Below are 653,895 nucleotides of genomic sequence, written 5' to 3'. Positions count from 1 at the left end.
ATGCGAGGAATGGTCCTATCCGGTATTAGACCCAGTTTCCCGGGCTTATCCCAGAGTACAAGGCAGATTACCCACGTGTTACTCACCCGTTCGCCACTCATCCACCCACCGAAGCAGGCTTCAGCGTACGACTTGCATGTGTTAAGCACGCCGCCAGCGTTCGTCCTGAGCCAGGATCAAACTCTCCAACAATGCATTGAAAAATTCAAACCAAGCAAAAAACACACAACCACAACCAACACAACATCAGCCATGGCCCTGCGCTAGCTCAAAGAAACCCCAAAACGAGGTCACAAAAACAACAAAACAAAGCTCACAAACACACTGTTGAGTTCTCAAACAACACGCAGTTGATTTTATATCAGGGCCGCGTCGAGCCCCACTTGAATCTACCAGATCCGAGTTCGGGGCAGAGCGCCACCCTGGGGATCTCTCCCCTGCCTGGTAACCCGGGGCTTCCAAACTTCGGCCTTTCGGCTTTCCGTCTGCCCGGTCTCCCTGGCGACAAGAAGAACATTACACGGCTCGATTACCCCCTGAAACAGGGGGGTCCCCTTTTTGCGAAATCGCAGGTCAGGAGTCGATCAAGGCTCAGACGGTCCCGTACTGACGGTCACCGGCGTCGCCGAGGCCCGGCACGATGAACCCGGATTCGTTCAACCGCTCGTCCACCGACGCCGTCACGACCCGGACGGGAAGACCGGCCTCGTCGAGGTGCTCCAGACCTTCGGGAGCGGCGAGCGCGCACACGGCCGTCACGTCCGTCGCCCCACGGCCGGTGAGCATGCGGATCGTGTGCTCCATCGATCCGCCCGTGGCGAGCATCGGGTCGAGGACGAACACGGGCCTGCCCGCGAGGGACTCCGGGAGCGACTCCATGTAAGGCGTCGGCAGCAGCGTCTCCTCGTCACGCGCAAGGCCGACGAACCCCATCTGCGCGTCCGGAATCAGCTTGTGGGCCTGATCGGCCATCCCCAGCCCGGCCCGTAGCACCGGCACGAGCAGCGGCGGCGACTCCAGCCGGTACCCGTCCGTCAGGGCGACGGGCGTGTGGATGCGGTCCGTGACGAGGGGCGCCTCGCGCGTCGCCTCGTAGACGAGCATCACCGTCAGCTCGTGGAGGGCGGCGCGGAAGGCGGCGCTGTCGGTACGGGCGTCGCGCATGGTGGACAGGCGCGCGCGGGCCAGCGGGTGTTCGACGACCTGGACGTCCATGGGCGTCAGGGTAACGACGAGCGTCGTCGCCGCCCGGCGGAAGTGCGGAAAACGACCGGGCGTGCCACTAAGGTGACGGAGCATGACCGACGAGTCCGGACCCGTCGAGCCCCACCGCATCGAGCCGGCGCAGCTGCGCGCCTCGGACGCGGACCGGGAACGGGTCGCACAGCAGTTGCACACGGCCATGGGCGACGGCCGGATCACGATGGACGAGCTCGAGCAGCGGCTCGGCGTCGTGTACGCGGCGAAGACGCTGGGTGAGCTCGAGCCGGTACTGGTCGACATCCCCGGATCCGTCTCGCCCGCCGGCTCGTCCCCGCGACCGCCGGCACCGACCTCGCCGCACCCGCCGGAGAGCCGGATCGGCGGTACGCCCGGGTCCGCGACGTCGATCGCGATCATGTCCGGTACCGACCGCAAGGGCAGCTGGGTGGTGCCCCGGCAGCACAACAGCTTCGCGTTCTGGGGCGGTGTCGAGATCGACCTGCGCGAGGCGCGGTTCGCCGAACGCGAGGTGACGATCACGGCGGTCGCCATCATGGCCGGGATCGACGTGATCGTGCCGGACGACGTCCACGTGCGGGTGACCGGTGTGGGCGTGATGGGTGCGTTCGAGGAGGTCGAGAAGAAGGACCCCCGGCCCGCCGGCGAGGTGCCCGAGGGCGCACCTGTGGTGACCGTGAACGGACTGGCCTTCTGGGCGGGCGTCGAGGTGCGCAGGATGCCGCGGAAGAAGAAGGTGGAGGGCGGCGGCGACAAGCGGCTCGAGTAGCCGTGCCCGGCCCCGGCCCGAACGCCCCGGCGGCATCACCGACTCGGCCCCGGCGCCGCCCGCGGGAAGCTACGCTCGCGGGCATGGCAACAGCTAGTTCGCCGGCAGCGTTCGCCGACGCCACTCGCGACGAGACGAGCCTGTCCCGGTTTCTGCAGGGTTTGCCCGGAGTCGATCAGGTCGGCGTGGAGGCGAGGGCCGCGAGCCTCGGCACCCGCAGCATCAAGAAGACCGCGAAGCTCTGGGCGATCGACACCGCGATCTCGATGGTCGACCTGACCACGCTCGAGGGCGCCGACACCCGGGGCAAGGTGCGTTCGCTGGCGGCGAAGGCGCGCAGGCCCGATCCGGACCGGCCGGACACTCCCCCGGTCGCGGCCGTGTGCGTCTACCCGGACATGGCGGCCACCGCCGTGGAGGCCCTGGCGGGCACGGGCATCGGTGTCGCGAGCGTGGCGACGGCTTTCCCCTCCGGACGGTCGAGCCGCGAGGTGAAGCTGGCCGACGTGGCGCTGGCCGTGGATGCGGGCGCCACCGAGGTGGACATGGTGATCGACCGCGGCGCGTTCCTCGAAGGCCGGTACGGCGACGTGTTCGACGAGATCCGCGCGGTGAAGCAGGCCTGCGGAGACGCGCACCTGAAGGTGATCCTCGAGACCGGCGAACTGGCGACGTACGACAACGTGCGGCGGGCCTCCTGGCTCGGCCTGTTGGCCGGTGGCGACTTCATCAAGACGTCGACGGGCAAGGTCTCCCCCGCGGCGACCCTGCCGGTGACGCACGTGATGCTGCAGGCCGTCCGCGACTGGTACGACGCGACCGGCGAGCTGCGCGGGGTCAAACCCGCGGGCGGCATCCGGTCCACAAAGGACGCACTCAGGTACCTCGTGGCCGTCCACGAGGTGGCCGGCGAGGAATGGCTGACGCCGGAGCTGTTCCGGTTCGGCGCGTCCAGCCTGCTCAGCGACCTGGTGCTGCAACGGCGCACCCAGCACGACGGCCACTACAGTGGCCCCGACTACGTGGCGGTGGATTGATCCGATGAGCGTGTGGGAATACGCGCCCGCGCCCGAATCGCGCGACCTGGCGAATCTGCAACCGAACTACCGGCCGTTCATCGACGGCGAGTTCGTCGACGGCGGCGGCGATCCGCTCAAGTCGGTCAACCCGGCGACCGAGGAGATCCTGGCCGAGGTGGGCACGGCGGCCGAGCCCGATGTGGACACGGCGGTGCGGGCGGCACGCCGGGCGTTCGAGCAGGTCTGGGGGCCGATGCCGGGTGCCGAGCGCGCCAAGTACCTGTTCCGCATCGCACGGCTGCTTCAGGAACGGGCGCGCGAACTGGCCGTGCTGGAGACCCTGGACAACGGCAAGCCGATCAAGGAGTCGCGCGACTCCGACGTCCCGACGGCCGCGGCCCACTTCTTCTACCACGCGGGCTGGGCGGACAAGCTCGACTACGCGGGCTACGGTCCCGACCCGCAGCCGCTCGGTGTCGCGGGGCAGATCATCCCGTGGAACTTCCCGCTGCTGATGCTGGCGTGGAAGATCGCGCCCGCACTCGCCACCGGAAACACGGTGGTGCTCAAACCCGCCGAGACCACGCCCCTGAGCGCGTTGGTGTTCGCGGAGATCTGCCAGCAGGCGGGGCTGCCCGCCGGCGTGGTGAACATCGTGCCGGGCGCGGGTGACGTCGGTTCGCTGCTGGTGCGCCACCCCGGCATCGACAAGATCGCGTTCACCGGGTCGACCGCGGTCGGCAAGGAGATCCAGCACGCGGTGGCGGGCACGCCCAAGCGGCTAACCCTGGAGCTCGGCGGCAAGGCGGCCAACGTCGTGTTCGACGACGCCCCGCTCGACCAGGCTGTCGAAGGGATCGTGAACGGCATCTTCTTCAACCAGGGGCACGTCTGCTGTGCGGGCTCGCGCCTGCTGGTGCAGGAGTCGGTGGCGGAGGAACTGCTGGGCAAGCTGCGGGCGCGGGTGTCGACGTTGCGGCTCGGCGATCCGCTGGACAAGAACACCGACATCGGCGCGATCAACTCCGCCGAGCAGCTGGCCAGGATCCGCGAGCTGACCGCGTCCGGTGAGGACGAGGGCGCGCAGCGCTGGACGAGCCCGTGCGAGCTGCCCGAACGCGGCTTCTTCTTCGCCCCGACCGTGCTGTCGGGCGTCGAACAGTCGATGAGGGTCGCACGGGAGGAGATCTTCGGGCCGGTGCTGTCGGTGCTGACGTTCCGTACCCCGGACGAGGCCGTGGCGAAGGCCAACAACACGCCGTACGGCCTGTCGGCGGGCCTGTGGACCGAGAAGGGCTCGCGCATCCTGTGGCTGGCCGACCGGATGCGCGCCGGCGTGGTCTGGGCCAACACGTTCAACCGCTTCGACCCCGCCGCTCCGTTCGGCGGCTATCAGGAGTCGGGTTTCGGCCGCGAGGGCGGCCGCACCGGACTGGAGGCGTACCTGCATGTCTGACCGGGTGAGTGTCGCGAAGACGTACAAGCTCTACATCGACGGGAAGTTCCCTCGCTCCGAATCCGGGCGGACGTACCCGGTGACCGACTCCGTGGGAGGGTTCCTGGCCAACGCCTCGCACGCCTCGCGCAAGGACGTGCGCGACGCGGTGTCGGCCGCGCGGAAGGCGTTCGGCGGCTGGTCGGGCGCGACCGCCTACAACCGCGGTCAGGTGCTCTACCGCGTCGCCGAGATGCTGGAGGGCAGGCGGGAGCAGTTCGCCGCCGAGGTGTCGGCGTGCGAAGGCGTGCCCACCGCGGAAGCCATGTCCACTGTAGACACGGCCGTGGACAGGTGGGTGTGGTACGCCGGGTGGACCGACAAGATCGCCAGCGTGCTGGGCGCGGCGAACCCCGTGGCGGGGCCGTACTTCTCGTTCACGGTTCCGGAGCCGACCGGGATCGCCGCGGTACTGGCGCCGCAGTCGTCGTCGCTGCTCGGTCTGGTCAGCGTGCTCGCACCCGTGGTGGCGACGGGCTGCACCGCGGTCGTGGTGAGCAGCGCCGACCGGCCGCTGCCCGCGATCACGTTGTCCGAGGTGCTCGCGACGTCCGACGTCCCCGGCGGAGTGGTGAACGTGCTGACGGGACGTGCCGACGAGCTCGGCCCGTGGCTCGCCTCGCACGCCGACGTCAACGCGGTCGACCCGACCGGCGCGAGCCCCGGGGCGCGCGTCGACGTCGCGCAGCAGGCGTCGGGCACCGTCAAGCGGGTGCTGACCGTTCCCGGCGACGAACCCGACTGGACCCGGCGTCCCGACATCTCCCGCCTCCGGCACTACCTCGAGGCCAAGACCGTCTGGCATCCGAAGGGCACGTGAGGCGCGGCTACGGCGCGGCGACGGTGACGTGCCGTTCGGTGCCCGGGTTCTCGAGCTCGTCGAGGGCGGCGACGGCGAGGTCCTCGGCACTGATGCGCGACGCGCCGTTCCGTCCGATCAGGAGCGCGGAGGTGCCCCGCGTGTACGTGCCGGTGCGGTCGCCGGGTTCGAGAACGGCGGGCGGGCTGAGGTACGTCCACGTCGCCGCCGGGTGATCCAGGCAGGCGTGCAGCTGCGCAGTGCTCGCCTCGGCGAGCCGCCGCCACGCTGCCGGCACGTGCGCCGGATCGTCGGCGACGAGCCGGGCCGGGTCATCCGGGGAACGCAGCGGTCCCGCACCGCCGATGACCAGCAGCGGCGCGCCCACATCCGCGACCACGTCGAGAACGCGCGTCGTGGCGGGGCCGAGCAGGTCCTCCCGGCCCGCGGCCGCACGGATGGTGAGGACGACGGCGTCGGCCCGGGCGACGGCCGTCCCGAGGTTCCGGCCGGTGTCGACGTCGACCGCCGTCGTCGACACCCCACGTCGGTCGGACGTCCCGGGCCTGCGGGACGCCGCGGTGACGCGATGTCCGCGGTCCCGCGCTTCGGCGGTCAGGCGGGTGCCGACCATTCCGGTCGCACCGATGATCGTCAGGTTCATGGGTTTCCTCGCAGACGGACACCGGCGGGCGACGCGGTGTCTTCGGGTGGCGTGTCTTCGGGTGGCGTGTCTTCGGGAGCCGGTGTTGCCGCGCGTGGCGGCGCGGAGCCGGTGGCCTGGCCCGCGACCATCGCCGTGAGCGCCAGCGCGAAGCCGCCGAGTTGCGCGACGTTGAGCACCTCGCCCAGCACCAGCACTCCGAGCACGGCCGCCACCAGCGGTGACAACAGGCCGAGCAGCGCGGTTGCGGTCACGGGCAATCTGCGCAGGCCGTTGAACCAGACGGTGTAGGCCAGTAACCCGCCGACGATGCCGAGCCACGCGTACCCGGCCACACCCGCCGCGTCGACACGGCCGGGTACGCCCTCGATCACCAAGGTCGGGACCAGCAGCACACAGCCACCGGCGGCCAGCTGCCACCCCGCGAAGGCCGGCGCACCCACGCCCTCGGGACGGCCCCACCGTTTCGTCAACGTGACACCGAGCGCCATCGCCACGGCACCGCCGAGTCCCGCCCCGACTCCGACCGGGTCCAGCGCGGCCTCGGGGCCGAGCACGACGAGCGCGACGCCGAACGCCCCGACGACGCCCCAGCCCAGCCGCGGGCCCGACAGTCGTTCGCCCAGCACGCCGAGCGCGAGAAACGCCACGATGATCGGCTGGGTCGCACCCAGGGTGGCGGCGACCCCGCCGGGCAATCGTTCGGCCGCGAGGAACAACAGCGGGAAGAACGCACCGATGTTCAGGGTGCCGAGCACCGCGGCCTTCCACACCCATTCCCCGCGCGGGATCGTGCGGGTGAGCAGCACCGCCGCCAGCCCCGCGGGCAGCGCCCGCGCGAGCGCCGCGAACAGCGGGTGGCCCGGCGGCAGGAGTTGCGTCGTCACGACATAGGTCGTGCCCCACACGACAGGGGCCAGTGCCGTCAGGGCGGTGAGCGCCACGCGGCCGCGTGGTGCGGTCGACGGGATTCCGGTCATCACCCGTCCAGCCTCGAGGCCGCTCTTCGATGAGTCCAACACATCGTTTTCATCACAGCGATCGTCTGGGACCATGAATCGATGGAACTGCAGCAGCTGCGGTACGTCCTCGCCGTGGCCGACACGATGAGCTTCACCCGCGCCGCGCAGCGATGTTTCGTCGTCCAGTCGTCACTGAGTCACCAGGTCAAGGCACTGGAAAGCGAGCTGGGCGTGCGCCTGTTCGCGCGCACCAGCCGCCGAGTGGAGCTGACCGGGGCCGGTACCGCGTTCCTGCCCGCCGCGCGTGCCGCCGTGGCTGCGGCCGAGCGTGCCGCCCAGGACGCAGCAGCCGCCGAGGGGGACATCCGCGGCCACCTGACGGTCGGCATCATCCCGACGCTGACCGCCGTCGATCTGCCCGGCGCCTTGCGGCGGTTCTGCGGCAGGCACCCGCATGTGGCCGTGACCTCGCGCACGGGCAACAGCGACGACCTCGCCGCGGCCGTCCGTGCGGGCGAGATCGACGTCGCGTTCCTCGGCCTGCCCGACACGGCCGAACCTCGGGGCGGTCGCCATCGACGGCTCGCGCGGGAACGGCTCGTCGCCGTCGTTCCCCATGACCACCGGCTCGCGGGCCGCCGTCGCCTCCACCTCATGGACCTCGCCGACGAGGCGTTCGCCGATTTCCCCACCGGGAGCGCAGGCCGGGCGCAGAGCGACAACGCCTTCGCCGCGGCGGACCTCACCCGCAGGGTCGCGTTCGAGGCGACGGACGCTGCTCTCATCCTCGATCTCGTCGGCAACGGGCTCGCCGTCGCGCTCCTGCCCACCGGGGTCGTCCCCGAACGCCCCGACCTGTCGACCGTGCCGGTCGTCGACGGCCCGAGGCGCACCGAGTATCTGATGTGGAGCGACTTCAACCCCACTCCCGCAGCCACGGCGTTCCTCGCCGAACTGGAGGTGCAGACCTGACGCGACCGCCGCGGCGGCCGGCTACGTCGCGCCGAGGAGCCTCGCGGCGGCGGCTCGTGCCTGCGCGGCCGGTGCCGGGTCGCCGCTGATTCCGGCCGTGACGATGGCGCCCTCCGCCAGGAGCAGCACCGGCTCGGTCACCGGTTCGCCGGTTGCCCCGACCCACTCCGCGACCTGGTCGTGGAACGCCTGCTTGTGCGCGCGCACCTCGGCCAGCACCGCCGGGGACTGCGACCCGAGTTCGCCGTGGGCGTTGATCCAGGCACATCCCCGGAATCCGGGTTCGGCGAACCATTCGGCGAGCCAATCGAACATCGTGAGCACACGTTCCCGCGGCTCGGCCACCTGCTCGACGTGCGCGCTCAGGCTGGCTCGCCAGCGCTGATCACGACGCCGGAGGACCGCCACCACCAGGTCCTCCTTGGTCGCGAAGAACCGGTAGATGCGTTTCAGCGGCAGCCCTGAGGCCGCCCGGACCTCGTCCATCCCGACCGACCGGATCCCCCGTTCGTAGAAGAGAGCTTCCGCGGCGTCGAGCAACGTCTCCCGGTCCGCGAGGTTGCGCTCCTCGGTGATGGGGGCGGGCATCAACGGCTCCTTGACGTCGAGAACGGTCGTTCCCTACTGTAGACCACACGGTAGAGAATGACCGTTCTCAACCTCAGGAGGTTTCGCCGTGCCCTCGGACCGCCCGCCGTACCCACCGTTCACATGGGACACCGCCCTGCAGAAGGTTCAAGCGGCGGAAGACGCCTGGAACACCTGTGACCCCGAACGGGTCGCCTCGGCGTACACCCCCGACTCGACATGGCGGAACCGCGACAGCTTCGTCCACGGCCGCGAGGAGATCGTCGCGTTCCTGACGCGGAAATGGGAGCGCGAACTCGACTACGCCCTGCGCAAGAGCCTGTGGACATGCCAAGGAAACCGCATCGCCGTCCGCTTCCAGTACGAATGCCGCGATGCCGACCGGCAATGGTGGCGCAGCTACGGCAACGAACTCTGGGAGTTCGACTCCCACGGGCTCATGTCCCGTCGCGAGGCCAGCATCAACGACATTCCCATCACCGAAGCCGACCGGCGGATCCACGGACCCCGGCCCACCGACGAGCACGGCCTCGACATCCCACTGCGAGGCTGATCCCCGGCACGTTCGAGTACGGCGAGTTCACGTACGGCGAGGCCGGGCCTGCAACATCGGCACAGCAACCCCGGTCACAGCGACATCGAGCCCTCCGACATCGGGTGCCGCACCACCGCGTGGGCACAACACGGACCCCGGAAAACACAACACGACCCCCGGGAAACGCAACAAGGCCCCGTGAGGGCGCAACACGGTCCCCGGAAAGCGCAACACGCGGGTCTCGACGCAGGACACGCGGCGGGGAACGCCTCAGCCGGAGAGCGTGCCCACGTCGGTGATGCGGAGCACCGGGGCGCCCACCTCGTCGGAGGCGTCGAGGTCGACCTCGGCGCTGATGCCCCAGTCGCGGTCACCCTCCGGGTCGTCGAAGATCTGCCGGACCTTCCAGACCCCCGGCTGCTGGTCGATGATCAGCATCGCGGGCCCCCGCGCGTCCGGGCCGGTGCGGATCTCGTCGTACTCCTCGAAGTACTCGTCCAATGCGTCGGCCCAGTCGTCGGCGTCCCAGTCGTCGTCCAGCTCGCCGAGCGCGTCGTGGGCCTCGCGCGCGGCGAGTTCGACCCTGCGGAACATCTCGTTGCGCACCAGCACGCGGAACGCCCGCTCGTTGCGGGTGACCGGCGGCGGCCCCTCGGGCAGCGCCTGTTCGGGGTGGCCCGCGGCGATCTCCTCGTCCGGGTGCCGCAGCGCCTCCCACTCGTCCAGCAGGCTCGAGTCGACCTGGCGCACGAGTTCGCCGAGCCATTCGATCAGGTCGCTCAGCGGTTCGGTCTTCGCATCGTCGGGGACGGTGCGGCGCAGCGTGTCGTAGGCGTCGGCGAGGTACCGCAGCAGGACGCCTTCGGAGCGGGCGAGGTTGTAGTGCCCGATGTACTCGACGAAGTTCATCGCGCGCTCGTACATGTCGCGCACGACCGACTTGGGCGACAGTTCGTAGTCGGCGACCCACGGATGTCCCTGCCGGTACGTCGCGTACGCCGCGTCGAGGAGTTCCTGCAGAGGCTTCGGGTAGTCGATCTCCTCCAGCAGATCCATGCGCTCGTCGTACTCGATCCCCTGGGCCTTCATCTCGGCGACGGCCTCGCCGCGCGCCTTGAACCGCTGCTGCGACAGGATCTGCTTCGGATCGTCCACCGTGGACTCGATGATGGACACCACGTCGAGCGCGTAGCTGGGCGATTCCTCGTCGAGCAGTTCGATGGCGGCCAGCGCGAGCGGCGACAACGGCTGGTTGAGCGCGAAGTCGAACTGCAGGTCCACGGTCAGCCGCACGCGGCGGCCATCGGCGTCGGGAGTGTCGAGTCGTTCGACGACGCCGGCGGCCAGCAGCGCCCGGAAGATCGCGACGGCCCGCAGGATGTGCTTGCGCTGGGACGCCCTGTCCTCGTGGTTGTCTTCCAGCAGGTGCCGCATGTGGGTCATCGCGTCGCCGGGCCGTGAGATGACGTTGAGCAGCATCGAGTGCGTCACCGTGAAACTCGACGTCAGCGGTTCCGGTTCGGCGGCGATCAGCTTCTCGAACGTCGTCTCCGTCCAGTTGACGAAGCCCTCCGGCGCCTTCTTGCGCGTGATCTTGCGCTTCTTCTTGGCGTCATCGCCCGCCTTCTCGAGCGCCTTGGCGTTCTCGATGACGTGGTCGGGGGCCTGGGCGACGACGTAGCCGTCGGTGTCGTAACCCGCGCGGCCCGCGCGGCCCGCGATCTGGTGGAACTCGCGTGCCTTCAGGTGCCGCTGGCGGGTGCCGTCGAACTTGGTCAGCGCCGACAGCACCACGGTGCGGATGGGCACGTTGATGCCGACGCCGAGCGTGTCCGTCCCGCAGATCAGCTTCAGCAGACCCGCCTGCGCGAGCTGCTCGACCAGGCGCCTGTACTTCGGCAGCATCCCCGCGTGGTGCACGCCGATACCCGCTCGCACGAGCCGGGACAGGGTCTTGCCGAACCCGGCCGAGAACCGGAAGTCGCCGATGGTCTCGGCGATGGCGTCCTTCTCCGCGCGGGTCGTGACGTTGATGCTCACCAGTGCCTGCGCACTCTCGACCGCGGCGGCCTGCGAGAAGTGCACGATGTAGATCGGCGCCTGGCCTCCCGAGAGCAGTTCGGTGACCGTCTCGTGCATCGGCGTCATCGCGTAGCGGAACGTCAGCGGCACGGGCCGTTCGGCGGAGGTGACCACGGCGGTCGACCGGCCGGTGCGCCGCGTCAGGTCCTTCTCGAAGAACGAGACGTCGCCCAGCGTGGCCGACATGAGCACGAACTGTGCCTGCGGCAGTTCGACCAGCGGCACCTGCCAGGCCCAGCCGCGGTCGGGCTCGGCGTAGAAGTGGAACTCGTCGGCGACGACCTGGCCCACGTCGGCGTCGGCGCCGTCACGCAGCGCGATGTTGGCGAGGATCTCCGCGGTGCAGCAGACGATCGGCGCGTCCGGGTTCACCGAGGAGTCTCCGGTCACCATGCCGACGTTGTCCGCACCGAAGGTTTCGACGAGCGAGAAGAACTTCTCGGACACCAGCGCCTTGATCGGCGCCGTGTAGTAGCTCCGCCTGCCGTCGGCGAGCGCGGCGAAGTGCGAGCCCACGGCGACCAGGCTCTTACCCGACCCGGTCGGCGTCGAGAGGATGACGTTCGACCCCGAGACCGCCTCGATCAGGGCCTCCTCCTGCGCCGGATACAGCTCGATGCCGCGCTCGTGGGTCCAGTCGGTGAAGGCTTCGAACAGCGTGTCCGGGTCGGAGTCGCCGGGTAGGCGGTCGGCAAGGGAGTCAGTCATCGTGACCTAGATGGTGTCATCGCGACTTTCGGCCGGTGAGGGGTGATCGCGGGAACCGGGTGGAACCCGTACGCTGCGAGGCGCGCCCCGGCGGAGTGAATCCCCTGCCGAGCTGGGCGCATCAGTGTGTGGCGGAGGAAGTAATGGCACAGGACATCATCCCGATCGAACTCGGGCTGCCGCAGGGCGACCTGGTCACCCTGTGGGCCCCGCGCTGGCGGGAGGACGGCGAGGAGTGGGAAGCCTTCCTCGGCGATGAGGAGGACCTGTACGCCTTCCCCGACGCCGCGCACCTCGCCGCGTACGTGCGCACGGCCGAGCAGCACGACCTGATCGACCATCCGGCGTGGCACACCGTGCCCGCGCTGAACGCGCCCGAGCTGATCCCGGACGACGACCACTCGTACGACCTGGTCGGTGTCCCGGAGATGGTGGCGGAGACGCCCGATTCGTGGACGCTGTCCGAACTGGCGGAGATCGTGGGCATCGTGCGCTCGCTCGCCGACGTGTGCGAGCTCGACGAGGTGCACGAGGTCCTCGACAGCTGCGAGGGCTTCTCGCTTCTCGACCAGGGCACGCTTCCGTTCAGTGGCCGCGAGGGCGGCAAGTTGTGGACCGACCTGTCGGAGACGGTGTCCGAGAAGTGGGACACGATCCTCGACGCGGTCGACGACCTGGTGACCGTGCCGGAGGTCGACGCCGCGACGCTCGAGACCACGGCCGAGGAACTCGCCGCGTTCCACGAGGAGTCCGCCGAGTCCGGGGCGGGAGTGGACACCGAGGGCGAGGAGATCGACCCGGTGAGCGGCTCCGACTCCGCCTCTGCCTCCGACGAGGACGAGGACGAGGAACTCGGCTTCTGGGGCGAGGTGGGCATCGACCCGATCAAGATCGTCACTTCCGGTGGCGACTACTACACGCTGCGCTGCTACCTCGACGACGATCCGGTCTTCCTCGGCTCGAACGGCACGATCGAGGTCTTCACCTCGCCGAAGGCGCTGGCCCGCAAGCTGGCCGAGCCGGGCGATCTCGCCGACAGCGAACTGTCCGACGTGTCCACGTGGGACGAGGTGCTGACGGCGGCGACGGGCGGCGAGCTGGAGGTCGAGGTCGAGGCGGCCAACACCTACGTCCTGGCCTCGCTGGACTCCGACCTCGGCGAGGGGCCCGACGCGGTCGACCCCAACCAGCTCGAACTGGCCGTCGAACTGCTGACCGACGCCGCCGACTGGTCGGGCGACGACAGCGTCGGCGAGGCGCTCGCGACGTCGGAACGGCTCGGCTGGCTCGTGTCGTACGTCCTCAAGCCCGACCCCACCCGGCTCGCGCCGAGCGGCCCGTTCGACGACGAGCAGAAGACCTGGCGACGCCTCGTCGACGACTTCGAGGACCGCCTCCACGTCAACTGACCCCGCCTGCGTTCACCACCGTTCGCTGGCCACCGGGTTCGAGTGCCCCCAGGGGCACTTTGGTTGCACTCAACGCAACCAAGGTGCCCCTGGGGGCTTCTCCCGCACGTGACGCCGACGCGGGCGCAGTGTTCACCAGCGTTCGCTGCGCACCGGGGTGAGCCAGACGGCCAGCACGGGGAAGATCGCCGCGACGCAGAACGCCAGCGCGTAGCGGGTGTCGCCGATCACGAGACCCAGGAGCGGCGGGGTCAGCACGGCGGCGAGGTTCTGCGTCGTGTTCTGGACCCCCATCGCACGGCCCGCCCAGCTGAGCCCGGCGAGTTCGGCCGACGCGGTGAAGCCGAGTCCGTTGTCGCTCACGGTGATGACGGCCGCCAGGATCAGCGCGCCGACCGCCAGCCACGACCACGTCGCGTCGCCGCCCGCCAGTAGCAGCATCACCAGCGCGCTCGCCACCGCGAGTGTCCGCATCGGACGGAGCCTGCTGCGCACGCGGTCCGACCAGTACCCGGCCGCGAGCCTGCCCAGTGCGCCGAGGCCCTGCAGCACCGCGAGGAACGCTCCCGCGGCGAGCGCGCTCCAGTCGTGCATCGTCACGAGGTAGACGGGCGCGAACGCCGACACCGCGAACTGCGGGACCACCAGCAGCGCGCTGGAGCCGTGCACGCGCCACAGCGTCGCGCCGCGATACGGCGACCGGTCGCGATGCGGGCGATCGCCGTCGCCGTCGGGTTCCGGCCGCGGCGGGTCGACCACGAACCACGCCACGAGCACCGCGACGGCCAGTGCCAGCACGGCGGGCAGCAGCATCGCACCGCGGTACCCGGCGTGTTCGGCCAGCAGCGGCAGCGCCAGGGCCGCGACGCCGACGCCGAGCGGCTGCGCGGTCTGCCGGATGCCCATGGCGACGCCGCGTTCGGCGGCCGAGAACCACCCCATGACGACCCGGCCGCTGGCGGCGTTGACCGACGCCGTGCACGCGCCCGCGGCAACGAGCAGCGCGAACAGCGCGGACAGCGACGGGCCGGTGAGGCCCGCGACGAGCAGCAGCAGACCGGAGGCGCCGAGCCCGAGGGCCATGACGAGGCGTTCGCCGTAGCGGTCGGCGGCCGCTCCCCACAGGATCAGCGTGAGCAGCAGTCCGATGCTGGGCGCGACGACCACCGTGCCCGCCTGGCTGAGCGTCAGGTTCTCCGCCCGCTGCATCGCCGGGACGAGGAACGGGATGCCGAACAGGAACGCGCAGCTCGCGGTCTGGGCGCTCAGGCCGAGCGCGAGGATCCGCCACCGGAACCAGCCGGATCCACGTCCCCCGAGGCCACCACCCGCGGACTCGACGGCGACGTCGCGGCTCCGCACGGCGGCGTGACCGCCACCGTCACCATCGCCGTCACTGTGGCCGTCACTGTGGCCGTCGCCGCGACCGTCGCCGTCGCCGTCGCCCCGAGGTCCTGTCCGCGTCATCGGCTCCCACCATTCAAGACGACGATCCTGAATGATGGACTTTAGTTCGCGTGGCTAACTGTCACAAGCGAGCGCGTGGGCCTCCCGGAGATCGCGGCCCGAGTAGGCGCGGGTGGCGAGGTCGCCGACGTGGTGATCGGCGTTGACGGCCACCGAGACCGGCACGGCGCCGAACAGCGCGACGTCGGACGACGAATCGCCGTAGGCCACGCAGTCGGCGCGGGTGACTCCGAAGGCCGCGCACAGCTCGTCGGCGATGCGCACCTTCGAGTCGGGGGTGTGGATGAGCGCCGGGTCGACGGGTTCGGCGAACGGCACCGCGGGCCACGGCGAGCCGTGCGCGGCGTGCGCACCCCACGGCACCAGCCGTTCGACGAAGAAGCTCGGCGAGATCGAGATGACGGCGCAGTGCTCGCCGCGCGCACGGATGTCGGCCCACGTCTCACGGATGCCGTCGAGCCACGGCGCGCCGTCGAACGCGGCGGCGACGTGCGCCTCGGTCAGCTCGCCCCACAGGGCCTGCGCACGCCGTGCGAACTCACCAGTGCTCAGCAGCCCGTCGGCGAAGGCCCGTTCCAGTTCGACGATCTCGCTCTCGACGCCGATCTGCTTCGACAGCTCGATCGCCGCGGCCGAGTCGTGAATGAGGGTGCCGTCCATGTCGAACAAGTGCAGTCGCGTCATCGCGACGCACTGTAGCCGCCGGAGCCGCGGCGACCCGAACGAGTTTCCGCCGACCGTGAGGAGTCCGTCGTCCCACCCGGGAGACGGCGCGGCGGCGCGCTCCGGGGCCGGTGCCCGCGCGGCCGGCCGCATCCCTGGCGGCCGCCCGCGATGCGGACATCCGGGCCCCTGCCGCGCGGATCAGGCCATCAGCCCGGCGTATCCCGGCTTGATGACGTTGTTGATCACGTCGAGCCGCTGGTCGAAATCCAGGAACGCGGATTTCATCGCGTTGATCGTGAACCACTGGAGATCGGCCCAGTCGTAGCCGAACGCGTCGACGAGTGCAGCGAACTCCGAGGACATCGAGCAGCCGCTCATCAACCGGTTGTCGGTGTTGACCGTCACCCGGAAACGCAGCTTCGCGAGCAGCCCGAACGGATGCTCGGCGATCGACGGCGCAGCCCCCGTCTGAACGTTGGACGAGGGACACAGCTCCAGCGGAATACGGGTGTCACGCACGAACGAGGCGAGCCTGCCCAATTGCACTTCACCGTCCGCGGAAATCTTCAGATCGTCGGCGATCCGAACGCCGTGACCGAGCCTTTCCGCGCCGCAATGCTGAATCGCCTCCCAAATGGAGGCGAGCCCGAAAGCCTCGCCCGCGTGAATGGTGAAATGACCGTTGTTGGAACGCATGTACTCGAATGCGTCGAGGTTCCGCGTCGGCGGATATCCGGCCTCCGGACCGGCGATGTCGAAACCGGCGACGCCGGTGTCACGGTGCCGGACGGTCAGCTCGGCGATCTCGGACGCACGGGCGTGCTGGCGCATCGCGCACAGCAGCTGCCGGGCGCGGATGCCGCGGCCCTTGGCGCGCGCCTTGCGCTCACCCTCCGTGACACCGTCCGTGACGGCCTTGACCACCGCATCGAGTGACAGTCCGCGTTCGACGAACAGCTCGGGGGCATAGCGCAGCTCCGCGTAGACCACGCCGTCGTCCGCCAGGTCCTCCACCGCCTCGGCGGCGACCCTGGCCAGCGCGTCCTCGGTCTGCATGACGCCGCAGGTGTGGGCGAACGTCTCCAGATACTTCTCCAGCGAACCGGAGTCCGCGGCGTCGGCGAACCATTGGCCGAGCTCGTCGACGTCGGTGGTCGGCAGCCCGTCGTAACCGGTGCTGTCCGCCAGCTCGACGACCGTGCGGGGACGCAATCCGCCGTCGAGGTGATCATGCAGCAGAACCTTGGGGGCCTGCCGTAGTTGTTCCCTACTCGGGGCACTTGTGGTGTCCATGTACTGACACTACTCGCCCGCGGCCGGCCACGCCCTGCTCCACGCCGACGAGACCGGCCGAAACTCCGGGCACCTCCGCGCCCCGGCGGACGCCTGCCGGTGCGCCACCCGCGGACCGGCCGCGCCGACGGCCGCGGGCGCCCACCCACCTCGCCGCCGGCAGGCCACGTCACCGCGTTTCCCACGTCACCACGTCACCGCATCCCCGCACGGCCGGACCACCAACGCTCGACGTGAACCCGAGGCATCGAGAAGGCCCGCACCGCGAATATCGGACATCACGGACACGACTCCGGTGAGTCGAACGAGTCGTGTCAACGTTCGCGCAATATGTTGACCGGTTCGTTATTCCTGCCGTTGCACCCGGCGTATGCCGCCATAAGCCACGACCACCGGCACAATTTCCCGGGGGCGCTGGCCGCCCCATTTCGGGGATGGATAGGCTGCCGATCACGTCCCATCCTTTCCCCGCCGATGAAGGACTCGCAGTGACGACTGACAACCAACTCGCAGCTCCGTCTTTCGACCGGATGCGCAACATGCTCGTGCGCGCGGCCGAGGTCCGAGAGAGCGAACAGCAGCAGATCTTCGACGCGCTGGACGACATCTACGCCCGGCTCGCCCCGATCGACTCCCTCGGCGCGGTGCGCAAGCGGCTGGGCGAGCTGCCCGACCGCACCGAGGTCGGTGTCCTCGCGGAGCGCCTCGACGAGGCGATGACCCGCATGGAGGCGCAGGACAACGCGATCGCCGAGCTGGGCAAGAACATCGAGGCGGTCGTCGACAAACTCGCGAAGCCGTTCGCGCAGCTGGACGGCAGGCTCGACAGCATGGCCGCCAAGTTCGAGGCGGTCGCGGGCCGGATGGACGGGCTCGAGGACAAGCTCGAGAACATCCACCGGCGCATCGACGAGCTCGGCGGGCACCTCGACAAGCAGGACGACAAGCTCGAGGCCATGCCGACGACGGTCGGCAACCCGGTGCGCGAGCGGATCGAGACCATGGAGACCGGTCTCAAGGAGCGCGTGGAGCGGCTCGACACCGACGCCAAGGAGCGGCTGAGCACCTCCACGGACGCCGTGAAGACGTCGGTGACCGAAGCGGCGGAGACGATCGACCCGACCGCGCGGCTCGAGAAGGTCACCGACAAGCTCGAGCAGGTCACGAGCAAGCTCGACGACCTGGGCACGCGGGTCGACAAGGTCGAGGACGACCTCACCGGGCGACTGGGCGACCTGGACGGGTCGGTGCGGTCCGGTTTCGCGGGTGTCGAGGGCACGCTGTCGAAGCAGCCCGAGGCCGACGACGTCGAAGCCGTGGTGCAGAAGAACAGCGAGGAGTCCGTGCGGCGCATCGGCGGCCAGCTGGACGAGGCGATGGCCACGTTCGCCGAGCTGATGCTGGGCGGCGGTGGCGGTCCGGCGCAGCAGACGGTGGCGGTGCAGCCGCCCGCGCCGCGGCAGCCGCGCCGCCGCAACGGCGGAAACCGGCAGAAGGCGGACGCCAAGGCCAAGAACAACGGCTCGGCCGACGCCGACGCCGAGGAGTGAGCCGCAACGCCACAGCGTGAGAAGCCCCGGGACACCTGCTCAGGTGCCCGGGGCTTTTCGCGGTCCGGACGGTCGCCCACGCCACTACGAGTGACGCGGTCAGCGAGGGTGCGGTCGTGGGGGTCGTCACGAAGGGCACGGTCGTGAGTGACGTGGCCGGTCGCGAGGGGAGGATTCGTGGCCCCCGCCCGTCAGCCCGACCACCGCCCCTCACGGGCACGCTGGCGCGTGACTGTGCTCGATGCCACCAAGATGCCCTTGGGGCACGAACGCTTCGTTACGAGCGGACCGTGTCGAGGACGGTGGTGGTAGGCGACGAGGTGTGTTCGGGAACGGTGTCCGACACCTCGATGCCGCCCTCCAGAGCTGCCAGGGCGGCGGGCACCGCGTCGGGGGTGTCAGTGTGCAGTTCGAGCAACGGGCTGCCCGCCTCGACCCGCTCGCCCGGCTTGGCCAGACAACGCACGCCTGCCGCGGCCTGCACCGGGTCGTCCCTGCGCGCCCGGCCCGCGCCGAGCCGCCAGGCGGCCACGCCCACGGCGCGAGCGTCCAATGTCGTCAGTACGCCGGTCTCCGGTGCTTCGACGACGTGGACGTGCTCGGGTTTCGGCAGGGGTGCGTCCGGGTCGCCGCCCTGGGCGCTGATCATGCGGCACCACGTCTCGTAGGCCTCACCCGATGCGAGCAACGGGCCGGGGTCGACGTCGCCGTGCCCGGCGAGCGCCAGCATCTCGCGTGCCAGCGCGAGCGTCAGGGCCACGACGTCGTCGGGACCGCCGCCGCGGAGCACGTCGACCGCCTCGGCGACCTCGACGGCGTTGCCGACGGCGGCGCCGAGCGGGGTCGACATGTCGGTCAGCAATGCCCGGGTGGGCAGTCCGTGTGCGGTGCCGATGTCGACGAGTGTCTTCGCGAGTACCCGTGCCTCGTCGAGCGAGCCCATGAAGGCCCCCGAGCCGACCTTCACGTCGAGCACCAGTCCGCCCGCGCCCTCTGCGATCTTCTTGCTCATGATCGAGCTGGCGATGAGCGGCACCGATTCGACGGTGGCCGTGACGTCCCGTAGCGCGTAGAGCTTCCGGTCCGCGGGGGCGAGCGTGTCGGTCGCGGCGCACACGACCGCGCCGACGTCCTCCAGTTGGGTGCCGATCGCGTGCGCCGACAACTGCGCCCGCCAGCCGGGGATCGATTCGAGCTTGTCGAGCGTGCCGCCGGTGTGTCCCAGTCCCCGGCCGGACAGCTGCGGCACGGCGGCGCCGCACGTGGCCACCAGCGGCGCCAGCGGCAGTGTGATCTTGTCGCCGACGCCGCCGGTGGAGTGTTTGTCGACCGTCGGGCGAGACACGTGCAGGGCGAGCCGCTCCCCCGAGTCGATCATCGCTCCGGTCCATCGCGCCGTCTCGCCGGTGTCCATGCCGCGCAGGTACACGGCCATCGCCAGCGCGGCCATCTGCTCCTCGGAGACGACGCCGCGCGTGTAGGCGTCGATGACCCAGTCGATCTGCTCCGGGGTCAGGCTCCGGCCGTCGCGTTTGGCCCGGATGACGTCGACTGCCGCGAACGGTTCGTACATGACGACAACCCTATGTCCGAACCGGCCCGCTCGGCGCGGTTACGCGTCGAGTCGCGGAGCTCGTCCTTCGCGCACGCCCTCGGCCCGCGGCTGCACCCTCGCGGCCGGTCGCACGTCTTGCATCGGAGGTGTCCCGGCGCAATACTTAGCCGCGTGGCACAGTATTCGGCACAGCTGGACGGCGTCCTCGTCGCGCTCGCCGACCCCACCCGGCGTGAAGTCGTGCGGCGCCTCGGGCACGGGCCGACGAGCGTCGGCGACCTCGCGAGCGAGTTCCCGATGACGCTCCCCTCGTTCATGAAGCACGTGCGAACCCTCGAGTCGAACGGCCTCATCCGCACGGTCAAACGCGGCCGAGTCCGCACCTGCGTGCTCAGTAGAGAACGGCTCTCCCTGCTCGACGACTGGCTCGCCGAACAACGCGCCGTCTGGGAGCACCGCACCGACCGACTCGAACAGTTCGTCACCGGCCAGGAGGACACCCATGAACCCTGATCTCGACCTCGACCTGCAGCGGGTCATCCGCGCTCCCCGCGCGACCGTGTGGAACGCCTGGACCGATCCGGCACGGCTCGCACAGTGGTGGCTCCCGGCACCGGCACAGTGCCGTGTGGACCACCTCGACGTCCGGCCAGGAGGAGCATTCGTCACGCGCATGAGCGAGGACGGCGACACCTTCGTCCCGCACCTCGACGCGTGCTTCCTGCTCGTCGAGGACATGGAGCGGATCGTGTTCACCAACGCGGTCGACAGCACGTGGCGTCCGGCGACTCCCGAACCGGTGACGATGACCGCCGTGATCACCTTCGGCGAGCACACCGGCGGCACTGACTACCGGATCGTCGTCCGCCACGGCGATCCGGAATCCCGTGCGCTGCACCGGAAACTGGGCTTCGCGGAAGGTTGGGGCACGGTCGCCGCTCAGCTGGCCGCGTTCGCGGAGAACGAGGCCGCACGATGAGGCTCGCTCTCACGGAGTTCGTCACGCTCGACGGCGTCAGCCAGGGACCGGGTTCGCCCGACGAGGACACCGCCGGCGGCTTCACCCGTGGCGGCTGGCTCGTGCCCTTCCTCGACGAGACCTTCGTCCGGCGCACCTCCGAGTGGCTCGACCTCGCCGACGGCCTGCTGCTCGGCCGGCGCACCTACGAGGCGTTCGCGCGCGACTGGCCGCAGATCACCGATCCGGACGATCCGTTCACCGAACGGATGAACACGCTCCCGAAGTACGTCGTGACCGACACCCTCACGACCGGAACCTGGCATCCCACCACCGTGCTCGCCGGAGATCCCGTACAGGCCGTGTCGGAGCTCAAGTCCCGGCCGGGGCGGGAACTCCAGATCCACGGCAGTGCCCGCCTCGGCGACACGCTGTTGTCGGCGGGCCTGGTCGACGTGCTTCGCCTCGCGGTGGCGCCCACCGTTCTCCGGACGGGCAGGCGCTTCCTGTCCGGCCACGGCGTGCCGTGCGGTCTCCGCCTCGTCCGGCAGGAGGCGACGCCGAAGGGTCTGCTACTGCTCGAGTACGAACCGACGGATCAGGTGCCCCAGGGCAACTACGAGGGCGTCGCCGAGTTCGTCGGCGACTGAGCCACCGCTGCGCCGAGTACACGACAACGCCGGGTGCACGACAACCCGGTGTCCGAACCGGACCGCTCGGCGTGCCTACGCGTCGAGGACGCAGAACTCGTTGCCGGACGGATCGGCCAGCACCAGCCAGGGAAGGCCGTCGCCGCCGAGCAGGCTCGCCCCCATGCCGACGAGACGGTCGGTGACGTCGACCTCCCCCACGTCGCGGCGCACGTCGAGATGGAGGCCGTTCTTACCCTGTTTCGGCTCGGGCTCGGGGCACAGTTCGAGCAGCGGCCCCACCCCGGACGGGTGCCGCAACGCCGGCATGTCCCCGCTGCCCGGACACGGCACCCAGCCCGTGATCGCGGCCCAGAACTCGGCGTCGCGTTCGGGGTCCGCGCTGTCCAACGGCAACGCCGCGATCGGGCCCGTGCCCGTGTAGCTCGCGCGGTCGTCCATCACGCAGAACGCGTTGCCCTCCGGGTCGGCGAGCACCACCCAGGGCACATCGCCCTGACCGACGTCGGCGCGGACGGCGCCCAGCCCGAGCAGCTTGTCGGCAACGGCCTGCTGCCGCGGCCCGCCCACCAGATCCGGGTGGAGCCGGGGTGGCGACGACGACTTCTCCGGCACCCGCGGGAAACACAGGTCGAGGAAGACGTCGTCGGCCAGCTGCAGCCGCGCCTCGAACAGATCCGGCTGATCCGTCAGCGGCTCGGCGTCGAGGGCCTCGGCCCAGAACGAACCGAGCCGCCGTGGGTCGAGGGCGTCCCACACGATGTTCTCCAGGCGCATGTGCGCTGCCTCCGGGTCGCTGGGCGGGTGTCAGGCGGGCAGGTCGGTGGGTCCGAACGCGTCCGGCAGCACGGCCGACATGGGCAGCACGCCGCTCGGGGTGTCGAGAAGGCACTCCGGGCCGCCGAGTTCGTACAGGATCTGCCGGCACCGGCCGCAGGGCATCAGCAGCTCGCCCGAGCCACCGCGGCAGGCCACCGCGGTCAGCCGCCCACCGCCGGACAGGCGCAGCTGGCCGGCCATGGCGCACTCGGCGCACAGGCCGACGCCGTAGGAGGCGTTCTCGACGTTGCACCCGGTCACCACGCGCCCGTCGGTCACCAGTCCCGCCGCACCGACGTGCAGTCCCGAGTACGGGGCGTACGCCAGCGCGGCCGCTGCCACCGCTTCGGCGCGCAGCGACTCCCAGTCCGGAGCGGTCACGAGTCCTCCCCTCGCCGGTACGGCTGGCCGATCGCCTTGGGCACCCGCAACCGTTGTGCCGCGACGGCCAGCACGATGATCGTCACGATGTGCGGCGTGTAGGGGATCAGGTCGCTCGGCAGCTCGTCGTTCGTCCAGTAGACCCAGTACAGCACCGCCGCACCGGCGACACCGCCCGCCGCGGCCCACCAGTGACGCCGGATCAGCTGCAGCACCACGATGATCGCCAGCAGCAACACCGCGCCGTAGCACAGCGCCAGCACCGCCGCGCCGCCACCGGACAGTTGCAGACCGTCGGCGTAGCCGAACAGCGCGGCACCACCGAGCAGACCGCTCGGCCGGTAGTTACCGAAGATCATCGCGGCGAGACCGATGTAGCCGCGGCCGTTGACCTGGTTCTCCAGGTAGTCCGCGCCGCCTTCGAGCAGCACCAGCGACGCACCGCCCATGCCGGCGAACCCGCCGGACGCGGCGACGGCGATGTACTTGTGCAGGTAGACGTTCACCCCGAGCGACTCGGCGGCCACGGGGCTCTCGCCGCACGAGCGCAGCCGCAGCCCGAACCGCGTGCGCCACAGGATGAAGTAACTCGCGGGCACGAGCAGCAGCGCGATCATCGCCAACGGCGACACCTGCGTGACGAGCCCGCGCAGCAGACCGGCCACATCGGACAGCACGACGCGTTGTTCGTCCTCGAGCGCGCCGAGCCAGTCCGACAGGAACGTCGCCGAGTACGTGTCGAACTTCTCCACCGACGGCGATTCGCGCGGGTTGCCGGAGAGCGGCTCGAACACGAGGTTCGCCAGGTACTTCGCGACGCCGAGTCCGAGCAGGTTGATCGCCACACCGGACACGATGTGGTTGACGTTGAACGTCACGACCGCCACCGCGTGCAGCAACCCGCCCAGCAGTCCGAACAGGAGCCCCGCGGCCAGTCCGATCCAGACACCGCCGTAATAGGCGCCCCAGGCCGAACCCCACGTGCCGAGGATCATCATGCCTTCGAGGCCGATGTTCATCACGCCAGCGCGCTCGGCCCACAGCCCGCCGAGCGCGGCCAGCAGGATCGGCAACCCCAGCCGCAACGCCGTCTGCGAGGTGTTGCTCGACGTCAGGATCGGCATGTCCGTCAAGTACGACGCCGTCGACAGCACGCCGATCGCCACGACCGCCCACAACGCGCCACGGGCCCAGCCGGGCAGCTTGCGCTGCGACGTCGGCGCCGTCGGGTCCGGCTTCTCCATCACCGTGCTCACACCGCACCGCCTTCCGCGACGCCCGCCGGCTGACCGTTGCGTCCCGCGCGGCCGACCCGGCGCTGCTCGGCGGCCAGGTCGGCACGGCGGACGATCTCGTACGCCACCACGACGGACAGGACGATCGTGCCCTGCATGATCGTGGCGATCTCACTGGGAATGCCGATCGATTCGAGCGAGACCGCCGACCGGTCCAGGAACGCCCACAGCAGCGCGCCGAACGCGATACCCGCCGGGTGGTTCCTGCCGAGCAGTGCGACCGCCAGGCCCGTGAAGCCGTAGCCCTGCGTCGCCGTCATGGCGTAGACGTAGTCGCGGCCGAGCAGCTCCGGCATCGCGACCAGGCCCGCAACCGCGCCCGACAGCAGCATCGCGGCCAGCGTCATCTTCTTCGCGCTCACCCCGCCTGCGGCCGCGGCCGTCTTCGACTCACCGCTCGCCTTGAGTTCGAACCCGAACCGCGTGCGGGTGAGCATGAACCAGTAGCCGTAACCCAGCGCGCCCGCGATGACGATGAAGCCGAACAGCGTGCCGGCCTCCCCGAGCGGAATGCCAGGGATCCGGCCCGAGGGTGCGATCTCCGCGGTGGAGAGGTTGTTGCCGTGCAGCACGCCGAACTGTTCCGGATTGATCAGGAAGGCGACGATGCCGAACACGATCGAGTTCAGCATGATCGTCGTGATGACCTCGCTGACCCCGCGGTAGACCTTCAACAGCGCGGGCAGCAGGGCATACAGCGCACCGGAGAACATCGCGACCAGCAGGATCGCGATCACGTGCAACACCGGCGGCAGTTCCATCCAGGCGCCCACGATCGCCGCGACCACCGCGGCGAACCGGTACTGGCCCTCGACGCCGATGTTGAACACGTTCATCTGGAAACCGATCGCCGCGGCCAGACCCGCCAGGTAGTAGACGATCGCGAGGTTGACCGTCGAGACGGCCGTGTTGCCGTGGAACAGCTGCGCGCCCATCGTCGCGAACGCCTCGAGCGGGTTCGCACCGGAGATCAGCAGCGCCACCGACGACAGCAGCATCGCGAAGATGATCGCGAGCGCAGGCGGCAGCAAAGCGGTACGCCAGTTGATCACGCGGCCTCCTCCCCTGTCCTGCGGGACACCCGCACCCGGTCGGCCGCCGCGAACGCCGCTCCACAAGCTCCGCGATTCTCGTTCACGCGGCCTCCTCCCCTGCGCCCGTCATGGCCGAACCGAGCTCGGTCGGCGTCACCGTCGCCGGATCCGCCTCACGGACGAGCCTGCCGCGGAGCATCACGCGGATCGTGTCGGACAGTCCGATGAGCTCGTCCAGATCCGCCGAGACCAACAACACCGCCAGCCCGTCGTGCCGGGCCGCGCGCATCTGCTCCCAGATCAGCGCCTGAGCCCCGACGTCCACGCCGCGGGTCGGATGCGCGGCGATCAGCAGCACCGGCTCCCCCGACAGCTCCCTGCCCACGACGAGCTTCTGCTGGTTGCCGCCGGACAACGCGCCGGCCAGCACCTCCACGCCCGGCGTGCGAACGTCGTACTCCTCGACGACGCGCTCGGTGTCCCGCCGCGCCGCGCCGGGATCGATGAGCCGGCCGTTCGACACGGGTTTGCGGGTCTGATAGCCGAGGATCCGGTTGCTCCACAACGGCTGCCGCAACAGCAGCCCGTGACGGTGGCGGTCCTCGGCGATGTAGCCGATCCCCGCCTCCCGCCGGGCCAACGTGCCCAGGCGCGTGATGTCGCGCAGCCCGCCGCCCGCGTCGGCCAGCTCGACCGTGCCGGCCGACGCCTTGCGCATCCCCATGATCGTCTCGACCAGTTCGGTCTGGCCGTTGCCCTCGACACCGGCGATGCCGAGGATCTCGCCCGCACGCACGGTCATCGACACGTCGTCGAGCACCGCCCGCTCGCTGTCGTCCGCGTCGAGCCGCAGCCCGCTGACCCGCAGCACCGGGCGGTCCGTCACCGTCGACTCGCGGGTCTCCGGGCTCGGCAACTCCGACCCGACCATCATCTCGGCCAGCTCCCGCGAGGTGACCGTGGCCGGGTCGACGGTGCCCACGGTCGTGCCGCGGCGGATGACCGTCACCTCGTCGGCGATCGACCGCACCTCGTCGAGCTTGTGGGAGATGAAGATGAACGTGTAACCGTCGGAGCGCATCTCGCGGACCGTGTCGAACAGCGCGTCGACCTCCTGCGGCACCAGCACGGCCGTCGGCTCGTCGAGGATGACGATGCGCGCGCCGCGGTAGAGCACCTTCACGATCTCGACCCGCTGCCGGTCGGCCACGCCGAGGTTCTCCACCAGGGTGTCCGGGTCGACGTGCAGGCCGGTCCGCTCCGCGAGCTTCGTCAGTTCGGCCCGCGCCTTCCGGCCCATGCCGTGGCGGCCCTCCGCGCCGAGCAGCACGTTCTCCCGCACCGTCAGGTTGTCGGCGAGCATGAAGTGCTGGTGCACCATCCCGATGCCCGCCTTGATCGCGTCCTGCGGGTTGCGCAGCTCCACGACCCGGCCGCCGACGGAAATGGTGCCCTCGTCCGGCTGCTGCATCCCGTAGAGGATCTTCATCAGCGTGGACTTGCCCGCGCCGTTCTCGCCGCACACGGCGTGGACCTCGCCGGCGCGCACGGTCAGGTGCACGTCCGAGTTGGCCACCACGCCTGGGAAGCGTTTGGTGATACCGGTGAGTTCGACCACCGGTTCCGGTTCGGTCATCTGTTCTTTCGCCTCGTTCGAGCGGGCTGGATTGGCGGAGTCGCCGCAGGCGGCGGACCCTTCGTGGGCGACAGGCCGGTGAGCATGCCGCCACGCGGAGCGATCAAAGCAGATACGCGCGCTCCGGTGCGGGAAAAGCGCCGGGAAAGCAGCGCGTGGGGCTCGCGGGCGGCGTCACACCGCCCACGAGCCCCACGCACCCGTCAGGCCTCGATCGGCCCGGCTTCAGCCTTCGGGGGTGTCGGACACCTCGATGTCACCGTCCACGATGGCCTTCTTGTAGCCCTCGAGTTCCTCGGTGACGTCCTCGATGGCCGGGTTGGACTTCGAGTAGCCCACACCGTTGACCGACAGGTCGAACCGCTTCGGCAGGTCGTCCGGGTCGCCTTCGGCGACCGCGGCGATGTAGTCGTACACCGCGACGTCGACCTTCTTGAGCATCGACGTGACGATGACGTCCTTCACGTCGGCCAGCGTCTTCTGCTTGTACTGGTCGGAGTCGACACCGATGGCCAGCGCGTCGTTGGCCGCCGCCGCCTCGAACACGCCCTGCCCGGACGCACCGGCCGCGTGGAACAGCACGTCGGAGCCCTGGCTGATCATCGACTTCGACTTGACGTTGGCCTTGGCCGGGTCGTTGAAGCCGCTGATGTCACCGGCCGGCGTGAGGTACTCGCTCTTGACCTCGATGTTGTCGCCGCCCGCGGCCTCGACACCCTGCTGGAAGCCCGCCTGGAACTTCTGGATCAGCGGGGTCTTCACGCCGCCGACGAAGCCGACCTGGCACTCGGACGTCTTGTACGCCGCGGCCACGCCGGCGAGGAAGGAGCCCTCCTCCTCGGCGAACACCAGCGGAGTCACGTTCTTCTCGTCGACGGAGTTGTCGTCGACGAGCGCGAACTCGGTGTCCGGGTACTGCGGCGCGACCTTGCCGACGGCCTCGGCGTAGGCGAACCCGACCGCGATGATCGGGTTGTTGCCCTGCTCGGCCATCTGCCGCAGTCGCTGTTCCTTCGCGGCTTCCGACTCGGTACTGGCGGCCGGGCTCTCGCTGCCCTTCTCGGCGCCGAAGTCCTCGACGGCCCTGTCGACGCCCGCGGCCGCCGCGTCGTTGAAGGAGGCGTCACCCCGGCCGCCGACGTCGAAGGCGAGGCCGATCTTGTGGTCGCTCGCATCGACGTCACCGTGTTCGGTGGTCTTCTCTGTTGCGCTGCCCTCGGGCGCGGCGGGGGCCTCGTTGGTGACGCAGCTGCCCGGTTCGCCACCGCCGCCGTCACCCGCTGCCTGGTTCCCATCGCCCCCGGAATCCTTGGCGCAGCCCGCCATTGCCAGCACGCCGGCCATGGCGATTGCCGCCAGCGCTCCACCACGCTTTCGCCGCACGGTGTACTCCCTCCCCGCCTTGCGGGCGGACGAACTGAAAATGTGCCCGGTTCATCGGGCGGACTGGCGAACCGTACCGCTCCGTGACCTACACGGCAGCCACACGGAACCCCGCGTAATCCAAATGTTTAAGTTCCGGCCAATCCTGCCGTGTAGAGCTCACGCAGCGTTACCTCCGAACGTCGCGAAACCCCGACGAGAGAGCCCCCAAGGGCACCCTGGTTGCGTTGAATGCAACCAGGGTGCCCCCGGGGATCTCTCGACGCTGCGGGTCGCCATGGCGAACGGGAGGTCTCCGACGGCGGAGATACACCGGATGGTGTGACGCCCGCGACGCCACGGAAGGCCCCGCCTGCAGTAGGGCTCACGTGCGCGATGTCTGGTCGATCACAGCTGGGAACCCGAGGTTGAGCCCGATATGTGGGACAGGTCTAGCATTCGGCGCGTATAAGACGCTCGGGTCACCATGACCTCGAAAAAGACGCGGTCCTGCCGGGCGGAGAAGTCCATCAGTGACGTTGGAGGCCGTACACCGATGTCCACCACTGCGAGCACCGCCCCCGAGGCCGGTGCGAGTGATCGGGCGGGCGCCTCACGCCGGAGCGGAACGTTCTACCGCGGCGACCCCGGCATGTGGTCCTGGGTAGCGCATCGCGTTACCGGGGTGCTCACCTTTTTCTTCCTGTTCGTGCACGTGCTCGACACGGCGCTCGTCCGGGTTTCCCCGAACGCCTATGACGAGGTTATCGAGACCTACAAGACGCCTTTCGTCAACCTCCTCGAGGTGGGTCTCGTCGGCGCCGTGCTCTACCACGCGCTGAACGGCATCAGGGTCATCCTGGTCGACTTCTGGGAGAAGGGACCCAAGTACCAGCGCCCGATGTTGTGGACCACCCTCGGCATCTGGGTACTCGTGATGATCCCGGGCACGTATTTCATGCTCGCGCGCACGGTGAGCGAAATGTTCGGAGGCGGCCACTGATGAGCGAATCGCTGACTCTCGACAAGCCGCGCTCCCCGCGGCGCCCCGCGGCCCGGCGGAACAACTTCGAGCTCTACAGCTGGGCGTTCATGCGGATCTCCGGCCTCGCGCTGGTGATCCTGGTGCTGGGCCACCTGTTCATCATGAACATTCTCGACGGCGGCGTGCACCGCATCAACTTCGCCTTCGTCGCGGGCCGCTGGTCCTCGCCGTTCTGGCAGTTCTGGGATCTGGCGATGCTCTGGCTGGCCCAGCTGCACGGCGGAAACGGCCTGCGCACGATCATCGACGACTACGCACGCAAGGACACGACGCGCTTCTGGCTGAAGATGCTGCTGTACGTCGCCATGGCCGTCATCCTCGTGCTCGGCACGCTGGTGATCTTCACGTTCGACCCGAACATCACGGCCTGAACCCCACCACACGGAGACTTCTCATGCAGTTCCACAAGTACGACGTGGTGATCGTCGGGGCTGGTGGCGCCGGCATGCGCGCGGCGATCGAAGCCGGTCAGCGCTCCCGCACGGCCGTGCTCACCAAGCTGTACCCGACGCGGTCCCACACCGGCGCTGCGCAGGGCGGCATGTGCGCCGCGCTGGCGAACGTCGAAGAGGACAACTGGGAGTGGCACACCTTCGACACCGTCAAGGGTGGCGACTACCTGACCGACCAGGACGCCGCGGAGATCATGGCCAAGGAGGCCATCGACGCGGTGCTGGACCTGGAGAAGATGGGCCTTCCGTTCAACCGCACCGAGGAAGGCAAGATCGACCAGCGGCGCTTCGGCGGTCACACCCGTGACCACGGCAAGGCCGCCGTGCGCAGGGCCTGCTACGCGGCCGACCGCACCGGGCACATGATCCTGCAGACGCTGTACCAGAACTGCGTCAAGCACGGCATCGAGTTCTACAACGAGTTCTACGTACTCGACGTGACGATGTCGAAGGACGAGAACGGCGAAGAGGTCGCCTCCGGCGCGATCGCCTACGAACTCGCGACCGGTGAGATCCACGTCTTCCAGGCCAAGTCGATCGTGTTCGCCACGGGCGGTTTCGGCAAGGTCTTCAAGACGACGTCGAACGCGCACACCCTGACCGGCGACGGCATGGGCATCTACGCGCGCAAGGGCCTGCCGCTGGAGGACATGGAGTTCTACCAGTTCCACCCGACCGGCCTGGCGGGCCTTGGCATCCTGCTCACCGAGGGCGCCCGCGGTGAGGGCGCGATCCTGCGGAACGAGTCGGGCGAACGGTTCATGGAACGCTACGCCCCGACGATCAAGGACCTCGCGCCGCGCGACATCGTCGCCCGTTCGATGGTGCTCGAGGTGCTCGAAGGCCGGGGCGCGGGCCCGCACAAGGACTACGTGTTCCTCGACTGCACCCACCTCGGTGAGGAGGTCCTGGAGACCAAGCTGCCGGACATCACCGAGTTCGCGCGCACCTACCTGGGTGTCGACCCGGTGCACGAGCCGGTGCCGGTGTACCCGACGGCGCACTACGCCATGGGCGGTATCCCGACGAACGTCAAGGGCGAGGCGCTCAAGGACAACGACACCGTGATCCGCGGCCTGTACGCGGCGGGCGAGGCGGCGTGCGTGTCGGTGCACGGTTCGAACCGGCTCGGCACCAACTCGCTGCTCGACATCAACGTGTTCGGCCGCCGCGCCGGCATCGCCGCCGCCGAGTACGCGAGCGAGGCCGACCACCTCGAGCTGCCCGAGAACCCGGCCACGATGGTCCAGGGCATGGTCGACCACCTGCGCACCGCATCGGGCGGTGAGCGCGTGGCCGACATCCGCAACGAACTGCAGCAGACGATGGACACCAACGCGGCCGTGTACCGCACCGAGGACACGCTGAAGCAGGCGCTGTCCGACGTGCAGGCGCTCAAGGAGCGCTACGGCCGCATCGCCGTCCACGACAAGGGCAAGCGGTACAACACCGACCTGCTCGAGGCCATCGAGCTGGGCTTCCTGCTGGATCTGGCGGAGATGCTGGTGAACGCGGCGCTCGCGCGCAAGGAGTCCCGCGGCGGTCACGCCCGCGAGGACTACCCGGACCGCGACGACACCAACTTCATGCGGCACTCGATGACGTACAAGATCCTGCCGGAGAAGGAGGACCCGGACGCGCCGCTGGGCCTCACCGGGTTCACGGCCGACCTGCGGCTGGATTACAAGCCGGTCGTCTTCACCCGGTACGAGCCCATGGAGCGGAAGTACTGATGCGTACTGCCGCACCGCACGCGGAGGATGTGAAATGACAGCGGTAGCTGAACCCACCAACGACACGTCGCAGATCCCGGCTCCGGAAGGCTCCGTCACCATCACGGTGAAGATCCTGCGGTTCAACCCGGAGATCGACAACGAGCCGCACTGGGAGTCCTACGACGTCCCGGCGCTGCCGACCGACCGTGTGCTGAACCTGCTGATGAACATCAAGAACTACGCGGACGGCACGCTGTCGTTCCGCCGTAGCTGTGCACACGGCATCTGCGGGTCGGACGCGATGCAGATCAACGGCATCAACCGCCTGGCCTGCAAGGTTCTGGTCAAGGATCTGCTCGCGAAGGAAGGCAAGCAGACCACGGTCACCGTGGCGCCGATCAAGGGCCTGCCGACGATGAAGGACCTCTATGTCGACATGGAGCCGTTCTTCGAGGCGTTCCGTGCGGTCAAGCCGTACCTGATCGCCTACGGCAACGAGCCGACCAACGAGCGCTACCAGTCGGCCGCCGACCGTGAGCGGTTCGACGACACGACCAAGTGCATCCTGTGCGCCTGCTGCACCTCGTCGTGCCCGGTGTACTGGGCCGACGGCTCGTACTTCGGCCCCGCCGCGATCGTCAACGCGCACCGGTTCATCTTCGATTCGCGCGACGAGGCGGCCGAGGAGCGGCTGGACATCCTCAACGACACCGAGGGCGTGTGGCGCTGCCGCACGACGTTCAACTGCACCGACGCCTGCCCGCGCGGCATCCAGGTGACCAAGGCGATCCAGGAGGTCAAGCGCGCGCTGCTGTTCAAGCGCACCTGACCACGCCGATCACGAAAAAGGGGCGTCCCGGCTCACGACGAGCCGGGACGCCCCTTTTTCGCGTGTCCTGCACCCAGCCCCGCGTGTCCTGGCACCCAGCCCCGCGTGTCCTGCACCCGTGTTGCGGATTCGGGGGCCCGTGTTGCGGATTCGGGGGAGCCGTGTTCGCACCCGCCCGTCGTCGCCCGGCCACCATTCGCCACCGGCTCGGCGTGGTCACAGGTCGTCGCAGGCCGCCCGCATTCCGGTGACCGCCTGCCGGAAATCGGCAGTGTCGTCCGCCATGGTCTGCCGGACGAGCAGATACGGCTTCGCGAACGCCTCGGCGAACTGCTCGAGCGCCGGATCCTCCTCCGCCGCTGCGTTCGCGAGCTCGACGGCTGCGGCCCACCGGCGGTACTCACCCATGCTCTTCTCCGACGGCACGCCGGGCTCGACCCGCTCGGCGACCGCGCAGGCCGCGGCCGCATCGGCCTCGGCTGCCTCGCCCGGCCCCGACGTCAGCCACCACGTCAGACCGACGCCGCCACCGCCGAGCACGAGCCCGGCCACGGCAGCCACCACCAGCGGAAGCCGGCTCACGCGCCCGTTGTGCGTCGATTGGTGGAGCGATGGCGACAGCTGCCCGGGCGACTGCGGCTGCCCGAGCGACTGCGGCTGGTGGAGAGCCTGCGGCTGATACGCCTGCCGATGAGGCTCCGGCTGCTGCGGGTACCGGGACGATTCGCTCATGTCCCTCCGACCGCGTCGGCCGCCCACGCGTTGCGTCGGATCGGAGTCGTCACCCAACCGTCATCAACGGCCGAGTCGACGCCGCATTCCGAGTTCACTCGTCGCCGGCCGAGCTCCGCCGTGTGCGCAGGGCGCGCAACCCGCGCCAGCCGAGGACGCCGATGATCGTGCCCAGCACGAACGAGACGATCGCCAGTACCAGGTGCACCCAGAAGAACGGCGTCGGCGAGCCGTCGGCCGCCCACGCGTTGTCGCTGCTCCACAGATTGCGGGCGAACGTGATCCAGATGACCCACGACCACACGCCGAAGGCCAGCAGGAACGCCGAGACACCGCGAGACATGCGCATGGGACCAGTCTGCTCACATGACGCCCGTCACCCCACATCGGGGGATTCACCTGCGTGATGCCACCGATCCGTGGCTAACCTTCCCAGGTGCATACAGCTCGGATCCGGGGTCTGGTGATCGCCGTACTGGCGGGGCTCGTCGTGGCGAGCGCGCCACTGGTGCCGGCGGCGACACCCGCGGCGCGTGCCCAGTCGAACTGCCCGAACGCGACGCTGCCGCCGCCTCCGGTCGACGAGTCGGAGGAGCCCGCGCCCGGACAACGGGCGCCGGCTCCGTTGCCGGTGCCCACCGACACTCCGGGCGGTGGCAGGTTGGGTGAATGCGGGCTCGTCCTGCCGCAGGGTGCGCCGCGGCCGCCGCAGCCGCTGACGGCGAAGAACTGGCTCATCCAGGACCTCGACAGCGGGCAGGTGCTGGCCGCCCGGCATCCCCACGGCAGGCAGCGGCCCGCCTCGCTGATCAAGACGCTCCTCGCGCTGGTGGTGATCGACGAGCTCGACGCGGAGCGTGTCGTCAGGCCGACGAAGGAGGACGCCGATCAGGAATGCTCCTGCGTCGGTATCGAGGCCGGCTCGCCGTACACGGTGCACGACCTGTTGCTGGGCCTGATGATGGAGTCCGGCAACGACGCGGCGCACGCGCTGGCCACCGCGCTCGGCGGGGTTCCCGAGGCGTTGCGGAAGATGAACCGGCTGGCGCGCCGCCTGGGTGCGACCGACACCCGCGCGGCGACCCCGTCCGGACTGGACGGGCCGGGCATGGTGACGTCCGCCTACGACCAGGCCCTGCTGTACCGGTACGCGTTGACGAAGCCGCGCTACGTCGAGGCCGTGAGCACCCGGCGGATCCAGTTCCCCGGCGCGCGTGGTGAGCCGTCGTACCCCGTGACCAACGACGACCGGCTGCACACCGAATACCCGGGGTTCCTCGGCGGCAAGACGGGTTTCACGAGCGACGCGCGGCACACCTACGTCGGCGGCGCGGAACGCGACGGCCGCCGCATCTCGGTCGTGCTGCTGCGCGGCGAACAGCGGCCGATCAAGCTCAGCGAGCAGGCGATGAACATGCTCGACTACGGCTTCCGGCTGGCCGCGGCGGACACGCGCGGCGTCGGCAGGGTCACGACAGCTCCCCCGCCGTCGCCGCGGTCCACCCGGACGCAGGCGGCGGGCGACGAGGGGAACGAGACCGGTCGCGCGGACAACGGCCGTGAGACCGCGGCACGTGCCGCAGGTGACGAGGGGCAGTCGACGAACGTCGGCTGGATCATCGGGATCGTGATCCTCGTGGCAGTCGCGACGGGTGTCGGCATCGCGCTCACGCGGGACGAGCAGCTCTGACGTCAGTCACCCGCCGTGCCGTCGGCCGACCTGGTCGCTGCGGCGGGACTCCCGGCGGAGCCGGTACCGGTGGCGGGACTCCCGGCGGGGCCGGCCTCGTCGGCGGCGTTCTCGGCGGGGCCCGTCCCGGCCGGGTCGGCCTTCGACGGCAGCGTCTCCCTGGCCAGCAGCCACAGCACGAACCCGCCCGCGGCGATGACCCCGGTGACCGCGAACGCGGCGGTGAACGACCACTGCTCGGCGATCGCGCCTGCGGCAAGTGGGCCGACCACCGCGCCGACGTCGGCAGCCATCTGGAACCCGGCGAGCACGGAACCGCCGCGTGCCTTCGCGCCGAGAACGTCGGCGAGGGCCGCGTTCTGCGACGGGTTGAGGCATCCCGAGCCGATGCCCGTCACCACGGTGGCGGCGAGGAACAGCCACGTGTTGTCGGTGAGGCCGAGCGACACGGCGCCGACGGCGAGCAAGGCCAGCCCGGCGAGTGCGGGCGGCTTGCGGCCGTGGGTGTCGGCGAACCGGCCCGAGCCGAGCAGTACGAGCGCGTTGGCCCCGGCGAACAGGGCGAGCGCCAGCCCGGCGAACGTCTCGTCCTTGTCCAGTACGGCCTCGACGAACAGCGGGATCAGCGACATGCGCACGCCGAGCACGACCCAGCCGTTGGTGAGGTTGGACGTGAGCGCGGCCCGGTAAGTGGGGTGGCGCAGCGCCTCGCGGAACGTCATCGTCGGCGCTTCGTCCTCGTCGGCACGAGAGGCCAGGTCGGAACGGCGCAACTGCCAGTACACGAGCACGGTCGCCGCCACGAGCGCCACGCCGTACACGAGGAACGGTGCGCGCAGCGACACCGCGACGAGCCCGCTGCCCAGCACGGGACCCGCGACGCCGCCGAGCAGGAAGCTCGTGCCCCACAGTCCCGACGCGCGGCCGCGCAGCTGCGGCGGGGAGATGCGGATGAGCAGGCCGATCGCCGACACCGTGAACATCGTCGAGCCGACGCCGCCGATCGCGCGGAACAGCAGCAGCTGCCAGTACTCGGCGGCGAAGGCGCACAGGATCGTCGAGGCGGCCACGATCGACACGCCCCACAGGTACGTCGGCCGCTCGCCGAACCGGGTCACCAGCCGCCCACTCACGGGCGCGAACAGCAGCCGTACCAGGGCGAACGCGCTGACCACGAACGAGGCGGCGGTCAGGCCGACGTCGAAGCTGTGGGCGAAGTTCGGCAGGGCAGGCCCGATGATGCCGTAGCCGATCGCGATGAGGAAGCTCGCACCGACGAGGACGTACACCTCGCGGGGCAGGCGGGCCGGACCCGAGGGGTCGTCGGCGGCGATGCCGGGTTCACCGGCGGTATCCGAGATGTCGTCGGAAGTGGCGCCGGAGGCGTCATCGGAACCGGTTCCCGGGGCTCGATTGGTCACTGCACACTCCTTCCGGAGCGAGCCTAGTGACCTTCGCGGGAAACGGCCCCCGGTCGCGCCGGCCCCAGCCGCGGGCAGGCGTCAGTGCCGTTTGCGGCCGAGCCAGCCGAGCAACGCGCCGACGCCGAACGCTCCCGCGGCCGTACCCACGCCGGCGCCCCGGCGGACGGTGACGCTCGGGCGGACGATGGTCGCCGGCGGCGGCTCGACGACGCGGACCTGGTTCTCCCGCGCGGTCGCGGTCCAGGCGGTAACGAACAGCAGGAAGCGCGAGACCAGGTTGGCGAACACGAGCAGACCGATGATCGGGCCGAACAGGGCGCCGCTGGGCGAGCTCGTCACGCTGGCGAGGTAGAACGACCCCACGTTCTTGAGCAGTTCGAATCCGAGCGCCGCCAGAACGGCACCCTTCACCGCGCTGCGCGGGTTGACCTTGTCCCGCGGAAGCTGGGAGATCACCCAGGTGAACACGAGGACGTTCGCGGTGAGCGAGAGCACGACCGTCGCTGCACGCAGCGCGTACTGGGCCCACACGTAGTCGTCGAGTCCGACCAGGCCGAGCAGCCACGCTCCCGCGGCACCGCCGACCGCTGTGAGGCCGAACGACAGCACGAGCGCCGCGCCGAGGCCGACCAGCGCCAGCAGGTCCTTCAGCTTCGTGGACAGGAACGGCTTCTTCGCCGGCTCCTGCGCCCACTGCGCGGTGAGCGCGTCCCGGAGGTTACCCATCCAGCCGAGCCCCGAGTACAGCGCACCGAGCAGACCGACCACACCGAGTCCGGCGCGAGCCTCGGTGACCGACTCGACGATCTCTTCCAGGAACCCCCGCAGTCCCTCGGGAGCCGACGTGACGATGCCGTCCTTCAGCTCGTTCATCAGCTCCTGGTTGCCCGCCAGCACGAAGCCCGCGACGGAGAAGGCGACCATCAGCAGCGGGAACAGCGACAACACCGAGAAGTAGGTGATCGCGGCGGCGTAGTGGTTGCCGTGCCGCTCGGTGAAGGCGTCGCCCGCTCTGACCACGTGGTCCAGCCACGGATACTTGCGCCGCATCCGCGGCAGGAGCCCCTCTTTTTCCGCCTTCTGCTCTGTCACGCGCAGGAAGCTAACGGCGGGAGACATACGGGTGCAAACCGACGCGCACACCGTCGGTGTGCACCACCCACCCGGGCGGTGCACACCGGCGCCCTGCCGTGACCTGCTCGTCCATCCCAGGGCACCAGGGCACCCGAGCAGCAGGCCCCCAGGGGCACCCTGGTTGCGCTGAGTGCAACCAGGGTGCCCCTGGGGGCGTTCAACGGGCGCGGCGGCCTACACGGCGGGCTGCAGGGTGCGGCCGTAGGTCGTGCCGCGCTGCCTGGCCGGGCGGCCCGCCAGCTCGGCGAGCTTGCCAAGTTCGTCGGCGGTGCGCGAGGAGCCGTGCTCCGAACCGGCCATCCGCGAGATGGTCTCCTCCATGAGCGTGCCGCCGATGTCGTTGGCGCCGCCGCGCAGGATCTGTGCCGTCCCATCGTCGCCGAGCTTCACCCAGGAGCACTGCACGTTGTCGATCAACCCGTGCAGTGCCAGCCGCGCGAAGGCGTGGACGGCCCGGTTGTCCCGCATCGTCGGGCCGGGGCGCGCCACGCCCGCGAGGTAGATCGGCGCGTTGTGGTGCACGAACGGCAGCGCGACGAACTCGGTGAACCCGCCGGTCTCCCGTGCGACACCGCCGAGGACGCGCAGGTGGCCGAGCCAGTGGCCAGGGTGGTCGACGTGGCCGTACATCATCGTGCTCGACGACGGGATGCCCACGCGGTGCGCGGTCGTCACGACGTCGATCCACGTCTTGGCAGGCAGCTTGCCCTTGGTGAGCACCCAGCGGACGTCGTCGTCGAGGATCTCGGCGGCCGTGCCGGGAATCGAGTCGAGTCCGGCGTCGCGCAGTTCGGTGAGCCACTCCTGGATGCTCACGCCCGCCTTCGACGCCGCAGACACGACCTCCATCGGCGAGAACGCGTGGACGTGCATGTCCGGCACGGCCTTCTTGATCGCGCGCACGATGTCGGCGTAATAGCTGACGGGCAGTTTCGGATCGATGCCACCCTGCATGCACACCTCGGTGGCGCCAGCCTCGGACGCTTCGACCGCACGAGCGGCCACCTCGTCGGTGGACAGCCTGAAGGCGTCGGCGTCCCGCTCCCGCTGGGCGAACGCGCAGAACCGGCAGCCGACATAGCAGACGTTGGAGAAGTTGATGTTGCGGTTGACGACGTAGGTGATGTCGTCGCCCACGACGTCGGCTCGCAGGTCGTCGGCGAGCCGCGTCATCGTCTCGAGCGCGGGCCCGTCGGCGGTGAGCAGTGCCATGGCCGCCTCGGCGTTGGACTCGTCGAGCAGCGCGGCCGGGTTCTGCTCGGCCAGCCGGAGTCCCTCACGCGCCTCGGTGTCCAGCCGCTGCGGTCCGTTGTGGACACTGTCGCGCAGGGCGTCCCAGTCGCCGTAGACGCTGTCGAAGTCGCCGCGCCGGTCGGAGGTGCGCCCCTCGGTGTCGATGGTGGCGTTCAGGTCGGCGCGCCCCGTGGTGTCGAGGCCGCCGTCGGGTTCCTGCCATTCGCGGCCGGCGACCTCCGCGGACTCGTCAGCGAGACCGTCCTTAGTGGATAGTGCGTGGACGTGGCCGTGCAGCCGGATGTCGATCCACTTCTCCGCGTCCCGGACGTACTTCGGATACGCCGTCAACCGCTCTCGCAGGTCGAATCCGGCGTCGGCGGTCCATCGGGCGAGCTCGTCGATCTGCGGCCACGGCGCCTCGGGGTTGACGTGATCGGGCGTGACCGGCGAGACGCCACCCCAGTCGTCGATGCCCGCGCGCAGGATGAGCGAGTGCTCGTCGCCGACGAGGTTCGGCGGGGCCTGCACGCTGACCCCCGGCGGCATCAGCAGACGTGCGACGGCGACCGTCGCGGCGAGGTCGGCCAGGTCGGCGTCCTCGTGGGAACGCATCGCGGTGTCCGGTTTGGACCGGAAGTTCTGGACGATGATCTCCTGCACGTTGCGGTATTGCCGTGCCCGCTTGCGGATCTCGTGGAGCGACTCGGCGCGTTCGGTGATCGTCTCGCCGATACCCACGAGGATCCCCGTCGTGAACGGAACACCGACACGGCCCGCGTCGTCGAGCACACGCAGCCGCACGGCCGGTTCCTTGTCGGGGCTGCCGTAGTGCGGACCGCCCTTCTCCGACCACAGTCGTTCGGCGGTGGTCTCCAGCATCATGCCCATGCTCGGCGCCACGGGCTTCAGGCGTTGCAGCTCCTCCCAGCTCATGACGCCGGGGTTCAGATGAGGCAGCAGGCCCGTCTCCTCCAGCACGGCGATCGCGCACGACCGCACGTAGTCCAATGTGGAGTCGTAGCCGCGTTCGTCGAGCCACTGCCGGGCCTCCGGCCACCGCTCCTCGGGCCGGTCGCCGAGCGTGAACAGCGCCTCCTTGCATCCGGCGGCGGCACCGGCGCGGGCGATGTCGAGCACCTCGTCCCGTTCCAGGTAGATCGACTCCGCCTTGCCGGGCACCGTGACGAACGTGCAGTAGTGGCACCGGTCCCGGCACAGGTGCGTGAGCGGGATGAAGACCTTGCGACTGTAGGTGACGACACCGGTTCTGCCCTGGTCGGCCAGATGGGCCTCACGTACGCGGCTCGCGATGTCCAGCAGCGCGTTCAGGTCGTCACCGCGGGCGTGCAGCAGGACGGCCGACTCGGTGACGTCGAGCGAGGAACCGTCGGCGGCCCGTTTCAGGGCGCGGCGCATGGCCGACGACGACGGTGCGGGTTCGGGCGGCGGAAGCGAGATCTGGCGAGCCATGCTCCCGACAGTATTCGCCGGACCACCGTGACGCTAAGACTGAGAACTCACACCCGGCCGGAGCACGAACGCGGGTAACGTGCCCTGTTCGGCGGTCAGTCGACCGTGACGCCTGCCCTGGCGGAGTCCGCCGCGGCGCGAGGACCGGGAGGCCGGACCGGAGCGGGCGCGACGTCGTCAGAGGTGACGGTCGCGACCTCGGCGGCGGCCGACCCGGGCGCGACCTGCGTGGTGCCGGCCGGGCCGGATCCGGCGGACAGCTCGCGGGCCTTCTTGCGCCGCTGGCGGATGACGCCGGCGACCATGCCGATGACGCCGAGCACGATCGCGGCCAGCCCGACGGGGCCGAGCACTCCCAAGGTCATCGCGTTCGGGGCCGGCTGGGCCACCGTTTCGCTCGCCGGGGCCGCCGCCGCGGGGGCACTCGTGAGAGTCACTGCACCGAGCGTCGTCAGCACGGTCACGACCACGCTCGGCACGCGTGCCGAGCGCTTCGGATGAGCCGGATCCGGGTCCGAACTGCCCACCGCACGTCCTCCTGCATCAGCCGCACCGCCCTTCACCCCGCAAGGTGAAGTCGGCGACGACGAGACTACCGACAGTGTTGAAAGCGCCCCGTTGGCGCCACGACGCGGGTGAGACTAGCGACCCGCACGGACCAACATACGCACGGGGTCCGTGGCTGTTGTGTAAAACCCGCCGAGAGCAGCAACCGTCGCCGGCCGGTGCCGGTGACGAGCGGCACCCGGCGCACCGGGTTGCGACATCCGGGCGACCGTGGCGCCAACACCGTGGCGTCAACCCCGAAGGGCCGGCCCCGGCACGGACACCACTCGTCCGAACCAGGGGCCGGTGAACCGCGCGATCCCGATGGATCAGCCCACGATGATGCCGCGGTTGTAGCGCGCGGCCGCCTCGAGACGGCTGCGGCTGTAGCCCTTGATCCCGAGGCTGGCGCGCCCGGGATCCGACACGTAGAACTCGCCCGCCGAATTGGTGCCCCGCGCGACGACGTAGTGCCCGTAGCTCGGCGCACCGCCCAGCAGGACCCCGTGGTTCACGTTGAGGATCACGGGTTTCCCGTCGGCCGCGGCGGCGAGCGCGCTGGCGTAGTCCACCTTCCGCGCGTCCGTGTCGTACGCGCCGAGCCCCTGGATGAGGTGGCTGACGTCGGAACCCCACGTGCCGGCCGGGATCCGACACGCCTCACGCATGTTCATCACAGCCTCCTTGTGCGAGCCCGACGGCGGCCGGCCCAGCGCGTACAGCGTGATGACGGCTGAGGTCGGGCCGCAGTTCTCGTCGCTCATGGGGCCGGTGTCCATCTGGTTGATGACGACGAGCTCGCCCGAACCGCCGGGGTCGGGGTCAGGGTCGGGGTTCGAGCCCTTCGTGCGGCTGACACCGAGCGCGGCCATGGTCTTCGCGCCCGCGTAGCCGTCGACCGTGAGGCCGTGCGAACTCTGGAACCGTTCGACGGCCGACTGGGTGACGGGGCCGTAGTCACCATCGGTGACGACGCCGACAGCGGACTGCACGGCCTTGACGACCTCATCGAGCTCACCCTGCGTGACCGGACCCGCGTAACCGTCGACCACGAGACTGCGATCCGACTGGAACTCCTTGACCGCGCCGGTCGTCATCGGGCCGCCGTAGCCGTCGATCACGCCGCGGTAGTAGTAGAGCCCCTTGAGCGACTTCTGGATCTCGACCATCGTCCCGGCGTGTGCGGAGGTCGGCATCAGGACGGCGGCGGCAGCGGCCATACCGACGGCTGCGGTTCCCCGGAGCATGGAACGGCGTGTGACGGGCCTGGGGTTCTTCACGGTGCTTCCTTCCATCGTCGTGCCATGAGGCGACGGCGACACCGAGTGGTGATGTCACCCGTTTGCCAGCCGAGTGAAGCACCGGGAGTACACGGAGAGTACCGACGGAAGTCGCCACGGTCCTCGGTGACCTCCGTTCGTAGGGAAGGCGCAACGTCGCCGCGTCAGAACGTCCGGGCGAACGTGTCCCTCAACAGCCCGCTCAGCACCTCGGCGTTCGCGTCGAGTGCCACGTGCGCGTTCGCCGGCTCGGGCGCGCCGGGCCGGGTGTCGATCACGGTGCGGCCCACGGTCGTGGTACCGACCGTTTCGACGGTGACCGGGAGCGGACTTGTCCGGACCACGTCGGGCGGACCAGATAGGCGGTGCAGACGACGTCGTGCACCGGCGCCGCGTCGTCGCCCGTGCCACCGAAGTAGGCGTCGATGCGCCGTCCGATGAACCGGGCCGCCGCCGTGCCCGCGGAGGTGCCGAGCCCGGCGAGCTCGCGGCACGCCTCCCGGGTAACGACCGCACGATGTGTGGCGTCGAGCGTCATCAGCGTCAGCGTCGGGAATCCCGCCGTCAGGACCATCGCGGCAGCTTCCGGGTCGGCCCAGATGTTGAACTCTGCCGACGCCGTCACGTTCGCCGTGGCGTGGCCGCCTCCCATGATCACGATCTCGTCCACCGGGCCGGCCAGTCCGGGGTCGAGGGCGAGCGCGGCCGCGATGTTGCTGAGCGGCCCGACGGCGACGAGCGTGACCGGTTCGACCGCCTTACGCAGCGTCTCGATCAGGTACCCGACCGCGCCCTGCGCCTGCGCTCGACTGCTCGGCTCCGGGATGTCGAGCGCCGTCCCGTGCGGGTCATCCGCACCACCGGAGTCAAAATGCCGGGCCGAGGGAAAGTCGGGCCGCACGATCGGCCGCGCCAACCCGGGATGGACGGGTACCCCGGCACAGCCGATCCAGTCCAGGACGCGCAGCGTGTTGTCGGTCGTGGCAGCGAGCGGCACGTTGCCGTTGACGGTGGTCACGCCGATGAGCTCGAGGTCCGGACGGAGCGCCGCGAACATGAGCGCGACGGCATCGTCCGTCCCCGTGTCCACGTCCATGATCAGCCTGCGCACCAGCGAACCTCCGGAACCGGCGGACAACCGCGCCGACCCTAGCCGTCACGACGGTGGACGGAAACGGGATCGATCACGCCGCCGCAGCGCGGAAGCATGCAGCGGTGCTCAGACCGACGGCGACCAGTCGAAGGTCGCCGTCACCGGGGCGTGGTCGGACCAGCGCTGGTCGTACGTCGGTGCCCGCTCCACGACCACCGAGGTGCACGTCTCGGCCAGTCCCGGCGTCGCGGCGACGTAGTCGATCCGCCACCCCGCGTCGTTGTCGAACGCCTTGCCTCGGTAGGACCACCACGTGTACGGGCCGGGGCCCTCCGGGTCGAGCCTGCGCTGCACGTCGACGTAGCCCGCCTCGCCGAACACGCGGCTCATCCACTCGCGCTCGTTCGGCAGGAAACCCGAGTTCTTCCGGTTGCCCTTCCAGTTCTTCAGGTCGATCTCGGCGTGCGCGATGTTCCAGTCACCCATCACGACGACCTCACGCCCGTCGGCGGCCGCCTTCTCGCGCAGTTCGACCAGGTACGGCAGGAAAGCGTCGAGGAACCGCTCCTTCTCGTCCTGCCGCGGCGTGTCGACCTCGCCGCTCGGCAGGTACAGACTCGCCACGACGACGCCGGGCAGCTCCATCTCGACGTACCGCCCGCTCGCCTCGAACTCGGCCTCGCCGAATCCGATACGCGTGGCCTCCGGTTCGGACCGGCTGTAGAGCGTCGCGCCGTTGCGCCCCTTCACTTCGGACACGGCGTGCGCCGCGTGCCAGCCCTCGGGATCGACGAGTGCCTTCGGGATGGCGTCGAGGTCGGCGCGCACCTCCTGGCAGGCCACCACGTCCGCGGGCGTCTGCCCGAACCACTCGGTGAAGCCCTTCTTCGCGGCCGCGCGGATGCCGTTGACGTTGACGGTGGAAACGGTGAACACGCACCCCAGGCTATCCGCCCGCCCCGACGATTCCGCGCCCGGAACGGCGGCGCCGTGAAGGGAAGGGCACAGCTGTGGGGGCGCCCACCCGTCTCCCACCACCACCCACACGGACACGCTCCGCGTGGCGGTGCTCGACACATGCGCCCGAACGGTGTGACCGCGAGGGGAAGATGTGGCGCGTTGAATGCGACCAAGGTGCCCTTGGGGGCACTGGAACCGCTCAGTTGCGGTGTCAGCAGGAGGCGCCGTCGACGGGTTCGAGGAAGTCCTCCGCCGCCCACTCGCCGTCGGCGAGCTTGCGGAACCCGTCGCGCACCTCCGTCGTGGCGTCCGTCTCGGCGTCCTGTTCGAGGGAACCGACGACCTCGTCACCGGTGGACGGTCCCGACCGCACGTTCAGCACGTCGGCGTCGACCGTCATGGTGCAGCCGTCACCACCGTTGGACCCCTCGGCCTCCGAGCTCAGCTCACCCCCGGTCACCGCGTACAGCACGATCACGGCGATCAACGCGACGAAGATGAGCAGCGTCCGCTTCGGAATCCCGAGTATCACGAGTGCTCCTTATCCGTTCCCGACATGCACTCGCCCGGAGGGTACGGCCCGCGTTTCCCGCCCCGTAAGCCCCGGAAGCAGCAACCACTCGGCTCGGCGAACACCGGCCACGCACAGCGACGGGCCCCGGCAGGAGGTCGTCCTGCCGGGGCCCGTGGGAGCGAAACGGCCGCTCTCAGCCCTGAGCCATCTTCTTCTGGAGGTTCTCGTCCAGGGTCGCCAGGAACTCCTCGGTGGTCTGGAACGGCGTGTCGCCGCCGACCAGCAGCGCGAGGTCCTTGGTCATCTTGCCGCTCTCGACGGACTCGATGACGACCTGCTCGAGCTTGTTGGCGAAGCCGATCAGCTCGGAGTTGCCGTCCAGCTGGCCACGGTGCTCGAGGCCACGGGTCCAGGCGAAGATCGACGCGATCGGGTTCGTCGACGTGGCCTTGCCCTGCTGGTGCTGGCGGTAGTGCCGGGTCACCGTGCCGTGCGCGGCCTCGGCCTCGACGGTGCGGCCGTCCGGGCTGCGCAGCACCGACGTCATCAGGCCGAGCGAGCCGTAACCCTGCGCGACCGTGTCGGACTGCACGTCACCGTCGTAGTTCTTGCAGGCCCAGACGTAGCCGCCGTCCCACTTGAGCGACGCGGCGACCATGTCGTCGATCAGCCGGTGCTCGTAGGTCAGGCCCTTCGCCTCGAAGTCGGCCTTGAACTCCTTCTCGTAGATCTCCTCGAAGGTGTCCTTGAACATGCCGTCGTAGGCCTTGAGGATCGTGTTCTTGGTCGACATGTAGACCGGGAACCCGCGGTCGAGGCCGTACTGCAGCGAGGCACGCGCGAAGTCCTCGATGGACTTGCGGTAGTTGTACATACCCATCGCGACGCCGCCGCCCTCGGGGAAGTTCGCCACCTCGAACTCCATCGGCTCGGAGCCGTCCTCGGGCGTGTAGGTCATCGTGACCGTGCCGGGGCCGGGGACCTTGAAGTCCGTGGCCTTGTACTGGTCACCGTGGGCGTGACGGCCGACGATGACCGGCTTCGTCCAGCCCGGCACCAGCCGCGGGACGTTCTGGATGACGATCGGCTCGCGGAAGATGACGCCGCCGAGGATGTTGCGGATCGTGCCGTTCGGGCTCCGCCACATCTTCTTCAGGCCGAATTCCTCGACGCGGGCCTCGTCCGGCGTGATCGTGGCGCACTTGACGCCGACGCCGTGCTTGTTGATGGCGTTCGCCGCGTCGACCGTGATCTGGTCGTCGGTCCGGTCGCGCTCCTCGATCCCCAGGTCGTAGTACTCGAGGTTCACGTCGAGATACGGGTGGATCAGTTTGTCCTTGATGAACTGCCAGATGATGCGGGTCATCTCGTCGCCGTCGAGTTCGACGACGGTGCCCTCGACCTTGATCTTGGCCATGAGCTGGCGGCGCTCCTCTCGCTTTCGCGTCGCGGATCTCGCGTTCGTGTTCGCCTGATACCGCTGCGCATTAGCCGTTGCGTAGCGGTACAAGCGTACTGCTGAATGGACACCGGCCCGGCGCCCCCTGGTTACTGGCGAGTACGCCCCGGGACCACAGCGACGCCGACAAATCGCAGCTCACCACGCAATCTACGTGCCCTGAGCACCCGAGTGCAGACATCGGCAGAATCGATCACGTGGGATCGACCACGCCCCACGACAGCGCGCCCACAACACCCGCCCACGAGACCCTGCCGACGACACCCGGCGACGGTGCCGCGACAGGACCGGCTAGGACTGACAGCCATGCGACTGGGAATCAAGACCAAACCCGAGCACACGCCGTGGCCGGAGCTGCTCGACACCTGGCGGGCCGCCGACGACATCGAGCTGTTCGAATCGGCGTGGAACTGGGACCACTTCTACCCGCTCTCCGGCGACCTGACCGCGCCGAACTACGAGGCGTGGACGATGCTCGCCGCCATGGCGCAGGCCACCCGCCGGATCCGCCTCGGCTGCCAGGTCACGGGCATGATCTACCGCCACCCCGCGGTGCTGGCGAACATGGCCGCCACGACCGACGTCATCTCCGGCGGCCGATTGGAGATCGGCCTGGGCGCCGGGTGGATGCGCCAGGAGTGCGAGGCCTACGGCATCGAACTGCCACCGCTGCGCGAGCGATTCGACCTGTTCGACGAGGGCGTGCAGGCGGTCATCGGGCTGCTGTCGCAGGAGGTCACCGACTTCGCGGGCAGGCATGTGCAGCTGACCGGCGCGCGCTGCGAACCGAAGCCCGTGCAGCGGCCGCACCCGCCGATCGTGATCGGCGGCACCGGCCCGAAACGCACCCTGCGGGCGGCCGCGCGGTGGGCCGGGCAGTGGCACGCCGGCGCCCGGTCGCCGCAGCACTGGCGCGAACTCGACGACGTGCTGCTCGCCCACTGCGCCGACGTCGGCCGCGACCCGGCGGAGATCACCCGGTCGGTGAACGTCCGGGTACACGCCGAGACCGGCATCGGACCGGCCGTCGAGGAGGCCGCCGCCTACCGCGATGCAGGCCTCGACCTGGTGGTGTTCAACCTGCCGCACCACGTGCCCGCCGGATATCTCGACCAGCTGGCCGAGGCCGCGGCACCACTGGTCACCCAGCCGCCCGGCGACCCGGCGTGATCGATTGGCCGAGCGGTGCTGCCGCTCCTACGCTGGGCTGCACCGGCAACCGCACTCAGCGGAGGTGAACCTCATGCAGGCAGTAGTCGGCGACCGGATCCGCGTGCACGGCCGGGTCGTGGGCGAGCCCGAACGACTGGGCGAGATCGTCGAGGTCCGCGGCGATGCGGGCACTCCGCCCTATCTGGTGCGCTTCACCGACGGTCACGAACGGCTCGTCTTCCCCGGTCCGGACTGCGAGGTCGAGGACACCCACACGCAGCAGCCGGGGTGACCGGGCGCCGTCGAACGACGGCCGACGCTCCCGCCCCACCCGTGTGCAGGGCCCGTCGTATGCAGGGCCCGTCGTATGCAGGGCCCGTCGTATGCAGGGCACTCGTGCGCAGGGTCGGCCGCGTGGCAACAGCCCTGCGCACGGGCGCGGAACGGCACCGGTCGCGAGGCACGCGGCGGGCCCGCACGCGTTACCACCCCGCGCCGTGGCGATCGTCACCGACCGTAGGTACAGCGCCGGGATGACAGCCGGACACCGATTCGTTCACACTTGAGTACAGAGCAGTTATCCGCGATGGCCCGCGGCCGACTGTTCTTTTTTTGCGACGTCACTTGAACGATCCAGTCGATCAGGCCTCCCGAGCCGTCGAACCGAACGATCGAGTCCCGTCACCCCGCCCCGCCCGCGCGCCGGTGAACGTCACCGCGTGGGCGTAAGCCCGGCCCCCGATCAGCGACGACCACCACCGGGCTGCCCCGACCCGACCCGCTCCCCGAGAGGAGAACCGTGCCCGTCGCGCTGCTCGCGCTGGCCATCGGTGCCTTCGGCATCGGAACGACCGAATTCGTCATGATGGGCGTGCTGCCGCAGGCCGCCGCCGATTTCGGGGTGTCGATCCCCGCCGCCGGCCACTTGATCTCCGCGTATGCCCTCGGCGTCGTGGTGGGTGCTCCCCTGCTCACCGCCGTCGCCGTGCGGCTCCCCCGTAAGACGATGCTCATGGCGATGATGGGCCTGTTCATCGCCGGCAACACCCTGTTCGTCCTGTCCCCCAACCACGAGCTGGGCGTGCTGTTCCGGTTCGTCGCAGGCCTGCCGCACGGCGCGTTCTTCGGCGCGGGGGCCGTCGTCGCCGCCAGCCTCGTCGACCGCGGCGCCAAGGCCAAGGCCGTGTCGATGATGTTCATGGGCCTGACGCTCGCGAACGTCGTCGGTGTGCCGCTCGGAACCCTGCTCGGCCAGCAGTTCGGCTGGCGCGCGACGTTCGCCGTCGTCGCACTGATCGGCGTCGTCGCACTGGTCGCCGTGATGCGGCTGGTGCCGTACCAGGGCGCGCCCGCGGGTGCGTCGCTGCGCGGCGAGGTGGCCGCCTTCCGCAAGCCGCAGGTGTGGCTGGCGCTGGCGATCGTCACGTTCGGCATGGGCGGCGGCTTCGCCTGCCTGAGCTACGTGACGCCGATGATGACCGACGTCGCCGGATTCGACCCCGCGACCGTGACACTGCTCCTGTCGCTGGCCGGTGTCGGCATGACGCTGGGTAACTTCCTCGGCGGGCGCCTCGCCGACCGCAATCCGACGCCCGCGCTGTGCGGTGCGCTGGCGAGCCTGGCCGTCGTGCTGGCGATGTTCACCGTCACCGCAGGCAGCAAGGTCGGCGCGACGATCACGATCTTCCTCGTGGGCGTGACCTCGTTCATGGTCGGCCCGATCCTGCAGGCCCGCGTGATGGAGAAGGCGGGCGGCAGCCCGTCCCTGGTGTCGGCGGCGATCCAGTCGGCGTTCAACATCGCCAACTCGATCGGCGCCTACCTGGGCGGCCTCGTCATCGCGGGCGGACTCGGCCTGGTCTCCCCCAACCTGGTCGGCGCGGTGCTGGCGGCACTCGGGCTGAGCCTGGCCGTCGTGGCCGCGGTCACCGAACGGCGGGAGAAGGCCACCTCCCTCGGTGCCGCACGCACCGAGGAATCCGCACCGGCCGAGGAACCCGCGCTGGTGTGACTCCGGCGTCGACGTCCGGTCGACCCGCCGGGTGCGCTCCGCGTGCCCGGCGGGTCAGCCGAACGGACCGCCCGTGATCGTCAGGGCGTCGAAGACGATGAGCCCGCCGAGTGCGACGTAACAGAGCACGTCGACCACGCGACCGCGGATCGCGAGGAGACCGGCCTGCGCGTCCGAGAGCACGACCCGCAGCACGGCGGCGACCAGCAGGGCCCCGCCGATCAACGCGGTTCCCTGGCGCCAGTGGTACTGGCCGATCCGGATCCCGCCGATGGCCACGAGCAACAGCACCGCGGCCAACGGCACGTGCACGAGCCACGCCCGACGGCCGGCCCCGTCGCCGGTGCCGCGCCCGGAGTGGTCGGGGGCGGTCACGCCTCAGCCCTCACGCCTCAGCCCTCACGCCTCAGCCCGCCGCGCGCTCGGCGGCCTCGACGACGTTGGAGACGAGCATCGCGCGGGTCATCGGGCCCACCCCGCCGGGGTTGGGCGACAGGAATCCGGCGACCTCGTCGACACCCGGTGCGACATCGCCCGCGAGCTTGCCGTCGACCCGTGAGACGCCCACGTCGAGCACCGCGGCACCCGGCTTGACCATGTCCGGGGTGATCAGGCCGGGCGACCCGGCGGCCGCCACGACGATGTCGGCGCGCCCGACCTCGCTCGCCAGGTCACGCGTGCCCGTGTGGCACAACGTGACGGTGGCGTTCTCGCTGCGGCGCGTCAGCAGCAACCCGATGGTGCGGCCCACGGTGATCCCGCGGCCCACCACGGTGACGTTGGCTCCCTTGAGGGGCACGTCGTACCGGCGCAGCAGCTCGATGATGCCGAGCGGCGTGCACGGCAGTGCGCCCTGCTCGCCCAGCACGAGCCTGCCGAGGCTGATCGGCGCGAGCCCGTCGGCGTCCTTCTCAGGGGGAATGCGCTCGAGGATCGCGTTCTCGTCGAGGTGTGCCGGCAGCGGCAGCTGGACGATGTAGCCGGTGCACGCCGGATCGGCGTTCAGCTCGTCGATGACCTTCTCGAGCTCGACCTGCGTGGTGTCCTCCGGCAGATCCCTGCGGATCGAGTTGACACCGACCTTCGCGCTGTCGGAGTGCTTGGCCTTCACATACGAGTGCGAGCCCGGGTCGTCCCCCACCAGCACCGTCCCGAGGCCGGGCGTGATGCCCCGCTCCGCGAGCGCGGCGACCCGAGGGGTCAGCTCCGCGAAGATGGCGTCCTTGGTGGCCTTGCCGTCGAGAATCGTCGCCGTCACGTCGTTCAGTCTCCCAATCCCGCTAACCGTGTTCCCGCCCGGCCGGACGTTTCCGCCCGCCGAGCGATGCGACGCCGATGGCCAGCAGCGCCACGCCGCACGCGACGACCGTCGAGGTCGTCAGCCCGTTCCCTCCCGCCGGCAGGAACGCGTCGAGCAGCATCGACCCGACGAGCTGTCCCGCCACCGTGCTCAGTCCGAGCAGCAGCACGCCGATCCACGACACGACGAACGAGGCGACGGCGATGAACACGATGCCGACGAGCCCGCCGAGGTACAACACCGGGTTGCCGGGCAGCCCCTCCGGGAGGCCGTGCAGGGCGAGCGAGACCAGCCACGCGAGCACCAGCATCACCGTGCCCGTGGTGAAGTTGACGAGCGCGGCCGTGAGCGAGCTGCCCGCGGCGGCCCCCACGTGCCCGTTGAAAGCCTGCTGCACCGCCATGCCCGCACCGGCCGCGAACGGCAGGATCAACAGGGCGATGCGCCCGGCGCCCGCCTCGCCCGCGACGTCCCCGGCCACGGCACCCGCGACGGCTGCCACGGTCATCAGCGCTCCTGCCACCCGCAGCACCGTGGTGGGTTCCTTGCCCGACGGCCCCAGTCCGAGCCGGTCGACGAACAGGCCGCTGACGGTCTGCCCCGCCACGACGCCCACGGTGAACAGCGCGACGCCGATGAGCGACACGGTGAGTGATTGGCCCAGCACATACGTGCCGCCCGCGATGCCTCCCAGGAAGTGCCAGGGACGGAGCCTGCCGCTGCGCAGCGCGGCCACGGCGGCGCGCGTTCCGGTGCGCATCGGCCGCGACACGGCGAGCCAGCCCAGCAACAGCAGGAGGCCACCGCCGAAGGAGAACACGGCGGCGAGCGCGGAGTCGCCGAGTTCGGCGCCGAGCTGGCCGTTGATGCGAGACTGGAGGGACATGCCGAGTCCTGCGGATACGGCGAGCACCACGCCCCACAGCTGCCGGGTGCCGGAGGTGGGCGTGGGTGCGGTCGAGGTGGCGGGTTCCGGTGCCGGACCCGCACTGGCGGTGGCCATCGCCCGCCATTGTGCGCGCACGCGGGGTCCCCGCTGCGGGTGTCACCACCGGAGTGTGTCCGCGCCCACTCCCGGCTCGTCGTTGCCGCTGACAGCCGCGCCACAGGGTGAGACGCACAGCTCATGTACCCGGTGGCCGTGCATTCGCGAAACCTATTAGCCAAGATGTGGGCGTGGCACTTCCGACCCAGCTGAACGCGACCGAGCAGGACACGCTGGTCAAGCAGATCGGCCTCTCGCTGCTGAGGGCCGCCCCGCGGGACTGGCGAAGGGTGACCGCGGTGTACCGCGCTGTGGGGAGGTATCACGAACTCACCGGCGAGGTCGTGACCGCCGACGGCACGACGCAGGAGTGGGTGGCGACCCACGACATCGCGACGCTGTTCGGCAAACTCCGCGCCGGGATGTACCGCGAGGGCCGTGGCACCTGGTTCAACGCGCGCTACCAGCTGGACCACCCGTCGAGTTACAACCTCGAGTACGACCGCGACGAGCCCTCCTGGGACCTCGCACCGCCGTCCCAGGCCTACGCCGACGAGCTGCGCATGTTCCCCCGTTCCGAGGAGAACGTGCCGGACTGGCTGATGCGCCGCATGGCCGGACTCGGCCCGGAGCGTTCCGGGCCGCGGTTCCGCATGGCCCGCATCTTCGACGGCGCGGGCCCGAACGGCCCCGTCGTCACCCGGCCCGAACTCGACCCGGACGAACGGGACCGCGTACTCGCCTATCTCGACGGCGCTCCGACCGTGGGACCCGCCCGCGGCTACGACGTCGACCGGCTCGCCCCCGACCAGTCCGCCGAGGTGCCGATCGCGTTCCACAGCGACGGATCGTGGATCTGGCCCGCCGCCGTGCCCTACTACCTGCGTACCCACGGGGTCGCGCCGGAGGCGGACCTGCTGCAGCACATCCGCGCCACTGGGTTCACGGTTCCCGAGGTGCCCGACGAGACCCGCCAGGCCGCGGCCGCCCACGTGGCGCACGGCCAGGGCCCGCAACAGGCCCCGCAGCAGGGACCGCCCCGGGTACCCGGCGCGGACCTTCCCGGTGCCGATGCGGCTCAGCCGACGACCCAGACCCCGCCGGTCGCCCCGGAGCGTGTCCAGCCGCCGGATTCCCAGTCGCCGGATTCCCAGCCCTCGGAGTCCTGGCTTTCGGAGTCCCAGCACTCGGAGTCCCAGCGGCAGGACCAGGCCGGCCACGCGGCCGACGCGCCTGCGGAACCGGCGGTCGGCTCGGACGACTCCACCGGCACCGGCGCGATCGCAGCCGGCGCCGCGGGCATCGCGGGTGTGGGCGCCGCCGGTCTCGCGGGCGCCGCGGGTGCACGGAACGGCGCGGAGTTCGGAGACGCGCCCGTGCGTCCGGACCCTGTCGACCCCGACGCCCCCGAGTTGCCGGTGCGCCGCCCCGGCAAGGCCGCCCAGGAACTCGACGAGCAGTTCAGCGGCATCAACGGCACGGACCACGCGAGCAGGATGAGCCCGGTGTCGCCGTTCACCCCCGCCGACGGTGACGACGCCGGTACCGGCACCGATGAGGACGCCGTGGCGGGCGGGTCCGGCGCCATCTCCCCGGAGACTGTGGTTCCCGAGACCGCGGTTCCCGGGACGGCGGCCTCCGGCACGGCGCCGCCGCAACCCGATGCCGACGACTACGTCGACCCCGAAGCCGAAACCGCGTCCTACACGCTGCCGGGCCGCGGCGACGAAACCGGCCCGGCAGGTCGCGACGACCTCTCGTCCGACGATGCGCCGATGAGCGCACCGGCAGGCGGGTACGACGTCGACGAGCCGTTCGGCGGCGCTTCCCAGAGCGAACCGCTGCACGAACAGGGCACCGCCTTCACGCCGATCCCCACGTTCGGCGACGAGGCACGACCCGGCCGCGACACGGGCGCCACGCCGGATGACCCCGCGCGCGCCGAGGCCGGTGCCGGCGATGCGGCGGCGGGTGACACCGACTTCGACCGGACTCCGGGCGGGGTGGACGACGATCCGGCCGACTTCGGTGCAGCCGCACCGGGCCGTGCCGAACCGGATTTCGACTCGGGTCCGCCGACGACGATCACCTCACCGGTACGGGCCGACGGTCCGCCGCCTGCGGACCCGAACCGGGACGAGGCAACGCCGCCGTTGGAGGACCGGCCGGCAGCCACGCACGGCCCGACCGGCCCGCAACAGGACCGGCACCCGGGTCAGGAGCCGCCCGCCGAACTGGACGAGGAACGGACCGCCCCGACACCACGGCAGGACTTCGACCAGCCCGAGCCGCCCACGGCATCCGGCACGACCGGTGCCGCCGCCCTCGGTACGGCCGGGGCACTGGGCGTCGCCGGTGCCGCCGCGGCAGGCTTCGCGGGCCGGGACGACACAGGCGAGTACGACGACGCCCCCGCCCCCGATGACCGGGTCCCCGGTGACCGCGGTGGGTACGACCTCCGGGGTCACGGCGACGAGGACTACGGCGACCGGGATTACGGCAGCCGGGACTTCGAGAATCAGCACTACGGGGACCGGCGGGACTTCGGCGATCCCCGCGGCTTCGACGACTCCCGCGGTTACGGCGACCGGCACGACGTCCCCGACCGCGGCGGCGACGTCGACGACCGGGACGGCCGGAGCTCGGCCGTCGAGCCGGACCCCGGACCGCCCACGCAGATCGGCAACATGCCACCGCAGGATCCGGAGCTCGACGATCTGCAGGACAAACTCGACGAGCTCGAAGTGCCGGACGAGTACTACGCGCTGGGTGTGCCGTCCGACTACGGCTGGAGCCTCGAACGGGTCAGCGACGGCTGGCGGGTCGGCTGGTACGACGGCGAGCTGAAGAGCACCGCCGTGTTCGGCGACGCCGCGGACGCCAAGGCGTTCATGCTCGGCAAGGTCCTGCTCTCCCCCGACGGTGTCGACGAGGTTCCCGAACAGCCCGCCCACGGCGACCCGGAGTTCGAACAGGTTGCGCCGGAGCCGCCGGACGCGGGTTCGTCCCGTCCACTGCTGGCGACCCTCACGCCCGAGATCGCCACCGGAACGCGCCAGGTCTCGGAAGAACCGTTCGCGCAGACACGGACGGTCTCCCCCGCCGACGATCCCGCAAGCCGCGGCGGCCCCGTTCCACAGGCCGCACCGGCGCCGGTGCGGGAACCGGTGGCTCAACAGGCCGCGGCGACCCAGCACCGGCCCGCCGCGGGCGAACCGCAGCAGGCAGCGCGCCCACAGGCCGGGCAGGGCGGCCAGCAACCGGGTGGGCAGCAGTGGCCGATCCAGCCGTTGCCCGGCGAACCACCGCTGACACTGTTCCGCGGCAAGGAGATGCGCACGCTGCCCGTGGGCAGTGAGCTCGACCGGTTCGGCGGGGCGAACGGCAACCTGACCTACGCTGCGGGCACCCCGTTCGAGGAACGGTCGCTCGTGCCGGAGTGGGTCAACCGTCCGTACCACGTCTACCGCGTCCAACGGCCGCTCGAAACACTGGCGGGCGTGGCCATCCCGTGGTTCAACCAGCCCGGCGGCGGTGCGGCGTACATGCTGCCGGCCTCCATCGAGGAGCTGCTGGCCGACGGCGACATCATCGAACTCGAACCCGGCGAGCCGCCGGTCGACTGAACCCGGAACAGCGACAGGTGTCGAGCCCGCGTGGACGTACCGCGCGGGCTCGACCCCTGTTCGGAGCCGTTCCTCGGTGCAGCCCCGTTCCCCGGTGCAGTCCCGTTCCCTGCGCAGCCGCGCCCCTCGTCGAGTCCGGTTCGCCCCGGGTGTTCAGCTCACGACCAGGCCGTGGGCGGCGGCGAACAGGACGGCCGTGTCGACGTCGACCCGCGTGCCCGACATCTCGGCCGCCGCCAGCGCGCGCACGTCCAGCCGCGCGCCGCGCAGATCCGCCTCGGTCAGCCGGGTGCCGTTCAGTCTGGTCCCGGTCAGGTCCGCCTGCCGCAGGTTCGCTCTGCGGAGGTCGGCTCCTGCCAGGTTGGCCTCGCGCAGCCGCAGCCCCGACAGGTCCATGCCGCGCAGCACGGCTTCGGCCAGCGACACGAGCGTCAGGTCGCAGTCGGTCAGCGTGACCGTGCGGAGACCACAGTCGACGAACACGCTGCCGAGCAGTGAGCACCCCGTCCATGCGGAGTCGCCCAGCATGGTGCGGTCGAACGTGCACGTACGGAACGCCGAGTTGCGGTGCACCGACTCACCGAAGTCGGTACGGGTGAAGTCGCAGTGGTCGAACATGCACCCGGTCGTCGCCAGTTCACGCAGGTCGGCATCGGTGAAATCGCAGCGGACGAACCGCCTGCCCGCCCACCGCTGTCCGGAGAGCACGGCGTCGCGGTAGTCCTCGCCGGACTCCACCGCGGCGCCGGACGCGCCGGCGTGGCCCGCAGCAGGCTCGGGATCGGCGGGGTCGTGGTCCGGATCGGCGGGGTCGGGGAAGTGCACGCCGCCAGAATCGCACACCCTCTCGCAGCGGCCCGCTCACCGGAAATCCCTCGACTTCGCGGTGATCCGCATCGGCAGATGCTGCAACCGGTCGGCACGCAGATTGACCACCTCGTCGGTGCGTTCGACGACACCGCGCACCAGCATCGCCGAACTCGACCGCGCCACCCGGTGGTAGCGCTCCCACAACCCACGGGTGCAGACCACGTTGATCATGCCTGTCTCGTCCTCGAGGTTGATGAACGTGATGCCGCCCGCCGTCGCGGGGCGCTGGCGATGGGTGACGGCTCCTCCGACGAGCACCCGCGTGCCGTCGGCGATCCGCTGCAGCTCCTGCGCGGGGACGGCTCCGAGCGCGTCGAGCCGGGGGCGGATGAACTGGGTCGGGAAACTGTCCGGCGACAGCCCCGTCGCCCAGACGTCCGCAGCCGCCAGGTCGACCTCGTCCATGCCGGGTAGCGTCGGTGCCTCGGTCGCCGGTGTGGTGCCGGGAAGACTCTCCGGCCGTTCCTGCGCCACGGCCCCCGCGGACCAGAGCGCTTTGCGCCGCTCTCCCCGCACCTCATCGAAGCAGCCGAAGGCGCCCGCGGTGGCGAGTGCCTCCCACTGCGGGGTGGTGAGCCGGACCCGCCTGGCGACGTCGGCCATGTCGCGGTACGGGCCGTGTTCCTCCCGTTCGGCCACGAGTTCCTCCGCCGCGGACGTGGGGATCGTACGCACCGCGGCGAGTCCTATTCGGACGGCGTGCGTGGCCGCGGCCGTACCGCCGGTCCCGGAAGCGGCCGATTCACCTGCCGATCCGGCTGTGGCCACGGGGCCCGCCGCGGATCCGGTCACGGCGGCGCCGTGCCGCAACGGCGTTCCGGCTCCGCTACCTCCGTGCGGGGCGAGCGGTTCCAGGCGGGCGAAGGAGTCACTGGCGTTGATGTCGGGGCCGCGGACCTCGACACCGTGCCTGCGCGCATCGGCCGTCAGCGACTGCGGTGAATAAAACCCCATCGGCTGCGCCCGCAACAGCCCCGCGCAGAAGGCATCCGGGTGGTAGTACTTGAAGTACGCACTGGCGAACACGACGTACGCGAAGCTCAGCGCGTGACTCTCCGGGAATCCGAAATGGGAGAACGCGCGCATCCGCTCGAAGATGTGGGCGGCCATGTCGCGATCGACCCCACGTGCCGCCGCGCCGTCGTAGAACCGCTGCCGGAGACGCTCCATCTTCCGCTCGGACCGTTTCGACCCCATGGCGTGGCGCAGCGTGTCCGCCTCTGCCGCGGTGAATCCGGCGACGTCGACGGCGAGCTGCATCATCTGTTCCTGGAACAGCGGCACCCCGCAGGTCTTGCCGAGCGCGTTCGCCAGCAGCGGATGGTCGTGCTGCCATTCCTCGTCCCCGTTGGCACGCCGGATGTACGGATGCACCGAGCCGCCCTGGATCGGGCCGGGGCGGATCAGGGCGACCTCGATGGCCAGGTCGTAGAACTTCCTCGGCTTGAGCCGGGGCAGGGTCGCGAGTTGCGCCCTGCTCTCCACCTGGAACACCCCGATGGCGTCCGCGCGCCGCAGCATCGCGTAGACGTTCTCGTCGTCGAGCGGCAGATCACTCAGGTCGACGTCGATTCCCTTGTCCTCGTGCACCATGTCGCGCATGTAGTGCAGGGCCGACAGCATTCCCAGACCGAGCAGGTCGAACTTGACCAGTCCGCCCCACGCGCAGTCGTCCTTCTCCCACTGCAGAACGCTCCGCTTCTCCATGCGTGCCCATTCGACCGGGCACACCTCACTCACCGGGCGGTCACAGATGACCATGCCTCCGGGGTGGATGCCGAGGTGCCGCGGCGCGTGCTCCAGCGCGCCCGCCACGTCGAGCACCCCCTCCGGGATGTCGTGATCGGACTGCTGCCGGAGCCGGTGGAGCGGCCCCCAGTGGTCGATCTGCTTGCTCCACGCGTCCTGTTGTCCCGGCGAGTACCCCAGTGCTTTGGCCGCGTCGCGGACCGCCGAGCGGGGACGGTAGGTGATCACGTTCGCGACCAGTGCGGTGCACAACCTGCCGTACTTGCCGTAGACGTATTGGATCACCTCTTCCCGCCGGTCGGATTCGATGTCCAGATCGATGTCCGGGTAGCCGTCGCGGTCCGGGGCGAGGAACCGTTCGAAGAGCAGTTTCCACTTCACCGGATCGACCCGCGTAATGCCGAGCGCATAGCAGACGGCGGAGTTCGCCGCCGATCCTCTGCCCTGGCAGAGGATGTCGCCCCGGCGGCAGAACTCCACGATGTTCCAGACGATCAGGAAGTACCCGGGGAAACCGAGGCGTTCGATGACGTCGAGTTCGTGGTCGAGCTGGGCGTGCGCATCCGGGTTCCGTTCCCGCGGGCCGTAGCGCCGCGTCGCCCCCTCTGCGGTCACCGCACGCAGGTGGCCTGCCTCGTCACGACCGTCCGGAACCTCGAACGGCGGCAGCTTCGGCGCGAGAACCTCCAGCGGGAAGGCGTACCGCTCGGCAAGCAGCGCGGCACGCTGGACCGCGCCGGGATAGCGGGCGAACCGGGCGTGCATCTCGGCGCCCGACCGCAGGTGCGCCGCCCCGGACGCGGCGAGCCAACCCTCCATCTCGTCGAGACTGCGCCGCGCGCGAATCGCCGACACCGCCTGCGCCAGGTGGGCCTGCTGCGGCCGTGCATAGTGGACCGCTCCCGTGGCGACGGTCTGCAGCCCCAGGTCGGCGGCGATCTCGGCGAGACGGTCGTTGTGGGCGCTGTCTAGCGGCCCGCCGTGGTCGATCAGTTCGACGTACACGTCGTCGCGGCCGAACCGGTCGATCAACCCGCGCAGGGCCGCGGCCGCGGCGTCCGGCCCACCTTCGGCGAGCCCCCGCCGGACGGAGCCCTTGCGGCACCCGGTGAGCACCAGGCACCTGCCCGCGACCTCCTCGGTGATCTCGTCCAGGTCGTAGACCGGCCGCCCTTTCTCCGCCCGCTGCCCCGGGGGCGGCTCGTGGTCGTGCCCGCGGAGCTGGCCGGACGTGACGGCTCGGCACAGGCTCGTGTACCCGCCCGCGCCCTTCGCGAGCAGCAACAGATGCTCCCCGCCAGGGTCGGCGGCCCCGGCGGGCGGTTCGGACAGCCCGAGGCTGAGTTCCGCCCCGAACACGGTGCGCATGCCGACTTCCTTGGCTGCCTCGGCGAAGCGTGCGGCGCCGTACAGGCCGTCGTGGTCGGTGAGCGCGATGGCGTCGAGTTCCAGCCGCGCCGCTTCCTCGACCAGGTCCTCCGGATCGCTGGTGCCGTCGAGGAAGCTGAAGTTCGAGTGGCAGTGCAGTTCGGCGTACGGCACGCGGCCCGCGGCTCCGGCGTCGTCGTGGCCGGGTGGGGGCAGGTCCGAGGGCTTGGCGTACTTGTCCCGGCTGCGCCCCCACGCCGGGCTGTCGTTTCCGTCGCCTGCCTGGTCCTTCCGGTCACCGGAGTCGCCGGGCAGCGGATCACGGCCCGACAGGGTGCGTTCCAGGTTCCGCCACGGGACAGGCGGATTGTTCCACCCCATGACTCAGTTCCGCCCCATGTCTCAGTTCCGCCCCATGGCTCATTCGCCTTCCGGGGACCGTCTGGGTTCGGGAATCAGCTGCCGCAGCAGGGTCGCCGAATCCGGCGGGGCCGCCGGGTCCCGGTGCTGCTCGCGGGGCCGGGAATCGGCGGCGCCCGGCAGCGACTCGTCATGCATCAGTCGTACACCCCTTCTACTGTCCACTTCGGATTTCCACGTTCCTGCCACCGCAACAGCACCGCGATCGGCTGCCCGTCACCGCCGGGTTCGAGGACGACCTGCAGCCGGACACGGCGACCCCGGTCACCTGGCACCCACCAGCGCGCCGTGACCGGCCACGGACCCGCCCAGTTCTGCACCCGTCGCGGCCTGCCGTCGCCGAACGCGACGGTCCGCGGCCACGCGGTGAGCCGGTGCCGGTCGGTGACGTCGAGCTGCCGCCCGTCCTCCCCCGCGACCACGGCGGGACACGGTTCGTCGAACACGGTCGCCGGCGACGGGCTCGGCAGCCGCTGCGGCCACGGCGCGTCGTGACCGCCGGCCGGGGTGCGGCGGTCTCCCCACGGCACGAGCCGTACCTGCTCGGCCGGGCCGCGGCCGCCGTCGAACACGGCGGTGCAGACCCCTTCGGGACCGAGCAGTCCCTGGACGTGCACCAGTGCGCGGGCCGCCTTGTCCGCTTCCGGCGTGTGTTCGGCGCCGGAGCCGCCCGCCCACAGGCCCAGTTGCAGCGCACTGCCATCGACGGTCTCCTCCGGTTCGAGCCGGAGCACGGTCACCCCGGACGTCGGCGCGTCCTCCCTGCCGCGGGTCACCCAGCCCTCGAACTGCCATCGCACCCGGTCCGCGATGCCGTCCGGGGTGAGCGGTTCGCCGCAGCGCCAGCTGCGGCCGAGCTCCTCCCCGTGTTCGGTCGTGGCATGGATTCCCAGCCTGGTGCAGGCGAGGCCGCGGGCCGCGAGTCCCTCGTGGAACCGGCTCGCCAGGGTGCGAGCCAGGAACGCGGCGGCGTCGACCCGTTCGAGCGGCGGGTCGCAGGTTTCGGTCACGGCGAGATCGGGTGCCGGACGGCGCCTGCCGGGTGGCCGTTCGTCCCTGCCGCTCGCCAGCCGGTGCGCCAGTGCCCCGTCTGCCCCGAACCGGGCGAGCACGTCCCGCTCAGTCAACTGCGCGAACGCACCGAGCGTGCGGATTCCCAGGCGCCGCAACAGGTCCACCAGTTCACGGCGGCCGCTGCCCGGCTGGTCGAGTTCCTGCACCCCGAGCGGGGCCAGGAACTCCGCGGCCGTCCCCTCCGGCACCGGCCGTGCCCGATGGGCGGCCAAGGTCGCCGCGAACAATCCTTCGGAGACACCGATCTGGCATTCGGCCCCTGTCCGTGCCGACACGTGGTCGACGAGCCGTTCCAACAGTCTGCGTTCGCCGCCGAAATAGCGGGCCGCCCCCGCGACCGGCACGGCCACCACACCGGGCCGCACCACCTCCACCCCGACGATCAGTTCCTCCGTCGCCGTCGCCACGGTCTCGAAGAGGCGGGCGTCGCGGTCGGTGTCGTCGGCGAACACGGCCAGCTCGGGACAGCGGGCCTGGGCCTCGCGACGCCGCATGCCACGCCGGACCCCGACGGCACGCGCCACCGCCGAACACGCCACGACCCGGTTCGCCGCCAGCACCGCGGCGGGTTCCGCCGGGGAGATGCCCGACTCGGCAGCGGCAGCCACCACCGGCCAGTCCGGGCACCACAGCACCAGCAACCGCGGCGGCCGCGCTCGTCGGGACGTCCGCGGGGAATCCGCTGACGAACGCTGCGGGAGGGTGGTCATCCTGCTCGCACCTCCCGCAGCGGCGGAGTGGTTCCTGCGGGTTCGGCGCGCGCGATCGACCCGTCCTCCCCCGGCAGCAGCAGGGGAACGCGTTTCGTGCGCGCCGCGCCCCGCCTGCCCGCCGTCTCGACGAGGACCTCACGCTGTGCGAGGTACCCGTGGCCGCCGTCCGCTCCGGACCAGTTCACAGCCGCGCAGCGCAGTTCGACCTCCGTACCCGGCCACGACCCGGCCGTCAGCAGCACCGCACCGCGATTCCTCGCCCGCGCCGACAACCGCCGGGCGAGGTTCGGCTCCCCGGCCCCACCCGCTCGATCCGCGGGAACGACCACCAGATCGACCCCGTCCAGCAAGGCCGCCGCCACCCGGGGAAGATCCGCACCGGGACGGGGAATCAGCGCGAGCCGATGCACCGCCACCCCGAGTTCTCGCGCCGCGAGCACGCCGAGTCGCGGCATCCCCACGACCGCGGCCCACGATCCGCGGGTGGTCGCCTCGGCAAGGAGCGCCAGCAACAACGACGTCGACCCGCTGACCGAGACCGTGCTGCCGCGGCGCAATCCGCCCCATGGCACCAGCTCCGCCAGCGCGGAAGCCACGGGGAGCACCCTGTCGCCGGCACCCGCCGCCGGCTCACCCATGGCCTCGGTGGCGAACTCGGAACCCGCACCACCGCCGTTCACACCACCGCCGATCGCACCGCTACCGTTCACACCGCGGCGCCCACCGCCTTGATCACTACCGTCCCCACCGCCGTGATCACTGCCCGCGGGCGCCGCGGCCACCTCGGACTCCACGAGGCCCACGGAACCCGGCTGCCCCGCAGCAGCCCGCGACGACGCCGCGGGCACCGATCGCGAAGCCGACGCGATCTCACCCGCCGTGCCCACACCGGGCAACGACGCCAGCCGGGCCACGGTGTCGGCGACACTTCCACCGCCCGCGGGCACCGGGCTTCCCGGCGCCGCCGATTCCCCCGCGTCCGGCGGCTCCCCCCTACCCTCAGCGACTCCGTACTCAACAGCGGCGTGCTCAGCAGCGGCGTCCTCAACAGTGGCGTCCTCGGCGGCTCCATCCTCAGCGGCGGCGTTCGCAGCGATGCCGTTCGCAGCGGCCGTATCCACCGCAGTCGTGTTCATCGCAACAACCGGGACGGACATCGTGCTCACCTCCCCTCGCACCCCGGACCGGTCGACCCGATCACCGGGCCGGAGACCACTGGACCGGAGACCACGAACTAGAACTCTTGTTCGACCACCTACATAGAACACAGGTTCGAAGAAAGTGTCAAGCGGTCTCCATCACAGAGTCCCGGCGAGCCCGCGACCGCGTTGCCGCCCGCGGATCGGGTAGAGCCACCATGGGCAGCGGCGACATCGTCCTGATGCGGCATGATGGAGGGATGAGCGAGCGGACGGCACGGGTGTTCTCGTGGGTCGCCGCAGCCGCAGCCGCAGCCACAGCCACAGGTGACGACAACGGTCACATCTCGATGGCGGCGTTGTGCCGCGCCGCACACCTGCAACTGGGCGTCGACGGGGCGAGCGTGACGGCGATGACCGGCCCCGGCACGCACACCCCGATCGCCGCCTCGGGAGAGCTGGCGGCGGAGCTGGAGGAGCTGCAGGTCACCTTCGGCGAAGGCCCGTGTCTCGCGGCGTTCACGTTCTCCTCGCCGATGTTGGTCCCGGATCTGGCCGAGGTCACAGCCCGCTGGCCCGGGTTCGCCGGGGCCGCCCTCGAACGCGGCGTCGGTGCGGTGTTTGCGTTCCCGCTTCACGCGGGCACGATTCAATTGGGGGTACTCGAACTCCACCGCGCCGCCACGGGGCCGATGACAGCCGAACAACTCGCGAACACGCTGGTCTTCGCAGACCTGGCGCTGCAGCTACTACTGGACAGCTCCTCCGGTATCGACCGTCGGCCCGGCTACCGGCCGACCGACGAGATCTCGCACGGCCGGGATGTGGTGCACCAGGCGACCGGCATGGTCGCCGTACAGCTGGGAGTGGACATGGCGGAAGCGCTGGCCCGACTACGAGCCCGCGCGTTCACCGAAGACGTCCCGTTGAACGAGGTCGCGGCCGATGTGGTGACCCGCCGACTACGTTTCGACCCCCAAGCCGGCCCCGAAGAAAAACCGGAATGAACCAAGCACAGGGCGACAATCCGGATGTTCCCGAGCGGGGAGATCTCGTATGGTGAGAGGAATGGCAATGCGGGAACAGCGTGTGACCGACGCTTTCGTCGAGCTGGCGGACACCCTGGTCGCCGGCTTCGACGCGGTCGAGTTCCTGCACACGCTGACCGAACGGTGTGTGGAGCTGCTCGACGCCGACACCGCGGGTCTGTTGCTGTCCGACGAGCGCGGCTCGCTGCGCCTGGTCGCGGCTTCCACCGGCGAGACTCGGCTGCTGGAGCTGTTCGAGCTGCAAGAGCAGGAGGGGCCTTCCCTGGAGTGCTATCACAGCCGCCAGGTAGTGACCCTGCCCGATGTGAACCAGGAGACCGAGCGGTGGCCGCGGTTCACCGCGACGGCGGCCGAACTGGGCTTCTCCGGGGTACACGCCATCCCGATGCAGCTGCGGACACAGATCATCGGCACCCTCACACTGTTCCGAACGCATCCGGACGGCCTCGACGAGGCCGACGCGAGACTGGGCAAGGCACTCGTGGACGTGGCCACCATCGGCCTGTTGTCCGAACGTGCGGTGCGCCATCAGGAAATGGTCACCGAGCAACTGCAGACGGCGCTGAACAGCCGCGTCACCGTCGAACAGGCCAAGGGCGTCCTCGCCGAACGCCACGGCGTGACCACGGATCAGGCCTTCGCCGCGATGCGCCGGCACGCCCGTAGCCGCAATCAGCGCCTGGACGAGGTCGCAGGCGAAGCCATCGCGGGCGGACTCCGCATCGCCGACACCGGCACCGACGGTTTGACTCTTACCCACACACGATCCGGACGTACGTGACCCCGGGCCGCCGAATTCCGCATGTTGCCTGTCGGGAAAATCCTGTTAGATTCACTTCGGGTGCACGGCAGGATCGGTTCTCGGCCTCACGCCGGTTCTCCGCATCACGTCGGCGCGCATCCACGCTCAACGCCCACCCCGGACCCCGGTGGCACCGCAACGTCCTAAGGGGTCCGGCATGCGCGCATGGCTTCCGTTCACGCAATCCACGTGCGGTCCGACGCAATCGTCCCGCGCCACGGCCGGGGGCACGGCCGGATGCCCGTTACTGCGATGGGACGTCCGTTCCCACGGTCGCCTCGTCGTCGCGACCGCCGACGGGGAACTCGACCTCGCCACCACACCCTCGCTCGCCGAAGGACTCTCACCGGGCGTCACGGCGGGCAACCACGTCGTACTGGACGTCACCCGGCTGACGTTCTGCAGCGCCGCCGGGCTGGGCCTGTTCACCACGCTGCACCGCCACACCGAAGCCACGGGCGGATCGCTGCGGCTGGTCGCGCCGAGCGCCGCGCTGCGACGGGTGCTCGACCTCGTCGCGCTCGACGAGGTCCTGCTGACCGCACCGGACATCACGAGCGCCGTCCGCCTGGCGCTCACGGGGAGGAACGCCGCAGCCGAAACCGGCCTTGTGATGCGATCGCCCCTGCCCGGCCCGCCAGCCAGGTGACGGCCCATTCCAGTGGGCCGCGGCCCACGAACCGCCGCCACGCCATGGCGAACGCGACGGCGACGGCGACCTGAACCAGGTACCCGCTGAGGGCGCCGAACCGGTCGAGCGGTGAGTTCAGGAACACGATGTGCGCCGAGTACACCGTCAGCGTGAGCGCACCGATGGCCGCGAGCGGACTGGCGAGCAGCCGGGCGAGAGCACCCACCTTCGGCGCGTTCGTGAGCAACAGCAGCGCGCCGAGCAGCGCCGTCGCCGTCCCGGTCGTGTGCAGCAGATCCAGCGGCGTGCTCGAATGCCGGGCGTCCACGGCCAGCCACCACCAGCTCGTCGTGGGCGTCGTTCCCGGCGCGCCGAACTCCAGCACGCCGTCGACGACACTGGACCCGTCGACCGCGACGAGCCTGCCACGGCCGCCGAGCGGGCCGAGCAGCAGAGCGGACAGCGCGGAGGCGACCGCGGCGAGTGCCGCACCTCCGGCGAGCAGCCACGCGTCGACGCGCAACGACGACAGCCGGAGCCGGCCGATGACCAGTCCTGCGCAGAGATAGGCCGTCCAGGGCAGGGCGGGGTAGATGCCGGTGACCGCCAGTTCCGACAACAATCCGAGGGGATCGTCGACCAGGTATCCGAACGACGGGTTGGCATAGCTCGGCTCGGGCAGGACGTCGCGGAACAGCTGACTGAGCGTCGGCACGACCGCAGCGACCGCGGCGCCGGTGACGAGCAGCAGCCGCGTGCTCAGGAACACGAGCGGGATCGCCAGCAGGAACAGCACCGCGTAGAACGGCAGGATCACCGCGGCGATGTCGCTGTCGGTGTAGCCCAGCGCCAGGCCCAGGAGACCGACCGCCAGAGCCCGTGTGACCAGCGACGCCGTGACCGGCCGCCACCGCGCGCGGGGGACCTGCTCCCGTCGCGTGGTGAAGGCGATACCGACACCGGCCAGCACGGCGAAGGTCGCGGCGGACCGACCGGACACGATCGAGTACCACCAAGCCGGATCCCCGCTGCTGCCCGCGATGTACAACGCGTGCACGGCCATCATGCCGAGCACGGCGATGCCCCTGGTCGCGTCGACACCGGTCAGCCGCGACGTCGCGGTCGGCGACGCGGCAGGCGAACGGGTTCGAATGCCCATGAGTCTCATTCGAGAGTCAGCGCCGTACAGCGGACACCGCCGCCGCCCTTGGCCAGTTCCGTCGTCGGCAACTCGACGACCCGGAGCCCGCGGTCCCGGAGCGTGGCGGCGAACCGCGGCGCGCTGCGGGTCATGGTGACCGTGTCGCCGTCGCTGATCAGGTTGAGTGCGAAGTGTTCGGCCTCCTCCCTGGACACCTCGATGAGCTCGAGTCCCAGTTTCCGGATGCGCTCCCTGCTCGGCCGGTCGAGCGCCTCGGGACACCAGGCGATCGTGTGCGGGTTGCCGATGACGGCGACGGCCAGGTCGAGGTCGTACCAGCGGCGATCGACGGTGCGCAGCGGCACGACGTCGTACCCGAGGCGCTCGCCGAGGAACGCGTGCATCCGCGGATCCGTGCGCCAACCCGACCCGGCGAGCAGGATGTCGCCGCACGGCAACGCATCACCCTGGCCGCTGAACGCGTACGGCGCGTCGATCACCTCGAACCCGCGACGTTCGAGCCACCGGCGGTAGTGCTCCGTCTCGTTCGCCCGTGCCGCGGGCGGGCGCCCGAGCACGGCACGGCCACGGCGCACGAGTGCCGCGTTGGCGGTGAACACCATGTCGGGACAGTCCTCCGCCGAGGGCATCCGCTCCACCGTGCGACCCGCCTTGCGGTGGGCCTCGATGATCGCGTCGTGCTCGGCGACCGCGGCTCCGGTGTCCGGCTGGTCCTCCGTGTTCATGTACGGGTTGATCTCGTAGTCGATGCGGAAGTGCTCGGCGTCCGAGACCATCAGATGCGTATTCACCCGTTTCCTCCGGTAACGCGTCGGTTCAGCAGTTGTTCGATCAGATCGTCGGCCAGATCCGTCGCCGTGCTTCCGGGCCACGGGACGCCTGCGTCGGCGTACCACTCCGGCGGAGCCTCCGGGTGCGGGCCGACGACCCCGACCCGGCCCGCACCGAAGTCCGTGACCAGCGCGGCGATCTGCCGGTTGGGGTAGCGGGCGAGGATCGTGACCCCTCGGTGCCCGCCGTCGTCACCGGACGGATGCGTGAGCTGGAAGACGGGCCCGTCCTGGAAGAACACGGCGCGCGTGCGGTGGCCCCACTGGACGTCGACGATCGTGTCCCCGGACGTCGTCACGGTCGCTCCGGGGGTGGCGATGTACTGGTCGGTGTCTCCGGGCAGCAACGCGAAACCCGGCGTGGCTCCGGCGAGATAACCCCCGAGACAGAACCCGAGGTAGTTCCCGCCCTCTCGGACGTAGGCGCGGATCCGCTCCTTGTGTTTCTTCATCACGCGGTAGCCGTGACGCAGGGTTCCGCCGCCCGGCTGGGCGTACAGCGTGGCGGCGGCCAGCACGTCGTCACGCAGCGACAGCCCCTCGCGAGGTCCGACGTAGCGGACGTCGAACCCGTGGCGGTTGCGGGCGATCACCTCGGCGACCGCCTCCGAGCATCCCGCAGGCCGGCTCGCGGGCCCGCGATACACCAGCGCGAGGGGCTGCGCGGTCATCATGCCTCCTTGGCAGGCAGCGGGTCGCTCTGAGCCGGGATTCCGATCCATCGGTTGAGCCGCGTGAGCTGCTCGCCCTTCATCACCAGTGACAGCGGCCCGAGTGCCGCCCCGTCCTCGACGGTGGAGTCGTAGAGCACGACCGAGCGTTCGCCGACACTCGCGCCCGCGCCGATCCGCACGTGCGACATCTTCATCACGCGGTCCTCGAACAGGTGTGTCTGCAACGATGCGCCGCGGCCTACGGTGGCGCCGCGGCCGACGTGCACCAGATCGAACTCGGTGAGATAGGTCGTGCCCAGCCAGGCGCCCCATCCGATCCGCGCACCCAGCAGCCGCAGCGCGGGCGGCAGCCAGGGCGTGCCGGCCAGCACCCCGAGCAGCGCAGGGACGGCAGCCGCCTCATACAGCCCGGTGACGAGTTCGGTGCGGCGCACGAAACGGCTCCACAACGGCTCCCGCCGCGGCCGGTACCGCCCGACGACGGCCCATTTGGCCAGCACTACCGTCAGGTACACGGCCAGCGACCCCGCCACGAACACCAGCGGCGTGAGTGCCGCCGTGGCCAGCGTGCCGGTCGTGCTCGCGATCTCGGAGAGGACCAGCAACACGAGATACAGCGCGACAGCCAGGATCGAGGCGGGCGCGGTGACCCGGACGAACTCGATCGCCAGCCGTTCGGCGATCCGCCGTTTGGGCGGCCGGAACGTCTCACGTTCCGGATAGTCGCCGCTGTCCTGCCGGCGTGGCAGGTTGATCGCCGGTGCGCCCAGCCACGACGAACCGTCGGGCACGCCGGAACGGGGCGGGACGGTGAGCACACCGATCAGCGATCCCGAGCCGGTCTGGGTGCCTGCCGGAACGAACGCGGCGTTGCCGACGAACGAACGCCGTCCCACCTCGGTCGGGGTGAAGTTCAGATACCCCCGGTGGAAGGTGGCCGCGCCGACCGAGGCCATGTCGGCCACGAAACTCCCGTCCCGCAGGACCAGCAGTTCCGGGTCGACGTGCGCGATGGTGGACACCTCCGCCCCGCGACCGACCCTCGCTCCCAGCGCGCGCAACCACGGCACCGTGTACAGCGTCGAGTACAGCGAGTTGGTCAGGGTCAGGCTCATCTCCAACAGCGAGTCGGCCATCCATTTGCGGATACCCAGCGACGACCGCGCCGGATGTATCCCCAGCGGGATCCGTGGCAACACGAGGGGACGCAGCACCGCCACGAGCGCACACACGGTCACGACGAACACCGGTCCCGTGAACGCGGCGGCGATGAGGCCTGCGACCACTCCGCCGAGCAACAACACGGTCCAGACCAGCACGATCGCGGGCGTCACCATCGCGATCATCGTCAGCTCGAGCATCGCCAGGCAGGCCGCGCTGCGGGCCAACGCCCAACGGCTCCAGCCGTCCACCGCGGGCAGCTCCTCGATCGTGGACACCACCGGATCCGGCTCGGCGAGGGGTTTGGCGGGCGAACCGCCCCACCACCGGCCCTCCGGCACGTGCTGGTTCCGCGTCAGCACCGTGTGCTCGGCGACCCCGCCGTAATCGCGCACCCGCACGCCCGGTTCGAGTACCGCCGAGGCTCCGACGAACGACTCCTCACCCACGGTGACCGGGGCGACGACGACCCACTCGTGTTCGACGATCCAGGGCCGCAGTGCCGCGCCGTAGCCGACCGTGGCGTCGTCGGCGATCGACAGCAGCGAGGGCAGCGACACCATTCCGGTGCCCAGGTGAGTGCGGCGACCGATCTGCGCACCGAGCAGTCGCAGGTACGGCGCCATCAGCGGGGACCCGCTGAGGACCGGCAGCGGCGCGATCGTCAGCACCACGTCCAGCGCCCACAGCCGCAGGTACGTCCAGCCCCACAGCCGGTAACGACCCGGCCTGACACGAGCCGACAGCAGCCGCACCAGCAGCGGTGGCAACACCCAGCGCATCGTGACGTAGGAGGTGAGCGCGGCCAGTGCGAGCGGGCCGAGCGCCGACGACACGGCGACCGCGCCGTCGAAGGAGGCGTAGACCAATGCCACGGGCAGTGCCCCCAGCGCGATCAGCACCAGCAGGAACGCCGCCTGCGCGACACCCACCGGGATCCGGAGCAGGGTCGCGGCGCGGCGTCGCCCGCGGCGCACCGGCCCCGGGCCCGCCGCCACGGCGGCCACCGTCGTCCCCGGTGCGCGCGGCGTACCGAGGTGGTGGGCGAGGGCACGGATCGTCGGATACGTGTAGAGGTCACGCACCGCGGGACCGTCACCGACACCGCGTTCCCGCAGCAACGACACGGTGCGTGCCGCCAGCAGCGAATGCCCGCCCAGGTCGGTGAAGAAATCCGCGTCCGCCGACAGCTGATCGGCCGGGACGTCCAGCGCCTCCGACCACACCGCGGTGACCTGCCGCTCGAGCTCGGTGGCGGGCGCGACGATCGCGTTTCCCCCCGCCCGGAGCCTCGTGCCGCCGGGTGGGGGCAGGCTGGGACGGTCGACCTTGCCGCTCGGCATCGTCGGCAGCGTGGCCAGCACGTCCAGCGACGCCGGAACCATGTAGTCCGGCAGCCGGTGCTGCAACGCGTGCCGCAGCCGCGCCGCCAGCTCCGGCGACGCGCCGTTCTCGCCGCTGCCCCGCCGCAGCGTCACATACGCTGCGAGCTCCCGCGTTCCGTTGCCCGACAACGCCACGGCGGCGGCCGCCACCTCCGGGTCCTCGAGCAGCAGGCTCTCGACCTCGCCGAGGTCGACCCGGTGTCCGCGCACCTTCACCTCGGCATCGGCACGGCCGAGGTATTCGATCTCGCCGTCGGAGGTGATCCGTCCCAGATCCCCGGTGCGGTAGAGCCTGCCGCCCGCGGGCGCGAGCTCGTGCGGCACGAACCGCTCCGCCGTCTGCTCCGGCATCCCCACGTATCCCGTGGCCACGCCCGGCCCGCCGATGCAGATCTCGCCGACCTCGCCGCTCGGCACCTCGTGCAGGTCCTCGTCGAGCAGCGCCGCGCTGTAGGTCGGCAGCGGCCTGCCGACGGTCACCGCCCGACCCGGCACCAGTTCACTCCACAGGGCCGTCACCGTGGTCTCGGTCGGCCCGTAGGTGTTCAGCATGCGCCGGTCCGGCGTGCTCCAGCGTTCGACCAGTTCCGCGGGGCAGTCCTCACCGCCGACCAGGACGGTCCGCACGGTGGGCAGTTCCCGCTCGATCGTGGCAAGCAGCGTGGGCACGCAGTACAGCACCGTGACGCCCGATTCGTCGAGGAAGTCCGCCAGTTCCTCGCCGAACCGGCCAGAGTCCGTGGGACCGACCACGAGCGTCGCGCCGACGGCCCAGGTCGGCCAGAGCTCTTCGATCGAGAAGTCGAACGACAGTGTCATCCCCTGGTACACGCGGTCGGTGGGACGCACGTCGTAGACGCTGGGGACCACGGCGATGAAGTTGCAGATGCTCGACTGCGCGATCTCGACGCCCTTCGGCCGCCCCGTGGAACCGGACGTGTACATCACGTAGGCCGCGGTGCTGCCACGTTCGTCGTCGCCGATCTCGACCCGGGATTCGGGTTGTGCGTCGAGCTCGTTTCCCGCGCGGTCGATCGCCAGCACCGGACGACCGGGGAGCGTGCACGTCGCCGCCAGCGCCGACGAGGTGATCAGCAGCGCGAGGTCGGCGTCGTCGGCGATGTAGGCGACCCGTTCCGGCGGTGCCGCAGGATCGATCGGCACGAAGGCGGCACCGGCCTTCAGCACCCCGAGCACGCCGGTGTAGGCGTCGACCGAACGATCGAGCCACACGCCGACCCGGCTTCCCGTTCCGATACCGCGTTCCCGCAGGTCGTGGGCCAGCTGATTGGCACGGACGTCGAGTTGCCGGTACGTGGCCTCGACCGGTCCGTCCACAACGGCCACCCGGTCCGGCATGTGGTCGGCGGTGGCCTCGAAGAACTGATGCAGCCGTGGCCACACGGCCCCGGCCGACCCGCGTTGAGCCGGAACGGATGCCTGATTCGAACACTCTCGCCGGTTGACAGGAACACCGGCAGTTACATCGGACACGATTATTGAATCCCTCCGCTTGCGCGACGGGACAGCCTCCCCCCGCCCGGTTCGCCGATCTCGCATTCGCAGTTGTGATCGAATCCGTGAAACCGGATGAATCAGCGGTCAGCTGCCACGAAGTGACGGCATTTGGATATGATCATCGACCCAGTTGGAATCCCTTCTGCCGGATCGTTTCGCAGTCCCGCCGTCACGCGTTACCGGCGACAGGCAGGACTATGCGACCCGGAAAACCCCGACCACAACCGGAAGACCACGGGCAAGAAGCACCGCAAGGCCTGAACCCGATTGCCCGCATGTTCGGTTAAAACCGTCCGGTCGCACGCCGCACATACGGTGATGGCGCGATTACGGATTCCGAGGGCAGAATCGTAGGCCGACCACACGAACGCCGGCGACAGCACTGTCGAGAATTTTCGCCGGCCCGCGCCGGCGACTCGGGGAGATTCTTGACAACCCGGCGGCCGCCCGCAGCGCGCGAGCTGCGTATCCGCCCGGTTTCGCGATTCGGGAGCGGGTCACCACCCCGGAGGGGCTTCGGCACCTCCGGCTCGCACGTCTGCGAATCCCCCGTGTAGGGGACAGCAGGTGATCGGAACCGCCTGCGGACCGTCGGCGACGGCTCGGGCATCGGTGGCTGACACACCTCCGCCCCGGCTCCACATCGCGGCGCCGGGGCGGAGGAAGCGGAACCGGCTCAGTGGGCGAAGTGGCGTGTACCCGTGAGATACAGCGTGACCCCGGCCGCCTCGGCCGCAGCGACGACCTCGGCGTCCCGCACCGAGCCACCGGGCTGCACGACCGCGCGCACGCCCGCGTCCAGCAGCACCTGCAGACCGTCGGGGAACGGGAAGAACGCATCCGATGCGGCGACCGAGCCCTGCGCCCGCTCCCCGGCACGTTGCACCGCCAGTCGCGAGGAGTCGACCCGGTTGACCTGGCCCATACCGACACCGACGGTCGCGCGGTCGTGGGCGAGCAGGATCGCGTTCGACTTCACAGCCCGGATCGACCGCCAGGCGAACCGCAGGTCCGCGAGGGTGCGTTCGTCTGCGGGAGTGCCGGTCGCGAGGGTCCAGTCGGCAGGGTCGTCGCCCTCGGCGTCGATCCGGTCCGCGCTCTGCATCAGCATGCCGCCCGAGATGGGCCGCAGCTCCACCGGAGTCGCCGCCGGGTCGGGCAGCGTCAGCAGGCGGACGTTCTTCTTCCGGGTCAGCACCTCTAGTGCGTCGTCGTCGAACGCCGGGGCCAGCACGACCTCCGTGAACACGTCCGCGATCTGTTCGGCCATCGCGAGCGACACCGGCCGGTTCGCCGCGATCACCCCGCCGAACGCCGACACCGGATCGCACGCGTGCGCGTTCCGGTGCGCCTCGGCGATGTCGTCGCCCAGCGCGATGCCGCACGGGTTGGCGTGCTTGATGATCGCCACGGCGGGTTCGTCGAAGTCCGCGGCGGCACGGCGGGCCGCATCGGTGTCGACGTAGTTGTTGTACGACATGGCCTTGCCGTGCAGCTGCTCGGAGTGGGCGATGCCGGGTTCACCCGCGCGACGGTACATCGCGGCGGTCTGGTGCGGGTTCTCGCCGTACCGGAGCACGTCGCCGCGCTCCCACGTGGCGCCCACGAAATCGGCGTACCCCGAATCGTCCGCCGGTGCGTACGAGCTCGCGAACCAGGACGCCACCGCCGTGTCGTACGACGCCGTGTGCGCGTACGCCCCCGCGGCCAGCCGCCTGCGTTCGTCGAGCGTGAACCCGCCCGCGCGCACCCGCTCCAGCACCCACTCGTAGTGCGACGGGTCGACGACGACGCCCACGCTGCCGTGGTTCTTCGCGGCGGCCCGCACCATCGCGGGGCCGCCGATGTCGATGTTCTCGACACAGTCGGCCGGGCTCGCGCCCGAGGCGACCGTCTGCTCGAACGGATACAGGTTCACCACGAGCAGGTCGAACGGGGCGATGTCCAGCGTCGCCAGCTGCGACTCGTGCTCGGCGTTGCCGCGGTCGGCCAGCAGACCGGCGTGGACCCGCGGGTGCAGCGTCTTGACCCGGCCGTCGAACGACTCGGGGAACCCGGTGACCTCCTCGACCCTCGTCACCGGCACGCCCGCGTCGGCCAGCACCCTCGCCGTGCCGCCCGTCGACACGACCTCCACTCCGGCGGCGTGCAGACCGGTGCCGAGTTCGAGCAGGCCCGCCTTGTCCGACACCCCGATCAGCGCACGCCGAATCGGGCGCTGCCCGGTCCCAGGAGTCTGCTCGCTCACGACAACCTCACCTTTCGTCCGTCCACCGTGCACCCCGCACGGGCCAGCTTCGCGATCACCTCCACGAGCAGGCGACGCTCGGTCACCTTGATCCGCTCGTGCAGGCTCGACTCGTCGTCGTCGGGCTCCACGACCACCGGATCCTGCGCGATGATCGGCCCCGTATCGACGCCGGTGTCGACGAAATGCACCGTCGACCCGGTGACCTTGACCCCCAGTGCGAGCGCATCGGCGACCGCGTGCATGCCGGGGAACGCGGGCAGCAGCGCCGGATGCGTGTTGATGACCCGGTTCGGGAACGCCGCCAGGAACGCGGGCCCGAGCAGTTTCATGAACCCGGCCGAGACGACCAGATCGGGCTCGTGCGCCGACACGGCCTCGGTCAGCGCCGCGTCCCACGCGGCGCGATCGGAATGGTCTGCGGTGCGGACCGTGAACCGCGGGATCCCGGACCGTTCGGCCCGCTCGAGCGCTTCGACGTCCTTGCGGTCGGTGCCCACGGCCACGACGGTGGCGGGGAACGACGGTTCCGCGGTCGCGTCGAGCACGGCCTGCAACAGGCTGCCGGATCCCGAGGCGAGAACGACCAGTTTCGCCGGTGCCGGCAACTCCAACCTGGTAACCAGAACGCTTCTCCTCGCCGGTGGTGCACGACCGCGCACATCGCATGACCTGGTGACCCCACCCTAACGCCGGGGGTTCGGCCGTCACGGCGAGGGCGCGGCCGAGGGGCGCCGGTCACACCTTCGGAGCTCCCGAGCCACGCGAACCGCCGGAATCGCCGGGGTCGTCCGGACCGCCGGGGTCGTCGTCAGCGGTGTCGTCGTCAGCGGTGTTGTCGTCGTCGCTGTCGCTATCGTCGTCGCCGTCGCTGTCGCCGTCCCGGCGGTCCACTCCGGCACCGGGTCGATCGTTCGTCCCGTCGTCGGGTCCGGCGGGGTCGCCGGGCAGGTCGAGCTCGTCGTCGGGTTCGGCAACGGGTTCGCCGCCGGGTTCGGCACGCTCACGACCGGCTGTCGGGTCGGCGCTGCCCACTCGGCCTGCGGCGGCACCCTCGGCGTCGGCCGTCTCGTCGTCCACGTCGACAGTGCCGGCGGGGTCGGCGAATTCGCTCTGGTCGTCGAGGTCGTCGCTGTTCTCGGCATCGTCGACGTCGCCGGTGTCGGAGGCGTCGCCGGTCGGCTCCTCGGCTTCGTCGCCGGCGTCGGATTCCCTCGCATCGGAGGCGTCTTCGTCGCTGTCGGAGTCTTCACCGGCATCAGAGTCTTCGCCGGTGTCGGAGTCGGCGTCGTCGGCCTCATCCGTCGCGGCGTCGGTGTCGGTGTCCTCGTCGGTATCGGCGTCGGCATCGACGTCGGTGTCGGTGTCGGTGTCCTCGGCGTCCGTGTCGTCCTCGGCGGCCGCGGGGCGCGGGCCCGCGAACCAGGCGACGAGCCCGCCCGGCACCGCGATCCACAGGAACGCCGTGATCGACACGAAGCCGAGTGGTATCCCCACCGGGTCGAACGGACCCGCCGCGAGGCTCCCGCCTGCGAGGAAACCCGCGACGACCGTGCCGAAGCCGACCAGCGCGCCCGCGACGCCGACGGTCCGCAACCGTGCCACCGGGTCGTCATGGCATGTCCGCAGCCACCAGCCGACGCCCGCGCCGACCGCAGCGGGCAGCAGCATCAGCACCGGCCACCACAGTGCCTGCTCGTCCGGCAGCGCACCGAGTAGCGGGAACGGGGGTACGCCGCCCCCACTGAACGACAACGGGCCGATCTCGACGCCACCGAGCTGCAACCCGGGCCCGGTCGCGAAACCCATCGCCATGATCACCGCGTTGGGCACGTAGCCCAACGACACCAGCCACAACCCTGTCGCGCTGCCCGCGCCCGGCGCCAGCTCGGCGGACAGGGCCGCCACCGTCGAGGCCGACAGGGCCGTGGCCAACAGCAACGTCGCCGCGCCCGCCGCGACGAGCCCCGCCAGTCCCAACGCGCCCGCACGCAGCCCGGCCACGGCGAGCGGATCGAGGTAGCGGCGCGCAGCGGCCGTCAGACCGCACGGCTTCGCGACGCCCACGGCCGCCCCGAGCCCGGACACCAGCGCGGGCACGAACACGGCCGTCAGCACGTCGACGGTGATGAATGCGTCACCGGCGAGGATTCCGGCGATGCCGCCCACCACGGCGTGCGTACCGGCCACGGCACCGATCAGCAGGGGCGCGCGATCCGGCGTCGAACAACCCAGCCGCTGGGCCGCACCGGATGCCGCCCGTGCGATCAACACGCACACCAGCAGTGTCGGCAGCAGCGGCAGCACCCCGAGCGGCAGCCCGTCGATCTCCAGCGGCACCTGGTACGCGGCGAGCCAGACCGGCCCCGTCGCAGACAGCACTGCCCCGGTGGAGAAATGCGACGACGTGGCGATCGCGAGAATCAGCGTCAACAGCGCGGCCGTGGCCAGCAGACCGGTGACGATCGGGGCCAACGCGGCCATCGCCAGTGCCCGTATCCACGTGGAACGGGATACCGGCTCGCCGTCCGCGGACGCGGAACGGAAGGTCGAGGCGAGCAGGCTCATGCCCTCGACCATCGCAAACGACCCTGGGCCGCACGGAACGCCACGCCGCGCGAGGGAACCTGACGAGAATCACGTTCGCCCGACCGGGTCGCAGTGACAACGAGCCCACAACAGCGCCGAACACCGCAACGCCGGACTCAGGAACGACGGGCACAGGAACGGCAGGCACAGGAACGACGAACGCCCACGACCGGTGTCCGGCCGTGGGCGTTCGCCGCGGGAAGAATGCGTGCGGGTCAGCTCCCCTGCTGCGGACCCTGACCGGGCTGGCCCTGCTGGCCACCCTGCGGCTGCTGACCGGTCTCCTGGGGCTGGAAGAACTGGCCCTGCTGCGAGGCGTAGGCCGTCGGCTGCTGATGCGGGTTCACCGGCTGCGGCGGCTGACCCGGCTGGCCCACCTGACCCGGCTGTCCCTGCTGACCGGGCTGGCCCTGCTGCTGGAACGCACCGGACTGCGGACCCTGCTGGCCGAAGCCGCCCTGGCCCTGCTGGCCGAACTGACCGGGCTGCTGACCGAACTGACCGGCGGGCTTCGGCTGCGGCGGCTTGATGATGTTCTCCTCGAACAGGTACGCCGCGACGGCCACCAGCGCCTGGACGATGCCGAAGATCAGGATCATGACCGCGCCGGCGCCGTACGAACCCTCGCTGGCGAACGTGATGAACAGGAACGGGAAGAACACTCCGACCGCGAGGACGGCGGGCCACGGTCCGGGCTTGTGCTCACCCGGCAGGAGCGTCAGCAACGCAGCGAGACCGCTGAGGAAGAACATCATCGGCAGCCACGCCAGCGGCGCGTTCTCGTAGAAGCCGATGCCCGGGCCCGGGTCGTAACCCTCCGGAGCCCCTTCCGGAGCCTCGGGCACGCCGAAGTTCGCGAAGCCGAGGAACAGGTTCAGCAGGCCGAGGCCCGCCGTCGCGAGGAAGAGAATCTGCGGCAGGCTGATCTTCATGCCCCCGCCGCCTGCGGGCGGCGCGGGCGGTCCCGGGAACTGTTGTTGCGGCTGCTGCGGGCCCTGGCCGGGGAATCCACCCGTGCCGGGGCCGCCGCTCGGGAAGCTCATCCGTTGTTCTCCTGTCGTGATTCTGCTCGCGAGCACGGCGGATCGGTCTCACCCGCCGTGTATGACCCGGGGATACGCGGCCGCGCCATGCCGACGGCCACAGCACGGACGTTAGCGCACCGGCCTGAGACGTTTGTGGTTAGACGGCTGATTCGCCCGTCCGGTTTCATGCCGGCGCCGGCTGATCGACGACAGCTCGCCGACGGCGTCACCGACGACGCACCGGCCGACCGGCACCGCACACCTGTCCCCCGACACACCGCACCTTTCCCGACATACAACGAGGGACCGAGCACGAAAGTGCCCGGTCCCTCGTCGACGTTCCGGAGAACCCCGGCTCCGCCTCGCCGCGTGGCGGGATCGGCCTCACGGCCTCACCGGCGCCCGGTCAACCGCCGAGCCGCGGAGCCGTGGAACTCGGAGGCGCGTGCGCTCACAGCGCCTTGTACAGCTCCCGCGCCAGGTCGGCGGTCTCGGTCGGCGTCTTGCCGACCTTCACGCCTGCCGCCTCGAGCGCTTCCTTCTTGGCCTGCGCCGTGCCCGCGGAGCCGGACACGATGGCGCCGGCGTGGCCCATCGTCTTGCCCTCGGGCGCGGTGAAACCGGCGACGTAGCCGACGACCGGCTTCGTGACGTTGGCCTTGATGTACTCGGCCGCGCGCTCCTCGGCGTCACCGCCGATCTCGCCGATCATCACGATGACGTCGGTCTCCGGGTCGGCCTGGAACGCCTCGAGCGCGTCGATGTGCGTGGTGCCGATGATCGGGTCACCGCCGATGCCGACGCAGGTGGAGAAGCCGATGTCACGCAGTTCGTACATCATCTGGTACGTCAGCGTGCCGGACTTCGACACCAGGCCGATCTTGCCGGGGCCGGTGATGTTCGCCGGGATGATGCCCGCGTTGGACTGCGACGGCGAGATGATGCCCGGGCAGTTCGGCCCGATGATGCGGGTCTTGTTGCCCTTCGACTTGGCGTGCGCCCAGAAGTAGGCCGCGTCGTGCACCGGGATGCCCTCGGTGATGACGACGGCGAGGCCGATCTCGGCGTCGATGGCCTCGATGACCGCGTCCTTGGCGAATTTCGGCGGCACGAAGATGACGCTGACGTCGGCGCCCGTCTCCTTCATGGCCTCGCCGACCGAGCCGAAGACACTCAGCTCCTTCTCGGCGATCGTGACCGTCTGGCCGGCCTTGCGTGCGTTGACACCGCCGACGATGTTCGTGCCCGCGGCGATCATCTTGGTCGCGTGCTTGGTGCCCTCGGACCCGGTGATGCCCTGGACGATGACCTTGCTGCTGGAATCGAGGAAGATCGACATGTCTCTTACGCTCCTGCCGCCAGCTCGGCGGCCTTGTCCGCCGCGTTGTCCATGGTGTCCACCTGCGTGACCAGCGGGTGGTTGGCCTCGTTGAGGATGCGGCGGCCTTCCTCGACGTTGTTGCCGTCCAGTCGCACGACGAGGGGCTTGGTCGCGTCGTCGCCCAGGATCTTCAGCGCCTCGACGATGCCGCTCGCGACCGCGTCGCAGGCGGTGATGCCGCCGAAGACGTTGACGAACACGCTCTTGACGTCGGGGTCACCGAGGATGACGTCCAGACCGGCGGCCATGACCTCGGCCGAGGCGCCGCCGCCGATGTCGAGGAAGTTCGCCGGCTTCACGCCGCCGTGGTTCTCGCCCGCGTAGGCGACGACGTCGAGGGTCGACATGACGAGACCGGCACCGTTACCGATGATGCCGACCTGGCCGTCGAGCTTGACGTAGTTGAGGTCCTTCGCCTTGGCCTTGGCCTCGAGCGGGTCCTCGGCATCCTTGTCGACGAGCTCCTCGTGGGCCGGGTGCCGGAAGTCGGCGTTCCCGTCGAGGGTCACCTTGCCGTCGAGGGCGACGATCTTGTCCTGCGGGTCGCGCACCAGCGGGTTGATCTCGACCAGCGTGGCGTCCTCGGCCACGAAGGTCTCCCACAGCTTGACGACGACGTCGGCGGCCTCGTCCTTGACGGCCTCCGGGAACTTGCCCTGGGTGAGGATGTCGAGAGCCTTCGCCTTGTCGACGCCTTCCAGCGGGTCGATCGCCACTCGCGCGAGCGCGTCGGGGCGCTCGACGGCGAGCTGTTCGATCTCCACGCCGCCCTCGGCCGAGGCCATCGCGAGGAAGGTGCGGTTGGCGCGGTCGAGCAGGAACGAGAAGTAGTACTCCTCGGAGATGTCCGACGCCTCGGTCACCAACACCCGCCGCGTGATGTGACCCTTGATGTCCAGACCGAGGATGGCCTCGGCCTTCTCCTTCGCCTCCGCGGAGTTCTCGGCCAGCTTGACGCCGCCCGCCTTACCGCGGCCGCCGGTCTTCACCTGCGACTTGACGACGACCTGCCCGCCGATCTTCTCGGCCGCGGCCTGTGCTTCTTCCGGGGTGCTCGCCACGGCGCCGGGCAGTACCGGCACGCCGTGGGCGGCGAAGATGTCCTTCGCCTGATATTCGTAGAGGTCCACTACTTCAGTCTCCTGACGACACACGCCACTCTGGTTTGCAAAAGACGCCTGGTTTGCAAGGCACTGCTTTTCAAACCGTGCTGCCGGACGTGAACGACCCTATCGAGCCGCCCGGGACGCGCCGCGGCCACCTCTGGTGAACTCGGTCACCGAACCACCTCTGAGCTGGGGAATGTGGCACAGATCGCCTTCCGCTGAAACCATTCAGCACCCATTTCCACGCGGCTACCGAAGAGTAGGTCGACATTCTGCGCCGGCAACGCCACGCGACACTCCCGTATCGCCGTGACCCTGCGGTTGTCGTGTGACCCTGCGGTTCTCGCCGCGACCTACGGTTTTCGCCTCCCGCCCGGGGAGTCCGCATTCCCTCGAACGGGCCGGACGAGCGCCGCCGTCATCGCGGCCACCAGCACCGCGATGACCGCCGCGAACACGAACCAGAACCCCGGCCCTGCGCTCACCCCGTCGATCTCCCCGCGGCTCAGCGGGAACGAGGCCGCGTGCAGCGCGAGAACGACGCCCACACCGCACAGCAGGCCGACCGCGGGAGCCTGCCTGCTCCGCGCCGCGAGGACCAGCGCTCCGACCACGACGATCGCCCCGGCGAGCAGCCCCCACGACGGCGTGCCGAACCGCGCCCACAGGCCCGCGGCGGCGTAGTCGGGCGCGGTGAACACAGGCACGCCGAACGCCACGACCGCCAGGACCCCGGCGACGGCCAGCGCACCGAACAGCACCGCCGGCAGTCGCCCGCCCGCGGAACCGGCGCCGCCCTGGGCACCGCTGTCCCGGGCACCGCTGTCCCGGGCACCGCTGTCCTGGGCGTCGTCGTCTTGGGCGTCGCGGCCGGGGTCGTCGAGATCGTCCCGTTCCACGGCGCCTGCGACCACGGACGAACACGCCGCCACGGCGGCGACGACCATCGCCACCCACGTCCAGACCACGCCCGGGCCGGAGGAGGCGACCCCGCCCGCCGAGCCGGTCGCGATCACCGCGGTGTCCAGCACCGCGGTGCCGGCGACGAGCACGGCCACCCACGCCACCGACAGCACGGGGCGCACGAGCACCGCGACCCGCGGCACGAACATCGCCGCACCCAGCACCCCGACGACGAGACCGGCCGCCAGCAGCGACCACCGGGCGGGACTCTCGGGCGCCGCGATCGGCCCCTGCGTCTCGAGCTGCGGCGTCACGGAGCCGATCACCGCGCACACGCCCGCGGCGAGGGCGGCTGCACCCGCACCCGCCCGCAGGCGCACGCTGCCCGGCAGCCGCACATCCGCCTCGTCCGGCTCGGGAACGTCGGCCGCCGGCATCCGCACGAACGCGGCGACGACGAGCACCACCAGGCCGGCGAGCGCCACGATCGGCCCGGCGGACAGGCCCAGGGTGTCGATCCCGAGCGCCGCGACCACCGCGGGCAGGGCCACCGCCGTCCCACCCGCGGCAGCGCCGAGCAGGCCGCCCCGCATCAGGTCCGTGTCCCCCGACGACACGGCCATCGCCGCTGTCACCGGGAGCGCCGCGGCCACGAGCAGGTATCCGGCCATCGCGACGACGGGCCCTTCGAACGCGTTCTGCGCCAGCAGATACACCTCTGCCGACGTGAACGGCTGCATCACCAGGCCGATCCCGGCCACCACGGCGGCGGACACGGCGACCGCGAGCCGCCTGCCCGGATCGCCCGCCTCATCGGACCCCGACTCACCCGCGGCGCCCGCACGCGCCCGCAGGGCGAACACGCCGGCCACGACGGTCATCGCATGCCCCGCGACGAGCAGCCACAGGCCCGGCGCGGCGGCATGGGCGTACAGGTCGGAAGGCAGGTACAGCTCGGGGCGGGAGGCCCGGGAGGGGTCCGCGGCGAGCTGCAGGTCCAGGACCGCGCGTCCCGGGGCCAGTGCAGCGGCACCGGCCAGCACCCCGACCGCGGCGACCGTGCCACCGCGCAGGGCGAACGCCCCCGCCAGCGAGAGCGGCAGCACCGCGAGCACCACGAGGACCACCGGACCCGCCGCCAGGCCGCGTTCGCCGCCCTCGACGACCGGCACCAGAGCACCTGCGGTCAACAACAGGAAGGCCAGCACCGACGACGCGAAAGCCGCGGGCAGGGCGGGCGCCGCGCCAGCCGCGCGCAGGTCCCGCAGAGCGTCCCCGTCACGCGCTTCCGGGGTCACCGCCGTACCACCCGCACATGTGACAGCCGCCCACCTGCGGAGGTCGCACCCACGGAGGTCACGGCATCACCAGGGACGGCGGGGTCGCCGAAGCACCGACACCGCGCGGAGAAGGACCGGGAAACCGTCATCGATGCCGACGCTAGCAACGGAGAGCGCAGCAGGCCGACCTGACCGACGGCACAGCTGGTTGGACGGCAACCACAGCAGTCCGCGGCAGCAGCGGTCCACGGCAACAGCGGTCCACGGCAACCGATGGCCATCGATGGCCATCGATGGCCGTCGGCCGGCTCGGCGACCACCCTGCGCGCACAACCGCGAAGCAGATGTCCAGACCACGGTTGCCCGGGTGTAACCCAACTCACACGAGTAGACCAATTGTCGCCGTACCTTGCGTGATCGCACCCGGCGAACGCGCGCCGATCGTCCCCGTCCGGTCGATAGACACGGCGAGGTCTTGCTCCTCGAGGCGGCACTTCGTTACTGTCCCGCAGTCCCCATTACGGTCAGATCACGGACACGTGCGGTGGTCCGCCTCCCCGAGAGGCCGGTGCCGCCGCCAAGGGCGATCACCCCCGAGGTCGTCCACCGGGTTCCCCCGCCCGGCGTTCGCGAACTGGCTCCCCCGAGTAACGGAAGAGGCCCCTGCCTTGGCTCGACACCGCTCTCATAGCGGCCAAGCCACCTCGCCTGCGCTTGAAGACGCGCTGGACGGAATGGAGGACGATTCGTTCGTCCGCACGCGTGGCGCCCACCGGCTGCCCGCGCCGTCCTCCGCGCTGCGTGGTCGGGTGATGGTCGCGGCCGTCGCCGCCGGCGCGTTCGCCGCTGCCGCGGCCGGTCAGACCCTCCAAAACACCTCCTCCAACGAAGCTCAGTCAGGTTCCGTGGACACCAGCACGGATGTGACGCCGCTGGCGAACTCCCATGACGCGAGTGCGGCCATGGGAATGGGAGGCGACGCCCCGGTCGCCACTCCCCAGCTGCTCCAGGTGCAGGACACGACGGACAAGGCTGCCGCCACGACCGAGGCGCAGAAGCTGAACCGGAGCGCCGAGGTCACCGACAAGCGCCTTGCCGCCGAGGCCGAGGCCCGCCGGCTGGCCGCGATCGAGGCCGCCCGCCCCAAGGTGGTCAAGCCCACCGAGGGTGTGTTCACCTCGGGCTTCGGCGCCCGGTGGGGAACGACCCACTACGGCATCGACCTCGCGAACTCCATCGGCACCCCGATCGTCTCCGCGGTCGACGGCACGGTCATCGAGGCAGGCCCGGCCAGCGGCTTCGGCCAGTGGGTGAAGGTGCAGCGCGACGACGGCATCGTCACCGTCTACGGCCACATCTCCAGCTACTCGGTCCACGAGGGCCAGCGGGTCAAGGCCGGCGACCAGATCGCACTGATGGGCAACGAGGGCCAGTCGACCGGTCCGCACCTGCACTTCGAGGTCTGGACCTCCGACGACGGGGAGAAGATCGACCCGTCGACCTGGCTCGCCGAGAACGGCATCCACGTCGGCTGACCGCCGCCCCTCGGAGTCGGCACACTCTGCCACCGCGCCTGATGGGATGCCGATTCCCGGTTCAGCACGCGCTGCGCCGCTCGACCGGCGATTCGTTCGGCAGCCGGCGCAGAAAGTAGCCGACGGCGACCTGCCAGACGGTGCACAATCGGTGGTCTCGACCGGGCCCGCACACGCGGCACGCGCCGTCACCGGTGCGCTCGTGCATCCGCAGGAGCAGTTGCCACGCGGCGACCAGCCGTTCGACTTCCGGAACCTGCCGACCGCAGCGGGTCGACGCCCGCACGGGTAATCCACCGAGCGCCTCGACGACACCCGCACGGACGGAAAGGAACCACCCTTCTGGCCCGGTCGCGCCACGCCGCGCCCGATGACGGACCCGATGCCGCGGACGGCCGCGGCCACGCAGCCTCGGCCACGCGGGCGCGCCGCTCCCACGCGCGCACGAACGCGACCGAACACTCCTCGCCGGCGTCTCACCACTCTTCGCGCGATCCACACCTGTCATCCCCCATCGCCGAACTGCTGCGAACTTCTGTTCGACACAGAGATTATCGCGAGGGGGCGACAGAATCAGGAGTCACCTCGCAGTGTCACCCGAACAGACGATCGAATGACGCCGACCAAGAGGTCCACCGCAGCACACCGACGGAGCGACCGCCGCAACACAAAACGACCGCAACACAACCGACCGCGGTGCAGGACGACCACAGCGCAGGACGACGCCGTGCGGGACGACGCAGCGCGAGACGACCTCGACACCGCCGGCCGTTCTCCCGGCGTCGGCCGGATTCCGGATCGGCGACCCGGAATCGTGCCTACAGCTTCACCATCGGCACGCTGCCGATCAGCATCAACCGCACCGTGCCTGCCGTGCCGAAATCGATCGTCGCGGTCGCGCGCGGACCGGATCCGTCGGTCGACACGACCGTGCCGAGCCCGTACTTGTCGTGGTTCACGCGATCACCGGCGTCGAGCTTGAGCGCGACCGTGTCCTTCCAGTCTCCCCGCGTACCCGTGAACCCGGTGGTTCGCATACCACCGGATGCGATCCGCGACTGCGCCGAGTCCGAACCGGTTCCCGGCCTGCCACCCCACGTCGTCGCCGCCCGCGGTGAACCGCCGCCACCCGACGCGGGGGCCTCACGGCGCCAGTCGAGCAGTTCGACGGGAATCTCGTCGAGGAACCGCGACGCGGGGTTTGCCGCGGGCTGACCCCACTGGGTCCGCACGAGCGCCCGCGAGACGTACAGCCGCTCGCGTGCCCGCGTGATCGCAACGTAGGCGAGTCGCCGTTCCTCGGCCAGTTCCTTCGGCTCACCGAGCGCGCGCAGATGCGGGAAGACGCCGTCCTCCCAGCCGGTGCCGAACACGACCGGATACTCGAGCCCCTTCGCGGTGTGCACCGTCATCAGCGTGACCACACCCGAGTCCTCGGCCTCGGCCTCGGTGTCGTCCTCGGCGTCACCGCCGTCCGACTCGGGGATCGAATCCGCGTCGGCCACCAGCGAGACGCGTTCGAGGAATGCGGGCAGCGACCCCGGTTCGGGGACTCCCGCGTCCGGCTCGTCGTCGGCGGCCTCCGGCGCGAGCGCGGCCGCCTCTGCGGCCGACTCCGTGAACTCACGCGCGACCGTGACGAGCTCGTCGAGGTTCTCCAGCCGCGACGCGTCCTGCGGATCATCGGAGGCGTCGAGCTCCGCCCGGTATCCCGTGCGGTCCAGCACCGCCTCCAGGATGTCGGCGACCTCGACCCCGGAATCGACCAGCTTGTACAGCCCGTCCAGCAGCTCGACGAACGCCGTGATCGCCTTCCGTGACCGCGGGTTGAGCATCGGGACCCGGTCGGCGACCGCGTCCCGCAGCGCCGACACGAACGAGATCCGTTCCCGCTCTGCGTGCGTGGCCACGCACGCCTCGGCCCGGTCACCGATGCCGCGCTTGGGCACGTTCAGGATCCGCCGCAGACTGACGGTGTCGTCCGGATTCGCGAGCACCCGCAGGTACGCCAGCGCGTCGCGGACCTCCTTGCGCTCGTAGAACCGGACGCCGCCGACCACTCGGTACGGCAACCCGAGGCGGATGAAGATCTCCTCGAACACCCGCGACTGGTTGTTGGTGCGGTAGAACACCGCGACGTCGGAGTACTTCGCGACGCCCTGGTCGACCAGGTCGTCGATCTCCCCTGCGACGAACGCCGCCTCGTCGTGCTCGTTGTCCGCGACGTAGCCGACGACCCGCTCGCCGTCGCCCTCCGACGTCCACAGGCGCTTGTCCCTGCGGTTCGGGTTCCGCGAGATGACGGAGTTGGCCGCCGACAGGATCGTCTGCGTGGACCGGTAGTTCTGTTCGAGCAGGATCGTGCGGGCGTTCGGGAAGTCCCGTTCGAACTCCTCGATGTTGCGGATCGTCGCGCCGCGGAAGGCGTAGATCGACTGGTCGGCGTCACCGACGACACACAGCTCCGCGGGTTCGACCCCGGACTCGGTCGGCTCCGTGCCCACGAGCTCGCGCACCAGCGTGTACTGCGCGTGGTTGGTGTCCTGGTACTCGTCGACCAGCACGTGCCGGAACCGGCGGCGGTAGTACTCGGCGACGTCGGGGAACACCTGGAACAGTTCGACCGTGCGCATGATCAGGTCGTCGAAGTCCATCGCGTTGGCCTGCGACAGCCTGCGCTGGTACTCGACGTACACCTCGGCTGCCCTGCGCTCGAAGTCGTTCGTCGCGTGCGAACCCGCCGACTCGGAGTCGATCAGTTCGTTCTTCAGGTTCGAGATGTGGGCGGCCAGCGCGCGCGGCTGATACCGCTTCGAGTCGAGGTCCAGGTCACGTGCCACGAGCGTGAGCAGCCTGCGCGCGTCGTCGGCGTCGTAGATGGAGAAGTTCGACGACATCTCGAGGGTCTTCGCCTCGCGTCGCAGCACCCGCACGCACATCGAGTGGAACGTCGACACCCACATCGCCCCGGAGCGGCGGCCGACGAGTTCACCGACCCGCTCGCGCATCTCGGCAGCGGCCTTGTTGGTGAACGTGATCGCCATGATCTGACCGGGGTGCGCATCGCGCGCGGCCAGCAGGTAGGCGATCCTGCGGGTGAGCACCCTGGTCTTGCCGGAACCGGCACCGGCGACCACCAGCAACGGCGCGCCCGCATGCTCGACGGCAGCGCGCTGCGCCGGGTTCAGGTCATCCAGCAGATCGGCGTGCTTGCCCTGGTCCGGGGGAAGATCGAAGAGGGTGCTCATTGTGACTTCACGCTACCTCGCACCCCTGACACGGCCGGAATGTGCCATACTCACGCCGTGGTCGACGCGACGTGCCGATTTTTCTACGGGATCCGGACTCCGGCTCCCGTGATCGCGTGCTGACCCAGCCATCACCTCAAGCCCCGGAGTCCTCGGACCCGGGGCTTTCGTCGGCTCGGGGTCCGGGTCCGGGGCCACGCCGACACGACCGGAGGGTCACATGAACGCCCAGACTCACCACGATTCGCAGGCCGCCGACGCCCAGCCCGCCGATTCGCCTACGGGCGACGCGCCCGCCGGCAGCGAGTCGATCGACGACCTGCGCCAGGAGATCGACTGGCTCGACGCCGAGATCCTGCGCCTGATCAAACGCCGCGCCGAGGTCTCCCGGACGATCGGCGCGGCGCGGATGGCCGCGGGCGGCCCGCGCATCGTCTACAACCGTGAGATGGACGTGCTCGCCCGCTACCGCGAGCTCGGCCCCGAGGGCAGGCAGCTCGCGCTCGCCCTGCTGAACCTCGGCCGCGGCAGGCTGGGGCACTGACGACCCGGGTGCGGGTCGGGGTGCGCGGCCGGAGCTACGGCGACGGCCCTTGCCATTGCGTGTCCGGTGCTCCGCAGGCGGCGGCCTGTGACCGGTCACGACGTCCGGCCCCGTCCTACCCGCGGTAGAGGTGTCCCCCGTTCCGCCCACCGGCAGGTCACCTCATTCGGGCACACTGCTCATTCGGGCACACTGCTCATTCGGGCACACTGGACACATGGAAACGATCATCCACCTGATCGCCGTCGTGGCTGCTCTCGCCAGCGTCCTCGCGGCACTCGGCCACACGGGGTATCTGGCACTGCTCAACAGCGCGGCGACCAAGCGGGCGGGCGGCGGCCCGATCGCCGACTACGTGCGCAGCCGCTGGCCCGTCGCCGGCGGCACGACGGCCGCGTCCCTGCTGGCGCTGCTGCTCACCGCGGGAGGCTCGTTCCTCGACGTCGTGGCGATCCTGCTCGCCGCGGGCAGTGGGGCCGTCGCGACGAAGGCGTTGCAGTCCACCCGGAGCAAGTACCGCTCCGACAACTGACGGAGTCGCTTACACAGCGAAACCAGGGTGCGCCCGGTGGAGTGATATCGGTGCACTAACGGTTCCAAGCTCTACGAACGGCGGCAGAAGCTCCTACCCTGGTACGAGTGAGGGTTTCGAGGGGCACCGTGCGCGCTGCAAGTTGCGGCGCACGTGCATACGGCCGTGCAATTGCGCGTGCCCCACGCCCTGCCGATCCCGCCGCGGCCGGCCGCACTCCGCGCAGCCGCCGGGCCGTGCGCAGCGAGAACCGCAGCACGAACGCCCCTGACGGCGCCCCGTCCACCCCCGGCTGCCGCACGACCGTTCCCGGCACTGCTCCGTTCGGACGAAACGGGGCATCCCCGGCGTCAGAAGGCACGCGGGAAGGGGTCCGCACCACATGACCGCCGGCTCGCGCGACGCCTTCGACTTCTTCGACCCGACCCGGACCACGACGGATCACACCCCGGGCGCGGCCCGCTCACGCGGTCGTCATGCCCGGGACGACGACCCCGCCCCGCCCGGCGACGACCGGGCCGCGGGGTCGCTGTCGGGCACCCTGCCGTCGATTCCGGCGCAGGGCACCGGCTCCGCCCCGCCGGCCGAGACGACAGCGCCGATCACGGCCGTACCGGCCCCGCAGGCCGGCTCGTCCGCGCAGGGTCGGCACGCCGCCCGACAAGCACCCGTCCGCCGGCAGCGTGTCGCGCTGTCGGAGACCCCGGCACCGGCCTCCCCCGCCGCGGCCCCTCCCGAGACACCCGCGCGGACCACTCCCGCACCCGAGTCCGGCGGTGCCGCCGTGGGCGAGTCGGACGACGGCGCGATCGTGCGCCCCGTCGACGGGCTGGGCACGTTCGACCTGGGGTCGGTACCGGCATCGGTCACCCCGCCGTCGACATGGCGGAAGGCGGCGTGGTTCGCGAGCCTGTCGTCGGGCGCGGTCGTCGTGGCGCTGCTCGTGGCCGGCACGCTGCTGGTCGGCCCCGACGAACAGTCCGCGGCGGTCGACGGCTGGCCCGACCGCAACGGCGCCGTCGCACCCCTGCTGCCCGACGAAGGCGGTGACCGCGGCGACCGCGGCGGCAGGCACGAACAGGCACCTCCCGGCACGTCGTCCACCTCCTCCGCGACCTCGTCGACCTCGGGGAACCCGTCCGCCACCCGCGGCGGCACCGGGCCGGCGGCTCCGGTGCGTGACGGCAGGCCCCAGCACGGGAGCCCGCAGCCCACGGGGTCCGCTCCGCCGGGGACGAACCCGCCGAGCGGAACGCCGTCCGGATCCCCGCCGCCGTCGACATCGCTGTCGAAACCACCGCCCACGCCTGCGCCCACGTCGACGTCCAACCGGGTGTACTTCGGCCGGGCACACGACACGGACGCCATGGCCCAGCGGTCACAGGCGTTCTTCGACCAGGTGACCGAGGACCCGCAGGCAGCGCACGAACTGACCAGCGGTGAGCTGCGCAAGCAAGGCTCCGAGGGGCTCGCGCGCAAGTACGCCGACGTCGCGTACTTCGAGGTCGAGCACATCGCGATCGACCAGTACGAGGGCGTCACGGACAACACCCTGCGGGTGACGTACACGGACGGCAGCACGGTCGAGCAGACCCGTCGGCTGACGTTCGACGACGCCGAGAAGATTTCCTCCGACGGGGCCTGATCGCGGGAATTCCCACGTCAGAGTCGCATTTCCTGCACATTCCGTCGCACATCCCGATGCACGTGCATGCGTTGAGCGGTCGCAAATTGCTCTAACCGAGTGATCACGATGACCGCTCGTCGTACGGCCTCAACCCTCCACCGACACGGCCTGGTGATCGACGACGACAGCGGGTTACCTGGTCGGCAGGGGTCCGCACGAACCGAACCACGAGACGGAGCAGACAGGGCCGAACAGTGCACGAGCGCCGACACGCGAGTGAGGACTGCGTCGCAGTCGAGGACGTCATCGACCGGGAGATCCTGGACGACGACCTCGTCGACGACGCCTACCTGCGCGAGGCCCTCGCCGAGCCCGGCCGGTACCTGCCCCCGCCCAGCGTGCAGGCCGGCCGAGAACCCGAACCGGCGATGGCCGACCCCGAACCGGAACACCCCGTCGCGCGCCGCGCGAAACTCATCGCACTCGTCGTTGCGGCGCTGATGGTCGTCGCATCCATCATCGCCGCCGCGGTCGTCACCGGTGAGGATGACGACACCGCCGCAGGCCCGACTGCATCACTACCCAGAGCAGCGGCGACCGAGCCGGTATCATTCGTCTCGGTGGCACAACCTTTCTAACGCCCGCACGTCCTTCTGGGCGGAGCGAACTACCGTGCGCGCCAGTGCCGCCTTCGTGTGCACAGCGTGAGCGGCCTAACCTGTGCTGAGTGGTCGAGACGATCCGGCGGTGACGTCTGCGGCCACACCCAGCCAGCTCGGTCGGATCGGTGTGCCTACGCTCCACCACCGGAGACACCAGCCCCGAAGGAGGTCGCGTGAGCGACGAAGGTCGCCTGATCGCGGGCCGCTACCGTGTCTTGAGCCGGATCGGTTCCGGCGCCATGGGCGCCGTGTGGATGGCGCAGGACGAGCTGCTGCACCGCACGGTCGCCATCAAGCAGCTCCTGCTCCAGTCCGGACTCGAAGAGAACGAGATCGACGACGCGCGCGCCCGCACGATGCGCGAGGCGCGGATCGCGGCGCGACTCCACCACCCGAACGCCATCAGCGTCTTCGACGTCGTCACCGACGACAGCGGCCAGCCGTGCCTGGTGATGGAGTACCTCGAGTCGACGAGCCTCGCCCAGGAACTCCAGGGCGGCCGGACCCTCGCGCCGATCGACGTCGCGCAGATCGGCGCCCAGGTGTCCGCGGCGCTGAAGGCCGCGCATGCCGTCGGCATCGTCCACCGCGACATCAAGCCGGGCAACATCCTGCTCGCGCCGAACGGCATGGTGAAGCTCACCGATTTCGGCATCTCGCGCGCGAAGGACGACGTGACGGTCACCAAGACCGGCATGATCGCCGGCACCCCCGCCTACCTGGCCCCCGAGGTGGCCATCGGCGGTGACCCCGGTCCCGAATCGGACGTCTTCTCGCTCGGGTCGACGCTGTACGCCGCGACCGAGGGGCAGCCGCCGTTCGGCCTGTCCGAGAACACGCTGAGCCTGCTGCACGCCGTCGCGGCGGGGCAGATCAACCCACCGCGCCAGTCCGGCCCGCTGACCAGCGTGCTCGCCGTCATGCTGCATCCCGAGACGGAGCACCGGCCCACCGCCGAGGAGTGCGAGGAGCTGCTCGACGCCGTCTCCCGTGGTGAGACCCCGCTCGGCGGGCCCTCCGACGAGGCGGGCGAGGACGACCGGACGTCGATGCTCGGCACCGCGGGTGCCGCCGCTGCCGGTGGCGCGGTCGGCGCGGCACTGGGTGCCGGTGCCGCGGGCGCCGCCGAGGAACCGCCCGCGGGGCACTCCGGCACGCTCGGCTCCGATGCGGGCGGCTACTACGACGACGGTTACGACGACTACGCCGCGGCAGGCGGCTACGCCGACCACGGTTATCCCGACCGCGACTACGACGACCCGGCCTACGCCGCCACCGCCTACAGCGACTACGACCACGGCGGTTACGGCGACCAGGACGACCGCACCCGCGTCGCGGGCGCAGCGGGCGCGGGCTACGGCGCCTACCCGGACGACCCGTACGACGACCCCTACGACCGTGACGGCACGCGGGTGGCGGCGGCCGCCGGTGGCGGTGCCGCCGCGACGGGCGAGGACGACGAGAAGCCCAAGTGGAAGGTGCCCGCCCTGGTGGGAGGCCTCGTCGTGATCGGCCTGGCAGCGTTCGCGGTTTGGCTGTTCAGCGGCCCGAAGGGCGGCGATGATCCGCAGCCCGCGGGCAACCCCGCACCGGCCAGCACGACGACGTCGCAGACCACCAGCTCGCCGGAGCCCACGACGAGCTCGCCGGAGCCGACGACGGAGGAGCCGACGTACGTCGAGCCCGAACCGACCTACGAGGAACCGGAGCCGACGTACGAGGAGCCGACGTCCAGCTACGTCGAGCCCGAACCGACGACGGAACCGTCGCCGGAGCCGCCGCCCTCCACGGAGGAACCGGAGCCGACGACGTCGGAACCGTCGGGCCCCGCCGGTACCAGCCCCCCGTCTCCCGTTCCCTGACCCCGGCCCGAGGCACTGTGTGAACTACACGGAAGGCACCGTCGTCGGCAAGCGGTACCGGCTCGACCAGCCGATCGGACGCGGTCGGGCCGGCATCGTGTGGCTGGCGTTCGACACGATGCTGCACCGGACGGTCGCAGCGAAACGGCTCTACGTCGACCCGACGCTGACCGGCGAGGCCGCCGACCAGGCGCACCGCACGGCGCTGCACGAGGCTCGGCAGGCCACGCGGGTCGTCCACGCGGGAGCCATCGCCGCGTACGACGCCGTGCGCTACGAGGACGACGTGTGGGCGATCCTGGAGTACGTGCCGTGCCGCAACATGGCCGACTTCCTCGCCGAACACGGGGAGCTGACCCCGCAGCAGGCGGCGTACCTCGGTCACCGGCTGGGTGCGGCGCTGGCGACGGCTCACGCGGTCGGCGTGACCCACGGGGCCGTCGAACCGGGGAACGTGCTGCTGTGCGACGACGGCGGGGTCAAGCTCACCGACATCGGGCTGTCCCAGCCGCCCGCCGATCCGGCGTACCGCGCGCCCGAACTCGCCAGGGGTGTCGAACCGTCACCCGCCTCGGACGGCTTCTCGCTGGGCGCGATGCTGTTCGCCGCGGTCGAGGGGGTACCGCCGTTCGGTGAGGACGGCACCGGGACCCCGGTCGTGCCGCGCCGCTGCGGCGCGCTGACCGGGGCGCTGTTGAAGATGCTGCGCGACGACCCCGAGTTGCGGCCCACGATGCAGGACACCGTGCAGGCGCTGCGTTCGGTCACGAAGGGCCGCGAGCAGGGCCTCGTGCCGCCGACGGCTCCGGCGATGCCGACGGTGCCGGTGCTGCCGCAGGTCGTCAGCACGCCGGCTCCCCCTCCGCCGCCCGCGCCCGCGAGTGCGGTGCCGATGCGCACCTGGCTACTCGCCGGAGCGGCCGTCGTGATGGTGGTGATCGTCGTCGTGGTGCTCGCACTCTGACCGAATCCTCGGGCTCAGTCCCAGTTGGTGAACTCGGCGTCGTACGGAGAGGCGCGAGGCGGGGGTTCCTCGCCGGCTTCGGTGAACCGCTGCAACGCCTCGACCAGCCCCTCCCGGTGTTCGGCGGGGATGCGCTGCACGATGGCCGCGATCTCACGCCTGCGGTAGGCGGTCACGCGATCGACCAGGTCACGGCCCGCGGTCGTGAGCCCGACGGTGATCTCGCGGCGTGAGGTGGGATTGCTGTTGCGTTCGACCCAGCCGGCCGTGACCAGCCGATCGACCGTGCGCGTCGCCGTGGACGGGTTCACGCCGAGCAGCCCGGCCAGCGCGACCAGTTTCAGCGGCCCGCGGGATCCGAGGGCGACGAGCAACCGGAACTGCGGCAACGTGATCGCGCCGGCGACGGAGGCCACCGACTTCGCGGAGATCCCGACGAGCAGCCGGGATGCGGTCAGCACGGCCTCCGTGATCGCGTCGACTTCGTCACCGTGGGGCGGGGCGGGCTCACTCATATAGCCATTCTCACATTGACGTGCACACGGCAAGCTTTGCACGATGCAACGGATGGCGGGTGGTGTGGAGTTACGTCGACGGGCCGTTCCGGTTTCGGCGCGCGGATCCCTCGGCGCCTGGATACGGGACCGCAACGCGGGCCTGATGGTGCTGGCACTGGTGATCGGGGTCGGAGCCGGACTGGGAGCGGTCGCGTTCCGGTGGCTGATCACGACGGCGACCCACGTGCTGTCCGGGCACGAGGACTACGCGGCCGCACCCGGCTCCGGACACCCGTGGCTGCCCGGCTGGGGCTCGTGGTTCCTGCTGTTGGCCCCGGTCGTGGCCGGCCTGGTCTACGGGCCGTTGGTGTACCGGTTCGCCCGGGAGGCGAGGGGACACGGCGTCCCGGAAGTGATGTACTCGGTGGCCGAGCGCGGTGGCCACATCAAGCCCCAGGTCAGTCTGGTGAAGGCACTCGCGTCGGCGCTGTGCATCGGCGGTGGGGGCTCGGTCGGCCGCGAGGGGCCGATCGTGCAGATCGGCGCCGCCCTGGGTTCCACACTCGGCCGGGTCGCCAAGCTCCCGGAACGCCGACTTCGGGTGCTCGTGGCGTGCGGCGCAGCCGGCGGGATCGCGGCCACGTTCAACGCGCCGCTGGCCGGACCGTTCTTCGCCATGGAACTGATCCTGCAGAGCTTCACCATCGAATCGTTCGGCGCGGTGGTACTGGCCAGCGTCGCGGCCAGCGTGACGGGCCGAGCGATCATGGGCAACGAGGCGTTCCTGTCGTTGCCGGTGTTCCAGGTGCGCAATCCCGTCGAGTTCGCGCTCTTCGCCGTGCTCGGGTTGGTCATCGGGGCCGTGGGCGTTCTGTTCGCCAAGGTCCTCTACCGCGTCGAGGACGTCTGTGACCGCATCTGGCGGGGGCCGGAGTGGCTGCGCCCGGCCGCGGGCGGGGTGCTCCTCGGTGGCCTGCTGATGCTGTTGCCGCAGCTGTACGGCGTGGGCTACCCGGTGCTCGGCGACGCCATCGACGGCGACTACGCGATCGGATTCCTGCTCGTGCTGCTGGCGGGCAAGATGGTGGCCACCAGCCTGACCATCGGCATCGGCGGTTCCGGTGGGGTGTTCGCGCCGTCGCTGTTCATCGGTGCGATGGGTGGTACCGCCTTCGGACTGGTGGTGCACGCACTCCTACCAGGCGTGACGGCCTCGCCCGGCGTCTACGGGTTGATCGGGATGGGTGCGGCGTTCGCCGGCTCGGCACGGGCCCCGATCACCGGGGTGATCACCCTGTTCGAGATCACCGGCGAGTACTCGATCATCCTGCCGATGATGTCGACCGTGGTCGTGGCGACCCTGGTCAGCCGGGCCCTCAGCCGCGACACGATCTACACGGCGAAGCTGCGGCGCCGAGGTATCGACCTGGATGCGCGGCACCGGCGGGGCAGACTCCCCGACCGCACGGTCGGCTCGGTGATGGAGCAGGTACCGGACAGCCTGCCCGCTACCACGGCACCGCGCGACGCGAGCGAGCTGCTGGCTCGGTCGGGGCACGGGGTGCTGCCCGTCGTCGACGGCGCGGGGACGTATCTCGGGTGTGTGACGGCCAGAGCCGTGGCCGAGGTGCTCGGCGACCCCGACGCGGTGGAGACGGTGGGCGATCTGGCCGAGGTCCCGGCGGCGATCACCAGCACGACCAACCTCGTCGACGCTCTGGATCCACTGGCCGACGCCGAGGGCACCGGCTTGCCGGTCTTCGGCGAGGACGGCAGGGAACTCGTCGGATGGGTCACGCACCAGGCCCTGCTGGATGCCATGCGCGCTCCCGCCGCCCGCTGAGACCGTCGAGGTGTCGCGAGCGGACGTGGGCGGTCACCGCGTGAGAGACCGCTCGGGTTCGCGCACCGGCTCCGGCCTGCGCAGCGCCGCGCGGATGTGCGGCACGATCGAGAAGGCCGCACCGGTCAGGCACAGCACGCCGCCGAGGACCGCCAGCAGTGGCGGCACCTCCGCCAGCGCGATCCACGACAGCAGCACCACGAGCGCAGGCACCACCAGTGACGACGAGCTGAGCACGCCCGCGGGGATGTTCTTCAGCGCGTAACCCCAGAAGTTGAACGCCAGCGCCGTCGGGAACAGGCCCAGGTAGACGACGGCCAGCACGGACGCCGGGGACGCGGCGGCCAGGTCGGCGGCGAGGTCCCCGGAGAACGGAAGGCACGCCAGCATCGCACCCACGATGCCGACCAGCGTGACGGCGTACGAGTCGCCGCCGGTCAGCCGCCACTTCTGCAGCAGCACACTCCCCGCGTACAGCAGCGCGGCGATCAGCGACAGCACCACACCCGCCACCGTCAGCTGACCGCTCGTGGTGGCGAGGGTGATGACGACGACACCGGCCATCGACACGCCGATGCCGACGAACAACCGCGCGGGCAGCCCCTCGCCGAGCAGTACCCCCGAGGCCAGCGCGACCAGCAGCGGCGCGACGTTGACGAGCATGGCCGCGGTACCGGCGTCGACGTACTGTTCGGCGAGGTTCAGCACCACCGTGTACACGCCGAACCAGGACACGCCCCACAGCAGCGTCCATCCCCACGCCGCGGCCGTACGAGGCCACCGTGGCCGGTAGAGCAGCGCGCCGATCCCCAGCGCCACCGACGCCACGATCAGCCGCAGCAGCGCCATCGAACCGGCCGAGAAGTGAACGCCGACACCCCGGATGACCACGAAGGACGACGCCCACAGCAACATGACGGCCAGTGCCGCCACCCACGGCAACACGGCGGTCCTACGCGACACGGGGTGCATACCTCAAGCTTCGCCCACCACAACTAGTGAGGACAAGCGAACAGTTCTGAACCCTGTTTAAGCTACCCTACATTGTTGTGCCCCCAAGGGCACCTTGGTGGCGTTGAGTGCCACAAATGTTCCCCTCGTCACGGACTGCCGACTCGGCGCTGTCACATCGGAACCAGGGGAAGATTCGTGGCGTTGAGTGCAACCAGGGTGCCCTTGGGGGCATTCACGGTGACCGCAGGCTCACACGAGGCGGCGGTCCGTTGCCCAGCGCGAGAGTTCGTAGCGGTTCGACAGCTGGGTCTTGCGCAGCACGCTCGACACGTGCGTCTCGACCGTCTTCACCGAGATGAACAGCTCCGACGCGATCTCCTTGTACGCGTAGCCGCGCGCGAGCAGCCGCAGCACGTCCCGCTCCCGGGGCGTGAGCTGGTCCAGCTCGGGATCGCTGATCGGTTCGGCACCCGGCCGCTCGGCGAACGCGTCCAGCACGAACCCGGCCAGCCGCGGCGAGAACACCGCATCGCCTCCGGACACGCGCACGATCGCCTTCACCAGTTCCGCCGACGAGATCGTCTTCGTCACGTACCCGCGCGCACCCGCCCGGATGACCGCGATGACGTCCTCGGCGGCGTCGGACACCGACAGCGCGAGGAACACCACGTCCGGCAGCTCCCCGCGGAGCCGCCGCAACACCTCGGCGCCGCCTCCGTCGGGCATGTGCACGTCGAGCAGCACGACCTGTGGCCGCATCCGCGTGATGCCGGCGACAGCCTCCCCGACCGAGCCCGCCTCGCCCACGACGCGGATCTCGTCGCTGATCGACTGCAGTTCCGCCTTCGCGCCGGCGCGGAACAGGGCGTGGTCGTCGACGAGGAACACCGTCACGGGCCCGGCCGAGGGGTCCCCCGGCTGTCCCGACTGCTCCGGCTGCGCCGTGTCGCCGCCCGTTCCGGCGGTGCCGCCCGTTCCGGCCGTGCCGCCCGTCCCGGCGGTGCCGCCCGTCCCGGCGGTGCCATCGGTGCCGTCGGTGCTGGTGCGGGCCGTGTCGTCGGTGCCGTCGGTCGTCATGAGGCTGCCCCCTGTGCTGCTCGGTCGTGTGCGGGCGCTGCGCGGCGGTCGTCCCCGGTGGTTCCCGTTTCCCCGGTCGCGCCGCCGTCGGTGTCGGTGTCGCCGTCGGTGCCGGTGCCGGTGCCGGTGCCGGTGCCGGTGCCGGTGCCGGTGCCGGTGCCGCCCGCGCCGGTCGCGCGCGGCATCTCGAGCTGGATCTCGGTGCCCTCGCCCGGGGCGGTGCGCACCCGGCAGCTGCCGCCGCCGCGTTCCATCCTGCCCCTGATCGAGTCGGACAGCCCGTGGCGGTCGCCGGGCACGGCGGCGGGGTCGAAGCCGGAGCCGCGGTCGCGGACGAACGCCGTCACCGACGTGGGCTCCACCTCGGCGTAGACGCTGACCTCGTCGACCCCGGCGTGCTTGGCAGCGTTGACGATGGCCTCGCGTGCGGCTTGCACGAGCGCGACGAGGCCGTCGTCGAGTTCGACGTCGCCGACGACGACCTGCTGCACCGAGATGGCGAACGTGTCCTCGACCTCGCCGCATGCCGCTGCGACGGCGCGAGCGAGCGTGGCCGGTGACGACTCCGCCTCACCCACGGTGCCGTCGCCCGCGGTGCCGTCGGCGGCGGCAGCAGCCGAGCCGTCGCGGGTGGGGGTGCCGTAGCCGTTCGGTCCGTAGAGCCATGCGCGCAGCTGGCGTTCCTGGCCGCGGGCCAGCCGGGTGACCTCGCGCGGATGGTCGGAGCGCTTCTGAATCAGCGCAAGCGTTTGCAGCACGGAGTCGTGCAGGTGGGCGGCGATCTCGGCGCGTTCCTCGGTGCGGATGCGCGCGCGGCGTTCGTCGCCGAGGTCCCGCACCAGCCGCAGCCAGAACGGCACGGTCAGCAGTGCCACGCCGACGAGGGTCGCCAGCACGGCCACGAACGCGAACTGCAGCTGGGCGAGGCCGCTGCCCCGCAGCACGATCATGCCGATGCCCGCCATGACCAGCACGACGCCCGCCAGCACGCGGATCGTCGCCGAAACGCCACCGCCGCCGAACACCACGCCGGCCACACCGGACTTCGCGCCCTTGCGCCACCGCCGCCGCTGCGTCTCGTCTGCCTCACGCCACACCACGGCGACGCCGACGAGCACCACCGCCACGGGCAGCCCCGCCCAGCCGGTGAACACCCCGCTCAGCACTCCGCCGACGACGGTCAGCCCGACTCCGAGTGCGATCAGCCCGTAGGCCTGCTGGCGCTGCCGGCCGGACAGCTCCTCGCGGGCGGTGTCGCGTTGTTCCTGCGGCACGAACGCCCACAGCAGGCCGTACGACAGCAGGCCCAGTCCGCCGAGCCCCGCCAGCAGGGCGAACGCGGCGCGCACCCACAGGACCTTGACGCCGAGGTGATCGGCCAGTCCTCCCGCGACGCCGGCGAGCGCGCGCCCGCCACGCCTGCGGTACATCTTCGGCGGAGTCTGCTGCCCGTCGCCGTGGGTTCCGTCGCCGCCTGCCACCGATCCGGCGGGCAACGCGCCCGTGGCCTGCCTGCCGCCGGCGGACGCGCGGGTCCCGGCGTCCGGCGCGCCGGCCTCAGTTGTCGGCCGTGAGCTCACCGGTCGCCCGTCCGCGGCCTGTTCCTGCACGTCATCCATGGTCGCTGTCCATCGTCACAGACTTCGGGGCCGGAATCATCAGGGAAACCCCTGAAGCGCTGCCCGGAGACGCGCCCGGCCCGTCGCCCGGTGGCCGAGATCGGACTCGGGGACGGTTTCAGGGTGCTCCCCGATGTGCCGGGACCGTCGCGGAGCGCATGCTCGGTGCCATGAACAGCACGAGCGGTGCGACCCGGCACCTCGACGGGTTCGAGGCGACGGTCAAGGACTTCTGGGCGAGCAGGCCCCGCCGCCCCGCGCAGGGGCGCAAGATCGCGGGCGTCGCCGCGGGGATCGGGCTGCGATACGGCATCGACCCGATCGTCATCCGCGTGGCTCTGGTGGCACTCACGTTCTTCGGTGGGGTCGGGCCCGCGGTGTACCTGCTGGGCTGGTTGTTCCTCCCCGGAACCGACGACGAGGTGTCCCCGTTCGAGTCACTGCTCGGCCACGGCGGGAGCGCGACCTCGAAGGCGCTGACGCTGTTGTTGTGCGCGGCGTGCTTCCCGGCGTTCGGGCTGGCGTTCGGCGGCACGTGGCTGGACGGCGGCGGCCTCGTCGGCATGGCACTCGTGGTCACGGCGCTGTATCTGCTGCACCGCGGCCGGGGGCACCTGCGCCGCCCCGACGCGGCAGGTGCGGGGACCCTCGGAGACCGGACGGCCCCCGAGCCCGGCACCCGCGTCGACACGGCCACGGCCGACTGGGACGCCCTGGGCGCGAGCCCGCTGGGCTGGCACCTCGCAGACCCGTCGACACCGGTTGCCTCGGCGCCTCCACCCGAGGAACCCGAGCGCCCGCCCCGGGAACGGCCTCGGCGACGCCGCTGCGTCTCCAAGGTCACGCTCGTGACGCTGGCGCTGGCGGTCATCGCGGGAGCCGTCGGTACACCACTGGCGTTGACGGAGGCCGGGTGGAGCCTGTCGCTGACGGCGGGGATCGTGCTGGCCATCCTCGGTGCCGGAATGGTGACCGGCGCGTTCGTCGGTGGCGGCCGCGGGCTGATCTGGTGGGCGATGCCCACCGCCGCAGTCGGTCTGCTGCTCGCGACGGTCCCGGTCCAGGACTACTCCGGCGGCCCCGGCGAGATCTCCGCCACGCCCACCAGCGCGGAGGCCGTCCAGCAGCGGTACGAACGCACGATGGGCCAGATCCGCCTCGACCTGCGGCACATCGCCGACCCCGATGCCGACGTCGCGACGACGGCACGAGTCGGCGCAGGCGACATCGAGGTGTTGGTTCCCGACACCGCCGACGTCACGTTCGAATGCTCCGCCCACACCGGCACGGCCGACTGCCTCACGCGCAGCAGCTCGGGTGTCGCACGTGACAGGATCGCGGGCTCGGATGACGGAACCGACGGACCGGGCGGACAACGGATCGAGCTCGTGCTCGACGCCGGGATCGGCAATGTGGAGGTGCACCGTGGAGGGTGAAACGTCCGGGCGAGCGGGCAGCGACACCGGCAGGCGGGTCGATCCGCTGACGCTGACGGCAGGTGTCGCCACGTTGGCCGTGTCGGCCTACGTCATCTCCGGCGGACCCACCTGGCTCGGGCTTCCGGACGGCCGCTGGCTCCTCGCGGGCGTCGCGGTGCTCATCGGGGTGGTCATGCTGGCCGCGTCACTGCGGAAGGAACGCTGACACCCACGTCCGGCTGAGCGCTCACGTGGCCGCGCCGAACCAGCGCGTGAGCCGCTCCCGCAAGGCGACGAGGCTGCCGCCGGCCCACACGACGTGCCCGTCCGGGCGCAACAGCACCGTGGGCGGGACGTCACGCGCTGCACCGTCGACCCGCGTTCCTCCGGCGGGCTCGACGACGTGGTCGACGCGGTCTGCCCAGCCTTCGACCGACAACGCCCCGCGCGGATCGAGTAGCAGCCCCCGCCCCGTACGGGTGTGCTCGTAGAGCCTGCCGCCCGCCAACGGCACGTCCCGCATCCGCAGCCCCAGCAGGTCGGCGCGTTCCCCGTCCCCAGGGCCGCCGACCTCGTAGCGGACGGCGGTCGCGACGATCTTCTCGGTCAGCCGCCGGTTGACCTCGTCGATCCCGGCCAGCTCGGCGACGAGCCTGCGCACCGCCTGCGACCGCGCGTCGGTCGCCATCAGCACCGTCTGGGCGCGCGTGTTGTCGAGGACGTCCTCGGCCACCGGGCGCCGCTCCGGCTCGTAGCTGTCGAGCAGCCCGTCGGGAGCCCACCCCACCACCTCGGCGGCGAGTTTCCAGCCGAGGTTGAACGCGTCCTGGATGCCGAGGTTGAGCCCCTGCCCGCCGAGTGGCGGGTGGATGTGCGCCGCGTCGCCCGCCAACAGGACACGGCCGGCGCGGTAGCGGTCCGCGAGCCGTGTGGCGTCGCCGAACCGCGACAGCCACCGCGGCGAATGCACCCCGAAGTCGCTGCCCGCGACGGCGATGAGCCGCGTCCGCAGCTCGTCGAGGGTCGGGGGCGTGCGGTCCCCGGAAACACCGGCCGCAGGCACGGTGACGCGGTGGACACCGTCGCCGATCGGGCCGATGCCGAAACGCAGCTGTGTTCTGCGTACCTCGCTCACGACGGCGGTGAGCTCCTCGGGCGGGGCCGTGACCTCGACCTCCCCCAGCAGGTTCTCCGTCTGCGTCGGTTCGCCGGGGAAACCGATGCCGAGCAGTTTCCGCACCGTGCTGCGGCCCCCGTCGCAGCCGACGGCGTAGCGGGCACGCTCCGTCGTCCCGTCGGCCAGCTCCACCGTCACGCCGCCGGTGTCCTGGGCGAGACCGGTCACCTCGCTGCCGCGGCGGATCTCCGCGCCCGCCTCGGCGGCGCGGTGTTCGAGCAGCCGGTCGACCACGGGTTGCGGCACCCCGAGGATGTAGGGGTGGGCCGTGTTCACGGCGGGTGCAGGCGTGGGGATCGCCGCGAACTGGCTCCCCAGCGGATGCCGCGTGCCGTGGTCGAGCAGCGGTTCCAGAAGTCCGCGCTGGTCGAGCACCTCGATGCTGCGCACATGGAGCCCGAGCGACCGCACTACCGGTGTCGGCTCGGGGTCCCGTTCCAGCACCAGCACCGACACCTCGTGCAGGCGCAGTTCGGCGGCCAGCATCGCCGCGGTCGGCCCACCGCCGACGACGACCACGTCAAACATCGATGTCCCCCTGAGAATTGCGGGATCGGATTCCCGGCCGGATTCGACGAGACGCAAGTCTGCGGCGCACACCGGGGATTGCCGCAAGCCCGGGGGTCCGCTATACGTTGAACGTGGCGGGGAGTTCCGCTTTCCCTTCACAGCCGGATCGCTTGTGCGTCCGCACGATGCGCCGCCCTGCCCCCAGCGCTTCCGGCCGCACGTCCCCGTGACGCGAAAACGCCGTGGCCGGTCGGACGGCCACGGCGTGAGCAGGTTCGACGATTCCTAGGTGACGAGCTGCGCGACGATCAGCCCGATACCGATGACGACGCCGGCGACCGTGCCGAGCGCCAGCAGCTTGTGCTGCGTCTCGCGGGACCTGCGCAGCTGCCCTTCGGAACGAGTGGAGACGATGAAGTGCCCCTCCTCGGCCGGCTTCCCGATGACCAGCGGGCCGATCTTGTCGTGCACCTCGCCGAGGATGTACAACCGCTGCCCCGGGCGGACGATCCACTCCTTGTACTTGTAGCCGATCGTCCGGTTGCCGCCGCCGAAGCTCGGCAGCCGGATGCCGAACAGTTCGACGCTGTCGCGGCCGCCTTCGGCCGGTTCGAACCGGTCGACGACCTGTTCCGGGCTGTCGGGCCGCTCGCCGCTCGGGTCGACACCGATGGTGCGGCCCGCCTCGTCGATCACGGCGAAGCCGGCGTTGGACGTGTGGTCGGTCATCTTCTCGGTGCGCCGGCTCGTGCGGCGATCCCCGTCGCGGTACTCGACGTGCTCGTACTCGCGCTCGACCGTGTAGCGGTACCAGACGCATTCCTGCTTCGACAGTTCCGCCGTCAGCACGCCCTCCGGCCGCGGATGCGCCGCACCGACGACCTCGCTGACCTTGCGGAACGATCCTTTTGCGCCGAGCTCGTCGGAGGCCTTGCGTTCCGCTTCGAGTTCCGGAATCGACAGGGTCTCCGTGCCGATCATCGCGTGCAGCTCACGCTTGGTGTGCTGCATGAAGAAAAAGGCGGCGACACCCGCCACGATCAGAATCGCCCCTGCGATCCACACGTCCGCTACCCCCGGTTCGTTTCGCGCGTCATTCCCACTCGATCGTGCCCGGCGGCTTGCTCGTCACGTCGAGCACGACCCTGTTGACCTCGGCGACCTCGTTGGTGATGCGCGTCGAGATGCGCTCGAGCACGTCGTAGGGTAGCCGAGTCCAGTCGGCGGTCATGGCGTCTTCACTGGAAACGGGACGCAGCACGACGGGGTGGCCGTAGGTGCGGCCGTCGCCCTGCACACCGACGCTGCGCACGTCGGCGAGCAGCACCACGGGGCACTGCCAGATGTCGCGGTCCAGCCCGGCGGCCGACAGCTCCTCGCGCGCGATGGCGTCGGCGGCTCGCAGGGTGTCGAGTCGATCGCCGGTGACCTCGCCGATGATGCGGATTCCCAGACCCGGCCCGGGGAACGGCTGGCGCTGCACGATCGTCTCCGGCAGCCCGAGTTCGAGGCCGACGCGGCGCACCTCGTCCTTGAACAGCAACCGCAGTGGTTCGACGAGGCTGAACTGCAGGTCCTCGGGCAGGCCGCCGACGTTGTGGTGGCTCTTGATGTTCGACGTGCCGGTGCCGCCGCCGGATTCGACGACGTCGGGGTACAGCGTGCCCTGGACGAGGAACTCGGCGTCGCCCTTCTCCTTCAGGTCACGGGCGGCGCGTTCGAAGACGCGGATGAACTCGCGCCCGATGATCTTGCGCTTCTCCTCCGGGTCGCTGACGCCGGCCAGTGCGGTGAGGAACTGGTCGCGCGCATCGACGGTGACGAGGTTGACGCCCGTCGCGGCGACGAAGTCGCGCTCCACCTGGGTGCGTTCGCCCGCGCGCAGCAGGCCGTGGTCGACGAATACGCACGTGAGCCGGTCGCCGATCGCCCGCTGCACCAGCGCGCCCGCGACGGCCGAGTCGACGCCGCCCGACAAGGCGCAGATGGCGTGGCCGTCCCCGATCTCGGCGCGAATCCGCGCCACCTGATCGTCCACAATGGACGATGTGGTCCACTGTGGACGAATGTGGGCGATCTCGTGCAGGAAACGGCGCAGCACCTCCTGGCCGTGCGGCGAATGCGCCACCTCGGGGTGGTACTGCACGCCGGCGAACCCGCGGCCCACGTTCTCGAACCCGGCCACCGGCGCACCCTCGGTGCTGGCCGTGACGTCGAATCCCTCCGGCGCCTTCGTCACACAGTCGCCGTGGCTCATCCACACCGGGTGCCGCGCCGGCAGTTCCTCGTGCAGCTGCCCGCCGGAGACGTCGACGTCGGTGCGGCCGAACTCGCGCGTGCCCGTGTGCTCCACAGTGCCGCCGAGCGCGCTGGCCATCACCTGGAAGCCGTAGCAGATGCCGAACACCGGCACACCCGCGTCGAACAACGCCGGGTCGATCCCCGGCGCCTCGTCCGCATACACACTCGAAGGCCCCCCGGACAGGATGATCGCCGACGGGTTGCGGTCGAGTATCTCGGCCACCGACGCCGTGTGCGGCACGACCTCCGAGTACACCTGCGCCTCCCGCACCCGGCGTGCGATGAGCTGGGCGTACTGCGCCCCGTAGTCCACGACGAGGACCGGGCCCTCGGTGGCGGCGGCCGGACCGGCGGACGTGTTCTCGGGCACGAGCAGGACCTCCTCGCTGCGGCATTCGACTGGGTCCTATCGTCGCAGGTGAGCCGACGACCGTCGCTGCCAGGTGGCAGGCTCCGGACCCGCGGCACGGCGGGCGTTCGGAGCGGGTGAGCGGGCCCACATAGGCTGCGGCCATGGACACAGCAGGCTCGCCGGATTTCGACTTCGATCCCGATGCCGACGAGGGGGCGTACACCCCACGCCCACGCGAGGCCTGGATCGCCGGGCGCGCAGAGCCGAGCCCGGACACGGCACCCGTCACGCACCCGGCCGACGACACCGAGGTGGCGACGGTCGCCACGCCCTCACCCGAGCAGACCGCACGCGCGGTCGCCGCGGCGGTGCAGCTCGGCCGGATCGACGACGAAGAGCTGCGCACGGGCGCACTGCAGATCGCCGCTGGCGAACTCGAAGCCCGCCACGAGGAACTGTCGGAACTGATCACCGCGGAGAGCGGCATTCCGCTGCGCTGGGCACAGCGGGAGGTGGCGGAGGCCGTCGCGGTGCTGCGGTACGCGGCACGGCATCCCCTGCCCCGCGACGGCAGAGTGAACAGCGACGGCGGAGCGGCGACGTTGATCCGCGAGATTCCACGCGGACCCGTGCTCGGTGTCGTGTCCCCCGAGGCCCCGCTGCGTAGTGCGGCCCACATCGTGGCGGCCGCGTTCGCGGTGGGCTCGCCGGTGGTCGTCGCGGCGGGCACGGCGACACCGTTGTCGGCACTGGCGCTCGGCGAGGCGCTGGGCGAGGTCGGCATGCCGGAAGGCTCGTTCTCGATCCTCCCCGGTGCCGAGCCTGTGGACGGCGACCTGGTGCGAGTGGACACGGCCGGTCCTGGCCGGGGCTCCGCCGTGGTCGTGACCGACATCGCCGGCGCTGCCGACCGCGGCGAGATCGCCGAACGCATCGCCGTCGCCGCAACCCGCCAGGGCGGGATGCGGCCGGAGGCGGTGCGGCGGGCCGTGGTGTCCTCGGCGGTCGCCGAGGAGCTGTTGCCCGCACTCGCGTCGGCGGTCGAAACCCAGGTCACCGGCAACGCCTACGACACGTCCGTCTCGGTGGGCCCGTTGCCAGCCGACGTGACCGAGCAGGCCGCCGCGTGGCTGTCCGACACCGTGGCCGCGGGCGCGACCGTGCTGGCGGGCGGCACCTCCGGGGAACCGACTCTGGTGACCGGCACCGAGGACGAACCCGCGGCCGGGCCGGTCCTGGCGGTGACCGTCGCCGACGAACCCGAGGAGGCGCTCGCCGCGGTGTCCGCACCCGGAGCTGCCGCGCCGGCGGTGGGCCTGTTCACCGCCGACACCGCACTCGCCATGCGCGCACAGGCCCAGCTGGAGGCGGCCCGCGTGGTCGTCGGCGACGTGCCCGACTACGACCCGGCCACGGTCCGCATCACCATGCACGCGATCACCACACCGCAACTCACCACGCTGACCTGACCGCGCTGACCCCGCACCCCGCGTGTCCTGCATTCGGTACCGCGTGTTGCGTATTCCGGGGACCGTGTTGCGCGTTCCGGGGCTCGTGTTGCGCCCGCGCGTGGCCCAACGCCGCCATCCGCATGGTGCCGACGCGAACGGACAGGCAACCGTGGCACACGCGAACGGCGAGAACCATGCCGTCTGCCGGGTGGTCGTGGAGCTTCGATCGACGCGAAGGTCGATCCGGATGGTCCCGCCCGCACGATCCGGTCGCGGCGCCCGGCGACCGGCCGTGCAAGTGGCCGCCGGCGACGCCGGTGGGCGCAGTCGTCCACCAGCGCGTCGATGAGCACGGACGGCAGGTGACCGGGTGGCCACACGCAGCGCCCCGGGAAACGCAACTCGGCCCCCGGAAAGCGCAACACGGCGTCCTGAGTGCAGGACACGCGGGGGGCTACGCGGGGGTGATCGGGAGGCGGAGGGCGCCCGGCGCCTCGGCGGGTACGGCCGGGCGGCGCGGCGCCACCGCATCGATCCGCCGGTACGGCTCGTCCTGCGACGGGCGCGGGTCCGTGTCGCCGGCGTTCGGCCAGAACGAGAACGCCCGCTCCGCCTGTGCCGTGATCGTCAGCGACGGGTTCACGCCCAGGTTGGCCGTGATCGCCGAGCCGTCCACGATGTGCAGATTCGGGTAGCCGAACACGCGGTGGTACGGGTCGATGACGCCCTCGTCGGAGCTGGTGCCGATCGGTGCGCCGCCGATGAAGTGAGCGGTCAGCGGGATGTCGAAGATCTCGCCCCACGTGCCGCCCGGAACGCCGTCGATGTGCTCCGCCGTGCGCTGTGTGGCCTCGTACCCGGCGGGGATGAACGTCGGGTTCGGCTCGCCGTGGCCCTGCTTCGAGGTGTACCGGCGCCGCCCGAACAGGCCCCGCTTGGTGAACGTCGTGATCGAGTTGTCCAGACTCTGCATGACGAGCAGGATCACGGTCCGCTCGCTCCACTTGTAGCCGTTGAGCATCTTCACGGTCTTGAGCGGATGCTTGACCATGTACTTGGCCAGCTGTTTCCACCGCGGCTCGGCGAGCCTGCCGTCGGTGGCGATCGTCTGCAGCAGGCTCATCGCGTTGCTGCCCTTGCCGTAGCGCACCGGCTCGACGTGGGTGTCCTCGTCCGGGTGGATCGACGAGGTGATCGCGACGCCCCTGCTGTAGTCGCGCTGCGGGTCGACGTCGGTGCGCGCGGCACCGAGGATCGCCTCGGAGTTGGTGCGCGTCAGCTCGCCGAAGCGGTTCGACAGCCGCGGCAGCGTGCCGTTGTCACGCATCGCGTGCAGCAGCTTCTGCGTACCCCACGTGCCCGCGGCCATGACGACGTGGCCCGCAGTGACGGTCGTGGTGAACTTCTTCGACGTCGTGCCCGTCTTCCGCAGATCGACCTCGAACGCACCGGCTCCCCGCGGACGTACCGCCGTCACCGTCGTCATCGGCACGACGTGGGCTCCGCCCTGCTCGGCGAGGTACAGGTAGTTCTTGACGAGCGTGTTCTTCGCGCCCACCCGGCAGCCGGTCATGCAGGATCCGCACTCGGTGCAGCCCGTGCGCGCGGGGCCCGCACCGCCGAAGTACGGGTCGGCGACGTCGGTGCCCGGCTCGCCGAAGTACACGCCCACCGGGGTCGCGTGGTAGGTGTCGGAGACGCCCAGATCGGCGGCCACCTTCTGCATGACCTCGTCGGACGGGGTCACCGTCGGGTTGACGTTCACGCCGAGCATACGGCTGGCCTGGTCGTAGAACGGCGTGAGCTCGGACTCCCAGTCGGTGATGTGCGACCACTGCGGATCCCGGTAGAACGGTGCGAGCGGCCGGTACAGGGTGTTCGCGTACACCAGCGAGCCGCCGCCGACCCCCGACCCGGCGAGGATCATGCAGTCACGCAACAGGTGCACCCGCTGGATGCCGTAGCACCCGAGCTGCGGAGCCCACAGGTAGTTGCGCAGATCCCACGACGTCTTGGCGAAATCCTCGTCGGTGAAGCGCTTGCCCGCTTCGACGACGCCGACGCGGTAGCCCTTCTCGGTCAGCCGCAGCGCCGCGACGCTGCCGCCGAACCCGGAGCCGACGACCAGCACGTCGTAGTCGAGGTCAGTCCTGCCATCCCCAGCGATGGTGTTACGCGAAGTCACACAAAAACTGTAACCAGCCGGGCAACTTCTGACCAGAGGTAGGTTACTGGCGGGTCAATTCACGTAGTCACATCGCATGACGCTCCGTGTCCGCGATGCGGTCGATGTACCACGGGCGCGGTTGCCCCCAGGGGCACTTTGGTTGCACTCAACGCGACCAAGGTGCCCTTGGGGGCGCCAGGCACAGACCGGCAGCACGGGCGTCAGTGGCGGACAGTCAGCCCGACGCGCTGGAACTCCTTGAGGTCGGAGTAGCCCGTCTTGGCCAGAGCACGCCGGAGTGCACCGAACAGGTTGACCGTGCCGCTCGGGTCCTGCGACGGCCCGTGCAGCAGCGTGCGCAGGTCCACCCCCGTGTGCTCGCCGGCGCTCGCAGGTGCGACCCGCGAACGCGGCAGCGACGGGTGCGCCGCCGCCGACGTCCAGTACAGGCCGCGGCCCGGTGCCTCGCTCGCGGCGGCCAACGGCGCGCCCAGCATGACGGCGTCCGCTCCGCACGCGACGGCCTTGGCGATGTCGCCCGAATGACGGACTCCGCCGTCGGCGAGCACGTGGACGTAACGGCCACCGGTCTCGTCGAGGTAGTCACGGCGCGCGGCCGCGGCGTCGATCAGCGCCGTCGCCATCGGCACGCCGATGCCGAGCACCTGGTCGGTACTGGTGATGCCCGGCGTGTAGCCGTGGCCGACGATGACGCCCGCCGCGCCGGTGCGCATCAGGTGCATGGCCGTGCGGTAGTCGCTCACCCCACCGGCGACCACGGGAACGTCGAGGTCGGCGATGAAGTCCTTGAGGTTCAGCGGGTCGGTGTCACTCTCACCGCTGTCCTCCCCGACGTGCTCGGCCGACACGATCGTGCCCTGCACGATGAGGATCTCCACGCCCGCGGACAGCAGGTGCGGGGTGAGCTCGGCCGCGTGCTGCGGGCTCACCCGCGCCGCCACCGTGACGCCCGAGTCCCGCACGGTGCGCACCGCTTCGGTGATCAGGTCGTGCCGGACGGGCGCGGCGTGCAGTTCCTGCAGCCGCTGCACGACCTCGGACGGGGCCGCACCGTCCTTCGCGGCCTCGGCCACCCTGGCGAGCGCGCTGTCGGCATCGGCGTGCCGCGCCCACAGCCCCTCGGCGTTCAGCGCGGCGAGGCCGCCGAGCCTGCCGATCTCGATGGCCGTGTGCGGCGACACGACCGCGTCCGTGGGGTGTGTCACGAGCGGCAGGTCGAACCGGTAGGCGTCGATCTGCCAGCCGGTCGACACCACCTTCGACGACCGCGTCCGCCGCGACGGCACGATGTCGATGTCGTCGAAGTCGTACGACCGCCGGGCGGTCCGTCCCATGCCGATCTCGACCAGATCCCGCACGTGTAGTCCTCTCTCGCTTCCCGGATTCCGCCGCGTCCGGGGAAAACCCCGGCCGTCGGGCAGGGTTGCCGGATGCGGCGTCTCAGCCGTGGTGTCGGCGTCTCAGCGCGTCGTGTAGTTCGGCGATTCGACGGTCATCGTCACATCGTGCGGGTGGCTCTCCTTGAGCCCGGCCGCGGTGATCCGCACCAGCTGCGCGCGCTGCATCTGCGGCACCGTCTGCGCGCCCGCGTAGCCCATGCCCGACCGCAGCCCACCGACGAGCTGGTGGACGACGTTCGCCAGCGGGCCCCGGTACGGGATCCGGCCCTCGACGCCCTCGGGCACCAGCTTGTCCTCGGACAGCACGTCGTCCTGGGCGTAGCGGTCCTTCGAGTACGACCGCGCACCGCCGCGGGAACTCATCGCACCGAGCGATCCCATGCCGCGGTAGGTCTTGAACTGTTTGCCGCCGACGAGCACGACCTCACCGGGCGCCTCGGCGGTACCCGCGAGCAGGCTGCCCAGCATCACGGCCGACGCCCCGGCCGCGACGGCCTTCGAGATGTCGCCCGAGTACTGGATACCGCCGTCGCCGATCACCGGAACGCCCGCGGGCCGGCACGCCTTGTCGGCCTCGTGGATCGCGGAGATCTGCGGCATGCCCACACCGGCGACGACGCGGGTGGTGCAGATCGAGCCGGGACCGACGCCGACCTTCACACCGTCCACGCCCGCGTCGACGAGCGCCTGCGCGCCCGCGCGCGTGGCCACGTTGCCGCCAACCACGTCGACCGCGTCGCCGAGTTCCTTCTTCAACGTCGCCACAGTGTCGACCACGCCCCTCGAGTGGCCGTGCGCGGTGTCCACGACGAGCACGTCGACGCCCGCGTCGGCCAGCGCCATCGCACGCTGGTGTCCGTCGGGGCCGACACCGACGGCGGCACCGACGATCAGCCGCCCGTCGTCGTCCTTGCTGGCGTCCGGATACTGCTCGGTCTTGACGAAGTCCTTCACCGTGATCAGCCCGCGCAGCTTGCCCGCACCGTCGACGATCGGCAGCTTCTCGATCTTGTGCTTGCGCAGCAGGCCGAGCGCGGCCTCCGCGGTGACGCCGACCTGGGCGGTCACCAGCGGTGCGGGTGTCATGACCTCGCGCACCTGCTTGGAGTGGTCCACCTCGAACCGCATGTCACGGTTGGTGATGATGCCCACGAGCTGACCGGACGCGTCGGCGACGGGCACGCCGGAGATGCGGAACCGGGCGCACAGCGCGTCGACCTCGGCGAGCGTGTCGTCGGGTGAGCACGTCACCGGATCGGTCACCATGCCGGCCTCGGACCGCTTGACGATCTCGACGGCCTGCGCCTGCTCGTCGATCGGCAGGTTGCGCTGCAGCACGCCCATGCCGCCCTGCCGGGCCATCGCGATCGCCATCCGAGCCTCGGTGACGGTGTCCATCGCCGCCGACAGCAGCGGAATCCGCAGCGACACGTTGCGCGACACCCGGGTCGACGTGTCGACGGAGCTCGGCACGATGTCCGACTCGGCGGGCAACAGCAGCACGTCGTCGAAGGTCAGCCCGAGGAGCGCGAACTTGTCCGCCATCACGGCGGCGTCGTCGGCACCACCGGGCACGGCGGCGCTGGAGTCGGAGTCGGTGAACTCGCTCGGCATAGGGCGGCGGACCTTCCTCGATGCATTGGGGGATGCGGGTGGCTGCACGGGGCGAAACGCCTCGTAATCGATGGTAGCTGGACGGATGGGGGTACCTTCCCGGTACCGTGCAGCCCGTGCCGCACGACGTGTTGCCCCCAGACCCGTTCGCCGATGACCCCGACGACCCGGCAAAGGAGATCGCCGAAATCGAAGAGCAGGCCGGTGAGCCGATCTCCGAGGAGGAGCGCACCGAACTCCTCTCGGACCTCGCCGACCTGGCCGTCTACCAGGCACTTCTCGAGCCGCGCGGGGTGCGCGGAATCGTGGTGGACTGCGGCGAGTGCGACCTGCCGCACTACCACGACTGGCACCTGCTCCGCGCCAGTCTCGAGCAGCTGCTCGCCGACGGCCGCATGCGTCCCCACGAGCCCGCGTTCGACCCGGACCCCGCCGACTATGTGACGTGGGACTACTGCCGCGGCTTCGCCGACGGCATCACCACGACCGAGAACGCCTACTGAGTCGCCGCCCCACCGGCAGCCCTGCTCCCTGACCTGCGACGGGACGGGCTCCGGGGCGCTCCGGACTCCCGGCCGTGCCGCAACGCGACCGGCCCGGATCCCGGTGCCGCGCGACGCTTCTCACACCTGTTCGCGTGTAGCGAACACGAGTGGCCGATCCCTGCAGCCACGGCCGACCTCGCGCGCCGGCATGATCGTCGCCCGGATGCGGCCGCGACGAGCGCAGCCGGAGCCGGGAGGGGACACGGAGCGGGACGAGCACGACCGGAACAGCGGAACGCCCCCGAGGGTCACGCCGCAGACCTCGGGGGCGTTCCGCTGTCGAGTCCGCCTCAGCTGGTGCTTCCGGACAGGGCGGGTGACACCTGGGACCCGCTGTCACTGCCGCCGGACGAACGGCCCGTCTCGTCGCTCGTCTCCGTGGACGGGGTCGGCGACTCCGAACTCGGCGCGGGTGACGTGGTGTCGTCCGGCTCACTCGTCGTCGAATCGTCCGGATCCGTCGGCGTGGTGTCGGTCGGATCGTCCGGTCCGGGCTGCGGGTTGGACCCGGTCGGCGACGACGAGTCCGGCGACGAGGAGTCCGGCGAGGTCGAGCTCGACGACGAACCGTCGGTCGACGAGTCCGGAGCGGGCTCGGCGCCCTCGTCCGGGTGACCCTGCAGTCGTTGCATCAGCTGCATGTGCCGTGCCTTGAGCTGCGCGGCCTCCTCGGTGGCCGTCACGTTCTTCAGGTCCTGTTCGGCCTGCGAGAGCGCGGAGCGAGCCTCGTCGTAGCGGTCCGAGGCCAGCGCGAGCCGGGCCTCGTCCATCGACGTGCGCACCGACGCTGCCGCCTCCACGGACCGGGCGTGGTCGGTGTAGAGCACCTTGCTCAGGCCCCACAGGGTGTCGCCCGGCTGGGCGTCCCGCGCGGCCAGCGCCGTACCCGTGAACCCGATGGCCAGCACCGCGGCGGCCGCCGCGACCGGCACCATGAACCGCCGCTTGTGACCACGGCCCGCGTGCCGCTTGGCCAGCGACGCCGTCCTGATCTCGGTGGCGGCCGTGTCGGCGTCGATCAGCTCGGGAATGCGTTCGCTGTCGATGTCCCGCCGCCACGCGAGCAGCAGCGCACCCAGCTCCGCGTCGCCGAGCTCGTCGGCCACCTTCGCGTCGGGTCCACCGAGCGCGTCGAGCAGCGCGTCGTCGGCCTGCACAGCCGTCAGGTCCGCGGCGGCCGTGGCGAGTTCGGCGCCGTCGGTGCCGCTCACCGGTTCCCCGGGCTCCGCGTCGGCGGTCTCGGCGGTCTCGGCGTCGGCAGTGTCGGCGTCGGCGGACTCGGTCAGGCCCGCGGGTGTGATGGTGACGACAGCGGCGAGGCCGTCGGCGCTGCCACCTGTCTCGGTGTCCGCGGTCTCGGTGTCCGCGGTCTCGTCGGCGCCGGTCCCGGTTACCGAGCCGTCCTCGGCCGCAGCGTCCTCAGCCCCGGTGTCCTCGGCCGCAGCGTCCTCAGCCCCGGTGTCCTCAGCCCCGGTGTCCTCGGCTTCGGCGTCCCCCGCCGTGGCGTCAGCACTCTCGGCCGTGGCGTCCTGGGCGTCAGCGCTCTCGGCCCCGGCGTCCTCGGCACCGGCGGCGTCCTCGGCACCGGCGGTGTCATCGGCCGGGCCGGCGGTGTCATCGATGTCGGACTCGGTGTACTCGACCGCTCCGGCGTCGGCGGCGTCGCGTTCCGGCTCGTCGGCCGAACCGGCAGGACCGGTGTGTTCCGTCACTCAGACCACCTCCTCAGCGGCCAGCACCTTGCGCAGCCGCGCGAGAGCACGGTGCTGAGCGACCCGGACCGCGCCGGGGGTCGATCCCACGGCCTCCGCGGTCTCCTCCGCGGACAGTCCGACGACCACACGCAACACCACGATCTCGCGTTGTTTCTCCGGCAGGACCTGCAGCAGTTTCGTCATGCGCTCGTTCAGCTCACCCTGGATGGCGAACTGTTCGGGCCCGACGTCACGCTCCATCTCGTCCGGCACTTCGGCGACCGGCTCCGCCTTGTTGCGGTGGGCCGCGCGGTGTGCGTCGGCCACCTTGTGGGCGGCGATGCCGTAGACGAACGCCAGGAAGGGTCGTCCCTGGTCGCGGTAGGAGGGCAGAGCGGTCAGCACCGCGAGACACACCTCCTGAGCCACGTCGTCTGCCGAAGCGTACGAACGCTCCTGCCTGCCAACACGGGCGCGGCAATACCGCACCACAAGGGGGCGGATCGAAGCGAGCAGCCGCTCGACCGCTTGCTGATCTCCCTCAACAGCGGCGGCGACCGACTCGTCCAGTCCATCCCCCACAGTGGCCATCGCAGACAACGATCCCGGTGTTACGTCTCGGTGTGCATGAAAAGCGGCGCGCGGGCTCAGCGTCCCTCACGCCGGTGACGTGACCACAGTACCCGGCCACTCCTTGAGTTCCGCGTGAGTTCCCGACGGTCGCTCGTGCAGGTGACATGCCCCACGACCGGGCTACCGTCGGACGTCCTGCGTCCCACGCGAACACACTGCGTCCGTCGTGGGGATCCGTGGTCGGGTCCGTCGTGACGGGCGGCCGTGTGGGCGACGCGTAACGCGCACGGCATCGCCGTCGGCCACGGTACCGGCTACACGCACACGACGGGGCGCGGCATGTCACCATGCCACGCCCCGTCGGTGTCGTCCCCGGGCAGCGGGTTACTGCGGCGGCAAATGCCGGTGGTGCAGAGTCGGGATCAGGCCATGTCGGATCAGGCCACGAGTCCGCGGCGGAAGCCGTGCGCGACGGCCTGCGCCCGGTCGCGCACGCCGAGCTTGCGGAACAGCCTGCGCGCGTGGGTCTTCACGGTGTCCTCGGACAGGTACAGCTCGCGGCCGATCTGGCCGTTGCTCTTGCCCTGGGCCATGCCGCGCAACACCTGCAGCTCGCGTTCGGTGAGCTGCACGCCCGGGTCGGCGGGCTGCCGCTGGGCGGGCACGGACGTGCTGGCGAGCGTGTGGGCGAGTGCGGCGACGAGTTCGGGGCGCGAGGCGTCCCAGCGCAGGTAGCCGCGGGCGCCGCCCGCGATGGCCGCCGCGATGCTGCCCGCGTCGTCCGGAGCGCCGAAGACGATCACGTTCGCCTGCGGGTTCGCCGACACGAGACGACGCGTGGCCTCCACTCCGGTGGGCACGGCGCGCTGCGTGCCCACGAGCACGACATCGACCGGCTGCCGGGAGTAGCGGGCCAGCAACTCGTCACCGTGCGCTACGCAGTCGATGCGGCTGACGCCGGGCACAGCGGACATCACGCGGGTGAGGCCTTCGCGGACACTGCGTCGGTCGTCGCAGATCAAGACCGTAGTCACGGGGGTTCCTTCCTGCAGCCGGGTGACGTACTACCCCCACTATCGGACGCTTTAGGCCGGACCTTGACACGATCTGGTGGCTTTTTTGAAATTTCTCTGACCCGGATGCCGGAACGGCAGGTCGCAGGCTCACACCGGGACCCACGGCGACTCCACCGCGAGTCTGCGCAGTTCGGGGTCGACCCTGCGTAACAGTGCGTGTACCTCACGCGTGGCACGAAGCCGGTGCTCGTCAGCGTTCGCCGGGTCGGTGTCCGCGGCGAGGAGCCGGGCGGGCCACGACAGCGACGCGAACCCGTGGGTGTCGATCACCGTGAGCGCCGCGGTCACCAGTTCCGCGGGCCGAGCCGGGTCCGCACCCGCCGCCAGCAGAGCCGCCGCGAGCACGAGCTCCGTCTTGGTGCGATGCCGGACCGGCCTCGCACCTGCCCCGGAGCCGAGGAGGCGCAACGCGGCCTCGGCCGACGCGACCGCCGTCGCCGGGTCGCCACCGGCGAGTGCCGCTTCGGTGCCGACCCACGCCGCGCGCACCCGGGAGCGCACGCTGCCGCCGCCCTCCCCGAAGGCGGCATCGAGACCGGCCGTGACCTCCCCCACGAGGCGGCGCGCCAGCGCGGGCCTGCCGAGCGCGAGCTGGTCCGCGGCCAGTCCGAGCAGGGCGTCGGCCCACGCGCCGGCGACGTCGACGCCGTCCACGTCGGCCCCGATCCCCGTGGCCCCCGTCCCGCCCGTGCCCGGCACGTCCGTGGCCGTCCCGTCCGTGGCCTTCCCATTCGTGGCCTTCCCGTCCGTGGGACCCGGCCCGCTCGCGGTGCCGTCTGCGTCTCCCCCGGCTGGAACACCGTGCACGGATGGTGCGAGGGGCAGGCCCGCCACGGCGGCGAGCGCCGCGCCGTCAGCCGGCAGCGCCGCCGCGTGCCCGCCGAGCTGGCGGCGGTGCGAGGCGATCGTGCTCGCGGCAAGGGAGGCGACCACCACGTCCCGGCTGCGGCGCAGGCGGCGCAGCAACGTCGTCGCAGCGGCGTACCGGCCGCGCGCACCGAGTGCGACGGCGGCCAACCAGCGCTCACGGTCGGTACGGGCGTCGGAGGCCATACCGGCGATCCGGTGGTCCGGCGTGGCGGCCGACTCACCCGCATCGCCGAACGCGATCCGGCGGAGGTGGTTCTCGAGAGTCACGGCGCCATCCTGCCGCCGGGACGGTCCGCCCGGCGGCGGCACCACCCGCCGGTCACGAGCACGAGCGGGACGGGAACCCGGGCGAAAAACCAACACTGTGTCTGCTATCACACCTGCGGGGGATGCCTAACGAATGAATCCGCTTGCCAATCACTTGAACAACTTTTGCCACACTTCTAACGTGCTCCTCGTTGCACCGAATGGAGTAGTCGTAACTGATCCGGTTACGTGGGACCGGATTCGACGAGGGGACATCGATGGCGGATATCCGCAGGCTTCCCGGCCCGAATGCCGATATCTGGGACTGGCAGCTCGAGGGGTCGTGCCGGGGCATGGACAGCGGCTCATTCTTTCACCCCGACGGGGAGCGAGGTCCGGCGAGAGCACGACGAGAGGCCAGAGCAAAGGCCGTCTGCCGAGCGTGCCCGGTGCTCGAACTGTGCAGAGAGCACGCCCTCGCGGTCCACGAACCCTACGGCGTGTGGGGCGGCCTCTCGGAAAGCGAACGGGAGCACATCATCCGCAACGAACAACGCTCGCTGACCGTCGTAATGTGAACCTCTTTCCGGAGGGGGAAGAAGAAAGGGGCGCCCGGCCGGGCGCCCCTTTCTTTTCGTCAAATCATCTTTCCCGCAAACTTTCGCGGAAATATCTTTCTCGCGAGCGACCTCACCCGCCGGGCCAGGCATTCATGGCAACGGCCACGACAGACCGCAGCTCGTCGGCCGAGCGCCCGTCCCGCGCCAGATGTGACAACCCGTTCCGGACGGTCTCGCAGAACGCCACGAGCGCGTCGAGGTCGGCCTCGGCGGGCAGCTCACCCTCCGCGACCGCACGCCGGAGCCGCGCGGCGACCCGCTCGCGGGTCACGCGCCGCTGCTCCGCGAGGAACTCCCGCACGGCATCGTTGCCGGGTGCGCAGTTCGTCGCCGCGTCCACGACCATGCAGCCGGGTGGCAGCGCCGGGTCGGTGTAGAGGCCGACATTCGCCAGGAGCATCGCTTCGACGGCGCGGCGCACGACCGGCTCGCGGTCGAGCTCCTCCACGGCCTGCTGGCCGTAGCGGCGGACGTAGTGGTCGACGGACTCCCGGAACAACGCCTCCTTTCCGCCGAACGCGGCGTACAGGCTGGGTGATCCGATCCCCATCGCCGCGGTCAGGTCGGAGACCGACGTGGCCTCGTAACCGTGTTCCCAGAACGCGCGCATCGCGGTGTCGAGCGCCGCGTCACGGTCGAACGCCCTCGGGCGACCTCGGGGTGACATAACCCTCTTTCTGTAGTGATCAGCACAGAAAAGCTTGACCCGCTCAGCTTACGCGTCTTATTTATATATCGATCGACACAAAAAGGAGTACGCGCATGACACTGGCAGGCAAGGTCGCGCTCGTCAGCGGAGGCAGCAGGGGAATCGGCGCGGCGATCGCCACCAGGCTCGCCGCCGACGGCGCCGACGTGGCGCTGACCTACACCTCGGCAGAACAGCAGAGCAGCGAGGTCGTGGGACGGATCGAGGCGCACGGCCGGAAGGCCTTGGCGATACGCGCCGACAGCACCGACGCCGACGCGGTGGCGGACTCGGTCCACCGCACGGCCGAGACACTCGGCGGCGTCGACATCCTCGTCAACAACGCGGGCGTCTTCCCGACTGCGACCATCGACGAGCTCACCGTGGCGGAGATCGACCGGACACTGGCGATCCACGTCCGCGCCGTGCTCGTGGCCACGCAGGCCGCGGCCCGGTACCTGCCCGACGGCGGCCGAGTGATCAACATCGGGAGCAGCCTCGCCGGCCGCGCACCCGGTCCCGGGCTCAGCCTCTACTCGGCCAGCAAGTCGGCACTCGACGGGCTCACCCGCGGCCTCGCACGCGACCTGGGCCCACGCGGCATCTCGGCGGTCGTGGTGCACCCGGGCTCGACGGACACCGACATGAACCCTGCCGACGGCCCGCGCGCCGCGGCGCAGAAGGCGGGACGAGCGCTCACCGAGTACGCGGCACCGGACGACGTCGCCGCGACCGTGGCGCATCTGGCCGGCGAGGGCGGGCGGTTCATCACGGGCAGCGGCATTCTGGTCGACGGCGGCGCCAGCGCCTGAAGACGTGCCGGCCGCACAACGAGACGGGGCGGCACTCCGCAATGGGAGTGCCGCCCCGCCGGGTGCGTCTACGAGCGACGTCAGTGCGCGTGGCCGTGACCGTGGCCCGCGTCCTCGTCCTCGTCCTCCTCGGGCTTCTCCACCACGGAGCCTTCCGTGGTGAGCACCAGCCGGGTGATGGACGCCGCGTTGGCCACCGCCGAACGCGTCACCTTGACCGGGTCGACGACACCGGCCGCGAGCAGGTCCGTGAGCTCGCCGGTCGCCGCGTTGAGGCCCTGGCCCCAGCTCTGCTCCTTGACCTTCGACACCAGCACCGCGGCCTCGTGGCCCGCGTTGTGGGCGATCCAGTAGAGCGGAGCGGTGAGCGCCTCACGGACGATCTTGACGCCGGTGGCCTCGTCGCCGGTGAGGCCGAGGTTGCCCTCGAGCTCCTTCGACGCGTGGACCAGCGCCGAGCCACCGCCGGGCACGATGCCCTCCTCGACGGCCGCCTTGGTGGAGGCCACGGCGTCCTCGATGCGGTGCTTGCGCTCGTTCAGCTCGGTCTCGGTGGCCGCACCGACCTTGATGACCGCGACGCCGCCGCCGAGCTTCGCGAGCCGCTCCTGGAGCTTCTCGCGATCCCAGTCGGAATCGGTCGACTCGATCTCGCTGCGGATCTGGGAGACCCGGTCGGCGATGGCGTCCTTGGAGCCCGCGCCGTCGACGATGGTCGTCGCGTCCTTGGTGATCTCGATGCGACGGGCCTGGCCCAGCACGTCGATGCCCGACTCGGACAGCTTCATGCCGATCTCGCTCGAGACGACCGTGCCGCCGGTGACGACGGCCAAGTCGTCCAGGAACGCCTTGCGGCGGTCACCGAAGAACGGCGCCTTGACGGCCACCGCGCTGATCGTCTTGCGCAGCGAGTTGACGACGAGCGTGGACAGCGCCTCGCCCTCGACGTCCTCGGCGATGATCAGCAGCGGCTTCTTGGTCTCCGCGACCTTCTCCAGCAGCGGGAGCAGGTCGTTCAGCGACGAGATCTTCTCCCGGTGCAGCAGCACGTAGGCGTTCTCGAGAGTCGCCCGCTGCTCCTCCGGGTTGGTCGCGAAGTGCGCCGACAGGAAGCCCTTGTCGAACTGCACGCCCTCGGTGATGTCGAGCTCGGTGGCCATCGTGGAGGACTCCTCCACGGTGATCACGCCGTCCTCGCCGACCTTCTCGACGGCCTCGCCGAGCAGGGCGCCGATGTTGGCGTCCCGCGACGTGACCGTGCCGACCTGGGCGATGTTGTCGCGGCCCTTGACCGGGGTGGCCTTGTTCTTCAGGAACTCGACCACGTGGTCCGCGGCCTTCTCCATCCCCGCGCCGAGCGCGGCCGGGCTCGCACCGGCGGCCACGTTGCGCAGGCCCACCTTGACCAGCGACTGCGCGAGCACGGTCGCCGTCGTGGTGCCGTCGCCTGCCACGTCGTTCGTCTTCGTGGCGACGCTCTTGGCCAGCTGCGCACCGAGGTTCTCGAACGGTTCGTCGATCTCGATGTCACGGGCCACCGTCACGCCGTCGAGCGTGACCGTCGGGCCGCCGAACTGCTTGTCCAGGACGACGTGCCGGCCACGCGGGCCGAGCGTCACCTTGACGGCGTTGGCGAGCTTGTCGACCCCGCGCTCGAGCGCGCGACGAGAATCCTCGTCGAAATTGATCTGCTTAGGCATTGAGGAACCTCTCTCCGGGCACGCGAAACGCCCCGACCCCCGGTATCAGCGGGGCCCGGGGCGTCAACGCATAGCGGGTCGTCAGTTGACGACGGCCAGCACGTCGCGGGCGGACAGGATCAAGTACTCCTCGCCGTTGTACGTGACCTCGGTGCCGCCGTACTTCGAGTAGATGACGACGTCGCCCTCGTTCACGTCCACCGGGACGCGGTTGCCCTTGTCGTCGACACGGCCCGGGCCGACGGCCAGAACCTTGCCCTCCTGGGGCTTTTCCTTGGCGGTGTCCGGGATGACGAGACCGGAAGCCGTCGTCTCCTCGGCCTCGCTCCTCTGGACAACGATCTTGTCCTCGAGCGGTTTGATGTTCACGCTCACCGGGTTGACCTCCACGGGTCTAAGAAAGCGTTGGCAGGTACCTATTGGGTACGGCGCCTACCACCCCGCCGTCGCGGGTGCCGGGGCGTGTGTGGTGCCGTTTCGATTAGCACTCTAGCCATGGGAGTGCTAGCCGCGCAAGCAGGGGTGCCTCTCGAGCTGATCGGCGCTTTCGCCGGTCGCGCGGACTCCTCGTGACGGCACGTCGTCACTCGTCGCGCGGTGCCGCACGCACTGCCGGTCCGGCTACCGTGAACGACCTTCCCCTGCGGACGACACGGACAAGGGACGGTGATCCGAATGGGTGGCTGCAACTGCTGCAGTGCGTGTACCGGTCGCGGATGCGGGTGCTGCGGAAGCTGCTCCTGACGACCCCGCGGTGTTCAGTGCCCCCAAGGGCGCCTCGGGGGCACTGAAGGCCGCACCCTGTCGCCGAACGCGTCGCGCGACTGCTCCCCCGCAGCGTGCTGGTCGACCTGCCCGGCAACGGCCACAGTGCCCTCGACACCCCACCAGTGCCCTCGACACCCACCAGCTCGCCGCGCTGCACGTCGCCCACCACGTCGAGCGCGGCGACCTCGACGGCCTCCGGCAGCGCGCCGGCCGCATCGCGGCACTGCCCCGGCGCGGCACTGCCCCGGCGCGGCATGTCGAGTGCGCTCGGCCCGCTGATCCGCACGGCCGTGCGCCTGGGCGGCTGACCACCTCGGCACACCCCCGACAGCAGCCGGCCCCGCGTCGACGCGCACCTGCGCCGAAGGGGTGTCATTGCGGGCTGCCCCTTCGGTGCATCGAACGCAACCACGCGCCGGCGTGCCCCTGCGGCGCGCGGGTGGTCGCACCACAGCAGCGCACCGGCCCGTCGACGTGAGGGAAGTTTCGGGGCTCCCCGATGTCACCCCACCGGAACGGACACGCTCCATGCGAGGGGAGGATTTGTGGCGTTGAACGCCCCCAAGGTGCCCTTGGGGGCGGCTCGGGGCACCGCGGTGTCATACGGACGGGCGATACGTCCCCGGAAGAAAGTTCGTTCCACGTTGGGCGGGCTGTCGGTACATTCCTCACACCACATCGCCGGTGAGGAGTGAACGCATGGACACCTTTCCTCGACGTACGGCTCTTCGCGCCGCCGCCGGAACCGCGGGTCTCGCCGCGGCCACCGCGGGATTCTCCGCCACGGGTGGTGTCGCCTCCGCCGCGGAACGGAGCGCCCGGCAGCGTGCGTTCACCGCCGCGGCCGCGGAGTTCGGAGTTCCGGAACGGGTGCTGCTGGCCGTGTCGTACCTCGAATCCCGCTGGGACGACCACGGCGGCAGGCCGAGCAGCAGCGCCGGGTACGGCCCGATGCACCTCACCGACCTGCGGACCGCCGCCGCGGGCGGCAGTCACCACGACAGCCGCGGCAGCACGACCGCCGCCGGGGACACGGCCGGCACGAGCAGCCCGGTCGAGGATCCGCGCGGCGACACCGCCCGCCGCACGCTGCGTCCCGTCTCCCCCGCCGAGGGCACGCCGACGGAACGGTTGCAGACCATCGATCTCGCCGCCGAGCTCACCGGTGTCGACAAGGAGACACTGCGCACCGACCCCGTGGAGAACATTCGCGGCGGTGCGGCGCTGCTCGCCCACTACCACCGCACGTCCGGAGCACGCGGGCACGAGCCCGGCGACTTCTACGGTGCGGTCGCCCGCTACAGCGGCGCCGACGACGAGGCGACGGCGGGTTTCTTCGCCGACGAGGTGTACGCCGTCCTGGCCGAGGGTGCCGAGCGCGTCACCGTGGACGGCGAACCGGTGCGGTTGACCGCATCCGCCGCACGCCCGGACCGCACCCAGCTGCGTTCGCTCGGCCTGCGCACCGCCGAGGCCGCATCGCCGGAAGGCCCCGACGACCTGCCCGTCGAGTGGATCCCCGCGCCGTACGAACAGCTCTCCGACGACCCCGGCCACTACGGCAACCACGATCAGGCGCGCCGCCCCGACAGCCAGCGCATCACGCACATCGTCGTCCACGACACCGAATGCACCTACGACGTCGCACTCGGTCTGGTGCAGGACCCGGAATACGTGTCGTGGCACTACACGATCCGCTCCTCCGACGGGCACGTAGCGCAACACGTGCGCACCGAGGACGTCGGGTGGCACGCGGGCAACTGGTACGTCAACGCCAAGTCGATCGGTATCGAGCACGAGGGCTTCGCCGCCGAACCGGCCTGGTACACCGAAGCGATGTACCGCGCGTCGGCGAAGCTGGTGCGGCACCTGGCGCGCAGGTTCCGCATTCCACTGGACCGGCACCACATCATCGGCCACGACAACGTGCCGGGGACCACTCCGGAGAACGTCGCCGGCATGCACTGGGACCCGGGCCCCTACTGGGACTGGGCGCACTACTTCGAGCTGCTCGGCGCCGAACTGTCCACGTGGCGCGCCGACACCGGGCTCGTGGTGATCCTGCCGGACTTCGACGCGAACCACCTGCCTTTCCACGGGTGCGATGCCGACGACCCGTCCGCGGCATGCCCGGCCACCGGCTCGGCGATGGTCATGCTGCGCACCGAACCCCGCGACGACGCGCCGTTGCTGAACGATCCGGCGCTGAATCCCGATGGTTCCCCGCAGTCGATGCACCTGTCCGACTGGGGCAGCCGGGTCGTGACCGGCCAGGTGTACGCGGTCGCCGGGTCGGAGGGCGACTGGACGGCGATCTGGTTCAACGGCACGAAGGGGTGGCTGAAGAACCCGGCCTCGGCGCCGGTCGCGAGGCCGGCGCTCGGCGTGGTTGCCGCGCCGAAGGCCGGTTCGGGGCGGATTCCCGTGTACGGGCGGGCATATCCGGAGGCGAGCGCCTACCCCGGAGACGTGCCGCCGCAGGAGCTCGCGCCACTCCAGTACTCGATCCCCGAGGGGCAGCGCTACGCCGTCGGCCTGGTCGTGGATGCCGAGTACTACCACGCGAAGACCTACGACGAGTCGCAGCACGTCGTCGTCCGCGGCGAGAAGTACGCCCAGGTGCAGTTGGGGCACCGGGTCGCCTACGTCAGGCTCGCCGACGTCGACACCTGGCACGTGTAACGGCCGCCGCACCCCCAGGGGCACTTTGGTTGCGTTGAGTGCAACCAAAGTGCCCCTGGGGGCTCTCGGCACCGCGTGTCCTGCGTTCCTGCTACGACACGATCCGCACCGCGAGGTCGGCGATCATGGCTGCGCCGAACACGACGAGGAAGCCGCCTGCCGCCTTCGTGAGCCACGGCAGCAGGCGCTCCATGCGCGCGAGTGCCCGCCGGGAACCGAGCACGAGGGCGACGAAGACGTCCCAGCCGAGCACGACCGTCACCATCCACGCGCCGTAGAACGCGAGCTCCGGTGGCGGGGCGGCGGCGACCGCGGCGGCGAGGCTGACGTAGAACAACGCGTTCTTCGGGTTCAGCAGGCCCGAGGTGATGCCGAGCCCGGCCCCGCGCAGCCACGTCGCCGATTCCGTACGCGGCCCCTGTTCGACGTCGAGCCCGACCGTCGCCCTGACGAACGCGACGCCGAGGAGGACGAGGAACGCCCCGCGCGCCACCTGGATCCCGCCGAGGAGCACGGGATGCGACAGCAGCGACACGCCGGAGAACGCCGCCGCGACGAGAATCCCGTTGGCGACGGCGATACCCAGGCAGACACCGGTGGCGTTCCGCCAGCCGCACGTCATCGCGGTGCGGGCGATGAGGAAGAAGTCGACCCCGGGGATCAGCAGGGCGAGGAAGTGGGCGGTGGCAACGGCGGCGAACTGCTCCATGTCCCCTCACATGTCTCGGCGACGAACGCACCGAGCATGCGCAGCAGGTGGGACCGGGATCTTGTACGTTCTTGCGCTCAGCCGCGGTAGGCACCCGGCGAGACGGCGACGTGCGCGCGGAACACGCGGTGGAAATGGCTCTGATCGGTGAACCCGAGTTCCTGTGCGGTGTCTGCGATCGGCTGGCCCGCGCGGAGTAGGTCCCGCGCCCGCACGATGCGGGCGTTCTGCCGCCAGGCCAGTGGCGTGAGACCGGTCGCGCGGCGCATGGCCCGCACCAAGCCGTACCTGGTCATGCCGGCCAACCGCGCCAGTTCGTCGAGCGACGGGTTCGCCTCGTCACCCCGCAGGCGGTCCATGACCGGCCGCAACTGCGTGCGCAACGCGGAATCCGTGCCGCTGGGAACGAGATGTTCCGGCGTGGCTGCGGCCAGTTCGGTCAGCGCGGCACCGAACTCGGCTTCGATGCGGGCGGGGTCCGCATCGGCGAAGACGGTCTGCATCGCGGCGGCCATCCGCTCGTGCAGCTCGTCGCGGCGCAGCACACCGATCCCGGACAGCAGTCGGTCCGCCGCACCCGTGGACACGAGCGACACCGCCCACTCCTGGCCCATGTGCGCCATCCGGTACAGCCATGACCCCTCGTCGGGATTGCAGGCGTGGACGTGCCCGGCCGGAACGACGACGACGTCACCCGGATGCAACCGGATCGCGCCCGCGGGCGACCCGGTGAACACGGAGGAACCCCTGTCGATCAACCCGATCGAGAACGTGTCGTGGAAATGCGGGCGATAGCACGTGTTCTGCCGGCACGAGCGGCGCACCTCCAGGTGCGCCAACAACGTGCTGCGCCGGAACTCCGCCACTCTCGCTCGCGCCCCTCAGACGAGGACCGTGTCCACGGGCAGGCCGGGGTTGGCGGACAGGTCGAGCGCGCTCGGCTTGTGGCCCGCGGCAGCGACGTGGGCGCCGAGGGCGGCGGCGGGTGTCACTCCAGGCCCGCACGGTCAAGGACGTCGTTGAGGAAGTCGACCCAAGGCTCCATGTCGTCAGGATACAGCGGCCCGTTCCGCCACGTGACGATCTCGGTGCCGTGGAGCAGGAGATTCGCGTCGTCCTTGCGGCGGCGTAGTAGTGACCGCACGTCGTCGTTCAGCAGTGTCGCCGCGAGATCCTTGTCCGCGGTCTTCACCGCGTAACGGCGGTCGAAATAGTCGTCACCCGTGTTCTGCCCCAGGCCGGCGCGCTGTGCGATGCGGCCGAGTGTCCCGCGTGGGCCGACTTCCAGCGTCGACACGTCGTTGGCCATCCCCACGACGGTGACCTGCCAGTGCTGCCGCTTGGACCGGCCTTCGGTGTACTCGAAGTCAGCGCTGTACTGGAATACGACAAGGGGACGGCCACGACGCGAGCCGTGAAAGACGTAGTCCGCCCGCGGGCGTTTCCCATCGTCGAACGGCGAGTACTTACGATAGCGGGAGTTGTAGTCTGTGCTGTACTTCTCGTAACGCCAGCCCAGCCCTGACGCCAACTGCGCGTAGTCGCTGTGAGTTTTCTGTTTTTCCTTCCACGTGATGTAGAAGTAGATTCCGACGACGACAGCTGCGCCGACGTACCAGAGCCAGTGCGGCATGGCGTCATTCCTTCAATCCCGCCAGAGCTTTCTCGGCGATGGCCGTGGCGATCTCACAGGGCTTGTCGGCTGAATCCACCGCAGACATCGAAGTACTCAATGTCTCCACCGGCGCGTTCGAACCCAGGGACACGTCCACCAGGCATTGATCGCCTTCCGGCGGCTGACCCCGGACGGCTTCGGCGCCGCTGATCGTGATCTTCTTCGTGTCGAGGTGGTCCGCCACGGTATCCAGCCCGGTACTGACGCTCGCGGTCGAAGCGTAGTCTGCGGTGGCGTAGTAACATTGCGGGCCTCGCTTCTCCCCGTCGTTGAACGAGATGCCTGTCGCATCCTTCAGCTCCGTTGCCGTCACCAACTCACACGGGGAGATCGGCGACACCTGTGGCGTGGACGGTGAGCCCGGAGCATCACCCGCGACGCCGGACGGTTCCTGTCCGCAGGACGCCAGCGCGACCACACCTGCCACTACGCCTGAAACAGCCGAAATTTTCCGCAAGAGCGATCCGCTGTTCATCCACACCACCTTCTTCGTTGCTTCGACCACACATGAGTCCCGCAGATCTAGCCAAACCATGGTGAACTGTCGAAATAGTCGTCATCGTCCACCGGTGTCGATTTTCGATTAGACTCGTCGGGGCCTCCTGACTTACTCGGATTTTCGCCACCAAGCCCGGTGGAAACTTGGCCGACAATAGCATCCATTTGTTCCGGGGTAGAAATACGAGGATTTGATCGGAACGCTTCGACAACACCGCGGTCCGACGCAAGGGAGCCATTCGCAACCGAACCCCATTCGATTTCGCCACTGGCGACCCTGGCAGCAACCGCGTCCCATTCGGGAGTGTTCCCGACCCCCGTCACATACGAAACAAAGAGATCAATTTCCTCGTCAGTCCGCCCTGCAGCTTCGTCGTTGACCTGCGAAAGAATATCCTCCGACGTCCGGATATCCGATGCGACGTCATCGAGCGCCGCTTCGAGAGCCCGCCGAGCCTCCATCATATCCGGCGATGACTGCACGTCAGGCCGCCCGCTTCTCACTTGAGAGAACCACCATTCTCCACCGAGTTCGGCCCAGGGTTCAACGTATCGTCAATTTTCGATTTGCGCTCCTTCAGCTTCCCTTTACTTTCCTGATGCTCCCTAGACTGTTTTTCCATGTCAATCGTTCCGTCACGAACATCCTTGATTATAGCGAAACCATCCTGGGTTGAATTTATGTCCGGAATCGCCTTGATGGCATCAAATACCTGAACGAAGGACTTGACGTACTTCTTTACGACATCAGTCAACTTCTGGATCGTCTTGTGTATCCCGAGAACCTGATTAACAATCTGAATAATCTCTTCAACGTCTTCCCAGTAGGGGAACTTCTCAAAGCCGGTGGCTACCCACTCAACCGCTTTGGCAAGGACGCCACCCAAACTACTAATAGCACGGGTCGCGAGATCCTTGATCTTGTTAACAATCTTCTTCAGGAGCTTCACGACGACTTCCGCCAGATTCACGAGCCCCTCCGATAGCCTCACGAACCCCGCGCCCATGAAGTCCGACATCTCTTCTGCCACAAAAAGAGCAGGACTCCAAATGTTCTCGACAAGAGATTGAAAAGCCTCCGACGCTTGCCCATAACTCCAAGAGTCCCGCAAAACAACATGCGCGTTGTCGGTAAGATTTGCGGATATTCCGCGGAAATTGTCAGCTACATGTTTCCATGCCTCACCGTTTTCCGCAATACGATTGAAGTCGCCGGCGATCGGTTCAACGAGCGTCGCGTAGAGACCCTTGTTCTCATCGCTAAAAAAGTTGCGCCAGAACCAGTCAACCTCATCCAGAAGGAAGTACTCTTCCTCGAATTGCTCAGCGAGAGGCTTTTTGGCAACTGTCGGAAAGAAGCCCTTGATGTCCACAGTATCCTTAAACTGCATTGAAGCCTCCCCCTTCCGCCGAACCCTCGATCCGCTCGTGCGCCTCAGCTTCCGCGAGCCCATACTGCTCAGCAGCCGAAAGCAAGCTGTCAGCCATTTGATTCATCTTCTTGGTGGCCATTTCGGCAAGCGGTTCAAGTGTTTCTTGACCGAAAGCGGAAAACGAATCGCCTATCGGCGCGAGCAAGCCGGTAAATCCTTTGGTGCTCAACCCTTCATACTGCGCATCAATACGGATCACCTCAAAGCTCGTCGCCAAACCAGAGACATACTTGGCGAGATCGCGCAGAATAAGAGGGTCGACTTCATGGCCCCCCGTAGCAGACATAATCCTCTCCGTAGTCGAACTACGGTCGCAGGCTACTGCTCACTGTCGCCGTGTCAACTCCGCCGTGCCCGAAATCAGTAAACGGCCTTCCTATCGGGAGCACTAGACGTACCGACTCTCGCGCCCCTCAGACGAGGACCGTGTCGACGGGCAGGCCGGGGTTGGCGGACAGGTCGAGCGCGCTCGGCTTGTGACCCGCGGCGGCGACGTGGGCGCCGAGGGCGGCGATCATCGCGCCGTTGTCGGTGCACAGCCGGGGCCGCGGGATGCGCAGTTCGATCCCGGCGTCGGCACAGCGTTCCCGCGCCAACGCCGACAGTCGCGAGTTCGCCGCCACTCCGCCGGAGACGACGAGCGTGCCGATTCCGGCCTCGGTCGCCGCCCGCACCGCCTTGGCGGTGAGCACGTCGGCCACGGCCTCCTGGAACGACGCGGCGACGTCGGCGACCGGCACCTGCTCACCGCGCGCCTGTGCGCTTTCGACCCACCGGGCGACGGCGGTCTTCACACCGGAGAACGAGAAGTCGAACGGCGCGTCCCGCGGGCCGGTCATACCGCGGGGGAACGCGATCGCCTCGGGATCGCCGTCACGCGCGGCCTTGTCGATCGGCGGGCCGCCCGGGTACGGCAGGTCGAGCAGCCGCGCGACCTTGTCGTAGGCCTCCCCCGCCGCATCATCCACAGTGGAGCCGAGTTCGGTGATCGCGCCCGCGATGTCGTCGACCCGCAGCAGCTGCGTGTGCCCGCCGGAGACGAGCAGCGCGAGGCACGGTGTCGGCAACGGCCCGTGCTGCAGTGTGTCGACGGCGATGTGGCCCGCGAGGTGGTTGACGCCGTACAGCGGCACGTCGAGCGCAGCGGCATAGGCCTTCGCCGCGGACACGCCCACGAGCAGCGCGCCCGCCAGCCCCGGCCCTGCCGTCACCGCGACGGCGTCCACATCGGACATCGAGAGGCCCGCGGTGTCGAACGCGCGGCGGGTCGTCGGCACCATCGCCTCGAGGTGGGCACGGCTGGCGATCTCCGGTACGACGCCACCGAACCGTGCGTGCTGCTCCACGCTGGAGGCGACCTCGTCGGCCAGCAGCTCCACGGTGCCGTCGTCGTGGGCCGCGACCAGTCCGACACCGGTCTCGTCGCACGAGCTCTCGATGCCCATGATGATCTTCGCCATCAGCGGCCGTCCTCCTGTCGCTCACCGGTGATCGCTTCCCGGCGCATCGTGTAGGCGTCGGCACCCGAGGGCTGGTAGTACCCCTTGCGCAGGCCGAGTCGCCGGAATCCGTGTTTCTCGTACAGTCCGATCGCACTGTCGTTGTCGGTGCGCACCTCGAGCAGCACCGGGGCGGCCAGTTCGTCGGCCTTCGCCAGCACCGCGCGCAACAGCGCCTTGCCGAGGCCGGTTCCCTGGTGTTCGGGCCGCACCCCGATGGTGTGCACGCTCGTCTCGTAGTCGCCGCGCTTGCCCATGACGGCGAGGCCCGCGTAGCCGAGCACGTGCTCGTCGCCGCCCGCGACGGACCCGTCGACAGCGACGAGGTAGTGCCCGCCGAGGTCGAGTTCACTGTGGAACGCGGCTGCCGGCCACGGGCTGTCCCCGGCGAACAGCACCTGCTCGATTTCCGCGCACGCGCGGACGTGCCGCCTGCGCATCGGCTCCAGCCTCGCGGCCACGTCGCCCTGCATCCCGGCACCGCCGGAAACAGCACCGCTGGAAGCGCCGCCGCCGGGCGCGCTGCCGTCGTGGTTCGTGGCGGGACGGTGGCCGGGGATCACGCCGTCACCCGCTTCCGCGCAGCCGGCTCGGCGGCGTGGGGCCTTCGCAGGTACAGCGGCGTCAACGGGCCGGGTTCGCGGCCCGCGAGGACGTTCGACGCGACCGCACGCACGATGCCCACCGGGCTCGGCTGTTCGTGGTCGGCGAGACGGCCCGCCGGTTCGGGCACCTCGGCGCGCGGCCCGACGTGCGGACCGTCGGTGCGCGCCCCTGCGGCGTCGTAGGTGGCCCAGTACACCTCACGGCGGCGGGCGTCGGTGACGACCAGCGCGACCCCGCCGGAATCGGCGGCGATCGCGTCCAGGGTGCACACCGGGTACGCCGGAACGCCGAGGCTGTGCGCCAACGCCGCGCCGGTGACCAGGCCCGCGCGCAGCCCGGTGTACGGCCCGGGGCCGACACCGACGACGACGGCGCCGAGGTCGGCCAGCGTGATCCCTGCCTCGGCGACGGCTTCGAGCACGTGCGGGGTGAGCAGCTCGCCGTGTGCCCGCGGATCGACGGTCACGCGCGCGGCCACCTGCTCGACGACGGGCTCGGCGGCGTCGGCCGCGGCCGCCGTGTCCGTACCGGCCGTGTCGACGCCGGCACTGTCGGTACCCGCAGGGCCGGACAGCCGGACGATCCCGGCAGTGACCGCGGGCGTGGCGGTGTCAAGGGCGAGAATCAGCACCCTTCGAGCGTACGACGTCGCGGCCGGTCACTCGCGCGCGTCTCCGCCTGCGGCTGCGTCGTCCTCGTCGTCCGGGTTCCAGGACAGCAACCGCACCTTCGCGACGGTGCGCAGGTGCCTGCGCATTGCCGACGCCGCGCGCCTTCCGTCACCGAGGCTGATGGCGTCGAAGACGGCGACGTGCTGAGCCAGCGAGCGCGACGGCCTGCCCGGCTGGCGCAGCGATTCGGTGCGGCTCTCGGTGATCTGCTCGGCCATCGAGCTCATGAACTCGGCGAGGATGGGGCTGTGTGCCGCCTCGGTGACGGCCGCGTGGAACCTGCGGTCACCGTCGACGCCGTAGGCGCCCTCCGTGATCTCCGCGCGCATGTGATCGACGGCTGCGGAGATCGCGTCGAGGTCGGCCTTCGTCCTGCGCTGCGCGGCCAGTTCGGCCAGTTTCGTCTCGACGGCCTCGCGCGCGTCGAGCACGTCGGGCAGTCGGTTCCTGCGCTCGACCAGCTGATCGACGGGTTCGGCGTCGAGAGTGTCGCCCACGAGGTACGTGCCCCCGCCGTGCCGCGCCTCGACGAGTCCCTGCACCTGCAGCACGACGATCGCCTGCTTCACCGACGTCCTGCTCACCCCGAGCCGCTGCGCGAGTTCGCGTTCGGCGGGCAGTTTGTCACCGGCGCCGAGCCGCTGCGCCGCGACGTACTCCCGCAGCCTGTCGATCACCTGCTCGTACAGCCGCGGCCGGGCCATCGGCCGCAGGGCGTCGGACACGTTGGGGCCTTTCGATAGCGCTGACCTGCGATGCTCGTCGCCAGGCTAGCAGCAACCGGCCGCAGGGCGGTCCGACGAGCGCAGGCCGCACAGTCCGAGAAGTGGTCTACCCACTCACCCACTTTTTCCTTGACACCGTCGTCCACAGCCCCGCAAAGTGGTCCAGCCACTGGTCCTCTGGTCCGCAGCAGGGGCGACGCAGCTGCGGATGCAAGGGCCCACGGCGACGGCCCGACGCATCCGGTGGACGGCCGACGACAGCGAGCCCAACGACGGGAGATCCGCATGTCCGCCGAACTCGTCTCGATACTCGTACTGGTCGTGGTGTTCGTGATCGCCACGACGCGGTCCATCAACATGGGTGCGCTGGCGTTCGCCGCCGCCTTCGGGGTGGGCACACTCGCCGCGGGCATGGACGCCGACGAGATCTTCGCCGGATTCCCCGGCGACCTGTTCGTCGTGCTCGTCGGGGTGACCTACCTGTTCTCCATCGCGCGGGCCAACGGCACCACGGACTGGTTGGTGCACGCCTCGATCCGGCTGGTCGGCGGCAGGCTCGTGCTGATCCCGTGGGTGATGTTCGCGATCAGCGGGCTGCTCACCGCGATCGGTGCGGTGAGCCCTGCCGCGGTCGCGATCGTCGCCCCGATCGCACTCAACTTCGCCTCGCAGTACCGGATCAGCCCCCTGCTGATGGGCGCGATGGTCGTCCACGGCGCCCAGGCAGGTGGCTTCTCCCCCATCAGCATCTACGGCACGATCGTCAACGGGATCGTCGCGCGGGAAGGCCTGCCCGGCACCGAGCTCGTGCTGTTCCTCTCCAGCATCGCGATGAACCTCGCGATCGCGGTCCTCGTGTTCGTGGTCTGCGGCGGCCTCAGACTCGCCCGCACCGCCGGTCGCATCGACCGGCCCGCGATGGCGACCGCCGCGGCCCCCGGCGGCGGATCCGCGACCGGTGGCAGCTCCGATACCGGCTCCGGCGGCGGCTCCGGCTCCGACCGCTCCGGCTCCACTTCCGACGACTCCGGCGCCGGCGGGTCCGCATCGCTGCGCCTCACCCCGGCCCGGATCGCGACGCTGGCCGGTCTGACGGCCCTGGTGACCGGGGCCCTGGTGTTCGACCTCGACGTCGGCCTGTCGGCGATCACGCTCGCGGTGCTGCTCTCGATCGTGTGGCCGGACACCAGCAGGCAGGCGATCAACCACATCACGTGGCCCACGGTGCTGCTGATCTGCGGCATGCTGACCTACGTCGGCGTACTGCAGGAGATGGGCACGATCGACTACGCGGGCGAGGCCGTGTCGGACGTGGGCATTCCGCTGCTCGCCGCCCTGCTGCTCTGCTACATCGGCGCGATCGTGTCCGCGTTCGCCTCGTCCGTCGGCATCATGGGCGCGTTGATCCCGCTCGCCGTGCCGTTCCTGGCCGAGGGCACGATCGGGCCGATCGGGATGGTGTGCGCGCTGGCCGTCGCGTCGACCGTCGTGGACGTCAGCCCGTTCTCCACCAACGGTGCGCTCGTGCTCGCCAACGCCGACGACGACGTGGACCGGGACAGGTTCTTCCGGCAGTTGATGATCTACGGCGGGCTCGTCGTGGCCGTGGCGCCGGCCGTCGCGTGGCTGATACTCGTCGTGCCGGGGTTCGGATGACCGGCCCCGACCGCCCACCCGGCGTCGTCGAACCTCGGCGACGCCGGGACAGGATTCGAGTGAAAGACCCGATCGAGGAGACCGTGTGAGCGTGCCGCCGTTGTTCCCGTCCCTGTCAGCGCCGCCCGCGAAGACCGCGGCGCGATTCGGCGAGCGGACCCTGACCTACGACCAGCTGGCCGGGTCCGCCGGCGCACTTGCGGCCAGGCTGGCCGGAACGGGCCGGGTCGCGGTGTGGGCGACGCCGCGCCTCGAGACCGCCGTCGCGGTGGTCGGCGCGCTGCTGGCGGGCGTGCCCGCCGTGCCGCTGAACCCGAAGATCGGCGAGCGCGAACTGGCGCACATCGTGTCCGACAGCGAACCCGGCCTGGTGCTCGCCGCGGCCGGCGACGACCTCCCGCAGGGGCTGGCCGACGTGCCGCGCATGGACATCGACGTCCGTGCCACCGCAGCCGACCTGCCCGCCGAGCCGGACACCGAGGCGCCCGCGCTCATCGTCTACACCTCCGGCACGACCGGCGCCCCGAAGGGCGTCGTCCTCCCGCGCCGCGCCATAGCGTCCACTGTGGATGCACTGGGCGACGCGTGGCAGTGGACGTCCGACGACACCGTGGTGCACGGGCTGCCGCTGTTCCACGTGCACGGGCTGATCCTCGGCGTGCTCGGCCCGCTGCGCCGCGGCGGCACGGTGTGGCACCTCGGCACGTTCTCCACCGGTGCGTTGGCCGGCGCGCTGACCAGCGGCGCCACGATGATGTTCGGCGTTCCCACGATGTACCACCGGATCGCCGACGAACTCGACGCCGATCCGGCGCTGGCAGGGGCCCTGCGCGGCGCCCGGCTGCTCGTGTCCGGGTCGGCAGCGCTGCCGGTGCACGACCAGCAGCGCATCCATGCCGCGACGGGCCGGCGAGTCGTCGAGCGGTACGGCATGTCCGAGACGCTGATGAACACCAGCGTGCGCGCCGACGGCGAGCGCAAACCGGGCACGGTCGGGGTGCCGCTGCAGGGAGTGGAGCTCCGGCTGGTCGACGAGTCCGGTACGCCCATCCGGTCGTGGGACGGCGAGACCGTCGGCGAGATCGAGGTGCGCGGGCCGAACCTGTTCACCGAGTACCTCAACCGGCCGGACGCCACGGCGGAGGCCTTCCACGACTCGTGGTTCCGCACCGGGGACATGGCCACCCGTGACGCCGACGGCTACGTGAAGATCGTGGGCCGCAAGGGAACCGACATCATCAAGTCGGGCGGCTACAAGATCGGCGCGGGTGAGATCGAGAACGCGCTCATCGAACATCCCGGTGTCGCCGAGGCGGCCGTGACCGGCGAGCCGGACGACGACCTCGGTGAGCGGATCGTGGCGTGGGTCGTGCCCGCGGGCGCCGCACCGGCCGAGGCGGACCTCGCCGACCACGTGGCCCGGCTGCTGACGCCGCACAAGCGGCCGCGGGTCGTGCGGTTCCTGGACCGGCTTCCGCGTAACGACATGGGCAAGCTGATGAAGCGGTCGCTCCATGGCTGACCTGCCGACCTCGGGCCGGGAGGTGATCGACCTGGTCGCCTCGGGGTTCACCGAGCTGCCCGCCGACACCTCGCCGGAATCCGACGTGGACGGGCCGATCGGCTGGCCCGGCTACGACGCGGCACGCGGCCGTGCCCGGCAGCGGACCGGTGAGCACGAGTCGGTGGTGGTGGGCACCGGCGAGGTCGACGGGACCGAGGCAGTGCTGATCGCGTTCGACTTCGGCTTCCTCGGCGGTTCGATCGGCAGGCGGACGGGCGATCTGATCGAGGCGGCGTTCGCCCGTGCCCGCGGGGCGCGGCTGCCGGTGGTGTCGCTGATCGCCACCGGTGGCAGCCGGATGCAGGAGGGCATGCGCGCGCTGACCCAGTTGCAGCGCATCGCTCGGCAGGCGGCGCTGACGCGCCGCGAGGGCCTGCCGCAGCTCGCCGTGCTGCGGAATCCCACGACCGGCGGCGGATGGGCGACCATCGGCGCCGGTGCCGACGTCACGCTGGCCGTCGGCGGCGCGCAGGTCGGCTTCGCGGGGTCCCGCGTGCGACCGCCGGGTGATCCGGACGCCTACACCGCGGCGGGACAGTACGCCTCGGGCCACGTCGACGCGATCGTCGAGCCGGGTCAACTGCCGCAGCGACTCGGACGATGGCTGCGGCTGCTGACGCGGCCTGCCGCCGAGCCGCAGCCCCCGCCGCGCGCGCTGGGGTCGCACGGAGCTCCGGCGGAGCCGCCCGCAACGGGCTGGGACGCGGTGCGCAGGGCACGAGCGGCTGGCCGACCACCCGCGGAGTCCTATGTGGAGGACTATTTCGACTGGCGGGAAGAGCTCCGCGGCGACCGTTGCGGTGGCGTCGACGACGGCGTGCGCTGCGGTTTCGGGTACCGCAACGGTGAAGCCGTCGCGTACGCGGCCCAGTGCGGCACGGCGACCACGCCCGCCGGATTCCGCACCGCGGCACGGCTGGTGCGGCTCGCCGACCGGCTTCGCGTCCCGATGCTGACACTCGTCGACACGCCGGGCGCGGCCAACGACGCCGATGCCGAACGCGCCGGTGCGGGACCGGCAATCGCCGAGCTGTTCACGGCCGTGGCGTCGGCGACGGTGCCGGTGACGACGTTGGTCATCGGCGAGGGCGGTTCCGGCGGGGCGCTGGCGTTCGCGTCCGCCGACCGCATGTGGATCACCCCCGACGCCTACTTCTCGGTCACGTCCCCGGAAGCCGCCGCACGGATCCTCAAACTCGGCACCGGCGACGTCCCCGCGACCGCCGACCGGCTGCGCCTGCGCCCGCAGGACCTCGTCGACCTCGGCATCGCCCGCGGCATCGTCGACTGAGCGGGTCACTCCTGCCAACGGCGACGGTGCCGACCCGGCTCGCCGAGTCGACAACGCGGCCTCCGGAATCCGCAACACAGGCCCCGGAAACTGCAACACGGGCCCCGGAATCCGCAACACGGCGGTTCAGGGGAGGGCGTCAGCGCGGGTCTTCCACGTTCCGTGGGGTTCGAGGGTGGCGGTGCGGGTGTCGTCGGGGTGGCGTTCGATGCGCACGACGAGACGGTCCTCCGACAGCGGTTCGGCCAGCCCCTCACCCCATTCCACGACCACCGCCGACGATTCGAGCTCCGCGTCGAGGTCGAGATCGTCCAGTTCGGACAGATCGCCGCCGAGCCGGTAGGCGTCGACGTGCACGAGCGCGACCCCGTTCCGGGAAGAGCCGTCGTCGGGCGCGGAATGCACGCGCGCGAGCACGAACGTCGGCGAACTGACGCGCCCGGAAACGCCCATGCCGTCGGCGATTCCGCGGGTCATCGTCGTCTTGCCCGCACCGAGCGGACCGGCCAGCAGCACGAGGTCCCCCGCACGCAGTTGCCGCCCCAACGACCGTCCGAATCGGATCGCATCGTCGGCCGTGGTCAGTTCGATGGTCACCGGCGCCACCACCTCGACTTCCGTTTCGCCTTCCCCTGGCCCGTGACACCGGCGCACCCCTGCACCAGTTCGATCACGTGGCTGTTGACCTCGTCCGGCTGCTCCAGCTGCAGCATGTGGCCGGCACCGGGCAGCCGCAGCAGCGAGGCGTCCGGCAGCTCGGCGGCGATGCGCTCGGTGTGGGCCTGCGGAGTGATGCGATCGGCGTCCCCGCCGACGACCAGCGTGTGCACGTGTCTCAGCCCGGCCAGCGCGGCGTACCGATCGTGGGTACCGAACGTGTCGGCGAACCCGGCGAGCTGTTTCACCGACGACACCGCCAGCATCTCCTGCATGAACGACACGACCTCGGAGGGCACGTCGTGTTTGCCGAACGCGAGGTGCCGCACCGCGGTGCGCGTCAGCTGACCACCGGCGGCGCGCACGAACTCGACGATTCCCGGCTGCCAGCCGGCGAGCTCGCCCACACTGCGCGTGAGCGGATTCTTCCGTGACAGCAACGATCTCGGCAGTCCGTGACTGCCGACCTCCCCGGCGGCGGTGGCCAGCAGCGCGACACCGCGGACCTGGGAGGCGAACAGTTCGGGAGCCTGTTGGGCGAGCTCCATCAGGACCATGCCGCCCATCGAATGCCCCATCAGGACGAGCGGCTCGCGCGGCGCGACGGTGCGGATCACGACGTGCAGGTCGGCGGCAAGCTGTTCGATCGTGCTGGTTTCGGGGTCGGCGAGGCCGGATTCGCCGTGTCCGCGGTGGTCGTAGTAGATCTGGCGGACACCCGGCCGGTCGAGTGCGGTGAGCGCCTGCCGCTGGAAATGCCAGCTGCGCCGCGAGAGCGCGAACCCGTGCACGCCCACGACGGCCAGCGCCGCGTCGCCGCCGGAGGGCGCCACCTCCTCGACGATCAACGGCGTGCCGTCCTCCGCGGCGACGGTCGAGACCCTGCCGTCGCCCGGCGCGCCCAGCACACCCCCGGAATCCTGCCGACCGGCCTCCGCGGTCACGAGTCCGCTCCCGTGTACACGCGATGCACCCGCGGCCGGTACATGCCGGTGACGATCTCGTAGTCGATGGTCCCGATCTCGTCGGCCCATTCGCGCGCGGTCGGACCGCCCTCTGCACCGGTGCCGAACAGCACGACCTCGGCGCCGACCTGCGGTTCGTCGTCACCGCAGTCGACCACGATCTGGTCCATGCACACGCGGCCGACGACGGGACGCCTGCGGCCGCCGAGCCACACGTCCATCCGGCCCGACAGGGTGCGCGGCACGCCGTCGGCGTAGCCGACGGGCACCAGCGCGAGGGTCGTGTCCCGGTCGGCGGTCCAGGTGAGGCCGTACGACACCGACTCGCCCGCCGCGATGCGTTTGGTCAGCACGACGTGCGAGGAGAACGTCATCGCCGGGGTGAGCTGTTCCGGCTGCGGCACGGGGTTGAGGCCGTAGATCGCGATACCGGGGCGGACGAGGTCGAAGTGCAGGTCGGGTCGGGTGAGCGTGGCCGCCGAGTTCGCCAGGTGCCGCATCGGGTTCAGGCCCGCCTCCCGCGCGAGGGCGTACGCGTCGGCGAACCGCGCGGCCTGCCGGTCGATCGACGGGTGGCCCGGTTCGTCGGCCGCGGCGAGGTGCGACCACACGGCGACCACGTCGACGTCCGGTTCGGCGGCGGCGGATTTCACCAGCGCGGGCCACAGTTCCGCGGGGCAGCCGTTGCGCGACAGCCCGGTGTCGATCTTCAGGTGCACGCGCGCCCGCCTGCCCGTGCGCGCCGCGGCGGCGGACACACGCGCGAGCTCGGCCGCAGACGACACCGACACGTCTATCCCCGCCTCCAGCGCCGGCGCGAAATCGGTGTCCACGGCGTCGAGCCAACTCAGCAGCGGCACGTCGATCCCCGCCTCGCGCAGCGCCAGCGCCTCGGCCGTCGAGCACGCCCCCAGCCAGGTCGCACCGCCGCGCAGGGCCGCGCGGGCCGCCTGCTCGGCGCCGTGGCCGTAGCCGTCGGCCTTGACGATCGCCATCGTCCCGGCGCCCGACTCGGCCGCGCGCGCGGAGAGCAGCGCGACGTTGCGGCGGATCGCGCCGAGGTCCACGGTCGCCAGCGCCCGCGCCGGCCGGGGGTGTGCGGTCATGAGTTTCCTGCGCTGCTGTCGTGGGCCGCCGCCGAGTGCCGGCGGGCCGCCGTCGTGGGTGTGCTGCTGGTCAGGGTCACTGCTGTCGGATCACTGCTGTCGGGCCACTCGTTCGGGGCTGTTGTTCGGGGCTGTCGTTCGAGGATGGGGACGGGTGGCTGCGGACCGGGGATGTCGCCGCGGTCACGCGCCGCTTGAGCCATCGTCGCACAGCGCGCGCACCTGCCGGATCGCCTCCGGCACGGCCATGAGCACCTGCGAAGCGGAGGTCGGCACGCCCGCCGCGGCGATCTCCCCCGCGCGGGCGTGGACATCGGCGGCTGCGCCCGCGGCCAGCCACGGGTCGAGCCCGGCGGCGAGCAGCCCTCCGAGGATGCCGGAGAGCACGTCGCCGGAGCCCGCGGTCGCGAGCCAGGCGCCGCGCGGCCGGTTGACGAGCACCCGGCCGTCGGGTGCGGCGACGAGCGTGTGGTGGCCTTTGAGCAGCACGACGGCGTCGAACCGGCGAGCCGCGGCGCGGGCTGCGGCGACGCGGTCGGCGCCGGGGCGGTCGCCGGTCAGCCGGGCGAACTCGCCGTCGTGCGGGGTGAGCACCAGCGGCGTGTCCGGGTCACGGGCGTCGAGGACCTCGGGGCGGGTGGCGACGAGGGTGATCGCGTCGGCATCGGCGCACACGGGCACGCCCTGCCCGAGGACGTGGGCGAGAACGTCGCAGCCGTCGCGGCCGGTGCCGAGACCCGGGCCCGCCGCCCACGCCTGTACCCGGCCGGCGTCGGCCACCGATCCGGTCGCGACGACCTCGGGCCACCAGGAGCGCACCTCGTCGGCAGCCGGTCCGGCGTAGCGCACCATCCCGGACGTCGCACGGACGGCGGCACCGGCGGCGAGGACCGCCGCGCCGGGATAGGTCGCCGAACCCGCGGCGATACCGGCCACGCCCTGGGTGTACTTGTCGTCCTCGGGGCCGGGCACGGGCCAGGCAGCGGCGACGTCGGCGACGTCGAGTTGCCGCAGTTCCGGCGACCGGCCGTGCTCGGCACCCAGGGGCAGTCCGAGGTCGACGAGCGTGACGTCGCCGCACCGCCCGGGATTGAGCAGGTGCACCGGTTTGCGGGCGCCGAACGTGACCGTGGCGGTGGCGTGCACGGCGGGGCCGTCGACGGCGCCCGTGTCGGGGTCGACGCCGCTGGGCAGGTCGACGGCGAGCACGGGTGCGGTGACGCGGTCGAAAACGTCCGCGGCGGCGGGCCGCAACGGGCCACGGGCGGAGATGCCGACAACGCCGTCGACCACCAGTTCGGCCCGTTCGGTCCACTGTGGAACATCCGATTCGGACACCACACGGCCACCGGAACGGCGGAACGCGGCCAGTCCCGCGGCGTGCGCCTTCTCCGGAGCCAGCAGCACCGCACCGACGCCCACGCCCCGGTTGCGCAGGAACGCGCCGGCCCACAGCGCATCACCGCCGTTGTTGCCGGCCCCGACGACGAGCAGCACCCGGCGCCCGGAAACGCCACCGGTGTGCTCGGTGAGCATCGCGGCCGCCCGCCTCGCGACGGCGTGCGCGGCACGTTGCATGAGCGCACCGTCGGGCGTGCGGGCGAGCACCTCGTCCTCGGCCTCCCGCACCCCGGCGGTCGTCCACACGCCGCGCATCGCGGCCTACTCCACCGTCACGGACTTGGCGAGGTTGCGCGGCTTGTCGACGTCGAAGCCCCTGGTCCGCGCGATCTCGGCGGCCAGCACCTGCAACGGCACGGTCGACACCAGCGGCTGCAGCAGTGTCGACACGGCGGGCACCTCGATGAGCTCGTCGGCGAACGGGCGCACCGTCTCGTCGCCCTCCTCGGCGATGACGATGGTCCGGGCACCGCGCGCCTGGATCTCGCTGATGTTGGACACCAGCTTGGCGTGCAGCACCGCGCGGCCCCGCGGCGACGGCATCACCACGACGACCGGAAGGTCCTTCTCGATCAGTGCGATCGGGCCGTGCTTGAGCTCCCCCGCGGCGAAGCCCTCGGCGTGCATGTACGCGAGTTCCTTGAGCTTGAGCGCACCTTCGAGCGCCACCGGGTAGCCGACGTGCCTGCCCAGGAACAACACGGCCTTCGAGTCGGCGAGCCGCGCACCGAGTTCACGCACCTGGTCGACGGTCGTCAGCACCTGCTCGACCGCCTTCGGCATGGCCTCCAGTTCGGCGAACTCGCGGCCCACCTCGTCGGGGTACTTCGTGCCGCGGGCCTGCGCGAGCGCGAGACCGACGAGGTAGTTGGCGGCGATCTGCGCGAGGAACGCCTTCGTCGAGGCGACGCCGATCTCCGGGCCCGCGTGCGTGTACAGCACGGCGTCCGATTCGCGGGGAATCTGCGCGCCGTTGGTGTTGCAGACCGCCAGCACCCTGGCCTTCTGCTCCCGCGCGTGACGGACGGCCTCGAGGGTGTCCATCGTCTCGCCGGACTGGGAGACGGCCACGACGAGCGTGTCGCGGTCCAGCACCGGGTCGCGGTAGCGGAACTCGCTGGCCAGCTCCACCTCGACCGGCAACCGGCACCAGTGCTCGATCGCGTACTTGGCGACCAGCCCCGAGTGGTACGCCGACCCGCAGGCGATGACGAACACCTTGTCGATGTCGCGCAGGTCCTGGTCGGAGATGCGCTGCTCGTCGAGCACGACCCGGCCGCCGGAGAAGTGCCCGCGCAGCGAGTTGGCGAGCGCCTCGGGCTGCTCCTCGATCTCCTTGAGCATGAAGTACTCGTGACCGCCCTTCTCGGCGGCCGACAGGTCCCAGTCGACCGTGAACGGCTTGCCCTGGGCGAGCTCGCCGTGGAAATCACTGACCTCGTAGCCCTCGCGGGTGATCGTCACCAGCTGGTCCTGGCCGAGTTCGACGGCCTCCCGGGTGTGCTCGATGAACGCCGCGACGTCGGAGGCCACGAACGTCTCGCCCTCGCCGACGCCCACCACGAGCGGCGACGACCGGCGCGCCGCGACGATCTGCCCCGGATGGTCGGCGTGCGTCACGACCAGCGTGAACGCACCTTCGAGCCTGCGGCACACCGCGCGCACGCTGGCGGGCAGGTCGCCGGCTGTCTCCGGGTCCTTGTCGTAGGCGCGCGCGATGAGGTGCGCCGCCGTTTCGGTGTCGGTGTCACTCTCGAGCTCCACCCCGTCGGCCTCGAGTTCGACCTGCAGCTGGGCGAAGTTCTCGATGATTCCGTTGTGCACCACGGCGACGCGTTCGGCCGCGTCCCGGTGCGGGTGAGAGTTGCGGTCCACCGGCGGGCCGTGCGTGGCCCAGCGCGTGTGGCCCATCCCGGACGTGCCCGCGAACCGCGACCGGCCGGCCTCGTCCAGCGCGGCCTCCAGGTTCGCGAGCCTGCCCGCCTTCCGCTCGACGGTCAGGCCGCCCGCCCCGTCCAGGACGGCGACCCCCGCCGAGTCGTAGCCGCGGTACTCCATGCGTCGCAGCCCACCGAGCACCACATCAAGTGCGTCCCGGTGCCCGACGTATCCGACGATTCCACACACGCCCTCCAGCGTATCGACACGACGCAGCGACGCCCTCCCGGCCGCGGCCAACGGGCGTGGTGACATCCCGGCGTGGGTCCCCCAAGGGCACTTTGGTTGCATTCAATGCAGCCACGCGCCAGCGTGCCCTTGAGGGGCGGTGGTCGGGCCGGCGGGAGGGAGCAACCACAGTGCCCCTGGGGGCGTCCGCCCCGCCGATCGCGGACCTGTGTCGGCTGTCTCGTCGGCGCAGGTTGTCGAGTAATCTGCCCGGCATGGCCAAGGCGAAGCAGCTGCTCGAGGACCTCACCTTCCCGGGACCGCACCACGTGCTGCGCGGCGACCTGGCGCTGGTCGGGTTGCCGGGGGTGGTCTACACGCCGAAGGAGGGTCTCGGACTGCCGGCCGTCGCGTTCGGTCACGGGTGGCTGCAGCCGACCGGCCAGTACCGCGAGCTGCTGCGGCACCTGGCGAGCTGGGGCATCGTCGCGGCCGCACCGGCGACGCAGGGTGGCCCGCTGCCGTCGCACCGCCTGCTGGGCGACGACCTGCTGTCGACCGTGGACATGATCACCAACGTGCGGCTCGGACCGGGCGCGATCAGCGTCGACCCGGAGAAGGTCGGCGTCGGCGGACATTCCACCGGCGGCGGCTCGGCGGTGCTGACGGCAGCGAAGGAACCGGGGATCCGCGCGGTCGGCACGTTCGCGCCCGCCCAGACGATCCCGTCGGCGTCGGCCGCGGCCCAGCAGGTGCACTGCCCCGGGCTGCACCTGGCCGCCGAGGACGACCTCGTCGCACCCGCCCAGGGCAACGCCGAGGCCATCGCCCGCGCCTGGGCGGGGCCGGTGCAACTGCGGACCATGCCGAAGACGTCACACCTGGCCATCACCGAGGGCATGCACTGGAGCAGGCTGCTCGTGCACAGCAAGCCCAACCGGGCGGCACACCGCACCGTGCGCGCATTGCTGACGGCGTTCTTCCTGACCCACCTGACCGGCACCGACACGTATCGCCCCTTGCTCGACGAAAGCGTGAAGGCCGCCAAGATCGTCGACCTCGGCGACCGGAACACCGAAGACCCCAGCACCGAAGACCGGAGCACCGACTCGCCCGGCGGTTCCGGCAGGAGCGCGCTGGCGAAGGCGAGCTGACTCGGCTGCCGAGCACGTTCCCGGCGGTGGGGCCGGCCGAGGTCAGGGCACGCGCAGCAGGCCGCAGCCGACCGTGCCGTCCTCGTCGACGGCGGTCGTCAGGGCGAGTCCGGGACGGTCGAGCAACAGCGTGACCTGGAACGGGCCGGTCGCGGCGCCGGTGTCGCCGATGATCTCGCCCGGATCGCGCACGTCGGCGTGCGCGAGGGTGCGCGCGACGGCGTCACGTTCGGCACCGGCGAGCGGCCCGGGCGGGCCCGACACGGCGACGGTGCGCACGTCGCTCGCGGCGGCACCGGCACGGTCGAGGGTGCGGCGGATGCAGACCTCGAGCGCCGCCGCCGGGTCGTCGTCGACGGCGACCCGCGTGTCGATGCCCAGCAGTTCGGCCAACGGGACGCGCCCGCCCGGCCGATTCGCGTCGGTCCGGTCCGTGTCAGTCCGATTCGCGTCGGTCCGGTCCGGGTCGACGTGGCCCGCCGGGGCGTGCGCCGCGGGTTCGAGCAGCAGGACGGCACCGCCTTCGCCCAGCGGCCGGCCGTCGGCGTCGTCGGGTTTCCGCTGGTCGGCGAGCCTTTGGCGGGCGGGGCCGTACTCCTCGACGGCGCCGCACAGCACAGCGTCCGCGCGGCCGGTGGCTAGTAGCCGCGCGCCGTAGCGGAGGGTCGACAACCCGGACATGCGCCCGCCCGCGATGGTCGTGTTCGGCCCGGTGAGGCCGTGCCAGATGGCGGTCTGGCCTGCGGCGCTGTTCATCAGTGCGAACGGCATGAGCGCCGGGTTGACGCGGTACGGCTTGGAACGGGTCTGCGATTCGCGCGTGAAGTCGAACTGGGTCTGCGCGCTGCCCGACGTGGTTCCCAGCACCACGCCGATCCCGCTCGGTGGTGCGATGCCCCCGGGGGCACTTTGGTTGCGTTGAATGCAACCAAAGTGCCCTTGGGGGCGTTCCCCGGGGGCGAGGAGGTCGGCCGCGGCGGCGACGGCCAGGCCGCTGCAGCGGTCCATCGACGACGTGCCCTTCGGGCCCAGGGCCTCGGTGACGTCGAAGTCCGCGGCCACGTGGGCTTCGGCGGGCACCGGCTCGCCCACCGCGGTCGGCCGGAGCCTGCGGGCCGGGTCGCCGTAGGCCACGCGATGGGCGGCGGCGCCGATTCCGCACGCCGAGATCGCCGACCACGCCGTGATCACCGCCCCGGTCATGCGGGCCTGCCCAGCACGAGCACCGCGTTGTTGCCGCCGAACGCGAGCGCGTTGTTCGCCACCACGCCCAGCTCGGCGTCCACGGCGGTGTTGGGGACGCAGTCGACGGCGCACTCCGGGTCGGTCTCGGTGTGGTTGATCGTCGGCGGGATGAAGCCGCCGTCGATACCGAGAGCGCACGCCACCGCGCCGAGCGCACTGGCCGCGCCCATCGTGTGACCGAGCATCGACTTCACCGACACGGTGGGCGGGACGTCGCCGTCGGCGCCGAACACGCTGTGGATCGCGCCGCACTCGGTGACGTCGTTCGCCTTGGTGCCGGTGCCGTGCGCGGAGATCAGGTCGACGTCGCCGGGCGAGATGCCTGCGTCGTCGAGGGCCAGCGCCATGCAGCGGGCGACGCTCTCCCCGTGCGGGGCGACCTGGTGGTGGGCGTCGCAGTTGAGGCCGTAGCCGAGCACTTCCGCGTAGATCCGGGCGCCGCGGGCGAGCGCGTCGTCGAGGGGTTCGAGCAGCAGCACGGCGCCGCCTTCGCCGGTGTGGATGCCGTGGCGGTCGACGTCGAACGGCCGGCACCGATCGGGGTCGACCGCGCCGAGGCGGTAGAAGCCGGTGAACGTCATGCGGCACAGGGCGTCGGCGCCGCCGCAGAGGGCGTAGTCGGCCTCGCCGGTGCGGATCGCGTCGACGCCGCCGCCGATGGCGTAGTTGCCCGCCGCGCAGGCGGTGGCGATGGTCGACACCTCGACGTCGGCGAGCCCCAGGTCGCGGGCGACGCCGGTGGCGAGGCGGCTCGCGGGTACCCGGCGCGCGGCGGCAGGGTCGGCCGCGGCGGGACCGTCGTGGACGAACGAGGCGGCGAGGCGTTCACCGTCGTCGGAGCCGCCATCGGTGGTGCCGACGGACACGAGCCCGCGCCGGTCACGCAGGCCGTCCTCGCCGATCCCCGCGTCGTCGAGCGCCATCCTGGCCGAGGCGATCGCGAACTGGGTCGCCCTGCCCGCCTCCGCGACGGGCACCCGACGCAGCCACAGCTCCGGATCGAACCCGACGACCTCACAGCCGGTGGCGTGCGCGAACCCGGTGGTGTCGAACGCTTCGATCGGGCGCGCCCCGCTGCGGCCTTCCCGCAGCCCGCGCGCGTAGGCGTCGGCACCGGTGCCGATGGACGACACGACGCCGACACCCGTCACGACCACGCGTCGCCGCTGCGCCCGCGAACCCGAACCGGTCACGCCTACGCGCCGACGACGTCGCCGAGCACGTCGTACACGCCCCGCAGATGCACCAGACGGTCGAGCTCGTCCTCGTCGATCTCGACGTCGAACTCGATCTCCAAGTGCGACAGCAACTCGATCAGCTTCATCGAGTCCGCACCCAGATCATCGACGAACCGGTCCTCGAGTCCCACCGCATCCGGCTCGGTCTCCAGCACCCGGCACACCAACGCCTTGATCTCCCCCGCCCGCTCGCGGACCACGGGATTCGTCACGGCCGGCGCGCCGGCACTCTCGTCGACATTCATCTCGGGGACGCTCATTTCAGATAGGTCTCGTTGGAGAAGTCCTCGTCATCCTCGTCGTAAGCCGGCGCTGCCCTGCGCACGGGTTGCGGTGCGGGCGGCGGTGCCTGCGGAGGTGCTCCCTGCGCAGGTGCCGTGTGCTGAGTGGGCCGCTCCGCGGTGTACGTCGGCCGCTCCGCGGTGTACGTCGACGGCTCCGCGGTGGCGACCGACTCGTCCTCGACACCGAACTGCAGCACGTGCTCCTCGTCCTCTCGCGAACGTCCGGTGTCGAAACCACTGTTCGCCCGCTGGCGTTTCGCCAGCTCGATGAGGTGTTTCGCCGAACGCTCCGCGACCTCGCCGCGCCGCGCGAGGTTCTCCGACGCGCGCTGCTTCGCCTCGGCGGCCTTGCGTTCGCGCAGCGCCCGCCGGTCGGCCAGTTCCCGGTTGATCTGGTCGAACCGGGCGAGTGCAGCCGCCGCCCTGCCCTCAGCCATGTGTCTCTCCCGCTGTCATGTCCTCGCCTGCCGCCGCGTCACTCGTCGTCGCGCGCTCACTTGTCGTAGCGGACGGCGGGCGGGTCGTCGCCGATCGTGCCGGTGATCGCCTGCGGGGACTCGGAGCCGTCGAACAGGCCGCCGTCGATGCGGTAGTTCGACGTCCGTTCCTGGCCGCCGCCCTGGCCACCGGCACCGGCACCGCCCATCGGCGCACCCATCATGCCGCCCATGCCACCGCGGCCACCGCCTGCGCCGCCGCCGGCGTCACCGCCGGCCGGGGCCGCAGCCGCCGCGGGCGCCCTGCTCGCGGGAGGCGCACCGGTCGTGCCGCTCGTCCGGGAACCCTCGTCGAGCGGCTGCGGCGGCTCGCCGTCGGCCGAGAACCCGCCGCCGCCTCCGCCACCGACCGAACCGGCGCCGGCGCCGATGGAGCCGGCGCCCGCACCGATCGAACCCGCGCCGACGGCGGCTTCGCCGAGGTCACCGGAGATCGACGACGACGGCGTGAACTCGTCGGAGAGCGATCCGATTCCGCCGTCGGAGCCGTCGGAGTCGTCGGAGCCGTCACCGAACCCGTCGAGCGTGTACGTCGTCGGTTCACCGTCGCCGTCGTCGACGGTGACCAGCGTCGGGCCGCCGGGGCCTTCGGGCCGCTCGGCGACGATCTTCATGTCGCCGTCCTCGATGCGGATCTTGCCGTCCGGGTCGGGCCGGTACACCTTGTCCCCGGCTGCTCCGTCTCCCGCGCCGCCGGTGCCCGTCGGCCCGAAGCCGCCGGGGCCACCGGCGCCTGCGTTGCCGTCGCCACCGGCCGCATCGTCGCCGGCGCCGAAGTCGAGCCGGTGCTCCTTCAGCGGGCCCTCGCCGTCGTCGACGGAGATCTCCATCTGGCCGTCGACATCGGGTTCGGTGATCTCGAGCTTGTTGTCGCCCTGTTCGACCGTGAGCTTGTCGCGGTCGCCGCCCGGCGTGGCGAGCAGGCTGTCGGGTTCGCCGTCGGGGCCGACAGCCTGCGGAGCCGTTCCGTCACTGCCGCCACCGTCAGTGCCGAGGCCGCCCGTGCCGGGGCCCGGCGTCTCGAACTCCGGCATCTCCGGTGCCTCGGGTGTCGGGACCTCCGGCGTCGGCGTGGCAGGAGTACCGGCTCCGGCGCCACCGCCCGCAGCGCCGCCACCGGGGCTGCCGCTGCCCGGGGTGCCCACGCCCGGCCCGGGGGTGGGCACGTTCGGCGTTCCTGCACCGGCTCCGGGCGAGCCCGCGCCCGCTCCCGGCGTGCCGGCACCTGTTCCGGGGGTCCCCACTCCGGCGTCGACACCCGGCTGCTGTCCGCCCGGTTGCGCGGGGAAGCCGTTCTCGTACCCGCCGAGGTACTCGTTCAGCGTGCCGTAGGCCTGGTCGACGGCTTCCTTCGTCGACTCGCACAGCGATGTGAACGACGCGTACAGGTTCTCGTACAGGTCGACGTTCCACGATTCGCGGATCCACGTCTTGCACTCGGTGACGACGAGTTCCTTGTTCTCGTCGTTGAGGCCGCAGTCGTCGGCGCGGATGGTGGATTCCAGGTTGGAGCCGCACACCGAGTCGACCCACGCGGCCACTTCGAGCACCTGGTCCTGGTTGTCGAACTCGCCGCGCGCGAGGGTCATCACCTTCCGCGCGGTTTCCGGTGTGGCCTGGCCGACCGTCGGGGTGTAGAGCTGTATGACCTGCTCGGCCTTGTGCTTGACGGTGTCGAACACCGTGCGGACGGCGGTCTCGATCACCTCGGAGGCTCCGGACAGGTGCTCGATCAGCTCGGTCGAGTTCGGCTCGATGTCCTCGCTGTACTGCCGGTAGGACGCGTTCGCCGCGTCGCCGGTCCAGTCGCGATACAGCGAGTTGAGGTCCTGCCGGGTGCTCTTCTGCAGCTCCTGCAACGTGCCGTGTGCCTTGCGCAGCTGCTCGGCGTCGTCGAGGAACTTCTGGAAGTCGATGCCGCCCTGCTCCCAGTACGGTTCGCGGATGTTCGACTCGTAGTCGAGCGGGCCGTCGACGTGCTGCGAATCGGCGGGGACCTCGGCGTCGATCGGCAGGAACTTGTGGAACGTGTCGAGCGCATCCTTGGCCAGTTCGAGCAGCTCGTCCGAGGTGGTGATGCTCGTCGTCGACGAGGAGGCCGGGCCGGGCGGCTGCGCCTGGTCGAGTTCGCCGCTGTTGTCCTCGAGCTTCGATTCGATCTGGCGGCCGCGGTAGCTGCCCTCCTCGGACTCCTCGCGCGCCCGTTCGTAGGGGTCCTTGTCACTGTCGTAGCCGTCGTAGTTGCCCCAGGCGCCATAGGGGTCGCCCCTGTGAGGCCCGCCGGTGGGGGCCCCGGGGTACGGGTGCGGCGTGACGTTGTACTTCTCGTAGTACGCCTCGGCGGCCTCGTTCCCGTCACCGTTCATGGCGTAGCTGCCGAGCACCGCCTGCTTGGTGTCGGCGGAGACGTAGGGATCGTCGAGGATCTCCTTCGTCTCTTCCCAGGTGTGCTCGCTCACAGTCCACTCCCCGCCTGGCTGGCCGCCTGTGCCTGCGTTTCCTCGGCCGCGCCGTACTGCTGCCCGGCGGCACCGATCGTGCTGGCGAACGACGTCAGCGAACTGCACATGGCCTGCGCCGCCTCGCCGATCGTCTGGATGCCCGCGGTGTAGTCACCGCCGAAATCCGTGTGCGCCTTGCCGAAGCCGCCCTCGCCGACGTTCGACGTGCCGACGTCGGCGACGTCCGACTGCGCACTCGACGCGGCATCGCTGATGCGCGTGGCCTGGTTCGACATCGAACCCTGGTCGGCCGTGTACCCCTGCGGCGCGTTGACCCCGCTCACGTCGACACCCCCTGGAATCGTCTGTGGTCGTCTGCCGCCTAGGACGCGAGGAGTACCGGATCGGTGCCGTCGCATCTGCACACGAAATGTACCGGGTTGGGAAGATCGGAGGAACGCGAAACGGGCGCCGCCACCCGACGGGGACGACGACGTGAGCGAGGTGACGCAAGCCGGGGCGGTGGCTGCCGCAAAGGTGGTGCGCTGCGACTTCGGGGCTGCAGCGGTGAGGCCTGCGGCGCCGGGACGAGGTGCGGCGTGCAGGGGTCTGCGGCTCCTGGGCTGCGCCGGTGCGGGCTGCGGCGTCCAGGGGCGGCGCCGGGACGGACTGCGGTTTGATGGCCGCGGCTGGGACGGCCATGACGGAGAAACGACGGCGGCGGCCGACCGGACCGTGGTGAGCCGGACGACCGCCGTCGTACGTGCTGTCGTTGTCAGCGCGTGCCGTCAGCCGGATACACGCGGCAACCGAGTTCCTCGCCTGCGCGAGTGATTAGACGAACCAGTCGCGGTTGGCGAAGTCCTCGTCGTCGTCCTCGTCGCTCCGGGGACGGGCGGGACGCCGGACCGGCTGGGTGGACTGCTGCGGAGGTTCCGCGACCGGCGGCTGCGGTGCCGGGGCGGCGGGCGGTGCCGGGGCCGGATCGGCCGGCGCCTGCTCCGGCTCGTCGCCGGCAGGACCGAAGTCCATCGTCCGGCCGCCACCGTCGTCACGCCGCTGCAACCACTCGTTCTTCGAGTTCGGATCCTCGCTGGCTTCCTTGTTTGCGGCGATCTGCTCGTCGAGCTCCTTGTTCAGCTGCACGGCAGCCTGTCGACGCGCTTCCGCAGCCTCTTCACGCTCGCGTTCGGCTTGCTCCGCCCATTCGTTGATCTCTGCGGTGGCTGCGCGTAACCGTGACCGATTTTCGGCGAGTTTCTCCGCCAGTTCCGGATCTAGGCTCTCGACCATCACTGGTTCCCCTCTACCTCAAGGAGCAACTGAACGGCACGCCGGTCTGCGCCACCGAATAGCCTTCGCGACATCGATGGCCCGCTCACCGGCCGAAGGACACAGCGGTTCCGGCGCCCTCGCCGATCGTGCCGCTGATGTGGTTCCCGGCCACGGCCTCGCCGAACAGGTCGCTGACGGCGTTGAGGATGAACTGGCTCTGCCGTTCCTCGTCGCCGCCACCGCCGCCACCTCCGGCGCCGCCCATGCCTCCGCCCATCATGCCGCCGCCCATGCCGGCACCACCGGAGCCGCCGCCGCGGTCACCGGAACCGCCGGGACCCCCGTTGTCGCCGTCACCGGTGTCGGCCGCGGCATCGCCACCCGGGCTGTCACCCATGCCTGCGTCGCCGAGGCTGCTGCCGTCCGCCTCGCCAGCACCGCCGCCGAGCGCGCCGTCGCCCAGGGATGAGCCGAGACTCGACGCCGGCGTGGTGGAGTCGTCAGAACCGCTCTCCCCGCCGGGGTCACCGTTCGCGTTCGGCTGTTCGACGTCCGGCTGGCCGGACGCTCCTGCAGGGCCGGCCTGCGCCGCGGCACCGCCATCGGATTCGGGAGAGCCACCGCCCGTTGAGCCCATGCCGTCGGGTGTCGAAGCGGGCTCACCCGTAGCAGCAGCGGAAGCCGGATCCGCCTGCATGGCCTCGCCGGCCGGGGTGGCAGCCGCGCCTTCACCGTCGGTGGCAAGATCTCCCGCCAACCGCGCCGTACCACCGGAACCGCCGTCGACCCCGACTTCCGCCGCACCTTCGTCGTCGGCGGCCGCCTGGCCCATGTCGGCAGCGTTAGCCCCCGCATCGCGGTCTGCGAACTCGGCTCCCCCTCCGCCGGCACGCATGCCGCCGCCACCGGCACCGCCTGCTCCGGAGTCGGCCGCGTCCTCCTCACCGAGGGTGTAGGTGGTCGGCTCGCCCGTGCCGTCGTCGACGGTCACCTTGGTAGGCCCGTCCGGACCGTCGGGCCGCTCCGCGACGATCTCGGTGTCGCCGTCCTGGATGCGGATCTTGCCGTCCTCATCCGGTGTGTAGACCTTCTCGCCCTGGGCGCCGTCGGCCCCGTCACCGGAGCCCTGCGGACCGAAATCCTGGCGACCCGGTTCACCAGAGTCCTGTCCCTGACTCTGGCCACCGCCCGATGCCGCACCGCCGTCGGTCTGTCCACCCGGCTGGGCCCCGCCGGAGGCGTCGTCCCCGGTTCCGAAGTCGAGCTTGTAGTCCTTCAGTGGGCCCTTGCCGTCGTCGACGGAGATCTCCATCTCGCCCTTGGCATCGGGCTCGGCGAACTCGAACTTCTTCTCACCCTGCTCGACGGTCAGGGTGTCACGCTCGGTGGCGTCCTTGACGGCCTCGCCGGTCGCCGGGTCGATCGGGTAGGGCTCGCCGGTCTCCGGATCGGTTTCGAGTTTGCCGCCCGTGACGGGGTTCTTGCCCTCACCTGCTTCGCCTGGTTTCGGCTGACCGTTCCCTCCTTGGCCGGCTTCCCCGGGCGCGTGCTCGGCCGCCGCGGCCGGATCGACGGACGCCGACGGAGGCGACGTCGGCGGGCCTCCCGGTTGCTGCGGGCCGCCTCCGGCCACGGGTGATGATCCCCCGCCCTGAACAGGATTGGTGGTCTGCGCCGCCGTCTGCTGCCCACCGGGAACAGCCGGCTTGTCCCCACCATTGCCTGCCTGATCGCCGAATGTCTGCCCCAGGTTCTTGTTGAGGGCATTGATCATGTCCGAGTAGTTCGTCTGAATACCCTGGACGTACTGTTGCCCAAGACCGTGGAACTGCTCAGCCTTCTGCTCGTAGGCCGCGACGAAGGCCTTCAGCTGGGCTTCGGCATCCTTCAAGGCTTGCCGACCCCGCGCAAGCTCCTGATCGACGTTGTCACCGTGAATAAATTCCGCAAACTTGTAATCTTGAAAGTCGAACAGCGAAGACGGGCCATGCGGAACCCCAGGACTAACCCCAAAGGACTGAAATTCCATCACCGTATCCGCGAAGCTTTCTAGGCCATTGGTATTTTGCATTTCCTTGAGGCGTCGAATACCCGCAGGAAACTCCTGAGTGACCTTGATAAGCGTATCGACATCAGACGGAACCAGCCCCGAGACCCTGCCGTTCCCGTACATGTCCAGCACAACCTCGACGTACTGGGCGACGCACTCCCTGACCGCATCAATACCCGCCATCACACCGTCGCCCGCGGAATTGAGGGCCTGCGAGAGATCACCAGCATTCTTGTTGATCGAACTGTTTCGCTGGGCAGCAGCATCTTTGGCGTCGCCGACCCACTCGGCGGTGCCGTCCTTCCAGGCCCCTTGCAGCGACTCCTTTATCTCGCCAACCTTCTCATGAGTACCCGACAGCGCATTGGCGTCCTGCCAGAAGCAGCTGAACTCGATGCCTCGAAACTCATCCAGACCTTTCCGGATATCGTCCGGGGTGTTCCCATCGGCCGAATACTTGGCGGACGATCCCGTCTTCCCTTGACTGGAATTCGGGTTGTTGACCTCGGCGCGGGGCATCTCGCGCTTCCCCTGCTCTCCCGATTCCGCATTGTACCCGAGGGATTTCACCTCAGTGTACTTCGGATGGAATTCACTGAAGAGCTTGATGATCAGCTTCGCCTTGTCGACGATCTGGTCCGACGAGCCGTATGACTTCAGGTCCTGCAGACCGTCCTTCGCATCCGAAATTTTACCCTGATGCGATTCACGTTTTGCCCTGCGGAAAGCCGTAGCCCCGTTGGAAAGATTCTCAAACGGGGCCTCGCCGCCCTCCTTGATGTCTTCCGCGTCGTACCCGTACTTGCTTGAGTACTTGTCGATCTCCTGATCACTGACCATGCCCGCATTGGACAGAGCCATCAGCATCTGCCCACGATTCTCCGACGAGATATTCGGGTCGTCGAGCAGAGCCTTCATCTCTTTCAGCTCTGCATCGGTGAACCTGTGCCGGGCGGCTTCTTGGATCGCCTCAGGACTGAAGATGCTCATTTGGACCCCACCCCCTTGGAGGCGATGGTCTCCGCGTTGACGGCTTCGCCGTCCTCGTACGCGTTCGCGGCCTGCTTCATCTTGTCGCCCAGGTCAGACGTCTGTTCGCCGTACTTGGTCACGGCGTCGCGGTACTTTCCTATCGCCTCCGCATAGGACTTGGCCGTGTCTGACCAAGCCTTGCCGACCTGCGCCTCACCGACGTCAGTCTCCAGCTTTCCGCCGACCGTCTTCAGCTGTTCGCCATCCTGGGTGTAAGCCTCACCGGCCGCGCGCAGCTTCCCTGGGTCGGCTTGTTGTCCACCGGCCATCGGTTCCTCCCCCTGTTGCATGGTCGTGCAGGTCGAGCGTGCTCCTCACGGTTCAGACGCAACACGATGACGTCCGGTGCCGTTACGGATGCACAGCGAAACATACCGAATCGGCCGGGTCCACGACACGAGAACAACCACACCGGACGTACGTGACCAGCGCCGCAGGGGTACCTCACCGGACGCGGGCGCGTGACGACGGCGCTCCCGCGATGCGCGTGAGCCTCGGCTCCTCAGTGACGAATCGGCCGGCCCGGTCGACCGGTCTCGGGTGCCGACCTCAGGCCACGGCGGCGACGACGCCTGCCAGCCGGTCGGCGGCGGCCTGTGCGGTGGCCTCGGCCTTCGCCTCCACCATCACCCGCACCAACTGCTCGGTCCCCGACGGGCGCAGCAGCACCCGGCCCTCCTCGCCCAGCTCGTCGGTCACCGCCTCGACAGCGTCCTTCACAGCCTCCGAGGCCGCCACCGCGGACTTGTCGGCCACCCGCACGTTCACCAGCACCTGCGGCAACCGCTCCATCACCGCCGCCAGCTCGGCCAGGGGCTTGCCCGTCGCCGCAGCCCTGCTCATCAGGCGCAACGCCGTCAACAGTCCGTCACCGGTCGTCGCGTGCGCGGGCAACACCACGTGCCCCGACTGCTCCCCGCCGAGCGCGAACCCGCCGGCCCGCAGCTCCTCGAGCACGTACCGGTCGCCGACCGCTGCCGTGCGCAGCGTGATGTCATGCTCCTTCATCGCCAGGTGCAGGCCCAGGTTGCTCATCACCGTCGCCACGAGCGTCGTGTGCGCCAACTCGCCGCGCTCGGCCATGTCCAGCGCCAGCACCGCCATGATCTGATCGCCGTCCACCAACCGGCCCTCGGCGTCCACGGCCAGGCACCGGTCGGCGTCACCGTCGTGCGCGATCCCCAGATCCGCGCCACAAGCGACGACCGCCTCCTGCAGCCGTTCCGGATGCGTCGAACCGCACCCGTCGTTGATGTTCAGCCCGTCCGGCTCGGCGTTGATCGCCACGACATCGGCGCCCGCCTTCCGGTACGCCTCCGGCGCCGCCGTCGACGCCGCACCGTTCGCACAGTCCACGACCACCTTCAGCCCCGACAGAGCATGCGGGGTCGCCGCCGCCAGATGCCCCACGTACCGCTGCACCGCATCGTCGACGTCGGTCACCCGGCCGATCTCCGACCCGGTCGGCCGCACCTGACCAGGACCGCCACCCGCGAGCGCCGCCTCGATCTCGTCCTCGATGCTGTCCGGCAGCTTGTGCCCACCCTCGCCGAACAGCTTCACGCCGTTGTCCGGCATCGGGTTGTGCGACGCCGAGATCATGACACCGAAATCCGCACCCAGGTCACCCACGAGGAACGCCACCGCCGGGGTCGGCAGCACACCGACCCGCAGCACGTCCGCGCCCGCCGACGCGAGACCCGCGGTCACCGCGGCCTCCAGCATCTCCCCGCTCGCCCGCGGATCCCGGCCCACGACCGCCACCGGGCGGTGCGACCGGTCGTGCGCAGCCAACACCCCCGCGGCGGCCGCGGCCACCGACATCGCCAGCTCCGGCGTCAGCTCACCGTTCGCGAGACCGCGCACGCCATCGGTGCCGAACAGGCGGGCCATACGTTCCTCCAACTGCCAACTTCTCGGCCTCACGACGCTCCCGAGCCCACGGTGGGCACTGCGCGCCGCGCGGACAACTTAGCGACACACGCGCGGGCGATACCGGCGGGTCACCGATAGCGCTACTACCGGTGCTCACACGGCGACGTTCCGCATCGCGCCCGTGCACAGTGCACCACCGGCACCTCAGCATCGACGCCGCGCAGCGACGCCCGGAGCCACGGTCGAGCGCCGGTACCGATGGGTCCGGCGGTCGGCCGCAACACGCTCCCTCAGAGCCACAACACGGGCCCCGGGGAACGCAACACGCGCCCCGGAAAGCGCAACACGGGCTCCCGAGAGCGCAACACGAGCCGCTCCCGGGGTGGACATGCGAAAGCGCCCACCCGTATATCGGATGGGCGCTTTCGCGTGTTGCCGCGCACGCATGTGACGCACGCGACCGGAAACCTTCGCGCAGGTCAGCGCTTGGAGTACTGCGGCGCCTTACGGGCCTTCTTGAGGCCGTACTTCTTGCGCTCCGTCGCACGCGCGTCACGCGTGAGGAAGCCGGCCTTCTTCAGCGCCGGACGGTCATCGCCGTCGATCTCGGCGAGCGCACGGGCGATGGCCAGGCGCAGCGCACCGGCCTGCCCCGACGGGCCGCCGCCACGCAGGTTCGCGGCGATGTCGAACGACTCCGGCTTCTCGACCGTCACCAGCGGCTCACGGATGAGCTGCTGGTGCACCTTGTTCGGGAAGTAGTCCTCGAGCGGCTTGCCGTTGAGCTTGAACTGGCCGCTGCCGGGCACGAGACGCACCCGGACGACGGCCTCCTTGCGCCGGCCGACCGTTTGCGCGGTGCCACCGGCGGCGCGAGACGGCTTCGGCGCGGCCGGCGTCTCGCTCATCACAGCCGCTTCGGTGGCGGCCTCGGTCTCGGTGCTGGTCACAGGCTGTTCCTCACTCACTTGGTCACCTGAGCGATCTTGGTGATCTCGTGCGGCTGCGGGTTCTGCGCGGCGTGCGGGTGGTTCGGGCCGGCGTACACCTTCAGCTTCTTACCCATGGCACGGCCGAGCTTGTTCTTCGGCAGCATGCCCTTGATGGTCTTCTCGAGCAGGCGCTCCGGCTTGTTGTCCAGCAGCTCGCCGAACGACTGCTTGCGCAGGCCGCCCGGGTAACCACTGTGGCGGTACGCGAACTTCTGCTCGCGCTTGTTGCCGGTGAGGGCGACCTTCTCGGCGTTCACGATGATGACGAAGTCACCCGTGTCCACGTGAGGAGCATAGGTCGGCTTGTGCTTGCCGCGCAGCAGCGTGGCAACCTCGGTCGCGAGCCGGCCGAGCACGACGTCCTGGGCGTCGATCACGTGCCAGGCACGGGTGACATCGCCGGGCTTAGGGCTGTACGTGGGCAAGGGTCTACCTCGTCGTCAAGATTGCTTGTGGGTAAGTGCGGGCTGGGCGCAAACACTCGGCGCGCGCACAGACTACGAAGATACCCGGTCGCTTCGAAGCGCGTGGAAGCGGGGTCGGGTGGGCCGGTCATCTTAATGTCGGCGGCCCCGCACACCGAGGAGGCCGCACCGGCGCGTCGACATCCGGCGCCGGTCAAGTTTACGCACCACCGCCAGGCCGAGTGAAGCCCCTGGGACACCTCGACCGGGCCGCGGCGCCCGCCGCCCCTCGACGGGCACACCGAGTCGACAGCGAGGGGAAGATTCGGCGCGTTCAACGCCACTAAAGTGCCCTTGGGGGCATGCCACCGTGCCCTTGGGGGACGAGGGCCACGACCCCGGACACGCGAAAGCGGGCCCGGCGTCAGCGCCGGACCCGCCTCACACAGCGTCGTCAGCTGCTCGGCCGAAGCCGTCTCAGCCGAACATGCCCTTGATGCCCTGCTCCGTACCCTGGTACGAGTCGGCGATCTGCGGCAGCGCGGTGGCGATCTGCGCGAGAACCTGCTTCAGCTCGTCCAGCGAGTTGTTCCAGTTCTGCTGCAGCTCCTGCCAGGCCGCCATGGCGTCACCTTCCCACTCGCTGGTGAGCGGGGCGAGGTTGCTCTTCAGCTGCTCGAACAGGGCCTCCAGCTCCGAGCCGGTGGACTTGCAGTCCTCGGCCGCCGTCTGGATTGTCGCGTAATCGACCTTGATTCCGGCCATGGTCTTCTTCCCTCCAGAAAGATTAAGAAATGCGGTGGATCAGGATGTGGGAGCGCCTGCTCAGAGGCCGCCGAGAACGTTGCCGATGTTGCTGATGGCGGAGTTCTGCTCCTCCTCAGCCTGCTGGTACTTGTGACCGGACTGCTGGAGCAGGTCCGCGATGTCCTGCAGCGCCTGGTTCAGCTTCCGGTTCTTCTCGTCGAACGCGGCCATCACGTTCTGGAACGCACCGGCTGCCTCGCCCTGCCAGCCGGCCGACGTGGCCTCGATGTTCGAACGCAGCTTCTGCATGTTGGCGTCCATCTGCCCCTTGGTCTCGGACACGTCCTGGAACGCCTTCTGGAACTGCTCCGGTGTCCCTGCAAAACCGCCAGCCATTGGGAATGACCCCCTTCGTAAGTGGTTCGGTCGAGTACTTCCTCGTTGGTACTGACCCTACGACGAAGACCCTGCCACGATCGGTTCCACGATGTCCCACCGGATCGGGAAGTAGTTGCTCCCGTAAACGCAACTGGTTGGAACCAACCGGAACCGGCCTTATTTTCGCAGGTCAGAACCACATGTGAGGGCATTTGCATTCGTTTCCGAAACCTCCGGTGACCACGTACGGGTTACCGGTGAACGATCGATTCCCGGGTTCGCCGTCCGTGGTTTGCGAAAGCGACAGCACCGATTCGCGAACGCGACTCCCGCGGTTTGCGAACGCGATCCCCGCGGCGCGCCGCAAGTGGCTCAGTGGGCCGCCGGCCGGCCGCTACGGAGCACGGCCGGAGACGCGGCGGACGTCAGTTGGTGAACTCCAGGGTGCCGACGATCTGACTGCAGCCCGATTCGAGCCGCTGCTTCATCTCCACGATGCGGCAGCCGATACTGACCTGCGCCTCACGGTTGGCCTGGACGTACCACTTGATGGTCACGCCCTCGGACGGCAATTCCTCGTAGTGGATGGTGTCCTTGCCGGCATAGGTGTGGTGCTGGCGGAAACCGCGATACCGATCGGGATTCTGCGCGTTCGCCCGGTCGGCCTCCGCCCGCAAGGTGTCGTAGAGCCTGCGATGCTGTGTGCCCGCATCGAAGTCCTGCTCGATCTGCTGGACGACGACCCGGTCCGCGCCGTCCGACCCTTTCGGCGCGAACGCGACCCGGGCGTTCTGGGTGTCCTCGAGGACCTTCTCCCAGCCCTCGGGCGCCACGAACGAGTACGAGAACCGCGCGATCTCCGCGCCGGGCGGCCGGTCGTCACGCAGGAAGAAGAACCAGCCCGCTGCACCCGCCAGCAGCAACCCGACCACCGCGGCCGCCGCCCACACGAGCCCGCGGCGCCTCCGGTTCGGCCTGCGCTCCCCGTCACCGCCGTCACCGGCGTGCGCGCCCTGCGAAGAGCCGAACCCCTGTGGCTGGGGGCCGAATCCGCCGTACGGCCCCGACTGCTGGTGCGGGCCGCCCGGCTGCTGTGGGAACGGCCCGCTCTGCGGATACGCCCGCGCGGGGCCCGGTGCCTGCTGGTTCGGCGCGGATGTCTGATGAGTCGGCCCCGGGTTCGGCCCCGGGTTCGCGGCAGGCCCCTGCTGCGGGCCCCGCCGACCGCCGACCTGCTGGTTCGGGTGGTTCGGGCCTGCCGGGTGTGGTGCCTGCGGGTTCGGTCCGCCGTGCCACCCCTGCGGCGGGCCACCCTGCTGTCCCGGCACACCCTGTCCCGGCACACCCGGCGCCGCCTGCCCCGAAACAGGCTGCCTGCCCTGCACGGCGCGGTCCGCCTCGTCCCGGCCGACCACCGTCGTGGTTTCACTGCTGCGCCCCGGCAGCGCGCCCGGAACGGCGCCGCCGCGGTCCGGGATCACCTGTACCGCCCGCAGCGCACCGCGGGCGACGACCGTTTCCGGCTGGTCGAGCGTCGTGGGCACCACACCGGTGCGCTCGTGCACCAGCCGGGACATCATCGGGATCCGGCTCGAACCGCCCACCAGGAAGATCGCCGTCAGCTGCTTCGCCCGCAGCTTCGCGTCCTCGACCGTCGCGAGCGTCAACTCGACGGCCCTGCCGAGCGGCGAGGCGATCAGTTCTTCCAGCTGTTCACGGGTGACGTGGGCGTCGGCGAACGGTGGGGGCATCGGCACATCGCTGTAGGCGTGCCGCGACAGCGTCTCCTTCGCGCCGCGGATGTCCTGCCGGAGCACCCGCCTGCGCCTGCGGTCCGCCAGCTCGCGGCCCTGCACGAGTTCGTCCCACGCCTCGCGGTCAGGCGCGGGCACGAGCGACCCGACGTGTTCGAGTAGCGCCTGGTCGATGTCCGCACCGCCGAACCCCGGGTCGCCGCGCGTCGCCAGCACCTCGAACGCCGTCCGCCGCTGCTGCGACTCCGTCCTGCGCACCACGCTGACGTCGATCGTGCCGCCGCCGAAGTCCAGCACGGCCAGCGTGTCGCCGGGACTGCCGGTGAACGCGACCGTCTTCTCCGGGTTGTCGCCCTTCGCGGGCGTGTAGGTCGCCGCGTGGAACACGGCCGCCGCCACCGGCTCCGGCACGAGTGCCACCTCGTGGCCCAGCCCGGACGCCGCCTGCCGCAGCAGCCGCGTGCGCACCGCACCCCAGTCGGCGGGATGGGTCAGCACGAGCAGGTCGACGTCGGCGTTCGCCGCCAGCCTGCGGGCCTCGCCCACGGCCCGCGACAACACCGTGCGGACCACGTCGACGACGGGCAGCACCGTGTCGCCCAGCAGCAGTTCGCCCTCGTCGATACGCCGCTTCGGCGTGGGCTCGAACCGCGCGGGATCGACCGCGGCCTGGCGTTCCGCCTCCTGGCCGACGAACACCGTGCCGTCGCTGTGCGCATACACCGCCGACGGCATGAGCGGCTGGCCGTCGATCACGACGACCTGCGGCTGCCGTTCCCCGATCGCGGCCACGACACAGGTGCTCGACGTGCCGAAGTCGATCGCGACGCGAAAGGTCACCGGGCGCCTCCGATGTCAGAGGCGACCGGTGACCGGTCCGACATCGCGGTGATCACTCGGGATTGATCCACGACACGTGCATGAGCTGCTTACCCACCTTGCGGCTGACCAGGTTGCCGCGGCCCGGTGGCATCGGCCCGGCCTTGACGTTGCCGAGCAGCTGGCCCTCGTCCTTGGAACCGTTCATGACGATGCCCGGCATCGCCAGTTCCTTGAGCTTGCCGAGGATCGGGTCCATACCGGTCCGTGCGGCACCACCGGTGCGGCGGGCGACGATCATGTGCAGGCCGACGTCCTTCGCCTGGGCCAGGTACTCGCCCAGCGGCCGCAGCGGGTTGTTCTGCTGCGTCGCCACGAGGTCGTAGTCGTCGACGACGACGAACAGCTCCGGTCCCTGCCACCACGAGCGGTCCTTGAGCTGCTGCGGCGTGACGTCCGGACCGGGCAGCCGCTTCTGCATCGACCCGGTCACCTCCTTGACGATGCCGTCGAGCTGGTTGGCCGAGACCACGTACGACAGCACCTGGTCGCCCTCGACGAACCCGAGCATCGTGCGCCGGTAGTCGACGAGGATCAGCACCGCTTCCTTCGCCGTGTAGCGCTCGGTGATGCCGCGGACGATCTGCCGCAGCAGGTTCGTCTTGCCGGACTCGCCGTCGGCGTAGGCCAGGAAGTGCGGATCCGCCTGGAAGTCGAGGTACACGGGCCGCAGCTCGTCCTCGTCGACGCCGATCGGCACCAGCTTCGACTCGCGGCGGTTGTCCATCGCGAGCAGGTCCTCGTACGGCATGAGCTCCGGCAGCAGCCGCACCTGCGGTGCGGGCGGGCCGTGCCACGCCGCGTTGATCTTCGCGACGGCGTCGCTCACACCGTCACCGATGGTCTCGTCGTCGCTCGATCCGTCGATGCGCGGCAGCCCGCCGAGGAAGTGCAGCTTGTCGCGGGTCAGACCGCGGCCGGGCCTGGCTGCGGGAATGTTCACCGCGGTCCGGCGGTCGATGTCGGACTCGCTCGGGTCACCGAGCCGCAGCTCGAACCGCGTGCCGAGCATGTCCTTGATCGCCGGGCGGATGTCCGCCCACCGGTTCGAGGCGATGACCACGTGGACGCCGTAGGCGAGACCCTGCACCGCGAGCTTGGTGATCTGCGGTTCCAGTTCCTCGAAGTCGTCCCGCAGGGCACGCCAGCCGTCGACGACGAGGAACGCATCGCCGAACGCGTCCTGGTCCGCGGTGATGTCACCGCGGCGCTTGCGGTTGCGGAAATCGGCCATCGAGTCGACGTTCAGTTCGCCGAACCGCGACTCGCGCTCGTTGGCGAGCGTCGTCAGCTCCGCGACGATCCGGCGGGCCTTGTCCGGATCCCGCCTCGCCACGGCGACACCGCCGACGTGCGGCAGTCCGTCCAGCGAGCCGAGCGTGCCACCGCCGAGGTCGATCGCGTAGAACTGCGCCTCCTGCGGCGTGTGCGTCAGCGCCATCGACATGATCAGCGTCCGCAGCAGCGTCGACTTGCCCGACTGCGGCCCGCCGACGATCGCGCCGTGACCGGCACCGCCGGAGAAGTCGGCCCACATCGGGTCGCGCCGCTGCTCGTAGGGACGGTCGACGATGCCGAGCGGCACCTGCAGCTTGCCGTTGCCGAAGAACCCGACCGGGGAAAGACCGCGTTCGTCGGTGGGGTTGAGGTTCGGCAGCAGCGTGTCGAGCGAGTTCGGCTCGTTCAGCGGCGGCAGCCACACCTCGTGGGCGGGCGGCCCCTGGCCGACGAGCCTGCCGACGATGACGTCGAGCTCGCTCGGCTCGACGGCCTCCTCGGACTCGGGCTGCTGCGGTTCCGGTTCCGGCTCCGGTTCGGGTTCCGGTTCCTTGGGCAGTTCGATGTAGTCGGGCACGAACCGCTGCGGCCGCTTGTCGGCGCGCACGACCTTCGCGCCCGGCGCCGCGGCCTTGATGCCCGCGGGCCGGTACGGACCGGACACGTACGAGGCCTTGAACCGCTCGAGCGTCGACGTGTCGTACTTGAGGTACCCGCCACCGGGCACCGACGGCAGCTCGAACGCGTCCGGCACGCCGATCGCCGCACGCGACTCCGCTGCCGAGAACGTCTTCAGGCCGATCCGGTACGACAGGTGCGAGTCCAGACCACGCAGCTTGCCCTCTTCGAGCCGCTGCGAGGCCAGCAGCATGTGCATCTGCAGCGACCGGCCCAGCCTGCCGATGGCGACGAACAGCTCGATGAAGTCCGGCTTCTCGCTCAGCAGCTCGGAGAACTCGTCGACGACGATGAACAGCGCGGGCAGCGGGTCGAGGTCGGCGCCGTTCTCCCTGGCCTTCTCGTACTCCCAGACGTTCTTGAAGTTGCCGCCGTTCTTGAGTGCCTCCTGCCGCCGGTTCATCTCACCGGCGAGCGCGTCCTTCATCCGGTCGACCAGCGTGACCTCGTCGGCGAGGTTGGTGATGACCGCCGACACGTGCGGCGCCTTGTCCAGCCCGAGGAACGTCGCACCACCCTTGAAGTCGACGAGCACGAAGTTCAGCGACGTCGACGAGTGCGTGGCCAGCATGCCCAGCACGAGCGTGCGGAGGAACTCCGACTTACCGGAGCCGGTCGCACCGATGCACAGGCCGTGCGGGCCCATGCCCTCCATCGCGGCTTCCTTGATGTCCAGCTCGACCGCCTGGCCCATCTCACCGACGCCGAACGGCACGCGATAGCGATCGCGCACCGGGCGTGGCCGCCACGCCTGCTGCACGTCGAACGTCATCGGGTCACCGGGAATGCCCAGCAGTTCGAGCAGCGACGGGTTGGAAAGCAGCGGCTGTTCCTCACCGTCCTCGGCGGCGGCCGTGCCGACGCGGTATGGCGACAGCTTCCGCGCGAGCGCCTCGGTCTCGACGAGGCTGAGAGTGTCGGGCGCGCCGAACCACTCGACACCGCCGGCGCTGCGCGCACCGAGCCGCTCGGGCTCGGCGACCAGGCGCAGCCCACGGCGCGCGGCGAGGTTGCCGATCGTGTCGGACAGGTCCACGAGCGTGACGCCGACCAGGCCCTCCTCCAGGAGCAACCGCTCCTCGCCGGTGACGTCGGCGTCGTCGAGCACGATCACGATGTGGGGCTGGTCCGGCGGCGGGGTGGCGTTGCGCGAGAAGCGCTGCCGGTCGCGCAGCTCCTCCTCCAGCCACTGTTCGATCTGCGCGAGCGAACCGGCCATCATGCGCAGTTGGCCGATGCCGTCCGACAGCGTCGGGTGCTGCGTGTGGGGCAGCCACTTGGCCCACTCCCACTCGGCCTTCGACCGGCCGGTCGACGCGACGGCGATGAGCACGTCCTCCGGGCTGTGGAACGTGACGAGCTGGGCGAGCGCCGCACGCGTCAGCCCGCGGACGAGCTCGCGTTCCCCCTGCACACCGACGGCCGCGAAGCCGCGCAGCGTGATCTGCGTCGGCAGGTCGGGAACGATCGAGTGCGCCCGCACGAAGCGGCGCAGCGCCAGCGTGGCGATCGGCTCCAGCTCGTCGACGGGACCGGTCTGCGGCGGCACGAGGCGTGTCGCGAGCCGGTGCGCACTGCGGCCGACCCGCAGGTGGAGGAAGTCCTGGTCGTTCTGCCTGCGCTCCCACATCCGGCGCGTGGCCGCCATCGACCACAGCGTCTGCGGATCCGGGTGCACCCACTCCAGCGAGGCGCGCTGCTCCTCCATCGCCTCGCGGGCGCGTTCGCGCATCTGGCCGAGGTACCGCAGGTAGTCCTTACGGTCCTCGTTCATCTCGGCCTTCTTCTGGCCGCCTCCCCCTTTGCCGCCGCCTGCGAACATGCCGACCATCGACATGATCATCATCATCGGCATCATCAGCATGAACGGACTCGGCGCACCGCCGTCCTTCAGGCGCGGCACCATGATCATGCCGACCATGCCGAGCATCGCCACGATCATGACGACCGGCAGGATCTTCATCATGATGTTGCCCGGAATCGCCCGGGGAACCTCGGGTGGCGGCTCGAGATGGACCTCACCGCCCGGCGGGCGGGGCGCAGCGAGACGTGGCGACCGCTTGAACTGCAGCGTGCTCACCGAAAAGACCCCTCTTCAACTCGGCTGATCAAGTCGCCGTGCGACCGGCCACGAGCTGGCCGAGACCACACGGTAGCGAACCGGAGCGATCGGCGATCCACAGACCGGCGAACTCACTGCCGTCTGGAGCGAATCCGTCCCATCGCGGCGCCGGGTGCGCTACAACGGCACACGCACCCGCGGCTGCGCGTGAGACAGCCGTAGTCGTCCGGGCGGGCGAACGGTAAGTTCCCGTGCGCGGTATAAGTACCGGGTCAGCGACACATCCAAGTAGGGGGACAACAGGTGGCAACGGGCACGACCGTATTCAGCCGGGTCACGGTGGTCGCACCGAGCACCCGCATCGACGTCGCACTGCCGGCCGACGTGGCCGTTGCGGACCTGATGCCGATGCTGCTGGAGATGGCCAAGGAGGTCTCTCCCGACGGCGGCGCTCGGCACGGCGGCTGGGCACTGGCCAAGCTGGGCGACGCTCCGCTCGACCCGAGCCGCACGCTCGCTTCGCTCGGTGTCGTCGACGGCGAGCTGCTGCAGCTGCGCAAGCGCAACGAGAACCCTCCGCCGCCGCTCTACGACGACGTCGTCGACGCCATCGCCGAGGCCGACCCGGACGGGTTCCGGCCGTGGAGCAAGGAAACGGCCCGCACGATCGGCCACGCCGCCGGCGGCCTGTCGGCCGTGCTCGCCGCGCTGGCACTGTTCCTCGGCGGCATCGGCGGGTACGCCCTGTTCGCCGCGATCGCCGGCGGTGTGCTGGCCGTCGCGTGCGTCGCACTGGGCGCCACCCTGGTCCGCGCTTATCAGGCGATCTCGACGGGCGTGCTGATCTCCGCCGCGGGCGGCGTCCCGATGGCGTTCGTCGCCGGCTTCTTCATCGTGCCGCTGGACGTCTCGATCCGGCCGAACCTGCTGCTGGGCAGCGCTCTCGTGGTCGTGGTCGCCGCCGCCTCGATCATGATCATGGGCACGGGCCTGACGACGTTCATCGCCGCCGCGACCGCAGGCGTGTTCGGCGTGGTCGCGTTCCTCGTCGCCACTCTCGTCGACCACCCGGCGCCCGGGATCGCCGCGGGCACGGCGGCCGTGGCGCTCGGCTGCATCTCGATGCTCCCCCGCGCGACGATCTGGCTCGCGAAGCTGCCGCTGCCGACCGTTCCCGGCACGGCCGACGAGCTCAAGGAAGACTCCGAGATCCCGGACTACTCCGACATCGAGCAGCGCACCAGCTCCGCGCACAACTACATGACGGGCCTGCTCGTCGGCTGCGGCGCCGTCACCGCGCTCGCGGCGATGATCACGGCGACGTCCGGCGACATCTGGGGCGTGCTCACCGGCGCCATCGCCACCGTCGTACTGCTGCTGCGGGCCCGCACGTACGCCAACGGTGCCCAGGCCGTCGCACTGCTGGTCACCGGCATGGTCTCGGCAGCCGGCATCCTCATCGGCTGGCTGCAGGGCGCCGAACCGTTCGACCAGCTGCTGTGGGCGACCGTCGCGTTCGCCGTGATCGCCGCGGGCTCGGTCGTGCTGGGCGTCGTGATCCCCAACCAGCGGTTCTCACCCCCGGTGCGGCGCACGGTCGACATCCTCGAGGCCGTCTGCATCGCGGCCGTGCTGCCGCTGGCGCTGGCGGTCATGGGCCTGTACTCGTTCTTCCGCCACCTCGATCTTCTCGGCTGACACCCGGTGCGGGCGCCGGCCGTCCGCACCGGCACGCAGGACAACTGCCGGCCAGCTGCAGCCACAGCGACACGCGCAGGCACGGAAACAGACGTCAAGGGGGTTTCGGGTGCGTTCGGTCGGTCCACCCATCACCGGTTCGAGACCAGCAGCCCGGCTCGGCTCCGGTTCCCGTGCCGGACTACCGCGCCGGATCTCGGCGGTGCTGCTCACCGCGGCCATCGGCGCCACGACGGCGTTCGTCCCGGCGCTGCCCGCGGCCGCCCAGGCGGAGGACTGGTCTCCCCCGGCCGACACCGGCCTGCCGCCCGTGGGCTCGCTGCGACTCGACGGGCCGAACGAGACCTACGAGCGCCACACCGAGTGCGTGCAGGCCGCCGAGCTCGAAGAGGCCGAACGCCTCCGGCAGGCTCCGTGGGGCCAGCTGTACCTGCGCCTCGACGAGGCGCACCGCATCCTGGCCGCCGAGGGCAAACAACCCGGCGCGGGCGAGACGGTGACGGTGATCGACACCGGTGTCGAGGACGGCCACCCGTACCTGGCGGGCCCCGACGGCAACAGCCGGGTCAACGGCGTCGGCGAGTACGTCAAGGTCGACGACGGTCCGGGCGTCGTCGACTGCGACGGTCACGGCACCGAGGTCGCAGGCATCATCGGCGCGAACACCCCGCCGGACATCGGATTCCAGGGCGTCGCACCGCACGTGCAGATCAACGCGATCCGCCAGTCCAGCCAGTACTACGAGAAGAGCGAAGAGCCGCAGAACCCCGGCGGTGGCCAGAACGGTGGCGACGGCGGCGGTAACGGCGGCGACGGCGGCGACGGCGGTGGCGGCCAGGACGGCGGCGGCGACCCCGGTGCGGGCGACGGCGGCGGCGACTCCGGTGGTGACGGCGGCGGTCAGAACGGCGGTGCCGGTGGCGACGGTGGCGGCGACGCCGGGACCGGCGAGTCGTCGGCCACCGGAACCTCACAGCGACAGGCCGACAGCGACGAGGGCGCGGGCACGCTCGCCACGCTCGCGGCCGCGATCATCAAGGCCGCCGACGAGGCACCCGGCAGCGTCATGAACGTCTCCATCAACAACTGCCAGAGCTACTCGCCGAACATCGACGTCGAGAACCGCAAGCTCCAGGCAGCCGTGAAGTACGCGCACGAGGAGAAGAACGTCGTCGTCGTGACCGCGGCGGGCAACGTCGGCGAGAACTGCCAGCAGAACACCGACTCCGACAACCTCAACTCGGTCGTCTCGCCGCCGGTGTTCGCCGACCATGTGCTGTCGGTGGCCGCGGTCGGCGAGGAAGGCACCGCACCGTTCAGCATGAACGGGCCCTGGGTCGGCGTCGCCGCACCCGGCACGAAGATCATCTCCCTCGACCCGGCGGAAGGCTCCGACCGCATCGTCAACCAGACGATCGACCCCAGCGGCAACGCGGCCCCCATCGAGGGCACGAGCTTCGCGGCACCGTACGTCGCGGGTCTTGCCGTCCTGGTGCGCCAGATGTACCCCAACCTCGATGCCACGCAGGTCATGCACCGCATCAAGTACACCGCGCACCACCCGGCCACCCCCGACGGCCACGACCAGTACATCGGCGAAGGCGTCATCGACCCCGTCGCCGCGCTGACCGCTGACGTGCCCAAGGAGATGGGCATCCAGCCGATCCAGCAGCAGCCGCTGCCCGACGACCTGCCGCCGGCCAACGTGCCGAACTGGACCCCGTTCGCGGTCGCCGTCACCGGTTCCGCAGGCGCACTGGTGGCCCTCGGCGTGACGATGTTCGTCGTGCACACCGTGCGGCGGAAGCAGAAGACCGCCGGCCCGTCGGCCAAGACGTCGTCGTCCGGATCGCCCGGCTGATCCGACCGGTTCATACCTGCCGGCCGTAGCCGGTGGGCCGTTCCCACCCGAGCACCCGGCCCGGGCCCCACGTGGGGCCCGGGCCTCTGACTGTGTGCCGCACCGGCGCTCACCGCGCGCCGCCCTCCTCGGCCGGCCAGCCCGTCCGGATCGAACCGGTCCGAACACGACTGTGGCCCCGCCGCTCGGGAAACGAGCTCACGGGGCCACAGTCGTCAACGCGCCACAGTTGTCAGCGGGCCAGAGTCCTCACCGGGGCACAGTCCTAACCGGAGCACAGTCCACCGCGGGCCGGTCAGCCGCCTGCGGCCGCCGCTCCGTTCTCCACGCCGGGCGTCTTCACCTGCACCGAATCGTACGTCTGCCGCACGTCCTGGTAGTTCAGCGAGGACCCCGCGGGCAGCATCTTCAGGATCGTCTCCGGTGCCGCCGCGAACATGTTCCCGGAAAGGCCGAGCCATTCGGCCGTCGTCATGTCCGGGATGCTGTAGCGGATCCCGCGGTCGGAGACCAACTGCAACGGCCCGCCCTCGAACGTCTCCCGCGTGGTCGCCGAGCGGACGACAGCCGCGTGCCCCGGCTGCATGTAGAACTGGTCGATCTGGTTGTAGCCGTCGGGCGCGGGGGTGCTGACGTCGATCGGGTTCGCCCCCTTCGGCAGCGGCGACGTGTTGTGCACGTACAGCCTCGTCACCGAGTCGCGGGCACGTCCCTCGCCCTCGACGCTCCAGCCGAGGCAGGTGTGCGGGGTCAGCTCCTGATCGACGACCTCCAGGTCGCCAGTCACCGGCAGGTGGTCGAGCTGGCGCCAGCCCTGGTCTCCCTCGGCCACCTTGGGTGCGCTGGAGATCGCACCGGGGCCCACGCGACGCGCCGTCGCGGCGTTTTCGTCGGCGGCGAGGATGACGCTGGCCGCACCCTCGTTGATCTCCTGGACGCCCTGCTGCAGGACGACGTAATAGGTCGTCGAGCCCGCGTCCTGCACCTCGAGCACCGATCCGACCTGAGCCGACGCCACGTCGAAGTTCTGCGGCGAGCTGCCGGCACCGGGAATCTCGGGGGCGATCAACTCGCCGGACGCGTTCGGGATCGCCTCCAGCAGGCTCGGCGACATCTTCCGAATGCCGTCCTCGCTCAGCCCGAACGCGTTCACGATCGGGTCGTCGGGGGCCATGTCGACCGGGGCCTTCACCGCATCGCCCTGGCCCGCCTGCGTGTCGGCCTGCCGGTAGATCAGGTAGACGGCGCGGTCGTCGCCCTTCGAGGCCTGGGCGAGGATGGCCTGGTTGCGCGGCAGCTCGTCACGCGACGTGCCGCCCGACTCGCCCGCGAGCACCTGGCTCTTGACCACGGCTTCCTGCCGCGCGGTCTGATCGGGCAGCGAACTGTCGTAGCTCAGGTTGTCGCAGACGGCCCACTGTTGGCCCACCGTCTGCTCACCGGTCGGCAGCAGCGGCGGACCGTCCGGAATGCCCCGCAGTCGTTCCCGGCCGATGTCGACCAGCTGCGTATCCGGCACGACCTGCGGTTCGAGATCGGCGGGGTCGGGCGCCTGCGGCAGCTGTCCCCCGCCTTCGCCGCCCTCGCTGCCCTGCTGGGCCTGAGCCATGCTCAACAGCTTCGCCGACGCGACGTTGAACGTCGGGATGAGCCGCTTGTCGCCGCCCTGCGCCTGGTGCACGACGTAGACCTGGCCGGACTGTTCACTGATCACGATGCCGTTGTCGGGCACCTTCGGCGCCGGCTTGAAAATGCCGAACACGAGGAAACCGAGACAGCCGAGCGCGCCGAGGACGACGCCGACCGTCGTGGCACGTCCATGGGTCCGCATCGGGTCGTGCAGCATGACCGGGTCCTTGCGCACCAACGCCGACTGCATGCGCCGCAGCACGAACCGGTACGCCTGAACCTGTGACTTTGTTGTCGGTGTTGACGGCATTCTCGCCCCACTGCCTCCCCATCGCGATACGGTCCCGCAGGATAGCCGTGCAGGACCGGCTGGTGTTGGTTTCTACCAACACCCGCTAGTCTGCGACTCCCCGGGATGGCTGTTTCCGCTGCGTGACCGTCACACGTGTCCCGCAGCGGACAAACCAGGCTTCGCCTGCGGCCGACCGGGCATACGCGAGGGACAAGAGGGGAAGAAGCCAGCGGATGTCCGTCACCACTCCACGTTCATCGGGTCCGCCTCCGGGAGGGAGGCCGCCGGGCCCGGGACCGCAGCGCCCGCAAGGACCCGGAGGTCCCGGACGGCCCGGCCCCGGCGGACCCGGTGGACCCGGCGGTCCCGGCAGGCCCGGTCCAGGGGGACCCGGTGCACCTGCGGGCCCGAACCGACCGGCAGGTCCCGGCGGACCGGGAGGTCCCGCTCCTGGACGCCCCCGCCCCGGCGGCCCGGGCGGACCGGGAGGCCCCGGCGGACCGCCCAAGCCTGGCGGCCCTGCGGGTCCTGGTGGCCCCGGTGGCAACCCCCAGGGGCCCGGCGGACCGGCCGGACCCGACAAGGGCGCTCCCAAGGGCCCCGGCCCGGGCGGCCCGCAGGGCCCCGGAGGGCCCGGCGGTCCCGGCGGGCCGAAGGGCCCCGGAGGCGGCAGCGGACCCGGCGGGCCCGGTGGTCCGGGAGGCCCCGGCGGCCCCAGTGGTCCCCACGGTTCCGGAGGCCCGGAGCCGACCCCGCCGGAACCCCCCAAACCTCCTGAGCCGCAACCCCGGAACGCACCGCCCGCCCGCAGACGGACCCTCGGTGCGAGCCTCGGCCCGCTGCCGGTGATGAACGTCGTCCTGGTCGAGATCGGACTCGCCATCGGGCTCGTCCTGGTGGCGATCAACGAATCGCTGCTGTGGGTCGGCGCGGGTGTCCTCGGCGTGACGGTCGTCCTGGCGCTGCTGCGCTGGAACGGCCAGTGGTTCACCCAGTGGGCGGGCTTGACGTCGCGGTACACGTTCCGCTCGCGCGCCAGGACGGCGACACCGCCTCCCCCGAAGTCCATCGAAACCGTGGCCGACGAGGAAGAAACGGTCATCGGCGACGACGACGTGCGCGTCAACCTGCTGCGGCTGGCGATCCCCGGCCTGGTCGTCGCGCACGGCAGCGACCACGAGCACTCCGACGTAGGCCTCGCCTGGCACGACGGCACCTGGACGGCGGTGCTGCTCGTCGAGCCGACCCCGGCGCTGATCACGCAGGCGGGCGGCGCGCCCAGCCTGCCGCTGTCGGCGCTCGCACCGTGTCTTGAAGACCGCGGCGTGGTGCTCGACTCCATCCAGATGACGTGGCACTGCTACCCGGGCAGCGCGGCACTGCCCTCCGACTCGCCTGCGCTCAGCTCGTACATGGAGGTGCTCGGCCCGCTCCCTGCCGCGGCGCGGCGGACGACGTGGATCTCGCTGCGGCTGGACCCGAAGCGCTGTGCCGCCGCCGTGCAGGAGCGTGGCGGCGGTGTCGTCGGTGCGCACCGCGCGCTGATGGGTGCGCTTTCGCGGGTCCGCAACGCCCTCGAGTCGAACGGCGTCCCCACCCGCCCGCTGGATGCCGACGAACTGTTGCGCGCCGGCATCTCCGCCTCCGAACTCACCGGCGTCGTGGGATCGGGCCAGAAGGTGTCGCTCAAGGAGAAGTGGACGGGCGTCACCGCCGCGGGCATCGGCCACGCCAGCTACGCCATCACCGGCTGGCCCAAGGGCAAGGTCACGCAGAACCTGAACGCCCTGACGAGCGTGCGCGCGCTGTCGTCCACGGTCGGCATGGCGATCTCGCCCGCCGAGGACGAAGGCAAGGTCACGCTGCGCGGCATCGTCCGGGTCAGCGCCCGCAATCCGCGTGAACTCGACGCAGCCGATCAGCGGCTCGGCACCCTGGCGGACAAGGTCGGCGTCTCGCTGACCCCGCTGCGGGGCAAGCAGACCGACGGACTGGCGGCGACGATCCCGCTGGGAGGCACCGCATGACCCGCCCGAAGACGACGCCCCGTGAGCATCGCAGGGCCGCGCAGGCCCGAGGCGCGGTGCGGGGAGGAAACGAGCAATGACACGACTGCAGGACCCCACCAAGATCGACGGGGTCGCGCCCGAGTTCGTCGCCGACCCTGCGCTGCTCGACGCCGTGAGCCCGTCCGGCGACCGCGGCGGCATCATCCTCGGCTCCGGGCTGCAGGGCGAGCCGCTGACGGTCTCCGCGCTGCGATCGGTGCCCACCCGCATCGTGCTGGTCGGCGGGCTGTATCTGGCCCGGCAGGTCGCGATGCGGGCGATGGCGGTCGGTGCGTGGTGCATCGTCGCGACGGGCCGCCCCGCCGCGTGGCACGTGCTGCAGCAGGCCGCGGGCACGCAGCAGAACGGCCAGCCGTCCCCGCTGGTGCAGATCCGCAGGCTCTCGCCCGTCGAACTGCCGCGCCCTTCGGAGGACGCACCGCTGCTGGTCGTCAACGACGGCGGCCCGACACCGCAGGACCTGTTCCCGCCGCGGTCGCCGTGGCAGACGACCGTGTACGTGCTGCCGTACCTGCACCCGCAGGCCACCGCAGTCGCCAACGGTGCCGACCTGGTGCTGATGCAGCGCCTGCCTGCGGGCCAGGCCGACCTGGCCGCACAGATCTGGCGGCTGCCGCAGCAGATGACCCGTCAGCTGACGACGTTGAAGGACGACCAGGTGGTGGCCCTCGGCCGGAACCTGTGGCGCCCGCTGCGACTCGTCACGACGAACAAGGAGCAGGCACTCCTCGGACCGGTCCGCCGAGGCGACTGACAACCCGCCGCCGCCCTTGGGCGCACTCGTCGAGTGCCCCCAAGGGCACCTTGGTCGCACTCAACGCAACGAATCCTCCCCTCATGCGCCCCGGTCGGCCTGCCCTGCGGTCCCCCTCCTACGCAGCCGCGGCCCTGTGCGAGGGGAAGTTCTGTCGCACTCAACGCAACCAAAGTGCCCTTGGGGGCTTTTTCGCGTCAGAGGGCGTCGCGGACGGTGCGGGTCTGGGTGGCGCGGGCGGCGAGCTGGTCGTCGGGCGGGTAGTCGATCGCCACGAGCGTCAGCCCGTGGGCCGGTGCCACCGAGCTGGCCCGCTCCCGACTGTCGAGCACCCGGTGCGGCCATTCGACGTCCCGCCTGCCGTCGCCGACCATCAGCACCGCACCGACGAGGCTGCGCACCATCGAGTGGCAGAACGCGTCGGCCGACACCTCGGCGTGCACGTCGTAGGTGCCCACCCGGCGCCACGTGAACCGCTGCAGTTCCCGCACTGTCGTCGCGCCCTCACGCTGTTTGCAGTACGCCGCGAAGTCCTGCAGCCCCAGCAGCGCCTGAGACGCCTCCTGCAGGGCGTCGACGTCCAACGGGCGGTGCCACGCCAGCGTGTCCTTCCGGCGCAGCGGATCGACGCCCCACGGCGCGTCGGACACCTGGTAGCGGTAGTGCCTCCGGACGGCGGAGAACCGCGCATCGAAACCGTCCGGGGCGGTAGCCGCCGCGAGCACGCGCACGTCCGGTGGCAGCAGCCGATTCCACCGGTGGCGCATGCGGTCCAGGTCCGGCAGCCCGCGCTCGTCGACGGTCAGCCTGCGCGACGTCGGCTGCCCCTCGTAGGGCTCGACGTCGACGTGCACGACCTGCCGCGCCGCGTGCACCCCGGCGTCGGTACGGCCCGCGACGACCACGGACCGCGGCGCCGAAGCACCGGGCGGCTGTGTCGCGAGCGCCTCCTCCAGCGACCCCTGCACGGTGCGCCTGCCGGGCTGGCGTGCCCACCCGGAGAAGTCCGTGCCGTCGTAGGCCACTTCGAGGCGCAGACGAACGAGCCCGCCCTCCCCAGTGGGAGCGGCGGGCTCGTTCGATGCGTGACTGCCTGTCAGGCTTCGTCCTTCTTCTCGGACTCGGCCTTGTCGTCGGCCTGCTCGTCCGCCTCGGCGGCCGGGCTGTCGGCTGACTCGGCCGAGTCAGCCGAATCGGCGGAGTCGGCGCTGTCGGCGGAGTCCGCGGACTCGGCGCTCTCCGCTGACTCGGCCTCGGCGGCCTTCTCGTCGGCGGCGAACTTCGTGCCGCGAGCCTTCTCGGCCTCCGAGGTCACGGTCTTCTCCGCCACCAGTTCGATGACCGCCATCGGGGCGTTGTCGCCCTTGCGCGGCACCGTCTTGGTGATGCGGACGTAGCCGCCGTTGCGCTCGGAGAAGTGCGGGCCGATCTCGTCGATCAGCTTGTGCACGACGTCCTTGTTGCGGATGGTCCGCATGATCTGACGCCGGTTGTGCACGTCGCCGCGCTTGGCCTTCGTGATCAGCTTCTCCGCGAGCGGCCGGACACGCCTGGCCTTGGCCTCGGTGGTCGTGATCTTGCCGTGCTCGAACAGCGACGTGGCCAGGTTCGCCAACATCAGCCGCTCATGCGACGGCGATCCACCGAGACGGCGTCCCTTGGTGGGGGTGGGCATCGGTTCTCCTCGTTAGCTTCTCAGCCGTGGGCCCCGGTGGCCGGCGCGAACCGGCCACCGTCGTCGGGTCCTACAACTGCTCCGTCTCTGCGTAGTCCTGGCCATCGTCGTGGCCATCGTCGGACAGACCACCGGGGACGCCGACGGACATGTCGTCGCCCCAGCCCTCGCCGTCGTCGTAGTTGGCGGCCGCGGTCGTCGGGTCGAACCCGGGCGGGCTGTCCTTGAGCGCGAGGCCGAGGCCGACGAGCTTCATCTTCACCTCGTCGATCGACTTCGCACCGAAGTTGCGGATGTCGAGCAGGTCGGCCTCGCTGCGCGAGACCAGCTCGCCGACCGTGTGAATTCCCTCGCGCTTGAGGCAGTTGTAGGACCGCACCGTCAGGTCCAGGTCCTCGATCGGCATCGCGTAGGCGGCGATGGTGTCCGCCTCCTGCGGCGACGGGCCGATCTCGATGCCCTCCGCGTCGACGTTCAGCTCCCGGGCGAGGCCGAACAGCTCGACGAGCGTCCTGCCCGCCGAAGCGACGGCGTCCCGCGGCGTGATCGACGGCTTCGTCTCCACGTCCAGGATCAGCTTGTCGAAGTCGGTCCGCTGCTCGACACGCGTGGCCTCGACCTTGTACGTCACCTTCAGCACCGGCGAGTAGATCGAGTCGACCGGGATCCGGCCGATCTCGGCACCCGCCTGCTTGTTCTGCAGCGCGGGCACATAGCCACGGCCACGCTCGACGACGAGTTCGACCTCGAGCTTGCCCTTGTCGTTCAGCCAGCCGATGTGCAGATCCGGATTGTGCACGGTCACACCGGCCGGCGGCACGATGTCCGCCGCGGTGACCTCACCCGGGCCCTGCTTGCGCAGGTACATGGTGACGGGCTCGTCCTCCTCGGAGGACACCACGAGTTCCTTGAGGTTCAGGATGATCTCGGTGACATCCTCCTTCACCCCCGGGACGGTGGTGAACTCGTGCAGGACGCCGTCGATGCGGATGCTCGTGATTGCGGCACCCGGGATCGACGACAGCAACGTACGCCGGAGCGAGTTGCCGAGCGTGTAGCCGAAGCCCGGCTCGAGCGGCTCGATGGTGAACCGGGACCGGGTCTCGTTGACCGTCTCTTCGCTCAGAGCCGGCCGCTGGGAAATCAGCACTGTTCCTTGTCCTTTCCTGCCGGCGCCCGCCATATGACGCCGAAAGGGATGGCGGAGCGGCGGCGCGGATCGGCCGCGCCGCCGCCGGCGATCACTTCGAGTAGTACTCGACGATCAGCTGTTCCTGCACCGGGATCTCGATCTGCGCCCGCTCCGGGAGCTGGTGCACGAGGATCCGCAGCGTCGACGGCACGACCTGCAGCCAGGCCGGGATCGGACGCTCGCCCAGGGCCTCCTTGGCAGCCACGAACGGCAGCATCTTCGCGGACTTCGGCCGCACGTCGATGATGTCGAACTTGGACACCCGGTAGCTGGGCACGTTCACGTTCTTGCCGTTGACCGTGAAGTGGCCGTGGCCCACGAGCTGGCGGGCCTGGCGGCGGGTACGGGCGATGCCCGCGCGGTACACGACGTTGTCCAGCCGCGACTCGCAGATCTGCAGGAGGTTCTCGCCGGTCTTACCGGAACGCCGTGCGGCTTCCTCGTAGTAACGGCGGAACTGGCGCTCGAGCACGCCGTAGGTGTGGCGGGCCTTCTGCTTCTCCTGCAGCTGAAGCAGGTACTCGCTCTCCTTGACCCGGCCGCGGCCGTGCTGGCCCGGCGGGTAGGGACGACGTTCGAAGGCCTGGTCGCCGCCGATGAGATCGGTCTTGAGGCGACGCGACAGACGCGTCGCGGGGCCGGTGTAACGAGCCATTTGTGTCTACTCCTCCCCGTTCCTCAGACCCGACGACGCTTCGGCGGGCGGCAGCCGTTGTGCGGCTGCGGGGTCACGTCCTGGATGGTGCCGACCTCGAGGCCGGCGGCCTGCAGCGAACGGATCGCGGTCTCGCGGCCCGAACCCGGGCCCTTCACGAACACGTCGACCTTCTTCATGCCGTGCTCTGCGGCCTTGCGGGCCGCGTTCTCGGCGGCCATCTGGGCGGCGAACGGCGTGGACTTACGCGAGCCCTTGAAGCCGACGTGACCGGACGAAGCCCACGAGATCACAGCACCGTTCGGGTCGGTGATCGAGATGATCGTGTTGTTGAACGTGCTCTTGATGTGAGCATGCCCGTGGGCAACATTTTTCTTCTCTTTGCGGCGCACCTTCTTGGCGCCGCCACTGCGGGGTGGCATTGGGTGATCTCCTCGTTAGCGCGAGTGCTTCTCGTCGGCGGCCGCGGCGGCTTCCTGCTGCCCGCGCCGGATGATCGTTCCGGCGTCGGAGTACAGCTCGCGCAGCGCCATCGGACGGGCGTACAGCGACTTCGGCGACGTCGCGTGGTTGCGACGCGAGCCGACGCCCGCGCGCATCGCGCGCCGCTTGGTCCGTACGACGGTCATCAGCGGCCCGCCTTCTTCTTGCCGGCGACCGTCTTCTTCGGGCCCTTGCGCGTACGCGCGTTGGTCTTCGTGCGCTGGCCGCGGACCGGCAGGCCACGGCGCCAGCGGAGACCCTCGTAGCACCCGATCTCGATCTTCCGGCGAATGTCGGCGTTCACCTCGCGGCGGAGGTCACCCTCGACCCTGAAGTTCTCTTCGATGTGGTCACGCAGCTTCACCAGGTCGTCGTCGCCGAGGTCCTTGACCCGGGTGTCCGGGTTCAGTTCCGTCGCGACGGCGATCTGCCTGGCGCTGGTACGGCCGATGCCGTAGATATAGGTCAGCGCGATCTCCAGCCGCTTCTCGCGGGGGAGATCGACGCCAGCGAGTCGTGCCATTGGCGCTTGTGCTCCTTCTGATTCGTCTTCAGGTCTGCTCCCCGACCACTTCCGGGACGACTCGCGTCTCCACCCGCTCTCGCGGGCGGTGTCCCGGCCCCGGCCTGAAGTCCGGAGGTCGGCCCTGTCCGGCTCGTCGCCGGTCAGGGCAGGTTCGGGGAGGCTGTGGCTGTCACAGTTCTCTTGTGATGTGCCAGTGCTCTGGTGTCACAGTGTCAGGTCACTGTCGACAAGTGGACGAGCTGCTCAGCCCTGCCGCTGCTTGTGCCGCAGGTTGTCGCAGATCACCATGATCCGGCCGTGCCGCCGGACCACCTGGCACTTGTCGCAGATTCGCTTGACGCTCGGCTTGACCTTCACGTCTCCTGCTTTCGTCGTGTCGAATAACCGCGCGCCCTACCGGGTAGGGCACCTCAGGCATCCGCCACGCCCTCCGTGATCACTTGTAGCGGTAGACGATGCGACCACGAGACAGGTCGTAGGGCGACAGCTCCACAACCACCTTGTCCTCAGGCAGGATGCGGATGTAGTGCTGCCGCATCTTGCCGCTGATGTGGGCCAGGACCTTGTGGCCGTTCTCCAACTCGACACGGAACATCGCGTTGGGGAGCGGCTCGATCACGCGGCCTTCTACCTCGATGGCCCCGTCTTTCTTCGCCATGTACTCCGCAATTCGTGATTGGTTGAGCGATGGTGCTACCTGGACTGACGCGCACTCCACCCTGCGTCCGAACACATCGACTGGCCGGGCGGATTCCGGTTCCGGGAATCCACACCTGCCCCGAACGGGCTTCGGAGAACAGCATGGAAGGCACGCCAGCTGTACAGTCTACGCACCTCGTGTCACGGCTCCCAAACCGGGGCCGGTTGTGATAGATGCGTGCGGCGTGTGTGCGCCGCGTGAGTGATGCCTCGCCCACACGGGGGATACTGGATATCCGCCGTTCGACCCTCGGCCGTTCGGCTGCGACGACGCAGCGGCCCGCCTATTCGGCCGGGTCCGCCTCCGGGGCGGTGAGCACCCACGGACCTTCCTCGGTGACCGCCACGGTGTGCTCCCAGTGGGCCGCGCGAGAACCGTCGTCGGTGATGACGGTCCACCCGTCGTCGAGCTCCACCGTACCGCTGGAACCGCCGGTCAACATGGGCTCGATCGCCAGGGTCACCCCGGGGCGCAGCTCGGGCCCGCGGCCCGGCTTCCCGAGGTTCGGCAGGAACGGCTCCATGTGCATCTCGCGGCCGATGCCGTGACCGCCGTACTCCTCGATCATGCCGTACTCGATGTCGTCCTCGAGAATCCTGCGCAAGGCTTCCATCTCGATGGCGTGGGAGATGTCGGTGAGCCGCGCCCCGAGCAGGGCCGCGTCGATCCCGGCCTGCATCGCGGACTTCGTCGCCGCCGACAGCTTCCGATCGGGCTCGCTCACGTCACCGACGGAGATCGTCACGGCCGAATCGCCGTGCCAGCCCTCGAGGATGGCGCCGCAGTCGACCGACAGCAGGTCGCCATCCGCGAGGACCAGCTCCGACGACGGGATGCCGTGCACGATCTGGTCGTTCACCGACGCGCAGATCGACCCCGGGAACCCGTGATAGCCCTTGAACGAGGGCACCGCATCGGCGTCCCGGATCAGTTGCTCGGCCAGTGCGTCGAGTTCGAGCGTGCTCACGCCCGGCTTGGCCGCATCCGTGACGGCGGCCAGAGTGCGCGACACGATAAGACCCGCCGCGCGCATGGCCTCCAGCTCACCACGCGACTTCGCCTCGATCGAACCGCCGCGGCGCATCCACCGCGGCATCCGCAGGCCGAGCAGATTCACGAGCTCTTGCCGAGCGCGTCCAGCACGCGCTGCGAAACCTCGTCGACATCACCGATGCCGTTCACGGTCACCAGGATGTCGGCGTAGTACTCGAGCAGTGGAGCCGTCTCCTGCCGGTAGACCTCCTGGCGACGGCGGATGATCTCCTCGGTGTCGTCGCTGCGGCCGCGGGCGAGCAGTCGCTCGACCAGTTCGTCCTCGCTGACCTTGAGCTCGATGACGTTGTCCAGGGCCGTGTTCTGCGCCCCGAGCATCTCGCCCAGCACGTCGGCCTGCTTGGTGTTGCGCGGGAAACCGTCCAGCAGGAATCCGGCCTTCGCATCCGGCTCATCCAGACGTTCGCGCACCATCTCGTTGGTCACCGAGTCGGGGACGAGCTCGCCGGCGTCCATGTACCGCTTCGCCTCGAGACCCAGCGGGGTCTCGTTGCCGACATTGGCGCGGAACAGATCACCTGTCGAGATGTGCGGGACGCCCAGTCGCTCGGAGAGAGAGACCGCTTGCGTCCCCTTGCCCGCTCCGGGAGGACCCACAAGGAGCACACGCGTCATCGGAGGAACCCTTCGTAGTTGCGCTGCATGAGCTGGCTTTCGATCTGCTTCACCGTGTCCAGCCCGACACCGACCATGATCAGAACCGCCGTGCCGCCGAGCGGGAAGTTCTGGTTCTGGCCTTCGCCGGTGAGGGACAGGAAGAAGTTCGGCAGGATTGCCACGATGCCAAGGTAGATCGATCCGGGCAACGTGATCCTGCTCAGCACGAAGCGCAAGTACTCGGCGGTCGGCCTACCCGGACGGATACCCGGGATGAAACCGCCGAACTTCTTCATCTCCTCGGCGCGATCGTCAACGTTGAAGGTGATCGTGATGTAGAAGTACGTGAAGAAGATGATCAGAGCGAAGTACAGCAGCATGTGCAGCCAGCTGCTCTGATCACTCAGGTACGTCTGGATGAACTGCGTGAAGCCGCCCGGGTTCTGCGGGTCGCCGGTGAGGTTCACCAACAGGTCCGGCAGGTACAGCAGCGACGAGCCGAAGATCACCGGAATGACACCGGCCTGGTTGACCTTGATCGGCAGGTAGGTCGACGTGCCCCCGTACATCCGCCTGCCGACCATGCGCTTGGCGTACTGCACCGGGATCCGGCGCTGCCCCTGCTCGACGAAGACGACGCTCGCGATGATGACCAGCGCCAGCAGGCAGACGAACGCGAACACCGCCGGCGAGTTCTGGTTCAGGATGTTGGCGCCCTCGGCCGGGATCTGCGCCGCGATGTTCAGGAAGATCAGCAGCGACATACCGTTGCCGACACCGCGTTCGGTGATCAGCTCGCCGAGCCACATCATCATGGCCGTGCCGGCGGTCATCGTCAGGACCGTGATGGCCATCGTGACGACGCTACTGTCCGGGAAGATCGACTCGGTGCAGTTCGGGAACATCCCGCCGCGCTCTGCCAGCGCGATCACACCGGTGGCCTGCAGGATGGCCAGCGCGATCGTCAGGTAGCGCGTGTACTGCGTCAGCTTGCCCTGACCGGACTGGCCCTCCTTCTTCAGCTCCTCGAAGTGCGGGATGACCACCGTGAGCAGCTGCACGATGATGCTCGCCGTGATGTACGGCATGATGCCCGTCGCGAAGATGGAGAGCTGAAGGAGCGCACCGCCGCTGAACAGGTTCAGCAGCGTGAAGAAACTCTGACCCTCGACCTGCGCCTGACAAGCCTGAACGCTCATGTACGAGACGCCAGGCGCTGGAATGACCGCTCCGAGCCGGTACACGGCCACGATCATCAACGTGAACAGGATCTTCTTGCGCAGGTCCGGCGTGGCAAGAGCCGAGCGGAAGGCGCTGAGCACGCGGGGGACCTCCTCAGGCGTCGCCGGCGATTCCGGCGAACGGCTTGGCCGACGGTCTCGGACGCCGGCGGGACGACTCACTTCGCTGGCGGGCTGGCCAGACGGACGCTTGAAGACACGGGACGTCCCCAGGCGCCTCGACGACTCTAACAGCCGCTCAGGCTGGCGATTCAGCGAGTTGCCTAACTGACCGCAGGCTACCTACGGAAGTTGCGCAGGCACCCCACCCGTCCCCGCCGACGCGACGAACACCACACCCGTGGCTTCACGCGCCCCACACCGCACCCCGGCCGCACCCCGGGTGACGCCGTCCCGCGAGGGTGCCGGCCGTGCGCGCCTCTCGCCCGCCGAGCCCGTCACACGCACAGCGGCCCGCCCGGCTGTCGCCGGACGGGCCGCTGCCGCGAATCTTCGAGCGTCAGAGCGTGGTGGCCGAGCCACCCGCCGCCTCGAGCTTCTCCTTCGCACTCTTGGAGAACGCGTCAGCCGAAACCTCGAGCTTGACGCCGTCGACGTCACCGTTGCCGAGCACCTTCACGAGGTGGCCCTTGCGAACCAGGCCGTTCTCGACGAGAGCGTCCTTGCTCACCGCGCCGCCGTCGGCGAACACGCGGGCGATGTCGCCCACGTTCACCGGCTGGTACTCGGTACGGAAGCGGTTCTTGAAGCCGCGCAGCTTCGGGAGCCGCATCTGGATGGGCATCTGCCCACCCTCGAAGCCGGCGGGCACGTTCTTCCGGGCCTTGGTGCCCTTCGTACCGCGACCGGCGGTCTTGCCCTTCGAACCCTCACCACGGCCGACGCGCATCTTCTCGCGCTTGGCGCCGGGTGCGGGCTTCAGGTCATGGATCTTGATGGTCATGAGTTGACCTCCTCCACGCTCACCAGGTGCCGCACCGTCCGGACCAGGCCGCGAACGTCGGGAGTGTCCTCACGCACCACGGACTGGCGGATCTTCCGCAGTCCCAGGGTACGCAGGGTGTCCCGGTGGCTCTGCCGAGTGCCGATCGTGCCCTTGATCTGGGTGACCTTCAGCTGCGCCATCTCAGACCTCCTGACCCGCACGCTGACGCAGCATGCGCGCCGGCGCGACGTCCTCGAGCGGCAGACCGCGACGGGCCGCCACCTCTTCCGGACGGGACAGACCCTTCAGCGCCGCCACGGTCGCGTGCACGATGTTGATCGCGTTGTCGCTGCCCAGCGACTTCGACAGCACGTCGTGCACACCCGCGCACTCCAGCACGGCACGCACCGGGCCACCGGCGATAACACCGGTACCGGCGGAGGCCGGACGGAGCAGCACCACACCGGCGGCGTCCTCACCCTGAACCGGGTGCGGGATCGTGCCGGCGATGCGGGGCACGCGGAAGAAGTTCTTCTTGGCCTCCTCGACGCCCTTGGCGATCGCCGAGGGCACCTCCTTGGCCTTGCCGTAGCCGACGCCGACCTGACCGTCGCCGTCACCGACCACGACCAGAGCGGTGAAGCTGAAGCGACGACCGCCCTTGACGACCTTGGCCACGCGGTTGATCGCTACAACGCGCTCGAGGTGCGGGTTCTTGTCCTGGGCCGCCCCGCCACGGCCACCGTCACGACGGTCCCTGCGGTCCCGGCCGCCACCGCGCTCGCGGTTCTGCTGCTCGCCGGGCCCGCCCTGGCCGCCGGATTGCCGCGTACGTCCCGGCATCAGGCGTTCCTTCCGTTCTCGAACTTGTTCACCATCAGAATTCCAACCCCGCTTCGCGAGCGGCGTCGGCCAGCGCCGCGATCCGGCCGTGGTAGGCGTCGCCGCCCCGGTCGAACACCGCGGACTCCACACCCGCGTTCTTCGCACGGGAGGCAACCAGCTCGCCGACCTTGGCGGCCTTGGCCTTCTTGTCGCCCTCGACGGCGGCCACGTCGGACTCGAGCGTCGACGCCGCGGCCACGGTGTGGCCCGCCACGTCGTCGATCAGCTGCGCGTAGATGTGCCGGGAGGAGCGCTTCACCGACAGCCGCGGACGCTCCGCGGTGCCGAAGATCTTCTTGCGCAGCCGGTTGTGCCGGCGAGCCTTGCTCACGCGGCGACGGGTCGAGACGTCCTTGCCGATCGGCCTGCGCTTCGTAACCGTTTCGCTCATGATCACTTACCCGTCTTTCCGACCTTGCGACGGATGCGCTCACCCTCGTAGCGCAGGCCCTTGCCCTTGTACGGGTCAGGACGCCGCAGCTTGCGGATGACCGCAGCGGTCTGGCCGACCTTCTGCTTGTCGATGCCGGCCACCGAGAACTTCGTCGGGCTCTCCACGCTGAACGTGATGCCCTCCGGAGCCTTGATCAGCACCGGGTGGCTGTAGCCCAGGGCGAACTCGAGGTCCGAACCCTTGGCCTGCACGCGGTAACCGACCCCGTGGATCTCCATCTTCTTCTCGTAGCCTTCGCTGACGCCGACGACCAGGTTGTTCACCAGCGTCCGCGTGAGGCCGTGCAGCGACCGGTTCTCACGCTCCTCGTCCGGGCGATTCACCACGATCGCGCCGTCATCGTCGCGCTCGACGACGATCGGCTCCGGCACGGTGTGCTCGAGAGTGCCCTTCGGGCCCTTCACCGACACGTGCTGGCCGTCGATGTTCACCTCGACCCCGGAGGGGACGGTGATCGGCAGCTTTCCAATGCGTGACATTGCCTTGTCCCCTCCCTTACCAGACGTAGGCGAGGACTTCGCCGCCCACGCCGTTGCGCATGGCCTGACGGTCGGTCTGGAGGCCGGCGGACGTCGAGATGATCGCGACGCCGAGGCCACCGAGAACCTTCGGCAGGTTGTTGGATTTCGCGTACACACGCAGACCCGGCTTCGACACGCGGCGAAGGCCGGCGATGCTGCGCTCACGGTTCGGCCCGAACTTGAGGTTCACGACGAGGTTCTTGTGCTTCTCGCCGGGCTCGGTGCGGTAGCTCGCGATGTAACCCTCGCGCTTGAGGATCTCGGAGATGTTCTCCTTGATCTTCGAGTGCGGGAGCGTCACCTCGTCGTGGTGCGCCGAGTTCGCGTTCCGCAGACGTGTCAGGAAGTCTGCGATCGGGTCGGTCATCGTCATGGTGACCTGTCAACCTTTCTCGCCCTGGTTCCCCGGCACTGCCGGGGCCTGTGGCGAAGTGGGAGTTATCGGGGCGCCTTCACCAGCTGGACTTGCTCACGCCGGGAAGCTGTCCCGCGTGCGCCATTTCCCGCAGGCAGATACGGCAGAGGCCGAACTTGCGGTAGACCGAGTGCGGCCGGCCGCAACGCTGGCAACGCGTGTAGGCCCGCACCTTGAACTTCGGCTTCCGAGCGGCCTTGGCGATGAGGGACTTCTTAGCCATGGCTCACGCCTCCTTAAAGGGGAAGCCGAGCTTGCGGAGCAGCGCACGGCCTTCGTCGTCGTTGTTGGCGGTGGTCACGACCGTGATGTCCATGCCGCGCGAGCGGTCGATGGAGTCGGGGTCGATCTCGTGGAACATCGACTGCTCCGACAGGCCGAACGTGTAGTTGCCGTGCCCGTCGAACTGCTTGCTCGACAGCCCGCGGAAGTCGCGGATGCGCGGCAGCGCGATGTTCAGCAGCCGGTCCAGGAACTCCCACATGCGGTCGCCGCGAAGCGTCACGCGCGCACCGATCGGCATGCCCTCGCGCAGCTTGAACTGCGCGATGGACTTGCGGGCCCTGCGAACCTCGGGCTTCTGCCCGGTGATGGCGGCCAGGTCACGCACGGCGCCTTCGATGAGCTTGCTGTCGCGGGCGGCGTCGCCGACGCCCATGTTCACGACGACCTTCGTGACACCGGGGATCTGGTGCACGTTCGCCAGGTCGAACTCCGCGCGCAGCTGGCCCGCGATCTCCTCGCGGTAGCGGACCTTGAGCCGCGGGGTCGGGTATGTCGTCTCTGCGGTCGTCATCAGATGTCCTTGCCCGTCTTACGCGAGATCCGAACCTTCTTGCCGTCCTCGCCGATGCGGTAGCCGACCCGGGTCGGGTTGCCGTCCGAGTCCACGACCATCACGTTCGACACGTGGATCGGGGCCTCCTGCGTGACGATGCCGCCGGACTCGGCACCACGCTGGTTCTGCGAGATCCGCGTGTGCTTCTTGATCCGGTTAACGCCCTCGACGAGGACCTTGCTGCGCTCCGGGTCGGCCTTGATGACCTTGCCCTTCGCACCCTTGTCCTTGCCCGCGACGACGAGAACGGTGTCGCCCTTCTTGACCTTCATTCAGAGCACCTCCGGCGCCAGCGAGATGATCTTCATGAACTTGCGGTCGCGCAGCTCGCGACCGACCGGTCCGAAGATGCGCGTGCCTCGCGGCTCGTTGTCGTTCTTGATGAGCACCGCGGCGTTCTCGTCGAAGCGGATGTAGGAGCCGTCGGGGCGACGCCTCTCCTTCGCTGTACGGACGATGACCGCCTTGACGACGTCACCACGCTTCACATTGGCGCCCGGGATGGCGTCCTTGACGGTGGCGACGATGACGTCGCCGAGGCCCGCGTAGCGCCGCCCCGAGCCACCGAGCACGCGGATGGTCAGGATCTCCTTGGCACCCGTGTTGTCGGCGACTCGCAGTCGCGACTCCTGCTGGATCACGTCAACTCCTGTATGTCGCGCCGGTTCTCGGGGTTCTGTGCCGAGCCTGGCGGAACGAATGGGGCTGTTGCCGCCCCCTGATTACTTGGCCTTCTCGCGGATCTCGACCAGCCGGTACCGCTTCGTGGCGGACAGCGGGCGGGTCTCCATCACGATGACGCGGTCGCCCACGCCGGCCGTGTTCTCCTCGTCGTGCGCCTTGACCTTCTTGGTCGAGCGCATGACCTTGCCGTACAGCGGGTGCTTCTTGCGGTCCTCGAGCTCCACGACAATCGTCTTGTCCATCTTGTCGGACACGACCAGGCCCTCACGGACCTTCCGGTAGTTCCGACCGGAGTCAGCCTTCTGTACCGGCTCGCTCATGCGGCACCTTCACTCTCGTCAGTCTCGTCAGGCGCGATCGAGAGACCGAGCTCGCGCTCACGCATCACCGTGTAGATGCGCGCGATGTCCGCGCGGACCGTGCGAAGCCTGCGGTTGTTGTCGAGCTGGCCGGTCGCCATCTGGAACCGGAGGTTGAACAGCTCCTCCTTGGATTCCTTCAGACGCAGCACGAGCTCTTCCGCAGTAAGCTCACGCAGCTCCGACGCAGCAACTCCAGCTGCCGCCATCAGAACTCACCACCTTCACGGCTCACGATCCTGCACTTCATCGGCAACTTGTGGATCGCGCGGCGCATGGCCTCGCGGGCCACGGCCTCGTTCGGAAAGCTCATCTCGAACATCACGCGGCCCGGCTTGACGTTGGCGACCCACCACTCGGGCGAACCCTTACCGGAACCCATACGGGTCTCGGCCGGCTTCTTCGTGAGCGGGCGGTCCGGGAAGATGTTGATCCAGATCTTCCCGCCACGCTTGATGTGGCGCGTCATGGCGATACGAGCGGACTCGATCTGCCGGTTCGTCACGTAGGCGTGCTCGAGCGCCTGGATGCCGTAGTCACCGAAGGTGACCTTCGTGCCGCCCTTGGCGGCACCCTTGCGCTTCGGCGCGTGCTGCTTACGGTGCTTGACCTTGCGTGGGATGAGCACGCCTCAGCCCTCCGTCTTCTCTGCAGCGTCCGGCGAAGCCACCTCGGGGGCGCTTGCGGACGCGACGTCTGTGTCGGCCTTGGCGGCACCGGAGCCGGACTCCTGGGCGGCAGCCCGGCCGGCCTCGGTCGACGTCGGCGTGGTACCGGAGGCACCACCACGACGCCGCTGCGGACGCTCGCGGCGCGGCTGGCGCTCCGACGCCGCGGCGGCGTCACGCTCGGCCTTGGCCTTCAGGCCACCGACGAGCTCGCCCTTGTAGATCCACACCTTCACGCCGATGCGACCGAACGTCGTCTTGGCCTCGAAGAAGCCGTAGTCGATGTCGGCACGCAGCGTGTGCAGCGGGACCCGGCCGTCGCGGTAGTGCTCGGAACGGGACATCTCGGCACCGCCGAGACGACCGCTGCACTGCACGCGAATGCCCTTGACCTGCGGCGACCGCATGGACGTCTGGATCGCCTTGCGCATGGCGCGGCGGAACGCGACACGGTTGGACAGCTGCTCCGCGATGCCCTGCGCAACGAGCTGGGCGTCGGCCTCGGAGTTCTTCACCTCGAGGATGTTCAGCTGCACCTGCTTGCCGGTCAGCTTCTCCAGCGAACCGCGGATGCGATCGGCCTCGGCGCCGCGACGGCCGATGACGATGCCCGGCCGGGCGGTGTGGATGTCGACGCGGACCCGGTCACGGGTGCGCTCGATCTCCACCTTGGCGATGCCCGCCCGCTCCATGCCCGTGGACAGGAGCTTGCGGATCTTGACGTCCTCGGCCACGTAGTCCGAGTACTGCTTGTCGGCGTACCAGCGGGACTTCCAGTCCGTGGTGATCCCGAGCCGGAAGCCGTGCGGGTTGATCTTCTGGCCCACTACCGGCCACCTGCCTTCTTGCTCTTCTTCGCCTCAGGACGGGACTCGACCTCGACGGTGATGTGGCTCGTCCGCTTGCGGATCCGGAACGCCCGCCCCTGGGCGCGCGGCTGGATACGCTTGAGCGTCGGACCGTCGTCGGCGTAGGCGTTCTTCACCCACAGCGTGTCCGGGTCCAGGTCGAGGTTGTTCTCGGCGTTGGCCATCGCGCTGGCGAGGACCTTGGACAGCTGGTACGCCGCAGCCTGCGGCGAGTACTTCAGCGTCGTCAGAGCGTCGTTCGCGTTCTGACCCTTGATCAGCTCGATCACCCGGCGCACCTTGGTCGGCGAGTCCCGGACGAAGCGAGCCCGCGCGAAAGCCGTCGGCAGGGTTTCCTGCTCGGCTACCGCGTCGTTACGCGCGTTCATCGTTACTTCCTTCTCTTAAGGTGCGCTGCTTCAGCGGCGACGAGATTTGCGGTCGTCCTTGACGTGACCCTTGAAGGTCCGCGTCGGGGCGAACTCGCCCAGCTTGTGGCCGACCATGGCCTCGGTGACGAAAACCGGGACGTGCTTACGGCCGTCGTGCACCGCGAGGGTGTGCCCCAGCATGTCCGGGATGATCGTGGACCGGCGGGACCAGGTCTTGATCACGGTCTTCTTGCCCGACTCGTTGAGCGCGTCCACCTTCTTGAGCAGGTGGTCGTCCACGAAGGGGCCCTTTTTCAGGCTACGCGGCATGTTCTTCTACCTCCCTGCTCAGCGCTTCTTCTTGCCGGTCTTCCGGCGGCGGACGATCATCTTGTCGCTTTCCTTGCGACGGCGGGTGCGGCCTTCCGGCCTGCCGTTCGGGTTCACCGGGTGGCGACCACCGGAGCTCTTGCCCTCACCACCACCGTGCGGGTGGTCGATCGGGTTCATGACGACACCACGCACCGTCGGACGCTTGCCACGCCAGCGGTTGCGGCCCGCCTTACCCCAGTTGATGTTGGAGTGCTCCGAGTTGCCGACCTCGCCGACCGTGGCGCGGTTGCGCACGTCCACGTTGCGGATCTCGCCCGAAGGCATCCGCAGCTGGGCGTTCGGACCGTCCTTGGCGACGAGCTGCACCCGGGCGCCTGCCGAACGCGCGATCTTCGCGCCGCCACCGGGGCGAAGCTCGATCGCGTGCACCACGGTGCCGACCGGGATGTTGCGCAGCGGCAGGTTGTTGCCCGGCTTGATGTCGGCGGACGGGCCGTTCTCCACCGTGTTGCCCTGCTTCAGCTTGTCCGGCGCGATGATGTAGCGCTTCTCGCCGTCCGCGTAGTGCAGGAGCGCGATACGAGCGGACCGGTTGGGGTCGTACTCGATGTGCGCGACCTTGGCGGGGATGCCGTCCTTGTCGTTACGACGGAAGTCGATGATCCGGTAGGCGCGCTTGTGGCCACCGCCCTTGTGACGGGTGGTGATCTTGCCGCCGGAGTTACGACCACCGGTCTTGTTGACCGGCTTGACCAGCGACTTCTCCGGCGTCGACCGAGTGATCTCGGAGAAGTCGGCCACGCTCGAGCCGCGACGGCCCGGAGTGGTCGGCTTGTGCTTACGGATGCCCATGTCTACTCAGTCCCTTACGCGCCTGCGCCGAAGATCTCGATCGGCTTGCTCTCGGGCGACAGCGTGACGATCGCGCGCTTGGTGTCCTTGCGCTTGCCGAAGCCGGTCCGGGTGCGCTTGCGCTTGCCCTGCCGGTTGATCGTGTTCACGCTGATGACCTTGACGCCGAAGACCTTCTCGACCGCGATCTTGATCTGGGTCTTGTTGGCGTCCGGACGGACCACGAACGTGTACTTGTTGTCCTCGAGCAGCCCGTAGGACTTCTCGGAGATCACCGGCGCGATGAGGATGTCACGCGGGTCGGGGATAGCCACCGAGCTCACTGCTGGTCACTCCCTTCCGAGACCTCGCCGGAGGTCGCCGTCGCCTTCGCGCCCTTGCCCTTGACCGGGCCGGCGAGGAAGACGTCCAGCGCCGCCTTGCTGAAGACCACGTCGTCGTTGACCAGCACGTCGTAGGTGTTGAGCTGGTCCGCCGTGATCAGGTGGACGTTCTCGAGGTTGCGGGCCGACAGCCACTGCGTTTCCTCGTCGCGGTGCAGGACCACGAGGACGCGCTTGCCGCTCGTCAGCGCGGCCAGCGTCTTCTTGGCCTCCTTCGTCGACGGCGCGTCACCGTCGATGAGGGCGGTCACCACGTGGACCTGGTCGTTGCGCGCCCGGTCCGAGAGGGCACCGCGCAGGGCGGCGACCTTCATCTTCTTCGGGGTGCGCTGCGCGTAGTCACGCGGCGTCGGCCCGTGGACGGTGCCACCGCCGGTGAACTGCGGCGCGCGCTCCGAACCCTGACGCGCACGGCCGGTGCCCTTCTGGCGGTACGGCTTGCGGCCACCGCCGGACACCTCGCCACGCGTCTTCGTGTCGTGCGTGCCCTGCCGGGCAGCGGCCAGCTGAGCCACCACGACCTGGTGCATCAGCGGAATGTTCGCCTGGACGTCGAAGATCTCCGCGGGCAGCTCGACGGAGCCGTCGGCCTTGCCCTCCGGGGTCTTCACCTCGATCGTCGCGGTCATGCGGTCACACCACCCTTCGCGGCGCTACGGACGAAGAGAAGGCCGCCCTTCGGACCGGGAACCGCGCCCTTGATCAGCAGCAGACCGTCGTCGGCACGCACCTGGTAGACCTTCAGGCCCTGGGTCGTGACGCGGTTGCCGCCCATCCGGCCGGACATGCGAATGCCCTTGAACACGCGGCCGGGGGTGGCTGCACCGCCGATGGCACCCGGCTTGCGGTGGGTCGCCTGGTTACCGTGGCTCGCGCCCTGGCCGGAAAAGCCGTGACGCTTCATCGTGCCCGCGAAGCCCTTGCCCTTCGTGGTGCCGGTGATGTCGACGATCGCGCCGTCCTCGAACACCTCGGCAGTCAGCTCCTGACCGACCTCGTAGGTGTCCGCGTCGGACGTGCGCAGCTCGACGACGTGACGCCGCGGCGTCACACCCGCCTTGTCGAAGTGGCCCGTCTCCGGCTTGTTGACCTTGCGCGGGTCGATGGCACCGTAGGCCAGCTGCACGGCCGAGTAGCCGTCCTTCTCCTGATTGCGCACCTGGGTCACGAGGTTCGGCCCGGTCTGCACGACGGTCACCGGAACGATCCGGTTGTTCTCGTCGAAGACCTGCGTCATGCCGAGCTTCGTGCCCAGAATGCCCTTCACTTGCCTGTCAGACATGAGTCTCTTATCTCCGCCGCTCGCCCAACGCTTACTGGATGTTCACGTCGACACTGGCCGGCAGGTCGATGCGCATGAGCGCGTCGACCGTCTTCGGCGTCGGGTCCACGATGTCGATCAGCCGCTTGTGCGTGCGCATCTCGAAGTGCTCGCGCGAGTCCTTGTACTTGTGCGGCGAGCGGATGACGCAGTAAACGTTCTTCTCAGTGGGCAGCGGCACCGGCCCAACCACGGAGGCGCCGGTGCGCGTGACCGTCTCGACGATCTTGCGCGCACTCGAGTCGATCGCCTCGTGGTCGTAGGCCTTGAGCCGGATGCGGATCTTCTGTCCCGCCATGGTGGCAGCTCGTTCCTTCGTCTCGTGCCGCTTGTCTGAAGCCTCGCAAGGTCCTTGTCGGACCCAGTTGGAGGTTTCCGCACGTCAACGATCCGGTCTCCGGTCCACGCGGTCGGGCGTGTCGCCCTTGTCGCGCAGACGGATCCCGCAGGATCATTGTTGTGCCCTAGGTCTTTGCTCTACGAAGTGGTCACTGCCGGAACCGACAGGCGGACCACTCCCGACTCACAGCGGACGATTACCACTGTCAGCCCAGGACGCTCGCGCCGGGGCGGCCGATTCCCGTGTACTCGTAGAATCGGCCGCCCCGCGTCGAGCAACCTAAATAGGATGCCATACCGAAATATGGCTCCCGCACCCGGGGGTGCGAATTACTTGTTGATCTTGGTGACCTGGCCGGCGCCGACGGTGCGGCCACCCTCGCGGATGGCGAACCTCAGACCCTCGTCCATGGCGATCGGCTGAATCAGCTGCACCGAGATCTCGGTGTTGTCGCCCGGCATGACCATCTCGGTGCCCTCGGGGAGGGTCACGACGCCGGTCACGTCGGTCGTCCGGAAGTAGAACTGCGGACGGTAGTTGTTGAAGAACGGCGTGTGACGGCCACCCTCGTCCTTGGACAGGATGTAGACCGAGCCCTCGAACTCCGTGTGCGGGGTCGTGGTGCCCGGCTTCACGATGACCTGGCCACGCTCGACGTCCTCACGCTTGATACCGCGCAGGAGCAGCGCCGCGTTGTCACCGGCCTGGCCGGAGTCGAGCAGCTTGTTGAACATCTCGATCGAGGTCACCGTGGTCTTGGTGGCCTTCTCGCGGATGCCGACGATCTCGACGTCCTCGTTCAGCTTGATCTCGCCACGCTCGATACGGCCGGTGACGACCGTGCCGCGGCCGGTGATCGTGAAGACGTCCTCGACCGGCATCAGGAACGGCTGGTCGACGGCACGCTGCGGGTCCGGGATGTTGTCGTCGACGGCGTTCATCAGCTCGATGACGGCGTCGGACCACTTCTCGTCGCCCTCGAGCGCCTTCAGGCCCGAGACCTTCACGACCGGGGCGTCGTCGCCCGGGAACTCCTGCTCGGAGAGCAGCTCCCGGACCTCCATCTCGACGAGCTCGAGGATCTCCTCGTCGTCGACCATGTCGGCCTTGTTCAGCGCCACGACGATGTACGGCACGCCGACCTGACGGGCGAGCAGCACGTGCTCACGCGTCTGCGGCATCGGGCCGTCGGTGGCGGCGACCACGAGGATCGCACCGTCCATCTGGGCCGCACCCGTGATCATGTTCTTCACGTAGTCGGCGTGACCCGGGGCGTCGACGTGCGCGTAGTGACGCTTCTCGGTCTCGTACTCGACGTGCGAGATGTTGATCGTGATACCGCGCTGCTTCTCCTCAGGCGCGTTGTCGATCTGGTCGAACGCACGCGACTGGTTGAGCTCCGGGTAACGCTCGTGCAGCACCTTGGTGATCGCCGCGGTCAGCGTGGTCTTGCCGTGGTCAACGTGACCGATGGTCCCGATGTTGACGTGCGGCTTGCTCCGCTCGAACTTCGCCTTCGCCACTGGAATGTCCTCCTGGACTGTACTTGCTCGCTCCCGGCGTGGCTGCGCCGATTGCGACTCGATCTGGTCGGTTGTGCGGACCGTAGGGGAGGCCCCTTTTCCGCCCGCTTTGGGTGCTGGTGGGAGTTACTCCCCTGTCGCCTTGGCGATGATCTCCTTCGCGACGTTCGACGGAACCTCGGCGTAGGAGTCAAAGACCATCGTGTAGTTGGCGCGACCCTGCGTCTTGGACCGCAGGTCGCCCACGTACCCGAACATCTCCGACAGCGGCACGAGCGCCTTGACGACGCGCGTGCCAGACCGCTCCTCCATGGCCTGGACCTGGCCACGGCGGGAGTTCAAGTCACCGATGACGTCACCCATGTACTCCTCGGGTGTGGTGACCTCGACGGCCATCATCGGTTCCAGCAGTACCGGGTTCGCCTGCCGCGCGGCGTCCTTGAGCGCCACGGAGCCGGCGACCTTGAAGGCCATCTCCGAAGAGTCGACCTCGTGGTACGCACCGTCCAACAAGGTGAGCTTCAACCCGACGAGCGGGTAGCCGGCCTGCACGCCGTACTGCATGGCGTCCTGCGCGCCCTCGTCCACGGACGGGATGTACTCCCGCGGGATGCGGCCACCGGTCACCTGGTTGTCGAATTCGTAGAGAGCACCATCGCCGGTGGTCAACGGCTCGAGCTTGATGATCACCCGCGCGAACTGACCGGAACCACCGGTCTGCTTCTTGTGGGTGTACTCGAACTTGTCCACCGTCTTGCGGATGGTCTCACGGTAAGCGACCTGCGGCTTACCGATGTTGGCCTCGACCTTGAAGTCGCTCTTCATCCGGTTGACGAGGACCTCGAGGTGGAGCTCGCCCATGCCCTCGATGATCGTCTGACCGGTCTCGTCGTCCTGGCTGACCCGGAAGGTCGGGTCCTCCTCCGCGAGCTTCTGGATCGCGGTCGAGAGCTTCTCCTGGTCGGACTTCGTCTTCGGCTCGATCGCGACCTTGATGACCGGTTCCGGGAAGGTCATCGACTCGAGCACGATGGGGTTCTGCGGGTCGGCGAGAGTGTCACCGGTGGTGGTGTCCTTCAGCCCCTGAACCGCGTAGATGTGGCCGGCCTGTGCGTCGTCGACCGGGTTCTCCTTGTTGGAGTGCATCTGGAAGATCTTCCCGATGCGCTCCTTGCGCTGCCGCGTCGCGTTCATGACCTGCGTGCCGGAGCCGACCTTGCCGGAGTAAACCCGGATGTAGGTCAGCTTGCCGTAGAACGGGTGGACCGAGATCTTCGACACCAGTGCCGCGAAGGGCTCCTGGGTCGAGGGCTTGCGCTCGGCGGGCGTCTCGCCGTCGAGCAGCGTGCCCTGGACCGGCGGCACCTCGGACGGCGACGGCAGGTAGTCGACGACCGCGTCGAGCATGGGCTGCACGCCCTTGTTCTTGAACGCGGAGCCGGCGAGCACCGGGAAGGCCTCGCGGGCGATCGTCAGCTTGCGGATGCCGGACTTGATCTCGTCGGTCGTGAGCTCTTCGCCGCCGAAGTACTTCTCGAGCAGCTCCTCGTCGGACTCGGCAACCTGCTCGATCAGCTTCTCGCGGTACTCCGCCGCCCGGTCGGCCAGGTCGGCCGGGATGTCCTCGATCTCGTACTGCTCGCCCTTCTTGACGTCACCGCGCCAGGTCAGGGCCTTCATGGCGACGAGGTCGACGACGCCCTCGAAGTCGGACTCCGCACCGATCGGCAGCTGCAGCACGAGCGGCTTCGCACCGAGACGGTCCTCGATGGTGCCGACGCTGAAGTAGAAGTCTGCGCCCAGCTTGTCCATCTTGTTGATGAAGCAGATGCGCGGAACCTCGTACTTGTCCGCCTGGCGCCAGACCTGCTCGGACTGGGGCTCGACGCCCTCCTTGCCGTCGAACACGGCGACCGCGCCGTCGAGCACGCGGAGGCTGCGCTCCACCTCGACGGTGAAGTCGACGTGGCCCGGGGTGTCGATGATGTTGATCTGGTAGTCGCCCCAGAACGTGGTGGTGGCAGCCGAGGTGATGGTGATGCCCCGGTTCTGCTCCTCCTCCATCCAGTCCATCGTCGACGCACCGTCATGGGTCTCACCGAGCTTGTAGTTGATCCCCGTGTAGAACAGGATCCGCTCGGTAGCGGTGGTCTTACCGGCGTCAATGTGGGCCATGATGCCGATGTTGCGGACCTTCTTCAGGTCGGTCAGCACGTCACGTGCCACTTGAATGTTCCCCTGTCTCAAGCGTGGGGCCCGGCACTGGCTCGATCATTCACGTCGACCGGGCGTCGGTTTGCTTCAGTGGTGGCGGTTCACCAGCGGTAGTGCGCGAAGGCCTTGTTCGACTCGGCCATCTTGTGCGTGTCCTCGCGGCGCTTCACGCTGGCCCCGAGGCCGTTGCTCGCGTCGAGCAGCTCGTTCTGCAGGCGCTCGACCATCGTCTTCTCGCGGCGCTGGCGCGCGTACGTGACCATCCAACGGAGCGCAAGGGTCGTCGAGCGACCGGGCTTGACCTCGATGGGCACCTGGTACGTGGCACCACCGACACGACGGCTCTTCACCTCGAGGGAAGGCTTGACGTTGTCGAGGGCGCGCTTCAGCGTGACGACCGGGTCGGTGCCGGTCTTCTCGCGAGCGCCTTCCAGGGCGCCGTACACGATGCGCTCGGCCAGCGAGCGCTTGCCGTCGGTCAGCACCTTGTTGATCAGCTGCGTGACGAGCGGCGATGCGTAGACCGGGTCAGCGATCAGCGGCCGCTTCGGGGCCGGACCCTTGCGGGGCATTAGCTCTTCTCCTTCTTAGCGCCGTACCGGCTGCGCGCCTGCTTGCGGTTCTTCACGCCCTGCGTGTCGAGCGAACCGCGGACGATCTTGTAGCGGACACCGGGGAGGTCCTTCACACGACCACCACGCACGAGCACCATCGAGTGCTCCTGCAGGTTGTGGCCCTCGCCCGGGATGTAGGCGGTGACCTCGATGCCGCTGGTCAGCCGGACACGCGCGACCTTGCGGAGCGCGGAGTTCGGCTTCTTCGGCGTGGTGGTGTAGACGCGGGTGCACACGCCGCGCCGCTGCGGGCTCCCCTTGAGCGCCGCGGTCTTCTGCTTGGCAGCCTTGTCCTGGCGGCCCTTGCGGACCAGCTGCTGGATCGTGGGCAATGGACCAGCTTTCTCTCGCGTCTGTAAAAGCTTCTGCAGCTTTACTGTGGCTCTTATCTGTGTGTGGCTCTGTCTCCCCGGTCCCCGCGGTCGGGCGTGTCGGCCCGCATCAGGGTCATCATGACCCGTGAACTCCCGTCGGGGTTTCCGGAGTTATGACTTCCGGAGCTCCGATCCACCGTTGTGCTGCAGAGTGCTGCTGACGCGGTCCGGACATGAAAATCCGGCCCGTGAGCACTTCGGCGCACGGAGCAGCCCGGCAGCGTGCCGGGCACAGATGTCAAAGATACCCGCCCGTGCCGACAGCGACGACCCGGGGGTCCCTAACGGCCCCGGCGGCCGGCGACGACGGCGGTGGTCATCGGGTACTGTACCGCGATCACCGCCCGGGTCGGCGTGAGAATCGTGCACGCGCGGACGCGGAGATGCTGACGCTCAGCCTAACGCGACGGGCCGCCGGTTTCGAGCATCTCGCGCCGATCCGCGCGCCGCCTCAGGCAAGACACAGCGCGGCCGCAGGCGTAGGCACTGAACCGCGGCAGACAGAACGCCGCAGGCAGAACACAGTGCCGCCGTAGGCGTAGGCACTGCGCCGCCGCGGGCGGAACGCACCGGTATCGAGGGGAGTCTCAGGGGCATGCATCCGGGCACATTGATGGTGATTCTGCTGGGGCTGTGTGCCGTGGGGGCGGTCGTGGCGTTCCTCGTGTCCCGGCGCAACGCGGCGGCGAAGAAGGTCGACCGAGCGGAGTTCGCCCGCAGGACCGGCGCGGTCGAGCACTACTACGAGCGGGGCACCCGGCCCAGTTTCGGCGTCTTTCCCGAGAAGGACATCTACACCGGCGCGCCGTTCACCTACGCGGTCGAGTTCACCTATGCGGGTTATCCCGTCGTCGCGGCCGAGTGGCGCACGGGCGGGGCCAACGTGCAGGTGGACTACACCGGCAACATCCAGGTGCCGAGCGGGCTTCCCGCCGACGCTCCTTATCTGATGATCGGCGAGCACATGCGGTACGGGATCGACCCGGAGACCCACGGCAGGCTGCCTGCGCTGAAAGGGTTCGCCGACGAGCGGCTGCGGGTGCTGTGCCCCGACGAGTCGTTCGCCCGCCGGATCGTCACGCCCGAACTCGCCGCGATCTTCACCGCGAACCGGCGCAGTCGCATGATGCCGCGTGTCGTGTTCGAAGGCGGCGTGATCCACAAGGTCGCCGGCCAGCGGCTCGACCCCGACGGGCTGTTCCGGAACGCCGAACTGCTCACCCAGATCGCGCGGCTCGTCGCCGCGCAGCAGCAACCGCCCCGCTGAGGTCCCTGCCACCCGCCGTCCCTGCCACCCGCCGTCCCCCGGAAGTGCGCACGGCCCACGAATTTCCGCACCGCGGGAACCGTTCGGTAGCCGTACCGGTCGTAACGGTCAGAGTTTCCAGGAGGCGGGTATGACGGGATTCAACGTCGAGATCGAGGCCCTCGAGGGCTACGGCAACAACCTCAAGTCGTTCAAGGACCAGGCAACGACCTTCGAAGAGCTCACCGGCCGCGCCGATGTCGGCGACGAGTCGTGGGGCGTCGTAGGGATCATGACGAAGGGCAAGTACGACGAGGCCCTCGCCGAACTGAAGAACCTGATCGAGGCGCTCAAGACGGGCCTCGACACGACGTCGGAGAAGGTGTCCACGGCCGCGAAGGCGTATCGCGAGAACGACGAGCAGCACGTCGTGACCCTCGGCGACTACCAGGGCAGCATCGACACGACCGACACCCCGCGGGTCTGAGGAGGACGGCCATGACCGAGGTCAACGACGTCGCGGGCGACGTCAGTCTGAACGCGGACAAGGAATCGGGGTTCGGCGACTACGCGATGGGCGTCGCCAAGAACACTCCCGGTGTCGAGACCGCCATCAAGGGCGTCGACACCGTCAGCAACTACTGGAAGGGCCTGCCCGAGGACCCGGACGCGGCCGACGTCGTGCTGCACGGGGCCAACTGCGCCACGGACACCGCGGCGTTCATCGCCGAGTGCGGCACGGAGGCGGCGACGGCCGTGCTGGACCCGGTCGGCTGGTTGGTCGGCCACGGCCTCGACTTCCTGCTGAACCTGATCACGCCGCTGCAGGACGCGCTGCACGCCGTCACCGGCGACGGCCCGGCGCTGGAGAAGGCGTCGAAGGACTTTCAGAGCATCGGCGACGGCCTCGTGAAGTACGCGGACGAGTTCCGGCGGGTCGCCGACGAGGCGCTGGCCGACTGGAACGGCGACGCGGCCGGTGCGGCGAAGAGCGCGCTCGCCGACTTCTCCAAGGGCATCGACGGCGTGTCCACCAGCGCGGGCGGGGTCACGGAGATCCTGAAGCTGTCCTCGATGCTCATGAAGGTCATCGAGGAGGTCATCAAGGCCATCATCACCGAGATCGTCAGCTGGCTGATCGCGCTGTGGGTGCCCGCGCTCGCGGCCGCGGTGCCGACGGCGGGTGCGTCGACGGCGGCGGCCGGTGCGGCCACGGCCCCGAAGGCGGCGGCCACGGTCGCGAAGGTGACGTCGAAGCTGGGCAAACTCGGCAAGATCCTCGACGACATCTTCGCGTTCTTCCAGAAGTTCGGCTCGACGATGGTCAAGCTGGGCAAGCGGCTCGGCGTCAAGCCGAACACCATCGCGGGCAAGGCCGACGAGCTCGCCGAGATCACCACGAACGCGGGCAAGATCGGGAAGATCGCAGGCGAAGCCGCGAAGGCGGGCGCAGGCAAACTGGGGCAGGAGACCATCGGCATCGACCCGACGAAACCGATCGGTGACGACCCGCTCGAGGCCGTCAAGGCGGTCAACGACCACTACGGCAAGCTCACCGACAACACGCAGGGACTGAAGGAGGCCTCCGACGGCGCGGGCACCGGAAGCGGTGCGTCCGCCGAGGAGACCGAGGACAACCTGCGTATGTGACGTCCGCACCGGCTCGCATCCGGCCACGGCGGTGTCGCGGGCGTACGCCCGTCCGTGCCCGCAGGCCGGTCGGGCACGATGTGCCCGGGCCACCCCGCTCACGAGCGGCGTACCGGGGAAGATGGAACGTGCCGCCCCGGATGAGGCGTCCCGTCCCGTGGTCGCCGTCCACCTTTCGTCGAGGGAGAAGCAACGTGTCAGCTGAGTTCGACCGGCTCGTCGCGGAGTTCGAGAAGTTCCAGTCGAAGATGAAGCACGTCGACCAGCAGATGGCCGGTGTGCAGGACATGCAGAGCGAGCTGGCCGAGCTCGAGGCGACCGCCTCGAATGCCGATCGTTCGGTCACGGTCGTCGCCGGTCCGGGCGGTGCGATCAAGGATCTGCAGCTCACCGACAAGGCGATGAACCAGCCGCCGCAGGCGCTCGCCGCCGCCATCAAGTCGACGCTCTCCGAGGCCGTCGCCGAGGCCGCGCGCAAGCAGGCGGGCATCGTCGACAACCACATGGGCGACATGGGCATCAACGCCACCGACCAGGTCATCGAGACCCAGGCCGAGGCGTTCGGCATCCCGGCAGAGGAACTGCGCCAGCGCATGGCCGACGAGCAGCCGGTGCGCAAGGAGGTTCCGGTCGAGGAGGAGTACCACGAGGACTACTCCCGCCAGAGCGTCTTCGGCGACGAGGACGACGGCCGCCCCACTCCCCCGCCCGCGCAGAGCGGCGGTTCGGCGGGCGACGACTTCCTCAAGAACCTGTTCGACGAGGACGACCGCTGAGGCACCCGCGCCCGCGGCCGACCGGCTGCAGCGGCTCCGTTCCCCGGTCGCATCCCCGCTGACCGCTACGGGCCGCGCACCACGGTCCGGCGGGTCGGGCACGGCCACCAACCATCGTCACCCTTCGAGGCGGCGCTCGCTCGTAGCGGGCGCCGCCTTTCGGTGTCCATGCCGTCGGCGGCGGACGCGTGTCCGTCCCGCGGCGAGGTCCGGCGGGTGGCGGCGAGCGCCGGAGTCCCCACTCCTTGTCCGGTCGACGAGCGCCACACGTTCGAGGTCTGCACCGCGGATCCGGGCGGTCCGGTGTCGCGTCGGAGAGCGAAACGGCATCATGTCCTGGCAGACGCGCGCCGAGCCGCTGCACCGGCGCCGCGCTCGGCAGCAGCACACGAGGAGGGGGCCATGAGCGGCTTCGACGTCAATGCGGACGAACTGGATACCTACGCCGGAAAGCTGGGCGGTCAGCGGTCGACCGCGAGCCAGATCTCCGGCCTCGTCGACAAGGCCGATGTCTCGGACCAGTCCTGGGGGATCGTCGGCATCTTCGTCTTCGACAACTACAAGGAAATGCTCGGCGATCTCAAGGATCTCTTCACGAGCCTCGACGAGGGGTTCGCGTCCGGTGAGGACAAGTTCAAGAACGCGGCCAAGGGCTACCGCGAGAAGGAGCAAGCGGTGAAGGAGCTCCTGGACACGTTCGACATCAACATGGGGGGCAAGTAAGCGATGGCCGAGGAGAAGACCGAAGCCGGCGGCGTCGAGATCACGACCGGCGACAAGGCCCTGGGCAAGACTGCGCTCGAGTCCGCTCCGCTCCTCGGCGGCGCGGTCAAGACCTTCGATGCGGGCAGCAAGCTCACCGACGGCGCCGACCCTTCCGAGATCGGTGGGCTGCTGTCCGAGGGAACGAGCTTCATCTCGTCCTGCGCGGGCACCGCGGGTGAGATCGCCATGGATCCCATCGGCTGGCTGGTCGGGCAGGGCCTGGACTTCCTCATCTCCATCTGCCAGCCGATCCAGGACGCCATCCACATGGTCAGTGGCGACGGGCCCGCACTGCAGCAGGCAGCCGACAACTTCAAGGCCATTGGCCAAGGCATCGAGGAGCTGAGCGGAAAATTCAGCGAGGAACTGAAGTCGTCGCTGCAGAACTGGGGCGGTGAGGCGTCCGAGGCCGCGGGCACGAAGCTCGCCGACTTCTCCAAGGGCATCGACGGCGTCGCCGGTCAGGCGGGCGAACTCTCGTCGCTGCTCCAGATGTCCAGCATGGTGATGACGGTCATCGAGGAGTTCATCAAGGCCATCCTGACCGAGCTCATCACCTGGCTGATCATGATCTGGGTCCCGGCACTCGCCGCGGCGGTGCCGACCGCGGGCGCGTCCACCGCCGCGGCGGGGACCGCCACCGGTGTCCGCGCGGCGAGCACGGGCAGCCGGGTGTCCCGCATGGTGCAGAAGCTGAAGGACGTGCTGAACAAGATCATGGACTTCCTGCGCAGGATGCGGACCCGGATGGGCAACCTCAAGCAGGGCGTTCGCCAGGCGATGGATCACAGGAGGATGCGCAGCGGTCTGGCCGACTTGGCAGTCGAGGACGGCACCGCCGGCGCCCGGGAGAAACTACTGAGCAGCAACGGCCTGGTCGGAGAACAGCTGCAACAGGGCTTGGGCAGGTCCATGTGGGAAGCAGGCACGGATTCGCTCAAGGACCAGGTCGGCGTGGGCCCGAACGGCAAGGGGAAGCTGATCGGCAATCTCGGCAAGATCGCCGGAGCCGCCGAGGGCGAGGGAATCGGCGAGGACCAGTCCAAGAGCGAGACCGAAGACCACCTGGACATCTGAGACATGGAATACCTGCTCGACATGTGGCCGCTGCTGCTCGGCCTGGCGGCCATCGGCTTCGGCGGCCAGTACCTCGTCAACCGGAAAGATCGGCAGAAGGATGCGGCTCACCTCGCCGCACTCCGGGAGATGGCCGCGCCGCTGAACGGCGCCGTGCTGACCCACGGCCAGGCCGACGCCTGGTCGGCCGAACTGTGGCCACCGTTCGAGATGAAGACTCGTGGGGCGCGCCGGTGGACAGTGCGACGCAAGCCGCGGTTCGAGGTGGCGGTGGAGTTCACCCGGGGTCCGTGGCGGGTGCGTCTCAGTGAGGCGTCGATACGCCAGCGGTCGGCCAGCCGCCGTGTCCACACGCATTACGAACACCGCATCGACATCGCCACGGCCGACCTGCCGCCGCTCAAGGTCGCCGAGCGGCGGGACACTGACTGGATGGGCAAACCGTTGGACCCGAACAGCGAGGTCGCCCTACTCGGCGCCCCGATTATCAAGGAACCGCCCGCCACGGTGGCGCAGCGCCAAGGCCACTGGGTCCAGGCCGCGATCTCCGCCCCGGCGAACCAGCAGCTCGCCGCGTTCACCTGTGACCCCGCCTCGGCGGCGCGCATGCTCAACGCCCACTCGACGGCATGGCTGCTCGACAGGATGTACGCGATGCCGCGCATCCTGACGTTCGAATCGGGCTTGCTGTACACCACGGCACCCGGCCGTATCGATCCCGCTCGGGTCATGCCGGCCGTGGACACGATGCTTGGTCTCCTCGATTGCGTCCCGGCCAGCGCGCCCGCCCATCGTTGACCAACGACCCTGCCGCCGAGGCGGTACCACGGAGGACATCCAGACCATGGCTGATGACCCGACGCGCGGCGGCGACGAGCACCGAGCCGAGGCGGCACCACAGACCGAGGGCAACGAGACTGGGTCCTCGCAGATGTCAACCCTCGGCTTCATCGGTGCCACGGTCGCCGGGGTGGCGCTGTTACTCGGCCTGCTCGGCTACGGCGGCGTGAGCCTGGTCAACGGCGTTGCCACGGCAGCCGGACTGACCAAGAGCGTCGACGTGCGCGTCATCTCGGAGCTCGAGTGGACCTCTGCCCAGGACCGCGAATCTCCGAACGCCGTCGGCGAGTACACGGTCGACGGCCGGACCCACCAGGTCGGCCTGGGCGGCGGCGAGGTCGGCGAGGTAATCGAGGGACACTTCCCGGCACTTCCGATCGGCTGGGTCGGTTTCCCCGAAGAACCGATGACCGGATGGGAGCCGTTCTGGTCCATCGTGATCGGGCTGGTCTGCTTCGCCTTCCTGGTGCTGCCGTTCATCCTCGCCCTCGGCTCGTCGCCGCAGCCGCAGGCTCCCTCCGCGCCCCAGGACCCGAGTCCGGATCCCCCGACACGGCCAGCATGAGGCCACGCCGGTCCCCACGGCGCCCACACCGGTGGCGTTCTCCTGCGCCCGCGCCCCCACCTCAGGCGCAGCACCGCCCCGCCTCGGTTACTCCGTCACGTGCAGCGCCACGCCCGTGCTGAGCAGCGATGTCGCGTTCAGACCGAACGTCGCCTTGAACCGGCCGGCCAGGTGTGACGGGCTGGCGAATCCCGCGTCGGCCGCCGCCGCGGTGAGGTCGCTGCCAGTAGCCACGGCCCGCGCCGCGTGCAGCAGCCGGGTCCACAGGCGATACGCGCGTAGGCTCGTGCCGGTTTCGGCACGGAACAGGTGCAGCAGCCGTGACTCCGACAGGCCGACACAGGCTGCCAGCTCCCCTGCCGGCCGCGTCACCGCAGGGTCGTCGCGCAGGACCGACACGAGCCGGGCGATCCGGGGATCGATCCTGCCGGAGTCGCCGACCGGTGCGGCGATGTCCAGCCACGCAGCCGCGGTCCCGGGGTCTCGGGGTGCGGCCACGAGGTCGGCCTCCCGCTCGTGGTCGAACGCGAGGCCGCGCGCGGCGCGTGAAACCACCGAGCCTCCTGACGGTCGGGTCCACATAGGCGCTGACGATCCACGACCCGGCGTCGGCCCATAGCTGGTGGGCCGTACGGGGCGGGACGAACGCGCTACGCGCCTCGTGCCGGGTGCCGCCGACCGTGAACATCAACGCGCCGTCGACACCGACCACCACGCACGGCACCGGAAGCCCGTGCGGCGCGAGGTCGAGTGCCGGCCCGGCGTAGACGACGGCCGACGGCCAGAGTCACAGCGCAGGACGACAGGTTCGCGGAAGCGGCGCGGGTCGATGTCGGCGATGGTGACCTCCTCGTTCGCCCGCACCGTCACGGTCAACTCAGAGGCCCATTGTGCCCACAGCGCTCATCGGCATCGTCGGCATGTTCTTCCTCGGCATGGGATGTGTCGCCCTGGCGGCGCTGGGCTTCGTGCCGCGGCAGTTCGGCATGAGCATCGGTGGCGAACCCGGCGATTCGGATGCTCGCGCCCCGCACGTCGGCGAATGCACTTCCCGTGGCGGTGACGCAGGACGCGCCGAGGTGCGTGCGGTCTACGGCGGTTTCGGACTCTCCATGGCCGCGATACTCGGCCTCGCCCTCTACGACGACAGCCTCCGCGGCGGCATCGTCGTCATGGTCGGCGCCGCACTCGCCGGCATGACGGGTGGACGCGTGCTGTCGGCATTGCTAGGCGACCGCACCCGCTTCTACCCCAACTGGTTCTACTTCGGCGTGGAGGCTTTCGCCGCAGCCGCCCTGCTGCTGGCGGCGTAGCGCTCCCGGCCCGGAAGAGAAACGTCCCCGAACGCGAAAACGGCCCCCGGTCCGATGTGGACCGAGGGCCGTTCCCGTCACTGCTTACCGGAAGTCGCGACCGAAGTCGTAGTCGTCCAGCGGCACCGCGGCACCGGTACCCGTACCGAACACGTCCGGGGTGTAGTAGCCGTCGTCGTAGGACGGGATCGCGTACGCCGCGACCCGGGCCTCCTCGGTCGGCTGCACCTGGATGTTGCGGTACTTGTTGATGCCCGTACCGGCCGGGATCAACTTACCGATGATCACGTTCTCCTTCAGGCCGACCAGCGAGTCGCTACGGCCGTTGATCGCCGCGTCGGTCAGGACCCGCGTGGTCTCCTGGAACGACGCCGCCGACAGCCACGAGTCCGTGGTCAGCGAGGCCTTCGTGATGCCCATCAGCACCGGGCGACCCGAGGCCGGCTCGCCGCCCTCGGCCACCGCGTGCCGGTTCGTCTGCTCGAAGCGCGTGCGCTCCGGCAGCTCGCCCGGCAGGAACTCGGTGGCACCCGAGTCGATGATCGTCACGCGGCGCAGCATCTGCCGCACGATGACCTCGATGTGCTTGTCGTGGATGCCCACGCCCTGCGCCCGGTAGACCTTCTGCACCTCTTCGACCAGGTGCATCTGCGCCTCGCGCGGGCCCATCACGCGGAGCACCTCGTGCGGGTCAGGCGTGCCCTCGAGCAGCGGCTGGCCGACACCGACGTGGTCGCCGTCGGCGAGGGGGCCGTTCGGGCCGACCGCGAGGCGCTGACGCTTCGACAGCTTGTCGAAGACGATCTCCTCGCTGCCGTCGTCCGGCACGAGCGTGATCTTCCAGAACCGCTCGCTCTCCTCGATGCGCACCCGGCCGTCGACGTCGGCGATCGGCGCCTTGCCCTTCGGGACACGGGCCTCGAACAGCTCCGTGACACGCGGCAGACCCGTGGTGATGTCGTCACCGGCGACACCACCCTGGTGGAACGTCCGCATCGTCAGCTGCGTACCCGGCTCACCGATCGACTGGGCGGCGACGATACCGACGGCCTCGCCGACGTCCACCAGCTTGCCGGTGGCCATCGAACGGCCGTAGCAGGTCGCGCACACACCGACCGACGACTCACAGGTCAGCACGCTGCGCACCTTGACCTTGGTGATGCCGCTGGCGATCAGCTTCTCGATCGCCGGGTCACCGAGGTCGTCACCCGCGTTGAGCACCACGTTGCCGGAGGAGTCCACCGCGTCGGCGGCGAGGCTCCGGGCGTAGGCGCTCGTCTCGACGTTCTGCCCGCGGACGATCCTGCCGTCGCCGAGGTCCTCACCGACGACCATGTTGATGCCGCGGTTGGTGCCGCAGTCGACCTCGCGGACGATGACGTCCTGCGAGACGTCCACCAGACGACGGGTCAGGTAACCCGAGTCGGCGGTACGGAGCGCCGTGTCGGCCAGACCCTTACGGGCACCGTGCGTGGCGATGAAGTACTCCGCCACCGACAGGCCCTCACGGAAGTTGGCCTTGATCGGACGCGGGATGTACTCACCCTTCGGGTTGGACACCAGACCACGCATACCCGCCAGCGACCGGACCTGCGTCATGTTGCCCGCAGCACCGGACTTCACGATCATCGAGATCGGGTTGTCGTCCGGGAAGTGGTCCTCCATGACCTTCGCGACGTCCTCGGTCGCCTGGCCCCACACCTTGACGAGCTCGTTGTTGCGCTCGGAGTGCGAGAGCTGACCACGCTGGTAGCGCTTCTCCACCTGGGCGGCCTTCGACTCGAAGTCGTCCAGGATGTCCTTCTTCTCCGGCGGCACGAGCACGTCGGAGATGGCGACCGTGACGCCCGAGCGCGTGGCCCAGTGGAAGCCGGCGTCCTTGAGCCGGTCCAGGGTCTGCGCCACCTGCGTCATCGAGTACCGCTCGGCGAGGTCGTTGACGATCGCGCCCTGGCGCTTCTTCGCCAGCGGCTCGTTGACGTACGGGTAGTCGGCCGGGAGCAGGTCGTTGAACATCACCCGGCCGAGCGTCGTCTCGGCCAGCCACGGCTGACCGGGCTCCCAGCCCGCCTCGCGCAGCTTCGGCTCGTCCTCGCGGGAGGGCTGCCGGTCCGTCACGCGGATCTTGATCGGCGCGTGCAGGCCCAGCTGCTGCATGTCGAAGGCCATGATCGCCTCGGCCTCGGACGAGTAGGCGTTGCCCGCACCGGTCGCGTTCTCGTCGAGCCGGGTGAGGTGGAACAGGCCCGTGACCATGTCCAGCCGCGGCATCGCCAGCGGACGACCCGAGGCGGGCGAGAGGATGTTGTTCGCCGACAGCATCAGCACCCGCGCCTCGGCCTGCGCCTCCGCGGACAGCGGCAGGTGCACGGCCATCTGGTCACCGTCGAAGTCGGCGTTGAACGCCTCGCAGACCAGCGGGTGCAGCTGGATGGCCTTGCCTTCCACCAGCTGCGGCTCGAAGGCCTGGATACCGAGACGGTGCAGCGTCGGAGCACGGTTCAGCAGGACGGGGTGGCCGTTGATGACCTCTTCCAGCACGTCCCAGACGGCCGGCTTCGACCGCTCCACCATGCGCTTGGCGGACTTGATGTTCTGCGCGTGGTTGAGGTCCACCAGCCGCTTCATCACGAACGGCTTGAACAGCTCGAGCGCCATGTCCTTCGGCAGCCCGCACTGGTGCAGCTTCAGCTGCGGTCCGACGATGATGACCGAACGGCCCGAGTAGTCGACGCGCTTACCGAGCAGGTTCTGCCGGAACCGGCCCTGCTTGCCCTTGAGCAGGTCGGACAGCGACTTCAGCGGCCGGTTGCCGGGACCGGTCACCGGGCGACCGCGACGGCCGTTGTCGAACAGCGCGTCGACGGACTCCTGCAGCATCCGCTTCTCGTTGTTGACGATGATCTCGGGCGCACCGAGGTCGATCAGTCGCTTGAGCCGGTTGTTGCGGTTGATGACCCGGCGGTACAGGTCGTTCAGGTCGGACGTGGCGAAGCGACCACCGTCGAGCTGCACCATCGGGCGCAGCTCCGGCGGGATCACCGGCACCGCGTCGAGCACCATGCCGCGCGGGTCGTTGCCCGTGGACTGGAACGCGGCCACGACCTTCAGTCGCTTGAGGGCACGCAGCTTCTTCTGGCCCTTGCCGCCGCGGATGACCTCGCGCAGCGCCTCGGCCTCGGCGTCGACGTCGAAGTCCTCGGCCAGCTTCTGGATGGCCTCGGCGCCCATGCCGCCGGTGAAGTACTCGCCGTAGCGGTCGATGAGCTCGCGATAGAGCAGCTCGTCGACGATCAGCTGGCGCGGCTCGAGCTTGGTGAAGGTGTTCCAGACCTCCTCGAGCCGGTCCAGCTCACGCTGGGCCTTGTCGCGGAGCTGGCGCATCTCACGCTCGCCGCCCTCCTTGACCTTGCGCTTGACGTCGGACTTCGCGCCCTCGTTCTCCAGCTCGGCCAGGTCGGCTTCCAGCTTCTGCGCGCGCTCCTCGATGTCGGAGTCGCGCTTGGCCTCGATGTTCTTGCGCTCGACGCCGATCTCGCTCTCGAGCGTCGGCATGTCGTTGTGGCGCAGCTCCGTGTTCACGCTGGTGATCACGTACGCCGCGAAGTAGATGATCTTCTCGAGGTCCTTCGGGGCCAGGTCCAGCAGGTAGCCCAGCCGCGACGGAACGCCCTTGAAGTACCAGATGTGCGTGACCGGGGCGGCCAGCTCGATGTGGCCCATGCGCTCACGGCGCACCTTGGCACGGGTCACCTCGACGCCGCAGCGCTCACAGATGATGCCCTTGAAGCGCACGCGCTTGTACTTGCCGCAGTAGCACTCCCAGTCCCGGGTCGGACCGAAGATCTTCTCGCAGAAGAGCCCGTCCTTCTCCGGCTTGAGGGTGCGGTAGTTGATGGTCTCGGGCTTCTTGACCTCGCCGAAGGACCACTGGCGGATGTCGTCGGCGGTGGCCAGTCCGATTCGAAGCTCATCGAAGAAATTGACGTCCAGCACTAGTCCGCCCCTCCGGAACGTTGCAATACGAAGAAAGTGTTACGACACATGGCTTTCCTTTGGCCGGCCGCGGGGCGGATCCGCAGTGGAAACCGCCCCGCGGCCATGGCGGGCCGTTAACCCTGGACGATCTCGTCGGCGGACGGCGACTCGTTGCGGGACAGGTTGATGCCGAGGTTCGCCGCGGCGCGCTCGAGGTCCTCGTCGTCGGAGTCGCGCATCTCGATGGCGGCACCGTCGCTGGAGAGCACCTCGACGTTCAGGCACAGCGACTGGAGCTCCTTCAGCAACACCTTGAAGGACTCCGGAATGCCCGGGGACGGCATGTTCTCGCCCTTGACCACGGCCTCGTAGACCTTCACGCGGCCGAGCACGTCGTCGGACTTGATGGTGAGCAGCTCCTGCAGCGTGTACGCCGCGCCGTAGGCCTGCATCGCCCAGCACTCCATCTCACCGAAGCGCTGGCCACCGAACTGTGCCTTACCACCGAGCGGCTGCTGCGTGATCATCGAGTACGGACCCGTCGACCGCGCGTGGATCTTGTCGTCCACCATGTGGTGCAGCTTCAGCATGTACATGTAGCCGACGGCCACCGGGTACGGGTACGGCTCACCGGAACGGCCGTCCAGCAGTGTCGCCTTGCCGTCCTCACCGACCATGCGGTCGCCGTCACGGTTCGGCTTGGTCGACGACAGCAGGCCCATCAGCTCGGCCTCGCGCGCACCGTCGAACACCGGCGTGGCCGTGTTCGTGCCCGGCTCCACGTCCCGCAGGTCCTCGGGCAGCTGCGCGGCCCACTCCGGGGCACCCTCGACCTTCCAGCCCTGTGAGGCCAGCCAGCCGAGGTGCAGCTCGAGGATCTGCCCGATGTTCATACGACGGGGCACACCGTGCGTGTTCAGCACGACGTCGACCGGGGTGCCGTCCGGCATGAACGGCATGTCCTCGGTCGGCAGGATCTTGCCGACGACGCCCTTGTTGCCGTGCCGGCCCGCGAGCTTGTCGCCGTCCTGGACCTTCGACTTCTTCGCCACGTACACGCGGACGAGCTCGTTGACGCCGGGGGGCAGCTCGTCGTCCTCCTCACGGGAGAACACGCGGATGCCGATGACCTTGCCGGTCTCACCGTGCGGCACCTTCAGCGAGGTGTCACGGACCTCGCGGGCCTTCTCACCGAAGATCGCGCGCAGCAGGCGCTCCTCCGGCGTCAGCTCCGTCTCGCCCTTCGGCGTGACCTTGCCGACCAGGATGTCGCCGTCGCGGACCTCGGCACCGATGCGGATGATGCCGCGCTCGTCGAGGTCTGCCAGCACGTCCTCGGAGACGTTCGGGATGTCCCTGGTGATCTCCTCGGCACCGAGCTTGGTGTCGCGGGCGTCGATCTCGTGCTCCTCGATGTGGATCGAGGTGAGCACGTCGTCCTGGACCAGCCGCTGCGAGATGACGATGGCGTCCTCGTAGTTGTGGCCCTCCCACGGCATGACCGCCACGAGCAGGTTCTTGCCGAGCGCCATCTCACCGTCCTCGGTGGACGGGCCGTCGGCCAGCACCTGGCCCTGCTCGACACGATCGCCCTCGGTGACCACCGGACGGTGGTTGAAGCACGTGCCCGCGTTGGTGCGGCGGAACTTGTAGAGGCCGTAGGTCTTCCGCGTCCCGTCGTCGTGCATGACGGTGATCATGTCCGCGGACAGCTCCTCGACCACGCCCGCCTGCTCGGCGACGACCACGTCACCGGCGTCGACGGCCGCGGTGAGCTCGACACCCGTACCGACCAGCGGCGACGAGGACTGCAGCAGCGGCACCGCCTGCCGCTGCATGTTGGCGCCCATGAGCGCACGGTTGGCGTCGTCGTGCTCGAGGAACGGGATCATGCCGGTCGCGACGGAGACCATCTGCCGCGGCGACACGTCCATGTAGTCGATGTCCTGCGGGGCGATCAGCTCGACCTCGCCGCCCTTACGGCGACCCAGGACGCCTTCCTCGGCGAACGTGCCGTCCTCGTTCAGCGGGGCGTTGGCCTGCGCCTTGACGTAGCGGTCCTCCTCGTCGGCGGTCAGGTAGTGCACCTCGTCGGTGACCCGGCCGTCGACGACCTTCCGGTACGGCGTCTCGATGAAGCCGAACGGGTTGACGCGCCCGTAGGAGCACAGCGAGCCGATCAGGCCGATGTTCGGACCCTCAGGGGTCTCGATCGGGCACATCCGGCCGTAGTGGCTCGGGTGGACGTCTCGCACGTCCATGCCTGCGCGCTCACGGGACAGACCGCCCGGGCCCAGCGCCGAAAGACGGCGCTTGTGGGTCAGCCCCGACAGCGGGTTGTTCTGGTCCATGAACTGCGACAGCTGCGAGGTTCCGAAGAACTCGCGGATCGCGGCGACGACCGGGCGGATGTTGATCAGTGTCTGCGGCGTGATCGCCTCGACGTCCTGGGTGGTCATCCGCTCGCGGACCACGCGCTCCATGCGGGACAGGCCCACACGGATCTGGTTCTGGATCAGCTCGCCGACCGTGCGCAGGCGACGGTTGCCGAAGTGGTCGATGTCGTCGGTCTCGACGGGCACCTCGGTCTCGCCCGGCTGCATCGTCTCCTCGCCCGCGTGCAGGCGGACGAGGTACTCGATGGTCGTGACGATGTCTTCCTCGGTCAGCGTGCCGGTCTCGTACGGCAGGTCGATGCCGAGCTTCTTGTTGATCTTGTACCGGCCGACCTTGGCGAGGTCGTAGCGCTTGTCCTTGAAGAACAGGTTCTCCAGGAGCGTCTGCGCGCTCTCCTTCGTCGGCGGCTCACCGGGGCGGAGCTTGCGGTAGATGTCCAGCAGCGCCTCGTCCGTGCCTGCCGTCGAGTCCTTCTCGAGCGTCGCGAGCAGCGTCTCGGAGAACGAGAAACGCTCGCGGATCTGCTCGGTCGTCCAGCCGAGGGCCTTCAGCAGGACGGTGACCGGCTGGCGGCGCTTGCGGTCGATGCGCACACCGACGGTGTCGCGCTTGTCGACGTCGAACTCGAGCCACGCACCACGACTCGGAATGATCTTGACGCTGAAGACGTCCTTGTCCGTCGACTTGTCGATGGCCTGGTCGAAGTAGACGCCGGGCGACCGGACCAGCTGCGAGACGACGACACGCTCGGTGCCGTTGATGATGAACGTGCCCTTGTCGGTCATCACGGGGAAGTCGCCCATGAAGACCGTCTGGCTCTTGATCTCGCCGGTGTTGTTGTTGACGAACTCGGCGGTGACGAACAGCGGCGCCGCGTACGTCATGTCCTTGTCCTTGCACTCCTCGACCGAGGCCTTGACCTCGTCGAAGCGCGGATCGGAGAAGGAGAGGGACATCGAACCGGAGAAGTCCTCGATGGGCGAGATCTCGCCGAGGACTTCTGCGAGGCCACCGAGCGGGTTCTCCTCGCCGTCATTGACGGCGCGTTCGAACCACGCCTCGGCACCGGTGAACCATTCGAAAGACCGGATCTGCACGTCGAGCAGGTCAGGAGTAGCCAGCGGTTCACGGATCTTCGCGAATGAGACCCGCTTCGGTGCTCCTGGAATTCCCGTTGACGAGCGCGTCGAGGTGGTCGCAGCAGTGGCCTGATTCGCGGGAGAGACTGCCAAGATGCGTCCTTCCGGGGACATTAAGCGGTTGAGCAGCCGCGTAGCGACGAGCAACACGAACTGTCAAGGGTGCGGTAGTGCCGACCATCCTAGCTACCACGAATGGGCAGCCTGAAAGTGGGCAGCGCAAAGAAGCAGTCTAGCCCGGAAGACGGCGACTTGTCGAGGGGGCACGCCCAAGACGTGGGGCCCAGCCTCGTTCGCTCGTCTCCGGCTCGCCTCCCGCAAGGCTCGCCATTGCCTGTAAGCGTGAACCCCCGTGAGCGCTGAGTCAAGCATTCACACGCCGGATGCGGCGGACGGATGGGTACGAAATAGATCACCTGTGCCCGGGTCTGGACAGCCGGACAGCCGGTATGGCAGTCCGGCCGCCACAACGCCCCGGATCAGTTCCCGCCCTGCTCACCGCCGTTCTGGCCGTTCTGACCGCCCTGCTGACCACCGTTCTGACCGCCTTGCTGGCCCTGGCCCGGCAACGGCGCGCCGGACGGGTCCTGCGACTGTCCCGGCGCGGGCGTGGGCTGCTGCGCGGCGTACGTGTCGAGATTGGTGACCTTCCAGGTGCCGCCCTGCTTCTGCGTCTCCAGCCACATCGCGGCGCCGCCCACGGCGGGCTGCTTGTCCGACGGCCGCGTGGCCGCCTGGTCGATGAACACCATGACGCGCGCGCGATCGCCGTCGAGGTTGACGACCGCACTGCGCGTGGCGTGCACCGTGACGACGATCTTCTGCTCCGGCGCGAGCCGCTTGATCTCGCCCATGAGCGCGTCGTACTTCTGCCCGACCTCACCACCGGCCAGCAGCTCGTCGGCGGCCTTCTCGGTCTTTCCGAGGTTGTTGTGGTCGATGGAGAACAGCCGCTCGGCCGCCTTCTCCATCGCCTCCTTGACCTCCGCCGTGGCAGGACCGTCGACCAGCGCGGAGTTCGACGTGGCCGCGCGCGCCTCGCTGCCCTTGATCTGGAAGAACACCGCCGCACCCACCAGCAGCAGGCCCGCGACCACCAACACCGCGACCACGGCGTATCCCGGCCGCCTGCGCGACGTGCCGCCCTCACCGGCCTTGCCGCGCTGACCGCGCGCCGGCGTCGCGACCGCGGGCGTACCCGGTTCGTCGGCGTCGAGGGTTTCGGCCTCGTCGAGGTCCGCCGGCTTCGCGCGCCCGTCGTCCTTGGCCTTGCCCCGCGGCCCCGGCCTCGGCACCTGCTTCCCCGGGGCCTCGTCGCGCTCGCTGTCGCCGGCTTCGCGGTCGCGCTCGCCTACCGTGCCCGTTTCGTCCTCGGGCTCCGACACGGCCGCCGCATCGCCGCGGCCCGCACCCGTGCCGGGCGCATCGGGCGCATCGGTCGTGTCGGGGGTGTCGGCTGCCTCCTCCTGCCTCGGCGTCTCCACCTCGTCGGCGGAACCAGGCTTGCGCAGGCCCGCGACCTTCGGACGGCGCGCCGGCGTCGGCCGCGGCTGCGGGGTGGGCTTACGACGGTTCGATGACACGGTAGGACTCCGTTCTGGGCACTGCTGCGCGATTCGGTGGGCGCTGTGACTCGGTGGCGCGGTGACTCGGTGGGCGCGGTGACTCGGTGGGCGCGGCCGGTGCGCGCCTACTGCTGGCCGCCGCCGGTGACGGGCACGTCGCCGATCTGCGACACCTTCCACGGGCCGTCCTGGCCGTCCCGCGAGAGCTGCACCTCGAGTCGCATGGTCTTCATGCCCTCCTGGTCGCCGCGCTTGATGTCGGCGCTCGCCGCGACGATGGCACTCGCCTTGCCCTCGCGTTCGTTCAGCTCGCTGACGGCGACGTCGTGCACGGTCGTGGTCACCTTCGACTTCGCTTTGGTGATCGCCTCGCGATACGTCTTCTCCGCCTGCTTGATCTGGTTGGCCAGCTCGCCGGTGCTGAGTTCCTTCTGCCTGCTGAAGTACTCGTCCAGCTTCGTGTGGTCGAGTTCGGTGAACGCCGTCACGGCCTGTCCGGCGACCCGTGTGACGTCCTGTCGCTGGGCGGCGACCTCGGCATCGTCCCCGGTCGCGCTCACCAGCCACCACACGCCGAACACCGCCGCCACGACCAGCGCCGCCGTCGCGAATGCGGCCGCACCCAACACTGCCCAACGCGGCGGAGCCGACCGGCCCGGCCCGGCCTCACCGTCGGCGGCCTCACCGTCAGCAGCGCTCTCGTCGGTCTCGTCTGCGCTGTCGGCGTCGGTGTCGGGGTCGTCGCCCTCGGTCTCATCGCCGTCGACCGTCCTGCCGTCCTCGGTGTCGGCGGCCGGCCGTTCCGCGTCCGGGGACGCCACCGTGTCAGCGCCGTCGCCGTCCGCGGCCCCCGGAACGTCGGTCCCGGGCGGACCGGTGCCGTCTTCCGCCTCGCCGGTGGCTCGGGCCTTCTCCGGCTCGTCCGAATTCATAACGCTCCAGGGTATTGCGGTCGTGTCAGCTTGCTGTGTGCCGCCCGGACCGGCTCACGGCCGGGCCAGGCCCGCGAGCTGGTCGAGGCTCGTGATGTCGAGTCCCGGGCTGCTCGCCACGCCGGGAGTGCCGCGCAACGAGGCCAGCTCCTCCTCGTCCCGCGTCGAGTTCTCCTCCAGCTGTTGCTGGCTCGGCTTCACCGGAACGCCGTGGTACGGCGCGTTCTGCGAACCACGCACACTGATCGGGCTGCCGACCGGTTCGGCGCAGTACGCATCGTCCTTGGGAGGCCGCTCGGAGGTGTCGCTGCCCGGACGGTACTCGTCGGGCGAACGGTAACCCTTGGTGCAGGACGGCGGGTTGAACAGGTTGAGCGCAAGGCCCAGGTGGGCGGTGCCGTCGCCGGGTGCGACCGAGTAGGCGCCGCCGGTCACCATCGGGTAGGCGATGAACATCATCTCCAGCCCGTCCTGCCTCGGGACCAGCAGGTTCGACGTCGTCAACAGGTTCGCCGTGAGCGCCGACAGGCCGGGGCCGGTCTCGGCCAGGACCTGCTGCACCTGGTCGCCGACCTGCGGCGCGACGTCGACGAGCTTGCGGATGTCGGGGTCGGATTCCTTCAGCGTCTTCGACAACTTGCGCAGGTCACGACTGAACGAGCGCAACGAGCCGGACATCTCGTTCTGCGTGCGCAGCACCGTCGTGCCGGAGTCGAGCAGCTCCACCGTCTGCGGGACGTGTTCGGAGGCCACCTTCGTGAACTCCTGCGTGGTGTCCATCAGCTGCTGCAGGTCGCGGCCGGTGCCGTTGAAGGCGTCGTAGGACTCGTCGACCACGGTGCGCAGCGAATCGGTCGGCACGGACCTGGCCAGCGACGACAGATCGCCGATCAGTTTCTCCGTCGGCACGGGTGTTTTCGTGTTCCGCGAGTCGATCACCGAACCGGCTTCGAGGAACGGCCCGCCGGAACTCTGCGGCCGCAGATCGACGTACTGTTCGCCGACCGCGGACCGGTTCGCCACGACGGCCTTCAGGTCGGCGGGCACGGGCGGCGCGTCCGCCTCGATGTCCAGTTCGGCCTGGGTGCCGTCCTCGGTCAGGCTCAGCGGCCCGACCGTGCCGATGTTGAAGCCGCGGTAGGTCACCTCGGCGCCGGTGAAGATGCCGCCGGACTCGGTCAGCTGCAGGTCCACGCTGTAGCCGCCCTGGCCGAAGGTCTCCTCGACGTCAGTGAACCGCACGAGCGCGTACACGACGGCGACCACCGAGATGATCGCGAACACCACGAGCTGGATCTTGGTCTTGCGCACCAGCATCAGCTACCGCCCCCTGACAGGGTGTCGAAGATCCCCGCGACGCCCGACGGCGACTGTTGCGTGGACCGCCCGTCCTGCCCGCCGGACTGCTGCGATCCGGACTGTTGGGACGATTCACCCAGTGGCAGCGGCGGCGGGTTGTTCCCCGTGCCCTCGCGCGGCGACGTCAGATTGCCCGGCAGATGAACGTCCTGGAGCGGGTTCTGCCTGCTGCGGCCGAGGTTGGCCAGCACCTCGCTCAAGTCCAGATCCACGTCGGCGTAGAGGTTGAAGTAGTCGCCCTTGGCGCCCTTCACGGCCTGGTCGGTGAACGGGTAGCTGAGGAGCAGTTCGAGCGATTTCGGCAGGTCCGACCCCGCCTCGCCGAGTTTGCGCAGCACCGGCATGAGGGACTTCAGGTTCGCGACCAGGTCCTCCTGGCTCTGGTTGATCGTCCTCGTGGCCACGCCGGACACGCGGTTCAGCGCCTGCAACATCGTCACCAGCTGGCCGCGCTGCTTCTCCAGCACTTCCAGACCGGGGCCCAGGTTGTCGATCGCGCTCGCGATGCGGTCCTTCTGCCCCTTCAGGCTCATCGACAGCCGGTTCAGGCCGTCCAGTGCGCTGGTGATGTCGCCGGACTGCGCGTCGAGCGCCGACACCAGCTGGTCGGCGTTGCGCAGCAGGCCCTTGATGTCCTGCTCGTTGCCGGACAGCGCCGTGTTGAGTTCCTTGGTGATGTTGTTGAGCTGTTCCACGCCGCCACCGTTGAGCAGCATCGACAGCGCGCCGAGCACTTCCTCCACCTCGACGCTGCGGTCGGTGCGCTCCACCGGGATCGTGTCGCCCTCGCCCAGTTGGGCCTCGGCCGGGTCCTGTCCCGGCGCGCCCAGCTGGACGTATTTCTCGCCGAGCAGGCTGGACTGGCGCAGGTTCGCGATCGCGTTGGCCGGCAGTTCGACCTCGTCGTTGATCAGCAGCGTGACCTCGGCCGTCCAGCCGTCGCGGGCCAGGCCGATCTCCTCGACCCTGCCGACCGGCACCTCGTTGACCTTCACCCCGGACTGCGGCACGAGGTCGAGGACGTCGCGGAACTGCACCTTCACGCGGTACGGGTCGTCGCCGAGGTCGGCGCCGCCCGGCAGCGGGAGGTCGTACACGCCGGAGAACCCGCAGCCGGACACGGCCAGCATGGTGGCGGCCGCACCGGCGGACAGCAGCTTGCGGAACCTCACTGGCCACCTCCCGAGGACAGCACCTGCTGGGTCACCGGGAGCGGCAGCGGCGGCAGCTCGCCGTTGTTCAGCGCGTGCACCGACTGCGCCAGCGACGGCAGCGGCACGTTGTTGTCGACGACGTCGGCCACGCCCTGGCACAGGTTGCCGACGGCGTCGAGCGCATCCGGGGTCTGCTTGATCAGGTTGCACACCATCGTCGCCGGCGGCTGCGTGAGCTCGTTGAGGTTCGCCCTGGCGTCGAGGGTTCCCGACGCGGCGTTGTAGGTGTTGGCGAGGTTGGTCAGCGCCAGCGGGGCGATGTCCAAGGTCTCGGCCAGGGCGCCGCGCTGTTCGACGAGCACCCGCGTGACGCTCGCCAGCTTGTCCACGTTGGACTTGAGCTTGCTCCTGTTGTTCTCGACGAAGCCCTTGACCGAGGTCAGCGCCGTACCGAGCTGTTTGACCGTCGCCGACAGGTTCTCCCGCTCACCCGACAGGTAGCCGCTGATGTCGGCGAGCTGCTGTTCGAACTTGCGCACCGTCTGGTCGCTGCCGGCGAGCGTCGTGGACAGCTTCGCCAGGTTCTCGACCGTGGCGAACAGGTCGCCGGAGTTGCCCGAGAGCGTGCCCGAGGCCTTGCCGAGCTCGGTGATCGTGTCGTGCAGCGCCTTGCCGTTGCCGTCGAGGTTCTGGGCCGTGGTGTCGAGCAGGTCCGACAGCGAACCGTTCTTGTTGGCGCCGTTCGGGCCGAGTGATTCGGACACTCGGCTGAGGCTCTCGGCGAGCTCGTCGATCTCGAGCGGCACCTCCGTGCGGTCCTTGCTGATCGTCGCGCCCGCGTCGAGCGTCGGCCCGCCGGTGTAGGCGGGTGCGAACTGCACGTACCGGTCCGACACCAGCGACGGCGCCACGATGATCGCCTTCGCGTCGGCCGGGATCTGCACCTCACGGTCGTAGGTCATCTCCACGAGAACGCGCTCGCCCTGCGGCTCGACGTTCGTGACCTCGCCCATCTCGACGCCGAGCACGCGGACGGTGTTGCCCTCGTACAGGCCGATCGCGCTCGGGAAGTACGCGCTGACACGTTTGCTGCCCGCGTCCTGCAGTGTCCACCACAGTCCGCCCGCGACGACGAGCGCCAGCACGATGGCGATCGTGACGCCCTGGGCGAGCCGCTGGCCGAATCGAGTGGTGATCATTTGGCGTTGCACCCCTCTTCGTTCACCGGCCCGACGGACGGGAGCAGGAGGCCGCAGATGTAGTTGTCGAACCAGCGGCCGTTACCGATCGTGTTGTTGAAGACACGGACGAACGGCGCGAACTGGCGGATGCCCTGGCTCAACGACTCCTCGTTGCGCTGCAGCATGCCGGTGAGCCGGTCGAGCTTGTTCAGCACAGGGCCGATCTGCTCGTTGTTGTCGGCGACCAGGCCCCGCAGCTGGGTCGACAGCTCCTGGCTGCCCTGCAGCATCGTGGTGATGGCCTGCTTGCGCCGCTGCAGTTCGCCGAGCAGCGCCGACCCGTCCTTCATCAGCTTCACCAACTGCTCGTCGCGGCCGGCGAGGGTGCCCGAGATCTGCTTGGTGTTCTGCAGCAGGCTCTTGAGCTGCTGGTCGCGTTTGGCGATGGTCTGCGACAGCTTCGACAGCCCGTTCAGCGCGCCCTTCATCTCGTCGGGCGTGTCGGAGAAGGTCTCGGACAGCACGTCGAAGCTCTGCGCCAGCTGGTCGGTGTCGACCTCGTCGACGGTGCCGGAGAGGTCACGGAACGCCTCGAGCACGTCGTACGGCGCCGTGGTGCGCTCGCGCGGGATGGTCGACCCCGGATCGAGCGGGTTCTCCCCCAGCGGGTCGAGCGCCACGTACTTCTGCCCCAGCAACGTCTTGATCTTGATCGTCGCGGAGGTGCGGTCGCCCAGCCAGGCGTCGCGGACCTTGAACGACACGTTCACCCGGTCGCCGTCGAGCTCGACGTCGCTGACGTTGCCGACCTTCACACCCGCGACGCGCACCTCGTCGTCGGGCTGCAGGCCGGCGGCCTCGCTGAACTCGGCCTGGTACGTCGTGCCGCCGCCGATGAGCGGCAGGTCCTCGGTGTTCAACGAGGCCACGATGCCGAGCACGATCACCACGATGCCGGTGATCGCGATGGGGATCGGGTTGCGCTTCTGGAAACTCTTCATTCGCTGGTGCACCGCTCTCTGTTGACCGGCGCGATCGGCACGTTGACGGGCTCGGACATCAGACCGGGGATCCGGACGTTGCCACTCGCACTGCACAGATAGAAGTTGAACCACGAGCCGTAGTCGGCGGTGGCGGCCATCCGCTGCGCCTTCTCCGGCAGGAACTGGATGAAGTGCTCGACGACCTGCTCCTGCTCGTTGAGGTTCCCCGCCAGTTCACCGAGGGCCTTGATGTCCTGCTTCAGCGGCTCGCGGCCCTCCTTCAGCAGGCCCGCCGTGGTCTGCGCCAGCCCGCCGAGCGCATCGATCGACTGCCCGATCGGGTCCTTGTCCTTGGCCAGTCCCGACACCAGCTTCTGCAGCCGCACGATCAGCTGATCCAGCTGCGGCGTGCGCTGGTTGACCGTCGTCAGCACCGTGTTCAGGTTGTTGATGACCTGGCCGATCACCTTGTCCTTCTCGGCCAGCTTCGTCGTCAGCGACGCGGTGTGCGACAGCAGGCTCTCGACCGTGCCGCCCTCACCCTGCAGGACCTGGATGATCTCGTAGGACAGCTTGTTGACGTCGTCCGGCGACAGCGCCCTGAACAGCGGCTTGAACCCGTTGAACAGCTCGTTCAGGTCCAGCGCAGGCGTGGTCCGCTCCAGCGGGATCGTGTCGCCCGGCTGGAGCGTGCCCTGCGGACCCGCGCCTGCGGGCTGGTTGCCGCCGCCCTGGTTGGCCACGGGCGTGATCCCGCCCTGGCCGGAGCGTTCGAGGGCGATGTAGCGCTGGCCGACGAGGTTGCGGTACTTGATCGACGCCTGCACGTCCGCGGGCAGCTCCCGGCCCTTGTCGAGTTCGAACTCCACCTCGGCGAGCCTGCGGTCCACGATCTCGACGGAGCTGACCTGGCCGACGCGCACACCCGCGATACGGACGTCGTCGTTGGGGATCACCATCGTCGCGTCGGTGAACCGGGCCTTGTAGGTCACGGTGTCGGACAGGTTGACGTTCGCGATGCTGACCGCGAGCACACCTGTGACCAGCACCGTGACGACGATGAAGGCACCGAGTTTGACCAGTGGTGCGGTGAGTCCGCGCATTATTCGACCGTCACCTCCGCTCCTCGGTACATCGGGGCAATGAGCAGGGAGCCCCAGCCGGGCACCTCGTCGGCGGTCATGCCGAGCCGCGGCGCGGTCAGCTGCGAGATCAGCCGCAGCTCACCCGGCGAGCCCGCCGGGTCGCCGCCGGCGATGCCCGGCGCGGCCGCGCCACCACCGCTGTTGTTGTAGCCGCCCGCGTTGGCCTGGTCGTCGGCCTGGCTGAGGCCGTTGTTGGACGAGCGGGCGGGCGGGGGCGCCGTGCTGCCGTCCTTGACGGGGCCGTCCGGCGGGTACTGCGGGAACGGATCCGGCATCTCGGCGAAGTCGTAGCAGCGCGGGCCGCGGTGGTCGTTCCACTCCGGCTCGTCCTGACCCGGCTTGTACGGGCCACGGTTGTTCGTGATCTCCAGCGTCGCGTGCAGTCCCGGCTGGTTGGTGCCCTTGCCGAACGCCTTGTCGATCCGCGGCACCAGCTCGGCCATCTGCCCGAGGAAACACGGGTACGACGGCGCGTACTTGGCCAGCAGTTCGGCGGTCGGCCTGGCCGTGTCGGCGAGCTGGATGAGATTCGACGAGTTCGCCTTCAGCCACGAGTGCAGGTCCCTGGAGGCGCCCGTGATGCTGGTGTACATGTTCGACAGCGCCTGCCGCTTCTCCACGATCGTCCTGCTCGTCGTGGTGAAGTTGTCGAGCGTCTGCACCAGGTCCGGGGTGACGTCGGACAGGTTGTGCGAGAACTTCGCCAGCTCCCGCAGGTTCTCCTGCAGCTTCGGCACGTGCGGGTTCAGCTCGCCCAGGTAGTTGCCGAGATCCGACAGCGTCCCGCCCAGCTGTTCACCACGCCCTTCGAGCGCCGTCGAGATCGCGGTGAGCGTGGCCGAGAGCTTCTGCGGCTGCACCGCCTGCAGCACCGGCATCAGGTCCGACAGCGCCTGTTCGAGTTCGATCGCGCTCTCCGTGCGGTCCTGCGGGATGACGTCCCCCGACCGCAGCGCCGTCGCCTCGGCACCCTCCGGGATCTCCAGGCTGACGAAGCGCTCACCGAAGAGGGTCTTCGGCAGGAACCGGGCCGACACGTTCGACGGCACCAGATCGGCGTGTTCGGGGTCGAGGTTCAGCGTCAGTTCCGTCGAACCGCCGTTGACCGGCGTGATCTCCCCGACGCGGCCGATGATCAGCCCGCGCACCTTGACGTCGGAGTTCTCCGACAGCTGGTTGCCGAGCTCGTCCGCCTCGAGCGTGACCGTGACGTACGAGGTGAACGCCTTGTTGTAGATCGCCACACTCAGGGCCACGCCACCGACCAGCAGTCCGACGAGCAGCAGCCCCAGCAACCTTCGACGCAGTGTCGCCATCATCCCGCGATCCTCACCGTCGTGTCGGTTCCCCAGAGCGCGAACCCGACGAAGAAGTTGACCACCGCGACCGTGACGATCGACAACCGCACGGCACGGCCCACGGCCACGCCGACGCCCGCGGGGCCGCCGCTGGCCTTGTAGCCGTAGTAGCAGTGCGTGAGGATGATCAAGACGCTGAAGATCAGCACCTTGATGAACGAATACAGCACGTCCTGCGGTGGCAGGAACATCTCGAAGTAGTGGTCATAGGTACCTGCCGATTGGCCGTAGATGTAGATGACCACGGCCCGCGATGCCAGGTACGACGACATCAGGCCGATCACGTAGAGCGGGATGACCGCGACGAATCCGGCGATGATCCGCGTCGTGACCAGGTACGGCAGGCTGGGCACCGCCATCACCTCGAGCGCGTCGATCTCCTCGGAGATGCGCATCGCGCCGAGCTGCGCGGTGAAGCCGGAACCGACGGTCGCCGACAGTGCGAGACCCGCCACCAGCGGTGCGATCTCGCGGGTGTTGAAGAACGACGTGAGGAAGCCGGTGAACGCCGACGTGCCGATCGAGTCCAGGGCCGAGAAGCCCTGCAGACCGACCAGCACACCGGTGAACAGCGTCAGCCCGACCATCACGCCGACGGTGCCGCCGATCATGGCCAGCGAACCGGAGCCGAAGCTCACCTCCGCCAGCAGGCGCAGCACTTCCTTCATGTACCGCCGGATCGTCCGCGGCGCCCACGCGAGGGCGCGCAGGTAGAACGACATCTGGTCGCCGAGATCGTCGAGCGTCTCGAGCGGGCGGTTCGCGATCTTTTTCGCGCGCTGGGTCACGGAGGCCATCGGTCAGCCCAACTTCGGCGGGACGAGCTGCAGATAGATCAACGTGATGACGACGTTGACCACGAACAGCAGCAGGAACGTGATGACGACGGACTGGTTGACCGCATCGCCGACGCCCTTCGGCCCGGGCGGCGGGTGCAGCCCCCGGTAGGCGGCCACGACGGCGGCAAGGAATCCGAAGATCAGAGCCTTGAGCTCGCCGACCCACAGGTCCGGCAGCTGGGCCAGCGCCGAGAAGCTGGCCAGGTACGCACCGGGCGTGCCGTCCTGCAGCACGACGTTGAAGAAGTAGCCGCCCAGCACGCCGATGACGCTGACCATGCCGTTGAGCAGGATCGCGACGAGCATGCACGCCAGCACGCGGGGCACGATGAGGCGCTGCACCGCGGAGACGCCGAGCACCTCCATGGCGTCGATCTCCTCGCGGATGGTGCGCGCACCGATGTCGGCGCAGATCGCCGACCCGCCGGCACCGGCGACGAGCAACGCCGTCACCAGCGGTGCCGCCTGTTGCACGGTCGCGAGCACGCTGCCCGCACCGGTGTAGGACTCCGCACCGAGCTGGCTCGCCAGCGACCCGAACTGCAGCGAGATGATCGCGCCGAACGGGATCGCGACGAGCGCGGTCGGCAGGATCGTCACGCTGGCGATGAACCAGGCCTGCTGGATGAACTCCCGAAGCTGGAACGGGCGCTGGAAGATGCCCCGGCCGATGTCGAGACCGAGGGCGAACAGCTTGCCCGTCTCCCGCAACATCCCCATCCCGGGGACGGTGGCCGACCGTGCGCTCATGCGCCGCCTCGCCGCGGTCGCAGCGGCCGGGTCTGCGCGGACTGCTCGCCGCCCGGCCAGGCGTGCGCCCCGGGCAGGTCGGCGACCTCGCCCGCGGGCAGGTTGCCGCGATGGGCCGGAGTCAGGCCACCGGCGGTGACGGCGGGTTCCGGAATGCCGTAGTGCCTGCGTTCCTCCGGCGTCAGCGAGGCGATGATGCCTTCACGGGCTGGTTCGGGGAGGGTGTGGAGGATCTGCACCACGCGGTCCTTGCGGCGGACCGCACCCTGCCGCACCGGCAGCCCCGGCGTGGGCTGCAACTGGGGCACGATGCCGCGTACGTCCTCGGTCGACCCGTCGTGATGGCCCGCGTCGGCCTGCTCCTGCTCGAGCGCCATCTGCGCCGAGTCCTTCTCCTCGCTCATGCCGATCGGACCGAGCCTGCGGCCGTTGAGGAACTGCTCCACGACGGGCTCGTCGGAGGTCAGCAGCACCTCGCGCGGGCCGAACATGACGAGTTCCTTGCGGAACAGCATGCCGATGTTGTCCGGCACCGTACGGGCGAGGTTGATGTTGTGGGTGACGATGAGGATCGTCGCGTCGATCTGCGCGTTCAGATCGATCAGCAGCTGCGACAGGTACGCCGTGCGCACCGGGTCCAGACCGGAGTCCGGCTCGTCGCACAGGATGATCTCGGGGTCGAGCACCAGCGCGCGGGCCAGCCCGGCACGCTTGCGCATACCACCGGAGATCTCACCGGGAAGCTTGTCCTCCGCGCCTGACAGACCGGTCAGCTCGAGCTTCTCCAGCACGATCTTGCGGATCTCGGTTTCCGACTTCTTGGTGTGCTCCCGCAACGGGAACGCCACGTTGTCGTAGAGGTTCATCGACCCGAACAGCGCGCCGTCCTGGAACAGCACACCGAACAATTTTCGCGTCTCGTAGAGCTTGCGCTCCGAACACCTGGCGATGTCGACGCCGTTGATCTCGCACTTGCCGCTGTCGGGTTTGAGCAGACCGATCATCGACTTGAGGAACACCGACTTGCCGGTACCGGACGGGCCGAGCATCACCGACACTTCCCCCGGCGGCAGGTTCAGCGTCACGTCACGCCAGATGGCCTGCTTACCGAAGGACTTGGTCAAGCCCTCGATGACCACCTCGGCACCCATCGCACCCTCCCGGAGCGGTTCCGCGGCCGCGGCCGGTGCCCCGCCCGTTCCGGCGGTGCGCCCGGCGGTACGCACCTGCACGGAGGTGCCGACCGCCATGTCCGCAGCGTCTTCCTTCTACGAGCAACGACCGAAGCCCGCATAAGTTACTCACTAGTTCACATCAGGTTCGCGCGCCCGGAGTAATCCCCGACACAGACCGTGTGATGTGGATGTGCAAGGTAACCCACGCCGTACGGACGCGACGACCACCCACACCCTCGAATGTGATGAATGGACACACCCCGTGTCCGCCGTGATCGAATTCGACCCGCAATTCTTCCGACATACGAAACCGCACGCGCCGGCGAACGCCCGGAGAAAAGCCCCCAGGGGCACCTTGGTTGCGTTGAGCGCGACCAAAGTGCCCCTGGGGGCATCCAAGGCAGTAGGTGGAGACATGAAAAAGCGGGCGGACACCCCGTGGGATGTCCGCCCGCTTTCGCCGTAATCACGTCGCCCGTAGGCGTCAGATCACTTGAGCGAGACCTTGCCGCCGGCCTCCTCGAGCTTGGCCTTGGCGGCCTCGGCGGCCTCCTTGTCGACCTTCTCGAGCAGCGGCTTCGGGACGCCCTCGACGAGCTCCTTGGCCTCCTTCAGGCCCAGACCGGAGATGACCTCGCGGACGACCTTGATGACCTGGATCTTCTTGTCGCCGGCGTCCTCGAGGACGACGTCGAACTCGTCCTGCTCCTCCTCGGCGGCGGCACCGGCGTCGGCGCCCGGGGCGGCGGCCACGACCTGGGCGGCCGGGGCGGCGGCCGTGACGTCGAAGGTCTCCTCGAACTTCGTCACGAACTCGGACAGCTCAAGCAGCGTCAGCTCCTTGAAGGCGTCGAGCAGTTCGTCCGTGCTCATCTTCGCCATGGTGGCGTTCCTTCCTTGCTTGCGACTCGGGAGTCGGGTGGGTGGTGTCGGTCAGCTCTCGGCGTCGGACGCGGAGCCGGAATCGGACTTCTGCTTGTCCTCGAGCGCGGCGGCGGCGCGGGCCATCTTCGACAGCGGCGCCTGGAACAGGGACGCGGCCTCGGACAGCTTGGCCTTGAACGCACCTGCGGCCTTGGACAGCAGGACATCGCGGCTCTCAAGGTCGGCGAGCTGGTTGATCTCGCTGACGCTCATCGTGCGGCCATCCATGTAGCCGCCCTTGATGACGAGCGCGTTGTTGTCCTTCGCGAAGTTCTTCAGTGCCTTCGCGGCCTCGACCGGCTCGCCTTCGATGAAGGCGATGGCGGTGGGACCGATGAAGAGCTCGTTGAGCTCCTCGACACCCGCCTCTTCGGCGGCACGCTTGGTGAGCGTGTTCTTCGCGACCCGGTACTTCACGGTGGAGCCGAGAGCGCGGCGCAGCTGACCCAGCTGGGACACGGAGAGGCCGGAGTACTCGGTGATGACCGTGGCCGAGCTGTTGCGGAAGGACTCCGCAATCTCGGCGACTGCCTCCACCTTTTCGGGCTTCGCCATGGTCGCCTCCTCTCTTGGCTGGTGACCGCGGGCTTGCCCGACAGCTGCCCTGGAAACGACGAAACGCCCCGGCGCGCGCAGCGGAATCCGCGCAGCAGGCTCGGGGCGTCGATACACACGGGTACCCGTGTGGCGATCCTCGTTCCTCCCTGCGCGGGTCGCCGCCCATCCAGCGGACCTTCGTTCCCGAGACAGCCCCGGGAAGACCAGCGGTCTTCGGTAGAACCGGGCACGACTATACGCCCACGTCGCGACGGCCCCGACACCCGGGGTCGGCACACGGCTCCCGCACGCGGAGCGTGAGCAGGCATCATGGGCGCGTGACGGAACAGCGAACCGATCCGGCAGGCGGCGAACCGGACCGGACCGGCGATTCCCCGGACCCCTCCGGCAGTGCGGAGCCCACCGGCAGTGTGGACCCGACCGGCCACGCGCCCGCACCCGGCAGTGCGGACGCCGCGGGGACCGCGGGAGCCCCGGACTCTGCCGACACGGCGCCGACTCCTCCATCCGGCACGGCGATCCAGCCTGCGGCCGCCGGGACGCCCGATGCCTCCGGTTCGGTCGACACCCACGGGGCCGCCGCCCCTGACGGGTCCGTCGACTCCGAGCAGCTGCGGCAGTTCCAGCAGTTTCAGCAGTTCCAGGAGTTCCTCAAGTTCCAGCAGGCCCAGCAGACGGGACAGCCGCAGCCGGGTGGCGAGGTCGTGCCGGGCACACCAGGAACACCGGTCGCACCGGGTTCGCCGCAGTCCGCCCAGTACCCGCCCGCCCCGTACACGCCGCCGCAGGCCCCGTCGAACACCACTGCCGACCACGCGGCGCTCGCCGGCACGGGCGACCGCCTGCCCGAGCCCGCACAACGACCGCGCAGGCGGCCGCCGCGGTGGCTGACCTGGCTGGGCAAGAAACTCCTCGCCTGGCTGGTCGCGTTCCTGTTGCTGGCTCTGGCCGCGACCTGGGCCTACAACCACTTCTTCGGCAGCGGCGACAGCGATCAGACCACCGAGGAGTACGCCCGCGGGGGCGGCGGTTCCTACCACGCCACCGAACTACTGGCCGACAATCCGTACGCGGCGGTGCGCTCGGTCTACGACGCGATCGCACAGGCTGATCCCGACACGGGCCTGCCCGATGCGGACAAGGCGTGCGGCCGGTTCGACGAGGCCACGCAACAGCGGTTTGCCGACAACCTCGGCTCCGGCGACTGCCGCCAGGCCGTGAACGCGCTGCACAAGCAGGTCACGCACGTCAACGACTATGCCGAGTCGATCTATCCGCGCGGCTACCTGCCGACGTCGACAACCGAGCGGATCGATTCGTGCTCGTTCACCGTGAGCGGCGGTCCCGCGCTGGGCGTATTCACCGTGGAGAAGGTGGAACACGACCAGTGGCTGATCACCGGGCACGAGCCCGGACCGGAGACGTGCCCCGGACAGGCCGCGCCGTCACAGCGGCAGCCGTCGGGCTCGGCCCCGCAGCCGGGTAACTGAGGTCTCCGCAATCTGCGCAGCCGACGCTGTCCCACCCGCCGTGCACACACGAACGGGGCGGCCCACCCGCGATGGGTGAGCCGCCCCGTGTCGGCGCTGAAGTGCCGGTGATGCCTCAGGCGTTCGCGTCCTCCGCGAGGAGGTCGCGCGTGCGCGTCGGGTCGACCGGGATGCCCGGGCCCATGGTCGTCGTGAAGGTGACCTTCTTGACGTAGCGTCCCTTGGCGGCGGACGGCTTCGCACGCAGCACCTCGTCGAGGGCTGCGGCGTAGTTCTCGACCAGCTTCTCGGTGTCGAACGACGCCTTGCCGATGGCCAGGTGCAGGTTCGACTGCTTGTCGACGCGGAAGCTGACCTTGCCGCCCTTGATCTCGTTGACGGCCTTGGTGACGTCGGGCGTCACCGTGCCCGTCTTCGGGTTCGGCATCAGGCCACGCGGGCCCAGCACGCGGGCCACGCGGCCCACCTTCGCCATCTGGTCCGGGGTCGCGATCGCGGCATCGAACTCGAGCCAGCCACCCTGGATGCGCTCGATCAGATCGTCGGAACCGACCACGTCGGCACCGGCGGCCTCGGCCTCTGCGGCCTTGTCACCGGTGGCGAAAACAGCGACGCGGACGGTTTTACCCGTGCCGTGCGGCAGGTTCACGGTGCCGCGGACCATCTGGTCTGCCTTGCGGGGGTCGACGCCGAGCCGCATCGCGATCTCGACCGTGGCGTCCAGCTTGTTCTTGCCGGACGTCTCCTTGGCCAGCTTCACCGCGTCGAGCGGGGCGTACAGCCGGGTCTGGTCCACGAGCTCGGCGGCCTGACGGTAGGCCTTGCTGCGCTTGGTCATGCTCTGTCCTTACATGCGAAATGGATCAGTTGTGGTGCGGGCCAGCGCCTGGCCCTGCCACGGTGCGCCTCGGGTGAGGCGGGTAGCCGACTCAGTCGACGACGTTCAGGCCCATCGACCGGGCGGTACCGGCGATGATCTTGGCGGCCTGGTCCTCGTCGTAGGCGTTGAGGTCGGTCTTCTTGGTCTCGGCGATCTCGCGGATCTGGTCCATCGTGACCTTGCCGACCTTGTTCTTGTGCGGCTCACCGCTGCCCTTGTCGACACCCGCTGCCTTCAGCAGCAGCTTGGCCGCCGGCGGCGTCTTGAGCTTGAAGTCGAACGAGCGGTCCTCGAACACGGAGATCTCGACCGGCACGACGTTGCCACGCTGGTTCTCCGTGGCCGCGTTGTACGCCTTGCAGAACTCCATGATGTTGACGCCGTGCTGACCGAGCGCGGGGCCGACCGGGGGCGCCGGGTTCGCGGCACCCGCCTGGATCTGCAGCTTGATGATCGCTGCAAGCTTCTTCTTCTTGGGTGGCATTTCCGTTTCCTAGTTCAGCGTTACTCTCCCCACGCACCTGCCGTGGCGCGGGGGCCTTCCGGCGTGCTCCCGACCTGCGGGAGCGGCCGTCAGATCTTGGAGACCTGGTTGAACGACAGCTCGACCGGCGTCTCGCGGCCGAAGATCGAAACCAGGACCTTCAACTTCTGGCCGCCGGCGTCGACCTCGCTGATCGTCGCGGGCAGCGTCGCGAACGGGCCGTCCATGACGGTGACCGATTCGCCGACCTCGAAGTCGACCTGCACCGCGGAGCCGGACGACGACGGCGCGGCCTGCGTGTCCGGCGCGGCGGACTCGCCCTTCGCGGCCTTCGCGGGCGCCTCCTTCTCGACCTGCGGCGCGAGGAACTTCAGCACCTCGTCCAGCGTGATCGGCGACGGACGCGACGTGGCGCCGACGAAGCCGGTCACACCGGGCGTGTTGCGCACGGCGCCCCAGGACTCGTCCGTGAGCTCCATGCGGACCAGGATGTAGCCGGGCAGGACCTTGCGGTTCACCTGCTTGCGCTGGCCGTTCTTGATCTCGGTGACCTCTTCGGTCGGCACCTCGATCTGGAAGATGTAGTCCTCGACGTCCAGCGTCTGCCGCCGGGTCTCGAGGTTGTTCTTCACGCGGTTCTCGTAGCCGGCGTACGAGTGCACGACGTACCACTCGCCGGGCAGCGATTTCAGTTCGGCGCGCAGCTGGGCGACCGGGTCCTCGGGTTCACTCGCGTCGGCCTCGCTCGCGGTGGCTCCGGCCTGTTCGGCGCCGTCGGCCGGAACGCCGGCGTCGTCGGATGCCTCGGCCGCGCCGGCGCCGTCGTCGGACTCGGCGCTGTCGTCGGCCTCACCGGCGGACTCGTCAGCACCGGCCGTGTCGGCGGTGCCGGCCTCCGCGTGCTCGTCGACCTCTGCAGTCTCGGCGGCCGGCGCGGGCGTGTCGGCGGCCTCGGCCGGGTCCACGTCGGTGGCCGCGAGCACCTGCTCGTCTGAGCCGTTCTCGGAGGTCACTTTCCGTCCTCTCAGTTGATCGCGTGTGTCATCACAGGCGCGGCGATCCGCTCCCGCCACCCGCGAGGCCTGGCCACGGCGCTAGTTGCCGAATACGAAGTCGACTCCCTCGAGGAAGACGAAGTCGAGCAGGTAGACCAGGGCGATCATGAAGGCCACGAACACCAGCACCACGCCGGTGTAGGTGATCATCTGCTTGCGGGTCGGCCAGATGACCTTCCGCAGCTCACCCCAGACCTCGCGAAGGAACCGCACGATCCGGGCGAAGAGCGAATGCTTCTCGGTCTTCTCTGTTGTCGTGCCGCTCCGCTTCGGCGTGGGCCGGTCCTTGCCGGCGGTGGTGCCCTTGCCGGGCCCGGTGCCCGCCTTCCCCTTGGGGGCGGACTTGCCCGCCTTGGCGTCACTGCCCGTGCCGGAGGCAGCGGCGCGCCGCTCGCGACGAGCGGCGGCGGTGTTCGGACGGGAGGCGGAGCTCTTCTGCCCCTCCCCCGGGTCCTTCTCGCCGTCCTCGCTCACGAGCCACTCCTCTGCCTAACCTGACACATCAACGCAGGGGCGACAGGACTCGAACCTGCGACCTGCGGTTTTGGAGACCGCTGCTCTACCAACTGAGCTACACCCCTTCGAACGTTCACGCAGTTCATGCCTCCATCCGATCGCGAGGACGAGGGCAGGAACAACCGTCGAACGTTCCAAGTGCAGTAGTCTACGGCAAGGCCGATCGCGCTCTGCAACCGAGGCCCGTTTCACCGCCGACCACTCCCCTCGCGCCCCCTTCGGCCCAGGTGACACGGGCCGCGCGGGCGCGTGGAAAACTGTAGTCATGGCCACACCTGGAACCACATCCGCCCGTCCCCGTTCCCGAGTGTCCGCGCGGATCGCGGGCATCACGCCGTCCGCGACGCTCGCGGTGGATGCGAAGGCGAAGGCTCTCAAGGCCGAGGGTCGCCCGGTGATCGGATTCGGCGCGGGGCAGCCGGACTTCCCCACGCCCGACTACATCGTCGAGGCCGCGGCGAAGGCCACCCGCGAGCGGGTCAACCACGGTTACACCGCCGCAGGCGGTCTGCCCGAGCTCCGCGAGGCGATCGCCGAGAAGACGCTGCGCGACTCCGACTTCCGCTGCGACCCGGCCCAGGTGCTCGTGACCAACGGCGGCAAGCAGGCCGTGTACTCGGCGTTCGCGACGCTGCTGGACCCGGGCGACGAGGTACTGCTGCCCGCTCCGTACTGGACGACCTACCCCGAGTCGATCACGCTCGCCGGCGGCGTCCCGGTGCAGGTCACGGCCGACGAGACGACCGGCTACCTCGTGACGGTCGAGCAGCTCGAGGCCGCACGCACCGAGAACACGAAGGTGCTGCTGTTCAACTCGCCGTCCAACCCGACCGGCGCCGTCTACCCGCGCGAACAGGTCGAGGCCATCGGCAAGTGGGCGCTCGAGCACGGCATCTGGGTCGTCACCGACGAGATCTACGAGCACCTGGTCTACGACGGCGTGACGGCCGCGTCGATGCCGGCGGTCGTCCCGCAGCTCGCCGATCAGACCCTGATCCTCAACGGCGTCGCCAAGACGTACTCGATGACCGGCTGGCGCGTCGGCTGGATCGTCGGCCCCGACGACGTGATCAAGGCCGCCTCGAGCTTCCAGTCGCACCTGTGCGGCAACGTCTCCAACGTCGCCCAGCGCGCGGCCGAGGCCGCGGTCGCCGGCCCGCTGGAGGCGGTGCACTCGATGCGTGAGGCGTTCGACGCGCGGCGCAAGAAGATCGTGTCGCTGCTGTCGGACATCCCCGGTGTCGAGTGCCCGACCCCGGAGGGCGCGTTCTACGCCTACCCGTCGGTGAAGGCGGTACTCGGCAAGGAGATCCGCGGCGAACGGCCCGAGGACACGGTCGCGCTGGCGGATCTGATCCTGCGCGAGGCGGAGGTCGCGGTCGTGCCCGGCGAGGCGTTCGGCACGCCCGGCTACTTCCGCTTCTCGTACGCGCTCGCCGAGACCGAACTCGTCGAGGGCGTGAACCGCGTGGCGAACCTCCTCGCCGAGGCGAAGTAGCAGCGCGACGTAGCGACACGAGGCAACGGCGGCGAACAGAGCGCGGAGCAAGCGACGGCCCCTCGGAGCGACCACCTCCGAGGGGCCGTTCTCTGCCCGGGGACGCCAGCGCCCACGCACACCGTGTTGCAGATCCCAGGCGCCGTGTTGCGGATTCCGGGGTCCGTGTTGTGCCCTCCGGGGTCCGTCTTGCAGATTCCGGTCGACCGAACCACCGCCGCATCGACACCGACGTGCGCTGCACGGCCGCACCCACACGACGACTCCGCACCCGCACGGCGACTCCGCTTCCCCACCGGACACCAGCTTCCCCACCGGACAGCGGCGCGTGTCCGAGCACCGATACGCCACGGTGCCCGCCGAGCACGTACTGCGGATCGACGTGTCGACACCATGTCGGACGACCACTCCCACTAACCGCATTTGTTTTAGTACAGTTAGAACTATGTTGATCCGCATCGACCCGGCGTCGACGGCCCCCCTGTTCGAACAGGTCGCCGCGTCCGTCCGGCGTGCGCTGGCTGCGGGCGAGCTCTCGTCGGGCCAGCAGCTGCCACCCGCTCGGGAGGTGGCGACGTCGCTGGACATCAACGTGCACACCGTGCTCCGCGCCTACGGTGTCCTGCGCGACGAAGGGCTGATCGACCTGCGGCGCCGACGCGGCGCGGTTGTCATCGGCGCCGCCGACACCCGCGCGCGGCTCAACACCCTGGCCGGAGAGCTGGCCGACGAGGCACGTCGTGTGGGCGTCGACCTCGACGAGCTCACCGAGATCGTGAAGGAGAAGTTCACATGAGGACCACGAGACTCGCGCTCGCCACCGGCGTCGTCCCACTCGCCGCCCTCGCCGGCGCCTGGACACTGCACGCCGCCTGGTCGGCACGGCTGCCGGACGTCGTCGCGGTCCATTGGGACCCCGACGGCCCTGACCGGTCGGCAACGCTGACCGCACTCACCGGCACGACCCTCGGCATCGGCGCCACGCTCACCGTCGCAGCGCTGGTCGCGGTGCTCGTGGCGACGCGCCGGGGCTCGGCGGTGCCGCGCAGCGGGGTGGGTTTCGCGGCGTGGCTCGCGGCGCTACCGGCGGGCGTCCTGGCCGGTTCGATGTCCGCGGCGCTGGACACGGCGTCCTGGCGCGACGCGGGACCGGCATGGGCGGCGATCGCGTGGGCGCTGGGCCTGAGCCTCGCGGCCGGCGCGGTCGCGACGCTGGTCGCACCGCCCGCCGAACCGGCGGACGTGCCCGCCGAGCGACACGACCTGCCGTCGGCGGGCCTGCGCACCGGCGAACGGGCGGTGTGGATCGGCGGCGGCACCAACTATCCGATGGCGTTCGGCGGCCTCGTCGTGGTGCTCGGGTACGCGATACTGCAGGTGTCGCTCCCCGATCTCGGCGCGATGCCGCTCGTATTGGCGGCGCTGGTCGTCGTGCTCGCGATGGCCGCGACGTGCCGGGTGCGTGTTCGCGTCGACGCGACCGGTGTGGCGCTGTCCCTCGGGCTGTTCAGGTTCCCCCACCGCACGCTGACGTTCGACGAGATCACGTCGGCCAATACCGAGCGGATGGACATGTCGAGCGCGGGCGGCTACGGACTGCGCCGGGGACCCGGATACACGGCTTTCAAGGTGCGCGCGGGCGAGACCCTGAGCATCACGCTGACGTCGGGGCAGGTCGTCAAGGCCACCGTCGACGACGCCGAGCACGCGGCGGGACTCGTCAACGACCTACTCGCCGCCCGCGAGCGCGCCTGACGCGTTCACACCCGCACGACCGCCTGGGCCTTGCCGAGCACGGTCTTGCCGTCGAACTTGGCCGTGATGTCGACACGGGCGGTGCCGTCGTCGCGAACCTCGGCCACCTTCGCCGTGAACTCGACCGTGGCGCCCGCGTCGTCGTCCGGTACGACGACCGGCCGGGTGAACCGCACGCCGTACTCGACCATGCGGCCGGGATCGCCGAGCCAGTCGGTGACGACGCGCCCGCCGAGCGCCATGGTGAGCATGCCGTGGGCGATGACGTTCGGCAGCCCGACCTCGGTGGCGAACCGTTCGTTCCAGTGGATCGGGTTGAAGTCCAGCGACGCACCGGCGTAGCGCACCAGCTGATCGCGGGTGACCTGCACCGTCAACCCGGGCAGTTCGTCTCCGACGTTCACGACCGCTCCCCCCTGACGACGAGCTGGGCGTGGGTGGTGCACACGAGTTCGCCGTCGTCGGTGGCGATCTCGGCGCGGACCGACAGGAAGTCGTTGCCCGCGCGGACGAAGATGTCGTCGATGTGCGTGGTGATCTGCAGCCGGTCACCGGCGCGCACGGGGCGGTGGTGCACGAACCGCTGGTCCCCGTGCACCATGCGGTCGTAGTCGAGGCCGAGTTCCGGATCCTCGACAACCTCGTTGATGGCCCGGATGTTGATGACCGTCAGGAACGTGGGCGGCGCGATGACGTCGTCGTGTCCGGCGGCCTTGGCGGCGTCGACGTCGCGGTACAGCGGGTTGTCGTCACCGATGGCGCGCGCGAACTCGGCGATCTTGGCTCGCCCAACCTCGTAGGTGGTTTCGGGCGGATACGTACGCCCGATGAATGACGGATCCAAAGGCACGGCGCAGACTCTACCGGTCGGTGAATTCTTCACCCACTGGACTGAACCGGCCGGCCGCACCCGGGTTCAGAAGCGCCCCCAAGGGCACCTTGGTTGCATTGAGCGCCACTAAGGTGCCCTTGGGGGCGTGAAGAGTTGACGAAGTATCGCTTAGTTCAGGGACATGCCGTAGGCGGACATGGCCTCGGTGACGGGCTGGAAGTAGGAGCTGCCACCGCCCATGCCGGAGGTGATGCCGACACCGGTGCTGCCGGAGAACAGGCAGCCGCCCGAGTCGCCGGAGTCGACCCTCGCGGAGGTCTGGATCAGCCCGTCGACGGCACCTTCGGCGTAGTTGACGGTGACGTCGACCGCCTGGACGGTGCCGCACGTCAGCTGCGTCGTCGAACCGCTCTTGCAGATGTCCTGGCCAACGGTGGCGTCTGCGGCCGACGTGATGGCCTGCGTGGAACCGTTCCACAGGGTGACGGCGCCGGGTGCGCTGCCGGTGTCGTTGCGGATGAGGCCGTAGTCGTTACCCGGGAAGCTGGCGTCGACCGACGGGCCCACGTTCCACTGCGACACGGCTCCGGTGCAGTGGCCTGCGTCCAGGATGTAGTTCTGCGCGCCGTCGTTGACGTTGAAGCCCGCCGAGCAGCGGCTGCCGCCGCCGGTGATGGCTTCGCCGTTGTAGATGCTCTGCTGCATACCGCCCGCGACGTGTTCGACGCGCACGGTGTCGCCCAGTTTCGCCGCGGCCGCGGTGAGCTTGCCCGCGGCGTCGTCGGCCGCCTTCTCACCGACGGTCAGCACGAGCTGGTTCGCGGTGGGATCGAGGCCGAGCGAGGTGTGCGCCACGGTGGGCAGCGATTCGAGTTCGGCCCGCGCGGCGTCGAGTTCCTCGGTGGTGTGTTCGGCAACCTCGGCGGCGACGCCTGCGGCCTCGGCCGTGGCGGCGGCCTCCTGCGTGGCGACGGTGACGACCGGCTGGCCGGCCGCGTCGAGGTGTTCGCCGACGAGATCGCCGGAGATGGCGGACCTGAGCTCGTCGAGCGTTTCGACGCTCTCCTGCTGGGTCTGCAGCAGGTTCGCGGCGGCTGTCTCGCTGATGCCGCGTTCGCTCGTCAGTGTGGTGATCGCTTCATCGGCGACGACGTCCGAGTAGCCCTCGATACCCGGGACGGATGCGGACGCGGCCGGGGCGAACAACCCCAGGGCCAACGCACCCGCGGCGGCGGTGATGACGCTCTTGCGTGACGTGTTCATGACCGACAACTCACTTTCCCGCAGGGTTGGGATGTGTCACCGAGGAGTCTGAGTTGACGATTAGTCTCCGGGTAGGTCCTTTCGAGGGGATCTTTCTCACCGGCGTCGTGGTTGCTCAAGAAGTGACAAGCCGGGCGGTGAGGATGTGCGTGACCGTGACAACCGGCCGACGCGAGCGGGCACAAAAAACCGCCCTCGCCGTGTGGCGAGGGCGGTTCGAAGCCTGTCGGCCCGGGGCCGCTGGGGTCAGCGGGTCTCCTTGTGGGCGCGGTGCGTGCCGCACTTGGGGCAGAACTTCTTCATCTCAAGACGGTCCGGGTTGTTGCGCCGGTTCTTCTTGGTGATGTAGTTGCGGTCCTTGCACTCCTCGCACGCGAGGGTGATCTTCGGGCGAACGTCGGTGGAAGAAGCCACGGTCTTTCCTCTTTCAACGATGAGTGGGCCACCGCCGTGGCCGTGTAGTCCGAGTAGCGGGGGCGGGACTTGAACCCGCGACACCACGATTATGAGCCGTGTGCTCTAACCACCTGAGCTACCCCGCCCTGCCAATCCCAACCTAGCCCAAACCCAGCCGAACCGGACGTTCCTGTGGCGTGCCCCGCACGAGAACCGCACCACAAACCCGTCCGCACACTCCGGATCCGGAGGTCCGGGGGCGAAGCCCCCGGGTGGGGAGTGAGGGCTACGCCCTCACGATGATCAGCGAGCAATTCAGACCGACGCAGTCCGTCGGCAGACCACTCCCGATCGTGAGCCCCTTAACGGGTTCGAACCGTTGACCTTCTCCTTACCATGGAGACGCTCTGCCACTGAGCTAAAGGGGCATGGTCACTGAGCTGAAGGTGTGCTCAACGAACCTCGAATAGAGTACCCGAGGACCGTGGCGGCACGAACACGGGGGTGGCGTTCCGCGTCGTCGCCGACGAAACGTCAGGTCAGCAGCCCGGAGACGCCCCCTCGTTCGGGTCGTCAGGTCAGCAGGGTCAGCACCGTCTCGTCGCGATGCCCCGAGGACCGCGCGGTACGGGCCACCAGCCACGCCTCGAGACGGTCCTCGGCCAGCGGCCGCGAGATCAGATACCCCTGTGCGACGTCGCAGCCCATGGCTTCGAGCTGGTCGCGGGACGAGTCGTCCTCGACGCCCTCGGCGACGACGGACAGTCCGAGCGAGTGGCCGAGCTCGACGATGGAGCGGACGACGGCGAGGTCACCGAGGTCGCTGCTCATGCCGAACACGAAGCTCTTGTCGATCTTCACCTGGTCGACCGGGAGCCTGCGCAGGTACGCCAGCGACGAGTAGCCGGTGCCGAAGTCGTCGACGGCGAGTTCGATGCCCAGGTCGTGCAGTTCGCCCAGGATCGGCAGCGCGCGCTGCGGGTCGGCCATGACCGCGGACTCGGTGATCTCGAACGTCAGCAGCCGCGCGGGGACACCGTGCCGGGCGAGAGCGTCGGCCACCTGGTGGGCGAAGTCCTCGTCGGCGAGGCTGCGCACGGACAGGTTGACGGCCACGGAGATCTCGATGCCCTCGTCGAGCCACCGCCGCACCCTGTCGAGGGCCTGGTCGAGCACGAACGAGGTGAGCACCCCGACGAGCCCGGTGGCTTCGACCGCGGGGACGAACTCGTCCGGGTTGACGCGGCCGAACTCGGGGTGCACCCACCGCACGAGGGCTTCGACGCCGACGACGTTCTTGTCCGGCAGCGACACCTTGGGCTGGTAGTGGACGCTGACCTGGCCGTCCTCCAGCGCCTGCCGGAACTGGGTGACCAGCTGGAAACGGCGCAGGAAGATCTGGCCCATGCTCGGCACGTAGCCGCGGACCTCCTCGCCGCCACGGGTGGCGCGCACGGCGACGTCGGCACGCTGCAGGAGCGCGTCGACGTCGGGCGGGTTGCCGTCGTCACCCGCGACGTTGGTGCAGGCGTAGCCGACCATGGCGTTGGCTTCGACGCTGAGCTTCTCGACGGGGTAGGGATCGGAGGATTCGGCACGCAGCCGTTCGGCGACGGCGTGTGTCTCCTCCGCGGTCCGGTCGAGCAGCAGCGCGGCGAACGACGCGCCTTCGAGCCGGGCCAGCGGAACCTCGGGGCCGAGGACGTCGCGGATGCGGCGGCCCGCGGCGACGACCATGCGGTCGGCCCAGGCGTAACCGAGTGCGTCGCTGACGGTGGAGTAGACGTCGAGGTCGAGGCGCAGCACCGCGGCCTGCAGCTGGGCGTTGCCCTGCGCGAGGGCGCCGGGGTCGGCGCGCTCGGCCAGCGGCTCGGCGGCGATCTGGCGGAAGCCGGGCCGGTTGAGCAGCCCCGTGAGCGGATCGTGGTACGCGTCGTGACGCAGCGTGGCGAGTAGCCGCCGGTTGTCGAGCGCCGTGGCGAGGTGGCTGGCCATCGTGCCGAGGAGCTGCACGTCGTACTTGCCGAAGCCCCGCCAGCGGGACAGCCGGTCGTGTGCCTCGACGAGGCCGAGGAGCTGGTTACCGCTGCGCAGCGGAACCACGAGGGCTTCCTGGGCGCCGCGCGCGCCGAGTGCGGCCCTGACGGCGACGTTGCCGTCGGTGAGCCGGAAGTGCCGCACGTTGGCGCCTGGCAGCCGCAGCAGCGGATCGTCGGGCCGGAGCTGCTCGTCCGGCAGGTCACCGCCGACGACGAGGACGTGCATCGGCTCGTCGGGTTCGAGGCGCAGGCGCAGCACGACCCGGCCCGCGGCGAGCTGGTCCTTGATGCGCTCGGCGATGCTGTGCCATTCGTCGAGATCGAGGCCCGTTTCGAGTTCGCCGGGTTTGCCTGCGGGCTGCGCGGCGACCTGGTGGTCGGAGCGGGCGACCATGAGGCTGACGTCGAACAACGCCTCCATGTCGCGCTGCTCCCGCAGCAGGTCGGAGTAGGCCCAGTACAGCGCGACGAGGCCGATGCTCACGGCGACGACGATCGGCCAGGCTCCGGGCGTGCCCTCGATGACCAGGTAGCCGGTCAGGCCCGCGGAGGCATTGACGAAGCCGACGACGAGGATGCGCGCGGCGAGACGGACGACGGTGCCGATCTGCATGCGCCGCCGCAGGACGCGCACCGCGGCCATCGCGAGGATCGTGCTCGCCAGCGGTGCGGCGAGCGTGCCCGCCAGCGCCGCGGGCCACGGCATGCCGTCGGGCTGGCCGAGCGCGGCCGCCACGACGTGGGCGATCGCGAACGCGCTCGTGACCTCGATGAGGAACGCACCGGCGTTGTACAGCACACGTCCGGTGACGCGGCGTGCGAGCAGGGTCGTGACACCGGCCACGACGTGCGCGGCCAGCACCACTTCGAACGGCGCGACGAAGAAGCCGATGACCAGCGGTATCTCGGTGAAGGAGATCGTCCACGAGATGCCGCTGCGCACGTCCACGTTGACGCCGAGCTGTTCGGCGGCCAGGAACGACGCCGCCAGCAGCGGGCCGATCCACCACAGGTGCACCGAGCCCTCGAACGGCTGCCACTCGGCGACCGAGACGGCGCCGAGTATGCCGACGGCCAGAACGAACGCGGTGTAGAGACGGAACCGGAACTCGTCCCCGCGCGTCGCAGGCGCAGTCGACGTCCCGGGGGATTCGGAACGGGCCTGCTCACCGGACCGCGACGGTTCGTCGGAACGGGACGGTTCGGCGGAGCCGGAACGGTCCCCGCGGCCGGGTTCGCCTGCGGCGGGTCCGGCGGACTCGCCTGCCTGCGCGCTCGTGCCCGCGGGCGCGCGGCGTGCCTGGCCCATGCCACCTTCCCCTTCCGTAACCGTCACACGGTTTCACTCGTCGGCTGGATGCCCCGAAGCGGGCGGCAACTGCCCGCTAACGAGGCATAAACCGTACCCCGCACGACGGACAAAGCATCTGATTTGACCACCGTCAGGTCAACTCGCCGTGAGCCCGACATGAACGTGAGGCTTCGTTAACCGCATGCGAGTGATACCGCATCGGCGTCGGTCGCGGCCAGTAGCAGCCGCTGCTCACCCGTTGGATGTCATGATGTGCACTCGGTGATATACGCCATAACCGGCGACCGTGAAACACGACGGGTGACAGGGAGGTGGACATGCAGGCGCAGCAGGCCCGCGACACCGGATCCGGCCACGATGCCAAGCGCGACAGGGGCACCATGCACGACACGAACACCAACCGTGGCGGGGACGGGCCCCGCGGCGGTGGAGCCGATCGCGACACGGCCGTCCTCGACGGCTACGCGGAGCGAATGGCGGCAACGGACCCGCTGCTGCCCGCGTTCACGAACCCCGCCGCCTCGGCCTCGGCCGTCCTGCGGACTCGCGACGGCATGGCGTTCACCACCCGGTCGGCGGTTCCGCCGGGGTCGATGGGGTCGCTGTGGCGGCCGTTGGTCGAGTACCGGCTGGACATGCGGGTGACCGGCAGCGACCCGGCCACCGCCGTCGACGGACTGCTCTGCCGGTGGGAGGACCAGCTCGCGGAGGCCGTCAGCTACGACGAGGGGTACGGCTGGGACAGCGCCGCCGTGGTGACCCGGCCGAGCAGGGACACGACAGGGGCCACGGCGTTGCTGCGCCGGGGATTCGCGGCCACCCGCGTACTCGCGGTGCGACCCGCCAACCGGCTGGGGGCCGGCCCGCCCGCCGTGCCGGGTGTGCGCATCCGCGCGGCCGTCGAACAGGACCTGCCCACATTGACGCGGATGCGCGCCGAACTGCACGCCTACGACTCCCAGTTCGGCGTCGTCACCGCGCGTTCGGACGCGCTCGAACGCCTCACCGAGGACGCGCGCGCCCAGCTCGCGGCCGACACGTCCGTACCTCAGCTGTGGATCGCCGAGCTGTACGGCAGGCCGCTGGGGTTCCTCGAGGTCGAACTGCCACCCGAGGCGAACTGGATCGCCGGCTACGTACAAGCGGACCGGGTGGGCTACCTGGCGTCGCTGCACGTGGCCGAGGAAGCGCGCAGCAGCGGCGTCGGCTCGGCCCTCGTGGCTCACGCCCACCAGCTGTTCGACTCCGAGGACATCGAGGCCGTGCTGCTGCACCACGCCCTGGAGAGCCCGCGTTCGACGCCGTTCTGGTACGCCCACGGCTACCGGCCGCTGTGGACCTCGTGGTACCGGAGACCCGCCGTCGGCTGACACCCCCACGCGTGCCCTGCGATTCCGGGGCCCGTGTTGCGGATTCCGGGGCCCGTGTTGCGGATGCGGGGAGCCGTGTTGCTCCGGACCACCGCTCCCCGCCGGCGCGCTGTCGCCCCGCCCCGCCCCGTCCAGCCGTGACCACGGCGACGATGAAGCGCTGCGATCACGGCCCTGCGAACCTACGGTCGAGAAGGGACCGTCCCCCGTCGCAGGTGAAGGTACTGGTGGAGGTGCCACCGTGACCACGCACTCGGTAACGCCCCCGACCGAGGTGACGCCGACGCGGATCTCCCGCGACGAGCCGCCGCCGCGTAAACGCGGGCTGCGCATGCTCGGCCTCGCGCGCACGACGGACCACAAGGTCATCGGCATGATGTACATGGCCACGTCGCTGGCGTTCTTCATGATCGGTGGCCTGATGGCCCTGCTCATGCGCGGCGAACTGGCCCGTCCCGGGCAGCAGTTCCTGTCACCGGAGCAGTACAACCAGCTGTTCACGATGCACGGCACGATCATGCTGCTGCTGTACGCGACCCCGGTGGTGTTCGCGTTCGCCAACCTGGTGCTGCCGCTGCAGATCGGCTCCCCCGATGTGGCGTTCCCGAGGCTGAACGCGTTCTCGTACTGGCTGTTCCTGTTCGGCGGGTTGATCGTGCTGAGCTCACTCGTCACCCCGGCGGGCTCCGCGGACTTCGGCTGGACGGCCTACGCGCCGCTGTCACGCGCGCAGTTCTCCGTGGGCATCGGCGGCGACCTGTGGATCATGGGCCTGGTCGTGTCAGGCCTCGGCACGATCCTCGGTGCGGTCAACATGATCACGACGATCGTCTGCCTGCGCGGGCCCGGCATGACGATGTGGCGGATGCCGATCTTCACCTGGAACATCCTGTTCACCAGTGTCCTGGTGCTGGCGGCGTTCCCGATCCTGACCGCGGCGCTGCTGGGCCTGTACGCCGACCGGATGCTCGGCGCGCACGTGTTCGACCCCGAGAACGGCGGCGCGATCCTGTACCAGCACCTGTTCTGGTTCTTCGGCCATCCCGAGGTGTATATCGTGGCGCTGCCGTTCTTCGGCATCGTCACCGAGATCATCCCGGTGTTCAGCAGGAAACCCCTGTTCGGCTACCGCCTGATGGTGCTGGCGACGATCGGCATCACGGCACTGTCGTTCGCGGTGTGGGCCCACCACATGTTCGCCACCGGCGCCGTGCTGTTGCCGTTCTTCTCGCTGCTCACGTTCGCGATCGCCGTACCGACCGGCGTGAAGTTCTTCAACTGGATCGGCACGATGTGGAAGGGCCGCATCACGTTCGAATCGCCGATGCTGTGGTCGCTGGGCTTCATGGTGACGTTCTTGCTCGGCGGACTCACCGGCGTGCTGCTCGCCGCTCCGCCGATCGACTTCCACGTGCACGACAGCTACTTCGTCGTCGCCCACTTCCACTACGTGCTGTTCGGGACGATCGTGTTCGCCACGTTCGCGGGCATCTATTTCTGGTTCCCGAAGTTCACCGGCAAGATGATGAACGAACCGCTGGCCAAGCTGCACTTCTGGCTGACGTTCGTCGGTTTCCACACGACGTTCCTGGTGCAGCACTGGCTCGGGTCGGAGGGCATGCCGCGTCGCTATGTCGACTATCTGCCCAGCGACGGCTTCACCACGCTCAACACCGTGTCGACCATCGGCGCGTTCATCCTCGGCGCGTCGATGCTGCCGTTCGTGTGGAACCTGCTGCGCAGCTGGCGTTTCGGTGAGCCCGTCGAGGCCGACGACCCGTGGGGCCACGGCAACTCCCTCGAATGGGCGACCACCTCCCCGCCGCCGCGGCACAACTTCCACGAACTGCCGCGCATCCGCTCCGAACGGCCGGCGTTCGAGCTGCATTACCCACACATGCTGGAACGCATCCACGACGAAGGGCACATCACGTTCACCGGCAAGGCCGTACCCCACGACCACTCTCCGCGACCGGCGTCGAAACACGCCACGGACGCGGTGGGGGCGGAATCGCCACGGCGGGAAACGCCACCCGAGTGAGCGAGGCACGGGCGCCGTGGCACTACCGGGCGCTGTGTCACTACTGGGCGCCGCGGCATTACCGGGCGCTGTGGAACTACGGGGCCTGTGGCCTCGACCGCTGCTCGTCCGCGATTCGTGTCAGACTCGGGGCGTGAGTGGACGGCTGCAGCGCGACAGGGATTCGGAAGGCAACGCCCGCAATGCGCGCCCGCGCGACGGCCTCGGCAGGCCGTTGCCGTACGGCTCGCCGGGTGTGGAACGGGCACCGGAGGGTGTGGAGCGCACGCCGGAGGCCACGGTGACCGAGGCGCAGGCGCTGCTCGACGAGGGCAAGCCGTTCCACGCGCACGAGGTGTTCGAGGACGCCTGGAAGTCCGGGCCGGACGCCGAACGCGGACTGTGGCGCGGGTTGGCGCAGCTGGCGGTCGGGCTGACCCACGCGGCGCGCGGCAACTTCACCGGCGCGGCCTCGCTGCTCACCCGCGGCGCGGAGTCGATCGAACCGTTCGCGAGCGAAGCGCCGCACGGCATCGACATCGCAGGCCTGTGCGAGTGGGCGAACACGCTCGCCTCCGGTATGCCCGCCCGCACCGAACCGCCCGACGCGTCGACGATCGCCCCTCGCCTGCGCCCCTGACCGCTGCGCGTAGCGGCGTGTTGTCGTTTCCCGGAACCCGCAACACGCTCCCCGGAACCCGCAACACGGGCCCCGCAATCCGCAACACGGGCCCCGGAAACGACAACACGGTGGTGTCCCTTGCGAGCCGTGGCGGCCCGCCTGGACGGGCCGCCACGGTCGGTGTGTCAGGCCGCGGGGGCCATGCCGTGCGGATCGATGACGAACTTGCGGGCCACGCCGCTGTCGAACTCCTGATATCCCTGCGGGGCGTCGTCGAGCGAGATCGTCGTGGCGTTGACGGCCTTGGCGATGTCGGCCTTGCCGCTGAGGATCATGTTCATCAGCTTGCGGTTGTACTGCTTGACCGGGCACTGGCCGGTGGTCATCGAATGGGACTTCGCCCATCCCAGCCCGATCCGGACGCCGAGCTGGCCGACCTTCGCGTTCTCGTCGGCCGCACCCGGGTCACCGGTGACGTACAGACCGGGGATGCCGAGCGATGCGCCCGCCCTCGCGATTCCCATCACGTCGTTGAGCACGGTCGCGGGCTGTTCCCCGGCGTCCTTGCCGTGTCCGCGTGCTTCGAAACCGACGGCGTCAACGGCGGCGTCCACCTCGGGCTCGCCGACGAGCTGCTCGATCATGTCCGGCAGCGCCGCGTCGGTGCGCAGGTCGACCGTTTCACATCCGAAGCTCCGCGCCTGTTCGAGCCGCTCGGGGATCATGTCGCCGACGATCACCGCCGACGCCCCGAGCAGCTGCGCGGCGTGCGCGGCGGCCAGGCCGACGGGTCCGGCGCCCGCCACGTAGACGGTCGACCCGGTGGTGACCCCGGCCGTGTAAGCGCCGTGGTATCCGGTGGGGAAGATATCGGACAGCATCGTCAGGTCGAGGATTTTCTCCAGCGCCTGAGCCCGATCCGGGAATTTGAGTAGGTTGAAATCGGCGAACGGCACCATGACATATTCGGCCTGCCCGCCGATCCAGCCGCCCATGTCGACGTACCCGTAGGCCGCGCCGGGCCGCGCCGGATTGACGTTGAGACAGATTCCGGTCTTTCCCTCGTTGCACATACGACACCGGCCGCATGCGATGTTGAACGGCACCGAGCAGACGTCACCCTCGTTGACGAACAGGACGTCCTCGCCGGTTTCCACGACCTCGCCGGTGATTTCGTGACCGAGGCTCTGGCCGACGGGCGCCGTCGTGCGCCCTCGCACCATGTGCTGATCACTGCCGCAGATGTTCGTCGTGACGATCTTCAGAATCGCCGCGTGCGGCGCCTTCTTCTTGATTCCGAGTCCGTTGACGACGTCGCCGGGCAATTCCAGCTTCGGGTAATCAATCGATTCCACCGCGACTTGACCGGGCGACTTGTACACGACTACGCGATTGTCCGGCATTTGCGAACCCCTTTGTCTGCTGGCCGGTTGGATGCGTATCCACGCATACGTCAACGTAGTCGCGCGGCACCGTGAACACCATCCGGCGATCGACCGCTCGGCGAACGCCGCCACGCCGCGGCGCAGCCCGCCGGCACTGCCGCACGCCCCGCGGTCGCGCGACCGCGGGGGGTGGCCGGCGCAGAACACGCGGGGCTGAGCGCAGGACACGCGGGGCGGCGTCACATGTTCGTGCCGCGCACCGCCCGCCACGTGAAACCGCCGGCGAGGCCGAGCAGAGCCGCGGTCACGAGGAACACCGAGCCTGCGCCCGCCACACCCGCGATGCCGCCCGCGCCGAGCGGCACGAGCACCTGGCCGAGCCGGTTCCCGGTGAGCCGCAGTGACAGCGCCGAGGCCCTGCTGCGTTCGGTCACCAGGCTCACCACCCAGCTCATCGTGAGCGGCTGGCCAACGCCCCAGAGGAGCCCGACGACCACGAGGAACAGGCCGATCACGACCGGGTCGGGGATCACCGGGATCAGCGCCATCGGGGCGGCGGAACACAACGTCGCGGCCAGCAGCATCCACTTGCGCCGCACGACGCGCAACAGCGCAGGCAGGAAGGTGCGCGCGACGATCGCGGCGCCGGTGCGCAGCATCAACAGCACGGTCACGGTCAGCACGCCGAAGCCGTGCTGGTGGCCGAGCACGGGCAGGAACGCGGCGAGCACGTCCATGGACGTCAGGACGACGAGGCTGCTGAACATCGCCGGGCGCATGCCCGGTGTGGCGAGCATCGTGGGCACCGACTGGGCGGAGCCGCGTTGTTCGGCGCGTGCCCGTTGCGCTCCGACGACGGGCATCAGCAACGCCGACGGCAGCGCAAGCGCAGCCAGGCCCCCGAGTGCCAGCAGTCCCGCGGTGGTCGACACGCCGCCGTGGCCGCTGCTCGCCGACGTCACGAGGCCCGCGACGGGGAGTCCGGCCGTCTGGCCGATGGACGTGGCGAGGGCCCAACCGGCGAAGCGGCGGTCGATGTCACGTGCGTCCGACAGCAGCGGGATGAAGCCCTGCCCGGCGACCGTGACGAGGATCTGCGCGAATCCGAGGAGGATGTTGCCTGCCGCCAGTGCGACGAGGTCGCCGCTGAGGGCCAGCACGAGCAGTGCCGCGACGGTCGCGGCGACGCCGGCTCGCAGCACACCCGCGGGATGGCCGTTGTCGACCGCCCTGCCGACCGGCACCGCGACGACGAGTGGGAGCAGCGCGAACAGGGCCGTGATCACGCCGAGCGCCGTGCCGTCACCGCCGAGTTCGAGCACGCGGTAGGACACCAGCATGCGGGCGGCGTTGTAGGCGGCCTGGGTCAGTAGCGTGCCCGCCCACAGGTGCGGGTACCAACGTGCGGCGCCGCCCTGCTCCCCCGTCATCGAGGCCCCCTGCTCATGATCGTGTCGAGCCCATGGCGGCCTCAGTATGCGGCGCCCGCCACGGCCCGGACGGGGCGGGCGCCGCCGCGATCAGCTGACCGACTCGAGGAACGCGTCCCTGGCGTCCGAGGCCGTGTGCTGCGGCCACAGCGCGTGCAGCGGGACGCGAGCAGGCGGCACGAGTTCCAGCACCCGCACCCCACCGCCCGCGGCGGGTCCCGGTGCGGCGGTGACGAATGCGACGCCGTCCGTACCGGCGACGGCGGTGACCGGTGGCGTGCCCTGCACCGGGTTGCGGCGCGTGTGCGGCTCGAACCCCGCCCCTCGGCACAGGCCGACGAGCAGATCCGTGTATCCGGAGCGCCCCGGCTCGCCCCAGACGATGATCTCCTGCTCGGCGAGGTCGGAGAGCTGCACCTGGGTGCGAGCGGCGAGCGGGTGCGCTTCGGCCACGGCCACGTGGAGTCGCTGCCGCACCACGAGCGTGCGGGCCAGGCCGCGGGCGGGCGGCATCGCGCGGCACAGCCCGAGGTCCAGCTCCCCGGACAGCAGCTCGCGGGTGAGTTCGTCCGGATACCGCTGGTTGACGCGGGTGTCGTGGCCCGCGGCGGGCAGCAGCGCTGTCACCTCGTCGCCGGTGACGGCGGGCGTGTGCCCGATGCGCAGCGTTTCGCGCTCGCCGCGGCCGATGCGGCGTGCCCGCTGCACGGCCGACCGCGCGACACCGTGCAGCACGCGCGCGTCGGCCAGCAGCGCCTCCCCCGCGGGCAGCAACGTCACACCCGAGGAGCCGCGGGCCATCAGGTCGACGCCCACCTGACGTTCCAGCGAACGGACCGATGTGGACAACGCCTGCTGCGACATGTGCAGCCGCGCGGCCGCGCGCGTGAAGCTGCCCTCCTCGGCCACGGCGACGAGGTGGTCGAGCTTGTACAGGTCCAGACCCACGCGTCAGCCTTTCGCAGTGATCAGCGGGTGGTGTAGCCGCCGTTCGGGAACATCGTCTGGCCAGTGAACCACCAGCCGTCGGTGGCCAGGAACAGGATGATCGGCGCGATGTCCTCGATCTGGGTGAGCTGGTTGCCCATCGCCTGTGACTTGTGGAACTCGACCCGCTCCGGCGTCTCCTGTGGGTAGAAGAACGGCGTGTCCATCGGACCCGGCGCCACGACGTTGACGGAGATGCCGCGGTCGGCGAACTCCTTGGCCGCGGCGCGGGTGAAGTGTTCCAGCGGCGCCTTGCCGCCCGCGTAGGTCGAGTAGCCGTCGGTGAAGGCGGCGAGCAGCGACGTCCCGAGGCTGATGATCTTGCCGTTGTCGCTGAGCCTGCGGCCCGCCTCCTGGATGAAGAAGTACGCCGCCTTGGAGTTGACGGCGAACATCCGGTCGTACTCCTCCTCCGTGGTCTCGAGGATGGGTTTGCGCAGCACCATGCCCGTGGTGTTCACGGCCACGTCGACGCGCCCGAAGCCGTCCACGGCGGCGTCGAACACCGCGCGCACGTCGGCCACGCGGGTCAGGTCGCCCTGCACGGTCACGGCTTCGCCGCCGGCCGCCCTGACGTCGTCGGCGGTCTTGTCGGCGTCGGGTGCGGACGCGTCGCTGTGGTAGTGGACGACGACGTTCGCGCCCCGCTCCCCGAGCTGCCTGGCGAGCAGTCCTCCCAGGTTCTTCGCGCCGCCTCCGAGTACGACCACCTTGTCGCGCAGGTCCGTTTCGGCCATGGTGTGACTCCCTCACGTCGGTTCGCCGGTATGACACGACCGACGCTAGGAGCGCCGCGACGGCGAGGGGAAACACGCGATTCGCGTGGCGGCACAAGTGGCGCGGATACCCGCGGCCGGCCTGCGGTTCTCTCGACGGTTCCTGCCGTTCTCGCCCGGGAGATCAGGCTCCGCGGTGCGGCTGCGGCGGCACGGCCGCGAACACTTCGGTGGCCGGGCCAGAGCCGTGATCGCCCCCGGCCCCTTCGGTGGGCGCCGCACCCAGCCGCAGGTCGGCAAGGGTCGCGTTCGGACCGATCGTCTGCACGCACGGCGGCGCCGGTGCGGTCGTCACGGTGTAGCTGCCGGGGACGACGGCTCCGAACCGGTAGCGGCCTCCGTCGTCGGTGACGGTCGAGCTGACGATCGCGCCGTCGGCACCGCGCAGCAGCAGCCGCACGCCGGACAGCGGCCAGCCGCCCGAGGTGACGACGCCGGTGAGGGCTCCGCGCAGCTCCAGTTCCAGGTGTGCGTCGGTGACCGAGCCTTCGTCGAGCGCGACGACCGTCGCGACCGGATCGGCCAGGGGTGCCGCGGCGACGAGCGTGATCTGCGGGGCGTCGACGCCCGCGAGGTGGTAGGCACCGTCCTGCCCGGACACGGTGCTCGCGATGACCTCGCCCGCAGCACCGATGGCGGTGACGGTGGCGCCGGGGATCGGCCTGCCCGCGATGCGTTCCCGCACCGTGCCGCCGATGCCGGACGTCGGTTCGAGCGTGATGTCGAGGCGCGACGGCATCGGCCCCGGGGGCACGACGGTCGCTTGTGGACGGTATCCGGCGCGCGCGAACACCAGCACGTAGCTGCCGGGTTCGAGGCCGGACACGTGGAACACGCCGCTGGCGTCCGTGGTAGCCCGCGCGCACTGCGAACCGGTGCGGTCGGTGACGGTCACCGTGACGTCCGGCAGCGGACGCTGCCCACCCTGCACGACCCCGGACAGCACCGTGGTCGGCTGCTGCCCGCCCAGCGCTCTCGCGCGCATGCCGCGGAGGCCGCTGATGCTGCCGAAATCGCGGACCATGCCGTCCGAACCGGCCACGGACTCGCCACCGGCCCCCTGCTCACCGGAGGGACCGCTGCCGCCGAGGTCACCGACGTCGTCGGGGTCGTCGACAGGGCCGCGCTCGCCGAGCTCACCGCGCTCTCCGAAGGCACCGGCCTCGCCGAAACCACCACGACCGCCGAAGGCACCGACGTCATCGACGGTGCCGGAATCCGATCCGGCGCCGCGGGCCCGGCCGCCGGTGCCGCCCGTGCGGGTGCTCGACTCGCCGTTCGCGTCCGCCCCGGTCACGCTGGTCCCGTTAACGCCCCAGCCGTTGACACCGGATCCGTTGACACCGTTGATGCCGACGGCGCCTGCGCCGAAACCGTTCGGCGGCTCCTCCTGCGGCCACTGCGGGGACTCGCCTCGCGTGCTCACCAGGAATCCCCCCTCGGGAAGGCGGGCAGTGTGATGTCGTATCGCTGATCGCCCGCGCGGACGACGACCTCCTCGTGCACCGCGGGATGTTCGACGGCGACGAGGGTGAGCGGTTCGGCGGGCAGCCCGTCGAGCATGTAGGCACCGTCCTCGCTCACGGAGCTGCCCGCGACGGCACCGTCCCGGCGGTAGGCGGTGACGGTGGTGACGGAGGGCAGTGTGTGTCCGGGCTGGGGCGGCTGTCCGGCGTGCGGCGCGGCAGCGTCGGCCCGGAGCACGCGGCCGCGCACCGTGCGGGCCGGGACCGATGTGTGGCCCGTCGCCGGACCGGCGTGCGAGGGCTGGGCGGGAGCGGGCTCGACGGGCGCGTGGCTGTCGACGGCGGGGGCGGGCCGGAACGCCGTGGGGACGTCGCGGTCCGCGTCGCCGGGCGGAGCGCTCGGCGGGGTGTCCCCCTGCTGCGACTCGGCCGCGGCGGAGCGCCGCTTCCACAACCTCACACGTTCCTCCACAGGTCGTCCCGGCTTACGCCCGCATGCCGACCCGGCCACGCGGTGACACCGGGCGGAGACGGGCCCGGACACCCGTGCCCGGCCTGCAACATGCACTAATTCCACCGGATGAGTGACGCGAGTACCGGTATTTACCACCCTGACAGCGTCGGAAGCAACTGTTCGCCACGGGGCGCACACGCTCCGGAGGCGGCGCTCGCCGGAGTGAGAGGGTGGGCGCTCACCTGCTAATACTGCCGCAACCTGGGGCGGCGGCGGATTCTCACCGAACCGACACCGATCCGACACGGGCGCGTGACACGCGCGGACGTCGCGCTACACACAGTCGACCGGTGGAATTCGGACACCGGCAACTCACCCACAGGGGCCATCACTTCTCAGGTCCCGTCACGATTCGTAACAAGCGCCGTTGACCTGGAGTAACGTGGGAAAGTGGCGTCCGTGCCAGGTGCGGGGCAGCGCGGGACGCCGGAGAAAGCCACACGGGCAGCCACGGTGAGGGGGCCACGGGTGACGACGTCGGACAGCGCGGCCGGGCAAGCGGGGCAGCCGCCCACCACGGGATCGACGCGCGAGATCATTCTCGTCACGGCGGAGCGGCTCTTCGCCGAGCGCGGCGTCTACAACGTGTCGAACCGGCAGATCAGCGAAGCCGCGGGGCAGGGGAACAACGCGGCCGTCCATTACCACTTCGGCACGAAGAACGACCTGATCACGGCTCTGGTCGAACGGCACCAGGCTGCGCTCGCCCGCCGCCGCGCCGACTACGTGACGCAGGTCGGCGACGATCCCGAACTGCGGGACTGGGTGGCGTGCATCGTGCTGCCGGTGACCGACCACCTCGCGGAGCTGGGCAGGCCGACGTGGTTCGCGCGGTTCAACGCCCAGCTGGTGACCGATCCGAGGTTGCATCCGATCCTGGACAGCCGGTTCCGCGCGGATCCGGCGATGGCGACGGCGTTGCGAGGGCTGCACCGGTGCGTGTCGCACCTGACTCCGGAGGTGCGTGCCGAGCGTTCCGACATCACGAAACACCTGATGATGCACATGGCTGCCGACAGGGAGCGCGCGCTGGCACTGGGGACACCGACGCATCGCGACACCTGGTCCGCCGCGGCGACGGGTCTCATCGACGCGATCGTCGGGCTGTGGCGGGCACCCGCGAGCTGAGCCTCCGCGTTCGCGGGCACCTGGCGCGGGCCCTGCAGCCGTCACATCCAGTTGACGCCGTCGCGTTCGTGTTCGCGGATGCGGTGGCCGATCATGCGGCGGAGCAGGTTCTCGGGGATGTCCTGCGGGTGGGCGATCTTGACCGAGCCCTTGCCGGGGTTGAAGTCGCCGAGTTCGGCGTCGAACGCCTCGCGCGTGCTCGGGGTGAACACGACGTTGATGTGCTTGGCGTGACCGCTGAGCATGAACAGGATCGTGCCGGAGGCGTGCACCCACGCGGGCTGGCCCCATTTCACGGCTTCGGCCGCGTCGGGAGCGGCCCGCCGCGCGAGTTCGCGTACCGCTTCGAGCCGTTGGCGCACCGCAGGGTCGAACCCGTCGAGATACTCGTCGATGCTCTGTGCCCGTGCCATCCGAGCAGCCTACGACGCCGCCGCGCGAGCGCGCAGGACCCGACGTCGAACGCCGGGCTCGGCCGTGGAGTCGCGGACGGTCTGGTCACGTCCGCGACTCCGGTCACCGGAACGCCGTTCAGCCACCGGATGCGGCTGCGACCAGGCCCCCGTCGATGACCAGGTCCTGCCCGTTGATGTAGGAGGCTCCCGGGGACGCCAGGAAGGCGACCGCCTCGGCGACGTCCTCGGCCGTGCCGAGACGCCCAGCGGCGATCGAGTCGACCACGGCGGTGTGCGCGTCGACGTCGACGTTCTCGTGGAACATCGGTGTCTCGATGTAGCCGGGGCTCACCGAGTTGACCCGGATGCCCGTCGGCCCCAGTTCGGCCGCGAGCGTGTGCGCCAGGTTGTGCACGGCTGCCTTGGTCGCCGCGTAGAGCGACCCGCCCGCCATGCCGCGGTGCAGCGTCCACGACGCGTTGATCACCACCGAAGCGTGCCGGGACAGCAGCGGAAGGGCCTTCTGGATGGTGAAGAACATCCCCTTGAAGTTGATGTCCACGGTGCGGTCGAAGTCGGCCTCGGTGATGTCCTGGTTCGGCTGGAACGAGGCCACCCCGGCGTTGGCGAAGAGCACGTCGAGCCGGCCGTACCGGTTCCGGATCTCGGTGATCAGCTCGTCGAGGTCGGCCAGGTTCGACACGTCGCCGCGGACACCGAGCACGCGGTCGCCCCCGTCGAGTTCGGCGACGGCGGCCTCCAGCCGAGCCCGGTCGCGTCCGGTCACAACCACCCGCGCTCCCTCGGCGAGCAGTTGTCGCGCCGTGGCGAGGCCCATGCCGCTCGTACCGCCGGTGACGAGTGCGACCGTGTCGCCGAATCGTCGGGCGCCGTGGTGCGTCGTGCTGTGATGTGCAGGTGCGGTCTTGCCAGGGGTGCTGTGTGCAGCGGCGTTGGGTGTCATGGCTTCGAGTTTTCGCGCCGGGACGTGGGGCAACCAGTGCGCACTCAACGTGGGACCGGCAACACCACCCTCGGGCATCTCAGGCAGGTGCGGGTGATCCCAGGAGCCGCGCCAGCGGCTCGTCGGTTCCGGTGCCGGGGCGGGGGTTGTAGAGCTCCAGGTACCAGGCCGGGCAGTCGGCCACGACGAGCGTGGTCGTGTCGAAGATCAGGTCGCCGACGTCGGGGTGGTACACCGCTTTGATCGCCTGTACTGGCGCGCCCACCTCGTGGCGGGCCCACAGTTCGGCGAAGTCGGCGCTGGCGGCCGCGAGTTCGTCGACGATGCGGCCGAAGCCCGGGTCGTCGGGGAAATGTGCCGCGTCGGCACGGAAGGCGGCGACGACCGCCGGCGCGACGGATTCCCAGTGTGCGTGCATGTTGCGGTAGCGCGCGTTGGTGAAGAACGAGACGAGGCAGTTGTGGTCGGTGTCGTCGTAGCCGAACACGGTCCGCGTCGCGTCGTTGATGGCGAGCAGGTTCCAGGCGCGGTCCCGCAGGATCGCGGGCCGCGGCGACCACGCGTCGAGCAGGTTCCGCAGTTCCGCGGTGACCCCGGAGTCGCGGGAGTCGCGCACCCCGGCGGTGTCGGCCGGTGGATTGAGTCCGGCCAGCAGGTAGAGGTGTGCGCGTTCGGGTTCGGTGAGGCGCAGCGCGCGGCTGACCGCGTCGAGCACGTCGGCGGAGGCGTTGATGTCGCGGCCCTGTTCGAGCCACGTGTACCAGGACACGCCGACCCCGGCGAGTGAAGCGACCTCTTCGCGCCGAAGCCCGGGAGTCCTGCGCCTGCCCGCCGTCACGATGCCGACGTCACCGGGTGTGAGCCGCGCCCGGCAGGTACGGAGGAAGTCGCGGAGCTGTTCCCGGCGGCCGGCCGGAGAGGCGCTGGTCATGAGCAACGGTAACAACGCGGGTCCGTGAGGAGGGCCGAGTCGTGGGCGGTCGTGACGCGGATCGCGGGTGACCGCGGCACTGGGCGCGACCGGCCGGTGTCGGCATCGCGGCGGGGTCCGCACCCGGCTGCCGCTTTCGCGCCGTGGCCGCACTGCAGGGTCAAACCCGTCGAGGTCCTCGTCGGCGCGCTGTGCCCGTGCCCCGGAGCGGTTCGACGACGGCGCCGAGGTGTGCAACGGACTCGGCGACCTGCTCATGCCGACCTCACTCCCCCTGTGCCTCGAGGGGGCACGCATGTCGGATGATCATCGCCGGGGTTTCTCCGAACGTTCCACGTCCCGCCGAAAGGTTGCCGATGAGCACGCGCACCCGCACCAAAGCCCTCGTGACCGCCGTCGTCGCGGTGTTGGCCGTGGGCGGTTATTACCTGTCCGGCGGCTTCGATCTCGGCGGCTTCGATCTCGGCGGTGACGACGGCAGCACGGCGACGGGGACGGGGACGGGGACGGGGACGGCGAATCTGTCCGAACTGACGGTCGCGCCGGAAGACACGGGCGCCCATTACGACCGCGACGACTGGCCGCACTGGAGTTCGGTCGGCGACGGTTGCGACGCGCGAGACGCCGCCCTTCGGGAGCGGGGCCGCAGCATCACGGTCGGCGACGACTGCGACGTTTCCGGGGAATGGACCAGCATCTACGACGGCGAAACCGTCACCGATCCGTCCGAATTGGACGTCGACCACTGGGTGCCGCTCGCCGAGGTCGCCCGTTCCGGCGCCCGCGACTGGTCCGAGCAGCAGCGTGAGGAGTACGCCAACGATCCCGACGTCCTGGTGCCCGTGACGGCGTCGTCGAACCGGTCGAAGGGCGATCAGGACCCGGCGACGTGGCTGCCGGACGAGGACCGCTGCGGTTATGTGACCAAGTGGGTGCAGATCAAGCAGAACTACGAACTCACGGTCGACAGGGACGAAGCCGAAGCGATCCGGGGAATCCTGGACCACTGCGGGTGACCGTGCCGCGCGGTGAGACGTCGTGACTGCCGCGTGCGGGAAAGACTGCGAGTGAGCCAGTGCCGCCCACGACGTGCACAAACGCGCCGGAACGCTCACCACAGCGGTGACCGCCGGGAGTGGACACTCTTCTGAAGGCGGCGCGGACACTGCCCAGCCTTCAGGGTGGTGGCTGTTGGTCGAGCAGCGCGACAGGGTCGGAGCTGTAAGCGACCATCCAGCTGGGATCGATGCGATACCAGATGCTCTCGTCCCAGAACGGGTCGTCGCCGTCGCCGTCGTAGTGGTTGACGAGATGGTCGCGGACGGTCGGCCAGGTCGGGTCGCTGCTCGCTCCTTCGGGGTTCAGCGGAACGGCGTGTCCATGCGTGAAAATGCCGAGTTGCTCGCCCTTCATGAAGGTCGCGCTGATGCCGGGCCGCTCCGCGAGATGACGGGCTTTCGCGGCCTGGCGGTGGGTGCCGGTGATCCAGCGGCCGTGCACGAAGTGCCCGTCGGCGCCGCTGATGCGTGGCTCGCCGCGCCGGGTGACAGTGGCGATGGCCAGGGTGCACATACCTTGGCAGAGTCGGACGACCTGCTCGGCGTCCAAGGTGTGTTCACCTTGCCGGATGATCGATTTGAGGTGGCCGCTGGAGCCGGCCCAGGACGTGTCGAGCAGGGCTTGGAGGTTGCGGATCTCGTCGGGAGTTTCGAACACTCGGCTAGTTGACCAGGTGCCACCGACAGTGTTGAACCGCCGCCACTACTCATCCCCTCGCACGGCTGACGCAGGGAAGACGCCACCCGTCCGCGACCGGGCGATCACACGGTTTCGGCGGGAATCGCCTCGTAGACCTCGCGCAGTTGTTGCAACATCGTGTGCTCGGTCGTCCACTCCGTCGCGTCGACGGCAGCCACGGGGCGAATGCCGGTTGCCGCGTTCGTCGCGAAGGCCGCCTCCATCGACGGCAGGTCCGACAGCGTCAGCGGCTCGGTCGAGATGGGCTCGTCGAGCGCCTGGTTGATCAGCGTCATCGTCGTGCCCGGCAGCCACTCCGACCGCGGCCAGATGACCTGACCGTCACGGATGAACCCGACGTTCGAGGTCGCGATCTCCGAGATCGTGCCGTCGGGGTTCAGGAACAGCACGTCGTCGTAGCCCTCGCGCTGCGCCCGGCGCCGCTGGTGCATCGCGCCGAACAGGCCGACGTGCTTCACCGCGGGAAACTCACGCCGGTAGGACGCCGCCTGCAGGCGCCACGGCGGCGGCTCGGCCAACGACGCCTCGCGCGTGGTAACGAGCACCTGCGGCTGGGCCTCCGCGCCGATCGTGCCCAGGCCCATCTCCGGGTCGTAGATCGTGACGCGCACGGTCACCGGCTGGTCGAGGCCCTGCAGCGCGTGGCGGACGTACTCGCGCACCCGCTCGGTGTCGAGTTCCGCGCCGAAGAGCTTCCGACAGTCCCGCGTCAGACGTTGCAGGTGCAGCGAGAACCCGCGCACGCCGCCGTCGCCCACGAGCATCGACGTGAAGTGTCCGTAGTTGGTGAGCGCGAGGGCTTTGACCTGCTCAATCGTCGCGGGGACGCCGTTCAGTTCCATGCCCACAGACTCCCACCGGCCGACATGTCGACGCGCGTGCGACCACGTCCGATGGGGGTCCGGGGACCGCCCCGAACTACGCCTACCTGGCACGAACGGGGGTCCGGGGGCGAAGCCCGCCGGGCAGGGGGCGTGGGGGCTGCGCCCCCACAAAACACGACGAGCGGGGCCGCGGTTCACGCATTCCGTGAACAGGCCCCGCTCGTCGACGCGAGTGGCGGGTGAGGGATTCGAACCCCCGAAGGCAGTGCCGGCTGATTTACAGTCAGCTCCCTTTGGCCGCTCGGGCAACCCGCCGGGTGCCGGCTCCGTGTCCGGCAAGACGACAGCGTACCGCCCACGGCAGGCGCGCCCGCACCCGGGTACCCGGTGGCTCCGCTCAGCCGTGACGGCCGTGTCGGCGGCCGCATCCGACTACCCGGAATCAGGCAGCGCGCGGGTCGGCCGAGTCCCGCGATCAGGCAACCTCCGGCCCATGACGTTCGGTGTCGCTCATGACTTCGCTGATGTCCATGACGATCGACCTGGTCGTCTGGTGACGCACGAGCCAGGTGCGCATCAGGAAGGGCGGGTCGGTCAGCTGCAGCCATGACCATTCGGGGAGCAGCCGGGCGGCGCTCGCCTCGGTGAGCAGTACCGCGGTTGCGTCGGCGGCCAGCGCGCAGGCCAACGCGTTCTCGCTGAAATGGGCGAAGTGCCACTCCGGAGCGATGCCGAGGTCGTGTGCGGCGGCGACCAGCCGGTCGTGTTCGGCCGGTACCTGGTCACGAGCATGCGCGAGTACGCGCATCCCGTCGAGGTCGGCGAGGCGGCAGCCGGCCGGGCCGCGCAGTGCGTGACCCGGCCGGACGGCCAACCCGAACGGATCCGCGAAGAGCTCCCTGTGCTGCAGGCTCGACGGTGGAGTCTGGTGGATCAATCCGATGTCCAAGTGCCCTTCGCGGACCATGCGCAGCTGAGCGGTACTGCTCGCGTCGGTGAACGCGAGTTCCGCCAGCGGGACGCGGCGCCGGGTTTCGGCCAGCACCCGCTGCACCCAGCCGGGAGGCAACCCCGGCGGGAGACCGACACGAACCACTTCCCGTGCAGGGCCCGCGGATTGCGCGACCCGGCGGCAGGCGTCGGCCATACTCAGGGTCTGCAGCGCGTGTTCGTGCAGTGCACTGCCGGCCAAGGTGGGGCGCACCCCGGTGTGGACGCGTTCGAACAGGGTGGCGCCGAGTTCCTGCTCCAGCTGCCGCAGTTGCCTCGTCAGCGCGGGCTGCGAGATGAGCAGCCGCTCCGCTGCCCGGGAGAGCGACCGTTCGGCGAACACCGCCGTGAAGTAACGCAGCTGCCTGAGTTCCACCGTGCCTCCCGGCGTCGGCATTCCGTACGGGCGAAGTCGATAACTTCTGGTTATACCCATCCTGTTCAAGCGGTATTGGATATTGCCACCGGCGCGGCGTCAAATGTGTCGAGACAGCAGGTCGGAGGTTATCGACGACCCCGGCGGACGGGAGGAGCACGGTGGCAGAGGTCGAGCATTTTGACGTCGTTGTTATCGGCGGTGGTGCGGGTGGCGTCGCCGCGGCCGCCGGTGCGGCGCGGGCAGGGGCGCGCGTCCGGCTGATCGAGCAGTATCCCTACCTGGGCGGCGCGGCGACGATCAGCTCGGTGCTCACCTTCTGCGGCTTCTACGACCAACGCGGCACGCAAGTGGTCGCCGGCATCGGCCAGGACGTGCTGGAACGCCTCCGTGCGCGGGGCGTCTACGAAGAGAAGACGATGGGGTGGACGGGAAACCGCATCGTGCTGCTCGATCTCGAATCCACGAAGATCGTCTGCGACGAGTTGCTCGCTGACGAGGGCGTGGATGTGCGGCTGCACAGCCGGCTGATCGACGCGACCCGTCGCGAGGACGACATCACCGAGGTCGAGGTGCATCACCGCGGTGGCCGCGAGCGCATCACCGCCGACGCGTTCGTGGACGCCAGCGGGGACGGCGCGCTGCTGTCGTGTGCGGACGTCCCCACCCGCGTCGTCCCCCTCGAACGCAGGCAGACGAGCACTCTGGTGTGCCGATTCGGTGGCGTCGCCCAGGATGCTGATCTGTCGCGGGAAGGCCTGCGTTCCGCGGTCGCCGCCTACAGCCGCGAGACGGGGGTGTCGCTGGCGCGTGACTACGGCATCGCCGTGCACCTGCCCGTCAGCAGGGACGTCATCGCGCTGCTCGTCGACGAGCAGGTCGACGCGCTCGACGCGGCCGCGATCAGCAGGGACGAGGCCAGCGCACGACGACAGGCGTGGTTGTACCTGGACGCGTTGCGCAAGCACCTGTCCGGGTGGGCGCAGGCCTACCTCGTGGAGACCGGGCCACAACTGGGCATTCGCGAAAGCCGGCGGCTGGACGGACACTGCCGGCTGAGCGAGAGCGACGTGCTGGGGGCGGTCAAGCGCCCGCAGGATTCGATCGGTCGTTGTGGCTGGCCGATCGAGGACCACTCGGGGCCGGGCGTCACGAACTACCGGCCGATCGACGGTCGCGGCTGGTACGACATCCCCTACGGCGCGATCCGAGCGCGAGAAACCGACAACCTGTGGGCGGTCGGCAGGCTGACCAGTTCCGACGACGAGGCATACGCTTCGGTTCGGGTGATGGGCACCGCGTTCGCGACGGGACATGCCGCCGGTGTCGCTGCCGCACAGTACAGCCAGGGGGAACGGCACGACCTCGCCCGAATCCGCGCCGAGCTGCGTCGTCAGGACGCGCTCGTCTGACCGACCTCGGCGCGGAGTCCCCCGACCTTCGCGCTGTTCCATCCCCATGACAAGGAAGTCTGGAGAATCGATGATGCGCTCGAATCACGACTCCCCGTACCGTTGGGTCGTTCTGCTGCTGTGCTGGGCGGCCTTCACCATGACCTCTGTGGACCGGTCGACGTGGGGTCCCGCCTCGGCCGCGGTGAGCGACTCGCTGAACGTCCCGCTCGCCGCATTGGGCATCTTCGCGACGTGCTACTACATCGGCTACGTCGTGGCCAACGCCGCAGGCGGTTTCTGCAGTGACTGGCTCGGCGGGCGACTGACGCTGGGGGTGACGTCGCTGGTCGCCGGTGGCCTGATGATGTTGTTCGGCTCGACGACCTCGATCGGGGTGGGACTGGCGATCCAGGCTGCACTCGGCCTGTTCGCGGGGGCCGACTTCTCCGCGGGTCTCAAGCTCGTCGCCGCCTGGTTCCGGCCGGAAGCACGGGGTTTCGCCGCGGGCGTGTTCATGACGGCGACGTCGCTCGGCACGGTCGTCGCCAACGCCGTGGTTCCCGGTCTCATCGTGAACTCGGGCTGGGAGACCTCGTATCACCTGTTCGGCGCGGTGACGATCGTCATCGCGATCCTCTGCCTCGCCTTCATCCGAAATGGACAGCACGACGGCACGAGCGAAACCCCGGCACGGCGGGCGGTCCCCGACGTACGCCCCCTGCGGCGCAACCGCGATCTGTTGTTTCTCGGGCTCGCCGGGTTCGGCGGCCTGTGGGGCACCTACGGCTTCATCACGTGGTCCAACACCCTGATGGTGAGGGGCAACGGCATCGACCCCGTGGACGCGGGCGTGGTGGTGGTGATCTTCGCCGGCGTGGCGATCGCGGTGAAACCGTTGGTCGGGATCGTCACCGATCGGCTCGGAACCGGCAGGCGAATCCCGATCGCGATCATCCTGGCCGCGTTCGGAGCCACGCTGCTGGTGTTCGGCACATTGGACAGCTACACCGCGTTCCTCTGGGTCGCGCCCGTCCTCGGACTCACGGCGTACGCATACAGTCCACTGACCGCCGCCATGACACCGACCCTCGTGGGACAACACCTCACCGGCTCGGCGGCCGGCGTGGTCAACGCCTTCTGGCAGCTGGGCAGTGTCGCAGTTCCTGCCGTGGTCGGTCCCGTCTTCCAAGTCACGGACTCGTTCTACGCCGCGTTCGTCACGCTGGCTGTCGGGCCGCTCATCGGCGCAGCGGTCATGCTGTGCGTGCGAGACGACCGGCCGCGCAACGCGGTCGAGACGCCCGCTGCTCGTTCGAACGCGGCGTGAACAGATACCCGGCCCGAAGTCCCGACCGCGTCACCAGCATCCCCGCACCCGGGTACCCGGTGGCTACGCTTACCGGATGCGGCCGTGTCGGCGGCCGCATCCGATGACCCCCGGAATCAGACAGCGAGGTGCTTCAGGCGTGGCGGATCCGTCGTTCGACGTGGTGAGCAAGGTCGACCGCCAGGAGGTGGACAACGCGGTGAATCAGGCGGCCAAGGAGCTGTCGACGCGGTTCGACTTCCGGGGCACGGGCGCGTCGGTGGCGTGGTCGGGTGACAACGCCATCGTGGTGGAGGCCGAGACCGAGGAGCGCGTGAAGGCCGCGGTCGACGTCTTCAAGGAGAAGCTGGTCAAGCGTGGCGTGTCGATGAAGGCGTTCGACGCGGGCGAGCCCGCGGTGTCGGGCAAGGCGTACAAGGTGTCCGGTTCGATCGTCGAGGGCATCGACCAGGACAAGGCGAAGCAGATCTCGAAGTACATCCGGGACGAGGGCCCGAAGGGTGTGCAGGCGCAGATCCAGGGCGACCAGCTGCGCGTGTCGGGCAAGAAGAAGGACCACCTGCAGGACGTGATCACGCTGCTGAAGGAGAAGGACTTCGGCATCGCGTTGCAGTTCATGAACTACCGGTGACGCCCGGTCGCGTGTGGGCGGATGGCCCCGGCGGCCACCGACGTCGCCGGGGTCGTTCGGAGATCCCCACGCCGCGCCCACCCTCACGCTCGGCGCGCCACGACCACCCCGGTGCGGGACCCCGGACGAAGGACAATGCTCTGCCGCCCCGGTGAAAAGATCGTGAACCACTCACCATTCATCACCTGATCGTGTTTGAATCCCCCGGTCGCCGTCGGAGACCGGGGGTTTTCCGTGCACGTCCATCCGCCGACCAGCCGCCCTGCCGGCCGCACCGCCGGCGCGTCGTACACCCGGCCGGGCACTCCGTCGACGAGCCGTCCCGCTGGCAGTCCCGTCGACACTGCACCGACCGGCGGTCCGCACCCGCGGCACCGCACTCCGCGAACCCGCTCCCTGCTGCGCCGCGCGTTCGCCGTCACCGCGGCCGTGCTGCTGTGCCTGACGCCGACACCCGCCGTGGCCCAGAGCGCCGACCGGCAACTGCTGCACGAGGACTACGGCTCCTACCCACGGCTGATCCGCACCCAGCACGGCCACCTCGACCACAACGGCCGCATCCTCGCGACGATGACCAGCACCGACGAGGCCGGCTTCTACGCGCCGGTCTACGAGAGCACCGACGAGGGCCGCAGCTTCCACCAGGTCGGCGAGGTCCGTGACCCCGAGGGCCGCTACGGCAGCGGCATGTGCTGCGGCACGCTGTACGAACTGCCTCGAAGCATCGGCCAGTACCCGAAGGGCACGCTGCTGTGGGCGGCCAGCTACCGGCAGAAGGCGCCGCGCGACACCCGCCGGATCGGCATCCGCATCTGGGCGAGCACCGACACCGGCCGTTCCTGGGACTTCGCGGGCGAACCGGTGACGTCCTACGGCCCGCCCGGCGTGTGGGAGCCGGAGTTCGACGTCGACGACTCCGGCACGCTGCAGATGCACTACGCCGACGAACGCGGCGGCGGCGAGTTCGACCAGTTCCTCACGCGCAGGTCGTCGGACAACCTCGTCGACTGGAGCGACCCGGCCCACACGCTCACGATCCCGCCGTGGGAGGTGCGCCCCGGCATGCCCATCACGGCGAGGCTCCCCGACGGGCGGCACTACTTCAGCTACGAGATCTGCAACTTCGGCGAGCGGTTCTGCGATCCGTACTTCAAGATCTCCGACGACGGCGAGGACTTCGGCGATCCGACCGATCCGGGCACGCAGGTCGCCACGCCCGAAGGCCGCCACTTCCGGCACTCGCCCACGATCTCGCCGTTCCCCGGCGGCCCGAACGGCACCCGGATGCTGCTCATCGGCCAGATCTACGCCGACGCCGACGGCACCCCGAACGCGGGCAACGGCAAGACGATCCTTGCCAACGACGACCCCGGTTCCGGTGAGTGGTACGAGGTGCCTGCGCCGGTCGAGGTCGCCGACCCGGTCGACGACCCGTGCCCGAACTACAGCCCGTCACTGCTGCCGGTCGACGGCGGGGACACCGTGCTGCAGGCCACCGCGGACCGCACCGCCGACGGCTGTCGGATCTTCTTCGGCACCGGCCCGTCCCGCTAGCCGGTACCCTGATCCCCCGGAAGGCTGAGTCCGCCGGACACTGAGCCCGACGGACTGGGCCTGACGACGGACTGGCCTCACGACGAACTGGGCCCCACGATGGACACGGCATGAAGGGCGGGCGATGAAGGGCATCGTGCTGGCGGGTGGCAGCGGGACACGGCTGCACCCGATCACACAGGCCGTGTCGAAGCAGCTCCTGCCCGTCTACGACAAGCCGATGATCTACTACCCGATCTCGGTGCTGATGCTGGCCGGCATCCGCGAGATCCTGATCATCTCGACGCCCTCGGACCTGCCGAACTTCCAGCGTCTCCTCGGCGACGGCAGCCAGTTCGGCATCGAACTCTCCTACGCCGAACAGGCCGCACCGAACGGCCTGGCCGAGGCGTTCGTCATCGGCGCGGACTTCGTCGCGGGCGACGACGTGGCGCTGATCCTCGGCGACAACATCTTCTACGGCCAGGGCTTCTCACGAACGCTGCAGACCGAGGCCGCCGGGCTCGACGGCTGCGTACTGTTCGGCTACCCCGTCAAGGACCCGCAGCGCTACGGCGTCGGCGAGATCGCCCCGGACGGCACGCTGCTGTCCATCGAGGAGAAACCCGCCGCGCCGCGGTCGAACAAGGCGATCACCGGGCTGTACCTCTACGACAACCAGGTCGTCGACATCGCGCGGGGGCTGAAGCCGTCGGCGCGTGGCGAACTGGAGATCACCGACGTCAACCTGACGTACCTGCGCGAAGGCCGCGCCCGGCTCGTCGAGTTCTCGCGCGGGTTCGCGTGGCTGGACACGGGCACGCACGACTCACTCCTCGAAGCCGGCCAGTTCGTGCAGGTGCTGGAGCACCGCACCGGGGTGCGCATCGCGTGCCTCGAAGAGGTCGCGCTCCGGATGGGCTACATAGACGCCGACGAGTGCCACCGGCTCGGCGTGAAACTCGCCAAGAGCGGCTACGGCGACTACGTCATGGACATCGCGAAGGCGGCGGGCGCCACCGGCTGACGATTCGGCGCACCCGGGCCACCGTGGCCGTGTTGCGCCCTCCGGGGGCCGTGTTGCGAATTCCGGGGCACGCGACACAACCGGGCGGGTCAGTCGCCGCGCGTCGACACCCACACCAGAACCGTAGCCGCGGCGAGGATTCCGGCCGTGGCGAGCAGTGTCGGCGTGAACTCGTCCAGCGCGGCAACGACCTGCGGCCCCACGCTGGCTCCGAGGAACAGCGACGCCGAGTACAGCGCGGTCGACGCTCCGATCGCTCCGCCCGCGCGTGCGTGGATCAGCCCGACGACCGCCGGTGACGCGAGCGCGATCGCGCCCACGAACACGAGCAGCACCGCAGCCAACGCCACCACGTCACCCGCCGCGACAGGCAGTGCCAGTGCGGCGACGGCGGCAGACCCGAGAAACCCCGTCGCGCGTAGCCGGAGCGGCAGGCTCGCGGTGAGACGGGTCAGCACCGGCGCAGCGATCACCGCGGGCAGTGCGCTCGCCCGCAGGGCGAGCATCGCGCCGGTGCTGTCGACGGCGGCGGGACCCGCCAGTTCGATGGCGGTGTAGACGACGACGAATCCGCCGAGCAGCGCGGCGGTCGCCAGGTACAGGCCGAGCAGTCGCGGCCGAGCCAGCAGCCGTGGCACGGCCGCCACAGCGGCGAACACGGAGTCGGCGCGGCTCGCGGAGCCGTGGTCGTCGGGCCGCAGCAGCCGCACCGCCACCACCAGGACGACACCCAGGGCAGCGCCCGAGACCAGGAACACGGTCCGCCATCCCAGCGGCGCGAGCGCCTGCGCGACCACCTGCAGCACCACGGCCGACGCCAGCCCCGCGCTGCTCAGCGCGCTGAACGCCACGGGGCGCCGCGCCGGGTCGAGCTGCGACGTGACGTACGCGAAGCCGGTCGGCACGAGCATCGCGGCCGCCGCGCCTTGCACGCACCGCAGCGCAACCCCGGTGGCCAGCGACGACGCCAACGGCACGGCAACCGTCGTCACAGCCACGGCAGCGAGTCCGGACAGGATCACCCTGCGCGGCCCGAACCGGTCGGCCAACGGTCCGGCCGCCAGGAAACTCACGGCGAACGACAGGCTGAACGCGGTCACCATCCAGGTCGCGGCGGACGTCGACGTACCGAAGTCCCCGGCAATGGCGGGAAGCAACGGGATCACCGCGTAGGCCTGCCCCACGCCGACGACAGCGCTGCTCACCAAGGTCACGAGCGTGCGCGCGAACGAGGCCCACGAAGCCGCCGGACCACCGGACGCAACAACACCCGACGCGGCAGCACCGGACGCGCCGACGTGGGACATCGCTGCACCGGACGTGGTGGATTCGGAGGAAGGCATGCCCCCATCGTGGCCAACCAACTAGTTGGAAGTCAACTGAACAGTTGGAACGGTGGTAGACATGGGCACATGAACGACACCCGGCAACGACTGCTCACCGCGGCCCGCGACGAGTTCGCGGCGCACGGCATCGCGGGCGCGCGCGTCGACGCGATCGCAGCCCGCGCGGGCGTCAACAAGGAACGCATCTACGGCTACTTCGGCAGCAAGGAGAAGCTGTTCGACGCCGTGGTCACCGACGCGAAAGCCGAGCACGCAACGGGAATCGGCCTACCGTCGGGCGACCTGGCCGAGTACGTCGGCAAGCTCTACGACTACCACCGCGACCACCCGGTACTGCTGCGTCTGCTGCTGTGGGAGTCACTGCACTACGGCGACCGCCCGGTACCCGATCCCGACGGTCGCGCACAGGCCTACGACGAGAAGGTCTCGGCCCTGGCCGACGCATTGGACGACCCTTCCGGCGCCACCGCCGATCCGCACGCCACCGCCGCCACCCTGCTCACCCTGCTCGGACTCGCCTGCTGGCCGCACGCGATGCCGCAACTGGCCGGTTTCCTCGTCCGCGGTGTCGACGAGACCGAGCGCCACGCGGTGCTGCGCGCCCACACGGTCGAGTTCGCACGCCGAGCACTGGAACGCCGACCGTAACGGTGTTGCCCCTCCGCCACCCGGCGCCGTGGCACGACTGCACCCCGGTGCCCGTGTTGCGGGTTCGCGGGGCCGTGTTGCGGGTTCGCGGGCGCGCATCGCAGGTCAGGGTGTTGAAGACGACGGGAAAGGCGGTCGCACGCCGGCCGATCGCTGAACGCCGGGCCTGCCGGAATGCAGAACACGCGGTACCGAGCGCGGAATACGCGGTGCTGAGTGCAGAACACGCGGCGACGCAAACCGATCCCGGAAAGCGCAACACGGGCCCCTGGAAACGCAACACGCGCCCCGGAATCCGCAACACGGCACGCGCAGGCGTCAGAGTTGGCGGCGGGCCATGTCCTCGAGGCGGCGGATGCGGTCCTCGATGGGCGGGTGGCTGGAGAACAGCCGCGACATGCGCTCACCGGGACGGAACGGGTTCGCGATCATCAGGTGCGACTGCGACACGACCTTCGGCTCGGGAGCCAGCGGTGCCGCATTGGTGCCCTGTTCGAGCTTCCGCAACGCCGACGCCAGCGCCAGCGGGTCGCCCGTCAGCTCGGCACCCGACGTGTCCGCCTGATACTCACGGGAACGGCTCACGCTCATCTTGATGATCCCCGCGGCGACCGGCCCGAGCAGCGCCAGCAGCAGCATGCCGATCGGGTTGCCACCCTCGCGGTTGCCGCCGAACATGCCGGCGAACATCGCCATGTTCGCCAGGAAGCTCACCACGCTGGCCAGCGCACCGGCGACCGACGAGATGAGGATGTCGCGGTTGTAGACGTGGGCGAGCTCGTGACCCAGCACGGCGCGCAACTCGCGTTCGTCGAGGATCTCCAGGATGCCCGTGGTGCAGCACACGGCGGCGTTGCGAGGGTTACGCCCGGTGGCGAACGCGTTGGGCGCGCGGGTCGGGCTGACGTACAGCCGCGGCATCGGCTGGCGCGCGGAGGTCGCCAGTTCGCGAACGATGCGGTACATCGCGGGCTGCTGCGCCTGCGACACCGGCTGGGCGCGCATGGCCTTCAAGGCGAGCTTGTCGGAGTTGAAGTAGGCGTAGCCGTTCATGGCCAGCGCGATCAGCAGTCCGATGATGAGCGCACCCCTGCCGAACAGGCCACTGATGCCGATGATCAGCGCGCTCATCAACCCCAGCAGCAGTGCCGTCTTGAGGCCGTTGTGGTGCCTGTGCACCGGCTCACCCTCCTCCCGGTCCGCGGGCGGGAACCGTCCCCGTAGCTGCGGCCACCACATGTGGCCGGCGTACGGTTCAACGCCCGAAGCTCCGGCGAAGTTCCACGTCAGCGCGGTGTGAGCCTACGGCCGACGAGGTGACGAGCCGTGTATCACACCACAGCGGCTGTCGTGTTCGTCCCGTCGTACAGTAGAGTTCGGCGCACCGAAACCGCGAGGGTGGGGCATGAACGACACTGGTGACGGCCACATCGCCGCCGCGAACGCCGACGAACGCCGCAGGCAGGCACAGCGGCGCGGTCGCGCCCGCAGGCGTGATCGACGCGCGCTCGTGGCGCTCGGTGTGGTGTTCGTCCTGGCGATCTCCGGCGCCGTCGGCTACGCCCTCCAGCCCGGGAGCGCCGACAACGACACGCTCCGGCTCGTCACCACCACGACGTTCCTCGACGACACGGTGCGCCACGTCGGCGGCGACGACGTCGAGACCGTGCGGCTCATGGGCCCCGGTGTCGATCCGCACCTGTACCAGGCCAAGGCGGGGGATCTGCGGGAGATGCGCCGTGCCGACGCGGTGATCGCCGTCGGGCTCTACCTGGAGGGTTCCCTGCAGCGGACCCTCGACGAGGTCGGCCGCACGAAGCCGGTGCTGATGGCAGGTGAGGCAGTGCCGACCGGCGAGCTGCTGAGCCCGCCCGCCGGGTCGGCCCCGGAGGAGGAGCACGACCCGCACATCTGGCACGACCCCGCACTGTGGACGCACGTCGTCGACGCCGTCGCCGAGCGTCTCGCCGACCTCGACCCGGAGCACGCCGCCGACTACCGCCGCCGCGGCGAGGCCTACAACGACGAGATCCGCGCCGCGGCCGACGAGGTCCAGCGCACGATCGACCGCATTCCCGCAGCTCGCCGCACACTCGTCACCTCGCACGACGCGTTCCGCTACTTCGGCGACGCGTTCGGCATGGACGTCGTGGCGATCCAGGGCATCTCCACCGAGCAGGAGGCGACGACCGCCGACGTGGCGCGCGTGGCCGAACTGCTCGCCGACGAGAACCTGCCCGCCGTGTTCCTCGAGACGAGCGTGTCGCGGCAGACCGTCGACTCGATGGTCGCCGCCGCCCGGCACCGCGGCGGCGAGGTGAGCGTCGGCGGCGAGCTGTACTCCGACTCCACCGGCCCCGACGGCAGCTACCTGGGCATGTTGCGCGCCAACGCGGCCACCCTCACGGAGGCACTGACATGACCACCGGCGCATTCCCTCCCGCGGAGGCGGCGAGCAGCACCGCCGACGCACTCCTTCCCGCGGAGGCGGCAACCAACACCGCCGACGCACTCTCCCCCGCGGAGGCGGCAACCAACACCGCCGTCGCGCTCTCTCCCGGGGAGCGGGCCGGCACGACCGATGTACTCGTTCCCACGGGAGGCGGACGCATGACCGAACCGGCACTCCGTTTGCAGGGCATGAGTGCCTCGTACGGCGGGCGGCCCGTGCTGGCCGGCGTCGACGTCGAGATCCCGGCGGGCACGCTCAGCGCCGTCGTGGGGCCGAACGGTGCGGGCAAGTCGACGATGGTCAAGGCGGCGCTCGGGCTCGTGCCGTCGGTGCGTGGCACGGTGCGCTGGCTGGGACAGCCGTTGCGCCGGGTCCGCAAACGCGTGGCCTACGTGCCGCAGTCGGATGCCGTCGCGAAGGACTTCCCCATCACGGCGGTGCAGGTCGTGGAGATGGGCCGCTACCCGCACCGCGGCTGGCTGCGCAGGCTGACGCCCGCGGACGACGACTGCGTGGCGGGTGCGATGGCGCAGGTCGGCGTCGCGGACCTGGCGGACCGTCCGATCGACGAGCTCTCCGGGGGGCAGCGGCAGCGGGTGTTCCTCGCGAGGGCGTTGGCCCAGCGTGCGGATCTCATCGTGCTCGACGAGCCGTTCACCGCTGTCGACGCGCGCACCGAGAAGGCGCTGCTGGAGATCCTCACGGGGTTGTGCCGCGAGGGCGTCTCGGTCATCGCGGTGCACCACGACCTGCGCGAGGTGCTGGACAGCTTCGAGCACGCGGTGCTCATGGCGGGCACCGTCGTCGCCGCGGGAGCGCCCGCCGACGTGCTCACGCCCGAGCACCTCGAACGTGCCTACGGCATGGCGCCGTTGGCGACCCGATGAGTGCCGTCGTGACCGGCTCGCTGCAGGCCGGAGCACTGCAGACGGGAACGCTGCAGGCAGGCTCGCTCGGTGGGCTGCTGGAGGCGCTGCCGCTGTCCTACCCGGACGCCGTGGTGGTCGTCGGCACGGCCGTGGTCGGCTTCGTCGCGGGGCTCCTCGGGCCGCTGGCCGTGCTCCGGCAGCGGAGCATGTTCGGCGACGCGATGAGCCACGGCACTCTCGCGGGTGTGGCGGTGGCGTTCCTGCTCACGGGCGCCAAGGTGCCGGAACTGCTGCTCCTCGGCGCTGCGATCTCGGCGACGCTCGCGGCGTTCGCCATGATCGCGCTGGAACGCACCGGGCGACTGCGGTCCGACACGGCCATCGGCGTCGTCCTCTCGGTGTCGCTGACGCTCGGCATCGTGCTGCTCACCGGCATCTCCGGCAGCGGCAACGCCCAGCAGTCCGGCTTGGACGAGTACCTGCTCGGGCAGACCGCGGGCATGGTGGAACGCGACATCGTCGTCGCGCTGGCGGGAGCGGGTGTCGCCGTCGCGGTGGTGCTGGTGGGATTCCGGCTGCTGCGGTCGGCGACGTTCGATCCGGGGTTCACGGCCGTCGCCGGGGTGCGCACGTGGATCGTCGACGCCGCCAGCACGGGACTGCTGGCGCTCGCCGTGGTGCTCGGCGTGCGCACCGTCGGGGCGATCCTGATGGTCGCGTTGCTGGTCGCTCCGGTCGTCGCCGCGCGGCAGCTGACCACCCGGCTGGCGGTCCTGCTGCCGTTGTCCGCCGTCATCGGGGCGGCGTGCGGCGCGGCGGGCGGGCTCGTCTCCGGGCGTGCGGAACTGCCTGCCGGGCCGGTGATCGTGCTGCTGGCGACGGCACTCGCGGTGCTGTCGGTGGTGCTGGCCCCGCGACGCGGCGTCATCGCGCGCGCCCGAGCGGGCAGGCTGCGGGAGGAGCGTGGCCATGTCACCCGATGACGTGATGATCATCGTGATCGCCGGGCTGCTGTCGACGTCGTGTGCGGTACTCGGCGGCTTCCTCGTACTGCGCGGCCAGGCGCTGCTGCCCGACGCGGTCAGTCACGCCGTGCTGCCCGGCATCGTGTTGATCTTCGTGCTGTCCGGTGAACGCGCCTCGCTGTGGACGGTCGTCGGCGCGACGGCGTTCGGCGTGCTGTGCGTGCTCGGCTCGGACTGGTTGCGGCGCAGCGGCGTCGTCGAATCGGACGCCGCGCTGGCCCTGGTGTTCCCCGCCCTGTTCTCGCTGGGCATCCTCGGCATCAGCCGGTTCGCGTCGGGAGCGCACATCGACCTGGACTCGGCGATCTACGGCGACCTGACGTTCGCACCGCTGCGCACCATCTCCCTGTTCGGCGCCGACGTGCCGCGGTCGCTGGTGATCACCGGCGTGGCCACGGTCGCCGTGGTGGCGCTCGTCGTGGGGCTGTGGCGGCCGCTGCAGGCGGCGACGTTCGACCCCGCGTTCGCCGAGCTGGCGGGACTGCGCGGCCGGCTGATCGGCCAGGTGCTGCTCGTCGCCGTCGCGGGGCTGGCCGTCGTGGCGTTCGACAGCGTCGGCGCGATCCTGGTGATCACGTTCTTCGTGGTGCCGGCCTCGACGGCACGGCTGTTGACGGCGCGGCTCGGGTCGATGCTCGTCGTCGCGGCGGGCTGCGGGTGGGTCGCCTCGGTCGCGGGCCACGGCGTCGCGGTGTCGCTGGACACGTCCATCCCCGGCACGATCGGCCTCGCCAGCGGGGTGCTGTTCGCGCTCGCGCTGGTGCTGGCACCCCGCCGCGGCGTGCTGGCCCGGTGGAGGGCCCGCACCTGACCTGCGTGTCCTGCACTAGGGGCCGTGTTGCAGGTTCCGGGGCGCGTGTTGCGGATTCCGGGACGCGTGTTGCGCTTTCCGGGACGCGTGTTGACGTCTCCGCGACGGCGGTCGACAGTGCTCCTGTGCTACACATCGGAACGATCGTCATGGGAGCTGCCGACGTCCGGCGGGCAGCCACCTTCTGGAGCGCCGCGCTCGACTACGTCCCCCGCAGCACCGCGGTCAACGACGACTTCGTGGTGCTCACCCCGCGCGACGGCCACGGCCCCGGCGTGGCTCTGGATTCGAGTGATTCCCCGGTCCAGCCGCATCCCCGTGTGCACCTCGACCTCTACGCCGCCGACGCCGACGAGCAGACGGCCGAGGTCGCACGCCTCGTGTCGCTGGGCGCCTCGCGAGTCGACTGGGACCTCTACCCTGCCGACCCGGATTTCGTGGTGCTCGCCGACACCGAGGGCAACCGCTTCTGCGTGATCGACACCTCCCACGCCGGGTAACGCCCACGCCCGATTGACGGCCCGGCCGGGCGCCACGGCACCGCTCACCCGCGGAAAACGCCTCGCACCTCCGCCGGCGCCAACCGTAGGCTGCGCGAATGCCGAGTGATCACCTGCTGCTCACCGTGCTCGGATCGGCCACGCCGTACGCCACGGTCGGCAACCCCTGCTCCGGATACCTGGTGACGAACGGCGAGACGCGCGTCTGGGTCGACGCGGGCAGCGGAACGCTCGCCGCGCTGCAACGACACACGCGACTCGACGAGATCGACGCGATCTGGATCTCGCATCTGCACGCCGACCACAGCGCCGACCTGCTCACGGCCTACTACGCGCTGCTGTTCGCCGACATCGATCTCGCCACGCCGATCCCGCTGTACGGGCCACCGGGCACCGCCGACCGGCTGGCCCACTTCCTCACCAACGGCCCCGACCGCAGCCCCGTTGAATCCGCGTTCACGGTCCGCGCGCTGCACGACGGCCACCGGGCCGAGGTCGGCCCGATGACGCTCACCAGCCGCGCCGTACGACACGGCATGCCGGCGTTCGCCGTACGCGTCGAGGCGTGCGGGACGTCGTTGACCTTTTCCGGCGACACGGCCCCGTGCGGCGCGCTCACGGAGCTGGCCGCCGGCACGGATGTCCTGCTGTGCGAGGCCGAGAGCGACCGCACACCCACCGCCGGGCCCCAGGTCCACCACACCCCGGAGGACGCCGCCGACACCGCCCGAGCCGCGGCCGCCCGCCGGCTGATCGTCACGCACGTCGGCCGTTTCCTGACCCCGGCCGACGCGACGGCCCGCGCCGGCGCCGTGCTCGACCACGACGTCGAGTACGCAGCGCCGGGCGAGACCTTCGTGGTCACCGGAACGCAGAACCCGCGAGGCGGAGCTGTCACGCCGTAACCCCGAGGGGTGGTGGCCGGCCGAAGGGTGGTGGCCGGCCGACCGGCGGGCGCTGACCACGCAGATCCGGGGCGCACACACGCCGTTCCGAGTGCAGAACACGCGGGCCTGGGTGCAGAACACGCGCAACGCACAGTCGCGTGTCAGCCCGGCGTTGGGGGGCGGTCGGGCGACGGGTGGGCGCAGGACACGCGGCTACTTGCGGATCTCCAGGGTGCAGCACTTCGGCCCGCCGCCGGCCTTGCGCAGTTCGGAGATGTCGACGAACCGCACCTCGTAGCCCCGCGCGGTGAGCTGTTCGGCCAGGCCGGTCGCCTCGGCGGGAAGCACGACGTGGCGGCCGTCGGAGATCCCGTTGAGCCCGAAACACTCCGCGTCGGCCTTCGTGGCGACGACCGCGTCCGGGAACAGCCGCCGCAGCACCCGCCGCGAACCCTCCGAGAACGCCTCCGGGTAATAGGCGATCTGCGCCCGGGAACCACCACCGACACGGCCGGCTCCCCCGGAACCCGCAACACGGTCTCCGGAACCCGCAACACGGGGCCCCGAATCCGCAACACGGGCGGTGGCACCGGTGCCGTCCACGGGGCCGGCACCGTCGGCTTCGCCGGAGAGCACGAACAGCGCCGTGTCGAGGTGGTAGTAGCGCTCGTCGACCAGCTGCAGGGACACCACCGGCACCCCGAGCGCCTCCTGTGCCTCGGCGTGGGCGCCGGGATCGGTGCGGAACCCGGTGCCGGCCAGCAGTAGCGCGCCGGTCCACACGAAGTCGCCCTCGGCCTCGTTGATCTGCCGCGGCATCGTCAAGTCGCGGAACCCGTTCTCCACGAACCAACGCCGGAAGTGCTCGGCCTCGGCGGCACGCTCCGGTGCGCGGAACCGCGATCCGAGCACCCGGCCGCCCACGACGGTTCCCGAGTTGGCGGCGAACACCATGTCCGGCAGACCAGGCTGCGGCGGCACCTCGTCGACCGTGTGGCCCAGTTCGCGGTAGGTGTCACGCAGCGTCGTCCACTGCCGCATGGCCAGCTCGGTGTCGACGGGCCGGTCGGGGTCCATCCACGGGTTGATCGAGTACTCCACGGCGAAATACCGCGGCGGGCACATGAGGTAGTGGCGGGGGGTCGGGACACGTACGGGCAGCGCGTGATCGCCTGTCATGCTTCGAATGTAGAACCGCCCGGTCACGCAAACAATCGACGAAGATTGCGCACCAGTGTGCTAATCATTGCGCATGAACACGTTGGATCAGCGGATCGTTTCTCGCCTCGTTGCCAATGCGCGATCGAGCTACGCAGAGATCGGCAAGGAGGTCGGACTGTCGGCTCCCGCAGTGAAACGCCGCGTCGACCGGCTGCTCGACGACGGGGTACTGCGTGGCTTCACCGCGGTGGTCGACCCGGAGGCGCTCGGCTGGGGGACGGAGGCGTTCGTCGAGGTGCATTGCCATGGCAATGTCTCCCCCGCGCGCATCCGCTCCCACCTGGAGCCACTGCCCGAAGTGGTGGCGGCCTACACTGTCTCGGGTGCTGCCGACGCGATCGTGCACCTGCGCGCGTCCGATATCCATCACCTCGAATCGGCGCTCGAACGCCTCCGCGGCCTGGAGATCATCGACCGGACCGTGTCGACCGTCGTGTTGTCGACACTTCTGGAGCGTTCCCCAAATCCAGGCGAATGATTACCCTGAAACATACGCTCGGCGGAGCCGTCGCCGTCTCAGGTCGTGGAATCCGGGGGTCATCACTCGTGCACCATAGGTAAGGCAAATCACACCCGTCCGCTCGCCCTGAAAACAACAAGTAATCTCGAAGTATTGCGCGCTGGGCGCGCCAGTCGTCAGAGAGGGATTTCCTGGCCCATGAGCACGAGTGCGAACGGCAGCGCAGCGGCCGGCACCGACGCGCTGTCGGCGTCCCGACCGACAGAGGTCAACCGGCTCGAGCGTGTCGTGATCCGGTTCGCCGGTGACTCCGGCGACGGCATGCAGCTGACCGGCGACCGCTTCACGTCGGAGGCGGCGGCGTTCGGCAACGACCTCGCGACGCTGCCGAACTTCCCCGCGGAGATCCGCGCACCTCAGGGCACCATCCCGGGCGTATCGAGCTTCCAGGTGCACTTCGCCGACTACGACATCCTCACCCCCGGCGACCGCCCCGACGTGCTGGTGGCGATGAACCCGGCGGCGCTCAAGGCCAACATCGGCGACGTGCCCAAGGGCGGCACCGTCATCGTCAACACCGACGAGTTCGGCAAGCGCAACCTGGCCAAGGTCGACTACGAGTCCAACCCGCTCGAGGACGACTCGCTGTCGGCGTTCGAGGTGCACGAGGTCGCCATGTCGACCCTGACGCAGGGCGCGCTCGCCGACACCGGACTCGGCAAGAAGGACGCCGAGCGCTGCAAGAACATGTTCGCCCTCGGGTTGCTGTCGTGGATGTACCACCGGCCGACCGAGGGCACCGAGGCGTTCCTCCGTGAGAAGTTCGCCAAGAAGCCCGAGGTCGCCGAGGCGAACGTGCTGGCCTTCCGCGCGGGCTGGTACTACGGCGAGACGACCGAGGCGTTCGGCACGACGTTCGAGATCGCCCCCGCCAAGTTGCCGAGGGGCACCTACCGGCAGATCACGGGCAACACCGCGCTCGCCTACGGCATCGTCGCGGCCGGGCAGCAGTCGCGACTGCCGGTGCTGCTGGGCACGTACCCGATCACGCCTGCCTCCGACGTGCTGCACGAGCTGTCCAAGCACAAGAACTTCGGCATCACCACGTTCCAGGCCGAGGACGAGATCGCCGGCATCGGCGCGGCTCTCGGCGCCGCCTACGGCGGTGCGCTGGGCGTCACCTCGACGTCCGGCCCGGGGATCGCGTTGAAGGCCGAGACCATCGGCCTCGGCGTCATGACCGAGCTGCCGCTGGTGGTCATCGACGTACAGCGCGGCGGGCCTTCGACGGGCCTGCCGACCAAGACCGAACAGGCCGACCTGCTGCAGGCCTACTTCGGCCGCAACGGCGAATGCCCGGTGCCGATCGTCGCCCCGGCGACGCCTGCCGACTGCTTCGACATCGCGCTCGAGGCGACCCGCATCGCACTGACCTACCGCACGCCGGTGCTGCTGCTCTCCGACGGCGCGGTCGCCAACGGCTCCGAGCCGTGGCTGATCCCCGACGTCTCGACCCTGCCCGACCTGTCGGTGACGTTCGCGTCCGAGCCCAACGCGCCGGACGGGTCCGGTGAGCACTGGCCGTACCAGCGCGACCCGGAAACGCTGGCCCGCGAGTGGGCGCTGCCGGGCACGGCGGGGCTGCAGCACCGCATCGGCGGTCTGGAGAAGGCCGAGGGCAAGGGCAACATCTCCTACGACCCCGACAACCACGAGAAGATGGTGCGGCTGCGCCAGGCCAAGGTCGACGGTGTGGCCGTGCCCGACGTCGAGGTCGACGATCCCACCGGCGACGCGCGCGTACTGGTCCTCGGCTGGGGGTCGACCTACGGTCCGATCGGCGCCGCGGCGCGGCGGGTGCGTGCCAAGGGCATGCCGATCGCCCAGGCCCACCTGCGCCACCTCAACCCGCTGCCGGCCAACCTCGGTGAGGTCCTCGCCAGTTACGACCACGTGGTCGTGCCCGAGATGAACCTCGGCCAGCTGTCGATGCTGCTGCGCGCCAAGTACCTGACCGACATCCAGTCCTACACCAAGGTCGCCGGACTGCCCTTCAAGGCCGAAGAACTCGAAAGCGTCTTCACCGACATCCTCAGGGAGGTCACCGCAGTATGACCGACGACGCACTCTTTCCCGCGGAGGCGGCAGTATGACAGCCACCGACCTGGGCCTGCCCAGCATGGGTGGGCTCGACCTGGTCCCCACGACCGATGAGCCGCAGAAGGCCAAGGAGTACAAGTCCGACCAGGAAGTGCGCTGGTGCCCGGGGTGCGGTGACTACATCGTGCTCAACACCATCCAGTCGTTCCTGCCGACGTTGGGCCTCAAGCGCGAGAACATCGTGTTCATTTCCGGGATCGGCTGTTCGAGCCGGTTCCCGTACTACATGAACACCTACGGCATGCACTCGATCCACGGCCGTGCACCGTCGATCGCGACCGGCCTGGCGACGACCCGGCCGGACCTGTCGGTGTGGGTCGTGACCGGTGACGGCGACGCCCTGTCCATCGGCGGTAACCACCTGATCCACGCGCTGCGCCGCAACGTCAACCTGAAGATCCTGCTGTTCAACAACCGGATCTACGGTCTGACGAAGGGGCAGTACTCGCCGACCTCGGAACCGGGCAAGGTCACCAAGTCGACTCCGATGGGTTCGGTGGACACCCCGTTCAACCCGGTCTCCCTCGCGCTGGGTGCCGAGGCGACGTTCGTGGGCCGGGCGATGGACTCGGACAAGAAGGGCCTCACGGAGGTCCTCGGCGCCGCCGCCCAGCACCGCGGCAGTGCGGTCGTGGAGATCTACCAGAACTGCCCGATCTTCAACGACGGCGCATTCGACATGCTCAAGGACAAGGACGAGGCGGCGCAGCGGTTGATCCCGCTGACCCCGGGCGAGCCGATCCGGTTCGGCGCCGAGGGCGAGTTCGGTGTGACCACCACGGGTTACGGCGGCCTCGACGTCGGCAAGGTCGCCGACATCGGCGAGGACAACCTGGTCGTGCACGACCCGTCGATCGAGGACACGGCGTACGGGTTCGCGCTGTCGCGCATCGGGGACCAGCACCTCAACCACATCCCGACGGGCATCTTCCGCCAGGTCGAGCGGGAGACCTACGACGACCAGGCCCGCGCCCAGGTGCAGCAGGCTCAGGAGGCCAAGCCGGGCGACCTGCAGGCCCTGCTCACCGGCAAGGACACCTGGACGGTCGAGTAGCGTCCCGGGCCTCGCAGCACCGGATGGCCGATGTGGTCGTCAGTAGATCATGCAGACGCTCGGCTGGGCCCTGCCCAGCCGAGCGTTTTGCGTGGTCGGCCGCCTGAGTTGCTGGGCGAGGTGTTCGAGAGCTTCGGCACGGTGCATCTTCGGCACGGTGCACGGACCGGTCGGTGCCCTTGGGTCGCCGCGTAGTTGTTCGAGTCGGTTGCCGGCCTACCGGATCAGCTGGACATCACGCCGAGATCGGTTGGATGTGTTCGAGCTCGTCGCCGAGCGCGTCACGCGCGGTCTCGCGGTCGTAGAGCTCCTGCAGCCCGGTCCAGAACCCCTCGGACATGCCAAAGAACCGCGACAGGCGTAGTCCGGTGTCTGCAGTGATGCTGCGACGTCCAGTGATGATCTGCGACAGGCGTGTCTGGTCGACTCCGATCGCCTTCGCGAGCCGGTACGCGGTGATGCCCATCGGCTCGAGGAACTCCTCCTTGAGGATCTCGCCGGGGTGTACCGGCGGCATGGTGGGCGCGGTGGTCATGCCTCTCTCCCTAGTGATAGTCGACGATCTCGACGTGCTCGGGCCCGCTGTCGGTCCAGGTGAAGCAGATGCGCCACTGGTCGTTAATGCGGATGCTGTGTTGTCCTGCACGGTCGCCGCGTAGTTGTTCGAGTCGGCTGCCGGGCGGAACTCGAAGGTCGTCGAGCTGCCCTGCCTTGTCGAGCATCGCGAGCTTCATCCACGCACGGCGTCGAACGTCGGGTGGCAGTCGGGTGTCGCGACGGCGCCAGATGTTCTCGGTGTTCTTGTTCGCGAACGATCGGATCATGACGCCCTACTGGTGAACCTCACGAGTACTAACGTACTCCGATAGTATCGAGACGCGCAAGCATTCGCTACTCATGTGATCCGGTGACGATGATGACTCGTCGACGTACCGCGCGGCGCTGACGGCGCAGGTCCGCGAAGGGTCCTCGACTGCCGGCGACGTCGAGCGCGCCGCCCCGCGTAGAGCTGGTTTCGCCGAGCGGTGGACCGGGAACGACTCGGGTCGCACCCGGACTCGGCAGAGGGGCAGGATGACACGGACGCGAGTAGTGATCGTCGGTGGCGGATTCGCCGGTTTTCACGCGGCGCGGCACCTGGCGAAGAACGTGGACCACGACGAGGTCGAGATCATCCTCGTCAACCCCACCGACTACTTCCTGTACGTTCCGCTCCTGCCGGAGGTGGGCTCGGGGATCCTCGACCCCCGATCGGTCACGATCTCGCTGCCCGCGACGTTGCCGAACGTGCGGTTGGTCCTCGGGGAAGTCACCACGGTCGACCCGGATCGGCAGGAGCTGTCCTACGACGACCCCGAGGGCAACGCGGGCTCGTTGTCCTTCGACCGGCTCGTGCTGGCCGCCGGCAGTGTCAACAAGCTGCTGCCGATCCCGGGAGTGGCCAAGTACGGGCACGGGTTCCGGGGCGTGCCCGAGGCGCTGTACTTCCGGGACCACGTGACGCGGCAGATCGAGCTGGCGGCCATGACCGACGATCCGCAGGAGCGTGACGCCCGCTGCACGTTCGTCGTGGTCGGCGCCGGGTACACGGGCACCGAGATCGCCGCGCAGGGGCCGTCGTTCACCGAGACGCTGGCGGCGCGGCATCCCGAACTGCGCGATCAGCCCATGCGCTGGAAGCTGCTGGACCTCGCGCCCCGTGTGCTGCCCGAGCTCGATCGCCGGTTGTCGCGCACGGCCGACGAGGTGCTCCGGGAACGCGGTGTCGAGATTCTGACGGAGACGTCGATCACCGAGAGCACGGACGAGGGCGTCACGTTGAGCAACGATCAGTTCGTGCGGACACGTTCGCTGGTCTGGTGCGTGGGCGTCCGTCCCGATCCGCTCGTGGAGTCCCTCGGCCTGAAAACCCAGCAGGGCAGGCTCGTGGTCGACGACCATCTGTCGGTGCCTTCCTACCCGCACGTGTTCGCGTGCGGGGATGCTGCCGCGGTGACCGATCCTCATCACCGGGAACGCCTCACCCCGATGACCGCGCAGCACGCGGTGCGGCAGGGCAGGCTGGCCGCCCGCAACGTCGCCGCCTCGCTGGGCCACGGCACGTCCGCCCCGTACCGGCACCGCGATCTCGGTTTCGTCGTGGACCTGGGTGCGGGCAAGGCCGCCGCGAACCCGTTGCACATACCTCTCTCCGGGATACCGGCCAAGGCCGTCACCCGCGGGTATCACTTGGCGGCCATGCCGACGAACCGGCTCCGGGTCGCGCTCGATTGGACACTGGAGGCGGTCACGACGCGGCCTCGCGTGCAACTCGGGTTGGTCCGTTCCGGGACCGTGCCGCTGGACACGTCCTCCCCCGAACTGCCGCACCTGCGTTCGGATCCGCCCGCGACGCGGGAGCCGACCACCGGCCTGCGCGCGAGCGGCGACGGCGCGGGCTCCGAACGACGTGGCGAATGACGGCGGCGCCCCGCCCGTGCGGAACCTCGCGGGCAGCGCACCGCCTCAGGAGCACGACGTGGTGGCGGCGCCGGGACCGCGATCCGGCCCCACACCGCCGGCTGTGACCGGCACCCGGCGCTACCCGGGCATGGTCTCGCCGCCGGTGGGGGCGAGCACTTCGCCCGTATAGTACGACGACAGCTGATTCGCGGCGAAGAACACGTACGACGGCGCGATCTCGTCCGGGTCGGCGGCCCTGCCCATCGGTGCCTGCTCGCCGAACTGCTCGACCTTCTCCTCCGGCATCGTGGCCGGGATCAGTGGTGTCCACACCGGACCGGGCGCGACGCAGTTGACCCGGATCCCGCGGCTCATCAAGGACTGGGCGAGAGAGTGCGTCAGCGACTGCACCGCACCTTTGGTGGCGGAGTAGTCGATGAGCCGCTTGTTGCCGCGCAGCCCGTTGACCGAGCCGGTGTTGATGATCGCCGCGCCGGGACCCAAGTGGGCCAACGCCGCCTTCGTGACCCGGAAGAAACTGTGGATGTTCACTTCGAAGGTGCGTAGCCACTGCTCGTCGGCGATGTCGTCGGGCCGGTCGTAGGGTTCCTGAGTGGCCACGTTGTTGACCACGACGTCGAGCCGGCCGAGGTCGGCCACCGTGTCCTCGACGATACGGACACAGTGCTCGGCGTCGCCGAGGTCGCCGCGCAGCGTCACGCAACGGCGCCCCGCCCCGCGCACCAGGGACGCCGTGTGTTCGGCGTCGCCGTCCTCCGACAGGTACGCGAGCGCCACGTCGGCACCCTCCTTGGCGAAGGCCGCACAGACCGCCCTGCCGATGCCGGAGTCCCCGCCGGTCACCAGGGCCACCTTCCCTTCGAGCAGCCCGCGGCCGGTCCAGTCGCGCATCTCGTCCCGCGGCTGCGGATCCAGGCCGCCGCTGCCACCGGGCGGATCCTGCTGCTGCGGCGGAGGCGAACCCGATGCGGCCGTGCTCATACTTCCTCCCGGGTACTGTCGGACAGGACGGCACAGCGATTGCCACACCACGACGATGCGACACCGCGGTGGCGATCCCGCGGTCGCGATCCCGCACAGTGGCGGCATCGACCGAGGGCCGGCGCGAACGGTCGACCGTGCCCGACCCTCCGACGTCGATGGTGGAGGCTTGCCGTGCTCGCCGCACCCCGAGCCACGGGAACCGGACCGACGCGCGCCGCACCCCGCACTCACTCGCCGGGTACGGGCACGACACCACAGGTGCGAGAAGGCGCGACCATCGGCTCGCAGCCGGAACCGGTGATCACCGTCGAAGGCCCGGCCGCGGGCACCTGCGCGCGATCGTCGTCAACCGGCGCGCAAGCCGTCGTCAGGTGAGAGGGCGGAAGCCGACACGTTCGGCGTCGGCGGGGCTGCGGAACCAAACCTCGGCCACCATGCGCGGGTACTGCGGCGAGGCGTCCGTGACGTACCGCAGCGCCGTGACACTCGCCTTCACCGTGAACTCCGGCGACGGGCTGCCACCGCCCGGCAACGGCATCGCCGAGCCAGGGCCGAAGGGCCCCGGCCTTGCCGACTCGGCATCCGCATCGTCGGCCGTTCCCGCGTCGGCACCAGCAGCGGCCGCTCCGACCTGCCCTGTTCCAGCCTGTGCGGGGTGGTCGGCGTCCGACCGGTCGAGGCTGCCCTGGCCCGCACCGGCCTGCGGAGCGCCCGTCTCCTCGACGGCGAGCTGCCCCGACATCGCGTCGTCGCCGGTGGGCACCTGCCCGGTCGGCGTCACGAACTTCGTCAGCTGCCCCGATTCGGGAGGTGCCTGCCCGGTCTGCTGGCCCGCGTCGGCGGGTTCGGCTGCGGGCCCGGACGACGCCGACTCGCCCGGCGAGGCCGGTTCGAACAGCGAACCGCTCTGCGTCGCCGCGTCCGGCTCCCTGCGGGTGATCGCGCGCATCGACGGCTGGATGGGCTTCGGCGCGTCGAAACCGCCAGGGGGACGCTGCCGCGGCGTGCGCTTCGGCAGCACGTTCGTCGACTCGACCGCGTCCTCGTCGGGACCGGCGCCGGGCCCGCCGAACGCGTACGCGGGTGGGTCCGCGGGCAGCGCTTCCGACCCGTTCGATCCCGGAGCGCCCGTCTCGGCAGCGGTGCCGACACCGGCGTGGCCGGACCCGGCCTCCCCCGTCGCCGGGTCACCCGTTCCCGTGTCACCGGCCTCGGAAGGCTCGGCGCCGGGGTCCTCGGCATCGTCAGCGTCGTCGATCGGGGTCGGTTCGAACAGGCTTCCCGGCCGTTCGGCCGGGTGCGCCTGGTCACCTGCGCCGGTGTCCTGCCCGCCGGTGACTGCGTCGTCGCCTGCGAGGCCGGATTCCCGCAGGCCACCCTGGACCTCGCTGCCCTGAACGTCGCTGCCCCGGAGGCCGTCGCTCTGGAGACCGCTGTCCTGCAGACCGCCGACGGGAAGTTCGGTGGTCGCGTCGAACGACGTCACGGGCTGGAACGGTGCGCCGAGGTGCAACGCGGAGCCCGCCACGTCGGAGCCCGCTGTCGAGCTACCTGCCTGGTCCGTTCCCGCATCGTCGGAGGAACCGGGGCTCGCCCCGGTCGTAGGCGCGCCGCCGGAATCACCGCCGGGACCCTCGTCCGGGCCGATCAGGCGGGTCGACTCCGCTTCGGACGCGGCCACGTCGGCATCGGCGTCGGTGCCGCCGGGGGCGCTGCGCATCTCGTCCGGGTCGAGCACCGACGAGACCGGTGCGTCGTCGGCGACACCCCGGTCATCGGCATCCCGGTCGTCGGCATCCCGGTCGAGTGCGGCCACGTACCGGGTCGGGTCGTCCTGACCCTCAACGTGACGGCCCTCCTCGTCACCGACGGAGTCGTTGTATCCGATGCCGCTGTATCCGGAGTCGTGGTGTCCGGGGTCGTCGTATCCGGTGCCGTCGTACTCGCCGTCACCGGCACGGTCGTCGGCGAAGGCTCGATACCCGTCCGAGTAGCCGGCGTCGTAGTCCGCGTCGTGGGCGAACCGGTCGCCGGAGTCGGCGGGGATCTCCAGGTCGTCCGGCCGGTCGGCCAGGTCGAAGTCGTCGGCCCGGTCCGCGTAACCACCGGCGGCGTAACCGCCCGCGTAGTCGCCGCTGAGGCTGTCACGTTCGAGCCACGACGTCTCCGGCTCCGGCCGATCGGGCACGTCGACGGCCGCGCCTGCCCCGTACGCATCCGTCCCTGCCAGGGCTTCGTCGGCGTCGCTGAACGGGTCGCCCCGCTCCGTCCGCGTCTGCGCCGTGCCGGCCGCACCGAGGGCGGGCTCGGAGATCCGGCGTAGATCGGCCTCGCGGGCCACGAGTCTCTCCTCGAGACTGCGGATCTGCTTACGCGCGGGCCGAACCAGGAAAACCCAGGCCAGGAAGGCGCCCAGCACGAAAGCGATCGCGCTGAACACCCAGACCTGCCCAAAAACGGACATTGGTGCGGTGTCCTCCCTCAGTGGGTGCGTGCGACGAGGTAATCGGCGACCGATTCGCAGGCATCCCGCGCCGGAGTCGGCGGCAATGCCTCCAGCTCCGTCCTCGCGCGCTGAGCGTAGCCTGAAAGGGTGGTGCGTGCGCGTTCCAGGCCACGCGATGAACGCAACAGTGTCAACGCCTCGACGACCTCGGCGTCGTCGGTGATCGGGCCGCCGAGCAGCTCCACGAGCCGCGGATCGGGCCTGTCCTCGGCGAGCTCGTACAGCATCGGCAGCGTCTTCACACCTTCACGCAGGTCCGTGCCCTGCGACTTCCCCGACTCGGCCGACGGCGAGTCGATGTCGATGATGTCGTCCGAGATCTGGAACGCCGTGCCGATGAGGTCACCGAACCGCCGCAGCGCCTCGATGTGCTCCGGCGACGCGTCCGACAGCATGCCGCCGAACCGGCCCGACGTGGCGATCAGCGATCCCGTCTTCTGCCCGATCACCGTCAGGTAGTGCTCGATCGGGTCCTCGCCCTGGCCGGGGCCCACCGTTTCGCGCATCTGGCCCGTGACCAGCTCGCCGAACGTCTCGGCGATGATCCGTGCCGCGTCGGTGCCCAGGTCGGCGACCAGCCGGGAGGCGTGCGCGAACAGGAAGTCACCGGTGAGGATCGCGACCGTGTTGTCCCAGCGCGCGTTGACGCTCTCCGCACCGCGGCGCATCGTCGCCTCGTCCATGACGTCGTCGTGGTACAGCGTCGCGAGGTGGACCAGTTCCACGGCCGCTGCCGCGGTGACCACGCCCTCGCGCGCGTCCTCACCTGCCGTGCCGAACTGTCCCGCCAGCAGCGTGAACAGCGGACGAAAACGTTTGCCCCCGGCTTCGACCAGGTGCCGGGCGGCCTCGTTGACCGCTGCGACGTCACTGCGGACGACCTCGCGCAGCAGCTGCTCCACCGCGCTCAGACCACCCGCGAGCTCGGTCAGCAGCGCTTCGTCGTCGATCTGCAGTCCGACCGAGGCGCGCAGTTCTTCGATGGCGCCGTCACGCACTGACACTGCTCGCTCCGCCCTCTCGGCACTGGGTTCCACGGCCGGTTCTCCTCCGGGCGCCGGGTCTGGCGTCCCGTCAAAACCGGCCCCAGCCTACTGGCAAGTCTTCACGGGGCGATTACGCATCAGCCCTGCTCAGACGTGACCGTCGACACCGCCCGGCGTCACCGGTGCGCCGCCGTCACCCGCCGAGTGCGAAACCACCCGCTCCCGCCCAGTCCAGAGCGAACGTCGGCAGCACGCCCAGCAGCAGCGTGACGATCACGCCCAGCGCGATCGACGCCGTGGTGAACGCACCCGGCACACTGACCGTCGGCCCGTCGGACGCCGGCTCGGAGAAGTACATGAGCACGACGACCCGCAGGTAGAAGAACGCCGCCACGGCACTGAAGACGAGCGCGATCACCACCAACGGGGCCATGCCGTCGGACAACGCCGCGGAGAACACCACGAACTTGCCCACGAACCCGCTGGTCAACGGGATACCGGCCAGCGCGAGCAGCAGGAACGTGAACACGCCTGCCAACAGCGGCGACCGCTTCGCCAGGCCTGCCCACGCCGACAGGTGGGTCGCCTCGCCGGAGGAGTCCCGCACCAGTGAGATCACGCCGAACGCCGCGAGCGTGGTGAACCCGTAGGCGAGCAGGTAGAACAGCGTGCCCGACAGCCCCTCGTCGGTGAGCGCCATCGTGCCGATGAGCAGGAACCCGGCGTGGGCGATCGACGAGTAGGCGATCATCCGCTTCAGGTCGGTCTGCGTCAGGCCCAGTACCGCGCCGATGGCCATCGAGATGATCGCGACGGCCCACAGCACGCCGCGCCACTCCCAGCTGGTGGCCTCGAACGCCACGGTCAGCACCCGCAGGATCCCGCCGAACGCCGCCACCTTCGTGCACGCCGCCATGAACCCCGTCACCGGGGTCGGCGCGCCCTGGTAGACGTCGGGCGTCCAGGTGTGGAACGGCCCGACCGAGCCCTTGAACAGCAGGCCGACCATCAGCAGGCCGAGGCCCGCGAACAGCAGCGTGTCCGACCGGTCGGTGCCCGCGGACGCGGTGGCGATGTCGGCGAGCTTCACCGACCCGGCGTAGCCGTACAGCAGCGCGAGGCCGTACAGGAAGAACGCGCTGGCGAACGCGCCGAGCAGGAAGTACTTGACCGCCGCCTCCTGCGACAGCAACCGCCGCCTGCGGGCCAGCCCGCACATCAGGTACAGCGGAAGGCTCAGCACCTCGAGCGCGATGAACATCGTCAACAGGTCGTTGGCCGCGGTGAACGCCATCATCCCGCCGAGCGCGAACAGCGCGAGGGGGAACACCTCGGTCTGCATCCCGGTGGACTGCACCTGCGCGCGGTCCTGCACGGTGCCGGGCGCGATGCCCGCCTGCGCGACGAACGAACCGCCCGGCTCGACCGACCGGTCGGCGATCATCAGCACCGCCGCGACGCTCAGTGCGAGCAGCGTGCCCCAGAGGAACAGCGCGGGTGTGTCGATCGACAGCGTCGTCCCCATCGTCACCACGCCGTGCTCAGGCCTGCCACTCACGTACGCGCCCAGCGCGATGCCCGCGGCGGCGATCGAGCCGAGCGTCAGCACGACCTGTCCGGACCAGCGCTGGTGCTTCGGCACGAACGCCTCGATCAGCACCCCGACGCACGCGGCGCCGAACACGATCACCATGGGCAGGATCGCGCCCCAGTCGATCCCGGGGGCGTCGACGGGCTGCACTTGCTGCGCGAGAAACGGATTCACGATGGCCGGTTACCTTTCCTGCACCGCGGTGATGGTCTGTTCGACCGACGGGTTGACGGTGTCCAGCACGGGTTTCGGGTAGAAGCCGAGCCCGATGATCAGCACCACGAGCGGCGCGAGCGCCGCGATCTCCCGTCCGCCCAGGTCGCGGATCGTCTTGCGGGCGCCCATCTCCGGGGCCTGCACCGTTCCCGGGCCGGGCGCCGCCGCGAGCATCGCGTCACCGCGCACGGGCCCGGTCATGATCCGCTGGTACAGCCACAGCACGTAGGCGGCGGCCAGCACCATGCCGACCGTGGCGACGACCGCGTACGCGGGCCGGGTGTCGAACGCGCCCAGCAGCACGAGGAACTCGCTGATGAACGAGTTCGTGCCGGGCAGCGACAACGCCGACAGGCCCGCGATCAGCAGCATCGCCGCCAGCACCGGCGTCACCTTGGCCATGCCGCCGTAGGCGTCGATCCGGGTGTGGCCGCCGCGCGCCGCGACGATGCCGAGCACCAGGATCAGCATGCCGGTGGCGAGGCTGTGGTTGAGCATGTACGTCGCCGAACCGGCCACGGCCTGCTGGGTGAAGGCGAAGATGCCGAGCGCGATGAATCCGAAGTGGGCGATCGACACGTACGCCACGAAGCGCCGCATGTCGGTCTGTCCCGCGGCGAGCATCGAACCGTAGATCACGCCGACCACGGCGAGCACGAGCACGAACGGGGCGAGTTCGGCGCTGGCGTCGGGCGTCATCGGCAGGCTGTAGCGCAGGAAACCGAACGTGCCGACCTTGTCGAGCACGCCGACCAGCAGCACCGTCACGCCCACCGGCGCCTGGCTCGCCGCGTCGGGCAGCCAGGTGTGGAACGGCACCAGCGGCGCCTTGATCGCGAACGCGAGGAAGAACCCGAGGAACAGCCAGATCTGCGTCTCGAGCGGCGCCTCGCTGACGACCTGCACCAGCGTGGCCCAGTCGAACGTGCCCTCGCCGAGTTCGTCGGCGGCGAGCGAGTAGGCCCCGATCGCCGACGCCAGCATGATCAGCCCGCCGAGGAACGAGTAGAGGAAGAACTTCACCGCGGCGTACTGCCGCCTCGGCCCGCCGTAGCCGCCGATGAGGAAGTACATCGGGATGAGCATGATCTCGAACAGGACGTAGAACAGGAACACGTCCGTCGCGGCGAACACCGCGATCGTCAACGACTGCTGCACGAGGATCAGCGACAGCAGCCCGCCGACGTCCTTGCCTTCCGGCAACTTGTCGGTCGAGCGCAGCAGCGCGATGACCACCGGAACGAGCAGTGCGATCACGGCGATCATCAGCAGTGCGATGCCGTCGATGCCGAAGGAGATGTGCACCCCGAACGCGGGAATCCACTCGAGCGAGGACACCTGCTGGAGGCGATCGCCGCCGGGGTCGTAGCTCAGCCACAGCGGCAGGATCAGCACGAGCTCCACAATGGACACCGCGAAGGCGGTCATCACGGCCAGCCGGTCGTCGCGGCGCAGGAAGGCCACGGCCACCGCACCGAGCAGTGGCAGCAGGATCAGTGCGAGCAGCCAGGTCATCCGAACCTCACCAACAACAGTGCGCCGACGATCAGGAACGAGCCGCCGAGCATCGACAGTGCATACGAGCGGACGAAACCGGTCTGCATCCGGCGCAGCCGTCCGGAACCTCCGCCGAACGCGGCGGCCAGACCGTTGACGGCGCCGTCGACGCCCCGGTTGTCCAGGAACACCGCGGACCGCGTGAGCCACAGGCCCGGCGTCGCGACGAGGGCCTCGTTCAGCGCGTTGCCGTACAGGTCCTTACGCGCGGCCCGTACCGGCCACGACACCCGCTCGGGACGCTGCACCGACGTGTCCCGTCGCCCGAACAGCGCCCACGCGCCCAGCACGCCGAGCGCCGAGACCAGGACCGTCAACCACGGGATCAGTGCGTGCGGCAGCACGCCGTGGTGGCTTTCCTGCAACGCCCCGACCGACGGGCTGAGGAACTCGGCCAGCGTGTCACCGCCGATGAGCAGTCCGCCCGCGGCGACCGACCCGATCGACAGCACGATCATCGGCGCGGTCATCGTCGGCGGCGATTCGTGGGGGTGGAACTCGCGGCCGTCCGACGAGGTCGTCTCCCGCCAGCGCTCCTTGCCGAAGAACGTCAGCAGCATCAGCCGCGTCATGTAGAAGCCCGTGATGCCCGCGGCCAACAGCGCCGAACCGCCCAGCACCCAGCCGCGCCAGCCCTCCTGGCCGAATGCCGCCTCGATGATGGCGTCCTTGGTGAAGTAGCCCGACAGGAACGGGAACCCGATGATCGCCAGGTAACCGAGGCCGAACGTGACGGCGGTGATCGGCAGCTTCTTCGCCAGCCCGCCGAACTTGCGCATGTCGACCTCGTCGTTCATGGCGTGCATGACCGACCCGGCGCCGAGGAACAGGCCCGCCTTGAAGAAGCCGTGCGTGAGCAGGTGCGCGATGGCGAGCGCGTAGCCGAACGGGCCGAGGCCGACGGCGAGCATCATGTAGCCGATCTGGCTCACGGTGGAGTAGGCCAGCACTTTCTTGATGTCGTCGTAGGCGCAGCCGATGATCGATCCGAGCAGCAGCGTGAACGCGCCGACGAGCGCGACCACCAGCCTGCCGTCCTCGGTGAGGTTGTAGATCGGCGCGCCGCGAGCGATCAGGTAGACGCCCGCGGTGACCATCGTCGCGGCGTGGATCAGGGCCGACACCGGGGTCGGACCCTCCATCGCGTCGGGCAGCCACGCCTGCAGCGGGAACTGGCCCGACTTACCGCAGGCGCCCAACAGGAGCAGCAGCGCGATCGCCGTGACCACACCGGGCGAGACGTCGCCGATGCCGGCGAACACCGCCTCGTAGCTCGTGCTGCCGATGTGCTTGAACATCAGGAAGATCGCGATCGCCAGGCCGACGTCGCCGACGCGGTTCATCAGGAACGCCTTCTTCGCCGCGGTCGCCGCGGCGGGGCGGTCCGTGTACCAGCCGATCAGCAGGTACGAAGCGAGGCCGACACCCTCCCAGCCGAGGTACAGCATCACGAAGCTGTTGCCCAGCACCAGGATCAGCATCGACGCGACGAACAGGTTCAGGTAGGCGAAGAACCGCCGCCGGTCGCGGTCGTCTGACATGTAGCCGATCGAGTAGACGTGAATCAGCGCGCCCACGCCCGTGATCAGCAGGACGAACGTCATCGACAGCGGGTCGATCCGCAGTCCGAAGTCGACCTGCAGCGCCTCGACCGGGATCCACGACCAGAGCGTCGTGTCCGCCGCCTGGCTCAGCGATTCCGACGCGAACAACGCCAGCGCGTACACGAAGGACGCCGCGACGGTCGCACAGCCGAGCAGGTGGCCCCACGAGTTCGTGCGCTTACCGCCGACCAGCAGCACGAGCGCACCGAGCGCCGGGAACGCGACCAGCAGCCACGATGATGCGATCACAGTTGTTTCCCCTTGCCCCTAGTACTTGAGCAGGTTGGTGTCGTCGATGGACGCGGACCGGCGGGTGCGGAAGATCGCCATGATGATGGCCAGTCCGACCACGACCTCCGCTGCCGCCACGACCATCACGAAGAACGCCATGACCTGTCCGTCGATGTCGGCGTTGATGCGCGCGAACGTGACGAGCGAGAGGTTCACGGCGTTGAGCATCAGCTCGATGCACATGAACACGACGATCGCGTTGCGCCGCACCAGCACTCCGACCGCGCCGATGCTGAACAGCAGCGCCGACAGCAGCAGGTAGTACGTCGGGGTCATGCCTTGTCCTCCGTGGCCTTCGCCGCGCCGCCGGCGGTGGTGTCGGCACCGGTTCCGTCGTCGTCACCGGCGCCGTCGGGTCCGACGAGCGCGTGGGTGTCCGGACCCGCGGCGCGGCTCGCGAGCTGCTTGCGGTGGGCCTGCAGCTGAGCCGTCGGGGTGGACTCGATGAGGTCGGACAGCGATTCCGGAGCGATCGACCCGTCCGGCAACAGCGCGGGCGTGGCGACGGAGTTGGACGTCGCGTACACGCCGGGGCCGGGCTTGGGCGACGGGCGTTCGTACTCGCCGCGGAACCGTGCCTCGACGAGGTCGCGCTGGCTGCGCCTGCCCTGCTTGGAATGCCGGTCGGTGAACGCGAGGACCATCGCGCCGACGGCCGCGGTGATCAGCAGCGCCGACGTGAGCTCGAAGGGGAACAGGTAGTCCTGGAAGATCACGCGGGCGAGTCCGCCCGCACCGCCGCCTTCCGGGGTCCACGGGTTCATCGCCGGTGCCGCGGGTACCTCTGCCAGGGCGCGGGTGAGCGCGCCCGCGAGCACGCCCGCGACACCGATGCCGAGTACCGCCGCCATGAGCCGTTGGCCGCGCAGCACTTCCAGTACCGAGTCCGACGACTCCCTGCCGACCATCATCAGCACGAACAGGAACAGCATCATGATCGCGCCGGTGTAGACGATGATCTGCGTGAAGCCGAGGAACGGCGCCTGCTGGAGCATGTACAGCATCCCCAGCGACAGCATGGTCATCACCAGCCACAACGCCGAGTGCACCGCGTTGCGCGCGAAGATCATGCAGAGCGCACCGGCCACCGCGATCGGGCCGAGTATCCAGAACGCGACGGCCTCACCGGTCGACACCGTCGCGTCGGCCCCGGCCTGTGCCAGCACCAGCGACGTCTCCGTCCTCATCGGACCGCCTCCTCGGTGTCGGTCTCGACCGTCTCGTGTTCGGGAACCCCGCGGCCGCGGGCGAGTTCCGGACCGTTGACGTAGTAGTCCTGCTCGTCGTCACCGAGGCGCATCGGGTGCGGCGGCTGCTCCATGCCGGGCAGCAACGGGGCGAGCAGATCCTCCTTGGTCCAGATGAGGTCCTGCCGGTTGTCGTCGGCGAGCTCGTAGAAGTTGATCATCGTGAGGGACCGGGTCGGGCAGGCCTCGACGCACAGTCCACAGCCGATGCAGCGCAGGTAGTTGATCTGGTAATCCGCACCGTAGCGTTCACCGGGCGAGTACCGCGCCTCCTCGGTGTTGTCGCCACCCTCGACGAAGATCGCGTCGGCGGGGCACGCCCATGCGCACAACTCGCAGCCGACACACTTCTCGAGCCCGTCGGGATGGCGGTTCAGCTGGTGCCTGCCGTGGTACCGCGGGGCGGCGGGAGCGCCGATCTCCGGGTACTCCTCGGTGGCGACCTTCTTGAACATCATCCCGAAGGTGACGCCGAATCCCTTGACCGGATCAAAGATCCCCATGGGACTCTCCTTCCTTCGAGCCTTCGCCGGGCGCGCCCGCCGCCTGCGGACTCAACTCCGCCTGTTGTTTCTCCTCGGACCTGCGCTTCGCTTCGAGGGCCCTCCGGCGCGGCGTGGTCTCCGGGACCTTCAGATCCAACGGCGGCACGGGGTGGCCGCCGCCGGTGGTCGACACGTGGCCCTCGTCCTCCGGGATCTCCTTCTCCGGGATGAGCAGCATCAGCAGGACGACCACGACGATCGCCACACCGCCGATGATCAGGATCTGGCCGGTGGAGACGTCGCTGGCGTTGCGCAGCGCGCGGACGGTGGCGATCAACAGCAGCCACACCAGCGCGGCGGGCACGAGGACCTTCCAGCCGAGCTTCATGAACTGGTCGTAGCGGAACCGCGGCAGCGTGCCGCGCAACCAGATGAAGCCGAACAGGATCACGCACATCTTCGCCAGGAACCACAGGGCGGGCCACCAGCCCTGGTTGATCGCGGCGTCGGCGCCGAAGAACGGGAACATGCCGCCGCCGAGGAACAACGTCGTCGCGAACGCCGAGACGATCACCATGTTCGAGTACTCGGCGAGGAAGAACATCGCGAACTTCATCGAGCTGTACTCGGTGTGGAACCCGCCGACGAGTTCGGATTCCGCCTCGGGCAGGTCGAACGGGGCACGGTTGGTCTCGCCGACCATCGAGATGATGTAGATGACGAAACTCGGCAGCAGCAGGTAGAAGTACCAGCCGCCGTCGGCCTGGGCGGCGACGATGCCGCTGGTGGCCATCGACTGCGAGTACAGCACCACGCCGATGATCGACAGGCCCATGGCGATCTCGTACGAGATGACCTGCGCCGCGGACCGCAGTCCGCCGAGCAGCGGGTACGGCGAACCGGATGCCCAGCCGCCGAGCACGATGCCGTACACGCCGATCGACGCACCCGCGAGCACCAGCAACACGCTCACGGGGAGTTCGATCAGCTGCAGCACGGTGCGTTCACCGAAGATCGTCACCTCGCCGCCGAACGGGATCGCGGCGAGGCCGATCAGCGCGGGAACGACCGCGATCACGGGTGCGAGGAAGTAGATCTTCCGGTCGGCCGTGTCGGGGATGACCTGTTCCTTGAACGGCAGTTTGATCGCGTCGGCGAGTGACTGCAGCATGCCGAACGGGCCCACCCGGTTCGGACCGGGACGGTTCTGCATCCGGCCGACGGTCTTCCGCTCGCCGACGATCAGCACGACGGTGAAGATCGGGCCGATCAGCATGACCACGACGGCCTTCAGCAGGATCAGCCACAGCGGGTCGTCGGCGAGCAGTTCCGCCCGGTTGATCGGCTCGGTGGCCGCCTGCGCGAGAAACGGGCTCATCACCGCTCACCCCCGGCGATGTCGACGACCGCACCGTGGCCTGCGCCGAGCGTGGCGCGGAGTTTCGACCCCGGCGAGTTCCCCGGCAGCCACACGACGCCGTCGGGCATGTCGACGATCTCGACGGGAAGGGTCACCGACCCGCGGTCGGTCGACACCGTCACGTGGTCGCCGAGCCCGTCGGCGGTCACCCGCGACAGGCGGGCGACGACGCGTCGCGCGGTGCCGGCGAGCGCGGGCTCGTCGATCTGCAGCGATCCGTCGTCGATGAGCTGCCGCCACGTGGCCAGCAGTGCCTGCCCCGACCCGGGTGCAGGCGGAGCGGCCGACGCCCCCGGGGGCACTTTGGTTGCGCTGAGTGCAACCAAAGTGCCCTTGGGGGCAGTTCCCTCCGGGGTGCCGAGCCGGTCGAGGTCACCGAGCGCGGCCTGGGGCGTCTGGGTGAACAGGTCGGCGTCCATCTCGACGCCGAGCGTGTCGAGCACCCGGCAGTCCGGCAGCGCACCGGTGCCGTCGAGCGTCACCGTGAACGGCCTGCGCCGCCCCTCCCAGTTGACGAACGTGCCGCTCTTCTCGTCGACGGGAGCGATCGGCAGCACCACGTCCGCGTAGGGCGTGACGGTGCTCGGCAGCAACTCCAGCGACACGACGAACCCGGCCGCGTCGAACGCCTTGCGGGCGAGTGCCGGGTCGGGCAGGTCGTCGAGGTCGACCCCGCCGACGAGCAGTCCGTCCAGGTCGCGGGTCACGATCGCGTTCAGCATCCCCGTCACGTCGCGGCCCGGCTCCGCGGGCAACGTCCCCGCTTCGAGACCCCAGTGGCGTTCCACCTCGGCGCGGGCGTCGGCGTCGGTGACGGGCCGTCCGCCCGGCAGCAGCGTCGGCAACGTGCCTGCCTCGACGGCGCCTCGTTCACCCGCTCGGCGCGGGATCCAGGCGAGCCGCGCACCGGTGCGTTCGGCCAGCCGGTGCAGCGCCGTCGGCAGCCCCGGCACCTCGGCGGCGCGCTCCCCGACCAGCACGACCGCGCCGTCGGAACGCAACGCCTCGTCGAGGTCGGGGGCGTGCCGGGCGATGCCGTCGACGGCATCGGCCTCTCCGCCGGGCAAGCAGGCGAGGAGTTCACCGAAGGTCTTGTCGACGGCGGGCGAGGCCCACTGCCCGATGTGGACAACCTTGACGTTGCCGGCTCGGGCACCCTTGCGGAGCCGGAGGAACACGGCGGGCGCCTCCTCCTCCGGTTCGAACGCGACGCACAGAGCGGCCGGGGCCGTCTCCAGGTCCGCGAAGGTCACGCCACCGCCCGACGGGCCGCCGTCGCGGGCGACCCGGGAGGCCAGGAAGTCCAGTTCCTCGGCCGAGTGCGCCCGCGCGCGGTGGTCGACGTCGTGCGTGCGCAGTGCCACGCGGGCGAACTTGCTGTAGGCGTAGGCGTCCTCGATCGTCACCCGGCCACCGGGCAGCACCCCGACGCCTTTGCCGTCACGCGCCTTCGCCAGTCCGGCGGACGCGGCCCGGAGCGCCTCGGTCCAGGACGCCTCCTCCAACTCGCCGGTGTCGGCACTGCGCACCAGCGGCCTGCGGATCCGCTGCTCGGCCGCGGCGTAGCGGAAGGCGAACCTGCCCTTGTCGCAGATCCACTCCTCGTTGACGTCCGGGTCCTCACCCGCGAGCTTGCGCATCACCTTGCCGCGGCGGAAGTCGGTCCGCTCCGCGCAGCCCGACGAGCAGTGCTCGCACACGCTCGGCGTCGACACCAGGTCGAACGGCCGCGAGCGGAAGCGGTACTGGGCGCTGGTGAGCGCACCGACCGGGCAGATCTGGATGGTGTTGCCCGAGAAGTACGACTGGAACGGCTGCCCGCCCGCCGAGGCGGCATCGGGCTCCGCCGAAGCACCCCCTCCCGCTGAGGCGGCATCCGACTCCGCCGAAGTCGATGCGGCGTCGAGCACGTCGGCCGTCTCCGAGGTGCCGATCTGCTGGTGGGCGCCCCGTTCGAGCAGGTCGATGAACGGGTCGCCCGCGATCTGATCGGAGAACCGGGTACAGCGCTGGCACAGTACGCAGCGTTCCCGGTCGAGCAGCACCTGCGACGAGATGGGCAACGGCTTCGGGAACGTGCGCTTCTTGTCGACGAAGCGCGAATCGGATCGGCCGTGGGCCATCGCCTGGTTCTGCAGCGGACACTCGCCGCCCTTGTCGCAGATCGGACAGTCCAGCGGGTGGTTGATGAGCAGCAGTTCCATCACGCCCTGCTGCGCCTTGTCCGCGACCTCCGACGTCACCTGCGTCTTGACGACCATGCCGTCGGCGACCGTCATCGTGCACGAGGCCTGCGGCTTCGGCATCGGGCGGCCGTTCATCTCCACCTCGACCAGGCACTGCCGGCACGCGCCCGCCGGGTCGAGCAGCGGATGGTCGCAGAACCGCGGGATCACCGTGCCGAGCCGTTCTGCGGTGCGGATCAGCAGCTCACCCTTCGGCGCGACGACCTCCTCGCCGTCGATGGTGAGCTTGACGTACCCCTCCGGTACGTCCACATCGGACTTCTCCGGTGCCACGGTCATGCCTGTGCTCCAACCGGTTGCGCGGCCTGGGAATCACTGCCCTGCGCCGACTCGGGGGACTCGGCCGCCCCCGCCGGCTCGGGCCGGTTCGACTCGCACAGCGCGAGGAACTCGTCACGGAAGTACTTGATGCCGCTCTGGATCGGGCTGACCGCGGCGTCGCCGAGCGCACAGAACGAACGCCCGCCGATGTTGTCGCAGACGTCCAGCAGCGTGTCGATGTCCTCCTCGCTGCCGCGACCGTCGACCATGCGCTCCAGCACCTGCGCCAGCCAGAACGTGCCCTCGCGGCACGGCGTGCACTTGCCACAGGATTCGTGCTCGTAGAACTGCGTCCACTTCATCACGGCCCACGGCACGGACACCGTCTCGTTGAACACCTGCACCGCCGTCGTGCCGAGCATCGACCCGGCCTCGGCGGCACCCTCGAAGTCCAAGGGGACGTCCAGGTGTTCGGCGGTGAACAGCGGCGTCGACGAACCGCCCGGCGTCCAGAACTTCAACGGGACGCCATCCTTCATCCCACCGCACATCTCGAGCAGTTCCCGCAGCGTCGTACCCAGCGGAGCCTCGTACTGGCCGGGGCGTTCGACGTGGCCGGAGACCGAATAGATCTTCGGCCCTGGCGACTTCTCGCTGCCCATCGCCCGGAACCACTCGGAACCGCCGTTGATGATCGACGGCACCGTCGCGATCGTCTCCACGTTGTTGACCGTCGTCGGCGCCGCGTACAGGCCCGAGGCGGCGGGGAACGGCGGCTTCAGCCGCGGCTGGCCCCGGCGGCCCTCGAGCGAGTCGAGCAGCGCCGTCTCCTCACCGCAGATGTACGCACCGGCGCCCGCGTGCACCGTCATCTCCAGGTCGAAACCCGACCCGAGAATGTCGTGGCCCAGATAGCCGGCCTGCTTCGCCTCCCGCACCGCCGCGTACAGCCTCCGCATCGGATGCAGCGCCTCACCGCGGATGTAGATGAAGCAGTGGTGCGAACGCATCGCGTACGCCGCGATGATGCAGCCCTCGATGAGCGCGTGCGGATCCGCCATCATCAGCGGAATGTCCTTGCACGTGCCCGGCTCTCCCTCGTCGGCGTTGATCACCAGATAGTGCGGCTTGGCCTCGTCGGACGGCATGAAGCCCCACTTCACACCCGACGGGAAGCCCGCACCGCCACGACCGCGCAGACCCGCGTCCTTCACCATCTGCACGACCTGCTCCGGCGAGGCGCTCAGGGCCTTCCTCACCGCGGTGTAACCCTCGAGCTTCTCGTACGTGTGCAACCGCCACGACTGCGGCGACAACCACCGCTTCGTCAGTACCGGCGTCAACGGCGCCTTCTCCGAGCTGTTCATCGCGCCTCCAGGGGAAAGCGTGCTTCGGCGTTCATTTCGCCTCCACCTCCGGCATCGGCACGTCCTCGGGCGCCGGCGGTGCCGTCCAGTTGCGGTCGGCGGCCAGCTGGGCGCCGCGCACCGTCTCGACCGCCTGCGACGGTCCGTCCACTTCGGTCCAGAACTCGTCGTCGTCCTCGGGCAGCAGGCCTGCCAGCCGTCGCTCGACGGTTTTGAAGTCCGACAGCGGAGCACCCCGCGTCGGATGCGGCTTGTCACCGCGCCGCAATGCGTCGACGAGCTCGACCGCACTCTGCTCGGTCTGGTTGTCGAAGTACTCGTAGTTGACCTGCAGCACCGGGGCCAGGTCGCACGCGGCGAGGCATTCGGCGTGCTCGAGCATGAGCGAACCGCTCTCCCCCGGGGGGCCCGCGACCTCCTCGTGGCCGAGCGGCGCCCCGTCGGAGCCGAGGTGTTCCTGGAGTCGCTTGTAGATCGCGTCGCCGCCCATCGCCGCGCACAGCGTGTTCGTGCACACGCTCACCAGATGCTCACCGCACGGCTTGCGCTTGTACATCGTGTAGAACGTCGCCACGGCCGCGACCTCGGCCTCCGCCAGGCCGAGCTGCTCGGCGCAGAAGGTCATGCCCTGCTGGCTGACGTAGCCTTCCACGGACTGGACCAGGTGCAGCAACGGCAGCAGCGCCGACCGCGACTGCGGGTACCGCGCGATCAGCTCACGCGCATCGGTCACCGTGTCCTCGCCGAACGTGGTCGCCGTCGCCGGGACACCGCTGCCGGTGGTGTCGCTGCTGGTGGTGTCGCTGGTCATCGGTCCACTCCCCCCATCACCGGGTCGATCGAGGCGACGGCCGCGATGACGTCGGCGACGAGGCCGCCCTCCGACATCGCGGGCATCGACTGGAGGTTGACGAAGCTCGGTTCACGTACGTGCACCCGCATCGGCCGCGTGCCGCCGTCGGAGACGAGGTGGAAACCGAGCTCGCCGCGCGGCGACTCGACCGTCGAGTACGCCTGCCCCGGTGGCACCCGGAAGCCCTCGGTGACCAGCTTGAAGTGGTGGATCAACGACTCCATCGACTGGCCCATGATCTTGCGGACGTGGTCGAGCGAGTTGCCCATGCCGTCACTGGAGACCGACAGCTGCGCGGGCCAGGCGACCTTGCGGTCCTCCACCATCACCGGGCCGGGCTCGAGCTTCTCGAGGACCTGCCGGATGATCCGCAACGACTGGCGCATCTCCTCGACCCGCAGCAGGTAGCGGGCCCAGCAGTCGGCGTCCGTCGACGTCGGCACCTCGAAGTCGAACTCGTCGTAGCAGGAGTAGGGCTCGGTCTTGCGCAGGTCCCACGCCACCCCGGCGGACCGCAGCACCGGACCGGTGATGCCGAGCGCGAGGCACGCATCGAGCGGCAGGTAACCCACGCCTTTGAGCCGGTTCCGCCAGATCGGCTGGCCGGTGAAGAGTTTGTCGTAGAGCGGCAACCGCTCGTCCATGACCTCGCAGAACTCGGTGACCTTCTCGACGAAGTCCTCCGGCATGTCCTGCGCCAGACCGCCGGGCCGGATGAACGCGTGGTTCATCCGCAGGCCCGTGAGGTGTTCGAGCAGGTGCAGCACCTCTTCGCGCTCGCGGAAGCCGAGCGTCATCGCCGTCGTCGCGCCGAGCTCCATGCCGCCGGTGGCGATGTAGACGAAGTGCGACCCGATGCGGTTGATCTCCATGAGAAGCACCCGCAACAGCTGGGCACGGCGAGGCACCTCGAGGTCGAGCAGCTTCTCCACCGCGAGGCAGTAGCCCATCTCGTTGAACAGCGGAGACAGGTAGTCCATGCGCGTCACGAACGTGACGCCCTGCGTCCAGTTGCGGTACTCGCAGTTCTTCTCGATGCCGGTGTGGAGGTAGCCGATCACCGAGCGCAGCTGGGTGACGGTCTCCCCCTCCATCTCCAGCACCAGGCGCAGCACGCCGTGCGTCGACGGGTGCTGCGGCCCCATGTTGATGACCATGCGCTCGTCGTGCGACGCGTCCGAGAGCACGTCGTCCCAGTCGCCGCCGCTGACGGTGTAGACCGGGCCCTCGGTGGTCTCGCGCGACTCGGCGTACGGCGCACTGTCCGAACCCTCCGGAGTCGTGTCCGTGCCGGTGGACACGTCGGCGATGTGGTCGCTAGTGGTCATGGCGCCTCCAGCGGGAAGAAAACGGACGGGTCACGAGTACGACCTCCGGGTGTCCGGCGGCGGGATCTCCGCGCCCTTGTACTCCACGGGAATGCCGCCGAGCGGGTAGTCCTTGCGCTGCGGATGCCCTTCCCAGTCGTCGGGCATGAGGATGCGGGTCAGCGCGGGGTGGCCGTCGTAGACGATGCCGAACATGTCGTAGGCCTCGCGCTCGTGCCAGTCCGCCGTCGGATAGATCTCCACAATGGACGGCACGTGCGGGTCGTCGATGTCCATCGTGACCTCGAGCCGGATGCGGCGCCGATAGGTCATCGACAGCAGGTGGTACACCGAGTGCAGCCGCTGCGGCACGTCCTCGCCGTAGTCCACACCGGACACCGAACTGCACATCTCGAAGCGCAGTCCCTCGTCGTCACGCAGCACGCGGCACATCGCGACGAGGTGGTCGCGGTCGACGTAGAAAGTGATCTCCCCGCGGTCGACGGTCACCTGCAGGATCGCCTCGGCCGGAATTCCGTTCTCCGCGAGCGCGGCGTAGAACTCGTCGGCGAAATCGTCGAACCAGCCGCCGTAGGGACGCTCCGCGGGCGGTGGCGAGTACGCGGGCAGGCGCAGTCCGCCGTACCCGGACGTGTCACCACTGCCGGAAACGCCGAACATTCCCCGGCGCTCGTGACCGGCGACCACCCGGGCCGGTTCGGCACCCCGCGGTTCGAGACCCGACTCGGGGCGTTCGGCGCTGGAGTTCTCCCCTCCGGTCCGGGGGTTCTGCGCGTCTTCGTCAGCCATGGCCTCGCCCTACTTCTTCGCGTACTTGATGGACGACGGGACGATCTCGGTCTCGGCGCCGCTCTCGGCACGCAGCTGCGCACGGCGGGCGTTGATCGGTTCGTCCTGCACCTTCGCGTGCAGCTTGAGAATCGCGTCGAGCAGCATCTCCGGCCGCGGCGGGCAGCCGGGCAGGTACATGTCGACGGGCACGATGTGGTCGACGCCCTGCACGACCGCGTAGTTGTTGAACATGCCGCCGGACGAGGCGCACACGCCCATCGCGAGCACCCAGCGCGGCTCGGCCATCTGGTCGTAGATCTGCCGCAGGACCGGCGCCATCTTCTGCGTCACCCGGCCCGCGACGATCATCAGGTCGGCCTGCCGGGGCGTGGCGCTGAAGCGCTCCATGCCGAACCGTGCGAGGTCGTACCGCGACCCGCCACTGGTCATCATCTCGATGGCGCAGCACGCGAGCCCGAAGGTCGCGGGCCACATCGAGTTCTTGCGCGCCCAGTTGACGACGCCCTCGAGCGAGGCCAGCAGGATTCCGTTGGGGAGTTTCTCCTCGAGACCCATGGCGCATCAGTTCCAATCCAGGCCGCCGCGGCGCCACACGTAGAAGTCGGCGATGAAGAACGTCGCGATGAACAGCGCCACCGCGCCGAGACCCCACAACCCGAGCGCGTCCGCGGCGATGGCGTACGGGAAGAGGAAGACCATCTCGATGTCGAACAGGATGAACAGCATCGCCGTGACGTAGTAGGCGACGGGCATGCGGCCCGCACCCGCGACCGGCTGCGGCGACGGTTCGATCCCGCATTCGTAGGCGGCCGTCTTGGCCTTGTTGTAGCGGCTGGGGCCCACGAGCGGGCCCAGCAGCACCGAGAACACGCCGAATCCGGCCGCGAGAACGATCAGCAGCACGAGGGGCAGGTAGATCCCGATGCCGGCGGCAGCCTCCTGCGCCAGCACCTGCCCGCCGGCCAGCACTTGATCGGCCGGTGTCTCGGTGAGACCCGGGCCTGCCGGCGCGTGCTCGGCCGGAACCCGGGTCGCCGAAGCGAATCCGGCCGGCGCGAACGTGACGTTCACTGCGGGCACCATCCTTTCCGCGGCGTTGCGTTCGGACGTGTTGGGGCTGGCGGTCCGCCGGCGGGCGTGACCCGGGCTACGGCCCTGACCACGACGTCGGCGGTGCAGATCACAGTGATCTGCGTGGTCGTGCGTGCACTTCTCGTGGCACTCGGCGCACTGACCTCGTGAATTCGTTCACAAGCACTCCGTCGTGGTTGTGAACCGCTTCACAAAGCATGGGGTCAGTGTAGGACGCAAGTCACACGCTGTCGCTAGCCCCCGGCACATCCCCGGCATATAAGGCAGACCTAAGTCGGCTAGCTGCGCAACGCCCACTTCCGCGTCCGTACCTGCCATCACCAGCGCAAAAGGAACACCGACGGCAGCGGCCATGTCGATCATGAAAACGGACGTGATCTATCACACGTGGTACCCGTGCGCGGGGTATGCGGGACCGCGGCTCAGGCGGTCGGTGTGACGCGCGATGCGGCCGCGATGATGCGGTCCACCACGTCGCCGCCCTTCGCGTCGTAGCAACCCGACAGGCCCTTGTAGACGAGCGGGATGATCGGGTTGACGCGCAGGCCGTACTTCGTGGCGGCGCGCATGACCTTCGGTTTGCCGATGAGCTTGGCGAACGTGTTGCCCAGCCGGTAGTAGCCGCCCATCAGGTCGGCCACGGCACGCGGATAGCCGGCGAGCGCGCGTTCCCGCGACGGGCCCTCGGGCCGGGCCAGTGCCTGCACCACGTGCTCGGCCGCCAGCTGCGCGGACTCCATCGCGGCCGAGATGCCTTCGCCGTTGAACGGGCTGACCATGCCGCCCGCGTCGCCGAGCAGCAGCAGTCCGTCCCGGTAGTGCGGCGTCCGGTTGAACCCCATCGGAAGCCCCGCGCCGCCGACCTTCCCGACAGCGTTCTCCTCGCGGTAGCCCCACTCCTCGGGTGTGCCGTCGAGCCACGAACGCAGCAGCTGCCGGTAGTCGATGTTGCGGAACGAGGCCGACGTCGACAACATGCCCAGCCCGACGTTGACCGTGCCGTCGCCGAGCGGGAACGCCCACCCGTAGCCGGGCAGCAGCTTCGGGTTCGCCGGGTCACGGCGGTCCCACAGCTCGAGGTGGCCCTCGATGTACTCCTCGCTGTGCCGCGGGCTCGTGTAGTAGCGGCGGACGGCGACACCCATCGGGCGGTTGTCGTTCTTCTCGATGCCGACCGACAGCGCGAGCCGCGCCGACACGCCGTCGCACGCGAGTACGAGCGGGGCACGGTAGCTGACCGGCTGTTTGTCGGGACCCGTCTTGCCTTCCACCCCGACCACGCGGCCGGTGCGTTCGTCGGTGAGCGCACCGGTGACGGTGGTGCGTTCCTGCAGCCTCGCGCCCGCTTTGACGGCGGTCTGGGCGAGGAGTTCGTCGAAGTCGTGCCGGGTGCGCGCGACACCGTACGGCGGATAGCTCGTCAGGTCCGGCCAGTCGAGCTGCAGGTGCAGGTCACCGGTGATGATCCGCAGGCCCTTGCTGTACGTCCAGCCCGCCTCGGGGCTCATGTCCAGGCCGAGGTCGATCAGTTGTTTGACGCCACGCGGGGTCAGCCCGTCACCGCAGACCTTGTCGCGCGGGAACGTGGTCTTCTCGAGCAGCAGCACGTCCACGCCCGCACGGGCGAGGTATGTGGCGACGGTCGAACCCGCCGGCCCTGCTCCGACGACGATGACCTCGGCATCCTGAGTCATGAGCCCAGTCTTGCAGCCCCGCGGAGCGGGGCATTGAGGGGTGGTGGCCGGGCGACGGGCGGGCAGGAGCGCCACGGCTCCCCGAATCCGCAACACGGGCCCCGGGAACTGCAACACGAGTCCGGCTGCGCGGGGCGAGTCGGGCGGGCTACGTGAGTTCCGGGGGCTGCTCGGGTTCGGGTTTGCGGGCCCGGTGGATGGCGACCGCGCCGAACGTGAGGTTGAGCCATTCGACCTTCGTCCAGCCCGCCGAGGCGATGACCTCGCCGAGTGACCGCTGGTCGTACCAGGTCAACATCGACTCGGCGAGGTAGCCGTACGCCTCCGGGTTGGAGGCCGCGCGGCGGCCGAGCCAGGTCAGCAGCCGCAGCACGATCTTCCGGTACACGAACCTGATCGGCGCGAACGTCGGTGTGGACACCTCGCAGATCACGAGCCTGCCGCCTGGCTTGACGACCCGCATGATCTCGACGAGCGCAGCCTTGGTGTCCACGAAGTTGCGCAGTCCGAAGGAGATGGTCACGGCGTCGAACGATTCGTCGGCGAAGGGCAGGCGAAGTGCATCGGCGGCGATCATGGGCAGGCCACGGTCGCGGCCGTTGCGGAGCATCTCGAGGGAGAAGTCGGCTGCGACGCACCAGGCGCCGTCGCGGGCGTACTCCTCGGTGGACACGCCGGTGCCCGCGGCGAGATCGAGCACCCGCTCACCTTCGCGTGCGTCGAGGGCTCCGGCCGTGGTGGTCCGCCAGCGCCGGTCGAAACCGAACGTCATCACCGAGTTGGCACGGTCGTAGCCTGCCGCGACGCCGTCGAACATGGCGGCGACCTCGCGGGGATCCTTGTCCAGCGACGCACGAGACATGGTTGAAGGGTAGGCGGCCACGCGAAGCGTGTCTCCTTGGGCGGTGGTGGGAGACGGGCGGGCTAGGCGGCCACGCGGAGCGTGTCTCCTTGGGTGGTGGTGGGAGACGGGCGGGCGAGGCGGCCACGCGAAGCGTGTCTCTCCGCGCGGTGCCGCGGAACGCCGGGCAGCCGCGGTCTACGGGGTCTGCGGTGTGATGCCGAGCAGGGCGGCCGCCAGGTCGAGGGCGGTGTCGATCTCGGGTTCGGGCTTGCCGAGCAGCGGCGCGTAGAGATGCGCATCGCACATGCGGATGATCGCTTGGCCGAGCACGTCCGGTGGCAGCGTCAGTTCCAGCCGACCGGCGGCGTGTTCCCTGGTCAGCAGCTCTGCGACGAGCCTCGTCGAGGTGTGTTCGACGGGTCCCGGCATGAGCGCGACGCGGACGAACAACAACGGCTCCCGCTTCGACAGCGCTTGCAGCGGTGCCGCGTCGGACACGGCGCGCATGAACCGCTCCAGCACGGCGAGAACGTGGTCGGCTCCGGTTTCGGCCGTGGTGACGCGGCAGGCCGTGCGCCGGAAGGTTCGTTCGGTCTGCTCGGCCAGCACGGTCGCGACGAGTTCTTCGCGGTTGCCGACCAGCCGGTAGAGCGTGGAGCGGCCGATGCCGAGTTCACCCGCCAGTGCGGACATGTCCAAGGGCGAACAGGCCAGGTAGTGGCGAGTCGCGGCGTCGATGACGGCCCGCCGGCTCAGCTCGGTGCCGAGGCGTGCTCCCGACCGGTTCCGCATGCCGCCCATGCGACAAGTATGGGACAGATCTTGACTCTGTGTCATTGCCAGCACAAACTTGCCGTTTGTCCCGCTGTGATCGGCGATACCTGATCGGTGATACATCGCGTGCACCGACGAGATCGGGTGCATCGACGTATCGCGTGCTTCGACGAGGAGGCATTCAGATGACGGAGGTCCCGAGCGTCCGCGGTCCGGTACCCGTTGATCGGCTGGGCACCACGCTCATGCACGAGCACGTGTTCGTGCTGGGCGAGGAGATGCGGCAGAACTACCCGAACTATCCGAACCGGTGGGACGAGGACCGCCGGGTCGCGGACGCGGTCGACAAACTGCAGCAGTGCAGGTCACGGGGCATCGACACGATCGTCGACCCGACCGTCATCGGCCTCGGCCGGTACATCCCGCGCATTCAGCGGATCAACGAGCAGGTCGACATCAACATCATCGCCGCGACCGGCCTGTACACCTACAACGACGTCCCGTTCCAGTTCCACCACACCGGCCCGGGGCTGCTGTTCGACAGGCCCGAGCCGATGGTCGAGCTGTTCGTGGCCGACATTCGCGAGGGGATCGCGGAAACGCGGGTCAAGGCGGGGCTGTTGAAGTGCGCGATCGAGGAGCAGGGGTTGACCCCGGGCGTGGAACGCGTGATGCGCGCCGTCGGGCAGGCGCACGTCGAGACGGGCGCGCCGATCACCGTGCACACCAACGTCCACACTCGGTCGGGGCTGGTCGCGCAGAAGGTGCTCGCCGAGGAGGGGGTGGACCTGAGCAAGGTCGTCATCGGCCACTCGGGCGACAGCACCGACCTGGACTATCTGTGCGCGCTGGCCGATGCGGGATCGTACCTCGGGATGGACCGGTTCGGACTCGACGTGCTGCTGCCGTTCGAACAGCGCGTCGACACCGTGGCAGCGCTCGCCGAGCGTGGTTATGCGGACCGGATGGTGCTCTCGCACGACGCGTCGTGCTTCATCGACTGGTTCTCCGAGGAGGCCAAGGCCGCGACGGTCCCCAACTGGGTCTACACGCACATCAGCGACGACGTGCTGCCCGCACTGCGTGAGCGCGGCGTCACCGACGAACAGCTCGACACCATGCTGGTGCGCAACCCGCAGCGATACTTCGGCTAGGTGCGCGTCGCACACCGCGACGAGATTTCGCACCGGGCGCGCACAGCGCTGTCCCACGCACGCGCGCATGCGGCGCCGCCGCCACGGCGGTGCCGGGTTCCGACCGAGGGAGGAGCGCGACGATGGCAACCGACCGGGCGGTGTTCGAGATTCCACGCCGCCACAACCCGTTTCCGACCGACGGTGTGTCGCAACTCGACGGTGCGCCGCGCTACGACGACCTGCCGGCGACTCTGCTCGATCTCCTCCGGACGCAGGTCGACGAGCGTCCGGACAGCGAGGCCGTGGTGGAGCTGGGCGCGGAGCGGCTGACCTACCGGCAGTTGTGGGACCGTGCGTCCCGTGTGGCCGGAGGGCTGCGTGCCCGCGGCGTCGGCCCGGGTGACCGGGTGGCGGTTCGCTACGCCGCGGGCGCGGATTGGGTGCTGGCGTTCTGGGGAACGGTGATGGCCGGGGCCGTGGCCGTCGCGGTCAACACGCGTTCGGCGCAACCGGAGGTCGAGTTCGTCCTCACCGATTCCGGCACGGTGGTGGACCTCGTAGCCGACGCGCCACTGCCCGACGGCGAACCGTACGTCACCGAGGACGCGGCGGCCGACGACGTGGCGGCGTTGTTCTACACCTCCGGTACGACCGGCAAGCCCAAAGGGGTTCCCACCACCCACGAGGCGTTCGTGACCAACGCCGAGAACATGGCTCGCTGCCTCGGCGTCCCGCGCGACGTGGGCGAGGGGCTGCGGACACTGGTCTCGGTGCCGCTGTTCCACGTGACGGGCTGCAACTCGCAGCTGTTGACCGCCGTCCGCCTCGGCGGCACCGCGGTGATCATGCCGTCGCTGGATGTCGGAGAGCTGATCTCCACCCTGTCCGAGGAACGCATTTCGCTGCTGGTCACCGTGCCCGCGGTGTATGCGTTGGTGCTGCGCCGCGATACCTTCGCCGCCGCGGACGTCTCGGCCGTGCGCTGGGTGGGCTACGGCGGAGCGCCGATCGAGCCCTCGCTGGTGGCCTCGCTCAAGCGGGCGTTTCCCCGCGCGCAGGTGTTCAACGGGTACGGCATGACCGAGACGGCCTCGCTCGTGACGGTCCTGCCCGACGACGACGCGGTCGATCACGCCGACTCGGTGGGCTACGCGGTCCCCTCGGTGCGGCTCGGAATATCGCCGCTCGGCGACGATCCCGAGGTCGGCGAACTGGTGGTGCGCGGCGCCAACGTGACCGGCGGTTACTGGAACCGCCCCGAAGCCGATGCGGCGACCATTGTGGACGGTTGGCTGCACACCGGTGACGTCGTCCGTGTCGACGACGCTGGCCGGGTGCACATCGTCGACCGGATCAAGGACATCATCAACCGCGGCGGCGAGAACATCTCCAGCATCGAGGTCGAGGCAGCGCTGGCCGGGGCGCCCGGTGTCGCCGAGGCCGCCGTCGTCGCCGTGGCCGACGAGGTGATGGGTGAGAAGGTCGGGGCGGTGATCCACGGCAGCGGCGAGCAGGTCGACATCGATGCGGTGATCGAACACTGCCGCGGGCAGCTGGCCGAGTTCAAGCTCCCGCAGTACATGGTGGTCTCCGACCGGCCGTTGCCCAGGAACCCGGGCGGCAAGCTCCTCAAGGACCGGTTGCGCAGTGACGTCGAATGGGGCGATCCCCTGCGGTGACGTTCCCGGCACCGGCGGCGGTCCCCAGCCCCGCGCCGACGCCGATTCGGCCGGTCAGGGCAGGGACTGCCACGTGGCGAGGAACGTTTTCGTCAACGTGCCGGCATCGCCCGGCAGGCAGTGGAGCCCGCCGTCGGGGTCGGCGAACGTGAGGACACGTCCCCGGTCGCGGATGTCGACGACGGTGAACGGTTTGCTGCTGCGGTAGCGGCCGTCGGAGCTACGGCCCCCTGCGTACACTTGGTGCACGCCCAGCCGCGGCGCCTTCATCGTGTTTTCGAGCTGCTTTTCGGGGCTCTGTTTCGCGGCGAACATGTCGTGGTTCTCGTCGCGCTGCGCGAATTCCTGTCTCGTCGTGTGCAGCGGCGGGGTCGACGAGGGCGGGAATTCGGGAAGCTCGGAGAGGAACCCGTCGACCAGCTCGTTCTCACCCGTGGTCACCAGCGTCACGACGTCCCCGTCCGCCTGCACACCCACGGTCACGCCACCGCCCGACGCGGCGGCGAACTGGACTTTTCCGCGGCCGGTTTCGCTGTAGCAGTACAGGTCCCGGACCGGTGAGTTCAGCACCCGCAGCGCGACGCGGAATTCGCGGGTGGGGGTTTCGCCCTCGGCGAGTCCCAATTCTTCCAGCACGCGGAAGCATTCCCGGTTCGTCTCGCCCGTGAGATCCATGGGCACGTACTTCGTGCGCGCACCGAGAACCGGGTGGGTGTCGCCGAGCCCTTCGAGTTCCCACACGCGCAGCAGGATCTCCCGCCGCATCACGACGGGACGGTGCAGTACGGCCATGGCGGTCACTCGCCGATGGTGGGCGGGGTGACGACGTGGCCGGTGACCGGGTCACGCAGCACTTCACCCTCGTCGGTCAGCGTGAACGCCTCATCGGTGTCGGCGAGGTACTTGCGCTGGTGTTCCTCGTCGTCGCCACCCTGGCCGCCGCGGCCCGCGCCGCCCATGCCGCCCATCATTCCGCCACGGCCGCCCGCGGCGCCGGAACCCGAGCCGCCACCCGCGGCGGCCGCCCCGCCGGAGCCGGTCGGACCGAAGCCGCCGGGGGACGCGCCGGTCATGCGGCCCGCGCCCGGTGCGGCGCCGGAGCCGGGCGCGCCGCCGCCACCACCTGCGGCACCTGCGCCGGAGTAACCGCCGCCTCCGGAATAGCCGCCTGCGCGTCCCATGCCGGGCGCAGAGAACCGTCCGCCCGTGCCTCCGCTCGACGAGCCGCCGGGGCCGAACCCGCTGGTCCCCGGGGTGCCCCGCGGACCGAATCCGGGAGCGCCATAACCCGAAGTGCCGAAGCCCGTACCGGGGCCGCCGTTCGGGCCGTAACCGGTGTTGCCGGGCACGCCGGGGGCGTTCGGCGTCGGGTAGTTCGCCGCTGGCGGGGTCACCGTGCTCGGTGAGGTGTAACCGGAGGTGCCGGTACTGTCGTTCGGCGAGTTCGGGCCGGTCGGCGTCGGAACGTGCGGCGACTGGTATCCGCCACCGGGCGGGACCGGCGTGCCACCCCGCTCGGGACCACCGCCGACCGAGCCGTCGTAACCACCGGGACGACTCGTGTCACCGCTGCCGCCGTCACCGGTGCCGGGAATGTCGATGACTCCCGAGCCCGAGTCGTCACCGGAGCCCGAGCCGCCGCGCTCCATGGAACCGAAGTCGCCGCCGAGGTCCTCCATCTGCCCGAAGTCGGCCTGCATGTCGTAGGCGGACCGGTGGACGTTGCCCTCGTAGCCGGAGTACATCGACCGGGCGGCCTCGACGTCGGCCTTGTACTTGTTGGCCGCGTCCTCGGCGTCGGTGTCCCACGGCGTGACGGTGTCCCACGCGCCCGTCTCGGGCTCCTTGGCGGGCACGTCGGGGAGCCGGTTCTTGATGTCCTCGAACTGTCCGGAGTTCGTCGTGAGGTGGGCGGAATTGCGCTGGTAGATGTCGGCCGCGTCCTGTGTCACCTTGATGCTGGAGCCGACAGCCTGAGAAGCAGCCTCGGCGCCCTCTCCGGACCAGGAGCTCTCCAGTGCCTGGAGCATCTCGCGTCCCGCGTTCGCGGCTTCCTCGTTGCCGGCGGCGACGCCGGACATCTCCTCGGCCGTGGTCTGCCACTTCGCCGCGTCCCCCTCGCGGACGCGGCGCACCAGCTCGTGCAGCTCCATCGACCCGGAGAACGGGTTGACCTGCTCCATCAGGATCTTCGCCTTCTGGTTGGCCAACTCGTCCTGGGGTCCGAACAACTTCCCCATCACGCTCCCCCTGTGCCCCGCGGCCCCTTCGATTTCCGCAGCAGTCCTCGCTACGCGGCATCATGCCAGATTCGTACGGTTCAGGCCTTCGCCTTCAGATTGCCGACGACCCGTTCCATCACGATCCGACCAGCTTCACACGGATCGTCGCCTTCTTCAGCTCCCTTGGTGCCGATGGCCAGCGACATGACCACCGCATACTCGTCCGCGAGGCCGACAACCGTGGTACATGCGCGGTCCACATCACCCTCGTGGTACTGCACTGCAGGAAAGCCATCGATGGGCTCAATCGCCTTGAATTGCCTCTGCGGCTTTGCGTTGGCGTACGTGGCACTCAAGCCCTGGCCAGTTCGCAGGTCATAGTTCAAACCAAACGACGCCAAGGTCTCCTGGTTTGACCAATAACACCCCGGACCCAAATCCGGCAAATCGTCATCTTCGCTGGTGACAGCATCTCCGAGAAGTTCCTTGGCCTGGGCTTGGCTCAGGGCGTCAACGCACGGATCTCCGTCCAGGACAGACCTCGGAAGCGGGTCCGACACGGCTGGTGCTCCGCTGTGCGGCAGCTCCTGGTCACCGCTGGCTGCGCTGCTCGGTGCCGCGGACGGCATCGATTCTGCCGGGCTGGACGGCTCGAGTTGCGGCTGGCCGTCAGACTCGCCCGAGCACGCCGTCGCAACCACCACCACGGCGACCAACGCCGCGGTCCTGCCCAGATACCTCAATGGACCAGCCCTTCGCCGGACTTCTTCGCGTCCTTGCCCGCCTGCTCGTCGACCTCGTTGTACACGTCGAGCGCCTTCTGCAACTTCTCCGCAATGTCGGTATAGCGCTGCCACTGGGCTTTCATGCTTTCAGAACCCACCTCGAATAGGCCGACCGCGACCGACTGGAACGCCTCGCTACCGGGATCTCTAGCGGGCGGCTCACTGTGGACCAACCTATCCGCCGTAAGGTAGTTCTTCTGCATCTCCATGGCGATCCACTTGGCTTTGCGGACCATGCCTTCGGCGGTCTCCGGGTCCATCATGAATCCCCCGGCGATCGTCGACCCACCGCCGCCTGTGTCGGAGGCCACGGCACCGCCCACCGTGGCCCAGCCGTCCTGGGTCGCGGTGCCTTTGGCGCCCTTGACCGCGAAGGTCGCCTGGTCCCAGAAGCTGCCGTTGTCACCGGTGCTGCCGCTCGTACTGCCGCTGGCTCGGGCGCCTGCGAACGCTGCGGCACCGACGTCGTCGGCTTCCGCCATGACTGACCCTCCCCCGTTGTTCACCTCAGGTCGTGCGGCAGCCCAGCGTAACGGAACGCTGACCGGCCGGGGTGGGAATGCCGGACATCGCGACCGGAACCACACGGCCGGCACAACCACCAGACCGCACCTTCGACGGCCGTTCCGAACGGGCGCGTTCCCGCATCGCGGGCCATACCACTCGATCAGTCCACCGGGCGGGCTCACGCAGCCCACCAGGCGGACTCACGCCGAGGTCAGCACACGCAGCATGCCGTCGACGGAGCGGAGCCAGGTGAATTCCTCGGCCCGCGCTCGCGCCAGTCGTCTGCGCAGTGGTTCCGGACTGCCGAGCAGGCCGGTCACCGCGCCGGCGAACGCGCAGGCACGATCTGCCACGGCAGCACCGCAGCCCGGCCGGACGATCTCGCGCAGTGCCGACGACTCGGACACCACGACGGGTGTGCCGGACGCCAGCGCCTCCAACGCGGCCAACCCGAACGTCTCGTGCGGCCCCGGGGCGAGCGACACGTCGGCGCTGGCCAGCAGCCGCGCCACGTCGTCGCGCCGCGGGAGGTGCCCGAGGAACCGCACGGGCAGTCCGCGCGCACGGCGTTCCAGGGCTCGCCGCCGCGGCCCGTCCCCCGCAACCACCAGCCGCACGTTCACCCCCGATTCGGCCAGCTCGGCGATCGTGTCCACGCTGCGCTCCACGTGCTTCTCGGGCGACAGACGTCCACAGTGGACCAGGAGCGCATCGGCACCACCGGCGAGGTCGCGGCGCCAGTCGCCGTCCCGCCGTTCGGGAGTGAACGTGGCCAGGTCGACGCCGAGCGGCACGCGCCGCACATTCGGCGCGCCGATGCGGTCGAACTCGCCGCGCGCGAACGCCGTGGTGCACACGACCGTGTCGTAGCTGCGTGCCATCCGGCGATTGGCGGCGTCGGCGGCCCGCTCGGCCAGCGGCCGCGGCAGCAGGAACTGTTGCAGCAGCCGGTCGAGCCGTTCGTGCGAGATCACCACGCTGGGCACGCCGTGGTCACGGGCCCAGACGCCCATGCCGCGCAGCGTCAACCGGTCCGACACCTCCAGCAGGTCGGGCCGGAGCTGCCGCAACAGTGCGCGCACCCGCAGCGGATCGACGGCCCGGTAGCCGCCGGTGCCCGGGATCCGCGGCGCGGGCAGCGTCAGCCTGCGCACTCCGTCCGGCAGTGTCGTGTCGTCGTGACGCCGACCCGGCACGACGAGCGTCACCCGGTGCCCACTGGCGACGTAGCCCGCGCCGAGGTGGTGCAGCGCCGTACGCAGGCCTCCGGAGCGTGGCCCGTAGAAGTTGGCGAGCTGGACGATGTGCCTCGGCGGTGCCGGTACGGGTTCGGGACGGCTGCCACCGGCCACGGCCACGTGCATCCCCATGGCCGTCCTCACGCGGCTCGCAGGATCTGGCCGCGGACCGCGTCGTAGTGGCCGGTGAGCTTCCTGCAGACGGCGGGCCACGTGCGGCCGAGCACCGCCGTGCGGCCGGCCTCGCCCAGCCGCGCGCGCAACCGCCGATCGCGCAGGTCGTCGATCGCACCGGGCAGCACGCGGGTGAACTCGCCGTGCTCGGGTGGGAGCAGATATCCGGTTCCGCCGTGGTCGACGAGGTCGCGCGGGCCGCCGGCCGCCGGTGCGAGTACCGGCAGCCCGGAGGCCATCGCTTCCTGCACGGTCTGGCAGAACGTCTCGTGCGGTCCGGTGTGGACGAACACGTCGAGGCTCGCGTAGATGCGGGCGAGTTCGTCGCCGTACCGAACGCCGAGGAACGCCGCGTCGGGCAGCGACTCGCGCAGCGGTTCGAGCTCGGGCCCGTCACCGACGACGACCACCCGCACCCCGGGAACGTCCGCCAGCGCGGCCAGCCTGCCGACCTCCTTCTCCGGGGCGAGCCTGCCGACGAAACCGACGAGCAGTTCGCCGTCGGGGGCCAGCTCGGCGCGCAGGCCGGGGTCGCCGTGGGCAGGGTCGAACCGTTCGACGTCCACCCCCCTTCCCCAGCGGTGCACCCGCGGCACGCCGTGCAACCGCAGCTGGTGCGCCGAGTCCGACGACGGTGCGAGCGTGCGGTCGGCCCGGGAGTGCAGCCTGCGCACCCACCGCCAGGCAGCCCTTGCACCGAGTCCGAGGCCGTACGCCTCGGCGAACCCGGCGATGTCGGTCTGGTACACCGCCACCGTCGGCACGCCGAGCCTGCGGGCGGCGGCGAGCCCCCGCGCGCCCACCACGAACGGTGACGCCAGGTGCACGACGTCGGGGCCGAACGCCGCCAGCGCGGTCAGCACGGTGCGGGTGGGAACGCCCACCGGCAGCGTGTTGACCACCGGCAGGTCCACCGCGGGCACGCGCACCACGGGCGCGCCGCAGTACTGCTCCGGTCCGGCGCCCGGCGCAACCACCAGCACGTCGTCACCGCGGGCCGTCAGGTACTCCACGACCCGCAGCACGGAGTTGGTCACGCCGTTCACCTGCGGCAGGAAGCTCTCGGTGACGATGGCAACGCGCACGGCCCCAACGTGCCCGGCCTCGACGGCCGTGGCGCCACCGCCGCGTAACGCGCCGTGGAACGGTCGCCGAACACTGCCGCCGGTGCCGTACTCGCCGAGTGCCGCATCGCGAGGGGAGGATTCGTGGCGTTGAACGCCCCCAGGGGCACTTTGGTGGCGTTCAACGCAACCAAAGTGCCCCTGGGGGCACGGCGGCTCACGTCCGTCGCCCGGTCGAGTCGTCGTCGGATCGCGAGCGGCGTGTCATCTGCGCGTCGCATGCAGGACACTCGCGGCCGCCACATTGGAGCGGCATGACCCTCTCGTCCCGAACGCTGCGCCCGGTCGACCCCGGCCTGCTCTCCCAGGCCCTGGAGGTGGCGGGCAGGCTCGCCACCGACGCCACCGACGTGATCACCGCGACGGCGGGTCGCGGTGCCCGGCCGACCACGAAGGAATCGCCGTTCGACTGGGTCACCGACACCGATCGCACCCTGGAACGGCACACCCGCCGGGTGCTGGCTGCGGAGTTCCCCGACATCCCCGTGGTCGGCGAGGAGTACGGGGACGACACGGGTTGCGGCGACGCCGAGTACCGCTGGGTGGTCGACCCCGTCGACGGCACCGCCAACTACGTCGCGGGCATCCCCTGGTGTTCGTACAGTCTCGCGCTGGTCGACGCGGACGGTCCGGTGGTCGGCGTGGTTGCCGACCCGTACCGCGGGCAGATCTACACCGCGGGACGTGGGCGCGGGGCGCGCGCCAACGGCACACTCGTGCAGATGCCGGCGCGTACCAGGACGGCGGGGTCGATCGTGTGCACCGAACTGAGCGGTGGCAACGCGTGGCCGGGCCTGTCGCGGTTCCTGGAGGGCGCCGCGGCCGCGCACACGGGCACCCGGGTGCTCGGCTCGTCGGCACTGGCGGTCACCCAGGTCGCCCTCGGCCACGCGGTCGCCGCGGTGCTGCACGGGTACCGCGAATGGGACGTCGCTGGCGCGCTGGGGGTCGCCGTGGAGGCGGGTGCCGTGGTGCTCGACCGCCGCGGCAGCAATGCGACCCTCCCGCTCGACGGCGTGCTCGTGGCGGCACCGGATGTGGCCGACGAGGTCCTCACCTGGTGGGCGGCCTGCCGGGACTGAGTGCGCCGCCGGGACGTCGCCCGCGCGGTCACGCCGGGGCGGGTTTGCGGCGGCGGCGCGGCTTGATGCGCCCGCCCGCCCGCCGCCGGAGGAACCACAGCAGCGGACCCGCGACCAGCCAGGTGAACAGCGCCGTCGTGCCGGTCGGGAGCAGGGTGAGCACCCACGTGCGGCCCGCGACCTTCACCAGGTCCGGTTCGGTGGTGTCGTACTCGACGCGCACGAGCTGTCCCTGGCTGAGCCCCTGCGGGTACAGCACGCCCAGGTCGGGGTTGTGCGATTCGCCGTCCGGGGTGTCGAAGCGGATGAGGGTGCGGTCCCAGGTGACCTGTTCGACCTGCGCGACCGCGGCGCCGTGGTTCTCCGCGATGTCGCGGTCGTTGACCCACGCGCCCGCCGACAGGACGGCGCATTCGAGCGTGATCAGCAGCGCGAGCCCGAGCACGGCCCACGCGCCGATACGCCACGCGCGCTGTCTGCGCGGATCGGAAGGGGTCACGGCACGTGATCCTAGTTCTCCCTCCCGCCCGCCTCCCTTCACCACCCGCACCGGAGAGACAACCCGGCAACCGTGGGCGCACCTGGTGGTTGCCCCCAGGGGCACTTTGGTTGCGTTGAATGCAACCAAAGTGCCCCTGGGGGCGCCTGCCACAAGCCCGGTGACGTTCCACGGGGTCGTGGCACCCCCGCGGGGCCGGGTCAGCGGGAGACGGCCGCAGTCACCGCGTCCCGCAGTGCGGCGTGCAGATCACGGTGGCGGCTGCGGTCGGCCCGTACCTCGATGACCCGCAGCCCCGGTTCGGGGGCGAGCGCGGCGCGAAACTGTTCGAGGTCGTCGGCCCTGCGGTGGGGCACGCCGTACGCGGCGCACAGCGCGGCGAGGTCGGCGCCGTGCGGCGTGCCGAAGATCCGCTCGAACCCGTCGCGGTGTTCCGGCGCGCCCTGCTCCAGCAGCGAGAAGATCCCGCCGCCGTCGTCGTTGACGACGATGATCGCCAGGTCGGGACGGTCCTCTGCGGGGCCGATGAGCAGGCCGTTGCCGTCGTGCAGGAACGTCAGGTCGCCGAGCAGGGCGTACGAAGGGCCGCGGTGCACGCAGGCGGCGCCGATGGCGGTCGACACGGTGCCGTCGATGCCCGCCACGCCGCGGTTGCGGTGCACCAGCACGTCGGGCCGCCTGCCGCCGACGAGCGCGACGTCGCGCGCCGGGTTCGACGAACCCACCACGAGCAGCGAATCCCGCGGCAGGCCGTGCACCAGTTCCTCGGCGACCCGCAGGCCGCTGGGCCACGGCTCGCGGCCGAGCGTGTCGCGCACCGCCTCGACGGCCGCCGCGTCCGCACACTGCCAGCGCGCGAGCCACTCCGGATCGGACGGTTTCGTCGGCGCGTCGAACCACTGCCCCACCTGGCGCACGTTGTGGGCGGGCGCCGGCCAGTCGGCGTCGGGGCGGACGAGCAGCACCTCGACCGCCGGGTCCGACAGCAGCCGCTGCACCTGGCGGAACACGGTTGGCCTGCCGATGCACAGCACCTGTTCCGGTTTGTGCTCGGCCAGGAACTCCTCGACGCCCAGCAGCCACGGGCCGCCCGGGATGGCCGTGTCACCGCCCAGGCCGAGTCCGCCGGTCTCCGACAGCACGGGCCAGCCGTGTTCGGCGGCCCATTCGCTCGCGGCGTGCACCCCGGCGTCGCAGGCGATGACGAGTCCCTGCCGCGCCGAGGGCACCACGAACGACGGCAGGGCGCCGTACTCGGGCAGTTCGGTCCACCGCGCGCCGCGGGGCCTGCCGTCGAGCGGTTCGTACCAGTCGGCACCGCCTGCGACGCCGCCGGCCGCGCCGCCACCGCCGTCGCCGGTGTCGGGCACGAGCGGTTCGCGGAACGGCACGTTCAGGTGGACCGGACCACACCGCCACTCGCCGTAGGCCGCGTTCCAGGCTCGGCAGATCTGACTGCGCCAGTAGGCGTTCTGCCCGGCGCGCCGTTCGGCGACGGCGAGTTCGTCGAAGTAGCGCACCGCGCCGCCGTAGAGGTGCTGCTGGTCGATGACCTGGTTGGCACCGGCGGCCCGCAGTTCGGGCGGGCGGTCGGCGGTGAGCACGATCAACGGCACCCCGGCGCGGTCCGCCTCGAGCACCGCGGGGTGGAAGTTGGCCGCTGCGGTGCCGGACGTGCACACCAGCGCCACGGGACGTCCGGTGCGGGCCGCGATCCCCAGTGCGAGGAATCCGGCGCCGCGTTCGTCGATGCGCACGTGCAGCGCCAGCTTGCCCGCCGTCTCGGCGTCCGACAGCGCCAGCGACAGGGGCGCGTTGCGCGATCCAGGACACAGCACGACGTGCGACACGGTGTTGCGCACCAGCTCGTCGACGATGACCCTCGCCTGTGCGGTGGAAGGGTTCACGTGCGAGCCCCCTCGGCTGTTCGGGTGGAACGGCCTATTGTCCCAGGCGTGCATGACACCCAGGTATCCGAACTGTTCGACCCGGCATCGTGGACGCCCGTCGAGGGGTTCGACTTCACCGACATCACCTACCACCGTTCCACGGAGAGCCGCTCGGGCAAGCACGTCGTCCGGGTGGCGTTCGACCGCCCGGACGTGCGGAACGCCTTCCGCCCGCACACCGTCGACGAGCTGTACCGGGCGTTGGAGGACGCCCGGACCCGCTCCGACGTCGGTTGTGTGCTCATCACGGGCAACGGCCCGTCGCCCAAGGACGGCGGCTGGGCGTTCTGCTCCGGTGGTGACCAGCGTATTCGGGGCAGGGCCGGGTATCAGTACGCGAGCGGGGAGACGTCCGACACGGTCGACCCTGCGCGCGCGGGCCGACTGCACATCCTCGAGGTGCAGCGGCTGATCCGGTTCATGCCGAAGGTCGTCATCGCGGTGGTTCCGGGCTGGGCCGCGGGCGGCGGGCATTCGCTGCACGTGGTGTGCGACCTCACACTCGCCTCGGCCGAGCACGGCCGGTTCAAACAGACCGACGCCGACGTCGGGTCGTTCGACGGCGGGTTCGGCTCGGCCTACCTGGCGCGGCAGGTCGGGCAGAAGAAGGCGCGGGAGATCTTCTTCCTCGGCGAGGCGTACTCGGCAGCCGACGCCGAGTCGATGGGCGCGATCAACAAGGCCGTGCCGCACGCCGAGCTGGAGTCGACCGCCCTGCGGTGGGGGTTGACGGTGCTCGGCAAGTCGCCGACGGCCCAGCGCATGCTCAAGTACTCGTTCAACCTGATCGACGACGGTCTCGTCGGCCAGCAGCTGTTCGCGGGCGAGACGACCCGGCTGGCGTACATGCAGGACGAGGCGGTCGAAGGCCGGGACGCGTTCCTCGAGAAACGCGAGCCTGACTGGACGGACCACCCGTACTCCTACTGACCCGGCGGCGGTTCCGCACGCGTCCGGGCCGCTCCGAGGCGCGGGTGGCACCGCAGCCGCCGGTCACGCCCCGGCCTGGCGTTCGCCCCGGCCGGGGTCGACCGGCGATTGCCAATGGCGTGACGGTGTCGGGGCCGTGGCCGATCGCGTCCGGGTGGATCGGCTCGTGAACACCGTCCGCCACGGCAGGGCCTACGCTGGTGCGGTGCAGGTCGTGTTCACGGACGGGTCGCCCGCGTCGGTCGCCGAGCTCCACGAGGCGTTGCGCGGCGCCCTCGACGGCGGCGAGACGCTGCTGCCGCTGGATCCGCGCAGCCCGCGGGCCGAGAGTCTGCGCGAGGCGATGGCCCCCGGCGAGCCCGTCGAACCGGACACCGCGGTGATCATCCCGACGTCCGGGTCGACCGGCGAGGCGAAGGGCGTGCTGCTGTCGGCGTCGGCGCTGCTGGCGTCGGCGCGCGCCACGCACTCCCGGCTCGGCGGCCCCGGCCGCTGGCTGCTCGCCACGCCGGCGAACTACGTCGGCGGGCTGCAGGTCCTCACGCGCGCCCAGCTCGCGGGCGCCGCGCCGACGACGCTGGACATCGCGGAGGGATTCCGCCCCGACGCTTTCGCCGCCGCCACCCGCGACCTGGTCGGCGCGCCCGGCCCGCATTCCGAAGGGCCGTACTACACGGCGCTCGTGCCGACCCAGCTCGCGCGGCTGCTCGCCGCGGGCCCCGAGGCGGTGGAGGCGGCCGCGGCCTACGACGCGATCGTGCTGGGCGGTGCCCGGCTCGACGACGAACTGGCCCGGCGCGCAGCGGACGCCGGGGTGCACGCCGTGTCGTCGTACGGCATGAGCGAGACCGCCAGCGGCTGCGTGTACGACGGCTTTCCGCTGGAAGGCGTGTCCGTCCGGCTCGGCGAGGGCGACCGCATCGAACTCTCGGGCGCGACGCTCACCCACGGCTACCGGCTGCGCCCCGATCTCACCGCGAAGGCGTTCACGGCCGACGGCTGGCTGAGCACCAACGACGTCGGCTCGTTCCACGACGACGGTTCCCTCGTGGTCCTCGGCCGGATCGACGACATGCTCAACACGGGCGGCGTGAAGGTTCCCGCGGCCGGTGTCGAAGCGGCACTGACCGCCCACTCGCAGGTCCGCGCGGCCTGTGTCGTGGCGCTGCCGGACGTCGAGTGGGGCGAGCGGATCGCGGCCGTGATCGTGCCGGAACCGGCCGTGCCGGAATCCGCCGACCCGGCATCCGGTGATGAGGCGCCCGGCGACCGGCCTCCGCCGCAGGCGCGCGGCGATCTCGACGAGGAGCTGCGTGCGCTCGTCCGCGAACGGCTCGGCCGCGCCGCTGTGCCGAAGCTGTTGCGATACGTGCCGGAACTGCCGCTGATCGGCCCGGGCAAGGTCGACCGTGCCGCGGTCCGCGCCGTCTTCGAGGACTGAACTTCCTGCGTGCTAAGGCATCCGGATGCTCGTCGACCCCGGCGAACGCTCGCCGTGCTCCGGCCCGTTCGACGATGATCCGGCCGTCAGGCGCCGGACGATGATCGACCTCGCGGACTCGCCCGTGCGGGTGGGCAGCAGCGGGTAGACATGCACAAGCCCCTCCCCCTCGTGGAACTCCGTCTCGACCCCCGCCGCTCTCCCGCGGTCCCGCAACAGGTGCGCGTCCGGGTTGAGGATGTCGTGGGTGCCGGTGAAGACGGTGAGCGGACCGAGCCGCGCCAGCTCCCCGGCGAGTGGGCTCACGCGGGGATCCTCGGTGGGCAGCTCGCCGCGCCAGCGGTCCGAGAGCACGCGTCCGCCAGGCACCGCCAACCAGGGATCGTGGGGCTGGACCTGCGGGATCCGCGGATTCGACCAGGACAGATCCAGCGCCGGCGAAATGAGCAGGGTCCTCGGCAGGGTGACGCTGTGTTGGTCACGCAGCACCATCGCAGCGGACAGCGCGATCTGGCCCCCGGCGGAGTCACCGGCGAGTCGTACCTCCCCGTGCACCTCGCCCATCTCCCGGACGAGGTCGGCGACGGCGTTCACCACCGCGTCCGCCGTGCCGAACGGGACCAGCGGGTAGATCGGCACCACCACCGTGGTCCGGGCCTCGGCGGCGATCTGGGCCACCAGCCGCCAGTGCGCCGCGGCGATCTCGTTCACCCAGCCTCCGCCGTGGATGTACACCACCGATCCCCGGGGCCGGGCGCCCGCGGGGCGTACGCGGTAAACCGGCCAGCCGTCGCGGCGCGATACGTCAACGGTCACCGGGGACCCGAGCCGACGCGGCGGTGCGTAAGGACGGGGCCGCAGCGCCAGGCGGTCGACGTGGGCTTGGGCCCGTCCGGGGGAGCGGAACACGCGATTTCTGCCGGCGACACGGAGATACAGGGGGATGACCCGTTCGGGAAGGCGCATCAGAGTCGACTCCGGGGTGTCGGAACGCGGATTCGCGCTGCGTGAGGTCGGACGATCATGACCGTACGCGCCGGGCGGCGTGCCAGCAGAGTTGGCGATGGCCGGGCGGAGGGAGGGCGCTGAATTGCCCCCAAGGGCACTTTGGTTGCGTTGAATGCAACCAAAGTGCCCCCGGGGGCTACGCCCGGCCTGCCGACGGGGGTGCACACGGCTCGCGAAAGAATGCGGTTCATGGCGACAGTCGCACAGTGGATCGAAGGCGCACGTCCGCGCACGCTGCCCAACGCCGTCGCACCCGTCCTCGCGGGTGCGGGCGTGGCCGCCCAGCTGGGGGCGTTCTCGTGGTGGCGGACCCTGCTGGCACTGCTGGTGGCCCTGGCGCTGATCGTCGGCGTCAACTACGCCAACGACTACTCCGACGGTGTGCGCGGCACCGACGCCGACCGCGTCGGCCCGCTGCGGCTGGTCGGTTCGGGCGCGGCGCTGCCGATCCAGGTGCTGACGGCGGCCGTGACCTGCCTGGCCGCGGCCGCGGTGTTCGGCCTGGCGCTGGTGGTCGCAACGGGGCACTGGCGTCTCCTGCTGCTCGGCGGCATGTGCCTGGCCGCGGCGTGGTTCTACACCGGCGGGCGCAGTCCGTACGGCTACAAGGGCTTCGGCGAGGTCACCGTGTTCGTGTTCTTCGGGCTGGCCGCCGTGCTGGGCACCGTGTACGTGCAGGCGGGCACGCTCAGCTGGGAGGCGCTGGGCTGCGCGGTCGCGGTGGGCGCGCTGTCGTCGGCGGTGCTGGTGGCCAACAACCTGCGCGACATCCCGACCGACCTCGAATCCGGCAAGCGCACCTTGGCAGTACTGCTCGGGGATCCGCGTTCACGCTGGCTCTACGTCGCACTGGCCGCGGTGTCGGTCGTGGTGACGGTGGCGCTCGGGCTGGCGCATCCGCTCGCGTTCGTCGCGCTGGCTGCCGTGTTGCTGCTGATCAATCCGGTCCGGGTGGTCGCGGGCGGGCGCACCGGTCTGGACCTGGTCCCCGTACTGCGCGACACCGGCCTGGCGATGCTGGCGTGGGCCGTCCTCGCCGGGGGAGCACTGGCCTTCTCCTGAGTCCGGAAGCACTCCACGGCGGTACCTGAAACCGCGGTCCTGACACAGCGGCACCGGACACAGCGGCACCGGACACAGCGGCACCCGACTCCCGCGGCACCCGCCCACTGCTCCGGTGCCCCCGTGCCCACCCGGTATCCGCCTGCCCGCCCGCTTTCCGACCCGCTCGGTCCGGGCAACGGCTCCGACACCGACCGTCACCAGGAGTCGGTGCGCTACAATGCAGGGGACGGTTGAAAACGCCAGCCGGCTCACCACCCATTGCGGGTGGCCGCTGGCCGTGCCGTTCCCGGTGTACGACGACCCATCCGTCCTGACGGCTCATGTGTTCGGACAAGGCGCTCCGCGGCTGCCTGCCAAGGCATCCGAAAGGAGACCTGTTGTCCGTCTTCCCCTCGGAAGGAAACGCGCCGTTTCCGCAGTCGGCCGGCTCGTCGGTGCCGCCGGCTCCCCGCTCCGAGACCCGCGGCCGGGACGTGCTCCGTCTCGAAGGCGAGGTCGACCAGCTCTCCGTGCCGGCCCTTGCCGACACGATCCTCGGCCGGCTCGACGAAACGGCCGACCCACTGATCATCGACCTCAGCGCGGTCACCTTCCTGTGCGTCGACGGGTTGCAGCTGCTCGCCAAAGCCGCCGACCGTGCGACGTTGCTGGGCATCGAGTTGCACGTAGTCTCGGGTGGTGCGCGTGCGGTCGAGCGCGGGCTACTCGCTGCGCGACTCGAGCACCTGGTCGCGGCCGACCCGTCGTCCGGCACCACGAGCGCACAGCAGCAGTAGGACGGTGGCTGGAGGACCACGCGGATGAACGCACCGGACAGTGCCGGCGAGGAGCCCGTACCGACGACTGTCGCCGACATGGTGGCAGGACTGGGCACGCTGCCCAAGATCATGCTCAGCACCGACGCCATCGACGAGGTGATCTGGAAGACCGCGACGCTCGCCGTCCAGGCTGCCGACGACGTCGACGCGTGCGGGGTGACGGTGGTGCGCGACGGCGGGCCGATCTCCCTGCTCCGCTCCGAGGCCGAGTACTCCGACCTGGAGGAGTTGCAGTACGCCGCCGAGGACGGCCCGGCGATGCAGGCGATGCGCGAGCGGAAGCCCGTCCTGGTCACCGCCATGGACGACGAACACCGGTGGGGCGACTATCCGGGCCGAGCGGCCGCGAGGGGCGTCGGGTCCTCGATGTCGATCCCGCTGATCGCCGGCGAACAGGTGCTCGGCTCGCTCAACTTCTACGCCAAGCGCGACGAGGTGTTCGGCCCGTCGTTCGTTCTCGGCCAGCTCGTCGCCGACCTGGCCGCGAGCGCGCTGTGGTGCCTGCTCAAGCATGCCGACAAGCAGGAGCTGGGCGACCAGCTGGAACAGGTCCTCACCTCTCGCGAGGTCATCGACCAGGCCAAGGGGATCCTTATCGCGCAGCAGGGCTGCGACGCGGACGGTGCCTTCAAGCTGCTGCGGCAAGCCAGTCAGAACCGCAACGTCAAGCTCCGCGACATCGCCGCCGAGGTCGTCAGCAGCCAGGCACAGCAACGCTGATGTGCCCGGCCGCCGTGCGGGACGAGCCTGCCCCGCCGCTCACCCCGTGGGGAGAGCCCACACCGTCACGCACGGCCTAGCGGCCACCCGAACCGTGCGCACTGCGGTGCGTCGTACGGGTCCGGCCACGACGGTCACTCGCCGGCCGAGTCCGGCGGCGAGTCCTGTGACTCCCGGCCCTGCTCCCGCTGTTCACGCGTCTCGCTCGCGGCGGCTCGTTGCCGAGCCTGTTCGGCTTCGGCTTCCTTCTGCTCGGCTTCCCGCTGCGCTTCTCCCTTCTCCCGCTGCTGCCGGCCCTCACGCTCCAGTGAGTCCTGGCCGGCCAGGGCACCCGCTGCCTGTTTGAGACGGCCCTTGGCCGACTCGACGGCTCCGGTGATGCCCTCGTCGGCGTCGCCTGTGCGGTTCTCGGTCATGATCGTGGTTCCTTTCGGTCTCGGAGATTCTCGACGGTCGACAGGCCTGTGCGGAGTCGTTCTTCAGCGGCCGTGTGCGCTTCTCACCACCCGTTCCGCTCGGGCGGTTGGCCGCGGCGAATGCGCCACTTCGCCGGGTGTCATCCACCGCGGGTGTGCTCGGGCCGTTGGGGCACGGCATCCGCCACCTCGTCACCACTGCCGTAGTCGCGGTTCGGCAAGGCGCGCAACGCACGCAGCGTCCGCGGTTCGGCTTCGCGCGCCTCCGCGTAAGCCACCAGGGTTTCCTTGTCTGCCGGGAACTGCACGCCTTGGATGGCCTTGCGCACCCGGCGATCATCTGCATCGGTCATCGGATACTCCTTGTCGAGGTCAAGTTCGGCTCAACGGGGCGAAGTCACGAGCAGCGACGAACTCCGGTCGGTGTCCAGGAGCCGCATACGGTTCGGTCAGAGCGTTGTCGACGCTGTTGAACACCACGAAGAGATTCGAGCGCGGGTAGGGCGTGATGTTGTTGCCCGAAGCGTGCATCGAGTTGCTGTCGAACCACAGGGCGGTCCCGGCCGGACCGGTGAACTGCTCGATCCCGTGCCGTTCCACCAGCCGTGTGATGTCCTCCTCGGCGGGTACGCCGATCCGCTGCCGCTCGAGCGAAGAACGGTAGTTGTCCTCCGGGGTCTCCCCGACACAGGGCACGAACGTGGCGTGCGCACCCGGAACCAGCATGAGCCCACCGTTGAAGGGGTGGTTGTCGGTCAGGCTGATCGACAGGCTGACCGCGCGTGGTGCCGGCATACCGTCCTCGGCGTGCCAGGACTCGAAGTCGGAATGCCAGTAGAATCCACTACCCGTGAAGCCCGGCATGAAGTTGACCCGGCTCTGATGCACGTATACGTCCGAGCCCAGTAACTGCCGGGCGTGGTCGAGAATCCGAGGCCGGCGGATCAGCGCGGCGACCGCCTCGCTGAGTCGGTGCACCGCGAAGATCGACCGCACCTCCCGCGAATCGGGCTCCAGCACCAGTCGGCCATCGCCCCGCAACTCGGAATCGGCGGCGAGCAGGTACAGCTCCTCGCGGTACCTTCGGGCTTCTTCCGGCCCCAACAGACGCTGGGTGTGAAAACCTTTCGTCGTGTGCGCGGCGAGTTCCCCCGGACCAGCAGGTCCTTTTCGGACTCCGGGCCACACCACGGGATCACGACGCTCGATCCACGAGGAGGCGCTCCGGAGGCGGGTGGGATAACGGTCTGTGGTGACGACGTCGGCGACTGTCATTCGGCATCTCCCTCCCAGTCGCACAGGTGATGTGCATCGTTCGAGACACAGCCGCAGGAAGCCACAAGACTTCGAACGGAGACCCCGGCGACGGAGAAACGGCGCAGACGGAGAGACGCGGAAACCCGACGTAAGGAAAGCAGACCAGTGCGGTCAACGCAGGCACAGCCGCGTGCGAACGCCCTCCGCCTTCCGAGGGCCCTCGCCAGCTGGCCGCGAAGCATTCAACTGACGCGCTGTCACGGCCGGATTACCACCATGTGCGATGGCTAAACGCCCGATCCGATGTGGATGTACCCGCACCGGCCTACTGCACTCGGGGCTCCATCGGCGCGCACCTCCCCGGCACATCGATGACGAGGCCCCGGGGACTCCCCTGCGCCGAACGGGACGGTTTCCGTATCGGCACTGGTCCGATCCAGCCGGTGTTCCCCTGTCGGATTCGAGGCCACACGATCCCTCGCGGGCAGCTCGCCACGATCCGCTCGACGCGTCATCGAAGGCCTCGCGTGCCCGGGCACCGGCACGCCCATCGCATTCGATGCGCGAATGCATTACGGTCGGGACAGTCCCCGCGCGGTCGAAGCGTGCGCCGCGCACCGCGGGATCCGGTGTGGTGCAGCGCATCCGATGCGTTCCGTGAGCCTGTCCGACTCCGTCGATCCGGACGGTGAGTCCAGCTCCCGACAATCGCGACACCCTGTCGTCTCACCCTGTTGTCTCACGATGTCGTCGTGCGCTGTCTTCCCGCCACGTCCGGTCGACGTTTGCATTCGTCATTTCTCGGGTACCAACCCGCCCTGAAAGAGTTTGGAGGCCGACATGAGACTGGCCGCGCTGCGGCACGTGTACGAACAGCCAGGACCGTGCGCCACGGTCTATCTGGAGGGTCGCTCGCCCGGAGAGGACGCCAAGGAGCAGACACGACTGCGTTGGCGTGAGTTGCGTGAGCGGCTGCAATCCCAAGGGGCGGCGGAAAGTGCGCTCGAGGCGCTCGACGATGCCCTCGCCCCCGCGATTTCCGGTGAAGAGCAAGCCAACGGCCGAGTGCTGGTCGCCAACGCGGAGACCGTCGCGTTGCAAGCGCCCTGGGATGCGTCGCTCGGCGGCGGCGATGACGCGGTCTGGCAAGAGCTGCCCCACCTGGGACCGTACGTACGCGAACACGCACGCTCGATCAGGGAGCTCGTGGTACTGGCCAGCCAAACGGGCGCGACTGTACGCCAGTTGGTGATCGCCGAACAGCACGAACCGCGGGAAGTCGGTTCGCAGGACGTCGAAGGCAGCGCCTACGAACAGGTGCACAAGCCCCGGGGACAGGCGGAATCCCACAGCCGGATCCAGAACCGCGCCGATGAAGCAGTCAGCCAGAACGCCAAGGACGTCGTCGAGCGGCTACGCAAGATCAGCTCGAACTTCCAGCCACATGTCCTCGTACTGGCCGGCGAAACGCAGGGCCGCCAAGCCATTCGCGCCGAACTGCACGACGAACTCGCCACCATTCTGTCCGAAACGGACCGCGGTGGTGAGGGACACAACGAGTCCGACATGGCCCTCACCGACGAGCTGCTACGCATCGCCGAGGAAGCCGGCGAACGCCGGGCACACCAGCGCAGCGAACAATGGCAGAAGGCGCTGGCACACGACCTCGCCGTGCAGGGCGCGCAGTCCGTCGCGCGCGCCGCCGAGCTCGGCGCGGTCGAGACTCTGCTGCTCGAACCCGGTGCGGAGGCCACCCGCGAGGCGTTTCTGCTCAAAACCTGCAGCCAGACCGACGCCGGCGTCGACCTGGTTGCCAGCGGCAGCGAGCTCGACGAGGGCGTCGGCGCGATCCTGCGCTACCCCGTGAACTTCTGACAGCACCTCGACTTCTCACGGCGCCTCGATACGAAGTATTTCGACGGCACAAGAAGGGAAGGCCCATGACGACAGCACGAGAGATCATGACCAGCGGCGCCGAATGCGTCGCTACAGACCAGACCGCGGCTGACGCCGCACGGCTGATGGCACAGCACGGCACGGGTGCCGTGCCGATCTGCGGACCGGACAACAAACTCAAAGGAGTCGTGACGGACCGCGACATCACCGTCAAGGTGGTCGCACAGGGCAGGGATGCGGGGACGTTCCCGGCGGGCGACCTCAATCAGGCACAGGCCGTCACCATCGGCGCCGACGACTCCGCCGACGAAGTGCTGGCGACCATGACCCAGCACAAGGTGCGGCGGCTCCCGGTGATCGACGACGAACGGCTCGTGGGCATGATCAGCATCGCGGATGTCGCCCACGCGTTACCGAACGCCACTACCGGCGAACTGGTCGCGGCCCTCTCCACCGGGTGAGCGTTCGCGTCCGATACGGGCATCACCGTCGCCGAGGCTCGCCCTGCGGGCCTCGGCGACGGGCGGGCGCACCCACGACCGTGGCCGTCGGCGTGTGCTCGTGATCGCTTCCTCGTTCTGCGCGCGACCCGGCGTGCGTACGGCTGCCGTTGCGGATGACAACGGCAGCCGCGGCTCGAAGGGATCGCTCTCGCCGTCCCTTCCTTACGGGAAGCGGCCCGTGTCCAGGAAGCGGTTCAGGGCCGCCAGATGCGGGTCGAGATCGAAACCCTGCTCGGCGATCCAGTCGTCGGAGTAGTAGGTGTTGGCGTAGCGCTCACCGCCGTCACACAGCAGTGTCACCACACTGCCCCGCTCCCCCGCGGCGAGCATGCGTGCGATCACCGTGAACGCGCCGTGCAGGTTGGTTCCGGTGGAACCGCCCGCCCAGTGCCCGGTGCGTTCCCGCAGGAACCGGATGGCCGCCATCGACGCCGCGTCCGGCACGCGGAACATGTCGTCGATGATCTCCGGCACGAACGACGGCTCCACCCGTGGCCGTCCGATGCCCTCGATGCGGGACGGCATACCGGTGGCGTAGTCGCGAGCACCGGTCTCCCATGCGCCGTAGAACGCAGAGTTCTCCGGGTCGACGACCGCGATGCGCGTGTCGTAGCGGCGGTAGCGCGCGTAGCGCCCGAACGTGGCGCTCGTGCCGCCCGTGCCCGCACCGACGACGATCCACGCGGGCACGGGGTGCCGCTCCAGCTCCAACTGGGCGAACACGGATTCGGCGATGTTGTTGTTGCCCCGCCAGTCGGTGGCCCGCTCGGCATAGGTGAACTGGTCCAGGTAGTGCCCGCCGCACTCGGAGGCGAGCCGTTCGGCCTCGCTGTACATCGCGACCGGCACGTCGACGAAGTGGCACCGCCCGCCGTAGAACTCGATGAGGTCGATCTTCTCCTGGCTGGTCTTGCGCGGGACGACGGTCACGAAGTCGAGACCGAGCATGCGCGCGAAGTACGCCTCGGACACGGCGGTGGACCCGCTGGAGGCTTCGAGCAACGTCGTTTCCGGCCCGATCTGGCCGTTGACGAGCCCGTACAGCACCAGCGAACGCGCGAGGCGGTGTTTGAGCGAGCCCGTGGGGTGGACGGATTCGTCCTTGAGGTACAGGTCGATGCCCCACTCGGGCGGCAGTGGGAAGACGTGGAGGTGCGTGTCCGCGGAACGGTTGGCGTCGGCCTCGATGATGCGGATCGCCTCGCGCACCCACTCCCGATGCGTCGGTGCCGCCGTCACTCGCCGGTCCTCTCGCCTGCCGTGCCGCCGGTGGCCTTGCCGGTGTCGGCGGCGTCGTCAACGCTGTCGTCGTCAATGGCGTCGTCGTCAGTGGCGCTGTCGACGCTGTCGTCGTCCGTGCTGCCGGCAGTGCCGTCACCGGCCGCGGCGCTTGCTTCGGTGTCACCGCTGTCGTCAGCCGGGGTCGCGGCCTGCGCAGGCGCGACACGTTCGCCGCGCAGCTCGGCGCGCAGGCGGGCGCGTTCCCTGGCGCGGTGTTTGTTCCGTTCGGCGAGCCCGGCGATCACGCGGGCGTTGAGACCGCGCAACAGCAGCATGCCGAGCGGCAGGCCGACGACCAGTCCGACGAGCACCGCCACCAGCAACGGCACCCCGACGACGATGAGCAACGCGGCGATCGCGGCGACGAGCGCGAACCGCGCGAGCAGGTACAGCGTCAGGTCGCGCCCCAGCCGTGCCGGGGCCGCGGCGGACGAAGATGCTGGTGCGTTCACGTTTTACGAGGTTACGCCGTCGCCGTCGGCGTCGAGCAGACGGTTGTTGGGCCTGCCTTCGAAACGCGTGGACAGCACGACGGTGGTGCGCGTGCGCGCGACGCCGCCGATCCGGCGGAGCCTGCCGAGCGTGTGCTCCAGCTCGTCGACGGTCTCCACGCGCACCTTGACGACGAACGCCTCGTCACCGGCCACGGCGTAGCAGCTCTCCACCTCGGCGAGGCCGATCAGTTCGTCGGCGATCTCGTCGTTGGAGCCGGTGTCGGTGGGCTGAATGCCGACGAGTGCGGTCACCCCGAGTCCGACGGAACGCGGGTCCACCGTCGCGTGGTAACCCGTGATGACGCCTGCGGCCTCGAGTTTGCCGACCCGCTCGTGCACCGACGACGGCGACAGTCCGACGGCTCTGCCGATGTCGGCGTACGTCGCCCTGCCGTTGTCGCGGAGGGCGGCGATGATTTTCCGGTCGAGGCGGTCCACGCGGCCACGTTAAAGGCCGCCCCGTACGAGGCGCCCGTCCGGGTTCGCCACCGGTAGCACCACGACCTGGGAAAATGTCCGAACCGGCCCGTTTGTCCATTACCTCCTCTTTACTCGACAAACACCGTTCGAGTACCCGACGGGCGGAGTGCAACGATTGCGGAACAGTCCTGCATCTGGACAGACATCAACGGTGGTTCAAAGGAGGCGGATTCGTGACCGCAACCACAGGAGGACGGCTGCTCACCCCGGGTGAGGTCGCTGCGTTGTTCCGCGTGGATCCGAAGACGGTGACGCGCTGGGCCACGGCGGGCCGGATCGGTTCCATTCGCACCCCGGGCGGACACCGCCGGTTCCGGGAAGCCGAGGTCAACGAGCTGCTCGCGGAGCTGACCACCGACCCCGACGGACCACAGAACTCCTGAGGTTCTCCGCCGGGAACGCGGCGGCGTGTCCGGATCGCCCGTTGCGGACCGGCGACCGCCGCGGACCCGTTAGGCTGGTGGCAGTCAGCCCATGGGAAGGAGCGGGCATGTTGTATTTGCTCGCGGTGGTCGGCGCCATCACGATCTCCGTCGTGGTGTGGCGATTGCTGAGCCAGGAGCGCGTCGGCGCAGGCACCAAGCCGAATCGCGCCAACCCGGTCGCGCCGGACGACGACCCGGAATTCCTGCGCAAGCTCGGCGAACAGAAGCCCAAACGCCCCGACGAGGACGACACCAAGTAGCTGCGAGCGCGTCGGCCGCGGCCCGGTCCGGATGGACCAGGGCCGCGGCCGACATGCTTGTCAGTGACCGTCAACACCGCGGGAGGCGACGGCTGCCCTCCCCGGCAGCGCGGCACAGTCGCCACGGAGCGGGCAGCGCCACCGTGGCGCGGGTGATCAGTGGGCCATGCGGTCCAGGGTGAAGCCGTCAGCGACCGTGGCCGCCAGCTCCAGCAGCGCCGTCCGAGTGGCCTTGCCCAGCCGCTCCAGATCGATCTCGGCGCCCTCTTCGAGGTGCGGATCGAACGGCACCTTGACCACGCCGCGAGTGCGGGCCGAGAAGTGCGCCGTGAGCTTGTCGAGGTCGACCGACCCGGACTTCGGGCGCACCGAGTTGATCACCGTGATCGAACGCTGCACCAGCTCGCCGTAGCCGTGCGCATCGAGCCAGTCGAGCGTCGCGGACGCGCTGCGGGCACCGTCCACCGAACCGGACGACACGATGACCAGCGAATCGGCGAGGTCGAGAACACCCTTCATCGCCGAGTGCATCAGTCCGGTGCCGCAGTCGGTGAGCACGATGTTGTAGAAGTGCTCGAGCAGGTCGACGGCCCTGCGGTAGTCGTTCTCGGAGAACGCCTCCGACACGGCCGGATCCTGCTCACTGGCGAGGATCTCGAGCCTGCTGCCGCCCTGTGACGTATACGCCCGCACGTCGCTGTAGCGCGTGATGCGGTCGGCGTCGCGCAACAGGTGCCGCACCGTCGCCGTCGTCTCGATCGGGATCTTCTGCGACAGGGTGCCACGGTCCGGGTTGGCGTCCACGGCGATCACCCGGTCACCGCGCAGCGACGCGAACGTCGACCCGAGCGTCGTCGTGGTCGTCGTCTTGCCGACACCGCCCTTGAGACTGAGGATGCCGATCTTGTAGCAACCACGCAGCGGCTGCTGCACCCGCGCGGTCAGGTCACGCTCGGCACGGTCCGCGGGCCCCTCGCCCGGGTTGACGAGCTTGCCCGTGCCGACGTACAGCGCCTTGCGCCAGCCGGACCGCGGCGGCCGCTTGTTCTGCTTGACCAGGCTGCTGCCCGCCAGGTCGGCGGGACCGCCCTGTGCGGAACGCTGCGGCTGCGGTAACGGCGGCAGCCCCTGCTCGCCCTGCTGGCCCTGCGGCACGGCCTGCTGTGGGTGCTGAGCGTGCTGGGCCTGCATCGGCTGTTGCAGCGGTGCCTGCTGCGGTGGCTGCTGGGGCGGTGGCTGCTGCGGCTGGCCCTGTTGCGGCTGGCCCTGTTGCGGTTGCGCCGGCCGGCCGAACTGGCCTGCCTGGCCTTCGAAGTACCGCTGCGTGTAGGACTCCCGCGGCGCCTCCGGCGGCTGCGCGTAGTGCGGCGGCTCGTACTGCGGCTGCTCCGGTTGCGGCTGCTCGGGGTGGGTGGGATCGAAGTGCGGCTGCCCCTGGCCCGCCTGCTGCGGCTGCTGGCCCGGATGCGGCGGCTGGCCGTGCCCGTGCTGGGCGAACTGGGAGTACTGCGCGTACTGCTGGTACGCCACGGCGTGCGACTGGTGGCCGTCCCCGGCGGTCTGGTCCGGCGTCAGCGGCGGCAGGTTCGGGTCGTAGGGCTGCTGGGCCGGGTAGTGCACCGCGGGATGAGTCTCCGCGGCCGACGGGACGGAGCCGGGTTGCTGCGGCTGCGGCGGGCTGACGCGCTGCGTCACCTCCGGGCTGTCGGGCGCACTCATCGGATCCGCGGGCGCCGGATCCACCGGCATGGGGGCGGAATCCGTGACATCACCCGCCGCGTCCGCGGCGTCGCGGCTGTGGTGCGCCCCATGAGGCTTCTGCGGTTCCTGCCCGTTGGGGTCGTTCGCTGCGGTCACCGCTTCAATCCTTCGCATGGTCGTCCTACCAGGTGCGACGCTACCCGGCACCCGACGGTTCCGTCAGCCAACTCCCGCGTACGAGTGGAGGCCGGTGGTGACGAGGTTGACGAAGAACAGGTTGAACACCGTCACTGCGAAACCGATCACATTGATGACCGCGGCACGGTTCCCGCGCCACCCCGCCGTGGCACGGGAATGCAGGTAGGCCGCGTAGACGATCCACGCGATGAACGCGACCGTCTCCTTCGGATCCCAGCCCCAGAACCGGCCCCACGCGGCTTCGGCCCAGACCGCTCCGCACAGTACGCCGAAGGTGAAGACCGGGAACGCGAAGACCGTCGTCCGGTACGCGACGCGGTCGAGCACGTCCTTCGCGGGGAGCTTCGCCGCGAACTTCGCGAACTTCTCCGGGTGACTCTCGTTACGCGCCTTGATCAGGTAGAAGATGCTCGCGACACCGGGCACGAGGAACACGCCGGACGAGGCCGCGGCGGCCGCGACGTGGATGATCAGCCAGTACGACTGGAGCGCGGGCTGCAGCGGGGCGGCGACGGCGTAGAGCCACGTGCCGCCGACGAACATCAGGATCACGTTCGGCAGCAGGACGAACATCGACAGGTGCCGCACCGGGTGTTTGCGCAACAGCACCAACCACGCCGCGACGGCGACGAAGCACGTGATCATCACGTACTCGTACATGTTTCCCCAGGGCACGCGGGCCGTCGCGAGCCCGCGCAGCACGAGCGCCGACGCGTGCAGCAGCAGGCCCAGCACCGTGAGCGCGACGCCCATGCGGCCGAACCGCTCCGCCCTCGTCGGCGCCGCGCCCGTGTTGCCGTTCCCGGGGCCCGTGTTGCCGTTTCCAGAGCCCGTGTTGCCGATTCCGGGGTCCGTGTTGCGGTTTCCGGGGTCCGTGTTGCGGTTTCCGGGGTCCGTGTTGCGGTTTCCGGTGCCTGCGCCCACGAGTTCGCGGCTGCGCGTGCGCTCGGCGGCCTGCCTGCCGTGTCGGCCGAAGGACTGCTCGACGAGGAAGAACACCATCGCCAGGATGTAGACGACGACGGATGTGGTGTACGACCAGTCGCTGTACTGCGACAACGTCTCGTTGACCGGCATCTCCAGGCCCTTCTACTTCCGGCCGAGGAGGTCTGCCGCGATGCGCGTGAACTCCTCGCCGTACCCGGCTTGATCGGTGCGGGCGAGCCCGCCCACTTCTACTACGGTACGTCGTTCACTGGGTCCGTTGTCACCCGCCGCCGTGTCACCCGCCGCCGTGTCACCCGAAGCTGTGTCACCCGCCGCCGTGTTATCCGCAGCGCCGTCACCGGCCACTGTGTCGTCCGCAGCTGTGTCGTCCGCAGCTGTGTCGTCCGCAGCTGTGTCGTCCGCGGCGCCGGCTGGCTGGCCGTCCCCGCCCGCGGGAGTGGCGCGCACCCACAGCCTGCGCCGTTTGATGAACAGCGAGGCCCCGAGCCCGGCGAACATCACCACCGCCGAGGCGAGCACCCAGTTCTGCAGCGGGTCGTGCGAGACCTGCAGCGCGACGAACCGTTCGACGCCGTCGAAGTGCACCGTCGTGCCGTCTTCGAGGGTCAGCGACTGGCCGACCTCCAGGTTCTCGCGTGCGACCCGCTCCAACCTGCCCGCCTCGACCATCGACTGGTCGATCTCGAAGATGGACTGTCCCCGTCCCGAGTCGACCCCCAGATCGCCGCGCATGATGTCGACCGCGACCGTCGGGTTGTTCAGCTGCGGCCCCGCCGACGACAGGATGCTGCCGTGCATCGACGGTGTCGGCGCGAACAGGCCCGTCACGGCGAGCTGCCGTTCGCGCCGTTCGGCCGGGTCGGTGATGCCCGGTTCCTCGAACTTCGTCGCACCCTCGGACAGGTACGTCTGCTGGTCGACCGGCCGCCACTGGATGGTCTGGGTGCGGCTCTGGCCGTCGGGGAACGTCACCGTGAACGTCGGCGCGTAACCGTGGTTGAGCAGGTACAACCGGTCGCCCGCGGTGCGCAGCGGCTCGTTGACCTCGAGGTGGTGCGACCGCCACGTGCCGGTCGTCAGATCCTCGCCCGACTGGTAGTCGATGTCGGACTCGTAGGCCACCGGCTGGCCGTTGCGGTACCGCGCGTCGAAGTCGTTGACCCGCACGCAGAACGGGTTCAGCTGCGTACCGTCGACCTGCAGCCCCGGTTCGAACGAGTCGTAGTTGTAGATACCGGAGTTGCAGAACTCGGTCCCGTCGGCGAGCACCACGACCTGGCCCTCGTACGAGTACAGCGCGCCGCCCGCGAACGAGATGATCACGCCGAGCATGCCGAAGTGGAACAGCAGGTTTCCGGTTTCACGCAGGTAGCCGCGTTCGGCGCTGATACTGCGGGCGCCGCCGGCCTCCTCGCGTTCGGTGAGGCGCCACCCGCGCAGGCGTTTGCGCGCCGCGGCCATCACGGCGTCGACGTCATCGGAGGTCTCGGCCCGTTCGTGGTGCGGCAGCCTGCGCAGGTTCCGCGGCGTCAGCACCGGCTTGGAGCGCATGCTGCGGACGTAGTCCGACGTCCGCGGCACGAGACACCCGATGATCGACACCATCAGCAGCAGGTAGATCGCCGAGAACCAGACGCTGGAGTAGACGTCGAACATCTGCAGGCTGTCGAGCAGACTGCCCCACCAGCCGTGCTCGGCCAGGTAGCCGTTGACGTTCCGTTCGTTGACCGACCGCTGTGGCAGCAACGCACCCGGCAGGGCGGCGACGGCCAGCAGGAACAGCAGGATCAGCGCGGTGCGCATCGACGTCAGGCCACGCCAGGTGTTGCGGACGAACGCCCACGCCCTGCGCAGCGGTGTCGCGCGGTAGGCGGGCGTGGGGTCGTCGGCCTTGTCGGTCCGCTGGGGCGGCGCTGGGGTCACAGGGGCAACCTCGTGTCGGTGATGAAGGCGTCCCGCAGCCACGACGTGAGCTCCATCCACAGCCCCGTGACCAGCATGATCCCGACGACCAGCAGTAGCGCGCCGCCGAAGAGCTGCACGCGCCTGCCGTTGCGGCGCAGCCACGCCGTCGCGGAGACGGCCCACTTCGTGCCCGCGGAGATGAGCAGGAACGGCAGGCCGAGGCCGATGCAGTAGACGAGTACGAGCAGGAACCCGCGTGCACCGGTGCTGCCGCTGGCCGCGGAGATCGCGAGCACGCCCGACAACGTCGGCCCGATGCACGGGGTCCAGCCGAGGCCGAACACCGCACCCAGCACGGGCGCACCCCACAGGCCCGCGCGCGGGACGTGGTGCGAACGCACCTCCCGCTGCAGTCCGGGTACGAGTCCGAGGAACACGAACGCCATGAAGATGGTGATCACACCGCCGACGCGCTGCAGCGTCTCGGCGTTGACGAGGAGAGCGTCGGCCAGCCAGACGAGACCGCCGACACCGGCGGTGAACACCACGGTGAAGCCGAGCACGAACAGGGCGGTCGCCGCGACGACGGGACGTTTGCCGCGTTTCGGCTGCTCGGCCGCCTCCTCCGCGTCGACGGCCGGGGCGTCGGAGCCGACCAGTGCGGCGAGGTAGGCCAGGTACCCCGGGACGAGCGGCACGACGCACGGCGAGGCGAACGAGATCGTGCCCGCGAGCAGGGCCACGGCTGCGGCCAGCAGCAGGGGCCCTGACATCGCCAGCTCGGTCGCGTTCACGACACCCAGACTAGGGAATGGGGTCGGTGTTAAATCGCCGCCCCCTGTCTCCACCTGCGGGAATGCGGCGCCCGTCACTCTTCCGACTCGGGACGCGAAGCCCCCGGGGGCACTTTGGTTGCACTCAACGCAACCACAGTGCCCTTGGGGGCTATGGGGACGAGCGGCTGCCTACGCGCCGGACTCCTTCGCCAGGTCCCGGACGACGGGGAGGATGTCCTCGGCGAGCAGGTCGCGGAGGTAGACCGCGGCGACCCGGCCCTGCCTGTCGACGATGATCGTCGACGGGACGACGTTGCGCGGGTATCCGGTCAGCCCGAGCAGCGACCGCCCCGACGGGTCGTAGATCGACGGGTACGTCAGCCCCCGGTTGCGCATGAAGTCCTGCGGCGCCGACCGGTCGAAGTCACGCACGTCGATGCCGAGCACCCGCACGCCGTCGTCCTTCGTCCGGTCGTACACCTCCTGCAGTTCCGGCGCCTCGGTGCGGCACGGCCCGCACCACTGACCCCAGATGTTGATGACGAGCACCTTGCCGTGGAAGTCCTCGCTGGAGATCCGCTTGTCGGCGTCGAACAGGTCCTCGCCACTGATCTCCGGCATCTCCTGCCGGTCGGCGCCGGTGTAGGTGATGTCGGTCTTGCCGCCCGGTGCGACGAAGTTGAACGACGTCGTGTTCGCCGCGGCGCCGTCTCCCGTGCTGCAGCCGGTGAGGGCCAGCCCGCCGGCGAGCATCGCACCCGCCAGCCGCGTGCCGAGCGACCTGTGCTTGCCGCCGCGCCGGTTCATGCTCCGGTCACCGTGGGGTCCGTCGTGCCTGCGGGTTCGCTGTAGACGACGTCGACGATCTCCTCGTCGCGGAACACCAGGCTGGTCAGCGACGCCAGTGAGCACTGCCGGGACCGCGGATCGTGCCAGAGCCGCCTGCCTTCGAGGAACCGGCGCACGGTCCAGATCGGCAGTTGGTGCGACACGCACACCACCTCACCGCCCTCGGCCTCGGCTCGCGCCCGGTACACGGCGCCGAGCATGCGGCGTGCGATGTCGACATACGGTTCGCCCCACGACGGCAACACCGGATTGCGCAGCTTCGACCAGTGCCTGGGGTTGCGCAGCGCGCCGTCGCCGACGCTGACCCGCAGGCCCTCGAACGCGTTGTCCGCCTCGATCAGCCGGTCGTCGGTGGCGACGTCCAGCCGGTGGCCGCCCGCGATCGGCGCGGCCGTCTCCTGCGCGCGCTGCAGCGGCGAGGCCACGACATGCACCAGGTTGTGCGGCTTCAGCGCCTGCGCGACGGTCACCGCCTGCTGCCTGCCCCGCTCCGACAGGCCGTAGCCGGGCAGCCTGCCGTAGAGGACTCCCGCGGGATTGTGGACCTCACCGTGCCGCAGCAGGTGGACGATCGTGGTGGTCATGCCCGCTCCGGCGGCGTCGCCGACGCGGCGGCCCTTGCGGCAGCGGGGGCAGCCGCCTCGATGGCCTCGAAGTCCGTGTCGAGCATCGCCGCGTTGACGAACCAGGCCTCGAACGCGCTCGGCGGCGCGTAGACGCCCGCGTCGAGGAAGGCGTGGAACATCGGGGCGTAGCGCCATGTCTCGGTGGCGGCGACCTCGTCGAAGTTCGTCGGCTGCCGATCGCCGAAGAAGACGGTCACGAGGTTGCCCGCCTGCGAGACGGTGTGCGTGACGCCCTCGGCCGACAGCGCGTCACCGAGGATGGAGGCGATCCGCCCGGCGTTGGTGTCGAGCTTCTCGTAGACGGCCGCGTCGGCGTGCCGCAACGTCGTGAGGCCCGCGGCCACGGCCACGGGGTTACCGGCGAGCGTGCCTGCCTGGTAGACGGGGCCGAGCGGTGCGAGCTCGGCCATCACGTCGGCGCGGCCACCGAACGCCGCGGCCGGCAGCCCGCCGGACATGACCTTGCCGAACGTGTAGAGGTCGCCCGCGACGCCGTCGAGGCCGTACCAGCCCGCAGGCGACACGCGGAAGCCCGTGAGCACCTCGTCGACGATGAGGAGCGCGCCGGCCTCGTGTGCGATGTCACGCAGTGCGGCGTTGAAGCCTTCCGCGGGCGGCACGGCGCCCATGTTGCAGGGGGCGCCCTCGGTGATGATCGCCGCGATGTCGCCGGGGTTCTCGGCGAACACCTTCCGCACGGCGTCGAGGTCGTTGTACGGCACGACGACGGTGTCGGCGGCCTGCGCACCGGTGACACCCGGCGACGTCGGCAGGCCCAGCGTGGCGACGCCCGAACCGGCCTGGGCGAGGAGCGCGTCGACGTGACCGTGGTAGCAGCCGGCGAACTTGATGATCTTCGCCCGGCGGGTGTACGCGCGGGCGAGGCGGATCGCCGTCATCGTCGCCTCGGTGCCGGAGTTGACCAGGCGCACCTGCTCGACCGGTTCGACGCGGCGGATGATCTCTTCGGCGAGTTCGACCTCACCGGTGGTCGGCGTGCCGAACGACAGGCCGTGCGACGCGGCCTCGCGCACCGCTTCGACCACCGCGGGGTGGGCGTGCCCGAGGATCATCGGCCCCCACGAGGAGACGAGATCGACGTAGCTGTTGTCGTCGGCGTCCCACAGGTGCGAACCGTCCGCCTTGACCATGAATCGCGGGTCGCCGCCGACGGAGGAGAACGCGCGCACCGGGGAGTTGACGCCGCCGGGAGTCGCCGCGGCGGCCCGCCGGAACCAGGACTGGGACTTCTCGACCGTGCTCTTGTCACCTGTCACGTCCGCCAGTCTCGCAAAACGGCCGCGGCCTGCGACGACTGCCTCCGGCCGGAGTGACCGCGGGCATGCTCCCTGGCGAGCCGCCGCGGGTCTCCCGCGGCGGCTCGGCGCGCTTCGTGGTCTCGTCAGCGGCCGGGGCCCGCCGCGGCGTGGTCGGCGTCCACGTCGCCGAGGTCGTCGGGGTCGTCCGGGTCGGGGTCCCGCTGGGCGCGCTTCTTCGGCTTCTTGCCCTTGGCCGCGACGCCGAGCATCACCTGGCGCACGGCGTCGATCACCAGTACGGCCGTCAGCGCTCCGAGCGCGACGGCCAGCGCGATCCGGTCGCCCTCGTAGACGCGCGAGGTCAGGACGCTGCCGTCGTCGAGGTGAACGGTCACGTCACGAACCGCGGACCCCCACAGCGCGAAGGCGCCCCACACGGCCAGTGCGGCCACGACGAGTTCGACGGCGGCGACGACGATCCGCCGCGGCCGGTGCAGCCTGCCGCGGCCCGATCCTGCCCTGCGGCCACCACGGGACCGGGGTGCACGCGGCGCCGCGGCCGGGCCGGCGGGCGCGGCGGAGTCGGTGGCGGTGCGATCCGCGGATTCAGTCACGGCGTGAGTTTCGCATGGCCGTGTGCAACGCCGCCGTGAACGTCTCCGTGTCCTGCGACCACGCGAGCACGTGCTTGCGGCCGGCCAGCTTGAGCTCGACGGCCTCGTACCGGCGCGGCACGGTCTGCCCGCCGCCGAGCACGCGGGTTCCGGGCCTGGGCTCGCGGGTGAGCACCGCGGCGATGTCGGCGATGGGCAGCGTCTCGGTGCCCTGCACCAGTTCGGTGTCGGTGACCCGGACCCGCAGGAACTTGCGCCGGGCGAACACCCAGAGGCCGTTCAGCCACAGCAGACCGGCGCCCGTGATGATCCACATCAACCAGTGCGGCGGCTGGCCGAGGATCAGCTCCGTGACGAAGCCCAGCGCGGCCAGCGCCGGGCCGAGCCCGAGCCGCCACAGCGTCGCGCCCGGTTCGTCGTAGTGGACCGCGACCTCGTGGACCGTCGCTTCGTTGGCCGTGGCTTCATGGGCCGTTGCTTCATGGGCCGTTGCTTCATGGGCCGTTGCTTCATGGGCCGTGGCGTCGTGGGCCGTGGGCTCGTCCGGGCCTGCACCGGCGTCGCCGTCACCGCCCGTGTCGCCGGCGTGGTTCTCGGCGTCGCTGCCGGCGTCCTTGCCGCTCACGGGTTCTTGACCACCCTCGGGAAGTACGGATCGACGCTGGGCAGGTACATCAGCGCTGCGCCGCCGAGCGCGAGCAGCACCGCGCCGATCACCGTGTAGCCGCCGCCGAGCAGCGACAGCAGTGCGGTCACGACGACGAGCACGGTCACGACGGTGCGCGCGGAACGGGTGCCCTGCCGGGCCTTCCAGGCGAAGAGCACCATGAGGCCGCCGATCGCGGCGGCGCCGACGACGAGTGCCCACAGCATCGATTCGACACCCGCGGCGATCTGCGCGCCCGTGATGTTCTCGTCGGTGTTCTGCGCGATCAGCTCCTCGGTGAGCGCGTCCTTGTCGAGCAGTTGCAGCACGAAGGCCAGGACGAGCACGACCGAGGCGGCCACGACCAGTCCGAACCCGATGTTGACGGGTTTCGGCGGCTCGGGCGGCTCGGAAACCGGGTCGCCCGGCAGGTGCGGTGCGGGCGGCAGACCGCGTGCCCGTCGCTGGTCGTCGCTTTCGTCGGCCTCGCTCATGCCCCAGAGACTAGGTGCCGTGCGCCGGGGAGGTTCAGGGGTGGTGACCGGGCAACGGGTGAACGCCCCGCAGCGGCACGCCGGAAACCGGTGCCGGCTCGCCGCGCAGACACATACCGGCCGACCACCCGTTGCACCCCCGCAACAGCTGGGGCGCCCCCAAGGGCACCTTGGGGGCGTTGAGTGCCACCAAGGTGCCCTTGGGGGCATCACACAGGGCCGGGAGGGTTGCAGTTCCGCACCACGCCGGGTTCAGGGGTTCAGTCGAGCCAGGTGGCGGCTTCGGCCGCCCAGTACGTGAGGATCATGTCGGCGCCCGCGCGGCGGATCGAGGTGAGCACCTCGAGGATCGTGCGTTCACGGTCGACCCAGCCGTTCGCGGCCGCGCCCTCGATCATCGCGTACTCGCCCGAGATGTTGTACGCCGCGACCGGGACCGACGAGACCTCCGACGCCGCCCTGATGACATCCAAATAGGACAGCGCGGGCTTGACCATGATCGCGTCGGCGCCCTCGGCGAGATCGAGTTCGATCTCACGGCTCGCCTCCCGGACGTTGGCGGGGTCCTGCTGGTAGGCGTTGCGGTCACCCTGCAGCTGCGAGTCGACGGCCTCCCGGAACGGCCCGTAGAACGCGCTCGCGTACTTGGCCGAGTAGGCCAGGACGCCCACGTCGCCGAATCCGCCGTCGTCCAGCGCGCGGCGGATCGCACCGACCTGGCCGTCCATCATGCCGCTCGGGCCGAGCCAGTGCGCACCCGCGCGCGCCTGCGCCAGCGCCATGTCGGCGTACCGTTCGAGCGTGGCGTCGTTGTCGACCCTGCCCTCGTCGTCGAGCACACCGCAGTGGCCGTGGTCGGTGAACTCGTCGAGGCACGTGTCGGCCATGAGCACCGTGGTGTCGCCGAGGTCGGAACGCAGATCGCGCAGCGCGACGTTGAGGATGCCGTCGTCGTCGGTCCCGCCGGAACCGACGGCGTCGCGTGTGGACGGAACACCGAACAGCATCAGGCCGCCGACGCCCGCCTCGACGGCCTTCGCCGCCGCGGCCCGCAGCGAGTCCCGCGTGTGCTGCACGACGCCGGGCATGCTGGAGATCGGCTTCGGCGCGCCGGCGGCGTCGGCCTCCTCCGAGACGAACATGGGCAGGATCAGCTGGCGCGGGCGGATCGTCGTCTCACCGACGAGCCGGCGCACGGCCGGCGTGGTCCGCAACCTGCGTGGACGATGCTCGGGAAACACATCGACACCGTACTCCCGCGCGAGCGCCTACCCTGACGGGCGGCAAGATCCCCGACCCGCAGCACCCGGCGGACCGGCCCGCCCCCAGCCCCACGACACCGCCCCAGCCCGACACCGCACGAGCGGAAGGACATCGTCATGAGCCCGGACGTGCTGAGCCTGACCCGAGAGCTCGTCGCCGTCGACACCATCGACCGCGACGAGAGCCGCACCCTCGCCGTGGTGGCGCCGCACCTGGAGGACGCGGGTTTCGACGTCGAGACGGTCGAGCACGAACCCGGGCGCGGCACGCTGATCGCCGAGTGGCACGCCGGCACGGACACGCCCCCGCTGTGCCTGTCGGGGCATGTGGACACGGTGCCGCTGGGCGACGCCGAGTGGTCTCGCGATCCGTTCCGCGCCGAACCGGAGGGCGACCGGCTGTACGGCCGGGGCACCACGGACATGAAGGGCGGCGTGGCAGCGATCGTGTGCGCGGCCATCGGCGTCGCGAGGTCGGGGCGGATGCCGCGGGCGGGGCTGCGCCTCGTGCTCACCGCCGCGGAGGAGACGGGTTCGCACGGCGCGCGGGGAGCGCTCGGTGTGCTGCGCGACCGCCCGTCGGGGCCGCTGCTGATCGCCGAGCCGACGGCGGGCGCCGTCTTCCACGGCCACAAGGGCGCGCTGTGGCTGTCCGCGCGCGCCGAGGGCGTGACGGCCCACGGGTCGATGCCGCACCTGGGCGAGAACGCCGTCTACAAGCTCGCCCGCGCGGTCGGCACCTTCGAGCGATTCGTCTTCACCGAGCAGGCGCATCCGGCGATGGGCGCGCCGACGCTGAACGTCGGCACGTTCCGCGGCGGGCTGAACACGAACTCGGTGCCGGACTCGGCGGTCGCGACGGTCGACATCCGCACCGTGCCCGGCCAGGACCACGCCGCCATCACCGAGAACCTGCAGGCCCGTGTCGGCGGCGATGCGTCGTTGGAGCCGCTCATCGACCTGCCGGCCGTGTGGACCGACCCCGCCGACGAATGGGCGGCTGCCGTCACGGCGATCGCCGCCGACGTGACGGGCCGCCGGAGCGACGGCGACCCGCGGGCGGCGACGTACTTCACGGACGCGTCGGTGCTGACCCCCGCACTGGGTGGTGTGCCGACGGTCGTGTGCGGCCCCGGCGAACCCGAGCTGGCGCACGTCACCGACGAGTGGGTGTCGATCGCGAGGCTCCACGAGTCGGAGGAGACCTTCCGCCGCGTCGCCGAGGCCTACTGCCGCGCCTGAGCCCACACCGCGTGTCCTGCACCCGGCACCGCGTGTCCTGCACTCCTGCACGCATGTCCTGCACCCGAACGTCGCCACTCCGACGGATGCTTCAGCACGACCACGCCCGTGCGCGTGATCCGCGCCGTGCGCGTCGGACTGAAGCGTCGGCGTCCGGATCAGGCGAAGAAGCGTGCGAGCGAGCGCGCGACGGCGTGCGGTTCGTCCTCGGGTGCGAAGTGCCCCGCCCCGGGCACGTCCTCCCGCCGGGCTCCCGGGACGGCGGCCGCGAGCCGATCCCCGACCGAGGGTGCGAGCCACCCGTCCTGCTCGCCCCAGAGCACGAGGGTGTCGGCGGTGATGTCGCCGAGCCGGTCGCCAACCACCGGGCCCGCCGACGTGACCGGACCTGACCATCCGCGTGGGACGAGCCCCCGCGGACGACAACACATGCCCCGGAAACGACAACACGGTCCCCGGAACCTGCAACACGGCTCCCGGGATCTGCAACACGGGCTCTGGAACGCGAGATGCCCCGTCGCACGGCGTGGGCGACGGGGCATCTCGGAACGGCAGCGCTCAGGAACGACAGCGCTCAGGAGCGGCGGGTGCGCTTGGCCTTCTTCGGCGGCGGCAGGGCACCCTCGGCGCGCAGCTTCGCCGCATGGGCGGCGAGCGCGTCGACGAGCTCCACGGCGTTCGGCGTCTCGGGCTGCACGTCGACGCGCAGGCCGAACTCGGTCGCCGTCTCGGCCGTCTTCGGGCCGATGCACGCCACGAGCGTGCGCGCGTGCGGTTTGCCCGCGATGCCGACCAGATTCCGCACGGTGGACGACGAGGTGAAGCACACGGCGTCGAACCCGCCCGTCTTGATCATCTCGCGGGTCTCGGCGGGTGGCGGCGCGGCACGCACGGTGCGGTAGGCCGTGACGTCGTCGACCTCCCAGCCCGCGTCGGTCAGTCCGGCGGACAGCGTCTCGGTGGCGATGTCGGCACGCGGCAGCAGCACGCGGTTCACCGGGTCGAGCACGTCGTCGTACGGCGGGAACTCCTTGAGCAGGCCCTCACTCGACTGCTCCCCCTCGGGAACGAGCTCCGGCTGGATGCCGAACGACCGCACCTTCTCGGCCGTCGCCTCGCCGACACAGGCGATCTTCACGCCGGCGAACGCGCGGGCGTCGAGGCCGAACTCGGTGAACTTCTCCAGCACGGCCTTCACCGCGTTGGCCGAGGTGAACACGATCCACTGGAACCGGCCGTCGACCAGGCCCTTGACCGCACGCTCCATCTGCGCGGGGCTGCGGGGCGGCTCGACGGAGATCGTCGGCACCTCGTGCGACGTCGCGCCGTGGCTGCGGAGCCGCTCGGCCATGTCGCCCGCCTGGTCCTTCGTGCGCGGCACGAGGACCTTCCAGCCGTACAGCGCGCGCGATTCCCACCACGACAGCTGCTTGCGGTCCGAGACGACCGTTCCGACGGTGACGATCAGCGAGCCAGCCAGTTCACCGGCGTCGGCGCCGAGCGAGGCGAGGGTCGTCTCGATCGTGCGCTGCGTGTTGATGGTGCCGTTCGACGTGACGGCCACGGGCGTGTCGGCGGCCACGCCGTTGTCGATGAGCTGCGAGGCGGCCTCGGCGAGGTGGCTCGACGTGCCGTGCAGCACGATCGCTCCCTGCGCCTGCGCCACGCCCTTCCAGTCGACGTCGCGGGTCAGGTCGACCTCGGTGTGTGTGCCGCCCAGCGGCAGGCCCGCATACGCGGGGACCGCGGTGCTCGGCGTGACACCCGGTACGACGTCGAACACGACCTCGGTCTTCGACACGGCCTGAACCTCAGCGACGACCGCGGGCTGCGTCAGCGGGTCACCCGCGACGAGACGCAGCACGACGCGGCCCGACTCGGCCTCGGTGGCCAGGTCCTTGGCGACGTCCCCCGGCTCGCCGACCGCGGGACGCGCCTCGGCCTCCTCGCGGGCGTAGGCGAGCGCGCCCGCCGGCACGTCCGGGTCGGTGACGACGACGTCGGCCTTGGCCAGCAGCTCCTGGGCGCGGACCGTGAGCAGTCCCGCGTCACCGGGGCCCGCGCCCACGAAGGCGACGCGCCCCGTGGTCTTGCTTGGGGGGGTCATGTGCTTCGTCTCTCCTCATGCAGCGGCCGCACCGAGGCCGGCGGCCGAATTCGTACTTGTCCTTCTGCGGTTCTCTGACGTTCCCGACGCGAATGTCACGTCCGTTACGTGTTGCCTGCGTGCTCCGGCTGCGGCGCCTGCGAGGCGCGAGCGCCGGCCACGCACCCGGCGCCCACCGGGTTCCCGCCGCGGCGGAAGCGAACGCGCCGACTCAGGACGACAGCGCGCCTGCGCCGAGGTCGAGCAGTTCGGCGGCGACCGCACGGCCCAGTTCGTCGGCGTCCTTCGTCTCGGCGATCGCCGAGGCCTTCAGGATGTTCACGGAGTCGTCGTCGACTCCGGTGGCGGCGATCCCGCGCAGCGAGAGCCGGTCGACGACCCGCCCCTCGCTGTCGAGGTCCTCCACGACATCGGCGAGCGCTCCGACGGGTGCGCTGCAACCGGCCTCGAGCGTGGCCAGCACGGCCCGCTCCGCCTTCGCGGCGAACCTGGTCGCCTCGTCGTCCACGACGGACCGGAGCAGCCGCTCGCCCTCGACGTCCTCGACCCGCGTCTCCACCGCCAGCGCACCCTGCGCGGGCGCGGGCAGCATCTGGAGCGGATCGAGCGTCTCGGTGATCTCGTCGACCCGGCCGACCCTGGCGAGACCCGCCCTGGCCAGCACCACGGCGTCCAGTTCCCCGGACGTGACCTTGCCGATGCGGGTGTCGATGTTGCCGCGGATCTCCGCGACGGTCAAACCGAGTCCCAGGGCCTTCAGCTGCGCGATCCGGCGCGGCGAACCCGTGCCGACGACCGAGCCGGGAGGCAGTTCGCCCAGCGTGAGGCCGTCCCTGGCGATCAGCGCGTCACGCGGGTCCTCCCGCGGCGGCACGGCGGCCAGCACGAGGCCGGACTCCGGCGCCGTCGGCAGATCCTTGTACGAGTGGATCGCGACGTCGATCTCCTTGGCCAGCAGCGCCTCGCGCAGCGCCGACGTGAACACGCCCACGCCGATCTCCGCGATGGGAGCGCTGGAGCGGTCACCGGGTGTGGAGACCTGGACGATCTCCACCTCGTGGCCTGCTTCGATCAGCATGTTCGCGATCGTCTGCGTCTGCGCCACGGCGAGTTTGCTGCCGCGGGTGCCGATGCGGATCGGGCTGTCTGTCACGGAGTGTCACCGTCGATCTGGTCGGTGGTTGTCATGGGGGCGGACGGGCTGGACACCGTCTTCGGCGCCTGCGGGTCGAGCTCGAACAGCTCGCGCAGCGCCGTGGCGTAGTCGGTGTCGCTGGTCTCCGCGGCCAGCTGCTTCACACGCACGGTCGGGGCGTGCAGGAGCTTGTCCACGACGCGTTTGACCGTGCGGCCGACCTCCTCCCGGGTGTCGGCGTCGATCTCGGGCAGCCGCCGGTCGAGCCGCAGGAGTTCTGCGTCGACGACTTCGGCCGCCCGCTTGCGCAACGCCGTCACCGTGGGGGTGACGGCGGCGCTGCGCTGGCCCGCCAGATAGGCACGGACCTCGTCCAGGACGATGCCCGCGGCCTTGGCGGTCTGCTTCTCGGTGGTGCCGCTGCCGGAGTCGTGCATCCGGCGGCGCACGGTGTCGAGGTCGACGAGGTGCACACCGTCGAGGCCGCCCACCTCGGCGTCGACGTCGCGCGGCAGGCCCAGGTCACACACGACGAGCGGAGCGGTCCGCGGCCCGACGTGGCGACTCTCCAGCACGGTGCCCTTCGCACCGGTGCACACGACGGCCACGTCGGCGCCGCTCGCAGCGTCGGCCAACTCGGCGAGCGGTACCGCCGTTGCGGGGACGCCCTGCTCGGTGACCGACGCGGCGAGCCGTTCGGCATTCGCCTGCGTGCGGTTGGCGACGACCACACTGCCGATTCCCGCCTTGCGCAGGTGCGACGCCGCGAGCGCACCCATCGAACCCGCGCCCACGACCAGTGCCCGCTTGCCCGCGAGGTCACCGCCCGCGTCCTCCGCCTCGGCCAGCGCCGCCGACACGACGGATGCGCCGAGCTGGTCCAGGCCCGTCTCGCTGTGCACGCGCTTGCCGACGCGCAACGTCGTCTGCACCAGCTCGTGCAGCGTCCGCCCGACGGTCCCCGCATCGCGCGCAGTCGCGTACGCCGCCCGCACCTGGCCGAGGATCTGCGTCTCCCCCACGACCATCGAGTCCAGGCCCGACGTGACGTTGAACAGGTGCTCCACGGCCGCGCCCGCGTAGTGGACGTAGAAGCTGTCGTAGAGCTCGTCGGGAACCATGCCGGCCTGGCGGGCCAGTACCGACGCGACGTCGTCCAGGCCGCCGTGGAACGTCTCGACGACGGCGTAGACCTCGATGCGGTTGCACGTCGACACGGCCATGACCTCGGAGACGTGCTCCGCCTGCTGCAGCTCGTGCAGGATCTTCGGCACCTCGGGTGCCGGGATGGACACGCGTTCGAGCGTGGTCAGGTTCGCCGTCCGGTGGGACAGGCCGAGCGCGAGGATGCTCATGAGGGCACCACCGCACTGCTCGCGTCCGTCGCTTCCGCCCCAGCCGCTTGGCCGTTCACCTGTCCGTCCGCCCTTCGTGCCACATGGAAGGAGAGGATCTGCAGCTCCACGGCCAGATCCACCTTCCGAACCTCGATGTGTTCCGGAACCTGCAGCACCACCGGCGCGAAGTTCAGAATGCACTGCACTCCGCCTGCGACGAGCCTGTCGCACACCGTTTGTGCCGCGGTCGGCGGCGTCGCGATGACCCCGATGGAGATCTCCCGCTCCGCACACACCTCGGGGATGTCGTCGAGGTGCGAGACGGGAAGTCCGCCCACCGGCACCCCGATCAGATCCGGGTCGATGTCGAACAGCGCCTCGACCGGGAATCCGCGACCGGGAAAGCCGCCGTAATTCGCCAACGCATGTCCGAGGTTACCGATTCCCGCGACCGCGACGCGCTGCTGCTTGTTGAGCCCGAGGGTGCGTTCGATCTGGCCGATCAGCACCTCGACCTCGTATCCGACACCTCGCGTGCCGTACGAACCGATGTACGAGAGGTCTTTGCGGAGTTTGGCGGAATTCACACCCGCCGCGGCCGACAGCTCCTCGCTGGAGACTCTCGTACTGCCCTGTTCCTGCATGCTCGACAGGACCCGCAGGTACACCGCCATGCGGCCGACCGCGGCTTCGGGGATGGCCTTGACCGGCGCCTCACCGTCGGTGACGGCGGGCAGCTCCGTGGTCGGGGTGTTGTCGTCGAACGCCGTGGCGGCCTTGGCTCCGGTGGTCCTCGTGCCCGCGGTCCGCTCGCCGTTGGTCTTGGCTCCGGCCGCCGGTTTGCCGTTGGCTGCGGCCTTCCCGGTGGTGGCCGGCTTACCGTCGGCGGCGGACTTGGGAGTGGCGGCCTTGCCGTTGGATGCGGCCGTGGCGGTGGTCTTGCGCCCCGCGGTCTTGCCGTCGGCGGCGGGTTTGCCGTCCGCGGGCTTACCGTCGTCGGTCGCTTCGCCGTCGGCGGCCGGCTTGCCCGTGGACTTGCCCGCGGCGGTTTTGCCGTTGCCGAGGACCTTCTTCGCGGGGCCCTTCTTCGCGGCTGTCGACCGTGCCCGCTTCTTCGCACCGCCCACAGCAGCGGCACCGTCACCGGACACAGCGCCGTCGGCGGCTCCGTTCCCCGTGGATGGCGTGTTTGCCGTGGATACGGGAGCCTCTGCAACCGGGCGGTCCTCCGGCGAGACCGTGCCGTCCGGGGAGGCGGAATCCTCCGATGATGCGACGGGCAGCTCCTCGGCGCCGGTCGACGCGGGATCCTCCGACGATGTGCCGCCGGCCGGACCGTCCTCGGTTGCGGGGGTGCCTTCGGTGGCCGGTTCGGAGTTCTGACCGGATTTGTTCGCGCGGCGCGACCGGGCCAGGCCGCGGACGGAGGAGGCGATGTTCCGCCGGCTCCGCTGTGCCATCACGCTCCGACTCCCGTCCCTCGGACTCTTCGAGACAAACCTTTTCGAGGTGAACCCTTGACCAGCAGGCGGCGACCGTGTTCGATGCACGGCGCGTCACCGGCGTGGAGAACACGGTAGTTCATTTGTGAACGCGTGCACAAAGCAGCAGGTAAGGGCCTTGACCTGCGCCACAACGCCGGTTTTCCTGACGCGCTGTCACCTCCGAACCCCTCGCGTGTCCTGCACTCCCGCCGCCGTGTTGCGGATTCCGGGGCCCGTGTTGCGGATTCCGGGGTCGTGTCGCGCCCGCTACTCCGTGGTGAACGTGATCGTGTGGTGGCCGGTGGCACCGTCGGGCAGCACGCCCATCCGCTCGGCGGTCTGCGTGTATCCGGACTTGTCGGTCGCGCGGCAGGCGATCCGGTGACTGCCCGGGCGGTCGACGTCGAGCGCGATGTGCCACATCCGCCACGTGTCGTCGGAGACGTCGGCCGAGAGGGTCGCCTCCTGCCAGCGGCCCCCGTCGAGTCGCACCTCGACCTTGGCGACGCCGGTGTGCTGCGCCCATGCGATCCCGGCGGCGATCACCCGCCCAGCCGGCATCGTGGCGTTGGCGGACGGCCGGTCGATGCGTGACTGTGTCTTCACCGGTGCCTCGCGCGCCCATCCGCGGTCGAGCCAGTACGCCCGGCGCCTGTCCCACGTCGTGACTTCGAGGTCGGTGACCCATTTCGTCGCCGACACGTAGCCGTACAGGCCCGGAACCACGAGCCGAGCGGGGAAACCGTGCTCCAGCGGCAGCGGCTGGCCGTTCATGCCGAGCGCGAGCATGGCGCCCCGGTCACGTTCCAGCAGGACGTCGATCGGGGTTCCGCAGGTCCAGCCGTCGGAACTCGACGAAAGCAGCTGCTGCGCACCGTCGCGCACCCCGGCGTCGCGGAGCAGGTCGCCCAGGTCGACGCCGGTGAACGTCGCCGTGGAGATCAGCTCGCCTCCGACCTGGTTGGACACGCAGCACAGGGTGATCCGCCGTTCGATCAGGCCGCGACGGCGGACGTCGTCGTAGCTGAGCTCGAGTTCGCGGTCGACCATGCCGTGGATGCGCAGCCGCCAGTCGTCCGCGGGCACCTGGGGCACGGACAGGGCGGTGTCGATGCGGTAGAAGGCGTCGTTCGGGGTGAGGAACGTCGGCGTGCCCAGCTTGGCGAAGTCCGCGTCGTTCGGCGGGGCGGGCAGCCGCCGGGTGGCGCGCAACGGCGGCGCCGCCGCGCGGGACGACGTCGCATCACGCGCGCCGCCGACGAATCCGCCCGCCAGCCCGGCCACTCCGGCGACGGCCGCCGCGCCACCGGCGGTGACGAGAAACTGCCGCCTGCCGGGCGTTGCCCCCGAGGCACGGGTGCCGTGCGGCACCTCGTCGGTCCGCTCGGCGCCGGAGTCGGTTCGGTCGGGGCCGGCTCGGTCGGGGCGGGTGCCTGCCGTCTCCACGACGTCCGAGGGCGAGGCGCGGCGGTGGAGCAGCAGCCACGTCGCCACGCCCGCGGCGAGACTCGCGAGTGGGGCGGCCGCGGCGAGCCTGCCGACGTCCGGGCGCGTCACCACCGCGACCAGGCCCAGGACTCCGACCGCGACGATCAGCACCGTGCCGGGCGCGGGACCGCGTCCTGACGCCAGTGCCGCCAGAACGGCCAAGCCGAGCAGCACCCCGCCCATGCCCACCAGGAGCGCGAGCTTGTCGGCCGTGCCGAAGGTGGCGATCGCGAAATCCTTCAGCCACGACGGGGTCAGGTCGATCGCCGTGTTGCCGACCGCCAGCAGCGGCGACGCCTGTGGCCCGACGAACGCCGCCACCAGGTGACCTGCAGCGAGCGCCGCGGCGAGCGCCACGATCGCTGCGATCACGAGCCGTACTCTCGGCACGCGCCGAGGTGTCGTCGTTGCCGGTTGCGCGGGTTGCTGCGACGAATCGCCAGTGCTGGCCATGCCTCCATCGTGACGCCGAAACCCGCACATGTGACCAGGTCAGGGCCTTACGACTCCCTTACGCTCAGCCGCCGCAGCCCTCCCGCCCCGTGTTGCGCTTTCCGGGGCGCGTGTTGCAGGTTCCGGGGCCCGCGTTGCGGATTCCGGGGCCCACACCCGGCCGTACGTGTCCTGCACTCAGCCGCGGGCGAGGGCGTCACGGACGGCGTCGTCGGTGCGTGCGACCACGGCGGTGCCGTCGTCGGCCGTGATGATCGGCCGCTGGATCAACTTCGGATGCTCGGCGAGCGCGGCGATCCACTTCTCCCGCCCGGAGTCGTCCCGCGGCCACTCGGTGCGGTCCTTGAGGACCAGGTCCTTCGCGATCTGCTCCTGCGTGCGGGTGATGTCCCACGGTTCGAGGCCGAGCCGGTCGAGGACGTCGCGGATCTCCTGGGCAGTCGGCACGTCCTCGAGGTACTTGCGCACCGTGTACTCGGCGCCCTCCGCGTCGAGCACGCCGAGTGCCGTCCTGCACTTCGAACAGGCGGGGTTGATCCAGATCTCCATTGCTGCCTCTCGTGGTCACAGGCCGGTGCTGTCGTGAGATTAGCCAGCCGCAGGGGCAGACGGCGACTTCCGCGTCGGCCGGGTCAGGACACGCGCCGCACGTGGAGCTGCTTCTTGTCGGTCCTGGCGACGAGTCCGGCCGCGAACAGAGCGTCGTCCGCCTCGATCCGCGCCGCCTCGTCCTTGCCCGCGTCGAGGCGGCGGCGCAGCAGGGTGTGTTCGTCGGCGGTGAATCCGGGGCTGCCGTCGACCCAGCGTTCGTACTCACCGGCGTACGGGTCACCGTCCCGCCAGGGCCACGAGTGCCGATCGAACGCGGCCCGCAGGTCGCGTTCCCGCAGGTCCTGCGCTCCCGGCAGACGCGCGGGAGCGGCGTCCCGTCGGAGGAACACGAGCGTCGCGCGATCGCGGAACACCGCTGTCGTCCCGGCCCGTTCGGTCCACGCTTCGCGCCCCTCGACCTGGGACTCGACGTGATCGTCGAACACCCGCAGGGACAGCGCCTCCCGAAAGGTGAAGAGCGTCAGCACGACCCCGGCGACCACACCGAGCCCCGTCATGACCGTCACCGACCAGCCCAGCGGCAGGTCACCGAGCAGGTGCAGCCACCCCGGCGCCCCGATCGGCGTGCCTTCGAGCACGTTCGCCAGGCCACGGAACAGCGGTCCGCCCGCGAACCCGAGCAGCGCCCCGACCGCGACCGGCACCGCGATCACGAGCGCCGGGATCGCTGCGGGAATGCGGAGGCCGGTGCCGGACTCGGCCGAAGGATCGCTGGTCACGCGCGGCAGAATGCCAGACCGGGCCGCCTCGCGAGACCGCGGCCTGCGGGGACGTTCGCCGGGCTGGGCGGTGACGGCCGTCGAACGGGAGCGATGATGGGTACATGCATCACGTCACCGTCATGACGCGCGCAGGGTGCCACGCGTGCGAGACCGCCGAGGCCGACGTCGCTCGGATCTGCGGGGAGCTCGGCGCGACGTGGTCGGCCGTCGACGTCGACTCCGACCCCGAGGACCGGGCCGAGTACGGCGATCGCGTCCCGGTCCTGCTGGTCGACGGCGACGAGCACGGGTACTGGCAGGTGGAGGAGACCCGGCTCCGCGCGGCCTTGAGCTGACGCCCGCGGGCATCGCCGCGCGAGCACGGGTGCCCGAGCGCAGGACACGCGCATGTGGGTTACGTGCGGAGCTGCACCCTGCTGAGTTTGCCGACCGCGGTGTGCGGCAGTTCGTCGGCGAACTCCACCGTCGACGGCACCTTGTACCGCGGGAGCTGCGCGCTGCAGGCGTCGACGATCTGCTGCTCCGACAGCGCCGCGCCGGATTCGGGCCGCACGACGGCACGCACGGATTCGCCGGTGCGGTCGTCGAGCACGCCGACCACCGCGACCTCGGCGACTCCCGGCAGCGTGAGGATCACGTCCTCGACCTCGCGCGGGTAGACGTTGAACCCGTTGACGATGATCAGGTCGTTGGCGCGGTCGACGAGGTGCAGGTCGCCGTCGGCGTCGAGGTAGCCGACGTCGCCGGTGCGGTACCAGCCGTCGACGTCGGGGCCGTGGGCGCCGTGAGGCCAGTAGCCGCTGAACAGGTTGTCGCCGCGGATCGCGACGAGCCCGGTCAGGCCGATGTCGTCACCGAATGCGTCGTCGGGGTCGGCGGGATCGAGCGGTGCGTGCGCCGCGGAACCATCGCTGTCGACGAGGCGCAACTCGACACCCGGCAGGGCCCTGCCGACCGAACCGGCCTTCGCCTGGCCGGTGACCAGGGTCGACGTGACGACGGGCGCGGCCTCGGTGAGCCCGTATCCCTCGTAGACGGCCTGCCCGGTGGCGTCCGTGATGGCTGCCAGCACCCGAGGGTGCAGTGGTGCGGCGCCGGACATGAAGATGCGGACCGTGGCCATCGCGTCGGCGAGTTCGCCGGCGGGCCTGTCCGCGAGGTCGGTGTACATCGCGGGTACGCCCACGACGGTGGTGATCTCGTGGGCGGGGCAGGCGTGCAACGTGTCCCGTGCGTCGAATCGCTGGGCGAGTACGACGGTGGCGGCGGTCGCGGTGGGCAGGAGCAGGCCGGGCCCGAGGCCGTAGATGTGATGCAGCGGGACCGCGAGCAGCGTGCGGTCGGGCAGATCGCCGCTGGGCAGGACGGCTGCGAGCTGCCGCACGTTCGCCAGCAGCGCCCGGTGCGACAGCATCACGCCGCGTGCCGGGCCGCTCGTGCCGGAGGTGTAGAAGATCGCGGCGATGTCCTCGCCGACGGCGCGCGGCTCGACGGGCTGCGAAGCGCGGGGCTCGGCGGCAGGGGAGGTCTCGGCTGCCGGGGACGCGCCGGCGGGGGCTGCGGGCTCGGCGGGGGCTGCGGGGTCGTCCACGGGGTCGGCGGGGTGGCCGAGGTCCGGTGCGAGTGCGGGCACGTCGCCGAGACCGTCGTGGGCGACGAGAAGCCGGGCGCCGCAGTCACCGAGCCGTTCGCGGGCTTCGGCGTCCGGGGCCGCTGGCGAGAGCGGGACTGCGATCGCACCCGCCCGGAACACGGCGAACAGGCCGACGACGAATTCGGCGCAGGTCGGCAGCCGCAGGCCGACCCGGTCGCCGGGCCGCACGTCGGCGTCGAACAGGCGGCGGGCGAACACATTGACGGCGGCGTCGACGTCGGCCCAGGTCAAGGTCACCAACGAGGGGTCGACGACGCCGTCGGCCTCGGGGCGTCTCCGTGCCGCGGCCTCGACGAGATCGGCGACGTTCTCGCCCGCCGCCGCGGTGCGCACACCCTCGGTGTTGCCGCCTCCGGCACCTGTGTCCCCGGTGTCCGGTTCTTCCGCGCCCGCTGCCATCCGCGAACCTCCTCATCCCCCGCCCAGTGTGCCCGTGACGGTCGCGCGTCATAGCGGCCGGACGTCACCGTCTCCCGATTGCAACGAGGACACCACTACCTACTAGGCGGTAGCTACGCGTATGCTCCCGTGACGACGTAGTGGCGGTGATCACTCCAGATCACGAATGCGTCCGGGAACGGCCCCGGAGGAGGTGCAACACGATGAGCCTGCCAATCGCTGTTGCTGCTGGTCCAGCACGTACCCCGCTGCATGTCGTACCCGACCCGGCCCCTGCCGCGCCTGATCCGACGGCGGAGAGTTGGGACCTCGTGCACGCCGCCCAGGGCGGCGACCGGGCGGCGTTCGGCCGGCTCTACGACCGCTACGTCGACGGCGTGTACCGCTACGTACTCCTCCGGGTGGGTGACCGCCACCTGGCCGAGGACGTGACGAGCGAGACGTTCCTGCGCGCGCTGCGGCGGATCACGTCCATCAGCTACCAGGGCCGCGACGTCGGCGCCTGGTTCACCACCATCGCCCGCAACCTGGTGCTCGACCACGTGAAGTCGAGCCGGTTCCGGCTCGAGGTCGTCACCGACGAGGTTGCCGACCCCACGACACCCGGCGCCGCGGTGGCGGGCGCGGCCGGAGCACCGGGACCGGAGCAACAGGTGATCAGCCGCGACACAGGCGACGAGCTCGTCCGGTGCATCAGCGACCTGGGCGACGACCAGCGCGAATGCGTCATCCTCCGGTTCATCCAGGGGTATTCCGTGGCCGAGACGGCGCAGATCATGGACCGGGGCGAGGGCGCGGTGAAGGCACTGCAGCACCGCGCGATCCGCAGGTTGGCAAAGCTCCTGCCCGACACGTTGCGCTGAGGCCTCACCCTCCGGCGCTGGTCAGACCACTCCGCCGACCACGCGCTGTAACGCACGCCACCCACAGGGTCGACATCCCGTAACCGATACAGCTGCGACGTCGTTGTCAACGCAGACCCATCGAGACGTCCAGGACCGGCCACGCGCCGGCGAGCCGGGAGGCGTTGCCACCGTGGAGCCTCCACGAATCCTGCGGTCATTCCGCGCGCGGCGATCCCGCGCCGCCCATGACCAGGACGAACGCTTCGCACGCGCCGTCGAGACCGGCGAGGCCGACCGGAGCGGCGAGTTCGCCGACGAACTGGCGGTCGTCGCTGCGCTGCGTAACCTCAGCGACCGCGCCCCGGGCGACGAACGCGACGGCTCCCTCACGCCGTCGGCTCGGCTGCGCATCACCGACCGCGTGCTCGCACCCGGCTCCCACCCGGCGACCGACCGCCGCGCCGCAGGCCCGCAACCACAGCCGGAACCGGAACCGCAGCCACAGCCCGAACCGGACGTGGAACCGGCGCGCGGTGGACGTGCGCGCGGTGGACGTGCGCGCGGTGGACGTGCGCGCGGTGGGAGTTCGCGGCACCGGATACCCGCCGTCGCGGCAGGCGTCGCCGTCCTCGCCGGAGTGGCGGCCGCGGCGCTCACCGCGTCTGCCGACGCGAGGCCGGGCGAGTCGTTCTACGCCTTGAAACAGCTGCGCGAGGACGCCTCGCTGACCATGACCTTCGACGACGAGGACCGCGCGTTCCAGCGGCTCGGGTACGCCTCCGAGCGGATCACCGAGCTGCGGTCGCTGGCCGACGACGGCGCGCTCGACCGTTCCTCGCTGCGACTGGGGCTGTCCGACTTCGCCGACCACACGCGTTCCGCCGTCACCTCGCTCACCTCGCTCGCCACCACCTCGGGCGGCGATCAGCTCGACCGGCTGCACAGCTGGGCCACGGCCCAGACCTCGCGACTCACCCCGCTGCCCGGCACGGCGGACGGGACACACCTGCTGGTGCGGATCCAACAACGGGCGGAGGCGCTCGACGAACGCATGTCGTGCCTGGAGATCACCTCCGGCCGTGTGGACGACCTCGGCGCGCTGCCCACCACCGGCGATTGCAGCGGGCACGCGGGAAGGGACGACCGCCGAGCAGGGGCACGGCCCGCGGTGCCGGACGGCAGTCCGCACTCCGGTGACCCGCAGCCGGGTGAGGTCTCGCCGGACGACGACACGGCCACCCTCGCCGGTCGCACGACGTCGGACGCGGCCGGGGACGCCGGCACGGTCGCGCCGGTCCGCGCGACCCCACCGTGGTCGCCTGCCGACGACGTTCCCGCGACACGCGTCGTCCGCACCGTGCCCGAGCCACCCACGGGCCCACGGCTGCCGGACGAACGGCCGCAGCAGCCTGCGAAGGTCTCCGTGACCGGGATCCTGTCGGGCCTCACCGGGCTGGACGCGCAACGCGACTGACGGCCTCGACCCGGGGCCACGATGCTCCGCGAAGGGCCGGGCGGCGTAGTGGCGTAGCCCGGGGTGAGCACCGGAAAGCACTCCGCGACCACCCGTTATCCTGACTACTTCAGTGCACAGCCAGGTGAAGGCCGAACTCGACCGTGGAGGCGGTGTGCGTGGCACTGTGGCGGGCCCGCAGTAAGAAACAGGAACGCGAACGGCTCGCTGCCCTGGCAGGTGAGGCGTCGGCCGACGCTGCCGTGGCCATGGAGGCCGAAGCTGCGCAGGCCGAAGCGGACGCCGCACAGGCCGAGGCCGAAGCCGCACAGGCCGAGGCGGGTGCCGCGCCGACAGGCGACACCGCGCCGGGTGGCAGTACGGGCCTGGCCGAGCCGCTGGAGATCGACGGGACGCAACCGGCGGGCGAACGGGCACGGGCACTCGACACCGCTGGGGCCGCGGACACCGCCGATGTCGACGAGGCTCCGCCGCCTGCGCCGCCGGACCTGACCGCCGCGGCGTTCTTCGACGTCGACAACACCATGATGGTCGGCGCATCCATCTTCCATTTCGCACGTGGCCTGGCCTCGCGGAAGTACTTCACGGCTTCCGACCTCGCCGGGTTCGCGATGCAGCAGCTGCGGTTCCGCGTCGGCGGCAAGGAAGGCAACGTCGACGGCATCCGCGAGCAGGGCCTTTCGTTCGTCGCCGGGGCCACGGTGGAGCAACTGACCGAGGTCGGCGAGGAGATCTACGACGAGCTGATGGCCGACAAGATCTGGGCGGGCACGCGTGCGCTGGCGCAGATGCACCTGGACGCGGGTCAGCGGGTGTGGCTCGTGACGGCGACCCCGGTCGAGTTGGCGGCCATCATCGCCCGGCGCCTCGGATTGACGGGTGCGCTGGGCACGGTCGCCGAGAGCGTCGACGGCGTGTACACGGGACGGCTGGTCGGGGACCTGCTGCACGGCAGGGCGAAGGCACACGCGGTGCGGGCGCTCGCCGCGCGGGAAGGGCTGAACCTGCGGCGGTGCACGGCGTACTCGGACTCGCAGAACGACGTGCCGATGCTGTCGGTCGTCGGCACCGCGGTGGCGGTCAATCCGGACGCCGAGTTGCGCGACACGGCGCGTGCGCGCGGGTGGGAGATCCGCGACTTCCGCACGGGCCGCAAGGCAGCGAAGATCGGCGTCCCGTCGGTTCTCGGCGCGGGCGCGGTCGCCGGTGCGGTCGCGGGCGCCGTCGCCCACCGCCGCCGCTGACCCACCATCCGTCACACCCGGTGATCGCCACCGCGGTGTCGCGTCGCGTCACCGATGCCCCCAGGGGCACTTTGGTGGCACTCAACGCCCCCAAAGTGCCCTTGGGGGCGCTCACGCCCACCGCGGGTGGTTACGGAGAGTTCTCAGCCGCTGAAGATGTTGCGGCGGCGAGCGAGACGCCGGTACAGCATCTGCTGGATCCCCTCACGAACCTGGTCGTTGAGGTTGAACCCGCGCATCGGGTCGTCGGCGGCCTCCGGTTCGTACCCCTCGGTGGGGATGGGCTCACCGAACTCGATCGTCCACTTCGTCGGCAACGGGATCGCGCCGAGCGGCCCCAACAGCGGGAACAGCGGTGTCACCGGGAAGTACGGCAGGCCAAGCAGTCGGGCGAGGGGCTTGATGTCGCCGATCTTCGGGTAGATCTCCTCGGCGCCGACGACGGCCACCGGGATGATCGGCACCCCGGCCCGAATGGCCGCCGACGCGAACCCGCCGCGCCCGAACCGCTGCAGCTTGTACCGCGCCGAGAACGGTTTCCCGACGCCCTTGAACCCCTCCGGCCACACGCCGACGAGTTCGCCCGCCCGCAACAGCCGTTCGGCGTCCGGGTTGCAGGCCAGCGTCTGCCCCGTTCTGCGGGCGAGCGTGCCCAGCACCGGAGCCTTGAACACCAGGTCGGCACCGAGCATGCGCAGGTGGCGCCGCTGCGGGTGCCGCTCGTGGACGGCGAGGGCGGTCATGATCGAGTCGATCGGCAGCACGCCGGAGTGGTTGCCGACGAGCAGCGCACCCCCGTCGGCGGGCAGGTTGTCGGCACCGACGGCGGCGACCCGGAACCACTTGTCGTACAACAGTTTCAGCGGCGGCAGCACGAGCGTGTCGGTCAGCTCCGGGTCGAAGCCGAACTCGTCGACGGCGTAGTCCCCGGTGAGACGGTTCCGCAGGAACGTCAGCAGCCGGCCCAGCGGATCGTCCGCCCCGTCGGTATCCGACTCCGACGCCGGTGCGGTGGGCAGCTCGACGACCGACGCATCCCGGTCGGCGCCGTCCGCCTCCGCCTCACGGGCATCGCCGCCGCGCGCCCCGCCGGTGTGCAGCCGGATGACCTGTGCCGACGACCCGCTCGTCATACCCGTTCCCTCCTACCGCCTGCCCACCGCTGTGAGAACCCCCGCGATGCGCTCGCCGTCGACGACGGGCCGGATGCCGCGCCCGGTGAGGTAGTCGTCGAACGCGTCGCGGGTGTTCCAGCGGGGTGTGTAACCGAAGTCGTTCTTGAGCCGGGTGGTGTCGACGACGCGGCCGAAGTTCAACAGGCTGACCTGGTCGGCGGAGAAGTCGACGATGCGGGCGCTGCGCAGGACCTTGCCCACCGACGGCAGCGCGGTGCGCGGCAACGGGAGCTCCACCCTGCCCGCACGGCGGATGGCCTGCCCCAGCGTGAGCACCCCGTCCGCGGCGACGTTGTACACGCCGGGCCGGTCTTCGAGCGTGGCGATCTCGAGGGTGGCGAGCGCGTCGGACGAGTGCAGCATCTGCAGTCGCGAGTCGAACCCCAGCACCGTCGGCACGACGGGAAGCGCGAAGTAACGCGTGAGGACGGTGTCGACGTCGGGGCCGACGATGTTGGCGAACCTGCCCATCGTCACGGTGATGTCGGGGCGGCGGCGCATCAGCCCGCGGACGTAGCCTTCCATCTCGACGGCGTCCTTGGCGTAGCCGGACGGCGACGTCGGGCCGAGTTCGGTGTCCTCGCTGAACACCGCGGGCGAACGCGCACCCGCGCCGTACACCGCGGCCGACGACTTGACGACGAGCTTGCGCACCAGCGGTGACTTCTGGCACGCGGCGAGCAGTCGCATCGTGCCGATGACGTTGACCTCTTTGACCGCCACCCGGCGGGTCGGCCCTGCGGGGTGGGCGTGCGTGGACGCGTGGACGACCGTGTCGACCTTCGCCGAGCTGATGATCTTCGCGATCAGCGGGTTGCGAATGTCGGCGCGCACGAACTCGGCGTGGCCCGCTCTGCGGAGCAGCTCCGGGCGGGGCGGCGACGTGTCGACGCCGATGACGCGATCGAGGTCCGGGTTGTTACCCAGTCGCGCGAGCAGCCTGCTGCCCAACTCTCCGGCGACACCGGTCACAAGGACGTTGCTGGGCGGCACAGGCGACATCGAACCCCCTGGGTACGGCTGGCGCTGACGCTCGAGAACTCGGCGTCGGCACTGATCGTACGCGCTGGACGCTGCTCCGCAGAGCTGATCCCGCGCAAGGGTTGATCACACAGGCCCCATCACGCGCATGGCCCCTCACGCGCAGGCCTCGTCACCTGCAGGGCGGCCACGTGGGGCGGTCAAGTACCGAGCCCCTCACATGCGGGCGGCCACGCGTGTGGACGATCACCCATGGGGCCGTGCACACGCAAGTACGAGCCCGGCCGGTCCGACCGGGCTCGTCATCGCTGTCAGGAGGCGCCCGCTTCAGCAGGCGCCTCGTCGGGCGTATCACCGGCAACCCGGCGCGCCCGTCCGGGTGAACCGGCGGACGCGCGGGCGCGGAGTCCCTGGGCTTACTTGCCCTGCTTGCGACGCTGGACGCGCGTGCGGCGCAGAAGCTTCCGGTGCTTCTTCTTGGACATACGCTTGCGGCGCTTCTTGATGACCGAGCCCACAGGAACTCCTTCAACCGATAGATCGTGACGATGCGCGGGCGCCACACGAACGCCGGCACCACGACGAGGTCGTGGTGGCCTGCCGGGCCACGTTCCGCAGGCATCGGATACCGCGAAACGTGACTCGTGCGTGGGGCGAGGCACGCGCACGGCCTACCAGGTTACCCGGGGCTTGCCGCGCGTTTTCGAGCCGGTCCTCTCCACAGTCAGCCGACGTCGAAGTATGCGTTGTCCAGATAGTCGTGGACGGCCTGTTCCGGCACCCGGAAGGACTTGCCGACGCGAACCGCCGGCAGCTCCCCCGAATGCACTAAGCGGTAGACGGTCATCTTGGAGACGCGCATCAGCGACGCCACCTCCGCGACCGTCAAGAACTGGACCTGCCGTGGTCCTGGCAGGTCGTCGTTACCTTTCGCCGGCATAGGTCTCACCGTGTCCCGTTTCGGGCACGTGTCCCGCCACGCGGCTTCCCCTCCGTGTGGCTTCGACACGTACGTGCTAATGCGAGGGTAGCGGGACTGGTGTGGCAGATGCGACGGCCGTCGAGGCGATGGCACGAGTGTGTGGGTTACTCCTCGTGGGCCTTGCCTAACTCGACGGAGCGATCACGGGCCGATTCGATGGCGTCCAGCAGGGCTGCGCGCACTCCGTGCTTCTCGAGTTCGCGAATGCCATTGATGGTCGTCCCACCCGGTGAGGTGACGTTCTCGCGCAGCATGACGGGGTGCTCGCCGCCTTCCTCGAGCATCTTGCCTGCGCCGACGGCCGCCTGGACGATCAGCTGCTGCGCCACCGCGCGCGGCACGCCGAGCAGGATGCCGGCGTCGATCATTGCCTCGACGAGGTAGAAGAAATAGGCCGGGCCGGAGCCGGACAGCGCCGTGACGGCGTCCTGCTGAGACTCGGGCAGCACGACGACCTTGCCGACCGACGACAGCAGCCGCTCCACGGTCTGCAGCTGCTCGTCGGTGGCGTGCTTGCCGGCCGAGACGGCGCTCATGGCCGCTCCGACGAGCATCGGCGTGTTCGGCATGACCCGGATCACGGGCGTGCCCGCGGGCAACCTGCGTTCGAACAGCGAGGTCGGCAGGCCCGCGCACATCGACACGACCAGCGAGTCGGGGCCGATGAGCCCGGCCAGTTCGTCCAGCAGCGGTTCGATGTCCTGCGGTTTGACGGCGACGACCAGCACGTCGGCACGTTCGGCAGCCTCGGCGACCTCGACGCCCTTCACGCCGTAGCGCTCGGTCAACTCCGCGGCCCGCTCCGGATGACGTTCGGTGAACAGCAGGTCGCCGGCGTCGTACCCGGCATCGAGCAGTCCGGACAACAACGCCTCGCCGATCTTCCCGGCGCCCAGCACGGCAACAGTCATGGTTCAAGGCTATGCAGGGGCGCGGAGCGCCTCCGTGAGGGGTGGTGGCCGGGCCGACGGGCGGGCGCAGCGGCGCCCCCAAGGGCACGTTGGTTGCATTCAATGCAACCAACGTGCCCTTGGGGGCATCGAACGGGGGCTCAGCCGAGTGGGGCGAGGGCCAGTTGGCGGGCCTGGCAGACGATGCGGTTCTGGGAGTCGACGACCAGGGCGTCGGAGTCGAACCAGCCTTCGTGGACCGACCGGCTCTCGACGTGGATCCGCAGCCAGCCGGGGGCGGGACGGGTGCGCACCAGCGACGTCAGCTGGGCCGTCGGCGCCCAGCCTGCCCTTCCGAGGTTCAGCACCACGGGCGGGTTGATGTCGCCTGCGAGCAGCGCGAAGTACGGATCGGCCACGCCGCCGCGCGGGCGCACCCACAGCCGCAGCCGCGGCGGATCGCCCGTGCGACCGGCGAGGTATCCGGCCGTGCCCGGGTCGATGCGCACATCGCAGCCCTGGGCGAGGTGGAACACCCCCTCGGGGTCGTTGCCGTCGAGCGTGACGCACCCGGCCGGAGGTTCGGCGGGGGCGGAAGGGGCGTCGTGCCAGTCCGGTTTCCGCACCGGGAGCCTGCCCGCGGTGACGCGCGCTTCGACACAGCTGCGTCCTCGTTGTTCGAGCGTCACCGCGACGACCGTGGCGCGCCTGCCGACCTTGCGGACGTCGGTACGCAGCAGCACCGGGCCGATCGCGGGCGGGCGCAGGAACTCCGCGCTGACGGCCAACGGGTCGATGGCGGGTTCACCGGTCTCCCGCACCGCGGCGAGGGCGGCCTTCGCCAGCAGTGCGATGAGGAACCCGCCGTGCGGATGCGTGCCGATGGACCATTCCTGCCGCAGGTCGGCGGTGAAGGTGCCGTCGCCGAGGGATCGCGCGTCACACGCCGCGCCGAAGTCGGCGGCCGTCTCGGGGGTGCTCACGGACGGCCGGTCGCGGACACGACGTCGGGTGCCGGTGGACTGCCGGACGTCACGGCGCGGCCCACCGGGATCCCGTCCGCCGCGAGACCGGTACGGACCGCCGTGGAGCGGATGTCGACGCGCACCTTCTCCCCTTCCCCCTCCGGCACTCGCCGGGTCGGCGTGGAGCAACCGGCGGCCGAGACCTGCTTGGTACGGCCGTACCGGCTCCCGTGCCCGCGCAGGATAGGCAGAGTCGCGCGGTGGTGCCCACCAAAAGCGTTGCGGGCACCCGTTTCGAGCAAGGTGTTCACACCACGTGCACGCAGCATCACATCGAAAACGATACGGATGGTCACTGCGCGCAGGCACCACCACCCGTTGGAAAAGTTGATCTTGAAAACGCCGGTGAGCCGCTCGGACCACGTATCGGGACGCCTGCGACCCGAACCCGGCGTGGCACACGACACGCCGATGGGACCTGCGGCGACCGCTGAAACACGCACCTGCGACCGGCGTCCCCGTCCCCGGTCGCGGGCTCAACCCAGGTGCAGGCGGGTGAACAGGAGCGCTTCGCTGAGCATCTTGGCGCGCTGGTCCTCGGTGCGGGCGCTGCGCGTGTTCACCTCGAGGACGATCTGCCCGCCGCGTGCGCCGAAGTCGTCCGCGCCGAGACCTTCGAGCAGCTCGGCACACGGCTGGGTGCCGCGGCCCGGCAACAGGTGTTCGTCCTTCGCCACTCCGGTGCCGTCGCCCATGTGGACGTGCGTGAGCCGGTCACCCATCCGTTTCGCCAGCGCCAGCGCGTCCATGCCCGCGGTCGCGGTGTGCGACAGGTCCAGCGTGTAGTTGGCGTGTCCCACCTCGGTCGGATCGACGGAGGGGCGGAACGCCGACACCTCGCGTCCGCGCGGCGTCCGCACCGGGAACATGTTCTCCACGGCGATCCGCACACCGCTCGACGACTCGAGCTCGGCGACCAGGCCCGCGAACGCCTCGGCGTACCGGCGCTGCCACCGGAACGGCGGGTGCACCACGACGGTCGGCGCCTCCAGGTCGACCGCCGCCTCGACCGACCGCCGCAGCCGCACCACCGGATCCGGCGACCACACGCGCTGAGTGATCAGCAGACAGGGCGAGTGCACGGCCAGCACCGGCATCCCCGTGGAGGCGCTGTGACGTCGCAGTGCGGCCACGTCCTGGCTCTCCGGATCGGCCCAGACCATCACCTCGACGCCGTCGAAACCCAGCGCCCTGGCCAGTTCGAACCCGGAGCGGGCACGGAGCGGCCACACGGATGCCGTGGACAGTCCGATCGGGGTCACGCGCTACTTCGTCACCAACAGCAGCGCGGCGGGCGAGACCGTCACGACGAGGCCGACGAGCACGGCGAGCACGGTGGTCTGCAGGTCGTCGGCACGGCGGACCTTGCGCACGATCAGCACCAGTCCGACCGTGACGACCAGCGCGGCGATGAGCGCGGCCGCGGGCAGCTGGCCCCACAGCCAGTTGAACCCGAGCCACACGGCCGCACCGCCCGCCACTCCTCCGGCGAGCTGAGCACCGAGCGCCAGCCACTGCTTGGCCGGCGACGGCTCGTCGGCCGGATCGTCGGCGTCCTCCGGCGCACGGCCTGCGACGAGGTCGTCGTCGGCGTACCCGTCGTCGTAGGCGTACGGGTCGTCGTCGTAGGCGAGGTCGGCGTCCCGTGGATCGTCGCCGTAGCGGTCGTCGGTGTAATCCTCGTCGTAGTCCTCGGCATACCCGTCGTCGTAGCCCTGATCGCCGTACGCGTACCCGTCGTACGCCGGGTCGTCGTAGGCACGGTCGTCGTAGGCACGGTCGTCGTACGCCGCATCGTCGTAGGGCCCGGCGTCGCCGTAGGCGTACGGGTCCTCGTCGTAGTCGGCGTAGCCGCTCGCGTACCCGTGGGCGTAGTCGCCCGAGTGGTCGTAGCCGTCGTCGTAGGCGGTGTAGCCGGAGTCGTACCCGCGGGCGTCGACCGCCGCACCTTGCACCTGAGTGCCCTGCTCGTGAACACCCTGTGCCTGGCTGCTCTGTGCCTGACTGCTCAGCGCCTGGCCGTCCTGGGCCGCACCACCGAGCGCGGCGCCGATGCCGGGCTGCGCGGCCTTGCCGCCCGTGGCCTGCGGGTCGTCGTCATCGTCGTCGTCGAAGTCCGGGACGAAGTAGCCCGTCGAGGGGCCCGCGTCCGGATCGTCGCCGGGCGCGGAGGCTGCCGCGGTGCTCGCGTCGGCGCCGCCCTGCTGCGGGGTGTCGGGCGTGGCCACGTCGGCGGGCTCGGGCGGGACGACCGGCGTCACGCCGACCTCGGTGTCCTCCTCGGCCCGCTGCTGTTCCCTGGCCTGGGCCTGCCGGCGCTTGCGGCGCCAGTTGGCCAGCCCGGCGGGCGGTTCGTCGCCCCGCACCGGGCCGGGCACCGGTCGCTGCCCGCCCGCCACCGCGGGGAACTGTTCGGTGTTCGACTCCGGCTCGGCCGCCCTGCCGCCACCGCGCCACGGCCTGCGCCTGCGAAGCGGCGGAGCGGGCGGAGGCGGTGCGGCCGATGCGGCGGCGTCACCGCCGTCGGAACCGGCCTCGGGCGCGTCGCTCTGCGGCGGAGGGACGTCCGGCGGCTCGTTCTGCGGCGAGAAGAAGAACCCGCCCGACGACTGCTGTGAGGCAGGGGGCGCGCCGGCTGCGGGCGGGACCGGCGGCACGCCGTTCCGCGTCGGAGCCTCCGGCGAAGTCGACTGGGGCGACTGCGCTTGCGGGGCCGGAGCCTGCGGAGGCTGGCCCGGTTGCGGCGGAGCCTGCCCCGCTCCCGCCTGCGGGACCGCGAACCCACCCGAGTTCTGCTGCGGGCCGGGAGCGCCCGGCTGGGGCAGCCTTGCTGCACCGGGAGCGCCGTTCGCGGGCGGCATGCCCGCGGGGGGCACGTCGTTCGGGTTCACACCACCGGGTGCACCGTTCGGCTGGACGCCGTTCGGTTGAGCGCCGTTGGGTTGGGCGCTGTTGGGTTGGGCGCCGTTCGGTTGCGGACCGCCCGGCGGCGTCGCGCCCTGAGGTCCGGCGTTCGGCTGCGGACCGCCGGGGGCTCCGTTCGGTGGTGTGGACGACTCGGCCGGCCCGCCCTCCGAACGCACCCGTTCGATGATGGCCTGCGGGGCCGTGTCGGTGATGCTCGGTTGCTCACCGGTTTCGTCGGCAGCGCGACGCCGCCGCCGGCGCGGTGCGCCGCCGGCTTGTCCGCCGTGTTGGGCGAGCAGTTCGGCAACGGTCTTCTGCTGCCGATCGCCGTCGCTGTCTCGAGTCATCCCTTCCACCGTGCCCGTCGCCAGTCGTCTACGTCCAGTGTGGCCCGAACGCGTCTCATCCCCGGCCCCGGCCGGTCACAAGCGCAGTCTGGTCCTCGCCGTTGGAAAGGTCCAGCCTGCGCAAGATCACGCCTTCGCGCAGCGCCCACGGGCAGATTTCCAACCGCTCGAGCGACAGCGCACGCATCGTGGCTTCGGCCACGAGCGCACCCCCGACCAGCTGATGTGCCCTGCTCCCGCTGACGCCTTCCAGCTCGGCCAGGTCCTCCGAGGACATGCGGGTGATGAACGAGAGGAGCTGCCGGAGTCCGGTGTCGGTCAGGGCGCGGGCCACCCGCGGCCCCGCGGAGGAGGGCGCAGCGCCGGTGAGCCGGGCCAGCGACCGGAACGTCTTCGACGTCGCAACCACCCGATCCGGTTCCCCCACGCCGCGGATGCGCTCCGCCAGACCGGACAGCTGTTCGTCGAGCCACGCCGTCGTCGCGACGATCTCGGAACGCTTCGGCGGATCGTTGGAGAACCGCGTCCGCGTGATGCGGCCGGCACCGAACGGCAGCGAATCGGCGAGCTCGGGACGTTCGTCGATGCCCATCGCGACCTCGAGCGATCCGCCGCCGATGTCGAGCACCAGCAGCTGCCCGGCCGACCAGCCGAACCAGCGGCGGGCGGCCAGGAACGTCAGCTTCGCCTCGTCCTCACCCGTGAGCACCCGCAGGTCGACGCCCGTGGAGTCGGCCACCGTGCCCAGCACGTCGTCGGTGTTGCCGGCCTCGCGCACCGCGGACGTCGCGAACGCCATGACGTCCTCGCATCCCCACCGCTCGGCCGACACCTTGGCCTGCTCGACCGCGTCGACCAGGCTGGCGACGCCTCGCTTCGTGAGCTCACCGCGGGTGTTGAGCTGCTCGGCCAGCCGCAGCACCGTCTTCTCCGAATGCATCGGTGTGGGGTGCCCACCACGGTGCGCGTCGACGACGAGCAGATGGACGGTGTTGGAACCGACGTCAAGAACCCCTAGGCGCACGAGTATCCACGGTACCGGGCCTTGCGTTCAGGCCTCGAACTTGTAACCGAGGCCACGCACCGTCACCAGGTACTGCGGTTGCCCGGGGTCCGGTTCGAGCTTGGACCGGAGCCGCTTGACGTGGACGTCGAGGGTCTTGGTGTCGCCGACGTAGTCGGCACCCCACACGCGGTCGATGAGCTGGCTGCGCGTGAGCACGCGGCCCACATTGCGGAGCAGGTATTCGAGCAGGTCGAACTCCTTCAGCGGCAGCGAGATCTCCTCGGTGCCGACCGTCACGACGTGCCGCTCGACGTCCATCCGCACCGGCCCGGCCGACAACACCAGCGGCGCCGCCTCCGGTTCGGCCGCCGCCGTGTCGCCGCCCCGCCGGAGCACGGCGCGGATCCGCGCGATCAGTTCGCGGGCGGCGTAGGGCTTGGTGATGTAGTCGTCGGCGCCGAGTTCCAGGCCCAGCACCTTGTCGATCTCGCTGTCGCGCGCGGTCACCATGATCACCGGGACCGACGAGCGCGCGCGCAACTGCTTGCACACGTCCGTGCCGCTCATACCGGGGAGCATGAGGTCGAGCAGCACGAGATCGGCACCGTTGCGGTCGAACTCCTCGAGCGCCTGCTGGCCGGTCGTCGCGAGGGCGGCGGTGAAGCCCTCCTTGCGGAGCATGAAGGCCATCGGGTCGGCGAACGACTCCTCGTCCTCGACGATCAGAACCCTGGTCACTGCGTTGTTCCTCCCGGTTCGGTGCGTTGCCGCACGCTGGTGACCAGCGGCTGCCCGGTCGGGTCGTCGCTGCGCTGGTCTGGGGTCTCGGTTGCTGAGGCGGTACTCGCGGCCGGCACGTCCCCGGCTTCCTCGGAGCCGATCTCGGAGCCGGCCTCGGAGTCGATGTCGGGGTCGGTATCGGAAGCCGTGGCCGATGCGGCCGGGTCGGTCGCTTCCGCGCTCGTGCGCGCGGGGATCCGCAGCGTGAACGTCGATCCGACACCCGGCCTGCTCCACAGCCGCACCTCGCCACCGTGGTTGGCGGCGACGTGCTTGACGATCGCCAGGCCGAGGCCGGTGCCGCCGGTCGCACGGGAGCGGGCCTTGTCGGCGCGGTAGAACCGTTCGAACACGCGCTGCTGCTCGTCGAGTGCGATGCCGAGACCGCGGTCGGTGACGGCCAGCTCGACGTGGCCGTCGGTGAGCCTGCGGCTGATCGACACGGGGCTGGACTGCCGCGAGTAGGCGATCGCGTTGTCGAGCAGGTTCGACAGGGCCGTGACGAGCAGCGTGCGGTCCCCGTCGACCTCGAGGCCGCTCGGGCCGTCGGTGGTGACCGTGATGTCGGCGGTCTCCGCGGCGAGCTTGGTGCGCGACAGCGTCTCGGCGACGACGCCGTCGACGTCGACGACCGTCATCTCGGGCAGCTTCTCCGCCCCCTGGAGGCGGGACAGCGCGATGAGCTCCGTGACGAGTTTGCCGAGCCGGTTCGACTCGCGGAGGATCTTCTCGCTGAACCGCCGTGCCTCCTCGGCACTGTCGGCGTCGAGGACGGCCTCCGCCAGCAGCGCGATCGCACCGACCGGGGTCTTCAGCTCGTGGCTGACGTTGGCGACGAAGTCGCGCCGCGTCGCCTCCAGCCGGGCCGCGTCGGAGTGGTCGACGGCCTCCACGATCGTGAAGCCGTCACCCAGTGGCCGCAGGTTGGCCACAACGGCCTCCGGCTGCCTGCCGCGAACCTCGTCGGGCGAGATGTCGACCTCGAACGCCTCGTCCGTTTCGACCACGCGCTGCGCCGCGTCGCGCACCCGCCCGTCGACCTGGCTGCCGCGCAGCAGGCCGAGTTCCTCGGCGCGCGTGTTGTGCAACACCAGGTCGCCGAAGCGATTGAGCATCACCACGCCGGTCTCCGACGACCGCACCGAACGCAGCAGCAACTCGGCGGCCGTGGGGCCTGCCGGCTCGGGGACGTCCCGGCCACGGGTGCGGAAGAAGAAGAAACCGACAGCGATGCCGACCACCAGAGCGGCAGTGGCCAGCAGGACCGATCCGGACGCCGTCACGCTTCGCATCGTAAGCATTCGCCGGGGCGGTTGTCCTAGTCCTGGAGGCCGAGCGGTGACCGGCCTGACACTCCGGGGCCATGTGTTCGCCACCAGGCAAGATCCAGTTCACCTGCCGTACCCCGAACGCCCTTTCCGCCACCGTCCACCCGACCCCGGCGCACCCCGTGTCCACCCCGCCCGCCGCGCCCGTGTTGCGCCCTCCGGGGCGCGTGTTGCGCTCTCCGGGGCGCGTGTTGCGCTCTCCGGGGCGCGTGTTGTGCGGGTTCCAGGGGCCGTGTTGCCCCACCTGTCGCCCGACCACCCCTTATCGGCGCGCTGCCGCACGACGGCGCCTGGCCGCCTCGAAACGTCCTGGGCGGATGAGGCGGTGCAAGACGCGCACGCGGTCCGGCAACGACCTGACCCGGCAAGCAGGAGCGGCCGCTCGGTTCGAGTCGTCGGACACTCGGTGACGGCCGGATCGATCCTCACGGTGATCCTTCGTCAGTCCCGTGGTCGGCGATGACGAACACCCGGACGGTGACTGGTGGGGTACGAACGCGTGGTTTTCGAATCAGAGCGATCGGCGGACATACGTGGAGGTCGACGATGCGTGAGATCGACACGTTGCTGACCGACGAAGGCGCGGCGGCGGAACAGTACGACGCCTCGGGCACCACGCCCGGCCACGTCGAGGTGAGCCGTCACCACCTCGGCCGTCCGGCCGTCGTGTCGGTGCGTCTCTCCACGGAGGAACACGACCGGCTCCAGCAGGCCGCCGCCGACGACGCGAAACTCCCGGTGTCGACACTCATCCGCATCTGGGCGCTGGACCGCCTGCAGGCCGAGCGGGAAGGCTCGGGCGGCACCGTCGCGGAGCGGCTGGCACGGCTCGAACGCGAGGTGTTCCAGCGAACGGCGTAGCCGGCTCGCGTGCCGTGGACATGCGAAGGGCCGCCCTCGCGTTCCGAAGGCGGCCCCTGCGTCCGGTGTCGACGGCGGTGCGGCTCAGCGGCCCTGGTTGGCGACCGCGGCAGCCGCCTTCTCTGCCGTCTCCGGGTCGAGATACGTGCCACCGGGGTTGGTGGGCTGGAGCCCGGCGTCGAGGTCGTACCGCAGCGGGATCCCGGTCGGGATGTTCAGCCCGGCGATGTCGGCCTCGGAGACGCCGTCGAGGTGCTTGACCAGCGCGCGCAGCGAGTTGCCGTGCGCCGCGACGAGCACGTTCTTCCCCGCCCGCAGGTCGGGCACGATCGAGGACTCCCAGTACGGCAGCAGTCGTGCCACGACGTCCTTGAGGCACTCGGTCAGCGGCAGGTCGCCGTCGATGTCCTGGTACCGCGGGTCGGCGTCCTGGCTGAACTCGCTGCCCCGCGCGATCTCCGGCGGCGGCGTGTCGTAGGACCGGCGCCACAGCATGAATTGCTCCTCGCCGAACTCGTCGGCGATCTCCTTCTTGTTCTTGCCCTGCAGCGCGCCGTAGTGCCGCTCGTTGAGCCGCCAGTTCCGGCGGACGTCGATCCAGTGCCGGTCGGCCCCGTCGAGCGCGATGTTGGCCGTCGAAATCGCCCTGCGCAGCAACGACGTGTGCACCACGTCCGGCAGCAGGCCGGCCTCGGCGAGCAGCTGCCCGCCGCGCGCCGCCTCGTCCTCGCCCTGGTCGGACAACGGGACGTCGACCCAGCCGGTGAACAGGTTTTCCGCGTTCCATGTGCTCTGCCCGTGACGCAGCAGCACGAGAGTCCCAAGTTCGGCCATGGTCTCAGCGTGCCATGCTCCGCCGATTCGAGTAGCGCGACGTCGGCCACTGCGTTAACGGGTTCCTCCGCCCTACCACGCGATCTACACAGAGTGTCTTCAACGCGCGGTGAAGTCGGTACGAACTCTCGATCGGGGTGTGCATCTACAGGTCGATGGCGTTGACAGGGCCGCAGTGTGTTCAACCTGTCGGGAAATTTCACTCGAATAGAGTAGCCAGTAGTCTTGTGATTACAGTGCCGAGTCTGACAAGTTGACAGTTGAGCCCGCACGGCCCGGAACCACGCACTCCCCGGGCCGAGCAACGCGGGAGCAGATCGCAGCTCGTCTCCCCCCTGCCGAGCTGCGGCCCGCCGGCCCCGTTGGCATCCCCCTCGTCACCGGGTCCGAACAGGCGGGAAGGTCCACGGGGCGGCTCGAGTTCGCGACTCCCCCCTCCCTCGAGCCGCCCCGTCGACCACTTCGGGGAACTGCGCTCGCGGGACGCGCCCGCCGATCAGCGGTCTCCTCGTTGAGCCCACTGATCTCTTCGTTGAGCCCAGCGCCGAGTCCCCTGGACCCCCACGATGCGTGCTCCCCCACCTGGGCGAGCGCTGGGCACCATTCGTTCGGACCAGCACCCGTTGTTTCCCGTGCGCGTGTCCTGCGCCCAGACGCCCGTGTCCTGCATTCGGACGCGCGTGTTCTGCACTCAGCCGCGTATGGTCGGCACTCCGGCCCGCCGCACTAGTCGTCCGTCAGCGTGCCCGGCTCGTGATTCGAAGCCGGCTCCACCAGGTGCTTGAACGCCTGCAGGTTCGCCAACGACTCGCCGCGGCTCACGCGCCAGTCCCACTCCCTGCGGATCGAACTCGCGAAACCCAGCTCCAGCAGGGTGTTGAAGTCCCCGTCGGCCGTTTCCAGAACCTGGCCCAGCACGGTGTCGACCTCGGCGGCGGAGACCGCGTCCAGTCCCAGCCTGCCCACCAGGTAGATGTCGCCCGCCGAGTCCAGCGTGTAGGCCACGCCGTACAGCTTCGCGTTGCGCCGCAGCAGGAACCGATAGACGTCCTCGCAGGCCTCGTCGGGGCGCCGGCACACGAATGCCTCCACCGCCAGCGAATGCTCCCGCACGACCAGCCACGCGTTCGTCTGCAGCTTCTTCACGCCCGGCAGCGTCACGAAATACACGCCGTCGGCCCGCCGGTCGTACGGCACCTCCGAAGCGTCGAGCGCCGACCGCACGATCGCGTCGACGTCGCCCACGTCGCGCTCGCTCACACCGCCACCTCCAGGGCCGCACGGCGGAACGCGCCGCGCGCGTCGGCGTAACTGCCCAGCAGCGTGTCCGTCGTCCGCTGCCACGAGAACCGCCGGGCGTGCCGCACCGCACCCGCGGCGAGGGCGTCCCGGCGCCGCAACGCCGCGTCGGCCAGCGCGTCGGCCCATTCCGGCGCCCGGTGCGATCCGACGAGCAGTCCCGACGTGCCGTGGTCGACCGCCACGGGCAGTCCGCCCACCGAGGCGGCGACCACCGGAGTCCCGCAGGCCTGCGCCTCCAGCGCCACCAGGCCGAACGACTCGTTGTGACTCGGCACCGCCACGACGTCCGCGGCCCGGTACACGTCGACCAGACCTGCTCCCCCCTGCGGCGGCAGGAACCTGGTCAGGTCCGCGATGCCGAGGTCCGCGGCGAGTGCCTTCAGTGACTCCGGCTGTTCCAGTCCGGTTCCCGACGGCCCGCCCGCGATCAACACGACGAGCCTGCTGCGCAGTTCCGGCCTGCGCCCGACCAGTTCCGCCGCCGCGCGCAGCAGCACGTCCGGGGCCTTCAACGGCTGGATGCGGCCGGCGAACGCCAGCACCACGGAGTCGTCACTCAACCCGAGGACCCGACGCGACCGCGCCTGCGACCCCGGCCGGAACCGCTCCAGGTCGACACCCGGCGACACGGTCCGCACGGCTCGCGGGTCGGCGTCATAGAGGTCGACGAGCTGGTCGGCCTCGACACCGGTGTTGACGATCAGCTGGTCCGCCTCGTCGACCACCTGCTGTTCGCCGATCACGCGCGTGCGCGGTTCCGGCGTGTCCCCCTCGGCGAGCGCGGCGTTCTTCACCTTGGCGAGGGTGTGGGCGGTGTGGACCAGCGGCACGCCCCACCGGTCGCGCGCGAGCCAGCCGACCTGGCCGGACAGCCAGTAGTGCGAATGGATCAGGTCGTAGTAGCCGGGCTCGTGGAACGCCTCCGTGCGCAGCACTCCGTTGGTGAACGCGCACAGCTGAGCGGGCAGCTCACTGCGGGACAGTGGTTCGAACGGGCCCGCGGGAATGTGCCGCACGAGCACTCCGGGGGCGAGTTCGGCTACCGGCGGCTGGTCCGACGACGTGGCGCGCGTGAACACCTCGACCTGCACGCCGCGTCTGGCCATCTCCTGGGCCGTCTGGGCGATGTAGACGTTCATGCCACCCGCGTCGCCGGTGCCCGGCTGCTCCAGCGGAGAGGTATGCACGGTCAGCACCGCCACCCGGCGTGGCTGTTGCGTCGCCGCCGCCTGCCGGTACGCAACCGCCTGCCGGTACCAGGGGATCTTCACCGGTTCACCTTTCTGTACGCGTCGCGGGCGAAGGCCACCAGCTCCTCGCCGAACGTCTGCGCGTCCTCCGCGAACGGAAGATGACCCACCCCAGGCAGCCAACGTCGGCAGGCCCCCGGAATCTTCCCGGCCGCGTACTCGGCGGCGGTGATGTCGACAACGGCGTCGCGTTCGCCGTGCAGCACGAGCGCGGGCACGTCGACGGCTTCGAGCACGTCTGCCGAGCCGACGTCCCTGCGGAACAGTCCCCCGCGCACGTGTGCTGGCACGGCGAGGATGTCGTCGACGAACGACTCGCCGCCGGAGCCCGCCGTCATGCCGCCGCAGAGCCGTTGCACCGCGGGACGGGCCACGTCGACGTCGGCCGACAACGCGTCGGGCAGCGCCGCCCGCATGGCGGGCCCGACCGCGCCGCCCGGGTGGTCGCGGCCCAGTTCGGTGATCGCGCCCGCGTAGACGACGCCCGCCAGCCCGGCGGTGCCGTGGACGCGCAGGTAGTCGGTGATGACGAGACCGCCGTACGACCAGCCGACGACCACCGCGGGTCTGCCCGCGAGGTGCAGCACCGCCGCCAGGTCGTCGGCCCACGCGCGCGGATCGTCGTAGCCGTCCTCGGGGACGTCGGAGCGGCCGTGACCCCGCAGGTCCATCGCGACGAGGCGGAACTCGCCCGCCAGCCGCGGGTCGGCCAGCTGCAGCTGCCACGCGTCCGCCGACTGGGCCCAGCCGTGCACGAAGACGATCACGGGCGGGCCGTCACCGGATTCGCCCTCCGCGCCCGCTGCGCCTTCGACGATCGCACCGATCCGGACCCCGCCTGCACCTGTGACCTCGGTTCGCACCCGGGCAGTCTCTCACCCGGCCGTGTCGAGCCTGCCGCGGTCGCGGTTCCGCCGCCCCGGTGCCGTCGTCGCGCCGGACCTGCGCACCGGCCCCCGTCCCGCGCCCGGCCCCGGACCTCCGGCGAGGATCACACCCGGCGGGATGAACACCCGGGTTGGCAACAGCGCCCGTCGTACCGGACACTTGACGCAGAGGGGAGTACTTCCGCCCTGGGCCTCGCCGGTCAATACGAACGCACGGATTGCGTTCTCGGCAGGCCGCCCGCGCACCGCGGGTGAAGGAGACCTCGAACGATTTCACACGTTCGCGGAGGTCTGTGTGCTCGTCCAAGCCGCCGGTTCCGGCTCTTCCGGAGCCGCCGAGAGCATGGGCTCACCCATGCTCTGGACGGTCAGCATCGTGGTGTTGCTCGCCCTGCTGGTCGCCGACTTCGTCATCACCCGCAAGCCGCACGAGGTCTCCATGAAGGAGGCCGTCGGGTGGTCGGTGTTCTACCTGGCGCTGCCGTTCGTGTTCGCGCTGTTCGTGTGGCTGGTCTACAGCGGCGGCCAGGCGACGGAGTTCGTGACGGGCTTCGTCGTCGAGAAGTCGCTGTCGGTGGACAACCTCTTCGTGTTCCTGCTGATCCTCACCGGGTTCGCCGTGCCGGCGGCGGTGCAGCAGCGGGTGCTGCTCTACGGCATCGTCGGCGCGCTCGTGCTGCGCGGCATCTTCATCGCGCTCGGCGCGGCCATGCTGAAGGCCGGCACGTGGGCGTTCCTGGTGTTCGGCCTCATCCTGTTCGTCTCCGCGGTGAAGATCCTCGTGGAGGCGCTCAAGGGCCACCAGGACGAGAAGGATCCGTCGGAGATGCGCTCGGTGAAGCTGATGCGGCGCTTCACGCACGTCACCGACGACTACCGCGGCACGAAGATGATCGTCCGCGAGGCGGGCAAGCGCGCGCTCACGCCGTTGGCGATCGTCGTGGTCGCCGTGTTCGCGACCGACATCGTGTTCGCCGTGGACTCGGTGCCCGCGGTGTACGGCATCACCGAGGACCCGTACCTCGTGTTCGCCACCAACGCGTTCGCCCTGCTCGGTCTGCGCGCCCTGTACTTCGTGCTGCAGGCGGTACTCGCCAAGCTGATCTACCTGAACCACGGTCTGGCGATCATCCTCGCGTTCATCGGTGTGAAGCTCGTGCTGCACTGGGCACACACCGTGTGGCCCGCGGTTCCGACCATCCCCACGCCGATCTCGCTGCTCGCGATCATCGGCATCCTGGGCGTGGTGACCGTGCTCAGCCTGCGGGTGTCGAAGCGCAACGAGAACCGCGAAGCGGCCGACGCGAAGGCGTAGACTGGGTCGACCAGGCCTTCACCGGCGCCTCAACGACGAGGAGTCGACCATGGTTCTCGATATCCTGATCGTCGCGATCGTCGTCCTGGCGGCCATCATCACCGCCGGGTCGCTCATCGAGGTCCACAAGGACTGACGAGCGCCCTCCCGGCCGCCGGGACGACGACCGACCGGAGACTTCGTGTGTCGGCACCTCAGCGCAGGCTCCTCGGCGCCGGCTCCGCAACCGTGCCCCCTTCCGGCGCCCGACCGGGCCGTACCGGTCGGGGCGGGCCCGCGGCTCACAGCGCCGACTTGGACTTCCACGTCTCCCAGTCGAGCAGCCAGTCCATGACGTCCGACGTCGTCGGGAAGTCGGCCTTCGCACCGGTGACCTCGACGGGGTCGCCCAGCATGGCCGAGTCGAAGTACGCCTTGGCGTCGTCGGGCAGCAGGTTGACGCAGCCGTGCGAGGTGTTCCGCTTGCCGATGTTGGCGGCGTTCTCCTTGTTCTCGTGGATGTACTCGCCGTGGTTGGAGATGCGGCAGCACCAGGTCTTCTTGACGTCGGTGTAGCCGTACTCCTCGTTGTCGAAGATCGACGTCGGCTCCTTGGTCATGACGATGACGGTGCCGTTGGGAGTGTTGAGGTCGGGATTGTCGTCCTTGCCGTTGCTGCACGGATAGTTGGCGACCTCGGCGCCGTCGCGGTACACGCGCATGCGGTGCTCCGGCGTGTGCACCTTGACGACCTGGTTACGCCCGATGCTGAACTTCGTGGTGACGTCCGCCTTGCCGTAGGCGCCGCCGCCGTAGTTCACGCCGTAGAGGTTCGCGGCGACCTGGACCTGCGTGTGCGCGGGCCAGTACTCGCGGGGCCGCCAGTCGACCTGCTGGTCGTTCAGCCACGCCCACGCGCCCTCGACCTGCGGCTCCGTCTCGACCGACAGCGCGCGCTGCGCGGCGGCGCGGTCGCTGACCGGGGCGTCGAACTTGACGGTGATGGGCTGGCCGACGCCCACGACCGCGTCGTCGCCGGGATACAACGTGGCGCGCACGACGGCGGACGGCTGGACCGTGCTGAACGAGCCGTCGAACTCGGCGGTGCGGCCGTCGCTGCCGGAGGCTTTCGCGGCGTAGGTGTAGGTGCGCCCGTAGCCGAGGGGTTCGCCGGCGGTCCACTCGGTCTTGTCGTCGTTGAGGCTGCCTTCGACGGCTTTACCGTCCTCGTTGGTGAGTTCGACCTCGGTGAACGTGCCCTCGGCGACGGTGAGTTTGACGGGCGCGGTGACCTCGACGTCACGGGCGTCGGCCTTCGGGTCCGCGGTGATCGTGGCCTGCGGCTCGGCCGGGGTGTCCCCGTTGCCGCCACCGCTGCCCGCACCCGACGTGTCCTCGCCGCCCGTGCAGGCGACGAGCACCCCTGCCGGTGCGACCACAGCGGCCGCCTTCAGCACTCCCCGCCTGCCGACGGTGTGTTCGCTTCCCCCGTTTTGTCCGAACCTCACGTGTGCCTACCTTCCTGGCCCGCCAGCACCCCCGCCGGCACCACAACATTACCTGGCAGCATGCGGAGCATGAGCACGCGAACCGCAGTCATCACCGGCGCCAGCGCCGGAATCGGCGCAGCCGCCGCCAGGACTCTCGCCCAGGCCGGATTCCACGTCGTCCTCGGCGCGCGCCGCCTCGACAAGCTCGAAACGCTCGCGGAGGAAACGTCGGGCACCGCCCTGACACTGGACGTCACGGACGCCGATTCCGTTGCCTCGTTCGCCGAACGGGTTCCGGAGTGCCACGTGTTGGTCAACAACGCGGGCGGTGCGTGGGGAATCGAGCGGGTCGAGGAGGCCGACGAGGACCACTGGCGCTGGATGTGGGAGACGAACGTGCTCGGCACGCTGCGCGTGACGAAGGCGCTGCTGCCGAAACTCGTCGCCTCCGGCGACGGGCACGTCATCACGGTGACGTCGATCGCGGGGCACGGCGTGTACTCCGGCGGTTCCGGCTACACCTCGTCGAAACACGCCCAGGCGGCGCTGCACGAGACGTTGCGCGCCGAACACCTGGGTGATCCGCTGCGGCTGACGGAGGTCGTCCCGGGCGCGGTGCAGACCGAATTCTCGGTCAACCGGTTCGAAGGTGACACCGACCGTGCGGCGAAGGTCTACGAGGGATACCAGCCGTTGACGGCCGAGGACGTGGCCGACGTCATCTCGTTCGCCGCCACGCGGCCGTCGCACGTCAACCTCGACCAGATCGTCGTCAAGCCTCGAGCCCAGCTCGACGGCAGGACCATCCACCGCGAGTGAAGGTTCGGCGACGGCGGCGGGCGTCCCAAGGGCTCCTTTCGCCCCCGAGGGCACCTTGGTTGCATTGAGCGCCCCCAGGGGCACCTTGGTTGCACGTGGCCCGCATTGCACGTGGCGCCGGGTTGCATGCCGACTGCACCGCCGTCGCGCGTGTCCGTCCGAGTGACGGCAGGAGACGGATGGCACGACGACTCCACTCCTCGACGACCACGTGGACCGCATCCTCGTGAGGGGAAGATTCGTCGGGTTGAACGCAACCAAGGTGCCCTTGGGGGCACAGGGCCCTCACAGTGCGCAGTTGATGAGCAGCGGCTCCGGGCGGAGTGTGACACCGAATGCGCCGGACACACCGTCACGCACTTCACGGGCCAGCGCCAGCAGGTCCTCGGTGCGCGCCTCGCCGCGGTTGGTCAGGGCCAGTGTGTGTTTCGTCGACAGTGACACCCGCCCGGCCGGACCCGCGTGCCCCTTGGTGAACCCCGCGCGTTCGATGAGCCATGCCGCGGACAGCTTCACCCCGTCGTCGGCGGGGTACTGCGGCACGGGCACGTCGTTGCCCACGACGTCCGCGATGCGGCCCAGCACCTCGCCCACCTGCGCCTCGGGCACGATCGGGTTGGTGAAGAACGAGCCCGCGCTCCACGTGTCGTGGTCGTCGGGGTCCAGGACCATGCCCTTGCGGCGGCGCAACCCCAGCACCGCCTCGCGCACCTCCGTGGCGGGCACCCGGTCACCGACGTCGACGCCGAGGGTGCGGGCGAGTTCGGCGTAGCGGATCGGCGCGGACAGGCCGTCCTCGCGCAGGTTGAACCGCACGGACAGCACCACACCGTCGTCGGTGCCCTTGAGCATGCTCGTGCGGTAGGCGAAACCGAGTTCGCCCGCGGTGAGGGTGCGCACCTCGCCCGTGGTGCGGTCGTAGAGCTCGACCGAGTGCAGCACGTCGCTGATCTCGCAGCCGTAGGCGCCGACGTTCTGGATGGGCGTGGCGCCCGCCGACCCGGGGATGCCGGAGAGGCATTCCAGCCCGCCGTACCCCTCGACGACGGTGGCGGCGACGTAGGCGTCCCAGTCCTGCCCCGCCTGCACGGTCGCCCCGTCCCACCCGGTGTCGGCGATGCGCACGACGGTGCCGTCGAACCCGGCGTCGGCCACGACGAGGTTCGAGCCACCGCCGACCAGCAGGACGGGTTCACCGGCGGCGTCGAGGTCGCCGACGAGCCCTGCCAACTCGGCCGGCGTGGTCGCCGTCACGAACCGGCGCGCGGGCCCGCCGAGGCGCAGTGTCGTGTAGTTGCGCAGGTCGCGGCAGGTGGACGTTTCGACAGTGCTCACAACCCGCAACGGTACTGTCCCGGTCATGGCTTCCCGTATCGAGCATCGGGCGACGTTCCCCGCCTCCGTCGCCGACGTCGTCGCCGCCCAGTCCGAGGAGGCCGCGTTGCGCGCGCGGCTGGACGAGATCGGCGGCGTCGACGCCGCGCTCGAGCACCACACCGTCGACGGCGACGAGGTGCGGTACACGCTGGTGCAGGGCGTACCTGCCGACAAGCTGCCGTCCGTGGCGCAGAAGTTCGTGTCGGGCGACCTGATGGTGCGCCGCGAGCACACGTGGCGTGGCGCCGAGGGCACGATCCGCGCGCAGGTCGACGGCATTCCGGGTGAGATCACCGGGAAGACGTCGGTGGAGCCGGACGGCGACGCGGGCGCACGGCAAGTCACGCGCGGCGAGGTGACGGTGCGGATCCCGCTGGTGGGCGGCAAACTCGAAGGGCTGATCGCGGAGCAGGTCACGACGCTGCTCGAGCGCGAGGCCGACTTCACCACGTCGTGGCTCGCGCGCAGCTGAAGCGCGCCGAGCCGCTCGGCTCGCCGACCAGAGGAACCACGAACCCGAACCGGCTGCGCCGCGTCGACCGCTGGTTGCTCGCGGATCCCGGAGTGCGGCGCGCCCTGCGTTCGGACGCCTCACCCCTGGTCGTCGACCTCGGCTACGGCGCATCGCCCGTCACGACCGTCGAGCTGGCGACGCGGCTGAGCGCGGCCGTTCCGGACGTGCGCGTGCTCGGCCTCGAGCTCGACCAAGAGCGAGTGGCCGCGGGAGCGGCGGTCGCGGCTCCGCCCGTACTGGATTTCCGACGCGGCGGGTTCGAGCTGGCAGGCAGCAGGCCGGCGGTGGTGCGGGCGTTCAACGTGCTGCGGCAGTACGACGAGTCGGACGTCGAACCGTCGTGGCGGGCGATGCTCGAACGGGTCGTGCCGGGCGGGCTGCTCGTCGACGGCACGTGCGACGAGATCGGCAGGCTGTGCGCGTGGGCGACGGTGTCGCATCGCGGCCCGGTGTCGTTGACGCTCTCGTGCCGGATCGCATCGCTGGAGCGTCCGTCCACTGTGGCCGAGCGGCTACCGAAGGCGTTGATACACCGAAACGTTCCGGGCGAGCGGATTCACGATCTACTGTCTCGTTTGGACCAGTGCTGGGCGACGGCGGCGCCGTACTCGGCGTTCGGCCCGCGGGCGCGGTGGACGGAGGCGGTGCGCCTGCTGGCCGCGTCCGGTTGGCCGGTCCTGAACCGCCCGGCGCGGTGGCGGCTCGGCGAACTCACCGTCCCGTGGACGTCGATCGCCCCACGCTGACCGCGTGTCCTGCATTCGTGCACGCGTGTCCTGCATTCGTGACGCCGTGTTGCGCTTTCCGGGGCTCGTGTTGCGTTTCCCGGTGCCCGTGTTGCAGGTTCCGGTACACGTTTCGCTCGCAGCCGTGTGCCGCGTGCGTTGCCGATTCGACACGAAACCCGGCGGCGACATCCCGCCGGGCCGAACAGCCGGCAGATGCGGCTACGGGCTAGCCCGGAGTGCAGACGTCGGCATCACGCAACGTCTCGCCGCCGAGCGCAGAAGTTCGAGGCCCGGGCGCAGAAGTTCGAGGTTCCGAGTGCAGAACACGGGCGATGGCGGGAACGCCGGCTTCAGCGCTCGGCGGCGGTGGGCCGGATCGCCCTGGTGGGGGTAGCCCTACCAGGGGCCTCGGGGACCGCCCCGACATGTCCCTGATATCAGTCGTATCCCCTGGTCAGTGGCACTTCTCCGGTGTTTTTCTCCTCGTTGTACGCATTCGATGCACACCTGAGGAACGGAGAGCGCCATGCCCGTGTTGTCCACCGCGGCGACGCGGACCTACACGGCCCGCATCGCCGACACCCGTGACGAGATCCGCGCCGCGCAACGACTCCGCGCGGCAGTGTTCGCCGGCGAACTCGGCGCCGATCTGACGGCCGCGCATACCGGCGAATCGCAACTCCGGGACGCGAACACCCCCTCGAATCCACAACACGGCTCCCGGGATCCACAACACGGGCCCCGGAACCCGCAACACGGCGCCACGAATACAGGACACGCGGGGCCGGGTGCAGGACATGCGACGCTGGACGCCGACGCGTTCGACGAGCTGTGCGATCACCTCATCGTCACGCACGAACCGACCGGCGAGCTCGTCGGCACCTACCGCATCCTGCCACCGCACCGCTCCTCCGTCCCGTATTCCGCCACCGAGTTCGACCTCGGCGACCTCGAACCCCTCGCAGGCGAGATCGCCGAGGCAGGCCGTTCGTGCGTGGCTCCCGCACATCGCAACGGCTCCGTGATCACGCTGATGTGGTCGACACTCGCGCGGTACACGCTCCTCGCAGGTCATCGCTACCTGGGCGGTTGCGCATCGGTGCCACTGGCCGACGGCGGGCACGCGGCGGCGACCGCCTGGCACCTCGCGGCCACGCGGCACGCGTCACCGGCCGAGTACCGCGTGCGCCCGCACCGGCCGTGGCTGCCACCGCACCGGGTCGAACGCCCGCGGTACGCCGACCTGCCGCCGCTGCTGCGCGGATACCTGCGTCTCGGCGCCTGGGTCTGCGGGCCGCCCGCCCACGACCCGGACTTCGACGTCGCCGACTTCTACGTACTGCTGCGGCTGGCCGACGTCGACGACCGCTACCTGCGTTACCTGCTCGGAGACGACCGGTGAACGCGGGAGCCAATCCGTGGCGGGCGAGTTCACCGTGCACTCCCCGGTGTGTCACGCACCGGTTGCCGCCGGTGCCGACCATGGAGAGCGTGCGGCGAACCGTGGCCCTCGCGAAAGTCCTGACCGGCGCTCTCCCCGACACCGACCACCACCCCGACACCGAACAGCGGCGCGTCGCCGACGTCCGGCACCGGGCTGCGGCCGCCCTCGACGCCCTGGGCATCACGCTCACCGCCACCGGCCCACTCACCACCGCCCTGCAACACGAGCCCCCGAACCCGCAACACGGGCCCCGGAATCCGCAACACGGCGGCGTGGGGACGCTCGTGGTTGCGAATCACGTGTCGTGGCTGGACGTTCCGGCGTTGCTGGCGCTCGAGCCGCTGACGTTCCTGGCGAAACGTGAGGTCGCGCACTGGCCGTTCGTCGGCAGGCAGGCGCGGCGCACCGGAACGCTGCTGCTCGACCGGTGGTCGCTGCGCGGACTGCCCACCGCGGTCGACGCCGTCGCCGAGCGGCTCCGCGCGGGCGAATCCGTCGTCGCCTTCCCCGAGGCCACGACGTGGTGCGGCGCCCCGGGCGGCCCGTTCCGCAGGGCAGTGTTCCAGGCCGCGATCGACGCGGGCGCCCCGGTCCGGCCCGTCACGCTGTCCTACCGGCAACGCGGCGAACCGTCGACGGTCGCGGCGTTCGTCGGCGACGACGGCCTCGCCTCGTCACTGCCCCGCGTGATCCGTGCCCGCGAGCTGACGATTCACGCCGAGTGCCACCGCCCCATCGAACCGGCGGGTGACCGCCGCGCCCTCGCCGCCCGCGCCCAGCGCGCAGTCCAGGGCTCCGCCAAGCCACAACACGAGCCCCCAAACCCACAACACGGCCACCCGAACTCGCAACACGGGCCCCGGAATGCGCAACACGGCATCGACCGGCGGCGAGGGCCTGCACGCCTCGGCACCGGGGCCGCGCATGTTTGACGTGCTGCACGACATCACCACGCTGCTGCAGAGCCACCTCGACGAGCCGTGGCTGTGGCTGGTGGTGTTCGCGATCGCCGGGTTGGATGCGCTGCTGCCGTTCATGCCCAGCGAGTCGACCGTCATCACGATGGCCGTACTGCTGGGCACCTCCGACGTGACGGCGCTGGCCGGCCTGATCGCCGTCGCGGCGCTGGGGGCGTGGGCGGGTGACTGCGGCGGTCACGGGATCGGCAGGGCCCTCGGCCCGTTCGGCATCTCGCGCCTGGTGCGCAGTGAGCGCGGCAGGCGCAACTACGCGTGGGGCGTCGACAAGCTCGGCAGGCATGCCGTCGTGCTGATCGTCGCGGGCCGCTACTTCCCCGGTGGGCGGGTCGCGTCGTCGCTGGCGACGGGCGGGCTGAAGTATCCGTTCGGCCGGTTCGCGCTGCTCGACCTCGCGGGCACGACCATCTGGGCGGTCTACTCGGTGCTCATCGGGGCGGCGGGTGCGGCGAGTTTCGCCGACGATCCGGTGGCCGGGCTGCTCGCCGCGTTCGCGCTGGGCCTGCTGACCTTGGGTTTCGTCGAAGGCGGCAGGCGGCTACTGTCGCGCCGTGAGCACCGAGACGCCGCATCCGAACCGCACCCCCGGCCCGCTGAGCAACGAGGGCCCGCTGAGCAACGACAGCCCGCTGAACTACGAGACCCTGTTGGCGGCGTTCGACGAACAGAGCGACGCGTTGCGGGAGGCGGCGCTGGCGGCGGGACCGGAGGCGACGGTGCCGACCTGTCCGGAGTGGACTGTCGAGCGCCTCGTTAGGCACGTCGCCGCGGTGCAGGCGTGGGTGCTGGCTTGCATCGCCGATCCGCACGGCAGCGACGCGCGCGGCGAGCGCCCGCCGAAGGTGTGGGACGAGATCGTCCCCTGGTGGGACGGCACGCGCGCGGAGCTGCGCCGCGCGTTCGACGCGGGCCCTGACACACCCGCGCAGATACGATTCCCCTTCTACGAGGCGAACCTCGGCTCGTGGGCTCGCAGGCAGGCGCACGAGGTGGCCATTCACCGGGTCGACGCCGAACTCGCGGGCGGACGCGACGCCACGACGTTCGACACGGCGTTCGCGGCCGACGGCGTGGACGAGGCGCTGTCGATGATCATCCACCGCAGGACCGCGGACTGGTCGGCGGTCGAGGCGAGCGGCACGGTGCTCGTGCACGCCGAGGACGCCCGCAGGCTGTGGTCGCTGACGCTCACGCCGGGACAGCCGCCCGCCCTCACGGGCCCCGCGGCCCCGGACGTGACGCTCAGCGGCGGCGCGGACGCCGTCTACAAGCGGCTCTGGCGCAGGCCCGCGGACGTGTCGATCACGGGAGAGGTCACGCTCCTCGACCCACTGGAGACCCCCTGACCAGCGTGAACACCGTCGGCGGATAATGGGTGGCCGTGCCCGATACGCGCAAGTACGTCATCAAATTCAGCTGCCGGGACCGCACGGGAATCGTCGCCCGCATCTCGTCGTTCCTCGCCGAACTCGGCGGCTGGATCACCGACTCGTCCTACCACACCGACCCGGACACGGGCTGGTTCTTCACGCGCCAGGTGGTGACGGCCGAGTCGGTGCCGTTCGACATCGCCGAGCTGCGCGCACGGTTCGCCGGTATCGCGCGGTCGCTGGGCGCCGAGGCGGACTGGAAGGTCCTCGACAGCGCCGAGCGCAGGCGCGTGGTGATCCTCGTGTCGAAGGAGGCCCACTGCCTGTACGACCTGCTGGGGCGGGTCGCCTCCGGGGAGCTGGACGTCGACGTCGCCGCCGTGGTCGGCAACCACGAACACCTCGCCGACATCACGCGTGCGCACGGGATCCCGTTCCACCACGTGCCCTTCGGCACGGACGCCGAGTCGAAGGCCGCGGCGTTCGACCAGGTTGCGAAGCTGGTCGATTCCCACGACCCGCACGCCGTGGTGCTGGCACGGTTCATGCAGATCCTGCCGCCGGAGCTGTGCGAGGCGTGGCAGGGCCGCGCGATCAACATCCACCACAGTTTCCTGCCGTCGTTCGTCGGCGCGCGGCCGTACCACCAGGCGCACCAGCGCGGGGTCAAGCTCGTCGGCGCGACGTGCCACTACGTGACGGCCGACCTCGACGCGGGGCCGATCATCGAGCAGGACGTGATGCGGGTCGACCACACCGATTCGGTCGACGACATGATCCGTAAGGGCCGCGACGTCGAGAAGGTGACGCTCTCGCGCGGCCTGCGGTGGCACCTAGAGGGCCGCGTCCTCGTGCACGGCAACCGCACCATGGTGTTGTGACTGTCCCGCCGACTTTTCCGCCGACCCGCCCGTCGACTCCGACCGGGCGGTGCGGGCGGCGGGAACGATCATCGGCGTTCCGGTCTCGGGGTCGTCGATGACGCGGCACGGCAGGCCGAACACGTCCTCGACCAGGTCGGCGGTGACGATCTCCGACGGCTCGCCCTGCGCCGCGACGACCCCGCCGGGGCGCATGACGACCAGGTTCGTGGCGTAGCGGCACGCCTGGTTGAGGTCGTGCAGCACGGCGACGAGGGTGTGCTCGCCGTCGTCGTGGAGGTCGGCGCACAGGTCGAGAACCTCGATCTGGTGGGCGATGTCGAGGAACGTCGTCGGCTCGTCGAGCAGCAGGATCGGCGTCTGCTGGGCCAGCACCATCGCCAGCCACACCCGTTGCCGTTGCCCGCCGGACAGTTCGTCCACGACCCGCTCGGCCAGGCCGGCGACACCGGTGAGCCGCATCGACTCGGCCACCACGGCCTCGTCCTCGGCCGACCACTGCCGGAGCACGCTCTGGTGCGGGTACCGGCCACGGGCGACCAGGTCGCCGACGGTGATGCCGCCCGGCGCGGTCGACGACTGCGGCAGCAGGCCCAGCCGCTTGGCCACGTCCTTCGACCGCTGCGACGTGATCGCCTTGCCGTCGAGGTGCACCGCGCCCGCCTTGGGTTTCAGCATCCGCGCGAGCGCCTTGAGCAACGTCGACTTGCCGCACGCGTTGGGGCCGATGATCACGGTGAACGACCCGTCGGGGATGTCGACGGACAGTTCCCGCGCGACCGTCGCCTGGTCGTAGGCGAGCGTGAGGTCCTCGGCGCGCAGCCTCGTCATGCGTACCTGCCCTTTCCGCGCCATTCCGACGCCAGCAGCCAGATCAAGTAGAGACCGCCGACACAGCCCGTGGCCGTTCCGACGGGCAGTTGCGCCGCGGGGAACAGCTGCTGCACCAGCAGGTCTCCCGTGGCCAGCAGCAACGCCCCGACGAGCGCGGTCGTCACCAGGCCCGGCGACGACGAGCGGGTGAGCCTGCGCGTGAGCTGCGGTGCGGCGAGGGCGACGAACGTGATCGGCCCCGCCGCGGCGACGGCGAAGGCCGCGAGCAGCACGCTCACACCGATCAGCAGCGTCCGGTCGCGCCCGGTGCGCACGCCGAGCGCGCTCGCGGTGTCGTCGCCGAGTTCCATCATCGACAGCGACCGTGTCCGCGACAGCGCCGCGGGCAGCAGCACGGCCAGCGTGACGGCGGCGGCGACGACGTGTTCCCAGCCGCGCGAGTTGACGCTGCCGACGAGCCACGCCTGCGCGGTGAGCGCGTCGTGCAGGCTGGCGCGCGTGATGAGGAACGAGTTCGCGGCGACGGCCAGTGCGTTGATGCCGATGCCCATCAGCACGAACCGCAGACCGCTCACGCCGCGGTGGTAGGCGAGCACGTAGATCAGCAGCGCCGCGACGACACCGCCGATCAGCGCGCCGAGCGAGACCTGCAGCATCGTGCCGCCGAGCACCGTGATGACGACGAGCGCGCCGGTGGCGGCCGAGCTGGTGAACCCGATGACGTCGGGACTGCCGAGCGAGTTGCGGGTGACGGTCTGCAGGATCCCGCCGCTCACGGCGAGCATCGCGCCGACCAGCACCGCCACCAGCAGCCGCGGCAGCATCAGCGTGTAGACGACGAAGTCGCCCGTCTCGTCGCCGCGGCCCGCGAGGGAGGCCAGCACCTGGCCGAGCGTCAGCGAGTACTCGCCCGCGGTCAGCGTCACGACCATGACGGCGGCGAGCAGCACCGCGGCGGCGGTGCCGACCGTGAGCGTCCGCGGGGCGACGCGCAACGACAGGCCGCCCGCACGGACGACGCGCCCGGTGACGGACCGGGTGCCTGCGCGCCGGGGGCCGGAGCCCGGCGCGGCGGTCCCGCGGTCGGCGGCGTCGGCCTCGGCGGGGCCGGCTTCGGGATCGGTGGTCGGCGGCGGGGTCACAGGGAAGTCAGCTTTCGCTTGCGGCACAGCACGAGGAACACGGGAACGCCGATCACCGCGGTGACGATGCCGACCTGGATCTCCGCGGGCGGGGCGACGACCCGGCCCACGAGGTCGGCGCCGACGAGCAGCGTGGGCGCCAGCACGAGCGAGTACGGCAGCACCCAGCGCTGATCGGGTCCGGCGAGGAACCGGGCGACGTGCGGCACGGCGAGTCCGACGAACCCGATCGGCCCGACGGCGGCCGTGGCGGCACCGCACAGCAGCGTGATGGCGACCGCTCCCGCGATCCGGATGCGGTCCGGGTGGGCACCGAGCGCGCGGCCGAGGTCATCACCCATGGCGAGGGCGTTGAGTGGGCGCATGAGCAGCAACGCAGCCACGACGCCGACGGCCATGAACGGCAGCACCGGCCACAGCACGTCGTAGTAGCGGCCGGACAGCGAGCCGACCTGCCAGCGCCGGAACTCCTCGAACGCGTCCGGTGCGGTGAGCATGAGGCCGCTGTTGACGGCGAACAGCACCGCGGTGACGGCCGCGCCGGCGACCACGAGCCGTTCGGGCGTGGCGTTGCGCGCGCCCGCGCTGCCGAGTGCGTAGACGACCACGCTGGCGACGGCGGCACCCGCGAACGCGAGCCACACGTACCCGAGCACCGTCGTGATGCCCAGGTAGGTCAGCGCCAGTGCGACACCGGTCGAGGCGCCCATCGTGATGCCGAGCAGCCCGGGATCGGCGAGCGGGTTGCGGGTGAGGGCCTGCATGAGCGCGCCCGCGAGGCCCAGGCTCGCACCGACGAGCACGGCGAGGATCGTGCGCGGAATGCGGTACTCGTGGATCACCACGGATGCGTCCGACCCGTCGGCGTGCCACAGCAGGTCCCACGTCTGCAGAAAGGGAATCCCCTTCGATCCGAACCACACGCTCGCCAGCGCCAGGATCAGCAAGGCGCCCGCGGCCACCACGAGCCCCGCGCCCCGAGCCAGCGTCCCCCGCGCGGTGATGCCGGTACGGGCCGCGGGTTCGGATTCAGGCTCAGCGGCGGCCCCGGCGGTCAACGGCATAAGGTGAGGCTAACCAATCGAGTGACGTACCTCGACGTGTGCCTCCCCACGCCGCCGTGTTGCGCTCTCGGGGGACCGTGTTGCGGATTCCGGGGACCGTGTTGCGGTTTCCGGGCCGCACGTTCTGCACGCGGAACAGGCGACGGGCACAGGCGGCGCGGCGGGACGGGGCGGGGACGGCGCGCGAAAATCCGTTGCCTCGGGCGGCAGCGCACCCGCAAGGTGCACGTATGACCGACCCACGCACCGCGCTCGGCACCACGTCGGGCACCCGCGTATCCGTCGTCGGCGTCACTGCCGTCGCCGTCAACGCCGGCGTCACGGTGCAGCGACAGCAGCCGAGCGTCACCGGGAGGCCGACCACCACGCAGCCGTGACCGGCGCGCTGCTGGCGGGCCTCGTCGCGGGGTACGGCATCGCGATCCCCGTCGGTGCGGTCGGCGCATACCTGGTCACGCTCGCAGCCCGCTGCCGACGGAGCGTCGCGGTGGGCGCCGCGCTCGGGGTGGCCACCGCGGACGGCGGCTACGCACTGCTGGCCGTGGTGGGCGGTCACGCCGTGGCCGATGCCGTCGAACCGGTGGCGACGCCGCTGCGGTGGACGTCCGCCGCGGTGCTGGTGGCGATCGCCGTGACGATCGCGGGGTCGGCTGTCGCAGACCACCGGCGGCACGCACGTGGGAACACCGCTCCACCGACACGAGCGACACCCACCACGCCCGGCGGCGGCTACGCCGTGTTGTTGGCGGTCACGTGCCTCAACCCGACCACGCTCACCTACTTCGCGGCGCTCGTTCTCGGTGACGGCCTCGTCCTCGGCGACCGCGCAGGCCAGGCGGACCCCTGCCGGTCGGTGGTGTTCGTGGCCGCGGCGTTCGCGGCGTCGGCGAGCTGGCAACTCGCGCTGGTGGCCGCGGGATCGGCGCTGGGCCGCATCGTCTCGGGCCCGCAGGGACGGCTGATGACGGCTGTGGTGTCGAGCACCATGGTGATCGGGCTCGCTGCCAATACGGCGCTGAGCGTGTAAAACCTGGTGCAGGACCCGATCTCAGGGTTCCCGGACGAGGGAGCCGTACCCGGAAGCGCGACAAGACGGCCGCCGGAAGGGGCGCGTCATGTCGTGGCTGATCCTGATCGTGTCGGGGCTGTTCGAGGCCGTCTGGGCCACCGCGCTGGGGAAGACCGCGGGATTCACCAGGCTGTGGCCCTCGGTGGTGTTCTTCGTCGCGCTCGCGGTGAGCATGGGCGGGTTGGCATACGCGATGCGTGACCTGCCGACCGGCACGTCCTACGCCGTGTGGGTGGCGATCGGCGCAGTGGGCACGGTGGTCTATGCCATGGCCACCGGCGACGAGGCGGTGTCGGCGCTGAAGGTGCTCTTCCTCGTCGGCATCATCGGCTGCGTCGTCGGACTGAAAGCCGTGAGCTAGCGGATGCTCGCGGGGCGGAGGTCGGTCCACTCGGCGTCGATGTATCGCAGGCAGGCGTCTCGGGTGTCCTCACCGAACACGATCCGCCAGCCCGCGGGAACGTCCACGAACGACGGCCACAGCGAATGCTGGTCCTCGTCGTTGGCGAGCACGTAGAACCGGCCTTCGTCGTCCTCGAACGGATTCATCTCTCACTCCTCGTGTCCGTTGTCCACTGTGCAGCGGCCTTGTCGGGTCCGGTGGCCGTTCCGGTGCTCTCCCCCGTGCCCGCGTCCCTCACGACCCGCTGACGGCGAACTCGGCCGTCACGCGGGAGTTTCGGCGCTGCAGGACGGAGTCGAGGATCTCACCGGAACGGATCGCGTTGTTCGACAGCAGCGACGACGTGATGCCGTGGGTGTGCTCGGTGGCGCCGCCCTGCAGGTACACGCCCGCCGACAACGCCGCGCCGCCGTGGGCCCGGTAGTCGCGCTCGACCCTCGGCCTGCCCGCCGGATCACGCGTGACGTGCGGAGCCAGCCCGTCCAGCTGGGCGTCGACGTCGGCGGGCAGGTACCCGGTGGCGTACACGACGACGTCGGCGTCGAGCACTTCCTTCGCCCCGGTGCTGAGCGATTCCACAGTCGTCCGCACGCCGCCTGCGGTCTCGACCACGTCGGTCGCGCGGGAGGCGTGGAAGAAGCGCAACCGCTCCTGCCCGAGCACCCGCTCGCGATACAGCCGGCGGTACAGGTCCTCGATGAGTTCCAGATCGACGACGGAGTAGTTCGTGTTGGCGTGGTAGTTCATCAGCCGGTCCTTGACGTCCTGGGGCGCGCCGAAGAACTCGTCGACCGAGGCGGGGTCGAAGATGCGGTTGGCGAGCGGACTGTCGTCGGAGGGGCTGTAGCCGAAGCGGGAGAACACCGCGCACACCTCGGCTTCCGGGAACGTCGAGTGCAGGTGCGCCGTCACCTCCGCCGCGCTCTGGCCCGCGCCGACGACGACGAACCGGCGCGCGTCACTGCTGACGGACGGCGTCCGCTGCAGCAGTTCGCTGTTGTGCCAGATGCGGTCGGACAACTCGGTGCCGTCCGGAATCCGCGGGCGCAGTCCGGTCGCGAGCACGACGTTGCGCGCCCGGTACGCGGTGCCGCACGAGGTGCGCAAGTCGACGTAGGCGATCTCGTCGCCGTCGAACACCGGCTCGATGCCGGCGACCCGGGTGCCGTACGAGACCATGTCGCCGACCTGCGCGGCCGACCATTCGAAGTAGTCGTGGAACTCGGCACGCAGCGGGAACAACGTCTTGTGGTTGACGAATTCGACCAGCCGCCCGCGGTCGTGCAGATAGGACAGAAAACTGAAGCGGCTCGTCGGGTTCCGCAGCGTGGCAAGGTCTTTGAGGAACGAGACCTGCATGGTCGCGTCGTCGATGAGCATGCCGCGGTGCCAGCCGAACGATGCCTGCTGCTCCAGGAACTGTGCGGTGACCGGCTCGGCTGCGCCGTCGTTGTGTTCGGCGACGGCGATCGCCAGCGCGAGGTTCGACGGCCCGAAACCCACGCCGACGAGGTCGTACACCGGTACATCGCCCGCGAGCCCCTGTGTCATACCAGTCCTATCGCCGAGACAGTCAGACAGAGGCTACCCTAACCTAACTAAGGACTGCCTCAGTTAGACCTTTTGAGGGTGATCCTCGACTCCGGAGCAAAGGGTTGCCAGATTAGGTAAGCCTTGCTTCACTGGGCGCGTTTCGCCCACGACGTTACGGAGGACCGATGCGGGTCGTCATGTTCGGCTACCAGACGTGGGGGCACCGCACCCTGCGTGCGCTGCTCGATTCGGAGCACGTGGAGGTGGCGATGGTCGTCACGCACCCGAGGTCCGAACACGCCTACGAACGGATCCTGGCCGACTCGGTCGAAGACCTCGCCAAGGAGAACGGTGTCGAGGCGGTACTGGCGCAGCGGCCCGACGACGCGCTCGTCGACAGGCTCCGCGAGGCGGCGCCCGACCTGATCGTCGCCAACAACTGGCGCACCTGGCTGCCACCGGAGGTCTACACCCTGCCGACCCACGGCACGCTCAACGTCCACGACTCGCTGCTGCCCGCCTACGCCGGGTTCTCGCCCATCATCTGGGCGCTCATCAACGGCGAGTCCGAGGTCGGCGTGACCGCCCACATGATGAACGAGGAGCTCGACGCGGGCCCGATCGTCGGCCAGAAGTCAGTGACCGTCGGCCCGCGCGACACGGCGATCGACCTGGTCCACGCCACGGTCGACCTCATCGAACCACTGGTGGCCGAGGCGCTGGAGTTCATCGCCTCCGGCCGCACCGACTGGACCCCGCAGGACCGGTCGAAGGCCAGCTTCTTCCACAAGCGTTCGCTCGAGGACAGCCGCATCGACTGGACGTGGCCCGCCGACGACCTCGACCGGCTGGTGCGCGCACTGGCCGACCCGTATCCGAACGCCTACACGTACTACAAGGGCGAGCGGATCCACATCATCGAGGCGTCCGTGTCGGACGGCAGGTACGGCGGCACCCCGGGGCGGATCTTCTACCCCGAGGGGAAGGGCGTGGTGATCGTCGCGGGCGCGGACGCGCGCTTCGGCCGGAACCACGGCCTGCGCATCGAACGGGTGCGCACCGACGACGGCACGGAATACGCGGGCACGGAGTTCTTCACCTCGATGGGCGGCTATCTGACCTCGCACCCGTGAGGTGACGGGCACTCGCCGGCCCACCGAGACGCGCCGCCGGTTCGCGCCCCCGAAAGTGCGCGAACCGGCGGCGACCACTGCTGCAACCCGGATGGGCGTTGGGCGGGCCACCGCCTCACACGCGGACGAGCATCTTGCCCGTGTTGGAGCCCGCGAGCAGGTCGAGGAACGCCTGCGGAGCGTTCCGGATGCCCTCGACCACGGTCTCGCTGTAGACGATCGATCCGTCACCCACCAGCGGCGCGACGTCGTCGACGAACCGCGGGCGCGCGTCGAGGTGGTCGCCCACCAGGAACCCGCGCATCGTGAGCCGCTTGGCGATGAACTGCACCAGGTTGCGCGGTCCCGGCTGGGGCTCGGTCGCGTTGTACTGCGAGATCATCCCGCAGATCGCGATCCGCCCGCCGAGGTTCATCGAGCCGATGGCGGCTTCGAGGTGCTCCCCGCCGACGTTGTCGAAGTAGACGTCGATCCCGTCCGGGGCGGCGTCCTGCAACTGGTCGGTGACGGGCCCGTCCTTGTAGTTGAACGCCGCGTCGAACCCGAGCTCCTCGGTCAGCCATCGCACCTTCTCGGCGGATCCGGCACTGCCGATCACCCGGGACGCGCCGCGCAGTTTGGCCAGCTGTCCGACCATCGACCCCACCGCGCCGGCCGCACCGGACACGAACACTGCGTCGCCCTCGGCGAACCGGGCCACGTCGAACAGCCCGGCGTAGGCCGTCAGCCCCGGCATGCCGAGCACGCCGAGGTAGGCCGGGGCGGGCGCCGACGTGACGTCGATCTTCGCGGCATTGTCGGCGTCGACGATCGCGTGCGTGCGCCAGCCGAGCTGGTGCAGCACGGTGTCGCCGACGGCCAGGCCGTCGGCGTTCGACGCGACGACCTCGCCGACCGCACCACCGGTCATCGCTTCGCCCACCTCGTAGGGCGCGGCGTACGACTTCGCCGAGCTCATCCGCCCGCGCATGTACGGATCGACCGACAGCCACGTGTTGCGGACGAGCACCTGGCCGGGTCCAGGCTGCGGGGTGTCGACGTCGGCGATCTCGAAGTTCGCCATCGTGGGCTCGCCGTGGGGCCGCTCGGCGAGCCGGATCTCCACCGCGTTGTCACCGGCCGCCGTCACGCCGTGGCCACCTTTGCCAGGTTGTCGAGCACGCCGTCGTAGATGCGCTTGAGTCCGGCGGGCGCGAACGTCTTCTCGAAGAAGCCGCCGATACCGCCCGCTCCCTGCCAGCTGGTCTCGATACGCACGGTCGACTTGTCGCCAGCCTCGGCGACGGTCCACGTGGTGACCATGCTCGAGTTGGCGTCGGTCTCCACGATCGTGCCCGGCTTCGGCTCGGTGACAGTGGCGGCGACGTCCCGCACCCGCTTCGACGTGGCCTGCAGCTTCCAGGTCGCGACCGTGCCCGCACCGGTGCCGCCCTCGCTGACGGAGTAGTCACGGTAGGCCTCGGTGAGGATCTTCGGCCTGGTGTCGGCGTAGTCGGCGATGAGCGTGCGCACCCTGTCGGCGGGCGCGTCGATCGTCCGCTCGGCGGTGGCGGTGACCTGTCCCATGTGCTCTCCCTGTGATGGTGTGGCGGGTCCGCGTCCGGCCGGGCGCGAGCCCGGTTCTACTTGGCGAGCTCGTCGATGACCTCGGCGCCCGGAAGGGCGGCGAGGGCCGTCCCGGTGACGAGCAGTTTGCTGCCCCGGATGCCGCTGCCCACGATGAGTTCCGGCGCGCGGGCGACCGCGGCGTCGACGAGGATCGGCCAGTCCGGGGGCAGGCCGATCGGCGTGATTCCGCCGTAGGCCATGTTCGTCAGCTCGACGGCCTCGTCCATCGGGGCGAACGACACCTTGCGCACGTCCATGGTCTTGCGGATGACGTTGTTGACGTCGGCGCGGGTCGTCGCGAGCACGAGCGCGGCGGCGTAGCGCACCTCACCCGCACGTTTGCCTGCGACGACGACACAGTTGGCCGACGCGTCGAGCGGCGACGAGTACGCCTCGCAGAACGCGGCGGTGTCGGCGAGGTCCGGATCGATCTCGGCGATGCCGACCGGTGCCTTGACGGAGTCGAGCGCAGCCACGACCGGTTCGGCCATGAGGTCCCGGCGCTCGGCGGCCGCCTGCACCGTGAGCGTCCCCGCGATGTTCCAGTCATTCACGTCGCCACCGTAGGCCACGCCGCCACCGCCGGGTCGCGGCACGTCGGAGCCCCGCACGTCAGCGGGCCGGAGCCCCGGGCGTCGTCGGGACTCGGCACGTCACCAGGAGGAACCGCCGCGCTGCACCTCGATCAGCTTGGGGCGTACGTCCACGAGGTAGACGAGCGCCGCCACGATGCCGGCCAGCCAGAAGATCAACCCGGCGCCGTAGAAGTTGAACAGCAGCATCGCGAGGGTCGCACCACCCGTGATGCCCAGCCACATCGGCTTCGTGTGCCGGTCGGCTGCGGTATAGGCGTCGGAACGCTGGGTGAGCGCGTGCACGAAGGCGACGAGGCCGACAAGAGTGCCTGCCCAGTCGATGGCGAACACGATCCAGTACGCGAGATACGGCACGCCACTCAGCGTACGTCAGACGCCGAACACACTTCGGGCTCCGGTTGCGGTAACAACCGGAGCCCGAGGTGTGGACCGTCAGCTCACTTGTCGCTCTTCGAGCCGGTGGAACCCGTCGACTTCTTCGCGGCGCTGGTGGTGCGGCGCGTGGTGGTCGACTTCGCACTCGAAGCGCTCGACGTGGTCGACGACTTGGTGGTGGTCTTCGGCTTGGCGGGCGTGGTCGCCTCCTCGACGCTCGCCTCGGCCTTCTCGGCGGCGCCGGAAACCTTCTCCGCGGTCGCCTCGACGACCTCGCCGGCCTCCTCACCAGCACCGCGCACCGTCGACGTCACCCTCGAGACGACGCCGTCGATGCCCTTGCGCACGTCGGCCGTGGCACCGTCCACGCGCACCTGCACGGTCTGGAACGTCTCGCCCAGCTGGTCGGTGGCCTTCCTGACCTGCGGCTGCGCGAGCAGCTTGTCCCAGGCCTCCTCGCCGGACTCGGCCAGCCGGTGGTACAGCTTCAGCGCGGCGTCCGTGTACTCGTCGAGCAGCTTGCGCAGTTCCGCCGGGTCGAGCTTGTCCCGGAGCCCCTCGAGCTCGGACGGCAGCTCCTCGATGTTCTTCTTCGCGTCCTCGAAGCCCTTCTTGGCGTCCTCGACGCTCTTGCGGACGACGTCACCGCCGTCGGCGTAACGCTCCTTGGCCTTGGCGAGCGCATCGTTCACGGCATGGCTCGCGAGGTTGCCCGCGCCCAGGGCGGCGAGCAGCGGCGTCTTGAGCTGGTCGACGGGCGTCTTGGCACCGTCCGTCTCGTTCTTTCCGGTCTCGGTCTTCGTGGTCTCGGTCTTGGCGGTCTCGGTAGCCATGTCGGCTCACTCCTCGGCGTGCGGCTGTTCGGGTTCGGTTCCGGGCGTGCTCTGTTCGCGGTTCTGCCTGCGGAACGACTCGTAGACGTCGAGCAGAACCGTCTTCTGGCGCTCGGAAAGCTCGGTGTCGGCGCGGATCGCATCGAGCACCGGGCCCCCTTCCGGCAGGTCGTCGAGAATTCCGGCCTGCACGTAGAGCGCCTCCGCCGAGATTCGCAACCCCTTGGCGATCTGCTGCAGGATCTCCGCGCTGGGCTTGCGGACCCCGCGTTCGATCTGGCTCAGATACGGGTTGGAAACACCGGCCAGTTTGGACAGCTGCCGCAGGGAGATCTTGGCGCTGCTGCGTTGCTGCCGGATGTACGACCCGATGTCCCGGCCGATGTCGGCCATCTTGTCCATCGGCCCGGTCGCGTCGTCACCCGCGCCTGCTCCGGGGCGGTCGTCGCGGTCGCCGTCGACATCGCCGCGATGCTCGGCTCCGTCCGACTTCCCCGTCACGCCTGCCACCTCCCTACGACGTTTTCCACGGTAACCACGAGTGCTAGCTATTGCAAGCACCCTGCTTGCACCCTTCGCGTATGACGCCGAACACCCCCAGCCGGGCCGGGTGAGCCCGCCTCATCGGCGCCTTCCGGCGCAGGTCGGGTGCTATCGTCCCGGGCGTCATCCCGGGGGAACGCGCACCCGCGCGGGGATACTGACGAGGGGAAATGAGCAGGGTTACGCCGTCAGCATCGCCGACCGGCGCACACCTCGAGCTACTGAACAAAGCCGAGCGACGGATCGGTGGCGGTGCTGCCTCGGCGCAACGAGAACAAGCAACGGAGAACCGAGTTCGACGAGCTGCTGTCGACTCTGGACCAGGCGAGAACGCAGCTCCATTCTCTACGAGCCACGGCGACCTCCCCCGACGGCACGGTGACCGTGACAGCCGGGGCCGGCGGCATCGTGCAGTCCGTGGAACTGTCGGACAACGCGCTGAACAACACCAACGCGCCATCCCTGGCGTCGTCGATCAACGCGACGATCGCTCAGGCGATCCGGCAGGCCACCGAGAAGCACGTCGACCTCGTGCACAGCCGCGTCGGCCAGGACGTCGACATCGCCCGCATCCTCGGCCCCCAGGCAGCCTTCGCGCCGAGCAGCGGATCCGCTCCCGCCGAACCACGTTCAGACACGCACCGCGGCCGGCGTGACGACGACACGGATCCGTTCCACGACCCGCTCAAGCTGGGCTGAGACCTCAAGCCGGACCTCACAGCCGGACCTCGGCAGGCAGGCCTCAACACGCGCAGAGGCAGAACGGATGTCCGTCCGGGTCGGCGTAGACGCGGAAGGTCTCGGGCTTGTCGTCGAGCAGCCGCGCACCGAGCTCCAGCGTCCGCTGGTGTGCGGAGTCGAGGTCCTCGACCGTGAAGTCGAGGTGCAGCATCTGCGGTCGCTCGTTCGACGGCCACGTCGACGGCCGGTAGTCCGGATCGCGCTGGAAACTGATGTCCGCCCCGCCGTCCGGGTTCACGAGCGTTACCCACTCGTCGTCCGAGTCCGGGTCGAGTTTCCAGCCGAGAAGTTTCCCGTAGAAGTCCGCCAGCCGATACGGCTCGGGGCAGTCCAGGGCGACACAGCCCAACGTCACCGATGCACTCATTCAGCGCCTCCTTGCGCTCGCTCCATCACACCGGAACGGCGTCACCGCGGAACTACGGGCACGCCCACCCCGCTGCAGACCTCTTTCATAACCGATGAATGCATGATGCCGGTTACGACCTCCGGGCGCAACCACTGTCTCCAATACACTGGTGACGTGAATGCGGACGTGAAGTTGGTACTGGACTTCCTCAACACGCTCGACGTCGAGGACGACACCGATGTACTGCGCTCCGCCGCCGAGTGGCATGCATGGGCGCACGCACGGGAGTTGACACCGGGGCCGATCGAGGACGCGACCCGCGCCCGCCGGGCACTCCGCGAAGCAGCCGGCGATCCGGCCCCCGGGCCCGGCACCGCGGACACCGCTCGCGAACTGCGGATACCCCTCGACGTCGCGTTCCGGGTCTCCCCCGCCGCCGATCCGCAGCTCGTCGCCGACGACGCCGTGTCGGCAGTCTTCACGGCGGCGATGCGGCTGGGCGTACTCGGCGACTGGCGCCGCATCAAGATCTGCCCGGCCGACGACTGCCTGTGGGCGTTCTACGACGAGTCCCGCAACCGGTCGCGCACCTGGTGTTCGATGCAGGTCTGCGGTAACCGCGTCAAGGCGCGCACGTTCCGCAAGCGCGCGGGCTCCACGGGCGACGACGACTCCACCGCCGGTTGACCACAACCCGCTGAGCCTGTGGACAACTACGTGGACAACTGCACCCGCTGTGGATAACCTCACCCTCTTGAGTGGGATGGACCACACTACGAGTGGACCGGACCACGCGGAGCGCGGCCGCCCGGTGACACATCGCAACCGGCAGCGGCGCACCACCCGGTGACCGCGCGAGCACACCGGGCTCAGGCCGGCATCCAGCCGGCCTGAGCCCGAAGTGTCAGAACAACAGCTCGCCGACCGTGTAGATGACCAGTCCCGCGAGGGCGCCGACGACGGTGCCGTTGATGCGGATGAACTGCAGATCGCGGCCCACCTGGAGCTCGACCTTGCGGGAGGTCTCCTCCGCGTCCCAGCGTTCGACCGTGTCGGTGATGATCGTCGTGATCTCCCGTGAGTAGTGCCGCACGACGTGCGCAGCCACGTCCTCGACCCAGCCGTCGACCTTCCTGGCCAGTTCCGCGTCCGCCTGCAACCGCTCACCCAACGTGCGCAGCCCCTCGCGCACGCGTGTGCGCAGCTCACTCGACGGGTCCTCGGCGGCAGTGAGCAGCATGTCCTTCGCGGTCGCCCACGCCGAGCCGATCAGCTTCTTCACCTCGGGATGCTCGACGAGCTGGCGCTTCACGGCATCCGCACGCGCCATCGTCTCCGGATCCTTCTGCAGGTCCTGGGCGAACTCGCTCGCGAACCGGTCGAGCGCCAGCCGCATCGGGTGGTTGACGTCGGTCTTGACGGCCCAGGCGAACGTCAGCACCTCTCCGTACACCTTGTCGGCCAGCATCTCGTCGACGAACCGCGGCGACCACGACGGCGCCCGCTCCGACACCACGCGCAGCACCGTGGCGTGGTTGGTGCGCACCCAGTCGTACGCGCGGTCGCACATCAGGTCGACGAAACGGTAGTGCGCACCGTCGGTCAGCACCTGTTCGAGGAGCTTGCCCAGCGGCGGCCCCCATTCGCGGTCGACGACGCGGCGCACGACGGCCTGTTCCAGCACGGCCTGCACGTCCTCGTCGCGCAGCACGGTCACGGCGCCGCGCACGACGGTCGACAGTTCCGACGTCACCCGCTCGGCGTTGTCCGGCCGGGCCAGCCACTCACCCGTGCGCCGCGACACCTCGAGGCGCTGCAACTTGTCCCGCACGACCGGTTCGGACAGGAAGTTCGCCCCGACGAAGTCACCGAGGCTCTCGCCCAGCACGTTCTTCTTGCTGGGAATGATCGCCGTGTGCGGGATCCTGATCCCCAGCGGATGCCGGAACAGCGCCGTGACCGCGAACCAGTCGGCGAGCCCACCGATCATGCCGGCCTCGGCCGCGGCGCGCACGTACCCGACCCACCCGGGCCAGCCCTCGCTCTCGGCCCACCTGGCCAGCAGAAACACCACCGCCGCACCGAGCAGGAACCCGAGCGCCACGCGCTTCATCCGGCGCAGACCCTGCTGTTTCACGTCCTCACCGGCGAGGCCACCGGACGGCACCCGCCCCGGGGCCGGCGCACCGGGGGCCGGGCCGCTGCTGGTCGCGGTACCGGACGTCCCGGCGCCGGAAGTCACGTCGTCACTCGGTTGCTCCACACCCGCATTGTCCGTGAGGATCGATTCTCGTGCGCCCACCTCTCGCTGCCCGCCTCCAACCGTTCACGTCGACCGTCTTCGCGGAGATGACGGCGCTGGCCACGCGCACCGGCGCGGTCAATCTCGGCCAGGGGTTCCCCGACACCGACGGTCCCGCCGGGATGCTCGACGCCGCCAGGGACGCCCTGTACGGCGGTGCCAACCAGTACCCGCCCGGGCCGGGACGCCCCGAACTGCGCCGCGCCGTCGCCGAGCACCGCACGCGCTACGGCCTCCACTACGACCCCGACACGGAGGTGCTGGTCACGGCCGGTGCCACCGAGGCGATCGCCGCGTCGCTGCTCGCACTGGCCGACCGCGGCGACGAGGTGATCGCCATCGAGCCGTACTACGACTCGTACGCCGCCGCGATCGCCATGTCGGGCGCGGAGCGCCGCACGGTCGCGCTGACATCCGACGGCGAACGCTTCGCCCTCGACGTCGACGCGCTGCGCGCCGCCGTCACACCGCGCACCCGCGCGATCCTGGTCAACTCGCCGCACAATCCGACCGGCACCGTGTTCACCCACGACGAGCTGACCGCCATCGCCGAGGTGTGCGTCGAGGGCGACCTGATCGCAGTGCAGGACGAGGTGTACGAACACCTGACGTTCGACGACATCGAGCACACCCCGCTCGCGACCCTGCCCGGCATGCGCGAACGCACCGTGTCGATCTCGAGCGCGGGGAAGACGTTCAACTGCACCGGCTGGAAGATCGGCTGGGTGTGCGCGCCCGCGGAACTGGTCGCAGCGGTGAGGACCACGAAACAGTTCCTCACGTTCGTCTCCGGCGGGCCGCTGCAGCCGGCCGTCGCGTACGCACTCGAACACGAGCTCGGCTGGGTCGAACAGCTGCGGACGTCGCTGGCGGCCAAGCGCGACCGGCTGTCCAAGGGCCTGACCGAGGCCGGGTTCGCGGTGTGGCCCAGCGCGGGCACCTACTTCGTGTGCGCCGACGTGCGACCGCTCGGGTTCACCGACGCCGAGGACCTCGCGTGGCGCCTCCCCGAACTCGCCGGCGTCGCGGCGGTCCCCGTCAAGGTCTTCACCGACCACCCGGACGAGTGGAATCACGTGCTGCGGTTCGCGTTCAGCAAACGTGACGAAGTGCTCGACGAAGCCGTAGAGCGCCTGCACCAGCTACATCGGAGCTGAGGCGTTCGGCCGATCACGCACCCGCGATCGGTGGAACCCGCCACCTCGGTGCTAGAAAGATCGCGGCCGGACCTGCGACGATCCCGGCCACCGGCCGATCGCCGGGAACGGTCAGACCGCGGGAGTGTGCGATGGGTAAGACGGTGCGCGTGCGCGCCGCCGTCGTCGTGCGCGCTTTCGTGGTTGCCGCGTTCGCGCTGTTCGCCTGGCTGCTCGTCACGGGTTCGGCGTCGGCGTCGTCCGCCGCGCCGGCTCCGCCGCCGGGCTCGACCGTCGGCACCGCAACCCCGGGCCCCGACTCTGCCGCCTCCGACGACGCCCGGTCTCCGGAACTCGGCAGCGATACCCCGCTGGGCGATGCCGGCACCGTGCTGCGGCATGCCGATGCGGCGGCGCTCGACGTCACAGCCGAACCCGAGACTGCGCCCGGTGCGCCCGAGCCCGCGGTCGGCGACACAGCGGCCGTGGACGTCCCGGGCGGTGCAACCGACACCGATGCGGCAACGCCCGACACGGCGACAGTCGCCGATACCGCAACCACCGGCGATGCGGCTGCACAGGACACCGAGCCGGCCGAAACCGGCGTGGCCGAACCGGCACCGTCGGCCGACCCTGGGCCCTCCGGATCAGCCTCCGGCGACTCCGGCGGCGGACTGATCGCGGACCTGAGCGGTCGCGTCGTCGACGGGCTGACGGGCAGCGACGGCGACGGCGGCCTGCTGCACCGCGTGACCGGGACCGTCGGCCAGGTCGACCGGATCGTCCACGAGAGCGTGAATCGGGTCGAACAGACCGTCACCGGCACGGTCGACGGCGTCACGACGCCCCTCGTCCCGGCCCCCGCACCGCAACCGCCGACCACCCCGGCCGGCGCCGAGCCGCCGCGTACCTCGGCGCCGACCGACACCGCACCGGACCGGCCTGCCACGGCCACCCCGGCACTCACGGCCACCGAAGCGCCCCCGTCGGTCACGTCCGTGGACGCTCCGGCCGAGACGGCCACCTGGCGGACCTCACCCACCGGCCAGGCCCACGGCGACCAGGTGTCACACGCGTCGCCGACCGGCGAGGCGCCGTCCCTTCCGAAACCCGCGCCCGCGACCTCGATCACCGGCGCGTACTGCGACAACGGTGGCGGCCGCACCCACCAGGGCGTCCTGCCGTCCACACCCGCCGTCGGGCAGCTGCAGGCCTTCGGCACGGCGAGTGCGTGCGACGTCGACGTCGACGCGGTCCACCTCGGGCTGCCTCCCACCGCGCCGGACTGACCCCGACCGGCGTCTCCCTCGGGCAACTGTGCCCATCGGGTGGTTTCCGCCCGCTTCCGTAGAGACCCATCGCGTGTGCCGCAGTGCGTACGCGTGTCCGTTTCGGGGTAATCCGCATGTATCGACGACTTCCCGCTCGGCCGACCGCGCCTGGCCGAGACGGGTCCTGGCTCCGGCGCCGCGCTGCCCCCGCGGCGCCGGAGCCGTGTGCGGGTGCGCGCCGCATCGCCTCGCTCACCGCGCCAGGTGAGGCGATGTCGCCGCTGCGCACCTAGCCGCCGGGCGGACCGGCATAGCGAGGGGCGATGCCGGTGCCGCAGGCGGCATTCCGTGTCCGCGCGACACGGATGGAGCCGGTGCGCTGGATCTGACGCCGTTCTCTGGAGTGACGGCACCCCCGGGATCCAGCGCACCGGCTCCCCTTTTTCGTGGGTCTCGGGAGTGAAGGGCGTCCCACCGGCTGAACTCGGTGGACCGCACCGCCCGTGTCATCCGATAGTGGTCTGTGTGGCGGCCACGGCGCAGTTCGAACTTCATCCGGTGACGGTGCGCCATGATCCGGCGCGACGGTTGACGCAACTGGTCATGGGGCTGGTGCTGTTCGGCACGAGCATGGCGATGATGTCGCGCTCCCTGCTCGGCCTGAACCCGTGGGACGTGCTCCACGAGGGCCTGATGCACCGCACGGGACTGACGTTCGGCACGGTGACGGTCGTGACGGCGGTGACCGTGCTGCTGCTGTGGATCCCGCTGCGACAGCGCCCGGGGATCGGCACGATCGCGAACGTCGTGCTCATCGCCGTGTCGGTCGACCTGGTACGACTGGCGCTTCCACCGCAGGAACACCTCGCGGTGCAGATCCCGCTGCTGCTCGGCGGGATCGTGCTGAACGGTCTGGCGACCGCCATGTACGTCGGCGCCCGGCTGGGCCCTGGCCCGCGTGACGGCCTCTTCACGGGACTGACGGCACGCACCGGCCTGTCCGTGCGTCTGGTGCGGACGGTGCTGGAAGTGTGCGTGCTCGCCGCGGGCTGGCTCCTCGGCGGTACCGCGGGTGTCGGCACGGTGTTGTTCGCACTGTCGATCGGCCCGCTGACTCAGCTGTTCCTGCCGCGGGTCGTGTGGCGCCCGCGCGCCTGAGCTGTCATGCGGCTTTCCTGCGCTGCAGCATGGCGCGGCGGAGCCGGTCCGGGGAGGCGCCCGCGGCGAGGAGGACGTCGGCGGCCGGCCCCGGCACGGTGGCGAGCGCCGGCAGGACGTGCTCACTGCCGACGTAGCCGTCGCGGACGTCGAGCGCCTGCCGGAGGCTCACCTCGAGCACACGTTTCGCGTCCTGGCCGAACCGTACGTGCCAGCGGCTGCGCCTACGACGCCGACGGGGATCGCCGGGACCGCCGCCTCCCGTTGCTACCGCCAGCGCGCCTTCACCGTGGTGGTCCTCGGCCCGGGCGACGACCACGTCGACGTCGATGCCCAGATCACGCAGGGCCCGCCGGTCGACGTCGCTCAACCCGGCGTGACGGCGTAGTTCGCCCACTCGGTCGATGATCTCACTCGGCGCGACGTCGACCGCGTCGAGCAGGTCGAGAGCACCGGTGGCGCTGCCGGGCTCGACGACGGCGCCGAGCAGGTGCAGCGCATCGACCCGTGCGGCACCGTCGGCCTCGGCCCGGCCCACAGCTGTGGTGACCAGGGTGCGGGCGTCCTTCGTGAAGCGTTCGAACACGATCATCGCCTCCCGTGTTTCTTGTGAACGGCCTGCCTACTGACGCCGAGCTCGTCGGCGATCTCCTGCCAGGACCAGCCGTGCACGCGCGCGCTGCGCACCTGCACGGCCTCGAGTCGTTCGAGCAACCTCCGCAGGGCGGCAACGGCGCGCAGACCTGTGCGCGGATCGCTGTCACCCGCCTGGGTCGCCAGTTCGGTCGCGTTCGTCATGGTGTCAATTTAGGTTGACACACGAGGTGTGTCAACACTGGTTGACAACTACGGTGGTCGGCGTGCCGCGGATCGAGATCGCCGAACAAGCGGGGACGGACCTGGCCGGCGATCCGCGCCCAACCGAGGACCGCGTCGTCGTCGCGCCGGGAAACGACCCGCAGTCGGGAGCGGTCGCCGTGCTGGATGGAGCGACCGAGCAGCGCCCGGGACTGCCGAGCGGCGGCTGGTACGCCGAGCAACTGGGCGAGCGACTACGCGAAACGCTGCGAAGTTCACCTGATCCGGGGAGGGCCCTCGCAGCGGCGATCCACGCCGTGACCCGCGACCACGACCTGCAGGCGAGTGCGAGCCCGTCCAGCACGGTCGCCCTGGCCTGCTGGTCGGCGGAGGTCGTCGAGGTACTGGTGCTGGCCGACAGCCCGGTCGCGAAGTTCGGGACCGGCGGGGTCGAGGTCGTGGCGGACGAACGGCTGTCCCGACTGCGCGCGGCCGGCCGATTGCGTACCCGCGCTGCGGTGGACGCGCTCCGTAACCACCACGACGGATTCTGGGTGGCCGAGGCCGACCCGGCAGCGGCGACGCATGCCGTCCGGGCACAGTGGCCGCGCTCCGAGGTGCAGACCCTGATCCTCGCGACCGACGGCGTCGCCGCGGGCGTCACCGACTACGAACTGTTCGACTGGCACGGCCTGCACCGACTCGCACACACACGCGGGCCGCAGGCGGTACTGGACGTCGTGCGCGATGCGGAACACCGCGACCGCGACCGGACCCGGTGGCCGAGACCGAAAATCCACGACGATCAGGCACTCGTCGTGGTCGACTTCACCACCCGATCCGGGTGATCTCAGGGGTTTACCCGGAACACACCGGAATGTCCGATGCGTTTATATGGACGTATGCCCAGCCCACCGTCGCACGCCAAGGTCCACACCGCGGACGTCGCGCGCACCCGTGCGTGGACGATCGCCGCGGCCGCGGGACTCGGCTGGGCACTGTTCACGCTGATCATCCTGCACTCGGTGAGCTCGTTCGACCCGTTGACCGACCCGCTGAGCCGGTACGCCTTCACCGACCGCGGTGCCGGCATGCTCGAAGCGAGCCTGCTGTCCGCGGCGGTCGGCGTCGTCGCGGTGCGCGGTGCCGTACTGTCCGCGGGTCTGCCCGTGAGCAGGACGACCTCGACGCTCGTGTACGCGACGTCGACGGGGTTGGCCACGGCCGCGTTGTTCCCGGCGACGTTCAGTTCGGAGATCGACCCGGTGAGCGGCCGCATCCACCAGTACGCGAGCGTCGTGGCGTTCGCCAGCCTGCCGGCGATCGCACTGTCGCTGCTCGACGTCATGCGAGCGACACCCGTGCTGGCGCGGGTCGCGTCGGCGTTGACGTGGCTACTGCGCGTCGCGCTCGTGAGTCTGGCCCTGTTCGGAGTCAGCTACGTCGCCGACGCACTGTCGGGCGTACCCGGCTTCGCCCTGGTCGCCGACACCATGCCCGTCGGGTTCACGCAACGAATCGTCTTCAGCGTGGACCTGGCCCTGCTCGCGGTACTCCTCGTCGGCGCGATGCAGGGCGCCCGCGCATCTGCCGCGGCGCCCGCGTCGAGCCCGGCGCCCGCAACCGTCTCACCCGTGGCATCGCCGGTCGTAGGCACTTCACCCGCGGGATCATCGCTCGCTGGGCCGCCGGCCGCGGCGCCGTCGCCTGCCGGGCCCGCCGTCGTCGGACCCGTACCGGCAGCCTTCCCGCGCGTCGAGCACTCACCGCCCACCGCGGTCGATTCACGCGCCGTCGCCGCACCCGCCCGGCCTTCGGTCACCGCCGGGCCCTCGCTGACCGCTCCCGCATCGGCGGCGCCGTCGAGCACCGGGCCGCCCGTGCCCGCAGACTGCCCGGCCGGCGAGCCCACCTGTGCCGACCCCGCCGGTAGCACCGGCCTGGACTCCGGCCGCACGGCCACTCACGGAACGGTCGACAGCGAGCCCGGTCCGGCACGTCCGCCGCGACCTCGGTAACGCCGATCAGCAGCACAGCGACAGGATCAACGTCATCACCCGACGAGACAACCGCGCCACGGCACCGTTCCCGGGCCTACACCCGTGACTCGATGTCCACATCGGACCTCAGTTGTCCACGGCACATTTTCCGGCCGATCGGGAAACACAACGTGTGGCTCGTACGTTTAACGGGTAGCTGCAGGACGCAGCCGGCACACGATTTCGGGGAGTAAACCGTGAACGCACACAGCCCGACCGCTCCGACCCAGAACCCGCAGCCGTCGCTGCCCCGCGTCGACGAGCCGGACGCCGCACAGCGCCGCCGGGCCGTGCGCGCTATCGCATCCGCGGCACGGGACGCCGAGGATTGCGCCCTGCTCCTCGACGCTCTCGGTTTGGATCCCGAGGAAGGGCGGACCGCACTGCCGTCACAACGCGACCAGTGACACGCGCATGCAGCCGTGAGACGGCCGCACGGACACTGACGTGCAGACGGTCACCCAACGCCGGGGCAACCATGCTGCGCCGGCCCGGACGCCGACACACGTAGCACCCGACACGTAGCAGCGACACGCCGTGTCGACCCGAGTAGCCGAACCGAACAGCCGCGCCGAGCAGCTGACTCACTCCAGGGTCAGCCTGCGTACCGCGTTACTCCGGACTCACCCAAGGGCCGACCCGTGTGCCGAAGCACGGGATCGAACCGAGCCGTCCAGTGCGGCTGTCTCCGCCGAGACGCCTTCAGCTCCGCCGGGACACCGTCAGCCGGTTCCTTGCTTGACGGATCCGTGTCCGGCGGGGTTCCTGCCTGACAGGGTTCTTGCCTAACGGGGTCGTTACCTGACAGGTCCCTGTTTGACGGTTCCCTGTCTTACGGGCCTTGTCCGACGCCCGGCTGTTGTCCTGCACGGGCCCTTACGACGCGCGTAGCAGCTGTCCCTGTGGGATGTCCGCACCAAGCGCAGACGGGTCCACCTGCGCAAGCAGGTGCAGGTGCGCGGCACATCCACAACCGCCTTCCACCGCCTCGCAGTCGATGACCAGCGAGTGCCGATCAGCCCCGAAGCTGAGGCAGGCCATGTCCGTGCACTCGATGAACCCGGACACGTGTTCCACCAGCGTTCCGTGGCAGTGGTCGATGCCGGCTTCGCAGCTCGAACAGGTCATGAATCCTTAGTACCACCGCCGATCCGCGCATCCGGGGACGGACACGCCCGCATGTGACGGTGGCCCGCCGAACCACCCACGGCGATGTGCCGACCTGCCGGATCGGACGGCACGCGGGAGAATCGCACCCCTCCGACAGCCGGGGCGCTGCGACGTGTCAGGCGGATTTGCGGGTCGACCGGCTCGAGCCGCCACCTCGCGCCTTCTCCGTTCGCGAGGTGGCGCCATCCGGCCCGGCGTCTTTGCGACTCGATCCGGCCCCACCCGAGGATCTGCCACCCGCGGACTTGCTCCCCGAGGTTTTGCCGCCCGAGGACTTGCTTCCCGACGACGCGGTCGACGAGCCCTCTGCATCCGACTTCGCCGTCCTCGACGACTTCCCGTTCGAGGATTTTGTCTCCGTGGAGCGGCTCCGCGAAGCTGCGGAGCCCGTCGTTTTCGTGCCGGTCGTTTTCGTGCCGGCCGATTTGGTCCCGCCGGCCTGTGCACCGGCCGTCTTGGAGCCTGTGGACCGGGTCCGCGATGACTTGCCGGAGCGTGCCGAACCAGCGCTCTCGTCGGAGCTTGAGCCCGCGTCTCCGACCTCTTGGTCGCCCGACGGGGTGTCGTCGGACTGTTTCGACGAGGTCTTCGCCGCGTCCGCGCCGCCACCCGGGGACGCGTGTCCGTCCGAGCCTGCGTCCCGCGCCTCCTTCGCAGCCGTCACACTCGCCTGCAGCGCCGACATCAAGTCGGTGGCCTCGGGCTCCGATGCCACCGCAGGTGGGTGCTCGGTCTCCTTGCCGTCGATCTTCGACTGGATCAGGTTCAGCAACGCCTCGCGGTAGCTGTCCCGATACTTGCCGGGCTCGAAGACACTGTCGGAGAGCGAGTCGATGAGCGAGCTCGCCATCGACATCTCCTGCGATCGAACCTCCGGCGGGTCCTCCCGCAGAAACGGGAAATCGGCCTCGCGCACCTCGTCGGGCCACAACATCGTCGTCAGCACCATGACGTCCGAGACCACCCGCAACACCGCCAGCGATTCGCGCTGCCGGATGGCCACCTTCGTGATGGCGACCTGACCGGATTTGTGCAGTGCATCGCGCAACAGCACGTACGGCTTGGCCGCGGCCTTCTGCGGCTCGAGGTAGTAACTCTTGTCGTAATAGATCGGATCGATCGCTTCGAGCGGAACGAACTCCTGTACATCGATCGATCGCGAGGTCGAGATCGGCAGCTCGGACAGTTCCTTGTCGGTCAGCACGACCATGCCGCCGTCCGAGAGTTCGTAGCCCTTGGCGATATCGGCGTACGGCACTTCCTCGCCGTCCACCGTGCACACACGTTTGTACTGAATGCGCCCACCGTCGGCCTCGTGCACCTGGCGCAGCGACACGTTCTTGCTTTCCGTCGCCGCGTACAAGTGGATCGGAATCGTCACGAGCCCGAAGGACACCGCACCCTTCCACATGACGCGCATACCGAGAACGGTACGCGTTTTCGCAGTTCATCGACACCGCTCACCGCCTGACCCTGCGGTCCACAGCCTGCCGCCGGACGTGCTCGACCTCCGAATGGACGCCATCGACCTGCGCCACGAGATCCGGGTGACGGTCACGCAGATGGGCCGCGGCCGAGACCATCGGAGCGATCAACAGCACCGGATCGTCCTGGCCGAGTGTTCGCGACACCACGTCCACGTACGGCCTCGCTTCGTCACCCACATCGTCGAGCGAGCCGACCAGTGCCGCTAGTTTGCGAACCACCTCGGAGTTGTCCTGAGCCCACGCTCGAACCGCCCGGAGTCCGGCTCGCCGGTCACGCTCGGCCTGCACTCGCCCGTCGGCCGTCAGCCCGATCTCGTGTTCGGGCTTGCGCAGCCGCAGGTACCGCCGTTCCGCCGCCTGCCTGCTCGCGACGCCCAACACGGGGGCGAGGTCGGCCCAGCTCACCCCCAGTCGACGCGCAGCGCCGATCAGGAGTGGCTCCCAATCGGTGAGCTCCTCCCGCAGCTCGCGCACAGCCGCGAGTGCGGTCACGAGGTCATCCGCACTCGCCACGTCGTCGTCGACGGCTCGTTCGACCGTCTCACGCAATCCCTCATAGCGATCCACGCCGTCAACGTAACGACGACATCTATTACTTGTCAACGTGACGACGACAGTGGTATCAAGGATTGCAAGCAATCAGGACGGCTGCCGCGCCACTCACAGGCTGCCGAACGGACCACCACACCCGGCACGTCCCGGCGCGACGGGTCGCCCGGATCGGGGTTGACTCGCAGGGCTGGATCGGAACTAAAGTTCCTTGTGACGGTAGGAAAGTTTCGTGGTCCGGAATAGAGAACCTCAGTTCGGTGTCCGCGGTTCCCGCCGCTCGACGTGGTACCCGACCACCGGAAACCCACGGCGTGCCGGCAGACCGGGGAGCCGAGACGTACTCCGCCCCGAGACCGGCCGGCCAGGCCGATGTCTGAATGCACGGTTCGGATCCCACCGCACGATTGCGGAAGGAGAGCGACGATGCTCGACCGCACAGCCCACGAGGCACTGGTCGCGGCCGTCGGCCCGGAGAACGTCATCTCCGATCCGGTACAGCTGCGCAGTTATGAATGCGATGGCCTGACGGGTTTTCGACAGGTCCCGTCGCTCGTCGTGCTCCCGCACACCACCGAGGACGTCGCGCAGGCCGTGCGCGCCTGCCACCGGCACGGCGTCCCGTTCGTCGCCCGCGGAGCGGGTACCGGACTGTCGGGCGGTGCGATGCCCGTCGCCGACGGTGTCGTGATTTCACTGCAACGAATGCGTGAAATCGTGGACATCGACCCTGTCGACCGGCGAGCTGTGTTGCAGCCGGGGGTCACGAACCTCGACATCACGAAGGCGGCGGCCGCGCACGGGCTTTACTACGCCCCCGACCCGTCGAGCCAGCAGGTTTGCACGATCGGTGGCAACGTCGCGGAGAACTCCGGGGGCGCGCACTGTCTCAAATACGGCTTCACCACGAATCATGTGCTGTCCATGACCGTCGTTCTTCCCGACGGGGAGATCGTGACGCTCGGCGGTGACACCGGAGAACAACTCGGCCCCGATCTACGGGGAGTGGTCATCGGCTCAGAGGGGACGCTCGGCATCGCGTGTGACATCACGGTGCGCCTGCTCCGAACACCGGAAACGGTCCGAACTCTCCTCGCTGACTTCCCGTCGGTGACCGCAGCGGGCGACGTCGTCAGCGACCTGATCGCCGCCGGTATCGTCCCAGCAGCCGTCGAGATGATGGACAACCTGGCGATCCAGGCCGCGGAGAAGGCGGTCGGTGCGGGGTACACGCTGACGACGCCTGCAGCGCTCGTCGTCGAGCTCGACGGACCCGAGTCCGAGTGCGAGACACAGTTCGACGAGGTCCGCGCGATCTGTGACCGTCACGGCTGTACACGACTTCACATCGCCGAGACGGCGGCGGAGCGGGCCAGGATCTGGAAGGGCCGCAAAGCGGCCTTCGCCGCGGTGGGGCGGATAAGCCCCGATTACATCGTGCAGGACGGGGTCGTCCCGCGGACGCAGCTCGCCGAGGTGCTCAGCCGGATCGAGGGCATGGGCCGTAACGCGGGGCTGCGCGTGGCGAACGTCTTCCACGCGGGCGACGGCAATCTGCATCCGCTGGTGTTGTTCGACGAGGACGCGGGCGAGCTGGAACGCGCCGAAGAACTCTCCACCGACATCGCAGAGCTGTGCGTGGAGCTCGGCGGGTCACTGTCCGGCGAGCACGGCATCGGCACCGACAAGGCCTGCTCGATGCCGCGCATGTTCGGCGAGGCCGACCTTTCCACGATGGACAGGGTGCGGGCGGCGTTCGACCCACGGCACCTGTGCAACCCGGGCAAGCTGCTGCCCACACCGAGACTGTGCGGGGAACAGCCGGGCCGATACCGGCCGCACCCGCTGGAAGAGGCCGGGGTGATCGAGCGTCTATGACCGCCACGATTCTGACACCGACGGACCTGCGCTCGGCGTGCGAAGCGTTCACCGAGTCCCGGGGAACGATACGTATCCAGGGGGCCGGCACGGCCGCTACGTGGGCCGGCACAGCCGGCACAGCCGACGTCGTCGTCGACACGACGGGGCTCGCCGGGATCCGTTCCTACAACCCGGCCGACATGACCGTCTCCGTCGGCGCAGGCACACCACTGGCACAACTGCAGGACGAGGTCTCCCGGAACGGCCAGCGTGTCGCGTTCGACGCCGCTCGAGTACGCCGGGGGGCGACCGTCGCCGGCCTGATCGCGACCGCCGACTCCGGCCCGCTGGCCCTGGGCTACGGGTCCATGCGTGACCTGGTCATCGGAGCGACCGTGGTGTTGGCGGACGGCACCCCCGCGAGGACGGGCGGACACGTCATCAAGAACGTCGCGGGCTACGACTTGGCGAAGCTCATGCACGGTTCGTACGGAGCGTACGGCCTGATGACCGAAGTCGTGTTGCGATTGCATCCTGCTCCGGAGGTACAGCGCACCGTGGCGCTGGACTGCACACTGTCCGAGGCATCAGGTCACACGCGGTCGTTGCTGGCCGAGGCGCACGAACCGGTATCAGTCGAGTGGGCGGACGGCACACTGCTCATCCGCATCGAAGGCACTGCCGACGGCACCGCCGCGAGAACGCGGGCGCTCGCCGAACTGACCGGTGGCCGAGCGCTGTCGGACGACGAGGCGGCGGAGTCGTGGCAGCGGCATGTTCGCCTGGTCGACGACGCGACGGTGCGGATCGGCTGCAGGCCGAGTCGATTGCCTGGTGTCCTTGGCCGGTTCCATACCCAGGCGGTGGCCGGGCTGGCCACCGGTGTCGCGACGCTCTCCGTACCTGCAGCACAGGTCGGAGACGTCCACGAGGTCGTCACGGAAGCAGGCGGAACCTCCGTGACGCGGGGCGCGACGGAGGGGCAGGTACCGGCGTGGGGGCAGCAGCCGTCCGCATTACGTGTTCTTCAGGCGGTCAAGCACGAACTCGACCCGGCCTTCCGTCTGGACTCCGGCCGTTTCGGAACGTGGCTCGAACCGGCCGCGGTCGCTTCGGCCGGCACCGGGACAAGAGATACGAGCACCGGCGCAGCTCCGTCGGTCGCGGCGTCGCGGGCCGAACCGCGGGAACGCGGCACGTCCGGCGGCGAGAAGGTGCGCGGGGCGGCAGAACCGAACGGCCCCACGTTGGGGACTGCTTCCCGTACGCGGAAACCAACCAGCCCCGGCGGGACGGGATCTGCCGGAACGGAACAGGAGGACTCGTGACGGACTCGAGTTTCGACGCGACCAACCCGCCGTCGCGTGAACTGCTGAACGACTGTGTCCACTGTGGATTCTGCCTGCCGACCTGCCCCACGTACCAGCTGTGGGGCGAGGAGATGGACTCGCCGCGTGGGCGGATCTACCTGATGGATCTCGCCGAACGCGGCGAGATCGAACTCGAGGGCGCGTTCACCGAACACATCGATGCCTGCCTCGGATGCATGGCGTGCGTGACGTCGTGCCCGTCCGGCGTGCAGTACGACCGCCTCCTCGAGGCGACGCGGCCACAGGTCGAGCGAAACGTACCGCGTGCCCGATCGGACCGTTGGTTTCGGAGCGGGATCTTCGCGTTGTTCCCCTACCGGCGCCGCCTGCGCGCCGCGGCCGTCGGCGGTGCGCTCTACCAGAAACTGCGTTTGCCGGCACTCGCCGCGCGCATACTGCCGCCGCGACTGCGGGCCGCACAGGCGTTGATGCCGCAGGTACGACTGCGGTCGGCATTCGCGAGTCTGCCGCGTCGAGTGAGACCGGCAGGTGCGCCCCGCAAACGCGTGGCGTTGCTGTCGGGGTGTGTGCAGGACGTGTTCTTCCACGAGGTGAACACCGCGACCCAGCGTGTGCTCGCCGCCGAAGGCTGCGAGGTACTGACCCCACGCGCTCAGGGATGCTGTGGCGCCCTCGGCCTGCACGCCGGACGCGAGACGCATGCCCGCGAACGTGCGAAGCAGACCATCGCGACGTTCGAGAAGCTACCGGTGGACAACATCGTCGTGAACGTGGCGGGCTGCGGATCCTCGTTGAAGGAGTACGGCCACCTTCTCGCAGATGATCCGCAGTGGAGTGAGCGGGCGACGGCTTTCAGCGCAAAGGTCCGGGATGTCACGGAGCTGCTCGCCGAACTCGAGCCGCAGGCCGAGCGGCACCGGATCGACGCGAAGGTGGCGTACCACGACGCGTGTCATCTCGGCCATGCACAGGGAATCCGGGAACAGCCGCGGTCGGTGCTGCGGACCATCCCCGGCGTGGACCTGGTCGATCTGCCCGATGCCGAACTGTGCTGTGGCTCTGCCGGGATCTACAACATGGTCAACCCCGAGCCGGCCGCGGAACTCGGTGAGCGTAAGGCCCGGAATGTGCGAGCGGTGGCTCCCGAACTGCTGGTCACGGCCAACCCGGGTTGTCTGCTCCAGCTGCGACGCTTCCTGGACGACGTGCCGATGTTGCATCCGGTGCAGCTGCTCGACGCATCCATCCAGGGTCGCCGGCCGACGGAGGCGCCTATGGCCGAGTGATCACCGCACGATTCAGGACGTCGCCGAATGGGCCAGGTCGTACTGGTGCATGACGTGTTCGACGAGCGTGATCAGCACATCCCTCGCCGACGCGCGGTCGCGGGCGTCACACAGCATGAGCGGCACAGTGGGTGCGATGTCGAGGGCGTCGCGCACCTCGTTGGCGGTGTAGCGGTGGGCGTCGTCGAAGCAGTTGACACCCACGATGAACGGCACGCTGCGACGCTCGAAGAAGTCGACCGCCGGAAAGCACGCCTCGAGACGCCGGGGGTCGGCCAGTACGACGGCACCGATCGCACCTTCGGCCAGCTCGTTCCACATGAACCAGAACCGGTCCTGCCCCGGCGTGCCGAACAGGTACAGGATCAGCTCGGGGCTGATCGTGATGCGGCCGAAATCCAGCGCCACGGTGGTGCTGACCTTCGACTCGACACCGGTCAAGTCGTCGGTACCCGCGGATGCCTCGGTGATCGCCTCTTCGGTGCGCAGCGGCGGTACTTCGCTGACGGAACCGACCAGAGTCGTCTTACCGACGCCGAAGCCACCGGCGATCAGTAGTTTCGCGGCCGTGGTCTCTCCACTGCCGGGTTCGGGTTGTCCGGGTGTCATGGAAATCCGCCTGCGTACGTTTCGTGTTCGGATCCGCTCGAGCGTCCTCGCGGTAGTGGCACATGTTCGCAGGCGATCCAACCACGCGGGCAGCGACCTGCCGTCCGCGAGGGTCCGTCACGTCCGAGGTGCCGCGCTCAGTACCGCACCGACCCGTTTCACCATCATGTTCATGGAGTAGGCCACCATGCCCATATCCGCATCGGCCGACGTCAGCAGGGCGAGACACGCCCCGCTGCCCGCTGCCGTCACGAACAGGAACGCGTGGTCCATCTCCACGAGTGTCTGCCGCACGCCACCGCCACCGAACTGGCGACCGGTGCCCTTCGCGAGGCTCTGGAACGCCGACGCGACCGCCGACAGGTGCTCGGCCTCCTCCGCGGCCATGTTGCCGGAGTTGCCCATCAACAGTCCGTCCGCCGACAACACCACCGCCCTGTCGGCGCCGGCGACCTGCTGTACCAGGTCGTCGAGCAACCAGCCGAGCTCACTTCCCCTGCTTGTCATCGTGGTCCTTCCCCGCTTGCGAAAAGGCCGGTGCCTTCCCGCTTCCCCTGGTCCTGCCGCGCACGTTGCGTGCCACGCTGGAATCCGGCGAACCTGTTCCTCGCCGCGTCGGCGTGCGCCCCTCGGTCCTCCGTCCCCGATGTCGACGGTTCCGGCGCAGCCTGTGGCGCCTCCCGCAACTGCGGGGCGAGGTTCTCCTGCTTACGTCTCCGCGGCAACGTCGGTTTCGACTGTGTCCCGGCGGCGCCTCCCCCGGATCCGGCGACTCCGGCAGGCCCGGCGCCCTCCCCCGCGCTCACGGCCCCCGGCACAGGCGGCACGGCGGCTTGCTCACCGGAATGGTGCAGCGGGTTCCGCGGCCTCGGAGGCATGCCGCCGCCCGACGCACCAGCCGGCGACTGCGGCTGTCCCGATTCCGACGAACCGGGTGGCGTTGTCGACGGCCCGGGTATCGAAAGCCCCGGTGTCGACAACCCCGGTGTCGACACGTCGGGTGCCGACGACCGCCCGCCTGTCCGTTCAACCGGCGACTGCCCGTCCGGTGGTTGCTGCGACGGCGACTGTGAGCCGGCCGGCGATTCGGGCCGCCTGCGGCGCGGCAGTTCCCGCCCGGACTGCCCGGTCTGGCCGTGAGGTGCCGCCCCGGTGCCGCCGTCCGGGGACTCGACACCGGAAGTTTCGTCGCGCAGGAAGCGGTCCTGCACCGAAGGCGCCCGCCCCGGTTCGTCCACGGGACGTGTCACGCCGGTGGACGGCCACGATTCGGAACGCTGATCCGCCCACGGCCGTTGGCGCGAAGCACGGCGAGGTTGCGGCTGCTGCCCGCCCGCATGCCGTTCCGATTGCGGCGACTCCGCCTGCTGCCCGCCCGGCGACTTCGACTCGGGTCGCTGCTGCGGAGACGGCGACTCGTGCCGCTGCCGCGATGTAGGCTGCGGCAACCCGTGCGGTTGCGCTGCGGACTGTTGCGATGCGGACTGCCGCATTCCGGGCTGCTGCAACCCGCGCGGCTGCGGCGACCGCGGGTCGGGCCCCGGCTGCGGGTCCTGGTCCCCGTCTCGCTCCGACTGGTCGGTGTCCGGCCACGCCTGCACCTGGCCGTCCGGTCCCGATGTCTGCGACGTGCCCTCACCTGCAGTGTTCGACTGCTGCCTGTCCGGCTCCTGCTGAGTGCCCGGCTGAGTTCCCGGCCCGTGCTGGTCCGACGTGTCCGTGGCGCGGAACCACCCGGCTCCCGGCGCCTCGACCTTCGGCTGCGATCCGGACAGGATCGCGCTCACCGATGCCGCGGTGGCGAATCCGGGGCCCGAGCCGGCAGCGTCTCCGGTCTCGTCATTCCCCGACCGGCCGCCGCCCTGCGCACCGGCGGTCCTGGAATCGTGGGTCGCAGCACCTGACGGCGCAGTGTCAGCAGTGCCCGACTGCCCCGGGCCGCCCGCAGGACCAGCCGACGCAGTGCCCGCAGCAGCGGGTGGCTCCGCGGTCGGCCAGCCGACGGCCGCACCGGACCCCGTGTCGGGGCCGGACTCGCTGCGGGGGCGGCCGTCGCGGCGGTCGTGTTCCGGCCATGTGCCGAGCAGTTCAGGATCCAGCCGCACGACGGCGCGAGTACCACCGTGAATCGCCTCCCGCAGCCGCACCTGGATGCCGTGCCGCGCGGCCAGTCGTGCCACGACGAACAGGCCGAGCCGCGGTTCGTCGGACAGCGCCATGAAGCTGAAGTCAGGCGGTTCGGCCAACAACGCATTCAGCCGTTCGACGTCCTCCTCCTCGATGCCGAGGCCCTGGTCCTCGACCTCGAGGACCACTCCCTTCGCCTCGGCCGCGTCGCCACGCACCACGACGCGCGAATCGGGCGGCGAGAACGCCGTCGCGTTGTCCAGCAGTTCGGCCAGCAGATGCACGACGTCACCGACTGCCGGGCCGATCACCGCGACGTCCGGCAGTACCGCCACGTCGACGCGCCGGTACTGCTCGATCTCGGCGTTCGCACCACGCACCAGATCGGCGATCGACACGGGATTGCGCCACCGCCTGCCCGGTTGCTGTCCGCCGAGGATGATCAGGTTCTCGGCGTTGCGGCGGGCCCGGGTGGCGAAGTGGTCGACCCGGAACAGCATCTCCAGCTGCTCCGGATCGTCGAGGTGCTGCTCGACGTCGTCGATCGCCTTCAGCTGGCGATGCACGAGTACCTGGCTGCGGTGGGCGATGTTGAGGAACACCGTCTTGGTGCCCTCGCGCACCCGCGACTCCTCGATGGCAGCGGCGACCGCGGTGCGCTGTGCCTTGCTGAACGCATCGGCGACCTGGCCGATCTCGTCCTCGCCGTGGTCGGCCGATTCGAGTTCGACGACGTCGACGTTCTCACCCTCCCGCACGCGGCCGACGAGGTCGGGCAGCCGGTTGTCTGCCAGGTCGAGTGTCTCCTCGCGGAGCCGGACGAGCCTCCGGACCAGCCATTGCGCGAGCCGCCACGCGAAGAAGATCAGCAACGACCCGACGACGAGTGACGCGCCGCCGGCGACGAGGGCACCGACGAGCGTGCGGTCGGCGCGATCGATGCCCTCGTTCGTGGCGTGCGTGCTCTGCTCGATGTACAGCGACATCAACGCACCGCCGACCTCGTTCGCCGCCTCGTGCCAGCGCTCCGGCGACACCGGAACCTGCTGGGTGCCACCTTCGAGGAACGCGTTCTCGACCCGGGTCACGACCCGCCACGCGTCACTGCCGACGAGCTGTTCGTACTGGGCGCGCACCTCCGGGGTCATCGACGCCCGGGCGAGCTGGGCACGGTAGGCGCCGACCTGGCCCGCGTACGTGCGGAATTCCTCGTCGGTCAGCCCGCCTACGACGTGCCCTGCGGCGGCGAGCGCATCGGCGCGTGCCATGCCGTCGGCGGCGGTGAACAGGGGCATCGACTGGACCCGCAGGTACGCGGTCTCGGCATCGGGAGTCAGCCTGGCCACTCCGGTGAGCCCCGCCGCGACCGTGTCGATGATCCGGTTGTAGAGGTCGTAGGCGTCCTGCAAGGTGGGGCCGTTCGGACCGCCACCGCCGTCGACCCGGCCTCGGAACTGCTGGAGTTCACCGAGCTGGCCTCGCAGACGTTCGATGACACCGCGGATCTCGTCGGACGCGCCGTCGACCATGCCGTCGACGTCGTTCATGAGATTCCTGGTCGCGGCGTCGGTCGCGGCGCGCTGTTCGGCGAGTTCTCGCTGCGAGGGCGAGCCGGCGAGAGCTTCGAGCGTGAGTCTCCGCTCGGCACGAATCGCACCGAAGAAGTCGACACCAGGCTCGGCCGCCTCGTGCACCCGGACGACGAAGTCTCGGCCCTTGACGGCGTCGTAGATCAGGTAGCCGGACACGACGACGCCGACCACCAGCAATGCCACGCTGGGTATCAGCGCGGCGGCGAGCACACGCCCGCGGAGTGAACGCCTGGAAGGCTTGGTGACCACGCCTCGAGGCCCTTTCATCGACGCCGGATGACTGCGCAGGGCCCCCGACCCCGTCGAGCTGACTACACGTCGGGCCGGGTCGCCAACTGCCACGGGCGGCCCGACCACGCTGCGCGGAGGTTATGCAGCGCAACCTGGAGAGTCAACGCTGATGACGCGACGGATGTGAAGACTCTCGGCATACGCGAAGCGAACGAGCTGCGTTTTCAACCCTGGGACCCGCGGCGACGTAGTAACTCGACGTGATCAAGGTCATGACCCATCCGGTGGACGACGAAGGTCGTATCCAACTCGGCAGTAACCCTCACGGACGCCCCAGCGATACGCATACCGGACGCCGTTTTCCGCCCGAACCCGCCCCTAGGAGGTGAGCGATGCTCAGGCGCGCCTTGAGCGACCTCCGATCCCAGCAGCCGCCCGCCGAGCGGGTGCTGTTCGTGTTGCTCTCCGCCGCGTTCGCGGTGACCGCGGCACTGCAATTCTTCCTCGCCGACGCGATGTCCGTCTGGTGGCCGATCGTGCTGGCGGCGGCACTCACCGTCGCAGCACTTCTCTGTCTCTACGTCGCACTCCGCGACACCGGCGACTGACCGCGACCGGCCACCGGCCGCGCACGACCGCGCACGACCGCACTCGGCCGCGCGGAGGCGACCGCGAACCGACACACCCAGCCCGCCGAGTCCGCGAAGCCGCCGAGCGCGCGAAGCCGTCGAATGCGCCGAAGCCCGGCCGGAACGCGCCGAACCGGGAGCAGGGGTCCCACGAATCACGGCCATCGGCGAGGCAGCATCAGCCTGCCGCGAGCATGCATTTTCGGACCTGTCGGCGGGAAGACCCCGGGGACAGCACATGCGGAGCGCCCGAACCGGCTCACGCGCATCGATGTCGGCTCGCGGGTGTTGACGTGCTTCGGCGACGTCCTCACCATTGCGTCATAGGCAACTGAGTTCGCTATACGCAACATCACCTCGGTGAAGATCGCCGCGGGTCGTAAGGGGTCACCGGGCACGTCTCCTGCGTCCACACCGATACGCCCGCGCCGATACGCCCGCACCGCTGCGCCATACGTTCGTCGCGCCGAGAGAAGGTGGCCGATGAGGATCCTCGTCGCCGACGCGTTCCCGGAGGAGTACCGGGCCGAACTCGCCGCACACGGACATCACTGCAGCTACGAACCCGACACCACGGCCGACGAGCTGGCCACGAGCCTCGCCGGCCACGACGCGCTCGTCGTGCGCAGCACCGCGGTCACCGCGGAGGCCATCGAGGCCGCCGACTCGCTGCGCCTGGTGATCCGTGCCGGCTCCGGCACCAACACGATCGACCGCGACGCCGCGGGCCGTCACGGCGTCTACGTCTGCAACGTTCCTGGCCGCAACGCGATCGCGGTCGCCGAGCTGACCATGGGATTGCTGCTCGCACTGGATCGCAACATTCCCGACAACGTGGCCGACCTGCGCGCCGACCGCTGGGACAAGAAGCGCTACGCCCGGGCACGGGGAATCCACGGCCGCAAGGTGGGTGTCGTCGGGCTCGGCCGGATCGGGCTCACGTTCGCCGAGCGCGCGGCATCGTTCGGCGCCGGGGTCCACGCGGTCGCCAAACCGGACCGCGACGAACGCACGCTGGAGCGGGCGCACGCCCTCGGCACCGTCTTCGTCGACTCGCTGGACGAGCTGGCCCGCACCTGCGACGTGCTGTCGTTCCATGTGCCGGCCACGGCCGACACCCGCATGCTGCTCGACCGGCACCTGCTCGCGCAGCTGCCTCCGGGCGCGATCGTGCTGAACACGTCACGCGGCGACATCGTCGACGAGGACGCGCTGATCGAAGCGATGGAGAACAACGGGGTGCGGGCGGGGCTCGACGTCTACGCCGACGAACCGAGCTCCGGCACGGGCACCGTCGACTCCCGGCTCGCCAAGCACCCGAACGTCTACGGGACGCACCACATCGGCGCCTCCACCGAACAGGCCCAGCACGCGGTCGCCGCCGAGGTGGTGCGGATCGTCACCGCCTTCACCACAGCCGAGCCGTCGGAGGCCCCGCCGCACTGCGTCAACGTGGACGCTGTCACGCGGGCCACCGCACTCGCCTACCCCACCTCAACGGGCTCGGGTGGGCGGCCATGAACGCGCCGCAGCCGCTGCCCGCCCACGAGCTGGCCACGCGGCACACGGACGATCGGGGCGCGGGTGTCACGACCCGGCCGCCGCGCGTGCTGGTGGTGAATCCGTCCCGCGCCGCCCAGCTGCCGGAACCCGCCACCGCCGCGCACCTGCCCGAGCTGGTGGAGGGCGGCGTGCTGCGCCGCATCCCCGACCCCGCTGTACTCGTCTACCGGGTGACCAGCGGCGGGCATGAGCAGACCGGCGTCGTCGTCGAGGTCGCGGTCGACGACTACCGCGCAGGCCGGATCCGGCGGCACGAGGCCACCGACCACGACCGGGAACGCCGGCTCGCCGAGTTCACCGAGCGCGCCGGGGTCGAACAGCTGCCCGTCACGCTCGCCTATCAACAGCGGCCGGTGCTGCGTGAGCTGACCGCGCGCGTCGCCTCGGGCGAACCCGACGTGAGCGTCACCCGCGAGTGCGAGGAACACGCGGTGTGGATCACGCACGACACGGAGATCGTGCGTGCCGTGCACGACGAGCTGGCCGCCCTCGCCGTGCTCTACATCGCGGACGGGCACCACCGGATGGCGGCCGCGGAGCACTGTGCCGCCGCGCCCGGCTCGTTCACACTCGCTGCGCTGTTCCCGAGCGATCAACTGCGCATCCTCGGCTATCCCCGGTGCGTCCCGCGCCCGGCGGGTCTCCCTGCGCCGGTCCTGCTCGACCGGCTGGCGGGCCAACCCGTGGTGGCAGGCATCGAAGAACTCTCGGCCTCGGACGAGATCCGGCCCGGCCAGGGGACGGTGTCGATGTATCTGGACGGACGTTGGTACCGCCTGTGGCTGCGTCAGCCGAGCGACGCCTCGCCGCGACCGGCCACGATCCACCCGCTATCCACAGTGGACACGGTCTTGCTCGACGAAGCGATCATCGCGCCCGTACTGCCCACCGGGCATGCCGGACACACGCCGCTGCCCGGCCGCACCACGACGGCGACCATCGCGAACTGGTGCTACGAGCACCACGCCGTCGGGTTCCTGCCGAGTCCGCCACGGTTCGACCAGGTCATGGCGGTCTCCGACGCCGGACACGTGATGCCTCCGAAATCCACCTGGTTCGATCCGAAGGTCTGCCACGGCCTGTTCCTGCGGCCGTCGGCAGCCGGCCGGTGACCCACCCGGTGGCCGTCAGCCCTCGGCGAGCAGCGGTTCGAGTTCGAGCTCAGGGTTGGCACGAAGGAGGATGCGCAGCGACATCTCGTCCTCGAACACGGCGAGCTCGGTGCCGTCGGCGCGGTCGAGGACCTCGCTGCGCCTGCCCGCGTCGACGATGCTCCGCTGCGACGAGTCGCCCAGCTTCCGCACGGCGCTGTAAGGCAGGCGGTCCAGTTTCACCGGTGCGTTGAACTCGTGCTCCATCCGGTGGGTCGCGACCTCGAACTGCATCGGGCCGACGGCAGCGAGCACCGGGGCGCCCTCGCCTCGCAGATCGGAGGTCAGCAGCTGCACCACGCCCTCGGCACCGAGCTGGTCGATGCCCTTACGGAACTGTTTCGCCTTGCTCAGATCCGACGGGGTGGCGACGGCGAAGTGCGCGGGCGCGAACTGCGGCAGCCCGGGGAACCGCACCGCGGGCTTTCCGGAGTACAGCGTGTCGCCGACCCGCAGCGCCGTGGCGTTGACGAGGCCGATGACGTCTCCCGGATAAGCGGTGTCCACTGTGGATCGTTTCTGCCCGAACACCTGCTGTACGTACTTCGTCGCGAACGGACGTTTCGTCGTGGCGTTCGTGACTACCATGCCGCGTTCGAACACGCCCGAGCACACGCGGGCGAACGCCACCTGGTCGCGATGGGCGGGGTCCATGCCCGTCTGCACCTTGAACACGAACGCGGAGAACTCGCCGTCCAGCGGCCGCGGCGCACCGTCGGCGTCCTCCCGCGGAACGGGCCGCGGCGCGAGGTCCACGACGAGGTCGAGCAGGTGGCGCACGCCGAAGTTCAGCACGGCGGCGCCGAACAGCACCGGCGTGGCGGTCGCGTCGCGGAACCGCTCCTCGTCGAATTCGCCACCGGATTCGAGCAGCAGGTCGTACTCCTCGCGCGCGGTCGTCCAGTCCTCGCCGACCTCGGCCTCGGCCTCGTCGGGCGACAGGTTTTCCTCGGGTGCGGCCTTCGCACCGCCCGCGGTCCGCGCGTAGCGGACGAACTGCCCGGTGGGCACGTCCAGCACGCCCTGGAAATGTCCCGGCGAGCCGACGGGCCAGGTGAGCGGCATGGGCTGCAGGTCGATCCGCTCGACCAGCTCGTCGCACAGTTCGAGCGCTTCCCTGCCGGGCCGGTCCCACTTGTTGATGAACGTCAGCACCGGGATGCCGCGATGCCGGCACACGTCGAACAGCTTCAGCGTCTGCGGTTCGAGCCCCTTGGCCGCGTCCAGCAGCATCACAGCCGAGTCGACGGCCGACAGGACGCGATAGGTGTCCTCGGAGAAGTCCGCGTGACCAGGCGTGTCGAGCAGGTTGATGACACAGTCGCGGTACTCGAACTGCAGCGCAGCGGACGTGATCGAGATGCCGCGCGCCTGCTCCATCGACATCCAGTCCGACACGACGCCCTGCCTGCCGCCCTTGCCGTGCACGGAGCCTGCCTCGGAGATCACGCGTGCGTGCAGCGCGAGCGCCTCCGTCAGCGTCGACTTACCTGCGTCGGGGTGGCTGATGACGGCGAACGACCGCCTGCGCTGCGCCTCGTGAAGGGGAGCGGCGTCGTGAGGTGTGGACACAGTCCTCCAGACTACTCACGCGAACACCCACCGTCCGACGCACGGGTGACCGCGCGCGTGCGTCGTCGCGTTCGTCGCGTGTTCACCCTCCCCAAGTTATCGAGAACATGTTCTACTTGCGGGCATGCGCCATGGGATCGTCATGTTCACCAGCGACCGCAGCATCGCGCCCGCCACGGCGGCCCGCCACGCCGAGGAGGCCGGGTTCACCTCGTTCTGCGTGCCCGAACACACGCACATCCCGGTGCGCCGCGACGCCGCACACCCGCGCACCGGCGATTCCTCCCTGCCGGACGACCGCTACGTGCGCACGCTCGACCCCTGGGTCGCGCTGTCGACGGCCGCCGCTGTGACGAGCCGCATCCGGCTGGGCACCGCAGTCGCCCTGCCCGCCGAACACGACCCCCTCGCGCTGGCGAAGACGGTCGCCTCGCTCGACCACCTCGCGGGCGGGCGCGTGACACTCGGAGTCGGGTTCGGCTGGAACACCGACGAGCTCGCCGACCACGGCGTACCACCGGGCAAACGGCGCACCGTGCTCCGCGAGTACATCGAGGCGATGCGCACCCTGTGGACCGCCGACGAGGCCGCCTACGACGGCGGGTTCGTGTCCTTCGGGCCGAGCTGGGCCTGGCCGAAACCCGTCGGCGCCGTGCCGGTCGTCGTCGGCGCGGCGGGCACGGCGAAGACGTTCGACTGGATCGCCCGCACCGGCGACGGCTGGATGACCACGCCCGGGGAGGACGGCCTCGCCGACAAGATCGACGCCCTCCACCACGCGTGGCGAGAGGCGGGCCGCGTCGGCAGGCCCGAGGTGGTCGCGCTGGCGGGCAAGCCGAACATCGAACAGCTCGACGAATGGGCCGCGGCCGGTGTCACCGAGACGCTGTTCGGCCTGCCCGACCGCACCGAACCGGAGATCGCGGAGTACCTGCACCGCCTCTCCGGCACCCTCGCCGGCCGGTAGGCCGCGGCGTCAGGGCGCGAGATCGATCTTCGGGAGGCTGGACAGTTCGGCGGCCGGCATATCGCCGACGGCAGCGCGCAGGAGTTCCTGCTGCTCGCTCATCCGCGCGTCGACGAGCTTGCCGAGTTCGTAGGCGAGCGCACCGGTCTGGCGCACCGTGACCTCGTCGGGCGCTGGCCGTGGTGCCGATGTCACCGCAACGCCGCCCGCACGGCCGGTGTCATCCTGCGCGGCGCCGACCCCGCACTGTTCCCGTCGCGCGGACACATAGTGGTCGCGCAGTCGCAGCAGCAGCTCGTGCCACTCGGTGACCTCGCCCTGCAGCGACGTCTCCGCCACGTCCGAGGCCGCCAGCCGCGGCTCCCCCTCGAAACAGCGCGCGTACGCCAGCACGGCGGTCGTCCACAGCGCCTCCGCCGTGAGCTCGTCCGGCTCGGTGGCGCCGCCCGCCAGCCGTTCGCAACATTCGAGCACGGTCTGCACGTCACCGAGCAGCTCCGCCAGTCCTGCGAGTTCGCGCGAGGCCGGAGTGTCGAGCGCACGGACGGTGTCGGGAACGGTCATCGTCAAGCCCTTCGTCGGATCTGCCTCGGAGACGTTGACGCCCGCCCGCGGGCGGGCGTCATCGGTTCTTGCCGCCGCGCCCGGTACCCGCGGTGACGATGCCGTAGTCGTGGATCTTGCGGTAGATCGTGGCGCGCGACATGCCCAGCGACTTGGCCGCTTTGCTCTTGTTGCCGTCGGCGTCGCGGAGGCCGCGGACGATGGCGTCACGCTCGATCGACTCGAGGTGTGTGAGCGCCCGCCGCGTCACGGCGTGGTAGGCCGCCGGCAGGTCGCCCGGGCGGATCTCCCCAGTGCGCCTGCGATGCGACACGACGTCCCGCAGCACGCCGTAGAGCTCGCTGACGTTGCCGGGCCACGTCGTACGCATCAGCAGTTTCATGGCGGCGGGCGAACAGGTGAGCCCGCCGCGGCTGAGCTTGCCGAGCAGGAACGGCACGAGCTGGTCGAGATCCTCGATGCGGTAACGCAGTGGCGGGACGTGCACCGTGCGCGGCAGCAGTTCCAGCAGGTCGGCGAGCTGTCCGGTGTCGGCGCCGGAGTCGAGCGTCACCGCCACCCACGGCACGCACGGCCCCGCGGTGTCTCGCAGCTCGGCCAACGTCGCCGTGAGCGCGGTCGCCGACGCTGCGTCTAGCCGGTCGACGTGCCGGATGACCAGCGCGGACGCCGGGTGCGCGAACACCGACCGCACGACGTCGAGCCACCCGGGCCTGCCCGCGTCGGCCGCCGGATCGACGTCCAACGTGCGCAACTGTTCGCCGGGCCGCCTGCGCTGCTGCACGCATTCGGCCAGCGTCGCCTTCCCCGTGCCGGGTTCGCCGACCAGGGCGAGCCACTCCCCGGCGTCGAACCCGGCATCGACCTCGTGGCAGCAGCGCAGCCACACCGGAGCCGATCCGACGGTGCCGGGCAGGAACATCGGCATCCTGGCGGCCGATGTTCCGGTGTCCTCGTCGGGCTCGACCAGTTCGACGTGCAGCACCGCCGCGCCCCGGCCCGACAGCGGACGGCAATGCACCCTGACCGGGCTGCCGCTCGGTAGCAGCAGGCTCGTGCTGCTGCGCTGGCCGGCGTCGACGAGTTCACGCATCTGGCCGACGAGCATCGCCTGGTCGCCCGCGCCCAGCAGGGTGCGCGCGTAGTCGTTCATCATCACGTTGTCGTCGTCGACGGCCAGCACGATGCCGCCGGTGCGCCTGCACGCCTGCAGATACGCCTGGAACAGTTCGAGTTCGCGCGGGCTCGTCGTCGCGAGCAGCGCCTGCCGCACCTGGTCGGCCGCACTGCGGGCGAGCGCGATGAGCAACCCGCTCGCGTCGCGGCTCCAGCACGTCAGGTCGACGGCGCCGATCGTCTTGCCCGACAGCGGATGCTGGATCGGCACGCCCGCGCAGGCCAGCCCTTCGAGGTGCTCGGCGTAGTGCTCGTGGCCGAACACCCGTCGCGGGGTGCCGTCCTCGAGGGCGGTGCCGATGCCGTTGGTGCCGACGAACTCTTCACCGTAACTGAATCCCGGCACCAGGTGCACGCCCTCGAGGTGCCGGTGCAGGTCACTGTCGCCGGTGTACTGGCTGAGCACGATGCCGGTCGGATCGGTGAGGATCAGGCTCACGGGTTGGCCGTCGAGCTGGTCGGCCAGTTGGTTCAGCAATGGGCGTGCGCCCTCGACCCAGACCGCGTCGAGGTTCTCCTCGCCGACGTACGGCACCTCGATGCGGTCGGCTGACACGTCTGCGCGGCGCGATCGCTGCCACGAGTTGAGGATCGGCGTCCGCACCTCGCCGGACGAGACCGGCTCCGATGTCAGGAACCGGGTGCGCGCGTCGGCGAGCGCCCGCTCACCCGCACCGGCAACTCCGGCGTCGGCTGCAGCGCGCAGCGGCACCGGCTCCCGCGACGACGTCATCGGTTCGATCAGGGGCAACGCCGCGCCGACGAACTCGCCGTCGGCTCCGGTCGGCGACACCCGCAGTAGTGGCTCCTCGACCATCGGTGCCTCCACGATCGCTCCATTGCGACCTTCCAGGGCGACGTGCCCCGGCTCCCCGGACCACGTGCCCGCCTCCTCACGGTAGGTCCCACGCCACACCCGTGCTGTCTCAAATTGAGACCCCCCGGAGCCTCGCGCGGGCGTGTCATGGGCCCATGACCGAGGAGACCTACAGCCCGTGGACCGTTGTCAACGTGGTCTTCTCCCACCTCGCCGAACAGGGCCTTCATCCCGAACTCGGCGAGGCGGGCGATCCCGGTGCGCCCGCGGCCGAACTGTTAAGCGCACTGGGAATCACTCCATCTGCTCAGGGCGATTCCAGAATCGGCCGGGAAACGGAACGCGAACTCGCCGAGCTTCGCGCAGCGCTGCTCGACGCCCCCGAGGACCTGGGCCGCGGCGACGCGTCCACCGAGTGAGGGAACGCCGTCGGCGGCACCGCTCCGGCCGCCAGCACGGCGAGCGACACCGATTGCGGCGGCACCGGCAATAAATGGGACGTTGGTACCGGAAATTGTTGTGCCGTGTCACCCATAACGGCTGCCGCGCCGATTTCCGCAATGTGCTGCGTGTTCGATCCGCACCGTTTCGCGAACCCGCCACCGACCGCACGTCTCAAATTGAGACCGCACGGCCCGCCCGCCCGTTCTGTAATGGGAGTCACAGCCGACAGTCTCTGCCGCGTCGGCCCCTCCCACCCGGACGGGAAGGGCCGGGGACAGCCGGCTGCCGACGCACCATTCCCCCTACCGCCGCCGCAAGCGACGGGAAGGAGTGACCATGACTCGCCAGAGTGTGGCGAAAGCACACGAGAAGATTCAGGAGCTGTCGTGGGAACCGGCCTACCACGAGCCGGTCTCGCAGTACGGCACCGACTACACGTTCTCGAAGGCGAAGAAGAAGGACCCGCTCAAGCAGGTCCTGCGCTCGTACTTCCCCATGGAGGAGGAAAAGGACCACCGCGTCTACGGAGCACAGGACGGCGCGATTCGCGGCAACATGTTCCGCCAGGTCCAGCAGCGATGGATGGAATGGCAGAAGCTGTTCCTGTCGATCATTCCGCTTCCGGAGATCTCGGCCGCGCGTGCCATGCCGTTGCTGTTCCGCACGGTGCCGAATCCGGAGCTGCACAACGGCCAGGCGATCCAGATGATCGACGAGGTCAGGCACTCGACGATCCAGCAGAACCTCAAGCGCCTGTACATGAACAACTACATCGACCCCGCCGGTTTCAACTCGAGCCTGCGGAACTTCCAGAACGACTACGCCGGCACGATCGGCAGGCAGTTCGCGGAAGGCTTCATCACCGGTGACGCGATCACCGCGGCCAGCGTCTATCTGACCATCGTCGCGGAGACGGCCTTCACGAACACGCTGTTCGTGGCCATGCCCGGCGAGGCGGCGGCCAACGGCGACTACCTGCTGCCGACGGTGTTCCACTCGGTGCAGTCGGACGAGTCACGCCACATCAGTAACGGCTACGCCACGCTGCTTATGGCGCTGTCCGACGAGAGCAACCACCAGCTCCTCGAACGCGACCTGCGGTACGCATGGTGGAACAACCACTGCGTGGTCGACGCCGCGATCGGCACGTTCATCGAGTACGGCACGAAGGACCGCCGCAAGGACCGCGAGAGCTACGCAGAGATGTGGCGGCGGTGGATCTACGACGACTACTACCGCAGCTACCTCGTCCCGCTCGAGAAGTACGGCCTGACGATCCCCCACGACCTGGTCGAGGAGTCGTGGAACCGCATCTGGAACAAGGGGTACGTGCACGAGGTCGCCCAGTTCTTCGCCACCGGATGGATCGCCAACTACTGGCGTATCGACCCGATGACGGACGAGGACTTCGAGTGGTTCGAGCACAAGTACCCGGGCTGGTACGACAAGTACGGCGCCTGGTGGGAGAACTACAACCGCCTCTCGGTGCCGAACGGGCACAAGCCCATCGCCTTCGAGGACGTCGACTACGTCTATCCGCACCGCTGCTGGACCTGCATGGTGCCCTGCCTCATCCGGCAGGACATGGTGATGGACGAAGTGGACGGACAGTGGCGGACGTACTGCTCCGAGGGCTGCCATTGGACCGACGCGGTCGCGTTCCGGAGCACCTACGAGGGCAGGCAGACGCCGAACATGGGCAAGCTCACCGGAGCCCGGGAATGGGAGACTCTGTACCACAACTGGAACTTCGCCGACATCGTCAAGGACATGGGTTACGTCCGAGACGACGGCGAGACGCTGGTGGCACAGCCGCATCTCGACCTCGATCCGAAGAAGATGTGGACGCTCGACCATCTCCGCCGGTGCCCACCCTTCCCGAGTCCGAACGTCAGCCTCAACGAGATGACCGATGCCGAGCGGCAGGCCTTCCACGCCGACTACGTCCGGCAGGGCCCGGGCGGCAGGCCGGCGCCCGCCGAGTGAGGCGCTCGCGCGCCGGGGTGTGAGGGGGCCGCGCGGGGCGGGTATCGCCTGGCGCGGGCCACACCTTCGCGCCAGGCCCGCCCCGCTCCGGCACCGGCATCGCCGGCTCGCGCGAGTCCACGACGAAGGTGAGGTGAGCATGACCGAGAAACACCGGGTGCGGTTCGAACCCGTCGGCATCGAGATCGAGGTCGACGAGGATCAGACGATCCTGCGTGCAGCCGCCGAGCAGGGCGTGATGCTCATGCACGGCTGCAAGGAGGGCCAGTGCGGGTCGTGCAAGTCGTTCATCCTGGACGGCGACGACATCGACCACGACCGGTACTCGACGTTCGCGCTGCCGGATTACGAGGCCGAGGAGGGGTACACGCTCCTGTGCCGGGCGCACGCCTACGAGGATCTGACCGTCGAGCTGCTCAACTACGACGAGGAGATGATCCGCTCGGGGCTGCCGATCCAGTCCGCGACGGTCGACGTGGTGTCGAACGACAACGTCACCCATGACATGCGCAGGCTCGTCGTACGGCTGATCGAACCGGAAGAGCTGCGGTTCTTCCCTGGCCAGTACGTCGACTTCGCCGTACCCGGTACCGACGAGACCCGTTCGTTCTCGATGGCGAACACGTCGACGACCGACGGCACGCTCGAGTTCGTGATCAAGGTGTACCCGGGCGGGCTGTTCTCGGAGTACCTCGACACCAAGGTGCAACCCGGCGACCGGCTGGAGATCACCGGGCCGTTCGGGGTCTTCACCCTGCGGGACGCACCGGCGGCGCCGCTGCTGTTCGTGGGCGGCGGGGCGGGCATGGCACCGATCCTGTCGCTGCTGCGGTCGATGGCCGAGCGTGGCATCGACCGGCCCGCGACGTTCTACTACGGCGCGCGGACCGAACGGGACCTGTGTTTCGAGGACGAGCTCCGCGAACTCGAGACCCGCCTGCCGCGATTCCGGTATGTGCCCGCGCTGTCGGACTCTGCCGGCGGCGAGTGGACCGGCGCCGCCGGGTTGATCACCGACGTGGTGCGTACCGCCGAGGCGGATCTGTCCGGTGTGGACGCCTACGTGTGCGGGCCGCCGCCGATGGTGGAGGCGGCGGTCGAGCTGCTTCCCGCGCTCGGCGTCGACGAGAAACGGGTCTTCTACGACAAGTTCACGACCACCGGCGACGACGGGTGACCAGCGGGCGCGCAGCCCACGCCACCGGCGCCGACGAGACGAAGGAACCGTGATGACGGCTACCCAGGAACCAGTCCCGACACAGACCGAGCGCAGCGTGCCGAAACCGGTGTTCACCGACGCCGAGGCGGGTGCACGCGAGTTCCCGGATTCGAACCTGCGCCGGTTCAACTACTTCATCCCGCGTAAGCGCAAGCAGAGCCACTACGAGGACGTCACCGTCGAGGTGCAGCCCGATCCACGCCACTACCTGTCGCAGGGCTGGCTGTACGGATTCGCCGACGGCAAGGGCGGATATCCACTCGAATGGACCGTGCTCAAGGCGTGGGGCAGCGACCGGCCGGAACCCAAGCGCTATCCGGGATCGGGCGGCCAGGGCTACGAGTGGCCCGCCCACGGCTGGCACGAGTTCCGCGATCCCAACGAGGAGTGGGAACAGAGCATCTATCGCAACAACTCCAACGTGGTGCGCCAACTCAACCAGAACGTCGACGCCGCGAGGCAGAGCAAGGCGTTCGAACAGTGGAACCCGAACTGGGTGGCGTTCGTGGCACAGCACGTCGGGGCGTGGATGCACGTCGACCACGGGCTCGGGCTGTATCTGTTCGCCAACGCCAACCGCAGGGGCCCGACCAACATGCACAACACGGCGATCGCGGTGAACAGCATGCACCGGATCCGCTCGGCGCAGGACCTGGCGCTGTACAACCTGACGCTGTCGGAGGAGATCGCCGAGTTCGACGGCGGTGCCCACCTGCGCACCTGGCAGGAGGACCCAGCCTGGCAGGGCGTCCGCGGTGTCGCGGAGCAGCTGACGTCCACGTGGGACTGGGCGGAGGCGGTGTTCGCCGCCAACGTCGTGTTCGAACCGCTGGTCGGCGAGCTGTTCCGCAGCAACCTCGTGCAGCAGGCCGCACCCGGTAACGGCGACTTCGTCACGCCGACGCTCATCGGAGCCGCCGAGTACGACTACGCGGAACGCGATCTGCGCTACACCAAGGCACTGTTCCAGCCGCTGGTCACCGACAAGGAGTTCGCCGACCACAACACGGCGGCGATGCAGTCGTGGCTCGAGACGTGGGTGCCGCGGTGCCTGGCGGCCGCGCGCACGCTGCAGCCGCTGTGGTCGCAGCCCGACGCGAAACCGCCCCGATTCGAGGACGCACTCGACCGAGCCAAGAGCCGGTTCGGCGGAATCCTGGCCGACCTCGGCCTGCGCAACCCGAAGGAGCTGAACCAGTGACCACCACGAGCGCCGGCACGCCGACACCCAGTTTCGAGTCGAACAACACCGCCTCCGGTATGTGCGGCTACACGCTGATGAACAACCAGGTGGGCGAGGTCATCGCGGAGGTGATGCGCACCAAGGAGAACGTCACCGTCACCCCGCTGCCCTCGATGATCCGGATCGATGCCGAGCGCCGCGTCGACGTCATCTACTCCGAGATCGACGAGGCCGCTGGTGAGGAGGACGGCTGGTTCGACCAGGCCGAGTTCGAGGAGAGCATGTCGACCCACTACGGGCGCATGATCCACCTCGACGACCGGACGATCCTGTTCGCCAACCCCGAGGACGCCGCCGAATACCTGGACTTCGACCTCCTGCCGGTGCGGTAACGCCGGCGAGAGAACCGGAGGCGGCGGCCCGGGCGCCCGCGCGGGCCGCCGTCTCCGCCACCGCGACACAGCAAGGGAGCAGTGCGCATGTACACCAAGGACGGCGAGAACTACTTCATCGTCGACAGCCACGTGCATCTCTGGGACGGCAGCCCGGAGAACCAGGCGAACCGGTACGGCAAGGGCTTCATCGAGTGCTTCTACGACTACCACCGCAACCTCTCCCCCGAGGAGTGGGTGTGGCCGCTGGAGAAGTTCGAGAAGTACGGCGAAGCCACCCTGATGAAGGACCTCTTCGAGGACGGCTACGTCGACAAGGCGATCTTCCAGCCTACGTACCTGACGGACTTCTTCACCAACGGGTTCAACACGACCGAACAGGACGGTTTCCTGGCCGAGCGACATCCCGACAAGTTCATCGTCAACGGCGCGTGGGATCCGCGGGACGGCGAGGCCGGCCTCGCCGCACTGGAACGGCTCGCGCAGCGGTGGAACCTTCGCGGCGTGAAGCTGTACACGGCCGAGTGGAAGGGCAGTTCGAAGGGCTGGAAGCTCACCGACGACTGGTCCTACCGGTACCTGGAGAAGTGCCAGGAACTGGGCATCCGCAACATCCACGTCCACAAGGGCCCGACGATCTACCCGCTCAACCGCGACGCGTTCGATGTCGCCGACGTGGATGACGTGGCCACCGCGTTCCCCGAGCTGAACTTCATCATCGAGCACGTCGGCCTGCCGCGACTCGAAGACTTCTGCTGGATCGCCACACAGGAACCGAATGTCTACGGCGGACTCGCCGTTGCGATGCCGTTCATCCACTCGCGGCCGCGCTACTTCGCCCAGGTCCTCATGGAGCTGCTGTACTGGCTGGACGAGAACCGCATCACCTTCGCCAGCGACTACGCCATCTGGCATCCGAAGTGGCTGATCGAGAAGTTCGTCGACTTCCAGGTGCCCGAGGACATGCAGGGCGAATACGGAACGCTTACTCCGGACGTCAAGCGCAAGATCCTCGGCGTCAACGCGGCCAAGCTCTACGACATCGAGGTGCCGCGGGAGGCCGCGGTTCCCGACGAGGTCACCGACAGCACCGAGGCGGTCGGCTCGGCGCCGGCGGTGCCGGCATGACGGCGACGACGAGCCTGGCCGAACGTGCGTGGGCAGCGCTCGCCACGGTGAACGATCCCGAGCTCGACCAGCCGATCACCGATCTCGGATTCGTGCTGGCGGCGACGGTGCACACCGCTGCGGCAGGCACGGGCGTGGACGTGCGACTGCGCCTGCCGACGTACTTCTGCGCACCGAACTTCGCCTACCTCATGGTCGCCGACGCCTACGACGCACTCGTGGCGTTGCCCGAGTTCGACTGGGCCGAGGTACGGCTCACCGACCACTTCGCGGCCGAGGAGATCAACGCGGGTGTGGCGGCACGCGACGGGTTCGCCGGCACGTTCGAGGGCCAGGCCGTCGGCGAACTCGACGAGCTGCGACACACCTTCCGCCGCAAGGCACACCTGGCCTGTCTGGAACGCACGTGCCGCAAGCTGCTCGACGACGGCTGGCGGATCGACGCGCTGGCACACACCACGCTAGGCCAGGTGCCCGCGTCGGCCGAACGGGACAGCCTCGTGCGGCGACGCCGCGAACTGGGCATTCCCGCGTCCGCGGAGACGCCGCTGTTCGTCGACGACTCGGGCGCCGCGATTCCCGAAGAGCAGGTTGAGCAGCGGCTGCGGTTCGCGAAGACCGTGCGCGTGAGCATCGACGGCAACACCGGCTGGTGCCGAGGCCTGCTGCGGACGCGATACGGCGACGGGCCGGTACCGCAGGATGACGCCGGAACACGGGAGGACGTTGCGACGCGAAAGGACGCACAGGCCCGGGAGGAACCAGGGAAGCAGGAGGCGTCATGAAGGCGGTACGACTGCACGAGTATCACCGGCAACCGACGATCGAACAGGTGCCGGACCCGGAGATCACGGGACCGTTCGACGTCATCGTGAAGATCGGCGGGGCAGGCGTGTGCCGCACGGATCTGCACATCATCGAGGAGCAGTGGCGTGACAAGTCCGGGGTCACGCTTCCTTACACGATCGGCCACGAGAACGCGGGCTGGGTGCACGCCGTGGGCAGCGCGGTGTCCAATGTGGCGCCGGGCGACACGGTGATCCTGCACCCCACACCGACGTGCGGGCTGTGTCGGGCGTGCCGCGCAGGCGACGACATGCACTGCCAGGACAACGCCTTTCCCGGAATCGACAGCGACGGCGGGATGGCGGAGTATCTGAAGACGTCGGCGCGAGCGTGCATCAAGCTCGACCCGTCGACGCGGCCGGAGGACGTCGCGGCGCTCGCGGACGCGGGTATCACGGCGTACCACGCCGTGCGCAAGGCCGCGGCGTTGCTGCCTCCCGGCACGACGTGCGTCGTCAACGGCGCGGGCGGCCTCGGGCACATCGGCATCCAGTCGCTGGCCGCGCTCACGGCGACGCGGATCGTCGTGGTCGACCGCAAGCCAGAGGCACTGAAGCTGGCCGAACAGCTCGGTGCGCACGAAACCGTGCAGGCCGACGGGTCGCACGTCGACACGGTTCTGGACCTGACGGGCGGACACGGTGCGGAGGTCGTGCTCGACTTCGTCGCCGAACAGGGCGCCCAGCAGGATGCGTTCGCCATGACCCGGCGCGCGGGTTCTCACTTCGTCATCGGCTACGGCAGCAACATCGACATCCCGACGATCGACATCATCTCCACCGAGCGCAGCGTCATCGGAAACCTGGTCGGCACCTACAACGACCTCGTCGAGCTCATGGTTCTCGCCGAGGCGGGCCAGGTCAGCCTTCACACCAAGCAGTATCCGCTCGACGCCGCACTCGACGCACTGGCCGATCTGGACGCAGGTGTGGTCAGTGGCCGAGCGATTCTCGTTCCCTGACTCGAGCGCGCGACGAGGCGCGCGGAACAGGAGTTGACCCCATGGCCAAGGATCTTCGCTTTGGCTCGGACGCCCGCGACCAACTCAGGATCGGCGTGGACAAACTCGCCGAAGCCGTGAAATCGACACTGGGCCCGAAGGGCCGCAATGTGATCATCGAGAAACTGACCGGCTCGCCCGACGTGACCAACGACGGGGTGACGATCGCGCGGGACATCCATCTGCACGACCCGTTCGAGAACATGGGTGCCCAGCTGGTCAAAGAAGCCGCGATCAAGACTAACGACATCGTCGGCGACGGCACCACGACCGCGACGGTGCTGGCGCAGGCGATCATCCACGAGGGCATGGACGCCATCACCAAGGGCGGCAACCCGGTGCTGGTCAAACGCGGCATCGACGTCGCCGTCGGCAGACTCGTGGAGCATCTGCAGGCGGTCGCGCACCCGCTGTCGACCGAGGACGACTTCGCCCGGGTGGCGACGATCTCGGCGAACAACGACGAGGCCGTCGGATCCGTCATCGCCAAGGCGCTGCACACGGTCGGCGACGGCGGCATCGTGACGGTCGAGGAGTCGCCGCAGATCGGCATGTCCGTCGACTTCGTCGAGGGGTTCGAGTTCGACAACGGTTACCTCTCGCCCTACCTGGTCACCGATCCCGGCAGGCTCGAGGCGATCGTCGAGGACCCGTACATCCTGCTGTGCGCCGAGAAGATCACCAAGGTGCAGGAGCTGATGCCGCTGCTCGACAAGATCATGCGGGCACCGCGGCCGCTCGTCGTGATCGCGGAGAACGTCGAGGGCACGGCACTGTCGATGCTGGTGCACAACCACACCAACGGCACGTTCCAGTCGGTGGCCGTGCGTGCGCCGGGATTCGGCGACCGGCGGCTGCACAAACTCGAGGACATCGCAGCCGTGACGGGTGGCGCGGTGCTGTCGCGGCAGTCCGGGTTCACGCTGGAGAACCTGACGCTCGACCAGCTGGGCCGGGCGCGCAGGGTCCGGGTCGACGAACACAGCACGACGATCGTCGACGGCGGCGGTTCGGAGGACGACGTCGCGTTCCGCGTGGGCCAACTGCGGGCGGAACTGGAACGTGCGCAGTACGGCTTCGACGAGGACGTGCTGCAGGAACGCATCGGCGCGCTCACCGGCAAGGTCGCGGTGATCCGCGTCGGCGCCGCGACCCCGGCCGAGCTGAAAGAACTGCAGCATCGCGTGGAGGACGCGCTGTCGGCCACGCGCGCGGCGATGGCCGAGGGCATCGTCGCAGGCGGCGGCGCGGCGTTCCTGCACGCCGAACGGGTCCTCGACGGCCACGGACTCGACGGCGACTACGCGATCGGGGCCGACATCGTGCGGCGTGCGCTGAGCGAACCGGCGCGCCTCATCGCGGGAAACGCGGGCTACCCGGGCGACGACATCGTCTCCTACAGCCGCGGCCTCGGCGTCGACGAAGGGTTCGACGCGCTCGGCAACCGCTACGGGAACATGATCGAGCTGGGCATCCTCGACCCGCTACGCGTCGCGCGGTCGGCGTTGCAGAACGGCGCCTCGGTGGCCGGGCTGCTGCTGACGACGAACTCGCTCATCGCCGAGCAGCAGACACCGTGGGGCGGCTCCCCCGCGTTGATGAGCGAGATCGGCGAGCTCGACGAGGGGCTGCGCCAGCCGTCACCCGATCCGAGCACGCCGCAGTCGCTGGGCATGGGTCCGTCGGTGGGCTGAGCCCGGCGCACCCGCCGGGGAAGAGCCGGCCGGGCCGGCTTCGGCCGGCACCGGCCGACCTGGCCGTGGACCGGCGAGTCGCGGCGTCTCGGTCCACGGCCAGGGCCTCGTTCGGCTCAGGTTTTCGCAGGCGAGCGGCAGGGTATCCAATGAGACTCGCCCGCTCGGGAGTGGCGAGAATGCGCCGGCTCTTCGCTAGCCGGCGGGGAACCCGTCGCCGTCGGGGGCGACGGGTTCCGCGCGCGTGGGCAACGGCGGACCGGCGGCCTGCCCCCGCGGACTACTTCACCGCCATCTCGCCCAGTTCCGACCAACCCTCCTGGTCGACCGTCGTGTTGATCACCCGCGGGGTTTCGGCGAGGTACGGCGGCAGCGTCTGCTGCGCGGCCTTGAAGTGTTCCGAGTTGACGTGTGCGGCGCCGGCGTCGCCGTCCCGGAACGCCTCCACGAGCACGTACTCGTTCGGGTTGTCGAGGCTGCGTGACCACTCGAACCACAGGCAGCCCGGCTCGTTGCGCGTGGCGTGCGTGAAGGCCTTCGAGATCTCGGGCCAGCGGTCGGCGTGCTCGGGTTTGACCCGGAACTTGGCGGTAATGAAGATCATCGCTTCGTCTCCTCGTCGTTGGGTGCGCCCCGGTGACCGGGGCGTCAGGGGGTGAGGATGGCGCGACCGCGGATGCGGCCCGCTTCCAGATCGTCGATGGCGTCCTGGAAACGTTCCAACGGATACTTACTGGTGTGCAGCCGCACCTTGCCCTGTGCGGCCAACACCATCAACTCGCACAGATCGTTGTACGAACCCACCAGGTTGCCGATGAAGTTGATCTCGGTCGAGATGATGTCGATCGTCGGGATGTCGATGTTCTCGCCATATCCCACCACGTGATAGTCGCCTGCGCGACGCAGCATGCGCACGCCCTCGGCGGTCGCGCCGCCCTCGCCGACGAAGTCGACGACGACCTCCGCTCCGTTGCCGCCGGTCAGCTCCAGCACCTGCGCCACGTGTGTGCCGTCGGCGACCACACCGTGGTCGGCCCCGATGGACACCGCGAGCTTCACGGCCTCGGCGTTGCGGTCGACGACGATGAGTTCCGCCGCGGTGAGCGCCTCGAGCACCTGGATGCCGATGTGGCCCAGGCCGCCTGCACCGATGACCACACACCGGTCGCCGGGCCGCAACGTCCGGGCCGCCTTGGCCGCCGCGTGATAGGCCGTCAGCCCGGCGTCGGCGAGCGCGGCCACGTCGGCGGGCTCCAGCGAGTCGTCGATCTTGACGACGCTGCGTGCCGATGTCTTGAGGTACTCGGCGTAGCCACCGTGGGTGTCGATTCCTGGGAACAGGCTCTGCCGGCAATGCACGTCGTCACCCGACCGGCAGGCTCGGCACAGACCGCACGTCACCAGTGGGTGCACGATGACCTTGTCGCCCTCGGCCACGTTGGTGACCGCGCTTCCCACGGCGTGCACCCAGCCCGCGTTCTCGTGACCGATCGTGTAAGGCAGCGTGACCCCGGACTTCTCCGCCCACTGGCCCTCGAGGATGTGGATGTCCGTACGGCACACCCCGGCGCCGCCGATCTGCACCACGACGTCGTAGGGCCCGGCGGGCTCGGGCATCGGCACCTCGGCCGGCTGCAGCTTCTCGTGATAGCCGACCACCTGAATCGCTTTCATGACACCTTCTCCTGGAATGCTCGGGGCGACTGGTCGGCCGCCGAATCGGGGTAACGGGTGCGCAGCAGGCCACGGCAGAAGTGCGCGTTGCCGTCCATCGACACCCGCAGCGAACGCGCGACCCGCAACCGCCACGGCACCTCCTCGCGTGGACAGGGCTCGCCGTCCTGGCCGACCAGCGCGGGCCGATCGCCGCCGGTGGGGAGCCCGAGCGTGCGCCGATGCCGCAGCAGCGCGCGAGTGGCGTCGTCGTCGGGAAGGTCGCCCAGCGTGACGTCGTGCAGACCCTCCTCTGGCAGCTCGGGATGTGCACGCAGATATCGCGTGAGCACCCGCTCCATCGCCGCCGTGTGCGCCTTGCGCCGGAACGTCGTGCGCAGCTCGTCGAGGTCCTCCTCGGCCTCGTCACCGAACGTGCCGCGGTAGCCGGCGTCGGCAGCCAGTCCGCGGTTGATGATCTCCGAGTCGTGGTGGTCGTCCAGTCGCACCGTGACGGGCATTCCCAGCGGCAGCAACGCATCCTTCGCATCCGATGCCATGAGATAGGCGAAGTTCGGCGCGCAGAACGACGTCGGCAGCCGCAGGTGCACCACCAGCTCGCCGTCGGTGACCTCCGCCGACCGGACGAACCCGAGATCGGTGATCGGCTCGTCGAGTTCGGGGTCGACGACGGTGCCGAGTGCCTCGCGTGCTCGCCCCAGGACATCCGCGTCCGCAGCACCGGCCGTGGCCGCAGTATCGGCCGTGGCCTCCGTGCCGGCGTGCTCGTTGGCCGCGGCACGCATCACGCCACCGCCACGGCTTCGGTCCTGCCCGCCGAGTCGTCCGCCGGCAGCCGGCACTCGGCAGGCACGTCGATGTCGTACATCCTCGCCGCGTTGAGACCGAGGATCTTCTTCTTCTGCGCCGTGGTCAGCGGCGCGTACTCGGTCATGTCCCCCGGGATCCGGAAGTCGACGAACTTCTCGACGAGCCACTTCGGCGTCCAGATCGCGTAATCGCTGGAGAACTGGATGCGGTCCTCGTCCAGCCAGTACAGCAGCTCACCGATGATCTGGGCGAAGTACCGCGGCCGCGAGTGGATGAACGGCATCGCCACGGCCAGACCCGCGTGCACGTTCGGCTCCTGCGTGGCGATCCAGCAGAAGTCCTCGAGCCGCGGCAGGCCGCAGTGCTCGACGACGAAGTTCAGGTCGGTGAAGTCCGTGGCGACCTTGTCGATGTCGGCCACGTCGAAGGCGTCGCGGTCGAGCGGGCGGATCGTCGGGCCCTTGTGGATGTGAATGTTGCGGATGCCCAGCTCCTGACACGTCTCCAGGTACCGGTAGGACCACGGGTCGTCGAGCTTGTAACCGCGCGAATCGCCCTGCCACTCGGCGGTGTAGAGCTTGACGCCCTTCAACCCGAACCGTTCGGCGTCGCGCTTGAGCTGGTCGAGTCCCGCCTCCTCGAACCTCGGATCCCAGCAGTGGTTGTAGGTCAGCTTGTCCGGATGCCGCTGCGCGAGCGCGAACGCCTCCTCCGTCTGACCGAACCCGTTGTTGTAGAAGGCGCTCAGCAGTGCGGGCTGGAAGATCGCATGGTCCACATAACCTTCGGTGAACAGATCATGCATCAACCGCTGCCCGCCCTGGTACAGGTACTCCTCGTACGGCCACACCTCCGATTCCGGGCTCAGGTTGCGGTGGTAGTCGTAGAAGCAGTCGATGAACTGCTTTCCGTGGATGTTGCGCTGGTTCTCGGGACGGGCGTCCCAGAGCGCGACGTGCGCGTCGAGAATGAAGTACTTCTCGCCGTCCTTGGTGTACATCGGTCTCCTCCCGTACGTGGCGCCGGTGGCACGCGATGCGGGAACGCTACGAGCGCCCGCGGCCCACGGGGACCCCATGTGTGTCTCACTTTGAGACAGCCGAGCGGCTGAGTTCGCGCCCGCGCTGTGGTTGTCTGTCCCGGATAGGCGCAACGACGCGCTCAGGAGGCTCGACATGCACCGCGACGACTTCGCGCTCTCCTCCGACCCACCGGGCAGAACACCCCGGCTCCGTGCATCCTGGCGCCGTAGCGAGCGCTACGGTCTCGCCGACGACGAGATCCGGCCGGTGTTCACGGGTTCGGTCGACACCGAATCGCTGCTGTACGAATGCGGCAGCGAGGTACTGCGCGGCCTGCAGCGGACACTGGCGAACGAACCGGTCAGCATGATGATCACCGACCCGGACGGGCTCGTGCTGAGCAGGTTGTCGGAGGACGCCACGATCAACCGCTCGCTGGATCGCGTGCACCTGGCCCCGGGGTTCTACTTCGCCGAACGCAATGCCGGCACGAACGGCCTCGGCCTCGCACTGGCCGACCGTGCGCCGTCGCTGGTCCGCGCCGACGAGCACTACTGCACCGGCCTGCGCGGATACACCTGTGCGGCCGCACCGGTGGTCGACCCGTCGGGCGATGTCGCGGGCAGCGTCAACCTCACGACCTGGTCCGATTCCGCACCGGAACTGCTGATGGCGCTGGCCCAGTCGGCGGCGGCCAACACGTCGGCACTGATGCTGGCCAGAGGCGCAGGCAGGGCCGCTCCGCCCACACCGCACGGCGAGGTGTTCCGCGTCTACGCCGACCGCTCGCGCGCACCCGAGGAGGGACTGCCCACCTCGGGCTGGCGCAGTGCGTTCACCGAGGCGTACACGGCGTTCCGGCGCGGACTCGCGGTCGCCATGGTCGGCGAACCGGGCACAGGCAAGACCGCGCTCGCGTCCCTGGCACGCCGCGAACTGCGCCGCGAACGAGTGTTGAGCGCCCGGCCGCCGGCGCCCGATGACGTCGAGTCGTGGTTCGAGCTGTGGGTTCCCGAGCTCGGCAAGGACAGCACGTGCGTGATCGTGTCCGGAGTGGACGAATTGCCCGCGTGGGCCACCACCGAGCTCGCGCAGGTGTTCACCCGGGTGCGGGCCACCGACGACCTGCAGCCCTACGTGGTCACGGCCGGTTCGGCCGACACCCTGCCGGCCGAGCTCCGCGAGCTGATCGACGTGGTGGTCGAGGTGCCGGCGCTGCGGTTCCGGCCGGCCGACGTCATGCCGCTGGCCAGGCATTTCGCACATCAGGCGCGCGGCCGCGAGATAGCCTTCACCCCGGCGGCCGCGCGTGCGCTGGTGGCGTTCGACTGGCCGGGCAACGTCCGCAGCCTCCGCCGGGTCGTCCGCGATGCGGCCGCCAGGACCGACCGTGTCGACCTCCACCATCTGGCGCCCGAGGTGTTCACCGGACCGGGCCACCCGCTGACCAGGTTGCAGTCGGTGGAACGCGACGAGATCGTCCGCTGTCTGACCGAACCGGGCACGACCGTCACCGACGCGGCCGAGCAACTGGGTCTCGGCAGAGCCACGATCTACCGCAAGATCCGCCAGTACCGCATCACGGTCCCCGACCGCACTTCCTGAGCGATCCGGGACGCCCCGGAGCATCCCGGTCGGGCCGGGAGCGAGCACCGTTCCCTCGTTCGAGGCGCGGCCCCGCCTCGCGTGGCGGCACCGGCGAACGTGGCGGCACCGGCGAACGTGGCACGAGGCCCGTCCGCCGGTGCATCCACAGTGGACTCGTCGGCGAACGGGCCTCGCGGGTCGGGGTGGTCGGGTTCGCAGGTTGCCGGGCCTGCGGGCTGGTCAGCAGCGGCCCAGCTCGGCGAGTTCCTCGTCGGTGAGCAGCCGGGACCGGATCAGGAACCGCACGCCCTCCGGTGCCTCGAGCGAGAATCCGCTGCCACGCCCTGTCACCACGTCGATGGTCAGATGCGTGTGCTGCCAGTACTCGAACTGCGCCCGCGACATCCACACCGGAACGGGCTCGGCCACCCCGGCGACGTCGAGGTCGCCGAGGTGGACGTCCGCCCCGCCGGTGCGGAACTCACCGGCCGGATAGCACATGGGAGCGCTGCCGTCACAGCAGCCGCCGGACTGGTGGAACATCAGCGGCCCGTGTTCTCCGGCCAGCCGTCGCAGCAGGTCCGCCGCGGCTTCGGTGAGATCCACTCTGCTCATGGCCGTCAGAAGAAGCCCTGCGCGTCCGGCGAGTACGACACCAGCAGGTTCTTCGTCTGCTGGTAGTGGTCGAGCATCATCCGGTGGTTCTCGCGCCCGATGCCGGACTGCTTGTACCCGCCGAACGCCGCGTGCGCGGGGTACGCGTGGTAGCAGTTCGTCCACACGCGACCGGCCTCGATGTCACGGCCGGCGCGGAACGCCGTGTTGCCGTCGCGCGACCACACGCCCGCGCCGAGTCCGTACAGCGTGTCGTTGGCGGTCTTGATCGCGTCGTCGTAGTCGTCGAACTTGGCCACCGACACCACCGGCCCGAAGATCTCCTCCTGGAAGATCCGCATCTTGTTGTCGCCTGCGAACACGGTCGGCTTGACGTAGTAGCCGCCGGACAACTCGCCGCCGAGGTCGGCCTTCTCGCCGCCGGTGAGGACCTTCGCGCCCTCCTGCCTGCCGATGTCGATGTAGGACAGGATCTTCTCGAACTGGTCGTTCGAGGCCTGCGCACCGATCATGGTGTCGGTGTCGAGCGGGTTGCCCTGCTGGATCTTCTCGACACGGGCGACACCGTCGGTGAGGAACCTGTCGTAGATCGAGGCCTGCACCAGCGCGCGCGACGGGCAGGTGCACACCTCGCCCTGGTTGAGGGCGAACATCGCGAAGCCCTCCTGCGCCTTGTTGTAGAAGGCGTCGTCGGCCGCGGCGACGTCGGAGAAGAAGATGTTGGGGCTCTTGCCGCCGAGCTCGAGCGTCACCGGGATGATGTTCTCGCTGGCGTACTGCATGATCAGCCGGCCCGTGGTGGTCTCACCCGTGAAGGCCACCTTGCGGATGCCCGGGTGCTGGGCGAGCGGCTTGCCCGCTTCGGCGCCGAAGCCGTTGACGATGTTCACCACGCCCGCGGGCAGCAGGTCGGCGATCAGCGAGAGCAGCACGTGGATCGAGGCCGGGGTCTGCTCGGCGGGCTTAAGCACCACGCAGTTGCCCGCGGCAAGCGCGGGAGCGAGCTTCCACGTCGCCATGAGGATCGGGAAGTTCCACGGGATGATCTGCCCGACGACGCCGAGCGGCTCGTGGAAGTGGTACGCCACGGTGTCGGCGTCGAGCTGCGAGATCGAGCCTTCCTGGGCGCGGATCGCACCGGCGAAGTAGCGGAAGTGGTCGACGGCCAGCGGGATGTCGGCGACGAGCGTCTCGCGGACGGGCTTGCCGTTCTCCCAGCTCTCGGCCACGGCGATCGCCTCGAGGTTGGCCTCCATCCGGTCGGCGATCTGGTTGAGCAGCGCGGCACGCTCGGCCGGCGACGTGCGGCCCCATGCGTCGGCGGCACCGGTCGCGGCGGTCACGGCGCGGTCGACGTCCTCGGACGTGCCGCGGGCGACCTCGGTGAACACCTTTCCGGTGACCGGTGTCGGATTCTCGAAGTACTGGCCCTTGGCCGGCGGCACGTACTCCCCACCGATGAAGTGGTCGTACCGCGCTTCGAACGCGACGACGCTGCCTGGCTGTCCCGGTGCGGCGTAAGTGGTCATCCGAAAAGAGCCTCTCTGCTCGATTTCACTGCCTTCGACGCCGAACGTAGGAAGCGCCACGTTGCAGACGCGTTGCACCATCACGCCTGCTACGCGGCGCGCACCGGGCGGGTGGCGCGAAGGGTCACCTCGTGCCATTTCCTTGCCCTCGGCAGCGCGAGCGGGGCATGCTCGAACGACAGCACCGCCCGTCAACGTCGCCGTAGCGGAGTGTCCATGAGATCCCAACCCGCCCCGAACGCACTGCACAGCGTGTCGGATCCGATCGCGCAGCAGCGAGTGCTGCAGCAGATCCGCGACGCCGCGCTCAGTGACGAGGAGCTCGGCGGCGCGGGCGGTCGGGCGGCACCGCGCACGGTCATCTCGGAGTCCTGGCGCCGGTCGCTGGCCACCGGCGTGGACCCGGACGACTACCGGCCACCACTGGTCTACGACGGCGACGAGATCGACGACGTGCGCGAATCCCATCCGCTGCACACGGTCCTGCCGCCGCTACGGGAACTACTGGTGAGTATCGCCGACGAGTCGCAGCACATCACGATCGTCACCGACGCCGAGGGCACGATCCTGTGGCGGGAGGGCCCTTCCGGAGTGTGCCGACTGGCCGACACGGTGGGACTGCACGAGGGCACGAGGTGGGCCGAGTCGGCGATCGGCACCAACGCCATGGGGACCGCACTCGCCACGAACTCACCGGTGCAGATCTACTCGGCCGAGCACCTCGTCCGCACTTACCACTCGTGGACGTGCGCCGCGGCTCCGATCCACGACCCCGACACCGGCAGGGTGCTGGGCGCCATCGACATCAGCGGCAGGCTGGACACGCTGCATCCGGCGATGGTGTCGCTGGTCAACGCCACCGCGCAGGTCGCGGAGAACCATCTGCGGCTGCGCATGGAGGATGCCGACGAACGCCTGCGCAGGCGGAACCTGCCCCGGCTCGAACGGCTCGGCGGCGAACCCGGCGCCCTGATCACGACGTCCGGCAGGGTCGTCGCGGCGAATCCGCTCGGGACGTTCCCCCACCGCATCGCCGTCGACCCCGGCAGCGACCGGATCGACCTGGACGGCCGCGAGGCGCTGCTCGAACCGCTGTCGGGCGGCTACCTGCTCCGGCTGCCGCACCGGGGCCGGAAGACGATCTCCGCGCGCCCGGCCTCGCCGACGCTGCGACTGTCGTTCCTCGGCACGGCGCCCGAGGCGCAGCTGGACGGCCGCACGGTGCCGTTGACCCTGCGCCGCGCCGAGATCCTCGCCCTGCTGGCGCTGCATCCCGCCGGGCTGACCGCGGACCAGCTGGCGTTGCACCTCTACGGTGACGCCGGCAATCCCACGACGGTGCGCGCCGAGGTGCACCGCCTGCGTACCGAGCTCGGCGAGGCCCTGCTCGCCAAGCCGTATCGGCTCGCCGCCGACGTCGACGCCGACTTCCTGCGCGTGCGCGACGCCCTCGCCGCGGGTGAGGTCGCGAGCGCGGCCTCGATCGCGACCGCACCGCTGCTGTCCCGGTCCGAATCGCCGACGATCAGGGCCGAGCGTGAACAGCGGACCGTGGCCCTCCGCACGGCCGTGCTCGACAGCCGCGACCCCGATGCGCTGTGGGCGTTGTCCGAGGGCGAACCGGGCCGCGACGACGTCGAGGTGTTCGAACACCTCACGCGGGTCCTTCCGGCGGGCGACCCACGTCGCCCGGTCGCGGACGCCCGGCTGGCCTGGCTCCTCGACAGCGACGACGATGACTGACACGGCGCGCGGTGCCCGATGACGGTCACCGCGGGCCGACGGTCGACGGCGGTCATCACCGGCCGCCGTCGGCGATCCACGACCGGACACCGCGTACGACGCGGGACGCCTGCCACGTCACTGCAACGTCGGTGCAACGTCCCCGGCTCTAGATTCGCTGCACATAGATTCGACACCCGATACCGGCTTCACGGACGAAGGCAGGTGGTGGCGGTGACGCTTCCCGACCAGGTGGAACTCGACCCACGGCGGGACTATCCGCTCGCGGCCCACCGGCCGGAGCTGCTCCGCACTCCGACCGGCAAGCCGATCGACGAGCTGACCATGGAGGCCGTGCTCTCGGGCGACGTGGCCGCCGAGGATCTGCGCATCTCCCCGGACACGCTGCGGTTGCAGGCACGGATCGCCGAGCAGGTGGGGCGCACCCAGCTGGCACGCAACTTCCGCCGAGCCGCCGAGCTGACCGCACTGCCCGACGACCTCGTCCTGTCGATCTACAACTCACTGCGGCCGAACGCGTCGACGAAGCAGCAGCTCACCGACATCGCCGACCGGCTCGAACGCGAGTATTCCGCGACCCTGTGCGCCGAACTGGTGCGCGAGGCCGCCGACGTCTACGAACGCCGCGACATCCTGGCCTGACGACCGTGGCGGCGACGGCCACCACAGCAGCACAGCCACAACCGCACAACACCACAACCGCGGAGCACCGCGAACGGACGAACCACGGTCCCGGAACCTCCTGGACCCCGGAACTGCCCACTCCCGGGACAGCTCGCCCCAGCACACCTCACCCGGAACAACTCAACCTCCGCACGCGCAGCAAGGAGATCCGACGATGACTGCGGAACCGCTTGCGGTATCGACTCCGAAGTCCCACCGCACCGAGGCGCTCGAGGAGCGGCCGGTCAACCTCGACGGGTTCGTCGAGGAATGGCCCGAGGTCGGCATGGTGGCGATGGACAGTCCGTACGACCCGGCACCGAGCGTGCGGGTGGACGGCGGCGTCATCGTGGAGATGGACGGCAGGCCGCGCGCCGAGTTCGACTTCCTCGACCAGTTCATCGCCGACCACGCGATCGACGTGTCGGTGACCGAACGCGCCATGTCGCTCGAACCGGTCGAGGTGGCGCGCATGCTCGTCGACCCGACGGTGACGCGGTCGGAGGTCGTCGAGGTCGCGGGCGGTCTCACGCCCGCCGCGCTGCTCGAGGTCGTCAAGACGATGAACGTCGTCGAGATGATGCAGGCGCTGCAGAAGATGCGGGCGCGGCGTACCCCCGCCAACCAGGCGCATTCCACCAGTGCACGCGACAACCCGGTGCAGGTCGCCGCCGAGGCGGCCGAGGCGTCGCTGCGGGGGTTCCGGGAGCTGGAGACGACGCTGGGCGTGGTGCGCTACGCGCCACTCGTGGCGATCGCACTGCAGGTCGGAGCGCTGGCCGGTACACCGGGCGCACTCACCCAGTGCGCCCTCGAAGAGGCCACCGAGCTGGAGCTGGGCATGCGCGGTATCACCGCCTACGCCGAAACGATCTCCGTGTACGGCACCGAGCCGGTGTTCTGCGACGGGGACGACACGCCGTGGTCGAAGGCGTTCCTGGCGTCGGCCTACGCCTCGCGGGGCATCAAGATGCGCTTCACGTCCGGCACCGGGTCCGAGGTGCAGATGGGTAACGCCGAGGGCCGTTCGATGCTGTACCTGGAGATCCGGTGCATCCTCGTGGCGAAGGGTGCGGGCGTGCAGGGCCTGCAGAACGGGTCGATCAGCTGCATCGGCGTCCCCGGTGCGGTACCGGCCGGTATCCGCGCGGTGCTCGCGGAGAACCTGCTCGCCAGCACGGCCGACCTCGAATGCGCATCCGGCAACGACCAGTCGTTCTCGCACTCGGACATGCGCCGCACCGCGCGACTGCTGCCGCAACTGCTCTCGGGGACGGACTTCGTGTGCTCCGGCTATTCGGCGGTTCCCAACTACGACAACATGTTCGCCGGGTCCAATCTGGACTCCACGGACTACGACGACTGGAACACCATCCAACGCGACCTGCAGGTCGACGGGGCGCTGCGACACGTTCCCGAGGAGGAACTGCTCGCCGCGCGCAGCAGGGCGGCACGCGCGTTGCAGGCCGTGTTCGCTCAGCTCGGCCTGACGACCATCACCGACAAGGAGGTCGACGCGGCGACCTACGCCCACGGCAGCCAGGACCTGCCGATGCGGGACGTGCTGGAGGACCTCAAGGCCGCCCAGTCGGTCATGGATCGGGGGATCACCGGACTCGACGTGATCAAGGCACTCGAGACGTCCGGCTACAGCGACATGGCCAGGACGCTGCTGTCGGTGCTGCGGCACCGGGTCTCCGGCGACCTGCTGCACACGTCGGCGATCCTCACGTCCGACCTGGAGACGCTGTCGGCGGTCAACGACGCCAACGACTACGCGGGTCCGGGCAGCGGCTACCGCCCCGCCGGCGAACGCTGGCGCGAGATGAAACGCCTTCGCCACGTCGTCAGCGCCAGCAACCCCGAAGAGGAAATCGGCTGAAAGGACACCTCCTGCCATGACGAGCACGGAAGCGCGACCCGAGCGGTTGCTCGACGCGGTCGAGCGTGGTGAGGCCGCGGTGGGTACCCGTCCGGACGAGGTCGTCATCGGCCTCTCCCCTGCGTTCGGGGACTTCTTCACCAAGACCATCGTCGAGATCCCGCACGCCGAAGTGCTGCGCGAACTCCTCGCCGGCGTCGAGGAGCAGGGCGTGCTCGCACGAGTGGTCCGGTACCGCGGCGGTTCGGACCTCGCCGTGATCGCCCACTCGGCGGCGCGGCTGTCCGGCTCCGGCATCGGCGTCGGCGTGCTGTCGCGCGGCACGACGATGATCCATCAGAAGGATCTCGTCCGGCTGTCCAATCTGGAGCTGTTCCCGCAGGCGCCGCTGCTCGATCCGGAGACGTTCCGCAAGGTCGGCCGCAACGCGGCCCGCTACGCCAAGGGCGAGTCGCCCGAACCGGTGCCCGCACGCAACGACTACATGGCCCGGCCCCGCTGGCAGGCCAAGGCGGCGCTGTTGCACATCAAGGAGACCGAGTTCGTGACGCCCGGTGCACCGCCGGTCGAGCTGGACGTCCGGATCCGGCTGGCCGACGCCGGTTGACGCCGTGACACTGCTGGTCGGCGTCGACATCGGCAACTCGACCACCGAGGCGTGCCTGGCCGAGTGCGGCCCGGACGGCCCGCGCTACCTGGGCGGGGCGCTGACGTCGACGTCCGGGGTGAAGGGCACGGCCGACAACGTGCCCGGCGTGGTCAAGGTGGTGCAGGAGGCGCTGTCGGCGGCGGGGCGTGACCAGCACGAACTGGCGGCGGTGCTCGTCAACGAGGCGACACCGGTGATCAGCGGGCTGGCCATGGAAACGATCACCGAGACGGTCATCACCGAGTCGACGATGATCGGGCACAACCCGGACACGCCCGCCGGTGCGGGACTCGGCACCGGAACGACCGTCGCGTTCGCCGAGCTCGGTGCCTGCGCGCCCGGTGAGCGGGTCATCTGTGTGGCCGGCGCGGGCGTCGACTTCGAGGACGCGGCCGCCGGGATCGCCGCCGCCCGTGACCGCGGTGTCGAGGTGACCGGGGCCGTGGTGCAGGCCGACGACGCGAACCTGATCGTCAACCGGCTGCCCACCCCGATCCCGGTGGTCGACGAGGTGACGCTGGTCGAGAAGGTGCCGCTCGGTATGCCCGCCGCCGTGGAGGTGGCCGAACCGGGCAGGACGGTGCGCACGCTGTCCAACTCGTACGGCATCGCGACACTGTTCGACCTGGACCCCGACCAGACGCGCCTCGTCGCGCCCGTGGCCAGGGCGCTGGTGGGCAACCGGTCGGCCGTCGTGGTGCGCACCCCCTCGGGCGACGTCGCCGACCGCCGCATCCCGGCCGGCACGCTGACGCTCATCGGCGAGCACGCGCGCCTGCCGGTGGGCGTCGACGCCGGCGCCGAGGAGATCATGGCGACCCTGCGCCGCGTGACCCCGCTGGCCGACGCGACCGGCGAGGCGGGCACCCACGTGGGCGGGATGCTGGCCACGGTGCGCGACGCCATGGCGGAAACGCTGTCGGACACCGGCGGTGAGCAGGACGCGGCCATCCAGGACGTGCTGGCCGTCGACACCTTCGTCCCGCAGCGCGTCACCGGCGCGCTGGCGGGTGAGTTCGCGCTGGAGAACGCGGTGGCCCTGGCCGCGATGGTGCGCACGAGCCGGGCCCCGATGGAAGCACTGGCCGGCCAGCTGCGCTCCGCGCTCGACGTCGACGTCCACGTCGGCGGGGTCGAGGCGGACATGGCCGTGCTGGGCGCGCTGACCACGCCCGGAACCCGGCGACCACTGGCGGTGCTCGACCTGGGCGGCGGTTCCACCGACGCCGCACTGGCCACGGGCGACGGCGAGGTCCACTCCGTCCATCTGGCAGGCGCGGGCGACCTGGTCACCAAACTGATCGACTCCGAACTCGGGCTCGACAACCGTGACGTCGCCGAGGACATCAAGAAGAACCCACTCGCGAAGGCCGAGAGCTTCTTTCACGTGCGCATGGAGGACGGCACGGCGCGGTTCTTCGACGAACCGCTGCCCGCGGAGGCGTTCGCGCGCGTGGTCGTGCTGGGCGAGGGAGGCATGCGGCCCGTGCCGACGCGGCACCCGCTGGAGAAGGTCCGCCGGGTGCGCAGGTCGGCCAAGCACAAGGTGTTCGTCGTCAACGCGCTACGTGCGCTGGAGCGGGTCGCACCGGGCGGCAACCTGAGGGAGATCGGGTTCGTGGTGGTGCTCGGCGGTTCCGCGTTGGACTTCGAGATCCCGGACATGATCGCCGAGGCGGTGGCCGCGGCCGGGGTCGTGTGCGGCACGGGCAACGTGCGCGGCAGTGAGGGCCCGCGCAACGCCGTCGCGACCGGCCTTGTCGACGAGCACGCGGGACGCACCCGATGAGCGGGGTCGTCGACCGCCGCGGCGAACGCGAGCGCCGATCACCACCGGCCGTCGTCGCCCGGTGCGCCGGTGGAAGCGGTGTGCGCGAGCTGCTGGCCGGGCTCGAAGAGGAGGGCGTGCCGGTGCGCCTCGCCTCCGGCACCCCCACGGGCGGCGCCGCCACGTCCCCCGCGGATTCGGGGGAAGCGGCCACGGCGGTCGAACTGGCACACGCCGCGGCACGGGCATCCCCGCTGGACGTCGGCGTGGGCATCGACGTCGAGGGCCGCGTGTGCGTGCACCACGCGAAACGCCCCGCCGACCGTCCCGTGGTCACCACGGACGCCACCCGCGCCCGATGGTGCGGGCACAACGCCGCCCGGCTCGTCGTCGGACTGCCGTTGAAGGAACCACCCGAACAACTGGAGGAAACGTGGCCGCAGCATTGACACTCGCGGACGCCAAGGCCGTGCTCGAGGCCGCACTGGTCAAGGCCGAGGAGATCGGCCAGCCGATGAACGTCGCCGTGGTCGACGCGGGGGCACACCTGGTGACGTTCGCCAGGCAGGACGGCGCGATCCTGGCGAGTATCGACATCGCGACCCGCAAGGCACGCACGTCGGCGCTGCTGCGGATGACGACCGCTCAGCTCGGCGAGGCGGCCGCGCCCGGGGCGCCGTTGTACGGCGTCGAGGTGACCAACGGCGGCCTGGTGATCTTCGGCGGCGGCATCCCGCTGGAGCGCGACGGCGAGGTCATCGGCGCCATCGGCGTCAGCGCCGGCAGCGTCGAGCAGGACACGGAGGTCGCCGAGGCCGGCGTCGCAGCCCTGCCCTGACGGCGGTTCGCAAGGCTGGGCTGCCGGGACGGCCTACCGTGAGGGTATGGCGCGCGAACCACTCGACGAGGCGAGGCTGGCCGCGATGCTGGTCCACGGACCGAGACCGGCCCGTGTGGAGATCGTCGACTACCACCCGGAATGGCCACGGCGGTTCGCGCGCAGGGCCGCCGAGCTACGCGAGCTCCTGGGTGAGCGGGCGCGGCTCGTCGAGCACATCGGGTCGACGTCCGTACCGGGGCTCGCGGCCAAACCGGTGGTGGACATCGTGGTCGGCATCGACGACCCGGACGACGAGCCCGCCTACCTGCCCGAGCCGGGCCACCGCGCACTACGGGCCGGTGAGCCGGACGAGCCGGTGAACCTGCACTGCTACGCGCCCGACGACGTCGAGACCCGCCGTTACCTGGTGCTACGCGACCACCTGCGCAATCACCCCGACGACCGTGACCGCTACGCCGCCGTCAAGCGCGAACTGGCGCGCCGCGAGTGGGCGGACATGAACTACTACGCCGAGGCGAAAGGCCCGGTCATCCGGGAGATCCTCGGCCGTGCGGGCTGGATCGAGCCGTAGCTGTCGGACCGTAGCCGTCGCGGTGTCGTCTCAGCCCTCGGCCGGGCTGCTGGTGAGGTAGGTGGCGGCCATGTCCTCGTCGCCGTGGTCGGCGACGCCTTCGCCGAAGCGATGCCGGATGGTGCGCAGCATCGGCAGGTCGAGTCCGGCCTCGTCGGCTGCGTCGTCGATGAGGCGCGCGTCCTTGGCCGCCAGTGCGAGTTTCATCGACGGCTCGAAGTTGCGGGCGATCATCATGGCGCCCTTGGCCTGCAGGTACGGCAGGTCGAGCGGGCCGCCGGCGACGGAGTCGAGGAACAGCTGCGGGTCCACGTCGAGGCCTTCGGCGAGCGCGACCGTTTCGGCCGTCGCCTCGACGAGCGACATCACCCAGGCATTGGCGACGAGTTTCAGCCTGCTGCCCGCGCCTGCCTCACCGACCCAGATCGTCTTCTTCCCGATCGCGTCGAACACGGCGTCGGCGCGTTCATGCACGTCGTCCGGCCCCGAGGCGAGCACGACGAGGTCGCCGCTTTCCGCGGGCGCCTTCGTCCCGAGCACCGGGGCGTCGACGAACGTCACGTCGTGCGCTGCGGCCAGTTCGGCGAGTCGTCGGGTGCCGTCGACACCGACCGTGCTGGTCTGCAGCCACAGCGCGTCGTCGGCAAGGGCGTCCAGCTCGCCGCCCAGCGCCTCGATGACGGCGCCGGTGTCGGCGAGCATCGTCACGACCACGTCGGCGCCGGTCACCGCGGCGGCCACGTCGTCGGTCACGACCACACCGTCGTCCGCTGACAACGGCTCCGTCTTCTCACGCGAACGGTTCCACGCGCGCACCGCGAAGCCCGCGTGCGTGAGGTTGCGCGCCATGGGCAGGCCCATCAGTCCACCTGCGCCGAGGAAGGCCACGGTCGCGGCGCCCGCCTCGGCGTTCGTGGCGCCGGTCTGCTTCGTGTCGGCCACGGGCTCGTCCTTCCACCTGCGACGACGCCACCGGATCGGGCACCGTCACTGTTCGTACTGCTGCCCTCCATGGTCGGTGATGGACGGCGTGCGCGCCTGCCGAGAAGACCGAGCCGTTGACCTCAACCTTGGTCGAGATCTTACGTTCGGCCCATGACACTCACTTTGACAACGGCCGAAGTGGACTACCTCCGCTCGCAGCGCATCGGAAGGCTGGCGAGGAGTCGATTCCGGCGGCGCGCCGCAGAACAACCCGGTGGGATACCGGATCGACCGGAACAGGGGCACGATCGACATCGGCGGCTACAACCTGGCCAGGACCCGCAAGTTTCGGAACGTGCGCGGTAATCCGCACGTCTGCCTGGTCGTCGACGACCTGGCCTCGGTGGACCCGCGGTCGCCCGCGACGAGCCGCGACATCCTCCGCATCACTCCACTGTGGATCGGCAGCTGGGGGTTGGACGAGGACAACCCCGGAATACACGTCCGCAGGGCCACCGGCGAACCCGTGGCGTGAAACCGGCCCGGCACCTCACGTCCGCACTCACCGCCCGAGCGCACGGCCGGAAGGCGGGTCAGGACTCGGCGAGCCGGGCGAGCCGGTCGACGGAGGCCTGCAACTCGGCGCTGGTCGTGCCGCGCGCCCGCACGATCCGGTTCTCGTCGGTGAGCTGTGACCAGTCGTAGGTGTGGGTGACCAGCGTGGTGGCGGCGTCGACCGGCTCGAGTTCCCAGCGCCACAGGTGCCCCGGCGGTGCGTCACCGGGTTCCGAGGGCAGCCACGCGATCAGCCGCCCCTCCGCGAACTCGACCACCCGGTTCTCCCGGATGCCGCCATTGGTCAGCGTCATGATGAACACCTCGCCCACCTCACGCACCCGCTGCCCGGCGGGCGCCTCGGCGAGGTTGTCGTTGCCGTCCCAGCGCGGCTGGAGCGACGGGTCGGCGATGAGGTCGAAGATCCGCTCGGCGTCGGCGGCGACCGTCCGCTGTGCGGTGACGACGTACGGGCTCGGCGTGGTCATGTCCACGATTGTGCCGCCCGGCCCGCGCCACGGCGAGAGCCCGGCGGCCGCGGCAGGTCTCACCCCGCCAGCGCGGCGACCTCGTCGGCGCACCCCCAGGACACGGTGACGCCCACGCCGCCGTGGCCGTAGCAGTGGATCACCGGCACCGGGGAGGCGCCGTCGGGCTCGGCCCGCTCCAGCCGCACCTCGGGTCTCGCCGGGCGCAGCCCGACGCGCACGTCGAGCACCTCCGCCGTGGCCAGCGCGGGCACGAGTGCGCGGCACCGGCGGAGGATGTCACCGGTGGTGGCGTCGTCGGGGTCGAGCGACTCCTCGCCGTGTTCCTCCGTACCGCCGCACACCACGTGGTCGCCGTGGGGCAGGACGTAACTGAAGTCGTCCTCGTCGACGACCCATTCGGGCAGTCCCGGATCGGCGACGTGCACGACCTGCCCGCGGGCCGGGGTCACCGCCCGGTCGGCCACGAGATCCCGTGCGCCCAGCCCAGCGGCGTTGACGACCAGGTCGGCCTCACCCACATCGCCGAGATCACGCACGCGACGGTGCTCGATGCGAACCCCGGAGCCTGCCGCGACCTGCGCCAGCCACGCGACGTACCTGCCGGTGTCGACGAGCGGCGTGGTGAACTGCAGCGCGTCGGTCCACGGCTCGCCGAGGTCGCTGCGCCTGGTCATGCCGCCGACAGCGGCGGCCCATGCCGGCACGGGGCGTTCGACGCGGCGCAGCAATCGCCCCGGCACGAACCGCACGCCCGTTCCCGGCACCTCGGCCAGCCGACGGAACTCCTCGACGGTCACGGCCGTCCACCCGGCGCACCGGTCAGCGGGCTCGGCGTGACGCGGGTAGATCAGCCCGCCCGCGACCACCGACGTCGTCTCCCCTGGCTCCCGGTCGGTCACCACCGTCACGCGCCGGCCGCGTTCGGCCAACCGCACAGCACAGCTCAGCCCGATCACGCCGCCCCCGACGACCACGACCCGTTCGCCCATTCGTTCCTCCAGTCCGGCTGCGGCCACGCGGCGCGGGCCAGGCTATCCGCTCCTGCTGCCCTGCCGGTGTTCGTCGGCGACGGCGCCCCTGGGCCGCGGACTCACCCCCATGACGGTGCCCGATCGGCGCCGATCGCGGCATTCGTCTGCATTTCGTCCCCGATGTCGTTTATTTTCCTCCCGTCATGCGCCCGGTCACGCCACCGCGACACGCTCCGGCCGGCAACGGCGCGTTGATCAACACAACTGGGGTGAATCATGCACAAACGAAAAACCAGGTCGGCGGCTGCGGGCCTGATAACCGTGCTGGCGGTGTCGGCGACGCTCGCCACCGGAGCCACATCGGCCGCGTCGCCCGCACCACGGGCCAGCACCGGCGCCGCTCAGGCCGGGACCACCGCCGTCGGCAGCAGGACCGTGGACAGCACGGCCCTCGACAACACGGCCCTCGACAGCACGGCCCTCGACAACAGGGCGATCGGCAGCACGGCCACCGAGTCGACGTTCAAGCTCGCCGACCCGGACACGGTACGGGCGAACACCGGTCATTTCATCACCTACGGCACCAGCCGCGGCAACGCCAAGATGTGCGACGGCGCCACGCGCGGCCTCAAGGTGCCGTACCTGGTGCACGGGCACGGCAAGCGGGTCGGCATGTCGAACTGCGCGAAGGGTGACGCGCTACCCAGGCGAAACCTGCCCAACTGGGTCAACAAGAACAAGGGCATCTGGGCACCCGGCGTGGTCAAGTACAACGGCAAGTACCTGATGTACTACACGGCACAGAAGGCCGGTACCGGGCAGCGGTGCGTCGGCCTCGCATGGGCCAAGGGTGCCCGCTCCGAGTTCCGCCCCTACGGCGAGACGCTGCGGAAGGCGAAGAGGCAGGACCACCCGTGGGCGTGTCCGCGGAGCGGCCGCTGGGTGATCGACGCCAACCCGTACGTCGCGGGCGGCAGGCTCTATGTCACCTACCGCGACGACGCCGTTACCCGCGGCAAGGAGACCGGCATCTCCGCGGTGCGGGCGGGTAAGCACGGCTGGGCACGCAAGGGCTTCGCGGGCCGCCGGACCGTGATCACCAGCAAGGACATCGACTGGGACACCAAGGGCACCGGCCCCGAGCACAGCCACGTCATCGAGAACCCGGCGATGTTCAAGTGGAACGGCCGCTGGTTCATCGCCTACTCGGCGAACCGGTGGCAGACCGCGCGCTACTCCACCGGTATCGCGCGGTGCGGCACGAACCCCATCCCGCAGAACGGGTGCGCACCCATGCGCCGCGGGGTGCAACGGCCGTACTTCGGTTTCAAGGGCAAGGCCGGCATCAACCCGTGGCGCGGGCTGCCGGGCAACCACGCAGGCCCGGGCGGCATGGACGTGTTCAAGACCGCGGACGGCAGCAACCACGTGGTCTGGCACTGGCTCAAGCGGAAGAACGGCACGCGACGTCCGATCACCGGCGACCTGGTCTGGCGGGACGGCGGTTTCCGGGTGAGGTGAACCCGCTCACCGCGGCAGGGCCCGCGCCGGTGACGTCGGCGCGGGCCCGCACCGCCTGGGTACCGTGGGACGGGTGCAGATTCGCGAGTTCACCGATGCCGACTGGGACGCCGTATGGCCGATCATCCAGGAGGTCGTCAAGGCAGAGGACACCTACGCCGTCGAGCCCGACCTGACGGAGGCGCAGGCGTACGAGTTCTGGGTGGCGGGCCAGCACACGGTCGTGGCGGTCGACGACACCGGCATCCTCGGCACCGCCCACATGAGCCCGGTCCGCCCCGCGCGCGGGAGTCACATCGCGAACGCGAGTTTCATGGTGTCGAGCGCCGCGCGCGGCAAAGGTGTCGGTGAGGCGCTGGTGCGCCACGTGCTGGACCGGGCGCGCGCGGACGGCTACGCCGGGATGCAGTTCAACGCGGTCGTCGAGACGAACACGTCCGCGGTGAAGCTGTACGAGCGGCTGGGGTTCCGCATCATCGGCACGGTGCCCGGCGGGTTTGATCATCCGGTGCAGGGCCGTGTGGGCCTGCACATCATGTACATCGACCTGTGACCCCGGCGACCCGCCGTGGCCGGAGCCGGCTCACCCTGTGACGAGGTGCTTCGCGAACCGCTGCCCGATGCGATGGTGTGCCGCGTCGTCGGGGTGGAGCGCGTCGGCGAGCGGCAGTTCGTCGTGGTCGCCGGGGCCGTACAGGTCGAGACCATCCACATAGAACAGGTTCCGATCGTGGGCGGCCCGTTGTTCGACGATCCGCCGCAGCGCGTCGCGCACCACCGTCAACGTCAGCCGCCCTGCCTTGACGTCGTCCGGATCGCCCGTGGCCGCGAATCGGATCCGGCCTTCGCGGAGCGCGTCGATGTCGAACGTTCCGGGGCCCGGCGTGTCCTCGTGGATGGGGCAGTACAGCGGTGAGACCACCACCAGCGGCGTCTCAGGGTGACCGTCGCGGACCGTGTCGAGGAAGCCGTGCACGGCCGGGGTGAACGCACGTGTGCGCATGACGTCGGCGTTGACGAGGTTGATGCCGATCTCGACGCTCATCACGTCCGCGGGGGTGTCGCGCATGACGCGGGCGGCGAACGGGTCGAGCATCATGGCGCCGCTGTAGCCGAGGTTGACCAGGTCGACTCCGCCGGAGATCGCCGCGAGCGCCGCCCACGTGCTCGACGCGCTCGCCGCGTTGGACCCCTGGCTGATCGAGCTGCCGTGGTGCAGCCACACGCGGCGGCCGTCACGGGGCACCGGCCGGGCGGGCGCGTCGGCGCGCAGCTCGACGAGCTCGGCCTGTTCGTTGTGGGGCAGCCACAGTTCGACGTCCTTGACGCCCGCGGGCAGACCGGCGAACGCGAGAGTGCCGGGGGCGCCCCGTTCGACGTGCGTTTCGCCGGTCGTCATGTCGACAGTGATGACGTCGCCGCCGGTCGCCGTGGCCTGCGCGGTGAGCTCCCCGTCGACGAGCAGGTCGTAGACGCCGTCGGGCCGCGGCGGCACCCCGCGGATCATCTTGCGGGTGCGGAGCACGTCGAGCTCGATCCGGGTCGCGGAGGTCCGCAATGCGAGGCGCACCCCGGCGGGCTGGACCTCCGCCTGGGCCAGCTGGGCACCCTCGCCCTGGCCGTCGAAGCACTGCGCACGCGCCCACGCGGGCAGCCGGTGCGGCAGCACGCCGCGTTCGGTGCGTTCGAGTTCGAGGGCGCCGAGGACGAGTTCGTCGGCGATGGGGACACCGACCGGTGCGGACGTCATGTCCGCACCCTGTCACGCACAGGGCAGGCCGCGCATGCGGGTTTTTCGCCACCGGCCGCCACGCCCGTTGACACCGCCACACCCGTTGACGCCGCCACACCCGTTGATGCCGCCACCCCGATGACGCCGCCCCTCCGATGACACCGTCTTGTCCGATGCCGGAGCCTGCGCACACCGCGGCACCTCGGATCGATCGTCGGAACGGGATTGATCGCCGAAATGTCTCAATAGGCACATAATTAGTATTTGTGTCGATATTTCACCACGCTTAGCGTTTTCCGGACGACGGGGTCGGCGAGGACCCTGCCCACGACCGAGGAACCGCCCATGACTGTTGGCCAGGAACGCACCGACGACCGTCCGGTGCACGCACTCACGACCACCAAGAAGGTGGCGCTGGCCGCAGGCCCGATACTGGGTGTCGCCTGCTATCTGCTGTTGCCCGCCGAGCTGGCGGCACCGGCTCGCGCCGCCGCCGGCGTCGGCGTGCTGATGGCCACGTGGTGGATGACCGAGGCGGTGCCGATCCCTGTCACCGCCCTCCTGCCGTTGGTGCTGTTCCCGACACTGGGTGTGCTGGAAACGGGCGCCGCAGCCGCCCCGTACGCCAACCCCGTGATCTTCCTGGTCCTCGGCGGCGTTCTGCTCGGCCTCGCCACGCAGCGCTGGAACCTGCACCGGCGGATTGCGCTGCGCACCGTGCTGCTGATGGGAACCAGACCGTCACGGCTGGTGTTCGGCCTCATGCTGGCCAGTGCATTCATCTCGATGTGGGTCAGCAACACCGCGACAGCCGTCATCATGGTTCCGATCGGACTGTCCATCCTGCAGCTGGTGTCCAGCCTCGACCAGCGCGCCGCAACCGGGAAACTCGGTTCGGCGATGCTGCTCGGCGTCGCGTACGCCGTCACCATCGGTTCGATGGCGACACCGATCGGCCAGCCTCCCATGGCACTCATGAAGGCCTACCTCGGCACGACGCACGGTTTCGACCTCGGCTTCGGACAGTGGATGCTCGTCGGGGTGCCGTTCGGTGCGGTCATGCTCGGTGTGTCGTGGCTGGTGCTCACCAAACTGGTCTTCCGTTCGGAACTGGACGAGATCCCGGGCGGCCGCGGACTGATCCGGTCCGAATTGGACAAGCTGGGTCCGCTCAGCGGCCCGGAACGCAGCGTGTTGCTCGTGTTCGCCGCGGCGGCCTGCTGCTGGGTCGTGGTGCCGACCTTGGCCGAACTTCCCCTGCTGGCCTCGTGGACCTGGCTGGGCAGCATCTCCGACACCGTCGTCGCGATGGCGGCGGCGATCGCACTCTGCCTGATCCCTGCCGGGAGGCAGCACAACGGACCGTTGCTGGAATGGAGCGCGACGAGCGAGGTCCCGTGGGGTGTACTGCTGCTCTTCGGCGGTGGCCTCAGCCTGTCGACGGCGTTCTCCGAAACCGGATTCAGCGAATGGCTCGGCAACCAGGTGGCCGGCGTGCCGGTTCCTTCGGTGGTGCTACTGCTGATCGCCGTCGTCACGGTGATCCTGTTGACCGAGCTGACCAGCAACACCGCCACCGCCGCCGCCTTCTTCCCGATCATGGGATCGGTCGCCGTCGGCGTCGGCATGGACCCGCTGCTGATGACCATCGCGGTGGCGATGGCCGTGTCCTGCGCGTTCATGCTGCCGGTCGCCACGCCGTCGAACGCGGTCGCGTTCGCCACGGGAGAGCTGCCGATCAAGCACATGATCCGGGCCGGGGTGTGGATCAACCTCGCGGGCACCGCCCTGATCATGCTGACGATGCTGACGCTCGTGCCCCTCGTGTTCGGCGTGAGCCTCTGACGACCCCTGCGCTCCGCAGGCGATGCCGGCGGTTCAGCCGACGAGGGCCTGCCAGGTCACCGGCCCGCACACACCGTCGACGTAGAGCCGGTTGACACTCTGGAACGAACGGATCGCCGACACCGTGACCGGGCCACAGTCGCCGTCGACGGCCAGGCCGGCGCTGCGCATGTTCAGCGCCGTCTGGGCTGCCTTCACGTGGTTGCCGCCCGAACCGGAACGTGCCGTGGCGACGAGTTCCGCCCACGTCTTCGGGCCGACCTGACCGTCGACGTACAGCCCCTGCGACGACTGGAACGACTTCACGGCGGAGACCGACACGGGGCCGTAGTCGCCGTCGATCACCAGGTTCGTGCCGTGGTAGCGCATGAGGTACTGGATCACCTCGACCACCTCGCCCGACGCTCCGGGGTCGATGGCCGACCAGCCGCCGCCGAGGTCCACACCACGTGCGCGCATGAACGACACCGGGTCGACGATGCCGTTCAGGCCGCCGCGATGGGTTTCGAAGTGCAGATGGGGACCGGTCACGTTGCCGGTCGTGCCCATGTCGCCGATCCACTCCCCTGCCGACACCCAGGAGCCCTCGCTGACCCGGAAGCGGCTCAGGTGGCCGTAGTAGGTGTAGGTGCTGTTGCCGTGGAAGAGGATGATGCCGTTCCCGGTGCGGCCGGAGAGCACGCCCCAGCCGACCCGGTAGGCGCGACCGCCCGAGGCCGCGTAGACGGCAGTTCCCGTCGAATTGGTGACGTCCTGACCGGCGTGGGGCACGCCGCCGCGGTCGGCCCCGAAATGCCCACCCGTCGGGAAGTAGCCCTGGGCGGGGTTGCGCCAGGCGCCGTTCTTGAGCGACGCGGCCGACGCCGTGCCGGTCGCACCCAACAGCCCGAAGGCCAGTGCTCCGGCTCCCATCGCCGTGCCGGACAGTATGGCCCTTCGCGACACTCCCCGCCGCTGGTCGGGGTCGACGTCCGGGCTGCCGTCCGGCACTTCACACTGTTCACACATGTCGCTGCCCTTCGTGGCCGGTAACGATCGTCACGCTACAAATCGGACAACTCAGGCGGCACCTACGAAGGTTCGAGACCGTCCGAGGGCGGGTGAACAGTACCGGGCCGCCCGTCGAACGACGGGTCGGCCACGGTGCGCGGCGCGGGTACGGGCGGCGTCTAAGGTTTGCGGCCGACGGCGGCGGCGATGCACTGAGCCGCGGACGACAGTTCACCCACCCTGGGACCGTCGGGCCACCAGTCGTCGTTGATGACCAGGCCGGGCTCGATCAGGTCGAGACCTTCGAGCAGCTCCATGATCTCCGCTCGCGTGCGCCAGTAACCACGGCCGGTGCCGCCGGCGCCCCGCATGATCTCCTGGACGCGCATGGCGGTCTCGGTGTGCTCGTTCTCCGGGTCGAGGAAGTGCGTGAACGCGACGTAGGAACCCGACGGCAGCGCGTCGATGTAGGCGCGCATGACGTCGACGGGCGGGAGGCCGAACTCGGCGTCGTGGTGGTGCAGGGTGGCGACCTGCAACAGCCCCATCGGCCGGGAGAAGTCGAGGAACTCGCGGACCAGCTCGTTGTCGAGGACCTGCTCGGGCCGGAAGATGTCGGCGCCGAGGAGGCGGGTGTGCTCGTTCTCCTCGAGGATCGCGCGGCCGTGTGCGAGGACCACGGGGTCGTTGTCGACGTAGACCACCCGGGCCTCGTCGTTGAGCCGTTGCACGACCTCGTGCGTGTTCTCCGCGGTCGGCAGGCCGGAGCCGCAGTCGAGGAACTGGTCGAGACCCACCTTCGCGGCGAGGAACCGCGCCGCACGGATGAGGAACATCCGGTTGCTGATCGCGATCTGCCGCACCTCCGGCACGGCCTCGTCCATCCGGTGGATCAGCTCACGGTCGACCTCGTAGTTCGTCTTCCCGCCGATGGCGAAGTCGTAGGCGCGGGCGATACTCGGCGTCGTGGTGTCGATGTGCACCACGTCGGACGAGAAGGACTCGGAACGGGAAGCAGACATTCGGACCGACCTCGCTACACGGACATCACAACGGCGGGAACCTCGCCCGCGCAGCGTAGCTCACCGACGATCACGGTGGCTCGGCCTTCCGGCAAGCGGGCGTCTGCCCTGGTCGGCTGGCACCTGCACCGCGGTCCGCAGCACACCAGCGCTCCGCTCCACGTCATTCGGTCCCACTCCGCGCCGTCCCGCGCCGGCCCACGCTGCCTCACGCCGGCCCACGCTGCCTCACGCCGTCTCGTTCCGGCCCGCACCGCCGGGCATCACGCGGCGGCGGATCGGGGGCTCAGGACGGCCACGAGAAACGCGGACTCCGGGCCGAACGGCCTGAGGTCCCATGTGGACAGCGCGTGGTCGGTGTCGAATCCGGCTTCGGCGGAGTCGGCGAAGAAGTCGTCCGCCGAGTATCCGCGGTCGGTTCCGAAGCCCACGGCGACCCTGCCATCGGGCGCGACATGGTCGCGGAACCGCCGCAGAACGGTGCCGCGGGTGCTCGGCGCGGCGAACGGCATCACGTTCCCGGCACACACGATCACGTCGAAGGGCGCCGGGATCTCCCTTGCGGGCAGGTCCAGCTCGGCCAGGTCGCCGACCAGCCATTGCGGCCCGGGATAGTCCTGCTCGGCCGCGGCGATCAGCGCCGGGTCGACGTCCACTCCCACGACATCGTGCCCTGCGGCAGCCAGCGCCGCCCCGACCCGGCCCGGTCCGCATCCGGCGTCGAGGATGCGCGCACCACGCGGGGCCAGCGCGTCCACCAGCCGCGCCTCACCTGCGAGATCGTCACCCGCGCGCGCCAGCCCGCGCATCCGCTCGATGTACCAGTCGGAGTGGCCCGGGTTCTCGGCCACCTTCTGCATCCAGAGGCTCGTTTCCACCACGGTGCCATTGTCCAGCCACACGGCCCGGGAATCGCCCCCGACCCGCGGACACCGCCCTCGCGGTGGTGGGCGTCGGGAAGCAGGCGGAGCAACACGGCCTCCGGAGAACGCGACACGGTCCCCGGAGGCCGCAACACGGGATCCTATCCGCAGTGTTCGAACCCGCTGGCATACGACTTGTCGCCGACCGATCCGCCCCACTTGACGCACTGGCCCGCCGCGTACTTCTTCACCGGGCCCGCGTAGTAGCCGAAGTTGCCCTTGTCCTCGCCACGGGTGCCGTTCTGCACCTTGAGGAACGCCGACGTCGGGCTCTTCTTCCCGATCTTGGTGTTCTTGATCGTGGTGACGCAGTTCTTGCCGGTGGCGCCGTTGTACATCAGGTAGACCCGGCCGTTGCCGTTGAGCCCGTGCTGGTTGATGACCTTGAACCCGGATCCGCACACCTCGCCGGGCGTGTAGGGGTTGCCCGAACCGCCGCCACCGCCGGCGTATCGGTCGAAGGCATCCTTGGCGTACTCCACCCGCTGGTCCGTCAGGCAGTGGCCGCACACTTCGTATTTCTCGGCGAACACCTCGGTCGCCTCGCGGATCGTGGTTGCCGAGAGCAGGTCGGACTTGCCGAACCGGGAATTCACGTTCAGCTCGTGCCAGATGAATTTCAACTGGATGTTCAGTCCCCAGCGGCTCTTGTCACGGTTGTTCGCGAATGCGATGAGGTTCGTGGGGTCGGTGTCCCAGCGCCCACCGACGCTCCACTGTGCGATTCCCCTTCCGGGGCCGGGATCCTGAATCGCGCGAGGGTCGACACCGGATTCCTGTCGCAGATTACCGACCACGCCCGCTGCCTGCCGGTCCGTCAAGCCCTTGGCCGTGAAGAATTCGAACGCCCGCCGCTCGTTCTCCCGGATGACGGTCGGCGCGATTCCCTGGTTCGGGCTCATGCCACCTGCTTCGACGTCCGAGGTTTCCTGCGCCTGCGCGGGGCCGGTGACGATGGTGCCGGACGCCATCAGCAGTCCCGCCGCCGTGGCAACAGCCCGGAGCAGACCACGCGGCGATCTCCGCGCCCGCGAATATTCATTTGGCATTCATTTCTCCAGATTTTCACGAGGTCACGGCGCGCAACGCGCACGGACCTCTCCCCAGTAGAGTTCTCGTTTTCCGTGTGAGCTCGAGGCATCGCCGTCTCCCCCAGGAAACGCCACGGAACGTGCACCGCCGTTCAGCGAATTCACTCCCCGACCGGGCAGCGAAAACCGGCACCGCACCCGCCGTGCGTCGCGCTCACGCCTCAAGCGTGCAACGTCACGCGGGGCGGAAACTACCGACTTTCGGACGTCGTGCGACCGGTTTGTCCGAGCTGTCGCAGCGAAGTCCGGAACCCTGCCCACGCGGCCGAAACAGACGGCGACACTGCGAGATCTCCGACAAGAGCCGATGCCGGAACGGACCGGACGCCTTCCCGCGGGGCACCTCCTCCGTGCGTGCAAGCAACGACACTCAGGGCACGCCGCGAGGGCGACCGCTGAGTCGTGGAGCCCGTGAGTCAGTGGCGCCCGTGAGTCAGTGGCGCCCGTGAGTCAGTGGAGATCGCGGCGGGTTCGACAACACGTCACGTCCTAGAAGGGTGGGTTGTCGTCGTTCTGCCGTTTCGGGTCGGTGGTTCCTCGTGCGGTTTTGGCCGGGGCGGTTCGACGGCCTGCCGGGGCGCCGGGCGCCTGGCCGTGGCGTGCCTGGGTACCGCGTGCTTGGGCGTGGTGTGCCTGGGTGTCGCGTGCCGGGGCTCGTCGTGTGGGGGTGAGGACGGGTTCGCGGCGGCTGGTGTAGGTCGCTCCGTGTGGGGTCGTGACGCGGGTGATGCCGTGAGTCGGGTTGTAACGGGTGTTCCAGCCGGGTTGGTCTTTCAGGCGGTGGTGTCGTCGGCAGCGGGGGCCGCCGTTGGCCACCGACGTGGACCCACCACCGGCGCCGGCGGTGCCGCCCGCCACGGCCCAGGGGTGTTGGTGGTCGTGGTCGCAGTGTCGGGCGGGCCGGTGGCACCAGGGCATGACGCATTCCCGGTCCCGCACCCGCACCAGGTCACGGATCACCGCACTGGGCCGCCGCCGAGTACGACCCAGATCGACCGGCTCGCCCGTGCCGGGATCGCACAGCACGGCCCGCCAGGTGCTGCGGGCGTTGGTCATGATCTCCCGCGCGATCGGCGCCGGAATCGGTCCGTAGCCGTCCAGCTCGCACCCCTCATCAGACATCGTCAGGGCCGTATCCATCGGGACGTGCAGATAGACCATGGCCGCCGCCTCCGGCGCCGTCACGCCGACATCGCGCCCCAGTATTAGGTCGGCGGTCACGTCGGCACGTAGTTGTTCCAGGGTGCGCTGCTCGCCACCGCGGCGCAGTGACCGTGCCATCCCATCGACCCGCGAATAGCAGGCCGCCGCAACCTCCGCGGGCAGGCTCGCCTCCAACGTAGACATCGCGTGCTCGCCCGGCGTGAGTTCGACCCGACGCTCCGCGCGTGCCCGCCGTGCACGGTGGGTGTGCCCGCCGGGGTCCACCTTTTCCACGAGTCGGCGTGCGCGCTGGGCCAGGTTTCCCGGCTGCCACGCCGTCTCCGGCGCCTCCACCAGCTTGTCGGCCAGCAGACCGTCGACCTGCCGGGCCGCGTCGTCGTCGAGGGGATCGACCACGGTCAACACCCGCCGCGCCCCGTGCGCCCCGAGTTCGCCGGCGCGCATCGATGCGAGCAGCCGCGGCATCCGCCGCGTCAACGACCTCCCCTCGGCGATACGACGTTCGACCTCCCGCGTCGACACGCGCAACACCGGGGTCAACTCCTCCGCCAACCCACGATCGTCACCCACCGCCGCCGAGAGGTCGGCCAGCAACGCCAGCTCTTCAGCATCGAGACCCGCCCGCCAAACCCGCAAGCCCCGCAACTGCTCGATCCTGCCACCAACACCGCCGTCACCAACTCTGCCGTCCCCCATGTCATCCACAACACCCACGCTATCGAACTGGTGTACGAACACACCATTGCACAATGGAGTGACGTCTCAGACGAGGAGGAAATGGTGGTCGAGCCGGCCCGGCCGGTGGCATCGATCGCGCGCGAGAACGGGCCGGCCGAGCGGGCGCCGGAACTGGGTCGACGACCACCGGTGAAACGCACGCCGCCGCCGAGCCACCGTTGACGACGCCGGAGCTTCACCGTTGACGCAGCGCACGACATCGCACAGGATGAACGTCCCGATCGAGGAAGCACCGAATCCGGACGACTCACCTGTCATGGGGTGATGATATGAGTGCCCCGTCGCTGGCACGGCTCGCGGAGCATCGCGGCCGCACCATCCTGTCCGGTACCGGCGATGCCGGGCGGACGGTCGACGCCTGTACCGGCACGCTGCGGCCGCACTCCCTCACCGTGAAGGCAGGGGATTCCCACCTGTCCACCAGGTTGGTGCATGTCCGGCTGCAGGACACGTCGGTCAACCGGCTTCGCTACGGCACCGAGGTCACCGTCAGTTCCGGCGACGGTGCACTCGACGACTACCTGCTCACGCTCCCCCTGTCGGGCCACGCCACCTTCCGCTACGGCAACGACGTCGCCACCGCCACACCCGACCGCGGAGTCATCATCGGGCCCCATCGCGAGTTCGCGTTCGACTTCGACCCGACCTGGGACCAGCTGGTCGTCCGGCTCGACCGCGAGCGAGTCGAGTCGGCCGCGGCGGCGTTGACCGGCGACGTCGGGCCCGTCGACTTCGATCTCGCTCTCGCGCCGGGAGTGGCGACTCTCGACGGTCTGCTGGAATCGGCCCTGGGTCTGGCCGGGTCCGAGATCACCGACCGGCGCCCGCGACTGGTGTGGCAGTTCGAGCAGCTGATCCTCGAGACACTGCTCATGACTCAGCCGAACAACCGGGCGGCCATGACCGGCACCGGTCGGTGCGGGCCCGACTCACCACGCGTCCGGCAGGCGATGGAGTTCATGCTGGATCGGCTGAGCGAACCGCTGACCGTCACGACCGTCGCGGAGGCGTGCGGCACGAGTGTCCGGACCCTGCAGCAGACGTTCCGGCGCGAAGTCGGGTCCTCACCGCTGCAGTGGCTCAGGGAGCAGCGGCTGGAACGCGCACACGCACTGTTGACCGCCGGAGCGCCCGGGCTGTCGGTGACCGACGTCGCCTATCGCTGCGGCTTCTTCCACCTGGGCGAGTTCGGCACCGCGTTCCGCCGCCGGTACGGCACGACACCCTCGAAACTGCTGACGACACGGCGCTGACCTCCCGCACCGGGCCCTTCCCGGCACGGTGTCACTGCGCGATTCCGAGTACGGCTCGGCGTCCATCCGATATCCGTGTGCCGTGCATCACGCGAGGGTGGAGCCATGCATGTCGCCCTCCTTCAACTCGCCAGCCCGGCCGAGGAGTCCGTCGAGGACCGGATCGCCCGCGTGACCGGCATGATCGACGCCGAGCACGACCTGGCCGGCACCGATCTGCTCGTCCTTCCGGAGATGTGGACGGCCGGGTACTTCTCGTTCGAGCAGTACGCCTCCCGCGCCGAGCCGTTCGAAGGCCCCACGCTGACGGCAGCGCGCACGTGGGCACGTGCCTTCGACCTGTTCGTCCACCTCGGCAGCTTCGTGGAGGCCGGTGCCGACGGCCGACTCCACAACACCTCGGCCGTCATCGCCCCCGACGGGGCCGTCGTCACGGCCTATCGCAAGGTGCACCTGTTCGGCTACGGCTCGCGGGAATCGGAGCTGCTCACCCCCGGTGACCAGCTCGGCGTGGGTCACGTCGCCGGCCCCACCTCGGGCATCACCACGTGTTACGACCTGCGATTCCCCGAGCTGTTTCGCAGCCTCGTCGACGAAGGCGCCGAACAGCTGATCGTGTGCGCGGCCTGGCCTGCGGCCAGGCTGGAGCACTGGCGGTTGTTCACCTCGGTCCGCGCCGTCGAACAGCAGGCCACCCTGATCGCCTGCAACGCCGTCGGCCGGCAACACGACGTCGCGCTCGGCGGTCACAGTCGCGTGGTCGCGCCCACCGGCGAAGTCCTGGTGGAAGCGGGCACGGAAGAAGGCTTCACCTACGCCGAGGTCGATTCCGAACTCCCACCGGCGATGCGCGCCGAATTCTCCGCGCTCGCCGACCGCCGCTGGCCGGTGCCCATCTCGTAGCCCGCTTCGGCGCCCGCCACCGGTGCGCCGCTTCGACCCCACCTGCACCACACCCCTGCGCCATCTCATTCGCACCGTCCCGGGCCGGTTCCGGAACAGCGACCGTCCCTCCCACCCATCCCCGAACAGTCAAGGAGAGTCATGGCCAGCACAGCCACCGCGCTCCGGCTACGAACCGTCGAGGGCGAGCAGGTCGACGTGACGCCCGGCCGCCTCGTCGTCGCCGGCTACACCGGACGAGACCGCGAGGCGGTCCGGCACCACATCGTCGAACTCGCAGCCATCGGCGTCCCCGAGCCGGACAGCATCCCGGCCTTCTACGAGTTGGACACCGGCCTGTTGAGCGTGGCCGGGGACGTCGAGGTCGCCGGGGAGCAGACCTCTGGCGAGGTCGAACCCGTCCTCGTTCGCAGCAACGGGCACCACTACCTGACGGTGGGCAGCGACCACACCGACCGGGCGCTGGAACGTCACGACATCAAGGCGTCCAAGGGTGCGTGCCCGAAGCCCGTGGCCGGCACCGTCATCGACCTGGGCACCCGGCCCGAATCGCTGCCGTGGGACGAGATCACGGCCACTTGCTGGCTGGACGACGAGCTCTACCAGGACGGCACCCTCGCCCAGCTGCTCCCCATCACCAAAGTTCTCGCCGAATGGGACTCGTTCGGCTCCGACAGCGCCTCGATGGTCCTTTTCGGAGGGACGATGCCGCTGCTCGACGGCCAGTTCCGCTTCGGCCGGGAATGGCGGATGCGCCTCCACGTTCCCGGACAGCCCGCCCTCGAATGCACCTACACCACTGCCGTGAGGAAGAACTGATGCGCACCAGCACCGACTACCTGGCTTCGCTCGGCGACGGCCGTCGCGTCGTCGTGGACGGCGAGCCGGTCAAGGACGTCGCCGAACACCCCGCCTTCGCGCCGATCGCCCGGACGATCGGACGCCTCTTCGATCTGGCGGCCGACCCCGCCAACGACATGCAGACCGAGGACCCCGAGACCGGACGGGCTGTCAACCGGCTCTTCCTTCCGCCACGGGACGCCGGGGAGTTGGCGGCCTACCGGGAGGCCGCTCAGGTCTGGGCCACCGAGACGCACGGCTTCGTGGGGCGTTCTCCCGACCACGTCGGCGCGTTCCTGGCCGCGTTCTCCAGCCACCCGGAGGCATTCGCCGACGACCGGGGCCCCGGCAAGAACCTGGCCGAGAACGTCCGCGCCTTCCATCGCCGCGTTGTCGACGACGACCTGTACGTCTCGTACGCGATCATCCCGCCGCAGGTCTCCCGCGCCACCACGGCGCATGCCTGGGAAGGCGACTTCATCCAGGTGGGGGTGAAGGAGGAACGCCCCGACGGCATCGTCGTGCAGGGCGCGCAGATGCTCGCCACCGGCGGCGCCGTCGCCGACGAGATCCTGGTCTCCTGCATCAAGCCCCTGCAGGCCGAGGACGAGGACTTCGCGGTCAGCTTCACCGTCCCGGTCAACGCCGAAGGGCTGACGCTGTACTGCAGGCGGCCGTACGCGCCGGGAGCCAGCAGCGAGTACGACTACCCGCTCACGTCGCGCTACGACGAGACCGACGCGCTCCTGGTGTTCGACGAAGTCTTCATCCCCTGGGAGAACGTCTTCGTCTACAAGGACGTGCCCGGCCTCCGCCAGCAGTTCTTCGGCACCGGAGCCCACGTGCTCGGGAACTGGCAGGCGCAGATCCGATTCGCCACCAAGCTGCGTTTCCTGGCAGGGCTGGCCCGCAAGGTCGCCGAGGTCAACGGTGTCGACAAGTTCCCCGGAGTCGTGGAGAAACTCGGCGAGCTGGCCAGCCTGGTCTCCATCGTCGAATCGGGTGTGCTCGCCGCCGAGCACACCGCCGACAGCGACGACCAGGGGCTGTGCCGCCCCGGGGCACGCGCGTTGTACGGGGCCATGGGGCTGCAGTCCGAGATCCACCCGCGGGTGATCGGGATCCTGCGCGACCTCGCAGGCGGCGGCGTACTGCAACTGCCCGCGAGTGTCGAGGAGTTGCGGGGCGAGGCGACGCGAGCCCACATGGACCGCTACGTCAGCAGCCCCGGCACTCCCGCCGAGGAGCGGATCAAACTGTTCAAGCTTGTCTGGGACGCCATCGGTTCCGAATTCGCCGGCCGGCACCAGCAGTACGAACTCTTCTACGCAGGCGCTCCCTTCGTCGTGAAGGGCTACGCCTACCGCAACTACGGCTACGACCAACCGCTCGCCGAGGTCGACGAGTTCCTCGCGAGCTACAGCACCGCCGGAACGGAGACACCGCGATGAGCAAGCCCGCGATCGAGTTCACCGACATCACCGACATCGAATACACGCTGTGTCCCGGGGACGACCCGTTGATCAAGGAGCGGATCCTCGCCACCGACCCGGCGACCGGCGTCGCCACGCGGATCCTGCGCTACGAACCGGGTGCCGACTCGACACCGATCGGAGTGCAGAAGCACGAGTTCTGGGAAGAGGTCTACATCATCGAAGGGTCCTTCACCGACCTGACGCTGGGTCAGACCTTCCACGCGGGCCAGTTCGCCTGCCGCCCGCCGGGCATGCCCCACGGACCGTGGCGCTCCGAGGAGGGCGTGACCACCTACGAGGTCCGGTACCCCGCCCCGGCGGAGCAGTGAGATGCCCGCCATGACTGCGCAACTGGTCGACCCCACCACGATGCGGCAGACCATGGGGCGGTTCGCCACCGGCGTCGCCGTCATCACCACCGAGGCCGACGGCGAGCCCCACGGCATGACCATGAACTCGTTGACCTCCGTCTCGCTGGACCCGCCGTTGCTGCTGGTGTGCTTCAACCACGGCGCGCGCAGTGCCGACGCGGTCACCGACTCGGGACGCTTCGTCGTCAACCTCCTCTCGCAGCGGCAACAACCGATCGCGATGCGCTTCGCGAAGCGCGGCGAGGACCATTTCGGCGGCCTCGGCCTCGAGTACGGCGACCACCGCGTTCCGGTGGTGCCGAACGCCTTGGCACACCTCGATTGCGACGTCGACCGCATCGTCGAAGCCGGTGACCACACGGTCGTCTTCGGCAGGGTCACCGACGTGTGCGCCCGGGAAGGAGAGCCGCTCGGCTTCTATCAGGGTCGCTTCAGCGACATCACGCCCCACGGCGCCGAACCCGAGCACTGGTTCTTCTGATCACCCTCGCCCCGGGCCGGGCGCCGACGCCGCGGCCCGGGGCGGCCGGGGACCGAATCAGCCGAGCCGCACCTGCGGGATGCGGCCTGACGAAATGGATCACGTATGTCCCAGAGCATCGAGGACCACGAGATCGGCGGCTCCGACGAGTCCGACCGGCTCATCGAACCCGGCCCGGGCTACCGCGCCGGGCTCCGGGGCCTCCGACGTTCCCTCGACATCTCGACGATCGGCGCCGGTGTCGTCGCCGCGGTCTTCGGCTGCACCGGCCCGGCACTGATCGTCGTCAACGGCGCCACCGACGCCGGACTCACCACCGCGCAGACGGTGTCCTGGGTCAGCACGGTCTACCTGGTCGGCGGTTTCATCTCGCTGATCATGGCGCTGTACTACAAGCAGCCCATCGTCGGCGCGTGGAGCATTCCCGCCGCGGCGCTGGTCGTCTCCAGCCTGTCCGACCATTCGCTCCCGGAGATGGTCGGCGCCTATTTCACGGCCAGTGTCCTCGTGTTACTCCTCGGACTGTCCGGTTTCGTCCGCACGCTGGTGCGTTGGCTACCCATGCCCATCCTGATGGCCATGATCGGCGGGGTCCTGTTCAAATACGCGCTCAACATCGTCGGCGCCGCCGAGACGCGGCCGTTCCTGGTCGCCGCCGCGGTCGTCGGGTTCCTGGTGCTGAGCCGGTTCGTCAAGGCGGTCCCGGGCGTGATCGGAGCCCTGGCCTTCGGCATCGTCGCGGCCGTGCTCACCGACTCGTTCGCATCGGCCCACATCGGCGCCGACCTCACCCTGCCGACCTGGGTCGGCGTGGACTTCGACCCGCTGACCATGCTGGGCGTGGGAATCCCACTCGCACTGGTGATCCAGGCGGAGAACATCCAGTCCATGGGTGTCCTCATCGCCGAGAAGTACCGTCCCCCAGTCAACAACATCACCGTGGTCAGCGGAGCCGCCAGTCTCCTCGTCTCCGGGTTCGGCGGTCACAATGCCAGCATCGCCGGTCCGATGACCGCCATCTGCGGCTCCGACCAGGCCGGCCCCCATCACAACCGGCGCTATGCCGCGGCCGTCGTGAACGGCATCATCTTCATCACGTTCGGTTTCTTCGCCAGCATCGCCGTCGGCCTGGTCAGTGCGCTCCCGGGCGAACTCATCTCCACCGTCGCCGGACTGGCGATGTTCGGCGTCCTCATCATCGCCTTCCGGGGCGCGTTCTCCGAGGGCCGATACAAGCTCGGCGCACTGGTCGCCCTCGTCGTAGCCATGGGCGACGTGACGATCTTCGGCATCTCCAGCCCGTTCTGGGCGCTCCTCGCCGGCCTGGGCGTTTCCCTGCTACTCGAGTTCGACGACTTCAAGAACCGGGCACACACCTGAGCGCGGTCGGCCGAGCCGGGTCAGCGCGTGGGCGCGGTCCGGCTCGGCCGGGTGCCCGTGGCGAGCACGTCGCCGCGGTCGATCTGGCGCTTCAAGATCTTTCCGGTGCTTCCCTTCGGCAGCGCGTCGACGACCTGGTAGATGCGCGGGATCTTGTAAGCCGCCAGCCGCTGCTCCAGCCATGCACGCAGATCGGCGGCGTCGACCGCCCGCCCCTCGTGCGGTGCGATGACAACGCCGATCTCCTCCCCCAGTCGTTCGTCGGGGATGCCGATCACCGCAGCTTCGAGGATGTCGGGGTGGCCGTAGAGCACCTCCTCGACTTCGCGCGGGTATACGTTGTAGCCGCCGCGGATCACGAGGTCCTTCTTGCGGTCGACGATGAAGAGGTCGCCGTCGGAATCCATTCGGCCGAGGTCGCCGGTGAGGAACCACGAGCCGTGCCGGACCGTCGCGGTCGCATCGGGCCGGTTCCAGTACTCCCGCATGACGACCGGGCCCTGGATCGCGACCTCGCCGACCTCACCGACCGGAAGCGGCTCCTGTGACTCGTCGAGGATCGTCAACCTGCACCCCGGCAGCGCACGACCGACGCTGCCCTCCTTACGGGGCATGTCCAGGGAATTGAACGTCGCGGCGCCGGTCGTCTCACTCAGCCCGTAACCGTCGAGCACCCACGCACCGAAACGCCGGTGGAACGCCTTGGACACCTCGACGGGGAGCGCCGCGCCTCCCGAACAGGCCAGCCGGAGGTCGGCGAAATCGTCGGCCGTCAACTCGGTCTCGGCGTGCAGCATCTCGTTCCACATCGTCGGAACGCCCGCCAGCCCGGTGAGCCGATGCTCCGCAGCCATCTCGAGCATGGCCCGGCCGCTGAACGGCCGTAGCAAGGACAGCGAAGCGCCGACGGTGAAGACAGCGGCCATCACGGAGGCCTGGCCGAACACGTGGAACAGTGGCAGCGCCGTACCCATCCGGTCGTCCGAGGTGGTGTCGAGCGCCTCGGAGAGCATCCGCCCGCAGGACAGCAGGTTCTCGTGCGTCAGCACGGCGCCCTTGGGCTTGCCGGTGGTACCGGAGGTGTAGAGCAGGACAGCGGTCTCTTCCCCTCCGACGTCGGCGATGTCGGAGGGGACGCGCTCCGGGGCGATGGCGTCGGGAGCGAGCAGCCACCGGGGCACCCCGGCCGAGTCACCCGCCGTGACCAGCGCCTCGGCCGCTCCGTCCCACCCGATGGCCAGGCTGCACTCGGCGTCGGCGAGGAAGTACTCCAGCTCACGCGGGGCGGAGACCGGGTTGACGGTCACAGCCGTTGCCCCCAGGGCCAGCACCCCGTGGTAAGCGAAGACGAACTCGGCGCTCGTCGGCACCACCATCAGCACCCGGTCGCCGGCTGCCACGCCTCGGTCCCTGAGCAGGGCGGCAGCGCCGGACACCTGCGCCCGCAACTCCTCCCAGGTCCAGCGCCGGTCGCCCTCCCGCAGCGCGGCGGCGTCAGGGCGCTGGTCGGCGTGTTTCCAGATGTTCGCTACAACGTTCGTCACGGGGCCGCTCCTCGTGGTCGTGTTGCGGTTGGCCGGTCAGGCCTTCTTCCACGCCGGGTCGCGGCGACGCAGCTCCGTCATGGCGATGGTGCGTTTGTGGACTTCGTCCGGCCCATCCGCGAGACGCAGCGTGCGCAGATGGGCGTACAGCCAGGCCAGCGGGAAGTCGTCCGAGACGCCACCGCCGCCGTGCACCTGGATCGCCCGGTCAACGACTTTCAGCGCGACCTCGGGTGCTGCGATCTTGATGCCGGCGATCTCGACTCGGGCCTGCTGGTTGCCGACGGTGTCCATCAGCCAGGCCGTCTTGAGCGTCAGCAGGCGCGCCATCTCGATCTCGATGCGCGCCTCGGCGATCCAGTCCTGGATGTTCGCCCGGTCGGCGACCGGGGCACCGAAGGTGACCCTGGACTGTGCCCGGTCGATCATCATGTCGAGGGCGCGCTCGGCCATGCCGATCGAGCGCATGCAGTGATGGATGCGGCCGGGCCCCAGCCGTGCCTGGCTGATCATGAAGCCGTCGCCCTCGCCGGCGAGCAGAGCCGTGACCGGCACTCGCACGTTCTCGAAGACGACCTCGGCGTGTCCCTCACGATCCGCATACCCGAAGACCGGCAAGTTCCGCAGGACCCTGATGCCAGGGGTGTCCAACGGGACCACCATCATGCTCTGCTGGCGGTGTTTGGGCGCGTCCGGATCGGTCTTGCCCATGACGATGAGCACCTTGCAGTTCTTGTGCAGCGCGTTCGACGTCCACCACTTTCGCCCGTTGAGCACGTACGCATCGCCGTCCCGGACCATGCGCAGCTCGACGTTCGTGGCGTCGGAGCTCGCCACGGCCGGCTCGGTCATCGCGAACGCCGAGGCGATCTCGCCGTCCAGCAGCGGCTTGAGCCACTTCTCCTTGTGCTCGTCGGTGCCGAACTGGGTCAGTACCTCCATGTTCCCGGTGTCAGGGGCGTTGCAGTTCATCGCCTCGGGCGCCAGTTCCGGGCTGCGGCCCATGATCTCGGCGAGATGGGCGTATTCGAGGTTGGTCAGGCCGGAGCCCCACTCCCCGTCCGGGTGGAAGAGGTTCCACAGGCCGCGCTGCTTCGCCTTCACCTTGAGTTCCTCGAGGATCGGCGGCTGGAAGTGCGGGTCGCGTGCCTCCTCCATCTGCGTCCGGTAGGTCGCCTCGGCCGGGTAGATGTGCTCGTCCATGAAGTCGAGCAGCTGCTCCCGATAGTCGCGGCCCCGTTCGCTCAGCTCCAGCATCGTCGCTCCTCCATCGGTGGCCGAACGGCCACTGTGGTCAGTTGTCTTCGGTAGGCCTCGCGCGAAGGCTTGCGCACGCCGGTCTCGGGCGGAGATCGTCACGGCATCGAACATCCCGGACCAGCCGAACCCGGCGTCGCAGTCGTTCCCCGCGAGTTCGAGCGGATTCCACGGACCGTCCCCGGAAACGAAGGGAGCGACGGGTTCGCCATACGCGACTCCTCGGTCTCGACTGGTGCCGCACGATACTTGAATCCGGATTCGTATTCAATCTTCGGGTAGCGCCGGAGCCGAGGGCCGAGTCCACTGCCCGCACCACCCCGGGGGACTGGGCTGAAGTGGGCACACCGGCGGCACAGCAGACATCGAGCCGACCACGTACTTGAACTCGCCGTCGACTCCATCGGGATTCGAGGCGAGCGCGTTGAGTCGATCGTGGCCACAGCGCCCGTCGGCCGCCTCGGCGGCGTCGGCGAGAACGTAGTTCCCTTCGGCACCGGAACCGACCGGGCACGCCATGCCGCACTTCCGCACGGACAGTCGCGCAGGCACCAGCCCTCAAACACCGGCCCTCAGGCACCGGCCCGCAGCCTGCGCGGGCGCGGCCCGCGCAGCCGCCGCTCCCTCAGCTCTCGTCGAGCTTGAGTGCGTTGACCCAGAGCCGCGTCGTGGTGTCGACCAGCTGTTTCATGCTCGCCTTGTCCCCGAGGCAGAAGACGTTGTAGGCGAGGCGCGAGACCATGCCGGACAAGGCCATCGCGGCCATCTTGGGGTCGATGCCGGGGTCGACGAGACCCTGTTCCTGCAGCCTCGCGATGGCTCGCGCATTCCGGGCCGCGAACGTCCGGCTGCGGGTGCGGCGCACCTCTCGGAACTTCGGGTCGACCACGGCCACCTGTTCGAGGATCAGCATCAGCTTGGCGTTGCGCTTGTAGGCCTCGAGATATGCGCGGTTCGACGCTTCGATGACCGCGGCAGGGGAGGCCTCGTCCTCGTCGAGGTGCGGGGCGCCGGGGTGCAGCATGTCGTGCTGAGCTTCTTCCACGACCGCAAGAAAGACCTCTTCCTTGCTGGAGAAGTAGGTGTAGAAGCTCCCCGTGGAGCATTTCGCCTCGGCGGTGATGTCGGTCAGCCTGGCGTCGAGGTAGCCGTCACGTTCGAAGACCACGCGCGCGGCCGCAACGAGAGCGGCACGAGTGCGGGCACCCCGCGCCGTCACCGGCGGAGCACGGAACGCAGACGTGTCGGCGAGCGGAGGCACGGCCGACTCGCCGCGCGCGCTGCTCTTGCTGCTCATCTGCCCTCCTTGGATGCAGCTGCATGGTGCCACACCCCGGCAGCCATCCTGGTCGCCCACGCCGACGCTGCCCACACCGGCGTGCGGTCCGGCGTGGGCAGCCACCGATGCGGCCGGCACGGGCTCCGCTCACAACGTGAGAACCACCTTCCCCGTGGCGGCTCGCCGCTCGAGGCATTGCAGGGCGTCAGCGGCCTGCTCGAGCGGGAAGGACGGTCCGAGCACGGGTTTCAGCGCACCGCTGCGCAGGTGCGGTTCCATCGCTGCCCACTGGGTGGCCACGTGCCCTGGCCGCGGCATCGAGTAGGCGCCCCAGCCCACGCCGGTCACGGAGATGTTGTTGAGCAGCAGCCGGTTGACCTTGACCGTGGGGATGTCGCCCGCGGCGAATCCGACCACGAGGAGGCGGCCGTGCTCGCGCAGCGTCCGGAGCGAGTCGGTGAACCGGTCACCGCCCACCGGGTCGAGGACGACGTCGACAGCCCGGCCGACCTCGTCCTTGAAATTCTCGGCGAGGACGAATTCGTCCGCCCCGGCTGCCATGGCGACATCGCCTTTTTCCTTGGCCGAGACCACCGCGATCACGCGGCCGGCCCCGAACGCCTTGGCCACCTGGATCGCGCTGGTGCCGATACCTCCGGCGCCACCGTGCACGAGCACGGTCTCCCCCTCGGCGAGGTGCCCGCGTTCGAGGAGGGCGAAGTAGGACGTGCAGTAGTTGAAGAGGAAGGAGGCGCCCTCCTCGAAGGACACACTGTCGGGCAGGCGAAAGGTCAGGTCCGGGCGAGCCAGTACCCGGTCGGCGAAACCGCCCAGCAGCGACAGGGAGGCGACCCGGTCTCCGACGGCCAGCCCGGACGACTCGGGCGCCGCGGTCACCACCCCTGCCACCTCCGCACCCGGAATGAACGGGAGCTCCGGCTTGACCTGGTAGAGGCCCCGCGTCTGCAGCAACTCGGGGAACGCCACCCCTGCGGCCCTCACATCGACGGTGACCTGCTCCTCATCGGCCGGGGCCGGGACATCGACCACTTCGACCGCAGAAGGGCCGTCGAGACTGCTGATGTGAATGGCGCGCATTGATGGGTCACACCCTTTCGACGATGACTCCGTGTGCCACGACGTGTTCACGCCCGGGTCAGGCAGCGCAGGTCCTCGGTACCTGCTCGCCCCTTCCGTCCGAGATCACCGGCCCGGGAGTGGGGGTGCACGCTACGCGAATGTGAACCCGGGTTCAAGATTTTCCGAATTCGGATTCATGTTTAGCCCTGCACCGGCGCCACCCGCAGGGCAAGGAGCAGCATGCCGGCGATGCCGCGGCCGGCGTCAGGCATCGTTCGCCGAGGGACACGTGCGCGGTCCGAAGGCATCGCTGTTCTCGGTGGCCCACAAGTGGAAGCCGCGGGCAGGGTTTCCTGTCACCTCTTCCACGGTGGGCAGCACACCGGGGCTCTCCTGCGTGGCCACGCCCGGGATCATGGGGTCCTCGGTGACTGCGCCCTGATCCTGTCGGGCGACGTGGTCGGCGGGCTGCGGATCGGCGTGGACCTCGACGTGCAGCTCGCGTCCCAGGGCCGTGCCGATCGCGGTCACCTTCTGCTCGACGGTCAGGGCCTCGGGCCCGGTGAGCGGATAGACCCTGGCCTCATGGCCGTCTTCGGTCAGCGCTCTGGCGGCGACGGCGGCGATGTCGGCGGGGTGGATCACCGGAGAGGCCAACCCCGCTGCCGGCAGGCGTACGGTGTCCCCGCCGCGGATCTGGGAGGCCCAGGCGAGGGTATTGGAAGCGAACTCCCACGGCCGCAACAGCGTCCAATCCAGACCGCTCTCGCGTACGGCCGTTTCGGCGGTCAGCATTGCGGCTCCGATGACCGAGGACGGGTGCGTCTGGGCGAGCAGACTCGAAACCAGAACGACGCGGCGCACCCCCGCCCGGCGCACGGTGGGCAGGACCTCGGCCGGCAACTGCCCGTCGGGAAGGACGAGGAACAGCGACTCGACCCCTTCCATTGCGGCACGCAGTGCGTCCGTGCGGGACAGGTCGCCCTCGGCGGTCTCGACCCGGGGCGGGAATCCGGCCCGGGGCGGCGTCCGAGTCAGCGCCCGGAGCGGTGTCGAGGTCGCGGTCAGCTCGTCCACGAGTGCGCGGCCGACATGGCCGGTCGCACCGGTCACCAGGATCATCGGCGCATCCTTTCGATACGTTCCGGAAAGGACAGTGGGTGTGGGGCTCATGTCGGGGTCAGGCGAGGCCGAAGAGTGTCGTGTAGGTGTCCATCCGCAGGTGGGTGCCCTTCAGATGAGAGGTCCGCTCGGGGCCGAGAACACCGACGCCGGCCGCATACGAGGCACCGCCGGCGGGCCCCAGCGGCAAGGAGATGGCCGCGGGAGCGGGCTGATAGGTCGCCGACCCGGGGTGGCCCGCAATCAGCGCGCGAATGTTGGCCGCCGCCACCTCGGCGTGCTCTCCGGCGGCCTTGGCCATCTTGGCTTCGGGCAGGTCGGTCAGGTCGCCGAGGGCGAAGACCCGGTCGTGACCGGCGACTCGGAGATCCTCGCTGACCTCGACGTGGCCGTTGTCGCGCCGTGCCGCGGCAAGGCTGCCCGCCAGGTAGTCACTGTGGGGCGTGACGCCGTAGCAACGGAACCAGAGATCGGCGTCGATGTCCCGGCCTGCGTGCGTGCGTACCGTGAACGCGGCGAGCTCACCCGGCTCGGTCGGTGGTCGGCCATCCAGCGAGGTGCCGATGAGCAGCTCGATACCGAGATCGTCGAGTTGGCCGCGTAGCTCGGTCCGGAGCTCGTCAGGGTAACCACCGCTGACGATCTCGCCGGCCGGGTCCACGAGCGTGACGTCCTTCTCCGGCCAGGCCGCCTTGATCTCACCGGCGAGCTCCAGTCCCACGGGCCCGGCTCCCAGCAGCAGGACCCGCTTCGCCGCTGCGAGCGAGGCACGGGTGGCACGCAGCCCGGCGACCGCGTCCGCACTGTCGTCGGCCGCGATCTTCGCCGGGAACGGGTAACTCGACCCGGTGGCGAGCACCAGGTACTCCGGGTTCAGCCGCTCGCCCGAACTCAGCACCACCGTGTCGCCGTCGGCATGGGTCACCCGGTCGCGCACCACACGCCCACGACTGAGCAGCCGGTCATAGGGAAAGAAGATCGCTTCGGTCCACGCCGGATCGACCAGTGCCCGCAAGGCGGCCACGTTGTGCACGAACCGGTCCCGTGGCTCCACCAGGACGACGTCGGCCACGTCGTCGAGTGCTTGCGCAGCCGCCACGCCGGCGTATCCACCACCGGCCACCACGACGCCAGGACTCATCGCACCTCCTCGTTCCAACTGCCTGGTTCTCACGACACCGTTCTCACAACGCCGCCGGCACAGCACCACTGACAGGTAGTTCTTATCACGTACTGTTCATAACACGAACTATATTAGTTCGCACTATGAACAGTCGTCAACTACGCTGGGGCCGTAGGAGGAGCTCATGACCCACACCACCGAGTCGGCCCGGGCGGTCACGGCACCCGGCCCGCGGCTGACCGATGAGATCGGACTCGAAACGGCGCTGGTGCGCCTGTCGCATGTGGTGCAGCGGGTCTTCGGTGAGGTCAGCCGCGACCACGACCTCACCGCGCAGCAGGCACAGTTGCTGTGCCGCCTCGTGGACGGTCCCGTCGGGATGGCGGACCTGGGTCGGATGCTCGACCTGGAGAAGTCCAGCCTCACCGGCCTGGTCGACCGAGCCGAGAAACGTGGCCTCGTCGTCCGGACCCGCAGCAACACGGACCGGCGCGTCTACCAGATCTCGCTGACCAGCGACGGCCTCCAGGTGGGCACCGCCACGCACGACGGCGTGATCGCTCGACTCGGAGAACTCCTCGGCGACATCGACGAACCCGAACGAGAACAGTTGACCGCTCGGATCACGCGGATGATCGCGGCCGCCGAGGACCACCGTCGCTGACCGGTCTCACCCGAGGGTTGCAGTGGACGCCCAGCAGCTGACACCGCACGAGTACGCCACCGGCCCGCCGAACCGGCGTCGCACCGAACAGGACTCGGGGTCCGCGTCGGGCTCGTCGAGCTACATGCCGGCCGAAGTGGACGGTTCCACCCGGACGCGGATGCTCTTCATCAGCGGCTGGTCACTTTGGACGCTGTAGTCGGCAGCGCCGATGAGTCCGTTCATCTCGGGCATGTATCCCGCGGCGCTGCCACGGGGCAGGTCGTAGGAGATGGCGCGGTACTCGTGCAGCGATCGCTGCGATCCGTCCTTGGAGGTGGCGACGATGTCGACCGGGGTTCCCTCCTCGATTCCGCGTGCACGCATGTCGTCGGCGTTCAAGAAGATCAGCTCGCGCAGGTTGCGCACCCCGCGGTACCGGTCGTTGTTCGAGTAGATCGTGGTGTTCCACTGATCGTGCGAACGCATCGTTTGCAGGACGAGCACATCGGCGGAGTCCGGGATGACGTCCGGCAGGTTCGCGTGGCAGAACTCGGCCTTACCGGAACCCGTGTGGAAGGTGCGCTCACGGGCCGGCTGCGGGATCCGGAACCCCGAGGGCTGCCGCACACGCGTGTTGAAGTCCTCGAAGCCCGGCAGAACCTGCGCCATGACGTCGCGGATGCGGTCGTAGTCCTCGACGTACCACTCCCACGGAGTTGCACTGTCGGGCAGCGTCGCCCGCGCCATGCCGGCGATGATGGCCGGTTCGGACAGCAACAGCGGCGACGCAGGCCGCTTCCTGCCGGACGAGAGGTGGACCATGCTCATCGCGTCCTCGACGCTCGTGCTCTGCTTGCCGCCACGTTGCTCGTCCAGCTCGGTGCGGCCCAGACACGGCAGGATCAACGCCTTGGTGCCGTGCACCAGGTGGCTGCGGTTCAGCTTGGTGCTGATCTGCACGGTCAGCTCGCACCGTCGCAACCCCTCGGCGGTGTACTCGGTGTCCGGCGCGGCTCGCACGAAGTTGCCGCCCATGCCGACGAACACCTTGAGCTCGCCGGCATGCATCGCCTCGATCGAACGGACGGTGTCGAGGCCGTGCTCGCGCGGCGGATCGATCCGGCACACCTCGGCCAGCCGGTCCAGGAACTCGGTCCCCGGCCGGTGGTCGATGCCGCAGGTGCGGTTGCCCTGCACGTTGCTGTGGCCGCGCACCGGTGACGGGCCTGCGCCCTCGCGCCCGATGTTCCCGCGGAGCAACAGCAGGTTCACGATCTCCCTGACCGTGTCCACGCCGTGTTCGTGCTGGCTGACGCCGAGGCACCAGCTGATCAGTGCGCGTTCGGAGCGCAGGTAGACCTCGGCGGCACGCCGGATGTCGGCCTCGCTGAGCCCGGACTGGGCCACGAGCTCGTCCCAGCTCGTGGCCTCGACCAGCTCGCGGTACTCCTCGAAACCGTGGGTGGACGATTCGAGGAACTCGTGGTCGAGGACGTCGGGAGTCTCGCGTGCCCGCTCGAACACCACCTTGGCGATGCCGCGCATCAGGGCCAGGTCGCCTCCTGGACGGACCTGCAGGTTCATGGTGCTGGTCGGGGTCGACTTGAACCGCGCCATGTCGACGAACTCGTGGGGCACGATCGTGCGGGTGGAACCCGCCTCGACCAGCGGGTTGACGTGGACGACGTCGGCGCCACGCTCGTGCGCCTCGGCCAGCGCCGTCAGCATCCGCGGCGCGTTCGACGCGGCGTTGACCCCGAGAACGAACAGCGCGTCACACTGCTCCCAGTCGTGCAGGTCGACGGTGCCCTTACCGGTCCCGATCGAGGCCCGCAGCGCCCGGCCGGAGGCCTCGTGGCACATGTTGGAACAGTCCGGCAGGTTGTTCGTGCCGTACTCGCGGACCATCAGCTGGTAGAGGAACGTCGCCTCGTTGCCGAGCCTGCCCGAGGTGTAGAACGACGCCTGACCGGGATCGTCCAGCCCGCGCAGTTCCGTGCCGACGAGTTCGAACGCGTCCGCCCAGCTGATCGGCACGTAGTGATCGGTGGCGGCGTCGTAGACCATCGGCTCGGTGAGCCGTCCCTGATTCTCGAGGTCGAAGTCGGTCCACTCGGCCAGTTCGGAAACCGAGTGGGCGGCGAAGAACTCCCGGTCGACCCGCTTTCCCGTCATCTCCCAGGTGACGTGCTTGATGCCGTTCTCGCAGATGTCGAGCTTGAGGCCCTTGGTGTCGTCGGGCCAGGCGCACCCGGGGCAGTCGTAACTCCGCTCCGCGTGGTTCATGTCGAACATCGCGCGGGTGCCCTTGACCGGTGCACGTTCACGAGCCAGTACCCGCATGACCGACGCCGCAGCGCCCCATCCGGCGGCCGGGTGGTGATACGGCCGCTGCGACCAGCGACCGTCGGTCGCCGGGCCCGTACCGCCCTGGCGGGGCGTGTCCGACATCAGCCCGGGGACGGACTGCCGCTCCGACGTCGGGGCACTCCGGTCGGACGCCGCCTCCGGACGCGGCCCGTGTTCGACGGTGCCCTCGTCCCCTTCGACCGTGTCCGCCGTGTCGTCGCTGCCCATGCCGGCTCCTGTTTCGTCGATGTCCTCGTGGTCGTCACCGTGGTGCGACCGCTGTTCGATGCGGGCGGTGGCGTGATCGCCGTGGGCTGCGGCGCTATCCGGCTGCGGCGCTATGCGGCTGCGGCGCCGCTCGTCGCATCGACGAGGAACCGGTCGCGGTCCACGACGACCCTGTCGATCCGCACCTTTCCTGCGTCCGGGTCGGCGACGTCGACGGTACTGTGGCGGTGGTTGTCGACGCAGACAAAGCTCGTTGTGACGCAGCACGTCGAGGCGGTGCCGTCCGATGCGACAATCTCCCACCACGACGTCGGGCTGGAACGAAACGATGATCGATGAACCACGTGAGGACGCCCTCGCCGAGCTCGCCGACCTGGCGGCCACGCGCCTGGCCGAGCTGGCCGACGACGTCGTCGCCGACTGCGTCGACCGGATGGACGTGTACCGCACGGTCGTTCCACGCGACGACCTGCGCCGTTCCATCGAGCACAACCTCCGCTACATCGTCGCCGCCCTCCGTGACCCCGGTGGCTCACGCGATCTCAGTGCGCCGCGGGAGACGGGGCGGCGCCGCGCGTATCAGGGCGCGCCGTTGCCCGAGGTGCTGCGCGCCTACCGGCTGACCTTCACCGCCGTCTGGGACGTGCTCATCCGCCACGCGCGCGATGGCCACGAACCCACCCGCACCACACTCATCGGCGCAGGCACCCTCCTCTGGCAGCTCGCCGACGAACACGCCATCGAGCTCACCGAGGCCTACCGGGCCGCGACCGCGGAGCTGCTCACCGAACAGCACCAGCGCCGCGCCGCCCTCGTCGAGGCGCTGTTCACCGGTCAGGTCGGGCCCGACGCGAGCCCGTGGGAGATCGCCAAGCTCCTCGACCTGCAGCCGAACGTCGACCTGGTCGTCGTCGCCGCGGAGAACAGCGCTCTCGCCGACGCCGGGCTCCCCCGCGTCGAACAACGACTCGCCGACAGGGGCATCGTCTCCGCCTGGCGGCTCACTCCGACGCTGCACACCGGTGTCGTCTCGCTGCGTCCCGGTCAACGCGACGAGCTGTTCGCCGTCCTGCGCGAGGCGGCGACCACGCGCACCGGCGTCAGTCCCCCGTACCAATCACTCCGGGACACCCCGCGGGCACTGCATCTGGCCAGCGTTGCGCTGGCAGGGATCCCCGCGGGAAAGGCGGAGGTCCGCACGTTCGGCACCAGCCCGCTCGCCGCGCTCGTCGCCTGCGACCCGGACGAGAGCGAACGTGTCGCCTACCAGGTGCTGGGCGCGGTACTCGAGCTCCCCGCCGATGACCGCACCAGCCTGTTGGACACCCTGCGTGCCTGGTTCGACCAGGCCGGCTCCGCCGAGCAGGCCGCCAAGCAGCTCTACTGCCACCCGAACACGGTCCGCTACCGGCTGCGCCGCATCAACGAGCTCACGGGCCGGTCGCTGGCCCAGCCGTTCGACGTCGCCGAGCTCGCCACCGCGCTCCACTCCCTCGACCTCGGCAAGGACCCGATCCCGGGTCGCAACGACCAGCCCCGGTCCTGACCCGCTTCGCCTCTTTCGAAGGTAACGATCGCCCCGCGGCCACGAGAGACACCGGGTGAGACGTCACGGTGTGATGACGGCGCGGCCGATCAACTCGCCTGCGGCGAGCTTGCGATATGCCTTCGGCGCCTCGGACAACGGAAACGTCGTGATGGACGCCCGCACCAGCTTCCGCGAGGCCAGTTCCAGCACCTCGACCAGCTCGGGACGAGTACCCCAGTACGTCGTCTGCACCGACAGCTCGAACGGAAGACCGAAGAACGAGACAGGCAGCGTTCCTCCGCCCAGGCCGATGATGGTCAACTCCCCCAACGAGCGCGCGCACGCGGCACCGAGTGCCAAGGTGTCGTCGTTACCGACGCAGTCGAGCACCACATCGGCACCCCGTCCGCCGGTGTAGTGACGAATACGCTCCGCAGCGTCCTCGTCGGGGGCGAGAGCCAGGTCGGCTCCCTCATCGGTCGCGAGTGCACGTGCCTCGGCGCGCATGTCCACGGCAACGATCCGCGCCGCGGTGGTGGCCTTGAGGAGTTGCACCGCCATGTGGCCCAGCCCGCCGATACCGATCACAACTGACGTCGCTCCCGGTGACAACTTCGGCCAGGCCCGGCGCACTGCGTGATACGGGGTCAACGCGGCATCCGTCAGCGGTGCCGCATCAACGGGGTCCACTCCCGGCGGGAGCGGCACGATGTGACGGGCGTTGGGCACGAGCATGAACTCGGCCATGCCACCGTCGAGTCCGAGGCCGCCACCACCGCCCGGCACCGGCGCCGCCGCGAGGTTCTCGCAGTAGGTGTCCACACCGGCCAGGCAGCGTTGACAGGTACCGCATCCCCACGGCCCGTAGACGGCGACAGCCTGCTCGGGTTGCAGTCCCCGGACTCCCTCGCCGAGCGCGTGGACCCAGCCGGCGTTCTCGTGGCCGAGGGTGAACGGCGGTCCCCACGCCAGCTGTCCGGCTGTGAAGTCGTGCATGAGGTGCAGGTCCGAGTGACAGGCACCGGCGCCGCCGATACGCACGACCACCTCGCCCGGCCCCGGACGCGGCTCGGCGATGTCCGCAAGCACCGGCTCGGATTTCCACTCGAGTAGACGGATGGCTTTCATCGGTGTCGTCCCCTCCCAGTCCCGCACGGCTCGTCAGGGCCGCTGAACTGCGCGCCTGGCCGGCATACATCCGGCCCGCCCCGGGGCCTCGCCCATACCGGGAAGGCTGTTCTTCGAGTGACCCGGCTTCTCGGTTCCCACACCGAACCTACGGGCGCTCACACCGACGTCGAAGCGGTCGTTGGTCCCTCTCCGGCGGTGACCTTCGCCCGTCAGCGGGCCGCGGCAGGCCGATCGGTTACCTCCGACCCCGGACTCGTGACGTAGGTCCCTGGGACGGACTCGCCTTCCGGCGTGAGTATCGAGGGCAGCCAGGAGTTGGGAGGGCGCGGTGGCAGACAGCGACAGCACCCGAAGGCGAAAGATCGTGGTCGGCGTCGACGGTTCGGCCGCAGCCGAACACGCCCTTCGGTGGGCCGTGTGGGAAGCATCCCTTCATGGTGACGAGATCGAGGCGATCGCAGTCCGCGAGCAGGAGGATCTGCTGCCCGGCACCTCGTACACATTTCAGCCATACGGTCGTCGCCCGGTAGCCGACGACGAAGGTGCGCGGGCCTATCTGCACACCGCGGTGAACGCCGTGACGACGGACGTGCCCGTCGTCGAAACCGTCCGCGCAGGCGATCCGGCGACCGAGCTGATCAAGGCCTCGGCGAGCGCAGACATGCTGGTCGTCGCCAGCCATCACCACGGCCGGTTCGCCGAAGTACTGCTGGGGAGCACGTCGGCCGAATGCGTGCGGCACGCGCAATGCCCCGTGGTGGTCATCCCCACGACTCTCATCCGCTGATCCGACTGAGGAGGACGGCACCGTGGCCGAGACCCGATCGAAAGCAGGAGCCGAGACCGAGCGGCACCGGCCCGTTACTGGCCGACCAGTTCGCTCCTGAGCCCACGGTGGTGCAGGCCCAGCACATCGTCGTGAATGCCGAAACCGCACAGACCTACCGCGCAATGCGAGAACTGGACTTCACGGACCTGCGGGGCGCGATCGTCGGCGCCGCGACCTGGGTCCGGAGCCTGCCCGAACGCTGGCACAACCGTAAGCACGGACCGCCCCGTAAGCCGACCCGCAGACGTTGGACGACATGGAGCACGGGTCGGACTGGGTCATCCTCGGCGAAAACCCCGGCTCCGAGATCACGGCCGGGGTCGCAGGCCGGTTCTGGAAACCGGTCGTCGAGTGGCACCACGTCGACCCGGCCGAGTTCACCGAGTTCGACGAGCCGGGTTTCGGGAAGGTCGTGATGTCGTTCTCCGTACTTGCGTACGGAGTGATGTCGCTGGTCAGCTACGACGTGCGCGTCACGATCAACGACACGATGTCCAGCACGCTCTTCATGCTCTATTGGCGAACGGTCTCACGTTCGTCGCCGCGATCCAGCGCGCCACCCTGCGAACTGTCAAGGCCAACGCGGAGCACCCCAACCCGGAAACACCCTGATGACCGGCTGAACGGCCCACCGGAGATTGGCCGTTCAGCCGCGTCGACTACGAACCCTTCACCGGAATCTGGTGCGCCTCGGCGGTTTTTTCGAGCGGGATCGTCACCTCGAGGATGCCCTTGTCGTAACGGGCTGCGATCCGGTCCGTGGCCGCCCCGGCGGGCAACCGGACCGTGCGTGAGAACGAACCGTAGTGAAACTCGCTGCGGCCCTTTTCGGTCTTCTCTTCGCTGCGCTGCGCTGCGATGGACAACTCGTCCTTCTCAACGGTGATGGTGATGTCGTGTTCAGGGTCCAATCCGGGCAGCTCAGCCCGCACCACGTACTCCTCCTCGCTGAGGCGGTCCTCCAAACGCATCCACCGCCGCTCTGCAACCGATCCGAACGGGACCTCCGATTCGAGCCAGCGGAACATGTCGGGCAACAGGGAACTGCGCGGAACCAACGACGTCATGGGAACCTCTTCTCGACTGGTGTGGGTGTCGCCTCCAGCAAACGCCTGCACACCCGATTCCGTGCAGGGCCTCCTTGCTCCGCGCTGAAGGACCAACGGCCACACTTCCGGCGACGCGATCGCCATCAGCGAGTCCGCGTCGCAACGGCATGGGCTGGGCACAATCCTCCGCGACGCCCGAGCCTCAACGTGACGAGACCCGCACGAGTCTGGCCCGGATCTCCCCTTGAACTCGCTCGAGCCGGCGGCGCTGACGTTCGTCGGCCGCCGCCTTTTCCCTCGCGGTCAGAACGACCGCATCCGGGCCCGGAAACACCAGGCCCTCGCGGTCATCGCGTAGCCACCTGACCTGAAACGGCGGCGTGCCGCCGGGTCCCCGTGTCTCGAGAATCAGACCCAGCTCGTCGCCGCTACCCACTGCGGCACTCTTGACCAGCAGCCAGTCTCCCGCCTGTGCCTGCATATCGCACCTCCAACGGGGTCGCCTCTGACTTGGACGTTACGGGCACTCCGGCCGCAAGGCTGCCGACGTTCGACCCCAGGAACTGGGACCAACGCCGCATCCCGCCTGCCGCGGAGGTAAACGCGCACACAACCGATCCCCGTGAGCCTGCATCGGTGCTGCTGCGGGACTTGCGGAGCTAGCCGAACGGCCTCTCGGCAAGGGAAGCCGCCAGGGTGCTGACGAGCTGTGGCGGCTATGGCGACGTTCTCGTCCAGCCGCGCACACTCGCCGCCAGCACGGCCGGACGCGACATCCGTCGGCCCGGCCGGCGGTTCCTGAAGCCGGCCCCGTCGGACACGGCGTCTCCGTTCGACGACGGTCACCGGTATTCGGCGCCGTAACAGGGACGGCGGTTCAGTAACGGGATCGGGGACCGATGTCCGTCCACTCTCGCTCCCATTGATCGAACCTACGACGGTCGAGGAGCTTGCGCACCAACCAGTATCCGCCCACGCATACTGTCACCGTGCCCAGCCAGAGGGCCGTTGCCGCACCGATGGCGGACGCCATCGCATGGGCCGAAGGCTGTGGCCGCTGCGTTGGGTCACCACGCTGATCGAGCCAGACGGGAACCGTGCTCCCCGAGAGCGATCCTGCCTCCGCACGTACCGTGCCGACCTTGCGCGAGCCATCGGCCAGCCTCCACTCGGCTCGCACCGCGACCTCGTCCGCGCTGGTGCCTGCCCGGGCCGGTAGCGGTGTCAGCGACGGTGCGTCGGCGAGCAGCGTCGCCTCTGCGCGATAGAGACCGCGAGCTTGGACAGCGCTAGCCCGCTGGTCACGCGCATAGGTCTCCGAACCCGCCGCCGCAGCGAACGGCAGCATCACCAGCGGAGCCAGGATCGCCAGCAGCAGTACCACGCCTTCCACACGGTCCCAGCTCCGGGCAAGCGGGTTCCGGCCAGGCCAGAGCCTGCGGAAGAACCGCCTCTGCCGCACGACGCGCTGTTCGGGCTCCACGACGATCCCTCCTCGGAGGTCGTTCGCGTCCAACATCCCTCGCCGGAGAGGTCGTGTTTCAGAGCCGTTGGTCCCTCATTATGGAATCCTTCCTCCCGAATGCCTTCGACGAAGAACCGCAGGCAGAGCCACCTGAGCGGCCTCAGCGTCACCGTCGCAGACCTCCGTCACTTCACGGCCATGATCGGCGGACGCGACGCAACCGGCCACGCAGTAACCGTGCCAGGAACGCTGAGCCGAGAACGCCGGTATCGCGGGCAAGGGGCACGAAAGTCCTCAACCCTGAAGGCTTCCGGCACTGCCCAGCCGCGCCGACGCGTTGCCATCGTCGGCGCATGACTGTTCGATATCCGGACGACGACACGGTAGATCCCTCGCCGCCGTACCGACCGGCGTCGCTACAGCTCCTGGCCGATACCTGACCGGTACCTCATCACCATCGCAGAGCGTGCGGCCTCCAACGGAACCGTGCTCAAAACGGTCAGGAACAAGCCCGGGTCGCGGCAGCTGGTGCGTGCTCTCGCCGAAGCGGCGCGCGTGCACGCAGACGATCCCGAATACCGGACCGAGCTTGCGACCTGGAGCGGACGCCGAATTTCCGCCGACGGCGTTCCCGCCGCATCGGCCCCGCTGCCCCGAAGCAGCGAGGACGTGGTTACCCGAGTGTTCTCCGATCCTCGACTCGCCCAATCCCCAGGAGCCGAATCCGAGGGCGACGAAGCCACCCTCCTCGTGCTGGGAACCGCCTCCGATGATCGACTCTCACGCCTGCGAGCAGGTGAGGCCACCAGCGCCGTGCTGCTGACCGCCACCTCCGCCGGCCTCGCTTGCTGCCCGCTGACCGAGCCTCTCGAGGTGGGCTCGGCCCGTGAGCGGTTGCGCGAGAAGGTGACCGACGGCAGCGCGCCGCACATGCTGCTGCGCGTCGGGTGGGCGCCCATCAACGCCGACCCGCTTCCCGCAACCCCACGCCGAGCCGTCACCGACGTCGTCCGGCCACTCACCGAGCACGCCACGCCGTGAACGTGTCCGTCGTTGCGCTCGCGTCCCCAGTCGTCACGAGTGTTCACCGCTGCGCAGGTATCGCACCCCTCGTATTCTGGCCCTGACGCGACGGCTGAGGGGATGACGCGGATGATCAGTGCCTTCATCGCCGACGATCACGAGCTCGTACGACGCGGCATCACTGATCTTCTCGAGAGCGACGCCGAGATCACGGTCGTCGGCCAAGCAGGAACGGCGGCAGAGGCGTTGGAGGAGATTCGAGCGCTGCGACCCGACGTGGCGGTACTCGACGTGCGACTGCCCGACCGCAACGGCATTGACGTGTGTCGCGAGTTGCGCTCGGAGCTGACCGAGGTGTGCTGCCTGATGCTCACCGCATTCAGCGACGAGGACGCCCCACTCGACGCCGTCGAAGCCGGGGCCAGCGGCTACGCGCTCAAAGACCTGAACGGGCAGGAGCTGACCGCGACAGTGCACACCATCGCCAACGGCCGGTCCCTGCTCGACGACAGCGCCGCCAGGCTCATCGTCGCCCGTCATGCGAAGGCGAGGCCTGCCGACCCTGTCGATTCCCTGAGCGACCGGGAACACACCCTGCTCGACCTCATCGGCGAGGGACTCACCAACCGGCAGATCTCCGAACGAATGTTGTTGGCCGAGAAAACCGTGAAGAACTACGTTTCCCGGCTACTCGCGAAACTCTGCGTGGAGCGCCGAACCCAGGCCGCAGTTCTGGCCACCCGGCGGCACCACGGCTGAGGGCGAGCGGGAGGCCACTGCGAGCGCCAAAGCCGTGCCTCGGCTCGAGCCGCCCGGCCGCGTGCCCGGAGCAGATCAGCACCGCGCAGCCGCTGCGGGCGCTGTGCCGCGTACGCGCAGAGTCCGGAAACGTCGAGTGTCCGAACAGAACCGGTCGCGGTGACATACGGCCCTGTCGGGCGGCATCGGCGAACCGCGACGTTGTGTCCATGTCTGCTCTTGCAACGTTCCCCGTCCCTGCTCCCCTCCCGGGCGACTGGGTGGCCGTGCACGAAACACACATCGGCGTGGTCTTCCTCGTGGGAGACACCGCCTACAAGCTGAAGAAACCCGTCGACCTCGGCTTTCTCGACTTCCGGACGTTGGCTGCGCGCCGGCGTGCATGTCATGAGGAGGTAGCGCTCAACCGCAGGCTCACCCCGGATGTGTACGAGGGAGTCGCGGACGTCATCGGACCGGATGGTAAGCCGTGCGAACACCTCGTGGTGATGCGCCGGATGCCCGAGGAGCGCCGCCTGGCGACGCTCGTGCGTCAAGACGCACCGCTGGAGGACACCATCCGGGCCGTCGCCGGAATAATCGCGCGCTTCCATCGGACTGCGGCGCGCGGTCCCACGATCGAACGGGAAGGCACCCGCGATGCGATACGCGCGCGCTGGCAGACCAGTTTCGACCAGATCCAGTCACACCGGCACCTGCTCGGCGCCGATACGGTCGAGCGGATCGAGCGGCTCACCGGTGAATTCCTCGACGGCCGAGCGGCGTTGTTCGATCGGAGGATCGCCGAAGGACGCATCGTCGACGGTCACGCAGACCTGTTGACGGAGGACATCTTCTGCCTCGACGACGGCCCTCGGATCCTGGACTGTCTCGAGTTCGATGCGCGACTGCGCGCCGTGGACGGGCTCGACGACGTCGCGTTCCTCGCGATGGACTTGGAGCGACTCGGCGCGCCACAGCTGGCGGAGCTGCTGCTCAACACCTACGCAGAGCAGGCACACGACCCCGCTCCGGTACCGCTGTGGCGCCATTTCGTCGCTTACCGGGCGTTCGTCCGGGCCAAAGTCGCTTGTCTGCGATACGCACAGGGAGACAGTGAGGCTGCCGCACTCGCGCAGCAGCACGGGCTTCTCACGTTACGGCAGCTACAAGCCGGCGAGGTACGGCTGATCCTTGTGGGTGGACTCCCCGGGACAGGCAAGACCTCACTGAGCCGGGCACTCGGCGAGCAACTCGGTGCCACCGTGTTCAGCAGCGACCGCGTACGCAAGGAACTCGCCGGCCTCAGTCCCCTGCAACGGGGGACCGCCTCGTTCGAGTCAGGCATCTACGACCGTGCGCACACCGAGCGCGCGTACACGGAGCTGCTGCAGCGCGCCCGAGAACGACTCGAGCTGGGTGAAACGGTGGTGCTGGACGCATCGTGGACGTCAGCGAGCCAACGGGCATCCGCGACGGAACTGGCCAGCCATACGCACAGCACACTCGTGCAACTCGAATGTCAGGCGCCCGAGGCCATCACCAGCGCCCGCCTCGCCGGCAGGACCGACTCGGCATCCGACGCGACCCCCGGCATTGCCGCGCGCATGGCGCAACGCGTCAACCCATGGCCGGCCGCCCACCGAGTGTTCACCGCAGGCACGATCGCGGACTCGCTGACTCAGGCCATGGCTTACATCGAACGCTAGGCCGCAACGCCGGGATTCATGAACTCGAACCAACATCGAAACTCACCACTGTGCAGTTCAGCAGCGCAGTACTGATCGAACTCGCACCGACAGCCGAAGACCCGAGTCCGGTGCGGCGGACGGCCTATCGGCCCTGCGGGGAGGACCGATAGGCCCTTCGCACGCGCCCTGCGCGATACGAGCATCGACATAGAACGGGACAGCGGAGGAGGTCACCGTGGCCAACACGACGAAATGGACCGTCGAAATCTCGATCGACGAGCACGAGGACAGGACGAGGGCCGAGGCCCGACTACGGACGAGTGCCAGGGTCGAACGTACGGCCGTCGGACACGCCCGCCGCAACCCGCGCGATGTCAACATTCCCGAGATCGGGGACGAACTGGCCGTAGCGCGGGCGATGGCCGACCTCTCGCACCAGCTGATCGAGGTGACGGCAGGCGACATCGAGGCCGTCACCCATCAGCCGACTCACCTGACGCGATGAACGCGACGGCCACGCGGACCAGAGAAACTCCTGGCCGTCACGGGTAACGGCACCATTCTCGTCGGCGTCAACCGCGGCAGAGAGACATCGATTCGGCCATGCGGACGGCGGGGCTGGCGAAGGGAGGGGCCCGATGACCTTCATCTGGCTGATCGTGTGGCTCGTCGCGGGCACCCCCGAGGTGGCTTCCTGGGGCCCGTGGAACAACTGGGGCATCGCGCTTTTCGTGTGTCTGTCCATCGACCTCATCGGCGCTCTCGGTGCCAACACACGACGCTACAGCCGGTCCTGACTGTGCAGCGCACATACGAGCAAGGCCGGGTTCCGGCGGCGAACGGCCCTCGGCCGGGTCGACAACGTGGGGACGTAGGACCCCACGACCGAGGCCCCGTGGCCGTCGCGCGGCGACCGGAGGATGCCCATGCTGAGCCCATGGCTCTGACCGGAGAACACTCGGCTGCGAACACCGCAGGCATGATCCGGGCCGGAACCCACGTGGTCCACCTCGCGACGGTGGATCGTGCAGGAGTTCGACGACCTACCTCGGACCGGCTGTCGGTAGTGAGCGGCGCCGGTCGGCGCGGTTCGACGAGCCACTGCCTGCGAAGCACGGATGGCGAGTTCGACTGTTGATCAGCTGCTGTCCGGAGGTGATCTCGCCCCGACGTGCCGACCGGTCTTGCGCGGGCGCAATCGTGGGCCTGACCCCGCACGGCGAGAGCAGCCCGCAGCCGATCTGCGCCTGCCATGGAGGATCTGACCCTGGAGGAGGACGGTATGAGACGTGGATCAACGGACTGGTCGCCTTCCGAGGCCGAAGCACTGGCCACCGCCGTCCTCAACGCCCCGTCAGTGCTCAACACCCAGCCTTGGTTGCTGGAACTCGACCGCGGCGAGGCGTCGCTGGTCGAACGACGCGACACGTGGTTGCCTTTCAATGACCCGTACGGTCGGGACAGGACCATTTCCTGCGGTGCGGCTGTCCCGAACCTGGAGCTCGCCGTCCGAGTACTGGGTTTCGAGACCGCGACCGCGCTACTGCCGGATCCCGGCAGGCCGGAGCTCGTCGCACGAGTCGCCGCTGGTACCCCGCACGAACCGGATACCGACGACTGGCGGACATACTCTGCGATCACGCGCAGGCGAAGCCATCGGCTGCCGTTCGCCGAAGCCGAGGTGCCGGCCGAACTGGTAACCACGGTCCTTCGGCACGCTGCCGTCGACGGCGTTTCGGTGAGACATGTGCGCGAGGTTGACGCGCTGGCTGCGGCACTGGAATACGCCGCGTTGGCCCAACAACACGATGGCGACCGCCAGCGTGAGCTCGCGGTGTGGACCATTCAGGACCTGCAATATCACCGACACGGCGTGGGGCTCCCTCGCACGGCGCTACCCTCTTCCGCCACTCTGCCGTGGGCCGGAACCGTGAACCGCCTCACCACAGTGCCCGACCGGGTGACGCTGGCGCGATGGCTGTCGCGGGAGACGGTACTGCTGTTCCACACCGCTGATGACACGAGACTCGACCACCTGCGCGCCGGGATGGCCATGCAACGCGTATGGCTCGGCTTCGTCTCAGCGGGCCTCGTCGCCGCTGTGCAAACGCAACCCTTGCATCTGACACAAGTACGGGAACAGCTCGTCGAGGCGCTTGCGCTACCCGGCTCACCACAGCTGCTGATGCGCGTGGGTTACTCGGCGGGACCAGCGCCGGTAAGTCCCCGCCGCAGTGCGTTCGAACTGCTGCACGGTTGACACGACCACGAGAGGAGTGTGGAGATGCTTGCACGCGATGTCATGTGCGCACCAGCCGTGACGGTGGCACCGGATACACCCGTCAGGAAGGCGGCAGCGACGCTGGCTGACCGGGGCTTCACCGCACTGCCTGTCGTGGACGACGAGGACCGGCTGCTCGGTATCGTCACCGAAGCCGACGTGGTCCGCGATCGGTTCCCCCGGGACATCCGCACAGCACGTCTGGGCGACGTACCGGGGGCCGCCGCGGGTTCGACGGTCGGACAGGTCATGACCGCCCCGGTCGTGACGGTCGGTTCCGTGCTGGACGTGGTCGACGTCGTGCGCGCCATGCTGGACGAGGGAGTGCGCAGCGTGCCTGTCGTGGAGGGCGACCGCGTCGTGGGCATCGTCAGCCGGCGTGACCTCGTGCGGGTGCTCGCGCGCGATGACCGACGCCTCGCGCGAGACGTGCACAATCGGCTCGCCATGATCAGCACTCCGGACCGGTGGAGCATCGACGTCACGGACGGTGTCGTCACACTCGTCGACTCTCGAGACGACGCGACCGACCGGCATGTCGCCACGGTTCTTGCGGAGAACGTGCCCGGGGTGCTGCGCGTGCGCCACGTTCCAAACAGAACTGAATCGGCCTGAAACGTTGCGTCTGGATCTGCACCGCGCGAAAGCGGACCCCAGGCCGACGAACTGCGGTTTCTCCGCGCCTGTAGGGATTCGAACCCCGAGCCTTCTGATTCCTAGACCGGGGGACCTCTACCGCCGGGTGGCGCCGACTACATCCTGGGCTTCACCGCCCTGGCGATCGAACAGTCCGGCGGCCCCCGCGCAGCGCTACTCACGATGGCGCGCGACGCCCTGCCGGACTGGGCGCTCGGACTCGTGATCGTCGCGGGCGCCGCCACCGCGATGGTGCCCGCGGCGGGCATGCTCGTCGGCATATCGACGATGGTCGCCAGCACACTCGTACCCACGCAGCCGACCGCGGCATGGTCCGGGTCCGGCCGTGCGCTGTCGTCCTGATCGGTCTGCTCATGCTGGCCTCCTCGGCCCTGCGCAGCTCGGACCTACTGGCCGCACTACTGCTGACCTTCAACGGTTTCGCGCAGCTGGCACCGGCCAACGCCCCCCCCGGGGGGGGGAGGTTTCTCGGTGGCGCGCCTGTAGGGACTGTCGTTGATCACCACCCTCTGCTGCTCTCATGTGCAATGAGTCCGCAACGACCGGCAGGGGCTGTGTCCAAGATTTTGGACAGTCCCTCTGATTTCCTTTGGTTAAGCCGATGCTGCGGCAGCGCGTGGTCTTGCAGAGCTTCCGACCGGAATGCGGTAGCCGAGGCTGCTGTGTGTCGCTGGCGGTTGTAGACGACCGTGTCGTTCACTTCTTGGTTTTGCGTGCGACGCCGCCGACGATGTTCGACTCGGCAGCGTCGGTTGTGCTGGTGGTGTCCGGGCGCCAGTCGGGTAGCCATACAAGGCCGGGTTCGACGAACTCGAAATCGCCGACGAATGCGGCGATCTCGTGCCGGCTGCGCTGGGTCAGTGGCAGGGTGGCGCGGTCGGTGTATTGCCCGGCGATCGTCTTGAAGGCACTCTGCACCTCGTCGTCTTCGTCGTTCAGGCTGATGTGGGTCAGTGCCAGCAGGCTGCCGGGCGGCAGCTGGTCGCGGTAGTAGGCCAGCGGCGCTTCCGGCTGGTGCTCGTCGGGCATGAAATGCAGCAGCGCGACGATCAGCAGGCAGATCGGCTCGTCCGGGTCGATGGCGCCCTCGTCGAGTACCTGTTGCCAGAGTGCGGGCCCGTCGAAGTAGTCGCCGCAGATCGCGTAATGCCGTTCGGGATCGGCGGTGTCTTCGAGCAGGATCTGCGCGTGCGCGTGGGCGACCGGTTCGTTGTCGATATAGACCACGCGGCATTCGCCAGGGGCTACCTCGTCGGCCACTTCGTGGACGTTGCCCTGTGTCGGCAGTCCGCTCCCGATGTCGACGAACTGCCGGATACCCGACTCGACCGCATACCGCACGGCCCTGCGCAGAAACTCGCGATTGGCCACCATCCCCCCGCGCATCTTCGGGGTTTCCCGCAGCTGCTGGTCGGCGAATACTCGATCGACCGCGTAGTTGTGGCGGCCTCCCAGCACGTAGTCGTAGATGCGGCCGGCGCTCGGGCGGTCGGTGTCGATGGCTGCACGTTCCTCGGGCATAGGCCGAGAGTAGTCGATTCGGCCTCGCCCATACACACGTGCGGGCGAACCCGCGGCCGCCGTGGTTTGCACCGCCCAAGGGCAGGCGGCGACAGCCTCGCTCCGTTCTGGTGACGTGCCCGGTGGGCGCAACCGCCGATGCATCCGGGCCGCAAATCCGAGCGCAGGCCAAGGAACGACCCCAACATCGGCGCGCCAACGGCCGCCCCAACTGCGCGCCCCGTACGCGCCACGCAACAGAACAGCGGCGAATCGTTCCGGACGAAGCCTCACCCCTGCAGCCAGCCGATCCCTCACCACGCATTCGGCACAGCGGAGCACTCGGAGACGTAACGGAGCTCTCCAGCCCACTTCAGTGATCAGCAGTATGATCTTGAAAAGCAAGAAACCCCCTGCGTACAGGGGGTTTCTTGGTGGCGCGCCTGTAGGGATTCGAACCCCAAACCTTCTGATCCGTAGACCGGGTGGGACCTCTACCGCCAAGTGACGCCGACTGCCTAAACGGGTCGGAAAGTGCAGATCATAAAGCACCTCCGCCGGACTTCGATGCCTGCGAGTGCCGTCCTGTGTCGGGCTCTACGTCGGCAACGGAGCCCAATCGGAGACCACAGCATGTGCATTCCTCTTGATGAGCCACCAGGCCATAAGCGTTCCACCCATGCACGCAAACGCACTGATGTTCAGACCACGTTCTCACCCACGGGACAGAACACATGTCGCCACGAGCCGTGCACTCCCAGTCCAGCCGGTGCAGGTACACGTTGCAAAGCAGCGACGAATGCCGGGGCAGCCTGTGGGGCCGGACACCGCATGGCGCACCGTCCCCTCCTGCGTCACTCCCGCACGCAGCATGGCTTGCAGTGGCTTCACCACGGGCCCGGCGGCGTCATTAGCATCGTGGCGGGCGCCGACACTGCCCAAGCTCGCCCTACCGCCCATCGCCGCCGGTCGTATTTCCTCCCCCCGTGTCGTTGGCTTGGTTGTGGGGGAACAAGCCGTACCGGCCATGGTCTGCGTTCTTGGTGAACGAGATGTCGCGCGTCTCGGGCTCCAGGGCGTTCGGCGGGTCTTCGTTTTCCAAGATGATGATTTGGCCGGAGAAATTTGTTTGGACATCGGCGAAGAACCGGTCGGCGAGGTTGGCAGTGTCGAGGACGTCGTCGCTATTGTCGGGTTCGTCGTTGGGGTCCGGGGGGCGGTAGACGACCAGGGGTGAGTCGAGCACGACGAAGCCAGGGTGGGGAAGATCGCGGTCGAAGCAGTACTGGGCGAGCGAGATGGTGAACGCGGCGTGCAGGATGGCGCGGACACCTTTACCGTGGGCCGAGCGCGGTTGGTTTCCGGAAACGAGGTCTTGATCGTCGAAGCTGTAGCTGGTGCTGTCGCCGTCGTGGAAGCCCCAGGCCCGCAATCGGACCGCGATCATGCGGGACAGGTCGTCGACAGCGCTGCGCTGCAGGCCTGCCGTAGGGGCCATCACCTCTGGCTTCGGCCCGGCCTCGATGTCGGGGCGGAGGGCTTCGAGCCGCTGAATATGGCGGATGCTCTCGGCGTCTCGTTCAAGCTGGGAGGACAAGGTGAGCAGGTCGTTCAGCTCGCGTTCCTGGGGGTTGAGGATATCGTCCAGCCGTGCGATCGTCGTTCGCGCTTGTGCCGCGTCGTCGGTGTAACCCTGGAGTCGCTGAGCCTTCTCGTCACGTTCGGCGCGCAGCCCGGCGATGGCCTGAAGCAGGTCGTCGCGGAGCGCGGTCGTTTTGCGCTGTTCCTCGCGTACGGACTCGCCGAGGGCGGTCGTGTCGTCGGCGCAATCCTCGTTGAGGTGCTGGTGCTCGGGTTCGGCGCCGCAGAACACGCAGCGTCCCGGGGTGAAGTAGCCCAGCAGCGTCCCAGCCTCGGCCACAGCTTCCAGCCGGTCCAGATCGGAGGTGTACTGCTCGTGGAGCAGCTTGAAGCGCGCGTCGAGCGTGTCCAGCTCGGTCAGGCTGCGCCGCGCGGCGGCGGCAAGCCGCTCACTGTTGGACAGGGCCTTCCCCCACTGCTGCCTCGCTGCCGCAGTCTCCTCGATGCCCCCTGTCGACTCGGTGATCGTCGCCTGCAAGCGCTGGAGACGTTCGTTGACCTGCTGGAGCGTCTCGTCAGTTTGGAGCTGCTCGTAAAGTTCGGTCAGCAGCGTGTCGATGACGTCGTTCTTGGCTGCCTCGGACGTGTGCCGCTCGGTCTCCGATTCACCCGGTTCGACCGCGGAGTCATCCTCGCCCTGCAGAAGCAGGCGAAACGTGGAGATCTCCCCGGTCCGCTGAGTGTGCTGCCCCGTCACGGCCGGTGGGGTCTTCGCTTGGATCTTGGTTTCGCCCACCAGGAACAAGGGGGCTAGCGCGCGCAGGCTCAACGAAATCGTCTGCCCACGTCCGTTCTTGCGGATAACCTTCCGTCCGAGGCCGATCTTGTCCAGAAGGTAGTGCGAGAGGTTCGTGGTGTTCTTGGGACTGTGCTTCGCCGACTTGGAGGTGCTGTCGACAGGCAGAGGGTAGGCGCGGTGGTCACCACGGAAGAGGCGGAAGCCACCGCCTTGCGTACTCCGGGCCAACGTAACGGGCTCCCCGTCGGGCAGACGGAGGCCGAGCAGCACGGTGTCGTAACCGTCCCGCTCCGGAATATCCTCCAGCGTCTTGCTGCCCAGCATGAAGTCGATGGTGTCGGCGATGTAGGACTTCCCCGTGTCCGACGGCCCGCGGACCAAGGTGAGTTTGGGCCCGAACTCGACGGTGGCGGGGCTGACCGTCGGGCCGATGAAGGTCAGGTGCAGCAGGGTTAGCCGTTCCACGTTCCTGACTCCCTCACTCGGTGCCTGTTGTGGCCTTCGCTCGTACGGTTACCGAAGATCGCCACGGTCTGTTGCCTGATCTCCTCCTCGGACAACGTCCCGAGCTGCGTGACCACCCACTGGCTGCGGTCACGCAGCGCGGCGATATACCGCGTCGCGAGCCCGCTGACAAAGCTGTACGCCTCATTCCCGGCCTGGTAGCGGATGCCGACGTTCAGCGCACGCATGTCGACCAACCCGGCGCGCAGCATCACCCGTAGCCCTTCTTCCACGTTCACGCGCCGCACCCCCAGCTCGCCGGCGTGCAGGGAGTGGAAGGGGTGGATGTTGGGCGGCCCTCCGAGGTCCGCGGTGTGCAGCACGCTGTGGTCGAGCAAGACCAGATGATTGATGTCCAACTGGTCCGGATAGGCTTCGGTCAGCAACACCAACACGCGGATCCCGTACTCCAGTGGGCCGTTGAGAGGACTTCTCACGCCTCCTCCACCCAGATCAGGCGGTCCTCATTCGCCAGCTGGTGGCAGACACCCTTGCGGTCGTCGATGTCGGTCACGCCGATGAGCTTGTGCCGGTTGAGGTCAAGGCTGCCCACCTGCGTCAGCACCTGGCCCAACCTCGCGTATCCGTCCGCGTGGTCGCCCTCAGCGACATCGATCACCCCGGCGTGGATGTCTTCCTGAAGCTCCTCGAAGGTGCCTGGGGGTACCGCGGCGGCTGAGTAGGCCTTGAGCGACTCCGCTCGAAAGAACCTCACCCGCTGCTGCTGCAAGTGACTACTCAACTTCGGGACGTTGGCCACGGAGTCGAGAGTGGTGATCTTGTCCGGGCGGCGCTCCGCATACACAGCCAGGAGCTGCTGCAGATAGCGCGCCTCATCCGGCGTGTACTCCCCCGGCGGGATCTCGCTGTCGCCGCGAGCGGGAAGCGAGGTGGCGAACCGGGCCGCATGCCACCTCGTGTGGCTGTGTGTGGTTAATGCGTCGAGCACCTCCACCGACCTGAACATAGCGAAGTCGGTTCTCTCTGCCGCCGACCGCACCGCATCGGTCGTGCCTGCATCCAGCCCCTTCACCAACGTGTCGCCTTCAACCAACCGCACCAAGAATCTTTCGCGCAGGGCAGTCGGCTTGCTTACCAGCATATTGAACTGGGTCGACAACCCTCTGGGGGCCAGGAACTGGTAGCTGTCGGGCAGCGTGTACGCCCCTTCGAGCACAGATACGAAAACCTTGAGGATCTCGGAGGCGGCAGCAGCGAAACCGAGCGGCTCGCTATAATGCTTTGCCTGAAAACAGTCCCACGCCCCCTCGAACTGCCGGTCCGTCTTGAATGCGGCGATGTCCGCACCCTTGTCACCGGCCCCACCGAGACGCTTGATCTGGACGTAGGACTCCTTCAACGCGGTAACCCACTCGCGAATGAAATCTTCCCACTCATCCGGCGTGTACAAGCGTATACGCGCAGCCGGCGGGACAGGTGGTCCGTCCAAGGTCACCGACGACGTCGGGTCAGCAGGTAGGGGTACTTCGCTGACCGTCACACGCCTGTCAACCTGCGGCTCCCTTGCTGTCACGCTGTGCCCCGCCTCCATCTCGCAGCTGACGACTCATCTTTCCCTACACACGCCACTCCTAGGATGGCATCACCAAGATCGCCGGGACGAGATCAATCGTTTCATGAGTTGGCAAACTGTTATCAGAACACCGGGCGGTGCCCACGCTCTTCCCGGCGTGCAACCGGAGCGGCCTGATCCGGTAGAACTCACTCTCGCCCTGAATAGGTTCCGAATTGTTTGGACATGTCGATTATATCTGACCTACATTTATCGGGGACGTACTACCACGATGTCAGCATGATCAGTCACATCCGGATTTGTCTCCTCCGAGATGGCAACAGCTGACACTGGACCACCACAACCCCATTAGCGTTCTTCACCGCTCCCTGCGGGAGGGAATCCTCGAGGGGCCTCCTCTGAACAGGGGCACGACAGCCTCGGGGTGGGTCTCATCGCAACGTGGGTGCTCGCCATCGGTGCCCAGATCGGCGATCACCCACGATGGACGACAGATCTGCTCGATGCTGCGAGTCGCGGCGTTGGTGCCGCACCCACCCTTGAACCACGTCGTGGTGGTTGCACACTGCGCGCCGCTGCTCAACAATAGCTGTTGTGCTTGGAACCCGCCGCACCGGCTTCTTGCTCGCCGTCTTCGTTGCAGGAGGCGCAGCCGTCACTGTAGCCTGGCTTGCACTAGGCCCTCGACATGAGGAGTCCCATTGCGAGCCGGTCGAATTCGATCAGGCCGAAACAGCACGGATACATTTTGTGGAAGAGTATATAGCGCGCGGCAACCCGGGCTCCGAAATCCAGGGCGTTGGCATCGGCCAACAGGGAGACAGATACATTCTATCGGTTATTACCCTGACGAACGCATCGATAAGAGACCTACCCAGTTGTTTTGAGAATGTACCAGTTCGTTACAACCGAGGCGGCCCATTTTCCGCTGACTAATCCGTCACGTAACTATATCGTTTCTATTCCAGTCTGCACCGATTATCTGGGACCCGTCGAGCGTAAATAGGTCCTGAGGTCTAGCGAAGTTCCAGTTTCCACTGTGCGGTATTCCGACAAGATTGCCATTCTCTACGCTACGAACAATAAGGTCGGGACTGCGGTCCATATTCATATCGGCGAAAATTGTCGCGTTACTTTCCTCCCACCCGCTAGACAGCGCATACAGTTTAGCTATGAAGTTTCCGCTGGAGTCTTGATCGGCATAAAAATCATACAAGTACAGGTATCCGTTTGGCTCCCACTGAAAAAGCAGGTCTGGCGCGTCATCACCGGTTACGTCGATGTACTGCATATTGACCGCACTATCCAGGCCCGTGACAATCCGTACCGGGGGTTCGAGGGTTACGTCACCGCTTCCGGTCGACGACGCCGTCGCCACATAGACATCGCCAGTTCCGGTACGTCGGACGAGCAGGTCGTCAATACCATCGCCGTTGAAGTCTCCCGTAGTTCTAAGGTCGTAATCCTGCCAGCCTCCCCCGACGACGAAAACGGTGTCGAACGTGTTCTCGCCGTTGAGCCCTCCGGAATTGTAGGCAATGCCGAGCTGACCAGAGGGGTCAGTTCCGATGAAGTCGGCAAGGCCATCGCCGTTGAAGTCTCCTTGGCCCATCCAGTCGAAACCGCTAGTGTCGCCGAAAACCTTAACCGCTTCGCCATAGGTTGCCGTGCCCTCCAGAGAACCACTACCGGGATAAATGAGCAGATTACCTGTATCTGCGTTTCGCGCCATTAGGTCAGCGATGCCATCGCCGGTGAAGTCGCCGGCACGACCACCACTAGCCGAGAACGGCACAGCCTTAGGAGCAGCTTCGCGCTCTCCCTGCCAGTACGGTCCCACGGCACGGATATCCGGACCGTTGGGGATTTCTTCCTCTTGATCCACGAGATAAATATCCGAGAATTCTAACGGATAATCGTTTGCGTTCTCATCCATAGTATTCGACCCGATGAAGCCCACGACGAGTGCCAAGCTCGCCAGTTTGAGAATATTCTTCTGCGTCCACCGTCGTTCCGACATAAAAACCCCTGAATCGCCGACTAGGGCGCCTTTCCCCAGATGCTATAGCGGCACACTACTCACGACTTGCGCCCCACGCTAGACCGCGGCAAGCAAATCAACTGAAACGACCAATGCGTTGGTAATTCACTAACTGCCTTACATGGCGAAGCCCGAGTGAGTGTTGATCTAGATGAGCGAATCCAAGCGTTTCGTGTTGACGTCCCGTCAGGCATGACGGTATTAACAGAATCCGATTCACTGGGGCAACGACGCAAGCACCAAAGGGGGTCCGCGTGTCAATCGGCGACCAGCGCCGTGAACTTGATCGGCGCACTGTCTTATACATTGCAACGGCTAGCGCAGCTAGTCTAGCCATTGGAGTTTCCGGTTCTTCCTACGCCAACGCCGCACAACAACACACGCTGCCGCCGCAACAGAGGGCTATGGTGACCCGGCTGGCCGAGACGGTCTCCGATGTACCGGTTCCGTTTCCCCGATTTGGTCCTCCTAATGGCGACCCACCACCAAGTGTGACAGCGCAGGGCCTGGATACTGCAATAGCCAGGTTGACAACTGGTCGACTTGCGTTCGCCAAAGCCGGCGCGCGGGCAATGGTAGCGGCGCAGCTTTTGGAATCGGACGTTAGTCATCTCGCCAGGAAAGTCGGCGAGTTGGCCGCGCAGAGCGACCATCAGTCTTTATTGCAGCTGAGGGCAACAACCGGACTTGCAATCGCGGCCGTGTCTTCACATTTCGACCCAAATTCCAATACGGCAGCCGATCTATGGCTCGATATGTCGCGGCGCCTTTCCGAAAAGACCAGCTGACCTGGAGTGCAGCAATGCGTATTGACACACGCTTGGAAGCGAAACTCAACCGGGCTCGAGACCAGGTCCTGCGTCAGCATCGGGGCCAACGAGATTTCCATGGTGCTGGCATCGGGTTTCGCGTTAAGAACGGAGCGCAGACCGGTGAGCCGACCGTCGTTGCAGCCGTGACGAAGAAGCGCCCAGCCGGTTATGTCTCCACCGAGAAGCTGCTGCCCCGGTCAGTGCAGGTGGACGGTGGCAACTACGGAGTTGATGTCATCGAGGCCGGCCCATTCTCTACGAGGGGTGATCCCGAGTTTCAACCTGGCCTCAACGACCCGGTTCTACCGGATCGTTTTCGTCCCCTGCGCCAAGGATCCGTCGTTGGCAACCGAAACAAGAACCCAGTCGGAACACTGAGCGTCTTCGTTCGCGATCTTACCGACGACTCCAGTGGTATCTTGTCAAACAATCATGTATTGGTCCGGGATAACTCCGGTCAAATAGGCGACGAGATCGTTCAACCTGGGGGCGGCGGGGGCTCTGACGTCATCGGCCACCTCAAGCGGTTCGTTCCCCTGACGCCCGGTGTTCATAATTCTAACACGGTTGATGTTGCGCTCGCCCAATTGACGGACGACGCAACTGAATTGACGCCAGAATTTCCGGGAAACCGCATGTCAGAAATTTCTGACAATCACCCGGCTATCGGGCTATACTTCGCCGGGGACCCGACGCATTTTTTTGGCTTTATCACGAAGATCGATTCGGTGTTGTCCAGCATCAACTGCGACCTACTGACCGCACCAAACGGTCTATACATCCCAGGAGGGGGAGACCTGGATCAGCCTATCGAAAAAGTGGGGTACCGCACTGGATACACTTCCAGCACGATTTATGCAGTGAATTTCGTAGCGGTCGTATATATCGATGACAGCAGTGGCACGCGACCGTATTGGTTCCATGACTTAATCATGACCCGCCAGTTCGGCTGGCCAGGCGATTCAGGATCGGTTGTCTGCATGGGCGGGGATGGAATGACACATACACCCATCGAGATTGCGCAGAACCTGTGTCCGTTCATGGACAGTGTTGGCGACATGTACGATTTACCCTTACAGAACGACCACGAGCACGCTGATCGCGCGCGCGACGAGTTCTTCGCACGGAGTCAAATCGGAAACTACCTTTCCCGTATGTTCTACGTGAACTCGGACGTGATCCTCAGTCGGACAGAAGGCGTAGAGGCCACGCCGGAAGAAAAGGCCGGTGCCGCAAGCCTGTACGACAAGTATCACGACTTCTTAGTCAACGCACTCGCCAATCCTGACCGTCCGGGACTCGTTGTCACTCAAGAGCACCTCGACGATGCAGCCTTCGCACTGAGCGGTTTAAAGGTCAATATGACGACGGAGGAAGCAAACGCGGGAGACTCACTCTACAACGAGATGCTGAAACCAACACTGGGAATGAACAATCAACAGATCATCCAGTACATGAATGACACAAACCGATTCCGGCGTTTGTGGGACATCGTCGCTGCCGTACCTACCCTGCAGGCAGTTGGCCCCATTGAAGGTGCGGATGGCCCCCGGTGATCACCAAGGTCGGCTTGCCGTCATGATCAGTGAGCTACCTCGGGACGAAGATTTCGTCCAAGGTGTACGCAGTCACATGAATCTGTGCGCTGGCACGTTGAGCGAACCTCTTCGGCCGCTGCTCGAGGCACTGATCACGCGTCCGGGAAAGTACCTTCGATCTCATCTACTCGAGGTGTGTTCCCGTTTCGGAAACCCGAACTACACACGGTTGGTACGTTTGGGAGCCATTGTCGAGCTGCTGCACTGCGCGTCGCTCCTACATGATGACGTCATAGATAGAGCAGCAACGCGACGCGGCGCCCCTACCGCCCACAAGGTGGCCGGCCCAGAGCTGGCAGTTCTGACTGGTACTGCCTGTTTCGCCCAGGTCGGAGCAGAATCCGCCGATCTGGGAGGCGTGGTAAGTGGCGCAGTGAGCGACGCGGTCGCTGAACTGTCTCGTGGCGAACTTCTCGACGTGCAGCGAGCTTTTGACCCCACGGTTACGACGGCTGACTACGTCGAGCTCGCGCGCAGTAAAACCGGAGAGCTGTTCCGATTGTGTTGCGTACTCGGCGCACAGGAGGCACAGGTCGCGACACAGGATGTTAGGCGCCTCGACCAGTTCGGCAGCAACATGGGAATCGCCTTCCAGATCGTGGATGACTGCCTGGATCTGCGCATCGACGCCGACGATAAGCCAGTAGGAACCGATCATCTGCTCGGGCTGTTCGGCCTACCGACGCTGTGCGCCCTTTCGGGACCCGCTTCCACTGAGCTCACAGAGGTGCTGATGTCGCCTTCCATCGACGCCACTGCTCTAACGAGCGTCCGTAAGCTTGTGCATGCGACCGGGGGTGTGGAGCAAGCCATGACAATCGCAGAGCGACACTACGACGACGCTGTATCCGTGCTGGGACCGCTCACAAAATTGCCGGCTGGCGAAGCGTTATTGGTAACGGCAGAGACCATGTGGCGGCGACAGTGGACCTGACCAACTCAGCGGCAATCGACGTACTGGTCGTCGGCGCCGGCCCGGCGGGTTCCACCGCGGCACGCGAGCTCGCGCTGCAGGGCATAAACGTTGTGCTTGCCGACCGACCGCCCCGTGGATTGCCGGTCGATCACGAAGTAGCCCTCAGCAGCAACGAGCTCCCTCCAGCACCACGAGCGAGTTATACCCTCAAGAGCGCCCCAGTGGACAGGCTCGCAGTACGGTTCGACGGCCAACGTGACGTCACTTACGACGAACCCGGCCTCGTTCTGTGCACCCGTAATGCGCTATTAGGTGAATTGCGCAGATCGGCTCGAGACGCCAGCGTACGTTTCATCGACTCTCCTGTTCGCCAGCTCGAGCGTGTCGGCGATCGCTGGTTGGCAACTCTCGAGTCCGACGACACCATCAACGTTCGGTACGTAGTGTTGGCGGCCGGCAGCCACCAGGCAAGCCGTCTCCTCACTCACGCGGGCCAGCCCACAGGTATCACCTACGCACGACGATATGAGGGCTTTCCCGAAGGCACGCCAACGTCCCTGGAGTTGGTACCTCCACCGCCGACGAATCCTCAAGCTCGCCCCACCGCGGCCCGGGTGCTGCCCTCACCGGTGTTTCCGAGCGTCGCCACCGTCGCAGTGACTGCGCTCACCTCGGACCGGCACGCGCCAGCGTGCGAACTGCTTGACCTTGCTGTCGAGAGTCTGCGTTCCCGAGAGCGCAACTTCTCATTGCGGCCAATAACCCCGGTCATTTCGGGGCTCATCAACACCAGCTTCGAGCCCGAGGGCTGCGCGCGAGATGGGATCCTGCTGGTCGGGGATGCTGCAGGTCTTGTGAACCCGTTCACCGGTGACGGTCTCGGACACGCCATCCGGAGCGGAGTACTTGCAGGTCGTGCAATCGCGGCTCATTTCGCTGAGAACGACGCTGCTGAGCGAGCCTACACACGTGAGCTCACCCGCGCCTTCATCGGATACTTCGGTACAGCACGTCACGCTGCTCGCCGTTATCACCTTGCCTGGCGCATGCTGGCTGACAGTTCGAGCAGCGAGAACCCGTTCTTTGTCAAGGGGCGTAGAGCGATCCTGCTGCCGGAGGGGATCGGCGGACTCGGGCCGCAGCAACGGCTGGGTCTTCAGGATGACACGAGCCGACTTCTCGTCCCTTTCCTTCTCGCTTGCAACGAGATCGCAGTCAGGACGGTGCGCGACGACTGGCCGTTCATCACGTCTCTGCTCGTATCCGGCCAATCCGGGACCAACCACGACCTCCGGCCAGCAATACTCTTCGCTGCCGCGACGATGGTCAACGGGCAACCACCGGACAATGAACACGCCCTTGTCGCGACGGCCATCGAGCTGGCCATGCTCGGCGCTCTCGCCCTACTCGGCCCCGCATCCCAAAGCTCGGAACAGCGCGGCGTCGACTGGCCCGCAGCGACAGCCATCATGGCGGGTGACTTCCTCCTCGCGCAGGCTGCGGCGATCATCGCCCACCACAGGCCCGCGCTGTCCGGGGTGTTCGCCGAGTGGCTGGATGAGCTGACGTCGCTACGCGCCCGTGCCTGCCAGCCTGGTCAGGTGGTCGCCAGCGGCACTGCACTCTTCGGAACCATGTTCGAGTTCCCGGCACGTGTCGGAGCGCAGTTGGCCGGAGCTAGTGACGATGTCGTGGGCGCCATTCGGTCGTTTGGATACCACTGCGGAATCACCTTCCTACATACTGAAGATCTCTTGGCGCTGCGTAACAAACGGACAAGGCTGGACACCACACTGCAGGGGTTGCTGGAGCTGCGGCTGTCCGCCCTTCCCGCCCTGCTCGATGACAGCGGGCTCACGGCAACCGCATTGTCGGCAGACAGCAGAGCAACCGCAGACGCACTCGACCTGACCGGCGTCGCTGGCGCCGAAGCACGCACGGCTGCAGAAAAGGCCCTTACCGATCTGCCCGCCGGCCACGCGCGCCACGTCCTCGAGAAGTTCGTCGCCATACTCGCAGCACCACTGTCAACCCCGAAGTGTGACGACTAACGTGAGGACACTATGACCGTCATCCAGCGGCTGGCCGGCATCATCACGGGCTGCTGTTTGATCATCCTGACCGCGTGCCAGGCCGTCGACCCGCCACTCGACCCTCCGGCCCCGCATCCACTGTTGGGCACGACAACAGGCCCCTACGTCGACCCTGACTCGATCGCCGCCCAATGGGTTGCCGCCCACCCGCACCATCCACTCAGCGACGAGGTCGAGCGTGACATCGCGAGCAAGGCCATAGCACGGTGGGTGCAAGGGCCGGGCCCCGCCGCTGCACGCGAGACCCGCCGCTATGTATCCGCAGCCACAACAGCCAACAGCATGCCGATGCTGGTTCTCAACCGCGTATCAGACCTGTCATGCGACACGTTCGAGGCAAATGCACAACACGCTTCCGACGACATGGAGGAATGGACCAGACACGTCGCCGAGGGAATCGCAGAACGCGAAGCGATCGTGATCGTCGAGCCCCGGGCGCTGAGTAACCCCCACTGCCGATCAGCGCACCGCGATGCTCGAACTGCGGCCGTCGCCGCCTCTGCAACAACCCTCACGCAGCATGCCCCCAATGCACACGTACTCCTTGCCGCCGGCGACGGCACCGGCATCGGCGTGGCGACGATGGTCAAACTGCTCAAGGCAGCCAACATTCAGCAGACTGCAGGGTTCGCCCTCAACGTCGGCCGATACACCCCACACGGCCAAACAGAACGCTACGGCGCCACGCTGCGTAAAGCTCTCGGGGAAGCAACCGGCCGCACCGATTACGTGTTCGCCATCGACACCAGCCGCAACGGCGCCGGACCACTCGACGGGACCTGCAACCCTCCCGGAGCAGAGCTCGGACACACCTCGTCACTCGGAGGCCCGCTCAAGCAGGCACAGACCCTTTGGCTGACGACCCCAGGGATCTCGGACGGTCCGTGCGGCACCGCCCCACGCAGCCCGCGAGGAACCTTCAACCCCGACCTCGCCCACCAACTCATCACAGGCGCCTGAGCCGGGCAGAAGACTCAAACCCACTGTCATGCACAGGACCCGACGGGGGGGCATGCCACGCCAGAGCCGGATGTGGCGAGCGGCGGGCCGCTGCAGAGCAATTACCCCGGACTTCCCATCCATGGGTCGCTGGCCATCGACGTGGGCTCAGACCCCGTAGAGGGTGGCGAGGGTGTCGGCGGTGTCGTGGTCGTCGAGGGGGATGGCGTGGGCGTATTCGCGCAGGGTGGTGGCCACGTCGCTGTGGCGCAGGCGTTTGCTGGCTTGCAAGATCTTGCCCTGCGAGACCAGGTAGGTGCCCACCGTGTGGCGTAGCCGGTGGAGCGTGGCCTCCGGCAAGCCCGCCGCCCGCGCGAGTTTCTCGAACCGTTGCCCCAACCCATTCGGCAACAACGGCTTCTCCCGATCCGGCGTCGCACTGAACAGCCACGCGGTCGCGTCCGACTCGCCGGACCACCGCGCCACGTGCCCATGCCAGTAGGCGGCGGTGTCGGTGCCCAAGGTCATGCTGGCGCGCAGGTGGTTCTTGACCGGCCCGATCACCCCGTCCTGCGAGGCCCGCTCGATCGTCAACGTCCGCCCGGCCAGGTCACCGAGCGTGAACGCGACGAGCTCGCCGCGCCTGGCTGCCGAATCCGCGGCGAGGCGAACCAGCAGCGCGTCCTGCTCGGCGCGGAACGCCGCCAGCGCCCGGTCGTGCCGGAAGGGTTGTTCGACCAGCCGCGCATCAGCTTTCTCGACACGCTCGTCGGCGGTCAGGATCAGCCTCCGCACTTCTCCGGGCCGTAGATGGAGGCGCGGCAACGGGCGACGCGGGCCGCGCACTCCTGCCAGCGGATCGTCGATCAACAGGCGGTTCTTCACCGCCCAAGAGATCGCCGCATGCAAGGTGGCGAACCGGCCACACAGGTTCGACGCGGTCACACCCTCTCGCGCCCACCGCTCAATCGCCCGCTCGACCGTCATCGCACTCATCCGATCCAGCCGGGCACGGCGGATCCGGTCGGCCCGCAGCAACGCCGCCTGACCCCGGTGACTGCGCCAGGTCGTGGCCGACCAGCGATGCGGCGCGGCCAAGAACGCATCCAGCAGCTCCTGCACCGTCATCGCCGCACTTTCCGGAGGCGCTTGCGCCACCCGCGCGCCGTGCAGTTCCACCAGCTCCTGCTGACGGCTCTGCGCGCTGGCAGCATCACCGTGATGGGTGAACGAGCGCTGCACGCTCCGGCCACTCGACGGATCGATCCCGGTGCTCACCCGGATCTCCCACACCTCAGGCCGACGTTCACGACGCGAGCCACCACCGCGCCTTGCTCGAACCCCAGTACCAGCCATGATCACCACGTCCCTTCCGCGCAACACCGCACCGGCGACCCTCGGCGGCGTCACACCTCATCCTGTCCTCAGTCATATCGGCCGACGCCGGCCGATTCGTTCCGGTAGACCGCTTGCAGCTCGTCGGCAACCTCGACATCGCCAGCCAACGCGGTGGTATCGGTGTAATGGCGCAGCGTCGTGTCCAACCGCCGGTGCCGCAGCCGCCGCCGCGCACGCTCGAACTGGCCCAACCCGACCAACGTGGTCGCCACCGTGTGCCGCACGCGGTGCAAACCCGTCACCGCACCGGCATCGAGCCGGCCCACCATCCGGGCATACCGAGCTCCCAACGTGGCCGGATGAATTGGACCCTGTGGCCCTAGCTCGGTGGCGAACAACCACACCACCTCCACCCCCGACATCGCCCGCTGGCCGAACCACCGCTCGACGTACTCGCGCCACAACGCCGCCGTCGCCGCGCTCACCGACACCCGCCCCGGTCGGTACGACTTCACCGGACCAACCACCAACCCACCACAGGCCACCTTGACCGCGCGTTCCACCCACACAACCCGGCCCAACAGGTCATCACTACACAGCCCCGCCAACTCGCCGCGCCGCAATCCGGTCTCGGCGACCAACCGCAGCAGCAACAGATTCTGCTGCGCACGAAACAACGCCAGCACAGCCGAGCGCGACCATGGCCGGCACGCCACCCGATCCCGGGCACGCGCTACATCACCCCCGGCCAACGCCACCAACCGGCCCACCACCCCAACCGGCATATGCGCCCGAGGCGCCCCACACGACACACCCCGAGTACCAGCCAGCACATCACCAGCGAGCAGCCCGGACGCCCCAGCCCACCGCACCGCCGCACGCACCACAGCCAACCGGCCCCGCACCTCGCCCGCACCGATACCGGCCGCCTGCCACCGCCGCACCGCCGCGTCCAGCACCCACGGACCCAGCAGCCCCAGCCGCACCCACCCCAACGCATCCGCGCGCACCGCCGCCGCATCCCGCACACGCGCATCCCACGTCAGCGGACTCGCCAGCGCCGGGGCCGCCAGGAACCGATCCAACAGCACCGACACCGTCCACCACTCACCCACGGCCCACCCCGTCCGCAACAGCACAACCAGCCGCACAACAGACCGCGCCGCCCCGACATCCCACAACGCCGCCGCCAGCCACTCGGTCCAGGGCACCGCTCGAACACCGACACCCACCGCCGCGACAAGTGGTTTCGCCATGCGCAGGGCCGCCATACCCTCGCAGCCGCAACAACGCCGCACACTGGCATCCCTTTACCGCCACCAGGGCAGCCCTACAACTACAGGGATCACTACAGGGACATACCAACAAAAGCAGCCATGCCGACACTGTCGGCATGGCTGTGAGCAGGAGAAACCGTGGCGCGCCTGTAGGGATTCGAACCCCAAACCTTCTGATCCGTAAGGACCTCTACCGCCGAGTGACACCGAATGCCTCGCCGGCCCGGAAAGTGCAGGTCATACGGCACCTCCGACCACCTTCGATGCCGGCGAGTGCCGTCGCGTGTCGGGCTCTACGTCGGCAACGGAGCCCAATCGGAGACCACGGTGTCCACAAGGCGGCAGGGCCGCGATCGCTGTCAACCATCAACGAACCTCAACCACGCCTTGCAACAAGGGACCAGGAAACCACCGCCGGCGCGGTCAACCGTGCCTGGGCTGGCGATAACGACGGGCCGACACAACGTCTATCGACCGCGAACTTGCGTCGCGGCCGCCGCACGGCGGTGCCGTCGACATTTCGGAGGAAACGGCCCTACGCTGGTGGTCATGACCTTCTCTGCGCTGCATCGCGCCCTCGGAGTTGAACCGGGCCCGCTGACGGACAAGCTACTCGATGCGGCGGTCAGCAATGGTGTTGCGGAGACGACGGATCTGGACTGGAAGTCCGAGCTTCCACCGCCGAAAGGGCTGCAGCACACAGATTTCCCCAAGGACATCGCCGCGATGGCCAACAGCGGCGGAGGCGTTATCGTCTACGGCGTGCGCGAGTCGCAGAAGGCTGCGACAGAACGGGTCGACGTTGGTGAACTCGACGAGGTGTCCGAGCGTGCGCTGCGGAGCGCGGCGATCACCGCCGTTGCGCCGCCCGTGTTCGGCCTGAACGTCCATCGCCTCGGCGACGATGGCGACAACCGCGCTGTCGTCGTGGAGGTCCCCGCGAGCATTGACGGACCCCATCTCATCTACAAGAACGACTACTTCGGTGCCCCCGTGCGCAACGACGCCGACACGGTGTGGATGAAGGAACGCCAGATTGAGGCGATGTACCGGGCACGGTTCGATGAACGCCGTCACGCCGCTGAGGCGCTGCACAATCTGTTTGACGAAGCCGCGAGCGGACGCAAGTCAGACGAGCGCGCCTGGCTAATCGCGGTCGCCCGCCCTCGCGTTCCCCGATTTCACGAGCGCCTGGCGCGCGAGGATGCCCGCAACGTGCTGACCAACGCCGAAAAGCTTGCCCTCTTCTACGCTGGCCGTGGCGGTGTGCACCCGTTGGAGAACGTCGACCGGCTAAACCCTCGGCCCGGACTGCGCCGCTGGGTCGCCGTCAACACAGCGACAGGCGAACGGTCAGAGTGGAAGGAGGCGTGGGCAAGCCTCCACCACGACGGCTCAGCCACACTCGCGGCCGCCGTCGGCGGACACCGCACGAGCGGCGACAGCTACTCCGAGGGGTCGCAGGTACAGTCGACGACGATCGAGTGCTGCATCGCAGATCTCATGGCGCTCGTTCGCGCTACCGCTCACGCGACCGGCAACGACGAATACGATGTGCAGGTCGGAATCGTGTGGACCGGTGGAGAACCACTGACCATCCTGACGACCGACAACCACGGGCTTCCGTACGACGGCGTCTCCACTCCACTGCACCGGTACACACCCGTAACAACCACCGTGAACGCGGCCGCGTCAGATCTCGACTACTACTGGTATGTCCACGATCTCGCCCAAGACTGCGTGAACCAGGGCGGCATCTCGAATGTGCACATGATCCGACCGCCCGAGCAGTAGCCGCGGAGGCCACCGGTACGCAACACCGGGCGTCCAACAGATCCCAGTCCGCACCCCGTGCGCTGGGCTACAAATCGTCACGCCAAGAGTTGTCGCGCCGCAGCAGAGCCATGCCTGTCGCTTCCTGCGGCAGCCGGGTCCCTGAGATGAGGATGTTAGCGGCCTGAGGGCGGAGTGTTGAGGGTAGCCACGCGACCCGCCGTTCCGCATCCAGCCGGTCGACCGGTTTGGGGGCTGGACGTTGGTCGGAGTGTTGCAGCAGGAGCCGATAGAGTCCGTGAGCCGGGCGGATGGGTGGGAGGCCACTAGCAACGGCTGTTGCGTTGGCACGCTGCGGGATCGTCAGCCCGTCGTCGTCGAGATCACCGTAGTAGGCGATGTCCCGTACACCGGTCAGCCGTGCGACGCGGGCGGCTGACGCTTCGAAAGCGTGTCCGCCGCCGAATGCCACGTAGCCAATGTTCCCGGGGTTGGCTTCCAGAAGTGTGGTGATCGTTTCAAAGGTGTCGCTGTTCTCGATCACCAGCAAAGTGCTGCCGCCGCCGAGGCGTTCGTAGGCTAGCGGTGGTGGGATTCGTTCGGTGTGCAGTGTGTCTAAGCGCAGGCGACCGGGGGCGAATAGTGTGGTGACGATGAGGCTGTCGAGGCGCTTCTCGTCACCAAAGATCTCGAGGGAGCGCTCCCGCATGGGCACGATGCTCCGCCGTTCAGAGTCACCGTCGGTATCGCGTAGCCATCGGTTGATGAGCTTCAGGACTTCGACCTGAGATGGGGTCAGGTTCTCGGCCGTTGCCCAGGACAGTTCGCGGCGCCACACGACCGCGGCAGCTGCGCGAGTAGTGGTCGGTTTCGGTGTGGACGTGGGCGAGGGGAGGCGAATCCAGCGCGGTAGCGGCGGCTGGGCGTTGTCCCATCCGTCGCGGCCGCGTGGTAGTTGAACCAGGTGATGGTCGGCCAGTTCGTCGAGCAGAGCTGACAGCACGGGGCGGCCTTGCGTAGTACCGGCGGTGGCTGGACATGCCTGAGCGAACGCTGCAAGTATCGCACCGTGCTCGGCGCGTCGTTCCGGCCGTCCGTCGAGGACAGCGGACAGATGGGTCGCTGATTCTGATAACGGTTGCCACTCCGCTGCCCCGTAGCTCGCGCTCACCGCTCGTCGGCCATCTCGTTGTGTCCTTCCTCGTTCGCGACGTTGCCGGGCTCCGAAGCGATGGTGGAGGCTTGATCCTTAATCAACAGCCGGGCGGCAGTGATTTGGCCTGTGACAGGATCGTCGTCAGATAGATGCTCGCCGACAACCCGGTCGGTGACGTGCAGATGCCTGGTCCCGGTGCGCTGATCAGCATCGTTCCGTAGTCGGATGCACAACGGGAAGGTCGCAAGGACTCGGTCTTCCATACTTCCGGTGGTGTAGATCAGTTGGACGCCGAGGGCCGCGGCCATGTTTATCTGCAGGGTCAGTAGGTAATCGGCGCTGGCTTTGCCAATCGGGTTGTCGAGAATCAGCATTCCGCCCATACGGTTGCGGCCGGCGGTGCTTCGCGCGCTGCTGCGGAGTGCGGCGAGCGTGCAGTACAGCATGATGGCACCGGTGAGTTCCTGGCCGCCGGAGAACACCTTCGCCATGTCGCTGATGGAGGCGTACTCGGCGCGGCCGGCGGAGTCGGGTTTGAGGATCTCAACTTTGAAGTCGCGTGGCACGGCCGTACCAACGCAGCGCAAGACGAGGTCTCGGCCAGGTAGGGCCGCCTGCTTCCGAGCGTTCTCGTCCAGAGTATCGGCGATGCGGCCAGCGAGGACGTGTGCGTCCGGTTTGCTGAATCCGATCTTCAGGATCTTGCGCCGAGCCCATTTTCCGGCTATGTCGGGAAGGCGGGAAAGCCGCTCTGCCTTCTCCACCAGGGCCAAGGCCTCGCCGACATGATGTTGGAGCTGGTCGATCAGGAGTTGTCGGTGACGCTCGGAGTCCTCAAGGTCGGTGGTAAGGCTTGCGGCCCGCGCGGCCAGCTGTGTGGCCCATTGGTCGGAGCGCTCGATCAGGGCCGTCTTGTCGATGTCGGTGAGTTGCTTGTAAACCGGGGCCTTGAGCTCGGTGAACCGGTTCTGGTTCGCAGCATCACGGAAACCGGCGACAGCCTCGTGAACGCCTTGATTGGCCTCGCTCAGTCGTTCTGATGCCTCTGCATACGCCCGTGTCGCTTCGTCAACCGCGTGTTGGGCGTCCTTAGCCGTGCCCGTGAAGGGTTTTACGTCTGAGGGAAGGTCGAGCTTGCGCACCGTGTTCTTGAGGCTGCCGTGGATAAGTTGCATCTCGCGGGTTGAGGCTTGAGCACGTGCGAGCTGACCAGCTGCGGATTGGTGCGCCCCATCGGCCGCGGCGAGGTGAGCCTCAGCATCGTTGAGTGCGACCGCCGCTCGTTCGGCAAGGGTCGCACCGTGGTCGGGGTTCGATGGCGTCCATTCGGCGTCCAAGTTGGTCCACTGGGTCTCCCCCGGCGGACTGGCTGCGATCGTTTCCCCCTGGAGGCGGCCGATTTCTCGGGTCAGCGTCTCATGTTCGGTTTCCAACGCTGCGACGGCACGGCCGAGTCGCCGCTTCGCCGCTTCGCGGGATTCCTCGTTACCCGCCTCTGACGTCCCCGTGAGAAGTCGAGCCCTGGCGACGATGTGGGTGGGCTCGTCCTGCAGGGCCGCGTCGGCGATCGACATCTCGCTCTGCGCGGTATCGACGCGTTGCCGCAGATCTTCGCCGACTTCGACGGCTTGGAATCCGGCTACAGCGTTCTCGTAGGCGATCTCGAGCGCTGTAAGGTCCCCGTCATCCACATCGGCGTTGGGCACCTCGTTGCCAACAACCACCTTCTTGAGTCGCTGCGCATACACTGCGCCGTCGCGCCGGTACGATTCGGCTTGGACTGCGGATTCCGTCGCTTGGTTGCGCAGTGCCTCCGCTTGCTGGCGGCGCTCGCCTGCGTCATTGCGGTATTGGTTGGTTTGCTCATCGAGCTCAGTGATCTGTCGGCGGCACTGGTCGGCTTCGACGAGGTCGGCGGCGAGCTGCGTCATCGATGCTGCGATGTTGGCAGCGTCGACAGCGGCCGCCTCGGCGTCTTTCAGCACGATGACGTGCTCGTCAAGCGCGCTGACACTCTGCGTGTGCGCCTCATGGGCGGCGTCGAGGGCGGCCTTGGCATCGGTGGCATCAGCCGCGGCTGTTTCGGCCGCCGACCGGAGTCGTTCCACGTCGCCTGCCGGGTGGTCGCGAATCCAGGTGTCGAGCCGATCGCGTAGCTGCAGCGCGTGCGCATGGCGCTCGGCAAGGTCGGCGATGGTGACGTTGCGATCCGCCATGCGGGCCTCGACATCGCGCCGGAGCTCGGTAGCAGCTGTCGGATCGTGCATGGCGGGCGTTGGCTCCACCACGAAGCCCGGTCCGGCTGCCGCCGGCCCATTCCCCAATGACTCGGCTGTAGTGACAAGGATGGCGGCGCCAGGTAGCGGACGTGCTTCGGTAAGTACTTCCTGCGCGGTAACCAGTTGGGTTTCGTCTGTGACGACGATGCCATCGAGTAGTGCGGGGTTGGCTTGGATGGTCTCGCCATGCAGGCGTGGGTTCACGACTTGTTCGAGAGCCCGCCAGCCCGGGGTGGCGTCAACACCGTGCTCGCTGAGGAGTTGCAGCAGGTGTTCGACCGTTTCGCGTGGCGGGAGAAGCGCGTCGTTGTCGACGGTGAGGGCATCGATCAGCCGTTGATCGGTTTTGTTGTCGGCGTTCAGGGCATCGAGTTGGTCACGCGTTGACGCCTGGATGGCCTCGGCGTGACCTCGTAGCATTGGCGCGTTTGTCTCTATCCACAGTGCGGCGTCGCCACCGGGCACGCCCTTGTCGTGGTCGAGTTCGGCAAGCTCGCGCACGAGCTGTTCAGCGGCGAGTTCGCGCGCGGCGGTGTCCAGCTTGCTTACTGCCGTTGCAGCCTCCTCGGCCGCTTTACGGGAAGTGATCTCGGGTTCGATCAGCTGGTTGGCCGCTTCACCAAGTTGGCGGGTTTCCAGTTCAAGGTGCGTGTGGGCATCACGCAGCCGTGCTGCCTTCGCGGCGCCCTCCTCTGCGTTGCTTAGTAGGCGCGCATCGGCGTCGGGAACCGTCTCGTCGTTCTCCAGGAGGCCAGCCTCGCGCGCCTGTTCGACGCGGGTCTGCACGCCTTCGACTTGTGCAGTCAAGTGTTGCGCGGTGACGATGTTCTTGATGGCGTGCTGTTCGCAGGTGCTGGCCGCGCGATCTGCCTCGGCGGCCGCCGCCTTATCGTTCGCCTCGCTGTCGGCGAGCTCGTTTGCCAGCTGCCTGCAGCGCTGCTCAGCACGCTGCAAAGCTCCGGCAAGCTGCGCTCCTGCGCGATCACGCAGGAGCTGGGCCGCCCCGGCCGCACGTTCGGCCTGGTCCAGCAGCTCGCTGGTGACCCGGTACTTCTCGTGCGCGGTGTTCGCCTCCAAGACCTTGGGGATTAGCCTCCAGGCATCGAGCTCCGCGCGCTTATCCGTGAGACTCTGTCCAATTTCCACAGCGCGGGAGCTGGCATTGTCTGCGCGAAGCGCGAGGGTTCTACGGATGACTTCTTTGTTGCGCGCATCGGCGTGATCACGCCGCTGTTGTCGCTCGTGAAGCGTCGTTTTCGTCGTTTCCAACTCGCTACGATAGTGTGCCAGCTCTTCCTCTGATTTCTGGACTGACACCTGTATCTCGGAGGCCACCCGGCCCAGGGTTGTCGCGGCCGCCTGAGCTGCCGTGGTTGTCGCGACCTGCTCCGCGCGGCACGTCGCCAGCTTCTGCGCGGCCTCCGCCATGGCTGTGGAGAACTCGCGTTCCAGCAACATCTGTTCACGCTGACCGATTTTCTTGGCGTATGCTCCGAACGTGTCGCCCAGGTCCCTGTATTTCTCGGTGTCCAACGCTTTACTCAGGAGCCATTCCACGAACTGGCGGCCGGTGGTGGTTTTGAACGCTTCTGCCGCATCCCCCTCATCGACGTTCATCGCCTGTTGCACTGCGAACAGATCAGGCTCCAGACCAAGTCTGCGCAGATGCTTCTCCCACTCGCCTTGACGTGTCTCCGATGCCATGTTGAGCGACGTGTCGCTGCGGTCGAGTCGCTTGAGCGCATCGTGGAAGGAATTGAGCGTCAGTCGGCGCCTGTTCTCCGCGAACGGCAGTGTCGACAGGGTCGTCCCCGCGGTGGGGCTGAGGGAGTAGAACAGTCGATCCACCCGTCCATCTGCGCCCGGTGCGAGCGCTTGGCCGGTTAGCAGCGTGCCTCCGTCGCGGACATTCACCCATTCCAAGACCACGTGCGAGGGAGATGTCGTCGACACCACGTAGGCTCGCAGCGCGTCACGGCCCCTCCGGGACTGTCGCTCGGGCAGCACCGTCGACAGCAACATCCGGATGAACACTGACTTCCCGCCGCCGTTCTCCAACACCAACAACGTCGCCAGCGCGGGTCGGCGAATCAGCTGGCTCGGCGACGGGATCAACGCGCCAGCGGCGATGGGCGGGCCACCACCCGATAGGTCCAGCAGGACGTCGTCGTAGCGCGCTCCGTTCGGGCCGATGTTGTACAGGCGCGCGCGGTTAAGCTCATACATCTCTGTGATCAGGCTCCTGGATCGGCGGACGGCGCGCTCGCGGCATCGGGGGTGCCGCTGGACTGTGGTTCCGGCGTGGTGAAGGTCGGTTTTCCATCGGCGGCCACGGTCACGCCGAGTGCGGCCAGTTCGCCAAGCATCTTCTGGCCAGCCAGTTCCCGCACCTGAATCTGATAGCGGGCCGTCGTTGTATAGGTTCCGCCGTTTTCCGTGCTCGCGCGCCGCAACATGCCATTGTTCGTGAGGTACTCGGCTACTCGCTTGATGATCGCGCGTCTACTTTTGGAGTGGGCTCGGTCATCGTCGGTGAGCCCCACCGGGTTCCGACGCTGGTAGTAGCGCCACAGTTGGATTAGGTCTGGCTGGTCGGCGGGAACCCCATCGTCGTCACCGGCCTCGATGGCTCGGCGTTCCAGTTCTGTCGTGGCATGCTCGACCATTTCATCGACGTGCCGGACCGTGACTCGGCCAACGTGGACCTCATCGTCAAGGTCCTCGGGGCGGTAGAACGCGAGCGCCGCGATGGCCAGGTGAGCCAGTGCCGCGATCGGCCGGTCAGCGGGCTTGGTGATGTGTTCGGCGACGCTGGCCGCGAAATGTGTCTCGGCGGTCGCACCGAGCACGAGACCGGCCCGCGCGTTCACGGCAACGACGGTGAGATCGAACCCTCGCGCTGCTGCGTGCAGCCGTTGCGCGAAGGCCGGCTCGGTATGGCAGCGTTGCACCAAAGTGGCGTACTCGGCATTGCGCGGCGGCGTCAATCCCGGCCGGAAACCGAAGGACAGCAGCCTACTCACCGCGGCCGTATCGTCGATATCGCTCATGCTCGGTCGGCCTCCGTTGCGTCGTCGTTCGAAGGAAAGATCGGTACTGAGTAGCGTGTTAGCAGCAAGTCGTTGCCGGCAAAGGTCTCGTCATCCAACGTGCGCGCATCGGCCGATGCAGCCAAGATCGTGTCGGTCTCGGGGCTATGCCGTGGCGCGCCGAACAGGCCCAGCACGTGCAGTGCCAGCAGGTGATCGATCCGCCCTCGACCAGTCCCACCCATATCCGTGCCGCGTGCCAGCGTAAGCAGGGTTGACAAGCGAATCCCGTCGGCGTCAGCGCGCCGCAGCAGGGATTCAACAGCTGCGTACTGCTGGTCGGAAAACGTGTCGTCGTCGCCGCGGTCACCGAATATTGGGTCGATAATCAGGTTGTCGTCGCTGTCATGCTCGGCCGGCAACGCCATAAGGTTGGCCACCAAGTCGGGGAGGTAGATGACCGTGGGGCGATGTGGTGGAACGGCCGCCGTGGCGAACTCGTCTATCAGCGGATAGGCCTGTTCCGTCGACAGACACAGCACCGGTTCCAACAGCTGGCGGCCGATGTCGACGTAGGATCGACGGGGCGGCGGCACGAACGTTTGTCGTTCCTGTTCCGCGCGGAATCTGTCGCCGATCTCCTGCAAGTTTGTTTGCAGCGCAGCGTGTCGTTGCAAACATTCGTCAAGAATCTCAATCAGCTCGGCAGCCTGGCCTGGAGCGGCGTCCTCGGTACTGTTCTCCATGATCTGGACCAGGTTGTCCTTGATGGTGCTCTCAGCCTTGATGCGCTCCTCGATGTGATCTAACGCTTCGGTCTGCACATGCTGCACATCGCCTATCCAATCCACCGAGCGGATATCACGACGCATTCCCTCCAACTGCGTACGAATGTGCTCGGCGTACTGCACAGTGCGGCGCAGTGCCATCTCTGCGGCACGATGGGCATCGACCAGCCGTCCACGGCCCACCAAGGCTTCAAGTTTGGCGTCCGCAGCAACTTGCTCAGAGGCAATATCGATATCGACTGCTCCTACCAGAACCGCGATTGCTTCATTCGAAGCACGCAGCCGCGGCTTTCCATCGGGTCCCGCGACTTCACGTAACAATTTGAAGGAGTAGATGTGGGAGGTATAAGCGTCGTCGACAACGACGCCGTAGACATGATTGAAGCCGCGGTCAACCGTTCCCACGTTCACCAGGTTGTCGAGAACCCAACGTGCCACATCAACGTGTTCATCGCGATCACGCTGTGGCATCTGAAGCTCCGCCACACGCGCCACTGCAGCCACGACGTCCTCGTGCTGGGCGCCATCGTCGAAATCCATTCTCAACGTGACCGTGTCGATCGCGGCAAGGGCCAGCTCCTCCATCTGGTAGGGGGCCCAGTCGCCCGATGTGAGCAGCGCCTTCCGGCGTTCCAGGTCAAGGACAGGAGCGGCCACGGCGAGCGCTCTTACCCGCGTCGCCAAGCCCAGCGTGTCGCGTCCCCGAACCCCAGCGTCCGACATTCGATTCACCCCGCTTCACACAGATCGGCATCGCCAGGCCGCATTGCCCGCACACTCAGACACGGCCATATTCAGCGGCGTAGGCCTTCTCCAGTTCGGTGGCACGGTCCTCGTCGCAGGTGTGACCTGGACGTTCGGGGTCGCAGCGCAGTTTCAACAGGCGGGATCGAATCGCACCAGGCGTCCGCCCATAATCGGACGCGATCTGCTCACGTCGCGTGGCGGCGGCACCCACTGGATCGGCGGAGAGCCACTTCTTACGCAGGTCGGTGTCCTCATCTGCAGTCCACGGAGCATGGGAGTTCCCCATGCGGCCAGAGCCGGGTGACGAGCTACGACCAGGCGCCGACTGTGTCGGCGTACGCACCGGTAACACAGGCCACGCTTCGGCAGAAGCTCGGACACCCTGGGCCTTTGCTCGTAGCTTCCCGGCCGCGACGTGGTCACCGCGTGCTGTCGCATGTGCCGCTCGCCGGTCGCGTTCGTCGGCATGGGCGTCTTTAGTGGCCCGATACCACGCAGCCTGGGCCTCGTGCAGGACGTGCGGCGCTGGAGAGCCCACGTCCACTGGGAATACCCTGGCCATCTTCCACGCAAGACGCGCCGCGGCTAAGGCATCACCCGAACTGGTGTGGGCTCCCTCGAGCAGTACTCCGTAATGCCCGCACACATCGCTTAACCTGCGCCGCTGCTCACGCCCAGGATCGAGATGACGATCAATGCACAGTGGGTCCACCACCGGTCCCGACAGCGGCAGGCTGCGACCCTGGTGCCGGGACATTTCGGCATCCAGCAGAGTCAGATCAAAGGCCGCGTTATACACGCACAGCGGCACGACAGGCGTCCACACCTCCCCCAACACCGCAGCCACCTCGGCAATGACTTCGGCTGCAGGGCGCCCGTCCCGACGGGCTGTTTCGGTACTAATGCCGTGAATGGCGGTGGCCTCGACGGGAATCTCGACCTCGGGGTCGGCCAACCACTGCCACGTCTTGACCTCACGTCCCCGACCCGGCGCTGTAGGCGCAATCATCACGACGGCGGCTGAGACTAGCCGAGACCGACGTGGATCGACGCCCGTCGTCTCCACGTCCATCGCCGCGATGGCTCCATCAGCCCATGACCTTGCGGATTCGTCCATGTTCGCCACGTAACCACAAGGGTCCGACAGTTTGGCTCACTCCGAGCAGACGTACAACAAACGGACGCATACCGCCGGCGCACACCCGGCGAGCGAGAGACACATGCTTACGGTTCGTAGAGCCAGGCCCCAGCCAGGCATCGAATCCAGGTCAGACCCCGTAGAGGGTGGCGACGGTGTCGTGGTCGTCGAGGGGGATGGCGTGGGCGTATTCGCGCAGAGTGGTGGCCACGTTGGCGACGACTCGTGCCCGGCGATCAACGTCGCCGAGCATCGACTCCACCACGCCTCGAACCCGAGGAGATCCAACATGCTCGGGTTGTCGTCCCAGAACCGGATCTGCGGAGGTGCCGCCGCCATTGCCTGGTCGCCGCTGGAGTCGATGAATTTACGTTGCGCGGGTCCGAGCCGAGTCAGGTGTCGGGTCGCGGTGCGGCGGTTGATCGCGAAACCCGCGGGCGGGGGCGGACTCATGTCACGCGTGCTCGGCGTGCACGAGCTGCGGCTGATCCACGCGGGCGCGGGGAGGACATCGCTGCAACCAGCGGGTCTTTGCCGTGTCCCGGCTGATCCCCGCGGGGGCGGGGCGGACAGTAAGAGCGGCAAGGCGACTAAGCCGTATGACGGCTGATCCCCGCGGGGCGGGGCGGACCCTCTGCTTCACACCCCTCCTCGTCCCGGCCGTCGGCTGATCCCCGCGGGGCGGGGCGGACGCTCCCGGACGCCAGCACCCGCGAAGGCGTGTACGGCTGATCCCCGCGGGGGCGGGGCGGACTTTGTGGTTGACCCGACGAAGCCGGCTAACGCCGGCTGATCCCCGCGGGGGCGGGGCGGACGACAACCCGGAGTTTTCGGACCGGTACACCGTAGGCTGATCCCCGCGGGGGCGGGGCGGACACTTCTTGACCTGGGGCTCTCTGGAGTTGTTGGGCGTTTGGCATTCAGTTTGCACCGCCGACTACGCCGGCTTCGTAGGCGCCGCAGTCGGCAACTGGTGGTCGTGCATCCCTGCGCCCTGGTGGATTTGGCCGACCGGGGTGCTGGGCGGGGGATCGTATCCAGCTCAGACACGGCTGATCCGAGCCTGGTGGCTCGGCGGGAGCCTGTCAGCTGTCTCAGACTAGCCCGCCACCCACGGGATCGCTGGGCATGTGTCGGCTGCTTCTGTTATGGTTCGCCTCACAGCGAAGTGTCTTAGCTGTATAATCTGCTGGGGGTTACTTGTTTGAGGTGTGGGCCAAAGAGCGCGGCTTGGACGAGCCGTATCCGCTGGTGTGGCATCTGGTGGATGCGGCGGGTGCGGCGTCGGCGTTGTGGGATCGGCATATCGGGCGCGGTGTGCGGCGCTGGCTGGCGCAGCGTCTTGACCTCGACGAGGACATGACGAGGCAGCTGGTGGTGGAACTGGCAGGGCTTCACGACGTGGGCAAGGCAACCGTGTCGTTTCAGCAGCAGTGGGATCGGTCGCGGCACGGGTACGTGCGCCATGACTGGGCGGCGGCGACCGTGCTGCCGCTGTTGTTGGATCCCAGGTTGACGCGGGCCGGGTTGGCGGCGTCGGCGGAGTTCATGGCCGCGTTGGCCGTGGCGGGCCATCACGGCTCGTACCCGGTGTTGCGGCGGCAGGACTACACGCGTGCCGCCAAAGCCGAGATGACCGGCGATTCCGATGGCCCTCGGTGGCATGCGGTTCGCGGTGAGATCGTGGCAGCGGTTCACGCGGCCCTAGGAGGCCCGGCACGACTTCCTGACCAGGTGCCTGCCGAGGTTGTGCCGTTGCTGACCGGCATCGTGATCATGGCGGATTGGCTGTCCTCGGACACGCAGTTCATCGTCGAGCAACAGCGAGACGCTCTTGTCGATCCGCAGCGCCGGTTCGCCGTGGCTCGCGAACGGATGCTCGACCGCGTTGAGAGCGCGGGGTTGTCGGCTCCGCAGATTCCGTCCGGAGCATCGGTGGCGGGAGCATGGGGTTACGCGCCGAACGCGCTGCAAACGTCGGTGGAGCGGGATTTCCGTCCGCGCCGGGCGGGATTGGTGACGATTACGGCGCCGACGGGTGTGGGTAAGACCGAAGCTGGTTTGGTGGCGGCGACGCGACTGGCGGCGGTGTCGGGACGCAGCGGGGTGTACGTGGCGTTGCCGACCCGGTCCACGGCGACCGAGGCGCGGCGCCGGTTGCGGGGCTTCCTGGACGGTGCCGGGGTGTCGGCGCCGGTGGCGTTGGCGCATGGCGATGCCGACCGCGTGTTGCGTGATGCCGACGCGGCGGAGGCGTCGATGTGGTTGCAGCAGAATCGGCATCGTCCCGGGTTGGCGCCGTGGTCGACGGGAACGATCGACACGGTGCTGCGGGCCGTGTTGCGGGCCCAGTGGCAGCCGTTGCGGTTGACGGGCTTGGCGAACTCAGTGCTGCTCGTCGATGAGGTGCACTCGGTCGATCCCTACATGGCGGGGCTGTTGGCTCGCCTGTTGGAGTGGTGCGGATTCCTCGGTGTTCCAGTGGTGGCGATGTCGGCAACGCTGCCCGCACACCTGCACGTGGCGTTGGAGCGGGCCTATCTGTCCGGCGCGGGTGTCGACGTCGACGGCGTCGGGGTGCAGCGTCCGGCGTACCCGGGATGGTCGTTCGTGGACACCGCTGGGGAACGCAGCCTGCCGGGTGACCATGCGGTTGGGGAGATGGCGTCGTTGGGTGGGCGGACACTGCACGTGCACACGTCCACGGAATTCCCGGATGTGGCCTTGTGGGCAGGGGAGGGCGCGTCGGTCGTGGTGGTGTGCAACACCGTCGCCGAGGCCCAGCAGGCGTATCGGCGGGTTCGTGACGCGGTTCCGGCCGCGATGCCGGTGACCTTGCTGCACGCGCGGATGCCGGGGTGGCAACGCAGTGCCGCCACCGAGGACGTCCTGACCCGCTTCGGCAGGGAGTCGGGGCCTGCCAACCGTGGCGGGGTGGTGGTCGCGACTCAGCTGGTGGAACAGGCGCTCGATCTGGACGCGGATGTGATGGTGAGCAGTCTCGCGCCAATGGCGCTGCTGCTGCAACGGGCGGGCCGCCTGCATCGACACGACCGACCGCGCCCGACTGATCACGAGACGCCGCGCTTGTGGGTGCATACGCCGGTGCCGCAGCCGCCGGAGTGGGAGGCGGTGTACGACCGGTTCGAACTTGAAGCCACTGCTGCGTTGCTCGACCGGCGCGAGAGCATCGACGTGCCCGGCGAGGTGGACGAGCTCGTGCAACAGGTACATCACCGCAGCCCCACGCTGCTCTCCGAGGCCGGCGCCGCAGCGCGACACAACAGAGCTGCCGAGGACCAGGCGACGGCCGAGACAGCGGCCATCCCGCGCCCTCGGATGGTCGATCAGCTGCATCAGCTGACCTCGCTGGAAACTCCGGAGGTCGCGTTGACCCGTCTCGGGGTGGATACCGACCTCGTCGTTCCCCGCTACACGGATGAGCACGGCCACCAATGGCTGCGGCACGGGCCGCAGGAATGGATGCCCTGGCCCGACGGCCGTCCGAAGAAGCGGGTAGTACAGGACGCACTGGTGGACGCGGCGCTCCCCGTCGCGGTGCAGCACACGCGACCCCTCGGTGATCCACCGTCGACATGGTCGCGGTACGGGCCGCTGGCCTCGGCCCGGGTGCTGGATGTCGGTTCCGGACGCGGCGGCCTCGACCTCGATGACGAGCTCGGCCTCGTCACCTCAACCGGCAGGAAGGACACCCCGTGAGCTCGTTCGATGTGGCCCAGCAACCGTGGGTGGATGTCACCATGCTCGATGGCCGACCCGGGTCGTTCGGGATACGCGAACTCTTCGCCTCGGCGCACAAGATCGCCGATATCGGAGTGTCGCAACCGATCGCCGAGGCACCGGTACGGCGATTGCTGGAAACCATCGCCGCGCGCGTCACCGGGCTCGACGAGGCTCTGCCGGTTGCGGAGTGGAAGGCGCGACGCAGCGCGGTGCTGGCGACCGGGCAGTTCGATGTCGATGACTTGGATGAGTACCTGTCCGACTGGTGCTGGGATCTGTTCGATCCGGTGCGGCCGTGGATGCAGGACCCTCGACTGGCCGAGCAGGCCGGACGGGTGGGTGTGTCCAAATTGGATCCGCAACGGCCCGGAGGGAACACGCCGGTGTGGTTCGTGCACACCTCGGCCAGCCATGCCCCGTCGATCCCCTCGGCGCAAGCGGTGCAGCTGTTGCTGTATCACCATGCGCACGGCAACGGCGGCACCGGCGGCACGCGCCGCGTCAGCGGCTACGCCGACCATCACATGGCCGACGCACCGCTGCGCGGGGCGATCACCTACTACCCTCTCGGGCAGAATCTGTTCGAATCGCTGATCGCGGGCATGCCCCCGCCTCCACCCGATTCGCACCACGACAAGGCCACGATCGCCCGCGCGGACGATGTAGGCCGCGACGGTGCAGTCGACGCGGCTCCGTGGGAGACCGAGCTGCCTGCCGAGCGACCGACGATCCTGCCGACGGTGACCTGGCCGGCGGACTTGCTGGTCGGTCGATCGCGGCACGCGCTGCTGCTCGTGCCCGACGACACCGGGTCCAACGTGGTCGACTGCTTCCTGACGTGGGCCTACAAGCTGCCCTCCGGGACCGATCGACCGCTGACAGCACGAGACCCACACGCCATGATGCAAGCCCGCAAATCCACCACGGGCGTGACGTGGTCGCTGGCACCCGCGCGGGGGGACCGGGCTGTGTGGCGTGATCTCGACGCGCTACTGGCCGACGGTGAGACCACGCAACGCCCGAGCGTGCTGGCAAACGCGCCCGACGAGCTGCTCGACACGCTGCGCATCCGAGCCGTGGGCATCGTCCAGGAACGGGGCAAAGCCGTCGACCATGCGCGGGTTCGTTCCACCACACCGCCGGTGTTGGCGGCCCTGCCGGAACATGACCCGGACGCCGCCGACGGGGTCGCCGAGCTCACGGCCGCCGCCGCGGACGTCGAGCAACAGGTGACCGGCGAGCTCGTCGCCGCCTGGAAACGCCTCCTCGGTGACAGGCCGAACAGCCCGAACCCCTGGACCGAGGTGTTCACCGCCCGCTACTGGAGCGCCGCCGAGGTCGAGTTCTGGCGCCGGTTCGAACAGCGCCAATTCGACCAGCCCCGGCGAGCGTTTCTCGCGGTGGCGTGGCCGTTGCTCGACGAGATCGCCGACGCCCGCCGCAGCAGCCCGGCCACGATCGGCGCGTTGCAAACCGCCCGCACGAAGATCGCGGCCTGGATCGTCAAGCACGAACCCAGCGACACGAACACGACGACCGAGGGGGCAGCGTGAAACTCGACACCGCACAGAAATTCGTGGCCGACATGGTCGATGTGCTGGACAACCCGGCTGCGCGCACCGTGCTACGCAGAGGCGTCAACCTCGACGTTGCTCGGGTACCGACACGGATGCACGCCTACCTCATCCCCTGGACCGAACACGAGGCAGAAACCAGCCACCGAGCTCGGACCCTGTACATGATCGCCTCGCTGATGGCGATCGAGACCAAAACCACGCAACCACCACCGGCAAACCTGGGCGTGTCCTTGGCGACCGCCAGCGTCCGCAAGGTGCTGGCTGAGTCGACGACGCAACGCCTGTTGACCGTGTTGTGCCGGCAGCGGGAAAGCACCGTGCACCGCCACGTCGCCCGCACCGTCCGCACCCTCCGCTCCGAAGGCATCGGCGTGAACTGGGTCCGCCTCACCTGTGATGTCGACGCCTGGCCCTGGAGCGGCGACACCGTCGCCGCTCGCTGGGCCCGCGACTACTACCGCGCCACGCTGACCAATGCCGCACGCAAGCAGATCGACGCCCTCACCGACGCCCCGACTACTCATCCTGCCGACCCCGCGGCTGACACCGCGGAGAAGGAGAACGTCTGATGTTCGTCACCATCCACGCCCTACAGTCCCTTCCTTACAGCAACCTCAACCGCGACCGTGAAGGCGCGCCCAAAACCTGCGAGTACGGCGGCGTCGTCCGCGCCCGTGTCTCATCACAGGCCTGGAAGCGCCCCATCCGCGATGCCATCGAAACCGAGTTGGGCGCGTCGACATGGCGCACCCGGCGTCTCGCGCCGAAGATCGCCGACCGACTCATCGCGGCCGGGTGGAACGGCGACGATGCCCGTCGCGCCGGGCGGGCCGTGCTCGACGCCGCCGCGGGCGCCGCCGCGAAGTCCGCGTCCAAGCAGGGAGGCCTACGACCCGACCCCGACACCGACGAATCGAACATCATGCTCTGGGTCGCGGACGCCGCCCTCGACGAACTCGTCGCGCTCTGCGACAGTCAGCACGACGCGATCGTCGCGACGCCTCTGCCCACCCCCAAGAAGAGCGGAAGGAAGGCGACGAAACCCAGCGATAGCGAGCACGAGCAGCCCGAACGTGTCACCGTCCTCGACGGTGCCGCCGTACTCCCCGCGCTCGAAACCCGCAACCCTGTCATCTCGCTCCTGGGCCGGTTCGTCGCCGAGCTGCCCGGCAGCCAGGTCGACGGCGCCGTGCAGATGGCCCACGCCATCTCCGTGAACGCGACCACCGACGAGGTCGACTTCTTCGCCACCGTCGACGACTATCTCGACGATGGCTCCCGCGGTGCTGCGCACATCGGCGACGCCGAATACACCTCGGGCACCATGTACCGCTACGCCACGGTCAACGTCGACCGGCTCGCGGCCAACCTCGGCACCGAGGACGCGCCTGACCTCGACGGCGCCCTTCAACTGGTCGACGTGTTCGCCCGCGCGTTCTGCCGCGAGTTGCCCACCGGCAAGCAAAACGTGACCGCTGCGCACACCTGGCCCGATTTCGTCTACACCACCGTCACCGACCGGCCCCTGTCGCTGGTGACCGCGTTCGAGAAAGCCCTACGCCCCTCCAGCAACGGTTACCTCGAACGCGCCGTCGCCCAGCTCGACCGCTACAACAAAGGCATGGTCGCCTTCACCGGCGAGCACCCCCACTGGCACGGCCACGCCATCTCCCCTGCCGCCGGCGCCGACGAACCCGCGAACCTCGGCGAACTGCACACCGGCATCAGCGACCTCGTTCGTGCCACCACGGACGCTGCCTCCGACACAGCCGCCGCGCGTGACACAGCAGGAGCGGCCTGATGCCCACCACCGACCTGCTGGTGCTGCACCTGGACGCACCACTGCAGTCCTATGCGACCTCCGGGTTATGGCAGCAACGCGCCACCGAACCCTGGCCGACCCGCACCGGATTGATCGGGCTCCTCGCCGCCGCCGGGGGAATCCCCCGCGGCGGCGACCTAGCTCCACTGTCCGACGCCCTCCACGTCACCATCCGCGTCGACAGGCCCGGAGCACGCCGGACGGACTACCACACTGTCGGCGGCGGACAGCCCCGGGAACGGACCGCCATCACCTCCAACGAGACCTACCGCACCCACGGCAAAGGCACCATCCAAAGCTGGCGCGAGTACCTCGCCGACGCGGCCTTCACGATCGCCCTCACCAGCATGGACGACCGGGCCTTCAGCCTCGACACCATCTCCGACTGGCTCGCCGCACCACACTGGGCGCCGTACTGCGGACGCCGCGCCTTCCCCCTCACCAGTCCGCTCATCCTCAGCCGCACCACCGACGACCCGAACCGACTGCTGCGCCACCTGCCCTTGCATCGCCGCAAGCCCAACGCCGACGACAGCGTGCGGATCGAGTTCCTCGCCGACACCCCACCGCACGACCGCGACACCGTCACCACCGTCGACACCGTCCGCCCCGCCGGGGCCACCGAGCTCTACCCCGTCCACACCAGCCACACCATGCACCGGTGGTGGGAACACCTCCCCGCCACCGGCTGCGCCGGCTACAGCGACGAATGGCTCGACGCACTCGCACGGGAGACCACCTGACCCATGTTCGCTACCCCAACCCTCACCCAGATCGTGCTCAACCCCCGCAGCCGCGCCGCCGCGCGCGATGTCCGCAACGCCCACAAGCTGCATCAGACCGTGCTGTCGCTGACCTGCCCACCCGAACTCGGCGACAACGCCCGCCAAACCTCAGCGACCCTCCATCGGCTCGAAACCACCCGCGACAACCACATCCTCCTGGTCCAATCACTCACCCAACCCGACCCCGAACGCCTCCCCAGCAACTACGGCGCGGTAGCCACCAAACCTATGGACAACCTCGTCGGACAACTCGACACCGGCGTCCGCGTGCGCTACCGCCTCCGCGCAACACCCGTGCGCTACAACGGCCACAAACCCATCATCCAACCAGGCGACGACCCTCTCGATTGGTGGAAACAACGCGCCCCCAGCCGCGGCCTCGAACTCCACACGACCCACATCACCCACACCGGCACTATCACCGGCCGCAAAACCCCCAACACACCACGGATCGTGCACCGATTTGCGCAATACGAAGGAACCGCCACCGTCACCGACCGCGACACCGCACTCGACGCCATCACCCACGGCATCGGCCGAGGCCGCGCCTACGGCCTAGGACTCCTCTCCATCGCCCTCCTCAAAACTGAATGAAAAATGCCGAACCGGCCAACAAACCACCAGGTCAACAAGTGTCCGCCCCGCGCCCGCGGGGATCAGCCGGGTCTAGATATCGACTTGGAGAACGTCCGGGAGTCCGCCCCGGGCCCGCGGGGATCAGCCGGAGGAGCCGCATCTTGCGGAGCTGGAAGTCCGTCCGCCCCGCGCCCGCGGGGATCAGCCTCGGCGCCACGGGAAGTGGCCGGGGTCCCAGTGGTCCGCCCCGCGCCCGCGGGGATCAGCCGCTCCAGCAGATCGTGCCCTCAATCAGGCCGCGTCCGCCCCGCGCCCGCGGGGATCAGCCCTCCACGACCAGGGCACCTCGGCCGCCACGATCGTCCGCCCCGCGCCCGCGGGGATCAGCCGTCGTAGTCACGCACCCAGCGGATAGACAGACCGTCCGCCCCGCGCCCGCGGGGATCAGCCGCACTTAGCCAACTTCGGTACTCGACTTGTCACGTCCGCCCCGCGCCCGCGGGGATCAGCCGGCGGATTTGGCGCCGATTCCGAAGGCGCCTACGTCCGCCCCGCGCCTGCGGGGATCAGCCGGCCACGGCACCCAAGAACGTCCGGGCGTACCGGTCCGCCCCGCGCCCGCGGGGATCAGCCGCGGGTGGTGACGAACGTGGTGTGTGACAACACGCCGCCCCGCGCCAGCGGGGATCAGCCCGCGACGTTCCACTTCCCGAACTACGTCGGCAGCGTCCGCCCCGCACGCGCGGGTGCCTGCAACACGAGGGATCAGCATGAGTCGATGGCGATGCCCGCACCCGATCTGCCGTCCGCTCCGCTCGCTTAACCGAAGCCACGTGCTATCGGGGGGCCACCGCCGGGGCTCCTTCACCTCCCACGCGGTACGAGGGCGGCGGCCTGCTCGGCGGTTTTGTGTGCCAGGTCGGGTAACACGTGGGTGTAGGTATCGGCGGTCACCGAGATGGACGAGTGGCCCAGGAGTTCTTGCACCAGTTTCAGGTCGGCGCCGGTGGCCAGGGCGAGGGTGGCTGCCCCGTGGCGCAGGTCGTGCAGGCGGACCGGCGGCAGGTCCGCGCCGTCGGCGATGGCGCGAAACGCATCGGTGAGTTTCGCCGGGTGCAGCGGTGCACCGTTGGGTTCACTGCATACGAGGTCGTTGTCCTGCCAGTCTTCGCCAACGCGCTGACGCTGCTGGTCCTGGTGGCGCTTCTGTTCCCGCAGAACCTCGGCGGTGGCGTCGTCGAGCGCGATCACACGTCCGGATGCTTCGCTTTTCGGTTCTCCGAACTCGGCACGCCACCCCTGCAGGACGAGCGCCGAGCTGATGGTGATGGTGGCCCGGTTCAGGTCGACGTCCCACCATCGCAACCCGCACGCTTCACCTCGCCGTAGACCGCGGTAGGCGATCAGGTGCAGCAACGAGTAGTACGGGTGGCCGTCCGCATGGTCCAGGAAGCGGCCGGTCTGTTCGGGGGTCCAGACCATGACGCGGGAGGGTTTGTCGCGGGTACGTTGCCAACGCTCGACCCGCTCGGCGGTCCACAACAACGCCTTCGGGCGGCGGCCGGATGGCAGCTCGACAAAAGACGCCGGGTTGAACGTGATCTTCTGGGCGCGGATGGCAGCGTTGAGCGCGGCGCGCAAGGTCGCACGGTAGCGCTGCATGGTCGCCGGTCCCATCACGCGCATTCCTCGTACGCTGGCGCGGACATCGTCGTCGGAGCTCGTTTGGGCGGCCGTGATGGTGTCGTTGCGTTCGGCCATGGCGTCGAACATGCAGGAGATGTGGTCGACGGTGAGCGCGTCGAGTCGATGGTGTCCCAGGTGGGGAACGAGCCATAGATGCAGGTGGGATTCGTAGGATATGCGGGTCTTGCCGCGCAGGGTCTTGCGGCTGTCCAACCAGGTGTGCAGCCACTCCCCCACGGTCGGAAGTTGGGTCAGCGAGTCGCTGCCAGCACGGGTCAGCTGTGCTGCGGTCTCGGCGGGGTCGGGTATGGGTTCGCGGGCTTGCAGTCGAGCGTCGATGAGATCGCCGACTGTGGCCAGCGCGGCGTCTCCGTGGGGTTTGGCAGTGTCGATCACGGCACAGATTTGCTCGAGGTCGGCCTCGGCGCTGGCTTGGGAGGCGTATCCCCCGCGCCGTCGGGTTCGACGCGCTCCGCCATGAGTTCGCGGAAGTTCGACCTGAAAGTACCAAGTTCCGTGGTCAGAACTCCATGCACCGCTGCGGCGTTTCAGTTTCGGGCACGCCGCTCCCCAAGTTCGTCCGGTTTCCGGGTCCTTGCACAGGCACCGCTTGTATATCGTCCCCGAAGCAACGGGTGGCATCGGATGGAGTCCTTCCGGCAGTCAGCAGGGGTCGTGTGGAACGACCGCTATGGACGCTCGTCGGCGTCCAGAGGGCAAGTCTTAGCCATGAGGCTCTTCACTGATTCCCAGCAGTGTCAGGAGCGGGGCGACGGCGACACGGTAAGTCCGGCCCACTCGCACGATCGGCGAGGGGAACTCGCCGTTACGCGCGAGGCGGTAGGCCGTCGTGCGGCCGATACCCAACATGCGCGCCGCGGTCATCAAGTCCGTGGTGCTACCGAGTTCCCACATTCCCGTTCGCCGCGTGGCACTGCCGTGTCTCACAGGTGATGCGGCAGCCGCAGTGTCAGGCGCGTCGAGTTCGTGCATGTCTGCCTCCTTGTGATGAAGCTGGCTCGCAGGACGGGGTGGCCGCCACAGGCCGAGGTGCTGTGGGTTCGGAGCGTCTCGAACGCGGTGGCTGTCGACGCCGTTGATGGACCGTCGCTGCTGTCACGCCCTGACGTTTCTCGTCATCGCGCGCGGACGGCGGTCGTGGGTTCGAGAGGGCGGCGCAGGATGATGACGTCTTCGTGCGTGATGAGGTGGAGGGGAAGGCCTTGTTCGCGTTGTTTGCGGATGAAGTCGCGTTGGAAGAAGCTGCCGCGGGCGATGAGCGTGTCGTTGGCGACGCGGGCGAGGAGCGCGACGCATCGTTCGACGGGTTCGAGTCCGACGGCGTGGCCGCAGGCGATGATTTGTGATGGCAGGTCGATCAGTTCGGCATGCTCGCGCCAGGGGCGCACGGTGATGGCGACGTGCCCTCCTGGACGCAGGATGTTCGCGGCTCCGGCCAGGATGCGTGTGAAGCCGGACAGGAGTCGGTGGTGTCCGACGTTGGCGAGGTTTCCACGGTCGAGGGTGTTGCCGTAGCGGTGGTGGTACTTGTGGACTTTTCCGTCGGCCGAGTCGGTGCTCGCGGTGGCGACGCGGCCGTGGGTGGAGGGCCCGTAGGGCGGTGAGGTGACGACGAGGGCAGCTTGCCCGTGGTACTCCTCGGGCAGCAGGTGCGGGAGTTGGCGGGCGTCGCCGTGTACCACCTGGGCGTCGGCGTTGTGTCCGCGTTGGCGGGCGAGTTCGAGGTTGGCTTGGGCGATGGCGGCCCAGTGGGGTTCGTATTCGACGGCGAGGGCGCGCCGTCCGGCGTGGAGGGCTTCGACGAGGGTGGTGCCGGCTCCGGCCATGGGGTCGAACACGAGCTCGCCCGGACGGGTGTAGTGCTCGATGGCGTGGGCGGCGACGGCGGGAAGCATCTTGGCAGGGTGTGCCGTGGTTCCGGCCACGTAGCGGCCTTTCCGCTGGTTCGCCGGCGAGGTTTGCGCGGTCGTCCACACGGACACGGGCAGCTCACCTGCGCCGGGTGCATCGTTGTCGGCAGGGTTGGCGTGGAGGGTGTCGATGAAGGTGCGTGGGATCGGCATGGTCGCCTCGTCGGTGTGCGCGTCGCAGTGCTGGTCGCGTTCGTTCGGCGGCTGTGGGGTCATGGCGGCAGGCACCTTTCGCGGGTCTGGTCAGCGGGTGGATAGGCCGTTCAGGGCGGCGATTCAGGTGCGGCTCACGAGGGGTCGCCGCTGGCGACCGTGGTCGGATCGGTCGCGCCGGTGTCGGGCGACGAGGTGTCTGTTTCGGATGGTTGCGCGAACACGAGGATGTCGCTGTGGACGCGCAGGTGCGGCGCGGGCAGTCCGCGCGCGTGAGCCCGGTGGTGGGCGCGGTCGTGGTCGGTGGTGTGGGCGGGGCTCGGATCGGAGTGGAGATGGCCGGCGCGGATCGGGGTGTGGAGGGCGACGATGTGCTGGAGGTAGAGCAGGTCGGCGTGCTGACAGGCCGCCACGATGTCCCCGGTCGGATCGATCAACCGTCCGCGGTGGCTGTCGCTGTGGGTGTAGACGGCGAAAATTCCCCCTGCGCGTAGCTGCGTAGCCGCGGCACGGGCGATGCGGTGCAGCGACAGCGTGTCCGCCGCGTGAGAGGGCAGCGAGGCGAGGACGAGGTCGGCGCGAGCCTGACAGCGCGTACCGCCGGAATCTGCGAGACCGTGGGTGGGGGCGGTGGCGGCCAGCGCGGCGGCGGGGTTGGCGTGGCTGGTGGGCAGGCTCGCCCAGAACGGACGGGCGCCGCCCGCCTCGCTGAACGCATGCGGGATGAGGGTCGCGACGTCGACGTCGCGGTTCAACGCGCGCACCACGTCGAGCACCCCGCACTCCGGTTGCCCGTCGGTCTCGCCCACATCGGCGGAGGGGGCGTCGGTGCAGGTGCCAACCGGGTCCGGGGTGAGCAGCGTGACGTGTGCGCCGGGGTCGGTGAACGCGGCAACGAGGGTTTCCACGATGGGTGTGGGCCAGGGAGCGCGTGCATCGACGGGTTCGGGTCCGCAGGTCCACACGGTGGCCGGTGTCGGTGTCGCCGGGGCACCGTTGGTGTGCTGGCGCGGCGCGGCCGGGGTTTTCGGGCGCGTCCCGGCGGCGCTGCGGGGTGTGCTTGGGCGGGAACGCGGGGTGGCTCCGGGGTATGCCGGGCGTGTCTCGACACGGGACGAACGCGACGAGGTGGGGGCATTGTTGCGACGTCGGTGACCATCGGCGTACGACGACGAGGATGGGGCCATGAGTACTCCTCCCAGAGGGCCGGACTGAGCTGGCGCTAACGGAACCGGCTGGGGCGCTGTCGTCAGGCAATACTCACCACGACCCGGATTTGCGACACGTCTCAGCGTGAAATGACGCGCGCCCACACCCGCCCGAGACGCCGTCCCGCGCACCCTCCGCGCCGCGCGCGGAGCGAACCGTGCCGCTGCCTTCTGATCTGCTGCGCGTGCCTGCACCTCGGCTCACGTGCGTCATGGCACAGACCGTGGATGAGGTGGTTGCCCCACCTTTCGGCAGAGCGGCGCCGTCCTTTTCGTTGCTGCGGCAGCCGCATTCACGCTGGTCGTCGCCAACGGCGAGTCAGCAGGTCACAGCGTTGATGCGGGGCGAGTCAGCAGTGTGATTCACGTGGTCGGCGGGGTCCGCCTGTCCCGTGGTCGTCGGGCGGTGTGAGGCGGTGTTGAGGCGGCGACGACACGGGTGTGAGGCCCTCGGTGTGGCGTGCTGATGACGCTTCGCTCAGCCGCACTCGCTAGGGGGTCGTGATGAACAGTGGGAAGAAGGACCGTGCGCGCATCTATGACGTAACTAGCAAGCCGGATTTCGTCGCCGGCTCGGACGTGTTCGCGATGGCGCGTTCGGCGTTCGCCTGGTTGGTTGCCGGCCCGGATCCGGTCAGCGTGGACGGACGCGCCGTCCCGGGTTTGCCGCCACGTCCGGTGCCGTTGGATGAGCTGGGCACGCGACTGTTGGCGCGCAGCTGCCCGCAGGTTACGCGCGACGGCGCGTGGGCCAATCTCATCACCCGGTCCCGGGCCGAAGGTGGTACGTGGACTGTGGCGTGTGTGGGGCTGGCGCTGCCGAGCGTGCTGCGGGCCGCGTCGTTGGTGACTCGCCGATTTTCCGGTGACACGCATGACATCAACGCCGCGGTTTTGACCGGTTTCCTTGCCGCCCTGCCGACCGTCGATCTGACGCGTCCGGCGATTCTGGCGCGCCTGTATTACGCGGCCTACCGCGCGGGCTTGGCGGCGCGGGACGAGATCGTCGGCAGTCCGATACCGGCCGGGGAACGGGTGTCGGAGGCCGCCGCGACGCCGCAACCGGAGGGACATCCCGACCTGGTGTTGGCCCGCGCGGTCGCCGCTGGCGCGATCACCACGGCCGAAGCCGATCTGATCTCCGTCACGCGCCTCGGCGACACGTCACTGGCCGAGGCGGCCGCCGAGCGCGGCAGTTCGTACAAGGCGACGGCGAAAGCGCGGGAGCGCGCCGAAGCACGCCTCCGTGCCTACCTGGCCGACGAGCCGGTCGACGCCGACGCGAACGCGCACGAACCACATCCCACACCCACGGGGACGAGCCGCGACAAGAACCGCGCAGGCGACCGCGGCAGGCGACCCGAGACGGCACGTGGCCGCGGGCGTGGGCAGAAAACACGGCAACCGATGTCGCACAACGCCGCCAAATCCCGCATTGCCTCACGCGGGGCTCCTTCTCCCGCACGACCCAGTTCTCGCGCCCGTCCCGCCCGTTCCGGTCCGGCCGCGCCGACTCGTCGGGAGGTCCGCTCATGCGACTGACACCGCCACGCCCCCACCGCCGCACTCGCCGTCCCCGCACTGCTGGTGCCTTCTCGCGGGTCCGCGCGGGCGGGGTAGTCGCCGCGGTGGCACTGACCGTGCTGGTGTGCACGCCAGCAATGGCCACGGCCGACGTCGGCCAGGTGGTCGCGTTGGCGCGCACGGTCGATGAGGTGTTGGGCAACATCCGCGACTGGATTATGGGGATCCTGGCGGCGGTCGCGGTGGTGTTCCTGACCATCGGCGGTCTGCGCTATCTGATGGCCTCCGGCGACCCAGGGGAGGTCGAGAAGGCCAAGGGGGCGTTCAAGGCCGCCGGTATCGGGTTCGGTCTGGCCGCACTGGCCCCGCTGGTCGTCGAGATCCTCACCGGCATTGTGGGCGGTGTGTAGCCCATGGCTCCCACGAGCGCCCGGTGGCGGCGGTGGGCAGGCGCGCTCGCCGCGACCGCGGCCCTGCTGGCCACATTCGCCGCGACGGCGGCGACCTCGATCGCGGCCACCCCCACCGCGCCAGCCGTACCGGTTGCGGCACCGGCCCAGACCGAGCCGCCGTTCCCGCTACCGCCGGTCGACGAGCCGGACTGCGGGCCGGGGGCGACTGATCCACGGTGCACGCTGCCCGACGCGCCCAGCAGCACCGCCCCGCCCCCGGAATCGCACCTGCCGCCGGTCACGGAACTACCTCCGCCGCCGTCGTGTTTTCCCGGTTCACTCGCCCCCGGATGCGACGGGCCCACCGGTTCCGACGACCCGGACGGTTCAACGACGCCGGAGCCGTGCACCGGGCCGAATTGCATCCCCCAGCCCGCCCCGGTGGAACCGGGACAGCCCGACGGGCCGCCCGAGTCGAACAAGGACGGCGACGAGGGGGCCAGCGACTGCGGGATCACCGACCCGGTTGCGTGTGTCACCGACGGCATCGACAGCCTGTTCCGCGGCGTGGTGACCGAGGCGCTGAACCCGCTGCTCGACTTGCTGGGCCAGACCCTGCTGACCACACCCGAGCCGAGTGACCTGCCGAGTGTCGGACAGCTGTGGACCCAGTCGTGGCACATCCTGCTGTCGGCCTATGTGGGGCTCGTGCTCATCGCCGGCATGGTGGTGATGAGCTATCAGTCGCTGCAGACCCGCTACTCGATCAAAGAGATCGCACCTCGCATCGCGGCGGGGTTTCTGGCGGGCACGCTGTCGCTGTTTCTGGCGACCAAGGCGATCCAGATCGCCAACGCCCTCGCCCAGGCCGTGCTCGGCGAAGGGGTGAATGCCGACACCGCGAGCACCGCGCTGACCACGATGGTGCTCGGCGCACTGAACGGCGGCGGGCTGTGGATCGTGTTCATCGGCCTGGCCCTGGCGGTCATGGTCATCGTGCTGCTGATCACCTTCATCGTGCGGGTGATGCTGACGATCCTGCTGATCGCCGCGGCACCGCTCACGCTGATGTGGCACGCCCTGCCCCACACCGAAGGCATCGCCCGCGCGTGGTGGAAAGCCTTCGGCGGCGTGCTGGCCATCCAGGTGGGCCAGTCGCTGACGATGGTCGTGGCGCTGCGGGTGTTTTTCACCCCGGGTGGGCTGTCGATGTTCGGACCTACCGCCGACGGACTGGTGAACCTGCTGGTGTCGCTGGCGCTGATGTGGGTGCTGATCAAGATCCCGTTCTGGTGTCTGCGTCCCCTCTCCAACGGCGGACGGTCGATGGTCGGCTCGTTGGCACGCGGGGCGATCGCCTACAAGACGATGGGCCTGCTCGGCGGCGCCGGATCGATACTCGGCGGGAAACGGTCGTCGCGCCGCGGGCCGCGCGCGCACACCACCGACCGCGCCTCCGATGGCGGTGATCCGGCGGCGACGCGCTCGGGGCAGTACATGCTGCCGATGCGGCTGCGCCGCACCCGCCCCTCCTCCCACCGCAGCACCCGACTCGGCGATACCGCCGCGGCCACGGGCGAGCCGGGAGATCGGCGGCCGGGGCCGGGCCAACTATCGCTGCTGACGGTGACCGGCACCGCAGGCCAGCACGACGTGCGGCCGAATCCGCGGGCGTTGCCGCCCGATGAACTCCCCGGGGCGCTCCCGACCGAGCAGCGCGGTCTGCCGATCACCACCCGCCGAACCCCCGACGCGACGCCGCGCCGCACGGTGGCCGACGAGCACGCCACACCGCGCCCGAGCATGCCACCACCGGTGCCGCAGTCGGGGCTGCTGACCCCAGACGGGCGGATCAACCGCAACGCCCGCCCACCCGCACGTCTGCCCGGCGCGTTGATCGCCCCGCAAACCGGGATGCTGCCCATTCACCTCCAGCCGGCCCCGCCCGCACCGACGCGCCACACGCTGGCCGATGAGCGGGCCACCGCGTCCGCCGACAACGCGCCGGTCCGGCAACGAGGGCCCGGGCTGATCACACCGTCCGGGCAGATCAACCGCGCGGCTCGGCCTCTCCGGCCTCGCCCGACACGCGATGCCTACACCGGTAACCGCCCGTTGGCCTCGGGCCAGTACCCGTTGCCGCTGGGCGTGCGGCGCCTGCCAGCGCCGCGGGCCGGCGCTCAGTCCCCGGCGCCGACACCGCCGTCCACACCGCGGCCTGCGCCGCGGGCTCGTCAACTGGCCTTGCCCTTGGACCTGCCGCGACGCAGGCGGGGCAAGCCTGCGAAGTGAGGTGCCTTCCACCATGACCAGTCCTGTGCGTGTCCCCGCCGATGTGGACCGGCCCGACCGGGTCCTCGGACCGCTGTCGGCCCGACAACTAGCGATTCTCGGCACCGCCGGCCTGCTGATGTATGGCCTCTACCTGGCCGTGCGCTCCGTGGTTCCGCTCGCCGTGTTCCTCGTCGCCGCCGTGCCGATCGCGGTTGCCGTCGTGGTGCTGGCCATGGGGCGGCGGGACGGGGTGAGCCTCGATCGGCTGGCGCTGGCCGCCCTGCGATGGCGCCTGTCACCGCGCCATCGCGTGGCCGCCCCCGAAGGAGTACGGCCCGCCCCGCCGTGGTTGGCCGCCCACGCCTCGTCGCAGCACACCGGCGGCGGGGTCGACGAGGAGGTGTCTGCAGTGCCCGTGCAGCTTCCGGCCACCGGCGTCGCTGATCACGGTGGCCAGGCTGGGATCGTTGATTTGGGCAGTGACGGACTCGCGCTCATCGCTGCGTGTTCCACGGTGAATTTCAGTCTGCGCACTCCGGGCGAACAAGATGCGTTGGTCGCCGCGTTCGCGCGGTTTCTGCATTCGCTGTCGGCCCCGGTCCAGATTCTCGTGCGGGCAGAACGGCTCGACCTCACCCGGCAGATCGATCAGCTGCGGGCGCGGGCCGGTGGGCTGCCGCACCCGGCCTTGGAAGCCGCCGCCCGCGATCACGCCGACTACCTGGCCGAGCTGACTACGCAAACCGATCTGCTGCGCCGCCAGGTACTGCTCGTGCTGCGCGAGCCACTATCTACCGCGCCTAGCTCGGAAACATCCTACCGATGGCCATGGCGGCGGCGTCGCCGAGATGAGGAGTCCGGCAACGTCGACGGCGCGCGGCAGGCGGCCGAGCAACGGTTGGCCCGTCGGTTGGGCGAAGCCAGCGACCTGTTGTCGACCGCGGGGATCGTGGTGAGCCCGTTGGACGCGGCGGCCGCGACCGGAGTGCTGGCTGCGGCGTGCAATCCCGACACCTTCCTACCGGCCTCAGCCGAGCTGGCCGCCGCCGACGACATCGTCACTGCCACCACCACCGTCACCGACCTCTACGACACCGGCTCGGACCACGAACCGGACCACCCACCTGCCCGCCCAGGAACGGCTGCGCCAACGACGTCGACGACGCGGGAGTCCACGGCAACGGGGCCGTGGTTGGAGCCGGACCAGGACTGGGACTACGACGATGAGATCGAAAGCAGGTAACGCCATGGCACACGCTCCACATCGCCGCCGACCTGCGCGGACGGGCTCGGCCAGTGTCTTCACTCCGGATGCGTTGTCCGTGGCCGCCCGCCATCTGGAAGTGGGCAACGAGTACGTCGCCTCATTCGGAGTCACCGGGTATCCACAAGAGGTCTATCCCGGCTGGCTCGCGCCCTTGCTGACCTACCCGGCACGCTTGGATGTCTCGGTACACCTGTGCCCGATCGACCCGGCCACCGCCGCCACCCGGCTCCGTACGCAGCGGGCCAAACTGGAATCCTCCCGCCGTCACAACGCCCGGCACGACCGGCTCGACGATCCCGACCTCGATGCTGCGGCCGAAGACGCCGCCGACCTCTCGCAGCGCGTCGCCCGCGGTGAGGGGCGGTTGTTCCGGTTCGGGCTGTATCTGACGGTGCACGCCCCGGACCCCGACTCGCTGGCCGACCAGGTCGCCGCGTTGCGTTCGCTGTGTGCCTCGTTGCTCCTGGATGCCAAACCGGCCACCTACCGGGCATTGCAAGGCTGGGTCACCACCCTGCCGGTCGGGATCGACGGGCTCGGGTTGACCCGCACGTTCGACACCGCCGCCGTGGCGGCGGCGTTTCCCTTCACCTCACCGGATCTCCCGCCGACCGACCCGACCAGCACCACACCGACCGGTGTGCTGTACGGGTACAACATCGGCTCGGCCGGCCTGGTGCACTGGGACCGCTTCGCCTGCGACAACTACAACACCGTCGTGCTCGGACGGTCAGGGGCGGGCAAGTCGTACTTCGTCAAGCTCGAGACCCTGCGCTCGCTCTACCGCACCCTGGCCCCGGAGGCCGCCGACCCCGCCGCGGCGGAAGGGGTGCAAGCCTTCGTCGTCGACCCCGAGGACGAATACGCCCGCCTCGCCACCGAGATCGGCGGCACCTACGTGCATCTGGGCGCCGCGGGCGTGCATCTGAACCCCTTCGACCTGCCGATCCACACCAGCGCGGGCGGGCGCCGCACCGCGCCCGCCGACGCGCTGCGGCGACAGACACTGTTTCTGCACACCGTCCTCGCGGTCGCCTTCGGCGCGGCAGTCAGCGCCGAGCAGCGGGCCGTCCTCGACACCGCGATCGCCGAAACCTACCGCCAGGCCGGCATCACCGACGAGGCCCGCACGTGGACCCGCCCGGCCCCACTGCTGCGTGATCTACGCGCGGTCCTGGCCGCCCGGGGCGAGGAAGGCGACCGCGTCGCCGCCGACCTGGCGGCCCGATTGCACCCGCTGGTCGACGGGGCCTACAGCGCCCTGTTCGACGGGCCCACCTCCACCACCCCGGACGGGCATCTGGTCGTGTTCTCCCTGCGCGACCTACCTGACGAGGTCCGGCCCTTAGGCACGCTGCTGGCTCTGGATGCGATCTGGCGGCGCGTGTCGAACCCGACTCACCGGCGCCCCCGGGTCGTCGTGGTCGACGAGGCCTGGCAACTGATGCAACAGCCCGAAGGTGCCCAGTTCCTGTTCCGCATGGCCAAAGCCGCGCGCAAACACTGGGCCGGGCTCACCGTCGCCACCCAGGACACCGCGGACGTGCTGGGCAGCGAACTCGGCAAGGCGATCGTGGCCAACGCCGCCACCCAGGTGCTGTTGCGTCAAGCCCCGCAAGCCATCGACGAGATCGCCACGACCTTCGACCTGTCGGCCGGTGAACGCCACTTCCTCCTCTCAGCCGAAAAGGGCCAAGGCCTCCTCAGCTCCGGCACCCACCGAGTCGCTTTCCACACCGTGGCCTCCCCGACCGAGAACGTCCTGATCACCACCGACCCCGCCGAACTCGCCCACCTCGCCGCACACGACGACGCCACCGACCCGAGCCTGGCCGACGCCTACGTCGACCTCGAGCCCGAGGCGCCACCGGCCAACGCCGCCGCGGCGGCCGGCAATCCGTTCGACGAGGACGACGAGCCGGCCGCCCACGTCGATCTCGAGCCTGGCTAACACCAGCTGCGGAGCAGCAACGGCGCGGTCTTCGCGCGTGCGTGTTCACCCGTTGTTTTCTGACCAGAGGAGTTGTTCCATGCCTTCGTCGATCGCTACCGGTGGCTGGGTGGGTGATTACCTGCGCGATCCCGGCGGCACCGCGCTGGACATGCTCGCCGCGCTCGGCGACTGGGCCCGCAGCTGGGGCCTCGTGGCCGCGGCGTTCGTCGCGGTGGCCGGAACCGTGGCAACAGCGGCGACCCTGGCGCGGCGTGGGCGACTGCGCGCGCGGCTGCAGACCGATGCCCGGTGCGTCACCGTGCTCGCCCCACCGACCGTCGATCCTGCCGGGGGCACCGCGCTATGGTCCAACCTCGCCGGGCTGCTGCGCCCGACGTGGCGACGGCTCTGGTTCGGACAACCCCATCTGGCGATGGAGTACGTCTTCACCGAACACGGGGTGGCGGTGCAATTCTGGGTGGCCGGAACCATCCCGCCCGCGCTGGTCGAGCGGGCGATCGAGGCTGCATGGCCCGGCGCGCATACACGCACGCATCCGGCCACTCCGCCGTTTCCCGCCCTCTCATCCGGCCGACGCCGGATCACCGTGGCCGGCACGCTGCGCCTGGGCCGGTCCGAAGCCCTGCCGATCCGCACCGATTTCGAGGCCGACCCGATCCGCGGCCTCCTCGGCGCCCCCGTCGGGCTCGGACCGGGTGAACGGGCATGCGTGCAGGTCCTCGCCCGACCTGTCACGGGCAGACGCGTGGCCCGCGCCCGCCGCGCCGCGCGCCGGGTGCACCACGGCCGTTCCGGGCAGTTCAGATCGGCTCTCCTCGACGCCCTCACTCCCGGTACGAACGCCACCTGCCGACGGCGCACGCCCGATACGCGGCGCATCAGCCCCGACCCGCAAGTCTCACTCGAATACTCCGCACAGAATAAGGCCATCGTCGGCAAACACCGTGGCCCGCAGTACGAGACGACCATCCGCTACGCCGTGATCAGCGACCTGACGGGCGAGGTCAACGGTGACGGGGACCTCGCCCGTCAGGCGCAGCAGACTGCGCGCGGACGGGCGCACGCCCTCGCCGCAGCGTTCGCCGCCTACACCGAGCACAACCACTACACCCGCACCCGGTTGCGCTCGGCCGCCGCCGTGTTGGCCCAGCGGCGTCTGGGTTCCGGTGATCTGTTGTCGGTGCCCGAACTGGCCGCACTCGCCCACCTGCCCGCCGACGCCGACATCCCCGGCATCGAACGCGCCGGAGCCAAAGCCGTCGCCCCGCCACCCGGCGTCGCCGTACCCGGCGCCGGGGTCAAACCACTCGGGCACTCCGACACCGGTCACGCCCGCGCCGTGGGGCTGCGCGTGCCCGATGCCCGTCACCACGTGCACGTCCTCGGCGCCACCGGCTCGGGCAAATCGACGCTGCTGGGCAACATGATCCTCGACGACATCGAGACCGGCCGGGGCATGGTGCTCATCGATCCGAAGGGCGACCTGGTCACGGACATCCTCAACCGGATCCCTCTCGACGCGGCCGCACGCGTAGTGCTCTTCGACGCCGACTCACGGCACCGACCACCGATCCTCAACCCCCTCGAAGGCGGCGAAACCGACCGCGAGGTCGACAACCTCGTATCGGTGTTTCGGCGGGTGTATTCGGCGTTCTGGGGCCCGCGCACAGATGACCTGATGCGCGCCGCCTGTCTGACCCTCCGCGCAGCCGAAGGCGTACCCACCCTGGCCGACCTACCGAAACTTCTCGCGAGCGAGGCCTACCGATCCCGTATCACCAGCGGCCTGACCGATCCCGTCCTGACCGGGTTCTGGCAGTGGTACGACGACCTCACCGATTCGTCCCGCTCGCAGGTGATCTCCCCGCTGATGAACAAACTGCGCGCCTTCCTCTTGCGCCCGTTCGTCAGAGAAGCCATCGCCGGCGGACGGTCCACAGTGGACATGAGTCGAGTGCTCGACGACGGCGGGATCTGCCTGGTGCGTATCCCCAAAGGATCACTCGGCGAGGAAACCACGCGACTGGTCGGATCGCTGGTGGTGGCGCGTGCCTGGCAAGCCACCACTGCCCGCGCCCGCACACCGCAGCGCCTCCGCCCCGATGCCTCACTCGTGGTCGACGAGTGCCACAACTTCCTGAACCTGCCCTACCCACTGGAAGACATGCTCGCCGAAGCACGCGGATTTCGCGTCGGCATGACACTGGCCCACCAACACCTCGGCCAACTTCCCCGCGAGCTCAAAGAGGGCATCTCGACCAACGCACGCAACAAGATCTTCTTCTCCGCCAGCCCCGAAGACGCCCGTGAACTCGCGCGCCACACAGCGCCGCGCCTGAGCGACCACGACCTGTCCCACCTCGGCGTCTATCGCACCGCGACCCGTCTGGTGGTCGGCGGCGAAGAAACCGAACCGTTCACCATGGCCACCACCTCGCTACCTGACCCCGTCCCCGGACGCGCACGAGCGATCCGCGCCGCCCTCCGAGCCCAACGCCGTGCCCACAACCCCACCGAACCCGATCCCAGCTCCGACACAGCCGCAACCCCGCCGAAAGCCCCCGCGGCGCCCTCGCAGCCGGCGGCGCGCGGGCAACGCCCTCCGGCCCCCGATCCCCGCCGCACCAGGCCGTAAGCCTCGCCGCCGCAACCAGTGGTGCGCCATCTGCCGATCGGCCTGGACCCTTCGGGGGCTCTTCGGGCCATCTGCCCACACCGGTATCCACACCCTGTTGATACGCAAGGGAGCCGCGTCGTGATCACCACGCCCACCCGCCAACACGCACTACGTAGCCCGCGCCCGCAGAGTCGCACCCCGCGGACGGCGGGCTCGATCGAGCATCACGCAATGCTCGCCACGCGGCTGACCGCCCGCGACAAATGGATCCTGGCGATGCTGCACGAGCACCGAGTGCTGACCAGCAGCCACATCCAGGACGCCGCCTTCCCCTCCGGCCGCGCCACCCGACAACGCCTGCGTGAGCTGTACTTGTGGCGCGCGGTCAGCCGATTCCAGCCCTTCCGGCAACGCGGCTCGGCACCCATGCACTACGTCCTCGGACCCGCCGGAGCCGCAGTTCTGGCCGCCGAACACGGCCTCGAGCCGACCGAACTCGGCTACCGCCACGACCGGGCCATGGCCATCGCCCACAACCAACGCCTCGCCCACACCACGGGCATCAACGACTTCTTCACCTCACTGATCGCCCACACCCGCCACACCCCTCCAGGCAGCGGGCGCATGGAGCTGACGGCGTGGTGGTCCGAAACCCGCTGCGCCCGCCACTTCGGTGACCTCGTGATCCCCGACAGCTACGGCCGCTGGCACACCCACACCACCAGGCGCGCCAGCGACGTGGAGTTCTTCCTCGAGTTCGACACCGGCACCGAAACACTGACCAAAGTCGCACGCAAACTACTCGGCTACGCCCGCCTGGCCGAATCCACCGGCATCGCCACCCCCGTGCTGCTGTGGCTGCCCACCACACGCCGCGAGGCCGGCGTGCGCACCGCACTCGCCCGCATTCACGCCGAACTCGACCACCCCGCCACAGTGCCCGTCGCCACCGCCGCTGCCGACCTGCTCGACCCGGTCGCGCCGCACCCCAGCCCCGCCCAAGACGTCTGGCTTCCCCTGACCTCGGCCCGCGCCCACCGCTCCGGGCCCCGCTACTCCCTCACCGACCTTCCCGGCGCCTGGCCCTCGCTAGCCCCACCCACCACCGACCTCGACACCACCGGCGACACCGTCGACCCCCAGACGGCCTCGCCCTACCGCCTGCCACCGCCGCGCCCCACACCACCGGCGGCCACACCCAACCGCCAGCCCCGCCACTGAACGCGACAACCGCCACGAAGGGAGCGCATGCCCGTGATGGCGACGAAACTCGGTACCAGCGGCGGAGCACTGGTCGTGGCCGTGATCGCCCTCGTCGGCGCGGCAGCGGGCGGAATCGTCGGCGCCCTAGGCAACACCGAGCCCTCTGCAGACGCCGCTGGCTGTCACACCGGCGCCACAGCGGCCCAACAAGTTGCGGGTTTGAGCGGTGAGCAAATGGACCACGCCGCCACCATCGTCGCGGTCGGCCGACAACAGGGCGTACCGCGGCGAGGCTGGGTAGTTGCGATCGCCGCCGCGCTCCAGGAATCCCGCCTCCGCAACCTCGACTACGGCGACCGCGACAGCCTCGGCCTCTTCCAACAACGCCCGTCCATGGGTTGGGGAACCCGGCAGCAGATCACCACTCCCAGCTACGCAGCCACCCAGTTCTACACGCATCTCAAAGCCGTCCACGGCTGGCAGGACATGAGCATCACCGACGCCGCGCAAGCCGTCCAACGCTCCGGATTCCCCAACGCCTACGCCCGGCACGAACCCACCGCACGCACCGTCGTCGCGGCCTTGACCGACGTTCGCTGTCAGCCTGTCTCCGCGACGATCGGCACCAGCAACTGCGCCACCATCCACGCTCCCACCGCCGCCGCACGTACCGCGATCAACTACGCCTGCGGACAACGTGGCCTTCCCTACGTGTGGGGTGGGAACGGTCCGGACGGCGGCCACGCCGGATTCGATTGCTCCGGCCTGACTACCGCGGCCTATCGCGCGGCAGGCATCGACCTCCCTCGCACCGCTCACACCCAGTACCACTCGGGCACCCCCGTCCCGGACGGACAACCACTCCACCCCGGAGACCTCGTCCACTACGGCACCCCCGCCCAAATTCACCACGTCGGCCTCTACATCGGCAACGGCAAGATGATCCACGCCCCCGACTTCGGCGAGGTCGTCAAAATCGATAACTACCGCCACCCCGGCGACGACTACGCAGGCGCGACTCGACCGACCACATAGGACCGATCGAGCTCATCATTCCGCAACCGGATACAGACGACGAAGGTTGGCGTACGAGGCGACCTTCGTCGCCGGAGCATGCGCGCCGGATTCATGGGCCCCGCCCCACGGGCCGGACTGCCTCGCCGGTCACTCCGACTCGTCGGTGCTTCGCTCCCCGACGTGTCCAAGGTTGAGGGCGAAGCGTTTCGGTGCGAGGCAGGTTTTGACGGCATAGCCCTCAGCAGTGAGTTTCTCGAGGGCGTTGTTGACCGCACCACCGGAGCGTTGGAGGTCGGTGCCGATGCGGGCGGGTCCGAAGCTTTCGCCAGGGTGGTCCGCGAGGTAGGCCGCGACAAGCGCGCGCAGACCGCCCTTGGCCAGTCGCGGCCGGGGCGCGGTTGACGGGGCAGGCGTGGCCGCGGTGGCGCCGCTCGCCGGGGTGGCGGCGTCGGTCGAACCGGTGACGTCAGCACCGACCGGTGTGGACGTCGCGGCCGCACGGGCGCCGGTGTTCGCGTCGTCGCTTGGGGTGTTATCACGGCCGGACACGGGAGCGGGCGCGCCGCCGGCGTCAGCGGTCGACGTCGCAGCGCTCACCGTGTCACCGGGCACGGGCGGCGCGGCGTGGGTGTTGTCGTCGAGCGTGGATGCCAGGATCCAGGTGTCGGGATTCTGGGGGCTGTCACCGGGGGTGCGCACGGCGGTGCCGTCGCGATCCCAAGCGACGAGAATTTTCGCCGCAGTCGAGCGGCCCACTCCAGCGATCTTGGCCAGGGCGCCGGTGCGGGTGCCGGGATTCGCGGCCAAGGCGGCGCGGACCTTGTCTTCGGCGGTGAGCGGGGCCGGGTCGGAGTTGGTGACGACCCGAAGGTGCCGCGGGGTGGTTGTGTTGTGGGACATGACGAACTCCCTGGGTAGGTTGTTGGGATTTGGTGGTCATGCCCCGGCCGGGGCGTGTGTGCCCGCCGGTGCGCATCCGGCGTTGTGGGCGACACGTGTATGGACGCTCGATACGGGCGTTGATGTCAAGAACGCTGTCAACAACGAACGTGTGTCTCGTGTGGACATATACGCCACGGTGGGGTTTGTGGTGGGTGCGGGCCGTCACCGGCGCAATCTGTAGGGGTTGCTGCGTTCCCTGGCATCGCCGCGCGGGCAGGAATGGTGCGGCGTGGTCCCGCCCGGCAGCGGGCGGGACTCGGCGTCCCCCATGCGTTCGATGGTGCGGCGCAGAAGGTAGGCGGCCACGACCACCGGGGTCCAAGGGCCGGGTAGCAGTACGGCCACCACAGCCCAGGTAAGGCGCCGACCTCGGTCGGATGATGCTGGTCCGGCGTCGTGGTGGCAGGCGCGGGGTCGCATGGCGGTTAGCCGTTGAGCACGGTCGTCGCGCGGATAAGCAGGCGTTCGGCGAGGTCTGCGAGTTCGTGGGAACAGTGCACCGACCAGTGCCCGGGTGGGGTGGTCTGGTCGTGCCAGGTACTCGGATCTTCCGAGACAAGGTGGGTCCAGGTCAGATGCTCGGAGAGAACCTCGGCGGTCGCGCTCGATTGGGCACGGTAGGTATCGCGATCGATGCGCACTCGGATGCGATGGTCGCCGCTGCGCACGATACGGATATAGGTGTAGCGCTGCCGCGTACCGATGGTGTTGTCGTCGAGGGTGATGTAGGCGGGCGCGGGTGGGTCGATCATGGCTGCGGGTGTCCTTTCCGGTGTGGCTGTCGGGCGGCGCAGCCGGTGGGGACACGGGGCCGCACACGCGCGGCGGCGGCTACGCGGTCGTCGCGTGCGGGGTTAGTGGGCGGCGCGCAGGGCTGCGGTGGCGGCGCGGCCGATCGCGCGGGCCGTGGTGGTCGGGTCGGTGAGGGTGTGCACGGTCGCGCCGCGCATGGGCTCGTTGCCGCCCGTGTGAGGTTCGAGCCACAGCACGCCACACCCGTTGGCGCGGAGACGGTCGAGGTCGCGCTGAGCGGGGGCTTTGGTGGCTGTTTCGAAGCGCCCATCGGAGATGATCACCAACAGGCGCGCGGCGTCGGGTCGGCCCAGGTTGAGGGCACCGTCGAGGGCGCTGATCGCGGTGTCGATCTGGTGGGCCCGGTCGCCGGTGCCGAACTCGGTGACGTGCGGCGGTGTGGTGCCGGGATGGGTGACCGGACGGACCGTGTGCCCGAAGATCACGGCCGCGCTGGTGGCTACGACGGCGGTGTGGCGGGTGGCTTCGGCCAGAATCCACGCGGCCGACGCGGTGGGCTCGGCGAAGGAGGCCATGGAACCGGACACGTCGCACGCGATCCCGATACGTAGTGGCGGGGCAGGCACAGTGGTACGGGTGGTGCGCGTGAACGGTTCGGCGGTGGGGATCGCACCGGCCGCACGTTGAGCGTCGGCGGCCATGGCCCCGCGCATGCTCAGTCGTCCCGGGGGCGCGGTCGAGCGGGTTTTGGTCGGAGTGCGTTCGCGGGTCCCGGCCGTGGTCAGGGCGCGGGCCAGCTGTCGTGCGGCGTTCCGTTCGCTGTGGGTTGGCGTGCGGGTGCCACGTAGCGGGGCACCCCGGCGCCGCGCGGAACGACCTCCGTTGAAGACGGCGCGGGCACTGGACCGGGCCCGCTCGCGGGCCTCGTCGTCGGCCGCACGGGCCTCGAGCTTGCGGGTGACCGGATCACTCGGCGCGGGTGCGGTGGCCACGGCGCGGCGCACGGCCTGGGTTGTCGCGGCCACGGCTTCCGTCAGTGGCGACGGGGGCGCGCCACTGGGCTGGGCGCCGCTGTCGGCCGACCCGGCCGTGGGGGTGGATGTGCCGGGGGTGGGCGGTTGTTGGTGGGGGTCGGTGCCCAGTGCTACGCACCAGCGTCGGCCGAGTTCGATCATGGCCTCGGCGTCGTCGTCGGCCGTGGTGTGGGCCTGCTGCCAGATCTCACGCAGGGCCTCGCGGGTGGTACTGCCGAGAAGGCTGTCGATCACGGTGGCCACCGGGGCAGTTTCGGCGGTGGTGAGCACGCCGCCGTCCACTCGGGCCAGCAGCAGCGCCGCGCAGCGTGCGGCGTCGTCGGCGGTCATGGCCGGACCTTGTCCTGCGGTGGCCTGGGTGTCGGCGAGGATGAGGTTGGTGGCACTGGCCCGCAGCCAGTACCGGTCGGCCGGGCGTCTGCGCAGGTGGGCGGCCTCGATGCGGGACTCTTCCAGCAGTTCGGCCGCTGCACGCGCTCCAGGTGGCGCGGTGGTGGGGGCGCGCCATTGGGAATGTTTGGCGTGTGCGCACTCGTGGGTGAGCAGTCCCCACGCGACCCCGTAGCGTTTGCGGTCGCCGACGCGATGCGGGGCCACGGTGGCGGGGTCGACGTGGGCGTCGATGTGCGAGCCGTCGACTTCGATCGTCGCCACGTCCGGAACGAAACAGGCAGGAGCGCCACGTCCGGCCCCGGGCGCCACGGTCACGACGAGGTCGTCGCGGTCGGCGATCGCGGGCACCTCGTCGCCGAACGCGGCCGACAAGGTCAACCATCCCGGCGTGGTGGGGAACACGGCAGTCGGTGGCGCGGTGGGCGCGGCGATGTGGGTACTCATGGCGGGCGTGCCCCTTTCTGGGAAGTGGGTTCGGGTCAGAACTGCGGTCCCAGTGACAACGGGGCCATATCGGCGCCGAAGACGTTGCGCACGGTCTCGGCGACCACGTCGCGGTCGGCTTCCGGTGCGATGCCGACCAGGTTCCCGGCAGCGGCGGCGGTGCCCAGTACCTCGGCGATCCGGTTGAACGCGATCAGTTCCCGCAGTTGCGGCGCCCACCCGATCTCACCCTTCTCGAGCCGCGCTGCCAGATTCCGCGCGACCCGGACCGCCTTGTTGTCGATCTTCAGTTGCGCGGCGAGGTCGTAGTCGGTGGAAACGTGGATCTGGGCGGCGAACCGGGACGACAGGGCGTCGGTGAGGACGGCCCCGTGCACGCCGGGGTTGTGTCCGGCCACGACGTAGAACCCGGGCGCCGCGTAGATCACTTCGTTCTTGTGCGTCTTGAGGATGATCTGGCGCCGCCCGTCCATGGCGGGATAGACCACGGCCAACACGGTGGGCGGGATCAACGTGGCATCGTCGATGAACAACGCGCGCCCTTCGCGCATGGCCGTGACCAACGGACCGTAGGCGAATTCGTAGCGCCCGTCGGGAGTCTGGGTGTAGGAGCCGACGAAATCGTCGGTCACGGTGTCGCTGTCGCCGGGCACCGTGATCAGGTCGTCGAACGCGGCTTCCACGACCGACGTCTTCCCGGTTCCGGGCGGTCCGTACATCAGGGCGGGCACGCCTGCCTCGCGTAGCCGTCGCAACGCGGTCACGTCCGACAGGCCCGACAGTTTGCGCGGGTGGTACATCTGCCCGTTCGGCCGCCGAACGGGGCCGGTCACGATCGCGGATCCGGCGGCCCCCGTGTGCTGGGGGTGGGCAGCGGATGCGGCGGTTTGCCGCGTGGTGGCTGCGGCGGTTGCCGCGTCGCGGGTGGTGTCGGTGGCCTGGTAGGTCACGGGGTTGGTGCCGACTTGTCGGGCTTGGCCGCGTGTGGCCAGGGTAGCCAGCGCGTTGCCCACGGCCCCGGATGACCGGCCCAATGCGGCAGCGATCCGGCCGGGGGTCAACGCGGCGCCCGGGTCTTGGGCCAGGTGCTGGGCGACCATGCGGCGTAGTTCGCCGTTGCGTAAGCGGGCGGCCGTACCCGCGCCAGCGGGCGCGGCGCCCGATCCGGTCGGTGCCGTGGTCGTCGTCGTGGGCGTGGTCATGGCGGCGGTGTCCTTTCCAGTGGCGGGGCGGTGTGGGCCAGCGGTGACGGAAAAGGGGGCGGCTAGTCGGCGGCAAGTTCGGTGGTGAGCGCTTCCACGGCGTGGTGTTCGCTGGTGGCGTGGTAGTGGGCGCCGTCGGCGGTCACCACGCGCCAGTGATCACCACGCACCCGGTCGGCCGGGTAATACGTTCCGACCAATCGACCGTCCGGCCGCGTCACCGCCCCGTACAACAGTTGTTGCGCATCGGCCGGATCGATCATCACGGCGGTGACGGTGCACCCGTGGGCAGTGAATCGGCGCGTCACGATGTCCGGCAGCGGGGCCGGGTCGGCGGTGGGGTCCACGCGGCGCAACGCGTGCGGGTCCCGGGCGGGGGTGTGGTTCATGGCGTGGGGCCCTTCCGGTCGGTGCGTGAGTGGGTCAGTGGTCGGCGGCGTCGAATTCGGCGGCGTACTGGTGGGCGGCGGCCGCTGCATCGGCCGCGTCGGCGCTGGCGTGTTGTTCGGTCCACCCGCAGTAACACAATGCGGTGGCGGTGCCGTCGGCGTGGGTGGTGATGTCGGCATAACACATAGCGTTCCCCGTTCGCGGTTTCGGGTGATGGTTAAACCGTGCGGCCGGACAATTCGGCACAGCTTCCGGTTTTCCTGGTGACACAACAAACATAACCCGAAATCGCGCGCCCCGCAACGGTTTTCCGGGGTCACTTTCAAGGAATTTCGTTCACGTTTACCGGTTGCGACATTAAACATTCCACTAATGCGGATTCGATCACCGACGCCATTTTTCGTCACACTGAACGACGAAAGGGCGGCAATAGTAATACCCGGAGAAATAGAGAATAAGGAATAAGGTAGAAGAAGAACGGACGAACGGTGAGACAGGGGTAACACGCTTGGGATCCCCGACGACCCCCACGTAGACCTGCCTCGTGTCCCTGCCCGGCCTGATGTGCTGACCTGCTTGTTCCCAAGCGAGTCGGGGACACCGCTGGAACCCCCGTGAAACGCCCTGAGCTGGGACGATAGTGACCGTAAGGGGTTCCGCTTTAGACGGATTGCGCGACGGCGGGTGCAGTGGCAGGTGCACAGGCACGTGCAGCGGCGCGAGTTTCGTCCACGGTGTCGGTGGGGTGCGCTGCCCGACGCGCGCGACGGCGGGTTCAGACACGGCGCGGGGCCGGTGGCACCTGGGTGAGATGGTGCGGCATATCTCGGACAGCATGCCCGAGGACGGAATGATGTGGTCACGGTTTTCGCAAATAGCCAGACCCGCCCGCGACGGTCGTTGTCGACGTCATCCGGGGCGGGGTGATGTGTCGTGACGCTAGCATCGGCCGCCGGCCGGGCGCGACGGTTCACACGAGTCTCTTTGTAGCGATAGCGAGTGACGGCGTCGGTGTCGATTCCGGCGACTCGACATTCACTACGTCGATGCGCTTATCACACAGCATCGGATATGCATTCGGCGGCAAACTGGACGGTAGATACCCGGGCCAGACGGAGCGCACATCCGGTCACGCGAGCAGAAGCGCGCATTGAACACGGCGATCGGTTTGGATCACCGACCTGTTTAACCCATTTGGAGGATGATCAAACCCCGGTTTCCGTGCACAGTTGTGCGGGAAGCCTATGGGGGGTGACGTGACTAGCAATGATCGGCTCATTGAGACCAGGAAGTACTCGTGTTGGCTACGCTCGACGGCCAGTTCGACGCGCTACGAGTGTCTCATGACCAATGAAGTCCGGTAGGGGCTCATGACGACCAACGGCGCCGACGCGAGCTTCGCACGGCCCTCCGCCACCCGCACCCAACATGCCATCCGGCTGCTGGCCCTACTCGACAGGTGTGGAGAAGCGGTCACCGACCTCGACCCTCCTGACACCATCAAGGTCGTACGCAGCGAGCTTCGCCTCCAAGCGATGGACTTCTGGATGCGCAATCCGGACTACCTCGCGGACCAACTCATCGCGCGGGTCGAATGCGGCCTGGACCCATCATATCTTCAGCACGCACGCGATCTACTGGATGACCCGGAGCCGGACCTACGCTGGTATCCGATGCCTCGATGGTTCTTCGGGGCCTACGAGCCGCTGGACGACGCGTTCTCACTACTTGAGGTCTACGGTCTCGCCACCGTGAGGCGTGCGGGCGAGCCTGGCCGGAAACGACACCGCAGCCAGTTCTACCTGACGCCGCCCGGGGCGGACGCAGTCGCCGAGATCACCACGGACCCGGTACTGAGTTGGTACACCGATCAGGCGTTTCTGGTTCATCTGGTCGCTGGCGATGACCGCGGTGGTGATTTGAAGAAGCGGCAGTACGAGCAGGCGACATACGCGCAGACTGAGTTGGGAACGCGCATTGGACCGATCACCGATCGCGTACGAACACGACTCGCAGCTCTCGCGGCGGCGGCAACAACACAGGACGAGCACGACGGGGGTGCGAGCGAATCGTGAGCGCGTTATCAGACGCAGTTTTCAAGAAGATGGCCAAGAAAGATGATCTTCAACTCTCGGCTGACGAGATCGAGGCGATTCTGCGCGACCACAAGGTGCCGACATCCGCGACGAGGGCGGTGCCGGTCCCTCTCAGAGTGAAACGTATCCACTTTTGGGGAACCAAAGAGCTGTCACAGACGCATCAAACGGCCCAAACAGCGGAACCTCGAACCGACAGTGAAGGGCGCAACTCGCTCGTTCAGGTGCCGTTCGACTTCGATTGGTCGCCGCAACCCGGTGTGAACGGAATCGGGAGCGGGAAGAACCTGCGAGGCAAGTCGACGGTGCTGAACGTGCTCATGTGGGCGCTGACGGGTCGAGCTTCGAACTTCCAATCCGACGTCGAACACTGGATCAAAGGTGTCGAAGTGGACTGGCAGGTCGGATCGGAGAGCATTCGAGTACAGTTCCAGACGAGGGATGGCCACCCGACCGGTGCGATCTGGAACGTTCATCCTGGCGGGCACTCTCACGAGCTCGGGACGTTCGACGGACCCGAACAGTTCGAGGGGGTCATCGGAGCGGTGATGATGACGCGAATGCGGCTTGAGCAGATCCCGGTGTGGGCGAACGACCGGGAGATACGACACACCTGGCCTGCGTATTCCAGCGCCCTGGCCGTCCGGGCAAACGCTCTGGACCCTGTGGTGGGGAACGTAACCGCGATCGGTGTTCGGATGTTGCAGATGTTCGTCGGGACCGACTGGGCGCCGGCCGTCGCCGCTTCGGCGACTGCGTTGCGTGGCTTCCTTTCGCGCCAAGAGGCGGTTCAGCAAGAGGCGAGCACCGTCGGAAATGCGGTTCGTGGTGCCCATGCCTCGGCACAGAAACAGGTCGATGATCTGGCCGCAAAACTAGCGGCCCTGCCCGAAGAGACTCCTGACGTGCCGCAGATGCTCGGGTCCGCGGCCCGCGTGTCCGAGCTAGCGCGCGAGGTGTACAGCCTCGAGCAACGCTTGCTGTCCGAAACGGAAGCACTCGACACGATCAACGCGCAGTTGCGCGCGGCTAAAGCCCGCCAACACACGCTGTTGGAGGATGCCCGACTAAGCAAGTTTTTCCACCGGATGAAACCAACCGTGTGTCCCCGATGCGCGTCACCTGTCACTGAAGAGCAACAGGCCGCGGAAGAGACCGACCACGAGTGCTCCCTGTGCATGAAAGACCTAAACCTGCAGGTTTACGATGTCGAGGTTCAGAGGTCCGAATCACAGACGGAAGCCAACGGCCCCGACGGCAGTGACGAGGACGAAGAGCCCAGCCCAGTCGACAGTATCGATGCTCTGGAATCCGCGCTCGCGGCCGCCAAGCAGTCTGTCCAGAGCCTGCGGTCCCAGCTCGACGAGAAGGTAGCCGAGCGCGACCAGGCCACAACTGAAGATTGCCACGGTGCGGAATTGCTCGCAGCAGCCGAAGAACGCCGCGCAGTCGAGTTAGAGCTCGCGCGGGCGCGAGGTGCGCGAGACGCACTCGCACAGCCAACCGTCAGCGCACACGAAGATCCGCCTGATCTGGAAGCGGGTGCAGTTCTCAAAACAGCCAACGACGTGGTGTTGGCGTGGGTTAAAGATGCGCAGACGCCGCTACTGCGCCGGATCTCAGCAGACATCGAAACCCTAGCCGTCTCGTTTGGAGCCGACTCCCTGCGTGACGTGCGACTGCGCGGTAACGGGCAACTCGATGTGACGAAGGGTGGCCAGCCTGCGACCTACTCAAAGTTGACCGCTGGGGAAAAGCTGCGCGTCAAGATCGCGACCGCGATCGCTATCATCAAGCATGGATACGTCTCCGGTGTCGGCCGACATCCTGGGCTGCTCGTGTTGGACTCGCCGGCTGCCGAGGAGGTGCCGGAATCGGACCTGGCGACGATGGTCGAAGCCCTACAGGCGGTGGCAAGCGAAGCGGACATGCAGATCTTCGTTGCCACCCGCAGTGCCGGGCCGTTGGTGGACCTGTTGCCGGAGGAGAATCGTCGGGTCGCTGTTGACGACGCCTACGTGTGGTGATGCTCGACTGCGTACCGGAAGTGTGGTGCGGTGCGCATGTGAGAGGTAGATGGAAGGAGTCCGAGTGAATGCTGCGAGATCGCCACTCGGCACTGAGTTCCGCAAGCTTCTCCAGGCCACCAGCGGACAGCCTGGCCCCACGGCGATCACTGAACTCGGCGGATGGGAGTACATCGCGAGCCAGGTCGCAGACCTGGCTCGCGACCCCGCGATCGTCCCTTTCATCGCGTTGGTGGTGCGTGACGCCGACCCGGCCGACCCGGAGGCCGCCGCTGCGATCCGCGCAGTGGTTGACGCGACCCTGGAGGTTCACAGCCCCGCCGGTTTCGGCGACTGTGTCTCGATGCTCGTGGCATCCGCCTCCACTGTCGCAGCCCAAGGTGTCTACCTCGCAGAGAAGCTTCAGACACTAGTCGAGAGGTTCGCACAGATCGGCAGCCCGAGCGAAGCTGACGTTTCTCGCACAGCCGACGCGCTCGAGAGCCTCACTCAACTTCGGGTCGGCGAGAACCACAAGACACCCTTCGCGCTCCTAGCGTTCCTGCAGGGATGCACGACGCCGGTCCCGCCGCGGCTCGCGAAGGCCGTCATCCGATCGGTCGGCACGGCGGTCGACTACTGGCCGGCAGCAGCCGAGTTCGCCCATGTCGTGAAGGTGCAGGCGGGGCTGACGCCACCGTCCGGGACGCCGGCCCCCGAGGCGGACACCGCTGCGGTTGAGTCTGATGCAAGTTGGGTGCTCGCAAACATCGAACTTGTGACCGCGCTGCGCGCACCTACGCCGGCAGCCATGGCCGACCACCTGAAAACCTCATGCGACTATCTCGCCATCGCTGCCAAAACCTATGAACGCGAGGATGCCGAGGTCCTCGCCGGGGTCTTGGACATTATCGCGAAGCTCGTCTCAGCAGAAGATCAGCCACTCCCGGCGCTTGAGTCGGCGATTCCGGATGCTGGCACGGTCGAGACGATCGTGGCTCGAGCCGCAGAATTCAACATCACCTCCAGCGACCTGGACCACTGGTATTTGGACATGAAGACGCAGACGCTTGCGGCCTGGGTCGCGCTTGCCGAGGACCTTCGCGAGGTCCGTGATAGGTTCGCGCAGGAGAGCTTCTATCGGCCCGAGCAGGTCATCGACAGGATGCTGCAGATTTACCTCGCGTCCAGGTCAGCTCTAGTGGTCCGGCGTGACGAAGACTTCGACGCAGTTCGCGGCGTGGTGCAGCCCGTGATCGAGGCTGGATTCGCATCGAAGGCAGGGTTCCTTGCCAACCTTGAGCAGTATACCCGCGAACTGATGGAACGGGCCAACACCACTCGGGATGATGAGTCGTCAACGGCTGTCGATCTCGACACCGCCAGACAACTGCTTAGCTCCACCCGTGAAGCAGCGCGGCGAGGTACTCCGCCGGGAAAAGCCGAAGGCGGCACGGCCTATGCGTCGCTGCCGCGAGCACTTGAGCAGATTGTCGGCGCTGAGACGCCGTACGCTGAGAGGCTTGCAAACCTCGAACCCGAAGCGATTCAGAGGATCGTGCGGGCGGTCGAAAACAAGCAGATCGCCCAGAACATCACCCTGCTCGAGGAAGACATCCTCAACCGACTTCGCACAGCCCTGGTAACGTGCCGTGATTACAACGGCGAGGCTCGGAAGGCAACCGACCAGCTGATCGTGCTCATGATCCGGTTCGTGGCCGACCGCGTCAATGCTCAATCGGATCGCAAGTCATACCTGTTCAGAGACGACGCCGACGAGAACGACCTGCACCAGGACCTCTATGACTACTTGATGAGCGCACTCGGCCAGGCCGTGGAGCTAGAAGTTCCGCATATCGGGAGTGGTCGGGTCGACATTCGCGTCAAGTACAGCACGTTCGCGCTACACCTGGAACTGAAGGCGGACCACACCAAGAAAGACCTCTCGGACAAGCTCGCGTACGTGAAACAGGCAGTGACCTATCAGGCAACCGACATCAGTCTGGGATTCCTGGTGGCGTTGCGATTGAAGGCTTTTCCCGCGGGGGACCCACTTCCACTCGTCACATCGCTGTTCAACGCAACGACCTTCAACGTGCCTGGGGACAGCGCGCCGAGACACCTCATCCTGGTGGATATCCCGGGCAATAAGACTAGACCGTCGGGCATGAGTGTCAGATAGCACGATCTAGTCGAAGCCACGTGTGAGACCGCGTGCTTTGTGCCGCTGCGCGGTATCGCCAGTTGGCAGTTAGGTCATCGATGACGTCAGGAATGGCGATCGGCGGTCGTTTCGCGGGTGGGGATTCCCGTGTGCTGCTGCTGGAGACGATGGGCTAGTTCCACCGTGTCCGCGGTGGGGGTGGTGTCGAGGTCGGCCAGGTGGGTCCGGAGCAGGGTGAGGGTCCCGGCGATCGCCGTGTGGCGTCCGAGGGTGTGTTGCAGGCGCATGATGTCGCGGTACAGAAGTTCGTTGTGTGGATCGAAACTTCGGGCGGTTTCCAGAAGGTCTAATGTGGATGATGGGTCGTCAGCAACGCGGGCGCGGGCCAGTGCCGCGACGGCGTCGAGCGCGTCGCGGCGAGTGGCTTCGCGGATGGGGACGAGCCATTCGGCGTCCAGCCCGTCTGCCAGCGTTCCGGTGTAGCCGGTCACGATCGCCTCGGTCGCGGCGGTGCGTTCGTCAGGAGTGGTGGCGTAGCGGCGGCGGGCCACGGCGGCGGCAAAGTCCCGGTAGTCGACGGTAACCAGGGCGAAGTTGAGACGGTAGTGACCGCGTTCAGCCAGGATCAGGTTCGTTGCGGCAGCGCCAGCGGCCTCGGACAGGGTTCGGCGGAGCCGGGCCAGGACGGTGCGGATCGCACTGGCCGGGTTGCGGGGCGGGGTCTCGGGCCAGAGGGCATCGACGAGACGGTCGCGCGAGACTCCGTCGGGATGCACTGCAAGATAGGTCAGGACTTCCAGCGGCCGTGTGCTCAACCGGCCGGTGAGGTCCTCCTCCGCGCCTTCGGGGTGGGGTCGCCAGTGCAGGGCGGGGCTGCCCAGCACCGTGAACCGCAGCGGCGTCGCATCCGGCCCGGCTGGCTCGCCCTGGCTCGTGGCGGGCGGGCGCGGTGCGTCGGGTTCGGGGTGCGGCGGCTGGGCTGCTGAGGTGGGGTGCGCGGTGATTTCCAACTCGCCGCGGCCCTCCGCTGCCGACGCGGTCATGGTGAGGTGCGGCGAGATCTCGTCTTCTGCTTCTGCGGTCCGGTCGCTTCCTCGAGGCGGGTGGGTGCGGGCGAGGAACGTGAGGAGGTCACGGGCGTCGGCGGGCGGCAGTCGGAGGGCGCGGGTGCCGCGCAAGGGCTGGCCGAGGCCGGGGCCGGTGGCCGAGATGGTGCCGCTCGGTGTGACGTAGGCGGTCACCCCGGGCCGCCATGGGCCGAGCAGGAGCGCCGTGACCCCGCGGGAGGCGTGGTTGTCCAGGAGATGTTGAAGCCGTGCCTGGCCGGCGGTCTGAACTGGCGGCGAGGCGACCACAACGGTCGGCCTGGTGTCGTGGTCGGTGGTTGATTCCAGTGTGGACAGCGCGGTGTCGAGGTCGGCTACGACCGTGAGCGGTTCGGGAACGTCCTCGGGCGAGGTGGTGGTGCCGAGCAGACGGGTCAGGTCGCCGTCCGGTATCAGGACCGTCGGCGCGGGTGGGCTGCCTGTAGTCGGGGCCAGGAGGGTGAGCAGCAGCGCGCGGAGTGCGGAGTCGCCACCGGGTCCGACCATGCCCAGTCCGTGGGTGCAGGCCAGGTCCAGTGCGATCCGGGTACTGGTGGACCTCTCCCCTGCCGTGCCGACGATGGATACGTCCACCGGGAGCGCGGGGGCTGCGGCTGCGGTGGTGTCGTCGGTGACCACGTGGCGTGCGGGCGCCGCCAGTACTCGCGCAGTGTGGGGATTTGCCGAGTTCGCGGGCGCGGGGTGCTGCGCGTCGACAACGGGCGTGTCGCTGGTGTCGGTGTCGTCGGGGACGGGTTCGAGTACGGGTGCGGGGTCGTCGTGCTGGGCGTGTAGATGGGCCAGGCGCAGCTGATAGACCACCGGGGCTTGTGGTGGGTCGTCGCCGCGTTCGAGACTGCCGGGACGGTAGCGGGCGTGGCGGCGGCGTCGCGCGCGCAGCAGCAGGGCGCTGACCGCCGCCGCCAGCCCCAGCCCGACCAGTGCCTCGCCGCCCCACATGACCACCCCGGAGGAAGGATCGCCCTCCTCCGTTGCGTCGGCTGCCCCGTCCGGCGTCGGCGCGGGTGTGGGTGTGGCAGTCGCGGGCGGTGATGGCGTGGTGGGCGGTGCGGGCTGCGTCGGTGGGACGGCAGTGTCTGTCGGGGTGTCGCGTGTCGGGGTGGTGTGGTCGGCCGGTAGGCGCAGAAGGTCTCCGGGGTGGATGAGGTTCGGGTCGGTCAACACGCGCGGTCCGGGCTGTGTGCTGCCGCGGTTGAGCGCCCAGATTTCGGGCCAGCGGTCACCGTCGCCGAGGCGTCGCTGGGCGATCCGCCACAGCGAGTCGTGTACGCCCTCGGACGGGGGCCGCACCCGCTCCAGTCCACCGGTGCGCGTGTCGGCCGGTGTGTGGCGGGGCTGCTCGGTCATGAACGGTGCGGTGGCTGCGGGCGTACTCGGCCCAGCTGTCGCGGCAGGTAGGCCCGGGCTGGCCGGCATGGCCAGAGCGGAGCGCCCGAGAACGGTCACCAGCAGGGCTCCGACGAGGACTCCGGCCACGCGCCGCAGCGGTCCCCGTGGCGGCCGACGGGTGCCGCGTGCAGCCTCACGGGCGCACGCGGCGACGTCGACGGCGAACACCGCCCAGATCACCCAGGCCGCGCAGGCCAGCGCATCGAGCAGGAATGCCGTCGACATCGGCGTCGTCACCACGGCGCGCAGTTCGCTGAGGCTGGGCACGTGGTCTGGCAGGGGCCAGCCCACCCCGCCGATCAGCATTCCGGGTACCCCCGCCAGCAGTCCGAGCAGCACGACCCCGGCGAGCACTGCCGACCCGACGCGGCTGAGTCGCCCGGCCCGGCGCGAGGGACGGAGTCGTCGGCTCATCCGGTGCTCGCAGCGGGTGGGGATGCCGCGGACATGTCGTCACTGCCACCGCTGTCGGGGCTGTCCAGTGCGGCGGTCTGTGGTGTGGATGCGGCTTCGGTGTGGGAAGGGCGTGGCCGCGAGCGGCGAGCGCGGGCGTTCTCGGTGGCGGGACGTTTGCGGGGCCGTCCGCGTGGTTTGGCGGCCTTTTCTTTCCACCGCGTCAGGTCTGCGGCCGGGACGTCGATGACCTGGGCCAGCTCGGCGATGTCGATGACGTCGGCGGCACTGGCGACCGCGGTGGACAGTTCGCGCTCCAGGTCGGCCAGCTGACCGGACACCGTGCTGTGCCGCCGCGCCAGCTCGCCGATCGTGGTGGCCGCCTCGGCGCGGCGGGCCGTGCGGGCGGCATCCACTTCGTCGAGTCGGCGAGCGATCTCGTCGTGTGAATTCACCATCAGGTGCTCCTTCCTCACATCGGTCGCGCGGGGGTTCTCAGGATTCGATGCCGCGGACTCCTCGGTGGGGCTGGGCCGAGGCGTCCGCGCGGGTGTGGATGTCATCGATGCCGACCAGCGACAGCAGTTGCGGGTGGTAGGTGGCCGACACGGCCACGGTGACGATTCGCCCGCTGGTGGTGACGGTGCCGGTGGCGCCGACGCTGGCCAGGTAGCGCCGGGCCAGCAGCCGCGCATGGGCCGGGTCGATCTGCACCTCGCCGGTCGCGCGGTAGGTGGCCAGGTCGAGGGCTTGCGCTCCGGCGCGGGCGGCGGACTCGGCGTGCCCGTTCGCGCGGACGGTGGCCGCCAGCGCGAGTCCGCCATCCAGGCTCAACCCGATCAGGGCGAGCAGCCCGACGCAGGCGGCGAGGACGAAGGCGGTGACTTGACCCGCCTCCTCGCGCCACCACCCCGGCCACCCGTCGCGGGGCTCGGCCGCACTCATGGCCGGGCCCCGGACGGTTGGGAGCGGTGCACGTCGACGACCTCGGAAGCGGTGGAGGACAACGTCCGCTCGCCCGGCGTGCCGAGCAGGAGCGCTTGCCCGAGGTCCACGGTGCAGCTCACGCGCACGGTGACCGTCCGGCCCGGAGCCGGCCGGCCGGACAGACGCGTGCTGGGGTCGCGGCACACGAGTCCGGCGCGAGCCAGCGCGGCCGTGGCGGTCTTGCTGGCTGCGGTGGCGGCGGCGGGAGTGGTGCGGTGCAAGGTAGCGGCGCGGGCGGCCTGGTGGGCTACGTCGTCGATGCGCAGACGTGCCTCGACTCCGCGATGCACGAGCACGGCGACAAACACCAGGAGCAGCACCAGGAGAGGTGCGATCAGTACGGCTTCGGTGGTGGCCGATCCGCGCTCGGCGGCCCACCAGGCACGCCACCGGACACGGCGCCTGGACCGGGTGATGACGGGAGTCATGAGAGTCCTCCCCGAGTACTGCTGGAGGGCCAGGTGTGAGGTGGGTGTTCCCAGACGAATGCGCCGGCGCTGGTGAGATCGCGGGCGGCAGTGATCGAGGCGAACACCGCCGGTGGCAGCTCCGCGGCCGCCGAACAGGCGAGTGCGAGCTCCTCGGTGCGCGGCAGCGTGTCCGTGGTGGCTGCGGCGCGTGTGGCGAGGTCCGCGTGGCGTAGCTTGGCCTCCCATGCCCGCAGCAGGCTCGCGCAGTCGTGGGCGTGGCAGGAGACGTCGTCGAGGGCGGCGTCGGCGGCAGTCACCGCCCGGCGGGCGGCGGCAATCTCGGCCGGCTCCTGTTCGTGGAGGCCGGCGAGTTCGTCCAGCAGGGCACGGGCGGGGGCCGTGCGGTGCTGGAACGTGAGGACGTGCCATGCCACGCGATGCAGCTGGACGGGCATGGCCGGGTCGAGCCAGGGGCGTGCCGGGCTGGTGTGCACCTCAGCGACCGCCTGCATGAGGCTTCGCACGGTGCGCTGCTGTGCCTTGTCGCTGGTGAGCGCGCGACTGCGCAGGAACATCCCGGCCGCACGGCCTTCAGCAGTGGCCGCGACGTGGATCAGGGGGCGGCAGGCGCGGCGGCGACCGACCAGCACGGCCGTCACGGCCATCAAAATCCCGGCGGCGCAGGCGGAGGCGCCGACGAACCCGGTCCCGGCGCCCGCCAGGATCGCCACCGCAGCCAGCGCAACACCGGCGAGTCCACACAGCACAGTGGCTGGGTGCAGCGCCGCACGTAGGCGCGCGGCGCGCCAGTCCCGCGGAGTGAGGTCGGGATTGATCAGCACGCAGTCGGGGCCATCGGCGAACCGGGCCGTCTGCACCGGACTGGGCGTAGGGGTGGCGTCGGTGCTGTGCATCAGAGTCTCCTGGGGCATGGCACGGATTCACCGCCCTGACCACGGTTTCGCCGTGGAGGTGTCGGGCACGAACCTCTCCCGCGGGCCGGATGCCTCCGCCGTGACGGCCAGGCGCAGGCCGGGCAGGACCGGGGTGGCGTGGCCGCTCACGCGCGCCGACGCCCCGCGCGGACCGCGGGATACCGTCAGCTCGGCCTCGCGCAGAGGTCCCGGGGCCAGGTCGCTGAGCACGTGGCTGCCGGCGTCCTGTCCGGCGGCGATGGTCCCGCGGTGGGTGCGGGCGGCGGCCAGGGCTTGGGACGCTGCGGCTTGGGCGACGTGGGTGGCGTGCGACCACAGGGCAAACTGGATGATCAGCAGGAGCGTCAGCAGCAACAGCGGTGTCGCGAGCACCAGCTCGACAGTGACCTCGCCCCGGTCACCGCGCGCCGCCGCGCGCACCTGCATCACCGGCCCGGAGGCGCGTGTTCGGTGTCGGCCTGCGGCGGCCATGTCAGCCGAGTCCGAGGTCGATCGAGTTGGCCTTCTGGGTCAGTTTGGCCACGATGATGCCGATGATGGCGATCGCCGCGATGGCCATCAGGGCGGTCACGATCACCGTGGTCGTGATCTCCCCACGCTCGGGATCGCTGCGCAGCACCGCCGCGCGGCTCCACATCAGGGCCCACACGACGCGGATCTGGCTTTTCATGATGTGACCTTCCTTCCTTGACATGTCGACGGATTCGCGAATCCGGGTATGCAGCTTCAAAGTCCATTGAGGACGCTCAGGACGGCCGGGTAGGCGATGAACCCGAGGAATCCGACGAACAACAGCGTCACCGGCAGGGCCATGCGTTCGGTGGCGGCTTGAGCCTCGCGCTCGGCGTCGGTGATCTGGTGGGTGCGGAGGGCGCGAGCCTTGGCCGCCAGTGAGGTACGTACGCGGGCGCCTTCGGTACCGGCCAGGGAGATGGCAGCGGCGAGTTCGGACAGTTCGGTGATCTCGAGTTCCTCGCCGAGGCGGCGCAGGCTCTCCCACGGGGTCGTACGAGTCAGGTGCGCGGCGCCGAGGGATCGGCGGATCGCGGTGAAGGCGGGTCCGGTACCGACGTCGGCAGCATCGGCGAGGGCGGCTTCGATGCCGGCTCCGCCGGCCAGAGTGATCCACACCAGGTCCAGGTATGCCGACAGGGCGTCCCGGAACTCGCGGCGCAGCCGTCTGGCCCGGCCACGCACGTGCAGATCGGGTACGAGGAAGCCGACAGCGGCGCCGGCGAGACCGGCCAGTACCGGGACCTCGACGGCGATTGGCGCGCCGGTAAGGGCCAGCAACACGGCGGCCAGCGCGGGTGTGAGCAACGCTGCCGCGGCCAGCAGTACCTGGGTGGCCAGGTGAGTCGCGGGGCCGCGGCCGGTGATGCGCAGGTCGGCGGCGATGCCCGCCCCGGGGAGTCCGAACCGGCGCAGTGCGGGCGTGACGCGGCGGCCCCAACGCGTGACCCATGGGGCTTCGGCCGCGTCGGTCAGCGTTGGGGCGCTGTCGGTGCGTGCCAGCGGTGCCCATTGGTCGCTCAGGCGCGGGCGGGCTGGGGCGGCCCACACCAGCAGCAGCCACAGGCCCAGCCCGGTGCCGCCCCCGAACACCAGCGCCGGCATCACGGCCGCTCACCTCCGGCCACGGCGGTGGTGGGCGGGTCCAGGTCGATCAGGCGTGGCGTGGGCCGGCCGCCGGCGATGCGGGCCAGCCAGGCAAAGCCCGCAGCGAAGCTCGCACCGATCACGGCGAGTACAAGTTGTCCGGCCGGGGTGTTGTAGACGTCGAGGTAGGCGCGGTTGAACACCACGACGCCGGCAGCGAACGCGCCGGTGGTGGCCACGATGACCCGTACCGAGGTTCGGGTGCGGGCGCGCCCGGTCTCCACGCGCATCCGCATTGCCGCCTGCTCGCGTGCAGTGGTGGCCAGCGAGCCGAGCAGTTCGGTCAAGTGCCGTGCCTGGTGCTCGGCGGCCAGCACCAGCGCGGCCAGCACCAGGTCCGCGGTCGGGTCGTCGAGTTCACGCGCGAGGCGCCGCAGGGCCGGCGCGAGGCGAACCCCGCTTTCCAGTCGCGCGGCCAGGGCAGTGATCTCGGGACGGATCGCCTGCGGGGCGATCGGGGCAGTGGCGAGGATGGCCTGTTCGAGGCCGGCGGCTGCCGAGAGCACATCGCGCAGCATCTCTGCCCACGCGGCGATCGCCTCGATGCGAGCAAGCCGGCGGGCGTGAGCGCGATCGGGGCCGAGCAAGCGGGGCAGGAACCACACCGCAGCCGCGGCCAATACACCGCCGATGATCCATCCCGTCCCGACCGCGGAGAGGACGCCGATCGCGGCGACCAGGGCCACGCGTATCCCCGCGCCCGGCCGCCCCGCCGCAGCGCGCACTCGACGCACCCATCCCCCGTCGTGGCGCGGTCGGATCGCCGTCGTGGGGCGCAGTGCGGTGATGATCAGTCCGATGCCGCCGGCCACACCCAGGCCCGCCCCGGCGACGATGAGGATGCTCGCCGCGGTGGTCATGGCCGCCACTCCTGGCCGGCTCGGGTGCACCGATCGGGCGTGTAGCCGACGGCGACGAGGTCGTCGAGGGTGTCGGTGCGCAGGGCGCCGGGCAGGAGGACGGCGCGCCGATCGGGACCGCGGCGGGCGACTTCGTTGGAGATCACCGCGCCGGCCTCGGCATCGACGACCTCGCGGATGGAGGCGATCACGCGGGTGGTGCGGTCGCAGGCACGGTCGAGATGCACCACGAAATGCACGGCGCTGGCCACCAATAGGGCGGTGGCCTCCAGCGACAGCCGTTCCTGGCCTTGCGCGGCGTAGGAGGCCAGGCGGGTGAACGCGATCTTCGAGCTGGAGGCGTGCAGCGTGGCCATCGACCCGTCGTTGCCCTGGCTCATGGCGTTGCACATCGGGATGACTTCGGCGCCGCGGATCTCGCCGACGATGACCCGGTCCGGGGACATGCGCAGTCCCCAGCGCACGAGCTCGGCCTGATCGATCGCACCTTCGCCTTCGACGTTGGGCTGGCGTGCCTGCAACGCGGTCACGTCGGCGTGCAGGGTCGGGTCGAGGTCCAAGCCGAGTTCGAAGGCGTCTTCGATCGTGACGATCCGCTCGAGCGGGTCCATCTCGGAGGCCAGGGCACGCAGCAGCGTGGTCTTGCCTGCCCCGGTGCCGCCGGTGATCAGGACGTTCTTGCGCGCTCGCACCAGGGCACGCAAGAACTGTTCCAGTTCCCCGTCGAGGGTGCCTCCGCGGCGCAGCTGGGCGAGGGTGGTCGTGCGATAGCCGTGCCGGCGGATCGTGCATGCGGTGACCCCGCTGGCGGTCAGACCCAGCACTGCGAACAGCCGCTCGCCGCCGGGCAGTTGTAGGTTCAGTGCTGGCGAGCCGCGGTCGAACCGGCGTTCCTCCGACGAGGCCCGCGCGGCCAGTGTGCGGATCAGGTCGGTGAGTTCGTCGTTGGACTCGGCCACGGGTGCGGCTGGGGCGCGGCGCCCGTCGGCGTAGTGCACGATCACCCGGTCGAAGCGGTTGACCACGATGGTCTCGACCGATGGGTCGTCCAGCAGTGGTTGCAGTCGGCCCAGTCCGAACACCTCGTCCAACACCTGCTCGACGACGGCGCTTTCGGTGGCCGAGTCGAGCAGTGCGCGCCCGGCGAGTAGTTCGGCTTCGCTGTGGGAGGCCAGGGCGGTTTCGACGATCTCGCGGCCGATGTGGCGGCGTCGCGAGTTCGGGAGCATCGGCCCGCCACTGGCGGTGGCGCCCTCGCCAGCGGCCTCGATGCGGTCGGGCATCTCGGTGGCCAGCGCCTCGCGTAGGCGCGCGCGCAACCGGTGACGCGGCTCGCCAGGCTCCCCGACCGGCGCAGCGGTGGTGTGGTGGATGGAGGTCATGACAGGGGCTCCTTTCGGGCCGACGTGGAGTGCTGGTCGTCGCGACGGGCCGGCTCTCCCGCCGATGGCGGCGACGCCGGCGCTGAGGGCGAGGGCGGGCCGGGCAGGCTCGCGCCAGCAGTGCGGACCTGTTGCGGCGGCACTCCGGGCACGGCCGCAGGCGGGCCGCCAGCTGGTGTCGGTCGTGGCGTAGCGCTCGGGGCGGCGAGGGCGCGGGCGAGCGCGGCGATGCGGCGAGCCAGGCCACGGCGACGCTGCGCAGGTGACGTGATCCTGGTGAGGGCAGCGGCGCCGGTCGGGTCGTGGGGCAGGCGGCCGATCGTGGGGATGCCGAGGGCGCGTTCGACGTCCCGGGTGGAATGGCCGGTGCCGGTGAGCAGCAGGCAGGGCCGCGGGGTCCACGCGGCCAGCTCGCCAAGGCGGGTGGCGGTGTGCGCCAGTTCGTCCGGGCGGGTGCCGCTGACCAGGAGCAGAACATCGGCCTGGCGAGCGATCGCCTCGGCGGGTGTGGCGGGGTCGAGTCGTCCGCAGTCCGCGAGCAGCACCACGCCGGGGTTGGCCGCCGCACCACGGAGAAGTGAACGGCCCGGTCCGCTGGCCAGAATGGTCAGCGCCGCGTGGGCCTGAGCGGCAGCCGGTGGGGCGGGCAGGGCATGGCTGCCTCCCGAGACAAGGTGGGTGTGGTCCCACACGGCCGCAGGCTCGCGGGTGCGACGGGTGGAGGCGGCGAAGCTGGCCAAGCCCGGCGTGGCGGGCAGCCCGTAGCGGACAGCCAGATCCCCACCGGAGGGATCGAGTTCGGCCACCAGACGGCGGGTGTGCTGCGCCTCAGGCCACAGCGCTGCCAGGGCGGTGGTCACGGTGGTCACGCCTGGTGCGGCTTTGACCGAGCCCACGGCGATGAGCATCAGCGATCACCCCCGCCCGACTGCAGGACCAGGGCGATCCGCTCGGCCGGAACTTGCGCAAGCTGCCCGGCCTGTTCGGTGGACATTTCGAGCGAGACGACCGTGGTCTGGTCTGTCTCGGCGGGGACCAGGCCGAGCACGGTGGCAGACCACGCAGCCCCGGGCTTGGGCCCTTCGGTGACAGCAGGACCACCTTCTGACGTGGTGACCAGCACGCGCACCGGGTGGCCGGCGGCAAGTTCCGGTGGGTATCGGCCCGGCGCGAGGGCGACGGCGACCACCGCACGGCCCTCGCCCGGCAGGGCGGTCGGGCCGACGACCTCGCCATTGAGTAGAGCGCCTGCGGGCAGGCTGGTGGCCAACGGCCGTCCCACGAGGCTGTGGGCGCGATCGGCGGGAATAAGATCGAGGTCGACGTCGGTGGACACGTCGACAGTGCGCAGGTCGGCGCGCGTCAGTAGCTGCCCGACGGTGACCGGGTGGGCCAGCGCTACCACCGGTGTGCGCGCTGCGGCGGCCGTGCTCCACCACAGCGCGCCGGCCACACAGGCCACGACCAACAGCGCCCCAGTCACCAGGTGCGGAATGCGCCGACGCGGCGCGGACCTGGTCCGGTGACTGGCCGTGCCGGACGGATCGGCCCAGGCTCCGGCCTGCACCGTGTGTTCGCCGTGCGTGGGGGTCGTCGTGCTGGTCATCGCGGGTTCTCCAGGCATAGCTCGTCCGCACCGCGTGTGCCGGTGCTTGTCAGCAGCAGCAACGCAGTCAGGAAACGGGACAGGTTGTGCGAAGTTGTCGACGAATTCGGGTGGCGGTTTATCCGGTGCCGAGTGCTTGGGCTTCGGCGACGCGGAACGAGGTCTCGTCGTCGGTGGTCATGTTCGGAAAGCGGCCTTGCTCGCCGGCGCCCGACCAGGTGATCTGCCACGACACGGTGGCCGTGACCGGAAACCGTGCGTCAGCGGCACCGGCCGAGGAACGTTGGTAGGTGTGGCCGCAATCCGGGGATGCGCTGCCCGGATCGGCATCCGCCGGGAACTCGGTTCCGGGGCCCCGGCAGGTGAGGGTGGTGCCATCGCCCATCGACCACGACACCGACGTCGGCCGGGCGGTTGCGGTGACTGATACGCCTGGAACGGAAGCTGTGGCGGTATGCGGGCGCCACAGCCTGCTGTCGATCCACAGCCAGGTGGGCACTCGCACCAGCTGGGTACCGGCAGGGTTCGAGCCGATCGTCGGATCGGGCAGGCGTAGCTGTGAGCGGGCTTGGCGGGCCAGATCCTCTGGTGACGGTGCCGGCGGCTTCGCATCGGCCGGAGCCTGGCTCGCCGGGATCCACACCGGCGCCCGGTACAGGCTGTCGCGGGTGCCCTCGCTGCTGCACCGGTAGACATACCAGCCACCACCCCTGTCTCCGTCCTGCGCCAACACCACGTCCCCGCCGGGAGGTCCTGCTTCGGCGACGGCGGTGCCGGTGGTGTGGGGAATGGGTCGGACACCGCCAGGTGTCCCGGATGAGCGGGGTCCAGTGATGGTCTGGACACCACCGGTCGGTGGTTGGTAGTCGCTGAGCACGTAGGAGCAGTCGGCCTCGGTGTCGCTGCCGCCGACGATCCGGTCACCCTGCGGCTGCTCCTGCTCGGGTGCCGCCCCGCCGCCGCCTTCCGGTTCTGGTTCCGCCTGCGGGCGCGGCGGCGCAGGGTCAGGTGCGGAGGGCGGGTTAGGGGCACTGCCGGCGCCGAGGTCGCAGTACGGCGTGGGGTCGCTGTTGCAATCCACGCTGCCCCACCCGCCAGCCCATGCAGCGTTGGCTGCGCACCACACCAACGTCGCGGTCATTCCGGCGATACCGAACGCGCGGGCTAACATGTGCCCACGTCCTGGATGGCGAAGTCGGTGACCTTCCACGAGCCGTCGACCGCTTTTTCGACCCGTGCTGTGATGTGCCGCCGCCCGCCCGGACCGTCGTTGGCGGGTTTGCCGGTGTCGGCGTGGTACTTCACCCAGTCGCTGTCATCGCCGCAATCGACGATGTCCACTGTGGTCGGATTGTCGGCTGGTGTGACGGCCTCCACCTCGGGGTTGTTGCGGGGTTCGCCCTTGGTGACGAGTCCGTTGTAGTGGTCGGCATACAAGCCACGCGAGATCCGTGACAACGCCTTCCCTGTGGCGTTGCGCGCCAGCCGTGGTGAGCGCCAGTCCGAGGTCTTGGCAGCTGCGGCCATGTCGCGCCACATGCCCAGATACGCCCGGATGGCCCGGTCACCGGCAGTCTCGGCGGGCGTAGGGGTGGCCGTGGTCGTTGCAGCGCTCGTGGCAGTCGACTCCGAGGACGGTGCGGGTGAGGACGGTGGGTTCCCGCCCGTGGCGGAGCTGCATGCACTCACGGCGACGCCCACAAGGATGGCCACGACGAAGCCGGTGGAGCGGTGGTGAGTCATCACGGTCCCCCAAAGCATCAACGATCGCTGTCCACACCGGCCCCGCACGTCAGGGCGCCACTCCCCCGTGCCGGCGCCGGCCCAGAAATCGACTTTCGCGCGTACTTCCTCGCCGACGACGCGACTGCCAGGAAGTTCACCCGTTGGGTGGAGACTGTCCCGCCAGCGCCGCGAGCCCACAGCGACCGCGGTCAGGATGATCACGTACGCGCCGCGGGACACGGAGGTGGCATGGTCGCGAGTGGGTGGTGGGTGGTCGCCGCCGCCGCGGCCGGCCTCGGTGTGGGGGCGGCGGCGAGCGCGGCAACTCGCAGCTTCGTCGGCCCCGAACGGCGTTGGGCGCGTTCGGGGTGGCTCGGCGCCGCGCTCACCGGCGTCGTATTCGCGGCGCTGGCCTGGCGACTGGCCGGGCGCGGTGAGCTGGTCGCCTTCGGCCTCGCCGCGGGGGTGGCGATTCCGTTGGGAATCATCGACTGGTGCGAGCACCGCCTGCCGCGCGTGCTGGCCTGGCCACAGCTGGGCGCTACAGCCCTCGCACTGGCATCGGTGTCCCTGGTGCGTAACACTCCCGAACCCGGGCTGCGAGCGCTCGCTGCGGCGGCCTCTGCCGTGGTCTTCTTTCTGCTCCTCGCCCTGGCCAGCGGCGGCGGGGTCGGGGCAGGGGATCTGCCCGCGGCCGGGCTGGTCGGGCTCGTCACCGGTTGGATCGGCTGGGCCCACGTCGCCGGCGCGCTGATCGCGGCGTCGGTGTTGGCGTTGGTGGTAGCCGTGCCGGCCCGCCAACACCGGACTCGCCCGGGGCCGGCGACGGTGCCGTTCGGGCCGTTCCTGTTCTGCGGGGCCCTGCTCATGGTGCTCGTCGGCGCCTGACTCCGCCGGGATAGCCAATGCTGGCTCGGGGATCCTCGCCGTCATCTCGCTGTGCTCCGATCGCGTCACGGGGGCACTCATTCGCCGACCTGCTTGCCAGTCGGACCGGCCAACTCGTGGCCGAGTTCGCCGAAGAAAGACTCGCCCGCAGCAGGTACGGATGATGGTTCGCTGCGGGGACCGGGGACCACGACGTCGCCTCCAGTCCCGGCATCCCCTGGCAGAGCCCCTTCGGGGGGCACGTCATCGGCGATACCAGGTCGCGATGTGGGAACCAGTTCGTGGACCCGGCCCCACCGGCGACAGCCCTCGCACCAAGACAGGCGGGGAATCATTTCGGGCTGGGCGATCAGCTCGGCGATATCGTGCTCAGCGACCTCGTCCAACGAGCGCGTATGGCCGCACTGCAACAGGAAATACGCCATCACCCTCCTCCAATCAGGACATGAACCAGCATCACGAGTGCGTACTGATGGGGAGGAGAGAGGGCGCTCCGCGTACCGCGGTGAGCTGCGTAGGCTCTGGGGCATCAACCCACGCAGCCGCAGCACGCGGAGCGCCTTGATTGAGCGGACACGTGGCCACCTGGGGAGGGCAAGGCACCTGTCACGTAACAACCGGTCAGCTGCAGCGCATCAACGCCGCCGGAGGTGAACGATTTCCCATAAGCCCACTGTGACCGTGAACTAGCCCCACGGCCACGGATCACAATGGACAATGGTGTGCACTTTGGGTGCTCATCCTGTGTCCATCCTGTCTAGATGAACATCATTGTCATCTAGACAGGATGGACACCAGTCGGACCGCGAGTGGCGGACACCCTCCGCGGAGCCGCATTGTTCCCGCATATCGATTTATCGATATGCGGGAACATCGAGGGGCGGTGACGGCGCGAGTAGTGGCTCGAGGCGACGCCACAGCTCCTGCAGCTCGATGACGACTTCTTCATTCCACGCTCGCGAGCCGGGGGCCGTGGCCACCTGGGCAGGGCACGCCGGGTTGGTTGGCCACGAGCCACCAGTCGTTGAGTCGCACAGCATGCAGGACGAGTTCGGCGGCAGGATCTTCCGTTCCAATGGTGCCAGCGGCCTGGCGCAGCTCGGTGGCTGACTGCTCGATCGCGGCGCGGCCAGGCCAGGAGCGCAGAAGCGGAGGCGCGGCGACGGCGCGAGTGATGGCGTGGTGTGCCCGTTGGCGCATGAAAATCATGATGACCGCACTGGCCCGCCAACACCATGGTGAGTCTGCTGCGCATCGACCGGCTCCGCGGAACGGCGTTACGGGTCGGCGGCTGCGAGACGACCCACAGTTGTGATCGTGGGCAAGTTCATCCACCTGCCGCGACCGTCGTGCTTACCCCACCTACGGCCCGACGGTTGGTCTGATGTCAGCACCATCGGGCGAGCTAGCGCCTATCGCGCGTGCCTCGCCGTCGGGTGGGCTCAGCGTGGCCATCCTGGCGTGGAGTTCGTATCCGCGACGGTCGTGGAGGTTCTGCCAGAGTTCCATCGCGTCCCGATAGGAAGCTCGCGCGGCGTCGACGAGCCCGAGTGCGAGCAGGGCATTGCCCCGCGCTTCCAGAGTCTCGGCATGGCAACGTGGCTGGTGGCTGTGGCGATGAATGGTCAGTGCTGCGTCGAAATGCGTGAGCGCCGCACGTGGTTGCTGTTGTGCTGACAGAACGATTCCGAGCTGGTGATGGGCCAGGGCGGCTGCGGGGTGTCGAGGAGCGATGGTCAACACGCAAGCGAGCGCATCGTTGGCGTAGGCACGAGCGCGATCGTTGTTGCCGAGGGCTTCGTGCGTGGCGGCGAGCAGGGCTCTGGCTATCGCGGCGCCGAGCGGGAACTCGGTCTGGTCGAACAACTGAGCGGCATGCTCGTAGGCGGTTCGCGCCTCGACATGGTGTCCGGCTGAGGAGTAGGCAGTAGCGGTCGCGAACTCGCTCCACGCCAGTCCTGCTCTGTCACCCGATGATGCCTGCAGATCCGCGGCTTGGCGAAGGTGGTCGAGTGCATGGTCGGTGTGCCCGGCGTGATGTAGTGCCCATCCGAGACTTTGGGTGCAGCGGCCGATGCCGAGGTCGGTTTCGAGATCGCGAGCGGCAGCGAGGCCTTCCGCGGCAGCGGTGAGCCACGTCGTCCAGGTGTCGGTGAGCTGGAAGTAGGGCTGCAAGAGCGTGGGCAGTATCCAGGCTGCGTCCTTGGCGTTGTGGGATCGGGCGTGACGGGCGATGTCGATGATGGTGTGTGCTTCCTTGTCACACCATGCGAGAGCGGCCTCGTAGTCGCCGGTGGTAAACGGCGGGTTGACTGGGGACGGGCATTCGAGGACGGGGTCGGCCCAGCCGGGCGCCAACGCGTGGGCTGCTCGCCATGCCGTGGCGGCGTACCACCGTAGGAGGCGGTCATGGGCATGTTCGATCTCCGACAATGGGTCGTCCACGATGGCGCGCCCAGTTGCGTAGGAACGCAGGAGATCGTTGATCTGTACCTGGTCGGAATGATCCGGGGCGTCGTCGACCAGGTGGGCGTGGCGGAGTTCGTCGAGTGCGTCGAGTGCGGTGGTGGCAGGCAGCCCGCATTGGACAGCGACAGCGTCGGCGCTGATCAGGCTGGCCGGAATGATGCCTGCGAGGCGGAAGACCCGGCGGGTTCGGGGCGCGAGCGCGAGGTAGGACAGGTCGATGACCGCATGTACGTTCACCGCGGGGTCCGACGAGGTGAAGACGTCGAGACGTCGGGTATCACTGTCGAGGCGTTCGGCCAGCGTCTGCAGGGCTTCACGGGGATGTTGCTGGATACGTTCGGCTGCGATGAGGATCGCCATCGGCAGGTGTCCACAGCGAGCGGCGATCCTGATGGCTGCATCGCGCTCGACGTCGATGCGGGCGTGACCCGCTCGCATGCGTAGCAGGGTCAATGCTTCGTGGGCGGTGAGGGGCGGGAGGGTGATGTGCACGCCACCGGTGCGCAAAAGTAGCGAGGATTGGCGTTCCCGACTGGTCAGCACCACGACGCTGCCCGCGCCGGGCAGTAGATCGGCTACCTGGTCGTAGCTGGCGATGTTGTCGAGTACGACCACGGCCGGGCGCTGGGCCAGCAGCGACCGGTAGTGCGCGGCCCGTTCGGCGAGGGTGCCGCGCATCGCATCCGGTCCGGCATCGAGGGCGTGCAGAAATCCGTCCAGAACCTCGTCCGGGGTGAGGGCACTGCCAGGGGCCAGGCCTCGCAAGTCCGCGAACAGGCATCCGCCGGGGAACCGTTGCTCGATGCGCGCGACCCAATGCAGCGCCAATGCGGTCTTGCCGGTCCAGAACCCACCTTCGATGACCGCCGTGATCGGGGCGCCCGGGCGGGCGTCACTCACCAGAGCGGCGTCGAGCTCGTGCAGAATCGATGCGCGACCGACGAAGTCGGCTGGTGCTGCCGGTAGCTGCATGGGCCGGCTACGGGGGCGATCGCCGCTGTCTTGCTCGCGGGCGAGCTGGATCAGCTCACCGCCGGCGTCGAGGATGTCGTCGATCTCGCTGACCAATGCGGGCGCCAAGCGTCGTTCGCCGTGCAGGATCTTCGAGAGATAGCTCGCGCTGTAGGTCGTCTTCTCCGCCAGGTCGGCCAGTGACATGCCGTGCCAGCGCCGGAGTCTGTGTACCGCTGCCGCGAATGCGTTGAGTGCCCTCGTTGGCATGTGCGTCCCCCTCTGTTCTCACGTCACGCGCGCACTGGACAACGCGTGACCTTGCGGCCTTCCCGTTGGGCAGGCCCTATGTAGTGAGGGGACCGGGCCGCGAAGTCCCGACGGGCGCCGAAACACCGCGGCAGACGATTGTGTGGTTATCGGGCCAGGCCTCTCCCCCGCGCGCCCGCTCGCACCGCGGATGCGGAGACGACCCTTGCCTTGGCCGGTCGTGCCGACTCTCCGACTGGTTGCGATGCAGATACGTAGCGTGCGCCGTTCCCCAGAACCCAGGTGCGTGCCCGGACACCCTTGGGTACCGAGGCTTCACTGCAAGAGGCAACCAGTTACTCCATTAATGCCCCATTCGCGCGAATGGACCCCAGGTCAAATACTCACAGTATTAGGTAGTTCTACTCGTCTCACCCTGAGCAAATGCGCCATGGGGATCGCTGGACCTTGCCGACAGGCCGACGAACCAGCAGCGGTGCGGGCGAGCCCGGACGCTATCTCGCACAGGTCACATGGCAGCCCCAGCCTCGTAACCTGCCACCCCTGCAGGCGTGTTCACTCATTCGTGTTGTCGATAGGCGAACACGTTGCCACCGGATGCGCGCGTGCGCTTAAAGTACGGACGCCTGGGGAGGCGCTACGCGCATCATGTAACAGCTCACGGACCGATGTTATCCACACAAGGAGCATCGGACCGGTTTTTCTCGCCGATTAGGCACACGCATACCTAAAAGCGAACGACAATGACGCCCGTCGGCGATGCGGCCTTGAACTCATTTCCGGCGAGGCCGCGTGGAACTCATTTACACCACCAACACTCACATCTCACCTCAAGGAAAGAGAGAACTGATGAATACGGTAAAGAAGGCGGCCGCAGCGTCTGTATTGACGCTCAGCACGGCTGGCATGAGCCTGCTGGCCGTCACGTCTCCGGCCTGGGCAAACTCCACCGAAGCTCCTGACAGCGGCGCGCCACGAGCGGGGTGCACGGTGCACGCCTGGGATCCCACTCAGAGCGGAAACACGTTGACCGGCCGAACTGGGACGAACTGTCACCGCGGCGAAACCGTGGGAGGGACCCTGTACATCGACTACAACAATTGGCCCGACAGCGATGTCGCCAACGGCGCGACCTCGGCCCCGGGGTACTACGATGTGAAGGCCAAATGCGGGGCAAGGAATGCATACTACCTCGAGGGCGTGGTCAGCTACATCAACAAAGACGGATGGCGCGCATGGGCAACGCATGAATCCGGACATCCCACGTTGTGCTGATCGCCTCGTGGCGTGACGTTCGGGTTCTGTGCACGCGTGTGGACGGGCTTTCGGTACAGTCCGTCCACACGCGTTGCCATATTCTTCGAGGGGGTTCTCATGGTCGAGGTTCGATTAGATTCTGTCAGTTTTCGCTATGGCCGCAAGCAGGTGCTGCGCGATGTCACCTGGTGCATCACCCCCGGGGTGACCGGCCTGCTGGGGGAAAATGGAGCGGGAAAGTCGACGCTGATGTCCATTCTCGTCGGCATGCGCCGCCCGCGATCTGGTCACGTGTCGCTCGGAGGATCGTCCGAGACGCCGCGGGTGGGCTTCGTACCGCAGCGTTTCACCACGCCGGGCGAGATGCGGTTGATCGACACCATCAGCTATGCGGCGTGGCTCAACGGCGTGGACCGGCGCGCGACCGCACCGGCGGCTCAGCGCGCATTGGAGGCCGTTGATCTCGGCGGCCGGTCCCATGAGCGGGTTCGCACGCTCTCCGGCGGGCAGCGGCAACGCCTGGGTGTGGCAGCAGGTCTGGCCCACGACCCCGACGTGCTCGTGTTGGACGAACCCACGGTCGGGTTGGATCCCAGCCAGCGTCTGCGCGTGCGCGAAGTGCTGACTGCGCTCGGGGGCAAACGCACGGTGCTGTTGTCCACGCATGTGTTGGACGACGTGCAGTTCCTCTGTCATAGGGTCGGCGTCTTGGCCGGAGGAACCATCGCGTTCGACGGCACAGTCGATGAGCTCACCTCCGCGCTGGCCCAGCCCAATCACCCCGGTAACGGACTGGAGTCGGCCCTCGAACGCGGCTATCGCACGTTCATGGACACCCTGGGAGATGACCGATGAGCCCGCGACGCCTGTTCTGGCCCCTGCATCCGCTGTATGTTCTGGCCCCTGCCGCTGCGGTACTGCTGGTTGCCCTGGTCGGGACCGGGCAAATGTGGTCGTGGCCGTATCTGCACTGGTCGTTGACCGACGCGCAATGGCACCAACACTTCCGGCTCGCCGGCCCCATGGCCGCAGCGGCCGCGACCTTGTGGGCGACCCGGCTCAACCGATCGAGCCACGTGTGGGTCCAGCCCTACGCTCGCCGCCTGGGTGGCGCGGTGATCGCTCGTCATCTGGGCATGCTGACCGCTTGGTACGTCGGTGCCTATGCCGTGGGCATGTTGCCGCTGACCGTGCTGACGGCCCTGGCCGATCCGCCTGGCGGGCCCGACCTGCTGGTGATCGCATCCGGCCTCGTGGCGATCGCCGCCGCGACGGCGCTCGGCTACGCGGTGGGCACCGTCACTGGGTCGACCGTTGCGGTGCCGCTGGTGGCGGTGGGCGCTTACCTGCTGGATGCCGTCGCCGTCTACGGCGCCAACGCGGCAGCACCGTACGTCCCGCAACTGAGCTACGAACCACTGCTCGGTGAGAGCGAACCGCTCACCCTCGCCTTGTTCCGGACCGTATTCTTCCTGACCGTCGCCACCGCATGCGCTGGCACGGCAGCGGCCTTCTTACGATGGAATGCCCGCGGGCGACGCGCACCGGCAGGCCACGCTGCCATCGTGGCCGGGTGCCTCATGCCTGCGGTGATCGTGGGTGTCATTCCGGCGTTCGCCGCCGCGCCCGCCACCTACGTCGCCGACCCTGCCCCGCAACGCTCGTGCCTGACCCAGCGCGGCATCGAGTACTGCGTCCATGCCGGCCACGCTGCACGTCTCGATCAGCTCGTCGCTGCGTTCGACCCCGTCCTCGACCGATACGGCGCCAAACCTGCCGCCTTCACGAAGATCTGGGACCAGGGCTTACTTCCCAGCCATCCCATGGGCGGCCCCACGGCCAACGGCACCCTGATCGCCCCGCTCAAGGCCGACGGCAGCGTCGACACCGTCTCCTCCGGACTGACCGCCACACTGTTGGGCTTCCACTCCTGCTCTGCATCCGGACCCGACGAGGACACATTCGCGGTCTACAGGGGCCTGGAAACCTACTTGCGCACCGGACGCAGCACAGACGCCTTCGCAAACATGAACGAAAGTCGAGTGAAGCAGTGGATCCACAACCACCGCGCCCAACTGGAAGGCTGCACCCTCACCGACAAGGACCTGCCCTCCACATGATCCGCATCATCCTCGCGACCAGGGCCGCCCACCGGGCCCTCATGGCCACGGCTGCCCTGGCCGCGATCACCTACCTGGCCGGCACCTGGACGCTGCGAATCGACCTGTCGCCGGCCAGGCCGAACGAACTCGTGATCTCCGACCTGTGCGGCATCGCCTGCGCCACGGTCGTCGCCATCATCACCGGCCCGCGGCTCTGGGAATGGGAATGCGCCGCTGGTGGACACCGCGCCCGCCTCGTCGCCACCACGACAGCTCTGGCCGGTGTTGCGCTACCGGTGTTGTGTGCAGCAGCCGTCATCCCCCACGTGGCCGGGCGAACCGACTGGCTGTTCGCCATCACCAACGTGCTGGCCCTCGCCGCCCTGATCCAACTCGTGGCCCCGTTTGTCGGCCCGCTCTGGGCCGGCGCTCTGGCCGTCGTGACCTGGTACGGCTCAGGTCTGATCCAGAACCTGATCCCGGAAGCCATCGCCTTCCTACCCATCACCGGATATCCGACCGCAGAACCACGAACCACCGCCGCCGGTCTACTCACGATTGCCGCGCTCATCGTCCATGCGTGCACGTTGGGTTCCACGGCGCGACGACGGGCCCGCGCGTAGAAATCCAACTATCGAGCTGGAACAGCGCCGAGCTGATCAGCGAGGACGGCGCGGAAATCACGCCTTCACATCGAGCAGCCTTCACGGCGGACACGTTCGATCCGAGTCCGCCTTCGCTGCGCTGGCCAGCGTTGCACCGCTGCCAGCGTCATCGGGAAACACGACTCGCCACCGACTTTCCCGTACTGGCGATCGCCAGCTCAACCGCGCGTTCGAAGTTCAGGACATGAGGCGGCACCCGCTCGTCCCCAACCCTGCCAAGAGGCAGGCGCACGAGGCGTCACATGTTCCACTTCTTACGCATCAGCTGAAGGACGCGCGCCAACTCGGATCCGTCAAGAGGGGGCTGCCATCGGTCCCCGGGTTGTCCTGGGGGCATCTGTTGTGCTGATCGGTGTTGGGCGAGGGGTTCATCAGAACGCCGCGCTTGTGCCGTGCCGTGTGGGTCGTCCATATCGTCCGTGGGCCACTCCACTTCGATCTCGGGGGACGTCAGCGAGGCTTCAACGGGAGCTCCCAGGAGTGCCCGTTCGGCGGCTAGAAACGGCATCGTGGGTGCCTCCATCGTCTCTGCGCTGTGGACTCCACCGGGGCCGTGGTCCCGTGCGGTCACGACCGGATTTCCTGCACTGTCGCGCATTTCGTGGCGTCCCACAGCGAATCGCTACTCACGGGGCACATGACGGGTCAGGACGCGATGGTCGCCGGCGTAGGTACACGCGGCCGCGGTGAGACGCGGGACTCGTGAGCGTTCGCGAGTCGATCTCTGCATTCCACGCACACAGGAACTTCTGGATCGTCGTCAACGTCCGGTGGAATCAGATACTTGCGGGAACACAGCGATGGCATGACGATCTGATGCTGGTCCCACAGTCCGTTGCTGATGTAGGGCATCGTCACGGGCCGGCCGGCCACGGTGCGCGGATAGTGCTTCAGGGTGGCGCTGTGTACGCCGGGGCAGGGCGTGGTCTCCGTGACTTTGCCGAAGGTGATGTGCATGGGCGGCCTTCCATAGGTGATGGAGAACTCTGGCGGTTTCCGGTGAGGTGCCGCCTGTGGCTTTGGCAGCTCACGCTGCCCGGATGAAGGTGCGAGCCGGATCGCTGCCCGGCCAACGAGGCGGGTCGCTTGCGGTGCCGGGAAACGTGGTGCCTTCGGTCCGGCTCGGCGTGGCGAGGTAACGCCGCACTCGCGGCGGTGCGTCGTCCAGGGCGCGCGGGTGCGCTTGGTCAAACGTGTTGGAACGGCGCGGTAGCGGCGCCCCCTCAGGAACAAGGGGCGCACGTGCGGACAATGCGTCACGGAGGGCCGCGCGCAGCTGGCCGGTTTCGGCTGTTGTGAGCGTAAGTCGTCCTGATGAGGATGGCGTGATCGTGATCCCGTCGAGGGCTACACCAACCTGCAACGTCACTGTGCGGCCTTGTTCGTTGTGACAGCGCACAGTCCAGGTGTCCGAAGCTCTCCATCCAGCGCGCTCGAGCACTGCCAGGACGCTGTTCAGAAGCTTGCGCCGCTTCATGGTTCCCACCACGCCGCGGGGGCGACCTTGGGCCCCAGCGGGCAGACGGAGGTCGGGGTCGGCGTCCGCCCGCCGGGTGTCATCGAGACCATGGCGGCCCCAACAGAGTTCGGGGCATCGATGGGGCCGCCATGGTCGAGCCCTGTCCGATCCACGCGGGGGACCGCCGCGCACGCGGCAGCGGATCGGTCAGGGAGCTCGGATGGGTGAGTTTCCGGAGGTCGGGGCCTCCCGTGGTGCCGTTCATTCACCGCCGCTGCTGCGTTCTCTGGCTTTGGCGACGGCGCAGACGTTGCGCCGGGGCGGCCGCATGAGCGGGAGTCGCGTCGGTGCTGACTGAGCTGTCCAACCCGAGAACGATCGGAGTTTTTCGGTGTCGGGACAACGAGCCAGTAGCCGTTGAAGGTCATCGCGGTCACCTCCTCCGTATCAACCACGTCCGAGCATGTACTCAGATGATCGGATGTATCATCGTGAGTACACTCAGATTATGGTGAGAGTACTCATGACGGTATGCTCCAATCGTGTGTACTTCCCGATGCGCGACTGCAATACTGGTTTCGGTGCATGACGTACTCAGAACCTGCAGGGAGCGCCGCTGATGGGAAACGCGCCAACTTCGAGCACGGTGCAAGCGCTCGAACTGGGCCTACGGCTGCGCGAGCGTCGCGAGCAGCTGGGCTTGACGCTCAGCGCGGTGGGCAAGGAAACCGGCATCGGCGGCAACAACCTGTCGTCGATCGAGATCGCCAAGCGCAAACTGACGGCACCCAAGTTGGAAGCGTTGGCCCGGACCTACGGGTTGTCCGACGAGCAGACCGACGAACTTGAGGCTCTACGTAGCCAGACTGAGCGACGGGAATGGTGGGACGACTACGCCCGCCTGTACTCGGAGGAGTTCCTTCGCTTCATCGGCTTGGAGGCCGGCAGCAGGGCCTTCCGCCAGTACACCGCGGAGACCATTCCCGGTCTGCTGCAAACCGCCGACTACGCCCGCGCAATGATCCGCGGCGGCTCCCCCTACATCAAACCGGTCGACGTCGGCCCACGGATCGAATCCCGACTCGCCCGGCAGACGCGGCTGGAAGGGCCGGATCCGATCGACCTCACCGTCGTCATCGGCCAGACGGCCCTACGGCAGGAGGTCGGCGGCCGCGACATCATGGTCCACCAGCTCTCCCGCCTGGCGAGCCTGGCCGAGGAACGCCGTGACCACATCAAGATCCACGTGATGCCCTACGGCGCGGGAGCGCACCCCGTCATCGGCGGTGGCTTGACGATCCTCTCGTTCCACTCCCAGCTCCTGCAGGACATGGTCTGGCAGGAAGCCGTCACCACCGGCGCACTCATCGACAAACCGCACATCGTTCGCGAGCTGAGCGCGAGTCTGGACGAGGCTATCGACCGTGCGCTGGATCTCGACGCCTCGCTTGAGATGATCCACGAGGTCCGCAAAGAGATGGAGGGACAGCCGTGAACAACACCCACTCCGCCAGCGCGGCACAGAGCTGGTTCAAGAGTTCGTTCAGCAACCCGTCCCAGGAATGCGTCGAGGTCAGCTTCGGCGGCGATGTCGTCCATATCCGGGACACCAAGGACCACGGAACCGGTCCGGTCCTGAGCGTGCCGGCTCGCGACTGGGCCGACCTCCTCGACGAAGTCACGGGGCGAGTCCCAGCCGGCTCCAACCCGGCCATCGAGATCGTCGTCCACACCGACGGGGCGGTGGACCTGCGGACACGCCACGAGGCAGCCGGCACCCTCTCCTACACCGCAGGTGAATGGTCCGCGTTCGCTGCAGGAGTACACGGCTCCGAGTTCGATCTGCCCATGGGCGGTCGGCTGGCAGTTTGAACGGCCGTCACGGAGCGCATGAAAGGACGGCGAACCAAGGCCTGACCGCCGGGTAAACGGCGCTGCGGACCGTCACGCACGGTCTTGAAACAGTGGCCGAGTTGCGCGGGTCGATTCGTGTGAACGCACAGCAACTGCCGAGACCGCTTACGCACTTCTCGCTGCAGTCAGTGCGACGCACGGCTCACCGAGCGTTCACGGCCTACAAGATCGTGCGGCCGAGGTGGCCAGCACGCTGTCGCTGCGCATATCGCGGGGCGGTAGCGTCGTGGCGAGGTAGGGATTTCCGGTCATTCCGGTCGATACAGGGGTGTCGTCGGCGTCCGCTGTCGCCGCGGTGCTGTCTCTGTGGGCGTGGTTGATCAGGTGCCGGAGCGGTGGAGAGGCCGGTGAAACCGAGCCAACGAATAATGACGCGTCCACAGGTGAGGCCAGCGCGATGCGGGAGAGTATGGAGGCCGCGTTAGCCGACATGGTCGAGGTGTGGCGCGGGAGCAACCATCCCGCGTCAGAAACCGCACCTTCCGCCGTACGTGCCGTCGGCACGTACGGCGGCACGACCCACCACAAGCACACCCCTGCAGCACGGTGGCCGGAACACCGACGGGTCCATATCCGTAGGCCTCGTCGCCGCCCGGCTCACCTGGGCAACGTGGCGAACCACGAAGCGATCTGCGTTCGGGAAGCAACGTCGAGTTTGCGCAGGAGGCGTTCGACGTGGCCATCGACAGTGCGATGCGAGATCGTCAGGCTCTCTGCGATTTCCTTGTTGCTCTTACCGTCAGCGATAAGTGCTGCCACCTGCTGTTCTCGCCTGGTCAACGCAACCTCGGGTGTACACGCCGAATCACCGAGCACCGCGCGCTCTGGCACCGGGCGTTTGGGCACCGCGTGCCGGGACGGTCTGCGTCCCGCCGGAGCGACGCCGTCGGATGCCGCCGAACGAGTGGCCGCCGGCCCCGCTGTGAGATTCTCCCCGGTGCCAGCGTCGGCTCCGGCGGCGGCCGCGGCGAGCCCGCCCCGCAGAAGCAGGTTCTCGGGCCCGGCGCTTGCCCGCCCTACGGCGTTACGCGGTGGTGCCGGTTCTCCCGCCTTGTCGGCGAGCCGAATCCCCAACGTGACGGCCTCGGTCACCGAGACGTTCGCGTGTTGTGCCCGGATGGCGTCGGCGCGGTCGGGTCCCAGCTGGTCGTCGATGCGGGCGCCGTGCGCACGGCCGTCCGCGGACGCGTGTGGGCCGAAGGCCGCGAGGTTCGTGCCGAGTTGCCGCCACACCGCACCTGCGGCTCCCGCCAGCGCAGCCGCGTTCTCGAAGTGCCCGTACGAGGCCGCCACCCACGACGCGACTTCCGTGGTCAGCGCGGTGCATACGCCGTCGCGGAACTCGCGCTCGATGTCCATCGTCACGCGGATCGCTTCCCGTGCCGCAATGCGGTCACCGAGATGGACCTGGCAGATCGCGCGCACCCAGAACGCGTAACCGCGGGCCCAGAGCTCGCCGTGTTCCAGTCCGCGGACGTCGACGTCGTGGCAGGTGCGCAACGCTTCCTCGGTGCGTCCTGCGTAGGTTTGCGCCATGGCGAGCTGGTAGCCGGCCGTGAGTTCGGCGCCCAGATCACCCACCGACCGGTGCCACGAGATCGCCTGGTCGTACAGCACGATCGCGGGCAGTAGATCACCCTCGAAGAGGTTCAGCAGTGCGCGCCAGTGGGCCGTGTGCCCGCGCATGGCGTGGTCATCCAGCCGGTCGGCGAGTCGGCCGCATTCACCGAGGTAGCGCCGCGCCACATTGCGGTCGCCCTGGATCAGCGCCACCCACGCCGCGACCCACAGCGCGTGGCCCCGTTCCGGCACGTCCGGGTCGAGCCGGTCGAGCAGCCGCTCCAGCCAGCGCCTGCCGTAGGTGAGGAATCCGCCCGCGATCCAGTGATAGCGCAGCAGCGAGGCCAGGTGCGCTCCGGGCCTTGCCTCACCCGGGGTCTCCACCGACCATGCGAGCGCGACGAGCAGATTCGGATGGTCGTCGCGCAGCCGGGCCAAGTCCTCGGCCTGGTGCGGCCCGCACCACCGGTCCACCATGTGCGAAGCGCGCCGGGTGTAGTGGTCGCGGTGGCGCCGATGCAGCGTCTCCGCCTCACCGGACTGTTCCAGTAGCTCGGCCCCGTACTCGCGTAACGTGACGAACTGGCTGTAGCGCACCTGTTCGTGCCGCCGTTCCACGGTGATGACGGATTTGCTCACAAGACCGTCGACGGCTTCGAGCAGCCGGTGGTCCGCCAGCGCGCCGAACCCGCACACGTCCTCGATGCTCTCCAGGTCGGCGGCCGCGGGGAACACCGACAGCCGGGCCCACAGCAGTCGTTCGTCGTCGTCACAGAGCTCGTGGCTCCAGTCGATGAGCGCACGCAGTGAGCGCTGCCGCGGGTCCGAATCGCGGTTGCCCGCGCTGAGCAGCTGGAATCTGTGGTCGAGGCGCTCGACGATCTGCGCGACCGACAGCGACCGCAGTCGCACCGCGGCGAGCTCGATCGCGAGCGGCATGCCGTCCAGGCGCCGGCACAGCTGTGCGACGGCATCGCGGTTGTGCGCGCAGACCTCGAAGTCCGGAACGGCGCTGCGGCCGCGGTCGCGGAACAGCTGCACGGCCGGTACGTGGTCGAGTGAACCGCCACTGGAGATATCGGTCTCGGTCGGCACGGCCAGCGGTCCCAGCAGGTGCACCTGTTCTGCGCTCAACCCCAGCGGCTCCCGGCTCGTTGCGATCACTCTGAGTCCGGGCAGTTCCTCCAACAGGGTGGTCACGAATCTGCCGCAGGCTTCGAGCAGGTGTTCGCAGTTGTCCAACAGCAACAAGGTGTCGCGGCCGGACAGGTGGGTGATGATCCGTTCGACGGCGGCACGGTTGGACTGGTCTGCCACGCCGAGCGCCGTCGCGGCCGTGGGCGCGAGCTGGGTGGCGTCGGTGACACTGGCGAGTTCGACGACGTGCACGCCGTCGGCGAACGTCGAGCGCAGCCGGTCGGCCGTGACCGTCGCGGTCCTCGTCTTGCCGACCCCGCCGGGCCCGGTCACCGTGACCAGCCGCGACGCCCGAACCTGCTCGCCCAGAGACGCGAGGTCACCCCTCCTGCCCACGAAGCTCGTCAACGACGCGAGCGTGGACCCGGCACCACTCATGACACCTCCTCGTGCCGTCGTGCGTCCCAGCAGGATCGCACGTACCGGGCCACCCGGGTAACGGCCGACGGGCCAATGGGGTGGTGAATGGGGTGATCTCGCCCTGTCGCAGCCCCACTGGCCACCGCAGTCTGACCTGCACAAAGTCGGTCACCACTCGAGAGAGGCAGGTTTGCCGTGGCGACTTCAACGACGAGGACCCACCACGACCACGACCACGACCACGACGCGATCGTCGTCGGCGCCGGATTCGCCGGGCTCTACGCGATCCACAAGCTGCGCAACCGGATGGGGCTCGACGTCCAGGCGTTCGATGCGGCCGGAGGTGTGGGCGGCACCTGGTACTGGAACCGCTATCCGGGTGCGCGCGTCGACATCGAGAGCGTGCACTACTCGTACTCGTTCGACGAGGACCTCCAACACGAATGGCATTGGACGGAGCGGTTCTGCGCCCAGCCGGAGATCCTCGAGTACCTCAACCACGTGGCCGACCGGTTCGACCTGCGCCGCAGCATCGGGTTCAACACCCGCATCGACGCAGTGACGTGGGACGAGACCGCGAGCAGGTGGGAGGTGCGCACCGACGACGGGACCGTCCATAGGGCCCGCTACTTCGTGTCGGGTGCAGGGACACTGTCGGTGCCGAAGAAGCCGGAGTTCCCCGGCGTGGACACGTTCGCGGGCCCGGTCTACATGACGGGCAACTGGCCGCACGAGGAACCCGACCTGGGTGGTAAGCGGGTCGGCATCATCGGCGTCGGATCCTCCGGTATCCAGGCCGTGTCGGAGATCGCGAAGACGGCCGGCACGCTGACCGTCTTCCAGCGTACGCCGAACTACGCGACTCCGATCGGGAATCACCCCACCGACCCCGAGCAGGAAGCACGGGAGAAGGCCGAGTACCCGCAGCTCAGGGACGCCGCCAGAAACCACTTCCTGGGCGTGCCGTACTCCGACGTGCAGCCGTCCGCGCTGGCGGTCGGGGCCGAGGAGCGCCGGCAGGTGTTCGACGATCGGTGGAGTCGAGGCGGTTTCCGGCTGTTCATCGACGCGTTCGGCGACATCCTCTTCGATCAGCGCGCCAATGACACCGTCGCCGAGTACATCCGCGAACGCATCCACGAGCGTGTCGACGATCCGGAGACCGCCGAGCTGCTGTGCCCCAGGGACTACCCGTACGGCACGAAACGGCCGCCGCTGGAGACGGACTACTACGAGGCGTTCAACCGCGACAACGTCCACCTGGTCGACGTCAAGTCCAACGAGATCGTCAGCGTCACGCCCAACGGCGTACTGCTGGCCGACGGCACCGAGCACGAGCTCGACGTGCTGGTCCTGGCCACCGGGTTCGACGCGTGCACCGGTCCGCTGCTGGCCATGAACATCACAGGCGTCGGCGGTCGCGCGCTGGCCGACCACTGGGCCGACGGGCCGCAGACGTATCTCGGCCTGATGTCGCACGGGTTCCCGAACCTGTTCATGATCACCGGCCCGCAGAGCCCCTCGGTGCTCTACAACATGCCGCTGGCGATCGAGGACCACGTCGACTTCCTCGGCGACGCGATCGCTCACCTGTCCGAACGCGGCCTCTCGGTGATCGAGCCGACGGCCGAAGCCGAGGCCGAATGGGTACGGCACACCAACGAGCTTGCGCAGGCGACGCTGCTGCCGAACTCGCCGACGTCCTGGTACATGGGCAACAACGTGCCCGGTAAGCCTCAGCGTGTGCTCGTGTACCTCGGCGGTGCGCCGGCCTACCGCGCCAAGTGTGCCGAGGTCGTCGAACACGGCTACGAGGGATTCCGGCTGTCCGAGGGTCGCACGCTCGTCGGCGCCTGACCACCACTTCACCGTCTACGAAGGAGTAGTCGCATGCCGCTCGACCCCGCCGTTCAGGAGCTGCTGAACGGATTGCAGCAACAGGGTTTCCAGTCGTTCGAGAAGGTCGGCGTCGCGGCAACCCGCGAGGCCGTCGAGAGTTTCGTTGGTTTGCAGAAGCCGGGTCCACAGGTCTCGCGGGTCGTCGACGTCTCGTACGGCGACGAGGCCGGCCAATGTGCGCGCATCTATGTTCCCGACACCGGTACGAGCGCGCCGCTGCCGGTCGTGTTCTACGCCCACGGCGGTGGCTTCGTGGGCGGCGACCTCGACGTGGTCGATTCGCCGGCACGATTCCTCGCCGACGACCTCGGCGCAATCGTCGTCACGGTCACCTACCGTCGTGCCCCGGAAGCGAAGTTCCCCGCTGCACACGACGACGTCTTCGCGGCGTTGCAGTGGGTCGGCAAGGAGATCGGATCGTACGGCGGCGACCCGGAACGGCTGGCCGTGCTCGGCGACAGCGTCGGCGGAAACCTCGTCGTGTCGGCCGCGCTGCGCGCCCGCGAAACGGGTGGACCGGACGTAGCGGCGCACGTCATGGTCTACCCGCTCATCGACCCGGCAGCCGACACCGCGTCCCGGCGCGAGTATGCCGAGGGCTACATCATCCACCTGGCTGCACTGGAGTGGTTCAGAGCGCAGTATGTCAACGGGCCCGATGACGTTGCCGATCCGCGGCTGAACATCGCCGGGGCACCATCGCTCGGTTCGCTGGCGCCGACGCTGATCCTCACCAATGAGTACGACACGTTGCGGGACGAGGCGGAACAGTTCGGCGACTCCCTGCGAAAGGCGGGTGCCGAGGCGACCGTGCGCCGGTTCGACGGCCTCGTCCACGGCGTGTTCTGGATGTCCGGTGCCGTGCCGCGCAGCGAGGAACTGCACCGTGCCGCCGTCGATTTCCTCCGCGACCGACTCCGGTGATCGCTTCGGCGGTCCCGGCCGTGGTCGTCCCCGCGGCCGGGACCGCCGGTTCCACACGTCGATGCGGCATGGAGGTATCCGCGATGACACTCGACCCCCGCCTCGTACGCGACGGGTTCGGCCGGTTCGCGACCGGCGTGACCGTGGTGAGCTGCGCAGCACCGGACGGCACCCCGCACGGGGCGACGGTGAACGCGTTCACGGCCGTGTCCCTCGAACCCGCGCTGTGCCAGGTGACGTTGACCCGTACGTCCAAGGCAGGCGGGTATCTCACCGACGCGCCGTTCGCCGTGAACATCCTGTCGGCCAAACAGCAGCACGTCGCCTGGCATTTCGCGGGCAAACCGCAGGAGCGGCCACCGGAATGGGCTCACGGCCCGACGGCGCCCGTGCTGCTGGGCAACGCGGCGACGATCTCGTGCCGGCCGTGGCGCGTCTATGACGGAGGTGACCACGTGCTCGTACTCGGCGAGGTGGCAGACATCGAATTCGGATCCGCGGAGCCGTTGCTGTTCTTCGGCGGTCGATTCCACGAACTCGGCACCGTCGATTCCCAGCCGCACTGGGTGGCGTCCATGGACTGCCCCGAGGCGAGCTGGTTCGGGCTGCCGTCCGACGTGGCGTTCTCCCGCATTCCCGCGTGAGGGCCGCATCCCACCGTTCCAACCACGAAAAGGAGTAGGCGATGACACTTGAGCAGGAAGCGCCGGCGGCTGCGGAACAGCAGCGCACCACCCGTCCGATGACGGGTGAGGAGTACATCGAGTCCATTCGCGACGGCCGCGAGGTGTTCATCTACGGAGACAAGGTCGAGGACGTTACGGAGCACCCGGCGTTCCGCAACTCCGTACGGATGACCGCGCGGCTGTACGACGCCATGCACGACCCGGACCGCCGGGACAAGCTCACGACGCCGACCGACACCGGCAACGGCGGCTTCACGCACCCGTTCTTCCGTACCCCGCGCAGCAGCGGCGACCTCTTCGCCGACCGCGACGCGATCGCCGAGTGGGCACGTATGACCTACGGCTGGATGGGCCGCAGCCCGGACTACAAGGCGTCCTTCCTCGGGACCCTGGGTGCCAACGCGAACTTCTACGAGCCGTTCGCCGACAACGCACGGCGCTGGTACACCGAGTCGCAGGAGAAGGTCTTGTACTGGAACCACGCGATCATCAACCCGCCCGTGGACCGCGACCGGAACCCGGACGAGATCAAGGACGTGTTCATCCATGTCGAAGAGGAGCGCGACGACGGCCTGATCGTCTCGGGTGCCAAGGTCGTCGCGACCGGATCGGCGATCACGAACTACAACTTCATCGCCCACTACGGACTGCCGATCAAGAAGCGCGAGTTCGCGCTCGTGTGCACCGTCCCGATGGGTGCACCGGGGATGAAGCTGATCTGCCGGAACTCGTACTCGAACACCTCCGACGTCATGTCGTCGCCGTTCGACTATCCGCTGTCGTCCCGATTCGACGAGAACGACACGATCTTCGTGCTCGACAGGGTGAAGATCCCGTGGGAGAACGTGTTCATCTACGGCGACGCGGAGAAGGCCTCGACGTTCTTTCCCGGATCCGGCTTCCTGCACCGCTTCACGTTCCACGGCGTGACGCGGCTCGCGGTAAAGCTCGACTTTCTCGCAGGCCTGTTGATGAAGGGTGTGGCCGCCACCGGCACCAAGGACTTCCGCGGTATCCAGACGCGCGTCGGCGAGGTCATCGGCTGGCGCAACATGTTCTGGGCGCTCTCCGACGCGATGGCGGCCAACCCCGACCAGTGGGTCGACGGGGCGGTACTGCCTCATCTGGACTACGGACTGGCCTACCGCTGGTTCATGACCGTCGGCTACCCTAGGATCCGCGAGATCATCATGCAGGATCTCGGTTCCGGCCTCATCTACCTGCCGTCGAGTTCGGACGACTTCCACTCGGACGAGGTGCGGCCCTACCTCGACAAGTACGTGCGCGGCTCGAACGGCATGGACTCGGTCGAACGGGTCAAGCTGATGAAGCTGATCTGGGACTCGATCGGCAGCGAGTTCGGCGGCCGCCACGAGCTCTACGAACGCAACTACTCCGGCAACCACGAGAGCGTGCGGGCCGAGATGCTGTTCAACGCTCAACAGTCAGGCGCAGCCGACTCGATGACCGGCTTCGCCGAACAGTGCATGGCCGAGTACGACCTCGACGGCTGGACGGTGCCGGACCTGATCAATCCCTCCGACGTGAGCCTGCGGAGGTGAACCGATGACCATGACCGAGCAGTCTCCGAGTGCCGTCGACTCCGGAACGTCCGCGACCGAGGCGTTTCGCGTGGCCAGGCGCGAGTCGACAACCACCGACATCTCACCGCAGCGGGTCGGCGACGTGGTGGGCTCCGTTCTCGCCGGCATCCACGACGCCATCCGCTCGCGCGAGGTGACCTACGACGAGTTCCAGGCCGCCAAAGCATGGCTCATCGAGGTCGGTGAGGGCGGGGAGTGGCCGCTGTTCCTCGACGTCTTCGTCGAGCACACCGTCGAGGAGGTGGCAGCTCGCGCACAGCGCGGCACCAAGGGCAGCATCCTCGGGCCGTACTACCTGCCCGGCCAGGTGCGGCTGCCGTCGACGTCGAAGCTCCCCATGCGGCCCGACGAGAAGGGGACACCGCTGGTCTTCGCGGGTCGGGTGCGGGACGTCGACGGCAACCCGGTGGTCGGCGCGGAGCTGGACATCTGGCATGCCGACGACGACGGCTACTACTCCGGGTTCGCACCGCACCTGCCCGACGGCATCCTGCGCGGGGTCGTCGAGGCTGATACCGACGGCCGGTTCGAGATCGGCACGGTGCAACCCGCGCCTTACCGGATCCCGACCGACGGGCCCACCGGTGCGCTGATCGAGGCCGCGGGCTGGCATCCGTGGCGTCCGGCGCACCTGCACCTCGTCGTGCGGGCTCCCGGCTTCCGCAGCATTACGACGCAGCTGTACTTCTCCGGCGGCGACTGGCTCGACTCCGACGTAGCGCAGGCCACCAAGCCCGAACTGGTTCTCGCGCCGCAGTCGCAGGGTGACGGGACCCTCCGGTCGGAGTACGACTTCGTGCTCGAACCGGCCGGATGACCGGCCCGCTGGGGTGGGCGCGGCGCTGGTCGCGTCGTGCCCACCCCAGCGCCTGAGGACGTGGATCGATCCGAGGAGGTGTAATGACCCGAACCGCCGGAGTGGCCGAGCGCGCGGGCACGCTGTGGTGGGGACTCACCGACGTGCCCGCCGACCTGGAGCCACGTTCCGTGACTCTCGGGGTCTTCGACGGCATGCATCGCGGCCACGCCCGGGTGCTGCAACGGGCGTGTGCCCAGGGGCTGCCGACGGTGTTGGTGACCTTCGACCCGCACCCCGGACGCGTGGTCGGACCGACGCGCGACACGGCGGCGCTGTGCAGCCCCGAGCGGCGGGCCCGGCTCGCTTGGTCCCAGGGTGTGGACGAGGTGTGTGTACTGCCCTTCAGTCGGGCGTTCGCGGACCTGTCGCCCGCGGAATTCGTGTCCGACGTACTGGTGGGGCGGTTGCACGCGGCGTCCGTGGTCGTTGGGGCAAACTTCACGTTCGGCCGTCGCGGTTCCGGTGACGTCGAAACGCTACGGGAGGCGGGTGCGCGGCACGGGTTCGCCGTAGAGGGCGTCGAGCTGCTGTCGGTCGCCGGCGACACCCCGTGCTCGTCAACGTACATCCGGACCTGCGTGCGGGATGGCGACCTCGCGGCGGCCGAGCGCGCGCTCGGCCGACCGCACCGGCTCGAAGGCCCGCTCGTCGAGGGAGTTCTGAAGGTGGACGACTACGCGGCCATGCCTCCGGCCGGACGGTACGCCGGGAGACTGCCCGACGGCCCGCGTGTGGCCGTCGAGGTCACGGCGTCGTGTGTCGTGGTGCGGGGTGACGGCGTACCGGAGGGCGGGCACATCGAGGTCGACCTCGTCGCAGAAGCGTAAGCCCGGGGCATCGACAACGCGGGGGTCGTATTCGCGGTACGGGCGGTGGCCGGCGCCGGGTATCTGACCGGCATGATCGTCAGGATACCGAGTCGAGCCGCGACCTCGTAGCGGCACGTCGCCTCGATCGGGATCGGCGCTGACAACAGGGATATGCGTCGCGGCATCGCGCTCCCGATCTGCTGGCGACCTCAACCGGCTCGACGGCGGTGCCAGACGGTACTCGGCAGCCTAGACACTTATGCGGTTCTTGCTGCCGCGATCTCGCTGAACGGTTCACCGAGCGTCCGGAGGTGAAGACCGGCCCCTCGCAGGAGCGTACGGTCGAGTTTTCCACGAGTATCGAGCACGACGTCGCCTCGCATGTCCCTAGCAAGGTGGTGCCACGGCAGTTCGGCGAATTCCGGCCATTCCGTCAGTACGAGGACCACGTCGGCGCCCGCGACTGCCGCGGTTGCACTTTCCGTGAGTGTGAGCTGACCGGCTGTCGGCGTGGCGGAGGCGTCGATAGCGGGGTCATACGCGGTGACGTGGGCTCGACGTGCCGCCAGCAGGTTGGCGATATGTAGAGCTGGGGAGTCACGCAGGTCGTTCGTCGCGGCCTTGAAGGCGAGACCAAGTACGGCGACCCGCGCACCGGTGAGCGGACGCGGTAGGAGTTGCTCGACAAGGGTGACGATGCGTCGTTGGTGATATGCGTTCGTTTCGAGCAGGGCGTGGAGCAGTCCGAGGTCCGTCGTAGTGCGGGTGCCCGTCGATACCAGTGCCCGGACGTCCTTGGGTAGACATGGACCGCCCCAGCCGGGGCCTGCGTCCAGGTAAGTGTTTCCGATGCGGGGGTCGTGTCCGATGCCGGTGCGGACGTCGGTGATGTTGGCGCCGATGTGTTCGCAGAGCTCGGCCAGGGTGTTGGCGTAGGTGATCTTGAGCGCGAGGAAGGTGTTCGCCGCGTACTTGATGAGCTCGGCGCTTGTCGGGTCGGTTTCGACGACTGGGGCGTCGAGGCTGGTGTAGAGGGAGGACAGGTAGCGGGTCGATTCGGGTTCGTCGGCGCCGATGACGATGCGGTCGGGGTTCAGCCAGTCGTGAATCGCGTGTCCTTCGCGGAGGAATTCGGGGTTGCTGATCATCGCGATGTCGGGGCGATCGAGGACGGTGACGAGCTGCCGTTGGGTGCCTGGTGGAACGGTGGATTTGAGGATGATCCGCCGGCCGGGCGAGAGGTGTCGACGCAGATGTGGCAGCCAACTCCGGACGGCTGCGAGGTCGGCGGAACCATCGACACGGGCTGGCGTTGGCAGGCAGAGTAAGACGGCGTCGGAACCGCCGATCCGGCTCCCGGGGTCAGTGGAGAAACTGAGGTGACCGGTCTGCTGGTGTGCGCGGACCATCTCGGGAAGGCCGGGTTCGAGCAGGTCGATCTCCCCAGCTTGGAGCCGGTGAACCCGCGCGGCGTCCGCGTCGATGGCGTGGACGCGGTGGCCGAGGTGGGCCAGGCATGCTGCGGTGGTTAGTCCGACGTAGCCGGCGCCGAGGACGGTCACGGTTTCCATGAGGTGTGCTCCCGTCAATGCTCAGTGGCCGAGGTTGGCGAGGAGTCGGCGGCCGAGGTCGACGAGGTAGTCGTCTCCGTGTTGGAGTCCGTGCGCCATGCTCGTGACGGCTTCGAGGGCCGTGACGTGGTGCAGCACGGCGGTGTCGTTGGTGTCCAGCGGGCCATAGGCGTCGAGGAACGCCTCGCGCAGGTCTGGCCGCTGGGGCCATATTCGTGTCGCGAGGCGTGCCAGGTCTCGGGCGGCGAGGTCTTCGCGGCTGTTCTCGAAGTCGATGACGCGGGTGCGTCGGTCGGTGTGCCACAACAGGTTTCGTGGTTGGAAGTCCAGATGGCAAGGCGCGACGCGGGCGTGCGTGGTTGATCGGAGAAGACGAAGGTGTTCGCGTACGAGGTGGGCGTCGTGCTGGGTGATGTGGTGGCCGAGCCGAGCGAGCCAGTGTTCGCCACGGTCGGCCAAGTAGTCGGTCATGTCGCTGGCGGCGGCTTGAGCGGGAAGGGAATGCAGTCGTGCGAGGATGCGGCCAGCATCGCGATGCGCGTCGCGTTCGTCGTCGGGGCCTAGCGATTGGGTGTCCAGCGGCGTTCCTGGGAGTGCGGTGATGACGATCCCGTGCAGCTCGGGTGCTACGGCGATGAGCTCCGGGGCAGCCGAACCAAGGTGCGGTGTCCACGCGCGGTAGGCGTGCACCTCCCGCTCATGCAGGGACGGTGACCGGTGCAGCTTGGCGATGAGATCGACGCCGCGTCCTCGCATTTTCACCACGGTGCCGGTGGCATGACCGAGCTGACCGGTAGCGATCTCTACGGGCGTGTGGAGCGCGGACTCCGCGAGGTCACGGAGGCGCGCAAGTTTGTCGGATTCGTGGCTCACGTGATCACCTCCATCGGTGAGCGAAGGTGGTTCGTGTCGTTGTGGCCCGCCAACATCCAGACGTCGTGCCCGAACGTGTTGCGGTGACGCTGCCACCGCGTCAAGCACGAATGACCGGTGATCTGTCCTGCCAGCTCGGTGTCGTCGAGCGGGAGTGGGAGGAACAACGCGAAGCTGGCTTCGATGGTTTCGCCGTGGGCCGCGATGAGGACACGTTCGCCCTCGTGCTTGTCGAGGATCCTGCGGAGCACGGCACGGCAGCGCGAGATGAACGCGTTCCACGTTTCCGCCCCGGCGGCGATGGGCCGATGCGGGTACTGCTGGGGTCGGCCACCGAAGCGTCGCTTGATCGCCGTCCACGGCCGTCCGTCGGCCTCGCCGTGGTCGAGGCCGCGCAAGGCGGGCTCGACGCGGGTTTCGAGGTTCAGCTGGTCCGCGAGGTGCGCGGCGGTGTCGACGGTCCGTCGTCGTGGACTTGTGTAGAGGGCACTCATCGGCGCGGTGGTGTGTTCCTGGTCGAGGCGGACGGCGAGCCGGCGGACTTGAGCGTGGCCCTGGTCGGTGAGGCCTGTGCAGGTCGCTTCGCCACCGACGATGCCGGCGACGTTGCAGTGGGCCTCGCCGTGGCGCGCGAGGATGAGCTCGGTGGTGACGGGCATGCGCTTATCGACTCCTTGATGGCAGTGGTGTGCGGGCGGCTACGACGACGTCACCAGCGGTCCAGGGGCGGGTGTGTTTCCAGCTGTGGGTGTAGTGGCGGCCGATCCAGGGGGCGGTGAGTAGGTGGTGGAGTTCGGCCCACACTTGGACGTATTCCAGCGGGCATTCGGCCGCGCTGATTCCCATCGCTGTGCGGTAGGTCTCGAGTGTGTTGAGCACTAGCTCGCGGGGGCGGTCACCGAAGGTCATGGCGAGGGTGACGATGAATTTCGCGAGGTCGTAGCCGATGGGGGCGAGTGTGAGGGTGTCGAAGTCGACCAGGACGGGACCGCGCGTGGGCGAGATGATCACGTTGCGTGGGTTGGCGTCCTTGTACAGGGCAGCGGGTAGATCCGCGGCGAGCCAGCGGTCGACGATATCGCCGGACAGTGGGCTCGACACGGACGCGAGGGCCGTACGCAGGCGGTCCCGGCGCGGCGGGGCGAATCCGGAGATCGTGTGCCCGCTCGGTAGGAGATACGGCTGGTTCACGTCGACGCGGTCCAGCCCGGCGTCCCACGCGGCTCGGTGCACTCGCCCGAGCGTCTCGGCCACGACGGCGGCGTCTCGTGGTGTCGCGGTGGGTCCGGTAACGAACTCGAAGTCGACCACGGTGCCGATGTTCTGAACCACCACGGGTAGATCCACGTCTGCGTCGAGCTCGGAGAGCCATCGGTGGTGTTCGATGGCCGCACTGGCGCTGGCGGCGTCGCGGAACGTCTTACGGAAGGTGCGTGGTGTCATGTCGCGCTCGCCACGACGTAGGTCACGGTGGACTCGGTCGTTACTCCGTGTCCATTCAGGACGAAAGTGAACCGTTCTGCCAGGCTTTCCGGGGCATGGTGGGAGTACCTGGGGTTCGTCGCGAGGTACGCGGCGAGATGGTCGGCGTCAGCGAACTGGAACCGATGGCGGTCGTGACGCACGGCCTGGACACGAAGCTCCTCCGAGACCACGGACTCCGCGTTGCCGCTGTGGAAGCTGTCATACAGCGACGACCGGCTACGGGCGTCGGGGGCGAGCCCGGACGCGGCGGCAAGCTCGTCGAGCGTCGCGTAGCTGTCGGCGGATTTGGTGACGAGGATGGCCCGGCCGCCCGGGCGCAGACAGCGGCGAAACTCGGCGAGCACGGTTTCCGGTGCCGGCGAGTGGTAGAGACAGAACGCGGCGACGACGACGTCGCAGTCGTCGTCGGGCAGTGGAATGTCGTGGAAGTCGGCCGCGACGAAACCGACGCGGGCCTCGCCGTCGGGAACGTTGTCGCAGACGCGGCGGCGGGCTTCCGCTAACAAAGCTGGTGACGCGTCCAGCGCGGTGACCCGCCGCGGCCACCATCGCCGCGCGAGGTGTGCTGTCGTACCACCTCGTCCGCATCCGACGTCGAGGAGATGACCGGGGCCAACTTGTCCGAAACCCGCGATGACACTCGCAACCGGTTCACCCTCGAACTTCGCGCTATGCAGCGCTGCGGTGCGTTGCGTGAGCCGGCTCGCGTCCCCGTAGAGCGCGTCACGGCGGCGCTCGTCGAGGAACGGGTTGGTGGATTCAGTCATGATCGGCGTGGGCCTGTGGAGAGGGTGGCAAGGTAGCGACGCACGGCGCGGCGGCTGGTGAGGGTGACGACGGTGCCCGCGGCGTGTTCGTCGAGCAGCGCCCGCACTTTCGGGCGCATGGTCTTGCGGTAGCCGAGGATGTACTTGACGAAGCCCCAGTTCAGGTTCCCGCGCAGGTGGCGCGAGAGCTCGTCCGAGGCGCGGTGTTGCCTGCGGCGCCTCAGGATGCCCCACAGGCACACCAGTGGGTGGATGTCGAGGAAGATCACGACGTCGGCTGCGGCGAGCCGGATGGGCATGGTCGAGGCGTAATTGCCGTCGAGAATCCACTCCTCGCCTGCGACCAGCTGTCGCTGGACGGCTGCGAACTCCTCCTGGCTCAGCGGGTTCCAGTCCTGGTCGTAATAGACCATGTCGAGGTGGGTGACGGGGAGATCAAGACGGGTGCTGAGCTGGCGGGCGAGGGCGGATTTGCCTGATCCGCCACAGCCACAGATGGCGATCTTCTGCACGGGGTTCCCTCCGGAATCGGATCCGAGTGGGCGGTGTTGACGAGTGTTCACGGTGTCAGGCTTGTCAGCTCGGTTCGGGCAGCAGGCAAGAGCGCGTCGAGGTGATCGAGCTGGGTACTGAGGCGAAACAGTTCCAGCCGTGCGGCGCATGCCGTTAGTAGGTCCGCCCGATGCCGCTCAGGCATGTCCATCAGTCGCGAGACACGGTCGGCCGTGTCGCTACCCGAGGTGACGTGAAGACTGGTCGGGACGAACCGCGAGGCGGACCGGATAGTGACGGGAGTCAGAGGCAGGCATCCGGCCAGGACCGCTTCGAAGATTCGCTGTGTCATGTGTCCACGGCGTGCGTATCGTTCGGGTAGTAGGAGTACGGTCGAGGTCGCGTCACGGTAGAGGTCCTCGACGACGATGAACGGGACTCTGCCGGCGAACCGCACGTGCGGCCACCGGTTGGTATTGGTCCACTTCCCGGCGACGCGGTGGGCATGCCGGGCGGCGGCCGGGGCGAAATAGGTGTCGAACGCGTCGTCGCGATCGTATTGGTTGCCGACGTACACCAACGGCCACTGCCGGGCGCCGGCGGCGACCGCACGGGGGTCGAAGGAGTCAAGGACCTCGTCGGCGATCGGGAACAACAGGCTGTGGGCACCCGGGCTGGGGTGCAGAGCTGGTTCGGCCACGGTGATGCTCGGGTGCTGGCGCAGGTGATCCTCGGCGGGGAGCCGTTGGTCCTTGTCCCAGAGGATCGTCGGCAAGCCCTGTTCGGTGTAGTAATCGAGCAGTTCCCGCTGACGATGCAGGTCGCATGTGTGGCCCGGTTGGCCGCAGGGTGTGGTGTTGCGGCCGGGGATGGGCCAACGCCATTCGAGGATGAGCACGTCGATTTCGGGCAGTCCGTCGGCCCACGTGTAGGTCTCGCGTAGGTCGGTGCCCGCTTCGGTGAGGTCCCGGTTGGCTTGGAGGAACACGACCTCGTGCCCGGCGGCGATCAACCCGTCGATCAAGGTATGGCGGTGGCTGCGCCCGCCGTCCGGGGTGTCGGTGACACCAGGTCCGAGGAAGCCCCAGAGGCTGTATCCGATGCGCAGCCCGGACGCGGTGGTGGTTCTCGTCATCGCGTCACCCACCGATCGTCGAGCAGGAGCGCGTCGATGCCGGACTCGGTCAGGCATTCCAACGCCATCTCCGGAGTGCCACAGATGGGCTTGCCCTTGATGTTGAGCGAGGTGTTGATCAGCACGGGAACTCCCGTGATAGCCGCGAACTCGGTCAGCACCTCGGCCAACAGCGGATTCTGCTCGGCGTCCACGGTCTGTACGCGGGCGGTGCCATTGGTGTGCACGATGCTCGGGACGAGCTGCCGGGCCAGATCGGTCACGGGGGCCGCCATCGACATGAACGGGGACGGCTGTCGCAGCGAGAAGTAGTCCACGGCCTTGTCGGCGAGCACGACCGGCGCGAAGGGCCGGAAGGATTCGCGATACTTCACCGTCGCGTTGAGCCGATCGACCACACCAGGGGCAAGCGGAGAGGCGAGGATGGACCGGTGCCCCAGCGCCCGTGGGCCCGCCTCGAGCCTGCCGGTGAACAGACCCGCGATCGTCCCGTCGGCGAGTTCTCGAGCCAGCTTGCGGGCCGGACGATCCACGGCACGCACGCGCAGCCCGGTGGCAGCCGGGATAGCGGGCTCAGGGAAGCTCGGCCCGAGGTAGCAGGCGCCAGCAACCCCGGTCGGCAGCGTCCCCCGCGCCCGCACCCATTGTTCGATCGCGGCGCCGATGGCAGTGCCCGAGTCACCAGGTGCCGGAGGAACCATCACCTCGTCGACCAGGTCGCTCTCGGCGATGCGGCCGATGCCGACGCAGTTCATCGCGACCCCGCCGCCCACACAGAGCGTGCTCTGTCCCGAGCGGCGGGACGCCTGCGAGGCGAGGTGAAGCATGACCTGCTCGGTGCGTTCCTGCAGGGCCGCGGCGAGATCACGGTGCACCACCTCGACCGGTTCTTCGGGGCGGCGGGCGTGGCATCCGCGCTCGACGAACGCGCGCGTGATCCGCGATGCTCGCCCGGACAACATGCGAAGGTGAAACAACGTCGGGTCTACGGTGAAGCCCGTCTCGGTGAGCCGCACCGCGTCGGAGAACAGGTTCCGGAATCGAGCCGGATCGCCGAGCGCGGCCAGGGCCATCACCGTTCCTTCCTCGTCGCCGCGCCGCCAGCCGAGATGCTCGGTCACAGCGCCGTAGACGTATCCGAGCGAGGCTGGATCGGACAGCGCTGCGAGTTGTTGATAGTGCACCCGCTCGCTGGAGGAATCCGCCAGGGCGGTGCTGGTGGTGGCGGTTTCGCCGAGACTGTCGGCAACCAGCACGGCTGCCCGGGAGCGGCCCGAGGCGGCGAAGGCGTACAACCCGTGTGCCCGGTGATGCGGCACCGCGACCACACACGCGTGCGGAAACCGAGCTCGAAGCTGTTGTAGACGGTCGTGAGTGCGGTAGGCGACCTTCACGAACGAGCGCGCACGCGGTAGAGCACGCGCGGCGGTGTCACGACGTACCACGTAGCGCGCCGAGGCGACGGCCGCAGGCAGGTATCGGGCGGCAACGAAGTTGTAGGCCACGACGTCGATGTCGTGAGTGGACAGTCCGGCGGCATCCAATAGCCACGCGATAGCGTGGGTTGGGTATGACCGGTCATGTTTGATCCCGCTGAGCCGTTCTTCTTCGCAGAACCCGACGAGGTGTCCGTCCACGATGAGCGCCGCGGCCGAATCGTGTGTGAACGCGCACAACCCCAGAACCACGCGCGCCGATCGCCTGCTCACGCCACGACCTCCTTTGGCGAACTCGGCGTGGCGGGCGCGGCGGCGATCGTCTCGGGACGATCGGTCAACAGCGCGTACCAATCCCGCAGCGCTGTAGCCAGCGGGCCACTCTTGTTGGCGATGGTGGCTTGGGCGGCGTCGCGGTTCCCGCTTTTCCACCGGCGGTAGCTGGCCACCACGACTGCGAAGTCGTCCCACCCCACGTGACCGACCGGTTCACCGGCGATGACTTGAGTCAGCAACGCGTCGAAGTCGCGCCACGGCACGGCCAGCGGCGGCATCACCGACCGAGGGCCCAATGGAGACGGAAGGCCCGCGGCAGGTCTCAGGTGGTTCTCGTAGAGGTGGAGCGAATCGACCGCGTGGTGGTACTCGCCCAGTTCAGCGTCGACCCAGCCCGCGAGGAGCTCGTGCAGGATCGTGAAGGTGAACAGGTCGTAGGGCAGACCCAGCCACGCGTCCTGGCTGCGCATGCTGGTGAACATGTGCAAGGCGCCGTCACGTAGCGAGAACCGGTAGCCCAACGTGCAGGGCACATCCCGGTAGCCGGCGAAATCAGTGGCGGGGTCGAACAGCGTGATCACCGCCTGCCGGGTCGACGGGTCCGACAACAACTTGCGCCGCACCGCGTCGAGCTGGTCAACCTCGCCCCGCCATCGCCGCAGTCGGGGCCCGTACGCCCCCTGGAGTCGGCCGTAGTCGGTGAACCGGCGCAACCGCTCGTTGAAGGTGAAGATCCATTCCCCGTCGGAACCGGACAAGATCCACAACGCTTCCGCAGCGGCGAACGCGGGGTTCAGCACGCGCGCAGGCGCGGCATCGACCAACCTCTCGCGCGGGTTTCGGAGGACCAGCTCCGCGCCCAGAACTTCTCGGGTGGACATTCCCCGCGGAGCTACGTCGCGGCCCCGCCGCGATACCGACGCGCACGTCCGGGCGAACAAGCGCGTCGCCTCGTCAGCTGCTAACGACAACATGCAGTATCGGTTCCCTTTCTTCAAGCGGGGACGGGATTCAGGCGGTGCTGGCGCACCGGGTGGCGTGTCGGCTGCAGTGCCATTTCAGATGTCGCCGCATACCCGCCTGGAGGTCGACGCGGGCTCGCCAGCCAAAGACGTCCCTGGCGAGCGTGGAATCCGCCAACGTCCCTGGAGCGTCGCCATCAGCGGCCGGCGCCGGCCGAGTAGGGACCGGGCGGCCGGTGAGCTGTTCGGCGACGCGCAGCACCTCACTGACACTGGTCGCCGCGCCCGCGCCGACGTTGAACGCGCCACTAGCGTGGGAGCGTCCGGCCGCGAGCGTCGCGTCGACGACGTCGTCGATGTAGGTGAAGTCGCGTCGTTGCTCACCGGAGCCGTAGACGGTCAGCGGTGTGCCTTCGAGCGCGGCCGACAGCACACGGCCGATGAGCATGTCGGGGCGTTGCCCGGGCCCATACACGGTGAAGTAACGCAGGGCGGCGACCGTCGTCGGGCTGTCGGCCCGCCCGGCGTGCGCCAGCGCGAGTGCTTCGGTGGCCAGCTTGGTGACGCCGTAAGGTGATAGCGGTCGCGTGGCGGCGTTCTCGGTGCTGGGCCGGCCGTCGGTACGGCCGTACACGCTCGAGGACGACGCGACCACCACTCGAGGAACGCGCGCGTGGATCGCCGCGTTCATGACTCGTTGCGTGGCGATGACATTGCAGGACGCGTACTCATCGAACGCCGCACCCCACGAGGGGCGAACACCGGGTACAGCGGCGAGGTGAAACACGACGTCCGCACCGTTCAACACCGGCTCCCATCCCGGCGTCAGGAGGTCAACGTGGTGAAAGCTGAACCGCGATTGGCCGCATCCCTCTGCCAAGTTGCGTCGCGCCACCAGATCGCTGGCCGGATGGCGCCGGTCGAGGCCACACACGTCGGCCCCTTCGGCCAAGAGCCGGGCGGTGAGGTGCCCGCCAATGAATCCCGCCGCTCCGGTGACCACAGCACGTATCGAGCTGTCCGCTAAGGCGCGGAAAGCGCGCGCGGCATGCGGCATATCGTGAACCTCCGAGAACTGGTCGTGGCATGGGGACGGCGGAGCGGTGGGCGGTCGGGGGGGAGGGGCGCGCCACCGCCCCGCCGTCGGTCAGGGGTGGCGGGCCGGAATGAGGTGGGCGAGGCTGTGCGAGCCGGTGGCATCGGTGTCGAACGCGGTGACTTCGCCGGGTGGCTGACGCAGGTCGGCGTAGTCGCCCCACTGGCAGTCCTCGTTCGTGGAGAACATGGTCCGGGCGAGGCTGGTTTCCCACACCAGCACGAGTACGTTCGGGTCGTCTGCGATTTCGAACGTGCCGACCCAGGACAGCGCAGAGTCAGGTACCTCGACCCCGGCTTGATTCCGAACGTGCTCGAGCAGAGATCGCTTCACTGGTGCCGAATCAACGGGGCCTCCGGGCAGCACCCAGGTTCGGTCTTCGGAACGGACGACGGCGACGTGAGCCTCGCCGCTCGTGTCTTCGTGGGCGTGGATAACGAGGTGGGCGCGGATACGCCAGTGGCCATCAGCTGGCATGGGGTAGTCGGTGGCGTTCATGGTTCTCCGAAGTGAGCGGTGTGGTGGGGGCGATGGGAGTAGCGGTCGCGGTCAGGAACGCGGTGTTGGCGGCGATCACTGACCGCCATAGCCGCGCTGGGTGTGCGTCGAGGCGGACCGCGGTGCGCAGCCAGGTATGAACACGGTGCGCGTAGGCGTCCCACAGCCAACTCGCGATCGCGGTGAGATCAGGTGCGAGCCCTCTGGCCGCGTGCCACGCCTCGATCAGAGGGCCAGGCCAGTCACCGGCACTCGGCGTCGTTGGACCCGATGGAGCGGTTTGGGCGCGGGTGTATGCGGCGTGGGTTAGCGCGGTGTCGAGGACCTCGTGGCCGTTGACGTTGCCTGGTACGAGGTCGGTGATCCACGGCGGGACCGCGTGAGCGGACACAGCGCGCGCAAGTCGCGCCGTGGCGAGCGCAGTCTGCAGAAGTCCGATCCCGCGGTCGCGGTCGACGAGGTCTCCGACGTCGTAGGCGAGCTGAGCCATATCGACGCTCGGGGTACGCGATGGGCCCTGATCCACGTCCATGCCGGCGAGGCGTGCGGCCGTCAGGACGGCGAGCCCGTGCCCACCGGGCGTGTCAAGCCGCCAGCGTGGGTTGAGCGCGATCTGAACCGCACGGGGCGAGAGCACCAGCGTGCGCACCTGGGGATCTACCAGCGTGAGCCCGAGGCCAGGAGCCATCAGCGGCCGAAGGGCATGGGCAGCGAACATCCGCTGCCACCACGGTCGCGCCACCGGACTGCACACCACGCCAGGCAGTCTCTGCTCGCACAATGTTGTGATCGCGGTGGCCAGCGGAAACTGGCCAACGGAAGCGGCCTCGCCGGTGGGCGTGTCGGCGTCGGCGACGATGACCAGACCCGCCTCGAGATGCAGGGCGTGCCGGAAACCTCGCGCCACGGCCGCGCCCCACCCGGCTTGCGGAAGAGCGACGACGTGCCGGGCGCAGCTCGTCGACGAGTACAGCAACGCCTCACGCGCACGGGTGTCGGTGGGGTCGCTGGTGTCCACGAGCACGGTGCGCACAGGCGTGCGTTCGCCGACGGCCGCGTGCACGGCGTCTTCGGACTGGCGGGCCACCTCGTCGACATAGCGGTAAGTCGCGCCCGGGATGATGATCACCACTGGCGATCCCAACGACCCTGTCTCGGGCGCGGAGTATCCCTCGCCGGACGCAACAAGGTTGGAGGCGTTCACGATGACTGCTCCGACGTCGACGGTTCAGGTTCGGGCAGTTCCAGCAGAGCGGTTACACACTCGTCGAGCGCGCCACGGCGTCGCCAAGTGACGCGCTCGCCGGTGCGATCGACGTGGGTGCGCCAGGCGAGGCAGTCGCCGGTGACGGGAATCTCGAGGGTGTCGACCGCGTCCGCGGTGTCGTAACTGCGCAGAAGTAATCCCTGCGTCGGCGAACCAATGAAGGACCAGCCGAGCGAGATCAGACGATCGACCTGCTGGTGCGTCTCGTCAGCGCTGTGCCCAGTCATGCGGGTCCTATCGAGGCCAGCAGTGAGTGAGGGACCGCATGACCCCTTCGGGTGGACCCGTGGGTGCGGCTGTGTGCACCGTTGTGTGCGACATGTGTGCCGAGGGGTAGAGCATCGCAGGCATGCCTGTGGTGCGAGCGCTGTCGCAACAGGTGCGCGGTCGCGGATCGGCAGGAGCGTCTCACGATGTCCCCTTGTGTTTTCAAGGAATCCCCGTGCGGAGGGGAGAGCGCCAGGTCGGCGCAGCGGCCGTGTGTCGCCACTCGCAGGGCGCTCGCCGATCAGTGAAGCGGCAAGCTGCGGGCTGGACCAGAGCACAATGGCTGCATGAATGCTGCACGGTTGCTGCGCGCGGAGAGATGACCTGCGAAGATGCGACCGAGATTCGCTGGAATGACGGTGAGAGGGGCTGCAGGTGCCAGACAAGCGCACAGCGCTGGTGCGCCGGCGCCGGGCGATGGGGTTGACTCAGGAGCAGCTCGCTGCGGCCGTCGGTATGGGCACCGACCGGTCGACGGTTTATCGATGGGAGTCCGGACAGACCACGCCACCTGCACGTAAACAGCCCCGCCTTGCTCAGGTGCTGCGTATGTCGGTGGCGGACCTCATCGATGTATTGAGTCCGAATGCCCAGTCCGGTCCGGCGAACGAGAACATGCCGGGCGTGGCTCCGCCGCAGAGCAAGGCCGAGGACCGGTGGTCTTCGTCGGAACTCGCGGCACCGCGGGAACGCACTGCGGATATCGTGCCCTCGCAGATCCCCGCACTACGTCGCGTGTTGTCCACGCGGGACTTCCCGGCAGACGGGCCGATTCGGTCGCTCGAGCAGCTACGACCGGTCGTTGCGTCCATCGTGGACAAGCGACTTCGAGCGAACTATGGTGCGCTCGCCATCGAGGTACCCGTCCTGTTGACCGAGCTGTACCGCGCTGTCGCGGCGAGCTCTGGTGACCAGCGTCGGCGCTACGCGCAGTTGCTCGTCCAGGTCTATCGCGGGGCCGATGCCCTTGCTGACAAGTATGGCTATTACGACTTGTCAGCCCACATCATCGGCCTACTCGGCGACGCAGCCGTGTTGACCGGCGACGAACTCATTCACGCCAGCGGATCGTATGTGCGTGGCGAGGTGTTCTTTGCTTCCGGTGACCTTGCCGCGGGCCGCACCATGCTGGTTCACGCCGCCGATCGTATGTCGCCGTCAGAGTCAGAAACGGCAGCGGCGACCTATGGAAGCTTGCACATGCGTGCCGCCGTGCTCGCCGCGCGCGGGGGACAAGCAGTCGACGCCCGCGCACACATCGACGAGGCCATGCACGTCGCTCAGCGGGTCAACGAAGGCGTCCACTTGGGGACCGTGTTCGGCCCGACCTCGGTGCGCATTCACCAGCTGTCACTGGCTGTAGAACTGGGTGACGTCGGAGCTGCGCTGCGTACCGCCACGGGATGGCAGCCTTCCCATGATCTGCCTGCTGAGCGTCGGTCCCACTTCTACATCGACCTGGCCCGCGCCTACCACCTCGCAGGCCAGTCACAGCAAACACTGGATGCCCTGCACACGGCTCAGTCGGTCGCTCCAGAGCACGTCCGTGCCCACCCCCAAGTACGTGCGATCGTTACCCAGTTGCACCTGACACACGGCCGCGCCCTCCAACACGGTCTCCACGGGCTCCCCTGACAGCAGGAGGGCAGCGCACACGGATCGTCAACCGCGCCCCGTCCTTCCGCTGATCAGCGCGGGAAGCTCCGTGAGCGAGTCGATGACCCATTCCGCGTCGCGCTGCACAGCGGGATCGCCCGACCACAGGTAGCCCCACGGTCCGCGGCGAATGAGCACTGGCTTCAGGCCGGCCCTGCGGGCGGGGACTACGTCGTTGTCACGATGATCGCCGACGTACAGCACCCCATCCGGGTCTCCTGGAGCGAGGTCGGCCACCTTGGCAAAGAAGCCGGGGTCAGGCTTGGCGACGCCCCATTGTCCGGATGTCGCGATCGCGTCAACCGGCAGGCTCAACGCTCGGAGTAAGCCCGCAGCCTTGGACGTCTGGTTACCGGCGACCCCCACCCACAAGCCCGCGTCGCGTAGGTCTGTCAGGGCTGGCCGGACGTCGTCGTAGAGATCGTCTTCATCGATCTGCTCACCCGCGCCTGCGTCCTCGCGGCGTTGACGTTCGACATCGAGGTTGAATCCCGGCTGCAGGACCTCGAAGGTCATCGCGTTGTTGTGCCCCGCCGCCGTGACGGCCCCCAACACTGCAGAGAAGGTGTGCCGCGGGACACCCATCCAGTCAGCCCAGGCTCCGAACTCACGTGTGTCGTCGAGCAGCGTCTCGCCGACATCGAACACCACCGAATGGATCACTACAGGCCCCGTTCTCACGTCTCCACGGCAGTCGGTCGAGACGTTACGCGGACACCGCGAACCAACTTCCAACCGCACCTTGACCAGGCGCATGGCTCGGTGGGCGTTGCGACGACCGGGATTGGTTGACCTTGACCTCATCTGATCTGCCGCGCCTTACTCAGTCGACGAGATAGTGGGCTTCGATACAGGAAACGGTGGAGTTGTACCGCTCGCCCACCGGTTTCAACTGGTATCGGCGGAAGACTGCAGCGGTGGCGCGGCGGACGCCGCGGTTGCGAGCATCGGCATTCTGCATCGCAGCTGCATGCGCGGCGTTGACCTGCGGCGATTGTGCAGCCGCGACCGCTACAATCGACCGGGTCAGGTGGGGTCATGGCCCGTAGGTTGTGATGTCGCGAGACGTCCTTGGCGAAGGCACTTGGGGTGGGCATGGCACGTCAGCGACGTGGTTTGGCCGCGCGCCGTGCTGGGCTGGGTTATACCCAGGAGCGGTTCGCAGAAGCGCTTGGAGTCGAGCGGAGCACCGTCTGGCGCTGGGAGACCGGCGCCGTCGTCCCCCTTCCTGAGCAGCGCCCCCGTCTGCGGACGGCGCTTGAGCTAACGCCCGCCGAACTCGATGAGCTTCTGCGTGAGACTGACGCTCAACATTGGTCCCCCACTGTCCAGGAGCCAACGGACCGAACCGCGTCGTCCTGGGATGACCCGGACGAAGTGTTGCTGCAGCTTCACGAGCTGCAGGATTCGAACATCGGTGACGGGCAGCTGCGGCTTCTGGAAGACCAGGTGCATCGCATCATCGCCGAGTACGAGCAACGCGGCCCGTCGGAATTGGGCCCACCCACGGCGCGGCTGCGGCGGCAGGTTCACCAACTGTTGAGCGGCCGTCAGCTCCTGCGAACCCGCTGCCAACTACACCGCGTGGCGGCGCAGCTTGCCGGGCTACTGGGCTACATGGCCATCAACACTGGCCGATTCCGGCTTGCCAGCGCGTACTGTGCGGAAGCCCTGCACCTCGCCACCGAAATCGAGGACATCGACCTGCAGGTGTGGGTATGGGGCACACGATCACTAGGCGCGTACTACCAAGCCGACTACGCCCGCGCCCACGCCGACGCAGCACGGGGCCACGCGTTGGCGCCCAACAGCCCCCAAAGCATTCGCCTCCTGGCCAACGGTGAGGCTCGAGCTCTCGGTCAGCTCGGCGACCGCGCCGGTGCCGACGCGGCCGTTGAACGAGCCCTGGCACTGCTCGATCGGTATGACATCGACCCCGAACTTACGCCGTGCATCTCCTTCGAGCCATACGGTTACGCCCGGGTGGCCGCGAACGCAGCGACCGCCTACGTCCCGCTGGGCGATACCCCGCGCGTGCTGCACTACACCGGCGACATCGACCCGGCCGTCGAACACGCGGATTCCGACTGGAGCCGGGCATTGGTCCGGCTCGACATCGCCACGGCCGTGCTCCGACAGCAAGACGCAGACCTGGAGCAGGCTCTTGCGCTGGGACGGGAAGCGCTGCGGGTGTGCGCGGATCAACCGATCCGGTCGGTCTGGCAGCGGGCCACCACCTTGCACGGACTCACCCAGCGCTGGGCCAACGAACCGCAGGTCCTCGAGTTCACCGACCAACTCCGCATCTGGCGCGATCGTCCCGAGGTTCAGGCCATCTCCGGTTCAACCGGTTGAGGGCTGCTACTCGGAGACAGGTAGGTGTGTACCGCATGGGCACCTCGTACAGCTCGACCTTCCCGACCAGGCCGCCAAACGACCCCGACGACCCCGCCAGCGTCGCCCGCAACGATCAAACTGCGTTCGAGCAGATCGACCAGATGCTGTGTCACTGGGACCGGCCCCATCGGCGCTCGTATCACTGGATGGTCACCCTGGAGCACGAGCCTCACGTCGTTGAGCTGAGCCAGCGGTGCCAGGCGGTCCTTCCGGAGCGCGGCCTGGATCTCATCCCGCCGGAGAGCCTGCATCTGACCGTGCGACGTTTCGGGTACGTCGACGACGTACCCGCCGGCACGCTCGACACCGCGGTTTCCACCGTCCGCGAACACTGCCGGACGGCAAGACCCTTCGACCTCCACCTACTCCCTCTGGCCGGTTCCCCCGGCGCACTTCGCTTCAGCGTTGCCCCATGGTCTCCGCTGCTGTCCTTACACCGAGCAGTGTCCGCGGCCTCCGGCTATGACGACGTCGACCCGCTGACCCAGTACCGCCCGCACGTGGGCATTGCCTACAGCAACCAGGTGCAGCCGCCCGGTCCGTTCATCGCCGCCGCCCGCAAGGCCCGGTCACTACCGTCAACCGCGATCACCATCGCCGAGCTACGGCTGGTCGAGCTGTACCGGACCGACCACCAGTACCGATGGCATGTGCTCGAACGCCTCCCGCTAGCCGCGGCGTCGTGAACTGGCAAACATCGGCCCCGGCATCAACACCGACTATCCGAGTGGACGAACGGTCTGTTCCAGCCGTGGGTGGTCGGAGCGACCCGGTCCTGCTGGGCGTCAGCGTTGCGTGTCGATCAGTATCCCGTGTCGAGCTCGTCGTGAAGGTCCTGGTCGAGCCGCTGACGCCAGTCCGTGGATGACGTGGGGCGAGTCGAAGCGCGGACGCTCGTCACGGTCCAGTTCAGTCCGGTCGCGGTGTCGTGTGATTGCCCCGCCATGGCCTTCTCGACATGGCGCCGGATGGCCAACACGTCGGTGTGCTGCGCGTGCCCGATCTCGCGAACGGCGCGGCGCACGTGCCGGTCGAGCAGGTCGATGCCGTTCTCGGGTCCGGTGGCGAGCAGGAGGTACGAGTCGGCGACGCCCCACTCGACCTGCAACGTGAGCCAGCGTTCGTGCGACGCGCTCTCGGGTAACGGGATCTCGATCGAGTCGGTGCGCCACCGCATGTCGAGCAGGTAGTAGCGAGGCCGTCGCGACTGCGCCGTCCGGGCGTCCTCGGTGGCCCTGACGAGTCGGAGGTGTCCCGCATCGCGCCTCAACGCCTGGCAGGCGCTCGCGGCGATGCGGCTCCGGTAGACCGCCCGCACCGGCCACGCCTGGGGCAGTGCTTCAGGCATATCCCCACCACCCGACACACGAGGTGGCCGTGTCGGCCTGCGGGACCGCCCCCTCGGCGCCTGTCCCGCCGCGCCGGTCCGGCACGCTGTCGAGATAGCAGGTGGTCAGAGCGGTATCGGCTTCCAGGCCCGGGAAATGCAGCCACGCCTGGCCATGGAAGTCCTCGGTAGCCACGGTGGCCCGGGCGCACCGCGCGGCGGGCACGAGGGGAACACGGCACGGCTCGACGATCCGAGACCAGACCGTCTCGCTCATGATGAGCGCCGCACCGAACCGTTCGCCGGTCGCATCACGCCGGCACCAGTGAGCGACCACGTCGCAGAACGCCCTGGCCGACAGAAGCCGAGTCAAGGTGATGTAGGTCCGGTGGTACCGACCGTTCTCGTGCATCGGACCCACATGCACTGCCACACGCGCCCGGATCGGGAATCGCGCATGGCGATTACGGGTGCGCAGGAGGTGGTCGAGATAGAACACCACCTCGGTCAGCGCGGCCAGGTGGCGTTCGGGGTAGGCGACCATGACCCCGTCACCGGTTTCGCGGAAGTGCCGTGCCTGCCCACTGTCCAGCCCTACCGAGCCGAGCGCGTGGTCCAGGAGCTGTTCCAGCTCGGACTTCATCGGGTCGAGAAGGTCGTCGGGCACCCTCGACGACCCGACCATGTCCACGGCAAACACGGCGTGCGACTGCGCCTCGTACCTGGCGCACGACAACAGCGCCATCAGATCCCATCCCTCCGTGTCGTAATGATCACGGAACGGAGTGTGGGACCGCCGGAACGGATTTTCGGTTCGCCGCTGAACGCATCAGGCACTTGATGCGGCCGATTCCCGGTTCGGATATCACCCGGCATCAACCGTCAGCCGCGAACGTTCACCGGTGAACGTTCAGACCGGCGCATGCGTGGTCCCCTGAAGATCATGGGAACGATCGGGCGCCGGATGGTCGATGGTGAGCACAAGCTCGCGATCACCGTGGAACACCACTTCTCGCTCGCAGAGACCGTCGAGGCCGTGATGGTGCTCAAACCAGCCCTGCGTCCCGGAAACGGACGGCACGTCCGTCCCCTGCAGACCTCCGAGGTGCGTCAGGCTCTGCACCACGCGGCCCGCCATCGAACCGGCCGGCCGCATCCGGTGTTACTGGCCTATGAGGACGAACCCGCGGGCGGCGAACTCCACCAGCTCGCCGACTGGATACGACGAGAGCTGGTGAGGCTCGGCCTGTTCACCGGTTCCGGCCACCCGCACGACACGTGGCCGGAGCCGACAACGACCAACGACTCCACACGCGGGAAAGGCTAGCCTGAACGCTCATGGTGGGTGGCACGCAACAACCCCGGCCCGGAACGCTCCTGGACCTGCTCGGCGAGCCGCTCCGCGGCGAACTGGGCAGTCTGGGCATCTCGACACGGTTCTCCCGCGGGGAACGGCTCATCCACGTCGGCGACCCCGGCGAATGGGTCATGCTCGTGACCTCCGGCGTCGCCCAGGTCGTGGGTGAGGACGCCAACGGTGCCACCGTGATCCTCGACGTCGCCGCTGCCGGCGACCTTATCGGCGAGGCCGCGGTACTGGACCCGGCCCACCCACAGCGCATGGCCAGCGTCGTCGCCATGAGCACCGTCGTCGTGCGCCGCATCCCGGCACCGGAATTCCGAGCGTTCCTCGACAAGCACTCCGAGGCCGCCATCGGGCTGCTCGTGATCGCCAACCGCCGCATGCGTATCGCCCAGCACCAGCGCACCGTGACCCAAACCCGGGTCAGCTTCCAGCACATCGCCGAACGCCTCGACTACCTGCTCGACACCTGCGGCTACCGCACCGAACACGGCTGGGCCTTCACCGTCCCCTGGACCCGCGAAGACCTCGCCGACTTCATCCCCACCGGGCGCACCACCCTCATCACCAAACTGACCCGGTTCGAAGAACAAGGCATCATCGCCCGCGCCCGCAAATTCATCACGGTCGCCGACCGCGCCCGACTCACCGCCGTGGCACAAGGCCGAACCACCCTCGACTGAACCTTCCACGCCTGGCCGGCGGCATCACAGAGTGGGCCGACAGCGCCACAGCACCTGTGCACCGCACGTGTGCGCTCTCACCGGACGACTCGTAGACGCGGTGTTCGGTTGACTCCGGAGTCACTCCGGTAGTTACCCTGCCGTTACGTGCGACTACAGGGGGAGAAATGGACGGACCGGGCTATCACGTCGATGTCGACACGCTCGAACAAGCCGGAACCGCAGTGCAGAAGGCCGTCGAGGCACAGGACAACTTCGAACTGCGCAGTTTGACCGGCGAGCCGGAAATGTACGGTGACGAGCCGCTGCGGAACGCGCTCATGGACGTGTGCGTCCGGTGGAGCGATCGGATCGACGAGCTCGTAGACGACGCCGAGGAGATCGGCCAGGCCTTGAAGGCCTCGGCCCAGGCCTACCGAGAGGCCGAGCAGCAGGCCAAGGGCGCGCTGCCCGACGACCCGGCTGTGGACGTGGCCGATGGCTGAACTGGGCGAGACCGCCAACCCGCGAGCGCTAATCCAGGGCAACCCCGAAGCGATCGACAAGAACGTCCAGATCCTCAATTCGCGCGGCAAGCAGGCCGTCAACGCCGCGATCGGACTGCGAGCGATCGACACGGGCGCATGGACCGGACCAGCAGCGAATGCCTTCCGTGACGAGTTCTCCTACGAACCGACCAGGTGGTACGAGGCCGGTGACTCGTTGACCTACGCAGGCGAGGTCCTCGGGCTCTATGCCGGAACACTGCGCTGGGCACAGGGCCAAGCGCGCGAGGCCATCGAACTGTGGAAGCAGGCGCAGCAGCAGACCGCGAAAGCCCAGGCCAAACACGATCAAGCAGTCGCCGACGCCACCCACCAGAACCAGGCCAACGCCGCCGCCGGCAACCCGACGTGCATCACCGTCGAACCGTTCTCCGACCCCGGCGAATCGACCCGACAGGCAGCCCGCGACACCCTCAACCGGGCACGCCACCAACTCAAACAGGTCGCCGACGACACCGCGCAAGCCCTCCGCAGCATCACCCCGGCCGAAGAGGAAACCACCCTCAGCGCAATGGGCCACGGCGCCCTCGACCTCGCCGGCCTCATCCCAGGCATCGGCGAACTCGCCGACGGCACCAACGCCGCCTGGTACGCCGGGCAAGGCCGCTACACCGAAGCCGCCATCTCCGGAGCCGCCGCCGTCCCCTTCGCCGGATGGGCCGCCACCGCCGGCAAGGCCGCGGACAAGGCCACCGACATCGCCAAAGCCGCAGGACACGCACCCGCGAAGTTCGGCCACGCCACCCACACCAACTACCGCAAAACCTTCTTCGAAAAGCACCCCGACCTCGAAGGCAAGGTCGTCGTCCACCACGCCGTCGAGCAACAAGCACTCAAGAAGTACCCCGATTCGGGAATCTCCGCGGCCGAGATGCACTCATACGAGAACCTGCGCGGAATACCCAAAGAAGCTAACGCACAACTTCACCTGAGAAGCATCAGGAAGGAGTGGAATGAGTTCTACAAGGATCATCCCAACGCCTCCACCGAAGAGCTACTGGACTTCGCTACGCACATCGACAACAAGTACGGCAACCAGTTCAACCCACCCGTAAGGTAGCGACATGGCATACCACCTCCTGAGTCCCGACGTGGCGGGCGAGCTCGGCGACGGGACCGTGCTCGACACGTCCACGCATCCTCCGGTCGTTCACCAGCTCGAGTACGTCATCAGCGCGTGGTTCGGATCGGACCTCCTCGAATCCTTCCCCTGTTTCGTCGTATCCGCCGAGCTGGGGAAAGCACTCCAAGAATCAGGTTTCGGATCATTCGAACTCGCCGATATGCAACTTACCGTGACACCCGAAGCCGAAGAGCTCCGGCAAGGTATGGACGTTCGCGAATTACCGGAGTTCGTCTGGCTGAAAATCTTCGGACAGGCAGGCGTAGATGATATCGGCGTCGACCGACGGGCATCGTTGGTCGTCTCCGACCGCGCCCTCGAGCTCCTTCGCCGCTTCGACCTCGACGGCTGCGACATCGAGGACTACCAGGGAACCTGACGATCGTTGCCTACTACGCCTTGCGCCCTGCCGCTATCGGCGAGCTCGGAGAGAACCTCGTCATGGACCCGAGCGTGCATCCACCACGCGTTGAGCACGCACATCTGGAGCTCGACGGCTGGCTCGGCGACGAACTGATCGAACGATACCCTTGCTTGTTCGTCACCGACGACCTCGCCGCGACTCTCTCCACCAGCACACTCGGCCGGTATAGGCTGCACACCGCCGAGGTGACCACGGTCGACGAGGACCTGCGAGACGACGAGCGCGCGGCCATCCGACCACTCCGCTGGTTCGTCGTCACCGGAACGGCCGGCGAGGACGATATCGGCCTCACCGCCACCGGACGACTGGTGGTGTCCGATCGAGCACTCACCCTCCTGCAGCAGCACAACATCGACCACTGCGACATCCTCGAGTACCACCTCGCATAACGCTCGGAGGCGCCGTGCGGTAGGTGTGATGTGACATGAACACGTGATGGGCGATGATGCCTGTGTGAGCACCGGATGCCGCGGACCACGCATCACCTGTTCAGAGGATGCGCGGGGCTCACGCTGAGCACGGAGCAGGCATCGTCGAGTAAGGAGCCTTGTGAGCAACCTCGGTAGCTTCATCTGGTCGATCGCCGACCAACTTCGCGGCCCGTACCGCCCCAACCAGTACGGCAACGTGATCCTCCCGCTCACCATCCTGCGGCGCCTCGACTGCATCCTCGAACCCGACCGCGACACGGTCCGCAAGCTAGCAGCGAAGTACGACAACCCGAACCGGCTCCAGGTCGAGGTCAAGAAGGCCACCGGCAGACCCTTCTACAACACCTCGAACTACTCGTTCGCCAACCTTCTGGCCGATGCCGACGGGTTGGCCGACAACCTTGCCGACTACATCGACCGGTTCTCCCCCGACGTCGACGTATTCGAGTACTTCGACTTCAAGAAGGAGATCCTCGCCCTCGACAAGGCCGACCTGCTGCGGGAGGTCATCACCGAGTTCAAGCGCATAGACCTGCATCCGAACGCGGTGTCGAACGCCGACATGGGTGATGCGTTCGAGTACATCATCCGCAAGTTCAACGAGGCGGCGAACGAGACCTCGGGTGACCACTACACCCCGCGGGACGCGATCCGCCTGCTGGTCGACCTCCTGTTCGCCGAGAAGGACGCAGACCTAACCGAAGCCGATATCGTCCGCACGCTCTACGACCCCACCGCGGGCACCGGCGGCATGCTCGCCCTGGCCGAGGAACATCTGCTCGGCCAGAACCCGGACGCGAAGCTGCGCCTGTACGGCCAGGAGTACAACCCGCAGTCGTACGCGATCTGCAAGTCCGACCTGCTCGCCAAGGGCCACGACGCGACCAACATCGCCTTCGGCAACACCCTGACCGAGGACGCGTTCCGGGGCCGCCAGTTCGACTTCTGCATGTCCAATCCGCCGTACGGCGTCGACTGGAAACAGTACGCCAAAGCGATCAAGAAGGAGCACGACGAAGCCGGCCCCTACGGCCGGTTCGCCCCTGGCCTGCCGTCGACTTCGGACGGGCAGATGCTCTTCCTGCTCCATCTCGCCCACAAGATGCGGGCACCAGAAGACGGTGGCGGCCGAGCCGGGATCGTCATGAACGGCTCACCGCTCTTCAACGGCAAGGCCGCGGATCCCAAGAAGCCGAACGAGTCGAGCATTCGTCAGTGGTTACTGGAGAACGACCTCGTCGACGCGATCATCGCGCTGCCGACCAGCATGTTCTTCAATACCGGTATCGCCACCTACATCTGGATCCTCGACAACACCAAGTACCCCGACCGCAAAGGCACCGTCCAGCTCATCGATGGCTCGGGGTTCTGGACCAAGATGCGCAAGAACCTCGGTGACAAGGGACGTGAGATCAGCGACGGCGACCGCGCCAAGATCGTGCAGCTCTACACCGACTACACCGACGCCGACCCCGAAACGTCGAAGATCCTGCGCACCGACGAGTTCGGCTACTGGACCGTCACTGTCGAACGGCCACTCCTCGACGACGACGGCAACCCGGTCGTCGACCGCAAGGGCGAGCCGAAGCCTGACACCAAGAAGCGCGACACTGAGAACGTGCCCTTCACCTACGGCGGGTCCACCGCTGGTGACGACGGGCGTGCCGAGGTCATCCGAGCGTATTTCGACGCCGAGGTGATGCCGCACGTCCCCGATGCCTGGATCGACTGGAGCAAGATCAAGGTCGGCTACGAGATCCCGTTCACCCGGCACTTCTACAAGTACGTGCCGCCCCGCCCCCTCGCCGAGATCGACGCTGACCTGGAGAAACAGGTCGCGAAGATCCTTGACCTGCTGCGGGAGGTTGAGCAGTGACGCGATTCGGACACGCGATGGAGAAGGTCGACGAGCGCATCCCGGGTATTGATCTCCCGCTGATGTCGGTCTCTCAGACCCGCGGCGTCGTCCGGCGCCGTGAGCTGACGGATGCCCCTCAGCGAGCAGAGTCGCTCGACGCGTACAAGGTCTGCCGACGAAACGACATCGTCTTCAACAAGATGAGCATTCGCGCTGGCGCTATGGGTGTCGCTGCGGAAGACGGTCTCGTCACGTACCACTACGAAGTCATGCGAACGCGGGAAGGAACAGACCCGAACTTCATCGCTTATCTGATGAAGTCGTCCTGGTTCACCGAGGAACTGATCAAGCGCGAGCGGGGAATTGGCGCAGGAGACCAAGCCAACGTCCGGACAACCGAGGTCCCGTTCTCGGTTCTGAAGACGATCGACGCGCACATCCCGTCATACGCCGAACAACGTGCCATCGCCGACTACCTCGACCGCGAGACCGCCCGCATCGACACCCTCATCGAGGAGCAGCAACGCCTGATCGCGATGCTCCACGAGCGTCACCGGGCGACGGTCGAAGACGCAGTATCCACGGTCGCCACGAGTGGGGCGCGGCTGAAACACATCGTTCGATCGGTCCGTCAGGGGTGGAGCCCACAGTGCTACGCGTGGCCAGCGGATGGTGTCGATACGTGGGCGGTTCTCAAGACCGGAGCGGCCAATGGCGGTCGTTTCCGTCCAATGGAGAACAAGGAGTTGCCAGAAGACGAGTCCCCCCGCCCGACCGCCGTCGTCATGCGAGGCGATCTCATCGTGTCGCGCGCAAACACCCGCGACCTCGTCGGCAGCGCAGCTGTGGTCGACGGTGACTTCCCCCGGCTCATGCTCCCTGACAAGCTCTACGCCTTCTCACTCGATACGAGGCGAGCCGACCCGCGATTCGTAGCGGCCGTACTCGGAAGCCGCCGATGGCGTGCTCTGATCGAATTGGAGGCGACCGGCGCAAGTCAGTCGATGCTGAACATTAGCCAGTCCGACATTGTGAACCTCCCGATGCAGCTACCTCCCCTACATAAGCAGCAGCGGATTGTCGCCCGCCTGGACGACGAAACCGCGAAGATCGACACACTGATCGCCGAGACGGAGCAGTTCATCGAGCTGGCGCGAGAGCGCCGCTCGGCCTTGATCACCGCGGCCGTCACGGGCCAGATCGATGTGCGGGAGGCGGCGTGATGGCCGATCACAACGAGGTCGTCTTCGAGTCGGAGATCTGCGAGCACCTCGCGGCGAACGGGTGGCTGTACTCGGCCGACGACACCGGCTATGACCGGGAGCGGGCGCTGTTTCCCGAGGATCTGTTCGCCTGGCTCGAGGAGACCCAGCAGGCGGCGTACGAGAAGGCGATGCGAGCTGCTGGGTCCGAGGGCAAGTTCCTCGATGTGCTGACCGCGACGCTCGACAAGCCGCTGGAACATGGTGGCGGGATGCTGAACACCCTGCGCGATGGGGTGTCATACATCGGCGGTGGCCGGTTGAAGATGGCGCAGTTCCGCCCCGAGACGAGCCTGAACGCCACCACCAACGCGCAGTACGCCGCGATGCGGGTGAGGGTGATGCGGCAGGTGCACTTCTCCACCGCTGACCAGCGCAGCATCGATCTGGTCTTCTTCGTCAACGGGCTTCCGGTTGCCACGGCCGAGCTGAAGACCGACTTCACTCAGTCGCTCGATGAGGCGATTAACCAGTACCGCAAGGACCGCCAGCCCATGACCAACGGCAGGCGCGAGCCGTTGCTGTCGTTCGGGCACCGGGCGCTGGTGCACTTCGCCGTGTCCAACGACCTGGCTGCGATGACCACGAAGCTGGAGGGCGAGAAGACCCACTTCCTGCCGTTCAACACCGGCCACGACGACGGCGCTGCCGGTAACCCGCCCGGCGAGGCCGGCAAGTCGGCCACGGCGTACCTGTGGGAGCGGGTGTGGGAGAAGCACGCCTGGCTGCACATCATCGGCAAGCTGATGATCGTGGAGACCAAGCAGGAGTGGGACGTCACGACCGGCACGTCGGTGCGGCGCACGAATCTGCTCTTCCCACGGTTCCACCAGTGGGAAGCTGTGACGGAGCTCGTCAAGGCCGTACGGGACGAAGGAGTCGGGCACCGCTACCTGATCGAGCACTCGGCCGGGTCCGGGAAGACGAACACCATCGCCTGGACCGCCCACCGCCTCGCGCGGATGCACGTCAGCGACGAGAAGGTCTTCGACTCGGTGATCGTGGTCGTGGACCGCACCGTGCTCGACGGACAGCTGCAGGATGCGATCCGGCAGGTCAACGAGAACAAGAACATCGTGGCCACGATCAGCCCCGAAGACGTGCGCAAGGCCGGGGCGAAGTCGAAGTCTGGGTTGCTGGCGAGTGCGTTGAAGAACGGTGAGCTGATCATCGCTGTGACGGTGCAGACGTTCCCGTTCGCGCTCAACGAGATCCGCGCGGACGCCTCGTTGAAGGGGCGGCGGTTCGCGGTGATCGCGGATGAGGCTCACTCCTCGCAGGCCGGGCAGATGTCCTCCCAGCTCAAGGCCGTCCTCACGGCGGAGCAGGTGCAGGAGATCGAGGACGGTGGCGAGATCGACGTCGAGTCGATCCTGGCCTCGGAGATGACCGAGCGGGCCGAGTCGCAGAACATCTCGTACTTCGCGTTCACCGCGACCCCGAAGAACAAGACGCTGGAGCTGTTCGGCCGCAAGGGCGCTGACGGTAAGCCCGTCGAGTTCCACCTGTATTCGATGCGGCAGGCGATCGAGGAGGGCTACATCCTCGACGTGCTCAAGGGCTACCAGTCCTATGAGACCGCGGCCAAGATCGCCGGTCAGCTCGAGAACGGCGACGGTGACGTCGTCGTGGAGGAGGCCGCGGCGCGGAAGGGGATGATGCGGTGGGTGAAGCTGCACCCGACCAACATCAGCCGGAAAGTGGAGATCATTGTCGAGCACTTCCACGCCAACGTTGCCGAGCTGCTGGAGGGCAGGGCGAAGGCGATGGTCGTGACCGACTCGCGCAAGGCCGCGGTCAAGTACAAGAAGGCCATCGATGCCTACATCGCGAAGCGAGCCGCCCTCGACGACTCCTACACCTACCGCACGTTGGTGGCCTTCTCCGGCACGGTGACTCTGGACGAGCACGAAGAGTGGACCACCGACTGGGGACCGCAACCGACCAAGGACGACGAGTTCACCGAGGCCAACCTGAACCCTGGCGCCGGCTCGGACCTGGCCGCCACGTTCAAGGGCGAGACGTACTCGATCATGCTGGTGGCCAACAAGTTCCAGACCGGGTTCGACCAGCCGCTGCTGTCGGCGATGTACGTCGACAAGAAACTCCCCGGGCTGACCGCCGTGCAGACGCTCTCCCGGCTGAACCGCACCCACCGAACGCCGGGTGGGGAGCAGAAACGGAAGACCTTCGTCCTCGACTTCGTCAACAAGCCCGAGGACATCCGAGCCGCGTTCGAGCCCTACTTCACCAACGCGACGCTGGAAACCGAGACCGACCCATACGTTGTCTTCCACCTCGCCAGGAAACTCGCCCAGCCCGGGATCTTTACACCCGAGCAGGTGCGCGAGGTCGCGAAACTGTGGCTGGAGCGCAAGGGAAACAGCGCGCTCTCTGCGGCGATCAGCCCGGCGAAGAACGAGTTCGCCCGCCGCTACGCCGCGGCGATCGAGGCCGAGGACGAACTCACCCGCAACGAACTCGACCTGTTCCGCAAGGACGTCTCCACATTCGTCCGGCTCTACGACTTCATGAGCCAGATCGTCAACTACGGCGACGAGTACATGGAGATGCTGTCGATCTTCCTACGGCTCCTGGAGAAGGTCATCAAGGATTCGTCCTGGACCGCAGACGTCGACCTCTCCGACGTGGTCCTCGTCGGCGTCAAACACACCAAGAAGACCGCAGTCGACATCTCGCTGACCGGCGACGGCGAGTTGAAGGGCATCAGCGCCGCCGGAACCGGTACACGGAAAGACCCGAAGTACGTCGCACTCCAGATCGTCATCGACAAAATGAACGACCTATTCGGAGCCGAGTCGTTCGCCCAATCGCAGATCCGCGAGTTCGCCCTGGGCCTGCTCGAGCGACTACTCGCCTACCCGGAGCTGGTCAACCAGACCAAGGTCAACTCGAAGAAGCAGTTCATGGAGTCACAGGACTTCCACACCGCCGTCACCGAAGCGATCGTCGACAACCAAGGCGCCCACAACACCATGGCCGACTACTTCTTCAGCGACGGTCCCGCCATCGACGACATCAAAACGGAGCTCGCCAACGCCTTCTACGAAGCCGCCCTCGAAGAGAACGAGGATCGACCGGGGTAGTAGGTCAGCGATGCCGGAGCAGTCGACCAAGCCAGGACCGCCGCACCTCAGTCGACGAATCGACGTCACCGGGCGTCTCGTAACGCCGCCGGTCGCCCTCCGACGGTGCGGCCGGTTGTTGACGTGACTCCCTCAACTCGGCCGCGGCGACGTCGCGTCGTTTGCGGGCGTCGGGCGGCTTGGCCACGGTGATGCCAGCAGTGGTCAGCATGTCCAGGTTGAGATGCCAGTTCCGGGCCGACCGTCGCCGCCAGGTCTCTTTCGCCCTGTCGACGTGCGCCTGTCCCTGACGGACAGTCATACCGGTGACTGCGATCAGGTGATCGAAGGCCTCCCGATCCAGGCCACGAACCTCAGCCAACCCGAAGTGAGTCGTGCGGTGGCAGTCCGAGCAGAGGATGATCAACCTGCGTAGCGTCTGCGTGGTCGTCGCGTTGTCGTAAGCCCACCGTTCATGAGCTTCGAGCCAACGCTTGACCCGCCGATCTTCCCGTCGATCGCACACTTCACATCGATGGTTGGCGCGCGCCAGCATCATGCGGCGCAGACGCTCCCAGTCGCGCTCGGCGACGCAGTACCGAACGTTGGTGAACCAGCACGAGCTAGGCACAAGATCGACGAACAGCCCGGAGCCGAAACTCCGGTCCTCACCAGGAAGCAAGGTGGGTACGTCCGGCTGCGCCGCCCACTGCTCAAGCTCCACCATGCCCGGCCGAGGTGCATACCAGCGCTTCGCCTCCGGATCCCAACGAGCTCCGGCAGCCTTGGCTGCGTCCTTCTCGCCGAACGGAACGTCCAGCCAAATCGGCTCAGCCCTCACCGACACCTCCCCACATCAACAGCCACGCCACAGCATGCCGACCCCGACCGACAGAAACCGTCACGATGCGCACCGCATCACTCGATCGTCGGAGCGGGCACCAGGCCACAGGTGTATGGAGCGCTCCGGTGGAATCCGGCGACATCGACACGCAACCAGCCGCCACTAACCGCACCACCCGTACGTGGCGCGATGGACCACGGGCGCATCGTTCCGGGACGAAGCCGCGAACCGCTCCCGGAGCAACTCAGCCCCGAATTGATCTTGCTTTCGGCACAGCAGAGCAATCGGAGACGTAACGGAGCTCTCCGGCCCACCCCGGTGATCAACAACATGACCTTGAAAAGCAAGAAACCCGCTGGTGACAGCGGGTTTCTTGGTTGCGCGCCTGTAGGGATTCGAACCCCAAACCTTCTGATCCGTAGTCAGATGCTCTATCCGTTGAGCTACAGGCGCATCGTATTCAATTGTACCCGACGGCTTGTCGGGTCCGACGCCCGGGGTGAACCGAGTGTCAGCGGAGGCTGCGGGATTTGAACCCGCGAGGGAGGGTCACTCCCAACCGCATTAGCAGTGCGGCGCCATAGACCGGACTAGGCGAAGCCTCCCAGGTCGGTCGCGACCACTGCCGTCATAGTCTACGCATGCCCCGTACCGAACCTCCAGCCACCCCCCTTTCGCGTGCACGACCGCACCGCGGCAGCCCTGACCTGCGTGATCATTGCCCACCCTGGGTCGGCTCGCGCATATCCGCAGGCGGGTGCGGCGTCGGACCCTCGCCCCACACACGTGGCGGCCCGCCTCGCCGAAGCCGCCGAACAGCAGCGACCACGGCGAGACCCTCACCGCCACGACCACGGCACTGCAGGACACGCGCGAGTGCACAGTCGTACGACAGTGCAGGTACCAACCGGGCGCAGAACACGCGGGTCCGAACGCAGAACACGCGGGAGGACGACACGCGCGTCAGCACGCCGGCGGTGCGGTAGCCGTCGCTCCCAGGACACGACACGCACCCCAAAGGCGCAACACACGCCCCGGAATCCGCAACACGGCCACCGGAACCCGCAACACGCTCCCCGGAACCTGCAACACGGGCCCCGGGATCCGCAACACGCGGGGGTCAGGGGCGTTCGGCGTACTCCACGAAGGCCGTCAACGCGTCCGGGTTGGCCAGGGCGTCGCGGGAGACGGCGCGGTCCGGGTCGGCACCGGAGAGGATCTTCTTGACCGGAACCTCGCACTTCTTGCCGTTCAGTGTCCGGGGCACGGCGTCGACCACCACGAACCGGTCGGGCACGTGCCTCGGCGACAGCGCGGCGCGCAGCTGTTTCCGCAGGTCCGGCTCCAAATCCTCCAGTGCGACACCCTCCGCGAGCACGAGGAAGCACACCAGTTCTCCCTCGTCGCCCGCCGCCGACGTGTCGATGACCAGCGAGTCCACGACCGCGTCGTAGCTCTCGACGACCCGGTAGAACTCCGCCGTGCCCATCCGCACGCCGCCGCGGTTGAGCGTCGAGTCGCTGCGGCCGTAGATGACCGCCGAGCCGCGCCTGGTGATCTTGATCCAGTCACCGTGCCGCCACACGCCGGGGAAGTCCTCGAAGTACGCCTCGCGCAGCCTGCTGCCGTCGGGGTCGTTCCAGAACATCACCGGCATCGACGGCATCGGCCTGGTGACCACGAGTTCGCCCACCTCGTCGACGACCGCGCGCCCGCTGTCGTCGTAGGCGTGCACCGCCGCACCCAGACTCCGGCACGACAGCTCACCCAGCCACACCGGCACGTCCGGCGCCGACCCGACGAACGCCGTGCACAGGTCCGTACCACCGGACACCGAACAGATCTGCACGTGCGGCCCGATGGCCTCGGCGATCCACCGGAAGCCCTCCTCCGACAGCGGAGCGCCCGTCGACCCGATCGCCCGCAGCGACGACAGGTCCAGGTCCTCGGCCGGTTTCAGATGCGCCTTCAGGCAACTCTGCACGAACAGCGCCGACGTGCCGAACACCGTCACGCCGTGCCGCGCCGACAGCCGCCACAGCGCGCCCAGATCGGGATGGCCGGGGCTGCCGTCGTACAGCACCACGGTCGAGCCGACGAGCAGGCCGGAGATGAGGAAGTTCCACATCATCCAGCCGGTCGTGGTGAACCAGAAGAACCGCTCGCCCGGACCCAGGTCCTGCTGCAGCGCGAGCGCCTTCAGATGTTCGAGGGTGATGCCGCCGTGGCCCTGCACGATGCCCTTGGGCAGGCCGGTCGTGCCGGACGAGTACAGGATCCACAGCGGATGGTCGAACTCGACGGCGTCGAACGCGAGCTCGGCTCCGGCATGCGCGGCGAGCAGGTCGTCCCAGCCGCGGGCACCCGGCATCGTGCCGCCGCCCTCGTAGTCGATCAGCACCGTCGCGCCCAGACCCGGCAACTGGCCGACGAGTTCGTCGACGGTGGGGCGGATGTCGAAGGCACGCCCGTTGTAGCGGTAGCCGTTGACCGCAAACAGCACCTTCGGCTCGATCTGCGTGAACCGGTCCGCGACCGCGCGCACCCCGAAGTCCGGCGAGCACGACGACCAGATCGCGCCCAAACTCGCCGCGGCCAGGAACGCCACGAGGGTCTCAGGGCAGTTCGGAGCCAGGGCCACCACGCGGTCGCCCTTGCCGACACCCAGTTCCTTCAGACCCGCGCGCGCCGCCGCCACCTGGCCGCGCAGCTCGCCGAACGTCAGCCGCCGCTCGAGGCCGTCCTCCCGCGCGAAGATCACCGCGACGTCGTCGTCCGCCTTCGCCGCGCCCGCGACACCGCCGGTCAGCGCGTGCTCGGCGTAGTTCAGCGTGCCGCCCGCGAACCACGTCGCACCCGGCATCACCGGTTCCGAGAGCACCCTGCCGGGTTGGTCGTGCCAGATCACGCCGAGGTACTCGGCGACGGCCGACCAGAAATCACCGAGGGAGGTCGTCGAGAACTCGTGCAGCTGCGCGTAGTTCCTCGTCGTGACGCCGCGCTCGTCGGCCAGCCACCGGCGGAAATCCGCCACCCGCGTGCGCTCGACCTGCTCCGGCGACGGCGTCCACAGGACCTCGGGGATGCCGGTCTCGGCAGACGTGTTGCCCTCTGATGTGCGAGTGCCTCGTGATGTGCGCGTACCTTCCGCTGCGCCCGTGCTCGTGGCGTCGCTGCCCTGCGTGCTCATGCCCGCGACCTTAGGTCAGATCGTCGACCATTTCCTCCGCCATGACCCGCAATCTCGCCACATCCGCGGGCGTCACGGTCACCCAGTCACCCAGCTTGCGCAGTGCGTAACGGCCGTGCTCGGTATCGACCCAGTTCACGGTGCCCTGCGTGCGCCCGCGGGTGCGTGAGGTCGCACCGACGTACCCGCCTGCGCGCCTGCCCTCGATCGCGCGCAGGAACATCGACGCCTGCGACGACCGCACCCCGGCTTCGGCCAGCGCGTCGAGGAACCCGCTCGCGCCCTCGTGGTCCCCTGCCCGGCACGCGCGCCGATAATCCGCATACCCGACGTTCGCGGGCGCTCCCGGGCCCGCTTCGACGTCCGGCAACGCCTCGAACATCGTCGGTACGAGCTCAGCCGGCCGCACCGGACCGATGAGCACCTCCTGCCCCGACGTGCCCGCCGTCACCGCGCCGCGCTCGCCGACGGCGCCGTACGAGCGGAACGAGGTGTCGGCTCCCGAGGCACTCAGGTCCACCGACACGTCCGGTGTGGCCAACGTGCGCAGCAGGTCGGCGAGGTCACGGGCCGGCGACCGCACCGTGCCCAGTCCGCGATCCGCGAGCGACTCGTCGGCCAGCGCGATCAACTCGGCGCGGAAGGACTCCGTGGCCCCGACCCGCGGCACGCCGAGCACGGGCGGCAGCTCGCCGAGTTCCAGCGTCCGCCACACCAGGTAGAACTCGCCCGGGTGGAGCGTGATCCATCCGGAAGCCTCGTCACGCACCCGCCGTCACTCGTCCCCGCGCCAGCCGCGTTCGCCGATCACCGGGGGCGCGACCTGACCGACCGGCATACCCCAGACGTCGTCCTCCTCCTGCAGGTACGACGGCGAGTTGTGCTCGGTCTCGTCGTCCTGGTTCGGCCGCGCTCCCGCACCGCCGCCCATCATGCCCATCGGCGCGCCGCCGGTGCCGCGCGCCGCACCGGCGGCCGACGGGGCCTGCCCACCGGCGGCACCCGGCGACGCACCCGCGGCACCGGCACCGGTCTGCATTCCGGAGCCCGGCGCGCCACCGACCGCTCCCGCGGCCATTCCCGAAGCCGCACCCGCGGCCAACGGTGCCGCCACGACACCGGGCGGCAACCCGCCACCGCCGGGACTCTGCGGGCCGACGCGCCGCGACGGATCGGTCCCGGGATTCTCCGGGGACGGCGCGGGTTTCCCCGGCTCGCGCGGATCGTCCTTGATGATGTCCTCGCCGGGCATCACGAACTGCGGCACGCCGCGGAACACGTTGCCGGATTCGAGCTGGTAGGTCCGCATGACCTGCGCCGCCTGGCGATGCAGTTCCTCGCGCTGCTCGACGCCGGTGATCGGGTCGAGGGGCAGCCCGGCCGCGTCGGCGAAACCGCCACCACCGCCGCCGGAACCGGCACCGGCCGAACCCGCGCCACCGGAACCGGCAGCACTCGAACCGTCGGCACTCGAACCGACAGAGCCACCGGAACCGGCCCCGCCGGAACCGGCAGCGCCGCCGCCCAGCGCCCATCCGCCGTCACCGGGACGCCGCCCGGTCGCACCTCCCGTTTCTCCGGACGCGCCGTCGCCCAGCACGTCGATCTCCCCCGACAGACCGGAGCGTGTTCCCGGCTCCGGGTCCCGGCCGCCGAGCGCGACGACGTCGTCGCGCTCGTGCGGTTCCAACCCGCCGATCGGGGCGATCGGTTCGACCGGCAGCGTCGGCAGCGGGAGCCACGGCCACGGGTGCAGCGACAGCGGCGGCTCCGGCATGTTGTTCTTCGCCCACTGCGCCAGGTGCGCCTGCGCCTGGATCGCCGTGCCGACCCCGTGGCTGTCCCGCGCGGTCTGGTCGGTCCAGGTCGACAGCTGATCGACCCGCCGCCGGGCCTGTTCGACACCGCCGCCCTGCCAGCCTTCGGCGGCGTCGCGCAACGCGGTGCGGAGACTGTCGCCGATGTTCTGCAGTTCGGCGCCGAGGTTGGCCCACTTGCCGGCCACCTGATCAGCCGTCTCCGCGTCGACCCCCATCGTCGCCATGCGGTGCAGTTCCCGATGGGGCAGGGCCTGCCAGTCGAACTCCGATTCCAAGGCGTCCTTGCCCGGCGGTGGGCCTTCCGGCTCGCGCGGGGGCCACGGCAGCGGCAGACAGTTCGCCATCACTCGTACCTCCCGATGCGCTGCAGGTCTTCGCCCGCGTCCTCGTCGGCCGTGGTGATCATGCCGGATGCGGCGCGGACGATGCCTTCGAGCTTCTCCAACTGTGCGGCGTACGCCGTGAGCACGGGCAGCGCGGCGTTGGCGTCTCCGTCCGCGGCGCCCCGCAGCCGCTGGGCCAGGGTCTCGCCGACGAAGTTGTCGCCGAATCGCAGCGGCGCGGCGATGTTCTCGCCCGCGTCGGCGATGAGCCGGTGGACGTGCGCCTGCAGCTGCATGAGGGTGGCCAGGAGGTTGTGGGCGGCGCCCTCGTCGAGGCGCAGCTCGCCGTTGTCGATCTGCTCGCGGACCTGGTTCAGCTCCTCGGCCACCGGGGCGAGCCTGCCCGCCGCGCCGTCGGCGAAGTCCAGCGCGGGCGCGGTCGGAGGCAGGCCGACGGATCCGCCGTTCCCTTCGGGGCCGGCCGACTGCCGCACCGCGTCGTCGTCGCGCGTCGTGCTGGGTTCGGTCACGATCACACCCCCGGTCGACTCGTTGTTCGTCACTGTAGCTGTGACGCACCTCGGCGCCGACCGGTTCGCACGATTTCGCATCCCTCGACCGCCGAGCCACCGGCCGCGTTAAGTTGAGGTGACACCACGCGGCCGCACGCGTGGAACCGGCACGTGGAGTGATCCCACGCGCCGGACCCGCCCGCACAACCGGATCGAGAGCAGGGAGCCGTCACCGTGTCCAGCGCATCCCAGTCCCCGGCGGACCCGTCCGCGCAGCAGCTGCGCACCAGGCCAGATCTGGAGAGCCTGCCCGCCTACGTCGCGGGACGGACCGTGCCGGGGGCGGTGAAGCTGGCCAGCAACGAGACACCGCAGGGACCGCTGCCGAGCGTCGCGCGCGCCATCGCCGAAGCCGCCGCGGAGGTCAACCGCTACCCGGACATGGTGTCGACGGCCCTGACCGAACGGCTCTCCCGCGAACTCGACGTGCCCACCGAGCGGATCACCGTCGGGTGCGGTTCGGTGGCGCTGTGCCAGCAGCTCGTGCAGGCGATGTGCGCGCCCGGCGAGGAGGTCGTCTACGCGTGGCGCTCGTTCGAGGCCTATCCGATCGCCACGCAGATCGCCAACGCCGCTGCCGCACCGGTGCCGCTGGACGAGAACCACACCCACGACCTCGACGCCATGCTCGCCGCGATCACCCCCGCGACGCGCCTGGTGTTCGTGTGCAACCCGAACAACCCGACGGGCACCGTCGTGCGCAGGGAGGCGCTCACCCGCTTCCTCGACGCCGTGCCGCCGCACGTGCTGGTGGTCCTGGACGAGGCGTACCGGGAGTTCGTGACCGACGACGACGTGCCCGACGGCGTCGAACTGGCCCGCCACTACCCGAACGTGCTCGTGCTGCGGACGTTCTCCAAGGCCTACGGGCTCGCGGGCCTGCGCGTCGGCTACGGCGTCGGCCCCGCCGAGGTGATCACGGCGCTGCGGAAGGTCTACGTGCCGTTCAGCACCAACGCGCTGGCCCAGCGCGCGGCGATCGCGTCGCTCGACGCGGCCGACGAACTGATGGAGCGCTGCCGGGCCATCGTCGCCGAGCGCGCTCGGGTCGTGGCCGAGCTGCGCGACGCCGGCTTCGAGGTACCGGAGACGCAGGCCAACTTCCTGTGGCTGCCGCTGCGCGAACGCACCGGGGAGTTCACCGAGCACGCCCTGGAGCACAAGGTCGTCGTACGCGGCTACGCCCCCGACGGCGTGCGCGTGACCATCGGCGAGCCGGCCGAGAACGACATGCTGATCGCCGCAGCCCGCGCCTTCCCGCTCGGCTAGCGGGTGGCGGAGGCGCCGGGCGACACGGCCGACAGCAGGGACAGCAGCGTGCGATTGGCTCCGACGTCGATACCGTGCCGATCGCCGAGGCGGACGATCGTGCCCGTCAGCCCGTCGTGCTCGAGCGGCCTGCCCGCGTCGCGGTCCTGCAGCATCGACGTGGTGCTGCCGGGCGCAAGCGTTTGCAACCAGGTGAGGACCTCGTGGGCGTCGGCGTCGGTCAGCTGCGCACCCTCGGCGTTGGCGACGGCCACCGCCTCGCGCAGCACCCGCATCGCCAGCTCGGCCACCGGCTGCTCGGCCAGCACCTCGACCCGCCGCCCCGTCAGCGCCGTGATCGGATTCGCCGAGACGTTGGTGAGCATCTTCCGCCACGCCGCCGTCGCGAAGTCCGCGGACCGTTCCACCGCCAGCCCCGCGCCGGCCAGCAGGTCCGCCACCGGCGCCGCCTCGTCGGTGCCGGGCACGACGAGGTCGCGGTCGCTGCGGCGCGTGCGCACCACACCCGGCGCGACGCGTTCCGCGTTGACGTAGACCAGCGCGGGCACGACGGTTCCCGCCGAACCTGCTCCCGCGGAATCGGTCCCGCGGTGGTGCTCGCCTGCTGCGCCGACGAGCGGGCCCACCCGTTCGACCTGGTCCACGCCGTTCTGCGCCACGAGAACGCTCCCACCGGCCGAGGTGAGCACCGCGAGCCACTCCGCGGCACCACCGGTGTCGTGGATCTTCGTGGCGAGGACCGTCAGTGCCACGGGCCCGACCTCGCCGGGCGCGGCAGCCCAGCGCACGGGATACGTTGCCGTGCTGTCGCCTTCGGTGACCTCGATGTTCGACAACGGCCGCCTGCCGCAGGCCACGACGTCGTGACCCGCCGCCGCCAGCGCCCCGGCCAGGGCCGTCCCGACGGCTCCCATCCCGACGACGGCGACCGTCACACGTCCGGTCACACCCGGGCTCACAGCTGTTGCACCACCAGTTGCACGGCCGCGGCGGTACCCACGACGACGATCACCCCGCGCAGCACCCGCGGAGGCAGCTTCCTGCCGATCTTCGCGCCCAGCTGACCGCCGACGACCGACCCGACCGCCAGCAGCGCCACGACCGGCCAGCTGATCGGCGCGACGAAGGCGTACACCGTGCCCGCGACGATGTTGACGGCCGCGGACAGCACGTTCTTGATGCCGTTGAGCGTCTGCAACGGCAGGGTCATGAGGATGCCCATGACCGCCATCAACATCACGCCCTGCGCCGCTGTGAAATACCCGCCGTAGATGCCGATCAGGAAGATCAGCGTCACGAGCCCCACGGCGCCCTTCGCGGACATCGACCCGCCGTCGGCATCGCCGGCACCCCGGCGCTGCCGCCTGCGCGTCACCCACGCCGACACCTTCGGCTGCACCAGCACCAGCACCAGCGCCAGCACGATGAGCACCGGAACGATCGTCTCGAAGGCGTCGGGGGGCAGCGACAGCAGCAGGATCGTCCCGACCACGGCGCCGAGTACCGAGGCGGGCAGGAACGACAGCAGCACCCGCCCGTGACCGCGCAGTTCGTGGCGGTATCCGATCGCACCGCTGACGCTTCCGGGGGCGAGCCCGATCGCGTTCGAGGTCGTCGCGGTGACCGGCGGATAGCCGAGCGCCACGAGCACCGGGAACGTCACCAGCGTCCCCGAACCGACGACGGTGTTGATCATCCCGGCCCATACGCCGGCTATCGCGATGAGAACGGCATGCCACCAGATCACCCGGCGACGATAGGCCGCCCCGGACGGCCGCCGTCCCCCGCGGGCACGCAGGCGTGGCGGGACTCACCGCCCCGACGTTTCCCACCCACGGCCACGGGTAACCCTGCCGCGGGCCGCAGCCGGAGTGGACACGCCCTGCGAACGGAGTGACGAGGAGGTACAAGTGGGTGACAGACGGTCACGGTCACCGGTCATCATCGAGGAAAGACACCCATGGCCCGAACGAGGCCCGTCCCCACTGAGGTGAAAGTGACAGAGACAGAGTCGACAGGGCGCGCGCAGCCGGCAGGCGGCGAGCAGGACATTCTCGCCTCCGAGAACGACATCGAAGTGCGCCTCGGTGCGAACCTGACGCACCTGCCCATCGTCCGGTCGATCGCGGCGAACCTCGCCGTCCGCGCCGACTTCGACATCGATGCCATCTCCGACCTGCGGCTCGCCGTCGACGAGGCCTGCTCCACGTTGATCACCAGCGCCGCGGACGGCAGCGCCATGCGCTGCCGCTTCACGATCGAGTCCGACGAGCTCCGCTTCCACGGCACCGTCCCCTCCGCCGACCGAGAACCGCCCAGCACGGCCTCCTTCGGCTGGAAGGTCCTGACCACGCTCGCCGACTCGGCGACCACGTGGCTCGAACCGGCAGCCGACCTCTCGCCCGACGGCGCAGAACCCGACGGCGCGGCACCCGGCGACGCGCCCGACGGACCACACGGCCGGGTACACGTCGAAGTGACCAAACGAAAGCCGACGCTTACGTGACCGAATCCACCAAACGCGGATCGCGTGGTTCCTCCGAAGACTACGAGCACCTGATCCCGCTGTTCGACGAACTGGTGACGCTGGAGGACGACGACCCCCGGCGCGCCGAACTGCGGGAAGAACTCGTGCGCGGCCACCTGCCGCTGGCCGAGCACATCGCCCAGCGGTTCTCGGGGCGCGGCGTGGCCAAGGAAGACCTCGTGCAGGTGGCGCGCGTCGGCCTGATCAACGCGGTCGACCGGTTCGACCCCCGCCGTGGCTCGGACTTCCTGTCGTTCGCCGTACCGACCGTGATGGGCGAGGTGCGCCGCCACTTCCGTGACACCGGCTGGGTGATCCGGGTGCCGCGCAGGCTCAAAGAGCTGCACCTGTCGATCAACAGCGCCAGCACCCAGCTGTCCCAGCGGCTCGGCAGGGCGCCGACGCCGAGCGAGATCGCCGAGCACCTGGGCATCTCGCAGGACGCCGTGTTCGAAGGCCTCGACGCGGGCAACGCCTACCACTCGATGTCGCTCGACGAGGTGCTCTCCGGCGAGGTCGAGAACCTCGCACTCGGCGACACCCTCGGCGAGGAGGACGCCGCGCTGGCCGGCGTCGAGAACCACGAGACCCTACAGCCCCTCGTGAGGCAACTGCCCGAACGGGAACGCAAGATCCTCGCCCTGCGCTTCGTCCACAACCTCACACAGACCCAGATCGCCGAGCAGGTCGGCATCTCGCAGATGCACGTCTCCCGTCTGCTGGCCCGCACGCTCGCCAAACTCCGGCAGGGCCTCGCCGACGAGGCCTGACCGCTCCCCACACGCCGCGAGCAGCGGCCACTACGCGGAGCCGGCCCACCCACCTTTCCCGCCACCCGCCCGTGCTCCTTTCCCGCCACCCGCCCGTGCTCCTTTCCCGCCACCCGCCCGTGCTCCTTTCCCGCCACCCGCCGGCGCTCACTTTCCCGCCACCCGCCCGTGCTCACTTTCCCGCCACCCGCCCGTGCGCCTTACCATCGGCCGCGTGCCCCGACCCCGGCTCCCACAACGGCTGCGCCCCGTACTGCGCACCAGCCTCGGCCTCGCCGCGCTCGGCTTCTGCTCGAGCTTCTTCGGCGCGGGTGTGGTGTTCCTCGTGCTGCTTCTCCAGGGCGTTCCCGAGGGAGCACAGGGCACCGAGTGGATCATCGCCGTCGTCGCTGCCGGGTACGTGCTGCTGTCGGTGCTGGTCGGCACGACGTGGGCGGTGTTCCTGCAGCGGCGCACCGTGGTGTGGTTCGTCCTCGGCCGCACACCCACCCGTGACGAGGCCCGCCGCGCACTGCGGCTGCCGCTTCACCTCGCCAAGGTCAGCGGAACGCTGTGGCTGGGCGGGGTCGTGGTTGTCGGCACGCTGACCACGGTGTTCGGCACGTGGTTCGACGCCATGGGTGTCGCACTGGCGATCGCGCTGGGTGGGATCGCGACCGTCGGGCTCAACTACCTGGCCACCGAGTGGGTGGCCAGGCCGTTGCTGGCGACGGCGCTGCGCTCGGTGCCGCCCGGTGAGTCGCTGGCGACGACGGTGCTCGCACGGCTGGTCGTGACGTGGCTGCTCGCCAGCGGCGCCCCGATGATCGGGGTGCTGATCCTGGTGCTGCCACCGGACTTCGGCGGCGACCCCCAGTACAGCCTCGTGACGCTGTCGATCCTCGGACTGCTACTCGGCGCGGCGGCCACGTTCCTGCTGGCCCGCTCGGTCGCGTCGCCGTTGCACCGGTTGCGCGATGCGCTCGGCGAGATCGCCCGCGGCCGCCGTGACGTGGCCGTCGGCGTGGACGACGCGAGCGAGATCGGCATGCTGCAGGCGTCGGTCAACGACCTGACAACCGGCCTGCGCGAACAAGAACGCATGCGAGACCTGTTCGGCAGGCACGTCGGCGACGAGGTGGCGCGGCACGCCCTCGAACACGGCGCGTCCATGTCCGGCGATGTTCGCGTGGTGACGGCGCTGTTCGTCGACGTCGTCGACTCGACCAGCCTCGCCGCCGAACTCGCGCCCGACGAGGTGGCGCGCAAGCTGAACGGCCTGTTCGCCGCGGTCGTCGACGCGGTCAGCACCCACGGCGGCCTGGTCAACAAGTTCCAGGGCGACGCGGCGATGTGCATCTTCGGCGCGCCCGCCCGCCACGCCGACCCGGCGACGTCGGCGCTGGCCACGGCACGGGCGATCCGCGACGCGGTCACCGCGTCCGGCGAACTCGACCTGGGCATCGGAGTCGCGACCGGCCCCGCGTTCGCGGGCCAGCTCGGCACCGCAACCCGGTTCGAATACACCGTGATCGGCGATGCCGTGAACGAGGCAGCCCGGCTCACCGAACACGCCAAGCACGCCGAAGGGCGCATCCTCGCCAGCCGGGCCGCACTCGACGCCGCACTCGACGCGGAACGCGGCCGGTGGCACACGCACGAGACGTACCAGCTGCGCGGCCGAGCCGAACCGACCGAGACCTGGTCGACCCCACCGAGTGGGGCGGCGTCCCCGACCGATCCGTCGGCCCGGCACGACCCGGATTCGGAGTCGACTGCGGAGCCGGCTGCTGAGTCGACCGCGGGGCAGGCTGTGGCGCCGGACGCGGAGGCGGCTGCGGAGGCGACGTCGGCTGCGGTGCCTGAAACGGATGCCGCGCCGGCCGAGGACACCACGGCAGCGGAGGACACGGCGCCGGCCGAGCGCGGCTAGGAGCTGCTCCCCCGACGGGACGTGCCGGAACTTGCGGGCACCGGAAGTCGAGCTGTCAGTTGTTTTCGTCGCCGGCAACGTGACGGCGGGTGGCGCTGGATCCGCACGATGCTGTGGTCGTGAGCTGACCGGACAGGGCCAATCGGCTGGCAGCGAGCGGCCGATTCCACGATCTACCGGGCCCGCCAGCACGCTTCCGGACCCGTCGCCGGACCGATGAGCAGGTCGAGCCGCTCGTCGTTACGACCGGCCGACCATGCGCAGGGCCGGTCCGAAGCGTTTCCTTGATCGAGTTGTCGGTGCGGACGACCGGAGTCCGGTTCACTCTATTGTGCAATGGTGTATTCGTACACCAGTTCGATAGCGTGGGTGTTGTGGATGACATGGGGGACAACAGAGTTGATGACCGCGGTGTTGGTGACAGGATCGAGCAGTTGCGGGGCCTACGTGTTTGGCGGGCGCAGCGCGATGCCGAAGAACTGGCGCTACTGGCCGACCTCTCGGCGGCGGTGGGTGATGACCGTGGGTTGGCGGAGGAGCTGACACCGGTGCTGCGGGTCTCGACCCGTGAGGTTGAACGTCGTATCGACGACGGCAAGTCGTTGACGCGGCGGATGCCGCAGCTACTCGCATCGATGCGCACCGGCGAGCTGGAGGCGTACGGAGCAAGGCGGGTGCTGACCGTGGTCGACCCGCTCGAGGATGACGCGGCCCGGCAGGTCGACGGTCTGCTGGCCGACAAGCTGATCGATGCGCCGGAAACCGCCTGGCAGCCGGGAAACCTGGCCCAGCGCGCACGCCGGTTGGTGGAGAAGGTCGACCCCGGCGGGCAAACCCAGCGTGCCCGGCGGGCGCGGGCGGAACGGAAACTGGAGCTCACGCCGGGCGAGCACGCAATGTCTACGTTGGAGGCCAGCCTGCCCGCCGAGGTCGCAGCGGCCTGCTACTCACGGGTCGATGGGATGGCACGGTCACTGCGTCATGGTGGCGATCAGCGCACCCTGGAACAACTACGTGCCGACGTGACCGCCGATCTGCTGCTGGGACGCGATGTCGGCGTGACGGCGCCGGAGGCTGCGGCCACGGTGTACCTGCACGTCCCGATTGATACGGCCCTGACGATCTCCGACGAAGGATGCGAACTCGACGGCTACGGACCGATACCCGCGTCGATCGCGCGGGAGATCATGACCAACACCCGCAGCACCTGGCGCACCGTGCTGTGCGACCCCGGTACAGGCGAACCGGTCGATCTCGGTCGTACTCGGCGGCGGCCGAGTGCGGTGATCCGGGATCTGGTGCGGGTTCGGGACCGCGAATGCGTCATGCCCTGGTGTCACCGGCCGGCCCGGCACTGCGACCACGACCACGAACGGGCGTGGGCCGCCGGTGATGGTTCGACGTCGGTGGCCAACGGCGGCCCACGCTGCCGACGACACCACCGCTTGAAAGACCAACCCGGCTGGAACGCCGAATACCACCCGGCCCACGGCATCACCCGCGTCACGACACCACACGGGAAGACTTACACCGGCCGCCGCGAACCCGTCCTCACCCCCACACGACGAGCCCCGGCACGCGACACCCAGGCACACCACGCCCAAGCACGCGGTACCCAGGAACGCGGTACGCAGGCACGTCGCCAAGCCGCCAGAGTCGACCCGGCCCGTGACGGTTCGGCACAACGCGGTCCGGCATGCGACGCCCCGGCAGGCCGTCGAACCGGCCCGGCCAAAACCGCAAGAGGAACCACCGACCCGAAACGGCAGAACGACGACAGCCCACCGTTCTAAGTGGACCCGACCACCGGGCCGGTTGCACCGATAGCCGCGCACCCGGCCGCCGTGCGCGAGAACTTCCTCCGCACGCAGCCCGCGGGTGGCACGCTGCTTCGTCGACGCAGTAGGCGGGTTCCTGGCGTCGCCGTGAGGCCTTCTCCTTTTGACGACACGAACTCGGTGAGCTTCGACAGCCGTCTTGCCCGAGTCGACCGAGCACGGGGCCCACAGACCTACACGAGACCGAGTTCGCGGGCGCGGACACCGGCCTGGAAGCGGGATTCGGCGCCGAGCGCGGCCATGAGCTCGCCGACGCGGCGGCGGTAGGTCCGCACGCTCAGCCCGAGCTGCCGCGCCGCGGCCTCGTCCTTCGCGCCCTGCCCGAGCAGGTCCAGCACTGCGGGGGCGAGGCGGCGGATCTCGGCGACCTGCGCGTCGTAGATGTCGAGGTCGGTGGCCGAACGCCACACGGTGTCGAACAGCGACACCACGCCCTGCACCGTCTCGGGCTGGGTGATGACGCTGTAGCTGCGCGGCCCTCCGGCCCGCTCGCCTGCCAGGATCGCGACCTTGCGGTCGACGATGACCGTTTCGCTTAGCTCGTCGGAGGTGATGCGGATCTGGGCGCCGTGCCGGTCGCGGCGGCGCGTGAGTTCCTGCGCCGACACGGCGTCGAGCAGCAGCCCGGACCGGTAGATCTTGCGGATCCGCGCCGAGCCGGCTCGTCGCAGAGCCGCAGCTTCGAGGTCGGCCTCCCTGCTGGCGGCGACCCAGAGCGCGAGGTCGTTGGCGACGCAGGCGATGTCGGTGGCGGTCAGGAAGAGGTGGCCGACGCGGCGGTACAGCTCCTCCTCGCCGCGCACGATCGTGACCGGGTCGCCGGTTCGCACATCGCCCATCGCCATGGGTCCGATTGTGCTACCGGCCGGGCCGATCCGCGCGCGTTGGCAGGTTGTTGCCATTTCCGGACGCGTTCGCCGCTGCCGCCGCACGGTGAAGACATGACCACCACCGACATCCACACCGGCAACCCGACGACCGCCGACGCCGCAGGCACCTGGCGGCTCGGCGACCGCACGATCAACCGGCTCGGCTTCGGCGCGATGCGCCTGACCGGCATGCCGTGGGACGAGAAGCCGCGGGACCGCGACGACGCCGTCGCCGTGCTTCGCCGCGCCGTGGAACTCGGCGTGAACCACATCGACACGGCAGCCTTCTACTTCACGGCGACCCGCTCGGCGAACGAACTGATCAGCACCGCGCTCCAGCCGTACTCGGACGATCTCGTGCTCACCACGAAGGTCGGGCCCGCACGCACGCGCGACGGCGAGTTCGAGTTCGCACGGCCCGAGCAGTTGCGCAGCCAGGTCGAGGAGAACATCCGCCAGCTCGGCCGCGACCACCTCGACGTCGTCAACCTGCGCTGGGGCGCCGGGCTCGACAAGAGCCCGGGGCCGGTCGCCGACCACTTCGGTGTGCTCGCCGAACTGCGGGACGCCGGGCTCGTCCGGCATCTCGGCGTCTCCAACGTCACCGCCGAACAGCTGCGCGAGGCGATGTCGATCGCCCCGGTGGTGTGTGTGCAGAACCGGTACGGACTCACCGACCGGGCCGACGACGACCTGGTCGAGCTGTGCGGCGAACACGGCATCGCGTTCGTGCCGTTCTTCGCCGTCGCGGGAGCCGCGCCGGGCGAGGTCGAGCAGCAGGGACAGGCGGAGCTCGCCGCCGTCGCGCAGGCCCACGGGGCGAGCCCGGCGCAGGTCCGCCTCGCGTGGAGCCTCCACCGCGGCCGCCACGTCCTCGCCATTCCCGGCACCGGCGACCCGGCGCACCTCGAACAGAACGTCGCCGCGGCAGCCCTCCGGTTGACGGCCGACGAACTGGCACTGCTCGACGGCCTCGGCCGGGCGTCGTAAGCGAACGGTCCTCCACCGACGACGCGCGCCAACCACACACCGTCGTTCACGCAAACGACCTCCGCCGGGGCGAGCCTGGCGGGAGCAGTCTCCTCGGCCCCGCTCTCCCACCGCTCAGACGATGCGCCCGATGCGGCCCGCGTTGAGGTTCCCGGGCCGCATCGGGCGGCGGCATGATGCGTCAACTCGCCGGCCCGTGCGCCGGAGTTGCCGGAGTGACCTCACGGGTGTGCAGTACGACGTCGAAGAACTCCGGCAGCGAGCCACCGGACATGCCGGCCGGCTGCGTGGGGTCGGAGTGCGGTCCGAGCAGCCGCAGTTTCGCCGGGGCATCGGCGAGGTGCTCGGCGACGGCACCGCCGGCTCGGAGATCGAGCAGATACCGGTCGAGGTGCGTGCTGCCGAGGACGGCGTCGGTGAAATCGCTCGGCGGTGCGGGCACGCGCACCGGCGCCCCGTCCAGGTCGACGGTCCCGTGATGAAACGTCAGGCCTGCCGACAGGTACCCGGTGCCGAGCCGCTCCCGCAGGTAGCTGCCGGCGTTGCGATCGGTGTCCCCTGCCCCGGATCGGTCGGCCGTCCAGGCGACGCTGCGAGCGTGCCCGACCGCGCTGTGGCTCCCGCTCCAGTAGAGGATCCGATGACCGGTGCGTTCCCGCCAACGAAGCGTGTTGGCCGCGAGCTTCTGTTCGAGGACGTGCATGTCGGGCTCGTCGACGTCGACGAGCCCGACGACGCGCACGGGATCGCCGGGACGGTGCTCGTTGCGGGCACGCATCCAGTGCAGCACCTCGACGAACTCCGCCGTTCGCCACCACGAGTGGTCGTCGCTCAGCAGCGAGGCGACGTCGCCGCGGCCGGTACGCAGCCACGAGTCGACCGCCGTGCCGGTTCGCGCACCGGCCTCGATCGCGAGGGACCGGAACCCGAGCCGCTCCACGAGGAACCGCAGGACACGGTGAGTCAGCCGACCGAACTCGCGAGCCCCGTGGACGCCCCGCGCAACGCCGACGACCGAGGCGTCGCCGGCCATGTCGCGCAGCGGCTCCAGGTCGCCGAGCAGTGCAGCAGGGTCCGTGGTGTCCAGCGGGTGCGCGGCGCCGGTGATCCACTCGCGTGCCCGGAGCACGCCGGGTTCGGTCTCGTCCGTCGTCATCACCGGAGCGTGCTACCTCGACCGTGATCGAGGTCAAGAAGGATCACCGATCGGATCCAGCTTGCGCCCGCGGACTCACCCGACGGGTTCGACGGCCAGGTCCGGCCAGCGTAGTGCCGTTGCGCCCCAGGTGAGGCCTGCACCGAAGGCGGCGAGCAACACCCGGTCGCCGCCTTGGAGGCTGCCGTCGCGGACGCCGTCGGCGAGGGCAAGGGGAATCGACGCGGCGCTGGTGTTGCCGGTGTGGCCGATGTTCACGACGAGGCCGTCGGCGGGCAGGCCCAACTGCTTCGCCACCGTGTTCAGGATGCGGATGTTGGCCTGGTGGCCGACGAACCGATCGACGTCGCCGACCGTCCAGCCGAGCTCGTCGAGCACCGCGCGTGACGACTCGGCCATCCGCGCCGTGGCGTGCCGGAACACGGCGGGCCCCTCCATGTGCAGGTACGCATCGCCCGGCTGCTGCGGTGTCTTCTGCCGCGAGCCACCCGCGGGGACGACGAGCAGGTCCGTACCGGAACCATCACTGTGCAGGTCGAACGGGCCGAGCGCACCGGGATCGTCGTCCTCACCCGCGCGCAGCACGACCGCACCCGCGCCGTCGCCGAAGATCGGCACGGTGCCGCGGTCGGCGGGGTCGACAAGCGTGGTGAAGGCATCGGAGCCGACGACGAGGACGTCCCTGGCGACGCGCCCCGCGATGAGGCCCGCCGCCGTCGCGAGGGCGTAGAGGAACCCGCTGCACACCGCCCCGACGTCGAACGCCGCCACGTCCCGCTGCCCCAGCCGGGTCGCCACCTGCGGCGCACTCGCGGGGCAGGGCTGATCGGGGGTGGCGGTGGCGAGGACGACGGCGTCGACATGCTCCGTCCCAGCTGACCGCAGTGCCCGCGCGCCCGCCTCCACCGCCATGTCCACTGTGGACATACCGTCGTCGACGACGCGGCGCTCGGCGATACCCGTGCGCGAACGGATCCACTCGTCGGTGGTGTCGAGCCGGGTGGTCAGCTCGACGTTGTCGACCACGCGCGGTGGCAACCAGCCGCCCAGGCCGGCCAGTACCGCCGTCGATCGTGTGGCCACTTGCGGTCCCCCAATGAAGGCGCCCATAGATCCCGTACCGAGACGCCGTGAAACGCCTCCGAGGAACCTATGTATGGCCTACTTTTCGGTAGAGGCATCGGTTGTGACCCATGTCTCCGTCCTGTTCGTGAGACCCGCCGAAGGGATGTCACGAACGGACCGTGCGCACCGGCACTCCGAAGCCGGTACACCGCGGCCCACGAGCGAACGGACCTCAGCCGTCGCCCGACGGGCTTCGCGGCGGCCGTGTGGCCTGCTCACCCGGGGGAAGGCCGAACAGCGAGATCGCACCGATCATGCCCGCGTACAGACTCTCGACCGGGCACCGCGCCACGTTGCCGATCTTCGTCCACGCCGGGTCGTCACCCTCAGGCGCACCGGGCGGCGGAGGCGGTGTCGGCTTCGACACCTCCTCCGGCTCGGCCACGGTGATCCCACCCGTCAACGGTAGGTCGCGGGACGAACCGCCCACCGACACGGCGTAAGACCCGGCGCCACGCACCCAGCGGTCACCGTCGACATCCCAGTGCGCCAACGACCGTTCGTCCAGCTCGAACCGCACCCGCGCGCTCTCACCCGGGGTCAGCTCCACGCGCCGGAACCCTTCGAGCCGCTTCGGCGGCTCCCCCGCCGGCTCCGGATGCGTGACGTACAGCTGGGCGACCTCCGAGCCCGCACGGGAGCCGGTGTTGGTCACCCGCGCCGTGACGGTCGTTTCCGGTCCACCGTCACCGCGGACCTGCAGATCCGAGTACTCGAACGTCGTGTACGACAGACCGTGGCCGAACGGGAAGAGCGGTTCGATGCCCTCGCGGTCGTACCACCGGTAGCCGACGGCGAGCCCCTCGTCGTAGGCACCTCCGGGGAAACGCTCCGGGGCCGCGGCGGGCAGATCGGCCTGTGAGACCGGGAACGTCGCCGGCAGCCTGCCACCCGGATCCGAATCGCCGTACAGCACCGAGGCGAGCGCGTCGCCGTACTCCTGCCCCGGGTACCAGGCGGCCACGACACCGGCCACCTCGTCGAGCCACGGCATCTCGACCGGGCCCGCGGTGTTCAGCACGACGACCGTGTTCGGGTTCGCGGCCGCCGCCTTCGCGATCATCTCGTTGTCCTTTTCGGACAACCGGATGTCCTTGTTGTCCTTCGATTCGGTCGACCACTTCCGCGCGACGACCACGGCGACGTCCGCCGCCCGCGCGGCCTCGTCCGCTTGTGAACCGTCGTCGAAGCTGACCTCGGCGCCCGCTTCCCGTGCCCGCTCGGCGATCCCGTCGAACGGCGTGACGATCTCGGGTGCGATCACGTGCGGACTGCCACCGCCGGAACCGATGACACGCTCGCCCGCCGCTTCACCGATCACGGCCACCGATCCGGTGTCGCCGCCAAAGGGCAGCACCGCCTCGTCGTTCTTCAGCAGCGTCATGCCCTTCTCCGCGACCTCGCGCGCCACGGCGGCGTGCTCGGGGCCGGTCACGACGTCGTCCGACGACCCGTCGTCCTCCCGCTCGAACAGCCCGAACCGGAACATCGGCCGCAGGATCCGCGACACCATGTCGTCGAGCCTGGCAGTCGTCACCGCCCCGCTGTTGATCCCGTGTCGCAGCCGCGGCCCGTAATGACACCCGCCGGGCATCTGCAGATCCATCCCCGCATTGGCTGCGGCATGGCTGGCCTGCGTGGCGAACCAGTCGGAGGTCACGAAGCCGTCGAAGCCGAACTGTCCTTTGAGGACCTGACTCAGCAGGTACGTGTTGTTACAGGCGTGCACCCCGTTGAGTCGGTTGTACCCGCACATCACCGAAGCTGTCCCCGCATCGACGACATCCCGGACCGGCGAGAGATACACCTCCTGCAGGGTCCGCTCGTCCACAATGGAGTCGTTGGCGGGGAGGTTGCGGAGAGTCTCCTGGTTGTAGGCGGCGATGTGCTTCGACTGCGCCAGCGCACCCTGCCCTTGAATACCGCCGACCTGCGCGGCGGCGAGCTCACCGGTCAGGTGCGGATCCTCGCCCAGTGTTTCGAACGACCGACCCGCCCGCGGATCGCGTAACAGGTCGACCGTCGGGCCCAGCACGACGTCGGCTCCCTTGCCCTGAGCCTCGCGGGCGATCGTCGCGCCGTACCGGCTCGCGAGATCAGTGTCCCACGATGCGGCGAGCGCCATCGGCGACGGCAGCTGCGTGACACCCGTGTGCCCGTTGCCGACACCCGCGGGACCGTCGGAGAGCCCGAGCTGCGGGATGCACAACCGCGGGTTCTCCGAGATCATGCCGGCATAGGTGGGGCCGACGAACTGGAACGGCGCGGCCGAGCCGTGCACGAGGTCGAGCTTCTCCCCGAGCCGCATCCGCGACAGCAATTGGTCGATGCGCTGCTCGACCGGCGCGTCCGAACCGACCCAGGGGCACCCGGAATCCTGGTCCGTGGCGGGGCCGGCCGTCTCGACCGCCTGCGCCGCCGGACCCGTGACGAGCATGGCAGCTGCGATCAACGGCACGAGCGCGACGGCCGGCCACACCCGCAGGTCACGACGCTGGGGACGCACGATGCCGCCTTCCGCTCGACGCACGAACGCGAAGCAGTTTCACATATGAGGGCGGGGGAAACCAGGGACGATCACGGCCGACCGGTCGACTTCCCCCGCTCGGACCACACCCGTCACCCACGGTCAACCGGGACGAACCGGGACATGAGCCGCGGCCCCACGCGGCACCTCGCACGGCCACACCGCAGGCCCGGCAACCGCGAAGCAGCCGACGTCGCGAGTCGACGAGACGCCACTGAAATACCCGGGAGGACACGCCCCACGGGAACGGGCGCTTCACCCGCGCCGCCACGGGAACGTACTACCAGGCCACCCCGTACGTGCCGTACTCGTGGACAGCACCGCGGTCATGAGCCGAGTCGTGGTCGTGGGCCGAGCCGGAGTCGTGGGGGCCGTCGTCGGCTGCACCGCCGTCACGCCGGTCGCCGTCGGCCTGACCGGCATCGATCTGGCCGAACTCGTACTCGTAGACGCCGCCGGACCGGCCATCGCCGTCCATCCAGGAGGCATCCGCGCCGGAGGGCCTCACACCACCGGAAGGCCTCACACTTCCCGCGTCACCGGCGGCGTCATCGTGCTCGGCCGCGTCAGCGGTCGGGGTCTCACGGCCAGGACCGGCGGAGACGTCGCCGTCGTCGGTGCCAGGCCGGCCCGCGGTGGGCTCCGGCACGTCGCTCGCACCGCCTGCCTGCTCCCGCTGCGTCGCCGGCTTCGGGGTCCGCGCGTGCTCCGGGACACGCAGCGCCGGTCCGGAGACCGGCGCGCCACCCAGGACTCGGTCGTACAGCGCCTCTATGCCGCCCGCCTCGACACCACCTGATCCGGCACCATCCGATTCGCCACCGCCCGGTCCGGCACCACTCGATCCGGCACTGCCCGATTCCGCCCGGCCGTCCGCAGCGTGTCCGTCGTCCGAAGCCTGGCCGTCGACCGCACCGGTTCCGTCAGCGGCCCCGGGCCTCTCCACGGCAGTGCGCTTCTCCACGGCACTGCGCTTCTCCAGGGCACTTCCTTTTTCGACGAGACCGCGCTGTTCGACGAGGCTACGTTTTTCGCCAGTGCTGTGATTCCGGAAATCGCGACTCCCGAAGTCGTGATCGTGGTCGGCGTGGTTCCGGATGCTGCGCCGAATTTCGTCACCGAACAGCTGAATCCGCCGGTGCAACGACGGTTTCCGGGCGCCCGGCTCCGCATCCTCGATCCGTGGGGCCTGTGTCGCCGCGTCCGCCTGCGCCACGTTCGGGACCTGCTCCCCCAGTCCGCGGGCTTGCGGGCCATCCGCCGGCACGTCGACGGCAGCCTCGGCCGGACCACCTTCGGCATCGGGCGTCTCGGACCCGGCGTCCGAGGCAGACCGAGGGGCGGCCGGCACCTCGGTGTCGGCGGCGGGTTCGACGTCCGTGTTCCTGTCGGCTCCCACGACAAGATCGTCTCGGCGCTGCTCGACCGGGCCGGCCCCCTCGGACAGGGGCGGCACCGCCCCTTCCGTCACCTCGTCCCCGGCGATCAGCCTGGACCCTTCGCCGCCGCGCTCCAGCTCGGACACCCCGGTGACCGCTGCGAACACCATCACGACGAACGCCACGAAGCCGGCGACGCCGGAGCGGTTCATCCCCGGCGTCGGCGGTGGGCCGTTGCCCGAGGCACCGATGATTCCGGTGCGGTCGAGCAGCGCGTCCTTGTGTGGTGTCGGACGCGGGGCCGTCGGCGCCATCAGCCCTCCAGGAACGTGTCGGTCGAACGATCACCGGGTACACACATCACCGCGGCGAGACGGCTTGCGGGAGTGTCCCATTAACGCGCTGACAGGCCGTCATGTCACGGCAACGTCCCGAATTCACAACCAGAAGGGCTCGATGGGGTGAAAGCGCACATACGGGCGGTTACCAAATACCCCAATCGGGCGAAGTGGGGAAGTTTTCGTCGTAATGGTGCATCAGAGTGTGCCTCATCGGGAGTCTCACCCACGACAGCCGCCGAGGGGGCGGCACCGGAGAGACGGGAGTGTGCAGTGCGAAGCGACGCCGTACACCAGAGCCAGTTCGTGTATCTCAACGGCTGCAGCACGCCGGTACTCGCTCGGCTGATGTACCGCGCGAACGACCCGTTCACCGTGTCGCTCGCGTTCCGCATCGATGCGCGCGACTGGGTGGAGTGGGACTTCTCCCGTGAGCTGCTGCTCGCCGGACTGACCGAACCCGCAGGCATCGGCGACATCCGCTTGCGCCCCGACCTGGCCACCGACGAGAAGTTCCTCGTGCTCGAACTCGAATCACCCGACGGTTACGCCGTGGTCGAACTCGAGATCGCCGAGGTGCGCAGGTTCGCCGACGCCACCACGGCGATCGTGCCGCCCGGCACCGAGGCCGAGCGGCTGGACCTGGACCGGCTGATCGACGAGCTCACCACGGCCCGCCCCTGACCCGGCGGCGAACTGTCAGCCGCACGCGTCCTTGGAGCGCAGCACACGGTTCAACGACGTGTTGATGCGCTCGGCCGACAGTTCGCCGCTGTTCGCGGCCTTCTCCAGCCGGTCGAGCACCGGCCCCACATTGCCGCCCGAGGACCACAACGCCTTGTCGGCACCGGCCTTCAGTGCGAGCAGGACGGCATCGGGCAGCGAATGCCGATCGGTGATCGCCTTCATCGCGCCGAGGTCGTCGGTGACGACGGGACCGTCGAAGTTGTAGTCGCTGCGCAGCAACCGGTAGGCCGCAGGAGAGATCGACGCGGGCTGGCCGTCGGTCAGCTGCGGCACCGTCAGGTGGCCAACCATGACCCCGACGTCGCCGTACTCCCCGATCCGTTCGTACGGCTTGAGGTCGTGCTTGCGCAGTTCGGGCAGCGGCGGCGTGGTCACGTCGCCGACGTGGGAGTCGCCGCTCGCGTTGCCGTGGCCCGGGAAGTGTTTGATGACCGGCTGCACACCCGATTCGCGCAGGCCGTCGCCGAATGCCTTGGCGTATCGGCGTGCCGTCGCGGGATCAGCGCTGAACGAGCGGTCGCCGATGGCCTCGCCCGCCGGTTCGTCGGTGAGGTCGATATCGGGCGCGTAGTCGACCGTCACACCGCGGTTCGCCATCTCCTTGCCGCGTTCGGCGGCCAACTGCCGCACTTCCCCCGGCGTCATCGTCTGTGCCATCTCGCGGGCGCTCGGCATGTCGCCGACGAGTTCGTCGAGCCGCTGGACCCGGCCGCCCTCGTCGTCGATGGCGATCGACACCGGCACGTCCGCCGCCTCCTGCACCGAGTTCAACGCACCGCCGGTGAGCAGGTCCGTGGCCTCGCCGCCGATGAACAGGCCGCCGACCTGGTGCTCGCGCACGATCTGCGTCGTCGCCTGCGCGCCCGAGTCGACACCGACGACGACGAGTTGCGCGACCTTCTCGCGGGTCGACATGTCGGCCACGGCGGGGCAGGCGGGCGCGGAATCGGGTTTCGCCGACGGCGAGGAGGGTGCCGACGACGCTTCCGACGGGGTCTCCGAAGCAGCCGAACCGGGACTGGGCGCACTCTGAGTCGTCGGAGCCTCGGACGAGCCGCACCCGGCGACGAGCAGCCCTGTCATGGCCGCGAACAACAAACGCTTCCTCATCGTGTCTCCACAGTACGGCTTCTCCCTGGCAGGTGCGCCGCGGTGGCGACCCGGGCGTTCGCGGCCAGGATGCCCCGGGTGCACGGTCGTGATGCGCGGGACCGACGGCCGCACGACCCGGTCCGGGCCTCCGCACGAGCGGAAACCCGCCGCCGGGCCGGTTCGGCGGCGCGATGCAGCGCGCGCGTCGGTCCGTCCGGCGCGGCACGGGACGTCGTCCCGGGAACGCGTTCCGGCGTTGTCGCGAGTGTCGAATTCTCACCACTCCGGGGGACCGCGGCGGCCGCCTCGGTCGCGACGGGTCCCGCGCCGTGCGACCAGGAACGTCGGTACTGCCGTCTAGCCTGCTCGGTGCCGTCCATCCGCTCGATCACCAAGGTGCTCGGGCGGCGCCCTCGCGCGTGTGCGGCGGCGAGCCGTTCGGCGTCGCGTTTCCGGACGTGACGGGACAGCACGGCCCCGTCACGGACGACGAGCCAGGTCAGCGAATCCGGCGAGAACCGGAATCGGATCGCGAACTCCGTGTGCTGCACGGGCTCGTCGTCGTGGCTCGGGTCGGATCGTTGGTCGGCGGTCATGTCCGGTCCCCCCTGTCGGTGCGCGTGGCACGTCGGCGCGTCGTATGTCGGTGTGTCGTGTTCCGATGTCGTATGTCGGTGTGCGGTGTGCCGTCACGTCGGAGTGTCGGCACCTGGCGGATGTATGGCCTGTCGATATGTGCAGCGGCGACGCGGCGAGCCGGCGGCGCGGAACGTCCCCGGAGACTGGCCTCCGGATGTTGGTTCCGAAGCTCGCCCGGACGACGCGGTCGGGCACCGCTCGTGCGGCTGTTCCGGCACGGCCACCCAGAGACCACCCAGAGACCGCCCAGAGATCGCCCGGAGACCACCCGAAGGCCGCCCGGACGTCTCCCGTGCCGGATCGCGGTGCCGCATCGAGATTGCCCCACGCGTCTCGATTGTGCAACCCTGTATCGAAACTGAAATTTCAGCCTGGTCTTCCGCCCTGCCACCTGCCAAGCTGTGCTGCGCCGACCCGCCGAAGGAGGTCACATGTCAGGCCGCATGGACCTGTCGCGACTGCACGACGCCCTCGACGCGCAGCGCCGCGCGCGTGATCTGTCCTGGCGCCAGCTCGCGGAGGAAGCCGGGGTGAGCCCGTCCCTGCTCAGCCGCATGGGCAACGGTCAGCGTCCCGACCTCGACGGCTTCATCGCGCTCGTCCAGTGGCTCGGGACTCCCGCGGAGGAGTTCATGAGCCACTCGGGCGACGACCAGGCGGCCGCAACTCCGGCCCACGGGCCGACGCCGGAGCTGGAGACGCAGCTCGCGATGCTGCTGCGCGCCCGCGACGACCTTCCGGAGGCGGACAAGGAGTATCTGCTCGAGATCGTCGGCGCGACGATGCGCCGCATCAAACATCACGCCGGCGCGGCCGGCACGGACGTCGCCGGTCCTGCCGCTTCCAGCGATGCGGGTTTCGGGAGGTTACCGCAGTGACACCACCGCTCCGCCGGGGTTTCAAAGCGCACGCCGGCAGGCTCGCGCTGGCCGTCAGGGCCGAGCTGGGACTCGACGCCTCCGGCCCACTCGACCCGTACACGCTCGCCGAGCTGTACGGCATTCCGGTGCTCGACCTGCGCGATCCGGCGATGCCGCGCGACGCCGTCCGGCACTTCACCGGACCTGCCGCGGACTCCTTCTCGGGTGCGCTCGTCGCAGTCGGCAGCGCCCGCGTGATCGTGGAGAACCACGTGCACGACACCCGGCGCAGACGCGCGACCATCGCCCACGAGATGGCGCACGTGCTGCTCGAGCACGAATTCGGACTGCTGGTGACCGGTGCGCAACTGTGTGGCGCGACGGCCACGTCCGTCGAGCGGGAGGCCGACGAACTCGCGGGCGAGCTGCTCCTGCCCCGGGATGCAGCGCTCGCGGCGGCACTGCGCGGATGGACGGACACGGCCGTGGCGCGCCGGTTCGGCGTCAGCAGACGGATGGCGCGCTGGCGGTTGAACGCCACGGGTGCGCGCACGATCGCCTGGCGGCATCGCGCGAAGCGTCCCCGGTTCGGTGCCGCACCCGCGCTCGGCGGCGCCACCTCGGCACCGGGAAATGTCGGTACCGGCTGAAAGGATCTTCGTCGTGACCACCGAAGACATGCCCACCAGACCCCCGCGCGTTGAGCGGCAGCGGCCGCCGACGACCGCGGACGAAACGACAACGCTCGAGGCGTGGCTGGATTTCTACCGCGACACTCTCGCTCTCAAGTGCGAAGGACTCGACGAGCAGCAGCTGCGCACCGCGTCGGCGCCGCCGTCGGAGCTGACGCTGCTCGGGCTCGTGCAGCACATGACCGAAGTGGAACGCGCATGGTTCCGCCGCACGCTTGCCGGTGAGGACGTTGCTTCGGTGTACCCGTCGACGGGCGGGCAGCACGACGAGGGCTTCTCCTTGCTGGACGAGGTGTCCGCCGAGCAGGCGATGACAGCGTGGCGCGAGGAGATCGCCGTGGCCAAACGCAACTGCGCGAGCCGCGCACTGGACTCCACGGCACCGTTCCACGGGCAGGAAGTCAGCCTGCGCTGGATCTACACGCACATGATCGCCGAGTACGCCCGCCACGACGGGCACGCCGACCTGCTCCGTGAACGCATCGACGGTGATACCGGCGTGTGATCACGATTCGTACCGGACAGACCGGCACCGCACGTACGCCTCAGAGGTCCGACATGTCGAGCACGAAGCGGTAGCGGACGTCCCCGCGCGCGAGGCGGTCCAGCGCCTCGTTGACCTTCGCCGACGGCAGCACCTCGACGTCCGCGGTGATCCCGTGTTCGGCGCAGAAGTCGAGGAGTTCGGCCGTGGCACGCGTGCCGCCACTGCCCGCCGAACTGAGACTCTTGCGGCCGATCAGAAGGTCCGTGGTGTTCACGGTGACCGGGCCGAGATGGCCGACCTGGGTGAGGGTTCCGTCCAGGGCGACCAGCCGCAGGTACGGCGACAGGTCGTGGGCGACGGCAACGGTGTCGACGACGACGTCGAAACGTTCCCGCGCAGCGGCCAGCTGAGCCGCGTCGGTCGACACGATGAGTTCATGCGCACCGAGCCGTCGGGCATCGTCGCGTTTGGACGACGAACGGCTGACGACCGACACCTCCGCGCCGAGCGCTGCGGCGAGTTTCACCGCCAAGTGGCCGAGGCCGCCGAGACCGACCACGGCTACCCGCGTGCCCGGGCCGACGTCCAGGGCCCGCAGCGGTTCCCACACGGTGATCCCGGCGCACAGCAACGGCGCGGCGCCCGCGGGGTCGAGCGCGGGCGGCAGTGCGTAGGCGAACCGGTCGCGCACGACGTACTCGCGGGCGAATCCTCCCGAGGTGGGCGTGCGGTCGAGGCGGTCCGTGCCGCCGTAGGTGAGCGTCGGGAAGTCGTGGCAGAAGTTCTCCTGCCCCGTCCTGCACATCGCGCAGGTCCCGCACGAGTCGACGATGTTGCCGACCGCTACGCGGTCCCCGATTCGGAACCGCGTGACACCGCTACCGACCTCCGTGACCGCACCGGTGAACTCGTGGCCCGGGACGACGGCCTCGTCGTCCGTCCGGTCGCGCACCGAGTGCAGGTCGGTATGGCAGACCCCGCAGTGATCGACCCGGACAGCGAGGTCGTCGGGCCGCAGGGAACGCCGCCGGATGAGTGCTGGTTCGAGCGCGCCCGAGGTCGCTGTTCGCCATGCCGTGGTGCTGCGCACGACCCACCTCCATAAACAGACTGTTCGGTTTGTTGTTGCCACACTAGAGTCGGGTGCACAGAAAAGCAAACCGAATAGTCTGTTGTTAAAGTCGACCCATGGCCGAAACGCCCCTGACCCCACGCGGTGCCGCGACCAAGGAACGCATCATCGAGGCCGCCACGGCGGAGTTCGCCAAATACGGAATCGCCGGGGCACGTGTCGACCGCATCGTGACGAACGCGCGCACCAACAAGGCCCAGCTCTACGGCTACTTCGGCAGCAAGGAGGGCCTGTTCGACGCGATCTTCTTCGGCTCACTCGAACGCATCCTCAACGTCGTGCCGATCGACGCGAGCGACCTCGCCGACTGGGCGGTACGGCTCTACGACGAGTACCTCCGCAGGCCCGACCTCATCCGGCTGGCGACGTGGGCGCGGCTCGAACGGCGACCCGCCGGCCACCTCGTCGACGAGGCCGACCGCCTCGATGACGGCAAACTCCGCGCCATCACCGATGCCCAGGCACGCGGACTCGTACAGCACGGTGATCCGTTCGACCTGATGGCCATGGTCATCGCGATGTCGATGGCCTGGTCGCCGGTCAGCAACGTGTACGCGGCGACCGCCGACGAACCACCCGAGACTCACGAACGCAGGCGCTCACTGCTGCGCGACAGCGTCCGCCGCGCCGTCACACCGGAATGACCTCTCGCCGCGGCACCTTCTCGCCGCGGCACCTTCTCGCCGCACGCCGGAAAAGGGCCTGCTGCGCCGACATCGAGCTGTCACCCTGCGGGGCGGGCCCGAGACACGGCGACCGTTGGAGAGTTCGATCATGTCCCCGCAATCCACGCCAAGCGAACCACTGCTGCTGCACAACACGATGCGCATCATGGAGGGCCACCTCGACGAGTACAAGCACGCGGTAACTCGCGCGGTGGAGTTCGTCCAGCAGCACGGCCCCCAACTGATGGTGCAGGTGTTCATCGACGACGACGAGCTGCTCGCGCACAGCTTCCAGCTGTACCCGGACTCGGCCGCGATCCTGCGGCACTGGGAACTGTCCGACCCGTACATCCACGAGGTCATGCGCCACTGCACCGTCGAACGGCTCGAGATGTACGGCGAGCCCGACCAGTCGGTGACGCAGGGACAGGCCTCGGTTGCCACGGACGGCATCACGCGAGTCACCGCTGGCCACCACATCGGCTTCGTCCGCACATCGCAAGAGGCGGCAACCGACGCGTAGGCCAGTAGCCCCACCGTCTCGAATCACCAGGGAGAACTGCATGAGCAGCATCACCAAGCCCGCTACCGCGGTGAGCGTTCTGGGTGTCGGTGCCATCGGTAGCGCGATCGCGCAGGCTCTGCTCGCGGCCGGCATCACCGTCACCGTGTGGAACAGGAGCCCAGGTCGGGTCGACGAACTCACCGCCAGGGGCGCGGAGCCCGCGACCTCGTCAGCCGAGGCGGCGTCTGCGAGCCCGCTGGTAATCGTGTGCCTGACCGACTACACAGCGGTGGACGGAATCCTCGATGACGTTTCGGACGCCATCGCGGGTCGTACGATCGTGACGCTCAGTACCGGTTCACCCCGTGATGCGCGCCATGCGGCCCAGAAGGCCGAATCGGCAGGAGCCGCGTACCTCGACGGCGGGGTGCAGACCGAGCCCGCGGCCGTCGGCACCGCCGCGGCGGTCTTCCTCTACAGCGGCTCCCCTGCGGTCTTCGAGGAACACCGGACGACGCTCGAGACTCTCGGGACGGCGACGTATCTGGGAGCTGATCCCGCTGCCGCAGCCGTACAGGACCTGGCCCTGTTCGGGCTCTGGTACGACGCCCAGGTGGGCTACCTGCGGGCGCTTGAAGCGATCCGTTCCGTCGGCATCGACGTCGAGGCCTTCGCCGCCGCGGCCGCGACCCAACTCGGGCACGTCGTGCATGCCACCGCGGACACGGCACGAGAGGTCACGACGAGCTCGTTCCCGCGTGGACCGGCCGATCTGACCGAACACGCGCACGTGCTGGAACAGCTCACCGAACTCCGACACGATCAGCGGCTCGGTGACGGTGGCCTCGACGACATCCATGGCCTCGTCCAGCAACGCATCGCACTCGGCCACGGCCCCGAAGGGCTCAACAGCATCGTCGAGTGATCACCGGGGCGTAGACGGGGAAACGAACGAACGCCGGGCCGGACGCGCTGTCCGACCCGGCGTTCGCGCTGTTCACAGCTGCGGAAGCGGGGGGATTTGAACCCCCGGTGGGTTGCCCCACGCTCGATTTCAAGTCGAGTGCATTCGGCCGCTCTGCCACGCTTCCCCGGGGATCAGGGTAGCGCGCCGCGATCGGCGCCGGACCCGGCGGGCGAGGTTCCGGCCACCCGCATCGCGCACCCACCCGGCCGCGCCCGTACCGCAACAGTCGCACGGCCGCGACCAGCACGACGGCTCCGGGACGCGACCCGCACCGCACGACGACATCGCACGACGACGCAGCGCCGCCGCGTTCACTCGTCGAATTCGTCCAGATGGCCGAGGACGCGGGAGAACGCCGACCCCAGCGCGACCTGTTCGTCCTGGGTGAGCAGGTCGATCATGTGGGCACGGACGCCCGCGACGTGCGTCGGCGCGGCCGTGCGCAGCAATGCGACGCCGTGGCCGGTGAGTTCGGCCGTCACGCCACGCTTGTCCTCGGGGTCGCTGCCCCTGCGGATGTGCCCGGCACGTTCCATACGGCCGATCTGGTGGGACAGGCGACTCTTCGTGGAACCGAGGAGGGCGGCGAGCTCGGTCATGCGCATACTGCCGGTCGGCGTCGCCGACAGCGCGGCCAGCACTTCGTAGTCGATCAACGAGACGTCGTGTGCCTCGACCAGTTCCCGGTGCAACCGCTGCCGCAGGCGTAACGTCGCGACGATGTACGGCCGCCACGCCGTCATCTCCGTCTCGGTGAGCCACCGCGTCTCGCCGGGGTCAGCGTCAACAGCCATGACCGGAGACTAGAACCTTTCCGCGCGTCCGGCTTGTGCACCTCCGCCGACGGGAGCACGCTGGAGTCACGGAGGGAGCCGGCAGAGCCGAACGCCTCCGCCCACCGGGCAGCTCGCCGACTCCACCCCGGGAAGGGTCAGGTGGTGCCGTGGCAAGAAGATCAAGGCATAGCCGACGGCCCATGGCGCCGAATCCGGCGTGCGACACCGGGGCGCAAGGCCCACTCGTGCCGGAGACCGCGTTCCCTGCGATCGGGGCAGCGACGGCGGCCCGGTCGCGCGGCAGCGGGGCGCATGCACCTCGGCCGTCGGCGATCAGCCCATCGCAACCTCGGTAACAGCCTGGGCGCGGCCACGCGCCGCGCCCAGGCCCCGGATCGGGACCGACCCGGGCACCGAGGCTGCGAGCAGCAAGCACAAGAATCCTCCGTGAGATGCAGCAGTGCCCGTCCCCCGTGATCGGGGAACGGGCACTGTGCTCATCGGCGTGGTCGGACGCGACGGGTCAGGACGTGACCTCGTGCGCACGGTCGGCCGCGACGGTGGCGACCTTCTTGTTCGCCGCCCGCTGCTTGGCCACCTCGGCCTTGTTCTTCTTCTCCGCCGGGGCGATGTGGTTGACGTCCTCGGTGCTGAGCGCGTACTGCGCGGTCACCTGGGCCATCGCGTCGGCGTTGATGTCCAGGGCGTCGTAATCGACGTTGCCCAGGTTGTCGCACGGCGTGTGGTAGCAGGGGTCGTACGCCTCACCGGCGGTTCCGCCCCACTTGGCGGCCTGCTCCTCGGTCTTGATGTCCTCGGCACCGGTGAACAGCCCACCGGCCGGGATGCCGTAGGCGATGAACTCGCCGTAGTCGGAACGGCCGGAGAAATCGCTGCCCTCGGCCTCGATGCCCCG

Annotated in this window: 598 protein-coding genes, 7 tRNA genes, 1 rRNA gene, 4 pseudogenes, 1 CRISPR repeat array and 1 riboswitch (1 of these 612 running past the window's edge); of the genes and pseudogenes, 230 read left to right on the top strand and 380 right to left on the bottom strand. The window is 69.3% G+C overall.

All coding sequences use genetic code 11. The annotated features are described in order from the left end of the window. A 16S ribosomal RNA gene (locus LY12_RS20000) occupies positions 1-192 on the bottom strand; the annotation flags it as partial. A gap of 399 nt (positions 193-591) precedes the next feature. Further along, complete coding sequence (gene upp, locus LY12_RS19995) at positions 592-1,215, bottom strand: uracil phosphoribosyltransferase (protein ID WP_253858847.1); 624 nt, start codon at positions 1,213-1,215, stop codon at positions 592-594. Between the two features lie 82 nt (positions 1,216-1,297). Between upp and LY12_RS19990 the strand changes: the two genes are divergently transcribed. From LY12_RS19990 to LY12_RS19975, 4 genes are all read left to right on the top strand, one after another. Beyond that, entirely contained in the window at positions 1,298-1,990 is a 693-nt protein-coding gene (locus LY12_RS19990; RefSeq protein WP_253858846.1) for a DUF1707 SHOCT-like domain-containing protein, read from the top strand. Between the two features lie 83 nt (positions 1,991-2,073). After that, positions 2,074-3,027: a deoxyribose-phosphate aldolase gene (deoC, locus tag LY12_RS19985; protein ID WP_253858845.1), complete on the top strand. Its 954-nt coding sequence runs from the start codon at positions 2,074-2,076 to the stop codon at positions 3,025-3,027. A 4-nt stretch (positions 3,028-3,031) separates the two neighbouring features. Further along, complete coding sequence (locus LY12_RS19980) at positions 3,032-4,465, top strand: aldehyde dehydrogenase family protein (RefSeq protein ID WP_253858844.1); 1,434 nt, start codon at positions 3,032-3,034, stop codon at positions 4,463-4,465. After that, a complete protein-coding gene (locus LY12_RS19975; protein ID WP_253858843.1) occupies positions 4,458-5,324 on the top strand; it encodes an aldehyde dehydrogenase family protein in 867 nt (288 codons plus the stop codon). Before LY12_RS19980 ends, LY12_RS19975 begins: the two co-directional genes overlap by 8 nt. A 7-nt stretch (positions 5,325-5,331) precedes the next feature. Here the strand turns inward: LY12_RS19975 and LY12_RS19970 are convergent, their stop codons facing one another. Beyond that, on the bottom strand, positions 5,332-5,967 hold the full coding sequence (locus tag LY12_RS19970; protein WP_253858842.1) for an NAD(P)-dependent oxidoreductase: 636 nt from the start codon (positions 5,965-5,967) through the stop codon (positions 5,332-5,334). Continuing rightward, the gene (locus tag LY12_RS19965; protein WP_253858933.1) at positions 5,964-6,947 is read right to left on the bottom strand and encodes an EamA family transporter; all 984 of its coding nucleotides are present in this window, start codon (positions 6,945-6,947) and stop codon (positions 5,964-5,966) included. The genes LY12_RS19970 and LY12_RS19965 overlap by 4 nt, the downstream gene beginning before the upstream one ends. Positions 6,948-7,028: 81 nt before the next feature. On the opposite strand from LY12_RS19965, the gene LY12_RS19960 reads away from it, so the two are divergent. After that, positions 7,029-7,901 (top strand): LysR family transcriptional regulator, encoded by an 873-nt coding sequence (locus LY12_RS19960; RefSeq protein ID WP_253858841.1) that lies wholly within the window; start codon positions 7,029-7,031, stop codon positions 7,899-7,901. 21 nt (positions 7,902-7,922) lie between these two features. Here LY12_RS19960 and LY12_RS19955 read toward each other — a convergent pair whose 3' ends face one another. Continuing rightward, complete coding sequence (locus LY12_RS19955; RefSeq protein ID WP_253858840.1) at positions 7,923-8,489, bottom strand: TetR/AcrR family transcriptional regulator; 567 nt, start codon at positions 8,487-8,489, stop codon at positions 7,923-7,925. An 88-nt stretch (positions 8,490-8,577) separates the two neighbouring features. Here LY12_RS19955 and LY12_RS19950 point away from each other — a divergent pair, with 88 nt between their 5' ends. Then, on the top strand, positions 8,578-9,042 hold the full coding sequence (locus LY12_RS19950) for a nuclear transport factor 2 family protein (RefSeq protein WP_253858839.1): 465 nt from the start codon (positions 8,578-8,580) through the stop codon (positions 9,040-9,042). A 252-nt stretch (positions 9,043-9,294) separates the two neighbouring features. Here the strand turns inward: LY12_RS19950 and LY12_RS19945 are convergent, their stop codons facing one another. Next, positions 9,295-11,814 (bottom strand): DEAD/DEAH box helicase, encoded by a 2,520-nt coding sequence (locus LY12_RS19945; protein ID WP_253858838.1) that lies wholly within the window; start codon positions 11,812-11,814, stop codon positions 9,295-9,297. Between the two features lie 143 nt (positions 11,815-11,957). On the opposite strand from LY12_RS19945, the gene LY12_RS19940 reads away from it, so the two are divergent. Beyond that, positions 11,958-13,223, top strand: coding sequence for a SatS C-terminal domain-containing protein (locus LY12_RS19940; protein WP_253858837.1), 1,266 nt, complete (start codon positions 11,958-11,960; stop codon positions 13,221-13,223). A 132-nt stretch (positions 13,224-13,355) separates the two neighbouring features. Here the strand turns inward: LY12_RS19940 and LY12_RS19935 are convergent, their stop codons facing one another. The 3 genes from LY12_RS19935 to LY12_RS19925 all read right to left on the bottom strand — a co-directional run bounded on the left by LY12_RS19935 (position 13,356) and on the right by LY12_RS19925 (position 16,649). Then, entirely contained in the window at positions 13,356-14,690 is a 1,335-nt protein-coding gene (locus LY12_RS19935; protein WP_253858836.1) for an MFS transporter, read from the bottom strand. A 54-nt stretch (positions 14,691-14,744) separates the two neighbouring features. After that, complete coding sequence (locus LY12_RS19930) at positions 14,745-15,374, bottom strand: HAD family hydrolase (protein WP_253858835.1); 630 nt, start codon at positions 15,372-15,374, stop codon at positions 14,745-14,747. Between the two features lie 180 nt (positions 15,375-15,554). Continuing rightward, positions 15,555-16,649 (bottom strand): adenosine deaminase, encoded by a 1,095-nt coding sequence (locus tag LY12_RS19925; RefSeq protein WP_253858834.1) that lies wholly within the window; start codon positions 16,647-16,649, stop codon positions 15,555-15,557. 488 nt (positions 16,650-17,137) lie between these two features. Here LY12_RS19925 and LY12_RS19920 point away from each other — a divergent pair, with 488 nt between their 5' ends. Continuing rightward, positions 17,138-18,199 carry a PA containing protein gene (locus tag LY12_RS19920; RefSeq protein ID WP_253858833.1) on the top strand — a complete coding sequence of 354 codons (1,062 nt, stop codon included), beginning with the start codon at positions 17,138-17,140 and terminating at the stop codon, positions 18,197-18,199. A 277-nt stretch (positions 18,200-18,476) separates the two neighbouring features. Here LY12_RS19920 and LY12_RS19915 read toward each other — a convergent pair whose 3' ends face one another. Next, entirely contained in the window at positions 18,477-19,772 is a 1,296-nt protein-coding gene (locus LY12_RS19915) for a thymidine phosphorylase (protein WP_253858832.1), read from the bottom strand. Between the two features lie 153 nt (positions 19,773-19,925). Here LY12_RS19915 and LY12_RS19910 point away from each other — a divergent pair, with 153 nt between their 5' ends. Genes LY12_RS19910 through LY12_RS19900 form a run of 3 tightly spaced genes read left to right on the top strand, consistent with a single transcriptional unit; the run spans position 19,926 to position 21,362 of the window. Next, positions 19,926-20,267 (top strand): ArsR/SmtB family transcription factor, encoded by a 342-nt coding sequence (locus LY12_RS19910; protein WP_253858831.1) that lies wholly within the window; start codon positions 19,926-19,928, stop codon positions 20,265-20,267. Continuing rightward, positions 20,257-20,733, top strand: a complete 477-nt coding sequence (locus LY12_RS19905) for an SRPBCC domain-containing protein (protein ID WP_253858830.1) — start codon at positions 20,257-20,259, stop codon at positions 20,731-20,733. The genes LY12_RS19910 and LY12_RS19905 overlap by 11 nt, the downstream gene beginning before the upstream one ends. Next, entirely contained in the window at positions 20,730-21,362 is a 633-nt protein-coding gene (locus tag LY12_RS19900; RefSeq protein ID WP_253858829.1) for a dihydrofolate reductase family protein, read from the top strand. The genes LY12_RS19905 and LY12_RS19900 overlap by 4 nt, the downstream gene beginning before the upstream one ends. Positions 21,363-21,437: 75 nt before the next feature. Here LY12_RS19900 and LY12_RS19895 read toward each other — a convergent pair whose 3' ends face one another. From LY12_RS19895 to LY12_RS19870, 6 genes are all read right to left on the bottom strand, one after another. Further along, positions 21,438-22,139, bottom strand: coding sequence for a VOC family protein (locus tag LY12_RS19895; protein WP_253858828.1), 702 nt, complete (start codon positions 22,137-22,139; stop codon positions 21,438-21,440). Between the two features lie 30 nt (positions 22,140-22,169). Beyond that, positions 22,170-22,562 (bottom strand): cytidine deaminase, encoded by a 393-nt coding sequence (locus tag LY12_RS19890; protein WP_253858827.1) that lies wholly within the window; start codon positions 22,560-22,562, stop codon positions 22,170-22,172. Beyond that, positions 22,559-23,818, bottom strand: a complete 1,260-nt coding sequence (locus tag LY12_RS19885) for an ABC transporter permease (RefSeq protein ID WP_372493568.1) — start codon at positions 23,816-23,818, stop codon at positions 22,559-22,561. The genes LY12_RS19890 and LY12_RS19885 overlap by 4 nt, the downstream gene beginning before the upstream one ends. Continuing rightward, positions 23,815-24,909: an ABC transporter permease gene (locus tag LY12_RS19880; RefSeq protein WP_253858826.1), complete on the bottom strand. Its 1,095-nt coding sequence runs from the start codon at positions 24,907-24,909 to the stop codon at positions 23,815-23,817. Before LY12_RS19880 ends, LY12_RS19885 begins: the two co-directional genes overlap by 4 nt. A gap of 82 nt (positions 24,910-24,991) precedes the next feature. Then, positions 24,992-26,527 (bottom strand): ABC transporter ATP-binding protein, encoded by a 1,536-nt coding sequence (locus tag LY12_RS19875; RefSeq protein ID WP_253858825.1) that lies wholly within the window; start codon positions 26,525-26,527, stop codon positions 24,992-24,994. A 225-nt stretch (positions 26,528-26,752) separates the two neighbouring features. Then, positions 26,753-27,871, bottom strand: coding sequence for a BMP family lipoprotein (locus tag LY12_RS19870; RefSeq protein ID WP_253858931.1), 1,119 nt, complete (start codon positions 27,869-27,871; stop codon positions 26,753-26,755). Positions 27,872-28,445: 574 nt separating this feature from the next. On the opposite strand from LY12_RS19870, the gene sdhC reads away from it, so the two are divergent. From sdhC to LY12_RS19850, 4 genes are read left to right on the top strand one after another with little or no spacing between them, the layout of a single operon-like run. After that, complete coding sequence (sdhC, locus tag LY12_RS19865) at positions 28,446-28,892, top strand: succinate dehydrogenase, cytochrome b556 subunit (protein WP_253858824.1); 447 nt, start codon at positions 28,446-28,448, stop codon at positions 28,890-28,892. Next, positions 28,892-29,305, top strand: a complete 414-nt coding sequence (locus LY12_RS19860) for a succinate dehydrogenase hydrophobic membrane anchor subunit (RefSeq protein WP_183645943.1) — start codon at positions 28,892-28,894, stop codon at positions 29,303-29,305. Before sdhC ends, LY12_RS19860 begins: the two co-directional genes overlap by 1 nt. A 23-nt stretch (positions 29,306-29,328) precedes the next feature. Further along, positions 29,329-31,119, top strand: coding sequence for a succinate dehydrogenase flavoprotein subunit (gene sdhA, locus LY12_RS19855; protein WP_253858823.1), 1,791 nt, complete (start codon positions 29,329-29,331; stop codon positions 31,117-31,119). 34 nt (positions 31,120-31,153) lie between these two features. Then, positions 31,154-31,930 carry a succinate dehydrogenase iron-sulfur subunit gene (locus LY12_RS19850; protein WP_253830796.1) on the top strand — a complete coding sequence of 259 codons (777 nt, stop codon included), beginning with the start codon at positions 31,154-31,156 and terminating at the stop codon, positions 31,928-31,930. A 216-nt stretch (positions 31,931-32,146) separates the two neighbouring features. Here the strand turns inward: LY12_RS19850 and LY12_RS19845 are convergent, their stop codons facing one another. Together LY12_RS19845 and LY12_RS19840 are read right to left on the bottom strand one after the other, a co-directional pair. Beyond that, on the bottom strand, positions 32,147-32,662 hold the full coding sequence (locus tag LY12_RS19845) for a hypothetical protein (RefSeq protein ID WP_253858822.1): 516 nt from the start codon (positions 32,660-32,662) through the stop codon (positions 32,147-32,149). A 94-nt stretch (positions 32,663-32,756) separates the two neighbouring features. After that, entirely contained in the window at positions 32,757-33,011 is a 255-nt protein-coding gene (locus LY12_RS19840) for an SCO4848 family membrane protein (protein ID WP_253858821.1), read from the bottom strand. Positions 33,012-33,098: 87 nt separating this feature from the next. Here LY12_RS19840 and LY12_RS19835 point away from each other — a divergent pair, with 87 nt between their 5' ends. Continuing rightward, on the top strand, positions 33,099-34,352 hold the full coding sequence (locus LY12_RS19835) for a D-alanyl-D-alanine carboxypeptidase (RefSeq protein ID WP_253858820.1): 1,254 nt from the start codon (positions 33,099-33,101) through the stop codon (positions 34,350-34,352). A 2-nt stretch (positions 34,353-34,354) separates the two neighbouring features. Here the strand turns inward: LY12_RS19835 and LY12_RS19830 are convergent, their stop codons facing one another. From LY12_RS19830 to LY12_RS19790, 9 genes are all read right to left on the bottom strand, one after another. After that, positions 34,355-35,686, bottom strand: coding sequence for an MFS transporter (locus LY12_RS19830; RefSeq protein ID WP_253858930.1), 1,332 nt, complete (start codon positions 35,684-35,686; stop codon positions 34,355-34,357). 168 nt (positions 35,687-35,854) lie between these two features. Further along, complete coding sequence (gene yhjD / locus LY12_RS19825) at positions 35,855-36,895, bottom strand: inner membrane protein YhjD (protein WP_253858819.1); 1,041 nt, start codon at positions 36,893-36,895, stop codon at positions 35,855-35,857. 189 nt (positions 36,896-37,084) lie between these two features. Next, positions 37,085-39,616, bottom strand: a complete 2,532-nt coding sequence (locus tag LY12_RS19820) for a bifunctional FO biosynthesis protein CofGH (RefSeq protein ID WP_253858818.1) — start codon at positions 39,614-39,616, stop codon at positions 37,085-37,087. Positions 39,617-39,711: 95 nt separating this feature from the next. Next, positions 39,712-40,143 (bottom strand): hypothetical protein, encoded by a 432-nt coding sequence (locus tag LY12_RS19815; protein ID WP_253858817.1) that lies wholly within the window; start codon positions 40,141-40,143, stop codon positions 39,712-39,714. Between the two features lie 348 nt (positions 40,144-40,491). After that, a complete protein-coding gene (locus tag LY12_RS19810; protein ID WP_253858816.1) occupies positions 40,492-41,409 on the bottom strand; it encodes a peptidoglycan-binding protein in 918 nt (305 codons plus the stop codon). Between the two features lie 307 nt (positions 41,410-41,716). Then, entirely contained in the window at positions 41,717-42,580 is an 864-nt protein-coding gene (locus LY12_RS19805; protein WP_253858815.1) for a nucleoside hydrolase, read from the bottom strand. A gap of 81 nt (positions 42,581-42,661) precedes the next feature. Further along, on the bottom strand, positions 42,662-43,471 hold the full coding sequence (locus LY12_RS19800) for an exodeoxyribonuclease III (protein ID WP_253858814.1): 810 nt from the start codon (positions 43,469-43,471) through the stop codon (positions 42,662-42,664). A 235-nt stretch (positions 43,472-43,706) separates the two neighbouring features. Then, positions 43,707-44,027: an SH3 domain-containing protein gene (locus LY12_RS19795; protein WP_253858813.1), complete on the bottom strand. Its 321-nt coding sequence runs from the start codon at positions 44,025-44,027 to the stop codon at positions 43,707-43,709. Between the two features lie 175 nt (positions 44,028-44,202). Then, positions 44,203-45,426 (bottom strand): NADP-dependent isocitrate dehydrogenase, encoded by a 1,224-nt coding sequence (locus LY12_RS19790; RefSeq protein ID WP_253858812.1) that lies wholly within the window; start codon positions 45,424-45,426, stop codon positions 44,203-44,205. 348 nt (positions 45,427-45,774) lie between these two features. Between LY12_RS19790 and LY12_RS19785 the strand changes: the two genes are divergently transcribed. The 3 genes from LY12_RS19785 to LY12_RS19775 all read left to right on the top strand — a co-directional run bounded on the left by LY12_RS19785 (position 45,775) and on the right by LY12_RS19775 (position 48,631). After that, positions 45,775-46,638, top strand: a complete 864-nt coding sequence (locus LY12_RS19785) for a TIGR03560 family F420-dependent LLM class oxidoreductase (RefSeq protein WP_253858811.1) — start codon at positions 45,775-45,777, stop codon at positions 46,636-46,638. A gap of 73 nt (positions 46,639-46,711) precedes the next feature. Then, positions 46,712-46,912, top strand: coding sequence for a DUF1918 domain-containing protein (locus LY12_RS19780; RefSeq protein WP_253858810.1), 201 nt, complete (start codon positions 46,712-46,714; stop codon positions 46,910-46,912). A 507-nt stretch (positions 46,913-47,419) separates the two neighbouring features. After that, positions 47,420-48,631, top strand: coding sequence for an MFS transporter (locus LY12_RS19775; protein ID WP_253858809.1), 1,212 nt, complete (start codon positions 47,420-47,422; stop codon positions 48,629-48,631). A 54-nt stretch (positions 48,632-48,685) separates the two neighbouring features. On the opposite strand, the gene LY12_RS19770 is transcribed toward LY12_RS19775, so the two are convergent. Genes LY12_RS19770 through LY12_RS19760 form a run of 3 tightly spaced genes read right to left on the bottom strand, consistent with a single transcriptional unit; the run spans position 48,686 to position 50,934 of the window. Continuing rightward, positions 48,686-49,006, bottom strand: coding sequence for a DUF3017 domain-containing protein (locus LY12_RS19770; protein ID WP_253858808.1), 321 nt, complete (start codon positions 49,004-49,006; stop codon positions 48,686-48,688). 31 nt (positions 49,007-49,037) lie between these two features. Next, the gene (locus LY12_RS19765) at positions 49,038-49,889 is read right to left on the bottom strand and encodes a bifunctional methylenetetrahydrofolate dehydrogenase/methenyltetrahydrofolate cyclohydrolase (protein ID WP_253858807.1); all 852 of its coding nucleotides are present in this window, start codon (positions 49,887-49,889) and stop codon (positions 49,038-49,040) included. 22 nt (positions 49,890-49,911) lie between these two features. After that, positions 49,912-50,934 (bottom strand): DMT family transporter, encoded by a 1,023-nt coding sequence (locus LY12_RS19760; RefSeq protein WP_253858806.1) that lies wholly within the window; start codon positions 50,932-50,934, stop codon positions 49,912-49,914. Between the two features lie 173 nt (positions 50,935-51,107). Between LY12_RS19760 and LY12_RS19755 the strand changes: the two genes are divergently transcribed. After that, positions 51,108-54,542: a glycohydrolase toxin TNT-related protein gene (locus tag LY12_RS19755; protein WP_253858805.1), complete on the top strand. Its 3,435-nt coding sequence runs from the start codon at positions 51,108-51,110 to the stop codon at positions 54,540-54,542. Positions 54,543-54,695: 153 nt separating this feature from the next. On the opposite strand, the gene LY12_RS19750 is transcribed toward LY12_RS19755, so the two are convergent. From LY12_RS19750 to imuA', 5 genes are all read right to left on the bottom strand, one after another. Continuing rightward, on the bottom strand, positions 54,696-55,280 hold the full coding sequence (locus LY12_RS19750; RefSeq protein ID WP_253858929.1) for a pentapeptide repeat-containing protein: 585 nt from the start codon (positions 55,278-55,280) through the stop codon (positions 54,696-54,698). 123 nt (positions 55,281-55,403) lie between these two features. Then, the gene (locus tag LY12_RS19745) at positions 55,404-58,910 is read right to left on the bottom strand and encodes an error-prone DNA polymerase (protein WP_253858804.1); all 3,507 of its coding nucleotides are present in this window, start codon (positions 58,908-58,910) and stop codon (positions 55,404-55,406) included. A gap of 39 nt (positions 58,911-58,949) precedes the next feature. Further along, positions 58,950-59,087: a hypothetical protein gene (locus tag LY12_RS19740; protein WP_253858803.1), complete on the bottom strand. Its 138-nt coding sequence runs from the start codon at positions 59,085-59,087 to the stop codon at positions 58,950-58,952. After that, positions 59,087-60,733 (bottom strand): DNA polymerase Y family protein, encoded by a 1,647-nt coding sequence (locus tag LY12_RS19735; protein ID WP_253858802.1) that lies wholly within the window; start codon positions 60,731-60,733, stop codon positions 59,087-59,089. The genes LY12_RS19740 and LY12_RS19735 overlap by 1 nt, the downstream gene beginning before the upstream one ends. Further along, the gene (gene imuA', locus LY12_RS26290; RefSeq protein ID WP_372493565.1) at positions 60,730-61,893 is read right to left on the bottom strand and encodes a DnaE2-dependent mutagenesis accessory factor ImuA'; all 1,164 of its coding nucleotides are present in this window, start codon (positions 61,891-61,893) and stop codon (positions 60,730-60,732) included. Before imuA' ends, LY12_RS19735 begins: the two co-directional genes overlap by 4 nt. A gap of 242 nt (positions 61,894-62,135) precedes the next feature. On the opposite strand from imuA', the gene LY12_RS19725 reads away from it, so the two are divergent. The 3 genes from LY12_RS19725 (at position 62,136) to LY12_RS19715 (ending at position 64,375) form a co-directional block, all read left to right on the top strand. Beyond that, a complete protein-coding gene (locus LY12_RS19725) occupies positions 62,136-62,882 on the top strand; it encodes a GAF and ANTAR domain-containing protein (RefSeq protein WP_253858801.1) in 747 nt (248 codons plus the stop codon). A gap of 67 nt (positions 62,883-62,949) precedes the next feature. Continuing rightward, on the top strand, positions 62,950-63,705 hold the full coding sequence (locus LY12_RS19720; protein WP_253858800.1) for a GAF and ANTAR domain-containing protein: 756 nt from the start codon (positions 62,950-62,952) through the stop codon (positions 63,703-63,705). Positions 63,706-63,883: 178 nt separating this feature from the next. Next, a complete protein-coding gene (locus tag LY12_RS19715) occupies positions 63,884-64,375 on the top strand; it encodes an STAS domain-containing protein (RefSeq protein WP_253858799.1) in 492 nt (163 codons plus the stop codon). On the opposite strand, the gene LY12_RS19710 is transcribed toward LY12_RS19715, so the two are convergent. From LY12_RS19710 to LY12_RS19660, 11 genes are all read right to left on the bottom strand, one after another. Further along, positions 64,302-65,516: a heparan-alpha-glucosaminide N-acetyltransferase domain-containing protein gene (locus tag LY12_RS19710; RefSeq protein WP_253858798.1), complete on the bottom strand. Its 1,215-nt coding sequence runs from the start codon at positions 65,514-65,516 to the stop codon at positions 64,302-64,304. The genes LY12_RS19715 and LY12_RS19710 overlap by 74 nt on opposite strands. Positions 65,517-65,521: 5 nt before the next feature. Then, positions 65,522-66,310, bottom strand: a complete 789-nt coding sequence (locus LY12_RS19705) for a dimethylarginine dimethylaminohydrolase family protein (RefSeq protein ID WP_253858797.1) — start codon at positions 66,308-66,310, stop codon at positions 65,522-65,524. Continuing rightward, positions 66,307-67,020, bottom strand: coding sequence for a BPL-N domain-containing protein (locus LY12_RS19700; protein ID WP_253858796.1), 714 nt, complete (start codon positions 67,018-67,020; stop codon positions 66,307-66,309). The genes LY12_RS19705 and LY12_RS19700 overlap by 4 nt, the downstream gene beginning before the upstream one ends. After that, positions 67,020-71,129, bottom strand: a complete 4,110-nt coding sequence (locus LY12_RS19695; protein WP_301302826.1) for a Pls/PosA family non-ribosomal peptide synthetase — start codon at positions 71,127-71,129, stop codon at positions 67,020-67,022. Before LY12_RS19695 ends, LY12_RS19700 begins: the two co-directional genes overlap by 1 nt. Before the next feature lie 634 nt (positions 71,130-71,763). Beyond that, a complete protein-coding gene (gene purH, locus LY12_RS19690) occupies positions 71,764-73,335 on the bottom strand; it encodes a bifunctional phosphoribosylaminoimidazolecarboxamide formyltransferase/IMP cyclohydrolase (protein WP_253858794.1) in 1,572 nt (523 codons plus the stop codon). After that, complete coding sequence (purN, locus tag LY12_RS19685; RefSeq protein ID WP_253858793.1) at positions 73,332-73,949, bottom strand: phosphoribosylglycinamide formyltransferase; 618 nt, start codon at positions 73,947-73,949, stop codon at positions 73,332-73,334. Before purN ends, purH begins: the two co-directional genes overlap by 4 nt. Before the next feature lie 124 nt (positions 73,950-74,073). Beyond that, positions 74,074-75,915, bottom strand: a complete 1,842-nt coding sequence (locus tag LY12_RS19680; protein WP_253858792.1) for a cell division protein PerM — start codon at positions 75,913-75,915, stop codon at positions 74,074-74,076. A 224-nt stretch (positions 75,916-76,139) separates the two neighbouring features. Continuing rightward, positions 76,140-76,967 carry a DUF5336 domain-containing protein gene (locus tag LY12_RS19675; RefSeq protein WP_253858791.1) on the bottom strand — a complete coding sequence of 276 codons (828 nt, stop codon included), beginning with the start codon at positions 76,965-76,967 and terminating at the stop codon, positions 76,140-76,142. Positions 76,968-77,400: 433 nt separating this feature from the next. Next, positions 77,401-78,288, bottom strand: a complete 888-nt coding sequence (gene sucD / locus LY12_RS19670) for a succinate--CoA ligase subunit alpha (protein ID WP_253858790.1) — start codon at positions 78,286-78,288, stop codon at positions 77,401-77,403. Positions 78,289-78,293: 5 nt separating this feature from the next. Further along, positions 78,294-79,460: an ADP-forming succinate--CoA ligase subunit beta gene (gene sucC, locus LY12_RS19665; RefSeq protein WP_253858789.1), complete on the bottom strand. Its 1,167-nt coding sequence runs from the start codon at positions 79,458-79,460 to the stop codon at positions 78,294-78,296. A gap of 329 nt (positions 79,461-79,789) precedes the next feature. Further along, positions 79,790-81,637 carry a hypothetical protein gene (locus LY12_RS19660; RefSeq protein WP_253858788.1) on the bottom strand — a complete coding sequence of 616 codons (1,848 nt, stop codon included), beginning with the start codon at positions 81,635-81,637 and terminating at the stop codon, positions 79,790-79,792. 794 nt (positions 81,638-82,431) lie between these two features. Here LY12_RS19660 and LY12_RS19655 point away from each other — a divergent pair. Beyond that, complete coding sequence (locus tag LY12_RS19655; protein ID WP_253858927.1) at positions 82,432-83,154, top strand: M23 family metallopeptidase; 723 nt, start codon at positions 82,432-82,434, stop codon at positions 83,152-83,154. Positions 83,155-83,972: 818 nt separating this feature from the next. On the opposite strand, the gene pcrA is transcribed toward LY12_RS19655, so the two are convergent. Next, positions 83,973-86,402, bottom strand: a complete 2,430-nt coding sequence (pcrA, locus tag LY12_RS19650) for a DNA helicase PcrA (protein ID WP_253858787.1) — start codon at positions 86,400-86,402, stop codon at positions 83,973-83,975. 220 nt (positions 86,403-86,622) lie between these two features. On the opposite strand from pcrA, the gene LY12_RS19645 reads away from it, so the two are divergent. The 6 genes from LY12_RS19645 (at position 86,623) to LY12_RS19620 (ending at position 92,593) form a co-directional block, all read left to right on the top strand. Next, the gene (locus tag LY12_RS19645; protein WP_253858786.1) at positions 86,623-86,946 is read left to right on the top strand and encodes a chorismate mutase; all 324 of its coding nucleotides are present in this window, start codon (positions 86,623-86,625) and stop codon (positions 86,944-86,946) included. A 217-nt stretch (positions 86,947-87,163) separates the two neighbouring features. Continuing rightward, positions 87,164-87,478: a hypothetical protein gene (locus LY12_RS19640; protein WP_253858785.1), complete on the top strand. Its 315-nt coding sequence runs from the start codon at positions 87,164-87,166 to the stop codon at positions 87,476-87,478. 382 nt (positions 87,479-87,860) lie between these two features. Beyond that, positions 87,861-89,123, top strand: a complete 1,263-nt coding sequence (locus LY12_RS19635; RefSeq protein WP_253858784.1) for a hypothetical protein — start codon at positions 87,861-87,863, stop codon at positions 89,121-89,123. Between the two features lie 236 nt (positions 89,124-89,359). Further along, positions 89,360-89,743, top strand: a complete 384-nt coding sequence (locus LY12_RS19630; protein ID WP_253858783.1) for a hypothetical protein — start codon at positions 89,360-89,362, stop codon at positions 89,741-89,743. Between the two features lie 197 nt (positions 89,744-89,940). Continuing rightward, positions 89,941-91,629 carry a serine/threonine-protein kinase gene (locus LY12_RS19625; protein ID WP_253858782.1) on the top strand — a complete coding sequence of 563 codons (1,689 nt, stop codon included), beginning with the start codon at positions 89,941-89,943 and terminating at the stop codon, positions 91,627-91,629. 19 nt (positions 91,630-91,648) lie between these two features. Further along, positions 91,649-92,593 carry a serine/threonine-protein kinase gene (locus LY12_RS19620; RefSeq protein WP_253858781.1) on the top strand — a complete coding sequence of 315 codons (945 nt, stop codon included), beginning with the start codon at positions 91,649-91,651 and terminating at the stop codon, positions 92,591-92,593. 14 nt (positions 92,594-92,607) lie between these two features. Here LY12_RS19620 and LY12_RS19615 read toward each other — a convergent pair whose 3' ends face one another. After that, positions 92,608-93,108 carry a MarR family winged helix-turn-helix transcriptional regulator gene (locus LY12_RS19615; RefSeq protein WP_253858780.1) on the bottom strand — a complete coding sequence of 167 codons (501 nt, stop codon included), beginning with the start codon at positions 93,106-93,108 and terminating at the stop codon, positions 92,608-92,610. 52 nt (positions 93,109-93,160) lie between these two features. On the opposite strand from LY12_RS19615, the gene LY12_RS19610 reads away from it, so the two are divergent. Further along, entirely contained in the window at positions 93,161-94,933 is a 1,773-nt protein-coding gene (locus LY12_RS19610) for a chloride channel protein (protein ID WP_253858779.1), read from the top strand. A 33-nt stretch (positions 94,934-94,966) separates the two neighbouring features. On the opposite strand, the gene LY12_RS19605 is transcribed toward LY12_RS19610, so the two are convergent. From LY12_RS19605 to LY12_RS19595, 3 genes are all read right to left on the bottom strand, one after another. Beyond that, entirely contained in the window at positions 94,967-95,896 is a 930-nt protein-coding gene (locus LY12_RS19605) for a DMT family transporter (RefSeq protein WP_253858778.1), read from the bottom strand. 240 nt (positions 95,897-96,136) lie between these two features. Then, positions 96,137-96,964, bottom strand: a complete 828-nt coding sequence (locus LY12_RS19600; protein WP_301302825.1) for a response regulator — start codon at positions 96,962-96,964, stop codon at positions 96,137-96,139. Further along, on the bottom strand, positions 96,961-98,583 hold the full coding sequence (locus LY12_RS19595) for an ATP-binding protein (protein WP_253858777.1): 1,623 nt from the start codon (positions 98,581-98,583) through the stop codon (positions 96,961-96,963). The genes LY12_RS19600 and LY12_RS19595 overlap by 4 nt, the downstream gene beginning before the upstream one ends. Before the next feature lie 170 nt (positions 98,584-98,753). Between LY12_RS19595 and LY12_RS19590 the strand changes: the two genes are divergently transcribed. Then, positions 98,754-100,019: a PspC domain-containing protein gene (locus tag LY12_RS19590; protein ID WP_253858776.1), complete on the top strand. Its 1,266-nt coding sequence runs from the start codon at positions 98,754-98,756 to the stop codon at positions 100,017-100,019. Then, positions 100,009-100,227: a hypothetical protein gene (locus tag LY12_RS19585; protein ID WP_253858775.1), complete on the top strand. Its 219-nt coding sequence runs from the start codon at positions 100,009-100,011 to the stop codon at positions 100,225-100,227. The genes LY12_RS19590 and LY12_RS19585 overlap by 11 nt, the downstream gene beginning before the upstream one ends. Before the next feature lie 21 nt (positions 100,228-100,248). Here LY12_RS19585 and LY12_RS19580 read toward each other — a convergent pair whose 3' ends face one another. The 3 genes from LY12_RS19580 to guaA all read right to left on the bottom strand — a co-directional run bounded on the left by LY12_RS19580 (position 100,249) and on the right by guaA (position 104,359). After that, positions 100,249-101,706, bottom strand: a complete 1,458-nt coding sequence (locus LY12_RS19580) for an FAD-dependent monooxygenase (RefSeq protein ID WP_253858774.1) — start codon at positions 101,704-101,706, stop codon at positions 100,249-100,251. A gap of 267 nt (positions 101,707-101,973) precedes the next feature. Continuing rightward, the gene (locus LY12_RS19575) at positions 101,974-102,753 is read right to left on the bottom strand and encodes an E3 ubiquitin ligase family protein (RefSeq protein WP_253858773.1); all 780 of its coding nucleotides are present in this window, start codon (positions 102,751-102,753) and stop codon (positions 101,974-101,976) included. A 28-nt stretch (positions 102,754-102,781) separates the two neighbouring features. Beyond that, positions 102,782-104,359, bottom strand: coding sequence for a glutamine-hydrolyzing GMP synthase (gene guaA, locus LY12_RS19570; protein WP_253858772.1), 1,578 nt, complete (start codon positions 104,357-104,359; stop codon positions 102,782-102,784). A 143-nt stretch (positions 104,360-104,502) separates the two neighbouring features. On the opposite strand from guaA, the gene LY12_RS19565 reads away from it, so the two are divergent. Continuing rightward, positions 104,503-105,810, top strand: coding sequence for an aldehyde dehydrogenase family protein (locus tag LY12_RS19565; RefSeq protein ID WP_253858771.1), 1,308 nt, complete (start codon positions 104,503-104,505; stop codon positions 105,808-105,810). 436 nt (positions 105,811-106,246) lie between these two features. On the opposite strand, the gene LY12_RS19560 is transcribed toward LY12_RS19565, so the two are convergent. The 3 genes from LY12_RS19560 to guaB form a co-directional block, all read right to left on the bottom strand. Next, positions 106,247-107,977 (bottom strand): GMC family oxidoreductase N-terminal domain-containing protein, encoded by a 1,731-nt coding sequence (locus LY12_RS19560; protein ID WP_253858770.1) that lies wholly within the window; start codon positions 107,975-107,977, stop codon positions 106,247-106,249. 203 nt (positions 107,978-108,180) lie between these two features. Further along, entirely contained in the window at positions 108,181-109,338 is a 1,158-nt protein-coding gene (locus tag LY12_RS19555; RefSeq protein WP_253858769.1) for a GuaB3 family IMP dehydrogenase-related protein, read from the bottom strand. Positions 109,339-109,440: 102 nt separating this feature from the next. Beyond that, positions 109,441-110,925, bottom strand: coding sequence for an IMP dehydrogenase (gene guaB / locus LY12_RS19550; protein ID WP_253858925.1), 1,485 nt, complete (start codon positions 110,923-110,925; stop codon positions 109,441-109,443). Positions 110,926-111,101: 176 nt separating this feature from the next. Between guaB and LY12_RS19545 the strand changes: the two genes are divergently transcribed. After that, a complete protein-coding gene (locus LY12_RS19545; RefSeq protein WP_253858768.1) occupies positions 111,102-111,497 on the top strand; it encodes a DUF5319 domain-containing protein in 396 nt (131 codons plus the stop codon). A gap of 332 nt (positions 111,498-111,829) precedes the next feature. Here LY12_RS19545 and LY12_RS19540 read toward each other — a convergent pair whose 3' ends face one another. From LY12_RS19540 to LY12_RS19525, 4 genes are all read right to left on the bottom strand, one after another. Then, entirely contained in the window at positions 111,830-113,251 is a 1,422-nt protein-coding gene (locus tag LY12_RS19540; protein WP_308292147.1) for an anti-sigma-D factor RsdA, read from the bottom strand. Next, positions 113,252-113,824: a sigma-70 family RNA polymerase sigma factor gene (locus tag LY12_RS19535; RefSeq protein WP_183779528.1), complete on the bottom strand. Its 573-nt coding sequence runs from the start codon at positions 113,822-113,824 to the stop codon at positions 113,252-113,254. 419 nt (positions 113,825-114,243) lie between these two features. Next, positions 114,244-114,840: a response regulator transcription factor gene (locus LY12_RS19530; RefSeq protein ID WP_030532824.1), complete on the bottom strand. Its 597-nt coding sequence runs from the start codon at positions 114,838-114,840 to the stop codon at positions 114,244-114,246. 129 nt (positions 114,841-114,969) lie between these two features. Then, entirely contained in the window at positions 114,970-116,019 is a 1,050-nt protein-coding gene (locus tag LY12_RS19525) for a hypothetical protein (RefSeq protein WP_253858767.1), read from the bottom strand. Between the two features lie 257 nt (positions 116,020-116,276). Here LY12_RS19525 and LY12_RS19520 point away from each other — a divergent pair, with 257 nt between their 5' ends. Beyond that, a complete protein-coding gene (locus tag LY12_RS19520; RefSeq protein WP_183779530.1) occupies positions 116,277-116,576 on the top strand; it encodes a WhiB family transcriptional regulator in 300 nt (99 codons plus the stop codon). A 112-nt stretch (positions 116,577-116,688) separates the two neighbouring features. Here LY12_RS19520 and LY12_RS19515 read toward each other — a convergent pair whose 3' ends face one another. Then, the gene (locus tag LY12_RS19515) at positions 116,689-117,285 is read right to left on the bottom strand and encodes a TetR/AcrR family transcriptional regulator (RefSeq protein WP_253858766.1); all 597 of its coding nucleotides are present in this window, start codon (positions 117,283-117,285) and stop codon (positions 116,689-116,691) included. A 95-nt stretch (positions 117,286-117,380) separates the two neighbouring features. On the opposite strand from LY12_RS19515, the gene LY12_RS19510 reads away from it, so the two are divergent. Next, complete coding sequence (locus tag LY12_RS19510; protein ID WP_253858765.1) at positions 117,381-118,118, top strand: SDR family NAD(P)-dependent oxidoreductase; 738 nt, start codon at positions 117,381-117,383, stop codon at positions 118,116-118,118. Between the two features lie 80 nt (positions 118,119-118,198). Here LY12_RS19510 and groL (LY12_RS19505) read toward each other — a convergent pair whose 3' ends face one another. Together groL (LY12_RS19505) and groES are read right to left on the bottom strand one after the other, a co-directional pair. Then, positions 118,199-119,818, bottom strand: a complete 1,620-nt coding sequence (groL, locus tag LY12_RS19505; RefSeq protein WP_253858764.1) for a chaperonin GroEL — start codon at positions 119,816-119,818, stop codon at positions 118,199-118,201. Positions 119,819-119,899: 81 nt separating this feature from the next. After that, a complete protein-coding gene (groES, locus tag LY12_RS19500; RefSeq protein WP_030532828.1) occupies positions 119,900-120,193 on the bottom strand; it encodes a co-chaperone GroES in 294 nt (97 codons plus the stop codon). A 1,092-nt stretch (positions 120,194-121,285) separates the two neighbouring features. On the opposite strand from groES, the gene LY12_RS19495 reads away from it, so the two are divergent. After that, the gene (locus LY12_RS19495; RefSeq protein WP_253858763.1) at positions 121,286-123,268 is read left to right on the top strand and encodes an N-acetylmuramoyl-L-alanine amidase; all 1,983 of its coding nucleotides are present in this window, start codon (positions 121,286-121,288) and stop codon (positions 123,266-123,268) included. Positions 123,269-123,359: 91 nt separating this feature from the next. On the opposite strand, the gene LY12_RS19490 is transcribed toward LY12_RS19495, so the two are convergent. The 11 genes from LY12_RS19490 to LY12_RS19440 all read right to left on the bottom strand — a co-directional run bounded on the left by LY12_RS19490 (position 123,360) and on the right by LY12_RS19440 (position 131,084). Next, entirely contained in the window at positions 123,360-123,977 is a 618-nt protein-coding gene (locus LY12_RS19490; RefSeq protein ID WP_253858762.1) for a LysE family translocator, read from the bottom strand. A gap of 77 nt (positions 123,978-124,054) precedes the next feature. After that, entirely contained in the window at positions 124,055-124,843 is a 789-nt protein-coding gene (locus LY12_RS19485) for a helix-turn-helix transcriptional regulator (RefSeq protein WP_253858761.1), read from the bottom strand. Positions 124,844-124,965: 122 nt separating this feature from the next. Further along, a complete protein-coding gene (locus tag LY12_RS19480) occupies positions 124,966-125,610 on the bottom strand; it encodes a hypothetical protein (protein ID WP_253858760.1) in 645 nt (214 codons plus the stop codon). A gap of 4 nt (positions 125,611-125,614) precedes the next feature. Beyond that, entirely contained in the window at positions 125,615-126,127 is a 513-nt protein-coding gene (locus LY12_RS19475; protein ID WP_253858759.1) for a DUF3558 family protein, read from the bottom strand. A 47-nt stretch (positions 126,128-126,174) separates the two neighbouring features. Next, entirely contained in the window at positions 126,175-126,633 is a 459-nt protein-coding gene (locus tag LY12_RS19470) for a hypothetical protein (RefSeq protein ID WP_253858758.1), read from the bottom strand. Between the two features lie 17 nt (positions 126,634-126,650). Further along, on the bottom strand, positions 126,651-127,541 hold the full coding sequence (locus LY12_RS19465) for a hypothetical protein (protein ID WP_253858757.1): 891 nt from the start codon (positions 127,539-127,541) through the stop codon (positions 126,651-126,653). Then, positions 127,531-127,869 carry a hypothetical protein gene (locus tag LY12_RS19460; protein WP_253858756.1) on the bottom strand — a complete coding sequence of 113 codons (339 nt, stop codon included), beginning with the start codon at positions 127,867-127,869 and terminating at the stop codon, positions 127,531-127,533. The genes LY12_RS19465 and LY12_RS19460 overlap by 11 nt, the downstream gene beginning before the upstream one ends. A gap of 127 nt (positions 127,870-127,996) precedes the next feature. Continuing rightward, the gene (gene tsaD, locus LY12_RS19455; RefSeq protein ID WP_253858755.1) at positions 127,997-129,043 is read right to left on the bottom strand and encodes a tRNA (adenosine(37)-N6)-threonylcarbamoyltransferase complex transferase subunit TsaD; all 1,047 of its coding nucleotides are present in this window, start codon (positions 129,041-129,043) and stop codon (positions 127,997-127,999) included. Next, positions 129,043-129,555, bottom strand: coding sequence for a ribosomal protein S18-alanine N-acetyltransferase (rimI, locus tag LY12_RS19450; protein ID WP_253858923.1), 513 nt, complete (start codon positions 129,553-129,555; stop codon positions 129,043-129,045). Before rimI ends, tsaD begins: the two co-directional genes overlap by 1 nt. Before the next feature lie 86 nt (positions 129,556-129,641). After that, entirely contained in the window at positions 129,642-130,319 is a 678-nt protein-coding gene (gene tsaB, locus LY12_RS19445) for a tRNA (adenosine(37)-N6)-threonylcarbamoyltransferase complex dimerization subunit type 1 TsaB (protein WP_253858754.1), read from the bottom strand. A gap of 27 nt (positions 130,320-130,346) precedes the next feature. Next, positions 130,347-131,084, bottom strand: coding sequence for a FadR/GntR family transcriptional regulator (locus LY12_RS19440; protein ID WP_253858753.1), 738 nt, complete (start codon positions 131,082-131,084; stop codon positions 130,347-130,349). A gap of 285 nt (positions 131,085-131,369) precedes the next feature. Between LY12_RS19440 and LY12_RS19435 the strand changes: the two genes are divergently transcribed. The 3 genes from LY12_RS19435 to LY12_RS19425 all read left to right on the top strand — a co-directional run bounded on the left by LY12_RS19435 (position 131,370) and on the right by LY12_RS19425 (position 135,595). Continuing rightward, positions 131,370-132,740 carry an SLC13 family permease gene (locus tag LY12_RS19435; protein WP_253858752.1) on the top strand — a complete coding sequence of 457 codons (1,371 nt, stop codon included), beginning with the start codon at positions 131,370-131,372 and terminating at the stop codon, positions 132,738-132,740. Positions 132,741-132,831: 91 nt separating this feature from the next. Then, positions 132,832-134,262 (top strand): acyl-CoA synthetase, encoded by a 1,431-nt coding sequence (locus LY12_RS19430; protein ID WP_253858922.1) that lies wholly within the window; start codon positions 132,832-132,834, stop codon positions 134,260-134,262. Beyond that, positions 134,255-135,595 (top strand): carboxyl transferase domain-containing protein, encoded by a 1,341-nt coding sequence (locus LY12_RS19425; protein WP_253858751.1) that lies wholly within the window; start codon positions 134,255-134,257, stop codon positions 135,593-135,595. The genes LY12_RS19430 and LY12_RS19425 overlap by 8 nt, the downstream gene beginning before the upstream one ends. Positions 135,596-135,721: 126 nt before the next feature. Here the strand turns inward: LY12_RS19425 and tsaE are convergent, their stop codons facing one another. The 5 genes from tsaE to glmS form a co-directional block, all read right to left on the bottom strand. After that, entirely contained in the window at positions 135,722-136,201 is a 480-nt protein-coding gene (tsaE, locus tag LY12_RS19420; RefSeq protein ID WP_253858921.1) for a tRNA (adenosine(37)-N6)-threonylcarbamoyltransferase complex ATPase subunit type 1 TsaE, read from the bottom strand. Continuing rightward, positions 136,189-137,196: an alpha/beta fold hydrolase gene (locus LY12_RS19415; protein WP_308292146.1), complete on the bottom strand. Its 1,008-nt coding sequence runs from the start codon at positions 137,194-137,196 to the stop codon at positions 136,189-136,191. The genes tsaE and LY12_RS19415 overlap by 13 nt, the downstream gene beginning before the upstream one ends. Continuing rightward, complete coding sequence (alr, locus tag LY12_RS19410; RefSeq protein ID WP_253858749.1) at positions 137,193-138,323, bottom strand: alanine racemase; 1,131 nt, start codon at positions 138,321-138,323, stop codon at positions 137,193-137,195. Before alr ends, LY12_RS19415 begins: the two co-directional genes overlap by 4 nt. A 183-nt stretch (positions 138,324-138,506) precedes the next feature. Next, on the bottom strand, positions 138,507-139,979 hold the full coding sequence (locus LY12_RS19405) for an NAD(P)H-hydrate dehydratase (protein ID WP_253858748.1): 1,473 nt from the start codon (positions 139,977-139,979) through the stop codon (positions 138,507-138,509). Between the two features lie 6 nt (positions 139,980-139,985). Next, entirely contained in the window at positions 139,986-141,851 is a 1,866-nt protein-coding gene (glmS, locus tag LY12_RS19400; protein ID WP_253858747.1) for a glutamine--fructose-6-phosphate transaminase (isomerizing), read from the bottom strand. Between the two features lie 254 nt (positions 141,852-142,105). Between glmS and LY12_RS19395 the strand changes: the two genes are divergently transcribed. Beyond that, entirely contained in the window at positions 142,106-142,984 is an 879-nt protein-coding gene (locus LY12_RS19395; protein ID WP_253858746.1) for a dienelactone hydrolase family protein, read from the top strand. Between the two features lie 42 nt (positions 142,985-143,026). On the opposite strand, the gene LY12_RS19390 is transcribed toward LY12_RS19395, so the two are convergent. From LY12_RS19390 to eccCa, 16 genes are all read right to left on the bottom strand, one after another. Continuing rightward, positions 143,027-144,187, bottom strand: a complete 1,161-nt coding sequence (locus tag LY12_RS19390) for a beta-ketoacyl synthase N-terminal-like domain-containing protein (RefSeq protein ID WP_253858745.1) — start codon at positions 144,185-144,187, stop codon at positions 143,027-143,029. Next, positions 144,184-145,422 (bottom strand): beta-ketoacyl-[acyl-carrier-protein] synthase family protein, encoded by a 1,239-nt coding sequence (locus LY12_RS19385; protein ID WP_253858744.1) that lies wholly within the window; start codon positions 145,420-145,422, stop codon positions 144,184-144,186. Before LY12_RS19385 ends, LY12_RS19390 begins: the two co-directional genes overlap by 4 nt. A gap of 2 nt (positions 145,423-145,424) precedes the next feature. Beyond that, positions 145,425-145,712, bottom strand: coding sequence for an acyl carrier protein (locus tag LY12_RS19380; RefSeq protein ID WP_253858743.1), 288 nt, complete (start codon positions 145,710-145,712; stop codon positions 145,425-145,427). Positions 145,713-145,723: 11 nt separating this feature from the next. Further along, the gene (locus LY12_RS19375; RefSeq protein ID WP_253858742.1) at positions 145,724-146,188 is read right to left on the bottom strand and encodes a hypothetical protein; all 465 of its coding nucleotides are present in this window, start codon (positions 146,186-146,188) and stop codon (positions 145,724-145,726) included. A 56-nt stretch (positions 146,189-146,244) separates the two neighbouring features. Beyond that, positions 146,245-148,707 carry a WXG100 family type VII secretion target gene (locus LY12_RS19370; RefSeq protein ID WP_253858741.1) on the bottom strand — a complete coding sequence of 821 codons (2,463 nt, stop codon included), beginning with the start codon at positions 148,705-148,707 and terminating at the stop codon, positions 146,245-146,247. Continuing rightward, a complete protein-coding gene (locus tag LY12_RS19365; RefSeq protein WP_253858740.1) occupies positions 148,704-149,033 on the bottom strand; it encodes a hypothetical protein in 330 nt (109 codons plus the stop codon). The genes LY12_RS19370 and LY12_RS19365 overlap by 4 nt, the downstream gene beginning before the upstream one ends. Positions 149,034-149,523: 490 nt before the next feature. After that, on the bottom strand, positions 149,524-149,982 hold the full coding sequence (locus tag LY12_RS19360; RefSeq protein ID WP_253858739.1) for a hypothetical protein: 459 nt from the start codon (positions 149,980-149,982) through the stop codon (positions 149,524-149,526). Between the two features lie 85 nt (positions 149,983-150,067). Next, the gene (locus tag LY12_RS19355; protein ID WP_253858738.1) at positions 150,068-153,004 is read right to left on the bottom strand and encodes a hypothetical protein; all 2,937 of its coding nucleotides are present in this window, start codon (positions 153,002-153,004) and stop codon (positions 150,068-150,070) included. Next, complete coding sequence (locus LY12_RS19350) at positions 153,001-153,315, bottom strand: WXG100 family type VII secretion target (protein WP_253858737.1); 315 nt, start codon at positions 153,313-153,315, stop codon at positions 153,001-153,003. Before LY12_RS19350 ends, LY12_RS19355 begins: the two co-directional genes overlap by 4 nt. Positions 153,316-153,595: 280 nt before the next feature. Continuing rightward, a complete protein-coding gene (gene glmM / locus LY12_RS19345) occupies positions 153,596-154,939 on the bottom strand; it encodes a phosphoglucosamine mutase (RefSeq protein ID WP_253858736.1) in 1,344 nt (447 codons plus the stop codon). A gap of 461 nt (positions 154,940-155,400) precedes the next feature. Beyond that, a complete protein-coding gene (gene rpsI / locus LY12_RS19340; RefSeq protein ID WP_253858735.1) occupies positions 155,401-155,871 on the bottom strand; it encodes a 30S ribosomal protein S9 in 471 nt (156 codons plus the stop codon). A 14-nt stretch (positions 155,872-155,885) separates the two neighbouring features. Further along, complete coding sequence (gene rplM, locus LY12_RS19335; RefSeq protein ID WP_253858734.1) at positions 155,886-156,338, bottom strand: 50S ribosomal protein L13; 453 nt, start codon at positions 156,336-156,338, stop codon at positions 155,886-155,888. Positions 156,339-156,794: 456 nt separating this feature from the next. After that, the gene (locus LY12_RS19330; protein ID WP_183779598.1) at positions 156,795-157,082 is read right to left on the bottom strand and encodes a WXG100 family type VII secretion target; all 288 of its coding nucleotides are present in this window, start codon (positions 157,080-157,082) and stop codon (positions 156,795-156,797) included. 60 nt (positions 157,083-157,142) lie between these two features. Beyond that, complete coding sequence (locus LY12_RS19325; RefSeq protein ID WP_253858733.1) at positions 157,143-157,460, bottom strand: WXG100 family type VII secretion target; 318 nt, start codon at positions 157,458-157,460, stop codon at positions 157,143-157,145. A gap of 407 nt (positions 157,461-157,867) precedes the next feature. Next, the gene (locus LY12_RS19320) at positions 157,868-160,036 is read right to left on the bottom strand and encodes a type VII secretion-associated protein (protein ID WP_253858732.1); all 2,169 of its coding nucleotides are present in this window, start codon (positions 160,034-160,036) and stop codon (positions 157,868-157,870) included. A 52-nt stretch (positions 160,037-160,088) separates the two neighbouring features. Beyond that, a complete protein-coding gene (gene eccCa, locus LY12_RS19315) occupies positions 160,089-164,111 on the bottom strand; it encodes a type VII secretion protein EccCa (protein ID WP_253858731.1) in 4,023 nt (1,340 codons plus the stop codon). A gap of 285 nt (positions 164,112-164,396) precedes the next feature. Here eccCa and eccD point away from each other — a divergent pair, with 285 nt between their 5' ends. Both eccD and LY12_RS19305 read left to right on the top strand, forming a co-directional pair. Then, the gene (gene eccD / locus LY12_RS19310) at positions 164,397-165,791 is read left to right on the top strand and encodes a type VII secretion integral membrane protein EccD (RefSeq protein ID WP_253858730.1); all 1,395 of its coding nucleotides are present in this window, start codon (positions 164,397-164,399) and stop codon (positions 165,789-165,791) included. Positions 165,792-165,900: 109 nt separating this feature from the next. Next, the gene (locus LY12_RS19305; RefSeq protein ID WP_253858729.1) at positions 165,901-167,652 is read left to right on the top strand and encodes a S8 family serine peptidase; all 1,752 of its coding nucleotides are present in this window, start codon (positions 165,901-165,903) and stop codon (positions 167,650-167,652) included. 295 nt (positions 167,653-167,947) lie between these two features. Here LY12_RS19305 and eccB read toward each other — a convergent pair whose 3' ends face one another. Next, the gene (eccB, locus tag LY12_RS19300; RefSeq protein ID WP_301302824.1) at positions 167,948-169,591 is read right to left on the bottom strand and encodes a type VII secretion protein EccB; all 1,644 of its coding nucleotides are present in this window, start codon (positions 169,589-169,591) and stop codon (positions 167,948-167,950) included. A gap of 830 nt (positions 169,592-170,421) precedes the next feature. Here eccB and eccE point away from each other — a divergent pair. Continuing rightward, complete coding sequence (eccE, locus tag LY12_RS19295; RefSeq protein WP_301302823.1) at positions 170,422-171,600, top strand: type VII secretion protein EccE; 1,179 nt, start codon at positions 170,422-170,424, stop codon at positions 171,598-171,600. A 76-nt stretch (positions 171,601-171,676) separates the two neighbouring features. After that, entirely contained in the window at positions 171,677-172,396 is a 720-nt protein-coding gene (locus tag LY12_RS19290; RefSeq protein WP_253858726.1) for a hypothetical protein, read from the top strand. A 197-nt stretch (positions 172,397-172,593) separates the two neighbouring features. Here LY12_RS19290 and truA read toward each other — a convergent pair whose 3' ends face one another. From truA to rpsL, 37 genes are all read right to left on the bottom strand, one after another. Then, entirely contained in the window at positions 172,594-173,421 is an 828-nt protein-coding gene (truA, locus tag LY12_RS19285) for a tRNA pseudouridine(38-40) synthase TruA (protein WP_253858725.1), read from the bottom strand. Between the two features lie 71 nt (positions 173,422-173,492). Then, positions 173,493-174,071, bottom strand: coding sequence for a 50S ribosomal protein L17 (gene rplQ, locus LY12_RS19280; protein WP_253858724.1), 579 nt, complete (start codon positions 174,069-174,071; stop codon positions 173,493-173,495). 70 nt (positions 174,072-174,141) lie between these two features. Beyond that, positions 174,142-175,221 (bottom strand): DNA-directed RNA polymerase subunit alpha, encoded by a 1,080-nt coding sequence (locus LY12_RS19275; protein WP_253858723.1) that lies wholly within the window; start codon positions 175,219-175,221, stop codon positions 174,142-174,144. A 91-nt stretch (positions 175,222-175,312) separates the two neighbouring features. Next, the gene (gene rpsD / locus LY12_RS19270; RefSeq protein WP_183646118.1) at positions 175,313-175,918 is read right to left on the bottom strand and encodes a 30S ribosomal protein S4; all 606 of its coding nucleotides are present in this window, start codon (positions 175,916-175,918) and stop codon (positions 175,313-175,315) included. 23 nt (positions 175,919-175,941) lie between these two features. Continuing rightward, positions 175,942-176,340, bottom strand: a complete 399-nt coding sequence (gene rpsK, locus LY12_RS19265) for a 30S ribosomal protein S11 (protein WP_030532865.1) — start codon at positions 176,338-176,340, stop codon at positions 175,942-175,944. 15 nt (positions 176,341-176,355) lie between these two features. Beyond that, entirely contained in the window at positions 176,356-176,547 is a 192-nt protein-coding gene (locus LY12_RS19260; RefSeq protein ID WP_183651247.1) for a hypothetical protein, read from the bottom strand. Next, positions 176,547-176,924, bottom strand: coding sequence for a 30S ribosomal protein S13 (gene rpsM / locus LY12_RS19255; protein WP_253858722.1), 378 nt, complete (start codon positions 176,922-176,924; stop codon positions 176,547-176,549). The genes LY12_RS19260 and rpsM overlap by 1 nt, the downstream gene beginning before the upstream one ends. Before the next feature lie 246 nt (positions 176,925-177,170). Beyond that, positions 177,171-177,284: a 50S ribosomal protein L36 gene (rpmJ, locus tag LY12_RS19250; RefSeq protein ID WP_005453284.1), complete on the bottom strand. Its 114-nt coding sequence runs from the start codon at positions 177,282-177,284 to the stop codon at positions 177,171-177,173. 79 nt (positions 177,285-177,363) lie between these two features. Beyond that, a complete protein-coding gene (gene infA / locus LY12_RS19245; protein ID WP_030532868.1) occupies positions 177,364-177,585 on the bottom strand; it encodes a translation initiation factor IF-1 in 222 nt (73 codons plus the stop codon). A gap of 325 nt (positions 177,586-177,910) precedes the next feature. After that, the gene (gene map, locus LY12_RS19240; RefSeq protein ID WP_253858920.1) at positions 177,911-178,711 is read right to left on the bottom strand and encodes a type I methionyl aminopeptidase; all 801 of its coding nucleotides are present in this window, start codon (positions 178,709-178,711) and stop codon (positions 177,911-177,913) included. Between the two features lie 29 nt (positions 178,712-178,740). After that, positions 178,741-179,295 carry an adenylate kinase gene (locus LY12_RS19235; RefSeq protein ID WP_253858721.1) on the bottom strand — a complete coding sequence of 185 codons (555 nt, stop codon included), beginning with the start codon at positions 179,293-179,295 and terminating at the stop codon, positions 178,741-178,743. Next, positions 179,292-180,599 carry a preprotein translocase subunit SecY gene (gene secY, locus LY12_RS19230; RefSeq protein ID WP_253858720.1) on the bottom strand — a complete coding sequence of 436 codons (1,308 nt, stop codon included), beginning with the start codon at positions 180,597-180,599 and terminating at the stop codon, positions 179,292-179,294. The genes LY12_RS19235 and secY overlap by 4 nt, the downstream gene beginning before the upstream one ends. A gap of 418 nt (positions 180,600-181,017) precedes the next feature. Then, positions 181,018-181,461 (bottom strand): 50S ribosomal protein L15, encoded by a 444-nt coding sequence (gene rplO, locus LY12_RS19225; protein ID WP_253858719.1) that lies wholly within the window; start codon positions 181,459-181,461, stop codon positions 181,018-181,020. Beyond that, positions 181,458-181,643: a 50S ribosomal protein L30 gene (rpmD, locus tag LY12_RS19220; protein WP_253858718.1), complete on the bottom strand. Its 186-nt coding sequence runs from the start codon at positions 181,641-181,643 to the stop codon at positions 181,458-181,460. Before rpmD ends, rplO begins: the two co-directional genes overlap by 4 nt. Before the next feature lies 1 nt (position 181,644). Next, positions 181,645-182,286, bottom strand: coding sequence for a 30S ribosomal protein S5 (rpsE, locus tag LY12_RS19215; protein ID WP_183646129.1), 642 nt, complete (start codon positions 182,284-182,286; stop codon positions 181,645-181,647). 34 nt (positions 182,287-182,320) lie between these two features. Beyond that, entirely contained in the window at positions 182,321-182,719 is a 399-nt protein-coding gene (gene rplR, locus LY12_RS19210) for a 50S ribosomal protein L18 (RefSeq protein WP_253858717.1), read from the bottom strand. 2 nt (positions 182,720-182,721) lie between these two features. Next, positions 182,722-183,261: a 50S ribosomal protein L6 gene (rplF, locus tag LY12_RS19205; RefSeq protein ID WP_253858716.1), complete on the bottom strand. Its 540-nt coding sequence runs from the start codon at positions 183,259-183,261 to the stop codon at positions 182,722-182,724. Between the two features lie 16 nt (positions 183,262-183,277). Further along, entirely contained in the window at positions 183,278-183,676 is a 399-nt protein-coding gene (gene rpsH / locus LY12_RS19200) for a 30S ribosomal protein S8 (RefSeq protein WP_253858715.1), read from the bottom strand. Between the two features lie 79 nt (positions 183,677-183,755). Continuing rightward, the gene (locus tag LY12_RS19195) at positions 183,756-183,941 is read right to left on the bottom strand and encodes a type Z 30S ribosomal protein S14 (RefSeq protein WP_183646137.1); all 186 of its coding nucleotides are present in this window, start codon (positions 183,939-183,941) and stop codon (positions 183,756-183,758) included. A 3-nt stretch (positions 183,942-183,944) separates the two neighbouring features. Continuing rightward, a complete protein-coding gene (gene rplE, locus LY12_RS19190; protein WP_253858714.1) occupies positions 183,945-184,514 on the bottom strand; it encodes a 50S ribosomal protein L5 in 570 nt (189 codons plus the stop codon). Then, the gene (rplX, locus tag LY12_RS19185) at positions 184,514-184,828 is read right to left on the bottom strand and encodes a 50S ribosomal protein L24 (protein WP_253858713.1); all 315 of its coding nucleotides are present in this window, start codon (positions 184,826-184,828) and stop codon (positions 184,514-184,516) included. The genes rplE and rplX overlap by 1 nt, the downstream gene beginning before the upstream one ends. Further along, a complete protein-coding gene (gene rplN / locus LY12_RS19180; protein ID WP_183779640.1) occupies positions 184,829-185,197 on the bottom strand; it encodes a 50S ribosomal protein L14 in 369 nt (122 codons plus the stop codon). An 81-nt stretch (positions 185,198-185,278) separates the two neighbouring features. Further along, the gene (rpsQ, locus tag LY12_RS19175) at positions 185,279-185,560 is read right to left on the bottom strand and encodes a 30S ribosomal protein S17 (protein ID WP_253858706.1); all 282 of its coding nucleotides are present in this window, start codon (positions 185,558-185,560) and stop codon (positions 185,279-185,281) included. Continuing rightward, a complete protein-coding gene (gene rpmC, locus LY12_RS19170; protein ID WP_030532883.1) occupies positions 185,557-185,808 on the bottom strand; it encodes a 50S ribosomal protein L29 in 252 nt (83 codons plus the stop codon). The genes rpsQ and rpmC overlap by 4 nt, the downstream gene beginning before the upstream one ends. Then, the gene (gene rplP / locus LY12_RS19165; RefSeq protein WP_183779642.1) at positions 185,808-186,227 is read right to left on the bottom strand and encodes a 50S ribosomal protein L16; all 420 of its coding nucleotides are present in this window, start codon (positions 186,225-186,227) and stop codon (positions 185,808-185,810) included. Before rplP ends, rpmC begins: the two co-directional genes overlap by 1 nt. A gap of 3 nt (positions 186,228-186,230) precedes the next feature. Next, a complete protein-coding gene (gene rpsC / locus LY12_RS19160; RefSeq protein WP_253858700.1) occupies positions 186,231-187,094 on the bottom strand; it encodes a 30S ribosomal protein S3 in 864 nt (287 codons plus the stop codon). Beyond that, positions 187,094-187,504, bottom strand: a complete 411-nt coding sequence (rplV, locus tag LY12_RS19155) for a 50S ribosomal protein L22 (protein WP_183646167.1) — start codon at positions 187,502-187,504, stop codon at positions 187,094-187,096. Before rplV ends, rpsC begins: the two co-directional genes overlap by 1 nt. Positions 187,505-187,534: 30 nt before the next feature. Next, positions 187,535-187,816: a 30S ribosomal protein S19 gene (gene rpsS / locus LY12_RS19150; RefSeq protein ID WP_075849106.1), complete on the bottom strand. Its 282-nt coding sequence runs from the start codon at positions 187,814-187,816 to the stop codon at positions 187,535-187,537. 18 nt (positions 187,817-187,834) lie between these two features. Further along, entirely contained in the window at positions 187,835-188,671 is an 837-nt protein-coding gene (rplB, locus tag LY12_RS19145) for a 50S ribosomal protein L2 (RefSeq protein WP_253858699.1), read from the bottom strand. 14 nt (positions 188,672-188,685) lie between these two features. Beyond that, positions 188,686-188,994, bottom strand: a complete 309-nt coding sequence (rplW, locus tag LY12_RS19140; protein ID WP_253858698.1) for a 50S ribosomal protein L23 — start codon at positions 188,992-188,994, stop codon at positions 188,686-188,688. Next, a complete protein-coding gene (gene rplD / locus LY12_RS19135; RefSeq protein ID WP_253858697.1) occupies positions 188,991-189,683 on the bottom strand; it encodes a 50S ribosomal protein L4 in 693 nt (230 codons plus the stop codon). The genes rplW and rplD overlap by 4 nt, the downstream gene beginning before the upstream one ends. Next, positions 189,680-190,336, bottom strand: a complete 657-nt coding sequence (gene rplC / locus LY12_RS19130) for a 50S ribosomal protein L3 (protein ID WP_253858695.1) — start codon at positions 190,334-190,336, stop codon at positions 189,680-189,682. Before rplC ends, rplD begins: the two co-directional genes overlap by 4 nt. Positions 190,337-190,367: 31 nt before the next feature. Continuing rightward, complete coding sequence (gene rpsJ, locus LY12_RS19125; protein ID WP_028848712.1) at positions 190,368-190,673, bottom strand: 30S ribosomal protein S10; 306 nt, start codon at positions 190,671-190,673, stop codon at positions 190,368-190,370. Positions 190,674-191,044: 371 nt separating this feature from the next. Beyond that, positions 191,045-192,238 carry an elongation factor Tu gene (gene tuf / locus LY12_RS19120; protein ID WP_253858692.1) on the bottom strand — a complete coding sequence of 398 codons (1,194 nt, stop codon included), beginning with the start codon at positions 192,236-192,238 and terminating at the stop codon, positions 191,045-191,047. A gap of 126 nt (positions 192,239-192,364) precedes the next feature. Then, positions 192,365-194,464, bottom strand: coding sequence for an elongation factor G (fusA, locus tag LY12_RS19115; protein WP_253858684.1), 2,100 nt, complete (start codon positions 194,462-194,464; stop codon positions 192,365-192,367). Positions 194,465-194,553: 89 nt separating this feature from the next. Further along, on the bottom strand, positions 194,554-195,024 hold the full coding sequence (gene rpsG, locus LY12_RS19110; RefSeq protein WP_253858682.1) for a 30S ribosomal protein S7: 471 nt from the start codon (positions 195,022-195,024) through the stop codon (positions 194,554-194,556). Then, positions 195,024-195,398: a 30S ribosomal protein S12 gene (rpsL, locus tag LY12_RS19105; RefSeq protein WP_030532894.1), complete on the bottom strand. Its 375-nt coding sequence runs from the start codon at positions 195,396-195,398 to the stop codon at positions 195,024-195,026. The genes rpsG and rpsL overlap by 1 nt, the downstream gene beginning before the upstream one ends. Before the next feature lie 637 nt (positions 195,399-196,035). Here rpsL and LY12_RS19100 point away from each other — a divergent pair. The 8 genes from LY12_RS19100 (at position 196,036) to LY12_RS19065 (ending at position 202,359) form a co-directional block, all read left to right on the top strand. Next, positions 196,036-196,707 carry a hypothetical protein gene (locus LY12_RS19100; RefSeq protein ID WP_253858680.1) on the top strand — a complete coding sequence of 224 codons (672 nt, stop codon included), beginning with the start codon at positions 196,036-196,038 and terminating at the stop codon, positions 196,705-196,707. Positions 196,708-196,837: 130 nt separating this feature from the next. Further along, positions 196,838-197,173 (top strand): type VII secretion target, encoded by a 336-nt coding sequence (locus tag LY12_RS19095; RefSeq protein WP_253858678.1) that lies wholly within the window; start codon positions 196,838-196,840, stop codon positions 197,171-197,173. A gap of 11 nt (positions 197,174-197,184) precedes the next feature. Then, positions 197,185-198,336 carry a hypothetical protein gene (locus tag LY12_RS19090; RefSeq protein ID WP_253858676.1) on the top strand — a complete coding sequence of 384 codons (1,152 nt, stop codon included), beginning with the start codon at positions 197,185-197,187 and terminating at the stop codon, positions 198,334-198,336. A 194-nt stretch (positions 198,337-198,530) separates the two neighbouring features. Next, the gene (locus LY12_RS19085; RefSeq protein ID WP_253858674.1) at positions 198,531-199,112 is read left to right on the top strand and encodes a YbaB/EbfC family nucleoid-associated protein; all 582 of its coding nucleotides are present in this window, start codon (positions 198,531-198,533) and stop codon (positions 199,110-199,112) included. 402 nt (positions 199,113-199,514) lie between these two features. Beyond that, positions 199,515-199,835: an ESX-1 secretion-associated protein gene (locus LY12_RS19080; RefSeq protein ID WP_253858672.1), complete on the top strand. Its 321-nt coding sequence runs from the start codon at positions 199,515-199,517 to the stop codon at positions 199,833-199,835. A gap of 3 nt (positions 199,836-199,838) precedes the next feature. Beyond that, positions 199,839-200,954 (top strand): WXG100 family type VII secretion target, encoded by a 1,116-nt coding sequence (locus tag LY12_RS19075; RefSeq protein ID WP_253858670.1) that lies wholly within the window; start codon positions 199,839-199,841, stop codon positions 200,952-200,954. 3 nt (positions 200,955-200,957) lie between these two features. Beyond that, positions 200,958-201,752 carry a hypothetical protein gene (locus tag LY12_RS19070; RefSeq protein ID WP_253858662.1) on the top strand — a complete coding sequence of 265 codons (795 nt, stop codon included), beginning with the start codon at positions 200,958-200,960 and terminating at the stop codon, positions 201,750-201,752. A 46-nt stretch (positions 201,753-201,798) separates the two neighbouring features. Beyond that, positions 201,799-202,359 (top strand): hypothetical protein, encoded by a 561-nt coding sequence (locus LY12_RS19065; RefSeq protein ID WP_253858661.1) that lies wholly within the window; start codon positions 201,799-201,801, stop codon positions 202,357-202,359. An 87-nt stretch (positions 202,360-202,446) separates the two neighbouring features. Here LY12_RS19065 and LY12_RS19060 read toward each other — a convergent pair whose 3' ends face one another. Further along, positions 202,447-202,914, bottom strand: coding sequence for a helix-turn-helix domain-containing protein (locus LY12_RS19060; protein WP_253858659.1), 468 nt, complete (start codon positions 202,912-202,914; stop codon positions 202,447-202,449). Between the two features lie 335 nt (positions 202,915-203,249). Here LY12_RS19060 and LY12_RS19055 point away from each other — a divergent pair, with 335 nt between their 5' ends. Beyond that, positions 203,250-203,672 carry a DUF4345 family protein gene (locus tag LY12_RS19055; protein ID WP_253858658.1) on the top strand — a complete coding sequence of 141 codons (423 nt, stop codon included), beginning with the start codon at positions 203,250-203,252 and terminating at the stop codon, positions 203,670-203,672. Positions 203,673-203,756: 84 nt separating this feature from the next. Here LY12_RS19055 and LY12_RS19050 read toward each other — a convergent pair whose 3' ends face one another. The 15 genes from LY12_RS19050 to rplJ all read right to left on the bottom strand — a co-directional run bounded on the left by LY12_RS19050 (position 203,757) and on the right by rplJ (position 225,106). Beyond that, on the bottom strand, positions 203,757-207,668 hold the full coding sequence (locus LY12_RS19050; RefSeq protein WP_253858657.1) for a DNA-directed RNA polymerase subunit beta': 3,912 nt from the start codon (positions 207,666-207,668) through the stop codon (positions 203,757-203,759). A 116-nt stretch (positions 207,669-207,784) separates the two neighbouring features. Continuing rightward, on the bottom strand, positions 207,785-211,279 hold the full coding sequence (gene rpoB, locus LY12_RS19045) for a DNA-directed RNA polymerase subunit beta (protein WP_253858653.1): 3,495 nt from the start codon (positions 211,277-211,279) through the stop codon (positions 207,785-207,787). A gap of 386 nt (positions 211,280-211,665) precedes the next feature. Beyond that, complete coding sequence (locus LY12_RS19040; RefSeq protein ID WP_253858651.1) at positions 211,666-212,769, bottom strand: hypothetical protein; 1,104 nt, start codon at positions 212,767-212,769, stop codon at positions 211,666-211,668. A 107-nt stretch (positions 212,770-212,876) separates the two neighbouring features. Beyond that, positions 212,877-213,683: a hypothetical protein gene (locus LY12_RS19035; RefSeq protein ID WP_253858650.1), complete on the bottom strand. Its 807-nt coding sequence runs from the start codon at positions 213,681-213,683 to the stop codon at positions 212,877-212,879. Positions 213,684-213,737: 54 nt separating this feature from the next. Next, positions 213,738-215,000, bottom strand: coding sequence for an MCE family protein (locus LY12_RS19030; protein WP_253858647.1), 1,263 nt, complete (start codon positions 214,998-215,000; stop codon positions 213,738-213,740). After that, positions 215,000-216,172 (bottom strand): MCE family protein, encoded by a 1,173-nt coding sequence (locus LY12_RS19025; protein WP_253858919.1) that lies wholly within the window; start codon positions 216,170-216,172, stop codon positions 215,000-215,002. Before LY12_RS19025 ends, LY12_RS19030 begins: the two co-directional genes overlap by 1 nt. Positions 216,173-216,210: 38 nt before the next feature. After that, positions 216,211-217,395 carry an MCE family protein gene (locus LY12_RS19020; protein WP_253858644.1) on the bottom strand — a complete coding sequence of 395 codons (1,185 nt, stop codon included), beginning with the start codon at positions 217,393-217,395 and terminating at the stop codon, positions 216,211-216,213. Continuing rightward, a complete protein-coding gene (locus LY12_RS19015) occupies positions 217,392-218,378 on the bottom strand; it encodes an MCE family protein (RefSeq protein WP_253858642.1) in 987 nt (328 codons plus the stop codon). The genes LY12_RS19020 and LY12_RS19015 overlap by 4 nt, the downstream gene beginning before the upstream one ends. Beyond that, positions 218,375-219,463 carry an MCE family protein gene (locus tag LY12_RS19010; RefSeq protein WP_253858640.1) on the bottom strand — a complete coding sequence of 363 codons (1,089 nt, stop codon included), beginning with the start codon at positions 219,461-219,463 and terminating at the stop codon, positions 218,375-218,377. The genes LY12_RS19015 and LY12_RS19010 overlap by 4 nt, the downstream gene beginning before the upstream one ends. Further along, the gene (locus LY12_RS19005) at positions 219,463-220,824 is read right to left on the bottom strand and encodes an MCE family protein (protein ID WP_253858638.1); all 1,362 of its coding nucleotides are present in this window, start codon (positions 220,822-220,824) and stop codon (positions 219,463-219,465) included. Before LY12_RS19005 ends, LY12_RS19010 begins: the two co-directional genes overlap by 1 nt. Further along, positions 220,821-221,660, bottom strand: coding sequence for an MlaE family ABC transporter permease (locus tag LY12_RS19000; protein WP_253858636.1), 840 nt, complete (start codon positions 221,658-221,660; stop codon positions 220,821-220,823). The genes LY12_RS19005 and LY12_RS19000 overlap by 4 nt, the downstream gene beginning before the upstream one ends. Positions 221,661-221,663: 3 nt before the next feature. Next, entirely contained in the window at positions 221,664-222,416 is a 753-nt protein-coding gene (locus LY12_RS18995) for an MlaE family ABC transporter permease (protein ID WP_372493576.1), read from the bottom strand. A gap of 32 nt (positions 222,417-222,448) precedes the next feature. After that, positions 222,449-223,603 (bottom strand): ABC transporter ATP-binding protein, encoded by a 1,155-nt coding sequence (locus LY12_RS18990; protein ID WP_253858918.1) that lies wholly within the window; start codon positions 223,601-223,603, stop codon positions 222,449-222,451. 513 nt (positions 223,604-224,116) lie between these two features. Next, positions 224,117-224,509: a 50S ribosomal protein L7/L12 gene (gene rplL / locus LY12_RS18985; protein WP_183646230.1), complete on the bottom strand. Its 393-nt coding sequence runs from the start codon at positions 224,507-224,509 to the stop codon at positions 224,117-224,119. Positions 224,510-224,560: 51 nt separating this feature from the next. Then, on the bottom strand, positions 224,561-225,106 hold the full coding sequence (gene rplJ / locus LY12_RS18980; RefSeq protein WP_183646233.1) for a 50S ribosomal protein L10: 546 nt from the start codon (positions 225,104-225,106) through the stop codon (positions 224,561-224,563). 320 nt (positions 225,107-225,426) lie between these two features. On the opposite strand from rplJ, the gene LY12_RS18975 reads away from it, so the two are divergent. Then, positions 225,427-226,599, top strand: a complete 1,173-nt coding sequence (locus tag LY12_RS18975) for a hypothetical protein (protein WP_253858632.1) — start codon at positions 225,427-225,429, stop codon at positions 226,597-226,599. Positions 226,600-226,714: 115 nt separating this feature from the next. Here LY12_RS18975 and rplA read toward each other — a convergent pair whose 3' ends face one another. The 5 genes from rplA to LY12_RS18950 form a co-directional block, all read right to left on the bottom strand. Next, on the bottom strand, positions 226,715-227,437 hold the full coding sequence (rplA, locus tag LY12_RS18970; protein ID WP_253858630.1) for a 50S ribosomal protein L1: 723 nt from the start codon (positions 227,435-227,437) through the stop codon (positions 226,715-226,717). A 91-nt stretch (positions 227,438-227,528) separates the two neighbouring features. After that, entirely contained in the window at positions 227,529-227,963 is a 435-nt protein-coding gene (rplK, locus tag LY12_RS18965) for a 50S ribosomal protein L11 (RefSeq protein ID WP_253858628.1), read from the bottom strand. 89 nt (positions 227,964-228,052) lie between these two features. Further along, positions 228,053-228,976 (bottom strand): transcription termination/antitermination protein NusG, encoded by a 924-nt coding sequence (gene nusG, locus LY12_RS18960; RefSeq protein WP_372493561.1) that lies wholly within the window; start codon positions 228,974-228,976, stop codon positions 228,053-228,055. Positions 228,977-229,057: 81 nt separating this feature from the next. Further along, complete coding sequence (gene secE, locus LY12_RS18955) at positions 229,058-229,492, bottom strand: preprotein translocase subunit SecE (RefSeq protein ID WP_253858625.1); 435 nt, start codon at positions 229,490-229,492, stop codon at positions 229,058-229,060. A 34-nt stretch (positions 229,493-229,526) separates the two neighbouring features. Continuing rightward, positions 229,527-229,599, bottom strand: a tRNA-Trp gene (locus LY12_RS18950). A 200-nt stretch (positions 229,600-229,799) separates the two neighbouring features. On the opposite strand from LY12_RS18950, the gene LY12_RS18945 reads away from it, so the two are divergent. From LY12_RS18945 to LY12_RS18935, 3 genes are all read left to right on the top strand, one after another. After that, on the top strand, positions 229,800-231,032 hold the full coding sequence (locus tag LY12_RS18945) for a pyridoxal phosphate-dependent aminotransferase (RefSeq protein WP_253858622.1): 1,233 nt from the start codon (positions 229,800-229,802) through the stop codon (positions 231,030-231,032). 445 nt (positions 231,033-231,477) lie between these two features. Beyond that, positions 231,478-231,828 carry a GntR family transcriptional regulator gene (locus LY12_RS18940; protein WP_253858619.1) on the top strand — a complete coding sequence of 117 codons (351 nt, stop codon included), beginning with the start codon at positions 231,478-231,480 and terminating at the stop codon, positions 231,826-231,828. After that, entirely contained in the window at positions 231,825-232,787 is a 963-nt protein-coding gene (locus LY12_RS18935) for a DUF1648 domain-containing protein (protein WP_253858616.1), read from the top strand. The genes LY12_RS18940 and LY12_RS18935 overlap by 4 nt, the downstream gene beginning before the upstream one ends. 5 nt (positions 232,788-232,792) lie before the next feature. Here the strand turns inward: LY12_RS18935 and LY12_RS18930 are convergent, their stop codons facing one another. From LY12_RS18930 to LY12_RS18900, 7 genes are all read right to left on the bottom strand, one after another. Beyond that, a complete protein-coding gene (locus LY12_RS18930; RefSeq protein WP_253858614.1) occupies positions 232,793-233,191 on the bottom strand; it encodes a MaoC family dehydratase in 399 nt (132 codons plus the stop codon). Beyond that, positions 233,188-233,637 (bottom strand): MaoC family dehydratase N-terminal domain-containing protein, encoded by a 450-nt coding sequence (locus LY12_RS18925; protein ID WP_253858612.1) that lies wholly within the window; start codon positions 233,635-233,637, stop codon positions 233,188-233,190. The genes LY12_RS18930 and LY12_RS18925 overlap by 4 nt, the downstream gene beginning before the upstream one ends. Before the next feature lie 150 nt (positions 233,638-233,787). After that, positions 233,788-234,882: a S1 family peptidase gene (locus LY12_RS18920; protein ID WP_253858609.1), complete on the bottom strand. Its 1,095-nt coding sequence runs from the start codon at positions 234,880-234,882 to the stop codon at positions 233,788-233,790. A 246-nt stretch (positions 234,883-235,128) separates the two neighbouring features. Further along, complete coding sequence (gene rpmG, locus LY12_RS18915; RefSeq protein ID WP_075848953.1) at positions 235,129-235,296, bottom strand: 50S ribosomal protein L33; 168 nt, start codon at positions 235,294-235,296, stop codon at positions 235,129-235,131. 54 nt (positions 235,297-235,350) lie between these two features. Beyond that, positions 235,351-235,424: transfer RNA gene (locus LY12_RS18910), tRNA-Met, on the bottom strand. A gap of 210 nt (positions 235,425-235,634) precedes the next feature. Next, positions 235,635-235,706, bottom strand: a tRNA-Thr gene (locus LY12_RS18905). Between the two features lie 145 nt (positions 235,707-235,851). Continuing rightward, on the bottom strand, positions 235,852-238,626 hold the full coding sequence (locus LY12_RS18900; protein WP_253858606.1) for a putative bifunctional diguanylate cyclase/phosphodiesterase: 2,775 nt from the start codon (positions 238,624-238,626) through the stop codon (positions 235,852-235,854). 320 nt (positions 238,627-238,946) lie between these two features. Between LY12_RS18900 and LY12_RS18895 the strand changes: the two genes are divergently transcribed. The 3 genes from LY12_RS18895 (at position 238,947) to LY12_RS18885 (ending at position 242,659) form a co-directional block, all read left to right on the top strand. Next, on the top strand, positions 238,947-239,999 hold the full coding sequence (locus LY12_RS18895) for a GNAT family N-acetyltransferase (RefSeq protein ID WP_253858604.1): 1,053 nt from the start codon (positions 238,947-238,949) through the stop codon (positions 239,997-239,999). A 289-nt stretch (positions 240,000-240,288) separates the two neighbouring features. Next, the gene (gene ctaD, locus LY12_RS18890) at positions 240,289-242,040 is read left to right on the top strand and encodes an aa3-type cytochrome oxidase subunit I (RefSeq protein WP_443678890.1); all 1,752 of its coding nucleotides are present in this window, start codon (positions 240,289-240,291) and stop codon (positions 242,038-242,040) included. A 133-nt stretch (positions 242,041-242,173) separates the two neighbouring features. Beyond that, positions 242,174-242,659, top strand: a complete 486-nt coding sequence (locus LY12_RS18885; RefSeq protein WP_253858599.1) for a DUF309 domain-containing protein — start codon at positions 242,174-242,176, stop codon at positions 242,657-242,659. Positions 242,660-242,826: 167 nt separating this feature from the next. On the opposite strand, the gene fdhA is transcribed toward LY12_RS18885, so the two are convergent. The 6 genes from fdhA to LY12_RS18855 form a co-directional block, all read right to left on the bottom strand. After that, positions 242,827-244,044 carry a formaldehyde dehydrogenase, glutathione-independent gene (gene fdhA / locus LY12_RS18880; RefSeq protein WP_301302818.1) on the bottom strand — a complete coding sequence of 406 codons (1,218 nt, stop codon included), beginning with the start codon at positions 244,042-244,044 and terminating at the stop codon, positions 242,827-242,829. 221 nt (positions 244,045-244,265) lie between these two features. Continuing rightward, the gene (locus LY12_RS18875) at positions 244,266-245,456 is read right to left on the bottom strand and encodes an MFS transporter (RefSeq protein ID WP_253858595.1); all 1,191 of its coding nucleotides are present in this window, start codon (positions 245,454-245,456) and stop codon (positions 244,266-244,268) included. Positions 245,457-245,546: 90 nt separating this feature from the next. Then, positions 245,547-246,404: a LysR family transcriptional regulator gene (locus LY12_RS18870; RefSeq protein WP_253858592.1), complete on the bottom strand. Its 858-nt coding sequence runs from the start codon at positions 246,402-246,404 to the stop codon at positions 245,547-245,549. Positions 246,405-246,424: 20 nt separating this feature from the next. Beyond that, positions 246,425-247,180: an SDR family oxidoreductase gene (locus tag LY12_RS18865; protein WP_253858589.1), complete on the bottom strand. Its 756-nt coding sequence runs from the start codon at positions 247,178-247,180 to the stop codon at positions 246,425-246,427. Positions 247,181-247,343: 163 nt separating this feature from the next. After that, on the bottom strand, positions 247,344-248,645 hold the full coding sequence (locus LY12_RS18860) for an MSCRAMM family protein (protein ID WP_253858587.1): 1,302 nt from the start codon (positions 248,643-248,645) through the stop codon (positions 247,344-247,346). Continuing rightward, on the bottom strand, positions 248,642-249,145 hold the full coding sequence (locus tag LY12_RS18855) for a hypothetical protein (protein ID WP_253858585.1): 504 nt from the start codon (positions 249,143-249,145) through the stop codon (positions 248,642-248,644). The genes LY12_RS18860 and LY12_RS18855 overlap by 4 nt, the downstream gene beginning before the upstream one ends. A gap of 522 nt (positions 249,146-249,667) precedes the next feature. On the opposite strand from LY12_RS18855, the gene LY12_RS18850 reads away from it, so the two are divergent. Then, positions 249,668-250,327 carry a TetR/AcrR family transcriptional regulator gene (locus LY12_RS18850; protein WP_253858582.1) on the top strand — a complete coding sequence of 220 codons (660 nt, stop codon included), beginning with the start codon at positions 249,668-249,670 and terminating at the stop codon, positions 250,325-250,327. 41 nt (positions 250,328-250,368) lie between these two features. On the opposite strand, the gene LY12_RS18845 is transcribed toward LY12_RS18850, so the two are convergent. The 3 genes from LY12_RS18845 to LY12_RS18835 form a co-directional block, all read right to left on the bottom strand. Beyond that, positions 250,369-250,740, bottom strand: a complete 372-nt coding sequence (locus LY12_RS18845; RefSeq protein WP_253858579.1) for an iron chaperone — start codon at positions 250,738-250,740, stop codon at positions 250,369-250,371. A 118-nt stretch (positions 250,741-250,858) separates the two neighbouring features. Further along, a complete protein-coding gene (locus LY12_RS18840; protein ID WP_253858578.1) occupies positions 250,859-251,686 on the bottom strand; it encodes a glucose 1-dehydrogenase in 828 nt (275 codons plus the stop codon). A gap of 79 nt (positions 251,687-251,765) precedes the next feature. Then, positions 251,766-252,617 (bottom strand): helix-turn-helix transcriptional regulator, encoded by an 852-nt coding sequence (locus LY12_RS18835; protein WP_253858575.1) that lies wholly within the window; start codon positions 252,615-252,617, stop codon positions 251,766-251,768. A 356-nt stretch (positions 252,618-252,973) separates the two neighbouring features. Here LY12_RS18835 and LY12_RS18830 point away from each other — a divergent pair, with 356 nt between their 5' ends. Beyond that, entirely contained in the window at positions 252,974-253,633 is a 660-nt protein-coding gene (locus tag LY12_RS18830) for an HNH endonuclease family protein (RefSeq protein ID WP_253858573.1), read from the top strand. 160 nt (positions 253,634-253,793) lie between these two features. Here LY12_RS18830 and LY12_RS18825 read toward each other — a convergent pair whose 3' ends face one another. The 4 genes from LY12_RS18825 to LY12_RS18810 all read right to left on the bottom strand — a co-directional run bounded on the left by LY12_RS18825 (position 253,794) and on the right by LY12_RS18810 (position 256,565). Further along, entirely contained in the window at positions 253,794-254,333 is a 540-nt protein-coding gene (locus LY12_RS18825) for a pyridoxamine 5'-phosphate oxidase family protein (RefSeq protein WP_253858570.1), read from the bottom strand. 104 nt (positions 254,334-254,437) lie between these two features. Continuing rightward, complete coding sequence (locus LY12_RS18820) at positions 254,438-255,217, bottom strand: aminotransferase class IV family protein (protein WP_253858569.1); 780 nt, start codon at positions 255,215-255,217, stop codon at positions 254,438-254,440. A gap of 215 nt (positions 255,218-255,432) precedes the next feature. Next, positions 255,433-255,514: transfer RNA gene (locus LY12_RS18815), tRNA-Tyr, on the bottom strand. Positions 255,515-255,674: 160 nt separating this feature from the next. After that, positions 255,675-256,565 carry a LysR family transcriptional regulator gene (locus tag LY12_RS18810; protein ID WP_253858567.1) on the bottom strand — a complete coding sequence of 297 codons (891 nt, stop codon included), beginning with the start codon at positions 256,563-256,565 and terminating at the stop codon, positions 255,675-255,677. A gap of 161 nt (positions 256,566-256,726) precedes the next feature. Here LY12_RS18810 and LY12_RS18805 point away from each other — a divergent pair, with 161 nt between their 5' ends. From LY12_RS18805 to rfbA, 5 genes are all read left to right on the top strand, one after another. Next, entirely contained in the window at positions 256,727-257,977 is a 1,251-nt protein-coding gene (locus LY12_RS18805) for an FAD-dependent oxidoreductase (protein WP_253858564.1), read from the top strand. Positions 257,978-258,047: 70 nt separating this feature from the next. Next, positions 258,048-259,286, top strand: a complete 1,239-nt coding sequence (locus LY12_RS18800; RefSeq protein WP_253858562.1) for an MFS transporter — start codon at positions 258,048-258,050, stop codon at positions 259,284-259,286. 139 nt (positions 259,287-259,425) lie between these two features. Continuing rightward, entirely contained in the window at positions 259,426-259,917 is a 492-nt protein-coding gene (locus LY12_RS18795; RefSeq protein WP_253858560.1) for a YajQ family cyclic di-GMP-binding protein, read from the top strand. A 399-nt stretch (positions 259,918-260,316) separates the two neighbouring features. Then, positions 260,317-261,471 (top strand): sialidase family protein, encoded by a 1,155-nt coding sequence (locus tag LY12_RS18790; protein WP_253858915.1) that lies wholly within the window; start codon positions 260,317-260,319, stop codon positions 261,469-261,471. A 124-nt stretch (positions 261,472-261,595) separates the two neighbouring features. After that, positions 261,596-262,477 carry a glucose-1-phosphate thymidylyltransferase RfbA gene (rfbA, locus tag LY12_RS18785; RefSeq protein WP_253858558.1) on the top strand — a complete coding sequence of 294 codons (882 nt, stop codon included), beginning with the start codon at positions 261,596-261,598 and terminating at the stop codon, positions 262,475-262,477. Between the two features lie 89 nt (positions 262,478-262,566). On the opposite strand, the gene LY12_RS18780 is transcribed toward rfbA, so the two are convergent. Next, the gene (locus tag LY12_RS18780) at positions 262,567-263,820 is read right to left on the bottom strand and encodes an MFS transporter (protein ID WP_253858556.1); all 1,254 of its coding nucleotides are present in this window, start codon (positions 263,818-263,820) and stop codon (positions 262,567-262,569) included. A 69-nt stretch (positions 263,821-263,889) separates the two neighbouring features. Here LY12_RS18780 and LY12_RS18775 point away from each other — a divergent pair, with 69 nt between their 5' ends. Further along, positions 263,890-264,471, top strand: a complete 582-nt coding sequence (locus tag LY12_RS18775; RefSeq protein WP_253858554.1) for a TetR/AcrR family transcriptional regulator — start codon at positions 263,890-263,892, stop codon at positions 264,469-264,471. A 318-nt stretch (positions 264,472-264,789) separates the two neighbouring features. On the opposite strand, the gene htpX is transcribed toward LY12_RS18775, so the two are convergent. Further along, positions 264,790-265,650 carry a zinc metalloprotease HtpX gene (gene htpX / locus LY12_RS18770; protein ID WP_253858552.1) on the bottom strand — a complete coding sequence of 287 codons (861 nt, stop codon included), beginning with the start codon at positions 265,648-265,650 and terminating at the stop codon, positions 264,790-264,792. Positions 265,651-265,876: 226 nt separating this feature from the next. Here htpX and LY12_RS18765 point away from each other — a divergent pair, with 226 nt between their 5' ends. The 6 genes from LY12_RS18765 (at position 265,877) to LY12_RS18740 (ending at position 271,033) form a co-directional block, all read left to right on the top strand. Continuing rightward, complete coding sequence (locus LY12_RS18765; RefSeq protein WP_253858549.1) at positions 265,877-266,893, top strand: metal ABC transporter solute-binding protein, Zn/Mn family; 1,017 nt, start codon at positions 265,877-265,879, stop codon at positions 266,891-266,893. 188 nt (positions 266,894-267,081) lie between these two features. Continuing rightward, the gene (locus LY12_RS18760) at positions 267,082-267,810 is read left to right on the top strand and encodes a metal ABC transporter ATP-binding protein (protein ID WP_253858914.1); all 729 of its coding nucleotides are present in this window, start codon (positions 267,082-267,084) and stop codon (positions 267,808-267,810) included. Positions 267,811-267,884: 74 nt separating this feature from the next. Continuing rightward, on the top strand, positions 267,885-268,775 hold the full coding sequence (locus LY12_RS18755; RefSeq protein ID WP_253858913.1) for a metal ABC transporter permease: 891 nt from the start codon (positions 267,885-267,887) through the stop codon (positions 268,773-268,775). Continuing rightward, on the top strand, positions 268,762-269,628 hold the full coding sequence (locus LY12_RS18750; RefSeq protein ID WP_253858546.1) for a metal ABC transporter permease: 867 nt from the start codon (positions 268,762-268,764) through the stop codon (positions 269,626-269,628). The genes LY12_RS18755 and LY12_RS18750 overlap by 14 nt, the downstream gene beginning before the upstream one ends. A gap of 149 nt (positions 269,629-269,777) precedes the next feature. Beyond that, a complete protein-coding gene (locus LY12_RS18745) occupies positions 269,778-270,128 on the top strand; it encodes a VOC family protein (protein ID WP_253858542.1) in 351 nt (116 codons plus the stop codon). A gap of 98 nt (positions 270,129-270,226) precedes the next feature. Further along, on the top strand, positions 270,227-271,033 hold the full coding sequence (locus tag LY12_RS18740; protein ID WP_253858539.1) for an MBL fold metallo-hydrolase: 807 nt from the start codon (positions 270,227-270,229) through the stop codon (positions 271,031-271,033). Between the two features lie 195 nt (positions 271,034-271,228). On the opposite strand, the gene LY12_RS18735 is transcribed toward LY12_RS18740, so the two are convergent. Further along, on the bottom strand, positions 271,229-272,194 hold the full coding sequence (locus tag LY12_RS18735) for a dimethylarginine dimethylaminohydrolase family protein (protein WP_253858536.1): 966 nt from the start codon (positions 272,192-272,194) through the stop codon (positions 271,229-271,231). A 73-nt stretch (positions 272,195-272,267) separates the two neighbouring features. Here LY12_RS18735 and LY12_RS18730 point away from each other — a divergent pair, with 73 nt between their 5' ends. The 3 genes from LY12_RS18730 to LY12_RS18720 all read left to right on the top strand — a co-directional run bounded on the left by LY12_RS18730 (position 272,268) and on the right by LY12_RS18720 (position 275,910). Further along, the gene (locus LY12_RS18730) at positions 272,268-272,714 is read left to right on the top strand and encodes an Lrp/AsnC family transcriptional regulator (protein WP_253858912.1); all 447 of its coding nucleotides are present in this window, start codon (positions 272,268-272,270) and stop codon (positions 272,712-272,714) included. 180 nt (positions 272,715-272,894) lie between these two features. Beyond that, positions 272,895-274,811 carry a 2-oxoacid:acceptor oxidoreductase subunit alpha gene (locus tag LY12_RS18725; protein WP_253858533.1) on the top strand — a complete coding sequence of 639 codons (1,917 nt, stop codon included), beginning with the start codon at positions 272,895-272,897 and terminating at the stop codon, positions 274,809-274,811. Positions 274,812-274,845: 34 nt separating this feature from the next. Then, positions 274,846-275,910 carry a 2-oxoacid:ferredoxin oxidoreductase subunit beta gene (locus LY12_RS18720; protein ID WP_253858531.1) on the top strand — a complete coding sequence of 355 codons (1,065 nt, stop codon included), beginning with the start codon at positions 274,846-274,848 and terminating at the stop codon, positions 275,908-275,910. A gap of 235 nt (positions 275,911-276,145) precedes the next feature. On the opposite strand, the gene LY12_RS18715 is transcribed toward LY12_RS18720, so the two are convergent. Then, positions 276,146-276,445, bottom strand: coding sequence for a HigA family addiction module antitoxin (locus LY12_RS18715; protein ID WP_253858530.1), 300 nt, complete (start codon positions 276,443-276,445; stop codon positions 276,146-276,148). Between the two features lie 10 nt (positions 276,446-276,455). Next, entirely contained in the window at positions 276,456-276,734 is a 279-nt protein-coding gene (locus LY12_RS18710; RefSeq protein WP_253858527.1) for a type II toxin-antitoxin system RelE/ParE family toxin, read from the bottom strand. Between the two features lie 250 nt (positions 276,735-276,984). Here LY12_RS18710 and LY12_RS18705 point away from each other — a divergent pair, with 250 nt between their 5' ends. After that, complete coding sequence (locus LY12_RS18705; RefSeq protein WP_253858523.1) at positions 276,985-278,370, top strand: NAD(P)/FAD-dependent oxidoreductase; 1,386 nt, start codon at positions 276,985-276,987, stop codon at positions 278,368-278,370. Between the two features lie 120 nt (positions 278,371-278,490). On the opposite strand, the gene LY12_RS18700 is transcribed toward LY12_RS18705, so the two are convergent. The 20 genes and pseudogenes from LY12_RS18700 to LY12_RS18605 form a co-directional block, all read right to left on the bottom strand. Then, positions 278,491-279,354 carry an SDR family oxidoreductase gene (locus tag LY12_RS18700; protein WP_253858521.1) on the bottom strand — a complete coding sequence of 288 codons (864 nt, stop codon included), beginning with the start codon at positions 279,352-279,354 and terminating at the stop codon, positions 278,491-278,493. Between the two features lie 370 nt (positions 279,355-279,724). Continuing rightward, positions 279,725-279,931 (bottom strand): annotated as a pseudogene (locus LY12_RS26285) (sunset domain-containing protein); the annotation flags it as partial. Between the two features lie 1,907 nt (positions 279,932-281,838). Beyond that, entirely contained in the window at positions 281,839-282,867 is a 1,029-nt protein-coding gene (locus tag LY12_RS18690; protein WP_253858518.1) for a polyprenyl synthetase family protein, read from the bottom strand. A 175-nt stretch (positions 282,868-283,042) separates the two neighbouring features. Continuing rightward, the gene (gene nuoN, locus LY12_RS18685) at positions 283,043-284,617 is read right to left on the bottom strand and encodes an NADH-quinone oxidoreductase subunit NuoN (RefSeq protein WP_253858911.1); all 1,575 of its coding nucleotides are present in this window, start codon (positions 284,615-284,617) and stop codon (positions 283,043-283,045) included. 6 nt (positions 284,618-284,623) lie between these two features. Beyond that, positions 284,624-286,171 carry an NADH-quinone oxidoreductase subunit M gene (locus LY12_RS18680; protein ID WP_253858515.1) on the bottom strand — a complete coding sequence of 516 codons (1,548 nt, stop codon included), beginning with the start codon at positions 286,169-286,171 and terminating at the stop codon, positions 284,624-284,626. Continuing rightward, on the bottom strand, positions 286,168-288,066 hold the full coding sequence (nuoL, locus tag LY12_RS18675) for an NADH-quinone oxidoreductase subunit L (RefSeq protein WP_253858512.1): 1,899 nt from the start codon (positions 288,064-288,066) through the stop codon (positions 286,168-286,170). The genes LY12_RS18680 and nuoL overlap by 4 nt, the downstream gene beginning before the upstream one ends. 18 nt (positions 288,067-288,084) lie before the next feature. Further along, on the bottom strand, positions 288,085-288,384 hold the full coding sequence (gene nuoK, locus LY12_RS18670; RefSeq protein WP_183779849.1) for an NADH-quinone oxidoreductase subunit NuoK: 300 nt from the start codon (positions 288,382-288,384) through the stop codon (positions 288,085-288,087). Then, on the bottom strand, positions 288,381-289,295 hold the full coding sequence (locus tag LY12_RS18665) for an NADH-quinone oxidoreductase subunit J (protein ID WP_253858510.1): 915 nt from the start codon (positions 289,293-289,295) through the stop codon (positions 288,381-288,383). Before LY12_RS18665 ends, nuoK begins: the two co-directional genes overlap by 4 nt. After that, positions 289,292-289,858 carry an NADH-quinone oxidoreductase subunit NuoI gene (nuoI, locus tag LY12_RS18660; protein WP_183779855.1) on the bottom strand — a complete coding sequence of 189 codons (567 nt, stop codon included), beginning with the start codon at positions 289,856-289,858 and terminating at the stop codon, positions 289,292-289,294. Before nuoI ends, LY12_RS18665 begins: the two co-directional genes overlap by 4 nt. Continuing rightward, positions 289,845-291,218, bottom strand: coding sequence for an NADH-quinone oxidoreductase subunit NuoH (gene nuoH / locus LY12_RS18655; protein WP_253858507.1), 1,374 nt, complete (start codon positions 291,216-291,218; stop codon positions 289,845-289,847). The genes nuoI and nuoH overlap by 14 nt, the downstream gene beginning before the upstream one ends. Beyond that, on the bottom strand, positions 291,218-293,785 hold the full coding sequence (locus tag LY12_RS18650) for an NADH-quinone oxidoreductase subunit G (RefSeq protein WP_253858504.1): 2,568 nt from the start codon (positions 293,783-293,785) through the stop codon (positions 291,218-291,220). Before LY12_RS18650 ends, nuoH begins: the two co-directional genes overlap by 1 nt. Further along, positions 293,782-295,134 carry an NADH-quinone oxidoreductase subunit NuoF gene (gene nuoF / locus LY12_RS18645; protein ID WP_253858502.1) on the bottom strand — a complete coding sequence of 451 codons (1,353 nt, stop codon included), beginning with the start codon at positions 295,132-295,134 and terminating at the stop codon, positions 293,782-293,784. Before nuoF ends, LY12_RS18650 begins: the two co-directional genes overlap by 4 nt. 31 nt (positions 295,135-295,165) lie before the next feature. Then, on the bottom strand, positions 295,166-295,945 hold the full coding sequence (nuoE, locus tag LY12_RS18640) for an NADH-quinone oxidoreductase subunit NuoE (RefSeq protein ID WP_253858499.1): 780 nt from the start codon (positions 295,943-295,945) through the stop codon (positions 295,166-295,168). Next, positions 295,942-297,315: an NADH-quinone oxidoreductase subunit D gene (locus tag LY12_RS18635; RefSeq protein ID WP_253858496.1), complete on the bottom strand. Its 1,374-nt coding sequence runs from the start codon at positions 297,313-297,315 to the stop codon at positions 295,942-295,944. The genes nuoE and LY12_RS18635 overlap by 4 nt, the downstream gene beginning before the upstream one ends. Positions 297,316-297,345: 30 nt before the next feature. Further along, on the bottom strand, positions 297,346-298,104 hold the full coding sequence (locus LY12_RS18630; RefSeq protein ID WP_301302816.1) for an NADH-quinone oxidoreductase subunit C: 759 nt from the start codon (positions 298,102-298,104) through the stop codon (positions 297,346-297,348). A 9-nt stretch (positions 298,105-298,113) separates the two neighbouring features. Continuing rightward, positions 298,114-298,662: a NuoB/complex I 20 kDa subunit family protein gene (locus LY12_RS18625; protein ID WP_183779873.1), complete on the bottom strand. Its 549-nt coding sequence runs from the start codon at positions 298,660-298,662 to the stop codon at positions 298,114-298,116. A 6-nt stretch (positions 298,663-298,668) separates the two neighbouring features. Continuing rightward, positions 298,669-299,076 carry an NADH-quinone oxidoreductase subunit A gene (locus LY12_RS18620; RefSeq protein ID WP_253858909.1) on the bottom strand — a complete coding sequence of 136 codons (408 nt, stop codon included), beginning with the start codon at positions 299,074-299,076 and terminating at the stop codon, positions 298,669-298,671. A 545-nt stretch (positions 299,077-299,621) separates the two neighbouring features. Further along, positions 299,622-300,893 carry a geranylgeranyl reductase family protein gene (locus LY12_RS18615; protein WP_253858493.1) on the bottom strand — a complete coding sequence of 424 codons (1,272 nt, stop codon included), beginning with the start codon at positions 300,891-300,893 and terminating at the stop codon, positions 299,622-299,624. Positions 300,894-301,041: 148 nt separating this feature from the next. After that, complete coding sequence (locus tag LY12_RS18610; protein ID WP_253858490.1) at positions 301,042-301,755, bottom strand: class I SAM-dependent methyltransferase; 714 nt, start codon at positions 301,753-301,755, stop codon at positions 301,042-301,044. Between the two features lie 177 nt (positions 301,756-301,932). Beyond that, complete coding sequence (locus LY12_RS18605; protein ID WP_253858488.1) at positions 301,933-302,538, bottom strand: QsdR family transcriptional regulator; 606 nt, start codon at positions 302,536-302,538, stop codon at positions 301,933-301,935. 158 nt (positions 302,539-302,696) lie between these two features. Here LY12_RS18605 and LY12_RS18600 point away from each other — a divergent pair, with 158 nt between their 5' ends. Beyond that, entirely contained in the window at positions 302,697-303,665 is a 969-nt protein-coding gene (locus LY12_RS18600; protein WP_253858485.1) for a phosphotriesterase family protein, read from the top strand. 122 nt (positions 303,666-303,787) lie between these two features. Further along, the gene (locus LY12_RS18595; RefSeq protein ID WP_253858483.1) at positions 303,788-305,326 is read left to right on the top strand and encodes a class I adenylate-forming enzyme family protein; all 1,539 of its coding nucleotides are present in this window, start codon (positions 303,788-303,790) and stop codon (positions 305,324-305,326) included. Between the two features lie 54 nt (positions 305,327-305,380). On the opposite strand, the gene LY12_RS18590 is transcribed toward LY12_RS18595, so the two are convergent. From LY12_RS18590 to LY12_RS18565, 6 genes are all read right to left on the bottom strand, one after another. Further along, positions 305,381-306,118, bottom strand: coding sequence for an ESX secretion-associated protein EspG (locus LY12_RS18590; protein ID WP_253858908.1), 738 nt, complete (start codon positions 306,116-306,118; stop codon positions 305,381-305,383). A gap of 5 nt (positions 306,119-306,123) precedes the next feature. Further along, the gene (locus tag LY12_RS18585; protein ID WP_253858480.1) at positions 306,124-307,566 is read right to left on the bottom strand and encodes a hypothetical protein; all 1,443 of its coding nucleotides are present in this window, start codon (positions 307,564-307,566) and stop codon (positions 306,124-306,126) included. An 80-nt stretch (positions 307,567-307,646) separates the two neighbouring features. Further along, positions 307,647-308,255: a DUF3558 domain-containing protein gene (locus LY12_RS18580; protein WP_253858907.1), complete on the bottom strand. Its 609-nt coding sequence runs from the start codon at positions 308,253-308,255 to the stop codon at positions 307,647-307,649. Positions 308,256-308,287: 32 nt separating this feature from the next. After that, complete coding sequence (locus LY12_RS18575) at positions 308,288-308,815, bottom strand: hypothetical protein (protein WP_253858478.1); 528 nt, start codon at positions 308,813-308,815, stop codon at positions 308,288-308,290. Between the two features lie 225 nt (positions 308,816-309,040). Further along, positions 309,041-310,204 (bottom strand): glycosyltransferase, encoded by a 1,164-nt coding sequence (locus LY12_RS18570; RefSeq protein WP_253858906.1) that lies wholly within the window; start codon positions 310,202-310,204, stop codon positions 309,041-309,043. Positions 310,205-310,218: 14 nt separating this feature from the next. Beyond that, positions 310,219-311,337, bottom strand: coding sequence for a glycosyltransferase family 4 protein (locus tag LY12_RS18565; RefSeq protein WP_253858477.1), 1,119 nt, complete (start codon positions 311,335-311,337; stop codon positions 310,219-310,221). 293 nt (positions 311,338-311,630) lie between these two features. Between LY12_RS18565 and LY12_RS18560 the strand changes: the two genes are divergently transcribed. Next, positions 311,631-312,458, top strand: a complete 828-nt coding sequence (locus LY12_RS18560) for an inositol monophosphatase family protein (RefSeq protein WP_253858475.1) — start codon at positions 311,631-311,633, stop codon at positions 312,456-312,458. A 28-nt stretch (positions 312,459-312,486) separates the two neighbouring features. On the opposite strand, the gene LY12_RS18555 is transcribed toward LY12_RS18560, so the two are convergent. Both LY12_RS18555 and menD read right to left on the bottom strand, forming a co-directional pair. Beyond that, positions 312,487-312,957, bottom strand: a complete 471-nt coding sequence (locus LY12_RS18555; protein WP_253858473.1) for a DUF3592 domain-containing protein — start codon at positions 312,955-312,957, stop codon at positions 312,487-312,489. A gap of 200 nt (positions 312,958-313,157) precedes the next feature. Then, positions 313,158-314,864 carry a 2-succinyl-5-enolpyruvyl-6-hydroxy-3-cyclohexene-1-carboxylic-acid synthase gene (menD, locus tag LY12_RS18550; RefSeq protein ID WP_253858471.1) on the bottom strand — a complete coding sequence of 569 codons (1,707 nt, stop codon included), beginning with the start codon at positions 314,862-314,864 and terminating at the stop codon, positions 313,158-313,160. A gap of 48 nt (positions 314,865-314,912) precedes the next feature. Here menD and LY12_RS18545 point away from each other — a divergent pair, with 48 nt between their 5' ends. Both LY12_RS18545 and LY12_RS18540 read left to right on the top strand, forming a co-directional pair. Beyond that, complete coding sequence (locus LY12_RS18545; RefSeq protein WP_253858468.1) at positions 314,913-315,836, top strand: 1,4-dihydroxy-2-naphthoyl-CoA synthase; 924 nt, start codon at positions 314,913-314,915, stop codon at positions 315,834-315,836. Positions 315,837-316,041: 205 nt separating this feature from the next. Beyond that, a complete protein-coding gene (locus tag LY12_RS18540) occupies positions 316,042-317,277 on the top strand; it encodes an AMP-binding protein (RefSeq protein WP_253858905.1) in 1,236 nt (411 codons plus the stop codon). A 12-nt stretch (positions 317,278-317,289) separates the two neighbouring features. Here the strand turns inward: LY12_RS18540 and LY12_RS18535 are convergent, their stop codons facing one another. Further along, positions 317,290-318,243 carry an alpha/beta hydrolase fold domain-containing protein gene (locus LY12_RS18535; protein ID WP_301302814.1) on the bottom strand — a complete coding sequence of 318 codons (954 nt, stop codon included), beginning with the start codon at positions 318,241-318,243 and terminating at the stop codon, positions 317,290-317,292. Positions 318,244-318,474: 231 nt separating this feature from the next. Here LY12_RS18535 and LY12_RS18530 point away from each other — a divergent pair, with 231 nt between their 5' ends. The 3 genes from LY12_RS18530 to LY12_RS18520 all read left to right on the top strand — a co-directional run bounded on the left by LY12_RS18530 (position 318,475) and on the right by LY12_RS18520 (position 320,888). Further along, the gene (locus LY12_RS18530; protein ID WP_253858463.1) at positions 318,475-319,347 is read left to right on the top strand and encodes a 1,4-dihydroxy-2-naphthoate polyprenyltransferase; all 873 of its coding nucleotides are present in this window, start codon (positions 318,475-318,477) and stop codon (positions 319,345-319,347) included. Positions 319,348-319,727: 380 nt separating this feature from the next. After that, positions 319,728-320,126: an STAS domain-containing protein gene (locus LY12_RS18525; protein WP_253858452.1), complete on the top strand. Its 399-nt coding sequence runs from the start codon at positions 319,728-319,730 to the stop codon at positions 320,124-320,126. Between the two features lie 24 nt (positions 320,127-320,150). Next, positions 320,151-320,888: a GAF and ANTAR domain-containing protein gene (locus LY12_RS18520; protein ID WP_253858449.1), complete on the top strand. Its 738-nt coding sequence runs from the start codon at positions 320,151-320,153 to the stop codon at positions 320,886-320,888. 134 nt (positions 320,889-321,022) lie between these two features. On the opposite strand, the gene mbp1 is transcribed toward LY12_RS18520, so the two are convergent. The 3 genes from mbp1 to thpD all read right to left on the bottom strand — a co-directional run bounded on the left by mbp1 (position 321,023) and on the right by thpD (position 322,579). Continuing rightward, positions 321,023-321,304, bottom strand: a complete 282-nt coding sequence (gene mbp1, locus LY12_RS18515; RefSeq protein ID WP_253858446.1) for a microaggregate-binding protein 1 — start codon at positions 321,302-321,304, stop codon at positions 321,023-321,025. A 140-nt stretch (positions 321,305-321,444) separates the two neighbouring features. Next, positions 321,445-321,657 carry a DUF2795 domain-containing protein gene (locus LY12_RS18510; protein WP_253858445.1) on the bottom strand — a complete coding sequence of 71 codons (213 nt, stop codon included), beginning with the start codon at positions 321,655-321,657 and terminating at the stop codon, positions 321,445-321,447. Between the two features lie 19 nt (positions 321,658-321,676). Further along, a complete protein-coding gene (thpD, locus tag LY12_RS18505) occupies positions 321,677-322,579 on the bottom strand; it encodes an ectoine hydroxylase (RefSeq protein ID WP_253858443.1) in 903 nt (300 codons plus the stop codon). Positions 322,580-323,401: 822 nt separating this feature from the next. Here thpD and LY12_RS18500 point away from each other — a divergent pair. After that, positions 323,402-324,436 (top strand): baeRF2 domain-containing protein, encoded by a 1,035-nt coding sequence (locus LY12_RS18500; RefSeq protein WP_253858441.1) that lies wholly within the window; start codon positions 323,402-323,404, stop codon positions 324,434-324,436. 65 nt (positions 324,437-324,501) lie between these two features. Beyond that, a complete protein-coding gene (locus LY12_RS18495; protein WP_253858432.1) occupies positions 324,502-324,918 on the top strand; it encodes a CBS domain-containing protein in 417 nt (138 codons plus the stop codon). A gap of 204 nt (positions 324,919-325,122) precedes the next feature. Here the strand turns inward: LY12_RS18495 and cds1 are convergent, their stop codons facing one another. From cds1 to LY12_RS18480, 3 genes are read right to left on the bottom strand one after another with little or no spacing between them, the layout of a single operon-like run. Next, positions 325,123-326,199, bottom strand: a complete 1,077-nt coding sequence (gene cds1, locus LY12_RS18490) for an L-cysteine desulfhydrase Cds1 (RefSeq protein WP_253858427.1) — start codon at positions 326,197-326,199, stop codon at positions 325,123-325,125. Further along, the gene (locus tag LY12_RS18485; RefSeq protein ID WP_253858425.1) at positions 326,196-326,693 is read right to left on the bottom strand and encodes a DUF4229 domain-containing protein; all 498 of its coding nucleotides are present in this window, start codon (positions 326,691-326,693) and stop codon (positions 326,196-326,198) included. Before LY12_RS18485 ends, cds1 begins: the two co-directional genes overlap by 4 nt. Positions 326,694-326,696: 3 nt before the next feature. Next, positions 326,697-327,173, bottom strand: coding sequence for an Lrp/AsnC family transcriptional regulator (locus LY12_RS18480; RefSeq protein ID WP_253858424.1), 477 nt, complete (start codon positions 327,171-327,173; stop codon positions 326,697-326,699). Positions 327,174-327,388: 215 nt separating this feature from the next. Here LY12_RS18480 and LY12_RS18475 point away from each other — a divergent pair, with 215 nt between their 5' ends. Next, positions 327,389-327,598: a BldC family transcriptional regulator gene (locus LY12_RS18475; protein ID WP_183779939.1), complete on the top strand. Its 210-nt coding sequence runs from the start codon at positions 327,389-327,391 to the stop codon at positions 327,596-327,598. Positions 327,599-327,705: 107 nt separating this feature from the next. Then, positions 327,706-327,900 (top strand): hypothetical protein, encoded by a 195-nt coding sequence (locus LY12_RS18470; RefSeq protein ID WP_253827709.1) that lies wholly within the window; start codon positions 327,706-327,708, stop codon positions 327,898-327,900. Positions 327,901-328,056: 156 nt separating this feature from the next. Here LY12_RS18470 and LY12_RS18465 read toward each other — a convergent pair whose 3' ends face one another. The 11 genes from LY12_RS18465 to hemB form a co-directional block, all read right to left on the bottom strand. After that, on the bottom strand, positions 328,057-329,430 hold the full coding sequence (locus LY12_RS18465; RefSeq protein ID WP_372493573.1) for a MinD/ParA family ATP-binding protein: 1,374 nt from the start codon (positions 329,428-329,430) through the stop codon (positions 328,057-328,059). A 390-nt stretch (positions 329,431-329,820) separates the two neighbouring features. Then, positions 329,821-330,876 (bottom strand): c-type cytochrome biogenesis protein CcsB, encoded by a 1,056-nt coding sequence (gene ccsB / locus LY12_RS18460; protein ID WP_253858419.1) that lies wholly within the window; start codon positions 330,874-330,876, stop codon positions 329,821-329,823. Positions 330,877-330,888: 12 nt separating this feature from the next. Next, positions 330,889-332,670, bottom strand: coding sequence for a cytochrome c biogenesis protein ResB (gene resB, locus LY12_RS18455; protein ID WP_372493558.1), 1,782 nt, complete (start codon positions 332,668-332,670; stop codon positions 330,889-330,891). Continuing rightward, entirely contained in the window at positions 332,667-333,425 is a 759-nt protein-coding gene (locus LY12_RS18450; RefSeq protein WP_253858903.1) for a cytochrome c biogenesis CcdA family protein, read from the bottom strand. The genes resB and LY12_RS18450 overlap by 4 nt, the downstream gene beginning before the upstream one ends. A 192-nt stretch (positions 333,426-333,617) precedes the next feature. After that, positions 333,618-334,235, bottom strand: coding sequence for a TlpA disulfide reductase family protein (locus tag LY12_RS18445; RefSeq protein WP_372493557.1), 618 nt, complete (start codon positions 334,233-334,235; stop codon positions 333,618-333,620). Beyond that, entirely contained in the window at positions 334,232-334,861 is a 630-nt protein-coding gene (locus LY12_RS18440; RefSeq protein WP_253858405.1) for a histidine phosphatase family protein, read from the bottom strand. Before LY12_RS18440 ends, LY12_RS18445 begins: the two co-directional genes overlap by 4 nt. Beyond that, complete coding sequence (gene hemL, locus LY12_RS18435; RefSeq protein WP_253858402.1) at positions 334,858-336,180, bottom strand: glutamate-1-semialdehyde 2,1-aminomutase; 1,323 nt, start codon at positions 336,178-336,180, stop codon at positions 334,858-334,860. The genes LY12_RS18440 and hemL overlap by 4 nt, the downstream gene beginning before the upstream one ends. 125 nt (positions 336,181-336,305) lie before the next feature. Further along, positions 336,306-336,776, bottom strand: coding sequence for a hypothetical protein (locus LY12_RS18430; RefSeq protein WP_253858400.1), 471 nt, complete (start codon positions 336,774-336,776; stop codon positions 336,306-336,308). Next, on the bottom strand, positions 336,769-337,401 hold the full coding sequence (gene mce1N / locus LY12_RS18425; protein ID WP_253858397.1) for a transport-regulating membrane protein Mce1N: 633 nt from the start codon (positions 337,399-337,401) through the stop codon (positions 336,769-336,771). Before mce1N ends, LY12_RS18430 begins: the two co-directional genes overlap by 8 nt. Further along, complete coding sequence (locus LY12_RS18420; protein ID WP_253858395.1) at positions 337,398-337,916, bottom strand: hypothetical protein; 519 nt, start codon at positions 337,914-337,916, stop codon at positions 337,398-337,400. Before LY12_RS18420 ends, mce1N begins: the two co-directional genes overlap by 4 nt. A gap of 260 nt (positions 337,917-338,176) precedes the next feature. Further along, on the bottom strand, positions 338,177-339,157 hold the full coding sequence (gene hemB, locus LY12_RS18415; RefSeq protein WP_253858392.1) for a porphobilinogen synthase: 981 nt from the start codon (positions 339,155-339,157) through the stop codon (positions 338,177-338,179). A 138-nt stretch (positions 339,158-339,295) separates the two neighbouring features. Here hemB and LY12_RS18410 point away from each other — a divergent pair, with 138 nt between their 5' ends. Further along, entirely contained in the window at positions 339,296-340,420 is a 1,125-nt protein-coding gene (locus tag LY12_RS18410) for a M20 family metallopeptidase (RefSeq protein WP_253858389.1), read from the top strand. 158 nt (positions 340,421-340,578) lie between these two features. On the opposite strand, the gene LY12_RS18405 is transcribed toward LY12_RS18410, so the two are convergent. The 8 genes and pseudogenes from LY12_RS18405 to LY12_RS18370 all read right to left on the bottom strand — a co-directional run bounded on the left by LY12_RS18405 (position 340,579) and on the right by LY12_RS18370 (position 349,755). Beyond that, entirely contained in the window at positions 340,579-340,785 is a 207-nt protein-coding gene (locus LY12_RS18405) for an alpha/beta fold hydrolase (RefSeq protein WP_253858387.1), read from the bottom strand. A gap of 209 nt (positions 340,786-340,994) precedes the next feature. Continuing rightward, positions 340,995-342,527, bottom strand: coding sequence for a bifunctional uroporphyrinogen-III C-methyltransferase/uroporphyrinogen-III synthase (locus LY12_RS18400; protein ID WP_253858384.1), 1,533 nt, complete (start codon positions 342,525-342,527; stop codon positions 340,995-340,997). Between the two features lie 211 nt (positions 342,528-342,738). Continuing rightward, positions 342,739-343,680: a hydroxymethylbilane synthase gene (gene hemC, locus LY12_RS18395; RefSeq protein WP_253858378.1), complete on the bottom strand. Its 942-nt coding sequence runs from the start codon at positions 343,678-343,680 to the stop codon at positions 342,739-342,741. Further along, positions 343,677-345,017 carry a glutamyl-tRNA reductase gene (locus tag LY12_RS18390; protein WP_253858376.1) on the bottom strand — a complete coding sequence of 447 codons (1,341 nt, stop codon included), beginning with the start codon at positions 345,015-345,017 and terminating at the stop codon, positions 343,677-343,679. The genes hemC and LY12_RS18390 overlap by 4 nt, the downstream gene beginning before the upstream one ends. Continuing rightward, a pseudogene (locus LY12_RS18385) lies at positions 345,014-345,835 on the bottom strand (redox-sensing transcriptional repressor Rex); the annotation flags it as partial. The pseudogene LY12_RS18385 and the gene LY12_RS18390, both read right to left, overlap by 4 nt. Positions 345,836-346,750: 915 nt before the next feature. Then, complete coding sequence (locus LY12_RS18380) at positions 346,751-348,424, bottom strand: molybdopterin-dependent oxidoreductase (RefSeq protein ID WP_253858373.1); 1,674 nt, start codon at positions 348,422-348,424, stop codon at positions 346,751-346,753. Positions 348,425-348,601: 177 nt separating this feature from the next. Continuing rightward, a complete protein-coding gene (locus LY12_RS18375; RefSeq protein WP_253858370.1) occupies positions 348,602-348,973 on the bottom strand; it encodes an ArsC/Spx/MgsR family protein in 372 nt (123 codons plus the stop codon). An 83-nt stretch (positions 348,974-349,056) separates the two neighbouring features. Next, positions 349,057-349,755 carry a YqeB family protein gene (locus LY12_RS18370; protein WP_253858368.1) on the bottom strand — a complete coding sequence of 233 codons (699 nt, stop codon included), beginning with the start codon at positions 349,753-349,755 and terminating at the stop codon, positions 349,057-349,059. Positions 349,756-349,859: 104 nt separating this feature from the next. On the opposite strand from LY12_RS18370, the gene LY12_RS18365 reads away from it, so the two are divergent. Continuing rightward, positions 349,860-350,093, top strand: coding sequence for a glutaredoxin family protein (locus tag LY12_RS18365; RefSeq protein ID WP_253858365.1), 234 nt, complete (start codon positions 349,860-349,862; stop codon positions 350,091-350,093). A gap of 59 nt (positions 350,094-350,152) precedes the next feature. Here LY12_RS18365 and LY12_RS18360 read toward each other — a convergent pair whose 3' ends face one another. Then, positions 350,153-351,811 carry an AMP-binding protein gene (locus tag LY12_RS18360; protein ID WP_253858362.1) on the bottom strand — a complete coding sequence of 553 codons (1,659 nt, stop codon included), beginning with the start codon at positions 351,809-351,811 and terminating at the stop codon, positions 350,153-350,155. Positions 351,812-352,014: 203 nt separating this feature from the next. Between LY12_RS18360 and LY12_RS18355 the strand changes: the two genes are divergently transcribed. From LY12_RS18355 to LY12_RS18345, 3 genes are all read left to right on the top strand, one after another. Then, on the top strand, positions 352,015-352,674 hold the full coding sequence (locus tag LY12_RS18355; protein WP_253858359.1) for a sigma-70 family RNA polymerase sigma factor: 660 nt from the start codon (positions 352,015-352,017) through the stop codon (positions 352,672-352,674). Between the two features lie 172 nt (positions 352,675-352,846). Continuing rightward, positions 352,847-354,130 carry a DUF5667 domain-containing protein gene (locus LY12_RS18350; RefSeq protein ID WP_253858357.1) on the top strand — a complete coding sequence of 428 codons (1,284 nt, stop codon included), beginning with the start codon at positions 352,847-352,849 and terminating at the stop codon, positions 354,128-354,130. Positions 354,131-354,273: 143 nt separating this feature from the next. Then, complete coding sequence (locus LY12_RS18345) at positions 354,274-355,374, top strand: HAD family hydrolase (protein WP_253858354.1); 1,101 nt, start codon at positions 354,274-354,276, stop codon at positions 355,372-355,374. A gap of 143 nt (positions 355,375-355,517) precedes the next feature. Here LY12_RS18345 and LY12_RS18340 read toward each other — a convergent pair whose 3' ends face one another. The 12 genes from LY12_RS18340 to LY12_RS18290 all read right to left on the bottom strand — a co-directional run bounded on the left by LY12_RS18340 (position 355,518) and on the right by LY12_RS18290 (position 366,759). Further along, the gene (locus tag LY12_RS18340; RefSeq protein ID WP_253858352.1) at positions 355,518-356,507 is read right to left on the bottom strand and encodes a lysophospholipid acyltransferase family protein; all 990 of its coding nucleotides are present in this window, start codon (positions 356,505-356,507) and stop codon (positions 355,518-355,520) included. A gap of 12 nt (positions 356,508-356,519) precedes the next feature. Beyond that, positions 356,520-357,542: an NAD-dependent epimerase/dehydratase family protein gene (locus tag LY12_RS18335; RefSeq protein ID WP_253858901.1), complete on the bottom strand. Its 1,023-nt coding sequence runs from the start codon at positions 357,540-357,542 to the stop codon at positions 356,520-356,522. 404 nt (positions 357,543-357,946) lie between these two features. Continuing rightward, on the bottom strand, positions 357,947-358,048 hold the full coding sequence (locus LY12_RS18330; RefSeq protein WP_005453035.1) for a 30S ribosomal protein bS22: 102 nt from the start codon (positions 358,046-358,048) through the stop codon (positions 357,947-357,949). A gap of 206 nt (positions 358,049-358,254) precedes the next feature. Beyond that, positions 358,255-358,470 carry a helix-turn-helix domain-containing protein gene (locus LY12_RS18325; RefSeq protein WP_183646522.1) on the bottom strand — a complete coding sequence of 72 codons (216 nt, stop codon included), beginning with the start codon at positions 358,468-358,470 and terminating at the stop codon, positions 358,255-358,257. A gap of 146 nt (positions 358,471-358,616) precedes the next feature. Further along, complete coding sequence (gene proC, locus LY12_RS18320; protein ID WP_253858350.1) at positions 358,617-359,423, bottom strand: pyrroline-5-carboxylate reductase; 807 nt, start codon at positions 359,421-359,423, stop codon at positions 358,617-358,619. A gap of 140 nt (positions 359,424-359,563) precedes the next feature. Continuing rightward, the gene (locus LY12_RS18315) at positions 359,564-360,385 is read right to left on the bottom strand and encodes a thioesterase family protein (protein WP_253858348.1); all 822 of its coding nucleotides are present in this window, start codon (positions 360,383-360,385) and stop codon (positions 359,564-359,566) included. Further along, positions 360,382-360,510 (bottom strand): hypothetical protein, encoded by a 129-nt coding sequence (locus LY12_RS25955; protein ID WP_301302810.1) that lies wholly within the window; start codon positions 360,508-360,510, stop codon positions 360,382-360,384. The genes LY12_RS18315 and LY12_RS25955 overlap by 4 nt, the downstream gene beginning before the upstream one ends. A 393-nt stretch (positions 360,511-360,903) precedes the next feature. After that, positions 360,904-361,689 (bottom strand): sugar phosphate isomerase/epimerase family protein, encoded by a 786-nt coding sequence (locus LY12_RS18310; protein ID WP_253858346.1) that lies wholly within the window; start codon positions 361,687-361,689, stop codon positions 360,904-360,906. A gap of 3 nt (positions 361,690-361,692) precedes the next feature. Next, a complete protein-coding gene (locus LY12_RS18305) occupies positions 361,693-363,681 on the bottom strand; it encodes an Rv0497 family membrane protein (RefSeq protein WP_253858343.1) in 1,989 nt (662 codons plus the stop codon). 55 nt (positions 363,682-363,736) lie between these two features. Then, complete coding sequence (locus tag LY12_RS18300; protein WP_253858340.1) at positions 363,737-364,705, bottom strand: Ppx/GppA family phosphatase; 969 nt, start codon at positions 364,703-364,705, stop codon at positions 363,737-363,739. Between the two features lie 27 nt (positions 364,706-364,732). After that, a complete protein-coding gene (locus LY12_RS18295) occupies positions 364,733-365,425 on the bottom strand; it encodes a response regulator (protein WP_253858337.1) in 693 nt (230 codons plus the stop codon). Next, positions 365,422-366,759, bottom strand: a complete 1,338-nt coding sequence (locus tag LY12_RS18290; RefSeq protein ID WP_253858335.1) for a sensor histidine kinase — start codon at positions 366,757-366,759, stop codon at positions 365,422-365,424. Before LY12_RS18290 ends, LY12_RS18295 begins: the two co-directional genes overlap by 4 nt. Positions 366,760-367,341: 582 nt before the next feature. On the opposite strand from LY12_RS18290, the gene LY12_RS18285 reads away from it, so the two are divergent. After that, the gene (locus LY12_RS18285; protein ID WP_253858333.1) at positions 367,342-367,656 is read left to right on the top strand and encodes a hypothetical protein; all 315 of its coding nucleotides are present in this window, start codon (positions 367,342-367,344) and stop codon (positions 367,654-367,656) included. A gap of 84 nt (positions 367,657-367,740) precedes the next feature. On the opposite strand, the gene LY12_RS18280 is transcribed toward LY12_RS18285, so the two are convergent. The 4 genes from LY12_RS18280 to LY12_RS18265 all read right to left on the bottom strand — a co-directional run bounded on the left by LY12_RS18280 (position 367,741) and on the right by LY12_RS18265 (position 371,905). After that, positions 367,741-368,490 carry a phosphoglyceromutase gene (locus LY12_RS18280; RefSeq protein ID WP_253858330.1) on the bottom strand — a complete coding sequence of 250 codons (750 nt, stop codon included), beginning with the start codon at positions 368,488-368,490 and terminating at the stop codon, positions 367,741-367,743. A gap of 726 nt (positions 368,491-369,216) precedes the next feature. Next, positions 369,217-369,750, bottom strand: coding sequence for a type III secretion system chaperone family protein (locus LY12_RS18275; protein WP_253858320.1), 534 nt, complete (start codon positions 369,748-369,750; stop codon positions 369,217-369,219). Then, on the bottom strand, positions 369,747-371,063 hold the full coding sequence (mshA, locus tag LY12_RS18270) for a D-inositol-3-phosphate glycosyltransferase (protein ID WP_372493556.1): 1,317 nt from the start codon (positions 371,061-371,063) through the stop codon (positions 369,747-369,749). The genes LY12_RS18275 and mshA overlap by 4 nt, the downstream gene beginning before the upstream one ends. Further along, on the bottom strand, positions 371,060-371,905 hold the full coding sequence (locus LY12_RS18265) for an alpha/beta fold hydrolase (protein ID WP_253858318.1): 846 nt from the start codon (positions 371,903-371,905) through the stop codon (positions 371,060-371,062). The genes mshA and LY12_RS18265 overlap by 4 nt, the downstream gene beginning before the upstream one ends. Before the next feature lie 367 nt (positions 371,906-372,272). Between LY12_RS18265 and LY12_RS18260 the strand changes: the two genes are divergently transcribed. Next, positions 372,273-373,244 (top strand): TerC/Alx family metal homeostasis membrane protein, encoded by a 972-nt coding sequence (locus LY12_RS18260; protein WP_253858899.1) that lies wholly within the window; start codon positions 372,273-372,275, stop codon positions 373,242-373,244. A gap of 281 nt (positions 373,245-373,525) precedes the next feature. Here LY12_RS18260 and LY12_RS18255 read toward each other — a convergent pair whose 3' ends face one another. Beyond that, complete coding sequence (locus LY12_RS18255) at positions 373,526-374,731, bottom strand: L,D-transpeptidase (protein WP_372493555.1); 1,206 nt, start codon at positions 374,729-374,731, stop codon at positions 373,526-373,528. Positions 374,732-374,800: 69 nt separating this feature from the next. On the opposite strand from LY12_RS18255, the gene LY12_RS18250 reads away from it, so the two are divergent. After that, positions 374,801-375,532: an SDR family oxidoreductase gene (locus LY12_RS18250; RefSeq protein WP_253858315.1), complete on the top strand. Its 732-nt coding sequence runs from the start codon at positions 374,801-374,803 to the stop codon at positions 375,530-375,532. Between the two features lie 285 nt (positions 375,533-375,817). On the opposite strand, the gene LY12_RS18245 is transcribed toward LY12_RS18250, so the two are convergent. Then, positions 375,818-376,867 carry a UDP-N-acetylmuramate dehydrogenase gene (locus tag LY12_RS18245; RefSeq protein ID WP_253858312.1) on the bottom strand — a complete coding sequence of 350 codons (1,050 nt, stop codon included), beginning with the start codon at positions 376,865-376,867 and terminating at the stop codon, positions 375,818-375,820. Between the two features lie 25 nt (positions 376,868-376,892). Here LY12_RS18245 and LY12_RS18240 point away from each other — a divergent pair, with 25 nt between their 5' ends. The 7 genes from LY12_RS18240 (at position 376,893) to purU (ending at position 382,823) form a co-directional block, all read left to right on the top strand. Next, a complete protein-coding gene (locus LY12_RS18240) occupies positions 376,893-377,381 on the top strand; it encodes a DUF2505 domain-containing protein (RefSeq protein ID WP_253858309.1) in 489 nt (162 codons plus the stop codon). Next, positions 377,363-378,169, top strand: coding sequence for a class I SAM-dependent methyltransferase (locus LY12_RS18235; RefSeq protein WP_253858306.1), 807 nt, complete (start codon positions 377,363-377,365; stop codon positions 378,167-378,169). The genes LY12_RS18240 and LY12_RS18235 overlap by 19 nt, the downstream gene beginning before the upstream one ends. A gap of 508 nt (positions 378,170-378,677) precedes the next feature. Further along, positions 378,678-379,553 (top strand): GNAT family N-acetyltransferase, encoded by an 876-nt coding sequence (locus tag LY12_RS18230; protein ID WP_253858303.1) that lies wholly within the window; start codon positions 378,678-378,680, stop codon positions 379,551-379,553. Between the two features lie 80 nt (positions 379,554-379,633). Continuing rightward, positions 379,634-380,527, top strand: coding sequence for a lysophospholipid acyltransferase family protein (locus LY12_RS18225; RefSeq protein ID WP_253858300.1), 894 nt, complete (start codon positions 379,634-379,636; stop codon positions 380,525-380,527). Beyond that, entirely contained in the window at positions 380,520-381,329 is an 810-nt protein-coding gene (locus tag LY12_RS18220) for a DedA family protein (protein WP_253858298.1), read from the top strand. The genes LY12_RS18225 and LY12_RS18220 overlap by 8 nt, the downstream gene beginning before the upstream one ends. Continuing rightward, entirely contained in the window at positions 381,220-381,918 is a 699-nt protein-coding gene (locus LY12_RS18215) for a maleylpyruvate isomerase family mycothiol-dependent enzyme (protein ID WP_253858296.1), read from the top strand. The genes LY12_RS18220 and LY12_RS18215 overlap by 110 nt, the downstream gene beginning before the upstream one ends. Positions 381,919-381,947: 29 nt before the next feature. Then, complete coding sequence (gene purU / locus LY12_RS18210; RefSeq protein WP_253858295.1) at positions 381,948-382,823, top strand: formyltetrahydrofolate deformylase; 876 nt, start codon at positions 381,948-381,950, stop codon at positions 382,821-382,823. On the opposite strand, the gene LY12_RS18205 is transcribed toward purU, so the two are convergent. From LY12_RS18205 to LY12_RS18195, 3 genes are read right to left on the bottom strand one after another with little or no spacing between them, the layout of a single operon-like run. Further along, positions 382,776-383,654, bottom strand: a complete 879-nt coding sequence (locus LY12_RS18205; RefSeq protein WP_253858294.1) for an ABC transporter ATP-binding protein — start codon at positions 383,652-383,654, stop codon at positions 382,776-382,778. The two genes, purU and LY12_RS18205, sit on opposite strands and share 48 nt — an antisense overlap. After that, on the bottom strand, positions 383,651-384,799 hold the full coding sequence (locus tag LY12_RS18200; RefSeq protein WP_372493554.1) for a FecCD family ABC transporter permease: 1,149 nt from the start codon (positions 384,797-384,799) through the stop codon (positions 383,651-383,653). The genes LY12_RS18205 and LY12_RS18200 overlap by 4 nt, the downstream gene beginning before the upstream one ends. Next, positions 384,796-385,863: a FecCD family ABC transporter permease gene (locus LY12_RS18195; RefSeq protein WP_253858293.1), complete on the bottom strand. Its 1,068-nt coding sequence runs from the start codon at positions 385,861-385,863 to the stop codon at positions 384,796-384,798. The genes LY12_RS18200 and LY12_RS18195 overlap by 4 nt, the downstream gene beginning before the upstream one ends. Positions 385,864-386,093: 230 nt before the next feature. Between LY12_RS18195 and LY12_RS18190 the strand changes: the two genes are divergently transcribed. From LY12_RS18190 to LY12_RS18180, 3 genes are all read left to right on the top strand, one after another. Then, a complete protein-coding gene (locus tag LY12_RS18190; RefSeq protein WP_253858291.1) occupies positions 386,094-386,240 on the top strand; it encodes a hypothetical protein in 147 nt (48 codons plus the stop codon). Beyond that, positions 386,237-386,890 carry a LysE family transporter gene (locus tag LY12_RS18185; RefSeq protein WP_253858289.1) on the top strand — a complete coding sequence of 218 codons (654 nt, stop codon included), beginning with the start codon at positions 386,237-386,239 and terminating at the stop codon, positions 386,888-386,890. Before LY12_RS18190 ends, LY12_RS18185 begins: the two co-directional genes overlap by 4 nt. 8 nt (positions 386,891-386,898) lie before the next feature. Continuing rightward, a riboswitch (guanidine-III (ykkC-III) riboswitch) is annotated at positions 386,899-386,964 on the top strand. A gap of 14 nt (positions 386,965-386,978) precedes the next feature. Continuing rightward, positions 386,979-387,293, top strand: coding sequence for a DMT family transporter (locus LY12_RS18180; RefSeq protein ID WP_253858287.1), 315 nt, complete (start codon positions 386,979-386,981; stop codon positions 387,291-387,293). Here the strand turns inward: LY12_RS18180 and LY12_RS18175 are convergent. Continuing rightward, a complete protein-coding gene (locus tag LY12_RS18175; protein ID WP_253858285.1) occupies positions 387,290-387,481 on the bottom strand; it encodes an MbtH family protein in 192 nt (63 codons plus the stop codon). The genes LY12_RS18180 and LY12_RS18175 overlap by 4 nt on opposite strands. Positions 387,482-387,569: 88 nt before the next feature. Further along, entirely contained in the window at positions 387,570-388,886 is a 1,317-nt protein-coding gene (locus LY12_RS18170; protein WP_253858282.1) for a lysine N(6)-hydroxylase/L-ornithine N(5)-oxygenase family protein, read from the bottom strand. Positions 388,887-389,053: 167 nt separating this feature from the next. Here LY12_RS18170 and LY12_RS18165 point away from each other — a divergent pair, with 167 nt between their 5' ends. Continuing rightward, entirely contained in the window at positions 389,054-390,001 is a 948-nt protein-coding gene (locus LY12_RS18165) for a methionyl-tRNA formyltransferase (RefSeq protein ID WP_253858279.1), read from the top strand. 115 nt (positions 390,002-390,116) lie between these two features. Here LY12_RS18165 and LY12_RS18160 read toward each other — a convergent pair whose 3' ends face one another. From LY12_RS18160 to LY12_RS18135, 6 genes are all read right to left on the bottom strand, one after another. Then, positions 390,117-391,130, bottom strand: a complete 1,014-nt coding sequence (locus tag LY12_RS18160; RefSeq protein ID WP_308292141.1) for an NADP-dependent oxidoreductase — start codon at positions 391,128-391,130, stop codon at positions 390,117-390,119. After that, positions 391,127-391,567 carry an SRPBCC family protein gene (locus LY12_RS18155; protein ID WP_253858275.1) on the bottom strand — a complete coding sequence of 147 codons (441 nt, stop codon included), beginning with the start codon at positions 391,565-391,567 and terminating at the stop codon, positions 391,127-391,129. Before LY12_RS18155 ends, LY12_RS18160 begins: the two co-directional genes overlap by 4 nt. Before the next feature lie 56 nt (positions 391,568-391,623). Beyond that, positions 391,624-392,163, bottom strand: coding sequence for a YbaK/EbsC family protein (locus tag LY12_RS18150; protein ID WP_253858272.1), 540 nt, complete (start codon positions 392,161-392,163; stop codon positions 391,624-391,626). Between the two features lie 99 nt (positions 392,164-392,262). Further along, complete coding sequence (locus LY12_RS18145) at positions 392,263-392,559, bottom strand: DUF2516 family protein (protein WP_253858268.1); 297 nt, start codon at positions 392,557-392,559, stop codon at positions 392,263-392,265. An 83-nt stretch (positions 392,560-392,642) separates the two neighbouring features. Continuing rightward, positions 392,643-393,413: a hypothetical protein gene (locus LY12_RS18140; protein WP_253858266.1), complete on the bottom strand. Its 771-nt coding sequence runs from the start codon at positions 393,411-393,413 to the stop codon at positions 392,643-392,645. Positions 393,414-393,419: 6 nt separating this feature from the next. Next, positions 393,420-393,815 (bottom strand): helix-turn-helix domain-containing protein, encoded by a 396-nt coding sequence (locus tag LY12_RS18135; RefSeq protein ID WP_253858895.1) that lies wholly within the window; start codon positions 393,813-393,815, stop codon positions 393,420-393,422. Between the two features lie 387 nt (positions 393,816-394,202). Between LY12_RS18135 and LY12_RS18130 the strand changes: the two genes are divergently transcribed. Further along, the gene (locus tag LY12_RS18130) at positions 394,203-394,655 is read left to right on the top strand and encodes a YbaB/EbfC family nucleoid-associated protein (RefSeq protein WP_253858262.1); all 453 of its coding nucleotides are present in this window, start codon (positions 394,203-394,205) and stop codon (positions 394,653-394,655) included. Positions 394,656-394,698: 43 nt separating this feature from the next. Here LY12_RS18130 and LY12_RS18125 read toward each other — a convergent pair whose 3' ends face one another. Further along, entirely contained in the window at positions 394,699-395,064 is a 366-nt protein-coding gene (locus LY12_RS18125; protein WP_253858259.1) for a VOC family protein, read from the bottom strand. A 156-nt stretch (positions 395,065-395,220) separates the two neighbouring features. On the opposite strand from LY12_RS18125, the gene LY12_RS18120 reads away from it, so the two are divergent. Continuing rightward, positions 395,221-395,733: a CGNR zinc finger domain-containing protein gene (locus tag LY12_RS18120; protein ID WP_253858256.1), complete on the top strand. Its 513-nt coding sequence runs from the start codon at positions 395,221-395,223 to the stop codon at positions 395,731-395,733. Between the two features lie 217 nt (positions 395,734-395,950). Here LY12_RS18120 and LY12_RS18115 read toward each other — a convergent pair whose 3' ends face one another. Beyond that, positions 395,951-397,213, bottom strand: coding sequence for a DUF445 domain-containing protein (locus LY12_RS18115; protein ID WP_253858894.1), 1,263 nt, complete (start codon positions 397,211-397,213; stop codon positions 395,951-395,953). Positions 397,214-397,338: 125 nt separating this feature from the next. Between LY12_RS18115 and LY12_RS18110 the strand changes: the two genes are divergently transcribed. The 3 genes from LY12_RS18110 (at position 397,339) to yczE (ending at position 400,913) form a co-directional block, all read left to right on the top strand. Further along, positions 397,339-398,505: a pyridoxal phosphate-dependent aminotransferase gene (locus LY12_RS18110; protein WP_308292140.1), complete on the top strand. Its 1,167-nt coding sequence runs from the start codon at positions 397,339-397,341 to the stop codon at positions 398,503-398,505. 131 nt (positions 398,506-398,636) lie between these two features. After that, entirely contained in the window at positions 398,637-399,773 is a 1,137-nt protein-coding gene (locus LY12_RS18105) for a hypothetical protein (RefSeq protein WP_253858254.1), read from the top strand. A gap of 507 nt (positions 399,774-400,280) precedes the next feature. After that, complete coding sequence (yczE, locus tag LY12_RS18100) at positions 400,281-400,913, top strand: membrane protein YczE (protein ID WP_253858252.1); 633 nt, start codon at positions 400,281-400,283, stop codon at positions 400,911-400,913. Between the two features lie 4 nt (positions 400,914-400,917). Here yczE and LY12_RS18095 read toward each other — a convergent pair whose 3' ends face one another. Beyond that, positions 400,918-401,505: a Clp protease N-terminal domain-containing protein gene (locus tag LY12_RS18095; RefSeq protein ID WP_253858251.1), complete on the bottom strand. Its 588-nt coding sequence runs from the start codon at positions 401,503-401,505 to the stop codon at positions 400,918-400,920. After that, positions 401,502-401,711: a helix-turn-helix domain-containing protein gene (locus LY12_RS18090; RefSeq protein ID WP_183780114.1), complete on the bottom strand. Its 210-nt coding sequence runs from the start codon at positions 401,709-401,711 to the stop codon at positions 401,502-401,504. The genes LY12_RS18095 and LY12_RS18090 overlap by 4 nt, the downstream gene beginning before the upstream one ends. A gap of 62 nt (positions 401,712-401,773) precedes the next feature. Here LY12_RS18090 and LY12_RS18085 point away from each other — a divergent pair, with 62 nt between their 5' ends. The 3 genes from LY12_RS18085 (at position 401,774) to LY12_RS18075 (ending at position 404,157) form a co-directional block, all read left to right on the top strand. Next, entirely contained in the window at positions 401,774-402,559 is a 786-nt protein-coding gene (locus LY12_RS18085) for a protein phosphatase 2C domain-containing protein (RefSeq protein ID WP_253858250.1), read from the top strand. A gap of 54 nt (positions 402,560-402,613) precedes the next feature. After that, positions 402,614-403,729, top strand: a complete 1,116-nt coding sequence (locus tag LY12_RS18080; protein WP_253858249.1) for a DUF998 domain-containing protein — start codon at positions 402,614-402,616, stop codon at positions 403,727-403,729. A gap of 218 nt (positions 403,730-403,947) precedes the next feature. Then, on the top strand, positions 403,948-404,157 hold the full coding sequence (locus tag LY12_RS18075; protein WP_253858248.1) for a hypothetical protein: 210 nt from the start codon (positions 403,948-403,950) through the stop codon (positions 404,155-404,157). 469 nt (positions 404,158-404,626) lie between these two features. Here the strand turns inward: LY12_RS18075 and LY12_RS18070 are convergent, their stop codons facing one another. The 3 genes and pseudogenes from LY12_RS18070 to LY12_RS18060 form a co-directional block, all read right to left on the bottom strand. Beyond that, the gene (locus LY12_RS18070) at positions 404,627-404,878 is read right to left on the bottom strand and encodes a hypothetical protein (protein ID WP_253858247.1); all 252 of its coding nucleotides are present in this window, start codon (positions 404,876-404,878) and stop codon (positions 404,627-404,629) included. A 681-nt stretch (positions 404,879-405,559) separates the two neighbouring features. Next, positions 405,560-406,340, bottom strand: a pseudogene (gene ku / locus LY12_RS18065) (non-homologous end joining protein Ku); the annotation flags it as partial. A gap of 40 nt (positions 406,341-406,380) precedes the next feature. Further along, positions 406,381-406,974 carry an HSP18 transcriptional regulator gene (locus LY12_RS18060; protein ID WP_253858246.1) on the bottom strand — a complete coding sequence of 198 codons (594 nt, stop codon included), beginning with the start codon at positions 406,972-406,974 and terminating at the stop codon, positions 406,381-406,383. A gap of 408 nt (positions 406,975-407,382) precedes the next feature. Here LY12_RS18060 and LY12_RS18055 point away from each other — a divergent pair, with 408 nt between their 5' ends. Genes LY12_RS18055 through LY12_RS18045 form a run of 3 tightly spaced genes read left to right on the top strand, consistent with a single transcriptional unit; the run spans position 407,383 to position 411,433 of the window. Next, positions 407,383-408,834, top strand: coding sequence for an FAD-binding oxidoreductase (locus LY12_RS18055; protein ID WP_253858244.1), 1,452 nt, complete (start codon positions 407,383-407,385; stop codon positions 408,832-408,834). Continuing rightward, a complete protein-coding gene (locus tag LY12_RS18050) occupies positions 408,831-410,144 on the top strand; it encodes an FAD-binding oxidoreductase (protein ID WP_308292139.1) in 1,314 nt (437 codons plus the stop codon). Before LY12_RS18055 ends, LY12_RS18050 begins: the two co-directional genes overlap by 4 nt. Further along, entirely contained in the window at positions 410,141-411,433 is a 1,293-nt protein-coding gene (locus tag LY12_RS18045) for a (Fe-S)-binding protein (RefSeq protein WP_253858242.1), read from the top strand. The genes LY12_RS18050 and LY12_RS18045 overlap by 4 nt, the downstream gene beginning before the upstream one ends. 12 nt (positions 411,434-411,445) lie before the next feature. Here LY12_RS18045 and LY12_RS18040 read toward each other — a convergent pair whose 3' ends face one another. From LY12_RS18040 to LY12_RS18030, 3 genes are all read right to left on the bottom strand, one after another. Beyond that, a complete protein-coding gene (locus LY12_RS18040; RefSeq protein ID WP_253858240.1) occupies positions 411,446-412,042 on the bottom strand; it encodes a GTP-binding protein in 597 nt (198 codons plus the stop codon). A 117-nt stretch (positions 412,043-412,159) separates the two neighbouring features. Further along, positions 412,160-412,549, bottom strand: coding sequence for a roadblock/LC7 domain-containing protein (locus tag LY12_RS18035; protein ID WP_253858239.1), 390 nt, complete (start codon positions 412,547-412,549; stop codon positions 412,160-412,162). Next, the gene (locus LY12_RS18030) at positions 412,546-415,944 is read right to left on the bottom strand and encodes a nitrate- and nitrite sensing domain-containing protein (protein ID WP_253858237.1); all 3,399 of its coding nucleotides are present in this window, start codon (positions 415,942-415,944) and stop codon (positions 412,546-412,548) included. The genes LY12_RS18035 and LY12_RS18030 overlap by 4 nt, the downstream gene beginning before the upstream one ends. Before the next feature lie 440 nt (positions 415,945-416,384). On the opposite strand from LY12_RS18030, the gene LY12_RS18025 reads away from it, so the two are divergent. From LY12_RS18025 to LY12_RS18015, 3 genes are all read left to right on the top strand, one after another. After that, a complete protein-coding gene (locus LY12_RS18025; RefSeq protein WP_253858235.1) occupies positions 416,385-416,600 on the top strand; it encodes a hypothetical protein in 216 nt (71 codons plus the stop codon). Positions 416,601-417,104: 504 nt separating this feature from the next. Continuing rightward, complete coding sequence (locus LY12_RS18020) at positions 417,105-418,142, top strand: NAD(P)-dependent oxidoreductase (protein ID WP_253858234.1); 1,038 nt, start codon at positions 417,105-417,107, stop codon at positions 418,140-418,142. Beyond that, complete coding sequence (locus LY12_RS18015) at positions 418,139-419,296, top strand: DUF1015 family protein (protein WP_253858232.1); 1,158 nt, start codon at positions 418,139-418,141, stop codon at positions 419,294-419,296. The genes LY12_RS18020 and LY12_RS18015 overlap by 4 nt, the downstream gene beginning before the upstream one ends. Before the next feature lie 15 nt (positions 419,297-419,311). Here the strand turns inward: LY12_RS18015 and LY12_RS18010 are convergent, their stop codons facing one another. After that, positions 419,312-420,907 (bottom strand): peptide chain release factor 3, encoded by a 1,596-nt coding sequence (locus LY12_RS18010; RefSeq protein ID WP_253858230.1) that lies wholly within the window; start codon positions 420,905-420,907, stop codon positions 419,312-419,314. Between the two features lie 124 nt (positions 420,908-421,031). On the opposite strand from LY12_RS18010, the gene LY12_RS18005 reads away from it, so the two are divergent. Then, positions 421,032-421,874 (top strand): TIGR03619 family F420-dependent LLM class oxidoreductase, encoded by an 843-nt coding sequence (locus LY12_RS18005; RefSeq protein WP_253858228.1) that lies wholly within the window; start codon positions 421,032-421,034, stop codon positions 421,872-421,874. Positions 421,875-421,883: 9 nt separating this feature from the next. On the opposite strand, the gene LY12_RS18000 is transcribed toward LY12_RS18005, so the two are convergent. Continuing rightward, positions 421,884-422,438: a hypothetical protein gene (locus LY12_RS18000; RefSeq protein ID WP_253858226.1), complete on the bottom strand. Its 555-nt coding sequence runs from the start codon at positions 422,436-422,438 to the stop codon at positions 421,884-421,886. 58 nt (positions 422,439-422,496) lie between these two features. Further along, complete coding sequence (locus LY12_RS17995; protein ID WP_253858892.1) at positions 422,497-424,347, bottom strand: sigma-54-dependent Fis family transcriptional regulator; 1,851 nt, start codon at positions 424,345-424,347, stop codon at positions 422,497-422,499. A gap of 239 nt (positions 424,348-424,586) precedes the next feature. Between LY12_RS17995 and LY12_RS17990 the strand changes: the two genes are divergently transcribed. From LY12_RS17990 to groL (LY12_RS17950), 9 genes are all read left to right on the top strand, one after another. Further along, complete coding sequence (locus LY12_RS17990; RefSeq protein ID WP_253858224.1) at positions 424,587-424,850, top strand: hypothetical protein; 264 nt, start codon at positions 424,587-424,589, stop codon at positions 424,848-424,850. A gap of 361 nt (positions 424,851-425,211) precedes the next feature. Continuing rightward, a complete protein-coding gene (locus tag LY12_RS17985; RefSeq protein WP_253858222.1) occupies positions 425,212-426,861 on the top strand; it encodes a ferritin family protein in 1,650 nt (549 codons plus the stop codon). Positions 426,862-427,000: 139 nt separating this feature from the next. Further along, complete coding sequence (locus tag LY12_RS17980) at positions 427,001-428,038, top strand: NADH:ubiquinone reductase (Na(+)-transporting) subunit F (RefSeq protein WP_253858220.1); 1,038 nt, start codon at positions 427,001-427,003, stop codon at positions 428,036-428,038. Positions 428,039-428,090: 52 nt separating this feature from the next. Beyond that, a complete protein-coding gene (locus tag LY12_RS17975; protein WP_253858219.1) occupies positions 428,091-429,281 on the top strand; it encodes a ferritin family protein in 1,191 nt (396 codons plus the stop codon). After that, complete coding sequence (mimD, locus tag LY12_RS17970; RefSeq protein WP_372493552.1) at positions 429,278-429,655, top strand: propane 2-monooxygenase effector subunit MimD; 378 nt, start codon at positions 429,278-429,280, stop codon at positions 429,653-429,655. Before LY12_RS17975 ends, mimD begins: the two co-directional genes overlap by 4 nt. An 87-nt stretch (positions 429,656-429,742) precedes the next feature. After that, on the top strand, positions 429,743-430,783 hold the full coding sequence (locus LY12_RS17965; protein WP_253858217.1) for an amidohydrolase family protein: 1,041 nt from the start codon (positions 429,743-429,745) through the stop codon (positions 430,781-430,783). Next, positions 430,780-431,568, top strand: coding sequence for an iron-sulfur cluster assembly protein (locus tag LY12_RS17960; protein WP_253858215.1), 789 nt, complete (start codon positions 430,780-430,782; stop codon positions 431,566-431,568). Before LY12_RS17965 ends, LY12_RS17960 begins: the two co-directional genes overlap by 4 nt. Continuing rightward, positions 431,565-432,590, top strand: coding sequence for an NAD(P)-dependent alcohol dehydrogenase (locus tag LY12_RS17955; protein ID WP_253858214.1), 1,026 nt, complete (start codon positions 431,565-431,567; stop codon positions 432,588-432,590). The genes LY12_RS17960 and LY12_RS17955 overlap by 4 nt, the downstream gene beginning before the upstream one ends. 41 nt (positions 432,591-432,631) lie before the next feature. Then, positions 432,632-434,323 (top strand): chaperonin GroEL, encoded by a 1,692-nt coding sequence (gene groL, locus LY12_RS17950; protein WP_253858213.1) that lies wholly within the window; start codon positions 432,632-432,634, stop codon positions 434,321-434,323. Between the two features lie 280 nt (positions 434,324-434,603). On the opposite strand, the gene LY12_RS17945 is transcribed toward groL (LY12_RS17950), so the two are convergent. Genes LY12_RS17945 through LY12_RS17930 form a run of 4 tightly spaced genes read right to left on the bottom strand, consistent with a single transcriptional unit; the run spans position 434,604 to position 437,807 of the window. Further along, positions 434,604-434,927, bottom strand: coding sequence for a putative quinol monooxygenase (locus tag LY12_RS17945; protein ID WP_253858212.1), 324 nt, complete (start codon positions 434,925-434,927; stop codon positions 434,604-434,606). A 44-nt stretch (positions 434,928-434,971) separates the two neighbouring features. Continuing rightward, positions 434,972-435,997, bottom strand: a complete 1,026-nt coding sequence (locus tag LY12_RS17940; protein ID WP_253858211.1) for an NAD(P)-dependent alcohol dehydrogenase — start codon at positions 435,995-435,997, stop codon at positions 434,972-434,974. Further along, positions 435,994-436,782 (bottom strand): iron-sulfur cluster assembly protein, encoded by a 789-nt coding sequence (locus LY12_RS17935; RefSeq protein ID WP_253858210.1) that lies wholly within the window; start codon positions 436,780-436,782, stop codon positions 435,994-435,996. The genes LY12_RS17940 and LY12_RS17935 overlap by 4 nt, the downstream gene beginning before the upstream one ends. Further along, positions 436,782-437,807 carry an amidohydrolase family protein gene (locus tag LY12_RS17930; RefSeq protein ID WP_253858209.1) on the bottom strand — a complete coding sequence of 342 codons (1,026 nt, stop codon included), beginning with the start codon at positions 437,805-437,807 and terminating at the stop codon, positions 436,782-436,784. Before LY12_RS17930 ends, LY12_RS17935 begins: the two co-directional genes overlap by 1 nt. Before the next feature lie 175 nt (positions 437,808-437,982). Here LY12_RS17930 and LY12_RS17925 point away from each other — a divergent pair, with 175 nt between their 5' ends. Continuing rightward, positions 437,983-439,434, top strand: a complete 1,452-nt coding sequence (locus LY12_RS17925) for an AAA-type ATPase lid domain-containing protein (RefSeq protein ID WP_253858208.1) — start codon at positions 437,983-437,985, stop codon at positions 439,432-439,434. A 222-nt stretch (positions 439,435-439,656) separates the two neighbouring features. Here LY12_RS17925 and LY12_RS17920 read toward each other — a convergent pair whose 3' ends face one another. After that, entirely contained in the window at positions 439,657-440,031 is a 375-nt protein-coding gene (locus tag LY12_RS17920) for a DUF779 domain-containing protein (RefSeq protein ID WP_253858207.1), read from the bottom strand. Positions 440,032-440,036: 5 nt separating this feature from the next. After that, positions 440,037-441,560: an acetaldehyde dehydrogenase ExaC gene (exaC, locus tag LY12_RS17915; protein ID WP_253858206.1), complete on the bottom strand. Its 1,524-nt coding sequence runs from the start codon at positions 441,558-441,560 to the stop codon at positions 440,037-440,039. A gap of 216 nt (positions 441,561-441,776) precedes the next feature. Between exaC and LY12_RS17910 the strand changes: the two genes are divergently transcribed. The 8 genes from LY12_RS17910 (at position 441,777) to LY12_RS17875 (ending at position 449,677) form a co-directional block, all read left to right on the top strand. Then, a complete protein-coding gene (locus LY12_RS17910; RefSeq protein WP_253858205.1) occupies positions 441,777-443,303 on the top strand; it encodes a helix-turn-helix domain-containing protein in 1,527 nt (508 codons plus the stop codon). Between the two features lie 213 nt (positions 443,304-443,516). Then, a complete protein-coding gene (locus LY12_RS17905) occupies positions 443,517-443,945 on the top strand; it encodes a diol dehydratase small subunit (protein ID WP_253858204.1) in 429 nt (142 codons plus the stop codon). Between the two features lie 196 nt (positions 443,946-444,141). Beyond that, positions 444,142-445,848, top strand: a complete 1,707-nt coding sequence (locus LY12_RS17900; protein ID WP_253858203.1) for a propanediol/glycerol family dehydratase large subunit — start codon at positions 444,142-444,144, stop codon at positions 445,846-445,848. A gap of 16 nt (positions 445,849-445,864) precedes the next feature. After that, positions 445,865-446,455: a propanediol/glycerol family dehydratase medium subunit gene (locus tag LY12_RS17895; RefSeq protein ID WP_253858201.1), complete on the top strand. Its 591-nt coding sequence runs from the start codon at positions 445,865-445,867 to the stop codon at positions 446,453-446,455. A 4-nt stretch (positions 446,456-446,459) separates the two neighbouring features. Beyond that, positions 446,460-448,286, top strand: a complete 1,827-nt coding sequence (locus LY12_RS17890) for a diol dehydratase reactivase subunit alpha (RefSeq protein WP_253858199.1) — start codon at positions 446,460-446,462, stop codon at positions 448,284-448,286. Continuing rightward, positions 448,283-448,714 (top strand): glycerol dehydratase reactivase beta/small subunit family protein, encoded by a 432-nt coding sequence (locus LY12_RS17885; RefSeq protein ID WP_253858198.1) that lies wholly within the window; start codon positions 448,283-448,285, stop codon positions 448,712-448,714. The genes LY12_RS17890 and LY12_RS17885 overlap by 4 nt, the downstream gene beginning before the upstream one ends. Beyond that, complete coding sequence (locus tag LY12_RS17880; RefSeq protein ID WP_253858197.1) at positions 448,699-449,103, top strand: GlcG/HbpS family heme-binding protein; 405 nt, start codon at positions 448,699-448,701, stop codon at positions 449,101-449,103. Before LY12_RS17885 ends, LY12_RS17880 begins: the two co-directional genes overlap by 16 nt. Before the next feature lie 46 nt (positions 449,104-449,149). Further along, positions 449,150-449,677, top strand: coding sequence for a GrpB family protein (locus tag LY12_RS17875; RefSeq protein ID WP_253858196.1), 528 nt, complete (start codon positions 449,150-449,152; stop codon positions 449,675-449,677). A gap of 30 nt (positions 449,678-449,707) precedes the next feature. Here LY12_RS17875 and LY12_RS17870 read toward each other — a convergent pair whose 3' ends face one another. Beyond that, entirely contained in the window at positions 449,708-450,619 is a 912-nt protein-coding gene (locus tag LY12_RS17870) for an NAD(P)-dependent oxidoreductase (protein ID WP_253858194.1), read from the bottom strand. A 256-nt stretch (positions 450,620-450,875) separates the two neighbouring features. Here LY12_RS17870 and LY12_RS17865 point away from each other — a divergent pair, with 256 nt between their 5' ends. Further along, on the top strand, positions 450,876-451,136 hold the full coding sequence (locus LY12_RS17865) for a PNPOx family protein (protein WP_253858192.1): 261 nt from the start codon (positions 450,876-450,878) through the stop codon (positions 451,134-451,136). A gap of 58 nt (positions 451,137-451,194) precedes the next feature. Here the strand turns inward: LY12_RS17865 and LY12_RS17860 are convergent, their stop codons facing one another. After that, complete coding sequence (locus LY12_RS17860; protein ID WP_253858190.1) at positions 451,195-451,644, bottom strand: SRPBCC family protein; 450 nt, start codon at positions 451,642-451,644, stop codon at positions 451,195-451,197. A gap of 59 nt (positions 451,645-451,703) precedes the next feature. After that, a complete protein-coding gene (locus LY12_RS17855; protein ID WP_253858188.1) occupies positions 451,704-452,663 on the bottom strand; it encodes an NAD(P)/FAD-dependent oxidoreductase in 960 nt (319 codons plus the stop codon). Positions 452,664-452,894: 231 nt separating this feature from the next. On the opposite strand from LY12_RS17855, the gene LY12_RS17850 reads away from it, so the two are divergent. Beyond that, the gene (locus tag LY12_RS17850) at positions 452,895-454,139 is read left to right on the top strand and encodes a family 43 glycosylhydrolase (RefSeq protein WP_253858186.1); all 1,245 of its coding nucleotides are present in this window, start codon (positions 452,895-452,897) and stop codon (positions 454,137-454,139) included. A gap of 73 nt (positions 454,140-454,212) precedes the next feature. Next, positions 454,213-454,692, top strand: a complete 480-nt coding sequence (locus tag LY12_RS17845; protein WP_253858184.1) for a GNAT family N-acetyltransferase — start codon at positions 454,213-454,215, stop codon at positions 454,690-454,692. Between the two features lie 30 nt (positions 454,693-454,722). Here the strand turns inward: LY12_RS17845 and LY12_RS17840 are convergent, their stop codons facing one another. Next, positions 454,723-455,889: an SGNH/GDSL hydrolase family protein gene (locus tag LY12_RS17840; RefSeq protein ID WP_253858182.1), complete on the bottom strand. Its 1,167-nt coding sequence runs from the start codon at positions 455,887-455,889 to the stop codon at positions 454,723-454,725. Positions 455,890-456,216: 327 nt separating this feature from the next. Here LY12_RS17840 and LY12_RS17835 point away from each other — a divergent pair, with 327 nt between their 5' ends. Beyond that, complete coding sequence (locus LY12_RS17835) at positions 456,217-457,716, top strand: SLC13 family permease (protein WP_253858180.1); 1,500 nt, start codon at positions 456,217-456,219, stop codon at positions 457,714-457,716. Positions 457,717-457,749: 33 nt separating this feature from the next. Here LY12_RS17835 and LY12_RS17830 read toward each other — a convergent pair whose 3' ends face one another. The 5 genes from LY12_RS17830 to LY12_RS17810 all read right to left on the bottom strand — a co-directional run bounded on the left by LY12_RS17830 (position 457,750) and on the right by LY12_RS17810 (position 463,602). Continuing rightward, entirely contained in the window at positions 457,750-458,724 is a 975-nt protein-coding gene (locus tag LY12_RS17830; protein ID WP_253858178.1) for a peptidoglycan-binding protein, read from the bottom strand. A gap of 161 nt (positions 458,725-458,885) precedes the next feature. Beyond that, positions 458,886-459,728 carry an SAM-dependent methyltransferase gene (locus tag LY12_RS17825; protein WP_253858176.1) on the bottom strand — a complete coding sequence of 281 codons (843 nt, stop codon included), beginning with the start codon at positions 459,726-459,728 and terminating at the stop codon, positions 458,886-458,888. 263 nt (positions 459,729-459,991) lie between these two features. Further along, the gene (locus LY12_RS17820; protein ID WP_253858174.1) at positions 459,992-460,609 is read right to left on the bottom strand and encodes a class I SAM-dependent methyltransferase; all 618 of its coding nucleotides are present in this window, start codon (positions 460,607-460,609) and stop codon (positions 459,992-459,994) included. Positions 460,610-460,752: 143 nt separating this feature from the next. Continuing rightward, complete coding sequence (locus LY12_RS17815; RefSeq protein WP_253858172.1) at positions 460,753-461,622, bottom strand: phage tail tip lysozyme; 870 nt, start codon at positions 461,620-461,622, stop codon at positions 460,753-460,755. 609 nt (positions 461,623-462,231) lie between these two features. Then, positions 462,232-463,602, bottom strand: coding sequence for a DUF222 domain-containing protein (locus LY12_RS17810; protein WP_253858890.1), 1,371 nt, complete (start codon positions 463,600-463,602; stop codon positions 462,232-462,234). A gap of 30 nt (positions 463,603-463,632) precedes the next feature. On the opposite strand from LY12_RS17810, the gene LY12_RS17805 reads away from it, so the two are divergent. The 8 genes from LY12_RS17805 (at position 463,633) to LY12_RS17770 (ending at position 470,347) form a co-directional block, all read left to right on the top strand. Continuing rightward, positions 463,633-463,806, top strand: a complete 174-nt coding sequence (locus LY12_RS17805) for a hypothetical protein (RefSeq protein ID WP_253858170.1) — start codon at positions 463,633-463,635, stop codon at positions 463,804-463,806. Positions 463,807-463,913: 107 nt separating this feature from the next. Then, complete coding sequence (locus LY12_RS17800; protein ID WP_253858167.1) at positions 463,914-464,897, top strand: AraC family transcriptional regulator; 984 nt, start codon at positions 463,914-463,916, stop codon at positions 464,895-464,897. Between the two features lie 105 nt (positions 464,898-465,002). Further along, positions 465,003-465,800 (top strand): nitrilase-related carbon-nitrogen hydrolase, encoded by a 798-nt coding sequence (locus LY12_RS17795; protein WP_253858165.1) that lies wholly within the window; start codon positions 465,003-465,005, stop codon positions 465,798-465,800. Positions 465,801-465,941: 141 nt separating this feature from the next. Further along, positions 465,942-466,619 (top strand): DUF2848 family protein, encoded by a 678-nt coding sequence (locus LY12_RS17790; protein WP_253858163.1) that lies wholly within the window; start codon positions 465,942-465,944, stop codon positions 466,617-466,619. Further along, positions 466,619-468,091, top strand: a complete 1,473-nt coding sequence (locus tag LY12_RS17785) for a 4-hydroxyphenylacetate 3-hydroxylase family protein (protein WP_253858162.1) — start codon at positions 466,619-466,621, stop codon at positions 468,089-468,091. The genes LY12_RS17790 and LY12_RS17785 overlap by 1 nt, the downstream gene beginning before the upstream one ends. Then, positions 468,088-468,444, top strand: a complete 357-nt coding sequence (locus tag LY12_RS17780; protein WP_253858160.1) for a cupin domain-containing protein — start codon at positions 468,088-468,090, stop codon at positions 468,442-468,444. The genes LY12_RS17785 and LY12_RS17780 overlap by 4 nt, the downstream gene beginning before the upstream one ends. A 10-nt stretch (positions 468,445-468,454) precedes the next feature. After that, positions 468,455-468,967 carry a flavin reductase family protein gene (locus tag LY12_RS17775; protein ID WP_253858158.1) on the top strand — a complete coding sequence of 171 codons (513 nt, stop codon included), beginning with the start codon at positions 468,455-468,457 and terminating at the stop codon, positions 468,965-468,967. A gap of 105 nt (positions 468,968-469,072) precedes the next feature. After that, positions 469,073-470,347, top strand: a complete 1,275-nt coding sequence (locus LY12_RS17770) for a benzoate/H(+) symporter BenE family transporter (RefSeq protein ID WP_253858156.1) — start codon at positions 469,073-469,075, stop codon at positions 470,345-470,347. A gap of 20 nt (positions 470,348-470,367) precedes the next feature. Here LY12_RS17770 and LY12_RS17765 read toward each other — a convergent pair whose 3' ends face one another. The 6 genes from LY12_RS17765 to LY12_RS17740 all read right to left on the bottom strand — a co-directional run bounded on the left by LY12_RS17765 (position 470,368) and on the right by LY12_RS17740 (position 477,770). After that, positions 470,368-471,891: a class I adenylate-forming enzyme family protein gene (locus LY12_RS17765; protein ID WP_253858155.1), complete on the bottom strand. Its 1,524-nt coding sequence runs from the start codon at positions 471,889-471,891 to the stop codon at positions 470,368-470,370. Between the two features lie 36 nt (positions 471,892-471,927). Continuing rightward, a complete protein-coding gene (locus tag LY12_RS17760) occupies positions 471,928-473,148 on the bottom strand; it encodes an acyl-CoA dehydrogenase family protein (RefSeq protein ID WP_253858153.1) in 1,221 nt (406 codons plus the stop codon). Between the two features lie 625 nt (positions 473,149-473,773). Next, the gene (locus LY12_RS17755; protein ID WP_253858151.1) at positions 473,774-474,445 is read right to left on the bottom strand and encodes a TetR/AcrR family transcriptional regulator; all 672 of its coding nucleotides are present in this window, start codon (positions 474,443-474,445) and stop codon (positions 473,774-473,776) included. Between the two features lie 129 nt (positions 474,446-474,574). Further along, positions 474,575-475,525, bottom strand: coding sequence for an NADPH:quinone oxidoreductase family protein (locus tag LY12_RS17750; protein WP_253858149.1), 951 nt, complete (start codon positions 475,523-475,525; stop codon positions 474,575-474,577). A gap of 246 nt (positions 475,526-475,771) precedes the next feature. Continuing rightward, the gene (locus LY12_RS17745) at positions 475,772-476,629 is read right to left on the bottom strand and encodes an SDR family oxidoreductase (protein ID WP_253858147.1); all 858 of its coding nucleotides are present in this window, start codon (positions 476,627-476,629) and stop codon (positions 475,772-475,774) included. A 58-nt stretch (positions 476,630-476,687) separates the two neighbouring features. Further along, complete coding sequence (locus tag LY12_RS17740) at positions 476,688-477,770, bottom strand: FAD-dependent oxidoreductase (protein ID WP_253858145.1); 1,083 nt, start codon at positions 477,768-477,770, stop codon at positions 476,688-476,690. 166 nt (positions 477,771-477,936) lie between these two features. Between LY12_RS17740 and LY12_RS17735 the strand changes: the two genes are divergently transcribed. Further along, complete coding sequence (locus LY12_RS17735; protein ID WP_253858143.1) at positions 477,937-478,416, top strand: MarR family winged helix-turn-helix transcriptional regulator; 480 nt, start codon at positions 477,937-477,939, stop codon at positions 478,414-478,416. A gap of 120 nt (positions 478,417-478,536) precedes the next feature. Here LY12_RS17735 and LY12_RS17730 read toward each other — a convergent pair whose 3' ends face one another. Beyond that, positions 478,537-480,975, bottom strand: coding sequence for an FdhF/YdeP family oxidoreductase (locus LY12_RS17730; RefSeq protein WP_253858141.1), 2,439 nt, complete (start codon positions 480,973-480,975; stop codon positions 478,537-478,539). A gap of 27 nt (positions 480,976-481,002) precedes the next feature. On the opposite strand from LY12_RS17730, the gene LY12_RS17725 reads away from it, so the two are divergent. Both LY12_RS17725 and LY12_RS17720 read left to right on the top strand, forming a co-directional pair. Further along, positions 481,003-481,314 (top strand): hypothetical protein, encoded by a 312-nt coding sequence (locus LY12_RS17725; RefSeq protein ID WP_253858138.1) that lies wholly within the window; start codon positions 481,003-481,005, stop codon positions 481,312-481,314. Next, a complete protein-coding gene (locus LY12_RS17720; RefSeq protein ID WP_253858136.1) occupies positions 481,304-482,521 on the top strand; it encodes a PucR family transcriptional regulator in 1,218 nt (405 codons plus the stop codon). The genes LY12_RS17725 and LY12_RS17720 overlap by 11 nt, the downstream gene beginning before the upstream one ends. 63 nt (positions 482,522-482,584) lie before the next feature. Here LY12_RS17720 and LY12_RS17715 read toward each other — a convergent pair whose 3' ends face one another. Further along, positions 482,585-483,631, bottom strand: a complete 1,047-nt coding sequence (locus LY12_RS17715) for an NAD(P)-dependent alcohol dehydrogenase (protein ID WP_253858134.1) — start codon at positions 483,629-483,631, stop codon at positions 482,585-482,587. 331 nt (positions 483,632-483,962) lie between these two features. Between LY12_RS17715 and LY12_RS17710 the strand changes: the two genes are divergently transcribed. Next, a complete protein-coding gene (locus LY12_RS17710; RefSeq protein ID WP_253858132.1) occupies positions 483,963-484,421 on the top strand; it encodes a universal stress protein in 459 nt (152 codons plus the stop codon). Between the two features lie 701 nt (positions 484,422-485,122). Here LY12_RS17710 and LY12_RS17705 read toward each other — a convergent pair. From LY12_RS17705 to LY12_RS17695, 3 genes are all read right to left on the bottom strand, one after another. After that, positions 485,123-485,530, bottom strand: a complete 408-nt coding sequence (locus tag LY12_RS17705) for an Hsp20/alpha crystallin family protein (RefSeq protein ID WP_253858130.1) — start codon at positions 485,528-485,530, stop codon at positions 485,123-485,125. A 184-nt stretch (positions 485,531-485,714) separates the two neighbouring features. Next, the gene (locus LY12_RS17700; RefSeq protein WP_253858128.1) at positions 485,715-485,993 is read right to left on the bottom strand and encodes a DUF1918 domain-containing protein; all 279 of its coding nucleotides are present in this window, start codon (positions 485,991-485,993) and stop codon (positions 485,715-485,717) included. Between the two features lie 396 nt (positions 485,994-486,389). Continuing rightward, positions 486,390-486,995 carry an Rv1733c family protein gene (locus LY12_RS17695; RefSeq protein ID WP_253858126.1) on the bottom strand — a complete coding sequence of 202 codons (606 nt, stop codon included), beginning with the start codon at positions 486,993-486,995 and terminating at the stop codon, positions 486,390-486,392. Between the two features lie 651 nt (positions 486,996-487,646). On the opposite strand from LY12_RS17695, the gene LY12_RS17690 reads away from it, so the two are divergent. From LY12_RS17690 to LY12_RS17655, 8 genes are all read left to right on the top strand, one after another. After that, positions 487,647-488,018, top strand: coding sequence for a hypothetical protein (locus tag LY12_RS17690; protein WP_253858124.1), 372 nt, complete (start codon positions 487,647-487,649; stop codon positions 488,016-488,018). A gap of 111 nt (positions 488,019-488,129) precedes the next feature. Then, positions 488,130-488,759 (top strand): response regulator, encoded by a 630-nt coding sequence (locus tag LY12_RS17685; RefSeq protein WP_253858122.1) that lies wholly within the window; start codon positions 488,130-488,132, stop codon positions 488,757-488,759. A gap of 209 nt (positions 488,760-488,968) precedes the next feature. After that, positions 488,969-490,447 carry a bifunctional aminoglycoside phosphotransferase/ATP-binding protein gene (locus LY12_RS17680; protein WP_253858121.1) on the top strand — a complete coding sequence of 493 codons (1,479 nt, stop codon included), beginning with the start codon at positions 488,969-488,971 and terminating at the stop codon, positions 490,445-490,447. 217 nt (positions 490,448-490,664) lie between these two features. Continuing rightward, on the top strand, positions 490,665-490,934 hold the full coding sequence (locus LY12_RS17675) for a DUF1876 domain-containing protein (RefSeq protein WP_253858119.1): 270 nt from the start codon (positions 490,665-490,667) through the stop codon (positions 490,932-490,934). Positions 490,935-491,067: 133 nt separating this feature from the next. Beyond that, a complete protein-coding gene (locus LY12_RS17670; RefSeq protein ID WP_253858117.1) occupies positions 491,068-491,226 on the top strand; it encodes a hypothetical protein in 159 nt (52 codons plus the stop codon). 455 nt (positions 491,227-491,681) lie between these two features. After that, positions 491,682-492,689: an Acg family FMN-binding oxidoreductase gene (locus LY12_RS17665; RefSeq protein WP_253858114.1), complete on the top strand. Its 1,008-nt coding sequence runs from the start codon at positions 491,682-491,684 to the stop codon at positions 492,687-492,689. Positions 492,690-492,713: 24 nt separating this feature from the next. Then, a complete protein-coding gene (locus tag LY12_RS17660) occupies positions 492,714-493,325 on the top strand; it encodes a CBS domain-containing protein (protein WP_253858112.1) in 612 nt (203 codons plus the stop codon). A 204-nt stretch (positions 493,326-493,529) separates the two neighbouring features. After that, positions 493,530-493,709, top strand: a complete 180-nt coding sequence (locus tag LY12_RS17655; protein WP_253858109.1) for a hypothetical protein — start codon at positions 493,530-493,532, stop codon at positions 493,707-493,709. A gap of 354 nt (positions 493,710-494,063) precedes the next feature. Here the strand turns inward: LY12_RS17655 and LY12_RS17650 are convergent, their stop codons facing one another. The 5 genes from LY12_RS17650 to LY12_RS17630 all read right to left on the bottom strand — a co-directional run bounded on the left by LY12_RS17650 (position 494,064) and on the right by LY12_RS17630 (position 501,257). Further along, positions 494,064-494,888, bottom strand: coding sequence for an SAM-dependent methyltransferase (locus tag LY12_RS17650; protein ID WP_253858108.1), 825 nt, complete (start codon positions 494,886-494,888; stop codon positions 494,064-494,066). A gap of 928 nt (positions 494,889-495,816) precedes the next feature. Continuing rightward, positions 495,817-497,712 (bottom strand): AAA family ATPase, encoded by a 1,896-nt coding sequence (locus LY12_RS17645; protein WP_253858107.1) that lies wholly within the window; start codon positions 497,710-497,712, stop codon positions 495,817-495,819. Beyond that, positions 497,700-498,188, bottom strand: coding sequence for an ABC-three component system middle component 2 (locus tag LY12_RS17640; RefSeq protein ID WP_308292138.1), 489 nt, complete (start codon positions 498,186-498,188; stop codon positions 497,700-497,702). Before LY12_RS17640 ends, LY12_RS17645 begins: the two co-directional genes overlap by 13 nt. Continuing rightward, entirely contained in the window at positions 498,185-499,162 is a 978-nt protein-coding gene (locus LY12_RS17635; RefSeq protein WP_253858104.1) for an ABC-three component system protein, read from the bottom strand. The genes LY12_RS17640 and LY12_RS17635 overlap by 4 nt, the downstream gene beginning before the upstream one ends. Positions 499,163-500,225: 1,063 nt before the next feature. Beyond that, the gene (locus LY12_RS17630; RefSeq protein ID WP_253858103.1) at positions 500,226-501,257 is read right to left on the bottom strand and encodes an FG-GAP repeat domain-containing protein; all 1,032 of its coding nucleotides are present in this window, start codon (positions 501,255-501,257) and stop codon (positions 500,226-500,228) included. 323 nt (positions 501,258-501,580) lie between these two features. Between LY12_RS17630 and LY12_RS17625 the strand changes: the two genes are divergently transcribed. From LY12_RS17625 to LY12_RS17605, 5 genes are read left to right on the top strand one after another with little or no spacing between them, the layout of a single operon-like run. Further along, positions 501,581-502,114 carry a hypothetical protein gene (locus tag LY12_RS17625; RefSeq protein ID WP_253858102.1) on the top strand — a complete coding sequence of 178 codons (534 nt, stop codon included), beginning with the start codon at positions 501,581-501,583 and terminating at the stop codon, positions 502,112-502,114. 14 nt (positions 502,115-502,128) lie between these two features. Beyond that, positions 502,129-503,694: a hypothetical protein gene (locus tag LY12_RS17620; protein WP_253858101.1), complete on the top strand. Its 1,566-nt coding sequence runs from the start codon at positions 502,129-502,131 to the stop codon at positions 503,692-503,694. Then, the gene (locus tag LY12_RS17615) at positions 503,597-504,670 is read left to right on the top strand and encodes a polyprenyl synthetase family protein (protein WP_308292137.1); all 1,074 of its coding nucleotides are present in this window, start codon (positions 503,597-503,599) and stop codon (positions 504,668-504,670) included. The genes LY12_RS17620 and LY12_RS17615 overlap by 98 nt, the downstream gene beginning before the upstream one ends. Next, entirely contained in the window at positions 504,661-506,703 is a 2,043-nt protein-coding gene (locus LY12_RS17610) for a lycopene cyclase family protein (protein WP_253858100.1), read from the top strand. Before LY12_RS17615 ends, LY12_RS17610 begins: the two co-directional genes overlap by 10 nt. 12 nt (positions 506,704-506,715) lie before the next feature. After that, entirely contained in the window at positions 506,716-507,705 is a 990-nt protein-coding gene (locus tag LY12_RS17605) for a glycoside hydrolase family 6 protein (protein WP_253858099.1), read from the top strand. A 147-nt stretch (positions 507,706-507,852) separates the two neighbouring features. Here the strand turns inward: LY12_RS17605 and LY12_RS17600 are convergent, their stop codons facing one another. After that, positions 507,853-508,962 (bottom strand): tyrosine-type recombinase/integrase, encoded by a 1,110-nt coding sequence (locus LY12_RS17600; protein WP_253858098.1) that lies wholly within the window; start codon positions 508,960-508,962, stop codon positions 507,853-507,855. A 146-nt stretch (positions 508,963-509,108) separates the two neighbouring features. Then, positions 509,109-510,293: a site-specific integrase gene (locus tag LY12_RS17595; protein WP_253858096.1), complete on the bottom strand. Its 1,185-nt coding sequence runs from the start codon at positions 510,291-510,293 to the stop codon at positions 509,109-509,111. Positions 510,294-510,848: 555 nt separating this feature from the next. On the opposite strand from LY12_RS17595, the gene LY12_RS17590 reads away from it, so the two are divergent. Further along, entirely contained in the window at positions 510,849-512,093 is a 1,245-nt protein-coding gene (locus tag LY12_RS17590) for an AlbA family DNA-binding domain-containing protein (protein WP_253858095.1), read from the top strand. A gap of 67 nt (positions 512,094-512,160) precedes the next feature. Here the strand turns inward: LY12_RS17590 and LY12_RS17585 are convergent, their stop codons facing one another. The 6 genes from LY12_RS17585 to LY12_RS25950 form a co-directional block, all read right to left on the bottom strand. Beyond that, positions 512,161-513,075, bottom strand: a complete 915-nt coding sequence (locus LY12_RS17585) for a Wadjet anti-phage system protein JetD domain-containing protein (RefSeq protein WP_253858093.1) — start codon at positions 513,073-513,075, stop codon at positions 512,161-512,163. Positions 513,076-513,239: 164 nt separating this feature from the next. Continuing rightward, positions 513,240-517,733, bottom strand: coding sequence for a coiled-coil domain-containing protein (locus LY12_RS17580; RefSeq protein ID WP_253858091.1), 4,494 nt, complete (start codon positions 517,731-517,733; stop codon positions 513,240-513,242). Positions 517,734-517,741: 8 nt separating this feature from the next. After that, positions 517,742-518,557: a hypothetical protein gene (locus tag LY12_RS17575; RefSeq protein ID WP_253858089.1), complete on the bottom strand. Its 816-nt coding sequence runs from the start codon at positions 518,555-518,557 to the stop codon at positions 517,742-517,744. Continuing rightward, positions 518,554-520,047, bottom strand: a complete 1,494-nt coding sequence (locus tag LY12_RS17570; RefSeq protein WP_253858087.1) for a hypothetical protein — start codon at positions 520,045-520,047, stop codon at positions 518,554-518,556. The genes LY12_RS17575 and LY12_RS17570 overlap by 4 nt, the downstream gene beginning before the upstream one ends. Before the next feature lie 55 nt (positions 520,048-520,102). Further along, positions 520,103-521,188 (bottom strand): exonuclease domain-containing protein, encoded by a 1,086-nt coding sequence (locus LY12_RS17565; protein WP_301302802.1) that lies wholly within the window; start codon positions 521,186-521,188, stop codon positions 520,103-520,105. A gap of 151 nt (positions 521,189-521,339) precedes the next feature. Continuing rightward, the gene (locus tag LY12_RS25950; RefSeq protein WP_301302801.1) at positions 521,340-521,462 is read right to left on the bottom strand and encodes a hypothetical protein; all 123 of its coding nucleotides are present in this window, start codon (positions 521,460-521,462) and stop codon (positions 521,340-521,342) included. 956 nt (positions 521,463-522,418) lie between these two features. Here LY12_RS25950 and cas3 point away from each other — a divergent pair. The 6 genes from cas3 to LY12_RS17535 are packed head-to-tail and all read left to right on the top strand — an operon-like array spanning position 522,419 to position 529,731. Beyond that, positions 522,419-524,929 carry a CRISPR-associated helicase Cas3' gene (gene cas3 / locus LY12_RS17560; RefSeq protein ID WP_308292151.1) on the top strand — a complete coding sequence of 837 codons (2,511 nt, stop codon included), beginning with the start codon at positions 522,419-522,421 and terminating at the stop codon, positions 524,927-524,929. After that, on the top strand, positions 524,926-526,506 hold the full coding sequence (gene casA / locus LY12_RS17555; RefSeq protein WP_253858082.1) for a type I-E CRISPR-associated protein Cse1/CasA: 1,581 nt from the start codon (positions 524,926-524,928) through the stop codon (positions 526,504-526,506). Before cas3 ends, casA begins: the two co-directional genes overlap by 4 nt. Beyond that, positions 526,503-527,099, top strand: coding sequence for a type I-E CRISPR-associated protein Cse2/CasB (gene casB, locus LY12_RS17550; protein ID WP_253858080.1), 597 nt, complete (start codon positions 526,503-526,505; stop codon positions 527,097-527,099). Before casA ends, casB begins: the two co-directional genes overlap by 4 nt. Then, complete coding sequence (cas7e, locus tag LY12_RS17545) at positions 527,099-528,331, top strand: type I-E CRISPR-associated protein Cas7/Cse4/CasC (RefSeq protein ID WP_253858078.1); 1,233 nt, start codon at positions 527,099-527,101, stop codon at positions 528,329-528,331. The genes casB and cas7e overlap by 1 nt, the downstream gene beginning before the upstream one ends. Further along, positions 528,331-529,095: a type I-E CRISPR-associated protein Cas5/CasD gene (cas5e, locus tag LY12_RS17540; RefSeq protein ID WP_253858075.1), complete on the top strand. Its 765-nt coding sequence runs from the start codon at positions 528,331-528,333 to the stop codon at positions 529,093-529,095. The genes cas7e and cas5e overlap by 1 nt, the downstream gene beginning before the upstream one ends. A gap of 3 nt (positions 529,096-529,098) precedes the next feature. Next, on the top strand, positions 529,099-529,731 hold the full coding sequence (locus LY12_RS17535) for a type I-E CRISPR-associated protein Cas6/Cse3/CasE (protein WP_253858073.1): 633 nt from the start codon (positions 529,099-529,101) through the stop codon (positions 529,729-529,731). A 40-nt stretch (positions 529,732-529,771) separates the two neighbouring features. Continuing rightward, positions 529,772-530,406: direct repeats of the CRISPR family, unit length 28 nt; unit sequence GTCCGCCCCGCGCCCGCGGGGATCAGCC. 171 nt (positions 530,407-530,577) lie between these two features. Here the strand turns inward: LY12_RS17535 and LY12_RS17530 are convergent. The 4 genes from LY12_RS17530 to LY12_RS17515 all read right to left on the bottom strand — a co-directional run bounded on the left by LY12_RS17530 (position 530,578) and on the right by LY12_RS17515 (position 534,391). Beyond that, positions 530,578-531,795 carry a tyrosine-type recombinase/integrase gene (locus tag LY12_RS17530; RefSeq protein ID WP_253858071.1) on the bottom strand — a complete coding sequence of 406 codons (1,218 nt, stop codon included), beginning with the start codon at positions 531,793-531,795 and terminating at the stop codon, positions 530,578-530,580. Between the two features lie 327 nt (positions 531,796-532,122). Further along, on the bottom strand, positions 532,123-532,269 hold the full coding sequence (locus LY12_RS17525) for a helix-turn-helix transcriptional regulator (RefSeq protein ID WP_253858887.1): 147 nt from the start codon (positions 532,267-532,269) through the stop codon (positions 532,123-532,125). 266 nt (positions 532,270-532,535) lie between these two features. Next, positions 532,536-533,546 (bottom strand): TRM11 family SAM-dependent methyltransferase, encoded by a 1,011-nt coding sequence (locus LY12_RS17520; protein ID WP_253858069.1) that lies wholly within the window; start codon positions 533,544-533,546, stop codon positions 532,536-532,538. A gap of 71 nt (positions 533,547-533,617) precedes the next feature. Then, positions 533,618-534,391, bottom strand: a complete 774-nt coding sequence (locus tag LY12_RS17515; protein WP_253858067.1) for a hypothetical protein — start codon at positions 534,389-534,391, stop codon at positions 533,618-533,620. 804 nt (positions 534,392-535,195) lie between these two features. On the opposite strand from LY12_RS17515, the gene LY12_RS17510 reads away from it, so the two are divergent. The 8 genes from LY12_RS17510 to LY12_RS17475 all read left to right on the top strand — a co-directional run bounded on the left by LY12_RS17510 (position 535,196) and on the right by LY12_RS17475 (position 546,957). Beyond that, positions 535,196-536,233 (top strand): sigma-70 family RNA polymerase sigma factor, encoded by a 1,038-nt coding sequence (locus LY12_RS17510; RefSeq protein WP_253858066.1) that lies wholly within the window; start codon positions 535,196-535,198, stop codon positions 536,231-536,233. Between the two features lie 119 nt (positions 536,234-536,352). After that, positions 536,353-536,625, top strand: coding sequence for a pilin (locus tag LY12_RS17505; RefSeq protein WP_253858886.1), 273 nt, complete (start codon positions 536,353-536,355; stop codon positions 536,623-536,625). 3 nt (positions 536,626-536,628) lie between these two features. Beyond that, positions 536,629-538,899, top strand: coding sequence for a TrbL/VirB6 family protein (locus tag LY12_RS17500; protein WP_308292136.1), 2,271 nt, complete (start codon positions 536,629-536,631; stop codon positions 538,897-538,899). 13 nt (positions 538,900-538,912) lie between these two features. Then, on the top strand, positions 538,913-540,124 hold the full coding sequence (locus LY12_RS17495) for a PrgI family protein (RefSeq protein WP_253858065.1): 1,212 nt from the start codon (positions 538,913-538,915) through the stop codon (positions 540,122-540,124). 4 nt (positions 540,125-540,128) lie between these two features. Then, positions 540,129-542,099, top strand: a complete 1,971-nt coding sequence (locus LY12_RS17490) for a VirB4 family type IV secretion system protein (RefSeq protein ID WP_253858064.1) — start codon at positions 540,129-540,131, stop codon at positions 542,097-542,099. Positions 542,100-542,178: 79 nt separating this feature from the next. Next, positions 542,179-544,737 (top strand): type IV secretory system conjugative DNA transfer family protein, encoded by a 2,559-nt coding sequence (locus LY12_RS17485; protein ID WP_253858062.1) that lies wholly within the window; start codon positions 542,179-542,181, stop codon positions 544,735-544,737. 120 nt (positions 544,738-544,857) lie between these two features. After that, a complete protein-coding gene (locus LY12_RS17480; RefSeq protein WP_253858060.1) occupies positions 544,858-545,940 on the top strand; it encodes a replication-relaxation family protein in 1,083 nt (360 codons plus the stop codon). Positions 545,941-545,976: 36 nt separating this feature from the next. Further along, the gene (locus tag LY12_RS17475) at positions 545,977-546,957 is read left to right on the top strand and encodes a C40 family peptidase (protein WP_253858058.1); all 981 of its coding nucleotides are present in this window, start codon (positions 545,977-545,979) and stop codon (positions 546,955-546,957) included. Between the two features lie 129 nt (positions 546,958-547,086). On the opposite strand, the gene LY12_RS17470 is transcribed toward LY12_RS17475, so the two are convergent. The 6 genes from LY12_RS17470 to LY12_RS17445 all read right to left on the bottom strand — a co-directional run bounded on the left by LY12_RS17470 (position 547,087) and on the right by LY12_RS17445 (position 552,283). Beyond that, positions 547,087-547,839 carry a hypothetical protein gene (locus LY12_RS17470; RefSeq protein ID WP_253858056.1) on the bottom strand — a complete coding sequence of 251 codons (753 nt, stop codon included), beginning with the start codon at positions 547,837-547,839 and terminating at the stop codon, positions 547,087-547,089. A 467-nt stretch (positions 547,840-548,306) separates the two neighbouring features. Beyond that, positions 548,307-548,633: a hypothetical protein gene (locus LY12_RS17465; protein WP_253858055.1), complete on the bottom strand. Its 327-nt coding sequence runs from the start codon at positions 548,631-548,633 to the stop codon at positions 548,307-548,309. Between the two features lie 102 nt (positions 548,634-548,735). Then, the gene (locus LY12_RS17460) at positions 548,736-550,505 is read right to left on the bottom strand and encodes a vWA domain-containing protein (protein ID WP_253858053.1); all 1,770 of its coding nucleotides are present in this window, start codon (positions 550,503-550,505) and stop codon (positions 548,736-548,738) included. A 35-nt stretch (positions 550,506-550,540) separates the two neighbouring features. After that, the gene (locus LY12_RS17455) at positions 550,541-551,707 is read right to left on the bottom strand and encodes an AAA family ATPase (RefSeq protein WP_253858051.1); all 1,167 of its coding nucleotides are present in this window, start codon (positions 551,705-551,707) and stop codon (positions 550,541-550,543) included. 62 nt (positions 551,708-551,769) lie between these two features. Next, positions 551,770-552,096: a hypothetical protein gene (locus tag LY12_RS17450; protein ID WP_253858049.1), complete on the bottom strand. Its 327-nt coding sequence runs from the start codon at positions 552,094-552,096 to the stop codon at positions 551,770-551,772. Between the two features lie 34 nt (positions 552,097-552,130). Beyond that, positions 552,131-552,283 (bottom strand): hypothetical protein, encoded by a 153-nt coding sequence (locus LY12_RS17445; protein WP_253858048.1) that lies wholly within the window; start codon positions 552,281-552,283, stop codon positions 552,131-552,133. A 1,184-nt stretch (positions 552,284-553,467) separates the two neighbouring features. On the opposite strand from LY12_RS17445, the gene LY12_RS17440 reads away from it, so the two are divergent. The 3 genes from LY12_RS17440 (at position 553,468) to LY12_RS17430 (ending at position 558,381) form a co-directional block, all read left to right on the top strand. Next, on the top strand, positions 553,468-554,172 hold the full coding sequence (locus tag LY12_RS17440; RefSeq protein ID WP_253858047.1) for a hypothetical protein: 705 nt from the start codon (positions 553,468-553,470) through the stop codon (positions 554,170-554,172). A gap of 29 nt (positions 554,173-554,201) precedes the next feature. Beyond that, positions 554,202-556,220 (top strand): hypothetical protein, encoded by a 2,019-nt coding sequence (locus tag LY12_RS17435; protein WP_253858046.1) that lies wholly within the window; start codon positions 554,202-554,204, stop codon positions 556,218-556,220. Between the two features lie 64 nt (positions 556,221-556,284). Next, positions 556,285-558,381, top strand: coding sequence for a hypothetical protein (locus LY12_RS17430; protein ID WP_253858045.1), 2,097 nt, complete (start codon positions 556,285-556,287; stop codon positions 558,379-558,381). An 86-nt stretch (positions 558,382-558,467) separates the two neighbouring features. Here LY12_RS17430 and LY12_RS17425 read toward each other — a convergent pair whose 3' ends face one another. The 14 genes from LY12_RS17425 to LY12_RS17360 form a co-directional block, all read right to left on the bottom strand. After that, positions 558,468-561,272 carry an AfsR/SARP family transcriptional regulator gene (locus LY12_RS17425; RefSeq protein WP_253858044.1) on the bottom strand — a complete coding sequence of 935 codons (2,805 nt, stop codon included), beginning with the start codon at positions 561,270-561,272 and terminating at the stop codon, positions 558,468-558,470. Next, positions 561,269-561,709, bottom strand: coding sequence for a hypothetical protein (locus LY12_RS17420; RefSeq protein WP_253858043.1), 441 nt, complete (start codon positions 561,707-561,709; stop codon positions 561,269-561,271). The genes LY12_RS17425 and LY12_RS17420 overlap by 4 nt, the downstream gene beginning before the upstream one ends. Before the next feature lie 37 nt (positions 561,710-561,746). Next, positions 561,747-562,196: a pilus assembly protein TadG-related protein gene (locus tag LY12_RS17415; RefSeq protein WP_253858042.1), complete on the bottom strand. Its 450-nt coding sequence runs from the start codon at positions 562,194-562,196 to the stop codon at positions 561,747-561,749. After that, positions 562,193-562,666 (bottom strand): TadE/TadG family type IV pilus assembly protein, encoded by a 474-nt coding sequence (locus LY12_RS17410; RefSeq protein ID WP_253858040.1) that lies wholly within the window; start codon positions 562,664-562,666, stop codon positions 562,193-562,195. The genes LY12_RS17415 and LY12_RS17410 overlap by 4 nt, the downstream gene beginning before the upstream one ends. Further along, positions 562,663-563,562: a hypothetical protein gene (locus LY12_RS17405; protein ID WP_253858038.1), complete on the bottom strand. Its 900-nt coding sequence runs from the start codon at positions 563,560-563,562 to the stop codon at positions 562,663-562,665. Before LY12_RS17405 ends, LY12_RS17410 begins: the two co-directional genes overlap by 4 nt. A 27-nt stretch (positions 563,563-563,589) precedes the next feature. Next, complete coding sequence (locus tag LY12_RS17400) at positions 563,590-564,009, bottom strand: TadE/TadG family type IV pilus assembly protein (protein WP_253858884.1); 420 nt, start codon at positions 564,007-564,009, stop codon at positions 563,590-563,592. A 46-nt stretch (positions 564,010-564,055) separates the two neighbouring features. After that, positions 564,056-564,253, bottom strand: coding sequence for a hypothetical protein (locus tag LY12_RS17395; protein WP_253858037.1), 198 nt, complete (start codon positions 564,251-564,253; stop codon positions 564,056-564,058). Positions 564,254-564,309: 56 nt separating this feature from the next. Further along, complete coding sequence (locus LY12_RS17390) at positions 564,310-565,203, bottom strand: type II secretion system F family protein (protein ID WP_253858035.1); 894 nt, start codon at positions 565,201-565,203, stop codon at positions 564,310-564,312. Then, on the bottom strand, positions 565,200-566,111 hold the full coding sequence (locus LY12_RS17385) for a type II secretion system F family protein (RefSeq protein ID WP_372493551.1): 912 nt from the start codon (positions 566,109-566,111) through the stop codon (positions 565,200-565,202). Before LY12_RS17385 ends, LY12_RS17390 begins: the two co-directional genes overlap by 4 nt. Continuing rightward, a complete protein-coding gene (locus tag LY12_RS17380; RefSeq protein ID WP_253858031.1) occupies positions 566,099-567,484 on the bottom strand; it encodes a TadA family conjugal transfer-associated ATPase in 1,386 nt (461 codons plus the stop codon). Before LY12_RS17380 ends, LY12_RS17385 begins: the two co-directional genes overlap by 13 nt. Further along, a complete protein-coding gene (locus LY12_RS17375) occupies positions 567,481-568,392 on the bottom strand; it encodes a CpaE/TadZ family protein (protein WP_253858022.1) in 912 nt (303 codons plus the stop codon). The genes LY12_RS17380 and LY12_RS17375 overlap by 4 nt, the downstream gene beginning before the upstream one ends. Next, on the bottom strand, positions 568,392-569,090 hold the full coding sequence (locus LY12_RS17370; protein WP_253858020.1) for an SAF domain-containing protein: 699 nt from the start codon (positions 569,088-569,090) through the stop codon (positions 568,392-568,394). The genes LY12_RS17375 and LY12_RS17370 overlap by 1 nt, the downstream gene beginning before the upstream one ends. A gap of 118 nt (positions 569,091-569,208) precedes the next feature. After that, positions 569,209-570,171 carry a hypothetical protein gene (locus LY12_RS17365; RefSeq protein WP_253858019.1) on the bottom strand — a complete coding sequence of 321 codons (963 nt, stop codon included), beginning with the start codon at positions 570,169-570,171 and terminating at the stop codon, positions 569,209-569,211. An 83-nt stretch (positions 570,172-570,254) separates the two neighbouring features. Next, a complete protein-coding gene (locus tag LY12_RS17360; RefSeq protein WP_253858018.1) occupies positions 570,255-570,617 on the bottom strand; it encodes a hypothetical protein in 363 nt (120 codons plus the stop codon). Between the two features lie 447 nt (positions 570,618-571,064). On the opposite strand from LY12_RS17360, the gene LY12_RS17355 reads away from it, so the two are divergent. Next, positions 571,065-571,703 (top strand): A24 family peptidase, encoded by a 639-nt coding sequence (locus tag LY12_RS17355; RefSeq protein WP_253858016.1) that lies wholly within the window; start codon positions 571,065-571,067, stop codon positions 571,701-571,703. A gap of 77 nt (positions 571,704-571,780) precedes the next feature. On the opposite strand, the gene LY12_RS17350 is transcribed toward LY12_RS17355, so the two are convergent. Together LY12_RS17350 and LY12_RS17345 are read right to left on the bottom strand one after the other, a co-directional pair. Further along, entirely contained in the window at positions 571,781-572,128 is a 348-nt protein-coding gene (locus LY12_RS17350; protein ID WP_253858014.1) for a hypothetical protein, read from the bottom strand. Positions 572,129-573,065: 937 nt separating this feature from the next. Then, the gene (locus LY12_RS17345) at positions 573,066-575,393 is read right to left on the bottom strand and encodes a tetratricopeptide repeat protein (protein ID WP_301302790.1); all 2,328 of its coding nucleotides are present in this window, start codon (positions 575,391-575,393) and stop codon (positions 573,066-573,068) included. 792 nt (positions 575,394-576,185) lie between these two features. Between LY12_RS17345 and LY12_RS17340 the strand changes: the two genes are divergently transcribed. From LY12_RS17340 to LY12_RS17310, 7 genes and pseudogenes are all read left to right on the top strand, one after another. Then, a complete protein-coding gene (locus tag LY12_RS17340; protein ID WP_253858007.1) occupies positions 576,186-576,668 on the top strand; it encodes a hypothetical protein in 483 nt (160 codons plus the stop codon). Positions 576,669-576,767: 99 nt separating this feature from the next. Beyond that, on the top strand, positions 576,768-577,505 hold the full coding sequence (locus tag LY12_RS17335; protein ID WP_253858005.1) for an ABC transporter ATP-binding protein: 738 nt from the start codon (positions 576,768-576,770) through the stop codon (positions 577,503-577,505). Then, positions 577,502-578,770 carry a hypothetical protein gene (locus LY12_RS17330; RefSeq protein ID WP_253858003.1) on the top strand — a complete coding sequence of 423 codons (1,269 nt, stop codon included), beginning with the start codon at positions 577,502-577,504 and terminating at the stop codon, positions 578,768-578,770. Before LY12_RS17335 ends, LY12_RS17330 begins: the two co-directional genes overlap by 4 nt. Next, the gene (locus LY12_RS17325) at positions 578,767-579,375 is read left to right on the top strand and encodes a hypothetical protein (RefSeq protein ID WP_253858001.1); all 609 of its coding nucleotides are present in this window, start codon (positions 578,767-578,769) and stop codon (positions 579,373-579,375) included. The genes LY12_RS17330 and LY12_RS17325 overlap by 4 nt, the downstream gene beginning before the upstream one ends. Before the next feature lie 97 nt (positions 579,376-579,472). Then, positions 579,473-579,586 (top strand): annotated as a pseudogene (locus LY12_RS17320) (transposase); the annotation flags it as partial. Positions 579,587-581,495: 1,909 nt separating this feature from the next. After that, a complete protein-coding gene (locus tag LY12_RS17315) occupies positions 581,496-582,371 on the top strand; it encodes a helix-turn-helix domain-containing protein (protein ID WP_253857999.1) in 876 nt (291 codons plus the stop codon). Continuing rightward, positions 582,368-582,748: a DUF397 domain-containing protein gene (locus LY12_RS17310; protein ID WP_253857997.1), complete on the top strand. Its 381-nt coding sequence runs from the start codon at positions 582,368-582,370 to the stop codon at positions 582,746-582,748. The genes LY12_RS17315 and LY12_RS17310 overlap by 4 nt, the downstream gene beginning before the upstream one ends. Positions 582,749-583,387: 639 nt before the next feature. Here the strand turns inward: LY12_RS17310 and LY12_RS17305 are convergent. Further along, positions 583,388-585,925: a LuxR C-terminal-related transcriptional regulator gene (locus LY12_RS17305; RefSeq protein WP_253857996.1), complete on the bottom strand. Its 2,538-nt coding sequence runs from the start codon at positions 585,923-585,925 to the stop codon at positions 583,388-583,390. 177 nt (positions 585,926-586,102) lie between these two features. Between LY12_RS17305 and LY12_RS17300 the strand changes: the two genes are divergently transcribed. The 6 genes from LY12_RS17300 (at position 586,103) to LY12_RS17275 (ending at position 592,706) form a co-directional block, all read left to right on the top strand. After that, the gene (locus LY12_RS17300; protein WP_253857994.1) at positions 586,103-587,764 is read left to right on the top strand and encodes a flavin-containing monooxygenase; all 1,662 of its coding nucleotides are present in this window, start codon (positions 586,103-586,105) and stop codon (positions 587,762-587,764) included. 33 nt (positions 587,765-587,797) lie between these two features. After that, positions 587,798-588,730, top strand: coding sequence for an alpha/beta hydrolase (locus LY12_RS17295; RefSeq protein ID WP_253857992.1), 933 nt, complete (start codon positions 587,798-587,800; stop codon positions 588,728-588,730). 83 nt (positions 588,731-588,813) lie between these two features. Further along, positions 588,814-589,374, top strand: coding sequence for a flavin reductase family protein (locus LY12_RS17290; RefSeq protein WP_253857990.1), 561 nt, complete (start codon positions 588,814-588,816; stop codon positions 589,372-589,374). Positions 589,375-589,415: 41 nt separating this feature from the next. Next, positions 589,416-590,978 carry a 4-hydroxyphenylacetate 3-hydroxylase family protein gene (locus LY12_RS17285; RefSeq protein ID WP_253857989.1) on the top strand — a complete coding sequence of 521 codons (1,563 nt, stop codon included), beginning with the start codon at positions 589,416-589,418 and terminating at the stop codon, positions 590,976-590,978. A gap of 4 nt (positions 590,979-590,982) precedes the next feature. Continuing rightward, positions 590,983-591,837 carry a catechol 1,2-dioxygenase gene (gene catA / locus LY12_RS17280; protein ID WP_253857988.1) on the top strand — a complete coding sequence of 285 codons (855 nt, stop codon included), beginning with the start codon at positions 590,983-590,985 and terminating at the stop codon, positions 591,835-591,837. 83 nt (positions 591,838-591,920) lie between these two features. Next, positions 591,921-592,706, top strand: coding sequence for a cytidyltransferase (locus LY12_RS17275; RefSeq protein WP_253857986.1), 786 nt, complete (start codon positions 591,921-591,923; stop codon positions 592,704-592,706). Positions 592,707-592,945: 239 nt separating this feature from the next. On the opposite strand, the gene LY12_RS17270 is transcribed toward LY12_RS17275, so the two are convergent. The 13 genes from LY12_RS17270 to LY12_RS17210 form a co-directional block, all read right to left on the bottom strand. Next, positions 592,946-594,259 carry a UDP-glucose dehydrogenase family protein gene (locus tag LY12_RS17270; RefSeq protein ID WP_253857984.1) on the bottom strand — a complete coding sequence of 438 codons (1,314 nt, stop codon included), beginning with the start codon at positions 594,257-594,259 and terminating at the stop codon, positions 592,946-592,948. A 21-nt stretch (positions 594,260-594,280) separates the two neighbouring features. Further along, the gene (locus LY12_RS26140) at positions 594,281-595,132 is read right to left on the bottom strand and encodes a phosphotransferase enzyme family protein (protein WP_253857982.1); all 852 of its coding nucleotides are present in this window, start codon (positions 595,130-595,132) and stop codon (positions 594,281-594,283) included. Further along, positions 595,129-595,791: a histidine phosphatase family protein gene (locus LY12_RS17260; RefSeq protein ID WP_253857980.1), complete on the bottom strand. Its 663-nt coding sequence runs from the start codon at positions 595,789-595,791 to the stop codon at positions 595,129-595,131. Before LY12_RS17260 ends, LY12_RS26140 begins: the two co-directional genes overlap by 4 nt. Positions 595,792-595,795: 4 nt before the next feature. Then, the gene (locus LY12_RS17255; RefSeq protein ID WP_253857978.1) at positions 595,796-596,575 is read right to left on the bottom strand and encodes a phosphotransferase; all 780 of its coding nucleotides are present in this window, start codon (positions 596,573-596,575) and stop codon (positions 595,796-595,798) included. Further along, on the bottom strand, positions 596,572-597,384 hold the full coding sequence (locus LY12_RS17250) for a class I SAM-dependent methyltransferase (RefSeq protein WP_253857976.1): 813 nt from the start codon (positions 597,382-597,384) through the stop codon (positions 596,572-596,574). Before LY12_RS17250 ends, LY12_RS17255 begins: the two co-directional genes overlap by 4 nt. After that, positions 597,381-597,896 (bottom strand): P-loop NTPase family protein, encoded by a 516-nt coding sequence (locus LY12_RS17245; protein ID WP_253857974.1) that lies wholly within the window; start codon positions 597,894-597,896, stop codon positions 597,381-597,383. Before LY12_RS17245 ends, LY12_RS17250 begins: the two co-directional genes overlap by 4 nt. A gap of 47 nt (positions 597,897-597,943) precedes the next feature. Beyond that, positions 597,944-599,011 carry a hypothetical protein gene (locus tag LY12_RS17240; protein ID WP_253857972.1) on the bottom strand — a complete coding sequence of 356 codons (1,068 nt, stop codon included), beginning with the start codon at positions 599,009-599,011 and terminating at the stop codon, positions 597,944-597,946. After that, positions 599,008-600,720 carry a carbamoyltransferase family protein gene (locus LY12_RS17235; protein ID WP_253857970.1) on the bottom strand — a complete coding sequence of 571 codons (1,713 nt, stop codon included), beginning with the start codon at positions 600,718-600,720 and terminating at the stop codon, positions 599,008-599,010. Before LY12_RS17235 ends, LY12_RS17240 begins: the two co-directional genes overlap by 4 nt. Then, the gene (locus LY12_RS17230) at positions 600,717-601,697 is read right to left on the bottom strand and encodes a thymidylate synthase (RefSeq protein ID WP_301302789.1); all 981 of its coding nucleotides are present in this window, start codon (positions 601,695-601,697) and stop codon (positions 600,717-600,719) included. Before LY12_RS17230 ends, LY12_RS17235 begins: the two co-directional genes overlap by 4 nt. Positions 601,698-601,734: 37 nt before the next feature. Beyond that, positions 601,735-602,742 carry an NAD-dependent epimerase/dehydratase family protein gene (locus tag LY12_RS17225; protein ID WP_253857967.1) on the bottom strand — a complete coding sequence of 336 codons (1,008 nt, stop codon included), beginning with the start codon at positions 602,740-602,742 and terminating at the stop codon, positions 601,735-601,737. Between the two features lie 90 nt (positions 602,743-602,832). After that, a complete protein-coding gene (locus LY12_RS17220) occupies positions 602,833-603,279 on the bottom strand; it encodes a hypothetical protein (RefSeq protein WP_253857965.1) in 447 nt (148 codons plus the stop codon). Beyond that, positions 603,248-604,411: a hypothetical protein gene (locus LY12_RS17215; RefSeq protein WP_253857963.1), complete on the bottom strand. Its 1,164-nt coding sequence runs from the start codon at positions 604,409-604,411 to the stop codon at positions 603,248-603,250. Before LY12_RS17215 ends, LY12_RS17220 begins: the two co-directional genes overlap by 32 nt. Before the next feature lie 68 nt (positions 604,412-604,479). Further along, a complete protein-coding gene (locus LY12_RS17210; RefSeq protein ID WP_253857961.1) occupies positions 604,480-604,773 on the bottom strand; it encodes a hypothetical protein in 294 nt (97 codons plus the stop codon). 415 nt (positions 604,774-605,188) lie between these two features. Between LY12_RS17210 and LY12_RS17205 the strand changes: the two genes are divergently transcribed. Further along, positions 605,189-606,448, top strand: a complete 1,260-nt coding sequence (locus LY12_RS17205) for a helix-turn-helix domain-containing protein (protein WP_253857959.1) — start codon at positions 605,189-605,191, stop codon at positions 606,446-606,448. A 27-nt stretch (positions 606,449-606,475) separates the two neighbouring features. Here LY12_RS17205 and LY12_RS17200 read toward each other — a convergent pair whose 3' ends face one another. Then, on the bottom strand, positions 606,476-607,132 hold the full coding sequence (locus LY12_RS17200; RefSeq protein WP_253857957.1) for an HAD family hydrolase: 657 nt from the start codon (positions 607,130-607,132) through the stop codon (positions 606,476-606,478). 160 nt (positions 607,133-607,292) lie between these two features. Next, positions 607,293-607,430 carry a hypothetical protein gene (locus LY12_RS17195; protein ID WP_253857955.1) on the bottom strand — a complete coding sequence of 46 codons (138 nt, stop codon included), beginning with the start codon at positions 607,428-607,430 and terminating at the stop codon, positions 607,293-607,295. Positions 607,431-607,564: 134 nt separating this feature from the next. On the opposite strand from LY12_RS17195, the gene LY12_RS17190 reads away from it, so the two are divergent. Next, on the top strand, positions 607,565-608,824 hold the full coding sequence (locus LY12_RS17190; protein WP_253857953.1) for a helix-turn-helix domain-containing protein: 1,260 nt from the start codon (positions 607,565-607,567) through the stop codon (positions 608,822-608,824). Positions 608,825-608,859: 35 nt separating this feature from the next. Continuing rightward, positions 608,860-609,552, top strand: coding sequence for a 2'-5' RNA ligase family protein (locus LY12_RS17185; RefSeq protein ID WP_253857952.1), 693 nt, complete (start codon positions 608,860-608,862; stop codon positions 609,550-609,552). Positions 609,553-609,668: 116 nt separating this feature from the next. On the opposite strand, the gene LY12_RS17180 is transcribed toward LY12_RS17185, so the two are convergent. Together LY12_RS17180 and LY12_RS17175 are read right to left on the bottom strand one after the other, a co-directional pair. Then, positions 609,669-610,214, bottom strand: coding sequence for a hypothetical protein (locus tag LY12_RS17180; protein WP_253857950.1), 546 nt, complete (start codon positions 610,212-610,214; stop codon positions 609,669-609,671). Continuing rightward, positions 610,207-610,938, bottom strand: a complete 732-nt coding sequence (locus tag LY12_RS17175; RefSeq protein ID WP_253857949.1) for a hypothetical protein — start codon at positions 610,936-610,938, stop codon at positions 610,207-610,209. The genes LY12_RS17180 and LY12_RS17175 overlap by 8 nt, the downstream gene beginning before the upstream one ends. 198 nt (positions 610,939-611,136) lie before the next feature. Between LY12_RS17175 and LY12_RS17170 the strand changes: the two genes are divergently transcribed. From LY12_RS17170 to LY12_RS17130, 9 genes are all read left to right on the top strand, one after another. Next, complete coding sequence (locus LY12_RS17170; RefSeq protein WP_253857947.1) at positions 611,137-611,520, top strand: hypothetical protein; 384 nt, start codon at positions 611,137-611,139, stop codon at positions 611,518-611,520. Positions 611,521-611,531: 11 nt separating this feature from the next. Next, on the top strand, positions 611,532-612,239 hold the full coding sequence (locus tag LY12_RS17165; protein WP_253857945.1) for a Crp/Fnr family transcriptional regulator: 708 nt from the start codon (positions 611,532-611,534) through the stop codon (positions 612,237-612,239). A 167-nt stretch (positions 612,240-612,406) separates the two neighbouring features. Further along, positions 612,407-612,724: a WXG100 family type VII secretion target gene (locus LY12_RS17160; protein WP_183786469.1), complete on the top strand. Its 318-nt coding sequence runs from the start codon at positions 612,407-612,409 to the stop codon at positions 612,722-612,724. Then, positions 612,717-613,844: a putative T7SS-secreted protein gene (locus LY12_RS17155; RefSeq protein ID WP_253857943.1), complete on the top strand. Its 1,128-nt coding sequence runs from the start codon at positions 612,717-612,719 to the stop codon at positions 613,842-613,844. Before LY12_RS17160 ends, LY12_RS17155 begins: the two co-directional genes overlap by 8 nt. Before the next feature lie 4 nt (positions 613,845-613,848). Beyond that, positions 613,849-614,286: a hypothetical protein gene (locus LY12_RS17150; RefSeq protein WP_253857941.1), complete on the top strand. Its 438-nt coding sequence runs from the start codon at positions 613,849-613,851 to the stop codon at positions 614,284-614,286. Between the two features lie 74 nt (positions 614,287-614,360). Further along, complete coding sequence (locus LY12_RS17145; protein WP_253857939.1) at positions 614,361-614,720, top strand: hypothetical protein; 360 nt, start codon at positions 614,361-614,363, stop codon at positions 614,718-614,720. 160 nt (positions 614,721-614,880) lie between these two features. Further along, positions 614,881-616,638: a type I restriction-modification system subunit M gene (locus LY12_RS17140; RefSeq protein WP_253857937.1), complete on the top strand. Its 1,758-nt coding sequence runs from the start codon at positions 614,881-614,883 to the stop codon at positions 616,636-616,638. 17 nt (positions 616,639-616,655) lie between these two features. Next, a complete protein-coding gene (locus tag LY12_RS17135; protein ID WP_253857935.1) occupies positions 616,656-617,843 on the top strand; it encodes a restriction endonuclease subunit S in 1,188 nt (395 codons plus the stop codon). Then, positions 617,843-620,989, top strand: a complete 3,147-nt coding sequence (locus tag LY12_RS17130; RefSeq protein ID WP_253857933.1) for a type I restriction endonuclease subunit R — start codon at positions 617,843-617,845, stop codon at positions 620,987-620,989. Before LY12_RS17135 ends, LY12_RS17130 begins: the two co-directional genes overlap by 1 nt. 4 nt (positions 620,990-620,993) lie before the next feature. Here the strand turns inward: LY12_RS17130 and LY12_RS17125 are convergent, their stop codons facing one another. The 7 genes from LY12_RS17125 to LY12_RS17095 all read right to left on the bottom strand — a co-directional run bounded on the left by LY12_RS17125 (position 620,994) and on the right by LY12_RS17095 (position 627,675). After that, positions 620,994-621,809, bottom strand: a complete 816-nt coding sequence (locus LY12_RS17125) for a DUF5710 domain-containing protein (protein ID WP_253857931.1) — start codon at positions 621,807-621,809, stop codon at positions 620,994-620,996. A 383-nt stretch (positions 621,810-622,192) separates the two neighbouring features. Further along, positions 622,193-622,265, bottom strand: a tRNA-Arg gene (locus LY12_RS17120). A gap of 62 nt (positions 622,266-622,327) precedes the next feature. Further along, positions 622,328-622,417: transfer RNA gene (locus tag LY12_RS17115), tRNA-Ser, on the bottom strand. Positions 622,418-622,932: 515 nt separating this feature from the next. Further along, a complete protein-coding gene (locus tag LY12_RS17110; RefSeq protein WP_253857929.1) occupies positions 622,933-625,002 on the bottom strand; it encodes an acetoacetate--CoA ligase in 2,070 nt (689 codons plus the stop codon). A 10-nt stretch (positions 625,003-625,012) separates the two neighbouring features. Next, positions 625,013-625,771, bottom strand: coding sequence for an ESX secretion-associated protein EspG (locus tag LY12_RS17105; RefSeq protein WP_253857927.1), 759 nt, complete (start codon positions 625,769-625,771; stop codon positions 625,013-625,015). Positions 625,772-625,777: 6 nt separating this feature from the next. After that, positions 625,778-627,166 (bottom strand): PPE domain-containing protein, encoded by a 1,389-nt coding sequence (locus tag LY12_RS25935; protein ID WP_301302788.1) that lies wholly within the window; start codon positions 627,164-627,166, stop codon positions 625,778-625,780. Continuing rightward, the gene (locus LY12_RS17095) at positions 627,166-627,675 is read right to left on the bottom strand and encodes a hypothetical protein (protein ID WP_253857925.1); all 510 of its coding nucleotides are present in this window, start codon (positions 627,673-627,675) and stop codon (positions 627,166-627,168) included. Before LY12_RS17095 ends, LY12_RS25935 begins: the two co-directional genes overlap by 1 nt. 216 nt (positions 627,676-627,891) lie before the next feature. On the opposite strand from LY12_RS17095, the gene hisC reads away from it, so the two are divergent. Beyond that, complete coding sequence (hisC, locus tag LY12_RS17090; RefSeq protein WP_308292135.1) at positions 627,892-628,986, top strand: histidinol-phosphate transaminase; 1,095 nt, start codon at positions 627,892-627,894, stop codon at positions 628,984-628,986. Here hisC and LY12_RS17085 read toward each other — a convergent pair. After that, positions 628,983-629,933, bottom strand: a complete 951-nt coding sequence (locus tag LY12_RS17085; protein ID WP_253857923.1) for a ketopantoate reductase family protein — start codon at positions 629,931-629,933, stop codon at positions 628,983-628,985. The genes hisC and LY12_RS17085 overlap by 4 nt on opposite strands. 8 nt (positions 629,934-629,941) lie before the next feature. Then, complete coding sequence (locus LY12_RS17080; RefSeq protein WP_253857922.1) at positions 629,942-630,733, bottom strand: sulfite exporter TauE/SafE family protein; 792 nt, start codon at positions 630,731-630,733, stop codon at positions 629,942-629,944. A gap of 249 nt (positions 630,734-630,982) precedes the next feature. Here LY12_RS17080 and LY12_RS17075 point away from each other — a divergent pair, with 249 nt between their 5' ends. The 4 genes from LY12_RS17075 to LY12_RS17060 all read left to right on the top strand — a co-directional run bounded on the left by LY12_RS17075 (position 630,983) and on the right by LY12_RS17060 (position 635,988). After that, positions 630,983-631,492 (top strand): ATP-binding protein, encoded by a 510-nt coding sequence (locus tag LY12_RS17075; RefSeq protein ID WP_372493550.1) that lies wholly within the window; start codon positions 630,983-630,985, stop codon positions 631,490-631,492. Then, positions 631,489-632,283 (top strand): SigB/SigF/SigG family RNA polymerase sigma factor, encoded by a 795-nt coding sequence (locus LY12_RS17070; protein ID WP_308292134.1) that lies wholly within the window; start codon positions 631,489-631,491, stop codon positions 632,281-632,283. Before LY12_RS17075 ends, LY12_RS17070 begins: the two co-directional genes overlap by 4 nt. A gap of 214 nt (positions 632,284-632,497) precedes the next feature. Then, positions 632,498-634,195, top strand: coding sequence for an adenylate/guanylate cyclase domain-containing protein (locus tag LY12_RS17065; RefSeq protein WP_253857920.1), 1,698 nt, complete (start codon positions 632,498-632,500; stop codon positions 634,193-634,195). Positions 634,196-634,578: 383 nt separating this feature from the next. After that, the gene (locus tag LY12_RS17060; protein ID WP_253858880.1) at positions 634,579-635,988 is read left to right on the top strand and encodes an HNH endonuclease signature motif containing protein; all 1,410 of its coding nucleotides are present in this window, start codon (positions 634,579-634,581) and stop codon (positions 635,986-635,988) included. Positions 635,989-636,206: 218 nt separating this feature from the next. Here LY12_RS17060 and LY12_RS17055 read toward each other — a convergent pair whose 3' ends face one another. Beyond that, a complete protein-coding gene (locus LY12_RS17055) occupies positions 636,207-636,878 on the bottom strand; it encodes a DNA-binding response regulator (protein ID WP_253857917.1) in 672 nt (223 codons plus the stop codon). Between the two features lie 96 nt (positions 636,879-636,974). On the opposite strand from LY12_RS17055, the gene LY12_RS17050 reads away from it, so the two are divergent. After that, the gene (locus LY12_RS17050; protein WP_253857915.1) at positions 636,975-637,892 is read left to right on the top strand and encodes an oxidoreductase; all 918 of its coding nucleotides are present in this window, start codon (positions 636,975-636,977) and stop codon (positions 637,890-637,892) included. 181 nt (positions 637,893-638,073) lie between these two features. Here the strand turns inward: LY12_RS17050 and LY12_RS17045 are convergent, their stop codons facing one another. The 4 genes from LY12_RS17045 to LY12_RS17030 all read right to left on the bottom strand — a co-directional run bounded on the left by LY12_RS17045 (position 638,074) and on the right by LY12_RS17030 (position 644,393). After that, on the bottom strand, positions 638,074-639,048 hold the full coding sequence (locus LY12_RS17045) for an erythromycin esterase family protein (protein WP_253857913.1): 975 nt from the start codon (positions 639,046-639,048) through the stop codon (positions 638,074-638,076). 75 nt (positions 639,049-639,123) lie between these two features. Then, positions 639,124-640,131 carry a beta-ketoacyl-ACP synthase III gene (locus LY12_RS17040; RefSeq protein WP_372493549.1) on the bottom strand — a complete coding sequence of 336 codons (1,008 nt, stop codon included), beginning with the start codon at positions 640,129-640,131 and terminating at the stop codon, positions 639,124-639,126. A gap of 214 nt (positions 640,132-640,345) precedes the next feature. After that, positions 640,346-642,679: a beta-glucosidase family protein gene (locus LY12_RS17035; protein WP_253857909.1), complete on the bottom strand. Its 2,334-nt coding sequence runs from the start codon at positions 642,677-642,679 to the stop codon at positions 640,346-640,348. A 301-nt stretch (positions 642,680-642,980) separates the two neighbouring features. Continuing rightward, the gene (locus LY12_RS17030) at positions 642,981-644,393 is read right to left on the bottom strand and encodes a hypothetical protein (protein WP_253857907.1); all 1,413 of its coding nucleotides are present in this window, start codon (positions 644,391-644,393) and stop codon (positions 642,981-642,983) included. A gap of 297 nt (positions 644,394-644,690) precedes the next feature. Here LY12_RS17030 and LY12_RS17025 point away from each other — a divergent pair, with 297 nt between their 5' ends. After that, positions 644,691-645,101, top strand: coding sequence for an SsgA family sporulation/cell division regulator (locus LY12_RS17025; RefSeq protein ID WP_253857905.1), 411 nt, complete (start codon positions 644,691-644,693; stop codon positions 645,099-645,101). Positions 645,102-645,116: 15 nt separating this feature from the next. Here LY12_RS17025 and LY12_RS17020 read toward each other — a convergent pair whose 3' ends face one another. Together LY12_RS17020 and LY12_RS26370 are read right to left on the bottom strand one after the other, a co-directional pair. Beyond that, positions 645,117-646,079 (bottom strand): glycoside hydrolase family 3 N-terminal domain-containing protein, encoded by a 963-nt coding sequence (locus LY12_RS17020; RefSeq protein ID WP_504967634.1) that lies wholly within the window; start codon positions 646,077-646,079, stop codon positions 645,117-645,119. A gap of 191 nt (positions 646,080-646,270) precedes the next feature. Next, a complete protein-coding gene (locus LY12_RS26370) occupies positions 646,271-646,852 on the bottom strand; it encodes a DUF2188 domain-containing protein (protein WP_486352050.1) in 582 nt (193 codons plus the stop codon). 474 nt (positions 646,853-647,326) lie between these two features. On the opposite strand from LY12_RS26370, the gene LY12_RS17010 reads away from it, so the two are divergent. Genes LY12_RS17010 through LY12_RS17000 form a run of 3 tightly spaced genes read left to right on the top strand, consistent with a single transcriptional unit; the run spans position 647,327 to position 648,952 of the window. Then, the gene (locus LY12_RS17010; RefSeq protein WP_253857903.1) at positions 647,327-647,773 is read left to right on the top strand and encodes a helix-turn-helix domain-containing protein; all 447 of its coding nucleotides are present in this window, start codon (positions 647,327-647,329) and stop codon (positions 647,771-647,773) included. Further along, positions 647,770-648,405, top strand: coding sequence for an ImmA/IrrE family metallo-endopeptidase (locus LY12_RS17005; RefSeq protein WP_253857901.1), 636 nt, complete (start codon positions 647,770-647,772; stop codon positions 648,403-648,405). The genes LY12_RS17010 and LY12_RS17005 overlap by 4 nt, the downstream gene beginning before the upstream one ends. 28 nt (positions 648,406-648,433) lie before the next feature. Next, the gene (locus LY12_RS17000) at positions 648,434-648,952 is read left to right on the top strand and encodes a DinB family protein (protein WP_253858878.1); all 519 of its coding nucleotides are present in this window, start codon (positions 648,434-648,436) and stop codon (positions 648,950-648,952) included. A 40-nt stretch (positions 648,953-648,992) separates the two neighbouring features. Here LY12_RS17000 and LY12_RS16995 read toward each other — a convergent pair whose 3' ends face one another. Continuing rightward, positions 648,993-650,024, bottom strand: coding sequence for an NAD(P)-dependent alcohol dehydrogenase (locus LY12_RS16995; RefSeq protein ID WP_253857899.1), 1,032 nt, complete (start codon positions 650,022-650,024; stop codon positions 648,993-648,995). A gap of 98 nt (positions 650,025-650,122) precedes the next feature. Between LY12_RS16995 and LY12_RS16990 the strand changes: the two genes are divergently transcribed. From LY12_RS16990 to LY12_RS16980, 3 genes are all read left to right on the top strand, one after another. Then, entirely contained in the window at positions 650,123-650,710 is a 588-nt protein-coding gene (locus LY12_RS16990) for a TetR/AcrR family transcriptional regulator (protein WP_253857897.1), read from the top strand. 130 nt (positions 650,711-650,840) lie between these two features. Further along, positions 650,841-651,254 (top strand): hypothetical protein, encoded by a 414-nt coding sequence (locus tag LY12_RS16985; RefSeq protein WP_253857895.1) that lies wholly within the window; start codon positions 650,841-650,843, stop codon positions 651,252-651,254. Between the two features lie 40 nt (positions 651,255-651,294). Then, the gene (locus tag LY12_RS16980) at positions 651,295-652,161 is read left to right on the top strand and encodes an NAD(P)-dependent oxidoreductase (RefSeq protein ID WP_253857893.1); all 867 of its coding nucleotides are present in this window, start codon (positions 651,295-651,297) and stop codon (positions 652,159-652,161) included. An 81-nt stretch (positions 652,162-652,242) separates the two neighbouring features. On the opposite strand, the gene LY12_RS16975 is transcribed toward LY12_RS16980, so the two are convergent. The 3 genes from LY12_RS16975 to LY12_RS16965 all read right to left on the bottom strand — a co-directional run. Then, a tRNA-Ser gene (locus tag LY12_RS16975) sits at positions 652,243-652,327 on the bottom strand. Between the two features lie 187 nt (positions 652,328-652,514). Then, positions 652,515-652,997, bottom strand: a complete 483-nt coding sequence (locus LY12_RS16970) for a MarR family winged helix-turn-helix transcriptional regulator (RefSeq protein WP_253857891.1) — start codon at positions 652,995-652,997, stop codon at positions 652,515-652,517. Between the two features lie 505 nt (positions 652,998-653,502). Further along, on the bottom strand, positions 653,503-653,895 hold the final stretch of the coding sequence (locus LY12_RS16965; RefSeq protein ID WP_253857889.1) for a M28 family metallopeptidase. The gene runs 1,128 nt beyond the window's last position; the window shows 393 of its 1,521 coding nt (coding positions 1,129-1,521); the start codon falls outside the window, past its right edge — the gene reads right to left on this strand; it ends in the stop codon at positions 653,503-653,505.

Origin of the sequence: Prauserella alba, assembly GCF_024171735.1 — a bacterium.
GTDB lineage: Bacteria > Actinomycetota > Actinomycetes > Mycobacteriales > Pseudonocardiaceae > Prauserella > Prauserella alba.
This window is presented reverse-complemented; position numbering and strand designations above follow the sequence as displayed.

What these genes read in the sequence shown, in the direction of transcription:
- upp (WP_253858847.1), bottom strand. Translation starts at nt 1,215, where the DNA reads ATGGACGTCCAGGTCGTCGAACACCCGCTGGCCCGCGCGCGCCTGTCC.
- LY12_RS19990 (WP_253858846.1), top strand. Translation starts at nt 1,298, where the DNA reads ATGACCGACGAGTCCGGACCCGTCGAGCCCCACCGCATCGAGCCGGCG.
- deoC (WP_253858845.1), top strand. Translation starts at nt 2,074, where the DNA reads ATGGCAACAGCTAGTTCGCCGGCAGCGTTCGCCGACGCCACTCGCGAC.
- LY12_RS19980 (WP_253858844.1), top strand. Translation starts at nt 3,032, where the DNA reads ATGAGCGTGTGGGAATACGCGCCCGCGCCCGAATCGCGCGACCTGGCG.
- LY12_RS19975 (WP_253858843.1), top strand. Translation starts at nt 4,458, where the DNA reads ATGTCTGACCGGGTGAGTGTCGCGAAGACGTACAAGCTCTACATCGAC.
- LY12_RS19970 (WP_253858842.1), bottom strand. Translation starts at nt 5,967, where the DNA reads ATGAACCTGACGATCATCGGTGCGACCGGAATGGTCGGCACCCGCCTG.
- LY12_RS19965 (WP_253858933.1), bottom strand. Translation starts at nt 6,947, where the DNA reads ATGACCGGAATCCCGTCGACCGCACCACGCGGCCGCGTGGCGCTCACC.
- LY12_RS19960 (WP_253858841.1), top strand. Translation starts at nt 7,029, where the DNA reads ATGGAACTGCAGCAGCTGCGGTACGTCCTCGCCGTGGCCGACACGATG.
- LY12_RS19955 (WP_253858840.1), bottom strand. Translation starts at nt 8,489, where the DNA reads ATGCCCGCCCCCATCACCGAGGAGCGCAACCTCGCGGACCGGGAGACG.
- LY12_RS19945 (WP_253858838.1), bottom strand. Translation starts at nt 11,814, where the DNA reads ATGACTGACTCCCTTGCCGACCGCCTACCCGGCGACTCCGACCCGGAC.
- LY12_RS19940 (WP_253858837.1), top strand. Translation starts at nt 11,958, where the DNA reads ATGGCACAGGACATCATCCCGATCGAACTCGGGCTGCCGCAGGGCGAC.
- LY12_RS19935 (WP_253858836.1), bottom strand. Translation starts at nt 14,690, where the DNA reads ATGACGCGGACAGGACCTCGGGGCGACGGCGACGGCGACGGTCGCGGC.
- LY12_RS19930 (WP_253858835.1), bottom strand. Translation starts at nt 15,374, where the DNA reads ATGACGCGACTGCACTTGTTCGACATGGACGGCACCCTCATTCACGAC.
- LY12_RS19925 (WP_253858834.1), bottom strand. Translation starts at nt 16,649, where the DNA reads ATGGACACCACAAGTGCCCCGAGTAGGGAACAACTACGGCAGGCCCCC.
- LY12_RS19915 (WP_253858832.1), bottom strand. Translation starts at nt 19,772, where the DNA reads ATGTACGAACCGTTCGCGGCAGTCGACGTCATCCGGGCCAAACGCGAC.
- LY12_RS19905 (WP_253858830.1), top strand. Translation starts at nt 20,257, where the DNA reads ATGAACCCTGATCTCGACCTCGACCTGCAGCGGGTCATCCGCGCTCCC.
- LY12_RS19900 (WP_253858829.1), top strand. Translation starts at nt 20,730, where the DNA reads ATGAGGCTCGCTCTCACGGAGTTCGTCACGCTCGACGGCGTCAGCCAG.
- LY12_RS19895 (WP_253858828.1), bottom strand. Translation starts at nt 22,139, where the DNA reads ATGCGCCTGGAGAACATCGTGTGGGACGCCCTCGACCCACGGCGGCTC.
- LY12_RS19875 (WP_253858825.1), bottom strand. Translation starts at nt 26,527, where the DNA reads ATGACCGAACCGGAACCGGTGGTCGAACTCACCGGTATCACCAAACGC.
- LY12_RS19870 (WP_253858931.1), bottom strand. Translation starts at nt 27,871, where the DNA reads ATGGCCGGCGTGCTGGCAATGGCGGGCTGCGCCAAGGATTCCGGGGGC.
- sdhC (WP_253858824.1), top strand. Translation starts at nt 28,446, where the DNA reads ATGTCCACCACTGCGAGCACCGCCCCCGAGGCCGGTGCGAGTGATCGG.
- LY12_RS19860 (WP_183645943.1), top strand. Translation starts at nt 28,892, where the DNA reads ATGAGCGAATCGCTGACTCTCGACAAGCCGCGCTCCCCGCGGCGCCCC.
- sdhA (WP_253858823.1), top strand. Translation starts at nt 29,329, where the DNA reads ATGCAGTTCCACAAGTACGACGTGGTGATCGTCGGGGCTGGTGGCGCC.
- LY12_RS19850 (WP_253830796.1), top strand. Translation starts at nt 31,154, where the DNA reads ATGACAGCGGTAGCTGAACCCACCAACGACACGTCGCAGATCCCGGCT.
- LY12_RS19845 (WP_253858822.1), bottom strand. Translation starts at nt 32,662, where the DNA reads ATGAGCGAATCGTCCCGGTACCCGCAGCAGCCGGAGCCTCATCGGCAG.
- LY12_RS19840 (WP_253858821.1), bottom strand. Translation starts at nt 33,011, where the DNA reads ATGCGCATGTCTCGCGGTGTCTCGGCGTTCCTGCTGGCCTTCGGCGTG.
- yhjD (WP_253858819.1), bottom strand. Translation starts at nt 36,895, where the DNA reads ATGTCTCCCGCCGTTAGCTTCCTGCGCGTGACAGAGCAGAAGGCGGAA.
- LY12_RS19820 (WP_253858818.1), bottom strand. Translation starts at nt 39,616, where the DNA reads ATGGCTCGCCAGATCTCGCTTCCGCCGCCCGAACCCGCACCGTCGTCG.
- LY12_RS19810 (WP_253858816.1), bottom strand. Translation starts at nt 41,409, where the DNA reads ATGCTCCGGGGAACCGCAGCCGTCGGTATGGCCGCTGCCGCCGCCGTC.
- LY12_RS19790 (WP_253858812.1), bottom strand. Translation starts at nt 45,426, where the DNA reads ATGGCCAAGATCAAGGTCGAGGGCACCGTCGTCGAACTCGACGGCGAC.
- LY12_RS19785 (WP_253858811.1), top strand. Translation starts at nt 45,775, where the DNA reads ATGCGACTGGGAATCAAGACCAAACCCGAGCACACGCCGTGGCCGGAG.
- LY12_RS19780 (WP_253858810.1), top strand. Translation starts at nt 46,712, where the DNA reads ATGCAGGCAGTAGTCGGCGACCGGATCCGCGTGCACGGCCGGGTCGTG.
- LY12_RS19760 (WP_253858806.1), bottom strand. Translation starts at nt 50,934, where the DNA reads ATGGCCACCGCCAGTGCGGGTCCGGCACCGGAACCCGCCACCTCGACC.
- LY12_RS19745 (WP_253858804.1), bottom strand. Translation starts at nt 58,910, where the DNA reads ATGGGGTGGAACAATCCGCCTGTCCCGTGGCGGAACCTGGAACGCACC.
- LY12_RS19740 (WP_253858803.1), bottom strand. Translation starts at nt 59,087, where the DNA reads ATGCATGACGAGTCGCTGCCGGGCGCCGCCGATTCCCGGCCCCGCGAG.
- LY12_RS19735 (WP_253858802.1), bottom strand. Translation starts at nt 60,733, where the DNA reads ATGACCACCCTCCCGCAGCGTTCGTCAGCGGATTCCCCGCGGACGTCC.
- imuA' (WP_372493565.1), bottom strand. Translation starts at nt 61,893, where the DNA reads ATGTCCGTCCCGGTTGTTGCGATGAACACGACTGCGGTGGATACGGCC.
- LY12_RS19725 (WP_253858801.1), top strand. Translation starts at nt 62,136, where the DNA reads ATGAGCGAGCGGACGGCACGGGTGTTCTCGTGGGTCGCCGCAGCCGCA.
- LY12_RS19720 (WP_253858800.1), top strand. Translation starts at nt 62,950, where the DNA reads ATGCGGGAACAGCGTGTGACCGACGCTTTCGTCGAGCTGGCGGACACC.
- LY12_RS19715 (WP_253858799.1), top strand. Translation starts at nt 63,884, where the DNA reads ATGCGCGCATGGCTTCCGTTCACGCAATCCACGTGCGGTCCGACGCAA.
- LY12_RS19710 (WP_253858798.1), bottom strand. Translation starts at nt 65,516, where the DNA reads ATGGGCATTCGAACCCGTTCGCCTGCCGCGTCGCCGACCGCGACGTCG.
- LY12_RS19700 (WP_253858796.1), bottom strand. Translation starts at nt 67,020, where the DNA reads ATGACCGCGCAGCCCCTCGCGCTGGTGTATCGCGGGCCCGCGAGCCGG.
- LY12_RS19695 (WP_301302826.1), bottom strand. Translation starts at nt 71,129, where the DNA reads ATGCGAGATCGGCGAACCGGGCGGGGGGAGGCTGTCCCGTCGCGCAAG.
- LY12_RS19680 (WP_253858792.1), bottom strand. Translation starts at nt 75,915, where the DNA reads ATGGTCGAGGGCATGAGCCTGCTCGCCTCGACCTTCCGTTCCGCGTCC.
- LY12_RS19675 (WP_253858791.1), bottom strand. Translation starts at nt 76,967, where the DNA reads ATGAGCTTCCCGAGCGGCGGCCCCGGCACGGGTGGATTCCCCGGCCAG.
- sucD (WP_253858790.1), bottom strand. Translation starts at nt 78,288, where the DNA reads ATGTCGATCTTCCTCGATTCCAGCAGCAAGGTCATCGTCCAGGGCATC.
- LY12_RS19655 (WP_253858927.1), top strand. Translation starts at nt 82,432, where the DNA reads ATGGTCGCGGCCGTCGCCGCCGGCGCGTTCGCCGCTGCCGCGGCCGGT.
- pcrA (WP_253858787.1), bottom strand. Translation starts at nt 86,402, where the DNA reads ATGAGCACCCTCTTCGATCTTCCCCCGGACCAGGGCAAGCACGCCGAT.
- LY12_RS19645 (WP_253858786.1), top strand. Translation starts at nt 86,623, where the DNA reads ATGAACGCCCAGACTCACCACGATTCGCAGGCCGCCGACGCCCAGCCC.
- LY12_RS19640 (WP_253858785.1), top strand. Translation starts at nt 87,164, where the DNA reads ATGGAAACGATCATCCACCTGATCGCCGTCGTGGCTGCTCTCGCCAGC.
- LY12_RS19635 (WP_253858784.1), top strand. Translation starts at nt 87,861, where the DNA reads ATGACCGCCGGCTCGCGCGACGCCTTCGACTTCTTCGACCCGACCCGG.
- LY12_RS19615 (WP_253858780.1), bottom strand. Translation starts at nt 93,108, where the DNA reads ATGAGTGAGCCCGCCCCGCCCCACGGTGACGAAGTCGACGCGATCACG.
- LY12_RS19610 (WP_253858779.1), top strand. Translation starts at nt 93,161, where the DNA reads ATGGCGGGTGGTGTGGAGTTACGTCGACGGGCCGTTCCGGTTTCGGCG.
- LY12_RS19600 (WP_301302825.1), bottom strand. Translation starts at nt 96,964, where the DNA reads ATGACGACCGACGGCACCGACGACACGGCCCGCACCAGCACCGACGGC.
- LY12_RS19595 (WP_253858777.1), bottom strand. Translation starts at nt 98,583, where the DNA reads ATGGATGACGTGCAGGAACAGGCCGCGGACGGGCGACCGGTGAGCTCA.
- LY12_RS19590 (WP_253858776.1), top strand. Translation starts at nt 98,754, where the DNA reads ATGAACAGCACGAGCGGTGCGACCCGGCACCTCGACGGGTTCGAGGCG.
- LY12_RS19580 (WP_253858774.1), bottom strand. Translation starts at nt 101,706, where the DNA reads ATGTTTGACGTGGTCGTCGTCGGCGGTGGGCCGACCGCGGCGATGCTG.
- LY12_RS19565 (WP_253858771.1), top strand. Translation starts at nt 104,503, where the DNA reads ATGGACACAGCAGGCTCGCCGGATTTCGACTTCGATCCCGATGCCGAC.
- guaB (WP_253858925.1), bottom strand. Translation starts at nt 110,925, where the DNA reads ATGGCGGACAAGTTCGCGCTCCTCGGGCTGACCTTCGACGACGTGCTG.
- LY12_RS19535 (WP_183779528.1), bottom strand. Translation starts at nt 113,824, where the DNA reads ATGGCCACTGTGGGGGATGGACTGGACGAGTCGGTCGCCGCCGCTGTT.
- LY12_RS19520 (WP_183779530.1), top strand. Translation starts at nt 116,277, where the DNA reads ATGGCGGATATCCGCAGGCTTCCCGGCCCGAATGCCGATATCTGGGAC.
- LY12_RS19515 (WP_253858766.1), bottom strand. Translation starts at nt 117,285, where the DNA reads ATGTCACCCCGAGGTCGCCCGAGGGCGTTCGACCGTGACGCGGCGCTC.
- LY12_RS19510 (WP_253858765.1), top strand. Translation starts at nt 117,381, where the DNA reads ATGACACTGGCAGGCAAGGTCGCGCTCGTCAGCGGAGGCAGCAGGGGA.
- groL (WP_253858764.1), bottom strand. Translation starts at nt 119,818, where the DNA reads ATGCCTAAGCAGATCAATTTCGACGAGGATTCTCGTCGCGCGCTCGAG.
- LY12_RS19495 (WP_253858763.1), top strand. Translation starts at nt 121,286, where the DNA reads ATGGACACCTTTCCTCGACGTACGGCTCTTCGCGCCGCCGCCGGAACC.
- LY12_RS19490 (WP_253858762.1), bottom strand. Translation starts at nt 123,977, where the DNA reads ATGGAGCAGTTCGCCGCCGTTGCCACCGCCCACTTCCTCGCCCTGCTG.
- LY12_RS19480 (WP_253858760.1), bottom strand. Translation starts at nt 125,610, where the DNA reads ATGCCGCACTGGCTCTGGTACGTCGGCGCAGCTGTCGTCGTCGGAATC.
- LY12_RS19475 (WP_253858759.1), bottom strand. Translation starts at nt 126,127, where the DNA reads ATGAACAGCGGATCGCTCTTGCGGAAAATTTCGGCTGTTTCAGGCGTA.
- LY12_RS19465 (WP_253858757.1), bottom strand. Translation starts at nt 127,541, where the DNA reads ATGCAGTTTAAGGATACTGTGGACATCAAGGGCTTCTTTCCGACAGTT.
- LY12_RS19460 (WP_253858756.1), bottom strand. Translation starts at nt 127,869, where the DNA reads ATGTCTGCTACGGGGGGCCATGAAGTCGACCCTCTTATTCTGCGCGAT.
- tsaD (WP_253858755.1), bottom strand. Translation starts at nt 129,043, where the DNA reads ATGGCGAAGATCATCATGGGCATCGAGAGCTCGTGCGACGAGACCGGT.
- rimI (WP_253858923.1), bottom strand. Translation starts at nt 129,555, where the DNA reads ATGCAGGGCGACGTGGCCGCGAGGCTGGAGCCGATGCGCAGGCGGCAC.
- LY12_RS19435 (WP_253858752.1), top strand. Translation starts at nt 131,370, where the DNA reads ATGTCCGCCGAACTCGTCTCGATACTCGTACTGGTCGTGGTGTTCGTG.
- LY12_RS19425 (WP_253858751.1), top strand. Translation starts at nt 134,255, where the DNA reads ATGGCTGACCTGCCGACCTCGGGCCGGGAGGTGATCGACCTGGTCGCC.
- alr (WP_253858749.1), bottom strand. Translation starts at nt 138,323, where the DNA reads ATGACCGCACACCCCCGGCCGGCGCGGGCGCTGGCGACCGTGGACCTC.
- LY12_RS19405 (WP_253858748.1), bottom strand. Translation starts at nt 139,979, where the DNA reads ATGCGCGGCGTGTGGACGACCGCCGGGGTGCGGGAGGCCGAGGACGAG.
- LY12_RS19395 (WP_253858746.1), top strand. Translation starts at nt 142,106, where the DNA reads ATGGCCAAGGCGAAGCAGCTGCTCGAGGACCTCACCTTCCCGGGACCG.
- LY12_RS19390 (WP_253858745.1), bottom strand. Translation starts at nt 144,187, where the DNA reads ATGACCGGGGCGGTGATCACGGCGTGGTCGGCGATCTCGGCGTGCGGA.
- LY12_RS19380 (WP_253858743.1), bottom strand. Translation starts at nt 145,712, where the DNA reads ATGAATGTCGACGAGAGTGCCGGCGCGCCGGCCGTGACGAATCCCGTG.
- LY12_RS19375 (WP_253858742.1), bottom strand. Translation starts at nt 146,188, where the DNA reads ATGGCTGAGGGCAGGGCGGCGGCTGCACTCGCCCGGTTCGACCAGATC.
- LY12_RS19360 (WP_253858739.1), bottom strand. Translation starts at nt 149,982, where the DNA reads ATGGTCGAGAGCCTAGATCCGGAACTGGCGGAGAAACTCGCCGAAAAT.
- LY12_RS19355 (WP_253858738.1), bottom strand. Translation starts at nt 153,004, where the DNA reads ATGAGCATCTTCAGTCCTGAGGCGATCCAAGAAGCCGCCCGGCACAGG.
- LY12_RS19350 (WP_253858737.1), bottom strand. Translation starts at nt 153,315, where the DNA reads ATGGCCGGTGGACAACAAGCCGACCCAGGGAAGCTGCGCGCGGCCGGT.
- glmM (WP_253858736.1), bottom strand. Translation starts at nt 154,939, where the DNA reads ATGGCCCGCCTGTTCGGCACCGATGGCGTGCGCGGTCTCGCGAACGGT.
- LY12_RS19330 (WP_183779598.1), bottom strand. Translation starts at nt 157,082, where the DNA reads ATGGCCGGAATCAAGGTCGATTACGCGACAATCCAGACGGCGGCCGAG.
- LY12_RS19325 (WP_253858733.1), bottom strand. Translation starts at nt 157,460, where the DNA reads ATGGCTGGCGGTTTTGCAGGGACACCGGAGCAGTTCCAGAAGGCGTTC.
- eccB (WP_301302824.1), bottom strand. Translation starts at nt 169,591, where the DNA reads ATGCCGTCAACACCGACAACAAAGTCACAGGTTCAGGCGTACCGGTTC.
- eccE (WP_301302823.1), top strand. Translation starts at nt 170,422, where the DNA reads ATGAACGTCGTCCTGGTCGAGATCGGACTCGCCATCGGGCTCGTCCTG.
- LY12_RS19290 (WP_253858726.1), top strand. Translation starts at nt 171,677, where the DNA reads ATGACACGACTGCAGGACCCCACCAAGATCGACGGGGTCGCGCCCGAG.
- rplQ (WP_253858724.1), bottom strand. Translation starts at nt 174,071, where the DNA reads ATGCCCACCCCCACCAAGGGACGCCGTCTCGGTGGATCGCCGTCGCAT.
- rpsD (WP_183646118.1), bottom strand. Translation starts at nt 175,918, where the DNA reads ATGGCTCGTTACACCGGCCCCGCGACGCGTCTGTCGCGTCGCCTCAAG.
- rpsK (WP_030532865.1), bottom strand. Translation starts at nt 176,340, where the DNA reads ATGCCACCCCGCAGTGGCGGCGCCAAGAAGGTGCGCCGCAAAGAGAAG.
- LY12_RS19260 (WP_183651247.1), bottom strand. Translation starts at nt 176,547, where the DNA reads ATGACCGTCGTACGGACCAAGCGGCGCGCGATGCGCGCGGGCGTCGGC.
- rpsM (WP_253858722.1), bottom strand. Translation starts at nt 176,924, where the DNA reads ATGGCACGACTCGCTGGCGTCGATCTCCCCCGCGAGAAGCGGCTGGAG.
- infA (WP_030532868.1), bottom strand. Translation starts at nt 177,585, where the DNA reads ATGGCGAAGAAAGACGGGGCCATCGAGGTAGAAGGCCGCGTGATCGAG.
- map (WP_253858920.1), bottom strand. Translation starts at nt 178,711, where the DNA reads ATGCGCCGCGGCGGTTCGATCGAGGCGAAGTCGCGTGGTGAGCTGGAG.
- LY12_RS19235 (WP_253858721.1), bottom strand. Translation starts at nt 179,295, where the DNA reads ATGACGCGTGTGCTCCTTGTGGGTCCTCCCGGAGCGGGCAAGGGGACG.
- rplO (WP_253858719.1), bottom strand. Translation starts at nt 181,461, where the DNA reads ATGACCATCAAGATCCATGACCTGAAGCCCGCACCCGGCGCCAAGCGC.
- rpmD (WP_253858718.1), bottom strand. Translation starts at nt 181,643, where the DNA reads ATGGCGCAGCTGAAGGTCACCCAGATCAAGGGCACGATCGGCACTCGG.
- rpsE (WP_183646129.1), bottom strand. Translation starts at nt 182,286, where the DNA reads ATGCCGGGACGTACGCGGCAATCCGGCGGCCAGGGCGGGCCCGGCGAG.
- rplR (WP_253858717.1), bottom strand. Translation starts at nt 182,719, where the DNA reads ATGAGCGAAACGGTTACGAAGCGCAGGCCGATCGGCAAGGACGTCTCG.
- rplF (WP_253858716.1), bottom strand. Translation starts at nt 183,261, where the DNA reads ATGTCACGCATTGGAAAGCTGCCGATCACCGTCCCCTCCGGGGTCGAG.
- rpsH (WP_253858715.1), bottom strand. Translation starts at nt 183,676, where the DNA reads ATGACGATGACCGACCCGATCGCAGACTTCCTGACACGTCTGCGGAAC.
- LY12_RS19195 (WP_183646137.1), bottom strand. Translation starts at nt 183,941, where the DNA reads ATGGCTAAGAAGTCCCTCATCGCCAAGGCCGCTCGGAAGCCGAAGTTC.
- rplE (WP_253858714.1), bottom strand. Translation starts at nt 184,514, where the DNA reads ATGACGACCGCAGAGACGACATACCCGACCCCGCGGCTCAAGGTCCGC.
- rplX (WP_253858713.1), bottom strand. Translation starts at nt 184,828, where the DNA reads ATGAAGGTCAAGAAGGGCGACACCGTTCTCGTCGTCGCGGGCAAGGAC.
- rpsQ (WP_253858706.1), bottom strand. Translation starts at nt 185,560, where the DNA reads ATGAGCGAGCCGGTACAGAAGGCTGACTCCGGTCGGAACTACCGGAAG.
- rpmC (WP_030532883.1), bottom strand. Translation starts at nt 185,808, where the DNA reads ATGGCGGCAGCTGGAGTTGCTGCGTCGGAGCTGCGTGAGCTTACTGCG.
- rplV (WP_183646167.1), bottom strand. Translation starts at nt 187,504, where the DNA reads ATGAACGCGCGTAACGACGCGGTAGCCGAGCAGGAAACCCTGCCGACG.
- rpsS (WP_075849106.1), bottom strand. Translation starts at nt 187,816, where the DNA reads ATGCCGCGTAGCCTGAAAAAGGGCCCCTTCGTGGACGACCACCTGCTC.
- rplB (WP_253858699.1), bottom strand. Translation starts at nt 188,671, where the DNA reads ATGGGCATCCGTAAGCACAAGCCGACCACTCCGGGCCGTCGCGGCTCG.
- rplD (WP_253858697.1), bottom strand. Translation starts at nt 189,683, where the DNA reads ATGACCGCGACGATCGAGGTGAAGACCCCGGAGGGCAAGGCCGACGGC.
- rplC (WP_253858695.1), bottom strand. Translation starts at nt 190,336, where the DNA reads ATGTCTGACAGGCAAGTGAAGGGCATTCTGGGCACGAAGCTCGGCATG.
- rpsJ (WP_028848712.1), bottom strand. Translation starts at nt 190,673, where the DNA reads ATGGCGGGACAGAAGATCCGCATCCGGCTCAAGGCCTACGACCACGAG.
- rpsG (WP_253858682.1), bottom strand. Translation starts at nt 195,024, where the DNA reads ATGCCCCGCAAGGGTCCGGCCCCGAAGCGGCCGCTGATCGCTGACCCG.
- LY12_RS19100 (WP_253858680.1), top strand. Translation starts at nt 196,036, where the DNA reads ATGCATCCGGGCACATTGATGGTGATTCTGCTGGGGCTGTGTGCCGTG.
- LY12_RS19095 (WP_253858678.1), top strand. Translation starts at nt 196,838, where the DNA reads ATGACGGGATTCAACGTCGAGATCGAGGCCCTCGAGGGCTACGGCAAC.
- LY12_RS19090 (WP_253858676.1), top strand. Translation starts at nt 197,185, where the DNA reads ATGACCGAGGTCAACGACGTCGCGGGCGACGTCAGTCTGAACGCGGAC.
- LY12_RS19080 (WP_253858672.1), top strand. Translation starts at nt 199,515, where the DNA reads ATGAGCGGCTTCGACGTCAATGCGGACGAACTGGATACCTACGCCGGA.
- LY12_RS19075 (WP_253858670.1), top strand. Translation starts at nt 199,839, where the DNA reads ATGGCCGAGGAGAAGACCGAAGCCGGCGGCGTCGAGATCACGACCGGC.
- LY12_RS19070 (WP_253858662.1), top strand. Translation starts at nt 200,958, where the DNA reads ATGGAATACCTGCTCGACATGTGGCCGCTGCTGCTCGGCCTGGCGGCC.
- LY12_RS19065 (WP_253858661.1), top strand. Translation starts at nt 201,799, where the DNA reads ATGGCTGATGACCCGACGCGCGGCGGCGACGAGCACCGAGCCGAGGCG.
- LY12_RS19035 (WP_253858650.1), bottom strand. Translation starts at nt 213,683, where the DNA reads ATGAATTCGGACGAGCCGGAGAAGGCCCGAGCCACCGGCGAGGCGGAA.
- LY12_RS19030 (WP_253858647.1), bottom strand. Translation starts at nt 215,000, where the DNA reads ATGCTGGTGCGCAAGACCAAGATCCAGCTCGTGGTGTTCGCGATCATC.
- LY12_RS19025 (WP_253858919.1), bottom strand. Translation starts at nt 216,172, where the DNA reads ATGCTGGCCGTGTCCGGCTGCGGGTTCTCCGGCGTGTACGACCTCCCG.
- LY12_RS19020 (WP_253858644.1), bottom strand. Translation starts at nt 217,395, where the DNA reads ATGATCACCACTCGATTCGGCCAGCGGCTCGCCCAGGGCGTCACGATC.
- LY12_RS19015 (WP_253858642.1), bottom strand. Translation starts at nt 218,378, where the DNA reads ATGAAGAGTTTCCAGAAGCGCAACCCGATCCCCATCGCGATCACCGGC.
- LY12_RS19010 (WP_253858640.1), bottom strand. Translation starts at nt 219,463, where the DNA reads ATGCGCGGACTCACCGCACCACTGGTCAAACTCGGTGCCTTCATCGTC.
- LY12_RS19005 (WP_253858638.1), bottom strand. Translation starts at nt 220,824, where the DNA reads ATGATGGCGACACTGCGTCGAAGGTTGCTGGGGCTGCTGCTCGTCGGA.
- LY12_RS19000 (WP_253858636.1), bottom strand. Translation starts at nt 221,660, where the DNA reads ATGGCCTCCGTGACCCAGCGCGCGAAAAAGATCGCGAACCGCCCGCTC.
- LY12_RS18995 (WP_372493576.1), bottom strand. Translation starts at nt 222,416, where the DNA reads ATGTTGCGGGAGACGGGCAAGCTGTTCGCCCTCGGTCTCGACATCGGC.
- LY12_RS18990 (WP_253858918.1), bottom strand. Translation starts at nt 223,603, where the DNA reads ATGGGTGCCGAGGTGGTCATCGAGGGCTTGACCAAGTCCTTCGGTAAG.
- rplL (WP_183646230.1), bottom strand. Translation starts at nt 224,509, where the DNA reads ATGGCGAAGATGAGCACGGACGAACTGCTCGACGCCTTCAAGGAGCTG.
- rplJ (WP_183646233.1), bottom strand. Translation starts at nt 225,106, where the DNA reads ATGGCGAAGCCCGAAAAGGTGGAGGCAGTCGCCGAGATTGCGGAGTCC.
- rplA (WP_253858630.1), bottom strand. Translation starts at nt 227,437, where the DNA reads ATGACCAAGCGCAGCAAGGCCTACCGTCAGGCCGCCGAGCTCGTGGAC.
- rplK (WP_253858628.1), bottom strand. Translation starts at nt 227,963, where the DNA reads ATGCCACCCAAGAAGAAGAAGCTTGCAGCGATCATCAAGCTGCAGATC.
- LY12_RS18945 (WP_253858622.1), top strand. Translation starts at nt 229,800, where the DNA reads ATGGCCACACCTGGAACCACATCCGCCCGTCCCCGTTCCCGAGTGTCC.
- LY12_RS18940 (WP_253858619.1), top strand. Translation starts at nt 231,478, where the DNA reads ATGTTGATCCGCATCGACCCGGCGTCGACGGCCCCCCTGTTCGAACAG.
- LY12_RS18935 (WP_253858616.1), top strand. Translation starts at nt 231,825, where the DNA reads ATGAGGACCACGAGACTCGCGCTCGCCACCGGCGTCGTCCCACTCGCC.
- LY12_RS18920 (WP_253858609.1), bottom strand. Translation starts at nt 234,882, where the DNA reads ATGAACACGTCACGCAAGAGCGTCATCACCGCCGCCGCGGGTGCGTTG.
- LY12_RS18900 (WP_253858606.1), bottom strand. Translation starts at nt 238,626, where the DNA reads ATGGGCCAGGCACGCCGCGCGCCCGCGGGCACGAGCGCGCAGGCAGGC.
- LY12_RS18895 (WP_253858604.1), top strand. Translation starts at nt 238,947, where the DNA reads ATGCAGGCGCAGCAGGCCCGCGACACCGGATCCGGCCACGATGCCAAG.
- fdhA (WP_301302818.1), bottom strand. Translation starts at nt 244,044, where the DNA reads ATGCCGGACAATCGCGTAGTCGTGTACAAGTCGCCCGGTCAAGTCGCG.
- LY12_RS18875 (WP_253858595.1), bottom strand. Translation starts at nt 245,456, where the DNA reads ATGACGGGGGAGCAGGGCGGCGCCGCACGTTGGTACCCGCACCTGTGG.
- LY12_RS18865 (WP_253858589.1), bottom strand. Translation starts at nt 247,180, where the DNA reads ATGGCCGAAACGGACCTGCGCGACAAGGTGGTCGTACTCGGAGGCGGC.
- LY12_RS18845 (WP_253858579.1), bottom strand. Translation starts at nt 250,740, where the DNA reads ATGGCACGGGCACAGAGCATCGACGAGTATCTCGACGGGTTCGACCCT.
- LY12_RS18840 (WP_253858578.1), bottom strand. Translation starts at nt 251,686, where the DNA reads ATGACACCCAACGCCGCTGCACACAGCACCCCTGGCAAGACCGCACCT.
- LY12_RS18835 (WP_253858575.1), bottom strand. Translation starts at nt 252,617, where the DNA reads ATGACCAGCGCCTCTCCGGCCGGCCGCCGGGAACAGCTCCGCGACTTC.
- LY12_RS18830 (WP_253858573.1), top strand. Translation starts at nt 252,974, where the DNA reads ATGAGCACGCGCACCCGCACCAAAGCCCTCGTGACCGCCGTCGTCGCG.
- LY12_RS18820 (WP_253858569.1), bottom strand. Translation starts at nt 255,217, where the DNA reads ATGGAACTGAACGGCGTCCCCGCGACGATTGAGCAGGTCAAAGCCCTC.
- LY12_RS18800 (WP_253858562.1), top strand. Translation starts at nt 258,048, where the DNA reads ATGATGCGCTCGAATCACGACTCCCCGTACCGTTGGGTCGTTCTGCTG.
- rfbA (WP_253858558.1), top strand. Translation starts at nt 261,596, where the DNA reads ATGAAGGGCATCGTGCTGGCGGGTGGCAGCGGGACACGGCTGCACCCG.
- LY12_RS18780 (WP_253858556.1), bottom strand. Translation starts at nt 263,820, where the DNA reads ATGCCTTCCTCCGAATCCACCACGTCCGGTGCAGCGATGTCCCACGTC.
- LY12_RS18775 (WP_253858554.1), top strand. Translation starts at nt 263,890, where the DNA reads ATGAACGACACCCGGCAACGACTGCTCACCGCGGCCCGCGACGAGTTC.
- LY12_RS18765 (WP_253858549.1), top strand. Translation starts at nt 265,877, where the DNA reads ATGAACGACACTGGTGACGGCCACATCGCCGCCGCGAACGCCGACGAA.
- LY12_RS18760 (WP_253858914.1), top strand. Translation starts at nt 267,082, where the DNA reads ATGACCGAACCGGCACTCCGTTTGCAGGGCATGAGTGCCTCGTACGGC.
- LY12_RS18750 (WP_253858546.1), top strand. Translation starts at nt 268,762, where the DNA reads ATGTCACCCGATGACGTGATGATCATCGTGATCGCCGGGCTGCTGTCG.
- LY12_RS18745 (WP_253858542.1), top strand. Translation starts at nt 269,778, where the DNA reads ATGGGAGCTGCCGACGTCCGGCGGGCAGCCACCTTCTGGAGCGCCGCG.
- LY12_RS18740 (WP_253858539.1), top strand. Translation starts at nt 270,227, where the DNA reads ATGCCGAGTGATCACCTGCTGCTCACCGTGCTCGGATCGGCCACGCCG.
- LY12_RS18735 (WP_253858536.1), bottom strand. Translation starts at nt 272,194, where the DNA reads ATGACAGGCGATCACGCGCTGCCCGTACGTGTCCCGACCCCCCGCCAC.
- LY12_RS18730 (WP_253858912.1), top strand. Translation starts at nt 272,268, where the DNA reads ATGAACACGTTGGATCAGCGGATCGTTTCTCGCCTCGTTGCCAATGCG.
- LY12_RS18725 (WP_253858533.1), top strand. Translation starts at nt 272,895, where the DNA reads ATGAGCACGAGTGCGAACGGCAGCGCAGCGGCCGGCACCGACGCGCTG.
- LY12_RS18720 (WP_253858531.1), top strand. Translation starts at nt 274,846, where the DNA reads ATGACAGCCACCGACCTGGGCCTGCCCAGCATGGGTGGGCTCGACCTG.
- LY12_RS18715 (WP_253858530.1), bottom strand. Translation starts at nt 276,445, where the DNA reads ATGACCACCGCGCCCACCATGCCGCCGGTACACCCCGGCGAGATCCTC.
- LY12_RS18710 (WP_253858527.1), bottom strand. Translation starts at nt 276,734, where the DNA reads ATGATCCGATCGTTCGCGAACAAGAACACCGAGAACATCTGGCGCCGT.
- LY12_RS18705 (WP_253858523.1), top strand. Translation starts at nt 276,985, where the DNA reads ATGACACGGACGCGAGTAGTGATCGTCGGTGGCGGATTCGCCGGTTTT.
- LY12_RS18700 (WP_253858521.1), bottom strand. Translation starts at nt 279,354, where the DNA reads ATGAGCACGGCCGCATCGGGTTCGCCTCCGCCGCAGCAGCAGGATCCG.
- LY12_RS18680 (WP_253858515.1), bottom strand. Translation starts at nt 286,171, where the DNA reads ATGACCTGGCTGCTCGCACTGATCCTGCTGCCACTGCTCGGTGCGGTG.
- nuoK (WP_183779849.1), bottom strand. Translation starts at nt 288,384, where the DNA reads ATGACCCCGACGTACTACCTGCTGCTGTCGGCGCTGCTGTTCAGCATC.
- LY12_RS18665 (WP_253858510.1), bottom strand. Translation starts at nt 289,295, where the DNA reads ATGAGGACGGAGACGTCGCTGGTGCTGGCACAGGCCGGGGCCGACGCG.
- nuoI (WP_183779855.1), bottom strand. Translation starts at nt 289,858, where the DNA reads ATGGGGATCTTTGATCCGGTCAAGGGATTCGGCGTCACCTTCGGGATG.
- nuoH (WP_253858507.1), bottom strand. Translation starts at nt 291,218, where the DNA reads ATGAGCCCGTTTCTCGCGCAGGCGGCCACCGAGCCGATCAACCGGGCG.
- LY12_RS18650 (WP_253858504.1), bottom strand. Translation starts at nt 293,785, where the DNA reads ATGACCGTGGCACCGGAGAAGTCCGATGTGGACGTACCGGAGGGGTAC.
- nuoF (WP_253858502.1), bottom strand. Translation starts at nt 295,134, where the DNA reads ATGAACAGCTCGGAGAAGGCGCCGTTGACGCCGGTACTGACGAAGCGG.
- nuoE (WP_253858499.1), bottom strand. Translation starts at nt 295,945, where the DNA reads ATGACCAGCGACACCACCAGCAGCGACACCACCGGCAGCGGTGTCCCG.
- LY12_RS18635 (WP_253858496.1), bottom strand. Translation starts at nt 297,315, where the DNA reads ATGACCACTAGCGACCACATCGCCGACGTGTCCACCGGCACGGACACG.
- LY12_RS18630 (WP_301302816.1), bottom strand. Translation starts at nt 298,104, where the DNA reads ATGGCTGACGAAGACGCGCAGAACCCCCGGACCGGAGGGGAGAACTCC.
- LY12_RS18625 (WP_183779873.1), bottom strand. Translation starts at nt 298,662, where the DNA reads ATGGGTCTCGAGGAGAAACTCCCCAACGGAATCCTGCTGGCCTCGCTC.
- LY12_RS18615 (WP_253858493.1), bottom strand. Translation starts at nt 300,893, where the DNA reads ATGACTCAGGATGCCGAGGTCATCGTCGTCGGAGCAGGGCCGGCGGGT.
- LY12_RS18610 (WP_253858490.1), bottom strand. Translation starts at nt 301,755, where the DNA reads ATGTCTCGTGCGTCGCTGGACAAGGATCCCCGCGAGGTCGCCGCCATG.
- LY12_RS18605 (WP_253858488.1), bottom strand. Translation starts at nt 302,538, where the DNA reads ATGGGCGGCATGCGGAACCGGTCGGGAGCACGCCTCGGCACCGAGCTG.
- LY12_RS18600 (WP_253858485.1), top strand. Translation starts at nt 302,697, where the DNA reads ATGACGGAGGTCCCGAGCGTCCGCGGTCCGGTACCCGTTGATCGGCTG.
- LY12_RS18595 (WP_253858483.1), top strand. Translation starts at nt 303,788, where the DNA reads ATGGCAACCGACCGGGCGGTGTTCGAGATTCCACGCCGCCACAACCCG.
- LY12_RS18590 (WP_253858908.1), bottom strand. Translation starts at nt 306,118, where the DNA reads ATGGCCGTACTGCACCGTCCCGTCGTGATGCGGCGGGAGATCCTGCTG.
- LY12_RS18585 (WP_253858480.1), bottom strand. Translation starts at nt 307,566, where the DNA reads ATGGGGAAGTTGTTCGGACCCCAGGACGAGTTGGCCAACCAGAAGGCG.
- LY12_RS18575 (WP_253858478.1), bottom strand. Translation starts at nt 308,815, where the DNA reads ATGGCGGAAGCCGACGACGTCGGTGCCGCAGCGTTCGCAGGCGCCCGA.
- LY12_RS18570 (WP_253858906.1), bottom strand. Translation starts at nt 310,204, where the DNA reads ATGCACGTGGCCGTGGCCGGTGGCAGCCGTCCCGAACCCGTACCGGCA.
- LY12_RS18560 (WP_253858475.1), top strand. Translation starts at nt 311,631, where the DNA reads ATGACCCTCTCGTCCCGAACGCTGCGCCCGGTCGACCCCGGCCTGCTC.
- LY12_RS18535 (WP_301302814.1), bottom strand. Translation starts at nt 318,243, where the DNA reads ATGCGCCTTCCCGAACGGGTCATCCCCCTGTATCTCCGTGTCGCCGGC.
- LY12_RS18530 (WP_253858463.1), top strand. Translation starts at nt 318,475, where the DNA reads ATGGCGACAGTCGCACAGTGGATCGAAGGCGCACGTCCGCGCACGCTG.
- LY12_RS18520 (WP_253858449.1), top strand. Translation starts at nt 320,151, where the DNA reads ATGAACGCACCGGACAGTGCCGGCGAGGAGCCCGTACCGACGACTGTC.
- mbp1 (WP_253858446.1), bottom strand. Translation starts at nt 321,304, where the DNA reads ATGACCGAGAACCGCACAGGCGACGCCGACGAGGGCATCACCGGAGCC.
- LY12_RS18510 (WP_253858445.1), bottom strand. Translation starts at nt 321,657, where the DNA reads ATGACCGATGCAGATGATCGCCGGGTGCGCAAGGCCATCCAAGGCGTG.
- thpD (WP_253858443.1), bottom strand. Translation starts at nt 322,579, where the DNA reads ATGACAGTCGCCGACGTCGTCACCACAGACCGTTATCCCACCCGCCTC.
- LY12_RS18500 (WP_253858441.1), top strand. Translation starts at nt 323,402, where the DNA reads ATGAGACTGGCCGCGCTGCGGCACGTGTACGAACAGCCAGGACCGTGC.
- LY12_RS18495 (WP_253858432.1), top strand. Translation starts at nt 324,502, where the DNA reads ATGACGACAGCACGAGAGATCATGACCAGCGGCGCCGAATGCGTCGCT.
- LY12_RS18470 (WP_253827709.1), top strand. Translation starts at nt 327,706, where the DNA reads ATGTTGTATTTGCTCGCGGTGGTCGGCGCCATCACGATCTCCGTCGTG.
- ccsB (WP_253858419.1), bottom strand. Translation starts at nt 330,876, where the DNA reads ATGCCGGTCAACGAGACGTTGTCGCAGTACAGCGACTGGTCGTACACC.
- LY12_RS18450 (WP_253858903.1), bottom strand. Translation starts at nt 333,425, where the DNA reads ATGTCAGGGCCCCTGCTGCTGGCCGCAGCCGTGGCCCTGCTCGCGGGC.
- LY12_RS18445 (WP_372493557.1), bottom strand. Translation starts at nt 334,235, where the DNA reads ATGAACCGGCGCGGCGGCAAGCACAGGTCGCTCGGCACGCGGCTGGCG.
- LY12_RS18440 (WP_253858405.1), bottom strand. Translation starts at nt 334,861, where the DNA reads ATGACCACCACGATCGTCCACCTGCTGCGGCACGGTGAGGTCCACAAT.
- LY12_RS18420 (WP_253858395.1), bottom strand. Translation starts at nt 337,916, where the DNA reads ATGAGCGAGGCCGACGAAAGCGACGACCAGCGACGGGCACGCGGTCTG.
- LY12_RS18410 (WP_253858389.1), top strand. Translation starts at nt 339,296, where the DNA reads ATGAGCCCGGACGTGCTGAGCCTGACCCGAGAGCTCGTCGCCGTCGAC.
- LY12_RS18400 (WP_253858384.1), bottom strand. Translation starts at nt 342,527, where the DNA reads ATGACCCCCCCAAGCAAGACCACGGGGCGCGTCGCCTTCGTGGGCGCG.
- LY12_RS18390 (WP_253858376.1), bottom strand. Translation starts at nt 345,017, where the DNA reads ATGAGCATCCTCGCGCTCGGCCTGTCCCACCGGACGGCGAACCTGACC.
- LY12_RS18380 (WP_253858373.1), bottom strand. Translation starts at nt 348,424, where the DNA reads ATGGCCAGCACTGGCGATTCGTCGCAGCAACCCGCGCAACCGGCAACG.
- LY12_RS18375 (WP_253858370.1), bottom strand. Translation starts at nt 348,973, where the DNA reads ATGGAGATCTGGATCAACCCCGCCTGTTCGAAGTGCAGGACGGCACTC.
- LY12_RS18365 (WP_253858365.1), top strand. Translation starts at nt 349,860, where the DNA reads ATGCATCACGTCACCGTCATGACGCGCGCAGGGTGCCACGCGTGCGAG.
- LY12_RS18360 (WP_253858362.1), bottom strand. Translation starts at nt 351,811, where the DNA reads ATGGCAGCGGGCGCGGAAGAACCGGACACCGGGGACACAGGTGCCGGA.
- LY12_RS18355 (WP_253858359.1), top strand. Translation starts at nt 352,015, where the DNA reads ATGAGCCTGCCAATCGCTGTTGCTGCTGGTCCAGCACGTACCCCGCTG.
- LY12_RS18340 (WP_253858352.1), bottom strand. Translation starts at nt 356,507, where the DNA reads ATGACGAGCGGGTCGTCGGCACAGGTCATCCGGCTGCACACCGGCGGG.
- LY12_RS18325 (WP_183646522.1), bottom strand. Translation starts at nt 358,470, where the DNA reads ATGCCGGCGAAAGGTAACGACGACCTGCCAGGACCACGGCAGGTCCAG.
- proC (WP_253858350.1), bottom strand. Translation starts at nt 359,423, where the DNA reads ATGACTGTTGCCGTGCTGGGCGCCGGGAAGATCGGCGAGGCGTTGTTG.
- LY12_RS18305 (WP_253858343.1), bottom strand. Translation starts at nt 363,681, where the DNA reads ATGACTCGAGACAGCGACGGCGATCGGCAGCAGAAGACCGTTGCCGAA.
- LY12_RS18290 (WP_253858335.1), bottom strand. Translation starts at nt 366,759, where the DNA reads ATGCGAAGCGTGACGGCGTCCGGATCGGTCCTGCTGGCCACTGCCGCT.
- LY12_RS18285 (WP_253858333.1), top strand. Translation starts at nt 367,342, where the DNA reads ATGCGTGAGATCGACACGTTGCTGACCGACGAAGGCGCGGCGGCGGAA.
- LY12_RS18280 (WP_253858330.1), bottom strand. Translation starts at nt 368,490, where the DNA reads ATGGCCGAACTTGGGACTCTCGTGCTGCTGCGTCACGGGCAGAGCACA.
- LY12_RS18260 (WP_253858899.1), top strand. Translation starts at nt 372,273, where the DNA reads ATGGGCTCACCCATGCTCTGGACGGTCAGCATCGTGGTGTTGCTCGCC.
- LY12_RS18250 (WP_253858315.1), top strand. Translation starts at nt 374,801, where the DNA reads ATGAGCACGCGAACCGCAGTCATCACCGGCGCCAGCGCCGGAATCGGC.
- LY12_RS18240 (WP_253858309.1), top strand. Translation starts at nt 376,893, where the DNA reads ATGGCTTCCCGTATCGAGCATCGGGCGACGTTCCCCGCCTCCGTCGCC.
- LY12_RS18230 (WP_253858303.1), top strand. Translation starts at nt 378,678, where the DNA reads ATGCCCGTGTTGTCCACCGCGGCGACGCGGACCTACACGGCCCGCATC.
- LY12_RS18225 (WP_253858300.1), top strand. Translation starts at nt 379,634, where the DNA reads ATGGAGAGCGTGCGGCGAACCGTGGCCCTCGCGAAAGTCCTGACCGGC.
- LY12_RS18220 (WP_253858298.1), top strand. Translation starts at nt 380,520, where the DNA reads ATGTTTGACGTGCTGCACGACATCACCACGCTGCTGCAGAGCCACCTC.
- LY12_RS18205 (WP_253858294.1), bottom strand. Translation starts at nt 383,654, where the DNA reads ATGACGAGGCTGCGCGCCGAGGACCTCACGCTCGCCTACGACCAGGCG.
- LY12_RS18195 (WP_253858293.1), bottom strand. Translation starts at nt 385,863, where the DNA reads ATGCCGTTGACCGCCGGGGCCGCCGCTGAGCCTGAATCCGAACCCGCG.
- LY12_RS18190 (WP_253858291.1), top strand. Translation starts at nt 386,094, where the DNA reads ATGACCGACCCACGCACCGCGCTCGGCACCACGTCGGGCACCCGCGTA.
- LY12_RS18180 (WP_253858287.1), top strand. Translation starts at nt 386,979, where the DNA reads ATGTCGTGGCTGATCCTGATCGTGTCGGGGCTGTTCGAGGCCGTCTGG.
- LY12_RS18175 (WP_253858285.1), bottom strand. Translation starts at nt 387,481, where the DNA reads ATGAATCCGTTCGAGGACGACGAAGGCCGGTTCTACGTGCTCGCCAAC.
- LY12_RS18170 (WP_253858282.1), bottom strand. Translation starts at nt 388,886, where the DNA reads ATGACACAGGGGCTCGCGGGCGATGTACCGGTGTACGACCTCGTCGGC.
- LY12_RS18165 (WP_253858279.1), top strand. Translation starts at nt 389,054, where the DNA reads ATGCGGGTCGTCATGTTCGGCTACCAGACGTGGGGGCACCGCACCCTG.
- LY12_RS18155 (WP_253858275.1), bottom strand. Translation starts at nt 391,567, where the DNA reads ATGGGACAGGTCACCGCCACCGCCGAGCGGACGATCGACGCGCCCGCC.
- LY12_RS18140 (WP_253858266.1), bottom strand. Translation starts at nt 393,413, where the DNA reads ATGGCTACCGAGACCGCCAAGACCGAGACCACGAAGACCGAGACCGGA.
- LY12_RS18135 (WP_253858895.1), bottom strand. Translation starts at nt 393,815, where the DNA reads ATGGACAAGATGGCCGACATCGGCCGGGACATCGGGTCGTACATCCGG.
- LY12_RS18125 (WP_253858259.1), bottom strand. Translation starts at nt 395,064, where the DNA reads ATGAGTGCATCGGTGACGTTGGGCTGTGTCGCCCTGGACTGCCCCGAG.
- LY12_RS18105 (WP_253858254.1), top strand. Translation starts at nt 398,637, where the DNA reads ATGGGTAAGACGGTGCGCGTGCGCGCCGCCGTCGTCGTGCGCGCTTTC.
- LY12_RS18095 (WP_253858251.1), bottom strand. Translation starts at nt 401,505, where the DNA reads ATGATCGTGTTCGAACGCTTCACGAAGGACGCCCGCACCCTGGTCACC.
- LY12_RS18090 (WP_183780114.1), bottom strand. Translation starts at nt 401,711, where the DNA reads ATGACGAACGCGACCGAACTGGCGACCCAGGCGGGTGACAGCGATCCG.
- LY12_RS18080 (WP_253858249.1), top strand. Translation starts at nt 402,614, where the DNA reads ATGCCCAGCCCACCGTCGCACGCCAAGGTCCACACCGCGGACGTCGCG.
- LY12_RS18070 (WP_253858247.1), bottom strand. Translation starts at nt 404,878, where the DNA reads ATGACCTGTTCGAGCTGCGAAGCCGGCATCGACCACTGCCACGGAACG.
- LY12_RS18055 (WP_253858244.1), top strand. Translation starts at nt 407,383, where the DNA reads ATGCTCGACCGCACAGCCCACGAGGCACTGGTCGCGGCCGTCGGCCCG.
- LY12_RS18050 (WP_308292139.1), top strand. Translation starts at nt 408,831, where the DNA reads ATGACCGCCACGATTCTGACACCGACGGACCTGCGCTCGGCGTGCGAA.
- LY12_RS18040 (WP_253858240.1), bottom strand. Translation starts at nt 412,042, where the DNA reads ATGACACCCGGACAACCCGAACCCGGCAGTGGAGAGACCACGGCCGCG.
- LY12_RS18035 (WP_253858239.1), bottom strand. Translation starts at nt 412,549, where the DNA reads ATGACAAGCAGGGGAAGTGAGCTCGGCTGGTTGCTCGACGACCTGGTA.
- LY12_RS18025 (WP_253858235.1), top strand. Translation starts at nt 416,385, where the DNA reads ATGCTCAGGCGCGCCTTGAGCGACCTCCGATCCCAGCAGCCGCCCGCC.
- LY12_RS18020 (WP_253858234.1), top strand. Translation starts at nt 417,105, where the DNA reads ATGAGGATCCTCGTCGCCGACGCGTTCCCGGAGGAGTACCGGGCCGAA.
- LY12_RS18015 (WP_253858232.1), top strand. Translation starts at nt 418,139, where the DNA reads ATGAACGCGCCGCAGCCGCTGCCCGCCCACGAGCTGGCCACGCGGCAC.
- LY12_RS18005 (WP_253858228.1), top strand. Translation starts at nt 421,032, where the DNA reads ATGCGCCATGGGATCGTCATGTTCACCAGCGACCGCAGCATCGCGCCC.
- LY12_RS18000 (WP_253858226.1), bottom strand. Translation starts at nt 422,438, where the DNA reads ATGACCGTTCCCGACACCGTCCGTGCGCTCGACACTCCGGCCTCGCGC.
- LY12_RS17995 (WP_253858892.1), bottom strand. Translation starts at nt 424,347, where the DNA reads ATGACGTCGTCGCGGGAGCCGGTGCCGCTGCGCGCTGCAGCCGACGCC.
- LY12_RS17990 (WP_253858224.1), top strand. Translation starts at nt 424,587, where the DNA reads ATGACCGAGGAGACCTACAGCCCGTGGACCGTTGTCAACGTGGTCTTC.
- LY12_RS17985 (WP_253858222.1), top strand. Translation starts at nt 425,212, where the DNA reads ATGACTCGCCAGAGTGTGGCGAAAGCACACGAGAAGATTCAGGAGCTG.
- LY12_RS17980 (WP_253858220.1), top strand. Translation starts at nt 427,001, where the DNA reads ATGACCGAGAAACACCGGGTGCGGTTCGAACCCGTCGGCATCGAGATC.
- LY12_RS17975 (WP_253858219.1), top strand. Translation starts at nt 428,091, where the DNA reads ATGACGGCTACCCAGGAACCAGTCCCGACACAGACCGAGCGCAGCGTG.
- LY12_RS17965 (WP_253858217.1), top strand. Translation starts at nt 429,743, where the DNA reads ATGTACACCAAGGACGGCGAGAACTACTTCATCGTCGACAGCCACGTG.
- LY12_RS17960 (WP_253858215.1), top strand. Translation starts at nt 430,780, where the DNA reads ATGACGGCGACGACGAGCCTGGCCGAACGTGCGTGGGCAGCGCTCGCC.
- LY12_RS17955 (WP_253858214.1), top strand. Translation starts at nt 431,565, where the DNA reads ATGAAGGCGGTACGACTGCACGAGTATCACCGGCAACCGACGATCGAA.
- groL (WP_253858213.1), top strand. Translation starts at nt 432,632, where the DNA reads ATGGCCAAGGATCTTCGCTTTGGCTCGGACGCCCGCGACCAACTCAGG.
- LY12_RS17945 (WP_253858212.1), bottom strand. Translation starts at nt 434,927, where the DNA reads ATGATCTTCATTACCGCCAAGTTCCGGGTCAAACCCGAGCACGCCGAC.
- LY12_RS17940 (WP_253858211.1), bottom strand. Translation starts at nt 435,997, where the DNA reads ATGAAAGCGATTCAGGTGGTCGGCTATCACGAGAAGCTGCAGCCGGCC.
- LY12_RS17935 (WP_253858210.1), bottom strand. Translation starts at nt 436,782, where the DNA reads ATGCGTGCCGCGGCCAACGAGCACGCCGGCACGGAGGCCACGGCCGAT.
- LY12_RS17930 (WP_253858209.1), bottom strand. Translation starts at nt 437,807, where the DNA reads ATGTACACCAAGGACGGCGAGAAGTACTTCATTCTCGACGCGCACGTC.
- LY12_RS17925 (WP_253858208.1), top strand. Translation starts at nt 437,983, where the DNA reads ATGCACCGCGACGACTTCGCGCTCTCCTCCGACCCACCGGGCAGAACA.
- LY12_RS17920 (WP_253858207.1), bottom strand. Translation starts at nt 440,031, where the DNA reads ATGAGCAGAGTGGATCTCACCGAAGCCGCGGCGGACCTGCTGCGACGG.
- exaC (WP_253858206.1), bottom strand. Translation starts at nt 441,560, where the DNA reads ATGACCACTTACGCCGCACCGGGACAGCCAGGCAGCGTCGTCGCGTTC.
- LY12_RS17910 (WP_253858205.1), top strand. Translation starts at nt 441,777, where the DNA reads ATGAGATCCCAACCCGCCCCGAACGCACTGCACAGCGTGTCGGATCCG.
- LY12_RS17900 (WP_253858203.1), top strand. Translation starts at nt 444,142, where the DNA reads ATGACTGCGGAACCGCTTGCGGTATCGACTCCGAAGTCCCACCGCACC.
- LY12_RS17895 (WP_253858201.1), top strand. Translation starts at nt 445,865, where the DNA reads ATGACGAGCACGGAAGCGCGACCCGAGCGGTTGCTCGACGCGGTCGAG.
- LY12_RS17885 (WP_253858198.1), top strand. Translation starts at nt 448,283, where the DNA reads ATGAGCGGGGTCGTCGACCGCCGCGGCGAACGCGAGCGCCGATCACCA.
- LY12_RS17875 (WP_253858196.1), top strand. Translation starts at nt 449,150, where the DNA reads ATGGCGCGCGAACCACTCGACGAGGCGAGGCTGGCCGCGATGCTGGTC.
- LY12_RS17860 (WP_253858190.1), bottom strand. Translation starts at nt 451,644, where the DNA reads ATGACCACGCCGAGCCCGTACGTCGTCACCGCACAGCGGACGGTCGCC.
- LY12_RS17850 (WP_253858186.1), top strand. Translation starts at nt 452,895, where the DNA reads ATGCACAAACGAAAAACCAGGTCGGCGGCTGCGGGCCTGATAACCGTG.
- LY12_RS17840 (WP_253858182.1), bottom strand. Translation starts at nt 455,889, where the DNA reads ATGACGTCCGCACCGGTCGGTGTCCCCATCGCCGACGAACTCGTCCTC.
- LY12_RS17835 (WP_253858180.1), top strand. Translation starts at nt 456,217, where the DNA reads ATGACTGTTGGCCAGGAACGCACCGACGACCGTCCGGTGCACGCACTC.
- LY12_RS17830 (WP_253858178.1), bottom strand. Translation starts at nt 458,724, where the DNA reads ATGTGTGAACAGTGTGAAGTGCCGGACGGCAGCCCGGACGTCGACCCC.
- LY12_RS17825 (WP_253858176.1), bottom strand. Translation starts at nt 459,728, where the DNA reads ATGTCTGCTTCCCGTTCCGAGTCCTTCTCGTCCGACGTGGTGCACATC.
- LY12_RS17815 (WP_253858172.1), bottom strand. Translation starts at nt 461,622, where the DNA reads ATGGCGTCCGGCACCATCGTCACCGGCCCCGCGCAGGCGCAGGAAACC.
- LY12_RS17810 (WP_253858890.1), bottom strand. Translation starts at nt 463,602, where the DNA reads ATGGGGGACGGCAGAGTTGGTGACGGCGGTGTTGGTGGCAGGATCGAG.
- LY12_RS17800 (WP_253858167.1), top strand. Translation starts at nt 463,914, where the DNA reads ATGAGTGCCCCGTCGCTGGCACGGCTCGCGGAGCATCGCGGCCGCACC.
- LY12_RS17795 (WP_253858165.1), top strand. Translation starts at nt 465,003, where the DNA reads ATGCATGTCGCCCTCCTTCAACTCGCCAGCCCGGCCGAGGAGTCCGTC.
- LY12_RS17790 (WP_253858163.1), top strand. Translation starts at nt 465,942, where the DNA reads ATGGCCAGCACAGCCACCGCGCTCCGGCTACGAACCGTCGAGGGCGAG.
- LY12_RS17785 (WP_253858162.1), top strand. Translation starts at nt 466,619, where the DNA reads ATGCGCACCAGCACCGACTACCTGGCTTCGCTCGGCGACGGCCGTCGC.
- LY12_RS17780 (WP_253858160.1), top strand. Translation starts at nt 468,088, where the DNA reads ATGAGCAAGCCCGCGATCGAGTTCACCGACATCACCGACATCGAATAC.
- LY12_RS17775 (WP_253858158.1), top strand. Translation starts at nt 468,455, where the DNA reads ATGACTGCGCAACTGGTCGACCCCACCACGATGCGGCAGACCATGGGG.
- LY12_RS17770 (WP_253858156.1), top strand. Translation starts at nt 469,073, where the DNA reads ATGTCCCAGAGCATCGAGGACCACGAGATCGGCGGCTCCGACGAGTCC.
- LY12_RS17760 (WP_253858153.1), bottom strand. Translation starts at nt 473,148, where the DNA reads ATGCTGGAGCTGAGCGAACGGGGCCGCGACTATCGGGAGCAGCTGCTC.
- LY12_RS17755 (WP_253858151.1), bottom strand. Translation starts at nt 474,445, where the DNA reads ATGAGCAGCAAGAGCAGCGCGCGCGGCGAGTCGGCCGTGCCTCCGCTC.
- LY12_RS17750 (WP_253858149.1), bottom strand. Translation starts at nt 475,525, where the DNA reads ATGCGCGCCATTCACATCAGCAGTCTCGACGGCCCTTCTGCGGTCGAA.
- LY12_RS17745 (WP_253858147.1), bottom strand. Translation starts at nt 476,629, where the DNA reads ATGATCCTGGTGACCGGTGCGACCGGCCATGTCGGCCGCGCACTCGTG.
- LY12_RS17740 (WP_253858145.1), bottom strand. Translation starts at nt 477,770, where the DNA reads ATGAGTCCTGGCGTCGTGGTGGCCGGTGGTGGATACGCCGGCGTGGCG.
- LY12_RS17735 (WP_253858143.1), top strand. Translation starts at nt 477,937, where the DNA reads ATGACCCACACCACCGAGTCGGCCCGGGCGGTCACGGCACCCGGCCCG.
- LY12_RS17730 (WP_253858141.1), bottom strand. Translation starts at nt 480,975, where the DNA reads ATGGGCAGCGACGACACGGCGGACACGGTCGAAGGGGACGAGGGCACC.
- LY12_RS17720 (WP_253858136.1), top strand. Translation starts at nt 481,304, where the DNA reads ATGATCGATGAACCACGTGAGGACGCCCTCGCCGAGCTCGCCGACCTG.
- LY12_RS17715 (WP_253858134.1), bottom strand. Translation starts at nt 483,631, where the DNA reads ATGAAAGCCATCCGTCTACTCGAGTGGAAATCCGAGCCGGTGCTTGCG.
- LY12_RS17705 (WP_253858130.1), bottom strand. Translation starts at nt 485,530, where the DNA reads ATGACGTCGTTGGTTCCGCGCAGTTCCCTGTTGCCCGACATGTTCCGC.
- LY12_RS17700 (WP_253858128.1), bottom strand. Translation starts at nt 485,993, where the DNA reads ATGCAGGCACAGGCGGGAGACTGGCTGCTGGTCAAGAGTGCCGCAGTG.
- LY12_RS17685 (WP_253858122.1), top strand. Translation starts at nt 488,130, where the DNA reads ATGATCAGTGCCTTCATCGCCGACGATCACGAGCTCGTACGACGCGGC.
- LY12_RS17680 (WP_253858121.1), top strand. Translation starts at nt 488,969, where the DNA reads ATGTCTGCTCTTGCAACGTTCCCCGTCCCTGCTCCCCTCCCGGGCGAC.
- LY12_RS17670 (WP_253858117.1), top strand. Translation starts at nt 491,068, where the DNA reads ATGACCTTCATCTGGCTGATCGTGTGGCTCGTCGCGGGCACCCCCGAG.
- LY12_RS17665 (WP_253858114.1), top strand. Translation starts at nt 491,682, where the DNA reads ATGGAGGATCTGACCCTGGAGGAGGACGGTATGAGACGTGGATCAACG.
- LY12_RS17660 (WP_253858112.1), top strand. Translation starts at nt 492,714, where the DNA reads ATGCTTGCACGCGATGTCATGTGCGCACCAGCCGTGACGGTGGCACCG.
- LY12_RS17655 (WP_253858109.1), top strand. Translation starts at nt 493,530, where the DNA reads ATGGCGCGCGACGCCCTGCCGGACTGGGCGCTCGGACTCGTGATCGTC.
- LY12_RS17650 (WP_253858108.1), bottom strand. Translation starts at nt 494,888, where the DNA reads ATGCCCGAGGAACGTGCAGCCATCGACACCGACCGCCCGAGCGCCGGC.
- LY12_RS17620 (WP_253858101.1), top strand. Translation starts at nt 502,129, where the DNA reads ATGCGTATTGACACACGCTTGGAAGCGAAACTCAACCGGGCTCGAGAC.
- LY12_RS17615 (WP_308292137.1), top strand. Translation starts at nt 503,597, where the DNA reads ATGACACAAACCGATTCCGGCGTTTGTGGGACATCGTCGCTGCCGTAC.
- LY12_RS17605 (WP_253858099.1), top strand. Translation starts at nt 506,716, where the DNA reads ATGACCGTCATCCAGCGGCTGGCCGGCATCATCACGGGCTGCTGTTTG.
- LY12_RS17595 (WP_253858096.1), bottom strand. Translation starts at nt 510,293, where the DNA reads ATGGCGGCCCTGCGCATGGCGAAACCACTTGTCGCGGCGGTGGGTGTC.
- LY12_RS17590 (WP_253858095.1), top strand. Translation starts at nt 510,849, where the DNA reads ATGACCTTCTCTGCGCTGCATCGCGCCCTCGGAGTTGAACCGGGCCCG.
- LY12_RS17580 (WP_253858091.1), bottom strand. Translation starts at nt 517,733, where the DNA reads ATGTATGAGCTTAACCGCGCGCGCCTGTACAACATCGGCCCGAACGGA.
- LY12_RS17575 (WP_253858089.1), bottom strand. Translation starts at nt 518,557, where the DNA reads ATGAGCGATATCGACGATACGGCCGCGGTGAGTAGGCTGCTGTCCTTC.
- LY12_RS17570 (WP_253858087.1), bottom strand. Translation starts at nt 520,047, where the DNA reads ATGTCGGACGCTGGGGTTCGGGGACGCGACACGCTGGGCTTGGCGACG.
- LY12_RS17565 (WP_301302802.1), bottom strand. Translation starts at nt 521,188, where the DNA reads ATGGACGAATCCGCAAGGTCATGGGCTGATGGAGCCATCGCGGCGATG.
- LY12_RS25950 (WP_301302801.1), bottom strand. Translation starts at nt 521,462, where the DNA reads ATGCTCGGCGACGTTGATCGCCGGGCACGAGTCGTCGCCAACGTGGCC.
- cas7e (WP_253858078.1), top strand. Translation starts at nt 527,099, where the DNA reads ATGTTCGTCACCATCCACGCCCTACAGTCCCTTCCTTACAGCAACCTC.
- cas5e (WP_253858075.1), top strand. Translation starts at nt 528,331, where the DNA reads ATGCCCACCACCGACCTGCTGGTGCTGCACCTGGACGCACCACTGCAG.
- LY12_RS17535 (WP_253858073.1), top strand. Translation starts at nt 529,099, where the DNA reads ATGTTCGCTACCCCAACCCTCACCCAGATCGTGCTCAACCCCCGCAGC.
- LY12_RS17525 (WP_253858887.1), bottom strand. Translation starts at nt 532,269, where the DNA reads ATGTTGGGTATCGGCCGCACGACGGCCTACCGCCTCGCGCGTAACGGC.
- LY12_RS17520 (WP_253858069.1), bottom strand. Translation starts at nt 533,546, where the DNA reads ATGACCCCACAGCCGCCGAACGAACGCGACCAGCACTGCGACGCGCAC.
- LY12_RS17510 (WP_253858066.1), top strand. Translation starts at nt 535,196, where the DNA reads ATGAACAGTGGGAAGAAGGACCGTGCGCGCATCTATGACGTAACTAGC.
- LY12_RS17505 (WP_253858886.1), top strand. Translation starts at nt 536,353, where the DNA reads ATGGCCACGGCCGACGTCGGCCAGGTGGTCGCGTTGGCGCGCACGGTC.
- LY12_RS17500 (WP_308292136.1), top strand. Translation starts at nt 536,629, where the DNA reads ATGGCTCCCACGAGCGCCCGGTGGCGGCGGTGGGCAGGCGCGCTCGCC.
- LY12_RS17495 (WP_253858065.1), top strand. Translation starts at nt 538,913, where the DNA reads ATGACCAGTCCTGTGCGTGTCCCCGCCGATGTGGACCGGCCCGACCGG.
- LY12_RS17490 (WP_253858064.1), top strand. Translation starts at nt 540,129, where the DNA reads ATGGCACACGCTCCACATCGCCGCCGACCTGCGCGGACGGGCTCGGCC.
- LY12_RS17485 (WP_253858062.1), top strand. Translation starts at nt 542,179, where the DNA reads ATGCCTTCGTCGATCGCTACCGGTGGCTGGGTGGGTGATTACCTGCGC.
- LY12_RS17475 (WP_253858058.1), top strand. Translation starts at nt 545,977, where the DNA reads ATGGCGACGAAACTCGGTACCAGCGGCGGAGCACTGGTCGTGGCCGTG.
- LY12_RS17470 (WP_253858056.1), bottom strand. Translation starts at nt 547,839, where the DNA reads ATGTCCCACAACACAACCACCCCGCGGCACCTTCGGGTCGTCACCAAC.
- LY12_RS17465 (WP_253858055.1), bottom strand. Translation starts at nt 548,633, where the DNA reads ATGATCGACCCACCCGCGCCCGCCTACATCACCCTCGACGACAACACC.
- LY12_RS17460 (WP_253858053.1), bottom strand. Translation starts at nt 550,505, where the DNA reads ATGAGTACCCACATCGCCGCGCCCACCGCGCCACCGACTGCCGTGTTC.
- LY12_RS17455 (WP_253858051.1), bottom strand. Translation starts at nt 551,707, where the DNA reads ATGACCACGCCCACGACGACGACCACGGCACCGACCGGATCGGGCGCC.
- LY12_RS17450 (WP_253858049.1), bottom strand. Translation starts at nt 552,096, where the DNA reads ATGAACCACACCCCCGCCCGGGACCCGCACGCGTTGCGCCGCGTGGAC.
- LY12_RS17445 (WP_253858048.1), bottom strand. Translation starts at nt 552,283, where the DNA reads ATGTGTTATGCCGACATCACCACCCACGCCGACGGCACCGCCACCGCA.
- LY12_RS17440 (WP_253858047.1), top strand. Translation starts at nt 553,468, where the DNA reads ATGACGACCAACGGCGCCGACGCGAGCTTCGCACGGCCCTCCGCCACC.
- LY12_RS17435 (WP_253858046.1), top strand. Translation starts at nt 554,202, where the DNA reads ATGGCCAAGAAAGATGATCTTCAACTCTCGGCTGACGAGATCGAGGCG.
- LY12_RS17425 (WP_253858044.1), bottom strand. Translation starts at nt 561,272, where the DNA reads ATGAGCCGACGACTCCGTCCCTCGCGCCGGGCCGGGCGACTCAGCCGC.
- LY12_RS17420 (WP_253858043.1), bottom strand. Translation starts at nt 561,709, where the DNA reads ATGGTGAATTCACACGACGAGATCGCTCGCCGACTCGACGAAGTGGAT.
- LY12_RS17415 (WP_253858042.1), bottom strand. Translation starts at nt 562,196, where the DNA reads ATGAGTGCGGCCGAGCCCCGCGACGGGTGGCCGGGGTGGTGGCGCGAG.
- LY12_RS17410 (WP_253858040.1), bottom strand. Translation starts at nt 562,666, where the DNA reads ATGACTCCCGTCATCACCCGGTCCAGGCGCCGTGTCCGGTGGCGTGCC.
- LY12_RS17405 (WP_253858038.1), bottom strand. Translation starts at nt 563,562, where the DNA reads ATGCACAGCACCGACGCCACCCCTACGCCCAGTCCGGTGCAGACGGCC.
- LY12_RS17400 (WP_253858884.1), bottom strand. Translation starts at nt 564,009, where the DNA reads ATGCAGGTGCGCGCGGCGGCGCGCGGTGACCGGGGCGAGGTCACTGTC.
- LY12_RS17395 (WP_253858037.1), bottom strand. Translation starts at nt 564,253, where the DNA reads ATGAAAAGCCAGATCCGCGTCGTGTGGGCCCTGATGTGGAGCCGCGCG.
- LY12_RS17380 (WP_253858031.1), bottom strand. Translation starts at nt 567,484, where the DNA reads ATGACCTCCATCCACCACACCACCGCTGCGCCGGTCGGGGAGCCTGGC.
- LY12_RS17375 (WP_253858022.1), bottom strand. Translation starts at nt 568,392, where the DNA reads ATGCTCATCGCCGTGGGCTCGGTCAAAGCCGCACCAGGCGTGACCACC.
- LY12_RS17370 (WP_253858020.1), bottom strand. Translation starts at nt 569,090, where the DNA reads ATGACCAGCACGACGACCCCCACGCACGGCGAACACACGGTGCAGGCC.
- LY12_RS17360 (WP_253858018.1), bottom strand. Translation starts at nt 570,617, where the DNA reads ATGGCCGCAGCTGCCAAGACCTCGGACTGGCGCTCACCACGGCTGGCG.
- LY12_RS17355 (WP_253858016.1), top strand. Translation starts at nt 571,065, where the DNA reads ATGGTCGCGAGTGGGTGGTGGGTGGTCGCCGCCGCCGCGGCCGGCCTC.
- LY12_RS17350 (WP_253858014.1), bottom strand. Translation starts at nt 572,128, where the DNA reads ATGGCGTATTTCCTGTTGCAGTGCGGCCATACGCGCTCGTTGGACGAG.
- LY12_RS17345 (WP_301302790.1), bottom strand. Translation starts at nt 575,393, where the DNA reads ATGCCAACGAGGGCACTCAACGCATTCGCGGCAGCGGTACACAGACTC.
- LY12_RS17335 (WP_253858005.1), top strand. Translation starts at nt 576,768, where the DNA reads ATGGTCGAGGTTCGATTAGATTCTGTCAGTTTTCGCTATGGCCGCAAG.
- LY12_RS17330 (WP_253858003.1), top strand. Translation starts at nt 577,502, where the DNA reads ATGAGCCCGCGACGCCTGTTCTGGCCCCTGCATCCGCTGTATGTTCTG.
- LY12_RS17325 (WP_253858001.1), top strand. Translation starts at nt 578,767, where the DNA reads ATGATCCGCATCATCCTCGCGACCAGGGCCGCCCACCGGGCCCTCATG.
- LY12_RS17315 (WP_253857999.1), top strand. Translation starts at nt 581,496, where the DNA reads ATGGGAAACGCGCCAACTTCGAGCACGGTGCAAGCGCTCGAACTGGGC.
- LY12_RS17305 (WP_253857996.1), bottom strand. Translation starts at nt 585,925, where the DNA reads ATGAGTGGTGCCGGGTCCACGCTCGCGTCGTTGACGAGCTTCGTGGGC.
- LY12_RS17295 (WP_253857992.1), top strand. Translation starts at nt 587,798, where the DNA reads ATGCCGCTCGACCCCGCCGTTCAGGAGCTGCTGAACGGATTGCAGCAA.
- LY12_RS17290 (WP_253857990.1), top strand. Translation starts at nt 588,814, where the DNA reads ATGACACTCGACCCCCGCCTCGTACGCGACGGGTTCGGCCGGTTCGCG.
- LY12_RS17285 (WP_253857989.1), top strand. Translation starts at nt 589,416, where the DNA reads ATGACACTTGAGCAGGAAGCGCCGGCGGCTGCGGAACAGCAGCGCACC.
- catA (WP_253857988.1), top strand. Translation starts at nt 590,983, where the DNA reads ATGACCATGACCGAGCAGTCTCCGAGTGCCGTCGACTCCGGAACGTCC.
- LY12_RS17275 (WP_253857986.1), top strand. Translation starts at nt 591,921, where the DNA reads ATGACCCGAACCGCCGGAGTGGCCGAGCGCGCGGGCACGCTGTGGTGG.
- LY12_RS17270 (WP_253857984.1), bottom strand. Translation starts at nt 594,259, where the DNA reads ATGGAAACCGTGACCGTCCTCGGCGCCGGCTACGTCGGACTAACCACC.
- LY12_RS17260 (WP_253857980.1), bottom strand. Translation starts at nt 595,791, where the DNA reads ATGCCCGTCACCACCGAGCTCATCCTCGCGCGCCACGGCGAGGCCCAC.
- LY12_RS17255 (WP_253857978.1), bottom strand. Translation starts at nt 596,575, where the DNA reads ATGACACCACGCACCTTCCGTAAGACGTTCCGCGACGCCGCCAGCGCC.
- LY12_RS17250 (WP_253857976.1), bottom strand. Translation starts at nt 597,384, where the DNA reads ATGACTGAATCCACCAACCCGTTCCTCGACGAGCGCCGCCGTGACGCG.
- LY12_RS17240 (WP_253857972.1), bottom strand. Translation starts at nt 599,011, where the DNA reads ATGACGAGAACCACCACCGCGTCCGGGCTGCGCATCGGATACAGCCTC.
- LY12_RS17230 (WP_301302789.1), bottom strand. Translation starts at nt 601,697, where the DNA reads ATGTTGTCGTTAGCAGCTGACGAGGCGACGCGCTTGTTCGCCCGGACG.
- LY12_RS17225 (WP_253857967.1), bottom strand. Translation starts at nt 602,742, where the DNA reads ATGCCGCATGCCGCGCGCGCTTTCCGCGCCTTAGCGGACAGCTCGATA.
- LY12_RS17220 (WP_253857965.1), bottom strand. Translation starts at nt 603,279, where the DNA reads ATGAACGCCACCGACTACCCCATGCCAGCTGATGGCCACTGGCGTATC.
- LY12_RS17210 (WP_253857961.1), bottom strand. Translation starts at nt 604,773, where the DNA reads ATGACTGGGCACAGCGCTGACGAGACGCACCAGCAGGTCGATCGTCTG.
- LY12_RS17195 (WP_253857955.1), bottom strand. Translation starts at nt 607,430, where the DNA reads ATGCAGAATGCCGATGCTCGCAACCGCGGCGTCCGCCGCGCCACCGCT.
- LY12_RS17190 (WP_253857953.1), top strand. Translation starts at nt 607,565, where the DNA reads ATGGCACGTCAGCGACGTGGTTTGGCCGCGCGCCGTGCTGGGCTGGGT.
- LY12_RS17185 (WP_253857952.1), top strand. Translation starts at nt 608,860, where the DNA reads ATGGGCACCTCGTACAGCTCGACCTTCCCGACCAGGCCGCCAAACGAC.
- LY12_RS17180 (WP_253857950.1), bottom strand. Translation starts at nt 610,214, where the DNA reads ATGCCTGAAGCACTGCCCCAGGCGTGGCCGGTGCGGGCGGTCTACCGG.
- LY12_RS17175 (WP_253857949.1), bottom strand. Translation starts at nt 610,938, where the DNA reads ATGGCGCTGTTGTCGTGCGCCAGGTACGAGGCGCAGTCGCACGCCGTG.
- LY12_RS17170 (WP_253857947.1), top strand. Translation starts at nt 611,137, where the DNA reads ATGGGAACGATCGGGCGCCGGATGGTCGATGGTGAGCACAAGCTCGCG.
- LY12_RS17165 (WP_253857945.1), top strand. Translation starts at nt 611,532, where the DNA reads ATGGTGGGTGGCACGCAACAACCCCGGCCCGGAACGCTCCTGGACCTG.
- LY12_RS17160 (WP_183786469.1), top strand. Translation starts at nt 612,407, where the DNA reads ATGGACGGACCGGGCTATCACGTCGATGTCGACACGCTCGAACAAGCC.
- LY12_RS17155 (WP_253857943.1), top strand. Translation starts at nt 612,717, where the DNA reads ATGGCTGAACTGGGCGAGACCGCCAACCCGCGAGCGCTAATCCAGGGC.
- LY12_RS17150 (WP_253857941.1), top strand. Translation starts at nt 613,849, where the DNA reads ATGGCATACCACCTCCTGAGTCCCGACGTGGCGGGCGAGCTCGGCGAC.
- LY12_RS17135 (WP_253857935.1), top strand. Translation starts at nt 616,656, where the DNA reads ATGGAGAAGGTCGACGAGCGCATCCCGGGTATTGATCTCCCGCTGATG.
- LY12_RS17130 (WP_253857933.1), top strand. Translation starts at nt 617,843, where the DNA reads ATGGCCGATCACAACGAGGTCGTCTTCGAGTCGGAGATCTGCGAGCAC.
- LY12_RS17110 (WP_253857929.1), bottom strand. Translation starts at nt 625,002, where the DNA reads ATGAGCACGCAGGGCAGCGACGCCACGAGCACGGGCGCAGCGGAAGGT.
- LY12_RS25935 (WP_301302788.1), bottom strand. Translation starts at nt 627,166, where the DNA reads ATGGCGAACTGTCTGCCGCTGCCGTGGCCCCCGCGCGAGCCGGAAGGC.
- LY12_RS17060 (WP_253858880.1), top strand. Translation starts at nt 634,579, where the DNA reads ATGGGGGACAACAGAGTTGATGACCGCGGTGTTGGTGACAGGATCGAG.
- LY12_RS17055 (WP_253857917.1), bottom strand. Translation starts at nt 636,878, where the DNA reads ATGGCGATGGGCGATGTGCGAACCGGCGACCCGGTCACGATCGTGCGC.
- LY12_RS17050 (WP_253857915.1), top strand. Translation starts at nt 636,975, where the DNA reads ATGACCACCACCGACATCCACACCGGCAACCCGACGACCGCCGACGCC.
- LY12_RS17045 (WP_253857913.1), bottom strand. Translation starts at nt 639,048, where the DNA reads ATGACGACGGACGAGACCGAACCCGGCGTGCTCCGGGCACGCGAGTGG.
- LY12_RS17030 (WP_253857907.1), bottom strand. Translation starts at nt 644,393, where the DNA reads ATGGCGCCGACGGCCCCGCGTCCGACACCACACAAGGACGCGCTGCTC.
- LY12_RS17020 (WP_504967634.1), bottom strand. Translation starts at nt 646,079, where the DNA reads ATGTCGACCCGCGAGAAGGTCGCGCAACTCGTCGTCGTCGGTGTCGAC.
- LY12_RS26370 (WP_486352050.1), bottom strand. Translation starts at nt 646,852, where the DNA reads ATGACCGCCGACCAACGATCCGACCCGAGCCACGACGACGAGCCCGTG.
- LY12_RS17010 (WP_253857903.1), top strand. Translation starts at nt 647,327, where the DNA reads ATGTCAGGCCGCATGGACCTGTCGCGACTGCACGACGCCCTCGACGCG.
- LY12_RS17000 (WP_253858878.1), top strand. Translation starts at nt 648,434, where the DNA reads ATGCCCACCAGACCCCCGCGCGTTGAGCGGCAGCGGCCGCCGACGACC.
- LY12_RS16990 (WP_253857897.1), top strand. Translation starts at nt 650,123, where the DNA reads ATGGCCGAAACGCCCCTGACCCCACGCGGTGCCGCGACCAAGGAACGC.
- LY12_RS16985 (WP_253857895.1), top strand. Translation starts at nt 650,841, where the DNA reads ATGTCCCCGCAATCCACGCCAAGCGAACCACTGCTGCTGCACAACACG.
- LY12_RS16980 (WP_253857893.1), top strand. Translation starts at nt 651,295, where the DNA reads ATGAGCAGCATCACCAAGCCCGCTACCGCGGTGAGCGTTCTGGGTGTC.
- LY12_RS16970 (WP_253857891.1), bottom strand. Translation starts at nt 652,997, where the DNA reads ATGGCTGTTGACGCTGACCCCGGCGAGACGCGGTGGCTCACCGAGACG.